This is a genomic window from Algimonas porphyrae (assembly GCF_041429795.1).
Classification (GTDB): Bacteria; Pseudomonadota; Alphaproteobacteria; order Caulobacterales; family Maricaulaceae; genus Litorimonas; species Litorimonas porphyrae.
Genome location: NZ_CP163424.1, coordinates 1158358 through 2076638, shown reverse-complemented (window position 1 = coordinate 2076638; position 918281 = coordinate 1158358). Strand labels below are relative to the sequence as shown.

Sequence of the window (918281 nt, the reverse complement as noted above, 5' to 3'; positions counted from 1 at the left end):
TTCGGTGTTTTCGTCACCATCTCGCTGGCTCTGGCCGCGATCGAGCCCTTTTCTCGCGGGCGGGATGTCCGGAAGATTGCCGCTTTCATCGCGATCATCGCGTCTACGCTTTATCTGGGACTGTCAGGCGCATCGGTTGCAACGCAACGTGCCTATATCATGGTCAGTGTGGCATTTACGGCGATCCTGCTCGATCGACGTGCGATCAGTATCCGTTCCGTCGCTGTGGCCGCCTTTCTGACATTGCTACTGCGACCAGAAGCGTTGACCAGCGTCGGTTTTCAGATGTCATTTGCCGCTGTGGCTGCCATGGTTGTTATCTTCAGAGCTTGGGACCGGTGGCGGCCACACCATCGCAGCGAATCCTTTCGGGATAGGATCAAACGGTTTTATGGATCTCTGTTTGGTACCAGCCTGATTGCGGGCTTCGCGACAGGCGGTTTCGCACTCCTGCATTTCGGCCGGTTCGCCAATTATGGCCTACTTGCCAATATGGCGGCGATGAGCGTGTTTCCGCTCGTCATGGCACTCGGCATCATATCGCTCATCCTGATGCCGCTCGGGCTTGACGGGTTGCCGCTCTGGCTGATGGGAATGTTGATCGAGATGATGCTGCGCGTGTCTGACTGGGTCAGCGGGCTTCCCGGCGCTGTCGGTACTGTGAAGGCCAGCGCGCCTCTGACCATTGCAACCTACGGGCTGGGGTTTGCGCTCGCCTGTTTTGCAACGCGGCGGGCCGTAATCATCGGGTGTGGCGTCATGGCCATTTCGCTCTGTCTTTGGGTCATGGCTCCGCGCGCCGATATGCGTATCAGCAAAAGCGGGCGCGTCAGCCTGATCGACGAAACGCTCGCGGTGACAAGCTCGGCCCGGGCTGACCGTTATGGACGGGAGCAGTTCGCACGAGCTTCGGGTGAACCCGAACTGTCCTGGCGTAACTACCATGATGACTTTGCCAATTGCGATGCGTTGGCTTGTCGTTTCACGCACAAGGATCACGTCGTCACGATCGTCGAGGCCCCTTCAGAAGTGCCTGACGCCTGTCGAGACAGTGATCTGGTAGTGCTGGTCGATCGAGACGCGGGTCCGGTGGCGAGGCGCGGATGCCAAGCTATGCTGATTGATCAGCGCGTCTTGTCACGAACCGGCGGCGTTCATCTGATCATGAAGGAGACGCTCACCCTTGTGCCGATCATCCATCCCAACCGTCGGAACAGACCGTGGGGAAAGGGGCGTAGACGCTGAGTTAGCAGACGGTTTAGTTGTAATTGCGGACGAGGCCAACAAGGACACCCTGAACCTCGACACGGTCAGGTCCATAGCTGCGCGTCGGATAATCCGGATTTTCCGCAATCAGTTCGACTACACCGTCGCGTTTATAGATCCGCTTCAAAGTCGCTTCGTCCTGATCGACCAATGCGACTACGATTTCGTTATTCCGGGCCGTATTGGTTTTGCGAACGACGACGACATCGCCGTCCATGATGCCTGCGCCGGTCATGGATTCGCCTTCGATCTCAAGCGCGTAATGGTCGCCATTACCTAGCATTGAGGGCGGCACGCTCATGAGATTATGGGAGTCCTCGATTGCTGCAATCGGTAAGCCTGCCGCAATCTTTCCGACAAACGGAATTTCGTAGCTATCATTGGCAGCAACGGGCGCAAGCGGCTCATCCTTTTGCAGCCCTTGCGGCAGTTTGATCACTTCCAGTGCACGAGCTTTGTTGGGGAGACGCCGCACGAAGCCGCGTTCCTCCAGAGCCGTAATCAGCCTGTGTATTCCCGATTTCGACGCCAGACCGAGTGCATCTTTCATTTCATCATAGGAAGGTGGCACACCGACCGCGCGAATACGGGTATCGATGAGGAGCAGAAGATCTTTCTGTTTCTGGGTCAGCATGACGGAGTCCTTGAACAAACAGGCAACATTGCACTCTGTTCTACACTTGTTCCGATTCTGTCAAGGAAAGGTTTATGCGCCTCTTAATCGACGGGTCGCCAATTCGACATCGGTTTGCCGCATCAGACTTTCTCCAATCAGGAAGGCTTGCGCGCCTGCGGATGTGAGCTGGTCGATGTCATATTCCGTGAAAATACCGCTCTCCGCGACCAAGAGGGCTGTGTCGGGCGCATGCCCGGCAACCCGGCCAAAAGTTGAAAGACTTGTTTCGAATGTACGTAAATCGCGGTTGTTGACCCCGATAAGCGTCGCCCCGAGCGCAACGGCCCGTTCCATTTCAGCCGCATCATGGGTCTCGACCAACGCATCCATGCCGAGTGCTTCGGCTTCTGCCATGATTGAAGCCGAGGTCCTGTCATCCGTCATCGCAAGAATGACGAGAATGGCGTCCGCACCCATCGCACGCGATTCCCGGACCTGTTCGGTTCCGATCATGAAATCCTTACGCAAAAGAGGGAGGTCAGATATGTTCCGGACCTGCCTGAAAATATCGGCGCTACCCTGAAATCCCGGAGCGTCCGTCAGAACCGAGAGGCATGTCGCGCCGCCCCGTTCATATGCGCCTGCAATTGAAACAGGATCGAAATCATCCCGGATCACCCCTTTGCTGGGCGAGGCTTTTTTGACTTCACAGATCAAAGCCGGAGCAGCTGCAGCTTGCAAGGCTGTCTTGAACCCTCTGGGTCGTGGTGCCAAGTCGATGGCCCGGTCGATGGCGTCCAGATCAAGCGCTCTCACTTCGTCGATCTTGTAAGCTGCGATGCGTGCCAGAATGTCGGGAACATCGCTCATCGGTTCGTTTCCACCACAAGCTCAGCCAGAATGCGGCGTGCGTGAAAGCTGTCGATCGCTGAGCGGGCCATATCCATGCCGCTGACGACATCGCCCGCCAAACCGGCAATCATCAGGGCTGCCCCAGCGTTCAAGATAACGATGTCGCGGTAATCGCTGGCGTTGCCATCCAGAAGGTCGGTCAGTGACGCCGCGTTTTCAGAAGGATGTCCGCCACGCAAGCTGCCCAGCGTTGCTAGCTCTAAACCGTAGCTCTGAGGCGAAATCGTGAAATCAGCGATGCGTCCGTCTTTCACTTCCGTGACATAGGTGGGGCCGGTTGTTGTGATTTCGTCGAGTCCGTCGCTGCCATGGACGACCCAGAGATGTTCAGCGCCCAGATCCCGCAGGGCTTCAGCCATTGGACGTCGCCACCTATCATCGCAGACGCCGAGCAGCATTCGCTGCGCGCCCGCCGGGTTGCTCATCGGGCCGAGCATGTTGAACAAGGTTCTGATTCCAAGCGCTTTCCGGGCAGGGCCGACGTGACGCATGGCCGGGTGATGGTTCGGCGCGAAGAGGAAACCGAGGCCGACAGACTGAATGATATCAGCCGTGCGATGAGGTGTGACATCCAGATTGACACCCAGTTCCGACAGTGTGTCAGCCGTTCCTGTCAGTGAGGAGGCCGCGCGATTGCCATGTTTGGCGACTTTTGCGCCGGCCGCTGCGCAGACAATGGCCGTCGCGGTAGAGATGGATAAGGTATGCAGCCCCGTTCCGCCGGTGCCGACAATGTCGATGATGTCCGCATCGATCTCCACGGGTTTCATATTGGCGCGCATGACCTCCGTTCCAATCCGGACTTCGCGCGCGCCGAGCCCGATCATTTCGAGACCCAGCAGCAATGCAGCAATTTGTTCGGATTGCGCGTCACCAGCCAAGATGGAGGTCAGTGCGTCTCGCAGCTGGTCTTCGCTCGGTCGCACATTCCGGCTCAGTCCTTTGAGGATGTCGGTGTCGAAACTCATACGGCTTGGTGTAAACCAGCAATACGCAGGAAATTGGCAATCAACGCATGACCATTCTCTGATGCAATGCTCTCAGGGTGGAATTGTAGTCCGTGAATAGGCCGGGTCGCGTGATGAAGCCCCATAATTTCCCCGTCATCCGTCCAGCCATTCACACGCAGCTCTCCGGGCAGGCTTTTCCGTTCGACGGCAAGGCTATGATAACGGGTGGCTTCGAACGGACTGTCGAGACCGTCAAACAGGCCGATTCCATTGTGAAAGACGGGGGATGTCTTGCCGTGCATGATCTCCTTGGCCCGTACGACGTGGCCGCCAAAGGCCTGCCCCATGGCCTGCATACCAAGACAGATGCCAAGCAGAGGAAGCGTGTCGGGAGCCCTACGGATCAGATCCAGACAGATGCCGGCATCGTCTGGTGTGCAAGGACCCGGCGACAGCAGGATCGCCGCAGCGCCGGCGTCCAGGGCCTGGTCGACCGTCAGTTCGTCGTTGCGTACGACCTCGGTCGTCGCGCCCAGCTCCTGCGCGTAATGGACGAGATTGAAGGTAAAGCTGTCGTAATTGTCGATAACCAGCAGCATCAGCTGTCGGTACGGTCTTTCAGCCACGCTTCCAGCCAGTGAATGTTATAATCGCCCGACTGGAATTCCGGATCTTCGATGAGGGCCTCATGCAAGGCTTTGTTGGTCGTTATGCCGGACACGACCATCTCGCCCAGTGCCCGCCGCAACCGCAGGATGGCCCCGTCGCGTGTGTGACCCCAGACAATCAACTTGCCGACCAGACTGTCATAATGTGGCGGGACAGAGTAGCCGGTGTAAAGTCCTGAATCCAAACGTGTATTCATTCCGCCGGGCGCGTGGAAATCGACGACTTTTCCGGGCGAGGGGGCGAAGGTGAACGGATGTTCGGCATTGATACGGCACTCGATCGAGTGTCCTTTGAACTTGATGTCCTCCTGCCGGTAATTCAGTGGCAAACCGGATGCGACGCGGATCTGTTCGCGAACAAGGTCGATCCCAGTGATTTCTTCCGTGACGGGGTGCTCGACCTGAAGGCGCGTGTTCATCTCGATGAAGAAGAATTCGCCATTCTCGTAGAGATATTCGACTGTGCCTGCACCGCGATAGCCGATCGCCTTGATTGCCTTGGCCGTGATCTCTCCGATCTCCGCCCGCTCCTCAGGCGTCAGAGCGGGAGAGGGTGCTTCTTCCAGAACTTTCTGATTGCGTCGCTGTAGCGAGCAATCACGTTCGCCAAGATGGACGACATTGCCATGCGTATCGGCCAGAACCTGTATTTCGATGTGACGTGGACCGGTCAGATAGCGTTCCAGATAGACCGCTCCATTGCCGAACGCGGCTTCAGCCTCCGTTTGTGCTGAACGCAAGGCTTCGTCGAGATCGGCTTCGGTTTTCGCAAGGCGCATGCCCCGCCCGCCGCCGCCGGCTGCGGCCTTGATCAGAACGGGGAAGCCGATGTCCTTAGCGATCGATTTTGCGGCGTTGAAATCCTCCACTTCGCCGTCACTGCCAGGCACGACGGGGATGCCCGCCGCAGCCACCGTTGCCTTGGCCGTAATCTTGTCGCCCATCACGCGGATATGTTCGGGTGTGGGGCCGATAAAGGTCAGGCCGTGCGCTTCGACGATTTCCGCGAAACGGGCATTCTCTGACAGAAAGCCGTAGCCCGGATGGACGGCATCCGCGCCCGTAATCTCGCAGGCCGCGATGATGGCTGGAATGTTGAGATAGCTATTGGTGCTGGAAGGTGGACCGACACAGACGGATTCGTCTGCAAGACGAACATGCATCGCATCCTTATCCGCTGTCGAATGGATTGCTACGGAGGACAGACCCATTTCCTTACAGGCCCGGTGGATCCGGAGCGCGATTTCACCGCGATTGGCAATGAGAACCTTGCTGATCATGACGGCCTTGGACCTATTCGATCAGAAACAGGGAATCGCCGAATTCGACGGGGGAAACATCCTCGACATAGACGGCAGAGAGTTTTCCGGATTTCGGGGCCGTGATCGGATTGAAGGTCTTCATCGCCTCGACCAGCATGATCGTATCACCCTCTTTAACTTGCGCGCCGATTTCTGCGAACGCGTCAGCGTCTGGTGAGGGGCGCAGATAGCATGTGCCAACCATCGGGGAGGTCACGGCGTCGGGATGGCCATCCTTGCTCTCGACCGCCGGCATGGGCGCAGGTGCGGACGGCGCCTGAGCAGGCGCAGCGGCGGCAACTGGGGCTGGCGCACTGGCCGCGATCATTTGCGGTGCAGCGCTAGGGGAGCCGTTCTTGGAGACCCGGATCTTCAGGTCGCCCTTCTTCATTTCGATTTCGGTCAAGTCGGTCTGATCCAGAACTTTGGCGAGTTCCTTGATCAGTTCCAGATCGTTATTGCCTTTCGAGGCGGCCATGATGGGTCTCCGTGCCGAAATTATCCGCCCCCTTTAGCGAGTTTGAGCGCCGCTTGCAGCCCTAAAAGATAAGAGTTTGCACCAAAACCACTAATCGTGCCGGTTACGGCCTCGGAAACAAGCGATCTACGGCGAAAACTCTCCCGCGCAGCGGGTTGCGAAAGGTGAACTTCAACTGCAGGTATGGGGACGGCCTTGAGGGCGTCATAGATTGCGACCGAGCTATGGGTGTACGCAGCGGGATTGAGGATGATGGCGTCGGCGGACCTACCAGCCTCCTGTATGAAAACGACCAGTTCGCCCTCGACGTTGGATTGATGAAACACGATGGTAGCATCACCCGCAGAGGCCCTGACCATCGCTTCGATATCTTCAAGCGTCTGCGAGCCATAGACCTCCGGCTCTCTCGTGCCGAGCAGATTGAGATTGGGGCCGTTGATGATGTGAATGACTTTTGGCATCGCCGTCTTTGCGCAAGTGAATGTGCGTGTTAACGCCCGCGCCCCGGTCAAACAAGCGACAGAGACGATGCATCTGATCATAAATGGTGAAAATCACGACGATTTGCCCGATGGCCTCACCATCGCAGGGCTGATCGCGCATCTCGGATTGCCGGAAAAGAAAATTGCGATCGAACGCAACCTTAGCGTTGTTCCTAAGTCGAGTTTCACCAATGTGAGGCTTGAAGACCATGACGTTCTCGAGATCATTCACTTTATCGGAGGCGGCTAAGTGTCTGCTGTAAAAAAAGATGTCCTGACGATTGCGGGGCGGGACTACATGTCTCGCCTGATCATCGGGACCGGAAAATATGCGGATTATCAGCAGAATGCCGATGCGCTCGACGCGTCCGGCGCTGAGATTGTGACTGTTGCGGTCCGGCGCGTTAATCTGTCGGACCCATCCGCGCCGATGCTGGCTGATTTTATCGATCCGGATGACACGACCTATCTACCCAATACGGCGGGTTGCTTTACTGGAGAAGACGCCGTGCGAACCCTCAGGCTGGCGCGCGAGGCGGGCGGCTGGGATCTGGTAAAACTGGAGGTTCTGTCCGACCCGAAACATCTTTATCCAGATATGGAGGAGACGCTCCGAGCCATGAAGCTCCTCAAAGAAGATGGTTTCGACGTCATGGTCTATTGCTCGGACGACCCGGTCTTTACGCGAAAGCTTGAAGATATGGGCGCGGCGGCCATCATGCCGCTGGGCGCGCCGATTGGGTCCGGGCTTGGCATACAGAACCCCGTCAATATCCGGTTGATTATCGAACAATCATCCGTCCCGGTCATCGTCGATGCCGGTGTCGGAACGGCGTCGGACGCGACGATTGCGATGGAACTGGGCTGTGACGGCGTCCTGATGAACACGGCTATCGCGGAAGCGAAAGATCCGATTCGCATGGCCCGCGCCATGAAACATGCTGTGATTGCGGGTCGTGAAGCCTATCTGGCAGGCCGGATGCCGAAGAAACGCTATGCCGACCCCAGCTCGCCTCTGGCCGGTCTGATCTGATCCGTTCAGATTTGATCATGTCCAATCTGAAACCAACAACACCGCTTTGCGTAGAGCTATCATGACACGTTTATTCATGCCGATTATCCTGACGTCGTTGGTCATCAGCGCTTGCGCCTCCACGGCTGATGATACGACCTTTCGGGGTGAGGACACGATGAGCGTCGAGCAGGCGGTCGTGACGCCAGTCAATGATCTCGGGCTGGATGATATCGATATTCCTGAGGCCTTGCTCTCACTTGAAAACCCTTATGCGGAGACTCCGGAAACCTGCTCTGCGCTCTCCGAAGAAGTCGTCGCACTCAATGCCTTGCTGGGTGAAGACCTCGATGTTCCCGAAGATGAAGCAGAACGACGCGAACGCTTGGCTCTCAATGCATCATCCAGCGCCATCGGCAGCATTCTGATTCCCTTTCGCGGCGTCGTCCGGGCCGTATCCGGTGCGGCCAGTAATGAACGCGATGCCAGAATGGCCTATCAGCGGGGTCTCGTTCGTCGGGCCTATCTGAAAGGCATGGCTGGTCCGATGGGCTGCGATCTCTAGTTTTTGCGACAGACATTCTGACTGGAAGTCGCCGCGCGTCCGGTCTATGGGCGCGTCCTTCGTCGACCGACCTTCAAGCAAAGCTCTATGTCTACCGTTCTGCTCGTCATCCTTCTTATCATCTCGGTCATCATGACCGGCCTGATCCTGATTCAGCGCTCCGAAGGCGGGGCGCTGGGGATTGGCGGCGGCGGTGGCGGCGGTGGATCGGGTTTCATGTCAGGCCGCGCAGCGACCACATCCGTTGCGCGCATGACTGCGATCCTCGGCACGATCTTCCTGATCCTGTCGCTGCTTCTGTCTGTGGTTTTCGCGCTGGAGACGAACAATACGTCACGGCTCGATGGTAACGACGTGGATGGTGCTGTCGCAATCGATACTGAAACTGGCGAACCTGCAGCCGACGAATCCGCAACCGACGAGTAGTCGTTCCATTCGCGGGACGGCCTGAATCCTATTCCTACGTTTCACTTAACTGTGCACAAACGAACTGGTGGGTTGACGTCGACCCCGGAGTCACCCGATGGAATTCATCCGTTGGATGTGACCACGCCCCAGCGGATACATCCTGCGTATTGATAGTCTTCATGTGACCACGGATCCATTTCGTGGGCTCAGCTAGGTTCGTGGACATTATGGGTTCTTCCCCGCGCTATATCTTTATTACGGGCGGCGTCGTGTCGTCGCTGGGCAAGGGCCTGGCGTCGGCGGCATTGGGCGCTTTGCTGCAAGCGCGCGGCTACAAGGTCCGTCTGCGCAAGCTGGATCCCTATCTGAATGTGGATCCGGGCACGATGAGCCCCTATCAGCATGGCGAAGTCTATGTGACGGATGATGGTGCCGAAACCGATCTCGATCTCGGCCACTATGAACGGTTTACCGGCGTTTCAGCAACGCAAGGCGACAACATCACGACGGGGCGGATTTACTCCGACATTATCGCCAAGGAGCGTCGGGGTGACTATCTGGGCGCAACAGTTCAGGTTATCCCGCATGTGACGAATGAAATTAAGAACTTCGTTCTGTCGGATGCTGGCGATGTCGATTTCGTCCTATGCGAAGTCGGCGGAACGGTAGGGGATATTGAGGGCTTGCCATTCTTCGAAGCCTTGCGCCAACTGGGTCAGGAATTGCCTCGTGGACAGTGCTGTTTCCTGCATGTGACTCTTCTGCCCTATATTGCCGTTGCCGGCGAAATGAAGACCAAGCCAACCCAGCACTCAGTCAAAGAGCTTCGCTCGATCGGCATTCAGCCTGATATTCTTCTGTGTCGGTCGGAACGTCCGATCCCGGAAGGGGAACGACGCAAGATTGCGCGTTTCTGCAACGTCCGCGAATCGGCCGTCATTCAGGGCCTTGATGCGGAGTCGATCTATGCCGTTCCGCTGGCATACCACAAGGAAGGGCTGGATCGGGAAGTCCTGGCGCATTTCGGTGTCGAAACCCCGCCCAAAGCCGATCTCGCTGTCTGGCAGGAGATTCACCAGACCTTGTCGAACCCGGACGGAGACGTAAAAATTGCCGTCGTCGGCAAATATACGGTTCTGCCCGATGCCTATAAATCGATCACCGAAGCGCTGGTACATGGCGGCATAGCCAATAACGTAAAAGTCCGCATTCGCTGGGTCGAAGCCGAAGATTTCGAAGCCGGCAATCCTGAAGACGTGCTCAAAGGGGCGAACGGTATTCTGGTTCCAGGCGGGTTCGGTGAACGTGGGACTGAAGGCAAGATCAAGGCCATTCAGTATGCCCGTGAAAAAGACATACCCTATTTCGGCATCTGTCTTGGCATGCAGATGGCCGTGATCGAAGCGGCTCGTAATCTTGCCGGCATCAAGACGGCCAGTTCGTCGGAATTTGGCGATGACGGGGAAAATATTGTCGGTCTGATGACAGAATGGACGCGCGGCAATGAACGGTTCGAACGCAGCAATACGACCGATCTTGGCGGGACCATGCGTCTCGGCGCTTATCCGGCGCGTCTTGAAACGGGGTCACTTGTGGCCGAGGCCTATGGGGTCGACCAGATCAGCGAGCGTCACCGTCACCGCTACGAAGTCAATATAGACTATCGTGCGGTTCTGGAAGAAGCAGGCTTACGTTTCTCAGGTCTGTCTCCGGACGGGGTTCTGCCTGAAATCGTCGAAATTCCCACTCATCCCTGGTTCGTCGGCGTGCAGTTTCATCCCGAACTGAAAAGCCGTCCGTTCGACCCGCACCCACTCTTCGATGGTTTCATCGGTGCGGCGAAGACGCAAAGCCGTCTTGTCTGATCCCGAAGCTTCTACCTCACTCAACTCTCACGAGAAGTTGTTGCCAAACAATCGTTAAGCGGTTGACCTGAAAGCGGTCGCGGCCTTTAGCGCGCAATCATTGCTACACCTTTCGAGAGTCCCCATGACATCCCTAAAACTTACAACCGCCGCATTGAGCGCGGTTCTCATGGCTGGGACCAGCCTGACACCGGCCCATGCACAAGACGTTACGGACGAGGTGATCGTGACCGCGCAAAAGCGGGAGCAAAGCCTTCAAGACGTCCCGCTGTCTCTTGATGTCGTCCGGGGCGAAGAGCTCGATGTCATCAGCTCCGGCGGTGAAGACATTCTCTTCCTGTCGGCCCGCGTACCCAGCCTTTATGCTGAAGGCTCTTTTGGGCGCACATTTCCGCGGTTCTATATTCGCGGCCTCGGCAATACTGATTTCGACCTCAATGCGAACCAACCCGTCAGTCTGGTTTACGATGGCGTCGTACTCGAAAATCCGATCCTGAAGGGATTTCCAGTTTTCGATCTGGACCGCGTCGAGGTACTTCGCGGCCCACAGGGCACATTATTTGGGCGCAATACGCCAGCCGGTGTAATCACGTTCGAAAGCGCGCGACCGACCCGTGAAGCCGAAGGCTATATCCGGGCTGGCTATGGCCGCTTTGATACGGTGGATCTGGAAGGGGCCGTTAGCGGTCCGCTTGGCGATAAGGTTTCGGCCCGTCTGTCGGGCCTGTTTCAGAGCCGTGGCGACTATGTCGACAATGTTGCGCCCAATCCATCCGAATCCGGCTTTGAGGAGTTCGAGGAATATGCTGGTCGCCTTCAATTCCTGTTCGAACCCACTGGCACGACAGATATTCTGCTGAACCTGCATGGTCGCAAACTGGATGGCGGATCACGGACATTCCGCGCCAATGCCATTCAGCCCGGCACGGGTGGCCTTGTCCCGGGCTTTGATCGATTCACAGCGGCACAGGACGCAACACAAATCCTGAATGTCGAGAACCTTGGCGCGTCCCTGACCATTGACACGGATTTTGGCAAAGGCACGCTGACGTCGATTTCTGCATTTGAAAGTGTGCGGGTCGATGCGCGCGGCGATGTTGATGGCGGCTTCGGTGCGGTCTTCGCTCCGCCTTCAGGGCCGGGATTCATCCCGTTCGCGGCAGAAAGTCAGGACAATATTACAGGCCACAGCCAATGGACGCAGGAACTGCGTTACAATTTCGATGCAACGGATGCATTGAACGTGACGCTAGGCGGCTTCGCGTTTTTTGAAAACCTCGAAATTGAAAGCCTGTCCTTCGACACGTTGTTCGGTGGCGGTGTCAATGGCCGCGCCGTGCAGGATCAGGACACGGAAGCCTTTGCCCTGTTCACATCCATGGAGTTGCAGGCCAGCGAACGGTTAACGGCAACAGCCGGTTTGCGTCTGTCGCTTGAAAATAAGGATTTCGTTGCGTCGCGGACCATCGGCCCGTTCGGCTCCGGCACGCTTGGTCCAGTGTCGCAGGATCTGGACGATACGGTCGTGACCGGTGATTTGGCCCTCAACTACGCCGCCAATGAAGCGCTGAACCTGTTCGCCCGTTATTCACGCGGTTTCCGCGCCCCAAATGTGCAGGGACGGATCGTGTTCGGGGACGCCGTGACAGTCGCCGATACGGAGACGATTGACTCCTTTGATGTCGGCTTCAAATCACGTTTTCTCGATGGGCGCGGAACCCTGAACGCGACGGTCTTCTATTTCGAAACGGATAATCAGCAGCTTACAGCCGTTGGCGGGGCCGGGAACTTCAATCAGCTTCTCAATGCCGACGCTGTCAAAGGTAGTGGTCTGGAAGTGGATGCGAGTTTCGATCCGACGGATCATGTCGAACTGACAGCGGGCTTTTCGATCAATGACACGGAGATTCAGGACACGGCGCTCGAAGTCGGACCGTGCGGCGCACCCTGCACCATACTGGACCGGGTTAATCCGGTGACAGGGAACGCGCTAATCAATGGAAACAGCCTGCCGCAGGCGCCGAAATATATCGCCAATGTTTCGGCGCGCTTCGGACTGCCTGTCTCGAATGCGGGCGAACTCTTCGTCTTTACGGACATGGCCTATCGTAGCGAAGTGAACTTCTTTCTGTATGACAGCGCAGAGTTCCGCAGCGACAGCCTCACCGAGGTCGGTCTAAGAGGGGGTTATGTCCATAATGATGACTTCGAAATCGCTGCCTATGTCCGCAACGCCTTCGGCGTGACGGAACTGGAAGGCGCTGTGGATTTCAATAATTTCACCGGCTTCATCAACGAGCCCTCCATCTACGGCGTCGAAGTCACAAAGCGCTTTTAGGCGACAGTCATTTCGCCAATATGAACCCGCGCTTGGGCGCGGGTTTTTTTATGAAATGTTATGAATTTGATCTCTCTCGGTCAAAATTCAGATTATTTGTTGACCTGACAATACCCCATCGACAGTTGAAAATTATAAGTCTGAGGGGAACATCTAATGAAACGAAGAAACGCTGCAGTCGCTTTAGGGGCCATGTTCGCGACTGCCTGCGCAACCGCCAATGTCAAGAATGCCAGTTCTTTCGACGAACCAAGACAATCCGTCAAAGTTCTACAGATGCCGGTGGATGCCGAAGTCTATTTCGTCAAACTCGGTGCATCCGACTTGAGAGCAGACTGGACGGAACAGGTAACCGAAAATTTTACGCAATCGCTTCGAGAACATCTCGAAGCAACAGGTGAGACCGTCATTGAGTTCGAACCTTACGCGGGGCAGATCGAAGACATCGACCAGCTCCTTCTGCTTCAACAGCAAGTGACAAATACGATGGGCAGGCATGTTGTCCCTCTGCTGCCTGGCACGCTTCTGACTCCGCTTCCTCATGCGGAGGGGCAATTGATGACCTACTCGCTCGGTGAGGATGCAAAGAGCCTGTACGATGCAACTGGCGCAGATTATGCAGCTTTTCTGACGAACCGCACGTCGATCGAAAGCGGTGGCTCGGTCATGACTAAGTTGCTGATCGGTGGGGTAACAGGCTACACACCGGGTCTGTCGTCGTTTCGCGGGACCTATGTGTCTCTCGTGGATTTACAGACAGGGGATGTCGTCTGGATACGCGCACAGTCGGGCACGGCTTTTTCAGGATCCGATGCGCGTGATCCGGAAGGTGCCGATCGCGTCGTGAAGGCCATCATGGATCAAGGTCCATTTACGGATGGCGAAGTCGATGAAAGCTGATCGCGTGCTGAGCCGCATTTTGCTGATATCAGGCTTGGTATGTTCTGTCGCTGCGTGTGCGACGACAGATGCCGGCTCGCGAGCGGTCGGGGCCGGTATTCAGGACTCGTCAAGTCGTCTTGCTTCGCTGGAATATCAATCGAACAAGTTCGAAGACGACGTACGTTTGTCTGGAGGGCGGATCAAAGACCCCGGATTAATAACCTATGTCGACTCGCTAGTTCAGAAAGCTGCGGGAGAGTATGCCGGGGAGCTCCGAGTTTACCTTATCGAAGCGCCTGTTTTTAATGCCTTTATGTTACCCAATGGCGCGATGGCCGTTTACTCGGGTCTTATGTTGCGCGCCGATAGCGAGGCGGAATTGTTCGCTGTTCTTGGTCATGAGTTTGGTCATTACGTAGAGCAGCACTCGCTAGAGCGCGTAAACCGGGCTGAGAATACCAATAACGCGATGACTTTCGTAAATGTCGCGACACTTGGATATGCCAGTCCACTCGTTCTTTTGGCCGGTGTCGGGGACTATTTTTCCTTTTCACGGGAACAGGAGTCAGAAGCCGATCTGATCGGCTTCGACCGGATGGTCGAAGCGGGTTATGTTGCTGAGGCTGCATCACGGATATGGAGTAATCTTCAGGCCGAAGAGCAGGCATCCAGTAACAAAAAACGCCGAAAGCGGGGCAATCGTTCACGATCGGCCTTGTTCGATTCACACCCGACACCTCAATTGCGTTTAGACGCTCTAAGGGAAAAAGCGAACGGGCTCAGAAACCGCTCACAGAAGGATAATGCTGCAGCCTATCGGGCCCGCATAAGACCATTCCTGCTAGATTGGTACACAGTCGAGCTACAGATGCGGGACTATGGAGCCATTCTGAATCTACTCGAGCGTAAGCGTAGCTTTGATGAAGATTTGGGGGTGCTGGATTATGTGGAGGGGCGTGTTTACATGCTTCGCAACAATGAAGGCGACCATGCCAATGCCATAAGGGTTTGGAAGCGAGGTGCAGAACGTCCTGATGCGCCGCCTGTCCTTTATCGGGATCTTGGCGACCTCTATCAGAAACTGGGACGCGAAGATGAAGCCCGTCAGGCTTTTCAAAGCTATCTGGAAGCTGCGCCTGACGCGCCAGACGCAGCTTTGGTCCGCTCCATGATGAAAACCTAGGAAATCCGATGAAATTGAAAACGAAAATCCTGTTTCTATCAGCGGCAGCGTTCCTGTCGGCCTGTGCGACAGGGCCCGTGCTTGCACCGTCTGGCGCATTCGTCGCAGAGCCCTTTACGCTAAATCTGAACCAGAATTGGAGTGCCTTTAAGCGCAAGAGTGAAGGTGTGCAGGGTGCGGCATTAACCCGTGAAGGCTTGGATCTCAACATGCTTGCGGTCTACATGATCGAAGAGGGACACGATCTGAAAGCGGGAAAAGGCGGCACACAAGAAGAAGTGGACTACAAATCCGGCATGTCACAGCTTGAGTTGGTTGAATTCGCGACGGCGTCACTAGCGTCACTCGATATGAAAAACATCGAAGTTTCTTCGGTCGAGACAACGACGTTTGCCGGCGAAGACGGTGTCGGGTTCGATTTCCAAGGTTTCTATGAGTTAGGTTTGGCAGCCAAAGGCATTATGCGGGTTTCTGAAACTGACATGGGTTTGGCCATGGGAATTTATGTTGCACCTACGCGTGTCTATTATGATCGGGACGCAGAGGAGGCTCGACGTGCCCTGACGTCGGCACGCTTGTAGGAATTCTGTAAGGTTCGAATTGGTTTGGCCCGTGCTTAGGCGCGGGTTTTTTCTTGGCAAAATATCCCGGTCTTGTGATCGGTTCGGCGATGACCTTGCGTCTCAGGCCTGATAGCCTTCGAAAAAATCTTCTAAGGGGACCTTCATGTATCGTCAATTTCTGCTCGGCTCTGCCGCTCTATCTATCGCGTGTCTGATGTCGCTCACAATGGCGACGCCTGCGCTGGCGGATGAGGAGTCGGATGCCAAAGAAACATGGGACGTCACAGATCCACCGGGCGAAAGCCGTAAGATCAAGATCGACGTGACCGAAGGGACCTGGATGAGTCTGGACGTATCGCCGGACGGACAGACGATCGCCTTCGACATGCTCGGCGATATCTACACTATGCCTGTTACCGGCGGCACGGCGACAAACATTGCATCTGGTTTTGCCTGGGAGATGCAGCCGCGTTTCTCTCCGGACGGGAAACGGATCGCCTTTACCTCCGACCGGGCCGGGGGCGACAATATCTGGACCATGAATGTCGATGGCTCAGAGATGCAGCAAGTCACCAAGGAGAGCTTTCGCCTGCTGAACAATCCGACATGGCATCCATCCGGAGATTTCATCGCGGCGCGCAAGCACTTCACGACGTCGCGTTCGGCCGGCGTTGGCGAGATCTGGCTCTACTCGACCAAGGGTGGTTCAGGCGTTCAGCTCGTGAAACGCCCATCCGAAGCGCATCAAAAGGAACTGGGGGAGCCCATGTTTACGCCGGATGGCGACGGCCTCTATTATAGTCAGAACATTACCTCCGGTCCGATCTTCGAATATGCGCAGGATTCGAACACGGAGCTCTTCCAGATCAAGCGCTATGACATGGTGACTGGGGAGACCACGGTCGCAGCTGGCGGGCCCGGCGGCGCAACACGTCCAGCCCCGTCACCAGATGGCAAGTATCTGGCTTATGTCAAACGGGTCCGGGCGGAATCCAAGTTGTTCATCCGTGATCTCGATAGTGGTGAAGAGCGAATGATCTTCGATCATCTGGATCAGGATTTGCAGGAAACATGGGCCATCACCGGAGTCTATCCCAATACGGATTGGTCACCGGACAGTCGGTCGATCTATTTCTGGGCGCGTGGCAAGATCCATCGCTATGATATCGACACGGACTCGATCGACCATATCGAGTTTCGCGTGAACGATACGCGTGACGTACTCGATGCCCCGCGTCCAATGGTCGACGTCGCGCCCGACACCGTTCAGTCCGAAATGCCGCGATTTGCGCATATTTCACCGGATGGCAGTCGTCTGGTTTTTGAAAGCCTCGGGAAATTATATCTTCGTGATCAGCGTAGTGGACAGATTGACCGTCTGACGTCGCTCGGCGATAACGTCAGAGAACTCCATCCCGCTTTTTCCCGGGATGGTCGCTCCATCGTTTTCGTTTCTTGGACTGATGCCGATCTCAGCACGATCCACACGATCGATCTGTCGTCACGGGCGATATCCGACGTCACGACACGCAAGGGGCACTACCGGAACCCAAGACTGTCGCCATCGGGCCGTATCGTGACCTATGAAAAACGTCGCGGCGGAAATCTGGTCGATCCGAAATGGAGCGATAATACAGGGCTGTTCATTCAGTCTGTTACCGGCGGAGAGCCGAAGCGGATTGCAACATCAGGCTCGGCTCCGCATTTTGACGGCGCCGAGAACCGAGTCTTCTTCACACGGTCGGCTAATAGCTTACGCGAACTGGCCAGTGTTGACCTTGCCGGGACAAATGAACGCGTTCATGCGACCAACACGATGGCGCAAACTTTTGTCGTCAGCCCGGACGGTCGTCAGGTCGCATTCCGGGAAAACTATAATCTCTACGTCATGCCGATGCTGCCGGGGCCGCAATCCGTCTCGGCGGGGCGGTCCAGCAAGGCACTGCCCGTCACCAAGGTGAGCGAAGGTGGCGCGACCTATCCGAGTTGGACAAATCGCGGCGAACTCTACTGGACCCTCGGACCAACGGTCTTTTCAGCCACATCCGCGCAGATGGCCGATGAGGATTTCGAGCCTGTGACCAAGGGTGAGACGCTTCGTGTCTCTGTGGCAGCAGACAAACCAGACGGGCGCATCGCCCTGACCAATATCCGTATCGTGACCATGGAGGGGGATGATGGCGGTGTGATCGAATCCGGCACAATTCTGATCAATGGCGACCGCATCGAATCCGTAGGCGAATCCGTACGCATTCCGGACGGGGTCATTGAAGTCGATCTGTCCGGCAAGACCGTCACGCCAGGGTTTATCGATGCGCATGCGCATGGCCCGCAGGGCGTAGCCGGACTTGTGCCGCAGCAGAACTGGGAGACAGTGGCGACACTCGCACTGGGTGTGACCACGATCTTCGATCCGAGTTCCAGCGCCGAGCTGATATTCCCGGCCGCTGAAATGCAGCGCGCAGGCAAGCTACTAGCCCCGCGCATCTTCTCGACGGGCGAAGTGATCTATGGAGCCAAAGCGCCAGGCTTTTATGCCTCGATCGAAAGCTATGACGACGCGAAGGAGCACGTCGACCGCCTTGCCAATCAAGGCGCACTCGCTGTGAAAAACTATAACCAGCCGCGCCGCGACCAGCGTCAACAGGTGGTGGAAGCCTCGCGTGAAGCCGACATCCTTGTCGTTGCGGAAGGCGGGTCGCAATATCACATGGACATGTCACTCGTTCAGGATGGCAACACGTCCGTGGAACATAATCTGCCGCTCTACGCGATCTATGATGATGTCGTGCAGATGTTCAGCCAGACCAATGTCGCTTACACGCCGACTCTGGCCGTGACCTATGGCGGTGTGCGCGGTGAGGACTATTACTATCAGACGACTGAGGTCTGGAAGCATCCGCTACTTTCGCGTCACGTTCCGCCGACAATCCTGCAGCCGCGCTCTGTCCGGCGTCAGATGGCTCCGATTGAGGATTATGCCGATGATGATGCAGCGGCTGTGTCCAAGGTTCTGATGGAAGCGGGCGTTCCCGTCAGCATCGGTGCCCATGGCCAACGTGAAGGTCTTGCGGCGCATTGGGAAATGCAGAGCTTTCAGCGTGGCGGTATGAGTCCGTTACAGGCCCTCATGACCGCGACGACGGAACCGGCACGACATCTCGGCATGTCGAATGACATCGGATCCATCAAGGCGGGTAAGCTTGCCGATCTTGTCATTATGGACAAGGATCCGCTGGCCGATATTGCGAATGCGGAAAGCCTGACACATGTGATGATTGGTGGGCGGCTTTACGATAGTTCGACCATGAATGAGGTCGCGACTGGCGATGCCAAGCGCTTGCCTTACTGGTGGGAAGACTGATCAGAAACCACGATCTGTAAGCCAGTCCAGAATGGTGGTGTTCACCGCCTCTGGCTGGTCCCACATGGCCCAGTGACCGCAATTCGGAATCGTGACCCGCGTCAGATCAGGCACGGTTTTCACCATTGGGTCAGTCACGCTGGGTGGCAGGAAGAAGTCGTTGGCTGGACTGATCATCAAAGAGGAAACCTCGATCTGTGTGCTGAGCCCTTTGGCAAGTTCCCAGTTCGCCGTTGTGTTCCGGTAATAGTTCATTCCCGGAAGGAACCCGTTTTTGCGGTAGGCGTCCGTATAGACGGCGCGCTGTTCCGGTGTGACGACCATCTTGCCATTGTCCGGCGCACCTGCGGCCAAATAGTCGGCAAAGCGGCGAGGCAGCTCTGTCAGTTCAGGCGTCAGTTCGACCCCATCGGGTGAAGTCCTGAACATCATCCGGAAGAACGCGTCCGGATTGGAATTGAATAAGGCTTCGACCGCATCCGTCCGGTCCCGAAACTCGACGAAATAGTGGTTCTTCCCATAGCGCTTCTCGAAAATCGCCATCGGGTCAATCGGCGCGCGTCCGACATGAGGTGTGCTGATCGATATTGCCGCGATCGTCCGTTGCTTGAGCATACGCACGACGTGCCAGAGAATGATCCCGCCCCAATCGTGACCGAGCATGATCGCTTTCTGGATCCCGTAATGATCGAGAATCGCTTCGACATGGCCGACAAGGTTGGCGATGCCGTAATGATTGACCGCTTTCGGCGCGTCAGAATGCCCGTAACCTAGCAGGTCGTAGGGCAGGGTACGATAGCCCGCATCCCGCAGAGCCGGCACCGTCGTCTGCCAGCTATAAGCCAGCTCCGGCCAGCCATGGATCATCAGAACGGGTGTGGCTGTTTCGGGCCCATCCGGGTAGGTCGCGAGTTGGAACCCATCACAGCTTACGAACGTAGGATCGTTATAGTTCATGGCGCGACAATGGCGTATTCACGCCATCTGCCAACCGCAAAAATGCCTTGCGGGGACGGGGAATTGCCACTATGTCCCCGACCGAACGCAGGCTCCGCGGGCAACCCGGGGCCTTTTGCTATTGAAACGACACCCTCGATACACTGCATCGTATCGAACATGAAAGAGAGTTGAACCGACACATGGTCGAAATCTACGTCCGCCAGAACAATGTCGATCAGGCCCTTCGCGCGCTGAAGAAAAAGCTGCAGAATGAAGGCATCCTGCGTGAGATGAAGTCTCGCAAACATTATGAAAAGCCATCTGAGAAGCGGGTTCGCGAACAGGCGGAAGCCGTTCGTCGTGCGCGCAAGCTGGCGCGCAAGCGGGCTCAGATCGAAGGTCTGATCCCGAGCAAGAAGAAGCGTCGCCGCTAGATTTTGCTACCTATCTGATTGAAGAAGCCGTCCGCGAGGGCGGCTTTTTCTTTGGGAGTTTCCATGTCCGACGCGCAAGACTTGATCGAAAGCCTGGCACTGCAACCGCACCCCGAAGGCGGATTCTATCGTGAGACGTACCGGGCGGAACTGACCGTCAATACGCCGATGGGGCTGCGGCCAGTCGGTACATCGATCTTCTATCTTCTGTCGGGCAAGGATGTGTCCCGTTTTCACCGGATCGATGCCGACGAAATATGGTTTCATCATCGGGGCGGACCGCTGATCATCTATTCGCTGGATGCGGATGGATCGATACGGTCGGAGCGTTTGACAACAAGTCATCCGCAAATCCTTATCAAGGCCGGTGTCTGGTTTGGAGCGGCGCTAGAACAACCTGATGACTATTGTCTGGTCGGTTGCACCGTCATGCCGGGCTTCGAATTTGCCGGGTTCGAGCTGGCTGACAGTGACCAATTGCTTGCCGGCTGGCCCGATGCAGAAGACTGGATCGAGCGCTTGACCTAAGCCGCAACAGGTTCGCTGACAGGGCCGCCGACAGCCTCATACGGATCGAGTCCGGCTTCACGCATCTGTCTGTGGACTTCCGGGTAGACGGTCATAGGAGTGATATTCAGCATCTCCCGAACATCCTCGATGGGGCGTGGCAGCAGATCCATTAGATCGTGAAGCATGATATTCTCGGCAGCTTTTCCCCGCCGCGCCGCTTCGCGAATGGACCCAAGGACAGGTGCGCCTTTCGGAGCCCAGCGTTTGACCTCAATTGCGCCCATATAGGCGATGAACTGAATGCCGAGACCGGACGTTTGCTGATAGCTATAGGCCAGTACGCTGGTCTCGCCGAGCGCATCGCGTCCATATCCGGTCAGGACATGCAGCATGTCATGCGTGTCCCGGGACCGATTATTGTACCATTTGAATTCGGGTGTCCGCTGATCGTCGATATCCTTTGCAAAGCGGTCGAATTCATCAACCAGACCCTGTGCGGTCAGGCCTTCGCGATCCATGAAATTGCAATAGGCGTCCGCCAGGGAGCCTTTCGGCATTGCGCGGAGAATGTCCCGATTATCAAGCAGTTGCGGGAGATAACGACGCTCTTCAAACCGTTTACGCCCTTCAGGGTGGGCAAGAAACCGATTGAATGCCTTGTATAAGTCATTGCCATTCAATGCGTTGGTAATGTGAAAGACTTGCGACGTATCTTCCTTATCGGCGATCAGATTGCGAAAATGGCGCATCGCCTTCACCCAGCAACGGGGAATGCGAGGGACTTTGATCTGATCAGGCGTCATTGATGTCATTCTGCATACATAACCGCATGAAATCCTAGCTCAACCCTCAAAGACTGTATGACGGTCGTTCGCGCATGCGTGCCATATAGTCATGGATGGCGGCGTTATCGCCATCCGGTTGAGCCTTCACCCATTTAGAGAAATCGAACACGACCGTCATTGTGATATCTGCCATGGTGTAATGATCACCTGCCACATAGTCGGTAGCTGTGAGGTGTGTTTCCATATCTTCGAAGAACCAGGCGAGCCGTTTGCGTCCTCTATCGGCCAAGGCTGAGATCTGTTCCAGATTACGCGGGCCGGGCAGGGCACGGTCCTTCATGTGCGGCGAGCTATTACGCAGTATCTCAGCAATGGCGAGCAACCCCTCCATCGTACAGCGGAAGTCCCACTCCAGCACACGCGCTTTTTCCAGAGCAGTCCTGCCCATCAAGGGCGGATCAGGGTGAAGGGCCTCGACATAGGCGGCGATTGCCAGATTCTCGGTCAGAATATTACCATCTTCTGTCATCAGTGCCGGAACGGTCGCGCGTGGATTGACCGCACGATAATCGGGCGACATCTGTTCGCCGGAACGCAAGTCGATCTCCACCGTCTCCCAGTCCAGGCCTTTTTCCGCCATGAACATCCGTGCGCGACGCGGTGAAGGGGCGGTCGAGCAATCATAAAGCTTGAGCATGAGCAGGCTTCTCCGTAAATCCTGTTCCATGTTGTCGACTTCTTCAGGCGCGATCAAGGCGTCTCTCAAACCCATGGTCAAATCATTAGGGGACGGGTTTACTGTCCGCCGTGCGCTGCCCTTTGTCAGTCAGCGGTCCGTTGGTCCGTGGGTCTTTTTCGACCATTTCGGTCCTGTGGACTATGATCCAGGAGAAGGCATGGATGTCAGGCCGCACCCGCATATCGGGATCGCGACAGTGACTTATCTGTTCGAGGGTGAGATCTGGCATCGTGACAGTCTCGGTAATTCCATGCCCATTCATCCGGGGGCTATCAACCTGATGGTCACGGGTAACGGGATGGTTCATAGTGAGCGGACACGCGATACGCTGCGCGCAGAAGGGTATCGGTTGCATGGGTTGCAGCTCTGGCTAGCGCTGCCAGATCATGAGGAAGAGCGCGACGCCAGCTTCCATCATCATCCAGCGGACACAATACCGGTCAGAGCACTTCCCAATGGCGCCAATATCCGCATCATGATGGGATCCGCCTTCGATCTGACGTCCCCGGTCGAGACGTTCTCGGAGACGGTTTACTACGAAGTCGACCTGCCGGATGGGGCCACCATAGACCTGCCATCCGCCACGGAAGCCGCGATCTATGTCGTCGAAGGTGCGCTCGAAATTGGCGATGCGACATCAGACCCATTCATTCTGTCGGTTCTGACGCCTGGCGAACATCCGGTCACGGCGCGTGGCCGTACACGGTTTGCTGTCGTTGGTGGAGACCCTGTTGGGAAACGATTTATGAAATGGAATTTTGTATCGTCCCGGCGAGAGCGTATCCGCAAGGCGGCCGAAGCCTGGAGAAATGGAGACTTTCCGACTGTTCCCGGTGATGAAAGCGACTTTATTCCGCTCCCTGAGACAATGGTATTCTGATGCGACTCTTACTCATCCTCACCCTTTGCATCAGCTTTCTGACCGCAGCGCCCGCCTTCGCACAGAATGTTACAGGCGTTTTCGGGCCAGTCGTGAATGTAGACGATCATAATGCTGAATATCGTGCAGCAGCTGTGATCGATGCACCTGGTGACAATGCGAAATGGGCACAACGCTTCCACTATGAACGCGCCCTCAGCGGGAATTTTCGTCTACGCGGTATTCTTGCATTGCGCGAAACTGCGTCATCCGATTTCGACTATGATTTTGCACGGCTCGAAGCGGTCTGGCAGATTACCCCGGACGGCAAGGATTATCAGACGGGCCTGCGTTTCGAAGCGCGCACGCGCGGCGATGGCCGCCCAGAGGAAGTTCGTATGAACTGGCTCAACCAATGGTCCCTGCCGGGTAACTGGCGAGCCCGCGCCGTCATGATGAATACGCTTCAGGTCGCGCAGCGCACCAATGATGAACTGCAGTTTCAGGGACGTTTCGAACTCTCCCGCAAGCTACCTGAAAATGGCGTCAGGCTTGGTTTTCACAGCTATGTCGATTTTGGCGATACGGGCGGCATCCATGTCTTCAAGGGTAATAAAGCCGAAATCGGCCCCTTTATCGAATTTGATCTGACGGATCAGGTCGCAATCTATCTGGGAACATTGCATGGCCTGACCGATGCAGCGGATGACAACCAGGTCCGTATTTTCATAGAGCGTGCATTCTAGGAGCGCGCTGTCTAGGCCACGAAGAGTTGAGCAGGATCTCTGAAGCTTTTGAATTCCAATGCATTTCCACTGGGATCGAGGAAGAACATTGTAGCCTGCTCGCCGGCTTCACCTTCAAATCGCAGATAAGGGTCGATGACGAATTCCGTCTTCGCTTCGACCAGACGATCTTTCAAAGCGTTCCAGGCTTGCCATTCGAGAACCGCCCCGAAGTGCCGGACCGGGACATCCTTGCCATCGACCTGATTGGTCGCAAGAGATTCGGGTTCATTGCAGACATGCAGGCTGAGTTGATGACCGAAAAAGTCGAAATCGATCCAGCGCTCGGCTTCCCGCCCGACAGTACAGCCTAAGACGTCGCGATAATAGCGTCGGGCTTCCTCCTTGTCCCGAATGGGGGCCGCGAGATGAAAGGCCAGAGCTGTCATGGATTGTCCCGTAAGTCGTAGGTCGCGTTTATGACCGCGGCCCGTAATCATAATCGCCGCCGCGCTCCAAGGCCCGCCGATAGGCCGGACGAGCCCAGACTCTCTCGACATAATCGTTGCACGCGTCATAACCCTTCAGACGCCCGCGCGCTTTTGCAGCTTCCAGCGGGAAGATCATCGCAAAATCGGCTCCGGTAAGGGAGTCCCCAGCGAACCACTCGTTTCGGATCAATGTATATTCGCAATAGTCGAGAACCTTGCGTATTTCGTCCATGATCATGGGCTGGATCGGCGTGGCTGCGTCACCGAGAAAACCCGTATAAAGCGCGAGCAGAAGCGGCAGCATGGCCGAGCCTTCGGCAAAATGCAGGAAATGGACGTAATCGACATAATCCTGCGTCCCTTTGTCGGGACGGAAACGGCAGTTTCCGTCCGCATCGGCTCCGAACTGATCCAGCAGATAGACGATGATCGCGCCTGTCTCCGCAATGACAAGGTGATCATGTTCGATGACCGGACTTTTGCCGAGCGGGTGAATCGCTTTCAGCTCCGCGGGCGCGCGGCTTGTATTGGTATCACGCTGATAAGCCCGGATGTCATAGTCAGTGCCGAGCTCCTCGAGTAGCCAGAGGATCCGCTGGGACCGGGAATTGTTCAGGTGATGAAGCGTCAGCATGGAAAAGGCCTAAGCGCCGCCCCGTGATCAGGCAACCGGTTTCGGGCCGTCATCTCCGCGAAAATCAAGTGTAACGGTCCGGTTGTTCCGGATGATGTTAACACTATTGGATTGCCCTTTAATCAGTCCGCGCAGCATGCGGGCATCGACACTCAACGCGTCAGCAGTCGTGGTCCCTTCCTGATAGACATAGATGCTATCGCCTTGAACCTCCGCGCCAATAAGTGTGAGCGACACAGGCTGACCGTTTTCCAGCAACGCGAAGCTGCTCTCCGTGTAAAGCGCCAGTTTCGCACGCGACTGGAGTGACATCAGATCAGGACGCTCGATCAGGCCGGCCTTGTAGAGCGCGTTCTGCGCGTCCTGAAGATGGTAGACATGGATGATGGATAGCTGGCCGTTGGCCTCAATGCGGATTTCGGTCTCAGTACGCGCCAGGCGATGCGCAAAAGCCGGCACAGTGTAGGAACCGGCCAGAGCCAGAGCGAGGTACGCCTGAATCATGCGGCGTCTATTCACCGTCACGGCCCAGCATCCGGCGAAGCGTGTCACGTAAGGATGGGCGTTCCGTTCTTGTCTCCGTCTCCGCGTCTTGGAGGGCGTCATCACTTATGTCGGGCTCGGCATCTGGATCATCCTCGGACCGGCGGAGCGGCAGATCCTGCGTCGTGTCTGCCGGGCCTCCAGCCGATTCATCCTTGCGTAATTCTCTCAACATGTCGGCCATCATGCTGCGGCGGGATGCGTTCGACTTGAACGCAGTCAGACGATCCGAGCGGACAGATTGCGGAAAGGCGTTATCGGAAAAATCCGCGTCAGCCGTCTGGTGGGCGGCGTCCAGTATGATCCCTGTAATGCGTTTGTTGCGAACGATCAGTTTCGTGACGGACTTGGAATTCCGTCGCCAGATTTCCGCAGGCACCATCATTTCTTCGGTCGTGCCGTCCGCAAAGCTCAGCGTCAGGGGAAGGGGTGAAATCAAGCCTCCTTGATTTTCAAAGTCGACGAAGTAGAAATACTCGCCGTCTTCCATTGCGCGGTCATAGGCGGCGCGTTCCCAATCCCGGAGCCCATCAACCCAGGCCTTGAACGTATTGCGGTCTGCATTCGTCACCGCGAACTTGTCGTTTTCATTGTAGAAGTCGTTCAGGTCCTCGAACCGTTCGACACGGGTCGTCAGACCCTCCTCGCGGTTGCGACGCTGCACGATGTTCTCGGGATAGCGCACTAGGTCTTCGTCGCGATCCGCTGTCTTCTCAACGTCGGGGTCATTCGTGCCGACCTGATATTCACGTACGCTCGTGATCGCCATGTCGACATGATCGGTCCCGTAGAACCAGCCGCGCCAGAACCAGTCGAGGTCGACAGCCGAGGCATCTTCCATCGTTCGGAAGAAATCCTCCGGCGTTGGGCGTTTGAACTTCCAGCGACGACTATATTCGCGGAAAGCGAAGTCGAACGCTTCACGTCCCATCACGGTTTCGCGCAGGACGATCAGGGCAGCGGCAGGTTTGGCGTAGGCATTTGGACCGAATTGCAGCACGGAATCGGACTGTGTCATGATCGGCACCTGATTGGAACTGGTCATGTAGCGCGTGATTTCATCCAGCGGGTTCTGCATGTTGCGCCGGATTGGGAAGTTTTCCTCCCACTCATATTCCGCCATATATTCGAGAAAGGTGTTGATCCCTTCATCCATCCAGGTCCAGCGACGTTCATCCGAATTGACGGTCATCGGGAAGTAGATATGTCCGATTTCGTGGATGATGACGCCGATCAGGCCATATTTGGTGTCGCGTGAGTAAACGACTTCGCCTGACTTTTCGTCTTCATAGGGACGGTAGCCATTAAAGGTGATCATGGGATATTCCATCCCGCCGCGTTCCCAGGCATTGACACTTTGCGATGTCGGATAGGGGTAATTGAACGCGAAACGGTTATAGACATCCATGGTATGTACGACGGCTTGGGTCGAAAAGCGGGACCAGATCGGATCCGCCTCCTTAGGGAAGAAACTCATAGCGAGGACTTCGGGGTTGTCGGCATCGTCCTGCTCGAAGATCATCGCGTCCCAGATATATTTGCGCGATGATGACCAGGCGAAGTCCCGCACATTATCAGCTTGAAAACGCCATGTTTTTGTCCCGCTTTCTTTGATCTTCTCATTCTCGACCGCTTCTTCGGGTGTGACGATATAGATCGGCTCTTTCGTTCCCGCTTCGTCCAGACGACGGCGTTGTGTCGGCGTCAACACGTCGCGCGGATTCTGCAAAACACCCGTGGCAGAAACAATGTGATCGCTTGGAACCGTCAGGTCGACCGAATAGTCACCAAATTCTAGCGTGAATTCTCCGCGGCCTAGGAACTGCTTATTCTGCCAGCCGGTATAGTCGGTGTAGGCGGCGAGACGAGGGAACCATTGCGCGAGAGCGAAGATATGGTTGTCGTCATCCTCGAAATATTCGAACCCGCCACGACCGCCAACAGCGACCTCGTCGATGATATTATGGTCCCAATCGACCTGAAAGCTGAACGTTTCGCCGGGGGCAAGGGGTTCAGGCAAGTCGATCCGCAGCATCGAGTTGTTGAGAAATGTTGGCAAGGCTTCGCCATTCATCGTCGCGATTTGTCGAAATTCGAACCCGTAGGTCCGATCCTTCATGGCCTGATTATAGCGGAGCTGTCCGAAGCTGATCCGATCCGAAGATCCGCTGGCATCGCCACGGCTGGTCCCGGACGCGGCGGCTGTTGCACTTTCGCGCGCCAGGCTCCCGTCCTTGAAGCGGTTCTGATCAAGAGCCAACCAGATATAGGTCAGTGTGTCGGGCGAGTTGTTGACATAGTCTATGTCCATCTCGGCGGAAATGCGCTGCGTGTTTTCGTCCAGCGTTGCGTCAATGTCGACATTGGCGCGTTGCTGCCAGTAGCCCGGACCGGGTGCACCGGACGCAGACCGATAGATATTCGGCGCGCGGAACTCTGTTCCCATCTGACGGAACTTAGCGACGGCATCCATCTCGCTACCTGCAACTCCGCGTGCGGGACCATCGGTTGCCATGGCCGACGTCGCTGACATGAGCACAAGTGCAGCCGAGGCGGCTACGGCACGGATCGTATATCCAAACATGAAATGTTCCTTCATCCAGCGCATCCCAACGCCTTCTATGGGTTATAATATCACCATTTCGATGCGGTGCGGCAAGGACTAATCCGTTGATCGCCGTTGCAGGGGCGAGGAAAAGGAGCTTTGCCGGGCGCGCCGTATGAACAAGGCATCTCGTAAAGCCTGAATGGGGTGATCACGCCGAAAGGCATGCCGACCTGCAATGGTGCCCCCTCGCGGCGCAGTTGCATCGAAAAGTGTTTCGACCTTGTTCGCGACGGCGCGCAAAGTGTTGAACCGGTCCAATGTAATCTCACGCGCCTTCATCAGGACCGACTGACGCGCCTCGTAAGCGTCCTGAACGATGGCCATCCGGATGACGTCTATCGTTCCTTCAATGTCTTCAATGTCGATGGGGATCACAGCGTCCGCCGGGAAAATTCGGGCATAATCCGGATCGCCGAAATAGAAGGGTAGACAGCCTGCAACGAAACAGTCCGTCAGCTTTTCGGTGAAGTGACCGGGTTCGACATGATTCTCAACGGCGACATGATAGCGGTAATCCGCCATCGCTTCGGCCTTGTCGTCCACAGGCAGGATGCCGCGCCCGTATAGATCCAGCTCTGCCATTCTGTCGCGAAGAGCCAGCATGAAAGCGAGCCGTTTGGCATGAACCGTATGCGCCATGGCCTTGGTCGAGGACATGGCCGACAGATTTTTTGATTTGGGCGGCGGACTGTCTGTCAGAGGCAAGTGCGGCCCATCCGCCATGTTCCGGCCATAGAAAAATCGCAGAGGCGGGGTTTCCCGGATTTGGTTGTCGTGTCGGACGAGCGATGGATGCTTGGCTGTCCAGACATGTCCGTACTGCCGTAGATAATGCGGTCCGTCGATACGGATAGAGGAGGGCTCTGTTGTCAGAAGCATCGTATTCTGCGGCGCGCAGGCCAGCGTTTCACGACGGTTGATCTTCTTGTCTCTGAGCAAGGGAGGCAAGTCTTCATAAACGACGAGGAAGTCGTAATCCGTCGCCTCAGGATTGAAGGTGAACTGGCATTCTCCAACCTCGTCTGACCCCGTCGGCAGCAAGGGTCGCCACAGAGAATCGATCTCGTCAGGCGGCATTTTGGCGACGAATTTGACGCGGATCGGACTCACCAATGTTCGGCAATCCAGGGTGTTGGACGCACATGCTTGTAGAGCTTTTTCCAACCAGCCTTGACTGGCCATTCGCCGCGCATGGCCTCGTCCTGATCGGGCTTTCCTGTAAAAGCGACGATCCGTGTCTCTTCAGGCAAGCCCGGTGCCTTGAAAAAATTCATAGGCCAGGGAGGCAGCAATGTATGCTTGAACGATGCGCACCAGAGGTCCGGCCAGAACACCATGTCGCTGACTTCGCGTGAGATATAGAGTTGTTCGATCCGGTAGCTTGATAGCACGCGATCCGGGTCTGCCTGGAAGTTATCGAAGATGTCGGCATGTTTCCCGACCGGAAACCTGAAGGCCGATGTGTTGCCATTGCCCTGACCCATCTGCGTCCAGTTTTCGATGACGCAGTAACGGCCCGGTTCAAAATGGAACATGACATCGAGTGAACCCGTGATAACCAGATCGAGATCCAGAAAAAGCACATCGCCGGATAGGTCCGCCAACGGGGATTTCCACAAAACCAGCTTTCGCCAAGGTGTGTTGATCAGATTGGGCGGGAGATTGATATCAGGGATTGGAAAGCACTGAACATCAGGATCGATACCCGTCTCATCATCCGTCAGACAAACGAGCCGCGTGGGGCGCGCCGTATTGCGTTTCACGGCGGCCCACATGCGGTTGACGAATTCGGGGCCATATCGGGTGCCCCACTTCATGCAGATGACGGTCTGCATGGGTGCGATCAGTCGAGACCGGCGCGCTGTTCGTCGCGAAGAGCCCGGAATTCATTGCCTTCGTACCAGTTCGGCCAGTCATTGCTGTCGGCGAGGTTGTAACCGAGTTCGAACAGAATCTCTGATGCCTGTTTGATGCCGGACAGGTCCCAGCTATTGTCATATTCGTCAGCCGGTTTGTGATAGCGCAGTTCGGTATATTCCTTGCCAAAGGCCTCGCCATAGGCGGTCCCTTTGGTGACATGATCGACGCCGCCATCGGCATACAGCATCGGGACGCCGCGCTTGGCGAGGCTGATGTGATCCGAGCGGTAAAAGTAGCCTGCCGATGGGTTCTTATCGGGTTCAATCCGCATGCCACGCGGCGCGAGCACAGTGTCAAGACGGTCTTCCAGTTCGGACGACCCGTGCCCAATCACCAGCATATCCCGCGTTTCGCCGACGGGTTGGATGGCGTCGATATTGATGCCGCCGACTGTCTGGGCGAGGGGGACCAGCGGCTGACTGGCATAAAAAGCGGAGCCGAGCAGACCGGATTCTTCGGCTGTCACTGCGACAAAGATTGCGGAACGGTCAGGTGCGCCCGCTTCGACAAACGCTTCGCCGATTTCCACGATCGCGGCTGTCCCGGTCGCATTGTCGACAGCGCCGTTGTAGATATGGTCTTCGCCGACGCCATTATTCCCGAGATGGTCCCAATGCGCCATGTAGAGGACATATTCATCCGGACGTTCCGTCCCGCGCACACCCCCTGCGACATTGGCCGACTGCACGGTCGTCACGGATTGCGAGAGGGATGCGTCCAGTTCCAGGCCGCCCATATCGACCGGCATAAATCCGGGCGTCGCCGCCTGCGATGTCAACATGTCGAAATCCAGTCTGGCGGACGTGAACATCGCCTTGGCCATGTCTTCAGTGACCCAGCCTTCCAGAACGGTCCGGTCAGCGCCGCCATCGGCGCGAACGACATCAAGCTGTGGTCCCGTCCAGCTACCGCTGACGACCTCCCATGGATATGAAGCCGGCGCCGTCTGGTGAATGATGATCGCGGCGTCCGCACCCTGGCGTCCGGCTTCTTCATATTTGTATGTCCAACGGCCATAGTAGGTCATGGCGTCACCGTTGAAGAGCGACTCGTCCTTGGTGGCGAAACCCGGATCATTGACCAGCATGACGACGGTCTTTCCCTCGACATCAAGCCCTTCATAATCGTTCCAGCCGAATTCCGGGGCAACGACGCCGTATCCGACAAAGACCAGCTCGCTGCCGTTCAGGGACAGTTCTGCGTCGGTTTTCTTGGTCCAGAACACTGCATTCTCAGCCTGATCGCCTTCGACGATGGTTTCGCCATCATGTGTGATGGTCATTGAACTATCAGGCGACAAGGTTGCTTCTGCGAGCGTGACCGTCTGGAAGTAGGTGCCGTTATCGCCCATTGGTTCCAGGCCGGCGGCTTCCATCTCCGCGGCCAGATAATCGAGCGTCATCTGTCCACCTTCAGTCCCGGGCGCGCGACCCATGAAATCGTCTGAGGAGAGCGTCTCGATCCGGCGTTGCAAATCGGCTTCGGAAATCAGCGCATCGACGTTCAATGTTGCGTCAACCGTGTCTGTCGAAGTTTCCGTGTCCTCCACAGCGCAGGCCGCCAGCAAAAGGGCAGCGGAAACGGTACTTAGCAGGGCGATTTTCTTCATTGCAGAACTCCTAATCAATCTCAGGCAGTTGCTAACGACGTCGGAACGATTATCAAGCCGCAAATCCATAAGTGACCTTACAAATGAAAACAGGGATATTGATCATGCGATACGGATTGTTTTTGGGCGCCGCTGCGTTTGTTCTGACGACTTGCGCATCAGTATCGGTCGGTCAGGTCGGTATGGACGGCTCAGACGGAATGGATGCCGTGGATTTTCAGATCCTGGAACAGTCAAGATCAGGTACGCAGGGATACGATATCGTTGAGGGATTGACGACGGAAGTCGGCGAGCGTCTGGCCGGAACGGAAGCAGAAGCCCGTGCACGCGACTGGACCGTCGCCAAGTTCAAAGAGATAGGTTTGGAAAATGTTCGGGTCGAGCCTTTTACGATCCCGGGCTGGGAACGCGGTGTCGAGACCGCAGCAATCATCAGCCCCTTTCCGCAGGAGATGTTGTTGACCGCTTTGGGTGGGTCCGTTGCTACACCTGCGGGCGGGATTACGTCTGACATCGTCTACTTTCCAACATTCGAAGATCTGGAGGCAGCACCGATGGGTGGTCTGGACGGCAAGATCGTCTTTATTTCAGGCCGGATGGAAAAAGCTCCTGATGGTGCTGGTTACGGACCGGCTAATCGCAAACGCCAGAGCGGCGCGACCGAAGCTGGGAAACGCGGGGCTACCGCTGTCGTTATCCGCTCGGTGGGCACGGATTCGCATCGTTTCCCGCATACAGGTCAAATGCGGTACGCCGATGATGTCGCGCCAATTCCCATCGCCGCTCTATCCGCACCGGATGCCGACCAACTCGAGCGTATTCTGGAACGAGGCGAAACCGTTCGCATGGCGCTGAACATTCAGCCGCGCGCAACTGGCGATATGCCCTCAGGAAACGTCATTGGCGAAATTGTCGGTAGTGAGCGGCCGGAAGAAATCGTCCTTATCGGCGCACATCTGGACAGCTGGGATCTTGGCACGGGAGCGATCGACGACGGTGCAGGCGTCGGTATTACGGCCGGCGCAGCACAAATTCTGATCGAACAGGGATTGCGTCCGAAGCGGACCATCCGGGTCGTCGCTTTCGGTGCCGAGGAAGTCGGTCTTCTAGGTGGCTTCGCTTACCGCGATCGGCATGCGGATGATCTGGACAAGCACGTTCTGGCAACCGAATCCGATTTTGGGGCAGAACCGCCTTATGAAGTGTTGCTGGGTGTCACAGAAGGCGACGCAGTGATCCGTGAGGTTGCAGCGGCGCTGAACCTCCCGATCGGCACGCGCGGCACCAATGGCGGCCCCGATATCGGCCCTATGGCCAGACGCGGCGTTCCGACAATGCGGTTCCAGCAAGACGGGACAGACTATTTCGATCTGCATCACACGCCAGACGACACGCTCGACAAGATCGATCCTGACGACATCGCTGAGAATGTTGCGGCCTTTGCCCTGATGGCCTGGCGTGCGGCCAATGCCGAGACGGACTTCCGGGCCGATACGCCTGACACAGATAAGTAAACGCAACCTACATTCACGTTCGAACTGGATCCTGATCTATGGCTCTGCCTCCTATCCTGCAAAACCTTCGCATGCCTGTCGTCGGCGCGCCTCTGTTCATTGTGTCCGGCCCGGAACTTGTCATTGCGCAGTGCAAAGCGGGCATCGTCGGCAGCTTTCCAGCGCTGAATGCCCGTCCCGCCGAAGTTCTGGAACAATGGATTGTGCGGATCAAACTGGAGCTGGACGCATATCAGAAAGCGAATCCTGACAAGATCGTCGCGCCTTTCGCCGTTAATCAGATCTGCCATCCATCCAACAATCGTTTACAGCACGATATGGAAATCTGCGTGAAGCATGAGGTACCGATCATCATCACGTCCCTGCAAGCCAGTCAGCAAGTCTATGACGCTGCGCACTCCTATGGCGGCATCGTCTTGCATGACGTCACCAATATCCGACACACGAAAAAGGCGCTGTCCATGGGAGCCGATGGCATTATTGCCGTTTGTGCCGGCGCAGGCGGACATGCAGGCACATTGTCGCCTTTTGCACTGATCCCGGAAATCCGGTCGTTCTTCGACGGTCCGATCCTTGCGTCGGGGTCGATCAGCACGGGTGCATCCGTTGCCGGTGCCATCGGCATCGGTGCGGATATGGCCTATATCGGAACGCGCTTCATCGCCACGGAAGAAGCCAACGCTGATCAGGCCTATAAGCAGGAAATCGTCGACAGTACGGGAGAGGACATCGTCTACTCATCGCTTTTCACTGGGGTTCACGGGAATTATCTACGTGGCTCGATTGTGAAAGCGGGCATGGATCCCGACAATCTGCCTGAAGCGGACAAGAGCGCGATGAACTTCGGGTCGGGCGGCAATACGGATAAGAAGGCCTGGAAGGACATCTGGGGCGCAGGGCAGGGCGTCGGTCAGGTCGATAGCGCTCCGCCCGTTGGTGACGTAGTGGATCAGCTGGAAACAGAGTTTCAACAGGCTCTGGGTCGCTTGGCAAAACACGCCTGAAGGAACCGCACAGGTCCCTTGGCGGTAAGCTAGCCCTTTACGAGTCAGCCTGCCATCGGTTAACCGTTCATCTGGGGGTCATTTGCTGTCACATACCGGGGCGCAACATGTGACTGAATTGGGAGGAAGCCATGATCCGTTGGCTATTGGGTGCCATCATCATGCTCTGCGTTGGATTGGTCTACGGGCTGATGACCGGAGAAGCACGGATCGATGATGTCGAAACCAACATTAGAGGGGCGCTGACAGAGGCTGGCTATGACTGGGCCAGTGTTGAAATGAGCGGCAACCAAGCGCACATTTCCGGGACGGCACCCAGCGTGGCCGCGCAGCAGTCGGCACTGTCTGTTGCCGAGGCGACACGTTGCACGGGGTGTAAACTCAAGCATAAATGGCACTCGGTCAGGGACGGCACGCAGATCGTCCCCATTGCGGCCCTGCCCACACAATCGCCTTATGTATTCTCGGCCCGGAAATCGGTCGATGGTAATGTCACACTGGATGGATTCGTTCCGTCTGAGGCAGTTCGCGGCGACGTCTTGCAGGATGCAGTTGACGTATTCGGCAATGACCGCGTGACAGACGACTTGCAGCTCGCTGACGGCGCCCCCGACGGACGCTGGGCGGACGTGATAAAACTTTATTTCCGCAGACTGGCGCAGCTTGATTCCGGACGTTTATCGCTTGAGGGTTATGAGGGCTCTCTGATCGGTGCGGCATCTGACGGGGGCGTTCAGACTTCGCTCTATGATGCCATGGGCACGACGATGATCGACGGATACAATTTTGTTGGCAATGTCCGCGTGCAGGGTGCCCCTGTTTCTGTGTTCGGGCGCTCACAGTCGCAATCTATCTGTCAGGGGCTCATGAATGACCTGCGCCGCGGGCGCAAGGTTCAGTTCGAAGCCGGTGATGCCGTGATCCAGGGGGCGCCGAACATCGCGCTTCTGAATGATCTTGCCAGCGCCGCCAATCAGTGCCCGGGCTTTCAGATCGCTGTTCACGGTTACACATCGAGCGAAGGTGATCCTGCCATGAACCAGACCTTGTCCGAAGCTCGGGCTATGGCGGTCATGAATTATTTGAGCAATGATGGCGGCATCGACCTGTCCCGTCTCTCAGCGCGCGGTTTCGGCGCTGACAATCCGGTCGCCAGTAATGCTACAGAAGATGGGCGCGAACAGAATCGCCGCATCGAATTCATTCTCACCCGAGCTGAATAGGACACGCACCATGGACAATTTTTTCGGATTTCTTGGGGCCTATTATCTGATCCCATCTCTGATCATCGGTATGATCGGCTTTCTGCTGGGCTGGTTCCTCAAGCCGTCTAAAAAACAGGCGGGTGATCTGTCGATCGAAGGGGAGGGTGCGCTAAAGGCCGAAGCTGACAGTCTGCGCGCCCGCGTTCTGGATCTGGAAGGTCAACTCTCGACGTGTACTAACGATCTGTCGGACGCGAATGCCAAACTGTCGGTTGCGCCTGTAGCCTCTGACATGGCTTCGGACGTCACCGCCAAAACGACCGAAGCCGATGATACATATGCGCTTGAATGGCAGAACCGCTATCTGGCTGCGCGTGTCAAATATCTGGATAGTCGTCTGGCTGAGCTTGATGGTGACGGCAAAGCGGCTGCGAAATCGGCCCCTGCCAAGAAAAAGACGGCCCCTGCGAAGAAAGCTGCACCTAGGGCTAAAACCGAGGCTGTAGCGAAGGCTAAGACAACAGCTGTCACCAAGGCGAAACCGACAGCTGCAAAAGCCAAACCCGCTGCAAAGAAATCTGCGGCAAAAAAGGCAAGCCCTTCCAAGCCGGCAATGAAGGCCAAAGCCACCCCTAAAAAGGCCGCTCCGACAAAAGCGGCTCCTGCCAAGACGACGAAGGCAAAACCCGCGGCGAAGAAAACCACATCTGCTAAGTCCAAATCAGACGCTGCGCTCGATGGTTATCTCGAGAAAGTGCGGAAATATGATGCGCGCGCAACCCGCAAATCCGTCGATGCAATCGTCAAATATTGCGGCATCGCCTTGCGCTCACGGGATGGTCGTCTCGTCGCCTGTTCCGACGAAGAAGAGCTACGGACTGTGGCCGATGGTTTCGTGACCAAGAAGCTCGGCATGACGACCGGGCAAATGGACCTGGTCAAATCCGTCTGCGAAGAGATGAAAGGCGACCGCATGAAATCCCGCGTGGTCTTTTACTACCTCGCGGCCAAGAAGGCCAAGAAACTGAGTGTGTTCAAGTAATGATCCGCTGAAAAGCGCATGAAAGAATTGACTGAAGCCCGCCATATGGCGGGCTTTTTTCTTGTCTGCCACTGAAATGATCCCCCCTGATTGGGGGTATGCCATGTTTTGGAAATGAGCGCTGGCAGTATCGAACTCATGACAATGACGCCGCCCCCCGGCTGGCGCTGGCCGAATTTCATGCCGCAGGAAATGGCCTGCCGCCATTGCGGCGAAACTTATTACTGGCCGGATTTCATGGATAGGCTGCAAGCCGCACGCGACCAGGTCGGGCGGCCATTTCGCGTGCTATCCGCGCATCGGTGCAGTCTGCATAATGCCCGCATTGGCGGAGCACCGCGGTCCCAGCATCTCAGGCTGGCAGTGGACATCGCTCTACACGGACATGATGCGCGGTCGCTTTACCGAGCGCTGCGACAGACCGGTTTCACCGGTTTCGGTTTCTACAACACATTTATACATGCCGACCTTGGCCCGCTGCGCCGCTGGTTTGGCAACAACTCTGCGAGGAAAGAATGGCACAACTGGCTGGATTGACGATGGATGCTGCCGCTGGCGGTCTGTTCGGATTGATCGGTACAGCGCTTGGACGCGTGACTGGCATCTTTGAGCGTCGTCAGGCCTTTGCGCAGGAACAGGCGCGCTGGCAGCATGAGTTGAAGCTCCATGAACTGACCATGCAGGCTCGCGGTCAGGAAACGGAAGCGGAGCTGGCCCTAATTGCGCAAAGCGGAAGCTGGTCCGGACTGGAAGCCTCCATCATGGCGGATGCCGCGATTGGCGAGGCAAGCCGGTGGGTGATCAATACGCTTCGCCTTGTAAGGCCCACATTGACGATGTTGCTATGGCTGATCACAGGCTGGATTTTCGCGCGCACGCAGGATGGCAGCATTGTCGAAGCCGCAGTCTTTGCGGCGACGGCTGCGACATTGTGGTGGTTCGGAGACCGGGCCCCTAGGGGTCGGTCGGCGGCACAACGTCTGGCGTAGCCGGCGTTTCGAATGGTACTGAAGTGGGGGTAGAACTATTGCCAAAACGGGCCTGTTGTTCGCTAAGGTCAAAGGCCAGTTCCTGTAATGCCAGAACGACGATCAGGAAGAAGACCAGAAGCATTACAAGCGTGTAGACCGCACCGACGCCATAGGCGGTCAGAAACGATTTGAACCAGCCGCGCTTGAACATGCGTTTCGCCGATATAGGCAGATAGATCAGCAGAATGATCGTATATATCAGCAACAGTGCCGGGGCAGCCGTATACTGGTTCAGCAGAATAAACACGAACAGCAGAATAAACGAGAAGCTGTGAATATAGGCCGCGTGGACCAGATGGTCATACAACATGGCTGTTTCGCGCCCGCGTATGAAGATGGCCCCCATCAGCATGGCGAAGGGCATCATGAAGAACATGGCGAGTTTCAAGTCGTTATTGACCCGCGTGTTGATCGTCTCGGGGTGCTGCAGGACCATGCGATAGAGCGCGTTCATGCCCTCGCGGTTGAGCGAAATCTCTTGCCCGTTGATCCCGGTAAAGCTGAGTTGACTGTCATTAGCATCAGCGTTGGAATTTTGAGACCCAGGCGAACTATCCTGAGCTTGCTCAGCTTCCTTGCGGTCCAACCGCGCTTGCAGCGAATCGCGTGTCTGGATCAGCATACGACGTTCGGCCTCGATCACGCTGTCTTCGATTTGCGAATCCAGTTCGGCGATCGCTTCTGCCAGCCCATCAGTTGAATCGACATCTTCCGTCGCATCGCGAAACCCCCTGAGGAAGTTTTCGGCGTTACGATCCAATTCGTCCTGATCCTGAAGCTGGATCATACGGTCTTTTCGCACGAAGAACAGCAACCGAGGGCTCAGCGTGTCTGCGCCCGTGCTAACTTTGACGATACTTCGCGGATTAGCCTCCTCAATCGTTCCGACGGCCAGAATTTGAGTTTGGGATATGGCAATGTAGCCAAACAGTAGCAGTGATGTGGCAATGTAGAACCGGATAGGTGAGGTCCAACGTTGCCGCGCGCCATTTGAGTAATCGCGCGACATCTGTCCGGGTTTGAGAATGAGTGACTTCAGGCTGCGGAGCATTCTGCCATCGAAGGCTGTCAGATTCTGAAACAGTTCGATTCCAAGCGACCAGACCGAGCGGCGATAATTGTCGTTCTTGTTACCGCATTTGTGGCAATAAAGCCCAACCATGGGGGCATCGCAGGCGAAACAGTTGAGTGACTGATTCTGGTTGGGAACGTCATCCTGGTCCAGCAGGCCGCGCCCTTCGTCAAGCGCAAGTAGAATTTCGTCTTCGGTCCCCATCCATTCACTATGACACATCCATCGTTCATGTGAAGCGGGTCAGTTCGGCTTGCGTGCAAAGCCCTGACCGTTAAGACACGCGCATGTTTGATAACCAAGTCGTTGCCGTGACAGGCGCATCCGGTGGAATAGGGCGGGCTATCGGGGCCATGTTCGCTCAGAATGGCGGGAAGGTCGCGCTCTCTGATCTATCCCCCCCCGTCGAAGCCGCTGCTGGCATCAATGCCAAGGCCTATGCGTGCGATGTCTCGTCGGAGCTCTCCGTCAAGGCTTTTATCGAGCAAGTTGAAGGTGATCTTGGGCCAATCGATGTTTTCATTTCCAATGCCGGTGTCGGGGCCGGGAACGGCCCTCATGTTGCCGGCGGGTCGAATGAGAGCTGGGAAACAAGCTGGCAGGTCAATGTCATGGGGAGCGTCTATGCGGCACGAGCCCTTATGCCAGGATGGCTGGAACGCGGCAGTGGCCGCTTCGTTGTGACGGCATCGGCAGCTGGTCTTCTCAACCAGGTCGGTTCGGCCAGCTACAGCGCCACCAAGCACGCGGCCGTTTCCTTCGCCGAGAGCATTGCGATTGAGCATGGTGATCAGGGTATCAAGAGCCATTGTATCTGCCCGCAATATGTCCGGACCAATATGACGGCTGGCGTCGACTTTTCTGGCCAGAGAGAAAAACTATTAGAACCCGAAGACGTCGCCGAAACGCTGCGTCAGGCGATCAGGGACGAAAAGTTCTTGGTTCTTCCGCACCCGGTTGCAGGCGAGTATTACGCCTACCGTGCGGCCAATCCGGATGGATGGCTCGACGGTATGCGCAAGATGCTCGCCAAACTCAAAGAGACCAAAAGCTACATTTTCAAGGACAGCTGATTATGGCCCGTTTCGATCTGACAGGAAAAGTTGCGCTCGTGGCCGGGGCTTCACGCGGCATTGGCGAAGCTATTGCGCATGGCCTGGCCGAACAGGGTGCGCATGTCATCTGTACATCGCGTAAGCCGGTAGACTGCGCCAAGGTTGCCGACGATATCAAAGCCAAGGGCGGATCCGCCAGCTTTGCCGAACTGCATCTGGGCGAACTTGATCATCATGACCGCGTGCTCGCAGAGATCGAGAAAGATCATGGCCGACTCGACATTCTGATCAATAACGGTGCGACCAATCCGCATTTCGGTCCTGCTCACAGCTGTACTGAAGCCGCTTATGACAAGACCTTTGAGGTCAATACGCGTGGTCCTTATTTCCTGACCAGTAAGGCTTATCCGATGTTGAAACGTGATGGCGGCGGTTCGGTTGTCAATGTGGCGTCGATCGATGGGTTGCAGCCAACGGAAGCACGGGTCGTCTACGGCATGACCAAGGCTGCCCTGATCGCAATGACGCAAGGTATGGCTAAGGAATATTCCGATGATCGCAAGGGGCAGGGCGTTCGCGTCAATGCCCTACTGCCGGGACCTGTCGATACAAAGCTCGCGTCTGCGCTGAAAAACGCTCCTGGCGTCGATAAATATCTCGACATGACGATGGCGATCAAACGTTTCGCGCAACCGGATGAAATGGTTGGCGCCGTGCTGTTCATGGTTTCTGACGAAGCCAGCTTCTATACTGGGCAATGCACGATCGTCGACGGTGGAGCGACTTTATAATGGCAGGTGAAAATGCCACGATTGCCGTCCGGAAGGGCGAAGGCCTCGATATCGGTGCTGTTGATGCCGTTCTGAAAGACCATGTGGACGGCCTGTCCGGATCGCCACAGGTCACACAATACCCCTCCGGAAATTCCAACCTGACCTACGCCATCGATTACCCTGACCGCCGCCTTGTTCTGCGCCGACCGCCTTTCGGCCCCCTCCCAAAAGCCGGGCATAACATGTTCCGTGAATACCGGATCATGCGAGATCTGAAGCCCGCATTCGACCAGGTTCCGAACACAGTTTTCTATACGGATGATGAGAGCATTATCGGCAAGGAGTTCTACGTTATGGATCGGGTCGATGGACCGCTGATTCACAAGACTATACCGCCCAACTGGAACTGGTCAGAAGACGATACGGCGGAACTGGGTGAGAATTTTATCGATACGCTGGCGCGTCTCCATACGCTTGATTGGAAAGCGCTCGGCCTTGATGATTTTGGTAAGCCGGATGGCTATGTGAAGCGCCAGATCACGGGTTGGAACAAGCGCTGGGACAAGGCGTGGACAGACGGCATAACGCGGTTTGAAGATGTTCAGGCCTGGCTCGAAGACCAGATGCCTGCCGAGAGCGGCAATGTTGGCGTACTCCATGGCGACTACCGTGTCGATAATGCGATCCTGAAGGCCGATGATCCGCGCAAGATTGCCGCGCTTCTGGACTGGGAGATTTGCGCTATCGGTGATCCGCTGATGGATTTGGGCAATACGCTGTCCTACTGGATCCAGGCCGACGACCCCGCGCCCATGCACATGATGATCCGTCAGCCTTCGGCCGCGTCCGGCATGCCGACGCGCCGCGAATTCGCAGACCGCTACGGCGATAAGACGGGTTATGACGTGTCCGACATCCATTACCATTTTGTCTACGGCATCTGGCGGTTAGCTGTAATCATTCAGCAAATTCATGCGAGATATGTCCGCGGTCAAACGCAAGACGAACGCTTTGCAGTCATGGACAAGTCAGTCGAAGCCCTTGGCGCGCTGGCGCGGCACAAGATCGACACAGGAACACTTTAGGAGAAAATGATGAGCGATGCGATGTGTCTCGGCGTGACCGAGCGCCTAAAACCGATTTTGGACGAAGTCCGGGATATGGTCCAGAATGACATACTGCCGATCGAGCAGAAATGGCATAATGAGACGGAGAACGCGGCGGATCGCTGGGCTCACACACCATGGCAGCTTGAGACGCTCGAGGCGCTGAAAGCCAAGGCGAAATCAAAGGGTCTGTGGAATTTCTGGCTAACCAAGACCGGTTTGACGGCATCTGATAAGGGCTTCGGTCTGACGACTGTGGAGTATGCGCATCTGGCGGAACAGATGGGCTGGTGTCACCTCGCGCCGGAAGTTTTCAACTGCTCCGCGCCTGACACAGGCAATATGGAAGTGTTCGAAAAATATGGCACGGAAGAACATAAGGAACGCTGGCTCAAGCCCATGCTGGAAGGGAAGGTCCGTTCGGCCTATCTGATGACTGAGCCTGATGTTGCCAGCTCCGACGCGACCAATCTGGAATTCAGTGCCGTCAAGGACGGAAACGAGTGGGTTTTGAATGGCGAGAAATACTGGTCGTCCGGTGCTGGTGATCCGCGCTGCGAAGTCTATATTCTGATGGCCCGCACCGAAGCCAAGGGGGGCGATCGGTCCCGCCGCCACAAGCAGCATTCCATGTTCGTGGTTCCAGCCAACCTGCCGGGCATCACCAAGCTGCGCGCCATGACGATCTTCGGTCAGGATGATGCCCCTCACGGCCATCTTCATATGAAGTTTGAAAATGTCCGCATTCCAGCCGATGCGCTGCTCATCGGTGAGGGGCGCGGCTTCGAAGTTAGTCAGGGCCGTCTCGGCCCAGGCCGGATTCACCACTGCATGCGTGCCATCGGTCAGGCTGAGCGCGCGCTGGAACTGCTCTGCAAGCGATCGACCTCACGCGAAGCCTTTGGTCGGCCACTTGCCAAGCTAGGTGCAAACTACGACATCATCGCCGATTGCCGGATCGGTATCGAACAGGCGCGCCTTCTTTGCCTGAAAGCGGCCTCCATGATGGACACGGGTGATCACCGTGCGGCAGCACCTTATATTTCGATGATCAAGGTCGCGGCGCCTCAGGTGGCCCTGAAATGTATCGATGAGGCCATGCAAATGCATGGAGGTGTCGGCATCAGTCAGGATACACCGTTGGCGGGCATGTTCATCCAGATGCGTACCTTGCGATATGCAGACGGCCCTGACGCGGTTCACCGGATGCAGGTCGCGCGCAAAGAGCTGCGCGGCTATACCAACCAGACGGTCTAGACAGCCGACAGAATGATTGGACGCCGCCTCTTCTGGGCGGCGTTTTCTTTGGAGATTGCATGTCCGACGACAAGAGAAATCTGCTGTCACGGCCCATGATCGCCGTCGATATGGATCATGTTATGGCTGACACAGGGAGCTATCTCTGTGACTGGCTCAATGAACGTTATGACACGAGCCATGACAATGAGAGCTTCGTGTCCCTGCTGAGCTGTCTTCCGGACGATCAGAAACAGGCGATGGTCGCCCATGTCGCGGAAGGGTCGCTGATGCGTGATCTGCCGCTCATGGAAGGTTGCCGGGAGGTCCTGGAAGATTTGAATGAACGGTTTGCGATTACGATTTGTACAGCTGCCATGGAGTTTCCGAATACGATTGCGCCTAAAATCGACTGGCTGGACAGGCATTTCCCTTTTCTGGAGCGCCAACTCTTCATCTTCTGCGGCTATAAGCAGGTGCTGGGGACCCACTATCTCGTCGACGATAGTCCTAAACATTTCAACGGCTTTCAGGGTATACCTCTTCTTTACGACGCGCCCCATAATCAAGCGGTTAGTGAGTATCGCCGTGTAACCGACTGGAACGATATTCAGCGATACTTCGCGTCACGACACTAAGTTTTGAGTAAGCATAGACCTTAGCGCACCCTTCAAGAGTCCTAATGAAATTTCCCGGAACGAAACCGGGAGACCTTGATGGCCGAAATTCTGACGCAGCCCGTAACAGCGGTGAAGCGTATTCCGTCCAGCCTGCTGGCGATCATGTTCACGACGACAATCTTCCTGTCGGCGACCCTGCTGTTTTCAGTCCAGCCCATGTTCACCAAGCTGATCCTGCCTTTACTGGGTGGAGCGTCGAATGTCTGGAATACCGCTATGGTCTTCTTTCAGGCCATGTTGCTGGGCGGCTATGTTTATGCGCATTTGAGTTCACGTTATCTGTCCTTGCGAGTGCAGATTGGTTTGCATGTCGCAATTACCGTGATCGGCCTGACATTCCTGCCACTCGCTATCGGATCGGTCGCTGTTCCGGAAAGCGGGACGCCGACGCTCTGGTTGCTGGGATTGTTTGCTGCCACGGTCGGCGCACCGTTTTTCGCATTGTCAGCCAATGCACCGCTCTTGCAGAAATGGTTCAGCCTGACGGACCATGCTGATGCGAAAGACCCGTATTTTCTTTATAGCGCGTCCAATGCTGCCAGCCTGTTGATCCTGTGTGCCTACCCGATCTTGATCGAACCGGCCTTGCGGTTGGGCGAGCAGACGTCTGTTTGGACCTTCGGATATGTCGGATTGATCATTCTGATCGGTGCCACGGGCTTGCTGACCTTGACCAGGCTGAAGCCGAACCTCGACACAGCTAACATCAAGGCCGCGTCATTACAGACCTTAAGCTTTCGGCGTATCCTCTTCTGGCTGATGGTCAGCTTCATCCCGTCCAGTCTGATGCTGGGCGTTACCAGTCACATGACAAGCAATATCGCGTCTGTGCCAATGCTCTGGATCGTGCCTCTTGCTCTCTATCTGCTGACATTCGTCATCGTCTTTGCACGTCGTCCGATGCTGCGCGCGGCTCAGCTTCGCCCGCTTATTCCCTGGGTCGTTCTAATAACTCTTTTTGTGATGTTTTTACCCGTGCTGAGCGCTTTGACGATTATCGCGATCTGTCTGACTTCCTTCTTGATTATCGCGCTTTACTGCCATGCCTGTCTGGTCGAGAGCCGTCCCGATACGTCACGCCTGACTCTGTTCTATATCGTGATGTCGCTCGGCGGTGTCATGGGCGGCGTATTCAACGCACTGGCCGCCCCGCTTCTATTTGTGACGACATTTGAATATCCGCTCGTCCTGTTTCTGGCGGCCTTCATTCTCCCGGCTCATATCGGCCTGATGCGGCCAGCACAGGGGGGTGTTTTCAAAAGTCTGGGTCTCCTGCTTGTCGCGATAATCGCCGCATTCGTTCTGCCCGCATTGGGCTGGCTGCCGCGCATGAGCGGGATCGTCATCGCCCTGATCGTATTCGCGGCAACGTTGCCGCTGAATATCCGGCGCGCTCAGTCAATTCTTATCTTGGCGACACTTGTCATCACCGCAGTGTTCCAACCGGGCGCTGATGAGGATACTATCCATCGTGATCGTAGTTTCTACGCGACCATGTCCGTAGAAGCGAAGATGACGCCGCTCGGACCAATGCACAGCTTCATCCACGGTGATACGGTTCATAATTTCCAGCTTCGAGCTCCTGAGTTCCGGACGCGTCCGGCCTCATATTACGCTCCCGGCGGGTCATTCGACCGCGCCATTTCGGCGGTCCGCAAACCCGGTGAGGGGATGTCCGTCGCGTTGATCGGTCTCGGTGCGGGCGCACTGAGCTGTTATGAGCAATCAGGTGATCGATGGACCTATTTCGAGATCGATCCTGCCGTCATTTCCATGGCGCGCAATCCGGACCTGTTCAGCTTTTTGGATGATTGCGCGCCTAGCGCCGATATCCGGGTCGGCGACGCCCGACAGACATTGGCCAGTCTCGCCAATGGATCCCAGGACATGATCATTATCGATGCCTTCAGCTCAGGCTCCATTCCAGCACATCTCGTTACGCGGGAGGCGATGACGCTTTACCGCTCCAAACTGAGCAATGACGGTTTGATTTTCTTTCATACCTCAAACCGGATGATGGATGTCACATCCGTCGTCGTGCGGGTGGCCGAGGATGCCGGTCTGGCAAGCCGTTTCATCGAGACGGAATTTTCCGGACAGGCCGCGAGCTATTCTACAGAATCGAACGGTTTGCTGATCGGTCCTGATAGCGTGTTGCAGCGCGCAACCGCTGGAGATCGGGAATGGACGCGCTGGATTCCCAGTGAAACCGTCGGCGTCTGGACGGATGACTATAGTGCAATCATCAGCGCCATCCGCGCCAAGATGTTGCGCAATGGCCGGTCCGAACCTATCAGGTCGACGGACTGATCCGGAGACCTGCCATGCCTTCATTCGATATTGTCAGCGAAGTCGATCGCGCCGAAATCGCCAATGCGGTTCAAAACGTGACCCGGGAAATCGGGACACGCTACGATTTCAAGGGCAGCAAGAGCACGGTCGAGGCCTTGGATGAAGGCATCAAAGTGTTCGCGGATGATGATCTGAAGCTCAAACAGATGCATGAGCTGATCCGCGGCCACCTGCATAAGCGCGGTATCGAGCCCGGGCAGTTGGACTACCAGAAAGTCGATCCGGCTGCGGGCGCGAGTGTCAGGCAGGTGATCGCCGTGAAAGAAGGGATCGACCGCGACATGGCGCGCCAGATCGTCAAAGCGATCAAGGGCTCAAAGATGAAGGTCCAAGTCGCGATTCAGGGGGATGAACTCAGGGTCACGGGTAAAAAACGCGACGACCTTCAGGCCGCCATTCAATTCGTAAAAGATATGGGGCTTGAACAACCTGTCCAATTCAAGAATTTCAGGGACTGACGCCTCGGCCCTAACGCGCCCAGACGACCTTTCCGTCCACCATGGTCATGACCGGTTCGGCATCCATCGGGGCGATCTCCGGATCCAGCATATCCTTGTTGAAGACGGATAAATCAGCCCGTTTGCCAACCGTAATCGATCCAAGCCGGTCTTCCTGAAAGGCGGCATAGGCCGGCCAGAGCGTGAACATCTTCAGGGCTTCCTGTGGCGTGACGCGCTGATCGACGTTCCAGTCTTCATTGGAATAGCCCGATAGATCCGTCCGGTTCATGGCCGCGTGCAGTTCTATCCGCGGATCGCCGACTTCAACAGGTGCATCGGACCCGCCCGCAATCACCGTCCCGCTATCGATCAGAGCGCGCCAGGCATAGGCCCCGCCCAGCCGGTCCGGCCCCAACCGATCGACTGCGAAATGCAAGTCGCCGATGGCGTGGCTGGGTTGCATGGACGGTATGACGCCCAGTGCGTTGAACCGTTCAATATCCGAAACATCCAGTATCTGACTATGTTCGATACGCCAGCGCGGATTGGGCACGGCCCAGTCGCCGCGTGGAACGGAATTAAAGACCTCCTCATACCAGTCGAGCACGGCCTTGTTGCCCTTGTCACCAATCGCGTGAGTATTGATCTGAATGCCGTTGCGAAGCGCGGCCTGGAACGTCGCCATTGCGCGGTCCCGATCCAGTGTCATAAGGCCCGTATTGGACGGATCGTCGGAGTAGGGTGCCAACAGTGCCGCACCTCGGGATCCGAGCGCGCCGTCAGCATAGAGTTTGACCGCACGCGTCGTGACGAAGGGTGATTCTGTCGACATGCCACCGCGCATCCGGTTAACCCGCTCGCTGGCCTGGCGGTCAGGCAGGCCGACAGCATTGTAAACACGCAGCTTGATGTCGCCGTCATTGGCGAGCCGGTTGATCAGTTCCACATCATCCTGCGGCACGCTCATATTGTGGATATTGGTCCAGCCCCGGCTGACATAGACATCGGAACCGAGCCGGTAAGCTTCGGCCTTGTTTTCCGCCGTTGCATCGGGAACCAGATCATCCGTCAGTCCCATTGCCGTATCGATCAGCATGCCTGTCGGATTGCCATCGGCATCAAGATTGATCGCCCCGCCGAAGGGAGCTTCGGTGGACCCAACGATGGATGACCGACTCAGGGCCAGGCTATTGACCACGGCGGCATGACCATCGGACCGGATCAGAACGACCGGATGACGGTCCGTCACAGCGTCCAGATCACCCCGGTTCGGGAAGCGGCCTTCGGGCCAATGGGTTTCGATCCAGCCCCGACCATAGATCGTCTCGCCTGCCGGAAGCGTGTCCGCTGCACCTCTCACAGCGTCCTGAAGTTCACGTATGGAAGTGACGGCGCTGAGGTCGAGCTCCATCTCGCGCTGACCAATTCCGATCAGGTGAGCATGCGCATCGGTCAGACCTGGGTAGAGCGCGTATCCGTTAAGATCGTAATCAGACGCACCGTCCGGGCACCAGCCATCCGTTGCAGGGCCTGCATGGACAATCTCACCAGCCATGACGGCGACAGCTTCGACCTGAGGCTGACGATCATCAGCCGTATGGATCGTCCCGCCATGAAAGCACCACCCGTCGACGGATGCGATCGACGGAGAGGCGGGTTCGATGGCTTGGCCACATGCGCCAAGAGTAAGTATTGATGAGACAAGGAGAGCGGAGCGGATCATACCGGCACCCTATCCTGATGATGCGGGATTGTCAGCCGTAAACCAAAGGGGTTTGGGGAGCCCTTCGTCGTCACGCAGCGTGCTGATCAGCTGCTGACTCGTTTGCCGTTGATGACAGAACTTCCTCAAAAGCTTCAAGCAACCCACTCAATTTGATAGGTTTTGCCAGTGAAGAATTCATGCCGATATTCCGGCATAGTCGGGATTGCTGATATTGTGGGTCGGCAGTGAGGGCGATGATCGGGACGGATTTATAAGGCGTATCCGAGCTACGAATGGCCAACGTTGCCTCGATGCCGTCCATCACAGGCATATGAATATCCATCAGGACGAGGTCGTAGACATTTTTCTCCAGCGTATCGATCGCATCCTGTCCATTCAGGGCGGTATCGATATGACCGACGACATTGCTGAGCAGGGAACTGACAACCATGTGGTTGGTGGCATTATCGTCGACAATCAGAACCCGTAGATGTGCAAAAGGCGAAATGGGCGGCTCGACTTTTGCAGGGCTTGGCGCGACCGGTCGGCTCTCAAGTTGCGCGGGCGGTGTGGCCATCTTCGGCAGGACGAGCGGCAGCGAGATGACAAACATCGTTCCTTGCGACGGCTTCGACGATACGCTGATCTTGCCGCCCATCAACTCAACGAGATCCTTGGTGATCGTCAAGCCTAGCCCCGTGCCTCCGAAACGCCCCGTGATAGTGTTGTCGGCCTGTTTGAAGGGCAGGAAAATACGGCTCAGAGCCGCTTCGTCCATGCCGATGCCCGTGTCTTTCACGGCAAGGATCAGCTTTTGACGTGTCGGTTCACCTGTCACGGTGATGGCGACCTGGACGGTTCCACCTTGCGCGAATTTCAGCGCGTTCGAAACGAGGTTGTTGAGACATTGCTCGAAGCGGAGAGGGTCGAGCATGATATGGTCCGGCACATTTGGATGAAGTGCGCAGTTCAGTGTCGTTCCGCCTTCGGCCGCTTTCATGTTCCAGGATGCGCAAGCGGACTTGCAAAGCGCTGCGACAGACGTCGGGACAGGTGTGATTTCGACCGCCTGATCTTCCAGTTTGGCATGCTCCAGCGTCCGATCGACGAGCCGGATGACCTTTTCAGCCGAATTCTGGATCAGGGAGAGTTTCGGGGCGAGTTCAGGATCGTCATAATTGTGCACTAGCGCATCAGCCATGCCGATCACGGCGTTCATCGGCGTTCGGACTTCGTGGGAGAGGCGGCCTAGAAAGGCATTCTTGGCCTTCAATGCGGTTTCAGCGTCTTCTTTCGTAACGCGCAATTCTTCTTCTGTTTCAATCTGTTCGGAAATATTTGTAAAGAAGCAGGACAGGGAACGCACCTGCCCACCTTCATCCATATTGGGCATCAAGTCAGCATTGAGCCAGATGATGGATTTATCGTCACCGACGATCCGAACGACGATCCCATGGGACTGGCGTGTAACGACGCATTGTTCCATCGCCTCGCTAACCCGTTTGGTATCTTCCGGATGAATGACGTCCATGAACCCTTTCGTCTGCATGGCTGCGAATGTCTTTGGGTCATAATGGGTTGCGAGCGAATCTGCCCGGACATGAAATTCGCCGGAGACAAGATTGTACGACCAGTAGCCGCTACGACCGACCTTAAGGGCCGTATCCAGCGCCCTGTCTCTGAGCTGTATTTCCGTGCTGTCGCGCATCAGAATGACATAGCCATCATCGCGTCCATAGCTGATACGGATGTCGACGAAGCGACCGTTCGGGGTGAACGCGTTGAGGAGCTGTGTCGATTCGTTCTGCTTCAAGCGCTGATTGGCAAGCATATCGTTGATCAGGGCTTCGAACATTTCCGGTTCGCCGGGGCCGAAATAGCCTTTTAAGGACATGTGCCTGATCATGTCTGAGAATTCGGCCCACTCCGTTACGACAGAGGCTTCGATTTCCAGCACATCGAGGATTTTCGGGTCGATGTAGTCGATGTAGCCGTTCCGACCGACGACGATGCAGGCATCACCCGTCACATCCGCCATGCGTTGCAGCCAGTAGAAATCTTCGCGACGGCGCACACTGACACGACGGTCCGTTCTTGGCGCATTCGCACCGTCATCGAGTCCAAGAGACAGCATTCGCGTCCTCAAAAGCAGCCAATCTGCGTAAATCAGCCTTTGCAGACAAACCGTAAGAGGGAGTTAAGAAATCAACGAGCGTTGAGGGAGACCTGGTGCCGCGAGAGAGAATTGAACTCTCGACCTCATCATTACCAATGATGCGCATCTGGGAAATAAACAGTTTCATATCAATCACCTGACTTTTCGCTTGTCTTCATTGCCCAAGGATTGCCCAAAATCGCGCCACCCGAACCGCTTCACCTCATCCTTCAAATCCTCCGATCCAAGGTGCGTGTAGCGCTGGACGAGGGCCAAGGAACCCCAGCCGCCATCCTCCATGAGCGCCATAGTCTTGCCGACAGTCGCATAGTGCCAGCTTGCCCAGCTGTGGCGGGACGTGTGCGGTGTCGTGCGGGGCAGGTCATGACGCTGACAGGCGCGCAACATCGCGTTGCGCGGGCCGGAATAGGCGGGCGGCGTTCCTGTCTGTGACCATGGCTGTCCGCGACTGTTAAGCCAGACGTGATGATCGCGGTCGCGGCGCGCGGGAAGGGCAGCGCGCGTCCGACGGCATAGATCGAAGGATCGAGAAACGGACTTCGTGACCCAAAACGTGACCCGCTGGCCGTCTGGCGACACGTCACGCCAGCGCAGCTCACAGGCTTCGCCAACCCGGCAACCGGTTCCAAAAAGAAAAGTGGTGAACGGCCCTAGTGGCCCCATCGCTTCGATTATCGCCTCCGCCTCCGCAGGCGTACGCCAATTAACCGCGGACTTTTCAGGCTTAGGCATTTTGATGCGATAGTCAGCCATCATCCGCTCACCCTGCGCATAAGTCAGGATCGCGCTGACAGGCGCGTAGAAGCTGCGCAGCCGTGTCGATATCTTCGCGTCCGGCCATCCCTCGATGGCCTTCTTATCGATCGTGCCCTGCGTGATCGCGTCCAATGGCTCGTCCGCTAGGAGCATGATGACAGGCTCAAGGTCATAGGGTGCGCCCCTGCCGCTCTCTAGGTAGCTGACGACGGCATCCGCAAAGGTATAACCTTCGGGTTCCGGGTCTGGCTCTGGTGGCGCGAAGTGGCGGGCCGTGATTTCGGTTTCGATGCGTTTTGCTTCACGCTTTGCCTCGACTTTCGAGCGAGTTCGAGCGCTTTGATCGACACGTTCTCCGTAGACGGTTCCCCTGATGCGGTAGATACCGGACCCTTGTCGTTTTGAGATTTTGAGAGGCATGGCGATTCCGCCTTGAGGATGTTGATAAGGGAACGAAGATCAGACTTGAGAACGCGCCTTCGTCCGCGACCGATCCGGTAGGCCAGGCGGTGCTTGTCAAGCACGGCCCGCAAGTCCCGGATCGGCAAGCCGTATTTGGTGGCGACCTCCGTGTCGTAGAGGAAGTCTGGCGATGGCTGGACGGCGGGCATTATCGCACCCCCGTCAGTGACTGTGCGTTGGCTGTCATGGCGCTGTCTCTGCTTGGTGGAGCGCGACAAGCCACGGCTCAGCCGTGACGCATCCTGGGGATGGGTAGTCTATAAGGCCAAGTGTGCGGAGCGAAGACAGTGCGGCCTTTAAGCTGCTGCCGCCATTTTCATAGCCTGTAGCCTCAGCCAGCTCTGCGCGGGACAGGGTGTCGCCTGACAGGAGGGGTTTTAGGGCCTTGGATTGGGGTCCACTTAACTCACTCGTAAGCCTATCGAAACTGGCTTGCGGAACTGGCCAATCAAGCCCCAGGGAAACATGGTCAGGTTGAGGGTAGTTGACGACATCGATCTTTCTAAGACTGCTCAGCGCAGCTTTGAGGCTGCTGCCGCCGTATGTGTAGCGCGCCACGAAGGCCACTTGCGCCCGGGATGGAGTGTCGAAACCAAACCCTCGCCAGAACGAAATGGCGTCTACGACGCGTCGTTGCGGGCCTGTGAAGGTAATGCCCGGCAGCGCGTTCTTCGACGCAGCGCGGGGCCTGTTTTCGGTTACGGCGGGGGCGGGCCCTTTCTTTGATGGAGGCAAGGCGGGAGCCTTTTCCGGCTTAAGCCTATCCAGAGCGCCGTGCATGGCATCTCGCGCTTGGCGCCACCCTAGAGCAATTCCATCTGTGTGTGCCTTGTCCTTGCCGCGCTCAGCCTCGGCAAACCCTTTCGCGTACCCCTCCTTTCGGGCATCTGAGATCTGGCGGGCAATGTCTTTACTGAAGTCTGGCGATAGCGCGACCTCCGGCTCCGCATCATTCGCCTGCAGCGCTTCGCGCACAGCGGAGAGGTCAGCCGTCGCAAGCGTGCTCGGCTCTATCTGGACCTCGCCTCGCTTCGGTGTCGCGCTGCTGTCGAATGTCCGGTTCATCGGGACGCGAACCAAGTCGAAAAGTTCTAGGTTTGCGCAACCGACTAAGGCTTGCCCAACGTCCAGCCTTCCCATCTTCTCCTTAGCCAACGCGACGAACTCGTCAGGTGCATTACCGGAAAACCAGTCGAGCGCAGGAGCTTTGTCGCGTTTGTGGACCAAGCGCATGGCGATCAGCGTGTCCGCCTGCGTCACCAGCGTCTTGTCCACCAATTGCACGCGCTGGCAGATGGACAGGAGGCGGAAACCGCGCTGCCGTCCAAGAGTGACGATCGTGCTGATGATTTCCTTCAACTCATACGCCTCCGTTCCCGACGGCGTTTGCGGGGCTAGCTGGTGAACCTCATCTTGGACAAGAAAGAGGGACTGCCGATTGTGGCGGTAAAGCGCGCGGTAGAATGACGTTAGTGCCGCGCCACGCTCTTTAAGTGTCAGCGAAGACGTGTCGATGATGGATGGGAGATTGTCATTGGCCAACATCCTCGCCAACGGCTCCGCATTGGACGGAGTGAACTCCATGTCACCATGCTGCCCACCAAAAACCGCGACGGGATAGCCGTCCGACTTGCCGTCTGCGCTGGATTTCAGGCCCCACCAGTCCCCTTTGGGGTCGATGATGAGCGTGCGTTCGCCAGCATCCAAGGATCGCTCGACCAAATCTTTGGCAAGGACAGTCTTGCCCGCGCCCTTTTTGGCCAGAATGATCGCGTCCTCATCGAATGCGGCTTCTGGTATCGGGAAGCTATCCATCTACCCACCCTCCTTCCGCTCAGCCCGCAGCGCGTCCAGCGTGCGGGCAAGCTCCATTGTGCGCGTGTCTGACCCGTATGCGCGGGTCATGTCGTCGCGGCCCCGCCTTTTGGCGCGCATGGCTTTGCGGTGGCGGGATTTCACGCCGCCTCTCTTTCCGCCAGAATGCGGTCGATTGCTGCCTTCAGGTCGGCAATGCTTCCATCTGACACGTAAATCTCAACGTCGCCGCATCGCAGCACAATTGAGCCATCATCATCGCCACTCTCCGTGACGGTGAAAGCGCTGAAGTTGCCATTGTGAACCGTCGCAATGATTTCATAGGTTACGTCACTCATCCCACGTCTCCCATCTCTTCACGGTAACAGTCCGAGGGCCGGACCTCTGTTTCTTCGGCGCAGCGCGAACAGCGCCCCGGTGCTGGCTTGGCGGTGTGGACGATCAGACGACCGTCACGCTTGCCGCAGTCTGTGCAGAGGCGGGTCATCAGGACACCACGCGGTAAGGCATTGTCAATGCGTCGACCATTAGCGGCATGACCGCCGGGGCAGAGCAACGACGTTCATACGCTCGCGCGACTAGCAACAGCATGGCCTGCCTAAGAGGCGCCGGGATGTCGCTTGGACACGTTCCGTAGCCAGCGGTATATCTCACAGTTACCACTCCGGTCCCCTTCACGCTAATAGTGCAGGGCCGTGCTCCCATGTCGATCGTGGCCGCAGTATCGGGTTCAAGATCAACCTTGACACTTTCCACCTGTGAAATCGGCCAGTGTGGAAGCCTCGCCTCTCCGTCAACGTAGCCCTCAACACCGCAATGACGGTTGCCCATCACAATACCAAGATGCTTTTCTAAAGCGTCTCGATGTTCAGCGATTGCGTATTTAAGAAAGCTGTCATGGTCATCTGTGTCGAGACGCAGAAACGTCTTGGTATCGGCCAGAAGGATTGGCTCACAGACTGGATCGCTTATCGTGAAGGTTTCCATCAATCTCTCCTATGCGGCTCGCCCTTGTTGATCCGCGGGGTCGCGCGGGTTGAAGTCGTCGTCAAAGTCGCCGGACGGGTCGTCGTCCTCCACGGCATGATCGACATGCTGAGCAACTCCGTCAGGCGTCATCGCGTCTTCCATCAGCGCCATAGCCTCGGATAGACGATCCTGCTTGTCGTCATGCGCGCCGCTGGCGTCGTCAGGCGCTCCTGCCGTGCCAAGGCGGCGCTGCAAGCGTGACACGCTCTCTGGCGGGTCTGACGGCGATACGGCAGCTTCTTGCGGAATATCCTGGACTTCTTCTGCGACGTGCAGTCCGAACAGCTTGTCAGCGAGGCCGTCGCGGATTGCAAAGGCACGGGCGCGGGCGGCAAGCATCCGATCTGGATATTGCGACCATGGACCCGGCTTCTGCCAAAGCTTCGCTCGCTTGGCGTCTTGAACAGAGAATGAGCGTGTGATGACCTCGCCCGTATCGGCACGCGTAATGGTGCAGGTCGCGATACGCGCGTCGGCATTACCTTCAAGGGTCTCCTTGACCCGATTTCCGCCGCGCCGGGCAATCGCGATAAGGCCATCGCCATAGATGGACAGGCGCCCGTTGATGCTCGCAATAGTCGCAAGCGCCTGCATCGGCGCAAAGCCAACCTCTAAGCCTTTCGCAATAGCCGTGAAGGCCTGCATCTTGTTCATGCCCTTTGGCGCTCCGCCGCCCATCACAAGGCCTTCTGCCAACCGGAAAGTCTCATCCACACCTTGCGGAATAAGCGCGCCCATCTTGCCGCCTGTGGCGATGTCAGCCTTTGCAGGCAGTTCGGTCTTCGTCTCAATAATCTCGGTCATGCCGCATCCTTTCTGAAATGATCTTTATATCCTGGCAGTCCGTTCAGCCCGCCATATCGGCTCGCCATGCTGGCCAGCTTCCATTCTTCATCATGGTATTCGACAAAGCCGTCGTTTGCGCCGCGCCAGAAACCATCTTCGCGCGACTTGATGAACTCAGCTACGGCGGCTTCGTTCAGCCGCATAAGGTCAGCAATATGCGTGTGCGGAATCGTCACACAGACGACCTCGAACGGAGGCGACTTCTCCTGACAGATCAGAACAAAATCGAAGTCCTCAAACCCAGCTGCACCTGTCGGAACCGTCGCAATCATACCTGCCGTGACATTGGCCAGCTTTTGCGCCCATCCGAAATCCAGAATGGCACGCATCAGCTTTCGAGGTTCGACGCTGGCCACGGTTTTGTAGTCGCAGATGATCCGTGCATCTTGGATTGGGATCACGTCAGGACGGGCCTTTAAGACAACCCCTTGGCTTTCCCAGAACAGGCTCTGCTCTGGTCTGCCGACCTCGAAGATCTGCATCGCCTCAGGGGACGATTTGAGTGCGCGCGCCATCCCTTTTATCAGGCGCATTTGCTCGATGGTTATAACTGTTATCCCATCGCCCTCGCGTTTATCGCGCCAAGCTTTTGAAGCTTTCGTTTTCCAGTCTGTGAAACGGGCTGGGCGGATCGCGTAATGTTCTTTGAAGTCTTCGCCCCCTGTTACAAGAGCATGGGCGGCTTTCCCAATGCGGAGCGCGTCGGTTTCCGGCCTCTTGAACCGCTTAGGGTTCGACCAGTGATAGGCGTACCATTTCGCTGGGTTCTTGCTGATAGCAACGAGATCGCCACTGGACAGGCTGGGAAGCCACGCACAGTCCGAATGATAGGTACCCATATCAATGTCATAGACGCCGGGTTTATCGATCACAGGCGCACTCACAGCGTCGTCCTCCGCACACACAGAAACGCGCGTGACATGCGGGGCCGTGTGCGCTTGTGGTAATCGACGGAACCGAGCATCGCGGCCACCCGGTCAGACCCGGACGCACGGGAAGACACGTCCTGGTCTGTGGCGCGCGCAGAGGAAGGCGCGGCGCCAATCGGGGAAGGGTATGGGGAGGTCATGCGGCCACCTCAGCCGGGACATAGCCAGCATCCAGAAGCGCCCTTCGGTACGTATTTCCGAAGCCTGTTCCGGCGCACTTTTCAAAACTGTCTTGAATAGACATGCTCTCAGGGAGGTCATCGACAGACAGGCCCAAGTGCAACGCGGTTCCGTATGCACACGCCCGCGTTATAGCGCGCCACTGCTGGAGAGTGACCACACCTTCCTGAATGATGAGCGCCGCAACTTCAGGGACGTTAGCGTTGCACAGAAGCTTATATTCAAGATCATTGACGGCCTCGCGTAACTTGCGGCCATGCGAATAAACATCGCCCCTTCGTGCCACAAAGCAGGCATTGCCTTTTGCTCTCAGATCGTCGCTATCGTCAGGACAGCGAAACCCCTTGCAGTACTCAATGTCACCTTTCTTCCGCCATTTACCAAGAATTGTTGGAATGCCATCGATAAGCTGAGCGGACGGCTCATGTAGGCCGTAGGCAAGATTTCCGCTCAGGACTTGGGCGGCAACAAGCTTATTAGCACCGCGCGCGTCGATGTAAGTCGATACCCCAGCAAAGATGTTGTATGCAGCCGTGACGGTTTTCGCGAAGATGCCCTCTCCAGCCTCGATGCCCTCTCCAGCCTTGATGCCCGATCCAGCCTCGATGCCCTCTCCAGCCTTGATGCCCGATCCAGCCTTGATGCCCCATCCAGCCTCGATGCCCCATCCAGCCTCGATGCCCGATCCAGCCTTGATGCCCCATCCAGCCTCGATGCCCCATCCAGCCTTGATGCCCCATCCAGCCTTGATGCCCCATCCAGCCTCGATGCCCGATCCAGCCTTGATGCCCCATCCAGCCTCGATGCCCCATCCAGCCTCGATGCCCCATCCAGCCTCGATGCCCTCTCCAGCCTCGATGCCCTCTCCAGCCTTGATGCCCGATCCAGCCTTGATGCCCCATCCAGCCTCGATGCCCCATCCAGCCTCGATGCCCCATCCAGCCTCGATGCCCTCTCCAGCCTCGATGCCCCATCCAGCCTTGATGCCCCATCCAGCCTCGATGCCCCCTCCAGCCTTGATGCCCGATCCAGCGTCAGCTTGAATGCTGAGATTTGCTCGAATGGAGAACTTAAACCGGACATAGCCAAGGTTCGCGGCGATGCGAATGTGTCCGTCGAAGTCGATTGAGTCTTCTTTGTAGAAGCCGTTCTCGTCTAAATCTGATTTAGTGATGTGTAAGGTATCAGCCATCACGCAGCCCTCGCCTTAAATTCATCATGAAGCTCATTGGCGATCCGGCGCAGGGCGTGCAGGTGTGGATCGTCCCGCAGGTAGAGGTCGCAGCAACCCTCGCCGTCCTCACAGGATTGCCCTGTGGCCCTTGCCGCGTCTTCATGCTTGACTAGCGCCTCGAACAGATCATCCATCAGATCACCGCGAGGCTCGTGTATGGCGGCGTCAAAGGCCGTCATCACGCGACCTCCATCTTGGCTTCATCGCGCCAAGCATCAGCCTTCGCAGCGGCGCGGTCATCCGCGGACAGAGGGAGTGCGTCGGCATAGGCCTCAAGCGCCTCGGCCATCAGACCGATATAGCCGGGACCGTATGTCCATTCGCCTGTGGTGGAGCGCCCGTCGATTTGCGCGCATCTCTTTATGATCTCGCTCGCCGTCCAGTCGCGGAAGCGCTGAACGAAAGCCTCAAGCGCTTCCTCGGTCACGTCACGGTTCGTGTGATCCGGGCAGATTTGGGTGACGCGCAGAAGGCGCATTCCATCGCACTCGGACAGCTCGCGAGCCACGTCATCCAGCGACGTGGGCGTTTCGCACTCTGCCTGCCACGGCTTCGTGTAAGACCCGTCCGCTTCGAACTGGATCAGGTAAAGGTCATGTGTGAGGCCGGTCATGCGGACGGGTCTTCTTTGACGCGCCACACACCAACGCGACCGTCATCGAGCGTGCGGATTGCGAAAGCGCCCTTGCCACCGACGCCAAGGGCACAAGCGGCCATGCGCTTTCGCAGCAAGGCGGAAGTTCGCAGATTCTTCAAAGGGGACTTGGGGTCAGGCGAAGCAGTGATGGCTGGACCGCCAACCGATAGACTTGAGATAGCCTCTTTAAACTTCGTCGTTTCGGGAGCTTCTTTTCTGCCCGACTTAATTGCGGGCATCGCGATATTTTCGAATTTGAAATCCATGCCATCCTCCATTGCCGTCATTGGCTATGAGGATGTAGATAGCATATGTCCTATTATGGTCAATAGCTATTTTGCTATCGTGATGCTATTCTTTCTGCTATCCTATGAAAAAGCCCGCACGTGGCGGGCTGGGAGGCGATGAATTGACGGCGATACTGGCCTTTTACACGCTAGGTTTCATCTGCGGTTGTGGGGCTGGCGGAATCATCTCGCATAGCAAGCTCCGCGCGCCACATGGCGAAAAGAGCTGTAAGAGTGATTGTGAGAAAAATGAGTAGGAGTGATCCCTGAAAACGTACCTGTTCAGTAAGTCTATCTATCTTCACCTGATCGGCTTCGCTTGCTTTAAGTGGGGAGTACCATTCTGGCCGAAGGTTGTTGCGATGATACGCATCAATCCCCGTGTTTATCGTGCATATTAACGTCGCTACTGTAGCAAAGAGCGCGATGAATAAACATAGAGATTGCGTATGAGCCGGATGCTCGTCGGCACTACGAAAGAGTAGGGCTGATATTGTCCCATATCCACCCAGCGCCAATCCGAACGCGACTGGCTCCATCCTCAATCCCCCCGCTGCAAAACCAGTTTGATCTTGGCGCACCAGAGTAGCGCCACGTCCTCGATAGGCGGATAGTTGGACGATAGCAGGGTGTAGAGGCCCGGTTCCGCGCCATGCACGACCTGCTTCACCATAATGCGCTCGTCGGCCAGCTTGACCACGCAGGCGCGCTTACCGACGAAAGCTTCAATGTCGGGCCGCGTGTCGTCCCAGATCAAGAGATCCTCGTCGAACAGGTTGCGGTCTCGCATGGAATGACCGCGTATCACGGCTCCCACAGCGGACGGGGAATAGTAGCCCTCCACCGTCACCTCGTCCATGCCGTCGCCCTTGGCGTAGCTGTCCACGAACTGCACCTCATCACCCGCGCCGATGTAGCCGACGATGGGGATGGGCTTCTTTGCAGGAGCGCTTTCCGCCAATAGCAGGCTAGATACGTAGTTGGCAGACAGGCTGGATGGATCCACCATTAGCCACTTGCCCAGGGCGCTGGCATCTTCAGCTGTAAGGTGGGCCGGCGCGTGGCGCTTGACGAACTGGTAGAGATACGAGTGATTTCTACCCAGCTTCAGTGAAAGCTCTTTGAGGTTTTTACCGCGCGCGTTGGCTGCCTCGACCAACGCAAGCCGCTCACCCTCCAACCCATCTGTCTTGATTCTACGCACGCCCCGTTATCGGCCGATCGCGCAAGGCAGTCGAAAAGGAATTGTGCTATTGCATAATAGTGCTTTTGCTATTATCACCCTTGCATGACCTTGTTTCAGATCGTGCAGGACGAAGTTGCCAGCTACCTTGAGGCGACCGGATTGAATGCAACGGAGCTTGGAAAGCGCGCAATGCGCAATCCGAACTTCGTTCACAAAGTGCAGCGTGGCGAGAACGTCACTGTGCAGTCCTTGGAGCGCCTTCGCGACTACATGCGGCATCACGCCCCCGCCGCCACCGATGGGGCTACGGCGTGAGCGCGGCGCTTGGTAAGCCGCTGGTCATCCGGGCAGCGATGTGTGCCGCTTCGTGACCCTCGCCCGCTTCATATGCGCCTATTGGCTCCGCGCCTTCAAGGCCGCGCTGGCCCTGTCGGCTGGCGCAAGCGTCTATGGCGGCGTCTGGTTGCTCGCGCATGGCCTGGTCTATTCCGGCGTCATGTCGCTGCTGTGGGCGCTGTTCTGCGTACAGGTGCTGTGGTGCGTCAGGATGGTGCAGAATGCGCGTCATGCCCGTGCGTTTGGCGGGGGTCGCTGACGTGGGTGTGCAGCGACGAAAGATTTGCAAGCAGCCTGAGGGTTCACCGTGCTTGACGCTCGGGCAGCGAGGTCCATGTCGGCATTGCTCCGACCTGTCGGCACACGCCGAGCGGATGCGGAAGCTCAATGCCGACCCGGAGTTCAAGAAGGCACACGCCGAGCGCGCCGCCGAGCGGATGCGGAAGCTCCATACCGACCCGGAGTTCAAGAAGGCCAACGCCGAGCGGATGCGGAAGCTCCATACCGACCCGGAGTTCAAGAAGGCCAACGCCGAGCGGATGCGGAAGCTCCATACCGACCCGGAGTTCAAGAAGGCCAACGCCGAGCGGATGCGGAAGCTCAATGCCGACCCGGAGTTCAAGAAGGCACACGCCGAGCGCGCCGCCGAGCGGATGCGGAAGCTCCATACCGACCCGGAGTTCAAGAAGGCCAACGCCGAGCGGATGCGGAAGCTCCATACCGACCCGGAGTTCAAGAAGGCACACGCCGAGCGCGCCGCCGAGCGGATGCGGAAGCTCAATGCCGAAGGCGTTAACAAGGCCTGCACGGAATGCGGGGAAAACAGATTGCATTCGCCAGCGTCAGCTATTTGCGATAGATGTTCTCTTGACCGCGAGAGCGATATTGTGGCGCTACGCGAAAGCGGGCTGACGCTTGCCGAGTGCGGCATGCCGTGGGAACTTTCTAGCGAGCGCGTTCGGCAAATCCTTAAGGAATGCGGCGCGGGACACTTGCTCGGAGCGAGGTCGAAGATCGGACTTGTTGCCCGCTCATGACGCATTGCCTTCATATCAAGCGCCGCCGCCGGACGGCTTTTGCCCGCCCGGCCAGCGTTCGTGGTAGAGCCGGATGCTCTGCGCATCGACCCTGTTTCTCTGCGTCCATGTCAGCGGACGCTTTCTATGGTCCGAGAGCTCTACGACTTGCCCTTGCATTCTCACCCGCCGGGGCGCGGTCGTCTTTCCTGTCTCACTCGCCATGTCTGGATTACTGACATGGATGCACTGACGATGACCACGCAACATTCCGCGCAATATCTGCGGACTTCCGCACCGGCGGACTTTTCCGCGCAATGTCGAGACCATTGGCCTAGTGCCAGAGCCATGGCGGACGGGCTCTCCGTCCATGGCATTGCCATAGGGGAGCGCACATGCGCGTCCTATCGTTCTGGTGAGACTGAGCCGAGTTTCAGTCTTGGCAGGAAGATCGTGCAGGCGATGGATGATGACCTAGCCGACCGGATTGCGCGCAATCGCGCACGGTCCGCACAATTGAGAGCCATGTTGTGAAACGCTTACGTCGCCGCTTGGCGCGCTTTCTCCTGCGAACGTCGGACGGACTGATTTGGCTGGCCGATGTCGTGCGCCCGAAGGATGGCGAAGAGCTTGATGATTGGATGCGCCGATGACCCCCGCCGACCGCATCGCACAGATCGACTTTGACCTTGCCCTGCACCGGGCTTCGATCATCAAGCACAGAGCAAAGGGGCGTCATCACGCCATCCTCAAGCTTGAGGGCTTGATTAACCGCCTGACAGGCGAGCGTGAGGCTCTGATCCAGAGAATGGACGGAGACGCCGCGTGAGCGCCGTTGAACGCATCCGAGACGACCACCCCTATGGTCCATTGTTTCGCGCATGGGCGCCAGTACGAGAGGCCAGGAAGCGACGGAATGCGGCCTGCCGGGATTATCACGATGCCGTCATGCGCAATGACGACAAGGCGAAGGGTCAGTCCTACCGGTGCAACATCAGAGCTACGGCGGACCTGATTAGAGCGGAAGCTGCGTGGCGGGCGGTTATGAGGCGAGGTGCGTCATGAGTTGGCGTCAGAACCCCGAATATCTTCTAACGAAAACGGTTGCAGGGGCCTTTGCCCTTCATCTGGATCGACGCGGTATTCCGTGGACGCATTTCCCTGCAGGTGAGAACCGAAAGCTGCATGTGGGATCCAAGTTGAAGCGCATGGGGCTGAAACCCGGATGGCCGGATTTTCAGATCATGATGCCTGGCGGTCGGGTGCTGTTCATTGAATTGAAGGCTGGAACGGGATCGCTGTCCAAGTTGCAAAAGCAGGTTCATGCCGAACTGATCGCCATGGGCGCGCCTGTTTCAGTCTGTGCATCGCTAGAGGCCGTTCTGATCGTTCTGAAAGCAGAAGGCCTGATGGACTTGCCGATCAAGGCCCCGGTCCAATGGACAGGGAGGGCGGCGGCATGACCGATAGACGCACGGATATGCTTCCAGTTTGGACGGACGCCTATCTAGCCGACACAACCCATTTGGAACTGGAACATCACGGGGCCTATTTCCTGCTGCTCATGAAAGCGTGGCGAATGGGTAGCGCAGACCTGCCTGATGACGACATGTTCCTGCGCAATACGCTCTCAATCACGCAGAAGAAATGGAAGGCTTTGAGGCCACATCTCGAACCCTTTTTCACCGTCGAAAACGGGCGATGGAAGCATAAACGGCTGACGGCCGAATGGGAGAAGGCGCAGCGTCTATCTTCCCGCAAGGCAGACCGAAACAGAAAAAATGGGTTGCCCGCAGGGCAGGGGGAAACGCCGAAAAAAACCAATGAAAACAATGAAGGTCAAAATCCCTACACGCGCGCGGAAGCTGGTGCTGGTGCTGGTGCTGACTTAGATAATAGCCAGAGTAACCCTGACTCCTCTCTATCTAAGTCAGTCAGTCAGTCCGACAAGCCGCCGCAATCGACCGACCGACCGACCGACCTTTTGTTTGATGATTTCTGGAAAGCGTTCCCGCACGTCCAGCCGTCCCGCAAGGACAAGGCGAAACACGAGTGGGATGGGCTGGACGACCCCGACCGCCAAGCCGTGATGGCCGCGCTTGACGGCATGGATGCCCCGCCGCGCAACATGTTCGCTTGGACATGGTTGGCGCAGCGCGAATGGCTATCGGCAAAACCTCATGAGTCCCAACGCTATCCCAGCAATGTCAGACCGACTGACCCGGTGGCCGCCGAAGTTTACGACGACATGATCGACGCGGGGTTAATTGGGCCTTGGATCGCATGGCTTTCGCCCGGAAATGTCACTTACGAAGGCCGTGTCGTTCATCCGCCAACGCCGTTCTTCGACCGAGAAATCAGACGCCGATATGGACCGATGCTTTCAGCGATGGACATATCAATAGGCCCGATCCGGCCCATACCCGCCAACGAATCCGAGAAAGACGCAGCATGACCCAAAAACAACGCGAACTTCTGGATTTCATCGAGCGCTATATCGAGAGTAACGGTCGCGCCCCGACTTACCTGGAGATGATGCGAGCGACCGAGGTTTCGTGCAAATCGTTAATTCACTACCGTCTGGATAGTCTGATCAATCGGGGTTTTATCAGGCGCATTCCAGCACATGCCCGTGGTCTTGAGAGAACCGAAAAACCGCTGCCGGGCGGCTTGTCTAGAACCCAGCTTCATCAAGAGTTAGATAGATTGGCTGCTGAGCTGATCATTGCCCATGAGGAAATCGCGCGCCTGCGGTCCATCGCCCCCCAAGTGTCCACAATGGAAAGCGAGGCCGCATGACCGCCGCCGCTATCCTGAACGAAATCGTATCGGCCTATGGTGTGTCTGCGCGGGAAATATGCGGATCGGAAACCTACACCTATCAGTGCGCGCCGCGTCATGCGCTGGCTTACCGGCTACGGACGGAGTTGGGCTGGTCCTACCCGCGCATTGGCCGTTTCATTGGCGATCGGGATCACACGACCGCCATCAACTCGGTCGGACGTCATCATGCGGTGCTGAATGGGCTGCCCCTGCGCGGCCAGGATTACGACAAGCCGCTCAATCATGTTTTTCGGGCCTATGCCAAGCTGGCAAGCGAAGCGAAGGTTGACACGCCATTGCGGGCTGTACCGTCCCATGTCACGCCAATCCGGCGCACCGGGAATAAACGCCAAAGCCTGCTGGATTCGAACGCGCACCGGGTGGGCTTTGTTCTGGATTGGATCGCAGATGGGGGAACGCCCTTCGAGGCGTTGGAGCCGTACGGGTTCACGGACAGGACGGTCACAGCCTTCATGCGGCATTATCTGCCGGAGCTGGTCGGCCTTGTGGGTGGGGACCGCAAGAGGCGGGCGGCTCAGATGCGCGAAAACCGGAGAGTGGCTGCATGAACCGGGCGCAACAGGTCCAAATGGTGCTGATCGAAAACCCGCTGATGACGTCAAGCGATGTCGGACGAATGCTGAACATATCCAGCAACGCCGTCCGGTCCGGGGTTCAGGCAACATGGGGCATCTCGTTTGGAGATCTTCGCCGCGAGGTCTTCGAAGGCCACTGGCAGCGCATCAATCAGGAGCCGCAATCATGAGCATCTACGACAAGCACCAGACGGGCCTGACCAACACGGCGGCGCGCGATGAGGACGAGCCCTTCTTTGTCCAAGGTGCGACAATTCATGACGGCGGCGGTCTGGCCGTGGAGGAAAACGGTCGCTTTGTTCGAATCTGCTTGGGCGCAGAACAACAACATCAAGCGTCATTCACGCCACGGGACGGACTAAGGATTGCGGCAGAGATTGAGGCGCTGTCGCGACGGAAATTATCTGCGTCCGACATGATGAACGAGCGACCACGAAAATATGGGTGAGAGAGTAGGATAGAAAATGCAAAAACAACACTTCATCGTCATTCACGAGAGGGTGGGTGAGAGCATCGTAAAGGACGCTGTAACCCTTCTAATCGCGCTCATAATCATAGCATTGTCATGGCGTCTTGATCTCGCAGCCTTCGAGTGGGTCGGTGCGATCATATTCCTGATGACATCTTTCACGGCAGGGAGCAGATACCGACGCTTCTCACTTGATGAAGCGCGCTCTGAATTGGATCGCATCCAAGGGACTTACTATGATGACATCGGTGAGGGATGATGGCTAAACGAAAACGCAGACAACGGCTCACAAAGCCTGTGCTAAGTCCGATTATGATCGCTGCCGAGGCGTCACTGACCGCAGAGGCGCGCGAACATTTCAAATTTCGCTCCGAGCGCTTCGCCGAGCGCGATTTGGAGCAAGGGACTATGGATGGGGCCAGAATGCGCAGGGTCGCCTGCGCGCGCGCCCTAGAGGGCCTTGTCGTCAAACAGCATAAAGCGTCAGCACCGTTTCTGGATCCTGTCCATGCGCAAGCAGCAAGCATCTATCAAGGGGACTTGGATGCCTGTCATGGAGGGCAGAGCCATGAGATCGTGGAGCGGGTGCACATGTCGGGTTCCCCGGATATGGCACAATGCTATCAGATTGACTGTCTCAACCGCGTCGCTCGAATCGGTAATCGCATGTGCCCGGATCAGAACAGGTCAGTTCGACTGGTCTTGGAGCACCGGAATCAATCGCTATCCCGCCTGTGGCCGAATCGCGCGCAACGCAACGCTGCCAGGTACAGAATCCGCGACGGACTAGACTGGTTAGCGCAGGAATACGGGCTAAAGCCATAAACCCTTGCAGGATTCACGCTTTTGGTATAAGCAGGGCATAATACGAAGGTGCGCCCGATCACAGGACCCGCCTTATTGATTCACGGGGCAGTAGGGCGAAGAGTGAAATCTTCACCGGGCTTGCTTGATTACCAAGTACCGTTGCGGCACCCAATCGCAAGGCCCCGCCAATCCTAGCATCTGGACGCTGGCCCGCTTCCTAATCATCGCCACTGATGGCCCCTGCGCTTCTATGCGTGGGCTTTTTCGTATGGAGACATGTATGACATTAGACACAGCAACATCGTGCCAACCAACGACCTGTCCGGCACCTGCAAAGGAATTAATGGACAGGCTGGATCAACTTTGCCGGCGCCTTAGTGACATCGGTGAGCGCACGAAAGACATTGCTGAAGTCATCGACCCTTACTCTACGCGAGGCGACGACGGATTAGCTACATCTGGAGATGGTTATTTTGGGGAAGCTCTCTGTTTGGTCGACCGGGCTGAATATCTTCTGGATCGCACGCAGGAGAACATCGCTGTCGTATCAACGACATTCGGCATCGGCATCTGACATGCCTTTAACGCCTAGTCCGGCCCGCATAGGGCGCGTGACGCTTAAAGGCGTCTGACTGGCAAAGCGCACAGAAGCGCGTCAATCTGGTCAGTCCGGCTGCGCTCGTTGTTGGCGTGAAGACGGGTTAGTCGATCATTGTTGATACAGTGGTAGAACAGTGAACAAGAATGGCACTCCAAGAAAGCGAGGCCGCGCAGGCTGCAGGGACAGGGAGCGTAGGCGCAGGCTCCATCCGCTGTGCTGCATGTGCGAAGCGCTAGGGCGGGTGACGCCGACCGAGCACATCGATCACATCATCCCACTATCCAAGGGCGGGCCGGACACGGATGGGAACACCTCCGGATTATGCGAGTCCTGCCATAAGCAGAAAACGCGAAAGGACATGGGGCAACAGGAAAAACCGACCTTCGGGGCGGACGGATACCCCGTTGAATTGTAAAGAAAACGGGCTGAATGGGACGGCAATCCCAGACAGCCCTAACCGATAACGAACATGGAGCGTTCGATATGGCTGAAGGCCAATTAGACCCAACGCGCGCACGGCGCAAACCCGTTACCACGATGACATGCGATAGATGTGGTTGCGAGTACTCGGCGCGGGGGCGGAAGCGCCACGCTAAGACGCATTATTGCACGAGAGAGTGCCGTAACCCTGCCCCAATAGACCAAGCCCTAGAGCAGGAAAGGGCAACTTACCGACGATGGTCGCGAAGATCATTCACGTCCCACGCCCCGCAAAATACAAGAACTGGGCAGAAAGGGCGCGATCGCCATGCCTTGTTTGTGGAAGACCGGTTGGTGTGGAGCGGACCCGCATCTACCCGGCGAAGACATGCGGTAGCAACAAATGCCAGTCACGGCAGCAAAGGCAGCGCCCAAGCACTATCAAGGCCAGGCGCGCTGCTAAGGCTCGGAGAAGGGCATTGAAGAAGGTGGGCGAGGCAGAGCGGTTTGACCCGTTCGAGGTGTTTCACCGCGACGGGTGGCGATGCCATATATGCGGTAAGAAGACGCTCAAGTCGAAGCGTGGAACAATACATCCACGCGCGCCCGAATTGGACCACGTCATGCCACTGTCGAAAGGCGGTGAGCACACGAGAAGAAATACCGCTTGCTCATGTCGCTCCTGCAATCACGCAAAGGGCAGTGGGGTCGCAGGCGGGCAACTGCTCCTGATAGGGTAGGGGGCGGCAAAAAGGCTGGTGTCATCCGAGCGTACACCGGCGGCAGTGTCAAACGCTAACCTGAATACAGTTTCCCCGCGCGCGAGGAGGTCCGATGGCACGACGCACCGCATCCGACAGCCTGACCAGCGCGCAGCAGGTCATGGCGGCCGCACTGGAAGACATCGCTGTCCCAACGCACGAGCCGCTGTTCGACGGCGCGGAGATGTATTGGGCCGAAATCCTGAAAGCCCGCGCCAACACGGATTGGCCGGCTGAAGACCTGACCATGGCCGCCAAGCTCGCCAACACGATGTTGCTACACAAGCGCGACCAGACCGCGCTGTTCGACCAAGGTTCCACGATCATGAAGGGCGACAACCCTGCGCCGAATCCGCTCGTCGCGATCTGTCACACGCATATATCCACCATCAAGGCGATTCGGCAAGACCTTCAGATCCACGGGCGCGGCAAAAACGGCGAGGCGCGCGACGCGGGGAAGCGTCGAGGCCAGCGCCGCAAGACACAAGACGCGGCCAAGTCCGGCGGCGCTCTTTTCGCGGGTGAAAGCGACTAGTGGCGCGTCTCTCGGCTCGCGCGAAGCGGGTCATTGAGTTCGTCGAGCGATTTTGCGTCACGCCTGAGGGTAAGCACGTCGGCAAGCCGATCAGGCTTGCCCCCTTCCAAAAGAAGTTCATCGGCGAAATTTACGGATCGAAACGCCGCGCCCGTCGCGCCATCCTTTCCATCGCGCGCAAGAACGGCAAGTCGGCGCTGATCGCCTGCCTGATCCTCGTCCACCTCGTCGGGCCGGAGGCGGTTCGTAATTCGCAGATCGTTTCCGGTGCGCGCAGCCGCGACCAGGCTGCGCTAGTGTTCAACCTGGCGCGCAAGATGATCGATATGTCGCCGGAGCTTTCCGCGCGGATCGGCGTGGTGCCGTCCAGCAAGCGGCTCATAGGTCTGGCAATGAATGTGGAGTATCGCGCCTTGTCGGCTGACGCGGCTACCAACCACGGGCTTTCGCCGGTCCTCGCCATCTTCGACGAGCTGGGGCAGGTGCGCGGCCCCAATGACGACTTCGTGGAGGCCATCGAGACGGCATCGGGCGCTTATGACGACGCGCTGCAGATCACGATCAGCACGCAGGCGCGGTCCGACGCGGACATGCTGTCCATGTGGATAGACGAGGCGCGGGCGGCGAACGACAACGAGACGGTCTGCCATGTCTATGAGGCGGACGCGGACGCTGATCTGGAGTGTATGAAGGCGGCAAAGGCTGCCAATCCCGGCCTCGGTTATTTTCGCTCCGAAGTTGAATACAAGTCCGCGATGCGGCGTGCGGCGCGCAGCCCGTCATTTGAGAACAGCTTCCGGTCGCTCTACCTTAATCAGCGGATCAACAGAAACGATCCATTCGCCTCGCCTAAGGCGTGGAAAGCCGCCGCTGGCGATCCCGGTAGTCCGGAAGGACATACTGTCTACGCTGGACTTGACCTAGCCCGCACGACCGACCTGACGGCGCTGGTGCTGGCATGGCGGGCGGACGGGAAGCTTCGGGCGCACGCTCACTTCTGGATGCCGGGCGACACGATTGAAGACAGGACGAACGAGGACCGCGCGCCATATTCACTTTGGGCAGAGCAGGGTTTCATTCGCACGACGCCGGGCGCTGTGTTGGATTACGGGTTCCTCGCCCGCGACATTGCGGAGATTTGCGCCGGGCTGGATGTCGCGGCGCTTGGCTATGATCGCTGGCAGATGAAAACGCTGATGCCGGAGTTTGAGCGCGTCGGGGTGGAGTTGCCTTTCGAAGAGTTCGGGCAGGGCTTCGCGTCAATGGCGCCCGCGCTCAACGCGCTGGAGACAGACCTGATCGGCGGCACACTGGCGCACGGTGACAATCCCGTGCTGAACATGTGCGCCTTCAACGCGGTCGTGACGATGGACCCGGCAGGCAACCGCAAGTTGGACAAGGCGAAAAGCAGCGGTCGCATCGACGGCATGGTGGCTTTGACAATTGCGCGCGGAATGGAGGCGAAGGGTATGGAAACACACTTCAACGCCGACGATTGGATCACGGCGCTCGCCGGATGAATATTCTCAAGAAGGCCGCGTCCTATTTCACGCGGGAGCTTTCGGTCGTTGACCCTGACGGTTGGCGCGATCCGCAAACACCGACGCGCGCAGGGATGGACGCTACCCCATCGGCATCGCTTGGCCTGTCGGCAACCTGGGCATGCGTAAACCTTATTGCGGGCACGATCGGCTCGCTACCCTGCATGGTCTACCGCACGGACAAGACAGGGGTTCGCACCGTGGCGAAAGACCACTGGCTTTATTCGCTCATGCACAACTCGCCAAATTTCGACCAGACAGCCGTGGATTATTGGGAGTTCATGTCGGCGTCCATAGAGCTGCACGGCGACGGATACGCTGAGAAGGTGCGCGGCGCAGAGGGCGCAATCGTTGCGCTGGAGCCGCTCCGACCCGACACAATGGGGAAGCGCCGCCTCGACAATGGCGACATCGAGTATCGGTGGACCCATGATGGTCGGCAGCGTGTCGAGACGCAGGATAACGTTTTGCATATCCGGGGGCCTTTTGGCGGTCCTCTGGGCGGAGCTTCCACTCTGGCGGTCTGCCGGAATGTGTTCGGCGCGGCCATCGCGACGGATGAGGCATCGTCGCAGATGTTTGCCAAGGGCGCGCTGCCGTCCGGCGTCCTGTCCACCGACAAACCGCTGACAGCAGAACAACGAAAGACCTTGGAGGCGCTGCTTCAAGAGAAGTTTGTCGGCGCGCAGAACGCCGGGCGACCGATGCTCCTCGATAACGCTCTCAACTGGCAGCAGATCACGCTCAATCCAGAAGACGCGCAAATGCTGGAAACCCGTCAGTTCGGCGTCGAAGAAATCTGCCGCGTGTTCGGCGTTCCGCCTCACATGGTGGGACAGACGGCCAAATCCACAAGCTTCGGCACTGGCATCGAGGCTCAAACGCTCAGGTTCCAGAAGTTCACCCTTCGCCGCCGTCTGAAACGCATCGAACAGGCCTGCGAGAAGCAGCTGCTTAGCCCCGCGGATCGCGCCGCAGGGATTACCATAGAGTTCAACATTGAAGGCCTCCTGCGAGGCGACAGCAAGGCGCGCGCTGACTTCTACCGTGAAGCTCTGACTAACGGCTGGATGTCCGTTAACGAGGTCCGCACTCTGGAGAATCTCCCGCCCGTCGAGGGTGGAAACGTCAACCGCGTGCAGATGCAGAACGTGCCGCTGATCGAAGCGGGTGCTGAGGATCAACCATGACACAGACAAAGCACGGCCGCGCGGTTCTTCGCGTCAAAGCGAATGGCGAGCCTGGCGAGTTTTCCGGCTACGGCTCTATCTTCGGCAACGTGGACAGCTACCGCGATGTCGTCATGCCAGGCGCGTTTACCAAGTCCATCGCACGCCACAAGGAGGCCGGCACACGGCCGAAGATGTTCTGGCAACATGACCCGGGCCAGCCCATCGGTTCATGGACCAGCTTTGAGGAGGACGAGACCGGACTCCTGATGTCCGGCAAGCTGAACATGGATGTGCAACGCGGCGCGGAAGCCTACGCACTTCTGAAGGCCGGTGACATTGACGGCATGTCTATCGGGTACTGGGAGATCGAGACCGAGCGGGACGATGATGGAAACACGTTGAAGCTCACGGAGCTGGATCTTGTCGAGGTGTCCGTTGTGTCCATTGGCGCGAACGACAAGGCGCTGGTGTCCGCAGTGAAGGCTGAGGAGGCCAAGACCAATTTTATTGCGCGGGTGAAGGCTGGGGACCAGCCGTCCATTCGCGAAGCCGAGCGATTTCTGCGGGATGCAGCGTCGCTCTCCAAGTCCGAGGCAGAGGCCGTTGTGCGCGGCATCGTCGGCATCCGTCCGGGGGACCCGGACTCCACCAAGCGCGCGTTTTGGGAAGCCCTGACGCGCTGATCCCACGGGTTCGTCCCCATCGACACAGGAGTCTATCATGACCTCGAAAACCGACGATAAAACCGTCGAGCAGCTCGCTGCCGACACTAAGGCCGCGTTCGACAAAAGCCTGAACGAGGTCAAAGCCATCGCGGAAGATGCTTTGGGTAAAGCCAAGGCCAGCGAGGCGCTGACGGCGGGTCAGAAACAAGCCGCCGACGAAGCCCTTACGAAGCTAAACGAGCTTTCGGCGCAGGTGAAGGAGCACAGCCAACGGATGGCTCGCAAGGGCAGCGATGACGAAGACGCCGCGCTTAGCCCCGGCGAACAGTTCGTCAAGTCCGACGCGTTCAAGAGCGCCTTCGGCGGCAACGTCCAGCAAGGCCGTAACGCCTCCTTCGGTCTGAAAGCGATCACCTCGCTGACGACCGACGAGGACGGCTCCGCTGGCGACCTGATCCGCACGCAGCGCGTCCAGTCGCGTATGCCGACCCTGCCGGATCGCCGGATGACCATTCGCGATCTGCTCGCACCGGGTCAGACCAACTCCAACGGCATCGAGTATGTCCAGGAGACGGGTTTTACCAACAATGCGGGCATGGTCGCAGAGGGCACGTTGAAGCCCGAGTCGTCCATCAAGTTCGACCTGAAGACCGCACCGGTTCGCAAGATTGCGCACTGGATGCTGGCGTCCTCTGAGGTGCTGGCTGATGCGGCTGGCCTCCGCTCCATGATCGACTACCGCCTTCGCTACGGCTTGGAGTATGTCGAGGAGGCGCAGCTGCTGAACGGAGACGGCACCGGGCAGAACCTGCTCGGCCTGATCCCGCAGGCCACGGCGTTCGCCCCGGAGTTCGCGCCCGCTGCCAAGACGCAGATCGATGATGTTCGTCTCGCAATGCTGCAGGCCGCCCTCGCGGAGTATCCGGCCAGCGGAACGGTGATGAACCCCATCGACTGGGCGCGGATCGAAACCACCAAGGACACGGACGGCCGCTACATCATCGGCAATCCGCAGGGCACGGCGACGCCGACGCTCTGGAGCCTGCCGGTTGTGGCGACGCAAGCCATCAGCGTGGACAAGTTCCTGGTGGGCGCATTCGCTCAAGGCGCTCAGGTGTTCGACCGCATGGACGCGACGATCATGGTTTCGACGGAAGATGGCGACAACTTCCGCAAAAACATGGTGACGATCCTCGCCGAGGAGCGCCTCGCCATGACGGTCTATCGTCCCGAGGCCTTCGTCTACGGCGACTTCGGCAACGTGGCCTAGTCGGCAACCCAGAACACTTGCGGCGGGGTTCCGGCCCCGCCGCACCTATTGGAGGATGAAAATGGCAAACCAGACATTTGAAGTGAAGCGCGCGCACATCGGCGATAGGGCATACGCCGCTGGTGAAGAGCGCAGCGCGAACCCGGCGGAAGTCTCGCATCTAGTGCCGCAGACGCTGGTGCTGAAGCGGGCGGCGAAGCCCAAGAACAAGGCCGCAAAGGCGGCGAAGAACAAGGCCTCATAAGGTGCCTTCCCTCGCCGAAGCAAAGGCGCACCTTCGCGTCGATCACGATGATGACGACGCGCTGATCGGGACATACCTGTCCGCCGCCCAAGGCCACGTGGAGGCGCACGTTTCTACGGCCTTTGCGGATTTTGATGAAGTTCCTCCGGCGTTGTTCTCCGCAACTCTGCTCATGCTCGGCCATTTGTATGAAAACCGTGAAGCGGCGACTTCCGGAAAGGTGCCGTCCATCCTGCCTCTCGGGGTCGAGGCGCTCTGCGCACCCCATCGCGCCCAGCTGGTCTAACATGGACATCGGAGCGCTAGACCGCCGCGTGACGATCCAGACACTGACGGCCACGGAGGACGCGTTAGGCACGCCTGTGGAGACGTGGAGCGACGCGCAGACCCTATCCGCCGCCGTGTCCTACGGCACAGCCTCTGAGCGCCGTGCGGCTGCGCAGGAGCAAAGCGCGCTGCCCGCGACGTTCACGGTCCGGTCCAGCACATTCACCCGTGGGCTGACGCCCGGCAACTGCCGTCTGGTTCTGGACGGCCTCACCTATGACGTGGAGGGCATCGCGCCGGGCATTGAGCGCCGGACGTGGATCGCCCTGACCGCAATTGCGAGGACATCGTGAAGGTCAAAACGCTTCGCCCACACGCCAATGGCTACGGCCATCCGTTCAACAAGCGCAAGGGGTCGATCTACGTCCATCCCGCGCCCGAAAGCCTCATCCGGCAGAAAGTGGTGGAGCCTTATGCTGAGCGTGAAACTCGAAGGCGCAAGGGATCTGGAAAAGGCGCTGCTCGGCCTCAAGACGGCGACGGCAAAGCGGGTGACGCGAAAGGTCATGAAGGAAGCGATGGAGCCGGTACGGGCGAAGGCTGAACAGCTTGCGCCGACCGACACGGGCGATCTGGCGATTGCTGTATCCATCTCGTCCAAGGCTAGGAAGCGTCGCGCCCCACCCGGCACGGTCGAAATCTACATGGGCGTGGAAACGGGACAGGGGCAGGTCGGCTCCAACCAGGAGTTCGGGAACGTGAACCATGCCGCGCAGCCCTTCATGCGGCCCGCGTGGAATCCCATGCGCTACCAAGTGCTGGACGTTTTTGGAGGGCGGATGATGGAAGAAGTCGAGAAGTCCGCCCGTCGCGCCGCCAAACGGGCTGCGAAGCGGTAGGATGTTCCAAGCCGATCTGGTCGCGCGCCTGCGGGCCGACGCGACGCTGACAAGCCAGCTTGGCACAAGCGGGGGCAACCCTGCCATCAACTGGCTGGAGCGCCCGTCCAAGGCGTCCCTGCCGAGCGTGACGCTCTCCGAGGTGTCGAGCGCGCCGACCTACATTCAGGGAGGACGCCTCGCCAGCACAGAGGCCACGGTCCAGCTGGACGTATGGGCGACCACGCCACTGGCAACCATCGCTGCGCTGGATCGCGTCGTCGCTGTCTTGGAAACCGAAGCCGAGCATGGATCGACCTTCTTCTTCCGTGGCTTCGTCACATCCGGTCCGCGCTCCATGCGTGCCGAGGACATTCCGGGGGGAATGCGCGTTCACCGCCGCACCGCCGACATCACTTTTACCCACAAGCCAGCTTAGGAGATTATCATGGCTTCAAACATCGCGTGCTCCGAAGAGCTGCATATCGAGAACGCCTCTGCCGCTCTCACAAAACTCGCGGGCCTTAAATCCGTCAACAAGCCATCCATCAGCGTCGCCACGGTCGATGTGACCACTCACGACGATGGCTGCGTTGAAAACACCCGGCCCGGCCTCATGTCGCTGGGCGACATCAGCGGCACGATCGAGGAAGTTGCTGGCGGTCCTGCTTCGACACTGCTGGCCGAAATGGCGACAAGCAAGGCTATCCGTGGCTGCAAGATCGTTTACGGCGAGACGGGCGGGCGCAAGGAAGTGTCGTTCAACGCCTTCGTGACAGAGTTGTCCTACGGCGATGCGTCCGAGCCGGGCGCGAATGTCCAGGTCAGCTTCACGCTGAAGCCGACAACGCGCGAAACCATCGCGGACCCGGCGTAAGCTGATGCGCCCTAATCAGGTCAAGGTCGGCGACTACACGCTGACCGTCAGCATGGCGACGCTCTACGGAGCGGACCGCGCTCTGGAGAAGGCGGATCGTCCCGGCGTCCTGTCCATCTTCGCCGACGTGATCGAAGCGCTGCAGGATCAAGACGGCGGCTTGACCATGGCAGGCGTCGCATCGGCGCTGCGCGTGGTGTCCGTCCCCGTCATGGTGACGGTGCTGACGGAGTTCCTTCGCCCGGTCCACAACATGACCGAGAAGAAGGCACTGGACGGCCCGCTATCCGAAGGCCTGCCTACGGAGTGGATTGTCGGCCTGTTTAACGCGCTCATGTCCAACGCGCCTCAGTCCGGTGACGTGGAGAGGGGTGAGGCTGACAAGGAGACGGAGGGAAACGCCCAAGCGGACTGAGTCGCTACTACCGAATGCTGGCCGACTGGACCTATGCGGGCCAGCCGGTCGATGCGTTTTGGGCGCTCAGCCCGCGTGAATACCATGCCTGCATCGGCGGCTTCGTCCAGCGCAGGCGCGACGACTTCAATATGGCGATCCGGCAGGCGCACACCACGGCGGTGCTGGGCCGGACGGAGAAGATCGGCCCTGTCGATGATTATCTGATCGGGGAGGCAGGTAAGGCGCGGTCCGACCAGGTTCCAGCCGGGGAAGGCTTGGCGGCGTGGGCTGCGGTGCTGGAAGGGCTGGGGCGTTAGGTGAGCGCCCCGCCTAAGCTATACCGCGTCCCGCTCGATGCGGTCGAGAAGCGCCTCTTCCAACGTGCCGTTGGAGTTGCAAGTTTCGACGGCAGACGAGCCATAAGCCCCGCTCTGCCGCATGGAGTAGGACGTGTTGACCTGAACGCTTGTCGTGTTGTCATCGACAGGCCGCACGAACACATTCACGTCGATCTGCCCAACGTCGTTCGTCATCATGAAGGCGGATGCGCAGTCAGCGAATGTTTTCATCGCGCCCGGCGTATATCGCTCATTTTTCGCGACAATAATTCCGGAATCCTTCTCAAGCGTGGCGATCGGGATGTTGTTCTCCGCGAAATAGGAAATGACTGACTCCCAGGTTCGGTCGAACGTGGCGTCTACGGATCGGCTATTATCGAAGTTGTAGGTCTGGGGTGTCGTCGCGCACCCAGCCACGACCAGTGCGGCCGCCGCAAGCATAAGAGCAGTTTTCATAGTGTCCTCCTGATTGAGGCATCTGCTTAACGGCATTCAACTGATTTAATCAAGATCATCGAAGTTATCGGGAGGAGAGTATGGCCCAAGCCCTAATCGGCGCGCTCCGTGTCGATTTAGCCCTTCGAACAGCCGCCTTCGAGAAGGGCGTGACGGAGGCCCAAAAGCGCATTCGCGCCCTTGACCGCACGATGAAGCGGGTCGGGCGTCGCCTGCAAAGCGCTGGCCGCGCCATGAGCATCGGGATCACGGCACCGATGGCAGCTATCGGCGTATCTGCCACAAACACGGCTATTCAATACCGAGAAGCCGCCGCGCAGGTGGAGCAAGGCTTGAAGACGATGGGTGATGCGTCCGGGAAGACGCTGGCGGGGCTGAAAGCCGACGCTGTAGCGCTGGAAAACACGTCGTTATTCACTCAGCAGGACATCTTGCAGACCGTCACCGCGAATATGCTGACCTTCGGCAATATTAGCGGGGAAGCATTCGACCGTGCGCAACAATCCGCCCTCGACCTGTCCCAGCGCCTTGGACAAGACCTGAAAAGCTCCACGATACAGATCGGCAAGGCTTTGAACGATCCCATTCGGGGCGTGACAGCACTTAGTCGCGTCGGGGTGCAATTCACCGACCAGCAGCGCGACATGATCAAGTCCATGGTGGAAGCCGGGAACACGGCTGGCGCACAGGCTATGATACTGAGTGAGCTTGAAAAGCAGTATGCCGGATCAGCGCAAGCCGCTCAGGACGCCGCGCCGGGCGACGAGATCCAGGACGCCTGGAACAGGTTTAAACTGATACTTGGCGAAATTGTCCTGCAATACCTTCCGCCCATCACAGATGCGCTCGCTAGGATGATCGACAAGTTCAACGAGATGACACCGGCGACGCAGAAAACGGTGCTAGTATTGGGTGGCCTCGCGGCCGCTATCGGGCCGATCCTGATTGCACTAGGCGCGTTGACCGCTGCGTTCACGACCCTCATGGCTGTAGCTGGTCCTTTAGCAATTCTAACAGGCGGCGTTCTCGCCCTGAAGGCTGCCTTCGATCTCATCGCACCGTTTTGGCAAAACGCTCGCCTCTCCCACGAAGCGCTAAACGCGGTCCTTAATCAAGGCGTCAACGCCCGCCGGGAGCTGCAGGCTGCGACGCTGGACAATGTGGAGGGGGCAAAAGCGGCTGCACGGGCGGCTATCACAGAAGCCGAGGCATCGCTGAAAGCCGCTGATGCGCAACGCGAGCGGGCAAGGACAGCGGCGAAGACCGCTAAGCTGCTGGGCGGCGTCAGTCCTGCGATGCAAGCCCTACATCGCAAGTTCATCATCGATGCCGCCGAGCAATCGCAGACGATCAACCGCCTGCGCGACTCCATCGCCTCGACCAAAGCCGAGATCAACAGCGCGGACGTTCGCCTTGGCATTGCGCCGACGCCTGCCGTGGCGACCACCTTGCCCACCACGACTTCCGTCCCGTCCACATCCGGCTCCACGACAACCGACGCCAAGAAAGCCGAGGTTGCTGCCCGCAAGGAAAACATCGCCGCAATCCGCGCCGAGCTAAAGGCCAAGACCGAGGCCGACCGCGCCGAGGAGGATATGCTGAACCGCCTCGCGCGCGAACAGTCCGCCCGCAACGACGCGCGCCGCTCCGTGATCGACCAGATCGCCGCCAACCACCAGCTGGCGGACGCCTACAAGATTTCCGAGACGGAAGGCCGGATCGTTGCCGAAATGCTTCGCATCCAGGCGACAGAGGCCAGCTACACTACGGAAGAACTTCGCCGCCTCGCGGAGCAGACAGTCAAGTCGTCCGACATCGCCTCAGACGCGATGGACAAGGCGCGCAAGGACGCAAAGGATTCCGGCGACGCCATGGAGGAGGCCTTCACGCGGGGGGCCAACGCATTCACGGGCCTCATTAAGGCTATTGAGTCCGGCGACATCGGATCTATCCTTTCGCAGGGCATTCAATTCCTTAGCCAGCTGTTCGGCAAAGGCCGTCAGAAAGGCTCCGCGGGAGGCCAAAATGGTGGGGGCCTGTCAGACATTATCGGCAAGTTTGCCGGAATGTTCGATAAAGGTGGCCGCATCCCTTCAGGCAAGTTCGGCATCGCAGGAGAGTTCGGGCCGGAGTTCGTTCGCGGCCCGGCTGTCGTGACGAGCCGCGAGGCGACGGCGCGGGCGCTGTCCGGCGTGGGGCGGGGGTCGTCAATGCCGCCAGTCAGGATCGCGGTCGAGGCCAACGACTATTTTGACGCGCGCGTTATCGGTCATGCGACAGGAGTCACCGACGCACGCGCACCCGCACACGCACAGGCAACACTTTCCAGCGCGAGGCGCTCCAACGCGAAGCGCGCGGCTCGCAGGGTCATGCCATGATCGTGCTGCCGGGGGGCGTGTCGCCCTCGCTCGCGACGCCCCGCGTGATCGACTATGGCGTATGGGTGCGCGGCGTGTCTGGTGGGGGCTTTTCCCGTACCGACCGCCCCGGCAACCGCCATGCCGTTCGGGTTGACCTGCCGCCGGTGCGCTCCGACCTGGCAGGCGCTGCTCTGGCATCCGACCTGCGCGCCGCCCTGACGGAAGGGCTGGAAATCCGCTGGCCGCAGGGGGCTTTCGCGTCCGCCCCAGTCGGCTCCGCCGTGGTAGACGGCTCCGACGTACAGGGCACGACTCTGAGCCTTCGTGGCGCGGTGCCCAACACGGTGATCCGCAAGGGCGCTTTCTTTTCCGTGGAGCATGGCGGCAAGGTCTATCTGCACGAATGCCGCAGCGAGACTCTGGCAAGCAGCGAAGGGCGCGCGACCATCCAGATAAGGCCGGAGCTTCGGGTGATCCTGAGCGACGGCGACGCGCTGGAGTTCGACCAGCCACGCTTCCAAGGTGTGATCGATGCTCAGGAGTGGGAGTGGACGATGCGTCTTGACCGTTTCATGGATATGTCCTTCGATCTGGTGGAAATGGCGTGAGTTACGCCGCAGCCATTGTGAAGCTCTGCGCGGTGTTGCGTATTGACCTGCCCGGCCATGCCGTTCGCTTATCCGAAGGCGGAGAAGTGGACTATGAGGGCGACCGCTACACACCAATCGACTCTGTGCTGGGTATAGTGGAGGGATTTGACGATGTGACCTCCGGCGCAGCCGATGAAGCTCCGGCCTTCGAATTGGTATGGGGTGTTCGGGACATCGCTGCCGCCGTCCTTCTGTCGACACCAGCGTCGCAGAACGCTCATGCCGAGTGGCGTGTTCTCGCTGTTGACACGGCGACCAATGCCATTCTGGCTGATGAGCCTATATTCATCGGTCGGGTGGACAGCACGGAGTTGGTCGGCGACCTGAACCAGTATTCCATGCGGATGGGTTTTACGACGGAGCTGGATCGACTCCTGAACACGGATAAGGGTAACCGACTTAACCGTTCCTTCCACCGCTCTGTCTGGCCGGGCGAGGCGGGCTTGGACTTGATGACAGGGACCACCGTGCCCGTCCCGTGGGGTGATGCGACACGAAGCTCACGTGGCGGTGGCGGGGGTGGGGGTGGTAGCGGCAATACTCGACTTGTGAGCCTCGTGTGAGCACCGCACTCCGCGCGGAGGCCGTTCAGTCCGCGCTCGACAAGTACCGCGACACGTCCTTCGAGTGGGGACGTAACGATTGCCTGCGCCTCGCCCGCACAGTTCTGGTCGGTATTGGAGCCAAGGGCCTGCCGCGCATACCACGCTATGGATCCGAGTTGACCGCCATTCGCCGTCTTAAGGAGCAAGGCCACGACACGCTGGAAAACCTTCTGGCGGAGCACTGCGTCGAGATTCCGCCGTCTATGGCGCTGCCAGGTGATCTCGGCACAATCAAAGGTGATGGCGCTTTGTCGGCCATCGTAGTCTGCGCGGGTGGGAAGTGGCTGGGTTGGCCCGCCGAAACCGCCGTTTTCGCTCCCGTCGGTCTGCGACCCGAACAACTATTCCGATGGGTCGCGCCGTGAGCATGATAGCGAAAGGGTTGTCTGACTACGCCGCCGTCAGTGCTACCATCTTGCAGTTTATTCCCGGGGGGCAGGCTTTCGCCGCCGCTCTGACTGCCGTATCGGCAGGATGGGGCGCAGTCGCAAAGTTCACTGCTGACCCGCCGCGACCACCCGCGCAAGCCGAGGATGTCATGTTTGGGGCCGACCAGCCCATGCCATATGCGCTGGGCCGTTGCCTCGTGCGCGGCCATCTGGTTCACAGCGAGGCACATGGCCGAGATCGGGAGGACGTGCCCAATCCTTGGCGCACCGATACCATTGCTCTGACCAATGCTGGGCCTGTCGTGTCCATTGACCAGCTCCTCGCCAACATGGAGCCGGTATCATTCGACACAGATGGCTGGGCTGATGGGGACTACGGCAAGTATCTGCGCGGCGATACGGTGACCGGCAACGCGCCCTCGTCTGACGTTCTGGACTGGACCGCACTCGACAGCGGCGCTCCGCCATCGTTCAATCAGTGGAGCGCTAGCCACAGACTTTCGGGTATAGCGGCGATGCAGTTCGGGATGTTGCTGGACGCAGAGGAAACACATTTCCGGTCAGGTCCGCCGGAGTTCGCCGCTGTAGGCCGCTGGACGCGGCATTACGACCCACGTCAGGACAGCACTTATCCCGGCGGGCTGGGTTCACAGCGTCGCGACGACGAGTCGACGTGGGGATATAGCGTCAACGGTGTCATCCAGGCGCTGACCTATTTTCTTGGTCGCCGCCAGAACGGCAAGGCAGTATTAGGGGCGGGCCTGCCGTGGTCCTCCATTGATGTGCCGAGCTTCGTCTCCGCGGCCAATGTCGCGGACGCCAATGGCTGGACCTGTCACGGCGTGGTTTTCGAGAATGGTGAAGATGGGGAGATCGGCAACAACGCTGCGCTGATGCTGGAAACGGCATCCGCTTGGTTCACCAATGACGGCGGAATCCTGCGGTGCCTGCAGCGCCGCCCCCTCGTCACGCTCGACACCATCCGTTCCGACGACCTTGTTGGCCCTTGGTCCATTCAGGGTATGCGCGAGTGGAGGGAGGGCATCAATACGGTCGTGCCGACCATCGTGTCCGAGTTGAATGAGTGGGCCAAAGTGCCAATCGATGCGGTGGAGGTTCCGGAGCTTGTGGCCGCGCAGAGCGAAGTCCGAAGCCGGTCCAAGACGTACACGCTCGTCACGGACCCAACGCAGGCGGCTCAACTCGCAGTACTGGACATCTATGACACTGTGGAGCTCGACCCGATTCAACTGACCGTGGGTCGGCGTTTCATACCCTTCAACGTCGGCGATGCCTTCATGACAGACTTGCCGGATCAAGGTCTTGTTGGACAAGTCGTGGTCGTGGTGAAGAAGACGATCAACCTTGCGGACGGAACAGTCACGCTGGGGCTGAAGACAGACACGACAGACAAACACGCATTCGCATTAGGCCAGACCTCGACGGCCCCGCCGCAACCTACATTGGCAACAGGCGCGGACTATGACCTAGCCACCCGCGAGATGCTGGTCGGCCCGCTGCGTAGTTCGGCCATCAGCTTAAGCTATGCGTCGGGATTTTCTTCCTCCATCACACTGACGGAGGAAGCGGACGGAACGTGGACGGCGGCTGTGCCAGCACATACGCGCATCTACGGTAACCCGTTGACCTTCCCCAGCGTGGCGGTGGATGCCACGAGCGCTACAGGTCTGGCAGCCTCGACACGCTACGCGCTTTGCTACGACGACCCGTGGATGGAAGGCGGGGCAGTGACCATTTTTCCTGTCGCCAACCCGGTCGACGCCGTGGTGAGCCAGACACACCCGCACCGACACCGCATCGCTACCGTTACGACACCGACGCCAGGTGGAACGCCGGACACCGGCCAACCCGCCCGTCCACCCGGTACTGACCCTGGCGACGACTGGGATGGCGCTGGCCAGATCCCCTAACTGAGGACCCGCATCCATGAGCACCTACAACACGCGCCTCGCGTCCACCGGGGCTGCGGCTGCAGCCCTGCGCGTTGTTCGCGCGAACGGCCTCGATCAGACCTTCTTCTTTCGCGATCTGGACGTGAACCACACCGACTTCGCAGCTCGCATCCGGCTCTACCCTGACGCACCCGGCGTGCCCCTGCTGACGCCATCATTGTCCGGCGACAACATCACGCAGACTTATGCCGAATGGATCGCGGACGAAATTCTGACGCCTGCCCATTTGCCTGAAGGCGCCGCCTTAACAGACACAGAGACGATCAGTTCGCTGACCCTTTCCGTGACGGCAGAGCAGATGAACGCACTCCCGCGCGCGACAATCCGAAGTGAGCCACTCGACCTCGCCTACGCAATCACGTTCGGACCTGACGACGCGCTGCTCGTCGGCGGGACCCTGACCATCATCGAAACCGCATAGGAGTTCGCCCGTGTCCACTCCCATCCTAATCGCTACCAAGACAGGTGGTGCGGCTGCGCTGAAGTCCGCGCAGACCGCGAGGTCCGAGGCCCAATCGGCCCGCGATGAAGCGTTGATTGCCGCCGCCACTTCTACGACAGCTTATGCGGCTACGCTGGCCGATGCGCAGGCTTCCAGTTTCACGGCTAACCTGTCCGTTAACGCAGTGGTCGTCATCCGCGCAGACGAAGGCGCGGGCGGTGGCATGACCTCGCGCATTTGGAATGGCACACAGTACACGCCTGGTCTGTCGCTGGTGGACGGCGCGGTCGCCAAGACAGCAAACCTCGCAGGCCTGCGCAACCTCACTGGCTCTGGCGCGGACACGCGGTCCATCGGCGGAGTCCAGTGGACCACGGACGGCACGACCGGCCATGCGCCGGGCGAGGACAACGGCACGGTGGTGGTGGTGGACGCGTCCGGTCGGCTTTGGCTTCGCGCGATCGACGGCGCGCCCACCGTGGAGATGTTCGGGGCCAGCATGGACTTGGCGGATAATCGGGCCGCTCTGCAAGCCGCTCTGGACTGGTCCGCACTGACGGGCCGTGAGGTCAATTTCCTCGGCAAACCCTACCCCATCACAACCGCTTATGGCGAGTTGCCGAGCTTTCAAGGCACGGGCCGGTCGGGCAGCTTCCTGTTCGGCTTGAACCTGCCTGCCGGGGCCAAGGCGCGTGACCTCCATCTGGATATTAGCGGCCTTGGCAACACGACGGACAAGGTTGGCGCGACGGGCATCCGCGCCCATGCCGCACGGCCCATCACGCAACATACGGTTCAGGCCAGTTTCAGCGGCCCTGCGGCGACGGGCTTTACGCTTCTCCCGGCTGTCGCGGCGCTGTTCTCGCCCGGCCAGAGGGGCGTGGTGCGCGGATCTGGCCCGGCCAATCTCAAGGACGCAAACAATACGGTTCAGGCCGAACAGGTCATCATCGAAGCCGTGAATGCGGACACCGGACTGATCACCGTGCGCGGCTTCATCCGTGGGAAATACACGGTCGATGGTGTCAGCAATTTCGTCGTGTTCGAGAGCATGGGCGATGATGAAGCCTATCAGCTGCTTGGCACGACGCGCGTGATCGGCGCGGGGGAGGGCTACGCACAGATTGGTATGGAATCCGGCGGTCACTTCCGGCCTTATATCGAGCGTGCTGAAAGCGTTGGCTGCGAATATACAGGGCTTTGGAGCATTCACGAATACGAGCCTGAGTTGGGGTCTGGTCACTTCGTTGATTCCGACATGGAGGGGTTGGGCTACGGCCTGGTGCATTCGGGCTGCCACTCGCCACGTGCGGGCGACGTCACCGGAGACAATTGCCGCCATCCCTATTCGGCGGGACGGTCGTCTGCGGGCTGGGAGACGTTCAACTATTCGCTGGGTAACGTCACGGGCAACAGCTGCCGGGACAGCGTGAAGGACACGCATGCCGGGGCCAGCGGGACGCATGGCAACGTCACGGGGTCCATGAAACTCGGGAATGGCGGCGATGTGGGCGTGACCTACGAAGCCGCGAACGTCAACGGCGGGGACATCCGCGTCACGGGCTGCCCCGGTTCGGTCTTGTTCGTGGATCACAAAGGCGGGGCCGATCCCGGTCGCAAGACGGTCCTGTCGCTCGGCACGGTCGAAGGCAGTCAGAGCAATTTCGGCCAGCCGCAATGGGTCATCACCAACACCGACACCAACGCCAACTCCGCGCTCTACGTGAACATCGACGCGTTGATCGGTGCAGGTGGGCGCGGCCTGTCGATTCTGGCGATCAACGGCGACATTCATGCGCAGATCGGACAGCTTGCCTTCGACCAGATCGACAGCACGGGCATCCACGGCGTCTTCTGTCAGGGATCGAACGGCTACCGGGTCTATCTGAGCATCCTGGACACCGATATCGAAATGGCGAGTGTCAGCAGCTCTGTGTCCGCGATCTACGCCATCAACTCCACCGTGCGGCTGGACGGGACAGGGCGGGTGGTCACGGCTGGCAGCGCGGCGGGGCAGGCGTTCCGGGCGGATAACTCGAAGATCATCATCGGCGAGGGCGTGACAGTGAGCGGCGACGCGACTTTCAAAATCGAAGAAACTGGAGGGACTGTCCTGCGTGAAAGCACGGCGGCGGCAACATCATGACGGATAAAACAGACTTTCAGGGATGCAGCTGCGGCGGCGCGACAGAACATGTCGTCCATTCCGGTCCTGACGGCGAGGCCGCGCTTCTGCGTTGTGCATCAGGCGGCATGTTCGTGCGCTCCGTGCATGACGCGACACCGGATGAAAAGGAGCGCCATTTCGATGCTGAGGATGACTATCTGATACCCCGAGAAAAAACCGAGGCGGCGCGGAAGGCGCGCGGTTTGGCGCTGCGGACCTATGCGGGGCCGATCGGGTGACACTCGATCTCGCTACGATCCTAGCCGGGGCGTCACCGCTAACGCTGCTGTTCGCGTGGCTCTACTGGCAGGAAAAGCAGGACCATAGAGCAACGAAGACCGCCGCTGCGACTGAGTTGTCGGCCGAGCGGTCAAAGCGCAACGAGTTGATCGACAAACTCCTATCCAAAGCGGGCATCACCGATGCTTAAGCTATTTCGCCGGAAGGTCGACAAGGAGCGTGTGGAACCCAAAGACGACCGTCGTCAGCGCGCCGCCATGCGAGCGCTCGACCTTCTCGGTCGTGACGCGGCGCAAGAGATCGCCATGGTCGAGTTCCTGAAGGCCGCCGACCGAAAGGCCAAGTCATGATTTTCCGCTTCGGGATATTCCTGGCGCTCTGGCTGGGCATTGCGTCCGTTCTGGCCCTGCTAATAACGGTGCGCAGCTACTGGCCTCGGGCGCGCCAGTTTTTCGGCCATCCCTCTACCCGTAACTTCACCGGATGGCTGACATTGGGTGTCGTCGTCGGCTTTTCGGCATGGCTGGCGGGCAACGCCTATTGGCAAGCGTGGTGGATGGCGGAGTATTTTCGGCTGCCCTTTGCAAAAGGGATGCAGGACGCGGGCGTATGGGTGAATGTCATATTCCGTAACGCCGGAGCGCTGGCAGGGGCCTACTGTTTCTTCCGCGCCTTCAAGATCGCCGCGCCGGGGCAGAAAGGCCACCAAGCCACCCTGTTCTTTGCCAAGACCCTTGGCATCGGCTGGGTGCTGGCAATGGCCGTCATGTTTGGCCCGGGGCTCCTGTGATCCGCTACGCGCTGGCCCTCACTCTCACGGCCTGCGCAACCACAGCCACTGACGTGTCCTGCACGCCGCCTGAGCGGCTGGATTGCGTCGAGCTGATGGCGCTACCGCTTGAGCATGACGGCGTGGCTGTCACCGTGCCTGTGTGCCTGCGTTACGCCCCGCCCCCTGACAATCGCATCCTGCCCGATCCGCAATGGTGGATCGCGGGCCGGGTGTGTGTGGAGATTTGAATGCGCCCGTGTGGGCCATGCGCGGCAAAGCGAGGGACCGCAACGCTATGACCGGCATCCCCTACCGACAGGCCATCCGAAACGCCTGCGCCGCCTTCCGCAAGCCACCGATACGGAGACAGCTTATGCGATTCCTGGAACCCGCCAACAGGCACATCGACCGCGTATTCATCCACTCATCCGCCACAAAAGCGAAGATGGACATTGGGCGCAAAGAGATCGACCGCTGGCATCGCGAGCGCGGCTGGTCGGGTATCGGCTACCATCTCGTCATCCGCCGTGATGGGTCCACCGAAATTGGCCGCGACGTGGACACGGCGGGCGCTCATGCGCGTGGCCATAACACCGGATCGATCGGCGTGGTCATGGTCGGCGGTCTATCAGACGATGGCGGTTCAGAGGCCAACTTCACGGGCGCACAGTTCAAGACACTTCGCCGTGTCGTGGATGAAATGATCACGACCTATCCCGGTGTAACAGTCATGGGTCATCGCAACGTTGCGCCTACCGCCTGTCCGTCCTTCGATGTCTTGCGCTGGCTTAAGACAGGCGAGGTGGAGCCATGAAAACCGCCTTCGCCGCAATCGCCATTCTTGCCGTCCTGGTCTTCGCCTTTGTCGTCACGCGCTGGGAGATGGGGCGATGACCGACCAAACGAAAAACCCGCTCGTGACGTTCTTGGCGACGAAGACGGGATGGTCAACGGCGCTCATCACGGGCGCAGTCGCAGTCGCGGGTCCGATCATCAGCTACCAGCTCACCTATCAAAAGGCCTTCACAGACGGGAAAGAGGCTTATGCCGACGCCATACGGGCCGGAACGGCGAAACTGGACGGCAGGATGGTTGAGATCATCACAGAGGCTGAGCGGCAGGCTGCACGAGACGCAGCCCTAATCGCAGGCGAGGCCGCGGGTTATCAGCGCGCACAGCAGCAATTCACGACAACATTGGAGACGATATATGCGCAACATGCGGATCAGATCGCCGGGATGTCGGCCCGGACATTCACGCAAGAGGAACGCGATTGGCGTCGCATTCCTGTTCCTGTTCCTACCCGCCTGCGCCTCGACGCAGCTCTCGCAGCCCGTGAAGGCGGTCGTCGTGGACCGGGACTGTCCGAGGTTGGAGTTGGACCCGAAACTGAAACAGATCCAGCCGATCACACCGACGCCATCGACTGAGGAAACAGGCGGGGTCGAGGACGCACTTGTCATCGTCTCAGCTGATCATGGACGCGACCGGGGGCAGTTGAAGCAGGTTGTCGCGGCTGATGACCAGCGCGCGAGAGATCAAGCAGTACTGGATGCACAGTGCGCGAAGTCCGCAGCGGATCAGGCGCGGATCATAGAGGCGGCGTCAAAAGAGACGGTGAAGGTCCGGGTTCCGTTCTGGCGGCGACTGGGGCTGTGATGCTTGGCGGGGCTAGACACCTACCTTACCCATCTAGCGACTGCCGGAGTTCATTCCCGGCCTACAACCCTTGAGACCCTACGAGAGGCCCGCCAAGCCCTATTCCCATAGCACGCTCCGCGCCGTATGTGAATGGGGTAATGTCCGAAACTCCACCCGAACTGACCCTTCTCGAGCTACAAGCCATTGCCGACCAGCTGCGCGGTAAGGCCAAGCCGGACTTGCTGACCAATGACGCGGAAAGCCGCCAGCGCGCAGAAGACATGACATCAGAAAAGACGGGCGAAGGGAACGTCCTCATATCCCGCCGCCTGCTACGGCGGTTGCTGGATTTGGCCGCGAAGGGGTTGAAGGAAAATTAGAGCCTCACCATCCTCACCCCAGGTGTGCCTCACGTGTGCTATCCTCACCTGACGGATGCGCAGAATCGCCGTGCGCAAGTTTCTTATGGAACAGGCATTTGATCGGGGCCTATATACCTAGCTAGCCAACTTCCGGGCGCAGCGATTGGCTAGCTATTGGAGTTGACACGAGTTGGGGCAGGACTCATGTCCTGCGCGTAGTGGATGTGAGCAAACGATGGCACAATCAGTAGCGATAGCCAATGAGTTCCTCAAACGACGCCCTTTCTCGCAAATGCAGTTGCAGAAGCTGGCGTTCATTGCCAACGGCTTCAATCTTGCAATCAACGGAGAGCGGCTTGTCGATGAGACCTATAAGGCGTGGGACCTAGGCCCGGTCGAGACGTATCTTCGCGATCATATCTCGCGATGGGGCTCGCAAAACATTCCGCGTCTTATCAGCGAGCGCGATCGTGGAAGTCAGTGGCTTTTTGAAAAGGATAAGCCGACTGGCGAGCCTTATCGCGCAAGATTGAGCGTTGATGAAAATGCCGTCGTAGAGCAGGTGTTTCGCAGATACGGTAGGTTGAGTGCCTTCAAACTTTCCGAACTGACCCACTTGCCGGACACACCATGGTACCGTGCGTATCAAAAAGGTCGCAACACAGACATTAGCGACGTTGATATTATAGAACATTACACAGATTTGCTTCGGAGTTCTAAAGCCACGGCATGAGCGGATTCCGTCCTGAAGACATCGGCGGTGTATCCAACGAGCCGCCCGAAACTGATTTCGACGAGTCTCAGAGCGAGTTTTATGCTGAACTGGTTGCTCAGCTTCAAACTGATCTCAGGCAGGCGCGTCCTGCCCCGCGACCGGCAGAGGCGCGGCGCAGGCGGACAGGGCGAAGGCGATGGGGATTAGGGTGCGGGTCATGCTAAGTAGGAGCCATAATCAATTAGGTCGATCTGGTCCATCTTATCGCGTCGGGTGCGCGCTGCGTTCATCTTCCGGTGCGGGAGGTCATAGACGTTGTGGCAGCGTTGGCACCAGGCGCGAAGGTTCGTGTCGTCCGAGTTGCTAGGGTCATGGTCTAAGTGTGCGATAGTGAGTACGACCTTGGAGCCTGTTTCGGGATGCGCGGCGTAGTTCTTTACGCGGCAATCAGGGAAAGCGGGAGAGCCCTCACACGCGTTATCGGCGCGCTCTAGGATTTCCGCCCTGATTGCCTTCCACTCTTTGGAGTTCGTTGATCCGCCGGGATAGCGCCTCATGTTTCTGGCAGAAATCGGCATCTCCTACCCCTCCCCATCCTTGAGGGCGCGGCGGGCTTGAGCTGCTGCGGTCCTTACCGCCATGTCGATGTGATTGCGTAGCGAGGTCCGGCACGACGGCCCGAGCATATCCCATTTCTCACGATACATGTCCCGAAGGTGAGACAGCCCGTCAGCCCCTACGCCGGAAAACTCATGGTCCGGGGAGCCGACCAACTCGTCCAGCGCGGCTTGAAACATTTCTGCCCGCGCCTCCGCATCGGCAAGGCGGGCTTCTAGGTGTTCGCAGTAGTCGAGTAGGGCGGGGGCAGCGGCAGCCAGACCCAAGTTTGCCATTCGATCGTGGCCTCGCGCGCATGACAGGTCAGGGTGGCCGTCATTCTGTATGGTCGGCGTAATAACCTCTACATCTTGCCCACTCCGCCAGTCAGAGCGAATGCGCCGCCAAGAAGAGCCGTCTCTTATGAACCACGGCCCCGGCGCCGCCTCTGCCAGCAACGCCTCCAGCTCGTCCATGGGAGGGACGGTCGGGGCGGTCATTGCTTTACAGGCTCCCGGACGAGAACGGCAGGCTCGTCCTCCATGCGTATCCAGTCTCCCGGCTTCCCAATAGTGTGGAAACCACAAATTTCATCGCCACCTTCATCAATTGCGCAACCATACTGGCAAGAGACAATACGGCTTGGCCAACTATGGACGTAGACCTCCAATGCCCGGGCATCTTGCCAAGGCTCCGGCATGTCCTCGACCGCATGCCAGCCGCCTCTAATTTCATTAGGCAGCGGCGCTCTTTCTCGCTTCATCTCTATTCTCCTTCCGCCCGCGTCGGGCTGTTGTGTGCGCGCCGGGGAAGACGCGCGGGGTGGGGTTAGTCAGACACTTTCCACACGCGGACGCCGATCACGTCGCTCTTGGCAGCGCGCTTGCAGGTGAAGATTGTCGTGTCATTCAGATCTCCGGATAGGCGCATGTCTCGGATGCGGGACGTGACCATGCCTACACGCGCTTCCTTGCCGTCACGGCGCGACCAGAAGAAAGATTGCCCCACGGGACAATCGCGGAGATTGCTCGACAAGATGAGCATCGCTCCGCTCATTCGCGCGGGCATAGGAAACTCATCGGTGAACCGACTATCAGCCATCTTCATTCTCCATTCTGGTCTGTCCGTCCGCCGTCAGGGCGGGGATCGGGATTTATCGGGCATTGATGGTTGGGGCAGCGCGCCAGAAACTCTGTCGTCCGGGCGCGAAGATCAGCTTCGACTTCATCGTAACTTGCGCTGTAGGGCAGGAGCGTCCCGTCATCGTCATGCTGCAGGATGTGAACGAACCGACTTTGCGTGACTGGCTCGGCGGCGATCGGCTGGTCGGAATGCAGCTGTTGTTGCTGCGTGCCGCAAGCCGCTACGAACATTGCCGCCAGTGTGAGCATTCTCTTATCCATCATCCGCCCCCTTTTCGTGCTGCTGATCGGGCATTGATGGTTGGGGTGGACCGGACAATCCGCGTCCAGTTGGTAAAGCCCTTCATAGCGGTAGCCGTCGCCGTCGCAGCGACACGCCTCCGCACGGGATGGGGTCGGGGTCATGCTGGCAGGCATCAGGCGGGGTCCTGCAAAGCAGCGCGTCCAGCGCCGGTAATCCGATAGTGATTGGTCCGACGGATGCCGCCGAAGGTGCGCACCTCGGCAAGCCCCTTACTGGCGAGCTGCCGAAGCGTCCTTCCGTGATAGCTTGCGTCCCATCCGCCTACGTCCATAGGACGCGCCCAGTCGCCGCCCTCGGTGAAGTAAAGCAGGCCTCGAAGGACTTCACGCTGCCGCTCGTTCAAGCAGATAGGTGGGCGCTGCACACTCACAGCCCCACCCCCATATTCACACATCGCCCCGAAAACAGCCCCATCCAGCCATTCCACGGTATGAACGGAGCCTTGCTTTCAAAGGCGGGCAGTCGGGCCACCCCAGCCGGACGGGAGTGGCCGGAAACGGTTTCCACTTTTTCGGCAAGCCATTGACCGTATTGGCCGGATCGGCGTTTTGGTTTACCGCCAAGCCATTGACGTATCAGGCGTAAACACCAGACTACGAATCTGGTGTGGTGGGCAGTGCGTTCCGGCGTTGCCCAAGAATTGCCCAACTTTGTTCTACCAGTTTGCACCGATATCGACGTTTTGGGACACGTTCGACGAACGTGGTGACAGCGCGAAACCGAGGCGAAACCGCCGAAAAGTCCAGTAATAGTGGGGCTTTTGCTGGTGCCGCGGGAGAGAATTGAACTCTCGACCTCATCATTACCAATGATGCGCTCTACCACTGAGCTACCGCGGCCTTCAGGTCGTGGGGACCGGCAAATCAAACCGGGCCTTCCGAAGGCCGCGCGCTATAACTTGCGCATGCAGTGTTGAAAAGCCCCTTCACGCGGTTAGAAACGCTGCGTGACAGGTGAAAAAAAATCCGATGTGAAATCCCGCGAAGACAGGCTGGCGGAACAGTTGCGGGCCAACCTTCGCCGACGCAAAGCGGCCGCGCGCAAGACGCGTCAAATCGATGACCGCAAAAAAGACGCGCCTGAGCCTTGATAACGTCTAACGGTCGCGTCATGCGCCCGTCCTATGGACAAGATAGTGATCGAAGGCGGATTTCCGCTGCGTGGCGACATCCGGATCAGCGGCGCGAAAAACTCCGCAATCAAGTTGATGGCTGTCAGCCTCCTGACGGATCAGCCCGTGACGCTGACCAACATGCCGCGACTACGCGATACACGCTCAATGGGTGAACTGCTGGCCCATCTGGGCGTGTCTGTCGAGGAAGAGGGCAACGCGACGCTGAAACTGCATGCGCCAAAGCTAAGCGGGACCGAAGCTCCCTACGATCTCGTCCGGAAAATGCGTGCCAGTTTTAATGTGCTGGGTCCGTTGCTCGCAAGAGAAGGGGAAGCGCGCGTCAGTCTGCCCGGTGGTTGCGCGATCGGCGCACGGCCTGTGGATCTGCATCTGAAGTCGCTGGAAGCGATGGGCGCAAAGATAGAGCTGGAACAGGGTTATGTTGTGGCCTCGGCTCGCAGCGGATTGAAGGGGGCCGAGATCGCCTTTCCCTTCGTCACCGTCGGCGCGACTGAACATGCGCTACTGTCGGCTGTTTTGGCTGATGGAGAGACGGTGCTGATGAACGCGGCCCGGGAACCCGAAATTGTCGATCTGGCGGAATGTCTGAATGGCATGGGAGCGAAAATCAGCGGGGCCGGGCGGTCGGAGATCCGCATTGAGGGCGTTAAGAGCCTTTCAGGAGTAACTCATTCTGTCGTTCCCGACCGGATTGAAGCCGGTACTTACGCCCTGGCCGCGGCAACGGCAGGCGGTGCCGTGCGACTGACCCATGTCCGGCATGATCATCTGGGGTCGCTCTGGCCGCTCATCGCGCAGGCGGGCGCACGTGTCAGTCTCGATGATCAATCCGTCCTGATCGAGCGCGGCACGGGCCGGCCCAAACCCGTCAATGTCGACACGCAAGCCTATCCTGGCTTCCCAACGGATCTGCAGGCGCAGTTCATGGCTCTGATCGGACTGGCAGACGGCGTGTCGATTATTCGTGAAAACATCTTCGAAAACAGGTTCATGCACTGTCCGGAGCTGACCCGGATGGGGGCGGACATTACAGTGCGCGGGCGTGAGGCGATCGTTCAGGGCGTCGCGGACTATGTCGGCGCCCCTGTCATGGCGACCGATCTCAGGGCCTCGGCCAGCCTCATCAATGCTGGACTGGCGGCGCGGGGTGAAACACATATTTCCCGGGTCTACCATCTTGATCGTGGCTTCGAGAATATCGAATTAAAGCTTGGACAATGCGGGGCGCGCATTAAACGCGTCCGCGACGACTAGGATTGTGCAAGGGCTGAAAAAGCGATGAGCTTGAAACTGATTGCCAGTGACGCAGATGATCTTCGGATCGTTGCAAGCGCCCTGCAGGACGCGATCCTGCGGGTTGGCGATATTGAATGGAACGCAGCACAGCGGTTTCTGACCCTGCGTCTGTCCCGCTTTCGGCATGAAGCCGCTAAAGCCGAGCGCATCGAGGCAGGTCTGCGGATCGATGGCGTCACCGCAATGCGCAGTCAGGCTATAGACCGAAGCCACCCCGATGCTTTTCTGGTATTGCTGAGCCTTGCCTTTGACGTCGGCGACGCGCCTTCCGGGACATTGACGGTGACATTTGCCGGTGGCGGCGCATTGCAACTCGATGTCGAAGCGCTGGATGTTCTCCTCGCCGATGTCGGTGATGGCCGCCGTACCCGTCATCGCCCGGATCATGCCGTGTCATGAGTGACGAGCCTGATTATGAGGCTGGCGAGCATTTCATCGCCGAGCTGCATATCGATGATGAAAGCCTGCCTATTACATCCGTCGAAATGCAGCATGAGCGTCGTGTTGCCATTTTCGACCTGATCGAGGGCAACCAGTTCAAACCACTTGATTCGGTGTCCGGGCCCTACATGGTTCGTCTTTCACTTGAAGAAGGCCGTCGTCTGCAATTCGATGTCAGCACAACGCTGGGCGTCCCACGAGCGCAGATCGGCCTGTCGGTCGTTCCCTTTCGGCGGATCATCAAGGATTATTTCATGATCTGCGAGAGTTATCACAATGCTATTCGCACGGCCACATCTGCCCAGATCGAAGCGATCGATATGGGTCGCCGCGGACTGCACAATGAAGGGTCGCGGCTGTTGAGCGACTCGCTGCGCAATCAGGCCGACCTCAGCTTCGACACGTCGCGGCGACTTTTCACGCTGATCTGTTCTCTCCACAGGCAGAATCGATGAGCGAGACCGTCCTTTTTGTTTGTCAGCTGAACATGGTCCGCTCGCCTATGGCAGAAGGAATCGCTCAAAAACAAGGGTTTATGGCGCAATCTTGCGGATTGGAGCCCGGTGATGTCGATGAGCTGATGCTGGCGGTGATGCGCGAGGTCGGGATCGATATGAGCGCACATCAGCCGAAATCCCTGCAAGACTTTGCAGATCAGACCTTCGACCGTGTTGTCGCATTCTCACATGACACGAAGGATGCCGCCGAAGCCGTACTGGGACCGGATGCGCCTGTCGAGCTCTGGACCGTGCCCAACCCATCTTCAGCCAGTTATGACGTGCGCGCCATTATGGACAATTACCGCGCCATTCGATCTGTCATTACCAACAGGCTATCACGGCTATCCTGATGTATTTACCCTTTCGGTTAGCGTGAAACGCCCTATATAGCGCGCGAAGAACGGGCTGCACCGGGCAGCGACGGATTAAGGACTGGTTTTGGCCAAAGAAGAACTCCTCGAATTTGAAGGCGAAGTTGTCGAACTTCTGCCAAACGCCACCTTCCGCGTGAAGCTGGTCAATGATCATGAAATCATTGCCCACACGGCGGGCCGGATGCGCAAGAATTGAATTCGTGTGCTGGCAGGCGACCGTGTGACCGTTGAGATGACTCCCTATGATCTGTCCAAGGGTCGGATCACCTATCGCTTCAAATAGCACGGCCTTATATGTCCGGTGACGGCTTCATACTGGCCAGTGCCAGTCCGCGTCGCCTGGATCTCCTGGCCCAGATCGGACTGACCCCTGACGCTGTTATTCCGGCCGACATCAATGAAAATCCAGTTGGAGGCGAGTTGCCGGGACCGCATGCATTGCGTCTGGCGCAGGAAAAGGCCCATCATGTTGCGAAACAAAACGCGGCATGCGTTGTTCTGGCGGCCGATACTGTGGTCGGTGTTGGGCGCCGCATTCTTCCCAAAACCCATGAAACCGACGAGGCCGAAACCTGTCTGCGTCTCATGAGCGGCCGCGCGCATCGCGTTTTTACGGGTATTTGCGTGATCGATCGTGACGGATTATCGCGCTACCGTCTCAGCGAAACACGCGTGAAGGTCAAACGTCTGTCTGAGCAGGAATTGGCGACCTATCTCGACAGTCGCGAATGGCACGGCAAGGCCGGCGGTTACGGGATTCAGGGTCGTTTCGGTGCCTATATTCATCATCTATCGGGCTCTTACACCGGGGTTGTCGGTCTGCCGGTCTATGAAACACGCACCCTGCTCGTTGCGGCTGGAGTGAATGCATGAAACGGCGCGCCGTGATCGAGGACTGCATCGGGGAAACCCGTGCAGCAGTCTATGAGGGTCGCAAACTGGTCGAGCTCCATCTTGACCGTTGGTCTGACTTCAATACGCCCCGGATCGGCGAGCGCTGGACAGGACAGGTGACATCAATCGATCCGTCCGTGGGCGGGCTGTGGCTCGAATTGGGGAAGGGACCATCGGGGTTGCTGACATTCAAGGCTCAGAAAGATCTGCCGCGTCTGACCGAAGGCGCGCTGATCGACGTCATCATCACCAAGGAAGCCATGTCCGAGAAAGGTCCGACTCTGCGTTATGTGGGCGATCCTTCGCGCGATAAGCCCGGAGCTGTGACCGTCCTGTCTCTGCAGCAACGCCTTGAATCCCGCTTCCCGGATATCGGATTCGAAGATTCGACGGTCGGCGTCATGGATATGGCGACCGAACGACAGCTTGCAGTCCCGGGCGGTGGAACGGTTACATTGGAACGCACACAGGCACTGATTGCGGTCGATGTGGACAAGGGCGGCGCTAAAACAGTTATGGATTGCAGCACCAATGCGGCCAGCCTGATAATGTCGCAGCTGCGTCTGCGGGGTCTGGGCGGTCTCGTGGCGGTTGATTTTCCCAACATGCGCCAGTCAAAACATCGCAGTACTCTGATCCGCCTTCTGGAAGAGGCCGGCGAGGCTGACCCGGCTAGTGTTCGGGTTGCTCCTTTTTCGCGTTTTGGCGTCGTTGAGATGACACGAGGGCAGGACGGGCCTTCGATCGATGCCAAGATGAATGACCGTTTTGGGCGCCCGACGATAGAAACGCAGTCCATTCAGGCTCTGCGACGTCTGACACGTGAAGCCAGAGCGGCGCCGGGTGCCCGATTGACGCTGAGCGTGACCCCAGACATTCGACACTGGCTTGACGACTGCCCGTTCGACTGGCGAACGCCACTGACTGAACGCATCGGTGCGAGGTTTACCCTCGATGAAGGCAACGCAGTCGATGTGCGGGGCGACCGATGACCGAGACGTGTCCAATCTGTCGGAAGCGCGAGGCTGTAACCGCGTATAAGCCCTTCTGCTCAAAACGCTGCTCGGACGTCGACCTAAACCGCTGGCTGACAGGCCAATATGCGATCCCAACAGAGGAAACTGTGTCAGAGGTGCCTGTTATGGTCCCCCATCCTGACGCCGCAAACGATTAGCGGTAGCTCTCGAAGGGGGCGCGCGAGTCACTGAAAAAGGCGTCGTGACCGAACCGGGTCTCGGCCTGTTCGATAGCTGCAGCTGTGACGTAGGAAAAGGCGCTGACCCGCGTGCCGTCCAGATGGTAATCGTCAACCAGGGCGGCATTGATCTGATTGGCCGGAACGCAGACCCAGTCGATGATCTGCCGCAGTTCTCCGCGTAAGGGCCCATTGACGAACCAGCCGGACCGTTCGCCGTGAACATGTCTTCGAACGGGTCGTTCAATATGGCCCAGATGAGCGTTGAAGACCTTGTGAATAGAGCGTGTCGCTACACCGGGTGACTGACACCAGTGCGACAGGCAAGAATGAGCGCCCGGGTCGATATCATGCAGTGCGAAAAGGACTTCGGGTAACCAGGACACCCAGACGGCGCGATTTAGCAAGCCATATGCAGCACAGAGCGCGTAGAGCATTTCCTCAAAGCCCGCATCCTTCATATCGACCAGAATGCGACACGCCCGGTTATCATGAGCTGCGATGGCAGCAAAAACCGATTCTGCCATCGGCATATGCGCGAAGTCACCGCCGAGAGATGTCAGATCACGCGCATATATGTCGCAGACCTTGTGCCAGCGTCCGTTTTTGTCGCGGGCCGCTTCATCATGCGTGACAAGCGGTGTTCCACACGCGGTTAGCCGGATGTCGAACTCTATCTGACGAACGCCAAAATCGAGTGCCGCCTTAAGACCGTCCAGCGAGCTTTCCCGTTCTGCGAATCCACGAAACCGATGCGAAATGATCTGGTCGAACTTGGCCATGCGTCGTGACTAAACCAAGATAATGGGAAGGGAAATGGTGCCCGAACCTGGATTTGAACCAGGGACACACGGATTTTCAATCCGTTGCTCTACCAACTGAGCTATTCGGGCCCTTTTTTCGAAGTCGCGTCTATAGGGTCGCGAGTCGGGCCTGTCCATATCGGATTACCTATCGATTTGCAGCGGTGTGAGGCCCTGTTTGTCGCTGTCCCGTTCCTTGGGCTAACAGTCTGATGCTGGGAGGATATTCGTCCACATTCCATGGCTATATGCACGTAATGGCGGGTTAACCTGTCGTTAAAATCGTGGCATTGATCCGTTATGACCGACATGACTCAGAGCCAGCGCGACCATCGTGACATGGCGAATGCCATTGCTGCCCTCTCTATGGATGCGGTCCAGCGCGCCAATTCCGGTCATCCGGGCATGCCGATGGGCATGGCGGACGCGGCGACAGTCTTGTTTTCAAAGTTCCTGAAATTCGACCCCAGCGATCCTGATTGGGCCGATCGCGACCGGTTCATCCTTTCGGCGGGCCATGGATCCATGCTGATTTACAGCCTGCTTCACCTGACGGGCTACAAGGCGGTCACGATGAAGGAGATCAAGAATTTCCGGCAACTAGGTTCGATTACGGCCGGGCATCCGGAATATGGTCATGTGCCCGGCGTCGAGACGACGACAGGTCCACTGGGGCAGGGTATTGCTAATGCCGTCGGTTTCGCTCTCGCCGAACGCCATATGAATGCCCGTTACGGTGATGGCCTGGTCGATCACCACACCTATGTGATCGCTGGCGATGGCTGCCTGATGGAAGGGATTAGCCAAGAAGCGATCAGTCTGGCCGGTCATCTGGGATTGAATCGGCTGATCGTTCTCTGGGACGACAATAATATCACCATCGATGGCCCTGTTTCGCTCTCGGATTCAACTCATCAGAAGAAACGGTTCGAAGCCTGCGGCTGGAAAGTCATCGAGATTGACGGACACAATCCGCAGCAAGTCGCCAGCGCACTCCGCCGCGCCAGGAAATCTGACAAACCGACGCTGATCGCCTGCAAGACGACGATCGGTAAGGGGGCACCGACCAAGGCGGGCCTGAATAAAGCACATGGGGCTCCGCTGGGTGATGATGAAATCGCAGGGGCCCGTGCCGCCATCGGCTGGGAACATGTTCCATTTCACATTCCAGATCATGTCTACAAGCTGTGGAAGCGTCCGGGGCGGCGTGGCCGCAAAGCCCATCGCGAGTGGCGTTCGCGCCTGCAAGCCTCTGATCATCAGGCCGATTTCGAGCGCGCCATGGCTGGCGATTTGAATGGAGGCTGGCTGGACAGCTTCCAGGATTACAAGGACCGGATCGCGGTGGAACAACCATCTCTGGCGACCCGCGCCGCATCCGGGAAGGCATTGGGTCCGTTGACCGAAGCTCTTACGGATATGATTTCCGGCTCTGCCGATCTGGAAGGATCGAACAAGACCAAAACCCCGGCCACATCGAACGAAATCCAAGCCGGCAAATATGGAGGCCGCTACATTAACTACGGCATTCGCGAACATGGCATGGCTGCTGCCATGAACGGCATGGCGCTGCATGGAGGAATTCTGCCCTATTCGGGACTGTTCATGGTGTTCATGGATTATTGCCGACCATCCGTGCGCTTGGCCGGGTTGATGCAGAAGCGTGTTATATATGTGGCGACCCATGATTCGATCGGCGTCGGCGAAGACGGTCCCACACATCAACCGGTCGAACATCTGGCATCGCTGCGGTCCATGCCGAATGTCTACACATACCGACCTGCCGATGCCGTCGAGACGGCAGAATGCTGGGAACTGGCCGTTCAACGCAGCGACGCACCCAGTATCATGGCTCTGACTCGCCAGAGTGTTCCGGCTGTGCGCGACGACGCATCGAAGAACTGGTGTGAACGGGGCGGCTATGTATTGCGTCCGGGGGAGGGTGCGGACGACATCATCCTGATCGGGACGGGCTCGGAAGTTCACCTCTGCGTCGAAGCTGCGAAACGTCTGCAAGAGGAGGGCATCTCCGCACGCGTTGTGTCGATCCCCTGCATGGATGTGTTCATGGAACAGGACGCGAACTATATCACCTCTGTCTTAGGCCAGTCTTTGCCCAAAGTCGCCGTCGAGGCCGGTGTGAGACAGGGATGGGACGCCTTGATCGGTCGTGAAGGGACATTCATCGGGATGGACGGATTTGGCGCATCCGCACCCGGCGCGCATCTATTCGTACACTTCGGAATTACGGCTGACGCTGTTTACAACGCTGCCAAAGCCAAGCTGAACGGATGAAGGAACTGCCCGGAGATGTGTTCGTGACGGGACAACTCATGCCGGCCCAGCTTGCAGCGCTGGCCGAGCAGGGCGTGATGAGCATCATCAATAATCGCCCCGATTTCGAAGCGCCGCTCCAGCCTGCATCGGATGAAATGGAGCAAGCGGCCTTGAGTGCGTCGATCGATTATTTCCATATTCCCATGGCCGGTGCGCTCACACCCGGTCTGATCGAGGCATCAATGACAGCCTACGACACGACCCCTCGTCCCATCGTGGCCTATTGTGCGTCGGGCATGCGCTCTGCCGCACTCTGGGCGTTCGCCCATGTCGACAGGATGGGCATCGACTCCGTCATGCAGGCGCTGTCTGACGCCGGCTATTCGCTTGAACAGATCCGTCAGCCATTGATGGAATTTGCCGCAAGAGACCGTACCTGCTGAGCCGGAGCTCATTCCGCTCCCACCGGGTGGCCACCTAATGAGTGGTGTCGTGCAAACAGCGCTGACTCGGCAGTTTGGCTGGTTGTCAGGCTATAATGGGCGGCAGTTCTCCAGCGACGTTGTGGCTGCAATCGTCGTCACCATTTTGCTGGTTCCGCAGTCACTGGCCTATGCTTTGCTGGCCGGACTCCCGCCCAAGGTCGGCATTTATGCGTCGATTACGCCGCTCGTCGCCTATGCTCTACTCGGCAGTTCGCGGCAGCTCAATGTCGGCCCAACCGCCGTGATTTCATTAATGACCGCAGCAACGATTGCTGATCTACCGGATGAGACCAGGATCGTCGGTGCAGCTGCACTTGCCTTTATCGTCGGCATGATGCTGATCGGGGCTGGCCTCCTCAAGGCGGGTTTTCTGATGAATTTCGTCTCTCGGCCTGTCGTGTCAGCCTATATCACGGGCGCGGCTTTTCTGATTATTGTGAGCCAGTTGCGACACATTGTGGGTGTCGAGGGCGGTGGACGGACTGCTCTGTCGATGATCCAGAGCCTGTCGCAGCAATTCGGACAGATTAGCGCGATTACGATGGTCGTGGGAGGGGCCGCACTGTCGCTGTTCTTCCTCGCTCGAAACAGCATCGCCTACAGGCTCGTCAAGGCAGGTGTGTCCAGTCGTCGTGCCAAGATGTTGTCCCGTATGGCGCCGATCTTCATCATTGCGGTTTTCATCATCGCCAGCTGGGCAGGGGATCTGGAACAGATCGGTCTGGCCGTTGTCGGTGACGTCCCCGGCGGTCTTCCGCCTTTCGCATTGCCTTGGGTCGAACAGTCCTTGATGCAGTCCCTGCTCGTGCCGGCGGCTGTGATCGCGATCGTCGCCTTTGTCGATAGCACGTCGACGGCGCAGGAACTGGCCGCCCGCAAGCGCGAATCGATCAACGCCAATCGGGAATTGTTCGGTCTGGGCGCTGCCAATATCGCTGCGGGGTGGTCGTCGGGTTACGCGGTAAACGGCTCCATGTCGCGCTCGGCGGTCAATGCTTCGGCTGGCGGCGAAACTCCGCTTTCAAGCATTATCGTCGCGGCCCTGATGGCGCTGACGGCCATGTTCCTGACCCCGCTGCTCAGACCGCTCCCGCTGGCCGTGCTGGCGGCCCTGATCATTATTGCCTGTCTGTCTCTGCTGGATTTCCGGTCGATCTGGCGGACCTGGGTCTATTCGCGGCTGGATGGTTTGACGGCTGTGGCGACTTTCTTGGCCGTTTTGCTGCTGGGCGTGCAGTATGGCGTGCTGGTCGGCGTTGTCCTAGCCATGGCGCTTCATATCCGGACGACAGTCAATCCGCATATGCCCCTGGTCGGACGGTTCCCGGGTACAGAGCATTATCGCGACGCCGATCGTTTCGTGGTCGAGACCAGTGATCGGGTGAAAACGCTCCGGATCGATGAGAGTCTTTATTATGCCAATGCGCGGACGCTGGAAGACCGCGTGGCTGGAATCGTTTCAAAGCATGAGGACCTTACGGATCTGATCCTGATGTGTACGGCTGTGAACCGGATCGATGCGTCGGCACTCAACTCCCTCGAAACGATCAATAATCGCCTCCGTGCTTCGGGGATCAAGCTTCATTTTTCCGACATGCAAAGTCGGGTGAGGGAGCGCCTGTTCCGGTCGTCTTTCCTTGATCGTCTGACAGGGCGAATATTCCTGTCCCAGCATGAGGCCATGGAGGCCTTGGAGCCAGAGCCTGACTGGTCGTTTCTGGACGATCATATTGATATTCATTGAGCTTTACCGCGTGCTTCATGCTTAAACCCGGCCTTGCACCTGTCGGCAACGCTCGCTAACAACGACGGGACACGAAACAGCAGGACGACCGAAAGGCGCGCCCGACAGGGCAGCGACTCGGGCGACCGCGAAAAGAAAGACGGCCATGCCGGACGATATGCAGTCCGGATCCGAGCCTGCGCCGACTCCACGGGATGAGTCTGCGCCGCGTACGGCACGGAGACGGGCAAGACCCAGGAATGGTGCGCGGCGTCCTCAGACGGGGAATCGCCGCGCCAGTACATTTGCCGCGATCGATCTTGGCACCAATAACTGCCGTCTTCTGATTGCGCGGGAAACACCGAACGGGTTTCGGATTATCGACAGCTATTCGAAGGTTGTGCGTTTGGGTCAGGGTCTGGCCCATAGTGGCGAGCTTGCACAGGATAGTATGGATGCGGCTGTCGACGCGCTAAAAGTCTGCGCTCGCAAGATGAAGTCCAAACAAGTCAAGCGCTGGCGATGTGTGGCGACGGAAGCGTGCCGCCGGGCAGATAATGGCTTGGAGTTTCTGCAACGCGTCAAGGACGAGGCGGGAATCGCGCTTGAAGTGATTTCGCCGCGCGTCGAATCCCGTCTAGCCGTTATGGGCTGCGTCAAACTGGTGGATCCGACCAAGGACGTCGCTCTGGTCATTGATATTGGCGGCGGATCGACGGAGCTCTCCTGGGTCGACATTCGCAAGCTCAAGGATCAGGACAGCACGCGTATTCATCGCCCGCCTATCAGTGCCTGGGCGTCGTTGCCTTTTGGGGTCGTCACCCTGTCCGACGCGGTTCCGGAGCGCGAAGATCGCGACAACTGGTATGAAGAGATGAAGGAGACAGTCAGGGCCGCCATTCGCGAGCAAGGCTGCGACACGCGCTTCACGCGCGCCTTCGAAGATGGCCGCGGCCATCTGATCGGCACGAGCGGGACTATTACCTCGCTGGCAGGTATTCATCTGAAGTTGCCATTTTATCAGCGCGACAAGGTGGACGGCCTCTGGCTACGATCGCGAGACGCGGTCAATGTTGCGCGCGACATGGCGTCACGGTCTCCTGAGGACCGGGCCAAGGAGCCGTGTATCGGGACAGACCGGGCGCGTATGCTCGTCGCGGGCTGTGCGATTATCGATGTCGTTTGCGCGATGTGGCCTTCAAAGATGATCCGTGTCGCCGATCGTGGTTTGCGCGAAGGTATGCTGATCGGCCTGATCGGGCATGGCCGAGATAATGACGGCCCAAAACCGGCAAGGGGCCGCGATGACGGATAAGCGGCCATGACGAATAAACGTATGAGCGGTGGAAAGCCTAGCGACGAAAAACGTCGTCGTCAGACCAAACCCGATGCCGACAACGCAACGCGGATGCTGACTAAGAAGGTCAAGACGGCCCGCGGTCGCAAGATCAGTTCCAAGCTCTGGATCGAACGTCAGATTAATGACCCTTATGTGCAGAAAGCCAAAGAGTTGGGCTACCGGTCACGCGCGGCCTTCAAACTGGAAGAACTTGACGACAAGTATAAGCTTGTTGGTCGCGATGCGCTGATCGTCGATCTCGGTTGTGCGCCAGGTGGATGGATGCAGGCGGCATTCAAGCGCGGGGCCAAACGTATCGTCGGCATTGATATTCTGCCTGTGGAAGCTGTGCCCAACGCCGAAATCCTGCATTTCGACTTCATGGCGGAGGATGCGCCGGACCGCTTGAAAGCGCATCTGGACCGCGCCCCTGACCTCGTCATGTCGGATCTGGCAGCCAATACGACCGGCCATAAGCAGACTGATCATCTCAAGACCGTCGCGCTTGTCGAAGCGGCAGCTGAATTCGCGATGGATGTTTTGAAACCCGGCGGGCACTTCGTGACCAAAGTCTTTCAGGGCGGCACGGAAGAGCAGCTCCTCAAGCGCCTGAAAGACCAGTTCGAATTTGTGCGCCATGCCAAACCGGCCAGTTCCCGCAAGGGATCACCGGAAATCTACCTTGTCGCAAAGGGCTTTATCGGACCACAGGGCGGTCCTGACTCGCTTTAATGTTTGCGGGTGAGCGACGACCCTGATAGGGGCGGCTCGCAAATGGAACGGAGACTCCCGATGGAGATTCGAGAAGGCCTGACCTTCGATGACGTCCTTTTGCAACCCAAGGCGTCCGACATAGTCCCAGCGCAAGCCCGTCTGACGACGCGGTTGACGCGCGGCATCATGATGAATGTCCCACTTCTGAGCGCGGCGATGGATACGGTCACGGAAGCACCGCTCGCAATCGCCATGGCGCAGATCGGCGGTATTGGCGTGATACATCGAAACCTGTCTGTCGACGAGCAGGCGGAAGAAGTCCGCCGGGTCAAGCGTTACGAATCCGGCATGGTTGTCAATCCGGTTACAATCAGCCCGGAGGCGACACGCGGCGATCTGGCCGCGCTGGGCGATCGCTATAATTTCTCGGGCCTTCCCGTCACCGAATCCGATGGCAAGCTGGTTGGGATCATTACGAACCGCGACGTGCGCTTCGCCGACGATCCGACGCAAAAGGTCCGGGACCTGATGACGACTGATCTCGTCACGGTGAAAGAAGGCGTTACGCAGCTGGAAGCGCGCGCCTTGTTGCATAAGCACCGTATCGAGAAGCTGCTGGTCGTGGATGATGATTATCGCTGTGTCGGCCTGATCACCGTCAAGGATATGGAAAAGGCGCTGACTTATCCGAACGCCTGTAAGGATGCGTCCGGCAGTCTGCGTGTGGCTGCGGCCTCGACGGTCGGCGATGCAGGCTATGAGCGTGCCGTTGCCTTGATCGAAGCTGGGGTCGATGCGCTTGTCATCGATACGGCGCATGGCCACAGCTCTGCAGTCGGTGCACAGGTCACACGTATCAAGGCAGCCTATCCGGACACGCAGATCATTGCCGGAAATATCGCCACAGAAGCGGCAGCCCAGTCACTCATCGATGCGGGGGCCGATGCGTTGAAAGTGGGGATCGGGCCGGGGTCCATCTGTACCACCCGTATTGTCGCGGGTGTGGGCGTCCCACAACTGACAGCTATCATGGATGCGTGCAAAGCGGCTGATAAGGCCGATGTGCCTGTCATCGCCGACGGTGGCATCAAATATTCCGGTGACATGGCCAAGGCTCTTGCAGCAGGCGCGTCTTCGGCCATGGTCGGTTCGCTGCTGGCTGGAACAGAAGAAGCACCCGGCGAAGTTTTCCTGTATCAAGGCCGTCAGTACAAAGCCTATCGCGGCATGGGGTCCGTGGCTGCCATGGCCCGCGGATCAGCCGATCGCTATTTCCAGAAAGAAGTCAGCGATTCCATGAAGCTCGTGCCGGAAGGCATTGAAGGGCGTGTCGCTTACAAGGGTCCGGTTGGGCCGATACTGCATCAACTGCTTGGCGGTGTGCGGGCTGCAATGGGTTACACAGGGTCCGAAACGATCAGCGATCTGCACCGCAATGCCGAATTTGTTCGCATCACAGGTTCTGGCCTGCGCGAGAGCCATGTTCACGACGTTCACATCGCCCGCGAAGCGCCCAACTACTCGATGCCCGGCTAATGGGTCCGTCCGCGTGAGCCAGATTCGATGAGACTGGGCGGGCGCATAGCTGCGGCGGAAGAAGTCCTGCAGGACATTCTTGAGCGTCGGACACCCGTTGCTCTGGCTTTGCGGGACTGGGCGAAAGCGCATCGTTTCGCCGGTTCCAAGGACCGGGCGGCGATTGGCAATATCGTCTATGACGCCCTGCGACAGCGCAGCAGTCTCGCTTTTCGTATGGATGACGACAGTCCGCGTGCACTTGCTTTTGCCGCAACGGTCTGGGGCTGCGGCGTATCGCTCCCTCAGCTCGACTTCGGCGATGACCGTCATGCCCCCAAACCGTTAAGCGACGCCGAGCATGCCAATTTGAATGGCCGTATCGATCTGGCGACAGCGCCGGACTGGGTTCGGGCGGATGTGCCGGAATGGGTCTGGCCGGCATTCGAGAACAATTTCACGGACGAGGCGATCCAGGAAGGACAGGCTCTGGCCCAGCGTCCATCCCTGGATATGCGCGTCAATACGATCAAGGCCATCCGCAGCGATATTCAGACGGAAGCTACACCAACCATCTTGTCGCCGATCGGGCTCCGCCATCCGCCAGTTGACGGCTTCGGACGACATCCCGACGTACAATCCACGGCAGATTACCAGCGCGGCAAAATTGAAATTCAGGATGAAGGCAGTCAGCTGGTTAGTTTGCTTTGCGCGGCGCAGTCTGGCGACAAGGTTCTGGACTATTGCGCGGGCGGCGGCGGAAAGTCCCTGGCACTAGCCGCAGACATGAATAATCGCGGCGAGCTTTACGCTTACGATATCGACAAGCGCCGTCTGGCGCCGACCTGGCAACGCGCAGACCGGGCTGGGGCGTCGATCATCGAGGTAATCGCGCCGCCAGCCGAAACGCTACCCGCGCTGAAAGGGTCGATGGACCGCGTGCTGATCGATGCGCCCTGCACGGGCGTCGGAACATGGCGACGCAAGCCCGATGCGAAATGGCGATTGACTGAGTCCGCTCTGGAACGCCGGGTCAAGGAGCAGGTGACGGTTCTCGACGAAGGATCGCAATTCGTGAGACCGGGCGGCTATCTGTTCTATGTGACCTGTTCGATGCTGGCTGAAGAGAATGAAGCCCAGATCTACAGCTTCCTCGAGCGATCGGAGGGCTTTTCGCTCCTTAGTGCGGGTGAGGTGTTCGAAGAACGATTTGGCGTCGATGGCCCGAAACCATGGTCAGAAGACGGGCTGACCTTGACGATGACCCCCGCATCGACCGGCACGGATGGCTTTTTCTTTGCCGTCATGGAACGCCAGTCTTGATTGGAAGTACGAATGACTGAACAGCATGACGAGATCATTCAGCAGCATGAACGGTTGTTGATCGTCGATTTCGGTTCACAGGTGACCAAGCTGATTGCCCGCCGTGTGCGTGAAAGCGGTGTCTATTCGGAAATCCATCCATTCAACAAGGTCGACGCCGCCTTTCTCAAAGCCTTCAATCCCAAAGCGCTTATTCTTTCGGGTGGCCCGGCCAGTGTGGCCGATATGGGAAGCCCGCGGGCCGACGATGCGATCTTCCAGCTCGGGGTTCCCGTACTTGGCATCTGTTATGGTCAGCAACTCATGGCGGCTCAACTCGGCGGAGCCGTCGAAAAATCCGATGAGCAGGAATTTGGTCGAGCCTATCTGGAAAAGACGGGCGTATCGCCACTCTTTGCCGGGCTGACGGAACGGGAGCAGGTCTGGATGAGTCACGGTGATCGCGTGAGCGACATGCCGGACGGGTTTGAAATCATTGCAAAAAGCCCGAACGCACCCTTGGCCGCCATTGCTAATGAAGCGCGTCGCTTTTACGGCGTCCAGTTCCACCCCGAAGTTGTACATACGGAAAATGGCGCACTCATTCTGCGTAACTTCACGCACACGATTGCCGGTTTCAAAGGCGATTGGACGATGGCCGCCTTCAAAGGCGAAATGATGCAGGCGATCCGCGATCAGGTTGGTGACGGCCAAGTTATTTGCGGACTGTCCGGCGGGGTCGACAGTTCTGTTGCAGCTGTGCTGATCCATGAGGCCATCGGCGATCAGCTGACATGCGTCTATGTCGATACGGGCATGATGCGAAAGGGCGAGAGCGATCAGGTCACAGCACTGTTTCGCGATCACTACGACATCAATCTGATCCATGTCGATGCAGGCGATGAATTCCTATCGCTGCTGGAGGGCGTGTCCGACCCGGAGCGCAAGCGCAAGATCATCGGCGGAACCTTCATCGACATTTTTGAGCGCGAAGCCAAGACCATCGGCGGCGCGAAGTTCCTCGCCCAAGGTACGCTCTACCCCGACGTGATCGAATCTGTTTCCTTCGATGGCGGTCCGAGCGTCACCATCAAGTCCCACCATAATGTGGGCGGCCTGCCAGAGCGGATGGACCTAGAACTTGTCGAGCCCTTGCGCGAATTGTTCAAGGATGAGGTGAGGGCGCTTGGTCGTGAGCTCGGCCTGCACAAGGACTTCGTGGAACGCCACCCGTTCCCGGGCCCGGGCCTTGCCATTCGTTGCCCCGGCGAGATCACCAAGGCGCGGCTCGATATTCTGCGCGAAGCCGACGCCGTCTATCTCGATCAGATCCGCAAACACGGGCTCTACAATGACATCTGGCAGGCCTTTGCCGTACTGCTGCCCGTACAGACTGTCGGCGTTATGGGCGATAGCCGTACCTATGACTATGTCCTGGCTTTGCGGGCCGTGACCTCAACCGACGGCATGACGGCGGACTATTATCCTTACAGCCACGATTTTCTAGGCGAGACAGCCACGCGCATTATCAATGAAGTGCGCGGTGTGAACCGGGTCGTCTATGATGTGACGTCCAAGCCGCCCGGAACGATCGAATGGGAGTAGGGAACTGATCCATTGTGATATGCTAAGCCACGGTGCTTCGATCTAGGCCTTTCGTCGACGCCCCCAAGAAACGGATTTGCCGATCACGATGTCTCGACGCGTGCCGATCTGACGGCAAGGCTGAAAGGCCTGAATGCGGAGTCCCGAGCGCGCTTCTTCATCCCGGAAGACGGCAAAAGTGCTGGAGGTCTAATTCCGGAAGAAAGCTGGAACGTCTCCACCGAAACCGGCATCCTTGCCGCCGGATTCACGTTTGCCGCGAGGTTCGCTTTTCCGCGCAGATGATTTGCGTGGTTTTGGCGTCTCAGTCTCCGAGTCAGCGGACTTGCGGCTACGGGATTGCGATTTCTTCGGCGTCTCTGAATCTGTCTCGCGTTTGGGCGCGCGGCGGGAGCGGCTTGAGGCGCGCTTGGTTTCGGTCTTGTCTTCCTGAGAAGACGCGTTCGGCGTAACGCGGTCATTCGCATCGTCGGACTTCGCAGTCTTGCGGCCGGGAGCCTTGCGAGTGCGCTGGGTCCCGGCATTGGATCGGCTGTCTTTGCTACGGCGAGGCTTGGCGTTTTCGCGTTCCTCGGCTTGCTCCTTGGAAGGCGTATCTTCGCGCTCGTCTGCTGCAGCCTTGCGAGCAGGTTTCCGCTCGCGGCTACCACTCGACCGTCCGCCGCGTGAACCGCTGCTTCCTGAGCGTCCGCGGGACCCACCAGAAGAGCGTCCCCGACCGCCGCCGCGGCCTTCGCGCGGGAAGTTGTCAACGTCGGGAATATCGATTTCGTCAATCGAGTCCCGATCGATCAGGTCAAGGATCGCCTCGTAATTCTTGTCGTCCAGCGGCGCGACCAGCATGATGGCGTCGCCTTCACGGCCCGCCCGGCCTGTACGGCCAATGCGGTGAATATAATCCTCGGAATGGAAAGGGACATCGTAATTGAACACATGGCTGACGCTGGAAACATCCAGACCGCGCGCCGCCACGTCGGAGGCGACGAGGAACTTGATGTCCTCACTCTTGAATTTCTCAAGAGTCTTTGTGCGCACGCTCTGCGGCAGATCACCATGGATCGGTTCGGCATTATAGCCATATTTGGTCATCGACTTGGCGACGATGTCGACATCCTTCTTGCGATTGCAGAAGATGATGCCGCTATCGACCTCTTCCTGCTCGATGATCCAGCGCAGGGCATTTCGCTTCAACTTGCCATCTGACGACGGGACACGCGCAATGCGTTGGGTCACTGTTTTGGCGGTCGAGTTGCGCCGCGCGATTTGAACTGTCACCGGCTGGTGCAGAAACTGATCGACCAAGCGCTTGATCTCCGGCGGCATCGTCGCGGAGAAGAAGAGGACCTGCCGCGTAAATGGTGTGATCTCGAAGATGCGCTCGATATCCGGGATGAAACCCATGTCGAGCATGCGGTCGGCTTCGTCGACGACCAGCGTCTGAACGCCCGTCATCAGGATTTTGCCGCGTTCGAACTGGTCGAGCAGACGACCCGGCGTTGCGATCAGAATATCGACGCCTTTGGTCAGCTTCTTGTCCTGCTCACCGAATGACACGCCGCCAATCAGCAGCGCCATTTCGAGCTTGAGGTATTTACCGTAGGCTTCCACATCTTCGGCAACTTGTGCCGCGAGCTCGCGTGTCGGACAGACGATCAGGCAGCGCGGCATACGCGCGCGTGCGCGCCCCGTCGCCAACTTGTTCATGGTCGGCAGGGTAAAGGCGCCTGTCTTGCCGGTGCCGGTTTGGGCGATACCCAGAACATCGCGGTTCTGCATGGCAGCGGGAATGGCCTCTGCCTGGATAGGCGTCGGCGTTTCATAGCCAATATCGCCCAGCGCTTTCAGGATGCGGCGGTCGAGGCCAAGTTCAGTGAAAGTCGTTTCCACCGGGGCATCGGGTGAAATTTCGGTCGGGGAGTCTTTAGAGCTCACTTAAGGGGTCTTTCGGGCCGTGCGCAGCGTCTTATCGTCTTGACGCGGCTTTGTGCACGACTCTCGCGCACTCCTCTCTGGCGCGCGCACCCTACACGGGCGCGGCGTATAATCAAGCGATGCTATGCGCCTGTGCTGGCTAGCGATATTTATGCGGTCGGTTGTCCTGGCTGGTCGGATTATAGCGGTCCCGCAACGCGGTCATGCGCGATTCCAGTGACATGGCTTGCCCGTCCTGGAACATGGCCACAGGGGCGGACGTCACCTCCATCGGATCACCATCCCAGATAACCAGCGATGCAGGGCTGTCTGCACGGATATCGCCCAGATCGATATCGAACCAACGGGCCGGCGTACCGGTTATGGCGCGGAAGGCCGCCTCGCGTGACAGACCTTGTCCGACCGCATTGCCGGCATGCTGCGACAGACCGCCCGCCTTGACGACGCGGAAGGAGGACAGGCCGGAAATAGCGAAGTCCACGCCTGCTGTGTCCAGCGCCAGAACATTGTCGAGCGACGAGTTGAGCGTATCGAACGTGTCCGGGAGGTTTTCATGCGGATCGACGATCAGACGAATGCCCGCGGCTGCAATGTCGTCAGCCAGGAGATGGGCTTCTTCAGCGCCGACAATAATGATGTCGAGGCTGGGATAGTCCTGCGTCAGACCGATGATACGGCGCAAGTCAGAGGCTCGACTGGCAGCGATCAGGAGAGGAATACGACCAGCGACCGCGTCGCGAAATGCCTGGGCATCCTGCCTGCGCAGAACATCACCCTCATCCTGTGTCAGGAAGCTGCGACGAGCATCGCCGAGTGCGGCTTCGAGTTGCGCGATCGCTGCGCCGCGCGTGTTACCCGCGCGCCGTGACCCGGCTTCCCCCAGAGCGAGATGGATAAACGCCCGGTCGTCCAGCACGGAGTCTTCCGTGCCGCTAAGGCTGGCCACAAGACCCGTTCCGGCAAAGATGGTGTCACCTGTCGGGGACGGGGTCACAGCGACATACATGACGCCGCGACGGCGGGCATTTGCGATATGCGCTTCACGCGGATTGAATGAGTCCGAAGCCTTGATCGAAATCGACGCGCGGTCCGTTGCCGATTGCGTGTCATTGGTCGAGCGTTCAGCCCCGATGTCGACAATCCCCAGCGTGCTGTAGGACGACACCAGACCGGGAGTGACCCACATGCCGGTCATCGTTTCAGAGCCATCCGTCGCTGTCAGGCTGGATCCCATGGCCGCGATCACGCCGCCGCTAAGCTGTATGTCGGCTGTGGTCGTGATACCGTTTTCGTCAATGACGGTCGCATCGTCGAGGAACATGTCCTGTGCGGCCGCACCGCTCGCCGTCATGAGAATTGCTGCAGAGGTCAGGAAGAGGCGTCTCATCGGGCAATCTCCGTGCCAAGGCGGAAGTCTGACTGCGGCTTGAGTCCCGTCGCACGGTCGAACATCAATGCGCCATCCATATAAACCTGATCAGGTCTGGCGTAGGTCGAGAAAGGATCGGCGCTCCAGAGCACGATGTCGGCACGCTTGCCCGCTTCCAGTGTTCCAGTTTCGTCGAGAATGCCCAACGCCTTTGCCGGATTGGTCGATAACCATGTCCAGGCTTCGTCCTGTGAAATGTTCAACCCGGCCCGGTTGCCGTTGGCCCAGGCCTTGGCGACTTCCTGATTGAGACGCTGAATATTCTTGTCATCATCCGAGTGGATCATGGCACAGGCGCCCGACGCGTGGACGAAGGGAATGTTTTCCAGAATACCGTCATAGCTCTCCATCTTGAAGCCGTACCAGTCGGCCCACATGGCAGCGCAGACGTCATTGTCAGCCAGAAGATCGCCGATCTTGTAGGCCTCGACAGCGTGATGGAAAGTGGTGACCTTATAGTCGAATTCCTTGGCCAGATCCATGATCTGCGCCATTTCATCCGCGCGGTAGCAATGCATCTGGATCAATATATCGCCGTTCAGAACACCCGCCAGCGTTTCAAGCTGCAGATCGCGCGTTGGTTCATCGCCATCCTCGATCTTCTTCTTATACTCGGTCGCTCTGATCCAGTTTTTCCTGTAGCCGGCGACATTGCCCATGCGTGACCCAGGGCCACCACGATCGCCATAGACGCGTTTCGGGTTCTCACCGCAGGCCATTTTCAGCGTTTCGGGTGCGTCAGGGAACTTCATGCCCTGCACTGTTCGTGCCGGCGCATTGCGTAAGGTCACGCCACGTCCCCCAAACAGGTTCGCCGATCCCGGAAGAATATGCAGTGTCGTAACGCCGCCCTGCAAGGCTTCGTCGAAGCCCGGATCCTGCGGCCAGACCCCGTGTTCAGCATCAACCTCAGACGTGATCGGCGAGGTCACTTCATTGCCGTCATTATGCGCATTAATGCTAGGCGATGGATAATTTCCGAGGTGACTGTGAATATCGATGATTCCCGGCGTGACGAAGCGACCTCCAGCATCGATCACGGTGGCACCGTCAGCGCTCAGATCGGTCCCGATGCTACTGATACGTCCGTCAGCCAACAGAATGGAATTGGCCGTCGAGGCCTCTCCTGTGCCGTCGATGATGCGAGCATTGGTAATAAGCGTCATAGCTGACGGCATGGGTTCATAGGTGCTGGGAAAAGCGGTGGGCAGTTCGAAGGCGACTGTCTCCTTCGCATCCTCATCGTTCGCCGCTGAACAGGCCACAAGCATGGCGGCTGACAGAAAGAGGGGGAGTTTCAAATATTTCATGGCTGCACCGTAACGCCGTAACTGGAAGGGGCAAGCGCTAGTCGAATGTTGTCTCGATAAAAATTGCCCGCCTCAGACGTGCCAGATAGTCATCGCGAGAGATTTCGATCGCGCCGAGTGAAGCCAGGTGGTCGGTCATATATTGTGCATCCAGCAGCGTAAACCGGCGATCCCGCAGCCGTTCGATCAGATGGATGAGGGCGAGCTTGGACGCATTGGTGGCCCGTGAAAACATGCTCTCGCCGAAGAACGCACCACCCTGTGTAACGCCATAAAGCCCTCCGACCAGCCGGGATTGATCCCAGACTTCGACCGAATGAGCGAGGTTTCGGTCATGAAGATCACGATACAGCCCTTCGATTCCGAAGCTGATCCAGGTTTCTGGATGCGATGTCGCACAGGCACCGATTACATCCGCAAAGGCCTGATTGATCGTCACAGTCAGTGATGTCTTGCGACGGAACTTCTCCATGGACCGAGACGGCTTGAATGTATCGAGCGGAAAAACGGCGCGGGTGTCCGGTTCCATCAGATAAAAGCCGTCCGACCAACGGCTTTCGGCCATGGGGAATGCCCCGCGGCGGTAACAGTCGATTAGTTCCTCCGCGCCGAAACCAGTCACTTCAGGACTGGATTTTGAGCCTTGAGCCTGGCTTTCAGCCGACGAACATCCTCGGCCCAGAGAAAGCCGAAGCTGACGGCGCCGTCGCGTGTATGGACCGCATGATGGAGCCGGTGCGCTTGCACCAGGCGTTTCATGTAACGACCGCGTGCCTTGACGAAGAACGGCCAGCGCTGATGTACCAGACCGTCATGGACAAAAGCGTAGAGCAGGCCGTAGATTGTCAGGCCGAGAGCGATAAACCAGGCCGGGTCCCACCAGAGCGAACCGGCAATGAACAAGGCTGCTGCAATGACGGAAAAGCAGACAGCATAAAGATCGTTGGTTTCAAACGGACCGTCCGTCTCTCTGTGGTGACTTTCATGCCACCCCCAGCCGATGCCGTGCATCACATATTTATGGATGGCCCAAGCAAAGATTTCCATCAAGATGATGGAAAGCAGGACAATCGTAAGGGCGGCCCATAGCGTCATGTACGGGATTCCAGCTTACGGAAAGGCAATCGCCACCACGGCTCATGCGGGTAGAGATGATGCTCATGGTGATAGCCGAAGTGAAAACATGTCAGCAATGACAGCCAACGTGGGTATTCATTCGTTCTGGCGAGATGGGCATCGTCAAAGGGCTCACCATGCCGGTGCGTCAGATAGGTGCCGAAATAGAAGAGCTGTACGGAGGACAGGATGGCTGGCAGGGCCCACATCAGGAGAAGATTGGGGTAGGGCGCACCCAGCAGCGTATAGACCGCACCGATGGCAGCCAGCACGACAATCTGTTTCCAGGAAAAATAACGCAGGAAGAAGCGCAGATACCACGGCCAGAAACGATGCGGATCATCAGCATTGAAGTCCGGATCTTCCGGCGTTCCAGGCGTCGCATGATGCTGATGGTGAGCTTTTCGCATCGAGTCCCAGTTAAAGCCCGCATACCAGAACAGAATGATGCGCCCTGTCCAGTCATTCAGGCGTGCGTGGCGTGGCGCAAAGGATCCATGCATCGTATCGTGAGCGACGATGAACAAACCCGTATAGAGCCAGAGCTGACCGAAGATCAGAGCGACAGTCAGCCACCAGGGATCCCCGATCGTGTGACCGAACAATGCATACAGATGGAGCGTGAGCCATGCCACAGCCATCAGTGCCGCGTAGATCAGGCCGCGATTTGGCGTGCGATGTGACGAGGTGGCAGACACGGCGCTTCAGGTGTTTCTCATGGTCATTGATTGGTCAGGCAATTACCATGTCCTACCGGTGACCGCCAGTCGAACACTGCAACGGGACTAGCGACCAAATGGCGCTTTGTAGAGCCGCAAACATGCGATGCGTCACAGTTCCTGAAGAAAAGCGAACTGCGCGTCGATCAGATCGCCTAGCACGCCCATATCTGCCAGTTCTGCCCTCGCCAATGCCAGCTTCGCATTATCCAGATACGTCATCAGCATAGCCTTGGTTTCAGCGAGAGAGTGGGTCGCAACGAGCGTTGTCTTGCCCTCATCACGATGGGGCGTTTTTCCACTGATTTCAGGGCTTTGCAGAACATCTTTAACATCGTCAAGAAGCTGAAACGCCAAGCCGATCTGACGAGAGAAATCCTTCAGGGCCGCGCGTTGTCCAGCCGGGCTTTCGGCCAGAATGGCCGCTGCATCAGCTGCGAAATCGAACAATGCACCCGTTTTCAGCCGGTTGACCCGTTCGATCTCCGACACGCTTGCCGCGCTATTATTGTCTAGATCGGCCATTTGCCCAGCTATCAGTCCCGTCGACCCGACCGCATAGGACAGTAGGTCACACAATTCGGTCCGTTGCGCGGGACTGAGCGCAGGGTTGCGAGCGATGATACCAAATGATCTGTTCAGGAGCGCCGTTGCGGACAGTATCGCCGTGCTTTCGCCAAAGGCGACATGGGTTGTGGGCTGATTGCGCCGCAGATGAGCATCGTCCATGCAGGGCAGGTCGTCCAGTATCAACGAGGCGGCGTGAACCATTTCGATGGCGCAGCCAACCTCCATGACCGCAACAAGTCGATCTTGGTCTACGCCACAGGCTTTCGACAGGAATAAGGTCAGCAGAGGCCGAAAACGCTTGCCGGGGGAGAGCAGGGCATGCCGCTGAGCTTCGTGCAGACGGCGCGGCCACGTATCGGCCGATGGAATCAGTGTGACCAAGCAGGCATCGATACGACCGCGAGCGGCGTCGATCTGGGAAAGGGAAGTCGGGTCGGCGCCAATCGCAGTCACAGTCATGATCCCGCTCTCGCACAGTCCGGAGCACCGCTCCAGTGTCTAATCGCTCATGCGCTTGTCATTGATAAGGCAAAGTAACGCTGCGGCGGCCCGGGCATCGCAGAGCGCGCGGTGATGGCTCTTCAGATCGATTTCGAAGTCCCCACAGAGATTTTTCAGCGAATAAGACCGATGTCCGGGATAGAGACGCCGCATCGATGCGCAGGTGCAAATTTTCGGATGGCGAAACCGCTGATCGATCATCTCATATTCAGCTGATATGAAACCGTAGTCGAAATTCACATTGTGGGCCGCGAAGATCGCATCGCCCATGAATGTGCGAAACTGTTCGGCTATTTCGACAAAGAGAGGTGCGCCGGCCACCATCTCATTGGTAATGTTCGTAATCCGCGTAATATGGGGCGGAATGGAGCGTTGCGGGTTCAATAGTGTCTGAAATTCGTCCGCCACTTCGCCGCCGATCATCTTAACCGCACCGATTTCCGTGAGGCGGTGCAGGCCTGGTCGACCACCCGTCGTTTCAACATCGACGACGACATAGGGTTGATCGGGATCGACGGCCCAACGAACCTTGACGATCCGGCATTCAAATCCAGCCGCTGTTAGCTGGCGCATCCGTGTCAGCTGGTTGCGGCGAATGCTGTCACCGGACGTCTTGATCTCAACAAAGCGGATGCGACCGTCATCGATCAGCATCAAGTCTGGAAAGCCGTCCTTCGTCCCGCGCCAATCCTGCGCCATCTGCCGCAGGATAGTTGCCACGGCCCCGTGAGGTGCGTGACTCACAAGCGCCTGAATGCGGTCCAGTGACCGCGATCCCCAATGCACTAGTGCATTGTCTTCGCCGTAATGAAGGGACAGCGTCTTCAATAGGTCGAGCAAGACACGGTGCGGCGTATCGAGACGGGCGAGGCGACGTTCGATCTCGTCTTTGTGTGTGGCGTAGAATTGTCCGGCGCGCAAAATTTCCGGAACGCGACGGCGCGGCATATCGGATGTGTGGAGGAGGGACCAGAAGAGAAGACCGAACAGGTTGCGCCAAGGCACATTCTCGGAACGATAGGCATCCAGCCCCTGCGCCTTGTAGTGGCGAAGGGCGGCGCGCTCAGGCTGATTTCGATAGGCTTCGTCGAGGAAAAGCTCGGTCGCACTGCGCAGCAAATCTGTAGTAGCGGATGTTCGTTTCTTGTGAAATTTGCGGGCGTAGAAGTCTTCGGCAAACTGCGCTTCAGTATCCGAAGCCGGACTTTCGATCATGGCTTCCAGTCGCGTGCGGCACCAGTCGCGATCATCTGCCATATCGCGCGACCAGCGAATACGAACGACACGTTCATTACTATGCGCGCTGTCGGAACGATCATAGAGAGCCAGAGCGGCGTCAGTATCGTCGCGGCGTTCCGACCACCCACCCAGCTTTTGCAATAGCTTCCCGGCATGGCGCGCGCTCTGTTCGCAGAGCGGCTCAGGCCAGTCCTCAACCTCCGAAATCAGAGACAGGGCATCATGGTCCGTTCCCTGTTTGAAGTCGTGCAGCGCCCGTGCGTAGAAATAGGCTGTCCGGGCTTCCTCGATCGTCTGAAAGCGCAATTTGGCTGCCTTTATCTCAGATAGCTTGACCAAGCCAAGGTCGCGCAAGGTGAAAGCCTGCAGATTGTCTTCAATTTTGCCGAAATACAGAAAAAGAAGATATTGCAACGTGTCCCGATGGCCCTGCGCGACGAAACGGTCAGGGATATGGGCGTCATCCGGGTCGATATGAGCGTGGCCAATATCGATGAGGCGGTCTTTCTTCCAGCTTTTCCTGAATAGCGTCTCACAGACACTTTCCGCTAAGACGAGGGTCAGCTCTGGCTTCGGCAAAGCGCTCAGCCAGTCGCGAAACAGAGCTGCCCCGATCGGATCCACGAAGTCATGGTCGCGCAGGACTTGCCACTGCGCATCAATCTGATCGATCTCATCATAGCGAAACTTGGTCTTGTCGAAGACATATCCACGACGATTGGCCATGCGGACATAGGTGCATTGGGCGGGCTGGGGTAGAGCGTCGAAAGCCGTCAAAAAAGCCAGTTCCGGCTGACCGAGTAAATCGAAGCAATTTGCGTGAATATCGGCAAGAAACCGATTGAAATTATTCAGATAATAGAATTGGGGGAGATCCTTGATCGCCCAGGCGCGTCCGGATTGCGCACGCCGAAATCGTCTCTGTTCCGCGCGGATGTAGTCATTCGCCCGAGCGGTACTCACACGGTTCTCCCCATCATGCACACAGACTTACGCACAGAAGACGTGCCGTGTTTGTTCAGTCTTCGTTCCATGGCGCATCGGGAGTCGATCGGTCAAGGGCGATCTCAAACGTCATACAGTTGCACAGCTGTCTGGGGAAGGGAGCGCTTTAGCTTTCCAATGGTGCGGTGCCTGCTGACGGCCGAAGCCTCTGACCATCAATCCAATGCGAATATTTGAACCGATGTTTGGCAAGATCCGCTAACAATGTTTTCCGCAAGGCTGGGTCCTCAAGCATCATCATCAGGCGAGCAAACGGCGAAAAGTCGGTGTCTGGAAAGGTCTCATAGGCCTTACGCTGCGGACCGACTAGGCGGCCTGCAAAATCCCGATAGACAAGTGACTGCACAGAGGTCTCAAAGCTGAACCGACGGTACAGGCCCCGTTCTGCAGTCTTCATGACGAGTGTCGGATCATTTATATCGATCGGATTCGAGTCCGGCGCAATGCATTGGCCATCCAAAGCATGAAGATGCGTGCCAGCGGACGTGCAAATGAGTGCCAGTCCGCGCCGCGTCGGCCAGCTCGGTCTCAACAATAATCCATCAATGTTTTTAGGGCCCTTGCTGAGCGCCTTGCGCGGTTTGACAGCTTTGTAGGGCACGAGCCGTCCGTCAGCATGAAGCTTGAAACGCCGTAAGCCAGACAGACTACGCCAAGGCGGTAGAAATTGGACCAGTATCGCGGGTTCGCTCATATATTTTTTTTCCTCAGAGTGCCGGATATGCAACCGCGCTTAGTGACACCCTTCGTCACAGATATGTCACAAAACTGTCGCGGTATCAATCTCGCCTATCAGTCCACGCTCGCATGAAGGGAGGTAGCGTGACCCAACGATGTCGAGAGCATCAGAGACATTGTGATTATGACCTGGCGCAGGGCCGACCTATGGCTTTGGAAAACACAGAAGAAGCAGGTTTCCTACATAAGCCAATTAAACGCATAATGCATATTATGAGAACTTATTGCGCCGTCTTAACAACCATTCCATCATATGCAGGCTGCGCAATCTTTGGAAGTTCTTCCGCTAACATGCTGTAATCCAGATCAATATGCAAGTTGGTCAGAATGCCGCGTCGCGTTCGTGTTCTGGCGAACCAGCTAAGCGTCTTGTCGACATGGGCGTGCGTGGGATGATCATTATAGCGCAGACTGTCGCAAATCCATGTATCGATGCCGTCGAGGCGACTGAGTGCATTATCCGGAATGTCCCAGACGTCAGGACTATATGCGAGATGATCGTCGAAAATGAACATTAGAACCGGCGTCGGCCCGTGCGACGCAACGATGACATCAACCTGGATCGAACCACCCGGCCCATCGATTTTGACCCTGTCACCATCCTCCAGCAAAGGCTGGAGCTCAAGAATAGCAGGATGCACGCGCCCTTCCGGCATTTCGAAACAATAGTCGAAACGGCTCACGACATGCGTTTGCGTGTGTGCGTCCATATAGGTCGGCAGGCGCTTTCGCATGCCGTAGGCAATAGCGCGCAGATCGTCGATGCCGTGCGTCTGGTCCGCATGGTCGTGCGTGAACAATATGGCGTCCAGACGCGTGACTTCGGCTCTCAGAAGCTGCTCCCGCAGATCGGGCGACGTATCGATCAGGATCGATGTCGTCCCATCCGGTCCAGTTTTTTCGACCAGAAGAGAACAGCGGCTGCGACGGTTTTTTGGTTCAGCGGGATCGCAATAACCCCACTCCCCGCCCACACGTGGCACGCCTCCGGAACTCCCGCAGCCCAGTATGGTGGCTGACAGCCTCATGCCGTGATCTTCTTGAACAACCGAAAGAAGGCGGCATTGGTACGGTCTTCCGTTTCTGCGCGCGTCCAGCCTTTTACATCGGCCAGACCATCGGCCACGTGGGTCAGAAAAGCGGGCTCGTTCCGCCGTCCCCGATGCGGAACAGGTGCGAGATAGGGGCAGTCCGTTTCCAGCATGATGTGATCGTCGGGCATGACCTGTATCCGCGCGCGAACATCATGCGCGTTCTTGAACGTCACAATGCCGGATACGGAAAAATATAATCCGGCGTCAGCCGCCCATTCAGCAAGTGCTTCCCCAGATGTGTAGCAATGCAGCAGCGCAGGATAATCCTGGCCGGCCCCGCTCTTCTGCAATGTGTCAAGCATCAGTTCGTCTGCCTCGCGCGTGTGAATGACGAGTGGAAGCTGCGTCTCACGTGCTGCTTCAATATGGGCCGCGAAATTGGCAATCTGATCATCACGGGTGGAATAGCCATAGTGAAAATCAAATCCCGTCTCGCCGATCCCGACGACTTTGGGATGGGCAGCCATATCGATCAGCGTATCTGCGGTCAGATCTGGATTGTCTTTCGCGTCATGCGGATGCGTGCCGACTGTGGCCCAGATGTGATCATGAGCCTCGGCAATAGCAATTACAGCCTCGAAATCCTTGATATTGCAGCAGATGTTCAGCATGTGGCTGACACCTGCTTCACGGGCTCGCAGGATGACGTCATCCAAGTCCTCGGCAAAGCGTTCGCCATGGAGATTGACGTGACTGTCGATGATCATGCGGCGCGCACGCGGCTCAGTAGATCATAGAGCGCTGCTGTCTTATCGAGATTGATGCCTGTTTCGGCGGCGCGAGTCTGCTGCGCCCGCTCCGCCAGTGTGACCCATGTCTCGGGGGACTTTTGTGCGGTCGATGGGTCGAACGGACCCGTCCACTCGCCTGTGCCAGCCTGGACCGCCTGTGCCTGCAGGACGTCGATCAGCGCGTCCCAGAATAGCTCTCGCGATGTCGCTTCCTTGATCGTGGCCAGTGACTTGGCCAAGGCCATGTCGTCGCCGTTTCCTGAGAGAGATTGCATGAGACGTTTGAGAGGTTGAAGAACAGTCTCAACATGTCCAACCAATGCGAGCGCTTTACCCGGTGCGCCGCGTGACAGCGAGACGGCGGCCTCCTGAAATTCGGGTCTGACATCCGTCCGCGCACCAAGCCAGCGCTTTACATTTGTCTTGTCGACCGCGCGAAGCGGCAAATGCAGACAGCGTGACCGGATCGTCGGCAGCAGGCATCCGGGCTGATCGGCCAGTAGCAGGAACAATGTCTGCTTGGGCGGTTCTTCGAGCAGTTTCAGCAACCCGTTCTCCGAATTCGCATTCAGATCATCGGCCTTGTCGACGATGCAGACCCGCCAGTCATCGCTTTCCGCAGCCGTGCTCTGGAAGAATTTGGCCAGCGCGCGGATTTCATCGACCGGAATGTCGCGCTTGAGCTTTTTCGACTTCGGATCATAGGGCCTGCGGATGACGGAAAGATTGCCATGGCCCTGACTCTCGATGCGCTGCGCGACAGGATCCGATGCCGGAATGTCGAGGGACCCTTCCAGCAATGTGGTTCCGCCAAGGCGATGCCGCGCAATCCGATAGGCCAGCGTTGCCTTCCCGATACCGGGCGGACCCGTGACCAACCAGGCATGATGCAGCCGTCCCGATTGCGATGCGTCCAGATAGCGCCGTTCCGCAGCCGCATGGCCGAGCAGTTCATAGACCTCGCGCGGATGGGGGGATCCGTCCGATCGGTCCGGTTCGGGAAAGTCTAGCGGCTCACGCGCCACCGAGCTTCCCGGCGAATTCAGGGTAACTCGCGGTCAGCGCATTTAGAATGCGAGCATGGACCGCACCGCGCGATCCGTCCGCATCGATCACCTTAACACGGTCCGGTTCCGTTTTGGCGATATCGAGAAACGCATCGCGGATCTTGACGTGGAAATCCTGCCCGGCCTTGTCGAAGCGGGAAAGATCCTCATCCTGTTCAAAGGCACGCGTTTCTACGCGCTTGAGCGACAGATAGACATCCATATCGAAGACGAGCGTAAGATCGGGATTGAAGCCTTGCATGACGACCTCATGCACAGACCGGACCGTCTCCACACCCATGCCACGCGCATAGCCCTGATAGGCAAGGCTAGAATCGGAAAACCGATCAGAGATGACCCATGCGCCGCGTTCCAAGGCAGGCTTGATAAGTTTTTCGACGTGATCGATCCTGGCTGCATACATGAGAAGTAATTCCGTCATGCCCGACCAGCGGTCATCTGTGCCTTCCAGGACAAGTTTGCGGATGGACTCAGCGCCAAAGGTTCCGCCAGGCTCGCGGGTCAGGATGACTTCAACGCCGACACCTTCCAGCGCATCTGCCAGCATTTTGGCCTGAGTGGTTTTACCCGCGCCTTCGCCACCTTCAAATGTGATGAGCTGTCCGGTCATGTCTAGCCTCTGATCTTTTGCGCCAATGATGTCGCCACGCGCCCGAAAAAGCCGATTCTGTCAACGGATTCGGATGCATAAAGCGGATAGCGCCCCAGCTCGACACCCTCTTTGGATATGATCAGCTCGGCAAGCTTGGCGCCGGCGTCGACCGGGGCTGTAGGCGTGACATAATCGATCCGAGCCTTGATCAGGCGACGCTCTGAGCGATGAGCCGGAACCGTAACCGTATCACGGATGACAAGCCCGACGGTCTCGGATTTACCAAGATAGACCGGCAGCTCACCCATGGAGAGCCCATTTTCATACAGTTGGAGAATGGAAAACTGGTCGAACGCCGCCGTCATCAACTCCATTGCCACGCGACGTCTCTCAGATTGAGACGTCAGGCCGTTCAGCACGACTGTGCGACGGATACCATTGCGCTCTGCAGACGCGACCAATCCAAAACCCGCCACCGATGTCGAGCCAGTCTTCACCCCGTCCGCCCCTGTGAAGTTGCCCAGAAGCGGGTTGCGGTTGTCCTGCGAGATACCGTTCCAACTGAAGCTGCGCTCCGCATAAATGTCGTAATAATCCGGGAAGCGCTCGATCTGAATGCCCGTGAGCTTAGCCAGGTCCAGTGCGCTGATCCGGTGTTCCTCATTCGGCCAGCCCGTCGCATTGCGAAACGTCGCCGAATCGAGGCCCAATTCACGCGCACGCTGTGTCATCATGTCAGCGAAGGCGGGCTCAGAACCGCCCAGACGTTCCGCGAACGTGATGGCGGCGTCATTTCCGGATTGAATGATCAGACCGCGCAACAGGTCGATGACACTGACTTCCGATCGTGGTGCTAAAAACATGGTCGAAGCGCCGGATGCAGCACCGCCGCGACGCCAGGCATCCTCTGAGATGGTCAAAAGCGTATCTTCGCTGAGATCACCCGCGTCAATGGCTTCCAATACCATCTGTACAGTCATGATCTTCGTCATGGATGCAGGGGGCATCGGGTCGCGGGCATTCTTTTCGAATAGAACGATGCCAGTATCGTGATCAATGATTACAGCCTGCTTGGCATCAGTCTGGATCGGCGCGGCGAGCAAAGATGCCGGCAAGAGGATGACGAGAAAAATCGAGAGGAAAAAGCGCAGCATAGTCCGGGTCTGAATCGAAAACGGACGCCGAATTGGCGTCCGTCAGCAGATGCCCGGAAACTGTGGCCACCGCAAGGCGGCGAGGCTGTGCTATTTCGTTCTGACCGGTTCAGCGATGAATTCCGGTTTTGGCTGGGTCTCATCTGACTTGGCGATATGGATCGGGCCCTTGATCGTCATGGTGATGTTACCCGAAGCAGGCGGGGTTATTGGCTGGGCTCGACGCGGCTGACTCGGTGCGATCGGCGTCGGCAGTGACGGCGCGGCAAATTTCCGACGCGTGCGCGGCACCGTCTCGCAGGCCGCAGGTATGACCGTGCCGTCACCCATTCGTGTGCTCACATCGTGACACGGGTTGGTCCGGGGTGACGTCGGTATCGTGATATTGTCGCGCGGCAGTTCGGCGACACGCGGGGAACGGCGCGGAAGAATGCGGTCGCCGGCCATCGGATCGGCGGGTCCCGCATATTGGACGCGCACTTCCGCTAGTCCGTTAGCTTTGTAGCCTAAGGCCTCGGCAGCAGCTTCCGACAAATCGATGATGCGGTTCCCGATGAAGGGTCCGCGATCATTCAGGCGCAAGGTAACCGTACGACCATTTTCGAGATTCGTAACAACAACCATTGAATTGAGCGGGAGCGTCTTGTGTGCTGCTGTCATGGCGCGCTTGTCGAACGTTTCGCCATTAGCGGTTGGTTTGCCGTGGAATTTTGGGCCATACCAAGACGCTGTGCCGGTCTGGTCATAATCAGGATCATGCTGAGGCTTATAGCTCCGGCCCATAATGGTGTAGCGCTTCCCGACTTTCTGATGACTATAGAGTTGCCGATCGATCTTGCTGGGATCGAAGATACGGCCCTGCGCACCAAGGGGGGCGTTATAGCGCGGCAATGCCCGGCGGGACGAACGTTCAGGCGTGCTTAGTGAGGCGAATTGTGTGCCGCCCTGCCCGATTTTGTAGGTGATCGGCGCCGCTTTCGATGTCGCGGTCACCTGTGATGTGGCGCAACCCGTGGCCAGAAGCCCGGACGCAGCCGCAATCATTGTCATCTTCAAAAACGTCGTTCTCATCTCTTCCTCACCATCGGTCGCTTGAACGGCACCCCTCGGTGCCCTCACCTTTTCAATTCCCCGAAACATCGGTCGGCCTGCGCCACGTGTTTCGTGTCATTGCAGAACGGATTAGCGGCTCAGTCCTAAATCCACGTTCGGAAACGCGGGTAACGCACCGTTCGAAAACAGTGATAACGGAGTCCCAATGTCTGTCGTTAAGCAGTCGTAAACGCGATTGATGGTTGAAGCCTGCTGCGCAGCGCCTTAAAGCGCCGCCACCACAAAGGCGTCGTCACAGACGCCCACCCGACGGGCGGGTGGCAGAGTGGTTGAATGCACCGGTCTTGAAAACCGGCAAGGGGGCAACTCCTTCGCGGGTTCGAATCCCGCCCCGCCCGCCACTCATTCCTGCACATTCATGTATGTAAGCATGTTTATGAGGACAGATTTCGCCCTTAATGCGAGCGATCAGTCAGCGCACCGATGCTGTGGCCAGCTTTATCAGCTGCCGCTCTCAATATCCTTTTCACGATCCGAGCTGTGTTTAGATAAACATGTCTAATTCGGCGTCACGTGAGCGAACCGGCTTGACCGAGGCGATCATGAATGTATTAGCGCGCTAACACAAAGGCACGATCATGAATGAGCTGAATACTGATGAACTTTGCGATGTGCTGGTGCGTATCGACGATGCGGCGCAGATGCGGGCGGTGTTGATCGACCTATGTACGCCTGCGGAACTTCGGGCTCTGTCGGAGCGTTGGCGCGTCGCGCAGATGCTGGCGAATGGTGAGAAAAGCTACCGCGAGATCAGTGCCGATACTGGCGTGAGTACGACGACCATTGGGCGTGTCGCCCGCTTTCTGAAGGATGAACCGCATGGCGGCTATCGCCTGCTGTTGGAGATGACGCCATGAGCGATCGCCTGCGCATTGCGCTACAGAAAAAAGGCCGTCTCGCCGATGACAGCTTTGCGCTGTTGAAGGCGTGTGGCCTGCGGTTCGCGATCCGAGGCGGCGGTTTGCTGGCCCGTGTTAAGAACATGCCCATCGACTTGTTGCTGGTCCGCGATGACGACATCCCCTCCTTCGTTTCGAATGATGCAGCGGATATCGGTATTGTCGGTGAAAATGTACTCGTCGAGGAACAGCTGACAGGCGAGTTGGACGCGACGATCGCGATGCGCCTTGGCTTTTCACGTTGTCGTCTCTGCCTGGCCGCGCCAGACGGCGGCACGGTGAAATCAAAGACCGATCTATCCGGGACGCGCATAGCGACGACCTATCCAGGCGTTACACGGCGTTTCCTGAGCGACAGCGGCATTGATGCCAAGCTGGTCGAGATGAAAGGTGCCGTCGAACTGGCACCATCAATCGGCGTGGCGGAGAGCATTTGTGACTTGGTCTCGTCCGGCGCAACGCTCGAGGCCAATGGCCTCAGCGCTTTCGAAACCATTCTGAAATCCGAAGCCGTGCTGATCCGCAGTTCGCGCGAACTGTCAGCGGCCAAGACGGAACTGCTCGACAAATTGTTGCGACGGATCGAAGGCGTGATCAAATCGTCCGAAACCAAATATATCATGCTGAATGCGCCCAAGTCGCAGGTTGCGGCGATCACCAACCTGCTCCCTGGATCGGACGCACCGACGGTTATGCCTTTGGCCGGAAATGACGAACTGGTGGCGGTTCAGGCCGTATGTACAGAAAATGTCTTCTGGGAAACGCTGGAGGACCTGAAAGCGCTCGGCGCGCGCGCCATCCTCGTGCTCCCGATCGAGAAGATGATGAGCTGATGCGCCGTTTTGACTGGACCGATATGAATGAGGCGGCGCGAGATGCCGCCCTCGCCCGCCCGGTGGAAATCGCGGATGCTGCGCTGATCGCGCGTGTACGCGACATTCTCTCGGACGTGAAAGCGCGCGGTGATGCGGCTCTAGCCGAATATACACAGCGTTTCGATACGGATCGCAAGGTCGTGCTGCGTGTCCCGGAAACAGATATGCAAGCCGCCTGGGAGGCGCTGTCAGCTGCGGATCAGGCGGTCATCGAACGCGCCCGACGCAACGTGAAGCGATTCCATGCCGCACAGATGCCTGCAGACATCGAAGTTGAAACCGAACCAGGCGTAGTCTGCCGCCGCGAAGTGCGTGCAATCGAATTTGCCGGGCTCTATGTTCCTGGCGGAACGGCCCCGCTCGTTTCAACTCTGATCATGCTGGCTACTCCGGCCAAAGTCGCGGGCGTGCGAAGGCGCGTCGTCGTCACGCCGCCAGGCAGTGACGGCAGAATCGACCCCATCATTCTGGCCTGTGCCTGGCGCTGCAAGGTCACAGACCTGTTTGCAGTCGGAGGAGCGCAGGCGATCGCGGCCCTCGCCTACGGGACGCAGACAATTCCGCGTTGCGACAAGATATTTGGTCCCGGCAATGCCTATGTGGCTGCCGCCAAGTCGCTTGTCGCGCAGGAACCGGGCGGTCCGGCCATCGACATGCCGGCTGGACCGAGCGAAGCGATGGTGATCTGCGACGAAACCGCAGACGCATCCTTCGTTGCTTCCGATCTGCTCAGCCAGGCCGAACATGACACCGTAGCTCAGGTGCTCTGCGTGTCCTGCTGCCCCAGTATTACGCAAGCCGTTCTGGAAGAACTCGATCGGCAGGTCGCAACGCTCGGGCGTCGCGAGATTGCCGAAAAAGCTCTATCACATGCGCGTATGATCGTGACGGATGAGCGGATTGAGATCGTCGATATTGTAAATCGCTACGCCCCCGAACATCTGATCGTGCAGATGGATAGGCCGGATTTATTGGTTCCGGCGATCCGTCATGCCGGATCGATCTTCCTGGGGCCATGGACGCCAGAATCTGTCGGCGACTATGCCTCCGGGACAAACCATACCTTGCCGACCAACGGTGCAGCGCGCGCCTATAGCGGCATTACGATTGAGAGTTTTCTGAAATTCATTTCAGTCCAGCAACTGACTAAGGCAGGTCTGCGCAGCCTTGGTCCTACGGTCGAAAGGCTGGCGGATATGGAAGGGCTCGATGCGCACCGCAGAGCGGTAACGTTAAGGCTGGAGGCCATGCAATGACCCTGAACTGGGCGGAACGGATGGCGCGACCCAACATCGTGGCCATGAATGCCTATTCGGCGCGCGGAGCGTCCACAGAAGCGCTGCATCTCGACGCGAACGAAAGTCCCTGGGCACCGCCACCCGGAACCGCCGCCGTTGATGGGTATAACCGTTATCCCGCCCAGCAGCCGGATGCATTGCGCCAAAGACTGGCCGATATTTACGGGGTTACGGCAGAAGAAATCGCAATGGGACGCGGTGCGGATGAGCTCATCGACGTGCTGGTTCGGACCTTTTGCGTCCCTGGTCAGGACAGGATCCTGCTGTCATCACCCACTTTTTCCTTCTTTCATACAGTTGCCACCCTAAACGGCTGTGACGTCATCGATGTCCCAAGTGGCCCAGCCCTGCGCCCGGACATGGACGCAATCGTTAAGACCGTAGTGAAAGCACAGCCCAAGATCACCTTTCTCTGCTCGCCCAACAACCCGACGGGCTATTCCATCGATAAGGCCGATATCCTGCGCGTCTGCGAGGCCAGCGATGGACTGGTCATGCTGGACGAAGCCTATATCGAGTTTTCTCCTAAACCGAGCCTAATCACTGACCGCCCGAAAAATCTCGTTGTTACGCGGACATTGTCCAAGCTTTACGGTCTTGCAGGCGTTCGGCTTGGCGCAGCCATAGCGACCCCGGAGATCATTGAATTGATGCTGAAAGTCATCCCGCCCTATCCTCTGCCGAAGCCTGTCATCGATGCAGCCATGGCGGCCTTGTCGGCGCCAGCTATGGCAGTCCTCCAGCAACGTGGCGACATTCTCATATCCGAACGCAACCGAATCGCCTCCCGACTGAACGAATCAGAATATGTCGTAAAAACATACCATTCCGATGCGAACTTCATCCTGTTCGAAGCAATGAATGAGACCGAGATGCTGATGCGGTTGAGCGCCGCCAACATCCGGATCAGAGATTTTCGGAGTAAGATTCCCGGTCATTTCCGGCTGTCAATCGGGACGCCTGAAGAGAATGATTTGGCGCTGGCTGCACTCGGGCTGTCCGACAGACCGCAACCGTCCCAGCGCGTCGGCGAAGTCTTTCGTACAACCAAAGAGACAGATGTTGCCATCCGCGTCAATCTCGACGATCCGAAAGAGGTCAGGATCGATACGGGACTAGGCTTTTATGATCATATGCTTGAACAGATCGCCAAACATGGCGGGTTAGGCCTGACCTGTGTAGTAAAAGGCGATCTTGAGATTGATGCACATCATACGGTCGAAGACACAGCATTGGCGCTCGGATCGGCGATGAAACAGGCGCTGGGAGATCGCGCGGGTATCGGTCGCTACGGTTTCATCATGCCGATGGACGAGACACAGGCCCGAGTCGCGATCGACCTGTCCGGTCGCCCTGCCGCGACCTTCAAGGGCGAGTTTCCGACCGATCATGTCGGCGAGTTTGCTGTCGAGATGTGCCCGCACTTCTTTCAAAGCCTGGCGCAAACGCTTGGCGCGGCCATTCAGATCGATGTTGAAGGTGAAAACAGCCACCACATGATCGAAGCTTGTTTCAAGGGTGTCGGCCGAGCGTTGCGTCCGGCCTTGGCCGTTTCCGGCACTGACATGCCCTCGACCAAGGGCATGCTTTAGGCCATGGGCGTTCTCATTGTCGATACGAAGTGTGCCAATTTGGCGTCGGTCGGATTTGCGTTCGATCGGCTTGGTATCATCTCAAAGGTCAGTGACGTACCTGAAGAAATCGCAGCCGCCGACCGCGTGCTGATACCGGGGGTCGGTTCAGCGCCCTATGCCATGGCCAAGATTGATGCTGCCGGACTGACCGACACATTGCGCGCATTGTCCCAGCCTGTCCTCGGCATCTGCTTGGGCATGCAACTTTTGTTCGAAGAGCTGGACGAGGGCGGACTGCTGACGCAGGGGCTCGGCCTGGTGCCGGGACGGGTGACGGCTCTGGATACAGGCGATCTGCCTTCCCCGCATATGGGCTGGAACCAGCTTACAGATCTAGTCGATGATCCAGTAACAGAGGGTCTGACGAATGGAGACCATGCCTATTTTGTTCATTCCTACGCTGCGCCCATTTCGACTGCGACAATAGCGACATCAACGCATGGTTCGCCCTTTTCGTCGATCATCCGGCATGGCAATGTGCGGGGATGCCAGTTCCACCCGGAACGGAGCTCCGCGACTGGAGCGTCGATTTTGAAAGCCTTTGCAGCCCTATGATTGTGCCCGCTATTGATTTGATGGACGGTCAGTGTGTCCGCTTGCTGAAAGGCCGTTTCGACGCCAAGACGGAATATGCGACCGATCCGCGTGATGTCGCCTTGTCTTATGCTGAGGCTGGTGCGGAATGGATGCATATCGTTGATCTCGATGGTGCCAAGAACCAGTCATCCTCACAGGCTGCTCTGATTAGCGAACTGGCCCAGCTTAGCGGCTTGAAAGTGCAGGCCGGCGGCGGCATTCGTGAACTCGGTACGATCAGGCATTTGCTCGATGCAGGTGTAGACCGGGTCGTCATCGGTAGCCTGGCTGTCACGCAGCCGATCATGGTTCGGCGCTGGCTGAGCGAACTGGGACCCGACAAGATCGTTCTGGCATTTGATGTCAATCTGGACGAGCGCGGCATCGCCTTTCCAGCAATCAAGGGATGGACGGAAGCGACCGAGACGCCGTTTCTGGAAATTCTCGATAATTATGCCGGGTCGGGTCTGCGCACAATACTGGTCACGGACATCGGTCGTGACGGCGCTGAAACAGGTGGAAATACATCACTCTACAAGACGATCCTGCGCGATTACCCGACTCTAGACCTGATCACATCCGGCGGTGTCGGCACGTTGGATCATGTTCGCGAACTCAAGACCTTGAGCCCTTACGGGATCATCATCGGCCGCGCGCTTTACGAGGGCAACTTCACGCTGGCCGAGGCGATTGCGTGTTAGGCCCTCATCCATGTTAGCGCGGCGCATCATCCCCTGTCTGGATGTGCGTAATGGCCGCGTCGTTAAAGGCGTTCAATTCCGCAATCATGAAGATGTTGGCGACATTGTTGAACTGGCTGCACGCTACCGCGACGAGGGGGCTGACGAGCTTGTCTTTTATGACATTACGGCATCGACGGATAATCGACAGGTCAGCCCGGACTGGATCGCACGTGTGAGCCGCGAACTTGATATTCCGTTCTGCGTTGCTGGGGGGATTGATAGTGTCAGCGCAGCAGGGGCTCGTCTTGCGTCCGGCGCGGACAAGATCAGCGTCAACTCCCCGGCCCTGCTCCGTCCGGGCCTGATCGACGAGCTTTGCGACGCGTTCGGACGTCAGTGTATCGTGGTGGGTATCGACACATTCGAAGAAGACGGCACCTATCGTGTGAAAAGTCATACTGGTGACCCCGGCAAAACGCGCGAAACGGGTCGCGCGACGCTGGACTGGGTTCAGGAAGCCCAAGCGCGCGGCGCTGGCGAAATCGTGCTGAACTGCATGAATCAGGACGGCGTACGACAAGGCTACGACATTGCTCAACTCTCGGCCGTCCGGGCCATCTGCGATGTTCCCCTGGTTGCCTCGGGCGGAGCCGGTGCAACGGATCATTTCGAAACGGTATTCAAACAGGTGGATGTCGATGGGGCACTGGCGGCGTCGGTTTTTCATAAGAAGGTCATCGCCATCGCTGATCTGAAAAGTGATCTGGCCGCAGCGGGCGTGGAGATAAGGCAATGATCACTTTCGAAAGCCTCAAACATGGGCCTGATGGTCTTGTCCCCGCCGTGGTGCAGGACTCAGAGACACTGCAAGTGGTGATGGTCGGCTATATGAATGCAGAAGCATTGGCAGCGACCTACACAAAGCGCCAGGTGACATTCTATTCGCGCAGTCGTGACAAGCTCTGGACCAAGGGCGAAACCAGCGGAAATACGCTGGCGCTGGTGTCGATTGAGGCCGATTGCGATATGGACACGCTCCTGGTCAAAGCTCGTCCCGCAGGCCCGACCTGTCATGAAGGCACACCCTCCTGTTTTGGTCGGGAGGGTGCATCAGGCGTCGGCTTTCTGGCTGCGCTCGATCAGCTCATTGATAGGCGACGGGGCGGTGACCCGCAGGGCAGTTACACCGCCAGACTTTTACACGGATCGCTAGTAAAAGCTGCGCAGAAGGTTGGTGAAGAAGGTGTCGAGACAGCCTTGGCCGCGGTAGCGGAGAGCGACGAAGCCTTTCTGAACGAAGCGTCGGACCTGCTCTATCATGTGCTTGTTCTCGCCCGTCATAAGGGGCTCTCGCTGACACAGATATTGACCGTGCTCGAAAGTCGCCACCAGTAGGAATAAAGCTTGCTCTCTGACAAACCCGTCGCCCCGTGATCGTCTATAGCTCGCGCAGTTATTCGGGAGTTTGGTATGCGTAGAGTGGGTTTGATCCTTATCGCGATATTGTTGTCCGGCGCCGCAGGAGACGCTTGGGCCGACCCATTTTCCGAGATCAAAACCTATGTTCGGAGCGATCATGACCGGACGGTCACAGAATGCGACCGGCTTGCCACCCATCCGAGCGATCCTGAAGCCGTACTGACGGACGGCATCACGCGCGAGCAAATGGATAAACCTGCCGCCATTCAGGCCTGTCACACCGCTCTGCTTGATGATCCGAATAATCCAAGGCTGAATTATCAGCTGGCGCGGGCCTATGGCTATTCTGGACTGCATGAGAAAGGCGATATCTATCGCAACCGTGCCGTAAAAGCCGGTTATCCGCAGTCGCTTTTCGTTGTCGGCTATATCCGGATCGAGGGCTGGGATGGTCGCAATCCTGATCCCTGTTATGGCGGCGAACTGGTCCGCCGGTCCGCTCAGGCCGGGCGTTTTGCCGGTCTGGTGGGCTTTCCACACTATGTGCAAACGGGTCAGTTTTTAGATTGCGACGACTATCCCGTCATCGACCCCGTTGAAATTGAAGCTTTTCTGGATGCAGCAGAAGCGCGGGCGTCGGGCTATTATCAAACTATCCTTGTCCGTAGTCTGAAAGCTCATTTTGCAGATGTGGCAGAGTAAGCGTCAAGACAATCAAAACAGTCAACGCGCTCGTTATCTTTCTCGCCAGGCAGGGATCCTCAGCTTTGCTGACCGGAATGAGTCGTTAACATAGGTTTTTTATCATTCAGCTTGGATAATATTCCAAAGCAGCAAGCACTTAACCCACTGTTTCTATTGACAGCGATATCATCGTTAACTTTTCGTTTACTATAACCGATCCTTCGTGCATTTATCCCCTCAACAGTTCAAACTGAGCGAGCGGGTACATCATGAAAGCATACATCAAGGGCGGACTTGTGGTTGCAGGTTCGATCGTCTTCAGCCTTACCGCCGGTGCAGACGTGAATATTCCGGATCGGGAAACTGATTTTGCAGCAACGCTCACAAGCGCTCAGGCTGCCCAACTGGCCGCGATCGACCGGCCAGCCGAGATGTCTATGATCGAGCGTAACTTTCATCAAAACCGCGACGAAACCCAGCAAAGCTATAAACGCACTGCAAGTTTGCTAATGGAAGATTTCTGTTATCAAGTTGCACACGACATGTGCGTGTTCATGCTTAACGGTCCACTGGAGATGCGCGACACCTTCTATGCCTGTATGGATCACTATCAGGATCAGTGCATGCAGGAGTTTCTCAATCCTGCCGAAGAGATAGGCGGTCAGTAGAACTGACCATCCCTCGTCGGCGTTAGAACGCTTCGAACGTCTGCTTGCGCTCAAGCGGTTCCCACTTGCCATCCACCATGTGGATGCCACATTCGGTTTTACCCTGGTTGCGCCAACGTCCGGCCCTTGGATCCTCGCCCTCAGCGACTCGTGTCGTGCAGGGCTGACATCCGATTGACAGATAGCCCAGCGCAAACATCGGGTGCGCAGGCAGGTCATACCGGCGGATATAGTTCGTCACATCTTTGGCGCTCCAATAAGCTAGCGGGTTGACTTTCACCGTACCGCCTTCGCGTATTTCGTAGATCGGCATGCTCGCACGCTCGGGTGTCTGGTAGCGCTTCCGACCCGTAATCTGTGCCCCGAAATGACCGACAGCCCGTTGCAATGGCTCGACTTTTCGCAAGGCACAGCAGGCATCGGCATAAGTCGCATGTAATTGCCCATCCGGGTCATTTGCTTTCACCTCATCAGGATCTGGCGCAACGCTGATAAAATTGGTCAGGCCGAGATCGCCGATCAGCTGGTCGCGATAGGCCAGTGTTTGACGGAAATGCTTGCCCGTATCGAGAAAATAGATCGGCAGATCAGGCTGGATGCGGCTGACCATATGCAGCAACACGGCGCTATCCGCACCGAGGCTGCTGGCCAGGAAAATGTCGCCATCATGCTGCGCAATCGCTTGTCTGAGCGCGGCTTGCGCGCTCAACCCGAAAAAAGGGTCGTCGGTCTTTCGATCCTCCATCGCTGTCAGGCGTGCATCGAAGATGGATGTCCCCGGCCCTGATCTTACGGCGTAGCCACGTTGATAGGTCAGATCGAAGGCTTCGAGAGCCGCATCCCAAGCTTCAGGGGTATGACGACCCAGTTCGCTATCTGCGATCCGGACAGCGTCGAAGCCGCACTGCAGGGCGAAGGCAAACTGATCGGGAATAAGCTGACCATCGGCAACCAGCAGACCTGTATAGCCATGGCGGGACTTCAGAATCCGCGCGAGGCTGAAACCGCGCCCGTCCGTGAAGGCTGCAAATTCGATGAAGATCGACTGAATGCGCGGCAGGGCGTCGACAATATCGGTTAGATCCGCATCCGCCGGTAGGCGCAGAGCTTCAATGTCATCATTACGGGTCGCGTCAAATAGTACGGGATCGCTGTCATTCGCGGCCCGACCGGTCGCCTTGACGAGCGAGAGATTAAGCTTTGGCATAAAGCGCCTCCTTGAATGCGGGTGTTCCGATACGACGGTAGGTGTCGAGGAAGCGCTCGCCCTGCTCTCGCTGGTCCAGGTAGAAATTGACGATTCGTTCGATGCCATCGACGAGCTCCTCCTGCGAGAAGCCCGCGCCCATCTTGTCGCCGATCGTGGCGGTCTGCGTCGCGTCTCCGCCGAGCGTGACTTGGTAGAATTCGACTCCAGCCTTCTCCAGCCCGAGAATCCCGACATGTCCGACATGGTGATGACCACAGGCATTGATGCAGCCGGAAATCTTGATCTGCATCTCACCGATCGCCTGCTGGCGGGCATGATCATCGAACCGGTTTGCGATCGCCTGTGCAACGGGAATGGACCGCGCGGTTGCCAGCGCACAGAAGTCCATGCCGGGGCAGCAGATGATATCGCCGATGAGGTTGATATTAGCGTCTTCCAGCCCTGCTTTGACCAACTCGTCCCACAAAGCGCGCAAATGATCCTGACGCACATGAGCAAGTACCATATTCTGCTGATGGGTGGTGCGAACTTCACCGAAGCTATGGGCATCGGCCAGATCAGCGACGGCGCGCATCTGCTCCGCCGTGATGTCTCCGGGTGCACGCTCCGGGTCCTTCAGGCTGATATTGACGATGGCGTAGCCGTTTTGCTTGTGCGGAACGACATTGGTGTCGACCCACTTCCGGAAGCCTTCAGGCTGAGCCGACAGGTCGAACGCCTTGATGTCGTTCCGATATTCGGGCGGAGCGAAATAGGCCGCGATCCGGTCCAGCTCCTCCCGCCCGACGGCGATGTCGCTCGGCTCGAGCGCGGCGAATTCCTCTTCCACCAGACGCGTGAAGTCCTCGATCCCAGTCTCGCGGACGAGGATCTTGATCCGCGCCTTATACTTGTTGTCGCGCCGCCCGAAGCGATTGTAGACCCGCATCGTCGCTTCCAGGTAGGGCAGCAGATCGGCCTTGGGCAGAAAGGCGCGCAGCGTCTGTCCGATGACGGGCGTGCGGCCCAGACCGCCGCCGACGATGATGTGGTAGCCCGTCTCGCCCGCCGCGTTGCGCACGATCTCGATGCCTATGTCGTGCGCGCGCACCATGGCGCGGTCATGGGTCGGCGCACCGGTCACGGCGATCTTGAATTTGCGCGGAAGGAAGGAAAATTCCGGGTGGAGCATGGACCATTGCCGGATCAGCTCCGCCATGGGCCGCGGATCCTCGATCTCGTCGCCAGCGGCACCGGCATAGGGATCGCAGGTCACGTTGCGGATGCAGTTCCCACTGGTCTGGATGGCGTGCATCTCGACACTGGCGAGATCGGCCAGCATGTGGGGCACGTCGCCCAGTTTCGGCCAGTTATACTGCATGTTCTGGCGCGTCGTGACATGGCCATAGCCCTTGTCATATGTGTCAGCGAGATGGGCGAGCATTCGCAGCTGCTCACTTCGCAGCGTGCCGTAGGGCACGGCCACGCGCAGCATGTAGGCGTGGAGCTGCAGGTAGAGTCCGTTCATCAGGCGCAGCGGGCGGAACTCCGTCTCGCTCAGCCGTCCGTCCAGGCGGCGTTCCACTTGGTCGCGGAACTGTGCGACCCGGGATTCCACGAACTCCTGGTCGAATTCATCGTAACGGTACATCTTAGATCAGCTCCGCCGTGTCATAAGTCGGGCCGTGCGTGCGGAAGCGTTCGCGGTAACGCGTCGGCTTCCCCTCCACCGTGTCGATGAAATAGGCGCCGACCACTTCGTTGAAGCGCTCGGCGGCCTTGGCGACGGCGTCCATCTTGGCGATGACCGTTTCGTCCTCGGTCAGCAGCGCGTCCGTATAGTCGCGCGACCACTCGTAATCGGCCGTCATCCACACATTCAACCCGGAGCGGAGCTCGTTCGCGGTCATGGCTTGCGGGCCTTTTCCTTTGTGTTTCAACGTGCTCATGACGCTGCTTTCAGCGATTTTGCGGCCGAACGGCGGGCGTAGCCGATCATCAGCACGGCAGGGCCTTTGATGCCTCCGGCCTTCAGATCGTCCGGCAATGCGCCGATCGTGCTCTCGAGTATGATTTCGTCAGGCCGCGACGCGTTCTCGACGATGGAAACGGGCGTGTCCGGATTGGCGCCATGCAGCATCAGGCGCCCCTGGATGAAGCGGGCGGCGCGCAAGCCCATATAGATGGTGGCGCGCGCGTTCAGTCGAGCCAGAGCTGTCCAGTCAAGTTCTGCAAAGCCGTTCTCGTCATGTCCTGTGGCCAGAGTTGCGGCGGTATTCTCCCCCCGGACTGTAAGCGAATGTCGCAGCGACGCCGCCGCAGCCGTGGCCGCTGTAATTCCAGGATGGATGGTGAAATCAACGCCAGCTGCATCAAGGGAGACGAACTCTTCTTCCGCGCGTCCGAATACCAGCGGATCGCCGCTCTTAAGGCGCACGACCGAATGCCCTGCCAGAGCCTTCTCGACGATGATCTGATTGATTTTGTCCTGTCGTGTCGACGCGCCGCCTGGCACTTTGCCGACATAGATGAAATCAGCTTCGCGACGGCAAAGCGAGAGAACCTCGTCACTCACTAGACGATCGTAAACAACGACGTCAGCACTATGCATGACCCGCAATGCGCCAATCGTCAGAAGATCCGGATCGCCCGGTCCGGCGCCGACAATATGCACATGACCGGTCGCGGTACGGTCGCTTGTTTCCTGTCGGCCTTCGGGGCGACGTTCTTCGTAGCGACGTGTGACGATTTCCGCATCAAGTGAAACAAAATCGCCGAGACCAGACCCCAGAACGGAAGCCCAGAGCGCCTGCCGTTTGGCAATGTCGGGCTCCTCATTCTTCAATGCGTCTCGCAGCGTCTTAATCGTCTGCGCGGTCTGACCGAGATCAGAGCGCAGGCGGGATTCCAAGTCGCTCTTCAGAGCGCGGGCCAGACCAGGACTCGTTCCTTCTGTCCCGATCGATATGGCAACCGGTGAGCGGTCGACAATGGCAGGCGTAATGAAGTCGCATCCGGTGGGTTGATCGGCCGCATTAACGGGAATGCCGTGTTCGCGGGCTAGCAAGGCCAGTCGCAGATTCTCATCCTGATCTTCCGTGGCTGCATAGATCAGCGTTGCGCTGGTGAAGTCCGCATGATCCGTGAGGGTGAGCCGCCCATGCTCGGCCCAGCGCCTGATTTCTGCGTCTGGTTTACCCGATACAACAATCAGTTCGGCTTCGGTTTTGACCAAGGTACGGAGCTTGGCCTGAGCAGCCGGACCACCGCCAAAGACGAGAACACGCTTGCCGCGCAGGTCGATATGGATAGGAAGGTAACGCATCACATGGACTTTATATGAAATAGGTTCTCTTGAAAGGACGATGCGTACTATATATCGAACACCCTTGAAACATCCAGTCTAAAAAAACTCACAAAGCTGTCATGCCCCGCAAAGCCCGATCCAAACGCCAACCCTGTCCTCAGACCGAAGCCCTGTCTGGTAAGCTCGGCGAGACAATCGCACGGTTGCGCAAGGCTGATCAGCTGTCGCTCGGGGAGTTGTCGGACATGTCCGGGGTCGCCAAGTCGATGATCAGTCAGATCGAAAAAAATGAATCCAATCCAACTGTCGCTACCTTGTCGCGCTTGTCGCAAGCGCTCGGAACAAGCGTAGAAGCAATGTTTGCGGCTGACGCCACCGAAACGGCTCTGGTACAGCACGCAAGGGTTCAGGACATTCCACGCATCATTTCAGATGACGGCCTGTGTGAGCTTCGCATCATCGGGGCGCTGGAAACTGTTCAGTTCGTTCAGGTCTATGATTTCAGGGCCGAAGCTGGCGGGAAGCTGGTCAGTTCGCCGCACCCGGACGGGTCGGTAGAGAATTGACTCTACTGGCCGGCGAGCTTGAAGTCCGTGTAGATGAGGAACGTTGGATTCTGAATGTTGGAGAGACATTGAGGTACCGGGCAGATCGTCCGCATAGCATTCACAATCCGGGCAAAACGCCCGCCCATGCCACAATGGTCAACATACTGGCCCACGCTGTCCGCCCCGGTTAGCCTTGGCGTCTCCTATTATTCCGGCTTCAGCCTCTTGTCATTCAAACTGATCGCGCTACGCGGTTGGCCCCATGACTTACCACTCTCATCTTGATCCAGGTATGGCTGCACGCTTTGGCGATGCTCTCCTGGCCAGCCTTGCGCCCGATGGTGGGCTCTGGATGCCAGACGTCATCCCGCACATTCCGGCAAGCCGCATGGCAACACTGGGAGCAATGAGTTTCGCGGACTGCGCAGCTGAACTTGCGGCGCATTTCACGGATAGTTTGTTCGACCCCGACGCATTGCGCGCACTTTGCCGCGACGCCTATAGTTACGACATGCCTATGGTGACGAGCGCAGGAGAACGGCTCGATCCCGCCATGCCGCCTCAGTCCGACCATTTCTTTCTTGAGTTATTTCATGGTCCGACCTTGGCGTTTAAGGACTTCGCAGCCCGGTTCATGGGCCGCGCTGCCTCCCGCCTGATGCAAGCCTCGGGCGAAAGACGAACGATCCTTGTCGCGACTTCCGGCGATACTGGCGGCGCGATTGGCGATGCTTTTCTGGGGCAAGACGGGGTGGACGTCTTTATCCTGTTTCCGGAAGGCGGGGTCTCAACCGTTCAGGAACAGCAACTCTGCACGATTGGCGGGGCTAATTCCAATGTGCACACCTTGTCAGTCACAGGGACATTTGACGATTGTCAGGCCTTGGTAAAAGGCGCCTTTGCCGATCCGGCTCTCAGCGCGCGCTTCGATTTGATGAGCGCCAATTCCATCAATGTCGGCCGCGTGATCCCGCAAAGCTTCTATTATGTCTGGGCCTCGCTTCACGCCAAGGCCGCCTATCCTGAGCGCGATCTGGTCATATCCATCCCGTCAGGAAATCTCGGCAATCTTACAGGCGGGCTGATTGCCCAACAGATGGGCGCACCAATTGACCGGTTTATCGTGGCACACAATGTCAACGATCCCTTTGTCGATTACTTGGTCGTCGGTGAATACAGGCCGCGCCCATCCGTCCCGACCTTATCAAATGCGATGGATATCGGTCGTCCGAATAATTTCCCTCGTATTCTCAGCTTATTCGATCAGAATCTTGAGGTGCTGCGCCGTGTCTGCTGGGGCGTGTCCTTTGATGACGACACCACAGCCGCACATTTGCGTCGGCATTACAGGGAGACCGGTTATCTCATGTGTCCGCATACGACCGTCGGGCATATGGGCACACTCGCCTTTCGGCATCTCCATCCGGATGATGCGACATTCCTGACTGTTGCGACGGCACATCCGGCGAAGTTTGCCGACTCCCTGGAAAAGATCATCGATGAAACGCTCAGCATGCCCGAACGGCTTGCTCGAGCCTATCAGACAGAGAAGCGCGTGACGCCGATCGAACCGACCCTCGACGCGCTCGTCGGCCATCTTGCCTCCGTCCTGGAATGAAACTGTCGCGCGCCGAGTTTAATCGCCGCTATGCCGCCGGAACATTGCGACTGGCGTTGATCGGCATGTCCAATATCGGCAAAAGCTATTCCGGCATGCGGCTGGCGACGGATTACGACTTCACACTGATCGAGGTGGACCGGCTGATCTGGGACGCGCTGGGCGAAACCGACATGACAGCCTTCGCCGCTTGGCAGGGCCAGCCCTATAGTGACGGTTATGCAGAACGGGAGCGACAGTCGATCGCGCTTGAAACGGATGCAACCCGGCAGAGCCTGACGATGCAAGCACGCAACCCCCTGCTCGATACTACCGGATCCGTAATCTACACAGATAAGGACGTCCTGAGGTCGCTCAAAGACGACTGGTATGTCGTCTATATCGAAGCGGCTCCCCAGCATCTTGAGCGACTGAAAACGCAATATTTCGCACATCCCAAGCCGCTCGCCTGGAATGGACATTTTGCCTTACAGGACGGTCTCAGTGCCAACGAATCGTTGATGGCGTGCTATCCAGAGCTGCTAAGCTCTCGCGCGGATGCTTATGCCGCGCTCGCGGACCGCATAATCGGCTCTGACGCGATCCTGACGACCGATAGCTCAGCACTCTTCGACCTCATCAAGCCAGTCGCCGAGTAGGCGACGTCGCGAAATATCGGCCAGAAGATCGATATGGTCGGCCCGGTCATTCAGGCATGGCACGGCTGTGAAATGGGTTCCGCCCGCCTCGAGAAAACTCTCTTCCGCCTCAATCGCGATTTCCTCGAGCGTTTCCAGACAGTCAGCTGAGAAGCCCGGCATCATGACGGCAACTTTCTTCACACCTTGCTCTGGCAGCGCTTCGAGCGTCTTATCGGTATAAGGCTGCAGCCAGGCCTTGGGGCCAAACCGCGACTGAAAAGTCGATTGCAGCAAGGTGGCGTCATAGCCCGTATGCGCCCGCAACAATTCCGTCGTCTCCAGACATTCGCGTTGATAGGGATCCCCTTTGTCGACATAGCTCTGTGGCAAACCGTGATAGGAGGTCAGGATACGGTCCGGTTTCCAGTCGAGCGTCGCCAGATGATCCGACAGGCTATCGGCCAACGCTGCAATGAAGGCTGGCTCCCGATAATAGTCGCGCAAAAAGCGGAGCTCCGGAACGTCCCACTGTCCGATAAGCGATTTGGCGACCTTGTCGTAGACGGACGCGGTCGTCGCGCCGGCATATTGCGGATATAACGGCAGTACGGCGATTTGGCGGCATCCTTGTTCCATCAAACGGTCGAGCGTGTCGGGAATGGATGGATTGCCATAGCGCATGGCCGTTTCAACGATCACACGCTCGCCCAGCCTTGCCTGAACCCCGGCGACCTGATCGCGCGTAATGCGGATCAGCGGAGCTTCTTCCTGCGGATCGCCCCAGATACTGGCATAGGCTTTTGCCGACCGGGCGGGACGGATGCGCAGGATGATCCCGTGCAGGATCGGACACCAGATCCAGCGCGACGTGTCGACAACGCGGTAGTCATGCAGAAATTCGAACAGATAACGGCGAGTCGCGTCAGCCGTTGGTGCGTCCGGACTTCCCAGATTGACCATCATCAGGCCGATGGGTGACGGATCGGGCAAGCGTTTCTCCAATTCCTTGGCCATAGAGGGCGAAAGCGACATTGAATCACCCGGCCTTGGTGGTTACGAACCACATAGACAAATAGACGGCCCGACGCATCCGCAAACGGGGCCAAACGGAGCGACCCTGATGAAAAATTTCTTTCTTGCCACGTCCTGCCTTGCCGTCCTCACGCTTGCCGGCTGTCAGCAGTCGCAACCGGCTTTGCCTGATCTGGACGCGGAACCGGCTGTAACGGTCGCGACGCCGGTCGATGCCCGTCCGACGATCCAGGATGCACGCGAGTTTTTGCAACAGGCCGAAGCGGATATTGTCGATCTGAGCCTACGCGCCGCCCGCATCTACTGGGTTCAGGCCAACTTCATTACGCAAGATACGAATGCCATGGTCGCCGAAGTCGGCACAGAAGTGGCCGAGCTGTCGACCCGGCTAGCCAATGCAGCCAAGCGGTTCAATGATGTCACCTTGCCGGATGATATGCGTCGCAAGATCGACATGCTCAAGCGCGGCTCCAACTTCCCGGCCCCGGATCGCCCCGGTGCCGCGCAGGACCTCTCTGAGATTATGTCGCGTATGGACGCCGTTTACGGCACGGCCAAGTTCACATTGCCCGCCGCACAGATGGCAAAAGCCGAAGCGATTATCGGCGAGGATGCAGATGGGGAGCTGGAACAGTTCCAGGCTGTACGCCTCATGGCCGAAGCGCGTGACCCTGACCTTCTGGAAGCCGTCTGGTCCGGTTGGCGAACACTGGCCATGCCTTACAATAGTGGTCACTCGCAGCTGATCGGGTCGGCCTCCGTTCCTGGCAACATGTCCAACAGCTATGCGATGGCCGACGATTATTCCGGTATGGTCAGCCTCATCAATGAAGGCGCGCAGGAACTGGGTTACGCCGATGCCGGTAACCTTTGGCGCGCGGGTTACGATATGGATGCGGATGAATTCGCGACCGAAGTCGACCGACTCTGGGGACAGGTGAGCCCGCTTTACGATCAGCTACACTGCTACGTTCGCACTGGTCTGAACGCCGAATATGGCGATGATGTCGTACCGCTCGATCAGCCGATCCGTGCCGATCTGCTTGGCAATATGTGGGCGCAGAGCTGGGGCAATGTCTATGAGCTGGTCGCACCCGAAGGGGCTGGCGAAGGGGTCGATACGACGGCCCTTCTGGAAGCCCAGGATTATGATGCGCTGAAGATGGTTCAAACTGCGGACGACTTTTTTGTCTCCATGGGGTTTGACCCCATGCCCGAGACGTTCTGGGAACGGTCTCTGATCACCAAGCCCGAAGACCGGGACGTGCAGTGTCACGCTTCGGCCTGGAACCTCGACGACATAGAGGATATCCGTATCAAGATGTGTACCGAAGTCACCGGAGAGGACTTCAATACGGTTCATCACGAACTCGGCCACAACATCTATCAGCGCGCCTACAAGGATCAGCCCGTTTTCTACAAGGACGGCGCCAATGACGGCTTCCACGAAGCTATTGGCGATATGATCGCTCTGTCGATCACGCCGGAATATCTGGTCGAGATCGGGCTGCTGGATCCTGCCGACGTACCCGGCGAGGACGCCGACATTGCGTTGCTGATGCGGTCAGCCATGGACAAGGTCGCCTTCCTGCCCTTCGGCCTTCTGGTCGATAAATGGCGCTGGCAGGTGTTTGACGGAACGCTCAGCCCGTCCGAATATAATGATGGCTGGTGGGCACTCCGGACAGAATATCAGGGTATTCGTCCTCCGAATGACCGTCCTGACGGTGCCTTCGATGCCGGGGCCAAATACCATATTCCCGGCAACACGCCCTATATGCGCTACTTTCTGGCGCACATTCTTCAATACCAATTCCACAAGGCCGCCTGCGACCAAGCCGGTTTTGACGGTCCGCTGCATCGCTGTTCGGTCTACGGCAATGAAGACGTCGGCAAGCGATTCAATGCGATGATGGAGATGGGCTCGTCCAAACCCTGGCCGGATGCGCTCGAGGCCTTCACGGGAACGCGTGATATGGATGGATCGGCCATTCTGGAATATTACGCTCCCCTGATGACCTATCTGGAAGAGCAGAACACCGGTCAGACCTGCGGCTGGAGCACGCCGCAATAGCTTGCGAGCCAATCTAGGTTAACGGATTGGAAGGGAGCGGACCGCTAGGCCCGCTCCATGACGATTTCTTCGCCAGAAACTCGCGATTTTGCATCCTTGCGGATCAATCGTCGCGTTCTCATCGTAACAGATGATGTCGACGGTTCTGTCGGAATGGTCGAGCATCTCAGAGCGCTCATGCTGGGCGTCAAGATCACGACCTATGATGGGGACGCGCTTCAGAACCTGCCGTTCGAGCCGCCTTCGGCCGTCCTTTGCTTTCTGTCCGACTACATTGAAAAAGCACCGGAAATTGTCGCGCAGATACGCGCTCACTACGCCCCCCGCGATTTCCCGATACTGGGACGCTTGATGCGCAAGACTGATGGGGACCACCCGTTCGACAGTGTTCTATACGCCCCTGTCCACCCGGTTCAGGTTGCGCACCGAATGGCGTCGCTGATCCGATTGGGGCAGATGGAAGCCGAGATCATTCGCCGCATGGAGACAATGCGCGATTCGTTTGGCGAATCCGTCACGCTATCGCCTGACATCAATCGCGCTCCTTTTCAGATCCTCTTCATTGGCAAGGCTGACCCAGCCTATATGGCTGTCGTCAATGCCCTTCAGAACAAGAACGCCGAAGTGGTTGCGGCCTTCACTTCCTTTTCAGCTTTCGACTATCTCCATGACCGGCGTTTTGACGCTGTTGTGATGAATGCGCGCGGCGGAAACGAGCCTGCCATGACCATTTCCGACACGATGCGGCGCAATCCGCGCCTGACACATGTGCCGACCCTGCTTCTGATCGACGAAGAGCGCTTTCAGGATGAGGACATGGCCTATCGTCACGGCGTCAATGATCTGATCGATTCGGATGCTTGCGCGTTGGAGATCAGCGGCCGTATTCTGGAACTCGCAAACAGCTATCGCCTGCATGAGAAGCTAAAATCCGATTTCTCGGACTTCGGCACGCCGAGCTGCATGGATCAACAGACGGCAGTCTTCAACAAGGCGTTCTTCACGGCCCATTTGAAGCGTGTCAGCCAGGAATGCCGCGAACAAAGGCTGCCGCTGAGTATTCTGACGATCAAGCTCAAGCCGCAAGCAGCTGGGTCTCTGGCTGCTGATGTGATGGATATAGCTCTGTCCAAGTGCATTCGTCTGGTCGCCGGAATTGTCAGGATGCAGGATATTGTCGCGCGTCTGGACCGTGACATGGTCGCCGTCGCTTTCCCCGAAGAACGGCGCGGCGATGTCGAAATCATCGCCGGTCGCATTCGCGAACTGATCGCCAATGCCGCCTTCGACACGCCGCATGAGGCGTCTGGAGCCCTGACATTGCGTGCAGAAACCGACATTGTCGAACAGGTGTTGCCTCCGCAGCCAACAAGCGTGCTCGCGGATATCGGTTCACCGCGACAACGGAGAAATCAGCGCGCTAGGCCGCGGCCTGTGCCGCACGCGGATCAATCAGGGCTCGCACGGCGCGCTCAGCACCCTGAACCCTCGACTTAGGGGTCTGATAGGACCCTTGAACCAGGATCGTCTGATCAGGACGAAGGCGCCAGCCGCTATTCTGCGTAATCGCATTCATTACGACTGACGGGTCCTTGATGTCCTCATGTCGCATGGACAGGACGACGCCTTTTGGCCCTGCATCGACTTTTGCAACATGCGAAAGGCGGCACAACCGCTTGATCTTCATGACTTTCAGCAATGCGTCTACTTCATCCGGCAAGGGGCCAAAACGGTCGATCAACTCTGCCGCCAGCCCATCGCTCTCCGTATCGTTTTCAAGATCGGAGATCCGGCGGTAGAGCGAGAGGCGAAGATTGAGGTCTTCGACATATTCGTCCGGGATCAGGACCGCGACTCCCAGATTGACCTGCGGCGTCCAGCTTTGATCGGATAGTGTATCGTCGTCCCTGAGTTCCGCAACGGCCTCTTCCAGCATATGCTGATAGAGTTCCACACCCAACTCCTTGATATGTCCGGATTGTTCTTCGCCCAGTGGATTGCCTCCACCGCGCATGTCGAGATCATGGCTGGCGAGGGTAAACCCTGCCCCGAGCGTATCGAGCGACTGCAGGACTTTAAGACGCTGCAGCGCGCCCGGTGTGGCAACATGCTCACCCGGCATGGTGAGATAGGCATAGGCGCGAGTCTTGGAGCGACCGACGCGACCCCGCATCTGATAGAGCTGTGCCAAGCCAAACTTATCCGCCCGGTTGATGATCATCGTATTGGCCGTCGGGATGTCGATCCCGGACTCGATGATCGAGGTCGACAGCAACACATCATACTGACCGTCATAGAAGGCACTCATAATGTCATCGAGTGCGCCTGCGGCCATCTGCCCATGGGCGATGACATATTTCACTTCCGGCACCTGAGTCCGCAAGAATTCCTCCAAGCGCGAAATATCGGCGATGCGCGGCGTCACATAATAGCTCTGCCCGCCGCGATATTTCTCCCGCAGAAGCGCTTTGCGGATCGAGACTTCATCGAAGGGCAGGACATAGGTCCGCACCGCCAGGCGATCGACAGGCGGTGTGGCAATCAGCGACAGATCGCGGATACCCGTCAGCGCCATCTGCAAGGTACGCGGGATCGGCGTTGCCGTCAGTGTCAGCATATGTACATCGGCCCGCAGCGCCTTCAGACGTTCTTTGTGACGGACGCCGAACCGCTGTTCTTCATCGACGACTACCAGGCCGAGATTTTGAAACTGGACCTGTTTCGACAATACGGCATGGGTCCCGACAATGATGTCGATCTCTCCGCGCGCCAGTCGCTCGCGCGTATCCTTGGCCTGTTTGGCCGGAACGAGCCTCGATAACTGCCGCACCTTGATCGGCATGCCGCGGAAGCGTTCGGAAAATGTTTTGAAATGCTGCCGCGACAGGAGCGTGGTCGGCGCAACGACGGCGACCTGACGGCCTGTAATGGCGACAGCGAAGGCCGCGCGTAGGGCGACTTCGGTCTTGCCAAATCCGACATCGCCGCAGATCAGACGGTCCATCGGCTTTCCTGAGGTGAGATCCCCAAAGACGTCCTTGATCGCGTTCAGCTGATCGTCCGTCTCGGCGTAAGGGAAGCGGGCGGCAAACTCATTATAGGCACCGTCGTCAATTTCGATCGGTTCGATCGTCTTCATCGCACGTTTGGCCGCGATCTTGATCAGCTCGGCCGCCATTTCGCGCAGCTTGCCCTTGGCTTTCGCCTTGCGGGATTGCCACGCGACACCGCCAAGTTTATCGAGCATGGCCGTCTCGTTCGCATTGCCGTAGCGCGACAGGAGTTCGATATTCTCGACTGGCAAGTACAACCGGGCTTCGCTGGCATATTCCAGTTCGAGACAATCATGCGGCGCGCCGCCGACATCCAGGGTTCGCAGCCCCAGATAACGCCCGACGCCGTGATCAATATGAACGATCAGATCGTTCGGGTTGAGTGCGCTCGCTTCCGCGATGAAATTCTTGGCACGACGTTTCCGGCCCCGATTGACCAGTCGGTCGCCCAATATGTCCTGCTCCGAAATGACGACCAGATTGGATCCCGGTGTCGGCATCACGAAACCCTGTTCGAGCGGCAGGACAACCGCCCTCACCTCGCCGGGTGCGATATCGAAAGCGGCACGTCCGTCGCGCGCGATGGGGACGATCAGACCCTGATCGTCCAGCACATTGGTCAGACGTTCGCGGGATCCTTCCGACCAAGTCGCTAACCAGACGCGGTGCTTGGTCTCGCGCAGCGCCTGAACATGTCTTGAAACCGCGTCGAACACGTTGACGCCTTCAGTCTGACGCTCGGCCAGAAAACTGCGACCGACACGCGCACCGAAATCAACAGTCTCGCCCTCATCCGGTGAGTTGAAGGCCGTGTGATCACGCACGCGCAAAGGCGCGGTCAGTTCCGCGAGCTCCGACGGCGGGATATAGAGCGCATCGGGCGCAAGCGGGCGATAGAGGCCCGCAGTCTTGGACGGATCACCGGACCCCGTGTCGCGGGCGTCCTGATGTTCCTTCCGCGATGTGTAGAAGTCTTCGATCAGGGCATCACGCTCGGCCATGGCTTCATTGGCCAATCCGTCAAATGCGATAATCGCTTGCGGACCGACATAGTCGAAAACTGTTTCCGTGTGGTCGTAGAATAGGGGCAGATAATGCTCGATCCCCTGCGGACGAATGCCGTCCACGACAGCCGAATAGACCGGGTCACGGCTGACCCCACCACCAAATGCGGCGATATAGGCTTTCCGGAACTGACTGACCGTATCGTCTTCGACAAAGACTTCACTGACAGGCGCGAGGGTCAGACTTTTCAGCGCATGGGTCGTGCGCTGCGTTTCAATGTCGAACTCCCGGATGCTTTCCAGCTCATCGCCGAAGAAATCCAGACGCAACGGCGCTTTTCGCGTCGGCGGGAAAATGTCGATCAGGCCGCCCCGAACCGCATAATCGCCCGGCTCGACCACTGTCGAGGCGCGGATGTAGCCATTGCGGGACAGGTAGGCTTCCAGATCCTCGCGTCTGACATCATCGCCCGCCTTGGCCCGGAACCCAGCCGCCTTGATGACCTTGCGCGGCGGAACACGCTGCAGAATGGCCGATACGGTCGTAACGATGATCAGCGGGCGATCCGCTTTGACGGCCAGAAGACTGTAAAGTGCACCTGCCCGTTTCGATGCCAAGGCGCGGCTCGGCGAGACGCGGTCATAAGGCAAAGCGTCCCATGCGGGCAGATTCAGGACGGGAATGTCGGATTGAAAGAACCGACAGGCCGCGGTGAACGAAGCCGCACGGGCATCATCGCGCGCAATGAACAGCACTCGGCCCGATATCTGGGCAGCCGCGCGGGTGACAACCAGCGCGTCGGCGCCCTCCGGTAAACCTGCAGCCGTTAGCCGGTGATCAGGTCCGATATAGCGTGACAGTTGGATGTGCATATCAAACAGAAGGTCTGAACGCGCGCAAACGTTCCAGCAAGGGCGGGTCGTAATTCGCCGGAACGGGCAAAGTACGGGTTATCCAAGCATAGATGTCATGATCCTTGGCCCCCAGAAGATCTTCGAACATCAGAATTTCGTCTGGAGTCAGATCAGGCCCGTGCTGCCGTGCGAAGCCGCCCAGAATCAGGTCCGCTTCCTTGAAACCGCGATAGTGAGCGCGGTGCATCAGACGCTTTCGTCGCGTCTCCCAATCGATTGTCGGCACGGAATCTGGCATGGGCGGGCCCTACTGAAACTGGCCGCGCCTGTCACGGGTTGATCCCTTGCATGGACGGGGATGCCGCGTCACATCATACGGAATGAGACCGCCAATTCTCAACAGCTGGTTTTCGGACATCCGGACGCTTAATGGCGTCGGCGACAAGGTCGGCGAGGCGCTAGAGCGCGCATTCGGCGTGCGCGGAACCGGACGGCTGCGCGATCTCCTGCTGACACCGCCCGCCAGTCTGATTGACCGGTCCAACCGTCCGGGCATTGCCGGGGCGATGCAGGGCGATATTGCCACATTTCTTGTAACTATCGGACGTCACCGTCCCGGGAAAAGCCGGACGCAGCCCTACAAGATCCGCGTATTCGACGAGACGGGCGACATGACCCTCGTTTTCTTCAAGGCTTACGGATCGACCCTGGAGCGACAATTGCCTGAAGGCTCGCAAAGGCTGATTTCAGGCAAGGTCGATGTCTACCATGCCGAAGCGCAAATGACGCATCCGGATTATGTCCTGCTGCCTGAGCAATCGGAAGATTTACCGACCTTCGAGCCTGTCTATCCCCTGACGGCGGGGTTGTCGCCCAAAGTCGCACGCAAGTCGGTCTGGTCGGCGCTGCAAACTGTCAGCCTGGGCGAGGCCCTGCCTGAATGGATCGACCCGGCTTTTCTGACGCGTCAGGCATGGCCATCCTTCAATGAAGCCGTTCTACGCCTGCATCAGCCCGTCCACATTGTTGATGCTTCTCCCGATGCGCCGCTTCGTCGACGGCTAGCCTATGATGAATTGCTGGCCAAACAACTCGCCATGGCGCTCGTGCGGGAACGCAATCGTGGTCTCAAAGGGCGCGCACTGGTCGCACCCGGCGAATATGTCAGCGATGTACTGCGCGGCGCGCCGTTCCCTCCGACAGGCGCGCAGTCCCGTGCATTCGAGGAAATCAAGGCCGATATGGCGTCAGATGCTCGCATGGCCCGTCTGCTGCAGGGCGATGTCGGTGCGGGTAAGACTTTTGTGGCCGCTCTGGCCGCCGCACAGGCGTGCGAAGCCGGGGCACAGGTCGCCATCATGGCCCCAACGGAAATCCTGGCACGGCAGCATGCGGAGACTCTCACGACGCTGCTGGATCCGGCTGGATTGACAGTGGCAGCCCTGACCGGGCGAGACAAGGGACCAGCGCGCAAGGCGATCAATACAGGTCTGATCGACGGTCATATCGATGTCGTCGTTGGGACCCATGCATTATTCCAAGACGGGGTCACGTTTGAACGCCTCGGACTTGTCATCATCGATGAACAACACCGCTTCGGCGTGCGGGACCGGTTAAAGCTGACGGAAAAGGGCGACGCACCGGACCTGCTGGTCATGACGGCGACGCCGATCCCGAGGACGCTGGCGCTGACGAGCTATGGCGACCTCGATATTTCGATTCTCGACGAGAAACCGGCAGGGCGTCAGCCGATCGAAACCGTTGCCCTGCCCCTGCAAAGGCTGGATGATATCATTGATGCGGTCGGCCGTGCCGTCGGTTCGGGCGATCAGGTCTACTGGGTTTGCCCGCTCGTCGAAGACAGCGAGCTCAGCGACCTGTCATCCGTCGAGGATCGCCACCGTCAGCTGACGGCCATTTTCGGCGGCCGTGTGGGCCTGCTGCATGGCCGGATGAGCGGCATGGAGAAAGATCGTGTCAATGGCAGTTTCAAGTCGGGCGGCTACGACATTCTTGTCGCGACCACAGTCATCGAAGTCGGCGTGGATGCGCCTAATGCGACGGTCATGGTGATTGAGCATGCCGAACGGTTCGGCCTCGCCCAATTGCATCAGTTGCGCGGGCGTGTCGGGCGCGGCAACAAGAAATCTTCCTGCATTCTGCTCTACAAATCGCCGCTGAGCCAGAACGGCAAAGAACGACTGAGTGTGCTGCGGGACAGTGAGGACGGCTTTCTAATTGCCGAAAAAGATTGGGAGTTGCGTGGTTCCGGTGATCTTCTTGGGGCCGCACAGTCAGGTTTACCGCGTTACAGTCTCGCCAATCTCGATAAGCATCGGGACTTGCTGGAAACCGCCATGCAGGATGCCCGACTTCTGGTCGCTCAGGATCCAGCTCTGACGAGTGAGCGCGGCAAAGCGGCACGGGTCCTGCTCTATCTGTTCGAACAGGATTACGGCATCGCGATGATGCGTGCGGGTTAGGGCTTGGGCTCGCTCAGTGTTTCGTCACTGAGCGGGACAGTCGGCTTCTTGGCGACATATTGCTCAAGCGCTTCATTGGATGATACCATGCCGCCTGAAATGATCATCTTGGCGCCCTCTTCCGGCGTCATATCCAGCAGTTTGATCTCATCAGTTGGGACAAACAGCAGGAAGCCCGATGTCGGGTTAGGCGTCGTCGGAACAAAGACACAGACGTAATCCTTCCCGTTCGGACTGAGCTCCTTTTCAGGCGCGCCGGATAGATCAGCTGTGACGAAGCCGATCGCCCAAATGCCTTTACGAGGATATTCGATCAGACACACATCGCGGAAGGCCCGGTCTTTCTGTTGCGCGATCGTGTTCAGGATTTGCTTGATGCCATTATAGATCGGCGAAATCACGGGAACACGCGCCAGGATCGACTCCCCTGTCCGCAACACGCTTGTCCCAACCTGATTCGACGCGAAAATTCCCAAAAGTGTCAGGCCAAAAACCGCGATAACTAGCGACAGGCCCCAGAAGGGAAAGTCCCAGTAGTTGGAGGGGTCGAGTTGCGGCGGAACGATGCTCCAGACCGCATTATCGATCGTGCCGATCAGTTTGCTGAGGAGCCAGATAACCGCCACGATAGGTAAGGCGACCAGAACGCCTGCGATAAAGCGATTGCGCAACCAGCGAAACAGACGGAAACGTCCGGCCTTCGGAACGACCTTGATCTCAGGATGCGCGCTGCTCATCGCTCTTGCCTTGCCTCTCACTCGCCCAACCGTGCGTCGCTTATGACCGATGGGACTTCCCTTGCAAAGCTGGAAGCGCAATAGATGACGGATGAGCGCAGCTTCCCAATCGACGAGTCGATTTGCTTTCTGGCAGATCATACTGGGCGGTGTGGTCGCGACATTGATCATCGCAGGCACGCTCGCCTGGATTTATCGCGACGATATTTTTCAGACGATTCAAGACCCACGCCAGCCTTTCCAGACCTATGATCCACCGGACGCACCGAACTATGCTTTGGCGGACAGCTGGTTGAGCCAGCCGGACCTTTCGGTCGATCCCTATACGCTCGACGTTCCAGGTGACGTCTTCGTTGTTGTGCCCAGCGTTTACCGGGGCGGCGAACATTATGTTCTCCCGAGCGACGATTTGCGTCGGAAGAACAAGCTCGAACGGATCGTCCGGCCCAATTATGTGGTGCCATATGGTGATGCGGGCCGCCTGTTTGCGCCCTTCTATCGTCAGGCCTCGCTCTATAGCTACATGACTACGCGCGAGGATGCCCGCCTCGCTCAGGATTTCGCCTACCAGGACGTCAAGCGGGCCTTTCGTGTCTTTCTGACGCAAAGCCCGCCGGAGCGCCCCATTGTGCTGGCCGGACATAATCAGGGGGCGTCGCATCTGATCCGCCTTCTGCACGACTTTTTCGCGCAAGATGAGGCGTTGCGTGCGCGACTGGCTGTCGCTTATGTGATCGATTATCCCCTGCCCGAGGACCTGTTCGACCAATCGCTGGCACCGTTGACGCCCTGCGAAACCGCGTCCGATACGAATTGCGTCGCGGCCTTCGGTATGGTCATGCCCGGCGAAGACGGGATCGCTGACCGGTTCACGGAGCGTCTATTGGTCCATGATGGCGATGGTTTTCAAAGCGTAAGCGGACGGTCCCTCGTCTGTATCAATCCGCTAACCTGGACGCGAAGCGAGGATTACGCCCCGGAACGTCTGCATCTGGGCGGTGTCGCCGCGGAAGGCCTTGAGCCCGATATACGCCCGGCAGCTCGGCCCAATCAGGTTGGTGCGCAATGCCAGGACGGCGTCCTGCTGGTCGACAAACCGCGCTCTCGCTCACTACGGCGACCCATTCAAATCGGGGCCAAATTCCGGACCTTGCCCTCCAACCTGTTCTACGAAGATTTACGTCAGAATGCTCTGCAACGGGTGACGGCGCTGGTCGAGACGGGATCACTGCCCAAACGTGTCCAGCGGCTCGATGAACTGTCAGTGATCGATGTCGATGACAGTCCGGTCGTGCCTGCCCAGGACCGCCCGCCGACATCACAATTTCCTGATGCGGATAAACGGTAGAAATAGCGCGGGCGTACTGGCAAGACGCTCTGCATGAAAGCCTCGTCCGTCATCGATCTGATTGGCAATACGCCGCTGCTGAAATTGCAGGATGCCTCCAAGATGACGGGGTGTGAGATCTACGGCAAAGCCGAGTTTTTGAACCCTGGCCAGTCGGTCAAGGACAGGGCAGCCCTGTGGATCGTCAAAGATGCCGAAGCGCGTGGGGTATTGCGACCTGGCGGCGTCGTGGTCGAAGGAACAGCCGGCAATACAGGCATCGGCCTAGCGATGGTCTGCTCGGCGCTGGGTTATCGCTGCAAGATCGTGATGCCACGCACGCAGAGCCAGGAAAAGAAGGATGCCGTCAAGCTCCTCGGCGCAGAACTTATCGAAGTCGATGCTGTTCCCTACGCCAATCCCGGCAACTATGTGCATGTTTCCGAACGTCTGGCCTCGGAGCTGAACGAGACGGAGCCCAACGGTGCGGTCTGGGCCAACCAGTTCGACAATACTGCCAATCGTCAGGCGCATATCGACAGCACGTCTAAAGAAATCTGGGCTCAGACAGAAGGGGCAGTCGACGGCTTTGTCTGCTCTGTCGGATCTGGCGGCACATTGGGGGGTATGTCGATCGGGCTGAAAGCAAAGAACCCAGACATCCAGATCGGCGTGGCCGATCCGCATGGGTCAAAGATGTTTGCCTATTTCGACCATGGTGAGCTGGAATCGGACGGCAATTCGATCACGGAAGGGATCGGTCAGGGGCGGATCACGGCGAATCTACAGGATATTATCGTCGATCGCGCCTACCGTATCAGCGACACGGAAGCACTGCAGATCATTTTCGAGTTGAACCAGCTGGAAGGGATCTGTCTCGGCGGATCATCGGGGATCAACATTGCCGGAGCGATCCATATGGCTCGTGAGATGGGTCCAGGGCACACGATTGTCACGATTCTCTGCGATTACGGGCAACGTTATCAGTCCAAAGTCTACAATCCTGAATTTCTGAGAGAACGCGGTCTTCCCGTGCCGAGCTGGCTATGACCTTATCTGTCCAACCATCTGATATTGATGATAACTACACATTGATTGACGCCACATGGGTCATGCCCGGACGAACCGACCCACTAGACAACTATCTCACCGCGACGGCGACGTCGATTGACACAAACTCCATCAAGGCGGCCCCTATTGCTCAGCGTCTAACCGCCAGCGCCGACGCCTTTGGTCAGGCCGGACTGACCGGTGAGGCGCGGATGGCTGTGTATGACCGCGCAGGATTGTTTTCGGCGCCGTGGATCTGGTGGTTGCTTCGTTCGCATGGATCCGACGTAACGCTTGTCGAAGGCTGGGGTGCGACGCAGGCTGACGTCCCTACCCGTGATCCGGTCACGTTCAAGCCGTCCGCTAATCCGTCTGACATGAACGCGACGCGGGATGATGTATTGGCTGCGCTGGGCACCACGGTGCAGATACTGGACGCGCGCCCTCCGGGACGATTTGCGGGTACGGCAGCTGAGCCTCGCCCCGAATGCCGCGCCGGACATATTCCTGGGAGCGTGAACGTACCGTTCGGCTCTTTGAAATCCGGTCGTACCTTTCACGCTGCCGATGATTTGCGAGCCCTCTTCCAGCAATCTGGCGTCGATCTGTCACGACCAGTCATCACAAGTTGCGGGTCCGGTGTCACCGCCTCGGGTCTCGCCTTCGCCTTGACCCGATGCGGCGCGGAGAACGTTCAAGTCTATCAAGGGTCTTGGGCCGAATGGGGAACTGACCCGACCTGCCCGATCGAAACCGGGTCATGACAGACAAGTCCACACGTTTCGTGCATCTGGGCCGGCCCAAGCCCGGCCTTGGAACGCCCGTCAATCCGCCAGTGCAGCGCGCTTCAACCCTTCTTTTCAATCGGGCCGAAGATCTCTATCGCACAGATATTCGCGGCTATGGCCGGCACGGTTCGGGGGTGCATGACGCGCTGTGCGAACTCTTTCTGGAGCTGGAAGGCGGCAAGAGCTGCCAGCTTTACCCGTCCGGTGTCATGGCCTGCACGCAACCAATTCTGGCCTTCGTAAAGCCCGGTGATCACCTGCTACTGACCGACAGCGTCTATGGTCCGACCCGCTATTTCTGCCAGACCTATCTGAAACGGATGGGTGTCGAGACGGAGCTGTACGACCCGCGCATCGGGGCCGGGATCGCTGATCTGATCCGTGACAATACATCTATTGTTTTACTGGAAAGCCCGGGGTCGTTGACGTTTGAAATTCAGGATGTTCCAGCCATCTGCTCATCTGCACGGGACCGGGGTGTTATCTCCATTATCGACAATACATGGTCAGCAGGCCTGTCTCTGAATCCGCTTATACTCGGCGCCGACATATCGACCCATTCCGCTACTAAATATTTCGGTGGCCATGGCGATCTTCTTTACGGGGCCGCGATCTGCGCTGATCCAAGACATGGCGAACAGATTGCTGCAACGGCCAAACAAATGGGCGTGGCAAGCGCGTCCGATGATGCCTATCAGGTCCTGCGCGGTTTCCGGTCCGTCGTGACACGGTTCGAACAGCAGGCGCGAACGAGCGAAGTTTTGGCCCGGTGGCTGACAGAGAAAGGCCAGATCCGGCGCGTACTCCATCCTGTGCTGGAATCCCATCCGGATCATGCCCTCTGGCAGCGTGATTTCAGTGGCGGCGGTTGCCTGTTCAGTGTCGAGCTCGCGCCCTGCTCGACGGCCCAAGTGAACCAATTCATCAATGCGCTCGAACTATTCGGGATCGGTTATTCCTATGGCGGCTTTGAAAGCCTGGCCATTCATTGCGATCCGCAGCTGAAACGGAAATTCGGTGAAGCGCTGGATGGTCCGATCGTCCGCTTCGCCTGCGGGCTGGAAGCCGTCGAAGACCTTATCTCTGACGTGGAACAGGCGCTTGCGACGCTGGATTGATTATCTGCGCGCGACTTTGATGTTGTGCATCATTGGGGCTGTGTTGATGCTCGGCTCCTGTACGGCGGCGAGAACCCTGCTCAAGCAGGCACCCACGGATCTGCCGCGCGGGTGGACGCAACCCACCTACACATTGCTACCCGAACCCCTCGCCTGGCAGCGACTGGAAGAGCGTTTATACGGCCCGCTCGCCCTTCAGCCGGCGGTCGAGGTGTTGAGTTGATCCGTGATTGACGATGCAGCCTTGTCTGGCACGGCCCATCTGATCCAGTGGCGCTTGCGGATCGGTTATGGTGCCGTTCAGCGCGATATCGATCTGGTCGCGCTGCTGCCTCTCAACCGTGCTGACGCGCCTGTTATTATCAGTCAGAATTTCTGCCCCAATAACAACGTTGTCCCGCTGGAAGGCGTGTCCGCCCCGTCAGCGACAGGCTTCGACTGTTCTGGAGGCGGTTTTATGGGCGGGGTGATGACGCAGATATTCGGCCGCTACATCGTCAAGCCGCCGCTCGAACTTATCATAGAACGCGGTTACGGTTTTGCCGCACTCTATCCGAGCCAGTTCGTTCCCGATAACGCTCAGGCGGGCCTGAGAACGCTGAGTGATCTGTTTCCCGATGACGCTGAACGCCCCGGTGCATTGTCAGTATGGGCGAGCCTCTTCGACGTCGCTGCCGAGACGATCGAGGCCGATGGTCCGGATCGCACTATGATCGCCTATGGCCATTCCCGATTCGGCAAGACGGCCCTTCTTGCCGGAGCCGTCTCTGATCGTATCGACATGGTCATTGCGCATCAAAGCGGCACACTCGGTGCATCGACATTGAATGATGGCACTGGCGAGTCCCTGAAAGCCATGGTCGATGCCTATCCGCACTGGGCCGGACCTGGCGCGTCTCACTATGTCGAAGATCTCACTAGTCTCGGTGTCACACCCGCTGACCTTCTCGCCCGTCTGTTTGATAAACCCGTCCTGCTCGGTAATGCGCGTCGCGACGTCTGGTCCGACCCATGGGGTGCGTTCAAGGAAGCCAAAGTCGCTTGGGGAGCACACTTTCCAGCCGCGTCGCCATCAGACTTCCGCCCAAAGGATGGTAAAGCCTACTGGTTGAGACCCGGCACACATGGGGTCGTCAAGGAAGACTGGCCCGCCTTCCTCGACTTCATCGATGCCCAGCTTTCAGACCCTGGCCAAAGACCCGGCTGATCTTGCATAAGAAAAAATTGGCGACCCCGGGAGGACTTGAACCCCCAACCTGCAGATTAGAAGTCAGCTGCTCTATCCAGTTGAGCTACGGGGCCGACTGGCAAGCTCGTGACCTAGTGAGTCCAGGGAAGCTTGCGATTGAAATCGAAATTCTCGGAATAGGACCGCGGAATGCGTTTCGTATCGGTCGATCCGTGAACGCGGTGCGGCATATCATTCGCTTTCGCAAAGGCAACGGCTTCTTCCAGCGTTTCGAACGTCATGCGGATCTGTTCACGCGTATCGGTAGAAATGGCATTGCCTGTGAGCGGATCGATCGCATGTGGTTCATCACTGTCGAACTCGAGCACCCAATGCTGAGCGTTTGCACGGCCCGAACTCATCGCCGATGGGCGCGGTCTGTAGATCTTAGCATACATAGAGGCGCGTTAGCCGCCGCCGCCCTCGCTGGCAAGATGCGTAACGATATCGCGCCTAGCTATCCCTGTGAAACGCTGCATTCAGAAGATTGCGAACGTCGCTCAGCGCCTGTGCCTTGCTATTGGGATGTGCGGGCGTCGTTGGCCGAACTGGCGCACCCTGATGCTGCGCCACTGGGATATGCCCTTGCGAATGGTGGGGCTGTCCTTGCACCTGACCGGGCGCAGGCTGCGTAGGCACCGGTGCGGTCTGGTGATGCTCCGGGTTTCGGCTACGACTCTTCCAGCTGCCATAGACTTTCGCCATGAGTTCTGGCGTCGATGTGTCCCGCCGCCAAAGCTGAGAGAAGGAGGCACTGGAACTGTGCGGCCTGTATTCTTCGGGAAGATTGTTCAGCAGGACCCGCATCGGCAAATTGACGGCCTCACCGAACACCATGGCTTCCGCCGTCCCGAGCGATGGCAGGAAAGTCAACAACTCGGTCGCACCATCCGGAACGGCGGCGCGAACGAAGTTCTGATCGACTTCATTGGTCAGACGCATCGAGAAGATAGTCGAACATTGTGACAATGTACTCGGTTCGAGTTCAGAGGGTCGCTGGGAGATGATGCCCAGCGATACGCCATATTTCCGACCTTCTTTCGCGATGCGCGATATAATCCGACGGGTCGCGTGAAAGCCCAGCTTCGGGTCACGGGGAATGTAACGATGCGCCTCCTCACAGACGAGTAGAATTGGTATTTGCCGTTCTGACCAGCTGGCGAGTTCGAAGGCCAGACGACTGACGACGGAGACGACGACATTGAGGGTTTCGGACGGAATTGAAGAGAAATCGAGAATGGAAATCGGCTTGCCATTGACCGGCAGACGGAAAATCCGGCCCATGATCGATTCCAGCGCCTGTGGTTTGGCCTGGTTGCGAAAAATGAAGGCATAACGCGGATCGGCGATCAGCATTTCGATACGCCGCTTCAACCGCTTATAGGGCTGCAGGTTCGAGTTGTTCTCGAGTTTCCCCATATCGTGATGGATCAGCTTGACCACATCGCGGATGCGATAGGGCACCGGACTGTCCAGCGATATGTGGGACGCGCGTTGCAGTTCATGCTCAATATCGTCCAGCTTGACCTGGGATGTGATTTCTCCACGCTGCATGGCACGTTCGAACAGGCGCTTCGCCTTGAGAATCGCATCGTGAAGGATCTCTTCTTCCTCCCGGGCATGTTCTTCGATTTCCGACGTCAGCAATTCGACGGTTTCAACGAAGTCAAACATCCAGATCGGCAGGTCGAGCGTCTCCCCCGTAATCACCTCCGCAAGGTCACCGAAGCTTTTCGAATATTCATTATGTGGATCGAACAGCACGATATGGCCGGCGGGATTGCTGCGCAGAATAGCCTGAAGCACAAGGGCAACCGTGCAGGATTTACCCGAGCCCGTCGAACCGATGATCGCAAAATGTTTGGACAGCATGTCATCAGTGCGAACTTTAGCAACGATCGAGCCGTCCTGCTGCAAACGACCAATATCGATACATTCGGAGCGTTCGCGCGCGAAAATCAGCTGCAGATCCGATGGCGACATGGTGTAGACCGCCTCGTTCAGGACCGGATACGTCCGAACGCCCCGGAAAAATTTTGTCTCGCGTGTTGTCGGGTTCGTCGTGATCTCGCCCAGAATGTTCAGCTTGGCCATGCAGCCATCATTCAGACCGTCATCATCGGTCGCTCCAATCTCCAAGGATGACACCATCGCGACGACGATTGAGTCGCTCGTCAGAATTTTCAGAATGGTGCCGATCTGCGCCAGATGCAGCTTATTATCACGAATGATCGTCTTGTTCAGCGAGATGACGACTTCAGACGATGCGACCGTGAGGATTTGCCCAACTTCAATTTGACCCTGCCAGCGCCGTGTACCGGCACTCGGTGCGGTGGCCTGCTTCAAACTATTTGGTGGGGACATAGCGATTCCTCTTCGAGAAACGCTAGGCCACAGGCATTAACCGTTACTTACGTTGTGCCACTGGGCACAGCCGTTTTGACAGGTCGGATGTAAAAGAAAATGTCTGGTCGGGGAGACTGGATTCGAACCAGCGACCCTCTGTTCCCAAAACAGATGCGCTACCAGGCTGCGCTACTCCCCGCGCCAGACGAAGCGGCTCATAGACAAATCACGCGCTCACGCAAGCGTTTAGCTGCCGAAAAACGGATGTTTTACCACATCGCCGGGCTTGATACCCAGTTCCAGTGCGCGGCCACCTTTCAGCTCGACAACGGCAGCGATGACAGCTTCGGAGCTGGCAGAGCGCTCCTTGAAGGGCTGTGCAAGATGTTCGATCTTCAGAATTTCGCCATTAGACCGCACGAACAGGATATCGAGCGAAATCGCCGTATTCTTCATCCAGATCGTCGCGACTTTGGGCTCGGCAAATTCGAAGATCATGCCGTCATTCTCGCCCATGGAATCGCGCCACATCATACCGCGCGCCTGTTGGTCGGCTGTTTTCGCCTCTTCCACCATGAAGTCATGAGTCGCCGTTTCGGTGACGATCGACAGCGGTTGCGGCTCGCCAAAGTCGACAACATCGTCCTGCGCGGTCTGCGCAAAGGCCGGTGAGGCAAAAAGCATGAAGGCGAAAAGCAAGATCAAACGTGTCATGCACACGCATCTAGCCAGACAGGTCAATGCTGTCAGGTCAAAATCGCATCATGAAAGAGAAAAGCAACTGGCAGTCCCTAGGGGAATCGAACCCCTCTTTCCAGGTTGAAAACCTGGCGTCCTAACCGATAGACGAAGGGACCACTCAGTTGCGATGCGCCATATATGAAAGCGCGTTTGGGCTTTCAAGCGAAAAACCGTGTCAGAGGGCGGTGTTTTTGCAGTCGCGGACAGTTAATCGGCCCACGCCAAATCCTTTAGCTGGAAATCGGCGCTGTCCCGGCCTTGCCAGCTATTGCGTTTAACCTGACCCAGCAAATGGAGATGTCGCTCTCCGGCGTCGAGAAGCGTCTGCCCCAGTGACGTTTCGTCACCCTGAAAGAGAATGCCGGACACCGATGCGCCGCCTCTGTCCTGCGCGGTGAACCGCACATGTCCGCCCTGCAACCGTTTGGCGAAGCTGACCCTTACATCGGCCACGATGAAAACGGGCGATGGGTTTTGCGGTCCATAAGGACCAACTTTCTCGATGGCGTCAACCAGAGACAGATTTACAGCGGCAGGTGATAAAACCCCGTCCACTTTGCTGACCGGTGATTGGCTTGCTTCCGCAACCTCTGCAGACAGTTGGCTCTCAATCCAGTCCGAAAAGGCGGCAATGCGGTCTTTCCAGATTGTCAGACCACCCGCCATGGCGTGACCGCCGCCAGCCTCCAGTAACCCGGCCTTCAAAGCCTCAGTGAAGCGGGTGCCGAGATCTACGCCTTTGATCGACCGGCCTGACCCTTTCCCAACTCCCTCTTCATCGATACCGATGACGATAGCCGGGCGTTCGAAACGGTCTTTCAGACGTCCTGCGACGATGCCGATAATGCCGGGATGCCAGCCTTCCATGGCGACAATGATCACAGCGCGGTTATCTTGCCGCTCCGCCTGCTCGATTGCGGCACGAACCATATCATCCTGCAAGCCACGCCGCTCGCGATTTAGCCGATCAAGCTCGATCGCATGCGAATGTGCCTTGGATTCGTCGTCAGTCGACAGCAGTTGCGCGCCCATTTCGGACTTCCCGATCCGTCCGCCGGCATTGATCCGCGGACCCAGCACGAAACCGAGATGGTAAGAAGAAAATGGTGGCGCAATGTTGGCAATGGCGGAGAGCGCATTCAGTCCAGCGATACGCTGCCGGTCCATGACTTTCAGCCCTTGCTTTACGATGGTCCGGTTCAACCCGACCATCGGAACGACATCGCAGACTGTGCCGAAGGCGGCTAGTCCGAGCAATTCGCGGATATCGAGTGCGGGAGTCATCCCACGCTGCTTTGCCGCACGGTTGAGCGCGACAATCAACAGGAAGGTCACGCCCGCTGCTGCCAGATGGCCCAGCCCGCTCTGGTCGTCAGGGCGATTCGGGTTGACGATCGCCTCGGCAGGAGGAAGTCCGTCCATCAAGTGATGGTCGATGACGACGACAGGAAGATCGATCTCGGCGGCCCCGTGCAAAGCATCATGCGCCGCGGCGCCGCAATCCAGTGTCACGACAAGTTCTGCACCATCCGCTTTGAGTTTTTCAAAGGCCTGACGGGATGGCCCATAGCCATCACGAATACGGTCGGGGACATGCAGGCCGAAATCAAAGCCCAGCCCGCGTCCCCACCGGATCATCTGTGCCGCAGATGTGCCGCCATCGACGTCATAATCGGAAAACAGGACGATGGTCTTCCGTGCTTCCATCGCATCAAGGATCGTCGAGACGGCCTGATCCATTCCCGCCATGGATGACGGATCAGGCAGATCCGCTTTTAACATTGGTTCGAGAAAACCCGCAGCCTTCTCGGGCGTGACATGGCGACCCGCCAGCAAGCTGGCCTGGATCCGATCCAACCCGGCCTGCTGCTGCAAAGCCGTAACGGCGGCATCCTCTGCGCGCGGGACCCATTTCCGTCCGCGCTCGGAGCGTTCGACTCCGAGCACGGCTGGCTGAGCGTGCTGAGAGGTCATCCCGCCATATAGGGGCGTGACGAGCGGAGGCGCTGAACGGCATTGTCGACGGAGTTCATTACCAGCGTGTGCGTATGCGCCCGCCCATTCTTGATCTTCACGCCGTCCAGCAGAGACCCTTGCGTGACACCAGTCGCAGCGAAGATCGTTGGCCCGGATGCCAGCCCTTCCAGATCATAGATGGCGTCCAGATCATCAATGCCGACCCGGCGTGCGCGTCCGATCTCGTCATCATTGCGAAAATGCAGGCGTCCCTGCATCTGTCCACCGATACAACGGAGCGCCGCTGCAGCCAGAACACCTTCCGGTGCCCCGCCCTGACCGATATACATGTCGGTCTGCGTATCCGGGTCGGTCGTGCTGATGACACCCTGAACATCGCCGTCCGTAATCAAACGAACGCGGGCGTCGATATCGCGCAGGCTTTCGATGATATTTGCATGCCGGGACCGGTCGAGAACGCAGACCGTGATTTCTGATGGGGCCACGCCTTTAGCGCTGGCTAGACGTTTTACATTATCTGCAGCGCTGTCTTCGATATTGATGATCCCCGGATCGAAGCCGGGGCCGATCGCAATCTTGTCCATATAGACATCTGGCGCAAACAATAACCCGCCCCGCGGCGCGAAAGCCATGACGGCCAGCGCATTGGCCATGGCCTTGGCGGTGAGTGTCGTGCCTTCGAGCGGATCGAGAGCAATATCGATCGCCGGTCCCTCACCTGTACCGACCTCCTCGCCGATATAGAGCATTGGTGCCTCGTCGCGTTCCCCTTCACCAATTACGATACGACCTTGAATATCCAGTGCATTCAGTCCTGTCCGCATAGCATCGACAGCTTTCTGGTCGGCCGCCTTTTCCCGGCCCCGCCCGACCATTGTTGATGCCGCGATGGCCGCCTGTTCCGTGACCAGCGCGGCCTGAACGGCTAGCCCTGCATTAAAGCCTGTGACGCTCATCCCTCTGATCCCTTCAGAATTCCCTGTAGTTCGATAGCCGATTCCGGCTGCGCCCTAGCACAGCTCCGTTTTCAATACAGGATAGGTTTTACGCGCCGACGCCGTCGCGTATCATCATCTGTTTGATGTTGCGCGCCGCCTGACGAATACGTTGCTCGTTCTCGACCAGCGCAATCCGCACATAGCCCTCGCCATTCTCGCCGAAACCATTGCCGGGAGAGACCGCGACCGAGGCATTGCGCATCAGATATTTAGAAAATTTCAGTGATCCCATCTCCTTATAGGCATCCGGCAGCGGAACCCACGCGAACATGGAGGCATCGGGCGACGGAACCTCCCACCCCGCCCGCGCGAAGCTCTCTACCATCACATCGCGCCGCGCCTTGTAGGTCGCGCGCGCCTCCGCGACCGGTTCCTGCGGCCCGTCCAGCGCCGCGCATGCCGCGACCTGAATGGGTGTGAAGGCCCCGTAGTCGAGATAGGACTTGACCCGCGTCAGCGCCGCGATCAGCCGCTCATGCCCGACGGCGAAGCCCATCCGCCAGCCTGCCATCGAATAGGTCTTGGACAGGGAGATCGTCTCTACAGCCAGAATATCCCAGGCCCCCGGCACTTCGAAGATCGAGCGCGGCGGATCGCCGAAATAGATCTCCGAATAGGCGAGATCCGACAGGATGATGATATCATTGGCTTTTGCGATCGCCACGATTTCTTCCAGAAATGCCAGATCACATGTGTGGCCCGTCGGGTTGGAAGGAAAGCACACCACGATCGCCAGCGGCGGCTTATCCGCGTCCGCCAGCGCCTGTTTCACGCCCGCCAGATACTCCTCGGCAGTGATAGCCGGAATGCCCTGAATTACCGCTCCGGCAATGATGAAGCCGTAGGCATGCAGCGGATAGGACGGATCGGGCGCGTAGATCACATCGCCCGGCGCCGTGATCGCCTGCGCCAGATTGGCAAAGCCTTCCTTGGAGCCGATGGTGGCAATAATTTCCGTTTCTGGATCCAGGTCAACGCCAAATCGGCGGTCATAATAACGACCGCAGGCCTCACGCAGACCCTTAATGCCACGCGAGGCCGAATAGCCGGTGACACGCGGTTTCTGAACGGCCTCAATCATCTTGTCTATAACGTGGGGAGGCGTCGGCAGGTCAGGGTTGCCGAAACCGAAATCGATAATATCGGCCCCCTCGGCGCGGAGTTCGGCCTTCAACTTGTTGACATCGGCAAATACATAAGGCGGTAAACGCTGGATGCGGTAGAATTCCTCCCTGAAGGTTCGATCTGGAACAGGCCAGTTCATGACGGATCATCCCTCTGGTAAGCCTTGGCCTCCGTCTGAGCAGCGTCGAAAGCGGCGTTAAATTCGTCTTCGGTCATGGCTTCGCCGTCTTCTGGCGCATCGAACGCATCGAAAAGTGCTTCCATCTCACGCGCATCCTGATCCCACTCCGCTCCGCTGCGAACGCCGGCAGGGAGGTCCGGGGTTTCATCCAGCGACGGATAATCCGGATCCAGCGCCTTGATTTCGTCTGAGAAGTCGGACTGCCCCATAAATTCGAGTGATGGCAGATCGACACTGGCGCAAGCCGACAAGGCGGCAGTAGCCGATAGGAGAAGGATGAGGCGTAAATTCGTCATTTGTCTAGACTAGCAAGATTAGGGCGAAGGTCATGTGAAACTTGGCATAGATCATGGGAAAAGCGCGGTTGCACTTAATCCCAAAGTCTCGTCCCATCCCTGCGTCAGATTATAGTTTTGCAAGGCCTGTCCGCTGGACCCTTTCACAAGATTATCGATGACGGAAACGATAATGGCGCGACCCTCGACCCGGTCTGGGTAGATACCGATCCGTGCAAGATTTGTCCCGCGCACGTGACGGCTTTGCGGCACGCTGTCATCGGTCGCGACCTGTACGAAAGGATCCGCGTAATAGCGATTTGCATAGCTATCTCTAAGGGTTTCGAGTGTCGTGCCGGGCGTCAGTTCGACATAGCACGTCGAGATCATACCCCGGTTCATCGGGACAAGATGCGGCGTGAAACTGATCGATGAGCAATGATCGCGCTCGCGTAACTCCTGTTCGATTTCAGGGGCATGTCGATGGTTTCCAATGCCGTAAGCGTGCGACCCGTCCGACAGTTCGGAAAAGTGCAGACCCAGTGTTGCCTTGCGCCCCGCCCCCGTCACGCCTGTCTTGGAATCGACCACAATATGCCGGTCCGCGATCAATCCCGCTTCGATGCCTGGCAGGAGAGCCAGCAATGTGCAGGTAGGATAGCACCCCGGACATGCGACCAGTCTAGCGCCGGGCAATGCGTCGCGCGCAAATTCTGTCAGACCGTAAACGCGTCCGGATAGCAGGTGCGGATGCTGATGCGGGGTACCGTAGACCCGCTCGAAAGCCTGGCCGTCAGACAGTCTGAAATCAGCGGAGACGTCGATCACGGTTTCGACCGACTCCAGCGCTGCTGCGATCGCATTCTGGCCCGTCGAGTGCGGCAGGCAGGAAAAGACGACGTCGATATCATTCAGATCGATGTCGCTGATTCGGCGAGTCTCCGGCAGATCCTGCCCCGAGAAATGGGGGTAGACAGACGCATAGGCCTCGCCTGCGCGGCTGTTGGCCGACAGGGCCTTGATGCGGATCTGGGGGTGTTCGAGCAACAGCCGGACAGCCTCAGCCCCTGTGTACCCGCTGGCTCCGAAAATCGCTGCGTTTTTCATCTATTGCCCCAAAGAAAAAAGGCGCCACGGAAAACCGAAGCGCCTTGAGACATAACCTTGAAAGCTATGTGTTGGTTTAGCGCTTCGAGAACTGGAAGCTCTTACGGGCTTTCGCCTTACCATACTTCTTACGCTCGACGACACGTGAGTCGCGCGTGATAAAGCCGGCAGCTTTCAACGGACGACGCAGAGCGGGCTCGTAGTATGTCAGCGCCTTGGTGATGCCATGACGAACTGCACCGGCCTGACCGGAGAGGCCACCGCCCTTGACTGTCGCCGTCACATCATAGCTGTCGACGCGGTCTGCGACCTGAAAGGCTTGCGCAATGATGAGGCGCAGAACGGGGCGGGCGAAATAGACTTCCTGATCGCGACCATTGATCGTGATCTTGCCGGACCCCGGCTTGATCCAGACACGGGCAATGGAATTCTTCCGCTTACCGGTCGCATAGGAACGACCATGGTCATCGATCTTGGGCTCAGGCAGCGGCGCATCGTCTGCGGTGGGTGCAACAGCGGTGCCGTCCATGACGGATTTCAGGTCCTCGAGAGAGGTTGCGACTTGTTCTTCGGCCATGGGTTAGGCTCCCTTGACGTTCTTGCGGTTGGCCGATTTGAAATCGACCGTAACGGGGTTCTGTGCGGAATGCGGATGATCCGACCCTGCATAGACACGCAGATTGGACAGTTGCTGGCGGGCCAGCGGTGATTCTTTTGGCAGCATGCGCTGAACAGCTTTGCGCATGACACGATCCGGGAAACGGCCGCCGAGCACTTTAGCCGGTGTCGTTTCTTTCAGACCGCCGGGATGACCCGTGTGGCGGTAATATTTCTTGTCCGTCAGCTTGTTGCCGGTGAACCGCACCTTATCAGCATTGATGATAATGACATTGTCGCCACAATCGATATGCGGCGTGTAGTCCGGACGGTGCTTGCCACGCAGACGCATGGCAACGAAGGATGCGAGGCGACCGACGACGGCGTCCTCTGCATCGACGACGATCCAGGTCTTTTCGACCTCCGCCGTCTTCAGGAATTTGGTGGTTTTCATTTCGTCCCCGAAAGTAAAAGGTGAAAATGACGAAAGGCCCGCTGTTCGGCGGACCTTGGGATTAAGGTTGGTGCCCAATACGGACCGCGTGACAGAGCGTCAAGACTTAAGCGCACGCTTACGCCCAAGAAAGCCAATAAAAAACAATGATTTAGTAAAAAGGTATATAATTACCGTATCTTTTTCCAGCGTGATAGCATCCACACAGCCACGATAAAGACAATGATCGAACTGAATTGATGCAGAAGCGCCAGATTAAGCGGGGCAACAGCGAGAAGCGTCCAGATACCAAGCCCGACCTGCCAAATGAGGCACAGCCCCAGCATGAAAAGCGGTAGTCGCATGACCCGGCTGCGGCGATAGCGAAACAGCACCGCGAAAAACAGAACAAGAATGATATAGGCCAGCATCCGGTGATTGAACTGGATTGCCGCCGGGTTTTCGAAAATATTGCGCCAGAAAGGGGACTGTATCCAGTAACCGGACGGGACGACATCGCCGTCCATCAGAGGCCAGCTATTATAGGTCTTGCCACTATCCGTTCCGGCAACGAAAGCCCCGGCCATGATCTGTACGTAGATCAGCACGAGCAGCAATGGTGGCAACCAGCCTCGCGGGGCACTGACCGTTCGGTTCCACCCACGCCAGGCTTCGATCAACATCCAGAGCAGCAGTCCCAGGATGATGAACGCCATGCCGAGATGAATGGCGAGACGATACTGGCTGACAGCGACCATGCCCTCCTGCAGTCCTGAATGCACCATCCACCATCCGATCGCACCCTGAATGCCGATCAGGATCAGGATTCCATAAAGCCAGACCCCCCGCCCTGCCGGGAGCTTGCGCTGCAATGTCAGAATCAGCAACGGCAGAGCAAAAACCAAACCGATGATGCGGCCCAGCTGGCGATGTGCCCATTCCCAGAAATAAATGAATTTGAACCCTTGCAGATCCATATCCGGATGCTCGGCCTCGAATTCGGGGATCAGCTTGTAGCGCTCGAACTCGGCAATCCAGTCCGCCTGTGTCAGCGGCGGCAAGGCACCCGTGATCGGAGCCCATTCTGTAATTGACAGTCCAGAATTGGTCAGACGTGTCGCCCCACCGACAATGATCATCGCCGTAACTAGCAGGACCATGAAGGCCAGCCATCCGGTGACCCAGCGCGGAACTTGCTTGTCGAAGGAAATAGCCATGCTGGGAGTATAGTCCCTCGGTCGGCGAAAGCGCTGCGACAAAGGCAGCGCGAAAAGACAAGTGGTCGGAGTAGCAGGATTCGAACCTGCGACCCCACGCCCCCCAGGCGTGTGCGCTACCGGACTGCGCCATACTCCGCGCCACTTGTGCGCGCGGGCTATAGTCGCGTCAAAGGCAGGCCGCAAGACAGCAAACGCGGTCGCTATCCGGCCTTATCGAAGTCGTTCCAGCTTTCTCTGAGCGTTTCCAGGCGCGACAAGGCGTCCTGAAGCCCGGAAACATCTATAGCAGGGGCTGGCTCGGGCGCGATCGGGGCCGGCTGCGTATCGGCTGCGATGTCAGCAACGCTTGGTTCGGGATCGGATTCGCGGGGTTCGGCTATGGGATTGACGATTGTTTCCACCGGATCGGGTTGCGGCTGCGCCTTGTCGATCCGGTCCGGGACGAGAGTCGTATCTGAGAGATCGCGATCCCGCGAAGCCTGTTCCACGGAGCGCCCCAGATTGATGATGCGCGCAGCGCCGCTCTTCGCGATCAGTTTCTGAACATCCTTGATCGGATGCTTCTCATCGTGAAGCAGGGTTTTAATCCCGCGAATGAATTCGATGTCTTCGGGACGGTAGAAACGTCGTCCGCCGCCCCGCTTGATCGGTTTGATGTCGGAGAACTTGCTTTCCCAGAACCGCAAGACATGCGGCTGCAACCCGAGCTCTTCGCCCGCTTCGCTGATGGTTCTGAATGCGCGTGTCGTCTTCGCTCGCATGGAAAAGTCCTATTGCGAATCGGACTCTATCACCGTTTGGGGCTTAATGCCGAATCGACCCGTTCGCGCAGCACCTGACTGGGCTTGAACACCAGAACGCGACGCGGCGTAATCGGCACTTCGACACCCGTCTTGGGGTTGCGACCGATGCGTTCATTCTTCTCGCGCAGGAGGAAGGTGCCGAAGCCGGCGAGCTTCACATTCTCGCCTTTCAGGAGAGCCCCTGAAATGTGACCGATGACGGACTCGACCAGCTCGGCAGAATCAGAGCGGGACAATCCGATTTCACTGTAGACAGCCTCGGCCAGATCGGCCCGCGTGACGGTTCCAGTATTGACGGTTTTGCTACCCATGGAGGCGTTAAAGCAAATCCCCACCCCTATCTGCAAGGCTTAACTTGCTGGAAAAGTCGAAAAAATGTTCTTTTTCAGTAGCGAAGCAAGCATGCACCCCAAGTGAACCCTCCTCCAAAGGCTTCCAGCATCACCGTATCGCCGCGCTTGATGCGTCCATCACGCACGGCAGCGTCCCATGCCAGAGGAACACTCGCCGCCGATGTATTGGCATGTTCGGACACGGTGGAGATCACCTGTTCCGGGCGCAGCTTCAACTTCCTCGCGACGGCGACAAGAATGCGCTGGTTCGCCTGATGCGGGACGAACCAGTCGATCGTGGGAACGTCCTGCCCGGCCTCTTCTGCGCATGTCCTGATAATCCCGGCTATGTCGGTCACAGCATGTTTGAAAACGGCGTTGCCGAGCATGCGCAACTTGCCGACGGTTCCGGTCGCGGACGGACCGCCATCGACATAGAGCATGTCGCGATGTGAGCCATCGGACCGAATCACGCTGTGGATGACACCGTCCTGCGTATCCGCAGTCGCCTCCAAAATAATTGCACCGGCGCCATCACCGAACAGAACACAGGTTCCGCGATCATCCCAGTCAAGGATACGAGAGAAGGTTTCCGCACCGATCAGCATGATCCGCTTATGCGCGCCGGAGCTGATCAGGGCGTCCGCCAGATGAATGCCGTATAGAAAGCCCGAACAGACGGCCTGAACATCGAATGCAGCACCATGACTGATTCCAAGCCGGTGCTGGATCATGGTCGCCGTTGAGGGGAAAGTCAGATCAGGCGTCGATGTTGCGACGAGGATGAGATCAAGTTCATCGGCGGACATGCCGGCATGTTCCAGAGCCCGAAGCGCCGCGTGATAACCGAGATCGGATGTCGTCTGGCCTTCGGCAGCGATGTGGCGGCGTTTGATACCTGTCCGTTCCCGGATCCATTCATCCGACGTGTCGAGACCGAGCTCATTCGCGAACTCGGCATTCTCCATCACCCGCTCGGGCAGGTAACTCCCAATACCTCGGACAACGGAGCGGATCGTCATGGAATAAAGCCTATATTATCGTCTTCATCGTGCAAGGCGTCGAGCCGTTCATCGATAGCATGCATGAAGTCCGTTTCAGCCAGACCGATCGCGATATTGACGGCATTGGCGAAGCCGATGCGGTCCGTTCCGCCATGGCTTTTGATCACGATACCGTTCAGGCCAAGAAAAACGGCCCCATTGACGCGCCGCGGATCGATCCGCCGTTTCAATTTGAAGAGAGCGAATGCATTCAGCCAGGTCGTGATTTTGGACCATAGATTGCCTTGTAGCGCTTCGTTGAAGAAGGTCCCGATCAGCTTCGCCGTCCCCTCAGCCGTTTTCAGCGCGATATTGCCGGTAAAACCGTCCGTAACAATGACATCGGCAGAACCCATGGAGATGTCGTTGCCCTCGACATAGCCGATATAGTTCAGGCCCAATTGGCTCTCAGATAGGCGTTCATGGGCGGCTTTCAGTATGGCGTGGCCTTTCTGATCCTCGGTCCCCACATTGAGCAAACCGATGGAGGGCTGCTCTTTTTTGTAGATCGCCTTGTAATAGGCTTCGCCCATCACGGCGAATTCGGTCAGTTGCGCCGGATCGACATCGATATTGGCACCCACATCAAGGACAACGGATACACCATTCTGTTTTGGCCATGCTGCAGCCAGAGCAGGCCGCTGAACCCCCTGTTTCATGCGGAGTTGCAGCTTGCTCATGGCCATCAGAGCCCCGGTATTACCGGCAGACACGGCAATTTCGGCGCGTTTGGCTTTAACGGCAGCGACGGCGTTCCACATTGAACTGTCTTTACCACGCCGCAAAGCCTGCGATGGCTTGTCATCCATCGAGACGACTTTGTCCGTATGCACCACTTCCGAGCGCTCACGGGTGCGAGGGTTCTTAGCCAGAAGAGGTTGAAGTTGCGCCTGATCCCCGTGAAGGAGAAAACGTGCTCGACGTCCCTGCCCCTCATGGGTCAGAAAATATTCAAGCCCGCGGATCACCATATCGGGCGCGTCGTCGCCGCCCATCGCATCAATCGATATGACCAAACCATCCAGCATCGGGCTGCTATAGTGTCCCTGTGACGTGACGCATAGCGCTAAACCGAAGGAAAGGAAAAACGCGCCTCAGTGAGAGCCTTCATCGGCTGCTGATGCAGATTATCTAGCCACGCCACCATATAGGTCGACAAGCGACGCTGAAAATCATCCGGCGAGTCGCTGGTTTCCAGGTCGAAGATTTCGCTTAGACGTTCCTTCGCCGCTTCGGACTGCAAGGCCTCAGAATAGGCTTTAAGCCGATCATAGAAATGGCCGATCATCGGCTTAATGCGCTTCTTGACGCCGGTATCCGAAATGCCCTCTTCTCTCAGAGCGATTTCAAAATCGTCTTTCATTTCATCAAAAAGCGCTTGGCTCAGCAATCGTCCATCGTCTCCTTCCTCGCGCAGTCGTTCCATCATGACGGCGAAATGTATCGCGATGGCGTCGATGCGGCCGTCATATGTGTCTTCCAATTTCCCGTGTCCATAGAAGTCCGTGTCCCGGGATTGTTCCAGCAGGCGGAAATAGATGCGACGTGCATCACGACGCTCGGGCAAATCGCGCCCCATAAGGCGACCAAACAGTCCCATCTCTTAATCCTCCGTCATCTACCGCGACCCACGCTTGCACGGCTCCACAGGTCCGGCTATCGGACGCCCATCGGGATGCCGGGCCAGTTGGCCAGATGTGCGGGCGCCCTAATGGAGAGACGGTTCATGCGCAAATCGGTTGCCGCATTAATGCTGACAAGCGTTTTGGCTCTATCGGCCTGCAATCCAATTCTGCGGACGCATGGCTATGTGCCGACGGCGGACGCGAAACCGCAGGCAATCAACCCCAACACAGACACGAAAGCGAGTGTCCTAGCTTCGCTTGGTAGCCCGTCTGTCGAAGGCACGTTCGACGAAGACGTCGAAGAAGACACCTGGTACTACATCAACCAAGTACGTGAACGTTACGCCTATCTGCGACCGCAAATTCAAGAGCAGTCCGTTACGATGATCAGCTTCAATGCGGATGGCCAAGTCACACGCGTTGCAGAATATGGCATCGAAGACCGCCGGATCATCAACTATTCCAATAGGGAAACGCCGACACGCGGTCGCGAACTCTCCGTACTGGAGCAGATTTTCGGCACGATTGGCCGGATCCCGACAGACCGGCTTGGCGGCGATCAACAAAATGTTCCCGGCGGACCAGGCGGACCCCGCTAGCCCTCCTGCTTAACTAGAATGTGTGCCGGTAGCCTTTTCCCTGCACGGGCTCACCGTCGATTGAAATCCCTTCACCCGGAACCACATGCCCGCAGCGCGTGACGGGCAGACCGATTGCGTCTGCGCCGGATCGGATGGCGGCTTCAGCCGATGGCGGGGCTGTCAACAGAAGCTCATAGTCGTCACCAAAGTCAGCGTGGCGGATATAGTCCATCGCGAGGTGAACACCACTCGCCTCCGCGATATGCCCCGCTTCGCTATACAGACCATCCGAAATATCGGCGCAGGCCGTTGCGACCTGTCGCAAGGTCTTCCGAAACAGAAAACGGGGTTCGGGACGGAGATAGGCTTCTTCACAGGCAAGACGATCTTCACCGGATAGGAGGCGAACGTCCGGATCGCCCATCACGACTTTCAGTCCGGTTTCGGCGCGTCCCAGAACGCCGGTATACCAGACATGATCGCCGGTTTTCGCGCCGCTACGCGTCACCATTTCTCCTGTCGGCACGACACCATAAACGTTTGCCGATGCGACCAGCGGGCCTTTGGTCGCCGTCGTGTCGCCGCCGAGTAGCGGGCAGTCGAAACTGCGCTGGGCATCATGCAGGCCACTGATGAAGGCGGCTGCCCACTTATCATACCGCCCCGAAGGCCAGGCCACTGCCAGCATATATCCGATGGGCCTCGCGCCTTTAGCTGCAAGATCGGACAAGGCGGTTCTGAGAAGTCGCTCGGAAAAGTCTCCTCCGATGCGCCCCTTGGGAAAGTGAACCCCCTCAACCATCGTATCGACCGACAGAACCAGATCGTGCCCGACAGGAGCGCTCAGGAGCGCAGCATCATCGTTCAAGTTTAAGGCACCCGGGCCGGCCAAGGGGCGGAGCATAGCGATAAAGTCGCGCTCATTCACTCCGTCGGACTGTCAGTGACGCCCGGTATCGCGAATTCTGCCCGCCGAACCGATTTCGCAATTCCATCCAGCACGGCATTGACCATGCCGGGTTCCTTGCCATCGAAAAAGTCCGATGCGATCGAGACATACTCATCGAGTATCACGGCGGCAGGCACATCGGGCCGCCAGCTGATCTCATAGACGGCGGCGCGCAACAGGGCACGAAGCGTCATGTCCAAGCGTCGCAAAGGCCACTTTTCCGGCAGTTGCGCTTCGAGAAGACCGTCGATGGTCCCCTGCTCCCGCACAACACCTTCGACAAGGGCTTCGAAGAATGGTTCATCGGCCGCCACCATGCCGTCTTCATCCTCGAACCCGAAGCGATGGTTGAGAAATTCGAAGATGACAGGCTTGGTCGTCGCCTTGGTCAAGTCCATCTGATAGAGCGCCTGAACACCTGACAATCGGGCCTGGCGCCTCAGCTTGGGCGTGGAGCCACTCATGAGACTTGGCCTTCATGCAACTCGTTGCGGATCTCGACCATTGTCATGGCCGCGCGGGCCGCGAAACCGCCCTTATCCTTGCGCGTCTTGTCGGCCCGCGCCAATGCCTGTTCTTCATTCTCGACCGTAATGATTCCGTTTCCGATCGCCAACTGTCCATCAACCGCCAGATCCATGATCGCGCGCGCGCTCTCCTGACAGACATAATCGTAGTGGGTGGTTTCTCCCCGTATCACGCAACCGAGAGCGACATAAGCGTCATATCCTGCCTGAGCCTCTTCGGCGAAGCTGATCACATGGGGGATTTCCAGTGCACCAGGAACCGTGACCTGGAAGATCTCCGCCCCAGCAGTAGCCAGCGCATCCAGCGCTCCGTCAAGCAGCATATCCGAAATTGGCTCGTAGAAGCGGGCCTCAATTACCAGGACTTTCATCGCTCAGGTCCGTGTGTTGGTCAGCGGGTGAAGGCCGACAATTTCAAGATCATAGGCATCCAGACCGATCAATTTCGGCATGGAGTTCGACAGCAAAGTCATCTGGGTGACGCCCAGATGGGTCAGGATTTGTGCGCCGACGCCATATTCGCGGACCGTCTGCTCCTTGCGATCGACCGTCGACTGGTGCGCGCCAAGCCGTTCCAGCAAGGAGTTGATCGAACCTTCCCGGATCAGAACCAGCACGGCATGACCCTCATGGTCGGCGAGTGTTTTCATTGCGTCCCAGATCAGGCCTGAGCGCGGGCTATCCTCGGACAAAACGTCTCCAGCGAAATCGATCTTGTGAACACGCACAAGAGACGCCTCACCAGGTGTCGCCTCGCCCCGGGAGAGCGCGACATGTTCTTTGCCGTCGAGAAGGTTGCGATAGACGTGGATGTTGAACGCATCGCCGCGCTGCGAGGTAAAGTCCGAACTCGCCACATGGGTGACGAAGTGATCCCGTTCGAGCCGATATGCCACCAGGCTTTCGATGGTACCGATCTTCAGCCCGTGAAACTGCGCGAACTTAACCAGATCATCGAGCCGCGCCATCGTGCCGTCATCATTCATGATCTCGCAGATGACGGCGGACGGGTTCAGCCCTGCCAGACGGGAGATATCCACGGAGGCTTCTGTATGTCCCGTCCGAACCAGCACACCGCCTTCCTTGGCGATGATCGGGAACATGTGACCCGGGCTGACGATGTCGTCGGCGCGGCTATCCGGGTCAATCGCAACCTGGATCGTCTTGGCACGGTCGCCTGCGGAAATCCCTGTGGTGACACCTTCCCGGGCTTCGATCGACTGGGTGAAGGCCGTTTCAAAGCGTGACTTGTTGTCTGCGCTCATATTACGCAGACCAAGCTCGTCCGCGCGCGTGCCTTCGAGGGCCAGACAGATCAGTCCGCGCCCATACTTGGCCATGAAGTTGATCGCATCCGGTGTTGCAAATTGCGCCGGAATGATAAGATCGCCCTCATTTTCGCGATCTTCCGCATCCACGAGGATGTACATCCGCCCGTTGCGCGCATCGTCGATGATCTCTTCCGGCGTGGCGAGATTATAGACCTCCTGGAAGGTCGCTTCGTTCAGTTGGGTCAAACCCACTCCTTACCGTTTCAGGCTTTCATATGCTGCAGGTAGCGCGCCACATAGCGAGCGATGACATCGATTTCCAGATTTACCTCGTCTCCGGGCTGCAAATCGCCCAGTGTCGTCACCTCAGCCGTGTGGGGAATGATGTTGAGCATGAACGCACCGTCACTGACATCATTCACTGTCAGCGAAACGCCGTCGACAGTAACTGAGCCTTTAGGCGCAATTGCAAAGGCCAGCGCATCAGGCACTGCGATATGAAACCGGGTCGAGCCCGCGACGGTCTCACGCGACAGGCAGCGGGCCGTCTGGTCGACGTGTCCCGTCACCATATGCCCGCCCAGTTCGTCCGCGCCGGTCAGGGCACGTTCCAGATTGATCCGGTGACCGGGTTCCCATTGTCCGAGCGTCGTCTTGTCCAGACTTTCATCCGACACATCAAAGGCGTACCATCCGGTCCCTTTGTCGACGACGGTCATGCAGGCGCCGGAATGAGCAATGGACGCACCGATATCGATCGAGGCCGTATTGTAGCCCGTTTCCACGACCATCCGCGTATCGCCCCAGGCTGTTTCCCTGGCCGACCCTGTTATGCGCGTGACCTCACGCAACCGACCCACATCGGTAATAATTCCCGTAAACATGGTGATCAGCCTTCGTCGGTGAGCTTCTCAAACTCGATGAATTGCCCGAAATCTTCCGTGGCTCTGAAGTCGCGATAGACACTCGCATAACGGACATAGGCAATCTTATCGAGCTCAGACAGGCCCTCCATGATCAGTTCCCCGATCTGCTTGGACGTCACATCGGCCTGTCCGGAGGATTCAAGCTGACGAACAATTCCTGAGACCATCTGCTCGACACGTTCTTCATCGACGGGCCGCTTCTGCAAGGCAATCCGGACGGACCGCATCAGTTTCTCCCGGTCGAAGGGTGCTCGCTTGCCAGAGTTCTTGACAACCTGAAGATCGCGCAGCTGCACCCGTTCAAACGTCGTGAAGCGGCCACCGCATTTGCTGCAGAGCCGCCGCCGCCGGACGGCATTGCCGTCCTCCGCCTGACGCGAATCTTTGACCTGCGTATCTTCGCTGGAACAGAATGGGCACCGCATAGGCGGCTGTTAGCCAATTGCCCGCTGAAAGGCAAAGCGCAGACCGCTATGCAGATAAGTGACTGTAGATCGGAAAACGCGCCGTCAGTTCTTTCACCCGCTCCCGCACACTCGCCTCGACCTTAGCATTGCCTTTGGGGCTCTCGACCAGGGCGTCCAGTACTTCGGCCATAAGCTGGCCGATCTCACGAAACTCGGCTGGGCCGAAGCCGCGGGTGGTGCCGGCTGGCGATCCGACCCGAATACCCGACGTCACCGTGAACTTCTCAGGATCGTTGGGAATGCCGTTTTTGTTACAGGTGATGTAGGCGCGACCGAGGGCCTTCTCGGCCGCATTACCCTTCACCCCTTTAGGAGACAGATCGATCAGGGCCAGATGGGTATCCGTCCCGCCAGACACAACCGCATAGCCCGCCTCGACCAGAGCCTGGGCCATCGCCTTGCAATTCTCGATCACCTGCGCCGCATAGTCCTTGAATTCAGGCTGCAGACAATCTCCGAACGCGGTCGCCTTGCCCGCGATCACATGCATGAGCGGGCCGCCCTGCAATCCCGGGAAGATTGCGGAGTTGAACTTCTTGGCCAACGTCTCGTCATTGGTCAGGATCATGCCGCCACGAGGCCCGCGCAGTGTCTTGTGCGTTGTCGTCGTCGCGACATGCGCATGCGGGAACGGGCTGGGGTGAGCCTCGCCCGCGACCAGCCCTGCAAAATGGGCCATATCGACATGCAGATAAGCGCCGACCTTGTCGGCGATCTCACGGAAACGCTTGAAGTCAATGACGCGAGAATAGGCCGAGCCGCCGCAGATGATCAGCTTAGGGCGATGCTCGGTTGCCAGCGCTTCGACTTGATCATAATCGATCAGATGATCACTGTCGCGGACACCATAGGTCACGGCATTAAACCATTTTCCGGACATGTTAGGCGGCGCGCCATGGGTGAGATGCCCGCCAGAGGCCAGATCCATGCCGAGAATCGTATCGCCAGGCTTCAACAGAGCCAGAAACACGCCCTGATTGGCCTGACTGCCACTATTGGGCTGAACGTTGGCGAAACCGCATCCAAACAACGCCGTCGCCCGGTCGATGGCCAACTGTTCCGCCACATCGACATGCTGACAACCGCCATAGTAACGCCGTCCGGGATAGCCTTCCGCATATTTGTTGGTCAGAACGGAGCCCTGAGCTTCCATGACCGCCTGAGAGACGATATTCTCCGACGCGATCAGCTCGATTTCGTGCTGCTGCCGCTCCAGCTCGTCCTTCATGCAAGCGTAAAGCTCAGGATCGCGCTCAGCCAGAGATTGGCTGAAAAAACGGTCGAGATAATCAGAAGCGGACATGATGACCCTGCGAATATTGCGTTTCGCAGGGCCTATAACGAGTCCGGTTAGACCGGACAACGCGAAGTCATCGCTTTAGGCAACCTTTTCGCGCGGCAGGTCGTAAGCCGCCCACACGTCGGACAAGGCCGCCATCAACTCATCCATCATTGCATCAGTGTGGAAGGGGCTGGGCGTGAACCGAAGCCGTTCAGTCCCTCTGGGAACGGTCGGGAAATTGATGGGCTGAGCATAAATGCCGTAATCTTCGATCAGACGGTCGCTGATCGCCTGACATTTGACGGGATCGCCGACCATAAGCGGTACAATATGCGTGTCGCCATCGATGAACGGGTAGCCCGCAGACCGGAACCGGGCCTTCAGCGCATTGGCGCGGTCCTGATGCTGGTCGCGCATTTCGGGCGAAATTTTGAGGATCCGGACCGAGCGCAATGCTCCGGCCGCAGTCGATGGGGGTATGGAGGTCGTAAAAATGAAGCCGGAAGCGAGGCTGCGGATCGCATCGACGATGACCTTGTCAGCCGCAATATAGCCACCGATCATGCCATAGGCCTTCGCGAGCGTCCCCTGAATTATATCGATACGGTCCATCAGGGCGCGCTGCTCGCAGATGCCGCCTCCGCGCGGACCATACATACCGACAGCATGGACTTCGTCGATATAGGTCAGCGCATTGTAAGTGTCAGCCAGATCACAGATCGCCTCGATCGGTGCGATATCGGCATCCATGGAATAGACGCTCTCAAAGGCAATCAATTTCGGAGCGTCGACAGGAATCGCCTTCAACTTCGCCTCGAGATCCGCAATATCGTTATGCGCAAAAATGTGCTTGTGCGTCCGGGCATTGCGAATGCCGGAAATCATCGATGCGTGATTCATCTCGTCGGACAGAATATGCAGGCCCGGCAGAATTTTGCTCATGGTGGAGAGCGCTGCCTCGTTCGCCACATATCCCGACGTGAAGACGAGAGAAGCGTCCTTGCCGTGCAGGTCCGCCAGTTCGGCCTCCAGCTGCACGTGATAGCGCGTCGTGCCGGAAATGTTCCGGGTTCCGCCCGAACCCGTACCGGCGGCATCGACTGCGGATTTCACCGCTTCGACAACGCACTCATTTTGCCCCATGCCCAGATAATCGTTGGAGCACCAGACCGTGATATCCTGTTCTTTCAGATCATCCTTGAACCACGTCGCACAGGGAAAGGCGCCCTTCTTCCGGCGAATGTCTCGGAAGATACGATAGCGGCCTTCCTGCCGAACGGTATCGACGGCGGCACGAAATTGATCACGATAGGGTGGGGTACGGGTCACAGACCACCTGCTTGTCTTGTTCTCTTTCCCATATATAGAACGGCCATTCACGAAACGCCATTGAAACTGAAACCGAAATTGCAACGAACTTCACCTTGAGAAGCGCTGATAAACCACTGAAAGAATTATAGACTATGTCGCAGTTTCCCCAGTTAAGAATGCGTCGCAAGAGGGTTTCGGCGTGGTCGCGGGCGCTCGTGAGAGAAACCAAACTCAGCGTGGACGATTTGGTGCTGACGACGGTGATCACCGACACGAAAGCCAGTGAGGGTCCTGTGCCTAGCCTGCCCGGCGTGTCGCGCTTGGGTCTTGATGGTCTGATCGAACAGGCCCGCGAAGCTGCCGGTCTGGGAATTCCGGCAGTCGCACTCTTCCCCCATATCGATCCCGCCAGGAAGGACGCTGCCGCTACGGAAGCCCTCAATCCGGACGGTTTCGTCCCTGCAGCGATCCGTCGTCTCAAGGCTGACGTCCCCGACATTGGCGTGATCGTGGACGTCGCCCTCGATCCCTTTACCGATCACGGTCACGATGGGCTGATGCAGGGCGACGTGATCGACAATGACACAACTCTGGACATGCTTGCGCAGGGTGCGGTCATTCTGGCCGATGCCGGGGCCGACATCGTTGCCCCGTCCGACATGATGGACGGGCGTATCGGCGTCATCCGGGACGCGCTCGATCAGGCGGATCATCCCGATGTGATGATCCTCTCCTATGCCGCCAAATATGCCTCTGCCTTTTATGGCCCGTATCGTGATGCGATCGGCACGGCGTCGGCCCTGCGCGGCGATAAGCGCACATATCAGATGGACCCGGCCAATTCGGAAGAAGCCCTCCATGAAGTCGCCATGGACCTTGATGAAGGTGCCGATATGGTCATGGTCAAGCCCGGCCTGCCCTATCTGGATATCTGTCATCGGATCAAAACCGAATTCGGCGTGCCCACCTTCGCTTTTCAGGTCAGCGGCGAATATGCGATGATCCAGTCGGCTGGCCAGAATGGCTGGGCGGACAGCGAACGCTTGCTGCTGGAAACGCTCAACGGCTTCAAACGAGCGGGCTGCGACGCTGTCCTGACCTACGGAGCCATTCGCGCTGCGCGCCTTCTGAAAGGCTAGGTCTTCTTGTCCACTTTGGGCAGGCTCCGAATGAGGGCCGACGTGTCCTGACGGCTGCCGCCCATGGCCTGCACCTTAGCATAGGCAGCGTCGACCTGTTGCGTGATCGGCAGGTCCAGCTCCATCGACCGCGCTTCAGACAGCGCAATCGCCAAGTCCTTTCGCATCCAGTCGATTGCGAAACCGAAATCGAATTCATCGCGCGCCATGCTGAGCAGGCGATTATCCATTTGCCAGCTTTGGGCTGCGCCCCCGCCGATAGCCTTCAGCAGAGTCTCGGCGTCGAGACCAGCTGCCTGCGCGAACCTCAGCCCCTCAGACAGGCCCTGCAGCGTTCCGGCAATACAGATCTGATTGACACATTTGGCTGTCTGCCCCGCAGCCACAGCGCCGAGATGGGTTATCGTCTTGCCATAAGCCCGCATGACCGGCTCCGCTGCGGCGAAATCACGCTCTGCCCCTCCGCACATGACCGATAGCGTGCCCGCCTCGGCCCCCGATTGCCCGCCGGAAATCGGGGCATCCAGAAAGGCGACACCGATGGCTTCGAGTTGCGCCGCGACCGTTCTGGCGCAATTTGGCGAGGCCGTCGTGTGATCGATGACCGTCATACCGCGCTTGAGGTTGGGCAGGATGGTCTCCACGACGTCGAAGACGTCCGTGTCGGCACCGACGCAGATCATGACGTAATCCGCGCCTGCGACAGCGTCAGCGGCTTCTGCAAAAGCCCCGGAACCGTGCTCATCCATCCAGCGATCGCGGGCCGCGTCGGACCGATTCCAGACCCGGACGTCATGCCCGTCAGCCTTCAAATGTCCCGCCATCGGATACCCCATGACGCCCAAACCCAGAAATGCGCAGACCGCCATGGCAAACCTTTCGAATAATCCCGATTCCGCTTGAAGTCTTCGCCGCCTATCGCCCATAGCGAAGGCAGACCGCAAGAGAGGGGTAGGTACATCCATGTGGGCGTTGCCCGAAACCGTTCAGATGTGGGCTGTTTTCGCGATCGTTGCGGTTGGCGTCTACCTTTATGTACGCGAGCGATTTTCGATCGAGGCGATCAGTGTCGGGCTGATTCTCGCGCTGATGGTCTTCGGCAACCTGTTCGTTTCGCCCGACAATGGCCTGGATACGGCGACATTGCTGTCAGGCTTCGCTGCCCCTGCTCTGATCACCATCATGGCCCTGCTTGTCGTCGGCCAGGGCATGTTTCAAACCGGCGCACTCGAACGCATGACCATGGCGATCAACGCCTCGCTGGACAAGCAGCCGCGACGAACTCTGGCTCTGGTCTTCGGGATCGCTTTTGCCGTGTCGATGTTCATGAACAACACCCCCGTTGTCGTCATGTTCATCCCGGTCCTGGCCGCCATGAGCGGTAAGCTGGGGGTCAACGCCTCGCGTTTCATGATGCCCCTGTCGTTTCTGTGCATTCTGGCAGGTATGACGACGCTGATCGGCAGCTCGACAAACCTGCTCGTCAACGATGTTCTGGTCCGCACCACTGACATGTCGCTCAGCTTTTTCACCCAGTTTGTCCCGGGCATGACGCTGGCAATGATTGGCGCCGTATTCATTATCTTCATGGCTCCCATCCTGATCCCGGACCGCGAGTCCGAGGAGCCGATCCTGCAGGCATCCGGACAACAATATATCGCCCAGATCCGGGTCACACCGGGCCACCCGCTCGACGGCGTCGAGCCTACTGTCGGTATTTATCCGCGCTTGAAGGATGTCACCGTCCGTATGGTCCAGCGCGGTGAAACCTCTTTCCTGCCGCCGTTCGAAGCGACTTTGCAGACCGGAGACGTGCTGATCGTCGCAGCTACGCGATCGCAACTCTCCTCCCTGCTGAAAACGCGCCCACAATATCTTCGCGGCATGCTCGATATCGGGAATTTCAGTCTGGATGAACCCGTATCCGATAGCGCAATCATGCTATCCGAAGCCGTGATCGCGCCGGGTTCGCGCATGATCGGACGGAACATCGAACAGATCGGCTTTCGAAGACAGACGGGCTGCCTCGTGCTCGGCATCCAGCGCCGGTCCCGCATGATCCGCAAACGCATGCTCGACATCCGACTGGAAGCTGGTGATGTCCTGCTGATCTTCGGCTATGAACGCGACGTGGCGGGATTGCGCCGCAACCGCGATCTGATCCTGCTGGACTGGAGCACGGCCGAGCTGCCCGACATTCGCAGGGCAAAGGCGGCGCGGATCATCTTCGTGGCCACGATTGCGGCAGCGGCGCTATCACTCGTTCCGATCGAAATTGCTGCGCTCGGCGGGGCGATGGGCATGATCGCTGCGGGATGTCTGAACATCCGGCAGGCCGTTCGGGCGCTCGATATGCGCATCTTCCTGTTGATCGGGGCCGCATTCGCCATGGGGCTGGCGCTGGAGCGGACAGGCGGGGCCGAATTCATCGGCACAAATGTCGTCGACTTCATCAAACCTTTCGGAACCCAGGCTCTGATCGCCGCCGTCTTTCTCGTCGTCGCCGTTTTCACCAACATTATCAGCAATAGTGCTGCCGCGCTTCTGTTTGCACCGATTGCGCTGTCGATTGCCGAAAAAGCCGATATCGACCCGATCATCATGGTGCTGACGGTTATCTTTGCGGCTAATTGTAGCTTCGCGACCCCGATCGCCTATCAGACCAATTTGCTGGTCATGGGGCCGGGACATTACCGGTTCGGGGACTTTGCCCGCTTTGGAATACCGCTGATGCTGCTTTTATGGGTCAGTTACGTCTTGCTCGTGCCGATCTTCTTTGGTCTTTAGGACAGGTGAGAGAAGGCAAAACAACACGATGAGCCATCCGTTCGATCCGAACCAGTTGCAGTTCTTTCTGACGATCCCGTCGCCTTGCCCGTACCTGCCCGGCCGGATGGAGCGGAAGATCTTCACCCAGCTTGATCCGCTCGATGGTCCACACCTCAATAACTATCTGACGCATGCCGGTTTTCGGCGCAGTCAGAACGTCATCTACCGTCCGGCCTGCGAAACCTGCCGGGAATGCCGGTCCTTGCGCGTCAGAGCGGCGGACTTCGAACCCAGTCGGTCATTCCGCCGGACATTGCGGCGCAATGCCGATCTGGACCCGGCTCTGACCCCGGCGATCGCAACGCAGGAGCAATACGACCTCCTGTCGCGCTATCTCGCCCATCGTCACCCCGGCGGAGGCATGACCGGCATGGATTTCACCCGTTATGAGATGATGGTCGAAGAATGCGCGTCGGAGACGGAAATCGTCGAGTACCGTAACAGCAAGGGCGTGCTGACGGCCTGCATGCTAATCGACCGGCTGAATGACGGTCTGTCACTCGTCTACAGTTTTTTCGCGCCGGAAGCGCTCGACCGCTCTCTAGGCAATTTCATGATTCTAGATCAGATTTCCCGCTGTCAGATGGAGGACTTACCCTATCTCTATCTAGGCTACTGGGTCCCTGGCAGCCCTAAAATGGACTATAAGGCTCGCTTCCAACCCGCTGAAATCCTGGGACATCGCGGCTGGATAGGGGTCGACGCAGCATGACGCGGCGTCGCGATATCGTCCTCGGTGCAGGGGCTCTGGCAGCGGGGGCCAGTGTCGTCGGCGTACTGGGTTCCAAACGTGATGCCAGCCAGTCCTCGGCGCGTAATGGACATGTCGGCGATGTCGCAGCACCCAACATTAATCGCGGCATCAAGCAGTTCCGCATGGCGACGAGTTGGCCCAAAGACTTTCCGGGGCTCGGCATCATGCCGGTTCGCTTTGCCGATGCCGTCAGGGAGATGAGCGACGGCATGCTCGACGTCAAAGTCTACGCAGCCGGTGAACTTGTGGGCGCGCTGGAATGTTTCAACGCGACCTCCACAGGCGCAGCCGACATGTACCATGCCGCCGAATATTATTGGCAGGGTGTCTCCTCCGGCTTCAACTTCTTTACATCTGTTCCCATGGGCATGACGGCGGTCGAACTGATGGGATGGATTGACTGGGGTGGCGGGCAGGATTTGTGGCATGAATTGTCTGCGCGCTCCAACATAATTGCGTTCCAGGCAGGGAATTCGGGCCATCAGACGGGGGGCTGGTTCAAATTCAAGCTGACAGGTCTGGAAGACCTGAAGGGTTTGCGTATGCGCATCCCCGGCCTGGGCGGACGGGTTCTGTCTGAATTAGGCGGAACATCTGTTCTGCTCCCGGGCGGCGAGATCTATCAGGCGCTGCAAAGCGGATCGATTGACGCGACAGAATGGGTCGGTCCCTGGAATGATCTGGCGCTAGGCTTTTACCGCGAAGCACCGAACTATTACGTGCCGGGATTTCATGAACCCGGCTCTGCGCTTGCCGTCGGCATTAATCTGGACCGCTGGGGGCAACTGACGGCATCGGAACAGGCGATTATCCGGCATGCCTGTAAAAGCACGAACGATCAGAGTCTCGGAGAATACACGGTCATGAATGGCCGCGCGTTGGAAACGCTGCGCGACCGTCACGGGATCGAACCCCAATTCATGCCGGATGACATCCTGCGCGCCGTCGGTCGGACCGCGGATCAGATCGTCGGCGATATTGCCCAGGGTGATCCACTCGTCAGACGTATTTTCGACAGCTATCTCCAGTCGCGCAATCAGAGTACCCGATGGACGGAAATCGGTGACGGAGCCTTTATCCGGGCTCGCACCCTGAGCCGGGATTAGGGCCAGATGCTAGGGGGTGCATTACAAGCGATCGGCTGGGCTTTTTTGCCATTTATGGTCTTGCCCGTGCTCTATTTGCTGTTTCCTCGAGACACATTCCGCAGCACCCTCGGGTCGATCATTCGGTCAATCGACCTCATCATCTACAAACTTGGCGAGACGGTGAAATGGTCGCTTCCGCTGCTTGTGGTCAGCGTTGCAGCGTCCGTTTTTGCGCTCTCCATTTTCGGCACCGCCACAGTGAAATGGCTTGAAAGCGCCTTCTATTTCCAGGCAATCATCATCATGCTCGGCGCTGCAGCGACACTTCTCGCTGGTCAGCATGTGCGGGTTGATGTGCTGTATGAAAAGATGGACCGGGTCGCACGGGCAAGGGTTGATCTGATCGGCTTTTACGTATTGCTTGCCCCGGTATGTTTGCTCATCCTCTGGAATAGTCAGGGATTTGTCAGCTTTGCATGGCGGACATTTGAGGGTTCGACGGAAAGTAACGGCATACGCGGGGTCTTCCTGCTGAAGACCTTGATCCCAATTTTTGCGCTCACATTGATTATGCAAGGCCTGGCCATTGCCTCACGTGCCGCACTTGTTCTGAATGGCGACGCTGAACCGGAACGCCCTGAGGGAGTCCCGCCCTTCTTCACCGACTCGGCACGAGAAACCCTGTGAGTTTGCCGGAAACACTCGCGGCGCTAATGTTTCTCTCTGCCTGCATCGGTTTGATGGCAGGCTATAACGTCGCCTTCACTCTGGCGGGTGTCAGCGCCTTATTCGCAGCCATCGCGACAGCGCTCGGCCTGTTTGATCCGACCTTTTTCCTGTCTCTACCCGCGCGCATTTATCCGCTTATCACACGCGAAATCCTGATCGCTGTGCCACTCTTTGTCTTCATGGGTGTAATGCTGGAAAAGTCGCGGATTGCCGAAGAACTGCTACAGAATATGGGCGATCTGTTCGGTCCTCTGCGCGGCGGGCTCGGCATATCCGTCATCTTCGTCGGCGCTCTACTGGCAGCCTCGACGGGCATCGTAGGTGCCACCGTGGTGACGATGGGTCTGCTGAGCCTACCAACCATGCTCAAGCGCGGCTATGACATTCCCCTCGCCTCTGCCTCGATTGCGGCGTCGGGAACGTTGGGCCAAATCATCCCGCCTTCGATCGTACTGGTTATTCTGGGCGATCAGATCGGCAACGCGTTTCAGGAGGCTCAGCGCTCCTACGGTTTGGAAACGGACGCCGTCGTCTCCGTCGGCGATCTTTTTGCGGGTGCTCTCGTGCCGGGTCTCATTCTTGTCGGCGCCTACGCGCTCTACATTTTCATAACGGCCGTCCTGACGCCGTCCAAAGCCCCGGCCCAACCCTGGCCGGACGATAGCAATGTCAAAGCGCTGCTGTGGCGTTCAGCTAAAGCCATGATCCCGCCCATCTTTCTGATTATTGCCGTTCTGGGATCGATCCTGTCGGGCTACGCCACGCCGACACGCGGCGCGGCGCTTGGTGCACTGGGCGCGATGCTTCTGGCTGCAACACGGCTGGCTCCCAACGGGCGGCGCTGGCCTCTCTACGGCGCTCTGGCCCTGCTCGCTCTTGTCGCGCTCGACCTCACTGGTTTGGATCTCCGGATAGCGCAAACCAAATGGACGGGCATCGAACTGGGCGGCGGTATTCTCGCGGCTGCGCTTGTCATCTTGGGCATCGTCGGGACGCTGATCGCCTCGCTCAGGCTCTTGCGCAATGGCCAGCTTGCCGACGTGTCGCGCTCGACCATGCATATAACCGGAATGGTGTTTGTCATCCTGATCGGTGCGACTGTGTTCAGCCTTGTATTTCGCGGGCTAGGCGGCGACGAAATGGTCGCTCGCCTGATGGAAGCCGCGCCCGGAGGAACCTGGGGCGCATTTGCCCTCGTCATGCTGGTCATGTTCGTTCTGGGGTTCTTCCTCGACTTTATCGAGATCACCTTTGTCGTCGTGCCGCTCGTCGCGCCGCCCTTGCTGGCCGCCGGGCTCGACCCGGTCTGGCTCGGTGTGGTGATGGCGCTGAACCTGCAGACAAGCTTCCTGACGCCGCCTTTCGGGTTCGCACTTTTCTATCTGCGCGGCGTCTCTCCGCCTGAAGTGACGACAGCGCACCTCTATCGCGGCGTCATTCCCTTCATCGGCATCCAGCTGGCCCTGATTGCCTTGCTGATCGCCTTTCCGGGCCTGGTTACCGGAATACTGGATTAGACTTGCGACGGACCGAGGCCGCGTCTAGTCTATCATCATGACGACACTTCTCATTATCCTCGGCATCGTTGCCCTGCTCGCCGTTTTCATCATCGGTATCTACAATCGATTGGTCGCACTGCGGCAGACGACCAATCAGGCCTGGTCAGATATCGAAGTGCAGTTGAAACAGCGCCAGGATCTGGTTCCGCAACTGGTCAACACGGTCAAGGGCTACGCCGCCCATGAAAAAGAGACGTTTCGCGAAGTCATCGAAGCTCGCAACCGGGCGGTCAGCGCCGATACGGTTCAGGGTCAGGCTGCTGCGGAAGGCATGCTAGGCGCGGCGCTGGGTAAGCTGTTCGCTCTGGCCGAAGCCTATCCGGAGTTGAAAGCCAACACCAACTTCCTGCAATTGCAGGACGAGCTCTCAGACGTTGAAAACAAGATTGCCGCCTCGCGTCGCTTCTACAATAATTCCGTACAGGAATATAATACGGCGCGCGAACAGTTCCCGGCCGTCCTGATTGCCGGTCCCTTCGGCTTCAATGAGCGTGAGTTCTTTGAATTGCCCGAAGGCCGCGAGGCGCTGCAGACACCGCCCGTTGTCGATTTTGGAACATCCTAAGGCGTTCTCCGACCCATGCTGATCGGAGCCGCAGGCCTTCGGACGCACATCTGGAACAATAATCTGCGCAGCATTCTCCTGCTCGCATTTTTTCCCGTTCTCCTGCTGCTCATGTTTTACGGCCTGACGATCGTCTTCGTCGGCATGACGGGACAGTCCCCGTCACTGCAGGACGGCCTGTCCGAAGCCGCCGCCATGCTACCGACCGCCGCCCCCTTTGCACTGGGCGCGTCCGGGATCTGGTTCGGCATCGCCTTTTTCGGCCATAATGCCATGATCAACGCGGCAACGCGTGCCAAGCCCGTGACGCAAAGTCAGGAACCTCGCGCCTATCGTATGCTCGAGAACCTGGCCATTTCGCGCGGGCTGACCATGCCGCGTCTGATGGTGATGGAAACACCAGCCCTCAATGCCTTCGCATCGGGCATTCGGCCTGACACTTATCAGGTGACCTTGACGCGCGGCCTTATGGACCGCCTCGACGATGAGGAGCTGGAAGCCGTTATTGCACATGAGCTCAGCCACATCATGCATAAGGATGTTCGCATGCTGATCATCGCGGTGATTTTCGTCGGCATTTTCGCCTTTGTCGGAGAAACGCTGTTCCGCAACATGTTCCGGGTTAATTTTGCCCGGTCGCGCAGTCATCGCCGCTCCGGCGGCGGCAATGCCGGGGTGCTGATCCTCGTCGCCTTCGCAATCGTCGCGCTGACCTATGTCATCGCCCTGATGATCCGTTTCACCATGAGCCGGAAGCGCGAATATATGGCCGACGCGGGCGCGGTCGAATTGACGAAGAACCCCGATGCGATGATCCGGGCCTTGCAGAAGATTTCGGCTAATCCCGAGCTGGAGACGGTTCCCGACGAAGTCAGGGAGATGGCGCTCTATAATCCGCGCACGGGACTGGCCGGACTGTTCACGACCCATCCGCCGATCGAAAAACGGATTGACGCGCTCGTCACATATGGCGGGGGACGCGTGGGTACGCAAAGCCGGATGCCCCGCACTGCCTCGCCGGATCGCACGCCATCAGGCGATCGCAACAATCCGTGGCGATAGGCGCATGCTTTGCCCCGAATGCGGGTATTGACGCAGACTTTTCCCCAGAGATGGCAAGAATGTGATCAGAACACCATTTGGTCTGCGGCCAGATGCGCTATGAGATATCGATAATCAATGATGGAGAGGCCCAATCTCCACGCTCACATTTCACTCACCGAGGACGTAAACCCCATGATTTAGACCCTGACCCGCACACTTCTTCTTGGGGCTGCGTCGCTTGCGATCGTCGCCTGCGAGACATCCGTCGACACAATGGTCGACACCGCTGCCGTTGTTATGGACTTAAATGTTCCAGCCGGTTTCACGCTGGTCGAGCGCTATACGGGCGAAGGTGCTGACGTGGCTATCCCGTACGAGAAATATGTCATGGATAACGGCCTGACCGTCGTCCTGCACGAAGATAATAGCGATCCACTGGTCCATGTCGACGTGACCTACCATGTCGGGTCCGGGCGTGAAGAGGCTGGCAGATCCGGCTTCGCCCACTTCTTTGAACACATGATGTTCCAGGGTTCGATCAATGTGGCCGATGAACAGCATTTTGGACTGATTACCGAGTTCGGCGGCACATTGAACGGCACGACCAACAGCGACCGCACCAACTATTTCCAGACTGTGCCGAGCAATCAGCTCGAGCGCATGTTGTGGCTGGAAGCGGACCGGATGGGCTATTTCCTCGACGCCGTGACACAGGAGAAATTCGAGGTTCAACGCGAAACCGTGAAGAATGAGCGCGGTCAGCGCGTCGACAATCAGCCCTACGGTCTTCTCTGGGAGCGCATGGGCGAAGCCATGTATCCCGAAGGCCATCCCTATAGCTGGTCGACCATCGGTTATCTGGTCGATTTGGACCGCGCCGATCTGGATGATTTGAAGCGCTTCTTCCTGCGCTGGTATGGTCCGAACAATGCGACACTGACCATTGGCGGCGATATCGACAAGATGGAAACGCTTGAGAAAATCCGGAAATATTTCGGCCCGATCCCGCGCGGCCCCGAAGTTGAAGCACCTGAAAAGCTTCCCGTATCGCTCGATGCCGACCGCTATATCTCGATGGAAGACAATGTCCGTCTGCCGCTACTCTACATGGCATGGCCGACAGTCTATGCGAACCATCCGGATGAAGCCCCGCTCGACGTGCTTCAGGACATCATCGGCGGCGGTGAAACTTCCCTGCTCTACAAGAATCTCGAAAAACCTGGCCTTGCCGTGAATTCCAGCGCCGGTCACGGCTGCCGTGAGCTACATTGTTCGTTCAGCGTTCAGGTTCTGGCGAACCCGGCCCGCATCGACTCACTGGCCGATATGGAAAAAGCGGCCCGCGACTCCATCGCCGAGTTCGAGACACGCGGCGTGACCGAAGACGATCTGGAGCGGACCAAGGCCGGTATCGTATCCGGTCTGATCTATGGTCTGGAATCCGTCCGCGGCAAGGTGAGCCAGCTGGCTGCCTATGAAACCTTCCGGAATACGCCGAATGGCATTTCGCGCGATCTGGACCGCTATCGCAACGTCACGGCTGAGGATGTTCAGCGCGTCTATGAGCAATATATCAAGGGTAAGCCTGCCGTGATCATGTCGATCGTACCGAACGGTCAGCCCGAGATGATTGCCCGCGCGGATACGTGGCAGCGCTATGAGCGGACAATTCCGCCAAAAGTGGCTGAAGCCGATGTCGACTGGTCTGCGCCCGTCGATAATTTCGATCGCTCCGTCATTCCAGCACCGGGCGAGAACCCCTTCATCAAGGCCCCTGACGTCTATGAAGGCGAAGTGGCGGGCATTCCGATCTTGGGCGCGGTCAATTCCGAAACACCGACAACGGTGATCCAGCTGCGCATCAATACCGGGCAGAAGGACGAACAGCTCGACAAGCTGGGACTGGCCTCACTGACCGCGCAGATGGTGGCGGAAGCGTCGACCAATATGACGGTCGAAGAGCGCTCGAACGAACTCGACAAGCTGGGCTCTTCCGTCAATGGCGGCGCCGGCGACACCTACACGACGATGACGATCCGGTCCCTGTCCGATAATCTGGACGAAACGATCGCGATCGCCATGGATACGCTGATGAATCCAGCCTTCAATCAGGAGGACTTCGATCGCGTCAAAGCCAATCAGATCCAAGGCATCGAAGCGTCTAAGAAAAACCCGTCAACGGTAGCCACCAACATCTTCAACAAGATGATGTATGGCACGAACAATGCCTTCGCCCATCCGTCCTCCGGGACTGTGGAGACGGTCGAAGCCATTACGCTTGACGATGTCCGGGCTTTCTACACCCGCAACATGTCGCCATCGATTTCAAGCATACTGGTCGTGTCGGACCTGTCGGAAAGCGAGATCGAACGCGCTCTGGCACCGATCAGCGCATGGGAGGGCGGCGATGTACAGCTGACGCAGATGCGCCCCTATCTCTCCGCGACTCCGGGCGTCCTCTACTTCGTCGACAAGCCCGATGCGGCCCAGTCCGAAATCCGGATCGGTAAGCCGTCACTGGCCTACGATCCGACGGGCGAATTCTATCGCGCTACGCTGATGAACTTCCCGCTGGGCGGAGCTTTCAACTCGCGGATCAACCTCAATCTGCGTGAGGATAAGGGCTATACTTACGGCGCTCGCGGTAGCTTCATCGGTCAGGAAGATCGAGGTCAGTACCGCGCCTCTGCCGCTGTCCGCTCCGACGTGACAATGGAATCGGTCGAGGAGTTCTTCTCCGAGATCAAACTTTTCCACGCTGAGGGTCCGACTCAGGATGAGATCGACTTCACCAAGGCGGCCATCGGCCAGTCCGAAGCCCGTCGCTATGAGACACCGTTCCAGAAGCTCAACATTCTGTCGCGGATGGATACGTATGAAGTCGGCACCGAGCATATTGAGGAGCAAAAAGCGATCCTGGAAGCCTTCACGCGCGACGAAGCGAAAGCCCTCGCGGCCGAACATCTTGATCTCAGCGACATGTTCGTTGTGATCGTCGGCGACAAGGCCACGCAGATGGAACGGCTGAGAACGCTCGGCATGCCCATCATCGAGCTCGATGAGGACGGCAACCGCCTCTAGGTCTGCCAATATCGCCCAATAAAAAAGCCGCCTCTCGGGGCGGCTTTTGTTTTGACGGGTCGGGTTGGGTTCAGTTGCTGACCAGCTTGCGATGAACCAGAAGCTCGGCAATCTGCACGGCATTCAGGGCTGCGCCCTTGCGTAGATTGTCCGAGACCACCCACATGTCGAGCGTATTATCCTGCGTGCTATCTTCCCGAATGCGGGACACGAAGGTCGCGAACTCGCCGACGCATTCGACCGGGGTGATGTAGTTGGCTTCGTCGTCTTCGGCGACGGGATTGTCGATGACCATTAGGCCGGGGCTTTCGCGCAGGAGCGCCCGCGCATCATCGGCAGACAACTCTTCACCGAGTTCGACATTGATGGCTTCGGCATGACCGACAAATGTCGGGACGCGGACGCAGGTCGCCGAAACCTTAATGGACGAACCGAGAATTTTCTTGGTCTCGACCTTCATCTTCCATTCTTCCTTCGTGTAACCATCATCCATGAAGACATCGATCTGCGGAATGACGTTGAAGGCGATCTGCTTGGGGAAGTTGATGGCCGGCAGGTCATTATTGACGTAGATGCCCTTGGTCTGCAGCCAGAGCTCGTCCATGGCCTTTTTCCCGGCGCCGGACACGGACTGATAGGTCGACACGACGACCCTCTTCACGCCTGCACGATCATGTAGCGGCTTGAGTGCGACCACCATCTGTATGGTCGAACAGTTCGGGTTGGCGATGATGTTCTTCTTCGCAAAGCCTTCGACCGCATCGGCGTTCACTTCCGGCACAACCAGCGGCACATCTGGGTCCATGCGCCAGGCTGAGCTATTATCGATAACGACAGCGCCTTTTGCAGCGATTCTGGGCGACCATTCCTTGGACACGGTGCCACCTGCACTCATCAGGGCAATATCGCATTTGGCGAAGTCGAATGTCTCGATATCCAGGCACTTCAGCGTGCGGTCGCCGAAGCTGACCTCACGCCCGAGCGAGTTGCGGGAGGCGACGGCGTAAACCTCACCAATATCCATGTCGGACTTGGAGAGGATCTCCAGCATTTCCGTGCCGACATTTCCGGTGGCACCGACGATCGCGAAATTGGTCGCCATATTCTTGTCCTGACTTGGTCTGGATGGATGGAATGAGGATCGGGCGCGTAACGGAAGGTTGCGCCGGTTTCAACTGGATCAACGCTTCTTGATACGCCGCCACATGAAGACGCCGATAATGCCCACCACGATCAGGCCGCCGATCTCGAGTCCGGTCAGCCTCAGAAAGGTCCTTTGGGTCAGATTTTCGGCATTGCCTGAGATCGTCGGGGCATTTCCGGAGCTGGCGATCATGGCCAGACCCAGTACCACCAGAACGCAGGCTCCGATCACACCGAAAATACTATTATAGAAACGCTGGTCGGCCCGACGCTGGGATTTACGGCGGTCCTGCGCGCGCTGATAGCGGCTGGTCCGTCGTTTGCGGGGTTGGTGCTGGGTCGGATCATTCATGGCTGCGTCTTAACATGGCAACGATCGGCCATCATGGTAAGAGGTGATTATGCGGTTTTTTACTGTCACAGCCCTCTTTGCCGGTCTGCTAGCAGCGAATGACGTCGCTTCCGCGCAATCGACAGATGCGATCGACCCCTTTGGACCACCTGATCCGACGACCGAATTACCGCTGGAAGGCGAAGCCCTGCGCGCCCTTTTCATGGACCACACCCATCGTGGCTATTACAATTATGGCGACTGGACGGACGCAGACCCCGCTTTTACCGAAGAGATGCGCGCTGACGGAACCACCCGCCATGATCATGACGGCATCATCGCCGAAGGGCGTTGGAAAGTTCGGTACACAGTCGTGTGTTTTGAGTATGAAATCCTCGATGGCGGATGCTTCAACATCTTTCAGCGCGGGAACTGTTATTATGCCATGTCAGCCGGAACGGCGGAACTCGTCGCCATAACGGTTCTCGATGGCGAGACACCAGATTGCGAGCCCTCTCTTGCCTGACTTTCGTGCCTTACTGAGCGGGTTTATTCTGGCCCTTATACCTGCACTGAGCATCGCGCAGATCGCCCCGCAACCGGCCCCGATGACGCCCAATGAAGAGGGTGATTTCCTGCCGGACCCGTCACAGGAAGTCCCCCTGTCCGAAGCGCAGCTGCTGGCCGCCTTTTCAGACAAGACCCATAGAGGAACCTATAATTTCAAACGGCCCGAAATCGATACGTTCGCCTTTGTCGAAACGACGACCTCTGACGGGCGAACCCGCCATGTGCATGGTGACAAGGTCGATACGGGGACTTGGCGCGTCAAAGCCAACGTCATCTGTTTTAGCTACATCAATTGGGATGGCGGCACGCATAATGCCTGCTTCAACATTTTTCAGCGCGGCAATTGCTATTATCATTACGGCCTGAATGTGAACGGTCTGGCCGGCATGGGTGGCAGCTTCACGGCGCGAAGTGTGCATGAGGGCGAAACGCCGGAGTGCGAACCGTCAATGGTCTAGCGAAAGATCAGTCCAGATTGGGAATGGTCCAGCGGTCGAGATCATGGATGCGTTCAAAGGCGCGGATCTCGATCCTGATATCGTCCATTTCATGATCCAGACGGGCGGCCCAGCTTTCCAGACGCCGTCTTTCCTTCGCACTCAGCCCCTCGCCGTCCGGATCGACCGCATCAAGCCGCGATCTCACATCCAGATATTTGTCGCGCCGATTCTGCCACCGATCGACCAGCGAATCTCGTTCGGCATAGAGCTGATAGACAAGGACACCATCCGCATGCGCGTCCAGATAGTCTGAATAGGCTCCGGCCTCGCATTCGGCATTGGGCGGCTGTCCATTACGGCCCGACGAATAGCCTGTATCGGGCGTGCAGTAACGGACCAGCCCCTCTTCCAGCCCACGAATGTAGGCGACGCGGTCAGGCACGACATTATATTTGGCGCAAGTTTCGGCAATGTTGGCCAAACGAGAGCGGGACCGCCCCTTCTCCCCATCCTCGAAGCCGATATCCTGCCAGCTGCCAGCGCGGCAGGCCTCTTCGGAAATCGTCGCGCAACTACTGAGAACAGAGGCACTCATGGCCCCGATTGCAAGCATCACCGTCAGTCGCTTCATCATCATCTCCCCCGACACCCTACCCTAATCCGTGCAATAGCTGATGAGCAAGCCATTCAACCTGTCATCATATTGATATGCGGAGCTTGCAGGCGCGAAACAGTCATGGTCTAGGCAGGTCATGCGTCTCGACACTGCCGCAATCGGAACTGGCGATCGCCCACCCCTCGGACTGGCTCTTGGAGGCGGGGTCGCGCGCGGCTGGGCGCATATCGGCGCACTGCGCGCCTTGATGGAAGCTGGGATCGAACCGGACATTATTGCCGGAACGTCAATCGGCTCCGTCGTCGGCGCTGCCTATCTCGCCGGACGTCTCGACAGCCTCGAAAAATGGGCGCGCGCACTCGATCGCCGACGCGTGTTGCAATATATGGATCTGTCTTGGGGCGGGTCGGGCCTTATGAAGGGCGCACGGCTCGTCAAAGTCCTCAATCACTATCTCAAGGACATGAATATTGAGGAGTTCGACCGTCGCTTCGCCGCTGTCGCCTGCGATCTGCGAACAGGCTATGAAGTCTGGCTGCAGCAGGGCCCGGTCATCCCGGCCATCCGCGCATCTTACGCTTTGCCAGGCGCATTCGAACCGGTTCTTGTTGATGGCCGATACATGATCGACGGCGCATTGGTGAACCCGGTGCCTGTATCGGCCTGCCGGGCCATGGGGGCGCATATGGTCATCGCCGTGTCGCTCAATGGCGATGCGTTCGGGCCGGTCGGCTCGAGTTATGAGGTCGATTTCGACCGGGACGAAATCGTCGAACCCGATATGCCGGAGATCGCGATCATGGCACATCAGTCTCTAAACAAGTTAAGACCGGACCGTATCCTGTTGAAATCCCTACTAGGTGGAACAAAACCCGGAAAAGGCCCCCGCATCGGGTCTGTCATGATGGGATCGCTGAACATCGTCATGGACCGAATCAGTCGATCGCGACTGGCCGGCGACCCTCCGGATGTGTTCGTTGCGCCGCGGATCGGTCATATCGGAATGCTGGAGTTTACGAGGGCGGATGAGCTGATCGAGCGAGGTTATCGCGCCATGAAACACGAAATCCCGCTGATCCGTTCAGTGATTGATATTCTCGGCGATATGCCCAGTGCCGCCTCACCCGCGACTGACAGACGGCGGGGACAGTCCGGGGAAGATGAATAGGCCTTTTCCCCGCTTCGGTGTATTTTCCCGATCGAATTCGTCCTGATAGGCACAGTTGTTGCACATCGAGCTGCCATGAGCAGCGACACTTGGCATAATGATCCGTGGTCACACGATAGGGCTGATGCGCCCACTCATGGCGCGTCCCACAATGAGGCGCTCCAGTCCGACCATTGGCCAGTGGACACGGCATTCGAACCGCAAGCTTTCGACCCGCACGCCTACTATGCCGCTCCGCCCCATACGATGGTCGAACCTTCCGGCGGTCCGCAGCCTTATACGCCGCCTGCGACCCCGGTCGCGCAGCCTCCGGCTCCCAATCGCAGCCTTCTGACACCAACAGACGATGAGGAGCCCGACAAAACGCGCCTGTCTCTGATCCGCAAGACCGGGATAATTCTGTTCGCTTTTATCGGCCTGTACGGACTCTTTGCGAGTTTGCGCGGCCTGTCTCCGCTGGAAACGGGCCTGACATACTTGCTTGCAGCCGGAGTCGGCACGTTCGTGCTGAATGGGATGGCTATGCGTCAACTTCTGGTTCGCGCCACATTATGTGTCGCCGTGGCAGGATGCGCGGCGATGGCGGCGACGTCACTGCTGCCGCATCTGGGGCTCTGGCCGGCTGACAGCACGAATCTCCTCGTAGCCATGACATTTGCAACTGTCGGCACACTGGCCCATTCGCGGCTCTGTCTCGGTATTGCGTTGATCGTCTTGGTCAACCTGCTGTTTCAGGGCAATGGCCTTGGTCTCATGCCCGGCCGGACACAGATCGCCGTTCTGGCGCTGTTCGGCATCGGCCTGCTGGGCGGCGTGACAGCTGGATCGCGCTTCATTGCCTCCATATCGCTTCTGTCGCTATTCGTGGCGCACATACATATCATGGCGTCCGCAGCCTTGCCGTCCGGCTCTGCGCTTGGCGTCACCCTAATTACTGCACTCTGCGCCGCAGCCCTGATGCGCAGCACCTACCAGCGCGGGCTGAAAAGCGCCTTAGAGCCGATGTTCGTCGCGATAGGCGTTTTTGCCGTGGCAACCCTGACATTTCAGCTCGTTTTGCTTGGTGGCAATGGCGGTCCAGACATGCTGGAAACCGCACCCATGCGAGGATCCGTGGTTACGGTTCTTCTCGGTACGCAGATGATCGTCCTGATCAGCGGCCTCTATGACTGGTTTGAAAACAGGGCGTCTCTCCAATCCGTCCTGTCCGTGCAAGCCGTGCTCGCGATGCTCACGCTTATGCTGCTCGACCCCCGTCGCATGGTGCTTCTTCCAGGCATCGACGCGTCAGGCGAAATGGCCTTCCTGACAGGCATCATTCTGGCCGCGATCATAATTCGCATTCTGTTTCACGCTTGGCGAACCGACAAACCCATCGTGACCGGCGTTTGCGCGCTGATCCTGATGGCTGAAGCCATCATGCTGCTCCGCTTTGTCATGACCGGTCTTGATGTGGCCTTTGCAGCGCTTGTCTGTGCTGTCGTGGCCATCGTGATGGGCGGCGTCATGGCCGTGAATGCGCGAAAAACGTCACAAGTCGCCCGCTCCTGACTATCCCCAACCTCCTGATCGGCTTATAGACCCATGATGCCATCCATCGACGACAGATCCGGACAGGCCCAACCGCGCTGGTATGTGCGGGTGGACGGGGTCGTCTATGGCCCCTTTGATGACCAGACCTTGTGGACCTATGTTCAAGAAGGACGGATCACAGGCGTTTCGGAACTGTCGCGTCATCCCGCAACCGGATATTGCTCCGCTGCGAGTGAGCCGGAGCTTGCGCACTGGTTCCGACAGGCTGAGCCCGTGCCGACCGTACAACAGACGCCAACATCGACACATGCGACGACTGCGTCTGTCAATCAGCCTGCAGCAGCCGTTCTCCTGGTGATGGCGGAAATCCCGTCCGAACGCGCCATGACTTTATTGCAAGCCCTGCAATCTGTCGGCGACACACAGCGTCTGGGGCATTCGGTCTGGCTGGTCCGGGCCGTGATGACGGCCGATCAGCTTCGGGACACGCTTTCGCGCTCGCTCAATCCCGCAGACCGCCTCTTTGTCATGGACGCAACGACCGCCGATCACGCCACGCTCAATCTTGGTCAAATGGTCGAGGCGCGCATGCGCCATATGCTGGCCAGTACAGGACGACAGATCTGACGCCAACGTCGCGGTCGGACCCTTAGTCGACCCGGCGTAATCCAGCCTGAAAGCGCTCGGCATTCTTGACATAGACCTGCGCGTTGAGCTTGAGGAAACTCGCTTCCGCCTCCCCCAGCACCTTGATCACCCGTCCCGGGGAGCCGACCACGAGACTGTTGGGCGGGATCACCTTGTTTTCGGTAATGAGTGTGTGCGCACCGACAATCGAGCCTGAGCCGATCTTCGCTCCGTTGAGAATTGTGGCGCCGATGCCCACCAGGCACCCATCGCCGATCTCGCACCCATGCAGCATGGCCTGATGACCGACGATGACGTCCTCACCAATAGTCAGGGGCTGACCCGGGTCGGAATGCAGCACGGCATTGTCCTGCACATTGGAGCGCGCGCCGACCGTGATCGGTTCATTGTCACCCCGCATGACAGCCCCGAACCACACAGAACTGTGTGCGGCCATAATGATATTACCGATAACGGAGGCGGTCTCAGCAACCCACACGCTGTCATGCAGGTCGGGCGTGTGTTCATCCAGTGCGTAGACCGCCATCAGCCGTCCAGATCCTGTTGCAGGATCGAGATGTTCAGATCGAAGGAGACATCGTTGGGATCCTCGTCGTCGATATAGAGAAGCCCGAGGATTTCGTCGTCCAGATAGACTTCCACACTGTCCTGAACCTTACGGGGCGCGAGGCGGATCGCCTCCGTTCCGAAACGTTTGCACAGATAGTCGCGGACCGACTTCATTTGCTCTGGTGTCATGCTTTGAATCCTTGATGCATGGAGGCTGCCGGGTCGCCACAAGAGCCCCCGACCGGCTTTGCGGGGACGCCCGCAACTGTACAGTTTTTTGACACGGGTTTGAGAACGACGGAACCGGCAGCAATCAACGCGCCGTCTTCGATTTCGATATTGCCAAGCACGGACGCGTTGGCCCCGATCAGAACACGGTTTCCGATCTTGGGGTGGCGGTCCTGATCGGATTTGCCCGTTCCGCCCAGTGTAACACCTTGCAGAATTGAGCAGTCATCGCCGAGCCGCGCTGTCTCACCCATCACGAATCCCGTCGCATGGTCCAGCATGATCCCGCAGCCGATTTGCGCGGCCGGATTGATATCGACCCCGAACAGTTCGCTGCTGCGCGACTGGAGGTGATAGGCCAGTAGGTCGCGCCCAGCCTTATAGAGCGCATGGGCGCAACGATGCGTCTGGATCGCCAGGAAGCCTTTGAAGTAGAGAAAGCACTGTAGGTAGGAATGACAAGCCGGATCGCGTTCCTTCACCGCCTGCAGATCGCGCGCAATGCACGGAACAAGCCCGGGATCGCTCTCGATGGCTTCGGCCAGAACCTTACGCAATTTCAACGCCGAGAAATCGCCGGACGCTAGTTTCTCCGATAGATGGTTGACGAGCGCAGAACCCAGATCCTGCTGATCCAGAATGGTCGCGTGCAAGAGCGACGACAGGGCCACTTCCCTGACCGCATAGCTGGCCGCTTCGCGTTTCATTTCGGACCAGACACAGACATCATCGGCCTGAGCGCAAACGAGATTTACCTGTGACATGTCCGTCGCCTATCGCGTCAGTGGGCGTATGAAAACGAAAATTTCCGTGAGGACGCCCTTCATTTAACCGCAGTCTAACCGCGACCGCGATAGGGCGGCACGCCCTGATCCGGGATCCACAGCCCCTCCGGCGGTGTACCGTGCTGATAGAAGACATCGATCGGAATGCCGCCGCGCGGGTACCAGTAGCCCCCGATACGAAGCCATAGAGGGTCGATTTCGCGCACCAGGCGCTGCCCGATGCCCGTCGTGCAGGCTTCGTGAAAATCGCCGTGATTTCTGTAGCTTCCAAGGAAAAGCTTAAACGCCTTGCTCTCGACGATCCAGTCCTTGGGAGAATAGTCAACGACCAGATGGGCGAAATCAGGCTGACCCGTCACCGGACATATCGACGTGAATTCCGGCGCGACCAACCGCACCATATAGGGCGCATCGCACGGATTGGCGACGCGCTCCAAGACGGCTTCATCCGGTGAGGCCGGCAGAGGGTTTTGCGCGCCGAGTTGGTTCAATCTGTCGTAACGGTCCATGCGCGGCGCTCTATCGCGCGATATGGCTCAGGTCCACTCTCGGGATCAATCCACGACAGTTGCGTCAATCCGCGCACACTTTCTCGAAACCGGACGGACTTGCTCTGCGTTGCACTAGCAGACAATGGAGCGTTTCATGATTGAGGACATACGGAAGAGCACGGATCAGGAGGGTTTTCTGCTTCATTCAACCCTTGGAATGTCTGGCTCGGTCATGCGCGTCAGGCCGGCGAGATGTTTCATGCGAAGCGCGATCAATGACAAAATGGACAGGCGCGGTCACGAAAACGCGTCTTCCACGTTTGCCTCGCAGTCTTTAAATCGCAACAACATGTCTTACATAACTCCGTCTGGAGGAACCCAGCCCTATGGCTAATACGAAAACACTACCGGCAACGCGTGGCACGACTGCGACCAAAAAGTCCGGCAATACGGGCGGCTTGTCCGTCGCCTTGTCACCCGAACAGGGCTTGAACCGCTATCTGCAGGAAATCCGAAAATTTCCCATGCTGGAGAAGAATCAGGAATTCATGCTCGCCAAGCGCTGGGCGGAAGATGGCGATACGGATGCCGCAGAGCAGATGGTGACCTCCCACCTGCGACTCGTGGCCAAAATCGCGATGGGTTATCGCGGTTATGGCTTGCCGATCGGCGAAGTCATTTCCGAAGGCAATGTCGGGCTGATGCAGGCCGTCAAAAAGTTTGACCCTGATCGTGGCTTCCGTCTGTCGACTTATGCGATGTGGTGGATTCGGGCGGCCATTCAGGAATATGTGCTGCGGTCCTGGTCGCTCGTAAAAATGGGAACGACGGCTGCGCAGAAGAAACTCTTTTTCAATCTCAGACGCTTGAAAGGCGAAATGAAGGCGATTGAGGATGGCGACCTGAAGCCGGAAGACGTAACCAAGATTGCGACGACCCTCGGTGTAAAGGAAACCGAAGTGACCTCCATGAACCGGCGCATGCTCGGTGGCGGCGACGCGTCTCTGAATGTCCAAATCGGTGCAGAAGACGGCTCGACCCAATGGCAGGACTGGTTGGAGGATGACTCCGAGAGCCAGGAATCCATGCTGGCCGACACGCAGGAACATGATGCCCGCATGGAACTGTTACAGGACGCCATGGCCGATCTGAATGACCGGGAACGGGATATCTTCATGCGCCGCCGTCTATCCGAAGCGCCCTTGACGCTGGAAGAACTCGCCACGGTTTACGGCGTTTCGCGCGAACGCATTCGTCAGATTGAAGCACGCGCATTCGAGAAGATACAGAAGGCCATGGTCAACGCCGCCGACAAGGCTGGGCTGATTGAGGCAGACTGACGCACCTTCCATTTGGAACTGAATCCTTCCGGGTTCCGTTGATCCTTCAAGTCAACGAAACCTGGAAGGACATCATGGATATTTACGAACGTCTCGAAAAAGACCACGACAAGCAGCGCGATCTCATCGAAAAACTCAAGAGCTCGAAGGTCGGATCGGATCGTCGCGCCACCCTCTGGACCGATCTCAAGATCGAGCTCGAAGCCCACGCATCCGCTGAAGAGCAGGCCTTCTATTCCACGCTGATGGCCGAGCCAGAAGGCACAGACGATACGCGCCATGCCATCGAAGAGCATCAGCAGATGCACGAAATGATCGCCAAGCTCGACGTCATGGATCAGGCTTCAGAAGAGTGGGACAAGCTGTTCGAAAAACTCGCTCATCGCGTCGTCCACCATGTGGATGAGGAAGAAAAAGAGTTCTTCCCTGAAGCCAAGGAAACGCTGTCTAACGCACAGGAAAAAGAGGCGCTGGAAGCCTTCAAGACACGCAAGGCGGCTGAGATTGAAAAACAGGAAGAGCTGGCCGAGTAATCAGCCTTCCGACTGCCTTACATTCAAGACGACCGTTGTCAGGTGACGACGGTCGTCTTGTTGATTTCACGCGGCTTTAACGTCACGATTTCTTCTGCAATCGTGGGGTGGACGGCGCATGTCGCGTCGAAATCGGCTTTCGTCAGTTTCGCCTTGATGGCGATACCGACCATCTGGATCATTTCACCACTATCCTCGCCGACCAGATGCACACCGATGACGGTCTCCTCCTCGCCCTTGGTAATCAGCTTCATGAAGAAGCGGTGGTCATCTTGCGCGAGTATGTTCTTCATGGGCCGGAAGTCCGTCGTGTAGACCGTGACATCGTCGCCATAGAGCTTCCGGGCTTCACCCTCCGTGATTCCGCAGACACCGACGGGCGGCCGCGTAAACACTGCAGAGGCGATATTGTCGTGATCGAACGCAGTCGGATTGTCCTTGAAGACGGTCTCGATGAAAGCCGCGCCCTCACGGATTGCCACCGGAGTCAGATTGATGCGATTCGTGACATCGCCGACCGCGTAGATGTTGTCCTGCGACGTCTTTGAGAATTTATCGACCTGAACCGCTCCAGCCGCGTCAATATCGACGCCCGCCGCATCAAGGCCAAGCGTCGCCGTATTCGGTCGGCGACCTGTTGCCATCAGCACGCAATCCGTTCCGATCTTGCTGCCATTATTGAAGCTGACGATATAGCCGCCATCCGTCTTGCGGATTTCTGTCGGGCTGATGTTGAACCGCGTGTCGATGCCGTTGCGAAGCTGCAGATCTCCGACTTCGTCGCGCACTTCGGCATCGAAACCGTTCAGCAGCCGCCCGCCGCGATAGGCCTGAATGACTTCGGTTCCAAGTCCAGCAAAAACGCCAGCAAACTCGCAAGCAATGTAACCGCCACCGATTACCAGCATCCGCTTGGGCTGCTCTGGCAGATGGAAGACATCGTCGGACACGATGGCGTGTTCGATACCCTTTATTTCGGGCGTCCAAGGCGATCCGCCCACAGCGATAAGGATCGTCTCGGTCGTTTTCGTCTCACCGCTCTGGCAGAGCCGGATCGTATGCGCATCGACCAGTTCCGCGCGCTCTCGGTAGAGATCGGCACCGTTCTTTTCCAGAATGCCGGAATAGATGCCGGACAGCCGGTTCACTTCCTTCTGGATACAATCGCGCAGCAAACCCCAATCGAACGACACCCCCTCAACAGACCAGCCATAGCCCGCCGACTTTTTGATCGCGTCGCCATAATCGGCTCCGTAGACCAGAAATTTCTTCGGTACGCAGCCTCGCACGACGCAGGTACCGCCCGGCATGCTTTCCTCGGCCACGCCAACCCGTTTGCCAAGTTGTGCTGCCAAGCGCCCGGCCCGCACGCCACCGGATCCGGCGCCGATGACAAACAGGTCGTAATCATAATCACTCATGAGGAGGTTTCCCGTCTGATTTCCAGTACTTTGGCGTGGTCGACTTCGCCGACGATAATGGTGCTGGCCAGATCGATGAACAGGCCGGTTTCCATCACGCCCGGTATCATCGCAAGGGCGCGTGCCGTTGCAACGGGATCGGGTATCCTGCGGCAGCGACAGTCGAGAATATAGTGCCCGCCGTCGGTCACGAGCGGCCCTGAGCCGTCCTTCATCTGACGCAGAACCGTCTGACCATCCTCGCAACCTGTCGCCATCAATGCGTCATAGACCTGCTGCGCCGTCACGCCGAGGCAGAACGGATCGACCTCGACCGGAAGCGGAAACGTACCGAGTGTTTCGACCATTTTACGATCATCAACGATGACGACCATTTTGCGTGAGGCCTGTGCGACGATCTTTTCACGGAGCAGACAGGCACCGCCTCCCTTGATCAGCTGAAAGACCTGATCGACTTCGTCCGCCCCGTCGATGGTCAGGTCGATATGATCCACACGGTCGGGATCCAGCAAGGTAATGCCCGCTTCGATCGCGCATTGTGCAGTTCGCTGTGATGTCGGGATGGCCGTGACTTTCAGTCCGCCCGCAACCTGATCGCCCAGCTTTTCGATGAAAATTTCTGCGGTGCTGCCGGAACCCAGGCCCAGCACCATGCCGTCCTGGACGAATTCGAGAGCGGCCTGAGCCGCATTTTCCTTCGCGATACTCACGACTTGGAGGCCTTTTTCTTACGCATGGTTTCGTGAAAACGCTTGGCCCAGCCTAGCTTGATCACGGGCTCGGCCCGCGCGACCATCAGTGCGTCATCGGGTACATCCTTGGTCACGACCGTGCCCGTCGCCGTAAAGGACTGCTTGCCGACCGTGACAGGGGCAACAAGCGATGTATGCGTTCCGATGAAGGCCCCATCGCCAATGATAGTCTTGTGCTTGAAATAGCCGTCATAATTGCACGTTACCGTGCCGGCACCGATATTGACGCGTTCACCGATTTCGGCATCACCCAGATAGGTCAGGTGGGACGCCTTGGCCCCGCGGCCCATTTTCGTGTTCTTGACCTCAACGAAATTGCCGACGAATGCCTCAGGACCCAATTCCGCGCCCGGACGCAGACGCGCAAACGGGCCGACAGACGCGCCCTCACCGACCAGTGCCCCCTCAACATGGCTGAAGGGATGGATGGTCGCGTGGGCCTTGACCGTGACGCCGGGTCCGAACACGACATGCTCACCGATGACGCAGTCGCGTTCCAGCACAGTGTCATAGCTGAAATAGACTGTATCCGGATCCCGCAAGGTGACGCCGTCTTCCAGTGCCATGCGACGCATGTTGGCCTGAAACGCGGCATGTGCCGAAGCCAGATCAGCGCGTGAATTCACGCCCAGCATCTCACCTTCATCACCGCGCACGGCTTTGGCGGAGCCGCCATCACGGCACATGATATCGACCACATCGGTAAGATAATATTCGCCCTTGGCATTATCATTGGTGACCTGATCCAGCGCACTGAATAGGCGATCCCGGCTCGCCGCGAGGACGCCGCTATTGCAGAGCGTCACGTCGAGCTCGTCCGGGCTGGCATCCTTGGCTTCGACGATTTTGGTCAGGCGTCCGTCCTTTTCGATCAACCGGCCATAGGCGCCAGGCTCTTCAGCTTCGAAACCCAGAACGGCCACGTCCGTTACTTTCAGCGCATCAAACACTGACAAAAGCGTCTGATGACGGATCAGCGGGGTGTCAGCGAACAGAATGGCGATATCACCGTCGAAATCGCCAATGGCCCGCTTCGCGCAAAGCACGGCGTGACCCGTTCCATTCTGTGGTTCCTGGACGGCGATTTCCATACCGAGCGCTTCGGCCTTGGCCCGGACATCGGCATTAGCTTCGCCGACGACGCAGATGATACGGTCACATCCGGCCTGAATAGCACTGGCCCGCACCCACTCGATTAGCGGGCGGCCTGCCAGCGGGTGCAGGACCTTGGACATGGTGGATTTCATTCGGGTACTTTTGCCAGCGGCCAGAATGACGGCTGCGCGGGCACGATGGGGGGAGTCGGGCATTGTCATATTGCCGCGCTTAACCGATAGCAGCGCAGATGACACGGGTGCATTTACGAGAATTTTCAGGTCGAAAGCGCGGCTGTCTGGACGGGTTGTCGATCAGTTTCGATCTGGACGGGACACTGGTCGATACGGCCCCTGATCTCGTGCGGGTCACGAATGACGTCATTGCGGAAGAAGGGGTTGGGCCGACCGATTTCAAGGCCGCGCGCGCAGCCGTAGGCTTCGGGTCCAGACGTTTGATAACGGATGCGCTGTGGCGTGCGGGCCGAACCGTCGACGCGGACCGGCTCGACACATTGCAGGCTTTGTTCCTGACACGCTACGCGGAGGACATTGCGCGCCATTCCGTGCCGTTTCAGGGGGTCGAAGCGACATTGCGAGCACTGCAGGCAAACGGAGCAGACCTGTCGGTGTGCACCAACAAACCCGGTTGGCTGGCCCGTCCTCTACTCCGCGAACTGGGCCTGACCCATTATTTCAGCCGTATCGTCGGCGGCGATGAGGCCCCACGGTCCAAACCCGATCCACGCCACGTCTTCATGGCGACTGGTCATCGCCGTGCCGAACGCATCGTGCTGGTCGGAGACGCAATTCCGGATATGGGCGCGGCGCGCAATGCGGGCGCGCTCGCTGTGCTGATGACCTATGGCTACAGTCACGACCCCCAGATACGACTCAGGGCCGATATGAGGTTGCGAATGTTCCGCGCACTCATACCGACCCTGATTGATCGTTACGACGTCAGCGCCAAAGCGCTGAGGCTCAGACGTTAACCGAAATCCGCTTTGGATTTGGTCGGCACGCCATTGACCATGTTGGAGCGCACATCGGTCCGGGCCGAGCGCATGGAGGCCAGAAAGCCGCCTTGGACGAGATTGATCTTAACGTCGTGACCGCGTTCGGCCCAATAAGCTTCAATCTGCTGTTTCAGTCGTTCCGCGCCTTCGCGCGTGCAATAATCACCTTTCATGGTGTTGTTCCCTTGTAAAATCGTGTTCGATGTCGATCCGCCGATTCCGGCGCGTCGTGTTCAATGGCATTTCCCAGTGCTGTAGTTAAGAAACTCACAGTGAATCTACAACTCCTAAAATCGATTTTTCTTATGTAATATTCGTAAGACTTATCACATTTCCGTACGTTCATTATGCATTCAGATAACCGTGATTCCTTGTGTATTGAGCTATTGAAGGGTTGAAAATCTTTTCATAAAGCGTCGCCGCCTCGTCTTATATATAAGTTAAACTATGACTCTCGCCACGCGTCTCAAATCAACCCGCAAGAAATATGGCCTGTCCCAGTCCGAACTGGCGAAGCAAGTCGATGTATCCCAGCCGACGATTGCCAACTGGGAACGTGGCGGTCACATCCCCCGGCCCGATGCGCTCTCGCGGATCGCCCGCGCGCTGGGTACAGAACCCGCTTGGCTGCTTTCGGGCGAGATGCCGGCTCAGAGTAATCCAGCGCATCAGCATCTGGCCAAGCCGATCCACCATATTCCTGTCTATGAATGGCCGATCGACACAACCGATCCTGTAACGACGCAACCGGTGCGCTATATGTCGGTCGCTGCTGATGTGTCCAACATGTTCGCCCTGGACGCGAATGAGGCCTGCGGCTTTCCAGAAGGCGCGATCCTCATCTTCTCGAAAACGGACCGGACGATGCCTGGGCAATTTCTGATCTACGGAAAACAATGTCCGGAGCTGGTCGAAGCGTCCTCACTCCGCGATAATGTCTTCGCCCGAACTCGTCTACTCGGTCGTGCCGCACTAGCGACCATACATCCGGCACTTCCTTCAACTCTTCCTGATAGTAGGTCTGGAAGCCGGGCATTTTGACCCGGTTGAGAAATGACGAATAGGCGAGATAGCTGATCAGGAAACGCAAATCCCTGATCCAGGGTGGCATGAAGCGCGGGCTCTCCAGATGGCCGTCCGCCGCCAGCTGTGCCAGCGCCGGCAAATCCTCAATATCCATCTTGCCGACGAACAGCACGCGGATCAGATCGGACCTGCCCATACGGACAACGGTGCGCATGAAATTGTGCACGCGTAGCAAGCCGTTCAGGTAAACCATATCCTTGGTGAAAGGCGCACCCCCCGTTATCACACCGCCGCGAAACACACGCCTGGCATTCTCATAGGATTGCTGCGGATCGTCATTCCGCTCGACGAAAAAATCGAACACATCTTTGAAATCGGCGCCTTCGACGGCCATCTGAATGGCCAGGACCCGGCCCGACAGACGCTTGAAGCGCCGCGGATCCATCGAACCGGTGATCATTTCCGCAAAAACAGCCAGCCCTTCCTGAATTTCGGTTGTTCCGGCGTGTCCGCGTCCGAGGATCGGAAACGTTTTCTGTGCCCGACCGTTCAAGGCCGTCGCCGTGTGAATTAAAGCTTCGTGATGCAATAGCTGGTCGACGTCACGCTCCGTGAAGCTCGCCCCCTGGCGAATGCGAATACGCTTGGAGGAAGCCGCCGCCTTGGCGCTGACGGTCGGGCTGATGACTACAGCAGGCGCATCAGTCTCAAAATGACGCCGTAGCCGCTCGCGCAGGCGACGGGCAAACTGGATGTCTGTCAGATGCTTTTCCGTACCCTCAACGACCAGACGCTGAAAATCGAGCCCTTCGAGGGCCGCATCCATATGCACGGCGAGATCGAGCACTTTGGTCTGTCGGTCCAGCATCAGGCGCGTGGGCTGACCATAGAGGGCCGTACTGTGGGTGAAGAAATCCGGCGTGCCTCGCGTTTCGATCAGGCCCGCCGTACTGCTCAGCGTTTCGCAGAGCCGCCTCTGCCAGTCGGCAACGACATTGTCCCCATCGATCAGCTTGCGCGCTGCCTTGATATGCTCTCTGGCCTTGTCCGTCGGCACTGCGGCATAGGTGGGGGACGGGAGGGTTCCGCGTCTGAGAAAGGTCGACTTCATCGCCGGGTTCCAGGCGATCGACGACAGGACCCGCATCGACCGGGCCGCCCGGTCGAGGTGTTTGCCGGCTTTGACCGCAGTTTTATATTGGGATTTCGTCAGCTGGCTCATAGGCCCCCCTCGCAACTGAGCCGCACTCTGTCAAAAGTCGTGCAGGCAGCGCTTTACGGCCCGCCCCTGCCCCGCTAGCTGCGCGCCATGTCGAAAGCCCTTGCAACAGAGCCCAGAACCCGGCGCGTCTTCGCGATCATCTCTCACCCGGATGCGGGCAAGACGACCCTGACCGAGAACATGTTGCTGGCATCGGGCGCGATCCATCAGGCCGGCAAGGTCGCCGCACGCGGCGAAGCCCGGCGGACGCAATCGGACTGGATGAAGATCGAACAGGAACGCGGCATTTCAGTCAGTTCCTCCGTCATGACGTTCGAGCATAAAGGCCTGACCTTCAATCTGCTCGACACGCCGGGCCACGAAGACTTCTCCGAAGACACCTACCGTACGCTAACCGCCGCCGATTGCGCCGTCATGGTTCTGGACGTCGCCAAAGGTATCGAGCCTCAGACGCTCAAACTGTTCGAAGTCTGCCGCCTGCGCGACATTCCGATCATCACCTTCATCAATAAGCTGGACCGGGAGGGCGTCGACCCGTTCGACCTGATCGCGGAAATCGAGGACAAGCTGGCGCTCGACGTCGTGCCGATGCAGTGGCCCGCCGCATCCGGACGGCGGTTTCGCGGAATCGCCGACCTCCGGACCAATCAGTTTCTGGCTTTTGCCAAGCAGGATAGCGGGGAAGACCATCACTGGACGCCCATGGACGGCAATTCGATTGGCCAGACATTTGATGATGACGCGCTGCTGGAAGAGTTCCAGATGGAAGCCGAACTGGCTCGCGAATATCCTGACTTCAACGAGCAATCCTTCCGCGAAGGCCATATGACGCCCGTCTATTTCGGTAGCGCGCTACGTAAGTTCGGCGTTCTGGAACTGATCGACGCGCTGGCGGAATTCGCGCCCATGCCGCAGGCCGAACCCGCAGTCAAAGCGGGGCAAGATGTCGAAATAAAGCCCACCGACAAGGAAGTGTCGGGCTTCGTGTTCAAAGTACAGGCCAATATGGACCTGAACCACCGCGACCGCGTCGCCTTCTACCGTATGGTATCGGGCGAGTTTAAACGCGGGATGAAGCTCAAGACCGCCGACGGCAAGGGCTTGTCCGTGCATAATCCGGTCATGTTCTTTGCTCAGGATCGGGAACTGGCGCAGGAAGCCTATGCCGGCGATGTAATCGGAATTCCGAACCACGGTGTTTTGCGCGTCGGCGATAGCCTGTCGGAATCCGGCAAGATCAAGTTTGCTGGCATCCCCAATTTCGCGCCTGAAATCCTGCGGCGCGCCCGGCTGGAAGACCCGCTCAAAGCCAAACATCTTCGCAAGGCGCTCGAATCCCTGGCCGAAGAAGGCGTCACCCAGCTGTTCAAGCCGAATTTCGGCGCGGACATGATCGTCGGAGCCGTCGGAAGCCTGCAGATCGATGTGATGCGCGAGCGTATCAAGACCGAATATGGTCTCGGTGTGCAGTTCGAGTCCCCGCCGTTTCAGACGGCCCGTTGGGTTACGTCGGACGACCCGGCCAAATTGAAGGCATTCGTCGACAAGAACATGATGAACATGGCCGAAGACATTGATGGTGATCCGGTTTTTCTAGCCAAGTCGGCTTGGGACATTGGCTATGCGCAGGAGAAAAACCCCCATCTGCGCTTCCTGACGACGAAGGAACGCCGCTAGCCTATTCTGTCAATCCGGTAAGATGGGCTGAAATGGCAGGCCCCTTGCATCGCGCTTTGCATCGCCCCAACGGGTCATCTTGCAAGGCTTGCCCATGTCGCTCAGTGCTTATCTACCCTCTCTGATCATGTTTGCGATCACGGTCGGTTTTGTCAGCCTGTGCTTTCTGCCTGCATCGTTCGAACGCCAATCTAAGTTGATCAATTTCTACTGGGTCGGTTTCTGGCTGTTTCTGGGGCTGATCGCGGCCATATCCGGTGCCACGCAGACCGTTCTACTGGCGGGTGTCGACGCCAGCTTTCTGTCCGCACGCCTGCAAACCGCTGCGTCACTCTGCTTCGTCATTTTCGTGATGTTTGCCTGGGTTCGGCTGTCGGGAGCCGCGCTTGTGACAGGGGTTAGGCGCGTTGCCCGCTATCGCCGCGCACCCGCCAGCTGGGTCTGATCGATCGGGGTTACAGGCTGCGCATAGCCTTGCGTCACGGGTGCCGCCGCGCGCGGCACATCATCATTCAGATGGCCGTAAAGGCTGGGACTCGCCGCCTGCCCCTGATGAAAGCCGATCGGACGGGTAACGGATGAACGCGGCATCGCTTGCGGCGAGGCTTGTCGCGCCCCGGCCATTGGCGACTGAACGGGCTGACCTTGATAGATCGGTCCCTGAGAAATTGGTCCCTGAGAAATTGGCCCTTGATAAGGCTGTCCTTGGTTCATCTGGCCTTGATAAACCGGAGCTTGTGACATTTTCGGCTGAACGGTTTGCGACTGATAGCCCGACCCTTGCGACGCGGGGTAGGTCTCTGGCGCAGGGATCGGCTGGCCGATCGGCGGACGTCCCTGTCGCAGGGCCGGTTGGGCTATGACGGGCTGCGCCGTCGCGATCTGACCATAACCAGGCTGCATCTGACCAGGGATTTGAGCCCGGAATGGCGCTTGCGGTTGCGGCGAGCGGAATTGCTGCGATTGCGGGGCCGTGCGAGCCCGACCACGCGGCGCTGGCGCAGGTTGCTGCGCGGGTCTGACGATCCGCGCCTGCGTGTCCAGCATGGGTTGCAAGCCCTGCGGAGCAGCCGATCGGTAAGTCGCCGGTTGGTGCGCCCCCGATTGTGCAGGCACAGCCTGCCTGACAATCCGGCGCTGTTCAGGAATTGGCGTGACTGCTGTGCCGACACGGATCGTGTGGGTGTCCCCTGCAACGACACGGCCCGGCATGGGCGTGGCCGACGGGCTGATACCGCTGATCGACACGGCGCTGGAAATGGGCTGACCGACGGATGACTGGAATTCGCAGACGCCCGGCGCGCTTGGCACTGCTTTGACATAGTTCCAGCCGCGACAGCGCGCATCGCCCGCACATTGGCTTTCGCACACATCTGCGCCCGGCACGACTGTGCTGTGATAGGGTGTCCCAGGCCTGTATGTCCCTAGATCAGCTGCAAAAGCTGGAGCTGCAAGGATCGTCGACAGAAGCGTCAGGTTCAGAATACGCATGAAAGTCTCGCGAGTCGTTTGTCGCGAAACTGGACTTTTATGGTTAGCGCGGCGTTAACGCCCTAGTGAGAGGCGGCGGCGATCTGTGCGAAACTGTCCATTTCCAGGCTCGCGCCGCCGACCAGTGCGCCGCCGACATCAGGCAAATGCAGAATTTCACGCGCATTGGCCGGCTTGACTGATCCGCCATAGAGAATTCGGGGTCCGTCCCCGACCGCCTTACGAATGGCGGCATGCATGGCTGCAATATCCTGTGCAGTTGCCGTCCGTCCTGTCCCGATGGCCCAGATCGGCTCATAGGCGATATCGTAATCGCCTGCGTTCGGCAGACTGTTTTCCAGCTGCCGTGTGACGATTGGCACCGCCTCACCCGATTCGCGCTGTCCCAGACTTTCGCCGACACAGATGATCGGGCGCAGAGCACTGAATTGGGCCCGGACCGCCTTGTCCTGAACACGTTGATCCGTTTCGCCAGCCGTTCTGCGCTCCGAATGGCCAAGAATGACATAGGACGCCCCGAGCGCAGACAGCAGGTCAGGATCCGTTTCTCCTGTATGCGCGCCAGCCGGAAATTCGCAGCAATCCTGACCGCCGATCTGGATAGTCGTGCCAGATGCAGCCTGGCAGAGCATGGCGACAAGCGGATGGGGCGGACAAATCAGCAATTCGCAGCCTGCGTCCGCTGACCGTGCGGCCAGATCCGAAACTTTGGCTTCCCAGCCCGGCATCCCGTTCATTTTCCAGTTTGCGGCAATCAGCTGTTTCATACCGAATGTGTGGCGCGTTCGATCACTGAACGCAACCGCTTGCGAGCGCGGCCCGGTCTGCTACAGCGCCGCCCTATGGCCAGTGACGATATCTATAACCGCCCCAAGGGCGCATTCGCGAAAATCCGAACCATTCTTGTCGGCGTGCTCGTCGGTATGCTGGTTCTCGCCTTCGCCGTCTGGGGGATCGAGGACGTCTTCTCGCCCAATAGTTCCAATGCGGTCATCAAGGTCGGCGAAGTCGAAGTTGGCCGGGCTGAATTTCAGGATCGCTTCAATGATGAGATGCGGCGATTTGCAGAAGAAAATGGAGAAGGTCTGACCCCGCAACAGGCTTTCGATCGCGGGATCCCGCAGCAATTACTGGCTCAACTGTCACAGGAATTGGCGATCGAGGCGGATTCACAGGATCTGGGCATCGGCGTCAATAATCGCGACGTGTTGCGCTATGTCGAAAATATCGACGCCTTTCAGAACGAGATCACGCAACAGTTCGACCGTCTGCAATTACGCCGTCTGCTGGCGAATAATCGCGTCACAGAGGCTGAGTTCGAACAGGATGTCGTCAATGCGCTGAGCCAGCGCCAGACCCTGCCTGCGATCATGGGCGGAATCACCGCCCCCAGCGATTACGCGCAACGCTTCAACACATTCGTCAATGAAATTCGCAAGGCGCGCGTGATCGATTTCGGGGTCGAAGCGCTGGACCCGCTGAGTGCGCCGACCGAGGCGGAGCTGCAATCCTATATCGCTGCCAATCAGGCCCGGTTCACGGCCCCTGAATATCGGCGCTTCCTGATGATCCGGGTCGAGCCCTTCGATTTTCCGAATATCGAAGTGACGGACATCGATCTGCGCCAGAGCTATGATGCTTATATTGAGGACTCGGACGTCAATCAGGCAGCGGATGTCAGCGTCCCCGAGTTCGACGACATCGATGAAGCGCTCAGAAACGTTCTGAGAGAAAGAGCGATCGAATCCTTGCTGAGAGAGCGTTACGAAACGCTCCTCGGGGCCGGCGAAATCGGTGCTGCGGAGACGCGCGACGTAACCGTCCTTGCCGTACCGACACAGGATCAGGCCTCCGTCGTGGCCGCGCGCATCACAGCGGGCGAGACGGTAGAGGCCGTCGCCGCCGATCTGAACCTTCCTGCACCCGACACATTTACCGGCATCAAGCCGGACGGACTGATCAATCCTGCAAGCTCGGCAGCCGCGTTCGACGCGCTACAGGGCGAGGCCCGTGTCGCCCCGACCGAGTTCGGCACGTTCGACGTCATCACGGTCACGACGATCAATGCGTCCGATGTTCCCGAGTTCGAGTCCATGCGCGAAGAATTGCGTGAAGGCGTTCTGGAAGGTCAGGCGCTTCGGCGGATCAATGACTATGAGCGCGTGATCGATGACCGGCTGCTTGAAGGCGCCACGATCGAGGAGCTCGCAGAAGATCTGAACCTGCCGCTTTCAAGCTATCCCTATATTGACCGATCCGGCGCAATGCAGGACGGAACGCGCCTGTCCGGCTTCTCCGCCATACCGGGCATCGCATCCGACGACCGGCTGCTACAGGCCGTTTTCACGAGCGATATAGGCTTCGAGTCGGACATTACGCCGACATCGAATAATGGTCTGGCCATTTTCCGGGTGACGGACATCATTGATGCGCGACCACGAGAGCTGGACGAAGTCCGCGATCTGGCCGCTGCATTGTGGTCACGCCAGCAACTGACGGATGCCCTGACCCAGAAAGGTGTGGAGCTCGCGACTCGCCTTCGCGAGGGCGAAAGCCTGGAGGTCGTGGCCGAGGAAATCGGATCGACCGTGCGCGAGATCGCCATACAGCGCGTCAGCCCTCCGACGGACGTTTCCGCTGCCGTGACTATCGGCCTGCTGGATGGGGAGGTCGGCCAAATCGCACGCGGCCCGGCCCGGAAGGAAGGTCGCTACGAAATCGGTGTGCTGGATTCGATCTCGACGGATAGTGAGCGCGTTGGCGGCCAGATGCTCGACATCATTCGCCAGAACCTGTCCGAACAGATCGCGCTCGACATCAGCCGCGCCTACCAGAATGCGATCACGACGGATAAGGATCAGCGCATCTTCGAAGACCAGATGCTCGCGGCCATCGGGCTGGAGCAGCCCAGCTAGCGCGCGAGCTCTGCCGTGACCCCTGAGCTCTCCCCATCACGTGAGGCGTTTCGTACGTCTGACGCCCCTCAACTCGTCTTCGCCCGGGTCATCAATGATATCGACACGCCTGTCTCGGCCTTCATCAAGGCGGGACTGGGCAAGCCTTACGCGTTTCTATTCGAGTCCGTTCAGGGCGGCGAACAGCGCGGCCGGTTTTCTTTCTTCGGCTTCGATCCGGACCTGATCTGGCGCAGCGACGGTGAGAGGGCCTTGCTGTCACGCAATGGCGGCGTCTATACCGACATGCCGGGCCAGCCGTTGGACGCACTGCGTGCCCTTATTTCTGAATGCCGCTTCGATCTGCCGGACAACCTGCCCCCGATGACGGCCGGCCTGTTCGGCTATCTGGGCTATGACATGATCCGTCATGTGGAAGTGCTGGCTCAGCCCAATCCCGATCCGATCGGCACGCCCGATGCGATCATGGTGCGTCCGCGGACCGTATGCATTTTCGATCAGGTCAAGCAGGAGATCATCGTCGCGGCCCTGGTTCCACCGGGCGGAGATTATGATGCGGCGCAGTCGCGGATCGAGTCCACGATTGCCGACCTGGACGGTCCGACACCCGCCTCGCCGTCTTCGTCGGTTCAGGTGCCGGAGATTGCGCCTGCCTTGGGCACGGATCTACCGGTATTTTCTGATCGCGTAAAAGCCGCGCGCGACTATATTCTGGCCGGCGATGTGTTTCAGGTCGTGATCGGACAAAGGCTGAGCGCACCGATGGTGGCCAGCCCCTTTGCGCTCTACCGGGCTCTGCGTCGGATGAATCCCTCGCCTTTTCTCTATTTCCTGGATTTCGACGATCATCAGATTATCGGCTCCAGCCCGGAAATTCTCGTCCGCTTGCGCGACGGTGTGGTCACAATCCGTCCGATTGCAGGCACGCGCCCGCGTGGAAAGACTTTGGCGGAAGACATTGAAAATGAACGCAGCCTTCTCGCCGATCCGAAAGAATGCGCCGAGCATCTGATGCTGCTCGACCTCGGTCGCAACGATGTCGGCCGCGTGGTCAAGGCGGGCAGCGTGCGTGTGACGGAACGTTTCATCGTCGAACGCTACAGCCACGTCATGCATATCGTGTCCAATGTCGAAGGCGATATCCGTGAAGATCTGGACTGTATCGATGCGCTGATGGCGGGATTTCCCGCCGGGACCGTCTCTGGCGCGCCGAAGGTCCGGGCGATGGAGATCATTGACGAGCTGGAGGATGAAAAGCGCGGCATCTATGCCGGTGCGGTGGGCTATGTCAGCGCTAATGGCGATATGGACACGGCGATCGCGCTCCGCACCGGGATCGTAAAGGATGACATGCTGCACGTCCGCGCCGGAGCCGGGATCGTTCTGGACTCAACGCCGGAGTATGAATGGGCGGAAACGAAGCACAAGGCCGCCGCCCTCTTTCGTGCGGCCGAGCAGAGCGTCCGGTTCGACCGGAACTAGTCGGCAGGCCGCATGTAAAACCCGTCCCGCGGAACCTCTCTGACAAAAGACCGCATGAGCGCAGGCCTGCCCGCCCTGACGGCCAGACGCATTTTCCGGCTAGCGCTGGCCCCGACCCGACCGTGCCAGGCTTCCGGACCGCCAACCCGCAACACTTCGCCGATTTCGCGGTACACGCTCAGCGCCGCGCTGATTGCCCAAGCGCACCGGAAGGGCAGCGCGCGAATGCCCGTCCGGGCTGACGCGTAATAGTCTTCCGCTATATCGATCAGATCGATGGCAGCCTTGTGTGCCGCGGGCCAGTTGGCATGCTGTTTCAGCAAATCCGGTGCGACAGGCGCGCCGTGCCGGATCAGCAGCGATTGCGGCACGAACACCCTGTCAGCCCGCGCATCGTCGATGACGTCGCGGGCGATGTTCGTCAGCTGAAAGGCCAGTCCCAGATCACTGGCCCGGTCGAGCGTCGGCGCGTCGCGCGTACCCATGATCATCGCCATCATCACACCGACTACGCCGGCTACATGGTAGGCATAATCGAGTAGATCATCGATTGTATGATAGACGCGCTCCTCAGCGTCCATCTCGAACCCTTTCAGCAGCTCGAATGCGTGGCGGTGCGGGATATCATTTCGTTCCACGACACGTGCCAGACCCTGAAAGATGGGGTCTGTGGCCTGACCATGTAGGGCAGCCCGCGTCTGGTCGCGGAGCTTTTTCAACCGTTCCGCTTGTCCGTCGCGATAATCCGCGATCTGGCCGTGACCCATTTCTTGTCCGTCAATGACGTCATCGCAATAGCGGCACCAAGCATAGAGCATGGAGGCATCATCGCGAATGCGAGGTGGCAGGACCCGGGAGGCAAGCGCGAAGCTTTTACTCCCGGCTTCGATCGATTGACGCCCCTGCCGGGCGAGCCTGTCCCCCTGCGGGTCCGGCATCAGGCGGTTTCGCCCCGCAGACGGGCCCGCGCGCGCTCCGGCCCCATCAGGCTGAGCAGCGGCCCCATTTCCGGACCGTGATTACGCCCAGTCAGCGCCTTGCGCAGCGGCATGAACAGACCCTTGCCCTTGCGGTCCGTATGCGCCTTGAGTGTTTTGATCAGGCCGGACCAGTCCGTCTCGTCGCTCAGAAGTTCTGCTGCCGTATCGCAGAAGGTCTTGTCGTCCGCGTCGATCAGACCGGCCATGGGCGCGAACAGGATCGTGTTCCAGCCCGCCGCATCATCGACCACATCGATATTGTCGCGAATCGCCAGCCAGAAGGCTTCGCCGCCTGCGACGCCAAGCGCGTCCAGTCGGTCCTTCACCTGCGCGTAGGGTGTTTCGTGCAGGATCTTCGCATTCAGACCGCGCAATTCGTCATCGTCAAACCGGGCCGGGGCACGTCCAATCTTGTCGAAGGAGAACTCCTCGACCAGCTGCTTCAAGGTAAAACGCTCCTCGACCGGGTCAGACGTGCCGATTTTGGCCAGCAGCGACAGGATCGCCATCGGCTCATAGCCGTCTTCGCGCAGCTGCCTCATGGACAGGCTATCGAGACGTTTGGAGAGCTTGCCGCCATCCTTGTCGACCAGCAGTGGCGTATGGGCGAAGCGGGGTTCCGTCCCGCCCCCCATATCACCCTGAAGGGCGCGGAAGATCTCGATCTGCGCGCCGCTATTCGTGACATGGTCCTCACCGCGAATGACATGGGTGATGCCGGACTCGATATCGTCAAAAACGCTCGGCAGCGTGTAAAGATAGGTCCCGTCACCGCGGATCAGGACGGGATCGGAAATACTGCTCGTCTCGATGCTTTGCTCACCCCGAACCATATCTGTCCAGCTGACGGACTGGCCCGACAGTTTGAAGCGCCAGTGCGGCTGTCGGCCTTCGGCTTCATAGGCCGCCTTCTGAGCATCCGTCAGCTCCAGCGCCCGGCGGTCATAGATGGGCGGCTTGCCTTTCACGGCTTGCAGCTTGCGTTGACGGTCCAGCTCTTCCGACGTGTCATAGGCCGGGTAGAGCAGACCCATATCTTTCAGCTTTTCAGCGGCTTCGTCATAAAGCTTGAACCGGTCCGACTGGTTGAATGTTTCCTGCCAATGCAGTCCCAGCCAGCTGAGATCATCCTTTAGCCCCTGCTCCAGTTCCGCACTGCCACGCGTCGTATCCGTGTCATCGATCCTCAGAATGAAGGTGCCACCGGACTTGCGCGCATGCAGCACATTCATCAGCGCCGTGCGGACATTGCCGACATGGAGCTTACCGGTCGGGCTGGGCGCGAAACGGACCCGAGTCTGCGTGGTTGAGCTGGTCATGATGCGGTCAATCGTCGAAACGGTCGCGATAGCGATTGGTGATCGGATAACGGCGGTCGCGACCGAAATTCTTCGAACCGATCTTCACGCCGGGTGGGGCCTGCCGTCTCTTATATTCGGCGATGTAAAGCAAGCGCTGGATACGGATGACATCACCCCGCGTATGCCCCCGCGCGACAATATCCTCGACCGGAAGTTCCTGTTCGATCAGCCCCATCAGAATGTCATCCAGCACCGGATAGTCGGGCAGGCTATCGCTATCCTTCTGATCGGCGCGCAACTCCGCCGAGGGCGGCTTGGTGATGATGCGTTCGGGAATTGGGCGATCCCCACCCAGCATGTCGTCCGGATTGTTCGCGTTCCGCCAGTTACAGAGGTCGAAGACTTCGGTCTTGTAGAGATCCTTGATCGGATTGTAGCCGCCCGACATGTCCCCATAAATGGTGGCGTAACCGACGGCCATTTCGGACTTGTTGCCCGTCGTGACCAGCATCGGCCCGAACTTGTTACTGATCGCCATCAAGGTCAGACCCCGAATGCGCGATTGAATATTCTCTTCGGTCGTGTCGGGCTCCAGCCCGTCGAAAAGTGGGGCAAGCATGTCGGAAAACGCATCCCGCGCCGGACGGATCGGTATGATGTCGTAGCGAATGCCAAGTGCATTCGCACAGTCCTTGGCATCCTCGAGACTGTCGCCCGACGTATATTCGCTCGGCATCATTACGGACCAGACACGCTCAGGGCCCAGCGCATCCGTCGCGATCGCGGCGCAAATGGCGCTATCCACGCCACCGGACAGGCCAAGGACGATCTGCTTGAACCCGTTCTTGTTGACATAATCGCCCAGGCCCAAGCAGCAGGCGCGCCAGTCCGCCTCAAGGCCCGACAAATGCGCCTCCGTCTTGGCCGACACACATACCCATGTGCCGTCGTGCATCTCCCATTCCGCCACATCATAATCTTCTACGAAGCTTTTGAGCGACTGCACGATCGTGCCGTCAGCCGCCATGGACCAACTGGATCCGTCGAAGACCAGCTCGTCCTGACCGCCTATCTGATTGACATAGACAAGCGGCAGACCCTCATTGAAGACCTTTTCGCCCAGTGCCGCCGTGCGTTCCGCATGGGCGGTCCGTCGCCAAGGCGAGCCGTTGGGCGACAGCATGATCTCCGCGCCGTGATCGGCCAGATGGTCGGCGACACCCGGCTGCCACAAATCTTCACAGATCGGCAGCCCGATGGTCACGCCCTTGAACGTGATTGGCATGGGAAGAGGCCCGCGCGTAAATACGCGCGCCTCGTCAAACACACCATAGTTTGGCAGATGATGTTTCAGCCTTACGTGCTTGATTTTACCCGCTTCCATCCAGAGCGCCGCATTGTAGAGATTGCCATGATCAAGCCAGGGCGATGTCGTCAGAAGCGCCGGACCATCGGTGGTTTTTCCCGCCAGACGTTCGCAGGCCTTGCGGCAATCATCGATTACGGTCGGCCGCAAGACGAGGTCTTCAGGCGGATAGCCCAGGATCATCAGTTCCGGGAAGACAGCAATATCCACACCATCGGATTTGGCCCGCGCATAGGCGGCATCCATCTTCGCCTCATTTCCCCAAATATCACCGACAACGGGGTTGAGCTGGCAGGAGGCAATGCGCAGGCGATCGGTCATGGAGGCTGTCTAGGTGAGCGCACTCTCAAGGTCCATCATCGGACGAAACAAAAGCCTGTTCCGGTGAGTTCAGTCACACCCAAAGTCACGACCATCAGGCAAAGGATCGATCTGTCTGCACTGCGGCGGAAAGCCGTGGACGCGCCAATAGTCGACAAAACCCTGTTCCTGCATGAGTCGGTAGCGATGTGGCGATTGCATAAAGTCCGGACGGTTCCAAAGCCAGACGATCGTTTCCCAGAAGCGCGTATTCTCCGCTGTGATATTTTTATAATCGCCTAGATTATGACGCATATCGCTAGGGATTCCTCCCATCTCTTCAAACATCCGGGCAAACGGGCCGAGCGCTGCCATGAAATCCGCGATTGCCTGTTCAGGATTATCGTCCGGATCGAAGAAAGCCATCTTCATGCGCTCAACATCTATGCCCGGCGGTGCCGTATCAATCATCATGGCTTCGGCTTCGGATTGACGCCCTTCGGCAGCCAAGGCGAGCGCAAGAGTCCCCCGCAATGGGCCGTTGGCAGACCTGAGATCGGCGCGTTCGGTCAGGAAACCCAAGGCTTCGTCAACGCGCCTTTGCAGGATGAGGTTACGGATAAGCCAAGAGGCCGAAATCCAATCCAGTGGATCGATCTCAAGAGCGCGGCGCAGATCCGCTTCCCCTTTCTCAAAATAACCTAGAGACGTCAGATACTGACCCCGCCATCCGATCAGAACGGCTTCATCAGGATCAATAGACAGGCCCTTATTGACGCCCTCCATCCAGGCGACGGTGTCGTTCGCGCCAAAACCGAGATTGCCACCGCTGGATATTGCGATAGCAAGCGGAAGCTGATCATTGATGGCCAGTGCGGCTTCTGCGGCCTCTTTGGCGTTCTTATCGAAATCGACGGCTCTTGCCCGCCCAACAGAAAATGTTGGCGCAACGTAATAAGCTGCGGCAAGCGCTTCCCACGCCCGGCCAAAATTGGGGTCGAGTTGTGTCGCCAACTCGAACCTGCCGATAATCTCAAGCAGGTTGTCATTGCTGCGCTGAGACAGAAGGTCACGCGCTTCCAGATAGGCTTCATAGGCGCGAAGATTGTCAGTGTCGGCAGCCGCCGTGAAACGCAGCGTGTTGACGCGACCCAGATCCATCTGGTCTCCCAACTGGGACACGATTCCGGTCGCGATCTCATCCTGAATTTCGAAGATGTTCTCGACTGTAAGGCGACGATCAAAGGTCTGAGACCATAAATGCGTGTCGGAATCCGCTCTGATCAGCTGTGCCGTGATACGGACAGTGTCGCCCGCTTTTCTGACAGAGCCTTCCAGCACATGTGCGACCTCCAGCGTCTGAGCCACGTCCGGAATGTTGATCCCGTCACGCCCCTTGAACTGAAAGGAGGACGTCCGGGACGCGACTTTCAACCCGTCGACGCGTGCGAGCACATTGAGGATTTCTTCGGCGATACCATCAGAGAAATACTCCTGATCTCCGTCGGCCGACAGATCGGCGAAGGGCAAGACGGCGATCGATGCGACATTGACGGGGTTGGTGTCCACCTCCGGACTCGACATTTCAGCCTCAACGACACGATTGAGGGTGGGTTTATCAGCCCCTGTTTCGCCGCCAATACCTGCCAACTGCCAAGCGGCTAGTGCAGAAACAAGGAGTAGTCCCGCGATCACGGCGTAATCTGTCGCCCGCATCGCCTTGATTTCCGTACCGTCTTCCGCGCTGCTCCGCTTGACGCCCTCCGGCGTGATTTCGAAGGCCCAAGCCAACAGCAAAGCGATAGGAAAGCCAATCAGGAGCGTGGAGACGATCACCGTATCAAACCAGTTCGGCAGCTCGAGTGCTGTTTCAAGCGTCACGGAAACCTGAGCGAGCAGCCAGCCGACCACAGCATAGGCGCCGGCGACACGGAGGACATGTCTCCGTCGAAGTTCCGCGATAAAATTGAACATAAACCTCTCTCTGTCCGCCGCGGCTACCACTCGCAAAGACCCATGGGAAGATATCAAAATCCCGTCAATCTCAACATGGCGAAGGTCATGGAACTCAGCTATCCTATCTGACCTTTTTCAATTTTTTCTTGCGTTACGGAAAACTCGCCACGAATGGGCTGTCTCCGCTGCGAAGGCAGCCGAGCTCTAACGGTCCGGAATCATCACCCGGCCAGTGCGGATCGCTTTGCGAGTGCCGTATGCTTGAGCCGGATGACGACGTGGTGGCTGTTGAATGCATGGGGATCAGGCGATCGATTTCGGTTCGATGAGTTCGGGTTGGCTACGGATTCGATAAACTGCAATCACCTAAAGTTAAGCAGTTAAGGATGCATCGCATTCCGCCCGCGCGAGCGGCTTCAAACGCCCAAATACGGTCACTCGATGAGGATCCAATCCATCGATCAACATATTGATTCACAGAACATACCCCTGGATTTTTCCACGAGACATTGGCAGTTTCACATTGCCGAAGGGGGCTCTCATGTCATTGGAAACTATCTATTACATCGGCCAAACAGTCGCTGTAGTCGCGATTCTTATCTCGCTTGTTTTTGTGGGCATTCAAATACGGGATGGTAATCGGCTCGCCAGGGCACAAATGCATCAGGAAATTTCGGACAGTTTCATAAATCTAGTGATGACTTTGCCTGACGAGAGCGACATGTTTTTTGAGGCATGGTTCTCAGTGGTAGCTTATAAACAGCTTGGGCGAAGAGATTCAGAGATGGTAAATGCCATTCTTCTCGGCCTCTACAAACATTTTGAGAATGTCTATTACCAATATAAAAGTGGCTTCGTCGAAGAGACATATTTTCAATCAACGACTCAGTTCATGTCGATATTCCGCGCGCGTGAAGGTATCCAGTTTTGGTGGGATGGGCGCAAGGCCGTGTTCGCGCCCGAATTCGTAGCATTTGTTGAAACACTGAGCATACCGGATATGCCAATCGATATGAAAGCTACAACTCGGGGAGAGGGGGTCTCGGAGAGGTCGAAAGCATGACCTTAAGAAAGCGTCCCGCATGCTTCAAAGCATAACCAGGATAATAGAGGAGCGTCCTAAATTCGCCTCGCATCGGTCACTGATATTTCCAACGGCTGCGGTTTTTGTGATCAATTGAATCGATTTCAAATCATCGAACTTACGGAGGCATAATTCCTAGTTTAGATGATATCTTAGCATTACGAAGCGACCGCGGAAACGCGGACATTGCTTAACGCGGCGAAAGTCATGGCGGACAACCCTGCCATGCTACGCCTGAACGCGCTCGAAGCGCTGAAATCGATTGCCGGACGGCGAGCGCGCTCACCATCCATTCGGGCACGAAAGGCCTGATGGAAGACATCATCTCGCTGAAAGCGAGCCGAGGACGACCCGTCCTCGCAAGGAGGCGGGTTAGTCTATTCCGCCAACCGTTCTGCCAAGCTGCGCATCAGTTCGATATTCTTGTTCATCGAATGCATGCCGACCTCGTCGGCGAACATGAATTCGCGGTCGGCGGCGTTCTTGGCAATGACGATATTGGTCTTGGGATCGACATAGACATACTGACCATAAATCCCGACGGCGAAATAGTCCTGCGCGGCGGGCATGGGCACCCACCATTGATAGCCATAGCCGACGCCCCGGTCCGACATGGCGGGCGCACTGTGGACCGTCGACTGCGCCACCCAGTCTGCCGGGATAAGCTGCTGCCCGTTCCATTCGCCGCCCTGCAGGAAAAGCTGCCCGAATTTGGCATAATCGCGCGTCGTCAGGTTGAGCCCGCCCAGCGCAAAGGCCACACCCTCACCGTCTGTCAGGTAGAAAGGCGGCTGACGAAAGCCCAGCGGCCCATAAGTCTCTTCCCAGAGCTCATGCAAACTCTTGCCCGTCGCGTTACGCAGCGCCCAGGCGGCCACATGCGTATCCATCGACACATATTGCCAGTCAGTGCCCGGTTCGAACTGACGGTCTTTCAGGCTCGTCGTATAGGTGTCCAGCGATCCGCCCAGCGCGATCGTGCGGCCCATCTTGTTAATGTCTGATGACTGGTCGAGATAATCCTCATTATAGCGAATGCCGCTGCTCATATTCAGGATGTTGCGAAGCGTGGCACCCTCATAGGCCGTGCCTTTCAGATCTGGCACATATTGGGTGATCTCGTCGTCGAGGCTGGCAATGTCGCCCGTTTCCAGCGCTTTTCCATACAGGCCCGACATGAAGGATTTCGCGACGGACCAGCTGATCCGGCGGTCATCCGCACGCGTGTCCCGATAATAGCTTTCATGGATCAACTGCCCGTCGCGGATGATGACCAGCGCCGTCGTGTCGAGTTCCTCCAGCACGTCTGCGAGTGGACGCTCCGTTCCGGCAATGTCGACCATCTCCGGCAAAGGCTGGGGATCCTCGGCCCAGTCGTCAGCCAGCGTTACGGACAGATCGCGCGTCAGGAAGGCCCGGTCCATATTAGAGAAATTGTCGACGATCCTGTCAGCGTCGAACAGTGTATTGACGGTCGCCAGACGGCGAATGTCATCACCCTTGAAAACCAGGAGCGCCGCAGCCCCCAGAACCAGCAGGCCCGCACCTGTCAGCGTGATTTTAGCCAAACGGTTCATGGTGTTCCCTCGATCGCAGCGGCCACACTCACGGCAGCCAGCCCATCTGCACCTGACGCGAGTGGCGGTGTGCCGTCAAGGCAGGCCCGGACAAAACGGTCGAAGGCTGCGGCGAGACTGTCCTGGACAGCCGGGTCGTCTCCGAAATCAGGATTGAGCGCAAACGGCGTGTCATGACGCAGCGTCTTGTCACCGAAATCGATGGCGACCGTCCCGTCCGCATAATCGAGCACCCAGCGGCGGCGGCTGTCCGCATCGCGCGACGACTGCAGATAGGCCGTCATGCCTTCATAACCGAGCTCGGCCCGGGCTTCGTCAATATGTTCGGAATAGATCGAGCGCGTCTGCTCCGCACTGATCCATGCCGGGGACCCGTAGAGCCAGTTCAGCAGATCCAGGTCATGCACCATCATGTCCATGACAATGCTGGTATCCAGATTTCGGGTCGCGCGCGGGCTGTTCCGCACGATACGGATTTCTCGAGGAGTCGCATCGACAGCCTTCAACCCGATGGCCTCCATAACGATCCGTTCCTGATGGCCTACTTGCAACACACGACCGATGCGACCCGCTTCGTTCACGATCGCCTCGGCGATCGCAACACTTGTCGCGAGTGGCTTCTCGACCAGCAGATGACAGCCTGCGAGCAATCCCTTGATGGCGGCGCCCGCGTGATAGCTGGCCGGACTGGCGATGATCAGCGCATCCGACGCTGAAGCCAGACGGTCGAGATCACTGAAGGCGTCACAACCATGCTGCGCAGCGAGCGCTTCGGCCCGCGACTGATCCGGCTCGAACACTCCGCTCAGCGACGCCCGCGAATGGGCCGCCACTTTCCCCGCATGGTAACCTGCAAAGACGCCGGCACCGACCAGCCCAACCTTGAGTTCTTCCGTCATATCCGACCTCATAGGCCCCCGTTCGGATGCGGCAAGTTGCATTTCGTTACGAAAATGATTCGCCTCTAAATGGTCGAAATCGCGTGGATTGTGCCTCTCCCGGGCCACTTCAGACACTGAAAAGTCGCTTATACACCCTAAAAACCGCAGTTTTGTGGGGTTTTTCGTGACAGGGGGAGCCGAATGGGTAGGCTTTGCACAATTGCCTCCCCCACTTCGGCAAGGGGCTTACATCGAAGGAGTATCTACGATGAACAAGAAAGAACTCGTCGGCAAACTGGCTGACCATCTCGACACCAGCCAGTCTGCCGCTGGCGACGCCCTGAACGGCGTTCTGGATATCATCACAGCCGAGCTGAAAGCCGGCAATGAAGTGAACCTGCCCGGTTTCGGCAAATTCATCGCCAAGCATCGCCCTGCCCGCCAGATGCGGAACCCGCAGACAGGCGAACAGATGATGAGCAAGGAAAAGACCTCCGCTCAGTTCAAACCAAGCGTGGGCCTGAAAGACCTCTAGGTCTCTTCCCACTCGACACGATCCGGCCGCTCCAGCATAGTTGGAGCGGCCTTTTCTTTGGGCGGAGCGCATTATGTCGGATGACACGGACACAGTCCGACCGAAATTGTCGGAACTCTCGGCTGACATCGGAACGACCGGGTCATTCAGCGACCGTCAGCCGGGCTCGGAGGAACTGCTCGAAGACATATTGGGGCTGAACAAACGAAGTCTGCGGTCGCTGACCACGCTCTTTGTCTCACCAGCAGATTACTTCGCAGCCGCAAAGACCATCGATTGGGGACGCTATCGTTTTACCCCATCCCCGCGCCTTTGGCTGGGCCTTATCGCAATCACGGTGGCCACCCAGTTCATCTGGGGCAAGCCGGACGGCAGTCTGATGACAATCACGACGCAGCAGATCGAAGCGGGTTTCATGGCCGGTGCGGGTGAGGATGCGAGCATCGTTCCTGATGTTGACTGGCGCGCCGTCGTGCAGAGAAGTTTCGACCTCGCCATGCTGATCCAGCCTTTCATCATGATGGCCATGATGATGATGCTGGCCACATTTCTGCGGTTCTGGGGCGAGCCCCTCACCTATATCGTCAGATTGCGCTATCTGTTTGCGATCATCATCCCGGCCAGTGTGATCAACATGCTCGCCACATTCCTGCTCCTGCTCATTCCGCCGACGGGTATCACGCTGCTCTCGCTCGTTCAGATTCTGGTTATCCTGATATTTTACGTGATGACGACCTTACGGGGCCCCTTTGCAGGTCATCCGAGAGACAGCGCGATTCCCAAGTCAATCGTCATTGCGCTGATCCTGTTCGTCGCCGTGATGATCACGTCGCTCATCGCGCAATCGGTCGCACTGCTTCTACAGCTCGTCCCGATCATCAGAGAGGCCGCCGAAGCGGCCCACCTGGCTGCCTAGACTTGTTGCGCGCCTAGACGGCTTGGCGAGTCGCCTCACCGCTGCGATAGCTCTTCAGTTCTTCCGCAATCAGAAAGGCCAGCTCCAGCGCCTGATCGGCATTGAGTCGCGGATCGCAATGGGTGTGATAGCGTGAGGACAGATCCTCCTCGGCCACGGCACGAACACCGCCGCCGACACATTCCGTCACGTCTTGCCCCGTCATTTCGAAATGCACGCCGCCGGGCCAGCAGCCCTCACTATGCAGGACCTGCATGAAGGTGCGGACTTCGGACATGATGTGATCGACGGGACGGGTCTTGAAGCCCGATGCGGTCTTGATCGTATTGCCATGCATCGGATCACAGGACCATACGACATGCTTGCCTGCCGCCTTGATGGCACGAGCCAGCGTCGGCAGACCTTTGGCAACCTTGTCGTGTCCATAGCGGGCAATCAGGGTCAGACGTCCAGGTTCATTATTAGGGTTGAGCACATCGGTCAGGCGAAGCAACTCGTCAGGTTCCAGACCGTCGCCGATTTTCATCGCGATCGGGTTTTCGATACCGCGGAAGAATTCGACATGGGCGTGATCGAGCTGACGCGTGCGGTTGCCGATCCACAGCATATGCGCCGATGTATCGTACCAGCGGCCCGTCATACTATCGATGCGGGTCATCGCCTCTTCATAGCCGAGCAGCAGCCCTTCATGCGACGTGTAGTAATCCGTTGCCGACATTTGTGGCGTCGATTGCGGCGTAACCCCGCAGGCTTCCATGAAATCGAGCGCATCGCTTATCGTGTTGCAAAGCGCTTCATAGCGCTGGCTGGCAGCAGAATCCGAGACGAAGCCCAGCGTCCATTTGTGGATATTACGCAAATTGGCGTAGCCGCCGGTCGAGAAGGCCCGCAGCAGGTTCAGGGTCGCTGCCGATTGGCCATAGGCTTTCAGCAATCGTTCGGGATCGGGCGTCCGCGCGTCGGGTTCGAAAGCCATGCCGTTGATGTTATCACCGCGATAGCTTGGCAGGGTCAGCCCGTCCCGTTCCTCGATGGGTGAACTGCGAGGTTTGCCGAACTGGCCAGCAATGCGGCCCAGTTTCACGACAGGTTGCCCGCCGCCATAGGTCAGCACGACCGCCATCTGCATCATGACCCGGAACATGTCGCGCAGATTGTCGGGATGGAACTCCTTGAAGCTCTCCGCGCAATCCCCGCCCTGCAGCAAAAAGGCCTTGCCCATGGCAACTTCGGCCAGCCGCGCCTTCAGACGTCGCGCTTCACCCGCAAAGACAAGCGGCGGATAACCCCGCAGCGTGTCCTCGACGGCATGCAACGCGTCCATATCCGGATAGTCGTCCGGAATATGTTTTGCAGGTTTCGTTCGCCAGCTGGACGGGGTCCATTTCTGCATGGCTTGGGTCTCCAAATCACCTTGGCCGCAACATTTTGCCGCGACCGACCGTCTCTTTAGCAAAGTTTCGCGCAGCCCGGAAGCATGTGTCTGCGTCGAACGCAGTCCCTGCGATCCTGCCTAGAAACGGAAATACAGGAAAGGTTGATGGGTCGTCGACGCCACGGCGGCAAAGCATAAGATTGTGAGGCCTGCGATCAAGGTCCAGCTGAGCGTCGTACCAACCAGTTCGGGTGTCCTGATGCGCGCTCCAAGCCCTTTCCAGCCATCCCAGGCCAGTAGCGCCCCCACGATCATGGCAAAGGCCGCACTTTGTGGCACGCCGATCATGTCTCCTCCCTCGCCACCAGGGATCAGCGCAGCCCAATAGGCCAAGGCATGTGGCAGACTATCCGCCCGGAACAGGACCCAGCCCAACGATACGAACAGCACCGTGTAGATGACGCCGATCAGGCGGGGCATTTTCGGAAAACCACGCGATCTTGCCAGCCGTTCCCCAATCAGGAAGACGCCGTGCCAGAGACCCCATAGCAGGAATGTCCATGCCGCGCCGTGCCACAGGCCGCACAAGACGAAGACGATCAGAAGGTTGCGATAGGTCCGCGCCGCACCATCACGTGAACCGCCCAACGGTATATAGAGATAGTCCCGAAACCAGCGCGACAGGGTCATATGCCAGCGCCGCCAGAACTCCTGAAAGCTCGCCGCACTATAGGGATGCTCGAAGTTGCGCGGCAGCTCGAACCCGAAAATACGCCCGAGCCCAATCGCCATGTTCGAATAGCCCGCAAAGTCAAAATAGATCTGCAGCGTAAAGGCCGCCAAGCCGATCCAGGCGGCGGTCGGGCCTAGCGTCGTTGCATCCGCACCAAAGGCGCTATCGGCCACCTGCGCAATCACGTCTGCGATCAGGACCTTCTGCGCCAGACCGAGCATGAACAGCTTTGTACCATCGCAGAACCGGTCCCAGCTTTCGCGCCGCTCGACGATCTGCGCCCTGATTTCGTCCCAGCGAACGATCGGCCCGGCGATCAGCTGAGGGAACATGCTGATATAGAGTCCGGTCCTGATCGCATTCGTCGCCGGTTTCGATCCGCGCGACACATCGATCAGCAGGCTCATTGCCTGGAAGGTGTAGAAGGAAATACCGAGCGGCAGACGCGGCTCGATCCTGGGCAGGCCGACTGTTTCAGTGATCAGGCCGAGATATTTGAATGCCACCAGCAGCGCCAGATTGGCCGTTATCCCAATAGCGAGCCAAGGCTGCGGCCGCTTTGCTATCCGCAGCGAGAATTCATGGTTCATCATGATCGAGATCAGCAGCAGCGACAGCCCCGCCCCCTCGCCCCAGGCGTAGAAGAACAGGCTCGCAATCAGCAGGAAGACGTTCCGCGCCCCGCGACTGCGCAACACGAAGTAGAGCGCGACGATGACGGGCAGGAAGAAGAACAGAAATGTGACGGATGCGAAATTCATGAGTCCCTTCGCGCGCTTAGCAGGCAGATCACATCGGGCAAGAGGCTGTGGCGTCTATCTAGCCGCTTAAAGGATCATCGCCCGGATCGCGAAACCAATGATCGTCACGGCTAGAACCCCCGCCGCCCACAGGCCGACGAACCAGACCAGACGCGATCCCCAGTTTCCGGCGGGGTCCCGCATCAATGATACCCCTCATCCGGATCGGTCTTGCCGCGAAACACCCAATAGGCATAGGCCGTATAGCCCAAGATCAGCGGCAGCAGCACGACGGCACCGACAAACATGAAGATCTGGGAGTTATAGGGTGTCGCCGCATCGAGTATGGTGACGTCGGGCGGGATCAGATCCGGGAAGATCGAAATGCCAAGACCGACAAAACAGAGCGCAAACAGGATCAGGGATAGGATGAAGGGCCTGTATTCATGGTGGTGCACCCGTAGCGAGCGGAACAGCAAGAACAGAATGATGGCAACCGCCATCGGCACGGGCGCTGAAATCAGCAGGCCCGGCATTTCAAACCAGCGATAATAATAGACACTGTCCAGGAACGGCGTGATCAGGCTGACTGCCCCAATGCATAGCACGGTCGCGATTCCGAAAATCCAGGCCAGTTTTCTTGCGCGGTCCTGCACGGGACCATCGGTTTTCATGATCAGCCACGTCGCGCCGAGTAGCGCGTAGCCGACAATCACGGCCACGCCGCATAGCAGCGAAAACGGGCTCAACCAATCCCACCAGCCGCCCGCATAGGCGCGGTCGGCGACCTCGATCCCCTGAACCAGCGCGCCGAGCGCGATACCTTGAGAAAAGGCGGCGACGACTGAGCCGCCGATAAAGGCCCAGTCCCAGTATTTGAGCCAGCGCTCGGTCCGCCAGCGATATTCAAAGGCGACGCCGCGAAAGACCAGCGCCAGCAGCATGGCGATGATCGGCGCGTAGAGCGCTGGCATCACGATACCGTAAGCCATCGGGAATGCGGCAAACAGCCCGCCGCCGCCCAGCACCAGCCAGGTCTCGTTGCCGTCCCAGACCGGAGCGACCGTATTCATCAGCAGGTCGCGATCGCGCCTGTCCGGAAAGAACGGATAGAGAATACCGAGTCCGAGATCGAACCCGTCCAGCACGACATAGATGAAGACGGCCAATGCCAGCAGGAAGGCCCAGCTATAGGCGAGCCATGGAACGATTTCCATCTGTCAGCCCTCCTCTTTCTTGTCTTTGGCCTGACTTTGCTGCGCAGGCGTGATCCCGGCAGTCCGGATCGGACCATCAGCCAATTCCGCGAGGCCTCCCTCATAAACATGCGGTCCCGCGCGCATCAGGCGCAGAATATAAAAGACCCCGGCCCCGAAGACGAAGAAGTAGACGATGATGAAAGCCAGTAGCGATGTGCCCACAGCCGGGGCGTCGAGCGGGCTGGCGCTCTCCGATGTGCGCAGCAGACCCCAGACCGTATAGGGCTGCCGTCCGACTTCGGTCGTAATCCATCCGGCCAGAACCGCGACCAGACCGCTCGGGCCCATGATCAGAGCCGCCCTGTGCAGCCAGCGATTGGTGTAGAGCGTCCGCCTGTAGCGCGCCCAGAGCGACCAGAGGCCGACGAACAGCATCAGAAAGCCGATCCCGACCATGATCCGGAATGACCAGAATAGGATCGCGACAGGCGGGCGATCCGCCACAGGGATCGTGTCGAGCCCGTCGAGCGGGGCGTTAAGGTCATGTTTGAGGATCAGCGAACTCGCCTTGGGAATACCGATCGCATAATCGAGCCGCTGCTTTTCCTCGTTCGGAATACCGAACAGATAGAGCGGCGCTCCGTCTGGATGACTCTCATAATGGCCTTCCATGGCCATGACCTTTTGCGGCTGATGTTCCAGCGTATTGAGCCCGTGCAGATCGCCCAGAACGATCTGCAGCGGCGCAACAATAGCAGCCATCCACATCGCCATGGAAAACATGGTGCGCGTGCCCTGATGAATGCGGTCATGATCGTGATCACGCAGTAAGTGCCACGCCCCCACGCCACCGACAATGAAGGCCGTGGTCAGATAGGCCGCCGTCAGCGTATGGGCGAGACGGTAGGGAAAGCTCGGATTGAACATGATCTCCAGCCAGTCGACCGGCACGAACTGACCATTTTCGGCGATTGCATATCCCGTCGGCGTATGCATCCAGCTATTCACGGACAGGATCCAGGTCGCTGACAGGGCAGTGCCGAACGCCACCATGATGCAGGCGAACATGTGCAGGCCGGGCCCGACACGCGACCGCCCGAACAGCATGATGCCGAGAAATCCGGCTTCGAGGAAGAAGGCCGTCAGCACCTCATAGGCCATTAACGGCCCGATCACGGGCCCAGCCTTGTCCGAGAAGACCGACCAGTTGGTGCCGAACTGGTAGCTCATCGTGATCCCGCTCACCACGCCCATGGCGAAGGTGATGGCGAATATCTTCACCCAGAACTTGAACAAATTCAGATATTTGCTGTCATGCGTTCGCAGATAAAGACCGTTCAATACGGCCAGATAGCTGGCCAGGCCGATCGTGAAGGCCGGAAAGATAAAGTGGAAGGATACGGTAAAGGCGAACTGGATACGCGCCAGAAGCACCGCATCCAGCCCCTCGAACAGACCGACTAGCATAACCGCCCTTCCTGTGACGTCCGAGTGTGACGCCGACCATGATATCCGACTGTCAGACTATCTCAGTTCCCTGAGCGATCGTAGCCCGAATATTGCCGGGGCAGGTGCGGCAAAACCGCAACTCGTGTTGAATCGCGGTCAATTTTCGTCCCGATCAAGGGTTCATGCGTATGCAGTAGCATGACCGACACAATTCCCCTCTCCACCTGGATCATCGCCTATGTGGCAACCCTGTTCGTCTTCCTCGTCGTCGACCTGCTCTGGCTCGGCGTTTTTGCGAAGGATTTCTATGCCGGGCAACTCGGCAGCCTGATGGCGGAGAATGTCCGCTGGGGCGCAGCGCTACTCTTCTATTCGCTTTACATCGTCGGCATTCTGATCTTTGCCAGCCATCACGGCCTGTCCGGCGGATCGCTGATGAAGACGGCGATCTATGGCGGTTTGTTCGGCTTCTTCTGTTATGCCACTTACGACATGACCAATCTGGCAACGCTGCAAGGCTGGCCGATCAAGATGGTGTTCGTTGACATCGTCTGGGGCACGGTTCTGACGGCGACTTGCGCCGTCGGGGGTGTCTGGCTGACGCGGATGGTGACCGGGTCCTGACGGATACGGCATTTCTGCATCCAAGCTGCCCGCTTGGCCGACTTTCTTCAGCGCCACTGATCCGGTACGACGCTGGGCATGAACAGACGCTATCATGGCCGCTCCCCCGTCGAGACCGGCATCCGCCTGCGCTGCGGGAATTGCGGACGCGGCAAGCTGTTTTACCGCTATCTGAAATTCAAGGATGAATGCGATGTCTGCGGGCAGAGCTTCGCGGTCGCCGATACGGCTGACGGCCCGGCCTTTTTCGTCGGCTTCCTCGCCCTGATCATCTTCACGCCCGCCTTCGTCATTGCCGGGCTGGTGCCGGAGACACGACTGGGCTTCGTCATCACCATGATCGTCATGACAATCATCGGCCTCGGCTCGATCCTGCTGCTCCTCCCGGTCTTCAAGGCCGTCCTGTTCAACCTGCAGATCCACCACAGGGCCGAGGAAGGCAAATTCACATCCTTCGGCGAACATGGCGTGGTGCCGGAGAACTGGAAGCGCAAGGACCAGACGAATGAGCCCCCGACCAAAAAGGGCCAAGCCAAAAAGGATCTGGCCAAACCGGATCATCACCCCTCAGGCGATTGATCCGCTCAATCTTGGCTCGACGCGCTGCCGATCAGTCTAGTCGACAGGCTGACCGTAAATGTCGAGCTGCACCACCTTGCCCTTGCCCGCCGCTGTCGCGAAGGCCTGAACTGCGTCCAATTGCGTCTCCGCATCGCCGACGACGAGATAGACCATCGCGTCCTCGACCAGATAGCGATCCGCCGTGTCGCGGAAATCGTCTGCCGTCATGGTGACAAGCTCCGCCTGCTCCTGTTCGACATAGTCATTGGGCAGATTGAAACGGCTGATTTCGCGCAGCGTGCCGAGTTTTGCGCCGAGGCTTTCAAAGGCCCTGGCGCCCTCCTTGATGACTTTCTGCTGCGTCGTTTCGACGGCTGCCGCATCATAGGTCGATCCGTGCGCCTGCACCATGTCGCGAATGATCGACAGGCTGTCGCCAGTCGCATTGGCGCGCACACTGGTAGACAGGGTGAAGGGCCGTTCGACGACACCTTTGGAGACGAAGCTGCCCGCTCCATAGGTATAGCCTTTTTCAATTCGCAGCATCTGTCCCAGATCACCGGAAATACCGCCGCCCAGCTTTTCATTTGTAAAGCTGATCTTGTTGAAATCAGGATGATCAGCGGCCGGGACGAGCGCGCCGATCCGCAAGACCGACTGTTTGGAACCGGGAACGTCGATGAAATAGACCTGCCCCGCCGCACTCTGTGTAGGAATGGCATAGTCCGGGCGAGCCATCGCGGCAGGCGTGACCGCCCCGCCCAGGGGCGCCAGAGCCTCCACCGCCCGATCGGGCGTAACAGCCCCAACCACATGGATGCGGGCTTTTGAGGACAGCAAGTCGGCATGGGCGGCTTTGACGTCGTCGAAAGTCATGTCCGTCACCGTCTCGACCGATCCGCCGCCGGGACGCCCATAAGGGTGGCGATCGCCATAGATCAGGCGGTTGAACGCCTGCGCAGCGATGGCGCGTGGATTGGCTTCCCGCCCCTTGATTGCGGTCAGGCGGGCCGACTTGACCCGTTCGAAGTCGGCATCGGCAAAGCGCGGTTGGGTCAGCATTTCCTCAACCAGCGCGACAGTCGCGTCCAGATTGCGCGACAGGGTCGTTGCGGTGATGACGAGTTCTTCGCTATTGCTGGTCACGGAGATGGACGAGCCAAGCAGGCCGATCGCCTGTTCCAGTTCCACAGGCGTGCGATTGGCCGTGCCTTCATCCAGCATGTCCGCCAGAAGCGTCAGGCGACCATTTTCTTCCGGCGTTTCGACCCAGCGTCCACCCGGCAAGGTAACATCGAACTGCACCAGCGGAATTTCATCGCTTTCGATCCCCCGCACGGCGACCCCGTCCGCCAGTTCATCTTCCCAGATGTCTGGCATCTGCAACAAAGGCAGCTCGCTGAAAGGCGGCTCTGAACGGTCGTGAACGGTCGGCGTTTTCTCGAACGCAGCGATTTCGCCCGCACTCACCTCTTCGGAGGCGACGTCGTCGCGTACCTCTTCAATCCAGACCGTGGCCCGCTCGGCCCCACTGACGGCCAGATCGGCCTGCCCCTTGGGGACGAAGCTGGTCATCACATAGGGCTTATCCTTGATGTAGCGATCATAGACATCGCGGACCTGATCCGCCGTCACCGCCTTGATAGCAGAGGCCGCTTTGACGACATGCGCCGGATCGCCGAACAGCTCATTACTGCGCGCGAATGAATTGGCCTTGCCGAGAGCCGTCGACAGACCGGCATAGAGCGACGTTTCCTGACCGGCCTTGACGCGCTCCAGATCCTGCGGATCGATCCCGCTGGTCTCGAACCGCTCCATGGCCGCATCGATCGCGGCCTTGACGTCATCGAGATCGGTTCCCGCCTTGCCACGAACCCGGATGGTAAAGGTGCCGGCCAGTTCGTTCGCCCCATGGAATGCGGAAACGTCGGGCGCGGCCTTCGCAACCTCGACCACCTCAACATAAAGAGGTGAGTTACGCGCCCCGCCCAGGATCGGCCCGAGCATATCCAGCGCGGTCTGATCGGCATGCAGGCTTTCCACCGTCGGGAAGGTCAGGCGCAATTCGGGGAGCTTGGCGAAATTATCCTCGAACCAGAGATTCTTGGTCGCCTCCAGTGTGACGGGTTGCGGCACGGGTTCGGGAATGTCGCGCCCGCGCTCGATTTCCCCGAACCAGCGCTTCACCTTCTCTTTCGTCTCGGCAATGTCGATGTCACCGACAATGGCGAGGGTCGCATTATTGGGCCCGTACCAGAGGTCGTAGAATTCGCGCACATCTTCGAGTGTCGCCGCCTGGAGGTCCGGGAGCGAGCCGATCACCGTCCAGTTATAGGGGTGATCCTCGGGATAAAGCGCCGCGCGGATCACCTCATTGGTGTAGCCATAGGCCGCATTGTCGACGCGCTGACGCTTTTCATTCTTCACGACCTGCTTTTCGCGTTCCAGCGCCGCTGTCGTGACCGTGTTGATCATGTAACCGAGCCGATCCGAGTCGATCCACAATATCTTGTCGAACGCATCCTTCGGGACGACTTCGAAATAGATCGTTCCGTCCGACCATGTGCCGCCATTGCGCAGGCCGCCCCATTTCGGGATCTGCCCCCGGTTCCAGCCACGCGGCACATTCTCGCTATCGTTGAACGCCATATGTTCGAAGAAATGCGCGAACCCCGTCCGTCCCGGCTTCTCCCGCGACGAACCCGCATGGATCACCGTCGACACAGCCACGATCGGATCCGACGTATCACGCTGCAAAATGACTTCGAGCCCGTTGTCGAGCATGAAGCTTTCATAATCGAGAGTGAAGCTTGTCGACTCTGAAGCCGTGTCTGTGGTGACAGTCGTGGTCTGTGTGACCGTCGTCCGGGTCGTATCAGTGGTCGCATTCGCGCAGGCTGCTAGCAATATGGTGGCCGTGCCGGACAAAAGGATGGATCGAAACGTCATGAGGAACCTTTGAGCTTTATCGCCCTCAGTTTATTGAAGATGGCCAGAGTTGCAATGATCGACAATATGTTGCCAAGAGGTCTTCATATTGCCAACAAGTCTGCCCTGAAGCATATGTCGTCTGTTGGGTGGGCGCGATCCCTCTCGAAATTCCTGGATAGCAGGGTCAGGCCTGGGCCGCGAGTCTCTTGGCCAAGGACATTTGGCAAGGGGGCGTTTGGAATGGGACTGGCAAAGTGGGTTTTCGGTCTGGTCCTGATCCCAGGGCTTGCCTTCGCTCAGTCCGCGCCTGTGATCGACTTCTCGACCGATGTTCAGGATCTGTCTCCGCCCGAGTCCCAGCCCGCGACTCCGCTAGGCTCCAGCAACGCTCCAGACCACGCAGACGACAAGAAATTGGATAGGAGTGCTGAACGAGAAAGGGTGGCGACGCTCTGCTGCAAGACATGGGGATTGGACTGTCCCGAACCGCCAGGCTCGTTCCATCTTATATCCAGGTCGCTTTCCCCGGAAAGCATTGCCGGTTCTCAGTGTAGTCCGCTGGGGTCTGGAGCGGTCGTCGCCCGATGCTGGGATCGCACGGTTGCCGCGATCAAGGCGCAGCGCGCACAGGAAGCCGCAGCGAGCAAGCGCCGAGCCGAGATCAGACGCCAGCGCGCGCGAGAAAAGGAGGCCAGCAGGGACAGCTATTGCCGCTCGATCAAGCCAGCCTATGACCGCGGAGAGGTTCCGCGCGACTTCGTCGAAAACCTCTACGTCGATCCGGCCAGTCTTGATCGGGCCGACGATAGATTGGACGCGCAACTTGCCGCTATTCGCGCTCAAGCCGAGCGAGAGACTCACGAGGAAACACGCCAGAAACGTTTCGACGCTGCCAACAAGGCCGAAGCGTCACGTCTGGATATCGAGGCTCTGAAGCGACGCGCTCGGACCAGCCTCGAAGAGAAGTGCAATGCCGGCAATCACTGCGCCTGTGCCGAGCTCAATCCGGACTCTAAAATTTTATGCTGACAGTCATGAAACAGAAAATCTGCGTTTTCGCCGCTCTTGCCATGCTGGCAAGCGCGCCCCCGACTTTCGCTCAAATCCCCGACACGGTTCGCGCCGAGGTGCTGCAAAGACAGATTGTTTCCTCGATACAGGACGGCGATCTGGACGGCGCGAAATCATCGATCGAGGCGCTTCGCAAACTCGATGTCAAAATGCCGAACCGGATCGAACTGACAGCGGCAAAGATCGATGCGGCCCAAGAGGATTACACGGCGTCTTATCAGGCCCTGACGCGATATTTCAAAACCGCGACCAATGCCGATGATGGGTATGACGAGGCGATCACACTATTTGCCGTGATCGAGCCGCTCTACAAGGCCGAACAGGAAGACATCAAGGCAAGGCGTCGGGCAGAGCGCGAAGCCGAAAAAGCAAGACGTGAGGCGGAACGTGAGGCGGCCGCAGCCATTGCCCGCGAAGAAAAACGGGGCCGGCTTGAAGCTGAAGCGCGAAAGCAAGGTTTTGTTGCCTATGATCTGCCCGTTCATGCCACACTTGTAGGACACAAAGACGACGTTACCGATGCCGTCTATTCGCCGACCGGGAACATCATTGTCACCGGATCGAAGGACAAAACCGTCAAGGTCTGGGACGCAGAGACTTATGGATTGCTGGCGACGTTGCCGACGCCTGGCTGCGGCGTCAATTCCCTCGATGTCTCACCAGACGGCACAATGATCCTGGCGGCCTGTGACGTTGGACCGAAGCTGTTCCTCTGGGAGACCCGGGACTACGCCCTGAGATGGAGCATCCAAGGCCGGCCAGTCGACGTTTTCGCGTCGGCCCTATTCTCGCCAGACAGCTCCATGATCGCGTCGGTCACCCGCTTGACCGGCTTGGCGGAGATCAGGACGGTCTCCGACGGCTCTCTGGTACAGAAATACGACATCGGCGCCTGGCCGTACGACATCGCCTTTACCACAACCGGGAATAGAGTGTATCATCTGGCAACGAACAAGCGGGTCCAATTTGACGTCGTCAACTCCGATAGATTTGACATCCTCGGATTCAATAATTGGAGGACCGGAACATATGATCAGGATTTCACGACCTTTCCCCATTTCTCGGATGAAGGAGCACATGCCATCGCGTTCGGGGCGTACCCCAACATAATCAACCTGTATCAGATGATTGCGATCGACGATCCGCAGACCGCAGATGAAGAAACGCACCTTTCGGTCAGCCAACGCCTTGAAGTTCCCATGTCCGGAAACACGCCGAGACATACGGCCTACCTGGCTGGCACTGAATACGGCGTTTTGTCTCGGAGCGACGGCACGACCCACATTTTCAAGATACCCGATGCGGGCAGTGCGCGCGACAGTGTGAAGATCGACTATCTTGCACGGTTCGATGGATCACAGAACCACCCTGCCGGTTTCTCCCCGGATTACCGGTTCGCCGTTGCCGGATCGGATAATAGCAGCGCCAAGGTCTGGCGTGTCAGAACGATCCCCTATTCGAAGCCTGTGATGAATTTAGGCGCGACCGAGGATCGCGATGCGCGTCCGCTCAGGAGAATTCCGCCGACATTCCCACCCAGGTTTCTGGAAGGCAACCACAGTGGCTATTGTAAAATGAAATTCGATGTGTCCCCGGATGGTCAACCCTTCAATGTGAGCGCAGAGATGTGCACGGACAATGTCTTATATCGCGAAAGCATTCGAACCATTGAGCGCTGGCAGTACCGACCCAAAATCCGGTTTGGAAAACCTGTCAGAAGGTCGGGCCTTGAAACCACGGTCGCATACATTCTTGTTGATGATGACAACAAGCAGCTACCCTACCCGGACGGTTTCTCAAATCCGTAATCAGAGAAATACTCTGACGGTCAATATGGGGCTACCACACATCGGTCGCTGAATGAATCCCTGTGACAGGCATTGCCCCTTTTGTCGGGGCTGTCCGGTCCACCAGGGGCTGTTCGCACCACAACTTATATGTTTGGGTGCCCTCTGCACAAAACTTTCGAGTTTTTGTCTTTGCGCCTCTTGCACCTCTTCCCCACCCTGCATACATGCGCCCCGTTGGCACTCTCATACGGGGAGTGCCAAGCGCTATTACCAACCTTAAATCAGAGAGAAGACGCAATGAAGTTTCGTCCCCTCCACGACCGCGTGGTCGTAGAACGTGTCGCAGAAGACACAAAAACTGCCGGCGGCATCATCATCCCCGACACAGCCACTGAAAAGCCCTCTGAGGGCCAAGTCGTCGCTGTCGGACCCGGCACACGCAACGATGACGGTTCCACCAACACGCTGGACGTTCAGGTCGGTGACCGCGTTCTGTTCGGCAAATGGGGCGGCACGGAAGTCAAGATCGACGGCAAGGACCTGCTGATCATGAAAGAATCCGACATTATGGGCGTGATCGGCTAACGCCGCCCGCCTCGACAAACCCACAATCAAGAACACCACCACTTACTGGAGAAGCTAAATGGCTGCCAAGGAAGTCAAATTCGGTTCGGACGCGCGCGATCGCATGCTGGAAGGCGTCGATATTCTCGCCAATGCCGTCAAAACCACACTCGGTCCCAAGGGCCGCAACGTCGTCATCGAAAAATCATTCGGTGCCCCCAAGATCACCAAGGACGGCGTCTCCGTCGCCAAGGAAATCGAACTCGAGGACAAGTATCAGAACCTCGGTGCGCAAATGCTGCGCGAAGTCGCCTCCAAGACCAATGACAAGGCCGGTGACGGCACGACCACAGCGACCGTACTGGCCCAAGCCATCGTTCGCGAAGGTCTGAAGCGCGTTGCCGCCGGCATGAACCCGATGGATCTGAAGCGCGGTATCGACAAGGCCTCTTCCGAAGTCGTCGGCGACCTGCTCAAGAAAGCCTCCAAGATCAAGAAATCCGAGGAAATCGCTCAGGTCGGTACGATTTCGGCCAATGGCGAAGCCTCCATCGGCGAAATGATCGCCGAAGCGATGAACAAGGTCGGCAATGAAGGCGTGATCACGGTCGAAGAAGGCAAGACAGCCGACACCGAACTCGATGTCGTCGAAGGCATGCAGTTCGACCGCGGCTACCTCTCGCCCTACTTCATCACCGACCCTGAAAAGATGCGCGTCGAGCTCGACGACCCCTACATCCTGCTCAACGAAGGCAAGCTGTCTTCGCTGCAAGCCATGCTGCCGATCCTCGAAGCGGTCGTTCAGACGGGCAAGCCCCTGCTGATCATCGCCGAGGACATTGAAGGCGAAGCGCTGGCGACCCTCGTGGTCAACAAGCTGCGCGGCGGCCTGAAAATCGCAGCCGTCAAGGCGCCTGGCTTCGGTGATCGCCGCAAGGCCATGCTGCAGGACATCGCAGTCCTGACGGGCGGCACGGTCATTTCCGAAGATCTCGGCATCAAGCTCGAAAATGTCGCGCTGACGGATCTCGGCACGGCCAAGCATGTCCACATCACCAAGGACGACACGGTCATCGTGGACGGCTCCGGCAAGAAGGGCGACATCACTGCCCGTGTTGACCAGATCCGCAAGCAGGCCGAAGACACTTCAAGCGACTATGACCGTGAAAAGCTGCAGGAACGTCTGGCGAAACTCGCTGGCGGTGTGGCTGTGATCAAGGTCGGCGGCTCCACGGAAGTGGAAGTGAAAGAGCGCAAGGACCGCGTCGATGACGCGCTGAACGCCACACGCGCCGCTGTTGAAGAAGGCATCGTCCCCGGGGGCGGTACGGCCCTGCTGCGCGCAAGCCGCTTCATCAATGTCGAAGGCCTCAATGATGACGAGCAGGCCGGCATCGACATCGTCAAGGCCGCCCTCGCCTACCCGCTGCGTCAGATCGCTGACAATGCCGGCGTCGAAGGCGCTGTGGTCGTCGGAAACGTGATCGCCAAGAACAAGGCGAATTACGGCTACGACGCGCAGAATGACGAATATGTCGACATGGTCAAAGCCGGAATCATCGACCCCGTCAAAGTCGTCCGCACAGCCCTGCAAGACGCAGCAAGTGTCGCCGGCCTGATCCTGACGACCGAAGCCGCGATTGTGGAAGCACCAAAGGCCGACGCGCCTGCCATGCCAGACATGGGCGGAATGGGCGGAATGGGCGGCATGATGTAAGTCGCCCTCTGCGGCTTACATCATACGCGACCATTCCTGAGAGCTTTTGAAAACGGCCCCGTGAAGAATTTGATCCATTGGATCAAATTCAGGGCCGGGTTCAAAACTTCGGAACCAATAAAGGCCGCCTTGCAGGAATGCAGGGCGGCTTTTATATTAAGGAATATACGATGCAACGATTTACAGAACGAACTGGGCTAATTGAGAAACCACAGCAACTCAAACTCGGAGAAATCCCAGACGGCTTCCGGAATATCGTACATCTATCAATGATTGAAGCCCTCGAACACGTTCGTTTGTACGGCTCAATGGGGGGTTACTACCTCAGTCCAGAAGGCAAAGAACTTTTCCGAGACTTTACTGTGATTGAACTCGGAAAACCTGTGGCAAAAAACATGAAGTATGAGGCGGCAGAGCGTATCGCCAACTCAATACATCTGTCAGCTTTTCCAAAGCTGTTCGATTATTTGGAATACTTTATGGAGCGTGACACCTCGGGACGATGCGCTGATCGGATTGCCACGGCATGCGTCAAACATGCCGTGGCCTATCGTGTAAGAAACCGACATTTCATTGCTATCGGAAATAATGAACAAGCTGAGGCTTTCGAATCTGCGTTCGAGATCACACGAAATTCGAGTGCAAATGGTGCAAGTGCACATCTTGAACAGGCGGCACGGGCTCTTGCTCAACAGAAATATGCCGACAGTGTGAGAGAAAGTATCTCTGCTGTTAAGTCTACAGTGCGATTTCTAACTGGTTCAAGTGGTACTTTGGGTGAGCTTTTAAGTAGCCTAAAAAAGAAAAAGGCTCTTCACCCAGCCCTTGCTAACTCATTTAGCAAAATGTACGGCTATACGTCTGACGTCGACGGCATCCGCCATTCTCTTATCCATGAGGACACCGCATCTGTCAGCGAGGCAGAAGCGCTCTATATGATTGGCGCATGCTCATCATTTATCAGCTACTTGCTTACTACTGAGGCCTCCTAGCACATAAACCGATAATAGATGCACCCGCCGATCAAGTCGGCGGGAGCGGGAACTCGGTCAGAGCCATCAGACCTCACCGTACATAATAATCCCTCCGGCTCCCATCGAAGCCGTCCTCCCTTAAAGCAGCATTTCTTAAAATCTCCGTCCGCTTCCGCAGGGACAGGGATCATTGCGGCCTAGCTTTTCGATCAGCTCAATCTCGCCGCCCTTGATGGTGCGGTGACCGCGTTTGACGCGGGTCTCGCTGGGGAAGCCCTTGCGGCGTTTAGAAGTCCGCTCGAAAGGACGGGCGGTTTTCGTCGTGCTTGGTATATTTTGGCATGACACCCTCCATCAGTTTTGTTTGGGATCAGGCGCTTATGAGGTTGAGGGCGTGATGGCAAGAGTGACCGCCCTGGCCATGACGGAGATGACTTGAATCACCGAAAGGATTGGGAGATGGGCTCGCCGATCAAGTCGGCGAGAGCGGTAAATTAAGGGAAACCGCCCTCCACCCGCTCAGGCCGACTTGATCGGCCTGCCCATCTCCCACACAGTGCGGTCATGGTGGGCGGTTGGTTCTACATCATGGTCAACCGGAAGAACGGGACGATCTATGTCGGATCGACCCGTGATCTGGCGGCGCGGAATTACGAGCATAAGACCAAGGCTAATCCGAACAGTTTCACGGCGAAGCACGGGTGTGACAGGCTCGTATATTATGAGGCGTTCGACACGCTGATGGAGGCTGTGGCGCGTGAAAATGCCGTGAAGCGGTGGAAGCGCGCTTGGAAGATCGCGCTGATCGAAGCCGACAATCCGGACTGGTTTGATCTGAAACTGAACCCGCTCGACTTCAGTTAGGACTTAGCCAGACGATAGTGATGGGAGATGGGCTGGACGTCGTAGCCAAAGATCAGTCCAATGGAGTGATCGATGCGGAGGGTCGGCAGGAGCGGAAGGAACGAAAATCCCCATTCATCCCCCATTCACCTCCCACTCCTGACATTCTCCCCATCCTGGGGAGGAACCATCATGAAGAAATTTATAGCAGAACTGATCGGCACGGCGACGCTGGTGTTGATCGGGTGTGGCACGGCGGTGCTGGCGGGGGCCGAGGTCGGCCATGCCGGGATTGCGGCAGCGTTCGGCTTGGCGATTGTGGCTATGGCTTACGGTATCGGGCCGATTTCGGGCTGCCATATCAACCCGGCGGTCTCGCTCGGCGCGTTTGTGTCGGGCCGGATGAGTGCGGGCGACATGATCCAGTACTGGATCGCGCAGTTCATCGGCGCCGCCATCGGCGCGGGCATTCTTTATATGATCGCAACAGGCCGGGCGGACTATTCGCTGGCAGAAAACGGGCTGGGCCAGAATGGCTGGGGCGCGGGCTATCTCGGCGAATATAGCCTGCAGTCGGCGCTGATCTTCGAGATCGTAGCGACCTTCCTGTTCGTCACCGTCATCCTCGGTGCGACGCAGACGCGCGCGCCGACAGCCTTTGCCGGCCTCGCCATTGGCCTGACCCTGTGGGGCATTCACCTGCTCGGCATTCAGGTCACAGGCGTGTCGGTCAATCCGGCCCGCAGCTTTGGCCCGGCCTTGTTCACCGGCCTGGGGCAGCTCTGGCTGTTCTTCGTCGCGCCCCTGATCGGTGCGGTTCTGGCGGGTCTGCTGTTCCGGACGCATCTGCTGGAAGAGACGTTTGCCGATGATGAAGCGGCGCTGGAAGTCAAAGGCGACATTTAACTCTGTCGATCAATCCCCGCTCCGGCGCGCTTGAAGGCCTGGTCGGAGCGGGCTCTGCACAAAACCCATCCCCTCCCGCAAAAACTCAGTCACACTGCGCCTCTGTCCCGTTCACGAGGAGGTTGCATGACCCTGGTGGGACAGGGTGTCCGGGTTATTCGGAACGGGGCGCATCTTGCAGCGATGCGCCGTGACCGCCGTGAGGGGGTCGCGTCACCCCGATCCGACTGGCAGCGATGTCGCGACGTGCAACGCGACGAGCCTGTCCGACCCGCGTCATGTGATGGATGTTCCGGCTGCGACGGGAATGAGAGGGGGCGTGCGCCTTTGATATGCGCGCCGAGCTGCGGCCGTGTGGAGACCGTTCCCCTCATCCCGTTCTGACCCGGACCTGTGGCAGGGCGCGTGACCGTATCCGGACAACCAACGCGCGGGCTTCGCCCCGTCGTAAACTGGTTATTCTTTGCTTTGCCATCGATGTGGCGAAGCCCGCGCCTCGTGTCTTTATCAGGCACAGACCGCCTCAACGCCGTGGCGCCCGAGATGGGTGAGGCCCGGTCGCACACTTCCCTCTGCCCACATGAAAATCTGGTCGCTTGAGCAAACGCATGGAGCTCTCAGGACGACACGCTAGACCGGGTGCAGGAGGATTGATCCATGCACCCATTTGCTCGCCCCCTCGCCCTGACTGCGGCTTTGCTGCTGACAGCCTGTGCGACCTCAGCCCCGGACGCGCCCGACTGGCCCGATCCGGCCAGCGCGGAAGCCAATGGCTGGACGGCGGAGCGCTTCGATCAATGGGTCGAGACCCGGGCCGGTGCGCCGGATGTGATCGGCGATGGCGAGCCGGTCTACTGGTATTCCGTTGGTACGCTGCGCGCCTTTCCCGGCGGCGAGCTGCTCTACCGCATCGAAGGCTATGACATTTCCAATGCGCGTCGCGTCTCCGCCACCAAGGCCGAACAATATTCGCGCAAGATCTATATTTATCGCGACGCCATGACCAACGATGTCGTGCGTATGGTCGACGGCGAACCGGTCGATCCGATCGCCTATCCCTATCAATTCATCAGCTATGAGCTGCGGCAGCCGGATGATGGCAGCGCCTATCTGGAAACCTATGTCGAACAGGGCAAGGAACCGCGCGTGCAGCGGATCGGCCCCGGCACGGACATCACCGTGCGGCAGATCGGGGAGCTGTCGCTCTACACCGCGCCGCTCTTCCTGGATTTCCCCCTGCCGGACGGAAGCCGCTATCAGACGTTCGAAAACTATGACTTCATCATTCCGGATGAGGCGGAAGACGGTCCCGCTTCCATCACCTTCATGCGCTACGGTCCGCTGCCCGATTTTGCCAAGTCGGACGGCGTGAGGATGGGCGCGATGCATATGCAGACCTGGCGGATCGATGATTATGCGGACGTGCCACAAAGCCTGCGCGACTATATCGAGGCGGATGCACCGCTCTATACGGCCCCGCCGGCAGATCTGGCCGATATTCGCCGCCTGCAGGGCCGCCCGGCTGACTTCGTGCTTGAGAGTGGCGAATGACGATCCGGCGTCATTTCGTCGACGGCCCGTTCGGGCAGGTTCACTACCGGACATGTGGCAATCCGGCGGCAAAAGCCCGTCCGCTCCTCTGCCTTCATCAAAGTCCGAAGAGCAGCCGTGAATTCGTCACCATCCTGCCGCACCTCGCCAACCAGCAAACTGGCGAGGAGCGGTATGTGATTGCCGTCGACAGTCCGGGCCACGGCGAAAGCGATGTGCCCTTGGCGCAGGCAGACGCGACCGTCCCCAACTATGCGCGCTCAGCCTGGGCGGTGGTGGACGCGCTGGGCCTGCTCGATTCTGCGGGAACGATCGATATTCTCGGCCATCATACAGGCGCGAAGGTCGCAACCGAGATGGCCTGGCAACGCCCGGGCGATGTCGCCGGGATCGTCATGGTCTCCGCTCTCGTACTCACGTCCGACGAACAGGCTGAGTTCGAACATATGTTCACCGAAGTACCGCTCGATGAGGCCGGCACGCGCTTCCAAGGCCAATGGGACGCGGCGATCAAACATCGCGGTCCGGGCGTCACGCTGGAAATGCTGGCGGCCAGCGTGGCTGAAAACAACCGGGCGGGCGACGCTTATGAATGGGGGCACAAGGCGGCGTTCGCCTATAATGCGCATTTTCCGGACCGCGTTGCGACACTGGATCATGCCATCACCGTGCTGAACCCGAACGACATGCTGTTCGAATTGACGCCGCGCGTCGCGCCGCTGCTAAAGAATGGCCGTGTCGTCGATTATCAGGACTGGGGCTTCGGCTTCATGGATGTCGATCCGCAAGGGGCCGCAAAGGCCGTCCTTGAGGCGCTATAGCGGAAGCTCGGTGGTGAATTTCAGTTTCTCCATCGCGAAGCTGGCCGATACATCGCTGATCTGCACCTTGGCGATGAGTTGCTGGTAGACGCGGTCATAATCGGCGACCGAGGCGATCATCATCTTGATGATATAGTCCACGTCTCCGGCCAGTCGGTAGAATTCGACAATCTCCGGGATCGAGTCCACCGTTCTGGCGAACTGCGCGGCCCAGTCGGCGGAGTGATTGTCGGTCCGGATGTGAACGAAGGCGGTCAGCGGCAGGCCGATCGCCTCATTATCAATAAGGGCTACACGCTTTTCGATGACGCCTTCGGTCTCAAGCCGCCGAACCCGCCGCCAGACCGTGTTGAGCGATACACTCAAGCGCTCGGCGATGGAATCGAGTGACTGCGTGGCGTCCGATTGAAGCGCTGCCAGGATTTTCCTATCTACGGTGTCAATTTTCGGCGTCATGAACAGCTGGTAGAAGGTTTTTTGATAAAAGGCCATGAGGGAGCTCAACCATTACGATGATTTCAACAGGGACGTTTCACTAGAGGGCGCCTATGAGCGATATGTCCCTGATCCACGATCCGATCCCGTTTTCACGGGCCGATTATGTCGAGCCGAAGCCCTTTCGCTGTCTGGAAAGGCTGATCGGCAACACGCCGATGATCGCGATCGACCTGTCCTATAAGGGCGAGCCCCGACGGGTTTTCGCCAAGCTGGAATATTTCAATCTGTCCGGCTCCATCAAGGATCGGATGGCGCTGGAAGTCCTGCGCAGGGCCTATGAGACGGGCGCGCTGCGCCCCGGCGACACGATTGTCGAAGCCACGAGCGGCAATGCCGGCATCGCTCTGTCCGCGCTCGGGCGCGCACTGGGTCATCCGGTCGTGATCTACATGCCGGACTGGATGAGCGTGGAACGGATCGAACTGATGCGCAATTACGGCGCCGATGTCCGCCTGGTGAGCCACGCGGAAGGCGGTTTCCTCGGTAGCATTGCCAAGACACAGGAATTGGCGCGATCACGCAATGACGTGTTCCTGCCGCGCCAATTCGAGAATGAAGACAATTGCAACGCGCATTGCCGCACGACGGGTCCGGAAATCCTGGCCCAACTCACACTGGCGGGCGCAACCGCATCCGCTTTCGTGGCCGGCGTCGGCACAGGCGGAACGGTCATGGGCGTTGGCAAAGCCTTGCGATGTGCCGATCCATCGATCCGGATTCATCCGCTGGAACCGATGGAAAGCCCGACGCTCTCCACAGGCTACAAGACCGGCAAGCATCGCATTCAGGGTGTTTCGGACGACTTCATCCCCGACATTCTCTGCCTGCAAAGCTTGGACAGTGTGGTGTCTGTCAATGACGGCGACGGCATCATCATGGCGCAACGTCTGTCGGCTGAGCTGGGGCTTGGCGTCGGGATCAGCTCCGGAGCCAATCTGATCGGCGCGGTGAAAGCCGGAGATCAGGGCGGCGATGTGGTGACTGTCTTCTGTGACGATTCAAAGAAATATCTATCGACGGATCTGACGAAGCGCGAACCCGTGAAGCCCGACTATCTTTGCCCGGATATCGAACTGCATGGCTTCGACGTCATCGGGTGACATTGCAGACGGGCATCGCTATGCGCGCCCGCAATGCAGACACAGGTTAAAATCTGCGGGCTGACCCGTCCGGACGATGTCGCAGTCGCGGTAGACGCGGGCGCGGATTATCTGGGCTTCATCGTCGAGGTGAAAAGCGCGCGCAGACTGTCCGTCGCGCAGGCCGCAGCTCTAATAGACGGTGTCCGGATCAATAAAGTTGCCGTTACCGGCGATCCGTCGGACACAGTTGTAGCCGACATCAAGGCGGCTGGCTTCACGCATATTCAACTACACGGCTTCGAGACACTGGCACGCGTGGCCCAAATCGCGCGGACAGGCTTGTCAGTGATCAAGGCGGTACCTGTAGACAGTCGTGACGACGTGGCCCTCGCAACCGATTATAGCGGCTCTGCAGATCTGGTTCTATTCGACGCTAAGCCGCCCAAAGGCGCACCCAAGGATGCCCCGCGCGGTGGACATGGACTGCGCTTCGACTGGTCGATATTGAAAGGCGCAGCCCTGCCGAAACAATGGATCCTGGCAGGCGGCCTGGATCCAGACAATCTGGCGCAGGCAATTCGACGAACTCATGCGCCAATTGTGGATGTTGCGTCTGGTGTCGAAATTTCGCCCGGCGTAAAGGATCCAGCCTTGATTAAAGCGTTCATCGCGCAAGCGAAGGGAATGGACAGACATGGATAGCGGGATGAACGAAAGCTGGCCTGACGAACGCGGGCGCTTTGGCGACTATGGCGGTCGGTTTGTCGCCGAAACGCTAATGCCGCCGATCCTGTCGCTCGAAAAAGCGTATGAGGACGCCAAGGCCGATCCGGCCTTTCAGGCAGAATTCGACGATTTCATGACCCATTATGTCGGTCGCCCTTCCCCGCTCTACTTCGCGGAACGGCTGACGGATCATGCAGGCGGCGCACGCATCTATTTCAAGCGCGATGAACTGAACCATACGGGCGCGCACAAGATCAACAACTGTCTCGGCCAACTCCTCCTCGCCAAGCGCATGGGTAAGCGCCGTATCATCGCCGAAACGGGCGCCGGCCAGCACGGGGTTGCGACTGCTACGGTTGCCGCGCGGCTTGGTATTGACTGCATCGTCTATATGGGTGCGACCGACATCGTCCGGCAGAAACCCAATGTCTTCCGCATGCGCCTGCTCGGTGCGGAAGTGCGGGCCGTGCATAGCGGCACGGCGACACTCAAGGACGCGATGAACGAGGCGTTGCGCGACTGGGTCACGAATGTCTCAGATACATTCTACTGCATCGGCACGGTGGCGGGGCCGCACCCCTATCCGGCCATGGTTCGCGATTTCCAGGCGGTGATCGGCCATGAAGCCCGGGCGCAAGTGCTGGAGCGTGAAGGCCGACTGCCTGACGCTGTCGTGGCCTGCATTGGGGGCGGCTCCAACGCGATGGGTCTGTTCCATGCTTTCGTGCCTGACACGGATGTTCGTCTGATCGGTGTCGAAGCTGCTGGGCGTGGCGTGAAAAGTGGGCTGCATGCAGCGTCACTCAATGGCGGGAAGCCGGGCATTCTGCATGGCAACAGGACCTATCTTCTGCAGGATGAGAACGGACAGATCGCCGATGCGCACTCGATTTCGGCGGGTCTGGACTATCCCGGCATCGGTCCCGAACACGCCCATCTGCATGACATCGGTCGCGCCGAATATGTCAGCGCGACGGACGATGAGGCGCTGGAACATTTTCAACTCTGCGCCAAGCTTGAAGGGATCCTGCCCGCGCTGGAACCTAGTCACGCCATACCGCGCACGCTGGATCTCGCAAAAGAGCTAGGACCCGACGGGCTCATCATCATGAATATGTGCGGTCGCGGCGACAAGGATGTCTTCACCATCGCCGATGCGCTCGGCGAGGACATTGCGGAAGGAACGGAAGCGTGAGCGCCCGCATCGATGCCGTCTTCGCGAAGGATCGTCCGGCCTTTGTCGCCTACATAATGGGTGGCGACCCGGACGCTGAGACATCGCAGCGTGTGATGAACGCACTCCCCGATGCTGGCGTCGACATCATTGAGCTTGGCTTTCCCTTCACCGATCCCATGGCGGATGGTCCCGTAATTGAAGAGGCCGGCATCAGGGCTCGCAAGGCCGGCGCCACGCTCACCTCCGTTCTGGAGATGGCGAAAACGTTTCGGGCTCAGGACACAGATACGCCGATCATTCTGATGGGCTATGCTAACCCCGTCTATCAAATGGGCTATGAGGCATTTTCCGATGCAGCATCCCTTGCAGGCGTCGACGGTGCCATCATTGTCGATCTCCCGCCTGAAGAAGACGGACCGCTACGCCAAGCCATGGATGCCAGAGATATGTCGCTGATCCGTCTTGCAACACCGACAACGGATGCTGCGCGTCTCCCCCTTGTCGTCTCCGGCAGTTCCGGTTTCGTCTATTATGTCAGCATGACGGGCGTGACAGGCGGCGCACTCGAGAGCGGTGGGTCAGTCGCTGAGCAAGTGGCACGTGTACGCGATGCGGCCAACCTTCCCGTTATCGTCGGCTTCGGTGTCAAGACGCCGGACCGCGCTGCCGAAATCGGGCGCGATGCGGACGGTGTCGTTGTCGGGTCGGCGATCGTCCGGGCACTTCATGAGGACGGCGAAACGAAAGCGTTGGAACTGGTCAGGTCGCTGGCCGATGCGACCCATGCTGCGCGTTAGTCCTCAGTGCCCTCTTTTTCGCGCAGAATTCTGGCAAACTGAGACAGGTAGGCCTGGTTCGTCGTGCTGAGCGCGTCGCGTCCATCCAGTTCAGTTGCCAGGTCCAAGCCGTGTTGGGCGTAGACTTCGCCATCATCCGCCAGATAGGCCAGACGCTGAAGACTATAGAGTTTGTAGCTGACGCGTGTTTCATCATCATCGGGCAGCGCATCCGATTGCGAGACGATCTCGCGGTGAATGTCCGCCGCAATATCTGTATTGCCAAGCTGATTGTGATCGTAAGCCAGAGCCAGCTTGGCCGAGAGGCGGCTGCGTTGAATGTCCGGTGAGGCACCGAAGCGACGTTCCATGGCTGTGATCATATCCAGCATGTCCTGATGAAACGGGAGAACAGCCGAGCGTTCCCGCTTCATCAATTCGGCTTCCCGAATCTCCGTCATAACCGCTCCTGCAAGCTGATTGACCCGCGCGACGTCAAACCCACTCTCCAGCATGTCCGCTTCGGTCTGCGCGATGAGCTGCTTGATCAACGCATTGGCGTCCTCGGACCGATCGGAGAGCCGCAATTGCTGCGCCTTCATGAGAAACAGCATATACTCGTGCTGCCATTCATCCGGAAAGCGTTCGATCAGAGCCGTCTGCCTCTGGACCGCTTCGTCCGTGCGCGCCAGTGCCGTTTCCATCTCGCCCAGCCAGGCATATTCCAGACCAACCCGTTGCAACCGGTTCGGCAGAGATTGCAAAGCCGTCAAATCGCCCGCCTCCGCGAGCGAGCGGTACAGCTCGATCGATTTCTCATGGGCTTCATGATGATTGGCGATGCGATCAAGCCGATGCATCGCATTGGCGCGCGCATCATGCATCGCAGCTTCGCGTCTTTGCAAATTCTGAAGCGTACGCCCCGATACGTAAGGTTCCAGCGCCTCGAAATAGTCGATCGTCCGAACGGCATCATCGAGCGCTCGCAACCAGTTAGACGACCGGATCGACAGATAGGTCAAATGCTCCCCCGCATAAGCGGCCAGCCAATAAGGCTGCTCTTCGACGCGACTGACACTGAGCGTTTCATCGGGCAGAGCGAAATCCGGCATGTCCGTATAGCGCTGCAAGGCCGCATTCAGGGCCTCATAGCGTTTTTCCAGCTGTGACTGATCGAGGCGCTCTATTGCCAGAACGGCTTTGAGGTTTTCGGAGAAGAGTTTCTCTTTAGGTGTCCGGCTGATGGTTTCCAGTGTTGCCGAGGTTCGGCGCGCTTGGGCGAAATCTTCGTTTTCAAGCTGCGCACGCGCCAGCATCTCCAGATAGGCCACATTGCCAGGGTCGAGCGATACGGCCTTTCGCGCGGCCTCGACTGCCATGTCTGTATCGCGTGAAAATGCGAGACGAGACAGCCGAATATATTCGTCCGCTGTCTCTGCTTCGCTTTCTAGGATCGCCAATCCTTGCGCCTGTGTGGACGGCAGCGCCAACAGGGTAAGCGCTTCGAGCTGACGGGTAGAGCCTTCTTCGAAGGCGGACGCCAGTACGGCATCGGCGGCATCCGTATCATCGATAAGCGCGCGCAGATCGTCGGCCTTATCGACATCAATCTGACCATTTTCGATCATTCTGGCGATGATCGCACGGCTATCATCCGGCGCGGCGTCCTGATCTGTCAGAAACTGATAGAGGCCGAGGACCCCACCGAGCGTGGCCAAGCCGACGAGCGCGCCCCAGATGATCCGCATGGACTGATGCGCCCGACTTTTCAGGTCCTGCTTCGGCATAGTTCGGAAAATCCCTCTCAGACTGCCTGCCTATGACACGAAGCGAAAGAACGACAAAGATACCATCGCACGGCGTTCGCATAGACCTCACACCTCGAAAACTGGCTTGGAGTGAGCGCGGGCTTGATGTGTGAACAGCCCGTTCCGTCCCAATTTAGCGAGTGATTTCTTGTGCGTGACCAATAAGGGGATATCAAAACAGTTTGAAATATAAACTTGACATTTTTACAAAGCCCCACCAATTGTAGTTTGCATTACAAACTTATCTGGATCGCGAAATGACATCGACCCTTATCGAAAACCTCGAACAAGCAGCACAGATCGCCAAGGAAGGTCGGGCCTCCCCCCTGCTAGGCGGCGAAATCGGGCTCACATGGACCATTCTCGCAACCATCGCCCTCATGGCACATGGTGCGATCATTTCAGGCTGGACGCCTTTAAACCCGAACTTCGTCGGTCTTGTATGGCTTGTCTACGGAGTTACAGGACTGCTGATCACGGCAATCCTGGCTAGACGTCTGAACAACATGTCGTCCGCGTCCTGCACGCTCACCAATCAGGCATCACGAGCGACATGGGTTTCAAGTGGCCACGTGATCGTCGTCGTCGTCATGTCTATCATCGTTGCCATAAACGTGAATGACTACTCGTTCGATCTGTTCAACGTCATCGTGCCCTTGGCGTTCAGTTTGGCAACTCTGTCCTATGCCGTCCTCGCGAAACTCACAGGGCAAGGTTATCTGAGATTCGCCGCAATCCTGAGCGGCAGCGCCGCGTCCGTGACCTTGATGATAATCCATGAACCCCACATGTATTTTGTTGCCGGGATTCTCCTCTTTATCTCGGGTGTCATTCCATCTGTGATCGAGATTCGGAAGGCTCAAACCGCGTGACTGGCTCTGAACCTGCTATCGACATTGAGGCGATTGATGATGTTATCCATGGTCGTCTGAGGCTTGGTGTCATGGCCTATCTCTCGGCAATCTCTCCCGCCAGTTTTCCCGAGCTACGAGATAAAACAGGGGCGACCAATGGCAATCTGTCGACCCATTTGACCAAACTCGAACAGGCCGGCTACGTACGACAGGAGAAAGGTTTCAAGGGCAAGCGACCACAAACGCTGGTCCATCTGACGCCAGAAGGTCGAGATGCCTGGATCGATTATCTGAATGCGATGAAGGCGTTGCTGGGCTCTGCATAAAATTGAAGACCGCCAGATCATCCCTGTTGGGCGGTCTTTGCTTTACGAGCGGTGCACCATCTGGCTAAGCCGCACGAATGACCAATCCTTTATTTACGCCTTTCACGCTCGGCACGCTCGAGCTCCCCAACCGTATCGTCATGGCCCCCATGACACGCAGCTTCGCCGTCGATGGCGTACCGGGTGACAATGTCGCGGAATATTACGCACGCCGGGCCGCCAACGATGTTGGTCTGTTGATCACGGAAGGCACACATCCCGACCGGAAAGCCGCCGGCAATGATGCCGGGGCTCCCTTCTTCTACGGCGATGCGCTGGATGGCTGGAAACATGTCGTCGCGCGCGTCAAGGCCGAAGGCGGACGGATCGCCCCGCAGCTCTGGCATACGGGCTATATGCGCAAACCCGGTACAGGACATTTTCCCGATGTCCCGTCGGAGAGCCCGTCCGGCGTGACCCATACGGGCTCGAAAGTCGCGGAAGCTCCAAGCGAATCCGATGTCGTCGAAATGGTCGAAAGCTATGCCAGATCAGCTGGTTACGCCAAAAACTTGGGCTTTGATGCGATCGAGATCCACGGCGCGCATGGCTATCTGATCGATCAGTTCTTCTGGGACATCATGAATGTGCGTGAAGACCGCTATGGTGGCGGCCTGCCAGAGCGTGCCCGGTTCGCTGCTGAAATCATTCAGGAATGTCGCAAGGCCGTCGGGCCCGGAATGCCCATCATCATCCGCATTTCACAATGGAAACAGCAGGATTTCACGCAGCGTCTGGCCCACACGCCGCATGAACTGGCGGCGTTCCTTCAAGTCATGGTCGATGCGGGCGTCGATTGCTTCCATTGCTCGCAGCGCCGTTTCTGGGAACCTGAGTTTCCCGAACAGGAGGGTTATGAGGATTTGAACTTTGCGGGCTGGACCAAGAAACTCACGGGCCTCCCGACGATCACGGTCGGCAGTGTCGGCCTGTCCGGCGAATTCGTCGCGGCATTCGGGGGTGAAAGCTCCAAGCCCGCGTCACTGGACCGGTTGGTCGAAATGCTCGACCGCGGTGATTTCGATCTTGTCGCTGTCGGTCGCGCACTCCTGCAGGACCCGGAATGGGTGACGAAGATTCGCGACGGTCGCGAGGACGAGTTGCAGGACTTCACCCGTGAATCCCTGGCAACGCTCTACTGATCGCGCATCGCCAAACGAACGAAATTCGTCAGGAACGGACGGGTTTCCCGCGGGTCGATAATATCCTCGATGGCGTAGCGCTCCGCTGTGCGGAACGGTGAGGTGACTTCCGCCAGTTTCGCTTTGATCCGCACCAGTTCCGCCTCCGGATCATCGCTTTTGGCCAGATCGGACTGATAGGCCACTTCGACGCCGCCTTCGATGGGCAGGCTGCCCCAGTCCCCGCTCGGCCAGGCGGCCCGATATTGGAAACGCGTATGGTCGCTCATGGCAGCCCCTGCAACTCCGTAGGCCTTGCGCACGATCACCGTCGCCCAGGGAACCTGACTGGCATAAATGGCCTGCATCGTCTCCACGCCGCGCCGGATGGTCCCGGCCCGTTCCGCATCCAAGCCGATCATGAAGCCCGGATTGTCGACGAGATTGACGACTGGCAAGCCGAAACGACTGGCCAGATCGACATGGCGACGGACCTTCTGCGCCGTATCGGCTGTCCATGAGCCGCCGAGAAATGTCGGATCGGATGCAATGACGGCCACGGGCCAGCCATCCAGCCGTGCCATCGCCGTGATTGCGGCGCGGCCCCATTTACGGCCGATCTCGAACACACTGCCGCGATCCATCACGGACCGGACAATGCGGCGCATCGAATAGGTTTGAGCCCGGTCACGCGGAACGATGGACAGCAGCTCTTCATCCTTTCGCGTGGGGTCGTCGCCGGATTGGATCCGAGGCAGCGATCCACCCGCGCATGATGGAAGGAATGACAGAAAGGCTCGCGCGCGAGCGAAGGCTTCCGCCTCGTCGGCCACTTCATCGTCGACAACGCCGTTACGCGTCTGAATGGAAGACCCACCCAGCCCCTCCTTGTCTAGCACTTCGCCAAGCGGAGCAACGATGGCTGGACCGGCGGTAAACACCTGTGACAGGCCTTTGACCATGACCGAATAATGCGAGGCGACAACCCGCACAGCCCCCAGCCCGGCACAGGGACCGAGCGCTAGCGACACGACAGGGACGTTCTGAAGATTATCGGCGACCACTTCGAAACCCGGGATCATGGGCACATAGGTGTAGCCCATATCTTCGAGCGACTTGACCGATCCGCCGCCGCCCGTGCCGTCAATCATCCGGATAAGCGGGATGCCATATTCAGCCGCCATCTGTTCGGCGTGAACGAACTTCCGGTGGATGGCCGCGTCCGAGGCCCCGCCCCGCACGGTAAAATCATCCGCAGACGCGACGACGGACCGTCCTTCGATCTGCGCCTGCCCATAAATGAAGTTCGACGGCGACGATGTGATCAGCTTGCCGGTATCGTCGTAGCGACCCATTCCGGCAAGTTTTCCGATTTCTCGAAACGAGTCGTCATCAATGAGCGCGGTCAGTCTCTCGCGCGCCGTCAGTTTCCCGCGGGCCTTCTGACGCTCGACCTTCTCCTGCCCACCCATCGCCTCGGCCATCTTTTCGCGGCGGGCTTTCTGTTCCAGCTCGGAAGACCAGTCTGGGGGCGTGTCATTCATGCGCGCTTATATCTTTCGGCAAGGACCCGTTAGGGTGCGTGTGTGACCAAAGGCTTTGAACAGTATCTGCCACATTCTCGCCCCGAACGGATGGAATTTTCAACATTCAGCACATTTGCAATGATCATCGTGTTCAGCCCAGGCTCATCCACGATGCTTATGGAAACTCTTTCCGCGCCATGCGTTTATGCCACTGCAACCACTTTTCGAAAGGTCATTATGTCCCGTCTGATCTCATCCGCCGTTTTCCTGGCCGCCTTTGCTCTTCCTCTCACCGCCACGCCTTCAATCGCGAAGGCTCATGACGGCGCGAAGTCAATGCCGGGCGTCATTCATGTCACCGCGTCTGCGACGACGGATACGGTCCCGGACCGGGCCACCGTGTCAGCCGGCGTGCAAACCAACGGCAAGACGGCACAGGAAGCCATGCGACTGAATGCCGAACTGATGCAGAATGTCTTCCGCGCTCTGTCGCAGGCCGGTGTTCCTGAAGATGATGTCTCAACATCCTATCTGAACCTCAACCCGCAGTATAATTACGAGACGCGTGTCAACGGACAACCCCAACTAGTCGGGTATCAGGCGAGCAATCAGATCGCGATCACCACACGCGATCTTGATTCCGTCGGCCGTCTGATCAATTCGCTACTGAGCGCTGGCGTCAACAATATCAACAATGTGCAGTTTTCCGTCACCAACACGGATGCGGCGCAAGATCGGGCCCGAACGCAGGCCATCACGAAGGCGCGGCGCAAGGCTCAATCCATGGCATCCGCCGCTGGCGTCGATCTTGGACGTCTCGTCTCGCTGACCGAGGGCTCGGCCCCCACTCCGGGACCTTATTACGCGATGGGTGCCTCTGCCGTCCGCAATGAGAGCATGGACATGGCCCCGCCGCTCGCCCCGGGACAGCGCGAGATCCGCGCCACCGTCACGCTCAGCTACGCGATCGCCGACTAGTCAGAGCTTGCTGGCCACATCGAGAATAAGCGCGGCGAGTTCGTCGGGCTTATCCTCCTGAAGAAAGTGCCCGCCACCTTTAATCACGCGGTGCGGCTGATCTTTCGTCCCTGGAACGCGCTTCTGGAAGATTGCATCGCCTCCCTTGGTGACAGGGTCCTGATCGGAAAAGCATGTCACAAACGGCTTCTCCCATTGCGAGAGTACCGTCCAAGCCTGGCGGTTATCCGCCGCGCCCGGATTATCCTCTGCGGTGGGTACCAGGGCGGGGAATATGCGGGCGCCAGCCTTATAGACCTCATTTGGGTAAGGCGCGTCATAGGCCGCGACCTCGGCTTCGCTGAGCTCACGCACGGTCGCCCCCTGAAGAATTTTACCTGTCGGAAATTCAGGGACGGTCTGCGAGAATTGCTGCCATTGCAGAAAAGCCTCGCTCGGCGTTCCCTGACCGGTCGGCAGCATCGTATTGCCGGCTACGACGGCGGAGAATCGCTCGGGCCGGGCGGCAACAAGCCGCAATCCGATTAACCCGCCCCAGTCCTGACAAAACAGAACAACGCCCGTCAGATCCAGACTGTCGAACCATTCCAGCATCCAACCCACATGCGCGTCATAGCTATAATCCTGCAAGGCGGCGGGCTTGTCCGACTTTCCGAAACCGATCAGATCCGGAGCGATAACGCGGTAGCCTCCATCTGCGACCGGCGGAATCATGTGCCGATAGAGATAGGACCAGCTCGGTTCGCCATGCATCATCACAACAGGGCGGGCATCCCGCGGGCCCTCGTCGATATAATGCAGCCGCAGCCCGCTTTTCAGCTCTGCATAGTGCGGCTGAAATGCATAATCCGGCAAATTCTCAAATCTCTCATCCGGTGTGCGCAGAATTTCCATGATCTCTCCTTCGTCTCTTGATAAGCTAGCAGACAGACAGAGGCCCACAATGCACGAATTCGTTTTCCCGCCCGCCATTCCCGTATCTCTGCCCGTCGTCGGCACGGAGCAGCGTTTTCCGGTTCGTCGCATCTATTGTATCGGTCGCAACTACGCCGATCACATCAAGGAAATGGGCGGTGATCCGGCCCGGTCTGAACCTGTTGTTTTCACCAAGGCCGCCGAGGCGATTGTGCCGAGCGGGTCGGAAATCACCTATCCGCCTAACACGTCCGACATGCATTTCGAAGTCGAACTGATCGCGGCGATCGGTCCAGACGGTGTGTTCGGTTACGGCGTCGGTATCGATCTGACGCGGCGTGACTTGCAGGCGTCTGCCAAATCCAAGGGTGGTCCCTGGTCCCGCGCGAAGAATTTTGCTTCCTCCGCGCCATGTTCGGCGTTGACACCCGCCGATCAGGTCGAACTCGGCGATGCACATATCGTCCTGCGCAAGAACGGCGAGATCGTACAGCATGGCCGTCTCTCCGACATGATCTGGTCGGTCGAAGAAATCATCGACCAGATCGCCAGTGATATGGACCTCGCCCCCGGCGATCTGATCTTTACCGGGACACCTGACGGTGTTGGCCCTGCCGTTGCGGGAGATGACCTCGAAGGCGGTATCGAAGGACTGGAACCCATCAGGATCAGGATAATCTGATATGGCTGAAAATACTGACACGCCGACCCATAGCGTCGATGATATCCTCATGCCGCTCGCTATTGCGGTAGTAATCGATCACAAGGTTCGTCAGCTCGAAGAGACGGCCTTCGTCACTCATGCCAATGGCCTTCTCGAACTATTTGGACACGACACCAAACCCGACGCGGATATTCTGCGCTGGTTTGCGGAACGTAAGGTCGACCTGGAAGATCAGCTCTGGGACAAGGGCGGCAACACTCTGGTTCTGAAATCCCTGACGCGCTTCGACGAAGCGCACCATCGCGAAGCCGTTTTCGACGCGCTCGTCTCCATCAGCATCGCCGACAATGAATATGTCACCGAGGAATCACGGCTGATCAAATCCGCCGCCTCCCTCTATGGTTTCCAGCGTCCGCCTCTGAAGGTCAAACGCGACTAGCCGTCTGTCTCCAGCGCTTCGCGAGCGCGCTGATCCTTCTTGCGCTCATGCTCCAGCAGGTAACGCTTGCGGATCCGAACACTCTCCGGCGTGACTTCGACCAGCTCGTCATCATTAATGAATTCCAGCGCGAATTCGAGCGTCGTCTCGATCGGCGTGACCAGCACGACCGCTTCGTCCGACCCAGCGGCGCGAACATTGGTCAGCTTTTTGCCTTTGAGCGGATTGACGGTCAGGTCATTGTCGCGGCTGTTTACGCCAATCACCATACCTTCATAGACTTCGGTCGCATGGCCGATGAACAGCTTGCCGCGTTCCTGCAGGTTCCAGAGCGCAAAGGCGAGCGCCTTGCCGGTCGAGTTGGCAATCAGCGCGCCCTTCTGGCGCCGCCCGATGCCCGCCTTGGCCCGCGGCGCGTAGCGGTCGAAATTGTGATACATCAGACCGTTGCCGGATGTCAGCGTCATGAAATCCCCGCGGAAACCGATCAGGCCGCGCGTCGGAATATCATAGTCCAAACGCACACGCCCCTGCCCGTCGGGCTGCATGTTCTTCAGATCACCCTTGCGTTCGTTCAAGCGCTGAATGACCGCACCTTCCGTGCCTGCTTCCAGATCAATCGTCAGCGTTTCCCACGGCTCGCAGAGAACGCCGTCTATTTCACGGTTGATGACTTCGGGTCTCGAAATGGCGACTTCATAACCCTCACGGCGCATGTTCTCGATCAGGATTGACAAATGCAGCTCGCCCCGGCCCGATACGCGGAACTTGTCCGCCTCGGATAGTTGCTCGACGCGTAGCGCGACATTGTGGATCAGTTCCCGGTCCAGCCGGTCCTTGATATTGCGCGAGGTGACATATTTGCCCTCCCGACCGGCAAACGGGCTGTCATTAACCTGGAAGGTCATGGACAGGGTCGGCTCATCGACGGAGAGCTGCGGCAGGCCCTCGACCATTTCCGGATCGCACAGCGTATCGGAAATTCCGATCTTTTCGATCCCGGTAAAGGTGACGATATCGCCCGCCGTGGCTTGTTCGGTTTCGACCCGTTCCAGACCCATAAAGCCAAAAATCTGGCCGACCTTGGCCTTGCGTTCCGTCCCATCTGCGGCCGCAACAATGACAGGCATGCCCCGGCTGATCGTGCCGCGCTGAATCCGGCCAATGCCGATGACTCCCTTATAGCTGTCATAATCGAGCGCGCTGACCTGTAGCTGCAGCGGCCCGTCCGGATCGACATTCGGAACCGGCGCATGCTGGACGATCGTCTCGAACAGGGGCGTCATATCCGTACCGGTTTCGCCCGCATCATGCGTCGCCCAGCCATTGATCGCAGACGCGAACACGGTCGGGAAATCCATCTGCTCATCCGTCGCCCCCAGCCGGTCGAACAGGTCGAAAGTCTGATCGACCACCCAGTCGGGACGCGCGCCCTGACGGTCGACTTTGTTGACGACCACGATGGGTTTCAGACCATGTTCCAGCGCCTTGCGGGTCACGAAGGTTGTCTGCGGCATCGGGCCTTCAACGGCATCGACCAGCAGCACGACCGAATCGACCATGGTCAGGACGCGCTCGACCTCGCCGCCAAAGTCGGCGTGTCCCGGTGTATCGACGATATTGATCCGCCATTCCTGTCCATCCGGAGCCGTCCAACGGATCGCCGTATTCTTGGCCAGAATGGTGATGCCGCGCTCTTTTTCGATGTCGCCACTATCCATGACGCGCTCGGCCTGCTCGCCACGCTCGTCCAGCGTGCCGCTCTGGCGCAGCAGCTTGTCGACGAGTGTCGTCTTGCCATGGTCGACATGCGCAACGATCGCGACGTTGCGGAGGTGTTTGATCTGTTCGGACATGGCGCGGCCCATAACGACCGGACAGCAGGATGCAAGGGGGCGATGGAGTCGATTTGCGCATGGCCTAACACTCCCTCCAACCGCAAGCGGTCTCCTGCAACCTTATGTGCCAATCCGAACATATCGTCTTCCGCTCTCTCCCTCGTCATTCCGGCCAAAGGCATTCGCGTCATATCTCCATTCACCGCCCCCCTCATTGTCCCCGGCATTGATTGCCGGGGCCTTTGGCCGTCGCTCACCCAGGTCGAAGTGGCGGTGTCGTTCTCAACTTGTCTGGCCGAAGGAGCGTTCACGGTCTCACCTTGTGGAGCACCCCCTGATGAGGCCCCGGCAATGAATGCCGGGGACGGTGGCTTTGACGGTTCTGAATGAGGCAGGCGCTATCCTGCGGCTGAGAGCGGGTCATCAGCATCACCCCTGGGGTGATCCCTGCATGTCAGAAGTGACACGAGGCGCGGGCTTAGCCCCGTGACCGGAGCAAAAGAGAAGTACCGTTTCGTCGCAAGACAGAGCCCGCGCGCGGTGATTGGCATCCGCCGTCACCGCCGTCCGACGCTCGTCCCATGCGTGAAGCGGCCTAACCCGTTAAGGACCGATCATGGCCCAGAGAGATGTTTGGCTCCGCGCAACCCGCACAGGGTCTGCGTCGAACGGTGGTGAGATCGGACAGGGTATCAGGGGTCGCATAAATCCCGCTGATGGTCCCGTCAGGCCCGACGCGCTCTGCCGCCGTTGCTAAGCAAAGCTGACGAACGTCGCCGCCGCTTGTAGCATGATCGCCACACGCCGGGCCCGACCCGCACACCGGCCCGCCACACCGAGGTTTATGCACCCCCTCGTGTCTGTGGCGAACAAGTGGGAGTATAGAGAGCTGATTTGAGGCGGGGATTGGGTTTGTGAAGGGCGGGGATTGAATGCCTAATGCGCCCCCTCCGCTTTCGCTGACCTGATCAGCGACCCTATCTCCCACCCCTCTCCGCCAGACGCAAAGTCAGGAGATGGACCCACCGATCAAGTCGGTGGGAGCGGACTGAAGGATGGCGCGTTCTGGACGCTATAAGCAGAGCTCAGCCCACCTCTTCCCCCGCCTCATCACCGGACTTGATCCGGTGATCCATCGCCCGACCCGCTGGCACGAACTGATGACATTCATCTCGCAACCCGCATTGCCTCCACCTCGCGCTGCTCATAAGCCCGCCTTATGATGGGGGCTTCATCCATTGGTATTGCCGGGTGCGGGATTGGCGGGCTGGCGGTTGCCTGTGCCTTGGCGAAGCAGGGACACAGCATCACCCTCTTCGACAAGTTCGATACACCTCGCCCGGTCGGGTCCGGCCTGGTGATACAACCTGTCGGTCAGACCTGTCTGGGCCGGATTGGCGTTCTGAAGGCAGCATTGGAACGCGGACGCGCAATCTATCAGCTCAGAGGCCATGAAAGCCGGACGGGCCGGACCGTGCTCAGGGCCAATTACGGCGCGTGGGGTGGAGCCGCGTTCGGCCTGGCGATCCACCGCGCCGACCTGTTCGAATGCCTTTATGACAAGGCGACACGCTCCGGTCTGACCATCGTTCCGTCCACCGAAATCACCGCAACCGTACTGGAAAAAGACAAGCGGATCCTGTGCGATCAGCACGGCCAGTCATATGGGCCTTTCGATCTCGTCATCGATGCATCGGGGGCAAAGTCCGCCCTGAGCCCAATCCGGACGCAGGCCCTGCCTTACGGCGCGCTGTGGGGGACGGTTGAATGGCCGGGTGATACGCTTTTGCGCCCCGACTGCCTGACGCAATGCTATCGCGGCGCGCATCATATGCTGGGCGTTCTGCCCCTGCATGATGATGGGCGCACGGCGATCTTCTGGAGCGAGCCGACCGACCAACTCGAGGCCTGGTTCAGCGGCGACCTGGACGCATGGAAGACGGCAGCCACCAAGCTGTGGCCGGACTTCGCGCCCTTCATCATGCAGATCGAGGCCCATGAAGCGATGACGGTGGCGCGTTACAGGCATGGCACGCTGGCCCAGCCATGGGGAGAGCGGATCGCCTATATCGGGGACGCGGCCCATCAGGCCAGCCCGCAGCTCGGTCAAGGGGCCAATATGGCGCTACTGGACGCAGCCGCACTGGCGGATGCCATTCGGAACGGGCCCATTGCGCTGGCCCCACAAGCCTATGCGCGCAAGAGACGGCTCCACATGCAATTCTATCAGGCTGTTTCCCGGGTTTTCACGCCCTTCTACCAGTCGGCCAACCCCACTTTTCCGTGGGTCCGCAACAATCTCATGCATCCTGTCAGCCAGATTTGGCCTGCTAACAGGATGCTGACGACGTTGATTTCAGGAGATCTGGTCCCGACAGGCGTCTAGTCTGCCACAACGGGCACGATGGTCACGCTTTCGCCGCAGCCACACGCATCGGTCTGGTTGGGATTGCGAAAGACGAACTTGCTGTGCAGCAATGTCGTTTCATGATCGATGATAGAGCCGAGGATAAATAGGACGGCCTTGGCATCGACGACAATCTGGACGCCTTTATCTTCGACAATTTCGTCGAATTTCTCCGGCTCGGACACATAGTCCATGACATATTCCATGCCGGCGCAACCGCCATTGGTGACGCCAACACGCAAATAGCCTTCACCGCGTTCGGCGAGGATTTCCCTGACTTGCGCCGCCGCCGCATCCGTCAGTGTAACCAGTTTGGGTCGCGGGCGGCGGGATTTCGTAAGTGTGTCCGTCATAGCATGTTGAGCTCGAGCCGAGCCTCCTCGCTCATCCGGTCTGGCGTCCACGGCGGATCGAAAACCATGGAGACTTCGACGCGACGCACACCGTCGACTCGGGCGCAGGCATCCTGCACCCAGATGGGCATTTCGCCCGCCACGGGGCAACCGGGCGCAGTCAGGGTCATGTCCACCAGCAAAGTCCGATCGTCTTCGAGTTCGACCTTGTAGATCAGACCCAACTCATAGACATCCGTTGGAATTTCAGGATCATAGACGGTCTTGAGCTGCGTGATGACGTCATGCGTAATCCGCGCGATCTCGCCGTCCGTCGGCGGCTCCATTGGTGCGCCCGACACATCCAGCACGTCACGCGCTGCCACCACGTCGGGCTTATCGGTCGCCACATTTCCACCGCCAGACCCAGCATCAGCCTCAGACTGTGGGTTGGCGTGGGACGCGTCCGGGACATATCCCGGGATCTGCGCATTGGCGATCTGCTCGGCGCGGCGTTCTCTGTCGGTTACATTGTCCATCTTACGTCCAATATAGGGGCATTCGCTCAGCCAAGGAAGACCGCAGCCTTTTTCACGGCAGTCACAAAACGGTCAGCTTCGTCCAGCGTGTTGTAAATACCGAAGCTGGCCCGCACAGTCGAATGCACGCCAAAAGCGTCCATCAAGGGTTGCGTGCAGTGCTGGCCCGCCCTGACGGCTACGCCATATTTGTCGAGAATCTGCGCAACATCATGGGCATGTGCACCATCCAGATTGAACGCCAAAACCGGGCCTTTATCCGGCATATCGCCAAAAATCCGGACATTGTTCAGATCGCGCAGCCCGTCCCGCGCAGCATGGTAACAGGCCATTTCATGCTGATGCACGTCGGCCATGTCATATTGAGAATACCAGTCTATGGCCGCGCCAAGGCCGATCGCTTCGAGAATGGGCGGTGTCCCGGCTTCGAACTTGGCCGGGGCGTCGGCATAGGTGATCCGGTCCATGAAAACGTCCTCGATCATCTCCCCGCCACCATTGAAGGGCTGCATCCGCTCGAAAATGTCCGCCGTGCCGTAGAGCGCGCCGATGGCCGTGGGGCCGTAGAGCTTATGGCCCGTCATGGCGTAGAGATCGACGCCGAGCGCCTGCACGTCGACATCCATATGCACAGCGGCCTGCGTGCCGTCGGAAATCATCACCGCGCCGGCAGCCTTGGCCCAGCGCGCGATTTCGGCAATGTTGTTGATCGTGCCCAACACGTTGGACATGTGCACGACCGAGACAATTTTCGTTTTCTTTCCAATCACTTTGCGGAAGGCGCTCATGTCGAGGCTGCCATCTTCCAGGACGGGAACGAACCTCAGCTCCGCACCGTAGCGTTCCCGCAGGAAATGCCACGGCACGATATTGGAATGATGCTCCATCTGCGTGATGACGATCTCGTCGCCCGGCTCGATCAGATGCGACAGACCATAGGCGGCCAGGTTCAACGCTTCGGTCGCGCCGCGGGTGAAGACGACATTGTCGGGCGACGGCGCGTTCAGGAAGGTCGCGACGCTCCGCCGGGCTTGTTCGAACGCATCCGTCGTTTCATTGGCCAGCGTGTGCAGGCCGCGATGGACGTTGGCATAGGCCCCGCGCATCTGACCGGCCATGGCGTCGATGACGGCATCGGGCTTCTGCGCCGACGCAGCATTGTCGAGGTAGGCAAGCGGATAGCCGTTCACAGCGCGCGCGAGGATTGGAAACTGATCGCGAATGGCTTGGATGTCGAACATGGTCAGGCTGTCAGCCGAAAATAGAGGTATAGGCCGACAAAAACGAGCACCAGCAGCCGGAGAGCAATGACGCTCTTCCCCAGCCACGCAGGCGCATCGGCCATCCGCCTCTCGATCTGGGAGACCACCAGCAGCAGCACCGCCGTCACCGCCGCAGCAATGGCGAAATTCATGATTGTGCCTCCAGCCAAGCCCGCACACGGTCCAGCAGATCCGCATGCTCGCCCAGCCGCGCCGCCACGAACGCTTCGATCAGCAGGGCTCGCGCCTGTACTTCCGGGATGCCGCGCTGGCGCATGTAGAACAGGGCCGCTTCGTCGAGCTGGCCGATCGTATTGCCATGTGCGCATTCGACATCATCGGCATAGATTTCGAGTTCCGGCTTGGCATTGATCTTGGCAGTTTCGGACAGCATCAGCGCGTCGTGACGCATTTCGGCGTCGGTTTTCTGCGCCGGGCGACGCACATGGAATTTGCCCTGGAACACGCCGCGCGACTTGTCGGTTACGACGCCGGCGACGGAATCACGCACGGTCGAGCCAGGCGCAGCGAAATCGACATAATGAGTAATGTCGGCATGACGAGCGCCGCCGAGCAGATAGGCGCCGGACATGTCGACCGACACGGCCCCCATACAGGCGAGCCGCGTTTCCAGCCGCGTAAACGCCCCGCCAAATGTCAGCAGGGTCTGACCGAAATCCGCCTGATCCCAGAGTGTGACATGAGCGCGGACATGACGGATCATGTCCGCACCGTCCTGTGACAGGACCGTCCGGTGAAAGGTCGCCCCCTCCCTGACGACATAATGGATGTCGACATTCGCGAACCCGGCTTCGGACTTATGCACTTCGACGACATTCAGCGTCGCGCCTTTTCCGACCTCGATACGGAAGCGCGCATGACCTGTTTCCATATCCCGAATTTCCAGCGGACGCAGATAGGTCTCGCCGTCGGGAACGACGATCGACATCACGCCGTCCGCATATTCAGCCGCGATCCGACCCATCAAATCATTTGGCTCGGCTGGCGCTGGACCGCACAGACCTAATCCGGTCTGGGATGCCTCCTCAGGGCCGTGCAGACAGGCTTGCATGGCGGCGTCAAAGCCGTCCGGGTCACGCGCGGCGACTGCAGCCCGGAGATCGGACCACTTCCACGCTTCCAGGCCACGATGGGGGAGCTGATCACGCATAGGCGTCATAGCCTTCCGTCTCCAGCGTTTTGGCGAAGTCCGCCCCGCCGCTCGCCTTGATCGTCCCGCCGGCCAGCACATGCACGGCGTCCGGAACGATATAATCGAGCAGGCGCTGATAATGGGTGATGATGAGGATGCCGCGATCCGGTGCGCGTAGCGCATTGACCCCGTCCGCGACGACCCGCAACGCATCGACATCCAGACCCGAGTCGGTCTCGTCCATGACGATAAAGGTCGGCTCCAGGATCATCATCTGGAAGATTTCCATGCGCTTCTTCTCACCACCGGAAAAACCGACATTGAGCGGACGGCGCAGCATTTCCGGTGCGATTTTCAGCTCTTTTGCCACGGCGCGGGCGCGCTTCATGAAATCGGGCGCGCTGATCTCCGCTTCGCCGCGCGCCTTGCGTTGCGCGTTCATGGCCGTGCGCAGGAAGGTCAGCGTCGGAACGCCGGGGATTTCGAGCGGATACTGGAAGGACAGGAAGACACCTGCCGCCGCGCGCTCTTCCGGATCCATTTCGAGCAGATCTTCGTCGTTCAGCGTGACCGAGCCGTCCGTGACGTCATAGCCGTCGCGCCCCGTCAGCACATAGGACAGGGTCGATTTCCCCGCCCCGTTCGGCCCCATAATCGCATGGACCTCACCCGCCGGGACGGAGAGGGACAATTGATTGAGGATCATCTTCGCCCCGTCATCGACGGTGGCGGAGAGGTTTTGGATTTTAAGCATTATCGTTCTCTCCATCCGCCTTCGCCGACTTGATTGGCGAACCCTTCTCCCAGACTTTGAACCCGGGTTGATGGGCAGGCCGATCAAGTCGACCTGAGCTGGTTATCTTTTCTTTTTGTTCTTCCTCAGTCGCCTCAATTTGATCCCCTGGATCAAATTCTAATCGGCTCCTTCGTTATCACCCACAAAAACCCGTGACTTCGATTTCCACCTTCATCCGCTCGTCCACCAGATCGGCGATGACCATGGTGGCGGCTGGGAGGATCTTGCCGAAATGCTGGCGGATGACGGGTAGGATGGCGTCGATATGATCGCGGGACGTGAGCGTATATTGCACTCGGATCGTATGGCCGAGCTCGAACCCGGCGGCTTTCATCGCGGCCATGATGTTGGCGAAAGCGTTCCGCGCCTGCTGAGCGGCATCTTCAGGCATGTCGCCGGTCGCATAGTCATAGCCGACCGTGCCGGACACAAAACACCAGTCACCCTGCACGACGGCCCGGCTCATCGCGTAGGTCTTTTCACTCTCCGACAGAGTGACCAGCTGGCGACTGGGTACGGATTCGGTTTTCTTGGTCATGTTGGGGTCACAATGCGCGTATTTTGATCATGAATAAGTCGCCAACTGCCATTTTGCAGCTGAAAGACGAGCCCGAGAATACCGGCGCGAGGTGTCCCGTCCGGTGTGTCGCGATATTCCGTTCGCAAGGTCGCGACAGCCATGTCGTCACCGACAATCGTACCAATCACATCAAATTCCATGCGCCAGTCCGGATCGGCGAACCAGTTGGTATGAAAGTCGACGACGGCCGCGCGAGTCGACATGATTTCTCCATTCGGAAAAATGAGCGGCAAGGCGTCAGCGTCAGTAATCGTCGTCAGATAGGTTTCCAGATCGCGATCCTGAACCGATTTTAGATGCGTTTGCAGGGCGGCAGAAAAATCCGGTGCGTCCGCTCGCTCCTGTGTCGGGGCACATGCGACAAGGACGAACCCGATGAGTCCGATTAAAAAGGCACGGGTCATGGGCAGAGCTCCGTTGTCCATTGATTGGGCGTGTCGCCGCGGCGACATTGCTGACGCGATCCGTATTCAACCAGCCTGTTGGCATCGAACAGCGCATAGGTTTCCTCCGCTGCGATCGAATCGTCTGCCAGACCGCTGCGGCGGATTACGAATAGCGTCGCTCCGTCGACAATGCGCTCAGTCGAGCTGACCTTGGGGCGTTGAGCTCCCTCGCCCTCTGGCTCCGCAATGTAATAAAGCAGCAAAGCATCCTTGGCAGCATAGCGATCCATGCCGCGTTCGATCGGAATGAAACGAGCCAAATCGCGTGAATAGTCACTCGGATCGAGCGTGAGATCGGCCTCCGGCATGACCGGCGTTCCCGGGATTGCCGGGCTGACCATATTGCGGGCAATCTGTTCGCGCGCATCCAGCGGCTCGACGGGCATGGGCACGGCGGCAACTGGGGTCGGTGCAGGCTCAGCATCGCCAAGGAATACGGTCGATGCGATCCAGATCTTCATGGCGACCATGAAACCGATTACGCCGATACCAACGATGGCGATGATCCGGATCAGATTTTTGCGGGTTCCTGACACGGCCATCACCCGACACTGCCTTCCAGCGAAATGGCGACGAGTTTCTGCGCTTCGACGGCAAATTCCATCGGCAATTCCTGCAGCACTTCGCGGCAGAAACCGTTGACCAGCAGCGCGACCGCATCTTCTTCCGACAGGCCACGCTGGCGGCAGTAGAAGAGCTGATCGTCCGACAGTTTGGAGGTCGTCGCCTCATGTTCGAACTGCGCCGTCGGCGTGCTGGACTCGATGTAGGGAACAGTGTGCGCACCACACTGATCGCCGATCAGCAGGGAGTCACATTGCGTGAAATTGCGCGCGCCTGTCGCCTTGCGGTGCGCCGACACCAGACCGCGATAGGTCGAGTTGGACTTGCCCGCACTAATCCCTTTGGAAATCACCCGGGACTTGGTGTTCTTGCCCAGATGGATCATCTTGGTGCCGGTGTCGGCCTGCTGATGCCCATTGGTGATGGCGATAGAATAAAACTCGCCCTGACTGTCATCGCCGCGCAAAATGCAGCTGGGATATTTCCAGGTCACGGCAGACCCGGTTTCGACCTGTGTCCAGCTGACCTTGCTGTTCTTGCCGCGGCAGTCCGCGCGTTTGGTCACGAAATTATAGACCCCGCCCTTGCCGTCGCTGTCGCCTGGCCACCAGTTCTGAACGGTCGAATATTTCACTTCGGCATCATCATGCACGATGATTTCGACAATCGCAGCGTGGAGCTGGTTCTCGTCACGCATCGGCGCGGTGCAGCCTTCCAAATAGGAGACGTAGGAGCCCTCATCTGCGATGATCAGCGTACGTTCGAACTGGCCTGTGCCCTGCGCGTTCATGCGGAAATAGGTCGAAAGTTCCATGGGGCAGCGCACACCCGGAGGGATGTAAACGAACGACCCATCCGAGAAGACGGCGTTATTGAGCGTGGCGTAGTAGTTGTCCGTCACAGGCACGACCGAGCCCATATATTTGCGCACCAGCTCCGGGTGATCCTTCACGGCTTCGGAGAAGGAACAGAAAATCACCCCATGCTTGGCGAGCTCTTTCTTGAACGTCGTGACGACGGAGACGGAGTCGAACACCGCATCCACGGCGACCTTCGGTGCGCCTTTGACGCCTGCCAGAACTTCCTGTTCTTTCAGTGAGATACCGAGCTTATTGTAAACCTCGAGGATTTCCGGATCGACATCATCGAGCGATTCCAGCTCCCTCTTCTTCACAGGGGACGCGTAGTAATACATGTCCTGAAAGTCGATTTCGGGGTAATCCACCATCGCCCATGTCGGTTCCTCCAGCGTCAGCCAGCGGCGATAGGCTTCCAGCCGCCAATCGAGCAGCCACTCGGGCTCATTCTTCTTGGCGGAGATGAAGCGAACGATATCCTCGTTCAGTCCCTTGGGAGCGAACTCCTGTTCGATGTCCGAAATCGAAACCATATTTGTACTTGTCAGCTTCCAGCGCGCGAACGCCTTCGACCGTTTCAGAGTCGATACCATCTTTGATATTCACATCAGATGTTGCGGTTTCAGTCATTATGCGGCTTTCCTAGCCTTGCGAAGGTTGCGCCATGCTGACGCGAACGCCTCGACATCATCCATCGTGTTGCCGGGACCAAAGCTGACCCGGATCGCACCGTCAGGTGCGTCCTCTATACGGCCCATAGCGCGCAGAGCGCGGCTTTCGCCGACTTTTCCGCTACTGCAGGCCGTGCCTGTACTGACGCTGAGGCCTTCCAGATCAAACGCCATCATCGCTGTCATAGCGCGCAGGCCAGGGGCGGCAATGAACAGCGTATTGGGCAGGCGGGCTTCGCCTTCCCCGAAGATGACGATGTCAGGATCGATCGCTTTCAATTCGGCCTGCAGCGTATCACGCATATGTTCTGCCCTGTCGAAACGGTCGCCCATGACCGCCGTCGCCGCGCCGAAGCCTGCAATTCCGGGAACGTTCAGGGTTCCGGCCCGGCGTCTGCGTTCATGCCCGCCGCCATGCATCAAGGGCGTAAACGGCGCTTCCGGCGACACGTAAAGCGCGCCCACGCCTTGCGGGCCACCGATCTTATGCGCCGAAACGGCCACATAATCCGCCGGGTAAAGCATGGGGAGCTTGCCCAACGCCTGAACCGCATCGATCAGTATCAGACCGCCCGCATCCTGAATCAGATCGATCGCGCGGTCCGTATTCTGAATGACGCCCGTTTCGCTATTGGCGGCGACCAGCGACAGGAAAGGACGCCCGTCCGCCGCGTCCCAACCGTTCAGAATGTCAGCCAGCGCGTCAAAATCGGTCTGACCCGTCGGCGTTGCGGGTAGCAGCGACACGCGTACGCCGCTCGCCTCTGCCGCCATTATGGAGGCCGGATGGTCGAGCGACGAGATGATCAGATGTTGGCAGCCGTCAGAGACCGCCGCATGAATAGCTGTATTGATCGCTTCCGTGCCGGACCCAGTAAACAGCACATCCTGCGCGCACTGGCCCATCGCCATGCCGATCGCTTCGCGGGCATCGGCCACAAGCTTCGCTGCGGCGCGGCCATGGCTGTGCTGGGCGGACGCATTACCGACGACTGTCATGGCATGGGCGACGGCATCAATAACCGTCTGCGGGGCCGGGCTGGTCGCATTATGGTCGAGATAAGCGCTCACGCCGTTTGCATCCGGGCCGACATGGTTCGTGTCGGCAGATCGCCATCGACGATCATCTGCACTGTGACCGAATCCAGAAAGCCGCCAATATGGTCTTCGAGCGCGCCCCAGAGACTATGGGTCAGGCATTTGGCCGTTCGGCCTGTGCAGCCCAGCGCGATCTCAGGCCGACACCCATGAGCGCGAACTTCTTCCTCGACGGCGGCGATGACATCGGACACTACCACTTCGGAGGCCGGGCGGGTCAGCGCGTAACCGCCCTTGGGTCCGCGTTTGCTATCGACCAACCCAGCGCGGCGCAGATCGGAGAAGACCTGCTCCAGAAAGGACTGGCTCAGCCCCTGACGTGCGGCAATGTCTGACAGCCGAACACGCGCACCCGCACCGTGTATCACGGTTTGTGTCGCCAGATCGGCAACGGCGGTAACAGCCGTTCGTCCTTTTGCGCTCAGTTTCAATGCCGTCTCATCATAAGGTCCGGGATCGGACTGCCATTTTTTTTGCAATCAGGGCGTCCCCTTGATAGGGCGCACCGGAAACGTCGCAGATTCCGGATTGTGTGGGGCATTTAGTATTCCCGACCAATTCAGTCAAGAATAACAATTCGCAAGGCCCACGCGGCATTTGTGCATAGCTCTGAGAGCCCGTCCTCTATGCCTGAAGTCATTTTCGCCGGTCCCGAAGGCCGTCTCGAAGGCCGTTATCATCCCTCCGATGATCCTGCCGCGCCCTGTGCCCTGATCCTGTCGCCTCACCCCAAGGCTGGCGGCCATATGGATCACCGCATCCCAGTTGCCATGTATGAACAGTATAAGCGTCGCGGCTTCTCCGTACTGCGCTTCAACTTTCGCGGCATTGGTCGGTCCATGGGGACATATGACAATGGCCAGGGCGAACTGCAGGACGCGGCCTATGCGCTCGACTGGATGCAGAGCTTCAACCAGAATGCGCCCTTTACTTGGGTATCAGGCTACAGTTTTGGCGCTTGGATCGGCATGCAACTGCTGATGCGTCGGCCCGAAATCGCCGGTTTTATCTCGATGAGCCTGCCAACAAACACGTATGATTTCAGCTTTCTGGCGCCCTGCCCGGCTTCGGGCCTGATCACTTACGGCGATGAAGACCCGATCGTGCCGCATGAGGATGTGGTACGCGTCGCCGAGAAAATCCGCGTGCAGAAAGGCCATATCATCTCGACCCACAAGATCGAAGGGGCCGACCATTTCTACACGCACCATCTCGAAGAGACGATGGAGGTGATCGAGGATTATCTCGATGAGCATCTCGATCCACGTTACAGCCCTCCACGCGAGCCGAAGCTGCTGGAAGGCTAATCCGCCGAAGTTTCTAAAACGCTTAACCAATGACCCGGTTTCGGCCGGGTTTTTTTATTGAGGATATGCGATAACGCCGCCCACCGTCGGTTCCGGCACGCCCGTGGTCGTCGGGAAACTATTGGGTAGACCGCGCAGCACCCGCACGGCCAGATAGGCGAAGGCCTGCGCCTCGATTGCGTCACTGTCCCAGCCGAACCGTTCGGCGGGCAGGACGGGACAGCCCAGCTCCAGCGACAAGAGCGTCATGATCGTGCGGTTATGCCGCCCGCCACCGCAAACGATCACGCGGTCCGGCCGCACCTGCATCTGCCTGACCGTCTTGCGCACGGATAGCGCCGTAAAAGCGGCCAGTGTGGCGGCCCCATCCGTCCGGTTCATTCCTGCCATATCGGCCAGCACATCAAAATCGTAGCGATCCGCGGATTTGGGCCAGGCCCGTTCGAAAAAGTTCGCCTTGAGCCATGTCTCGACACGCGCCAAATCGGGCACGCCCTCACGGCTAATGGTCCCCGAATCGTCCACCCCGCCCAGCCAGCTATCGAGCGGCCCATTTGCAGGGCCCGTATCGCTCGCCAGCAAACGGTCGCCATCGATAAGGGTCACATTGCCGACGCCGCCCAGATTCAGGACGGCGGTCACGCTGCTCAGCCCGGCATGGTCCACCAGCGCCTTATGATAGATCGGCGCAAGCGGCGCGCCCTGCCCGCCCGCAGCCACATCGGCCGAGCGGAAGTCGTAAATGCAAGGGCAAGCGAATGCTGTCGCCAAAGACTGACCCCGGCCCAACTGCAGCGTTCTGTATCTGTCAGGCCGATGCAATAAGGTCTGACCATGATAGCCAATCACATCGACCCCATCGATATCCAGCGCTGCTGTGGCAGAGCGATGAGCGGCATCCAGTGCGTCTTCAGCTTCTGCAAAGATGTTGGGCGGTGGACCATCAAAATTCCATGTCAGGGCCGCTTGGGTGGCGCGATCCAAAACGGATCGCTGCGACGCCGTATAGGCGCAGGTCAGGGCAGGACCGAAAGTATAAATCGTTTCGCCATCCGTTTCGATGATGGCCGCATCGACCCCGTCTAGCGACGTGCCACTCATCAATCCCAGGACTGTGTAGATTTTGCTCATATGGCCCTTTGACACTATTCGTGCGGTGATTAGAAGCCGCGGCCTATGACGGACCACAAATCAGAGCTGATGACCACGCTCACCGAGCGCGGGTTTCTCTATCAATGCACCAGCGAGGCGGGGCTCGATACGGCGGCCATGAACGGTGTGACCGGTTATATCGGTTTCGACTGCACCGCCCCGTCCCTGCATGTCGGCTCGCTCGTCCAGATCATGATGCTGCGTATTCTTCAAAAGTCGGGTGGCACACCCATCGTCCTGCTGGGCGGCGGCACGACGAAGATCGGCGACCCGTCTGGCAAGGACAAGTCCCGCCAGATGCTGACCCAGGATCAGATCGACGCCAACAAGGCCGGAATCCGTCGCGTTTTTGCAAAGTTTCTCGACTTTGACGGCCCCAATGCCGCGATCATGGTCGACAATGACGACTGGCTCAGCGGGCTTGGTTATATCGATTTCCTGCGGACAGTCGGACCCGAATTCACGATCAACCGGATGGTGACCATGGACACCGTCAAACGACGGCTCGAAACCGAGCAGCCCATGACGTTTCTGGAGTTCAACTACCCGCTATTGCAATCCTATGACTTTGTGGAGCTTTATCGCCGTCATGGCTGCCGATTGCAGCTGGGCGGATCGGATCAGTGGGGCAACATCACAACAGGCGTCGATCTGACCCGGCGCATGGAAGGGGCTGAAGTCTTCGGCTTCACGACCCCGCTTATCACGACCGCATCAGGCGGGAAGATGGGTAAGACGGCGGATGGGGCCGTGTGGCTGAACGGCGATGCCACATTGGGTGAAGACTTCACCCGAAGCCCTTATGAATACTGGCAGTTCTGGCGCAACTCGGATGATGCCGATGTCGGTCGTTTCATGCGCCTCTTTACAGATATGCCGCTCGACGAAATTGCCGCATTTGAAGCCATGGAAGGTGCTGACATCAATACGGCTAAGGTCAGACTGGCCGACGAAGCCACCGCATTGCTGCATGGTCGCAACGCTGCCGAGACAGCGAAGCAGACAGCGCGCGAAACCTTTGCAGGCGGTGCGTCAGACGGCCTGCCGACGACGGATGTCACGCTGGATCTGCTGATCGGCATGGGCATTTTGAATGCGGCTGTCACGGCAGGGCTGGCCGCGTCGAATGGCGAAGCGCGGCGCCACATCAAGGCTGGAGCGTTGAAACTGAATGATCAGGCCGTGACATCGCACGAAACCGCGATAGCCGACACCGACATAAAAGAGGGCATCGTCAAACTGTCCGTCGGCAAGAAACGTCACGCCTTGCTGCGGGCAACGACGAGCTGATTGATCGCCCCTTATCCCTTCGTCTCTAATCCGTCGTCTCTGGCCTGACGGACTCAATCTCCTCGACCACACTCTCGGGCAGATCGTCGCGGCTTTCGCGGAAAATGCCGCGGATGAAACCCGGAGTCAGCGCAGATAAGGGATTGATCGCAATCTGCGCGCCGCTGAAGGGTCCGCGAACGGCATAGGTGACGGCGAAAATACCCTCGCCGTCCTGCCCGACCAGCAAATCGCCTAACAAGGGAATGTCACCCAGAAACGAATTGGCTGTGTAAGCCGGGACCAGCGTCCCGCTGAAATCGATCAGGCGATCATTGAGCTTCACCTCGCCTTCCCCCGTCATGCCAATGGCAGGACCGCGCATCTTCGCATCCCGCACCGACAAGTTCCGGTCTTGCATCGCAAAGTCGAAAACCAGTTCGTCGAAGCCCAGCCCCGTGCCTGACAAGGTATCGACGATACCAGTCAGGGACGCCAGGGACAGGATTTGTGCCAGAAACGGTGCATCCCGTACCGTGAAATCCGTCGCTCGGACCGTTCCAAGCGTCGGACCAATGTCTCCAGCCATCGGTAATCTGGCATCGATCACCAGATTGCCGCCCGAAAATGTCGCCAGTCCAAGCAAATTGCTGGCGGCCAGAGAAAGATCCGGAATGCGCAATGTTGCAAAGCGTGCGGTCGCATCATCCGTATTGGCCAGTGATATTTCAAACGGGCCGTCCGGTCGCGTTCCGTTCAGATCCATCCGCTCAATGGCAACCCCGTCATGGCGATAAGCCAGCACAGCCTGTTGCACCGCATAGTCAGGGGCCAGACGTATGGTTTCGAAACGCGCATCGACAGCAATGGGTAGCTCGCTTTCATCCTGACGATCCGCGCTTAGGGCCGCATCGACCCACTGGCTCAAATCCAAAATCTGGCCTTCCGCGTCGAGCGCCAGCCGCGCATTGTCGATGTCGCGAGTCAGCGTAGCTCGTCCGTCAACCAGCCCCTGAACTGCCAGACGGTCGAGATTCAACTCCTCCAGAACCAGATCCTGCTGCAGGCGGCCCTTACCCGACAGGGTCAATCCCGGCGCTTCCATTCGCGCATTATCGATCATGAGCATGGAGTCCTGCCGGGCGATCGTGGCGCGGAACCGACCGGCTTCCCCTGCCGGTTTGGACCACACGTCGCCAAAGGCGATCTCAGCTTGGGTCATATCGATATCGACAAAGCTGCCTTCGAGATCGAGCCCGCGCCCTGTCGCCTCGATATCGACGTCGATTTCACCGCCGAAATATTCCCGAAAACCCAACCCGAACCCGTCCATCGCCTTTCGGGTCATCGGTCCGGTGATGCGGTAACGCGTCGGCTCGTCATTCTGGCCATACCGCTCTTCCCAATTCAGGTTTGCGCGCCAGGGACCCAGATTGACCAGCCCGTTGACGAAAAGTCCCTCCTTACCGCCTGTGACTGTTACGTCGGCATCAGTCAGGCCATAGGGACCGAAGGTGAACGGGGCCGTCGTGTCCGTAAATTTGCCGTCGACGGAATACTGGATCCGGTCCTGATCGAAAAATTCGAGCAAGGGCCGCTGAATGTTGAGGGTCACATCGGCTGAGCCGGAAAATCCGTCCGCCTGCACGCCGTAGCGATCCAGATATTCGAATGGCGGCTGATTGATCAGGTCGAGCAAGGCTGGGACGGGCCCTCGTCCCTGTGCCGTGACGAAAATGTCGCCGCCGCGCTCCAGACGCGGGATACTGACATCGCCGCCGACGATGTCGATCTCTCCAATCGTCCCGCCCTCCAGGACGAAACCGAAATTGGCCCCTTCGATCCGGCCAGTGCCGCTGACCCCGGTGATTGGCGTCATGGTGGAAATGTAGCGGGCAACGCCGTCCGTGACCCGGAATGTTAGCTCGAAAGCACCTGAATCAATCGTCGGATCCGTGAAAAACACCTCATCCAGCGCCACGTCGAAGACCACATCGTCCAGACGTCCGTCAAGAATGGACCGATCGATCCAGCGCCGGGCACCGGACGCTGCATCCGTTGGCCAGAGCGAGAGAAGATTCTGGACGTTCATCGCCGTCTGCGTCTGACCGCTGAGAGTCAGTGAGGATAATCCGTCTTCGCCAGACACGACATTGAGCGTCGTCGTCAGCCCGAAATCACCGAAATCCACAGTCAGCTGATCGAATGTGAGACGTCTAGCATCGACGTCGATTTCGCCGACGGCCATCGCTCTATCCATTCGCAACGGGGCGGGAAGAAAGGGTGTCAAGTCCAGCCAGGCGTCGCGCATGGCGAGATCGAATTTAGGGGATGTGCCGACATCACCGTCGTAAAGTCGACCGATTTCGCGGATCACACCCTCGCCCGACAGCACGAGGCGTTCGGAGTCGATCCGCAACGCTTCGACCTGCATTTCTTCACCACCGGGGTTCAGAACAGCATCGAAGTTCAGCGCGTTGACGCGGTGCGTGTCCCCCGCCAGATCGACACTCCCTTGCCCGGCTGAGAGGGCAAGACTGGCTGCTTCCAGTCCGGTTTCGCGCCCGTAGCGGGCTGTCAGACGGGCATCCACAGGCAGTGCCAGCCCTTTTAAAGCAGACAGACGCCCTGCCCGGGTCGACAGGCTCTCGGGGACCAGACCCTGCAGCTTCAGGTCGAGGTCATAGGTCTGCATGTCGTCGAGCGACTGCATGGCCAGGCGCATTTGCCCACGCTCATTGCCCGACATGACCGCACCGTCTACGTCCAGGATCGTCAAGGCGGCGTCCTTCCGGCCATACAGGCGGTCAAGTTCGATCACGGCATCCAGTCCCGACTGCCAATTCTGGATAAACCCCCGACTCTCCCGCAAGGATATGGATTGAAATTCTGATAACCACTCGGTCAGCGCCTGATCGCCGCGATCGGCCCGGCCTTCAAAAGTCGGGCCAATACCGCCGACCGTCTCCGGCCGCCCGATACCTGCAATGACCCGACCATCGTCACGGACCACCCAGCTAATCTCTCCGCCCACGATTTCGATATCCCTGAGGCGCGGCTGCAGTGCCAGCAGACTGGCTTTCGTAGTGCTAAGGCGCAGCAGCGGCAGGGTCTGAACGATCCGGGATTCTGTATCATAAACGACAATGTCGGTCGCGGTCATGACGACCGTGTCTTCAGACGGATTCCAACGTATGGACAGCTCTCCCAGATCGGCGCGCGCGCCTTCGAAGGTCTGACTGAACCAGCGTTCGGCATTGGGCCGCATCGCGTTCAGATCCATCGATTGTCTCGCCGCCAGATTGCTGGCCAGGTAAAGCGCCGTGATCGCCAGCGCCAAAATGACCGATACGATTTCCCCGCCCAGGCGATAGGTCCGGTATCCTGCAAAGGCTGCAGCTGGCAGGACGGCCTGTTTCAGGCAACGGACCCACAGGGACGCGTCGAAACGCGCACGCGGCCCATTGCGGGGCTTGTCGGCTTTCTGAAGCTCGGCCATAAGCCCTCGCGCTAGCGAAGCCCTGCACAGGCGTCCAGCATCCGTCACCGTCAGCCGGGTTAAATTTCAGTTGGCCTGCCCCCGAAAAGAGAATGAGAGGACCCCCGTCATGTCGAGACCCGAACCCGGCGACACTGCCCCGGACTTCACCCTGCCCGGCGACGGCGGGAACACGATTACACTGTCAGACTATCGCGGCCAGAATGTCGTGCTCTATTTCTACCCGCGGGACGACACGCCCGGATGTACAAAAGAAGCGATCGGGTTTAGCGCAGTCAAAGAGGATCTGGCCGCATTGAACACGGTCGTGATCGGTATGTCGAAGGACACGCCCGCCAAGCATGACAAGTTCGTAGCCAAACATGATCTGGACGTCAGACTGGCGTCTGATGAGACCGGTGACGTTCTCGAGGCTTTTGGCGTCTGGGTCGAGAAAAAGAATTACGGCAAGACCTATATGGGAATCGAACGGACGACATTGCTGATCGGCGAAGACGGCACAGTGATCGAAGTCTGGCGAAAGGTCCGGGTCAAAGGTCATGTCGATGCCGTTGTCGAGGCCGTGCGCGATCATGCTGGATAGCGCGGAGCCCGTCTCGGCGCTGTCGGTTCTGGTCACGGCCGACCCTCTGGCCAAGGCTCAGGCAGCCCGCGACTTCAGGGCCGCTGTCCTGGCCGGGCGTGCGCTGATTCCCTGCGATCCACCCGACAGTCCGGCACGTCCGCAAAAGCCGGACCTCGTACCCGCCAGCCAGCTTGCGCGTCGACGACTCGGTTCCCCCGAGGGCAGAGCCGCCCTGCTGCATGCGATCGCCCATATCGAACTCAATGCGATCGATCTGGCAATGGATATGATCGCCCGCTTTGCGCACGCGCCTGACATCATCGGCGAAACCGATGACTTTGTTTGCGACTGGTCTTCCGTCGCCAATGATGAAGCTCGTCACTTCGTCATGATTGAAGAGAGGCTGACCGAACTGGGATTCAGCTATGGCGACTTTCCCGCGCATGGCGGCCTCTGGGATGCAGCCATGGCGACACGAAGCGACGTTGCGGCCCGTCTGGCAATTGCGCCTCTTGTGCTCGAAGCGCGCGGTCTCGACGTGACTCCCGGATTAATCGAAAAACTGGATCAGGCGCGTGATACTCACAGCGCAGACATCCTCAGAATCATCTATGAAGAGGAAGTCGGGCATGTCGCAATTGGTATGAAATGGCTCCGATACACGGCAAGGGTGCGAAAGGTCGACCCTGAAACCCTTTTCAAGACGATGGTGACTGAATTTTTCAATGGTCGAATTCGACCGCCCTTTAACCATGTTGCAAGGTCTAAGGCCCAGTTTCCTTTAAGTTATTACACGGGCATAGTATCGGAGGGTGCAAAAAGCCGCGCGCATTAACCATGAAACGTGGCAAATTCACTTTACTGCCCCCAATCGCGTATGGTGTAAGCCGCGAGGGGAAATTGAACCGGATGGGGAACGATGGTCAGTGACGTTTTGGAGGATGCGCGATCCCGCATCCTTTCGACATTTCCAGAACGCCAGATCTACCTCCGTTCCGGCGGTGAGGTTACCTATTACAATCTGTCGACACGGCTGCAGCTGGGCTTCGTCTTCATTGTCGGCCTGATGTTTGTTATCTGTCTGGTGTCGTTCGCAAACTTCGCTCTCGGTTTCACGCCCCTCCACAATTCCAGCAAGGAAGCCCAACAGGTCGAAGCCCGCTTCACCCGCCTGCTCGCTGACAGCCAAGCTAAAGAACAGAAGGCGCGCTTACGCCTCGTCGAGCAGCAAGAAAGCTTCCGCGAGATGGCCGCAGGCATCGAAGCGCGGCATAATGCACTTTCGCAGATTGTCGGCAGCGACACACTTCCGGAAATCATCGCCGAACCGGTCGTGACGTTCGCCGACGCGCAAGTCCTCGTGTCACCAACCATCCGCGATGCCGACGAACGCGTCGCCCGTCGCAACATCACTGTCAGCCATGCGTCACTGACGCCCCTTCCAAATGACAATACGCTGAACGCTATCGGCACAACACAGACGAAATTCCTGATGAATGCCGAAACCAAATTATTGGATCGCATCGATCATAATCGCATGGTGATCAACACGACCGACATGGATACGGAGACTCTGCTGCAACAGAGCGCTGTCGGACAGGGCGGACCGTTCATCCCGCTCGACACGATGGATTTCCCGATCGCGGACGGCGAGTTTCAGCCCCGCATCATGACGATCAAGGCTCGCCTGGCCGAAGCCGAAGCGCTGGAGGCCGCCGTTCGAGCCATGCCCCTCGCCCATCCGGTCGCGAATGATTCGATGCAGACATCGGGTTTCGGCGTTCGTCGCGATCCCTTTACTCGCCGCCCGACCTTCCATCAGGGCTTGGATTTCATCAGCGGGCATATGGCTCCGATCGTTGCTACCGCGCCTGGCACAGTGATCTATTCCGGCGTCAAAGGCTCCTATGGACGCACGGTGGAAATCGACCATGGCCATGGCTTCGTCACACGGTACGCCCATCTGCGTAAAGCCCATGTTAAACGCGGTCAGATCGTCGAAGCCGGTGATAAAATTGGTGGTATGGGATCGACAGGCCGCAGCACAGCTACACATCTTCACTATGAAGTTCTGTTCCAAGGTCGTGCCTACGATCCGAAGAAATTCCTGAAAGCCGGACTCTATGTTCAGTAAATCTGCCAGCAACGCGGCGACCGGGCCTGGCGATGTTAGCGACAGGAAAAAAACCGTGGCAAACCCGTCCAATCCTAAAATTCCTTCCGTTCCGTCCTTACTCGGGCGCGATCTTAGCATCACCGGCGACGTCAAGACGGATGGGGAAATACAGATTGACGGACACCTGGAAGGCAATCTCGATGCGGTGAGCGTCACGATCGGTGAACATGGGTCCGTCAGCGGGTCGATCACCGGGCAAACGGTTCATGTCCGGGGCAAAGTGACCGGTCGTATCGACGCCAATTCCATCGAACTGTCGGAGACGGCCAATGTCCAGGCCGATCTGGTTCAGGATCAGCTGATGATCGCCAATGGTGCGTTTTTCGACGGCAAGTGCGCGCGCAAGACGACCGCACCGACACCGCTCAAAACGACGCAGAAAAGCGCCTGAGCCTGATCCTTGTTGGGCGCTCCCAGCTAAGCCATCAAAGCCAGCTTACCTAGGCGTTCGCATCATCCCCGACGCGCGCCGACAGAGCGGCAGCCATGAACTCGTCGATCTTCCCGTCCAGAACGCCCTGCGTGTCCGATGTCTCGACACCGGTGCGCAGATCCTTGACCATCTGATAGGGCTGCAGAACATAGGATCGGATCTGATGGCCCCAGCCGATCTCCGACTTCGAATCGGCTTCGGCCTGCGCCGCCGCTTCACGTTCCTGTAATTCCTTCTCATAAAGGCGCGCTCGAAGCATTTCCCAAGCTTGAGACCGGTTCTTGTGCTGGCTGCGATCATTCTGACATTGCACCACGATACCTGTCGGTTCGTGTGTAATGCGAACGGCAGAATCGGTCTTGTTGACATGCTGTCCACCTGCCCCTGACGCGCGGTATGTGTCGACACGGCAGTCGCTCTCATTGATCTCAATCTCGATGCTGTCGTCAATCTCCGGATAGACCCAGACGCTGGCAAAACTGGTGTGTCGACGGGCACTGGAGTCATAGGGGCTAATCCGCACCAGCCGATGAACACCTGATTCCGTCTTCATCCAGCCAAAAGCGTTCTGACCTCGGAATTTCAGCGTTGCGGACTTGATCCCGGCTTCGTCGCCGTCTGACGTTTCCAGAACATCCACCTTCATGCCACGTGCATTCGCCCACCGCGAATACATGCGCATCATCATTTCAGCCCAGTCCTGGGCCTCCGTTCCGCCCGCTCCGGGATGGATCTCGACGAAACAGTCATTGCCATCGGCTTCACCGGAGAGCAGCGCTTCCAGCTCGGCGGCAGCCGCCTTGTCCTTCACCGCACTGAGCGCCGACGCAGCCGCATCAAGCAGACCGGAATCTTCATCCATTTCAGCCAGTTCGGCCAGTTCGACATTGTCAGACAGGTCAGCGGTGATGGAGTTGATCGCATCGAAGGCAAACTCCAGCCTGGAGCGTTCCTGCATCAGTTTCTGCGCGGTTTGAGCATCATCCCAGAAGCTTGGATCTTCGGCGAGCGCGTTCAGTTCCGCCAAGCGTCTTTCACTGGTTTCCCAGTCAAAGACGCCTCCTCAGCAGTTCCACAGACTGCTCGATTTCAGATTTCAGCTGTTCAATGTCAGCCCGCATGGATCATGTCCTCTAGTAAAGACCATCGTCGAGCTCACGCTCGGGTTCTTCAATATCGGGGGTCTGCAAGTCGGGATCAAGCGGATCACCGGGCAAACCTGTTGCAGGAATCTCTGCCGGAGTTTCGACAAGCGCCTCGTCACCCGTTCCGAAGAAACCCGACCCGAATGTATCGGAGCCGGAGCCGATCCGGATCGTCGAATCCAGTGCGCCGACCTTGGGCTCCGTTCCCGGATGGAAGGCTTCGAGAATGACATTCGGACCACCGATAAAGCTCGGCTCGCCCGTGTCGCGATTGACCGGTGCCAGCGTCAACCCGTCCGGAATACGAAACGGAACGGCGGGTTCGCCTTCCAGAACATCTTGCAGGAAATCCAGTGCGATCGGCACGGCGGAACTGGACCCGGTCTCGTTAGCCATGCGGGTTGGCGTGTCCATGCCGACGAAAACGCCTGTCACAAGGTCGGGGGTGAACGCCATGAACCAGTTATCCTTGGAATCATTCGTTGTTCCCGTCTTGCCGCCAACTGGCCGCCCCAGCGCCTGCAGCTTCGCACCTGTGCCGTTCTGCACGGCACCGATCATCATATAGGTCACCTGATAAGCCGTGATCGGGTCGATCACCTGCGCGCGCTCGTCCGGCAGCTCGGGTGGGGCCTGTCCGGTATAGTCATCCTGCTGGCACTCAGGACAGACCACGTCGGAATTGACGAAAATCGTATCACCGCGCCCGTCCTGAACCCGGTCCAGAATGCTGGGGACGATCCGTTTGCCGCCATTGATCATCATGGAATAGGCCGTCGCCAGCCGTAGCAGGTTGGTCTCCCCCGCACCGAGAGCCCAGGCCAGCTCCGGACGGGGACGATCATAGATCCCGAATTGCTGGCTCAACTGCATGATCGGCGCCATGCCGATATCGTTGGCCAGACGAACCGTCATGGCATTACGCGACTTCTCGATCCCGAGACGGAGTGTCGACAGGCCGTAATAGCGTCCGGCATCGTAGTTTTCCGGCTTATAGAAGCGTTCGCATTCATCCCGACGCGCCGGGTTCAGGTCAGCATTCCCCTCGCTTCTGTCCTCAGCTGTCTCGCGCAACTCTAAAACACCAAATTCATTCTCGACGCATTGCGAATCCGATCGCTCGATAACAAACGGTGCATCCAGGACCTGCGAAGCGGGCGTGTAGCCCTCCCGCAAAGCCGCTGCATAGACGAAGGGTTTGAAACTTGAGCCCGGCTGGCGATTGGCTTGCGTCACGCGGTTAAACTGGCTCTGATCGAAACTATATCCGCCAACAAGCGCTTTGACGCGTCCCGTATGTGGATCCATGGCGATCATGGCCCCATTGACGCGTGGGATCTGGCGAAGATTATAGGCCCCTTCTGCTTCCAGGTGCGCCTGAACGAGAATAACGTCGCCTACCGAGACCACATCCGTCACGGCCCGCGGCGCACGGCCCTTGCGTCCATTTTCACGCGCTTCGCCTGCCCAGGCAATATCTGGGAGCGCCATCGTGCCCCGCCGTGTCTCGATCGTTTCGCCGTCATCAGTTTCAACCAGTTCGGCAAACCCCAGCGACGCTTTGTCGTCACCCGCCTCAAGAACGACAGCGATCTCCCACATGCCGATATCGGCTGGGGTCTCATAGTCGACGAGCTGCTGAGCCCAGTCATCGACCGTTTCAAAAGTCGCGAGAGAGCCCCGCCACCCCATCCGGCGATCGAGCATCTCCAGTCCGCGACGCAGAGCACGCCGTGCCGCCAGCTGCATGTCCGTATCCAGTGTCGTGCGGATCGACAGCCCGCCGGAATACAGCTCGTCAGAACCATACATGGCAAAAATCTGCTTCCGGGCTTCCTCGACGAAATATTCTGCCGCCAGATACTCGTCTCCCGTCAATCGGTCCGTCCATTCCAGCGGCGCAGCTTTGGCCGCAGCAGCCTCTTCAGCGGTGATATAGCCGTCTTCGGCCATACGGTTGAGAACGTAGTTCTGCCGTGCCTTGGCCGCCTTGTATTCGTCCGGATCATCCAGCTGGTAGTTGGACGGCCCCTTCACGACGAGCGCCAGATAAGCCATCTCTCCGATCGTCAGATCATCCATCTCCTTGCCAAAATGGTTCAGAGCTGCCGCCGCCACACCATAGGCGCCGCGACCGAAGTAGTTGTCGTTCAGGTAAAGCTCGAGAATTTCGCCTTTGGTGAAGGCCTTTTCCATCCGGCGCGCAATGGCGATTTCGCGCACCTTGCGTTTGATTGTATAATCGTCGCCCACCAGAAAATTCTTGGCGACCTGCTGCGTGATGGTCGAGGTTCCGCCGATCCGCTCATTGCGCAGTTTTTTCGCAGGCGCGCTCAGGGCTGCGCGGGTCAGGCCTATCGGGTCCCAGCCATTGTGACGAAAGAACCGCTTATCTTCTGAGGCGACGAAGGCCTGCTGCAATTTCAGCGGGACACTTTCGATCGGCACGAAAACACGAGCTTCCGTCCGGAATTCACTGATCAACTTGCCATCACCGGCATGAACGCGGCTCATGACGGGCGGCTTATATTCGGACAGTGTCTTGACGCTCGGCAGTTCGTCCGTGGCCCGTATCACCCAGACCGTCAGAGCGATCGCTATCATCGTCCCGAGAACAGCACCGACAATGACTAGCCATTTCACGATGCGCCACAGTTTGCGGCGTTTGTTCGGCTCGGCGACAGACGCGCTTGCCGTGGAATGTGTGGTCAAATCAGTCACTCTGTGCACCGTCTAGCGCGAAATGCGGCAAGGTCGAGGTTTCGTTGGGGTTATTTGCAGACAAAGCCGACAAAGGCCGGAAAGGTTCCCATAAACGGTTGCCCTCAGAATGCGTCAGCCACGCCGACCCGGACCCGTGAAATATTCGTCGACCGAGCGGCGAACGGCCTTCATCAGTTTGACCCGGTGCGCTTTGGTTTTCAGCAGTTTTTCGTCCTGTGCGTTGGACAGAAAACCCAGCTCCAGCAGGATCGCCGGGACATCAGGCGCCAACAGGACGAAATAGCCCGCGCGGCGATGCGAATTACCAACCATTCGGGTTTTCCCGTCCATATTACCCAGCAGGATGTTGGCGAAGGCTTCCGAGTGGGTTTCCGTACTCCGCTGCGCCAGATCGACCAGAATATCACCGACTGGGTCGCTCTGCTCCGCCAGATCAACATCCATGATCCAGTTCTGACTATTGACAATGCGCTTGCTGCGATTGCGGGCCCGATCTGCAATTGTGTAGACCGAGGCGCCACGCGTCGATGGGCTGCCTGTCGAATCGGCGTGAATGGATATGAACAAATCGGCGTGACGTTCGCGCGCCAGACGGATGCGATCTTCATGTTCGACATAGATGTCGCTGTTGCGGGTCAGCAGAACCCGGTAGCGCCCAGTCGATTCGAGCAGACGCTTCAACTCGTTCGCTGCCGAGGTCGTGACCGTCTTTTCATAAAGACCGCCCTGCCCGATGGCCCCGGGGTCGCGTCCGCCATGCCCTGGATCGATGACAATCAGCGGAAGCGGGGTTGCCGCCTCGGGTTTGAGACGCGGATAAGGCGCAGAATTCTCGAAATAGCGCGGTGCCGCAGCCGCCGGCAAGACCAGCAGCGTCAGAAGCATGGCGACGATGACAGCACGCAACGACATGTCAGAAGACTCTCTCATTGGAGTGAAGAAACACTTATCAGGCCGCTGTCTATCGAAGCGTCGTCAGGCCGAATTGTGGCAAGGCTGAACAAGGCTGACAAATGCTTTGCACAGCGCGGCGAATTCAGGCAGTGACGGTCCAATCCAGTTATCGGACCGCTTGCAACGAGCCGGATCAGAGATGTTGGACATTAGGCTGGTCGCAATCATTGCGCCATATACCTAACCGAGAGAATTCATGCGCTTAGCGAACTTTGCAGTAACGAGTGACGGATTGGTCCGCACCGCTGCCTCGCGCGCCCACCCTATCACCCTATCATTCGGCCCTAACCTGCCAGGACGCCCCACGATTCATCGTGGTGACGCGCCGCAGGTGCATTATGGGCCCACAGGAGAACTCCATGACAAAACGTATGTTGATCGACGCCGCCCACCCGGAAGAAACACGGGTTGTGATCGTCGATGGAAGCCGCGTCGACGAACTTGATTTCGAAAGCCGCCACAAGCGGCAGTTGCGCGGCAATGTCTATCTTGCCAAGGTCACACGGGTCGAACCCAGCCTTCAGGCTGCCTTCATCGACTATGGCGGCAATCGCCACGGCTTCCTCGCCTTTTCCGAAATCCACCCGGATTATTACCAGATCCCCTATGAGGATAAGCTTGCCTTGCAGCAGGAAGAAGAAGAGACCGCTGCCGAGGCTGACGATGACGATGAGGTCGAAGAAGACGAAAATCTCGACCCCGATGCCGATGACACGTCGGACGAGAACGATGCCGAAGTCGCCGACGAACAGGTAAAAGTCGCAAGCCAGCGCCGCAAACAGATGCGACGCCGCCGTTACAAGATCCAGGAAGTCATCAAGCGCGGCCAGATTCTGCTGGTTCAGGCCGTCAAGGAAGAACGCGGCAACAAGGGCGCGGCGATGACGACCTATCTGTCGCTGGCAGGGCGTTACTGCGTGCTGATGCCGAACACGCCACGTGGTGGCGGCATCTCCCGCAAGATCCCCAGCGGCACGGACCGCAAGCGTTTGAAGACCATCATGGACAGCCTCTCCGTGCCGCAGGGCATGGGCGTTATTGTCCGCACCGCCGGGGCAAAGCGGACCAAAGCCGAGATTACGCGTGATTACAGCTATCTTTCACGTTTGTGGGACGAAATCCGCGACACGACGTTGAAATCGGTCGCACCTGCGCTGATTCACGAAGAAGGAAATCTGGTGAAACGGTCGATCCGCGACCTCTACAACAAGGATATCGAAGAAGTCCTCGTTCAGGGCGAGGAAGCCTACAAGACGGCCAAGGCCTTCATCAAGATGCTGATGCCGAGCCACGCCAAGTTCGTGAAAAAATATGATGACATGATCCCACTCTTTCTGCGGTTCGATGTCGAACGGCAGATCGAGAATAGTCTGGACGCGACGGTTCAGCTCAAGTCCGGCGGTTATCTGGTCATCCACCCGACCGAGGCGCTCGTCTCCGTCGATGTGAACTCCGGTCGCTCGACCAAGGAACGCAACGTCGAACGCACGGCATTGAAGACCAATCTCGAAGCCGCCGAAGAACTGGCGCGTCAGATGCGCTTGCGTGACCTGGCCGGATTGATCGTCGTCGACTTCATTGACATGGACGAAACCAAGAACAACAAAGCCGTCGAGCGGAAGATGAAGGACGTGCTATCGGGCGATCGCGCGCGCATCCAGACCTCGCGCATCAGCCAGTTCGGCCTGATGGAAATCAGCCGCCAGCGCCGTCGCCGCTCGCTCCTCGAAGGCAGCACAGCCGTCTGCAAGCATTGCGACGGCGTCGGCCGCAAGCGCACGGTCGAGTCAGCCGCGCTCGCCGCGATCCGCGCCGTCGAAGAGTTTGCCATCCGGGGCAAGGCGAAGAAGATCCGCCTGAAATGTCCGCCAGATGTGGCGCTCTACCTGCTCAATGAAAAACGCGACCTGCTGACCAAGGTCGATGAAAACGCCGACGTGTTCACGGTAGTGGAGCATGATGACACGCTCATCCGCCCAGCCTTCACGCTGGAAGTTGCCGAAAAACGCTCGGATGGTCGCAAGGATCCGCTCAAGGATATTGAGAAGGAATTGCGCGAGGAGAGCAAACGCTCCGAAAAGAACCAGGCTAAACCCAAGCCGGATCCTGACGAGGATGACGAGGAAGCTGACGTTGCAGAAGAGACGGCGGAAACACGCGAAGACGATGAGGACAGCAAACCTCGTCGCCGTCGCGGTCGCCGGGGTGGGCGCAACCGAAAGCGTCGTTCATCGAGCGATGACTCCAGATCGAAAGATGATCCAGACGATCAGGATAGCCAAGAAGAGGCCGACTCCGACGCAGAATCCGGTTCAGACGCCAAGTCTGATAGGGATGACGCCGATACCGAGAAGCCGAAACGCCGTCGCCGTCGTCGTTCGCCGGCTCGCAATTCCGACAACGACTCGTCTGACGAGAGCGACAAGGACGAAAAGCCGGACGCCGATGCGAATGATTCGGATGAAACAAAACCGACCGCAAGACGCCGCAGCTCGACTCGCAGAAAGGCACCCTCAAAGTCGGGGGCTGACAGGTCCGATTCCACCGATTCTGATGCGGCTGAGAAGACTGTCGCTTTCGATCAGGGCGCTTCCGATACGGACACGTCAAAGCCGTCGCGACGCCGTCGTGCGCCTGCAAAAGGGGGGACAGCCAAAGCGGGCACTCCGTCTAAAACCGACACGACGGATGAAGACGCGCCCAAGCCGAAGCGTCGCCGCAAGGCGCCCACTAAGACTCCTGCCAAGACTTCTGTCAAAGTAGAGGCCGAAGACGAATCTGATGACAAGGCCGAGACGACGCAACCAAAGCGTCGCCGCGCAGCCCCGAAACGCAAGGCAGAAATATCAGAGGAAACGACCGAAAAGCCACAGCCAAAGCGGCGTGCGCCTGCCAAGTCGAAGGCCAAACCTGACACCGAACAGGACGACGCAAAGGGCAATGCCAAACCGGTCCGTCGTCGTAAGGCTCCGGCCAAGTCGACTGCGAAGGCTCCAGAGAAGGCCCCCGCGAAAGTAGACGCCGATGCTTCGTCTGACGACAAGCCGAAGCCCCGCAGCCGCAAGGTCGCGCCGAAAAAGGCATCGACGGCAAAGACGGCATCTGCGCCAGCCGAACCGAAATCGGAGAGGTCCGCAAAGTCAGATGACAAGGACAGCGCGAACGTCAAACCAGCCCGTCGCCGACGCGCGCCAGCTCGCAAACCAGCCGTCGAAACAGCGCCCGTCGATCGTCCGTCAGACCCCGCGCCGGAGCCGTCGCCCACACCAGTCGCAAAGGACGCAGCGTCCCCGGCACGGCGGCGCAAGGCTCCACCGCGGCGCAAACGTGGCCTGATCGATCGCTTGATGGGCAAGGAATAGAGGCGGGATGCAGACTGAATTCAGGCCGGTTCGACCGGCCTGAACGCCCGCTGAACGCACTGAAACGTGACCCCGGCGTAACTTGACGTCTATAGTCACGCGGAGGACTGTGTGGTCATGAACGTCAGCCGTGCCATTGTTACGTCCTGTCTCCGCCTTATCGGCGGAATGGCTGTTTTCGCCATGCTTGCCGCGCAGGCACAGGCGCAGGGACTGCTGCGCGATACGGAAATCGAAGAAACATTGCGCGATTTCTCCGACCCACTCCTGCGGGTGGGCGGTCTCAACCCCCAATCTGTCGATATCTATCTGGTCAATGACCCTGAGCTGAATGCCTTCGTGACGCGCGGGCAGAATATTTTCCTGCATAGCGGTCTGATCATGCGGGCCAAGACGCCCAACGAACTCAAGGGCGTCATCGCTCACGAGGCGGGCCACATCGTCGGCGGACATATTGTCCGCTCCGACTATGGCAACCGATCCGCTTATGGGGCCATGTTGCTGGCCGCAGGTGTCGGCCTGGCTGCCATTCTGGCGGGTGAAGGCGGGGCTGGCGCGGCCATTCTGGGCGGGGCACAGCAATTCGGTGCGGTCGAAGCGCTTGCCTATTCGCGCGTGAACGAATTGGCCGCCGATCAATATGCCGTGACGTTTCTGGACCAGACCGGACAATCCGGTCAGGGTCTGATCGATTTCTTCAATAATTTCCGCGCTCAGGAAGTCCTGTCATATGCGCGGCGCTACGAATATTTCCGCTCCCACCCGCTTTCTGCTGACCGGATCGACAAGATGCGCGAACGCGTTGCCGAAAGCGACTATGTCGACGCTGTCGATCCGCCCGAAGATCTTCACCGCCATGAAATGATGAAAGCCAAGCTGAGCGGCTTTCTCGATGCCCCGCAACTCGTCTTTAATCGCTTTCCGAGCGACGATGTAAGTCAGCCCGCGCGTTATGCACGGTCCGTCGCCTTCTTCCGGGCTGCGGATATGCGCAACGCTATTCGCGAGATCGATACGCTGATCGCCGACGAGCCCAAAAACCCATATTTCCACGAATTGAAGGCGCAAATTCTGTACGAATCCGGTCAGCGGGAAGCGGCTCTCCCATCGGCGGAACGTGCGCTGGAACTGAAACCCGACGCTATGCTGCTGAAAGTGGCACTGGCGCAATCCCTGCTCGAAACGCGCGACGATGATCAAGTCGAGCGCGCCGTCAGTTTGCTGAAGTCAGCTCTGACGCAGGAGCCCCGCTACTCCTATGGCTGGTATCTCCTGTCCCTCGCTTATGCGCATCAGGATGATGACGCACTGGCCAAATATGCGTCGGCTGAGCGCTTTTATGCGCTGGGTGATCTGGAATCGGCGCGATCGTTTGCCGGTCGGGCGCAGCAGGACCTGCCGCGCGACATCCCGCAATGGCGTCGGGCGTCGGACATTATTGTCGTCGCCGAGACGCAGATGGACAAGCGCCGCCGCAACCAGCGCCGGACCCGGCCGCTTACAAATATGTCGATCACGTCTGATTGATCGGGACGCGGCTTTACTAGCCAAATCGCGACGCCGCCCGTAAACACCCCCGACTCAATACAATCGGATCCTGACCCATGAAGCATTTGCTCCGCACTGTCGCAGCGACCTCTATTCTAGCCCTTGCCGCCTGCGCGCAAGCAGGACCGAACGACATGTCAAAGGCCCAAATCGAAGAGATCGTCCGCGACTATCTTCTGGAAAATCCCGAAATCATTCGAGAGGCCCTGATCGCACTCGAAGTCAAGCAGGCCGAAGCCGAACTGCAGAACACGCGGGACGCGATTGCCGATCTCTCGGATCAAATCCTGCGCGATCCACGGGACTATGCGGTCGGTCCTAGAGACGCGAAAGTGCAGCTGGTCGAGTTTTTCGACTATAATTGTGGCTTCTGCAAACGCTCGACCGACTGGATGGAAGAGACCATGGCGAAATATCCGGATGATGTCCGGGTCGTCTTCAAGGAACTGCCGGTCCTGACGGGGCCTGACGGCACGTCCTTCATCGCCGCACGCGCGGCACTTGCTTCGGCACGCCAAGGCAAATACCGCAAGATGCATTTCGCTCTGATGGGCGAGCGTTCACTGACCAAAGCTCGCATACTGCAGATCGCCGAGAATAATGGGATCGATGTGGACCAGCTGGAACGCGATATGGACGATCCGGCGATCGAGCGGCAGATCCGCGACAATCTCGACCTCAGCGACAAGATCCCGGCCCTCAGCGGAACGCCATTCTTCGTGGTCAATGGTGACTTCGTATCAGGTGCGAATATGCCGAAACTAACAGAATATCTGGAAGCCGCGCTGGAAGGCTGACCAAGCCGACTGAACAGATTAGCTGAAAGACAAAGCTAGCGCAGCAAGGTTGCCGCTGCGCCGTATAAAGGCACGAATTGCGCCTGTATCAGGCGTACGGGTACTGTTTCGACGAACCAGGACCCGTGGCCCCTGCCCTTGAATCGCGCCACGAAATCCGATTCCGGAATGAAAGGTGCGATATGGCGCGATACGCCGCCCCCCAGCACAACACCGCCTGAGGCGCCCAGCGTCACGCAGGCATTGCCGGCAAATGTGCCGAGCATGTCGCAGAAGCTCCGAACGCAGAGGCGTGCCAGCGACGATGGGTTGGCCTGCCCTGCAGCCACGATTTCGTCAGCCTTGGTACAGATAACTGGCTCGTCGCGTATGTGGCACAGGGCCGTGTAGATGCGGTGCAGGCCCGGACCGCTGATCAGCGCTTCCGCTGACACATACCCGCGCTCCGCCCTCCAGTAGTTCAGAATATCAATCTCCAGATCGGATTGCGGCGCAAAGGCGCTGTGACCGCCTTCCGTCGGAACAATACGCGGCGGACGGCCTGGCAGAATGCTGGACAACCCCAATCCGGTCCCGGGTCCTAGAACCGCGACAGGCATGGCATAATTGACCTTGCCGGGAATGATCGTCTGAAAGCCGTAATCAGGGATAACGGTCGCGCCGTTAGCCATGGCAACAAAGTCGTTCTGAACCACGGCCCTGTCGAAGCCGAATGTCGCGACCAGATCATCTTCGGCGACGATCCAATCGACGTTCGTCATCCGGATTTCATCATCGAATTTTGGCCCGGCAAAGGCGAAGGAGGCTTCCTTCGGCGCACCGTCAATACCGCTCAGATAGGCCGTTACCGCATCCTTGAAATGCGTAAATTCCTTCACGGCAAAGCGTTCGGAATGATGTAGCTCGATGGTGCCCTGCGATGTGCGGTGGGCCAGCGCGAAACGCACATTCGTCCCGCCGACATCTCCGACCAATATCTGATCCACGCTTTATATCCCCCGCCGAACCGACTGTAAGATCCGGTCTTTTTTAGTCCTGCACCATGAACGCCATATCGCCCAAAGTCGATGCTCCGCTTTCGGCATCGGACGCGATGGCGCGCTGCGGTGCGAACATATTCATGCCCAGACCAGACAGATTATCGGCCAGTCTGGCGATCGCCGGCTGTCGCGCGTCCAGATCCGCGCCTAGCACATCAAGCATGCCATTGGCTGGATCGAGCCGGACGATGTCGCCGGTCTCGACGCGCGAAAGCGGCCCGCCCAGAAGCGCTTCAGGATGAAGATGGATTGCCGCCGGAACCTTGCCTGATGCACCGGACATGCGCCCGTCTGTGACCAGTGCCACGCGAAACCCTTTATCCTGCTGCAAACCGAGAATGGGCGTCAGTTTGTGCAGTTCCGGCATTCCGTTAGCGCGCGGCCCTTGAAAGCGCAGCACGGCGACGAAGTCGCGTTCGAGCTCGCCCGCCTTGTGCATGGCGATCAGCTCGTTTTGATCATCGATGACGATCGCGGCAGCTTCAACCAGCCAGTTTTCGCGTTTGACCGCTGAGACTTTCATCACGCCGCGGCCGAGATTACCGGATATCAGCGCCAACCCGCCATCAGGGCGGAACGGTTCTGACACAGATGTCAGAACATCGGTGTCGAGACTTTCGGTCGGGCCTGCGCGATAAGAAACCGGAATGTCGGATTCTTCGGCTACGAGAATGGGCTCACGCGTATATTCGACCAGCCCCTCGCCGCCGGCCACTGTGGTCACATCGGCATGGACAAAGCCGTTGTCGATCAGTTCGCCGATCAGATAAGCCATCCCACCGGCAGCGTGGAAATGGTTCACGTCCGAAACACCGTTCGGATAGACGCGGGTTATCAGCGGCACAATATGTGAGACGTCGGCATAATCATCCCAGTTGATGAGAATCCCGGCACTGCGGGCGATCGCCGACAGATGAATGGTGAGATTGGTCGAACCACCTGTGGCCATGAGACCAACAAGCCCGTTCACAATGGCGCGCTCATCGATCACATCACAAGCGGGTGTGAACGCATCCGTCATATTTGTGATTTCGATGGCCCGGCGAGTTGTCTGGATCGTCATCGCATCACGCATAGGCGTGTTCGGATGGATGAAGGAACTGCCGGGCAGCTGCATCCCCATGATTTCCATCAGCATCTGATTGGTGTTGGCCGTGCCGTAAAACGTGCAGGTCCCGGGCGCGTGATAGCTTGCCGCTTCAGCCGCGAGCAATTCGTCCCGTCCTACTTCACCGGCTGCAAAAAGCTGTCTGACACGGGCCTTTTCAGGATTCGGAATGCCGGAGGGCATTGGACCGGCTGGCGCAAAAATCTGCGGCAGATAGCCATAGCGCAGGGCTGCGATGATCAGGCCCGGCACGATTTTGTCACAGACACCCAGATGGATCACCGAATCAAAGCAATCATGGCTCAGAGCGATCGCCGTGCCTGCGGCGATGACATCACGCGAAAAGAGCGACAGTTCCATACCGTCCTGCCCCTGCGTCACCCCATCGCACATGGCCGGTACGCCACCGGCGACTTGCGCCGTCGCACCGTTCTGGCGGGCCGCGGTCTTAATGATCTCGGGAAAGCGATCGAAAGGCTGATGCGCGGACAACATGTCATTATAGGCCGTCACGATCCCGACATTCGGCCAGCGAGCCCCTAGCAGTTCCGTCTTTTCCAGAACCGGACAGGCCGCCGTCGCATGCGCCAGATTTCCCTCGCTGAGGCGTTTGCGTCGTGGCCCGGGGCGCATATTTGCGCGACAGGCCGACAGATAGGCGGCGCGCGTTTTTTCCGATCGCTTTGCAATGCGGTCTGTCACAGCCTGAATTTCGTCTCTGACAATCATGATGCGTTCTCGACGGCGTGTACGGATAATCTGGAGCCCAGCTGCGCCAGGCTCGCAACAGGTCTGTCAGTCACATCTCCTTCGAGAGATTGGCGAAAGACATCCAGTTTCTCGGCTGTGTTCAACAGCAGGCAGACATGTCGGGACGCCGCCACGGCGGCATAGGTCAGGGTCATGCGGTCCGTATGATCGCCAGCAACCGCGCAGCCCGTTGCGTCTATCGAACAAAGCGTTGCCAGATTATCGCGACGCAAAGCAGCTTCCAGGCCCCGACTGTGCGGAAACCAGGATGCCGTGTGGCCATCCAGCCCCATACCCATGACACAAATGTCAAAAGGACGCGCCACCGTACTCAGTGCCTGTTCGGCGCTTTCGACTCCGCTCGCCGCGTCATCATGTCCGTTATAGAGCGGAACGAAGTGAGCCCGCTCAGCGGGCGTTCCGGCAAAACAGGCTTGAACGAAGTCGGCGTTCGATCCGGGAACGCCGGGTGGCACCCAGCGTTCATCGACAAGGCTGATCCCGACCCCGTCCCAGGCAATCGGCTGCTGCGCCAGCGCTTCATAGACCGGCTTGGGACTGGATCCTCCGGACAGCATCAGGCTGGCCCGACCACGTTGCGACAGGGCCGATTGCAGCCGTGTGGTCAGATCAGCGACGGTCGCACCAATTAGCGCCGCTTCGTCCTGAAACAGGGTAATGTCCACCGCGCTCATTGCGACGTCTCGCCAGTGTCGTCAGTCTCGCCCGGATCGGACCATTGATCGCCAAGCTGTTCCAGCATGAAGCGGGCTGCGTCGGGACCATCCGTCCCGGCCGGATAGAGGCTGAGCCGCTGCTCCGTCTCGGCCCACGCATCGATGATCCCGTCGACCCAGCGCCAGGCCGCTTCCACCTCGTCGCGCCGCATGAACAGGGACAGGTTGCCACGCACCACATCCAGCAGCAGCCGTTCATAGGCATCCGGATAGCGCGCCGCGAAACTGTCGGCATAGGACAGGTTAAGCGGCAGCGTTTTCAGGCGCAGCCCCCCCGCCCCCGGCTCCTTGATCTCCATCCACAACGTCACCGCCTCGTCCGGCTGCAGACGGATAACCAGCCGGTTCGGTTGAATATGCGTGTCAGACGGAAAAATGGAATGAGGTACAGGCCGGAACTGGATGATGATTTCCGAGCGGCGCTGCGCCATGCGCTTACCCGTTCGGATGTAGATCGGCACGCCAGACCAGCGCCAATTCTGGATCTCCGTATGGATGGCGACAAAGGTTTCCGTGTCGGATTCCTCGACGTCGACATCGGACAGATAATCCGCCGCCGTCTCGCCATCGATCCGCCCTCTGACATATTGCGCCCTGACGGTCATGTCCTTGACATTGCTCGACGTGACCGGGCGCAAAGCCCTTAAAACCTTTATTTTTTCGGTCCTGAGATCATCTGCATCGATGGATGCGGGCGGCTCCATCGTCGTCAGACAGAGCAGCTGCAGCAAATGGTTCTGCACCATGTCGCGCAAAGCGCCAGAGCTGTCATAATAGGCACCACGTCCGCCTACGCCGATCGTCTCGGCCACAGTGATCTCGATATGTTCGATCGCCCGACTGTTCCAGAGAGGTTCCAGCAGAATGTTGCCAAAGCGAAGGACGAGAAGGTTCTGAACTGTCTCTTTACCGAGATAGTGATCGATCCGGTAAATCCGGTTTTCATCAAAGACTCGGCCGACGCCTTCGTTGATCGCATCGGCAGACGCAAAATCGTTTCCGAGCGGCTTTTCCAGAACGACGCGGCTCTCATCATGGGCAAGTCCCGCCGTCTGCAGACCTTCGGCAATATCGACGAACAGCCGCGGCGGCATGGCCAGATAGAAAATCCGGATCAGCGACTGCGTGGCGTCCAGCTTGCCCCCGAGTGTGTCCCAGTCCGCCTGATCATCGGCAATGTCGATCGCGACATAGTCGAGCATATCGGCAAACGCCTTGAAACAGTCAGGATCATGCTGAGAGCCATCTTCGAATTCGAGATAGCTTTCCTCGACGAGTTTGACGAACTCTTCACGGTCCATGGCGGTTCGCGACGCGCCTATGATCCGGGAATCTTCCGGTATCTGACCATCGCAATAGCGATGATAGAGGGATGGCAGCAGCTTGCGACGCGCCAGATCGCCCGTGGCTCCAAAGACGACCAGTTCGAACGGATCGACAGGAACGAAGGCCGACCGACCGCCCTCATCCATATCTGTCTTTTCATCAGACGGGTCAGTGGATGTGGTTTCCGACTGGGACACGATATAATCCTGTTAATCGGCCTTTACGGTGAAAAGGCGTTACGACGACAATGTGGAACCCTGACAGCGCTGTCAACGACCTATCATGTACCGGCGCGAGCTGTCGATCCCCGGATGATCAATTCATAATCGAATGTATGAGTAGCCGGGTCCCGTCGCTTGTCGCGACTGATCAGAATTTCAGCCGCCTTCCGACCCATCTGATGGATCGGTTGAGCCACGGTGGTTAGCTGCGGCCAGAGAATGCGGGCGATCGGCGTATCGTCGAAACCACAGACGGATAGAGCGTCAGGAACGGCTATATTCAGCCGATTGGCGGCACTGAGTACCCCTGCTGCCATATCGTCATTAGCGGCGAAGATCGCTGTCGGCCGAGATGTCGGGTCTTCCAGCATCCGCTTGGCGGCTTCCAGACCGGACCGGAACGTGTAATCACCTTGAACGACACGGTCCGTGCCAGCATGCAAACCTGCATCCTGCATGGCTGCATCGAAGCCGGCGCGTCGGTGACGGGTCGAAGCATGATCCGGGTCACCGGCGATAAAGCCGATATCCCTGTGCCCGAGATCGATCAGATATTTGACCATCTGAAAGGCGGCGTCCTGATCATCCATGCGAACCGCTGCGCCTTCATCGGCATCTTGCGGACCGACCGCGACATAGGGAATATCGAGTCGCGTCAGGCTATTGCGCAGCGCCGTCAGGTCACAGAGCGGAGCCGTCAGGATCGCGCCGTCGACATTCATCCGCCTCAGGATGCGTTCGGCCTCCTCACTCTCCGTCTGCGCAGCTGTCATCGGCTCCAAAAGCAGGTGATATCCCTGCTGCCGACAGGCTTCGATCGCGCCGCGCTGAATGTTGGTCAGGTAGCTCGGACTGGCATTATCATAAAGCAGTGCAATCAGATAGCTGCGCGAACTGGCGAGACCCCGTGCGGCGAGATTAGGCGAATAATCGAGCTGGTCTGCGACTTCCATGACCCGTTCGCGCGTTGCCTTGGCGACATTAGGTTCATTGTTGAGCACGCGCGACACGGTCTTCATCGATACGCCAGCCTGTTTGGCGACATCCGTTATCGTTGTTCGCATCCGTCCTGTTTCCGATCCTGCGTTTCAGTCGGCTTGCGACTTTAGTCCACGCCATTGACAGCGGTGTCAAGCGGACCTAGCCGACCTGTTACCCCGAAGCGAACAGTTGGACCTCCCTTATCATGGACCGCACCCGCCTGAAACAGTCGCAAGTCGTGCCCGTCGTCGCTCTGGACGATCCCGATGTCGCCGTTCCACTGGCCGATGCGCTTCTCGCTGGCGGGATTGGTGTGATCGAGCTGACCCTGCGGACACCTCGGGCGTTCGATGTTATCGATGCGCTCAGACAGGCCGATCATCCGATCATGCTCGGCGTCGGGACCGTGATCAACACGCAGCAAGTCGAGCGCTGCGCCGCACTCGCCGTCGATTTCATCGTCACGCCGGGAACAACGGCGAAACTGGTCGATGCCATACAGGCCAACAATGTCGCGGCGATACCCGGAATCAGCACGGTCGGCGAAGCCGTTGCCATGATCGAGCGCGGTTTTGATCTGGTCAAATTCTTCCCGGCCGAAGCTGCTGGGGGCGTCGGCGCTCTCAAAGCGATCGGCGGCCCTCTGCCCGATCTGTCATTCATGCCGACAGGCGGCATCGGGCGTGACGATGTGCGGCGTTATCTGGATCTCAGCAGCGTTGTCTGCGTCGGCGGATCCTGGGTTGCCGACAAGACGGCTCTGGCCAATCACGACTGGTCTACAATTACGCAGAACGCCCGATCTGCGACCGCATTATAGCCCGCATCTTGCAATCGATGTGACAGAGGCCTAGGCGCGCCACAATGAGCCTGCCCCCCTATTCCACCCGCCCGACTTTGCGCGTCGATCTCTCCACCCTGAAATCCAACTATGAGGCGCTGAAGACATTGGTGCCGCGCGCCAAAGTCGCAGCCTCGGTCAAGGCTGACGCCTATGGGCTGGGCCTGGAGACTGTCGGACGGGCATTATACGGTGCCGGCTGCCGGATCTTTTTCGTGGCCACGGCAGGCGAAGGCAAATTGCTGCGCGAAGCCATCGGGCCGAATGGGGCCATTTATGTACTGAACGGACCGGCGCCGCGCGACAAGGCAGCCCTCCTCGGTGCAAAGCTGAAACCGGTCATCAATTCCATCGAACAGGCGCGCTACTGGGCCGAGGTCTGCCGTGAGGTCAACGATCCGCCTTTTACAGCCATTCATATCGATACGGGTATGAACCGCTTGGGCATGTCAGAGGACGACGTAGCGATGCTGGCGAGCGACAAGGGTCTATGGAAGACCCTCAACCCCGACTGGGTCATGAGCCACCTTGCCTGTGCACCTGACGTGTCGCACCCGCTCAATGCCGTGCAGCTGCAACGATTTAAACGTCTTGCGGCGACCTTGCCGCCTACGCCGCTCAGCTTTGCCAACTCCGCCGGCATCTATCTCGGCAAGGATTATCACTTCCAGATGGTGCGTCCCGGGATCAGCCTCTATGGTGGCTTCGCGACCAGTATGCCCGGACAGGAAGTTACGAAGCCGGTCGTCAAACTCCTCGCCCCAATCCTGCAATTGCGAACCGTAAAAGCAGGCGAATCAATTGGTTATGACGCTAGCTTCACAGCTGATCGCGATATGCGGATCGCGACGGTCGGCGCGGGTTATGCCGACGGTGTTCCAATCGCACTCAGCAATCAGGGGCAGGCTGTCATTCATGATCAGTCCGTGCCGATCATTGGGCGGGTCTCGATGGATATAACCCTTCTGGATGTTACGGATTTGCACCTGCCCGTTCAGGTCGGCGGCGTTGCCATCTTCCTCGGCGATCATCTCGAGGATCAGGCCGCAGAGGGCAACACGATCAATTACGAACTGCTGGTCCGGATCGGCCAGCGTGTCCGGCGTGACTACTGGAAACCCAAATCAGATCGGGACGACACGGACCGCACACAGACGTCGCGTCCGCAACACTCAAAGAAACCCGGACCAAAAAGATCTGCTTCGAAAAAAACCGACCCGAAGGGATCAGGCTTCAAGACGTCGAGCAAGCCGTCTGGCCGCAAGACCTATCCCAACAAGGGTCAGCGCTCTCCGGGGCGATAATCTTCCGTCGCCACGTCCAGCGCCTCCTCGAGGGTCATCGGCATGGTCTTATATTCATGCGTTGCGAACAGTTCGACCTGATCGTCATAGTGGGGTGAGGTCTCGTCCAGCGTCGCAGATCCGTACTGGTGTATGCTCTCCGCGCGCAAGGTGCCGTCAGGCGCCCAGTCTGCAACCATGATGTGCGTGTCGCCCGCAAACGCGTTCAGATAGCCCTGTTTGGCCACGCCGTCCTTATCTGCATAAATGGCGCGTAGCACATCCGGCGCGCCGTCTAGGGGCCAGTTTTCGTCACCTCGCACAATCCGGTTGACCTCCCCCCATTCCGGATCGATGCGTCCGAAGGCGGCTTCGAGCTCCGACGCGGTCGTTGCCAGAATGTCCAATGAGGCCTCGCCCTCATCCAGGAATTCATAGCCGAGAGTGCGAACACCGGTGATAACGGCCAGCGCGGCTCCGTGCGATCCCACAACCGTATCGCCATCCCAGTTTCGCAGAACCTCCTGTGCAGCCTGAATATCGGGGTCGTCCGTCGCTATGCCGACCAGTTCGACGACAAGCTGCATTAACCGCGACTCGGGGTCGAAAAGCGTGTCCGCGCGGTATCGCAGCAGCTCTTCGCGCGTGATCGATCGATCCGGCACGATCTGCGCGACGGCACGGCGCGACCGGTTCGTAATCCGGTCCTCGATTCCGAATGTCGCTGAAAAATCGGTGCGATCCTGATCACATTCCGGATCTGTCACCATGAACGGGGTGGCATTGGCGGAAAAAACCCAACCGCAGTCTGGATTCCAGAGCTGTGGCAGGTCGGAGACAGGTCGGAAACCGTCCCATATCAGCCGGCGATCATTTCCCGGTAGAACGCCCGTCCAGTCCGGACCTTCGATCCGGTTCGGCATACGGGCATTGTAGATCGTACCGATATTGCCGTCACGGTCGCCATAGACGATATTGAAGGACATAACCCCGTTGATCGTAAGCGCCTCGCGCCATTCATCCAGATTTTGCGCCTTGGCCATGCGAAACCATTGTTCGACTGCAGCTGTCTCGCCCAGCCCTGCAAAGCGCAACGCGTAATGACCGCTTGGAGTTGACAGGACAGGTCCATGTTCTGACCAGAGCGCATCGCGTTTAATCGGCAGGGAGAACGGGCCCCAGAGTTTCACCCGGAAATCGGCCATTCCTCGATCGAAGGGTAACCATTCGCCGTCCAACTCATATGTTTGTGGATCGCCCTCATCATCCACGGTCAGCTTGTAGATATCGATCAAATCAGGGCGATTGACCGTATGGGTCCATGCCGTGTTCGGCGTAATGCCCTGCGGAATGACAGGCGTCCCCGGGAAAGTCCCGCCCGCTATGTTCAACCCTTCTTCGCTGACCAGATGAGCCTCATACCAGGCATATCGTCCCACCATGGGTTGATGAGAGTTGACGATCAAGCGGGTGTGCCCATCCGCGCTGCGCGACGGGGCCACGGCGAACCCGTTCGATCCGCGTACAGCCTGCGGCAGACTCAAAGCGGCCTGCTGCTGCCAGGGAGAGACTTGCGGCGCATCCGTTTCGCTGAACAACGGCGCCAGATAGTCATCCATCCGGTAGAAAAAGGGCGTCAGCCACATCACAGCCGCATTGATATCATCGGCGGTCACCGGGAGAAGGCCGGGCGTGATCTGATCCGGATGATCGGCGCCAAACTTGTTCAGCCCTGCCGCATAGGCTTCGATAATCGCCTGCACGTCGGCAGGAATACCGAGATCGCCTGCAGCCACAGCCTGTTCGACCCGGAATAGATCATAGAGATAGTCGGCGGGCGCTTCAGCTTGCCCGAAATGCTGGGCACTCATCCCGCGACCAGACAACAGGGTCTGCTCCATCGTTTTCCAGTCATCTTCCGCATGTGCGTAGGCGAGGCCAAAATGCGCGTCCGCATCCGTTTTCCCGAAAATATGAGGCACACCATAATTGTCGCGAACGATACGCACGTCATAGCGCTCCGCGACTTCCTGCGCCGCCTGTGCGTCGAAAGACTGCCCCGGTGGCGTCCACAGATAGATCGCGCCCCCTATGGCGGCGACCCCGGTCAGGGCGGCGACGGACAGAAGAGACTTTTTCAGGACTGAGTTCATCTGCGCTGCTTTGCGCGAATTATCAGACCCTGCAAGAGCCATGATTGTCGCGTGGCTCGTCATGAAACACAGGCAGACAATATTTGAAGCCCCATGATCGAATCACTATGAGTGTGCTAAGGAGGTTGCGATGCCCAAGGAACTCAAGACGCTTGCGAAAAATCCAGAAGCCTTTCTGGCTGAACTTCTCGGCAGCGGGCGCGCTCTGCTTGACTCGCCCTCATCAAGGAATCTCACCGAGCAGGCTCGCGATATCGGTCGACGTGGTGAGGATTTCCTCATCGACAAACTCGGCATGGAGGACAATCCGGACAGCCGTGAGCAGATTCGGCAGCAGGCGAAATATGCGGGTATTGCCGGGGCTCTGGCGCTTCTGCTGAAATCGAAATCGACCCGCAAGATGGCGGCTCTGGGTGGGCTCGCCGCACTCGGCACGATTGCCTATAAAGGCCATCAACGCGGTCGCATGCCGTCAGACTTCAATGATGCGATCGGGATGCTAACGGGCAAAACAGCCGAACGACGTGCCAACATGTTGCTGCGGGCCATGATCGCGGCTGCGCGCGCGGACGGGGTAATCGACGATGACGAAGCCGCCCTGATCGAAGCCTATCCGGACGCCGATGTCGAAACGCTGCGCGAATTGATGGCGCGCCCAGACGATCCGGTCGAAATCGCCGCGCTCGCCACGTCCGAGCAATGTGCGGCTGAAATCTATGCTGTCAGCGCCCGGATTGCAGACGGAATCAATCCGGCGGAACGGGATTATCTCGACCGTCTGGCCATGGCCCTTCGGCTCGATCCCGAAGCCGCCGCCCTGATCGAAACTGAAGTGAGGAACGGATGATGCGCAATTTTCTGATAGGCTTGGCCATGCTGATGGCCTCGGCATTAGTGGTGTCCTGTGCCCAGACCGGGCCGGGTTATTACGGTCATGATCATAGCGTACATCATCCGCCTGGACCTGTATCGCCGACACCCTATCCGCCTGCCCCCGGTATTCCGCATACCCCCATGCCACAACCCGGCGAGCGTATCTGTGGCGGCATGACCGGCGCGACATGCGGCGTCGTTGGCGAATTCTGCTACCAAACTGTTGAAGCGCAGTGCGGCGCAGCGGATCAGACCGGTGTCTGCCGTCCGATCCCGCAGGCCTGCACGCAACAATATGCACCGGTTTGCGGCTGTGATGGTCGCACATATGGCAATGAATGCATGGCCAATGCGTCTGGTGTCTCAGCGGCCTATCGCGGCGAGTGTCGTCGCTAGGCCCTGATGTTCCATCATTTCTTCAGCGAGCTTCGCCGCGCCTCCGTTCCGGTCTCGATCCGCGAATATCTGACCCTGCTCGAAGGGGTCGATAAAGGCGTGGCCAATGACAGTCTGGATGGCTTTTACTATCTGTCGCGGACAGCCTTGGTGAAGGATGAACGCGATCTGGACAAGTTCGACCAGGTCTTCAGCCATGTCTTTCGCGGGATCGACTATATTGGTGATATTTTCGGCCAGGACGAACACGCCATTCCCGAAGACTGGCTCCGCAAAATGGCGGAGCTGCATTTGTCGCCTGAAGAAATGGCTGAAATTGAAGCCCTTGGCGATTTCGACAAGATCATGGAAGCCCTGAAGGAACGGCTCGACAATCAGGACAAACGACACGAAGGCGGAAACCGCAATATCGGCACGGCTGGGCGATCACCCTTCGGCGCATATGGCTACAATCCCGAAGGCGTGCGCATTGGTCAGAAAGACGGCCGCCACGGCAAAGCCGTCAAAGTCTGGGACAAGCGTCAGTTCAAGAACCTGGACGGCGACAAGGAGATCGGCACGCGAAACATCAAGGTCGCGCTGCGACGCCTGCGTAAATTCGCCCGTGAGGGCGCCGCCGAGGAACTCGATCTGCCCGGAACGATCCGCGGGACGGCGCGGCAGGGCTGGCTCGATATTCGCATGCGCCCGGAACGGCGCAACGCGGTCAAAGTCCTGACATTCTTCGACATTGGCGGCTCGATGGACGCTCATGTCAAGCAGGTCGAGGACCTGTTCAGTGCCGCCAAATCAGAGTTCAAGCGGCTGGAACATTTCTACTTCCACAATATGCTGTATGAACAGGTCTGGAGAGACAATCGCCGCCGCATGTCCGAGACGACTCCGACTTGGGACATTCTGCATACATTCCCGTCTGATCACCGCGTCGTCATCGTCGGTGATGCCGCCATGAGTCCCTATGAAGTTGCCATGCGCGGCGGCTCGGTCGAGCATTGGAACGAGGAAGCGGGCGCAGTCTGGCTCAAGCGGATCGCCGACGTTTATCCCCATCTGGTCTGGATCAACCCGACACAGGAAAAATACTGGGAATTCAGCCAGTCGACGCAAATGATTCAGGAGATCATCGGCGGGGAACGCATGTTCCCCATGACGCTGAACGGCCTGGAAGACGCGATGCGGGAACTGGCGCGCTAGCGATCCGTATCACTACTCACACCTTACTTTCAAACGGAGACCCACAATGTCACGCATACTCATGGCAGCCTCGCTAGCGGCGCTTCTCGCGGCCTGTACCGCCTCAACCGACGATGTCGGCGCTGTTGGCGAAGACGATTCGCCGGCGTTGGTCGAAGGCGATTTTGTCTGCCCCGACAATCTCGTCTTCTCACTCGATGATTATGAGGATGAGACATTACCGTCAGCGAGTGACTTTTCAGTCTGGCATGCGGAGAACGCGCTACGCGACGGCGTCATGGAAACGGATAGCGGCCTGCAATATCGCGTCCTGCAGCCAGGCCTCGAAAATGGCGCAACACCGCGCGCCGGCGAAGAAATCTTCGCGAATTATCACGGCTTTTTCCCCAATGGCGATGTCTTTGACAGCAGCTATCAGGCGGGGGAACCCATCGTTCACACGGCGGATGGCTTTATTGCAGGCTGGAACGAAGCGCTGGCCGATATGAAAGTGTGCGAAACACGGACCCTCTACGTCCCTGCCAATCTGGCCTACGGCGAAAACCCCGTCGGACGGCCCGGCGGCACGCTGGTGTTCCACATGCAGCTTTTGCGGGTCAACCGGACCGATTAATCCGCAACACATAGAACCCTTAAAAGCAGCGCATTTTGCGGTGCTTTTTTGTTTCGCTAGCCTTCGGGCATGATGTGAAATCGAACGGCCTTGTCAGGGTCGAACAGCTCTGCCGCCACAGCGCTGAGATCCGCCGCCGTCATGGACTGATAGGTCTCGTCGCGCGTCCGATGGCTGTCCAGCGTATCGGGGCGGGTCTGGGCATTGTCGATAACGCCGAACCAATAGCCGTTATTTTCCAGGCTGGTTTCCAGATTTTCCAATGTCGGCTTGATCGCACGATCAAACATATCGTCTGAGACCCCTTCAGTGGCCAATTTGGCCATGACAGTTTCGACAACATCCGTCAGCCGGTTCAACTCATCTGGCGCGGCCTCCATCGATACGGCGACATAGCCATAATCCGGTGTCAGCTCGGAGGTCGAGCGGTAGGCGGAAGGCGAATAGGTCGCCCCTTCTTCCTCGCGCAGCACATCGGTCAGTTCCAGACGCATGACGGTCGTCAGCATACCGATCTGTCGCCGCCGCAATTCATCGCCATGCCCCGTCGACGGCCAGAACACACGCAGCATGCCTGTGTCCGGTTCGCCCGCATGGGTGAACTCATACGGGCGACGCCGACCGTCCGGGAAGACCTGATCGAGCGATCGTTCCGGAATGTCTCGCACGTCAGCGCGCGGCCCCGGCAATGCGCCGAATGTCTTCGCCACCCGCTCAATCATGGAATCGACGTCGAAATCACCGACAATCCCGATCTCGATCGCGCCGTTCCGGACATTGTCGTCATACCAGCGGCGGATCGCGTCCATGTCGATATCCAGCAGTTCCTCTTCCGTCGGATGGACACTGCGCCAGTGACCCGATGTGATGACGGGCGGAATTTCAATGGAGGCCGCACCGGATGGAGTGGAGTTGATTTTCGACCAGTTGGCACGGATCCGGCTTTTGAAAGCCTTTTGCGTTTCTTCGCGAAATGCCGGGTCCGTCAGATAGGCGGCCAGCAGCTTGAACTGGAGGTCCAGATCTTCCGGTGTTACCGTCCCGGTCAATCCCATCGCGCGGAAGCCGAAGCCGCGACCAACACTGGCCGATGATCCGGCGGTCAACGTGCGAATTTCATCCGCCGTATGTGCGCCCAGACCCGACGCGCCCATAATGGCGTTCATCTGGATCACAAAGCCCGGATCATCCTGCGGCTGCCAAGCCGTGCCCGACCCGACATCGACTCCAATACGGATCACGTCTTTCTGAAAATCGGTCGGTTTCATGTTCAGCATGACCCCGTTTTCGAACCGGACGGTCGTCAGCCCGATATCCTCAATATACCCTCTCTCGGAGACAACTCCCGGCGTGCCCCAATCCTCATAGGCAAAGGCCGCTTCCAGTGCTTCGGCGGCTGGCTGCAGCGACGTCGAACGGCTTTCCGACAGCAAGGCTTCCAGCCATTGCTCCGGTGTCTCGACAACCGTATCGGACTGCAAATAAAGCTGAGGCGCTCTCTGCAACGCCTCCCAAGCTTCTCGCAGCGCAGTTTCCGTATCCGCAAGCGTGACGTCCGCGACGGCATCTTCGAACAGCGCCAGCCCGGTTTCAGGCGTTGAAAAGACGGTCTCGCTGGCAAAGTGGCTCAGAATTTGTCGCGACAGGCTCGGCGTGCGCCGGGTCGGGGCCGTCTGGACGGCAATTTCCCATGATTTGCGCGCATTCGCGATCTGCTCGTTCAGCTCGGCCTGAGTGAACCCGTGATCCAGCGCCTGGCGCAGAATGCGCTCGGCCTCGATAAAGCCGGTCCGCAATCGGTCGGGTTCGGCTGAAACTGAGAGCCCGGCGATCTCTGCCGAGTCGAAAAGTGGCGAGACGCTGACCCCTGCACTGGTATAGCTGGCTTCGCCGCTTCGAACCCGCTTGGACAGACGACGATTGAGCATCGCATTGGCCAGATAGATCGGCAGAGCCTCCGCCCGGTTTTCGATCGTATCACGCGTCTCCGAATCAGGCTTGCGGGACGTGATGGTCGATAGAGAAATGAAGTTGGACACTTCAGGATCGAAAAACGCACCGTAACGCGGGCGATCGAAGGCGATGTCACCCAGCGATGCATCAGCCACAGCGGCAGTTTCGTTGTTCCAGTCCGCAAAGGCCGCTTCAATCTTCTGGACAAGCTGCTCGGCGGGTCGGTCCCCAACCAGAACGATCATCGTATCTTCCGGGCGATATTGCGCGTCGTAGAAGGCCCGGAACTGCTCGGGTGTAACGCTCTCGATCGTTTCGACCGTTCCGATCGGCAGACGATCGACAAGCATCGTGCCTTGCGTCTGAAATCCGATGGACGCGACCAGCGCCCGGAATGAGGGGCTGTTCCGGGCTCGCTTCTCGGCCAGAATGATTCCGCGCTCATCATCGATGGCCTCGGGATCGAGGGTCAAACGCTCGGCGGTCTCACGAAAAATGAAGAGCGCCTCGTCCAGCAGCTCGTCAGCAACATCCGGCAGCTCGAGCTGATAGATCGTCTGATCGAAACTGGTCGATGCGTTCGTATCGGCCCCGAAGGCTAGCCCCAGTCGTTCCAGCCGTTTGATCATCTCGCCTTCGGGGATCGCCTCGGATCCGTTAAAGGCCATATGCTCCAGGAAATGTGCAAGGCCGCGCGTTTCATCAGTTTCGTCCAGTGATCCGGCATCGATCCGCATCAGAAGCGACGCGGTTTTCGTCGGTGTGTCGTTACTTTTGACCGCATATCGCAATCCGTTCGGCAGACGCCCATACTGGACTGCTTCGTCGACTGGCACGTCACTGGCCTGATGGACAAAATCGACTGAATCAATATCTGGAAATATCGCCGCGCCACGCTCAGCGGTCATATCCGGGTTGGGTGTACAGGCGATGCTCGCGCCGAGAAGGAGCGACAAAGTCAGGCGTCGGGACATGCAGGTCTCACAGTATCGGTTGCAACAGTGTACGGACCCTCTGTCGCCAGCAATTTCATGAATTGCAACGCATCATTCAGGTTGAGTGATTCGCAAATCTGTCGTGACAAGCGGCACATCCTGGGCTGACGCGGCCAAACATTACGATCTGTTCATATCAGGTTCATCAAATCCGGCAGATGTCTTGCATGGAGGTTCGAAAATTATTTTCGAATAATTCGGGATCGGTCTGACCGCTCGCGAGTTAAACCCATGTTGAATTCAAGTAAAAGCGAGATTCTGTCCCGTGCGATGGTCACTACCTCCGGGTTTCATAACTGCCGATACCGTTTCGGCGGCTCTACCCCGTAAAGGGGGCATCTTCGCGACAATTTCGCCTGTAACCCGTCACCACTTGATTGGTGCTAAACCATTCCGTTAAATTTGATTAAGGTCTGGCCATGTTTCCAACGTGGCGTTAGATTCGGCTCACCTGTGCCTGACAGGAATCGCTACTGGAGACTTGGGGGTCTATGATGAAAAAAACCTTGCTGATGGCAGCCAGCGCCGCTGTACTTGCCGCACCCACCATCGCGCAGGATCTGCCGCCTGGTAATCCCCTTCCCGGCGAATGTTTCGCCCGGGTCATCGTCCCCGCCCAGTATGAGGTTTCGACCGAGCAGGTCGAATTACGTCAGGCGAGCCGCGAAATCCGCAAGATTCCGGCACAGCTTGAAACTGTTACGGAGCGCATCCTGATACAGGAAGAAAGCTTCGAGATTGTCCCTGTCGGCTCCCCCTCCGGCACACAGCTCGTTCCCGGTATCGGTCGCATCACACTGATCTATAGCGGTGTCGCCTACACAGTCGCACCCGACCGCAGCCTGATCGACCCCAGCGGTCAGCGCGTCGGATCCATCGACGTCAATGGCGATCTCGTTGGTCTCAACGGCAATGTCATCCTCGCCGGTGCCGTTGACCCTGTCACCTTCATCGGTGTGCGTAATGGCATCGTCACCAACCTGCTCATCAATGGCACACGTTACAGCGTCGATACGGGCTACGCCGTATTTACGGCTGACGGGCGTCCTTTCGGTCTGATCGACCAGAGCGGCAATATTACCGGTTCGACCGGTCAGGTCATCGTCGCCAATGCGGTGAACAGCTATGGCGGCGCGATCGGCTCCGCGACACCGACGTTCCGGACGGTTCAGGAAACCATTGTCGTGCAGGAAGCCGCGACTCAGCTCGTCACAATTCCGCCTGTCTATGAAACAGTGGCTGAAACCATCGTCGTTCGCCCTGAAAGCATCGAATATGTTGCGATCCCTGCAACCTATGAAGACTTCACGGACACAATTGTCGTGCAGGAAGCATCGACCGAACTGGTCAGCATTCCAGCTCAATTCGAAACGGTGCAGGAAACCATCGTCGTCCAGGATGCGTCAACCGAACTGGTCAGCACGCCCGCTACATTTGAAGCGGTTGCCGAAACGGTTGTCGTTCAGCCTGCTAGCGTTGCCTATGAAGTTATCGCTCCCGTTTTCGAAGATGTGGTCGAAACCATCGTCGTTCAGGAAGCATCGAGCGAACTGGTCACCATACCGGCCCAATTCGAGACCGTATCCGAAACGGTCGTCGTTCAGCAGGCCGCAAGCGAACTTGTCACGACACCCGCCGTCTTCGAAACGGTCAACGAAACGCTGGTTGTGCAGCCCGCTACGACCCAGCTCGTTTCCGTTCCTGCCACATTTGAAACCGTCCAAGAAACAGTTGTCGTTCAACCGGCATCCGTGGAGTTTCAGGTTTTCCCTGCTGAATTTGAAGATGTAACTGAAACGGTCGTCATTCAGGAAGCTTCGACCGAACTGGTGTCCACGCCGCCCGTCTTTGAAACCGTGACGGAAACAGTCGTGGTGCAAGATGCGTCCAGCGAACTGGTCGTTACGCCGGCGGTCTTCGAGACCGTGACGGATAATGTCGTCACACAGGCCGCCTCGTCCGAATTGATCAGCGTTCCGGCTGTATTCGAAACGGTCGCCGAAACCGTCGTCGTGCAGCCCGCAACCGTCGAATATGAGCTGATCCCGGCGCAGTTCGAAGAGGTTGCCGAAACGGTCATTGTACAGGAAGCCTCGACCGAGCTGGTCAGTGTCCCGGCCGTGTTCGAAACCCTACAGGAAACCGTTGTCATACAGCCCGCTGGCGTCGAATTCGTCACGACGGCCCCTGTCTTCGACACAGTCAGCGAAACGATCGTCGTACAGGAAGCCTCGACCGAGCTGGTCAGCACGCCGGCCCAGTTCCGCGAAGTGACTGAAACCGTCGTCGTCCAGCCCGCCACGGTCGAATATGTCGCGACGGCCCCTGTCTACGAGGCCGAAACCTATGAAGTCCTCGTCCAGGAAGCTTCGACCGAGCTTGTCGTCGTTCCTGCCGTCTTCGAAAAACTCGAAGAAACGGTCGTCATTCAGCCTGCCGGTGTCGAGTATACGGGTGTCCCCGCCGTCTTCGAAGATATCACCCAGACAATCGTCGTACAGGAAGCCTCGACCGAACTGGTCAGCACGGCCCCTCAATTTGAGAGCGTCACGGAAACGGTCGTCGTCCAGCCCGCCACGGTCGAATATGTAACCGTTCCGGCTCAGTTCGAAACCGTTCAGGAAACGGTTCTCGTCCAGGAAGCCTCAACCGAGCTCGTCACCGTTCCACCCGTCTTCGAAACCGTCTCCGAGCTTGTCGTCGTGCAGCCTGCGTCAGTCGAGTTCGTCACGACCCCTGCCATCTTCGAAACCGAGCAATACCAGGTCGTTGTACAAGAGGCCTCATCCGAGCTCGTCTCGACACCGGCCATCTTCGATACCGTTGCGGAAACCATCGTCGTGCAGCCTGCAACGGTCGCCTATGAGACAATTCCGGCTGTATTTGAGGACGTTTCCGAAACCATCGTCGTGCGGGAAGCCTCGACCGAACTGGTCACGGTCCCACCTGTTTTCGAAACCGTCACAGAGACAGTCATCGTCAAGCCTGCCACGGTCGAGTTCGACTCCGTTCCGGCACAGTTCGAGGACTATGCGGAAACCGTCATCATCCAGCCCGCAACAACCGAACTGGTCAGTGTTCCGGCGCAGTTCCAGGAAGTGACGGAAACCGTCGTCGTGCAACCCGCAACGGTTGAATATGTCGCGACGGCAGCTCAATTCGAAACCGTCCAGGAAACGATCGTCGTTCAGGAAGCCTCGACCGAGCTGGTCAGCGTGCCACCTGTCTTCGAAACCGTGACGGAAACTGTCCTGGTGCAGCCAGCAACGGTCGAATTTGTCACCACACCGGCTGTCTATGAAGATGAAACCTTCGAGGTCGTCGTTCAGGGCGCATCGACAGAGCTGATCAGCGTCCCAGCTGTGTTCGACACGGTCACCGAAACCGTCATCGTTCAGCCCGCTGGCATCGAATATGTCACGACTCCTGCCGTCTTCGAGACGGTTCAGGAAACCGTTCTTGTTCAGGAAGCCTCGACCGAACTCGTAACTGTGCCACCTGTCTTTGAAACCGTGACGGAAACCGTTGTCGTTCAACCGGCTACGGTCGCTTACGAAGCGGTTCCGGCGTCCTACCGCGACGAGACCTTCCAGGTCGTCGTTCAGGAAGCCTCGACCGAACTGGTAGTCACACCCGCCGTATTTGAGACGGTTTCAGAGACCGTCGTCGTCCAGCCTTCGACAGTGACATTCGAGACCATCCCTGCCGTCTTCGAAGAAGAGCAGTATCAGGTCGTCGTTCAGGAAGCCTCGACAGAGCTTGTCACCGTTCCCGCCGAATTCGGCACCGTCACCGAGACCGTGGTCGTTCAGGAAGCCTCGACAGAGCTAACAACCATCGCAGCCGAATTTGAGACGGTTGCCGAAACTGTCGTCATTCAGCCTGCGACAACTGAGCTTGTCACCGTCCCGCCTGTCTTCGAGACGGTCGCGGAAACGATCGTCGTGCAGCCCGCCTCGGTTGCTTATGAAGCAGTTCCGGCTCAGTTCGAGACCTACCAGGAAACGGTCGTAGTGCAGCCCGCTTCGACCGAACTCGTCGTGACACCCGCCGTCTTCGAAGATGTGACGGAAACGATCATCGTTCAGGAAGCCTCTTCCGAACTCATCTCTATCCCGGCGCAGTTCGAGGAAGTCAGCGAAACCATCGTGGTTCGCGAAGCCTCTACAGAGCTCGTCTCTACACCGGCGACCTTCCGCGAGGTGACGGAAACCGTTATCGTTCAACCCGCGACGGTCGAGTATGTCTCTGTCGCTGCGGAGTTCGAGACCTTTGCGGAGACAGTGGTCGTCCAGGAAGCTTCGAGCGAACTGGTCGTTACGCCGGCGACCTTCCGCGATGTCACTGAAACCGTTGTCATTCAGGATGAAACTGTCGAACTCGTGACCGTGCCCGCTGAATTCGAAACGGTTGTCGAAACCGTTATCGTCCAGCCTGAAACGGTTGAATATGTGTCCGTTGCTGCCGAATTTGCGGCTGAGACGCAGACATTCGTCCAGCGCGCTGCCGCCGAAACGCTCAGCGTCATCCCGGCTGAGTACGAGACTGTGACAGAGCAAATTCTGGTTCAGGAAGCCTCGACAGCGATCGAAGTCGTCCCGCCAACGTACCGGACCGTGACGGAAACGATCATCGTCAGCCCTGCGCGGACGGACATCGAAGTCATCCCTGCCCGTTACGAAACACGTAGCGAGCGCGTTCTGATCGAACCGGCTCGTGAAGAATGGAAACCCGGCAGCCAAGCGCTCAATGCCATTGAACTGGGTGGCCAAGGCCGCGTCAATACAAGCACGGTGGGACAATTTACCGTCTTTAACGGCGTGTCCGATCAGGTCGTCGAGTTGTCACAGACAATCGTGACTCAGACAGGCGAGATCCTGTGTCTGGTTCTGGTTCCAGCAAAGTACAAGACGATCACCAAGCAGGTTGTGGCGGAGCCCGCCCGCGTGGTGGAGCAGACCATTCCGGCTGTGACGCGTGAAGTCACGCGCCGTGTCGTTGCGACACCGTCTTCAACCCGCGAAGTCACAATCCCGGCTCGCTACGAGACGATCGAAGTGCGCCGCGTCAGAACCCCTGCCCGCGTCGTACGCAACGGACCGACAGGTGAATTCACCGAACAGATCGGTACGGTTCAGACCCAGCGTCTGGTCGATCAGGCCAATGTCGTCGAACGCCGCATTCCGGCTGTAACGCGTCAGGTCGAACGCAATGTTCTGCGCTCGCCAGCGCAAGTCGTCGAACGCCGTATCCCGGCTGTGACGCAGCAGGTGACACGCCGTGTTATCGATACGCCAGCGCGGACTGTCGAGCGCGCCATTCCGGCTGTGACTCGCGTCGAGGAACGCCGCCGCATCACCAATCCGGCCCGCGTCGTCGAACGCACGGTTCCAGCTGTGACACGTGAAGTCACACGCCGCGTTGTTGATCGTCCAGCTGGTGTTGTTGAGCGCGCCATCCCAGCGGTGACACGTGTCGAAACCCGCCGCGTCGTCTCTGCGCCGGCCCGGGTCGAAGAACGCGCCATTCCAGCCGTCACCCGCAATGAAACCCGTCGGGTCGTCCGGACGCCAGCTCAGGCGGTCGAACGTGTCATTCCGGCTGTGACCCGCGTTGAAGAACGTCGTCGCCTGGTTCGACCGGCTGCGACTGTCGAAACCACGATCCCGGCTGTGACACGCCAGATCGAACGCCGCGTTGTTTCCCAGCCGGCCCAAGTCGTCGAGCGGGCCATTCCGGCCATCACCGAAGTGCGCGAGCGTCGCGTCGTCCGGACCCCGGCTCGGGTTGCGGAACAGGTTATCCCAGCAGTAACGCGCCAAATCACGCGCCGTGTTGTCGAAACACCAGCTCAAGCCGTCGAGCGGGTCATCCCAGCTGTCACGCGCAATGAAACGCGCCGTGTCGTCCGGACTCCTGCCCGTGTTGTCGAGCGGGTCGTTCCGGCTATCACCAAGGTTGTCGAATGTAACTGCCTGGTCACCCCGGCATCTGTCACCGAACGGGTTATCCCGGCGGTTGTTCGGACCGAAACGCGTCGCGTTCTGGATCGTCCGGCAACAACGGTCGAACAGGTCATCCCAGCCGTTACGCGTCAGGTCGAACGCCGTATCGTCCGCACACCAGCCGCTGTCACGGAACGGGTCATCCCTGCCGTCACGCGCGTCGAAGAACGCCGTGTCGTCGCTCAGCCTGCAGCAACCGTCGAACGCACGATCCCGGCAGTCACCAAGGAGCTGACACGCCGCGTGGTCCGCACACCCGCCGCGATTACGGAACGCGTGATCCCCGCCGTCACCCGTCAGGAAACGCGCCGTGTTCTGACCGCACCGGCCACAACCGCCGAGCGGATCGTTCCAGCCGTGACCCGTGAGGTCGAACGCCGTATCGTCCGCACGCCAGCCGCTGTCACGGAACGGGTTATCCCCGCCGTCACACGCGTCGAGGAACGCCGTGTCGTGCGCGCCCCTGCCGGCGTGACCGAGCGCACTATTCCAGCCGTGACCAAACAGATCACCCGCCGCGTCGTTTCGGCGCCAGCGAGCGTAACTGAGCGGGCCGTGCCTGCCGTAACGCGGACAGAGCAGCTGCGTCGCATCGTAACGCCGGCCCGGACGGTCGAACGGGTCGTTCCTGCCGTGACGAAAGAACTGTCACGCCGCGTGGTTCGCACACCTGCATCGACAGTCGAACGGGTCATCCCGGCGGTCACACGCGTTGAAACACGCCGCATCGTCAGCAACCCGGCTCAAGTCGTGGAACGTACGATCCCGGCTGTGACCAAACAGGTCGAACGCCAGATTGTCAGAACGCCGGCAGCGGTGACAGAACGGGTCATCCCGGCGGTCACGCGCATGGAGACTCGCGACGTGCTCGTCACCCCTGCAGCTGTTGTCGAACGCGCAATCCCCGCGGTTACGCGTGAAATCGAGCGCCGTGTCGTCCGCACGCCTGCCGCTGTCACGGAACGGGTCATCCCGGCCGTGACGCGGGTCGAAGATCGCCGCGTCGTCCGCGCTCCTGCTGCTGTGACGGAGCGGGTCATCCCAGCCGTCACGAAGGAAGTGACGCGCCGTATTGTCCGCACCCCAGCGGGCGTGACCGAGCGCGTTGTCCCGGCGGTCACCCGTCAGGAAACGATCCGTCAGGTCGTCACGCCAGCGCGTGTTGTCGAGCGGATCATCCCAGCCGTCACAAAGGTCATCGAGTGTAACTGCCTGGTTACGCCGGCGTCTGTCACTGAACGGGTTATCCCCGCGGTCACGCGTCAGGAAACACGTCAGGTCCTGCGCACGCCAGCCGGCATTGCGGAACGTACGATCCCAGCCGTGACGCGTCAGATCACACGCCGTGTGGTCGAAGCGCCAGCCGCTGTGACGGAACGGGTCATCCCCGCCGTGACACGCACCGAAGAGCGCCGTGTCGTCCGTACCCCGGCTGCCGTCACCGAACGGGTTATCCCGGCGGTCACGCGTCAGGTCGAGCGTCGCGTCGTCCGCACGCCGGCTTCCGTGACGGAACGGGTCATCCCGGCCGTGACGCGCGTCGAAACACGCCGTGTCGTCTCGGCTCCGGCCCGGACTGTCGAACGCACCATCCCGGCGGTGACACGTCAGATCGAACGTCGTGTCGTCCGTACACCGGCCTCAGTGACGGAACGGACAATCCCGGCTGTCGTCGAAGCGGTCACGCGCCGCGTCCTGCGCACCCCGGCTGCGGTGACGGAACGGGCTATCCCGGCTGTCACTCGCGTCGAGGAACGCCGTGTCGTCCGCACACCAGCGGCTGTTACAGAGCGTGTCATTCCGGCGGTCACCCGTCAGGACACACGCCGTGTCATTCGTACACCGGCCCGCACGGTCGAACGCGCCATTCCAGCGGTCACACGCCAGGTCGAACGTCGTGTCATCCGCACGCCGGCTTCAGTCACCGAACAGGTCGTCCCGGCGATTACGCGTCAGGTCGAACGTCGCGTCCTGCGCACGCCGGCATCGGTAACGGAACGCGCCATCCCAGCGGTCACGCGTACAATCGAACGCCAGGTTCTGCGTCAGCCGGCCCGGACCGAAGAACGCGTCATTCCGGCGGTCACCCGTCAGGAAACACGCCGCGTCGTGGCGCAACCGGCCCGGACCGTCGAGCGAACGATCCCGGCAGTGACACGCCAGGTCGAACGCAATGTCGTCCGTACACCAGCATCTGTCGTCGAACGCGCCATTCCGGCGGTCACCCGCACGGTCGAACGTCGCGTCATGCGGGCTCCGGCTCGGACGGAAGAGCGCGTCATCCCAGCAGTGACACGCCAGGAAACACGCCGCCGTATCGTGACACCGGCACGGACTGAAGAACGGGTCATTCCCGCGGTCACCCGCACGGTCGAACGTCGCATTGTCGCACAGCCGGCTCGGACGGAAGAGCGGGCGATCCCAGCTGTGACCCGCACGGTCACGCGTCGGGTCGTCGACGCACCGGCACGCGTCGAGCGCCGGGTCATTCCGGCAGTCTATGATACCGTTCAAGTCCAGCGTGTCGTGACACCAGCCCGCACGGAAGTGATCGAAATCCCTGCCGAATACGGGACCGTCGAGAAGCGCACACAGACGTCGGCTCAGCGTTCCGAATGGCGTCAGGTCCTCTGTGAGGCCAATGCCAATACGGTCGTGATTTCCGCGATCCAGCGTCGCCTGCAGGAGCTTGGGTTCTACAGCGGTGCGATCGATGGTCGCCTGTCTCAGGAAACCTACGCGGCTGTGGAAGCCTTCCAGGTATCCCGCAACCTCTCGACGGGCGGTCTGACACTCCGGACTGTCGACATTCTGGGCGTCGACTGGCGCTCCATGGTCAGCGGTTCAACCACGACCACGCGCACATCGGGCTTCTCGACAGGCGGTTCGGTGACGACGACCACGGGTCTGCAGACTGGTGTCGTCACGGAAACGACGACCGTTACCCGCTCCTACACGGTGCGCGATGACGGCGTGGTGATCGATCAGAACGGTGCCATTATCGGTCGCTATGACGCTGCAACGCTGAATGTGATCGATGCCAATGGTCAGATCGTCGTCCGCAATCTGCGTATTCAGCCTGGATCGCGCCGCACGACGACAGTCACGACGCCTGGTGCGATTACCAGCGGTTCTTCGACCACCGTCACGACGACCGGAGCCACGACGATTACTTCGGGCTCATCATCGTCACAGTCCAGCCAGACCTTCACCATCCGTTCCGACGGGGCCGTGCTGGATCTGTCAGGCGCGGTGATCGGACGGGTTGATGCGCAAGGCCGTGTGATCGACGCCAACGGCAACGTGCTGGGCACGGTCCCGGCTCCGAACTAGCCGCTTGCATAGGGCGACCACGACTCGCCTTTTATGATTGACCCTGCCGATCCGTTCGGCAGGGTTTTTGCTGACGGTTCGCATATGTGTCTGACCGTCTGGCTTGACAGTTTGCAGGGGCGGGGCTAATTCGCTCGCCACTGCCGCCCGGTGAGTCTCTTCTCACGCGCGCGGCTTTCGTTATTTTAGGGCTGACCGGTCATATTCCGGCACTCAGCAAGCAAGAGGGACGGGACATCATGTTCGCAGTCATCAAAACCGGCGGCAAGCAGTACAAGGTTGCCAAAGACGACATCATCGTCGTTGAAAAACTCGATGCCGAAGAAGGCAAAGCCGTCACATTTGGCGATGTGCTGATGCACGGCGCAGATGGTGACGTTAAAGTCGGCGCGCCTATGGTCGACGGAGCGTCCGTGACCGGCGAAATCATCGAGCAGCGCAAAGGTGACAAAGTCATCGTGTTCAAGAAAAAGCGCCGTCAGAACTATCGCCGCAAACGCGGCCATCGTCAGCTGGAAACAGTTGTCCGCATTACAGGTATCGAGGGCTAGGCGTCTGCCTGCCCCTTCACGACTGACAGGAGACCGACATGGCACATAAAAAAGCAGGCGGCTCGTCCAATAACGGCCGCGATTCCGCTGGCCGCCGCCTTGGCGTCAAGAAATTCGGCGGCGAGGCCGTCATTCCCGGCAACATCATCATTCGCCAACGGGGTACGAAATACTATCCCGGCACGAATGTCGGTATGGGCAAAGACCATACACTCTATGCGCTAGAAGGCGGCCGCGTGACGTTTGCGACCAAACGCAACAAGCGCACCTATGTGTCCGTCGAACCGATGGCCGAGGCCGCAGAGTAGCGACCGCTCTTTTTCAGGGTCGCCCAGCAGGATGACCCCTTTGCAAGATTAAGCAGGGAAACCGGGGTCATCCGGTTTCCCTTTTTTCATGCCCGTTTCCCTGCCGACCGCCGACGGAGACAGACATGCGTGACATCGTTCATACGGAACGCCTGACCCTGCGAACGCCTGAACTCCGGGATGGCCCGGCTCTGGCTAAGCATTTCAGCGACTTCGACGTTGTGAAGATGACAGGCACGATCCCCTTCCCTTATCTGTCGCCCGCCGCGGATTTCTGGATTTTCCGCACGCGGGCGCGGCAGCGGCGTGGGCTGGCGCAAAGCTATATGATGGAGACGCGTTCAGGCGACGTGATCGGCAATATTTCTCTCTTCCGGTCTTCGCCAGAGGATGATTACGAAGTCGGCTACCATATTGGGCGTGACTGGTGGGGCTTGGGCTATGCGACGGAAGCTTGCCACACTGTTCTGAGCGAGGCGAAATCGACCGGGCACACACATATCGTTGCAGGCGTCTATGACGACAACCCCGCGAGCCAGCGATTGCTCGCCAAGTTCGGATTCACGCAGACCGGGACAGACAATATCTGGTGCATGGCCCGGGGAGAACGAGTGAGCGGACGTCGTTACGCTCTTGATCTTTCACAGTTCACACCCATGTCAGCCCGTCACGTATCCACTTTTCAGGTGGGTTGAGTCCCTCCCTTGTCACTCCGACAGTCAAGCCCCATTACCAAGCCATGAAATTTCTCGATCAAGCCAAAATCTTTCTGAGTTCCGGCAATGGCGGCGCAGGCTGCGTGTCGTTCCGACGCGAGAAATATATCGCATTCGGCGGACCGAATGGCGGTGACGGTGGTCGCGGCGGACATGTCTATGTCGAAGCGACACAGGATCTGAACACGCTGATCGACTATCGTTATCGTCAGCATTTCAAAGCCGGTACAGGTACGCACGGTATGGGGCGTGACCGGACCGGTGCCGCCGGCGAGGACCAGATCATCCGCGTTCCCATCGGCACACAGGTGATCGATGCGGAAACGGACGAGGTTCTGGTCGATCTCACCGAGGACGGTCAGAAAGTCATGCTGGCCCAAGGCGGCAATGGCGGCTGGGGCAATACACGGTTCAAATCATCGACCAATCAGTCGCCGCGTAATGCCAATCCCGGCGAACCCGGCGAAGAACGGTGGGTGTGGTTACGCCTGAAAGTCATTGCCGATGCGGGTCTGGTGGGCTTGCCCAATGCCGGCAAATCGACCTTTCTGGCCGCGGTCTCGGCTGCCAAACCGAAACAGGCCGACTATCCCTTCACAACCTTGCATCCGCATCTGGGCGTCGTCGATCTGGGACCGGGGGAGCGCTTCGTTCTGGCCGACTTGCCGGGACTGATCGAGGGCGCAGCTGAAGGAGCCGGCCTCGGGCATCGCTTTCTCGGTCATGTGGAGCGCTGCGCGGCCATCATTCATCTGGTCGATGCAACTGCCGAAGACCCGACCGGACATTACCGTGTGATCCGCTCTGAGCTCTCAGCCTATGGCGAAGGTCTCATCGACAAGCCTGAAATCGTTGTTCTGACCAAGTGCGAAGCCATCGATCAGAAGGCTCTAGAGACCGCGCAAGCCGATCTTGAAGCCGAATGTGGCCAGACTGTTTTCCTGATTTCGTCTGTCGCCAGGCAGGGGCTTAAGCCCTTGCTGTCTGCCGTCTATCAATATGTCGATGCCCGGCGAACGGCGGAACGCGCCCCGGAAGTCGACGAATCCGAGGGCTGGTCCCCTGTATGAGCCAATTATCCGGATATGACCGGATCATCATCAAGGTCGGATCGGCCTTGCTGGTCGAGAATGGACAACTTCGGAACGATTGGTTGAGCAGCCTTTGCGCCGACATCTCCGCACTCAAAGCCCGCGGATCGGACATATTGATCGTCTCATCCGGGGCAATCGCCCTCGGGCGACAAGTGCTGGACCTGCCGGACGGACGTTTGTCGCTGCCCCAGAAACAGGCCTGCGCGGCGGCGGGGCAGTCGATCCTGACTCGTGCTTATGATGACGCTTTGTCGGCACATAGCCACCGCTCAGCTCAGGCTTTGCTGACGCTGGACGATACGGAAAACCGCCGTAAATGGCTGAATGCGCGCGCAACGCTCGGCACATTGCTTTCCCTGGATATCGTCCCGGTCGTGAATGAGAATGACACGGTTGCGACGGAAGAGATTCGCTACGGCGACAATGACCGCCTCGCAGCCCGTACGGCGCAGATGGTTGGCGCGGACCTGCTCATTCTTCTCTCCGACATTGACGGCCTCTATACGACTGACCCGCGCACCGACCCTGCAGCCAGCCATATCGCCAGAGTCGAGACGCTGGATGAGGATATTATGGCCATGGGCGGACCGGCAAATGTGCAGACAGGCTTGGGAACGGGCGGCATGGCTACGAAATTGCTGGCCGCAAAAATTGCCGTTTCCGCAGGCTGCGACATGATCATCTGCGATGGTCGCGCCGCGGGTGCGCTGGCAAAGCTTGATACCGGCGCGCCGCACACGCTCTTCAAGGCCATGCAAAATCCGAAAGGCGCACGCGCCCAATGGATTTCCGGTAGCCTGTCCTCTGTCGGGACGCTCCGCATAGACGACGGTGCCGTGGCAGCCTTGCGGTCCGGGCGCAGCCTTCTGGCTGTCGGGCTGACAAAGGCGACGGGTCCGTTCAGCAAGGGTGATACGGTCAGGATCGAAAGCCCAGACGGAACCGAAATCGCCCGGGGCCTGACGGCCTATGATGATCGCGACCTCATATCGATATGCGGCTTGACGTCCGATCAGATCGACCATCCTTCGGGCGCTGTCATCGTTCATCGCGACAATCTGGTTCTGTCATGACCACCGCCGTCACGGATCTCGGTCACTATATGTCAGACGTCGGTCAGGCTGCCCGCTTTGCTGCCTCGAAGCTAAGGTCATGTGACCTTCACTCTCGTCAAGAAGCCATTGAAAACATTTCCTTATCGATCACAGAGGCAAGCGACAGGATCCTCACGGCTAATGCGCAGGATGTCTCGGATTTTGGTGCAAAGGGCCTGAGTGATGCGATGCTGGATCGCCTGCGTCTGGATCAAACGCGTCTACAATCGATCGCGGATAGCGTCAAAGCGATCGCCGTTCAGCCTGACCCTCTCAATCTGGTCCAGACAGAATGGACGCGCCCGAACGGGCTGACGTTGCGAAAAGTAACGGTCCCGATCGGCGTTATCGGGATGATCTATGAAAGTCGCCCCAACGTTACCGTCGATGCGGCGGCACTTTGCCTCCTGTCGGGCAATGCGGTCATCCTTCGCGGGGGTTCGGACGCTGTCAGGTCCAATCGCGCGCTGCATGAAGCGATCATGGAGGGTTTGCGCCATTCCGAATTGCCGCGCGATACCGTCCAGCTTCTCAAGACGCAGGACCGCAACGCTGTCGGCATGATGCTGACGGGACTGGACGGGGCCATCGATTTGATCATACCGAGAGGCGGCAAGGGTCTTGTCGCTCGCGTACAATCGGATGCGCGTATTCCCGTACTCGCCCATCTCGATGGGCTCAACCATACCTATGTTCACCATTCGGCGGACAAGCAGATGGCCATCGATGTGATTGCTAACGCCAAGATGCGCCGAACCGGTATTTGCGGCGCAACGGAGACCATACTGATCGATCGGGCCATCGCCTCGGACCTGTTACCGGATCTGGCCGCACGCCTTGTCTCCCTCGGATGCGATCTTCGCGGCGACACGGCCAGCCGGGGGCTGTCCGACCATGTTCGCCCAGCTTCGGAGACCGACTTCCGAACGGAACATCTGGCGGCCATACTCAATATTGCGATCGTCGATGGTATGGCGGTCGCCATAGCGCATATCGGCCAGTACGGGTCCGGGCATACGGACGCGATCATTGCGACCGATCAGGCGGCCGCACAGGCTTTTCTGCGCAACGTCGACAGCGCCATTGTCATGCATAACGCCTCGACCCAGTTTGCCGACGGTGGTGAGTTCGGTTTCGGAGCGGAAATCGGCATCGCAACAGGGCGTCTCCATGCGCGCGGGCCAGTGGGCGCACAGCATCTGACTACTTACAAGTACCACGTCATCGGTACAGGAACCGTTCGGGCGTGAGTAGACAGGCGGGCGTGAGTAGACGGTCGGGCATGAGTAGCCGCGCTGGACCCGCAATCGGTCTGTTCGGCGGATCGTTCAATCCTGCGCATGCCGGGCATCGCCATGTCGCTGACGCAGGCTTGCGCGAATTGCAGCTCGATCAGGTCTGGTGGCTCGTGAGCCCGCAAAACCCTCTGAAACCAGCGCAACCGAGCCCCTATGACCGCGCCAAATCTATCGCCAGCATGGACCTGCCCTACGCCATGAAGATCAGTCATGTCGAAAGCGATCTGAACACGCGCTACACGATCGATCTGATCAAACGGCTGCAGGAACAACAGCCATTTGCGCGTTTCGTGCTTCTCATGGGCTCGGACAATCTCGCACAGCTGCCCCGCTGGAAGGACTGGCAGGGGATCATGCGCCGCGTTCCCGTCGCGATCATCGCACGCCCCGGTGATCCCGTGAGGGCCAGACTAGGTCGCGTCGCACGGCATATGGCGGATCACCGGATTCCAGAAAGGTTCGCCCACACGCTAAAGGACACGTCCGCCCCGGCCTGGACCTATCTCACCCTGCCTTTCAATTCACTGTCATCCAGTGCACTTCGTGCTGCGGAGCGATGATAGTGTTGGCGCGTTCACTATGCTACGGATCCGCCCAAATCCTCTAGGAGACATCACCCTGTCAAACCAAACTGCCCATAAAGGCTTCCTCGAAGCCGGTTCCCCTGAAGCGGACAAGCTGCATGACGATTCTGCGGCCCTGTCGACCTATGTGCGCGATATTCTCGACGAGAATTCGGCGCAGGACATTCTGGAAATCGATATCAAGGAAAAGTCGTCCGTTGCAGACTATATGGTCGTCGCTTCGGGACGCTCCAACCGACATGTCGGTGCGCTGGCCGATTACGTGCTGCGTGGCCTGAAACAGGCTGGTTTCAAGGATATCGGCACCGAAGGTCAGGACGGTCAGGATTGGGTTCTGATCGATGCAGGCGATGTCATTCTGCACATTTTCCGTCCCGAAGTCCGCGTCTTCTATAATCTGGAAAAGATCTGGTCAGTTCCCCTGCCTGACGGTCTGCGCCAGATTGCCGAGCAGGCCCCGGACGACACACAGGCGTGAAGCTGATTATCCGGGCCGGCGGAGCGTTGCGCCAAGGCCCAGAACGTGATCTGGTTAATGATTATCTGACCCGCGCCCGAGGCCTGGCCCGCGGTCTGGGCTTCCTGGATGTCGAAGAACAATCCATCGATCTGGGCAAATGCCGCGACCGAAGCGCGGAGACCCGCAAGATTGTTTCGTCCATGCCCGCGGGCTCTACTTTGTTTGTGATGGATGAGCGGGGAAAATCGCTATCCTCGCGTCAATTCGCAAAAACATTGGCCAGATTGCGCGATGATGGCTGCCCGGCTGCCATTTTCATGATCGGTGCCGCCGATGGTTTCGAACCCGCTGACCTCCCGCCGCATGTGCGTAAACTGTCTTTCGGTACCCAGACATGGCCGCATAAGCTCGTTCGCGTCATGCTGGCCGAACAGATCTACAGAGCGCTGAGCATTCTGGCAGGCGCGCCCTATCACAGGGACTAGACCGCCCGAGCCCCGGCAACTGGTCGTCGGGGATTGACGCCACCGCCATTGAAGGAAAAGACGCGCTGTGCGCATCATTTCGTCATGTCTGGCCATCATGGTCCTCAGCCTGTCGCCATCCGCGTGGGCGCAACAGACGGATGATTTGAACACATTGTCCGAAGCCGAAGCCGAAGCTCGCGCCAAGGAAGCCGCGCTGCAGTCCGATCGGACTGCCGTCACGCAGGAAATCGCCTCATTGAAAACGGCATTGCAACGCGACACGGAGCAAACGCAGGCATTCGAGAGCCGCCGCCTGCAACTCCTGACGGATATGACGGAGATCGAGCAACAGCTCGCGGACATCGAAACCGAACTGGCTGATAATCGTATGCAGACGCAGGTGCTGCTGGCCTCGCTGCAAAGGTTGCAGCTCGCCCCGAATGTCGCGACGCTAATCGATCCGGACGATGCCGTGCGTACGGCGCAGGCCGCGACGATGATCGACCTTCTGTCACGCCGTTTACGATCCCGGGCGGAAGCCGCAAAAGCGCTCTCCCTGCGACTTCGCGACAGGCGCGACGCGGCCGCGCTGCAACAGGCCGAGATCGATGCCAATGCCAGTGAACTGACCCGGCGGCGCGAGCGCACCCAGGCACTGGTCGCGCAGAAGGAAAGCCTGCGTCAGTCGATCGAAACCGAGGCCGAGGCCGCGCGGGCGGAAGCCGTCCGTCTGGCCGCCGAGTCCGCGACATTGCGCGACCTTCTCGAGCGCGTCAGCCGGGCTGCAAAGTCCGTGACGCCGCGCCTGAAGCCCGGACTAGACGACGTCCCGATGCCGCTCGACCTGCCCCCAGGCACGCGTCGTTTCGCCGATGCCAAAGGCGGCGTCGTGAAGCCCGTCTCGGGCCGTATGACGACGGCTTTTGGAGGCAGCGAACGTGGCGAGACCTATTCGGCCCCAAGCGGCGGGCAGGTTTTGGCGCCTTACGCCGGTCGAGTGGAATTTTCGGGCCCGTTCAAGACCTATGGTCGCGTCGTCATTCTCAATATGGATGATGGCTACTATCTGCTGCTGACAGGGCTGGGACAGACCTATGTCGAAGCGAACGAGACGGTCCGGCGCGGCGAACCGGTCGGACAGATGCCGCGCACGGGTGAGCGCGCGCCGCTCTATATGGAATTGCGCAGGAATGGCCGCCCGATCAATCCGGCGCCCTGGATCGGCGGGCGGGGTTAAACCCCGGTAAGACAGGTGATAAATCGCAGCAAAGTGACTGGTCAGACTTTTAAACCATGGATAGGGATTGTCTGTTAGGAGTCGTAGTATGAAATATGCATTGCCGATTATGGGAACGGTTGCTGCGGTGGCACTTTTCGCTTTGTCGACAGCCAGCCAGCAGGCCAGAGCAGACGACCAGCCATCCTATTCCGACACGTTCGAGCAACTTGATCTCTTTGCCGATGTCATGGCGCGGGTTCGCAGCGACTATGTCGTCGAAGTCGAAGACGGCGAACTGATCGAAGATGCGATCAACGGCATGCTGCAGGCGCTCGATCCGCACAGCTCCTACGTCAATCCGGAAAGCTTCCGCGACCTGCAAGTCCAGACATCCGGCCGCTATGTCGGCGTCGGTATGGAAGTGACGCAGGAAGATGGCTATGTCAAAGTTGTGGCCCCGATTGACGGCTCACCCGCAGCGGAAGCCGGGATTAAGTCTGGTGACTACATCACTGAAATCGATGGGGTAACGGTTCTGGGCCTCTCGCTGACAGAGGCGGTCAACACGATACGCGGCGAAGCTGGCGAGTCTGTCACGCTGACGATTGCGCGTATCGATGAAGAACCTCGGGATGTGACGCTGGTGCGCCGCGAAGTGAACCGCGAAGTCGTCTCCCACGAGATCAAGGACGGGATTCCCTATATCCGGATCAGCCAGTTCAACGAAAAGGCGGCCTCTGGCTTGGAGTCGGCGATTGAGGAATTGCGCGCCGCGATGGATGGCGACCTTCCGGGTCTCGTTCTCGATCTGCGGACCAACCCTGGCGGTTTGCTTGATCAGTCAATCAAAGTGTCGTCCGTATTTCTGGATGGCGGCGAAGTCGTCTCTACACGGGGGCGCGACGGCGTCGACATAGAAAGCTATGAGGCGGAAGCGGGTCAACTGCTTGAGGATGTACCACTCGTCGTCCTGATCGACGAGGCTTCGGCGTCCGCTTCCGAGATCGTTGCAGGAGCCGTTCAAGACCGCGGCCGCGGTCTTGTCGTCGGCATGACCAGCTTCGGCAAAGGGTCGGTCCAGTCGCTTATCCCGCTGCGGGGCGGTCGTGACGGCGCGTTGCGGCTGACGACACAACGCTATTACACGCCTGCGGGACGCTCGATTCAAGGCACGGGCATCGACCCCGACCTCTACATTTCGGCCATCCCGGATGACGGTGAAGACCATACACGACTGAGCGAATCCGACCTGCCGAACTATATCGAGAACGAAAATGGCGATAGCGAAACTGACGAGATCGACATCGCCATCGACTATCCGGATGCCGAATTCGACGTGCAGGATGATTATCAACTGCAACGCGCGATCGAGATCATCAAGTCCGGCAATTATCAGCAACGCCTCGCCGAGCTGCAGAACTAGTGATCCGGCGTCAGGGGAATATCGCACGACAGGGTCTGGTTGCCGGCCTTGCAGCGGGATTCGTCCTATTTTCCGGACAAGGTCTGGCCAACGACACGGACACGGCTCCCGATCCTGAAACGCAAGGTCCAGCCTATGAGCGCTTGCAGCTTATGGCCGAGATACTGACCATCGTCGAAAGCGACTATGTCGAGCCCGTCGAGACCAGCAAGCTGATCGAAGGCGCACTGGACGGTGCGTTATCAAAACTGGATCCCCATTCCAGCTACGTGCCGCCTGTAGCGTTTACGGAGCAGCAAAAGGCTGCCCGGCGAGAATATGGTGGCCTTGGCATCGAAGTCATCATGGAAGACGAAGGAATCCTCGTCAGCTACGCTCTCGAAGAAGGCCCTGCCTATGGCGCTGGCATTCGGAGCGGCGACTATATCACAGCCGTCGAAGGCGAATCCATTGTCGGCAAGGATCTGGACGAAGCGGTGGACGGCATTCGTGGACTGGCCGGCGATCCTGTCAATGTGACCATCCTCTCCCCTGCATCCGAACCCCGTGAGGTTACGGTCGTGCGGGAGCAGGTTCGCGGACGCGCCATCCGTCACCGCGTCGAAGATGGCCTCGGCTATATCGTCATCGATACCTTCAATAATGAGAAGCTGACGGACGATCTACGCCATGCGCTCAATTTGCTCGATACCGAGATAGAAGGCGATCTTCCTGGCCTGATTATTGATTTGCGTGGCAATCGCGGGGGGTTGCTGACCCAATCCGTTTCCGTCGCGGGATTGTTTCTGGATGGAGGCGAAGTTCTTTCCGTCCGGGGTCGCGACGATATCGATACGGAGCGCTACCACGCCGCTGACGGCGAGCTCTATCCGGACACACCGATCGTCATTCTCGTGTCGCCGGGCTCTGCCAGTGCTGCGGAAATCGTGGCGGGTGCAATCCAGGATCGGGGCCGCGGAGTCGTGCTCGGACGCCGCTCTTTCGGGAAAGGCTCGGTTCAGTCCGTCACGCCCCTGCCTGACAATCGAGGCGCACTGCGCCTTACCACGCAGAAATACTACACGCCTTCCGGCCAGAGCATTCAAGGCCGCGGAATCATGCCGGATCTGCTGGTCGCGGCTCTCGACGATACAGGTGAATTGCGGGATCGTTTCCGCGAGGACAGTCTGCCAAACGCGCTGACAAATGACGATAAATCGACCTATGAAGAGAATTATGAGGACGTCATTTTCCCGCCTGAGGACTTCCCCGTTACGGAAGACTTTCAGCTGAGCCAAGCGATCGACGTGTTGAAAACGGATCGCTACCGCACATTGCTCGATGCTCAATCCGACCTCGACTAATCCCCTTCCCTGACACTAGATTGGTCACATGAACCCGCGCAACTCGCTCAACCGTCCCGTGACACAACGACGGCGGGCTCTTTCGTTGCCGCGGCGACGTTCGCATATCATTGCGTCCATCACATTTTTCGCGGCAGTGATCGCTTTGCCGTTTCTTTTGTCCTCCTGGATCGGGAGTCCGTCCGATGCGGAACCCCGCGGATCCGTACGGCTGGAAACACCTATCGCCGAGACCCAGATCGCCGATCTGGATCTGGATGAAGCGCTTCTGCCTGATCTTCTATCCGATATCGTTCCTGTCGGCGAAAACCCAACGGAAGGGATAGAACGCGACGCGCTCGGCAATCCGATCGATGACAACCCGAAAGTGGCCGCCAGTGCGGCTCAGCCGACGCGGTCATCCGGATCCCCACGGACGAATACGCTGAAAGCGCCGCCGCTCGATCCGTCACTGACGCGTGACAGTCGCTTTGGCCCCATACCCGGGCCGAATACCGATGGCCTGACCCCGCTTCGAGCCTACCAGTCCCAACCCGTCCCCGTGGGCGACCGGTCGCCCGTGGCCCTGATCGTCGGTGGGCTGGGCGTGCAGAGTGCGCTGACACGCCGAACGATCGACGAACTTCCCCCTGAGGTCACGTTATCCTTTGCCGCACATGCACCCGGACTGCAGGACTGGATCGACCGGGCCCGCGCCGCCGGCCATGAAGTCCTGCTGGAAGTGCCGATGGAAAGCGAAACATTCAACGCCAATGAGCCCGGGGCTGACCGGGCCATGCGCGTCGGCGCCAGCGTATCAGACAATCGTCGCAACCTGCATCACCTCCTGTCGCGGGCAAAAGGCTATATCGGTGTGATCAATTATAATGGCGACCTGTTCCTGCGGCGCAGCGATGTGGTCGCGCCCGTTCTGGCCGAACTGACAGCCTCCGGCCTCGGTTTCGTGTCTGACGGCGCATTCGACACGCCGTCCCTGTCGGCCCTGTCCGCCTCGGTCAATTTGCCCTTTGCGGAGGGCTTCGGCCTGATCGATCCGCAACCGGACCCGCAAATCATTCAGAGTCGGCTCGACGCTCTGACGATTGCGGCCAAGGACGAACCGGGACTGATCGGTGTCGGCTTTGCCTATCCGCAGACCATCGATGCGGTGAAAGGCTGGACCGCAACACTCGCCGCCGAAGGGCTGATCCTCGTGCCCGCTTCGGCCTCGCTGAAGTGAGCCGCGATCCATCCCTATACCGTCCGTGTGTCGGCGTTTGTCTGTTCAATCAGAAGGGCCGGGTCTGGCTGGGGCGTCGCTATGGCCAGACAGGACCCCATAGCTGGCAGTTTCCGCAAGGGGGTCTCGATGAAGGCGAAAGTCATGAATTCGGAGCCTTGAGAGAACTCTGGGAAGAAACCGGTATCACGATTGCGCATCTGTCCCCGTTGGGACAGATCGACGACTGGCTCTATTATGACTACCCGCCCGGGGTCGCGCCAAAAAAGGGCCGCCTCTATGCCGGACAAAAACAGCGCTGGTTTGCTTATCGGTTTCACGGCGGTCCTGAACATGTCAATCTGACCACCCATGGCTCTCAGGAGTTCTCGGAATGGAAATGGGCGAAACTTGAGAAGACACCGGACAAGGTCATCCCGTTCAAGCGCAACGTCTATGAGCGGCTGACCCACGAATTTGCGCAGTTTGCGATCCGGTGAGACTGCCTTAAAGCAGCCCATGTCCAACAGTTTCAGAGACCGCAACGCCCTTGTCTTCGTCCTGATTACCGTGGCGATCAATGCCGTCGGCTTCGGCATCATCATCCCGGTTCTGCCGGAACTGATCCGGGCCCTGACGGGACTCGAGAACAACCAGGCGGCCCTGCATATTGGTGGCATGACCTTCGTTTTCGCGCTCCTGCAGTTCATCTGCATGCCGATCATCGGGGGACTTTCCGATGCTTGGGGACGACGTCCGATCATGCTGGCTTCGGTCGGGGCGCTGGCGCTCGACTATCTGCTCATGGCCTTGGCGCCGACTGTCGCCATTCTCTATCTGGGCCGCGCCATTTCCGGAGCCTTCGGCGCAACATTTTCGACCGCGAACGCCTATATTGCCGACACCAGCCCGCCGGAGAAACGGGCACAGAACTTCGGTCTTGTCGGCGCCGTGTTTGGCGGCGGCTTCATTCTGGGACCCGTCATCGGAGGATGGCTGGGCGAGTTCGGGCCCCGTATCCCCTTCTTCGCCGCGGCCGCAATCTGCGGACTGAATTTCGTCTATGGCTGGCTGGTCCTGCCCGAAACGCATAAGCCGGAAAAACGCAGAGCCTTTTCCTTCGCCCGCTCCAATGCCATCGGATCGGTCAAGAGCCTGGGCCGGATAACGGGCGTGCGGGCGCTTCTTTTCGTCTACTTCCTGCTGGCGATTGCGCACACCGTTTACCCCTCATCCTATACCCTCTCGACGCAGGAAGCGCTCGGCTGGTCGACTGCCGATGTCGGCAACTCACTGGGCGCATTCGGATTGGCATCAATGGTTGTGCAAGGCTGGCTGATCCGAATCATCATTCCCAAAGTCGGGCAATATTACGCCGCTCTGATCGGCATTGTCGGCGCAGCCCTCGCCTATGCCATACTGGGTAACGCCAATGCGGGGTGGATCGTCTATGCCGCCGGGCCCTTTGCGGCACTGGCCGGCCTGTACGGCCCGACGCTGACCAATATGATGAGCATACGCTTCGACGAGACGGAACAGGGTGAATTGCAAGGCGCAATCGGCGCGGCGCAAGGCCTGGCTTTGATGATCGGCCCTCTCCTCATGACGGGGACGTTTTTCGTGTTTGCAAACCGCGACACGTCGCCGGTCTATATGCCGGGAGCGCCCTTCCTTGTTGCCGCGATCTTGACCATACTGGCCCTGTTGGTGTTCATGAAGACGACCACAAAAGCCGATCGTCGCAACATTATGGATGCGCCGGAAGATGGGGCTACCAAGTAGGCCCGCAGGAGGACAGAATGTGCATACGCACTTGTCTTATCACAAGCCTGGCCCTCATGCTGACAGGTTGTGGCGATGTTTCAGTGCAGGCAGACGCCGATCCCGCGTCCTGCGATCTCGCTTCCATCGATCGGACCGCCTTGGCAGCGGCACAGGAAACGGGCTTTGATACGATAGATACAATACTGTTCAACAGGACAGCTCTGACGCTCAGCCACTGTCTGGGTCATCCCGATCCAGCCATTCGCGACGAGCTGGCTTACGCAACGCTCACCGCAATGTTGCGCAGCGGGAAAGCCGATCCCGCGCTTCTTCTTTCCCTGCGTGAGACGCTCTACAACACTCTGGACGCCCCTGATCCGGACGGATTTGCGCATCCCTTTGCCGCGCTGATTCTGTCCGAAGTAGCGCGCGTGGACCGTGTTACGCCCTATCTGTCAGCAGACGATCGGCAAGCCATGGTCGCCAGAGCAACAACATTTCTAGAATCCGAAACCGACTATCGCGGCTATTCGGACTCAGACGGCTGGCGTCATAATATCGCGCATGGAGCAGACTGGCTGATGCAACTCGCCCTCAATCCGGCTCTGACAGACGATGATCGCGCCCTGATTTACCAAGCAGTCGGGTCGCAGGTTCAGGCTGGTGGCGGACATGCCTACATTCATGGCGAAACCGAACGACTGGCCCGGCCTTATCTGTTTGCGGCGATGCGCGGAACGGACGCAACAGAGCTGTGGACAGAACGCGTCACAGCGCTGGCAGACCCATCCCCGTTGGAGACGTGGAACGACGCCTTCCAGTCAGAAGCCGATCTGGCGCGACTTCACAATCTCAAGGCCTTTCTTCGCATCCTGCTCGTCAATATCGGCAATAGCGAAAATCCGGCATTGCAAGCCATGCAGCCTGCGATCCTGGCAACGATGCAGACTTTGCCATAAAAAAAGCGGCCCGACCGGGCCGCTTCATGTTTCGTATGATCAGACGATCAGACGATCAGACGATCAGACCATGTTGAACAGAGCTTCGAGCCCGTCAATATTCTGACGGGCAGCCAATGCCGCTTCGTCCTGCAGAGTATCGAGATCGGCCTTGGCCTTCTCGATCTCGGCGGTCAGATCGTCGCGCGTCAACTCAGCCATGGGCCGAGCCAGTTCCGCCAGCACTGTCAGGCCCGCAGGCGTGACATCGGCGAACCCGCCTTGGACGAAGAACTGTTCCTGTGAGCCGTTTGCATAGACCGTGATCGCGCCCGTGCTCAACGCTGCCATAAGCGGCGCATGGTCGGGCAGAATACCCAGATTGCCTTCCGTTCCCGGCAGATCGACCTGGCCGACCTGGCCCGAGAACAGCTCCCGCTCTGGCGAGACGAGAGAGAATGTCAGCGTGTCAGCCATAGAAAAAGGTCCAGACCCTTATGCGGCTTCCGCAGCCATCTTGGCAGCTTTTTCAATCACATCGTCAATGCCGCCCACCATGTAGAAGGCTTGCTCTGGCAGATGATCATAATCGCCGTCGACAACACCCTTGAAGGAACGGATCGTATCTTCCAGCGGCACCTGAATGCCCGGCGAACCGGTAAAGACTTCGGCAACGTCGAAAGGCTGCGACAGGAACTTCTCGATCTTACGCGCGCGCGCCACGACAAGCTTATCTTCTTCCGACAGCTCATCCATGCCGAGAATGGCGATGATGTCCTGCAGAGATTTGTAGCGCTGCAGCGTTTCCTGAACCTGACGGGCGACCTGATAATGTTCGGCACCAACGGTGCGAGGCTCGAGAATACGCGATGTCGAGTCGAGCGGATCCACAGCCGGGTAGATCCCCTTCTCGGAAATCGCCCGGTTCAGAACCGTGGTCGCATCCAGGTGCGCGAATGATGTGGCCGGCGCAGGGTCGGTCAAGTCATCGGCGGGAACGTAAATCGCCTGAACCGATGTGATCGATCCTTTAGTGGTCGACGTAATGCGTTCCTGCATCGCACCCATTTCGGTCGCGAGTGTCGGCTGATAGCCCACGGCGGAGGGGATACGGCCCAGCAGGGCGGACACTTCGGAACCGGCCTGCGTAAAGCGGAAAATATTGTCGACGAAGAACAGGACGTCCTTGCCTTCTTCATCGCGGAAATATTCAGCCTGCGACAAGCCTGTCAGGGCCACGCGGGCACGCGCTCCGGGAGGCTCGTTCATCTGACCGTAGACCAGCGTCGCGCGGCTCTCGCCTTCCAGATTGATCACGTTGGATTCGATCATCTCGTGATAAAGATCGTTCCCTTCACGGGTCCGCTCGCCGACGCCGGCGAAGACCGAATAGCCGCCGAACAGCTTGGCGATATTGTTGATCAGCTCCATGATCAGAACCGTCTTGCCCACGCCGGCACCACCGAACAGGCCGATTTTGCCGCCTTTAGCGTATGGGCAAAGCAGATCGATGACTTTGATACCTGTCGCGAGGACTTCGGTTTCCGTCGCCTGATCCACGAAAGGGGGAGCCGAGCGGTGGATCGGTGCTTTGACCTTCGAGCCAATGGCACCGCGCTCGTCGATCGGCTCACCGATAACGTTCATGATGCGCCCAAGCGTTTCCGGGCCGACGGGGACCGTGATCGGCGCGCCTGTATCGACAACGTCCTGACCGCGGACCAGACCTTCAGTCGCGTCCATGGCAATGGTGCGGACCGTGCTCTGGCCGAGATGCTGGGCGACTTCGAGCACAAGGCGCGAGCCATTATTGTCGGTTTCCAGCGCATTCTGAATTTCCGGCAACTCGCCGGTAAATTCCACATCGACCACCGCGCCGATGACCTGGCTGATTTTGCCGGTCGCTGCGATATTGGTGTTAGCGACTTTTTTTGTCGCGCGTTTCTTGGCAGCGGGTTTTTTGGCAGCGGGTTTTTTGGCCGGAGCCTTCTTCGCTGTCGTCTTTTTCGGAGCAGTCGCCATCGGATCTTTCCTGTCAGCTACGTACGTTAAAGCGCTTCCGCGCCTGAAATGATTTCAATGAGTTCAGAAGTAATCTTTGCCTGGCGCGTACGGTTGAACGTCAGGGTCAGATCGTCAATCATGTCGCCCGCATTACGCGTGGCGTTGTCCATGGCCGTCATCTTGGAGCCCATTTCACCCGCTTGGTTCTCCAGCAGGGCCGAGAAGATTTGCGTGTTGATGGAGCGCGGCAGCAGGACACGAAGAATGCCAGCTTCGTCAGGCTCATAGGTATAGATCGCGCCGTTCAGGTCAGGAACCTCAGCATCATCGCTCGACACATCGATGGATGCGTTGGCCGGGATGATCGTCTGTGCGACAGGGTCTTGTTCCATGACGTTGCGGAAGTTGGCATAAACCAGCTTCGCCACGTCGAAATCGCCAGCATCGAACATGGCCGTGACCTCTTCGCCAATGGCCCGTGCGATCCCCGCGTGAAGAGAACGCTCTTCCTTGAGTGAGATATATTTGACGATCTTATCGGCATAAAGTCGATTGAGCTGGTCATAGCCCTTCTTGCCGATCAGGTAGAGCTTCACAGTCTTGCCGTCACGCTCGAGCGCGACAATCTCTTCGCGTGCCTTACGAACGATATTCGTGTTGAACCCGCCGCAGAGACCGCGATCAGCCGTGGCGACGATGAGCAGCACCGTATCCTGTTTGCCCGTCCCGACGAGCAATGTCGGCGCCCCACCACCATCACCCATGGACGCGGCGAGATTGCCGATCACGGCGCGGATACGTTCCGAATAGGGCCGCGCACTTTCAGCGGCTTCCTGCGCTTTACGCAGCTTGGCAGCCGCGACCATTTGCATGGCGCGTGTGATCTTCTGCGTATTCTTGACGCTGGAGATCCGACTCTTGAGCTCTTTGAGAGAGGCCATGGGAGGTCCTTACGCCTTGGCCGCCACGTAGCTGGACGTGAAGGCTTCCAGCACGTCCTTCACATTGGCTTCGATCGCATCGGTCAGCTTCTTGTCGGTTGCGATGCTCGACAACAGGGCTGTGTGATCGGAGCGCAGATGCGCCAGAAGCTTTTCTTCATAATCCTGAACATCGGCCACGGCGACATTCTGCAGATAACCACGTGTACCCGCATAAAGCACGACAACTTGCTCTTCCACTTCGAGCGGCGAGAATTGCGGTTGTTTCAGCAATTCTGTCAGGCGGTCGCCGCGTGCCAGCAGGGCCTGTGTGGACGCGTCGAGGTCGGAACCGAACTGCGCAAAGGCCGCCATTTCGCGGTACTGAGCCAGCTCGCCCTTGATCGGGCCAGCAACCTGTTTCATCGCCTTGATCTGCGCGGCAGACCCGACGCGAGACACGGACAGACCGACGTTCAAGGCCGGGCGAATACCCTGGAAGAACAGATCGGTTTCAAGGAAGATCTGGCCGTCCGTAATGGAAATCACATTGGTTGGAATAAAGGCCGAAACGTCATTACCCTGCGTTTCAATGATCGGAAGCGCCGTCAGTGAGCCGCCGCCATAAGGCGTATCCATCTTCGCCGCACGTTCCAGCAAACGGGAGTGCAGATAGAAAACGTCACCCGGATAGGCTTCGCGTCCTGGCGGACGACGCAGCAGCAGGGACATCTGACGATAGGCAACGGCCTGCTTGGACAGATCATCATAAACGATCAGGGCATGCATGCCATTGTCGCGGAAATATTCGCCCATGGCGCAGCCCGAGAAGGGTGCGAGATAAAGTAGCGGAGCAGGCTCGGATGCGGTCGCGGCCACGACGATGGAATAATCCATGGCGCCGTTTTCTTCGAGCGTCTTGACGAGCTGAGCGACGGTCGAGCGTTTCTGCCCAATCACCACATATATACAGTAAAGTTGATCATCCGTACGACCGTCATCGAAGGCCGATTTCTGGTTCAGGATCGCATCGACCGCGACCGCTGTCTTGCCGGTCTGACGGTCACCAATGATCAGTTCGCGCTGACCGCGACCGATCGGGATCAGCGCGTCGATGGCCTTAATGCCTGTCTGGACGGGCTCGTGAACGGATTTACGCGGAATAATGCCCGGCGCCTTGACGTCGACACGGCGGCGCTCTGTCGCTTCAATCGGGCCTTTGCCGTCGATCGGATTGCCGAGCGGGTCGACGACGCGGCCGAGCAGGCCCTTGCCGACAGGGACGTCCACGATCTCACCCAGACGGCGAACCTGATCGCCTTCCTTGATCGAACGGTCATCACCGAAGATCACGACACCGACATTGTCGGTTTCAAGGTTCAGGGCCATGCCCTTGATGCCACCCGGAAACTCGACCATTTCACCGGCACGGACATTGTCCAGGCCGTAGACGCGGGCGATACCATCGCCGACGCTCAGGACCTGACCGACGTCGGAAACCTTGGCTTCCTTGCCGAAGTCCTGGATCTGCTGTTTCAGGATTGTGGAAATTTCAGCGGCGCGAATGTCCATGAAAAAAGTCCTCTAAGGTCTTGGCTTAGGCGCGTTCAGGCGTCCGTTTAGGCGGATTTGAGAGCGAGGCGTAGATCCTCGAGCTTTGTTTTAAGTGATGCATCGAACAGGCGCGACCCGATCTTGACGACGAAGCCGCCCAGAAGATCAGGATCGACATGCGTTTCAACGTCGACGGCATGACCGAGCTCGGCCTTCAGCGTCGATTTGAGTTTCGTCAGTTGCGCCTGCGTCAGCTTGGTTGCGGACGAAATGCGGGCAACTTGCGTGCCGCGCAGACGGGCGACCTGCTCATTAAAGGCTTTGATGATGATAGGCAGTTCGCCGGCGCGCCGATTCGCGGCGACTGTGCCGATAAATTGCTGCGTCAGCGGGCTCAGCTTGGCTGATTTGGCGATCGCCGTCAGGGCCGAGACCTTATCGTCCGTCGCAACGACTGGGCTGTCGGACATGCGCCGCAACTCGTCGCTATCCGCGAAAGCCTGCGCTATGACAGCGAGGTCTTTTTCCACGCGATTTAATGACTTGGCGTTATCCGCCAATTCAATCAACGCCTCGGCATAGCGAGCCGCAGCTTCGCCCGTAATGACATCGTCAGCAGTCACGTATGAAGTGTCCGTTACCAGTAAAGCCGGAAGGAACCCGGCGCATCATTCGAACCCGGCAGGCCTCCCTGCCCGGTGATCGCGCGCGCTCTAGCAAAGGCAAAGCGCGGGGGCAAGCAATGGAAGCGTAATGGTGCACATTGCGCTGCGAAGATTTGAAGCGCTTGCCCAAAACGAAAACGGGCCGCCCGAAGGCGACCCGCTGAACTTGATCTTTCGATCGGTTCTAGAACTTGGTGTTCAGACCGAAGAAGATGAAGCGACCTGTGTCATAGATCGTTGGGAACGTATTACCGTTGCCCAGTGGCGGACCAGCCGAGATCGAGACAGGAGGCTGCTCGAGGAACAGGTTGTTGACGCCAACCCGGCCTGTGATGCCTTCCATGAACTCGTAGCTGGCTGCGAGATCGACATAGTCCTGAGCGGGCAGATCCGTGTCGACAGGCGCAGGGTTCGCACCGATGTTATCAACACCGGAGTAGTGACGCCAAGTCGTGTTGACCTGCAGGCCATCAACAGGCGTGTTCCAGGTGAAGATCGCACGGTGGCGATAGCTTGGAACAACCGGTGTGTTGGCAACATCACAGGCATTCCCGAAGAAGCCGGCACAATCCGTGCCTGCGTCACCTGGGAATGGAACGAAGTTGAACTCTTCCGTGAACGTACCTGCATATTGCAGAGCGAAGTCGCCTGCATTTTCGGCACCCATGCCAGCCAGATCGAACTGATAACCAACCTGAACGTCGAAACCAGAGGTCGACAGTTCAGCAATGTTGATATTTGTCGACTGGAAGCCAACGCCGGCCTGACCTGAGTTCAGAGAGCCGAGGGCGTCCCGTGTGATCAGGCTACAGAACGTCGCGTCGCCAGTGGCCAGACAGTTGTCCAGAACAGTCTGTGACGGGATACCCGCATTGATGAAGTCTTCCACAGTGATGTCGAAGTAATCGACCGTGATATTCAGACCGTCAACGAAGGTCGGCGTGAACACCAGACCCAGCGTGTACGTATCCGAGACTTCTGGATTCAGAAGCGGGTTACCACCTGTCAGAGACTGCGTTTGGCCGGCAATGACGTCAGGAACGCTACCATACTGAGCCGCCGTCACGCCTGTGTTGGCACACGCTGCAGCGGATGCTGCTGGGGTTGGGCCCGCACAAGGGTCAAACAGACCGTTTGGCAGCTGGTTCAGGTTTGGCAGGTTCGTGTTCTGGCCGGTAAACAGCTCGATCACGCCAGGTGCGCGAACGGCACGCTGGAACTGGCCACGGAATGTGAGCTCTTCAACAGGCGCGTAGCGCAGCTGCAGACCGTAAGCATCGGTCGAGAAGCTGTTCTGAACGCCATTACCGTCTGTATCGTAATCTGAGTAACGATACTGACCGTTGAAGACGAGCTCATGGATACCGGCCATGCCAGTAACGATCGGCACTTCGAGTTCGCCGAACAGTTCGAAGACCTGAACGGAACCTTGAACAGGAAGCGTCGCGCCACCAACACCGGTGAAGCCGCCGCCAGGGATCTGGCTGATCTGGTCAGGTGTCGCATTCAGCGTATCTTCACGCCACTCAGCACCAACCAGAAGGCCGACGCCTGTGTCAGGGGCCCATGGCGATGCAATGCCATAATCGGACAGGTTCGTCTGCGCGTTGCCGCCGAAGACGAGCTGCTCGGTTTCACCTGAAACGATGCCGATACCCTGGATGTAGTCCAGAGCTGCTTGCGTTACGCCTGTTTGTCCACCCGGACGGGTAAAGACGTTGTAAGGCACACAACCTGGGTTGCCGCTACGGCAGACAACGTTGCCGTTGCCATCGTCAACAGCAAAGAATGCGTCCTGCAGGTTGGCGATAACAAAGTCGTTCGTCGAGATCGACTCGTCATTTGTGCGCGAGAACTGCGTGAACAGTTCATAGTCCCAGCTGTCGGCGAGTGTGCCGCGCAGACCGAATGACATGCGCAGCGCTTCGTTCTCGAGGCGCGAGTTACGAGAACCACCCTCGACGTTACGGTGCGATGCGGTGATACCACCGACGTCATTACCAGCAGCGATGTCTGCGGCCGTACAGCCATAGACGTCAGTCGCGAGGTTCAGACCTGGCGTGCCGTTGATCAGTGGGTTGTCACAGTTGATCTGATAAGCACCGAAACCGAACGAAGCGGACGGAGCGATCTGTGCGTCGGAGAAGTTGTTGACGTAGGAAATGTCAGCAAACAGCTCGTGACCGTCGAAGATCTCATAGTGACCTTTACCGAAGATCGTCACGCGTTCAGCAGGACGCTGGAAGAAGTTCGACGCACCGAAGTTAAACGTCTGAGCCGGACCACCAACGTAAGGGATGATCGTGCCATCTTCCTGTTGGAATGCCAGACCACCGGGGCCAGCGAAGAGACGGAAGTTACCGGAACCGACACAACCAAATCCGTTTGCAGATGAGGCGCCAGTAGACGCACCCAGTGTACAAGCGGAGAAAGAACGGTTGGCTTGGACGATTTCTTCGCGGTTCTGATACGAACCATGGATTGTCACGTTACCGCGGCCGTCAGCGGAGTTGACACCAATCGTGGCTGCGAGGTTGATCTGCTCACCATCTGTGACAGAATCTGGAACTGGCTGACCGCCGGCACGCAGAACGTCATCATACAGGTCGATGCCGTTGCTGTTCTGCTCGAACGAGTACTGAGCGTCCAGCTCGACACCTTCAAAGTCGCGTTTCAGGATGAAGTTGGCAACACCACCGATCGCATCGGAACCGTAAACGGCGGAAGCACCGCCTGTCAGGATCTCGACGCGCTCGACCAAGTTGGTCGGGATCAGGTCAAGGTTGACGGCAGTTGTCTGTGACGAACCGTAAGGCAGACGGCGACCATCGATCAGCGTCAGCGTACGAACCGCACCGAGACCGCGCAGGTTCAGTGTTGATGTACCGGAGGAACCGTTTGAAACCTCAGCCGCCTGGCCCGCAAAGACTTGCGGCAGGTTGTTGGTGAGATCTTCGATGTTGACCGTACCCCGGAAAGAGATTTCGGAATCATCGACCGTCAGAACCGGATTGGCGGCCGTCAGGTTCGGGTTCACGTTCAGACGTGAACCGGTAACGATGACTTCGTCTTCGTCAGCGGTCGCATCCTGTGCCATTGCGGCGGTCATGCCAGCAGAGGCCATAACCCCGCCCATGATCGTCGATAGCAAAAACTTCGACTTTAGAGTTCTACGCATTGAGAGCTTCCCTTCTATCTGCTCATTGTCCCCCGAGCCCAAAAGGACTCGCAGTTGTGACGGCTTTATGACTGGAAATTCAGCATTGCCAGATCGCAAGGAAGCAAACGGCACAATTACTTTGTATGTGTGTCAAATTTGCATCACCCATTTTAAGGCGCAGAATGAAGCTGCACAGCCTCCGCAATAGGCTTCTTTCAAGGCCTGTGGTAGAGCCCAGATATGCTGATCGAGCTGATACAGATATTCCGCGCGCGACGGGATCCGCAGAGAGCCGCGCGGCTGGCGGGTCGCCTGGCCCAAAACCAGGCCATCGACAGGCTGACAGCCCCTTTACTGCTTGTGCATATCCTTTTGTGGGGGCTTATCATCATCGCCATCGGGGTTGCAGCGGCCCTCCTTTACCTTGCTGCGCATTCGCATTGGTCGGTCGGACTGGCGACTGTCTTGCCGATCACGATTGCTGGACTTTCAGGCGCCCTGTCTTTCGGTCTGAAAGCGGGTCTGGATCGCGTCCGGGACCATGCTGGACGGATCGGCGACCTCGGCGTCGAGAAAACAGCGCAATTCGGGCGGACTGTGCGAGGACGGCTATCACGGCCTAACGCTGCCCCTGCGGAGCCCAACAAGCCTACTCCCGTTAATGTAGACGAGCGCTAGCGGGCAGGCCACATCATTGCTACATTGCCTGTATGAATTATATTGAAGCGACAGAAGCGCCGGCCCTGCGAGACGGCGCGATCAAACTGCATGGCGCCGATGGCTTCGCCGGCATGCGCAAGGCAGGCCACCTCGCCGCCGCCTGTCTGGACCATCTGGCTCCGCTCGTCGTGCCCGGCGTCAGCACCGCAACGCTGGACAAGGCTGCTCAGGACTTCATTCTGGATCATGGGGCGCTTCCGGCGACGATGGGCTATCGCGGTTACAAACATTCGCTCTGCACCTCGATCAATCATGTCGTCTGCCACGGCATTCCCGGCCCGAAGCCTCTCAAGGACGGTGACATCGTCAATATCGATGTGACCGTCATTGTGGATGGCTGGCACGGTGATACGTCGCGAATGTATGTGGCCGGAACCCCGAACCGCCGGGCCGAACGTCTGATGAATGTGACCTATGAATTGCTGATGCGGGGCATCGGCGTGGTCAAACCCGGCAACACGACCGGGGATATCGGACACGCTATCCAGAGTTATGTCGAAAGCGAACGCTATTCCGTCGTCGAGGATTTCTGCGGCCATGGTCTGGGCCAGCTCTTCCACGACAGCCCCAACATCCTGCATTATGGGCGTCCGGGCGACGGTGTCGAACTGCGTGAAGGCATGTTTTTTACTATCGAGCCCATGGTGAATATCGGCCGTCCCGGCGTAAAGATACTGTCCGACGGGTGGACGGCTGTTACGCGTGACCGGAAACTGACGGCACAGTTCGAACATTCGATCGGCGTGACGGATACGGGTTGCGAAATCTTCACGGCCTCCCCGACCGGACTGCACAAGCCCTATGCCGCCTGAGGATCGTCCTGCTGTCGGGGAATCTCTGGCTGCGTTCGAAGCGCTATTCAAGCGCGCGACCAAGACCGAGCCGGACGATGTCTCGGTCGACAACATAGCTGACGCACCTTACGGTGAGCCCTCGCAGACGACACCCTCCCCGCCTGAAGCCGAGCCTGAAGCCGAGCCCGAGCCCAAGCCTGAGACCACAAACCGACCGTCGCAGAGCAAGCCTCACTTCCATGATCATCGCGACCGCCTTCGCGACAAGTTTGCCCGACGCGGTGGCGATGCGTTCGACGATTACGAACTTCTGGAACTGATCCTGTTTCAGGTCTTACCCCGGATCGACACGAAGCCGATCGCAAAAGCATTGATCAAGCAGTTCGGATCGCTGGCGGATGTTGTGGCCGCGCCCGTCGAGAAACTGGTCGAAGTCAAGGGTATCGGCGCCAGCTCGGCGCAGCATATGAAGCTGTTGCATCAGGTCAGCGTCCGTATCAATCGGAGTGCCGTCATCAATCGGCCCGTCCTGTCGAGCTGGAATGCCCTTCTGGATTACTGTCGTTCCGCCATGCAGTTCGAAGGGCGGGAGCAGTTCCGGGTCCTTTTCCTCGACAAGAAGAACCGGCTGCTCGGCGATGAGATTATGGGACAGGGCACGGTCGACCGGGCGCCGGTCTATCCTCGTGAGATCGTACGGCGCGCCCTCGTGCATGATGCGACAGCGGTCATTCTGGCGCATAATCACCCGTCCGGAGACCCGACTCCGTCCCGGCAGGACATCGAACTGACGCAGAGGATTGTTGAGACGCTGAAAGCCATCAATGTCATCGTTCACGACCACCTTGTCATCGGTCGCGAAGATGTCGCCAGCTTCAAGATGCTGGGTTTGATGTAGCGGGCCAATAAAGATAGCCCTTGCGCTTTAACGGAAATTGGCTTTTGCAGGGCCGACCATTTCAAGGACCTGCATGACCGATCCACAGCCCCCCCGACAGCCGCGCAGCCGTTACCGGACCTATGTGCTGTTGCTGCTCACACTCGTTTACGGTTTCAATTTCATCGACCGCCAGATCGTCGGCATTCTGGCTCCCTGGATTCAGGCCGATCTGGAACTCACCAACACGCAGATGGGGCTTCTGATAGGGCTCGCATTCGCGATTTTCTATACCGTCATGGGCATACCAATCGCGTTTATTGCGGATCGGGTGAACCGCAAAGGGCTTCTGGCCATCGCGCTCGCCACGTGGAGCGGATTTACAGCCCTGACAGGCCTGGCTCAGAACTTTCTTCATATCGGCTTGGCCCGGATTGGCGTCGGCGTCGGCGAAGCTGGCGGCAGCCCGCCTAGCCACTCCATCATCTCCGACCTCTACGGAAAAGAAGAACGCGCGGGCGCACTCGGCGTCTATTCGCTCGGCATCCCGCTCGGCATCATGAGCGCCTATTTCATCACCGTCGCTTTGATGGGTGCGGATCCGTCTGCCGTCGACTGGCGACGCATCTTCATCATCCTCGGCGTGAGCGGCATTCTGCTGGCCGTCATTGTCATGTTCACAATCCGAGAACCTAAGCGGGGCGCCATGGAAGCGGCACCCAGCACTGACATACCAAAAGTTCCGTTCAGTCAGGCCCTGAAGACGCTTCTGAGTATTCCGTCCTGGTGGTGGATGTCTTTCGGGATCGCCTTTGCCAGTTTTGCGGCCTACGCGCTGTCCGGCTTCCAGACAAAATATCTCGGTCTGCTCGAACCGGACATGACTGGCGCGCGGCTGCGCGAAATTCTGCTCTGGCTCGGCGTCATGAACGGTCTGTTTTATGCCAGCGGAACGTTTCTCGGTGCCCGTTTTGTCGACAAGCAGGCCAAGAAGTCCGTCTCGGCCTATGGCTGGGTCCCGGCACTCTCGATTCTGATTGCACTACCGATCGGCCTCCTGTCGCTGTGGGTTCCGAGCATCAATATGCATCTGGTCCTGCTGGCCCCGTTTCAGTTTCTGCTGGGTGTGTATCTGGGACCAAGCTTTGCAATCGCGCAGACTCTGGCGCCAGTCCATATCCGGGCCATGTCTACGGCTTTGTTCTTCTTCATCCTCAACATGATCGCGCTTGGCGGCGGTCCGACAGTTGCAGGCTTTCTGATCGACGTGTTTGCAAGCGACACCGTCAGCCAGTTGGAAGCGACACGCTACGCGCTGATGACCGTCTTCGGATCGTTCATACTGGCCGTTATCAGCTTCATGATGGTGCGGCGCACTTTGCCCAAGGACTGGGCTGACGCCGAAGCGAGAAATTCCACGGCGAGTTGATACCGTCCCCTTCCCACACGCGTCGCAATCGCTAAGAGGCGAGCATGATCAGCCGTTATGCCCGCCCTGAAATGTCTGCGATCTGGTCTCAGGCCAGCAAGTATCGAATCTGGTTCGAAATCGAAGCGCATGGCTGTGACGCCTTGGCCGATCTGGGCGTCATTCCGAAGCAAGCCGCAGAGACCATCTGGGAAAAAGGCGGCGCAGCCGAATTCGATGTCGCCAGGATCGACGCCATCGAGCGCGAGGTCAAACATGACGTCATCGCTTTTCTGACGCATCTGGCCGAATTTATCGGCGAAGAGGCTCGTTTCGTCCATCAAGGCTTTACCAGCTCCGACATTCTCGACACGACGCTTTCGGTACAGCTGGCGAGAGCAACCGATCTTCTTTTGGTCGGGATGGACCGGGTTCTTGCAGCGTTGAAGTCCCGCGCTCTGGAACATCGACATACGATCACGATTGGCCGCAGCCACGGCATCCATGCCGAGCCGACCACTTTCGGCATCAAGCTGGCCCGTTTTTATGCTGAGTTCTCCAGAGGTCGCGACCGGCTTCTACAAGCGCGAGACGAAATCGCCGTTTGCGCCATCTCCGGCGCGATCGGGACCTTTGCCAATATCGACCCCGCCGTCGAAGCGCATGTGGCCGAGAAAATGGGTCTGTCGGTCGAGCCTGTCTCGTCGCAGATAATTCCCCGCGATCGCCACGCTGCCTATTTCGCCGCGCTGGGCGTGATCGCCTCCTCGATCGAGAATATCGCGGTCGAGATTAGACATCTTCAGCGTACGGAAGTGCTCGAAGCGGAGGAATTCTTCTCCAAAGGCCAGAAGGGCTCAAGCGCCATGCCGCACAAGCGCAATCCAGTTCTGACGGAAAATCTGACCGGTCTAGCCCGACTGGTCCGGATGGCGGTCATGCCCGCTATGGAAAATGTCGCCCTCTGGCATGAGCGTGACATCAGCCATTCATCGGTCGAGCGCGGCATCGCCCCGGATACGACCATCCATCTGGATTTCGCTCTGCACCGCCTTGCAGGCGTGATCGAAAATCTGGTTGTCTATCCCGACAAGATGAAAGCCAATATGGACCGGCTCGGGGGTCTGCATAACAGTCAGCGCGTCCTGCTGGCGCTGACCCAAGCAGGCGAACAGCGCGAAAGCGCCTACCGTCTGGTACAGCGTAATGCGATGAAGGTCTGGGACATGTTCCGCGACGAAGGCGGTGCCGGTGACGGGGCGTTCCAGCAACTGCTGCATCAGGATCCAGAGGTCAGCGCACTTCTGACGGCAGATCAGATCGATTCCATGTTCGACGATGCCTATCATCTGAAACATGTCGATACGATTTTCGATCGCGTCTTTGATTAGCTGCGTATTGCTGCCGGCACGGGGCTGCACGGATCCAAACTTGGACGCGCGATAGGTTGGCTTGGTAAAGGTTACGCTGGCTAAAGGTTGCATCCGTTGCAACCACCCTAAATCTTAAGCGCGGCTTACCGCGTCATTTCAATTTTCTTCACTCTCATCTGTCACAGATCGGAACAAATCGACCGGTTTGGTCCCCTGTAACAATTGGATGAGATGATGAAACTGAGAACCGCCCTCGCCATTTCCGCCCTGCTGTCGGCCATGATTGCGCTTCCTGCGATGGCCGCGCCCGACGTCTATGTCGTGAATTTCCGCAATGACGGCGAACCCGCCTCGAAAATGCTGGATGACGCGCTGAGCGCAGCCATCAAGATCGCTGGCGTCGAAGCCGAAGAAGTAATCGTCGATACAACGACCGCGGCAAAGTGGGAGCGCAGCGCCCACGACGCCTTTAATCGCAACCTCGTCCCGGTCTTCAATCGCTGGGTGGGGCTGCCGGGTTTTGCCGCTATTGTCGATGCCGATACGAAAGCGGTCATTGGCTGCGTCACGCCGAGGATCGCACCGACCGAAATGGCGCGTGCTCTGCGTCAGATGGCTCAGACAGCGCAAGGCCAAGCGGTCATGACACGGGCATCGACCAGTTCCGCAACGGAATGCCCGGCTGATTATAATACGCCGCTCGTCGAATAGGCACGCGCAAGATAAGCGTGTTCAATGTCGCATAAACACTCTCATGCCCGACCGGTTTCACCGCTCGGGCATTGTGTTTTGACCCACCCTCCTTCGCTATGGCAGACCATCTGGCAGCATTATTGCAAGGTCCATAATTCCACTTTCAGGACAGGCTCATGAGAATCGCCATTTTGACAGGCCTGATGGGCGCTCTTCTGAGCGTCGGATCAGCCCTACCGGCCACTGGCCAGACATATCGGGTTCACACCCCATCCGTCCCCGACATTTATGTCGTCATGTTCCGGGCCGACTGGTGTGCCCCCTGCAAGGTTGTCGAACCCAGACTGTCGCAAGCCATGCAAACGATCCGCGATCCGCGCATCGAATATGTCAGCATCGACATCTCCGCAGGGCACGGCGACTATAATGCGCATCAGGTTTTCGACCGTGGCATCACCACGCAGTACAATGAATGGATGGGCATTACCGGATTTGCTGCCGTCATCGATGGCGATACGAAGCGCACACTCGGCTGCATCAATATCAGCTACGATACGAATGCGATGGCTCAGCACCTGCGCAACCTGCAAGGACAGGCGCAACGTAATCTGCAAACCTTCGACATGACCTGCCCACCACCGAACAGGCGCGCTTAGTCAGCGTTCGTCTTTCGGCTCGGAGAGGCGGTCCACGAGGGATTGCAAATCCGCCTCTTCAATCGCGCCATCTGCCTTGCCGCGTGACAGGACGGTCGTTCTGACGACATCGTGCAGATAGGCGCACTGAAGCGCCTCTGCCTCCGCATCGAAAACTCCCAGAGTTGTATAGCGCACCTTGATGCGCCATCTGTCAGCCTGGCTGATGGCAACGAATGTATTGAGCCCCTCGCCCTGAAGGGCAGTGACAAAATAGGGTACAGGTCCGCCCTCATCGGATGGATCGATCTGAATTTCGTTGCCGCCATCGCTCAATATGTTCGAAAGGCCTGATAAGAGTTGAGACTGGAGATTGTAACTTGACCCGAAATCCCGACATTTCTCACTGAGCGTTTGGGACAAAGTAAGCTCGTTATCCTCTGACGCCTCGAGTACGGCAGCGACGCTCCGCTCAAGTTCGTCCTGAAGCGGCCCGCCAGATGCGTAGGCGTAAACCGTCACACGTGAGGATTCATCCTCGTAATTGCAGCTCGCATCGACAGCCTTCTGATACTCCATCGTGCGAATTAGCGGCAGATCACCGTAACTGTCAGGGCAAAACAGACCTGTTCCGACGTGATAAACCGATCCCGTCTGAAGCTTGGCAAACCCTTTATCATCAACCGTCATCGCCGACGATTGCGGCGTGGATGTCGTCGCGCAACCCGCAAGGGCCAAGGCCGCAACAGCGCCAATCAACAGTGCCCGCATAAGTCCACCTCCTTCGATCACCCCGTGTCTGAACCATCGTCAGGACGGTCGATCTCGGTTGAGGTGTCAGGCGAGTCGGCTGCGTCAGCATCCTCATCATCCGTATCGGCAATCCGCTCGACACTGACGACATGTTCGTCTTCGCGCGTCCGGATAACCCAGACACCCTTGGAGCTGCGCGATACGATCGAAATGTTGCTGACGCCGGTCCGCAGCAGCTGCCCGCCATCCGTAACCAGCATGATCTGATCATTATCCTCGACGACGAAACTGCGGACCAGTTTTGCGTCAGCGGCCTTGCTGCCCCGGTCCAGATTCTGCGCCTTGAGGCCGCCGCCCCCACGCCCTTGAACCTTGTAGCGGTAACAGGATGTCCGTTTACCCAGCCCGTCATCGGCCAGGGTCAGGACGAACTGCTCCGCCGCGCTGAGCGCACCGTAGCGCTCATCCGACAGGCTGGCTTCGACTTCACCCTCATCGTCATCGACCCCGTCTTCAACGTCGTCGCCCAGCGCCCGCCTCTCTATGGCCGAGCGCTTGAGATAGGCGTTTCGTTCTTCGATGGTGAGATCGACATGACGCAGAACGGCCATGCTGATCACATGATCGTCGCCGGACAGCTTGATCCCGCGAACACCGGTCGATGACCGGCTGTTGAAACGCCGTACATCTGTGACGCGGAACCGGATCGCCTTGCCTTCTGCCGTGGTCAGCATGATGTCATCATCTTCGCTGACAACCCGGACGTCGACGATCCCGTCGCCTTCATCCGGTTTCATCGCGATCTTGCCGTTACGGTTGACTCGCGTGAAGTCCGCCAGACTGTTGCGACGCACGCCGCCGGACCGTGCGGCGAACATGATATCCAGCCCGGCCCAATCGTCCTCATTCTCCGGCAGCGCCATGATCGAGGTGATCTTCTCGTCGCCGTCGCCGCCATTTCTGTCCAGAGGCAGGAGCTGATTAAAACTTCGCCCACGGGTCGCAGCCCCACCTTGCGGCAGCTTCCACACCTTGAGCTTGTAAGCCATGCCGCTGGATGAAAAGAGCAGGATCGGCGTATGGGTGGTCGCGACAAAGACCGTCGTGACGAAATCCTCGTCCTTGGTCTGCATACCCGAACGACCTTTACCGCCACGATGCTGCGAGCGGTACGTATCCAGCGGTGTGCGCTTGACGTAGCCATTATTCGTCACAGTTACGACCATGTCCTCAACCGCGATGAGGTCTTCATCGTCAAAGTCGAAGCCACCATCCATGAACACGCTGCGCCGCGGTGTCGCGAAAGTCTCGCGGACCTCTGTCAGCTCGTCGCGAATGATCGTCTGGACGCGGTCACGCGAGCGTAAAATTTCCAGTAGGTCGGTGATTTTCGCTGCCAGCTTTTCCGCTTCGTCCGTGATTTCCTCCATGCCAAGCGCCGTCAGCTTCTGCAGACGCAGATCGAGAATGGCGCGGGCCTGTTCTTCCGTCAGCTTGATCGTGCCGTCATCCTGCAGGCGGGAGCGCGGATCGGCGATCAGCCGGATTAATGCACCCATACTTTCAGCTGGCCAGTTTCGCGCCGTCAGCGCTTCGCGGGCCGCGGCAGGATTGGGGCTGGTGCGGATCAGGCGGATAATTTCGTCAATATTCGCAACTGCGGTTGCCAGGCCCACCAATATGTGAGCCCGGTCCCGCGCCTTGGCGAGATCGAACTTGGTGCGGCGGGCAATGACGTCTTCGCGGAAGCTGAGAAAGGCTTCCAGCATCTGACGGACATTCATCTGTTCCGGCTTGCCCCCGTTCAGCGCCAGCATGTTGGAACTGAAATTCTGCTGTAGCGGGGTATAGCGATAGAGCTGATTGAGAACGACATCGGCGACGGCGTCGCGTTTCAACTCGATGACGACCCGCATGCCGACACGGTCGGACTCGTCGCGCACGGCGGAAATACCTTCGATCCGCTTTTCATTCACCAGCGCGGCAATCTTGGTGATCATGGAAGCCTTGTTCACCTGGAACGGGATCTCCGAGACGATGATCGCATAGCGATCCTTGCGGATCTCCTCGACCTCGGTCTTGGCCCGCACGGTCACGGTTCCGCGCCCTGTCAGCACGCCCTGCTTGGCCCCGCTGCGACCCATGATCTGGCCGCCGGTCGGGAAGTCAGGCCCCGGAATGATGTCCAGCAATTCGCTGTCGCTCAGCGCGCCATTATCGAGCAGCGCCATGGCGGCGTCGCAGACTTCCCCGAGATTATGCGGCGCGATATTGGTCGCCATACCGACGGCAATACCGCCAGCGCCATTGACCAGAATATTTGGAAACCGGGCCGGCAGAACCACAGGCTCGGATTCGGACGCATCGTAATTGTCTTGAAAATTGACGGTATTCTTTTCGATGTCCGCGAGGAGCTGCGCTGCCGGATTATCCATGCGGACTTCGGTATAGCGCATCGCAGCAGGCGGATCGCCATCGACCGAGCCGAAATTACCCTGCCCGTCGAGCAGTGGCAGGCGCATGGAAAAATCCTGCGCCATGCGGACCAGCGCGTCATAGACGGCACTGTCGCCATGCGGGTGATATTTACCGATCACATCACCGACGACCCGGGCCGATTTCTTATAGGGTTTGTCGCGCGTGAAGCCGTTCTCGTGCATCGAATAAAGGATACGTCGATGAACGGGTTTCAGACCGTCGCGCACATCCGGAATGGCCCGGCTGACGATCACGCTCATCGCATAGTCGAGATAGGAGCGTTTCATCTCCTCTTCGATAGTGATCGGGGAGACGCCATCTTCGCGGGCGGGCGAATTTTCAGCCGGTTCGTCCGTATCGTCGCTCACATGACATCCTTATCGCAGACACACCAATCATGACCAAAAACGGTCCTGCGATTCGAGTGTTTCAACAGAACGATTTCTATCATCCGAAGGCCGGTTTCACAAACCGTCACACCATAGGAACATTTGCTTGTCAGTGACGTTGGAAAACCTAGAATGACTGGAAATTCCACCCTTGGAGACGTGATGATGCTCAAGAAAGTTCTACTTCTGACAAGCGCGGCCATGCTCACAGCCTGTGGATCCCCTGAGGCCGAAATCGATCGTCCGGATGCCGACAATACGCTGGACGTGGCAACCGAGATGATGACCGACACCGATGCAGATACCGTCGTCATGATGAGCCAGAGTTTTCCCGTCATGAATACATCCGGCGCGGAAATCGGGACCGTGACCGTGTCAGACCAGTCCGCAGGCGGTGTCACCGTAACGCTGGACGTGACGGCGATTACGGCGGGGGCGCATGCCGTTCATTTCCATGAGACCGGACGCTGTGACGGCCCGGATTTCACAAGTGCTGGCGGTCATTACAACCCGATGGGAAATAATCATGGCTTCGATGCGGATGCGCCCAATCCGCATGCGGGTGACATGCCCAATGTCGAAGCGCCGCAATCGGGTGTGGTGCAGACAGTGATTGAGAATGAGCGTGTGAGCCTGTCCCCGCGTGAGGGGATGGCCCCCCTGTTCGACGCCAATGGCACGGCTTTCATCATTCACGCCGACGCGGATGATTATGTGTCGCAACCGACAGGGGCCGCTGGATCGCGCATTGCCTGCGCCGTCATCGCGCCTTAGCGGACGAGGCGCACCGTCCGTTTCGAACTGGCTTCCGGCAAAACGGAATTCAGCATCTCCCGCAACTCCTTGAGGTTGCGAACATCCGCAGAATAGGATGTTTCGTCGCTGGAAATCCGCACGGTCAGTCCTGATGGCAGCGTTTTCGTTTTCGTCCCGGAGTCCGGACGATCGGGTGTTGTCTTAGCACCCTTTTTTACTTTGCCATTATTGTTGGAAAGGCCGTTCACGCACATATCGATCGTGTTCGACGCGATGCCATCTTCACCGGAAAGGTTGACGGCAACGATTGAGATGTCCTCCTCGCGCGCCTTTTCGCAGGCTTCTGCGACACGCACGGGCTGAACGGGTCGACACTGCTCGACATAGTCGCGGCGGGCCTCAAGCCGCTTGGCCATTTTCTTCAACGTGCCGTTATTATGGCCATGCCCGGAATGCATACCCGTGGAATTCGCATCATTACCGCCGGCCTCATCCCCGAGATTGACATTCACAAGACCGGCAACGTTCACTGACAGCGCGCTCGCATTCGCGCTGACTTCAACGAGATGGGGTTCCAGCTGACGATCCAGTCGTGCGAGCGTCTTGGCCAGCTTTTCACAATTCTTGTTCCGGCCCGCTTCGAAGATATCGTCCTCGCGCAGATAGCGATTCAGCCTGTCATCCTTGTCTTCGTCGACTTTGCCATCCGTGATGTAGATAATGAAACGATCTCTGCCGGATACGGATTTGGCGTCGTCCATCTGTTCTTTGACGGCGCGTTCCATTGCAGTCGTTGGAACACTGCCATCAGACAATGACACGTAGGATAATCGATCAAGCACCGTCTGACCGCCCGGTTCGAGAGCGACGGTTTCGGTGTCGACCATACCCCAGTTGAAGGGGTAGAGAGCTGAACTGAACCGCGACTGCGATGCTGCCTTGCCGCCGAAATCCGCTTCGATCGAAGCGATCAGATCGGCAATTGCGCTGCGCGTCATGTCGACCTTGCTGCTTCCGCCTAGATTGCCCTGCATCGATGAGGACAGATCAAGAACAAAGGACATGGAGAGAGGGGACAAACTCCCCCCCGTGAATTCCGCAGCTATGGATTCCGTAGACACGCGCCGTGTATCGCTCCCCATCAACCCGCCAAACAACATCGGGACTTCCGTTGCGACAGAGACATAGACCTGCTCGCCGCCCGCACGCACCTGTGCATCGGCCTGAAGATCCGCATATTTGGCACCGCTTCGTTTTGCGAAGTCATTGACAGACCGAAGCGCCATCGCCTTGCGTTCACGGTCACTCATTCCCGGCTCAGACATAGCCGCCAGCGCAGCGGCGTCCGAAATGGATTGCAGTTTCTGAGATGTCGTAACCTGGCGTCCGGTGTCGAAAGCGGCTCCCGTGGCCGTCGCGAGCATCAAGCCAACCAGCGCCGTCGTGATCGACATATTGCCGCGCGTTTCGCGGAAAAACCTGTTGTCAGCGCCCTGTCCCATAGGACCTTAGCTAGCAAACAGCTGTTAAAATCCTTTAGATAATCGTGGTTAATATACAATCACGAACGAACAACTCGCCATTCTATAGTTCCGACTAGTCCTGCGACCATATGCGCGACCACCATTTGTGGTTTGGAGCGGTTTTCGAAACATCGAAGAACCCCGTATCGGCCTCGACACGCTCGCGAATATCGTCGCGCTTCCAACCCGTCAGATTGGCTAGCGTCTTGATTTCCGTTTGGCGTCGTTCATTGACGTCTGTCTTGTATTCGGATGCCGCTTCGCACGTCATCTCGCCATCATAGGCGTGGCGCAGCACATAGCGTCCCTGGAAGTTGTCGCGATTGCCCGTCGTCTTGAACTTCAGATCCTCGGGAAAGCTCTTGGCGTCGTAGCGCACGTGCAGGCGTGTCACATAGACATCCTTGGCCTGCTGAATCGGGCGACCGCGCCGAGGCTGAATGGCGGGGCCGTCAGTCGGGCTATCCAGCCAGAAGACACCCAGTTCCTGCAACTGTTCATTCGATAGCGGGTCTGCGGCGCAGGGATCGCACCAGTTCATGTCCCAAGCATATTCCATGAATACACCGTGCCCGCCGTCACGGTCCGCGGCGGTGGCGAACATGGCCTTGTAGAAGTCGCCAAATTCATCCTTCACATAGGGCGGAATCTCCTGCCCCGTCGGGATTTTCTGCGTCCGGTAATTGGTCGTCTCAACCTGACCGGACCGTGTCAGCATATAGACGAACAGGTCCTGATCATCCTTGGCGTTGACCGTTCCCAGCCGGATCGGCAGCATGAATTTCGGTGTCTCGAAGGCCACCGCAATGGGTCGCAGATATTCAGACCCGTTCTCCGCGCGCGCTTCCAGATTGACCTTGGCAACGAAGAATTTCATGTCTTGCTTGATATAGCTACCCAGCGTCCGGCGCGCCTTGGCGGGTACGCGGTAGCCCTCTTCCTCCAGCCACGTCTGCAGCCCGTCGCTTTCCTCGGCCGACAGGATCAGAATGTCATATTCGCCGACTGTGAATTCGTCTTCGATGGTCACGCCCAACGCCTCAGCGCGTTTCTGCAATGTCACAGTCTCGGACTCCATCGCGACCGGTGCCGGGACGGCGTCAAACAAGCGGTAGCGATGTGAGTCGCATGGATTGTCATCGAAATATTCGACCAGTCGCGGCGCCGTGTAGGCGTCCAGATGCGTCAGGAGCGCCGGATCGCTGATGTGAACCTGATCCTTGGTAATGACGGTGGGGACCGGAATGACCATGGCGAATTCTTCGGGCTCACCCTGATAGTCATTGGCCATGGTAATGACGGTGCGCTCCCCGTCCCGCATCATGGCGACCTTGCTGCTCTGGTTAAACAGATCCGTATCGGCCTTGGCGACATAAAAGCCGCAAAAGGCCGAGGCCTGTGTGGCGACGGCGGTAGCACTCAGCGCGATAACGCTACTCAGCAGGCGTGAGGACATAGGTATCTCCTTGGGTCGGACGGATAAAACGGGGCCAGGCATAGCGCTCGCCCCCGACAAGATGATCGATAAGCGGAACGGTTGGGGCACAGAGAATAAGCGCCAGAATGATCCCGGCACTATTATGAAGGCCGAACTGGATCGCAAATCCAACGCTGGCCACCAGCGCCGCAAAGATCAGTCGACCGGTCCGCGCATCCGGCGTCGTCTTCGGATCGCTGATCATAAAAAAAGCGAAGATGAGCAAGGCTCCGCTCTGCAGTTGATGCAAAGGTATGGCGACCGGATCGCCCAGCCATAGCGCCCGCCCCAGCAATAAGGCCGCGTAACTGCCGAGCAGCGCCAGACTGACGTCCCAGCGCTTCGCCTTGCCTGTCACAATGCCGCCCAGACCTAGCAGGAACAAGGCCAGCACAGGTGCGGCGCCCCACTGCCCGGGTGAAATCCAGGCGGAGGTGAAAATCAGGCTGACGATCACCAGTCCGAAGTTGGCCGGGTTGAAGACGTGTTTGCCCCGCCAGCGCAGAACATATTTCGACCCGACCGCCAGCACACCTGCCAGAATCGACAGGGTGATGCTGCCTGTTCGGAGCAGGAGCGTCAGCGAGAGCGCCGAAATAAGCGGACTGCGTGGATCGAACGAGCGCTTGGCGATGAACCTGTCTGCCAGCGCCTGTGTGCCCAATGTGGAACCGACACAGGCGAGGACATGCCACCAGGGCAGCCTGAAACTATAGACGAACAATCCGACAAGGATCAGGGATGACAGAATGGCGATCTGATAATGACGGGGATCGCGCGACACTGCCCGCATCCAGTCCATTACACCCGCCATTTTAGCCCCTTTTCGTTACCTCATAACAAAGCCCGGCAAATATGGCAAAGACAGGGCAGACAATATGACATTTCAGCCATCTATGCCTGATCCGTCGCGGTCCGCTCCGATAGCGGAATGCCCCCTAACAGGATCCACAAAAAAAGCCGCCCGAGGGCGACTTCATTTTTTATATGCTTTCGGCCTCAGCCCGCTTTTTCGGTCTGCGTTTCATCATAGATCAGAAGCGGCGTGGCGTCATTTTCGCCCGAGACGACATCGGCATTGATCACGACTTCTCCGACCCCTTCATATGACGGCAGGTCATACATGGAGTCCAGGAGGATGCCTTCCATTATGGACCGCAGACCGCGGGCGCCGGTCTTGCGGGCCAGCGCTTTCTTCGCGATCGCCTTGAGCGCATCATCCGTGAAGGTCAGTTTCACCTCTTCCATGCCGAACAGGGTTTCATACTGTTTGACTAGGGCGTTGCGCGGCTCGGTCAGGATCGTGACCAGCGCTTCCTCGTCCAGGTCGGTCAGTGTCGCAATCACGGGCAGTCGTCCGATAAATTCAGGAATCAGGCCGAATTTCTGCAGATCTTCGGGCTGAACGCCGCGCAGAATATCGCCGACGCCGCGTTCATCTTCTTCGCGGACCTTGCCGCCAAATCCGATCGAAGCCTGATCGCCGCGATTGGCGATGACCTTGTGCAAACCCGCAAAGGCGCCGCCGACCACAAACAGGATGTTGGTCGTATCCACTTGCAGGAATTCCTGCTGCGGATGTTTCCGACCCCCCTGAGGCGGAACGCTTGCGACCGTGCCTTCCATGATCTTCAGCAGCGCCTGCTGAACGCCCTCGCCGGATACGTCACGCGTAATCGACGGATTGTCCGATTTGCGGCTGATCTTGTCGACTTCGTCGATATAGACGATGCCGCGCTGCGCCCGCTCGACATTATAGTCAGACGCCTGCAGCAGCTTCAGAATAATGTTTTCCACGTCCTCGCCGACATAACCGGCTTCGGTCAGGGTCGTGGCATCGGCCATGGTGAACGGCACATCCAAGATACGGGCCAGCGTCTGCGCCAGCAGCGTCTTGCCGCAGCCCGTCGGACCAACCAGCAGAATGTTGGACTTGGCCAGTTCCACGTCCGGATTGGTCGCGGCATGGTTCAGGCGTTTATAATGGTTGTGCACGGCGACGGAGAGAACACGCTTGGCGTAATCCTGCCCGATCACATAATCATCGAGAATATCGCAGATTTCCTTGGGCGTGGGTACGCCTTCCTGCCCTTTGGACAGCGAAGATTTACCCTCTTCCTTGATGATATCCATGCAGAGTTCGACACATTCATCACAGATGAAGACGGTGGGACCTGCAATCAGCTTGCGAACCTCGTGCTGGCTTTTGCCGCAAAAGGAACAGTACAGCGTGTTTTTGCTCTCTGTCGTCGTACTCTTGCTCATACTTTATCTGTCCCGTGCCGGCTCGCACCCGACGGGACCCCCTGCAATCTGGATGCCGGACAATGACCCACCATACCAGTCATATGACAGCATTATGTAAACACCGCCTTTCGAATCTCCATTCGACACCGATAGCGGGACATGTGCAAGTCTCATCTGCGGTTCAAGTCAGTCGAAAGACAATCTTGGTTAAACGCAGCCGAGGTGGATCGCGATCGGGAGCGAACAAATGCCCAGCAATGTCAACTGGACCGTATAGCAGCATAGCGAGTCGCTAATTTGATCCACTACGCGGAAGACACGGGATCAGACCTTGACGCAGCAACGGGCTGTCAGCCCATCCGGACCGCATTGCGGCCCGGCGCATCGCTAACAACATCCAGAGAATGTTTTCTTGACGCTACGCGTCTTCGCCGCGTTTGACGTAGACGTGATCGACCAGTCCGAAGTCCTTGGCTTCCTCGGCGGTCATGAAGTGATCGCGGTCGAGCGTTTTCTCGATCGTCGCATATTTCTTGCCGGTATGCTTGACGTAGATTTCGTTCAGACGTTTTTTCATGGCGAGAATGTCCTGTGCGTGGCGCTCGATATCGGACGCCTGCCCCCGGAACCCGCCCGATGGCTGGTGCACCATGATGCGGGCATTAGGCAACGCGACGCGCATGTCCGGATCACCGGCTGCCAGAAGAAGCGAGCCCATCGACGCAGCCTGACCGATACAGACCGTGCTGACAGGGCAGCGAATATATTGCATCGTGTCGTAGATCGCCATGCCGGCCGTGACCACGCCGCCGGGCGAGTTGATATACATGCTGATCTCTTTCTTGGGATTCTCGGATTCCAGGAAAAGCAGCTGCGCACAGATGGACGCCGACATATTGTCTTCGACCGGGCCGGTCAGAAAGATGATGCGGTCGCGCAACAAACGCGAATAGATATCGAACGCGCGCTCTCCGCGTGACGATTGCTCGACAACGGTCGGGATCAGATAGTTGGTGACAGAATTCAATTTTTCGATCGGATCATACATTCGAAGGGAACTTTCAGTCAGAGTATGCCGACAGGACGCCGACACCGGTTTCAGCCTATATTGCGATGCCCCGTCTCGCGCGCAAGTGTTCGCAAAGGGTGAACGCACAGAATCAGTTCTGACACAGGGTAAAGAAAAAGCCGCCCCGAAGGACGGCTTTTGAAATCCTGTCGTGACATGACCGTCTAGATCATCGGATCATCTTCGAACAAAGTGTCGCGATCGACCTTCTTCTCTTTCACGGTCGCTTTGTCCGTGATCAGGTCCACGACCTTTTCCTCATAGATCGGAGCACGCAATTGCGCGAGTGCCTGCGGGTTCTTCTGATAGAACTCGATCACTTGCTGTTCTTGACCGGGATAGCGGCGGGCTTCGGCGACCAGCGCATTCTGCAGTTCGTCATTCGAAATATCGATATTTTCTTTCTGGCCCATCTCGGCCAGAACCAGACCCAGACGCACACGGCGTTCCGCAATCTTGCGATAATCGGCTTCCAGCTCTTCATCGGACTTGGCGGCATCGTCCTCGTCCAGTTGACCGGCTTCCTTCTCGGCCTTCACCTGATTCCAGATATTGGTGAACTCGGTCTCGACCATGCCTTTCGGCAGCTCGAAATCATGCTTGCCGTCCAGCTCGTCCAGAATGGCGCGTTTGAGCTTCATGCGGCTCTGGCCGTCCAGTTCGGCTTCAAGCTGCTCCTTGATCGCCGCTTTCAGCGCGTCGAGGTCTTCCATGCCGAACTTCTTGGCCAGCTCGTCGTCTATCACGGCGTCTTTCTCGCCTTGCACTTCATGCACGACCGTCTTGAACACGGCTTCTTTGCCGGCAAGATCGGCGGCCTGATAGTCATCGGGGAACGTCACGACGACATCCTTTTCATCACCCGCTTTCACACCGACCAGCTCGTCTTCGAAGCCGGGGATGAATGTGCCGGAGCCGAGTACGAGTTGATGACCTTCCATCGCGCCGCCTTCGAACTCCTCGCCGTCGATCGAGCCGACGAAATCGATCAGAACCGCATCGCCCGTTTTGGCTTTGGCCGTCTTGGCTTTCTTCTTGTAGGTTTTCTGCCCCTTGGCCAGTTCCGCCAGTCGCTCATCGACGATGGCGTCATCCAGCTCGGTCACAAGACGCGTGAACTTCAGCGTCGCAGGATCGACGGCCTCGAATTCGGGAATGCTCTCGACCGTCATATTATATTCGAGGTCGGCCTTGCCGTTGGTGACGTCTTCGCCGTTGGCGCGCAGATCGATCTGCGGCTGACCGGCAGGACGCAGCTTATTGTCGTTGATCGCCTGCTGGCTGGTTTCGTTCAGAACCTCTTCGACCACATCTTTCATGATGCTCTGCCCGAACATCTTGCGGATATGCGATGCCGGAACCTTGCCGGGACGGAAGCCTTTCAGGGAGACTTGCGGCTGCATCTCCTTGATTTTGGCGTCCAGCTTTTCTTCCAGCGCTTCTTTTGTGACGGTGACCTGATATTTCTTGGTCAGTCCGTCCGCTTCGAGTTCCTTGATGTCCATCGTCATCTTATCCAGTTACAGGCTTGCACAAGGCATTGGGAGCGCGTCCGGTGAACCGCCGGGGGTATCTCGAACGGGCTCTGTTAGAAGTTCGCGGCGCTATGCCACGCGCTGTCTGACGTTTCAACAATCAAGCCTGACCTAATTTCAGCTGTAAATCCTCACATTTTGGCCATTTCGACACGAATTAGGTCGAGACAGGCCCCAGCCGGACTTGGCATAGGCATGCCATGATGGACCCAAGCTGGATTCTCTATGTCGGTATCTTTCTGGGTCCGTTCGTACAGGAGGACGCCGCCGTCATTGCGGCTGCGACACTTTCGGCCGCCGACCCAAACCATTTTCCCTATATTTTCGGTATCATTCTGACCGGACTGTTCCTGTCCGATATCTGGAAATACTGGATTGGTCGCGCTGCACACACGTCGTCGCGTGCGCGCGCCTATGCTGAACGCGAACATGTGATGGAATTTCGTGGCAAAGTCCGCCGCAACCTGATTATGACCCTGATGACGGCCCGTTTCGTCCCGCTGGCACGAATCCCTGTCTATGTCGCCTGCGGTTACTTCAAGGTCAGCTATCTGCGCTTCTGTATCGTCATTTTCGCGACGGCGCTGCTTTACTGCACGGTGATCTTCGCCCTCTGCCACGGGCTGGGCGAGCTGTTTGGCGACAGGATCGAGATGATCATTCTGCCACTGGGCGGCCTGATGATCGGGATCGCGCTCATCATGGTCTGGATTCGCAGGGCCCGGAAGAAAAACTGACCCCTGTTCAGGCCGTGTCCTTAGCCAGAGGCGGTCGCGAGCGCGCCCTGCCCTTCGATCATTCCCGCTTGGTCTGCGCGCGCGATCCAGTCGACAATATCCTTCATCGCGGCGTCATTGGCCTTTTCGATCGCCATGACGATCGCGGATACACGCGACGCGTCGGCGCGGACTTCATGACGGGTCACAAACGTATCAAGCAAACGACGGTCAGCCGCATTGGCGAGCGTAGCAGTGTACCGCACGACGGCCAGAGGCGCAGCCGTTTCGCCACGGTCGAACTGCGCTTCGAAATTCTTGATCGTCAGATGGACCCGCGTATCGGTCCGGGTTCCAGACTGAGGCAGAACGCCGATCAGATCCGGATTGCGGGACAAGGCGTCGATCAGGGCTTCCTGCAACATGCTCGGCGTACCTTCGGGCCATTGCGCCTGCGCCGCCGTAGACAGGCGACGCCCGTCCGGCGAGACGACGATGGACCGCGTATTAAACACGCTCGTGGCGGATGGACGGTCCACGCGAATCACTGTGGCGTTGGGTGATGCCGGAACGCTCTCCCCGCTCAGCGACAGACGATAGATGATGTCGGCCGGGGCCGGATCCGGAATAATTGAGCAGCCCGCGAGCGCGGACGTGGCAATGGCCAGGAGGAAAGGACGGATCATTGCGGCAGCTCCACAGTATCGGACTCGGTACCGGAGATGAATTCGAGCGGGCTCTGTTCCAGCGCATCGGCCACACGGCCAAGCGACAGGACGAGACGCCTTATGGCATCGACGGTTTCTTCCAGATCGGTGAGGCCGGAATTTGACAACCGGTTCACGGCGTCGCGCGTGTCAATGATCAATTCGTCCGCATTGCCGGATGTCGTCTCGAAGGCGCCGAGCGTCCGATCAACCTGACCCAGAGTCGTTTGCAAACGGTCAAAGAAGGACGGAATGTCCTCATCGATGACCCCGTTCGCCTTGCTGAGCGTGACCCGCGCCTCTTCGGCCAGCACGCCAATCCGGCGTACCGTGTAGCGGAATTCCCCGACCAGGCTGTTGACATTGTCCATGTCGAAATCGGACACGTCCAGTTCGGCTGTGATCCGGTTCACATTGCTGAGAATGCCCTGAACGTCATCGATGGCGTCGTCGCTTAGCAACTTGTTGATCTGCTGCATGGCTTGCTGCGCCTGTTCGACGACCGTCCCACCGCCTTCGAGAATATCCGACAGCGCATCGGCCTGCCCCTCGATACGCTTGGGTCCGCGTCCAGGCAGGTCGCGGATCAGCGGATACTCCTCACCGCCTGAGAAAATCTGCAGATAATTCAACCCTGTCAGACCCAGCGGTTCAAGTTTGGCAACGCTTTTCGTATCGACCGGCGTGTTCGCGTCGACGCGAATGTCTGCCAGAACCGTATTCGGATCCTCCCGGTCGAGCCGGATCCCCGTGACCTCACCAACGCCGATTCCGTTGAACCGCACTTCGGACCCCGGCGACAGGCCCCGCACTGGCCCCTGGAAGGACACTTCATATTCTTCGAACGATTGGTCGAAGGTCGAGCCCGTCAGCCACAGGATGAAACCGACTGTCGCCACCAAGGCGACCAGAACGAACATGCCGATCAGAGCGTAATTAGCCTTGTTTTCCATGCCCTATCGCCTTGTCGCCTGACCCTGGACCAACGCGTCCACGGCTTTGGCTCTTTTCTTCTTTGCCGGCGTTGCCATCGCGGCGCGTGATCGCGGGCCACTGAAATATTCCTGAACCCAGGGATGATCGAATTGGGCAACAACCCCCAGGTCGTCATAGACTCCGATCCGCTTGTCGACCAGCACGGCAACACGGTCGCAAATCGCGTAAAGACTGTCCAGATCATGCGTGATCATCAGAACGGTCAGGTCGAGCGCATCGCGCAAGGACAGGATCAGCGTATCAAACGCATGCGCGCCGATCGGGTCCAGCCCGGCCGTAGGCTCGTCCAGAAACAGAATTTGCGGATCGAGGGCGAGCGAACGGGCCAGCCCGGCCCGCTTCTTCATGCCGCCTGAGAGATCTGAGGGGTGCAGCACAGCCAATTCCGTCGGCAGACCGACCATATGGATTTTCATGTCGGCCAGTTCGCGCATCAGCTCCTTGGGCATGTCGAGATGTTCGATCAGCGGCACCATGATGTTTTCGCGTACAGTCAATGAAGAAAAAAGCGCACCGCCCTGAAACAGAACGCCGATTTCATTCTTCAGCCGCATTTCCTCATCTGCGGAAAGGTCCGACCGGCTCTTCCCGAAATACCGGATCGTACCGCCTTCCGGCTGCTTCAGGCCCAGCAGCGTATTCATCAAAACCGACTTGCCGCTGCCCGACCCGCCGACAAGGCCGACGATCTCGCCGCGACGGACTTCGAAGTCCAGATTTTCGTGAATGACGTTCGGCCCGAACTGCGTGAGTATGCCTCGCGCCTCGATCAGGGGAACATCTTCGCGGGTGCGCGGATCGGCCATGTCACACGCCGATCTGGAAAAAGAGGATCGCGAACAGAGCGTCGATCAGAATGACGGCGAAAATCGCCTGAACCACTGAGGTGGTCACGCGCGAACCGAGACTTTCGACAGACCCTTTGACTGCCAGGCCCTGACGACAGCCGATAATGGCGATCACGATGGCGAAGAAGGGCGCTTTGACCATCCCGACCCAGAAGTGCTGCAGGCCGACCATTTCCTGCAGACGGCTGAGAAACAGCAGCGGGGAAATCTGTGTCGGCGTCACCCAAGCCACGACGAGACCACCCAGAATACCGCTCATCATCGCCAGGAACGTCAGAATGGGAATCGTCAGCAGGCAGGCTATCGCACGCGGCACGACCAGCGTTTCGAGCGTATCCAGCCCCATCACGGTCATGGCGTCGATCTCCTGGCGCATCTTCATGGCACCGATCTGCGCCGTAAACGCCGATGCAGACCGTCCGGCGATCAAAATGGCCGTTATGACGACCGCCAGTTCGCGCAACATGGCGAAGCCGACGAGATCGACCATGAAAACAGAGAACCCGAGCGCACCGAGCAGGTTCGCGCCCATATAGGCAATGACGGCACCGATCGCGAAGGACAGAACGGCAACGATCGGGGCCGCGTCCAGCCCCACCTCTTCCATGAGCGCGACCGTGGATTTGATCCGCAGCCGGCGCGGCTGCATCAGAACGCGCGCAAAGACCGCGAAAAACTCGCCGAGAAAGGAGATGGTGGCGTAAAGTTCGTCCCAGAAGCAACTCGTCGCCTGCCCGACCCGGATCAGCGTATCGCGGAACTGACGTGTTTGCGGTGGTGGCGTGCAGGGCTGCGAATCCGCGGCCACTTTCATCAGGACGGTCTGCCCCGGCGTCGCCCCGTGCAGCTGCCAGTCGCGCATATCGCACATGATCTCCATCCGCAGCGCGCGCGTGAGAATGTAAGCCCCTGCCGTGTCGAGTTCCTCAACGGCAGATAGGTCATAATCGACGGTTACATAGGTGGACTTCTGAAAATCGGCGGCCAGCGCATCGTTCACCGACGAGGCAGTTTCCACAGTCCAGCGGCCTTCGGCCACGACCAGAAGCCTGTCGCCGTTCTGCGAAAGAGAATATCGGGCCGGAACGCTCAACATGGGGGTGACCTGCGGCACACCCCTGTCGCGGTCAAGAGCGTAGACCCGCTCAGCCTGACGTGAAGATCAATAAATCGATGGAAAGCGCACGGACGGCGCGTCGGTCCTAGCCGACAGCGGCGGGGTCGAGACCCAGACGTTGCGAGCGGGTGGCCCGCACCCGCGCCCCAAAGGCATCCGTGGATTCGCGCAGCGCATCGACGGATGTTCGAAACGCGATCAGATCCGGATTGGTCTGGCTCGATCCCGTCTCATAATTCTCAAGCGCTGCGGAAAATCCACGAGACGCCCGTTCGGATGCCAGAAGCGCTGCCTGCAGGCTGTCCAGTTCCTTGTCGAGAAGACGATCCTCCGGTGCCACTTCGAGATAGATCTCCGCAGCGCGTGTGGTCTGTTCAACATGCCGGGTTGCCAAGCGCATATCCTCACGGACTTCCGCAATCAGGCGTGGCAGGTCGTCATATTGAGGATCGGCTGACAGCGAGGCGTTGAGCCCGTTCATCAGCACATCAGCCGCAGCCTGCATCTTTTTCTGCGACGATTTCTCGCCAAATCCACGCGACGCGAAGACGGCGCGCAACTTGGCGACGGCCCGCTCGACGACATTCGTATCGGTCTCAGACACAGCAGCGGTTGAGCGCTCCATCCCAGCCATGGATTGCAGATCGACGGTCGCACATCCGGTGCAGAGTGCTGCACCCAGGCCGATCATCAACCACCCACGTTTCATAGACTTTTCCCCGTTCATCTGTGCCAAGCAATTCTTATTCCAGATCATCAGCTTTGATGAGTAAAGCATATTGGCTGAACTTTGTCTGAATGCGTCAGGTTACAATACAGTCAGTTTCAGCCTGCGAAATAACCTGTGTAAATCGACGACAGTAAAACGATGAAAACGAAGATCGGTGCGACGAAACGCGTCAGCAGGAGCAACAATTTGCCGAGCAATTCACTGCCCTGGAATTCTTCGGCAATGATCGCCTTGTCGAGCCGCCATCCGACAAACAGCACGATCAATAGACCGGCAAGGGGCAGCATGACCTGACCCGTAAAACCGTCGATTGCATCGAGTGCGAACGTATCGCCGCCCGGACGCACGCCGTAGACGCTGATCAGTCCAATCAGGATCATGATGGCGCCCATGATCCAGGCAGCTTTCGCCTTGGTCAGTTTGAACCGCTCCGACACGAAAGCGACAGAGGGCTCCAGCAGGCTGACCGACGATGTGATGGCGGCAAAGAAGGCGAGGAAGAAAAACGCCGCCCCGATGATGGTGCCGAGAGACCCCATGGACACGAAAGCATTGGGCAGGGTGATAAAGAACAGACCCGCACCGGCTGACGCTTCCAGGCCGAAGGCGAAGACGATCGGGAAGATCGCCAGTCCCGCGATCAATGCGACACCTGTATCGACCAACCCGACAAGAACAGACGCTTTGGGAATGGAGATATCCTGCGGTAAGTAGGAGCCATAGGTAATCATGATGGCCGAGCCGACGCCGACGGAGAAAAATGCCTGCCCAAGAGCCGCATTGGCGACTTGGGGAGTGATTTTCGAAAAGTCGGGCGAATAGAGGAAGGCCATCGCCTCTGCCGTGCCGCCATTCCCAATGTTGGAGACCAGCGCAAACAGGGCGAGCCCGGCGAGCAGGACGAAAAAGAGCGGCATCAGGACCTTGGCGGCAAATTCAATCCCGCGATTGACGCCGCGCGAGACCAGCCATGTGGTGATCAGGGCAAAGATCAGAAACCAGGGCAGAACCTGCATCGGCGTCGAAATGAAGTTGACGAAGACATCCGCCACCTCGTCCGAAGTCTTCCCGGCAAAGTCATTACCCAGGAATTTGAAGATGTAACGGATCACCCAGGCCGCAACGACGCAATAGAACGTCACAATCAGGAAGCCCGCGACCATACCGATCCAGCCGAGAACGCCCCAGTTGCGCGTGCGCTTGGACTTTATCGCCAGTTCCCCGACACTGTCGACGGCATTGGCCGAAAGCCCTGCGCGACCGACGAGATACTCGCTCATCAGAACGGGAATACAGACCAGTACGACTGCCAGAAGATAGATCAGAATGAAGGCGCCGCCCCCATTCGAACCTGCCTCGCTTGAAAACCGCCAGAGATTGCCGAGACCGACAGAAGAGCCGACTGCGGCCATAACAAATGCGAAGCGTGACGACCACTGAGCCGTCCCCGGTGCTGATGGCATGATTTCTGTTCCCCAAAGTTTTGAAATTCTGGTTAGCGATCACAATCCTGTCGTCAAGGACAGACCGCGGAGCGACGGCAGGATCATGTTCATCAAACCTTAGCAATTTTGATTGCAAAAAATCTCTATGCGCGTCTTGATTGTTGATAACAGCCTTGCCAACGGTCTGGTTGCACGGTCCATTCTGTCACGGGACGGCCACCATGTGTCAGTGGCGACGAATGGCAGCCACGCCCTGCAGCTTGTCCACGACGAATATTTCGATGCCGCCTTGCTCGACATCGTCATGCCAGGCCTGGATGGGCTGGACATGGCCCGCATCCTCAGTCGCTCGGACATGCCCGCCATGACGCCCGCATTGATCGCTCTGACGGCCTATAATCAGGCCGAAGACATACAGGCCTACCGCGATGCCGGATTGCAGGGTCTGATCGCGAAGCCGCTCCGACCCGGCGATCTCGACGATGCGATGCGCCTTATCCATGATGGCGGCTATCCGTTGATGAACTGTTTCCCGAACCACACGACGGATCAGGGCGTTCGTCCCCTGCTGGACGACGCGGTCATTACTAACGGCCCTGGTCAGGCCGACGATATTACGCGGGAGCGGATATGGCGCCACTACCGGGCCGGCCTGTCTGAATCGCTGCGCGAGATTTCCAGATCGCTGCCCGGAACGCTGTCAGGCCGCGGCGATGACCGGACCCGGATGCTGGCGGCTCTGCATGGGCTTCGCAGCGCTTCGCTGATGGTCGGTCTAGACCGTGCCCCCCGGCTTGCTGACGCCTTGCGCGATGCGCCGCGTGATCAGATCATGGACGGGATGGCCGCCTTGCTGCAGGCCGTGCGGGAAAGCCTGCCGCGGCTGGAGGCAGCCTTGCTCGACACGCCGTCTTCGTCAGTCGCTGCGGGGGAGGAGACTGGACGTATGCAGGTGCGCTGAGAGCATCAGGCCGAAACTGCCCATGACGACCAGCACCACCGTCCCGCCATAGGATACAAGCGGCAACGGCACGCCGACCACAGGCAAAAGCCCCATCACCATGCCCAGATTGATGAAGATGTAGAGCGTGAAAGTGATGGACAGGCCGAGGATCAGCATACGCGAAAAGACGGCCTTGCATTGCAGGGATAGTCGCAGGCAGGCGGCGATCACCGCAATATAGACGGCCAGCAATCCGATTGAGCCGATGAAGCCGAACTCCTCGCCAATGACGGTCGAGATGAAGTCCGTCCTGTTTTCGGGGACATAACCGCCCTGTCTCTGAGTGCCTTGCAGATAGCCCTTGCCGGACAGACCGCCGGATCCCAGCGCGATCTTGGACTGGGTGATATGATAGGACGCGCCAGCGGGATCGCGGGCCGGATCGAGAAATGTCAGCACCCGCGAGCGCTGATAGTCACGCAGCCCGAATTGCCAGATGAACGGCAGGCTGACGAGGGCCAGGATCGATCCCAGCGTAATGATCCGCCAACTGACCCCGGCGAGGAAGATCAAGGCAATCCCCGTCGCCCCGATCAGCAGCGACGTCCCCAGATCGGGCTGGCGCAAGACCAGCGCCATGGGAATGCCGATGATCAGCATGGCACCGATCAGTCCGAAGGGGTCGGATACGCGCCAGCTCGGCAGGTCGTGATAATAACGGGCCAGCGCCAGCACGACGGCGGGTTTGATCAGCTCGGACGGCTGCACCCGCATGAAACCCAGATCCAGCCAACGCACGGACCCGTTCACATTGATGCCGAAAAACTCGACGCCGAGCAACAGAACCAGCGCCGCCAGAAAGGCCGGATAGGCGACCGCATACCAGAAGCGGATATCGATCATGGCGACGATGATCATGCCGATGAAAGCCGCGCCGAAACGCACCGCATGCTGTATCGCACCGCGCTCCCAGATGCCGTTTGTTGCGGATAGAATGGCGAGAACGCCAATCAGTCCCAGCACCCCGATCAGAACGGGTAGCAACCAGTCCAGACGGAAAAGCTTTCCGCCGACATCCGGGCGATCCTCAAAATGGACGGTCACAGGGCCGTGCGCTCCGCACCGGCATCCGTTCGGGCCCCGAGCCCGTCGCGGCGCAGCGCTTCTCCGAGAACCGATCGCACGATCGTTGCGGCGCGCCCCGCACCGGATCCACCATGCTCGACCACGCAGCCGACAGCGAAGCGCGGGCGATCATAAGGCGCGTAGCCGACGAACAGCGAATGATCGCGATACTTCCAAGGCAGCTCGTCATTTCGCAGAACACCCGTCGCCCGTTCCGCACGGGAAATGCCGCGGACCTGCGACGTCCCGGTCTTGCCTGCCATGTCGAGCCCGGCAATCCCCAGACCGTTCGGGCGGAATGCCGTGCCGCCTGGCTCCTCGCAGACGCTCCACATACTGTCCTGAACCAGGCGCAGATGATCCGGGTCGATATTCAGCGACGCAAAGCTGTCGCGGTCAAATCCCGCATAGAGGCTGGGCGAAACGGCCTGCGATCCGTTGGCCAGACGGGCCGTCATTACAGCGAGCTGCAGCGGCGTCGCCAGGACGAAACCCTGACCGATCGATGCGTTCAGCGTATCGCCCATCCGCCAGCCAGAGCCGAGACGATCGCGCTTCCAGCCCGGGTCGGGGACGATGCCGTCCCGCTCGCCGCCAATGTTTAGCCCGTATGACTGACCGAGGCCAAGCCGACGCGCCATGTCAGCGATGGCCTGAATGCCGATCACCTGCGAAATTTCGTAATAATATGTGTCACAACTCTGCTTCAGGCTGTCGCGCATATTCATGGCGCCGTGCCCAGTCTTGCTGCGCCAGCAGTGAAAATCCCTGTTGCCGAGTTTGACCTTGCCGCCGCAGAAAATGCGCCGATCCGGATCGACCAACCCACTTTCCAGCGCGGCCAGCATTACTGCCATCTTGTAGGTCGAGGCGGGCGCATAGCCGCCCGACAGGACCTTGTTATATTGCGGACGACGCTCATCATTGTTCAGCGCGTCCATGTCGGCCTGCGTCAGTCCGGATACGAACAGGTTGGCGTCATAAGTCGGCATGGACAAGAGCGTTCGCAGCTCCCCCGTCATGACGTCGACGACCGCGATGCCGCCACTATCGTCACCGAACTGCTCGGCGGTGAAACGCTGCAGCGGCGCGTCCAGCGTCATCCAGACATCCTGCCCCGGAGTCGCCGCGTCTGATGGGTCAGGCCATTCACGGACCACGCGCCCGCGCGCATTGACCTCCACTTTCAGGCGACCGCCCTGCCCGCGCAGCGGCACATCCATGGCCTGTTCGACCCCGACCTTCCCGATCCGGAAAGCCGGTTGCAGCAGCAGCGGATCGTCGTCCCGCTCAATGTCACGATCATTCGCCTTACCCACATAGCCTGTGATGTGTGAGAATACCGCGTCCCTCGGATAGGTCCGCCCCTCACCCGCCGTGGGCACGATGCCCGGCAGCGCATGGACACGCATGTTGAGCGCGGCGAACTGATCCCAGTCGACATGATCCTTGACCGTCACGGGCACGAAATCCGGCCTGCGCTTCACGTCGCGCCGGATCCGTTTGATCTCGCCCTCGGAGAGGTTGATGATGTCACCCAGTTGTTTGAGCGTCAGATCGAGATCATCGATCTGTTCCGACACCAGATCGATACGGTAATCGAGCGTGTTCGACGCCAGCGGTTCACCGTGACGGTCACGGATGATACCGCGGCTCGGCAGGACCGTCTGATAGTTGAAGCGATTCTCTTCGGACAAAGCGAGGTAGTTTTCGCTCTCGGCGATCTGAAGCTGATAGAGGCGGCCTCCGATAATCCCGAACCCGCCAATGCCGCCCAGCGCCAGAATGGCCGTCCGGCGCGTCATCTGCGCATCGGACTTGGCTTCCACAGCCTGTCTGGATTTGCGCGACTTGGCCATGATCAGTCGTCCCGGCTCATGCGCCGCGCGAGCGCGTCACGCCCCAGAATGAGCAGCGGAACCAGCACGGTCGCGACGCATACGCCCCGACCCAACGCGGCCCAGTCCGGCCAGATGCCGTAAACCAGCCGTCCCGTCAGAATGAAAACCGGCAGACCGATCGCCAGCGTCGCGGCAAAGCGGGACATCCCGACCGTCAGGCCGCGATCGCCTTCACTGCGTCCCGGACTGACCAGCAGGTAGGCGATCAGAAAAACGAGCGACCACTGACCAGGCGCGCCCAGTGTCGTCCAGTCTACCCATAGCCCGCCCAGCATGAACAGCAGCGCGGTCGGAAGCATCGCGACCTGACGGGGCCAGAGCGCGACGACGGCCAGCGGCAACCAGGTCAGCGGCCAGCTTTGCCCGAATAGCCGTAGTTCCAGAACGGTCAGCAGACCGGACAGCAAAAAGACCAGCATGGCCGGGATAAGATGCGTATTGCGATGAACCGGATAGGCACCGAGCGCGGCCATCACCCCTCCTCCTCGGGCGTCGATACGGCGGCGGCTTCGGCGATAATCGGCGTGTCGGCATCAACGCTTTCGCCTTCCGCATTCATGTCCAGATCCACATCGGCCGGATCAACTGGCGGCGTGTATGGCAGCACAAACACCCAGTCGACCGGGTCGGCATTGAAGTCCAGCGAGACCAGACCGTCCGGATCGACAACCCCGATCGGCAGGCCCTGCGGCAGTTGCCCATCATCGCCGGACGTCACGACATGATCGCCCTCGGCCCAGCCATCCACGTCGGAGATGAAGGCGAGGCTGGGCCGCGCCGTGTTCGAGCCCGCAAGGATGGCCCGTGCGCCGCTGCGTCGGCTCATCACGGCAACGCGGCTATTGAGATCATCGATGCGCAAGACGCGTGCCGACTGTCGACCGGCGCTGACAACATGACCGATCATGCCAGCATCGGAGAGGACGGCCTGCCCTTCGCGAACGCCCGAGGCCTGGCCCGCCCCGATCAGTAGCGACCGCACAAAGGGGCTGGACGGGTCGGAGACAGCTCTGACGGCAATGCGCGTTTCGGGAATGTCGGCGGTCTGCTCGACGCCGAGCAAGTCTTCCAGACGCTGCAGACGATCCCGCATCGCGACCAGACGGTTATTCTCGGCCCGCAGGAAAGCCAGCTCGGCCCGAAGCGCCTTATTCTCTTCCAGTGCGCGGCGACCCTCTTCGGCGTCTTCCACCGCTCCTTCAAGCTGACGAAAAGGCGAACCGAGCCACGCCGCAACGGGAGCTTGAATATCACTGGTAAGAAGCGGTGTGGTCCGGCGTTCCAAGGCGGCTTCGCGCTGAGTGATCAGCAGTAGCGCACTGAGCAGGATCAAGAGGAGCAATCCGGCCCGGCCTTCTGAATTGTCAGATCGTCTCCGCGCCACAATTGTCGCACCCTGTTATTGCCGGGACGATGCCATCAGACGTCCGTCTTGAGCACGCCTTTCCACTTTCGCAAATTCTCAACCACAGTGCCCGAGCCGCGCACGACGCAGGACAGCGGATCATCCGCGATGAATACAGGCAGTTCTGTACGGTTGCGCAGCTCGATGTCGAGGTTGCGCAGCAGTGCACCACCACCTGTGAGCATGATACCTTTATCGACAATGTCGGCGGCTAGTTCGGGCGGTGTCGCTTCCAGTGCCGTTTTCACCGCCTCGACGATCTGCTCGACGGGTTCGGCCAGGCTCTCGGCGATCATGGCTTCGGAAATACGGATTTCGCGCGGCACGCCATTCATCAGGTCGCGGCCCTTGATCTGGACGCTCATGCCTTCATTGTCGGCAGGCATAGTGGCCGAGCCAACTTCCTTCTTGACCCGTTCCGCCGTCATTTCCCCGATCAGGAGGTTGGTCGTACGGCGCACATACTGAATGATCGCATCATCCATCTTGTCGCCACCGACCCGCACAGAGCGCGAATAGACGATCCCGTCCAGCGACAGGACTGCGACCTCGGTCGTGCCGCCACCAATATCGACGATCATCGAACCGGCTGGCTCATGGATCGGCAGGCCTGCTCCAAGCGCGGCCGCCATCGGCTCCTCGATCAGATAGACTTTGCGCGCGCCGGCCTGTTGCGCGGATTGATAGATGGCGCGTTCTTCCACGGCGGTTGCGCCGGACGGAACGCAGATCACGACCTTCGGACGCGCGCGGCGCATGAAGCCTGCATCGGATTTCACTTTCTTGATGAAATGCTCGATCATTTTCTCGGCGACATCGAAGTCGGCGATCACGCCGTCCTTCATCGGGCGAATGGCTTCGATATTCCCCGGGGTCCGGCCTAGCATCATGCGCGCATCATTGCCGACGGCGTGAACGACCTTGCGACCATTCTTGACGGAAAACGCCACGACAGAGGGTTCGTTCAGCACGACGTCCCGACCCTTGGCATAGACGAGCGTATTCGCTGTCCCCAGGTCGATCGCAATATCGGATGAAAACGCATCCATCAGCGAGGAAATCATCGGTGGCTCCGCCGGTTAGTGCTCTGTGTCAGGAAGCCGACCAACGGTTATCCCGTGGGGGAGCGTGATCAAGCTGCGGCGAATCCGTCGGGCCTTCCCATCTGGGCAAGCTAATGGAAATCGAAGGTCCCAAATGCAAGCAATTCGTCCGGCAAACGGCTTGAATCGCTGCTATTTCTCACTTTCAGTGACATTTCGCGTCCGCTTGAGGTACCGGATCAGCAGAAACTGCACGACAGCGAAGGCCGCGCCGAGCGTAATCCAGAGCGCAATCCGTTCCCCATCGGCCAGAGAGATGGCCCCTTGCGCGACAAATCCGGTCAGCAGAATCTTCGGGATGATCCCCACACTCGTGCCGATCAGAAAGCGTATGGGTTTTACGCCCGCCAGCCCTGCCGCACTATTGACGAGCAGCGCCGGACCTGACGGGATCAGCCGCACGATAAAACCGGATTTCAGGCTATTGTCGCGAAACATCGCCATCAGCCGCCGGAGTCCCGATCCTGTATAGCGCGCGCGGATGCGCCCGCCCAACGGCCGCGCCAGACCGAGATGGACGATCACGGCGAGCATACTGCCGATCCAAGAGACCCAGATACCGCCGAAAAAACCGAAAGTCGTCATCGCCGCCCCGATCAGAACCCATTGCGGGACCAGCACATAGGAGCCGATCACGAACAGACCGATCGCCACGATCGGCGCCCAGGGCTTGCGCCCCTGCCCTTCCAGCCAGGCGAGCGCCGACTGGACATCATTCAGTGACAGGATCAGGACGACGATCGCGACAAGGCCGATGCCGAGGATCACCATCCACCAGCGAAAGCTCTGGCGTGCAGGCTGTGGTGCGTCAGTCATGCAAAACTGTCCGAAAACCGCGCCTGATCCTGTTCCGTTCGCAGAACGGTCCAGTCCGGCGTCTGATTGCGAAACCACGTCATCTGCCGCTTGGCTAGACGGCGACTATCGCGCTTAGCCAGTGCGATCGCCTCCTCCAGCGACAACTCGCCGTCCAGATAGCGCAGTAAATGCGACAGGCCGATGGCCTTTAACATGGGTGCGGAACGGTCTATCTGCTTTGCCTGCACGCTGGTCGCCTCATCTAGTGCCCCGGAGGACAGCATAGCGTCGAAGCGCGCATTAATCCGATCATAAAGTGTTTCGCGATCTGGCAGAATGATCGCCGGACTGGCGTGGCGCGACGGGATGACCGGACGGGTCTGCGCCCGCCAGGACGATAGCGGGCGGCCCGTTTCGCGGAAAACTTCGACAATTCGGCCCAGACGCTGCGGGTCCTCACCCAGAATACGGGCTGTCGCCAACGGATCGACGGCGGTCGCTTCCATCTGCACGGCCTCCAGGTTCAAACTCCGCACGGCCTGACGAACGGGGTCGCTGATCGCCGGAACATCCGCAAGACCCTGAAGCAACGCCTTGAAATACAAGCCAGTCCCGCCGACGAGGATCGGAGTTCGGTTGCGCCCCATGATGTCCAGAATAACCGGAACCGCGTCCCGCAGCCATTCACCTGTCGAATAGGCCGTGTCTGCGGGCACATGGCCGAACAGATGGTGAGGAACGCCGCCCATGTCGGAGAGCAGCGGGCGGGCCGACAGGATCTGCAGATCGGCATAGACCTGCAAGGCGTCAGCATTGACGATTTCGCCATCGACGCGCTGTGCCAGATCGACCGAAAAGCGCGACTTGCCGCTTGCGGTCGGGCCTGCGATACAGATGACTGGTCGCATTTCATCCAGCACATTGTCGAGCACACTCATGTCCGCGTCTCTAGACCAGATCGCCACGCTTGTCCTGCCACGTGAAAGCGGTGACACACTGGCCGAAGGGGCTCGCGTTTTGGGCCTGACCGACATCATGACCCTGTCCCCCGGGCGCGCCATCGAAGGATCGACAACGGCCCATGACAGCGCCGATGCGCGCGCCATCCTCGCATCGGCCCGGCTCACCGGGGATGTCTGCGTACAACCGGCCGGTGATCGCCGCCGCCAGCTTCTGGTGTGCGACATGGACAGCACACTGATCGGTCAGGAATGTATCGATGAGCTGGCTGACTTTGCCGGGGTCAAGGGCCATGTCTCCGAGATCACGGAACGGGCCATGCGCGGCGAGATCGACTTCGAAGGCGCACTCGAAGACCGCGTAGCCTTGCTGAAAGACCTGCCTGTCTCCGTCTTGCAGCACTGTTTCGACGAACGGATACGCCTTAATCCGGGTGCCCGCGCGCTGGCCAGAACCATGTCTCGCCATGGGGCGAACACACTGATCGTGTCGGGCGGGTTTACTTTTTTTACGCAGCGCGTCGCCAATTCCTGCGGTTTCGCCGCCCATCAGGCGAACAGGCTGATCGAAGCGGACGGAAAGCTGACAGGCCGGGTCGGTTACCCAATTCTGGGGCGGGAGGCCAAACGCGACGCGCTGCTCGCCGCCTGTGAAGGTCAGCCTGAACGGGCTCTGGCGATCGGAGACGGGGCCAATGATCTGGCCATGATCGACATCGCCGGATTGGGTCTGGCCTATTATGCCAAGCCCGCCGTCGCAGCCGCCGCGCACAGTGCGATCACCTGCACAGACCTTCGCACAGCCCTGTATTTCCAAGGATATTCAGACGCCGAAATCGTCGATGACTGATCGTCGCCCCTAGCTGTCGATGGCGTAGAAGATATAGTTGCCACCCCGGTTGATCAGCAGGGTCACCGTTTCTTCTTCGTTCAGGGCCGCTTCCATCGCGACTTGAAATTCCCGCGGCGAGGTCACGGCTTCGAAGGCGACTTCCTCAATGATGTCACCTGTCAGTATCTTACCGGATGCCTGGCTGTTGCGCGCCACACTCACGACGCGAACACCCTTAGTGTCGGCATGCAGGCGATTGGTGCGCCGAACGTCGCGGGTCAGCGCTTCGACCGACAGGCCGCCCACCGTAACTTCGCCAGCCCCCTGTTCGACGTCCAGTTCAAGTCGTTCCTCATCGCTCAGATCTTCTGCCAGCTGCTCGATCCGCACACGGGTCGTGGCTGTGCGTCTGCGCCGGATATATTCGACCTCGACCTCGGTATCGATTTCGGCCTCGGCAACGGCGCGGTAGAGGATGCGGATATCCGTGATCTCCCGGTCACCGATCCGGGTGATCAGATCGCCTGTCCTCAGCCCAGCCTCATCTGCTGGTCCGCCATCGACAACAGAGCGGATGATCGCGCCCTTAGGTTCGTCCAGACGGTAGGAGCGGGCCAGTGCTGGCGTCACCGCCTGTGATCGCAGACCCATATAGCCGCGCCGCGTCTCACCGAAGTCGATCAGTTGCTTGACGACACTTTGCGCCAGATCGGCCGGAATGGAAAAGGAAATGCCGACGGAGCCGCCGCTGGGCGAAATGATCGCCGTGTTCACGCCGATTACGTCACCGTCCATATTGAAGAGCGGGCCGCCACTATTGCCCTGATTGATCGCCACATCCGTCTGGATGAAATCATCATAGGATCCCATCTGGATGTTGCGGTTGCGTGCCGAAATAATACCTGCTGCGACCGAGCCGGAATAGCCGAACGGATTGCCGATCGCGATCACCCATTCGCCGACTTCCGCCGCGTCAGAATCGCCAAAGGCGACATGCGGGATCGGTTCGCGCGGCGAAATCTTCAGAACGGCCAGATCAGTCGCCGGGTCGCGCCCAACGAGACTAGCTTCGTATGTGTCGCCGTCAGGGAAGTTCACTTCGATCAGATCGGCCCCGTCAATGACATGATTATTGGTCACGATGTGACCCGCATCATCGATCAGAAAACCGGAGCCAAGCGAACGTGCAACGCGCCCGTCACGACCGCGGCGATTGCCGAAAAAATCGTTGAAGCGCTCGAGCGGCGATCCTTCCGGAAAGGCCGGGACCGTTTCGCTATCGAAATCAACAGTCTGCGCGGTGGAAATATTGACCACGGATGGCGATAGGCGCTTGGTCAGCTCGACAAACCCATCCGGTGCGGGACGCGCCTCGGCCAGAGCCAGAGAAGACAGGGACAGGGCCAAGCCCAGACAGACAGTACGAAACATGAAAGGGAGTGTGAGGCATACGCACCGATTTGCCAAGAACTCGGCTGCGTTCCTTTGCATGACGAAACCGTCAGGCAGCCATCCGGATTCCGGCAACAATCATTAGAATACCCAGTGTGAAACAGATGAGCCCGATCATCGACAGGCGTTGCGGATCGAGCATGCGCAGCATTTCGTCATAGGCATTGCGCATGCCGTCAGGAGCGACGGCCCAGCCGAGACCTTCGACGGCCAAAGCACCGCCGAAGACAAGCAGAAGGATCGTTACCCAACTCATCGTGTAAGTCCGGCAGACGCGCTAGCGTCGACCGCCCGCCTGATCATCCAGATAGGCGAGGAAATCGGAGTCCGGTGACAGAACATAGGTCGTACCATTCCCCAGCCCTCTCTTATAGGCCTCCATTGACCGGTAGAAGGCGAAGAATTCCGGGTCTTGCTCATAGGCTGCCGCATAGATCGCATTCCGGCGGCCATCGCCCTCACCGCGAATGATCTCGGCCTGTTTCTGCGCATTGGCGCGGATCACAGTGGCTTCCTTCTCAGCCGTGGCGCTGATTTCGCGGGCGCGCTCGACGCCTTCGGCGCGGATCAGATTGGCTTCCAGTGTCCGTTGCGACACCATCCGGTCGAAAACACGCTGATAGTTTTCCTGTGGCAGGTCGGCGCGCTTGATCCGCACATCGATAATGTCGATGCCCAGATCTTCAGCTTCCGCCACGCGGTCGGCGACGGCCTAAATCTCGGCCATCAGTTCGGAGCGTCGACCGGAAATGATCTCCGGCGTGTCGACGCGACCCAGCACGTCCCGCAATGTCGAGTCGAAAATGGCCTGCAACTGATCCTGAGCGCCGCGTTCGTTCCGCAGTTTTTCATAGAAACGGATCGCATTGACAATACGGTAGCGAACGAAGGCGTCGACGACGAGACGTTCCTGATCCGCCGCCAGCAGTTCAACCGGGCGCAGGTCAACTTCGAGGTTGCGGCGTGACAGATAGACGACGTTTTCGATGAATGGCGTTTTGATCTTGAGGCCGGCATTGGCTTCTTCGCCCCAGGGGTTTTCGACCCGCTGAGCTTCACCGAACTGGAAGACGATCGCTTGTTCATGTTCCTCGACGGTAAAGAGCGAGGCGAAGATGGCGAGAATGATCAGGCCGCCGAGAACGGCGAGCATGACGAGGCGCGAATTATTCATGACTGACCTCCCTTAGCGTGGTGGAGTTGAAGGACGTTGCGTATTGCGATTGCCGAGCTGGTCGAGCGGCAGATAGGGAACGATCCCGGATCCGGCCTCGCTATCCAGAATGATCTTCTCAGCTGGCGCATAGACCTCCTCGATCGTCTCGAGATACATACGCTGTCGCGTCACCACGGGGGCTCTGCGATATTCCTGATAGATCAGGTTGAAGCGCTCGGCCTCACCTTCAGCTTCGGCGATCACGCGGTCACGATAGGCTTCGGCGTCCTGCAGGATCTGCGAGGCGACACCGCGCGCTTCCGGAACGATCGTGTTCTGGCTGGCAACGGCCTGGTTGATCGTGGTCTCACGCTCCTGCGCGGCATCGACAACATCGCGGAAGGCATCGACGACACCGCCCTGATCCGGCGCATCGGCCTTTTGCAGCTGCACTTCGACAACGCGGACACCGGCCTTATATTCATTGAGTGTCTGCTGCATCAAATCGCGAACAGCCGTCGTGATCGCCAGGCGGTCCGTTGTGATGATCCCTTCAAGATCATTCTTGCCCACAATCTCGCGCATGGCACTTTCGGCCACAGCGATGACGGCCTTGGCGGGATCGTCGACCTCGAAATAATAATCCGCCAGATCGTTGATGCGCCACAGGACAGTGAAGTTGATGTCAACGATATTCTCGTCACCCGTCAACATCAGCGACGTCAGGTCATTACCGCCAATGGCATCCTTACGGATGATTTCGGTTTCCTGCTTGTAAGTCGTTTCGATCGGGCTCGGCAGTTTGAATTTCAGGCCCGGCCCTTCCGTGCGGACATAATCGCCAAAGCGCAGCACCAGGGCGCGCTCCGTCTGGTCCACCGTATAGACGGAGGTCGAGATCAGCAGCATCGCACCGACGACGGCTGCAATACCCAGAGGTCCGAACGGGCCGATGCGAAACTGTCCGCCGCCGCCATTGCCGCCGCCACGGTTGGGACGACGCGGACCGCCGGAGCGGACACGGGTCTTGAAGCCCTCGATCACATTGTCGAGTTCGGGCGAACGGTCGCCTCCGCCTGAGGCTGTCGGGCCGGGCTTTTTCCCGTTCCCCTTATTTCCACTACCCCAGGGCGAGTTGCCCTTGTCACCGGAACCCTTTTTCGGGCCCCAGGGAGAATTACTGTCTGGCATTTAAATCTCCAATCGAATCCGCGCCTATGTGGAGACAGTTGCCCTCGCTTTCAAGACGATCTGCCAGCCAATCGGCGATCCAGCACGCGTGTCGTGAAAGCATGGTCGTCGCGCGGCCCGGCAGGATGGGTTCTTGCATCACGAATCGTCCAGTCCCGCTCGTCCAGCGCTGGAAAGACGGCGTCACCTGAAATGTCCGCATCCACAATGGTTTCGTAGATACGCTGAATGTGCGGCAGGCTCGCCTTATAGAGCTGCGCACCGCCGATGATCATCACCTCATCTCCGCCCAAAGCACCCGCCAATTCGGCGCCGCGCGCAATCATCACATTGATGTCATCGAAAAGTTCGGCCCCGTCCGCCTGGTAGTTCCGGTCCCGGCTGAGCACCAGATTGGGACGACCGGGTAGTGGGAAGGGCAGGCTTTCCCATGTCTTGCGACCCATTAGGCAGGGCTTATCCATGGTGATCCGTTTGAAATGTTTCAGATCGGATCCCAGCCGCCAGGGCAGATCGCCGTCCCGCCCGATGACACGGTTGCGGGACCGGGCGACGATGGCAGACAGGATGAGCCGTGGATAAGGAATCATGTCGGATGGGTTACAGTCCGCACGTCACCGCGTATAGGCTCATCCATGTCGACCTATGCAGAGCGTGAACTCGTATCGTCACCAACCCGGGCGGTCATCGTCACGGCAGTCTATGTCCTGCTGATCCCGCTCATCAATTGGAGCTTCACCTGGGCCCCGATGGTGGCGCTGCCCGGGCTGGGCTGGCTGTTCAATCCGGTGACAATCGTGACGGGACTTGTCCTGGTGGCGCGCGACTTTGCGCAGCGTGAGATCGGTCACTGGGTACTGATCGCCATGGCGGTCGCGCTGGGACTGACCTGGGCGACCAGTGGCGGCGAGCTGGCCCTGGCATCCGGTGTCGCTTTTGCCGTGTCCGAGCTGGTGGACTGGGCGGTCTTCACCTTCACCAAGCTGAAACTGTCGAGCCGGGTCCTGCTTTCCTCCGCTCTCGCAGCGCCCGTGGACACATCCGTCTTCCTGTTCGGGGCCGAAGCGATCCGGGACGGCATGTTCACCCTGCCCAACGTCACCATGAGCATTATCGGGAAGATGGTCGGCGCGCTGGTCATCTGGTGGCTGATCCGCCGCACGATCGAGAAAAATGATCCGCCTCGGACACGCGCTGAGGGCATAGCCGAATGAGCGCTCGCCCTCTCATCCTTGATGTCGACGGCACGCTGATCAAGAGCGACCTGACGCATGAAATGATCCTGGAAGCGATCAAGCGCGATCCACACCGCGCGGTCCAGTATGGCTGGCTCGGCCTGCGGTCCAAACCGCAGATGAAGCAGCGCATGGTCGCGCGCATCGGTGAGCGGCTTGCCGTCGACGCCCTGCCGCTGGAACCGAGGATTGTCGATCTCGCCCGGCAGGCTGTCGCGAAGGGGCGCGACGTCTATCTCTGCTCCGGCACGGAACAGTCCCTCGTCAGCCGCCTCGGCGAGACGCTGGATTTTGTCACCGATTCCTTCGGTACCTCGCCGACCTATAATATGACATCGGAGAACAAGGCCGCCTTCCTCGAAGACCGTTTTCCGGACGGGTTCGACTATGCCGGCAACAGCACGCAGGATTTCGCCGTCTGGGAAGCGGCGCAATCGGCCTATGCGATCAGACCGCCCGCTGCCGCCGAGATCACGACGACTGCCGCGCTGCAGCCTGTGAACATTCTGGAAGAGCGCCCGAGCCTGCCCGGCAAGCTGCCCCTGCTGCTCAAGGGTCTGGAAATCTGGAAACTGATCGTTCTGCTTGTCCCGCTGCTACTGATCACGGCGCTGCTGGGGCAGCCATCCGATGTTATGCTGACACTGACGGCGTCGACGACATTGCTGTTTCTTGCCCATAATGTCGGGCGCATGCTGCGCGGCGTGCAGCGCGACCGGCGGCGCGGGGGGTCTTTCCGGACCAGCAATGCAATCGCGACGGGCGATCTCTCCGTGCCGCTGGCACTGCTGGCTTATACGGTTCTGGGTCTGGCAGGGCTGGGTGTGCTGGCGATGACAAGTCCGCGTCTGTCCGCGCTGGTGCTTGCAGTGGCCCTACTCTGGGCCGTCAGCCAACGCATAACGAGGCGCGACTGATCGCAGGATTCTGAGTTTCAGGCCGTCTCGCCTGTGGGGGCCGTCTCAGTAGCCCGCGTCGCCGTACCGGGGCAGTCAGGCCGCGTGCGGCGATCGCGATGGGTACACATTTCGTGATTGAGCCGCTCGATCATGCGGCTCCCGGTCCGGGTGCAGATGAAGGGAAAGAGCCCGTGCAGAATGCATCCGAACCCGGCAATGATCATACGAAAGCCGAAACTCATCGAGACACCCATATGCTGAGCGTAAGTTTCGCCGACATCCGCCGGGTGGTCCGTAAAAATCTTCATGATCACTGTCTATCCCATCGCCAACCCTATTTCATCCCAAATTATCCCACATTTACTTGAAGTTTTAGTGAACATATCCCATCAGTGACGCATGCATAAGCTTGATTTGATTGATCGCAAGATTCTCATGCAACTTCAGCGCGACGCGAGTCAGTCCATACAGGCGATCGCGGCACAGGTCGGTCTGACCAGCAATCCATGCTGGCGGCGGATCAAGCGCCTGGAAGAAGCCGGGATCATTTCGGGCCGCGTGGCCCGCGTCGATCCCATGGCCATGGGACTGAAAATGACCTGTTTCGTCACGCTGCATACCGAAGATCATTCCGAGGACTGGTTGCGCGCCTTCAATGCGGCGATGCAGAAGATTCCGGAAGTGGTCGAATGCCACCGCATGACCGGCGATGTCGATTATCTGATGAAAATCCTCGCCTATGATCTGGAGCATTATGACGAGATCTATCGTAAACTCATCCGCCTCGTTCCCGGACTGAATGATGTCAGCTCCGCCTTCTCGATGGAACGTCTCAAGGATGGTCACATCATCCCGGTCGATACAGAATTCTAGGCCTGAAAGCTCGCCATGACCGACACACCGCCCTGCCCGGAATGCGGCTCAGACTATGTCTATGCCGACGGCCCGCTCCTGATCTGTCCCGAATGCGCCCATGAATGGGCCGCAGCCGACAGCGCGCCTGCCAATGACCTTGGAAAAGTCTATCGCGATGCCAATGGCAATGCGCTGGAGGACGGCGACACTGTCACGCTGATCAAGGACCTGAAGGTCAAGGGCACCAGCAAGACGGTGAAGGTCGGCACGAAGGTGCGGATCAACCGGCTCGTCGATGAAGACCACGACATCGACTGCAAGATCGTCGGCATCGGCCCGATGAAGTTGAAGACGGAGTTCGTGAAGAAAGGCTGATGGAGATTTATACCACTAACTTTCCCGAAATATGCGGAAAGGCTAATATCCCATTATCTCCAAATGTGTTGATGAGCATCGGCGGTAAGATAATATGCGCTCTTATGATCTGGTGGCTGATCAGGTGGAGGATAAAGCGAAGTTAGCGAAAGATCTAAAAATCTACTTCAAGTTGTTTTTTCTCCGTACTTGAAATATTGATTTCCTTTATAACCAATCGGGTTGCAAACCAGATAATAAGCAACCCTATCCATAGTATCAAAACTCCAAACGGATCCACCCAGTCATATATCCAATGCGACTCCGCAGCGGTCATAGCAGCATGCATAACTTCCAATTGTTCTGGAAATTCAATGGCTTCAAAATTAGATAGCTCAGCTGCTACTTGTCGCGCGGTAGTATTGACCGCATGAAAGATCATAACATTTGCGAGGACATAAAACGAACAGAAAAGAGTATAGCCTACGACCACCCATTTACCTAATCTCGAGGCCTTCATCTCTACTACAATTAGTGGCCCTGACATCGTCGTAAGAAGCGTTAAAAGTAACGGCCAATGCATTAAACCGCTACCTTCCCCGCAATATGCGGGTGCGCCTCATATCCCACCAGCTTCACGTCCGCGTAGGTAAAATCCGTGATCGCCTTCACTTCAGGATTCAGTTCCAACCGCGGCAGCGGTTTCGGCTCCCGCGTCAGCTGCAGCTCCACCTGCTCGAAGTGATTATGGTAGATATGCGCATCGCCGAATGTGTGGACATAGTCACCGACATCGAGGTCGCAGACCTGCGCGACCATGTGGGTGAGCAGCGCGTAGCTGGCGATATTGAACGGCACGCCGAGGAAGATGTCGGCGCTGCGTTGATAAAGCTGGCAGGAGAGACGGTCGCGTCCGCCCGCGGTATCGGGGGCCACGAAGAACTGGAACAGGCTGTGACAGGGCGGCAGCGCCATGCCGTCCACCTCCGCCGGGTTCCAGGCCGAGACAATATGGCGGCGCGAATAGGGGTTGGTCTTGATCTGTTCGATGACCTTGGTCAGCTGATCGATGATGCGCCCGTCCGGCCCTTCCCAGCGCCGCCACTGCTTGCCGTAGACCGGGCCGAGATCGCCGTCTGCGTCTGCCCAGTCATCCCAGATGCGAACGCCGTTCTCCTGCAGATAGTTGACGTTCGTATCGCCTGCGATGAACCAGAGCAGTTCGTGCACGATCGACTTGCGGTGCAGCTTCTTGGTCGTAACCATCGGAAAGCCATCAGTGAGGTCAAACCGCATCTGATAACCGAATACGCCGCGCGTCCCGGTCCCCGTCCGGTCCATCCGGTCGATACCCGTGTCCATGACATGTCGGAGCAGATCGAGATATTGGCGCATGGTCCTCCCCTATCCGATTCACGCCCATCTCGAAATAGGGCGGCGGTGCAGGCCTGTGGACCCGCCGACCGGCAATCCATCCCCCCATCGACAGGGCTGTGTAGCCGTAACGCCGCGACTTGCAGAAACCCGATCCCCGCCTGCGAAACGCGAGGCTACTTTACCCTCGTATCTTCGGTCATGCGGAGGGCGGGTAGGACGCTAACCGACCTTTGAGCCGGAGATCACGGTTCGGCTGTGATATGGGTTTGCCCCCACGCTCAGCCAGTCCGGAGACACCGTTGAAGGACAGAAGGCTCCGGATGATCAGAACCGTGCTGCGGTGAAAGCCCGTTTTCGGCGGCAGCAATCGCCACCGCCATAGCCACCCTGGCCGGTCGCTGGACAGGCCGACACCGCGGACGCCCTCCGCACCTTTTTCCTCTGCCGCCAGATCAGCGGTCGGACCTGTGGTCCTGCCTGCTACCCACGGTCGAACAGCGCCATCGCGCTGATGACCATCGCTTCCGTGCCTGCCGTAATGGCCGGTTCGGGCGTGACCTTGAAGAAGGGCGAGTGGTGCGAGGCGACACCGTCCAGCTGATCGACAGGTGTGCCGCCGACCGCCATATAGACGCCGTCAATATTGTGTTCGGGATCGATGAATTCGGCGAAGTCCTCTGCGCCCATACCGCTGCGGCCCGGCGGAATGACGGCGTCCGGACCCATGGCCTCGATCAGCTTCGCTTCGAGGAAGGTCGCCGTTTCCGCATCGTTCTTCAAAGGGGGCGTATTGCGCGGCAGACGTGTCACGACTGGCATCAGATCATCCGGCACGCCGTAAGCCTTGGCGGTTCCGGCGGCAACGCGGTCGATCGCGTCCAGCAGGGTTTGCCGCACGCCCGGATCGTCGGACCGTACCGTCAGTTTCAACTCGGCACTGTCGCCGATAATATTGTTCTTGGTCCCGGCGTGAAACGAGCCGACCGTAATGACGCCCGGTTGCAGCGGGTTGATCGTGCGGCTGATGATGCTCTGCAGATTGACGACAAAAGCACTTGCCACCAGCACCGGATCGACACCCATATGCGGCGCAGCGCCATGCGTGCCGACGCCGCGAATGGTCACATCGACACTGTCCGAGCTGGAATAGGCCAGCCCTTTGGGGACCATGATCTTACCCGCTTCGACGGGTGACCAGACATGAAAGCCCAGCGCATAGTCCGGCTTGGGAAAGCGCTCGTAAAGACCGTCCTTGATCATTGCCCGCGCACCGGAAATGATTTCCTCGGCCGGCTGCGCCACCAGGATCAGCGTGCCGGACCAGTCATCCTTGAGCCGTGCCATCTGCGTGCCGGTCCCGATCAGTGACGTGACATGCACATCATGCCCGCACGCATGCATGACATAGTTTTCAACCCCGTCGATCCCGACCTGACGCTTGGTCGAGGCATAGGACAGACCGCTATCTTCCTTGACCGGCAGGCCGTCCATGTCGGCGCGAATCATAACGGTCGGGCCGTCGCCATTGCGCATCACCGCGACGACTCCTGTCTCCCCCACACCCGTCGTCACATCGAAGCCCTGCGCAGTCAGTTCGGAAGCGATACGCTTTGCGGTTTCGAACTCACGGAAGGATAGCTCCGGATTTTCATGAAAGTGAACGAACAGATCGCCAAGCCGCGCATCGTAATCTGCCTGGATACGCAAGCTCAGATCCTGCGTCGCATCGTTCGCAAAGCTCGGTGCGGCTGCGAAAAGTAAGGCCGTCGCCATGAGTGCTGATTTCATATTGTCTCTCCCTGTGCGGGTTTATGCCTGACGGATGGCGCACAAGGCAACGTCAAACCTTAACGTCCGCCCCTGTGGATATTCACACCTGCTAATTTCGGTTAACCATGTGATTTAACAGCGCATTTACCCTGCACCGCCAGCTCTGTCTCAAATCAACCCGCTTTGCGACAGGATTCCCTCATGAGCCATCTTCGCGTCGTTGCCGACAATACGGCCACCGCATCAGCGCCCAAGTCTGACCCAGAGTCCGCGTCCGTCGTGGACGACAGCCTGCCACTCAATGAGATCCTGCAAGGCGACTGCGTTGACCTGATGAACAGCTTGCCCGAAGGCTCGGTCGATCTGATCTTCGCCGACCCGCCTTATAATCTGCAACTCGGCGGCGATCTGTCCCGGCCCGACAATAGCGTCGTCGATGGGGTGACGGAAAGCTGGGATCAGTATGATTCCATGGATGCTTATGATCTGTTCACCCATGACTGGCTGCAGGCGGCGCGGCGTCTGTTGAAGCCGGATGGCGCGATCTGGGTGATGGGCAGCTATCACAATATCTTCCGGGTCGGCACGGTGCTGCAGGACCAGAAGTTCTGGATTCAGAACGACATTATCTGGCGCAAGACCAATCCGATGCCGAACTTTCGCGGGACGCGCTTCACCAACGCGCATGAAACGCTGATCTGGGCGACCAAATCCGAGGATGCCCGCCCGACCTTCCACTATGACGCCATGAAAATGATGAATGACGGAGTGCAAATGCGCTCTGACTGGACCCTGCCGATCTGCACCGGTCACGAACGTCTCAAGACGGAAGGCGGCGGCAAGGCCCATCCGACACAGAAACCCGAAAGCCTGCTGCACCGGGTCATCCTCTCGACATCGAACCCCGGCGACGTCATTCTCGACCCCTTTTTCGGCACGGGCACAACGGGCGCCGTGGCCAAGAAGCTGGGCCGTCACTTCATCGGACTAGAACGCGAAGCCGACTATATCGCCCATGCGCGCAAACGCATCGCCAAAGTCCGGCCCGCCGGCACGGAAGCGATCAAGATCACCCGCTCCAAACGGTCCGAGCCGCGGGTCCCCTTTGCGACGCTCGTCGAACGCGGCCTGATCGATATCGGCACCAAGCTGTTCTCAGCCAAGGGTAATCTGACCGCCAAGGTCCGCGCCGATGGTTCTCTGGCCTGCGATGACGGGTTCGAGGGATCGATCCACAAGGTCGGGGCGCATCTGACCGACGCGCCGTCCTGTAATGGCTGGACCTTCTGGCATACGATGAACAAGGACGGGCTGACGCCGATCGATGCAATCCGGACCCAGATCCGCGCGGAAATGGCGCAAGCCTGATCATCGGACCGGGCGTCGAAGTGAGCACGAATTGAAAATGTGGACGGGGCCGATGTGGGACGACCCCGCCCGATTCCTCTAGACTAGGTCACATTCGCTCTGTCCAGTACCTTTCTGAAAAGACTGGGCAAAGCCTGTGTATGAAGCGCTGAGACGGCCACCCATCGCCCGTCGCCCGGCGGGTCGGTCATCACCTGCGCGAGATGAATATCGAGCCGCAATTCGAAATGGGTGAAGACATGCCGGACCGGTGCGGTCAGACGGCTCCACTCTGCCTCCACCGGCGGTGAAAAGTCTGGGCGCTCGGACTGCCAGTCACTGCCCGGCACCTCCATCATCCCGCCCAGCAGTCCCGCTTCGCTGCGCCGCCGCAGCCAGATCTGATTGTCCTTCAGCATGACATAGGCATGGCCCAACCGGACAGGGGTCTCCTTTTTGGGCGTCTTTATCGGATAGGCCGTCATGTCGCCATGCGCATAGGCGGCGCACTCATCCGACCAGGGGCACAGATCGCAGGACGGTGCGCGCGGGGTGCAGATCGTCGCGCCCAGATCCATCAGGGCCTGACCGTAATCGCCCGGACGATCCGGATCGGCGAGCGCAGCGGCCAGTCGTCTGATCTCCGGCTTGGCCTTGGGCAAAGGCGTCGCAACCCGGTGCATACGCGCAATCACCCGTTCGACATTGCCATCGACGATGCTTTCGGGCTGATCGAAGCAGATCGCCGCGATCGTCGAGGCGGTATAGTCGCCAATTCCCGGCAAGCGCAGCAATTCCGCTTTGGTCTCCGGGAACCGTCCTTGATGCGCCTCCGAAATGATGGCGGCGCATTTATGCAGGTTCCGCGCGCGCGCATAATAACCGAGACCGGCCCAATGGGTCAGCACATCGTCAAGCGGGGCCGCTGCCAGATCCTCCACCGTCGGATAAAGCGTCAGAAACTTGTGCCAGTAAGGCGTCCCATGTGGGATCGTCGTCTGCTGCATCATCACTTCCGACAGCCAGATCGCATAGGGGTCAGGGGTCGCGCCCGCCGCCCGGTCTTCAGGTCGCACCCGCCACGGCAGGATCCGCCCTTCCCGGTCATACCAGTGGAGTAAGGCAGCCCGCAGGGCCTGGATCTGGGAGTCGGTCCACATTCTATCCGCAAATCTGTGCGCTTTACGGACGCAGCGCAATGGTCGAAGGTCGGTCTGTGACAAAGCGACCCCTCACACCCGGCGAACGTGCCAAGATCGAACGCTATCTGGAAGCGCAGCGCGCTCGCCCGCAGGCCCGCGCGCTGCCGAGCGCCAGCATGGCCGTCAACAGAGTCATGCGCCCATTGGCTGCGCAGGGTCAGAAACGCGGCAGCTCCGCCCTGGCGCTGGCCCGGGTCTGGCCAGAAATCATGGGTCCCCGCTGGTCGAAGATCAGCGCCCCAGTCCGGTTTCGCGGCTCGAAAACGGGCCGAACGCTCGTGATCAGCGCGCCAGGACCCGCAGCTTCCCTCATTCTGGCCGCCTCCGGACAGATACTGGAACGCCTCGCCACTCATCTGGGCGCCGATCAGGTCAACCGGATTGAGGTCGTTCAGGCGCCGGCGCGTCCTGCCGAAACCCCGCCACGGCGCAAACGCGGCCTGACCCCGTCCGAGGAGACGCAACTGCAGGAAGGCCTTACACAAGTGCGTAATGAGCGTCTAAAGACAGCGTTGGAGCGGCTTGGCCGCGAAGTCATCAGGAACCAGACATGATCCGTGCCGCCCTTTTGTCCGCCTTCGCGACCGCTGTATTGGCCACCGCGCCAGCCCATGCCCAATATAGCACGCCGATCCCGGATGAGACGCCCGCAACGGAATATATCTATGCCGAAGCGCCCACGGATCACGTCATCGGATCGGTCGATGCGCCGCATACGATGATCCTCTACGCCTCCAATGTTTGCCCGGCCTGCGGTCACTGGTTCGCGAACCACTGGCCCATCGTCAAAACAGAACTGGTCGAGACGGGCCGGCTGCGGCTTGTGTTCCGCCCAATGCCGACGGAACCTGTCCAACTCTCCCTGACTGGTTTTCTGATGGCAGAATGCGCCCCGAAAGGGGAATATATCACCGTCATCGAAGATCAATTCGCGCGGCAGACGACGATATTGGGCATGGTTCAGAACCGGATCAGCCCAAAACCCGAATATGATGCTATTGCAATGGGGGCTGGCCTGCAGAGTGACGAGGCCATTCAGGCCTGCCTGTCAGACCCGGACATGATGGCGGCGGTTCGGCAGAAAGCCGACTGGGCCTCAGCGGCCGATATTCACGCCGTTCCGTCATTCATCTTCGATGGCGAGGTGATGGACGGCGACCATAATGCGGACGCCATTCGCAGCTGGATGGACAGACGCTAAGCGTTCCTTCACTTGCTATCCACATCTAGCTGACCGATTGTCGGCTCCCGGGGCCTGCAAAGCTGTGCGCCTACCTTGAAACCCACACCCAATTCGGGATGCTTCCTTATGACCTCGATGATTCGCACTTCGATCCTGATCAGCGCGGCGGCCCTGTTGGCGGCCTGCGGCAACGGTACGGCGACCGATACGACGGCCACCACCAATACGGTTGCGACCAGCGGCGACGCTGAGCGGACGCCCTTCGAGCGCCCTGACGATCATGCCATCGGCAATCCCAACGCCGCCGTAACCGTGATGGAGTTTGCCTCTGTCACCTGTCCGGCCTGCGCCAACTGGCACCAGACAGTCTATCCGGACTTCAAGGCGAAATATGTCGATACCGGCAAGGTCCGTTACGTCTTCCGCGAATTTCTCGCCGGGGCACCCGATCTGGCCGATGCCGGTTTCATGATTGCGCTCTGTGCAAATGAGGATGACTGGTTCAAGAATATCAAGCTGCAGTTCGACCGTCAGAGCCAGATCCTGACCCTCGCGCAACAAGGACAAGCGCGCGAAGCCTATGTCAATCTCGCTAAATCCTCCGGCCTGTCCGAAGACGAATTCGTCCAGTGCATGGCCAATGACACGTTGCGTGAAGAATATATGGATCGGATGCAGTCCGGCATCGATATGGGCGTTGCCGGCACACCTGCCTTCGTCATCAATGGTGAGCTCAAGCGCGTCTTCACCCTGGAATCCATTGAAGAACAGATCCTGCCTCTGCTCGGCGAAGACATGCCCGTCGCGGACGCGCCCGAACAAGAACCTGCCGAATAGTGTATGGGCGCGCTGGTCTTTGAAAAGATCACGCTGACGGGCTTCAAGAGCTTCGTCGAGCCCACAGATTTCCTGATCGAGCCAGGTCTGACGGGCGTCGTCGGCCCGAATGGCTGCGGCAAGTCGAACCTGCTGGAAGCGATCCGCTGGGTCATGGGCGCCAATAGCGCCAAGGCTATGCGCGGATCGCAGATGGAAGATGTGATCTTTTCCGGTACGCGCCAGCGTCCGGGCCGCAATCAGGCGCATGTCACCCTGCATATCGACAATAGTGCCCGGGTCGCGCCCGCAGCCTTCAACGATTCCGATCAACTCGACGTTATGCGTGTCATCACCAAGGGCAAAGGATCGACCTACAAGATCAACGGCAAGACCGTCCGCGCCAAGGACGTGCAATTGCTCTTCGCCGACGCGTCGACGGGGGCCAACTCCCCGGCCCTCGTCCGGCAGAACCAGATCAGCGAACTGATCTCCGCCAAACCCGCCAACCGGCGGCGCGTCCTCGAAGAGGCTGCCGGTATTTCCGGCCTGCATTCCCGCCGCCATGAAGCGGAACTGCGTCTGCGCGCCGCCGAGAACAATCTCGACCGATTGGACGATATTATGGCGCAGGTGGACGGCCTGTTGCTCAGCCTGCGGCGACAGTCGCGTCAGGCGGCACGCTACAAACGTCTGGCCGGTGAGATCCACGAATATAAGGCGCTGCTATGGCTGAAACGCTGGGTCGCGGCTCTGGATACGCTGGCCGGCGCGCAGGATGCGCTCAAGGCCTGCGATCAGGCCGTTCAGGATAGCGCGCTCCGCGCCGCCGAAGCGCAACGGCTGGCGAGCGATCTATCGGGGACATTGAAACCGAAACAGGAAGAGCAGCTGATCGCCGCTGCCGTACTGGCGCGACTGAACGCCGCCAAGGAAACACTGGAAGCCGATGAACACGCCGCCCAGTCTGAAGTGCGCAAACTGGCTGCCCAGATCGAACAGCTGACGGCGGATATCGAGCGCGAATCCGGTATCGTCGAGGACGCTCTGGCGGCGGAAACGCGGCTGAAGGTGGAGCATGACAATCTCGCCTCCGTTGGCGATCAGTCTGCGGCGCTGGACGAAGCGCGCGACGAGGCCGAAGCGGCGCTGCGCCTGCGCAACCAGATTGAAGCCGACATGAATGAACTGACCGCGCAAATTGCCGGGCAGACTGCCCGTGCGGAGAGTGCCGCGCGTGAGCTGGAACAGTCGGAACGCCGCCTACGCGCGCGTGAAACCGAACTGGAAGAGGCCACGGCGAAACTGTCCGGAATGGCGGGCGACGACGGGGCCTCGGCCAATCTGTTCGCTGCCGCCGCCAATGAGGCCATGGACGCACTCGAAACCGCCAAACAGGTGGAACGCGATGCCGCGCTGGCTCGCAACGAGGCCGACGAGGCCGACCAGCAGGCGCGCGAAGCGCTCAATGATGCGAAGACGGCGCTCGGCGCGCTGACATCGGAACGCGCTGCGCTCGACCGTATCGTCAATCGCGGCGACCAGGCGGCGGAAACGGCACTTTCGCAGATCACGGTCCAGAAAGGCTATGAGCAGGCCCTCGCTGCCGCGCTCGGTGAAGACCTGGACGCCGCCATTTCCGGCCAGTCGGCCCTGCGCTGGACAGGGGCACCCTCACCGGCGCAGAGCCTGCCATCGGGGGCCACGCCCCTGTCTCATCTTGTCAGCGGCCCGAGCGAACTCACCGCAAGGCTGGACCAGATCGGTGTGACGGACAGTGCCGCAGAGCTGAGCGACCAGCTGAAGCCCGGTCAGCGACTGGTGACGCGCGACGGTCATCTCGTCCGCTGGGACGGCTTCGTGATGGAAGCCGGGGCCGAGACGGCGGCATCGGTCAAGCTAAAGCAGCAAGGCCGACTGCAGGAGATGGTCGCCGAAATTGCAGTCGCTGAGAGCGCTGTCGAAATCGCCCAGACCGAATTTCATGCGGCCCGCGCGCGTAGGAACGCCGCAAAGGATGCCGCCGTGCAGGCGCGGGCGGCCCTTCCGGACCTCGAACGTAAGGAACGGGCCGCGCAGGCTGCTGTCGCCCAGTACGAGACGGATGTTGCGCGCGAAACTGCGCAAAAGCGGTCGCTCGAAGACCGGATTGCGCGGCTGCAAGCCGAAATTACCGAACTCTCCGCTCAGCGGGATGCCGCAAGACAGGCTGTCGCCGCTGCGCAGACGGACGACACGCTGAGCCCGAAACGCGATGCTCTATCGGAACGGCTCTTCGCGGCCCGCTCGGATGCCGACGACAAGAATTCCACCTACCGATCACTGCACAATGCGATCGAAGCCCGCACGACGCGGCTCAAGGCGGTTGAGACTGAGCGGGCCGACTGGGAACGTCGCCGCACGCAGGCGGGTGACCGTGTCTCAACCTTGGAGGGTCGGCGCGACGCTGCCGAGATCAACTATACGACAGCAACCGAGGGGCCGAACAAGTTCGAAGATCGCCGCAAGGCACTGTTCGAACAGCTGGAAACCGCGGAAGCGCGCCGCCAGTCTGCTGCTGACGCGCTGGCCGATGCTGAGACGCACTTGCGCGAGGCCGAAATCGAAGCGCGCGATCTGGAGAAACAGGCCGGCGAAGCGCGCGAGGCCCGCGCCGCGGCCCAGGCCCGGCTGGTCGCCGCGCAGGAGCGCATCGGCGAGACCAAGGCCCGAATCAACGAAACCCTGCAATGCGAACCGTCCGAACTGACCGAACATATTGGCAAGCTCGATCCGGCATCCGGCCTGTCCGAGCACGATATCGAGCGCAAGCTCGAACGGCTGGCGGCGGAGCGCGAAAAGCTGGGCGGGGTCAATCTGCGTGCCGATGAAGAAGCCGCCGAGCAGGAAGAAAAACTGAATGTGATGAAGACGGAGCGCGAGGATCTGATCGCCGCAATCGCCCGTCTTCGCGAAGGCATTGACGAACTGAACACAGAAGGCCGCCAGCGGCTTCTGGAAGCCTTCGATGTGGTCAATGGCCATTTCTCCAAGCTTTTCGTCACGCTGTTTGGCGGCGGCGAAGCTTGGCTCTCTCTGACGGAGTCCGATGATCCGCTGGAAGCGGGACTGGAAGTTTTCGCCAGACCGCCCGGCAAGACGCTCAAACCGATGAGCCTGCTATCCGGCGGGGAACAGGCGCTGACCGCGACGGCCCTGATCTTTGCGGTCTTCCTGTCAAATCCGGCCCCCGTCTGCGTGCTCGACGAAGTCGATGCGCCGCTGGATGACTATAATGTCGGTCGCTATTGCGATGTGCTGGACGAGATGAAACGGCTGACCAATACCAAATTCATCGCCATTACACATAACCCGGTCACGATGAGCCGCATGGACCGCCTGTTCGGCGTCACCATGGCCGAACAGGGCGTGTCGCAACTCTTGAGCGTCGAACTGGCCCGCGCCGAACAGCTGGTAGCGGCTGAGTAATGTTGTCGGGACAAATTGCATCCGACCGACACAGACTGCCTTGCGCAATGAGCGCGTTACGATCCTGAGCCGCGATGATAATGGCCGTCGCCTCGCCGTTTCGATCAACGCGTTGCCCAACTGAATCAACTCGTCTTCAACCTGACCTGAGAAAAGCCCGAATAAAAGCGTGGTAAAATAGCTTTTTTTCATCTCTATCAAAGACTTAGACCCTCACCTGCTTTTGTTGACTTCGCCTACCCCCTTCGTTAGGTAGGCCCCGCTTTCAACAGGTCCCATTCAGGGGCCTGTTTTGTCAGCGTCACGCTTGGTTTTCATGCCGAAACAGAACGGACAGTCCGACACCTCCCTCCAGACCGACCTCGACGCGCTCGAGGACAAGCTCGCAGCCGCCAAAGCACGCCGCGATGCCAAGCTTGGCAAGGATGACAAGGACGATAATTCGCTTCTGGGAATGGCCTGGCGATTGAGTACGGAACTTTTGGCGTCCGTTTTGGTGGGTCTGCTTTTAGGCTGGGGAATTGACCAGCTATTCGGATCGCAACCATTCGGACTCCTGATTGGGCTTGGGTTCGGCATCGCTGCCGGGTTTATGAGCGTCTTTCGCACGGCGGATGCCATGGATGCGAAAACGGGGCATATTCCCAAAGGTGACGCACGTCCTGAGCTGGAAGATGAAGACTGAAGGAGCGGGACGTGGCAAGCGGACCCATGGAACAGTTCGAGATTGATCGTCAGGTCGATCTCTTCGAGATTGCCGGACAGACCGTGTCCTGGACGAACTCTGCCTTCTGGATGGTGGCGTCCGTCGTTGCCATCATTGCCTTCTTCATTCTGACCATGCGGGGCAAGCTGATCCCTGGACGTATGCAGTCACTTGGCGAGCTTTCCTATGAATTCATCGCGGATATGGTTCGCGATACGGTCGGGCCGGAAGCCATGCGCTTCATGCCCTTCATCTTTGCCCTGTTCTTCTTCATCCTGTTCGCCAACCTGATCGGCATGAACCCCTACGCCTTCACCACGACGTCGCACCTGGCCGTGACCGCCACCATGGCGATCTTCACCATTCTTGTCGTGGTCGTCGCTGGTGTCTGGAAGAACGGCTTCAAATGGTTCAAGATTTTCGCGCCGGCTGGTCTGCCCGTGCCGATGTACGCGATTATCGTGCCGATTGAGATCATTTCCTTCATCGCCCGTCCCGTGACACTGGCTGTACGTTTGTTCGCCAATATGGTGGCTGGTCACGTCATGCTGAAACTGTTCGCGATCTTTGCCGCCTACCTCGTCGCCAAGGGCGGCGTGACGGCATTGGGTGCGATCCTGCCGATTGCCGGCACGATGGCGATCGTTGCGCTCGAATTTCTGGTCGCAGCCCTGCAGGCTTTCGTGTTCGCGATCCTGACCTGTGTCTATCTCAACGACGTCTACCACGTCGATCACTAAACCTTACGCTATCCAACTCTAGGAGATCCCATCATGGAAGCAGAAGCCGCAAAATTCATTGGTGCCGGCCTGGCCGGAACCGCCCTTATCGGTGCCGGCATCGGTATCGGTTCCATCTTCTCGAAATATCTCGAAGGTGCCCTGCGCAACCCATCTGCCGCTGCCGGTCAGCGTACGAACCTGCTGCTCGGTTTCGCACTCTGCGAAGCGACAGGCCTGTTCGGCTTCGTTCTGGCCATGATCATCCTGTTCGCATTCTAGAACAGACCTGACGTAAAACACGCACGGACCGGGAAGAGCCATGGCTGCTGAAACCGTCTATGACGACACTGCACAAGCTGCCTCTGGCGGCATGCCTCAGCTCGACCTGTCGACATGGACGAGCCAGATATTCTGGCTCGTTCTGACCTTTGCTGTCCTCTATTTCGCGCTGTCCCGGTTCATTCTTCCGGGCTTGCGCGATACGATCGGGACCCGGACTGACAGAATTGCCGATGACCTCGATTCCGCGACCCGCATGAAGCAGGAAGCGGAAGAGGCCGAAAAAGCCTATGAGACGTCGCTGCGCGATGCTCGGGCCAAGGCCATGAATGTCGCCGAAAGCACACGCCAGTCACTCGACGCGGAAATCCGCACCGAACTGGACGCAGCCGACGCCGAAGCCGATCGCGAAGCGCAACTGGCCGAGACGCGTATTCGTGAAATCAAAACGGCCGCACTGTCCAACATCGACGCCGTGGCAGCCGAAGTGGCCGGCGCCGTCGTGACTGAATTGACGGGCAAATCCGTCTCCGACGCGAAGCTTCGTGTCGCGCTTGGAAAGGCTTGATCACGATGACTTTTGATCTTGTCATGGCCGGCGGCAAAGCCTGGTACTTGTCATCCGAGTTCTGGGTTCTGGTCCCCCTGCTCCTCTTCTTTGCTCTGATCGCCTGGAAAGGCGCTTTCAAAGCCATGGGCAGCGCGCTGGACAGTCGATCGGACGCCATTCGCGACGAGCTCGATGAGGCGCGTCGCCTGCGCGAAGAAGCGCAGGCTCTGCTCGCCTCCTACCAGCGTAAGCAGGCCGAAGCCGAAGCTCAGGCCGAAGAGATTGTCGATCAAGCTCGCCGCGACGCCGAGGCCATGGCTGTGCGCGCCAGAACTGATCTGAAAGAGCGTCTGCAACGCCGCGCCGCTCAGGCCGAAGCAAAAATTGCCTCCGCCGAAGCACAGGCGCTGGCAGAAGTTAAATCCAGAGCAGCCGACTTGGCCGTAGATACTGCAGAGACACTGATCCGCACCGAAATGGCGGCTGCTGACCGGACCCGCTTCTTCAAGGACGGTCTGGATCAAATCTCAGGATCGCTTCGCTAGGCACCCAATCTAACATTATCGTTATTCGATAAGGTTTGTCTGGATTTCGATCCGGAGATATGCTTTAGCGTGCGCATGAAACATCTGCCCGCGCTCTTCACATTCACAGCTGCTCTGGCCATCGCTCCGGCGTCATTCGGACAGGCACAGACTATTTCCACGCCGTCCCTGACCCTGTCGGCAGCGACCGCGTCGGCTTCACCCTATAGTCGCTTTACGCCCAATCCGACCAAGGCGACGCGCCTCGATTTCACGCTTTGGGACGAAATCCTGAAGGATATGGTCCTGTATACAGGCCCCAGTCTGCGTCAGCGGGCCAGCCAGCCATCGCCAGTCGTCGGCTCGCGGATGACCTTTGGTCATACATCGCCGATCCGGCTCGAAGGCAATAAAGTCCTGTTCGAAGGGATCGATGACGACTTCAAGACGATGCTCGACATCTATGTCGAAGACCTGGTCGATATCGGCAACCGGATCGATCTGGCCTCCATTCCACAGGATGCGCAGCTCTCCTACTGGATGAACCTCCACAATATCCTGGTCATTCAGGGCATCGCCGAAAACTACCCCATCAGCAGCCCATCGCGCATCAAGGGCGCTGACGGCCTCGGCTTTCACGATACGAAACGCATCACCATCGACGGTGTGCCGCTCTCGCTGCGCAATATCCGGCAAGATATCGTCTATGCGAACTGGTCAAACCCGCTGGTGATTTACGGCTTCTTCCATGGTGATCTCGGCTCGCCATCGATCCAGCGTAAAGCCTTCACGGCAGACACGGTCTGGGACACACTGCGCTTTTCAGGAACGGAATTTGCCAATTCCCTGCGCGGCTTCATCGTTTATGGCGACAAGCCTCAGATCTCGCGTCACTATGAGGATGCGGCCCCCTATTTCTTCGCCAACGACTTCAATGCGCAGGTCCGTCGCCATATGGGCGCACTCCTCAATCCCGAGGTGAAGGAAGAGTTCGACAAGGCCACGGCTGTCGTGAAAGTTGCCCGTTACGAAGACGATGTCGCCGACATGACCAAAGGTACGAATGACCGTATTCAGCTGGGCAGCGTCCGGACCCTCGATCCACTCGGCGGCACTCGCGAAGTTTCGTCAACCCTGGCCAGAGCGATACAGGAGACAGGCGAGAAAATGACCAAGATCCGTCGTCGCGGCCTGTTCGGTACGGTCACGATCGAGGATATCCAGACCGTTCCGGAAGAGGACCGACTGTCATCAGGCCTGTCGATCGAAATGGAACTACCGGAAACAGGCACGGAGCAATCCTCAGACGACCCGGCGGAATAGTCGCGCGGCAGTACATCGTCAGGCCCCATAATCTGGAGGCCCGTGTTCAAGTCTCATCAGCCAAAGATGGGATGCGTCAGGCTCGGGTCGGACGATTCTGGATTTCAGACGCGTTTTGTGCTTTGCAGGCTGCATGAAATCTGTTGCCGCCGCCTGCATCGTCATGGCTCAGCTTATCGCCCCATCCGCGTTTGCGCAGATGCAGGCCATGTCGACGCCGTCCCCGGTCTTAGTCCAGTCAAAGTCACAGGCGAGCCAGATGGCCTCGCCTTATTCTCACTTTACCCCCGACCCGAGCCGGACAACCCGGCTCGATTTCACCTTCTGGGACGAAGTTCTGAAAGAGTCGGTTCTCTATACCGGACCGAGCCTGCGAGAGCGGGCCAGTCGGCCCTACCCGATTGTCGGATCGCGACTGACACGCGGCCACACGTCCCACTACCGGCTTGAGGGCAATAAGGTCCTGTTCGAAGGGTTTGATGACGACTTTACCGAGATGCTCGGTCACTACGTCGAAGACCTTGTCGCGATCGCCAACCGGGTCGATCTCACCTCATTGCCGCGTGACGAGCAACTTGCCTACTGGCTGAGCCTTCACAACGTGCTTGTCGTTCATGCGATTGCCGAAAACTATCCGCTCAGCAGCCCTTCCCGGATCAAGGGTGCGGATGGGCTACGCTTCCATGACACGAAACGGGTTACGATCGACGGGGTAGTCTTGTCGCTGCGCAATATCCGCCAGGATATCGTCTATGCCAATTGGGCCAACCCTTTGGTGATCTACGGTTTTTTCCATGGCGACATTGGATCGCCCTCCCTCCAGCGGAAAGCCTACGCCGGGAATACGGTCTGGGACACGCTGCGTTTCTCAGGCACCGAGTTCGCTAATTCGCTGCGCGGTTTTATCGTCTATGGCGATGAACCGAAGATTTCGCGACATTATGATGATGCCGCGCCCTACTTTTTTGCAGTTGATTTTAACGCCGATGTTCGACGGCATATGAACAGCCTGTTGACTCCCGAGGTCAAGACAGAGCTAGCCGACGCAACCGCCGTCGTGAAAATCGCCCGTTACGAAGCCGATGTCGCCGATATGACCAAAGGCACAAATGACCGGATTCAACTCGGCAATGTCTACTCCGCAACTTCGAGCGGAACGACGAAAGTCCCAACCGTGCTCGCGAGAGCTGTCAATGAAACCGGGCAGAAAATGACCAAAATCCGTCGCCGTGGCCTGTTCAGCACGGTCACGATCGAGGACATCCAGACCGTTCCGCAGGAGGACCGACTGTCATCCGGACTGCCGATCGAAATGGAGCTGCCAGACCCAAGTCAGAACACTGGCTCTAGCTCAGATTCCGATGAGCCGTCTGACTGAGCCATTAAAATTTGCGCCGATCCCACGGTTCGTGTCTTGCAGACCTCACCATAACCGCAATTTGAACGAATCTGGATTTGCAATCCAGAATATGCTTTGAATATGTCATGAAACATATCGTTGCTGCTCTGACTCTGTCTCCTCTCTTGGCAATCTCTGCGCCGTCTTTCGGACAGCCATTGACCGTATCGCCTCACACCTTCGCAGCGACGGGTTCGACGGCAACGCCCTCATCCTACGGCCGTTTTGCGCCAAATCCGTCCCTACGGACACGTCTCGACTTCACCGTCTGGGACGAAGCCCTCAAGGAAATGGTGATCTATACCGGTCCGAGCCTGCGCGAGCGTGCGGTCCGCCCGGCCCCGGGGGTCGGCACTCGTCTCGTCCTTGGTCATACATCACCCTATCGCCTGGAAGGGAACAAGGTCATTTTCGAGGGGATCGACGGCGAGTTCGAAGACGTCATCGATAGCTATGTCGATGATCTGGTGGCCATCGGCAATCGCATCAATGTTTCCGCGCTTCCGCGCGATGAACAGCTTTCCTACTGGCTGAACCTGCACAATGCGCTCGTTATTCAGGGGATCGCGCAGAATTATCCCACGACCAATCCATCCCGGATCAAGGGCGCCGACGGGCTGTCTTTCCACGAAACGAAGCGCGTCACGATCGCGGGTGTGCCGTTGTCGCTGCGGAACATCCGGCAGGACGTCGTCTACGCCAACTGGGACAATCCTCTTGTCATTTACGGATTCTTCCACGGCGATCTCGGCTCCCCATCCATTCAGCGCAAGGCGTTCACGGCGGAAACCGTCTGGGATACGCTTCAATACTCAGGCAAGGAATTTGCTGGATCGCTTCGCGGCATCGAAATCTATGGCGATAAGCCCCGGGTTTCACGCCATTATGAAGATGCCGCCCCCTATTTTTTCGCAGGCGATTTCGACCACGAGGTTAGAACGCATATTGCTGCGCTTGTAGAAGACGATCTGCGCGATCGCTTCCTGTCGACGGACACACCAATCAGAGTGGCTCGCTATGCGACAGACATTGCCGATATGACCCGCGGCACGAACAACCGGACCCAGCATGGCTATGTCATGACGATGGATTCGGCGGTAGGCCTTCGGCCCGTCAGCTCGACAATGGCCCAATCCATCGATGAAACCATGCAGAAAATGATCAAAGTCCGTCGCCGCGGCCTGTTCAGCACGGTCACGATCGAGGACATCCAGACCGTTCCGCAGGAGGACCGACTGTCGTCGGGCCTATCGATTGAAATGGAGTTACCGGATGATGCGGCGGAGGACGGCGTCAATGCCGCCCCGGAATAGGCCATAAAAAAACCCGGATCGAGATCCGGGGTTTTTCATTTTGTATACTGAATGGATCAGGCTTTTTTGACCAGATGCATGATCAGGCCGATCACGAACAGAGCAACAAAGACCCAGAACAGGATAACGGCGATAGATGACGCGGCACCGGCAATCCCGCCGAAGCCCAGAACGGCCGCGACAATTGCGATGACAAGAAAAATGATGGCCCAACGAAGCATTGGCTCTCTCCCAAAAAGTTCGGGCGACGTTGCCCGTGTCATTCCAACGGCTGATGGAGCGAGTCTGTTCCGAGACAGATTTAGTCGCCGTTAAAGCTTTTCGTCTTCGTCGGTCGGCGAGAGCTCCTGTTCGACAGCGTCATCATGTTCCGTCTTCACGACTTCCATTAGAGTGAGAGCTGAATCGGCGTCCTGATCCAGCGCGGCGAACCGTCCTTCATAATCGCCGGTCACGACCAGATCCCGCGCGGTTTCATCACCATGGCTGGCCCTGTCGACGGTAAAGGCAATGAACTCGTCCAGGTTCAAATCGCCTGAAAGGTCGGCATCGTGAGTGGCGAACAGCGTCTCAAGCTCGGCTGAAGACATGTTCATCATATCGGATTTCGGCTTGTTCTGAACCGGATCCGTATCTTGCGCGGTAGCACTGGCGGCAAGCGCAGCCATGCAGGCGAACGGCAGCAGAGCGTATTTCAATAAGGCGTTTGACATGGGGGTGTCCTTTTAGAGTGGTGCCACGCCCAGCCGCCGACCCCTGTCGCAAAAGGCTACGAGCGGCACAACTGAACGGTCTGTCATGCACCGGTCATCTGTCAGCCGCCCTTATCCAGCCACATTGGCGATATCAGGCGATGCAGGCGGAGATCATGGCTTGCCAATTTTTGCCACAAAGTCGTAACCTTCCTGTAAGGCAGGATTACAAATTTGGAGTCGACGTGATGTTATTGCGAGGACTGGCGATCGGCTTGGTGCTGATCGCGACATTCGGCGCGAAAAATGCCGGCGCGCAGGTTCGGACCATGATCTACGCCGACGTAACGGTCGATGCCGATCCTGCCACCGCCTTCGCCGACTGGACCAGCAAGGACGGCATTGAAGATTTCTTCGCACCGCTCGCGACTATAGAGGCCGAGCCCGGCGGGCTTTACGAGCTGTGCTTCGACGTCTCTGCTGTCGAGACGCAGCAATGCGGCAATGATGATGGCCGCATTCTCTCCCTGCAGCCCGGACAGATGCTGAGTTTTACCTGGGCCATGCCGCCCTACATGTCCGAGATCAGGCCGCATCTGACTGTCGTCCAAATCCTGTTCGAGCCGATGGGAGATGACCGGACACATGTCCACCTCTTCCATACCGGCTTCGGCACAGGCGAGGCATGGGATGAAGGCCACGCCTATTTCGACCGTGTCTGGCCGCAAGTGCTGGAAAATTACCGCGTCAGCAAACTTACGGATCAACCTTGATCGTGATCGGCACTTGCGCGGCGTCCATCCGGTCCTTCAGAAAAACCACCGCATCGACGCTTGTGTCCGACTGCGCCTGCAGTGAGACATTGGCTTGGGGCGATTGAGCCCGGAGCGCTTGCACGCGCGCCGGCACGGAAGCCAGGCTGAGAGGCTGCCCCTGAATATGAGCCATATCCCTATCGTCGAGCTGAACAAGAATGGAGGGCTGAACCGCATTGGGAGGAACATCCTGCGGCGTTTCTGACAGATCGAGACCGCGTTCATCCAGAAAAACGGCGGAAACGATGAAGAAAATCAGCATGATGAAAACGAGGTCCAGCATCGGCGTCATATCCACAACCGCTTCATCATCCTGTGTCTGTCGCCGTCGCCTCATGGACATCTCCCGATTGAATTAATAACTTTATAACATAACTTATTGGTCATGTACAGGTCGTCAGTCGACGGTTCGATATCTGTGTTTCGAGAGATGATGCAGTAGCACCCGATACTCACACGGCTATTCGTTCCCATAGGACGCAGGGGACACCATGGCCTCGCTTTGGCGACGCCGTGTGATCATGACGAGAGGAAGTGTTTCGAAATACTTCAGCATCCCTTTGGTCCGGAAAGAGACGCGTGTCTTCCAGCCCTCACTGAAGAGTTGGGACGATCCTGCAGCAGGCCTCAGGATCCGTTGCATTCTCTCTGCAATGCGCGATCCACCGCCTCAACCGCCGCGTCGAAGGCCAGTAACGTACTCTGGTGCCGCGCCGGATATTCCCGGACGCCTGAAAGCAAGGCCAGCTTCTCGAAGCGACCCTTCGGTGGATCGCCACCCTCTTTCAGCATGAACCGGAGCGCATCACGCGCCGCCGTCAATTCGCCGAGCGTGGCCCCATTGATGCGCTCCTGCAGAATGGCGGCACTGGCCTGACCGAGTGCGCAAGCCTGCACCCTCAACGCCGCGTCGGCGACCCGGTCACCGCTCATCGCCACATCGATTTCGACCCAGGACCCGCAAAGCTTGCTGACTTTGCGCGCGGTCCCGTCCGGCGCATCGAGCGCAGTATTGCTCAGCGTCGATGACAGGGTGAGAATGTCCGTGCTGTATAACTTGCCGAGCACGCCTAGAAATCGTCTGAAAGATTGATGTCCAGATTATCCAGAGATGTCGGTATAACCACATAACTGTACGGAATGTAGAAACCGAGAGTCAGGTCGCCTGCGCGATACTGTCTGATCGGCCGATCAATATTTTGCAGGATGACGCGGTAATCCGCACCCAGCTGATCGCGAATATCGGCGATCTCATCGGTAACTTTCCGTATGACAGCAGGACGATATTGACCCGGATTGACGACAGAAATCACGATTTCATCGGTATTTTCAATCGTAATGCGACCCGTCTCCGGAATTTTATCGACGAACCGCGTCAGTTGCGTCGCCAAGGCAAAACTGTCTGCGACCGTGTCTGGAATTGCGGTCTTCAACTGGATCCTTGCAACAGACGTATCCGGACGGGAGCCACGTGAGATGGCATCCTTATAGAGCGACGGCGATAGAGGCCTCACAGCGTTCCCATCCACATAGGAGAGCGTAATTGCCGCATCGCGATCCGCTGCCGCCGTGAAGGTACGGATTGTCTTATCGATTTCTGCGAGCCTTTCGCTCAGATTGCGGGCATCACTCTCAATTCTGACTTCAAGAAGAAGATTGTCCCCCCGCACTATCAAGACCTGCCCCGGAAGCGTGTCCTGGATCGATATCCGACTACCCGTCACGACGATTTCGTCAGTCTGAGCATAGGCTGAGCCGACAGGGATCAGAGAAAACAAAGTGGTGGCGATAAACGCCCGGAGCAGATTGGCCATGGTCTGATCCTAGCCGATAAAGGTGTCTCGGCAAGACCGCTTTCAAATCCCTGCTATCGGGAGCGGCTGGCCCTCGCCATGACGGTATGTTGTCCCTATGTTCCGGCGCAATGTCGTCTCCCGAATCATTCCAGCCTGCCCCGCCTCGCCCTGCGGCATCGGGATCGATTTCGGCCCGTGCCATGCCGGTCCGGACGACCGATGATCAGGCGGATTATCTGAGCGGGCTGAACCCCGAACAACGCAAGGCCGTCCTGACGACGGAAGGCCCGCTTCTTGTATTGGCAGGAGCAGGCACGGGCAAAACCCGCGTGCTGACCACGCGCCTTGCGCACATTCTTCATAACCGTCTGGCCTGGCCATCACAAATTCTTGCCGTGACGTTCACCAACAAGGCCGCGCGCGAGATGCGCGAGCGCGTGGGACAGACCATGGGCGGAGCGATCGAGGGGTTGCCATGGCTCGGCACCTTCCACTCTATCGCGGCAAAGATTTTGCGCATCCATGCCGAACTTGTCGGTCTGAAATCCAGTTTCACAATCCTCGATACGGATGATCAGATCCGCCTGCTGAAGCAGGTCATCGAAGCCGCCGGCATCGACAGCAAACGATGGACGGCGCGCTATATGGCGAGCCTGATCGATGGCTGGAAGAATAAAGGCCTGACGCCGGACCGGCTGGGCGCGGATGACGGGTTTACGTTTGCCGACGGCAAAGGCGTTGAAATCTACAAGACCTATCAGGACCGTCTGAAGGTCCTGAACGCCGTCGATTTCGGTGACCTGCTACTGCACAACATCACTATCTTCCAGAAGAACCCGGATGTGCTGAAGGGTTTTCACGACCGGTTTCGCTATCTGCTCGTCGACGAGTATCAGGATACGAATGTCGCACAATATCTCTGGCTGCGCCTGCTTGCCCAGGGGTCGAACAATGTCTGCTGCGTCGGCGATGATGACCAGTCCATCTACGGCTGGCGCGGGGCAGAGGTGGACAATATTCTGCGCTTCGAACAGGACTTTCCCGGCGCGACGGTCATTCGATTGGAACGTAATTACCGCTCGACCGAACATATTCTGGGGGCCGCGTCCGGCCTGATCGCAGCCAACAAGGACCGTCTCGGCAAAACGCTCTGGACGGAAGACGACGGGGGTCACAAGGTCACGGTCACAGGTGTCTGGGACGGTCCCGCAGAAGCCCGGATCATCTCCGGGGAGATCGAGAACTGGGCGTCCAAGGGACGCTCCTATTCCGACGTCGCTATTCTGGTGCGAGCCTCCCGCCAGATGCGGAATTTCGAAGAACGCTTCATTCAGCTCGGCCTGCCTTACCGCGTGGTCGGGGGCCCGCGCTTTTTCGAGCGTGCCGAAATCCGCGACGCCCATGCCTATATGCGCGTGCTGAACTCGGACACGGACGATCTCGCCTTCGAACGGATCGTCAATGTCCCGAAGCGCGGTATCGGCGCGACTTCGGTTCGCAAGCTGCAACAGGCTGCACGTACCATGCATATCAGCCTTGAACAGGCCACGCGCCAGATCGTGAAGACGGACGAAATCCGCGGCAAGGCGCGGTCGTCCTTACGGGCTTTCCTGCTCGATATCGATCGCTGGCGGCGTGAGTCACAGGACGCCAAGCACACCGACATGGCCGAACGCATTCTCGATCAGTCGGGCTATACGCAGATGTGGCGCGATAATAAGGATGCCAAATCCCAAGGCCGCTTGGACAACCTCAAGGAACTGATCTCGGCCATGGGCGAATTCGACACGCTCGAAGCCTATATGGAACATGTCAGCCTCGTTCTGGATGTCGACTCCGGTCCGCAGGATGCCGAAGTCAGTCTGATGACGCTGCACAGTGCCAAGGGGCTCGAATTCCCGCTCGTTTTCCTGCCGGGATGGGAGGAAGGCACATTTCCAAGCCAGCGTGCCTTGGATGAGAGCGGTCTGGCCGGGCTCGAGGAAGAGCGCCGCCTTGCCTATGTCGGGATCACCCGGGCGCGCGAATTGGCGAAGATCTATTTCGCCGCCAACCGTCAAGTCTATGGCAGCTGGCAATCCTCCCTGCCCTCGCGCTTTATCGACGAATTGCCAATTCAGCATGTCGAAGTCGAATCCGAGGCCAATCAGTATAACCCCTCCCTGATCGCCGATCGCGTGCAGGAAGATTTCGGTCGGAGCTTCAAGCGCGCACAGGATGCGGGGCGGTCGTCCCCGGGATGGGAGCGCTACCAGAAGAACAGAGATCGCGACTTTGGTCGTCAGCCCAAGGAGATAGAAGGGCATGCCGTGCGACGCCCCGCCAAGGGCAAGGCGTCCAATTACAGTGTCGGCGAGCGGGTTTTCCATACCAAGTTCGGCTATGGCGAGATCATGAGCGCCGACGGCACGAAACTGACGGTCGAATTCGACAAGGCCGGCGAAAAGATGGTGCTGGACGGTTTTGTCCAGCGCGCCTCCGAGGTCTGAGCTGTGAGCCGTCCTTACGCGCTGACCATCCGTTCGCCGCGCGACAGCGGCTATGATCTGGCCGAACGGCTGGGGTTCGATGACGTCACCGAGGCTCTGGCCGTGTCGGTATTCGATGATGGTCCCGACGCCGTGAGTGTGCAGGCGCTTTATGCAACGCGGGACGCGGCGCATGCGGCACGGCAAGGTCTGTCGCCAGCGCTCGAAGCGCATCTGTCTCAGCTGCCCGACGAAGACTGGGTCGGCCTCAGCCAGTCCGGCCTGCCGCCGATCGATGCGGGTCGCTTCATCGTTCACGGTAGTCACGACACACCAGAGCTGAAGGACCGCATTCCGATCCGGATCGATGCCGGACAGGCGTTTGGGACCGGCCATCACGGAACGACTAAGGGTTGTCTGATGATGCTGGATGCGCTCCATACAGATGGGCTGCAACCTGATGCGATCCTCGACCTCGGGACAGGGGCTGGCGTTCTGGCGATTGCGGCGGCGAAGCTCTGGCCGCACGCATTGTTGCTGGCCACGGACATCGACCCGGTCGCTGTCAATGTGGCCGTGAACAATGCTGCGCTGAACGATACGGCTTTTGATGCTCTGACCGCCGATGGCTTTGATGCGGACGCACTGAGAGGGCGCGATTTCGATCTCGTCATCTCCAATATACTCGCCGGGCCTTTGCGCGAACTGGCCCCTGACATTGCCAGGGCCATGCGCCCCGGGGCTCGCGCGATCCTGTCGGGAATTCTGGATGAACAGGCGGACTGGGTCGCGGACGCCTTCCGGCAGTGCGGCCTGACCGTCACGGCACAGGACAGTCTCGACGGCTGGACGTCGCTGCTGGCCAGTCACCCATAAAAAAAGCCCGGACCGTGAGGTCCGAGCTTCGAAGGGAAACGTTGAGTTTTCTAGAATGCGCGTTGGGCGCGGCGTGCCTGACGAGCCGAGCGGCGTGCCAGAAGACGAACAGATGAAACGTCGCGCGTCAGCGTGACAGGCGCCGTCTGGCGCAGTTGGATTGGGTCGAATTGGTAGGACATATTCTTCTTTTTCTTGCCGTTTATGCGCGGACGCCACCATGGCGAGGCGCGGTTTTGATGTGGACGCTATGTAGGAGCCGACTGCATTAACCTGAACCGCTACTGCGGCGATGGAGCTATGCAAAAACGGTTGGAACCTCACGCCTCCGTGATCAGCCCCCGTCAGACAATATCGCGCCGACGCCTTCCCCCCACCTCTCAAAAGGCCTAGACGGAGCCCATGGGACAGATCGATACGCAGATAATTCAGACTTTCGACGTGGTCGGTGGCCCGCAAATGGGCCGCGATCACATCCCGCTTTTACGCGCTGAACTAGCACAGCGCGGACTGGACGGGCTGCTGATCCCGCATGAAGACGAATATAATAACGAATATCTGCCCGATCATAATGAGCGCCTGATGTGGGCGAGCGGGTTTACGGGATCTGCCGGAGCCGCGTGCGTCATGACCGACCGGGCGGTCATGTTCACCGATGGCCGCTATACGCTGCAGGTCCGCGCACAGGTCGATGCGGAGCTGTTCGATTTCGCCCGGCTGGAAGACGGCGTTGCCAAATGGCTGCGCGACAATCTCCGCGCCGATGAGATACTGGGCTACGACCCCAGGCTGCATTCGCCCAAGGCGATCGCCGCCATCGAGAAAGCCGTCAAGGCGGCTGGCGCGAAGCTTGTCGCCGTCGAGAGCAATCCGATCGACGGTGCCTGGACCGATCGCCCCGATGCCCCCAAGGGCGCCGTCAGCATCCAGCCCGACGCTCTGGCCGGGAAAAGCCATGCCCAGAAGCGCGCCGAAATCGCAAAATCGCTGCAGGAGAGTCGCGCCGATGCCGCCATCATCACGGCGCCGGCTTCCGTGGCCTGGCTGCTTAATCTGCGCGGCTCGGACGTTCGCTGTACGCCGCTTCTGCTCGCCAATGCGCTGATCGATGATCAGGGCCGCGTCAGCCTCTATACCGACCCGGACAAGATCACATCCGAGATCCGCACCCATCTGGGCAATGATGTCAGCGTTCTGTCCGAAGAGGCATTGCCCGCCGACATGAAAACTCTGACCGGCAAGGCGGTGATCGTCGATCCGGCCACCAGCTCGGCATGGCACTCGCAAAGTCTGCGCGATGCCGGCGCGACTGTGTTGCCGCAGCAGGACCCGGTCGCGCTGCCCAAGGCGCGCAAGTCCGACGCGGAACTGCGCGGCACCGAAGCCGCCCACCGTCGTGACGCCGTGCCGCTGATCCGTTTCCTCCACTGGCTCGACACAGATGCGCAGTCGGGCGAATATGACGAAATCGACGCCGCCGTGAAATTGGAAACGCTGCGCCACGAAACGGGTGAATTGAAAGATCTGTCCTTCGAGACGATTTCCGGTTCCGCCGCCAACGGCGCTTTCCCGCACTACCGGGTCAACAAGGCCACGACCCTGCCCCTGTCGCCCGGCACGCTCTATCTGGTCGATAGCGGTGCGCAATATGTCGATGGCACGACCGATGTGACGCGGACAGTGCCGATCGGCGCCCCGACACAGGCGATGCGCGAGCATTATACGCTCGTCCTGCAAGGCCATATCTGCATGGCGACAGTGCGCTTTCCCAAGGGGACGACCGGGTCCAATCTCGACGCGCTCGCCCGCTATCCATTGTGGCAGGCAGGCTATGATTACGATCACGGGACAGGCCACGGGGTCGGCGTTTTCCTCGGCGTGCATGAAGGCCCGCAGCGCATCTCGAAAACACCCAATACGGTGGCTCTGGAACCCGGCATGATCGTCTCCAATGAGCCGGGCTATTACAAGGAAGGGGCCTACGGCATCCGCATCGAGAATCTGCAATATGTGACGGAACCCGCACCGATTGCTGGCGGCGACCGCCCGATGCTGGGCTTTCACACCGTCACGCTCGCCCCGTTCCACCGGGCCCTGATCGACACGGACATGTTGACCCGCTCTGAGCGCCATTATGTCGATGCCTATCATGCCCGCGTGCTGGAAGAGATCGGCCCGCGGCTCGAGGGCCCGGTCGCGGAATGGCTGGAAGCCGCCTGCAAGCCGCTCTAGCCGACGCACACCCCAACCCGTATCGCGTAGTTCCCGACGGCTTTCCGTCGGACCTCGCCGCAAGGACATATGTCTGTGAAACAGAGCCTCGACATCTTCAATCGTATCGTTCGCGATCTTCTCGCCGACGAGGCGATCAAACCTGTCGCGGATCATCTGCCTGTCTCGGCTCTGGATGACCGCCTGGACCTGTCGCTGGGAATGGACGGCGTCGACGCGGAGCATCTCGAAAAATCGCTGAGAGACCTCGTCCTCGCAACGCCGCGAACTGCCACACCAGCCTTCTTCAATCAGCTTTTCGGCGGTCGGCAGGAACAGGCCATCCTCGGCGATCTGCTGGCCGTCGTGCTGAACAACAGCATGGCGACCTATAAAGCGGCAGGCCCGCAGATCGCGGTCGAGAAGACGATCATCAGCGAAGTCTGCAAACTGATGGGCTGGGGCGAAGCATCGGGCGGAACGCTGGGCCCGGGCGGATCGATGACCAATCTGATGGGCATGCTGATGGGTCGCGATGCGTTCGACGCCAAGGTCCGCCATTCCGGCATGAATGGTCGCATGACCGTCTATACTTCGACGGAATCGCATTACAGCACACCGAAAAATGCCGCCTTTTCCGGCATTGGCCGGGACAATGTCCGCCATATCGCGACGGACGACAGGGGCCGCATGAATATGGCCGCGCTGCGGCAGGCGATCGTCGATGACAAGGCCAAAGGCCTCAATCCTGTCCTGATCAACTGCACCGCTGGAACCACCGTCTTGGGCGCTTATGACGATCTGACGGCAGCCGCGGCGGTCGCGCGAGAATTCGATATCTGGCTGCATGTGGACGGCGCCTATGGCGGTTCGGCCCTGTTCAGTGAGCGCCACCGCCATCTGGTCGCCGGGGCCGATCTGGTCGATTCCTTCACGCTCAACGCCCACAAAATGCTGGGCACGCCGCTCAGCTGTTCGCTGATCATGGTCAGGGACAAGGCCAATCTGAACACCACATTTTCCAATGATGCGTCCTATCTCTATCAGACCGATCACGACGCGTTCAATCCGGGCAAGACATCGTTGCAGTGCGGGCGTCGAAACGATGCGCTCAAATTCTGGGTGCTCTGGAAAAGCATTGGCACGAAGGGCCTTGCTGCCTTCGTCGACCAGCAATTCCACTTGGCCGATCTGGCGCGCGACTATGTCCGCAATCACCCGGATTATACCGACTATAGCGTCGACGAGACCGTCGCGGTCTGTTTCAACTATAAGGGCATTCCGGCGCAGACCCTCTGCACCGCCTTGTATGAGCACTCGCAGCTTCTGGTCGGCTATGGCTCGTTCCGCGACACGACCTTCGTGCGGCTGGTGACGATCAATGGCAGCAATGGTGACGCGGAGCTGCGGGCCTTTTTCGCCAAGCTGGAAGCCTTCGTTGCCGAGCACCCATCCCTTCTGGCCGCTGCCGCCTGATCCGCTTTTCTCTCCCCGGCATTGGTTTCTTGGGACGCCGGCTTTGACGGGTCGTCTGCAGGCAGCCGCCACCCTGCGGCTGAGAGCGGGTCATCAGCATCACGCTTGACGTGATCCCTTCATGTCAGAAGCGACACGAGGCGCGGGCTCTGCCCCGTGACCGGGGAAGATTTAAGTGTACCGTTTCGTCGCAAGACAGAGCCCGCGCGCGGTGTTCGGTTCGTTTCGCCTGCCGCCCCTGCGACCCATCGCCTGCGGGTTCCGCGGCCTAACCCCCGATGCCGGATCATGGCAGCGGCGGATGCTTGGCTCACGCGCGGTCCGCGAAGGACCAGCCTCAGGGGCGGCAGAGACGACGAAGGGTGTCAGCGGCAGCATAAACCGCCGACACATCCGCTCTCGGCCCGGTCGCTCCGCCATCACCTGACGGACCTTTCCGGCTTTCACCGGTCGCGGACATGTCCGTCCGCAACACGGGCCGAAGCCCTCACACCGGCCCGCCACACCGAGGGTTATGCCCCCCCTCGTGTCCGTGACGGACGAGGGTAAAAGAGCATGGAAATGGGGGTCCGGGGATTAGGTTTGTGGGATTGTCGGCAAGGGACTGAAGCAACGAAAAGCTTCAAGGTAATAAACGGGGATTGATTCAGGTCGCGCTAGCGCGAGTATCCTTATCTCGTCTCCCCCTCCACCACCTTCGGCGGTCCCCCTCCCCCTGTCCGGGGGAGGAAAAGAGGGGCGGGCCTGTGAAACCCTTTCCTCCCCCGGGCAGGGGGAGGTGCCTGAAACGAAGCGGAAGGCGGAGGGGGAGACGAGCAAAAAAAATCGGCGACAACTGACCGTCCCCAGCCCTCACCCAATCCGCTCGACCCCGCCCATGTAAGGAACGAGCGCATCCGGGACAGTGATGCTGCCATCCGCATTCTGGTAGTTTTCCAGCACGGCGACCAGGGTCCGGCCCACGGCCAGGCCGCTGCCGTTCAGTGTGTGGACGAAGCGGTTGTCCTTTTCGCCAGCGCGATAGCGGGCGTTCATGCGCCGCGCCTGGAAGTCACCGCAATTGGAGATGGAACTGATCTCGCGATAAGTGTTCTGGCTCGGCAACCAGACTTCAATATCATAGGTTTTGCGCGCCCCGAATCCCAGATCGCCCGTGCAAAGCTCGACCACGCGGTAGGGCAGGTTCAGCTTTTGCAGCACTTTTTCGGCGCAGCAGAGCATGGTCTTATGCTCGTCCTCGCTTTGCTCCGGCGTACAGATGGTGACCAGCTCCACCTTGTTGAATTGATGCTGGCGGATCATGCCCTTCGTGTCGCGTCCGGCAGAGCCCGCTTCGCTACGGAAGCAGGGCGTGTGGGCGGTCAGGCGTTTGGGGAGTGTGTCTTCGTCGAGGATACTTTCGCGGACGGTGTTGGTCAGAGAGACTTCGGCGGTGGGAATGAGGAAATGCTCGTCCGTCGCATAGGAGTCTTCCGCGAATTTCGGGAGCTGTCCTGTACCATAAAGTGCTTTCGGCCAGACGAGCAGTGGCGGCGAGGTCTCCTCGAACCCTTCGCCCGTCTGCATGTCGAGCATCATGGCCGTCAGCGCGCGGTCCATCCGCGACAACGCGCCGCGAAGGATAACGAAGCGGCTGCCGCTCATCTTGGCTGCCGTTTCGAAATCCATCATGCCCAGCGCTTCGCCGAGGTCGTCATGGGCCTTGGGATCGAAGTCAAAGGTCTTCGGGTCGCCCCATGTGGCGATTTCGACATTGTCTGCTTCGTCTTCGCCGTCCGGGACATCGTCAACCGGAATGTTCGGCAGGCTGGCGAGTATGGCGTTGAGCACGTCCTGCTCGGACTCCAGCTGCGCGCCCAGCGCGGCAATGACGTTTTTCGCGCCCGCCACTTCGGTCTTGAGGCGTTCTGCCTCGTCCCTGTTTCCCTGCGCCATCGCCGCGCCGATCTGCTTGGATGCCTTGTTGCGGGCCGCTTCGGCTTCCTGGACCATCGTCTTGGCCTTGCGGATCAGCATATCCTTTTCGAGGATGGTCGGCGTTTGCGGATCCAGCCCGCGGCGGGCCCAGCCTGCATCGAAATCTTGCGGGTTTTCACGAATGGCCTTGAGGTCGAACATGGGTCTAACAACTCATCATCATTGATTTTGACGCCCCATAGGCGTGTGGCAGGCAGGCGTAAAGCGCAGCGCTGTTCAGCCGACATTAACCCGGCATTCTCAAAGGCGCATCCACATATCCGCCTTATTCTCTGGGGAGCGCTCATCATGCCTTTTCGATATATTCTGCCAGCTCTTTTGCTGTTCACCCCCGCCGCCGCCATGGCTCAGGACGATGATGGGTGGAGCGGCGAAGCTTCGCTGACCGCCAACAAGACGACCGGCAATACTGACACGACCGATATCGGCCTGGGCTTGAAGCTCAACAAGACTGGCGATGTCTGGCGGCACAAATTTGCCGGAAGTGCGGATTACGGGACATCGAACGGTGTCCGCAACCGCGAGCGCTTCACGCTCGGCTACCAGATCGAGCGCGACATTAATGATCGTCTGTTCGGCTATGCCTCCGCCGATTATTTCTACGACGATTTTGGCGCCTTTACCGATGGCTATTTTCTCGGCGGCGGTCTGGGTTACACGCTCTATGAGGGCGAGCCGCTGGGATGGAGCGTGACAGCCGGGCTTGGCTACCGGTCCCAGACCAACAGTCTGGACGTCACCAATGAAGAACTGGCGGTGAATGTCGAATCGGATCTGGACTGGCAGATCAACGAACAGGTTTCTGCTTATAGTGATGCGGGTGTGCTGTGGTCGGATTCGGACACCTATCTGTGGAGCGAGGCCGGAATAACCGCCAATCTGGTCGGCAATCTTGCGGCCCGGGCGTCCTTCCGGATCGATCATCACACGGATGTACCGTTCGGGACGGAGAATACCGACACGATTACCCGCTTCGGCATTGTCTATACGATGGAATAGCGGCAATCAGGGTGGATGCTGACCCATCTGCTTTTGATGCGACACGCCAAGTCGAGCTGGAACGATCCGAACCAGACCGATCATGAACGCCCGCTCAATGCGCGCGGACGGCGGGCCGCGCCCGCCGTCGGACAGGCGCTGCATGCGCGCGGCTATGCGCCGCAAGTCATCTGGGCCAGCAATTCCAAGCGGACCCGCGAAACCGCCCTGCATCTGATCCGGGCCATTCCGGGCGCGCAGCGGATCGATTATTACAGCGAATTCTACCATGCATCGCCGTCCGACGTGTTCGCGGTCGCCCGGCGAGAGGGTGAACCCGATGTGGAGCGGCTGATGTGGCTGGGTCACAATCCCGGCTGGGGCGACATGCATGCGCAGTTTACGGGACGCTATGACGATTACCCGACAGGGGCCTGCACCGTGCTGGAACGGACCCATGAGGGCGACTGGCTCAACCCGGATAGTTGGAAGTTTGTCGATCTGATCCTGCCGCGTCTGCTGGAGGCGTGAAGGAGAAGATCATCGCCGTGTGGCGACTGGCAGTCGCCATGCTGCTCTATCCGCTCGCGCTGGCGGGACTGATCTGGATCGGGTGGACCGGCAAACCCGTCTGGTGGGCGGTCATTCTGTTGTTTGTCGTGCTGCTCGTCGATCGCAGCTGGTGGCTATTTATTCGAGGCGGGTTCGATCTGGCCAAGAAAAAGCGCCCACGGCGGGGACCGCCGGGGCGCTAAAGGTCTGTCCAGTCACAAGGGGATGTTGATGGACAAGGGACAGCATCAAGGGACCTGAGATGCTATCTGATTATCTTTACGCGGCAGTGATGGCCGGCGGATTGCTCCGCCTGCGAAAAAATCACTTGAGCGACAGCAGCGTGTCTTCGTCCCGCAAGACATAGAGCAAGCCCATCGCTGCGGCGGCGGGAATGGCGGCGAGGAAGAGCTGATTGAAGTTGCCCAGTCCCCAGATGTAGGCCGGCAAGGCGACGATGATCGCGCCGGCATGGAGCAGAAAAACCAGCCCGTAGCTGATGCGTTTCTTGAATCCGACCAGGAAGGCCAGAAGCAGCAATATCCAGAACACGCCGATCACCAGGCCCACACTCTCCGGCAGGGCGGAGACGTGATAATATTTCTTGGCAATGCCTTCCGCGGATTCAGGTCGCGTAAAGCGCATCACCTGCCAGGGCAGAAGGAAATAGAAAATGGACAGCCGCGTCAGAAAGAGCGGCAAGCGAAGTTTCGGCATTATGGCCTCCCAGTTGAACTGAGCGCGCCCTATCAGGAAATCGGTGCGAGGTGCGACACTCTGTCGTGATCAGTCGTCACGACGGCGTGAGCTTCAACCCCGCAATATCGCCCTGAAATCGTCCGCCACGACTCCCGCCGTGGCTTTGGCGGCGCCGACGACACCCGGAACGCCCGCGCCCGGATGGGTCCCGGCCCCGACAATATACATATTCTCCAGCACATCGTCGCGGTTATGCGGACGGAACCAGGCGGACTGGGTCAGCACCGGTTCGATCGAAAAAGCACTGCCGAGATGGGTATTCATTTCGTCGCGAAAGCCCATGGGGGTCAGCGTTTTCTGCACGACCAGATCGCGGCGCAGATCCGGAATCGCATGCGCTTCCAGATAGTCGAGGATCTTGTTGGCATAGGCCGGGCCGATCTGGTCCCAGTTCTCATCGACATGCCCCAGATGCGGCACGGGCGAGAGAACATAATAGGTCGAGCATCCTTCCGGCGCGAGGGTCGGGTCCGTCACGCTCGGTGCATGCAGATAGAGCGAGAAATCATCCGGCAGCTTCCGGCCCTTGCCGAATATCTCTGCAATCAGCTCCCGGTAGCGCTGTCCGAGAAGGATGATGTGATGCTTCATGTCGGGATGCTGCGTTTTCAGTCCGAAATAGAGTACGAATAGCGACATGGAGTGGCTCTTCTTGGACAGCGACCGACCGTAGCTCGTCCCGCGCGCATGCCCCCTCAGAAGCTGTTTGTAGGTATGCACGACATCAGCGTTGGAGGCGACCAGATCGGCGCTCATCGACCAGCCGTCCGCGGCTTCGACGCCAGTGACACGGTCGCCATCCGTGTGAATATCCGTAATCTCGGTCGACAGGCGCACCTCCCCGCCCAGATCCTCGAACAGCTTGACCAAGCCGTCAACCAGAGCGCCGGTTCCACCCTTGGCGAACCAGACGCCGCCCTTGCGCTCCAGCGCGTGGATCAGTGCATAGATCGAACTGGTCTTGAACGGATTGCCGCCTACCAGCAGCGACTGAAAACTCAGCAATTGCCGGACCCGGTCGTTCTTCACAAACTTACTGACCATCGAATAGACGCTCTTATCCGCTCGCAGTCGCATGAGCTGAGGCGCGGCTTTCAGCATTTGCGAGAATTTCAGAAAAGCCGTCGTGCCGAGCTTCTCATAGCCTTCGCGGTAGAGTTCCTGACTATAGGCTAGAAACTTGCGGTAGCCCTGGACATCACCCGGTTCGCGGGCGGCGATTTCCGATTCCAGCTTTTCCTGATCCGCCCAGTAATCCAGCGTGTCGCCATCTTCCCACTGCAGGCGGTAGAACGGATCGACCGGCAATAGCGTGACATAATCGGCCATATCGCGCCCGGAGACTTCGAACAGTTCGCGCAGGCAGTCCGGGTCTGTAATAACGGTCGGACCGCCGTCGAATTTGAAGCCCTTCTCTTCATAGACATAGGCGCGACCGCCCGGCTTGTCGCGATTATCGATCAGCGTGACCTGAAAACCCATGGATTGCAGACGGATGGCCAGGGCGATCCCGCCAAAGCCTGCCCCAATGACGATGGCGGTCGGCTTGTCGCCGGACTTGGCCGCAATGATTGCATCCGGATCGACGGTAATGGTCATGACTGGGTCCCTTTGGCACGTTCGCGCCGGATGAAATCTGTTTCACTGAAATTAGCAAGCGCTTTGCTTACGGGCACGGGCGGCTTTCCGATCAGAATGCGCGCTTTGTCGCGCCCCGTCAGCCCGTTGCGGTAGAACCGCCGGATCAATCCCTCGCCTAGCCCATAAAAACGCTGCAACACGACATAGCGCTGCGAGGGTTCCGCAGCCCGGAAAAACATGCGGTTGAGCAAGCGCGCATAACGCTCCCGGTGAATATGGTGGGTCCGGTGGGCGCGTATGGCCTCTGGTGCGGCCTCCGGCCCATCCCTGCGGATCGCCTGTGCGATAATGTCAGCGACCTCAACGGCGTGCGGCACGGTAAATCCCGTGGCAGCGACGGCAAAACCGCCTTTGAGGCCGATAGAGGGGCTGTGCTCATCCCGGTCCGTGGCCATCATCATCGGCAGAACGCCCTTTTCGCTGCGCAGCACCTCATGATTCTGCCAGCCTTTCTGCGCAATATAAGTCGCGATCCGGTCGCCGATTTCGTTTTCCGAGAGCGCCGGCGTGTCCGAGAAATACGTGTCCTCGACGAGTATGTCGCGATCGGAAAAAGGGAGCAGATAGATGAAGCGGTAGCCGTCAATCTGTTCGACCGTCGCGTCCATGATCACCGGATGGGAGACCCCGTGAGGCAATTCGGTGCGAATCACGCGCCCAACGAATTTCTGCCAACCCGGAAATTCGTCGTCCCGGGGCTCGTAGCCGGACGCATCGATAAAAGGCCCGGCTACGTCATCGGGTGCGGTCTGGCCCAGATGGACCTGCAACCGGCCCGCATCCATCAAAGGCTGCACGCAGGCGCGCAAGGTCTCGGAATTGCCCGTGCAATAGCCGATCTCCAGCGTGCGTTTGCGTTCGGGGAAGCGCACATCGTAACGCGGCCAGGACTGCGCGATGAACGGCGCGAACCAGTCGCGCAGGGCGGGCGCAATATCGGTGTCGTTGAAGGACCAGGTGTGATCGCCGGCAATCCGGTCAGCCTGTTCATAGATTGCGATGCTCAGCCCCGGGTTGACGCTGAACTCCGCCACGCCGTGATCAGCCCGGACAGGCCAGCCCCGATAATCGTCAGATCGACAGGTCGCCCATCAGCTTTGACGGGGTTGGAATGTACTTGCGGTGACATCGTCTCCTCGCTTAGCTGCTTGCTAAGCGCACGACCACTGGAGACCCTCATGAAACCTGCACTTTCTCTGCTCCTGACAGCCAGCCTCACAACCAGCCTGGCGGGCACAGCCCTGGCAGGTCCGGAGGGCTCGGACGACATTACCGTGATCCATGCAGGCAGCCTGATCGACACGGAAGCCGGACAGATGGTTCGCGACCGTTACATCGTCATCGCCGAGGGTCGGGTCGACAAGGTTGTCGGACGGGCTGAGTTTGAGCGGATGGACAGCCCCGACCGGTTCGTCGATCTGTCCGAGATGACGGTTCTGCCGGGCCTCACAGACGCGCATGTCCATCTGATCGGGCAGGCCGCGAATTACGGCTATAACAGTCTGGCGGAATCGACTCCGCGCGCAGCCATTATCGGTGTCGCCAATGCCAAAGTCACTCTGGACGCCGGATTTACGACGGTCCGCAATGTCGGCGCGCCAGGCTATGCCGACATCGACCTTCGCGACGTCATTGCCGACGGGCTTGTCCCGGGGCCCCGGATTATTCCGGCGGGTCCATCGATCGGGATCACCGGCGGGCATTGTGATTCCAACCTGCTACCGTTCGAATATGAGCAGACCAGCGACGGTGTCGCCGACGGGCCCTGGGGCGTGCGGAAGAAAGTCCGTCAGAACAAGAAATATGGCGCCGAGGTGATCAAGTTCTGCGGCACGGGGGGCGTTCTGTCCAAGGGCACGACCATCGGCGCACAGCAGTTCACGGCGGAGGAAATGGAAGCCATCGTCGATGAAGCGCATCAGCTCGGCATGAAGGTCACAGTGCATGCCCATGGCGAAAACGGCATCCGGACTGCCATCGCCGCCGGGGTCGATTCCGTCGAACACGCCTCTTTGATCACAGACGATGCTATTCAGATGGCCGTCCAGCGCGGCACGGCCCTGTCGATGGATATCTTCGTTTCGGACTTCATCCTGTCCGAGGGCGAAGCCGCCGGCATCCTGCCGGAAAGTCTGGAGAAGGAACGCCAAGTCGGGCGCAAGCAACGCGAGCGCTTCCAGGCGGCCGTGGAGGCCGGCGCGACGATGGCGTTCGGAACGGATGCCGGCGTCTACCCGCATGGCCGAAACGGCCAGCAGTTCGCCTATATGGTCGAATGGGGCCTCACCCCGATACAGGCCATTCAAAGCGCGACCACAGTCAACGCCAAATTGTTCGGGCTGGAAGGTCAGATCGGTGTGATCAAAAAGGGTGCCGAGGCCGACATTATCGCCGTGGACGGCAATCCTTTGCAGGATATCAGCGAGCTGGAAGACGTCGACTTTGTGATGAAATCAGGGCGTATCCACCTGACCCAGAACGATTAATTGACAGCACCTCGGTAAGGAAACCGAAACCACACTGCGACTTAACGCAGCGTTCTCACAGTTAATCACTGCCCAAGTGAGCGTGAATCTGTCATAAGGACAATGTCTGATAACTCAGGCACGGCGAGCGGTGCGGCTGCCCCACATCTGCCAAGTCGCTCGCCACTTCTCTTTCCAGCCCCGTTATCAGCTGTCTATTTCGTCCTGATAGTCGATTTTAGGCTGGTAGTTTTCGTCATGTTTGGCCAGCACTTCGTCAGCCAGAAATTCGGTCTCGCTGATCATGCGACCCGATATGACGACGCCCTGACCTTCCCGGAACAGATTGGGTAACTGCCCGCTATGGGTGACCCGGATAGGGGTCCGTGTATCGCGTTCGAAATCGGCCACGTCGAACTGGGTCGTGATCCCATCCTGCATAACGGATCCTTCGACCACCAGCCCGCCAATCCGAAATGTCTCGGATTGCGGGACGAACCCATCCGCCAGCACGTCAGCCGGATTGTAAAAGAACTGCGTGTTCTCGTTCAGCGCAGAGAATATCAGCGCCAGACCGATCGCCAGACCGACACCGACCAGCGCAATCAGTCCGAGGCGACGATTGCGATGCGGCGGTTTGAGGCGTGCAGTCCGTGTCATAGGCAGCAGATAGCCACATTTTCACCACGCTTCAACGTCGTGACTCTGCCGGGCGCGCGGGCCATAAGTCGCCGGTGAATCGTCCGTTCGACATCCATCTGGAAGTTACAGACATGGCGTTGTCGCGCGGCGAAGACGCCTTGCTCAGCGATCTGTCCTTCGCCGTCGGGCCGGGTCAGGCCGTCTGGCTGACTGGAGCCAACGGGATCGGAAAAACATCGCTTTTGCTGGCGCTGGCAGAGCTGATCCCACTTGATGCAGGGCGCGCCGACTGGATCTTGCGAGATCGCGATCATGATCAGGATCAGCGCCTTCGTCCCGCCGAGGCTTTGAGCTTTTCCGCCTTCCGCGGACCGGAACGCAGCGGTCTGACCTTGGGCGAAGAGCTCACATTCTGGCAACGCGTAAAGGGCGACCCGCTCAGTCTGGAAGACCGCCTTGCATCCGTCGGACTGGACGGACGTGCGACCTTACCCGTGGCAGGTTTGTCTGCCGGACAGCGACGTCGCCTGTCCTTGGCCCGCCTGCAGCTGTCCAACCGGGCGGCCTGGCTGATGGATGAACCGCTCGCCGGGCTGGATGCGGATGGCCGCAACCGCGTCACGCAAAATCTGGCCACCCATCTGGACCGCGGCGGCATCGCCATTATCGCATCGCATCAACCCATCGCCATACCGGGCGTAGAAGCCCGCAAGCTGGTGCTGGAGGCCGCGGCGTGATCGGTTTGATCCTGCGCCGGGAACTGAAGCTGGCCTTGCGTGGTGCGGCCGGGACAGGCCTGTCACTAGCCTTCATGGCCCTGTTCGTTCTGCTCAGCGGTCTGGCGCTCGGTGGATCCCGGCCAGAGCTGGGTCCGGGCCTGCTGTGGCTGGCGGCGACCCTCTCCGCCTTGCTGGCGCTGGACCGCCTCTACCAGCCCGATCAGCAATCCGGTGCCTTGGCGCAATTTCATCTGGCGGGTCTGTCGGCGACATCGGTCGCGCTCGGCAAGGGACTGGCCTTTCTGCTGACCGGTCTTGCGCCGCTCATCGCCGCGACACCGCTGCTCGCGCTGATGCTGCAAATGGACGGTCCAGCCACGCAGGGCGCCGTGCTGTCGCTGCTGATCGGTGCACCTGCCATCGCGGCCTACGCTTCGGTGACAGCGGCCTTGCTGGCAGGTCAGAGAGGTGGCGGCGTCCTCGCCGTCATCCTGACATCGCCCTTGCTGATCCCGGTCCTGATCTTCGGTATCGAGGCTGCGAATGTCTTCCCGGAGCGGGGGTTGGGCGCGATGCAATTTCGCATTCTGGCGGGTTTAAGCTTTATCGCGGTCGCGCTAGGACTGCCGGCAACCGTGGCCGCTCTGGCCGCCAATCGAGGCCCGAGCTGAATGATTGCCCGTTTCGCCAATCCGCAACGTTTCGTCAGCCTGTCGCGATGGCTCGTTCCGATTTTCGGCTGGGGTGCGCTCATCACGCTCGCGCTCGGTCTGTGGCAGGCGTTGATCACATCGCCTGCAGAAGTCGAACATGGGCAGACCGTGCGCATCATGTATGTCCATGTCCCCGCCGCCTGGTCCGCCATGGGGGCTTACACCGCGATTGCGATTGCCAGCCTCGTCAGCTTCGTCTGGCGTCATCCGCTCGCCGATCTGGCGGCGCGGTCGCTGGCTCTGCCCGGGGCGGCCTTTACCGCACTCGCGCTGATCACAGGTGCGCTCTGGGGCAAGCCGGACTGGGGCACATACTGGCAGTGGGACGGACGCATGACGAGCGTTCTGGTTCTGCTTTTCATCTATATCGGCTATATGGCGATCTGGCAGGTAGTCGAGGACCGCAAGCGCGCGGCCCGGCTTGCCGCCATCACGGCCATGGTCGGCTGGATCAATATCCCGATCATCAAATTCTCCGTCGAATGGTGGAATAGTCTACATCAGTCCGCGACGGTCAGCTCTCCCGGTGCGCCCGGTCTCGCCCCCGAACTGCTGACGCCTCTGCTCCTGATGGGGCTGGGCTATACGCTGCTGCTGGGCTGGCTGACACTGCGAGCCATGCTGGGCGAAATCGCACGCATGCGCGCCGCCCGCGCGCCGAAACAGACGGCCAGCGCGCGCATGGAGGCGTTCTGATGCCGAATATGGGACCGTTCGCCGTCTTCATCTGGGGCAGCTACGGCGCGTCGGCGCTGGTCATTGCCGTCATGGTAATTCGCGCCCTGCGCCAGCCAAAACCATGACCGACACATCCGGCCTGCCCACTGAGCGCTATGCGCGCCTCAAGGCGCTGATGGACCGGCTGCGGACGGATTGCCCCTGGGATCGGGAGCAGACATTCGCGACCATCGCACCCTACACGATCGAGGAGGCCTATGAGGTCAAGGACGCGATCGACCGTCGGGATATGGCTGAGCTCAAGGACGAACTCGGTGATCTGCTATTCCAAGTCCTGTTTCACGCCCGGCTGGCGTCCGAGATCGACGCCTTCGATCTGGATGACGTCGCCGATGCCTTGGTCGACAAGATGGTACGCCGCCATCCGCATGTGTTCGGCGGGGCCGACAAGCCCGACTGGGACGGGATAAAGGCAGTGGAACGCGCTGGAAAACCGCAGAACCGCACGCTGGACGGGGTTGCCTTCGCCCTGCCAGCCCTGATGCGCGCCCAAAAGCTACAGAAACGCGCCGCCAAGGTTGGCTTTGACTGGCCGGACACGGACGGCGCGTTCGAGAAGATCGTGGAGGAGGCTGCGGAATTGCAGGACGCCGCACCGTCCGCACAGCATGAAGAGGCCGGAGACCTGCTCTTCGCCGTCGTCAATCTGGTGCGCAAGATGGGTCTGGACGCTGAAAGCGCGCTTCGCGACGCCAACGCAAAATTCACCCGTCGCTTCGAAGGCGTGGAGGACCGCGCAGGCGGCAGCCTTGCGGGGCTGAGCCTAGACGTGATGGAAGCGCACTGGCAGGCCGTGAAGGCCGTGAAGGCCGGGGAAGACTAATCGATCAGGGTTTGGTGCTTGGACCGGAACTTGCCTGCATCGCTTTCGCTTAAGCGGACCGTCATCTTGATCTTGCCACCTTCGCCGGGTGCTTCTTCCAGAACATGTCCATTCTGATGCAGCCAGGCATGGGCGGAGAAGGCTTGCGGCGTCACCGTGACGTCCATCACTTCATCCCCGCGTGTCAGCGCTTCCTCAACGCCGTCGAGCAGGTCATCGACCCCCGCACCTGACAGGCAGGATACGACGAAGGCGTCCAGCAGCGAGGCTTCCGTCCGGGCCCGCTCGGCCAGGCTCTCGACGGTTTCGCGTTCATCGGCGGGCAGCAAGTCGGCCTTGTTCCAGACTTCGATGATCGGCTGACCATGATCCGGCCCGGCCCCGATCTGGTTGAGCACATCCATCACTTCCTCGCGGCGGCGTGCGCTCAACGGGTCGGAAATGTCGCGCACATGCAGCAACACGTCGGCTTCCAGCGTTTCTTCCAGCGTCGCGCGGAAGGAGGTGATCAACTGCGTCGGCAGGTCGGAGATAAAACCCACCGTATCGGAAATGATCGCACTTTGCCCGCTCGGCAGAGGCAGAACGCGGTGGGTCGTGTCCAGCGTGGCGAACAGCATGTCTTTGGCCAGGACCCCGCCCGTCGTCAGGCGATTGAACAGGGTCGACTTGCCTGCATTCGTATAGCCGACCAGCGCCACGATCCGCTCCTGCGAGCGTTTGCGCTTCGCGCGTTGCAAATCCCGTGTGCGGCGAACGTCTTCGAGCTGCGTTTTGATACGTTCGATTTTGTCGTTGAGCTGCCGCCGGTCGCTTTCGATCTGGGTTTCACCGGGACCGGCCAGAAAGCCTTGCCCACCGCGCTGGCGTTCCAGATGGGTCCAGGTCCGGACCAGACGTGAGCGCTCATAGTTCAAACGCGCCAATTCGACCTGCAGTCGACCTTCCTTGGTCGCCGCGCGCAGGCCGAAAATTTCCAGGATCAATCCCGTCCGGTCGATGACCTTGACGTGCAGCGCCTTTTCCAGATTGCGCTGCTGAATCGGTGTCAGCTCACCATTGACGATGACCATGTCGAGCGCGAGGGCCTGGATGGCGGCAGCCATATCTTCGATCTGACCGGAGCCGAAGAAATTGCTGACCTTGACCTCACGGATCGGCACGATCCGGGCCTCGACCGCGGCAACGCCAAGCGCTTCGGCCAGACCGACCGCTTCTTCCAGATCATAATCCGCATCCCCAGAACGGGCGTCGGAAAAGCGCGGATGGGCAACCAGGGCACGCTGAATCTTAACGTCGTAATCAAGCACGAATAGCGGGTCTCGCTTTGAGGTTAGTCCAGATCGTCTTCATCATCCGCATTGGGATCGTGCAATGGCACGGGCCCGGACGGCATGATGGTGCTGATGGCATGCTTATAGACGAGCTGAGAGCTGCCGTCGCGGCGCAGCAGCACACAGAAACTATCGAACCAGGTGACGACGCCTTGTAACTTGACGCCGTTTACCAGGAAAATCGTCAAGGGCATCTTGGATTTGCGTACCGCATTCAGGAACGTATCCTGAAGATTCTGCTTTCGGTCTGCCATTCGCCTACTCCTGCGATCCAGTCGGCCCGAACATTCAATGAGCCCGTTTCTTATTGGCCTCACCTCAGACGGGTTCGGCATTCCACAACTGCGCGCTGCATAACTCTGCCCCTCATAAAGGCAAACCCATAAAGCGTCATGGGCTGAGAAGAATTGACAAGGAACACATCCCGTCGTCCATCGCCTCTATTGCTGCCAGTTTGCTGGAATAAGCAGCGACAGGGCGACCAGAACTTCCACCCGCCCGATCAGCATCAATCCGCCAGACACGATCATCTGCAAGCCATTGAAATCCTGATAGCGCAGTCCCGATGCGGGAAGCGTCATATCCAGTAGCGGCCCCATATTGGAGAGGCTGGCTGCCGACGTCGCGAGCGAGTCCTGCAGATTCAGGCCGCTCGCCGCCAGCGCCAGCGCCCCGACGGCGAAACAGAGCGAATAGCCGAAGAAATACATCCAGATCGACAGAAATTCATCGTCGCCGATGGCGCTACTGCGAAACTCGATCGGCTTGACGCGGGATGGATGTGACAGGCGCGCCATGTCGGTTCCAAGATGACGAAACAGCAGCAATAACCGGATCACCTTGATGCCGCCCGCCGTCGAAAGGGCGGAGCCGCCGATCAGCGCCACAGCAATCAGGACCGGGGCCGGCACCATGTCGATACTGATCACGTCATAGCGGTAGCCCGCAGAACTAGCGAAAAAGATGGCGTCCAGAAGACCGGCCCCGAGTGAGCTCAGTTCGGCGAATATGACCGTCAGGATAACCAGCCCGGCCGCAATGCCAAGCAAGCCCCGATGTTCGACGTGAACGATCAGCTTCAGGAACTGACGGAACCGGCGGATCCGCATAAAATCCCACAGGATCGAGACGTTGAAAGCCCCGAACAGGCAGAGCAGCGCCAGAATGATGGCGGCAAACGGGTTCAGCACATTGGATATCGGCCCGACAAAAGGTTGCAACCCGCCCGTGCTGATGCCGGACAGGGCCAGGCAGAGCGCTGTGAAGGCTTCGGTTCCGGCCATAACCATCAGCACGAAGGCGACCAGAGCCAGAAACAGATAGATCGCCCCGACCAGACGCCCGATCCGGATCATTTTCGGAAAAAGTTCGCCGGTGCGGAAAGTGAACAGGCCGGATCGATGGATGCCTGTCCCTGTCAGGTTCAGCGCCGCGAGAATGACAACGGCAAAGGTCGCCGCGCTGACCCCGCCGAAAAATTGCAGAAAGGCGCGCCAGAACAGCAACGTATCTGACAGACTGTCCGGATCGAGCGTGCTCGCCCCTGTCGTCGTCATTGTGGACACGCCCTCGAACAGAGCCGTACCGATCGACGGCGTGCCCCCCAAAACATAAAAGGGCATCGCGCAGACAAGCGGCACGACACTCCAGAACAGCATCAAAAACAGGATTGCGCCAGATGCGCTTTCGCGACTGGTCGTGCGGAAGCTGGCGGTCAGCATGAGGGCCCCGACCAGCCCCGACAGGATGGCGAGGGAGAGCATCAAACCGGCTTCGCGTAGTTCCAGCATAAGCAGGCCGACGCAGGCAGCGATCGCCATGAAGGTCGCGCTGACCAGTAGCGCGTAACCCAGCCACAGCAGAATGCGCAGCATACCCATAGGTTAGACGGCCTGCCGACGGTCGGAGACGGTCCGCGCGGTCACAGCTCAGTACAGCTCGACACCGACGCGGAACAGCGCTTCGATGTCGCGCAGGGCGGCGCGTTCCGCCAGCAGGACGACCCGATCGCCCTCTTTCAGCATCAAGGTCGGTTCCGGCATCATCACCTTGCCGTCACGGACGATCGCGCCGATGGCCACGCCGTCGTCGATGCCGGCTTCGCGCAATGTCTTACCCGCAAAGATCGAGGTTTCCATGACCTCGCCTTCCAGGACTTCGGCTTCGCCCTGATTGAGCATGTAGACGTCGAGAATGCGGCCACGGCGGACATGCCGAAGGATGGATGATACGGTAGATGCGCGCGGATCGATGATCATGTCGATATCCAGATCACGCTGCAATTCCTGCATCGGACGTTCGTTCAGAAGGGCGATCGTGTGGCGAGCGCCGAGTTTTTTGCCGAGAATGGATGACAGAATATTAGTCTTGTCGTCATCCGTCAGACAGATCAGCATATCGGCTTTGCCGGACCCGGCCTCTTCCTGAACATCGGCATTCATGGCGTCGCCGTGCAGAATGACGGTACGCGGCAATTCCGTCGCGGCGATCTCGGCCCGTTCCTTATTGGCTTCGATGACGCGAACACGGACCCCCGACTGATCTTCCAGCGCCCGCGCGACATAGGTTCCGATACTGCCGCCCCCAATAATGACCACATGCCGCGCTTTGGCCTCGCGGGTACCGACGACTTCGAGCAGGCGCGTCGCATGCTCGGCCCGGGTTACGAAATAGGCGTCATCACCGACTTCAAGGGGATCGTCCGGGTTGGGCGCAAAGAGCTGCCCGTCGCGACGAATACCGACGATCGCGGCGTGCAAGCCCGTGAACAGGTCCGGGATCTGGCGGATGGGCGTATCAATGATGGGGCAGTCCTCGCCAATGCGGACGCCCAGAAACTGGACCAGGCCGTCTGCAAACGGGACGACATTGAACGCGCCGGGCGTCGAAAGGCGGCGCAGGATAGCCTTGCCGATCTCGATCTCAGGCGAGATGATGATATCGATCGGCATGTTTTCGCGCGAATAGAGGTCGTTATACTGCGCTTCGAGATAGGCCTGGGCGCGTACGCGCGCGACTTTAGTCGGGACATCGAACAGGGAGTGGGCGATCTGACAGGCCACCATATTGACTTCGTCATATTGGGTCACGGCGATGATCATGTCGGCATTTTCGATACCGGCGCGCACCAGAATATCCGGATGAGAGCCGTGACCGACGACGCCGCGCACATCCAGGTCCGTCGTGATCTGACGGATCAGATCCGCAGACGTGTCGACAATTGTCACCGTATTGTTTTCAACCGCCAGACGTGTCGCCAGACCATAGCCGACACGGCCAGCACCGCAGATGATCACACGCATGAACGGGCCTCGTCTGTGCGACGGTCATTAACGCCGCCTAGCTGTCGGCGTCCGCCTGTGCGGCAGAAGTACCGCTGCTCGTGTTCAAGCCTAGCGACTTGAGTTTGCGATGCAAGGCCGATCGCTCCATCCCGACAAATGTGGCTGTGCGTGAAATATTGCCGCCAAAACGGTCAATTTGCGCCTGCAGATATTGCCGTTCGAAATGTTCGCGGGCGTCGCGCAGGGTCAGGGCGATCATGCGTTCGCTATCGTCCGGCCCCTGCCCCCCGCGCACGACGGACACTTCCGGTGGCAGGGTCGACAAGGTGATCGGTTGCGTCGGATCGCCTGTCGCCAGGATCAGCAGCCGTTCGACATTGTTACGCAACTGCCGGACATTGCCGGGCCAGTCATGGGCCTGCAGCGCTGCCATCGCGTCCGGTCCGATCTGACGCCTCGGCAGCCCGGTCGAAGAGGCCAGCTGCCCGATGAAATGATCGACCAGCAACGGAATATCGTCGCGGCGCTCGCACAAAGACGGCGCTTCGAGCGGCATGACATTGAGACGGTGAAACAGATCCTCACGGAACCGGCCCAGATTGACCAGCTCCGAAAGATCGCGGGAACTGGATGTGATGACCCGAACATCGACCTGCACATCGTCGCGACCGCCGATCCGCTGAAACCGCTGCTCGACCAGAAGGCGAAGTAGTTTTCCCTGCGTTTCCAAGGGCATGTCAGCCACTTCGTCCAGATAGAGCGTGCCCTTATGGGCGCGCTCCAGCAGGCCGGATTTCTCTACCCCGTCAACGCCTTCGACGCCGAAAAGCTCTTCTTCGACCCGTTCAGGGACCATGGAGGCGGCATTGACGGCCTTGAAGGGTCCTGCGGCGCGGTTGCTCTGCCGGTGAATCAGCCGGGCAATCAGCTCCTTTCCCGTTCCCGACGCGCCTGAAATCAGCACACGGGAATTGGTCGAGGCGATTCGCATGATCTTCTGCCGCAACTGCGCGATATGCGGACTGTCCCCGATCAGCGTGTCATCGGACGGGGCCTTGCCCTTGAGTTCGCGATTTTCCTGCCGGAGCCGTGCGGCTTCGAGCGCGCGCGTGACTGTGACGATCAGCTTGTCGGCCTTGAACGGTTTGACGATGTAATCGTAGGCCCCCTTGCGGATAGCCGAAACAGCTGTCTCCACCGTGCCGTGACCGCTGATGATGATGACTGGCAGGTGCGGCGAGCTTTGCTTGAGCATGTCGAGCAATTCGATCCCGTCCATCGAGCTGCCCTTGAGCCAGACATCGAGGATAACGAGTGTCGGCGCGCGGGCGCGCACGGCAGCGAGCGCCTCATCCGAGGTGCTGGCCTCGCGCGTTTCATGCCCCTCATCCTGCAAGATACCTGCAATCAGAGACCGAATATCAGCCTCGTCTTCGACGATCAGAATATCCTGTTGGCAAATCGGTCTGGCGGTCATGGTCATTCGGCTGCGGTCTCCTGCAAAATCTCGGCGGTTTCGAGCGCCAGGGTCACGACGACCTGCGCGCCGCGTTTTCCATCGCTGCGGTTCGATAAGGCGATCGTTCCGGCATGGTCTTCGACAATGCGCTTGACGATCGGCAGACCCAGCCCGGTTCCGCCTTCACGGGTCGTCACATAAGGTTCGAGCAGGCGGTCAATATCGGCCATAGGCCAACCCGGCCCATTGTCCCGAACGATGATCTCGACGGTATCGCCCTCAATATGGATCGCCGTATCGATGTGAGGCTTGTAGCTCTCGTCGCGATGGTCGGCCTCGCGCAGAACGGCTTCGGACGCATTCTTGTAGATATTTGTCAGGGCCTGCGTCAGCAGGCGCTCATCGCCGCGCGTTGGCAATTCCGCCGGCCAGGCCTTGTTGCGCTTGAAGCTGATATCTGGAAACGCCACACCCTGTTCGAACAGAACGTCGGCCAGAATGTTGGTCAGATCGACGGATTCGAACTCCGGCTGTGGCATCTGTGCGAAGGCGGAAAAGGCATCGACCATGCGCTCGAGCGAGCCGACTTGGCGAATGATGGTCTGCGTACAACTGTCGAACACGTCGCGGTCTTCGGTCAGCACACGACCATATTTGCGCGACAGCCGCTCAGCCGATAGCTGGATCGGCGTCAGCGGGTTTTTGATTTCATGCGCGATGCGCCGGGCGACTTCGCGCCAGGCGGACTGGCGTTGAGCAGCGACAAGACGGGTCATATCGTCAAACGTCACAACCCAGCCCGTATCGCTTCGCGCCCCGCGGTAGCTTGCCACGCGCAGATCCAGATTGATCGAGCCGGCATTGGAGTCATAGGCGATTTGATCTTCCGCCGTATTGGTCACACTTTCGCGTGCCCTGGCAAAAGCCGGGGCGAATTCGGGCAGCAGCTCCGTGATCGGTCGGTCGAGCGCCGCTTCGGCAGACAGACCGAGGAGGCGTTCCGCCGATGCATTGATCAGCGTAATGCGTCCACTTTCCGTCAGACCGAGAACGCCAGCGCGCACGCCGGACAGCACGGCTTCGGAGAACTGACGACGCTGTTCGGACACATCATGCTCCCGGATCAACTCATCGCGCTGATTGTTGAGCTGCTGGGTCATGCGGTTGAACGCGCCACCCAGATCGGAAATCTCGCCCCATTCGCCTGACACGTTGACGCGCGCCGTCATGTCGCCTCCGCGCACGCGTTCTGCAGCGGCGATCAGCACGGAGAGCGGCTCGATAATGCGGTTGGCAAGAACCAGCCCCAGCCAGATGGCCGCAATCAAGAGCAGCATGGCGGTTTCGATAAAGGTCAGGGCAAAAATCCGGTTCATCCGGGACAGATTGGCCGTGAACGCGTCGATCTGCGCGGAGGCTTCATCGATGCCACGAATATTGGACAGAACTTCGGACGATGATTGCAGTCGCCGCCCCGCATAGAGCAGCGTGTCGCTGCCCGCATTCAGTCGCACTAGCGAGATCAGATAGTTAGTCTCGTCATTTTGCAGAAATTGCGGCGATGTCGATGTAATCCCGCGCAGCAGGCTCGGACGCGGCACTTCGAAGGTGGGCGCGCGCGGTCCCACGGCTTGCGCCAGCACCTGACCATCGTCGCGCAGCAGGATCAACGCATCCAGATCGCGAATCCGGGCAATGAGCTTCAATTCCGCCGTGACCGAAATCCGGTCGCCCAGCTGAAAATTCCGTTCCGCAAGTGTCTGGCGCACAAGGCTGGCATCAGATGCGAGTTGCGAGATTTCCTGATCGCGATAATCGCTCAGGACTGTCCGCGCCCCTTCCATGTTCTTTTGTACATCTGACCCGAACAGACCGGAAATATTCTGCGTGATCAGCGAGGCCGAAAACGCCCCGATAATGATCGCGGGCAGCAGCGCGGCGAAACTGAAGATGATGACGAAACGGCGATGCAGGAGCGGCGCAGCGTCGCCCCGGTCCGGCACAAATAATGTCTTGCGCACGCGGTAGCCGAGAAACAGCGCCAGACCGATGATCAACACCATATTGGCCTGCAGCATCGTATAGGCCGTCTCGACCATCGTTTCGTCGGGATTGAAGCTCAGCAGTGCGCCCAGAATGGTCAGAACTGTGGCAGACACGAAGAAGACGCCAAACATGGCGGATCGGGTAACACGCGGCAAACGACCGCCTTGCGGTGATGGGACAGGCCGTGTCCGGTCTCGGCTGGAGCGGGTAAAAGCGGGGTCAGCTGCGACGATAAGGTCCGTCATGTTGCCTCAGCTTCGCCATGCGCACGCCAACCGCCGCACTTCACTGTTGCATGATTACACCAGTGTGACCTATTTTCAACACATCAATGCAAAGCGTTGAAACGCCCTATTGAAGATCCAGCGATTTCAGGCGTGTCCGCAGCGTATTGCGGTGAATACCGAGACGATCCGCCGCCTTGGCGCGGTTCCCGCCCGTCACGCGCAGCGCTTCCGTGATCAGCGGTCTTTCGATCCAGGCCATGGCGGTCTGATAGTGCGATCCGCCCTCTTCTGCGTCCGGACCATCGAGCAAAGCCCGGCAGGCCAGCGATAATTGCCGGTCGAAGCGATCAACACCGTCAGCATCGTCGCGCCCGGACCGGATATCCTTCGAGAACTCCTGCAGGACCATGTCGGCGGAAATGACATCATCAGAATAGAGCACAGCCAGACGGCGCACGATGTTTTCCAGCTCTCGGACATTGCCGACCCATTCATGGCGGTGCAGCACCTCCAGTGCGTCGGTCGAAAAACGACGCGATCGCGACGGGCTCGCCTGCGACAGAAAGGCTTCGGCCAGTTCGACCGTATCGCGGTCCCTGTCGGCCAATGGCGGAATACGGATTTCCGCCACATTGATCCGGAACAGCAGATCGTCGCGGAAATGGCCCGTTTCGACCTCTTCTCGCAGGTCCTTGCGCGTGGCGCAGATGACACGCGGGCGGTCCGCCGCCGGGATCAGCTCACTTTCGGTCAGGAACGCCAATAGCCGTTCCTGCTGGGCCTGAGATAGCTCCGCGACTTCATCGATATAGAGATCACCGCCATTGACCTTCTGCAGGGTCAGCGAGGTGTTGTCGAAATCGGCCGTGCGCATGAAAGGCCGGTCCTTGCGCGGACCGCCATCATGAAGCAGCCGCGCCACCAGATCCTTACCCGTTCCGACCGGCCCCTGAATGAGTACGGGTAGATTGGCTGCCGCGAAACGCGATACGGCTCGGAAAACAGGTTGCATAGCCGACGATCGACCGATCATGGGCAGGCTGCGCGTCTGCGACGCCTTACTGCGACGCGGGCTCACAGTCTGCCCGGCGCGCGCCACCGCGCTGGTGATTTCGTCCAGATCGAATGGCTTGGGTACATATTCGAAGACGCGGTGCTGCCCGGATTTCAGCGCCGTATTGACCGTATTGTTGGCGGAAATCACAATGATGGGCAGTTTGGGACGTTTTTCCGCAATCGTCGGCAGATGTTCGAACACTTCGCGACCGTCCATCATTACATCGGTCAGGATGATGTCGCCATGCCCGGCTTCGGCCCATTTGAGCAATGTCTGCGCATTGTCTGTCGCCCGGACAGAATGACCCGCACGTGTGAGGGCTTTGCTCAGGACAAGCCGGATACTGTCATCGTCATCGGCCAGTAGCACGTCATATTTCATGAGGCAGTCTCCGTATTATCCGGGAGGAGAATGGAAAAAGTGGTTCGACCGGGGCGCGAGCGCACCTCGACCAGGCCGCCATGCGCTTTCGCGACCTTGGAGACGAGCGCGAGCCCCAGCCCCTGCCCGTCCGGCTTGGTCGAAACAAAGGGTTGAAAGATATGGTCCTGAAAATCGTCGGAAATGCCGGGGCCATTATCCGTCACATTGATCTGGATCGGCAAATGTCGCCCCTGCCCGCCATCTTCGGCGACACCTGTCACGCCCGTCCGGAAACTGGTGGAGAGTTCGATTTCCGGATTTTCGGTTTCGCTCAGAGCGTCCTGCGCATTGCGGATCAGGTTCAATATGGCCTGCATCAGCGTGTCCGCATCACCCGCCGCATGTGGCAAGGACGGATCATAGCGTTCCGTGAAGATCAGGCGCGGCTCCGCTGATTGCACGATCCGGCGCGCAGATCGCAGCACCGTATGAATATTGACCGAGTCCAGATGATCGGGATCCTGATCGCCGAGCGTTTCCATACGGTCCGCCAGACGCCGGATGCGATCAATTTCCGATCCGATCAGCGTCAGCAGAGCCTTGCCTTCCTGTGACGGTACATCGTCATGCAGAAGTTGCGCGGCCCCCTTGATCCCGGCCAGCGGGTTCTTGAGCTCATGCGCAATCATCCGCCCCATGCCGGACACGACCGGGCCGCCCATCTGGCTTGAGCGCGGGCGTGGCCCGGCGAGCCAGAAGGACAGACCCTGAAAGCCGCCTTCGACCGGGTAGACCGTCGTATGGCATGTGAGCGATGCACCGTTCGGTAAAGTCGCTGAACAGCCCCGCGTCGTCAGTGGCGCGTCCAGCGCGGCAGACTTTTCCAGCTGCTCGGCCAGACCGGGATCCGTCTTGATCACGTCACAGATCAGCCGGCCCCGCATCTTCTTCAGGCTGTCGCCCGTCCATTCCTGCGCCGCCAGATTGGCAAAGACGACGCGCCGATCTTCCAGCTGGAACATGGGAAACGGCCAGTCTTCGATCAGGCTCGCGCTCATGCCGCGTCCTTTCGCGAGTCATCGAACAGATCGGAAAGGAGCGCCCTGACCTCGTTCGGATCATCCGAGCGCGCCAGATGCGTGCGGACCGGATCATCATCGGACAGACCCGCCTCAGCCGCATATCCGACCAGATGTTTGCGCGCGACGCGAACCCCTTTACGTTCGGGGTAGAAGGCGAGAATTGCATCGTAATGTGCCAATGCGATAGCCGACTTCTCCGCTCCCGGCAGAGGCGGCCTGTCTGCCGTCCCATCGACCGCGCACATGATCGGCGCCAACGCCCAGGGACGTCCGATCAGGGAGCGCCCGACCATCACCCCGTCTGCGCCCGACTCCGCCATCGCTGCGAGCGCAGACGCGCCGTCCGTAATGTCACCATTGACAAAAAGAGGCACGCTGACGGCTTCGCGGGTCGCCCGGACTGCGGCCCAGTCGGCCTGCCCTGTGTAGAACTGGCAGCGTGTGCGGCCATGCACCGTGATCGCGACGGCCCCGGCCTGAACGGCATCTGTCGCGATCTGCGGCGCGTTGAGGCTGTCATCATCCCAGCCAAGGCGCATCTTGACGGTGACGGGACACTCGACAGCGGCCACGACGGATGAGACGATGTCGCGGGCGAGTTCGGGTTCGCGCATCAGGGCAGAACCGCTCATCCCAGTTACCACCTTACGCGCCGGACAGCCGAAATTGATGTCGATCAGCTCCGCCCCTGCCGCTTCCAGCTTTCGCGCGCCCTCCGCCATCCAGTGCGGGTCTCGCCCGACCAGCTGTACCGCCATGGGTTTGATGTCGGCGCCGCCTGCTGCCCGCGCGACATTTTCCGGATCATCCTTGGCCAGGCCTTCGCCCGCAATCATTTCGGACACGACGGCCCCGGGCGCAAAGCGCGAGAGGATACGTCGGAAAGGCAGATCGGTCACACCCGACATGGGCGCGACGAGAACACGCGACCGCAAGGCCAGCTTGCCGATATGCACAGGGTTTGGCATCAGGCGATCCCTAGCCGAGCGTTCCATCACGCACAATATTTCAGCATCGGAGAGACTGCCCTGTGACCGACCGCGCACTTATTTTGGTCGCCGCTGGTCGCGGACAGCGCGCCGGTGGTGAATTACCAAAACAATACAGAGATATAGCTGGAAAACCACTGCTGGCCTGGACGATGGATAATGCATCACAGACAGCTCTGTTCGATCGAATCATCCTAGTCGTGGCTGCGAATGACAGCTGGGCTGCTGATCTGCCGGGGGATGCGATCCGCGTGACCGGCGGTGCAACGCGTACGGCATCTGTCCGAGCCGGGCTGGACGCATTGCGCGAAAGCCCGCCTGCACAGGTTTTCATCCATGATGGGGCGCGTCCCTTTATCGATCGCGATCTGATCCAGCCGTTGATCGACGCGCTGACAACGCATGACGGAGCCGTTCCCGCTCTCGCCATCGCCGATGCCTTGAAAAGCGATGATTTCACTCCGGTCGACCGGGACAGATTGCGCCGCGTACAGACACCGCAAGCCTTTGATTATGCCAAGATCAAGGCCGCCTATGACGCCCTGCCCGCCGACGCATCGGCCCATGACGATATCGCCGTGGCGCGGGAGGCCGGGCTCACTCTCGCATTCACGCCGGGATCAGAGCGTAATTTCAAGGTGACGTGGCCGGATGACTTCGCCAAAGCGGACGCCATGCTCTCACCCCGTAAACTGACGATAACCGGATCGGGCTTTGACGTCCATAAGCTTGAGAAAAGCGAAGCGCCGCTCTGGCTCTGCGGCGTCGAAATCGATAGCCCATACACGCTGGTCGGTCATTCGGATGCCGATGTCGGGCTTCACGCCATCACCGACGCTCTGCTCGGCGCAATTGCGCAAGGCGATATAGGCGATCACTTCCCGCCGTCTGATCCACAGTGGAAAGGCGCAGCGTCGGACCGGTTTCTGGCGCATGCGGTGACGCTGGCTAGGGAACACGGCGCAACGCTCCGCCATGTCGACCTGACGATCATCTGCGAGCATCCCAAGATCAAACCCTATCGCGCGGCCATGCGTGACCGCGTGGCGGCCATCACCGGACTTCCGCTCGGCCGGGTATCGATCAAGGCGACGACGACCGAGACGCTGGGCTTTACCGGACGGAGAGAAGGCATTGCGGCGCAGGCGCTGGCTACCGTGGAGATCAAGGCATGACCGATCCAATTCTGGCCGACATTTTCCGCCTGTCCAAACATGTGCTGACCAAAGCGAACCATCGCGGCCTGACGATCGGTGTTGCGGAGAGCTGCACCGGGGGACTGCTAGGTGCGGCCATTACCGCCATGCCCGGCAGTTCATCCGTATTTCAAGGCGGCTTCCTGACCTATTCCAACGCCCTGAAGGTGAAGTTGCTGGGCGTTTCTGCGAGCACGCTGAAGCAGCATGGCGCAGTCAGCGAGGAAACGGCGCGTCAGATGGCGCTGGGCGCGAAAGACAGGTTAGACGTCGATCTGGCGATTTCGATCACAGGTATTGCCGGTCCCGGCGGCGGCACGGCAGCAAAGCCGGTCGGCACGGTCTGTTTCGGCCTGGCGACACAGGACAGTATCGAAACCGAAACGCAGCTTTTTGACGATCTCAGCCGCAACCGCGTCCGCGATCAGGCCGTGATGCATGCGCTGAGAATGCTCAGACGAGCGGCGGAGCGAAGATAAGGCGCTGATCCAGCCCCAGCTTGGCAACCTCATCCGTCAGGATCAGCGGATTGATACTGCCGACCCGGTCGCAGTGATCCATCGCCTGTTCGACGAACACGTTGCGGATAATGACTTTCGCCTTGTCGAATTTCTGCCGCAGCAGTGATTCCAGCGGAAACATCAGCCGGACATCGACTTCGAAATCGACCAGCGTCGATCCATCCGACAATTCATGAAATTTCCAGCGATTATGGAGCTTTTTGACCGGACCGCCAGATTTGGCCTTTTCGACCCGGACCGTGCGCGCGTCTGGGTCGATCGTGATACGCGATGCGAATGTCTCGACGATGCCCTTGAAATTGATCATCGCTTCGGCCTCGAACCCGTCCGGCAAATCCTTCGTCTTGCGCAAGGCCGACATGGCCGGGATGAAATCCGGATAGCGCTCCACCTCCGTGACGAGGCTCATGACGCAGTCCGGACAATGCGGTACTCTTTCGAGAAAGCGCGTGCTCGGCATCAGACCCCCAGCTTCGCGTCGCGAGCGGCACGAAGCTGCGCAAAATCGCTGTCGGCGTGATAGGATGAACGCGTCAGCGGGCTGGCCGACACCATCAGAAAGCCTTTGGCCCGGGCAATCGTCTCATAGGCCTTGAACTCTTCAGGTGTGACGAACCGTTCCAGCTTGGCATGGCGGCGGGTCGGTTGCAGATACTGACCAATGGTCAGGAAATCGATGCCAGCCGAGCGCATATCGTCCATGACCTGCATGACCTCTTCCTTGGTCTCGCCGAGGCCAACCATCAGGCCCGATTTTGTGAACTGGCTCGGATCACGATCCTTCACCTTTTCCAGCAGGCGCAGCGAGTGAAAATAGCGCGCGCCGGGGCGGATGGACAGATAGAGGCGCGGCACAGTTTCGAGATTGTGATTGAACACATCCGGGCGTGCATCGATCACGGCATTGGGTGCATCACCCTTGCGCAGAAAATCGGGCGTGAGAATTTCGATTGTCGTACCGGGAGACGTCGCCCGGATCGCATGAATGACGTCGACGAAATGCTGCGCCCCACCATCCGCCAGATCGTCACGGTCCACCGACGTAATCACCACATGTTTCAGGTTCATTTCCTGAACCGCTTCGGCGATCTTGGCGGGTTCCTGCTGATCCACCGCCTGCGGCAGACCGGTCGCGACATTGCAGAAAGCGCAGGCGCGCGTACAGACTTCGCCGAGGATCATGAAGGTCGCGTGCGACTTTTCCCAGCACTCGCCGATATTCGGACAGGCCGCCTCTTCGCAGACGGTCACAAGACCCTTGTCCTTCACGATCTTGCGGGTTTCGGCGTAACCTTTCGATGTCGGGGCCTTGACCCGGATCCATTTCGGCTTGCGCAGCACTTCGGTCTCCGGCCTGTTGGCCTTCTCCGGATGTCGCGGACGGTTTTTCAGATCGATCAGCGTGGCCATAGATCCCGCTAACTGGCGCGCCTGAGCGCGATTCACAAGAGGCGAATGCGCATCCCTACCCTGCGTTTGGCAGGACGCTCTCCCAATAGAAATCCACCAACGCTTCGCTTTGCACCCAGAGATTTGCAGCCTTGTCTTCGTTCAGTGCCTTGGGATGAACCGCGGAATCGCCGACCGGACCGCGCGCATCCTGCCAGCCTGTCGGACCGTAATAGCCGCCGGGTGCCGCCGCCGGATCGGTTGCGGCCAGCACAGTCGGATAGGACCCATATTCGGCAGGCTGTGCCATCAGCACGTTGAGCGGCTTATAAAGCAGGTTCAACACACCTGTGGGTCCGGTATTTTGTAGCTCCGTATTCGAATAGCCGGGATGAACGGCATAAGCCGTCACGGAGCTGCCCGCCGCGTCCAGACGCCGCTGCAACTCGAATGCATAGACGATGTTGGCGAGTTTGCTTTGCCCATAGGCAATGGTCGGCGTGTAGCCGCCATTCGCATACATCAGGTCTTTCAGGTTCAACCGCCCGAATTTGTGCGCGATGGAGCTGACGACAACGATTCGCCCATCCGCCGCCTCGACCAGCGGGTAGAGCAAACCATTGAGCAGAAAATGGCCGAGATGATTGGTGCCGAGCTGCAACTCGAAGCCGTCCTTCGTGGTCAGTTCGGGTGTCTGCATTATGCCGGCATTATTGACCAGCACATCGACCCTGTCCGTGAGTGTAGCGACAGATTTCGCCGCGGCCTGGATCGATGCCATGTCGGCCAGATCGAGAATGACGAGCCGAGCTGTCCCGCCGCCGATCGCATTGACGGCATCGACCGCCGCCTGCCCTTTGGCTTCGCTGCGCGCGCAAAGCAGAATGTCCGCGCCTTTTCCGGCCAGTATTTTCGCCGCCTGCAGTCCGATGCCAGAATTACCGCCGGTAATCAGAACCGTTTTGCCGGTCTGGTCACCAACCCGGTCGGGCGTCCACCCCCGTTTGATGCTGTTGTGAATGGGTTTTGGCTTGTTCATGCGCCCGCCTTAACCCTCTATTGACCATAGAACAATCTATCGATGGCGAACGCTGTGTTGTGCGTTTTTTAACGCAGGATCGGTAGGTTTCGCCCGTGGAACCGACCATGGACATATCACGCAAACGCTTCGGTCGGCCCGTTTCCATCCGGGATGGCCACGATAACTTCTTCACGCCGCTCCGCTTGCTGTTCGCATTGCTGGTCGTCATCGGTCACGCCTATGCCGTCGGCAAAGGAAGCCCGGATGCAGAGCCGCAACTCTTCCTGAGCTACACATTCAGTTACATGGCGGTGAACCTGTTCTTCATCACCAGCGGCTTTCTGGTCACGAAATCCATGCTCTATCGCGGCGATCCGACCCTGTTCACCGCGTCTCGCCTGATCAGGATCTACCCGGCACTGATCGTGCATGTGCTTTTCGTTGTCTTCATCGTCGGCACCTTCATGTCCGATCTGCCGCTCTGGGCCTATCTCAGCCATCCGGACGTACTGTCGCAGCCGATCCGCGTGCTGAGCTTTTTCAATACGGATATGATCCTGCCCGGCGTTTTTGCGGATAATGGCGAACCCTATGCTTCAGCGCCCTTATGGACGCTTCGCTTTGAAATGCTCTGCTATATCGGGACCGTTCTGGCCTTCACCCTGGGTCTGATGCGGCGCAAATGGATGTTGCTGGCACAATTCGTCGTCCCATCCATCATCTGGATCGTCGGACAGCAGTCCGGGACGTTCGAACATTTGCCGGCATCCCTCGAGAACATGATCCGTTTCGCCATCGCCTATGGCCTCGGCACAGCGATCTATGCCTATCGTGACCGGATCACCGTGTCGCTCTGGATGATCCCGGCGCTTGCCCTTCTGTGCTGGCTCATCCGCGATATCGAGGCGGTCGAAGTCACGATGAACCTGATGCTGGCAGCCTTCGTGATGTGGGCGGCATTTCTGCATGCCCCGCGTTTCGATGCGCTGAAACGCCTCCCGGACATGTCATACGGGCTCTACATCTATCATTGGGTCATTCTGCAGACCGCCATGGCGCTCTGGCCGGGCCTGAGCGTGATCGCACTATTCGCGATCGCACTGCCGATAACGCTCGGCCTTGCCTGGCTGTCCTGGATCTGGATCGAGAAACCGGCTCTGGCGCGCAAAGGTCCTTTCAGTGACTGGTTGCGCTTTGGGCGCGAACCCAAACCCTTCGACCGGAATGCCGTGCTGATCGACTAGAAGTGGATCGTCCGGTCAAAGGCCGACAATGTGGCTTCGTGCATCATCTCTGAAAGCGTCGGATGCGGGAACACCGTTTCGATCAGCTCATGCTCCGTCGTTTCCAGCGTCTGCGCGATGGCGTAGCCCTGGATCAGTTCCGTCACTTCCGCGCCGATCATATGCGCACCGAGCAGTTCGCCCGTTTTCGCGTCGAAGACGGTTTTGACGAACCCTTCAGGCTCGCCCAGCGCAATCGCCTTGCCATTGCCGATGAAGGGGAACTTGCCGGTTTTCACGTCGAAGCCCGCCTCTTCGGCCTGCGCTTCGGTATGACCGACGGACGCGACCTGGGGATGGCAGTAGGTGCAGCCCGGAATCCGGTTCGGATCCAGCGGATGCGGGTTCTGGCCCGCAATCTTCTCGATGCAAATAATGCCTTCATGTGACGCCTTGTGCGCGAGCCAGGGCGGCCCGGTTACATCGCCAATTGCATAAAGCCCCGGCACGCCAGTTCCTGAAAATTCATCGATCTGAATGTGGGTCCGGTCGATTTTGACGCCCAGCTCTTCCAGTCCCATATCCTCGACATTGCCGACGATCCCGACAGCCAGGATGACCCGGTCGAATTCTGCGGTTTCTTCTTTTCCATCCTTCGTAAACGTCGCGGTCACGGCGGATTTTCCGGTCTTGATCGACGCTTGCGTATTGAGACGGAATGACAGCCCGCGCTTTTCAAACTGCTTCTGGGCGAAAGCCGAGACTTCAGCGTCCTCGGCCGGCAGGATACGGTCCATCATTTCCACGACCGTCGTCTTGGCGCCGAAAGCAGAGAAGAAGCTGGCAAATTCCATGCCGATCGCACCGGAGCCGATAACCAGCAGACGGTCCGGAATCGTATCGGGAACCATGGCTTCGCGAGCCGTCCAGATGAACTGTCCGTCCGGTTCGAGTCCGGCCTGCGGAATCACCCGCGCGCGGGCGCCGGATGCGACGATGACATGCTCAGCCGTATAGTCCTTGCCATCCACGGTGACGATAGGCGCAGGCTCGCCGGACTTGAGCGTGGCATGTCCCGCAATCACTGTGATCTTGTTCTTCTTCATCAGATGCTTGACGCCAGCGGAGAGCTGCCCGGCAATATCGCGCGAGCGTTTGACGATCGCTTTCAGATCATAGCCCGTCTCGGCGCTCAGCCCGTAAGCCTTGGCATGCTGCATATTCTCGTAGATTTCAGCGGAGCGCAGCATCGCCTTGGTCGGGATGCAGCCCCAGTTCAGACATACGCCGCCCAGTTCCGCCTTCTCGACGATAGCGACTTTCAGTCCGAGCTGACTGCCGCGAATGGCGGTCACATAACCGCCCGGGCCGGATCCGATAATGATGACGTCGAAATCTGACATGGTTCACTCCAGCCCTTCAGGATCTTGCCCGCACGGCGTTTCCGCAATTCCGGGGCATTCCAGCACGTTACGGGGCAGCCCGTAGCCAATCCCGACCTAAGCATGCACCCCGTAGCGTGCAAGGGAGATATGAAATGGTGAGGGGGCCAGCACAGACATCGCTCAGGCGGGTCGCGAAAGAGACTACTCGTCGCGGGTGGCGGCGCGAATAATTTCCAGACGGATCGGATCCGTCAGAGGCTCGATTTCGACCTGTTCCAGAATGGCGAATGCCTCCTGCATCCGGCCTGCGCGGGCGTGACTGATGCCGATCCGCTGCCGCGCCGTATCGCGCAGCTCTGGCGCGGACAGGCGGCCTGCCACATTCATCGCATCCCGGTAGCGTTCATCCTGCAGCGCCCAGTCAAGCAATGTCAGATAGGCATCGTCGCGCATATCGACGAGCTCAAGCGCGCCGGCCTGCGCGACAAGAATGTCGAAGTCCGTGGCTTTGCGGGGCTTCGGTGCGTCCGGCGATGGCCGCTCATCCCGGTCCGTCGCTGGAGTGTCCGTCGCCAGTGTGTCCGTCCCGGCAGCCGGACGCTCATCGGCATCAGACGACGGCGAGTCCGTCCCGTTCAGCCGGTAATGCTCCGTCCCAGGCGGTGTGTCGCGCTCCATAGTCGCGCTCGGCACGGCAGACGGCACGCCGCGCGGCTGCAAATTCTGGGCGTCCAGACTGTAATAGACAGCGCCAGCCGCCAGAAGCGCCGCGATCAAACCCGCTGTCAGAAATTTCAGCACCATGGCTGGCTCCGGCTCAACTCAAGCCCCTCAAGTCACAGGATAGGGCGTGACGAGTCTCTGCTCAACCGCACTCGCTTGTCAGGCGAAAAGCCCTGCAGCAGCATCGTCTACAGCATCATTGTGAGGGGATTCTGGATCAGTCCCTTGAAGTGCTGCAGCCAGCGCGCGCCGGCAGCCCCGTCGACGACGCGATGATCGCAGGTCAGCGTTACTGTCATCATCGTCGCAATGGCGAGCGCGCCGTCTTTGACGACGGGACGCGGTTCGCCCGCCCCCACGGACAGAATCATGCCGTGCGGCTCATTGATGATGGAGCCGAATTCGCGAATGCCGAACATGCCGAGATTGGAGATGGAGAAGCTGCCGCCCTGATATTCCTGCGGTTTGAGTTTCCCGTCGCGCGCTCGGCCCGCCAGATCCTTCATTTCGCTGGAAATGACGGACAGACCCTTATTTTCAGCCTGACGCACGATCGGCGTGATCAAGCCCTTTTCCGACGCAACCGCGACGGCGACATCGGCATTGTGATGATAAGCGATGCCGTCTTCCGTATAGCTCGCGTTGGATTCCGGCACGGCCTTGAGGCTGAGCGCACAGGCCCGGATAAGCATGTCGTTGACGCTGATCTTGATCCCTTCGGGGGCCTGCCCGTTCAGTTCCTTGCGCATGGCCAGCAGCGCGTCGATTTCGCAATCGACGGTCAGCGGGAAATCCGGCACATTGACGTTAGACGAGGTCAGACGGCGGGCAATCACCTTCTGCACACCGTCCAGAGGTTCCAAGCGGTAGCTTTCCGGCGCGATCCCCATTTTAGTGAGGGTTTCCGCTCCGCCACCACGCGGCAGGCCGACTTCTGTCGTCGTCGCGGGGGCTGGCTCAGGTTTCGCATCCGGTTGAGGCGTTGGTCGAGCCGATGGCTGAGGCGCGGCTTGCGCGGACTCGACATCCGCCTTCACAATCCGTCCGTTCGGGCCAGAGCCCGTAATAGAGGCCAGATCAAGCCCAGCTTGCTCGGCCATACGCTTGGCGAGAGGGCTTGCGAAAATGCGCTCCTCATTGCCGGACGAGGCTCCGGCAACAGGTGCGGAGGAGGGCTGATCTGATGATCTGTCCCCGGCGTCCACTGCCGGTGTCTCCTTCGGCTGCTCTTTTGCGTCTGAGTGCGACGCAGAGCCTCCACCCGCGCTATACCCATCCAGTGCGCTCGCATCCTCGCCGTCTTCAAGCAGGATCGCGATCGGTGCGTTGACCTTCACGCCTTCAGAACCCGCTTCGACCAAGATACGTGCGACCGTGCCTTCATCGACGGCTTCGACTTCCATCGTCGCCTTGTCGGTCTCGATCTCTGCCAGCACGTCACCGGAATTGACCGTGTCGCCTTCCTTGACCATCCAGGTGGCAAGCGTGCCTTCCTCCATCGTCGGAGACAGGGCGGGCATGAGGACTTCAATGGGCATTGTTCGCCTTTGATTTCAATGTTCGCATCCGCAGGATCAGATAGAGCCCGAACCCGACGGCCACGCCCGGCACAAGACCGAGCGCAATACAGATCCAGCCATACTTAACCTGTAATGTCTGGCGTTCATAGAGAATCCAGACGCTCAAGATGACCCAGCACAGGATCGCATCCCACGCATAGCCCGACGCATACGGATTGACGAAGCCCGACAGGGCCGCTCCGACCGGATCAAAATCCGCTGTGAGCGCGGGCATGACCATGGCGGCGAAAATCGCCGTGAACAGTAGCGCGACTGCGCCCACCATGATCTCAAACCCGCGCGCCGACATGGCTAGGGCATTTGCCGGATGAAGACTTTGGACGCGATTTCCCATTGGCCGTCGATCTTCACCAGCGTCAGCGCATCATAGAAACGATCAGTGGAGCGGAACAAGACGGTCGCGATCCGACCATCCGCGACATCAATGCTCATGATTTCGCCGTCGCGAGGTTCCGCATCCGGATTGGGATTGCGCGACCAGTTCTTCACCACTTCGCTCATTTTCGGCCAGACGCGAAGATAGTCTTCGCCGTCATCATTGGTCGAAACGCCAAACATGGAGGCGTTATCATTGAAAGCGCGGTCGAGCCGCTTGAAACTGCCCTCACCCTGCCCTTCGAAATAATCCATGACTGCGGTTTTGATCTGCACGCGATCCGACAGGCTCGCACTCGTTTGGCCCGTATCGAGATCGAGCGACGTGTCCGTCGCCTGAATGCTGACGCAACCAGACAGAGCGAACAGGGCGCCTGTAATCAGAACAGTTTTCGTAAAGCGCATGAGGGTCTCCTTTAAGTCATGCAAGCCGCTGGCACGCGGCGGTGGGGTTCAGTTTTTATAACAAACAGCCTTCGCTGCCTTCACCACATCTTCCGTTCCGGGAAGGCTGAGCGCCTCCAGGTTCGCCGCGTAGGGCAGCGGTACGTCTTTCTGGAACACACGCGCGGGTGGGGCGTCGAGATAGTCGAAAGCTTCGTCCACGACGCGGGCGGCGATTTCGGCGCCGATCCCGTGCTGGCCCCAGCCTTCCTCGGCGCAGACGATGCGGTTTGTTTTCTTTACACTTTCGATCACTGTGTCCGTGTCGAGCGGGCGCAGGGTCCGCATATCAATCACTTCGGCATCGATCCCGTCCTGGGCCAGAATATCGGCGGCTTCGAGGGCGAATTTCACCATGCGGCTTTGCGCCGTGATGGTCACGTCCGTTCCTTTCCGGCGCACCTTCGCCTTGCCGATCGGGATCACGAAATCATCCATGTCGGGGACATCGAAGCTTTCGCCGTAGAGAAGTTCATGCTCAAGAAAGACGACCGGATTGGGGTCGCGGATCGCCGCCTTCAGTAGCCCCTTGGCATCGGCGGCATCATAGGGTGCAATCACGCGCAAGCCCGGCACATGGGCATACCAGGAGCCATAGTCCTGACTGTGCTGCGCACCGACGCGGGACGCCGCTCCGTTGGGGCCGCGGAACACGATCGGACAGCGCATTTGCCCGCCGGACATATAGAGAGTCTTGGCTGCGGAGTTGATGATATGGTCGATCGCCTGCATGGCGAAGTTGAAGGTCATGAATTCGACGATGGGTTTCAGCCCGCCAAAGGCCGCGCCAACGCCGATGCCGGCAAAGCCATATTCGGTAATCGGCGTATCGACCACGCGGCGGCTGCCGAATTCCTGTAACAGTTCACGCGTGACCTTATAGGCACCCTGATATTCTGCGACCTCTTCGCCCATGACGAAAACGGTTTCGTCGCGCCGCATTTCCTCGGCCATGGCATCGCGCAACGCGTCGCGCACAGTCGTCTCGACCATCTTGATATTGGTTGGAATGTCAGGATCGTTGCCGACGGGTTTCCCGACCGGCGCCTGACCGTCCGAGCCGTCGCGGTTGGCATCCGCATTTTCAGGATGGGCCGGGCCGGTGCTGCCGGGCTTGTCATCGCCCGCATCATCGGGCGCGGGCGCGGACAGATCGTCTGAACTCTCGCCCTCTTCCAGCAGCTGCGCGATGACTGCGCCGACCTTCACGCCCTCGGACCCTTCGGCGACCAGCAGCTTGCCGATGGTGCCTTCATCGACGGCTTCGACCTCCATCGTCGCCTTATCGGTCTCGATCTCGGCCAGAATGTCACCACTCTGAACCGTGTCGCCTTCCTTCACCATCCACTTGGCGAGCGTCCCCTCCTCCATGGTCGGAGACAAAGCGGGCATCTGAATATCGATTGCCATTAGAGAGCGAGCTCCACGATAAAGAGAATGATACCGATCAGCGACACGAACCAAGCCAGCGTTCGCAGCCAGGGCGTGCCGAGATAATAGAAAATGGCAAAGGCCAATCGACCATAAAAGAACAGCATCGCGCCAAGCGCGGTCGTGACATTGAAGACATCCATATGGGCCGCGATCAGCACGAGCGGCACGAACATGATCATGCCCTCGGTGAAGTTGGCCTGCGCCCGTTTGGTCCGGCCATGAAAGGGCGACAGCCCTGTCGTCGGCAGGTCGTCGCGCGGCCCCACGAGTTCAGACACGCTGGCTTTTTTCGACACGGTCGCGGCCACCGCCTGCATGACGATCATGAAGAGGTAGAGCGCGACGGCAGAAAGGAGATAGTTGATTTCAGTCGGCATCAGGCACAGTCCTTCCGCCCCATGGGCGGCGTTATCGGGATTCCGGTTTCGTCGAAGGGCACGGTGAAGGAGAAGGCGTCAGGTGTCGGGCCTTTGACGCGAATCCGGTCGAGCTTCGCCTTTGCCTCATCGAGGTTCGGGATGTGACCATCCTCAACCCACCATAGCACCATATGCGTATCAATGGTCGGCGTGAACCAGTCCGCCTTGCCGCGCATGACCTTGGCGTGGGCGGTCTGATAGACAAACCCATACAGCGCCTCGACACTCTCCCAGACGCTCATATTGACCAGTGTCATCGGGCCATGGCCTTCCATGCGCAGGCTCAGTGCGCCGTCTTCCGGTCCGTCATCAACCATGCGCCAGACGAAGCCCGGCGCCCGGTCGGCCAGCGCATTGATGGCATCGATCCGCGATGTGAAACCGTGCATCTGCGGCTCATCCGTCTCGAACCGAGCGTCAGCGATATTGAGCTGGGCGAGCTTCATTTAGGTCTTACATTCCAGAGAGTTCTTATTAAAAGAGAATGCTTCGGCGGACGTTTCATCAGCTTCGGTGTCTTCCTGAGACCAATATGCCTGATAATAAGCCACTTGCTTGTCGAGCTGGATGTCACAATCGTTAAAGTAAAGCCAGTAACTGTCGATGATGATCCCACTCATATCATCAGGGTGCGATACGCCTAAATCCCTGAAATATTGGGATATGGGGGTATTTCCCGCCCAAAGCCCCCAACTGTTTCGGATCCCCGTTCCCCAACCAAAGTGATACATAGCCAGTTTGTCAAAAGAGCTATTCACGACCGTCTCGTGATCGTCCTCGGACAGATGAGACCTTAAGCACTCAAGCGCCTCCAATAGTGTTTGTGAGTTGCAGGATGCCTCGATTGCATCTTTCTTGCGCAGTTCCGCATCATCCGCAAAAGCATGACTTGGAGCGGCAATAACGACAGCGAGTGGCAGTAAAAACCTCACTCAGTCAGCCTCAATCAGCACATCCGTCCAGAGCTCTGACGGGTCGGGCTCCGGGCTTTCGATGGCGAAGTCGGCGGCTTCCTTGACGATGGCCTTGATTTCCTTGTCGATCTCTTTCAGCGCGTCTTCGTCGGCCCAGCCTTCACTGAGGATGCGCTTCTTGACGCCTTCGATCGGATCGCTCTCGTCGCAAGTCTTCGTCACTTCGTCGCGGGACCGGTACTTGGCCGGGTCGGACATGGAGTGGCCGCGATAGCGGTAGGTTTCCATCTCCAGAATCATCGGCCCCTTTCCCGCCCGGGCGTGATCGATCGCGTCCTGCGCCGCATCGCGCACAGCCAGCACGTCCATGCCGTTGACCAGCCTGCCTTCGATTTCGAAGCTGATGCCGCGCTTGAACAGTTCGGTCTCGGCGGACGCACGCTTGACACTTGTACCCATTGCATACTGATTGTTCTCGATCACGAACACGACCGGCAGGTCCCACAATTTGGCCATGTTGAAGGCCTCATAGACCTGGCCCTGATTGGACGCACCGTCGCCGAAGAAAGCGAGGCTGACGGCCTTGTTGTCGAGATATTGATTGGCGAAGGCGAGACCCGCGCCGATCGGCACTTGCGCGCCGACAATGCCGTGGCCGCCATAGAATTTCTTCTCGGTTGAGAACATGTGCATGCTCCCGCCCTTGCCCTTGGAATAGCCCGTGGCGCGCCCGGTCAGCTCGGCCATCACGCCTTTCGGCGTCATGTCCAGCGCCAGCATGTGACCATGATCGCGATAGCCAGTGATCATCTGGTCGCCATCCTGCATCGCGGCCTTGCAGCCCGTCACGACCGCTTCCTGGCCGATATAGAGGTGACAGAAACCGGCAATATGACCCATGCCGTAAAGCTGACCGGCCCGCTCCTCGAATCGCCGGATCAGAAGCATGTCCCGGTAATAGCCAAGGAGCTCGTCCTGATCCGTTTTCAGGACGGCGGGCTTCGTCTTGCGAGTCGTCTTTTTCGTGGTTTTGGCAGCCATTTAACACTCCGACAGCGCTGTCAGCGTCAATTCCCGGCACGAAGTACCGAACACACCGCGCTTCTTCACATGCCAGCGCTAAGGGTCAAGCCATATTGTGATTTCGCCGGGTTTTGCCACGAACAATGTCCGGCGCGCTTCGATATCCAGCGTATCGAGATCAAGCGAAGTCGAGGCGAGCAGGTCGACATCGGCCTGCAGGGCGTCCCGCTTCGCCTGCAACGCGGCCAGTCGGGCCTCGAGTTGTTCGGCCTTGGCCGAGTTTTCGGCCCAGCGCACAATACCCTGCGAACCGGAAAAGGCATGGAAACCGAGATAGAGGTAGAGCATGAGCAGCGCCGCTACAGGCGCGCGACGCTTCATATCCGGCAATGTCGGTCTGGGCAGGCGCATCACACGCCACCATGAACCCAACAGGGTTTACGCCCTGTAAAGAGGAGCGCCCAAACGCCGCCTGATCGGCGTTTCAACCGGATCAGCGTTTCAGAACAGATCGCCCGGCATAATGCGCCATCTCGCCCAGCTCTTCTTCGATACGTAAGAGCTGGTTGTATTTGGCGAGCCTGTCGGACCGGGCCAGGCTGCCTGTCTTGATCTGACCGCAATTGGTCGCGACCGCGAGGTCGGCGATCGTCGTGTCCGACGTTTCGCCCGAACGATGGCTCATCACGGCTGTAAATCCGGCCCGGTGCGCCATATCGACAGCGTCGAGCGTTTCGGAGAGAGTCCCGATTTGATTGACCTTGACCAGAATGGAGTTGGCCGCCCCCGTATCGATGCCGGACTGCAGGCGTTTCGGATTGGTCACGAACAGATCGTCACCGACAAGCTGAACCCGGTCGCCGATCATGCTGTTGAGATGCACCCAGCCGGTCCAGTCATCCTCTGCCATCGCATCTTCGATCGAAATGATCGGATAGTCTTCGCTCAGCTGCGCCAGATAGTCGGCAAATTCGTTCGAGCTGAGGCTCTTGCCCTCGCCGCGCAGCTCATAGCGGCCATCCTCGAAAAACTCGGTCGATGCGACGTCGAGCGCGAGGAACACATCGTCGCCGACCTTGTAGCCCGCCGCAGCGATGGCTTTGACGATATAGTCGAGCGCATCGCGTGTCGATGACAGGTTGGGCGCGAACCCCCCTTCATCACCGACATTGGTATTGTGCCCGTCAGCTTTCAGCTGGGCTTTCAGCGCATGGAAGATTTCCGCACCGCAGCGCAACGCATCGGAGAAGCTTTCGGCACCGACCGGCATGATCATGAATTCCTGAATATCGATCGGATTGTCGGCATGTTCACCACCATTGATGATATTCATCATCGGTACGGGCAGCACATGGGCATTGGCTCCGCCGACATAACGGTAGAGTGGAACCTGCAAACTGTCGGCGACAGCCTTGGCGAGGGCGAGGCTGACACCGAGCATGGCGTTCGCGCCGAGTCGGCCCTTATTTTCAGTCCCGTCCAGCACTTTCAGGATTTCGTCGATGCCCCGCTGATTTTCAGCGTCCAGCCCTTCGAGCGTGTCGGCGATTTCCGTATTCACGTTCATGACGGCCTTGAGAACGCCCTTGCCGAGATAGCGCTCCGTGTCGCCGTCGCGCAGTTCGACGGCCTCATGCGCGCCTGTCGAAGCGCCGCTTGGGACGGCTGCCCGCCCGAACGCCCCGTCACTCAGGGTAATATCCACTTCGAGCGTCGGATTGCCCCGACTGTCCAAGATTTCGCGGGCATGTATGGTTTCGATCTCGATCATGCGGCGCGAATTAGTCCCATCACGGATGGAGTCAACCGCACAGCCCGGTTCAGGACAGGCCCAGACAGAAAAACCCGACACGCAGGCGTGCCGGGTTAATTCGAACGAATGTGCGCGATCCGGTTTCCCGGTCGCGTTATCGAAAGGCTAGTCTTTGGCCTTCAGGACCTGACGGCCTTTATACATGCCGCTTTTCAGGTCGATATGGTGCGGACGGCGCAGTTCGCCGCTGTCCTTGTCCTCGACATAGGTCGGGTTGTTCAGACGGTCGTGCGCGCGACGCATGCCACGGCGCGAATTGCTGATCTTACTCTTAGGGACCGCCATGGTCGCCTCCATCATCTCAAAACGTAGAAACGGCCTCACACCTGCTAGAGAGGGACGAGGCCGCATGCATCGGCGCGCCCCTTAGCGAGTCGCACGGCGCGGCGCAAGTGTCAGCGACACGTTCCGGCCTGAGTATTACTGCCAGTCCCGGACCGGTCCACGCAAGGATTTGATTTCCGCGCGGTGTTTGCGGGCCTTTACGGCGCGCCGCACGGCGCTGCGTGAGGGGCGGGTCTTGCGGCGTGGCTTGTCACGATGCAGCGCCTTTTGCAGAAGCCGCGCCAGCCGGTCCATCGCCTCATCCTGATTGCGGTGAAAGCTGCGGTGCGTCGAGACGTGTATGATGACAGCGCGCTGACTTTCGCTGATCCGCGAGTCGGCATGTTTCAGCACCCGGTCCCGCAGCCCGTCCGGCCAGCCGAACGCATCGACATAGGCTCTCAACTGCGCCGCCGAATTAGTCTTGTTGACCGACTGCCCGCCCGGCCCGGTGCCCTTGACGGCATCGACGCTGATCGCGCTGGCCGGAACCATCAGCCCGTTGCGTATGTGGAGATCATCCATGGATCAGCCCTAGCATTCGCCGATCCCGCCGACTATAGACGGAATTTATCGATAATCGTTATGAGTGCCATCATGAAACGCCATGCCCTCCTCTTTGCCTCCGCTCTTGCGCTTGCTGCCTGTACAGCGGCCAGCGACCCCGCAACCGACGTCACCGAAGCGACGCCCGCCGAGATGGCCACATCCGAGGCCCTGCCCCAGCTGGAGTTCGAGAAATTCACGCTGGATAACGGACTCGACGTGATCCTGCATGTCGACAAGTCCGACCCCATCGTTGCCATCAATCTGGCCGCCCATGTCGGCTCGGCGCGGGAGCTGACGGGCAAGACGGGCTTCGCCCATCTGTTCGAGCACCTCCTGTTCCTTGATTCCGAAAATCTCGGCTATGGCGGTCTGGACCTGATGAACACGCGGATCGGCGGCGAAGGTACGAACGGCTTCACCACCACGGACATGACGCAATATTTTCAGGCCGTCCCGGCGGATGCGCTTGAAAAAGTGATCTGGGCCGAAGCCGACAAGCTAGGCTGGTTCATCAATACGGTGAACCAGAATGTCATCGACCGCGAAAAGCAGGTGGTGAAGAACGAAAAGCGCCAGCGCGTCGACAATCAGCCATACGGTCATAATTTCTACGTGATCGGCAAAGCGATCTATCCAGAAGGCCACCCCTATCATCACACAGTGATCGGCTCGCTCGAGGATCTGGAAAATGCGACGCTGCAGGACACGAAGGACTTCTTTGCCAAATGGTACACGCCGCAGAACGTCACAGTGACGATCACAGGCGATTTCGATCCAGCGGAAGCCCGCAGCCTGGTCGAAAAATATTTCGGCGAAATCCCGGCTGGTGAGACGCAGCCGGAACGCACGGTCGAGAATCCGACTCTGACCGAAACGATCAGCCTGCTGCATGAAGACAATTTCGCCAAGCTGCCGCGTCTGACCATGGTCTGGCCGACCGTACCGGAATATCATCCGGACTCCTACGCCCTGTCGGTCCTGATGACCTATCTGACCGAAGGTAAACGCGCGCCCTTCAACGAGGTCCTGATTGACGAAGAGCAACTGACCACCGGCGTGAGCGGTTTCACCTATGAAAAGGAGCTGGCTGGCGAGGTCTATCTGTCCCTGTCTCCCAAAGCCGGCGAGGATATTGACGATCTGGTACCCGCCATTGCGACCGCTTTTGCCCGGTTCGAGGAAAACGGTATTCCCGAAGAGGCGCTGGACCGCATCAAGACGGTCGCCGAAGTCTCTGTTTATGACGAAGTCCAGAGCGCTCTCGGCAAGGCGATCGCCCTGGCCGAATACAACCTCTTCCGCGACGATCCGGGCTATCTGGATGACGACATTGCGGCGCTACGGGCCGTCACCGCGGACAATGTGATGGATGTCTATAACCGCTACATCAAGGACAAGCCCTATGTCGCGACCTCCTTCGTGCCCAAGGGCTCGCCGGAACTCGGACTGGAAGGCGCGGAAATCGCCGAAGTGGTCGAGGAAGTCGTCGTCCAGGGTGCCGAAGCCGATGTGCCCTACGACCCGGATGCGCGTGTCTTCGAACCTACACCGTCAGCCTTCGACCGCACGGTCGAGCCGCCTTTTGGCGAGGCTTACACATTGCCCGTTCCGAGCATCTGGACAACTGAGGCCGCCAATGGTCTGGAGATTGTCGGCATTCAGTCCGACGAAGTGCCGTTGATCGAATTTTCGATCGATTTCGACGCAGGCAAGAACCGCGCCACGTCCGACAAGCCTGGTGTGGCTGCCATGATGGGCGATCTGTTGATGAAGGGCGCGGGCGATCTCGACACAGCCGGGTTCGAAGAAGCCCTCGGCAATCTCGGCTCCAGCGTCAGCGTCTCGACCGGCAACCGTTTCACCACAATTCGCGGCAAGACGCTCGCGCGCAACCTTGATGCCACAGTCGCGCTGATCGACGACATGATCAATGCGCCTGCTTTCGACGAAGCTGAGTTCGAAACCCTGCGCGAGCAATATGCGCAGGGCGCGGTCGCTGCGCAGGCCAATCCGAACTTCCTTGCCTCTCAGGCGGAAGCGCGTCTCACCTATCCCGCCGAGAGTGCGCTATCCGTTGCCGGATCGGGATCGGAAGACCAAATCCGGGCGGTCACACTGGACGATCTGAAAGCCTTCCATACCAATTATATGGATGTCTCGACGGCGACGCTGAACATTGTCGGTGATTATGAGGAGGCTGACATACTTAGCGTCTTTGGCGGCATCGATGATCCGGTCGAGGGCGACCTCACGCCGAAGCCGCGCCCGGCCATGGCCCCTGTCGATGAAACCGTCATCTATTTCCATGATGTGCCAGAGGCCAAGCAATCCGTCATCCGCATGGCCCGGCCAGCGGTGACATCGACCGATCCGGACTATCCGATCCTTGACGCGCTCAACTTCCCGCTTGGCGGCATCTACACCTCGAAGCTGATGACGGAACTCCGCGTCAATAAGGGTTATACTTATGGCATCGGCTCGGGCGCGGCCGCCGATAAGGATACGGGTTCCTTCGTCGTGCGCACATCCGTGCGGACCAATGCGACCAAGGAAAGCCTGGAACTGATCCGCGATATCGTCGCTGACCATGGTCGCACCATGACCGAAGCCGAACTGTCCGAAATGCAGGAATCGCTGATGCGCGGTCAGGCGCTGGAGACGGAGACGCTCGGCGACAAGTTGGGTCTGGTGCAGGACATCAGCCGCAACGACCTGCCTGCCGACATCAAGGCCCGGCGCATGGCGCGCGTTCAGGGCATGACGCTCGACGATGCGGTCCGCGTATCCGAAGCGCATATCCGCCCTGATGCCATGCGCATCATTGTGGTCGGTGACGCCGCCAGCCAGAAAGCCCGACTGGAAGAGCTGGGCTACGAGGTTGTCGACCTGAATTGATCGGAGCCCAACATGCTGCTGCGCCGCATAGCCGAACATCTGGAGGAACAGAACTGGACGGCTGTGTTGCTCGATCTTCTGATCGTCGTATTCGGTGTCTTCCTGGGCATCCAGTTCGCCAACTGGAACAGCGTTCGGGCGACTCGCGGGCCGAGCGGGCCATTCTGGAGCGGCTGCAGGCCGACGTTGCGCAGATGCAAGCGGCGGATTTGGCGGCGACCGAACTGTTTCTGCAATACCGACTGTCGAATCTGCTCTCCGCGCGTCGTGTGATTTTCGGCATAGAGGATCGGGCAGAGCTGACCCACGACGAATGTCAGGCCATCGGTTTCAGCCACTACCCATTGGTCGGCGTCGGTGGTCTTCCCATTCTGGAAGAACTCAAGGCCACGGGTCAGATGGGGCTGATCCGCGATCCGGATATCGTCCGCGCCATATCCAAACTGACCGAATTGTGGGAGACTGGCCGGGTAATTGACGAGTCTAACCGCGGGAAAATCACTTTGTTGTCGCGTGCGTTTCCAGACATGATCGTCATGGATCTAGATAGTGGAAAGACGACCCTCTCGGATTTCGAGATCGATCCATATGATCCCGTCTATCTCTGCGACACGGCGGCCATGGGAGCTGATACAGCCTTCAAAAATGCGTTTGGGGAAAACGTCACCCTTCAATTCTCGTTGCTTGAGATCAGCATCGAACCGTTACGTCAGTCCCTGAAAGACCTGAGTGCCGCCCTGCAACAAGGCCAGGAATGACGGCGTTTCGACAGAAGTGATCCGAAACCCGACACAGCATCATGACACTCGAAGCCATCAATCATATCGACCAGACCTTCTCCGTCATCGCTATTATCGATGACGTTGAAAACCGGAATCAAGATAGTGAAAATGACTGAACAGATGTCCACTCTAGAAACAGACGTGATACTTCAACAGGCGCCCACGGAGTCGACGGCGATGCTGTTGAGGAAATCTCGTCTCGAAGTGATCGCTCTTTTCGCCGAAATCATCGCCGCATTGGCCGTCGTCCTGTCCGTCATTTATCTCGCCATGCAGATGTCGGCCAACAACAAACTTCTGCAGAGTCAAAGCACGAACAATATGATGGCATCAATCCATGCGAATATGCTGCAAATCGCAACGAATCCCGAATTCGCAGCCCTCACGGTCAGATGCGCCCAAAACCCCTACGCAGTTAGCGAAGTCGAATGGCTAAGGTGTGCGAGCTACTACCACGCAACGATGGATCAGTGGGAATACGCCTTCAACCAATACCATAGCGGCGCCATGCCCCCTGACTACTGGAGTGGCATCGATGCCGGAATCAAACACTTCTCAACGGCAGAAATGGGGTTTCAACGCTTCTGGCAGGAACGTTCAAACTTCTATGGCCGTGATTTTTTCGCTTACGCCGATCCGATCATCCCGAAAATTTCTCCACCGGAACCCATGACCCCCCGATCAGAGGACTCACAGTAACCGTCGACGCACCTCCCCGAAGCACGATCCTGTTCTACCCCGCCGGGTCGCTCATCGCCTCCATATTGGCGTCGGCCTGACGGATCGCGGCTTCCATGCGGTCCTCGGCCGATTGCAGGTTCTTTTTCGGGTCCTGATAGAAGGCCGTCAGCTTCATGATCTGCAGGAAGGTCTTGTTGAGCAGACGCCCGCCAAATTTCATCGGGCGGTCGAAATCGAACAGCAGAATGACGCGTTCTTCGTCTGTGTCGTTCCAGACTTCATGCTCATACGTGTCGTCGAAGACGAAGATTTCCCCCTCTTTCCAGGCCGTGATCGTGTCATCGACACGAATGCGGCACTTCTCCCGATCCTTGGGAATGATCAGGCCGATATGACTACGCAGAATACCCTTGGTAACGCCTTTATGGGCCGGAATATGATAGCCGGGGGCGAGGATCGAGAACATCGCGGTCTGCAGGTTCGGGACGTTCGCTAGCAGGTCCGCCGTCTTGGGTGTCAGCTTGGTGTTGGTCTCCATGCGCTGACCGAAACCGTACAGGATGAAAGTCTTCCAATTTTTCGCCTGTGACAGGCGGTACTGATCCGGGGACAGTTCATGAAAGGCCGGAATATCGTCGCGGAAAGCCAGAACGGCTTTCGCCTCGTCGCGAATGGTTTCCCAGTTATCTGTGAAGATATGCAGCCAGGGGAAGTGCGCATTGTCAATCTTGGGTGTGTCCGGCACTATGGACTGTGCAGCCTGATAGCCCGCAATCTTGCGCACCAGTTTCTTGCCATTGCGTTTGACCCATGCCCGGCGACCTTTCTTCAGGTGAGCAGGTTTTTCGGGACGTGCATCTGCCGCGGGTGCAGTGTCTGTTTCGGCATCGGTCATGACGCGGTGCTTTAATTCAGCCCGCCCGGCCCGTCCACGCCGGAATCCGCCCCATCTCCGTCAGGACGCAGCCAGGCGCCGCCGTTCTGCTAGCACTTCACGAGCGATCCGCTCGGTACGCTCATTGTCGACATCGATCGGCGCTTCGGCAAAGGGCATGATGATCGGCACGACCGTGACGCGAAATCGCTTCGACAAGCGGGCGAACACGTCATCCAGCGTGACCAGCGTATAATGATACATGAGCAGATTGATCAGGCCGAAAGCCTTGAAAATACGGGCTTTCGATTTGCCGAACTGGCCGCCACCGCGAAACGCTTCCGCTGCCGCGACAGATTGCGGTGTCCGCAACCCGAACAGGTTGCAGTTGGAGTATTTCCCGTCCTTGAATGTATAGGGTCGCCGCTGACCGTCCGGATATTTCGCCCAGATCACTTCCGCCGGTGTCAGTGCCACGGCGACATCGCAATCCGCGTCTTCGAAATTGACGCAGAAGTGATCGACCATCTCCACCGTCTGCAAGGCATTGTCCGCTGTACAGATGATGATCGGAAACCGCGTCCGGTCCGCCATCGCATCCTTGACGCTTTCGAACAGATTGTCAGAGCTTTGCAAAATCGTGACGGGTTTGCCCAGACTGCCGTCATGGATCATAATCACATCGTCCAGCGCAGCCGGGTCATCGATCGAAATGAAAATGTCCCGCACATGAGCCGATCCGGCGAGCGAACGAAGCACCAGCTCGATCATCGGGCCCCCATCCATCTCGATCAGGCATTTATGCGATACGCCCGCCTTGACCGCGAGCGGGTCCTCCACGCCGGGGCGGCGTGCGGCCAGAACCAGGGCTGAAACGCTCATGATTCTGCTCCTCGGACATACTCGGTTATCACGCCCTGGCGCAGCAGAGAGCCGGTCAGGATCGTTTCGATCAACTCGGCATGGCTGTGTCCCAGGCTGCGCCAGCTACTGGCGACCGTCTTCTTGGACCAGAGGTTACAGCTCATATTCAGCTCGATGAAGGAAAACGCACCTGTTTCAGGTACATATTTGAATTCGAAGCGGCCAAAGTCGAATGGCCAGATTTCCGGCATCAGCTTCTGCACGTCCGCAAGGATATGATCCGACAGGCGGCTATCATCGCAGACACGCCATTCCGTATTGGATTCCCGGAACCGCTTCTCCTGATAGGTCCGCAGGCGCAAATCCTCGCCGTCATAGATCATGACCGGCAGGAAGGCTGGCATCCCGTCAGCGCCGGGCACGACTGGAACCGCCATTTCGATCCCATCGACAAAGCGTTCCACAATGACGTCGTGGCGATCGTCTTCCGCCATCAGCTCGGCCATATGAGCTTTCGCGTCCGCCCAGTCGGCGCATTTTTTCACGCCCCATGAGGCTGAACTGGCATTCGGCTTGACCATCATCGGGCCATCCGCAAAGGGCTGCGGATCCTGCGGTACACCGCCATAGCGATAGATCGCACTGTCCGGTGTCGTGACGCCGCGGGCCCGCGCGCAAAGCTTGGTCAGATGTTTGTCGTCACCCACGCCGCGCAGGATCGGCGAAGCGCCGAGATGCGGAACATCGCGCCAGACGCTGAAAAGCGGCCCGAACATTTCCGAATTTTTGAATCCGCCCCGATTGAGCATGGTGAAGAGGAAGTCGTAATCCGGCTGCGCGAACAGATCCGAATAACGGCTGCCAACCGACAAATTCGGGACAATCTGCTCCAGCACTTGCCGCAATTCATGATGATAGACGGCATGCAACCCGTCTTCGGAATCCATGCTGCCATCGCCCAACGCATGCTTGGCCAGAAACATCACCTTGAGGCGATGTCTGTCCGCATCTGTCAGTTTAAGCCGCAGGTCCACGTGGCACTTTCCTGAAGAGGAAGACGTACGCCTTCCAGACTTTCGCGCTCGAAAGAGAGCGGTCGTCTCCAATTTTTATCGTTCGGATATTCCACGCTGGCCGAAGGCCATTAATGCGTCATCCAAATCGTCTTTAACATTTTTACGCGCCGTGTTTAGTCAATTTGGCGTTACAAAACACTACCAGATTTCGAAATTCATGCGTTGCGCGTAGTCACGCGTCTTGCGTTTCGGCGCGACAATGATCGCCTTGTCGGCAAATTCCAGCATCGGCGCATCGGCGCGACTGTCGGAATAGGCCGTTACATGGCTGGGCAACAGATTTCGCTCTGTAAGCAAGCCCTTGATCCGGTCCATCTTCTGCGTCCCGTAGCAATTGTCCGATGCGAAATGGTCGGCCAGACGGTCATCCTGAGTCCATGCCATGCGCGTCGAGACCTGTCCGTGTGCTCCGAGCGCTTCGCAGTAGCGCTCGACAAGCAAATCGACGGCAGCGCTGGCGATCAGGACGATGTCACCTGCCTGCTGATGCGCACGGAGCGCGTCGAGCACACGCAGGTTCAGCCCGTTCTGCATGTCGTCTGCGATCAATGCGTCGGCAACGTCGCTCAGCTCTTCCCGCGTGCGCCCGACCATGGACCGCCGCATCATCGCCGTCTTCACGGCGATGCGCGGAACAGCGCCGCGTTTGTAACGCAACTGCGTCCAGCCAGCCGCCAGAAGCAGCGGCGGCAGGCCGAGGGGCCGGGCTTTCATGCTGCGCAGGACAAACCGACCCCACGTGCCTTGGCGCGTGAGCGTGTAATCAAGATCGAAAATAGCCAGACGGGTCATGTCAAACCTTGCTTTCCGATGTAACGTCCGCGGGCATGCGGGCCGAGCGCAGGGCACTGCGCGCGGCGAAAACCAGGACGATCACAGCGAAACTATTGGCTGCAAGCGACGCAAAGCCGGGCGCGAGCCGGCCGATGGTGGCCGCTGCAAACAGGAAGGTCGCAATATAGACGCACAAGGCTGCACCGCGAGTCATAATGGCGCGTCCCGGACGGTCGGTCGCATAGAAGATCGGATAGAGAGGAGCTGCCGCGCCCATCAGCGCCGCAGCTGGCACGAGAAGACCGGCCAATGGCACGGCCTGCGCATAATCAGGCCCGAAGATCGCGGTCAGGACCGCCTCGCCGAACAGGAAGATCAGCGCCGAAAATGCCAGACCGATGCCGAGTAATATGCCTGCAGCCCGCGTCACGATGCGCCAGATCTTGTCCGACTGATCGAGGCTGACCAGTTTGGCCAATTCGGGATAGATGACCTGATCCAGCAGCTTGAACCCTTCCGTCAGGAGCTTGGCTACTTCCTCGGCGATCTTGAACACACCGTTCCAGACTGGTCCGAACAGGGCCATGACCAGTAGTTGCGGCAGATGCATGACCCCTGTGGCCAGGGTCGAATCGACATTGGACTTGATAACGAAGGCCCAGATCGGACGATGCGGCCTGAAGAAACGCGTCTTGGTCCGCCAAACCTCGCCCAGCAGGCCGCGACGATGAAGCTCGATACCCCCGGCGACCCAAAGGAAGACATATTGTGCCAGCGAGCCAGAAAACCAGGCTGCAACGAAGCCCGTCAGGCCCCATCCCTGCGACGCCGCCAAGACCGCGCCGCCAAACCGCACGATCGGCAGAATGAGCGCTTCGACGGCCAGAATGGAGAATTTGTCGAACAGTCGGAAAACCCCGATCGAGGTGCTCGTAAACCGCGCCAGAATGACTAGACAGTAGAGGGTGACCAGCGTCTGTAACGCGTCGATATCAACACCCTCGCCCGGTGACAGGCCCGGCAGCGCATCGGCGATCATCACGACGAGGCTGAACGCGCCGATCGCCAGCAGATAGCCCAGCAAGACAGATACGATATCGAGCGTATAGCCGAAGCGCAGCAGCCGCGTCAGGCTGGCGCGGTCGCTATTGGTGATATCGTCCGTGCCGAAGCGGATGATGGACTGCCAGCTTTGGAAGGTCGCGACCTCCGCAAAGAACAGCATATAGGCGTGCAGGAACACGATCGTGCCGAACTCCGCAGCCGTCAGCGTCTTGGTCGCGATCAGCAAGGTCCCGATACCGAGCAGCGTGCCGACGATTTTTGCCCCCAGCAAGAGGCCGGTATTGGAGGCGATCCGCCGCCCGATCCCGGTTGTCGTGCGCGTATCCAGCGTATTCGGGCGCAATGCCACGCTCAGACGGCTTTCTGACGTCGCAACAGAATATCTTCGACCAGTGCCAGATCGGCCGGACTATCGACGTCGATCGCGGCCTCGGCATGGTCGAGCAGGACAGGGGCAGCCACAGCGCCGATGCGCTGGCTGCCATAGGCAAACGCATCCTTCATCGTCAGACGCCCGAGCGCATAGCGGATCGTGATGCGCGTGCCGATCTTGCTCGCCAATTTCAGGGGCTGCTTGCGCAGATGCTGCGCATCGCGCCAGAACTCGATCGCCGCCAGTCCAGCTGCGTTGCGAATGTAGAAGAGGTTGCAGCCGCTGACGGCAACATCGCGAAAACAGAGATAGGTTCGCTTCGTTTCGGGATAGCGCGCCTGGATCGTCTCCCGGCTCGCAAGTCCGACGGCGAAATCAGCGCCCGAGGCCTCCGCACCGGCGAGGAAGTCCCGCACCATATCCGGTGTCAGCAGCGCGTGATCGCAGGTCGTCATCAGCACGGGAAACGTGCCTGCTCCGACGGCCATCATGGCGCTGTCGGCTGGGCCGCATCCGCCTTCGGCGCGTTCGAAGCCCTCTCGTGCGTGTGGATAGCCGGACAGAATGTAAGGCTGGGTCAGTCCTGCCTCACTCAGAGCTCCGGCCACGCGGTCCAGCATTGGCACGCCCGCAATCGGGATATCCGCCTTGAACGGCACGTCGGCATGGATACAGAGCGCATCCGGCCCAGGGCGCTGACCGGCGAGAATGATCGTCCGCCGGCTCACAGGTCAGCCTCGACCATCCGGTAGGTCTTGTAGAGATCCGCTCCGACCATGTCACAGATCGCGCTCATGCTGCGATTGCCTTCCAGGATCCAGGACAGCTCGCACTGCTTATAGCCCTGCGCTTGGCCAGCATCGAAAGCGCGTGAGCAGATTTCCGTCGTCAGGGCCACACCGCGCCGTCCCTTATGAAATTCGCGCTTGAGCCCCATCAGCGGCACCCGACCCCGATCGACCTGTCTGGCCTTCAGACGGTAGAGCAGCCGGGCCCAGTTGAAGGGAAGCAGACGCCCCTCAAAACCTTCGACCAGAGCATTGACGTCCGGAATCATCCAGATGAAGCTGGCAGGCTGTCCGTCAATGAAACCGAGCTGGAACCCGTCCCGGAACATGATCGGCTTCATCTCTTTTGCCATGTGCAGAAATTGCGTTTCCGAGAAGGGCACGAACCCCCAATTGCCGGACCAGGCATCGTTGAAGATATCGAGCGCCATTCGGGCGTCGCCGGCAAAGTCACGCCCCAGCGTGCGCCAGCTCAGCCCATCATCCCGCTCGGCGAACGCCCGTAGAATTCTGCACCAATCTGTTGGTCGGTGCGCCTTTGGTCAGGTCCGCGCGGTAGGCATAAAGGTCGACGGCCTTGGTAAATCCGTTGCGCGTAACGGCGTCGAGCTGATGCGGATGACCGTAAGGCATCATGACGGCGGGCGGATGCCCATAGCCATCGACCAGCAGGCCGACTTCCTCATTGACGCTCCACATGGCAGGGCCAACCATGCGCTGCCGACCCTCAGCCCGACCCCAATCCTTTGCGGCGGAGAGTAGCGCATCGGACACATCGGGATCGTCGATACAATCGAAATAGCCGAAAAAGGCCGTCTCCCGACCATGCTCTGCGTCGTAGCGCGCATTTGTGAAGGCAGCGATGCGCCCGACGACATGGCCGTCGCGACGGGCGAGAAAGAAACGGGGCGTTACGCCTTGCAATGCCTGGTTCTTGGCGCCGAGCTGGGCGCGCCGTTCCATCCGCAACGGCGCACGCCACGCCGCTTCACCACCATAGAGGCTATAGGGAAGCTCCAGAAAGTCGGCCGACGCCGTCGCGGCGCTGCTGACCAGAATGTCCGTCAAGTCCGAAGCCGCATCCGCCATGCAAAACTGCTTGTTTCTCGTGTGCCAGTAAAGCGGACGCTTTGGCGGGTCTGATCAGCCCAGGTCAACCAGATTGATGACAATATCGACACCATCATGCGGCACGGTAAAGCGTGTTTCTTCCCATTTCGGAAGACGCAGCGACTTGATTTCCGGATTGTTCGACAGGCCGTAAGGCTCTTTGGGCTTGAAATTCCACTTCTTGTCGAGCTTCCGGTCCCCGTCCTTGTCATGATAGCCGACGACGGCATATTCGCCCGCTTCCGGAACATGGATGCAGACGCGCATCGGTCCGTCCTCGGCCGGTACGCGAATGCGGCGCAACTTGCCCGAACTGCGCATGAAATCCTTTTCGCCGAACAGTTCCAGTTTCAATATGCCCTCTTCGGTCACATTGTTCACCGTGATGCGGATTTGATGGAAGCCGAGAATGCAGCGATCAGCCGCGTCCCAGTCATAGAGCTCTAGCCCGCGCTCGATACCGATGGCAGAAAGGGCCGGTGCCTCGTCATCCGCGAAGGCGGGCGTGGCCAAGGCGGCACAGGTCGCGACGGTCGCAGCCAGTGGCAAACGTCCACGCTCGATCCGGCGAATTATTCTTTGGTAGGGTCTGTAGCAGTGATTTGCGTTCATCATGGCTTTTCAATAGGCCCCGGAAGATGAGTCCGACATGAACCATTCATGCGGGACGCCCTCTGGATATGGCGTGCTTCCGAGGTTATCAAAGTAGAAATCGCAGGAATCTGTTGGGACGTCTAAACACATATCTTTTCAAAAAGGCTGCGGTCGCCATTGGCGGGCTGGTCGTCTTTGCGTGTTGTGTGCTTCTGCTGGAGCGTCTGCTGCGCATTTTCGAGGTCGTGACAACCTCGACCAATCCGGCATCCGATGCAACCAACATGATCGTCGCGCTGCTGCCCTACTATCTGGGTATGGCCGTCCCGATGGCTCTCATGCTCGGTACGATCATCACGGTCGATCGGTTCTCGCGATCCTCGGAACTAACCGCCGCGCTGGGGGCCGGGGTCTCGCTGACCCATATGACCAAGCCCTTTCTGGCCGTCGCCGCCATCCTCGCTGTGAGCTCGGTCATCATCGAAGGCTGGCTACAGCCTCTGGGCCGCTACCAGTACCGATCGGTCGAGAATACGGTGAGGCAGACAAGCTTCACAGCCGCCTTGCGCGAGGGCACGTTCACGACGGTTGGCGACCGCACATTTTTCGGTGGCACGGACAAGCCGGACGCCGGTATCGGCCCGATCTTCATTTATGAGGCTGTCATCGACACGGACGGGACGCAGACGGGCTTTCGCCTGACCACGGCCAATGAAGGCGAACTCATAATCCGTGAGGAAACCGGCGCCCCGGTCCTGCAACTCGGTGCGGGCCGGGCCTATCAGATTACCGAGAATAGCCGCCTGTCCGGCGATCTGGGCTTTGGCGGATCCTCCATCGCCGGGGCGGCAACCGTCGTACCCTTCCGCGCGCGCGGCAATGATGAACGCGAACTCACCTCGGCGGAACTGTTCGAAAATCGTCGCGGCGACCAGCGCACAGAAATAACGCGCGACACGAACAATGCCGCGCTGCATCTGCGTATTGCCAAGACGCTGATGCTGTTCATCCTGCCCTTCATCGCCGTGCCTTTCGGGCTGAATTACGGGCGAAACCCCTCCTCTGCAGGCATATTCGTCGGCGTCGTCTTTCTTGTATCCCTGCAAAAAGCGCTCGAGTTCGCTCAGTCACTGGGGGCCGATGGCAAGATCCCCCCCTGGATCGGAATTTGGGGGTTGATGGCTGTGCTGGCAATCTTCGCCGCTATCATCTTCCGTCAGAGCGCCTTCAAGATGGGACAACCGCCACTGACATCCTTCGCGCAATGGATCAGTCACCTGCAAGGCGAAGCCCGCCGTCTGATCGCGCTGGTCCGCCAGCGCCTCCAAGGCCGCCCGGAGGGCCGCCATGTTTAAGTTCGCGCTCTATCTCTCGCGGTCCTTTCTGTTCACCTGGCTGACCGTCGTCTTCGGCTTTCTGGTGCTGATCGGCCTGCTCGACAGTCTTGCCAATGGCGCGGATATTGTTGCCAGCGGCGAAGGGTTTCGCGGGACGTTCAAGTATATGGCCCTGCGCGCCCCTGTCATTTTTGACCGGATCTTCGTCTTTACCCTCGTGGTCGCGATCCTGCTGACCTACGTCAAACTGATCCGGCAGCATGAACTTGTCGCCCTGCTCGGCTTTGGCATCAGTGCGACGCGGCAGGTTCTGCTGATGATCCCGGTCGTGCTGGGCGCGTCGCTCGCCTCTGTGACCTTCATCGACTACACAATGGCACCCGCCGTGCGCTCATTGCAGGCCTGGGGTATCGGCGAATATAAGATCAAGAATATCACAGCCGACAATCCGCTCTGGCTGGAAGATAATGGTGCGATCGTGCGCGCCACTGACCGCGAATCCTATGAGACGCTCGCCAAGCTCGAAATCTTCGAGCGCAATGGTCTGGGCGAAGTCCAGTCCGTGATCTGGGCCGACCGCGCCACCTTCACCGATCAGGGATGGACGCTGCAAGGCGTTCGTCGCCTCGATGTCGCGGGTGCAGACGGCGAGTCGCGCGAAGCCTATCCGGTCGAAGGGAGCGCCGTCTGGACCACGAACCAGACACCGACTTCGATCGCCCGACTGGCGGCTGAGCCGCGTGATCTGTCACTGTCCGAGATGCGCAATTTCATGCGACCGGGCAATAGCGGGGCAAAGCCCAGCTTCGCCTACGCCTTTTGGCATGCGCACCGCCTGACCCGTCCGCTGGCCGCTATTATTCTTCTGATCGCCTGCGCCGCGCTGATGCAGCGCACAGGACGGGAAGATACGGGCGACCGGACATTGATTCTTGGGATCACACTGGGTTTCATCTTCCTGATCATTGACGGGGCAATGGCAACATTTGCTGCGTCCGGCGGGATCGCCGTCCTCCCGGCCATTGCCATGCCCCTGCTTGCCTTTGGCTTGTTGTCCGCATTCCTTTTGACCCGTACGGAAGCCTTGTAGCCAACCATGACGGCCTCTCTGTTCATCAATCCGCATTCCGAACGCGTCGGCAAGAAAGGATCGCGCATCGCGACCTATGCGACCGAGCATGATGCGCGCGTATTCGATCTGGCCCTGTTCGAAACCTTGCCCAGCCAGGTCGAAGCGGCGCTGGAGACATCGGACCTTATCGTCATCGAAGGCGGCGACGGCACGGTTCAATCGGTGATGAGCGAGGTCATGCGACAATCGGGTGAAGACAGAGCCCTGCCCGACTTCGCCATTGCATCGGGCGGCATGACTAACCAGATCGCCAAGATTATCGGCATGAAGCGTGTGGGCCGGTCCGGCCTGAAATCGATCCATCAGGACCCGAACGCGCTGGAAACGCGCTTGCTCAAACTGTCCTGCGACGGGGCACCCGATCAATATGGCTTTCTGTTTTCAACCGGGGCTCTGCCCATGGTCACGGATTATGCGAAGAACGAGCTGCATACGCGCGGTATTGGCGGATCGGCTGCCGTCGTCGGCGGTCTGGTCAAGGCGGTCACGGCGGAGCGCGACAGCGTCATGCGCGAAACAGACTGCACGCTGCGCATCAACGGAGAAACCCTCGCCGGGCGGCATCTCGGAACCGTCGCGACCACACTGCCTTCCATTACGATGGGACTGGATCCGTTCTGGGGCGACGAGGTCGGCGATCTGCGTCTGACCTATGTCCAAGGCGGCTGTTCCAAGCTTTATCGCCACATTGCGGAAATCTGGGTTGGCTTCAAGGATAAGGACCGGCGTCCGGACGGCTTCCACAGCTGGAATGCGCAGGATGCCGAGTTCGATTATTCCGGCCCCGTCATGCTGGACGGAGAGCCGATACATGTACCGTCCAACCAATTTCGTCTGAGCGCCAGTCGCCCGATCATTATTCGGCGATGAATACCGATTCCGTCGACGCAACCGATGACGCATTGCTCAAGCTGATCCGCGCCGAACAGCTTGATCCACCGGAGCGGGTTCACGCCGTCATGGCGGCGATCCGGGATCGCCATCCTGACCGCGTTCTGGGCTTCGTCTATTATGGGTCGTCCCTGCGCGATCTGGACGATGCAGAGAAGATGCTGGATTTCTACGTGCTAGTGGATAGCTACCGTGCCACGCATGGATGGGGATGGCGCGCGCTGACGAACCGCCTGATCCCGCCCGCCGTCTACTATCTGGAGCAGGAACGGGACGGCGTTCTCTCGACCTGCAAATATTCCATCATCACACTGCGCGAGTTCGAACGCCGATGCGCCCACGCTTTTCTCAGTCAGCTCTGGGGTCGGTTCAGCCAGCCCTGCGCCCTGCTCGGCACATCGGACCCATCCATCGCCGACCGGATCGCCACCGCCAGGGCCGCAGCCGTACGAAAACTGGCAAGCGAAACCGCGCCATTATTCGATGCCCCTGCCACATCGCCCGAATTCTGGGGTCGCGCCTTTTATGAGAGCTACCGCACGGAACTACGCCCCGAAAGCGACGATGGCCGTGCCCGCGAAATCGTCGCGCGTTACCAGGACCGTTACGACAGCGTCAGTGCAACGCTGTTCGACAGGCACGGAACGGACCAGTTTGCGGTTCAGACCTACCCCGGTCACGGCTCGGCATGGCGTTGGTTTCTGCGCCGCCTGATCGGTCGGCCCGTTGCCGCTCTGCGCGTCATCAATAGTGCCGCCACATTCGATGGCGGTCTCGACTATGTATTGCGCAAGGTGGAACGCCATAGCGGCGTAAAATTGGAGGTCACGGAGGCGCAGCGCCGCCATCCGGTCCTCTGGAGCCCCGTCCTAGGCTGGAAGCTGTGGCGGCGGGGCGCGTTCGGCTAGTTAGGCTGAGGCCTGCAAACGGCGCATCATCTCGCCCATGATCTCAGCACTATTGTCCTGCAACGCCTTGAAGCGGCTGAGGATCGCATTGACGTCCTCTTCCGTATGGGCGGCGGAAACGGAAATACGCAGCAGGCACGAGCTTTGCGGCGTACCGGGCGGAACCGCCAGATTGACGTAGACGCCTTCCTTCAGCAACCAGTTCCATTCCATCGCGGCCTGCGCCTCGTTCGGGCGACGCACTGCGATGACGGGGCTGGCGGGAGCACAGAGGTCAAAGCCCATCTCCGCCAGTCCGGCATGCAGTTGCGCGGCGCGGGCGGTGATATTGTGGCGCAGCTCGGGCCGCGTCTTGATCGCGTCGAGCGCAGCCTGCGCGGCGCAGATATTGGCCGGAGCCGCCGACGCGGTGAACATGTAAGGCCGCATCACCTTGCGCAATAGCTCGAATTCCGGATGCCGGGACGCGCAAAAGCCGCCGACACTGGCCAAGCTCTTCGAAAAAGTGCCGCTATAGAAGTCGATCTTGTCGAGACAGCCCTGCGCTTCGGCGATACCGCAGCCAGTCGGACCGAACACGCCGTAACTATGGGCTTCATCGACATAGAGATAGGCACCGTGCCGTTCGCAGACCTCTGCGAATTCGGCAATCGGGGCAATATCGCCAAACATGGAATAGAGGCCTTCGATCACGACGAGAGCATGGCCCCCATCGGTGATCGCCTGTCGCGACAGACGACGGTCGAGATTTTCCGGATCATTGTGGCGGAACCGGACGGTCGTCTTGTTGGTCGCCAGACGCGTCCCGTCAATGATGCAGGCATGCGCGTCGGCATCGATGAAAATGACATCGTTCGGCCCCGCCAGCCCCGCCATGGCGGCGAGATTGGTGACATAGCCCGTCGTGAAGACAATGCAGGACGGTTTACCCAGATGCGCCGCGAGATCCCGTTCCAGCTGTTCATGCTCGACATAGGTGCCATTGGCGATCCGCGAGCCCGTCGTACCGGTCCCGTGCCGGTCGATCGCGTCCTTGGCGGCCTCGCGGGCTGCCTCATCATAGGTCAGGCCGAGATAGTTGTTGGTTCCGGCGAGGATAATTTCGCGATTGCCGATGCGTCCGCGGGTCGGCCCCATAATATCGTCGAACGTCATGTCGAACGGATCGACACCGACTTTTTCCAGCACGCTGGCGCGCTGTTTCAGCGGATCATATTTGCTGAAGATCGACAGGCCGGACCCGGTCTCTGCGTCTGTTCCCCCTGCCCCGCTCATTGCTGCAGCAGATCCTGAATGGCATTCACCAGTTCGCCAACCGTCTTGACGTCACTGATCACCTCCATCGGCACGGAGATGTCATAATGGTCTTCCAGCTCCATGATCAGATCGAACACAGCCGTGGAATCCACCTCCAGATCCGACATGATGCCGGAGGTTCGCAATATGGGTTTATTCTTGACGTTATACGGCTTGAGCAGCTCGCAGATCTTGTCGAAGATTTGCTGGTCAGTCGGCATGCAGGCCTCTTGGCTATCATCCGGTGAATTACCTACCGGGCGGCAGAAACCGCGCCGTTACCAAGCGGGACGCCTAGCGTCCAGCCATCCCGTCATCAAACAGAGGTTGTCAGGCTTGGACCGCACGCAGAGGTGTCGGGGCCTGAAGGTCGATAATGCCGCCATCGAGGAATTTCTGTTTCACGCGCGCGCGTGACAGCTTGCCCGATGAGGTGATGATCATGGTCGATTTCGGCACGAGCATCAGCTGAACCGGCACGCCGACTTCCAGCCGGATCGCGGCGGACACAGCCGCTTCGATTTCTGCCAGCAATTTCGGATCGCGTGTGCGGCATTCCAGCAGCAGCATGATGGTTTTCTGATCGCCTGCCCCGCCGACGGAGAAGGAACAGGCCCGGCCACAGCGATGCGGCGCCGCGGCCTGTGCCGCCCATTCGATATCCTGAGGCCAGATATTGCGGCCATGATAGAGGATCAGATCCTTATATCGCCCCGTCACGATCAGCTGTCCGTCATGCCAGTAGCCAAGATCGCCCGTATCGAGCCATCCATCCTTGGAAAAAGCGGCTTCCGTCGCCTGGCTGTTGCGGAAATAACCCGGTGAAAGAGATGGGCCCTTCAGACAGATGCGGCCGACATGATCTTCGCCCAGCACTTGATTGTCCGCGTCGCGAATTTCAATGTCATGGCCGGGCAGCTTGACGCCGCAGGCTACGAAGGTGCGCGTATCTTCACCCGGCGTCACATCGGTTGCAGCAACCGCTTCGGACGTCCGCTCATAGCGGCGCATGTCGATCGTGTGCTTGACCAGACCCTGGCCAAGGGGGGCAAATGTCGCCGCCAGCGTGGTCTCGGCCATGCCATAAGAAGGCGTAAAGGCGGATTCGGCAAAGCCCATCGGGCCGAACAGTTTGGCAAATTCGGTCAGCGGTTCGGGACGAACCATGTCGCCGCCGATCCCGGCAGCGCGCCAGCTCGACAGATCGAGCTCCCTGTCCCCGCGCCAGCGCCGGACGCAGAGCTCGTAACCGAAGGTTGGCGAGTAGGACAGCGTCCCCCCATTATCCGCAATCAGCTGCAGCCAGGTGATCGGACGGCGGGTGAAATCGGTCGGATTCATGAAATCGACCGACATTTGCGACATGAGCGGGGAAATCACGCAGCCGATCAGGCCCATATCGTGATAGAGCGGCAGCCACGATGCGCAGCGGTCCAGTTCCGTGACCTTCAGCCCGTATTTCGTGATTCCGTGACAATTGGCCGAGACCGACGCCTGTGTGCCCAGGATTCCCTTGGGCGAAGATGTCGAACCAGACGAATACTGAATGTAGCAAAGGTCGTCGGCACCGAATGGGCGGAGCGCATCGCCCTGTGGCAGGGCGAAGACCTCTTCGAACGTCAAAACGGGTGTCGCCGTATCATTCAGAGCCGAACTCATGATCGGTTCCATGGCCGCCGGCGCGAACAGGGCGAAGAAATCGCCTGTATCAGCCATCCGCTCCAGCTGACGCTCATAGGAAGAGCGTCCGCCAAGCGTGACGGGCAGCGGTAGAGGCGCCGGCACAAGGCCTGCATACTGGCAGGCGAAGAACAGGACGGCGAATTCAGGAGTCGACACAGCTGCCAGACCGATGCGGGAATCCTTCGGCGCGAACCTGACCAGACGTTTCGCGACATCGATCGCCTGCGTTCGCAGCTCGGCATAGCTCAGCGCAGTTTCAAGGCGAGCGCGCCCATCGAAATAGTTGAAACCCGTCGTCCCACCCGCAGCATAGTCCAGCGCCTCGGTGAGAGTCGCGAAATCGCCATGTCGTAGGGGGATTGTGCGAGCTGTCGGTGTCGGCTCGGTCATAAACTTCTCTTCTGATGACTCGCGTCTTCTCAGTGTAACGGCACTGGGATTTATGGGTGGGTTCGCGACGTATGTCTCCCGTTCCAGCCTCATTCTCCCCGTCGGCCGTTCCCGGGGGGTTATCACATCCGCGATGCGTCGATTTTCACGTCGTCTTTCCGTTTGTAACAGTCCTGTAACAAAAATCGACCGTTTCCCTTAATAAAGTGTCACGACGCTGTCGACTCCGTGTTGAGGTGATGAGTGGCTTGATTTCTCTGAACCCAGCGTTAATAGCCCGCGCTCGGGAAACCGGTCAGAGAATAGGTTTTCGGGCGATTAGCTCAGCGGGAGAGCACTGCCTTCACACGGCAGGGGTCGCTGGTTCAATCCCAGCATCGCCCACCATTTCCATAATGCGTTATAATCATTCAGTTTTTCACTTTCTCAAAAGTGAAGCCCTTGTCCGACGTTTATTAATGCTTTGTATTCATTGATTATTTTAGCTCAATCTCGGGTTAGGTGTCGTCCCCAGTCATAATGACATGAACGTCCTAAAAGGCCCAAACCACGGCGCTCAAGAGCGGATACAATCGCGATTTTGACGATAGTGGCGACGAAAAACCGGCGGAAGAAGACGCATCCCTAAAACCAAACGTCCTAAACTCAACTCGACACAGTCGTTAGCCCGGCCACTGTCGCATTCCTAAATTCTTGATACAGCGTTTCGCCAGCGGTACGGACGGACATGATCAAAATATTCTTGAATGCCCTCGTCAGCGGACTCGCGGTCGCAAGTGTATCCGCGCCGATAGCGTTTTCACAAACCGCGCCAGCGTCCCAAAACGTCAACCAAGGTCGCTTTGTCGCCGGCGAGCGCGCGATCCTCTCGGCTCAAGACCGTATCGCGCCTGAAAATGCGATGACGAAAGACCGGTTGGAAACTTTGCTGCCGGCGCTCATGGACGAGACCAATATCGATATGTGGCTCGTGCTGAACCGCGAATATGCGGAAGACCCCGTCTATTTCACCCTCGTTCCGCAACCCGCCTTTGCGGCGCGCCGAACAACCATGTTGGTCTTTCACAAACATGAAGACGGGTTCGACATGATGACGGTCAACCGGTACCCACTGGGTGATCCTTACGAGGCAGCCTGGGAAGGCGGTGACCTGGACGCGCAATGGGCTGCGCTGGGCGCTCTGATCGCCGAGAAGGACCCACAACGGATCGGGATCAATGTATCCAAGGACTGGCCAGTGGCCGATGGTCTGACCCATGGTTTGCATGAGCGGCTTGAGTCCGTCCTGTCTGACGATCTTAAGGCCCGCCTTGTCAGTGCCGAAGATCTTGTCGTTCGCTGGGTCGAAACGCGTCGTAAGGACGAAATAGACGTCTATGGCCATGCCGTGGCATTGGCACGCTCGGTTATTTCAGAAGCGTTTTCCGCTCAGGTGATCACGCCGGGCGTGACTACAACGGACGATGTCGCCTGGTATCTGCATCAGCGGTTTGAGGATTTGAACCTCGCCCCCTGGTTCCACCCTTATGTGAATATTCAACGTCCCGGCCTGTCCTGTGAAGAGGATCAGCCTTTTTGTGGGGAAGACGGAATCATCCGACGCGGCGACGTCATTCATACCGATGTTGGAATCTGCTATCTGAAACTCTGCACGGACACCCAGGAAATGGGTTATGTTCTGAAGATCGGAGCAGCAGAAGAACCAGACGGACTTAAAGCCGCCATGGCGGTCGGAAATCGCTGGCAGGATCATCTGACGGGGTCTTTCCAACTGGGTCGGACTGGTAATGATGTCCTCGCCGCAACACGCGCCAAGTGTAAGGCTGAACAGATGATCTGTTCCACCTACACGCACCCGCTCGGCTTTTTTGGCCACGCCCCTGGCCCCACAATTGGCATGTGGGACAATCAAGGCCCCACCCCCGTCCGAGGGGACTGGCCCGTCAACGCCAACACCTGTTATGCGATTGAAGGCAATGTCAAAGTCCCCGTCCCCGAATGGGGTGGCCAGCTCGTCCAGATCAAGCTCGAACAGGATGCATGTTTTGACGGCGAACGGGTGGACTACCTCGCCGGACGCCAGTCTCGCTGGCATATTATTGAGTAGAGCTTGGACTTTTGGGCCTGCAAAACATCTTCAAGTCTCCATAGGTGAGATATAGACCATGACCGCCGACCCTGCCGCCCAGCAGAGCGGGGTCGGGAAAAGCATTCTTGACGATCGCTTTTGATCGAATGCCTGAAAAAACACTGAGGATGGCATTCGTTGAGGCGGAAAACCATCGTCACAAGCCGACACGACTGAGTTATGAGGCAGTAGGCTGCGAGCGCTACCCCGTCGCAAGAGACTTCATAGCACCCTCATCGCTGAGTGTACGAAACTCGCCCCATTTAGGACGTTGAGAAGCCCTCCCATCATCCTTGTAACTCAATAGCAAAATCTACGGATGCCTCGCCCTCACCGCTCGATCCTGTATTTCATACCGATATGGCTGGCTTCGAATCCCAGCCGTTCGTAAAATCGGTGTGCGTCCGGGCGTGTTTTGTCAGTCGTCAGTTGAACCAGATGACACCCCGCTTCGCGTGCTTCCGCGATCGCATATTCGAAAATCTGCGTGCCCAGTCCGGTTCCTCTGTAATCGGTCCGGACCCGCACTCCTTCGATCAAGGCTCGCTTCGCCCCTTTGCGGGCAATCCCAGCTATACAGGTGAGTTGCAGACAGGCACAAACCGCGCCCTCCCCGTCGACCGCGACGATCAAGCGGTTCCCGCTCTGCTGCGTCAATTCATGAAAGGCGGACATGTAATCCGGTGGCAGGGGATCCGTGAGGGTTTCCCGCTCCGCGCCGAGGACATCGTCGGCCAGAAGGCTGACGACCGCATACAGATCCGCTTCGACGGCATCCCTGAAAATCATCGCCGCTCCCATTCATGACCCCGCCTGGCTGTGTTTCCGGTGACACTTCAGCGACTAGCGCGGGACCGCCGTACCGTAGAGCGCCGCCCAGTACCGCCCCATATCCCGCGCATTGTCGATATAGCGCGCCTCATCAACCCGCTTCACGCCGGGACCCTCAGGACTTTCAGCGGCCAGCACCAAGGTCGGGCAATTCCAGTTTCCCTCACCAAGCCGTGCGACCAGTTGTTTACGCGGATGCGCAACGCCCTCATAGTTGACGTCCAACGTGGCCTTTATAGCAGGATAGTAGGCGAGCAGACCCCAGAGTTCAGCACATTCGGGGCAATATTGACGCTCACCGCGATCAGCAAACCCCGGCGGCAACAAGAATAGCTGATCGCGGCTCATGTTTCTTCATAGTCCAGGCTTTGAATGATGAAGGGTTGCAAGTCGGGAAACAGCGTTTCGAGCTGTTCAAACGGCATGAAGTGGAAGTCGACCTTGCTTTTGTAGCTACGCCCGAATGTGCCGATCATTTCGATGACGCCGTGGATGATGCCGTCTTCGATTTTCGGACGCCAGAGTTCGCCGCCATACATGCCGAACAGGAAACAATGAATGCCGGACACCATTTCACCGGGCTGCAATAGAGGCTGCCCACCCAGCCCGTCCTTGCGGTCACGCAGAACGGGCAAAGTCGCCGTACCGGCATTGGAAACCGGGATGACGGGCGGCGGCACGTCGAAAAGCGGTGACCGTGCAGGTTTCAGATTGCGCATGCGGATGCAGAGTTCGGTTGAGACGACGGATGTCGGGCGTCGTCCGATATTGGATCGCGCGAGATTGCCCACCAGAATATACCGTCTGATCTCCGGGTTGCCGGCGGGGTCTTTCAGTTCCGACCACCAGACCCAGTTATCATCCTGAACTGGTGCGATCTTCAAATCCGGGCGATCGGAGAGATTGTTCTGCAGCACCGAGAACCCGTTGACGAGACTGAGTATGGCCACAGCCGCCAGCAAAAAGGGTTGCCAGTCAATGGCCGCGATTGATCCGATCAAATACATGCTATCCATCCGTTTTTGCGCCTGATGATGTGTCCGAGAGGTAGGGTTTGAGAGCGTCCATCATGAAAGCGGGGGCCCGCCGGGGGCGTCCGCTCAGATCGATGCAGGCCGCTTCGCTATCCGCTGTCAGAATGATCTGGCCGTCGCGTTCGATGCGCTGCGTCACGAACAGGCGCGCGCCCTTGAACGTGTCATAGGTCGTCACGACAGACAGCACATCATCGATCCTGGCGCTGCTGCGATAATCCAGATTGATCTTGCGAATGACGAAAGCGAGCGGCGGATCGCGTTCCAGCAATTCCGCATGACCGATCCCAGCCAGCCGGAAATAGCTGCTGCGGGCGCGCTCCAGAAAGCGCAGATAGTTGGCGTAATAGACGACTCCGGAGAAGTCGGTGTCTTCATAGAAAACGCGGATCGGGAAATGATGTTCGCGCCCGTCGAAATAGCCCAGCGGCGGGCGATCACGCTCCGGAATGGCGGCGTCTTCAGTCCGCATCGACGCCTCCCGGATCCGCATCGCTGTCGAACAGATCGCCGGTCGGAACCGTAGCGGGCGCAGGCAGTCCGATATGGGCATAGGCGCGTGGTGTCGCGACACGGCCACGCGGCGTTCGCATCAGAAAGCCCTGCTGGATCAGATAGGGCTCGACCACATCTTCCAGTGCATCGCGCGCTTCGGCCAGAGCCGCGCCCAGCGTTTCGACCCCAACGGGTCCACCGCCGAACATCTCGCACAAGGCCTGCAGATAGCGCTTATCCTGCGTGTCGAGTCCCAGATGATCGACACCGAGCCGGGTCAGGGCCGCGTCCGCCCCTACGGCGTCCACGACCAGCAGTCCGTCATGCTCCGTCAGATCGCGAACACGGCGCAGCAATCGGCCAGCCACACGCGGGGTTCCGCGGGCACGCCCGGCAATTTCTGCGGCTCCGTCCGGCGTCATGTCCAAACCGAGCTTTCCGGCTGCCCGCGAAACGATGTCAGTCAGATCGGCCTTGGAATAGAATTCCAGCCGCACAGGAATGCCGAACCGGTCGCGCAGCGGCGTTGCGAGCAACCCGGCCCGAGTTGTCGCGCCGATCAGGGTGAAGGGCGCCAGATCGATCTTGATCGACCGCGCCGCCGGACCTTCGCCGATGATCAGATCGAGCTCGTAATCTTCCATCGCCGGATAGAGCACCTCCTCGACAACCGGGTTCAGCCGATGGATTTCGTCGATGAAGAGCACGTCGTTCGGCTCGAGATTGGTCAGCAGCGCGGCCAGGTCGCCGGCCTTGCTGATGATCGGGCCAGATGTGGCGCGGAAATTCACCCCCAATTCGCGCGCAACGATCTGTGACAGCGTCGTCTTGCCAAGCCCGGGTGGGCCCGAAAGCAGCAGATGATCGAGCGGTTCGCGGCGACGGCGGGCCGCTTCGACATAGACTTTCAGATTGGCGATGGCGGCCTGCTGTCCGCGGAAGTCGGCAAAGCTCAGCGGACGCAGCGCGCGGTCGCGCACATCGCCGGGCTGCGTGTCGGAGGAAGTCAAACGCGACGCCTCCACCTAGCTGCCTACGGCCTTGAGGGCCGCACGGACCAGATCGTCGAGCGCCGGATCGCTGTCGAACTGGCTGTAAGCGGCGGCGACGGCGCGAAGCGCGTCGCTCTGTCCGATCCCGAGATTGGACAGCGCACTAACCGCATCATTGCGCAGGCGCATATCCGACAGGCCTTCATTGCGGGTCGCCCCGTCCACCACATCGGCAGTCGGCGCTGTAAAGGCGCTGGTAAAGCCGCGACCGACGGGCGGCGGCTTGCCGGAGAGTTCTGTTGCGATCCGCGCTGCGAGCTTCGGCCCGACCCCTGATGCACGTGCAAAGGCCGCCTTGTCTTCCAGCGCGGCCGCGCTCATCACATCGCCGGGCGTGAGAATATCTAGAATGGCGAGCGCCGCCTTGGGTCCCACGCCTTGCACGGCCTGCAGCCGCTCGAACCAGGCGCGTTCTTCTTCGGTGGTGAAACCGAACAGGGTGATGGATTGCTCGCGCACATGGGTTTCAACATGCAGGCGCACGGGCGCGCCTTCGCGCATGTCGCGCAGCGCCCGGACCCCACAGCGCAGCAGATAGCCGACACCGCCGCAATCGATGATGGCTTCGCCCCCACTCGCTGTCTGTCCTGCCATCAGACAGGTTCCGGAAATCATGCCGATCATGCGGAGCCTCCTGCACCGCCACCCTTATGGAGCGATTCGTCGCCTCCACCAGCCCGGCGGCCCCGCCCGAGCGGCGTTTTTAGCAAAGGATTAACCCTGTTTCGACTAAGGGTCGGCAAGGAGTTTCGCCATCGAAAACGTACGCTCATCATTCCTGACACACAGCCTGTCTCTGGCCCTGCTTGGCGCTGGCCTGCTGTCGGCCTGCGCGCAGACGCCCTCGCCGCGCTACGGGTTTGATCACGCCTGCGCGCCGCAGGCCTGCCAAGCCCCTGCCTACCCGACAGCCGCCTCGCGCTACAGCATGCCGCAAAGCACGGTCTGCTGCGCGCCGCCCCCCGTCGTCTATGTCGACCGGGTCAAGACCGTGACCGTCGAAAAGCCGGTCGAGAAGATCGTGGAAGTCGAAAAGATCGTCCATGTGGACAAGATCGTCGAGGTCGAAAAACCTGTCTATGTCGAAGTCCCGGCGCAGCCGACTGTCTGCTGCACCTATCCGGAACCGCCCGCGCCGATCCCACATCAGCCGATCCGAAAATAGCGCGGAAAACCTAGCCCGCGTGATTGGCATGCGTGATGGCAATGGCCAGTGCGTCGGCCGCATCTCCCGCGCTCACATTGGCTCCGGGCAATAGCAGGTTCATCATATGGGCGACCTGCGCCTTATCCGCCGCGCCCGTCCCGACGACCGATTTCTTGACCAGCCGCGCCGCATATTCGCCGACGATCAGTCCGGACTGCGTTGCCGCGAGAATGCAGGCCGCCCGCGCCTGTCCAAGCTTCAGCGCGCTCATCGCATTATCCTTCATAAAGGCCTCTTCGACCCCGGCTTCGCTCGGCCTGAACTCGTCGATGGCGGCTTGGCAGGCGACGAACAGGAAGGAGAGCCGGCTTGCGAGCGGCTCCTTGCGCGGCGGGCGGATCACACCATGCGCCACATGACGCGTCTTGTTGCCCACCACATCGATCACACCCCAGCCGCACGCGACCAGCGACGGGTCAAATCCGATAATGCGGCGCGTCGTGGTCATTAGCGGCTTTCAATCTGACATAAGCCCGGCACAGGCCCGTTCTCCCCGATTTCCCCACTACTCATAAGCTGTGGACATGTATAGGCTTTCGTTCGCCATATGTTCTAAGGTCAAGATCGGGCAACTCGTGACACAGCAGCGCCATGCCCATGGATTTCGACACGCCAGACTATGATTCCGCACCGGAAGGTATAATGGACGACCGCGACCTGGAACTCGACACCACGCCACATAGTATGGAAGCCGAACAGGCCCTGCTCGGCGCGCTCCTCTACGATAATGAAATCTATCACCGGGTCAGTTCGATCGTCGAAGCGAAGCACTTCTACAATCCGGTCCACGTCAACATGTACCGCGCGATGGCCAGCCTGATCGAACATGGCAAGCTGGCCGATGCGATCGTGCTGAAGAACCGTTTCGCCAAGGATGACGCTCTGTCCGACATTGGCGGAGTCGAATATCTCGCACTGCTGCTGGAACAGGCCCCACCCGGTTCGACCGCCCCGGAATATGCCAAGCTGATCTTCGACATGGCGATGCGGCGCGAGCTGATCCGCCTTGGCGACACGATGAAGGAAATGGCCAAGGATCAGAATTCGGACGACGATGCGTCCAAACAGATCCAGCAAGCCGAAATGCAGCTCTACAATCTCGCCGAGATCGGTGGGACCCAGACGGGATTCGTCTCCTTCGAGGATGCGCTGATCGATTCGATTGAAATGGCCACGGCGGCGTTCCAGCGCAAAGGGCAGCTCTCCGGCATTGCGACGGGTCTGGACGATCTCGATGCGCAGCTGGGCGGCATGCATAAATCCGACCTGGTCATTCTGGCGGGTCGCCCGTCCATGGGGAAATCGTCCCTGGCGCTGAATATCGCCTTTCATGTCGCCAAGGCGCACAAGACGGAAGTCGATGAAAATGGCGTCGAGAAAACCGTCAATGGCGGTGTGGTCGGGGTCTACTCGCTGGAGATGAGCAGCGAACAGCTCGCCACACGTCTGCTGGCCGAGCACAGTCAGGTCCCCTCGCACCGCATTCGGCGCGGTGACATCAGTCCGGATCAGTATGAGCATCTGCGCGACGCCGCCGACGAGATCAGCCGCATCCCACTGCATATCGACGATACGGGCGGCCTCTCCATCGGCGCCATGGCGGCGCGGGCCAGACGGTTGAAGCGCATGCAGGGCCTCGACCTGATCGTGGTCGACTATCTGCAGCTGTTGACCGGTGGGGCGATGATGAACAGTTCGACCAACCGGGTGCAGGAAGTCACCATGATCACGCAGGGTCTGAAGGCGCTGGCCAAGGAGCTCAACGTCCCGGTTCTAGCGCTCGCCCAGCTCTCGCGGCAGGTCGAGCAACGTGACGACAAACGCCCGCAACTCTCGGACCTGCGCGAATCCGGTTCCATCGAACAGGATGCCGACGTGGTCATGTTCATCTATCGCGACGAATATTATCTCGCGCGCGAACAGCCGGATGAAGACGATCCCGAGGCCGTGATGAAATGGCAGGCCAAAATGGACAATGCCGTCGGCAAGGCCGAAGTGCTGATCCAGAAACAACGCCACGGGCCGATCGGCTCCGTCATGCTGAGCTTCCAGCCCGAACTTACCAAATTCGGCAATCTCGCCAGCGATGAAGGCGGCGGCTACACCGAATACTGACCGCACGGTCCGGTCGCGTGATGATGGCGGCTTGACTGACGCCAACCTGCAAGCGCCGATCCGGCCAGAACCCTCTCCTCACCCGGACTTGTCGTGGGGCCGTCGCAGCCGTCTCAGCACGACCGGGAGATGCATCACCGGATCAAGTCCGGTGATGCAGGGGAAAACGAAGGATTGATCCCGGCTTATAGCGCTTAGGACACCTTCTTGTCCTTCATTCCACTCAGGCCGACCCTCCGCGCCGATCAGTCCCCCGGACTGATCTTAATCGCTCCGACGGCGAGCCCATCACCCAACCCTCTCCGCCAGACGCGACAGCAGGAGATGGGCAGGCCGGTCGAGCCGGCCTGAGCGGGTCAGGTGGCGTATTCAGTCCCCGCTTGTGGCTTTCAAGATGACTGTTGCTTCAATCACCTACCACCAATCCCACAAACCTGATCCCCGAAACCCCTTTTCCATGCTCTTTTACCCTTGTCCGTCACGGACACGGGGTGGGGCATAACCCTCGGTGTGGCGGATCGGTGTGAGGGCTTCGGCTCTGGTTGCGGACGGACATGCCCGCGACCGGTGAAAGCCGGAAAGGTCCGTCAGGTGATGGCGGAGCGACCGGGCCGATAGCGGATGTGTCGGCGGTTTATGCTGCCGCTGACACCCTTCCTTGTCTCTGCCGCCCCTGAGGCTGGTCCTTCGCGGACCGCGCGTGAGCCAAGCATCCGCCGCTGCCATGATCCGGCATCGGGGGTTAGGCCGCGGAACCCGCAGGCGATGGGTCGCAGGCGCGGCAGGCGAAACGAACCGAACACCGCGCGCGGGCTTGGCCTTGCGACGAAACGGTACTTCTCTTTTGCTCCGGTCACGGGGCAAAGCCCGCGCCTCGTTTCACCTTTGACATGCAGGGATCACGTCAAGCGTGATGCTGATGACCCGCTCTCAGCCGCAGGATGGCGGTTGCCTGCAAACCGTCAAAGCCACCGTCCCCGGCATTCATTGCCGAGGACAGGTGAGGGAAACGGGCGGCGCGCTTGACTCTCTGCGTTCACCTTGCGACCTGATGGCCATACCCACGCGGACAAGTCGCCGTTCGAAATGGTTCGGACCCGGCTCGCTGTTATGAGGATTGATCGATGATCACTCTGCTATCCCCTGCTAAAAAACTGAATATGGACGCGTATGACGGGCCGCTAAGCGTGACGCAGCCGCGCCTGCTTGACGCGACAAAAAGCCTGGCGAAGACGGCCAAGACACAGTCGCGGGCCGATCTGAAACGTCTAATGCACCTGTCCGACAATCTGGCACAGCTGAATGTGGATCGGTTCGACCGGTTCGATCTGGACGGCGAAACGGATGGAATGAAGCCCGCTGGGCTGGCATTTGACGGCGACGTCTATTGGGGTCTGGACGCCAAGACCCTCTCCAACGACGATCTGGCCTATGCGCAGGACCATCTGCGTATCCTCTCAGGTCTCTACGGACTGCTACGTCCGATGGACGAGATCCAGCCCTATCGTCTGGAAATGGGGACGCGGTTGAAGAATGAGGGCGGCGCCAATCTCTATGATTTCTGGGGCGGCCAGATCGCGGATATGATCCGGGCCGATCTGGCCGGTCATGATGATCAGACCGTGCTGAACCTGGCGTCCAACGAATATTTCAAGGCGGTCAGTCAGGACACGCTCGACCGGCCTGTCATCACCGTCAAACTGCTGGAGGAAAAGGACGGCAAGACTCGACCGGTTCAGTACTACACTAAGTTTGGACGCGGCCTGTTTGCGCGCTGGGTCATCGAGAACAGGATCGATCAGTCCAGTGAGCTGTCGCGTTTCGACGCCGGCGGCTATAAGCTGTCCGAAGAGCGGTCCAGCGAAACAGAGCTTGTTTTCGAACGGCCTCAGCCGCCAAAGAAGAAATAGTCCAACCGTGCAGGTCGAGAGTCGCGCCACATCATGAAAATCGCTTCTCTCGACTTCATACAACGGGATGTGTCGACCCCGTTCGGGTTTCGCCCGGTCGAATATGGGCAGATCGTCGCCCGCGTCTTTGTTCAGATAAACAAGGACAATGTGCCTGTCGTCGCGGCAGGCGTCGCCTTTTTCGCGCTTCTGTCCGTCTTTCCTCTGATCTCCGCCTCGCTGTCCATCTATGGCTATTTTGCCGATTTGTCCGACATTCAGGGTCTGGCCAATTTCCTGCGTCCCCTCATGCCCGAAAGTGCCTGGGTGATCATTTCCGATCAGATTGCCGCCGTCGTCAGCGCGCCTGACAATGATCTGTCGCTGCGCATTCTGTTTTCGCTGATATTCGCCTTCTATGTGGCGGGCGCAGGAATACGCGCGCTGTTGCGGGCCATGAACCTGGCCTATGGGGAAAATGAGAAGCGCAGCCTGCTGGTTTTTTATGCCACGGCCTTTCTCATGACGCTGGGGATGTTCGCCTTTGTCTATATGTCCCTGTTCGTCATTGTCGGCATTCCGGCGCTGCTGTCCTTTTTCAATATGGACGAAACGGCCAACCTCCTGTCCGGATATTTGCCGTGGATATTGCTCCTGACGACCTTCATGCTCGGCTCGGGCATCGTCTACCGTTTCGGTCCCTCGCGACGCCCGGCGCGCAAACGCTGGGTCGTACCCGGTGTGCTGTTCACCACGATCAGCTGGCTGATACTAAGCTGGGCCTTTGCCTTTTTCGTCCGCAATTTCGGTCAGTATGAGACGACCTATGGCGGGATCAGCGCCGTAATCGTGTTGTTGCTCTGGTTTTGGCTGACGGCGATGATGATCATTATCGGCGGGGAACTGAACGCGGAGATGGAACGCCAGACAATCGCCGATACGACGCGTGGACCCGAACGCCCGGTCGGACGGCGTCGGGCGCGCATGGCCGATTTTCTATCGCTTGGCATGCGGCGTCTGTTTCCCGACCGGTTTCCGGAGGCCCGTCCGCTTCGGGTTCAGGATGGCCCCATCGATCCGAGCGCGCCCGATCTGCCGATCCCGGCGATCGACCCGCCAAGGCGCGAGCCCGAAGATCCCTGATTCATGCCCGAGAGCTCCGATTCAGAAAGCTCACGGTCTATATGGACGGCGCAATCAGCTCGGCTCCGCTGGCGCGGCTACTGTTCACGGCGCGACTCACGTCCCAGAAGATGAGATCGTCCGTGGATCGGGACCTGTCCAAAACGTCCGCCGGACAGCTATCCGGATCGAGCCATGCCTGCCAGTCCGCTTCCGGCAAGCGGATAGGTTCGCGGTGATGAAGTTGGGATACAGGCCCATCAGCATCGGTCGTCAGGATCGCGCAGGACAGCAATGTAATTCCCTCGCCGGCGCGCCAGTGATCCCACAGACCCGCAAAAGCGAACAGACCGCCGGCTTCGGGCTTGATGCACCAGGGGATCTTGCCGCCCTGCCCGCCCGTCCATTCATACCAGTGAGTTGCCGGGATCAGCGCGCGCCGACGTTTCCAGGACGTCCGGAAAGACGGTTTGGACGCCGCGGTCTCGACGCGCGCATTGAACAGCGGTCCATATGGCGTCGCCTCCGGACTATCCCGGCTCCAATGCGGATGCAGGCCCCAGCGCATCGGCACCAGCTTGCGCTGCTTGCGGCCATCGAATGCGACGACCGGCACAATGCTCGTCGGCGCGATATTGTAGCGCGGGTCCCACTCCCACAAGGCCGGATCGCTCACCTCCGCATTGAACGCTTCCGCAATCGCGTCGCGATCTTCATCGATGACATAACGTCCGCACATGACAGCGCGGCTAGCACAGGGCAGAAGCGATGCAATGACCGCAAACCCGCATAAGGCTGATCCCGTGCGCACCGACTGTGTTGGCGTGATCTGCTTCCAACGCGATCATGTGCTGCTGATCCGGCGTGGCAAACCCCCACGAAAAGGCGACTGGTCCATTCCGGGCGGGCGGATCGAGCCGGGCGAGACGGAGCAAGCTGCGGCCCTGCGCGAGCTGATGGAGGAAACCGGCATCGTCGCAGAACTCGGACAGAAAATTGCCACCATCGATGCAGACTTTGAGGGGGTCTGCTACCGGCTGCATGACTATGTCGCGCACTGGCAGTCCGGCACGCCGGTTGCAGCCGACGATGCCATGGAGGCGCAATTTGTCCCCGTATCGGAGATTTCAGACCTGCACATGTGGGCCAAGACCGAACAGGTCATCCGGATGGCCTTTGCTGCAATCCACCCTCGCGCCGGGGGAAAAGGGAGGCTAGCCTGACATTATGAGAGTTTTCCTTCTCATATCGCTTCTGCTCGTGCCTTGCTCTGCCTCGGCGCAGATCGACGATGCGGCCCGCGAAGCGGCGCTCAAAGCGCGCGAGGAAGCGGAACGCCGGATTGAGGCGGATACCGTTCAGATGACGGACCTTGTCGAGATCATGGCCAAGAACCTCGGGCAGATGCATTACCTGCGAACGCTCTGCTTCGGTCTAGGGGATCAGCACTGGCGCGAATATATGGAAGGGCTGCTGGACGTCGAAGCGCCGGACGACACGTCGCGTCAGCGGGATCTGACGCAGGCCTTCAATGCAGGTTTCTACCAGGCGCAGGAACGCCATGAACGTTGCGATGCGACGGTCAGCACGGATGTGGCCGCTTTGGCAGAGAATGGACGATCAGTCGCCAATATGCTGGGCGACCCCTTTCGGGAGTTGGATTGATGCTGGTACGTATTCTGGGGTCCGTTCTGGCCGTCGCCGCGCTGGCAGCATGTCAGAAAATGCTGAGCGAGACGACGTTGCGCCCCCTCAGCACACTGGCTGGAACGGAATGGGGCCCTATTGACGGCCCCGAAGACCAGTTCGTCGCCTTTAAGAGCGGCGGAGAAGTGCTGGGTTCCGGGGGTTGCAACAACTTCTTTGGTACATTCGAACAGTCAGGCCGACTTGTGACGTTCGGCCCGCTTGCGAGTACGAAAATGGCCTGCCCCGAGCCGCTGATGAGTGCAGAGCAGGAATTTCTGTCCCTGCTCGCCGATGTGCGCGCCGCCGAGGCGACCTGGAAAGAGCTGACACTGTACGGCGAAGATGATCAGCCGCTTGTCACGCTCAGACGGCGCGACTGGGACTGATATGAAAAGCCGCCCCGAAGGGCGGCTTCTGCAAATCTATGCATCCTCTTTCGGGCTCTGCTCCGACGTGCCGTCCTTGGGCGCTTTCGGTTTCGGCGCCGGAACGAATTTGAAAGTCAAATTTTCTTTCTTCCGATCGAGACCCACCTTCACCAGACCCCCATATTTGAGCTTGCCGAACAGGATCTCGTCCGCCAGCGGCTTCTTGACATATTCCTGGATCGTGCGGCCCAGAGGACGCGCGCCGTAGCGCTTGTCATAGCCTTTCTCGGCGATCCATTCATTTGCGCCCTTGGACACTTCGAACTCGATCTTGCGGTCAGCGAGTTGCGCTTCCAGCTGGATGATGAACTTGTCCACGACGCGCGCAATATGCTCTTTGGACAGGGCCGCAAACATCACGACGGCATCGAGGCGATTGCGGAACTCCGGAGTAAAGCGGCGCTTGATTGCGGCTTCCTGCTCATCGCTCTTCATGCCTCGACCAAACCCAATCTCGGCTTTGGCTGCGTCCGCCGCGCCCGCATTGGTCGTCATGATAATGATGACGTTGCGGAAATCGACCTTGCGACCATTGCTGTCCGTCAGGAAGCCATTATCCATCACCTGCAACAGAATGTTGTAGATATCCGGATGGGCCTTCTCGATCTCGTCGAGCAGCAGCACGCAATGCGGGTTCTGGTTCACAGCGTCCGTAAGAAGGCCGCCCTGATCATAGCCGACATAGCCCGGAGGCGCACCGATCAACCTAGAAACGGTGTGGCGTTCCATATATTCCGACATGTCGAAACGCAGGAGTTCCAGACCTTGGGTCATGGCGAGCTGACGCGCGACTTCGGTTTTACCCACACCGGTCGGTCCGGCGAACAGGTAGGAGCCGATCGGCTTGTTCGGTTCGCGCAGCCCGGCCCGCGCGAGTTTCACGGCAGCTGCCGTCTGCTCGATCGCGGAATCCTGGCCGAAGACCATGCGCTTGAGATCCATCTCCAGCGAAGCCAGCGCCTTCTCGTCGTCGCGCGAAATGCTTTTCGGCGGAATACGGGCGATTTTGGAAACAACCGCTTCCACTTCCTTGGTACCGATCACCGACTTGCGTTCATCTTCGGGCACAAGCTTGGTACGCGCGCCGGCCTCATCAATGATGTCGATCGCCTTATCGGGCAGCTTGCGGTCCGTGATGTGACGAACGGAGAGCTGCACAGCAGCGTCGATCGCTTCTGGTGTATATTCGACCTTGTGAAACTCCTCGAAATAGCTCTTCAAACCTTGCAGGATCAGCACGGCATCTTCGGGAGTCGGCTCCGACACGTCGATCTTCAGGAAGCGGCGGGACAGGGCCCGGTCCTTCTCGAAATGCTGACGATATTCCTTATAGGTCGTCGAGCCCATGCAACGCAGCTTTCCGCTTTGCAGCGCAGGCTTGAGCAGGTTCGACGCGTCCATCGCCCCGCCAGAGGTGGCACCCGCACCGATGATGGTGTGGATTTCATCGATGAACAGGATCGCACCCGGCGTGTCCTGCAGCTTCGTAACGACAGCCTTCAGCCGCTCTTCGAAGTCGCCGCGATAGCGGGTCCCGGCAAGCAGTGCGCCCATATCGAGCGAGTAAATGGTCGCGTCGGCCAGCACATCCGGCACATTATCGTTGACGATACGCCGGGCGATGCCTTCGGCGATCGCCGTCTTGCCGACGCCCGGATCACCCACCAGCAGCGGGTTGTTCTTGCGACGGCGCGATAGCACCATGATGCAACGTTCGACCTCATCAGCCCGACCGATCAGCGGATCAATGTCCCCCTCCTTGGCCTTCTGATTGAGATTGACCGTATATTCGGCGAGCGGGTCCTTACCCTGAGCCTCTTCACTATCCTCACCGGCACCCGTTGGCGGTTTTGGTGCAGACTGGCCATTCTTGGCGATGCCGTGGCTGATATAGTTGACGGCGTCATAGCGCGTCATGTCCCGCTCCTGCAGGAAGTAGACGGCATGACTTTCGCGTTCGGCGAACAGTGCGACCAGCGCATTAGCGCCCGTCACTTCTTCGCGGCCCGAGCTTTGCACGTGGATGACGGCGCGCTGGATCACGCGGTGGAAACCGGCCGTCGGCCGGGCTTCCTCGAAATCTTCAACAATCAGCGATGCCAGATCATCGTCGAGATAGCGCGTCACATCCTGACGCAGAGGTTCAATATCGACCCCACACGCCGTAATCACGGCGGCAGCGTCCTTGTCATCCAGCAGCGCGAGCAGCAGGTGCTCAAGCGTCGCCAGTTCGTGTTTACGATCACTGGCGAGCGTCAGGGCGCGATGGATGGTTTCTTCCAAGACTGGAGAAAATGATGCCATATTATGCTTCCTTTCGACTATCTGACTTGGGAAGTCTGTCGGCGCTTTGCAATGCGACATGACAGGGCGGTATCGCACGAGATCGTGATTGTTCGCACACGGCTAAATCGGTGCAGATGAAGGGCGGCTGAATTGCCCGGATCACGCCTTCTTCATCCACACATCGGTTGGAAGACCGGCATAACCCCAGTCTTCCAGCGCGACATTCTGTATGACGACGTGAATATGTTCCGGTTTCTTGCCGAGGTTCGCGACAAGACTATCCGTGACATCCTTGATAAGCGCGGCCTTCTGCTCCCGGCTCGCCCCTTCGGTGATCTGTATGTTCACATAGGGCATGTCAGGCTTTTTCCAGCGTGCATTGGAGCGGATGCTGGTTGCGTTTGGCGGCGTCCATGACCTGCGCCACCTTCGTTTCCGCGACTTCGAACGTATAGACGCCGCACGTGCCGATGCCGGTCTGATGGACGTTGAGCATGATCTGCGTCGCCTCTTCCTGGGTTCTTTTGAAGATGCCCATCAGGATCGAGACGACAAACTCCATTGGCGTATAGTCGTCATTCATCAGTAGAACGCGGTACAGAGAGGGCTTTTTCGTCTTTTCGCGCGTCTTGGTCGCAACGCCCCGCTCCAGACCATCATCCGGGTTTTTCGGCGGTTCGCCGGCACCCTTGTCAGGACCGGACATGTCGGGAGCAGCGAGTGTGATAAGGTCAGAGTCGGTTCGCATCATTGTCCCTGATAAAGTTCCGCTGCGCCTTTGAAAACCCATTGGGCAGTTTTCCGACTTGTGGGTAAGCGGCCCACGCGACGCCCGGAGGACAGATATTTCCGGGCCATGGTTAAGACCCATTAACCCCATTTCAATGGTCTGCATTCTAACAGCTGACGATGATCTGGGTTCACCGTATCGCAATTGCAATAGGCCTGTGGGCCGTGTTGCTCATGCCGTCCCACGCCAACACCGATGGGCGCTATGCGTCGATCATTGTCGACGCTGAAAGCCTCGATGTTCTGCATGCCCGGCAGATCGATGCGTTGCGACATCCCGCCAGCCTGACAAAGATCATGACGCTCTATCTGGTTTTCGAAGCACTGGACCGCGGGACGCTGTCAATGGGTCAGACCGTGACCGTCTCGGCCGTTGCCGCCCGGACACCCCCCGTTTCGATGGGTCTGAAACCGGGTCAGGCCGTCAGCATCGACACGCTGATCCAAGCCGTTGCCGTGCGAAGTGCGAATGATGCCGCCGTTGTCCTGGCAGAAACACTGTCCGGCGATGAGACACGCTTTGCGGACGTGATGACGGCGAAGGCCCGGTCGCTCGGTATGCGCCAGACCATCTTCAGGAACGCCAATGGCCTTCCCCATCCGGAGCAGATCACAACTGCGCGCGACATGGCCAAGCTCGCCCACGCGACCATGAGGGAGTTTCCGTATTATTATCATTATTTCGGGCAGGAAAGCTTTCGCGGCGCGCGCAACACGAACCGTCTTCTGACACGGCGTGATGATGTCGATGGATTCAAGACCGGCTACACGCGCGCATCCGGCTATAATCTCGTCATCAGCGCAGTGCGCGACGACCGCCGTTTGATCGCGGTGGTCCTTGGCGGTGCGTCAAGCGGGGCGAGAAACACACATATGTCCGATTTGATCGATCGCGGCTTCGCAGTCATGGACCAGATCGAACTGGCCGGAAAAGCTCCAGCGCCGACCCCGGAACGCTCGCCTCAGTTCGTTCAGGCGAGCGCGGCAAGAACGCCTGTTGCCACCAACTGGGCGCTGCAGATCAACGGGTTCGACAGTCCAGCCGAGGCCGAAATCCTGTCCGACCGTCTGGTCCGGGCAGCCAATCGCGGTCAGGTCGCTCAGCGCAGCCGCCAAGGCGCGGACCGCGTTCACTATAGCGTGCGGGTCGAAGGGCTCGACAACTGGACGGCGCGCAGCCTCTGCGCCGACCATCCGCGATTATTGGGTATCGAGCCACGCCGATGTCTGGTTTTATCCACGACCAATCCGGGCTAAGGGACGGCGTCTTTCTCGAAGTCCTGCCCGGAGCCCGCCTTGATGCAGCCCCCTGTCGTCAGAACATCATCCGCCTTGCGCGCGCGCATGACGGCCTTTGCAGACAGTCGGAAGCGAACGGCGCTGGTCCCGACCATGGGTGCGCTGCATGATGGTCATCTCTCGCTGGTCCGGATCGCCAAGCGGGCAGCGGACCGCGTCATCGTGTCCATTTTCGTCAATCCGGCCCAGTTCGCCCCCGGAGAGGATTTCGAGGCCTACCCGCGCGATACGGCTGATGACCTGGCTATGCTGGCAGAAGAAGGCGTCGATCTTGTCTATCTGCCGGAGCCGGGCAGCATCTATGCGGCGGATCACACGACGCAGGTCATCGTCGGCGGCGTCGGGGACGGGCTGGAAACCGATCATCGACCGACCTTTTTTCACGGTGTCGCGCTGGTTGTGAATAAGCTCATCAACCGTGCGGCGCCGGATTTCGCCGTCTTCGGGGAAAAGGACTATCAACAACTCTGCGTCATCCGCCGCATGGTTCGCGACCTGGATATGCCGGTCGAAATCATCGGCGGGCCAATTGCGCGCGACGCGCACGGCCTCGCTTTGTCCTCTCGCAATCGCTATTTCGATGAGGCCGGCCTGACATTGGCCCGGCAGTTCAATGTCGTCCTGCAGGACAGTGTGGCGGCGATCGAAACCGGTCAAACTGTCGATACGTCCCTGAAAAACGCCCGGTCCAGACTGCTGGATGCAGGCTTCGATGCGGTCGACTATGTCAGCCTGGCTGATGCCCAGTCCCTGGCACCTGTCGACGAGGCCAAGCCCAGTCACGCACTCAGATTGCTGGCCGCTACCCATTGCCACGGCGTCAGGCTGATCGACAATTTTCCGGTCAAGCGCCCCGCAGACTGATCGCCGCCCCAACCACAAGAGACAGACATGATTACACTGCACCATCTCGAAAACTCGCAATCGATCCGGATACTCTGGCTGCTCGAAGAACTGGGCGGAGCCTATGGCTTTAAGATGTACGACCGTGATCCAGAGACCATGCTGGCCCCGGATGATTATAAGGCCTTGTCGCCCCTCGGGACTGCTCCGGTCATCACGGACGGCACGGTCGTTCTGGCGGAAAGCAATGCGATCATCGATTATATTCTCGATAAGGCCCCGAATCAGGATTTGCGGCCGAAAACGGACGATGCTGACAGAGTGCCTTATCTGTTCTGGTTCCATGCGGCCCAAGGCAGTTATCAGTCGTTACAAACGGGTCGTTTCGTCAATTCCATCGCTGTGGAACGATCGCCCCGACTCGTTCGCGGCATCATCCGCAAGGTCATGGCGACACTGGACAGCGCCTTTTACGGCCCGCGCCTGAGCACCGTCATGGGCATGATGGAAGAGCAACTCTCGCAACATCCTTTCATTGCCGGGGAACGCTTCACTGCAGCCGACATCGCTCTGGGATATACGGTGCAGATGGCGTCGATGCGCGGACAGCTCTCGGACGATTATCCGCATACGCAGGCTTATGTGGAACGGATGGAAGCGCGACCGGCCTGGCAGGCGGCTCTTGCCAAGGACGGCAAGTTTCAAGGCGTTCCGAGCTGATCGGGTCCGTTTTCCGGATCGCGGCAATTCCTGTCACGAAACGACCATAATCGGATTATAGACGATCCGTTCAAAACTAGTTGCGATACCCTCTCGACGCGAGCCCATCACTGGATTAGTCGGCGCGCCGTTTGCTACCCCTTAAACATGGCCGCTCGAATACCGCCCGGTCGCGATCTTCCATGATAGAGACACTCATGACCCAATTGTCCCGCAAAGGCGGACTCAGCTTCGCTGCGTCCACACTGATCCTCTCAGGCTTGATCCATGCGACCCCCGCCTATTCGCAGAGCGCTGAGGATAGAGGCGTATCTGACGATGAAATCGTAACCATCGGAACGCGACGGATCGCACGGTCTGCATCCAACACGCCCGCCCCGATCGATGTCATAACAGGCGCGGAGTTTGATCGGAACGGCTTTGACGATGTGCAGGACCTGCTGCGCACGGCTGTGCCGTCCTTCAACGTATCGTCACAGCCTATTTCCGATGATGCCACGATTGTCCGACCTGCCAATCTGCGCGGACTGTCGCCCGACCAGACGCTGGTTCTGATCAATGGGAAGCGCCGCCACCGCGGCTCCATCATCACCTTCTTCGGCGGCGGCGTGTCCGACGGCGCGCAAGGCGTCGATATCTCGGCCATCCCGTCCATCGCGCTGAAGCAGGTCGAAGTGCTGCGTGACGGCGCATCGTCGCAATATGGCTCGGACGCGATCGCGGGTGTCATCAATTTCGTACTGAAGGACGCGCCGCACGGCGGACTGATCGAAGCCAAATATGGGTCGACCTATGCGGGTGACGGCGATGAATATCGGCTGTCCGGCAATCTCGGACTGCCCCTCGGCAATCAGGGCTTCGTCAATATCTCCGCAGAATATGGCGAAGTCGATCCGACCAGCCGGTCTATTCCGCATTTCGACACGGGCCAGCTATCAGCCGCCGGCTATGCCCCGGCGACTGATTTTACGACGATTACAGGCGGGTTCTCCGACGATGTAGCTCAATATTGGGGCCGCTCACAGATCGACGACGACTTCAAACTGTTCGTCAATTCCGGTCTCGACCTCAGCGACCTCACCCGCGTCTATCTGTTCGGCAATTATGCCGAGCGGACCGTGTCTAACGGCTTCTTCTATCGCGGCCCGACAGGGTTCAACGCATCCGGTATTTATGAAGGCCCGTCCGTCGACCCGACGACAGGGCAAGCCAGCAGTGCAGCCGATGCCGTCGGGTCCGTCCTCGTCGGCGATCTCGATGGTCTGGGTGTCGGCGGGGCTTGCCCGTCCGGCATTCCGCTGACCGCTGCGGGCGGCACACTTCCCGATCCGACCATTCTGGCCGCCGTCAGATCCGACGCCAACTGCTTCTCGGTCATCGAAACCCGGCCCGGCGGTTTTACGCCACGTTTCGGTGGAACGAACGAGGACCTGTCCATCACGGCGGGCATTGAGGGATTGTGGATGTTCGGAGGCGGTCTGGCCTATGACTTTTCGATCACACACGGTTCAAACCAGACGGCTTTCTTCATCAACAATACGCTCAATCCTAGCCTTGGTCCTGACTCGCCACGGCGTTTCAGGCCCGGAACTCAGAAACAGACTGAAACCATCCTGAATGCTGACTTCGCCTATCTGATCCCATCGGGTCTGGCCTCTGACATCTCACTGGCCTTCGGCGCAGAGTACCGCGAGGAAACGTTCGATCAGTTCGAAGGTGATCGCGCCTCTTACGCCGCCGGTCCTCTGGCGGGTCAGGGCTTTGGTGTCGGCGCAAACGGTTTTCTCGGCTTCGACCGCTCCATTTCCGCGTCGCAAAGCGCATCCGCCGCCTATGTCGAGCTGGAGACGGACATCACAGAGGCGCTGACCTTGCAGGGGGCGCTTCGTTATGAAGACTATTCGGCCTTCGGCGACACGCTCGACTATAAGATTGCAGGACTCTACCGCTTCAGCGATCACATGACGCTGCGAGCCACTCACACGACCGGCTTCCATGCGCCGACCGCCGGGCAAGCCAATGCGCGACGGGTGACGACGGAGATCGAAAACGCGGCCCTGCTGGACCGCGCCCGCCTGCCCTTCGCCTCACCGGCCGCCATGCTGGCATCGGATTTCATCGAGGCGCGCGACGGACAGCGCCCGCAACTAACGACCGAAGACGCGAACACGTTTACGCTGGGCGCTGCTTTCCGGGTCGGCCCGACTGAATGGACGGTCGACGCCTACCAGATCGATGTCGATGACAGGATCGCCCAGTCTGCGGGCATCGACTTTGGCGATGTTCTGACCTTTGCCGCAGGGCGCGCCAATGTCACCCTGACGCCCGGCGCCACGACAGGTCAGACACTGGATCAGCTCGCCGCTGCTGGCGTGCTGAACCGGGCTGACTTCAACGGGTTCGATAATGTCGCCGAAATCCGCTTCTTCACGAACAGTTTCGATACGCGGACACGAGGCATCGATGTCGTCGGGAATTATGCGTTCGGTTTTCTGAACGGGTCATCCGCTTTGACATTGGCAGCGAACTATAACGAAACCGATGTCACCAATGTCGGTGCCGTCAATCCGATCGATGCCGGACGTGTCTCCGCGGTGGAGGATCTGCTGCCGAACTGGAAGGGATTTGCCAGTTGGACCCATGCACAAGGGCGCTGGCGGACCTTGCTGCGCGCCAACTATTTCGGGCAGTGGGACAATACGGTCTGGGGCGTTCCGGATCAGTCCGACGAGCTGCTGATCGACGCGGAAATCGGCTATCGTCTGTCCGATGCGATCACGCTCATTGTCGGAGCTAATAATCTGCTCGACAATTATCCGGATGAATCACAAGGATTCGCCACCGATTTCTTCGGTCAGCAATATCCGGACTTCTCACCATCGGGTTTCGATGGCGGACAGTATTACACCAAGCTCCGGGTTCGATTCTAAGCGTTACCAGGCGCCGAGCTCGACCAGTTTTCGCATCAGCTTGGGCGGCAGTTCGTCGCCCTCGCCCAACGTGTCGTCAAGATCGGCCGGGGCGTCTTCGGGTTTCAGATAACGCCATCCCTGAAACGCCCGGCGCGGCGTCGGCACGACCGGGATCAGCTCTGGCTGCATCAGGATTGCGCAGGCTTTGACGCCGTCACGGCGCGTGACTTCTTCCAGACCGGCAATCGGGTTGCGGCAAAGGATCATGCCCTTGATGACCCAGTAGATCGATCCACCCGCTTCCAGCGCGTCTTTCTGTTTCGGGAACATGCGGGTGACATGCTCATGATGCGGTGACAGCCCCGCCTTCAGGCGCCGTCCGACAACCGTGTCCTGCCAGTCCTTGAGCGACTGGATCGAGACCGACCCGACGGAGAGTTTCTGCAAATGCATCACGCCCGAGACATAGCCGCGACGGAATGAACTGCAAGGGAGTGGCGCTGAGCGTTCACAGGGCGTAAGGTCACATCATGAAATATCTGACCTTGCCTGCCCTTCTGCTTTTATCCGCTTGTGCAACCATGAGCGAGACCGACCTTCGCCCAAATGTCGTCATGGAAACGACGCTCGGCGAGATTGAAATTGAAGTCCATCAGGACGTGGCTCCGGTCTCGGCGGCGGACTTTCTTCTGCATGTCGATCAAGGCCTGTATGACGATCAAGGTTTCTACCGCGCCGTGAGAGCGGATAATGATCCGCGCGACATGGGTATGAGCCTGATACAGGGCGGGCTGCTGTCGCAGGAACCCGTCACCCCGCCAATCGCGCATGAACTGACGACCGACACCGGTCTGTCTAACACGCGCGGCGTGATCAGTATCGCACGCGACGAACCCGGCACGGGCAGCGCGGCCTATTTCTTTATCAATATCGGCGATAACAGCTTCCTCGACACAGGCGGAGAGCGGAACCCCGACGGTGCCGGCTACGCGACATTCGGCAAGGTCGTGCGCGGAATGAATGTGGTCGAGGCTATTCAGGCCAGAGAGGCAAAAGGCGAAAGTCCTGTGCCGGTCACCGACAATCAGTATCTGACAGACCCCGTCATCATTACGCGCGCTTACCGCGTCGATAATTAGACAAGGCCGTACCGCTTCGTTAAGCGCCGCGCATGAGTGATGCTGCCATCCAGGTCGATCTGGTTTCCGACTTCGTCTGCCCATGGTGCTGGCTCGGATACAAGCAGTTCATGGCAGCAGCCCAATCGTCAAAGAACAGGCCGGAGCTGACATTCCGGCCCTATATGCTCGACCCGACCGTGCCTGAAGACGGGCAGGACTACCGCGCCTACATGACCGCCAAATTCGGCGAGGACTCCAAGGACCGGTTCAAGGAATCACGCGCCCATCTGGAAAAATTAGGCAAGGATTACGGCATAGCGTTCGATTTTTCCGCCATAAGCCGCCGCCCTAACAGCCTGAACGCGCATCGCCTTCTGAAATGGGCGCAGGGACAGGATGCGGGACCCGCCGTCGCCGAAGCGATTTTCCGTGCCTATCATGAGCAGGGGCAAGACATTGGCGATACGAAGGTGCTGTGCGATATTGCCGAACAGGCGGGACTCGACGGCTCTCTTGTCCGGGAACTGCTGGCGCGCGATGACGACAAGCTGGAGATCCAGCAGGAAATCATGTTCTTTCGCGGCCTCGGCATCTCCGGCGTGCCGACTTTCATCTATAATGGTCAGTTCGCCGTCCAAGGGGCGCAGGACCCGGCCACCCACAAACAGGCTTTTCGCCAAGCCATCGACAACCCACCACAAGGATAAACCATGACGACGTTTCAAATCGTTGCGCTCTATGTCGCGCTGACCCTGCTCTTCAACCCATTCCTGATGCTGCGTATCGGATTGATCCGCCAGAAGAAGCGCATCAATCTGGGTGATGGTGGCGATGCCGACATGCTGGCCCGCATTCGTACGCATGGTAACTTTACGGAAGTCGCGCCGCTGATCCTGATCGGTCTGATTACAATGGCGATGATGAACGGCTCGCCACTGATGCTGCATATCGTCGGCATGGCTCTCATCGTCGGTCGATTGCTGCATTTCACGGGCATGAACGGCATGTTCGGCCAGGGACGTTTCCTGGGAACGATCCTGACCCTGCTCGCTTTCATCACGCAGGGCGTCTATCTGCTCTACCTCATTTTCATGCACGGACCCGTTTAATTGGCCCTGTCAGACCCGCTCTCTCTTGAACCGCTCGATGCGCCGCTGACGGCGCTGATCGATCACGCACGTCGCGCGGGGGCCGATGCCGCCGATGCACTCGGCCTTTATGGCCGATCGGCATCGATTTCGGTACGCGGTGGCGAACTGGAAGATATCGACAATTCCGAAGGCTTCGACATCGGCCTGCGCGTTCTGGTTGGTCAGCGACAGGCCTGCGTGTCGTCATCCGATCTGTCGGCCTCGGCCATTCAGCGCCTTGCCGAGCGCGCCGTCGCCATGGCGAAGCTCGCGCCCGAAGACCCCTATTGCGGCCTTGCACCGGATGAGCGCCTGTCCGAACGGCGCAACGGAGACGGGCTGGACCTGTTCGATCCGACAGTTGTCGAACCCGCCGCCTTGCAGGCCCGTGCCATGGCGGTTGAAGCCGCTGCGTTGAACGTCAAAGGTGTACGCCAGGCGGAAGGCGCACAGGCCAGCTTTGCCTGGTCGGCCGTGCGTCTGCGAACGAGCGCAGGTTTTGACGGTGGCTACGCCACGTCGCGGCACGGTTTGTCCGTTTCCGCCGTGGCTGAACGCGACGGGGCCATGGAGCGCGATTACGATCATGACAGCGTCCGCTGGTTCTCCGATCTGCGGTCTCCCGAAAATGTCGGTCGGGAAGCAGGAGAGCGCGCCGTCGCCCGACTGGGCGCATCATCGATGCCGTCCGCTGCTCTGCCCGTCATTTTCGACCGACGTGTGTCGAGCAGCCTGATCGGCGCCCTGATCGGATCAATCAGCGGCAATGCCGTCGCCCGCGGGGTCTCCTTCCTGAAAGATGATCTCGGCGCACAGCTTTTTTCAAGCGACATACAGATCCTCGAAGACCCGCTGCGTTCGCGCGGTCTGTCGTCCCGTCCCTTTGACGGCGAGGGTGTGAAAACGCAGCCTTTCGACATTATCCGCGATGGTCAGCTGACGTCCTGGCTACTGAATACGAGCGCGGCCCGGCAGCTCGGGTTGGAAACGAACGGGCATGGAGCACGCGGCCTGAGCAATCCGCCGGGAATCACCACATCCAATGTTGCACTCATGCCGGGTCCGCTGTCGCCGGAAGCCCTGATTGCGGAAACAGGACGAGGCCTTCTCGTGCGCGAGATGTTCGGCCCTTCCCTCAATCCGACGACAGGCGATTATTCCGTCGGCGTGTCTGGTTTCGCGATTGAAAACGGGCTCACGACCTACCCCGTCAGCGAAGTGACGATTGCGGGCAATTTACGCGACCTGTTTGCGTCCCTGCGTCCGGCGTCCGATCTGCTGTATGAATATGACACCAACGCACCGACCGTTCGCGTAGAGGGTCTGACGATTGCCGGGCGCTAGTCCGGACACACGTGACCGAGACGATCTGGCCCTGCTGACGCGGGTTGTCCGTCAGGCTGGCGAGATCAGCCGCATCGCTTATCACCGCAACGATGCGAAAGTGTGGGACAAGTATGAAAACCATCCCGTCACGGACGCCGATATTGCTGTGAACGACTATCTCCAGGCGGAGCTGCTTGGCGCGCGCCCGGATTATGGCTGGCTTTCCGAAGAAACGCAGGATGATCAATCCCGGCATCAATGCCGCCGGAGCTTCGTTGTCGATCCAATCGATGGGACGCGGGCCTTTATCGACCGCAAACCAGGATTTGCCGTCTGCGTCGCTGTGATCGAAGACGGTCGGGCGGTCGCGGGCTGCGTTTTCAACCCGCTCAAGGATGAGTTCTACGCGGCGCGTCTGGGTGGCGGCGCCACGCTCAATGATGTGCCTTTACGCATTTCGGATCGAGACCGGATCGAAAATTGCGTGATGGTCGGCTATCCGCGCAAATTCAAACGGCTCGACTTTCCATCCATGCAATACCGGATCAGCAACAGTATGGCCTACCGGATTGCCATGGTCGCATCAGGTCAGGCGGACGCCACGCTCTCATTCACGCCGAAGTCGGACTGGGATATTGCTGCCGCTGCTTTGATCGCGACGGAAGCAGGAGCCCTCGTCACCGATCTGTATGGTCACGTGCCCCGCTACAATAGCTCGAAGACCTCAGGTCCAGGCGTGATTTGCGCTTCCCCGTCCTTGCATGGCTTGCTATTGGCGCAGATGAAACCGGTGATGGACCGCCTAACATCGGGCGAGGCCACGCCAAACGATTACCGATATCTGGGAACGACCATGAGTGACCGTGACACAGCGCCCATCCAGCTTCTGCACCTCGTGATTGGCGGTGAGCTCGTCGACCCGATGAAAACGACGTTCAAGGATCTGTCCGCGATCGATTTCGTCGGCGCCTTTGCCAATTATGCCGATGCATTCGATGCCTGGAAAGGTGCGGCGCACCGCACCGTCGATAACGCTCATGCCCGATATTTCATTCTTCACGCGCATGAGTTGATCGATCCCGACAAAGACGGCGTCATTGGCTGACAGCCCGCATGACCGGGCGCTGATCAGGCGCCTCTGGCAGGATTATCTTGCGCCGCAAAAGGCCAGGCTTCTCCTCGCCCTGCTCTACATGACAGTCTATGCCGTTGCGACGGCTGCCTATCTGTTCGTCGTACAGATCGTCATCGATGCTGGAGCCGACACCTCCGTTGCCGACTATGCCAAGCTGGTCCTGCCCTTTGTCATCGGCATTCCGCTGATCAGTGCATTGACCAACTATCTGCAACGCGTTGCGACCAATGCGATCGCCTTGAACGCCGTAGCCGACATGCAGCAGGATATGTTCGATGCGGCCCTGTCCGTCGATCTGGCGACCTTGTCGCGTGAACCGTCCGGCACGCTAATTTCGCGGTTCGTCTCCGATGTCGGCGTGGTCGGCAATGCACTGATCCGGATCGTCGGCAATCTTGTCCGCGACCTGCTGTCGATCATCTTTGTCATCGGCGCGATGCTGATCCAGAGCTGGCAGCTCAGCCTGGCCATGGCCGTCTTCGGGCTGGCACTGGCGCCGCTGATCGCCCTGTCGCGCCGCATGCGAGGCTCGGCTAGCGATGCGCAAGCCCATGTCGGACGCATTACGTCGGAACTGAAGGAAAGCTTTGACGGTGCCAGACTGGTCCGCGCCTATGGTCTGCAGGACCGCGAGCGCGAGCGTTTGGGCATCAGTTTCCGCAAACGGATCGATCTGTTCATGAAGCTGGTCAGCCAGCAGGCCCGCGTCGACCCGATACTGGAAGTGCTGGGCGGACTCGCCATTGCCGGGGTTCTGATCGTCGGCATCTGGATGATCCGCTCCGACGTGGTCACGGCGGGGGAGATCGTCGCCGTTTTGACCGGCCTTCTGATCCTGGCGCCGCGCTTGCGCGCACTCGGAACGATGAACAATGTCGTCCAGGAAATGCTCGCCAGCCTGTCACGGATTTTCGACGTTGCCGATATGCGCAGCTTGCTCATCGAAGGCGAAGACGCCCGCGAACTCGGCGCAATCAGCGGCCAGGTCGAACTCCGCAATGTGAGCTTTTATTATCCGGATGGCACGCAGGCGATCAGCGATGTCAGCCTGACCGCGCAACCGGGACAGCGCATCGCGCTGGTTGGCCCCTCCGGTGGTGGAAAGACGACTTTGCTCAATCTTGTCCCGCGACTTTTCGACGTTTCAGCCGGTGCCGTTCTGATCGACGGTCACGACATACGCGATGTGACCCTTGCCAGCCTCCGAAGCCAGATCGCGCTCGTCAGCCAGCACGTCACCCTGTTTTCCGACACGGTTGCCGCGAATATCGCCCTGGGTCGCAGCGACGCGAGCACTGACGAGATTGTCGACGCTGCCAAAGCGGCTGATGCGCATGATTTCATCATGTCTCTCCCGGATGGCTACGATACCGTTCTGGGCGAAGCGGGCGACACGCTCTCAGGTGGACAACGCCAGCAACTCAGCATTGCCCGCGCGCTGCTCCGCGATGCGCCGATCCTCCTGCTGGATGAGGCCACGTCGGCGCTGGATGCGGAATCCGAGGCCAAGGTTCAACGCGCCCTGAACCGTCTGTCCGAAGGCCGGACCACGCTTGTCATCGCACACCGACTCGCCACCATCAAAGGCGCTGATCGGGTTTACGTGATCGAAGAGGGCCGGGTCGTTGAAAGCGGGACCGAGACGGAACTGCGTGAGCAAGACGGCGTTTTCGCCCGGTTGAAAGCGCTTCAAGGCTAGTTTTTCGCGATCTGGAACCGCTCAGCCTGCATTAAGGTTGTACCCATTAGGGATTACGGCATCGATGTGCCACAATCGCTGCGGAGCCCGTTTATGCGCAAACCCCTTATCCTTTTACTGGGGACAGCCCTGATCATGACCGGCTGTGCGTCAACCGCGCAGGGCACACGAACCAGCGCAATGACGGGCGGTCCTGAGGTCACCTTGCGCCAAAGCGCGCCTGTGGGAACGACGCTGGCTGTCATCCGCTTCCCGGCTTTTGTCGAAGAGGACGCCGAAGCCGACTTCGCCGAAGCTTATGCAGGCGCGGCCATCGGTGGGCGGGGCGGATCGTCCGATGCGGTCGAAACGCAGGCGCTCGCCAACTCCATGGTTCTGAAGTCCAACTATTTCGCCATGTCGCTCTACCGGGAACTCGCTGCGCGCCTGCCCGAACATTCCGTTCTGCTCAGCCCGCACCGCATTACACTCGCCAGTGACGGGTCGCTGACCTCAGTGCCGATGACACAGGCGGAAAGCCTGCCATCCGTCGTCGCCGTCGACTTCACCACATACAGCTATCCTGACCCTGAAGCCATGATGGGTGACAAGCCGCTCAGCTTCGGTGATCTGATCACCCCGCTGGTGACGGTCCGGACCGATCCGCGCGCAGCCGTCGGAACGGAAGGCATCCTGCTGGCCTCATCCCCCATCATCGATTCCGCCGCCGGGCAGAATTATGCGCAGGCCATCACGGACGCGACGGCCTTGCAAGCGGGACGCATCGAAGCGGGCGTCCCGGAGCTGGACCTGATCAGCCATATTTCCGCTGCGCCGGTACAGAGCCCGGAGCGGTCCCGCTTGACGCAGCCGCGCGCGGGGACCGTAAGCGCCTACCCGATCGAGAAAATACGGCTGGATGGGGCGAGCGTGTCTAACCTCGACAAGGATAGTGGCGACATATTGGAATATGCTTTCACGGACGGTTTCGTGAACCGTGTCGTCGACATCATCAACCGGGCCGATCCAGTCAAGGCGTCCATGTTCCGCCGCGCGGACGCCATTTCCGACTATGATGAGAGCCTTGCCGCGCTGACGCTGGTGGGCGACGATGCACCGGATTACCTCGCCCGGCTTCGCTATGCCGAACGGCTGCTCGAGGCGGAGCAGAAATATCTCTCGGTCCAGTCGCTGCGCCTCTATGACGGCGTCATCAATGGCGAAATGGGCGCCCAGGTGCGTGATATTCTGCGGGAAGAATATCGTGTGCTGGAAGAACGCCGCAAACTCGCCCGGCAGCAAAATACGGCCGTCGCGCTCGGCGTCCTGTCTGCCGTCGTCGCAGGTGTCGCCATTGCCAATAGCAGTGGCGGCGGTGATGAGGACTGTTCCAATGCGCAAAGCCGGCGTGAATATCAGGCATGTCTTGACCGGAACGCACGGGACAGAGGTCCGAACATCGGCGAGCAGATCGCCATCAATGCCGCTATTCAAGGGGCGATATTCAGCGCGACCGAAGCCATGCGCCGTAACCGCCTCTCGGATGCGGTCGGGTCCAACTATCTGCAGGCGATGATTCCTGCGCTTAACATGCAAACGGAAATCCAAGTCGATCTGATCGACAGCAACGAAACCATTACGGCCATTCGCTTTGAGGATCTGAAAGCGAAGCTTGGCGAACTCTACGCCGAGAACCAGCGATCACTCGATACGGTCGCGACACGCTGCGCCTATTCCGGTCCGACGGGTACAGGGACATGGCTGGGCGCGTGTGAAGATGGTCTGGCCAATGGTTCAGGTGTCGGTGTGTTCCGCAATAATCGCGGTGATCTGGTCGAACATTACGGCTATGCCCGGGATGGTCGCTCCGATGGGCCGGGCTACCGCATCGTCCGCGCGCCGCAGGGATCCTATGCGCTTGAAGGCAATTTTGCCCAAGGCGCTGCCAACGGGGTGATGCGGGTCGAACGTTCAGGTTCCGTTGCACTCAGGCGTTATAGACAGGGTCAGGATATGGGCGAGGCTCCGGCTGGATCGGTCGTCGCATCGCCCTTCAGACTGGGAGACAGGAGCGGATGAAGTCATTTCTGATAACAACGACGGCTTTGCTGCTCCCGCTGACAGGCTGGGCCAGTGATGCGGCGCAAATTGCTCCCTCATCCCTGACGACGGAGCAGACGGAACAATGCGTGACGCTGATGTCCGGTTTCCCGGATGAAGGCCCTAAATCGCGCTATATTTTCTTCCGCCTGAGCCAGGCTTTATCAGATGACATCACGCCCGAACTCTCGCAGCTCATGGCCGACTATATGACGCAGAACGAAGTCCGACGCCTGCGTGCCGACTTCCCGATGATCGACGTTATCGAAGACATTGCCGATCCTGTGCTGCGACAGGCCGCCCCGGAACGAACTGTCGCCGGCATGGCCCATATCGCCTATTTCGACGCGCTATGCGGCAGTTTCATTCAGGGACAGGTCGATAGTCTGCTGGCTTTTCGGTCTGATCTGTCCGCCAATGACATGGCTATTCGCGAGGACGCGCTCTATCTGCGCCAGATCCTCTCCGAGGCGCTGGATCGTCTCGGTGCGGGGGAACGGCAGGCCGTCCGCGCCTATACGGCTGCGCTGGTCACGGAACGCGATGACATCGAATATGTCGGCTTTGCAGACGAAATCGATGAGCTCGAAGCCCTTTATATGGGGGATCTGGATAAGCGGCTGGCCCGGTCCAACGATGCAGTGAATGAAGGCGTCAATGCCGAAACCGTTCAGGATGCCGCCGCACTCGCCCGCGACATGGACGAGCAGGCGCGCGAGAATGCGAAGCGCGAACGTCTGTTCTCGCTGATCCGCATTCTGGGCGGCATTGGTTAGCGGCCCGGGCTGAATGCGGTCACGCCAGCGTAACATCACCGTCTTCTCCATCTCAGCGCTGGACCTGTTCGCAGCTGCGCTGGGGGCGTTCATCCTGATCGTTCTGGTGCTGTTTCCCTATTACAAGCTGGGCGGCTCGGACACGTCGATGGAAGAATTGGAAGAACTTGTCGAAAAGCGCCGCCTTGTTGCTTCCTCGACCCAGTCCGAAATGGCCGAAATCCGTGCCATTCAGGCAGAAATCCGCCTGCTAGACAGACAATATCGCACGACCGAAGAAAATATGTCGGACATCGAGGCGAAAATTCGCGAAGTCCAGCAACAGACGGCTGAGATCGAAATTCCCGATCCGCCCCCGATCCCGAAACCCGTTCCGGAACCCGACCCCATTCCCAATCCGCCGCGATCGACGGGACGAGGTGTCGAATTTTCCATTCTGGGTATCGGCACATCGCAAAAGGACGTGCTGATCGTGGTCGACATGTCCGGTTCGATGCAGTCCCACACATCGAATGTGGTGTCTGCCCTCAACGAAATTCTCGGTCAGATGCAGGCTGACAACCGCTTTGCCATTCTCGGCTATCGCGGCGGGCCAAGCTATTCCACCTACCCACCTGGCGGAGCCCTCACCCGCGCCACGCCGAACGATGTCCGGGGCGCACTGAACTTCGTGTCGCGTCTACCGCGCGACTTTGGTGGCGGGACGCCGACGCAAAGCGCGCTGGTTCGCGCGCTGAATCTGCAGCCCGGTGCCGTCATTCTGATCAGTGATGGACAGCCCGACGATGGTCAGCCCGGCGACATTGTCCGGAACATCACACGCCGTAACCGGGGCCGGTCCGAGATTCACACGGTTGCGATCGGCGACTATACGTCTGACCCCCAATTGACCCTGTTCCTGCAGGAACTGGCCAGCAACAATCGCGGTGACTTTGTCGGGCGGGCGCGATGACGCGCTTCAAGTCATGAAAAGGCGCGCCGACAGAGAGGTCAATGTCTTCTCGCTCAGCGCGGTCGATCTGTTCGCAGCCGCCATGGGCGCCTTCGCCCTGCTCGCGATTATCCTTCTGCCCTACTATCAGAAGGAGATCCGCGAACTGACGCCGGAAAACGCCATTAGCGACCTGCTCCGGGCTGCCGAGGACAGCTCCGTCGAGACGGTCGAGAAGCGCAAGGCGCTGGAAGCCAAGCGCTCGGCATCCATTCAGGCCGTGTCCGACATCCGGTCGGACGCTGATAAGCTGCTGGCGGAACTGCGCGCGGCGGAAGCGGCCCTGCTCGAAAAACAGGCCGAAGTCATTCGCGCTACCCCAGAACCCGAGCCCGTCGTAGACAAGCCCGCCCCGCAGGACAGTCCCAAACCGGCGCTTGTCTCTTTCCGGTTTCTGGGGCTGAAGACAGCGCAGGATGACATCGCGATCGCGCTGGACATGAATCGCTGCATGGCCGGGCATGAGCGTAGTGTCGCTCGCGCCATCGACCGTATTATTGACAGCCTGCAGGACAATCACGCTTTGCGCGTTATCGGCTTTCAGCAAACCGATAGCGGTCCGCGCACGCAAGCCTGGCCACCGGGCGGCGGCCTCCGCAACGTCAACGCCGCGGGCGCGCAGACACAAGCCAAACAGTTCGCCGCGCGCCTGACGACGCAGTTTGGCGGCTCGGCCTCCATGCTGGATGCGTTTCAAACTCTTCTGAACGGCCCCGGGCAGGCGATTTTTCTCGTGTCCGACGGACTGCCCAATCCGGCAGCCAATAATGGTCTGTCGCCCAATCGATTGGTGCGCGAACTCACGCGCCTCAATAATGGGCGCAAGGAAATCCATACAGTCGTGGTCGGCAACTATTTCGATTATGACGGCACGGTCGAGTTCATGGAAGAATTGGCCGAACGCAATAGCGGCCAGTTCATGGCTCTGGCCAGCACCGATCAGGGTGTGTGTGACTGATGCCCTGTTACTAAATTCAATCTGACGCGTTAGGACCTATCCGATGAACCAGACAGACACGCTCATCAAACGCGCTTTCGTGTTTCTCATCGCCATTGTCGCGGCAGTCGTGCTGATCGGCATTATCCGGTTTACGACGGGCCCGGCCCTGCAGGAAATCCTGCTCGATAGCGACGCCTCCTTCTGGCCGTTCACGGTGCAGAACATCATGTGGATTGCGCTCTTTACCGGCTTCGGCGAGCTGGTCCTGCGCTGGAGCGCCGCCAAGGATGAGGAAAGCCAGTTGGCGCGGGGTTATCTGCCGACGGATGGACGGCAGCTCGATCACGCTGTGCTGGGCAAGATCCGCGACAGCATTGCGAGCCGAAAGTTCGCCCGCAACGCTTTCTTGCCACGTCTTATCAGCCGAACCATCGATCAGTACCGCGTCAGCGGCAAAGAAGATCAGGCGCTCGGTGTGATGAATGCCTCACTTGAGCTCTATATGCACGAAATCGACCTGCGCTATTCCATCCTGCGATATCTGACCTGGCTGATCCCAAGTCTCGGCTTTATCGGAACCGTCATGGGGATCATGTTCGCGCTGCAATATGCCGGGGTTCCCGCCAATGCAGAGAGCGAGGACTTCCTCTACCAGGTCACGCAACGGCTCGGCGTCGCCTTCACCACGACACTGCTCGCCCTGATCATGTCCGCCGTTCTGGTGCTCGTCCAATCCATGGTTCAGGCCAAGGAAGAGCGCGCGCTCAACGCGGCAGGTCAATATACGATCGACAATCTGATCCTGAGGCTCGGCAAAAACCCTATTACGGAGTCTAATGACCGATGAGCGACGACTGGCAGCCGCCTTCCGATGACTTCGGAATCAAGGAAGAACGCGCGCCATGGGGCCGCTATCTGGTCTATCTGATCCTGCTCGGCGCGGTCGCGGCAGGTGGTATCTGGCTGGCGTCACAGGTTGTGATCACGGACCGTCTCGACCGCGAACCTTTGATCGACATCGCGCAAGGCGAGACGCCCGACCCCGACGCGCCGCCTATGGGTGCGGATGAAGAGGCTTGGGTCCGTGCATTGGAAATCGATACGCTACAAGGCTATCTCGACTATCTGGCCGAATTCCCGCAAGGCAAGTTTGCCGACAAGGCGCAGGAACAGATCAACGCCTATGATAATCGGGCCTGGGCCAGTGCGGAACAGCGCAACACCATTGCCGGCTATGAAGATTATCTGTCAGATTGGGACGATGGCCTGCACGCCGATAAAGCGCGCGAACGCATTGCCCAGATGAAAGCTGCGCGCGACGCCGCGGCAGAGGATGCCGCAGAGCGCGCCGCACAGGAACAGGCCGACTGGGATCAGGCCGCACGCGAAAATACGGTCGCGAGCTACCAGACCTATCTGGGAAAACATCCGACAGGGCCGAATGCAGCCGACGCGCGTAATCGCATCGCAACTCTGCAGGCCAACGCCGCTGACACGGCTGCCTGGCAGGCCGCAGACAATGCCGGAACCGCCGACGCCTATCAGCAATATCTGACCAGTTTCCCGCAAGGCGCGTATGTCGCGCAGGCGATTGCCGCCATCGAGCGGCTGCGGCCATCGGTCGGCAGAGTGTTTCAGGATTGCGATGTCTGCCCGGCCCTGACCGTTCTGCCCTCCGGCAGCGACACGCTCGGTGCGCTCGATACAGACGCTGCAGCCAGACCCAATGAAAAACCCGCCCGCCCTGTCAACCTGGCGGCGTCTTTTGCCATGGGTGTGAAAGAAGTGACCTTCGCAGAATATGATGCATGTGTCGCGGCTGGGGGTTGCAACCGACGTCCGGATGATGCCGGATGGGGGCGCGGATCGCGCCCCGTCATCAATGTCGCTTTTGCGGACGCCCAGGCCTACACCGCTTGGCTATCGCAGGAGACGGGGTTTCGCTATTCCTTACCCAGCGAAGCACAGTGGGAGTATGCCGCACGTGCAGGTGCCGATGATCTTTATCCGGGTGGATCGACGGCGGCACTATGCGCCTTTGCCAATGGTGCGTCGGCGGAAACATCTGTCGCCTGGGCCAATGCGGCCTGCACCGACCCGGGCGTGGGGCGAACCCTGCCCGTCGGCACCTTGTCGGCCAATGCGTTGGGCCTGCGCGACATGGTCGGCAATGTCGCGGAATGGACGCTGGACTGCAACACACTGAACCTGCGCGACGCGCCTGTTGACGGCAGCCCGGATTCCCGGGGGTCCTGCGGCCAGAGAGCTGTGCGCGGCGGCTCCTGGTTCAGCGGGCCGGACGATCTGCGCTATTCTGCCCGGATGATGCTGCGCCGGGGCGACCGTAACGATTTTACCGGCTTTCGTGTGGTCCGCAGAATCGATGGATAGGCTCGGAGGCAGCTTCGTTCGGCACAATGATCGCCGTTCAGCCCCGGCTCAGATTGGCTGTGCTATGGCTCTGCCATGATGATACGGTCTTTCATGGCAACACTTGCGCTGACGGCGGCTTTAGGCGTCGCCCTTCCCGCCTATGCGCAAGTTACGGATCAGACGGATCAGTCTGAAGAAGACTGGCGTAAGTCCCGCAAGAAAAGCGGCACATCCGACATATATCGAACGCCGAACAGCTCGACCACAGGCGTCGGTTCGATCGACATCAAACCGCTCACACCGGTTGAGCGCCTGCCTTCGGATTCACGGCGTCATCTGATGCGCGAACGCGCCAAAGCGATCGCGGAAAGCGATGACGGCGATATATCCGACGCGGAATATGTCCCTTCGGACGCCGCGAAATATGACGAACAACTCCTGCGCGAAGAGCAGGAAGCCTGGGACGTCATCGTCACGGACATGAAAGGCAGCGGCGGATCCGGACAGGGTTCCGGTGAAGGCGGCCCGAACAAGGTCGCCGTTGCGGGTCAGGGCAACGGGACCGCATCAACCGGCTCTCGCGGCGGGTCTACACGCACCCTGCAGGAAATCATGGATGCCATCAAAAGCGGTCAGACTGGCGGCGGTGGCGGGGCTTCCAGTGGCGACGGTTCTTCTGGGTCTGAACAGGCAGGAGCAACAAGCAGTCCGGATCAGGCTGGACCACAAAGCGAATCCGGTCAGACGGATGACGGAGCGAATTCGGACGGAAAAGGTCGGGCGCAAACCGATCAGTCCGGTCACGATGCGGGTGCTGGTGATGACGCTGCGGCAGACGGTAATAACGATTCGGCTGATGGATCCGGATCCGGGCAGTCGGATGGTGATAGTGCCGCCGACGACGCGGCCAGCGCATCTGACGCTTGGCCAGCCGCGACCCGCGCCGAGGAACCGCTCAGCCCATTGGAGCGCATTCGCAGGACGCGCGAAGACGAGCCCGCCGAAGGCAGCAAGCGCAGCGCATCGGATTATCTGGGCAAGCCTGACGGTTAGCCGGTATCCGGCAGAGACACGGCGACCGCCTTGGTATTTGCTGCCTATTCGCGCTAGGCATGGACCATGCCTGATCTTGATATCGTCGCAGACCATGAACCCCCGTCGGCGCCCAATACGCTAAATGCGCGCAATCCCTATCTGAACGGTATCTACGCCCCCGTTCACCGTGAGTTAACCGTGCGGAATCTGGACGTTATCGGCGAGATTCCGCACGACCTTTCCGGCGTGTTCGTGCGCAATGGTCCCAATCCGAAAGAGATGCCGACAGGCATGCATCACTGGTTCGATGGTGACGGCATGCTTCACGCCATTCACATCGAGGATGGGCGCGCCACCTATCGTAATCGCTACATACGGACGTCGCAGATGAACCGCCGCGACGGCGGCATCTTCGAACCCAATCCCGGCACTTACAGAGACACAGCCAATACGGACATCGTCTGTCATAATGGCGAGTTGATGGCGCTCTGGTATGTGTCGGGACAGCCTGTCAGACTGGATCCGGTTACGCTGGAGACATTCCGGTCAGAGAATTTTGGCGGCAAGCTGCCGGGCAATGTCTCCGCGCATAGCAAAGTCGATCCGAATACGGGCGAGTTTATCTGGTTCGATTACGCCCTCTATGAGCCGCATTATACTTATGGCGTGGTCAATGGCGCAGGTGAAATGACCCACATCACCCGGATCGACCTGCCGGGCCCGCGCCTGCCCCACGACATGGCGATCACGGAACATCATTCCATTTTGATGGATTTGCCAGTGGTCTTCACCGAGGCCGGGAGAAAGCACAAAGTCTGGCACATTCATCAGGATGAAACCCTGCCGACACGCTTTGGCGTCATCCCACGCCATGGAGACGGCCAGTCAATCCGCTGGTTTTCCTTCCCACCCTGCTACATCTATCATGTGGTTAATGCCTGGGAAGAAGGCGACGAAATCGTGCTGATGGCCTGCCGGATGGTTGACAATGGCCTGTCCTTGGATCCGGAACTGGGGCCTTACGCCGCCATGTCCAATGTTCTGTCGCTTCGCGCCCACCTCTGGGAATGGCGTATGAACCTCAAGACAGGAGCGACAAAAGAGCGTCAGGTCGACGACAGTATGGCAGAATTCCCTGTCGTCAATCTGGGCATAACCGGACGACAGAGCCGATATTCCTATCACGGAGCGATTGCCGATTTGCCCTTGCAGGCTTTTGACGGTCTGCTGAAATATGATCTGAAACGCGGCACGCATGAACGGCACGATTTCGGGCCGAACCGATATGGCTGTGAACCCGCATTCGCCCCGCGCCTTGACGGGTCAGGAGAAGATGATGGCTATGTGATCAGTTTTGTTTCCGATGCCGTCGAGGGGAGAAGTGAGGCCCTGATTCTGGATGCCCGGAACTTCTCCGACGAACCTCTCGCCCGTATTCAGCTGCCGCAGCGGGTACCGCAAGGCTTTCATGCCACTTGGGTCACACCGGAAGAGATGCGACCTTAGGAAAACTCACTCGGACCGGAAGACGCGTTCCATCATCCTGGATATCAAGGGTGCTGGCAGGAAACGGGCGGCGTAGGCCGACATTCGATTTGCCCGGCCTGGAATAGAGTAGCGCTGCTCCGACTGATAAAAGGTCATCAAGGCTGAGGCGACCTCTTCGACATCCGCCAACTGACCCTTCAGTTTTTCCATCGCATCAATATCCGTCATCTCCGTTGCGATCCCACCCGGGGCGAAGACGCCAACACTGATATCGCCTGCCCATTCCGCGCCTAGTGCCAGTCCGAAATTGCGGATGAAACCTTTGGTGCCAGAATAGACCGCCTGATAAGGCAGGGCGACCTCACCAGCCATGGATCCGACCAGAACCAGCCGCCCGCCTTGCAGCGCAGTTACCAGTCCGCGGGTGAGACGAATATTGGCGACAATATTGGTATCGACCATTGCCACATCGATAATGTTGGACCCATCCACGAACGGCTCGACCGCTGTGATGCCGGCGTTGAGAACAGCTCCGTCCAGATGACCGACATCCGCGCAAAAATCGGCAATGGCCCGCACATCTGTCAGATCGAGCCGGTGAGGCTCGATGCTCGGATACGCCTCAGCCAGCGCCTCCAGCCGGTCCAGACGACGCGCTGTCGCCAGAACGATCGCCCCGGCTTCGGCGAGTCGGATCGACAGGGCACGTCCCAATCCGGAACTGGCGCCCGTGACCAGAACACGCTGTCCGGTCAGCTGCATTTAGAGAGTCGGATTGACGAGAAACTTCTCGCCCGTTTTCTTAGCGTTATAGCGTGCGACGATGTCCGCCTTCAGTGCATCATCCAGGCTGATTTCATCCGTATAATGGCTGGCAAAGGTCGTCGTCAGTTCACTTGCAACACGCTGGCGCAGACGGATGGCCGTCTCCATGCCCGCCTTGGCCAGAAAGTTCGGGAGCAGCCAGCCACCGACACCCCAGGCCATGCCGTACCCACGCGTCAGCGTGGTCGGCGATGGATCGAGCGCGCCGTAGAGATAGACCTGCTTGTGATGGATCGACCCATAGATGGAATAGGCCCCCGGCGTCCGGGCAGCTGCCGCTTCCATCGCGGTCAGAATATCGGATGCCAGACGCCCCCCACCGGTTGCGTCGAAAGCCAGCGTTGCGCCGGTCTCATGAACCGCATCAATCAATTGCGGAATGAAGTCCTCATCGGACGAGTTGATGATGTGGCTCGCACCGATATTGCGCAAAATTTCGGCCTGTTCCTCACGGCGAACGATATTTACCAATGGAATGTCATCCGCTTTGCAGATCTTCACGAGCATCTGCCCTAGATTGGAAGCCGCAGCAGTATGAACGATGGCGCTATGCCCCTCCTGTCGCATGGTTTCAGGAAAACAGAGCGCCGTCAGCGGATTAACGAAGGAGGATGCGCCTTGGCGCGCCGTGTGATCGTCCCCCAGCGGCAGGACCTGCATCACCGGCACGACCCTGTACTCGGCATACATACCGCCCCCCATCGCCGCGACGGTCTTGCCCATCAGAGCCTGTGCAGCATCGCTATCGCCGGCCGCCACGACCGTTCCGGCCCCTTCATTGCCAATAGGAAGCGCCTGACCGATCCGGCCTTTCATCATGCGCATACCGGCTTCGGGAACCGGGGCGATCAATGCCCCATCGTCATTGGTCGCAAATGACATGTCGGAATAGCCGAACATGACACCGTGATCCGAGGGGTTGATCGGGGCCGCTTCGACGCGGATCAGGACTTGATCATTTTTCGGTGTCGGCATGGGCCGCTCGACCATCTCCATGCGTAACTGACCGTCTTCGCCAACGGTCGAAGTCAGGGCGCGATAGGTGTCTGGCAAGCTCATGGGGGTCTCCGAAGCGTTTCAGTGAACAGGTTGATGTGCTGCCTAACGCTTTGTCGGCCAAGGCTCCACCCCACATCCCCAATCAGGGTCTATGCGCAAAGAAAACCAGGCGCGCAAAAAGGGGGACCGCAAAGAAAAAGGCGGGCCGTAGCCCGCCTTGATCATGATTGTCAGGGGCGACTAGAGGCCGCCCGGACCACAATCCTTTTTCAGGAAATTGATCATGGCCGGGTAGGCCTTTGTCATATGATCGTAATTGAGCGTATCAAGAAAGTGGTCCGCGTCTTCGAGTTCGACATAGGTGAACTCTTTGCCGGCACTTTCCAGCGCATTGATATATTTTTCCGCGTGACGAAGCGGAACGCGCTGGTCGATGGTACCGTGCAGAATCATTAGCGGCATGTCGACCTGATCAGCCAGATCGATCGGATTGACCGAACCGTCCCAGAAGCCGATTTGCTCCACTTCCTGCCAGCCCCGGATGCGGTCGCGATAGTAGTTCACCTGCTGCGTATTATCGGCCACGGCAGCCCCCGCGATCGCACACTGGTAAAGGTCATCGCCACGGGACGCCGCGATCAATGCCGCATAGCCGCCGTAAGACCAGCCAAACATGGCGACACGGTCAGGGTCGACCCAGCCTTTTTCGATGAGGTATTTGACGCCGTCATCCTTATCGTCCTGCATCGCCTTGCCGCCTTCACCTTCTTCGATGAAGCCGGCTTTGTAGAATTCCAGACCATAATTTGTGGATCCACGGTATTGCGGCTGCAACACCATATAGCCGTTGTTGGCGAACATCTGAGCCCAAGGATCAAACAGGATTGTTTCGCTAATGAAGGGTCCGCCATGCGGCATCACGATAAGCGGGAACGGACCTGCGCCTTCCGGTTTCGTCACATGCCCTGTGATCGTTTTGCCATCACGTGCGGTCCACTTGACGTATTCAACGTCTGATAAGCCTTCGGGCTTCAGCAAACCGTTCGAGCTACCAACTTTAGAAAACTGGCCACGGTTGAACAGGTAGAATGTACCGGGATCTTTCGGGCCAATATTCTGAATGACGAGAACATTTCCATCACGCGAACGGCTTGTGATCCGCACAAAGTGAGCATTCGGAATAACCTCTTCAAACTGTCTGATGATGGCGGCCTCTTCCGCATTGAACCACTCAGTATGGAAATTATCCGTAAAGTAGCGAACACCCGTCACTTCACCTGGATTGGTATAGGGATTGGAGTGACGTGCCGTGAATCTAAGATCGACATTCGGATGCTGGTAGACCTTCTCTTCGAACTTCTTCTCTGAAAGATTGTACTTCCAGAGTGACGTCCGATCTTCGCCATTATGGGCAATCACATAGATCAGGTTGTCATCCCCTTGGACCAGTCCCGCATAATCGAACGCCTCAGGACTATCGATGCTTTGCTCATAGTAAGGCGTCCATCCGGAACCACCGACAGGGCGATACAGGAATGTCGCCTTCATGGGATCCGACACATCGACGGCGAAGCGAGGGTTGCCGTCAACGTCAAACCGATACCCGCGCAAATCAGAGTTACCCTTGAGAACAAGGTTACGCGTTCCACGCTTAAGATTGTATCGGTAATAAGCGGGGGCCCGGAAGGCCTGACCTTCGCTGAAAGAAACATACTGGACAAGAACATGGTCAGGTTCGTTGACCAGTGGATTTGCCAGCGACAGCGAGAAATCATCAGCGTTCAACTCCTTGAAATCACCAGATTCCACTGAATAAAGCGCCAACTTGCTCTTGAACGCACCTTGGTTGAAGCCTTTGATCTTGTCGCTCACCTGGCCGCGGAATGAAACGACCATCTCGGCATCGCCAACCCAGCTGAAATTACGAAGGTCCATGGATTCAGCACCGACCCGAACGGGTTTTTTGTCCATATTGGACGTCTCGAAAATTTCGATGATGAAATCGCCCTTCTGGCTCGTTGCTTTACGGAAGGCGACATATTTGCCATCCGGAGAGACTTCAAGATTACTCATGAAGCTCGGAGCGGCCCAATATTCGAGCGGATAGGGTTTGGCCGCCAGGCTTGGCGTGGCCATGAGAGACGTGCCGACGACCCCGATCGCGGCGACACAGGAAAGTAGAAACTTACGCACATTGTCCTCCAAAGTGTTTGTCACTCTGTAGAACAGAAAAAAGCCCGTTGGCAAACCAACGGGCTTTCATTTTACAGTGTTTTTTCAGCCGCTTGCGCGGCTGAAACAGGCGGTGGGCTAGAAGCCCTTCCGCAGCTGGATGAAGAATTTGCGACCTTCGAAGTCATAGCCATTACCCAGAACAGCGTTACCAGACGTCGTCACTTCGCTTGAGTCCGCTTTGGGCGGATCTTCGGCGAAGATGTTGGATACGGAGAAGGTCACACCCCAGTTCTGATCTTCGTTATTGTACGAAATACCAGCATTGTGGACAAAATAGTCATCCGCAAAGCCAACGTCGCGACAGTTCACGTCACCTACAGCCGGACCACCACATGTCTCAGATACGTCGGCATTGCCATCGCCATCCGTATCCTGACCGAACGCGTTACCGAATGTGTCCAGACCGTCCACATCCTGATTCACATCGCTGATGTAGCGTGTACCCCAGGTGAAGGAGAAATCATTGTAGCGCAGCGTGTGGATCAGATTACCGGCCCAGTCTGCGAAACCAAACTCACCCTGGTCCGTATCGGGAACCTCGGTGCCGTCATCATTCACGAACAGCTGGGACACTTCGATAATGTGGTTAGCGCTAAGATTAGCCGTATACTCGAAATTCCGGTCGAACATGGTGAAGTCCTTGTCGAACCGGAGATTGAAATCGATACCACGAACCGTGTCCTCATCTTGGTTGAGGAAAATCTGATTAACGAGTTCAAAGAGGTTATCACCATTGGGATTGTCTGGTGTTAGTCGATCACGAATAATCTGATCACAGAATGGACTGCGACCGGTGCGATCATTCGTGTAGCAATCATTAATAGCAAACTGCGCACCCGCTGTTACAACGGACTGCTCTACGAATACGTCATAGTAAGACGCACCAATATTAAGACCGAAATCTTCAAACCATGGTTGCTCGAAAGAAAATCCGATCGTTTTGGAGACAGACCTTTCAGGATCGAGAGACAGTGTGCCGGTAGTTGCAACTTCGGTAGAGAAGTTTGTTCCCCCACCGAGACCCAATGAAGTCGGATCCAAGCCATCGGCCCGGCAGCGATTTAATGTGTCCGCTTCACGATCATCCAAGGAAGGATCATAGACTGGTGGACCATTTGGATCATTAAGATCGGTGACTTGTGCGTTAACGGGAACCACACAAGGGTCAAACAAGGTGAGGAAGCCCGTCTGCGGCGCCAAGAAATTTTCCCGCAGATTCGGAGAGCGGTAAGACGTACCATAGCTTGCTTTCAGCAGCAGGCTTTCAAATGGGCGCCACCCTGTCTTGAACGCGTAAGTACCGGCCAGACCGTAGAACTCGTCTTCGACAACACGACCGGAAACGTTCAGGTCCCACTGTTTGAAGATCGGCTGATCGGCAATCAGAGGAATGTCGATCTCAGCGAAGGCTTCTTTCGTCCAGCGCTCACCGACAGCACCACCGTCCGAGAAGAACCCGAAGAACAGACCATCGCGGGCAATGTCATCCGGGATCGACTCGATCTTATCCTTACGATACTCCAGACCCAACACGGCACCGACTTTACCAGCAGGCAGCTCATACAGCGAACCGGTAATGTAACCGTTCAAGATGGTCTGCGTATATTCCGTTTCAAAGTCACGGGTATCGAACAGATAGTCCCGCTCGGCCTGCGTGGCGAAGTCACCGGCAACACCGGCGAAGACTTCTGGCGCGAAGAGATTGACCGGCACGCATCCATTCGAAACAACAGGATCAACCGTCGTGCCCGGAGCCGCCGTACACGGTGCCAGGCCTGGGATCGGCTGGTTCGTGACCAGATTGTTACCCAGAGCGAAGTTCAGACGGTCCTGACGAATACCAGGTCGGACGGACGTACCTTGCGAGATAGAGTGTGTACCAGAGAGTTCGAATGTCCAATCGGATAAGGTGCCGTAGTTCAGAGCCGGAATGTCACCCCGGATACCGCCGACCAGACGCGTGTTTTCAATCACAACGTCAGTCGTTGTTCGGTCGCCATTAATACCGATAACAGGCTGTGTATTGACAGGTCCGACAAAATCGTTCGGGCCATTACCGAAGATGAAGGGCGTACAATTGGCGTTATCAAACAGGCCGCCCGCGAAGGTTGCACAAATGCGCGCATCAAACTCGTCGCCATCACGGTTCGGATCACGATCACGATAGTAAGTATTCCAACGATCGATGAAGGCTTGGTCAAAGTTGAAGGCGTTGGAACCGCAATCCGAACCATTCACACCACAGGGGTTGAAAGGGTTGTCAGCACCCACAACTGGGAACAGCTGGAATGTACCCGAGTCAGAAATCGATTCGACACGCGAGTAGAGCACTTCGAAGAACGGTGTGATATTGGCTTCACCGTCGAGCGTGTACTCACCATAGGCCATCAGGTTGTAACGCTCCTGCTGTGGCAGAAGGTCCTGATTAGGATCCGCACCGTTCAGAGCAAACTGCGAAAATCCGAAATCCTGAACCCCATCGCCATCTGCATCGACTGGTACACCGCCCAGTGTTTGGTCGTTGAAGTTCGGGATGCCTGTATTGGACTGCCCCGGAACAAAGTAGATAGAACCAAACGTACCGCTCAACTCGACGGTACGGCCCGCAATCCGGGAGGCTTTACACTCACCTTCATCTGCCCCTTGGAATGTTCCACCGAACCACTCCTGATAACGGATGCGGTCACGGATATTCTCGGTACGTATGTTGCCGTTTTCGTCGATTTCGTAGTGACGGTCACAGCCGGCGAGATAATCGCGGTCGACCAGCTTGATCGAGTCACGGAAATCATATTCCGCACCAACACCGATAAAGCCACGGTCCGTATTCATACCCCAGGAACCGGCAATGTTATAGTCTTGACCGCCGGACTGTTCCGCCGGGTTGTAAGTCGCGACAAAGTCAAAACCTTCGAAATCCTTTTTCAGGATCACGTTGACCACACCGGCAACAGCATCAGAACCATAGACCGAAGATGCACCTTCGAGCAGGATGTCGGCACGTTCGATCAGTGAGCCTGGCAGCAGGTTGATGGAAGTTTGCGACGGCGCGCCTTCCACACCTGACGGCGCCATACGACGACCATTGATCAGAACCAGCGTCCGGTCAGCACCCAGACCGCGAATATCGATCGTTTCGGAACCTGGACCGTTGTCGAGAACGAAACCGGAGAATGTCGCGTCAATCTGTGTACCGTTGGCGACTTCCGTCGTCTGCAGGATTGTCACTGGGTCGATGATACCCAGATCACGTTGCTCGGAGAAGTCGACGATCTGCAGCGGCGAGATGGAGCTGAACTCGGAACGACGGATCCGCGAACCCGTCACGACCAGTTCGTCTTCGTCAGCAGCTTCGGCTGCCTCTTCCCCAAGAATTTCTACAATCTCTTCGTCTTCATCGACGGCCTCTGGCGTTACCTGGGCATATGCCATGCCAGAAAAGCCAATCAATGCACTCGTCAGCACTGACGTCTGTAATAGTCGTGCCTTATCCAAAATGCTCATTACGATTCCCTTCGTATGGTTTTAAAACGGAACTCTCCCGCACCAACCTTGCCTATTAGTCATGTGGTGAGGACTAACAAGGTGCTGCATGAACAAATTTACAGGAAAAATTTTCTTTTCAGTCCGTCTGTTGCAAATTTGTCACGTCAGCCCCCAATGAGCCTGAAGACTGTGCGTCGGCAGACGCATCGACACATCATGAGTTCGCTTCTTCCATTACAGTTTTGTCTTCCAGGCGAGGAAGAGCGGCAACCAAATCAGGCTGAGCGTCGCCGTCCCTTTCACGGTCTGATAGCCGATCCAGAGCCAGAACATATCGGCTTTATGCGACTTCACATATTGAACGGCCTGACGGGGACCTGCGAGCAAAGAGACGGACTTCATGCTCCGACTTTGGTCTCCGCTAACCGGACATCAATGACCGGGGTCACATTGTCGGCGTATTATCACGACCCGTGTATAAAGTGGCTTCAGTGCGAGGCTTCGGGGCAAGCCCTCATGAAAAGTTTCGGCAGTCAGTTCACTGCCAGCTGCACGCGTGATGCGATGGCTTTCAAAGCCGATGGATTGGCGTCCAGTGTCTCGGGCCGAAGCGCTGTCGCATAGGCGTCCTGCAACTGCGACAACGCATCGGACATCGCAGCCGCCGCACGCGGTTGCGATGTCTCGATGGCGGTCCGGTGCTCAGCAAACGCCGCCTCGGCCGCTTTCAGAAATCCATACCCATCGAGATAGGGCTCATACTGATACGAACCGACGGCTACGCCATACATGTCAGCTGCCCTGTCTATCTGATCGGAAACGACGCCCGCCCAGACAGCGTCATCGGAGCGGCCATCCGTCGGCGCGAAAGCCTCGGCGTCGCGCAAGGCCGTGACGATCACTTCTGTTCGCTTCGCAATCGCATCGCTGGGTGCGCCCGCATAAGCGGCATCGGATGCATCGAGCAGCAGAGCCGTAAAATCCGCCACTCCGCGCGCTTCAAAAACGGGCTGCATATCGGCCAGTACCTCTGAGACGGGATGGGCAGACATTTCTCCCGCCGCGTCGGTCTCGCCCTCGGCATATGCATCGCGAGCCGCCAGCACATGCGCTTTTGCAATTGCAAGCGCAGACAAGTAGACCACCGGGTCCGTCGCCGCTTTTGCGATCGTGACGCCCCCTTCCCCTTCACCCGAAGCTGCACTGGGTGAAGACATGTCAGTCGAACCTGCTGCAGTCTGCGCGATCAGCGCGTCCGTTGCCGGCGCGGTCGTCTCGGTATCCGCCGAACAGCCGACAGCGAGAACGCCAAGCGCTGCGACAGTCCCAAGCCCTAATCGAGTCCAGATGACTTCTTGATCTGTCACAGTGATCCTTTGCGTTTGAAAAGCTTTCAGCTAGGCATGCATCAACTGCAATTCATTCGCAAATAGTCCGTAATTTGATTTTGACGATCGCCGACATTCTGGATGCAGAAACCATGGCATCGCTCCAGTCCGATCTGGCAGCCATTCGCTGGATCGACGGGTCTGGAACAGCTGGTAGAACGGCCCAAGCTGTCAAACGCAACAGGCAAGCCGACCTGACGAGCCGTATCGGACTGGCCATTCGCGACCGTCTGGACACGGCCATCCGAACCCATCCCGTCATACTGGCCGCAGCCTAACCAGCCCGCTTTTCGACAGTATTGATCAGCCGGACAGAAAACGGAGGGGCTTACGGACGACATATCGACAATCCATTCATGGATTATGGCGAGAGCGCGCTGAGAACCGACCTGTCCTACACCCTCTTCCTCAGCGACCCTGAGACTTACGACGGCGGAGAGCTTGTGATCGAACGCGCCGAAGGCGTTCGTCACGTCAAGCCAAAAGCCGGAACCCTGATACTATACCCGTCGACCCATTTGCATGCCGTCCGGGCTGTGACAGGGGGGTCCCACCTCGCCGCGGTCGGCTGGATCGAGAGCCGCGTCAAGACCGTTTCACGTCGCGAAATTCTGTTCGACCTTGAAAATCTCGCAACGTCACTTTCCCAAACCTACGACGCGCAGTCTGTCGAAAGACTGACGCTGGCCAAGGTGATCGCCAATCTGAAACGCGACTTTTCCTGACACGATTTCGAAGCGCTCTGAGCGGTTAACCGCCCTGATTCTCGAACGTACGGTTGATCAGAATAACCGGGATGAGGCCGCACAGGATCACCAGCATCGCCGCCGTCGAGGCTTCGACAATCCGCTCATCGCTTGCCAGCCAGTAAATGCGCGTCGCCAGCGTATCGAAGTTGAAGGGTCGCAGGATCAGCGTGGCCGGTAATTCACGGAGCGTATCCACAAAAACGATCAGACCGCCTGCCAGCAGGCTCGGGCGCAGCAAAGGCAGATGGATGCGGCGCATGACAGCCGCTGGTGAAGCCCCCAGGGACCGAGCGGCAGCATCCATGGAGGGCGGTATCTGATTGAAGCCTGCACTCAGCGCATTGTACGACACCGTCAGGAAACGGATCAGCAGCGCAAACACCAGAACAATAATTGTGCCGCTCAGCAGAAGCCCGCCATCCCAGCCAAGATGCGTCGTAGCGAAACGCGTGACAGCCCGGTCCACACCGCCGATCGGGATCAGCAGCCCAACGGCCAGTAGCGCGCCCGGTAAGGCATAACCCAATGTTGAAAACCGGATGACCGCCTGACTGAACCGACCGGTGAGACGCCGATTGGCATAGGCCAGACATCCGGCCAGCAGGAGTGACAGGATCACGACGGTTATGCCGATGATAACCGTATTACCGGCATAGGTCATGAAGTCCCCCGCCGGTCGCGCGTCAGGAACGCTGATGACATTATGGAGAAGGCTGACCACAGGAATCGCAAAGCCCAGTATGACCGGGCACAGACAGAGCAAGGTCACCATCCAGCCAGCGCGTCTTCCGAGCGTCAGACGTCCTGCCTGCCCCATCGTGCGACCACGGGCCGAGACCCGCCCCTTGCGACTAGACGCTTCCATAAGGATGAGCGTGAAAATACAGAGCAGCATGACGGCGGCGAGTTTCATAGCGGCCGGTCTATCGCCCGCAGCGAGCCAACTGCGAAAGATGCCCGTACTGAAGGTCGGAATGCCGAAATAGTCAGCTACGCCGAAGTCTGCGAGCGTTTCCATCAGAACCAGCGCCAGCCCGCCAATGATCGCTGGGCGTGCCATCGGCAAAGCAACGCGGCGAAAGGCTTGGAACGGGTTCGCGCCGAGACTTCTCGCCGCCTGCCACTGTGTGGCACTTTGCTGTCCGAACGACGCCCGCGCGAGCAGATAGACATAGGGATAAAGGCACAGACCCAATATCAAGGCCGCCCCTGGCAGCGTCCGCAGCGGCGGAAAAGCATAATCACCTTGTTCCCATCCCGTCAGGCTTCGCAGTGCCGACTGCAAGGGGCCGAAATAGTCCAGCAATTCCACATAGACATAGGCCACAATATAGGCGGGCGCGGCGAGCGGCAGGATCAGCAACCAGGATATCCAGCGCCGCCCTGGAAAGGTCAGCATAGCCACGCACCACCCCGTTCCGACACCAATCAAGGTTGCGATAAGCCCCGTCAGCGCCATCAGCAGAAGCGAGTTCGCAACATAGACCGGCAATGTCGTCGCCCACAGGCGCGACCAGACGCCGGATTCGCCAGCGAACAAGGCGAACAGAACGGTGACAAGCGGCAGAGCGACCAGAGCCGCAATCGCATAGATGGACAGCCTGTAAACCAGACGTCGCGGCGATAGCTGGATCGGAGGGTTTAGACGAAGGACGGACACGCAGAACCGATTGTGGAGTGGACGACAGAATGAACCGTCAGCCGCAACATTGCATATGCTTATCAATAACGATAGGGGCCAGTCGACCGATCTGGTCGATCTGGTCAAGGCGTTGGAGAGGTCTGTCACACCCATGGGTCTGCGCTTTCAGGACATCTATCACAGCTATGCAGACACGTCTGCCCTGCGCGGCATCACACTGGAGGCCAAGGACGGGGAAATTCTCTGCCTTCTGGGTCGCTCAGGCTGTGGGAAATCGACTCTGCTGAACCTGGCTGCCGGGATATTGCCGGTTCAGGCCGGGTCGATTGCCTTGGGGGGCACGCCCCTCGCCTCCCAGCAGCACAACCCACCCCCCGAAAAGCGGTCCGTCGGACTGGTCTTTCAGGATAGCGCACTGTTTCCGCATCTGACTGTCGCTCAGAATATCGGCTTCGGCCTGCGGGACAGGCCATCCCGCCAGGCGGTCGTTAACGACCTTCTGGAGCAGATCGGTCTATCCGGTCTGGGAGAGCGTTTTCCGCATACGCTGTCGGGCGGGCAGCAGCAGCGTGTGGCCGTTGCCCGCGCCTTGGCCCCTGCCCCCCAAGTGTTGCTGATGGACGAACCCTTCGCCAGCATCGACATCTCCTTACGACGCCAGTTACGCGAGGAAACACGCCGTCTCGTCAAGGCCCGGGACTGTGCCACGATCCTTGTCACGCACGATCCGGAAGAGGCTCTGGAAATTGCCGATCGTATCGCCGTGATGGAAGAGGGACGGATCACGCAATGCGGCACGGGGCGAGAGCTGCATGCCGAACCCGCATCGCTGTTTGTAGGCCTGATGGCCGGAAGCGGTGCCGTTCTGAGTGCGACACGGATGAACGGCATTGCAAAGACGCGGTTCGGTCGGTTCGAGGCTCAGGACCTGTCCTTTTTCACACCGCCACGAAACGATGAGCCCGTCGATATCTTGATACGCCCGCATTGCGCAGCATTGCAGAACGATCCGTCCGGGCTGCGGATAACGGATGTGCGTCACACCGGCCGGAGCCAGATCGTGACGTTGGACGATATGGATAGCGACAGTCTCTTGCTGGAACTGGATCCGGAACCGGTCTGGTTTCCCGGCGACAGGGTGCTAATCCGCACCAACGGCAAACCCTGGCCTGCTTTCACCTGCTGACTCACACTCAGTTTGGACTTGTCAAAGCCGGACGGCCCCACTAGTTGCGAATAGTTCTCAATTTTGCAAGAGAGCCGATCCGGATCTTGCCTCGCTCAACCCCAAGGACGATTCCATGCGTCACGCTCTTAGCCTTGTTTTTGCCGCCGCGCTGGTGGCCTGTGCCCCGTCCGACACTACGACGCAAACTGAGGATGATGCGCTTCAACCGTCCACCGCCAGCGGTGAACTGAACCTCTATACATCGCGCCACTATGATACGGATCTGGCCCTGTATGACGATTTCACGGAAGAGACCGGCATCGCCATCAACCGGATCGAAGCGAATGCTAACTCGCTGATCGAACGGATCGTCAGCGAGGGGGAATTCAGCCCGGCTGACCTGTTGATCACTGTCGATGCGGGCGTGCTCTGGCGGGCAGATGAAGCTGGGATTCTATCATCCGTCGAGTCTGACACTCTGAACGCGCGCGTTCCCGCCAATTTGCGGCACCCGGAGGGACGCTGGTTCGGTCTGTCCAAACGCGCCCGCGTCATCATCTACAATAAGGCGGATGGCAGACCGGACGGTCTGGACAGCTATGAAGACCTGGCCGACCCCGCGTACCAAGGCGAACTCTGCATGCGCTCGTCCGGGAACATCTATAATATGTCGCTGCTCTCCTCGATCATCGCACATTCGGATCCTGAAGCCGCGGAAGACTGGGCCGCTGGCGTCGTCGCCAATTTCGCGCGGCGACCGCAGAGTAACGATACGGGACAGATCGAAGCGGTCGCATCGGGGGAATGCGGCATTTCCGTCGTCAATACCTACTATCTGGCCCGTCATGCCCGATCGGATGATCCGAGAATGCGCGAAATCGTCGACGCTGTCGGCATCATCTTTCCCAATCAGGACGACCGCGGCACCCATGTCAATATCAGCGGCGGCGGTGTCACCACTCATGCACCCAATCGGGACAATGCCATCGCCTTTCTGGAATATCTGACACGCGAATTGGCGCAGACCTACTTTGCCGACGGCAACAACGAATATCCCGTCACGGACGATGTCATCGGCAATGCCGCCGTCCAGGCTCTCGGCGATTTCAAGGAAGATACGCTCGACGTCTCAACTTTCGGCCCCAACCAGACACAAGCCATCCAGATCTTCGACCGCGTCGGCTGGCAATAGGTCAGCCTCGACCTGAGGCGGTCGGATGGATGTATCCGGTTTCTGGACAGGCGAATATGCCTATGACGAAGCGGGTCATCCAGTCGTGACCTTCGATATGGACATCAAACTGGCTGGAGACGTTCTGTCCGGCATATGTACGGAAACAAATTCCTTCATTCAATCTGTCGGCCAGTTCCTCATCTCAGATGTGTTCGGCAATGTGACCGAACATGATGTGAGCTTTGAGAAATCCTACACGAACACGCCGCACCCTCTCGATACGATTCGTTACAGAGGCTCCGTCTCGACAGATGGACTCTTGATTACAGGCCGTTGGGTGATCCCCCACGTCTGCTCAGGCAGCTTTCGTATGACACGAGCGACAGAACAGCCACCGAGAACGGCAATCGACACACCCCATGAAATCGAGCCCGCCTAATCGACGCAAAACATCTCGGCAGGTCAACGACTTACAGCCAAACAATCCGATCAGATAAATTGGGTTCTGAGGGAAAATGGCGCACCGGGGATGCGGTGACCAGACGACGATTTATCTATATGTTTCAAATACATAAGTAGGCCTGAAAAGTCAATGTTCCACAGAATTTCCATGAATCCTGTACACACGCGCCAAAGCGCCGATCTGGCGCAAAGGCGGCGAGCTTTACCCGCCAAACCGTAAGGCTATTCGTAGCGAAAGCGTGAAGCGAATAGCCTGCCCGTCCGGCGAGGACGCGGGGCAATAGGTGCGGCTAGGCGGGTGGTTGATGGCCCTTCTCTAACGAGTCATCTATCTCAACCGCACTTCGCAACAATCCCTTTAAGGGTCGCGCTGGCGTTGATATCACTCTCCGAAACCAGCAAGTATTTCCAAGTCTTTCCGCCGGTCTCAAACTGGTTTGCATGGGTTACCCACGTCTCAGCGGCCCGCTTCTTTTCGAGGACAACAGGGTCTTGCATATCGCGATCAGCCTTTACTTCGACAACAAGTTTCATGTGAGTTGTCTCAACGACGAAGTCCGGCTCATATGGTTTGTTCGTATCATATTCGATCCTGAATTGCTTCGGCGCTGGCTTTAGCCACCTGAGCACGTCGCTTTCGAAATCGCTGTCGATGAGGACTGCAAAGCGACGCTCGGGATCAGAATCGAATTTATGGAAGTGGTCTGGAGACTTGTTCCCACCCTTAAAAACGAAGTTCTTCGTAGCCGACAAAGGCTTGGCCGCTTGATTGAGAAATAGCTGCTTAGTCGGTGAGAATGAGAACTGTCGGCCTGTGAAAGCACGATAGGACCGCGTGACCTTCGGGATGTATTCTGCGGGGGTTTGCCGATAGTGCTTTTTCATCTGCCTATAGATAAATTCGGCAAGCTGACGGCCGTGAGACAGTGCGATACTCTCAATGGCCTCATCGCCCTCCGCGTAGCTTTGAATGAAAGCGACAGACTGACCCGCGAGCTTATAAAGGAGCTCAGCTTGGCTGTCGTAATCAATATCAGGGTAGTCCATCAGATGTTTGACGATGTAGTTTTCGACGCGCTCTTCTTTCGGCGCATTAAGTGTCCTAGCGAGTTCCGTTCGAATTTCATCCCTCAACTGCTGGATGATTAACCGCTCTGAAATTGGCTGGAATCGGGACTGATTGCTTGTATCTAGGTCGAAATCTTCAAACCAGAAGTTCACCTCGTTACTCGGCAAAACCACGATATCTGGGATTTCAATGAGATTTTCAGTGAAGACCTTTGTGACCTGAGCGACCATTTTTTCTAGGTCCGGTGTCTCAATGATACCTTCGAGAGTGCCTTGCTGTCGCTCTTGGATCACTGAAACGCGCCTGACAATTTCCTTCTGTCTGTCCGCAGTTGTTAGCTCGTTCGCGCCTGAGACTTCGCGGCCCATTGTGTTCAGTACGTGGATGATATCCTTTGCGGTCTCCTGTTCTATCGGTGTGTTGTATGTAACTTCGGACTGACTTTGGGCATCATTGACTTCCAGCCCTATCTGAGATTCGACCGTAGCCGCGCCGGTCATCGCGGCGATATGAGCAGGTACAGACTCGACGATCACTTTCACGTCGTCGGAAATGTCGCCACCTTCCCCAATCGTCAGTGTCTTGAGTTTTACGACAGAATCGTCAGCCTTGGCGCGGTCTACGATGTCTTGGAATTTGTCGTGGGCGATAACGGTTAGACGATCCACGTCCGGGTTCCCTGTCCTCTCGCCGTAAGGCAATCGTAGGCCTCGTCCAAGGGTCTGTTCCGTCAGAATTTCCGAAGCTGAAGCGCGTAACGGGACGATTGTGTAAAGGTTCGTGACGTCCCAACCCTCCTTGAGCTTGTTCACATGAATGACGATGTCCGTGTCATTCGTCGTTTCCAGACCGACCAATCGGTCCATCGCTTCATTGCTCTCATCACCTTTCAGCTTTGAATGCACCTCGGCCACACGACCGATGAATGCACCGTTGAAGAAGGAGTCGCTTTCGATCTTGGCCCTAATTGCAGCGGCGTGTTCCGTGTTTTGCGCGACAACCAACATAAAGGGGTGGACGCGCTTGCGGCCTGTCTGTCTGGCATAGAGATCAAGCTCTGCATCGACGTGGTTGTGATAGTGGACACCATCTTCCAGCATGATCTGCTCAAGCTGGTCCTGGTCGAGACCGTCTTTGCGGAAGTCGGCGCGGGTTAAAACGGCAGGCTCTTTCACATAGCCATCGGCCATCGCGTTGCCGAGGCCATAGAAATAGATGACGTTCTTGAAGTCCTTGGGCTTTGCGCCAACTGTCTTCGGCGTGGCCGTCAACTCAATCCCAAGTTTGGGCGATAGTTCGAAGATCGCCTTTGTCGCGGCCTTGGCGCGGTAACGATGGGCTTCGTCCATAAACATGACGAGGTCGTCCAGACCTGCCAGATAGTCGAAGTAGGAGTTGCCAATCGTCTCCTTGAACCCCTTAATCCGTCCAGCATCCTTGTTGATCTTATCGACGTTGAAGATGTTGATGATCGTATCGTCGAAGAGGTCACTTCCGCGCACACCACGGCCTTGCTCCCACGTGTCACCCGTTACAATGACTGGAGGCTTTTGCGCAAATTCCCGAATACCGCGAAACACATATTTCGGCGACGACTGCACTGAAAAGTCGTCGATGAGCTTCTCGTAGATGGTCGTATTAGGCGCGAGTACGAAGAAGTTTCGCGACCGTCCCGTCTGGAAAAGATAGGTGATCATCGCACCCATCAAGCGCGTTTTACCGACACCTGTGGCAAGCGCAAAGCAAAGCGATGGAAACTGACGCTCAAAGCTCTCGACACTGGAGTATTTCGCGGCAATCTCAGCCAGCAGAGCTTTGACATCCGTAGGTTGGCCAAAATCCATCAAACCTAACACATCGGCTAGGATATCAAGGGACTCTTCCTGCGGTGTGCGGAGAGATAAACGTTGGCCGATACCGCGCTTGATCTTGGCTTCGTCAATGTGAGGCTTACGCATTGTCATTGCCCTCCGCGAAGAGCGGCAGGTCATCGTCTTCATCCAGCGCATCGGCCATCGGGAGGTTTTCGACATTTAGCGAGTAGTCGTCCTGCCCCCACTCACATTTTGCGAGGATAGCCGTCGGGATTTTCACCAGCGTCAGATTATCGAAGCTCTCTGCATTCGCGCTGTAAGCCTTACAGCAAATCAGTAGGCTCCAGTCCTTGCCGACCTCATCAGCGAGCTTCTTGCAGGCGTCATGGGTCAGATTCTGCGTCGTGACATAGATGAAGTCGCTTTCGGTCGAATAGCCATGCTTCCAGTATTCATCCGCATCCTGCGACGGCGCATAGGTAAAGCCCATATGCTTGCACATGGCCTCGGATAGCATGGCGGGATTGTAGTTTTTCGAGATGACCCAATTACCGAACTTGTCGGTTTCAAGGAGTGAGGGCGCTAATGTGTAGTATCGGAAGCCTCCGCCGCCTTGCCAGTTTACATCCTTAGTTATCCCGCCAGAGTCTTCTCCATCAATCACCTTTTGGATTCGAGGAAGAATATGAGATTCTGCATGGTCACCAACCTCAACCATTATCCACCGCAGGCCCAGTTTGTGAGCAACGGCTCCGCTTGTGCCAGAACCTGCAAATGAGTTTAACACCAAGTCTCCAGGCTTCGTTGCAACCTCATATATTCGATTAAGAAGCTTCTCGGGTTTCGGTGTTGCAAACCACTCCTCCTTCGAGGAATTTGGAAACAGTTTCTTTTGTTCAAACTTTGCTTGTCGATTGTGTCCGGTTTCATCAAGATCAATCCATAAACTTGATGGCGGCAGACCCCTCTGTTCCCAAAGATATGTTCGGCGTCTAATTCTCTTCCCATCTTCGCTGAAATAGATTTCTCCCGACGCCAATTTTTCTGCCATAGTATCTTTTCCCCATCGCCATCCATTTTTTGGTGGCGAAACAGTTTCACCGTTTGGCGCTTTAAGGTCGTAGATGAGGTTCGCTCTCTTAGCAGGCGAACCCAATGGGTTTCCATCAAACCAAGGACCACGGGGATCATCATCTGGGTTTTTGAAATGCGGGTATTTTGAGTTGTCTCCCCTCGTCTTATTCGAAATCCATCCAGGACATTTGGAGTAAACTAGAATTGAATTATGGTCTGTGGAGAATTGCTTTGCATCGTTGTTGCTATTATCAGTCGATTTCCAGATAACGTTTGAAACAAAGTTCTCCCTTCCGAAGATTTCGTCGCAAATCACTTTCAAATAGTGCCCTTCATGATCATCTATCGAAATCCATAGACTCCCATCATCCGCCATAAGTCGCCTAAGAAGCTCAATCCTGCCCTTCATTAGCGACAGCCAGATTGAGTGCTCAAGACCATCTTCATACTGCGGAAACGCAGAGCCGGTATTATATGGGGGATCAATAAATACACACTTTACCTTACCTGCGTACTCCTGTTCGAGTGCTTTCAGCGCGAGGAGATTGTCGCCTTTAATTAGTATATTATCAAAGATATCATCTTTGCCGTAACGTACCTTGGCATGATACGACTTTTCCGGGTCCTCGATCAGAATTCGAGGCTCTAGCTTAGGCCGCTCGTCCTTGCCTACCCAAGTCAGTTCCAATTTCTGCTTTTTCGCCATTCTCAAGTCGCCTCGGCTATTCACACACGTCTGAAAGAATCTTGTAGAGATAGATTGCGTCATCTGTGCTGATTTGTCGGTCCGTGGCTAGTGCAATCAGTGCCGTTTTCAGCGCTTGGCCATTTTTGTAGCCAATCCGCGACAGGATCAGTTTTGACAGGTACCCCTTTCGGCGATCCGCCATGGTCTGTCTGACAAGGCGCTTTCTCTCCCGATGGCCCCAGCCTGGAAGTCTCGAGCTTTGTGAAGTCTGGCTTTCAGGTTGGACCTTTCTCGCAATTACCGCAGCTACTGTGTCTGCCATCCTCGGTGCTGCGGGTGTTTGCTGGATCGAGCTTTGCGTCTTTGTGTCTTTAGTATCCGCTTCCGTTTCCGCACTTGCCCAACTCGGTGGAGCCTTCTTCGTTCCTCTCGCTAGGAGTCGATCTGGAACATATGTTTTGTGTTGTGTCCGCCATGCACCAAAGGGATTCAGAATTCTCTGCCCATCGGTCCTCCGACCATAGGGATGCGTTGATCGGTTTGCTCATATGCCGCGACCGCAAAGTCCATCGAACTGTATAGAGCACGTCGATGCGCCCATGACAGGACAAGCCCTCATAGGTGTCGGCTTCAAACTGGTCATGATTGTCGCGCAAGCTTTGGACCGATGCGCCAAGGGCTTTGAGCAAGCTTGGACGCATAGCCTCAAGGTCGCCTATTCGCTTTCGGATCGCGGCACGCCTCTCCGGCGAGCATTTGGGAGCTCTCCGTTCTCGGCGAAGGTTGAAGATAAAGGCGTTTACTTCCCTTAGCCCAAGGTCCGCTTCATCTTCGATCGCGTGGATGGCCTCGTCCAGTTTTCGTTCTGCTTGCTCTAGAACCCGTAGGTTCTTCATGTCGCATCTACCTAGGAAATCCCAAAAGAGGCCGTCCATCAAGTCAGACAGCTCGTCGGGTGGGTCTTGATGCATGTAAGTCGGTACAGAGGCGCGCATATCGAAGACGCGGTCACCGAGCCAAGTTTGGATCGCTCGCCCGCGGTCATCGCAATAGCAGGCAATGATTTGGCTATGCGATGATAGCGGCGTTTCCAGAGTCGCTTCGGCCACCTGCATCCAGCCGGATTGCCCCCACAGTTTCCAGATATGAGCTTTCTTCCCGGGGTAGCTTTCCCAATAGACATCAACCGCAAGAGGCGCGGGGCCGAAATCGGCTAATGTACCCAGCCACGACAATGGATCAGGCGACGGACCAACGCAGAATGAAAAGAGGATCGAGTACGGGTTCCTGGCTCAAGCTCTCCATAAAATCGTCTAGCTTATCGCTGACATCTTGCCGGACCTTGGCGACCTGCTCGTGCATCGTGAGGACGAGCTTGTCCCGGTCGCCCTGCAATTTCTTTACTTCTCTGCTGATGCCGATTTTCTCCTCCATAGACAGCATGGGGTCACGCTTCTCGCGGCTCCTTTCCTTGATCAACGCTTCCAGCTCTTTGATCTTGGCATCGATTTCGATTTGAATATCGTCGGCATATCGGTCGAGGCGCGTTTCCTCTTCCAGTACCCAACCGTAATTTTCTTCCTTCACTCGCTTCGAAAATCCGTTGAACGCTTCGTTCTCCAGTCGATCCAACGTCAGCGGATCAAGCTCTCTCTGACAAAGCTCCATGGGTGACGCCGGTACAACCATCAGCTTCTTCGCGATATCAGAGTCAATCCTCTCGCCCGCATCATTGTAGCACGAGAATAGAAGCTCTTCTCGCCCTGCTTTAGGTGTCGGCATCTTTGCCTTCGAGACCTTCAACCAACCTGATTGGCCTTTGAGATCGTCCAAAGCGCCAACCTTTCCAGTGAAAGGGTATCGGTCAGGATGGAATGTCATCTGATGGACCTGAGTTAGGTAGTCTCGCTCCATCGCAGACTTAACGGTCTGCTCGCCCAAGCCGTCCGATATTCGGAAAAATTGCCAGTCATTGTCATCGGCGACAGGCCACTCAGTTGTGTGCGTCTGCCCCTCCCGTACAAAACGGGCGAGCGCATCCGAGGGAAAATGGGCTTCTGGGAATTCTGCTCTTGCGGTGATCATCAGACGCCTCGCAAAATCATCGAGCGCATCCGTCAGCTTTTTCTCTCGGCTATGCAGCTTGGAGATTACCTCACCGTCCATCTGCTCCAAGACGCTCTTTCTCGCGGCTTCGATGTCGGCATCGATTTTGTCTTGCAACTCAGCTTCTAATTTTTTGAACTCCGCTTCGGCTTCTTCGTCGGTCCGGCTTTTCTGGACAATCTTCAGCACCTCTTTTTCGAAGGCAACGCCGCTTTGGATAGAGCCAAGAACCTCGTCACTTGCGCCGAATACACCGTCAAAAAGATGAAACTTTTCACTGAGAAGCTCGTAGATTCGTTCTTCTGTCTTGTTCTTCAAGTTCAGCATATTTACGACTGTCACATCGATTTTTTGACCGTAGCGATGACACCGCCCAATGCGCTGCTCAACCCGTTGAGGATTCCAGGGCAAATCGAAATTGATCAGCAACGAACAGAATTGCAGGTTGATCCCTTCGGCTCCACTCTCTGTCGATATGAAGATGGTCTTGTCGTCTTGCTTGAAGGCTTCTACCAGAGCCGCTTTCATGTCGGCGGTTCTAGAGCCAGAAATTTTGTCCGTACCTTCGTGCTTCTCTTTCCAGGCTTTGTAGATTGCCCGGCTGTCAGGGTCGGAGTTGGAACCATTGAGTATGACAACCTGACCGCGATAGCCACGCTCGCTTAGTAGCTCTTTGAGATACTTTTGTGTTCTGACACTCTCTGTAAAAATGACTGCTTTTCGCTGCCCGCCTTTTTCGACGATTTGTTCGAAGGCGCTTGGCAATTGAGAGACCAGCTTGTCCCCTTTCGCATTACTGCCAATGGACCTAGCCAGGTCCAGCATGGCTTTGACTTCGACAATCTCAGCCGCCACTTTTTCGGGATCGACTTCATCGCTAGGTTCTTCATCATCCCATGAGTCATCGATATCTTCTTCAACGACTACGGAGAAGTCATCGAGATCGTCCGTCATATCGACAGACGCGGCTTGATGGCGGTGAAGTCTAGCAAGAAGTGTTTCCAAGTACTTCGATATCGCGAATGTCGATGAACCCAGTATCTTCCTGATTTGCAGAACTACGAGTTGGTTCGCATGCTCTCCATACGAGACCGTGTCAGTTCGTTGCAGGAAATCTGAAAGCCTTGTGTAAAGCTCCCACTCTGCATCGGTAGGGTCAAAGCTGAATGTTACAGCGTGCCGACGCTTGAAGTTGATCTGCCCCGCCTCTTGAACCTGTCGCCGCAGCGTTCTGTGACATACTGGATTGAGGCGCTCACGGAGTATCTCCATGTTTGCCGGGTTCGCCGACGCGCCGACATACTGTGCCTTAAAGGCATTGATGCCGCCAAAGTGCTCTTCATCAATTATCGAGACGATGCCGTAGAGCTCCAATAGCGAGTTATGTAGCGGCGTTGCTGTGAGCAAAATCTTGAAGGAGTCCTGCAGAGCCGCTTTCAGCTCTTTCGCTCGTTTCGACACACCCTTCTTGTAAACGTTCCTCAATTTATGAGCCTCATCGAACACCACGAGATCCCAATTTACCGAACGAAGCTCGTCCGCTTTTCCTGCGGCGAATGCATAGGAGCAGATGACGATGTTGCCTGCGTCCTCAAACGGCCTTCGCTTGCCGGAAGAAACCATCTTCTTGTAAGTCGCCAACTCTAAGATCGTGCTTCTTAGAGAGAACTTTTCAAACAGCTCTTGCTCCCACTGTTTTCGAAGCGAAGCAGGCACGATCAGAATTATACGCCGCTTCATCTCGGCCCAGCGTTGAGAGATGACCAACCCAGCTTCGATTGTCTTACCAAGCCCGACCTCGTCCGCGAGGAGCACACCTTTTGAAAGCGGCGAGCTAAGAGCAAACAACGCCGCATTTACTTGGTGAGGATTCATCTCAACACGGGCGGATGAAAGTGAACGGGTGAATGCCCCTTCGTCCGTCCCTTCAAGTGTCAGGTGGTGAGCATTGAAATAGCCGTGAAGCGGTTGATAGCCGATTGTCATTCAGGTCCTAGCCCTCTCCAACTCATACCACGTTGCGCGAGCTTTCCCATGTTGTGATATATGACCCGATGCGACCAACTCTCGCATTCTGACCTTCACGGTATTTCGATTCGCATTTGTAAGTTTAACAACTTGAGAGAGTGTCAGTCGATTTGCATCATGAAACAACTCTAAAATCTGTTGCGACAACGGATGAAGTCTTTGCTGAGATTTTTCCCGCATATCTTCATCAGCAACACGCGCCGCTAGTACGCTCGCTTGCTTCTTCAAAGCCCGCAGGAAAAACCCGATCCACGGTTCCCAATCCGGCTCTTCTGCAAGCGTCTTCTGTGTCCGTCGGAGTGCGTTGTAGTACTGCCCCTTGTTCTCCTCCACGACGCTCTCAAGTGAAGCGTATGGGACGTAAGCGTAACCCGCCCGCAACAGCATCAATGTCGTCAGGACGCGGGACAGGCGACCGTTGCCATCTTGGAAGGGGTGGATCGCCAGAAACTGTACGATGAAGACGGCGATGATGAGGAGCGGGTGAAGCGCTTCCTCGCGGATGGCTTTTTGCGTCCAGGCGACAAGCGCTTCCATCTCGCGCGGTGTGTCGAAAGGCGAGGCCGTCGCGAATACAACGCCGAGCTCTTCGCCGTCCGGGCCAAAGGCCACGACATGATTGTCGAGCGTCTTGTAACCGCCCCTATGCCGCTCGTCTTTCGTGCTGTGGCGCAAGAGCGTCTTGTGAAGCTGCCGGATGTGGTTCTCGGTGACGGCCATGTCGTCCCACGCTTGGAACACCAAATCCATCGCCTCGGCATAGCCTGCGACTTCCTGTTCGTCGCGGGTTTGGAAGCTCTGCGTTTTGAGGTTCGTGAGTAGCGTCTCGACCTGCGCGTCTGTGAGCTTCGCGCCCTCGATCCGGGTGGATGATCCGATGCTCTCAATCGTCGCGACTTTGCGCAGGCTTTGCAGGCGGTCCGGCGCGAGCGTTTTCAGGGCGTCCCAACGCCCTTTGAACTCGTCCACTCCGGCGACGAGTTTGACGAGGTCTTGGCCTAAACGGATATCCAATCGGGTATAATCCATACCCGTTTATACCCAATTATACCCAATTGTCATCCGTCAAGAATCTGGCCTGAGAAGCATGCCTTAAGAAAAGATATGGCCGAATCTTTTCTTAAGGCCGTCACTAAGAAAACTTAGCGACCTAACGAATCCGCCCGATGACTCACGATATAGCCGAAACGTGCGTCATCGACGGCTCATAACGCACGTTTTGTGCCGTCGAAAAATGGCAGGGTTCCGGGATAAGGCGATTGTCTATCTCAAGGTGACACCCCCGATATTCTCAAGCCTGCTTGCGAAACCTGCCAACCTCGCAACTCCACGATCTCGGTCGGTGGAGTTGCGAAAAACGATGTGCAGACAAGGCGTTAGCCGGGTGGTGACACCACCCCCTTTTAACTTGCCCTCCAAAATTTTTGCTTAAATTTTGCCTTCCATCCCCGCTTTCACGCAAAAGCTAGACTTGGCAAATTCACTTGTTCTTGGTATGTTCTCGCTCATGCCGAACCAAACTGAAAACTCCAACAGGCCTGCTTACACCGCAGACGACATTCGCAAAGCGATGGTCACGCTGGCGCGGGTTATCCGCCTGCATGGCGATGCGCCTTGGCCGCTGATGGAACGGCTCCAGCGCGAGCTTGACGCGCTGGAAAGCCGCGAGGCGTTGCTGGCGGACCTGCTGGGCGAAGAGCCTAAGGACGCAAATCCGGCAAGCTTTGGATGAAGTCCTCGCCTATCGGGTGCGCGATTTTGAGCAACTCTTTGCGCCGATAGTCGAGCGATCCACCGTCGCCATATTGGGGCCGCGTGTTCTTGTGGCCCATCAGGGTGCAGCGCAATCCATAGTCCAATCCCGCCTCCAACATGCGCTTCTCGAACGCATGGCGCAGGCTGTAAATGCGGTGTCGTTTAGTCGGCATGAGGCCATGCGAGTGGAAGGATTTAAGCAGCGCGGCGGATAGCGAATTGCCCTTTTCGCGGTAGCGTTCAAAGCCGAGCGGCGCGCGTTTCATGGCCTCCAACGACACGCCGACAAGTGGAATATCACGCCGGGATGAGGCCGATTTCAGCTCTCTACCTGCCGTAGGGCGGATGCGGATATGCGGCACCTCGGCGTCTAATTTGATGTCTTCCGCGCGCAGATTAGCGATCTCGCTGGGCCTGCATCCCGTCTCGATTAAGGCGTAAGCAATCAATGTGGCTTGCGCATTTATGCCGTCTAGCGCGCCCTGTTTCAGGATTTTAGAACGCACAAACTCGTCCGAAAAGGATGGCGTCGGCTCGGGCGGGGTGTCCTTGAACCGTAGTTTACGGAACGGATTTTCACGGTCTTCGTCACCGTGATAGGTCCAATATTCGCGGAAGATGAGCCGCAGATTTCCAAGCTCTCGGTTCGCACTGTTCGGGCGATAAGCGCGCACGTTTTTGGTGTCCGGGCGCAAGCGTTCGCCCCACCAGTCATAGAACTGCCGCCCATGTCGGCGCTCGATGGCCTCCATTGTGAGGTTGCCACAAAGAGCCACAAAGTTATCAACGGCGCGGGCTTTGGTCGCCTTCCAGCGCTCGATCTGCTCTGGCGATTTTCGCGCCGTCTCGCCAATGCTGAGCTTGTCGCAATAGAGCTTGAACGCATCGCGGATCGTGTCTTTGGGTGGCTCTATCGTGCCAAGAACAGCCTGCGTATCGAGCGCGCACACGTCCTCGCGGTCCAGCACTTTCACGCGGTCCAGGATGCGCTCAACAGGCTCCTTCTCGATCAGCTTCGACAGGGGTTGGAACTCGAACCCGACGGCCACGGCGCGCCGTCTGGCAGAACGGTAACGGCACATCTCCGGGCTGTCCTGAATGGTCAGTCCAGCCTGTTTGGCGAGCGCGGTTTCCCAGTAGTGTTCGTCCGCATCCATCATCGCATCGCGGCGTTCGCGGGCGACGGTGAGCGAGTCAGTGTGTAGCGCAGCCCGTACCACACGGCGGGGATCAACGTCCCGGAAACGGGCGGGAACGCGGCGGACATAATACCAGCGGTAGCCCCGCTGTTCGAGATAGTGATTGCGGCGGATGGTCATGAGCCATTGTACCTCATCTTGTACCGCAATCTGTTCCACAAATTGTGGGATCGCGGGATATTGCAGGACAAGCCGGGATAAAAGCACAATGCTTTCAACGGCTTATAGGCAAATCGATGTCGGTAAATGGCGCACCGGGGAGGAGGCATAGCGCAAGCAGAAAACGCTTATATTTCAAGTATATGGAGAAGGCTAATCTGTCAAATGTTGACCATCGTGAGACCCACGATGTTTACCTATTTTTGGGATTAACGAGAATTTTCCGACACCTAGAAGACTAGCGCAGGTCTCAGAATTTAGATTCGCAGTCGCGAGTCCGCATGCATCAGCGTAATTACAAGACACAAAACTCTACACTGATTATCCTCTTATGTATCGATTAGATGGGAATGAACCCTTTACGCTCAGCGTCAGATGCAGACGCCCCGGCAAATAGCTGGAGGTTCAGGTCCGATGCCAGACTTTCATTAGGCTCCTTATTATCGAGTACGATAATCTGAATATCATCGTTGATCTCGGATAAGCTTTTCCAAAACGAAGGCTCTATCCGTGGATCAATGTTTGCGTCTTCATTGCTATCACCTGTCTCAAGACCTTCGCGCTGCTTCACCGTAGTTAGTGGTGAGTCCAGTACCACGAAGCCTGGGTGCGGCTTATTATTGGCTTGGCAATACTTCAAAAGGCCAATCGTGGCCGCAGAGTTGAGCACTGCGCGAAACCCCTTACCGTGGGCCCGTCTCGGTTTTCCGTTGACCTTGATATCGTATGTTCGTTCGTCGAATTCCACACGCACGTCATCAGGCCAAGACCAGTTTTTCAAAACAGAACTCGATGACGCGAGATAAAGCCGTCACTGCCACCGGGTCTATCGGTGCCCATGTTTGCTTAGCTGATCCCTTTGGAAGCTGCTTGGCAAGTTCCTCCTTGAGTGCTCGCAATCGCTCCACTTCATCACGATCGGATTTCAGCGTCTGAAATTCCAGCCGTCTCTGAACGAGTTCGTCTAGGGTGGTTCGGGTGCGCCGACGGGCCGGTCCAAGAACCGTGTCCATTCGCATGTCGATGCGCGCGATTTCAAACGCAGCGGTTTTCCGCTCTTCGTCGCGCGCGTTCCAACGCGCGCTGAGGTCAGTGATCGCCTGTTGCAGATCCTTTTGAAGCCCCTGGATCTTGGCTGCTTCTGCACGCGCGGATTGGTAAACCGATGCGACGTCGGTGATACCGCCACCCTCGTCGTGTGTGTGGACGTCGCCATCCATTTGCTGCCCGCACAGCGGACAAACACTGTCCTGCAAGCCGTCGAAGAAGTGCGTGCCTTCGGCGATAAAGTCCAATCGTTCGAGATCTGAGGAATATCGCTTATCCAGAAGATGATATCTGCCAAGCAGTTCATCGATCGCAATCAACTGCGATTCTGCGCGTTGTTGAAGGCGAAGCTGTTCACGGCGCTCGTCGCGCAACCGCGTCCTTTCGTCTTCTGTTTCTGACAATAAACTCGAGAGTTTTTCGATTGTTGTGTCGACCCGTGATGCGCTGTTATCTTCGTCGTCAACAGTCGTGTCGCCCTCAAGACGTTTCTCAATCGGGGTTAACAGGTCGTCGATAAGCGAAAGCTTTGCAGAGATTTCAGCTTGGACGATTTCGCGTTTCTCCTGAGCAATTACGCCGGAATCGTCGGTGCCCGTAAGCACGTAGGAAAACATCCGTTTGCGTGCTGTTAGATCATAGCCACCGAACAACACCGGCGATTGCTCACCAATTATCATTGCCTCATCGAGCAGGAAGACTGGCGATAATGTGCGAATTGATAAGCGCTGCGTCTTCCCTTTGTCGTTGCTTCTGAGCCGGACTTCTTCGGGCATGCCCATGAATGGAAACACGCGCGATGTGATGTCACGCGCTTTGGATGCCCCCTGGCGCTTCCAGGCTAGAATTTCTTCGCCCTTCGGATCTTGTTTGCTGGCGTCATTGTTGTCTGAATGGGGCTCATCTGAGGCGGACTGCGCAACCACCTCGGAGATTGGAACCGCATAGGCGCGGACGTCACCTCCAGTGAGATGGCGTTCTAACGTTAGAACGCCTTCATCGTCGTTCCTAAGTTCGAGCCGAACATGTTCGTAACCTGACGCTTCTTCGATGACCTTCGTCATTTCCTTCGCGCCGAGTACGAAATCGATACAACGGAGTAGGTAGCTTTTTCCAGTATCGGAGTCGCCGGCCACGACGTTTGGGCCGGGCTGGAAGCGGATCACAGCGTCCTTTTTGCCAGAGCCCGTAAGGCGAATTTCATTGATCCATGCCATTAGAGCTGGAGGTCCTGAAGGGCAGATATCCGATCAAATTCTGCACCCCATTTTCCAACGTTAGCAGACATGAAGTCTTGTAGCTCTTCATCGCTTGCAGCGCCGAACTCTTCGGACAGCCATTCAGCACGATCCCGAAGAGCGGTGGCGTATGAGGTCTTAAGCAAGCCAACAAATGCGCTCGTCAGCTCTGACCCTGAGAACATGATCCCATGCGAGGTTAATTCTTTTGAGACAAGATCGCGGGCGAATACGAGAGACATGCCTGAGCGAACCAGATCGCGTTTCACGACCCACTCCGATCCGCGAAATGGTACAGGCGGGTGGAGGCTCGGCGGTCCACCTAAGATGTCGCCGGAATGCACAAGTAAATAGTCATAGCTGACGAGGCGCTGCAAATCGGCAGCACGAGGGCGACACGCATCTAACGCGTACAGCAAACGGAAGCCGCACTCGAGCGGCGTATTAAATAGCCGATGACCATCGAGCGCGACCGGGTATGGATATGTGCCCGAAGCTTCAGTCATCGTCACACCACGAGACGTCGCCTGCATTCGCAAGATGGTGGCAAATGCCTTCCCTATCCGGGGTGGTTATGTGAGGCTCCAGAACATGTCCTGATATTTGCTGTGCTTGTGCGGCCTGCACCGTTGAGCTCAGACGCTCGTAGCCGGAAGCGGCGGGGGCGCTGTATGTGTAGTAGAGGCCATGTTTGAACTCGCCGAGAAGATTATCGAAATACTCCGCGTCTGCCATTTGATCGCGGGCAAGTTCCTTGAGGCCTTCGGCGCTATAGAAGGTCATACGTGATCGTTCGAATAGGTTCCGCGCTCTTGAGTGTCCGGCGAAATCGGCCTCGATTGTGATTGACGCACCGGTCATTTCACCGATGATTTTAAAGAGCTCGCCAACATATCCGCGTTCGGATTCCGCAACCTGCGACGGCGGCTCAGCAGGTGGGGGACGCTCGACCAATGGGGCACCAAAAACAACGAGATGGTACTGTGTTTGAGCATGTTCCGCGATAAGATCCTGAGGCTGTTTCACACGAACAAAGTTGAAATCGATGGCATCGACGTAGTCGGAAAATTCGCCCTCCAGCTGGATGCCTCCTTTCGATGTGATGGCATTCACGCAGTACTTGTCCCACTCTGCAATTATGAAAGCCTTGAGTTTGGTTGGGTCATCGACGAGATCTTGGAAGTCTCCGGTGACACCCTTACGCGTTATGAACCAGTACTCGGACGGTAGCGTGTAGTCGCCGCGAAAACTGTAGTATAGGACCTTTGCAATTTCAGGGATGGCTTTTCCTGATCCAAGCGCAGCCGAGTAGCGCTTGCATTGATACAGGTGCCATCGACGCGTCTCTGAACCCGGTGGGTCGAACCAGACAACGATGTCTCGCCCTTTGTCTCCAGCGCCACCACGTTGCTGGACACCGTCGACGCCAGAAACTTTCTTGCTCAGATAACCATCGGCCCATTCGAGAACAAAGCGCTCGAACTCGTCGGCGCTGAAATTTGCGAGGCGGTCCAACGGATTGACAGGAAGACCCGCCCCAATACCTAACAGGCGAGCGTTCGCGTTTGGCCATCGTGACGGCTTGGGTATCGATTCGAAAGGAGTCCCGCTCATGCCTAACTATGTCATGACAAGTTCTTCTGGTCTATCGACGGTCTGACCTACGTTTCAGAATAGATTGAGCGGAGTATCTCTTGCATCCGCAGCATTCAGAGAAAGCGCAGCAGAGAGCCTATTCTCCCGGGATCGCAATGAAGCAAGCTCATCCTCCAAGCGTTCGAATACTGGCCAGTATTTTAGGCCATACAAATCAATCAACTGGGCAACAGCCTTTAAAGCATCCTCGATATCTCCTTCTCGAACAGTCGATTGATGTTCGCAAACGATTATCATCAAGCGGAGCCAGTCGCATCTTCTAGCGTTTTGCGTGTCCTCTTGAATCCTGCATCAGACGCCATAAAAGTTGCTAGCATGGTCGGTACCAGCGTCGCTGGCGCAACATTCTCTCCATATCTGTTCTCGTAGATCCGGGCATAGTCCACCAAAGCCCGATAGATTTCCGGTGCCAGTTGAATCGTCATCTTCACTGGCGTGAGGTCCGGCAATTTACCAATGCGAAGAGCGGGAACGTTTTGGGTAACGGCCATGATGTCAGCCTCCTTGATTGTAGAGTGAGAGCACGAGGTCGCGATTGACGATGACGCCAACCCTCCAGCCGGGCCGCACGCGAATTGTGGGTTTGCGGGAAAGCGCTTGGGTGACGGCCCTCTGACCCGCTTGGTTGATTGTTGACTGTCCGCCATCACGAAGCGCCTCGGTGATGCGGTCGTCCTCGTCCGAGCCCAGTTCGGACGCGACCGACAGGATCGAGGAGAGGATGGCAGCGCTAAACACGCTTCCCCGATGACGGTCCACGCGATCGCGAAGGCCGGCCTGACCCATGCGGTCAACGCTAGGCAGGTTCTCAATAAGGAGTGATGACCCGTCAGGACGTATGAGCCTGTTCCAGACAACCAATGCACGCGACTGGCCCGCTTCTGTGTCGCTTTCGTAGCGGCCCAGAAGACGTGTGCCCTGTGGGATCAGCAAATGACGACCTGTTGGAGTATCATACACGTTCTCCGTGACCTGCGCGATGACCTGACCCGGCAAGTCCGAGTTCAGACCGGTGACAAGGCTCGCCGGGATGATGGTCCCCGCCATGACCTGATAGGGCGAGACGGGAATGCGGAGGCTATGCGGATTGTAGATGTCGGCATCCGACAGCTCCGACTCCACGCTTTCTCGACCGTCATTGCTCCCACCATTGCCGGTTGGTGTAGGCAGCCCGAACCCACCACCCTGCCCGAACAACTCGGCAAGTGCTGCCACGCCGGGATCAGCAAAGGTCGCCGAACCCACATCAGCAGTAGCTGCGTCATCGCCTCCGCCCGCCTTTGCGATGAAGAACAGATCCGACGTGCGCGCGGAAGGTCTATTTGCCTGCGTCGTTTGGGGCGCGGTGTAACTCGGTGGGGGTGCGTAGTGGTAGGATGGCGCCGGCTGATAGCGGAACGGATTGTCATCGGGCACGGTTTTCGGCTGACCGTGTAGCCCGGCACCGATGTCACCTGGCAAGGGAGGACCCAGACGCCGTGGCTCCGACTGAACGTCACCATAGCCTTGCGGCAACTCGCTGAGTGCGTCCGGCAAAGCCTTGTTCGACGTGTTGTAGAGCTCCTGCGGTGCGACAGCTGCATTGTCCGGCGAGCGCATGGCGAAGCCTGCAGCGAGGAGTATCGCTAGTGCCGATCCTCCCAGCAGAATACCGAGCGTGCGTTTATTGAAACGCTTGGCCGAAGGCGGAGCGCCCCTGATCTGCAGGGACTTTGGCACAGGTGTCTTGCTTGCCCTGCTCACGACGTCACCCGCTCGATCCGCACGACTTTCTGGTCTTTCTCGCCGAGGCGCAGCTCCGCACGGGCGAACAGACGGTCCACGATGTAGTAGCGCCCCTTCACGCGGTAGTTGACGAGCTGGCTGTCACCTTCGGCCCCAACCGCGAAGAGCGGTGGGGCTTCGCCTTGGTCGATGCGCGCTGGGAACTGGATGTAGACCTTCCGGCCATCATCGAACGCACGCAGCGGACGCCAATGAGGCTTGTCGCCTTCGACGCGGTAGCGGAAATTCAATGCGTCGACCGAGAGACCGGAAGGAACGGGCAGTCGATCCTCGCTGGGTGCGAAGGCAGCTGAGCCCAAAGTCGCTTCTCCCGCGGGCTTCCGCATCTTCGACAGACTAATCAGCTCCTCGCGCGGATAGCGCCAGGATACTGCCGCCATGTAGGTCTTGCGGTAGGATGTCAGTTCAGCACGGTAGGTGCGGGCCGTCGTCGTGATGATGAGGTTGGTCGTCAGACCGCTCTCGACAGGCTTGACCAAAATATGAACGCGCTCCGTGTCGCCTTCACCCGAGACTGTGTCACCAAGGATCCAGCGTTCCGTATCGCCCGCTGAAACCGAGATGAGCTTCTCACCAGATTGGAGCGCGATGTCGGTCACCTGCTCCGGCGCAGTGTAGACCTGATAGAGCGCACCGCGCGCGAACGGGTAGATTTGGATCGCGTTGACATAGGCGTCAGGTTTTGGACCGACCTTCGCCCCGGCATTGGCCGCGTCGATGATCTCGAAAGGTTTGCCTTCGACCGTAACCGACGCGAGCAATGCCTCGCGGGGCTTGAGCTGCCCAGGCAGTGGGACGGGAGTGAACCGTTCGACTGCGACTGTGCGCGTGACGGTCTCGACCTCGCCATCCGGCGTCAGTGTCGCCTGCACCATTGGACCGGGATCAAGCGTGAAGTCATCGGGCGGACTGGCCTTGTTTAGGCCGAGCGTGGAGCAGCCGCTTAGGGCAACTGCGGATAGCAGAATTGGTAGGGCAACGGCTCTCATGGCGCGTCTCCTGTGGTGAGGCGGTCTTGCGACCAATTGATGGAATGGACGTAGAGCCCGAGCGGGTTGCGCTGTAGGGTGGCCTCGTCGCGTGGGGTCTCGGTGACGACGGTGAGCTGCGCGGTGTGAGAGGACGCGCCGATCTTCGCGCCGGAGCGGAACTCGGTCTCCTTCCAGCGCACCTCGAAGGTGGAATCGGACGACCGGACGACGCTCGTGACATCTACAGTTACAGATCGCACGCCGACTTCAGCGAAGGGGTCATTGGCCGTCGCATAATCCGAGAGCGTTAAGGCCGCGCGACTGGTCGTGAAGTCATAGGCGTCGAGCCAGTTCTGCCGAACGACGATTGGGTCGGTGGAAATGCCGCGCACCTTGCGGATGAACTCGGCCAGCTGGAACGCGATCTGCGCATCGGACGGCACATAGTTCTTCACCGTCGGCGCGACACCGCGCACCTCACCCGTCGTGTCGATCTCGACGACATAGGGCGTGATCAGGCTTTGCGTGGCTTGGTAGAGCAGACCGCTGGCGAGAACGGCAGACAGCCCAATCGACATGAGCGTCGCGATGCGCCAGTTCTTGGCCTGCACGCGCGCATTGCCGATCCGTTCGTCCCAGACCTGCGCCGCCTTCTGGTAAGGCGTTGTTGGTTCGGGGGTGCGCCCATAGGCGGCTTGAGGTCTTTTCCAGATCATGTGTCTGTCTCCTGATTTTAATCTTCATCTTTGAGTTTGGGGCCGGTGGACGAGCCCCCACTGTCACCACCACGCAGGCCATGAAGGGCTGCGCTTTCCGCGCGTTGGCGGTTGGGAGAGTTGGCGGCTTTTTTCGCCCAGTCTGGCGCTTCGCCACCAATGGCGGCTGCGCCGTAGCCACCCGCGTCCTTGGCCGTGGATGCGCCGCCACTGATCTTGCCGCCCGTGCCGGTAATCGCCCCACGCATGCCTTTGCCGGATGCCGACTTCAGAGCACCGCCAGCCTTCGCCACCTGACCTTTTGCGGCGTTCGCGACAGTGCCAGCGCCGGCCTGTGCTACCGCGCTGACGCCAGCGGCTGCGCCCTTGAGACCACCTGCGCCCGATGCTGCTTTGCCCATCGAAAAAGCCATGCTCGCGCCGCCGCCTACCGAGGATGCCGCCTTCGCAGCGCCGACTGCGCCACTCGCGGCCGCCTTAGTCGCGCCGACGGCCCCAGCTGCACCAGCGGCCCCAGCTGCACCGAGAGCAGCGACCGAACCGACGGCTGCACCTGCGCCAAGCTGTGGCGCGCCTGTGACCAAACCGGTCGCGATGCCGGGACCGAAGAGACCAAGTGCGAAGAGAGCAAGACTTGCGAGGATGACACCGCCTGCGTCTTCAAGCGTGACGTCACCGGCGAGGCCTGCGGTGACTTCCGTGAAGAGCGTCGAGCCGATGCCGATGATGATGGCGAGCACCATGACCTTGATGCCGGATGAGACGACATTGCCGAGCACGTGCTCGGCGAGAAACGACGTCTTGTTCCACAGGGCGAAGGGCACGAGAATGAACCCGGCCAGAGTCGTCAGCTTGAACTCGATAATCGTGACGAAGAGCTGGATCGCCAGGAAGAAGAAGGCGAACAGCGTGATGAGCCACGCCAGAAACAGCACGACAATCAGGACAATGTTGACGAAGAACGCGACCGGTCCGGTCAGCTCCTTGATCGTGTCGAGGATCGGCGCTGCCGCATCGAATCCCGTGCTCGCGATATAGCCAGGGCGCATGAGGTCGGCCGCCGTCATGCTCGTGCCGGTGGCCTGCAAACCCAGCCCGGCGAAGCTGTCGAAGATGACGGTCGCGAGAAAAGCGAAGTTGCCGATGATGTAGGCGAAGACGCCGATATACAGCACCTTCTTGATGAACTTCGCCATCACGGTCCCGTCCGAACTCATCGCCCAGAAAACGCCCGCGAGAACGAGGTCGATGACGATGAGTGTCGCGACGAGGAAGTCGACTTCTGAGCCCAGCAGTCCGAAGCCGGAGTTGATGTAGGACGAGAAGGTATCCATGAAGGTGTCGATGACCGACATGTCCGACGGAGTTGCTGGAGGCGCGGCTTGTAGAATTGGGAGCATGACTAGCCACCCCGGCCCATGAAGGTCTCGTGGCGCGCCGTTCCGGCCTGCTCCATGTAGAGCTGTCGCGAGCGTTCGATGGCTTCCGCGCGATATTGCGCGGCCATGAGTGTTTGCATTTGCATGGATTGCTTGGCCGAGAGTGCCGTGAGCTGGTTGCCTGCCTGTGCGACGGCCAAATCACCCTGAGCGCCGCGCGAGGCATTCATTAGCGTTTGCAGCTGACGACCGTCTTCTTCGACCGCCTCGGCAATCTGCGCCTGCATGCGCACGCTGTCCCGGAACGCCATGATCGAGGCTTCCTGCTGTGCGTCCGCGATCTGCGCCTGCTCGGTGGTCGACCAATCGGCATAGGCATCCGGGAACTGTTGCTCGAAGACACGCTCGATCTCGTCGATGCGGAAACTCAGCCCGCGCGCCTGATGCTGTAGGCGGTTCAGCTCTCCGAGCATCCGGTCGAGGTCGGACCCGACATAGATGCCGAGTTCAGCCATCTGCGTGATCTGGTTGCGCAGCATGGTGGCCTGCGCCGTCACCTGCTGGAGGGTGCGTGTGGCCGTCAGCGCATTCTGGATCAGATTAGTCGGGTCCAGCACGATACCGCTGCCGAGAAAGGCGTTAGCGGGACTGGCCAGCATGACGCTCGCAGCGATGCCCGTTGCGAGAAACGAGCGAAGGGGTCTGAGAGAAAAGCGCATCATGCGGCTCCTGTTTGAGGTGTTGATGGGATGGGGGATGTGACGAGCGGATCGGTCAGGATGTCGCCGACACCGAGGAGATCGGCGGCCCAGCCGAGGTCTTGCGCATGTAACCAGGCATGGGCGAAATCCTGTTCGCCGCCTTCGTCCTGAATGCGCTGTGCCGTGCGCAAGCTCTCGACAGAAGACGCCCCGCAGACGGACAGCGCGACCTGACCCATGGCGAGATCGAAAACCCGATTTCCGGCCCGGCTCTGGAAGTAATAATCGCGCTTCGGCGTGGCCGTTGCGATCAGACGCACTTGCGTGTCGTTGAGACCGAAGCGCGCATAGGCCTGACGCTGTTGCGGTTCGGTTGCGCGCGCATTCGGCAGGAAGATGCGTGACGGGCAGCTCTCGATCAGCGCGGGCGCGATTGTGCTGTCGGCCACATCGGCGAGCGACTGCGTCGCGAAGATAACCGAGACGTTCTTCTTGCGAAGGACCTTAAGCCATTCACGAATGCGCTCGGCGAAGACTGGATCGTCGAGAAAGACCCAAGCTTCGTCCAGGACGAGCAGTGTCGGACGACCATCAAAACGCGCTTCCAGTCGGTGAAAGAGATAGGTCAGCACGGGCAGCGCGAGCGCGCGGCTGTGCATCAGCTCTTCCATCTCGAAACACTGCCAGTCGGCAGACAGGTTGTTCGGGTTGTCTCCGTCAAGAACAGAGCCGTGCGGACCGTCCAAGGTATAGGGCGTGAAGGCCTGGCGCAGTTCTGCGCTCTGCAGCAGGGTCGTGAATCCCGTCAGTGTTCGTTCCTTGGCGGGCGCGGACGAAAGCGAAGTTAGAGCAGACCAGACGGCCTTTTTCACCTCAGGCGTTGGATCGACGCCTTCATGGCGAAGCATGTCGAGCAGCCAATCTCTCGCCCAGACTTGCGAAGAGGGCCGATCAATGTCGCGCAGCGGTTGGAAGGACAGCCCGCCCTTTCCACCGAGGTCGTAGTGCTCGCCCTTCATACAGAGAGTTGCGACCTTGGCGCTTCGGCCCTTGTCAAAAAGGAAGACCTGCGCGCCATCATAGCGACGAAACTGCAGGGCGAGCAGGGAGAGCAGGACGGACTTGCCCGCGCCCGTCGGACCGACAACCATGGTATGACCGACATCGCCTTGGTGTGTCACCAAACGAAACGGCGTGTGGCCTTGGGTCGTCGCATTCAGCAGCGGCGGACCGTCAAGGTGAGTGTTGCGTTCCGGTCCCGCCCAGATAGCCGAAAGCGGCATCATGTGGGCGAGGTTCAGCGTATGGACGATGGGCTGACGGACGTTCGCGTAGTTGTGTCCGGGAAGCGTGCCAAGCCAGGCTTCGACCGCATTCACGCTCTCGCGGATGGTGACGAAGCCTTGGCCGTTGATCACCTGCTCGACGGCTTTCAGCCGCTCATCGGCGCGTTGGGCATCCTTGTCCCAAACGATAACGGTCTGCGTGACAAAGCCGAAGCTCGCATAGTCCTGGCCGAGCAATTGGAGCGCAGCATCGGCATCGACAGCTTGATTGTCCGCGTCTGTATCGACCAGAGCAGACGCCTCGTTCGTCATGACCTCCTTCAAAATGGCCATGACACTCTTGCGCTTGGCAAACCATTGGCGGCGGTAGCGTCCCAAGACCTTCGTCGCCTCAGTCTTGTCGAGGGGCAGGAAACGTGTTGTCCAGCGATAGGGAAAACCGAGCGCGTTCAATCCGTCGAGCAGACCCGGTTCGGTCGCCCCCGGAAAACCCATAATCGTCAGGGCGCGCAAATGCTGGCCGCCGAGGCGAGGCTGCAAACCTCCGACAAGGGTCGTGCCACCCAGAACTGCATCAAGGTGCATGGGAATATCTGGGACGCGGACAGACTGGCGCATGTCGGGCGAGAGCGTCGCCTGTAGATTGCTTAGGGTCTCTTCGTCGGACAAAAACTCGGTGACGGGAAAGACGCTGGCCAGCAGATTGGCTGCAGCATCGGTGTCGCGGATGAACGCGGTCAGATAGTCTGATGCCGACGTAACCGACGGAGCATCGTCTTCATCCGACTTGACGAAAACCTGTTCCAGCTTTCCGACTTTGTCAGCAGGCGGCAGGAACGAGAACGTCAGGTGGTAATCGGACTCGAAAAGCGTGGAGAGATTGCCATGTGTGTCGACACGCTCCTGCTCGATGAGCCAGGCGATTGGATCACGAAACTCCGATGTCGCATAGGACAAGGCTTTACGCCGTGTCGCCTCGAAATGGAGCGCCCAGCCGGAGCCGAAACGGCGGAGCGCATTGTTCACGCGCGCGCAGGTCGCGACGAGCTCTTCGGGTGTCGCGCTATCCAGGTCGGGGCCTCGGAAGCGCAGGGTGCGCTGGAAGCTGCCGTCCTTGTTCAGGACGACGCCCGGCGCGATTAGCGCGGCCCAAGGCAGGTGGTCGGCGAGCTGGGAAGGATGCGCCGAATATTCTTTGAGGTTCATCATGCGAGATAGCCTTTCTGGCGAAGGTGGCGGCGCAGCACGTCGACAAAGAGCGCGTCGCGCTTGGCGGCGAAGACGCAGGCCGATTGGCCGACAACCCACAGCCCGATACCGACGGGCCAGAGCTGGAGGCCGAGGCCGAGAGCCGCAGCCAGCGTTCCGATCAGAATGGTGGCCGCACGCGGCGCGCCTGCCATCATGATCGGTTGGGTCACCGAGCGGTGAACCGGAACGCTGAAGCCCCCCACAGTATTGTCTGAGATGTGCTGCGCCGCGCTCATTAGAACGTCGCTCCGCCGCCAAAGCTGAAGAACGAGAGGAAGAAGCTGGTCGCGGTAAACGCGATGGACAGCCCGAACACGATCTGGATCAGCTTGCGGAAGCCGCCGCCGGTGTCACCGAAGGCCAAGCCGAGGCCGGCCAGGATGATGGCCATCGTGCCAACGATCTTTGCGATCGGACCTTCGACGGAAGAGAGGATCTGCGTCAGCGGGCCTTCCCACGGCATACCGGAACCGGCGGCGTGAGCGGGAGCTGCGAGAGCGAAGAGAGTGAGCCCGAGGCACAGGCCGAGAGTGGCCTGCCGTTGGGCATGACTGGAGAGCAGGGTCAAAATTGACACCTCCTTTATGCTGAGATGGATGGAAGCTGAGGCTCGCGCCTCAGAGCGAGGCGCTAGGGCGGATCGGGAACCAGCGGCCTGAGCCGGTAGGCGCCCTCGACCCCATCGCTTCCGAGAACTTCCAGCACGTCCGTGACCCGTCGGACGCCTGAGCGGTTCTCGATCCCGACGACGATATCGACCGCCGCGGAGATGAGTTTGCGTGGCACGTTCGCCACGACTTCGCCGACAAGCTGCTCAAGACGATCGAGACCGTCGGCTGCGCTGTTGGCATGTACTGTCGCCACGCCGCCGGGATGTCCGGTCGACCAGGCTTTGAGAAGATCGAGCGCTTCGCCGCCGCGCACTTCGCCGACCACTATGCGGTCGGGACGCAGGCGGAGCGTGGAGCGCACGAGATCACGCATCGATGTCGAGCTTTGCGTGCGCAGAGAGACACAGTCCTCCGCCGCGCATTGCAGCTCGCGCGTGTCTTCGAGAATGAGAACGCGGTCGCGCGTGCTGGCCACTTCGGCGAGCAAGGCATTGGCTAAGGTGGTCTTGCCGGACCCGGTGCCCCCGACGATCAGTATATTGCGACGACCGAAGACGGCGCGCACGAGCGCGCGGGCTTTCTCGGACGAGATCGTTCTCGCCGTGACATAGTCCGCCAGCGTGAAGACCTTGGCCGCAGGATTGCGTATGGCAAAGCTCGGCGCGAGGCAGACCGGTGGCATCACGCCTTCGAACCGCTGTCCACCGATGGGCAGCTCTGCCGAGACAATAGGTGCATCGCGGTTCACGTCGAAACCCGAAAGCGATGCGACGAGCCGGATGATACGTTCCGCTTGATTCGGGTCGATCACGGCTCCGCGTGAGACGCGCCCGATACCGGCCTGCTCGATCCAGAGATGGCCGTCCGGATTCTGCATGATCTCGACAACCGCCGGGTTGGACAGTGCCTCGCAAATGACCGGACCAAGCGCGGTACGCAGCATGGCATCCGTGCGTTGGCGGGTTTGGGAGCGTTGAACAGTCGTCATGACGCGCCTCCCCGAGCAGGGGCGGGTTGGTGCAGGCGGTCGAGTTCTTCATTTGTGAAGAAGTCGCTTTTGCCGATGAGGGCATCTTCCACGCCGTCGAAGAGATAGCGCGAACGGTCAGAGAGGATTGTCTCCAGAGCCTCGCGGTAGCTTTCGAAGCGCGCAGCACCCTCGGCTCTTGCCGCTTCGCGTTCCTCATTGGGCGGCGCGGGCACCAGCGTCAGGAAATACCGCACATAGAGAGCATGCGCTTCGCTCAAGACGACGAGCCTCTGGCGCAGTTTCTCGCTCTCGCGCGTCATCCGGTCGAGACGGCGCAAGATCGGATTGTTGCGCATCGCTTCCTGCTCCTCTGAGAGGTAGAGTTCGAGCGCGCGCTTGACGATTTCCGACTTGCTGACTTTCGGATGCGAGGCCGCGATCTCCAGCCGCTTGTGAAGTTCCTTGGTCGCGTAGACCTGAATGCGTTTGAGCTTAGTGGTCATGACCAAACCCCATCAAACCGAGTTTAGGTGTGCCGCGATCGACGCCGTAAGTTCGTTCGACCAACCCTGACGGAAGGTCGACTTCGCGCTGGCCTTCTTTCTTTACCGAGTTCTGGCTGATCGGACGCATCTAGATCAGAGGCTTCCTTGCTCGGCGATTTAGTCTCTATCGTGCGCTCCTTGCTGCCTTCGTCATCCGTGGAGATCTCGACATCGGTCTTGCTCGCGTCGAAAAGCTTCTGACAGAAGGTTGCTGTGCGTTGGCCCCAATCGTCTTGGCGTGGGAGGGGAGCATCGCCGTAAGGACGATCGGGGCCATTCAGCGTCGGAGGGGGAGAAACCCGACCGCTGAAGTTCTTGTCTTGGTAGTAGCGGATCTTGTTCGCGCGCACGGGCGACATGCCGGAGATCAAAACGACCTCCTCATCGGCTGGAAGCTGCATGACTTCGCCCGGTGTAAGGAGCTGGCGTGCCGTCTCCTGTCTTGAAACCATGACATGCGACAGCCAGGGCGCGAGGCGGTGACCCGCATAATTCCGCATGGCGCGCATCTCGGTTGCCGATCCCAGCGCGTCGCTTACGCGCTTGGCCGTGCGCTCATCATTTGTCGCAAACGCGATCCGCACATGGCAGTTGTCGAGGATGGAATTATTCGGCCCATAGGCCTTTTCGATCTGGTTGAGGGACTGGGCGATGAGAAACGCGCGCAGGCCGTAGCCCGCCATGAAAGCCAAGGCGCTCTCGAAGAAGTCGAGGCGGCCAAGCGCGGGAAACTCATCCAGCATCAGCAGGACTTGCCGACGCGAATTGCCGTCGATCTCGCCATCCAGCTTCTCAGTCAGACGACGACCTATCTGGTTGAGCACGAGTTGAATGAGCGGCTTGGTCCGCGAGATGTCGGACGGCGGAACGACGAGGTAGAGCGATACGGGCTTGTCTGCGCTCACCAGATCGTCAATCCGCCAGTCGCAGGAAGAGGTCACCTCGGCCACGGTCGGGTCTCGATACAGGCCCAGAAAACTCATCGCCGTTGAAAGCACGCCAGAGCGTTCGTTCTCAGACTTGTTCAGGAGTTCTCGTGCCGCCTGCGCGACAACGGGATGAACTTCCGGGGTGGCTGCATCACCGCAGCCGAGATGATCGGTGGACATCATCTCCCGCAGCGTGGTCTCGAAGGATCGCGCGGGGTCAGACAGAAAGCTTGCAACGCGGGAGAGGGTCTTCTCTTCCTCTGCGTAAAGAACGTGAAGGATTGCGCCGACGAGCAAGGCATGGCCGGTCTTTTCCCAGTGCGAACGCCGCTCCAACGCACCTTCCGGGTCAACGAGAATATCGGCGATGTTCTGGACATCTCGCACCTCGTTGCGGCCCATGCGGACTTCGAGCAGCGGGTTGTATTTGGCGGAGGCCGGATTGGTCGGATCGAACAGCAGGCAGTGCGAGAAAGTCGAGCGCCAGCCGGAGGTCAGCTGCCAGTTCTCGCCCTTGATGTCGTGGACCACAGTTGAGTGCTCCCAAGACAGCAGGGTCGGAACCACCAGACCGACGCCCTTACCTGACCGGGTCGGCGCGAAGGTCATGACGTGTTCTGGCCCATCGTGGCGAAGGTAGTGGCTTTTGGTCCGGCCGATAAACACGCCTTGGCGACCGAATAGACCGAAGCGCTTCATGTCGGAGTTTGTTGCCCAGCGCGACGAACCAAAGGTCGTCAGCTTCTTGGCCTGACGCCCGCGCCAAACCGACCCAATAACGGAAAACACGACGCCGAGCGCGGATGCGCCAATCGCAATCTGTCCGCCGGTCGCAAAGACTTCGGGAGCGTAGGGCTCGAAGGCATACCACCACTCGAACAAGCGCCACGGATAGTAGATCGGCGTTCCGTCCAAATTGAACCAGGCCGCGCCGAGATACGGGTCGTAACGCAGCTCCCGCGCCACCCATTGGGTCGCACCCCAAACGCCGGTGCCGATCGTCGTGAAGACGACGCCGACCTGGCCGATGAGAATGGAGTTGGGTGACACGGAAAATAGCCTCGTTGAAGTTCGAGGCTTAAGCTGCGCGGGAATGCAATTTTCGGCTAGGTCGGAAAGCGACCAGTAATTTCCGCAATGAGAGACAGCTGTAAATCACCAAGGACAGGCGATGATTGTCAGTGACCAGGCGATGCGAACACCGACCGAAACTTTAGGGTTGGGGTATTTTCGGGCAGGTTTTAGGGATTCCGGCGATCTTATCCCCACGAAAATAGGACCATATTCCTGTATTTCTTGACTCGATCGCCGAAAAGAGAACAAACACAGAACTTGTGTTAGAGCAAGTTGACAAGACCGCGCTGAAAAAGCTCTGCGATCGTGCGTCGCGGAGCCATCAGCCGGACTCTATTCCGCTTGGCACGGCATCAGATTTCGAGCTCGGTCGTATCCATGAGGCCATGGGGCCGAGCGGTGCGTCGCTCGCGCTGGCCCTCGCCAGCCAGATGCAAGGCAAGGTCTTGTGGATCGGCGAGCCGCGTCACGCCCGCGCCCTGCGCGCGCAAAGCTGCGAGGCCTTTGCCCGCGCGGACCGGTTCATCCTTATCCAGACGGCCAACCGGGGCGAAACTTTGTGGGCGGGAGAAGAGGCTATGCGCTGCAAAGGCGCGGAGCTGGTCGTGCTCCACGTCGCGCTGGGGCCGGATCTGTTCGAGAGCCGCCGCCTGCAGATCGCCGCGCAGGTGGGCGGCACGCTGGGCCTCATCCTGATCGGACGGCGCGCGCAGTCGTCGGCCGCACAAAGCCGGTGGTCCTGCCAGCCTTCCCCACACGAAGGCGCGGACTGGGTCTGGCGGTCGACCAAGAACCGGCGCGCTCGTCCGGGTGCCTGGCGGGTGAGCGGCGATCCGCCGCCTGCGCAAGCCTATCCGCTCGACCTCCTGCCCACCTCACTCACGAACGCTCACCCCGACCATGTCCCCGCCTTCACGCTCCAGACGGCACCTTGCCCTTTACCTGCCGCAACTCCCGCTGGACCGCTGGTCCCGGCGGGAGGATAGCCGACTGTCCGGTCCTTTTGCCGTGACCTGCACACTGGGCAGCGCGGACGGTATTTTATGTCCGAATTGGGCGGCGTCCGAGGTGGGCGTTCGTGCAAACATGAGCCTGACCAATGCGCGGGCGGTCTGCCCGGACCTTCTGACCGAGCCGCAGGACAGTTTGCGCGAAGGTCGACTGCTCGGCGCGCTGCACCGCTGGGCGGATCACTACAGCCCGCGCGTCGCACTGGAACCACCCGACGGGCTGGCCGTGGACATTTCCGGCTGCGCACATCTGTTCGGCGGGGAGCGAGCGATGGCGGAAGCCATGCTCGACGATATGACTGATTTGAAGGTCACGGCGCGCATCGGCATCGGCAATACCCGCCGCGCGGCGCGGGGTTTTGCACGCCACGGTGAACAGGCCATCACGGCGTCCGATCCGCAGGCCGAGCCCGCGCAGATTGCTGCCCTACCGCTCGCTGCCTTGGAGCTCCAACCGAAGACCCTCATGGATCTGCGCCGCTTGGGCTTGTCCACAATCGGCGAGCTGTCCGCATTCAAATCGTCCGAGCTGGCCCGGCGCTTTTCCGTTGACCTGACCAACGCGCTCGACGCGCTGCGCGGCTACCGCTCCGATCCGGTCGTGCCGTCGTCCCGCCCGCCCGTCTTTGCCGCGCAGATGACGCTGCCCGAACCCGTCATGCGGCTCGACGGGATCACTGCCATTCTCGGGCGTCTGGCAGAGCGGGTCTGCGCGCGCTTGCACGACCAAGGCTACGCGGCGCGCGGTATGGCGCTGACCGTGCGCAGTGTCGATACCGGGGATCACGAACTTCGCATCGGCTTTGCCAGTCCGACTCGCGACACGGCCCCGATCCTGCGCCAGTTCGTGCGCCCACTGGAAAGCTTGGAACTGGCTTTCGGGGCGGACTGGTTCCGCCTGCTGGCGCTCGACACAGACATCTTTCAGCATGGCCAACTGCGCATGGGACAGGCCGGAGACGCGATGCAGGACGCACTGGACCAGACCCTGACGACGCTGGGCAATCATCTGGGCTTCGACCGCTTGTTCATGCCGACCGCCGGCCACGGCCACACGCCCGAACGTGAACGCGCCTTTCGCCCGGCGGTGGATAGCCCTGCACGCAAAGATGCCCCGTGCCTGGTCCGCTACCCGCGCCCTGAACTCACATATGCGCCGGAGCGCCTGCATATCATCCTTCCGGGTGTGCCGCCCCAACGCTTCCAATGGCGGCGCGAGGTGTTCGAGCTGCGCCGCGCCGACGGTCCCGAACGAGTCAGCCCCGTCTGGTGGGATGTATCCGATGCGGCATTCGAGAACCGAACGCGCGACTACTGGCGCGCGGTGACGCAGGATGGGCGTTGTCTCTGGCTGATGGTGCTAGCCGGACAGCCGCAGCGCGGGTGGTGGCTCTGCGGAGAGTTTCTGCGCGTGCCGCATTTTTCTCTCGACGCCGTAACGCGCGCGTCCTGACGTCATGGCCTACGCCGAACTCGACATTACGACCAATTTCACCTTCCTGACGGGGGCGAGCCATCCAGCAGAACTCGTCGCGCGCGCGGCGGAACTCGGCCTGACCACGATCGGCGTGGCCGACCGCAATTCGCTGTCCGGCATCGTGCGGGCGTTTGCGGCGGCACAAGAGCAAACCGTCGATCTGCGAGTCGGCGCGCGGCTGGTCCTGCGCGACGGCACGACCCTGCTGGCCTATCCGAAGACGCTGGCCGGCTATGCGAGCTTGACCCGTCTGCTGAACTCTGGGAAAGCGCCGGGCGGAGAAAGGCGAATGTCATCTGGAGCTGGAAGATGTCGTGTCCGGCCTGTCCGAGACGGTCCTGATCCTGCGCGACCCGGTGCAATCTGTCCACGCGATCCCGACGGTGCGCGACGCCTTCAAAGGCGACCTCTATCTCGGCATGGCGCCCGCTTACGATGGCTGTGATACGGATCGTTTCGCCATGATTGCTGCGCTGGGAGAGCGCGAGAGCCTGCCCGTCGTCACGCTCGGCAATGTCCTCATGCACGCGGCGCACCGCCGAAAGATTGCCGATGTGCTGTCCTGCATCCGGCTGGGCGTGGGCATCGACGCGCTCGGCGAGAACGCCTTGCTCAATGCCGAACGCCGATTGAAATCTGAGTTCGAGATGCGGCGCATGTTTCGCCTCTACCCCGAGGCCATCGACAACACGCTGCGCATCGCGCGCGATTGCGCCTTCCGCCTGTCCGAACTGCAATATGACTATCCGGACGAAGTGCTGGACGGCCTCGACCCGGACACGCGGCTGCGCAACCTGACCGAAGACGGCCTGCGCTGGCGCTATCCCGGCGGCGTGCCGGACAGGGTGCGCGCGCTGGTCGAGAAGGAACTCTCTCTCGTCGCGCGCCTGTCCTATGCGCCCTATTTTCTGACCGTGCAGGACATTGTGTCCTATGCGCGCAGCCAGGGCATTCTTTGCCAAGGGCGCGGTTCGGCTGCCAACTCCGTCGTCTGCTTCGCGCTGGGCATTACGGAGGCCAGCCCCGACGTCATCAATATGGTCTTCGAGCGCTTCATCTCCGACGTGCGCAACGAGCCACCGGACATCGATGTCGATTTCGAGCATGAGCGGCGCGAAGAGGTCATCCAATATATCTTCGCTAAATATGGCCGCCACCGCGCGGCGATCTGTTCGACCGTCATCCATTTTCGCACGCGGTCTTCCATCGGCGAAGTCGGCAAGGCACTGGGGCTTTCCGAGGACAACATCCGCGCGCTGGCCTCCAAGGTCTGGGGCTGGCGCGACGGGGCGGTGACGCCGGAACGCGCCAAGAGCGTCGGCCTGAACCCGGAAGCGCACCGTGTCGCCCTAACCTTGTCGATCGCGACCGAGCTCAACGGCTTTCCCCGCCACCTATCCCAGCATGTCGGCGGCTTCGTCATCACCAATGGGCGGCTGGACGCGCTCTGCCCTATCGAGAATTGCGCCATGCCGGACCGCACCATTATCGAATGGGACAAGAACGACATCGACGTCATGGGCATGATGAAGATCGACGTGCTCGCGCTTGGCATGCTGACCTGCGTGCGCAAAAGTTTCGACATGCTGCGCGTCTGGAAGGGCATAGACCTGACCATGGCGAACTGCCCGCAGGAGGATCCGGCCGTCTATGACATGATCTGCGTGGCGGACACATTGGGCGTCTTCCAGATCGAGAGCCGCGCGCAGATGCAGTTTCTGCCCCGCATGCGCCCACGCACGTTCTATGACCTCATCATCGAAGTCGCTATCATCCGCCCCGGCCCGATTCAGGGCGACATGGTCCACCCCTATCTCAAGCGCAGGCGGGGCGAGGAACCTGTGAAATACGCAAGTCCTGCCCTCGAGCCAGCTCTCGAAAAGACACTCGGCATTCCGCTCTTCCAGGAACAAGCCATGGAAATTGCATCGATTGCTGCTGGCTTCAGTGCTAGCGAGTTGGATCACTTGCGCCGATCGCTCGCCAGCTCATCGGGGCCGGGCCGCATCCAGATCCACCGCGAGCGATTTATTCAGGGCTGTCTGGAGAACGGCTACGAGCGCGACTTCGCGGAAGCCGTGTTCCGCCAGCTCGAAGGCTTTTCCGGATATGGCTTTCCGCAATCCCACGCTGCGAGTTTTGCGCTGATCGTCTATGTTTCCTGCTGGCTCAAGTGCCATCATCCGGAAGTCTTCGGCTGCGGCCTGCTCAATTCCCAACCCATGGGGTTCTACGCGCCCGCGCAGATCGTGCAGGACATGGAGCGCCACGGCGTAGACGTGCGGCCCGTCTGTGCGGAGAACAGCTATTGGGACTGCACGCTGGAACCCGACGGCAAGGGCGACCTCGCCGTGCGCTTGGGCTTTCGCCAGATCAAGGGCATTCCGGAATCGGAAGCGAAATGGCTGACGGCGTGCCGCGCTAATGGCTATGCCGGGATCGATGCGCTGTGGCGGCGCGCAGGCCTGTCACAACGCACGCTGTCGCGTCTGGCCCATGCCGACGCCTTTCACGTTTATGGCATCAACCGCCGCGAAGCGCTATGGCGGATCAAGGCCCTGCCTAAGGGCGGGCCGCTGCCGCTCTTTGCGCAAGCGGGCGAAGGCTTACCGGACATCGCCTCGCTCCTGCCCGAGCTGACCTGCGCGCAGCAGGTCTATGAAGATTATGTCTCGACGCGGCTGACCCTGCGCGAACATCCGCTGACCTTGTTGTCCGACCAACTTGGGCCGCGCGCCGTCTCGTCCGCGCTGCGCGACTACCCGGACGGCGGCCGCGTCACGGTCTGCGGCTTGGTCGTCACGCGGCAGCGCCCCGGCACGGCGAGCGGTGTCGTGTTCCTCTCGTTGGAAGACGAAGGCGGCGTCTCTAACATCATCGTCTGGGGCAACACCGTCTTTCCAAAATACCGCGCCGAGGTCATGTCCGGTCGCCTGCTGCGTGTGCACGGCATATTCCAGCGCGAAGGCATCGTCACCAATGTCATTGCCGAACATATAGAGGATTTGTCTTATTTGCTCGACATGCTCGGGGATGGTGATGAGGCGATCTATCCAGGCCATGACAATGCCGACCATGTACGCGCGCCTGTGCAAAGCTCAACGTCTATCGCGCGCAACCAGAAAGCCTCACATGTGCCCAAACCCCATCAGCCCGCGAAAGACGATCCTTTGGGTGCAGAGCCAAAAACCGACCGTTCACGCGACCGCAAGGATGTCACTGCCTATTACTCCCACGGCGCGGCCCGCCATCCGCGTAGCCAGGCCAACAAGCTGTTTCCGAGTTGGGATTTTCGTTAGTGCCTACGACGAAAAACGTGCCCGAAAACCTGTCCTATTATCATGGTATTCAAAAACCCAAATGCTGGCATAGATCTTTTCGCAACTCGTGGTGTTGTCACTCAAGCGAACGTAATTTGGAAAAAGCCTTTTGGCCTCAATCAACCTCGGGCAGGATAAGGACCTGTCCAACTGCCAGCGAGTTTACAGTTGGCAATGCCAGCACTGTGTCATGGGTGTCGTGGCCCACAAGGAAGAGGTCCGTTCCGCTTTCAAAAGCCCATGTCGCAAACGCCTCCACATCCTGTTGTCCTGCAGGGCTGAGCGGCCCGCCTCCTGACGCGAGCCATCGCTGGGCGTCTATGCCAGCCACGCGAAGACGCCCCTCCGGCACCGGATAGTGGAGATCTCCAATCACGGCCTTGACGGGTCGACCGAAGACCTCGACCACGCGCTCGGCCAGCTTCGGCAGGGTCTGGTGCCCACAGCCGACGACGGCAATGAGACCATAATCCCTCACGTCCAGGATCATGGCCTGCTCGTCAACTGGGCCTATAAAGAGTGCGCGACGGATCGGACCGAGGCTCGCCACTCCTTCGCCCAAGACCGCAGGCTGCGCGATCTCCGTGACAGTGTGCTCCGGCATATCAAGAGCGCTTAGCGGAGCAACGATGCGCAGGTCGTCGCGTCCCATGCCCGTAAGGTCGAGCCGTCCGCTTTTTTCAGCTGAGACACCGCCCATGTGGTCGCGGTGGCGATGCGACAGGAAGACGGCATCGGTCTCGCTAAGGTCGACACCAGCCAGTCTAGCGTTCGTCCGCACCGTGTCCTGCGCGTCGCGTGCGCCGAGTCCCAAGTCGAAGAGCCAGACTGTGCCGTCTACATCGAGCCGTAGCGACAAGCCGGGTTCGCCCACATAGCCTTTGTCATGGTCGGCCTTCGGGCCTGCAAGAACCGTAACCTCCACTCGGTCCACCGTGCCGAAGTCGGAGAGCAAGACTACCGGGCGCTCGCGCCAATGCCGCTCGGCGTCATTCGTCGCCAGCGCGTGACTCGCAAAGGCGAATGCAGCGAGCGAGACCAACAGGCCTGCGACCAGCACCAGCGACCAAACCGCAGATTTCACGAACGCCCCTCGCACAGCGTAGCCGCCGGACCGAATGCCGTGCCGACCAGCATCCTCTTGTCAGGAAGGGCTACAGCCACCGAGCTCGCGGACAAAAGGTGGCCATCGTCCTGAAAAAGCGTTCGCACCGTGCCCGTCACGGAATCGACGGCCACCGCCATTGATGGCGACTTATGTTCTTCGTCGCGCTGGTAGCCTCTCGCGAGAGTCAGCAGCTTCGGATGGCCCGCAGCCCAGAGCGTACGCCCATCGGGCGAAGTGAGATTGTCTACGGCAAACGGCAGCGCGATCCGTCGTTCCAGTTGGTAGGCATCGCCATTAGAGTTTGGCGCAAAGATCGAAACACGACGCCCAACAAGCTCCCCAACAGCAACCCGGCCATTGTCGAGGCGGACGATGCCATTGGACGACAGAAGACCGTCCGCGATCGTCTCCATACTGCCTTGCTCCAAATGCACGACGCGGCCCGTTGCTGCGCGGCGCGCGCCTTCCACCACTTCCCAAATCGTGCCAGCGGGCGAACGCTTGTCGAGCGTAACCAAAGCAGAGCTGGGCGACAGGAGCACAAGGTCGTTTGGATTGCGGAAGTCCGGCGAGGTCAGCGTGTTATAATGGGTAAGGAAGCCGTCTTCAGCGACAGCGTAGACCTCGATGCCGTGCGCAACGTTTGAACGGTTTGCAATACCTAGCCACACAGAGCCATCGGGCTTGCGCAGAAGATCTGCACCAAAGCCTTTAAGCTCGGCTGGCTCGTCGGGTGTAGTGTCCCGCGCGGCGTGAGGGTCGTCTGCCGGAAAAGCGAACACGCGCGAACGTCCAGCTCCGCCTCCACGAAAAGCACGTCGGTCTCCACCAACGGCAAAGCCGCGTCCGGCTGCCGTGTCGAGTACGATATCCTCTGCACCCTCCAGCGCAGGAACCGGAGTGCACTGTGAGGCCGCTGACGCAGTGACCGTTAGGAACTCGCCATTGCGCTCCCGCACCTCGCTCCAAGCGGATCGTGCCCACAGCACCATGAGCAGGACCGTGACGACGACAGCCACACGCACCGCTACATCCTTCCACGGCGAGTAGCCCTCCAGCGCCTCGGCAAGATCTCCTTCGACAGACATGGGTTTGAGGGGATGAACATTTGCGCCGCCGGTGTTGCCCTTGGGGACCCAGCCGCCTGCCCAGCCCAGCGGTACCGCCGCGAGGCGGCGAATCTGTCCTCGCACCTCGGCGCGGTTTCTTTCCTCGCGCGCAAGGCGCAGCATGAGCCAATGCGTATGCCAGTGCCGTGTGAAGTATCGCTGGCTCAGGATGTGGGCGCGTTCAAGGTGGCCCCAAGCCAGCTCGCGGTCGCCTATACGCCGCGCTCCCCAGAACATCTTGAGCTCCTGGTCATATGCACGCCGGAGGCGCGCGCGGTCAAGTCGTCGGTAAATCATGCGGCCTTGCTAGACCGTTCCTGCCCAGCGGTATTGAACAGATCGCCTGCGGCTTACGACCCTTCGCGCAAACCCACGCCCGCCAGCACTGCGCCCGGTGTCAGCCCGAGTGTCACTTTCATGCTTCGTGTTAGGTGAGCCTGGTCGGAGAAACCGGCGGCGAACGCTGCGATCGCCACGCTGTCGCCTTCGGCGAGGTGCTGCAGCGCCGTCTGCAACGCTTGCCATAACCGCCAGCGCGACAGCGATACGCCGAGCGCCCCGTTCGCTATGGCGCGAAGCCGCGACACCGACACCCCTGCCGCCTTAGCAGCCTCTCCAATCGTGCGTTGCATAGCGCCTTCTCCGCTCAGGTGGTCCAACGCAGAAACAAGTGGCTTGGGCAGTGGCGCAACAGGGTCGTCGCCATCGTGGTCGATTGGCAAAATCCCCCGCGGTAGAGCTCCGATGGGTTTGGCGGGCAGAGAGTTCAACAAAGTTTGGCCGAACCGAGACGATGGCTCGATCAGCAACAGCTCGACGTGCTCTGCGCGCTCCAGTTGGTGCGCCGCCATAGGCCGAATATATGAAGGGACTTCGCAACGCCCGTTCTCAAAGCGAATGCTTTTGCCCTCTAAAACTAACTGCAAAGCTGCGTGACGGTGCATAGCGTTGTCACCGCTTGGTCCGCGATAATGTATGCGGCCCACCGCAAATCTGCTTTCTCCGTTCCAAGCCTTTGTCATAATAAATCTTTAGCGTTCAAAAGCGGCGTAAGAAAAGGCTGAAGCCTTGTAAGCTGAATTTCGAAGAACCCCGAATGTAGATTATCTCTGAGGCCCGCTTCGTCCTGTCACGTCCCAGCTTATGCCACCAGAACCGGAAACACGCCCAGCAATCGACTTACCCAGTCGCCGATCCATAACAGGACGCCAAGGCACGAGCGTAAACTCGCGTGAGCGCTCAATGACGGCGAATTTGCCGCTCGGCCTCTCGACCGTCTCGCGAAATGTTCCGCCGACACGACGCGATTGACCGAGAGGCCGATAGGCCTTGCCAAGTGTGTTCCCAATCTGATCCGCCGCATCGTGCAAGTCGATTGACCGTAGCTTGTCCAGCGCGCCGTCTGGCAGCCTGCCATTCTCGTCCAGTTCAATGCCCATACCCTTCAAAACATTCACCCGATGACTCAGCGCAGTTTCGAACAGCTTTCCCGTGTTCATCCCGGCTGAGTTCTCTGCAAGCTTCCGATCCAGCAAGGTCACCCCGCGCGCGGTCTCCATCTGGCTTAGGGCCAACCGGCTCTCCCGCGAGAGTGACGCAGGCATATTCGAAGTGCGTCGCATCTCGTAGTCGGCCACCCTGTCGAGATAATCCGACGGAATGCGCCAGGTCCCATCCGCTTGGCGCGCGACGACTTTCTGCCGACGTAGCGCTTCGAGCCTGCGGACGTGAGCGCGTGCGTATTCTTCCGAAACGCGGTCGCCTTCTAGGACATGCGCGACCTCGCTATAGGTACCGCCTCTCGCTTCGGCAAAAGCAGCGATGCTGCGGTCAACCGATTTGGGCTCGCGGCTATGGGGAGATAGTGTCACGACCTGGCCGCTCTTCAGCGTCTCAAACACGTCGTCATCCGCGACTTTCGCGTAGAGGCTTGTGCCGGCTTCGCTGTCGATGACGACAAAGCCTCCGGGCTTTGTGTCGTCCTGTCGCCCGTAATGGCGCACCACACCCGTGACCGGGACAGCGCCAATCCGGTTTGGATCAAATCGGTTTCGCTCCGTTACCAGTCCTTCGACCCAGCTGTTTGGATCCCGCCCATCGATGCCTCCGACACGGCGATGGAGCGTTCTAATTATATCGCGACGCTCGCCCATTCTCTGCAAGGTATCTGCGAAGTCCGGCTCGACCTTCCAACGCCCAGATCCGATATTTTCCGACAAGCCCATTCGCGCCAGCGTTTGCAGCCGCCGGACCTGGATCTGGCGCAACCAAACCCGACCCCGCGGCACGGGTGCCGACATATCGATAACGCCATCATTCTCTAGGTCCGACAAGCCACGGTCGAGCGGCGTGAATTGTCTCGCCTCGATTGTCTTGGCCAGTCGAACTCGACCTTCCATTTGCGAGACCGGACCCAGTTCTGTTTCGACCAAGGCCTGCGCACGCTTCCGCAGCGTCTGAGAGATGTAGCGTCGAGGAATGACGAGGTCGGTTCCATCGTCGCGGACGCCCCGGACAATCAGATGAGTATGTGGCTGGCCCGTGTCGTAGTGATTGGTCGCGACCCATTCGAGCTTTGTGTCGAGATCGGCTTCCATCTGGCTGACGAGATCGCGTGTGAAGTCCGAAAGGCTTTCCATTTTCCCAGCGTCTTCAGGAGCGACAATGAACCGGAAGTGATGCCGATCATCACGACATCTTTCTGCAAAGCTTTCTGCCCGGTCCGGGCTATTCAAATCGGGTTCGGCTAATCCTTCATCGGGTCCAAAAAGCCTGGCCGTTTTACCGCGTTCATCGGCACCATCTCTCTCGATGTAAGCGAGATGTTTCTTCAATTTCGCAAGACCGGATATTTCCATCTTGCGAATGGACGCCTTGACCATCACGCGCCGCTGAAATTGCATCTGGCGCACAGGCGAACCACCCACGCCTTCGAAGCCTCCACGCTTGGCTTTCGCGCCCTTGCCGACGCGCTCGAAAAACCCTCGCATCCGACGATGGCCGGAAGGTGAGCGAATGCGCCCAAGGCGAACCTCGAAGCGGTCGTCCCCGTCAGACGACACAAGCAGGCTTCCGGTATGCGGACATAGTCAAATACAAGGTGACACCTCGGATATTCCCAGCATGGGCTGGAAAAACCGCAAAACTCGCAACTCCACGACCTTGGTCGATGGAGTTACGAAAACCGATGTGCAGACAAGGCGTTAGCCGGGTGGTGACACCACCCCCTTTTATCTTGCCCTCCACGCCCATCACCCGTGCCCAGCCCCCTCGCCAGTTTCCCGACGATCCTGCAAACGCGCATTTCGACTGCGCCAACGACCCAGATAGCGCACCGGACCAAGCAGGTCGGAGACCGCGACTGGCCCGAAATATCGGCTGTCAAAAGAGGTCTGCACATCGGTGGAGACCAGAAAGACCTCGCCTTCGGCGAGGACATAACACCCGTCTTTCGACGGCAAGGATCGGCCCAGCGAGTTGCGCGTCAGCACGACAAGCGAGGGCCGATCCGGGGCCCTAACGCGGCGGCTGTCGTGACAAATTTGCTCGCCTTCCACGGCCCAGACCGTCTTGATAAGCGGCACATCGGGCGGCAGATATTGCCGCTCGATGGCCAGCGCAGCCGCCTCCGGCGGCGCAAAAGCGGCGACCAGCTCGTCCCGCCTTACAGGGCGGGACGGCTCGACGCGATACCATCCGACAGGCGCGCTGGGCGACGGATTGTAGAGCAATCGCGGCACGCTGGGGCGCACGATCTGGAAGAGCGCAGCACCGCAAAGCAGCGCCACAGACCCCATGCCCAGATAGCGGATCAACATGATGAGATCTTCGCCAGAGCGGGCATGTCCGCTCCGGTTTTAAGAGCCATCTGAACCGCGCGCCACTGGCGTATCGGAATTGACAGAGGACTTCGGTTCACGGCCTTCAAAGCATCGAGCCATGCGAAGATGCGCTCACATTGCGTGCGTGCTTTCGCGTGAACGAGTACTTCGACGCCGGGTAGGATGCCCGGTAATCGTGTCAGAGAACGACCGCCTTTCGACGCGCGACATACGACAATCGACCAGCTCTGCGTGCCGTATCTGTTGCCCTCCCAGCGCTCATAAGCGAACAGATCTCCAGGCCGAAACACCTGCAGCTTGCGCTGCCAATCGAGCCGGACACAGCGCGTCGGCACACCAAAGAGAATGCGGTAGTTGAGACGGTTCTTACGGTAGCGTTCCGTCACGACCGTAAGCGGATCACGCATTGTCACGGCTCGTCTCGATTACCCGATGGTCGCCCGCGTCGCGCGACTTAGACCACGCATCGAGCTCGTCGCGGTGATAGAGAACCTTGCCGCCATGCTTACGGTAATTCGGGCCGAGACCCTTCCACCGCATGTTATTGAGCGTCTGGGGTTCGAGCCGGAGATACGCCCCGGCCTCTTCGGGCGTAAGGTAGGGGCTGGGTTGAATGTTCGTCATGTGTAGTCCTTTCAGTTTCCAAAACCCGGCGACCCGAAGCCGGATTTATGAAAGGACTATATTCCTATTTTAATTGGTCTGAGGAGTCCCGGAATCGTTAACGCCGATTCCGATACCCTACAAATTGACGCGCACGGCGCATCTCTGCGAGCTAGAACGTGGCACTGCGAAGCAGGCCGCGATAGCCGCCTTCGACAAAAAGACGGCCCCGGTCCCGTGCCCGTGCGGCATAGTTCTTAAGTGACTTGTTGGCGGGCCATTCCGCGTCGATGCGAGCACTTCCGAAGAGGGCTACGGCGACATCCCGCAACGTGCCGCGTCCGCCGTCCAGCCTCATGGCAACGTCATAGGCCAGCAAGCCTTCCGCGAGCTTCAGCCGGTTCGGACGGCGTTTGGGGAGCGCGGCATCGACGGATCCCGCCTCATGTATGTTCATGATCTGCTGTAGCGTTCGAATGCGGTGACGCACGCCGTCTCGCCCGTCCAGCACGACCTCGATAGGCGTGTCTTCACTAAGTTCGGGACGGTCCTGTGTCGTCATCTGAATCCAGAAAGTGTGGCCGCCCAGACGAATATGGCGCAGTCCGTCGACCGTATCGAGGACCGTCGGACAACATCGCAGCGACCCGATGGATAATCCGTGATCAGATTGCTCTCCGTCTCCAGAGACTTCACCCAGGCGCACGCGCAGCGTGCCCGCCAAAAGCCCCGGCTCCCAGAAGACGGGCGCTTCGGAAGCGGGCAAATCCGGGTCGGCAAAGACGATCAGACCGAAGGTTTCAGCCTCAAGGCAGGGCTTCTCGGCGCGCAAGTAACGCAGACTGCCCCGCGCGTCTGTCGGCACGGGAACGCGGTTTTCGTGATGCGCCCATGCGGCGCGATAGGCTGGGTTGCGCCGCAACCCCTCCCACGCCCAAGCGCCATCCGACATCGCTATGTCTCGTTCCAGCCCCACAAACCTCGCCTCCTTTGCATCAGCCCGGTCTCGTCTCACCTTGAGAACAAAATAGGAACATAGTCCTATATTCGTTAACACCAAGGAGTCAAATGCGGCGAATATGCAACCGCCCGGCGTGAGGGCCGGGCAGTCGGGGTGGGTCTAGCCTGCCGCGTTCCAGAGGATGACGTGGCGGCCTTCCTCGCCTTTGACAGGGGCGATATTGGCGTAGACCTTGCGCGGCCCGATGGCGGGGTCGGCCAGGGTCAGGGAGATGTAGTCCCGTCCCGAGGATTTTGCCGTCTTCGTCCAGCCTGCGCCGATCGGGGCGCTCGAGCCGCCTGCCAGAACCCGGAAGTCCGGCTGGCGGCTGCCTTCGTCCTTCGCCGCGTTCTCGACGATGCGGATCGGCGTGGTGAGGGTCAGCATGGCGAGTGTGCCTTCAAAGCCCGTGTCGGTTTCCGTGATGTATCCCAGTGCGTTTGCCATGGTCGTTTTCTCCATAAGTTAGGGTCGCGAGGGCCCGATGCCCTGTTGACGATGACCGAAGAGAGCGGCGCGGCGGGGCCGCGTAACCGCTTGCGGCCGGAGCGCAGCGGAGGACCGGGCGGGCGGGCTTATTTGTCTCGCGAGGAATGCGCCCCCCTTTTTCGGGGCGCAGGGGAAATAAGTCTGCACGCCCGGTTTACCGGCCCCGACGTGTCGCTCAGGTCAAATCGACAACAGGGCATCGGGCTCTTGCGGCCCGTCTCGAACTTCTGGAGAGAGCGGCCTTGGCAAGGGGGCTGGGATGTCTGCACATCATGGAAACTCCTTGGACACGGGCCTTTGAAGGTGCGCTCGTCATGCGGATGTCTGCCCCTCACCCTGCCTGGATCCGCATTGGCGAGGGCGCATCCCGGCGAAGGTCGTGGGCTTGCCGCCAGACGAACTTCCCGGGTCTGGCGGGCCTTTGCGGGAAGAGCGCCACCAGCGGCTGCGGGCTGGTTGAAGACGGCAAAGTCCGGCGAACGGGACGGGCGTACATATCCCTGTTCTTGGCTGACCCTGTGGTTGGGCCGTGCCGAGGTTTGCGGCGATATCGACTTCGTCAAAGGCGCGACGGGCTGCCCTGACATCCTGTGGACTGCGGCAAGCCAAACCCGTCCCGATTGCCCGGCTCATTGCGCCGGGCGGTTACTTATGAGCCGCACATGACAACACCGCCCCCATGCGGGGAGCGGTGTGGCCCGGTTGCCGTGCGGTCTCTCGCACGGCTCCTGACGCTTTCCAAAGGAATGGAGAGAATCCTGCGAAAGCGATTAGGGGTTGCGACGCGACGGCGGCGCATTGTCTTGCTATGCGTCGGCTTTGAACGCCTTGACGACCTCCGCCGCGCCTTGCGCGGGCGGGCAGGTCCGGCGCTCCACATACCAGCCGGGGCGCGTCTGCATCCAGCGCGGACGCCAGTCCGGCTTGGCCTCCTCCGGCGTCACCCCGACCCCGGCGATGCGATTGCGCAGGGCCGTCTTCTGCTTCGTGCCCGGCTCGCTGACCATACTGTCCGCCAGCCGCTTGCCACCGATCTCACGCAGCATGGCGTTGAGGACTCGCTTGTCGCGCAGAATGTCAAAGAACGCATCATCCGGCGACCAGAGCGTGTCCATGTCTGGCGCGGTCGCCATGCAGACGGCTTCCACAATTGTTTTATCCGATGACAGCGTCTGGCTCATGGCGAGCGCCAACACACGCATGACGGTCGCGTCTTCCTGCGCTAGCATGGATGCGAACACAGCGGCGAAGTCGCCAGTAGCGAGGTGCTTCGGTTCGCCGTAGCACGGCGTTTCCTTTTCCAGACCGAGGCTGTCGAACACGGTCTGACGCTCCTCTGCCAGCCGAACGGCGGACACGCTCGCCGCCACGCTCTCGGTTGTCGTCTCCTTGCGGCTCGTCGTCTTGGTTGGCTCGCAGGTCCAGCGGTCGCTGCCCACCAACATATGCGCAACCACGACCCGCAAAGCCACGCCGGGCGCGTCCAACAGGCTGGCGCTGACGATGGCGTGGCGGTGCAGGCGAACATACTCCGCGATGGGGCCGGACATTTCGGGCTTGGCCATTGCGGCGGATGCCTTCGCGCTCGTGTCGTTCGGACGAACAATGGCGTCGATGCGGGCGATGTCACGCTTGTGTAACAGGCCGTCGCGGACGGTGACCGACCCGTCATGCCCAACCTCAATGAAGACGTGTCCGCCTGCTTCCTTGCTGCGTTTGCCATAGTCCCAGTTCGGGAAGCTCTCGCCACGTTCCAGCACTGTCACGTTGCCCCAGCCGTCCGCGCGCATTGCGTCGGCCTTGGCCGCAATGGCGCGGTTCTGGTGCTCCCAGAACAGGTCAGCGTCCTGAAAATAGCCGGAGCCTTCTTCGCGCCCGAACAGGTCGCTGATGATGTTGCCGGGGTAGCTTGCCACGTTGAACAGCGCCGCGCAGGTCTCGATACTGGCCCCGCCCGTCAGCCAGTCCTTGAGGTAGCTTTCCTGCGGCGCGTAATCGTCGCCGCGCCAGAGTTCCAGCCACGCGGCCTGCTGCTCGGCGGTCGCCATCGTCATGTAGCGCAGGCTGCGGTGGCTGATTTCCTCCGTTTCATACAGCGCGAGGATGTCGCCGTGAACGTTGGCGAGGGCCAGCACGCGCTTCACGCGCAAGGCCGTCAGGCCGAAGGTCGTGGCAATGCCCTCAACTGTTTCGCCCGCATCCGCCAGCGCCTTGAAGGCGGCAAGTTGCTCCATCTCGGTCGATGGCAGTCGCGCGACATTCTCCAACAGCGAGGCTTCCATCGCGGCGATGTCGTCGCCCGATTGCATGACCAGACAGGGTGCAGTCTGGGGCTGGCCCGTCTCGGCGGCGCGGCGCGTGAGAGCATACCAGCGGCGGCGTCCGGCGATGACGCCGTAGCCCTTGCCCTCCTTGCGCACGAGCAGGGACTGATTGACGCCGGAGGCCAGAACGCTCGGATAGATGTTATCAATATCCGGGGCGTCCTCGCCGTAGCGCATGTTCAACTTGCTGACATGCAAGTCCTTCAGGTCGATCATTTTGACGACTTTGCTGCCCTTGGGCGCTTCAAGACGGGGCGGCTGCGGCTTGGCTTTGGCTTTTGCCGTGCGTCGGGGTTTGCGTTGCGTCGGGGTCATCTCCTTTGCAGCAGGCTTGGCCGCGCGTTGCGGGCGGGTCTTGACTTGGGGTGCGGTCATGGTTGGGTCTCCATATGATCGATGAGGTCCAACAGGTCAGTCTGCGCTCGGCCCACCTCATCAAAGAGGCCAAGGTCACATGGGAGTTGCCGCGCGTTCGGGTTCCGACGCGGGCGCGAGGGATGGCGGGTTCTGGCAGTCAGGCGCTCGCCAAGGGTGACGGGCCGAACGCCGTGGATGAGCGTCTGCTCGCCCTCCTCGGTCGTCTCCGTCTGCAAGGGCGGGGTGTCAGGCTCCGTCGTGGCGCTCGGCGTCACGACGCGGATGATCTCGCGCCGGACCACGGCACGAGGTCCGCGCTGCCTAGCCTGCGCCGGGTCTTCCGTCTGCTCCGCAATCGCGACGCAAAAGCCCGCCTTCACCAGCCGTGCGATATAGGTTTCCGACGAGTGGACGGGGACGCCCGCCATCGGGATAGGCTGGCCGCGATGCTTGCCGCGCCGGGTCAGGGCGATGTCGAGCGCTGCCGACATGCGCTCGGCGTCCCGGAAGAAGACTTCGTAGAAGTCGCCCATGCGGTAGAGCAACAGTGTGTCGGACCCGGCCTCGGCCTTGATGGCGAGATATTGCGCCATCATCGGCGTGGGTGCTTGGTGTATCGGGGCGGTCATGCGAACGCCTCCGCATCCGCAAAGCCGCAACCCGCGCACAGGCTCGCCAGCGCGACGCGCGCGGCGTCCAGTGCTTCTGGCACAAGCCCGCGCGCGACTTCGGTCAGATAGGCGTTGTCATTATCGGGGTAATTGGCTTCAATGCCCCAAAGGCTCGCCGCGTGGTCGTCCAGCGTGACGCTCGCGCGGGACACGCAAACGACGATTCCGCAATAGAACCACTCATCCGCTTCCCATGCGTCCATGACCGCTTTGGCTGTCGCCTTGGCAGTCTTTAGGTCGGCGTCGGTCTTGCCCGCGCCGATAAAGCCGGCGTCCTGGGGGTCCAGTGTCGGCCAAAAGCCGTCTTGCCGCTGGTCTGGCGCGTCGGGGGTGTCGTCGCGCACCACGCGCGCGGTCACAGTATAGCCGTCCACCTGCGCCGCAATGGTGTCGCCTTCGCAGACAAAGCCGTCGAAAGTCTCAAGGAACGCCATGACTATAGCCCTCCCATCATTGCGACGATGCGACGGGCTTGGAAGTGGTGAAAGGGGACCGCGCGGTAGAGAGCGCGGCGCTGCTCGCGCCATTCGGCACTACGGTGCTTGTCTTTCAGGAAAGAGCGGGCGCGTCGGATGACGCTGCGGTAGCTCTCGTGAACGTGCGGGTTCAGCGTCTGGGTGTAGAGAAGATAATAGGGCATGGATCAATGCCCCCGGAAGATATGGATTTCGGCATGGCCCGACTGGACGGTGAACACGTCGCCGTTGATTTCCATGTCTCGGCCCATCGCCGCATAGTCGATGTAATGGCGCAGGCTCTCCGGGATGTTTGTCCCGCACTCGGTTGTCAGTTCCTCGGCATAATCCGCTAAGCTCTCGAACTCGCCGCAATAGTCTTCGAACGCCTTGCGGGCGTCGTCCAAGTCCTGCCCGAAGTGCTCCAGCACCTTCGCGCCCAGCTCGCCCAGTTCCTCGATGAACCCGGCAATGTCCGCGACGGTCTCGAAGCTCTGATATTCCTCGATGCGCGCGCCCTCGAACCCCGCATGGTCGTGGATGGCCCATTCCTCGGCGTCAGGCTCCGGGCTCCGCGCCAGCATGGCGCGGGTCGCGTCGCGCATGTCGTCGGCGTCATCGGCCCAAATCCAATCGCCGTGCAGAATGCCGGAATTGTAGCTAGCAAGGCAGGCCACATAGATGGCCGGACGGTCGCCGCTGGGGTTGGCGGGCGCGGGTCTTGCAGTCGTCAGGGTCCGGGCGGGCGCGGGCAACGACCCCGCGCCGCCGCCGTCAGGCGGCAGGCTGGCGGTTGCGGCAAAAATCGCGGGTTGCGGGCTGGTCATGGTCTCTCCTCCATCTCTGCTCCGCCCCGCGCAGTTTCCCCCGGCGGGAGGGTGGGGCGGCTAGGAAGGACGGGCAGGCGCGGGGCATCAGGGCGGGGCGCAAGGGTGAAAGGTAGGCAGGCGAAGACACACAGACGAACTTATGAACCCGGACCCTTGCGCGCCGACCGCCCCGTGCCATCCCGGTCTGCCGCCCCACCCGGACGCCGGGGAAACAAACACCTTTGAGGCTTTGAGAGACCGCTGACCCATCGACACCAAATGGGTATCCTCTAATCTGAAGAGGCAAGAAGACATGCCGACAAGACGCGCCAGCGGGCGAGCGGACCGACCCGCGAAGCGTGTCGCAAGCTGCTCGCGGCTCCCGCGCGGCAAGACCCTCGCGTCAGCGAGAGACGCGCCGAGCCGCCGCTGGAAAAGATCAGAAGCGCGAGGTCTCGCCGGCTGGCGCAAGGCGCCGTGTCGGTGGGTTCGAGCGCGGTGTCATTGCGAAGGCTTGAAGACCCCGCGGCGAGTGGCTTTCGAGTTTGCTCGAAAGCGGGAGCGGGATCCGTGCCGCGTCAGCGGCTCCGTCGGCCGAGCCGCGTTCGGCGCGCAAGGGACAGTCACCCGAAGGGCCGGGATCGCGCCGAGCGTAGCGAGGGGAAGCCCGGCGAGCGTCAGCGAGTATGGCCCGGTCCCGGCTTGCCGGGATGCGCCCTTACTAAGGCTGAAGATCAGTAGACCGGGACACGAGAGCTATCAGGCCTTTACGATCTGAGACTATGGTCGTTCGTATTCGGTACGCCGTCCAAGAGTGTCTCAAGCCGGATCCCTGTAAGCCAGCAGCCGCAGCGCATTGAACACCACGATGAGTGTCGACCCCTCGTGGATCAGAACAGCCGGACCGATACGTAAACCCAGCAACGTCGCGGGAATGAGGAAGGCGACAATCCCGAGGCTCGCCCAGAGGTTCTGGCGGATGATGCGGCTCGTCGCCCGGCTCAGTCCGACGGCGAAGGGCAGGGTTTCGAGATCATCGGCCATGAGCGCGATGTCGGCGGTCTCAAGCGCAACGTCCGATCCCGCTGCACCCATGGCGATGCCCACCGTGGCATTGGCCATCGCGGGGGCATCGTTCACGCCGTCCCCGACCATGGCGACACCTTGCTCGGAGCTGAGCGCCTTGATCTTGGTGACCTTGTCGTCCGGCATGAGGTCGCCAAAGGCGGTGTCCAGCCCGACCTCGCGCGCCACGGCATCGGCGACGTTCTGGTTGTCGCCGGAGATCATCATCATCCGCTTAATGCCCAGCTCTCGCAGTTTCGCGATAACGGGCTTGGACGCTTCGCGCGGTGTGTCCATGAGACCGATGGCACCCAGATAACTGTCGCCCTGCCGCACGATCATGGTCGTGCGTCCATTTTCAGACAGACGTGCCACGCTCGCCCGCAAATCGTCAGGCAAGGGCAAACCGGGGACTTCCGAGAAAAGCGCGGCCTTGCCGATATGCACGGTCTGGCCTTCGAACTCGGCTTTGACGCCGCGTCCCGTAATGCTTCCAAAGCCCGATGCCGTGTCAGGAATGGATGGCAAACGGTCCGCCGCGTCACGCACGACGGCCTGAGCAAGCGGGTGATCGGACAGGGTCTCCACGGCAGCACTGACACGCAGGAGCTCTTCCTCCGTCACGCCGCCATAGGGCTGTATATCGGTCAGGCGCGGTTCGCCTTCGGTCAGGGTCCCGGTCTTGTCGAAGGCGATGGCGTCGAGCTTGCCGAGCGATTCCAGGGGCGCACCGCCCTTGATAAGCACACCGCCGCGCGCGGCACGGGCCACGCCGGAGAGAATGGCACTCGGCGTCGCGATGGCCAGCGCGCAGGGACTCGCCGCCACCAGCACGGCCATGGCGCGGTAGAAGCTCTCGGACGGCGTCTCGTCCAGCACGATGAAGGACAGCGCGACGAGAACGGCGAGCACGATCACGGACGGCACGAAGATGCGTTCGAACTTCTTGGTAAAGCTCTGTGTCGGGGACTGCCGGGTTTCGGCCTCGCTGACCATCTGCACAACGCGCGCAAGCGTGGTCTCGCCTGCGAGTTGGGTCACCTGAATATCGAGGCTGCCCGTGCCGTTGATGGACCCGGCAAAGACGCGGCTGTCCGCCGACACGCTATCAGGACTGGCGGCGGCGAGCGCGGTATCGGAGACGGGCTGTTTGTCGACGGGCGCGCTCTCGCCCGTGATCGGCGCTTGGTTCACGGCGCTCTCGCCGCGCACCACAAAGCCGTCGGCGGGCAGGCGCTCATTCGAGCGCACCACCACGATGTCGCCGATGACGAGTTGGTCGATCGGCACGGTAAGGGTTTCCGTGCCACGGCGCACGAGGGCTTCGTCCGGGGCGAGATCCGCCAGGGCCGTGATGGCGTTTCGCGCGCGCGTCATGGCGAAGTTCTCAAGCGCGTGGCCGATGGCAAAGAGGAAGAGCAGGAAGGCGCCCTCCGCCCATTCGCCGAGGATCGCCGCGCCCGTCGCCGCGACCAGCATGAGGAAGTCGATCTGAAACCGGCCCTGGAAGACGCTGCCCAGAGCTTCGCGCAGGGCGTAATAGCCGCCAAAGAAATAGGCCGCCAGGAGCGCGCCGAATGCGATGGGCTCGCCCAAACCGAATTTGGGGCCGAGCCAGCCGATGAGCAGAAAGACGCCCGCCAGAACCGCGAAGATGACTTCCGCGCGCGGACCGAGAATGCGGCTGATCAGATCGTCGTGATTATGTCCGTCGCCCGACCCGTGGGCTTTGCCCTTCCCGTGATCGTGGTCGTCCGCCGTGTGTTCAGCCCCCATGGGAATCCTAACTTCTTTTGAGAGCTCGAAAGAGCCGTACCTAATTTATTTTCGAAAACCATCCGTGAGGGAGGTGTGAGCTGTCTGCGCGTCTTCGTGCATGTCGCCATGCGCGTCGCGCAGGATTTCGATCCCGCCGTAAAGCGCAATCCCGGCCACGGCGATCCCGACCACGAGGTCGGGCCAATTGGCGCCTGCGAACAGGACGACGATCCCTGCGAGAAAAATGCCGCCATTGGCGACGAAGTCGTTGAAGCTGAAGGTGGTGGCGGCTCGAAGATTGACGTCGCGGTTTTGAAGTCTCTTCAGCAAGACCAAGCTGATGAGGTTCACGATGCCCGCCACGGCCGCCATGCCCATCATCATGATCCCAACGGGATCGGAGCCTTCGAGAAAACGCCGGACCGCATCGATGATGACGCCTGCGGAGAAGACCAGAAGCATGATGCCGGACAGGCGCGCCGCGCCGCGTTTCCAGACGCGGGACCGCGTGAGGGCCAGCAGGCTCAGCGCATAGACAGCGGCATCGGATGTATTGTCGAGGCCATTGGCGAAGAGTGCGTTCGAGTTGCCAATAAATCCGGTAATAAAAAAGCCGACGGCAATCGCGACGTTAAGCCAAAGCACGATCCAGAGCGTCTTGCGCTTTTCTGGCGTATCGACGTCAATGACTTCACCGCTCATGAAAAATCCTTCGAGAAATTATCCGATCTTTCAACGGCGAACGAGAGCATCGGTTGCAAAGTCACGCCGCAAGCTCGCGGCGGGCGTCGCGGATGATGAGGTAGGACGACTGGAGAAACAGGGCGGCGATTCCGAGCGCGACGACGGTGTCCGGCCAGGATGTGCCTATCCACCAGACAAGACCAGCGGCCATGATGACGGCGACGTTGCCGAGCGCGTCGTTTCGGGAAAACAGCCAGATCGCCCGCATATTGGCGTCGCCGTCCTTGAAGGGCAAAAGCGGCACGACCGAGACAAGATTGACGATCAGGGCACCAAGGGCGAACGCGCCCATGGACAGCGTCTCGACTGGCGACGGACTCCAGAACCGGTAGACGGTCGACACGACAACAAGCGCGCCGAGACCGCCGAGAAACAGACCTTGCAACAGGGCGGTCCGGGCACGCCACGCAGCAGGCCAGGCCAGCGCGATCAGTGCCAGAAGGCTGATCAGACCGTCGCCGAGAAAATCCAGCGCATCGGCTTTGAGGGCCTGCGATCCCGACAGCCAGCCACCGGCGAACTCGATGACGGCGTAGCCCAGGTTCAGGACGACAACGATCCATAAGGCTCGTCTGTAGGCCGGAGACCGGATGGCCAGATCGGTGTCGGCGCTGCACCCGCATGCGTCGGTCATGTCTGCGCCGCCCCGGACCAGCGAGGTCCGAAATAGCGCGCGACTCGCTGGGTATAGGTTCCGTAGTCGGCACCAAAGACCTGCCGGAGATGCGGCTCCTCGACCAGCACGACACCCGCATGGATCAGGATGAAGAAAATAATGACGAAGAGAAAAGCGATGGCGGATCCGCTGGCGACCGCGCTTCCCAGGAGAAGAAGATAATATCCGAGATATTGCGGATTGCGCGTCCAGCGATAGATACCGGATTCGATCAGCACATCTTCTTTCAGACCGTAGACCCGCGCAATATCGCCATAGGCGCGACGGCCCGCTGCAATGGCTGCGATACCGGACGCCATGAAGGCGAGACCGAGCGCGGTCGTGATCAAGCGCGTCTCATAGAGCGCTCCCCGGTCGAGCCAGCTCATTGCAAAGGTCATGAGCGCGTGGCCGTGCATCGCAATACCCGACCAGACCCCCATGAGAGATGTGAGATGCCCCCGGGTCCGAAAGCTGCGTTTGGCCAGCACGCCGAAAAGACAGGCCAGGACGCCATTGGCGATTATCAGGCCGATCAAGACGGTTTTGAGATATCCCGGTTCCATCATGTCGTATGCGCCTCTTGCTTCGGTGGACATCCTGGCTAACATCTACAGTCGCTGTAGAGGCAAGGGGAAAAAGTCATGGCAACGCTCACCATCGGAAAAGTCGCCGCAGCCACAGGCGTGAAAGTGACCACCATTCGCTATTACGAGTTGATCGGACTGCTCGCCGAGCCAGGGCGCTCGGATAGCGGGCAACGGCGTTACGGCAGTGATGCCATCGACCGGTTGAACTTCATCCGGCACGCCCGAGAACTTGGCTTCGATATCCCGGCCATTCGCGATCTCGTGACATTGCAGGATGATCCGGACAGAGATTGCGATAGCGTCGACGCTATCGCGAGGGACAACCTTGCGCGCGTCCGCAGTCGCCTGTCACGGTTGAAACTACTCGAAACCGAGCTGGAGCGCATGATCGCGAGCTGCGCGGGAGGCACGGTCGGAGCTTGCCATATCCTGCAGGTTCTTGGCGATCACACGCATTGCGCACCCAATGATCATGTCGGACATGGCGCGAAAGTTGGTCCCATTGAGCTTTAAGCCTGAAATAAGCCCTTGCCCCTCTAGTGGCTGGAGGGTGTAGGGCATCACCTCACCGTTGCACTCCGGGGCTCGTGAAACGAACCATGACCTCGAAGCGTATAAATTAAGGAAGTTGCGGTAGTCTGATTTCAATGAAGCGTCTTTTGACCGTCATATGCTCTGCGAGGGTCTGGATGACCCTTCTGCTCTCATCGCTGATGAGTGTGGGCGCGCTTGCGTCCGACATCCACCCGGTCGATCCGGCTGAAGCGCAATGCGAGAACAGTCAGTCCGGCCAAACATTGCATGCGTTAATCGACACAAGCCCTGTTGACGATGTTCCCCACGACGAGGGTGACGACGGCCATGACCACCACACTCATTCCTGTGGGTCGTGTCATATCCATCTGGTTGGCCAGGGGCTTGGAAGCGGCGGATTTACGTTGGTCGAGTTGGCCAAACCGCTTTTGGGACCCAACACCGCCGCACCTCGTGACGGCCCTTCCGAACTCTTCCGACCTCCCCGAACCTGATCCGATTTCAGCACGGCGCGCATCTGAGTGCCGCTTGTCCTGTCATCTGATTTTGTTTGAGGAACCCTTTTTATGTCCAGATTTTGCAAGAGCGCCGCAGGCGTTCTGCTGACGCTCGCCCTACCGGCTTGGGCGCTCGCATCTCCGTGCGACGGCACTCAGGTGTCGTCAACAACCGTCGCGTTCGATGGCGCACCCATTACCCTGCAGGCCGCGCTGTCGCGCGTTCGCGAAGCTTCGCCTGCCGTTCGCGCTGCGGCTTTGGAAGTCCGGGCGCGGGGTGCCGAAGCCGACCAGGCCGGGCGCCGTCTCAACCCGACGCTCGATCTCGAAATCGAGAATTTCGGGGGTTCCGGTTCGTTGGGCGGATTCGGCCAGAACGAGACGACACTCAGCTACGCACAGACATTTGAGCTCGGCGGCAAGCGCGCAAAGCGCGAACAGGCGGCACGCGCCAATCAGTCTCTCGGCCTCGCCGAATGCGAGGTCGTTTTGCGAGCGTCCGAGCTGCAGACCGCGCTCGTCTTCTACGAGCTTGTTGCGGCGATCGAACTCGCGCGCCTGGCGGAGGAAGCCAGCAGCCTTTCGCAATCCCTGTCCGAGACCGTGGACAAGCGCGTCACGGCGGGAGCGGCAGCACCGCCCGAACTGTCTCGCGCTCAGGCGGATGCCGCGAGCTTGCAAGCCGAAGCCGTTGCGGCCCGAGCGCGCGTCGAGACCTTGCGCTACGAGCTCGCTTCGCTCTGGGGCGAGCCGGCCCCTCGCTTTATCCTTCCTGTCGATCAGCTCCCGCAACCGGATAGGGCGGCCCTCTCGACAGCGTCTGCGACCGAGCATCCCTTGCTCGCGCTTGCGGACGCGACAGAGCAGCTTCGTGACGCCGAGCGTCGCTCCGCATTGGCGAACGGCACGCCGAACCTGACCGTCAGCGGAGGCCTTCGTCGGTTCGAGGGTTCCAACGACAATGCCTTCGTTCTGGGACTGAGCGTGCCGCTGCCCCTGTTCGACAAGAACGAAGATGCTGCGCGCGCCTCCGAGCTCCGGCGCGATGCGGCCCGAATGAATGCCGTCGCCACCGAAGCGCGTTTGCGCGCCGACGAGGCTGCGGCCCGTCAACAGGTCCGGGCCGCATCCGACAGGGTTCAGGTCTATGAGCAGACCGCCGTCCCGGCCGCCCGCGCCGCCTATGAAGCGTCCGTAAAAGGCTACACCGCCGGGCGCTTCGACCTCACGACCACGCTCGACGCCCGCAAGGGTCTTATCGCGGCCAATACCAGCGCGATACAGGCCCGGCGCGATCTGGCCGCCGCTCGCATGCGCTTGAACAGCCTGCTCGGCGCGGCCCCCTTCCAAGGTGACTTCCAATGACCCAATCTCATCTGAACGGCCTTTTCCTGGCCTTTGCCCTCCTGCTGAGCGCCTGCTCTCAACCTGTTCGTCAAGAAGGTGGCGTGACACCCAACACCGAACACGCGCATGACGACGTCCGTCATGATGACCATGGCGACGACGGCCATGATGATCACGACGCACACGACGATGACGACGATCATGAAGATGATGGCGATGTCGTCAGGATCGATGCCGAGGCGCAGACGGCGGCGGGAATCGAGATTGCGACGGCGGCGACTGCGCCCTTGTCCCAGACACTGTCCCTGCCGGCCGAAATCCGTTTCGATGCCGATCGCATGGCCAATCTCTCGCCGAGAGTCAGTGGTATCGTGGCACGGCTTTACGCTGGCGAAGGCGACATCGTCCGACGCGGCGACCGTCTTGCGCTGATTCAGAGCCGGGAGCTCGCGAGCCTGAAAGCCGAATGGCAAAAGGCGAAAACGCGCGAGTCTCTCGCTCGTAAGGCACTGACGCGCGAAGAGGCTCTGTTTTCTGACAAGATAACATCGGAAGCCGACCTGCAGGCGGCGCGCGCGGAGTTCGAAGCCGCACAGGCTGTGAGCGATGCGGCGGAGAACGAACTGCACGCCGCAGGTATCAGCGATGCCGCCTTGCAGCGCGTGGACACGGCCGCCGATGGCGACAATGCCAATTCATTTCTACTGGCCCCCATCGCGGGTCGCGTGGTGCGCCGCGCCGTCGCTTTGGGTGAAACGGTGTCAGCTGGCGACGCTGGCGCAGCACCGCTTTTCACCATCGTGGATGAGAGCGTCGTCTGGGCCGACATCGCCGTGTTCAAGGACGACATTGGGCGCGTGCGAGACGGTGCGCCCGTCACGCTGCGGGATACGTCGGGCCAGACGTTGGGGAACTCCAAGATCGCATTCGTTCTCCCCATTATCGACGAGAGATCGCGCACGGCAACCGCCCGCATCGTCGTCGACAATGCGGATCGCGTGTTCCGGCCCGGACAATTCGTGACGGCTGACATCTCGACGGGCCAGAGCTCACCGGTTTTACAGATTCCGGAGTCAGCCGTGCAGACCGTTGAAGGCAGGGCCTCGGTTTTCATGCCTTATGAAGACGGGTTCAAACCCGTCCCCGTGCAGACCGGTCAGCGCAGCCAGGGCCAGGTCGAGATTCTCGCGGGTCTCAGGGCCGGAGATCGCTTCGTGTCCGCCGGGTCGTTCACACTGAAATCGCAACTCGAAAAAGACGCCTTTGGTGGCGGACACGATCACTGAGGACGCGAAGATGCAAACCCTGATGCACAAGATTGCCGGAGGCCGCTTGCTTGCGGTCATCGCGGCACTGGCCCTGACCCTGGGCGGCCTGTTCGCCTTCCGCGCGCTGCCCGTCGATGCCTTCCCGGATGTGACACCGTCGCTGGTCCAGGTCTTCACCGAGACGGAAGGCCTCGCCCCGGAAGAGGTCGAACGCTACGTCACTTTCCCCATCGAGACGGCAATGGCGGGCCTGCCCAAGATCGACAATATGCGGTCCGTGTCGAATTTCGGCCTGTCGGTCGTGAACATCTATTTCGAGGATGGCACGGACATATATTTTGCGCGCCAAGTTGTCGGCGAAAGGCTGGCCCAGGCGCGCGAGACCATCCCGGAAGGCTTTGGCGAACCGAAGATGGGGCCGATCTCCACGGGTCTTGGCATCATCCTCTATTTCCGACTGGAGGATCAGACCGGCACGCGCAATCTCGTGGAAATGCGCGAGATCCAGGACTGGATCGTGAAATATCAGCTCCAGACCGTGACGGGCGTGACCGAAGTCCTGTCGCTCGGCGGATATGAAAAGCAATATCAGGTCAACCTCAACCCGGACGCGCTCCTGTCCTATGACGTTCCGATCGACGCGGTGATCGACGCGCTGGAGAAAGGCAACCGCACGGAAGGTGCGCAATTCCTCGAATTGGGTTCCGAGCAGTACACCATTCGCGGAGTCGGACTCGCGCAGTCGGTCAAAGACCTTGGTGAGATCGTTGTGTCCGTGACGGATGGGCGCCCTATCCGCGTGCGTGACCTGGGCCGGGTGGAGATCGGCGGCGGTGTCCGACAAGGTCTGGCAACGGCCAATGGCGAGGGCGAAGTCGTCGCGGGGCTGGTACTCAAACTCTACGGGACGAACACGTCCGATGTCATCAAACTGGTCAAGACGCGGTTCGACGAGATCAATGCGACCCTGCCCGAAGGCGTCGTGGCCATCCCCTATTACGATCAGGGCACTTTGGTGAACAAGGCCGCTGCAACGGTGACGACGGCTCTGTGGCAAGGCGCGCTCCTGGTCGCGCTGGTCGTCTTCATCTTTCTAGGTGGCTGGAGGCCGAGTCTCGTGGTCGTTCTATCCATTCCGTTTTCCGTCGGCTTCGCATTCATCGCCATGCAGATGCTGGGCATCAGCGCCAACCTCATGTCTCTCGGCGGCGTTGCGATTGCCATCGGCATGATGGTCGATGGCGCGATCGTCATCACCGAGAATGTGGACCGCGGCCTGCGCGAGGATCGATTGGACGCCGATCGACAGGACATCGTCGCGCGGTCCACGGCGGAAGTCGTGGCTCCGCTCATTGCGGCGGTCGCCGTGGTCATCGTCGTCTTCCTCCCGCTTTTCTCGTTGCAAGGCGTCGAGGGAAAGACCTTCCGGCCTCTGGCCGCATCGGCGGCGCTCGCCATGTTCGGCTCTCTGCTCTACGCTTTCTTCATCGCACCGCCCCTGGCGACCCTGTTCATGCGGCGGGGCCTAAAGTCCAAGGCGGAGCCCAGGCCTTCAAGACTGGCGCGCTACACGGCGCGGCTGTCCGGCGTGTTCGTGCGTCGGCGCTGGGCCGCCTTGCTGCTCGCGGGTGTCCTCTTGGTCGTCGGTGGACTGGCAGGCTCGCGATTGGGGTCCGAGTTCACCCCGGCGCTCGAAGAAGGCGACATCCTGCTGCGCATCACCATGGCCCCGTCGATCTCGCTCACCGAGGCCGCCAAGACGACGACGCAGATCGAGACCCGACTGCTTGCGGCCTTCCCGGAGATCCAGTCGGTCGTCACCCGCGTCGGGCGCGGCGAGGTCGGGGCCCATGCCGATCCGACCAATAGCGCCGAGAGCTTCGTCCAGCTTCATCCGCGAAGCGAATGGCGACCCGGCGTTACGCCGGAAGACCTGCGCACGGAGATCTCGGAAAACCTTGAGGCCTTCCCCGGCATCGTCGTCAATATCGGCCAGCCCATCGCCATGTCGGTCGATGAACTCCTGACCGGAACGCGGGCCGAGCTCGCCGTCAAGATCTTCGGCCCCGATAGCGACGTTCTGGCAGATGCGGCGCAAGACCTGACGGGCCTGTTGCAGCAGGTCGAAGGCGCATCCGAAGTTCAAGCCGATCAGGTGACGGGCTCGCCCCAGCTGATTGTGACGACCGACCGTGTCGCTCTGGGGCGCTACGGCTTGAGCGTCGATGATGCGCTCAACGCCCTGCGCGCCTCAGTCGGAGGTGCCGAAGCCGGTGCCTTGTTCGAGGGCGTGCGGCAGTTTCCGATCGTCGTGCGCCTTACGGAGGACAGGCGTGCGACGCCGGAGGACATCAGCCGGATCATTCTGGAGTCGCCATCGGGCGCGCGCGTTCCTCTGGAAGCCGTCGCATCCGTCGAACGCCTTATCGGTCCGCGACAGATCACCCGCGAGGACGGCGAGCGGTTCATCACCGTCCAGGCCAATGTGCGCGGACGTGACATCGGGTCATTCGTGGGCGAGGCCCAGGCGCTGACACAGTCCGAACTCGACCTGCCGCCCGGCTATCGTCTCGTCTGGGGCGGACAGTTCGAACTCCAGCAACAGGCCAATGCTCGGTTCAAGGTCGTCATCCCGATCACGCTCGCGATCGTGCTGCTCATCCTGCTGCTGACCTTCGGCCGGCTGCAATCCGCAGTGCTGATCCTGCTCAATATACCTCTGGCCCTGACGGGCGGCGCACTGGCTCTGTGGCTGACGGGCCTGCCCCTGTCCGTGCCTGCCACGGTCGGTTTCATCGCCCTGTTCGGTATCGCGCTCGGAAACGGCATGGTGCTGGTGAGCTTCATGGATGCCTTTGCGAGAGAAGGCCGCGACCGCGATACGCTGGCCATCGAGGCGGCGGGCCTGCGCGCTCGACCGGTCCTGATGACGGCGCTCACCACGGCGCTCGGTCTCGCACCGCTCCTCTTCGCAACCGGCGTGGGCGCGGAACTCCAGCGTCCCTTGGCGGTCGTCGTGACAGGCGGGCTGGTCTCTTCGACGCTCCTGACGCTTCTGGTCATGCCCGCACTACACCGTTGGTTTGCGCCGGGACATGACTTGCCAACTGTCTAGTCGAGGCGGTTGGCTTGGTCGGAAGGCAAGCGGTGCAATTTATAGGCTGGCGAGCGTGACCTAGCGTTTGAGCTTGTCGAAAAGGTCGACCAGTTCACCGACCTTGGCTTCGATATCGCCTGCATTTCCCTCGACCACCGAGTCGTGGATGCAGGTCTTGGCGTGGTTTTTGAGGATTTCGCTCTCAGCGCGGGCGAGCGCCGCCTTTACCGCCTGCATCTGCGTCAGGACATCGATGCAGTAACGATCGTCTTCGATCATGCGGATGATTCCGCGCACTTGGCCTTCTACCCGCTTGAGTTTGTTTATCGCTGATTTGCAGGCCATGGCGCATTCCTAGGTGGCCTGTGAGACCAGTGCAAGACGCCGACACGGTGTGGAACGATGACAGCTGAAACCGCGTATGATAAATATACCTACCCACCGTATCGAGAACGCCATGGACAATTTGGTTTTAGGGGATGAATATTCATCCAATCCAGTCTCCGCCGCAACGGGAAAGACGGCCGTGCTGTATCGCATGGTCATGCCAGGGCACACCTGCCCTTTCGGGCTGAAGGCGAAGAGCCTGCTGGAGCGCAAAGGTTTTACCGTCGATGATCGGCACATCACCACCCGGGAGCAACAGGACGCGATAAAGGCAGAGTTTGACGTGAAAACCACGCCGCAGACCTTCATCGAAGGCGAGCGGATTGGGGGTTACACGGATCTGAAGAAGCACTTCGGGCTGAAGGTGCTGGAAAAGGGCGAAACGACCTACACGCCTATCATTGCAATCTTTGCGATGACAGCGTTGATGGCCACAGCGATGGGAATCGGCCGACCCGGACCGACGCTGATGGGCTGGGTGGTGGACTTCATCGCCCTTTCAATGTGTGTGCTAGCGATCCAGAAGTTGCGTGATCTGGAAGGCTTTAGCTCGGGCTTCCTCGGCTACGACCTGCTTGCCAAGCGCTGGGTGCCTTATGCCTATATCTATCCCTTCGCAGAAGCCTTCGCGGGCATCATGATGCTCACAAATGGCTATGGCTGGGTGGGCGCACCCGTGGCGCTCTTCATTGGTGCGATCGGCGCCTGGAGCGTGTTCAAGGCGGTCTATATTGAGAAGCGGGAGCTGAAATGCGCCTGTGTGGGCGGCGGCTCCAATGTCCCGCTCGGGGCCGTCAGCCTGACCGAAAACGTCATGATGGTCGCCATGGGAGTCTGGATGTTGGCGAAGCTGATCACCTAATTTCGCTTAGGGCGTCACGTAGATATCGCCGATAATGCTTTCCGCCTTCGGAACGCCGGGAAACTCTTCAGGCGCTGCGCGGCGATCCGCGTCTTCCGGGGTCCGAGCCGGTCCGTTGGCCTTGATGTCGGCGAGCAGCCATTCCATCAGGGCGATCTCGTGCTCCTGCACTTCGACGATCTCGGCAGCGAGCTCGGCCACGCGGTAGTCGAAAAACTCGGCATTTGAACTGGTCATGACGGCGACCGAGTGGTGCGGGATCATAGACGTCATCCAGCTTTCATCCTGCACAGTGTCCTGGGAGCGCACGAGCCAGAGCGAGACCACAAACAGCAAGGCCGCACCTGCTACGATCAGCAGATTGTAGAGCTTGTTCTTGTACATGTTCAGCATGAAGGCGAGCATGACGACCGTCATGACCGAGGCCATGATGAACGTCATATAGGTGCGGATCTCCGACAGAACGACATGTTCGGCCCGGTCGATGTTGAGGAACATCAGAAAATACATCAGAACAGCCGATGTGCCGATCATCGAGAAAAAGACGAGGTAGTTTCCGTCTTTATTCATCTTGGCGTGACCCATTCGAGCATGATCTGAGGCAGTTTCGCTGATTTCCATGTTCTGGTGGGGCGCTTTGCGCACGTCGATATTGGCCATGGACTCTCTCCGGATCACGATCTCGTTGATACCCCTAACAGGTATCTTGCCCATATAACAGAAAAGCCCTAAACTGGTTCCGATGAGCGTGTTTGGAAAAATTGATACGACTGTGGTAGATCTCGCATAATGCGCGCGTTTGCCCATATCCTGACGGCCTTCATGGCTGTGCTGGCGCTGGCCCACCCGGTCATGGCATGTTGCCTGACCGGTGACGCGGCTGCCGTTCAGACCGCACCATCATGCCACGATGTGCCTGCGGCTCCGCTCAGCGACCACGACGATTGTGCAGACTGCGCCGACGAACCCGTCATCGAGCAGGCCGCGACATCGCTTCAAACGGTGAAATCGGACACGATAGGGCATTCAGCCATCGTGCCGGCTGCGGCTCGCCTTCCGGTCCGGGTTACTCCGCCGGCCACAGGGCCACCGCCGCGAAGTCCCGCGAGCCGGACCGGCCATCCCGCCAGCTCCCAGCGCCTTCTGATCTAGACTTCGGGTTCACCCCGGCCTTTCGTGCCGGATTGTTCACCCGTGTCTTCCGATCATTGGAGCGCCCCATGCGCCCGTTCATTTACAAAACATTCGCAGGCTTTGCCGTTCTTCTCACAATCCCTGCGCCCTCTTTCGCGCAGGCAAGCTCGCCCCAGACAAACTTGTCTCAGGTCAGCTTGTCAGAGCTGGATGCGCGGCTGCGCGCCTATCCGCAGCTCGATGCCTTCAACCTGCGGGCGGACGCGGAGCGAGAGCGCGGGTCGGCTGCGACTGCGCTGCCCGATCCCGAAATCACGATGGGATTGAACAATTTCCCGCTATTTGACCCCTCCTTCACTGAATATCTGCCGACCAACAAGTCGATCGGCCTGCGCCAGCGCTTTCCCAATGGAGACCGTCGCGACGCTGTCCGGGACGAGGCCTTTGCCCGCGCAAGCCGCCTCGACGCCGCGCGTGCGGCGCGGCTGGCGGAACTCCGCGCGGATCTGCGTGTGCAGCTGGTCACCCTGCAGCGGCTGCAGGACCAGCTCGTCCTGCTCGACGCCCGTCTCGCAAAATATGCCGAGCTCGATGAGATCGTCCTGGCAGAGGTCGATGCGGGCCAGCCGTCGCTCTTCCGCTTGGCTGAAATCGAGGGCGAGCGGGCCGAAGTCGGACGCAGCCGCGTCGCGTTGCGGGCCGAACAACGTCAAGCCGAGGCGCGACTGCGCGAGCTGGTGGAAATTGTCCCTGTTGGGATCAACATAGATCCCTCTTTGCGCGAGTGGAATGCACAGGCTTCCGCCTTTCACGCCGTGCGGGTCGCGCAGGAGACGATTGGTATTTTTTCCAGTCGGATCGATGCCGCACGAGCCGACTACAAACCCGATTGGGGTGTTCAAGCGACCTATCAGCAGCGTGAAAACGGGCGTAATTTCGATGGCGACGACTGGGTCAGCATCGGCGTGACGGTGAGCGTGCCGCTCTGGAAGAAGCAGAAACTCGACCCACAGCTCCGTGCGGCCCAGGCCGATCGCTCCGCCGCCATGGCCGATGTGCAGACAGCGGCGCGTGCCGCCCTGTCGCGCTATGAGGCGCTCGATGCGGAGCGCCTGGCCGCGCGCGACGCCGTGCGTGTCATCGAAACCAAGATCGCCGCCGTGGGGCAGGCTCTGGCCGACCGGATGGTTGTCTATGAATCCGGACTGGGTGGCTACGCCCCTATCCTCGACGGTGAAATTGCCGTGCTGGCCTTGCGGGGAGACATCGTGGTCGAACGCGCGCGCGAAGACGTCGCAATTATCAGAATGAACGGCCTTCAGGTCGGCGGCTTCGATGGCGGGGAGGTCCAGCCATGAGACGTTTTCTTCTTCTTAGCGCCGTGGCCCTCGCATCCTGCGGACAACCCTCCACCGGTGACAAGCCGAGCGCAGTCGAAACCGTCGAGGCTCAAACGGGTGAGGCACAGCTCTACACCTGCCCCATGCATCCGCATTACATCAGCGAGGATCCTAACGGCTCCTGCCCGATCTGCGGCATGGACCTGGTGCCTGCGCAAGCCAGCGACGGCGTGCTGGGTGATGGCAGCGTGGCGGTTTCGCCGGAGATTATTCAGACATTGGGCGTGCGGACCGAGCCCGCGCGCGTGACGGACTTTTCCCGAGAGCTTCGCGCCTTCGGCACGGTCGAGGCAAATGAGAGCCTGCAGGCCTCGGAAACCTCGCGACTGGAAGGCTGGATATCGGACCTTCGCGTGCGGGCCGAGGGAGACACCGTGCGGCGCGGCCAACTCCTCTACCGCATCTACAGTGCCGAGCTGATCGGGGCGCAGAAAGACCTGCTCAACAGCCTGCGGATCGGCAATCCGCGCCGGATCGCCTCCGTGCGCCAGCGCCTTGCCTCGCTCGGCATGCAGACCGGGACCATCGACCGCGTCGTGGAAACTGGGGAATTGGTAGAGCGCGTGCCGATCTATGCGGAGAGTTCCGGCTCGATTGCCGAAATCATGGTGGCCGACGGCGAATATGTCCGCCCCGGCACGCCAGTCTTGCGCCTGCAGGACTATGGTGAGGTTTGGGTGATTGCGCGTATTCCGGAAGGCGAACTTCCGCTGGTGCGTGAAGGCCTGCCCCTCACGCTTAAATTTCCGAGCGCGCCCGATGCGAATGGCGAGGGTCTGGTCGACTACATCTACCCCACCATCGACCCGGCGACCCGAACGGCCCAGCTGCGCATCAGCCTACCCAATACAGACGGAAGGCTGCGTCCCGGAGCCTATGCCGATATCGATTTCAATCTGTCGCGCGACGAGCGCCTGTCCGTACCGGCCGAGGCCGTCTTGCGGGACAGCAAGGGAGCCTATGTCATCGCCGCACTGGGCGAAGGCCGGTTTATCGCGCGTGGGGTCACGATCGGCGAGACGGCGGGGGACCGGACGGCCATTCTGTCGGGCCTGAGCGCGGGCGAATTTGTCGTGGTGAGCGGACAGTTCATGCTGGGCAGTGAGGCCAATCTGCGAGGCGGTTTCGCGCAACGCTCGCAAGGTGTCGCGTTCGGGGCCGATACGCCTCTGTCCGAACTGCCGATCGATGCTACGACGCTGGCGCAGATCGACCACTTCACGGATCAGGCTCTGTATTTCCACGAAGCGCTGACCGACGGCTATGCGATCGATCCCTATTTCGTCGATCCAGCCCTGGCGCTTGTCGATCCGCTGCGGTCACGTTTTGGCGCGACTGCTCTGAACGATGTCCTGACCCAAGCAGAAGCCGCGCTCTTGCAGGCCAAAAGCTCGGACACTCCGGAAGACCTCCGCACTGCTCTCGCCGGGCTGATGTGGGCGCTGGAGCCTTGGTTGCTGGAGGGAGCGCCGTCGAGCTATGCGGCGCGCGGCGTGATCATGTTCGAGGACACAGGGTCCGGTCGCCGCTGGCTGCAGGACGCGCGACCCGCCCGCAACCCATACGGCGATGGCGGTTCGATCCTTGTCCCATGGCCTGATCCGATGGAGGGCCCGATGGAGGGTACGGCAATGCCGTCGCGCGACATCGACACCCATGCCGGGCATCAGTGATGAGTGCCAATCACGACATAGCCGGTCGCGATCCGTCCGACTCCTCTGTGGCGAAAGTGATTGGCTGGTCGGTCGCCAATCCTCTGATCGTCATCGTGGTGGCGCTGGCGCTGGCGGTCGCGGGATGGCTCGCGACCGAGGCGACGCCGCTCGACGCCGTGCCGGACCTGACCGACACGCAAGTCATCATTCGCACCGACTTCCCCGGACAAAGCCCGCAGGTTGTTGAAGATCTCGTGACCTACCCGCTTTCGTCCGCACTCCTCGGCCTGCCCGGCACGGAAGACGTGCGCGCCAGCTCCATGTTCGGCACGAGCTTCGTCACAGTCGTGTTCGAGGACGGCGTGGATCTATACTGGGCGCGCTCTCGCGTCCTAGAGTTGCTCTCAAGACTTGGCGCAAGCCTGCCGCAAGGCGCCGTGCCGGAGATCGGGCCTGACGCGACAGGGGTGGGCTGGGTCTACCAATACGGGTTGGTGGACCGCTCGGGCCGCACCGACCTGGCCGAGCTGCGCGCCCTGCAGGATTTCTTCGTCAAGCTGGAACTCTCCAGCGTCGCGGGGGTCGCCGAGGTCGCAAGCGTGGGCGGGTTCGAACGCGAATATCAGGTTCTCGTCGATCCCAATCGGCTCAGGGCGCTCGGCCTCTCCATGACGGAGGTCGCGGAAACTATCCGCACATCGTCGATCGAAGTGGGCGGGCGTGTCATCGAGCGCGGCGAGACCGAATATGTCCTGCGCACAGACGGCTATGTCAGAGGCGTGGATGATCTCGCATCGACCGTGATCTTCGCGCGACAAGGCGCGCCCGTTCGCCTGCGAGACGTGGCGCGCGTGGTCGAAGGTCCAGCCCTGCGCCGCGGGGTCGTGGAACTGAACGGTGAGGGCGAAACAGTGGCGGGTATCGTCGTAATGCGCGACGGTGAGAATGCGTTGGACGTCATCGACCGGGTCAAGGCCCGCCTTGCCGACGTCGCGCGCGGCTTGCCGGACGGCGTGGAAATCGTCACCGTCTATGACCGCGCGCCGCTGATCGAGGGTTCAGTCGATTACTTGCGAAAGACCCTGATCAAGGAAGGGGCGATCGTGGCGCTGGTTGTCCTGCTATTCCTTCTGCACATCCGCGCCTCCCTGATCGCCGTCATTACGCTTCCCCTGGGCGTAGTCGGCGCATTCCTGATCATGAACATCCAGGGCGTGACGGCAAACATCATGTCTCTGGGCGGCATCGCCATCGCCATCGGGGCCATGGTGGACGCCTCGATCGTGCTGGTCGAGAATGCCGCCCGCAAGCTGTCCGATGCGGGCCACAAGGTCGTGGGCGAGGAGCGCAAGCGCATCATCCTCGAAAGTGCGCGCGAAGTCGGGCCCGGCATTTTCTTCTCGCTGCTGATCATCACGGTGAGCTTTCTTCCAGTCTTTGCGCTCACGGGTGAAAGCTACCGCCTGTTCAGCCCGCTAGCCTTCACCAAGACCTATGCCATGGCATTCGCCGCCCTGCTCTCGGTGACGCTCGTGCCGGTTCTAGTGGTGCTGTTGCTGCGCGGGCGTTTCATCGCCGAACGCCGCCATCCGCTCATGCGCGTGCTCATCTGGCTCTACACGCCGCTCCTGCGTGGGGCGCTGAGCCTGCGCTGGGGTGTTGTCGCCCTCGCCGTTCTCGCGACTGCGAGCCTTATCATCCCCGCGCGCAATCTGGGCTCGGAGTTCATGCCCGCCCTCTACGAGGGCGAGCTGCTCTACATGCCGACGACGCTTCCGGGTGTATCCGAGACCAAGATGCGCGAGTTACTTGGCCAGACGAACCGCCTGATCGCAACCGTGCCGGAGGTGGAGCGCGTCTTCGGCAAGGCCGGCCGCGCGGACACCGCAACCGACCCCGCGCCCCTATCCATGATCGAGACGTGGATTCAGCTGAAGCCCAAGAGCGAATGGCGTCCGGGTCTGAACGCGCAGGACATCATTGCCGAACTCGATCAGCGGCTGGCCATTCCTGGTCTCGTCAATAGCTGGGGCTATCCCATCAAGATACGCATGGACATGGTGAGCACGGGCGTGCGGACACCGATCGGCGTGAAGATCACGGGCGAAGACCTGGATGAACTGGAACGGCTCGCGCGCGAGGCAGAAGGCTTGATCACGGACATTCCCGGCACGCGCTCCGCCTTTGCTGACCGCGTTCTCGGCGGCAAATATCTGGAGATTATCCCAAACCGCGAAGCGCTCGCGCGGCGCGGCATTTCCATGGCAGCCTTCCAATCCGTCGTGCGCACGGCCATTGGCGGGGAAGTCCTGTCCCAGAGCGTGCAAGGCCGTGAGCGCTACGACATACTCCTGCGCTATGCGCCTGAATATCGCGACAGCCCCGAGGCTATTGGCGAGGCGATCGTGCCCGCGCCCGGCGGCGCGGTCGTGACACTTTCGGAGGTCTCGAAAATCCGCTTCGCGGAGGGGCCACCCATGATCCGCTCGGAAAATGCGCGCCTGACGGGTTGGGTTTTCGTGGACATCGAAGACCGCGACCTCGGTAGCTATGTCGGCGAACTGCGCCGGACCCTGGCGGACGGCCTTGCCTTGCCGCCCGGCTATGCGGTGGGCATTTCCGGCCAGTACGAACAGCTCGAAGAGGCGGAGGCGCGCCTGCGCATCGCCATTCCGGCGGCCATCCTGTCCGTGTTCCTGCTGCTCATGCTGCATTTCGGTCGGCTCGACCGGACCCTGCTCGTCATGCTGTCCATGCCGTTCGGTCTGGTCGGCGGGCTGTGGGCGGTGTGGCTGGCGGGCTACAACCTCTCCGTCGCGGTAGCTATCGGCTTCATCGCATTGGGCGGCATCGCGGTGGAAACGGCCGTCATCATGCTGCTGTATATCGATGCCGAAGTCCGCGCGCGACAGCCGCGCGACCGAGGCGAACTGCGCGACGCCGTCGTGGGGGGTGCCGTACAGCGCCTTCGGCCGAAGCTGATGACCGTGCTGACCATCTTTGCCGGGCTCGCGCCAGTCTTCTTCACGGACGGTCTGGGCGCGGATGTCATGCGCCGCATCGCCCTGCCCATGGTCGGCGGCATGGCCTCGACCTTGGTGCTCGTGCTTTTTGTCGTGCCCGCGCTCTATCTGATCTACATCGGACGCAAGTTCACTCACCAACCCCAACCCCAAGGAGACTCCCATGAAGTTACGTAACGCGATCGCGACCCTGGCCATTCCTCTGGCCCTTGCACTGACCCTGGCCGCCTGCGGCAAATCGGGTTCGCCCGACGCAATGGACGATATGGACCACAGCACCATGGACCATTCCGGCATGGACATGACGTCCCCCGCATCGGGTGACACCGGCATGACGACGGGCACGATCCGCTCGGTCGGGGAAAATGGCGATTTCCTCACGATTGCCCATGAGCGCATCGAAGGCGTCGGCATGGATGCCATGACCATGGGTTTCGACATCATGAGCAGCGTCGATCTGTCGGATTACGAGTTGGGTGACCGCGTCGCCTTTGCCGTCAAGAAAGGCCGCGACGGATCCTACCGCATCACCGCAATCTGCGAGACGACAGGCACGGATATGAGCTGCCTGAACTAGGCCACGGGTCCGCGGCGGACACGCCTCGCGGTTCTAGGGGAGACAGGATCATGACGTCGGCTTTGCTGAACAGGTTTGTGCGAAAGCTGCATCTCTGGCTGGGGATCGCTATCGGTGTCCAGCTGGGTCTGTGGCTCGTCTCGGGCCTCTTCATGACCCTGTTCCCGATAGACACCGTGCGCGGCGCGCATCTGCGAGCGGAAATTACGCCGACGGCCTTGCAAATCGATGATGCGCTGCTCTCGCCATCCGACATGCTGCAGCGCGTGCCGACGGCGGAAACGATTATGCTGCAGAGCATGGGAGACCAATTGGTCTATCGCATACAGTCCGGGGGTGAGACCTTTGTGCGGAGCGCCATGACAGGGGATACAGTCGGCCCACTATCGCGCAATCAGGCAGAACAGATCGCTCGTCTCAGCTATGCTGGTAACGGATCACTGGGAAAGGCTGTCCTTTATAAGACAGATCCGCCGCGCGAATACGGCCGCGCGGGACCCGTTTGGCGAATTGAATTCGATAAACCGGATTCGGCCAGCTTCTATGTGGACGCCACGACTGGCGAGGTGAAGGCCGTGCGCACGGGTCTCTGGCGTGTTTTCGACCTCATGTGGGGCCTGCATATCATGGACTGGTCATCACGAGAGAACTTCAACAGCTGGTGGATCAAAGCCACAGCCACCGTCACGGTCGTGTTTTTCATCTCTGGTCTTTGTCTCATCATCTTGCGTTTGAGAACGGCGCTGAACCGCCGCCGGAAAATGAAGGAGGCGGGGTGATGGTATCGACGCTCGCAACGGAACCTCTGACCAAGGCAGACCCGCTATTCGGGAAGAATCACTTCACCTTGATACGTTGGGTGCTCGCGGGGTTCGTCGCACTCGGTCATTTCTGGCTGACGACCACAGGCTATGAGCCTTTCCGAATCCATCAATGGACGGGCGGTTACATGGCCGTGAATGGATTCTTCGTTCTTTCGGGACTCTTGATCATGAAGAGCTTGGCCACGCGCAATGATCTGAAATCCTACACCGCCTCGCGGCTCCTTCGCATTTTCCCAGCGCTCATCGTTATCATGTTGGCGTTCGGGTTGATTTTTGCGCCCATATTCTCAAGGCCGGGCGGTCTGCCAAATCTCGTTTCGGCCGAGACATGGAGTTATGTCTTGCGAGTTCTCGTTATGGGTGACCCTCAAGGCGCGCCAGGCAGCATATTCGCCGGAAATCTCGAAGAGGATTTTAACGGTCCGCTCTGGACGATACGCTATGAAATGGCGGCATACATCCTCGCCGCTGTCGCCTTCACGATTGGGTTGGCAAAGCGTCTTTCGACGACACTCATGATGTGGACTGGCGCAACGGCGATCTATCTATTGCTACCGCATATCATTGATACATCTTCATTGCCCGCATCGATCCTGCCTTTCTTCCGCCTGTCCTCATGTTTCTTGCTGGGTATGGTATTGTGGCATTGGCCTGCAGCACGTCGCCCGCCGTGGTGGTCTATTGCAATGGTCTTTGGATTATTTCTGGCTTTCGGAGCCGGACCGATTGGAGAGTTTCTCGCAACACTCAGCCTGACAGGCTTGATGCTACGACTGGGTCTACCGGATCAGACGTTCGATCCTCTGCTTAGACTTCCAGACTACTCCTATGGCATTTACATCTGGCATTACCCTCTTATCCAGGCCGTCCTATTTTTCATTCCCGACCTTGGCCCTATTCAGATTATGGTGATTTCGACTCCGTTATTTGTTCTGGTGGCAGGACTGTCCTGGCATCTGATCGAGAAGCCTTCCCTGAGACTCAAACGAAGAATTAGCTAATACAGGGGCGCGAGCTAGGGCGGTCTTAATTTGCTCCATCATTTGCCGGTTCATTCGCGATGCAGCTTGTGACTTTGCCTCTGCTTTTGGGGATCGCAAAATGTCGGTTTCAGCGCGTGTCCCGTGACCGGCTCATTGTGTCGTGGAATGCTTGATTGACTCTAGCTGTCGCTGTCTGAAATCGAGCGAACCACCGTCGCCATATTGGGGCCTGCTATTCTTGTGCCCCATGAGAGTACACCGCAGTCCGTAATCCAAGCCTCCTTCAAGCATGCGTTTTTCAAACGCATGACGGAATGAGTAAATGGTGTGCTCCGGCGTCTCCAAGAGACCGTTATTGCGAAAGAACTTCATCAAGCTATTCGACAATAATGAACTTTTGTCGCGGTAATGCGGAAAGCCCTCTGGTGCTTGACGAAGCGCTTCAAGCGAAACTCCAATTAGAGGAATCTCTCTTTGCGACGCCCGCGACTTCAGTTGGCGCCCTGCCTTCGGGCGGATCAAGATGTGGGGCACATTGCAGTCGAGGCGAATGTCCTCGGCCTCAAGATTAGCAATCTCGCTCGGACGACAGCCTGTCTCGACCAGTGCGCGCACGATAAGTCGAGCCTCCTCGTTCAAGCCGTCTAATGCTCCGGGCGCAAGGATGCGTCCCGTGACCCATTGGTCTGAAAATGCAGGACGGCTCGTCGTTACGGTGTCGCTGTATCGCAGGTTTCGGAATGGGTTCTGCCGATCTTCCTGGCCTTCGTAAGTCCAGTATTCCCGAAACAGCTTTCGCAGATTTCCAAGGTCTCGGTTGGCACTGTTCGGCTTCATGCCCTTTGAGCCATCGGACGGATGCAGACGCTCTCCCCACCACTCATAGAAGGCGCGACCGTGGCTCCTATCGATAGCGTTCATCGGCAGGTTTCCGCAGAGCGCAACAAAGTTCTCGATAGCGCGCTCCTTCGGCAGTCGCCACTTGGCGGCTTGGGCTGGTGATTTTGTGCGTAGGTCGTTGACGGCGAGCTTGTCGAAGTAGAGCGCCAACGCATCTCGAACAGTCACTGTCGGCTCGGGCGCTGCGCCGAGAACCGCGTCGGCAATCGCTTCTGTTGCATGTGGTCCGGTGGCGACCTTGACCCGTTGGACAAGCTCCTCGACGCTCGCCTTTGCGGCAAGCGTTTCGACCGGCTGGAACAGTACGCCCATGGCGCGCGCTCGACGCTGCGCTGATCGATATCGACAGACCTTTGCGACCTCCGGAGTTGAATTGTTACCCAACTCGGCGAGCATGGATTCCCACTGCTGCTCATCGGCATCCGCCATCGCGTCACGTCGCTCGCGCGCTACGGTAAGGGAGTCCGTGTTAAGCGAGGCTTTGCTGTAGGTGCGGTCGTCCACCTCGGCATAACGCTTGGGTATGCGGCGGAAGTAATACCAGCGTTCTCCACGCCGGACGAGGTATCGGTTTCGGGTCGTTCCCATGGCAAAATGTTACCCAGTCTGTTGCCCAAAATGTTACCCAGAAGTGGCGGGAAACGGCAGGCGGTTGCAGGAAGCCGCAGGAAAACATAAGTTTTCCAGTGACTTAGCATTAACAAACTTGCGGATAATGGCGCACCGGGGAGGATTCGAACCCCCGACCCCCAGATTCGTAGTCTGGTGCTCTATCCAGCTGAGCTACCGGTGCGTCTAGGCGGCGGGCTTTAGTCGGGCAGGCGCGGAGCCGCAAGGGGTTTATGAGGCTGATTTACAGCTTTCGCACATAGTAACGCACGGCTTTGCCGTCCGGATCCTCCGCATCGCCCACTGGTACGAATCCCAGGGTGATATGAAAGGCATGACTGGCCGGATTGTCAGGCACGCTATTGACCTCGCATGCCAGCGCCGCATGACCTTGTTGTCGCGCATAATGGGCGACATCGTCGTATAGGATGCGTCCGGCTCCCTGTTGCTGCATCTCTTCACGGATAATGATGCGATCAATATAGAAGAAATTTGTCAGGCGGTCACCGAGCCAGTCGACATGTTTGTGTCGGTAGTCGCCCATGCCTGAATAGCCGATCAGGACGGCCTCTCCGCCTTGCAGCTGACGCGCATAATCGGATACTCGCAACAGATCGTCGAGCTCCTGCTCGCTCAGGGGCGACAGCCAATGCACATAATGAGCATTATTGCGCAGGATCGCGGCATGATGCGACGGGGCAATCGCGTCCGGAGTCATGTCCTTTCTTGTCATCGGGCCTGTGTCATTTCGGCGTCTTCATGTCGTCGCCCTCATATTGTTTGTCCTAGCGAGCCGCCAGAACGCCGCGCGTCAGCGCCCGGGCGACGGCGCGCGCGGCTGCAGAACCGAGCTGCGACAGCTCCCCCGGACCGGACAGTTCCATCTCTCCGATCGACAGGGCAAAGATCGTGTCGCCGTCCAGCGGCGTGTGGGACGGCTGCACGGACAGTGCGAGCCCGTCCTGCGCCATGATCGCCAGCCGATTCAGATCGGACGTCGACAGCGCCGCATCCGTCACGACCGCACCGATCACCGTATTCTGCCCAGCCTGGGCCAAGAAGGAGAGTTTGGTGTCCATGGGCGGCGACCATCGATAATCGGCAGGCGGGGTAAGCCGACCGAATTCCCCGTCCCGTTCATAGATCCAGGCATGGGGAACAGCCGTTCCCGGCAGAAAAGGCGACCCGACGGGATTGGCCGCAATCAGGGCGCAGACCGTTGCCTCACCGACCGTTTCCGTGGCCATACCGAAACCGCCGGGATAGATACCGGCCGTCGCCCCGTAGCCCGCACCGATGGCGCCTTCGCCCGTTTCGCCACTGGCAGCTGCGAACGCTTCGCTACCGAGGCGTTGATAAGGCGGCGATGTTCCCCAATCCTTGTCGCCGCCATTGGCATTATCGAACAGGATGGCCGACGGCACGATGGGAGAGACCGGAATGGGTGGACGTCCGGCGACAAAGCCGATGCCCTGTGCACCCAATTCGCGGCAGACCGCATCGGCAGCTCCCAGCCCGTAGACCGATCCACCGGCCAGGACGATGGCGTGGACGCGGTCAACCAGCCCGCCGGGGGCCAGCGTATCGGTTTCACGCGTGCCGGGTGCGCCACCGCGGACATCGACCGCGCACAGGCTGGCACGGTCGGGGAGGATGACGGTAACGCCCGTCCTGACACGCATGTCATGCGCATGTCCGATTCGCAGATTGGAAAAGGGAAGAAATTCGGATGAACCATCAGCCATGTCGGGGTCCTATGCGGTCGCACGCGACGTGGCAACGCGGGGCGAGAGCTTGACTCTTGGCGGCCAACTTCACAGATATATGAAGTTCGTCTCTTTTTCTCGTCTCCTTTCGAAGAATGGAATCGGACATGAAGCGGCGGGGTGGCACTCCCGCCGCTTCGCTTTTTGCCCAAAGCCTGTCGACGTCTCCTTACGAGCGCTGCGCATGCAGCGCAGCCATGCCGGAATGATCCAGATCGGCGACAAATCCATTCATCAGCTTGCGTGTGCAGCGTCCGACTGTCACGGAACTGCCGATCCGCATCGGAATCGTCACCTTGCAGGATTTCTCCGCCTTGCGCTGCAGCGCTGTATACAGCTTCTCCATACCGTCGTCGGATGTCATCAGTGACGTCGGCACGGCGACGGTGATGCGCTCCCCGTTGGACTTGGCGCTGATTTCGACCTTGGCTGCCACCTGCGCCGCAGCGGGCAGCGCCGTCATCATCAAGGCGCCTGCCAGCAGAGCGGTGCGGGCGAAAGGTTTCGTGGTCATTGTCATGATAGTCTCCTTTAGTGTGTAAAGGTCGGCTCCGTGGCACCGGAAGGACGACCTTGATTTAACATCTAGCTTCGACTACAAATGTAGACAAGAATATTTTTATTGAAAATCGATAATGTTTGGCCGTGCATCCGGGATTTGCACGGCAAACTCTTGATTTACCTTCCAAACCTTCTAAATGTTTCCGGCTTGCAGACTGGCCTGATGCCGGTTTTGCTGAAAGCACGACCATTCCGACGCGCGACGAGATCGATATCCATGCAGAAATTTCCCATGACCCCGGAAGGCCATGCCGCGCTCGAAACAGAGCTGAAGCATCTGAAGACGACAGAACGCCCTGAAATTATCCAGGCCATTTCCGTTGCGCGTGACCATGGCGATCTGTCGGAGAATGCCGAATATCACGCAGCCAAGGAAAAACAGGGCTTTATCGAGGGCCGGATTCAGGAGCTGGAATCGAAACTGTCCCTGGCGCAAGTGATAGATACATCCAACCTGCGGGGCGATAAGGTCACGTTTGGGGCCAATGTGAAGATCGTCAATGAAGATACGGACGAGGAATCCGAGTACCAGATCGTCGGTGAAGACGAAGCCGATGTGCGCGACGGCAAGATCTCCAATACCAGCCCGATCGCACGGGCCATGATGGGCAAGGAAGTCGGCGACGTCTTCGAAGTCATCGCACCGGGCGGCGCCAAGGGCTACGAAATCCTCGAAATCGGATATAAGTAGCCGATGCGGATCCTCGTCGTCTCTGACGGTCGACGTGGAATCGAAAACCAAGCCTTGGGACTGGCCGAAGCGGTGGCCGGACAATCAGCAACGGCCTGCGAAATCCTGACCCACCGGCTGACGCCGCGCTCGGCTTTTGCGGCCCTGCCGCCATCCCTGCAGCTGATCGGACGGCGCGATTTCGGCCTGCCGCGCGCCGATCTTGTAATCGGATGCGGGCGACAGGCGATTGCCCCCCTCATCGCGATGCGCCGGAGCGGATCGGCCTTTACCTGCTATGTCCAGGACCCCCGGCTCGATCCGTCACGGTTCGACCTGGTGGTCGCGCCGACGCATGACGGCCTGTCCGGCCCGAATGTGGTCAGCATGATCGGCTCGCCGAACCGTGTCAGCCGTGACCGGATCGTAACGGACCTGCTGCGCCTGTCGGACCGGATCAACCGCCTGCCCGCACCGCGCGCCATGCTGGCCATCGGCGGCCCCAGCCGGACGCACGCGATCAGTGACGCCGACGCAGCCTTTCATCTGAACGCCGCACGGCAACTCCTGGACGAGGGGCACAGTCTGCTGGTCACCACATCGCGCCGGACGCCGGACGTGGTTCAGTCCCAATGGGAAGAGCTGGCCGCACAAGCCGGCGCAATCTGGTTGCACACGCCGGATAGTGACGACGACAACCCCTATTTCGCCTTTCTGGGCGCAGCCGACCTTATCCTCGTGACTGAAGACAGCACTAATATGCTGACGGAGAGCTGCGCGACTGGCAAACCCGTCTACCGTCTGCCGATGAGCGGCCAGCCGGGAAAATTTCAGCAGCTCTATGACGCGCTGGAGCAACGCTGCGGCCTTAAACGCTGGGACGGAACGCAACGGACAGCCCCCTATGACCCGCTGAACGAAACGGCGCGAGTGGCCAAAATCATATGGGATCGCCTCCCGTCCCGCCGCTAGCGCAGTATCGTTCACAGGAATGCGACAGGCAGGCGCTTGCGGGGCGGCGGGCGTGCACCTATTTTCACGTTACACCCTGAAAGGCCTTCTTCCATGAGCGACACCGTTCATCATCCTGTTCTGATCATCGGCTCCGGCCCTGCTGGCTATACGGCTGCCGTCTATGCGGCACGGGCGCTGCTCAAACCCGCCATTGTGGCGGGGCTACAACCGGGCGGGCAGTTGACCATTACCACCGATGTCGAGAATTATCCCGGATTCCCGGAAATCATGGGCCCGGAATTGATGGAAAAGTTCAAGGAACATGCGCTGAAATTCGGCACGGAATTCTATGAGGACATGATTGTCGACGTCGATTTCACCGTCCATCCATTCAAGGCGATCGGCGATGGCGGCATGGTCTATACGGCAGATTCCATCATCATCGCCACAGGCGCGCAGGCCAAGTGGCTCGGCCTCGAATCGGAAGAGACATTTGGCGGTTTCGGTGTCTCGGCCTGCGCCACATGCGACGGGTTTTTCTATCGTGGCAAGGATGTCGTCGTCGTCGGCGGCGGCAATACGGCTGTAGAAGAAGCGCTTTATCTCTCGGGTCTCGCCAGCAAGGTCACACTCATCCACCGCCGCGACGAACTTCGGGCCGAGAAAATCCTCCAGGAACGCCTATTCGCCAAGGATAATGTCGAAATTCTCTGGGATCATACGCTGGAAGAGATCGTCGGCGAAACGACGCCCATGCCGAATGTAACGGGCGCACGGATCAAGCACGCCAAGACGGGCGAGGAACGCATCCTGCCGACCCACGGCGTCTTCATCGCCATCGGACATAAACCCGCCACCGAGATATTTCAGGGTCATGTCGAGATGAATGAAGGCAATTACATCATCACCGCACCCGACAGTACGCGCACCAACATTCCGGGCGTGTTCGCCGCCGGGGACGTGTCCGACGAAACCTACCGTCAGGCGGTGACAGCAGCAGGACTTGGCTGCATGGCCGCGCTGGAGGCGGAGAAGTGGCTCGCTGCGCGCGACGCGCTCGGCGAACAGGCCGGAACACATAGTGTCGTGACCGAACTGTCCGACGATCTCGCTGCCAAGTCGGTGGATATCGATCAGCTCAGCGGAGCCGTTGACGCAGCAGAATAAATCGATCCGACCGGCCCGCTCGGCCGTGGTTGCGCTTTCTTTCAGAGCGGCATATTGAATTACGATGCAATTAAACCGTGTCTATCGGCTTACGCCTGCGTGGCTTGTCGCCATTCTTTTCCAAGCTGCATGCACGCCATCGTACACGACCGAGTTACAAGGCACCCAGATTCCAACAGTCCAGTCTGAGGCCCAAGATTTACAGACTTCGCAAATGTCGATACTAGAGCCGCCGGCATCCCCAACTGACGATTATCGGGCATACGGTATGTTGCGCGAAGCTTACAGGATACAGAATGCAAGCGTCGCTGCCAACGCTTACACTGATGACGCCATCATTGAATATGCTTATGGTTCGGACCGAACACGCCACGTAGGCCGTGAGGATATTGAAGCATCATTTTCCGACTTCTTTTCACAAATTGGAACGCAGGAACAGATCGATCTTAATTTCAGAATTGAAAGTTCCGCGCCCGAAGGCGAAAACCTTCGCGATCGGGGTGTCTATCGGTTGAGGTTTGCCAGTGGCGCTGCATCCTATGGGTATTTCGAAGTCGAGCGGGTGATACAGAACGGCGCCTCGGCAATGTTCACCTTTGACCGAGCGACCGATGCGACACGTGACGCGTTCGAAGCTTTACCAGGCCCGGTTCTTTTCGATGCTGATTCCGAACAGCTCGATCCTGCCTATTATCGTCGATTGACGGGTCGCTATCAGCGTCCTGACGGTTGCGACATTATCGTAACCCAGTCAGCCTATCGCCTTTTCGTCAGGGATGGTTGCACGGAGGTCTGGCAGGGCCTGAACCGCGTGTCCGGATTGGAATGGACGGGTGGTGAAACTGTCCTGTCAAGCAATGTTACAACGACGTTCAAATTCGATGAGCCGACAACTTCCGACAGCCAGACATTAACGATGACGCAGAATGGTCAAACCGTATCAGCGAAGCGTAATACTGCTTACACTAAAGATGAAATCAGCTTCCAATCCTCTGACGATACGTCCCTCTCCGGATTGATTTATCGCCCGGTCGAACCCTCAACTAAGGCATCGGTTGTGCTCATTCATGGCTCTGGACCACAGGACCGCAACGGATATGCGTCGATCATTGCCGTTATAGCCGATGAATTTGCGGCCAATGGCCATGCCGTCATTGTCTTCGACAAGAGAGGAACCGGCAGTTCCGAGGGAGATTGGAGTCGGGCGGGCTTCGACAGGCTTGCCGAAGATGTCATTGCTGCAGAAAAAGCGCTTTTGGCCGACGAAGCCTTATCGGACAGACCTGTAATCTATGCGGGGTCCAGCCAGGCCGGATGGGTCGCGGCCACAGCCATCGAACGTGGCGGGCAGGCGAAACAGATCGTGCTGCTCGGTGCGGCAGGAGCCGCAATCAGCGTCAGAGAGCAGAATATCTATAATACGCGCATTCGCATGGGTTGTTCTGGAATTGATGAGACGTCGATTGATCTGGCATTACGACAGCAGAATGCATTCTTCGACTTTGTGGCTAATCCCGCTATGTCAGATACTCTGCAGGCCGTGACAGAACAAGCATCCGCTGATGAGACAATTCGAGACTGGCTCTTTCCCGACGCGGAATCCGTCGATCTGGATGGTGATAATTGGTTCACCACCCTGTCGTTGGAATTCGACCCGATCACTGTCTGGGCGGATTATTTAGGACAGATGACATTCATCTTCAGCGAGCATGACGACTCGACTCCAACGGATCGGGCCATAAGTCGCCTGAAGGACACGATCGGCGAGGACAATCTTCAGACCGTCTTGCTTGATGGCGCTCAGCATCTGGGTCTGCTCGCATCCGGACCCTGCGACGCATCACTCAGCACGGTCAGCCGCTTTCATCCAGATCTTTTCCGCGCATTGACGGACGACTAGCCCGGACATTGAAAGGATTACGGTCGCCTTCATGCAGGCGGCAGTCCAGCCAGACTCGTTGCTAGCGATATGCGTCGCCCACGCTTTGCCACTTTGCACGTGTGCCAATCCCCTTTAGGAGCGCCCTCATGCCGGACTCGATCGACTGGGACAAACTCAAGACGTTTCACGCGGCGGCGCGGACGGGATCGCTGACGGGCGCAGCTGAGGATCTCGGCATTTCACAATCAGCCGTATCGCGACAGATTGCGGCGCTGGAAGATCGCATGAACATGCCCCTCTTCCATCGCCATGCGCGCGGATTGACCCTGACGGAAGAAGGACAGGTTCTGTTCAAGACCGCAGACGAAGTACACGGCAAGATCGCCATGAGCCTGGCAACCGTCCAGAATGTCCGCCAGCTGCCACAAGGCGTTCTGCGCGTCAGTTCTCCCATCTCTTTGGGCTCCAACTGGCTGACGACCGTCCTGCCCGAATTCATCAAGACCTATCCCGACATCGAAGTTCAGCTGCTGCTGGAAGACAGCGAACATGATCTGATGAGTTTCGACGTGGACTGCGCCCTTCGCCCTTGGCCATCGACGCAAGGCGACCTGATCGAGCGCAAACTCGGACAGATCACGCAGTCGCTCTATGCCTCCCCGGCCTATCTGTCGGAATATGGTGCGCCAGCATCCGCGCAGGATCTCGACGATCACGCGATTGTCGCTTTCGGCGACTTGCTTCCGTCAAAATTGCAAAGCTCGAACTGGGCGCTGACAGCCGGTCGGGACGAAGGCGCCGAGCCGCGCAAGCCCGTCATGAGCATAAACAACCTGCACGGGATCATGCGCGCCGCCGAATCCGGTGTCGGTGTCGCGGGTCTGCCGGATTACATGACGGCTGCGACGCGGCGACTTGTCCGGATTCTACCGGATGTGCGAGGTGAAAGCTTCGAACTCTACTTCGTCTACCCGACTGAGCTACGCGGCTCGGCCAAGGCTAAGGTATTCCGGGAATTTCTGCAGCGCGCGACACGCACATCGCCATCATTCATTAGCTGACGACAATTTTCTGGCGGTTTCTGTGCTTTGTTATGCAGAAATGCATAGCAAACTTGCGTCCCTATCGGTTCTGAATGAGTTTGAACCTCCCTAAATGACACTCAACACACGGCGACGTCCTCCCCTTTTGCCGCTGCTGTGTTTTTTTGCCGCAACTCACTCTCCCCGACTGAATTGCGAAGACTTTAGCCGGACCTTGCAATTTGCAAGTGTCCGGCTTTTTTTTGCGCAAAATCTTAACTCCTTTCGACCAGACCTGACTTGAAACGCCCAAGACTTGCAGGTGGAATTGGCATGAACGACATTACGGGCAGCGCCTTTATCGACGAGCAGGATGTCACAGTCTCGACTCTCGTCGATAGCGGCATGGAGCGGGACTTTCTCGACATGCTGCTGCGCAACATTGATTTCGGTGTGGCCATTCTCGATCAGGATCTGCGCTACCGGATGATGTCCAATGCTGTCCGGCGACAGCTCAGAATAGGTCCGGATGATATTGCGATCGGCGATCCGTTGTCCAAGATGCATGACGTCATGATGAAAAACGGCATGCTGACGCCGGAAATCATGGCCGAGAATGCGCTATCGGCCAGCGAACAGCGAAAGAATGTGGCCGAAGGCCGGGGCGTCACCTCTCGCCTCGTCAAGATGGGCGATGGCACGACGCACCGCTTCTGCCGTCAGGTGCTGGATAATGGCTATACGATTTCCGTGTCCAACGATGTGACGGAACTGCTGGAGATGACCAATCTCCTCAATGCCGCGTTGCGCATGGGAAAAGCGGCCTTCTGGATCTACGATGTGAAGTCGAAGGAATATACGCTCTCAGAGTCCCTTCGCAACATGCTGTCGGAAGACGGCGACGCCAGTGTTCGCAAGAAGAACATTTTCCAGATGATACATCCCGAGGACCGACCCGGCGCGCAGGACGCAATGTCGAAGCTGTCGCGTGACAATCGTCGCGTCGAGCTGGACATGCGGACTCTGGTTGCGAAAGATGAATATCGCTGGACGCGGACAAGCGCGGAAATCCTGTTCGACGTGCATGGCCACCCGCAAAAAATCCGCGGTTTCGTCCGCGACATCGAGAATGAGCGCCGTCATGAAGCGGAGCTGGAGCGTATGCGCGACGAAGCCGTTCATGCCAGCAAGGCCAAGTCGGAATTTCTCGCCAATATGAGCCACGAAATCCGGACGCCGATGAATGGCATATTGGGAATGGCCGAGCTGCTTTCAGGCTCCGACATTGATGACCGGCAGCGCGAATATGTCAATGTCATCACCAGTTCCGCGACCGCATTACTGGCAATCATCAACGATATCCTGGATTTCTCGAAGATCGAAGCCGGCGCGCTCGAACTCGACCCGACCCCGTTCGACCTCAAATCATCGGTCAACGATGTGACTTCATTGCTGACAGCTACCGCGCAGGACAAGGATCTGGAACTGATCATCGACTATCCGTCGGAGCTGCCGCGCCACTTTATCGGCGACGCCGGACGGATCCGGCAGATCCTCACCAATCTGGTCGGCAATGCAATCAAGTTCACATCCGAAGGCTACGTCCAGATCGAAGTTCGGATCGACAATGAGGCGGGCGACCCCGAGTGCCCAGTCGTGGCCCTGGACGTCAAGGATACCGGGATCGGCATTCCTGCAGACAAGCTGCAAGCCATTTTCGACAAGTTCACGCAGGCGGATGGATCGACCACCCGCGTCTATGGCGGCACCGGGCTGGGCCTGGCCATCACAAAGCGGATTTCCGAGATGATGGGCGGACAGATCGAAGTCACCTCCGAAGTCGGCGTGGGCTCCACCTTCGGCGTGCGCATCCCGCTGCAACGCGATCATAATGCGGTCGTCGAAACGTTCGATATCGAAGCTCTACGAGGCAAACACGCCCTGATTGTCGACGATATCGACGTCAACCGCACCATATTGACAAAACAGCTGGAAGGCTGGGGCATGACCAGCGAAACGGCCAGCCACGGCGTCGAAGCGGTCGAGCGAATAAAGGCCAATGCGTCGGACCCGACGACACGGAACTTCGATGTGATCCTGCTCGATTATCTGATGCCGGGCGTAAATGGTCGCGAACTGGCCTCGATCCTGACCAAGCAAGACCAGCTTCCTGTTCCCAAGATGGTCATGCTGTCTTCCTGTGATCAGTCCGTATCCAGCCAGGAACTCGCCGAGATCGGCATTGCGTCCTACCTGGTCAAGCCGGTCCGCGAACGGCGGCTCTTCGATACGCTGGGTCGCGTTCTCGCGCGAAAAGCCGTCCAGGCTGAGCCCGTGACAACACCTCCAGTCGAGGTTGCCGCGCCTGCAGTGACAGCACCAGAGGCAGTTGAGATAGAGCCATCCGTGAACACATTGTTCGACCTGTCGGGCTTCGACAAAATCGCCGACGATAGCCCGCTGGATGACCCGGTCGATTTCCTGAAGACAGGTCTGCTGTCCGCACCGATAGATATAGCGCCGCAAGAGACAGCCACGCAGGTGCAGGCAATGCCAGCAATCCAGGCCCAAGCGGCAACCCAAATGCCCCCTGCGGTCCAGCCTGCAGCGACTGATCATCGCACCCAGCCACAACCTGTAGCGCCTGGATTCCCGGATATGGCTCTGGAAGAGGTTGTCGCGCCGGCTGCGCCAGACCCGGCCGCTGCCCCGGACCCGGCCCTAGCTCCAGCCCCAGCCCTTGCCAAGAACCCGGCCCCAGACGCCGTCAAATCTCCCGACGCCGCGCCTGCCAAGCAGGAAATTCTCGTCGCCGAGGATTTTCCGCTCAATCGCGACGTGGTCCGGCTCATGCTGGTCGACACGGCCTTCGAACCGGTCTTCGCTGAAAACGGTAAGATCGCATCCGACATGTTCATGCAGGAAGCGCATCGCTTTCCGCTGATCTTGATGGACGTCTCCATGCCGATCATGGACGGTTATGAAGCGACGCGCACGATCCGTGCTTTCGAGGCGGAAACAGGCGCGCAACGCCCCGTTCCGATCATTGCCCTGACCGGTCATGCGCTGAAGAATGACCGACAGGACTGTCTGGACGCCGGCATGACCCATTATCTGACCAAGCCAGTGAAACAGAACCAGTTGCTCGAAGTGCTGGAACGCTATTCGGGACGTGCGGTCGACAGCTCCGAGACACGCGCCGCTTGATCACAACTTGTTCGCCATGAAAAAAGCCCGCCTGAAAGGGCGGGCTTCATCATGTCTGGATTGCGATGGGCTTAGTAACCGATCTTTTCCAGCTCGGCTTCGAGCTCAGGCAGCGCCTTGAACAGGTCTGCCACAAGGCCGTAATCGGCAACCTGGAAGATCGGCGCCTCTTCGTCCTTATTAATGGCAGCGATGACCTTGGAGTCCTTCATGCCAGCCAGGTGCTGAATGGCTCCGGAAATACCGACAGCGATATAGAGATCCGGCGCAACGGCCTTGCCGGTCTGACCGACCTGATAGTCGTTCGGGACGTAGCCCGCATCGACTGCGGCGCGAGAGGCCCCGACAGCCGCGCCGAGCTTGTCGGCAATGCTGTCGATCAGGGCGAAGTTTTCGCCCGACCCCATCCCGCGGCCACCGGAAATGACGATCTTCGCACCGGTCAGCTCCGGACGGTCGGACTTAGTCAGCTCTTCGGACACGAATTCAGAGCCCGTATCACCGATTTCGGCGGATTGCGCATCGACCGAAGCCGAGCCGCCTTCACCCGCAGCCGGGAAGGCCGTCGTGCGAACTGTCACGACCTTTTTCGGGTCTGCCGATGTGACATAGGCGACGGCATTGCCTGCATAAATGGGACGTTCGAACGCCCCGTCCTCAATACCTGTGATCGAGCTGATCTGCTGCGTGTCGAGCTTTGCGGCGACACGCGGCATATAGGCCTTATGCGTCGTCGTATCCGGCGCCATGACGGTATCATAGCCGTCCATCAGCGCGACGATCGTCGCTTCCATCGCTTCGGGCATCTGCTTTTCCAGCAGCGCATGTTCGACGTGAATGATCGCACGCACACCGTCGATCGTCTTCGCGGCATCGGCGGCAGCAGAGGAGCCCTGCCCGGCCACCAGAATATCGATATCCCCACCCAGCATGGCAGCGGCAGAGACGGTCTTGGATGTGGCGTCGGCCAAGGACGCGTTATTATGTTCGGCTACAACCAGAGTCGCCATTAGAGAACTCCCGCTTCATTCTTGAGTTTATCGACCAGCGTCGCGACGTCTTCGACCTTTATGCCGGCTTCGCGCGCTTTTGGTTCCGTCACTTTCACGACGCTCAGACGCGGCGTCGTGTCGACGCCGAAATCGTCGGGCGTCTTGGCTTCGATCGGCTTGCGTTTGGCTTTCATGATGTTGGGCAGCGACGCATAGCGGGGCTCGTTCAGACGCAGATCGGTCGTGACAACAGCCGGGAGCCGCAGATTGACGGTTTGCAGACCGCCGTCGATTTCCCGTTTCACTTCGATCTTGCCATCGCCAGCCGAAACCGTGTTGGCATATTGACCAATCGGCCAGTCCAGAAGCGCAGCCAGCATGCCGCCTGTCGCCCCATAATCATTATCGATCGCCTGCTTGCCCATGATGACAAGGTCAGCGCCCTCGGCCTCGGCCACCGATTTCAGGATCTTGGCGACAGCGAGGGGTTCCAGATCGTCATCGGTTGTGACGTGAACGCCCCGATCCATTCCCATGGCCAGAGCCGTCCGAATGGTTTCCTGCGCTTTGGCCGGGCCGATAGAGACAGCAATCGTTTCGGTCGCCGTGCCGGCTTCCTGCATGCGTACCGCTTCTTCGACAGCAATCTCGTCGAACGGGTTCATGCTCATCTTGACGTTGGACAGATCGACACCTGACTGATCAGGTTTGACTCGGGCTTTGACGTTGTAGTCAAGCACGCGCTTGACCGGGACGAGAACTTTCATGGGGTCTCCACGGTTCGAAAAGGTGAATTTGGCGATCATATGCGAAAGGCGGGCCGCACTTTCAAGCGACATTCCCGCACAGGGGCGATCCTTAGGCGTATGTTTCTAATCCGCGCACCGCAATCCCCTCGAATAAGGGCTATCAACAAGGGCTATCAGGCCGGGCTCTCTTGACTGTCGTCCGCCTGCACCGGGAAGATTTTGCGACCCCATACGTAGGGAACCCACGTAAAAAAGAGCAGTCCGCCGGCAAAGCCGTTCAGATTGGTGAACCAGGCAAGCGCGGCCACGCCGAATGCCAAGCAAGCTTCGAACCCGCGGGCAAAGCAGGCCCGCTGGGTCATCGCCAGCTCATACGCGTTGAGCTGCAATACCTCCGCCTGTCGCAACGCATGAACATACATGAGGCTGATCACGCTGAACAGCATGCCATATATGACGCCGAATATAGCGATGATACGGCCCGAGATTTCAAAGCTGGAAACGCCGATTTCCAGGTTCCGCGATACATCGCCCGTGGAGACACCAATGACGAAGGCAAAGAAGGAATCGAAGGCGAACCGGAGTGGGTAAGCCATGTAGAGGACAAGAAAAATCAGAACGGCATTGTAGAAAATTACTCGTTTATCGGTCAGGCCATAGCGCCTGAAAAAGGTGTAATGCGCGCTCCAGACGCTGAGCAGGACTGCGAATCCTGCCGCAGCGGGAATGATGAAAACGAGAAAACGGATGAGCTCCGGATAGGTCGTCGGCGCATCGATCCCGCTGATCAACATGCCGAGCGCCAGTGCGAAGGCGATATCCGACAGGTTTTCGATCCGCGTGACCGATTCGCCACGCCAGCGAAAATGCGGTTCATGGTCCAGATGTTGCCCGACCGCATCGCGCAACATGAAACTATTTGACCTCGACGCTCAACCCGAGCGGCTTGATCGTCGGTTCCTCACCGGCTTGACCGGTCAGCGACGTGATCGGGACAGGGTTTTCCGGGGCCATGGTAATACGCATGGTCTGACCCGGCGTATCGATAAAGTCGATCAGACCCGATCCGACTGTATCCATCAGATCGCGTTCGAACTCGCTCGGCGCCATCATCGACCCCAGCGCGATCGCCGTCTTGGCGCTGCCTTTCAGGACCGCGACCGGGCTGCCTGTAATTTCTGATGCAACGGCATATCCGCGCTCGACCAGACTGTTGCCCGGCACGTCCTGAACATCGCAATTCAGGCCGACGATCCGGATTTTGGAATTCGCCTCGGCCTGAGCTGCATTATAGGCCTCCATCGCCGCGATATAATCGGCGACCTGCGCTTCGCGCTCCTCTTGCGTCGTGTCCCCCTCGGTCGTGATGAAGAGTTCTGGCGGGGTCAATCCGGTTGCTTTCATCGCAGCCGCCGCGGCATTGATGCCGTCCAGCGTATAGTCGCAACGCGTCCGCAGGCCTTCATCAATCTCGATACGTGCATCGCTGACAGCCATCCGGTCGGTCCGGCTATTCATCGTCATGGTCTGCGACCCTTTCAGCGTGATCACATCAAGGCCGTTATTGCGCAACACCTCCATATAGGGGGCGACGGGCGTGTTCGCCGCGTCCTTGATCGTCACAGTCATCGGCGAAAGCACGGACCGCAACGTCGTTACGACACCATCGACGTCGCTATCGGCTTCGAACCCGTCCATGACCAGATCGAACATGGCAGACCGGAAATCGACCGTTCCCAGATCGATTTGACGATAGGGCAGCTTGCCAGATGGCGATAACAGGTTCTCAAACAGGCCACCGGCCAACGGAGTGCCCTGCATGGCCGACTGCGTCGTCGACGTATCGAGGCCCAGCGCGGTCATCCCGTCCATTTTCAGCGCAAAGACGTCTGCCGCATCGTCGTCAGACCTGAAATCGAAATCGATCGATTCCACGATCAGGTCGGCCTCTTCTGCGTCTGCATCATTCCCGACGACAATCTGTCCGACTCGCGCTTTTGCGATATCGCCGCCCTCGGCGGCGTCGAGCGTCATGGCCTTTAGATGCAGCGCCTTGAAAGACGCGGTGTCAGACAATTCATTGGCAGCGTCGCCGTCCAGAACATCCGCACCGTCAGCGCCACGAATCATCCGTGCCAGCGCCAAAGCCAGATCCGGCGTCGGTGACACGACGGTCAGTTCTTCGACATTGACATTGGCGGTCTGGGTGCGCGCATCGCCCTCACCCTCATAGGTCAGGGCCGCGAAATTATTGACGATCATCTTGTCGAAGGTCGTCTGCCCGTCCTCTTCGTGCAGGCCGATCAGCGTGACACTATCGGCTGTGTAGGTCCCGTCTTCCGACGTCGTCCGCCAGTCCGTAAAACTGACCGTGGAGCCGTCAATGACACGACCGGCGGACATATCCTCGCTGGCGCTCAGCTCCAGACTGTCGAGCCGTTGCAGTGTTGTGGCTTCATCGCCACTGCGCGGGGCCACCTGAAAATAGCGCGACAGGGCTGTCGCATCGGCCTGGCTGAGTTCGAGCGACGCCGCATCGACTGTGATTTCCTCCGCCGGGGTCTTGTCCCCGCCGGAACACGCCCCCATCAAGAGAGCCGAGCCACAGAGGCCTGCCATGAGATAATGGCGTAGGGAGCGCGAAGATTTGACCATGTTGGAAATCCGTTCGGGATGAGTTTGGCACGTTTGAAACGTAACAGTAGCGGCCCGGCCCTGCCTGACAAGACGCAATTCCCGTTACGCGATCCCGACGATCCGCGTGTACTCTATGTGTTGTCCGACCGGGCCCGGCGCGTCTCGCTCAAGGTCAAGGCTGCCGAGCGCCAGGTCCATGTCATTGTCCCCGGGCTGCGGTCATTCGCGCAGGCGCGCCGCTTTGCCGCAGAGCAGCGCAGCTGGATCGATGTGCAACTGGAAGGGCTGCCCCCGCCCATGCCCTTCGTGCCGGGACAGGACATCCTGTTTCAGGGCGATCTCTACCGGCTGGTTAGCCCGCCGGGCAAAGCCCGCCCCAGGGTCGACCGCGCCGGACGGCGGATCATCGTTCCCTCACCCGATCCCGACAGCTTTCCCAGCCGCGTCCGCCGACTGCTGATCCGCGAGGCTCGGGCTGAACTGGAAGCGGCAACGCATCATTATGCGGGTGAGCTTGGGAAACGCGTCGGCAAGGTCAGCGTCCGCGATCAGTCATCGCGCTGGGGCAGCGCCATCACGCGCAAGGGCGAAGGTCATATCTCCTATAGCTGGCGTCTGATCTGCGCGCCGCCGGACATTCTGGAATATGTCTGCGCCCACGAATGCGCTCATCTGATCGAGGCCAATCACAGCCCCGCCTTCTGGGCCCTCTGCGAACGGCTGTTCCCGGAAACGAAGATGGCCAAGCGCTGGCTGAACCGGCACGGTCAGGAATTGCACGCCATAGGGGCCGAGGTTTAACGGGCGTCAACAAAGCTGACTGGCGCAGAGCCGCAACGTCGCCTATTCAGCTTTCATGGACATTGGATCATTTGCCGATTTCGCGATGCGCGGGCTGGAGCTGCTGGGCTCGATATTTCTGTTCGTCGTTGCCGCGCTGGCCGTCTGCGCGGTCATTCTCTTCATTCACGACAAGACGCAGCGCAAGAACACGATCTGGCGCAACTATCCGGTGGTCGGCCATTTCCGCAATCTGTTCGAAACGCTGGGCGAGTTCTTCCGGCAATATTTTTTCGCTATGGATCGTGAAGAAATGCCGTTCAACCGGGCAGAGCGCGACTGGGTCAAACATGTCTGCAAGAAGGGCAAGGATGTGGTGCCGTTCGGTTCGACCAAACTGTTCCAGCCCGGCATGCCGATCTTCGCCAACGGGCTGTTTCCCAAGCTCGATGAGGAAGACCGGTTCAAGCCACCCTTCATCATCGGACCGGGCACGCCTCATCCCTACAAGCCGACCAGTTTTTTCAACATTTCGGCGATGAGCTACGGCTCGCTGTCCAAACCTGCCATTCAGGCGCTCAGCCACGGCGCGCAGATGGCGGGCTGCTACCTCAATACGGGCGAAGGCGGCGTCTCGCCCTATCATCTTGAAGGCGGCTGCGACATCGTCTTTCAGCTCGGCACGGCCAAGTTCGGCGCCCGTAATGATGATGCGACCCTGAACGAAGAAAAGCTGGCCAAGGTCTGTGAAAACCCGAACATCAAGATGGTCGAGATCAAGCTGAGTCAAGGTGCCAAACCCGGCAAGGGCGGGATCCTGCCCGCCGCCAAGGTCAGTGCCGAAATCGCTGAAATCCGTGGTATCCCCGAAGGCGAAGCCGCACTCTCGCCCAACCGCCATGTCGATGCCGGCAATGCCGATGAATTGCTCGATCTGATCGATCAGGTGCGGCGTGTCTCCGGTCGTCCGACCGGGATCAAATTCTGCATGGGTCAGGTGGCCCCGATCCAGGACCTGATCGATACGATCCTGAAACGGGGCACCGCATCCGCGCCCGACTATATCGCGCTCGACAGCGGCGACGGCGGGACCGGGGCCGCGCCCATGCCCCTGATCGACAGTACCGGCATGCTGATCGAAGACAGCCTGCCGCTGCTGCACGACATGCTGGTCGCGGCCGATTTGCGCGACCGGATCAAAATCATCGCAGCAGGCAAGTTGATTACCTCCGCCGATGTCGCGTGGGCGTTCTGCGTCGGGGCCGACATGGTCAATAATGCGCGCGGTTTCATGTTCGCGCTCGGCTGCATTCAGGCGCTGAAATGCGACCGCAACACCTGCCCGACCGGCATCACGACGCATAATCCCCGCCTGCAGCAAGGCCTCGACCCGTCCAACAAGGCCGTGCGTGTGCGCAATTACGTCAAGACACTCAATGAAGAGGTCGAGATCATCGCCCATGCCTGCGGCGTCGACTGCCCGCGCGACCTGACCCGTGATCATCTGCTCGTCGTGCAGGCCTCGGGCCGGACGCGCCCCTTCAACAAGGCCTGGGACCCGCAGCGCTACCTGTCCAGCAAACCTCTGCATGAGCGGCATTAGTTGACCTTGATCACCCCCTTACCTATCTCTGCTGCATGACCACTCAGGGACAAATCCGCCCGATTCTGACCGTGCCTCACCCGGTGCTGAAGCAGGTGAGCGCACCCGTCGACGCCGTGACGGACGAGACGCGCGCGCTGATGGATGACATGCTCGCTACCATGTATGATGCGCCGGGCATCGGCCTGGCCGCGATCCAGATCGGTGTGCCCAAACGGGTGATCGTCATGGATCTGGCCAGGGAGGGCGAAGACCCGCAGCCCAAATTTTTCGTCAATCCGGAAATTCTGGATCCGGCTGAGACAACCGTCCCCTATCAGGAAGGATGCCTGTCCGTTCCCGACATTTTCGACGATGTCGACCGGCCCGAGACCTGCCGCGTGACCTATCTGGATTATGACGGCAAGCGCGTGACCGAGGATTGCGAAGGACTCTACGCCGTCTGTATCCAGCACGAAATGGATCATCTCGAAGGCATCGTCTTCCTCGACCATCTCTCCCGCCTGAAACGCGATCGCGCGATCAAGAAGGTGATGAAAGCCGAGAAGCTCAAAGCCAGCGCTTAGGGCGGCTGCGTGACAGGCGGCATTCAATCCCCGCCTAAAACAAACTCAGTCCACCCCTAAAATCCTTGCTCCATACTCACCCCACTCGTCACGGGCATGGGAGAGTGCGTTGCTCTGTTTCGTGGCGGGGTGACGCAGCCAATTTGATCCGGTGAATCAAATTGCCAGGAACCGAACGGCATAGCCGTTCGGCACTGCGCTATCGTCCGTCCACTGGACGGCCGATCAAAGACGCTCCGTGGGCGGGGCGGCGTGTGAGGTTACGCAGCACACACGGCTCCACCCGGCGAAGCGATCGATGGTGAGGCGGGGGCGAGATACGAGTCCCGGGTGTTGTCCCTGATAGGACGGACCTCGGATGCGCCCTCCCGCCAAGAACGGGATGACAAGTCGAGGCCGAAAGCCTCAGCCTTCGTCTATCTCTTTCCGGGGTGAGGCCATGGCGGCCCCTCGGGGCCACGGCGCTGACGACCGGGTGCGCTCATTCAGGCGCGCGGGGTTTCCCCCGGTGTCAATAGGTGTGTCTTCTTCCGTATCCTTCAATGGATCGGACCCCGCGCCCCATGTCACTTTCCAAGCGAAAGCCGCCCTTTGTCAGTCCCCGATGGCTGACCGAACCTGTCTGCCTGCCCGATTTCCAACCTTTCCCGCGCTCACGCATTGCAACGGGCAATATTCATCGAAACCCTTTATAGTTTGAACGACATGACATTATCCCGCGATTCTATTCTCGACGCCGTGCGCGCGCGTCCCGATCATTACGACCGAAAACGGCTGGCCCGGCATCTCGGTGTCAAAGGCGACGACCGTCGCGACCTGCGACAGACATTGCGACGGCTCGTCGATGATGGCGCGCTCGTCTACACGCCTGAGAAAACCTATCGTCTGGCCGACGCCCTGCCCGGCGTGATGGTCGTCAACATCGTCCATATCGACGAGGATGGCGACATGTGGGCCGATCCGGAGCGGGAACTGAAGGGCGGTGTGCAACGGTCCATCCTGATCCGCGATACGAACAGAACGCGCGATGATGGCGGCGCGCTGAGCATCGGGCATCGCGCGCTCGTCCGGATCAAGGAGCGCGAGGACGGAACCGCCGTCGGGATGGTGATGAAGCGTCTGGGCAAAGGCGCACAGACGCATATGGGCGTACTGCACAAGACCGGGACGAAGGACGGGAAAACCGGCTGGCGCATCCAGCCCGTCTCGAAGAAGGCCCGCCATGATTACGGCGTCGATGACGTCCCCGATACGCTGGAGGATGGCGCTATCGTCATGTTCCGCTCGACCCGCAAAAATCGCGGGCAGCTCCGTCTCGCCGAAGTGCGCGAGACCATCGGCAATATCAAGGATGAGCGCGCGGCGTCCCTCATCTCCCTGCACGAGAATGACATTCCTCTCGGCTTTCCGCCGGCCGCGATCGAACAGGCCGAGAAGGCCACCATGCCGGCCATCGGCGAAATGGGTCATGCGGATTTGCGTCACCTGGCGCTCCTGACCATCGATCCGGTCGATGCCAAGGATTTCGACGATGCCATTCTGGCCGAACCGGATGATAACCCGAAAAATCCCGGCGGCTGGTCCGTCTGGGTCGCAATCGCGGACGTCGCTGCATTCGTGACGCCGGGTTCTGCCCTGGACAACGCAGCCTGGGAAAAGGGTAATTCCGTCTATCTGCCCGACCGCGTCGAGCCGATGCTGCCACATGAATTGTCCAGCGATCTCTGCTCGCTGCGACCCGACGAAGACCGGGCGTCGATGCTGGTGAATATGACGTTCGACAGTGGCGGCAACAAAACCGGCCATAAATTCCACCGCGGTATTATCCGCTCACGCGCACGCCTGACCTATCGACAGGCACAGGATGCTTTCGAGGGTCAGAACGGGCCCGAGTCTCATGACGTGCTGTCAGAACTGTCCAATCTCTACTCCTGCTACAAGGCGCTGCGAAATGCACGGGGCCAACGCCAGCCGCTGGAGATCGACCTGCCCGAACGGCGCGTCAAGGTGGACAAGACGGGCAAGGTTGCAAGCATCGAGGTACGAGACCGGTTTGACGCGCACAAGCTGGTTGAGGAATTCATGGTGCAGGCCAATGTCGCCGCGTCAGAAGCTCTGTCAAAAAAGGGCGTGCGCACGCTGATGCGCTTCCACGACGCGCCGGAACGCCAGCGCGTCTCCGACCTGTCCGATTTCCTGCCCGCGCTGAAACTGAAATTTTCCGCCGGGGATCGCATCACGCCCGGACGGTTCAACAGATTGCTCGAACAGGCGGCGCTTAAGGATTTGTCCGAAACGGTCGGCATGGCCGTTCTGCGAACGCAGGCGCAGGCGATCTATTCCGCAGAAAAAATGGGTCATTTCGGTCTGAATCTGACCCATTATGCCCATTTTACGAGCCCGATCCGACGTTATGCCGATCTTGTCGTGCACCGCGCCCTCATCAAGGCGTTCAAGCTGGGCGATGGCGGCACGACGAAGGAAGAAGAAGCCCGGCTGACCGAGACGGCCGAGCATATCAGTACGACGGAACGCCGTGCCATGGTGGCCGAGCGCGACGCCGTCGATCGCTATATCGCCGCCTATCTGAAGGACCGGGTCGGCGCGACCTTCAAGGCACGAATCACAGGCGTAACGAAATTCGGCCTGTTCGTGACGTTAAGTGAGACGGGCGCGGATGGCCTCATTCCGATCAGCGAACTGGGCCGGGAATATTTCGCACTCGATGAGCGTACGAAGTCCGTCATCGGTGTTGAATCCGGCACGACCTTCAAATTCGGACGTCAGGTCGAGGTCAAACTGAAGGAAGCGACCCCGATTACGGGCGGTCTGATCTTCGACATGGTCAGCAAGGGCGAACCGGGCAAACCGCCCAAGGGCGGCAATCGCGGACGCGCGGGCAGCCGATCCGGCAAGCAGGGCTCACGCGGCGCAAAGCATAAGCGAAAACGGCGGAGTTAGGCTGTGAGCGAGCCCCTCATCCCGTCTGATCCTCTAAAGCCGTCCGACCCCCTCAAGCCGTCCAAAGTCTCCGGCATGCATCTGACCGATACGGAACGCTCGGCCCGCAAGCAGCTGGACAAGGCGCCGCGACCGCGGATCGCCGCGACGGTCGTCCTGACGATCGGCGATCCGCAGGATCCGAAAATTCTGATGGGGCAACGCAGTTCACGGCATGATTTCATGCCCAGCGTCTATGTTTTCCCAGGCGGACGGGTCGACCGGATCGACAGCTATGCGCCCTATGCCGGCGATTTGTCGCCGCGCACGGAACGGGTGCTGGAGGCCGCTGTTCCGCCGCGCAAGGCCCGCGCCATCGCCCTGTCCTGCATCCGGGAGACCTATGAGGAGACGGGGCTGATGATCGGCGCGCCGGCAAAACCGCAAAGCCGGAATATGAAACATCCGACTTATGACGCCTTTCGCAAGGCGGGGCAGTTGCCTGATCTCGACGGTCTGGAAGTGTTCGGTCGGGCCATCACGCCCCCGCATCGTCACAAGCGGTTCGACGCCTGGTTCTTCCATCGGCATCTGGGTGATGTCGCGCCGCCGGAGGTCGCCGACAGTCATGAGCTGCTGAATGTTGGCTGGTTTACGCTCGACGCGATCGAAGAATTGAAGCTTCAGCGGGCGACCGTGATGATGATGAGCGTGTTCAAGGACTATCTGCGCCGCGCCAATAGCCGGGCGGGCGCGAAAGCCGACATTTTCTATTCCCGCGCCCTGCACGGAACCTTCCGGCAGGAGAGCTTTCCGTGAACCGAACACTTCAGTCCGCCAAGGCCGGAATGGCCCGTATCTATCGGCGTCAAGCGGACTGGTGGCATGTCAATCGCGATCGATCGCTGCGCGAAACCAAATGGATTGACCGTTTTGTAGAACAGCTGCCTGATCAAGCCCGCATCCTTGATCTGGGTTGTGGGACGGGTGATCCGCTCAGCCATTATCTCAGTTCATGCGGCTTTTCTGTTGTCGGCGTCGATGCGTCCCCGAGCATGATCCATCTGGCCAGAACAGCAGCCCCATCCGGAGACTGGCACGTCGCCGACATGCGAGATCTGCCCGACCTCGGCAGCTTCCATGGCATCATGAGTTGGGATGCATTTTTTCATCTCTCCCCAGATGAACAACGCGCAGTCATGCCTGACCTGTGTCAGACGGTTCGTCCCGGCGGCGCGCTTCTCATGACTGTTGGGTCCGACGAAGGCGAAACAGATGGGTGGGTCAATGGCGAAGCCGTTTATCATGGAAGCCTCTCGCAGAAGGGCTATCATAACATATTAGGTCGACACGGATTTGCCGACATTACGTTCGTTCCCAATGACTCTGATGTTGGGGGTCGCTGCGTTCTTTTAGCGACAGGTCGGAATGTCGCGCGCGCTTGACTTGCGTCCGGCACGGCCCTATCCGCCGCGCTTCGAATTATCACCCTTACTGGACGAGTCCCATGGCGAAGCCTACCACAATCAAAATCCGCCTGAACAGCACGGCTGGCACAGGCTTTTTCTATGTCACGAAGAAGAACTCCCGCACGATGACCGAAAAAATGGTCAAGCGGAAGTACGATCCCGTCGCGCGCAAGCATGTCGAGTTCAAGGAAGGCAAGATCAAGTAAATCCTGATCAGGCTTTTTACAGAAATGATGAGCCGCCTTTTCCGGGCGGCTTTTTCATGCGGGTCAGGCTGCTGCGACAGTCTGTGAGGCGGCTGCGGCTACCTGGTTCCGGCCTTCGCGTTTGGCCTGATAGAGCGCGCTGTCCGCGCGACGGAAGACGCCGCGAAGCTGCTCATTCTGCTCGACTTGCGCGACGCCGGCGCTGATCGTGATGGACAGGGCCTGCCCCTCGACGAAGATCGGGGTGCCGGCGATGAAGCTACGCACACGGTCTGCGGCCTGAAAGGCTTCGGCCTCAGACGTGCCAGGCATGGCGATCATGAATTCTTCGCCGCCATAGCGCGACACAATATCGATGGCGCGCATATTGGTCACGATCCGGGCGGCCACTTCCTTGAGGATCTGATCCCCCATATCGTGGCCAAGAATATCATTGACCCGTTTGAAATGGTCGATGTCGAATACAAGAATGGAGAAAGGCGTTCCGTCCAAGTTGAGCGTGTCGAACAGCGGTTCCACCTGACGTTCGAAGAAACGGCGGTTGCCCAGCCCTGTCAGCGGATCGGAGACGACCATTTCGAGGTCTTCGTTGAAGTTCTCGCGCAGACTATCGGCATAGAATTTCCGGCGCAGCAGCGTATTGACACGCGCGCTGAGTTCCTGACTTTCAACCGGGCGCATAACAGAGTCATTCACGCCGATATCGAATGCCCGGATGAAGCAGGGCTGGTCGTCCGGATCGCCGATTGCAAGAATAGGGATATCGGCCGTGTCATTGTTGAAACGCAGCGACGCACAGACGCGCAAGCCGTCAAAACTACGCGCCACGAGGCTGACGATGACCAGATCGATGCCCGCCTTGGCGCGCCGGATGGCCTCGACGGGATCTGTCACGATCGTAGTCTCATGCGTCTGGCCAAGTGTGCGGTCGATCTTGGCGGGCTGGCCGCCCTCGTCGCCGATCAGCAGCAGGCGTCCCGGACGACCTTGTATCTGGTCCAGCATGGGACGGCAATTCTCGGCACTATGACCCGTATGGGACATGAGCTGATCGGTCGTCATTTTCAGACGCAACAGCGAGCGAACGCGCGCTGTCAGGTTGAAGTCGTCAATCGGCTTGGTGATGAAATCATCGGCGCCCGCTTCCAGTCCGCGGATCCGGTCAGCCGTTTCTTCCAGCGCCGTGACCATGATAACCGGGATATGGTAAAGCGCCGGGTCGGCCTTGAGCCGTCGGCAGGCTTCGAAACCATCCATGCCACCGGGCATTATCGCATCCATCAAAATGAGATCAAGCCGTTCCTTGGAAGCAATCTCGAGCGCTTCCTCACCGCTTTCGGCGGTCAGCACATCATAATAATCTGCCGACAATTTGACGTCCAACAGGTTCCTGTTGGGCGCGAGGTCATCGACGACGAGAATGCGGGCGGACATGTTAGCCTCCCTCTGCCTTACGCAGCCTGGCTGAACTTCCGGACCGTGGCGAGAAAGCTGCTGACGGTGATCGGTTTGGCAATGTATCCGACGCAGCCGCCATCGCGGATGCGCTTCTCATCACCTTTCATGGCGAAGGCCGTGACGGCGACGACAGGAATGCCAGACAGTGTCTGGTCATCCTTCAGCCACTTCGTGACTTCCAGACCAGAGACTTCCGGTAATTGTATATCCATGAGGATCAGATCGGGTTCGAATTCCTTGGCGATCGAAATGGCTTTTAGACCTTCGCGAGTCTGGCGGACATCATATCCATGCGCGTCGAGCAGATCGCTGAACAGTTTCATGTTCAGCTCATTGTCTTCAACGATGAGGATCTTCTTCGGCATCACTTGCAGCATTGCTTCCCATCACCTGTGGCGCTGGCCTCTCACCCGCTTTGTCGGCAAAGCGTGGCGGACCGGCGTCTTGTTTCCTAGCCTGCTTCCTGCCAGACCATCCTTAAAGAAGCGTGGAACCGGCCTTCAGCTTGACTTAACCATGATGGCTCAGCCACATGAGAACATACACAGAACATCATTAAGGAGTCACTAAGCCGTGCTCAGTATGCCTGACAGCATCGAGACCCCCGCCTTATGCCAGGATTGCGGCGCGATTCTGTCGCTGAATAGCCCGTTCTGTGGGGTCTGCGGCGGAACGCGGCGCCTGTCCCACCCGGAGTTGATGACGCTCTCGATCGCTCATGTCGATTGCGATGCCTTTTACGCTTCGGTCGAAAAACGCGATGATCCGTCCTTGCGCGACAAGCCCGTCATTGTCGGCGGCGGGCGGCGCGGCGTGGTCTCGGCTGCCTGCTATCACGCGCGCGTCTACGGCGTCCATTCAGCCATGCCTATGTTCAAGGCGCTGAAACTCTGCCCCGACGCCGTCGTCGTCAGAGGCAGCATGGACAAGTATGCGTTTGAAGGTCGCCGTATCCGGATGCTGATGACGGAGTTGACGCCACTGGTCGAACCGCTCTCCATCGACGAAGCCTTTCTCGACCTGTCAGGAACACAGCGCCTGCATGGTCGCAGCCCGGCGCAAAGCCTGATCCGGTTGCAAACGCGCATATTGGACGAAGTCGGCGTGACTGTCTCTGTGGGTCTCTCCTACAACAAATTTCTGGCAAAGACCGCGTCCGATCTCGACAAGCCCAATGGCTTTGCGGTTCTGGGTCGCGATGATGCGCAAGCCTTTCTCGCGAAGCAACCTGTCAGCTTTATCTATGGGATCGGGCCGGCCTTTGCCTCTCGACTACAGGCCGCAGGGCTGCAGACCATCGCAGACGTGCGAAAATGGGATGACAAGCGACTGGCCGAGAAGTTCGGTGATCACGGGCTGAGACTCGCGCGCCTCTCCCGCGGGGAGGATTTTCGCCGGGTCAATCCGCGCCACGAACGCAAATCCATCAGCGCGGAAACGACCTTTTCGGATGACATCAGCGATCTGGAAGCGCTCAAGGACAAGCTCTGGCAGGTCTGCCTGAAAACAGCCGACCGCAGCAAGGCCAAGGATATGGCCGGGTCGGTCGTAACCCTGAAACTCAAGACGGCCAATTTCAAATCTATCACACGACGCCGGACCCTCGATCAGCCTATACAGCTCGCCGACGCGCTGTTTCATGCGCTGGAACCCTTGCTGGAAAGCGAAGCCAAAGGGCGCTCCTACCGCCTGATCGGCGCCGGTATCAGCGCCCTCAGCCCACCGATCGGCGATACAGCCGACCTGCTCGACGCCAAAGCGGCAAAACGCGGCAAGGCGGAACGCGCCTCCGACATTGCCCGCGCCAAATTCGGGGCGGACGCCATCCTGACAGGTCGCGGGCTGCGTCTGGCGAAGGCGAGAGAGGATAAAGGCAAAAGCGAGGCGACATCCCTGCCCGGCAAGATCAGGGACGATCAGCTATAGCGCGCTTGCCCTCCAGCCAGCCAATCAGGGCTGCCGCGCCGACGAAGAAGATCAGGCCTGACACGGCAAATGGAACACCGCTCGGCAGTGCGGCGAGGTCGAGCGTTCCGGCCTGCTGATCCAGCGTCGTCTTCGTAATGGAGAAGAACTGCAGTACGCAGAGCACAGTTACGAACAGCCACGCCGCGACCGTCGTCCAGCGGGGTCCCGTCGTCTTGGCCAGCCACCAGGCGATCGCCGTGCCAAGCAAAAGCACTTCGACAATATAGCTCGCCCAGGCATAATCCCACAAACCAAAGCCCATCATGAAGGTACTACCCGGATAGAATGGCAGGTCAGGACGGTGAACCAGCAGGTCCAGGACCCAGTGAGAAAAAGCCAGCGCCGCGATGATCCAGAAACCGCGCATCGACCCACGCTCACCGCGATAGGACAGGCGGTAGATTGAGGCCGCAATAAAGGCGATGAAAATGGCACCGACGAAACTATGCGACCATGGAATGTCGAAAACGAGATTGCCGTCAACAAGGCTGGCGGCGCCTTCCAGACCGAACAGGGCCAGAATGCAGAAAACGATATCCATCGCTTGCACCGCCAGAAAAGCGTGCCAGAGCTTGACCTTGCCAGACCGCAGCACATCGAAGACGGCGGGTCCGTAATGACCGATAAACATAGGGCTCCCCTTCCCCAGATAATGGCTTTACGCGATACTCAGTCCTGCGCTGCCATCTCGACGAAAAACTGATGAATATCGTCCGGGTCACGAGACGCCGCATTCCGCCAGGTCGGCGCATCTTCCAGGTTCAGAACCGATCCGTCGGGCCTTGCCACGACAACGGTCGGCGTGCCCGGCGTGCCGTCGAGGCCGAAACGCTGCGCGACATCCTGATTGAGAATCTTGCGTCCGACATTGACCCAGACCAGTTCGAAATTTTCCGCGACCAGAGCTGCCGTATCCGGTCGCTCAAGGACAGCCGCAAAGCCGCGACTGTCATGACACCAGTTTCCACCCATCACGATCAACGCTTTGGTTCCGCGCGCCTCTGCGCGCAAGAGTGCGGCGTCGACATCAGCATGTGCGTCTCGGTCCGCTTCAAACGGCCGAGGTTCGCTGTGGGATGCAGCGTGCGGGGCCTCAGCATGGCCCGGCGTAGCGCAAGCCGAAATCGCAAGGGACAGACCGATAAACAGAGAGCGCATAGGTGAACCTATCACGAGCCGACGGAGACCGGAAACAGGCAAAGTCATGTCAGCAAGGCGAGTACGATCATCCCGATCAGGCATAAAGTCGAGAGGATAAACAGCGTGAACCGTGTCATCACCGGCCCCGTCGATATCTGCACCAGACTATGGACAATGCGCAGCCCGACATAGGCCCAGGCCAGATAGGCGATCGGAGTGGACATATTCCCCGTCAGAACAGCCCAGACCATGAAGGCATAGAAGATGGTTGGCTGTTCCATAAGGTGATTGTAATTATGCGCCGGGGCCTGTGCCTTGAGCGGCAAGGCATTCTTCCACTCACCCGTTGGCGATTTGGCCAGCTCCGGGTCCATCCGGGCGGCCTTCATGGCTGGAACCCGCCTGACGAACAGGACGACCCAGACGATCAACGTCCATATGATCAGTGCGATCATCGGCGCCATAAAGACTTCGTTGGTCATGCAAGTTCCCCTGACAACGACTTAGCGGACCCTGCCCGTCGGGGGACGAATGTCAACGCCAGTCGCGAATGACGGCCATGCGTTCCTGTGCCATTTCGTTGGCAATGCTCGCTGTCGTGCGACCTTCGCTTGCAGCCCGATCGAAAACTTCGCCCAGCGTTTCTTCGAGCTGGTCGAGCTTGGTTTGAACCCAGGCGACATCGTAGCGACCTGCGACTTCCGCTGCGACATTTATGATACCGCCCGCATTGATGACGTAATCCGGCGCGTAGAGAATACCGCGCGCTGTCAGCGCTTCGGCCATATCCGGCGTTCGCAGCTGATTGTTCGCCGCACCTGCAACGATCGACGCTCTGATAGCTGGCAAGCTATCGGAATTGATCGCGCCGCCCAGTGCGCATGGTGCGAGAATATCGACGTCGGCGGATAGAATATCGTTCGTATCGACGATCGTCGCACCGAGTTCTTTTTCGGCCCGGGCCAGTCTGGAAGTGTCAATATCGGCAACCTGCAAATCCGCGCCGACGTGGGCCAGATGTTCGGCCAGCGCGTAGCCAACGCTTCCAAGACCCTGAATGGCGACACGACGACCGTTCAGGTCCGGACTGCCGTAGGCGCGTTCTGCAGCCACGCGGATGCCCCTAAAAACGCCTTCGGCTGTAACAGGTGACGGATCGCCGGAGGCATTATCGCCTTCGGATAGGCCGGCCACATTATCCGTCTGCGTCTTGATGACGGCCATGTCAGCCGGGCTGACGCCGACATCTTCCGCCGTTATATAGGTCCCGCCAATCGTCTCGACCGAACGTCCATAGGCGGCAAACAGGGCATTGCGATCAAACGCACCCTCCGGACGCAGGATGACGGCTTTGCCGCCGCCAATATCCAGCTGCGCCATGGCATTCTTATAACTCATCGCCCGCGACAAACGCAGGACGTCGGCCAAAGCGTCCCCATCGCTGGCGTAAGTCCAGAAGCGCGTCCCGCCACTGGCCGGTCCGCGATTCGTATTGTGAACTGCGATAAAGGCTCTGAGGCCCGACTCCGTATCGCAAAAGGCGTGTACGGCTTCGTGGCCATCGAAATCAGGATGGGAAAATATGCTCATGATCATCCATGCTCAGTCCTTGGTGCCGCTCTCATACGCATTATTCGCGCAAAAGCTTGCCCGATCTAAGCCTCGGAGAGGGTTGCCAGACCTGCCGACGCTGCTTGCAGCACGCTCAGCGCCAGAGTGCCGCCTGTTCCATCGCCAATATTCAGTCCCAGATCGAGCACAGGATCGAGATCCATCCGGTCGAGCAGCGCCCTGTGTGCGGGCTCGATCGTCACATGGCCCGCCAGGCAGTGCGACACAGCATCCGGATTGAGCGAGTGCACAATGGCAGCGGCTGCACAGACCACATAGCCGTCCAGAATTACCGGTATCTTCTGATGCGCGCAGGCCAGAATGGCCCCGACCGTCCCGGCCAGGTCGCGCCCGCCAAAGGCACGCAGAACGTCCAGAGGGTCAGACAGAAGCTCGGAATTGACGCTGGCTCCCTGCTCGACAGCCGCCTGCCTGAATTTGGCGTTTTCATCGATACCGCCGGCCCAGTAATCCGACGTGCCTCCATACAGACCGCGCGCCATGGCCGCCGCTCCGGTGGCGGCCCCATATCCCGCATTACCCAAGACGATAATATCTGCCCCTTCGGCTACAACCTCCATCCCAAAAGCGATGGCACCGGCGCAATCGCGTTCCGACAGGGACGGCCCGTTGCGGAAATCGGCTGACGGGTGATCGTTGCCGAACTCATAGACTTTGAAAGCCGCCCCGACTGCCTGGGCCGCGCCGCGAACGACGGCCTTGCCCTGCGACAGGCTTTGCACGCGGCGGGCGACGCCAGCCGATGCGTCGGGCAAGGTGCCGTGACTGGCTGTGAACACAGCGACGAGTGGCCGCGTGAGGCGCGGGGCGGGATGACCCTGAACCGATGCCATCCGCGCTAGCGGAGCGCTTAATGTCCCGAGCGGGTGCAGATCACGGCCCATGCTGGCGGCGCGGTCGAGCAGCCCTTCGTAAATAGCGGTGTCGCGCTGCGGTACTGAAACCGCCAATGCACGCACATCATCGAAAGGCCGGGTATCGGTCATGCGCGCGGCATAAAGGTGTTCGCGGTTCGCGTCACCGTGAAAATCAGCGTTGCTGACACACAATCCGCACGAAAGACTTGTTTAAGCCTGTTCCTTGTCAGCCTGTTCAGGACAGTCCTGTAAGGCGAACAATCATGAGCACGTCTTTCCTCATACAGGCCGGATTTTTTACAGCGATCGCTGTCGGCGGCACCTATTATCTGTCGCAAAACCCAGCCGTAAAATCGGCAATGGACGAAACGGCTGATCCTGTCGTTACAGTTGAAGCGAAGCCGAAAAGCGCGTCGGTTGTGTCCATTCCCAGACAGAACGGCCAGTTCTACACGCATAGTCGCGTCAATCGCGGTTCCGTCCGGTTCCTGATCGATACGGGTGCGTCTGCCGTCGCGCTGACGCTTGACGATGCGCGCAGGGTCGGGATCGACCCCCGGTCGCTCAGCTATGACCGCCCTGTCGATACCGCCAACGGGCGAACTTATGCAGCCTCGGTCACACTCGACGAAATCAGGATCGGCGGCATCGTCGTCCGGGACGTCAAGGCGCTCGTGGTCAAAGAGGGATTACATATCTCGCTCCTAGGCATGACCTTTCTGGGCGAGCTTCAGAAGGTCGAAGCGACTCCGACGCAGCTGATTCTCAGACGCTAGAACAGGCCCGCCTTGCGCGCCATATTGATCGCCACCAGCGCTAGACACAGGCCAAAGATACGTCTGAGCAGAGTTGCATCGAGCCTGTGCGCCGACGCCGTACCGATCGGAACCGCGAACCAGGCGCTGGCGACAATCATGCCGAACCCCACCAGATTGACATAGCCGAGCGATCCGGGCGGACGTCCCGCGACGCCCCACCCTGAGATAATGAAACCGATCGTGGCGGGAACGGCGATGGCCAGCCCGAACCCCGCCGCCGTGCCGATGGCACGGTGCACCGGCATGCCGCAGAGCGTGAGCAAGGGAACGCTGAACGATCCCCCGCCAATCCCCATAATGGCCGACAGCGCGCCAACAGAGCCGCCGACCAGCGGCGGGGCCATTCCGCCCGGAACCCGCTCTCGCAGCGTGAACGAAGGTCGCCCAAAGATGAATTGAGCCGATACGATCATCGCCACGCAGGCGAAGACCAATGTCAGCCCGTCAGAGCCGAGCCGGGGTGCGAGCCACCATGCGCCCATAAAGGCCCCCAGCCCGATCCACAGCGCGTAGCTACGCCACCACGGCGAGGGCCAGAGCAGATCCATAGCGACACTATCGCGCGCCAGATGTGAACGGGTCGACCGGTAACCATTGACGATAATGACTGAGGCGCTCGTCGCGACAGCGCAGTGCATCAGCACATCGGGATCAACGCCGATCGCGGCGAATGCGAAGAACAGCGCCGGAACCATGACCGCGCCCCCGCCAATACCGAATAGCCCTGCTGTAAATCCTGCCAGCGCGCCCACACCCAGCAAGAGCGCGATCAGTGGCAGGATGTCGGTCAAGCTGCCTGCCCGGCTTCCATCGTCGCAAGCGCGGACCGCAGAACGTCCGATGGTCGCTGTTTGGCCGACAAGCCTTCCGACAGAGATCGCCGCCAGGCGCGTGCGCCCGACCGTCCAGCGAATAGCCCCATAATATGACGGATAAGCGCTTTGGCTGACCGGTCTTCCTGCTGAACCCGTTCCAGATAGAGGATCATCGTTTCCGCGACATCGAACCGGTTCGTGGCGGCAGGGCTTTCGCCAAAGACTGGATCGACCGCCGTCAGGCTCCACGGATCATGATAGGCTGCCCGCCCCATCATGAAGCCGTCCAGTCCAGTCGAAACGCTCAGCCCATGCGCGACTGTTTCGACCTGACCATTCAAAATGATGGTCAACTCCGGGAACGCCCGTTTCATATCCGTGACTAGATCGTAATCGATCGGCGGAACGGTCCGGTTTTCCTTGGGCGAGAGACCCTGCAGCCAAGCCTTGCGCGCATGAATGATAAAAGTCTCGCATCCGGCAGCAGAAACGGTCCGAATGAAGTTCGGCAAAGTCTTGGACAGATCCTGATCATCGATGCCCAGTCGGCATTTTACGGTCACATCCGTCGTGTCAGCAGCCGCCTTCATCGCCGTAAAGCAGGCGGCGACCAGATCGGGTTCTGCCATCAAACAGGCCCCGAAACGGCCCGACTGAACCCGGTCCGACGGGCAACCCACATTCAGATTTACCTCGTCATAGCCATAGGACACGCCTGTCCGCGTAGCCTGGCTCAGTTTATCTGGATCGGAACCGCCAATCTGCAAGGCAACCGGGTGCTCGATCGGGTCGAAGGTCAGCAATCTTTGCGTCGGACCGTGAATGATCGCATCGGCCACGACCATTTCCGTATAGAGGCGCACATGACGGGAGAGCTGTCGATGCAGGAACCGGCAATGACGATCTGTCCAGTCCATCATCGGTGCGACCGAAATATGATAGTCCGCAGGCAGGGTATGGGGTGTCGGTGACATCACGCGCAGTGACCTAAGGGCTGGAACAGGCGTTGGGAAGGGCGCAACAGCGATGGAAGACCGAGATCATCACCCGAACCAGAATCTGAACCTGAAGCTTCGGCTTGGTTCGTCGGCGGCGACCCGTAAACAAAATGGTGGGCGGTGACGGGATCGAACCGCCGACCCTCTCGGTGTAAACGAGATGCTCTGCCAGCTGAGCTAACCGCCCCACGCATTGTGCCGCGCCCTATGCCAAGCTTCACAAGGAATGGCAATTCTGCCAAGCAGCCTTTGTGAGCACCGACACAGATAGCGACGACTGCCCCGCCAGCGATGCCGACATTGATCGCTTCGCCATGACTCTCAAATCAGTTTTCATGACTGAGCAATGGATGGGAAGCCATGTCTACAAGGTCGGCGATACGGACACGTTCAAGATGTTTGCGATTCTCAATCCTGGCAAGCAGCAACTGACAGTCAAGACGGCCAGTCGTGATATGGCGGATATGCTGATCGCTGCCGGCGTGGCGCAACGCCATACCCATATGCCGCGTGGCAGCTGGGTCATGCTTCTGCTGGACAAGCTGGAAGCGGAAGACGTTAGAGACCGAATTGCAGACTCCTATGATCTCGTTGTGCAGGCGCTAACCAAGTCAGCACGAAAAAAGTTTGGTTTGGACTGACATTGTTCCTGTTTTCGCGTTGACGGCCCGTAATCGCTCGCCTATCTGGCCGCTCACGCTTTTAAGCGGGTGTAGCTCAGTTGGTTAGAGCGCCGGCCTGTCACGCCGGAGGCCGCGGGTTCGAGTCCCGTCACTCGCGCCATTTTCCTGGCGTTTTGACCTCACTCCATCGTCTTGGCATAGTCTCTGGCTTCAACGCGCATGCGAGCGAGCGCGTCGGTATCCAGTACTGTTTGTCCAGTGATGACGGCGACCGGATCTTTCAAAGCGTCGAGATTTTCCAGCGGATTACCGCTCAGCATAATCAAATCCGCCGCTGCGCCATTCACGATCTGGCCCGGATAGTCCCGGCCTGCCTTGCGCGCCGCAGAAATTGTTGCCGCATCGAGCGCTTCGCGCCGCGTCAACCCGGCGTCAACGAGCGCTTTCAACTCCTCGATCAGGTCCCAGCCCGGCACTGCGCAGGCATAGGTCTGCCGATCGGTTCCGGCGAGAATAGTGACACCAGCAGACGAGAGCGACGTGATGACCTCGCGGATCATTGCGTCATAATTATCGAAGACCGCCTCGGACAAAGCGGCGTTAGCGTCACGCGTCTGCACACACAGATCCCGATAGGAGTCGGGTAGAAGGTCGGATGACAGCGCAAATCGCTGCGCGCTGACGGGTTTTCTCAATGTCAGAGTCGGCGTGATCGTCACGTCTCGCTCAGCCAGTTCCGCAAACAGCGCCTGACAGCCCTGTTCATCATAGAGACCGACCATGGCCGTCATGAAATAGTCTGGCCCGCTCCTGAACCAATTGTCGTAAAAACTTCGCGCACGCGCAGAACCGTCAGCCCGACAGTAAGACAGCATCTCCGGCGGCACATGTTCGAAGTCCCGCTGCCCAAGGTCCGTTGCAGCCAGCGGCCCGACATCGGACCGCAAATGCCCGACCACCTGGTAATTCCGCTGCCGCGCTTCGTCGACGATGGCCTTGTAAATGTCCTGTGACAGGAAATCGTGCACCTTGATAAAATCGACACCGCGACGGATATGTTCGCCAACCTGCCGCCGCGCCACGTCGACACTGTCCGGCAGCACGGCATGATCGGGTTCGCCCCAAGGCTGTGGTCCGGAAAAAAGCGGACCGGCGATAACCAGTTCCGGTGCCGCCTCCCCGGCTTCGCGTTTGGCGTCCAGCTGATCTCGCAAATTGACGATGTCGTCCATCCGGGACGCCATATCCCGCATTCCCGTCACGCCGTAAGACAGGGATAGCGGCACGTGCCAGCGGGCCGGATCGATAATCGCCAGCCCTTCAGGCGTGCCGACATGCAGATGAACATGCATATCCCAGAGACCTGGCATCAGATAGGCCCCAGTGCCGGACAGGGTCTGATCCGCTGCAAAACTCGGTTCGTCGCGGCGCGACTGAACGGCAACAATCCGACCTTCGTCAATCAGTACCGTCTGGCCTGTCTCCACCGTACCGGTCGCGATATCGACGATCGCAATATCCCGGATTGCAATATCGACCTCACCTTGATCCTGCTGACAGGCCGTCAGAACGATCAGGCCCGTCGAAATGGCCAGCAGTTTACGTAACATCCTTCGTCTCCTTCTGAAGGAGCGCTTCATAAAGTATCATCAAGACAAGGCCCGAAATAACCAGTCAGTGAACATCTCCAGCCATGAATGAACATCTGGGCGCAACGAGGTTTTCGTCGCTCTTCAGGCGTCATCATCAAAGCTCGCGCGTGCGATTTCGTCGAGTAGACGATCGGTGATATGAAACGTCTATCGTCAGACTGTGAGAGCCGCATGAAACGTATTCTGATTACTCTGCTCGCGATGCTTGTCGCCCTCATCGGATACGCTGCGATTGCCGCATGGCGATCGCCGCCCGTGTTCGAAATTGAATCGCCATCCGTCGAATTTCCATTGATGTCGTGGGACGACTATCAGAACGTCGCCAGATCGGTCACGCCGCCCGTCATCGATCAGCGCGACATAGGCGATGGGGCGGTCCTGATCTTCGGTGCGGAACACCGGTCCGATCCGGACCATCCGCAGTTTGCGGCACTCGATGCGGCCTACGCCGCCTTTGACCCCGATGTCGTCCTGGTCGAAGGTCGGATGGGATTCCTCCTGGGCTCCGTCATGGATCCGATAAGAATATTCGGTGAAAGCGGCGCGATGGCGGCCAAGGCCAAGCGCGACGGGCGAGCGCTCTATACGTGGGAAATGTGCCGCACATGCGAGCCTGAACAGTTGGCGGAGCGCTTCTCAGACCGGCAAGTGGCGCTCTTTCTGCTGCTTCGGCCCTATTCCGGCTCAGATGACACGACGCGCGCGGCGGGTCAGGAGCGGATTAGCCAGATCATTGCAGACCGCCGTAGCAGGCCCGGTATCGAGGGCGTCATCGGTAGCCTTGACGATTTCGAAGCGGCTTGGGAGGCAGAATTTCAGGGCCAAGCCGGCTGGCACACTTTACGCGGCGTTTATGGGGCGCCCGGTTTTCTGCATGACATGTTCGAATATGCCAATGATATTCGTGACCAGAATCTGCTGAACATTATTTGCGAACTGACAGATGATGGGCAGCGCGTCATGGCGACGGTCGGCTGGTCGCACGCCGTACGGATCGCTCCTGCTCTGCGCATGATGGCGGAAGATACCGAAACAGGCGATTAGCAGACACAAAAAAAGGCCCCCTTGCGGGAGCCTCTCAATTCAGAGTGTCAGGCGAAAGCCTTACGCCATCGTGATCGAGTCGACAGCTGTCTTACCAGAGCGCTGGTTGATAGCTGTATTGAACTGGACCTTGTCGCCTTCATTGATGCTGTCCAGACCGGAGCGCTGGAGCGCAGAAATGTGAACGAACACATCGTCGCCACCACCTTCAGGAGCGATGAAACCAAAGCCCTTCGTCGTATTGAAGAATTTGACAGTACCTGTTTGCATATCCGACATAATGTAACCTTTTCAGTCGTCGGTTCCCCGTTCAGCAACATGCCGCACGGAGCGCAGGCTGATCATCAGCCTGCAAATCTCGACGTCTGGTAGGAAAAGCATTCTGCGCGGTCCGGAGCTTGATGAAGCATGGAGCGCGATAGACCGATAATCTGGCCCTTTGGTCGATAGACACTATTTGGGGGGCCTGACCCGGAATAGCAAGTGACGACTGCGTGAAGATTTCACGTCGATTTCCTTAAGCCACCACATCGGCCCAGTCGGGGTGGCGCGCGATCATCGCCTTGTAGAATGGGCAGAGCGGGACGGTCTTGAACCCGCGCTCCCGGGCAAGCTCGACCATCCGTTCCGAGAGCGCCAGACCGACACCCTGCCCCGACAGACTGTCTGGCACACCCGTATGATCGACGATCACCAGAGTTGGGCTCGACTTCGAGAAGGTGATTTCTGCCGTGTCTGAATAGCCGGGCACATGCGCAACAATCCTGCCTTTTGTCTCTGAGTCTTCAACGGTAAAGGTGATATCGCTCATATTTGGCTCCTCATAGTTCAGCTCATAACGCCTCAACTATCATCCGAACAGGTCTCCTTGCCCACTCACGCTTTCCGGGACGCGGAACTGCGTACAATCGAGAGGAATGCGCTGATCCCGCGCGATAATGCCTGTCCGCTTCTGCGCGTGATAGTAACGCTGGGCAATCAGCTTACGAAATGGCGTTTTAACTTCACTGTCTTCGCCGCGCGACCAGTGTGGATCGTAATCCTTGCCACCATTGATCGTGCGAATGTGATTCATGATGCGCTTCGACCGGTTCGGCGCAAAGGCTTCCAACCATTCCTGAAAGATCGGGCTGACCTCCTGCGGCAGGCGCAGCACCGTATAGGCGCTGTAGCTTGCTCCCAGCGATGCCGCCCGCGCCATGATGCTTTCCAGTTCGCTGTCATTCAGCCCCGGAATCATCGGCCCGAGCATGATGCCGGTCGGAATGCCCGCAGCCGCGATCTTGCCGAGCGCGTCGAACCGGCGTTCCGGCGTCGGGCAGCGCGGTTCCATCGCCCGAGCCAACCCTCGGTCCTGCGTCGTGATTGACACCATGGCGCGGGCAATACCGCGCTCTGCCATGGGCGCGAGAATATCGAGGTCGCGCGTAATCAGCGCCGACTTTGTCAGAATCGAGACCGGATGACGGAACTCCGCCAGCACTTTGAGCAGGCCGCGCATGATCTTTCGATCCCGTTCGATCGGCTGATAAGGATCCGTATTCGTGCCGATCATGATCGGACGCACCCGATAGCGCGGCTTGGATAGTTCGCGGCGCAATATGTCAGGCCCATCCGGCTTGGCATAGAGTTTGGTTTCGAAATCCAGCCCGGGCGACAGGCCGTGATAGGCGTGGGTCGGGCGGGCAAAACAATAGATGCAGCCATGTTCGCAGCCCCGGTACGGATTGATCGACCGGTCGAAACCGACATAGGGGCTGACCACCTTGTTGATAATCGTGCGCGGCCGTTCGATCGTCACCGTCGTGCGGACAGGTTTACGGTCCTCATCCGGCAATGCGTCCCAGTCCTCGTCCGTGCGTTCGCGCGTCAACGGCTCATAACGCCCCGTGGCGTTGCTGCGCGCACCACGCCCCTTTTCACGAAGATTCAGCTCTCGACGGGGCTGTTTGTAAGGCAGGATATTGGGCTGAGCCATGAAGGGGTCTCGCAGTGAAACGCTCCCGAATGGCCCAATCGAAGCGGATGGATGATGACACCTCAATAGGAATTATTTCCTGTTATCGTCAAGCCGCACCGGACTCCGTGTCTGTGGATAGGGCTTCAACCGGCCCGACATCGCTCGATTTGTTCGCCTTTCGCGCGCGGAAGAAAAACAGGATCGATCCAATATAGGCAGAGAGCGTTACTGTCAGGAGAATGTAGGGGATCATGGTCAACCCCTCCGGCCCCAATTCTACAGGACCGAACCAGCCAAGGCTCGTGTCCGGCACGCCGCGGAATTCCGCGATCTGCAAGCCTAGCCTCGAAAAATCGCTATAGACCTGAAAGATTTCGTTACAGAGACCCAGCGCGAACAGGCTGTAGATCGCCAGCGCGATCCCCGCCATAAGCCGGTCGAGCCGATGCGCCGCCAGATAGCTCGTCACAAGCATGCCGAAAACCAGCGTCATATAGTTGGAGATCGTCCCGTTCGCGACATTCACGATCTGGAAGAACAGCTGCACATGTTCATATTCGGTCATTCTCGCCCCCTTACAATTGCACGACAGGCATGACGCCTTCACCGAAGATCATGAGCGTCAGCCCGAGACTCGTGCCCAGCCAGACCCAGACGGCATATGACCAGCCCGGCTTGACCCGCTTGACCCCGCGCAAGACCAGCCACCACAGCCCCGCCAGAATGACTGCGTAGAGCGTCCAGGATCCGAGGCCGAGCTCGACGCTCATGCGCATTTCGTCGTTCGGATTGGCGATCAGGCTCAGAATCGCCGCAAATAGTCGCTGCACCGCCGCACAGACCAGCAGGCCCAATCCCAGCATGGCGCGCCCGTCCGAGCGGATCAGATAGTAGCCGAGCATTCCCTGCCCGATCGTCAGCAGCGGCCCCGCCCCCGTTATGATCAGGCCATGAACGGGATCGTCCAGCCCGATCGTGCGAACGCTATTGAGGTTGAGAACCGCCTCATAGCCAAGCGCCTTGGCCGCAGCGAGATGCCCCAACTCATGCGCCATCAGGCCCAGTACCGTAATCAGAAAGATCTGTGCGATCACCTTGATGGCTGGCATCCGTTCCCCTTCCTAACCTGCTGAGCGGCGCGTTACGCTGCGTGGCGGATAAACCCTCTCCACCACGCGGCAGTCGCGCAGCCCTTCAAGACCGTCACGCGCGCCCGGATGCGCTACCGTTCCAGCGTCATGATCCCATACGTGCAGGGGTCATTCGTGCAGTCGAACATTTCGATTTCGAGATAATATTCACCGGAACGTCGGCTCGAGAACTCGACAACCGGCACATCGTCGTCGCTGACATCGTCTTCGATCAGATCGCCATCATCATCGTAGAGGCGGAAATCGATGTCGCCGCAATCGGAGTCGCAGGCCCCGACGATGATATAATCCATGCCTTTATCCAGGCTGAGAACGAATGTGTCCGTGGTCGAATTGCTCATCGAGTTGATCGCGACATCGCCAAATTGTTCATAGCCTTCTGTCAGGGCGACGCCCTGAATGACGAGCAGCTGCGCGACAACTTCGTCCTCGTAAGGATTGGCCTGTGACTGACCCGGCAAACCAGCCGCCAGAGCCGCCGCGATAAGCATGGTTTTCTTCATGATGTTTCCCCCGTTAAGGCCCGAGCCTGATCCGCGCCGCGAGGGGTGTCAAGTCAACGCCCCGGGCGACAGATGCCCGAGACGAGGCACACAGATCTATCGGTTGGGTGGCTCGAACCCGCGATTGCGGCGCTGGACCTTTTCGACAGCCTTGCGCGCCTCTTCCTCGATGGCCGCCCATTCCTCGGCGGTACCACACATTTTGCGGCGGAAATTGGACCCCGTCACATCGCGATATTTGCAGATCACACCGTCCCCATCGACCACGGTCGAGGAAAAGGTTTGCGGCTTGACGACGTTTTCCGCAGACGCCGTCTGCACCGTTTCTGTCGTCTCGGCTGTTTCCACCGTGGCACAGGCGGTCAGCAGCAAAGTCGTACCAAGAGCGGCGATTATATGTTTCGGCATGGTCCAGCGTCTCCTTCAAGTGTCCATTTCAACGCGCGGAAAATAGCACATTTCATGCCATTCGGAAACGACGCCAGGAAAACCACTGCCGCTCAGGCCCGCCCCCCTATCCGCCCGGGCAAGTGAACCGGGCGGATAGGGCCTGCGCGCGCCGCCTAATTGCTGGGTTCGAATCCGCGGTTGCGACGCTGAATCCGGTCCGTGGCCTTTTTGGCCTCTTCCTCGATGGCGGCCCATTCTTCGGCAGTGCCGCACATTTTGCGCCGGAAGTTGGACCCCGTCACGTCGCGATATTTGCAGATGACGCCGTCACCATCGACGACGGTCGAGGAAAAGGTCTGCGGCTTGATGACGGTCTCGCCGGAAGCCGTCTGGACCGTTTGCGTCGTCTCAGCCGTTTCCACGCTGGCACACGCGCTCAGCAGCAAAGCTGAGGCCATGGCTATCAATGTTGGTTTCATCATGGTCGACCGTCTCCTTTGAATGTGACCTGCATCCTAGAGGCGTCGGCCCGCTCCGGGCAACTGGAAAACGGCCTGCTCGATCGGTTCGTGCTGAAGACCTCGCGCGACACCAGTCGCCCTTCCGCTTCGCGATCATCATACAGACCGCCACACAGCGCGATCGATCGCCTGAACCGCAGGCAGCCATCATCGTCCAACCGCGCAATTCAACGCGGCCCAGATAACGCCACCCTTGACTAAGTGACACGAGGCGCGGACCCCTGTCCGTTGACGGACAGAAAGAAGACACACCGATTTACAACGAACACAGGTCCGCGCGCGGTGATCGGCTCGTCCCGCCCATCCGGCCCCGTCGCCCATCCCTGCTTGTCCGCGGCCTAACCGCCCGGTGCCGAACGCGGCTCCGGGCGGATGATTGGCTCACGCGCGGTCCGCAGGGACCAGCGATAGAGGCGGAGGAGGGATCGAAGGGCGCACGCGGCTGCATAGATCCGCGTACCTCCCACCGGGTCCGGCGCGACCTGCCATCACCTGACAGGTCCGAAGGCAGCACGTTCGCTGCACGCCAATCCCGGCCCTCACACCGACCCGCCACACCGAGGGTTATGCCCCACCTCGTGTCTGTGACGGACGAGCCTAACAAACCACGGAAAACGGATAGGGAGGATTAGGTTTGTCGGATTGTGGGCAAGCGACTGAAATCGAAATCGTCCTTAACGGCATAATCAGGGATTAAAGCACGTCCTCGCCCGGACAGGAGGAGGACCTTGATGGTACATTGCACACCCATTTGCTGTGACACGCCATCCACCCTATCCAGTCCGCAAGACCGAAGCCGTGAAAGCGACCCCATGATGAAAGCGAACACCGCAATCACACTCTGCCTTCTGGGCTGTCTTCTCTCTGCCTGCGCGCACACGGTCCAGCCGCTCACACCGTCCGCAACCCTCACTGCGCCTGACGACACCACACCAGATTACGCCACCGCGCCGCTCGACCGCTCCACCCCGCAAGCCACCGCCTATTCCCTCATGATCGCCATGTATCGTGGCGACCCAGCCATGGCCGACGCCATCTTCGCACCTGACGCCCGCCTCATCCGCCTGCGCCGGGATGGACGCGTAGACCCCAACGGCCTTTCCAGCTGGCGCGAGTGGGTCGGGACGCTCGACGTCGGTCAGGCGGAAGAAGAATTGTTCGACCTGGAGGTGAAGCAATCCGGCAAACTCGCCAGCGTCTGGGCTCCGTTCGTCATCCGTGTGGATGGTGTGGTGCGGGGATGCGGGGTGAACCATCTCACAATGGCGGACATGGGCGAGGACGGCGCGAGCGAATGGCGGATCGTGTCGGGGATCGATGTGCAGGCGGAGGGGTGTGAGGAGTTTAGGGATCGGTACTAGAGAAAACACCGATCTTAGTTCACCTCCTGAAAATCGCGATCACGCCAAACCAACTTCCACTTAAAAACCTTTTGATCTGGCAGCCACAGTATACACACTTCAACAATCATGGCGCGGCAAACTAAAATGAGCTGGGTCTACACTGGTTTTGTATCACATTTACAATAATCATATCTAATTTAATCATCTAAATAATCGTATTCCTGTATCGCAATCATTTCCTCGTCTTTCGTAATCATTGTTCGAATTGCTATACAATACTTCGGACTAACAAACCGATATGCAGCTCCATTAGGAGCTATACGAATAATTGGATTGTCCCCCGAAGCCAACTCCTTAAGAACATCAGAAACATTTAATGCGATTTCACTAGTCGAAGCCGGGAAACCTTGCCTAATCAAAGATTCCACATCTCCAGACGTAAAGTCTGTTTTCATAATATTACCGATTGCCCATAAAGTTTGATTTCGCCGGCCAATTTTAGTAGTTATAGAATCCAATCGCTTGCTGATGGCCGCCCAATCACTAGAGTGACTCGACTTAATCCATTCGATTGCAGCTTGCATGAAATCCTCATGAGTAATACTTCCAGATTCAATTGCGTTAAATGCTATCTTCAAACCAATTTCATGTAGGTGCTGAGGGATATAGTCAGTAATAAACGCTACCCTTTCAAGAGACACGTCGGGATCAATCTTAAGATTTAGAAGACCTATGAGCCCTTGCCGAAGTAGAAGCTCAGCTTCATTCTTAGAAAGGCGTTGAACTTCCGGAATCTCTTCAAGCCTGTTGGATATAGTTTGTGCAAATTTTGTTTTAGAAAAATAACGTTGAATATCGTCAGGAACACCGACTAGCAATAATTTAACCCCATAACTAGCATAATCATCATCATCAACGAGAGTGATTAAACCGGCTAGATCATTAATATGCCTTTCATCCTCTATAATGCTTTCAAAATTCTCGATCACAATGACTGATTTTCGAGATTTTCCTAAGGAACTCATTAATGCAAGGCATCGTTCAAATGGTTCGACCTCTAACTCTTTGACAGTGTCTATCAATTGAGCGCTTAATTTGAGTGGACCAAGATTAAGCGACCCTCCGGCTCTAAATGAAGAGCCAGTTTTCGCTCGACGCTCTACTCGATTAAAACAATTTTCAAAAACATTTCCAACTCCGCCAAGGTTTGAAGCTTGCGCCATATTTGCGATCATATATGGATGCTCTCTCTGGCCTAGAAAGCTTTTCCAAAGCCAACTTTTTCCGCAGCCACTCGCTCCATATATCACTATATTTTTATTGCCTGTTAATGCTCGCTCCAGAGCCCTTTCATGTTTGTCTCGTGAAATATACATCCTGTCATTCACAACTGCCGACCTAGGAGTAAAAACTTCATCAGGAGTAAGAGCGCCTACAGTCATTTCGAATTCTCCGGATGGTACGTGAAAACATATAGCCCAAAAACATCTTTAAATGAGCCCTTTAGGAAATTTGAATTTACGAACTTTTCATTCAACACTATCGTTTTGATGAGTACAATTTAGAACCTTCTTCTCTAAACTTTTCCGACATCTCCCGCATCCCCTCCTCCGGCGTCAGGCCCAGCGCGGCCTTCTCATTCTCCCCCAACCCGGCTGCATATTCCCGCACTTCGCGCGTGATCTCCATGGAGCAGAACTTCGGCCCGCACATAGAACAGAAATGGGCGGTCTTGTGGGCTTCCTTGGGCAGGGTCTGGTCGTGATAGTCGCGGGCCGTTTCCGGGTCGAGCGACAGGTTGAACTGGTCTTCCCAGCGGAACTCGAACCTTGCCCGTGAGAGCGCGTCGTCGCGGATTTGCGCGGCGGGGTGGCCCTTGGCGAGATCGGCGGCGTGGGCGGCGAGTTTGTAGGTGATGACGCCGACCTTCACGTCGTCGCGGTCGGGCAGGCCGAGATGTTCCTTGGGCGTGACGTAGCAGAGCATGGAGGTGCCGAACCAGCCGATCATGGCCGCGCCGATGCCCGACGTGATGTGGTCGTAGCCCGGCGCGATGTCGGTCGTCAGGGGACCGAGCGTGTAGAAGGGCGCTTCGCCGCATTCGCGCAGCTGCTTGTCCATATTCACCTTGATCTTGTGCATGGGCACATGGCCGGGCCCTTCGATCATGACCTGGCAGCCTTTTTTCCAGGCGATCTGCGTCAGCTCGCCGAGCGTTTCCAGTTCGGCAAACTGCGCGCGGTCATTGGCGTCGGCAATGGCGCCGGGGCGGAGGCCGTCGCCGAGGGAGAACGACACATCGTAGGCCCGCATGATGTCGCAAATCTCCTCGAAATGGGTGTAGAGGAAGCTCTCCTGATGATGGGCGAGCATCCATTTCGCCATGATCGAACCGCCGCGCGAGACGATGCCGCAGACGCGGTCCGCCGTCAGGTGAATATAGGCGAGGCGCACGCCCGCATGAATGGTGAAATAGTCCACGCCCTGCTCGGCCTGCTCGATCAGCGTGTCGCGATAGACCTCCCAGGTCAGATCTTCGGCGACGCCGTTCACCTTCTCCAGCGCCTGATAGATCGGGACGGTCCCGATCGGCACGGGGGCGTTGCGGATGATCCATTCGCGCGTGTTATGGATGTTCCGGCCTGTGCTGAGATCCATGACATTGTCCGCGCCCCAGCGCGTCGCCCAGACCATCTTTTCGACCTCTTCCTCGACCGAGCTGGCGACGGCGGAGTTGCCGATATTGGCGTTGATCTTGACCAGGAAGTTGCGGCCGATGATCTGCGGCTCCAGCTCGGCGTGGTTGATGTTGGCGGGAATGATGGCGCGACCGCGTGCAATTTCGTCCCGGACAAACTCCGGCGTGACGAAGGCGGGGATATCCGCGCCGAAGCTCTCGCCCCCGTCCACGCGGTCCTGCGCGCCGTCGAGCATGGCCTGACGCCCGAGATTTTCGCGCTCGGCAACGTAGATCATCTCCTTGGTGATGATCCCGGCTTTGGCATATTCATACTGGGTGACGGGCCCTGTGCCGTCCCCACGAAGCGGGCGATGCTTGACCGGAAATTCACGCGCCAGATATTTGCCCGTCGCATGACCGTTATCCTCAGGCTTGACGTCGCGGCCCTCATATTCGCTCACATGGCCACGCGCGGTGACCCACGCTGTGCGCGGACGCGGCAGGCCGCGCTCTACATCGATCTCGATCGCCGCGTCGCTATAGGGCCCTGACGTGTCGTAGACCGGCACGGGTGGCTCTTCGGCGGACGGGTGCAGGTGGATCAGCCGGTGCGGCACGCGCAAGGACGGATCAGCCATGGGCGCGGTATAGACCTTCTCGGAGGCCGGCAGCGGCCCGGTCGTCACGGTCGGCGTCTGGAAATCATCCTGAGTAAGTGGCTTGTTCATCGTGCAGTCCTGTCAGTGTGGACGACACACGTCCCCAAAGGGGCCGCATAATCCGTCCTTCCGCCCCTTGCCGGGGATCAAGTTCAAAGGGTGCGTCTCGACCGTGGGCGGAGTCTGGGGCCGCGTTTGCTTGTGTCATCAGGCCGCGCTGCGCGCGAGCCCGCGCACAAGCGTGCGCGGCACCTTCGCTCTTTTCGATTGATAATCGAAAACTCCGGTCCCGTCTGACGACGATACCGGACCGCTTCGGTGCCCCTCGGATAATGTGACTATGCGCGTAACGGCGAGTTGGTGCAAGCCGGATCGGCGGGCGTCAGCCTGTTGGCGCACCGTAGCGCAGCAAGACCGTGCTGATGGAGCCGTCGGGCGCGCGCCTGACCAGATAGAGACGGTCATATTCCGTCGCTTCGACGATCGGCGTGCCGCCCTCCCCGCCGAGCAGTTCTGTCAGTTGCGGCGTCGTATTGCTGTGCCCGACGACCAGATGCGTGCCTTCGCTGGCAAGCAATCGTTCCGCCATGCCGGGCAGGTCACGCGGATCATAGAGCCGCACGGCCAGTCCGAGCCGATCCGCCAGTGGCGCCGCCGTGTCGCGCGTGCGGCGATAGTCGCTGCTATGGATATGCGCGACATTGGCATCGCGGAGCAGAGCGGACAGCGCTTCGGCCCGGATCGCCCCTCCCTCTGTCAGTGCCGGATCGTCGCCGCCCTGCTTCTCGGCGTGGCGGACCAGAAAGATCGTGACGGGTGCGCTCAGCTTGGAATCCGGCTCTGGTCTGTCCGCCGCGACGGACGCGCAAGCCGACAGAGCCGTCATTGCCATGGCCGCGAGCAGCCCGATGGCGGCCCGTCTATTCCGATATTGTTTCATCATGTCATATCCCTTCTCTTTGGCAGGAGTGCGCGGCTGAGTGTCAGAAGCGGCTTTTCCAGAAGGCGGTAGAGGATCAGAGCCGCGATGAGGCTCGCTGATGTCGCCAGCGCCATGAAGACGGCCATCCCGGACAGGCTCGGCGCAGTCAGGATGCCAGCAGCCTCACAGACACGCTTGAGGGCGAGTATGACAAGCAAGTGGCTGAGATAGAGCGTATAGGACGCATCCCCGATTGCGCGCAGGGCTGGCAGCACGACAATCCCGCCATTGCGTTCAACCGTGACCACCCCGCAGAGCAGGACGGCGGCGGCCAGACCGAAGGTCGCGACCCGGCTATCAATGTCCGGTAGTCCGCCCACTGTCTCGCCCGCAATCATCAGACCGAGAAATCCCATTGCCCCGAGATAGAAGAGGGTCAGACCGACAGATCGCGGTATCGAAAATCGCTGCACCAGCCAGGCCACCAGCGCGCCAAATACGAATTCGAGGCAGAGCGGGCTCATGACGACCCCCAGCCAGCTGTCCGGCAAGGCAGGCGAGTCCGGGCGCAAGAGCCAGATCAGCGCAAGGCCCAGTCCCCAAATCAGGATCGCCCCCATCCGGAACCGGGAAGGTAGCAGCAAAAGCAAGGCGAAAACCGCATAGAAGGCCAGCTCGAAGGTCAGCGTCCAGCCCACGGTCAGCACGGGCTGCACCTCGGTCGGCCATAAGGCCATGGAGGCAAAGAATTGCCCCCAGGCCGTCTGCGCGTCATATATCACCGGTGTGGCGGGCTGTCCGTAGGTGACCCAGAAATAAAGCCCCATCAACGCGCAGAAGACCCACCAGAGCGGATAAACGCGTGTGGCGCGATCAAACAGGAACCGCCCGGCGCTGCGCAGGCCGGACGCGCGTTCCCCCGCGACCCAGACCATGACGAAACCACTGATCACGAAAAACAGATCAACCCCGGCCCAGCCGCGATCCCAGAGCCCGTCCAGCCCCGCACCGCCCGACATGTCACGCCAGATTTCGGCGCTGTGGAACAGCACGACGAGCAAGGCGGCCACGCCGCGCAAGGCTTGTATGGATAATAGCGTCCGCGTCTGCGGAGGGGCTTCGATTGTCATCCCGTCGCGCTACCGACCGCAAGCCCAAATGACCAGATGAAATCCGGATGCGCGTTAACCCTGTCTGGCAATCATTCGGTCAGTAAGTTTACCTATGTTACCACATCCGTAGTGACCAGAGCGGATGATGTGGGAGATCGGGTCGCTTATGTATCAGCTTATTTACCTGTCCGACGCGCGGTCCGGTCTGACGCCGTCGGCGCTGCAGCAGATCGTTGAACGATCGCGTCAGCGTAATCGCACGGCCAATGTGACCGGAGTTGCCGTCATGCATGGCGGCGTCGTTATGCAGTTGCTGGAGGGTCCGGAAGCAGCGGTCCGCGCGACCTATGCGCGAATTGCCCGGGATCATCGTCACGGCAACATTGCCATCATGCTGACGCGGCGATGCCGGACACGCAGCTTTCCAGCTCATCCCATGGCCTTTCATCATGTCGACGAAGACAATCGGAGTTCGGTTCAGATGACCATGAATATGTTACGGGCACGGCACGCCATGCGCATGAGAGCCGTCAATATTGCCAGCTAGCCTGCGTCTACGGCTTGGCGTCGCAACGCGCAGACCTGTCCGGAAGCCCTTGGACAAACGTGACGATGTCATCTTTCAGCGTGCTGCCGCCATCAAAGTAGCGCGAGAGAACCCGGACGGGATCAATATGGTTCATGTCGTCATAAATCCTGACGTCTGCGACCAAGCCCTGCGCCGTGAGGCGTTCCCCCAATGCAGATGCGTTTTTGTACCCAACGGTTTCGTCCTCACGCCCATTGACCAGCATAACCGGGGGTAGCGCATCGACCGTGCGGGCCATCGGCGCATCGTCTCCCTTAAAATGGTCGGGAAAGATGGTGAGGTAAGGTTCATCCGTCATCGGATAGGCCCCTGTGGGCGCTGCGAGGCTGATGATTCCGGCAATCCTGTCACAGGCATCGACACCGGACAGATCCGGAGCCAAGGCCGTCATCAGCACATTATAGCCGCCAGCGGAATGTCCGATCAGCACCAGATCCCTGTCGGGGAAACGCTCTGCGGCGGCAAGAACGGCAGCGCCCGTGTCTGTGATCATATCCGGATAGCGACTGTCAGGATATAGCCGGTAGTCCGGCACAACGACATCATAGCCTTGTTGTGTGAACCCTTCCGCGGCGAACTTGTACATGCCTTTGCTGCCGCGGGTCCAACCGCCGCCATAGACAAACATGATCACAGGCGCGTCTGAAACAGGCTCTGCAGCGCGGTAAATATCCATCGTCTGTCGTGGCAGTTCGCCGTACGCAATATCCTTGTCCCGATCGAAACTGGATGACGGGGTGATGCCATTCAGCACGCTAGCCGCGCTGCACCCCGCGAGAAGAAGTACGAAACCGGCGAGTGAGGATTGGCGAAGGAATGTCATGGCGTGTCTACGGTTGAGCCGGGATAAACGTTCTATGTTCACGCAGCAGGTTTGTCTGTGATGGCAATATGATTGTCCTGCGCGGAAAAGCGCGTGAGCCAAGCTTGCACCGATGAATAGGCTGACAGATCGAAACCGCCCTCATCCGCGACATGAGTATAGGCGTAAAGCGACACATCGGCGAGCGAGCAACGATCGCCGACGAACCAGTCACGCTCTTTCAGATGCGCGTCCATCATGGCCAGTGCGGCGTCGCCTTTGGGCATGAGTTGCGCCAGTTCGTCAGCTCTGGTCTCACGGTCATAATTGCAGATATAGCGGGCCACGGCGATAGCCGGTTCGTGGCGATACTGCTCCCAGAATTGCCATTGCAGCATTTTCGCATGGGCATAGCTGTCCGTCGGGACAAGATCGCTCCCATCAGCCAGATAGCAGATGATCGCATTGCTTTCTGCCAACGTCTTCCCATCATCGAGCGCCAGCAGCGGAATCTGACCCGCAGGATTGAGCGCAAGGAATTCAGCCGTCTGCGTGTCGCCTTTGTGAATATCAACATCGATATGGGTGTAGTCGAGACCCAGATGTGCGGCGACCCACCGGACCTTGTAACTGTTACCGGACGGGAGATAGTCATAGAGTCGCATGCGCGCTCTTTAGTCGCTCGCCCTTCCCTCGCAAGTCCCCATCGTCTAGGCCCGTCCTCTATGTCGCTGCGAGTCCCCCATTGAACACGGCCATTGGCACACTGGATCGCAAGCGATTGCCCGCCGGTTCCGTCCTGGTCGTCGGTGCGGGACTGGCCGGACTTTACCTTGCGTTGAAGCTGGCACCCCGTCCGGTCTATGTGCTGACATCGCGCCGCTCGTCCAAGGGGGCCGCGTCGGCCTGGGCGCAAGGCGGGATCGCCGCTGCCCTGTCGAGTGAAGACAGCGCTGAAAGTCATGCATCCGACACGATTGCCGCTGGAGACGGGCTGGTCGATCCTGTCATCGCCCGTCTGGTAGCTGAACAGGGCGCAGAACGCGTTCATGATCTTGACAGGCTCGGCGTTCCGTTCGACCGGAACGAACAGGGCGAGCTCTATCTCTCGCTCGAAGCGGCCCATTCCATGCCACGTGTCGCCCGGGTCAAAGGCGATACGGCGGGACGCGAAATCATCACAGTCATGGTGCGCCAGGCGCAGGATGCAGATCACGTCGAAGGGCTGATCGGCTGGCGGGCGGAAAGCCTGCTGCTGGATGGTCAGGGCGGCATTGCCGGTGCGATGGCCCGCCGCGACGACGGGGCGCTATTGGCGCTGGAAGCGGATGTGACCGTCCTGGCGACGGGCGGTGTTGGTGGGCTGTTCTCGGTCACGACCAACCCCCGCACGGCCCGCGGTGACGCGCTGGGCATGGCCGCTGTCGTCGGTGCCGTGATGCGCGATATGGAATTCGTGCAGTTCCATCCCACCGCGATCGATATTGGGCGTGACCCGGCGCCCTTGGCAACCGAAGCCCTGCGCGGCGAGGGCGCCACCCTGGTCAGCGCCAATGGTCGCCGCTTCATGCAGCGCTACAGTCCTCAGGGCGAACTGGCGCCGCGCGACGATGTCGCCCGCGCCATCTTTGCCGAGATCCAGGCGGGTCGACAACCTTTCCTGGACTGCCGCAAAAGCATCGGTGCGCATTTCCCGGATGAGTTTCCGACGGTCTTTCAAAGTTGCATCAGCGCCGACATCGACCCGCGACGCGATCTGATCCCGGTCGCGCCTGCCGTACATTACCATATGGGCGGGCTGGCCACCGACAGTCACGGCGCGACATCGCTGCCGGGCCTCTACGCCATCGGCGAATGCGCTGCGACAGGTCTGCACGGCGCGAACCGGCTGGCATCCAACAGCCTGCTTGAAGCCGTCGTATTCGGCGGGCGCGCGGCGGAGCATATCAACGCCATGACCGTTCCCGAACGTCGCGCCGATGGGGTTCGCGTGCAGCCTTGGCTCTCAATGGGGCCGGATGTCAGCCAGTCCCTGCGTAACAGCATGACGGAGCTTTGCGGCGTTCAGCGCAGTGCTGCCGGCCTGAACCGTCTGCTGGACATTATCGACGAGCTGATCGCCCGGGTCGGGCGCGCCAACCCGCTGATCGCCAGCCATATGATTGCGGCGGCAGCCCTCGCCCGGGAGGAAAGTCGGGGTGGACATTACCGCGCAGACTTCCCGGATCAGGATAAAACCAGCCGCTCCAGTTTCATGACCTATGACCGGCTGGAATAGGCTTAGCCAGGCTGACGATGCCACAGAAGCGCAAACATCAAGGTCGCCCAGAATGCAACGAGCAAAACGCCTCCGGCATAGGCGCTGTGCAGCGGGTTGTCGGCATAGATATGGGTTATGCCCATCGCATCCAGAGTTACCGACAGACCGTCCATCAGCATGGCCGGCATGGCCATCAAAGCCGTTGGCACGACCATTTCATGCTTCGTCCGGCCGCTCAGCCGGGCTGTGATCAAAAGCGTCGGCGGCGCGATCGCGATCGCGATCAACAGAAACAGAACATGCATACCCAGATCGCCGTAAAAGTAGGGATGCAGAACCCGGATCATGACCACCCCCAACAGCCAGAAAACAATACCGTAAAGAATGAACGTCCACTTGCGATCCATGATCAACCCTCCAATGTAGCAGTTGCTACACGCGTAGCGATCGCTACAGAATGAGTCAAGTGACCGAGAAACTGAAATATACGGACGCGCTGGCCGACTTTGTGCTCGCCCATGGGGTCAGTGCAGCGAGCCTGCGTCCCATGGCGAAAGCGGCGGGAACGTCTGACCGGATGCTGGTCTATCATTACGGGTCCAAGGCGGGTGTGATCGAGGCGGCGCTGAGGGAAATAGCGACACGCAACATGCAGGACCTGGAAGCCGCCCTGCCGCCGAAGCCTCTACCGGCGAAAGATCTGATGGCTGTTCTCGGCATGGTCGCCCAGTCCGGTCAATTCGATCCGGTCTATGCCGTGTTTTTCGAATTGGCCGCTTTGGCGCTGCGCGGTGATGAAAGTGCCAAGTCCATCGGACATGCCGTGGCGACACATTTTCTCGACTGGACCCGAGTGCGCCTGACAGAGCCCGAACGGGCCCCAGAGCTGCTGGCGGCCGTAGAAGGCTGGGGCATGCTCAACGGGCTAGGCCTCGACGTGCCATTTCCGAGCGGATAGGAGCGCGCCATGTCGCATTTGCCACCCCTGCCCTCCGTCATCATCGAACCCATCGTCCGGCGAGCGCTGGAAGAGGATTTCGGACAGTCAGGTGATCTGTCCGCCAACCTGCTTGTCCCGGCGTCGGCCAGTGGTTCACTGCTTATGCGGGCCCGCGACGCCGGTGTAATCGCCGGAATGCAGGCTGCCCAACTGACCTATCGCTGCGTCGACCCTGACATAGATTTCATCATCGAGGCCGGTGACGGAACGCTGGTCGTACCGGGAACGGTCGTCGCGCGCGTCGAGGGGCCGAGCCGCTCGCTCCTGTCTGCCGAACGTGTGGCGTTGAATTTCCTCGGTCGGATGAGCGGGATCGCGACCCTGACCGCCGCCTATGTCGAGGCCGTGGCCGGGACAGGCACGCGCATCGCCGCGACCCGAAAGACGACGCCCGGGCTGCGCGCGCTGGAAAAGCAGGCCGTTCTGGCGGGCGGAGGCTATGCGCACCGCGAAAGCCTGGCTGCGGCGATCATGATCAAGGATAATCATATCGCCCTGGCGGGCGGCATTCACGCCGCGCTGAGCACGGTCATGGAAGCGCGCGATCATATGACGACCGTCAGCGTGGAAGTGGACACAATCGCGCAGTTGAAAATCGTCCTGCCCTATCAGCCGGACGTCGTGCTGCTCGACAATATGGACCCCGTCACGCTCCGCGAGGCGCAGAACATCATTCATAGCTTCGATACGAACCGCCTGACCGTCGAGGCTTCAGGGGGCGTCAATCTCGATACGGTCCGCGGCATCGCCGAAACGGGCGTCGACATCATCAGTGTCGGCGCGCTGACCCACAGCGCACCCAATTTCGATATCGGAATGGACGCAGCCTGATCGGCCTTTGCCCGATGATCGGTCCAGCGGACCGATCAATGGCTGTGCCGCGAATGCAGTGAGCGGATGAGCGCGAAGCGCTCACCCAATACCTCCTCTACCCGCGATCAGGCAGTGTTTCCTCGCCTTCGCGAACCGCTTTGTAATATTTCCAGCTTGTCATATTGTCACGCGGATCGGACACAGGTGGCGGAGCGACATAGTCCGGATAATGCATGTCGATTTCGGCCTTCATCGTGTCCGACAGATCATCGAAGCTGTCGAGTTTGAGTCCAGCCGTATGCATGTAGATAATGCCTTCGCGGCCATTCATCTTCATCCATGGCAGCCAGTCGCTCATCCGCGCCCAACCGACGGCGATCGGTGCCGTATGTGTTGACGGATCTGTCAGCTCATCGACGCGGCCCAGGAAGTTGAACATTTCCGTAGCGTGATATGTGCCACCGATTTCCGGCTGATAATCGGACGCCAGCGGGTTCGGATACCAGAGCGGGAAGGTCGAATTCATCTGGAAATGATTGCCGTAAATGTCGCCGCGGAAAGCGCCCGGACTTCCGTCGCGGCCCATCATGTAGCTGGTGAAGTTCACCGGATCGTTGGCGACATGCATGACCTCGAGCTCTTCGTCGGTCCATGGATTGGTCCAGGTCTTGAGAACTTCGCCCGTATCCTTGTCCTTATAGAGCAGAATTTCACGGCTCACGAGCTTGTAGCCCATGCCGCGATCGGCATCGTTGACCGTGCCGCACTGACGGATGTTCATGCCCTCGACATCGAACAGATGCACATCGCGTTCGCCCATCCGGCGGGAATAGGCCTGGCCATGCCAGTAATAGGTGACTGGCTGTTCATCGATCACTGAACACTGAACCTTCCGGTTCGCCATCATGACACCTTGCGGAGATTCCAGATCGATCCGTCCGTCCTTCAACGCGCCTTGCGGGAAGGTCATCGTTTGAGCGGAGGCCATGCCCCCAAAAGCCACTGCAATCGCAGCGCCGAGCAATAATGTTTTCATGTCAGTTTCCACTTCCGGTCTTCAGGTTGATATTGGGGATGATGGTGGCATCGCCAGCCGTGCAGGACACTTGCAGCCAGCGCGTATTGATAGCGAGCCGTTCTGCGGATGGGTCCGTCCAGGTATAGCTGGGTGCATAATCCGCATCGTCGCCGCGATAGGTGTAGAGAACCAGCGAGTCCCGGTTGATACCGGTCGGCCATTGCACATTTCGGATCCGGAAACCGACCCGTTCATGCTCATCGGTCGCGTCGATCCAGACACGCCCGCCCTGATCATGCAGGACAAGATCATTATAGAAGGCGTAGGTGCCGTCCGCCTTGCGCGGGCTGGCCCAGCATTTGAAGGCGCGCGCTCGCAGCATGTGAAACGGATTGTCCGGCATGCCGAACTGAAAACCCTGGGCGTCCGCCACGACCATGCCGCCACAACCCTCTCCACGAAAGCTGTTGAATTCGCGCGAAAATATGCGCTCGCAATCCACTTCGCCGTCCCGATATTCACGGGAGAGAATTTGACCGTCCTCGACGCGATATTCCAGCCGCGCTTCGGTCTGGCGGCCCGTGCTGGATGTCGTCGTGGCCTTGAAGCCGTCGCCATCCTTTTCGATCTTGAGAGTCAGACGCGGCAGGCGCCTGTCTTCGGCCATGTCCAGATTGCTCTGAAAATAGACCTGTTCTTCGTTCGTATAGAAACCGGGCAGGATCTGCTTCATCTCACGCAGATCGCGCTCGGCGATGCGGGTGTCGGCATCCTTGTCTTGCGCAGCCACGGGCGCGCTCATGAGGAGCGTCAAAACAACGGGAATCAAGCGGTTCATAATTTCGGAGCCTCCACGATCACGACCTGAACATCGGCGATATCGTCACGCAGTTTCTTCGCGTCTGCATAGTCCGGGCTGTTCCAGAAGCGCTTGGCTGTCTCGCGGTCCGGCCATTCGGAGATCACCATGCTGGCTCCGTCACCGAAATCGCCTTCCAGCGCTTCCGCGCCTTGCGCCATGAGGATATATCGCCCGCCAAACTGGCCCACCAATTCACGCGCGCGCGCGCCATATCCCGACAGAAATCGGTCTCTGTCATGGATGTGACAGGTCACGATCATATAGCAGCGCGTATCGCTCATTCAGTCCCCGAACAGATCATCTGGACAGCTTCACCGATTGCGGCGGCCATCTCTCTGGCATGAGCTTCGAACACGGGCGCGCTCACGTCCATGCGTTCTGTCAAAGACACGTCGATTGCCGAAGCTGCCGCCCGACTGGGCTCAAGCAGACCGGACCGGGTCGCGATGATACGCACAGGGCAAGGCAGGTTCGCCAGACCGGCATGCGGATCATAAGCAAATGCAGCCCGGAAGGCGTCGGACTGATGCGCGCCGGATCGCAGCGTTTCAACCCATAGATGAAACGCCCGGAGCTCGCTGACGCTTTCATGGCGTCCGTCCACTGCCTTGACGTAACTCCCCCGGACAGGTGTCGGCAGCCGCGTTCCCGGCAGCTTCCGGGCGTAGGCCGCACGCGTCTGCGCGTCGAACCAAGGAATATCGATCATGACGATGCCCGATACGTCCGACCGCCTGGCAATTTCCGCAGCGACAAGATTGCCAGTATGGAAGCCGACCAGCACAGCGTCGTTCGGCACATGTGGAGCGATCGCCGCCGCATAGGCCTCGATCGCCGGCTCGCCCTGCCGGTCCGAACCGCCATATCCCGGATAATCGACCGCGATCATTTTCAGATCATGCAGATGCGGGATCAGCGCTTCGAAATAGGCCCCGCTATGGGGAGCGGGCGGCAGGAACAGGCACGGTTGACCCGTGCCGTGGATGCGGGCGTGGATTTGCGCGCCGGATGGACCGAAATAGCTACGCATGGGATGCGTCCTGACGCAACAGCGCGGCCCTGTAATGGCGCAGGGTGAAGGCCGACAGGACAATGACGGGCAGACCGAAGGCCAGCGGATATATTGCCATCGCGTAGCGAAGCCCGTCCCCGGCAAAGAACGCATCGTTCAGCCAGCCGATAAAAGGCGGGCTGAGCGCGCCGCCGATGAAGCTGATGAAAAAATAATAGATCGCCACGACCACGCCGCGAACGTCGCCCGGCACGATGGCCAGCAACGCATTAACGCCTGTCGCACTGACCAGGCCGATCCCGACCGTGGTAGTGCAGAACATCAGAAACGCCAGAATGCCCGTTGGCAGGATGGGCGCGATCGCAGCGGACGGGATCATAATGAAAAGGCCCAATATCGCCAGTTTCAACGGGGCTGTCCGATCGCCAGCCGAAACGCGCTTATCCGACAGACGCCCGGCAATGACATAGGTGACGGGGCTGATCGCCAAGATGGAAAGCCCGTTGAACAGCGCATAGGTGGACGTATCCCAGCCCCAGGTCCGGCTGAACATGGCAGCGTTGAAAAACTGCCCATAGGCAATCGCGACCATGCACATGAAGATCGGGACGAAGGTAAAAAACGCGGCAGCATTGGCGCCAATCCAGCGAAAGGCATCGCCCAGTGATGCACCCTCGCGCGGGCTACTCTCAATCCGGCGGGGTTCGCGCAGAAACAGGAAGACAATCGCGATCAGAAAGCCCGGCGCGCCGACCACGATGAAGATGAACTGCCAAGTTTCGACCGAGCCGATCAGCGGCAGCGTCACATCGCCGACAGTGCGGGCCCAGCGCAACACACCGGCAGACAGCAAATTGGCCAATGCCGCCCCGATGACCAGCGCCATGGAATAGACGGCAATTGGCAAACCGCGCCGTTCCTTGGGGAAACTGTCGCCGATCATGGAAAAGGCGGCCGGGCTGAGCACGGCTTCCCCCACGCCCACTGTGGCACGCGCCGCAAACAGGGTCAGAAACGACTTGGCCGTCCCGGTCCAGACCGTTGCCGCCGACCAGACGGCAATGCCGATTGCGACCAGCTTCGTCCGGTTGGCCCGGTCGACCAGAAAACCCAGAGGTACAGCCGCCAAAGCATAGATCCATGTAAAGGCTGAGGCGAGAAAGCCCATCTGCGTGTCCGTTGCGCCCGTGCTGTCCTTGATCGGATCGATCAGCAGGCCGAGAATATAGCGGTCGAGAAAGCTGGAAATATAAGCGATCGTCAGGAAAGCGATGAGCGTCCAGGCATAGCGCGGCGTCGGGTAGCCATCGTCGGGCTTGGCCGGAATCGTCACGCTCATGGCGCATCCTTCCTGATGAGATAGAGCACGACGAGGTTCCCGTCGAAATCGACAATGCCGTATTCGACGCCTTCGCGTCCGTCCTTGGTGATCAGATGATCTTCCCGGTAGACGCGCAAACCAAGTTGCCTGGACGCGGCGACGGCCTGATCGATGTCGCGTGCTTCCAGCACGATGCCGGCACGGCGCGGCGTCACGCCTGATGGCGATAGTCCCGGCACTTCGGTCAGGGCCATGACGTTGGGCTGATCCGCCGTCCGAAGCACGCAGAAACGCATCGCCGGACCGCGCGCGATTTCGAACACATCGTAACTATAGCTGTCAGGATCACTGTCCTTGACGAACACGACCTCGAAGCCGAGCACGTCGCGATAGAAAGTCAGTGCGCGATCAATATCTGCGACGAGGAAGTTGGCACGCTGAAACCGGATTCTGGGTTTAGTCATGCCGTCACCCTCACACAGCGTGTCCCGACATTCTTGCCATCATAGACGCCAATCAGCGCTTCTGGCATTTTGTCGAACCCGATCAGTTCGTCGACCAGCGGTTTTAGCGTTCCCGCGCGGATCATGCTGGACAGGGTGCAAACCGTCTCGTCGAAGCGGTGCAGATGATTATAGACGAAATAGCCCCGCATATCGGCTTCGGCCCGGCGCAGTCGCGTATAGTTGGTCAGCCCGAAACTTTCCGCCCGGCCATATTCGCTGATCGAGCCGCAGAGCAGGACCCGCGCGCCCATGGCGAGCCGGTCGAGCGCCGCCATCAGGATTTCTCCGCCGACATTATCGTAGTAGATATCCAGCCCGTCAGGAGCGTGGCTATCGATGGCGACGCCGACATCCTCATTCTTGTAATCGATTACTGCATCGGCGCCGAGACCTCTGACGATGGCGCATTTTTCCGGCCCGCCGGCCAAGCCGATCACGCACAACCCGTCCGCCTTGGCCAGTTGTACGATCATATGACCGACGCCGCCTGCAGCACCGCTGACGAGCAGAGTTTCGCCCGGTTTCGGGTCACAACGATAACGATAGGAAGTATAGGCCGTCAGCCCCGTCATGGAGAGGATACGGACGGCGAGCGCGTAGGACAGATCATGCTCCGTGACGCGCAGGAACCGCTCTCCCGCCGTCATGGCCGAAATCTTGTGGGTCTGCCAGCCGAGTTGGCCCTGCACGACATCGCCCACGGCATAGTCGGGGTGGCGACTTTCCAGCACACGCGCGACGCCGCGACCATGAATTGTATCGCCAATGTCGAGCGGCGCTTCGCCAGTGACGATGCCTGCCTTGGCCGCATCCATCATATACATTCGCATCACCGGTGCGATGCCGAGATAGAGCGTTTCCAGCAGCACCTCACCTGCCTCGATCGCCCGGATCGGCTCTTCCTTGAACAGAAAATCGTCCGGCTTGGGCTTGCCGACCGGGCGTTGCGCAACGCCCCAGGCCTGCCTTCGACTAGGCCGGGTCAATGCGCGTCACCTGATTGCATTCGAAGAAATGGCCGTCATCGTCCCAGAGATTGGTCGAGAGGAAGTGCTTGGTTTCCCCCCTGGCACCTTTCGTCGACCATTCGCGCGGTTCGCCGCGCAGCTTGAAGCCGTGTTCGACCGCACGGTCGTAAATCCCCTGCGCATCATCAGCGACGACGACGAAGACGGGTTTGCCATATCCCAGATCGAAATTCACCTCCGGCACCGCGACGGGTGGCTCCGCAAATTCCATCAGGCCAATCATACCGATTTCGTCATGCTGGAACTTGACGATGCAAAGACGGAGTTCATCACCTTTCTTGCCGATGGGCAGCCCTTCGCCCGACAGGGTAAAGGGCGTGTCGAACCAGATGTCGGCCTTCAGCACATCCCGGTAAAAGGTAAGCGCGCGCTCCATATTGCGCACCATCAGCGTGGTGCGCTTGACGTAACTACCCATGTTTGACCCTTCCTATGGCAAGTATGATCAACCCGAGCGCCCAGCTGCCCCATTTTTCGACCACATCCGCACCCGGGCCCGGAATGTTGTAGGCGATGACAGCCGCGACAAAGCCCACGATTACGGCGCAGAACACGGCGCCGCCCCGCACGCGCCAGCCCAGACAGCGCGTCAGAATGGCGGGCCCGAAAGCGGCACCCAGTGCAACCCAGCTGAACAGTACGCGGGTGAAAATATCTTTCGGCGCGAAGAGCGTAAGCCCGACCGCGAAGAGTGCGACCGCCACCATGGCCAGCCGCCCCATCAGCAGCGCGCGCTTCGGCGTGCCCCAGCGCAGACCGCTATCGTGACTGACCGCCGACGCCGCCGCGAGCAGCAGACTATCGACTGTAGACATGACGGCGGACAGAACGGCTGCGATCACCACCCCGGCTATGGCGGCAGGCAGATAGGCGCTGGCAGCGGCGAAGAACAAGCTCTCCCCACCCGTATCGAGAGACATGGCCCGCCCGGACAGCGCCAGCACAACCAGACCACTATAGATGAGAACGCCCCAGCCAATCGTGATTGCTGCGCCGCGAACGCGTTCCGTCTGCGACCGCACGGCCATGATCCGGTTAAGCAGCTGCGGCTGTCCCAGCGCGCCGAGTCCCGTGCCAAGCAGACCCATCGCCATGCCGATTCCGGCCATGCCGAAGGCAGAGCCGGTCAGGCTGAAGTAGGACTGAGGCTCGTTGGCCCGGAGCGCGTCCATTACAGCGCCGAGACCGCCTGCCGCGCTGAGAGCCGCGATCGGCACGATGATACAGGCCAGCACCATGACGCCCGCCTGCAGCGCATCCGTAATCGACGCCGCCAGAAAACCACCCAGCAGGCAGTATATCAGGATCACAGCGGCACCGAGCAAGATCGCTTCCGTCGCGCTCATCCCGAACACTTCGGTCAAGGCGTTCCCGGCGGCTTGGAACTGAGCCGCAATGTAGAAGACGAAACAGAACAGGATCAGCCCCGCCGCGAGGAGCCCGATCAGACGGGCCCATCGGTCTGCATCGGTGACGAGGAAGTCGATGACGGTTATGTGGCCGCGTTCACGCGTTTCCGCATTCAGGCGCGGGCCCATCACCAACCAGGTCAGGACATATCCGCCGAAAATCCCCGGGACGAGCCAGAGGGCAACGAGGCCTTGCGTGAACACCATGCCCGTAAAACCCAGCAGCACCCAGGCGCTCGACGTCGACGCCGCATAGGACAAGCCCGCCGTCCACGCCCCGAGTCCCTGCCCCGCAAGGAAAAAATCGCCCTCGCTGTCGACCCGACGGCTGGCCCAGAAGCCGATGCCCAGCAACAAAAGCTTATAGGCGACCAGCGTCGCAATGATGATGGAATTCCCCTCCATAACCTGTCCTCCTAGGCGGACGGGTAGCGCGTCATTTGATCAAAGTCAGGCCCGCATATGCCCGTCCCGGGCATTTACTTCCGGAGCCTTGCGAGGCCTTGTCCGATACCGATGGAGGCCCCGGCAAGAAATGCCGGGGACAAAACCTTTTATGTCCAAAGCCAAACGCGTTCCGCGTCTCGATCAGCACACATGGCTCGTCACCTGCCTGGATGGACCAGAAACCCCGCCGCTACGTAACGAACATCTGTTCGGCCATCTGGACCATATCGAAGCCAACAATGCCGATTACCGGGTCGCCGGACCGATCCGTGAAACGCCCGACGGGCCGATCATCGGCAGTATCTTCCTCATTCCCGCCGACAGCGCGGACGCGGCGATCAGTAAGATGGAAGGCGACCCCTATATCAGCTCCGGCATGTATGCCTCGATCACGGCCGTCCACTTCGCCCCGGCTTGCGGCGACTGGATGGGCGGAGTCATCTGGGATCAGGATGAGATCCGTGCGAATATGGCGAAGTATACTTAAATAGGCCGTTTCTACCTTCCAAAGTATCTCTCGCCGCCCCTAGCAGTCTTTGACAAACATCGTGAAAAGGCCGACCGTCACGACATGAAATGGTTTGCGTTCATCACGGCTCTGATAGCCTTCAGCCCGGCGAGTTTTTTGGCAAATGTTCTCGTCGATGCAGAAGGCACATGGGGAACAATCGTCATCAATGAAACAGGCGACGTGGTGACCGAGGATTATGTCTGCGACGGTGAGCCGATCCGCATCGAAATCGACTCTTCGGCGAAGCGCCTGACGAGCTATCGCAACGTATCGGAAAAAACCCACGCGGATATCATCGCCCATGGCGAAAACTGGCTAACCTTGAAATATGATGGGGAAGAGCGGACCATGTCTAATGGCGAGCCCCAAATCTGGACGCTCTTCATGGCCAATGCGGACAGCTTTGTCTGGGTTCGGCAGGACTGGATCGAGGACGGACGAATCGCCAACCACACATCGCCCAGACACCGCTGCACGCCAGCGATGAGCTAACGGCTGATTCAGATCACGCCATTTTTCGCTAGCCGCTCGATCACCGCATCCTGTCGCCTCTTGTAGAAATCCTTGCCGGGTGCTTCGTCTCCATCGCCGAGTGATCCGCTCGGGTGCATAGCCATTCCGGTGAACATCTGCGCGTAGAGCGCCATGGGCTGGCGGGCGAGCATATTGTCCATCCCATTGCGGCGGCGGCGATCGCGAAGCGCGCGGATATCGACGTCGGCGCAGGCGGTGATGGTTTCGCCTGTCGGCACTTCAGCCAGGATGATGCCGCGATCATCCACGATCTGACTGCGGCCATCCGTCGACTCAGGCGTTAGCGCCGTCCCGGTGATGGCCGCGCTATTGGCGGAGATGACATAGCATTGATTTTCCTGCGCCCGGGCGAGCTTGGCGACGTTCTTGTACGTCATCTGCGTCGATGCGGCCTCGCTCGTCGGATGCAGAATGACTTCGGCCCCATTCGCAGCCAGAATGCGCGAAATCTCCGGATAACGGATTTCTTCGCTGGCCAGCGCGGCCAGCCGTCCCAGCGGCGTATCGACCACGGGAAACCAGTCCTGCAGCGGATAATGCTCCAGATAGGCCTCCATCACATCATAGGGCGACGGCGCGTACATGCTGATCAGACGGCGATAGCGCAGGATGATGTCACCCGATGGGGCGGTAATGGTGCTGGCCTGAAAATAGAGTTCGGGGAAATTCGGGTCGCGTTCATAGAGGTTCGCCCCGATATGCATGCCGCTCTTTTGCGCCAGCGTTCCGATCGCTTCATAGGTGGCCCCGTCCATCTCGACACAGGCTTTGTCGCGCCATTCCGCTGCGCTTTCGCCAGCCGGGAAACTGGTCAGGAAATATTCCGGCATGCAGACCAGTTTCAGGCTTTCGCCATGGAAAGCGCGGGCACTCATTACCTGTCCCGTCATCCGGCCAAGGCTGGCTTTCATGATAGCGCGGGCCTCCGCCCTGTCGCTCGCCCGGTTCACGGCGGCGCATTCGGTTTGCAGAGCGAGAGCTTTATAGAGTTCCATGAAGGCTCACCTATCCTTGCGGGTTTGTCTCGATTTGCGTTGCGTCATACAGCAAACGCGCTGACGCAATAGGATTCCCGCATGAGCATGTCCCGTACCCTGTCTGTCATCAACCCGCGAACGGGGGAGACCGACTATAAAATCACGGCGGTTGATGCGCAGGGTGTTGCCAAGGTCGCAGACCGCCTGCGGGCCGCACAGCCCGATTGGCGCGCGCAAGGGATCGATGCGCGCGGCGATGCGCTTCGATCCCTTGCGGATGCACTGGACGATGGAGCCAAGTCCGTCATGGACGCACTGGAAATCGATACGGGGCGACGGCGTCTGGCTCAGTCCGAAGTGCAAGGCGTCATCGGTATGCTGCGCGGCTGGGCGGCGCTGGCCCCCACGCTTCTGCCGGAGCCGGACTGGGTGCAGGGACGCGCCAAACCTAATTTCAAACATCAGACCGACTATGTCCCCTATCAGCTGACGGGCGTCATCAGCCCGTGGAACTTCCCGATCACCCTGTCCTTCATCGACGCGGTGCAGGCCTTGATGGCCGGGTCCTGTGTGCTGATCAAACCGTCCGAAGTGACGCCGCGCTTTGCTGATGCGCTGCTGCCCATCATCGCTCAAGCCGGACTGTCCGATATCATCGCTTTCGTTCAGGGCGACGGTGCGACCGGGGCTGCACTCATCCCCAATGTGGACTGTGTCTGCTTCACGGGCAGCGTTGCCACGGGACGGAAAGTGGCCTTGGCAGCCGCCGAGAATCTGATCCCGGCCAACCTCGAACTCGGTGGGAAAGATCCGCTGATTATCACGCCATCCGCCGACATGGACAGGGCAACCAGCCTGGCTTTGCGTGCCTCTGTTCTGGCGACAGGGCAGGCCTGTCAGAGTATTGAACGCGTTTATGTTCCGACAAACGATTACGAGAGCTTTGTTAAACAAATCTCTGATAAAGCTCATGATATTAGTTTCAATTATCCCGATATAAGTTTCGGTGATATCGGTCCTTTCATCTTTTATAAGCAAGCCGCCATCGCCTCTGCCCAGATCGAGGACGCGAAATCCAAGGGCGCGACTGTGTTGAGTGGCGGCGTCGTCGAACGCCATGGCGGTGGCTACTGGATGGCCCCGACGGTCATTCGGGACGTCACCCACGACATGGATATCATGCGCGAGGAGACGTTCGGTCCGGTCATTCCGGTCATGGCCTATGACACGATCAAGGACGCTATTGCCCTCGCCAACGACACGGCTTTCGGCCTGTCCGGGGCGGTCTTTGCCGGGTCCATCGAAGAGGCCCACACGATCGGCCGACAGATCGACGCTGGTGCGATCAGCCTGATGGACGGCGCACTGACCGGGCAATATTTCGAAGCGCCGAAACAGAGCTTCAAGGCGTCCGGCCTGGGCGGGTCGCGCATGGGGGCGGACGGTTTTCGTCGCTTCTTTCGGCAGAAGGCCTATATCGCTAACACGACCTGCCCGCTGACGATCAAGGACTTCTCGGAAGATGGATAATCTGAAAACAGAGATTGATGACGGGATTGCCCGGCTGACTTTGTCGCAACCGGCGCGTCGTAATGCGCTGACGGCCGCCATGTGGGCTGCGCTGCCGGACGTTCTTGCGAAGCTGGAAGAGGCAAGTCCGCGCGTCCTGATCGTGCAAGGCGACGGTGATCACTTCGCCGCCGGGGCGGACATTAGCGAATTCGAAACGCTCTATGCGACAGCGGAGTCAGCCGCCAAAATCAGTGCCGACATTCAGGCCGCCTTTGATACGTTGGCCGCGTTTCCGAGTCCCACGATCGCGTCCATTCGTGGGGCCTGCGTCGGAGGCGGTGCCGGCATGGCGCTGTGTTGCGACATTCGAATGGCCGACAGCACAGCCAAATTTGCTATCACCCCGGCCAAACTCGGCCTCGTCTATCCCTTTGGCGACATTGCGCGCCTGATCGATGCCGTCGGCGTGGCCAACGCCAAGGACATGTTGCTGTCCGCACGGATCATCATGGCCAAACCGGCCCGCAAAATGGGCCTGATCCACCAGGTCCATAGTGTCGACACGCTCGAAACCGAAGTCATGGCCTATGCGCAAGGGCTGACACGTCTGTCGCCCGAAAGCCTGCGCGTGACCAAATCGATGATTGCCGCCTATCAGGACGGTCAACGTACGGACTCCGACACAACACGCGCGCAATTCCTCGCAGGCTTCAGCAGTGACGATTTTGGCGAAGGTTTCCGCGCCTTCCTGCAAAAAAGACGTCCTGAGTTCTAGGCCCCAGAGTTCTCATCCCGAGAGTTCTCAGCCCCAGATATCTCGGAAACACCAGTTGAATGGGCAGCATCAGAACTTCATGGACGGAAGTTAATCGTCTGGACATTGGGACGAAGACCCACCTCTGGTATATATTACAGTATAACATACCAATGACTGCGGCTGTTGACTTGTGTCTCATCGACACTCCGGTCACGCGTTCAGCACTCACGAATGGGGACATATCATGATCCGTACAGGAAGCCTGATCCTTGTCGCGACGAGCTTGGGAGCCTGCATGGGCGATCCCGTCCTTGCCGAGCCTGGCGGGATTCAGAACCTGCCTGTCGGCGAGCGACCACGCGGCATATCCATCGACGACTTCAACAATGATGGCCGCATGGACATCGCGGTCGCCAATGCCGACAGCGATACAGTCACGATCCTGCTGCAAGGCGATGATAGCGGACAGTTCATCCGCCAGGACTATGACGCCGGCAATGAACCTTCGGACATTGAGACGGGTGACTTCGACCGGGACGGGGACATGGACGCCGCCATCGCCAATCACGAAACGTCCTCCGTGACGGTCCTGCTCAATGATGGCGTCGGTCGTTTCTCGCCCGCCCCCGGATCACCCTATGAAACGGAGGCGGAGCCGCATCTGCACGGTCTTGCCGTCGGCGATTTCGATGACGACGGATGGCTCGACATCGCCGCCGATAGTTCCGACACGGATGCGGTGGTGATGCTGCGCGGCAGTTCGGAAGGCTTCACGCTGGTCGATCCGCTGGTCGCAGGTCGCTTTCCCTATTACCGTATCGATAGCCTGCCAACCGCAAGTGGATCCGACATCCTGGTTCCCAGCCCACGGGCACACCGCGTCAGCAGGATTGCTCCGCGACAGGTGACCGCACAACAACCCGCCCTTATCGGTGACGCCGAGGGTGCCATGATGGTCATATCTGCGAATTTGAACGGCGACGACAGAGCCGACGTGGTTGCAGTCATGAATGGTGCGGTCATCATGTGGGCAGCGGAAGACAGCGGCTTTTCGGTCCTTCCTGACATGCCCGTGCCATTCGACACGCCGACCGAAATTGCTGCGGGCGACATTGATGGCGACGGCCGAGACGAAGTGGTTGTCGGCCTGTGGGACGATGACCGCATTCACATCCTGTCTTCCGAGGGCACGTCACTGGGGGCCGTCCGTGCCTGCTACAGACCAGCCGCGCTCGCCGTCGCCGACCTAAATGGCGACGCACGAGCCGAGATCGCCGCCGGATGCTGGAATGACGAAAAGATCATGATTTTCGACGCTGCTGACATCCTGCTGGACTAGAGTCGCGGAGAATTCCTAGGACTGATTGAGTCTGGAAAATTCTGAAGCTTCGCTAACCTTCCGATAGGGCAAAGGACGCTCCACTTGGGTCGGACAGTACGGCGTAGCGCAGGGTTCCGGCCTTGTGAGGCCCGGAAATAATCGTACCGCCTTCCGCTTTCGCTTCGGCCAACGCGGCATCCAGCGACGGGACCGGGAAATAGGTCAGCCAGACAGGCGGCAGATCGGCATTGCCACCACGCGCATGACAGAGCCCACCGAGCGTTTCGCCGGACCCATTGGTCAAATTATAGTCGGAATAGTCGCCCATACTGACAGGAACAGGCTTTCCGCCAAAGATCGCCTCGTAGAATGCAAGATTTCGGTCCGGCTCGGCGATGGTCAGATCATGCCAAGTTGGCCGCGCATCGCTGATCGGTTGTCGCTCATAGTGCCCTTCGAAGACGGTCATGTCCGGGCCTTTGGGGATGGTGATCACCATGCGACTGATCAGCCGATCCGCTGTGGAATAATCGGCGATCTGCGTCTGTATCATGCCGTCGCCGTCCGTTCGCGACAGGGTCAAGACGGCGCCGTCTTGCGTGCCGTGAAATGTCTGAAAGGAGCCGTTTAACGGGATCCAGACCATCGTCACAGCCCCATCCGGTCCGAACCGGTAGACGGTTTCACACTGCATTCCGACCGCTTCCGACATGTCCTGAGAGTAGCTGGATCGTAGCCCGGCACCCGCCAGAACCGGTTCGGCATCAAACCGCCCCGTCGCAGCAAGGCTCGTCCCGGCCGCCGGGTCCATCGTGATCGTTTCCGGTCCGGACCAGCGGCCTGTCATCGCGGCAATCAGCTGTTCCTGTGTCATGATGCTTCTCCTTCGCAGCACTGTACGGGCAAAACGCAATCCATATTCCAGTGGGCCATGTCGGACGGTCTTGGATCGTCGAAATAGATCTCCATGGCGGGACCGGACGCCGGTTCCCATGGGCTGTCCGGCAGAAAGACGCGGCCCAGATAGTCCCAGGCCGATGAGAATTCCGCCAGGCCACCCTGACACGACAATACGGCGGCCTGTGTTTCTGGTAGGTCGCGGATCACGACCCCGGCATGACCGTGGATCTCAGGGTCAACAGGGTGAGCCAGCTCAAAGCGGAACACGTCTCCGGGCGAGTCGTAATGGCTGTCATAGCTTAAGCCCATCATCATGCGCTCAGGCCGTCGCTGGTCCCGGTCGCACAGCCAGCGCTCGAACCGATCCCAGCCAGTGCGCAAATTCTGGGCCTGATCGGCCTGAGGCACGGCATATATGGCAACGGTCTGTCTGGGCCGATGTTCGATCCGAACGGAGCCGGGCGGCGCTAATAGATCGGGAGCAGCTTTCATGACCGCATTGTCGCACGCCGGATCCTGTTCCGCTTGACGATTCCTCTCATTATCGCCGAGGCCGTTCAGCGGTGCGACCCGGTCCCATTCCCGCGGCGCTGTGCCAAAAGCGCGGCGGAATGAGCGGCTGAAATCAGAACTTTCCGAATAGCCCGCCTCCAGAGCGATCTGCGTCAGGGTCCAGTTCTGATGAGCGCGCATCAGACCGCAGGCCTTTTCGAGCCGGACACGCCTGACGAATGCGCCGAAAGTTTCGCCGTATCTGTGCAGAAAAAGCGTGTGCAGACGGGATGCGGAATAGCCGGCTTCCTTCGCCACGGCCTCCAATGTGATCAGGCGACGGGGGTCCTTGCGCACAAGCATGTAGGCGCGTTCGGCAGCGGCCAAGGCCCGGTCTTTGGTTCTCGACATGCAGGCAGAAAACCAGCTTTCGCCGACGGCGACAAGTCCGGTCTAGAGCGCGTCGTAAAACCGTCTGACTGTCGCGACGAGATCCGCTTCGCGACCCCTCGGCCCGACGATCTGCGCACTGACAGGCAGGCCGCGTCGGTCCCTGCCAATCGGAAAGGCGATGGCCGGGCGGTCGGAGAGATTGGCGAAGGCTGTGAAATCGGCCTGATTGGCCGGCACGGGATCACCGAACCGGAACGCTGTCTGCGGGGCTGTCGGCATCAGAATGAAATCAGGATAGTCAGCGGAACGCAGCGCGTCGACATGCGCATAGGCCGCCTCGATACGGTCTTGTGGAAGGTCCCGCCCATATTCGAGCATGCCCCGGAAAAAGTCCGAGAACCCGTCGGGCTTGGTCTGCAGCCGGGACCGATGCGCCGCGTAACCTTCGACTTCGGACAGGATCAGACCAGCCCGGCGAGACCGGCCATAGGCGTAAGGCGCGATGTCCGTCGACGGGAGTCCTGTCGCGACTTTTGCAAATGACTCCGCAATGAACGGCTCCACCTCCACCGCATCGCCCCAGTCCAGCGCCACGATGTCTCCCGCGGTTCCACCCGACAGATCCGCCTCCACGATGACCTGCATCACGTCCACACAGGTTTGTAGTGAGGCGGCATGAACCCCGACCGTGTCGAGCGTATGAGACAGCGGGACGACGCCTTCCATCATCGCGTCAGAATGGCTCGGCTTGAAGCCCCATAATCCGCAATAGGCTGACGGAATGCGCACACTGCCCATCGTGTCCGTACCGAGCGCAGCTTCGACGAAGCCCGCCGCCACAGCCGCAGAACTGCCGCCGGAGCTTCCGCCGGGTGTGTAACCATCCTTGAGCGGATTGATCGTCTTGCCGAACCAGGGATTATCCGTCTGCGCGCCGAGCGCGCCTTCTTCCATATTCAGGGTTCCGACCAGCAAGGCACCAGCAGCCTTCAATCGCTTCACCACACGGGCATCGTCATCCGCTTTTCGGGACGCGTAAGCCTTGATGCCTGCATGCCAGAACTTACCTTCAACGGCGATATTGGCCTTAACGCCAATAGGCATGCCGTCGATTTGAGATAGAGGCCGACCCTCTTCGGCCCGCATATCGCTGTCGGCCATTTCAGGTATGGCGAGGTCATTATAGGCATCGATGACCGCATTGATGCGATCATTTTCCGCCTTCATCGCTTCGTAGCATGACTCCAGACGGGACTGGGCGGTCACGTGATCAGTCAAACCGCGTGTCCACAAGCCGGATCGGCTTTTGCCGGACATCGACCTGGGTCACGTCGCTGGTTGTCCCCATGGGGACAAGCTTCACGCCCATGCCGAGACCCAGCTTGCTCTTCAACAGCGCTTCGAAGCGCTGCTCCAGATCAGGTGTCACGGGAATTTTCGTTTCCGCCACGACGATCATCTCGTCGCGCCCGGTCGCATCCCGCTCCGCCTTGCAATAGAACTCACCGCCAAACGCCTCGATCTCTTCCATCAGGGGACCAATCGCCTGCGGGAAGATATTAATGCCGCGTAGCTTCACCATATTATCTGATCGCCCCAGAAACCCTTCGATCCGGGTCAGCTCAAACCCCAGCGAACTCTTACCCGGACGTACGGCTGTGACGTCATGGGTATTGAAGCGGATAATCGGATAGACATCGTCCTTGAACAGGCAGGTCACGACCATATCGCCCGTTTGCCCGTCCCTGACCGGCGCACCCGTATCGATGTCGCAGACTTCGAGATAATGTGCGTCTTCCAGAACATAGAGTCCGTCCTGATCAGGCCCCTCGCCCGCAATCGCGCCCGTATCGCCGACGCCGTACCAGTCATAGCATTCAGCCCCGCCCCACATTTCGGAGACGCTGTTCTTATCCTCGCGGCCCATATGCCCTGAAATCGTCCGGATCGGGATGTCCTTGCCTGGTTCCAATCCCTGCTCACGGGCAACCTTGGCCAGTTTCTTGATGTAGTCGGCGAACCCGACGACTGCGGTCGAGCGGAAATCTGCCATCATTTGAACCTGCTTGACCGAGCGCGTCTCGACCCCGGTCCCTGCGGACAAGAAAATCGCCTGCGTCCAGTGCGTCACCGCTTCGCGGACATAATGCCCGCCATTGATCGGACCGTGGCCATAGACGGAATGGACGATATCGCCCTGCCCGATACCCTGCAGCGTATAGAGACGGGCCAGCAAAAGATTTTGCACTTCGCGGGATTTCGGTCCGAAAACAAGGACTTGCGGCTTACCAGTCGTCCCGGACGTCGTATGAACCTTGACCGGGGGACGTTTATCCGCCGCATAGGTTTCAAGCCCGGTCAAGTCCCCCAACGGTGGATCGCGCTCAATACTGGCCATGATGTCCGACTTGTCGAACATTGGCAGCTTTTCAATGTCCTTCAGCCCGTCAATGTCGCCGGGTTCGATCCCCTGATCGCCCCAGAGTTTCTGGTAAAACGGCGTTTTCCAGGCCAGGACCAGCATCCGCCGAAACAATCGGTCCTGATGCGCGAACAGCGCGTCACGGCTCGTATTCCTGGCAAAATCGATGAAGCCCTCACCGATCGGGTGATCCGCCCGAATGGCATCGGGATCGACATAGTCGAAATAGGTCGCACTCACGTGATTATCCCTCCCGCCAAGCTGAAAAGCTCGCGCACATCGTCGAACCGTTCCAGATCGTCCACACTCGCGATAAGCCTGTCAGCCACCTCATCTGCCTTGTCATCGCTCAAGCCGAAGCGAACACAGTTCCGAAATTTTGCGATGTGCTGCTCTCGCGACAGCGGATCTGCCGGCGACCCGAACAGTTTCGCCGTCAGCGCAATGCGCTCAGAGCCATCTTTCAGCTGTGCGACCGCGGTCTGCGGGACGAATTCCGCCGGGTCCTCAATATGATTGGTCGTCACAGAGACACGCCCTGCCAGCGCCAGGAGCTCAGGATCATTCAGGCTTTCAGTCGTGAAATCAGACAGGCCTACGGTCCCACGATTTAGCGTCACAGCCGCCAGATAGGGAAAGCACAGACGCGCATAATTCGGGCTCATTCCGGCATGCGCAGGACGAGCCACCAGTCGCGGAATAATGGGCGGAGCCTGTAATTCCAGGGTTTCGAGCGTGTCCGGGGTTACGCCCTGTTCCATCAGTCGCTGGACCAGGGGAATGCCGCCCTGCGCCGCCCGGCCTGTTGGAAACGGTTTCCAACTGACCTCCGTGATCCGGTGCAATTTACCCAGCGCTTCGGCGGCGGATGCCAGGTCGACTTCGTCTTCGAACATGGCAAAATAACCAAACGGGCCTTCCAGAGACTGTTCGGGGCCATGCAGTCCCGATTGTGCCAGATCGCATGCGACAACCGCTGCGCGCGCTGCGCCCGCAATCTGCACCGGCAAAGTCGGTTTACCTTCGACATGGGCCTGCATCACGCCGGCACACTGCGCGAGGGCGCAACCCATGGCAGACAGGGACGTGGCTTCGTCGAACCCGCGCAGACGGGCGATTCCCAGTGTCGCCCCGAACAGACCCGCCGTGGCCGGGCGGAAAAATTTCAGCGGACTTTTCACCGCAACACCCAGTTCCGCCGCCACATCGACAGCCACGATCAGGGCTTCCATCAGTTCGAAGCCGGATGTCTGACCGCGGGCTTCGACCTCGGAGCCGATCGCGGCAAGGATAGTCGCCATCGGGTGGACAACCGCCGGTTCGTGGACGCAATCATACTCCATGGAGTGAATCTGAAAGCCGTTCAGATAGGCTGCGCTGGCTTGCGGAGCTGTCGTTTCGTGCCCCCAAAGGTGAACCGGACCGCCCTCACCCCAGCTTCGCACCACCGCGTGAACGCTCGACTGGAAAGGCGCTTTCGCGCCGGCAATCCCGACTCCCAGACTATCGAGAAGAAAAGTTTTAGCCGCATCATAAGCCGAATCCGAGAAGACGGACTGATTGAGCGCATATCGCGCGAAGATCGGTGAGATTGAGGTCATGTCGTCCTTCTATCCGATCTTATGGAAGCCGGGCGCAATAGGTTGCCAAAATCCGGTCGAGCGCCGCATCGATCAACGGGTCTGGATCATCCATGCCGCCATGGCGCATTAAGCCAAAGGCCTTCTGCCGGATCTGGTCGTATCGCATCGGCACTTCGGGATCTCCTAATGCGTCCGTCGCGATCCAGACCTGTCCCCCGATTTCAATACTTGCACCATAGTGGGCCGGATAGGCCTCGTTGAAATTGCGACTCTCCTCAACCCTAACACGGGTTCGTGTCGCGGCATGGCTGGCGATCGCGTCCGGTTCGAAATCATTCAATGTCGGCGAACGACCCGTCAGGGCCACGGCGACACTCTGTTGCAGACTGAACTTGGCTTCGATCACGCTACTGGGCTCAGGGCGGTCGCAAAACTTGATCGCGTCGGCATAGGTCCGCAGCAGCACCTCCCCGCCATCATCGTCGGCTTTGAGCGCCGCATCAATGGCTGGATGAGCGTGACGGCAAGCTGGATAAGGTTTCAGCGAGGTTTCATGCAGCAGCCAGCCTTCATGCGCGAACATGACATCTTTGGGGTCTGCGCCCGGGCAAAGTGCAGCGAAGAAACCTTGTTCCCCTTCCAGAATAGTCCGGGGACCCTGAAAGCCCTGCGCCGACAATAATGCGGACTGCACACCGACTTGCGCCGCATGGCCGGCGTGCAGCTGTTTGGCCATGGAATCGGTTTCGTGACGGGTCTGCCAGAGACCCGCAGATTGGGTCCCGGCAAGGCCCAGCGCGCTGACCAGGTCGCTGCCCTTCAACAGATAGCACGCCGATGCAGCTGCGCCGAACGGCCCGCAAGTCGCCGTATTGTGCCAGAACGCATAATGCCCCGGCCCGACCGCGCGACCGATGCGGATCGCCGCCTCGTAGCCCACCACAATCGCGTCCAGACAATCGTCCATCGATGCACCAACATGCTCCGCCATCGCCAAGGCCGCAGGGATGACGGTCGGCGCGGCGTGTAGAACAGCGCGCTTGTCGACATCGTCCATCTCCAGAACATTGCCGAGGCAGCCATTATGCAGGGCAGCCATTTGCGGTGAGGCCGGGTTTGCGCCGATACGCGTACAGCGCCCGATTTCGTCAGGGAATGCCGCCGCGATTTTTTGTCCGGCTGGCTCCGAACGCCCAGCCACCGCGCATCCTGTCCAGTCAAGCAGCAACAAGGCCGCACGTGCGCGATCCTCTTGGCCAATCGGGCGCGCGAGCAATGTCGCCAGCGACTGGGTCACGGTCTTCATATCGGCTAGTCCGCGTGGTCGAAACGAATGCGCGCGCCATCCGGCGCGACCAGCACCAGACCCTTATCCGGGATCACGGTCGCCCCGGCGCTTTCGAGGCGATCGAAAATCGGGCGCGTATGCGGGACATCATAAATGACCTCCGTAAGACCGACCGCGTCATTCGTGCAGCTCTTTGTGAAGTCGCGACCTTTCAGCCCCGCCTCCTGTCCCATGATTTCGATCATCTCGAACCGTCCCGTCTCCATGCCATCTAGCGGTGAGACGATCGAGGCGCGATAGGGAACGGTCGTTGTCAACGCGACCGGAATGCCCAGCGGCATCAGTTCGGGTTCCGGCGACAGATATGGCTCGCCGTGATAGAATGTTGCGAAGTTCAACTGCTGCGTAAACATGGCGAAGGTCGCATCGCGATCACTGGCCATCTGCATGATGTTGAACGGTATTCCGATACGGTCAAAGTCGGGATAACCGTCGGGCAATGGCGTCGTCAGACGTTCGTAAAGTTGCACCTGCATGCCTGTTTTCTGATGGGTCAGAACAACGACATTGAGCTTGGACGGGCCAAACTCGAGATAAGCGACAGGGGTTTTCGGCAACCACCCCAAGGCCTCCGCATCTGCAACAATCGACGGAACATTTTTCGCTCGCATCATGAGGGACCAGTAGCAGCCCGGCTCCCAGCTCTTTGCATCCGCCGCTCGCGCCATCGGAGCGCTCGCCGGCATCTTGTCCAGAACGATGCGGGGACCAACCCCGTCCTTTCGCAAGGTGAGCTTTGTCCCGTCCCGATCGATGACGGTGTATCCGCCAATGTCCGTGAACAGACGGGCAAAATCTGCAGGATCATAGGTTCCGATCCGGACGGCATCCCAAGGCTGGGATACGACGGGTCCACTCTCCGGGGGCGCTTGCACCGCCTCCAGGTCCGGAAGGACATTCTGGACGGGTTCAGGGTCTGTTGTGCAGCCACCGAGCGCCACCAAGCCTGCCATGCTCGTCAGCAATAAGCGTGTCAGTAGACCCATGGCCTGTCCTTCCGGTCTCTTGTCAGAAACGCCTCGATGGCTGGCTGATGTTGGAGTGTTTGCGCGATCGCGTCGAGTCCTTCGACAAGACGCCGCTTGGCTGCCGCATCGATCGCGAACGGGTGACCACTGACCGTTTGCGCGGGCAGATCGATATGGATGCGGTGCGGCAGCTGATCGATCACAGGTTCCTCTAACATGATCGGCAGAAGACCGTTGCCGATCATATTGCCCCAGAAAATCTCACCGAAGCTGGGGGCGATGACGGCACGTATGCCATATTCCTTCAGCGCCCAGACGGCATGTTCTCGGGAACTTCCGCATCCGAAATTCGAACCGCCCAGCAGGATTGTCGCCTCGGCAAAGTCAGGTTGGTTCAGGACAAAGTCCGGATTGGGTGTCCGACCGTCCAGATAACGCTGCCCAGCAAACAGACCCTTGGCCAGTCCGGTCTTGGAGACGGATTTCATTTCACGCGACGGAATGATCTGGTCCGTGTCGATATTGTCCCGGCGCAGTGGCGCAGCAATGCCGTCATGGGTGATGAAGGGCGTATTCATGGCGCGGCGATCCGTCCGGCAATGGCACTGGCCGCAACCACGGCTGGGCTGGCCAGATGCGTCCTGACTCCGGGCCCCTGCCGCCCTTCGAAGTTCCGGTTGGTGGAACTGATGACCCGCGTGCCCGGCGCAAAGGTCCGCCCCCCGGCATAAAAACAGAAGGCGCAGCCCGCTTCGCCCCACTCAAATCCGGCAGCCCGGAAAATGCGGTCGATCCCTTCCATCTCGGCCTGTCGCCGCACGGCCATCGAACCCGGCACACAGATCGCCGTGACCCCGTCTGCCACACGTTGCCCGCGCAATATGTCAGCCGCAGCCCGCAGGTCGCTGATCCGCGCATTGGTGCAGGAGCCGATAAAGGCCCCGCCAATTGGCAAACCGAGAAGCGGCGTCCCGGACTCCACATTCATATAGTCCGAATGACCCGTTGTGCCGTCTAGCCGCCCGGCCTGACCCGGCGACGTTCCCCATGTGAGCGTATGTCCGATCAAACGGGCATCGAACACATGCTCATGATCGAAGCTGGCGTCCTTGTCGGTCATCAGAGTCCGCCAGATCGACACGGCCCGGTCCCACTGATCGTCCTCTGGGGCATAGCGGCGACCCTTCAGATAGGCGAATGTCACATCATCCGGCGCGATGATCGCCGTAAACGCCGCCATTTCGACAGCCATATTGCAGAGCGTCAGACGCGCTTCAACGTCGAGGGCTTCGATCGCATCGCCACAAAATTCGACGGCGCAGCGCTTCGCCCCGTCCGCGCCCAGCGTGCCAATAATATGCAGGATGAGGTCCTTGGCCGTTATGCCATCCGCCAACCTGCCGTCGACGCGGATGCGCGTTTGCGGCGGTTGCTTGAGGCGCAGCGTCCCTGTCGCCATCGCATGTTCGGCGTCGGTCGATCCGATGCCCCAGGCCGCTGCACCGAGCGCGCCCTGACTGCAGGTGTGACTATCCGGACAGACCAGCGTGAGGCCAGGCTGAGCAATGCCGAGCTCCGGCGAAATGACGTGAACGATACCCTGATCCGCACTGTCCACATCGATCAGCTGGATCCCGGTCTTGGCCGCAGCCGAACGCGTCGCAGTGATGAAGACGTCGCCGCCCGGTGTGCGCGCATCATTCCGCCCTCGCCCCTCTTCCGTACTGACGATATGGTCCATGGTGCAGAAAACACGATCGGGATCGATCGGCATGCGCCCTGATGCGAGCAGGCTTTCCAACGCAACCGAGCCCGTACGTTCATGCAGAAAGACGCGATCGACCGCGATCAGGTCCTCGCCAGATGGCAAAGTGGTGACGCGGTGCGCGTCCCAGATTTTATCGAAAAGCGTCTTCGCCATACGCTATAGATAAGGCAGCCGCGCCAAAACGCGACTGCCTTGTATCAATCGGGCGATGCCGGACCCCTAGAATTCAAAACCGAAGTCGATCCCGTAGGTCATCGGTTCAGCCGCATAGACAGCGTTTCCGGTCGCCGTACCAGCCCGGAAATATTCCCGGTCGGTCAGATTACGCGCCCAGACGGCGACATTCCAGAATGCATCGTCAGGCTTGTAGGCGATGCGGCCATTGAGCAGGTCCGGTGCGTCCGTAGCGGCGCTGAACGGGGCATTGGCAACCAGATTGAAACTGTCCGACTCGAAGCTGATATCGCCCGAGAATGTGAGTATGCCATTAGCGAAAGGCTGATTGTAGATGGCACCGATATTGGCCTTGAAGGACGGCGCATTTTTCAGCTCCAGATCCTGCGCGCAATCGACTGTGGCGACCCCGCCCGGACAATTGGCTGCGCCAAGCGCGCCGAGCAGGCTTTGTGCCTGTAACAGCGAGAGTTGCTCATATTCGCCGTCCAGCAAACCCAGATTGGCGTTCAGTTCGAACCGTTCGTTCGGCGCGAAGGTGAAATCGAACTCGAACCCTGAAATCTTGGTTTCGTCGACATTGAAGCGTGTGAAACCAAGCCCTGGCACGGTCGCCGCAATCTGCAGATCGTCATACTGGCTGTTGAAATAGGTACCGTTCAGACGAACGCGGTCGTCAGCCAGACGCGACTTGAAGCCCAGTTCGATCGTCCCGACCTCTTCCTCCGTGACCGGCAGGAAGCAGGCCACCGGGCTGAAGCAATCGGGAGAAACCGCAGCGCCCTTGAACCCCGTGGCATAGGACGCGAACAGCAGAATATCCTCATTGACGTCATAGTCGACCTTCGCCGTATAGCTGACATTACTGCCACCGACATCAACGGCATTGGTCAGGCCCGAGCTGAAAGCGATGCCTTCGAAGTCACGGTTTTCATCCGTATAGCGCAGGCCGCCCGTCAGCGTGAAATCGCCGGCCCGATACTCCCCCTGACCGAAGATCGCGAAGCTTTCCACATCCGCTGCCACCCGGAACGGGAAGACGAAGGCTGTATCCAGATTCAGGTCTTCCTTGAAGTAATAGACACCAGAGACAAAATTGAACGGACCGTCGAAGTTGGACGAGGCCGTGACTTCCTGGCTCAACTGCTCCTGATCCGTATCCTCCAGATAGGGAAAGCCAATATGTGATGACAGGCTGTCATCCAGACGGCGGAAGGCCGAAGTCGACTGGATCGTGAACATGCCGATATCGCCAGTCAGCTGCGCCGACAGACCGCGGCTCTTGGTTTCATTGGTGAAACCGGCAAAGCAGCCAACCGGACGGGTGAACTGGAACGGGCCGGCCGGTGCGGTCGGTTGTGTCGCCCCATCGTTGAAACAGGCCGTTCCCGGTGCGGGTTCAATTGTGAACAGATCACCATCAGCGTCGAGCGTGTCGACAATGGAGGACGGGATAGGGTCGCTATCATCATCCGTATAATCGCCGGTGATCAGCAGGTTCCAGTTCCCAAAATCCTGACTCAGAGAGGCGCGAACAGCCATCGTATCAAGCTGACCAATATTCTCATAAACAGCATTTCCAAAGCTGGGACCCGGCGCAATATCGAAAAATCCGTCGCGCGTTCGGTAAAGTCCCGAAACGCGAATAGCCGTACTGTCAGAGATCGGCATATTGACTACGCCCTTGAGGTCCAGGCGTTCATTATTGCCGATGGTCAGCTTGCCATTGGCGGCAAAACCTTCCGTGTCCGGACGCTTGGACGTAATCTTGATCGCACCGCCATTGCTGTTGCGACCGTAAAGCGTGCCCTGCGGTCCGCGCAGAACCTCGATTTGCTCCAGATCGACCAGGTCGAACAGGGAACCGACAAGACGGCCCATATAGACGCCGTCCACATAGGTGCCGACCGCCGGTTCGACGAGACCGCGGGATTCGTCCTCACCAATGCCGCGCAGAAAAATCCGCGCTGCGTTGGACGTGCCCGTATTGGTGCCGAGATTGAGGTTCGGAACGTAAGCCTGAAGATCGAGCGTGTCCTCGATCTGACGCACTTCCAGATCCTCGGCGCTGAGCACCGTCAGGGACACAGGAACGTCCTGCGCCGTTTCGGCCCGCCGCTGGGCAGTCGTGATTACTTCGTCGATCTGTCCGAACGCATGTGTCGGCAACAGCATCGCCCCAGCCAGGGCTGCGGCTGACGCTGTGCGGATGAGGAAAGAGTTGGTCATGTGGTGCTCCTAAAAACCGTCGCGCAGTCCGTTCCGGTTGCACGTCAAATAATGTTTGCGGTCCCCGGAGCGGGTTTTCTGCGACCCGTCTCCCCTGCGCCTGATTGCCTCAGACACCCTCGCCTAAGGTCGGTCGATATGTCGCGTTCTTGACATGGAACAAAATCCTGACCTGTTTTCGCGCGAACTGTTGCAAACATGTCTCAGCACGCCGCTTTCCACGATGCCATGCCAGCCATGCGGGCCCATGAAGGGTGCTGGACCGGGCAATACATCCATCTTGACACGAATGCGGTCGAGCTGGAGCGGCACGACAGTCACGTGACCTGCGAATTTCCGGATGATGGACCGTTCGCCTACATCCAGCACAATATATTCACCCATGCGGACGGACGTATCGACAAAGCCCGACTGGACGGCACCTTCAGAGACGGTCGGCTCTGGTGGGATACGCCGACATTTTCAGGATCGGCCTGGGAGACGAAGGACGGTGTGATCCTGCTGCACCTGGACCGGAAAGATCTTGTCGGGGTGAAATTCTGGGAAATCATTCTTCCCCCCGTCAACAATATCCGTTCTCGAACCTGGCACTTCGTCAAGGAAGGAGCGCTGATCCGTCGCACGCTCTGCGAGGAACGCCGGATCTGAGAAAGAGAGTGATTTGCGTTCCCGTAGCGATTGACGCACGCCAAGACACCCCGTCCGATCACGGATAGAAACACTGCCATGAACAAGCCCCTTATCGACAGCCTGACACAACTTCTCGGAGCGGACGGGCTGTCCGACCGGGAGGCCGACCGCGCTTTGTTTTCAGAGGATATCTGGGCCAAGGGTGAACTGGCAGACTTCGTCATATCGCCTCGCACGACGGAGCAGCTTGCGGAAGCCGTGCGTGTGGCGCACCGGGCGAAAATACGCCTCAACCCACGTGGCGGTGGCATGAGCTATACCAAGGGTTACACACCGGATCGTGACGGCGTGGCGATGCTCGACCTGTCGCAGATGACGGATATTATCGAGATCAACGAAGCCGACATGACTGTCACAGTGCAGGCCGGGGTGACATGGGCGCAGCTTTACGACGCGCTATCGGCAAAAGGCCTGCGCACACCGTTCTGGGGCCCGCTATCCGGCCTGACGTCGACCATTGGTGGCGGCCTGTCGCAGAATAATGCTTTTTTCGGAGCGGGCGCGCACGGCCCATCGACTGATTCTGTTACATCGCTGACCGTCGTACTCGCGGACGGCACGATTGTCAGAACCGGCACAGCGGCCAGCGAAAAAGGCAAGCCGTTCTGGCGGCAATATGGCCCGGATCTGACGGGTTTGTTTTTGTCTGATGCCGGGAGTTTCGGCTACAAGGCCGAAGCGACCCTGCGTCTGATACCCCTGCCCACGCATGAAGATCACGCTAGTTTCGAATTCGACGACGCGTCCAGCTGGTCGAAAGCCATGGCCGAAATGGGCCGCCTTGGCTTTGCCTGCGAACTGTTCGGCTTCGACCCGAACCTGCAGGTCGTACGCATGACGCGTGCTAGCCTAGCCTCCGATTTCAAGACGCTAGGGAATGTCGTGACCAAGGCCAAGGGCGGACTGCTCAGGGGAATCAAGGACGGTGCCAAGGTCGTTCTGTCAGGCCGCAGCTTCATGGACGACGCTGCCTACAGCCTTCACTGGATGGTCGAAGGCTATAGTGAGGGCGAAGTCGCCGGCAAGATGCGCCGCCTGAAGGAAATCGTGTCTCGTCACGCGGGACGCGAAATCGAAAATTCGATCCCGAAAATCATGCGCACCAATCCGTTCGGCCCGCTCAATTCCATTCTGGGTCCGCAGGGCGAGCGCTGGGTTCCCATTCACGGCATCGTCCCGATGGGCGACGGCCCAGCCTGCGTTGCTGCGATGGACGCCATGTTCGCGACGATGAAGCCGGAGCTCGACAAGCATGACATTGTTACCGGCTATCTGCTCACCACATTATCGACCAACGGCTTTCTGGTGGAGCCTGTCTTCATCTGGCCCGAGGAAATCCATCCGATCCATGAACAGACGGTCGAACCCGGCGTCCTCAAACGCGCGAAACGGTTCGAAGCCAATCCGGAGGCGACTGCACTGGTGACCCAGGCGCGCCAGAATGTGATGGACATTTTCACCGACTTCGGTGCTGCCCACTTCCAGATCGGGCGGACCTATCCCTACCACGACAATATGTCCGAGGAGGCGAAGTCCGTGCTGGAAGGCATCAAGGCGCTGCTGGACCCTGACGGCCTCGTCAATGCCGGGGCTCTCGGATTGAACAGGGCCTGAGCATGCATCTGATCCGCGCAGCCACACTGACGTCATCGGACCTTGACCGATCCATCGACTGGTACCGGACCTGGCTGGACTATGAGCTGGTCGAGGATGACGTGCTCGACGCGGATCACGCAGAGAGCTGGCACGTTGCCAAGCTTGTCGGAAGACGTCAGGTGACATTGCGACCGGCATCCGGTCGCCCGGTCTATCTGCGTTTCGTCGCACAATCCGCGCATCCGGATTACGAACCGCTGAAAAGCTATGGCTGGAATGCTGTCGAGATCTGCACCCAGGACACTGACGCGGTCAATGCCCGCATGATTGACAGCCCGTTCACGATCATCGGCCCGCCCAAGAAGATCGCTGGGCTGGATTCGATCTATCCGATGCAGGTCATGGGACCTGACCGGGAAGTCGTCTATCTTACACAGATCAATGGCGACCTGCCCGAATATGATCTGCCGCGAGCGCAAAGCCTGATCGATAGTCTGTTTATCCTCGTCACAGGATCGAATGACATGCAGCGCGAACTCGACTGGTTGCGCGACAGTGTCGGTCTGTCGCCAGGCCGGTCGATGGCGATCAACTATACAATGATCAACAAGGCCCATGGCCTGCCCGACGGAACCCAGCATGAATTGGCCACTGTGAAGCATGAGCGCGATTGCTTTCTGGAGGTCGATCAATATCCGGACGGGGCGACAGACCGCCCGCGTCGTGACGGCGAACTTTATCCCGGTATCGCGCTCGCCACCTTGCAGCATCCCGACTTCGATGCCGTGCTGAACCGCACGGGCGCGGTCGCATATACGCTGTCGGGCATTGTCTATGCCGGAAAGCGTGCCTTCACCCTCACATCCCCCAACGGGACCCTTTACGAGATTGTCGAACCATGAAGCAGGCCGTTCTCAGATACGCACTGACCGACAAACCCACAGCGGCGGACTTCGCCCTGATCGATGTCGCTGCGCCGGAATGCCCGGACGGCGGTATCTTGGCTCAGGTCCGCTACATTTCTCTGGATCCTTATGTCGGGACGCGTCTGCGGGGACAGCATATGGGCGAGGCTGCGCCTGAGCCCGGTGCCGGATTGATCCCGGGCGCTGTCGTCGCAGAAGTGATCGAGAGCCGTTCCGACAAGGCGAAGCCCGGTCAGTTCATTCACGCCATGGATGGCGGCTGGGTCGAAGCCGTCGCCCTGAGCAATGCGCAGTTTCAAGTCGTCGATCCGGATGCCGCGCCACTGGAATCCTATGTGGGGGTGCTGGGCATGCCCGGCCTGACAGCGTGGGCAGGCGTGACGCAGCTGGCCAGGATCAAGTCCGGCGATACATTCATGGTCGACGCGGCCTCCGGCCCGGTCGGCGCGACTGCGGCACAGATCGCCAGAACACGCGGGGCCGGGAGGACCATCGGCATTGCCGGCGGACCTGAGAAATGCAGCCTGGCCGTAACACGGTTCGGGTTCGATCGCTGTCTGGATTACAAGTCCGATGGCTGGACGGATCAGCTCGCCGACGCCCTGCCCGACGGCCTGGATGTCCATTTCGAGAATGTCGGCGACCAGATGCTCGGCATCGCCATGCAGCATCTCAATCTCTATGGACGAGTGGTTCTGTGCGGTCTCGCCGCCCATTATCATGGCGGGCCGGCTGCCATGACGTCGGTCGGCATTATTATCGGCAAACGCGCGCAGGTTTCGGGTCTCGTCGTCTATGACTTTTACAACCGCTGGGATGAATTTCGCGCTGAGGTCGCACCGCACGTCAAATCCGGAGCCATTGCCTATATCCACGATCAGGTCGACGGGCTGGCAGGAGCAGGCGGTCTGATGGAACGGCTCGTGCGCGGCCAGAATGTCGGAAAGGCAGTCGTGAAATTATGAGAACGCATCAGACCTGGCGCGGACGCATCGCCTACACATCGAAAAAACCCGACCGGATGGATGAAGATCGCGGTCGTGAAACTTTTACGCTACACGAACAGACCGACGGCACATCGGTCCTGCATGCTCATACCGAAATCGACGACGCGCCGGACGTACTGCGCGACGTGGTGGCGAGCTTCGAAACCGATACGCTGGCCCCAATTGACGGCTTTTCCCGCCTCTCCGTTGGCGGCGTCTATGAAGGATGCGGCTGGTTCCAGTTCGATGCAGGCCATGCCCGGTTCAAGGGGCATAACTCCAAGCTCGGTCCGAACAGCAGGGAGATCGCGCTGACGTCTCGAACACCCTGGTTCGGCCATCATGCCATCATCAATGACGGATTTCTGGGTCGCCTTTTCCCCATGGATGCCAAACCCGGCAAGATCAGCCTGAAACAAGTGATGATGAGTTCGCCCGACCATCGCGGTGCGACGGGACCAGAACTGTTCCCGCTCGATTTCGGCATTGTCTATGAAGGCGACGAAACCGTGAGAGTCGGAGCCGGCACATTCGAAGCACGGAAATTCTCCATCGTCGACACGGCCGAAGGACTCCCGGAGGAACATCCGCCTTACGAGATGTGGTGCGCCAAAACTCCGCAGGGCTTTTTCCTGCAGGGCGGCGTCGCCGGCTACATGATGACTTGGTACGAATTGGTCGAGCTGGACCGGCTGCCATGATCGACCTTTACGCCCTCGCCCTCTTCTTCCACATCCTGCTCTATGTTTTCTGGCTTGGAGGCGATCTCGGTGTCGCCGTGCTGGGCGGGCAGTTCCGCAAGCGCGATGCCTATACGATGGACCAGCGCCTTGCTCTGCTGAAGGTACTGGTCATGGTCGATATGGGACCGCGAACGGCTTGGGCGCTCATGGTCGGCAGTTCGATCTCCCTGGCCCATCTCGGCGGATACTGGCCGTTGCCACTCTGGGCGCTAAGCCTCGCATGGGCTATATCCGGACTCTGGCTCTACCTTGTCTGGGCCGCTTATAAAGCCGGACAGACGCCGAAGGCAGCGAAACTCCGTAAGGTGGAAATGGTGCTGAAATGGGCGCTATCGGCTGGATATCTCTATCTGGGATTTGTCAGCCTCGTGCTCGACGATCCGATCGTTCCGGACTGGCTGGCTTGGAAGGCGCTACTGTTCGGCCTGATTTTTATCGCCGCCATTCTGATCGACGTGCGGTTCAAACCTGTCGGACCGGCCTTGATGAGCCTGATCGAAAAAGGCTCGTCCGATGAAACCGAATTACCCCTGCGCGCATTGATGGACCGGTCCCGTTTCTGGGTGCGCGTGACCTATCTTTTACTCGTGATCATCGGATTCGTGGGAACGACGAAGTTCCTCTGAACTGAAATTTAACCTAACTCATGTTGAATTGTTTCAAATCGACCGGAACAGAATCGCAGTCGCATGTATTTTGTTTGGGTATAGACGGCGAAATATCGCTGCATGTGAATGGGAACGGTGACGATGGCGTATCGCGTGATGATATTGGAGGACGATCCATTCATCGCGCTCGACATGGAAAATGTCATGGAAGATGCGGGCTACGATATCGCCGGTCCCGTCGCCACAGTTCCCGAAGCTCTGAAACTGATCCGGGACGAACCGGACAAGCGGCCGGATTGCGCTCTTCTGGATTTCAACGTCACGGGCGGGACCACGGAATTCGTTGCGCGGGAACTGGCCCGGATAGGCGTTCCCTTCATGTTTGTCACGGGCAATGCAGACGATGTCCGGGAAACCCTGCCAGAATATGATCCGCTGATCCGCTCCAAACCCGTTCAGATCGAACGGGTTGTCAAGGACGTTGCTACGCTTCTGGGCTAACCAATCCGCTCTGATCGCCCCGACTGTTTATTCGGCACTGCCATCGCGGTTATAATTGTCGCGGTCCAGCACCTTGTTCAGTTCCATGAAATAGCCGTCCCGGTCGAACAAATAGCATGTTCGCACAACGATCGGATCTCCCCCTGCGCGCGCCGGATAGGTTGTGTTGGAAGCGGGCATGGTCATGTAGATGCCCGGCAACGCAGCCGCCGCATCGCAATGTTCGTCGACATTTTCCGTGTTAAAAACCAGAATGGCATCGCCCACGCCCATGCGCCGTCGGGGTTCAGGCGTCGGTAGCACCGGGTCAAGCCATTGCAGAAGACCGATCCAGCCGACCCAGCTATCATTGGATGACAGCAGAACCAGACGCGCCGTCGCTCCCGGTTCCCCGGCAGGCAATGCAACGCCGCTCATCGTGACCTCCGTGTCGTAATTGACCTCAAACCCCAGCACGTCCCGATAGAGCTTCAGACTTTCGTCCATATCCGAAACGATCAGCGAGGTGCGGCGCAGATCGGTGGGGAAAGCCTGCGCCCCCGCATCCGGGGCCGCGACCTTGGTCGCGCGCTCAACTTCATTTTCCGTAATGGTCTGCGTTGCCTGGGAACAGGCCGTCGCCATCACCAGTGCCGACGCGATTATGAACTGTTTCATCGTCTTCTTCCCCTGAAATGAGAAAGCCCGGAACGCGTGTGCCGGGCTTTCTTCCTTATATGGTGTGCAGGTCGGTCCTAGAAATCGACCTGAATGCGGGCGCCGATCTGGCGACCCCGGCGATAGGACAGGAAGGTTGAGCGTGGGCCCGTGACATTCCGGTCAATGGAGGTCGCGCCCGGGATCTGCGAGCTGATCGTATTGAAGCCCTCGAGCAGATCAAACCAACGGGTCGCAGCCGGTGGCGTCCGCTCATCCGTAAGATTACGACCGAAGATTTCGAGCCGGATATTGTCATAGGTGACACCGATCTGACCCGACAGGATGTTCGTCGCGCCCGTTTCCATCAGATTGTGAACCTGGATGAATTTGGAACTTTCATGCGTGAAGTCCGCATTGATGAAGCCATTCATCGAGTCGGTGATCGGGAAGTTGGCCTGCGTGTAGAGCGAGACCTGATGCTCCGACGTCAGCGGCACTTTATTCCCCGAAATATCGCATGACAGGTTCCCCGTGAACAGACCGTCAGGATCATATGTCGGGACCGTCGGATTGGCTGACCCGCGGATCGTTCCCGTTGTCGGCGGGTTGGTCCGGTCGAACGCGGCAATCAGATAACCGCCAGAATTCAGCGTGAACTGGAAGTCGTCACAGCCCGAGGTGAATTCTGCATCCGTCCAGGCATAGGAACCGCCGACGCGCAGATAATCGCTCAGATCATAGCTGCCTTCGAATTCCAGGCCCATGATTTCGGCATTACCCTGGTTCGTGGCCACGGAGTTGACATTGCCACCCGCGATAGCCGCCACAGGCGTTGTCAGCTGATATTGCGAAATATCGTTGAGATAGCCCGACAGGGTGAAACGGCCATTATCGAGGAATCGGCCTTTCAGACCCAGTTCGAAAGCATCGACATTTTCTGGTTCATAGAATTCATCGCCTGAAGCGACACCGATCGATCCGTTGACCCCACCCGGCTTCACGCCGCGCGCATAGGAACCATAGGTCGAGAAATCATCGCTAATGTCGTAGGACAGAATGGCCTTATAGACGAAATCATCAAAGGTGACGCTCTGATCGTAAGCTGCCGTTGTCGCCCCGCCAAATTCCTGACGGCCTTTGGTTTCTTCCTGATAACGACCTTCCAGCGAGACGGTCAGCGCGTCTGACATGTCGAAGTCGAGCGTGCCGAAGACGGCCTTGTTCTCGATCGTCAGCGTATTGCTCGGTGCCAGGCCCAGACGGTCATCCGCGGTGCGGCGAGACAGAGCGCCGGACTGGCCCTCATTTGTCTGGTCGTAATAATAACCGCCAACCGATGCGCGGACACGCTTGGCTGGATCCGTACTCAGGCGTGCTTCGAGGGAAATATCCTCGACCTCGCCCGTATCTGTCGTGTTCAGAAACGCATTATCCGTCGGGATCGAGAAGAAAGGACTGATCGCGACGAAGTTGATACCGCCGACCTGATGATCTGAATCGGAGCCCGTCAGCAGATCCTGTTTGCGGTAACCTGCCGACATCGTCAGATCCCATCCGCTGTCGAACTGATGCTCGAACAGCGCCGTGCCGAAGACCATTTGCCGTTCCACACCGAGGAACGGCGTTCCATTGATATCCTGTGCCGGATCGAGATCTTCAAATTGGGAGAGTTCACCACAGAAATACTGGAAGTTGCTGTCCGTCGTCACCGTATTCGGGAAAATTCCCGCAAATGGGGGCGGGGGCAAAAATGGCGGCAGCGGATTGAGATTGGGGTCGTAGTAGGCACCCGAGCGGTAACCCGGAGAACAGTTGTTCTGCTCAGCCCCGATCAGACGGAATGGGCGCGCACTGTCTTCATCATCGGCATAGCCAAGGCGGAAGATCGCCGTGGTCGATTCGCTGAAATTCACGTCCATCGTCGCGTTCAGATTGAGAGACTGTTCCTCGCCCATCTGCCGCCCATTGTCGGCGGCGTTTTTCCAGGCACTGTCACCGCCATATTCGTAATAGCGGCCTGAGAGCGAGAAGCCCCACACATCTTCAATCAGCGACTGTGAAATCCGGCCATAGACCTGATACTCGTCATCCTCGGCCACAATGGCTTCGAATGAACCTTCCGTCCCTGAACTGCTGGGCCGCTTGGTGATGAAGTTGATCGCCCCGGAATAGGTATTCCGGCCATAAAGCGCCGATTGCGGACCTTTCACGACTTCGACGCGCTCGACATTGCGGATGTCCAGCGCTTGCAGATCACCCGAATAATAGACCCCGTCAACGAAGTAGGCTGCACCCGCTTCAACGCCGAATTGCACGCCCGCCAGGATATTGGCAGCGCCGCGAATAACGGGGCGTTCTGTTGTCCGGCCGAAAGCGTTGGAGAAGGAGAAGCCAGCCGTATGGCGGGCAATATCGTCAACGCTCTGGATCCCCAGATTTTCGATCTGGGCTTCCGACAGAGCCGTCACCGCCACAGGGGCTTCCAGTAATGTCTCTGAGACCCGACGGGCTGTCACGATGATCTCATCATCGACCAGTTGCGCCATGGCGGGCGAGACAGTCAGCAGTGCCAGTGCCACGGCTGAGGCGCCCCCCGTGAGCCCGGCGCGGATGCTTTTGTTCTTACGACGTATTTTTGTAGTCACTGTTTAGGTCCCCTTTCACAGTCCATTTGTGACAAACCTATGTCGGTCCTTGGCGCACGCCATTTGACGTAAATCATGTCGACCGACTTGAGGGGCAAAAGGCGCGCAACTGTAGCAACAAGGTCACAGTTTCGTCGCGACGAGACAGTAATTGAGTCTCGCTGCGCCTTCTGGTTGTGGGACGGGCTGCTAGTTGCTGCGCTTGAGGCCTTCGAGGGACCAAGGCGGACGCCCCTCGAACCGCGCGACCAGCGAGTCGACAAGCACCCGGACTCGCCGCGCAAGGTGGCGTTGCGGTGGCCAGACGGCATAGACACTCGGCGCGTCGAAAACATATCCGGGCAGAAGCTGCACCAGATGCCCAGCGCGGACATCGTCGCACAGAATGAAGTCGGGCTCGATCACCAGACCCAGTCCGGCCTTTGCTGCGTCGCGCAAAAAGTCACCATTACTGGCTCGCATCACCGGGTCCAGACTGACGGAGTGGCGAGATCCGTCAGGCGCGAGGAATGACCAGCTTTTTCCCTGTCGCAATCCATAACGCAGCTCGGCCGCTCCACGCAGATCGTCAGGCGTCTCGATGGAGGCATGGTTTTTCAGCCAGTCTGGCGAGGCGGCGCAGACCATGCGAACATCGCCTAGCTTTCGCGCCACGAGCGCGCTGTCATCAAGTCTGCCAATCCGGATGGCGATGTCGAAGCCATCGGCGATAAGATCAATTTTGCGGTCTGAAAAATCGACATCAAGCCTTATATCCGGATGATCACGCTGAAAGTCGATCAGGGCCGGTCCCAGCTGCGTGAGCCCGAATGAGAGGGGCGCGGCAATCCGAATGGGGCCAGCCAAGGCGCAGTCCGCTCCGCTAACCTCATCCTCCATGTCACGCCAATCGCGGATCAGAGACTGCGCACGGCCATAATAGCTGCGCCCGGCATCTGTCAGCGACAGAGTCCGCGTCGACCGATTCAGCAGCTTTGTACCCAGCCGTGCTTCCAATGCCTTGATCCGGCGCGAGACGACCGACTTGTCCAGAGACAATGTATCCGCCGCGCCTGTGATGCTCCCGGCTTCCACTGTGGCAACGAGAATCTGTGCTTCAATGAACCGGTCCATACGTTGCACATATTGCAACAATGACTTGCAAACAAGCAGACTTATAAGATTAACGACAACACCTAATTAGGGTTCATACAAACGCAGCTTGTCAGGAGCCTTCCATGTCACATCCCCTATCCATCCTTCGCGTTGACTCCTCGGCCCGCCAAGAAGGATCCGTCAGCCGGGACCTCGCCGATCTATTCATCGACCAGATTGCCGAAACCCGCCCCGTTCATGTCCGCACAAGAGATGTGAGCACCGGCCTACCCGTCGTCACAGCCGATTGGGTCAACGCCAATTTCACGCCGGAGGCTGAGCGGACAAACGCGCAGACATCCACTCTCAATGGATCGGACAGTCTGATCGATGAAATCGACCAAGCCGATCTGCTCGTCATCAGCCTTCCGATCTATAATTTCGGGGTCCCGGCTTCGCTGAAGCTCTGGATCGATCAGATTGCGCGGGCAGGAAAAACCTTCCGCTATACGGAAAACGGCCCGGTCGGCCTGCTCTCCGGTAAGCGCGCCGTCATTCTGGTCGCGTCAGGCGGCACAAAGGTCGGCAGCGAGATCGATTTCGCCACACCCTATCTGCGTCATGTGATGGGCTTCATCGGAATCACGGATGTCGAAATCTTAGTCGCAGACCAGCTCATGATGAACGGCGCAGACAAGGTCGAAAAGACCCGGACGCAGGTTCGCACACTCGCAGCCTGACGCCAGTCCAGACGACCCTTATATAGACTTAGAGAGGATTTCATGATGACCCGAAGAACAGCCATCGCCACAGCCGCAGCTGCAAGCGCAGCATCGGCCCAGGCCAATCTAGCCCAGGCAACATCAGCCGTGGCAAACCCCAACGACCGGATACCCGCCCGAGGCGCTTTGGCGTCCGGACTGACCCTGCGGCCTGCAGAAGCCCGCGGCAAAGCCGATCATGGCTGGCTGCGCTCTGCGCACAGCTTTTCCTTCGCCAATTATTTCGATCCCGAGCATATGGGTTTCGAGGCCCTGCGCGTTATCAATGATGACTGGGTTGCGGGCGGCGGTGGCTTTCCCATGCATCCGCATCGGGACGCGGAGATCTTCTCCTACGTGCTGAAAGGCGGGCTGCAGCACCGTGACTCCATGGGCAACGGGTCGACCGTGCAGGCAGGCGGCGTGCAATATATGAGCGCAGGCTCTGGCGTGACCCATAGTGAGTTCAACCCGTCGCAGGACGCGCCGATGCAGTTCCTGCAGGTCTGGCTTCTGCCCAATGTGCAAGGCGCGGAACCACGCTACGATACCATGGACATCAGCTCGAAGGACAAGGACGGCAAGCTGTCCCTTTTCCTGTCGCCCGACGGGCGGGACGGCTCCATGGCAATGCGCGCAGACGCCGACATCTATGCGGCAACGCTCCAAGGTGATCAGACCATCGATCACATGATGGGTGATGGGACGCGCGGTTGGATCCAAATCGCAGAGGGTTCTGTCACGGTTAACGGCGCAGCGCTACGCCGGGGCGACGGGTTGGCCATACGCGAGGCCGGTCGCCTCGAATTCCGCGACGGCGAAGACGCCGAACTACTCTATTTCGAGTTTGCGTAAGCAGACCGACCCAGAATGGCGAGCGCGATTCCGATAAGGATGATCGCGCTCGCCAGCACGAAACGGATCGTCAGTGGTTCGCTCAACAGAACAACACCGCCCAGCGCGGACAGTGGCGGCACGGCGAGCTGAACGATGCCCCCCCGCGTCGCACTCAAACCTTTCAGTGCGCGGTACCAGACAGCATAGCCCAGACCCGACGTCAGCGCGCCCGAGGCAATGGCTAGAATCACGCCGGACGTCGACAGATGCATCTCGACAGGGACCAGAACGGCAAGCGCGTAAACCGGCACACCGAGAAGGGCAGCACGAGCAAAATTCCCGGCGGTCACCTCCGTCGGCCGTCCCGCTGCGCGTCCCAGCAGGGAATAGATGCCCCAACCGACACCCGACAAAATCATGGCGACAGCCGCAAGCGGATCAGGTCGGGACAATCCCGGCAGCAACAGCCAGACCAGACCGCACAGGGCGAGACCGACGCCGACCAACTGCGCCGGACCCATCCGTTCACCTGACCGAAACCCCCAGCCAATCATGGTGATCTGTACGCTGGCGAACAGGATCAACGCGCCCATGCCCGTATCCAGCCGGAGATAAGCGAGTGAAAAGAGCGCGGCATATGCCAGCAGGGACAGCGCCCCGCTCCAGCGTCCGGTCCGGACCGTCCGGCCAATGCCGACAAGGGCCGCCAGAACCAACGCACCAGACAGGATGCGGATTGCCGTAAACGAGACGACATCAATACTGCCGCCGACCAGAGCGAGACGTGCAAGCACGGAATTTCCCGCAAAGGCGATCAGGGCGAACCCTGTCAGCCAGATGGTCTGTCGCAGCGAAATCATGCGCGCCCTTAGGCGCGTTTGGACGCGCCGTCTTCTCAGCTTTCAGTGATCGCCATGCGAGCCACCCGCTATCGCAAGGCTTGCGGTCACGCTCGTTTCACGCAACGTAAGTCATGAAACGACTGAAGGATCCGTGATGAAACTCTACACCATGGCTGGCACCTGCGCGCTGGCACCAAACATTGCGGTGGCGTGGAAGGATGCGCCCATCGAGATCGTCAATCTGGAACGTGGCGAGCATAAGGGTGAGGCCTATCTTTCCATCAATCCGCGCGGACAGGTGCCGGCGCTGGTGTTCGATGACGGCGATGTGCTGACTGAGGCGACGGCAATCCTCGACTATATCGGCACGACTTACGGCAATGATCCGGCCTTCGGACGCGATCACCCCCTGGGCCGCAAGGAGGCCGAAGCCCTCTCCTACCTCTCATCCGAAGTCCATGCGGCCTTCAAAGGTCACTTCTCGCCCGGCACCTATGCCGATACGCCGCAAACGGAAAAGATCGTCCGCCACAAGACCTACGCCCGCCTGGACGGCTATTTCCAGCGGCTGAACGACTGGATCGCAGAGAGTGACGGCCCTTGGCTGTTGTCGCAGCGTAGCTTCGCCGACGCCTATCTCTATATCGTCATGCGCTGGATAGAGCGGACGCCGCTCAAGCTGAAAGACTATCCGAACCTCGCCGCCCATCAGCGCGCGATGGAACAGGATGACGGCGTAAAGTTGGCACTGGAGCGGCAGGGGATGAAAGGGGCAGGCGGTTAGATCGCAACGCCCACGAGTTTGTGACGCTAGTCCTGAACGTGTAGTCGGGTGATCATGTTGCGCCCTGCCAGAACTCCTTCCGAGAAAATGATCAAGGTCGACCATGCCGGCGAGAATGGAGCCGTGAACATCTATCGGGCCCAGAGGGTCGGTGCCGCCTTTCACGCCTTGTTCGGACGGGAAAACCTACGGTCTCATCTGGCCCACTTTCAGGAGCATGAAGAAGAACACCGCGCCATCTTCGCCCAATATCTCAAAGAGGCAGGCGTGCGGAGATGTGTGAGCTATCATCTTTGCGGGTTGGGTGGTTGGACGCTGGGCCTGATAACCGGGCTGATGGGTTCGCGGGACATTCACGCGACCACTTATGCTGTGGAAAGTGTTGTATTGGAGCACTTGCGACATCAGCTCGATCACCTCGGCACAGCGGATGCGAAGGCGCGGAAATGCGTTGCTGCTATCTATGAAGACGAGCTGTCACATCATGATTCTGGCCAAGCCGGGATGGGGGATAGCAGGTTGGAAAAGCTGTTGGTCGCGATCGTGAAAGCCTGCACCTCCGGCGTTATCGCGTTCGGGATGCGCTGATCGACTCAAACGCATTGAAATCACCGTGTTCAGAGCGACCCGGCACGACATGCGCCATAGAGGCGACGATCCGCTCGCAGCGCTCGCGGCGCTTTTGCTAAAATCGGTTATCAATCGATTTTCCCTCTGCGCCGGAGCACTAAAGCGCCTTGATGATCTCCTCGACCATCTTCTTGGCGTCGGACAGCAGCATCATCGTATTGTCTTCATAGAACAGGTCATTGTCGATCCCGGCATAGCCCGGCGAGAGCGAACGCTTGACGAACAGGACCGTCGCGGCCTTGTCGACATCGAGGATCGGCATACCGGCGATGGGACTTTGCGGGTCGGTCTTGGCTGCCGGATTGGTGACATCGTTGGCACCGATCACGAAGGCCACATCGGCATTCGCAAATTCGCTATTGATGTCTTCCAGCTCGAACACCTCGTCATAGGGGACATTGGCTTCGGCCAGCAGCACGTTCATGTGGCCCGGCATCCGGCCCGCCACCGGGTGGATGGCGTAGGCCACGTCGACGCCCGCTTCCTTGAGCGTATCGGCCATCTCGCGCGTCGCGTGCTGCGCCTGCGCCACGGCCAGGCCGTAGCCCGGGACAATGATGACCTTGGACGCGTTCTTCATGATGAAGGCGGCGTCTTCGGCGGAGCCTCGTTTGAAAGGCCGCTCGACCCGGTCGCCCTGTGCCGCCGCCGTATCGCCACCAAAGCCGCCAAGAATGACGGAGATGAAGCTGCGGTTCATGCCCTTGCACATGATGTAGGACAGGATCGCGCCAGAGCTACCGACCAAAGCGCCGACGATGATCAGCGCCAGATTGCCGAGTGTGAAGCCCAGCGCCGCCGCCGCCCAGCCGGAATAGCTATTCAGCATGGAGACAACGACCGGCATATCCGCGCCGCCGATGGGGATGATGAGGGTAAACCCAAGGATCAGAGTCACGCCGATCAGCGCCCACATCATCCAGGGCTCCGCGCCGCCCGTGCTCATCATCATGCCGACGAGGAAGAAGAAGGCGACGCCAAGCGCGATATTGATCAGATGTCGCGCGGGCAAGAGGATCGGCGAGCCCGACATATTGCCGTTGAGCTTCGCAAAGGCGATCAGCGAACCCGTAAAGGTGATCGCGCCGATGCCGGCGCCGAGTGATAGTTCCAGCAGGCTGCCCGCCTTCATCAGGCCGTCAGCCCCCAGAATGCCGAAACTGTGCGGCGAGAAGAAGGCCGCCAGCGCCACCAGCACGGCAGCGAGCCCGACCAGGCTGTGAAAAGCCGCTACAAGCTGCGGCATGTCCGTCATCGGGATTTTGCGCGCAATGATCGCCCCGATCACGCCCCCGACGGCCAGCCCGCCGCCTGCCAGCAGAAGCCCCTGCCCGCCCAGACCCGCGACCAGCACAGTCGTGACGATCGCAATGGCGATCCCGATCATGCCGAAATAATTGCCTCGCCTCGATGTCTCCGGAGAGGACAGGCCGCGAAGCGCGAGGATAAAGAGGATGGCGGAAACGGTATAGAGAATCGCTGCGACATCTGCGGAGAGCTGGATCACGCTAGCGTTCCTTCTTCTTGTACATGGCGAGCATGCGTTGGGTGACGAGGAAGCCGCCGAAGATATTCACCGCGCAGAGGGCGACGGCGATGACCCCGGTCCAAGTCGAGATAGGAGAGCCGCCTTTCGTCCCGGCGGCAACCGCGATCAATGCGCCCACGATAATGACTGACGAAATCGCATTCGTCACCGCCATAAGCGGCGTGTGCAGCGCGGGCGTAACCGACCAGACGACATAATAGCCAACGAAGATCGCCAGCACGAAAATGGCAAGCTGGAAGATGAGCGGCGACACATCCGCACCGCCTGCCATGATAAGTGATAGTGTCATAACCCATGTCCCCGACATTTATTGCCGGGGCCTTTCGATATCTTGTCCCTGGCCGAGGGAGGCCCCGGCAATAAATGCCGGGGACATCACTTCACCTTCAACCGCTCATTCACCACAGCGCCGTCCCGCGTCAGCGCGCTACCCTGCACGATCTCATCGTCCCAGTCCGGGACGAAGCTACCATCCTCCGCGGTCACCAGTGGCAGGAACGCTTTCAGATTGCGGGCAAACATGTTCGACGCGTCCGACGCCATGCGGGACGGCCAGTTGAGATGGCCCACGATCTGCACGCCATTCTTCGTCGTGACGATTTCGCCGGGTTTTGAGCCTTCAACATTGCCGCCACGTTCCACTGCCAGATCGACCAGCACGGAACCAGGTTTCATCGTGTCGAGCATGGCTTTCGTGACCAGTACGGGCGCGTCCCGCCCGGGGATCAGGGCGGTTGTAATAACGATGTCCTGCTTGGCAATATGGCTGGCGGTCAGTTCGGCTTGCAGCGCCTGATACTCCGCGCTCATCTGCTTGGCATAACCGCCAGCGGTTTCTGCGGCCTTGAACTCATCATTCTCGACCGCGATGAACTTCGCACCAAGGGATGCGACCTGTTCCTTAGTGGCGGGGCGCACATCGGTCGCCGTTGTCACAGCACCGAGACGCCGCGCCGTGGCGATGGCCTGCAGGCCCGCCACACCGACACCCATGATGAAAATCTTGGCTGGCGCGATCGTCCCGGCTGCCGTCATCATCATCGGCAGGGCGCGGCCATAGATACCCGCCCCTTCGACGACAGAGCGGTATCCCGCCAGATTCGATTGGCTCGATAGCACGTCCATACTTTGCGCGCGACTGATGCGCGGGATCCATTCCAGCGCGATCGCGGTGACGCCAGCCTTGGCAGCGGCCTGAACGTAATTCGGATGATCGGTCGGCGACAGCAGGCCTGTGATTGCGGCGCCCTTCTTCATCGCTGCGAGAAGTTTCACAGTGCCGCCCGTCACGGACATCACCAGATCGGCGGATTTGACGGCGGCGGTATTGGAGGCCGATAGCGACGCCCCCGCTTCCTTATAGAGCGCATCGGCGAAATCCGATGCCTTGCCTGCGCCTTTGACGACATTGACCACATGGCCATCAGCGACATAGGCCTTTACCGTGTCCGGCGTCGCCGCAACGCGGGCCTCCGCCCCGGCGGCGTCCTTCAGAACGGCAATGTGCATTCAGATCCCCTCAGCGACTCGCCCTCCTCTAAGCAATATTTTCCCGTCACTGCAAACGTTTGCAGACGAGTGGGTACAATTACCCTCAAAAAAGAGGGAGAGAGAAGATTTATTTCAAGTCATTCGCCAGAGCGAATGAAACCTGCTGCTAGAAAATCAGCGACAGTACGCCGATGACAAGGGCAAGGAAGACCGCCATACCGATCAAGACTGCGTACCACTGCGCTTTGAATTTCAAGGCAATGCCCATGATCACGCCAAGAACGACGCTGATGACCAGGGCTGTCGGCCACGCCAGATTGACACCGAAGACGAGGATCGGAAACAGCAGAGTGACGATGATCGCCGCGCCGCCATAGACAGAAAATTTCATGAACCCGCCGAACGTCTCGGAATGATCCTCAATATCCATGTCACCGCGTGTATAATGTGTATCCGCCATGGTGGAGTATCCTTCTGACAAGCGGGAAGCCTGCAATACAGGCCAGATGTCGGCTCTGACTAACAAAGGCGAAGGCCGGGTTCAACTGTTTGCACGCCTTTCCCGACAGACAATTCACCGGACCTTTACCCTATTTCTTGGCCTCACCTTCATCCCTTTTTGGCACACACCGTCCCGAACTGAGGCGCACACCCCCGATGCGCTTTGAACTGGTGAAGAGTGGAGTTTCATGTCCAAGACCGTACTTATCGTGGATGACGACCCGACACAGCGTCGCCTGTTGCAGGCCGTCGTCGAAAAAAGCGGTTTTTCCGTTCTGCAGGCCGGTGACGGCGATCAGGCAGTCGCGATCGCGACAGGGACCGGCGCGACATCGGTGGATGTCATTCTTCTGGATCTAGTCATGCCTGGCCGCAGTGGACAGGACGTTCTGGAAGAGCTGGCCAAGAGCCGCCCCGAACTGCCCGTCATTGTGCTGACCGGCAAGGGCTCGATCGAAACCGTCGTTACCGCAATGAAGAGCGGCGCGCGCGATTTCGTCGTCAAACCCGCCGCCCCCGAACGCATCATCGTCTCGATCCGCAATGCTCTGGAAATGAAGACGCTGTCGCGCGAAGTGACGCGCCTGAAGAAGGAAACGCAGGGCGGGCTGACCTTTGATGATCTGATCGGCAGTTCCGCCGCCATGCGGCCCGTCGTCGCCATGGGCGAACGCGGGGCCAAGGCCTCCATCCCGATCCTGATCGGCGGGGAGTCCGGCGTCGGCAAGGAAGTGATTGCACGCGCCATTCAGGGCGCGAGCGACCGTGCCGACAAACCCTTCATCACAGTCAATTGCGGGGCCATTCCGGAAACACTCGTCGAGAGCATCCTGTTTGGTCACGAGAAGGGCAGCTTCACCGGTGCCGACAGCAAACATCTGGGTAAATTTCAGGAAGCCCATACCGGGACCCTGTTCCTGGACGAGATCGGCGAATTGCCGCTCGACATGCAGGTTAAATTGCTGCGCGTGCTGCAGGAAGGCGAAGTCGATCCGATCGGCTCCAAGCGCCCCACAGCCGTCGACGTCCGCATCATTTCCGCGACCAATCGCGATCTGGCGGAATGCGTGGCCGAAGGAAGCTTCCGCGAAGATCTGTTTTACCGCCTGAATGTCTTCCCGATCCAGGTTCCGCCTTTGCGCGAACGCACGGAGGACATTCCATCCCTCGTCAGTCACTTCATCTCGCGCTTCAACGCGCAGGAGAAGATGAGCGTATCTGGAACCACGTCCGAGACACTGTCCCTGCTCGCCGCCCACGACTGGAAGGGTAATGTCAGGCAGCTGGAAAATACGGTTTTCCGCGCCATGATCCTCTCCGACGGTCACTTGCTGCGTCCGTCCGACTTCCCGCAGATTTCCGGTCTGACACCGGCCATGGCGCAACCCGTCGAGACCGCAGACGCGGCGCCGCTGGACCGACTGGTCCCGGAAACGGAGTCGGCGCTCGACAGTGCCGTGGCTTTGATGGACCGCGAAGGCCACCTGCGCACGCTCGAAGACATTGAGCGCGACCTGATCGCCTTCGCCATCGAAACCTATTCAGGCCACATGTCCGAAGTGGCGCGCCGGCTCGGCATCGGACGGTCGACCCTTTATCGCAAGGTGCGCGAACATGCGCTCGATGTCGAACAGATGCGGTCGGCCTAACGAAATCCTTACCCTCTCCGGGCAAGGCGGCGGAGTAGCGATTCGGCTGGGAAAGACTGATGATCACATTGAAGAAGAGCCTTCTGGCCTGTGCGGCGATCGGCATTGTCGGCGCTCCGGTACTCGCCAATCATGGCTATGGTCACGGTTTGCGCGGCATGTTCCCGGCGGGTGTCAGCCAGACACAATATAATCAGGGCGCCTATATCGGTCCGCAAAGCTGGCAGCAGCAGCGCCTGAACGGGCAGCTTCGCCCAGCCCAGAGTGCCGCATATGGCCCGGTTTTCGGATCCCGGCCCGTGCCGCAACCCGCGCAGACCTATGCGACCGCACATTATGCCGGGGCCCAGTATGCGGTGCCCCAATATGTCGGCCCGAACTATGAGTATGCCGGTCCGCAGCTTCAGCCCTACCCCCATCCCCAGGCACAGCCGGTCCAGATCGCCAGTGCCGACTTCGGCTTGCGCGGTTACAGCAATCCGAACGCCGTGGCCTATTCGCAGGCGTCGGCGAGCCGTTTCTTCACGGACCGCAATGCCAGCATTGGCGGCGTCAATGTCCGTACCTCCGTACGCAACAGTGCGGACATGCTGGATTGGCAGGAAAACACGACGGGTCGGACGATGACGCTGCTCGCCAATCGCGCCAATGGCGTGTTGCAGCCAAATTCGCTTTATCTCGGTGGCGGCCTGCAGGGCTCCTTCATGTACCAGAAGACTGACCAGCCGGGACAATTCCCGATCCTGTCGCGCTTTCCATTCTTTTCCAACCGGACGGATCAGGAAGCGGGCGTCTTCGCCATCAACAATGCGGCGCTGAGCTTCACCAGCACATTCGGTGACTGGACCACCCTTTATCTGCAACCGGAATATTCCGAGACCGAATATCCGGGCGAACAGGACGAGTTCCAGCTGCGCAAGGCCTTCGTCGTCTTCGGTAATCTGCAGCGCTCGCCCTTCTATGCCGCCTTCGGTCGCAAGACGATCGATTTCGGTAATTTCGACAGCTACAACGCCTTCACGCAAAATGAGGGTCAGCACTATTTCTGGGCCGTCTCGGATCAGCCCGTTCTGGAAGTCGGCTATTATCGCGACGGCTGGAAATTTACCGGCACGGCGTTTTCCGGCGGGCGACAGCTGCGCGTGGCGCTGGCGGATGAAGAGAATAATATCGCCAATTACGCCTTCAATGCAGAGAAGGAATTCCTGCTGCCCGGTCGCGGCGCCTTCACCATTGGCGGCGGTTATCTGCACGATACGATCTATCGCGACAATTTCACGGCCCATACGTTCCAGGGGCGCTCGACCGGCACACCCCCGGCCAATTTCATCAGTTACCGCAACAGCGCCGTAAACGCCTTTGCCGAATATAACAGCCCCGTCTTCGATGCGATGGTCGAATATACGACGACGCTGGAGCCGTGGGGCGCAGCCATTCCGCAGACGCCGGACGGCACGCCCCTGCCGCAATTCCTGATCGACCCACTGGGCAGCACGACATCGATCGACAATATCAATTTCGACGAAAACCTCGCCACGCTGGTTGCGCAGGTGCGGTTCAAGCCGATGGTGAATGGTCGCCGCATGGCAATCGCCGCATCCGGATCCTGGGGCAATATTTCCGACGATACGGGCAATGTCGGCATGGGCGGACAACCGACCAGCTTCGAGGATAATGAGCAACACGCCGTCAGCGTCGAATATCCGATCAATGACTTCCTCGATGTCGGTGTCGAATATGTCTATAATCGCGGCTTCATCCCCTTCGTCGCACCGCAGCAGGTCTCCAATGACCAGACTCAGGCGCATGCGGTGAATGCAGGCTTCAAGATCCGCTTCTAGCTCCTGTTCTCATCACCTGTCATCCGGGCCAAGCGGCATCAGCCGTGCCTAAGCCGGGATCTGACGGGATGGACCGCAATCCATTGTCTCCGCCCCGCCCCACTCATTGTCCCCGGCATTCATTACCGGGGACGGTGGCTTTGACGGGTCGGTCTGCAGGCAGGCGCCCTTCTCCAACCGGGGGCGGTCTCCGGCATCAGACTTGATCTGAACCCTCATCATCAGAAGTGACACGAGGCGCGGGCTCTGCCCCGTGACCGGGGGAGATTTAAGTGTACCGTTTCGTCGCAAGACAGAGCCCGCGCGCGGCGCTTGGTTCGTTTCGCCTGCCACCCCTGCGATCCATCGCCTGCGGGTTCCGCGGCCTAACCCCCGATGCCGGATCATGACAGCGGCGGATGCTTGGCTCACGCGCGGTCCTCAGGGACCAGCCTCAGGGGCGGCAGAGACAAGGAAGGGTGTCAGCGGCAGCATAAACCGCCGATACATCCGCTATCGGCCCGGTCGCTCCGCCATCACCTGACGGACCTTTCCGGCTTTCACCGGTCGCGGACATGTCCGTCCGCAACACGGGCCGAAGCCCTCACACCGATCCGCCACACCGAGGGTTATGCCCCACCCCGTGTCCGTGACGGACGAGGGTAAGAAAGCATGGAAATGGGGGTCCGGGGATTAGGTTTGGGAGATTCCTGGCAAAAGATTGAAATATCGGGCGTCCCTAACGCGATAAGCGGGGATCTTTTTACATCCGATCAGACCGACTTGATCGGCCTGTCCATCACCTGCCGTCTCGCTTGGATGCAACGGTTGGCAGATAAGCGCGCCGTCGGAGCGATTATCACCAGCCCGGGGAATTGATCGGCGCGGAGGGTCGGCGAGAGCGAGAAAAGTACGCCCGCTATGGGTTCATTGGCGAACAGGATGACGCGCTATCGCGCGCAACTTTCATCGCATACCCTTTCATTACCCGGCCTGCGGCCAGTGTGCCACCGCCTATAGCTTCACCCCATAGGGCTTAGAGACATTTCTTATCGAAAATCGGCATGTGACTTGTTGTTTTTCGATAAGGAATATGCTTGAGAGCCGCGAACTGGCTCTTTTCTGGTAGGATTCCATGCTCGAAATCAAAAACCTGACCAAATCTTTTGGCGATCTGAAAGCGCTGGACGATGTGACTCTGACCCTGGGGCCGGGCCTGTTTGGCCTGCTGGGGCCGAACGGCGCAGGCAAGTCGACCCTGATGCGCACACTGGCCACGCTGCAGCAGCCGACATCGGGCACGATCCATTTCAATGGCGAGAACATTGCCGAAAAGCCCGACACGGTTCGGTCCGTGCTGGGCTATCTGCCGCAGGATTTCGGCGTCTATCCGCGCATGAGCGCGTTGCAGCTGCTTGATCACATCGCGATCCTGAAAGGCATTACCGACAAGGGTGAGCGCAAGGATCAGGTCGAATCGCTGCTGCAGATGGTCAATCTCTGGACCCACCGCACAGCCTCCGTGGCCACCTATTCCGGCGGTATGCGGCAGCGTTTCGGCGTAGCGCAGGCACTGCTGGGTGATCCGCAGTTGATCATCGTCGATGAACCGACTGCCGGTCTGGACCCGCTGGAACGCCAGCGTTTCCTCGACATTCTATCGCGGGCCGGTGACGAAAAAATCATCATTCTCTCCACGCACATTATCGAGGACGTCCGCGATCTCTGCAACGATATGGGGGTGATGGGCGACGGCAAGCTGATCATTCGCGGCGCTCCGGAAGATCTTGTCAAGGAAATCGAAGGTCATGTCTGGACCATGTCGATCAGCTCCGACGAAGAGGTCGAACGCCTTCGCAACGTTATGCCCGTCCTCTCGACGCGACGCCTGCGCGGCTCGACCGTTGTCTCCGTTCTGTCTGAGACCATGCCGGGCGATGAGTGGTCTTCCCGCCCGACATTGCTGGAAGACGCCTACTTCGCGCATCTGAACGGTCTGATGAGTGAGAAGGTCGAAGCATGCGAGATCTAATCCCGACGATCGCCGCCCCGCTCTCCCGCATGACATGCGTTCAACGCATTGGTACCCCAAATAGAGAGGTTCGCCATGTTGCATAAGTTGCTCGCTTTCGAATTCAAGCTGCACACGCGCCAGATCGGCTTCTGGATCGCGTTTGTCGTCATGCTGGGTTTCGGCCTGCTCTTCTCCTCCCATGAGGATTTCGCCATCGGCGTGGCGGGCGGCGAACGGGTCAAGGTCAACGGGGCGATCCCCATTGCCATCACATTGTCGGCCTTCAGCCTGCTATCCATATTCTTCGCAGCCGTCTTCGTTGTGACTGGCGTGATGCGGGACGATACGCATAAGTCCGTCGAAGTCATTCATGCCACGCCCGTATCGACCCATCACATGCTGCTGTCACGGATGCTGGGCGTCTGGTTTGCGACGATCCTCAGTCTTTCTGGGCTCGTCCTCGGGACGGCGCTTGGTCCCTTCATGCCTTGGGGCGATGAAGCAACCTTCAAGGCTTTCAATGCCTTGCACTATATTCAACCCTTCTTCCTGTTCATCGTCATCAATGCGCTGATCGTCTCGGGCATCTATACCGCGATTGCCGTGGTGACGCGCAACCGGGCCATCGTCTATGTCAGCGCAGTCGGCCTGCTGATCGCCTATCTGATCGCCGGTATCGTTGCCGGGGAACGCCCGGATGACTGGGTCGCCGCACTGGTCGATCCTTTTGGTGCGACATCGCTGGCCGTCGAAACGCAGTTCTGGCCCGCCGCAGAACAGAACAATAATATGGCGCCCATATCAGGCTGGGTCGGGATCAACCGTCTGGTCTATGGTCTGGTCGGCCTTGCCCTGTTCGGTCTGTCCTTTATCCTATCCACACGCGGCATTCTGAACCGGCGCACGAAACGCCGGGCCGACGACGCACCGGCGAGCATTCCGAACCGTGTCGAGCCCGTGACACCCAATCTGGGTGGTGGCTTTTCGCTGGCAACGTTCTGGACCCGTCTGAAGTTCGAATATCTCAGCACGATCCGCAGTACGGCCTTCATCATTCTGATCGGCCTCGCGCTGACCTTCTTCGCCATTTCGCTGCTCGTCGCCATCTTCATGGGCGCCAGCACGACCCTGCCGACCAGCAGTTTCATGACGCAGGTGGCGCTCGGATCGCTGCTGTTCCCGATGCTGATCATCATGGTCTTCTTCGGCTCGGACATCATGTGGCGTGACCGCACGGCCAATATGCACGAAATCCTCGATGCGACCCCTGTGCGCGACATCTCGCTATTGTTCGCCAAGTGGGGCGCGCTGGCGCTGCTCCTGCTGACGCTGATCCTGGGGATGCTCATCGCAGGCATGATCGGGCAGCTGGTCGCAGGCTGGGGCGTCGTCCCCGTCGTGCCGCTGACCTTCCTGGCCATCGGCATTGTCAGCTTCTATGTCGGTTTCTTCTTCCAGGGTATGCTGGTCATGTTCCTGCAGAACTTCATGCCGGGACGGATCATCGGCATGCTGGTCGCGGCTGGCGTTCTGGCCGGCCTGATCTTCTTCGTCGGACAGTTGCCCTTCTATCATCCGCTGATGAATTTCGGCAGTGTCGGCGCGGGCGCCTATTCCGAAATGGCGGGCTTCGCCAATCCCAAGGGCTTTGGCTGGGAAATGGCCTACTGGATGGGTCTGATCCTGATCCTGGGCGCACTGTCCATCTGGGTCTGGCGTCGCGGGACACAGGTCGGTCTGATGGACCGCTTGTCCTCGATGCGCTCCCGCATGAGCCTGTCCTCGATCGGCATGGCCGTACTAGGCACGGCACTGTTTGCCGGCTTCGGTTTCATCGGCCTGCAGAGCTATAATGACAGCGATTACATGAATTCGGATCAGCGCGAGGCCAATTCGGCGGCGTTCGAGAAGCTGGTCGGCGATCTGTGGAAAGATCCCGAGCCGCGCATCACCGATGTGAAGGTCGACGCGCAATTCTTCCCGTCTTCTCGTACGGCGACGTTTGAGGGCGACTATGTCATCGACAATCCTTGGGACGAGCCGATCGTGCGCACGACCCTGTTCGCCAGCGTCGGCCCGGACAACATTACACGGCTGGACATTGAAGGCGCCAGCCGGGTGACGGGCGAAACCGTGGCCGATACGCTGCTGGCGGATCATGAGGTCATCATGATCGAGTTCGATCCGCCCCTCGCACCCGGCGAGAGCCGCTCGGTGAGCTTCGCGACGCGATTCAACGCGCCGACCCTGACGAGCGGATCATCCATCGCGCGCAACGGCACCTTCGTGAACAATACGCAGGCGCTGATCACCTTCGGCAATCTGGATGCCGGGTTTATCGGCAATCCGGATACCCGTCGGAAATATGATCTGGGCGAACGGGTCGAATGGCCCGAACGCGATGATCCGGAGGCGCGGCGCAAACACCTGCTGACGGCCTTTTCGGGCTATGCCGACTATGTCGACTTCGAAGCCAATGTCTGCACCGAAGAAAGCCAGATTCCGGTCGCACCCGGCAAGTTCCGCGGTGAAACCATCGAAGATGGCCGCCGCTGCCGCCAGTACCGGTCGATCAACCCGATCCTGAACTTCTTCTCCTTCCTCTCTGCCGACTATGAAGTCCGTACGGAAGTCTGGGAAGGCAATGGGCAGACGGTCGAGCTGGAAATCTATTTCCACCCCGAGCATGACTTCAACATCGACATCATGTTCGACGCGATGCGGACGTCCATGGACACCTATACGGAGGTCTTCAGCCCCTATCAGTATGCCCAGCTTCGCATCATGGAATTCCCCTATGCGAGCTTTGCGCAGGCCTTTGCCGGAACGGTGCCCTTCTCGGAGAATATCGGCTTCGTGCAGGATCCTGGCGATGCCGAGGATCAGGAACGCGTCGACTTCGCGACCTATGTGACCATGCACGAAATCGGCCACCAATGGTTCGCGCACCAGGTCATCGGCGCCTATGCCAAGGGTTCGAACCTGCTGTCGGAAGGATTGACGGAAAATGCGACCATGCTGGCCTACGAACGTCATTACGACTTCGCCAAGGCGCGCCGGGTGCATGAGGAACGCACGACCATTCAGTATCTGACCAGCCGGACGTTCGAACGTGACGACGAACCGGTTCTCGCCGAAGCGGAGAGCCAAGGGTATCTGAACTATCAGAAAACCAGCTGGGTGATGTGGGGCATGCGCGGCCTGATCGGCAATGACGATGTGCAACGCGCAGTGCGCCGCTTCCTGACGGAATATCACGCCGATAATGGCGCGCCCTATCCGACGACGCTGGAACTGATCGCCCTGTTCAAAGAGGAAATCGATCCTGCCTATCACGACCTGATCGACGATTACTGGAACAAGATCACCTTCTGGGAGCTGGGCTTCCAGGATGAGGGCGATGTCACGGTCACTGAAGTGGATGGCAAGTTCGAAGTCTCTGTCCCGCTCACGCTCGACAAGAAATATGCGAGCGAAGAGGACGGCAACGAAACATCCGTCTCAGAGCTGGACGACGGGTCCCTGAACGAATTCGTTCAGATCGGCTTTTACATGGAAGACCCGAAGGACACGCTGGGCACGGACCCGATGGCGCTGGAAACGGTGCAGATCGATGAGGCCGCGCGCGTCGTCAAGGTGACGCTGGACCAACGCCCGACCCACGTCGTGCTGGACCCACATCGCTACCTGATCGAACGCAACATCAACGACAATAGCCGCGCCATCGCAGCAGCGAGTGAGAGCTAGTCAGACCGCGGCCACGACTTCCATGACATGACCGCCTAGCAGACGACTTCGACCTGGACGCCTCCCATCGAGGCGTTCGTGAGGGACAGGGTTCCGCCGATCCGGTTAGCGTAAAGTTCCATGATCTGTCCGCCGAGGCCGCGCGCGCGGGACCAATCGAAACGATCCGGCAGCCCGGCCCCGCTATCGGTCACGGCGATCCGGGCGGTCGCGCCTTCATGGGCGCGCAGACTGACATGGATCAGCCCACCATCGTCGCGATTGGCAAAGCCGTGATGGATCGCATTGAGAATAGCTTCCGTCACGATCAGACCAAGACCCCGCGCTTCGGTCGGTGGCAAAGCGATATCTTCCATTTCACGCAGCAGCGTCACCTGCCCACCCCCCAATCGTTGAACGATGGCCGTGACCAGCGGGTCGAGATAGGCTTTAACGGGAATGGGATGGGCATCACCGGAGACGGGCTGGTGCAGGTGGGCGTGAAGCGCACCGACCGAGCGAACGCGCTCCGCCGCAGATTGCAGCGCGTCCCGAACGGCTGGGTCCTCGGTTTCCCGGGCCTGTAACCTGAGCAGATTGGAAATCGCTGCGAGCGAGCCTCTGATCATCGGATCAGCCACCGCTCTGTCTTGAATGGGACGCGACACGCACAGAACCCGGTCCGTGCCACGGCCATCGCTTTTGACGGGGCATAGCTGAAACAGCCAGTCTTCCGTATGTCCGCGACGACTTTCGACCCGTATCACGGCCTCGGCGCGCTGACCGGCGATCGCCTGATCCAGTAAATCCGAGAGGACATTCGTCGCAGTGTCCGGATAAAGTGACGTCCAAGCCGTTCCCGCCATCAATTCGAAGGCGTCCAGCGACATGGCACAACGACCATTTTCAGAAATGAAAGAGACTGTGCCGTCCCGTTCGATCAGCATCGTGCAGTCCGGGCTCGCCTCCAGAACGGCCTGCAGCTGCGCGTGGCTGTCCGCGACCATATGGGACGGATCGATGCGCGTTTTTGTCTGATCGGTCTGAATAAGCCTGCCCTGCCTTATCGCGTTCCAGACAGAATCCATATCACAGGGCCAGGGGGAAAATATTCACCGGGGTTAAGAATTACGCTCTGTAGCCACGGAATCGACTGCCTTGGCGGCTGCGCGGCCGCTGATGAACGCGCCTTCGACCCGGCCGCCCACGCACCAGTCGCCGGCACAGATGATGCCACGATCCCGGTCGATCAGACAGTCCTGCTCATGGGCGGCAACGCCATCGACAGTAACAGGCGGCTGATCCGAGAACGCATAAAGCCAGCGGTGCAGAGCCAGATGCGGCGCGTCTTGGAGCGGGCGCTCACAGATGGTCGACGCCGTTTCCAGCAGGGTCGCCAGGACATCAGCCCGATCCGCCTCAGCATAGCGGTCTGACCAATCCGGCGCCGCGTGGATGACCAGACTGGTCAAATGCGAGTCGCGTCCCGGTTTGGCGCTGTTGCGCGCCATCCAGCTGACCGGTAGGTCCGACAGGCGCAGGCTGTCCCAGCCTGGATCGAACCGATCTTCCAAACCAACCATGACAGCGAAACAGGCCTGCATCCGTACCCGGGCCAGGACGGACTGGAGCGGGGTCTCATTGGGCAAGATCTGTGCAGTCTGCGGGGCGGGCGCAGTGCAGATGACGCGGTCGAACGGCCCTTCGCGTGATCCGTCCTCGAATGTCAGACGCAGATCGTCTGCCTGCCCCGTCACGGACGCGATGCGCCGTCCCAGATCGATCGACAGGCCCCGTGCCATGGCTTTGGGCAAACTGTTCATGCGCGGTGTACCGACCCAGCGAGGCCGTCCCCGATCCGCCTCGATCACCCCGTCGCGTACATATAGACCCCGACTATGCCACGGCGCGACATGCCCGTCGCGGCGCACACTGTCGATCAGAGCCTGAAACTCCGGGTCGGACACTGTGAAATATTGGGCTCCGTGATCGAATTCGTAATCGCCAGCATAGCGCGTGCTCATCCGCCCGCCGACACCGCGACTCTTGTCGAACAGACGGACGTGATGGCGCTCCGAGAGCGCATTCGCTGCGCTAAGACCCGCCATGCCGGCTCCAATGATGGCAATTTTCACGCTCTATCTCCCTGCACGGCCGTCATATCTGGTTCTTTGTTTCTAGGTCTGGCGGACGCATGGCAGAGCGACGCACTGTGTTCCAGAAGCGAAAGAACCGGCCCATATCCGTATCATCCGGAAGGGTCGCAAAGGCTCGCTCTCGAACGACTGTGACAGCGTCGCCGAGACTGACCACGATCTGCCGGATCTGCGGATCGACACTGTTTGCGACATAGACCGTATGACCGGATAGAACCGCCTCCGCCTGCCCCGCAACAACCGGCACGTCCATAGCCGCCAGACAATCCAGCACGAAGACACAGCGCTTGAGCGACCAGCCCCGCCGCGCGACATCATTTTCATCCCATATATAGACCGCCTCTGCGTGAGGCGGCGCAGCCTGAAAGACGGGGTGTGACAGGGACAGCGCGTCCAGATGAACCCAGATGAGGGGCGATCCCGTCACGACTGCACCGTCTGCGTCTGTTGCGCGCCATTGCGATGAGCGGATGTGTTTGCGCGTTCAGATTTCTTCTGACGCGGTTGCGGCGGATCGAGCCGCGGGAAAAGCCGCCTATGCAGCGCTTCATAGGTGTCGGCGAAAACCCGGTTGTTCCGGTCCGTCACATCGACATCTGGCCCGCAGAACCGCCGCATATTATCCAGATTGAAGTAATAGGGTTTGTGCGAAAAGGTCGATGCCACCCACTGCCAGGACAGATTATTCGACGCCGGATCGCCGTCCAGCAGATGCGTCAGAAAGAATTGTGCCCCGGCCTGCCAGCGCACGCGCCGGAAATGGCAGACATAGGCGGCCAGATAGAGACGCGCATGATTGTGCAGCCACCCGGTCTGTATCAGTTGCCGGAGACAATGGTCCATGGACGCAACACCTGTTTCGGCCCGCGCAATATCATCCGGCAGATCACGCGCGTAATCGGACGGTTGAAAGCCTGTCTTATAGTCTTCCAGATCATCCCATATCCGGTTGCCAAGGTCGGCATGGAGACGCTGCCAGTAATCGCGCCAGGCCAGTTGCTGCACCATTTTCTCGGCTTCGCCCTGATTGGCGGCGGCGGACAGAACCGCATCGCGCACCTCGGCCAAGCTTACGACGCCATGCCGGATGTAAGGCGATAGTCGCGTAATCGCTCCATCGAGATGATTACGGGTTCTGGCATAGGCGACGGGATCGATCGTGCGTATCCGTTTCCGGGCAGCATCCGGACCTCCTTCGATTGCGGCGACTGCGCGGTCCCGGCTGGACAAGTGCGGATTAAGTCGGCGAGCCAGCGCGATCCTGTCATCTCTGCATCGGGGGACATTTATGCGGGTCGGATCGGTCATTCAGGATGACTTGCTTACGCACGACAAGCCGCCCGGATGTCTTTTTCGAAGACCAGATTTTCAAAGCGCGTCCCACGCACACAGGGTCTAGCCAGCCCTGCCGGGTATATCAGCGCCCTGCCTACCAAATGGCTGCAACGACAATGACCCTTTCTATCGCGACGAAATCAGGTTATGACAGCGCTGTCAAACACTCAATATGACAGGCCCGAACCCCTCATGACAACACGCATCGCTATTAACGGTTTTGGACGGATCGGACGGAATGTTCTTCGCGCCCTCCATGAATCCGGTCGCGACGATCTCGAAATCGTGGCCATCAACGATCTGTCTTCACCGGAAAACCTGGCGCATCTGCTGAAATATGACAGTGTGCATGGACGGTTTCCCGGCACCGTCTCCGTATCGGATAATGGGATCGATATTGGCGGCGGTCCGATCGCCGTTAGCGCGACCCGCGATCTGGCGGATCTGAACTGGGGTGAGCATGACATCGACATTGTGATGGAGTGTACGGGCCTGTTCACTAGTCGCGACGCTGCGCTCAAACATTGCGAGGCCGGCGCGAAACGCGTCCTGATCTCCGCCCCGGGTAATGGCGCGGACAAGACCATCGTCTACGGCGTGAATGACGGCACGCTGAGTGCGGCGGACATCATCGTTTCGAACGGATCCTGCACGACCAATGCGCTCGCCCCGCTGGCCCGCATTCTGCATGACCGCTTTACCATCCAGTCCGGTTTCATGACGACGGTTCACAGCTACACAGGCGACCAGCCGACGCTGGACGGCGTCCATCGCAAGGACTTCAATCGCGGGCGCGCGGCCGCCTTGTCGATGATCCCGACCAGTACGGGCGCGGCCAAGGCGATCGGGCTGGTCATGCCGGAACTGGACGGAAAGCTGGACGGAAAGGCGATCCGTGTGCCGACACCCAATGTCTCCGCCGTGGACCTGGTCGTCAATGTCGCAACGCCGACCGATATCGATCGCGTCAATGCGGCCTTCCGCGACGGTGCGCAGGCCATGGCGGGCATTCTGGCCGTGACGGACGATCTGACTGTCTCGACCGATTTCAATCACGACCCGCATTCATCGACCGTGCTGATGACGGAAACGATGGTGCCAAACCCGCACATGATCCGCGTCCTGTCCTGGTACGACAATGAATGGGGCTTTTCGAACCGGATGCTCGACACCGCCGCTGCGATGGCGGCATTCCTCTAGCCGGGCCCGGCGCGCCAGATCAGCGTGTGGCCTCACCCTCCGCGCGCCGCCGCCGTCGTTCGCGCCATAACAAGAAGCCGACACCCGCCGGGAACAGGATCAGATAGAGCCAGAACAGCACTCGCCCTGCACCGCTGGACGAGCCTTCAGGCGGCGGCGTGGCCTCAGCATCCGTCAGTAAGAGGGTGATTTTGGAAAAACTTGCATCCCGCACGTCATCGATCTCCGACATGGTGTCCACAAAGGCGTCGGCGGCGATGAAGTCCTGTTTCGTGACCCAGCGATAATCCTCCCGGAACAGGCCGGGCTCCACCGTATCGCTAAGTGTGAACCGGAAGGCGTCATTTTCGATCGTGCGGGATTGCACTTCGAAACCGTTACTGCTCGCAGACACATAGTCGCGAATATGCTGCACATTGCGCGGGTGGCTCAGCGCAAACGGCAAGGTCCGGCTGCCGCCTTCAAAGCCCGGCACACGCGATAAGAGCTGCCAAGCGCGTGTATTGATCGTCACGGACTCGCCGCCCTGCTCGAACGGAATACGAAACGCGAACTGAAGCGACGTGTAAGCGCGGTCGGGTTCGATCGTTACCGTCATGGGGTCTGCCACTTCCAGAGTGGGAAACAGGTCATCCAGATAATCGACATAGTTGTCCATGACGCTCGCCTCGCCGTCGCTGGCCAACCAGCTCGCCGTGGCATCGGCCTCCCCGCCGCGTTCCTCGACAGTCAGCGTGTAGAGAATGGCGTTTTCTTCCGAGACAGCGTCAAAACGCTCGGTCACGCGCTCGCGATAGGGATAGTCGTTGGGCGGCAGCCGCGTAATCGCGGCCTTTCCGGCGACCAGCCGCAGGCCGAACTCCACACCGCCCCGCTCCATCATGTCGAGCGTTCCAAACTGCGGATCGCGGGTTGCGTCCATCGGATAGAGTTTGCCGTCGATCTCGGCCAGAACCTTGATGTGATCGAACGCATAGGGATTGGCGAGCCCCTTGAATTCGCCGCCACGCTCATCGAGATTGACCAGAATGGGGTCCGCCGACACGCCCAGCCCGTCCAGCAGGGTGAGCAGTAACAGCGTCACATCCTTGCAGTCGCCGAACCGACGCCGCAGCACCCGTTCGGTGCGACGGGGAATGAAACCGCCCTCGCCGTAAGCCAGCGCGACGTAGCGGATGTTATTCTGAACCCAGTCCAGTGCCGCTCGGGCCCGTGCCTTCGGATCAGTGTGGGCGGACGCGATCTCCGCCACAATAGGCGCGACAGCTTTGCGGTCGTCCGCGGTCAGTGCGTAATAATCTGAAAACAGATTGCCGACCTCCGACCAGCTGGCAAAGTTGGAAATCTCGTATGTCGGGGCGCGGAAGGTCCAGTCCGGCGTATCCGTGTCATAATCCGGAGCCTGCGGATCGGGCGCATCCCATTCAAAGACGGTCCAGCCGTCAATTTGGCTGCGCTCCGGTTCAGGCGCACCATTATGAACCTGCGTATGGACAGGCTGGTCATCGGCGATCAGGACCCGCATGAAGCGGCGCTTGACCTCGCCAGTCGTGCCGAACACGCGCCGCGTCAAAAATCCCGACCCGATCGCGGGATTACGCCCGCGCGTAGTATAGGACACATCCAGCCGGTCGCCGACCCGGAGATCCAGGACTGGCATCGAGAAGGTCAGCGTCCCATTGAAGATCATCTGATCGCGGTCAGTCTCCGTACGGAAAATCATCGCCTCGGACAGATCGATGGCATTGATCGAGCGACCATCGCGAATGATGCGGACATGGTGCAGCTCCATCGTCTGATAGGACGGATCGAAGTCACGGCTAATCGTTCCCTCCTCCTCGACAGCCGCAGGTGTAAGCAGATCGACGACGTAGCGGGTGGAGTATTCATCCGTGTTCAACCCGAAACGGTTCTGAAAATCCGTCAGCGCGAACACCGCGTCCCGTCCGCTATCGGCGGACCGGTCATAGTCGGGCGTGGGTACAGGCACGACCCAATTCGGTCGCGGCCGGATATTGATATAATCCTCAACCTGCTGGGCCGCTGCAACAGGCACACAGATCAGAGGCAGGCACAGGGTAAGGCCGCGCAGCAAGGTTCTGACCACACGCATCATCCAGACTCCCCCATCGGCCCCAACCACCCGGCTAGACGAGCTCTCACGCGAGTGCAACGCCCCGTTGAGTGGCCCTGTGGGCTTTACGCACAGGCTTGATCGCGCAGAAGGGTCGCGGCAATGGGAAGCATGACCCTGGACCCGCTAAGCCTTGATTTCGTCCTGACCCTTCTCGACCGGGTTGGCGTGCTGGTCTTTGCCATTTCGGGCGGGATCGTCGCCGTGCGGGCCAAGATGGACTGGCTCGGCATTCTGGTCCTGTCATTTCTGCCAGCTTTGGGCGGCGGAACGCTTCGCGACCTCATTCTGGATGCACCGGTCTTCTGGCTGACGGATGGTTGGTCTTTGCTGATGGTCCTGATCGGGGCCATCCTGTCCTATCTGTTCGCCAACTCGGTCGAGGATTTCAAACCCTTACGCTGGGCTGATGCAGTCGGCCTGTCCCTGTTTGCCGTAGCCGGTGCGGCCAAGGCGATCGACCTTGGCCACGGCATCACGATCGCCGTGATCATGGGCGGCGTGACGGCTTCGGCAGGCGGGCTGCTGCGCGACATCGTCGCCAATCGCGAACCCCTGCTGCTGAAACAGGATATTTACGCCACTGCCGCGCTGCTCGGTGGGCTCGGCTACGGACTGGCGCAGCAATCCGGCCTGTCCTTCGAAATCTCGACGCTGATTGGCTCCAGCCTCGCCTTCGCCATCCGCGCCTGCGCCATCCATTTCGGCTGGTCTCTCCCCCGCGCAAAGTGATGCGCTGAATGAAATCTCGGTAAGCAAAGACTTTTCAGCACAGGAAAGGCCGGAGGCGTCCGTTGGACCCAGCATAGACCAGCTTACCAGGGGACAATCATGCTACACCAACGTGCAGGCACAAACCGCTTCACCCTATTATTGATGGCGACGACCGCCTTAGCGCTTCAGGCGTGCGGCGGTGGTGGATCAACGACCCCGTCCGTTCAGTCCCCTGTTGTGATCAGCAATATTGCGCCTGTGGCCAATGCAGGAGCCGATCAACAGGTTCTGGAAAACGCAACCGTGACCCTGTCAGGATCAGGCAGCGATAGCGACGGCACGGTGGCAAGCTGGGCTTGGTCGCAACTATCAGGCCCGACGGTCACACTCACGGACGGCTCGACTGCAATCGCTACCTTTACGGCTCCGTCAGCCGATACGACCCAATCGCTTGAATTTCGCCTTCAGGTCACTGACAATCAAGGCGCGACAGCCACGGACACGGTTATTATTGAGGTCATTGACGGTCGACCGGTGGAACTCACAGCAGCCCCGGACGCGGTCACAAAGATGCCATTTGCCCGGTTTGACTTCACCTCACAGGATGCAACAGGCTTCGAATGTAGCCTTGATGGCGGCGAGTTTGCCAACTGTCAGAGCCCTTACACAGTCATGCCGATTTCTGTTGGCGATCATCAACTTTCCATCCGGGCGATCGGGGCTGATGGCAGCGTCAGAGAAATTACCCGTCATGATTGGACCGTCAGCAGTATTTTCGGTGACCATAATGACGCCGAGATCGACGAGAACCTGATCCGGACGACGGTGCAGCCGAACAGAGTGGAGCCGAACAGCTGGCGCGGAATTTTGCGGATCAACTGCGACTTTGCCCATTCCAGCTATGACGATCCGATCGTTTTCCCGGATCAGGATAACGCAGCTCACCTGCACCGTTTCTACGGCAACATGTTGCTGGATGAAACGAGTACGCTGGAGTCATTATTTACGACGGGGCAATCGAGCTGTCAGGGCGATGAACTCAACCGCTCCGCATACTGGATACCGGCTCTGCTTGCTCCGTCCTATAATCAGCAGACCGAAGCACGCCTGCTGGACGATAATGGGGATCCGGCATGGCAGGTCGTGTCAGCCGTCGTAGGCAATGATGATGTGGCGCATGAGATTTTCTATTACTCTGCCGGTGTCGACGACCTTGAGTCTATTCAACCTATCCCGCTAGGCTTGAAGATGATTGCGGGGAATGGCGCTGCCATGCCCGGCATGGAGCAGGATACATCGATTGTTCGCTGGCATTGCCAGTCCTGGGAATCGAGTGACGCCACCAATCCCCGCTGGAGTACGTCAATCCCTGAGTGCCAGGCGCCGGACCGTTTGCGTATGGATGTGTTTTTCCCAAGTTGCTGGGACGGCGTGAACCTCGACTCCGATGATCATAAAAGTCATCTGGCCTATCCGATCACGACCAATGACGGCATGACCATGTGCCCGACTGAACATCCCGAACCAATCATACGGGTCAGTTTCCATTATGCATTCGGTGTGACACCCGACGTTTATGATCCCGTCACGCAATCCAGTCGGGGATGGCGGATCGCGTCGGACATGTATGACGTCAACCAAGCCACGCCCGGTGGAATGTCACTGCATGGGGACTGGTTCAACGCATGGCACCCTGAAGCGCTGCAAGCCGTTCTGGATGTCTGCATCAAGGGCGAACTAGACTGCCATGACGGCAATCTCGCCAATGGTTACCGTCTGTCAGGCACACAGCCCGGAACTCAGGAAGAACCGGACATCGTCAATATGGGGCACGGCATGGGAAGCATGAATCACTAGCCCCGATCCGCGATCCGTACTCAAGCCTGACGCGCTACATAAAGCCAGGCTTGCTGGCCGCTGGCGAGGGTGACGCGGGCGCGCACATAATCGTCGACCTCATAGGCGTCGGCGCGAGCGAGCTGTTCAGCCGTAAGCGCGAACACCATGCCGGCAACCCGGTCATCAGGGTCATCCGTTCTGTGCACGACGGGGTGAAAACATTCGCCGCTGAGCGCCAGAACGTCAGGGTCGGTGATTTCGATCATGTCGCGACGATAGCCGACCAGCGCATCCGCCCGGCCCGCGACCGTCTCGCCGAACGTGTCACGCTGCACGGCTGGGAGCTGTAGCGTGCCATAGGAAAAGAGATGTTCCATCGCCGTCCTGCTAGCCTATGATCCCAGCATGACACAATCATCTCCCATCGACCAGGCGACGCTCTATCACTATCCACTATCCCGTTCCGCGCGGGTCCGGATGCTGCTGATCGAGCTCGACATTCCGCATGAGGTGAGACGCGTGGACGTCGTGCGAGGCGAAGGCTTGAGTCCGGCCTTCATGGCGATCAACCCGAACCATGCCGTCCCTGTCCTGCAGCTTCGCTATTCGGACGGCTCGGAACAGACATTACTGGAAAGCGGGGCCATGATCATTCATCTGGCCGATCTGCATCCGCATGCCGAACTTATTCCCCCGATCAGCGATCCTGTCGCGCGCGGAGATGTGCTGCAGATGGTGGCCTTCAACGCGTCCCATCTAGATACGATCTTGTGGAATATCCGCCTACACCGGGATCTGTTTCCCAAAGCCGTCCGCAGCGAGGCCACGGTTCAGTTCAATATGGACAAGCTGGAGCGTGAAGTTCTTCCGCAACTGGAGGCGAGACTGTCCCGGCATGACTGGATCTGCGGCAACACTTTCACCGCCGCCGATTGCATCATGGCGCAGAATCTCGGCTGGATGCGATCCTACGGGATCGGCCGCAAAGGCGCGCTACGCGCTTACGCCAAGCGATTGCAGGCGCGCCCGAGCTGGCAGGAAGCCTATTCGGATATGCGCGAATTCGAACGCTGATCAGTCGCGATCGTGCTGTCCAAATCTTTCACATCTGAATCAATAATGTGACCGTTGCGGTTTCTTCGGTTCGGTGATCCGTCTAATGGCGCGCTGTTCATGCGCGTGAGTCTGCATATCGTCCGGCTAGTCGCCATTTTGGCAGTCTTTCTGCAAGCGGTCATGCCGCTGGCGCAAGCGCGGGCCGCTGCCAACGGCACACCCTTATCGTCGCTGATCTGTAACCCGTCCGGTCAGGCGCTGACTGCTTCGGCACAGGCCCAGATGGCCGCCCTGCTGGAAACGCTGGGCCAGAGCGAAGCGCCCGAACCCATGCCGGACTGCGAGCGCTGCGTCGTGCCGGGCGTAGCCATTCTTCAGTCTCTGCATTCAGGCGACCTGCGTCCAGCCTTTTCGCTTGCCGCCCATCAGCATCCCGCATCTGCCCGCGTCAGCATGCATAGAGTGCGTGGACCGCCCTGCGGCACCCGCGCACCACCCATTCTCGTTTGAACCTCCTGACTGAGCCATGACGGCTCACCCTCCTGTTCAAACGAAAGACTTTTACACCATGAAACACGCAACTTTGTGCGGGGCTGCCATGCTGGCAACCGCCCTGACGACCCCTGCCGTCGCCCATGAAGATGGTAGCGACGGACCCCATGCATCCGGGCATGCCCCGATCGGCGTCATGGCCGACCATCGCCACAAACAGGGCGAATGGATGCTGTCCTACCGCTTCATGACGATGGACATGTCCGGCAATCGCGACGGCACGAACCCGATCAATGCGCAAACCATCGCCACGTCAGTTCCCAACCGCTTTTTCGGCAATCCGATGCAGCCTCCAACCTTGCGGGTTGTGCCGACGCAAATGACCATGGACATGCATATGGTCGGCGGCATGTACGGCCTGTCGGACCGCGTCACGCTGATGGCGATGACGCACTATCTGTCCAATGACATGGACCATCTGACCTTCATGGGCGGAATGGGCACCATGATCCGGGGTGGGTTCACGACACAATCCGAAGGCTTCGGTGATTCCAGTGTCGCGGCCATCATCGGACTGGATGACGGCACACGCCCAGAGCGTCAGATCAATCTTAATGTCGGCCTGTCCATTCCGACCGGATCGAATGAAGAGACGGATCAGATTCTGACTCCCATGGGCGGAACGCCGAGCCCGCGATTGCCCTATCCGATGCAGCTGGGTACCGGGACCTGGGACCTGAAATCCGCCGTCACCGCCTTTGATCGGCGCGGCAGGATCGGTTTTGGTGCGCAAGCCGCGACCCGGCTTCCGCTGGGCAATAATGAAGAGGGCTATAAGCGTGGCAGCCGCATCGAAGGCACGGCCTGGCTGTCATACGAGCCCGATTACTGGGTGTCGTTTTCAACGCGGCTGAAAGCCGTCACGCAGGGCGACATCTCTGGTATGGATCCCGCCATCATGGCCCCGGTTCAGACAGCGGATCCGGATAATTTCGGCGGTGATACGGTTGCGCTCCTCTTCGGAGTCAATCTGGCTGGGCAGACAGGCGCGCTCAAAGGTCACCGGCTGGCGATCGAATATGGCGTGCCGCTCCACCGTGACCTGAACGGCCCGCAGCTGGAAACGGACTCCGCCCTGACACTGGGTTGGCAGACAGCTTTCTAGCGACAAAAAAGCCCCGGATTTCCGTCCGGGGCTTTTCATCAAGACTGCGTGCGGGCGCTAGAAGCGGCGCGTGATACCCAAAGTCACGACCGGGAAATATTTATAGTCCTCCGCGTCTTCTTCGATCAACTCGATCTCTTCGCGCAGCTCTGTCAGCAGGGCCGGGTCGGAGCTCAGCAATCCGTTGGCTGAGACGAGATTGACGTCGGCTGAGCCAACGAACATCACGCCGGCGCGCGCATTGAACGACCAACCGCCAATACTGCGGGCAAAATTGTCAAACGCGATGCCGGCATAGGGCGCGACATCATTGAATTCCGCCGTTCCGAGCAGAGAGCCGACTTGGGCGGGTGTGAACGTCGTGCCGCCGATGACGACATTATTGGCTGGGGTCGCAACCAGATCGGCTTCCTTCTTGCCGATATAAGCACCGCCGGACAGGTAGAACGGGCCACCGAACGGGGCGAAGTCGGCAAATGCACCGGCATTGGAAAGAGTGAAATCACCCTCATACTCGATGCCGTCACTCTCGATTTCGCCGGAAAACTCTGCAAAATTATAGGCACCGCGCAGCAGCAGCCGACCCGTTGGCAAGGGGTTGGCCTTGACTTCGGCAGCGACACCAGTCGTGCCGGCCGTCACGCCGACACCGACACCGGGCATCGATACGCAAGCTGTGCTCAGCAGGGCGCACACGGATGCCGTGACGGCAAGGCGGAACTGAGTTCGGTACATGGGGGTCTCCTTAAGGATCGCTCACACGCCGTCGGGCGCATGGAATTGCCCGCTCATAGGCGAGCGGCCTTACGGACGCGTTAAACGCCGTCATCGAATGTTCGATAATTTCGGCGCTCTCAATGGAGGGAACTGATCGGGAGGTTGAGAGTTAACAATTTTGGGAGTTTTTCGGAACAAGACCCGGTGTGTCTCGTTGGTCCTGTCTAACCACAGGAGACCAACCCCCTTTATGAATGATTTGAACACCGCCAACCTGAACGCCAAATTTGAAGACCCGCTCGTCCGGCTGAACGTGACGGGCCCTGCGACTACAGAAGAAATCGAGACCGCCATGAGTTGGTTCGATGAACTCGGCGAGGGGCAGGACGACTATCAGCTCTATCTGGAAATTCCAAAAATGAACTTCCCTGATCTGGGATCGGTCCGGCGGACCTTCCTGTCGCTTGCCAATATCATGCGCGGGCTCGACAGCTGCGAGAAGTGCGCCGTCGTGACAGACAGCCCATTTCTTCGTTCGACCGCCAAGATCGAAGGGACAGCGCTACCGCAGATGGAAGTGGACAGTTTCGGGATCGTCGAACTGGCTGAAGCCGAAGACTGGCTCGAAGCCGCCTGATCCGTTTTATAGATCGTGACAAAAAACCCGGCCTTGGAGCCGGGTTTTTCAATGGAGGCCGATTATCCAAGAGTGATTATCGCCTAAAGCTTCCCATCAAAGTCTGCCGCACTGTGACGCTCGGCAAGACCCTTATCGTCCCAAGTCCGGTTGACGAGCTGGCCGCGGCGGAAGGCCGGACGTTCCGCGAGCTGCTTCGCCCAGCGCAGAACATGTTCATAGCTTTCAACCTGCAGGAACTCGGCGGCATCATAGAGGATGCCGCGCGCCATTCCTCCATACCAGGGGTAAATGGCGAAGTCAGCGATCGTCAGAGTATCTCCGGCGATGAATTCATGCTCGGCAAGACGTTTGTCCAATACATCCATCTGGCGTTTGGTCTCCATCGCAAACCGGTCGATGGCATATTCGATCTTCATCGGCGCATAGGCGTAGAAATGTCCGAACCCGCCACCCAGATAGGGCGCGCTGCCGACCTGCCAGAACAACCAGGACAGACATTCCGCGCGCGCCGCCCGCTCCGTCGGCAGAAACCGGTCGAACTTCTCGGCGAGATAAGTCAGGATCGCCCCGGATTCGAAGATACGCACAGGCGGGTCCTCGGAGTGATCCATCAAGGCGGGGATCTTGCTGTTCGGATTGACTGCGACGAAACCGGATGAGAACTGATCGCCCTCCCCGATATTGATCAGCCAGGCATCATATTCGGCATCGCTAACGCCCGCCTCGAGCAACTCTTCGAGCATGATCGTCACTTTGACGCCGTTGGGCGTTCCGAGTGAATACAGCTGGAACGGGTGTTGCCCAACAGGGCGGTCCTTGTCGTGGGTCGCCCCGCTGACCGGACGGTTGATATTAGCAAAGCGCCCACCGCTTTCCTTATCCCAGGTCCAGACCTTGGCAGGTGTGTAGTCAGAGAGTGTTTGTGTCATGGAGAAATCCTCGTCATGGCGGGGTCCTAGCGGCGATGAGGCTCACATTCCAATCACACCGGGTTGAGGCAAGAAAAAAGCCGCTCCATCGCAAGGATGGAAGCGGCTTTCTCGACTGATGGTTTCAGCTTATTACATCTGACCTGTCAGCCCTATCGAGCGGATTGCTTATGCGGCGCGTTTGATCTCGCGCTGCCTGAAATCTCTCGTGAAGGTTCGTTCGTGACGGCCTTCATTGATTTCTTCGACCAACTTCCGGTTAAAGGCGGGAATGTCGGCCGGTTTACGGCTGGTCACGAAACCGTTGTCGGTCACAGTTTCGCTATCCGTCCAGCGGCCACCGGCGTTACGCATATCTGTCTGAATCGACGGATATGAGGTCAGCTCCCGACCTTCGATTACATCGGCCTCTGCGAGCAACCACGGCCCATGGCAGATCGCACCGATCGTTTTACCAGCTTCGGCAAACTCACGGACAATCCGGACAGCATCATCCTGCTGACGCAGCGTGTCGGGGTTTTTCAGACCGCCTGGAATGATCAGACCGTCATAATCGGCGACATTGACGTCGCCAAAGGTCAGTTCCGGCGTATATTCGCGTTGCTCCTCGCTATCGGCCTTGATCGGCTCGGTCTTCATCGAAGCGACATGAACGTCTGCGCCTTGATCGCGCATATATTCGAGCGGTTCGAAGAATTCCTCCTGCTGAAATCCGTCAGCAGCAATAATGAGAATTTTCTTTTCGTTTAAGTTTGACATGGTGTCTCCTATATTTGGAGTTCGACCGCGGCACACAGGTTAGAAGTGGTGAAACTTCAATCTGGTCAGGCGCACTATTGTCATCGCGGCGAGCTTTGTGCTCGTCTTGCCTAATCAATGGCTGCCACGCATTAACGTTCCAAAGAAACTGCATAAAAACAGAAACTTAAACCAGATTACATCAAGTGCGCGCGATTATCTTCGCCCACAACATTGCAGCATCGCCCATCCTCACGCATATCCTGCCCATGAAAACCGATGCTGCCCCCAAGCCGACCCGGCTGGAAGATTATACGCCATTTAATTTCGACCTGTCGGAGTCACGCTTCGACTTCAGGCTTGATCCCAGACAGACTACCGTCCGGTCCCTGCTGAGCCTGACCCGGACCGCACCGGGACCGCTCGTCCTGGACGGCGAGAATATCGATCTCGTCTCGGTCGAAATCGACGGACGGCTACTGAAACGAACGGCATACCGGGTCACGCAGACCCAGCTTATCCTCGATGACGTTCCTGATCAGTTCGCCCTGAACATCACGACGCGCTGCGATCCCAGTGCCAATACGACCTTGATGGGCCTGTATGTGTCGGGTGGACGGTTCTGCACGCAATGCGAAGCGGAGGGCTTTCGCCGCATCACCTACTATCCCGACAGACCGGATGTGATGAGCGAGTTCACGGTTCTAATCGATGCCGACAAGGCCGCCTATCCGACCCTGCTGGCCAATGGCAACATGATCGAAGCAGGCGATATTGACGGCGGGCGGCATTACGCGATCTGGCACGACCCCTTCCCTAAACCCTGCTATCTTTTCGCGCTGGTCGCGGGTGAGTTCGATCGGCTGGATGACAGTTTCATCACCATGAACGGGCGCACCATTCCGCTCGAAATCTATGTCGATCCCGGCGACGCGCCCAAGGCCGCCTACGCCATGGACAGTCTGAAACGGTCGATGGCGTGGGACGAGCGCGCCTTTGGTCGCGAATATGATCTCGACCGGTTCATGATCGTCGCCGTTCGCGATTTCAATTTCGGCGCGATGGAGAATAAGGGGCTAAATATCTTCAACTCCTCGCTACTGCTGGCTGATGCGCAGACAGCGACCGATCTGAATTTCGAACGGATTGAGAGCGTTGTCGCGCACGAATACTTCCATAACTGGACCGGCAACCGCATCACTTGCCGCGACTGGTTCCAGCTCTGCCTGAAAGAAGGCTTTACCGTCTTTCGCGATCAGGAATTTTCCGCCGACCAGCGCGGCGCTGCGGTTCAGCGCATCAAGGACGTCCGGGCCCTTCGCGCGCGACAGTTCGCCGAAGATAATGGCCCCTTGGCCCATCCTGTGCGTCCGACGGAATATCTGAAGATCGACAATTTCTACACGGCCACCATTTACGAAAAGGGTGCGGAGCTGATCCGCATGCTCAAGACATGGCTCGGCGACGCGACCTTCCGCAAAGGCTGCGACATCTATTTCGACCAACTCGATGGGACCGCGGCCACGGTCGAACAGTTCATCGCCTGTTTCGAGGCGGCGTCCGGCGAAGACATGCATCCCTTCATGCAATGGTACCATCAGGCCGGAACGCCGCGGCTGACGGTCGAACGGCACCAGACCCCGACCAGTCCCGTCATCAGTCAGGTCGTGAGCTTTTCACAGATGACGCCGCCGACCCCGGGGCAGGCCGACAAGGCGCCTCTGATGATCCCGATCCGCTGGCAGGCGATCGGCGATGACGGCCCGCTGATGGATCCGCAGCTGACTGTCATGACCACGGATACGCAAACCGTTTCCTATCCACGTTTCGACGTGCCGCATTCGCTGTCCATCATGCAGGGTTTCTCCGCACCGGCAATTCTGCGTTCCGATGCCACGACGGAGGATCTGATCCGCCTGATGGGACAGGATCCCGATGCGTTCAATCGCTGGGAGGCGGGCCAAACTCTGGCGAGACGTCTGCTGGTCGATTGTGCCCGCGCTCTGGAATCCGGCACGATGCCGGAACCAGACCCGGCGCTGGGCGCATTTTTCGGCGCACTCGGCAAGACCTTGCGCGATGACAGTTTCGATGATGCGTTCAAGGCCTTGGTCCTGACCCAGCCGACCGGAATGGAAGTTCTCATGGCGGCTGCGCCAATTGACCCCATCGCCGTCAGCGAGGCCGGGGACTGGCTCGCCCGCGCCGTCGCGGACGGGCTGCGGAACGATCTCTTGCAGACCTATGCAGCCATGAAGGATAGCGGGCCGTTTTCGCCGGACGCCGCTTCGGCAGGGCGTCGCGCCTTGAAAGGTCGTTGCCTGTCCCTGCTGGCGGCGCGGTTCGATCCGCTGGCGGCATCACTCGCCGCGCAGCAACTGGACGACGCCACCAATATGACAGATGAGATCGGCGCACTGATCACCCTGTCGCGACTGGGCGGACAACGGGTTGAAAGTTCGATGGAGAGCTTCTTCGAGAAGTGGAAGGATCAGCCGCTCGTCCTCGATAAATACTATTCGGTGCAAGCCATGCGACACCACGCGGACGGCATTCATGCCATCATCCGTCTGGCGGAAACACCGACCTATGAACGCAGCAACCCGAACCGGGTGCGCGCCCTTGTCGGCGGGTTTGCCATGGGCAATGTTCGCCTCTTCCACCGGCTGGACGGGTCGGGTTATCGCTTCTTCGCCGATCAGGTGCTGGATATGGATGGGCGCAATCCGTCCGTAGCCGCTCGCCTGCTGGGGGCGTTCGAAATCTGGCGCAAGCTGGACGCCAAACGCCAGCAACTGATCCGCGATCAGCTGGACAGGATCATCGCGACCCGACCCAGCAAGAACGTGCTTGAAATCGCGCAGCGGATGCGCGGCGCCTGACAGGCTTGCGTTCACTCCATCTTAGCGCCTCGCCGCTAAGGCGTTGGCCATGAATGTCCTGACAAACGTCCTGACGGCGGCCGGTTTCCGTGAACACGTATCCGAACAGCGCTATACCGTCATGCGCCAGCCGATCATCGATCTGGCGGATGGTCACATCCATCATTATGAATGGCTGGTCCGGTTTGAAGGTCAGGGAACGGAGGGCGTTCTGCGCCCTGCCGAAATTTCGGGTGTCATTCGCGATCTGGATCTGTCCATGCTCGCACAGGCCATACTTGTCCTGAACAAGGATCCGGACGGGGCTGGAATTGCCATCAACCTGTCCGGCGCGTCCGTTGACCGGGAAACCTTCAAACCGTCCGTCATGGCCTGCTTAACGGCCCTCGAAGCATCACCGTCGCAGTTGGTAATCGAGCTGACGGAAAGCTGGGACATGGACCGGCTCGATCTCGCCGAAAGCCTGATCACGGAATTGAAACAGCGCGGCCATCCTGTTTGTCTCGACGATGTCGGCGCAGGCGCGGCATCGATCCGTTATCTACGCGCCCTGCCCGCCAACTGGCTCAAGATCGACGGTCAGTTCGTCGTCGCCGCCTATGAGAATGCGCGGGACCGGGCCATATTGAAGGCCTTGCTGACCTTGCGCGAGCCCTTGGACGTCAAATTCATCGCAGAAGGAATCGAGACCAAGGAGTTGCTCGATTTCGTGAGCCGGCTGGGTATCGATGCGGCGCAAGGCTACGCGCTGGGCAAGCCCGAGCCAGAAACCCGGATCGCCTAGCCCGTTCCGGTCGGTAAAGGCCGATAAAAGCTGCAAATTTTGCACGTGTTACCACACTGTTAACCCTAATTTGGTTCGACAGTCCGGATGCTGCCCGTTACCCCTTTAAGGGTGATTCGGAAGGGGGAGGCCGGAAAGACCGAACATGGCGGCCAACCGCACATATCCTGTACCTGCACCGGGTAGCGAACCCTACGCACCAGCCTATGCGGCTCCGGATGCGAGCGCTGGTCCTCAAGCAGGACCCCAACCCGTGGTGCAAGCCGTGGCTCAGCCCGCACCCGGGCCTGTCGAATATGTTCCGCAATCAGCACCCGCCCAAGCGCCAAATCCGCCGCAAGCCTACGCCCAGCCTCAGATAGCGACGCAACACCAGAATCAGCCTCAGTCACACGCTCAGCCTCAGTCACACGCTCAGCCCCAGCCATATCCAAGCGCGCCCACACAGGTTGCACCGACGCAACCCCTGTTCCAGCCCGCCTACCCTCCGACGCAGTCCTATCAGCCGCCAGCAACGCAACAGCCTGCGCAGCCTCCTTTTCCTCATGCTGCGGGCGCGCCGCCCATGCGAACACCGCCAGGTGCGCCTCAGAGTGCCCTCCAGAGTTCGCCGCAGCTTCAACAGCCCGCTGCGCGCGGGCCTGCCTACGTGCCGTCCGCACGCCAGACACCGCCTCTGCCGCCGGAGAACCCCGTTTCTTTGGAAACAGCGGACACGACCAGGAAGCGGGGGCTGTCAGGCCGTCTTGCCGGAGATGACATCAAGCGGCCCGTTCTGGCCGGCTTGGCCTTCCTGATCCTGATCGCGGTGCTCTTCACAACCAAGACGATGAGCGATTATCGCCAGCATAATAGTGCTGTGATCGAAACCTTTACGACGGACCTGACGGCCCGCGCCCGCAGCGTATCTCGCACCATCGATGCACAGACCGCCGTCATGTCGTTGGCGCTGTCGGTCACGCGCGACCCGTCCCTGATCGCACCTCTGGCACGCCAGAATGACGCTGTGCGCGGGATCGCCGTCCTGAACGGACAGAACCAGATCCTGGCCGAAACGGACGGGGCTGGTCCCGCCCTGGCCCAGATCGACTTGGCCGGAATTGGCGACGGTCAGACGCGGATCGCCTCGCTGATCCAACCCGAAACGGGTGAGACCACACCAGTCATCGTGCAGCGCGCACAAGACCTCTACCTTCTGGCTGCGCTCAATCCGGGCGCTCTGATCGGGACCCGAAATCCGGAAACTGCGCTGGTTCTGTCGAATGGACGGATCATCGATGCGCCGCCCGCCATTGGACGCGCCGGAGCCTATTCGCATTTCGAACTGACCCCTGCCAACATGGCGCGGTTTGCACAGCTGGATCAACCCGAGCTCCTGCAGACACGCGCCGGTGAAGTGCCCGTCTGGCTCGGTGCCGTTCCAGTTCCGAAGTCAGGTGGCTCCATGCTGCTGCTCGATCGGCAAGACCGCTCCATGCCCGGCTTCCTGGCCCAGAATATCATCATGTTTGGATTGCTCGTGGCCGGCATTCTGTGGCTCGGCTGGATGTTGATCAGTCGCCTGTCCAGCCAGCTGAAAATCATGCGGACCCAGAATATGGAAGAGGAAATCGCCCGGCAGCGTTTTCGCGCGGCCATGGATGGATCGGGCGGCGGAATCTGGGAGATCGACCTGTCGCGCAACACCGCTTTCGTCAGCGCGTCTCTGGCCAAGCTGATCGGTATGGAAGAGTGCGATGCCACCATTTCTCTGCCGCAGTTCCTGGGGTTGTTCGAACCGGCTGATCGCGACAGGCTCTATAATACGATACGGCGCGCCCATGTGACGGGTGCCTTCGATCTCGATCTGGCTCTCGCGCAGCTTCCGCTTTTTGTGTCCTGCCGCGGCGTTCCGTCGACCCGTGGCAGCGACCGCGCCAAAGTCATCATCGGCATGGCACTGGATGTGACCGAGGCGCGGGGCACGCAAGTGCGTCTGAAGGCCGCCGAAGCGCGCCTGTTCGATGCACTGCGGTCCATGAACGACAGTTTCGTGATCTGGGACCAAATGGATCGGCTCGTGCTGTGGAACCGCAAGTTCGAGGACTTTTTCGGCTTCCAGAACGGCAATTTGCAGGTCGGCATGGATTACGCCGTCGTCGAACATTATTCCAATCAGGTTGTCGAAACGGTGCAGGAATTGGCGGATGGAACCGGACGGGAGATCAAGCTCAATGACGGGCGCTGGCTGCGCTACCTGGAAACGGAAACCGTCGATGGCGGCCGTGTTTCGATCGGGACGGACGTCACGGCCATTCGCTCGCGCGAGTCGGAACTCGAAGCCAATCGCGACCGCCTGCAATCGACCATCAACATTCTGCGTGAATCCCAGACGCGGATTGTCGAACTGGCGGAGAATTACGAGCAGGAGAAAATCCGCGCCGAAGAAGCCAGCCAGTCCAAATCCGAGTTCCTGGCGAATATGAGCCACGAGCTCCGCACGCCCCTCAATGCCATTAACGGCTTTTCCGACATCATGAAAAAGGAAATGTTCGGCCCGCTCGGCGATCCGCGCTACCGCGAATATATTGCCGACATTCTATTCTCCGGACAGCATCTGCTCAGCCTGATCAACGACATTCTGGACATGTCGAAGATTGAAGCCGGTAAGATGACATTGAACGTGGAAACCCTGTCCATCTCTGACATGATCACGCAGGTCATGCGGATCGTCCGGGGGCGCGCCGACGAAAATCGCCTTAAGCTGATCCATGAAGATATCGACGCGCACGACATTCAGGCCGACCCGCGCGCCGTCAAGCAGGTACTGCTGAACTTGGCGACTAATGCGATCAAATTTACGCCCGAAGGCGGCACGGTCACGATAACCGTCGACGCCAAGGCGACAGGCGTAATCATTCACGTCACCGACACCGGTATCGGCATTTCCGAAGAGGATATTGCCCGTCTCGCACAGCCATTCGAGCAAATCGACAGCCAGCATTCACGCCAGCACGAAGGCACCGGACTTGGTCTGGCCCTGTCCAAATCGCTGGTCGAACTGCATGGCGGCAACTTCAGCATCGCCTCGAAGTTGGGCGAAGGTACGACCGTGACCTTCACTTTGCCGAACGAGCCGATCGTCAAGGAGGCTGTGACCGAAGACAGAGAAGTTGGCGACGAGATTACGCGTCTGGCGCAGGATATCGCCAATGTTCTCGGTCAAGGCGATACGGCCCCGGCTGCACCGCTGCCCCAGCCCGCCATGAACCCACCAATGGACCCAGCCGCACCCGCGCAGCAGCCCATCAGCTCCGCGCCTGTTTAAGTCGAACCGTCCTTGGGTGCCGGGCTGTCAGATTTCCGGGGCGATCTGACCCGCGGGAAGATCAACGAAACTTTCAATCCCGGACGCCCGGCGTCATCTTCGTCCCCGTCCATTACGGCCTGCGATCCGAGCCCGTCATCCATCGTAAATTCGGCCTGATGCAGTTCGGCAACCGCATCGACCAAGGCCAGCCCCAGACCCGAGCCTGGTAGGGTACGGCTTTTATCCAGCCGGACGAAACGTTCCTTAACCCGTTCCCGGTCGAACATGGGAATGCCCGGACCATCATCAGCAACCGCGATCCGCACACGTCCTTTCTGACCTTTGGTGGCAGACAGGTAAATGCGCGACCCCCCGCCACCGCCCGCATATTTGATGGCATTTTCGACCAGATTGGACACGGCCTGCGAAAGCAGCCCCCGATCCGCCATGATATTCAGCCCGTCAGCAATATCATGGGTAAAACGTAGCCCGGCATCTTCGCAGGCGGGTTCATAGAGTTCGGCCAGATCGTCCAGAATGGGTTTCGGATCGAGCGGCTTGAGCAGTTCGCGGCGCTCGCCGGCTTCGAGCCGGGCGATCCGCAGCACGGAGTCGAACGTGCCGAGCAACTGGTCCGCGTCGCCCGCCGCTGCAAACAAAACATCGGCTTCGGGACTGTCGCCGGCCTCGACAGCCGCCGTTTCCAGCCGGGTGCGCAGGCGCGTCAGCGGCGTGCGCAGATCATGCGCGACCGAGTTGCCCGCATAGCGCATGGCCTGCATCAACCGGTCGATATGATCGAGCATGCCGTTCAAATGCTCTGCCAGCCGATCCATCTCATCTTCAGAATAGGTGCGCGGCGCACGCCGATCCAGATGCCCGGCCTGCACATCGGTCGCGAGCTTGTTCAACCCGTCGACACGACGCGCAAAGCGGCGCGCGACGAAGATGGAGGAGAAAATACCCATAATCAGCGCAATCAGCGAGGACGTTGTCATGGCCCGTCGCATGCGCTCCCCCGTGCGCATGATGTTTTCGATATCACGCCCGACAAAGAGCATGCCGACACGCACATCGTCTTCCCAGATCGCATGACCGACCGCGACGATGCGGCGCTCCTCGACCTCACCCGTATCGGGGTTCTCGACAGCGGCGATAGCCTGTTCCCAGATCAGATTGCGGGAGTCGAACTCTGACAGTTCCGGAGCGTTGATCCCCAGACGCTGAATTTCCTCGGTAACGAGTTTACCAACAGCGGCCCCCTTGAAAACGAACATGGAATAGATGTCGGGGGAAACATCGCGGAGCGTCACCACACGGGAGAGGGTTTCACGCGCCCCACCATCATAAACGTCCCGCACGATCGGAGTTTGCTCGGTCGCATCTGCCGGAATGACACCGTTGCGCTGCGCCGCTTGCAACGCGTTTTCGCCGCCACGCGCAAAAAGCCGTTCCAGTTCCGTCAGGTCGTCCCGAAGACCGGCTTCGAGACGTCGCTGTTCAGAGGACACGATCTGGTCATAGACAATCAACTGCGCGACCAGCAGCGACCCACCAAACAGAAGCGCCCCGACCAAGGCCAGCCGGAACACCGTATTTTTGAGCAGCCGACCAAGCGTCTCGGCCAGATCACCGAGCGGTTGAACATCCTTGGATTTGGTGCCGGCCGGCAAGGCTGATCAGACGCAGATCAGGGCTGGAGTCGGTAGCCGGCACCACGCACCGTATGCAGCAAGGGCGTATCGAATTCCTTGTCGATCTTCCCGCGCAGACGCGAAATGTGGACGTCGATAACATTGGTCTGGGGGTCGAAATGATAGTCCCAAACTTTTTCCAGCAGCATGGTGCGCGTCACGACCCGACCCGCATTACGCATCAGGCATTCCAGCAGACGAAACTCTCGTGGCTGCAACAGAACCTTCTGTCCGGCCCGGCGCACGGTTCGGGCCAGCAAATCCATTTCCAGATCGCCAACCTTCAGCTTGGTGACAGCCGCCGTCGGATCGGAGCGTCTGCCGATAGCTTCGACCCGGGCCAGAAGCTCCGTAAAGGAGTAGGGCTTGGCCAGATAATCGTCGCCGCCCGCCCGCAAGCCTTCGACCTTATGATCTGTTTCACCCAGAGCGGACAGGATCAGGACGGGCGTGGCGTCGCCGTCTTCGCGCAGATCAGTCAGCACTTCCAGACCGTCACGTTTGGGCAGCATGCGATCCAGGATCAGCGCGTCATAATCAGCGGCCCGGGCCATTTCGAGGGCCATATCACCATCTGCCGCTAGATCGACGACATGACCGGCTTCGCTCAGGCCCTTTTTGACATATTCCGCTGCGACTTCGTCGTCTTCGACAACCAGAATCTTCATCGGTTTTTCTCCGTAATGCTCTGTCCATGTTTCTATAGACAGATATTAGGAAAAGATAACGACCATTCCGTAAGGTTCGGCCTTTCTGCATGACAAACTGGTTAGAGTGGCAACCTCAATGTCGTCTCACCGCCATTCTTGGGTCGCAGGCGGATCTGCAGGCTGCGTTTTTTGTCGAGCTTGGCGTTTAGGATCATCGACTTCCAACTATCAACGTCGGCAATTGGTTTGCCGTCCGCATAGAGCAGGACCATGCCGATTTCGAAACCCGCCGCCTCTGCCTCGGACGACAACTCCACACTTTCAACATAAATCCCTGACTGGTCCAGACGCATGCCGATGGCGCTGCGGAACTCATCCGAAATGTCGAGCACATGCACGCCTGTATCAATATCGATCCGCGCATGGGGTGCGGTTTTCGGGGCGGGTGGTGGCAGGCCCTGACTGATGGCCGCGTCACGCTGGACTTCCGCTTTGGTCGGACGCTCGCCGATGGATACGTCGATGGAATAGGTTTTCTTGCCGCGTTCATAAATCAACGTGGCGACATCGCCGGGGTCCAGCTCGCCGATGGCGCGTGTCGCCTCGACGGAGTTGCGAACGGGCGTGTCGTTGATGCGCAGGATGACGTCGTCGATTTGCAGACCATAGACAGCAGCCGGACTGCCCGGGACAAGATTGTTGACCAGCGCTCCGGATTTGAAAATGCCTGGCAGCCCATCCATCTCGAACACGGCGTCACGCAAACCGGCGCCCATATAACCCCGGCGCACACGACCATCGGTGCGAAGGGCCTGAACGACCTCCTCGGCAGTCTGATGCGGGATGACAAAGGCAATCCCGACAGACGCGCCGGTCGGAGAATAGATCGCTGAATTGACGCCGATGACATCGCCCTGAAGGTTGAAGAGCGGACCCCCACTATTGCCACGATTGATGGTGGCGTCCGTCTGGATGTAATCGACGAAGGACCCACTATCCACGCGCGCGCGACCGATGGCGGAGACGACGCCGAGCGATGTCGATTGCCCGATCCCGAACGGATTACCGATCGCAACAACCCAGTCGCCGATGCGGGTCGCATTGCCCTGATGAAACGAGACATGCGGGATCGGCTCGCTCGTCGCGAAGGTCAGCAGCGCAATATCCGTTTCCTCGTCCGTCCCGATGATTTCCGCCGGGTAACGACGGCCATCATTGAATTCGATTTCGATCGTCTGACCGCCTTCAATCACATGGTAGTTGGTGACCACTTCACGGTCTGGCGAAATAACGAAGCCGGACCCCTGCCCTTCGGACAATGTCTGACCTGTCGCGGTGGTCACGATGATGTTGACGGTCGACTGGCTGACGCGCTCGACCAGATCGGCAATCGACGGCAGGGCGGCAATCGGCGTCTGCATGATCGTTGGTGGTAGGCCCGCTATATGCGTCGGCTGCGTGGCTTGAGCCCCGTCGCGAAGTGGCTGATAGGGTTCCTGCTGAGCAGGACGCTTGATATCGATCGTGGGAACGGTCTGGGCCATCGCCGGAGCGGCGAACAGAACCAGACTGGCAGTCATCAGGGCGGCACGCACGGCAGGCTCCTCGCTCAGCGCCTGGACAGCCTCACAAGATGATTGTTGCGCGGCATGTCGAAGCTTTCGAGCCGACTAAAGCCGACATCTTCAAAGATATACTTAACAAGCTGCAAATCCCTGACACCCCAGCGCGGATCACGGCGTTTGAGCGAGGCATCGAAGTCCAGATTGGACGGCGCGCTCGCCTCGCCGAATAGAAACGGTCCGTAAAGGATGACCATATCGCTGCATTCTGAAGCCCCTTGGGCCAGTCCATGGGCAGCCTCGATCGGTGCGATATGGATCATGTTGGCTGAAAAGACCGCATCATAGCGGCCAAGATCCTGCCACCAGTCCGACTGCGTCAGATCCAATGCCAACGCGGCTGGCCACCCCTCATGCGCCCACGCGTTCTGGCTCCGGCGTGAGGCCGGATCAGGATCGCTATATTGCCAGATCACATCCGTTCGCAGATCGCCAAGCGCGGCGCCGTGTTCACCCGTACCCGAGCCGACCTCCAGAACCGTGGCCGCATCAGGCAGCCAGTCCGACAGGCGCGCCGCAATGACAGCCTTGTTCCGGCCTGCGCTCGGCGAAAACAGGCGATCCCCGTCCCGATCTCTGTCTTCCAGTGCAATCGGTCTGTCGTTCACGACCGATCTTTCTGGGCGCGCGGCAGGGTCAAGGCGGCCCGCAACCCGCCAAGTTGACTGCGAGACAGGCTGAGCGAACCGCCATAGGCTTCGGCCAGATCATCAACAATCGACAGGCCCAGGCCTGAGCCCGGCGTGGCTTCGTCAAGCCTTGCGCCGCGTTTCAGGGCCGTCTCAATAGCGGTTTCAGGAATGCCCGGACCGCTATCCTCGATGATAATCTGCAGGCTGCTTTCGTCGCAGCCGCGCATCACATCGATCCGGCCATCTGTCCATTTCGCCGCATTATCCATCAGATTGCCAACCATGTCCTCCAGATCGCGCTTGTCGCCGCGAAATCGCAGACCGGCATCACCATCGACATCGATCACCAGATCCTTGTCGCGATGTATACGGGGCAAAGTCCGCGCCATTGCGCTGATCACGCTATCGACGTCGCTCGACAGACCGATCGCCTGCCCGCGGGCCGCAGCGCGCGCGCGGCGCAGATGATGGTCGACCTGTGCCGACATGGCGTCCGTCTGGCGTTTCACGACACCGGGATCGACGGATGATCCCAGACTGGCTTCGTTCTGCAGCACGGCGATCGGCGTTTTCAGCCCATGCGCAAGGTTGCCGACATGGGTCTGAGCTCGCTCCACCACATTGCGGTTATGGGCGATCAGGGAGTTCAGTTCTTCCGCGACACCGGCAATCTCGGCCGGGTAGCGCCCTTCCACCCGCGTCGTCTGCCCTTCGCGGACGGCGGCGACGCGCTCGGCGAGCGTAAAGAGCGGCCTAAGCCCCAAGCGGACCTGCGCATAGATCGCCGCCAGCAGGCCTGCGCTGAGAAGCCCCAGCACGATCAAGGCGATGACTGCGAAGCGCTGAATGGAACGGGTGGCCGGGCGGCGGTCCGCGCCGGCCATGGCGATAACAGGGTCATTCATGCCCGGCAGCCGAACCTCGCGCCCGACAATGCGAAGTGGCTCCGAGCCGTTCTGGCCATCACTGGCAAAGCGAACCGCTTCGCCAGACGCTTCGGACAAAGCTGTGCGGGCTCTGTCACTGACAATCAGCGTTTCGCCGTAGAGAGAGCGGGATGCCAGTAAGGGTACGACACGCCCTTCTTCACGTGGTTGCCCAATCATCCAGTAACGCCCCGACAAGGCCTGCTGATAGCGTGGATCGATCGGTTCGCGCGTCAGCGAAAGCTGTCCTGTCTCTGTGACTTCGACAGAGGCGATCAGCGCCGTGACGGCAGAATCCAGCGGATCGTCAAAGGACTGGTAGACCGTATTGCGGTAGAACCAGGTGAGCAGCACAAGCGCCGTAATGAGCGCCGGGACCGTCCACAGCAACGCCGCGCGGACCAGACGGGAGACGAGCGAAGGGTTCGGAACGTCTCCAACCATGGACTTATGCCGTATCCGGTGCCTCGGGGTCGATCAGACGATAGCCAAGGCCGCGCACTGTTTCGATCCGGTCCGTGCCGATCTTCTTGCGCAGGCGACCGATAAAGACTTCGATCGTATTGCTGTCGCGGTCAAAATCCTGATCGTAAATATGCTCGACCATTTCAGTCCGGGAGATCACCCGTCCTTTATGGGCCGCCATATAGGCCAGCAGACGGAACTCATGGCTAGTCAGCTTGATACCCATGCCGTTCACGAAAGCGCGCGCCGCGCGGTTATCGACAACCAGATCCCCGATCTCGATCGTATCCGTGGTGTGTCCAGCAGCCCGGCGCAACAGGGCGCGCAGACGGGCCAGCAGCTCTTCCGTATGGAAGGGTTTGGTGAGGTAATCGTCTGCGCCCGCATCGAACCCAGCGACTTTCTCGCTCCACTGGTCGCGCGCCGTCAGGATCAGGACAGGCATTTTGCGCTCATCCGCGCGCCATTTCTGCAGGATCGAAACCCCATCGATCTGGGGCAGACCCAGGTCGAGAACGACAGCGTCATAGGGTTCCGTATCGCCCAGGAAATGGCCTTCGACGCCGTCACTGGCGACATCGACGGCATAGCCTTGCTCTTTCAGCACCTGCTTAAGCTGGCGGGACAGATCGGGATCATCTTCAACGACAAGAATGCGCATGGGGGCTCCGCACGGATTGGTGAAACATCATAAGGCTTCGAATGGACCTATCGGATGCGACCCGTATTCGCGTCAACCACGATATCGACGACGCGGCCATCGCGGGCAATGATGCGTACGCGGTAAGTATCCCGGGTCCGACGGATATCGACGACTTCGCCGCCAGGCACACGGGCAAGCGCGATGGCCCGCGCTTCGCGCGCCGAGATCTGCCGCTGTGCGACCTGTTCAACCGAAGGGGCCGTCTCTGCTGCCAGAACAGACGGGCTGATCGGCAAGCTGGCTGGTGCCGCCGCCAAAGCCGGAGTCGCCAGAAAGCCGCTGAGAAGCGCGGTGGATATGACAAGCATGTGTCGCATTTCAGCCCTTCTATGTTCGGTCCTCTGAACGAAGACTGAATAGTGCGTTTAGTTTCCGATCAATCCCTGACGCAATACAGCACCATTTTCATCGCCTATCTGTTGCTTGGTATCGTCTGCCTGCGCCAGTTCAGCCTCTGTCAACATGATGACCAGTTCGACAATCAGATTCCCGCGCACCTTGTTCTTTCCCGTCGCGCCCTTCCCTTTCAGGCGCATCTTCTGCCCGGTATTGGAGCCCGGTTTAATTTTCAGACTGACCGCACCGCTAGGCATGTCGATCCGGACCGAACCGCCGCGCAAAGCCTCGCCCAGACTGATCGGCAGGCGGAGATGAAGGTCATCGCCGTCTCGCGCAAGATTGGGATGCGGTCGGACACTGATCCTGACCTTGGCGTCACCGGCCGGTCCGCCGCCCGTTCCTGGTTCGCCTTTCCCGCGGACGCGCAGGCTCTGCCCGTCCCGAATACCGGCGGGAATGCGGACTTTCGTGCCGGATGGAAGCTGCCGTAATCCGCCTCTCAGAGACTCAGGCAAGGACAGATTGACTGTGTATTGAATGTCTGCACCCTTCCGGCGCACAGGTGGCCGGTTCATACCGCCTCGCATGCCACCGGAGAACGGCCCCGTATTCATACCGAATAGTGACCCGAACAGGTCGGACATATCATCCTGACCCATTCTGCCGCCGCCTGACCCACCTCTGGCACCGAACCCTTCGAACCCGCCAAAACCCGTATTATAGCCGGGACCTTGACCACGCTGTCCGAAACCGCCTGCACCGGCGAACGGATTGCGTTGCTGTCCCTGTTCGTCGATAGCGCCGCTATCATACTGTTTGCGCAACTCTTCGTTCGACAATAGATTATACGCCGCCGTCACTTCCTTGAAGCGCTCAGCCGATGCCGCATCGTCCGGATTGACGTCCGGGTGCAGTTTCTTGGCGAGTTTGCGATATGCTGACCGGATTTCCTTATCCGTCGCCGTTTTCGCTACACCAAGCAGGTCATATGGATTCTTCGCCGCCATAGGCGACTATTTAGTCACGCGCCGCCTACATTCAACGTCTCCGGCATAAGACTTTCCCGGCCATCCGGTCCGAGCTGGACGATCTCAGCCCTGTCGAATTCGCTCGTTTCGATGAAAGTCTGGGTCGTGTCGACCGTTTCGATCGTTTCACCGCGGTACAGCCGGACCCGGTAACGAAGATGATCGGCATCGCTTTCCCATCCGGTGAATGCGCGGTCGCGACCAATCCAGCTCAGTCGCTGGGAATCCCATGTCGCATGGACAGGATGAAGCGGCACACCGGCAAGGTCCTGCCAGATCAGATCCGTCGCCTGCGCGGCCCGACTCTGGGTCATGCCTGTCACGGTCACCGATGTCCCTCTCCAATCGGCGGAGAGCGCAAGCGTCTCCACGCCGGATCCAAGCCAGAGGATACGAGCTCCAGAGGCCAGCGGGTCTGCCTGATAAATGTCCGTCCCGTCCAGCCCCCGCAGCAAATGCGAGAGCGCATATTCGTGCGCGCCGACCAAGGTCACATCCCGTGCTGCGATGATTTCCCATCCCAGCGGTGTCTCGATGGCAAAGCGATTGGCCGAGTGCAGGACGTCATCATCGGAGACGGAACTGACTGCCAGGTTCGGCATGAATATCGTCAGCGACGTCTGTTCATCAACAATCAGTGCCGAACGCGCCGGAAACGCACTGAGTGTCGCTCCGAGTCGCAAGGGTCTGGTCAGTGTCTGTTCGCCCTCTGGACCCGCGATCGTGACCGGTTCGAACGGGTTGAGCATGGCGCCGACACTGATGCCAGACCGGTCTGGTAGATCGAAAGCGAAGAGCTGCGCCGGCCCGGACCATGCAATGGGTTGCGCAGTTCCGGGCGTGGCTCCCGCAAGCCAGGTCCGATCCGCCGAATAGGCCCGCCGCGCCGTCAGGTCGATCTGCGATCCGATTTCAAGCGTATCGACCGTCCACAGATGCCCATCGAAGGCAAAGCGATCCAGAAGCGCTGATCCGTATCCAGCGCCGCGACGGCGTCAGCCGCCTTGCCGATCTATTCCATCGGGGTGGTCCTTCATCAATTTATTGAGGTCTGACCGATCCAGCGCGGAGCGGTCGATCGCGATCAGTGACAGCCAGTCCGCCAGCGGCATGGCCCAGAACTCGCTCGGCGAGAGCTGCAGATGGCGCACGGCAAGCCGGTGCCACTCATCGAATGGCCAGGTCATGAAAGCGCCGTGACGATGCACTGTGATGCCGCCGGCATATGATCTGCCACCTGTTGATCGGTCAGGCGCGCCACCTCCGCTTCATTGCCGGAGGGTCGTAGCAAGGCGGTTAGCAGGTGGCGCGCCGTGTCCGGACACAAGGTCCGGATCATGTCAGCCAGAGCCGCTGGCGTTTTGGCGTCACATCGCGCGGCCAGTTCGGCTAGGCCACCGACCGTCAGGCGCAGCGGCCCGATCTCGGTCATGACATCTCCTGCGCGATAATTCATGACGGCATGAAGACCGGTTCTCCGGCACTGACCAAGGTCAGTTCGAACGTTGCTTCGCCCTTGAACGTGCCCCCATAGGTCAGTCCCGACACAAGAATAGGGGATGTGATCGTGCCGAAACCTGGCAGGATCATCTGCGCGTTGAGCACGGTCTGGGCGAAAAAGGCGCTGCGGATCAGGGCATCCGATTGCGCGTCTCTGAAAACGCCGGAGCCCGTTATGGCAATGGACCGAATGCCCGCTTCCGGTAGCAATTCCGTCCAGCCATTCGACTGCATGTCCGTTACGTCGACCGTCTGCGCATTGAGCCGGATCGACTTGGTTCGCAACCCTGCAACCGTCATGAAACTGCCTTCATCTTCGACCTTCAACAGAAGGTCGCGTCCTCTTGCTACGCTCATGGCGTGGTCTCCTCTTGAGAAGGTTCGGTGGTTGTCACGGACAGTCGCAGCAGGCCGTGGAAGGTCCGTCCATCCGGGGCGCGCAGCACGTCCAGATAAAGCGGCACGACCGCCTGTGGGAGGGCGTCGCAAATGGTGTCGGATACGCGCCGCAGCAGGTCGAGCACTTCGGATCGACCTTCATACCGGCTCCAGAGGTGCAGAGTGATCTGATGGGTCGATTGCGGGGCGGCATCGCCGCTGGAATCCTCTGACCGGATGCTGCCGTAAGTCAGATAGGGATAGGCTGGGTCCGTGGGACGATGATCATACGCCCGGATCGGATCACCCAGCACCGTCTGGAGAGTCAGATCCAAACCCAGCGCCGTATGGATGTCATGCTGCACGGCCAGTGCGGCCTCAGCCAGATTGACGCTGCTCATTGGCGTTCCTCCTCACAAATTAGATGCAGACGTTCACGCCGCGTATCGGGGTCGCTGACCGCGACCACGCGCAGCGTCCGACCGCGCCAGACAAGGCGAGCCAGACGGGGGAAGTCGCTGCGAAAGCGGAGCGTCACCCGAAAGGTCTGCGTGACGCTGAGACGGCCGTTCGTCTGTGTTTCGGACAGGGATCGCGGTTCGACAGCGGCCCAGACGGCGCGCTGAAACGTCCAATTCGTGACGGTCCCGCCCAGATCATCGGCGATCCGGCTCGGCGCGTAGATCCCGATGCGGTGGCGCAACTGGCCGATCACAGTCCGACCACCCGGTAAGGCATGGTCAGCGCATCGACCATCAGCGGCAAGGTGGACGGTGTGGCGTCCCGATGTTCGTAAGCTTGGGCGACCAGCAATAAGAGCGCCTGTCGCAAGGGGGCCGGAATGTCGGATGGTTCCGTGCCGTAACCCGCCGTAAAGGCGATCTCGACATGATCCATGGCACTTGCGCAGACTGTCGCAGGGCGTTTACGCAGATTGACAATATAATCCGTGGCCTGTTCGCCATCGACCAGAACGGTCTCGACGCTGGTGACAGGCCAGCGCGGCAAGCGGAACTCGTCGGTCGCCGGGCTCGAGAGCTGCATGGATCGCCGGATCATGGCGACATTCAAATGGTTTTCCAGCGTCTGCCGCGCCGACGCGATCAGCGTTGCGATCAAGCCGTCATCATCGTCGTGATCGACGCGGAGAAAGGTTTTCGTTTCGGCGAGCGTAATCGGCTCGACCGGCGGGTCATCCAGATCGATCAGCATGAATGGGGTCCCTCCAGAATGGCAAAGAAAAACCCGCCGTGAAGGCGGGTATGAAGTGGCGGCGACCGGTCACGGGTCCGATCGCAAGCATGTTTCGCAGAGTTCCTTGTGAAAAGGCTGGCCCTGCGACTGACTGCGGCGATCACCGCGTCAGAGAGGGTTATTCGGCAAATTCCAGCAGAGCGAAGGCGTTCTTGTCCTGCACGCCGCCGCCGACACGCTTGGTCGTGTAGAACAACACATAGGGCTTTGCGGAATAGGGGTCGCGCAGCACCTGGATGCCCTGACGGTCCACAATCAGATAGCCGCGGCGGAAGTCACCGAATGCGACGGCCGGACCGTTATCGATGATATCCGGCATGTCCTCAGCCTCTGTCACGGCATAACCCAGCAATTGGCTCGGTTCGCCGATCGTGCTGGGCGGCGTCCAGATATAGTTGCCGTCTGCATCCTTCAGCTTGCGGATTTCCGAAAGCGTCCTGCGGTTCATCATGAAGGACGCACCGGGACGAAATTTGGACTTGGGCGTGTAAATCAGGGACATCAGTGCATCGATCTGCGATCCCACCGCAAAACTGCCGTTCACGCCCGTTTTCACGACCGCCAGCGCATCCGCACCGTCTTGATAGGATAGCAGACCCTTGGGTTTATTCTGCCCGTTTCCGTTGACGAATGCGGCAGTTTCCTGCGCGGCGAACACATCGCGGACCTCTTCGGCGAGCCAGGCATCAACATCGGCCACGCTATCGTCCAGCAACGCCTGCGTCGCGGCCGGCATGGCGTAAAGCTCGCCGACAGGAAAATCCATCAGCGTCAGGGACGGCGCCGTCGTTTGAGGCCGGGCGTCTGACTCCCCGGCCCAGCCGGATGTGGCATCGCCAGTCCCGACAGGCTTGCGAAACCGTCCCGCCCCGATCTTGCGAACCGTGGCGATGCGCCGGAATGGCGAGGCGGCTTCAAGAACACTGTCGATGCGGTTTTCCGTTTCGATCGGGGTGATGAACCCCCCACTGCCATCGCTGGACGAGAGGGATTTGGCTTCGATCAGCGCCGTTTCATCACCCGTGCGAATGAACCGGTCCCAAGCGGACTTGGCTTCGTCGACGGGCTGGCTCAATGCGGGTTGCGACAGGCTGAGCGACAAGGTCTCCAGTCGCTTGTTCAGCCGGTCGACTTTCGCGTCGAGCAAGGGATCGGCAGCGGCCTTTTTCTCGATTTCGGTCAGACGTTCGTCATTGGCCTCGCGAAAGGCCGCAAAGGTTGCGGCGAAATCATCGCTCGCCATTTTGGTCTCCAGAATTGGGGTAGTCACGCAAGTCTCCTGTGGTTGGTGCGTTCGGTTACGGGTTCAGAAACTGTGTCGATCCGGGCGGAGCCCAGCATCGGAAAGGCGACGACGGATATTTCGCGCAAGTCCAGGTCGAGCAGGTCGCGCCCACCCTCGCGCGGCGTAGCGCGGCGGGTGCGATAGCCGATCGACAGGCCGTTGACCTTTCCGGCTGTAATCAGTCGCGTCAGCGCCGGATCCGTCACGCGGCCCTCCACGAACAGTCCGGTGCCGTCTTCCGTCACACGGTCCCAGACGCCGATCTGACGTTGGTGGTCGGACAGCATGGGCAGGGATGTGGAGCGGCTGAGTAGCGAAGCGGCGAAGGCCCCGCGCCGCACCCTGTCACCGCCAGCGTCACGCTCGTCGAAGCGCGACGCATAGCCGGAAATCTTCAGGCCGGCGGTCATGGCCTGTCGCCTTTGGTCCGAACGAGAGTCTGTTCGATCCGAAGCACGCTGCTGCGCATGATCGCGGTTTCCCCCTCGAGCCGTGCCAGCCGTTCACTGATGGCGAGCTGGCTTTCAAATTCATGTTCCAGTTCGGTCAGACGCGCTTCGGCAGCCCCGACCCAGATGAGCCCTCCGGCCGTCTGCAGGATCAGTGTCATGATCAGACCGAACGTGATTGTCCGTTCAAGCCGGACCGGTCCCATTACCGTCATGGTCATGCGCCGTCCCCGCGCGGTCCCAAGCCTGCCAGATCACGCTGCTCATCGATGTCGAGGAAGCTCGCCGCATCGATCCGCGCCCATAGCGCCGTCCGCTCCGCCGCCAGGGCCGGGACTGCATCCAGATCCGGGTTCAGCGAAACGTCTTGCCCTGCTGCCGTCAGCCAGCGGCTGAGAGAGCGCGCCGTACGCCCGACAAGAGGAATGACGGTCTGGCGCCAGAAAGCACGGTTCGCCTCGGCATAATTCGCGTAAGTATTGTCGCCCGGAATGCCGAGCAGCATGGGCGGGACGCCGAATGCGAGCGCAATGTCGCGAGCGGCTTCGCGACGACCCTGAGTAAAATCCATGTCGGAGGGGCTGAGTCCCATCGTCTTCCAGTCGAGCCCGCCTTCCAGCACCATCGGACGGCCAGCGCGAGCCGGGCCGGTAAAGCCCTGTTCCAGTTCGGCTTTGAGCTGGTCGATCTGATCACGCGACAGCCTGTCGCCCGATCCGCCCTTATAGACGAGCGCACCGGATGGGCGCGCGCTATTGTCGAGCAGGGCCTTGGCCCAACGCGTGCCTTGATTGTGCAGATCGATACTCGTCGCCGCGGCGCGCAAGGGCGACTGTCCATCCACGTCGGATAGCGGATCGAACAGGGTCAGCGCCATGATCTCGCACTGACCGCTCAACGGATCGCGACGATGGACGCTGCGGGCCTTGTCGGTGCGGATCCCAAATCCTGCGGGACGTCCAGCCGCATCCGTCAGGGCGCTGACCCTGTCGGGACGCAGCGCGCGCAATCCGACGAGGTCCCCGTCCAGCCAGACACCCTGCAGATAGGCGCTGCCTGAAACCTGGAGATAGCCGTAGAAGCGCTCCAGCACTTCGGCGGCCTCATCCGGCAGGCCGTCGCCGAGTAGCGGTACAGACGCGCACGCTTCCGCAATCATGCGCACACAGCGATAGACGACAGGATTGCGCGCAAATCCTTCGCGGCAGAGGGAGACGAAATCAGGGCTGGTGAAACAGGCGCGGCGCGACAGTTCGACGGCGACCAGCGGCGCGTCACCGGATTTGGTTTCATCGGCCAGCAAGGCAGGAGCAGGCGCAACGCGCGGACTGAGCGTGCGGCCCGTGAAAGGCAATTTCATGATGGTGGTTCCCATCGGTGCCCAAACCCTTTGAGCAGCGATAGGTCTTTTATGACCCCATTCGGAATAGCGGGGATTTATTCGGCTGATTTTCTTTCAGCGGCCTGAAAGACAAGAATTTTCCATCCGCGTTCGCGCGGATTGATTGCCGGATCAGGCGACCCGGAACAGGGCCGCGCTCTGCAGCGTCTCACCCAGCAAGGTCTGAGTCTCGCGGTAATTGATCCGCAAAGCGTCGCGAAGAGCCTCATCGGACAGAAGCGAGGCCAGCGTAATGGCACCGCGATAAGCGTCGCGTGCGGTTTGCAGCGCTTCCCGGTCCCCTGTGCGGCGGCCCAGAATCAGAAGCGTATCCGCAATGGATTGCTGAATCAGCGCATGTTCGCGTGGCGCGTCTTCGAAAGAATAGTAGCGTTTGGCGGACCGAAGCGCTTCGACGGCTTCGATCAGGGGTTCGGGATTATTGGCCTGATCGGCAAGCGTGACCAGTTCCTGCGCCAGCTCCCAGTTGAGCTGACCGAGTTCCCGATCGGTCTGTCGCAATCTGATTTGCAAGTCCGCTGTCTGACGCCGCTTCGATTTCACGGTTTTTGACATAGTCGCACCTTTGACCATCCCGCAAGACGGCACCCCTCCTGGATTGCATGAACTATGACGCCAACAGGGTAAATGCGCGGTTAAAGAAAATGAAGCCGTGGGGTTTGCGTCTGAAGCAGCAATTCCGAGACTCCCCAGACCAGCGCGTCCATCCGGTCAGGACTGCCTTTTGCGCCGTCCGAGCCGAACGCACACAGCTCGTCCTCCAGATCATCCAGTCTGCCCACATGGTGGACGCGACTGCGTGCATACATCAACCCGACGGGCGTCGCCCGACGCGCCTTTGAGCGGGCCGCGTGGCGGCGCTGTACAGGCACATCGGCATCGACCTGGGCGATGACCGTTTCGATCATCTCTCCGCCCTGATTGGACTCGACCAGAATGGCATCCGCCGCATGAGCGTGAAACAGATCGACAACCCGCCGGGCCCAGGTTTCGGGGCGGGCGCGCGACACGGTCGCGTCTTGCAGGATATAGGCGTGAGCCGTGCCGTCCCGGCGCGCCCGTCCTACGACGATAATACCGCAGCGGTCCGACTTGGGACCAGACGTGGCCGGCGGGTCGACACAGATTAGAATATGACCCAGCGGCGGCGCATTCTTCACCCGCGCCTTGTCGATATCGCCACGCTGAAAAATCGCACCGGGATGATCGCGAACAATGACCCCGTCCAGTTCCTGCCGACCTAGCGCCGTTCCGCCATAAAGATCGGTCATCGCCGCAATGAAACCCGGCGCAAGATTGTCCGCATTGTCGCGGGTTCGGGACCGGGTTACGCAGGTGCCGGGCGCATGGATCAGTCGGTCCAGTGCAGGCATGGGACGCGGTGTGGTGGTCAGAGTCAGACGCGGGCTTGACCCTAGTCGCAGGCCGAGACGCAGATTGGACAGCACGGCATCCGGATCCCGCCAGGCACAGAATTCATCGCCCCAGGCCGCGTCGAATTGCGGACCGCGCAGACTGTCCGGCTCATGTGCTGAAAACAGATAGGCGATCGCGCCACTGGGAAAGACCAGCCGCCGACGTGTCGGCTCATAATGGGGCCGTTCATTGCGAAAACCGACATTCAGAAGGCCGCTATCGCCGCCTAGCATGACTTCGCGCGCATCGTGCAATGTCGGCCCGATCAGCGCGATACGTCGTGCCCCCTGCCGGACCTGTTCCAGAACCCATTCCGCACCGGCCCGCGTCTTGCCCGAACCGCGACCGCCCAGCAGGAGCCAGACGGACCAGTCGGGGTTGTCAGGCGCTCTCTGATCGCACCGCGCAAACGCGCCCCAATCACAATTGATCGAAGCGGTCTCACTATCGCTGAACCATGCGCTTAGTTGCAGGTCCGATATGTCAGTCATCAAGTTCGTCCAGAATACCGGTCGCAACAAGGCGTTTAAGTTTTCGCAGGAATGCCTGTCTGGCGTCGCCTTCCAGCCGATCTCCTGGCTGGGGGACGCCTGTCCTGTCGCGCAAAAACCCCTCGGCCCGTTCGAGACTGTTGATCATCTGGGTGATAGCCTTGGCCGTCCGTTCGATTTCACTCACCGACAAGGCGTCCTGCGTATCGCCCAAGGCTAAGAGGCGGGCCTGCAAAGCGCGGATCAGATCATTCGCCGTTACAGGCTGCGCATGTTTGGGATCGGAACAGGTTTCAGTGTCTGAGCGGGTCATGGCATCAAGCTAGCCCGGCGCGGCAGAACGGGGATCAATCAGGCTGCATCCGCATCCAAGGGGTGGACAGGTCTTTCGGCGCAGGGGGATTGGGGGTCAATGGACAGGGGGCGCGGCCCCTCGCCCACAACGGTGCCGTAATGCCGGCTGAGAATATCCAGCGCCATGCGGAGCACGATCAGGCCCGTGCCGCGCGCCCAGCGCTCTGCCCGTTCAATCGCCTCTAGCCGTTCATTCGCCCCGCAGATGGCGTTGAGTAACCGCGCCATGTCATCGCCGACCGCCATGCGCGCCGCCTGCAAGCTCTTGCCGGCGTCGATACGTGCCAGCGCAGCCCTCTCCGCGGAATCGTGACGCCACGCTCCATCGACTTTGGGCTGGGTCTGTGCGCTTGAGCCGACGCGCCCTTCCCCCGCAGCAAGCAGAGAATGCGTATAGCGCTGCGCCGCTGTGATCTGAGCCGCTGTCAGGATCGGTCGATCCTGCGCGTCCTGACGGCGGGCCAGCCTTTCGATCACGGAGCCGCGTACATTGCGACGCACAGGTCTCTCCACGCCCGAGGGGATGTATTCGACGCGCTCCTCCATCTCGAAGGCGGATGACCCATATTGCAGGCGCCGACGTGTAGGCCCAGACGGGCCAATGCCGCGTTCCGTTGCAATCAGCGCCCCATCGGCGATCAGCCGGTCTATATCGGCGCAATTGACCCAGAAGAGCGGACGTTTGCGTTTATCGCCCCTCACATAGGCCGGCCAATCCTCGCTCAGCGGCTCACGGCGGATCAGGCCGTCGCTCGCCAGAAGGCTGCGTAACAATTGCTCGTCATGGAGGCGGGCGCTGCGCGGGCTCTTCATTGTGCGTCCGCCATACGGGGCGCGCGGACGAGCCAGCGTTCCAGTCGCTCGAGCTTGGCATCGAGCACAGGGTCCGTCCGCCCATCCTCGATCACGCGAATAGCATGGCTGACAGTCGTCCGGTCTCGTCCGAACAACTCCCCGATACGGGTCATCGTCATGCCGAAACTGCAGGCACTGAGGTACATGGCCACCTGCCGCGCATAATCGGTCAGGGGTGCGCGCTGGTGCGGACGGGTGATGTCGAGATCGGGGACGCCGAATTCGATTGCTGCGGCGGCCAGAGCGAGGCGAGCGCGGGCCGGATCATTGGGGTTGGTCGATTTACGGCGAGACATATATCCTCCTTCATCTCTGCCGACGACCATAAAGCGGCAGCACGATAGCGAGGATTATATTCCTATACCCTTTTCGAGGGCATGACGAGGCCTTCCACCCGAAAGTGGCAGATTTTTCTCTAGATCATTGAATCAGGCGTAGAGTTTTTTCTGCGTCGGCTGCGGCTGAACAGCCGTTTCCAGCGGGCAGATATGGTCATAACCGAGGATTGTTGTCACGGTGACACCATCTTCCGAGAGCGGAAGCCGGAGCCAGAACTGCGCAAGATGCGATCCCATCGGGGTATTGGGTTTGGTCACACCGTGGAAGGGGCGCTTCTGATCGACCACCATATCGAGAACACGGTGCCAGTAATCCGCCCGGCAACCGATGGGTAATTCATCGACGTGAAGGCCCTGAATTTCGTCGCCGTAGAAACGCCAGAAGCCGGTTCCGGCCAGACGAAACAGGTAGCGGCGACCCGCTTCACCGTCCCGGCATTCGGTCAAGGTGATCATCGGCAGCTGGGCGGAAATCTCGGCGGGTTCGATGTCGGCGCGTGTGGGCAATCTACCACCCTGGCACTGCCGCCGCCAATAATCATAGATCGCTTGTTGCTGCGGCAGCACCATCTGGTGCCGTAGCGCATTCCCCTTGAGCACGTTGTCTCCCCCGTCCCGTTCTACTCGCTCCCACGAATCAGACCATCGGGGATCGGCGAATCGGCGACAAGGGTTCGTTAACCATAAATAGCGGCCCGGACTCGAAATGAGTCGCTTTTTTGATTCGCTCCCGAATCGTTTCGCTTAATAATTCGCCGGGCTTCTCGCCGAGGCTGATGAGAAATTAAACTGAGTTATATTCAGACGCGGCAGATCGAGTTCGCGTCACTCCGTCTTGTCCGAACCGGGTTTCCCCAATCCAGATTGGCGCGCCAACTCCGATCGGCGGCGGGCGTAGGCCGGGGCCACCATCGGATAATCGCGCGGCAGGCCCCACTTCTTGCGGTAATCATCTGGGCTCAACCCATAGGCGACGCGCAGATGGCGCTTCAGCGATTGATACGGCTTTCCGTCTTCGAGACAGATCAGGTGCGCGTCCGTGATCAACTCCGCAATCGGGACGGCTGGCGCGCGATCCGGAGACGCTGTTGCCGGCATGGCGGCGTCGGCCAGTGACTGATGAATGGTCCTTGCGAGCTGCGGAATGTCGGACGAAGCCACCGTGTGGTTTCCGACATAGGCCGCTAGCACCTGCGCCGTCAGTGCCAGCCGGGCCTCATCCGCCGGATCAGGTCCCGGCGACATAGGCAAAGATCAGCACGAAGACGAGCACGGCGGCCGTCAGCACAGCGGGTAATCCGGACGGCGCGGCCTGGCTGAGCGCTCCGGCTGGCGAGAACGCCTGATAGAGTCTGCGACCAGCACGTTTCATACCGAGCTTGCGCCAGCTGGACATGCGCGCCGATAGACGCACCCAGACGGCATCGGCCCAGACCGCGACATTCCTGCCAAGCTTGCGATACAGCACATCGACATCGACAATCTCCGCGCGTCGTTCAGCCGGATAGAGCTTGTAGCGCTTCAACAAGGTAAAGGCGAAGATCGCCGCAAACAGCAGCTGCAACTGGAAGACGACGTGATCCCACGTATAGGGTTTGTAATCCGTCACATAGGGCATCAGCGAATAGAGGATGTCATAGCCGCCCCACGGCCAGGCCAGCACGATACACAGCACCGCAGCCAGGCTCATCGCGACCAGCATGTTCCACGGCGCTTCCTTGACGCGGCGTCCGCTATCGTGGGCGAAGAAGGTGAAATGCGGCACCTTGATCCCGCTATGTTCCATCACACCCGCGGAGGCGAACAGCATCATCGCAAATGGCACCCAGAGATGTTCATCGATAGCGGCGGCGAGGATCATCGCCTTGGTGACGAAGGCGGCCAGCAAGGGGAAGGCCGCGATCGACCCGGCCCCGATCAGACAGAGCACGGTCGTGTAGGGCATACTTCGGAACAGGCCGCCCAGTTCGGACGCCTTGGCCGTCCCCGTCCGGTGAATGACGGCACCGATCGACATGAAAAGCAGGCTCTTGAAGATGACATGGACGAAGACCTGTCCGACCACGCCGTTCATCGCCATGGTCGTCCCAATCCCGATACCCGCCACCATGAAGCCCAGCTGGTTGTTGAGCGAGTAGGCCAGGACACGTCGCAGATCGTTTTCGATCACCGCGAAGAAGACCGGGAACATGGTCATGATACAGCCGATCCAGATCAGAATATCCGTGCCCGGAAAAGCGCGCGCCAGCGCATAAATGGCGAATTTGGTCGTGAAGGCGGACAGAATGACCGTCCCGGTGATCGACGCTTTCGGATAGGCATCCTGCATCCACATATGCAGCATGGGGAAACCGGCCTTGATGCCCATCCCGATCAGCAGCAGCCACGCACCGGGCGAGTCGATACCGATATATCCGAATGTGAAGTCCCCGCCTTTCGACCCGGCATAGATCACCGCTCCGGCCAGCAGCAACACGCCCGACAGCACTTGGATGACGAGATAGCGTATCCCCGCCGCATAGGCCCGGTCGCCGCCCTGCCAGACCAGGAAGACCGAGGAAATCGCCGTAAATTCCCAGAACAGGAACAGCGTCAGCATGTCGCCTGACAGCACGCCCGCAACGGCCGCACCCGTATAGACCAGCGCCGAACTGTCCGTGATCCAGGACTTTTCATGCAGGGCGTAGATCGCATTGATGAAGCCCGCGAGACAGAAGAGATAGCCCCAGACGACGGAGAGCGTATCGATCCGCAGAGTCGTCAGCAGCACATCGCCAATATAGAATTGCCCCGCCAGAACGCCGTTGAACTGCGACCCTTCGATCGGACCCGCCCGGTCATAGATCAGGAAAATCATGATCGCTGCGAAGACCGGCGCTACAACGGCCAGCCCCTTGCGCAGCGCATTGGCAGGCATCAGCGCGCAGATCAGACCGGCGACGATGACCCACAGGCCGGGATTGATCTGTCCCAGGATGGTATCAGTCATGATGCGCCTCCCCGGTGATCTCCGGATCGGTGCTCACCTCGGGATCGGGCAAGCCGCCTTCGCCGTAGAAATCTTCCTTTCGCGCCAGCAGCTTGAACAGGACGGGCGCGGCGAAGACGATAAAGGAATAGGCGATAAAGCCAAAAATTGCCCAACTTCCCGGAATGGGCGTGCCGCCGATCATTTCCCAAGGGGCGGGATGTTTTTGCGGATGCAGCACACCGAGAATGGAGGCGATGATAAGACCGCCCAGTGGCAGCCAGATAAAGTTCCGTTTGATCTTGGGATCACCCAGAAACAGAAAAGGCCGGGCGGCAGGGTGAATGCCGTAATCGCTGCGGACTTCGGGATCGGATCCAGACTGAGAGCTCATAAGATCGGCTCCAGGAAGGTGATAATCCACGGTGCGGCAAAGAATAGAACCAGCGTGCCGATGGCGGTGATGACGGGCGGTATGATCACCCAGCGATGCTTGCGCGCTTCCAGCGCGATGGCGGCATCTGCCGCAGGATCCGCAGGCGGCTTCATGAACCCCCGGATCGCGATTGGCATCAGATAGAGAATGTTAAGCAGGCTCGACACGATCAGCGCGGCCATCAGTACCGCCTTGCCGGAATCGAGCGCACCCCACATCAGATAGAATTTGGGCCATGAGCCACCGAAGGGCGGCACACCGATCAGGCTGATACTGGCAACAAGGAACGCGCCGAATACCCAGGGCAGCTTGCGTCCAAGGCCGTCGAGCTGGCTGACATTGGTGCGGTGCGCAATTGTATAGATGGCCCCCGCGACCATGAAGAGCGTGATCTTGCCCCAGGCATGCATGACGATCTGCAGACCGCCACCGAGAATGCCCCAGCTGGTTGCGAGCATCGCCCCCAGGGTGATGTAGGAAAGTTGCGAGACCGTTGAATAGGCCAGACGTGCCTTCAGATTATCTTGTCGCAGCGCGATGATGGACGCGATGACAATGGACAAAGCGGCGATCCAGGCGAGCCATTCGGAAGACGGCGTCGCCAGAGTAATGTCCGTACCGAATGTGTAGACCACCACTTTCAACATGGTGAAAACGCCTGCTTTCACGACCGCCACCGCATGCAGCAATGCAGAGACCGGCGTCGGCGCGACCATGGCGTTGGGCAGCCAGGGGTGGACGGGCATAAGCGCGGCCTTGCCGATACCAAAAGCGAACAGGACAAGCAGTGTGGATGTCGCCAGCAGGGACGCGTCAGGCCCGAAGACACCGCCCGGGACGAAATCGATTGAGCCTGCAATAACCTGCGTGCCGATGATGGCTGGCAGCAACAAGCCCAGCGATGTCCCCATCAGGATCACCGTATAGATGGTCAGCCCTTTGCGCGCCTTGGCATCGCCCTTGTGGCTGACGAGCGGGAAGGTCGAAATTGTCAGGGCTTCGTAGAAAATGAACAGGGTGATCAGATTGGCCGACGCGGCAATCCCCATGGCCGAGGCGATGGCGATGGCGACAAAGGTGAAGAAGCGCGTCTGGTTTTTCTCATTATTGCCGCGCATATAACCCAGCGTGAACATGGAATTCACGATCCAGAGCGAGCTCGCAATCGCGGCAAAGGTCGCGCCGAGCGGCTCCAGACGGAACTTGATCTCGAACAGGCCCGAAAAACTGCCGATCAGAAGTTCGGGTCGCGCGCCCGTCGATACCAGTCCACAAAGATAGATGACGTTGGCCAGTAGCAGGAGGCCCGCCAGGAATGTCACCGCTTCGCGCAGATTGGGCCAGCGCGGACCGATGAGCGGGATCAACCCCGCTGCCGCTAGCGGGATCAACATCAGCGATGCCAGCGCCATTTCGGGACCGAAGCTCATAGCCCGCCCCCGGGAATGAGAACACGGGCCGCATTCTCGCTGATTTCGGTCAGCAGGACATGTCCGCGCGCACCAATCATGATGGACAGGAGGGCCAGTCCTACCATCGGAATCAGCATCAATGGCGGCGCTTCATTACGCTTGACCGCAACACCGTCCACCATGGGCGGGTCACGGAAATAGGCCATCATCATCATGCGCCCCATATAGAACAGCGCAATGATCGAAGTGATCATGATAACGCCGACGGCCCACCACCAGCCTTGTTCGGCTGCGGCTTCGGCGAGCGCGACCTTGGAGACGAAGCCGGCTGTGAACGGCACACCGATCAGGCTGAAGGCGAGAATGGTGAACGCGGCGGTCGTGATCGGCATGGTCTTGGCAAGACCCGCCATATCATCAAGACGGACGATCCCGAACCGGTACCACATGGCCCCGAGCGCCAGGAACAAGCCGCCCTTGACGACTGCGTGATTGATCAGATGCAGATAGGAACCGGCCAGTCCCGACATGCTGATCAGGCCGATGCCAAGCAGCATATAACCGACCTGTGCAACGGAACTGAACGCGAGTGTGCGCCGGATATCGGTCTGGAAAAATGCCTGCAGCGAACAGAAGATCATGCCCGTCACAGCCAGCGCCGTCACGATGTAGGTGAGCACCACCGCGACATAATCGAAGCTCGGGTCGAACACATTGAAGCTGAACCGGTACATGAGATAGAGCGCGGCCTTGGTCGCCGTGGAGGACAGGAAGACCGTGACCATGGTCGGGCTATAGGCATAAGCGCCGGGCAACCAGGTATGCAGCGGGAACATGGCCAGCTTCAGGCCCAGCCCGACGACGATGAAGCCGAACGCGACCTGTGCGACCCGGGACCCACCATCGAGATTGGCAAGAATACGCTGCATATCGTCCATGTTGAGCGTGCCGGTTTCCGCATAGAGAAAACCGACGCCAATGACGAAGAACGTCGCCCCGATCGAGCCGAGGATCAGATAGTTGAAGGCCGCCGACAAGGCACGCCGGTCCCGGTTCGCTCCCATTGCCACCAGCGTATAGGTTGAGATCGAACTGACTTCGAGAAAGACGAAAACATTAAAGGCATCGCCCGTAACCACCATGCCGCACAGCCCGGCCATGCAGAGCAGAAAGGCTGCGTAGAAAGGCGCGCGTTTCTTGGTCTGGACTTCGGCTTCGACAGACGGTGCTGAATAGACGAGGGTCATCAGACCCATGGCGGCAATCAGCAGCAGGATCGGCGCATTGACCGCATCGATCTTCAGGGAAATCCCGTGAGGCGGCTCCCATCCACCCATGCGGTAGATGAAGCTGCCCAGATCGACCTGCGTTTGCAGTACGGCATAGGCGGCTATCGTCACGATGGCCGAGACCAGCAGCGCGACAGCCCAGGGCAGACGCCGCACTTTCGGCAATAAGGCCGTGATCGCTGCAGCCAGCAGCGGCAAGGCGATGGCAAAGGCCGCGCCGTGATCGGCGAGCCAGCTGGCAAAGAGCGGGGCCATCAGCGCTCGATCCCTTCGAGATTATATTCGAAGTCCTGAGCTTCGACCGCGTCCATTTCGATCGTCCCGTAGACTTCACGAATACGCACCGTCAGTGCCAGTCCGATTGCAAGCGTCGCCACACCGACCACAATGGCCGTGAGGATCAGAACATGCGGCAGCGGATTGGAATAGATCAGCTCGCTGCCCTGCCCCGGCAACACATAGACATCGCCCGACGCGGCCAGCTGCACTGGTTCGATAAAGGCGCTGTGATCATCATAGCCCGTCTTGGAATTGGGGTCCTTTTCCAGAATGGGCGGCTGACCCGACGCGATCTTGGCGAGGGTAATATAGAAGAGAAAGACGGACGTCTGAAACACGGCCAGCCCGACCAGCTTCTTGATCATGTTCCGGGATGCGAAGACGACATGCAGGCCGGTCATCATCAGGATAATGACGACGACATAGTTGAAGTGCGAGAAGAGCGAGTCCACGACCTTACCATTCCTCGTTCTGAATATCGGGCTGACGGGAGCCGAAAGCATAGAAGATGGCAAGCATGACCGAGGTCACCGTCGTCAAAACGCCGACCTCGATGGCGATGATCCCCCAATGCTGACCATGGATCGGATCATGGGCGAGCACGCTGTAATTCAGGAACTCTCCGCCCAGCAGCCAGGCGACGACACCGGTCCCGCCATACAGCAGAACGCCGAGACTCATCCCGACCCGGATCAGCCAGGGCGGAAAGGCGCGCTTGGCCTCATCCAGACCGAAGACAAGCGCATAGAGAATAACGGAGGCTGAGAGGATGACGCCGGCCTGGAAGCCGCCGCCCGGACCATATTCTCCGTGGAACTGGACGTAAAAGGCAAACAGCGCGATCAGCGGGATCAGGAACTTCGCAATAACGCGTAGCAGCACATGCGGATCGTGCGGCAGGGTCACATCATCATTCGGCTTGTCGACAGGGCGGCTCATGATCCGCCCTCCCCGATCTGCGTGACGGATGGCGGATGTTTCCGTCGCTTGCGACCGGGCGGGTTCGCTGGCGCGGGCGAGGTGACAGTCTGTGTGTCCGCGCTGGTCGCGCCTGGCGGCGCATGCGGGTCGGACAGGCGTTGGCCCTTGACCTGAGCGCGGAACTGTCCGGCATTGCCGTTAAGGCCCAACAGCAGCAGAACGCCCAGCCCGGCAGCGAAAATCACGACCGCCTCACCGAACGTGTCATAGCCCCGATAGGAGGCCAGCACCGCCGTGACGACATTGGGAATATCGACTTCCGTCACCGTCTTCGCCAGATAATCCGTGCCGACATAGCTATTGGCGGGGCTGTCCGCATCGCCATAGGCGGGCAGGTCCGGCACGGCATACATCAGGGCCGTCCCCGCAACGAGTACGACGGCGAGCGGTCCCCATTGTCGGCTCATCGGCACGGGCGTGGATTCGCGGTCGGCCAGCAGCATCGCCGCGAGCATCAGAACCGTTGACACACCTGCACCGACAGCGGCCTCGGTAAAGGCTACATCGACAGCGTCCAGCGTCACGAACCAGGCCGCCGCAACCAGTGAGAACACGCCCTGCAGCATGACGATGGCAAAAAGCGACCGCATCCGGACGATGGCAAAGGCGACAATGACCAGCAGCGTCAGCAGACCGATATCGAGGAGCAATGTTGAAATCAGCGGGGATGTCGGAACTGCGAGTATCGGCATAGGTTCGCTCAGCCCTCATCTTCGATGGAAGGCGCGCGCCATGGGCCGAGCTTCGGCTTTTCCCCGGCCCGGTATGCGGCGTGGGCGACGGCATGGGTGGCTGTCGGCGATGTCACGAAAAGGAAGAAGGCCACCAGCAGCAGCTTGGCGATCACCTGCCAGCTATCGCTTTGAACGATCAGGGCGAACAGAATCAGCTCGGCACCGAGCGTGTCGGTCATGCCCGCCGCATGCAGACGGGTATAGAAATCCGGCAGCCGAATGACGCCGATCGTCCCCGCAAGGACGAAAAACAATCCTCCCGCCAGACTGATGACAGTGATCAGATCACGCAGGAAGCCGATGACGTCGGCACCGCTTATGCCGCCGCTGGACGCAGTCGTGGCAACAGGCTCCGCCGCCATCAGCAGGACCGTCATCATGACCCGTCCTCCTGATCCGCCACATCGCGCAAATCGACCGTCAAAGCGCGGTAATTGAAGAATTTCAGCACGGCGATGGTCGCGATGAAATTCATCAGTGCATAAAGCAAGGCAATGTCGATCCCATCGGGCCGATCGATAATGAAACAGAAGACACAGAGAAACAGGACTGTCTTCGTCCCGAAACTGTTCACGGCCAGCAGGCGATCATAGAGAGACGGCCCCCCGATCAGCCGTGTCAGCATCAGCACCATGGCGATAATCAGAACCAGTGTCGCGGCCAGCATGATATAGGGCATGGGATCGCGCATTACTCTGCCGTTCCCGCTTCGGGTTCACCGACCGCCCAGGCCGAACGGTCGCTCATTTCCTCGAAATCTTCGGGGGCGCTCATCTCCGACAGGAGTGCATGAACAAGAATATGATCATCCTGCATGTCGACCGACACGGTGCCTGGCGTCAGCGTGATCGAATTGGCGAACATGGTTCTCGCCAGCGCGGATTTCTGCCCCGTCGGTATTTTGGTCAGGGTCGGCGAGACTTCGAGATTGGGCGAAACGACGGCGCGGACGACGGCGAGATTGGCTTTGACGATTTCGACCATCAGCCAGGCGAAATAGGCCAGCGCTTGCGGAACGGTCAGATAGGGCGCGGTTTCCTCATCGACGATTCGCATCCTGATCGTCATGATCAGCACCAGCCCGAGACTGATCGCCCCCAGCGTCAGCAACAGCGGCTTGGTGTAGCCTGACAGGACCCACCAGGTGGCGGCCAGTGCAATCAGAAGGATGGTGGCAAAACGCAGCATCACTTGGGCTGTTAGCGAAACGATCCGAGCGGTGAAAGTGAAAACCCGCGACAGATGCCCCCAGGATCGCCCCCAGCCTGTGCATAACCGGGGGGTCAATCACGTTAAACTGCCCTATAGAGGCTTTATGGAGACATCCCTCCGATCCCTGCTCGACTGGTATGAGCGCGTCGGCGTCGAAGCGCCCGATCTGCCGCTGGCGCGATCTGTCAGGCGGATCCGGCCCAAGCCCGCTCCCGAAAGCGTCCCGGCACGCGCGCCGACGTCGCCCAAATCAGACGTTGCCGATCCCGGCCCGATCGCTGCGGCCTGCAAGACGCTCGCAGACCTTAAGACCGCGCTGGACCAGTTTGACGCTGGTCCATTGTCAGACGGGGCGCGGCAGGCCGTTCTGTCGCGCGGCAATCCGGAATCCGACCTGATGATAATCGGCGAAGCGCCGGGTCGGGACGAGGATATGGCGGGCAAACCCTTTGTCGGGCGGTCGGGCCAATTGCTGGACCGCATGCTCGGGGCCATCGGGCTGAAGTCCGGCGAAGGCGATACGGATGACGTCTATGTGGGCAATGTCTGTTTCTGGCGTCCACCCAATAATCGCAAGCCCGATCCGGCGGAGCTGGAACTGTGCCGCCCCTTTGTGAACCGGCATATCCAGCTGGCGAAACCGAAACTGATCCTGCTGACGGGCGGGACAGCCATGCAGGTGATGACCGGCGTGACCGGCATCATGAAAAATCGCGGTCAGTGGATGAGCGTGAATGTCGGGACCAGCGATATTCCCGTTCTGCCGATTTACCATCCGGCTTTTCTGCTGCGCCAGCCTGCACTCAAGGCCGAAGCGTGGCAGGATTTGCTGACACTGCGCGAGGCTCTGGCCGCGCTTTGATTGTCGGGGTTATGGCCTCTTCCACTGCGGCGCAGCCCTTGCTACCTGCGCGACCATGAAACGCATTCTTCTTCTTTCTGTCGTTCTTCTTGCCTCCTGCGGCAGCCAAACCGAGGCCGTGACGCCTCCGGCCACGGAAGCACTTGCTGCCGATAGATTTCTGACCGAGCTTCGGGCCGACTACCCGGTCACATTATCACCCATCGCGGAAGGTGTCTGGGTCCATACGACCCATTATACTCTACCAGGTCAGGCGCCGATCCCAGTCAACGGCCTGGTCGTCATCGACGGCGAGGCCGTGACCCTGATCGATGCGGCCTGGGGCGAATTAGCGACCCTGTCGCTGATCGACGCCGTGCGCGAGGAAACGGGACTGCCGGTGACGCGGCTGGTCGTCACCCATCACCATGCGGACCGGACGCAGGGGGTCGATGCCGCTGAGCGCGAAGGGCTGGAAGTCTTCACCCATCCGGACACGCCGACGCTCGCCGCACGCGCGGGCTGGCCGGTGCCGAACACGTCCGTGGCAGCTCTCGACGCGCCGCAATCGCGTACGCGGGTCGGCAAGATCGAACTCGCCTTTCCCGGCCATGGCCATGCACCCGACAATCTGATCGCCTACCTGCCCGACAGCAACATTCTCTATGCAGGCTGCGCCGTACGCGGTGCGGAAAGCCGAACACTCGGCAATACGCTGGACGCCGACCTCCCCCTGTGGAGGGAATCCCTGCTCTGGACCAAGGCAACCTATCCCAACACGCAAACCGTCGTTCCGGGACATGGCAAGGGCGCTAACCTGTCGCTGATCGACGCGACGGTGGCGCTGATCGACGCGGAGCTCGGGCAAGCGAATTAGGCGCGCCGTTTCCAGACTTGAAGCCCGTGCAGGTCATCGACATCGGTCAGCATGCGCAACTTGGCGACATGACCACCAATCCGGCCTTCCAGATCGGATAAGGTATGCTCGCTTGACCAGCGAATCCTGTCGAACGTGTCCGTCGGCAGGGGCGCATGTGCGCCCATCAACCAGAAGCCGCCGTCGCTGGCTGGACCGAATACGAACGGCGCCTTTTTCAATGCCTGTATCGCTTCGGCAATATCGTTCGCCCTCACTTGTGGACAGTCTGTGCCAATGACCAGAACGGGCCTGGGCGGCCCGGAAAAAAGCTCGGCCAGACGCGGCGACAAGGATCCGCCAGGCTGCGCGCGCTGATCAAACCCCGCCCAGGCCGGGACTCTGCCGACAGACATTTTCGGCGTCACGTAGAGCGTCGTATCCCAGCGCGGGTCGGTGACATTGCGCAGGATTTGCGCCGTCATGGCGCGGTAGTGGCGCTGCGCATGAACCGGGCCGATATCGCGGGACAACCGCGTCTTTGCGGCTCCCATGGCCGGACGCTTGGCGAAAACGAAAAGCTCCGGACGGGTCATGCTGAATAGTCCCGCAACAGGACGTCAACCGATGCCCCGCGCTTATAGCGCCAGAGAAGGCCCAGATTGCGCGTGCCCCGACGCCACAGACCCTCTTGCCAGTGTTTGGACACATCCGTCGTCAGGACTGCTGGTAGCGGACGCAACGCCGCCACCTTGCGAATGCGTTCCACCACATCCACGTCTTCGAACAGGGGCATGGCGGCATAGCCGCCCACACGCTCATACAAACGCCGGGAGATCAGAAGGCCCTGATCGCCGTAAGGCAGACCCAGCACGCGACACCGCAGGCCGACCAGTCGGTCCATGAGCCGCGCGCGCATCCCGGACGCATCAGCGCGAAATTTGAAATAGCGCGCATCGGATCCGCGCATCGCTTTCGTCACCACGGATTGCCAGTCCTCCGGCAATTGCGAGTCAGCATGCAGGAACAAAAACCAATCATCCGTGTCGCCCGACAGGCATGCGGCCTTGGCACCGAGACGGAGCTGTGCGCCGCGGCCTGACGCGCCGAGCGCCATGACGCACTTTGCCCCAACGGCAATGTCCAACGTCTCATCCGTCGATCCGCCGTCAGAGACGATGACGTGCGCGTCGGCAAGCTGCGGCAGCAGGCGGCGCAGGCCGTCTTGGGCCTGCCAGGTCGGGATCACGATGATCAGCATGGTCGCGCGCTTACCCGTCATCCGCGCAAAGAAAAAGCCCGGCGCAATGCCGGGCTTTTTCACATTCGGGTGAAGCTCTGCTTAGTTGGTGGCGTCGGACGCGCCTTCAGCCAGTGCTGCTGCCGTTTGTGCGGCCAGTTCGGCTTCGATCTCTTCACGGGTCTTCGGGACGATTTTCTCGGTCAGATAGACGCGGCAGAAGCTACCACCCGGTGTGATCTCATTGGCGAATTCACCATTGCCTTCACACTGAATGACGCCAAAACCCTGACCGTCGTAGAATTGCGATGCCAGCGCTTCGCCACGCATCGGGATCAGGCAGATTGTTCCATTTGACAATGTTTCCACATTCCCGCCCTCATAGGTGCAGGACGCCGCGTCAGTAACGACGCCTTCAGTCGACGGCGTGGCCAGAGCTTCTGCGTCGGCTTTCGCCTTGGCTTGGGCTGCATCGTCGGTCTGAGGGGCTGCGTCCTGCGCAAAGGCGACGGGACTCAGGGCGAGACTGGCAACGGCCAGAACTGCGGCGATCTTGACGTTGAACATGGGTAACTCCTGAAGAATTCGGTTAAAGCCGTTTATCATTTACACACAGCGCGAGAAAGTCCTGCATTACATATCGTTCGTGCAGGTCCCGTGCCATAAGGCCGCTCAGACATGACACCGGATGACACGCATCATAACGCGGCACAGGCAAGAGGGTTCGCCCGTATCTGCGGTGCGGATGAAGCCGGGCGCGGTCCACTGGCGGGGCCAGTGGTCTGCGCGGCAGTCATCCTTGATGCGTCAGACATCCCGGACGGGCTGAACGACAGCAAGGCCTTGTCACCTATGCGTCGTGAATGCTTGCTGAACGCGCTCCAAGACAAGGCTGAAATTGCGATTTCGGTTATCGAACCGGCGGAAATCGACGCCTTGAACATCCTCTGGGCCAGCATGAGCGGCATGGCGCGTGCCGCCAGCAGCCTGCAGGCCGACTATGCGCTGATCGATGGCAACCGTGTTCCACCGGATTTGAGCTGCAGCGGAGAGGCCATTATCAAAGGCGACGCGAAAAGTCGCTGCATCGCAGCCGCGTCAATCGTCGCAAAGGTGGTCCGCGACAGGCTGATGATCGAGGCAGACGAGCGTTATCCCGGCTACGGATTTGCAAGCCATAAGGGCTATCCGACCCGCGCCCATCTCGACGCGCTGATGCGTCTGGGCCCAAGCCCCATTCACAGGCGCAGCTTTGCGCCTGTGCAGAAAGCCTTCAGACTGCTCTAGAAATTCCGTTCGAAGGGCTCGACATCGACCAGATAGCCCTCCTGCGACGCATCGATGCGGAATGTCACCATGTCGGTATGTGTGTTGTCCTTGGCCAAGGGCGTTTTGCGAATGATGCGTCCGGCGAATGACTTGACCTGGCGCGACATGGCGCCGTCCCGTTCATAGAGCGGCTGCGCGCCGAGATAGCGGCGCATCGTGGCATTGGTCAGCATTGCCGCGTTTTTCATACCGCTTTCCGTCGTCGAATATTCGGTCGTGACAGAGACGCAGAAAGTCTCATTATCTACGCGGTGCGGCGCGTTGAGTGGCCAAGTCGCCCCGTCGCCGTCTTCCAGTCGCAGCACGGTTGCATGCTGTTCGAAATCAGCGGTGTAAGGCAGATCGTCATCAATCATATTGGTCAGCGTCGCTTCATGCGCGCGGTCTGGAATAAAGGTCTGATTGACAGGCCAGACATAGACGGTCTTCCTGCCACGCACATGCCAGAGAATGACTTCGGTCTTGTCAAAATGATAGGGTACGCGCGCGACCGGCGAACTGATCAGAATGCCGCCCTTGGCATTGAAGGCCCGGTTGCCCGTCGCTTCGGACAGATCGCCATACATGCGGTCGAGTACGGCTTTATATTCCGGATGAATATTCATAGCCTGACGAACATTGATCCAGATCTTGCCCGCCTTGGCAGCGGCCAGCAGATCCGCACCCGGGATGCCACGAAAATCGCCGGTCCGGAACCGGTTCGGATAGAGCGGATGGTCAGCCGCACCCATCGTGCAAACGTCCAACATCGTACCGGGGTGGCGTTCCAGAAGATCGACCAGCGCGTCGTCGCTGAACAATCCGGTTTTCTCCAGCCGGTGACGGAACGTCATGATGTCGGACTGGAAGGTCGCGCTATGCTCGTCCGTCCAGCCATCGAGCATGTCAGGCACGGTCGCGACAGGCACGGATTTGCGTAGCGGAGCCAAATTGGCGCTACGGCTGGCAGAAGTCTGGGCAAGGGCCGTCGACATGATGGTGTCTCCGATAATTGGGTTCGGTCTTAGAGCGACGCGTCCTGCCACAAATCCGTTAAAGCTCTGACACTAGGGCGTTAACCGAACGCTAGGCAAACCGTCCGCGCGCCGCCGCATAGAGGGTGAACAGGATCATCAGCCCGCCCGTCACGGCGGCCGCAATAACCGAGGCCGGGCCCCAGGCGTTCAAAAGGCTCGTTGCGCCCCGGCCCAGCAATACGGCGCTGACGCCGATCAGAATGGCGCCCAGAGCCAACGGGATCCACATGCCGCCGCCCGCTTTGTCTTCATCCATCGCCACACCGGCCCGTTCCAGATAGCGCGTTGCCGCTTCGACTGGGTCACCCTCTGGATCGTAGATGACGTCTTTGGAGTCTCCGCTGGCGCGGATCACATCGTCCGCCGCCAGATTGTCGATCACAATCGGATTGATTACGCTATTATTCGGGGCGTCTTCGGCGACTGCTTCGCCGTCATTGAAAGCCAGGCCATCGGGATCACCGGGATCGACGGGCTCTGGATCGACCAGCTGACGGGACGGAAAGGTCACAAGGTTGGAGCGCTTGTCATCACTGGGCGCTTCGATCAGCGATTCAGGAAGATCAACAGTTTCCGTGACCGTCTCCTCGGCATCTGAGTCCAGCAGTGCACTGAGGCGCTCGCCCAGCGAGTCGGCGGCTTCGGATATGGGCGATTCAGTGAGGGTCTCTTCGACAGTCTCGTCAATAGTGCGGGCCGCGACCTCCAGTTCGTCCTCTTCGTCGTCAAGCTCTCCTTCGCTCTCAGCACTGTCCGCTGCCAACGCACTGCCATCATCTTCGTCGTCGTCGTCGTCATCGCCCTCATCTTCGTCATCATCTCCGTCCTCATCATCGACGACCAGCGCGTCTTCATCATCAGGTGCAAGTTCCGGCTCGGCGGTCGTAACCGCCATCAGGGACGCAAGATCGGAAAACTCAAAGGGGTCTTCTTCCGGCTCGGGCTCGGGCTCTGGATCGGCTTCAGGCTCGATCTCCGCCTCCATGTCTGCAGACAGGGTCAGGACATCGTCATCTTCGTCGATATCAACTTCCTCGTCCTCATCGAAAGCTGGATCCGGCGTGGCCTCATAGGGCGCACGCGCAATAATCCCGATAGCATCGTCTTCGGTAAAAATGGGTAAGCCGTCTTCGATCGGGCCAAGCCCGGTATCGTAATCCGCTTTGGGTTCGAGCAGGGCGCTCGGGGCGGGTATGATGGCTTCGGTACGCAGGAACAGGGATTTTTCAGCCGTACGGCGGCGCATCAGCGCGTCCACGACGAAGGTTTTCCCGTCGATGGTCGCCTTGCGCCAGACGTCGAACCCGGCGGCGGCATCCAGCGGGCGCCCATTATTTATGGCACGCAGTATATCCGATCCCCGGAAGGCCTTCGGACCGATATTGAAGGCCAGCGACACCAGCGCATCGAACTGGCTCTGCGTCAATGGCGCGTGAACCTCTTCATTGATCAGCTCTTCATAGGCTTCCAGATCCAGGAGCAGGGTTTCCTCGGCTTGCTCTTCCGTCATCCGGATCGGCGTCTGGGAGAAAACGCGGTGGCCATATCCGACGACGCGTGCGCCCGTCACAAGTTCGCGGTCGACAGGGCGGAATCCTTCGAACGCCTTGATCAGGCGAAGTCCGGTCTCCGATACGGAAAGGCTCCGGGTCATAGTGGCACTCTCGCTCATAGGTCGGGAGCGAAGTTGCAAGCTCCGTGCCGCATTCCCCTGACAGGAGAGCGGCACGCAGGAACGTGGTTAACAAACCCCTAACGGGCTCGGCACCGTTAATCAGAGCAGAACATAAGCTGCAACACCCAGGAAGGCGGCAAAGCCGACCACATCGGTCACAGTCGTGACGAATACGGAACTGCTGACAGCCGGGTCGGCCCCGGCGCGTTTCAATCCGAGCGGGATCAATATGCCAGCCAGACCGGCAAAGAAGTGATTGATGATCATGGCGATGAAGGCAACGCCCGCCAGTTCGATGTCGCGGAACCAGACGAAACTGATCCCGGCCATGGCGACCGCGAACATCAGTCCGATGATGACTGCAGCAATCGCTTCGCGGCGAATGGTGCGCAGGGCCGTGCCGCGGGTCAGATCACGCTCCGCCAGCGCCCGGACCGCAACGGTCAGGGCCTGCGTTCCTGCATTTCCGCCCATGCTCGCCACGATCGGCATCAGCACGGCCAACGCGACGATCTGCTCGATGGCGTAATCGAAACGCGCAATCACGAAACTGGCAAGAATGGCCGTAACCAGATTGACCAGCAGCCAGGGCGCGCGCGACCGCACTGTCTCGTAGGCGGTATCGGTAATGCCCGCTTCGCTCACACCCGCAAGCGCGAGAATGTCTTCCTTGTTCTCGTCCTGAATAATGTCGAGAATATCGTCGACCGTCATCATGCCGACGATCCGGCCTTGCATATCGACAACGGGCGCGGAAATCAGATGGTATTTTTCGAACAGATAGGCTGCCTCTTCCTGATCGAGATCCTGCGCGATCGTGAACAGCTTTTCTTCCATCAGCGATGCCAGCGTGGCATCGCGCCGGGCGCGCATCAGCTTTGAGACCGGGACATAGCCGACCGGCTGCAGGCGCGGATTGACGATATAGATATTGAAGAACAGCTCCGGCAGCTCTTCACCGGCATCGCGCATATGGTCGATCGTATTGCCGACTGTCCAGAATTCGGGCGCGGAGACAAACTCGCGCTGCATCAGCCGGCCAATGGTTTCGTCGTCAAACTTTAGCGACGCCTCGACACCTGCCCGCTCCAGTGGCTCCATTGCCTCCAGCACGTCTTCGCGCTGTGCCTCATCCATTTCTTCGATGATCTGCGTGACATCGTCGGAGTCGAGCTCCGTCAGCGCATCGGCAATCGCTCCGGGTTCCAGCAGCGGCAGCACATCCTCAACGACATCATCTTCGAGCTCCGCGAGCAGCTCACCTGTGATCAGACCCGGAGCGCGCGCGATCAACTCCTCACGCTGAGCGTCGGTCATTTCTTCCAGATAATCGGAGAAATCAGCCGGGTGCAGCGCATCCAGCCGGATGTGAAGCTCGTCATCACTGCTCAGACCCAAGGCAGTCACGATCGGATTGGGAGGGTCCTCCTCCAATCGCTCGTAAGGCTCTTTCAGGTCCAGCCGATCGGGCGTGTCGGACATGCGCGGCTCCCGGATGGGCAAGGTGGACGAATATGCGCGCTATGGCGGATTTACCCGCTTCCGTCCAAGGGCTTTTCCGATAAAGCAACGCCTGTGATCACCGGTGTGACAATTCTGAGCGGTGTGGTGCTGATCGGCGCGCTGGTGCAGCTGGCGCGAATAGACTGGGCCACGCAGCGTCTGCCCAATCTGATCACATTTCCCCTTCTGGCGGCTGGTCTGGCATGGGCGTTTGGCACCGCCCTGGACTTCTATCCGCACCTGCTCGGCGCGGCCTTGGGTTATGCAACGTTCTGGGCTGTAGAAACGCTCTACAAGCTGATCCGCAAACGCGACGGATTGGGGCGCGGCGATGCCAAGCTGCTGGCCGTCGGCGGGGCCTGGTGCGGGGCATGGGCGTTGCCTGCAATCGTACTGATCGCCAGTCTGGCCGCGCTCGCCTATGTCCTGCCGAAAGGCGAAGCGCGGGACGCGCGCATACCATTCGGGCCTTTTCTGGCGGTCGGCATCGGGGCGGTCTGGCTGGTCCAGCGCCTCGTTTAATTGCCGCGACAACTTTCCAGCATGACCAGGGGCTGTACCCGCGTATAGCCGTCATCCATCAGGGCGGTGAGACGCGCCTCAGGATAGCGGACACCATCGATCAGGGCGTCAGGCGGCCCCAGCTCGATCTGGACCGGACCGTAATCCGTGGCCGGAAACGCGCCTTCGGAACGCATCGAACGGATGGATTGCCCATCGGCGTAGAGCGCTGCACCGCCCTTTGCGAAAAACACGAAACGGGTCGCGGCCACGGCGTCCCAGCCGAACAGGCCGCACTCGCCTGCGGCAAGCGTCTGCGGCGGCAGTCTGTCGGCAGATGCCGATCCCGTCGCCGACATGTCGGCGGCCATCGAGCCCGCGTCAGGATTGCTCGCGCACGCGCTGACACCGAGCGCGACTATGAGAAGAATTGCACGCATGCCTAGCGCCAGCGCCCTTGCTCAGACAGGCTATATCCGCCTTGCCCATCCGGACCGAATCCAAACAGCGCCAGCGCATTGCCTGCCATCGGGTCCGCCGTGACGACCGAAATGTCCGACCGGTAGGTGCCGTCCATACCGGTCAGGATTGTGGCCGATACGTTTTGTCCGCCCTCTTGACCCGACAGGCGCACGCGCAAGCGTCCGTCGATGCAGTCGACCGGTCCTGCCAGCTCGGGTCCGTACCAGTCAAAGGTCGCACGGTTGGCGGACAGGACGTCGGTCGAGGCATGTCCGACAGCCGACACACAAGCACCTTCTTCGATAACGGCCTCGTCGATCTGCAGACTGACACGACCCACTAGTCCCGATAGACGCGCATCGGAGATCGGAAGCCGGGCAATCGGCATGGACAGGACCAGGTCCGTGACCCCGGTCGGGCTGACATCCCCACGAAACGTGACTTCTCCGGGGGCCGTCGCCAGCTGGACATGGCCCAGACGGCCATCGACCGACACGTCTCCGAGCAAGGGAACATCGTCGATCTGACCATTCCAATATGTACCTGTAACCGGACCGAACCCGTCAGGCAGGGCGCTATCGACCCATGCCAGAGGCGCATGTTGGATCAGCGAGGCCACCCCCGCCAGCGCCACTACGAGTATGATCAAGCGTCGATTCATTCGGTTGGCGCGATTGGATTGAGCGGATCGATCGGATCGATTGGAATCAGGTCTATCTTGGACACGTCTCGACCGCTCTGCAGACGATCTTCCATCCGCATCCGGCTCAGACGGCTCTGCGTGGCCAGTGCAGCGTCATTGCTGTCCCGGATGATGGTCGGTCGCAGGAACACCATCAGATTGGTCTTGGCACGCGTACGTCCTTTAGAGCGGAACGCATTCCCCACGACAGGAAGATCACCGAGTACGGGCACTTTTTCAATATCGATCTGTTCGTCGTCCTGCAGCAGACCGCCCAGCACGATGATTTCGCCGTCATTGGCCAGAACGGTCGTTTCGATCTGGCGCTTATTGGTCACGAAGTCCCCAGCCGTCGATGTCAGAACGCCGGCGATCGAGCTGACTTCCTGATTGATTTCCAGCCGGATGACGTCACCCTCACTGATCTGCGGGAGGACATCCAGTTGAATACCGACTTCCTTGCGTTCGAAAGTGCGGAATGGATTCAGATTAGCCGTGCCGAGCGTTTCGCCCGTGGTGATCGGAATTTCCTGACCGACAAGAAAGGTCGCCGGCTGATTATCCAGCGTCGTGACGAACGGTGTCGACAGAACATTGCTGTCATCATCGGTTTCGACCGCATTCAAAATAGCTCCAAACAGAATATCGTCGCTCTGGCCACCGACTCCGATCGTCCCGCCACCAAGCCCGGTCAGGCTGGACAAGGCAGCCGCCTGTGTGGCGTCATCCGTCGTCGCACCAGTCAAAGCCCCAGCCAGAGAGAGGAGATTGGGCGCACTGCGCGTATAGTTGGTCGAAATCAGCGGCACGGTCGATCCCGACGTATCACCCAGCGCAAACTGGACGCCCAGTTCTTTCGCTGCGGTTTCGGAAATTTCGACAATCAGCGCTTCGACCAGAACCTGCGGACGACGCACGTCCAGCTGACGGATCAGCCGCGCCAGATCGGCCTGCGTATCGCCGTCCGCACTGATGACCAGCGTGTTGGAGCCGACATCATAGGCGACCGTCGGCGCCGCCTGCCCATCACGCACATAGGACGGCAGCAGACCGTTCAGCATCTCCAGCAGATCCGCGCCGTTAGCGAAGCGCAGGGGAATTGTCGTCAGAGCACCGCGCGGAGTCGCGCGTCCAACATCCATTGTCGCAAGCAGCTGGCGCAGCCGGGCCATTTCATCCGGTGCCGCCTCAATGATCAGGCTGTTCGTTCCCGGCAGAGCGACCGCCTTGTAGGTCTGCTGGTCGGGCGTGCGCCCACTCAGCGCCGTCAGGACCTCCTGCGCATCGACAACAGAAATCTGATTGAGCGTGACCACCTCCCGGACCAGATTGGTCGTTTCCATCGCGGCGGCAATTTCCCGCGCCTTGACAAGATTTTCCGGGAAGTCGGTCACGACGAGAACGCTTCCATTCGGGTTGGCCGTGACCTGTCCCTGGCTGTGCATGACGGGCTTGATCAGTCGCGCTGCAGCGGACGCATCCGCTTCCCGCAGCTTGATGATCGCCGTGCTCATCTGACCTGATACACCATTGGCACGGGTTAGCGGGGCATCCTGCGCGCTGCCTTGCAGCAATGTCACGCGGTATTCGCCATTGGGTGTACGGATCAGCGTGTAGCCATGAACGCGTAGAACTTCCTTGAAGACCGTGAAGACTTCGCCGTCAGTCAGCGCCTGTTCACTACTGATCGTCACTTTGCCTTGCACCCGCGGATCGACCAGAAATGTACGCCCTGTCACCACGGCGACATCGTCGATAAAATCGCGAATATCGGCTTCCTGCAGGCTGACGTAATTATCGTTTGCCATGGCCGGACCGGCTGCCAGTGTCAGCGGCAAGGTCGCCAGCGCTGCGCCGACCATCAGGGTTCTGAAAAAGCTCATGAAGATGATCCAATCGTGATCGTCATGGGTTGGCCGTTGCGGATCAGATCGACAACGACCGGGCGGCCCGCACCCGCTGCCTGACGGATGGCGACGATGTCGGGCATGCCGCTCATCAGGCTCTGCCCGGCAAACCGCGTAATGATATCGCCGGACTGCAAGCCGAATGCGGACAGGTCGGCGGAGCTGTTACGGGCCTTTATCAGCAAGCCATTGCGCTGCATCTCGCGATCGAATGACGGGACAAGCTCGACCTGCGACAGAAGTTGTGTGGCGTCCACCGTGCCCAGCGTACGCAGGCCTGTCGATTGTGGGGCGGATGTGGAGCGGGTGGCGCGCGCCGCCGTCTTGGCGTCTTCGGTCGTCAGTCGTTGCGTCTGGCCATTGACGTCGATCAGGACATGGGTTGGAAAGACGCCGCGCAAGACTACGTTCGGCATGATCGTGTCACCGATATAGTAATTGTCCTCCTGCCCATCAGGGGTCCGGATAAAGGCTGTGCCGTTCAGACCCGAACGCAAGCCCTTGAGTGTCAGGTTCAGCGTCGTCTCAGGGGCATCATCGCCCGTATCGACAGGCGGAATCTCGGTGTTATCCGCGTCTCCAGCAGCAAAGGGATTATAGGAAAAATCATAGCTGACCGCGGTTCGGGCCTGGATCGGACCCGCATCTGCGATGAGAACAGGCTCCCATGTCGAGGACGGGACGAACAAGGCCAGGATGAGCCGGATCGTCAACCATGCGGCCAGAGTGCAGAACACAGTCATAAAGACAAGGCGAAGCACCGCCATCAGCCTGTCCGGTTGCCCTGTCGATGTCGAACCGTCACGGTTCATCTCAATTCTGTCCCCTTCGGTACCGGCCTATTCATCGCAAACCGGTCCAGTTACAAAAGATGCGCCCTAGCGCGTCTTTGCGAACAGTTTACGACACTCAGAAAGGTTTGCCGGGCAATTCGCATCCTGTCCATGGTACAGGTCAGGCAGACACACAGTTCTAACATGTGATAACCGCCTTCCCGAACACCCTTCATCGCCTCTATAGCTCACACGAAACAACGCTGACCCTACCATTGAATGGATTTTCGGATAGACGATCCTGATGGTCAGGCGGACATGCGTCTTGGTCGTGACGGAGCAGATGATGAACAGCAACCATATTGATGGCAAAGCGGTCGCGGCGCGTCTGCGCGAAGATGTCGCGCTCACCATCGCGTCACTCTCTGTCACTCCGACGCTCGCCGTCGTTCTGGTCGGCGATGATCCGGCCAGCCAGGTCTATGTCGGCAACAAGGTCAAGTTCTCCCAGGCGGTCGGCATGAACAGTGTGGAGCGCCGATTGCCCGCGGAGACGACGGAGGCGGATGTCGTCGAAACGGTTCGCGCTCTCAATGCCGACCCGGACGTGGACGGCATTCTCGTGCAGCTGCCGCTGCCCGCCCATATCGATAGCGATCGGGTGATCGCCGAAATCGACCCGGACAAGGATGTTGACGGGCTCACGGAAATCAGCGCCGGGCGACTGTCGCTCGGAAAACCCGGTCTGCGACCCTGCACACCGACAGGCTGCGTAATTCTGGCCAAGGAAGCGCTCGGCGATTTATCTGGCAAACATTGCGTTATCATCGGCCGCTCGATCCTCGTCGGAAAACCGGCGGCTTTACTGTTTCTGCAGCAGAACTGCACCGTCACGGTCGCGCATTCCCGCACCGATAATCTGCCCGTCGTCTGTCGCGGCGCGGATATTCTCGTCTCGGCCGTCGGGCGTCCAAACATGGTCAAGGGCGACTGGATCAAGGCCGGGGCCTGCGTGATCGATGTCGGCATCAATCGCGTGGCGGATGCGTCACGCAAATCCGGATCGCGCCTTGTCGGCGATGTGGATTTTGCCGAAGCCGAGCCAGTGGCCGGCGCGATCACGCCTGTGCCGGGCGGTGTCGGCCCGATGACGATCGCCTGCCTGTTGCGAAATACCGTTCTGGCGGCCTGCGCGCGGCGCGACCTGCCCGTGCCAGACGGACTATCGATCTGAGCGCAACAGGCACAGACAGTTTGCGGGGCATCCTTGATGCGTTCCCGCGCATGGGCATCGCACATTTGCCGACCCCGCTCCACCCGCTGAACAATCTGAGCCAGCATCTCGGCGGCCCGCGAATCTGGGTTAAACGCGATGATCTGACCGGACTGGGTACGGGCGGAAACAAGCTACGCAAAATCGATTACGCCTTGCGCGATGTGCTGGACGCGGGCGCAGACTGCGTCGTGTCCGGCGGGGTGGTGCAGAGCAATTCCGCGCGGCAGGTTGCTGCAGCCTGTGCCGCCGCCGGCATTCCCTGCCATCTGGCCGTTTTCGAAGGCCGGGTCGAGGCGGGGTCCGAGCGTTACTATACATCCGGCAATGCGCTTCTATCTGATCTATTCGGGGCAACCAAACACCCGATGCCTTGGTCCTCAGACCCCAATCAGGCGCTGAAGACGATAGCATCGCGATTACGCGCAGACGGGTTTGATCCGGCCATTCTGCCCTACGGGGTTTCCAGCCCCATGGGCGCGATCGGCTATGCAACACTCATTGCCGAAATCGGCGAGCAGATGGACCGCGCCCCGGCTGCGATCATTTTCGCATCTGGATCCGGCGGCACCCACGCAGGGATTGCCATGGGTTGTCAGATCGGTTTGCAGCAGACGCAGGCGATCGGTTTCGACATCGACGCCCAGCCGGATCGCGTTCGACAGGACACGGCCGCGATCATGCTTGCCGCCGGTAAACGGCTAGGCTGGATATTCGATCTGGACGCTATCGACCTGCGCAGTGGCATGGCAGGTCCGTCCTACGGTGTGCCACACGAAAAATGCCTGGAGGCGATGCGACTTGCTGGACGTCTGGAGGGTTTGGTGCTCGATCCGACCTATTCGGCCAAATCGCTCGCAGGGCTGATCTCATTGGTCATGGACGGCACATTCGACAAGGCTGACGATATTGTCTTCGTGCATACGGGCGGCGACGCCGCGATCTTCGCTTATGAGCCGTCTCAATTGGGCCTGATGGGCTAGGATTAGCGACAAACCACCATGGGATGGCCCAGTGCTCGCCCTATTTCTGTCTGATTCCCAATGGATACGGACAGCATGACACAGCGCCTTTCATCCCGGTTCCGGACCGCTCTCGCCACAGTCACGCTGGGCCTGCTCGCTGCCTCAGCGCAAGCGGGTGCACCCGGTCCGAACACAGGCGATACAAGCTTCCGCATCCTGCCGCCGCTGATCGATACGCCGGACACGCCGAAGCTCTACGCCGCAGAAATCCGGAATGCCGTATCCGTCCGCATGGACGCTCTGGAGGAGCAGGGAATCGAGGTCGATCGAGAATCCGCCGACGGGATCGGGCTTGATGTCGCTGATGATCGCATCGTCGAAGCCCAGCAACCCCCGCCTCGAGAGGGTTAGGCGCGCAGGATTAGGCGGATCAGAACTAGCCGCAGACATTCGCTTCCATGCTGGCCAGGCCTTCCTCAACAGTGTTCAGGCCCATTTCCGCACGACGCTCATTGACCGTTTCGGGATTTTCCAGCGGCCTGAGTTCCATCTTGCCATTTTCGTCGCATTCCCAGTTCGGTTGCGTACCGTAGCGCTGCAATTGCCCGGTATTCACGGCAACCCGGTCCCACAGATAGGCATAATTGCGCAGGCTCGTTTCGCCGCGGTCCACATAGGATTTCATCCTGGCCAGAATGTCCGCCTGAAATTCCGGATGGTCGTCCGCGTGCTGAACCAGAATCCAGGCATGAGCGGACACGCTCTCGCCGAACCGTTTCGTGTCAATCCAGCCGTAGCGATCTGCGTAATCTGCAATAGCCGTCGTTGCCATGGCGTCGATCCGTGTCCCATGCGCGACAGCGCGACTTTGCGCCCACTTTGTAGTATCTGTCTCATCTAGTTTTCGTAAGCCAATCATGGCATGGCGAGCGGCCTGATCTTCCCGCCAGAGCCGGGTGATGTCCGTCTGAACTGCGAGAATATCTTCGTCCTGAGCAGGGTCAAACCCGCCGCGTGTCGCATGGTCATCCTGAGCGGCGCTGAGTTGCCACCGAAATGTGACATCTCCGGCGGCAAAAGTTGCCTGGCACGCCTCAGTGGATGGTGAGCCGTGCGCCATTCTCATCGCCGACCTGACAAGAACGGCATTGGCGAGAGCGTCCTCATCGACCGTCTCAGCCGCAATGACGTCCTTAATCGCGTCGGGGATGACCAGTTCAGCGCCCCTATCCACATCGCAATAGGGTGTCGCGTTAAAGCCGATAGGCTCAGCAAAGGGAGTCTCGATAGTTGCCTCGCAACCACACAACACTAGCGCTATACTCAAACAGGTGACAGTCTTCGTTATCTCATTGCCCATCTGCAGTCCCCTTTTCCTATAATCAGAGCAGCCCGCGGGATTCGAACCGATCGACGAGAGAATGATCGCGGATCGCTTTCATCGCCGCACCCAGGATCGCGGGCAGATCACAACCTATTTCCTCATAGAGTCCCTCATAGACACGCGACATGTCACGCATGCAGACACGCAGCCTATCGGCCTGGTCATGGCCGTAATCCGTCAGGTGAAGCTCAAATCGCCGACCGTCTGTCGCGTCAGGACGTCGTTCGAGCAGGCCAAGCGATATGAGTTTACGCACACGCTGGGCGACAAGCTGATGCGGCAATCCCAGAGTGCTCGCAATTTCTGTCAGAGACGACCCACTTTTGAGCGATAGACTATGAAGGGTTGAAGACAGTTCGACGGGAATGATTATCTGTCGACGGTCATAGATGTCTGCCACCTGATCAGAGGTCAGCCTGACAAGATCATGCGCGGCCTTCCCCAGATAGGCCTGTTTGGTCGTATGGTCAGTCAGAAATGCCATCAGTTGCGCAACTGGTTGCATATCTGATCCTGTTTGTCAATATCCCAGCTTCGATAAGGCAAATCATCCGAGCGGGGCTGCGGTTAGCGTGTGTAGAAGCTGCCGGTTCGCGTATTCAGCAGATTGTCGAGCGAAATGTCTTCCTGCTTGAGGAAGCCTCTACTGGGCAGCTTGCCGTCCCGGACCATTTCGATCACGGCTACGACCGAGCCCGCCGTCGTCCAAGCGATCGCGGTGCGGGACTTGCCGGCAATCATAAGCGGCTTGTAGGCCCCGACATATTCCTTTCGTGACAACTGTCCGTTGATCGTCCCTTCAGCTGCGACATGGACATAGACGACGTCTTGATCAACGGGCGGTTTGGCGTTGACGAGAATCTCACCTGCTCTCTCCCGGTCTTCACGCATCAGAAGCTCGTGGAAGAAGAAGTTCATCAGGTCGAAATGACCCGGATAGCGCATGGTCTTATAGTCCATATTCTCGACCTGGCCGAGATAGGTTTCGCACATGGTGCCGAGCCCGCCCGATGTGGTGAAGGCCTCCAGTTCGAGACCGTCAATGAAGATTTTCTCGCGCCACTCCATGGCGGAAACCATCTTGCGTTCGCCCTCTTCGATCACTTCGCAATCATTGAGATATTCGTTCACCACCCCTTCCGGCGACCAGTTAAACGCATAGCCCATCAGCCCGGTCGGATTCTGCGGCAGCGCGCCGACCCGCATCCGGCAGGACCGGCATTCATCGAACTTCTCAATCAGGTCCGCACCGACGATCCCGACGAAACCCGGCGCCAGACCACATTGCGGTGCCATCAGCCCCTTGGAGGTTTCAGCCAGTTTGCGCACATGATTGGTTGTCGGCACATCTTCGGTCAGATCGAAATAGTGTATCCCCGCTGCATGAGCGACATCAGAGACACCGATATTGAGGTGATAAGGCAGGCAGGACAGAACGGCATCCATCTCGGCGAACAGAGCGCCGAGTGAGACCGCATCCGTCACATCGATGCGACGGACTTCATGATTATGATTGTGCGGCTCGGCATGCATATCGACACCGACAACTTTGAAATCGCTATCGACCAGCAATTGCGCCGCCAATGCGCCAACTTTACCAAGCCCCAGAACGGCAATGCTCTTCATGATGCTCTCCGAGATAGAAAGAGCGCGCTTTGACAGGGAGGCGCGCCATTGTCATCGCGCGAATGCGCAAAATGACGGTATAATTTTGCGAATTATGTCACGCGAGGCCGCTGTTCCGCATGACCCATGGCGAGCAGAATCGGATCCGTCGCCTGACGGTCGATGAACTCGGTTTTCGTCGTCAGCCCGTCCCAATCGCACATCAGCATGGCCTGCGCCGTCGCGCCGCCCAGCGTATTGCCTGGCCCCAGCACGATAATGCAATCCGGCGCAAATTCCTTCAACCCGGTCTGAACGGCGCGGGTGAAATCATACGGTTCTGTCACCTGAGCGCCGAACGTATAGTCCCACAGCGCCGACAGATCGGCTGCGCGGGGCATCCAGATAGCGCCGCGCCCATCAATGAGAGGAAGATCGGGCTGACGGAATAGCGACTCCGGCAGTGCCGTCCGGCCGCGCCGGCTATTATCGTCCATCAACGGCGTGTGAAACGCGCCATGATTCGGAAGGCGCATCGGAAAACGTCCATCGATCTTATCGAGGCGGCTTTCGGCTTCGGCCAATGCGGCATCCGTTCCAGCCAGCACCAGCATCCCGCCAAATGGAATGGACAGATAGAGACCATCGATCGCCTCGATCAGACCGAACAGGATCTCTCGCATCGCCGGATCGGGTCGCCAATCCGCATCCATGGCCGGATGTACGAACTGACCGCCAACCGCATGTTCATGCATGATCGTGCCCATCGTGTTGACGACACGGAACCCGTCATCTGGCGACAGGGCCCCGCCACCGGCGAGCGCCGTATACCAGCCCATGGAATTGCCGGTAACGGCGACGATGTCGTAGGCGTCGCGATCAATGCTCTGAAAATCGGCGATGGAGCAACTATAGATCAGACCCGATGCATTATCGCCGCGCGTGAGTCGCGCGCGTGAGAATCTGTGGCTGCCATCCAGCTCTGCGATCGATGGCTGAGCGAGCGCCTGACGCTGTTCATCGAACCGCGTGATCATCACCGACTTGTCGGCATGATGGCTGCGCAAATAGCCGAGCTCCGGCGCATTATAGACGCCCCTGCCCGGACAGACGATGAGCGCCGTCTTGCGTGTCATTTCGCCTCCTCCACGACTGCGACAGCCTTGGTGACGATCGCGTCCCGATCCGGCATGGTTACGCCGTAGGCCGGACCCGTCGCAATGAAGCAATCGGTCGCCATCAGGCGGTGTGCCGGAACGTCACCGTTTTCCGCAAATAAGGTCATCAAGGCTTCGCTGTGCGAACCCTGTTCGCGGCACTCATCGACAATCAGGACCTGCTTGCAGCCTGCCACAGCATCCAGCACCGCCTGCTTCGGCAGCGGGGATAGCCAACGCATATCGATGATCCTGGCGTCGATTTCGTGCGTATCCTTGAGGATCTTCTGTGCTTGCCGCGACAGATAGGCCCCATTTCCATAAGTCACGATCGCCAAATCATCACCCGATCCATGTGTGGCCACTTCGCCCAACAGAACCGCTTCATCACCGTTCGGATAGTCGCACATCCAGCCACCATCGCCAGCGTCGTGGAGATCGCGCGTCATGTAGAGCGCGATGGGTTCGAGGAACACGACAAGCCTTTGTTCTTCGCGGGCAAGACGGACACATTCGCGGAGCATCAGAACGGCGTCGCGTCCATTGGATGGGCAAGCCAGGATCAGGCCCGGAATATCGCGCAACGCGACAAGACTGTTCTCATTATGGAAATGCCCGCCAAAGCCGCGCTGATATCCCAGACCGGCAATGCGCACGACCATCGGGTTGGTAAACTGTCCCTTGGAGAAGAAGGGTAGCGTTGCCGCCTCCCCGCGCATCTGATCGATCGCGTTATGAAGGTAGGCCAGAAACTGAATTTCCGGGATCGGCAGAAAGCCATTCTGCGCCATCCCGATTCCAAGTCCCAGTATGGCCTGCTCATCCAGGAGCGTATCGATGACACGGTGCGCGCCGAAGCGTTTCTGCAGTCGCTGCGTGACGCCGTAAACGCCGCCTTTGCGTCCGACATCCTCGCCTGCGAGCACGATCTCCTCATGGCAGAGCATAAGGTCGGTCAGCGCGAAATTGATCAACTTCGCCATATGCTGGGATTGACCGAGCGCGCGCTTGTCACTTTCGCCGAAGCATCGATCCCGCGCCATCGGAACCGGGGCAGATGGTTCCTTGCAACTGCGCGTCGGCGGGATCAGGCTTTGCGCCACAGCCTCAGCCGAATTCAGTCGCGGGCGTCGGATGGCCTGCTCGGCCACACGCGCCACGCGCGTGTCCATAGCGACATAGCGATCAAGAACATCCTGCGCTGTCATCACGCCTTCAGCGATCAGGCGCGCCGCCGTCACGAGAAGCGGGTCCCGCGCTTCCGTAGCTTCGATTTCCGCTTTGGAGAGATAGGTGCTGGGTGCATCCGGTCCCGCATGACCGTAAAGACGGACGCATTTAGCGTGAAGGAAAGCCGGGCGGCAACGGCGTCGTACCTGCTCGGCAGCCTGTTTCGTGACCGTATAGGCTTGGAGGATGTCCGTCGTATCTGCCTGAAAATAATCCAGCGCCGGACGCGACGCGACGGATTGCTCAACCCAGTTTTCCGGGGTCTTGGTCGAAATCCCGATACCATTATCTTCGCAGACGAACAGGATCGGCAGGGGCGACCCCTGATAGGCGGTCCAGCTCGCTGTGTTCAGCGCACCTTGCGCCGTCGAGTGGTTGAGCGAGGCATCGCCAAACGTACAGACGACCACCCCGTCCTTTTCCATCTCACGATGCTCGGGATCGATCCGCCGCGATAGCGGGATACTATAGGCCGCTCCGACAGCTTTTGGCAGGTGCGAAGCAATCGTCGATGTCTGCGGCGGAATGGCAAGCGTCTTGGACCCCAAAACCTTGTGGCGACCGCCGGAAATCGGATCCTCCGTCGAGGTCGAGAAGCTTAGCAGCATATCCCAGAGCGGGGTCGTGCCTGGCACCTGCAAGGAGCGTGCGATCTGGAACGTCGCATCCCTGTAATGCAGGAACGCCATATCCGTCGGACGGAGCGCCCAGGCGATGCCGGCATTCCCTTCATGACCGGATGACCCGATCGTGTAGAAGCCCTCGCCTCGAGCCTGAAGCTTTAACGCAATCCGGTCGAGATGACGCGACAAAAGCTGCGCATCAAACAGGGCGACCAGATCATGCGCGGCAAGACCCGACCGTGCCAGATCCATATCAGTTCGCGGCGACGGCAAGTCTGTCGCGGCAACCCGAGACAGAAAGTTGCGGTGAACCGTTTCCGCGTGATCGCGGCTCATACCAGCCGGACCCTAGAAGAAGGCTTGCAGACCGGTCTGGGCACGGCCCAGGATCAGCGCGTGAATATCGTGCGTGCCTTCATAGGTATTCACGGTTTCCAGATTGACCATGTGGCGGATGACCTGAAATTCCTCGCTGATGCCGTTGCCGCCATGCATGTCGCGGGACTGGCGGGCGATATCGAGCGCTTTGCCGCAATTATTGCGCTTGATCAGCGAAATCATCTCCGGGGCAGCCTTGGCCTCGTCCATGAGACGACCGACGCGTAGAGATGCCTGATAGCCGAGCGCGATTTCCGTCTGCATATCGGCGAGCTTCTTCTGGAACAGCTGCGTCTGGGCCAGAGGGCGGCCGAATTGGATCCGGTCGAGACCGTATTGGCGCGCCGCATGCCAGCAGAATTCCGCCGCGCCCATCGCACCCCAGCTGATGCCGTATCGCGCGCGGTTCAGGCATCCGAATGGGCCTTTGAGCCCTTCGACATTCGGCAGCAGCGCGTCTTCACCGACTTCGACCTCATCCATCACGATTTCGCCCGTGACGGAGGCTCGCAGGCTGATTTTGCCGCCAATCTTGGGCGCGCTGAGGCCAGGCGTGCCCTTATCGAGTACAAAACCGCGGATCTTGCCATCATGCGCGTCGGATTTGGCCCAGACCACGAAGACATCGGCGATGGGGGAGTTGGATATCCACATTTTGGACCCGTTGAGGCGGTAACCGCCATCAGTCTTGGTTGCCGTCGTTTTCATGCCCGCCGGATCGGAACCGGCATCCGGCTCGGTCAGACCGAAGCAACCGATCAGCTCGCCACTGGCCAGACCCGGAAGATATTTGCGGCGCTGGGCTTCTGACCCGTAAGCATAGATCGGGTAAATCACGAGCGAGGACTGGACGCTCATCATGGAGCGATAACCGGAATCGACCCGTTCGACTTCGCGCGCGACCAGCCCGTAAGTGACATAGCCCGCATCAATGCCGCCATAGGCTTCCGGCAAGGTCACGCCGAGCAATCCCTGATCACCCATGAGCTTGAACAGGGATGGATCGACGGTCTCCTCCGCAAAGGCCTTGGTTACGCGCGGCATGAGATGTTCGTCCGCAAAAGCCCGCGTCGCATCCGCGATCATCCGCTCATCTTCGGTGAGCTGTTCGGACAGCAAAAACGGGTCGTCCCAAGCGAATTTACCCAGCGCGGGTGCGTCTTTGGGCTTGAGTGCGGCAACGATTTCAGGCTGTGCGTTCATCGAATGAGTTCCCGGTCAAAGCCGTCCCATAGCGTGGCTCACACGCAGTATGGAACCCCTTGCAACAGGTTATGGCGACCAATTCTTGTTCAATGGATGGATATTTCAGCCGCTGCGCAAGTCCGTGCCCTAGCCCAATCATATTGCTAGGGCGTCTCGCTTTCAGGCGGTGGATATCCTGCTTCTCGCAGGATCTGATCGGCAACATCCTGCCGCTCGACATAGGCTGCGCGCATCCGGGCAATGTCCGCGTCCAGCGGATCGCCCAGCACGATCCGCGCACGGATCAGGCGGATCCAGCCCGGCGCATCCTGCGGATTTTCGTAAAGCCGTTCGGCCAGCCGATCGACCATGCCTCTGATCATGAGCCTTCGGTCTTCTTCGCTCATCTCCATGGCCGCATTGATGTCTTCCTGAGACGGACCGCGGATCGCGCTTTCGGCCTCAGCGCGAAGGGCCGGGTCATCATTCAGCTCCAACGCGCGGTCATAGGCACGGGCCGCCTCGCCGCGACGACCGAGAGACGCCAATGCCCGGGCGTAGAGTGTCCAGCCGACTGGATCGTCAGCCCGGTCAGTCGCGAGCCGGGCTTCGAGCTGCGCCAGCAGACTATCCTGCTCGCTCATCGGTTGTTCGAGCGGGCCCGGATGCCCGACCTGCCCATAGATGGTCGCCCCGCCGATCAGCAAAGCGCCGAAGACCATCGCCGCCAGCCAGCGCCCACCGCCACTATCTTGCGCGCGTTCTGCCTTCAAAATCTGTCGTTCCAGCGTCAGACGCGCAGCGGCCTGCGTGTCGGCATCCAGATCGGTTCGCGCACTAAGGGCGTCCAGCTGAGCGAAATAGTCGGATAGCTCGTCGCTATCCTGCTGCACGGGCGACACAAATGCCGGCGCAAGCACGAGCAGCGTCATCAGGACCAGTATGGCGAGGATCACCCAGATCATCGTCTCAGCGTCTCCAGCCGCGCTCGCTCTTCCTCTGTCAGCGCGGGCAGCGGATCGGTCTGTTGACGACGCCGCAGCGAAACGAACCAGAACAGGCCCACCAAAGCCGCAATCAGCGGCGCGAACCAGAGGATCAGCGTATTACCCTGCACAGGCGGCATGAGCAGCACATAGTCTCCGTAACGGTCGCGCATCAGCGCCGTGACTTCGGCTTCCGTCTTCCCTGCGGAGAGTTCTTCGCGCACCAGCACGCGCATATCGGCGGCCAGATCGGCGTCTGATTCTTCGATCGACTGGTTCTGGCAGACGACGCAACGCAGCGTCCGTCCGAGCGAACGGGCCCGTGCTTCGATCTCCGGCGAAACCGCCTGGGTAACAACCGGATCGGACTGCTGGGCCGGCAGGGTCGTCGGCGTCGACAGCGTCAGAAGGCCTGCGATCAGAAGCGCTCTCATTCGGCTGGCACCGCGTCCGCGCTCGCAATGGCAGGCTTGGCCTGCTTGGGGACACGCAACCTCTGATCAGCCAGGCTGACAAAGCCTGCCAGCGCCATCATCAGCGCGCCGATCCAGATCCACAGGACACCGGGCTGATAATAGGCCCGGATAATCACGCCGCCTTCGGTACCACCCTCGCCGATCGCGGCGAACAGCATGGCACCGGGCGACAGTTTGAAACCGGCTTCGGAGGTGAACATTTCACGCACCGGATAGTAGCGCCGCTGTGTCGTCAGGGTTGCGACCTCGCGACCCGCTCGGGTCACGTCGACCGTCCCTTCCAGATATTGGAAATTGTCGCGCGCGCCTGTTTCCTTGCTTTGCAAGGTGAATGTGTAGCCTGCCACATCGAGACTGTCGCCGGCCTGCATACGCGCAATATCGTCCTGAGCTCCGATGCTCATTGCGGTTACACCGATGGTGAAGACGGCGACGCCCAGATGCGCGATCACAAATCCCCAGGTTCCCGCCGGCTGAGCCCGCAGACGCGCCCCTTTGAACCCGGTTCTGCGGTGCAGCGCCGCCACGGTCCCGGCGATCAGCCAGCCCGCGACGCCGAAAGACAGCGCACCCAGCACCGACCGGCCCAGCCAGAATGTCAGGACCGTCACGACCCCGGCAATAATGGCCGCCTTGATCATCAGCGACCGATAACGTGGCAATCTATCTTCCCGCCATTTCAGCATCGGGGCGATCGCCATGACGAGGATCAGCACGATCATCATCGGCGCGAAGACCGCATCGAAATAAGGGGCCCCGACGCTTATCTTGTCGCCTGATGTCGCTTCCACGAAGAGGGGATAGAAGGTCCCGAGAAAGACAGTCGCCGTGGCGACGACCAGCAGGATATTGTTGACGACCAGGCCGCCTTCACGGCTGACCAGATGCAGATTGGCGCTCCTTTGCAGCGTGTTCGAGCGCATTGCATAAAGGGCAAGCGCAGCCCCGGTATAGATCAGCAAGAGTGTGAGGATCACGACACCGCGCGCCGGATCGACGGCGAAAGCGTGAACGCTGACCAACACACCGGACCGTACGACGAATGTCCCGATCATGGACAGCGAGAATGTCGAAATCGCGAGCAGCACCGTCCAGTTCGCAAGGCTGTGGCGGTGTTGCAACGACAGGATGGAATGCAGCAGTGCCGTACCGGCCAGCCACGGCATGAAGGACACGTTCTCGACCGGGTCCCACATCCACCAGCCGCCCCAGCCCAGCTCGTAATAGGCCCAGACGGACCCGACCGTGATCCCGAGGGTCAGAAAACTCCAGGCCAGTAGCACCCAAGGCCGCAGCCAGCGGGCCCAGACGGCATCAACACGTCCTTCGATCAGGGCTGCGACGGCGAAGGAAAACGCCAGGCTGAAGCCGACATAACCGACGTAGAGCAGCGGCGGATGGAAGGCGAGGCCGGGGTCTTGCAGCAGCGGGTTCAGCCCCCGACCATCGAGCGGCACTGGGCTGAGCCGCTCGAACGGATTGGAGGTGAATAGCAGGAAACCGATGAATCCGGCCCCCAGCAGGCCCTGAACGGCCAGCGCGCGCGCTTTGAGCGACAGGGGCAGCGCCCGACCGAATAGCGGCACCATGGCCCCGAAAATGCCGAGAATGACGACCCAGAGCAGCATGGAGCCTTCATGGTTCGCCCAGACCCCACTGATTTTGTAAAGTAGCGGCTTCATCGTGTGACTATGGTTCGCCGCCAGCAGAACTGAGAAATCGGAGCGCAGAAAGACGATTGTCAGCAGCGAAAAACTGGCGATCAGCAACCAAGCCTGCGCCAACGCCGCGCGCTCAGCCAGCGCCATGGCGCGCCCATGTTTGAAATGCGCGCCGATCAGAGGAATTGTTCCCTGCAGGATCGCCACAACAAAGGCGAGAATCAGCGCGATATGTCCGACTTCAGCAATCACGCTGCGGTGCCTAGCGGCACGGCTGTCCGTGGGCAATGACGACCGTCACGTCGCGGCATCGCAGTTTTCAATAGGGCCTATCGGTTGGGGCTATGGCGCTACCAGCTGCCGACGTTGGGCATGTCCACCCATGGCGCGATCGGCTCCTGCGCGTCACCTTTTTGCAAGAGCTCTACCGAGATACCGTCAGGCGACCGGACAAAGGCCATGCGTCCATCGCGCGGTGGACGACTGATTGTCACCCCATGATCCATGAGACGTTGACAGGCCGCATAGATATCATCGAACTCGATACGCCAGATGACCGAAATTGCGTCCGCCGGAATAGGTCTCGGACGTGCCGTCTTCCGTCGGCCAGTTACAGGTCAGTTCGACCATCGGCGCCTTGTCGGACCGGGCCCGTTCTGCATCGCCAGGAGCGGCCAGAAAAACGAGCGTGAACCGCCCGCCCTCATTATCGTAACGGCTGATCTCTTCAAGGCCGAGCGCATCGCAATAGAAGGCGAGCGAAGCGTCGATATCCGCCACGCGGACCATTGTGTGCAGATATTCCATGATTATGTCTCACGCTTTCGGATGTCACGCCACTCTCGAAATCGGCCCTCGAATGACATGACGACTTCAACAGCCTCCTCAAGACGACGCTTTCGCGTCGCTTCGGTTTTGGCGGATTTCACATGTTGTGCCACCGCGCGCTGCTTTCCAGGAGTCAGTTCATCCCAGATGGACTGGAATGCGGGATTGGATTGCAAGGCCTCGTAAAGCGCAGCTGGCACATCAACGCTGTCCTGATCGGCAATTCTAAAGCGCATTTCGACATGGTCGCCAAGTCCGACACAGGCTGCCTTCCGTACGCCGGGACCAACGATTACATAATTCCGTCCATTACCAGTCGGTATGAAGGCATTCGTCATCGGAACGTCTGCGATCTCGCCTTCGACTCTCAGTCTCGGGAACTCGTCAAATGGCAGCTCCGCTCTCAGAGATTGAGGCAGCATCAGCACCTGATACCAGACTTTTCTGACTTTCACGACGCCGTATCGCTCGATCTCAGCCTCGAAATGGTAGGGGTAAATCGCCACTATTCCCGTCGCAGCAGCCATTCGGTGATGGCGTTTCCCGTCCAGTGACTCATGAAGCGACTTTTGACATCGGCCGGATCGTAAGGGCCTTTGACCCAGTCTTCGAAGCTGATCTCCGGATGTTCAGCTTTATATGTCAGATAATCATCGAAGAAAAAATCGAGCATACCGGTCTTGCCGTGCCGGACATGCAGATATTTGAATGAGAGTTGCTCGATCGCGTCTTCGATTGGATCGCCCATCCGGAAATGACGATAGAGCACGCCCATGATCCCGGTCCGGTCCGCCCCCGACTTGCAATGCATGACGGCAGGATACTCGATCCGATCGAACAGGTCCTTCGTACCGAGCAGACGATCCTTTGAATGGACGTCACGCGAATACATGCGGTAGTTTTCCAGCGCGATCCCATGCTTTTCGCAGGCTTCCTTCTCCAGCAGATAGAACCCCTTGGGACTCGGGCCGCGCAGATTAACGACCGTCTTGATGCCTTCATCGGCCCAGACCGCGATGCGTTCAGGCGAAGGCTGGTTTTCACGGTACATGCCACCGCCAATATCGTGACGGTTGGCAAAACGCTTGCGCAGGAAGCCGTGATCGCCCCAGGTCAGGTCATACCGCGCCTGCTTTCTGTCCTTTGGATCGTTGAGGTCGAGAGGTTTGTCGCTTAGGTCCGCCATATCCGCGCGGCCACTAACAGGGAGGGCGAACGTGTTCAAACGCTTGATGCGCTCTTCTTTCATGCAAGCCTGTCTTGGCGGGCTGGTCGCGAGCTGGATGACGCTCGTCAAATATACGACGCGCTGGGATATTCTCTACCCCGAACGGGCACAGCCCCTGATCGATGGGCAGCACGGGCTGATCGCCCTCACCTTTCACTCCCGCTTTCTGCTCCTCACCAGCGCTTGGAAACGCAGCTACCAGCACCCGCATGTGCTGATTTCCCGCTCGCGCGATGGTGCCGTCGTAGCCTGGACATGTCGCTGGCTTGGCCTGTCGACCGTCCGGGGCTCGGCACGAAATGCGGCCAAGACCAAGATCAAGGGCGGCGGGAAGGCTGGTCGCGAAATTCTGGATGCGATCGATCAAGGGGGCTGCGTCGTCATCACACCGGACGGACCCCGCGGACCGCGCCAGCGTGTCCCCATCGGACCGTTCCGGCTGGCAAAACTCTCAGGCGCCCCGATCCTGCCCTGCACTTTCACGGTGGCCCGTCGTCGCCAGTTCAAGAGTTGGGACCGTTTCGTGCTGCCCCTGCCCTTCGGTCGCGGTCAAATCGTCTGGGGAACGCCCGTGCGCGTCCCACAGGATATGAACGAAACCGGGATCGAACGACTGCGCGCCCGCGTTGAAACAGAGATGAACCAGCTCATGGCAGAAGCGGACAGGGCGATGGGCCACGCACCTGTGGAGGCGGGATGATCAATCCGTTGCAAACGCCGCTACTCTACCGCGTTCTGACGTCGCTTGTCGCGCCCGTTCTGCCGCTCTGGCTGCGCCGACGCGCCAAGGTCGGGAAAGAAGACGGTTCACGTCTTCAGGAACGATATGGCCGGACCGACCATATGCGTCCGCCGGGCGAGCTGATCTGGCTGCATGGGGCCAGCGTCGGCGAAACGCAGATGCTGCGGCCTTTGATCGATCGGTTGCTGGAAAAACCGGACCGGCACATTCTCGTCACCAGCGGCACGACCACATCGGCCGATCTTCTGGACAAACAACTCCCCGATCGTGCTATCCACCAATATCTCCCGGTAGACACACCCCGCGCAACCGCCCGGTTCGTCGCCTACTGGTTTCCGACGCTGGCCATCTTTGCAGAGAGCGAATTATGGCCCAATCTGATCTGGACTACGGAGCGGGCCAATGTGCCTTTAGCGCTGGTCAATGCCCGGATGAGTAACGCGTCCCTGCACGGCTGGAGCCGACGCAAGCGTATGGCGCGGTCCGTCATAGGCGCATTCAATCTGATCCTTCCGGCCGACAGCAAGACTGCAAAGGGCTTGAGCCAGTTACTCGATCGTTCGGTCCCGGAAATCGGCAGCCTTAAACTGGATGCCCCGGCATTGGCGTACAGCCAGGACGATCATGACGGGCTGCGTCGATGGATTGGCGATCGCCCCGCATGGCTCGCAGCCTCAACCCACGAGGCGGAAGAGAACGTCATACTTGATCTGTTTCAGGCAGTCCGCGCTGAGAAACCTGACAGCGTCCTGATCTGGTTGCCGCGTCACCCGGAGCGCGGCGAGGCCTTGACCAAGCGAACCGGTGGGGCGCAGCGATCCAAAGGGGAAACGCCCCGTCCTGACCAGTCCGTTTACGTCATGGATACGATGGGCGAGATGGGCTTGGCCCTGTCGCTAGTCGATGTTTGTGTTCTGGGCGGGTCGTTCGCACCGGAATTGATGGGTCATAACCCGCTCGAGGCAGCGCGAGCCGGCGTCCCCGTGATAACCGGTCCGCACCTGTCCAGTTTCGCAGATTTATTCGACGCGATGGCGGCAGCTGAGGCGGTGATCATCGTTGAGCCAGATGCGCTGGCTGACGCTGTCCTGCAGGGCCTTGACGGACAACTGTCCGATCAGGCCAGAACCGCATCGGATTTCGCGGAACAGCAGTCCGGCGTACTGGACATTACAGTCACGAGGCTGGAGGAACTGATCGCCCGTCGCTACATGGATCCGGATGATTGGGGAGACACGCCGTCGTGAGACCGCCGGAATTCTGGAATATTCGAGACGGACGAGAGGGCGCGCCCGTGATCCGGACGCTGCTGCGCCCTGTCAGCGCGATCTATGCCTGGGCGGGGCGACGACGCCGTAAACGCACGGAGCCCCTGGACCCGGGCATTCCCGTTATCTGTGTCGGCAATGCGACCGTCGGCGGGACTGGCAAGACCCCAGTCGCGATCTATCTTCTGCGTAGTCTGCGGCGCCTCGGCGTGAATGCGCATGTCCTCACGCGCGGCTATGGCGGTCAGATCAAGGGGCCTGTTCCTGTCAATCCGCGCCATACATCCGAGGATGTCGGCGATGAACCGCTTCTGCTCGCTCGGTCAGGCCCTGTCTGGGTTTCCGCCGCGCGGGATGAAGGCGCGAAAGCAGCAGTCTCGGAAGGCGCGGACGCCCTGATTATGGATGATGGTCATCAGAACCCGCAGATACGCAAAACACTGTCGCTGCTGGTCGTCGACGGCGAAGTCGGCTTTGGCAATGGCTGCGTCGTCCCCGCCGGGCCCTTGCGCGAACCGCTGGCAGATGCACTTGAACGGACCGACGCCGTGATCCTGATGAAGCCATCGCCGGAATTCGACATCGATCCCCACCTCGCAGGGCAGCTCGCCGATCAGATCGTCATTCCTGCGTTTCTGGCGCCACGGTCAAAGCCGCCGGGTGGGCGTCTTTACGCCTTTGCCGGAATTGGCCGGCCTCAGAAATTCTTCGATCAGCTCCGCCGCCTTGGCGCCGACATTGTCGAACAGATCCCCTTTGCCGATCACCACAAATTCACCGACGCAGAGATTGAAAGTCTGTTCGCCCGGGCCGCCGATTATGACGCGGCCCTGATCACGACCGAGAAGGACCATGTCCGTCTGCCTTCCGGCTATCGGCGCGGGATTCAGACCTTGCCTGTCGAGGTTCGGTTCGAAGACGAGCTGACCTTGCGTCGCTTGCTGCATCCCGTCATCGAAAAGGCGACATCGCGATGACCGACCCCATTCGTTTCGCGCATCGTATCGAAGCGTTTGGCTATGATGTGCTGACCGGGCTGCTCCGTATGCTGCCATTTGCGTTCGTGTCTGCTCTGGGCGGATTGATCCTGCGCGGCGTCGGCCCTTTGACGTCCAAGCACCGCGTTGCACGCATCAATCTGGAAACGGCCTTTCCCGAGGCCTCGAAAGCGGAAATCCGGAGGCTGCTCTCCGCCCAGTGGGACAATCTCGGTCGCACCTTCGCAGAATTTGCCCTGACCGACCGCATCCGGGCGTTCGAACCGGTTTCGCGCGTGACGGTCGAAGGCATGGAGCATTTCGACGCCAATGCGCCCGCCATTTTCGTGGGTGGCCATTTCGCCAACTGGGAAGTGATCGGCACGGTTCTGACCCAGGCCCCCAAACCCGTCCGGATCACCTACCGCAAGATCAACAACCCTCTGATCGATCGGCGCGTGCGTGAACAACGTGAAGCTTATGGCACGCGCTTTCTGGTTCAGAAATCGACCCACCGCGGCGGCCGCGAACTATTTGAGGCCCTACGCGGCGGCGAGTCTATCGCGATCATGAACGACCAGAAATTCAATACGGGCCTGTCCATTCCCTTTTTCGGCGTCGAGGCGATGACGGCCCAGGGCGCGGTGCGGCTGGCACTGAAGACGAAACGCCCGCTTCTCCCGATGACAGTCGTGCGCGACAAGACGCAATTCTACGTCCGCATCAGCCCGCCGCTCGACTGGCCGAAGACGGGCAATCGTAGTGTCGATGTGGAGGCCGGGGTGCGCCTTGTTACCGCCTATATCGAAGACTGTATTCGCGCCAATCCGGACCAGTGGTTCTGGGTCCATCGACGCTGGCCCAAAGCGCATTATCGGCGCAAGCGATCAACGGAGCCGTAACCCTGCTCACGCGCCGGGCCTTGCCTCGCCCAAATCTTGCCTTAATCTGATGGCCAGTCCAGCCAGGCTGGGCTTACACAGAGAGGGAAACATCATGACGAAAACTTTGCTGAGCGGCGCTGCCGCACTCGCTTTCATCCTTGCTGCACCACACGCCTTTGCACAGGACGCCAAAATGAAGACGACCGTTGAGGTCGAGGCGGACAATGCTGTCGAGGATGCAATGGACGATGCAGCCGACGCCGCTGAGGATGCGATGGACGCTGCCGAAGACATGGCGGATGACGCTGCGGATGCGGCTGACGACATGGCGGATCACACGATGGACGCGGCAGACGACGCGATGGACGAGGCCGCAGATGCGATCGACGATGCAGCTGACGCGACCGCCGACGCGGTTGATGATGCCATTGACGCCGATGCCGACGTCGATGTCGACGTGAGAGCGACAGTCGCCTGTCCCGAAGGCACGGAAGCCCAGGATGATGGCTCCTGCATGATCACGGGCGACTGGTCGCCGGAGGACTAGTCAGCGGGTCTGACAGCGCCTTTCGCCAGCCTTCGAACAGAGCTGGCGAATGCGGGACCTTCCCGCGCTAGGCTGATCGTTTCTGCGCGTCCCACACATCGAATTCGTGCGCGATGCAGCGCTCGATCAGCTTGCGCCAGACGGGTTCCGCAATGTCGGGCGACAGGCCTTGTGCGCGTGCCTCGACCAGCACTTTGCTGACCACATCTTCGATCCGGTCCGCATCATAGACGGCCTCGCGGCTTTGCTTGATGCGGGCGGCGGCGTGCATATAGCCCTGCCGCGTCACGAGCAGGCGCACCAGTTCGCGGTCGAGCGCGTCGACCCCTTCACGCACATCCACCATCGTGCGGCAATCCTGAGGACGCTTAGCCATGGGACGGCCACTCCGTGACAAGCAGTTCCGGATCGAGATTGCGCCCGCGCCATTTCAGCCGCCAGCACAGATGCGGCCCGGTCGAGCGGCCCCGACTGCCGACCGTGGCGATCGGCTGACCCTGAACCACGCGCTGACCGTCTTCGACAAGCAGCTCTTCGCTGTGCAGATAGTAGCTGATCAGCCCTTGCCCGTGATCGATCAGGATCAGTGAGCCTTCAAAATACATGTCGTCATCCGCCATGGAGACGATCCCGTCCGCAGGCGCGACGATCGGCGTGCCCTTGGGCGCGGCCAGATCGACCCCGAAATGCGGGCGTTTCGGCTCGCCATTCAGTACGCGCTGCGCACCAAAATTCGTCGTCTTGATGTGATCGGCGACCGGATAGATGAACCCGTCCTTGAAGCCGATCTCGTCCACGCGCGAAGAAAAGCCGACCTTTTTACGCGCTGTCGCTGCCCGAATGCGCGTCAGTTCCTCTTCTGTATATTCATTGACCATGTTGGACGGCAGACCGTCGATACGCGAAATATCATAGTCGCGCGCAGCCAGATCGAAGCTGATCCGCTGTTCGCCGACCTGAATGAAGTTGTCGGGTTCGTCACGGTCGAAACCGACAATGATGATCCCGTTTGCATCCGCCTGTTGCGGATAGGTATCCGTCTCGGACCGTCCGATAATGACCGTCGCATTCGGCGCTGTCTGACAGATCATCATGCCGCCCTGTTTGGCGATGCCCTGACAGGTGATAGCCGGCGCATCCGCGGCAGCAGCGACCCCGATGTTCAGCAGAACGCCGATAAATGCGAGGGCCATTTTCATAGCGCGTCCGCCCGCTTGAACCCTTCGAGAGCGGCGGCGGCGTCCTTATAAGCCTCCTGCCGTTCATCGTTCCAGTAGCGCAGCTCCTCCAGCGGAATGCGCTCCGCTGTGACGGCGCAGGTCACATAGGCCCCGCCTTCCAGGATCGTGAAATCGCTGGAGCCGTAATGAAGCTGGGCTTCGCCCTGTTTCTGAAAGAACATGTTCATAATCGCCTACATAGGACTTACAGCGCCGAAATGAAACGTTGCTGAACAGGCCCTCATTCGAACAATGAGCCTTGCGGCGTTTCCGGTTTCCTGACGGCTTTCCGCGGCGTTTTCTTTCGCGTCATCGCCCCGTCGATCATCGCCGCCCGCTTGCCGTCCGCGAAGGTCAGCGACACCGGCTCGCCGGCCTTGGGCGTCTTTGCCGAGCGCACGACAGCGCCGTCTGCGTCCGTGACCAGCGCATAGCCCCGCGCGAGCACGCCCTGATAGCTAAACGCCTCCAGCAGGCTGCCCGCCTTGTCGAGTTGCATGCGGCGGCTTTCCGTCAGACGCGACGCAGGCGGAAGCCGCAAACCCGCCAGTTCAGACCGTTTCGACGCGATCAGCTGTGTCGGGTTCGGCAGCCGCAGCCCTCCCAAGGCACTGCGCTTCGGATCCAGCAGCCGCCCGAGCGATGGCAGGCTCGACCCGTCCAGCCGCTGCTCCGCCCGGCCCAGCAGCGCATGCCGCCCCGGCAGGCGCGCCGCGCGCAGCTGCACCGCCCGGTCCCGCACGGATCGCCGCAGCCCGCGTGTCAGCCGCAGACCCAGATCGGCGACCGTTTCCAGCCAGTCACCCCGCACCGGAACGGCCACCTCCGCCGCCCCCGTCGGCGTCGGCGCGCGCCGATCCGAGACATAATCGATCAGCGTCGTATCCGTCTCGTGGCCCACGGCAGAGATCAGCGGAATTTTCGACGCTGCCGCCGCGCGCACGACGACTTCTTCGTTGAAACACCAGAGGTCTTCCAGCGACCCACCGCCTCGCGCCACAATCAGCACGTCTGGCCGTTCAAATCCGTCTGCGTGATTGAAGCCCGTAATTGCCGCCGCGATCTGTTCCGCCGCCTTGTCGCCCTGGACCAGCACGGGCCAGACGATGACGTGGACCGGAAAGCGGTCTTCGATCCGGTGCAGTATGTCCCGGATCACAGCGCCCGTGGGCGATGTCACGACGCCGATCGTGCGCGGCATGAAGGGCAGCGCGCGTTTGCGGTCCGCATCGAACAGGCCCTCTGCGGCCAGCTTTTTCTTGCGCTTGTCGAGCAGCGCCATCAGCGCGCCTTCGCCCGCCAGCTCCATCCGTTCGATCACCAGCTGATAGTTGGACCGCCCCGGATAGGTGCTCATCTTGCCCTCGACGATCACCTCCATCCCTTCTTCGGGACGCATGGACAGGCGGCTCATCGTGCCCTTCCAGATGATCGAATTGATGACGGCCCGGTCATCCTTCATGTCGAGATAGCAGTGCCCGGACTTGGCAATCGTCACGCGTCCCAATTCGCCCCGCACGCGGACACGACCAAAGGACTGCTCGATCGTGCGCTTGATGTTTCCGGCCAGTTCGGAGACCGTGAATTCAGGGGCGTTGCTTTCAGGACTCATAGATGGGTCCATAGCGCTGACCCCAGCGAAAGGGCAACGCTCGCCCAGCGAAAATACCCGCTCCAAGCGAAGCGAGGGGCTGTAGCGGTATTTTCGCTAGCGTCGCAACGCGACCTCGGCGCGAAGCGTCGAAACCCGCTAACGCCATTCGCTCATAGCCCCACGTCCCACCGCCCATCACGGAGTCGGCAACAGACGCATTTCCTCGAAAGAAATGCACGAGGCGCGAGCGTTTACCCATCGATGGATAAACAAGAGACACACCAATTTACGACAGGCAGGCGCCCGCGCGTCGGTTTCGAAAACAGTCGCCCAAACAGGTCAGCGTCCAGTCGGTCCGGACAAGGCGGCAACGGTCTCAGCATATCCCGTGACGCGGGACATCCATCAAAGGCGCGCGCCGCCAACCCCGCCCGGCACAGCCGGAGGTTCGCGATCTATTCAGATCCGTCGGGCCAGCGGGCGGTTGCATGGCGCACCCGCTTAGCCATCCAGAGCCAGTTGACGAACCCGCCTCACGGCGGCTCCGGCGCATCGTCACAACACGCCCGGCCCGGACATTCCGAAACCCCACCCCACCACGGTCATGCAACCGCCTCGTGGCTCGGGGTGAAGTAGCAAGACTGTCACGTCTTTCGATGGCGAGGATCAAATTGTTGGAAAGTGAGGAGGAACAATGGCTTCGAAGCTGTCAGACCGAGGATAAGTTAGCCAACAGCGAAAATACCCGCTGCGAAGCCGCAGGCGAAGCGGCTGAAGTGGTATTTTCGCTAGCGTCGCGAAGCGACCTCGACGCGTCAGCGGCGAAACCCTTTAGCACGTACCGTCATCGCACGGCTCGACCATGCGATCCATGGCGCTCCTCTATCGGTAATCCTCCCAACTGATCGGCAGATCATCCCATTCCGGATTATCTCGCTCAATCAGTTCGATCTTCCACTGTCGCGTCCAGTGCTTGAGATGCTTCTCCCGCGCAATCGCATCGGTCATTAACTCAACCGCTCAAGGTAACCCAACCTGTCGCAGCCATATTGCGCCGTGAATGATTTCGGATCAGCCTGCGCCTTATGCTCCGCCACCCGCGCGGCAATGTCCGACGCCGCGCCAATACAGAGCTTACAATGCTAGCCGGACGCAAAAAGCTGTGGATTGCAATAGCTCAAGGGTTGGCACAAAGCGTGAACATTGTTATATGGAGGCCATGAAAAAAAGTATACGGCTTGGAGATAAGCCGCCTCTGGCAGGATATTCAGAATCTGAAGTTCTATCACGTAGCGACGCTATCAGCCTTAAGGTCCGAAGGCCGGAAGATCTCGCAGAAGTAGCGCACTATACAGTTTCTCCGCCAGCAAATACTATTCCATTCATTATTGCACCTGCTGAAGTGAGAGACGCGTGGAGCAACAAGCGAAGACTTCAATGTAATGTCTGCAACCGTCAGCATAAATTTGTTTCGGGTGGTTACTATGCATATTACCGAGATGGATACATATATGTAGTAGGACCAGTCTGTGGGCGTGAGGACCAGCGGCGCGACATTAGTTTCGGACTAAAAGCATATGAACAACGCGTCCGAAGAGAGATTGCTGACGATAAAGTAAAGTCGTTTATTGACAACCTCGAAAGTTATCGTGACCGGACCTCACAAGCGCTCATGTTTGGGCAAATTGCCCGCAAGGTTTCACAGATAGTAAAAGATGGAATGTCTGATGAACAGAGACGGATTTTTCGCGAAGCTTTAGAGAGCGACAGCCACACACTTCCTGTATGGCAAGACTATAGAGGGCGTCGCGCGGCACAAACTATCAGGTGCGCACACGTTTTTCTTCCAAATCCTGGCAAGAAAGATGAGATTCGAATGATCACAACCGCCCTAGATAATAATTTCGACTTTCGATTCAGTGACGTCCAATCTACCCCAAATTTCAATGCAGACACTGTCGCGACATTATCGGGTCTTGTGCAAGGATTAGACGACACGCTTCAGGTCATCGAAGATCGAAAAAAAATGGTTCGGAGTGATTTATACGCTGACCTCACAAAAATTAATGCGTGGAGTAACCAATGGCTGAAACTGAATAAAACAGATGTTGGTTTCGATCTATCGAATCGCTCGAGCAATTGGATTTTCGACCTCAAGACGTTCCGTAGAACGGAACCTAACATGACCGCGCTAAAACGTCGTTAAGGCACGTTCACATGCTTTATATTGCTCACGCCGCACCATACCCCCAACGCGCTTTGAGCACGTTCGCCTACGGCGGGATTTGCGACGCCTCGCTTCGCGAGCCTTAGACCCCTATGCGGGGACGCAAATCCGTGGGGCTAGAGTTGAGATTCACTCCGCCGCCTTCAACTCCTCCTCAGGCTCGCTCCACCGAAGCACCGGCTTCCGCGCCGCCTGTGTCTCATCCAGCCGCCGCATCGGCGCATAGACAGGCGCCTGCTTGAACATCTCCGTATCGCCCTCTTTCGCCTTGGTCGCCAGATGGCGCATGCTCCCGATAAAGCGGTCCAGTTCCTGCTTGCTCTCGCTCTCGGTCGGCTCGATCAGCATCGCGCCGTGGACGACGAGGGGGAAGTACATCGTCATGGGGTGGTAGCCTTCGTCGATCATCGCCTTGGCGAAGTCGATGGTTTCCACGCCTGTGTCCTTGAGGAAGCGGTCGTCGAACAGGGCTTCGTGCATGCAGACGCCGCCAAAGGCCGGGGTCATGACGTCGGACAGGCTCGCCTGGACATAGTTGGCGTTGAGCACCGCATCCTCGGTCGCCTGTTTGAGGCCGTCGGAACCGTGGCTCATCATGTAGGTCAGGGCGCGCGTATACATGCCCATCTGGCCGTGGAAGGCGCACATGCGGCCAAAGCTGGCGTCATCGGCATTTTCCACGAGCGTGAAGCTCTCGCCGTCCTTCACGACGTAAGGCACGGGCGCGTAATCCATCAGCGCCTCTGACAGCACGGTCGGGCCGGAGCCGGGGCCGCCGCCGCCATGCGGCGTGGAGAATGTCTTGTGCAGGTTGATGTGCATCGCATCGACGCCGAGATCGCCGGGACGCACCCGCCCGACCAGCGCGTTGAAGTTCGCCCCGTCGCAATAGAAATAGCCGCCCGCCGCGTGGATGGCGTCGGCGATCTCGATGATATCCCTTTCGAACAGGCCGCACGTGTTCGGGTTGGTGAGCATGATGCCGGCGACATCGTCCGGGTTTGAGTCGATTCGGGCCTTGAGCGCGTCCAGATCGACGCGACCATTCCCGCTGGCCGGGATCTGGTCCACGGTGAAGCCGCACTGCACGGCGGTCGCGGGGTTGGTGCCGTGAGCGGACTCAGGGACCAGCACGCGTTTGCGCTGCGTCTGGCCGTCGGCCAGCAGGCGCGCGCGGATCGCCATCATGCCGCAGAGTTCCCCGTGGGCTCCGGCCTTGGGCGTCAGCGCGACGGCGGGCATGTTGCAGAGCGTCATCAGCCAGTGTGACAGCTCGGACATAAGTTCGAGCGCACCCTGCACGGTGGACACGGGCTGCAGCGGGTGGACATCCGCGAAGCCCGGCATGCGCGCGACTTTCTCGTTCAGACGCGGATTGTGCTTCATCGTGCAGGAGCCGAGCGGATAGACGCCGAGGTCGATGGCGTAGTTCTTCTGGCTGAGCCGCACATAGTGGCGCATGGTTTCGGGCTCGCTTAAGCCCGGCAGGCCGATAGCGTTCTTGCGCGCATGGTTGCCGAGGCGGGACTTGCCACCCTTAGGCTTCGGCAGGTCCACGCCCGTCGTTTCCGGATCGCCAATCTCGAAGATGAGCTTCGCCTGCTGGTCCAGCGCATAGGAACCGGAAGACGTGACAGGCGCGACGGACGCCGCATCCTTCACAGGCCGCGTCGGACGGCCCTGATTGTTGAGCGCCGAACGGAGTTGGGTGTTCACGGGGTCGGTCATTGGCTCACTCCAAGAAAGCGATCACGATATGATTTTGCGAATGCACCCATATACTCCGCAAGCGCATTGAATTCAGCAGGCTGAATTTGAGGAGCAGCAGAATTGAAACCGATCTGCTCTGCACGGTCGATTGTTCCTGTTCCAAAGGACGACTGATCGAAGTCGTGACCTTCCGGGAAACGTGAAACGACGTTTCTATTCAAAGTGCGCCAACGTCGGCGAAGTTGATCAGCATTGCTGGTTGAGTATTCGTTGCTTGACGCTTCTATAACGCCATCAATCCAGCTGAGGTGGTTGACACTCTTGATATCTAGTATGCCACGCACCGCAGCGACTAGCGCTTCAAAATCTTCCGGGATATTTGTCTCAGTCGCAGCGACGATCAATAGGTGCTTGTCACCGTCAGGTTGAATGCGCGTAAGCGGAACCCCACCTAAGATGTCTTTCTTTGCAAGTTGATCGACTACATCTTTCGCAGGCATTTTCAGCCGTAAGGTAAATTCGTTGAAGAAAGTGTCGTTGACGAGTTCCACCCCGTCTATGCCTTCCAGCCGGTCGGCCAGATCGCACGCCGCTTCGTGGTTCAGCGCGGCCAGCCGCGTGATCCCGGCTTCGCCGAGCAGCGTCATGTGAATGGTAAAGGCCAGCGCGCAGAGGCCCGAGTTCGTACAGATGTTGGACGTCGCCTTTTCGCGGCGGATATGCTGCTCCCGCGTCGATAGCGTCAGCACGAAGCCGCGCTCGCCGTTCGCATCGACCGTTTCGCCGCAGACCCGGCCCGGCATTTGCCGCACCAGTTTCGACGTGCAGGCGAACAGGCCGACGTGAGGCCCGCCGAAGTTCAGGCCGACGCCGAGCCCCTGCCCTTCGCCAACCACGATGTCCGCGCCCTGCTCGCCCGGCGGCGTGATGGCCGCCAGCGCGACGGGCTCAGTAAAGACGGCGATGAGGAGCGCGCCGGCTTCGTGCGCAGCATCGGCGATGGGTTGCAGGTCGATGATTTCGCCGAACACGTTGGGCGACTGGACGACGACGCAGGCCGTGTCCTTGTCGATGTGATCGACCACATGATCGTCGCGGCCCGGGCGGCAATCGCGCTCGTTGATCTCAATGCCGAGCGTCGATGCCAGCGTCTGCGTCGCAGCGGCGTAATGCGGATGCAGGCCCGGCGCGAGGACGGCCTTCGCCTTGCGGCCCCGCGCGACCCGGTGCGCCATCACGACGGCTTCGGCGCAGGCGGTCGAGCCATCATACATGGAGGCATTGGCTACATCCATGCCGGTCAGCGCGGCGACCTGACTCTGAAATTCGAACAGGCTCATCAGCGTACCTTGCGACACTTCCGGCTGGTAGGGCGTATAGGCGGTCAGGAATTCGGAGCGCTGGATCAGGTGATCGACTGTCGCCGGAATATGATGGCGATAGGCGCCAGCGCCGCAGAAAAACGGCACGGAGCCGGCGGAGACGGATTTGGCGGACAGCTTGCCCATATGGCGCTCGATCGCCTGTTCCGACTGATGTTTCGGCAAGTCGACAAGGTCCGAAAGGCGCGCACTCTTGGGCACATCTTCGAACAGTGCATCGACGCTGTCGACACCGATGACATCCAGCATCTGCGCCCGGTCGGCATCGGTCAGGGGAAGGTAGCGCATCTATTTATCTTTCGAAGAATCATCAGGCGGATTGACGGGCAGCCGCCGGAATAGGAACAGAACGGTCAGGCCGGTAATGGCGCCGATTGCCGCAGAGGCGAGCAGGTCGAGCCAGGTGGGTTGCAGCTCCACGCGCCCTGCGGCGACCGGGGCGGCGATAATAGCCGCGACCAGCGCGACAATGCGCAGAGTCCTGTTCGTGTTCATGCAGCCGCTTTCCAGAGCAGGCCCGCCGCGACGGCGGCAATGATCAGCCCGATCACATCGGCGATGACGATGGACCGCAGCGCGCCGCCTGTTTCGCCGCGTATCATCGCGATCACGATGAACCCGCCCATGGAGATTACGGCACCGATCAGGACGGGCCAGCGCACAGCCGCGTTGAACGCGGCATAGATCAGCGCTGCAGCCAGAATACCGAACAGCAGCGCGCGGTGCTGCAGCAAGGTCGTAAGTACGGCATCCCCCGCCTCGAACCCATAAAGCTGCGACAGGCGCGCAGGCATCAGAACGGCCATGGTCGGGAGGACATGAATCAGCGCGAGCGCGCCGAAGAGATAGGGGAGCAGCTTGGTCATCACACCTCATCCTCGCGTTCGTCACGCTTGCGCAGGATGATGACGGCGGCCGCCGCCAGAAAGCCGAAAAACAAGGAATCGAACACGATCCAGACGAAGCCACCGACGATAAGGCCAAGCGGCACGGCGGACTCCCTGATCGTATTCCGTGGCTCAGACACTGATCACAGACCTTCGCAATAATCCTTGTACGCGGCTTCATCCATCAGCGCGTCGAGGTCGCTCGCATCAGAAATCGACATCTTGATGAACCAGCCCTCGCCCATGGGCGCGGCGTTGACCGTTTCCGGTGCCCCTTCCAGGGCCCCGTTGATCGCGGTGACTTCGCCCGCCACAGGCGCATAGACTTCCGAGGCCGCCTTGACGCTCTCGACGACGGCGATTTCGCCGTTCGCGTCGATTTCATCGCCGACCTGTGGCAGTTCGACAAACACCACATCGCCCAGTTGTTTCTGCGCATAATCGGAAATGCCGACCGTGGCCGTATCACCCTCGACCCTGATCCACTCATGGTCCTTGCTGAATTTGAGCATGTTTATTCCCCTCTGAAATAGTTGTTCGGAACGAATGGCAGTTTGACGATCTTCGCCGGATTGGCCTTTCCCCGGATCATCAGATTGACGGTCGTACCCGCCTTATTGTGCGGGATATCGACATAACCCATCGCAACAGGTCCGCCGACGCTGGGGCCGAAGCCGCCGGACGTGACTTCGCCGATCGACTTGCCGTTCATGTCCTGGATTTCCGTATGCGCGCGGGCTGGGGCACGGCCTTCGGGCTTGAGGCCGACCAGACGACGCGTCTTGACCGCCAGATCCTGCGCGATCCGCGCTGCACCCTTATAGCCTTCGCCCGTGCGCCGATGCTTCTGCACCGACCAGATCAGGCCCGCTTCGATGGGCGAGGTCGTCGTGTCGATATCGTTGCCATAGAGGCATAGTCCGGCTTCCAGGCGCAGACTGTCACGCGCGCCGAGGCCGATCGGCTCGACACCGTCCTGGCTCAGCAGATGGCCGACCAGCCGTTTCATATCGTCATGCTTGGCACTGATTTCGACGCCGTCTTCGCCCGTATAGCCGGAGCGCGAAATATGCGCGTAGAGCGGGCCGTCTTCGAGCTGCAGTTCAAACTCGCCATGCGTCATGAAGACCAGCTTCGTGATGTCGGGGTTGAGACGGCTTATGATCTCGACCGCCATTGGACCCTGTAGCGCGACCAGCGACAGCATGTCGTCCTTGATGCTGAGCGAAACGCCGTCCGGCAGATGCGCCTCCAGATGCGCGAAGTCGGACGTCTTGCAGCCCGCATTGACGACCAGATAGAGCATGTGATCGTGACCGGCCATATCGATCCGGCTGACCATCAGGTCATCGAGAATGCCGCCTTCATCGTTCAGCAATTGCGTATAGCGCTGCTGTCCAGGTTCCATGTCCGCGATTGCAGCTGGCACAAGCGTTTCCAGCGCCTGCGCCGCCGTCTCGAAAGTTCCGTCCTCGGCGGCGATGAAACACTGGCCCATGTGCCCGACATCGAACAGTCCTGCCGCCGCGCGTGTGTGCAAATGCTCTTTCAACACGCCCATCGGATATTGAACCGGCATGGCATAGCCCGCAAAAGGCACCATCTTCGCGCCCAGATCGACATGCAGGTCGTGCAGCGCCGTTTGTTTCAGATCGTCCGCCATAGTCGAGCACCCAGTCGCGGGGAAAACCCGCACCGTGCCACCTGCTGTCTCATCGGGCCTGAGAGATTTACTCCGTCGGCGGGGTCCTCACACCACCCAAATCAATGGGCAGACCCTCTTTCCAGCAATTTGACCGACCCGTGGTCCTGGGTGCCTGAGCGTTTCCGGCGGCGGTTGCGCCTTCGGCGGTGAGGGCCCTAAATCAAGGTTAGGCCCCCACTCTCTCCCACGGGCTGGAAGATGGCCGCGAAATGCGCGCGAATCGCGCCGGAGTCAATCGGCGAGGATGTGGATGATGCGGCAGGCAAGGTCCCAACTTGCTGATGTATTGGCGGGGCACGGCATCGCGAAACAACGCATAGACTGTGCAAGCGCTTTTGGGGGCAGAATTTGCGAGGATGCGGTTTCTATGACCTTATGCTTGATCTGCGTTGCTTGCACATCGTTGAAATTTGGGTCAAGTCAGCAAAAAGGGGACTTCAAATGAAAAAATTTCTGATGCTGACAGCGGCCTCACTCCTGTCTGTCATGTCTTCGCCTGTTCTGGCGAATGACCTGACGGCAAGTGTGTCCGAAGATTATTCCTATGTCTTCGACCTCTACAAACATTTCCATGAAAACCCGGAACTCTCCCTGATGGAAAAAGAGACGTCGGCGCGATACGCTCAAGAGCTACGATCACTCGGCTTCAATGTCACAGAGAATGTTGGCAATGACTGGGTGCGGGAGAAAGTCAAAAAGGACGTCGGTGAAGTACTCCCAGGTGTGGGAGGCTATGGCGTCGTGGCCGTAATGAAAAATGGCGACGGACCGACCGTCATGCTTCGTGCCGACATCGACGCGCTACCTCTGCTTGAAAAGACGGGCCTTCCTTACCAATCCACTGCGGTCGGCCTGGACCATAAGGGCAATGAAGCCCCGATCATGCACGCGTGTGCCCATGATAGTCACATGGCGATCATGATAGGCGCGGCCCGTCAGCTGGTTGATCTGAAAGATGAATGGTCTGGCACCCTCGTCATTATCGGACAACCCGCAGAGGAATTAGGTCTGGGTGCGATCGCCATGCTCGAAGATGGCCTTTATAGAGACTATCCGAAGCCTGATTACGTGCTCGCGACACATACATCTGGCTGGGATGCCGCCGGCACAATTGCCTATACATCCGGCTATGCGCTCGCGAATGTCGATAGCGTCGATATCACGATCAAGGGTATCGGTGCCCATGGCTCTGCCCCGCACATGGGTAAGGACCCGGTTGTTATCGGATCTCAGATCATCAATGCCTTGCAGACCCTCATGTCCCGCGAGGTCAATCCGCTCGAATCCGGTGTCGTGACAGTCGGCTCATTTCAAGCCGGTTACAAGCACAACATCATTCCGGATGAAGCGAAGCTGTTGATCACGGTCCGGTCTTATGATGATGGTGTGCGCAAGACTTTGCTGGATGGTATCAAACGGATCGCGAACGCTCAGGCGCTGTCTGCTGGCTTACCGGAAGAGCTGATGCCTGAGGTTAAGATAGAGAGCGACTACACGCCTTCGACCTTTAATGATCCCGGCATGACGGACCGTGTCATGAAAGCCATTGGCGCGTCTATTGGGAATGATAAAGTCGTTGCGCGGCCTCCGAGCATGGGCGGAGAGGATTTTTCCCAATTCCACCGCTATGACCGCAGCATTCCGACATTTATTTTCTGGACCGGCGGTGTGGACGCCAAGATGATGGCGATGTCTGAGAAAACGGGCTCGCTACCACCCGCTAATCACTCGCCATTCTTTGCCCCTCAACCAGAGCCGGCACTGAAGCTTGGCGTGCAGTCTATGACCGCTGGTGCGTTGGAACTCTTCACAGAGTAATTTCGCGATTACCGCGTGCCAGTGTGTGACTGTGAGTGGCCTTTTCCGGACGGTTCGGGGTAAAAAAAGTCTTTTGCCGCGCGGGCGCACGCCTCGCATTCAATATAATACCCCGGATCATATTGAACGCTTACATCCGCTCGGGCACTTCCAGCCCGATGATCTCCAGTCCGTGTTCCAACTGTTCCAGCGTCGCTTTGGCGAGTGACAGGCGGGAGGCGCGAACGTCGTCGGGCGTGTCGTCGGCCAGAATCGGGCAGTTGGTGTAAAAGCGCGAAAAAGCCTGCGCGAGGCTGTAGACATGGTCGCAGAGAATATGCGGCGCGCGTTTTTCAGCCGCCAGCGCGATGGCTTTGGGATAGGCATCGAGAGCCAGAACCAGCGTCGCTTCGGCCTCGTTCTCCGGTATGATCGAGCCGAACGCTTCGCCCATATCCTCGGCCTTACGCAGGATCGATTTGATGCGCACCGCCGCATAGAGCAGATAGGGCCCGGTCTTGCCTTCGAACGCTGTGAAGCGATCCGGATCGAACACATAATTGGTCAGACGGGCATTTTGCAGATCGGCGAACTTCAGCGCGGCCAGACCGACGAGTTCGGGCGATCTCGCCGCGTTCTTCGGCGTCGAAATCAGCTCCGATGCCCGACTCGGCCAGACGTTTTTCCGCTGCAGACTGCATCATTTCCATCAGATCTTCGAGCCGCAGCACACCGCCGTCGCGAGTCCGGAAGGGCTTTCCGTCCTTGCCGTTCATCGTGCCGAAGCCGAGATGTTCGAGCTGATCCAGACGGAACCACTCCGCCAGCGCTGCCGCGCGGAAAACCTGTTCGAAATGCAAGGCCTGGCGCTGATCCACGACGTAGAGGACCAGATCCGGGTCGATTTCGGCCTTGCGGTCCACCAGCGTAGCCAGATCCGTCGTGTGATAAAGCACGGCCCCGGTACTGGCGAGCAGCATGACGGGCGGAACATCCTTCTTATCGTCATCGCGCTCCACACGGATGATCAGCGCACCGCCATCTTCTTCGGTCAGTCCCTTTTCACGCAGGTCTTCGACCATGTCGGGGATCAGCGGATCGACGCAGGCTTCACCGTTCCAGAGGTCGAATTCGACACCCAGCCGGCCATAGCCTTCCTTTAGTGCGGCGATCGACACGGCGATGAAATGATCCAGCAGCGCCCGGTAGCCCCGACGTCCAGACTGCAATTCCGCCGTTGCGACCCGCGATCGCTCCATCCGCGCTTCATCGGCCTTGGCGGCGTTCGATGCCTGCGGGTAGAGCCGGGCCAGATCGTCCATCGTCACAGGCGGCACATCCGGATAGGAACCGTCATAATCGACGTCGAAATAGACAAGACTTGGCTGTTCGATCTCCAGCTCGCTGATCAGATGGCCCATTTGCAGGCCCCAGTCACCGAGATGGGCATCGCCAATGACCGTGTGGCCGCGCGCACGCATCAGCCGTTTGATCGCCTCCCCGATGACGGCACTGCGCAAATGACCGACATGCATGGGCTTGGCCACATTGGCGCCGCCATAATCGATCACGATCGTCAGTTCCGCACCTGCTTCGATCCCGCGCGCTGGATTCTCCGCGATCAGCTGCGCCGTTTCAGCCAAGGCCGCTTGCGACGGGACGATATTGAGAAAGCCCGGTCCTGCGATCTCGAGCGATGCGACCAGCGGGTGGTCCTTGAGACGTTCCGAAACCTGCGTTGCGACCTCGCGCGGGTTGAGCTTTTCGCCGCGTTTTTTCGCCGCGCCTGCCGCCGCCATGGCGCCATTGCACTGATAAGGAGCATCGCCCTTGCTGCTGTCGACAACGGAGCCGAAAGCCGCATCGTGACCGAGCGCCGCAAACGCCTCGCCGAAAGCCGCCGAGAGGCGCGATTGCAGGGACATCAGGCTAGCCTTGGCCGGCATTGACGCGGAAACGTCGACCTTCATTATTGAAGGCACGCTGTTCCGGCGTCACCTCGAAACCGACGATGATCTCGAAATTCTCACCGGATGTCGTGTCCGAGACGCGCGAAATGCTGAAATCCTCGACCGTTTTAGTTACACGGATCCGGTCCGATCCCTCCGGGAAGGTCACGCGTAAGGGAAAGGTCTGCTTGTCGATCACGGCAATATTCTTGCGCGTGACGGCGACCCAATACTGATAGACCGCATCGCGCTGGCCATCCGTGGCCGGGCCGCGACCCAGATCGAACGTTATCGTCACGTCACCTGTAATCGGATTGTCGCCGACATAACGGCAGAGCGACGTCACCTTGCTGATTTCACCCGTAAAGCCGACATTGTCGTAGCGCTGCCCCTCGCCGCGAAATTCGACGATGCGCGCTGCGTCATACAGGGCGAATGCGCGTGGACAGGGGCCGACATTTCGCTCGCCCGCTTCACCAATCTCGAAGACTTCCGCTGTCGAGCGGCAACCTGAGACAGCCAGCGCGCCGATGACTGCAAATATCAGAAGTTTTTTCATGGAAAGCCAATTGTCGTCATAGGAGCGCCCGGATTGCCTCGACATCAGGTGAAGCCTTGGCAGGATCGCGGCGCGTCTGTTAGGGCGCTGCTTAACCGCCGATGGTTAGCCGCGCAACATCCGCGAACCGTGATCTTGCCAAGGTGACAGAGCTTTAAGACAGGTGCCCATGACGACCACCCCTGATTTCGCGTCCTCGCAAGCAACAGCGTCCGCCCAGAGCCGTCCCTCCAAGACCGTTCTGCTGGCCAGTCCGCGCGGGTTTTGCGCTGGCGTCGACCGGGCGATCCAGATTGTCGAGGAAAGCCTGAAGAAATATGGAAAGCCGGTCTATGTTCGGCACGAAATCGTGCACAACCGCCATGTGGTCAGCCGCCTGGAATCGCTGGGCGCCGTTTTCGTCGACGAACTTGACGAATGCCCGGACGATCGACCCGTCATCTTCTCCGCTCATGGCGTTCCGAAATCCGTACCCGCCGCCGCCGCCGCCAGAGCGATGAACTTCCTCGATGCGACCTGCCCGCTTGTCTCCAAGGTCCATGTCGAGGCCGAGCGTCACCACGCCAATGGCAAGCATATTCTGCTGATCGGCCATAAGGGCCATCCGGAAGTAATCGGCACAATGGGCCAGCTTCAGGCAGGCGAAATCACACTGATCGAAACCGAGGCGGATGCGCGGGATTATCCGCCGCAGGACCCTGACAATCTGGCACTCGTTACCCAGACAACCCTGTCCGTCGACGATACGTCCCATCTGATCGACATTCTGCGCGAACGTTTCCCGACGCTCGCCTTGCCTTACAAGGAAGACATTTGCTACGCGACGACGAACCGCCAGGCTGCTGTCAAGACGATCGCCGCGCAGTGCGATCTGATGCTGGTGATCGGATCTCAGACGTCCTCCAATTCCAAACGACTGGTTGAAGTCGGCGAAAAAGCTGGCGCTGACGCCGCCTACCTGATCAGTGCTTCAGATGCGATCGACTGGGACAGAGTTGCGCAGGCCGACACAATCGGCCTGTCTGCCGGCGCGTCAGCGCCGGAATATCTGGTCGATGGCGTCTTGGCGGCGCTGCGATCGCGCTATGATGTCGAGGTCAAGGAGATCCAGGTAACGAAGGAAGAAGTTGTCTTCCGCTTGCCGCGACAACTTCTTCCGCCGAAAAAGCCGGCCGCATGAGCGACTGCGAAAGCCTGGAAAGCGCCTTGGTCATCTACACGGATGGGGCCTGTTCGGGAAACCCCGGTCCCGGAGGCTGGGGTGTGGTCATGTTTCACGGCAAGCGCCAGAAGGAACTGAACGGCGGCGAAGGACTGACGACCAATAACCGGATGGAAATGCAGGCCGTGATCGAGGCGCTGCGCGCAATCAAGCCCAGCTATTCCGGCAAAACGGTCCTGTTTTCTGATTCGACCTATGTGCTCAAAGGGCTGCAGGAGTGGTTGCCCGGCTGGAAAAAACGGGGCTGGAAGACCGCCGCGAAAAAGCCCGTCAAGAATGCCGATCTCTGGCAGGAACTGGACGGGCTGGCCAATGCACGGGAAATCGACTGGCGCTGGGTCAAGGGCCATTCAGGCGATTTCGGCAATGAACGCGCGGACGAACTGGCCCGTGACGGCATTCCAGGACGCAAGACCCCAACCAAAACAAAGGCAAAGGCAAAAACGACAGCGAAACCGAAGACTGCCAAAGCCCGGAAAGGCAAGACATGAAAACGATCTGGATCGCCGCCATCGCTCTGCTCACGGCTTGCAGCTCCGCTGCGACCAGCGCCGATACACCGCCGATCTATGACGGCCCGATGCTGATCGTCGGCAATAAAGGCGAAGACACGGTCAGTTTCATCAATCTGGACGACGGAACCGAGCTGGCACGGCGCGACACGAGCGCCGATGCACCCCATGAGATTGCCCTTTCGCCCGATCTGAGCCGCGCCGCCGTCGTCAATTATGGCGACAGGCTTATCGATATTTTCGACCTTGAAACGCTCACCATCATCGACACGATCGATCTGGGCGACAATAGCCGTCCGCATGGCATCAAATGGTTGGCCGATGGTCGCATCATCGCCACGACCGAAGGCGGCCAAAGCCTTGTCGACATATCGCGCAGCGGCGAGGTTGTCGGCATTCGCACCGATGAAGACGGCACCCATATGGTCGCCGTTTCACCGGATGGATCGCGCGCATATACCGCCAATCTCGGCGCGGGGACGATCAGCCTGATCGATCTGGATGCGGACCGCCTGATCCGCACCGTACCAGCAGGCGCGGGCACGGAAGGCATCGACCTGACCCCGGATGGTGGCGAGCTCTGGGTCAGTAATCGCAGCGCCGACAGCGTGATCGTCTATGACGCCGCCAATCTGGACGAATTAGCCCGGCTGGATGTTGGCGGCTTTCCGCTGCGTCTCGTCATCTCGCCCGATGGTCGCGATGCCGTTACGTCCAACCTGACGGATGGCTCGCTCTCCGTCATCGATGTTGCCAGCCGGACGCTGACCCGCACCATACCGGTCAGTGGCAATGCGGCTGCGCAGCAAGTGACGATCCTGTTCTCTGCCGATGGCTCCCGGCTCTATGTCGCGGAAACCGGAACCGACACGGTCGCCGAAGTGGAGTTCGATACCGGCACCGTCCTGCGCCGCATCCCCGTCGGCCGCCAAGGCGACGGATTGGCGATCCGGGATTAGAACGTCGGCCGCAGCCTGGACGCCTAGCAACAGGGTTCAGGCCGCCCGCCCCTCATTCATCAGCCGATACCGGACGCCGACGGCCCCGCTAGGCGGATCGGTGTAGTTCGTCGAAATCGGAATCTGACCCTTCGGTGCAATTTGCGTCTGGGACGGTTCGACATACCATTGTGCCAGAGACTGACCGAGATCGTCATGCAGGGTCAGCTCGATCAGCGGCACAGGCAGAGTCTTGCTGGTCAGATTGTATAGGACGCTATCAATGCGAATGACGGCCACCCCGTCCTCTTCCAGAATAGTCGCGGATGGCGGATCCAGCTTCAGACCGCCGACACGCACTTCCTCACCCAAGGCCTGATACAGCGTCGCCATTTGCGGAATGCGGTTCACGATCGCCTGTCGCTGCGTCCAGGCGATAATGGCGGCAAGCAACACAATGATCAACGGTACGAGCCAGATGATGAGAATGGTCCGTCTGCGCTTGGCAAGCTTGGCCTGATCGGCGCGGTCGCGCATCATCACATCGGCACCGAGCGCATCCGGCAGTGGCGCGACGCTGGCTTGCGACTCATCCGTGATGGAAGAGGGACCAGCGCTGGCGGCAGGGTTCACAGTGCCCGCAGATGCTGCAACCTGACCCGAGCCGTCCGACGTCACGGCCACAGGGACGGATCCAAAGCCGCCAATGGCGCCGCGCGAGTCAGCGTCCGACCCCGCAGGCAGAGAGTTGGCGGACTGGGATCGCTCATGACGAGGGCTCATGGACTGACCAGCCTCACCACCCATTGTATCGTCTTGTTCATTGTCCGCATGGGCCAGAGCCTGCGGGTCTATTGGCGTGTCCGTCACCGCATCGGCCACCATGTCGGGTGAAGGCTGGAACCAGACCTCTTCGCAGCGCGCACAGCGCACCGTCCGGCCATTGGGTCCAATACTTTCAACATCGGCCTTGTAGCGCGTGGCACAGGCCGGACATGTCAGAACGATTTCGCTCATCGGCCCATCACCCCGTCCCCCGCTATTTCTTCTTTCGTCCCTTTTGCCATGCTGGCCATTGAGACTCACCCCAGATTTACGCTAGCTTAGCTGTTATTCGACCACACTGCAGGGATTGTCCAGCAACCGTTCCAACAGTAGGCAGAAAAGCCCCCAATCCCAGACAGCAATCCCCATGCCTCCTTATCGAACACCTCTTCAAAAGACGACCGCATGACGCTGGCTCCGCCGCATCCGGAACCGAGCCTCGTGCTGGAACGGGTCGGGCTGCGCTATGGTCGGGGGCCAGAAGTGCTGAGCGATATCGATCTCTCACTGCCACGCGGCAGCTTCACCTTCCTGACAGGCCCATCAGGAGCCGGGAAATCCAGCCTGCTCAAGCTCTGCTATCTCGAACTCAAACCCTCGCGCGGTCTGATCCGTTTGTTCGGTGAGGATGTGGACGCGCTAAAGTCCTCGAAAGTGCAGGCTTTACGACGTCGGATCGGCGTCGTGTTGCAGGATTTTCGCCTGATCGACCATCTCTCCGTGTTTGAGAATGTCGCCTTGCCGCTTCGGGTCGCGGGCGAAAGCCGGAACAGTTATGCCTCCGATGTCATCGAATTGCTCAACTGGGTTGGACTCGGCCACCGCATGGGCGCGCTGCCTCCGACCCTGTCCGGCGGAGAAAAGCAGCGATGCGCCATTGCCCGGGCCGTTATCGCCAAACCCGATTTGCTGATTGCCGACGAACCGACCGGCAATGTCGATCCCGAAATCGGTGCCCGACTGCTGCGTCTGTTTTCGGAAATGAACCGAATGGGTGCGACGGTTCTGATCGCGACCCATGATGTCGGTCTGATCGATCACGTCAGCGCGCGCACTTTGCGCCTCGACGCCGGTCGGCTTAACGCCGCGCAAGTGTCGCCGCCGACGCGGCCCGGACGCGCGGCATGAACACCGAACCCGCCCTTCATAGCGTACCTGTCAGCCCGGCTTCGCAGCCGCTGCTACCGCCGCGACCGGAACGCGGGCGCTCGCTTCTTTTTGTGCTGGTCGTGATGGCGTTTCTCGCCGCGCTGGCCTTGCTGTTCTCACGCGGGGCCGACCGGCTATCCGATCGCTGGACGGCGCAGTTGTCGCAGAGTTCCACCGTACAGATCATGATCAGTGCCGAAAGCCGGCGTGACGCCGAGATCGATGCGACGCGAGCGATCCTGCGCGAGACCTTGCCGCGAGCCCGTCTGTCGACCCTGTCGCGCAGCGAAGCCGCCGCTCTCATCGAGCCCTGGCTGGGTGATGGCGATCTGCCCGACGATCTGCCCATACCCGGCGTGATCGAAATCGAATCCGAGAGCCGCTTGCCCGTAGAAAGCCTGCAGTCGCAATTCGATGCAGGCGGCATCATGGCCATTATCGACGATCATTCCCGCTTCTCCGGGCAATTGCACAGAACCGTGGGACGGTTGGTTCTGCTGGGCGCGGCGCTGGTTCTTCTGATCGGCTTTGCAGCCATGGCCGTGAATGTTTTCGCGACCCGCTCCAATCTCGCCGCTCAGCGCGACATCATCCATGTGCTGGTCCAGGCGGGTGCATCCGACAGTTTCGTCGCCCGGCTGTTCGTTGGCCAGGCGGCGCGGCGCGGGCTCGTCGGCGCGGGCATCGGCATGGTTCTGGCGTTTCTGATCTGGGCTGTCGTGTCCATGGGTCCCGGTCAGGGTTCGGTCGGTTGGCAGGCTGTCACGGACGGGGTCTATGACGGGGCCATACTGGCGGCGCTGGCCTTTCTGTTCGGGGCGATCTGTGCGGGGGCAGCCGGATGGGCGGCCTTGCGCCAACTCGCCTATGAAAGGCGGCGCGCGTGACAGGACAACGCCGTAGACATCCTGAAACGGAAGCCGAATTGCGACGTTCGGGCGGTGGACCGCGGCGTCTGTTTGTCTTTCTGACGGCCTTGCTGTTTGGCGGCCTGACCGGCGGCTTTCTCGCGTTTGCCCACTATGTCGACGGCATTACCGTCCCGGTCGATCTTCCGGCTGCCGATGGAGTTGTAGTCTGGACCGGTCCGGGAGGGGGACGACTGGAACGAGCCGGAGCGTTGATCGAATACGGGCGCGGCGAACGTCTGCTCGTCTCCGGGGTCAATCGCAGCCTGACGTTAGACTCGGTCGCGCGCCTGTCCGGCGTCACGGCAGACACGGCCGAGTGCTGCGTCGATATCGATTATGCCGCGCTCGATACGCGCGGGAATGCGCGCGAGACGGTCGCCTGGGCGCAAGCTCTGGGGTATGACCATATCATTCTGGTGACGTCCGCCTATCACATGCCGCGCGCGCTGGTGGAACTCAGCCACGCCATGGGCGGTCTGCATGTCACGCCCGTCGCCGTTCAGCCGACCGATACGGCGGACTGGTGGACCGATCTGCCACGCTTTCGCAGGCTGGCGGGTGAATATGCCAAATATCTTCTCAGCCTGGCGCGAGGTCGTCCCGTCAATGAGGCAGGCCGCGCGCCGGTTCTCAAAGACCCGCTACCGGACGCGGAGATAAGTTCGGACCCTGTCACGCCCAATCAGAACGCCGAATAAGGCGAGCACTCGCGGGTTAATCGTCGCGACCGAAATTCGGCTCATCCTGACCGCTTTCGACGATGCGGCGCCGGATATCGCGCGTCTTGGCGAAATGATCGAGCAGCGTATCACCATCAGACCAGCGGATCGCCCGTTTCAGGGCCGTCAGATCTTCGATGAACCGGTCCACCACATCCAGCGTGGCTTCGCGGTTAGACAGAAAGACATCCCGCCACATGACAGGATCGGACGCGGCAATACGGGTAAAGTCTCGAAAGCCGCCAGCCGAGAACTTGACCACTTCGTCGCCCGTCACCGTTTCCATATCGACCGCAGTCCCGACCAGCGTATAGGCGATCAGGTGTGGGACATGACTTGTGGTCGCCAGAACTGTATCATGACGGGTCGGGTCCATCACCGCCACGGAGGAGCCCAGAGCTTCCCAGAACGCGCTCAGCCGCCGCAGCGCCGGATCGTCAGGATCGATCGGCGTCAGTACGCACCAGCGATTATCGAATAATTCCGTAAAGCCCGCTTCCGGTCCGGAAAATTCTGTCCCAGCAATGGGATGACCCGGAATGAAGGAGACATCATCGCGCAAGGCGGGCCGGACGGCATCGATCACAGCGCCCTTGATCGACCCGACATCGGACAGGACTGCGCCCGGCTTCATGAGTGGCAGGAGATCTGCGGCAACTTCGGCGATGCGCGCGGGCGGCACACAGAGCATGACCAGATCGGCTTGCGAGGCGAAGTGATGGGCCGGACCTTCCGCCGTACCTTCAGCCAGACCCAGCTGCTCGACCGTTTCGATGACTGTGGCGGACCGGTCGGACATCCAGATTGTCGAAACGCCAGCCCGCGCTCTGGCGGCCCGGGCGATGGAACTGCCGATCAGGCCTGATCCCACGATCAGAAGGGAGTCGAATGGCGTATCAGACATGGATTGTAAGCCTTGGCAAAGCAGCCATCAGACAGAGACGGGCGGTGGCAGGTAGCCGATCACGTCGCGCGCATCCACATCTTCCGTTGCGGCAATTTCGTAGAGCGACAGATCGCCCGATTCGGCACGAACCAGCCCCGGCATGACGTCCCGGCTTGCACACAAGATCCGTCCGTCACCATCAAAGGAACCGATGTCGAGATCGATGGCCGCAATCGCGACGGCGCGCGGCCAGTCGCCAGCTTCGATCCGTGGCAGCGGCGCCACGATTTTCAATTCCGGCATCGCGCCCCCTGCCGCCAGCGCCGTCCACCAGTTATTCATGCCGCCCGGCGCGGGCAGCACCGCAATGCCCTCATCCTCACCGTAACAGGCGGCCAGTGCGTTCGAGCTGGTCGGGTAGGACAGGACCGGCAGACTGCCGCCGAACCGGTCCCGGATCAGCGATAGATTGGCGCGGGCGTCCCCTTCCAGCGCGACGTGAATCCGGCTCGAACCCTGTACGGAAATCGACGCGCTCATCAATTCGGCCCAGATCCGCGACACCAGCGCAGGCGGCGTGCCCGTATGCGTCGCCCGTTCGGCCAGATGCGCGACATGACCGTCTTCGCGCGAGGGTCGCCACAGTTTGGCACCGGCCTTGGCCCGACGTACATCGGCAGACAGAGCCAGCCGTTCCGCGATCAAATCGAGCATGGCCTTGTCGACCCGGTCGATTTCCTGCCGGACACGATCCAAATCGGGATTGGCACTCATTTGCGACGCTCCACTGAAGGCTGGGCCGACGACCCGAAGAGCGGAGCGCGGACCTTGGCGGTCTCGATCCGGTCCGGTTCGACATAGAGCCGTTTGATCGCTTCGACCATCACCAGTCCGCAAAAACCCGGCCAGACCGTTTCACCGAAGCGCTCGAACCCATAGGCAAGCTTCGGGCCTGACAAACGAGTGATCGGCGGGCCGTAAAGCGCCCCCGCCCCGACCGTCGGATGAAAGCCGGCCTTGAGCAAGCGTGCGCGCAGCTGCGTCCGCGAAAAGGATCGGCCCGATCCGAAAGGCAGCGTATCGGCGCGCGCCCACAGGCCCGACCGTCCAGACGCGATCACGACGATTCGGCCTTCCGGCTGGGTGACGCGCCACAGCTCCCGCAGGAGCCCGGGCAGGTCATCAGCTTCTTCCAGCGCATGTACGCACAGGACGCGGTCGAACGCCGCGTCTGAAAAAGGCAGCAGGCTTTCATCGGAAACACAACTCATCACACCCCGTGAGGAGCGGTGGGCAATCGCCCCCTGCTCTGCCGGATTGGCCAGAACGATACGGTTGGCACTGCGGCGATAAGCTTCGAGATAGGGGGCTGTATAGCCAAATCCGAGCGCGTTGCAGCCTGCCAGATCCGGCCACAAGGTCACAAGCCGACGCATCGCCATGCTGCGCGCCATCCGGCCCAGCGGCGCGGCATAGAAACTTTCCAGTCTGTCGGCACTTTCGCGCATATGACCCGCCTAGCACGGGCCGGGTCGCCGCGTCATGAGTCTCCGCAAATCAGGTTTCGACAGTTTTCTTGGCGTCGGGGCTCAGCCGGGGCCAGGACGGGGCGGGAACAGGGCGACCGTAATAATAGCCTTGCAGATAATCGACGCCGATCCGCGCCAGCACGATGGCATCGGCATGATCTTCGACCATTTCCGCCACGGTCTGAACCGAAAATGTTGCGGCCAGATCGACCATCATGCGGATGAAGGCCTGCTTGTTCTCGTCGGTCGCCACGCCCGCGACGAGGCTACCATCGATCTTGATGCTGTCGGCTTCGACGGCCAGCAGGTTGCGGAAAGACGTGTGGCCGGACCCAAAATCATCCACGGCAAAGGCACAGCCGAGCGCCCGCACCGCCGCGGCAAAACTGGATGCCAGCGCCGGATCGTCAAGCGCCAGCGTTTCGGTCATCTCGATCGTGATCCGCGCTGCGTCCGAGCCCAGCGCCGTCAGGGAGGCGATATAGGCCGCCGATGCCGCTTCGTCCGCAATTGTTCCAGCGGACACGTTCAGCGCCAGACGCACATCGCCGTCATCCTTCAGAAATGGCAAGGCCAGATCGAGCGCGCGACGGTCCAACTGTGTCACCTGTCCGGACTGCTCGGCAGCCAGAATGACCTTATAGGCGCTTTCGATGCGGCCATCGGGCAGCCGCAGCCGCAGCAGGCATTCATAATGGTGGAGCGCCCCTGTCTTGGCATGAACGATGGGCTGAAACGCTAGGGTAATACGGTCATCGCGGAGTAGCTGATCAATATCGATGGGCTGCGACTGCGGGGTGCGCGAACCATAATCAAGATCGTCCTCGAGTACGGCCCGTGTGGCATCGAGTGCATCTCTGAGCGCGCCGAGCCGTACGCTCGCGATGTCGATGTCAAGCGGCAAGGCCCCCATCGCCGTATGAACGGGCTGACCGCCCAGCAAAATTTCGAGTGATGTCGCCAAATCTTCCAGATCCCCCGTCAGGGACCCTATTGCAAAGTCCGCGCCACCCAGTCGGAAGGCCATATCGGGAGCCAGAGATGCAGCCCGCAGACGGTGCCCGACTTCGCCCAGCAGCTGATCGCCTATCTCCTCACCATAAGTATCGACATATCGTCGCCAGTTACCGATCCGCACGCGCAGCAGATAGGCTGGAACGCCGGTCCGGATGCTCAGCGCGGATAGCTGCACTGCCGCAGCGTCCAGACAGGACCGGTTTGGCAATCGCGTCAAAGGATCGTGCCGCGCGCGCCAGGCGATGGCAGCGTTGCGACTGGCTTCGCCCGTCCGGTCCAGCAGCACGCCGCGTATCAGTGTCGCGCGCCCGTCCGCGCAGGCCATGGCTTCGGCAATTTCACGAAAATGACGGTGTTCGCCCATTCCGTCGCGGACCACATAATCGAGTTTGTAGCGTGCACCGACAAAGGTCAGGCGCGACAGGGCGGCGCGCCGGGCTCTCACATCATCGGGGCCCAGTCGGGCTTCCCAGTCGCTGGCCGCCGTCGAGAACATATCCGGCATCTCGACAAGATTATGGGCGAGCGCGTCCCGGTTCGCCGGATCGAGATGACCATCTTCTCCCATCTCGAATGCGAACGCCCCGGCCAGCATCAGCGCATCGGACAGCAGAGCCGGTTCGCTCAAGGGGGAGCGGGTCTTTCTGGCAATGGCCGCGGGTGGAATGTGGTGGACATCCATGAGCGTCGTCTAGTCGGCATAGGCCGCATCGACCCCGAAGTCGCGGCGGGCAGACGCAATCGTCACCATGAAGCCGGCCAGTACGTCTAGCAGGGTCATGACACCGATGATGAAAAATACGCTCGTCGCAAAGGCAGGCATCAGCAGGAACTGAACCAGGCAGAGAATGAACAGGATCAGGGAAAAGGCGTGGTTCATCACCGCGGCGCGTCCCGTTCCCGTCGACTTGATCAGTTCGAAGAACAGGCAGACCAGAGCCAGCACGGTCAGCGCATGTCCCGGCGTGATCGACCAGTTGACGCCGCTTGCCATGGCAACGGACATGAAATCCGTATCGAGACGTTCACGCATGGCGTCGATCGAGCTCAACGCCTGTCCGGACAGAGCCATCAGATTATAGATGATAACCGGCACGGTCATCAGGGGGAAGATAGACAGAGCGCGCATGGCGGCCCTCGCAAGCGTGGTTAACCGGAGGTTATCGTGCGCCTGTCAGGGTTAAGGTCGGGTTAAGTCAGGCCGTAGCGACTTAAAGCTCGTCATAGCCGCCAGATTGGCGCGACCGGCTGATCAGCCAGCGCACACCGCGCAGATCGGCAATGCTGACCTTGAGGCGTCCGAAATTCGTATACTTGCTCTCGCCCTCGCCGCGTTCGCGGTGACCGACATCGACATATTCGCAGCGATAGCCCTCGCGTAGCATCAGGGCCGGCAGGTAGCGGTGGATGTGATCGAAATAGGGCAGTTCCAGAAACGCCTGACGCCGAAATACTTTCAGGCCACAGCCCGTATCATCCGCTTCGTCATGCAGAAGGCGTTTGCGCACGCCGTTGCCGATGCGCGATCCGAGCCGCTTCGCCGCCGTGTCCTTGCGTTTGGCGCGCCGTCCGCCAACCATGGCCAATGTGTCCGGTGCGTCGTCGCGCATCAGCTGCCGGTAAAGCGCCGGGATATCGGCAGGCACATTCTGGCCGTCGGAGTCCAGCGTTGCGATGATCGGCGCGCGGGCAGCGATGATGGCGGTGCGCAGCGCCCGGCTCTGCCCGGCATTCTTGCGGTGCGCCAGAACGCGCAGCTGCGGGAAATCCGATTTCAGTGCGATCAGCCTGTCGCGCGTATCATCCGTCGATCCGTCGTCGGTCACGACGATTTCATGCGGAACATCCGACAAGGCCGCATCGATCTCCGTGATCAGCGGGCCCAGATTACCGGATTCATTATAGGCCGGCAGAACGACCGCGATGTCAGGCTCTGAACGCATGACGCTGCCTTTGACAGGATGACGGCACAGCGACAAGTGAGCAGTGTGCAAGCTTTGTTACAGCGTGACAGACTTGCTCTCCGCGTCACTGCGCGCCAAGGCGAAACTGTGACTGCTTCGCCTTCCAGCCATTCCAGACGGCGCGACATGCTGCTGCTGGGTCTGATTGCCCTGCTAGCCTATCTGCCGGGCCTGGCGTCCCTGCCCCCGATCGACCGCGACGAAGCCCGCTACACGCAGGCCACGGTACAGATGGTCGAGACGGGCGACCTGATCGACATCCGGTTTCAGGAGGATGCGCGTCACAAGAAGCCCGCCGGGGCCTATTGGGCGCAGCTTGCCAGCCTGACCCTGACCGGACAGATCGATGATGTACAACGCGGCGAACGCGCCATCTGGGCGCACCGTCTGCCGAGCGTTCTGGGCGCGCTGATCGCGGTCTGGGCGACCTATTTGGGTGGGCTTGCCCTGTTCGGCCGCCGCGAAGCGTTATGGGGCGCAGGGCTTTTGGCCCTGTCCGTATCGCTGGTTTTCGAAGCCCATATCGCCAAGACCGACGCCATGCTGGCTGGGGCCTGCGCGGTCGTGCTCTACGGTCTGGCGGCGCGTAAGGCTTGGCCAGTCTGGATGGGCATTGCGGCAGGACTGCTGCTGAAAGGTCCGCTGATCCTGGCGATTGCCGCATTGGGACTGATCGGATCGGCCCTCTGGGACCGCTCATGGGACCGAGTCCGCGCAACCATGAAACCCATGCCGATCATCGTGGCCTTGCTGATTGCACTGCCCTGGTTCGTGGCGATTGGGATCAGGACCGACGGCGCCTTTTTCGCCGAAGCGCTGGGCCGCGACTTTGGCGGCAAAATCGCCGGCGCGCAGGAAAGCCATGGCGGCGCGCCCGGTTATTATCTGCTGACAAGCCTGGTTATGTTCTGGCCCGGCATTCTGGCCGTGCCGGTCGCGATCCTGTTTGCATGGCGAAACCGGACTGATCGCGGCGTCAGATTGCTGCTCGCCTGGATCATCCCGATGTGGATCGGGCTGGAACTCGTCCCGACAAAATTGCCGCATTATACGCTGCCACTCTATCCGGCGCTGGCTTTGCTGGCTGGTGCGGGCTGGGTCAGATTGGTCGATGCGGGTTGGCTGCGCCTGTCAGGTCTGGTCCTGATGGGCGTCGTCGGCGTCCTGCTGGCCGCCCTCGTCGCGGCAACACATTGGGACAGTCTGTCGGTTACCGCAGTCGTGCTCTGCGCCGTCATCCTGTCCGCACTCGTCATGTTGTCCGCGCTCTGGTTTGCGAGGCAGGACGTCTGGCGCGGGCTGATCGCCGGCGGTTTATTCCTTGCAACGGGTTTCGGTCTGGTGCTTGCAAACAGCCCGCTGCTCGACTTGACGCCACGTCTTGTGGCGCAAATCCCGGCCCAGTCATCCGTCGTCTCACCGGACTACCGCGAACCGTCACTGGTCTTTCTTGCGGGCACGCAGACGCGGCTGACGCGAGAGGCCCGCCCCGGCGATACACTGATCCTGTCATCCGAAACGACGCCCCCGGCCTGTGCCGAGCCGGTCGTGTCTGTGGCAGGCAGCCATTACGCCAAGGGTCGCGAGGTCGAACTGCTCATTCACCGGACCGCGGCATGCCGCCAATCAGATCTGGACGCGTGGGCACGTTCAGATGCTTGATGCCTGCAAAAACAGCCTTGCCACGCTGTTTCCTTATGCCAGAGAGAATGGGCTGATACCGCGTCAGGGGACGGTCTCAGCAATTGAGGGGGGTAAAGATAGTGAGACCAGACGGATATTTTCCGGCTCACCTCTGGCGCGCTTCAATCCTAATCTGTCTTCTCGCCTGTTTACTGCTGGCCGCCTTTGCGACACCGACCAGCGCGCAGGATAAGGATCGCTACTCCACGCAGGGCGTCACCATGGAGCGGACGCCCGACGGCGTCTTCAAGGGCGGCATCGCTCTGGAATTGTGGAATTATCCCATTCACGAGACATTCGAACGCATCGAGCTGGGTTTGAAGTGGACTGGTCTGATGGGTCAGGCAGTCGAGTCCTACACCCTGCTGTGGACCAGCCCCGGTTTATATTATCTCGACAACGGAGAAACGCTGCGACGCGACGCTCTGGCCGGTCATCCCGATCTCCTGAAACGGTTTGATGATATCAAGCCGATCGATCTGGTCCTCAGCATGAAAGTCGACGTCTTTCCGGATGATGAAGGACAATTGAGGCAGCCGAACCATTATGGTCAGTTCAATGGGAAGGCGACGGGGGCCAGCGGGACAAAATATGTCCGCTACACACCGCATCTGCAAATCCTGCCTGCCGGACGTCGCAGTAGCAACTTTATCCCGTCCAGCCCGCGTCGCTATCGGGAATTCATCGACTGGGGCAGCATCTACACAGGCGAAGACGCCGATAACAGAGCGCAGAACACGATGAGAGGGGCCAAGACGATCATGCTATCGGATCTGACGATCGAAAAGGTCGAATGGCCCGAGGCGACGATCCAGATGATTCATGACGAACTGGAACGACGCAACGAAACCGACGAGGCTGACGAGGTTGACGACCAGCCATCTGACAATTTCGAAGCCAACGCACCGGACCAAGCTGAGGCCAGCTCTGAAAATGCGGCATCAAACGGCATCTGGGACTCAGAAGATAATGCGGCAGCACCGCAATCCGGAACGTCGGACGCCAATGGCGCCTCGGGGGACAGGGACGTTAAGGTGGCGCGGGCCGGTGTCTGGGACTCCGAGCCTGTCAAAGCTGTCGCAAGCGCAGAACCGTCTGGTGGCGGGATATGGGATTCCGGCGGGGTGGCCGATTTTGAAATCCATAAACGCGGCTACAATGACGTTGGCGTCATCAACAGCCTGGGCGACATTCTGATCCCTTACGGACCGTGGGAGATAAAAAGCTACGAGGACGGCATGGCCCACGTCGTCAAATCGGTCGCTGCCGACGGAAATGTTCCGGATTGCGAAGGGACCGCATTCAGGAGCTATTCCATCGATGTGACGATGGAAGAAGTGGGCTTTGTCGATTCGACTGGCGGCTGGGTTCTACCACCGACCAAAACGGCCACTGTCAAATATAGTAGCAGCGCCAAATTGGTGATCCGGTCATGCCCGCCTGAAGGCTGTCGCGACCGGAATGACGGTGCGCGCGAACGGCGCCTGATGGAAGCCTGCGGTGCCAAGGCATCCAGCTATTCCTCCCGCCTCCAAAGTCGCGGATACGATGTCAATTAGGGGATCCTCATGCCATATAAATCACCCTTGAAATCGGGCCGTTCCATCGCAGCAATCGCATTGATGATTGCCACCGGACTGGCCATGCCGGCGGCGGCGCAACTGTCGAATGTCGACCTGGCCAAGGCTCGCGCACATTTCGCGTCCGCACAGGCCGCGTTCAAATCGGGCAATTATTCCGAAACCCTGACAGCCCTCGCCAAGGCTGAGGAGATCAGCGGCGAGACGGGTGCCCGTCTGTTGAGTCTGGAAGCGCGCGCGCTGTACCGGATGGAAAATTATGAACGCGCCCTGGCGGTCATCGACGAGTTCTATGCGTCTGGACCGAGCGATGCGGACAAGATGCCGATCGACAAGATCTTGCTGGATATCGATGCCAAGATCGAAGCGGAACGCGAACGCAAGCGCGCCGACGAAGCCGCCCGTCTGGAAGCGGCCATTCAGGCCCCTTTCATCGTGGCCGAAAACGCCCGCAAAGCCGAATTCTTGCGGTCGCAGCCCTTCAACGCGACCTCGCGTCTCAGGAAACCCGGCTCTGATGGGTCGCCGGGTCAGAGTGGAAGTCAGGGCCGGGCGGGCGCTGGCGGGCGCGTAACTCGAGCGGTCTATCCAATCCCGGGCATTCCCAATTCTCTCAACATTCGCGCCCATAATGGCGACGGCACCAAGGGCGGCAACGGGTCAGACGCATCATCAGGCAGTAACGGGCGAAATGGCGGGCGGGTCCGCATTCGTGTTCGCGAAGTGCCGATGGAATATACGGCCCCGCTCGGCTTTATCGAAGTTCTCGACTATGACAGCCGCGAAGTTCTTGCCAGTGGCTATTGGGACTTTGCCAATACGCTGCAGATCGATGCGACGGGCGGTGACGGTGGCAGTGGGGGTCGCGGTGGCAAGGGCGGCACAGGCGGCCAAGGTGCCAATGGGTCCTACGCAGACCGGCACAGTTCGATCGGTGGCGATGGGGGACCCGGTGGTGACGGCGGTGATGGCGGTCGCGGCGGCAATGGCGGTGATGGCGGAGCCGTCAGGATCGAGGTTGTCGGGAGTGTCGCCTTCAAGGATACATTCCTTAAAAATCTCAATTCCAACGTCAATGGCGGTGCCGCTGGCTCTGGCGGATCAGCGGGAAGTGCGGGTGACGGCGGGCGCGACGGTCAGGATGCCGGTAGCAGACGGGCCTATCGCGGTCCCGACGGCTATAAGGGCCGCAGCGGATCATCCGGTCGGAAAGGCAATAAGGGGACGTCGACCTATACGCTCGTTAGCGCCGAAGAATTTCAGAAGCGCATCGACGATAAGGAAGCCGCCGAAGCTGCCGCGCGGGCCGAAGCAGACCGATTGAAGCGTGCTGCCGAGGCCGAGGCGGCCCGGTTGAAACGTGCCGCAGAGGCCAAGGCTGCCGCTGCTGCCGAGGCGGCCCGACTGGCGGAACAGGCCCGCAAGGAGAGGCTCTCGCTCGTGAGCAATTTCGTCTACGCGATTCCATCCGGAAAGACGGCCTTCAATCAAGCTGACTCAGCGAAAGCCAATGATTGTGCCCGTGAGTTCGTGAAAAGTGCGCCCGAAAATGTTGATGCCGCACCCTGTCTGCGCAACGGCCCGATCGCGCCCGGGGAAGCGCAGTATAGCGGTTATTGCAACATGCGGTTTACGGTCGATCAGCAGGGTCACACCCGCGACATCGTTGCAACCGGATGCACAGAGTCGGTTTTTCTCAATCCGTCCCGTGCGGCGATTAACACTTGGTTTTACCAGCCCCGCGTCGAGAATGGAAAAATCGTGGAACGGCCCGGTATCGAGAATCGTATCGTGTTCCGCATGAGCGACCCGGATGGCAGCTACGTTCCTGAATCGGGGCAATTTACAGAATATAACGTCCCGGACGCCGTGTTAGACGCGTCGTTGCAGCGTGATCTGGATGAGTTCAAAGTCGCCTTCGAGTCCGCCAACCTGTCACGGCCGGATCCGGGAGCTGATCTGGCAGCACTGCTACGCAAACCGGGGGCCACCATACCGGGTCTGGACTATATGGGTGCTGTTCCGAAACTGACCAGCAATCAGATCGCATTCCTTGTCGATGGGCTGAATATCGAAACCCGGGATAGCGAGGCCGTGCCTGTGGTCCGTATTCCACCCATATTGCCAAGACGCGCCGATGCCAGCGGTCACTGCATATATAATCTGAGCGTCAGCGCTTGGGGACAGGTCACCACGATCGACACGGTCGGATGCACGGAGCGCGTCTTTGACAGAAACGCCAAGCAATCCTTGCGTAAATGGGTCTATCAACCCGCGCGCCAAGGCGGGAAGTTCGTTCAGAGCCGCGACGAGAACGTCAAAATAACTTTTAAACTGACGGATGAACGCGGACGCGTCATCCCCGAACCCAGCAGTTGGATCGAAGGTTCGTCCGGCGGCTGATCAGCGACCGGTGACGGCTTTCCTGAGGCTCAACCACACGGTCCGCGCCATCAGCGCCGCCGCCATGAGCGGCGCGATCAGGATCGTCCCGAGCTTGGCACCGAAGCCAGGTCCGGAAGTCCAGAAATAGCGGATCAGACCGCGCAGCTTGTGCATTTCGACGCGCCAGCGCGTGACTTCCGAAGTCGATCCATAATGAAAGGCGCAGGCACCGGGCACGAAGATGACATCGCCGCCCATATCGCGGGCACGACGGCAGATCTCGATATCTTCGACATGCAGGAAATAGGCTTCATCAAAACCGCCAAGCTGGTCGAAGGATTGACGATCCATCAGCATCAGTGCCCCTGATACGGTCGGGATCAGCGCTGGTCCGCTTGGCAACGGTTCGTTTTCGCGGTGAATGGAGGCGATGCCCGGCAGACGGTGCAGCGGCGTAAAGCTGGCAATGGCCGAGCGCATGCTCAGAACGCCGCGCCGTCCGCCGCGCTGTTCGCGGCCCGCCGCATTGAACAGCATTCCGCCGGTTATCCAGGGACGGGTGTGAAGATCGCCCGCGCGCGCCATTTGCCGGGCGGCTCCGCTTTCCAGAATGGCATCAGGGTTGATGAACAACAGATAGTCGCCATCGGCCAGGGCTGCACCGTAATTGCAGGCGGCGGCAAAGCCGATATTGCCGTGACCCTGCACCAGCCGGACATTCTCCGTTCGAGACGCCACCTCCCATATGCGGGCCCGGTCTATGCGCGGATTGCCATTATCGATGATAATCAGTTCGAAAATGCCCGGATCGCGCTGAATGCCGCGCACGGCCTCCATCAGCGCAGGCCCCGTCATGTAGGACACCATGACGGCGCTTATGCGGCCGTCCTTGCCGGGCCTGTCGGAATGTGTCGTACGAGTCACTGGCGGCAGGCTCTGGCCAAAGGCAGAACGCCTTTCAACTGAATTTTCCTGTCATCCGGCGCATCTCATGCGTGCGGAGTATCATATGCATCTTCAGGGATCAGCACGACCAGCATTGCAGCCAGACCGATAAGTCCCCACCACCAATATTGCCAAGCCCCGACCGTGATCGCGCTGGCAATCGCTGCGCCCATCACAGTCCCGGACAGAGCGGCGGCGCGCCAGCGGCTGCCGCCCGACAGCCGTCGCAGCGGTCGGTAGAGAGCCGCCAAGGCTATGGAGAGCAGCACCGCGCCAACTGCGCCGGCTTCCATCCATGTCTGCAAGCCGAGATTATGCGGATGCAGCGACACGAACGGAATGTCGACGCCGATCCGAGTCGTGAACCCTTCCTGCATGGTCCGCGACGCATCCAGCCCCTGCCCGAACAGAGGCGCTTCGGCGATACGGCTGAGACTGTAATCCCACATACGCAAACGGTGATCCCATGACATGGGCACGCGAGCCATAACGCCTTCCCCGGCCAGACGCGCGAAAACGCCGACAAGCGGGGCGAGCAACACCGAGGCGACGGCGGTCCCAAGCGATAGCCGCACGCCCCAGCGCGGCGACCGCCAGCCGATAGCCACTAACAGCAAGGCGCCGATCACGATTAGCGGGGCCACAGCTAAACGGTTTAGCATCGTTCCGACAAACAGCAGCGCCAGCAGGCCGATGGCTGCAGCAAGGGCCGGCTTTCGCGGCAGACGGGTTGCAAACAGGCCCAGCAGAAGCGGCGTGAAGATCGCATAGACGACATGACCGCGCCCGATATTCTTCTCCGCATCGCCCTGACGCATGTTCAGGTCCTGACCCGGACCGACGGGATCGAGAAATGTGTTGATGCCATAGCCCGACGCCACATCGAGCGCGAGAACCGCGACCCCACCCAGCGCCATCGCCATGATAATATGGGAGACGAACTCGCGTATGGCCGGACTGCGCGTTAGCAGCAAGACGGGGAGCGCCATCATCATCACGATCTGACCGCCCAGACGGATGGCCGTGCCAGATCCGTAGCCGCTCCAAGAGCCGCTAATGGCCAACCAGACGAAGAAGGCCAGAAACGCCATCAGAGCGAGTGCTAAGTCTTTGGACGGCCAGCCAACATTGCGGTAATTAACAGCCCAGACCAGCCATCCGGCTGCGCCCAGAAGGATGACCAGCCCGGAAAAGGCCAGCCCGCCCATATGGATATAGACGGCGAAAAAGCTGATCCAGAACAGCAGCCAGACGGTTGCCGCGCGGTTGGTCAGGCTGGCCAACATGCCGAAGCTTAGGCGTCCGCAGCGCGGCGCTTCAGATCAGGCGGCGTGGCCTCTTCGGTCAGGGTGGCGATCGCCTCGTCCAGCGTGACGATTTCCTGGCCCTGACTGCCCAGTCGGCGCAGGGCAAGCTTGCCTTCTTCTGCTTCGCGGCGACCAACGACGGCAATCACGGGGATCTTCCTGTCGGCAGAAAGCTCACGGATCTTGTAGTTGATCTTCTCGTTGCGCGTATCGACCTCGGCCCGCAGACCGGCAGCCCGCAGCTTTTCGACGACATCTTCGGCGTAACCGTCAGCATCGGAGGTGATCGTCGCAACGACGATCTGGACCGGTGACAGCCAGAGCGGGAACTTGCCCGCATAATTCTCGATTAGGATGCCGAGGAAGCGCTCGAAACTGCCCAGGACGGCGCGGTGCAACATGAGCGGCGCGTGTTTCTGGTCATCCGCGCCAATATAGGACGCATCCAGGCGTTCGGGCGTGTTGGGATCGAGCTGAATCGTGCCTGCCTGCCATTCGCGGCCGATCGCATCGCGCAGCACGAAATCCAGTTTTGGCCCGTAAAATGCGCCGTCCCCTTCATTCAGCACGATTTCAAGACCCGATGCCTTCGCGGCAGCTTCCAGCGCCTCTTCCGCCTTGTCCCAGTAATCGTCGGATCCGACACGTGTTTCAGGGCGCGTCGAGAAATTCACTTTGACATCGTCAAAGCCGAGATCGGCATAGACGCTTTTCAGCATCTCCGTGAAGGCGCTCACTTCATCCGTGACCTGATCCAGCGTGCAGAAAATATGTCCGTCATCCTGCACGAAGCCGCGCACGCGCATCAAGCCATGCAGCGCGCCGGACGGCTCGTAGCGATGGCAGGAGCCGAACTCGGCATAGCGCAGCGGCAGGTCGCGATAGGATTTCATGCCCTGATTGAAAACCTGAATGTGGCACGGGCAATTCATCGGCTTGAAAGCCAGGACCTTATCCTCATCGGCGATCTCGGCGACGAACATATTCTCGCGATATTTGTCCCAGTGACCTGACTTCTCCCAGAACTTCCGGTCCATCATTTGCGGCGTCTTAATCTCCTGGTAGCCATACTCCTTTTGGCGGCGCGCCATATAGGAGCGCAGCACCGTATAGAGCGTCCAACCGTTCGGATGCCAGAAAGCCTGTCCCTGCGCTTCTTCCTGAAAGTGGAATAATTCCAGCTGACGGCCCAGGCGACGATGGTCGCGGGCTTCCGCTTCCTCGATCTGTTTCAGATGCGCATCGAGATCTTCCTGGCTGGCCCACGCCGTGCCGTAGATGCGCTGCAGCTGCGGATTATTGCTATCGCCGCGCCAATAGGCCCCGGCGACCTTCATCAGCTTGAAAGCCTTGCCGATCTTGCCAGTGCTTGGCAGATGCGGGCCGCGGCAGAGATCGAACCATTTGCCCTGCTTATAGACAGTAATGGTCTCGTCTTCGGGCAGGTCTTCGATAAGCTCCGCCTTGAAGGACTCGCCCATACCCCGAAACAGGGCAATCGCCTCATTGCGATCCATTACCTGCCGCTCGAACTTGTCATTGCGGTTGATGATGTGCGTCATCTTCTTTTCGATGGCGGCGAAGTCATCTTCGGAAAAGGGCGCGTCGCGATGAAAATCGTAATAGAATCCGTTTTCGATGACAGGCCCGATCGTGACCTGCGTTCCCGGAAACAGCTCTTGCACGGCTTCAGCCAGCACATGCGCGGCATCGTGACGGATCAGCTCTAGCCCTTCCGGGTCCTTGGCCGTGATCAGTTCGATCCGCGCGTCACCCTCAATTGGGCGCGTGGCATCCTGCAGCTCGCCATCGAGCTTCACGGCCAGCACCTTCTTGGCCAGTCCGGAAGAGATCGATTTGGCGACCTCGAGTGCTGTTACGCCCGCATCATATTCGCGGGAGGCGCCATCGGGGAAAGTTAGGGTGAGCATCAGGTCGGTATCGGTTCGATTGAGAGTCCCGCGCCAATGGCAAAGCTTTCACGCAAGAGCAAGCTTGCGACTCGGTTTAGGCGCTTTGTGATTGCACGCCTGGCGTTTCCGCATTCGGTGTGCCGCAGCTGAGGCAATAGCGGTAGAATGTGACATTGCGCGTGCCACAGCTTTCACATTCCTTCTGCAGGTGAATCCCGCAATGGACGCAGTAATCGGAATGAACCCCATCGCGGTTGACGATGGACCGGTCGCAGCCTGGGCAGGTCTTGGCGGCAATTTTCTTCAGCGCGGTTTCATAATCGATGGACTGGCGGCGTTCGACCTCTGAACGGGCTTCCTCGGCCTGTTTGCGAGCGAGGTAGCGACGCATTTGCTTGATCAGGAAATACCCGGATATTATGACCGTCAGGATACCCACCGTATAGCGGACATAGCCGCCATAGGACGGCAGATAGGGCACGAGCTCGACGAAAAAGGCAAAGAGCGAAAACAGAACGAAACCGCGATAGAGCGGCCAATAGGGACTCCGTCGCTTTTTCGCGAGCATCCAGCCGGACAGCAGAAGCAAAGGCAGCGTCAATGCCAGGCGGAAGGCGAACACACGGAATTCCTGCGCTCGTCTGGCACGCCGATAGTCCGGATCCGCATCAGCCCGAAGCTGCACCATGGCGTCGCGCGTATCTGCTAGCACTCTTTGCTGATCGCGCAGGACCTGCTGCGCCTGTTCGACGGCGTTGTCGGCTTGTCGGATCTGATCTGTCAGCCCTTCCAGTTCGCGTGTCCGCACCAGAACCTCCGGATTGGTCGCATCGGCCTGGGTTGCCGTCCGGGTCGCGATCCAGTTGTCGAAACTGGCCCGCGCGGCGCGGTAATCCGCAGTCGCGGCGCTCTGTGCATTGACTGCATCCTCGACGCGTCGGCGCAGGGACAGGGTCTGACTTTCCAGCAGGGTTTCGCTTTCGCGCAGGGTTTCGATCCTGTTCGCATCGACGAACTGTTCGATCAGGACCGGTTGATCGACGCGCGGAATATCGCGGATGATCAGGCTGCCAAGGCCGATTAGAAAGCCCGCAAAAATGACGGACAGGACCCACATCACGATGGCGTAGAATTGCTGCGGACGTCGCGTCGACTTGGCCATGATGGGTCCCCTGCTCCGCTTCTGTATCATTGATGAAGGCTAGGTCTGGACCAACGCCCTGTCCAGCACCATCTCCAAGTCACATCATGGCTTGGCTCTTCCGTTCAGGCTGCGACCTCGACCATCCGGCCGCCCCAATGCGCCACGGCATGGTGCAGGTCCGTCTTCACGATCGGTTTTGACAGATAGTCCTGCATTCCGGCGGCAAGAAAACGTTGCCGGTCCTGCTCCATGACGTGGGCTGTCACCGCGATAATCGCACAGGGCGAACGCCCGGCCCTGCGCTCAAGCGCGCGAATATGACTGACCGCGTCAGGGCCGTTCATAACCGGCATGGAGACATCCATCAGAATGAGGTCGTAGGCCTGTTGTTGACAAGCCGCGACGGCCTCCTGACCGTTCTCCACCAAGGTCAGCTCCAGATCCAACGGATCAAGCATACTGGAGAGCACCATGCGATTGATCTCATCATCATCAGCCGCCAGTACCCGCAGCTGGGGACGATCCTGTGTCAACTCTGACTGTGTTTTCCCTGACGGCCCTTGTCCCGCCAACGCCGTCGAGTTTATCGTCTCCTGTGGCGCTTCCCGGCGGGCCTGAGCCATGATGTCTTTCAACTCGTGGAGACGAATTTCGGCCAGGTGCCTGAAGATCACGTCGGTCAGACGGCGGGTCGGATAGGGTTTTTCGATAATGTCCGCCACGCCATGTGCCTCGAAGTCGGGCGTGACCTCTTCGGCATTGGCTGATGTCAGAATGATGAAAGGTGTCTCGGAAATCCCTGTCGTCGCCCGCACGGTCTGGACGAGATCAAGGCCGTCCATGCCCGGCATGAGATGATCGGCAACGACCAGAGGGAACCGGAAACCGTGCGCGGCACGCGCCTGTTCCATAACGCGTAACGCCGTTGCCGCATCCGGCACGCAGACGGGCGAGGCCCCGAAGCGTCGCAACTGCTGAGCGATGATGTCCCGGTTGATCGGTAGATCATCGACGACGAGTACAGGCGTCTTCTGCGGCAGTCGATCCGTCGGTTCACTGACGCTCGGCGTCGTCTCGCCTGAACTTTGCGCATCCACATGGAAAAGAAAGACCGACCCCTGACCCAGCACAGACGACACGCTGATCCGGCCGCCCATCGCTTCGGCCAATTGCTGGCTGATGGAAAGGCCGAGACCCGTTCCGCCAAAGCGGCGCGTGGTCGTATTGTCGGCCTGCTCGAATTGATTGAAGATACGGTCGAGTTTGTCGGCGGCAATGCCGATACCGGTATCCTTGATCTCGAACTCCAACCGCTGATAGCCAGGAAGATCCGTCGCTGCGGCGCGCACGGACAGACGCACATATCCGGCTTCCGTAAACTTCAGCGCATTGCCGATGATGTTGATTAGGATCTGGCGGATCCGCCCTTCGTCACCAATGAGGTGGTGCGGCACGTCGATCGGCATGTCGCCAACCAGTTCCAGTCGCTTCTCCCGCGCCGTGTGGCCTAGCAGGGACATCACATCTTCGACTGTAGCGCGCAGATCGAACGGCACCGCCTCGATCCGGAGTTGGCCAGACTGGATTTTCGAAAAATCGAGAATATCGTTGATGACCGTCAGCAAGGCATCACCAGAGCGCAAGATCACATCGACCTGCTGTTTTTGCGCCGCAGTGAGCGGACCTGACGACAGGAGCTGCGCCATTCCCAGAACGCCATTCATCGGTGTCCTTATCTCGTGGCTCATATTGGCGAGGAACTCTGTCTTGGCTTCGCTCGCCTGTTCGGCTTCGATGCGGGCGATCTGGCTCAGGTTGGCGGCACGTTGCGCGTCACGCCCGCGTGCGAGATTGCGGCTCATATCGTTGAAGGCCGTGAACAGGTCGCCGATTTCATCATTATGCCGCACGGCGAGCTCATGACCGAAATCTTCGCGACTGATGTGGGTGGCGGCTTCCGCCAGTTGCCGCACCGGAAGGCTCATACGGCGGGCAATGCGTGTCGCGGCGAATATTCCGCCCGCCATGGCCAGTAAACCCGCAAGCAGAATGGCACTGAGGATGCGCCGCTGATTGTCATGCAGAGCCTGGTCGAGTGCCGTGTCGATCTTGCCCGTCGCCGCATTGGCTTCATACATTTGCCGCGTGAAAACATAATAGCCAATCGGCACGTCATTGTAGGTGAGAGGGCCGCTCCCGATCAGCAAGCCATCATCGATCCGGACACGCAAGGTTCCGTCGACGCCGTCGCGCAGCGCGCGCGCCGCCATGGCATTCGAGCCCGTTTCGTAAATCACCTCTCCGGAGAGATCGGATACGCGCAAAAGTCCCATCCGCTGACGTGTCGCCAATCCCTCCATGCGCTCGGCCAGCAGCGATAGATCGCCGTCACGAAACGGCTGCGCGAATATACGTTGCGCCGCAGCCGCAAGACCGTAGCCGCGCCCGATCTCGGACTCCTGCAGGGCTTCATCGACGATGGACCGGGTTGTCGTGTCTGTCGTCGCGACAACTTCGCGAAACTGCGCGTAGTAGAACATCCCCAATAGGGCGACACAACTGACGACCAGCCCCGAAACGATGGCCGAATATTTCACCACGAGGGAGCGTTCTGACCAGAGGTTGGACAGACGATCTGTGGAATCACTTTTCATGCAGAGATCACTGTTGACTGACAGAGGCGGGCGAAGGTTACTCGATCTGCCTCATGACGACGGGGGGTTACGGGAATACTAAGCGTGACGGAATTCGGGCAATTTGTCGCAAACGCAGCCTGCAAACACATTCGCGCGACAGGCCACCCCTTGGCGTTCCCGGTCCGTTCCCCTATCTAGCCCCCATGCCAGACACTGCCGAAATATCTGTTCACGAGGCCCCGGCCCTGTGGACGCCGCACCGACCGGACCGCCCCTCCAAATCGGAAGGCGGTCAGACTTTCCGTCTGGTGTCACCATTCGAGCCGAAGGGCGATCAGCCCAAGGCGATCAAGGAACTGGTCGGCGGCATTTCGGAGCGTGAACGCGATCAGGTTCTGCTGGGCGTCACGGGCTCCGGCAAGACTTTCACCATGGCGAAGATCATCGAGCAGACGCAGCGCCCCGCTTTGATCATGGCGCCGAACAAGACGCTCGCCGCACAGCTCTATTCCGAGTTCAGAAGCTTCTTCCCGGACAATGCGGTCGAATATTTCGTCAGCTATTACGATTATTACCAGCCTGAAGCCTATGTGCCCCGGACGGACACGTTCATCGAGAAGGATAGTAGCGTCAATGAGCAAATAGACCGGATGCGCCACGCCGCGACCCGGGCGATCCTCGAACGCGATGACGTCATCATCGTCGCCTCGGTTTCCTGCATTTACGGCATCGGTTCGGTCGAAACCTATACCGCCATGACGATCGATCTGGCGCGTGGACAGGCGATCGATCCGCGCGAGCTGATGGCGCAGCTGGTCGGCCTGCAATATCAGCGCAACGATCTGGCTTTTGCGCGCGGCAGTTTCCGCGTGCGCGGCGACACGATCGAGCTGTTCCCCGCTCACTATGATGATACAGCCTGGCGCTTCGACTTTTTTGGTGACGAGATCGACAGCATCACCGAGTTCGACCCACTGACGGGAAAAACCGGACGGTCGCTCGATACGGTCCGTGTCTATGCCAATAGCCACTATGTGACACCGCGTCCGACAGTGCAGAGCGCGATGAAGGGCATCAAGGCAGAGCTCGACAAGACGCTCAAACTGTTCGAATCCGAAGGCAAATTGCTGGAGGCTCAGCGTCTGCAGCAGCGCACCGAGTTCGATCTGGAAATGATGGCGGCCTCCGGTTTCTGCAACGGGATCGAGAACTATTCGCGCTACCTGACTGGGCGCGCGCCGGGCGAGCCTCCGCCCACCCTGTTCGAATATCTGCCCGAAAATGCGCTTCTCTTCATGGACGAGTCCCATGTCTCCGTGCCGCAGATCGGCGGGATGAGCCGGGGCGACTTCAACCGCAAATCGACACTGGCCGAGCATGGCTTCCGTCTGCCGTCCTGCATCGACAATCGGCCGCTCAAGTTCGAGGAATGGGACGCGATGCGACCGCAGACGGTTCATGTATCCGCCACTCCCGCCGATTGGGAAATGGAACGTACGGGCGGCGTGTTCGTAGAGCAGGTCATCCGCCCGACCGGTCTGATCGATCCTCCGGTCGAGGTGCGGCCCGTTAGCGGCGAGCATCACAATCAGGTCGATGATGTGGTCGATGAAGTCCGTAAGACCACCGCCAAGGGTTTCCGCTCTCTGGTCACGACACTGACCAAGAAAATGGCCGAAGACCTAACGGAATATATGTCGGATCAAGGCATTCGCGTGCGCTACATGCATTCGGACGTCGACACGCTGGAGCGGATCGAAATTATCCGCGATCTGCGGCTCGGCACGTTCGATGTGCTGATCGGGATCAACCTGTTGCGCGAAGGACTGGATATTCCCGAATGTGCCTTTGTCGGCATTCTCGACGCTGACAAGGAAGGCTTCCTGCGGTCAGAAACCTCGATGATCCAGACGATTGGCCGTGCTGCTCGCAACAGCGAAGCCAGCGTCGTGCTTTATGCCGACAAGATTACGGGCTCAATGAAACGCGCCATGGACGAGACCGAGCGTCGGCGCGCTCGCCAGATCGCCTATAATGAAGAACATGGCATCATCCCCCAGACCGTCCTGCGCGGTGTTGCCGATATGGTCGGCGACAGCGAATCCGCCCAGAAGATCAAGGACGAACGCGACAGCTACACGCCTTCCGGCAGGAAGCGCATCGGCAAGAGCGGCAAAGCCGAACGCCGCGCCCTCGAAATGGCCGAAGGTCAGGAACCCTTCATGGGCGGCAACATGCAAGCCGTCGCCGCCGACCTGGAGAAGCGCATGTTCGAAGCCGCAGAGAATCTGGAGTTTGAGGAAGCCGCGCGATTGCGGGATGAGTTGCAGAAATTGAAGGGCGCGTAGCAGTCCGCAGGGTTTGGCACCTCGATTCTATATGCAGTTCGTCTTCAAGACACCAAATCTGTCGATTCTTCTGTGATGATTGTATGAGTGCAAAGAACTCCATCTATATTATCTCTAAGTCTAGCATCACGTTTTTCTACAAGAGAATTGGATATATCGATGCGAACAAAAAAACTCTTACTCTGCGGTAGGCCACAAGGATGACACTATTTCTCAAGCATCTAGAAAACGCTTTGCGCTAGTAGTAAAGTTCTCCCCCTAAGGAGGACCGCCATGCCCAAAGTTCACGTCGCCCGCTCCAAGCTGATCAACGCGCCCGCCAATCAGGTCTATCCTGCCATCGCCAATATGGATCAGTGGGAGGCCTGGTCGCCCTGGCTGATCATGGAGCCGGACGCCGTCGTGACTGTGTCAGATGACGGTCAGTCCTACCGCTGGGAGGGAGTGCGTGTCGGCGAAGGAGACATGAGGATCACGGACACGGTGCCGAACCGCTCAGCCCGCTATGATCTGACCTTCCTTAAGCCGTTCAAATCCACCGCCAAGGTCGGCATGGACCTTGAAGACGTCGAGGGCGGCACCAAGATCACATGGTCAATGGACAGCCAGCTCCCCTTCTTCATGTTCTTCATGAAGCGAATGATGGAGTCGTTCATCGGCATGGATTATGAGCGCGGGCTAAACCTGCTGAAAGACTATGTCGAAGACGGCGAAATTCACTCGAGACTGAACTTTCTCGGTCCACGTGATTATGCCGGATGCGATTATATCGGCATCCGGCGCGCTTGCACGCTCGACGACATGCCGCAGCTGATGCAGCAGGATTTCGAACGGCTTGGGCCTTGGGCAGCACAGAATGGGCTCGATCCGGCCTCCATGTTCTGCATCTATCATGACTTCAATCCGATGAAGGGCCATTGCGACTATACGGCAGCCGTCCCTTATTCGGATATACCCGCCGATATGCCCGCGGACTTCATCACCGGATCACAGGCCGCGACGCGCCTCTACACGCTCGAACATGTCGGCCCTTATGAACATCTCGGCAATGCCTGGTCCGCCATGCACAACCTGATCCGCGCCAAGGAAATCAAGGTCGTAAAGAACTACCACCCTTTCGAAACCTACGGCAATTCCCCGCAGGATACCGACTCGAAAGAGCTGATTACGCACATCAACTTTGCGGTCCACTAAAGAGGCGCCGGCATCAATAACGCGGCACCGCCGGACTGATGAGGTTGAGCGGCAGTGCGGTCGTGTCCTTGGCCTGGCGGAGGACGATCCGGCTCTGCACGTCACTGATCAGGTCGATGCTGAGCAACGTTTCGCGCAGAAATGTTTCATAGGCATGCATGTCGGTCGTGACGACCCGGAGCATGAAATCGACCGCGCCCGTGACCACGGCGCACTGAACCACTTCGGGCATGCGCGCGACTTCGCGTTCGAACTTTTCCATATTGGCGCGATTGGGCAGGGACAGCTTCACGGCGACGAAAACCTCGAAATCGAGGCCGAGCAATTGCCGGTCGAGCAGCGTCACGCGCTGGTCGATAATACCCAGCTCTTCCATACGCTTGATCCGGCGCCAGCATGGCGAGGAGGACAGGCCGACCTGCTCGCTGATTTCAGCGACGGACAGGCCGGCATTGCCTTGCAGTAGATGCAGGATTTTGGCATCGATATTGTCGATCTGGCTGCTGGATTTCATGATCCGACCTCATGGCACGTAAGAGAGACAGGTTGCACACGGCTAACTTTTCCATCCCTCTAGCGCATTCCGGCATAATTTGCCAAGGATCAAGCGATTGCCGCCAAGCCATTCATGCGGTTCAGACGTATAGAAGCAGCGATTGGGCGTCCGGAACGCCTTCCCCCACATCCGGGTTTCATTGACACAGGGCTTATCCGCTATGGCAACACCGAAATCCAATCAGTCCCGCATGTATGTGCCCGAACCCCCGTTCCGGCCCGGCGACACGCCGGATTACAGCCATATCAGCGTTCCGACCGACCACACGCCGCACCGTCCGGATCCGATGTGCGACGATCACGAGACGGTCGAACATGCGCTCAAGCTGATCCGGGTCATGCGTTTCAACGGTGAAACGGCCGGCGAATGGGTGCCCGGGCTGACACCTGACGTGAAGCGCAAGATGCTGAAGGACATGATGCTGACCCGCGCCATGGATGACCGCATGTTTGCGATGCAGCGCCAAGGCAAGATGAGCTTCTACATGAAGTCTCGCGGGGAAGAGGCCGTCTCCGTGGGTCACGCCTATGCGCTGAGCGATCAGGACATGGTCTTCCCCACCTATCGTCAGCAAGGCATTCTGATCGCGCGCGGGGCGTCCATGCTGGAGATGATGAACCAGTGCCTGTCCAATTCAGGCGACCCGCTGCAAGGCAAGAACATCCCGGTGCTCTACAGCTTCCGCAAGCACGGCTTCTTCTCCATTTCCGGCAATCTCGGCACACAACTGATTCAGGCGGTCGGCTGGGGCATGGCCGAAGCCTATAAGAATGAAGACGGTATCGCGTCGGCGTTTACAGGCGAAGGCGCAACGGCAGAAGGCGACTTCCATTATGCGCTGAATTTTGCGTCGACCTACCGCGCCCCCTGCATTATCAATGTGGTGAACAATCAATGGGCCATTTCCAGCTTTCAGGGCATCGCCATGGGCGACGGGGAAAGCTTTGCCGCCCGCGGAACGGGCTATGGCCTCGCAACCTTGCGCGTCGACGGTAACGACATTCTCGCCGTCTATGCGGCCACCCAATGGGCGGCAGAACGCGCCCGCCAAGGCGGCGGCGCGACCGTCATCGAGCATTTCACCTACCGTGCCGAAGGCCATTCAACGTCTGACGACCCCAGCAAATACCGGCCCGCTAATGAGAGCGAAGTCTGGCCCTTCGGCGATCCGGTCGAGCGGTTGAAAACCCATCTGGTCAAGATCGGCGAATGGGACGATGAGCAGCATGAGGCCTTTGCGAAGGAGGCCAAGCTGTTTGTGCGCGAAACCTACAAGCAGGCTGAAGCCCTCGGCACGGTCGAACACGGTCCGCAACTCGACGATTTCACCATGTTCGAACAGGTCTATGCCGATCCTCCCGAGCTGTTGCTTGAACAAAAAGAGATGTTCCGGAAGGAGCTGGGCTAATGCCGCACATGTCCATGATCGAAGCCATTCGCGATGCGATGGATGTCAAGATGAGCCAAGATGCGAGCGTCCTGACCTTCGGCGAAGATGTCGGTTATTTCGGCGGTGTCTTCCGGTGCACGGCGGGCCTGCAGGAAAAACATGGCCTGCACCGTTGCTTCGATACACCAATCAGCGAAGGCGGCATTGTCGGCATCGCCATCGGCATGGCGGCCAATGGCCTGCGCCCTGTCGCGGAAATCCAGTTCGCGGACTATATCTATCCCGGCTATGACCAGATTGCATCCGAAGCGGCGCGCCTGCGATACAGATCCAATGGCGATTTCATCTGCCCGCTGACCATCCGGACACCGGTCGGCGGCGGTATTTTCGGCGGACCGACCCACAGCCAATCCCCGGAAGCCCTGTTTACTCATATTGCGGGTCTGAAGACGGTCATCCCGTCCAATCCCTATGACGCCAAGGGGCTGTTGATTGCGGCGATCGAATCCGATGATCCGGTTCTCTTCCTCGAACCCAAACGACTCTATAACGGCCCGTTCGATGGCGACCACGAAAGCCCGTCCGTATCTTGGAAAGGCCATGCACTCGGCGATGTTCCGAGTGGCCATTATACGGTCGAGCTGGGCAAGGCCCGTCACGTCAGCGAAGGTCCGGACGTCACGATCATCGCTTATGGCACCATGGTCTGGGTCGCCGAAGCCGTCGCGGCCAATCTCGGCATCAAGGCCGACATTCTCGACCTGCGATCCCTCGTTCCGCTCGATCTCGACGCCATCGAAACCAGTGTGAAGAAAACCGGACGCTGCGTCATCCTGCACGAAGCAACGCGAACGTCCGGCTTCGGCGCCGAACTGATGTCGCAAGTGCAGGAACGCTGCTTCTACCATCTGGAAGCGCCGATCCGCCGGGTCACCGGATGGGACACGCCCTATCCACACGCGCAAGAATGGGCCTATTTCCCGGGACAGAAACGCGTTACGGCGGCTGTCCGTGAGGTGCTAGAGGCCGCTTAGGATGGGAACTTACAGGTTCAAACTGCCGGACATCGGCGAAGGCGTCGTCGAAGCCGAAATTACCGCTTGGCATGTCGCGCCGGGTGAAACGGTCGAGGAAGATCAGCCGCTGGCCGATGCGATGACGGATAAGGCCACGATCGAGCTGACCAGCCCTGTCGACGGCGTTGTGCGCACGGTGGCCTGCGAAGAAGGCGAAATGGTCGCCGTTGGGGCTGATCTGGTTGTCTTCGACACGGATGGCGAGGAAGCGGAAGCCCACCCAGCAGCGAGCGCGGACAGCCCGTCCCCCGAACCTGCAGTCAAGGCCGCGTCCGGGGGTCAGGGCACCTATGACTTCAAACTGCCCGATATTGGCGAAGGCGTCGTCGAAGCCGAGATCACGGCTTGGCACGTCGCGGTCGGCGACAGTGTCGAGGAAGATGATCCGCTCGCCGACGCGATGACGGACAAGGCCACGATCGAGCTGACCAGCCCTGTCAGCGGCACAGTGACCATGGTCGCAGGCGATGAAGGCGATACGATCTCTGTCGGTGCGACGCTGGTAAGTTTTGCCGTCGAAGGGATCGGAAACACGGAGCCCGAACCAGAAAAACCATCCCCGGCACCTGTTGCCGGGACCTCTCGCGATGTTACCGACAAGCCGACCAAGGCCCCGGCAATAAAAGCCGAGGACAGACCTATTGTTAACCGTCCCCTCGCTGCTCCTGCCGTTCGCAAACGCGCCCGCGACGCTGGGCTCGATCTGTCCCAGGCCAGAGCCACAGGCTCGCAGGGTCAGGTGACGCATGCCGATCTCGATCTCCTTGAGACGGCACTGGAACCCGCACCCGGCGAAACCCGCATCAAGGTCATCGGGCTGCGCCGCAAAATCGCGCAGAGCATGGCGGAGTCCAAACGAACGATCGCCCACTTCACCTATGTCGACGAAATCGATGTGACCGACCTGGAAGCACTACGAAAACGCGCTAATGCGAAATTCGCGGACGCCATTTCAGCGGGCGAGCGTCCCAAACTGACGGTTTTGCCCTTCATTATTCGCGCTCTTGCGATGACGCTGAAAGACTGGCCGCAATTCAATGCACGCTATCATGACGATCTGGGTCATATTTCGCAATTCTCCGACATCAATCTCGGCATCGCGACCCAGACCGATATCGGGCTGGTCGTGCCCGTTATTCAGCAGGCCCAGACGCTGAGCATCTGGGACATGGCGCGCGAAATCGCCCGGCTCGCCAATGGCGCGCGGGACAACCAGCTCAAGCCGTCCGACTTTCAGGGGGCAACCACGACATTGACGTCGCTGGGCCCGCTCGGCGGCATTGTCACGACGCCGGTCGTCAACAAACCCGAAGTCGCGATTTTCGGCCCCAACAAGATCCGTCCCAAGCTGGAGCTGCGTGACGGCGCGGTGGTCGAACGGATGGTGATGAATTTCAGCGTATCCTGCGATCATCGCGTCATTGACGGCTATGATGCCGCGTCCATGATCCAGGAGCTGAAAGCGCGTCTTCAGGACCCGATCGAGATGTTTCTGGCCTGACATTCGGATAACTGCATCGGGCGTGTTCCAACTCACAAACAAGGCTTGCCCGCGAACGTCCGTCCCACTATATCGCGCGCCTGCTTGGATGCCTTGGAATGGTGAGGTAGCTCAGCTGGTTAGAGCGCAGGACTCATAATCCTGAGGTCGAGAGTTCAAGTCTCTCTCTCACTACCAGGTATCCGGGTTGTTATCGAACATGAAAAAACCCCGCCGCAATCTGCGACGGGGTTTTCTTTATTCCGCCGGAGCGAGCGTTCCGTCCGGTGCGGGCGGTTCCAACCTCTCGCTGAAACGTGGCTGTTCCTGTCCCTTGATGAGATAGACGAAATAGCGGCGAATATCAGCGCCGATCCCGTACAGGGCCGGGACGAAGAACAGCGTTACGAACAGGGCGAAGAAGACACCGAACGCCAGACTGATTCCGATCGGGATCAACCATTGCGCCTGCAGGGACTTCTCGGTCAGCAGCGGAAGCAGGCCGACAAAGGTCGTCAGCGAAGTCAGCAGGATCGGCCGGAACCGCCGCGTGCCAGCCTCGACCAGCGCCTGTGCGCCGTCCATGCCCTTGTCCCTGAGCTTATGGACATAATCGAGCAGGACGAGATTGTCGTTCACAGCCACGCCAGCTGCGGCGAACATGCCAAGGAGTGAGAGAAGCGACATCTCGAAGCCCATCACCACATGGCCGATAATCATGCCGCAATAGCAGAATGGTATCGCCGCCAACAGGATCAGGATCGGTTCCGAATAGGACCGGAACGAGACCGCGACCAGGAAGTAGGCAATGCCGATGGCGATCAGGAACAGGATTCGCAGTTCCGCCATCATTTCCGCCTCACCTTGGCTTCGACCGATATTGCCGCGCGTCACATCGGGATGGCGCGCATCAAATCCTTCGAAAAAGTCTTCATTGAGTGCGGTACGGATTTCCTGTGCGCGCGTGTCTTCGACTTCGGCGGAGATGATGATCGCGCGCTGGCGTTCACGCCGCAGAATGCGGTTCGTGCCGGGTTCGAAGCGCAGGCGAGCAACCGATTCCAGCGGCAATTCGCGCCCGTCAGCCGTCCGAATGCGGATGCCGTTCAGGAAATCGAGCGATTCCCGGTCAGCACGCGGATAGCGGACATAGACCCTCACATCCTCGCCGTCACGTGGCAGGCGTTGCACTTCATCACCGAAGAAACCCTGACGGACCTGACGCGACACATCGGCCGCCGTGACCCCCAGCGCTTCCGCGCCTGGCAGCAAGTCGAACTGAACTTCCTCGGTCGCGCTTTCCATGTCGTTGACGACATTGAATACGCCTTCATAGGATCGCAGCTGCCCCATCAAATCGTCTGCGGCTGCATTCAGATCGTCGAACGATTTCGCATTGAGAACATACTGGATGGAAGGACCATTATTATTGCTGCCATAGTTGACCGAGATGTTTTCCGCATCCGGCACATCGCCCAGCAATTCGCGCAAGCGATCCGCAGCAGCGGAGATTTCCAGCGCACGGTCTTCCGGTGGCACCAGCTTGACGAGGGCCAGAATATTATTGTCGCGGGCCCGCGTATACCAGTTCTCGATCAGTTCTCCGTCCGTCTCGGCGATTTCCTTTTCCAGCGCCTTTTCTGCGGCTTGCAATTGCGCCAGCACTTCGAGCGTGCGGGCATAAGGCGTACCTTCGGGCAGCTGGACGGTCACGTCGATCTGATCGGACTCGCCATTCGGGAAAAAGCTGGATTTGACCAGACCGTTGGCGACCAGACCGATGCACAGGATCATGGCCCCCAGGAAGATCGACGCCGTCAGATAACGCCGGCGCAGCGCGCCCGTCATGACTGGACGGTAGACCCGCTCCGCAACCCAGGTCAGACTGTCGGAAATCTTCTTCTGAAAACGCGTGAACCGGTTTTGCGGATCGACAGGTTTAAGGTGCGACAGGTGGGCGGGCAGGATCAGCAAGCTCTCGATCAGGGAGAACAGCAGCGCCAGAATCACCACGATGGAAATAGCCCGGGTGAAGTGACGTGCATCGCCCGTCAGCCACATCCAGGGGGCAAAGAAGATCATCGTCGTCAGCACGGCAAAGATGACGGGTTTGACCACCATCATCGTTCCGTTCACCGCCGCATCCAGATCGGTTTCACCAGTTTCCGTCTTGTGATGGATCGCCTCGCCGACAATGATCGCATCGTCCACGATGACGCCAATAACCAGCAGGAAGGCGAAGGTCGAAATCATGTTCAGCGACACGTCGAACAGCGGAAGCAGCGCCAAGCCTCCAAGGAAGGCCGTCGCGATCCCAGCTGAAACCCAGAGCGCGATCTTGGGCCGCAGGAACAGCATCAGCGTGGCAAAGACCAGCAGCAAGCCGAGGAAGAAATTGGAAGAGATAGAATTGATCCGACCTGCATAATCGTCGGCGGCGTCGCTCCATTTGGTAATCGAGATACCAGGAGGCAGCTCGTCCGCGACAGTCTCCAGATAGCGGTTCACATTCTCGCTCATTTTCAGAATGTCCATATCCGGGCCGTTCTGGATCTGCACCAGGATCGTCCGTCGGCCATTGACCGTGGCGAGCAGGTTCACTTCGACAAAGCCGTCAATGACGGTTGCGACATCGCGCACCCGGATCGTGGCCCCACCCGGTTCCTGCCGCACGATGATGTTTTCGAATTCGGCCTGGCTATCGGCCTGATTGCGCGTGCGGAGTTGCACTGCGCCGACACCGGTCCGGACCTGTCCCGAAGAACTATTGACCGATGTTCCGCGCACCGCGCTTGCGACGTCGCTGAATGTCAGACCGTATCGGCGCAAGGCCGTCTCTGACACTTCGATCGAGACTTCCTCGCCGCGCACACCGAACAGCTCAACGCTCGGCACAGCGCCCAGCAGCGCCACCTCGCGGCGTGTCTTCTCGGCAAAGCGCTTGAGGTCGCGCTCGGACACGCTGTCATCGCCGGACACGGCCAGTCGGATCATTTCGTTCTGATTGCGCCAGACATTGACATTGGGTTGTTCAGCCGCCGGCGGGAAATTGGAGATCGAGTCCACGGCCCGTTTGACATCGGCCAGCAGTTCGGCCTCATCTGCGCCCTGCTTGCCTTCGACCGTGACGGACCCGCCGCCTTCACCGGCGAACGCCCACATGCGGTTGACCCCATCGACCTGGCTCATGGCTTCTTCCAGCCGAACAACGATCTGTTCCTCCACATCCTGCGGGGATGCACCAGGCCAGGTCACCTGCGCCCAAGCGCCCGGGAATTCGACATAGGGCTCGAGCTCGCGCTCGATCGACAGAAAGCTGACCAGTCCGCCAATGATGCAGATGATCATGAGGAGGTTGGCAGCGACCTTATTGGACGCCCACCAGCGAATGATGCCTTCCATGATCTACGCTCCCTCTTTTTCGGACGAGGTCGAGACCATGTCGGAGGCCAGCGTCTCGACGACTTCGATCGGCATACCCTCAGCCGCACCGCGAATGGGCGATGTCACGACGGCCATACCCGGCGTAATGCCACTGCCCAGCACGACGCGGTTCCGGTCCGATGACAGGACTTCGACCGTGTGGATGGACAATGTCCCATCGGTCTTGGCGACATAGACCTTGTCCTGACCACGCAATGCGTTGCGCGGAATGACGACAACATTGTTGAGGGTCCGCCCAGCAAGCTTGGCCTGAACAAACAATCCGGGGGCCAGCGGCGCCTTGGCCGAAGCGCCCTCAAACGCGCCGCGAACTTCCGCATAGGCATGCAGAACCCGTGACTGCGTGTCGAATTCGCTGTCCGTCCGCGCAATGACACCAGACCATTCCACGGGCTGCCCGGCGACATCACTCGTCAGGATCACCGGAATTTCCGTATCGCCGCCTGACTCGTAACCCAGATAGAGGCCCGTCTGACGCAATTCATTATGGGTCAGTGGCAGACGGACATCCATAATGTCCGTCGCATAGACCTGCCCAAGCTGGCTGTTCATGCCGACAAATTCGCCCGCATCGACCAATCGTTCCGTGACTCGTCCATCGAAGGGTGCACGGATTTCCGTCCGGGCGAGCTGCAGCTCTGCCTCAGCCAGTCGTGCCTTTGCGGCCTCGAGGCTGGCTGCGGCTTCGGCCATTTGCGGTTCGCGCAGGGTCAGCGGTGTCGGCGTGCCGCCCCGTCCGAGGTCTTCCCAGTCCATCCGGGCCAGTTCGGCTTCGGACTGCTCGCGCGCCAGAACGGTTTCGGCCTGCGAAACACTGGCGCGGTTCTGCGTAACGCGAAGCCTATATTCCGCCGGATCGATCCGGGCGAGCAGTTCGCCGCGGCTGAAACGCCCGCCTTCGATGAAATTGGGCGACATATAGGTAATGCGCCCCCCGACCTGCGTCACAAGACGGATTTTCGTCCGGGCCTGCACTTCGCCCTGTGTGGTGATGCTCAGCGTGACCGAATCCGATTTCGCCGAAGCCGTCAGCACTGGAAGGGCCTTAATCGGGTCTTCCGTCTCTTCGGGTTCAGGCGACAAGGCGCTCATCGCGACCGTTCCGCCAATCGCCCCGACAATCACGACGATCGGCAGAATGAAGGTTAAAGTCCGAAGAATCCAAAGTTTTTTCCGCCGGGGCGGGCGGGTCGTCCCGAGGGTATGGGTTTGCGATTCGGGGGTTCCGATCTGATTCATGACTCTCTTCCTTTCGCGGCTGGCACACCGGTCATTGAAGACTGCCTATCATGTCACATATTGTTTTTCAATAAACGTTTATCGGAAAACGGGAGTAATTTGATGGAATCGCGTGTTTCTATTCGCGGCAATCGGGTCGTTCGGATTGCTGCTTGTGAAACCTTATCAGCGCCGGGAAGTTTTCCAGCCGCGCCGCAAGATTGGCTACACTCGTTCGCACCAGCGGCGTTCCTCCCACGCCATGCCCGGCATCCTTATACACATACATGTCGGTTTGGAGCCCCGCCGCATCCCGGAAAGCCTTGATGCGCCGTGACATCGCGCCCGACGCCCATGTTGTGTCCACATCTCCGCCGATCAGCAGAACCGGCTCGTCAATTGTTTCGACCCGGATACGCGCTGGCTCGACCCGATCGGGATTGGCGGTCCGGCCATTTTCATGGGCTTCGGTCATGGTGTAGGGATCGGATCGATCCAGGGCCCGGCTCATATCCTGATAGGGAACGAAGGGCAGCGGTTCACCGCGCCAGGAGAAGCTCGAAACCGTCTCGCCTGCACCCCAACCTTCCCAGACGACGTCGCTGGGTACATCGGCGACGATTCCACAAAAGCCGCCGCCCGGACTGTCATCGGCGATCAGACTGCCCGCCAGCAGCACGAATTCCGCGCCTTTTGATCCGCCGTGGAGCGTAATCCTGTCGGGATCGACATCGGGTCGCTGGCGTAGCTGCGTGACCGCCTCTTCCAGATAGTCCACCGCGATATTCGCGAAGGCCCGTGGCAGACCCGGAAACTGCTGTTCCTGCCCACCCCACGCCGGGGAATAGTAAGGCAAGCCGAGAACCGTAAACCCTTCGGCCGCCAGAGTGGGCGCCGTATAACGCGATCCGCTATCGCCGCCTTCCGAGCCGCCGAGAATGACGATGGTCGGACGCGGCCCTTCGTGATTAACCGACGTTAACACATAAGCGCCGGGGAAGTCGTCGCCCAAGGCCGTTTCGACAAGGGCGTCCCGGTCTGGCCCGATCTCTACGACACGCTGCAGGACGGGCCCTCCATCAGCATCAACGAGGCGGAAGCGCAACTGGTAAGGGTCTAGATCATTCAATGTCTGATCCGACAGATAGTCCATGCGCTGTATCGGCGTGTAGGCGCTGGCGTCCGTCAACCCGTCCGGCACGGAGACGGAGGTGTCGATCCGTCCTTTGGCGTCCGCGACATAGCGCAGTGATGAGCGTTCGGTCGCCTGATCGTTCCAGCCGGAGCGTCGCTCCGTTTTCAGCGTATAGGCCTGCCCGGGCTCCAGACCGGTCATGACCAGAACAGGCGCATCCGCCCAGGTGAGACGATCGGCAACGGTCATGGCCGGTTCCGATGGTGTCAGGGTCTGACAGGATGCAGTGGTGATGAGAGCGGTCGCAAGAAGCAGTGTTCGATAAAATGTCATGAGGCCAGTTACCCTGTCCGAGCCCGTGTTCGCGCGAAAATCCGTGAAGCGACAGACCATCCGGTGAATCGACAACCGCTAGAGCGCGCGACCCTTGAGCCGCGCCGCGCCGGCACGACTGGTCGTGACCGAGTGGCCGCGCGGCATGTGCAACGTCAGACGCCCATTCCCACCGCTTTCGACTGACAGGATCGCGTCGGTCGCCACGATGTGGGAGCGGTGAACCCGCAGAAAGCCGACCGATGGCAGCTCGGTTTCGAACTGCGACAAGGACGTACCCGACAGGAAGGTCCCGTCTGCCGTCAGGACTTCAGTATAGTCGCCCGCCCCAGACAGCATCATGATGTCGCTGATCAGAACGGGTTTCAGTGCTTTCCCGTCCTTGACGAATATCTGACGTTTGTCCGCAACAGGCTCTGCGGACCCGGATGCCTCGGCCTGCTCGATCCGCTCCAGTTTCAGCTCCAGCGCGTCGAGACGCGTCCGAAAGGTCACGGCATAGGCGAACAGCGCAATCACGGCATAGATGGTAACACCTTGAAAAAGCTGCCACGTCAGGGCGACGCCGTTCAGGGCTCGCCCCACAATCCCGTCCGCTGGCAAGCCGTCCTGCAAGCCATAGCCCGTCTGAATGCCGATATACCAGAATAGCGCAAAGCCGAGCGCAAGAACGAGGTGACCCACGATCTGGCGCGTCATCATTGCATCGATCAGGTGACGCTCGACCAGACGCGCGACAGGCCAGGACAGGAGCGCCGCAGGCACCGTATTGATGGCCGCCCGCTGAAACGCATCCAGAAATTCGCTCGAACTGAAGAACCAGAAGATGAGCGTATAGGTCACGAGCAACAAGGCCCATCCCGTCAGGGCAAGTTTGCGGGCCGTGCGGTTCAGGGAAGAGTCGGCATGATCATTACGAGTCGGCACACTCCTGCTTTCCTAAACCCGGGCGAGGTCGTCCAGTGTCAAAGTCCAATTCCTGCCGCGACATAATGAAAATCCCGATCCTGCGGACTGTAGGACATGGAGCGCGCGCATGCGGGTCGCGGGCCGTGCAGAGGATAGTCCTTGAGCGAAGCGCCCGTCCCCTGCCTGGCTTACGCGACGGGGTTGAATTCCCTCTTCCCGCCCCTACATCCGCGCTATGCAAGACAATCAGAATAATGAACTCACCGTTTTTACGGTCGGTGGGCCCGATGACGCGCTCGCCCCAGTCAGAGGGCGGGCCGTGAGGCTGCCCAACGCATTGCAGACCGCATTGGCGGACCGCTATCCCGATGCGGTCGCGCGCCTGCTCGGCGAAGCGATGATCGTTGGCGCGCTTGTTGCGCGTTCGCTCAAATTCGACGGACGGCTCGTCGTGCAATGTCACGGTACGAATGAGGGTGCGGTCAGCCTGCTAATGGCGGACTGTACGACTGATGGCCATATTCGCGGCTATGCCCGCTATGATGCAGAGAGCTTGAAATCGATCCTGCTGGACAATCGCGACCCCGGTGCCGACGCGCTGCTGGGCGGCGGGACCTTTTCGATGACGATCGATCAGGGTCCGGACACGGATCTCTATCAGGGTCTGGCATCGGTTGAAGGTAAGCGCCTGTCGGACTGCGCCGAGCATTTCTTCACGCAAAGCGATCAGATTCCGACCCAAATGCGTTTGGCCGTGGGACAGGATGTCGGGCCGGACGGACCCGTCTGGACCGGTGGCGGCATGATGATCCAGCGGGTCGCGGAGGATAAAGCCCGCGGCGAAACGGACGATGTCTACGCAACCGCAAAAGCGCTGATGAGCACGGTCGAGGATGCCGAGCTGATCGATCCAGAACTTCCCGTGGAGCGGCTGCTCTATCGGCTGTTTAATGAAGACGGCGTGCGCCTGCTCGACACCCAGCCAATCCATGCGGATTGCCGCTGTTCGCGCGAGCGGCTGGCCAATACGCTGCGAAGTTTCGATGCCAAGGCCAAAGCCGAGATGGCGGATGCGGACGGAAAGATCAGAGCCAGCTGCGAGTTCTGCAACGTCGAATATGTTTTCGACACGGAAGACGCTCAGCCGATCTGAGTCTAGGCCCGCCAGAAACTTGGCGTCAGTACGACCAGCGCTGTGACGATTTCCAGTCGCCCGACGATCATGCCGGTCATCAGCAGCCATTTCGCCATGTTCGGAAGGCTCTGATAGGTTCCGCTCGGCCCGATAATGTCGCCCAGACCGGGTCCGACATTGGCAACTGCACTGCCCGCTCCGGACCAAGCCGTGACCGGGTCGAGCCCCAGCGCGCCGAGCAGGCTCGCAATCACGGCGACAGTCACGAAGAACAGAAAGAAATAGCCCAAGACCGAATAGACAATGGCGTCTGGCAAGGGCCGTCCGCCATACCGCATCGGCGCGATCGCATGGGGTCGCGGCATTCGGAACAGATAGGCGCGCAAAGCTTCCAGAGCGACCTGATAGCGGAAGATCTTGATCGAACAGGCAGTTGATCCCGCGCAGCCGCCAATGAACATGAAGAAAAAGAATGCACCAACCGCCAGCGGCCCCCACTGCATGTAGTCAGCCGTTGCATAGCCCGTCCCGGTGATGATCGAAATCGTGTTGAAAACGGACAGACGCAGCGACCGGAACAAGCCGAGCTCGCTATCCTGCGCGCCCGATGTAATCAGGGCGACCAGCACGAGCAGGCTCAGTGCGGCGATAGTGAACAGGAAAGCCCTAACCTGCGGATCGCGGAACGGCGCGCCGAACTGTCCGCGCCGGACCATCAGCATGTAGACGCCGAACGGCAGGGCGCCGAGGAGCATGAACAGGCTGCCGACCATATCGGCTCCGTCATCCATGAACCCGCCCATGGAGGCGTCCGATGTCGAATAGCCGCCTGTCGCAATCGTCGTCATGGCATGAGCCACCGCGTCGAAGCCGGTCATGCCCGTACCCATATAGGCCATGGTGCAAGCCAGGGTTAGCACCAGATAGATGAAAGCGATCGTGATCGCGATGCTTTGCGCGCGCGGGAGAATTTTTTCACCGACATCGGAGGATTCCAGGCGGAAGAGCTGCATCCCGCCCACACCCAGCATGGGCAGGATCGCCATGGCGGTCACGATGATGCCGATCCCGCCCATCCATTGCAGCATCGCCCGCCAGAGCAATATTCCTTTTGGCATATCGTCCAGACCGGTCAGGATCGTCGCCCCGGTCGTCGTAATACCCGAGGTTGCTTCGAACAGCGCATCCGTAAAGGACAGTCGCACCGGATCGAGCAGGAAAGGCAGAGCCGCCAGCACTGCCAGGACGATCCATGAAAAGACGGTCAGGACGAATGCACCGCGTGCGCGCAGATCCGGACGCGGCGTATAGGTAGCCGTGGCCAGTGTGCCGCCGACCAGCGTCACGATGACGCCGGAAATGGCAAAAGCCTGCCAGGACCGGTCATTGTAAAGCAGGTCCACGACCATGGGCACGAACATCAGCATGCCCATGGCAGCCGCCATCAGGCCAATGACGAAGAAAACGGGACGAAGGTCCGGCATGGGCCGTATATCGGGTGCGCCGCGCGGACTGGCAAGCGATGAAGCGCCGGAGTTGCGGATAAGCCTGAAACAACGCCTTGGCGCTCCGGCAGGAGTTGCGCCGCGTGCCAGCGCCGCGTAAGCCCGGTCATAATCGTCATCTTCGCGACATAAGGAGGCCGCCCATGGGCGCGCGCTATCTGTCCCACCTCTTCCTGGCCGCCAGCCTGAGCGGTCTTCTGGTTGCCTGCAATGATGCGCCGGACAGACCTCCCAGCGGCGATGTCGACATTGAAAGCAACGAAACCGTTCCCGCCCTTCAGAAAGCCGCCAGCGACGCTCTAACCCCGCGGGGGCAGCGTCGATCCTATCTGGTGACGGATCCCGGCCCCGGTAAACTGACGCCTGAACGGTTGCATGCGAGTCCGTCCATTGACGGCCTGTCCCTTTCGGATGCCAAGATCGCGCCCAGTGGCGAATTCGTCACGGTTCTGAAGGGGCGTGAAGATGATGCGCAGCAGCAGGACCTCTGGGCTTACGACATCGAAACCGGAGAGGGGCGCCTGCTGGTCAGTTCGACCGATCTCCTCGGCGAACCGGAAGTGCTGTCAGAAGAAGAAAAGAACCGTCGTGAACGTCAACGGCAATATGCCTCCGGTATTGTCGACTATAGCTGGGTTGGCGGTGATCTTCTGATGTTCCCGCTCGGTGGCGACATCTACCTCTATGATCTGGCCACCGAAGACGCCCGCCAGGTGACCGCCACAGCAGGCTTCGAAACCGATCCGAAAGTATCGAGTGATGGCAGCCTGATCGCCTATGTGCGCGATGACGAGCTTTACGTGAAAGACCTGGAAACCGGTCTTGAGCGCCAGCTGACCAATTCGGCCACGGAGACGATTCGCAATGCAACGGCGTCTTTCGTCGTTCAGGAAGAGCTGGACCGCGATACCGGCTACTGGATTTCGCCGGACGCAAACCGCATCGCCTACACGCAGATCGATGAAAGCCCGATCGCGATCGAGACGCGGGCCAATATCGGCCCTGACGGAATTACGACGCTCGATCAGCGCTACCCCTTCGCAGGAACGGATAATGCGACCGTGCGCCTGGGCGTCGTGCGCACTAGCGGGGGATCGACCCGCTGGATCGATCTCGGCGATGACGACGACATCTATCTGACGCGGGTTGCCTGGGCACCGGACAATTCAGCGCTCTATGCCGGCATTCTCAGCCGCGATAACCAGACCCACACCGTCTACCGCGTCAATCTATCGGATTACCGCGCCGAAGTCTTTTACGAAGAAACCAGCCCGACTTGGCTGAATATCCGGTCGGACTTTACCCCGCTCGAAGGCGGCTTTCGCATGATCAGTGAGCGCGACGGCATGCGTCGCTATTACGAAATCACCGAAGACGGCGCACAGCAGCTGACCCCGTCGGACATTCTGGTCGATACGATTCGCTGCTCTGCCACTGACGGAACCCTCTATGTGTCCGGCTGGCGGGACGATCCGCTCTCGACTCATCTGTTCAAGGTCGAAACGATGAACGTCCTGGCCCATGAGGACGGAGCGGGCGGAGACGCCAGTGAGGGGCAGACAGACACACGTCTAATCGCCACGCAGATCAGCGAAACGCCCGGTCAGCACGGCGCCGCCTTTGATGCGGATTGTTCGCGCTATCTGGGCAGCTACAGCAATGACAATACACCCCATCAGGTCCGCGCTTTCAACGCTGACGGTTCGCCGCTGGCCTGGCTGTCGGAGAATGCGCTGGACGATAGTCATCCCTATGCGCCCTATCTGGATGCGCACATCATTCCTGAATATGGCACACTGACGGCTGAAGACGGCTCCGAGCTGCATTACCAGCTCTACAAGCCGACCGATCTGAAATCGGGCGAACGCCGGGCCTCTGTCACGATCGTTTACGGCGGACCCGGTGTGCAGCGCGTCATGAACCGCTGGCAGCGTAAGCATCTGTCGCGCATGCTCGCTCATCACGGCTTTGTCGTCTTCGCCGTCGATGGACGGGGCAGCACGAACCGGGGCAAAGCGTTCGAGGACGTACTGCACCGCGCACTGGGCCGTGCCGAAGTCGTCGATCAGACACTCGGCGCCGAGTGGCTGAAGCAGCAGGATTTCATCGATCCCGACCGGATGGGTGTCTATGGCTGGTCATATGGCGGCTATATGGTGCTGATGATGCTCGCCCAGACGGACCTTTATGCATCCGGCGTCTCCGGCGCGCCTGTAACAGACTGGGCGCTTTACGACACCGCCTATACGGAGCGCTATCTCGGCGATCCGCGCCCCGATCACCCCAATCATACGGACGGGGCTTATGATGGCGGATCCGTCTTCACTTGGCTGGACGGCCTGACGGAGCCGGTTCTGGTCATTCACGGCATGGCCGACGACAATGTCGTCTTCCGCCATACGGTCAAGCTGATGGATGCGATGCAGAAGCGCGGGCGGCACAATCTGGACCTGATGACCTATCCCGGCGAAAAACACGGTTTCCGCGCCGATACGTCCCGGGTTCACCGTGACCGGCAGATCCTAGAATTCTTCCTGGAAACGCTGGATCTGCCTGACGCAGATTAAGCCGCCTGACACGCAACAGGCCTCAAGAATTGCCGAACGGCTGCGCCGTTCGGCGATCCACATCAACTATTCGGCGCGTACAGGGCGATCTTGTTGCCATCCAGATCGCGGAAGTAGGCGAGATAGAAGACATCGGCGCGCAGGCCGGGGGCGACTTCGTCCGTGCCGCCCAGTGCCAACGCCTTGGCGTGCATGGCATCAACCTTGTCCTTCGTTCCAGCCAGTAGCGCGATCATGGTACCATTCCCGACCGTCGCGGGATTGTCGTCAAAGGGCGTGCAAATCGCGAATGTCGGCTGTCCCGCACCTGTGCTGAAACTGGCGAATGTGTCTGATGTCCAGCCCGGCTTGGCGTCCAACGCTTCCAACAGTTGGGAATAGAAGGCCTAGGCCTTCTCCATATTGTTTGTTCCGACAGTGGTATAGGCGATCATGACGTGTGCTTTTGAAAGTGAGGAGACGCTTCTATTCCGTCCAGCCCCGCCCTGACAGACACACTTGTAAATGCAGCCTATTCGTCGCCGTCGGCAGCTGCGGCTTCTTCGATTCGGATTGCTTCGCGAATATGTCCGCGCAGGAGCGCCGTATCGACCGAAGTCGGATCCGCATTCAAAGAGGCCTCGATATCGTTCAAGGCCGCCTCATAGCGCTGCTGGCGAAAACGCGCATCGGCGCGGTAACGCAAGGCCTCGGCATGATAGGGGGCGTCCTTCAGCACGGTCGATAGATCGGTTTCGGCAAATTTATACTGGCCTGTAATCGTATAGGCACGGGCGCGGGCAACACGCAGATCGACGTGATCCGGGTCCAGCTTCAACCCCGCCGTCGCCGATTCATAGGCCTTGCGGGCATTGCCTGCAGCGAGCCAGAAATTGGCGGCTTCCGAGCGGAAATTGCGGCGCATGTCATCGGACCCGCCATCCGCCCCGCCTGCCAGCAGATCAAGCCGGTGCGCCGCCTCGTCTTCATGACCGAGCGCGAACAGCGCCATGGCTTCGCAATGGCGCGCACGACGACCGCCGCCCTGATCGCGCCAGATCATAGCGTCCTCGAGCGCATATTCCTGATCGATGGCAATCTGTTCCAGACAGGCCTTGTGGCGCTTGTCGAGCGCGACTGTCCTGTCACTGGCGGTGGCTGCGCCCGCAACTGCGGATAGAAAGCCTGTCAGCGCCATGACAAATATGTAGTAAGAACTGCGTGTCATCACGGCGCGCTATTATGTGAGAGGTCCCGTCGCGACAATGCATCCGCGCGTTACATTGCAGTTACCCTTGATGGCTCAGCCGCCTGTGATCGTGCAGGGAGCGACTGCACTCCTGATCGGTCACGGCTATGTCGCGCAAGCGCTTGGCCCGGTCCTGACGCAAGCCGGCGTCACTGTCCGCCATACCGTCCGGGACGGCGACGGGCTGGTTCATGGATCGCGCGCCATGCAACAGGCGTTTCAGGATGCGGACCTGATCCTTGTATCGGTTCCGCCCGGACGAGGCGGACCGGAACCGACGATCGCGGCCCTCGACCGGATGCCGACCAAGGCGCGCTGGATCGGCTATCTGTCGGCCACCAGCGTCTATGGCGACCGTCAGGGACAGTGGGCCTATGAAGGCGAAGCGCCCTCTCCCAGCCTCGCGCGCGGGCATCGCCGCGCCTATGCGGAACTGGCCTGGCTGGAACATTATCCGCAGACCCAGATTTTCAGATTGGCCGGTATTTACGGGCCCGGGCGGGCGCCGTTCAGCCGGATCAGGGCCGGAACCGCCCGGATTGTCGACGTGCCGGGGCATGTCGTGAACCGGATCCACGTCTTGGATATTGTGTCAGCGCTAATGGCATCGATCGTGCGGCCCAGCCCGCAGGACATTTATAATCTGGCCGATGGGCATCCGGCCCCGCCGGGAGAGGTACTGCGTTACGCAGCGAGCCTTATCGAAGCCGATGAACCGTCCGTCATCGGGCTTGACGATCCATCACTGTCGGAGATGGCGCGCAGCTTCTATGCAGAAGCGAAGCGGATCGACATCGGTCGGGCGCAAGCGCGACTGGGGTGGACGCCGCAGTTTAGAACTTATGCGGAAGGTCTGAGGTCTGTCCTTGCGTCGGAACGTAAGACGATCTGAGGGCCGGACGATCGCTGCCGCCAGCCAGAACTGGACCGGATTTGACGAGAGCCGGGGCCGTGATGGACGCATCGGCCAATGTTGACGTCGTGTCGTAGCTGCCCCGCTCCGTTTCCAGCACATAGTCCAGACCCCGCATGCAGACTTCGAAGGCAGGATTGATCGTGCCGCTCGCATCGTCAGTCAGCCAGTAGCCCTCCGCACGACGATCGCAATCCATCCAGTCGGACATGGACGAAGTGCCCTTCAAGCGCACAAAATGAACCAGGTCACCGCGCGAGGACGTCTCGACGGAGTAGCGGATCGGACCAGACCATTCGGCCTGGGTCATGGATGTCGTCTGTGTATGGTGGCTGACCGTCTGATAGGACGCCACCTGCGTATTGACTGTCTGCGTGCTGGCCGCCTTCATGCTGGCTGCTTGGGCCCCGCTGGTGCGGGTCATGGGCGAGAAAGCCGTGACCGGAGCCGTTTCTACCGTCGACACGGTTGTGACAAAGGGTTGCGCCTTTACCGTCGAGGAGCGGGTCATCTCCGCTTCGGCCACCATCACGGTCTCGTCCTCGATCGGCACGATCGGCTTTTCCGTTTCGAGGGCCGCGCCCGCAAACTGCGTGTCCGTCTTCGGCGAACTGCGCAGAACATAGCGCACGGGCGAGGACACCCACTTGGCAACAGTCTTGGTTCCGCTCCAGGCCGTGTCGGCCACCGACCCAATAAGGCTGCAACCCGTCAGCATCATACCTGCGGCGGCCACCATCAGAAGATGTCGTGTCAATTGGGCCATATCTGTCCCCTTTTCCCTGCGGCGTCGAAACGCGCTCAACGCTTTGGTCCAAGACATTCAAGTTTCATGCCATCCAGCCCGTCTGCCTCCATTTACACACGCTGATCAGTGCGCGTCGGGACACCCTCGCATGGCTTGACAGACGCGGCGGGATTACGCACCGGAGCGGCTATGGCGAAAAAGAAGACATCGGCAGATTCCAACTCTGTCAGCGACGCGACGCCTCAAGCGGCGTCCGCCCCGGATAACCCGCCTAAGACTTCACGTCTGCAGACGCTCTTTAATGTCGCCGAATCCTATGGCACGCGCAGTTTTGAAAACTATGCGCGCATTCGCAGTCTGGCGGAAACGGTTCGCGACGAATTTTGCGAATGGCTTTCCGAAGAGACGGATTGCGTGTTCCTGGTTCCGCCGGAAGGGCGATTTTCCGCAAAGAACTACCAGTCGGCGGCTTTTTCGGTGGCCGGGACCGGCTATCTTCCGCTCAAGCCGATCAGCTTCGGCTTGGCCGTTCGCGTGTCCAGCGACAAAGATTTCATGCGTCTGAAGCTGACCTGCCGCAAGGAAGGCGACAGCATGTTCGTCAGGCTGGAAAAAGGAACCGAGGTCCGCATTCCGCAACCGATGACCGATGGCGCGCTGACGCCCTTGCTCGAAACGATCTATGACCATCTGACCGATTTCTTTCAGGACCGGATCGATGATTACGATAATGGCCGTTATGGCGTGCAGGAAATCGGCTTCGATATTCAGCGCATGAACAGTTAGGCCCTGTTCAGCTTATCCCCTTCAACCTAGGCTCAACGCTTCCCCTATCTGACGGTTGGGGGTAGAACACGATCGTCGCAGCGGACTCCTTCACCGGACCGCGCTAAACCGGATCCTGAATGGCTGCTTCCATCACTGCCGACGCCGCGCATTACGCCGCTTTCAGCCTGCCCATCAAGATCGCCTTGATCGGCGTGCTGGGCATTGGCGCGCAATGGCTGGCCTGGCGGATGCAACGCCCGGCCATCGTTCTGATGGCCGTCGCAGGATTGATTTTCGGCCCCCTGCTCGGTGCTGTACTGGTCTTCGACATGCCGGATCTTTTGCGGCGAATTCTGACACCTTTCCGACTCGACCCTGTCAATGATTTTGGTGACCTCTACCGTCCCTTGGTCGGGATGTCGGTGGCGATCATTTTGTTCGAAGGCGGGCTCAACCTGCGATTCCGCGATCTCGGCGATGCTCGCCAGGCGGTGCTGCGCATGGTGTTGCTAGGCGGACCGATCGCCTGGGCGCTAGGAGCAGCGGCCGCTTATTATATCGTCGATCTGCCGCTGCTGATTGCCGTCATGGTTGGCGGCCTGTTTGTGGTGACGGGTCCGACCGTGATCATGCCATTGCTGCGACAAGCCAATCTAAAACACAGACCCGCCAATGTCCTGAAATGGGAAGGGATCGTCAACGACCCTGTCGGCGCACTCTTCGCCGTGATTGGTTACGAGATTATCGTCTTCCAGCTGACCGGCGTGTCCGCGGCCGCCATATTTGGGCGGCTGGCCTTTGCGGCCATGTTCGGCATCGTGATCGGGGTCCTCTCGGCCTATGCGCTGACCTGGTCTTTCCGGCGCGGTCACATTCCTGAATATCTGAAAGCGCCTGTCGTCTTGGCCTGGGTGCTGGCGGTCTATGTGCTGTCCAACAAGCTGGCAGACGAAACCGGCCTGCTGACCGTGACGGCCATGGGCATGACCATGGCCAATCTAAAATTCGCCGCACAGGTCGAGATGCGACGGTTCAAGGAAACCATCACTATCATTCTTGTCTCTGGCGTTTTTGTCATCCTGACGGCCACGCTGACCCCGGCTGTGTTGAAAGCCTTCCTGCTGGAATGGCGAGTCTGGGCCTTTGTCGCGACCATGATGATTGTCGTGCGCCCTATTGCCGTCATGCTGTCGACACTCTGGTCCGGCATTGACTGGCGCGAGAGCCTGCTGATCAGCCTGATCGCCCCGCGCGGGATCGTCGCCGTCGCCGTCGCAGGCCTGTTCGCCGCCGAATTGCAGGCGCTCGGCCTCGATCAGGGTGCGCTTTTCGTCCCGCTGGCCTTCGCCCTTGTCGGCGTAACGGTCATCTTTGCCGGCTTCTTCATCGGCCCGCTGGCCAAAGCGCTCGGGCAGAGCGCAGGCGGGGGTGATGGCGTCCTGATCGTCGGGGCCAATCCTTGGTCGCTCGGTCTTGCCAAGGCCATGCGCGACATGGGGCTGGGCGTGCTGGTTGCCGATACGAACCGCCAGAGACTGCGCGCGGCCCGACTGGACGGCCATAACACCTTCTTTGGCGAAGTCCTGTCGGAGCGGGCGGATTATTCGCTCGACCACTCCCAGTTCAACCACCTGATCGCGGCGACGCCCAATGAGGCCTACAATGCTCTCGTCAGTGTCGAATTCGCGCCCGAGCTGGGTCGCCATCGTGTGTTCCAGGTTAGCAATGACGATCATGAAACCGATGATGACGGGATTGCCTATACGTCACGCGGACGGATCCTGACATCGCGCGGACGCTCCTTCGACGCCCTGACGCGCGACTGGTGGAATGGCTGGCGCTTCCGCGTCACCAAGCTATCGGATGAATATACACTGGAAGATCTATATCGAGACCGCGGCGACAATCTGGATCTCATCGTCGCCAAACGACCGGACGGGACGCTCGAATTCATTCAGCCGGGTCAGGAAGACCGCGCCCGTCGGTCCACCGTGCTGTCTTTCTGCCCAGCAACCGATCAGGATGTGACGCGCGGCGAAGGGGCCAAGCGATCCAGCGGCAGCACGCTGGCCGGGCCTGCAGCGAAACTGCCGAGCTAGGCGCGCCATTCCATTATTTAAGCGGACCTTAACCGTAATCGGCGCACATTTGCGGCTCTCTCGCCTCAAGGTTCGTCATGCGCGCTGCACTGCCGACATTGCCGCCTCGCCTCCTCCGTTTTGGCCGGACTCTCTGCCTGATCGGCGCGGGTAGCGCCTATCTTTGCGGTATGCTGGTGCTGGGGGCGTTTGCCCATGTCAGCGCCGATTTGCCGGACCCGTCCCGCCTGTGGGAACAGACCCGTCCGCCATCGATCCAGATCGTCGATCGGCAAGGCCGTGATCTGGCCGTGCGCGGGGCTCATGCGCTGGAGCCGCTTCCGGTTACGGCCCTGCCCGTCCATCTACGACAAGCTGTACTGGCGACCGAAGACCGCCGCTTTCACAGCCATGCCGGGATCGATCCTTACGGTCTGGCCCGTGCCACACTCGCCAATCTGCGCGCCGGACAGATTGTGGAAGGCGGCTCGACGCTGACGCAGCAGCTGACCAAGAATGTCTTCCTGACGCCGGAACAGACGTTGGAACGCAAGGCGCAGGAAATGATCATCGCAGTCTGGCTGGAACGGCGCTTTACCAAGCCCGAGCTGCTGCGCCTCTATCTGTCCCGGGTCTATTTCGGCAGCGGCGCGTGGGGGATCGAAGCCGCGACCGACCATTATTTCGGGCGCGCGCCGGACCGGATCAGCCTGTCCGAAGCCGCTCTGCTGGCCGGATTGCTGAAGGCACCCTCTGCCCTGAACCCGTCCTATTCGCCCGACCGGGCGGCGACACGGATGCGGACCGTACTCTACGCCATGGATGATCAGGGCCTGATGGCCGACGGCGTACTGGAAGAAGCGCTGAACACGCCGGTCGCTGTGTTCGGTCCTCGCCGAAGCGGTGACCCGGATTATTTCATCGACTGGATCTGGCCCGAGATCGAGGCTCAAGTCGGCGTGCCGAACCGCGATCTGGTTATTCAGGTGACGCTCGATCGCGATCTGCAACGGGTCGCCGAAGCCTCGCTGGCAACGCGGCTTGATCCCGCGCGCAACGCTTCGCAAGGCGCGTTGGTCATGCTGGACGGACAAGGCGATGTCCTCGCCATGGTCGGCGGCGCGGATTATTCGGCCAGCCAGTTCAACCGCGCCGTACAGGCCAAACGTCAGCCAGGCAGCGCGTTCAAACCGATCGTCTATTTGGCCGGTCTGCGGGCGGGCATGAACCCGTGGACGGCCAGTTTGGACGCCCCGATCGATGTGAACGGATGGCAGCCGCGCAACTTCAAGAAAGAATTCGCCGGACCGATCCTGCTGGAAGACGCGATGGCACGGTCGATCAACACCGTCTCGGTGCGCGTTCTGCAGGAGGCTGGCGCGGACGCCGTGGCCGACACGGCGGCGCAACTGGGTCTGGACGGATTGAAGCCTTATGCCTCACTAGCCCTGGGCGCGCAGGGCGCGACCGTCATGGATATGGCCGAAGCCTATCTGCCGTTCTCGACGGGCGGCCATGCTGTGCCGGGTGTCGGCGTGGTGTCGATTTCGACCGGTGACGGCACCCCGCTTTACGATCGCCCGCTCCCCGAACCGGAGCGGCGACTCGGCGCGTTGGAGATCAGGCAGATGAACCGGATGCTGATTCATACGGTCGAAGCTGGAACCGGACGACGGGCCCAAGTGGACGGGCGCATGATCGCGGGCAAAACGGGCACGACCAATGATAATCGCGATGCTTGGTTTGTCGGCTACGCGCCGGACCTCACACTGGCCGTCTGGATCGGCAATGACGCCAATCAGCCCATGGCGCGGATTACGGGCGGCACGATACCGGCAGAAATCTTCGGCGATGTCATGAGCGTTGCCCTGATGGACCGACCCGTTGCCATGCTGCCTCAAGCCGAGCGGCCCGACAATCCCGTTCCGGAGGTCGTGGAAGCGGACACCAGTTTCTCAGCCTTGCTCGACCAGCTGGAGCGAGCGACGACACAATCGCAACCGACGCCCCTACCAACATCACGACCTACATCGGGGTTGATTCAGGGACCGACTCCCTGATCCGTGAATTCGGCGCTCGTTCAGCGAATGTCGGTTGGACAGTTTTCATTATAGACGGCGATCGCTTCGGGCATCCATTGTTCGAAATCATTGATGCGTGTTTCCGGGCTGGGGTGCGTGCTCTGAAATTCCGGCGGGGTCGCACCGCCCGCAGCCGCCATACGCTCCCACAGGCGGGGGGCTTCGCGCGGATCGTAGCAAGCTCGCGCCATCAGGATCAGACCGATATAATCCGCTTCCGACTCATGCTTGCGCGAAAAGGGCAAGGCATAGCCATACTGGCTGACCCCGCCAAACACGCCCATGACGGCGCGCTGCGCCTCATAGTCCATGCCGCCTGCACCCATGGCGACGCCAGTCCCGACAATCCGCTGCATGTTTTGCTGCGCCATGCGCTCGGCACCGTGATGGGCCAGAGCATGCCCGATTTCGTGGCCCATGACGACGGCCAAGCCATCTTCATTCTGCGCAACGGGTATCAGGCCGGTATAGACCGCCGTATAGCCCCCCGGCAGGGCGAAAGCGTTGACCTGATCGCTATCGATCACATTGAACGTCCAGTCGAAGCCCGGGTCTTCTGGCGCGGCGGCGCGCGCCAGCTTGACGCCGATCTCGCGAACCACTTCGACGACCGGCTCATTGGTCACGACGCGGGAATCGGACAGGATCTGCTGATAGGATTGCAGACCCAGCTGCATCTCTTGTTGCACATCCATGGTGCGAAGCTGCTTGCGATCTGTGAACGGGACAGTTTCCTGATTCATGAAATAGTAGACGGCGGCCCCGATCGCGAAAAGCAGCATGATCTGCCAGCGAAAGCCCCCGCCGCGCCGCCCAACCGTACGACGACCAAAATTGCTGCGACCACGGGACATGCGGCGATAGACCATGGGGACCTCCGGTTTTTACATTCACATACTATAGCAATGAGTCGGGCAAAGGTTCCAAATCGAGCCCGTGACGGTCATATGAAAAAGCCCGCTGCGATCGCTCGCAGCGGGCTTTTCTAGCGTCTGACTGATGCTTTACATCTTGGCGTTCTGACGCGCCAGCAAGTCACGGATTTCGGCCAGCAGAACTTCCTGCGCGGGCGGCGCGGCAGGAGCAGCTTCTTCCCTCTTCTTCATCTTGTTCATCGACTTGATGATCAGGAACATGACGAAGGCAACGATGATGAAGCTGATCAGCGAGGTCAGGAACTGCCCCCAGCTGATGATCCAGCCCGCGTCGATAACCGTGCCGTCAGCGCCTGTGACGGGTTCGCGCAGTACCATCTGCCATTCCGATAGATCGAGGCCACCCATGATCGGCTGGATCGCCGGCATGAAGACGCCGTCGATGAAATCCTTGACCACTGTGGCAAAGGCCGATCCCATCACGAAACCGACGGCCATGTCGACGAGGTTGCCCTTCATGGCAAACTCTTTGAATTCGGAAATCATTCCCATCTGATTGTCCCCTTTGAGTCGCGCAGCCGACATGGTTGCGCCTTCAGCCCTGCATAGGCCAGATCAGGGTAAATGGAAGATGAATGTTCGTCCGGATCAGACCCGCTCGCGCGATTACGCGTCGCGGGATGAGTTGATCTTTTCGCGCAGATCCTTGCCTGTGCGGAAGAACGGGACATGTTTTTCGGGTACGGCGACCGGTTCGCCCGTACGCGGATTGCGGCCCGGACGTGCTTTGCGATGGCGAACAGAAAAGGCGCCAAAACCGCGCAGCTCGACACGGGCACCGCGTTCCAGCGTCTGCGTGACCGTTTCGAGAACGACGGCCACCACGCGTTCCATGTCCCGGCGAGTCAGGTGCGGGTTTTCTTCGTGAAGCTTATCGATCAACTCGGAGCGCAGCATGGTGCCCCGTTAACCGTGTCAGGGCGCATGCCGTCAAGGGCTATCCCGACTTATCGGTAAAAAAAGACCCCGCCCGGACGAACCGGACGGGGTAAAGCATAACATATGCGAAAGTTAGACGCCTAGTTCTGGTCTTTCAGGGCCGCACCGAGGATGTCACCCAGCGACGCGCCGGAGTCGGATGAACCATATTGTGCTACGGCTTCCTTCTCTTGGCTGATTTCCAGCGCCTTGATCGACAGCTGATACTGGCGTGTCTTGCGATCGACGCGCGTAATCATGGCGTCAACCTTGTCACCGACAGCGAAGCGCTCGGGGCGCTGCTCTGACCGGTCCCGAGACAGATCACCCTTGCGGATGAAGGCGGCGACTTGCGCGTCGTCTTCACCGAAGCTGACGTCCAGGCCTGCGGGCTGAACATTCGTGACCGTACAGGTGACAACATTGCCCTTGCCGAAGTTGGACCCGCCGGCCGGCATGGTGTCCTTGACCAGCTGCTTGATGCCGAGGCTGATACGTTCTTTCTCGACATCGACTTCCAGGATCTTGGCTTCGACCATCTGACCCTTCTGATAGTCCTTGAGTGCCTCTTCGCCCGACTTGTCCCAAGACAGGTCGGAGAGGTGAGCCATGCCGTCAATATCGTCTTCCAGGCCGATGAACAGACCGAATTCCGTGACAGACTTCACTTCGCCAGAGATGGTCGAACCGATCGGGAAACGATCTGTGAAGCTATCCCATGGATTGGCCTGAACCTGCTTGAGGCCGAGCGAGATGCGACGCTTCTCTTCATCGACGTCGAGCACTTCAACTTCGACTTCCTGCGAGGTGGAGACGATCTTGCCGGGATGGACGTTCTTCTTTGTCCAGGACATTTCCGACACGTGGACAAGGCCTTCAACGCCTTCTTCCAGTTCGATGAATGCACCGTAATCGGCAATATTGGTAACGCGGCCCGTATGGCGTGTGCCAGGAATGTACTTGGCTGCGGCCGCATTCCACGGATCGTCCTGCAGCTGCTTCATGCCAAGGCTAATGCGCTGTGTTTCAGGATTGATGCGGATGACCTTGACCTGAACCGTATCGCCCACATTGAGTACCTGGCTCGGATGGGAGACGCGGCGCCAGCTCATGTCAGTGACATGCAGCAGACCGTCAATGCCGCCGAGATCCACGAACGCACCGTAATCGGTGATGTTCTTGACCACGCCTTCGCGGACTTCGCCCTCTTGTAGCTGTGCCACAAGTTCGGCGCGCTGTTCGGCACGGCTTTCTTCGAGAATCGCACGACGCGAGACGACGATGTTGCCGCGGCTCTTGTCCATTTTCAGGATCTGGAAGGGCTGCTCGGAACCCATCAGCGGGCCGATGTCGCGCACAGGGCGGATATCGACTTGGCTACCGGGAAGGAAGGCGTTGATGCCACCGAGATCGACAGTGAAGCCGCCTTTGACGCGGCCGACGATCGTGCCTTTGACGGGCTCTTCGCTCTCGTGGAACTTGGCCATTTTGACCCAGCTCTCTTCGCGGCGCGCCTTGTCGCGTGACAGGATGGCCTGACCAAGTGCATTTTCGATCCGCTCCAGAAAGACTTCGACCGTATCGCCGACTTTCAGCTGATTGTCAGATCCGGGTTCGTAGAATTCGCGCAGGTCGACGCGGCCTTCGGTCTTCAGACCGACGTCGACAATGGCGACGTCCTTTTCGATGCCGGTGACGATGCCTTCGACGACTTTACCTTCGCGCATGGGCGAGGCTTCGACCGCCGCTTCGAACATGGCGGCGAAATCATCGGTGGTAGGGTTGAGGGTATCCTCAATAATCATGGGGTGTCCAATTAGGGTCATGCCAACGGATCACAGGACCCGCGGACTACCGCCGCACCCATCCTTTATTCGGGGCAAGACGGTTGGTTGAAACTCACGAAATTCAAAAAGGGAGAGACCTTGGAGGGGACAGCTGCCGCTTCATTGCGCTTTCGCGTTCACCACAGCGTCGATCAATGCAATCGCCGTGGTGACGGCGGCGTCTATAGAGAGGTGGGACGTATCCAGCAAGTGGGCATCGGCAGCCGGTTTGAGCGGGGCCACGGCCCGGTTCATGTCGCGGTGATCGCGTTCCTTTAGATCGGATAGAACTGTCTCCAGCGTTACGTCTTCGCCGTAACCTCGCAATTCGCGAAATCGGCGGTCGGCGCGCAGCTCCGGCTCGGCATCGACGAACAGCTTCACCGTCGCATCGGGGCAGATCACCGTGCCGATGTCCCGCCCGTCCAGCACGGCGCCTTGCGACGCGAAGTTACGCTGAAATTCAAGCAATACCTGTCGCACGGACGGGTAGACGCTGACCTTGGACGCGGCCGCGCCCATACCGCCACTTTTCAGATAGGGATCATCCAGCGTATCGGCATCGATATGCGCAGCCGCCAGAGCTGCCGCTTCGGCATCGTCCAGCGCGCCGCCGCTCGCCAGCAGGTCACGGGCCGTGGCCCGGTAGAGCTTGCCCGTATCGAGATGTTTCAGCCCGTAATGCGCCGCCAGCCGCTTCGCGAGCGTGCCCTTGCCGGACGCAAAAGTTCCATCAATGGCAATGACAAGCGGGTCCGACATGGCTGCGCCTGTAGGACATGATCCCAATCAATGAAAGAGACACGCCGCGTTACAGCCGCCCCTTTCGAGACATTGCTGGATGCAGAAAATCATCTTAGAATAGTGATGAAAGCGAGGCCCCCATGCGAACAGCAATCAAGATCGTAGGTCTGATGGCGGTCGGACTCATCGCATCACCGCAAACCGCCGCAGCGATGCCGACAGCTGACGAATCATGGGATCAGGATGCCACTGTCGAAAAACGTGTTCCGCCCAAGGCATTTTCAAGCCGCGAGAGTGCCTATTGCTGTGTCAGCTACACGGTCAGCCATAAAGGCAAGGCCGTAGACGTCACGACCAGCTATTGCACAAACAACCGCTTCTCTCTTGGCGCGATCCGAACGGTAAAGCGCTGGACATTCCAGCCCGCCACTCTTCAGGCTCAGCCTGTCTCCCGTCCAGGTATGACGGCGATCATCACGTCTATCGCGACCTCACGGAATGGTACGCCGCTACCTGGCGGGGACGGATATGTGGCGAAACGCGATGCTGACGCGACCGTGCCGAAAGCGCCGGACGGCTTTTCAGAACGGTTCTCGTGGCAATCCACCTACTTCAACGACGAGCCTGTCTGCCCCGTGCCAGACCCGCCTTCGTGATTAAAGCCGCGCCTTGATCGCGTCGATCAGATCGACCTTCTCCCATGAAAACGCGCCGTCCGGTCCGGGTTCGCGCCCGAAATGCCCATAGGCGGATGTCGGGGCATAGATCGGCTTGTTGAGGTCGAGATGAGAACGGATGCCCCGCGGTGTGAGGTCCATCAGATGTGGAATAATGGCTTCGATCCGGTCGCCCTTGATCGGATTATTATCGTCGACATTGACATAGATAGAGGTCGGGGCGGCAACGCCAATGGCGTAGCTGACCTGAATTTCCACCCAAGGCGCAACGCCTGCTGCGACCAGGTTCTTGGCAAGATAGCGCGTTGCATAGGCGGCTGAGCGGTCTACTTTCGTCGGATCCTTGCCGGAAAATGCGCCGCCGCCATGAGGCGCCATACCGCCATAAGTGTCGACGATGATCTTGCGGCCCGTCAGACCTGCATCGCCGTCCGGTCCGCCAATGACGAATTTGCCGGTCGGATTGATGTGCCAGATCGTCCGTTCGTCAATCCAGCCCGTCGGCAGTACCTCTTCGATATAGGGTTGAACGCGGCTGCGAATATCGCTGGATGTCAGATCCGGATCGAGATGTTGCGTCGACAACACAATGGCGGACGCGCCGACAGGGCGACCATTATGGTAGCGCACCGTGACTTGGGATTTGCTATCCGGACCTAGCCAATCCTGACCTTCCTGCTTGCGGGCTCTGGCCAGTCGTTCGAGAATTTTGTGACTATAATGGACGGGTGCAGGCATCAGTGCGCCGGGCACGTCCAGCGAGGCGTAGCCGAACATGATTCCCTGATCGCCTGCGCCTTCCGCCTTGTGCAGACCCGCGCCCGTATCGACGCCTTGCGCAATGTCGACGCTTTGCGGATGAAGCAGGACGTCGATGTCGGCCGTCTGCCAGTGAAACCCGTCCTGTTCATAGCCGATGTCGCGAATGGCGTCCCGGGCCAGCTGCTCGATCCGGTCCGGCGTAATGGATGAGGGGCCCCGTGTTTCACCGGCAATGACGACCTTGTTGGTCGTCGTCAGCGTTTCCGCCGCAACCCGGATCTGCCACGGGTCCATGCCCTGTTCAGCCGCTTCGCGGAAATAAAGATCGACGATCTCGTCACTGATCCTGTCGGCCACCTTATCGGGATGACCTTCGGACACGGACTCGGAAGTGAACTCGTAGGATTGGCGGGACATGGACAGGCTCCAGGGGATTTTAAGGCTCTGCGCTTTTTATTGTTTTCAGGGCCTGGATGGGTTCTAGGGCGGTTATCCCCGGCATTCATTGCCGGGGCCGGCGGACTTAGTATCTATAATGTTCCGGTTTGAACGGGCCTTCAGGTGTGACACCGATATAATCTGCCTGTTCCTGAGACAGTTCCGTCAGCTTCACGCCGATCTTTTCCAGATGCAGGCGCGCGACCTTCTCGTCGAGATGTTTGGGAAGCATGTAGACTTCGTTCGCGTAGCGCGGCGCGCTGCGTTTTGAGTCCTCCCACAGCTCGATCTGCGCCAGCACCTGATTGGTAAATGACGCGCTCATCACAAAGGATGGATGACCTGTCGCATTGCCGAGGTTCAGCAGGCGGCCTTGGCTCAGCAAGATCATGCGATTGCCACCCGGGAAGGTGATCATGTCGACCTGATCCTTGATGTTGGTCCATTTGTGGTTCTGTAGCGCGGCAACCTGAATTTCATTATCGAAGTGACCGATATTGCCGACGATCGCCATGTCCTTCATCTCGCGCATATGCTCAATACGGATCACATCCTTATTGCCGGTCGTGGTGACGAAGATGTCGGCGTTCGCCACCGTGTCTTCCAGCGTCGTGACCTCGAATCCGTCCATGGCGGCCTGTAGCGCGCAGATCGGATCGACTTCGGTGACTTTCACGCGCGCACCCGCCCCGCGCAATGACGCGGCTGAGCCCTTGCCGACATCGCCGTAGCCGAGCACGACGGCAGTCTTGCCCGCCATCATCGTGTCGGTCGCGCGGCGGATGCCGTCCACGAGGCTTTCCTTGCAACCATACTTGTTGTCGAACTTCGATTTGGTGACGCTGTCGTTCACATTGATCGCGGGGAACGGCAGACGGCCTTCGCGCTGCAATTCATACAGGCGGTGTACGCCCGTCGTGGTTTCTTCGGACACGCCGACGATCTGGTCACGCGTCTTGGTAAACCAGCCTGGCGATGCCGCAAGGCGCTTCTTGATCTGCGCGAAAATGGCGGCTTCTTCCTCGGATCCCGGTTCACCTTCGATTAAATCCGGTTCGCCATTTTCCACGCGCGCACCCAGCAGAATGTAAAGGGTTGCATCACCGCCATCATCGAGAATGATGTTCGCCCCTTCCGGAAACAGGAAGGATTTGTCGAGATAGTCCCAATGCTCTTCCAGTGTCTGGCCCTTGATGGCGAAGACCGGGACGCCGGACGCCGCAATGGCCGCCGCCGCATGGTCCTGCGTCGAAAAGATATTGCAAGACGCCCAGCGCACATCCGCCCCGAGAGCCGTCAGCGTTTCGATCAGCACCGCGGTCTGAATGGTCATATGCAAGGAGCCCGTAATGCGGGCGCCGGCCAGCGGTTTGGTCTCACCGAATTCTTCCCGCAGCGCCATCAGGCCCGGCATTTCGGTTTCGGCGATATCGAGTTCCTTGCGACCATAATCGGCAAGAGTGATGTCTTTGACGATGAAATCGTCGGATTGGGTCTGGACGCTCATGGCGGGACGGCTCTGTATCAAGGGTGGTAAAGGTCTCGCGCCTTTAGCCCACGCGCATTCATATAACAAATCCTTTATATGCTATTCCTGCCAATGGTTACCAATCTCAGGCCGCCATATTGTGCCCTGCCCCGACCCTCGCTAGGAGCGCGGCATCGAACCCGCATCCGACACTCCCTTCTTCTCCGTGATCATCGTCAATTATAATGGCGACGCCTATCTGCGACGCGCCGTCGAGGCACTTGCGGCGCAGAGCCTGTCAGACTTCGAAGCCTTCATTGTCGATAATGGCAGCACGGATGGGTCGCTTGCGAGTCTCCCAGACCTCGACGCGCGTTTCAGCCTTATCGCAGCCGGCGAAAATCTGGGGTTCGCTGCTGGCAACAATCTCGCTGCCCTACAGGCCCGAGGCGAATGGATCGTCACCCTCAATCCTGACGCGTTTGCGCGCCCGGACTGGCTGGCCAACCTGAAAAAAGCCGTCACGCGCAATCCCTATGTGACCATGCTGGGCTCGATGCAGATCACGGCGGACCGTCCGGAGACGTTTGACGGAACGGGCGACGAACTCTCCATATTCGGCGTCGCCTACCGGGCAGGCTATGGCAATCCGGTCCGGTCCCTGACCGAGGACTTTCCCGTCTTCGGCCCCTGCGCCGCTGCTGCTGCCTATCGCCGCGACGATTTCGAAGCAGCGGGCGGGTTCGATGAACGCTTCTTCTGCTACCATGAGGATGTCGATCTGGCGCTGAAGATGCGCCGCCTCGGCGGACGGGCCGTGCAGGTGCATGACGCCGTGGTCGATCATGTCGGCTCCGGAATTACAGGGACCGCGTCCGATTTCGCCGTCTATCACGGCACGCGGAACCGGATCTGGACCTGGTTCGCGTCCATGCCGACTGGGCTGATGATTATCCTGCTGCCGCTGCATATCGGCGCGAACCTGGCCTATCTGGGTTGGAGCCTGTTTCGACCGGGACGGTTTGCGCCCACGGCGCGCGGTGTGAAAGACGGGCTGAAAGGCTTGCCGCGAATCCTGCGCGACCGGCGGTCTTATCCGAAGGGAAGCCGCATAATCTGGCCTTCGCTGGTCATTAACCCGTTCAAGGTAATGAAAAGGCGAAATCGTATCGATTAGGAGGCTGCATCGTGAAACGGAAAACCCCGGCCCTCAAGATCATGGCCCTCAAGACCTTGGCGCTGACGGGGGCTTCGACCGTGTCCTTCATCGCGCTCGGCCTCTATTTCAGTACCATCGCATTTGGAGCCGTCTACCTCTGGAAGAACAGCCATGGTGACGGTCTTTATAGTCTCATCAGCGCCATCATTGCCGTGACAGCGATTGCAGCTCTCGTGACAGTGATCATCACTGGCGTTCTGCAAATACGCGAACCGCAACCGCGTCTCACCCGATTGACGGCCTTTATGACGCTGGGCTGGGCAGTGCTGACCTTTACCCTATACGCTGCGTTGGTTCTGGGCATCGGTGTAATGACGGACGTCTCGCTGCCTTATACAAGTCAGATCGCGATGGACTCGCTGCAGGTCATGGCTGGGATGCTGCTGACGATCAGTATCGCGCTTATCTTGCCCGCCCTTCGCAACGGCTTACGATTCCGGCAGAGGGCAGTCGCCGCATCATGATACGTTCGATAAACCCGCTCGCGCTCCTATCCGCAATCATTATGGCCGGCTTGGGGCTGATCACCATCATATCGGCTGGATCGATACTGTTCGACGACAGCTTGCGATCAACCCAATGGAATTGGACCTTCATTCCCGGCACAATTTTTATGGTGATCTTTGGCATCGTGTGCTGCGTGACCGCCATCAAACAGGTCAGAGAACCCGCATTGCGCTGGGTGTTACTGTCTGGTGCTCTCGGCGTCGGCATTTCCGTCATTCACTATCTGACCCAGATGATCTTCTATTGGCCGACAATCGATATGCCTGTCGTCGCTGACTTTTTTGCGGAAACGATGATTGAAGTCACCTTGATCGGTTGCGCTGCAGTCATCGGAATTCTCGCAATTCCGCTTTGGAGCAATTACCGCCGCTCACATTAGGCATAAATGCCGAGTTCCGCCTCATCTCTATCCAACCCACAGCGGCTTCCCTAAGGGGTAATCGACTTGTAGAGGGTCCGACCATGTCGACAACACCACACGCCCATATCCCGCCCAACAGCTATGCGTTCGAGACGGACGCCCTCGTCAAGCCGACGGGCTTTCGCGAATATGATGCGCGCTGGTGGTTCGGCATTCCGGGCCATGAAAAAGACCCGGAACTGAACCTGTACGGCGTGCGCGCGCTCGGCGAAGGCCTCGGCACGCTGATGCATGAACGCGGAGTCGATCCGGTGATCGCCGTCGGACATGATTTCCGGCACTACTCGCTGGGCATCAAAATGACGTTGATCAGCGGTTTGATGAATGCCGGGATCAAGGTTCTCGATATTGGTCTGGCGCTCTCGCCCATGGCCTATTTCAGCCAGTTTCATCTGAACGCAGCTGGCGTGGCCATGGTCACGGCAAGCCACAATTCCAATGGCTGGACCGGCGTGAAGATGGGGATCGAGCCGCCGCTGACCTTCGGTCCGGACGAGATGGCGCGCCTGAAGCAGATCGTTCTGAACGGCGAAAGCCAAGCGCGGTCAGGCGGGTCGTATGAATATGTCGATGGCGTACGCGAAGCCTATATCGCCGACGTGGCCGAAGGCGTGACACTGTCGCGTCCGATCAAGGTCGTGGCGGCCTGCGGCAATGGCACGGCAGGTGCGTTCGCCCCGGAATTGCTCCGCCGGATCGGAGCCGACGTCATTCCGGTCGAATGCGACCTCGACTACACCTTCCCCAATTACAACCCCAATCCGGAATCGATGAAGATGCTTCACGCCATGCGCGATGCGGTTCTGGAACATGGAGCCGAGGTCGCGCTTGGTTTCGATGGCGATGGGGACCGTTGCGGCGTGGTCGACAATGAGGGCGAAGAAATCTTCGCCGACAAGGTCGGTGTCATGCTCGCCCGCGATCTGTCAGCGCTCTATCCGGACGCGCAATTCGTTGCCGACGTGAAAAGTACGGGCTTGTTCAATACAGACCCGGTCCTGAAGGCCAATGGCGCGAAGACCGATTACTACAAGACCGGCCATAGCTACATCAAACGCCGGAGCAAGGAGCTAAACGCGCTGGTCGGGTTCGAGAAATCCGGCCACTATTTCTTCAACGCGCCGATCGGGCGCGGCTATGATTGCGGACTCGTCTCTGCCGTGGCCATCCTGCAGATGCTCGACCGTAATCCGGGCAAATCCTTTGCCGATCTGCGCCGCGCTCTGCCGACCACTTACGGCTCGCCGACCATGAGTCCCTATTGCGCGGACGAGGAAAAATACGGCGTCGTCGAGCGCATCGTCGCAGATGTGCAGGCCGATGCTGACGCCGGCAGGACCGTCATCGATCAGAAGATCGTCGATGTGAATACCGTCAATGGCGTGCGCTTTACGGTTGAGGACGGCAGCTGGGGCCTGATCCGCGCCAGTTCCAACACGCCCAATCTCGTCGTCGTCGTTGAGTCCCCGACGGCCAAGGAAAACACGGTCGGAATCTTCCGCGACATCGAACGTCGCCTCGCCGCCTATGACGAAGTCGGGGAATTTGATCAGAAGATCTAAGGGTAGTAAATCGGTTCCACTAGCGGGGACCAACCAATGCGAATGTATATCAAAAGTGTCATGGTCGATGATCAGGACAAAGCGCTGGAATTCTACACTCAGACGCTGGGCTTTCAGCTCAAGCATGACATCCCGCTCGGAGAGTTTCGCTGGCTCACCGTTGTCTCACCGGACGAACCTGATGGGGTGGAGCTTGGGCTGGAACCCAATCACCATTCGGCCGCGCAGAGCTTTCAGACGGCCCTGATGAAGGACGGCATTCCCTACACGGCCTTCAGCGTCGAGAATATCAAGGCCGAAGTCGAACGCCTGACTGCGGCTGGCGTTGAGTTTACCCAGTCTCCCATCAAGGCTGGCGGAGCCACTATGGCCATCTTCAACGACACCTGCGGCAACCTGATCCAGTTGATCGAACTGGACACATAGGACCACGCCGTAACGTCCTATCGAACCAGCGGATTGCCATGTGGTAGGGGCTGAGCAATATAGACTGGCCAATTCCCGTCTGCGCCCGTAATCCTGGCCCATGCGCGATCCCTTTGCCCCTTTCACTTATAATCTGTCGGACCGTGTGGCACTTGTTACCGGGGCGTCGTCGGGGCTGGGTGAACGGATGGCGAAGGTCCTCGCCGCCCATGGGGCGAAGGTCGCCCTGGCCGCGCGGCGGGTGGATCGGTTGAGCGCCTTGAAAGCCGAGATCGAAGCGCATGGCGGCACGGCCATGGCCGTTGCGCTTGACGTGATGGATGAAGCGCAGACCATTGCCGCTTATGACGCGATCGAGGCGGAGCTCGGCCCGATCGATACAGTGATCGCAAATGCCGGCCTGGCCCGGGACCGGGGCCGCGCGACGGACAATCCCATTGACGATTTCACCGCGACCTTGGACGTCAATTTGAAAGGCGCGTTTCTGACCGCGCGCGAAGCGGCCAAGCGCATGATGGCGAATGGATCGCGCGACACTGAACGGGGCCGCATCGTCATCATCAGTTCCATCACCAGCTATGACACACAGCCCAATATGGCCTTTTATGCCGCGTCCAAGGCGGGTGTGTCGCAGATGGGAAAAGTGCTGGCGCTGGACTGGGCTCGCATGGGTGTGAACGTCAACATGATCGCGCCCGGATATATTCAGACGGAAATCAATGACGGACTGTTCGATACCGATTACGGTCGCGCCATGATCGCAGGTTGGCCGCGCCGCCGGGTCATCGACGCGGATGCGCTGGACGGCACGGTCCTGTTCCTCTGTTCTGATCACGCGCGACAGGTCACGGGAACGATAACGACCGTGGATGATGGACAGACTTTGGGTTAGACAGCCCCATGAGCGACGCACACAAATCCGGAATCCGCCCTACACGACGTAGCGCCCTGGCCCTTCTCGGTCTGGGCGGAGCCTCGGCCTGCGCCCCAAATGTTGAGCGGGTTCTGTCCAATGCAGAGGGTGCGAGCGGCACGTTCGAACATGGCATCGCGTCCGGCGATCCCATGGCGACATCGGTCATCCTCTGGACCCGGGTCACGCCCGCCGATGATGTCACACCCGTTCCCGTCATCTGGGAGATCGATACGGACCCGGACTTCCCCCTGCCCCTGTCGGGTCAGCTCGAAGCGCGGGCCGCACGCGACTTCACGGTCAAGGTCGAAGCCACGGACTTGCTGCCTGGTCGCGTCTATTATTACCGGTTTCGGACGGCGGATGATATGTCCGCAGTGGGACGTACAAAGACGCTTCCCAATGGCAGCCCGGAATCGCTGCGTTTCGCGGTCGTGTCCTGTTCGAACTACGAACATGGCTATTTCAACGTCTATGACCAGATTGCCCATCAGCAGCGCCTGAGCGGCGGCGACCGTTATGACGCGCTGTTGCATCTGGGAGACTATTATTATGAATATGGCGCCGATACATATGATGCGCCGGACAAGCCCGCAGGCCGCGTCCATGAACCGGCGCACGAAATCATTGACCTGACGGATTATCGGACGCGTCACGCCCAGTATCGCCGTGACCCCAACCTGCAATCCGCGACCGAACTCATGCCGATGATCGCGATCTGGGACGATCACGAAACGTCGAATGATAGCTGGCGCGGCGGGGCGCAGAATCATGACGCGACCGAAGGGTCGTGGGAAGACCGCAAGGCTGCTGCGCTGCGGGCCTACTATGAATGGATGCCTGTTCGCGAACCGGTCGCGGGGCGCGCCCGTGAAGCGTTCTACCGCAGCTTCCAATTTGGCGACCTCCTGACGCTAGTCGCCATCGAAACACGCCTGACCGCGCGCGAAGAACCTCTGATCGTGGAAGAATATAAGGACGAGATCGTTGCCGATGCAGATGCGTTCAAAGCCGATATTCTGAACGACCCAAGCCGCAGCATGCTGGGTGCGGAGCAGCAGGACTATATCGTCGATACATTCGCCAAGTCCAAGTCCGACGGCGTGGCGTGGCGGATGCTTGCCAATCAGGTCATTCTGGGCCGCATTATGACGCCTGATTTCACGCCTTACGTCACCGAGGAAGCAACCACGGCGATCGAGAAGGACTGGCCCGGCATCCACGATTTTCTGACCCTGTCCAAATACGACCTGCCCTTCTATCCCGATAGCTGGGACGGATATCCGCATGCCCGCGAGCGCTTCTATGACGCGCTGGACAAGGTCGGCGTAAATGATCTGCTGGTCGTGACGGGCGACGCGCATGAATTCTGGGCCAATGACCTGACGCGTGAAGACGGCACGAAAATGGGCACGGAATTTGTGACCTCATCTGTCTCCTCCAAGACACTGATCGCCTATCTCGGCGATGCGACGGCGCAGCATAATCTGCTGCTGACACGCGAGAATGAAGACGCCCGTTACTATAACGCGCTGCATAATGGCTTTATGGATGTCGAGCTGGGCCGGAAATCGGGGACCGTCACCATGTATGCGGTCGATACGGTCAATAATCGCGACTATGGCACCTTCCGGGCGGCGCGCTTCACGATCCGCCCGCGCACGGTTGATGGAAAGGACACACTCCGCATGGGCCGTCCGCGCGGCCTGAACATCCCACAACGCGCCCTGTTCATGGGGCTGGGCTAGCCCGCTTCGTTGTCGGCCTTCCAGGCAGCCAGGATCGCTTCGCTGCCCTGACGCGACCCGTCATGGCTGTAGCCCGGCGGGGCGAAGATATAGCCCAGACGCTGGCGCAGGGTCAGACCGGGGGTCAACGCATCTTCGAAGATGGAAATCCATTCTGAAAAGGCTACCCGGAACGGATTATAGGTCCCGATATTCTTGACCAGACCGTAGGTCATGACCTCATCGTCGCCTTCTTCGACAAAGGTCCCGAACATCCGGTCCCAGATGATGAAAATACCCGCATAATTCATGTCGAGATGGGTCGGATGGGTGCTGTGATGCACGCGGTGATGGCTCGGCGTGTTAAAGATGAACTCGACCCAGCGCGGGAACTTGCGGATCGCTTCCGTGTGGATCCAGTACTGGTAGAGCAGGTTCAACGCGCCGACGAACCCGATCAAAAGCGGATGAAATCCGATCAGGATCAGCGGCGACGATAAGAGCACATAGCCCGTAAAATTGCTGTTCCAGGGCTGCCGCAGCGCGGTCGACAGATTATAGTGCTGGCTGCTGTGATGGACGACATGCGCGCTCCAGAACCAGCGGATGCGGTGGCTGGCGCGATGCTTCCAGTAATAGACGAAATCCTGCGCCACCAGCGCCGCCAGAATGATCGGCAGGCTGATACCCAGATCGATGAAGCGGAACTGCCACAGCCAGAGCAGGAAGCCGAGACTGATGAAACCGAACAATATGTCCGTGATCAGATTGCCCAGCCCCATCGTCATGGATGTGAGCGCGTCCTTCCATTCGTAGCGGCCCTGCAGGCGCCCGCGCCTGACCAGCACCCATTCGAGCGTAACCGTCAGCACGAAAAAAGGCGCGGCCCAGGCCAGCACCATCGGGAATGAAAGATCGCCATCCATAACGTGTCTGCGTCCTCACACTGTCACAAAAAATTTGTCAATGCAGGCGGGTGACGCATCGCAGCTGTGACGCTAAGCCCTCCGCATGAAAGTCACGATGGTCGGAACGGGATATGTCGGTCTGGTGTCGGGGGTCTGCTTTGCGGATTTCGGGCATGAGGTTGTCTGTGTGGATAAGGACCCGGGCAAGATCGACACGCTCAATGCGGGCGGTGTGCCGATCTATGAACCGGGGCTTGAGGCCCTGATCGCCAAAAATGTTCAGGCAGGCCGCTTGTCCTTTACGACCGATCTGGCGGCGGCGATCGATGGATCGGACGCTGTCTTCATCGCCGTCGGGACGCCGTCGCGGCGCGGCGACGGCTATGCGGACCTGTCCTTCGTTTATGCCGCCGCCGAAGAGATTGCTGGTCTGATTCCCACGGGCGATGAAGCATTCACGGTTGTCGTGACGAAATCGACGGTCCCTGTTGGCACAGGCGATGAAGTCGAGCGCATCATGGCCGAACATGCGCCGCGCGGCGCGTTCGAGGTCGTCTCCAATCCGGAGTTTCTGCGCGAGGGCGCGGCGATCGATGACTTCAAACGTCCCGATCGCGTCGTCGTCGGGACGAAAAATGCGCAAGCTGAAGCCGTGATGCGGGAACTTTACCGCCCGCTATTCCTCAACGAAACCCCGATCGTCTTTACCGAGCGCCGCACGTCTGAGCTGATCAAATATGCAGCCAATGCCTTTCTGGCGACCAAGATTACCTTCATCAACGAAGTGGCGGATCTATGCGAGGCGGTCGGCGCGAATGTGCAGGAAGTCGCGCGCGGTATCGGGCTGGACAAGCGCATCGGCGGCAAGTTTCTGCATGCCGGACCGGGCTATGGCGGGTCCTGCTTCCCGAAAGATACGCTGGCGCTGGCTCGCACGGCCGAAGAAGCCAATGTCGCACTATCCATCGTCAGCGCCGTCATCGATGCCAATGATGCGCGCAAGCGACGCATGGCCAACAAGATCGTCGCGGCCTTGGGCGGCGATGTGCACGGGCTGCGTATCTGCATCCTTGGCCTGGCCTTCAAGCCCAACACGGACGATATGCGCGACGCGCCGTCCCTGACCATCATTCCGCGCCTGATCGATAAGGGGGCGGAAATCGTGGCCTATGACCCCGAAGCCATGAACGAAGCGCGGTCCCACATGCCCGACATCACTTACGCGACGGATGTCTACAGCGCGATCGACGGGGCCGACGCTCTTGTCATCATTACCGAATGGAACGAGTTCCGCGCGCTCGACATGAAGCGCGTCAAGCAGCTGCTTAATGCACCCAATGTGATCGATCTGCGTAATATCTACCGCGGCGAGCGTCTGCGCGATCTTGGCTTTTCCTACACCAATGTGGGTTATCCCGCCGTATCGACCGCCTGAAAGACCTCCTGCATGATTTCACCGATCCGCATCGCCGTCCTGCCCGTTGCCGGTTTCGGAACCCGCGTCCTGCCCGCCACCAAGACCGTCCCGAAAGAGATGCTGCCCATCGTTGACCGGCCGGCTTTGCAATATGTCGTCGATGAAGCCTGGGCCGCCGGGATCGAGCACATTGTTTTCATCACGGGCCGCAACAAGGGCGCGATCGAGGATTACTTCGACGAAGCCTATGAGCTGGAAGCGGCCCTTCGGCGCAAGAACAAGACGGCCATCGCGGCTGAACTGAAACGCCTTCGCCCCCGGGAAGGCACAATCAGTTTCGTCCGCCAGCAGGCCGCCCGCGGTCTCGGTCATGCCGTGTGGTGCGCGCGCGATATTGTCGGCGACCAGCCTTTTGCCGTGCTGTTGCCCGATGTCATCATCAAGAGCGAACCGGGTTGCCTCAAGCAGATGGTCGAAGCCTATGGATCGGTCGGCGGCAATATTATCGCTGTCGACGAAGTGCCCGAATCCGACGTCGACAAATACGGTGTCATTGCCCCTAAGGGCGATCTTGACGGCCCGCTGATCGCCATGTCCGGCATGGTCGAAAAACCCGCCCTTGCGGACGCGCCGTCACGCTACAAGATTACAGGCCGCTACATTCTGCAGCCCGAAGTCATGGAGCTGCTCGCCACGCAGGACACAGGCGCCGGCGGCGAAATCCAGCTGACCGACGCGATGGCGCGCGCTATGGATGGCGGCTCACCCTTCCACGCCTTTGCCTATGCAGGACAGGACTATGATTGCGGATCCAAGCTCGGCTATTTCGAAGCCGTTCTAGCCCATGCGCTCGACCATCCGGAAACGGCAGAGGGCGCAAAGGCACTGATCGCAGCAGCCTTGTCGGCTGATTAGTCCTCCGGCGGATTTGCGCCGTCCACCAGATACCACGGCGGATCGCCATAATCGCCCGCCGGGAGACCATGCAGCACGGTCAACGCCTCGCGCGCCGCGCCGTGATAGATTGTGCCGTGACTGTCCGCATCGGAACGATCAAGAAATGTCACGTCGATATTGGGGTTCGCCTTGGCAGCTGCGTGAAAGACCCGCGTTCCCGCTTCCATCGTCCCGCCTTCATCGGCGATTGCCAAAACGAGCCGCCGACCGCTCGGCGTATCGGACAAGGCAACTTCGGCCTGCCGTGCCAGCGCGCGGTCATCCCACCAGCTGCTCGGCGAAATGGCAATATAATCGTCGAATAGAGCTGGCTCTGCGGCGAGCGTATCGAGCACGAACAGTCCGGCCAGCGATTCACCCATGAGGACCGATGGCCCGGTATGACCGAGCGACGCGACGAATGGCTTGACCTCATCGCGAAGAAAGTCGCGAAACCCCTCTGCCCCACCATAGCCATCAAATTCCGCAATATAGCGCGGATCTGTCGGAACCGGCGTGATCTCGCCGTAGCGATTATCCGTTTTGATCCCGATCACGATGGCAGGCGTGCGCTCCGCATTGACCAGCGGCAGCTGCGACAGGGCGGCGATGTGCGGAAAGTCCTGCTCGGTCCCGCCATCGATCAGATAGAGCACAGGCAACGGGTCTGCGAAATAGCCTTCGGCCCAATCCGGGAGGTTCGGGACATAGATATTGACCTCCCGTTGCGTGCCATAGACGCGGGATGGAACTTGGTAGGACTGCCCCATAACGATGGATTGGGGCGCATAGGTCGTCTCGGCAGCGAGGGCCTTTGAAACGGCGTCTGGATTGAATGGCGGCTCCGCCCCGCAAGCGCCTAGAAAAACGATTGCAGCCATCAGGCTCAGGCGTGTCTGACCAGTTCGTCTCATGCGCGGTCTATGCGCCCGCGAACGAATGCCGACAACCGTCTATCCGGACAGGTCAGCGAGCATTTCGCCGGCAAAAACCACTTCACTAGGTTCGCAAAGCTCAGCCCAGTCGAGGCGCAATTCGACGAATTCCAGCTTCGGTTCGTGCGCGGCGGATGCTTCGAACACATCCAGAGACGGCCATTGGGCATACGCGAAAAACACGCCCTCTTCACCCTGATGCAGGCGCGAGCCCATCGCGTCGCATTCACGCTTCAGATAATCGGTAATGCCGGACCAGGTCTCGACGAAGCGCGCGGCTGTGTCCTCGGAGGGTTGACTCAGTTTGAAACGGTAGACGATGCAATACATGCGCCCAAGATAGTCGCCCTAGCCCGCTTTTCAATGTGTCTGGCAGTGCGTTTCGGCGCGCCCTCATCCAGATCGCGTCAGTCAGGCTGAACGACCCCGTTTTCATCAATCAGACGCCCCGCCTCATCAACCAGACGGAAGGTCATTTTCGTTTCGACGGCTATGGCTGGCAAGGTCTGGCCGCGCTGGGTGAGCGGAATATAGTACCACCAGTTCATAGCGGCGAGCGCCGGCACTTCGAACATGGGCTCGGTACAGGACAAGGCCTGCGCATTGGCAACCCATCCTGTCGCCAGCACGTCGAACTGCAGGCGGCAATGACCGGACCGGGTGGCGTTGAGCGGCATGCGGGCAAGCATGCGCACGCAGGGCGTGGGCTCCGTATCGGGAAAACCGGACGCCTCATGCCCGGTCCAGCAATCTCCGGCCTTGCCCGCATGGTCGATCATGTCGACACCCAGATAGCTGCCGAACGGGTCGCCAGGCGGGTGGCTCGCGCTCAGCACGGACATGTGCGGGACGCGCCCGATGGAGAGCATGCTGACCAGATAATCGGTCTGCCCATTCACCTCGGCGGTACAGGGCAGCGTACAGGCGAACAGGATTTCGCCCGTGCGCAGATCATGAATGCCTGCGACCGCTTCATCCGCATCGTGCGCGATCAGATCGATTGTCTTATTGGCCCCGAAAATCGGCTCATAATCTCCAACCGGGTCCGGAACATAACTGAACTGGGGCAGCTCTTCGCGGATCCGCTTCAACATTGCGAAATTGCCGCGTGCCATGCTGAGCCCCATGAAACGTTCCATGGTGACGCGGTCCGATGGCACAGGTTTGTCGCTCGCCTCTGCGCCCTCACTCAAGCCGAACAGACAGACAAGTAAGGAGAGACCGATCAGAATGCGCATGACTGTGCAATAGTCAGAGGCACTCAACCTGTAAATGCAGGCCTGCAGCAGCTGTCGTCAGCCGGACCGCCACCCGCTTAGCGTCGATAGTCGCCCGTCTGGCTTGCCATGGGCGCAACCCTGTCGCTGGTCGTGCCGTGGATCATGCCGACCGTCGTGTGTGGCATGGCGACATTGCCTTGGGCATCGACGGCGACGATTCCGCCGCGGCCATCGCGTCCGTCGCGGCCCGTCCCGGCGGCGTCCATCGCATCGATACTGGCGCTGACGGCTTCGCTCAAGGTCATGCCGCCATATTCCATCCGCGCTGCCGCCGATCGGATGGCCGTATGGCGAATGAAGAATTCGCCGTGGCCTGTGGCGGACCCGGCCATGATCCCATTGGCTGCATAAACCCCGGCTCCGATAATCGGGCTGTCACCGACGCGCCCCGGTATCTTGCTGTCATAGCCGCCCGTTGAGGTACCCGCGGCCAGATCGCCGCAGCGATCCAGAACGGCGGCCCCGACAGTCCCATGTTCTTTCGGTGCCTGGGTCGCCGCTTTCGCTTTGGCGCGGGTGAAATAGTCTTCCGGTGTGACGGTTTCAGCGCCCAGCGCCGTAACAGCCGCTTCGCCACGATCGCCGACCATCATGACATGGCGCGTATTTTCCATGACCAGCCGCGCCGCGCGGATCGGATTTTTGATCGCGCGTTGCGATGCGACCGCTCCGGCGTCAAGCGATCGTCCGTCCATGATCGATGCGTCCGTTTCGACATAGCCGTCGCGATTGGTGATCGCGGCTTTGCCCGCATTGAACAGGCCGCTATCCTCCATCGCGACGATCGCTGCCTCGACCGTATCCAGCGCGCTTGCGCCGGACGCCAGTTCGGCCCGCCTCTGCGTCAGCATGGCGGTAATGAAATCGAGCCTCTCCTGCCGCACTTCGCCGGACGACGTGCCGCCATGTACGATGATGGCAAATCTGTCCTGCGCGTCGCAGGCAGGGGCGTCCTGCGCAAAGGCGGGCGCGGTGGTGGCGAGAAGAAGGGCAAGAGAGAGAGCAAGTCGTGTCATGCCGAACCGAGTGCCGCCTCCGCCGGGCAGCGTCAAGCCGAGAGCGCGTTAAACCGGGATGAGACGAACGCGCGCTCGGCGGGACCGTCGATCAGTGTAAGCGCTGCTTTCATGTGCAGGCGCGCCTGCGCGATATCGCCGATCTGCACATGCAGGTCGGCCTTGGCCAGATGCCATCCGGCATGACCGGACAGATCCCCTTGGGTCTCGATAGCGTCCAGCGCGGCCAGACCGGAGCGTGGCCCCTGTAACCGCGCCAGCACAAGTGCGCGGTCCATGGCCGCATATGGCGCGTTCGTCAGCGCGATCAACGCATCATAGAGCGACAATAGCACAACGTCGCAGGGCTCTCCCTCGCGTCTTGCGATCATCCGGGTCAATTCGATCTGGGCGCGCAAGCCATAGGGTTCCGGCCCATCCGCCAGAATCGCTGTTCGCTTCATGGCCGCTGCCGCGCGGATCAGACCGGAACTCGACCAGTGCGACGGGTCCTGCACACTGAACGGGATGAATTGTCCGTCCTGATCGAGACGGGCGGGCCTGCGCGCATCCAGGCAGAGCAGCAAAGCCAGCAGAGCCCAGTTTTCGCCGTCCGTGTCGGCCGCGCGGCAGAGTGCGGCAGTCAGCTGCAACGCATCGCGGCCCAGCGCATCCGTCTCGACCCCTCCGTCCAGATTCCTGTAGCTCTGCAGATAGATGAGTTCGAGTGACGACCGAACCGCACTCAGATCCGGCTTTCCGGCAATCGCCGGAGAGCGCTCTTTCAATTTGGCCCGCGCGCGGGACAGACGCTGATAGATGGTCGTTTCCGGGACCAGAAACGCCTTGGCAATGGCGGAGCAATCCAGACCGGCCAAGTGAAACAGCATCAGGGCTATCTGCTGCTCCTGTGACAAGACAGGATCGGCGCAGAGGCTGAACAGGTCCAGCCGCGCCGCGGGCGTGACCTCCAACGCATCGTCCAACACGTCGCCCGGACCGTCGTTTTGAGACGGAGTCAAGTGCTGGCGCAAGATCGGTTCTGCCGCGCCGCGTCTGGCCTCCGCCCGGAGGCTGTCGCGCGCTACATTCAGCGCGACACGATAAAGCCAGCCGGACGGATTGGCCGGAATGGCGGCGGCCCAGCTCCGCTGCGCCCGCAGGGCGGCTTCGGACAGAGCCTCTTCGGCCCGGTCCAGATCACCGAGCTGGGCCACCAACGCGGCCATGAGCGGGAGACGATGTTCCGCCCAGGCCGCGCGAAGCGCTGCGGGCGCGGCGCCGCCGCTAGCCTGCGGGTCCATCGATACAGGGCCGGACTTCGACGCTGCCGTCCCCGGCCATCGGAATCTTGGCCGCCCAGTCGAGCGCCTCTTCCATCGTATCGACCTCGATAATGTAAAAGCCGCCCAGCTGTTCCTGCATTTCGGCGAAGGGGCCGTCATGAACGGCCATCTTGCCGCCGCGCTTGCGCACGGTGCGGGCCGTGTCTGTGCCTTCCAGCCCTTCCCCGCCGCGTATCACGCCAGCGCTCGCGAGCATTTCGCTATAAGCCATGTGGGCCTGAATGATCTCGGCCCCGGCCTTTTCGTCCGCATAGACGGAATGGTCTTCATAGATGGCGAGTAGATATTGCATGTCGGTCTCCCGTAAGCTGTTCGAACAGACCGTCAGTGGACTGTCTAGTGAAAAGACGTTTGGGACGGGTCGATCCTGACAGGATTTGGAAACTTTTCGCCGCGACGTTGAAATCCGCTCAATTCTCCTGCGCCAGCTCGCTATCTTGATGCGCCGGATTAGAACCGGAAACGCTCACTGCATCTGTGCCAGCTTAGCAGCCTGATCTTCGGTGATCAGCGCGCCGATCACTTCGTCCAGCGCATCGCCCGCAACGATCTTGTCGAGATTATAGAGGGTCAGATTAATGCGATGATCCGTCACCCGCCCTTGGGGATAATTGTAGGTTCGGATGCGTTCCGATCGGTCGCCGGAGCCGACCTGCCCGGCGCGTTCTTCGGCGCGTTCGGACTCCTGCCGGGCTTTCTCCATATCATAGAGCTTCATCTTCAGCAGCCGTTCGGCATTGGCGCGGTTCTGGTGCTGGGATTTGGCATCGCAGAGCACGACCACGCCGGTCGGCTCATGCGTCATGCGCACGGCGGAGTCCGTCTTGTTCACATGCTGTCCGCCGGCTCCGCTTGCGCGCATCGTATCGACGCGCACATCGTTCATGTTGAAATCGATATCGATGTCTTCGACTTCGGGGAGAACCGCCACGGTCGCAGCAGACGTGTGAATGCGGCCCTGCGTTTCCGTCACAGGCACACGCTGCACACGGTGGACACCAGATTCGAACTTCATGCGGCCATAGACGCCCGTGCCGGATACGCTCGCGCTGATTTCCTTGAAGCCGCCCATATCGGCTTCAGCAGCCGTCTCGATCTCGACTTTCCAGCCATTGAGCGCTGCGTAGCGCTGATACATGGCGAATAGGTCGCCAGCGAAAATTGCCGCCTCGTCGCCGCCTGTCCCGGCGCGGATTTCCAGCACGATGGACGCCTGATCGTCCTTATCCTTGGGGAGGAGCAGCAGCGAGACTTCATGCTCGAGCGCCGGCAGGGAGTTTTTGAGCGCCTGCAGTTCATCCTTGGCCATGGCCGCCATTTCGGGATCGTCCATCATCAATTCGAGGTCGGCCATTTCCGCACGCACATCCTGCAGTCTGCGCACGCCTTCGGCGATGGGTTTCAGCTCGGCATAATCCTTGCCCAGCTGCACGATCTCATCGCCATCCGTCGTCGCGCCCATGCGCGCTTCGATCTGTTCGAACCGGTCTACGACCTGGCGGAGTTTTTCGTCGGGGATGTGCATCGTCGCGCAGGTAGGGTTTTAGTATTCCGCCGTCAAACCGATAAACAGCGTCCGGGGGCGGCCGGGAAAATAGCGTTCATTGCCGAAGGCGAAATCGGCGCGGTCGGCATAGCGCGTGTCGAACAGATTGTCGATCCGCCCGAACAGGCGCAGCCCGTCCGACAGATCATAGGCACCACGCGCGACGAAGATGTCGTGACCCGGATAGGTCTGCGTGTTGACCTCGTTCGTGAAGTAGCGCCCGACATGTCGCCATTCGATTCCGGCTTCGATCCGGTCGAAATCGGCGCTCAGCCGCATCGTGCCAAGCGTGTTTGGCGCTGTATCGACGGTCAGGCCGTCGCGAATGCCGCTGCTCGGATCGTCAAAGTCATAGCGCTGATCCGCCACTGCCCATTCGCCGGAGGCTGACAGCCAGTCGGTCATCGGCGCCGCGAACGACAATTCCAAGCCTGTATGGCGAGTTTTGCCGTCGACCACATTGAACCCGGCGGCATTGCGGAAGAAGAAATTGTCTTTCCACATGGTGTAGGCTGTGAGCGCGAAGCGCGTCCCGCCCCGACCGAAGCGGACACCCCCTTCGAGACTATCCAGCGTTTCGACATCCGCTGCGCCCGGTTCCTGGTTCTGGACGACCGCATAGAGGTCCGTCGTCTGCGGCGCGCGCGAGCCCCGGGCAGCGCGGGCGAACAGGGTGACCGTATCGGCTGCCGCATAGGTCAGGCCGAGCTTCGGTGTCAGGGTAAAGAAGGCATCGGTCCGGTCGGGCGTACGGACGAAGCGACCGGACCGCCCCGGTGCCGCCCGCGTGGCGTAGTCATAATGGGTATATTCACCGCGCGCGCCGAGATCGATCCGCAGACGACCCGTCTCGAACGCCTTCTGCGCATAGGCGGCCAGCACGCTCGCCTTGACCGTATAATCGAAATGCAGCCCCTGCACGAAGGAGAAGCGCGACGGCCCCGCCTGAAATTCATAAAGCGCCCCATCCGTATATTCGCCGTCCAGACCGATAGACCAGTCTTGCCCGATCAGCGCCGTCTGCAGTCCGACCGAGGTGTGGGCATTCTTTTCCAGCGCCTGACCTGGTACGAAATGGCGCAGGAAGCGTAATTCCGCGCGCCGCGCATAGGGCGTCAGTACCAGCGTCCGGCCCGCCAGATCCCGTGACAGCGTCACCTGCGCGCGGTAATTCCGGCCATCGCGGAAAGCTTCAGGATTAGGGTTGGTCAAGCGCAGCGCATCATCCCGATAAACATCCGGACCCTGCAGAAACCCGGCTGTTTCCTGATTGAGATTGTTCAGCGCCGCAATCGCGTCCAGATCCCAGGCGCCGTGCTGGTCGCGGTAACGCAACTCTGCCTTCTGCTGGTCAAATCCACTATCGTCGCGAAAGCCGTCATCATGCGCCAGACTGATCGAAGCCCGCAAAGTCTCCGTCACGTCATGACCGATCGTCAGGCGGCCATAGCCCCGCGAACTGCCGATCAGGGTCGCGCGGTGACCATCACCCGGCCCGGGCGTCACGACATTGACAAGCCCGTGAACAGCGTTGGAGCCATATTCCGCCGGACCAGGCCCCTTGAAGACTTCGACCTGATGGGCAAATTCTGTGCCCGCTTCAAACAGGCCGTTCACATTGGCAAAACCCGCCGCCCGCAAGGGAATGCCGTTTTCTAGGAACAGGAAACTTCCCGCCCCCGCGCCGCCGGTCAGGACTGGCGAGCGGATCGCCGTGAGATGTTCCTGCCCCGAGCCGCGGTGTATATTCACGCCTGCCACGCCGTTCAGCGCTTCGGCGGGATGGACCAGCGCACGCGTTTCCCTAGCTGGAACCAGATCGATCGATTCCGGTCGGTCCTGAATCGCGGCAATCTGATCCGTGACCGTGATGACGTCCGGAATTTCGTCCGGTTGTAACCCGCCCTCTTGAGATCCATCCATCTGTGACCCGTCCATCCGGGCCACGCTCATCTGAGCCACGGTCATCTGGGCGTGGGCCGGAAAGGCCGCGCTCGCAAGAACCAGGGTCGCGGCCAGTCCTAGCCAGTTGCAACGGGTCATGACGTCTTAGCTCAGCAGATCTGCGATGCGTCCGACGAAGCCGACCATCTCGTCCGGCTGGAAATCGTCGAAGGCCATCGCCGCGAACAGGCTCGATGCGCCCAGCAGAATACGTGCTTCGGCCCGGGCCTGCGCAGGATCGGATGGATTGTCCGGCAAGGTTGCAACCAATCGGTCCAGCGCCCGGTCCTGAAAGGCGAGATAGGCGGGCCGGATATCAGGATCGAAGGACACGCCCCATTTCAGGAAGGTCTTGGTCTCGGCAGGGCGCTGCGCGACCATGCGCTGAAAGGCGTTGGCCAGTTGCAGGATACGGTGGCGACGATCATCGGCCTGTCCGGGCAGGCGATCGAACATGTCTGTGACATTGGCTTCGATCCGGTCCAGCACAGCCGCGACCAATGCGTCGCGGGTCGGGAAATAGTTGAACACGGTCGGCGTCGACACGCCGGCCCGCTTCGCGATATCCCCATGGCCGGCACGCTCGATCCCCATTTCGGCAAAGACGTCGATCGCCGTTTTCAGCAATTGCGCGCGCCTGGCCTCCGGCGACAGGCGGGTTCGCCGTTTGCCGCTGACCGGACCGGCCTGTGTCGAATGATCGGACGCTTGCATCGCAGCCGCACTTGCCGCTCCTGCCCGTCCAGATCAAGCGCTCGCCGCGAGGAAAACGCAAGCGTGATCGCCGCAGTCAAGGAATACGCCCTTCCGTCACACCCGAACGGGGCGAGTGATGGTGTTATGCGAGGCAGCAGCGCCGTTGAATGGGTTAAGCGTCCAGAATCCTTACCCTCTACCATCCAGAATCCTCTTTCTCCTTCGTTCTATTTACCCCTCTCGCCGACCCTCCGCGTCGATCCGTCACCCGGACTGTTCTTGAGTTTCGACGGCGAGCCTGTCACCCAACGCTCTCTGCCAGTCGCGACAGCAGGAGATTGGCAGGTCGGTCGAGACAGCCTGAGCGGAAGAATTGGGAGGGGTTGGACCATTCAATCCCCGTCAATGGCCTAAGCGTTAGGCCACCCCTTCAACGCCTTACCGCCAATTCCCACAATCCAATCCACCGCCCTTGCACCCCCGTCATACTCGCGCCGTCCGCAGTTGACACGAGGGGAGCCTGATCTCGGTGCTGCGGGTGGTGGAGTGCGGCTTTGCGATGGGGTGAACGGCCCTGTCCTGCGATGGCTGAACCGGGGAAGGTCCGGTCGGTCACCACGGGACACATCGTGAAGTGGGACGGGATGGCCGCAGGCTGGCTGTCAGGGTTCCCAAGCCGCGCGCCGCAGCGAGACTGGCAGGGCGACCTGTCGGCAGAGCGTGCGCCTTTGAGCGGGTCGCCCGTCGTTACGGGCCGTCCGTGAGACCGTTCCAGCCGACACACCGATCCTGAACAGACCCGCCTGCGAGCGTGCCAGCACGCTCCACCCGCGCGGGCTTGGCCTTGCGACGAAACGGTACTTTCCTTTTGCTCCGGTCACGGGGCAGAGTCCGCGCCTCGTGTCGTTCCTGACATGCAGGGTTCACGTCAAGCGTGATGCTGATGACCCGCTCTCAGCCGCAGGATAGCGCCTGCCTGCAAACCAAACCGTCAATGCCACCGTCCCCAGCATTTGTTGCCGAAGAGAGAGGTCGGGAAAAACCATGTTCAAAGGAAGCCCAGCCAGACGCGAGGGCTGCAGCAGACAGACGTTGCACTATAAGCTTTATCCGGTCACCTCTGCAATCGCGGCGCCGAGACTTTGCATGTGATCCAGAAAGTCCGGATAGCTGGTCGCGATCATGGATGCGTCATCGATGATGACGGGGGCGTCCGCGATACAACCGAGCACCAGCGCGCTCATGGCGATGCGGTGATCGTGATGGGTGATCACCGTGCCGCCGCCAGTAACGGCCCCGCCCGTGACGCTCATCCCGTCCTCGCGTTCTTCAACCGTGACGCCATTGGCGCGCAACAGGGCGACCGTCGCGGCGATACGGTCGCTTTCCTTGACGCGGAGTTCGTGAATGCCGTTCATGACCGTGACCCCTTGGGCGGCGGCGGCGGCAACGGCGAGAATCGGATATTCGTCGATCATATCGGCCGCGCGCGCCGGGTCCACGGCAATCCCGTTCAGCGACGACGCGCGCGCGCGAATATTCGCCACCCGTTCGCCGCCGCCGACGACGCGCTCATTCTCGAACCGGATGTCCCCACCCATCTCAATCAGCGCATCATACAGCGCTGTCCGGCGCGGATTGAGCATGATGCCGTCCACCACAATGTCGGACCCCGGCACGATCAGCGCCGCGACCACGGCGAAGGCCGCGCTGCTGGGGTCCCCTGGCACGTCGATATGGGTCGCCGACAGACGCGCTGGGCCCGTGACCGTGACCGACAGGCCATCCCGTTCGACCGGAACGCCGAACGCTTCCAGCATGGTTTCCGTATGATCGCGCGTTGCGTGAAGCTCCCGCACCGTGGTCCGGCCCGCCGCCCCCAAGCCAGCCAGAAGGAGACAGCTCTTGACCTGAGCCGAGGCTTTGGGCGGACTGTAATCGATAGGGGTGAGCGCACCGTCGGACCGAAGCGTGCAGGGCAGGCGTCCGCCCGCCTGCGCCTCTGCCGCCACGCCCATCAGGCGCAGCGGATCCAGCACGCGGTTCATGGGCCGGGAGCGCAGACTCTCATCTCCGGTGAAGGTCGCACACAGCGCATAGGCGCTGGCCGCACCCATGATCAGCCGCACGCCCGTGCCGGCATTGCCGCAATCCACGATATCCGCAGGTGTTTGCAGGCCACGGTCCCCAACGCCGTCAACCGCCCAGTCGCCCGGCCCAGCCCGGACGATATCCGCCCCAAACGCGCGCATCGCCTCTGCCGTGGCAAGAATATCGGCCCCTTCCAGCAAGCCGGAGACGGTGGTACGTCCCGCGGCCAGCGCCCCCAGGATCAGGCTGCGATGCGAAATCGACTTATCGCCCGGGGCGCGAATACGACCGCGCAGCGGTCCGGCCATGCGACTGCGATATTGCGGCTTCGAACTCTGGCGTCTTGGCGGATGGTTCACTGCGTGTTCCCGGTTGTGCATGTTGACAGAGGGGGCGGGACCGCTAAAGACCCGCCAATTATCAGGAGCTGGGCCGTAGGCCCGACCCGTCCGGACTGCAAGCCTGCAGACGGCACGGATATCCGCCCCACATCATCCGAAGGCGAACGCGATCATGGCGGCTGCGAAGACCAAAAAAGAAAAACGGGCCGAAAAGCTCGGCACCAAACGGGCCTGTCCCGAATGTGAAGCCAAGTTCTACGACTTGAACAATAATCCGGCTGTCTGCCCGATGTGCAAGAACAGTTTCGATCCCGCCGAACTGGATCAGCAGGGCCTCGTCCCGGCCTCGCAACTCAAATCCTCCAAGCCGGAGGATGATGATGAGGAAGAGGATGTCGTCGATGCGACTGAGCTCGATGAAGATGATATCGATGAGGAAGAGGTCGAAGCGAAAGAACTCGAGCTCGACGGCGATGATGTTGCCATTATCGGCGGCGCGGACGGCGACGACGAAGAAAATCCTGACCTCAACAATCTCGAGGACGATGAGGACGAAGATGCGGCTCTGGTCGCCGATGATGACGATGCGGACGACTTGCCGCCCGGCGAAGGCGATGATGATGACGATGAGGATGATGACGACGACGAGGATATCGTCCTCGACACATGATGCAGATGGCGGCGTATTCGCCGCTTGACGCAAGGCGCGGCGCGGTCCAATGACGCGCCGCTTTCCGCACTCTGGTACAGGCTGGATTGCGGGACAGGGACTGCCCGAAACTGTTCGGGGCCATAGCTCAGTTGGTAGAGCGCTTGCATGGCATGCAAGAGGTCAGGGGTTCGACTCCCCTTGGCTCCACCAGTCCTCTCTCCTACGAACGCTCTAAACTCGGATGTGCCGGAACTATCCCGCAGTTTCCGTAGGTTAGCGGCATTCGAGACTGACCCTACGTCCTGTAGTTTCGCTATATCTGCCATTCTTGCGCAATTTCGCGAGACAGTCTCACGAGGCAGGTTTGGTGACCCGTTGGTTCAGGCAGATGATGAGGAGTGCATGCCCAGATGATTGCGTTGGGCGTCCCACTCTAAGGGAAGATCAGTCAGTCGTTGCAAGCACCGACTCGACATATGCTCTGGCTGCCGACCCTCTAGAACATCATTGACAAATCTGGGCGCCAGATATCCGAGCGGAACGAGCTTGTTCATGTTGCTAGGATCGAGGCCTTGCACTTCCGCGAACTCGGCCAACGACGATATCTCACCCGTCTCCAACTGCTCTCTAAGAAGCGCCGCTCTAGCGATAAGACGGATCAGTGCTTTGTCTGGATTAGACACCGGTTCATCTTTCGCTCCGAGAACAAGCTTGGTTTCTTGTCCGCGTCTTCGAAGGACAATGTCCTCATAGATTGAGAGATTGGCCTTGAGCTGACCCCTGTAGGTGATCCACCCGCTAAGTTAGAGCTTGGCGGTTATGGTCGCCCTGTTGGGCGGACCGGAACGCAGTGTAGGGGAGCCCAACAGGGCGAGGCAAGACTGTTTTCGGCGCCGGTGGTTGATAGCCCAGCGAGCTGTGTGGTCTGACGGTGTTGTAGTGCTGCCGCCAGCGTTCGATCAGGATCTGTGCCTCCTTCAGGCTGTAGAAGATTTCTCCGTTCAGGAGTTCATCTCTCAGCTTCCCATTGAAGCTTTCATTATATCCGTTTTCCCAGGGTGACCCGGGTTCAATGTAGAGTGTCTTCACGCCTATACGGCCCAACCAGTCTCTGACAGCCTGAGCCGTGAACTCACTGCCATTGTCGGATCGGATGTGTCCCGGTGGACCCCTCTGAGTGAACAGATCAGTCAGCACAGCCAGAACGTCGTCGTGCTTCAGACTGCGCTGAACGTGGATCGCGAGGCATTCTCGCGTGTGCTCGTCGATTACGGTTAGCATCCGGAAGGCTGTGCCATCGTGGGTCCGATCCGCGACGAAGTCGTACGACCAGACATGGTCCTTGTACTGAGGCCTGAGCCGGATACAGGAGCCATCGTTAAACCATAAACGCCCACGCTTAGGCTGTTTCTGTGGAACTTTAAGCCCTTCACGTCGCCAGATGCGTGCCACCCGCTTCGTATTCACCGTCCAGCCTTCACGGCGCAGCAGCGCCGTGATCCGGCGATAGCCATACCGGCCATACTGCTCTGCCAAGCGGATAATGTCCGCGGTGAGCGCTGCCTCATCCTCTCTTGGGCGAGGCAGCTTTCTTTGAGTGGAGCGGTGCTGGCCAAGAACCTTACAGGCCCGGCGCTCAGAGACTTTGAGCGCTGCCTGCACATGATCCACGGCCAGCCGACGACGTGAAGGGCTTAATACTTTCCCTCAACAGCCTCCTTGAGAATCATCGCATCGAGTGTGAGATCTGAGACCGCCTTCCTCAGCCGCATGTTCTCCTTCTCCAATGCTTTTAATCGACGCGCCTGATCGACCTTCAGACCCCCATACTCGCGTCGCCATCGATAGTAGGTCTGCTCCGCAATGCCGAGCGATCGACAGATCGCCTTGGTCTCCTCGCCTGCCGCGAGCCGGACATCGGCCTCACGCAGCTTTGCGATGATCTGTTCAGGTGTGTAGCGTTTCCTCGCCATATCGTGCTCCTTCAAGCGCAAAATAGCCAAAAACTCTAACTCTCAAAATGAACCACTTTTTGGGGGGCAGGCCATGGCATTGTCAGAGGAATCTAGCCTCTCGCAATGTGCTAAGCTCGTTCCTATTCCAATAATCCGTTTCGATACTTCAAAAAATCCCGCGAAGTGATCCAATTGGCCGTGATGATGTATATCCGATTTACGTTGTCGCTGCGAAACGTGGAGGATCTCCTCCACGAACGCGGTATCAACGTCAGCCATGAAAGTATCCGCTTCTGGGTAGATCGCTTCGGCCCCTACTTCGCTCGACAGATCAGATCGAGGAAAGCATCTCATTTTCGTCAGCATATCCAACGGCAGTGGCATCTTGACGAAGTCTTTGTGAAGATATCCGGCGTCCATCAATATTCATGGAGTGCGGTCGATCATGAAGGAGAGGCCCTCGAGTGCTTCGTGACTAAGAAACGCGATAAGGTGGCTGCCTTGCGGTTCTTGAGGAAGGCGATGAAGCGTTATGGTCGTCCCCGTGTCATCGTGACGGACCGGCTGCGGTCTTACTTCGCGGCCATGCGGGAGATAAGAAATCTGGATCGGCATTGCACCGAGCGCCACACCAACAACCGGGCCGAGAACTCGCATCAGCCATTCCGACGACGAGAAAGAGCGATGACTCGGTTCCGACGGTCATCAACGCTCCAAAAGTTCACCTCCATGCAAGCTCAGATCTACGACCACTTCTACCATCAAAGACATCTCGAGAACCGCGAGCGCTTCAAGTCGATGCGAGATGAAGCCCTTGCCGAATGGCGGGGCTCGTCGTCAGCTAAGCGATCGACTCCGTCTAAAACTCAGATGACTCACTTTCCTCTGACAATGCCCTCAGAATGCCAAACACGTGCACTTAGCCCAATTTTTGTTTCATGAACTAGTATACTAATTCGATGGAAAGCATTGTCCGACAAGGCTGGTATGCGCCGCCTCGCCTTTAAGCAAGTCTTTGATCAAGGAAACAGGCGCTGTATCACCACCCAAATTTTCCAGTGCCGTTTTCAAGCTTTTCTGCCCACCTAAATCGATCCGAAACCAGAACACGTAAGGTTTGACCATCCTGACACATCCGGATGTCAACTCTTCGGCACTGGCGACCTCTCCCGAAATCTGTCCGACCAGCCATCGCCCTCCCTCGACCGCCCAGTCTTCCCGAATTGTTTTGGGTGTGACGCAGTTGGGCGTGTCCAGGATAGAGCCTAAGTTCACACTGACCGGCAGCCCGGACATGTAAGTCCGCTCACCGTCCTGTATGGTCGTGGAAATCGTGTCGGGATTCAACAGACGGCCCTGACCTGTCAGGGACGGAACGGAGGCGCTCCCATCGAGGAGCAGAATATTGAACTGCTCGACCCCCATCAGGCTCACTTCCGAATATCCCAGCGATGACCCTTCGGTCTCGAGACCATCGAATTGGAGATTCCAGGAGCAGGTGCAACCAACCGAAAACTCCGTCCGGCCAATCTCGACACCATCCGTTGCGCGCAGGGCCGTGACGGTGGCTGTGCCCCGATCACCTTCTTTCGCCATATAGAAGCCGTTCGATGTCAATTCGCCCGGCCCCGAAAGCTGCCAGCTGACCTCTGAAAGCGGGTTATTCTCTGCATCCGCGAATATGAACTGTTCCGTGCCGCCGACATCGATGCACGTTCGGTGCGGTTCTATCGTTCCCATGCGGATCTGCGCTGTGGCGCGGATGTCCGGATTATCGAACAGTGAGACGGTCGCCGTTGAGGGATAGGAGGCCGGATCGGGACCCGTCCGGATATAGGCGACCCAGTGCGCGGTCCGCATCCATCCATTGCCGGCATGGCTATCGCGTTTGACAATGCGCGGACCTTTCAGGTCAAGAACCTTGAAACCCGGCGCGGAGAATTCGAAATTCAGATCCTTATTCGCCTCTCCCGTATCCTTCAGACCAAGCTCGACGAGCAAGGCGACGTCATCACCCGGAACGACCCCTTGGACAGGCGGAGACAGGGACAGGATCTCGGCGCCGACAAGGATGTCCGTCGACCCCGAAATCGTATCCTTGTCCTGCGCACCCCATTTATTGGGCGCAACCATATAGCGGTAGGTCGTGCGCCCCTTTTGACGCGCGGAGTAGCTTATGGCCCTCTCCTGGGTCCGCCAGTGAAGTAGGCTCGGGTCCGTCAGGTTGGACTGATGATAGCCCGGGTCGAGGATATTCACGGGCGAATATTCGAAGGGCGGAATGACGGATTTGGAAAAGAAATTCTTGTCCTTCACATTTCCGACCTTGGACGCAATCAGCTGCTTCGCGACCGATTCGATGCTGCTGATCACGGCGTCCTGACGCGCTTTCCGGGCGGCTTTGGCACTATCCGCAGCTGCCTGAGACGCCTTGCTTAGAATGTCGGTTCCGACTTTCTGCGGAACGACGCTCGCGCTCTTTTTCCCCAGACGCGCCATGCGACCGCCCGCCTTTCCGAGTGCGCCCGCAGCCTTTCCGTAGGGCGCGAACTGATTGGCAATGTCGGCGGCGATCTTGGCGGGATTGATGCCCTTTGCCCGCGTGACGACATTCAGCTCGGTGATGCGACCGTCTTTCGGACGGGTCTCCAGGGACAGTGAGTATGGTCCGCCAACTGGGTCGATGGACACGAACTCACCCGGATAGATTCCGTCGACCAGCTTGTCCGACAAGGCTTGCAGGAACAGGAGATCGGCCCAGCGTGCAAAGGCCTGACCGGCGACTTTCCCGCCTCCACCCATCAATGACAGAGCGGAATTTCCCATGCCAAGGACCGTCCCGGTCGTATCGCGATATCCCGCCGCCTTGCTATTGCCGATTTCCGCGCTGGACTGTTTTCGCATCATCAGGGACAGATGCGCGGCCGATTGGGGTTCGCGCCAGTCGGTTTCGGGCATCCGCGTCACTTCATCGAAAAGTGTCTTGCCCCAAGCCTTGTAATAATTCGACGCTGGCTGGGGCGAAGACTTGGTGTTGGACGGCATCGGAATATTGGACGGAGCCGGTGTGTGCGGGAGCTTCGGTGGCAGGGCCTGTGCGGCACCCCTGTCGGGCAAGTTGACCATGACGTCGTAGATTTCCTGATTCAGCGCACTTGCTTCGGACAATCGGCGAAACATCTCCGTCTGTCCGATGAAAGCGTTCATCACTTTGAGCTCTTCGACGTCCTCCGGAGAGGCCGTCTGCCGGGCCATGATCAACATCATGGTGACGTCGGTCGCGTCTCTCAAAGCCCCGAGAACACCATCACCGTCAGGAGCGGGAGCTCCGTCCTCCGCGACGGAACGGATATCGGCTTCCGGCATGCCCATGCTCGCCGCAATGGCGCGCATATTGTCCGCGACCAGCGCCGAGGCCTGCATCATCGCGGACAGATTGGTCTTGGGTAGCGCCTCATGGCTCAACCCGTCGATCCGGCATCCCATTTCGCCGTCACTGAGCCAGATCGTGACATCCGGCTTTGTGACCCATGGATCGTTGAAATCCGCCGGCACCATGAAGTCGAATCCATCCGCGCCATCGGCGAAAGCCGGAACGCTGATCAGATCATTGCCACCGTCCAGCGTGACCCAGAGATGGCTGTCCCTGTCGTCGGCTTCGAACGGTGTATCGACGATGGAGACCCACGCGGCAGGCGACAGACGCGTATCCCCGCCGGAAATAGAACAAGCCTGAGCCATGGGAGCCGCCAGCAGACCGGCCCCGACAGCCAGAACGAAGACGGTCTGTTTCATGATCATATCGATGGTCATCAGGCAGGTGGCATCTGGATATCGAACGTGCCCCCACCATCAAGCGTCAGGGCACCTGATGGACAAGCTTCGTTCTGGAGCGAACAGAAATATTCCTTGACGGTCAGGCCTGAAATCGCCTCGCAATCGACGCCTCTGACTGTCGATGTATGGCTGGACTTGCCCTTTTTCAAACCCCGAAAATAGAAGGTCATATCGCCACTGGCGTTGATCACGGCCTGGTCGGCTGAATCCGGGGCTTCAGGACGGTAGCTGATCGTCAATGATCGTGCAGCCTGTCTGAAACGGTTGTCGGCCTCGAAAGATATTTCGCAGCTTTTGAACATGCCGCCGGCTTGCGAGATCGATTCCGTGTCGACGACCCTGACGATGATCTTGCTATTGCGTGCAGGAGGGCTTGCCGCCGCAGGCGCGCTTTCATCGTCTACGGATTTGGCGCTCTCGGCTGCCGTCCCATCGCCATTGCAGGCGATCAGGAGCGTTGCGGCCGCCATGATCATGACTGGTTTCATAATTGAAGTCTCCAATTGGATTTTAAGGCTTACTGAACACGCACGGGCTGAACGAATTGAACCACGTAGCCGTCCCCATAATAGCGAAGTTCATAGTCGCCGGGCATGTCTGGAGCGGTCAGGCTCACCGGGCCGTCGCTCTCGATCCAGGTCATGCTGAAATAATCGTCCCGGCCGGATGTGCGCGGACCGATCGCGATCATGTCCCCTTCGAGAGCGGGGCCGCGCCAGTTGACCGTGAAGCTCTGCCCGGCTTGGATCGCGCCAGCCGCGTTCAGAGCGTAGAGACTTTCAAGCACTGTGACGGGCATCCGCTCATCAATCCGGTTCAGTTCGACATCACTGTTCAGATAAAGAAGGTCGTACTCGCCCGCATTTGGAGGCGCTTTCAGGCTTACGGGATTGCCGGTCCGGACACGCACGGTACTGATTGCTTGCCCCCAATCAGCACCCCTCGGGACGATCGAAATTATATCCTCCGGACCACCAATGCCTTCCCACGCCACTGTGAATTCATCACCGCTGAGAATGTCTCCCTCGACGCGCAAGCGTGTGTAGGGAACATCCGGGAAAAGCCGGACGTAAATCACCGGCTTCTCTGTCGGCAGGGTGAAATTCGTGCTGCCCGAATAGTTCTTGGCGCGGCCCGTCACCGTGTAGTCACCGTCTGGAAGCTGTCCGTCTGCCAATTCGGCCATTGACAGAGTCGACGTCTCCGTCCGCTGTTCGACAACAATGACGCCGTCCTTTCGGGTGATGGTCCACATCATGCCGGGCGCGGCCTCTCCGGTCTCCGCAACAAGACCTTGTAGAGACAGGGGCCGGGAGATGTCGGCGACCTGTTCGAAAGCCTCTTTCAGATCGGACGTATTCCGGGCCTGCAAAAACCGCCCGCCCGTATTTCTGGCCAGGCATTGCAATTGTTCCGTCGCTTCGCCGCCCAGGTCGAACCCGATGACATGGGTGGTGAAATCAACACCGAGGGCCTCCAGGTCGCGCCCCAACTGACAAGGGTCGACGCCGCAGGTTTCGATCCCGTCGCTCAGCAAGATGACGGTTGCCTTCTGCTCGGTATATTTCAGCTCCTCAGCCGCTTGACGGACGGACGCGCCAATCGGCGTTTTGCCCTTCGGATTCAGTTTGGCGACAGTCCGCCCGAGAGAATGGCTATCCGTCTGACCGGGACGCGAGATGAGTTCGATATCGCTGCAGTCACCCTTGCGCCTGTGGCCGTAGAGGATCAGTCCGGACTCCACGTCCGCCTCATCCCATGTTTTCATCAGATCGGCGTAAGCGTCCCGCACAACCGAAATCTTGGTCCGACCGTCGACACGTCCCCACATCGACCCGGACGCATCGAGAACGACCATGATCTGCTCGGTGGATTTGTTTGTTTCGGGCATTGTTTGAGGGGCTTGCGCGACTGAAACTGCCGCAATCGAGGCGATCGCGAGTCCCACGATAAACTTGCTTTTCATTGAAGTGTCTCCGGTCAAACTCATTGAAGGCGGGCCGTTGTCAGGTCGAACATGTTGAGGACGGGCAAGGGCTCGCCCTCGCTCAGGCCGAGCAGGAACATCCGGTCTATTTTGATTGTGGTAGTCCCCACAGACGTCACATCCGGACCCGTCCCGGATGTGTCATGTCCGTCACGACGATAGGTGTTTCCGCTCATTTCAAGCGACGCGATTGCCGCGCCTTCAACCCGCTTCGAGATCGTGATCGTCCCGGTCAGTTTCGGCGCGATGTAGTCCTCGAACTTTATATCGTCGCCGGAGGCCTCCCCCCACATGTAAAAGGGCGGATAGTCAGAGGGCTCGATATCCTCGTCACCGATTGCAGGAAGAACAAGCCCCTCGATCGGAAACTGACCTGAAATGAAATCTTGCGGTGCCACATCGGGAATTCGAACATAGATGTTGAAGCCTGCATTCTTCCGCCAGCCATCGAACCCGGAATGACTAAGCGGTACCATGGCTCCGCTCGGTATTAATCCCATTTGCTGCGTAAAAAGATTGGGGCTGAAAATCTGAAGTATCAGCGTCGCGTTGGGATTGTTCTGGGGATGACCGTCATCCGTGGCCATATTTCTCAGGATGGCCGCCATGCCCTCGAATTCGTCCATCCCGTCATCGAACTCGTTCAGCAACTCCTCCGGCAGAGCCATCTGTCTGAGCATCTCGTCTGGCGCCGCCTCCGAAAGCACTGACATGTCCATGAGGGCCGACGTGGCAACCGGACTGACACAGACCGTGCCGCTATCCGTTACGGACCCTGACAGTGTCGCTTCGGCAGCCGATGGCATGAGCCGTGAGAAGTATCGCGCGAGGTCCCCCTTTTTTGGCGCGTTCTGCCAGATTTGAGGCACGGTGGTCACATCCCAGTCATCGGGGACATGAAGACGCAACTCATGCTCGTTCATACCGTCGCGAAAGACCTGTTCATCCAGACCGATCTCCGTCCAGTAATCGTCCTGGGTGAGGATCCAGCTGTCACGTAGGCCCTGTGATATCTCCATGCGAATATCCGCCGGCATATCCTGAAGGTCCGGTGTCAATGATCCGGGTCCGTCAAGATCGCCGCGCCACCAGGGGTTCATCGTCGCCGCCATGGCGGACCACTCGCAAGAGGCTTCTCGAACGACGAGACTGATCGTCATTCGGTACGCGACCGTATCGTCTGGGGTCAGATTGGAGACACCCAGTTTCAGCCCGAAAAACTGCTTGTCGTCTCCACCGAAATTGGCACGCCGGCTCGGCAAAGTCATCTGGATGCGGTTGGAGCCGGTCACGGTAACAAGATCACCGTTGCGGGACGGGTAGGTACGCAGACCGGCGCGGGCATCGATCGCCTGCCCTTCGAACAGCAGTCGGACCTTGTCGGTCGCGATACAGTCGGCTCCGGCGATCTCGCAAATGGTGATCGCCAGTTCGGTCTCGCGCAGTTTCGAGCCTGCTATTTCGAGGTCCAGAAACTTGGACGTCAGCGGATCCAAGGCAGAGACCCCGACCTCCTTCGCCAGATGGGCCTCTGCCTTGAGGGTCACATCTTCGGAATCCGACATGAAGGTCTCTTCATCGAGCTGATGGGCCGCCATTGCGGTCGCATAGGCTCGCCCGAAGCCGTCGCCGTCGAATCGGGCCCAGCCGAGATCATCCCTGAAGACGATATCCATCATCTCGAACAACTGAGTGGGCTGCGCACGGCCTTCATCTGCGGCGGCCCCCAACGCTGTGAAGATCGCCGTGAAGTAATCTTTCGATTTCAGTGCAGCTTGCGTGCGGCTGGCTTCGAAGGCCTGCTTCCAGAACTCGGCATTGGCCCACCCTGGACCCGTATCGAAAAGCGGCTGTGTGAAATCACAACTCACTGCAATGCCCGACGGGATGTCGTCAGGCGATGCAGTCACCAGACTCGGAAAAGAGGCGATCGCTTCCATCTGTGTGACGATCAGATCGTTCCTGCCCGGGCTGGAGAGCGCTTCTCCCAGCGACGGATAGCCCCGCATTAGGGCCAGCCCCAAATTGCGCTCCAGACCGATGTCCAGGCTCTGGTCCGGTGAAGCCAAGTCATGCGGCATGGCAGATGCATCGATGTGGATCGCCCCTGAGACCGGATCGATGAAAACAGGCGTTTCGGATCGCTGCTGACGCCATTTCGCGCCCATTGGAAGCGCCCTGATTTCGTCGCTGGACAATGGCGATATCTGATAGCGACCCGAAACCGCCAGCAAAGAGAGGCGTGCCTTCGGGGATCTGACGATCAACCAGATGTCACGAGCATGCTCTGCAGCCTCCAAGATCCGCTTCCGCGCGGCACCGTCGCGCGTGCAGTAAGTCGGCCCAGAATCGCTCTCCTGAAAATCAACCGAACACATAACGTCCGGCCTATAGTCGCCCAGCGTCTCAGCCGATGCGGGCACGGCCAGAAACGGCGCGATAAGGACACCCCAGATCGCGGCGGACCGGATGACCCCCCTTGACGGTTTCACGGTGTCTATCGTGCCGTCTTTTTGTCCAGCGCCGACAGCGTATCGTGAACCTGCTGGACGGATTCCAGCCACGTCACCGTCGCTTCGAGATCATTGCGCTCAACGGATGTGAAAAGACTGGACCGCAATGTCCGTGCCGCATCGGTATAGACTTTCGCCTGTTTCGGATTCTTATCCTTCGTGACAGCAGCGGCCTGTGCGATCCTTTCGCCCAGCATGGCGACATCTTCACGATACTGGCTTGTCATATCATGCACGGCCCGTTGCGATTTGCCAGCCTTTGCGCGTTCCAGCAGATATTCGGTTTGAATCCGAAGGGTTTCGGAGACGCTGAACAGATCGCCCGGGAATGCGAGCGGCCCATCCGGCCCCTCTTCGTCGTGACCGAACAGATCACCGGGAAACGCCGTCGGTCGATCCGTTCCTGCGTCATCGGGTGCGAACAGGTCGCCCGGGAATGCGGTCGGCTCGGAGTCCTCGGCCGCCTTCAGCAGGTCGGACCGGAATGTCGGGAAATCCGGTGAGGTTTCCAAAGTCCGCATGACTGTTCCGATATCAACCGCTTGCGATTGCTCGGTTGTCGTATCCGTTTTTGGGGCTTTCGCATCCTGTGCCGTGGCAGAGGATCCAATCGTGGCAAAGAGTGCCGCCGTCAGGGCGATGCCGGCTGTGCGAACGGTTAACGTCATGGGTCTCTCCAAATTGCAATCTCAACTCATAAATCGCGAAGGGACGGCGAAACCGGACATATGGCGCTGGGTTTTTTTACATCGGCGGGAAAGTGTGCTTAGATTCTGACGGAGACCATCATGACGCTATCGATCACAGCCCCCACATCGACCGAAGGCATATGCCTTCAGACGGCGGCGCTTGTCTCCGAACATTATGAAACCCTCAAGACCCTCGCGCGGGCCAAACGGCGCCAGCTTCGTGCTGGGCAGACGCTTCTGACGACAGATCTTCTGCATGAAAGCTGGTTGCGCCTCCGGGAAAAGGGCGATTGGTCGGACGAAGCGCATTTTACGCGCACGATGGTCCGGGCCATGCGGTATGTGATCATCGACCATGCGCGCCAGAAACTCGCGGCAAAGCGAGGAGACGGCGCCGTTCATGCATCTTATGACGAGCTTTCGGACATTCTGCCGGAATATCGCGAAAACCCGGCCGAGATTGTCGAGATCGGCGATCTTCTGGAGCGACTGGCCGATATCAAGGACCGCTTCGCCGACGTCGTCACGATGCGCTATTTCGGCGGATTCACCGAGGATGAAACGGCCGAGATATTGGGCGTGACAACGCGAACCGTGCGCCGTGACTGGCTGTTCGCCAAAGCCTGGCTGGCGGCAGAAATGACCGCACAGGACTAAATCGCTCGAAGCTCCGATCGCAACGCCTCGATCCAGCGAGGCATCACCTTTTCGTTGTCCCACCCCTTCTCGGACGCTGACCTGCACGCGTTGACTCCCGCCTCGAACATGGCCTCGCTTCGCGGATCACGGCGTTCATGAATACTGACATAGCCGTCGACGACCTGCATCGAACAGGCCCGCATTCCCCAGCCATTGCTGTCGGCCTCCTGGTCGAAATCTTCCAACGCCGGATCGAGCAGCAGGCGCGCCTTTTCGATATGGCCGAGCTGGACAAGGGCTCGGACCTTCATGAGAACCAGATTATAATACCAACCATCCCGGAAACTGCGATTACCGCGAAGATGGGGGATCGCATCCTCGGTTGCCCGGATAGCCAGATCCCAGTCCGAGTTCAAAAGAGCCGCCTCGGCAATGAGACCCTGAATGAAGGCATAGACATCTGGTGCCCCCAAATCTTCAAGCGATGGCCCCAGATAATCGGGTAAATATGAGAGCGGGGCATCCCCATCCCGCGCGAAATATATCTGAAAGATGGCGAGGTTTGTTGCAGTGGTTATGTCGCTGAGTGACCGGATCGGCTGATGGCGATAGAGTTCGAACGACGCGGTAAAAGAACTCTATGGCGCTATCGATTCTGCCCTGTTCGAAGTAGACCGACCCCATCTGGTTATGAAGCCAAGCCATATCGTCAGTGTCCGCAGTGCCAATCTCCCATGATTTCAAGGTCTCTCGCCCAATCTCGAGAAATTGATCTTGATCCGCTTCAAGTCCTGTGATCGTGGAGAGGCTGTAGGCGTCCTGTAGATGGCTAAGGTCATACTCATCATGATGAAGCGCCCGTTGTTCGAGCAGACCGCGAATGAGATTTTCCGCTGCGTCGGTCTTTCCGATCTCGACCCATGAATAGGCCAGGTCCGAATTCGCTTCGAAATATAGGGTGCGGGAGATTTCCGTATCCAACGACAGCGATCGGAGCGGTTCAAGAAATCTTGCGGCCTCCGCGAACTTGTAGCGGAACATCATGACCTGCCCCATACTGTACAGCATGAATGCATCATCCATTGATCGCCCGTCGAAATCGCTGCGTGCATCTTCGGCCAGTCGGATCATGGACGCATCGATAATCTGAGGATCCAACCGCTCTGCATCTTTACCAATGGCCGCGTACAAAGCCTGAAGTCCGTATTCATACCCCTGAAGTGTTCGCGCTTCGAACTCCAGTTCAAGCTGCGCCGCCAATGCCGTCTGTTCTGAAGCAATCGCACGGTTCATTTGAATGCTCGTTCCCAGCAATCCCAGAAACAAGCTTATGATGAAAAGTCCGGCGAGAGCTGCCGCCAATGTGTTGCGAGCGACGAATTTTCGCGCTGTATAGACGATCGATTCGGGACGTGCAGAGATCGGCCGGTTTTGGAGGACATGGTCGATATCGGCCTTCAACTCCGACACGCTCTGGTACCGATCCGAAGGTGTGTCTCGGAGACATTTTTCGATCACGATCGACAGGTCACCATGAAAATGCAGCGACAAATCCTCCATCCCGTGATCCGACCTTGCATGATTTTCGCTTTGACGGATCGTCGCAAGATCCATCAGGACACCCCCCAAGGCAAAAACATCGGCTGCAGTTGAGAGCGGTTCGCCCGAAAGTTGTTCCGGCGCACAATATCGGCGCGTCAGAGGGTGTTTGCCGTCTGTATCCGGTGAGTCCAACAGACTGGAAACTCCGAAATCGACGAGTTTCACCTGCCCATTCCGTGTCACGAGAATGTTGGACGGCTTGATATCGCGGTGCAATACGAATTTGCTATGCGCATAGGACACGGCGTCACAAATCTGCGCGAAAAGCTGCAGCCGCTGCGACATATCCATCTCGTGGCTGCAGACATATTCCGTGAGCCTCTCTCCATCGACCCATTCCATGACGAGATAGGGTCTGACGTCCGGACCTGTCCCGCCGTCAATGATCCTGGCAATTCCGGCATGTTCAAGACTGGCGAGAATATGTCTTTCGGTTTCAAATCTTTGCGGTCTGTCTGACACGGCGGAGTGGGCAATCTTCAGCGCTGCGAACTGAGAGAATTCCGCAGATACGCGGTTGACCAGATAGACATCACCCATGCCCCCGCGTCCAAGGTGTCGTCGCACATTCCAGTTCCCGATTACCGTGCCGGGCGCAAAGCTTCCTTCCTCGAACGTAGAGTTGGGCAAAGCCTCCAGAAAGTCCGGTCTCGCATCAAGCGCCCGAAGAAGACGCACGGTTTCGTTGAATTCAATCTCTGTTGAGGCATGAGCTTTTAGATAAGCCATCCGGTTGTCAGGATGCTCATCAAGCGTGGCCATAAGCAATTCTCGAACAGGCAGCGGTGTATAGCCCTCCCAGTCCACGGCACTCTCCCTCAACGCACAATTTCGGCACTGAAGTCATAAAGTATCTTCGTCCAGAACATATCCTCTGAAAATAGGTAAAAACCGCATCGTAACGGTAAATCGTGCTAAGCCTTTATTTGTAACTCAGTTCATTATCGATCACCAGGCCTCATATCCCTAGCCTTGTTCGCACTCATCTTTGTCGAGTTCGCTCGCGCGCGACACGCGCCCGCCGTCATAGCGGCGAACGGGGCCGCCCTCTTCTTGCTGTTCGGTTTCATCTCGGTCGATGAAGCGCTGTCAGCCTTCAGCAATGAAGCTCCGCTCACGATTGCGGCCATGTTTGTTCTGTCTGGTGCCATGTTTGGACCAGCGCACTCGAAAGTCTCGCCACGCGCCTGCTGAACCTCTCTGACACAAGGCCACGGCTTGCCATATCCCTCTTGCTGAGTGGCGCTTTCATCGAATCGGCGTTCCTGAATAATACACCGATCGTGATTGTCCTCATTCCGGTCATTGCCGCCATTGCTGCAGAACTGGGCATCGCCCGAAAACGCTTGCTCATTACGCTCTCCTACATTGCCATTCTGGGTGGCACGATGACGCTGATCGGAACATCGTCTAATCACATCGTAGTTGGCGTGCCCCGTGATCTGGGACTCGAAGGGTTTTGCATTTTCGAGATTTCTGCAGTGGGTCTGGTTGCCGGCCTCGTTGGCATATCCGACCTAGGCCTGTTTGGTCGGTTTGCCTTGCCACATGATGATGATCTGACCTTCTCAGGCGATCAGCAAGCCAATGAGCTCATCACGCGAATCACTTTTCGAGACGGCGCAGATTTCCTTGGGACGTCTATCTTCTGCCCAATCAGTCCGGTCTTTAGCAAGGAATGATTTTGTTGGTCTTTATCAGAAGCCATAGGGGTCAGGTGGATGATCGGAGCTAGAGTGTTAATTCGGAAGAACGAAGATTGGTTCCCTTAGACGCAAGTATTCGTCAGATTAGCTAAAAGTCTGGAATGGGCCAAATCCGGACTTCTAATCAGAATTCGTTTCCTTGATCCCGAAACAATTTTCCATGTTCTTACTCCAAGATACCCTGTTAGCCTTCGTAGCGAATTCTCCTCTGAAACCCACTTATAGCTGGCTTTACCGCCCTTACTGGTCACGTTGAAAAGCACAGAACTTCAAAAATTCCCTGTATTTTCCCTGTAAATCAGGGAATTCGTTGTGAGACTGGTTGATCAGTGACTGCGTCCACCACCAGTCCTCTCTCAGGCGAACGTCCTGATCTCCAGAGGGCTGAAACAAGTCCGTAGTTTCCGCGGGTTAGTCGCGTGAGAGACCTATCCAAGTCTCGCCGAGACGCGCTTTTCCAACGAAACTAGCCTAATTCTACCGCCCGTCTCTCAGGCTCTTTTCCGAGCCCGCTTGGTGCCGACAGAAGATGCTGAGTGAATAGTTCTTAGGCGAAGCCGAGACGCGCGCGCTGCTGCTCCCAGCAGAGCGGTAGATCTGTCATTCGGTGCAAGGCTCTGGCCGTCAGCTCGACTGGCTGACGACCTTCGAGGATGTCCTCAACGATCCTCGGCGCGAGATAGCCCAAGGGTACGAGCTTCTTGGCATCTGCGTGATGCATGCCGTGCGCCCCGGCAAACTCGCCGATGCTTTCGATGTTACCTGTCTCGAGCTGCTCTCTAAGCAAGGCCGCTCTTGCGACGAGCCGTACGAGTGCGTTGTTGAAAGACGGCTCGGCCTGCTCTGCGGCACCAATGACCAACTGCATCTCCTGACCGCGTCGGCGGATAGTCATAGGTTCAAAAAGACAACAGACGCCGAAGTCGACCCCTTCATTACCGACGCAAATCGGGATGTGTTCAGCGAGCACCGATCTATTAAGTTGAAGTGTCAGACCCGTCTTGTCGATGACGACTTTCTCAAGGAGCGACCGCAACATCTCACTTTGCTCTGCTTCGGCAGCGTTTTCGATTATTGCGGCAAGGCTCATTGCGGAGGAGAGGATTGCTTGAACTCTATGGGCATGCTTCTCATGGAGATCGAATAGCCTTGAGCTGACCCCTGTAGGTGATCCACCCGCTAAGTTAGAGCTTGGCGGTTATGGTCGCCCTGTTGGGCGGACCGGAACGCAGTGTAGGGGAGCCCAACAGGGCGAGGCAAGACTGTTTTCGGCGCCGGTGGTTGATAGCCCAGCGAGCTGTGTGGTCTGACGGTGTTGTAGTGCTGCCGCCAGCGTTCGATCAGGATCTGTGCCTCCTTCAGGCTGTAGAAGATTTCTCCGTTCAGGAGTTCATCTCTCAGCTTCCCATTGAAGCTTTCATTATATCCGTTTTCCCAGGGTGACCCGGGTTCAATGTAGAGTGTCTTCACGCCTATACGGCCCAACCAGTCTCTGACAGCCTGAGCCGTGAACTCACTGCCATTGTCGGATCGGATGTGTCCCGGTGGACCCCTCTGAGTGAACAGATCAGTCAGCACAGCCAGAACGTCGTCGTGCTTCAGACTGCGCTGAACGTGGATCGCGAGGCATTCTCGCGTGTGCTCGTCGATTACGGTTAGCATCCGGAAGGCTGTGCCATCGTGGGTCCGATCCGCGACGAAGTCGTACGACCAGACATGGTCCTTGTACTGAGGCCTGAGCCGGATACAGGAGCCATCGTTAAACCATAAACGCCCACGCTTAGGCTGTTTCTGTGGAACTTTAAGCCCTTCACGTCGCCAGATGCGTGCCACCCGCTTCGTATTCACCGTCCAGCCTTCACGGCGCAGCAGCGCCGTGATCCGGCGATAGCCATACCGGCCATACTGCTCTGCCAAGCGGATAATGTCCGCGGTGAGCGCTGCCTCATCCTCTCTTGGGCGAGGCAGCTTTCTTTGAGTGGAGCGGTGCTGGCCAAGAACCTTACAGGCCCGGCGCTCAGAGACTTTGAGCGCTGCCTGCACATGATCCACGGCCAGCCGACGACGTGAAGGGCTTAATACTTTCCCTCAACAGCCTCCTTGAGAATCATCGCATCGAGTGTGAGATCTGAGACCGCCTTCCTCAGCCGCATGTTCTCCTTCTCCAATGCTTTTAATCGACGCGCCTGATCGACCTTCAGACCCCCATACTCGCGTCGCCATCGATAGTAGGTCTGCTCCGCAATGCCGAGCGATCGACAGATCGCCTTGGTCTCCTCGCCTGCCGCGAGCCGGACATCGGCCTCACGCAGCTTTGCGATGATCTGTTCAGGTGTGTAGCGTTTCCTCGCCATATCGTGCTCCTTCAAGCGCAAAATAGCCAAAAACTCTAACTCTCAAAATGAACCACTTTTTGGGGGGCAGGCCATGCTTTGGGCAGACGCGGTAAAGAATGTTTTTCAGAGGTTGGTCGACCCGAAGGTTTTGCCTTTACTCGCTCATTAGCGTCCGAATTTTTGCGATGACCTCAGGGTCATCGATTGTTGGGAGATGTCCGGGGTCTTTGCCTTCGACGAGGGACAGGAGGGCTCGGCGGAGAACTTTGCCAGAACGGGTTTTGGGGAGCCCATCGACGATTATCAAGCGCGAGGGTCGGGCGAAGGCCCCTAGCTCGCTTTCAACGACTGTGCGTAACTCAGACACTAAAGCACTGTCCTCCTTGACCGGTCGAGTAGGTACGACAAAAGCCACAGGTGTCTGTCCTTTAACGGGATCAGACGCCCCCACAACCGCTGCTTCGGCAATATCGGAATGGGCACATATCGCCTCTTCAATTTCGCGCGTTCCTAGCCTGTGACCGGCCACATTGATCACATCATCCGAGCGACCCAGAAGGAAGAAATAACCGTCTGCATCGCGAATAGCGTAATCGAATGTCAGATAGTGCATGCCAGTCTCGTAGGTACGAAAATAAGTGGCTTTGAACCGCTCATCATCGCCCCAGATTGTGGTCATTGACCCAGGTGGGAGCGGCCATCGACAAGCCAACATTCCTTTCTCACCGTCTGGCCTGTCTTCGCCTGTCTCTTCATCAATGATGCGCAGATCATATCCATAGGCATTAAAGCTGGGAGAACCCCATTTAAGCGGGTGCTCCTCAATCCCGGGCAGAGGGGCAATCATTGGCCAGCCGGTCTCTGTCTGCCAGCAGTGATCGTAGATGGTGGGATTCACATGCTCCGCCGTCCAGCGCGCAGTGGCTTCATCAAGGGGTTCACCAGCCAGGAAAAAACGCCGAATGCTCGAGAGGTCGTACTGATTTATATGATCCGGGTCTTGCGTCTGGAATAGTCGCATGGCTGTGGGGGAGGAGAAGACGACCGCGGGCTGATGGCGCTCTATCGTTCGCCACCAAATCCCAGGGTCAGGATGAATAGGACTGCCTTCATAAAGAAGGGTCGCCATTCCGCGCAGGAGGGGGCCATAAACGATATAAGAATGCCCAACGACCCAACCAATATCAGAGGTCGCCCAGAACGTCTCGCCGGGCCGCCCGTCATAAACATACTTCATGGAGGCGCAGAGGGCGACGGCGTGACCGCCAGTATCCCGTTGAACCCCTTTGGGTTTTCCTGTCGTACCGGAGGTATGCAATACGTAGGACGGTGCCTCTGAAGGCAACCATTCTATAGGGTGATGTTTTTGTGGCGTCGCTTTCAGCGTGGCCGCATAATCTTGATCGCGTGGAGCTTGCATCTGCAGATCCTCAAGGAACCCACGATTGACAATAAGGACCCGTTCGACGGTCGCTTTTGCTGTGTCCAAGGCCTCATTGAGAAGGCTTCGGTAATCAATCACGCGGCCACTTCGCAGGCCAGCATCGGCGCTTAAGATCAGCTTCGGCTTAATGTCATCAATGCGATCGGCCAAAGCGCCGGACGCAAAACCGCCAAACACAACACAATGAATCGCGCCGATCCGCGCACAGGCAAGCATGGCAAAGACGGCTTCCGGGATCATAGGAAGATACAGCAGGACCGTTTCGCCTCTTCTTACGCCCTGTTTACTTAGGAGAGCGGCAACCGCTTCGACATGTGCTTGCAGTTCAGAGAAAGTGAAGACCTGTTCGTCACCCGTCTCTCCAGACACTAAGATCAGGGCGCTTGCGTCGGGGCGCTCTTCTGCATGACGGTCTACCGCATTATAACAGAGGTTTGTGCGGCCCCCGACATAGTAACGCGAAAAGGGTGGACTTGAGAGATCCCGGACTTGCGTAAAAGGCGTTTCCCAATGGATGAGATCGGCCTGCTCTTGCCAGAACGCCTCAGGGCTTTCCAAAGAGTATCGGATGAAATCCTGCGCAGTCGACATGGGTTTAGCGCGGCTTGCGGGCCTCTCTCTGGGCGACGGGTGCGCCCGACTTTTTCCATGCGCTGAAGCCCCCTTCCAAATGGGATACCTTCTTCAAGCCCATGTCCTGCACCGCTTTTCCAGAGAGCGCGGAGCGCCAACCAGAGCCGCAATAAAACACGAAGGTCTTGTCCTGCGCAAAGGCCTCCTTGTGGTAGGGGCTGTCTGGATGGACCCAGAACTCCAACATACCGCGAGGGCAGTGAAAGGCGCCCGGGATCATTCCGTCACGCTCCAACTCGCGCACATCGCGCAGGTCAACAATCTGCACACTCTCATCCTCGAGCATGGCGCGCGCGGCCTCAATCGAAACTGTCTGGATCTCCGCATCCGCTGCAGAAATCATCTCGTGAAAACCAATGTGCATTTCAGTCATGGACCACGGACTAAGCGTCTTCAATCTTGACGCTTTTGACGCCAAGCAAACTGGGAAAGTTTGATAGTCGCTTACCCGACAGAAAGTTCTGGGCTTGGGCTCAATGCAGAATAATGTAACTCGACATTATGCCGATCCATAGCTTCTTTAGCGATTCTGATAATGAACTCTTCTTGATCTCTGATTCTATCCGAAGGTCCAACGACGCCAATAACTAGAACCCTCTTCTGTTCATCAGACCAGACACAAAAACATACGGCCCCGATCCCGTTGATGTAAACATCATAGCCGGGCGCGAACTTTCTCTTCCTAACTTTTTTGGCAATGGATAGAATATCTGCGACCGAAGTCGGACCTGCGGAAGAGTAGGGTTGACCCTGCAATTTCCGCACAATTTCACTGATTTCGCTATCCGGCAAAGCCGCTAGGGATACCAGACCCGTATGTGACCCCGTCACAGGCATCAACACGCCCTGTCGCACGCTAATTGATATAGGGTGGGTGCTTTCAAGTCCGTGGACAATTCGGATAAATTCCCCCGATCGACGGCTGAGATTAATAGTTTCTCCAGTCGCTACATGAAGATCTTCCATAACGGACAAGATATTCTTGTCGTGATGAATTGAGCTATCAATCCACTCGACAAGCTGTCCTAGCTTGCGGGTTGGAAGAAAGCTCCAATCTTCTCGCTCATGACCCAGGTAGCCTAGGGTTTCCATACTCTTGAGGAGCGCGAGAGTGGAAGAATGAGGGTAATCTAGCCGCTTAGAAATTTCTGACGCGTTTAAGGGGCGTCTCTCGAGCTCGAATAACTCGAGAACTTCGAAGACACGACCTACAGATTTTACGACTTTTCCCAAGAGGACCTCCGAAGTGAGAAACGTATGTATACCCTATAAGCCTTCTCCCGCAACGTCGGGAGCAATCTGCACGAAATGGCTGGTCTCCTAGCTCGGATCTGCATCAAATTCAGACAGTGTTTTTGCTAAAGATTCTGCTCCAAGTTCCAAAGCGGCTTTTGTGACGTCCAGGCATTCTATCAGCGTTCCGTTAGGGAGAGTTGCAGCAGCTTTTCGGCTTGGATCTAACAGAGTCGATTGTGTCGCGAGGACGTAAGCAGCAGCCGCGGCCTTCGCGAAGGAGCTTTCACAAGGATAAGAAAACGCCGCCTGAAAGGCATCGTTGGAATGCTCGCCCGCACGAAGTTGTTCGACAAACAGGTTGAAAGATCGACTCAACCCAATGTCGCCATGTCTCTTGGTCACGTTAAACTGCCACGTGGGCTCAAGATCCGAAAAATCCGGTGAAAGGTTTTTATCTCCAAAAAGTTTGAGTTTCTTCTCGGCCTCTTCTTGAGAAAAGAAAGGAACATCGATCAAAAAGAGCCGATTGATTTCGATCTGTAGAGAAGCCTCTACAGCGACCAGGCACCCTGTGTGGAAACCGAGCAAATCGACCGCTTCCGATCCTAGGCCGAGGTGCTTTATGGTGGCCCGGGTTGCCTTTGCATAATCTCCAATAGTAGGTATGGTTTTGAGGCGGGTTGATCCACCATAGCCAGGGTAATCAAGGGCGATTACATGACGATTTTTCGCCAAGAGCGGAGCCATCGTCTCAAAGTAGGCACCACTGTAAGGGGCTGGGTGAAGACAAACCAAGGGTGGTTGAGATGTGTCGCTATCGTAGCCCCATTCACGGATATGTATCTGCCCATGCGGCCAGTCTAAATAGGAGAACTTCATGCCGGAAGTCCTCTCAGCTCGTTCATTTTACGAACATATAAACGCTTCGAAATAGGTATAAGAGCCAAGGGGATAACTCCAACAACGGGTGCAAGGCTGGCCATGGCAAAGCGCAGATTTTCTTCGCCGAATACATTATCCGATAAGAAGCCAACACCGACAGGGCCGATTAACAGTCCAGACATACTGATCGCCATGTAATAGATCGCAACGATTTGACCGCGAATTTTATCGGGCGTGATTTGTAAAAGCGCGGTGACCCCGACGGACGATACCATTCCGATACCGATCGCATTTAAGCCAAGCATGGCAAAGGCCAGCCAAGGCGAGGGCATTATCATAGCAATTGAGTGGGTCGGTATGAGGATCAGAGCGCCAATCGCCAGAAGAATAAAAGGCGCATCCATTTGTCCACGCCCCATCATTCTATCGGCCATCCACCCGGTAAGCAGAATCGTCGGAGGGCTAACGGTCAACAGCATAATAGCTTTTACAAAGCTGTAAAAAGCGGGTTCCCAACCCCAACTTCGTTCAAACGTAGAAGGCAACCAGGTGCTTTGTGCATAGGCACAGATGGTCATCACACAAACCAGCGATATTAAACCTCCATACGTTCCGAAGTTTCGGCCCATATAACGCAATGTGTCCAGGATATTACCCTCTCCGACGCCCTGCGCTACGGCAATCGAACGGCGTGTGGGTTCGGGAAGAAAGAAAAAGGGTATCGCTAGGAATACTCCCGGAATTCCCACTATCAGGAAGGTCAATTGCCAAGGTTTTAGCTCTCCAACAATCGGCAAGACGATTTCCGGCGATGTGTTCGTCCACGTCAGAATGGCCGATGCAAGCAAGCCAGCAAAGCCGGCTCCGATCACGAGGGCAGATGTGTAAACAGCGATTGGTTTGCCGCGCCGTTCAGGCGGGAAACTGTCAGCAATCATCGACATCGCACAGGGACTGAGCGTTGCTTCCCCAGCGCCAACGCCCATGCGAGCAACAAAGAGCTGCCCATAGTTTTTTGCGAGGCCAGAGCATGTTGTGGCTATCGACCAGACCAAACTGCCTATGCCAACGATCCATGTGCGTTTCTTATGGTCGGCAAGCCAACCCAGAAAGATCGCGGAGGTCCCATAAAAGACTGCAAAAGCAAGTCCGCCCAAAAGCCCAATCTGGGTATCTGTTAAACTCAGATCCGCCTTGATTTGGGACGCCAGTAGACCGAAAACATATCGATCTACGAAAGATGACACGTAGGTTATCCAAAGCAGGCCCACCATGCCCCAGGAGTAGATGCGACTTGGATACGGTGTATCCTTTTGCAGATTTTCGGTGTCAGATAGTGATCGAACAGTCACGACGCCCCCTTTATGTTTGGTAATGGCGCCTATTCGTCGGGATGGGCCGTAATGGTGTAGATCACGACCAGGTTGCCATCGAAGTCAACAATCCCGACTTCACGGCCCAGCCGACCATCTTGTGTTTTAAGTTCGCCTTCTGGATAGACGGTTGCGCCAACTTTTTTGGCCCCGGCAACAACACCATCAACATCCGGAATATCGAGCACGATCGCTCCACGTCGCGGTGTGGGCGCGGGTCCAATGTCATCCGTTCCTGTGACTTCAGTCAGGGCCATGCAACGGGGGGATTCCGGGGTAGATAAGACGGCGAACCGTAACGTTGCGGAATTGGGTATCTCAAAGACGGGGTAAGAGTAGGACGTCTTTTGAGAGTCTTTGATGAAGGCGACATCGAAGCCCAGAACATCACGGTAAAGGGTCAGAGCCTTGTCAAGGTCACGAACAACAAAATTGGCGCGTTGGAAGCGAATGTGCGGTTTCGTTTTGTCGGTCATGAGATGATCCTATTGGGTGTTTGGTTCAGGAAATCAGGATGCGGGTTCAATGCGAAGGACCTGATTGACTTCAAAAAAGTAGCCATCGAGATCGAAAAACGAGACCCCCACCATGTGTTTGGTTTCGTTGCTCGCACCTGTCACGGAGAAGGGTCGGGGCTCGCAGTGAATTCTGGATCCCATCTTACGAGCGCGCTCGCAGGCGCCTTTAGCGTCCTCGGAGGACACGACAAAAACAGGGGCGCCAAACGTCACTTTCGTGGGAAGAGGCGGTGTTTCTTGACGGGGATTTATCCATTCCAGAAGCCCAATCATACCGACAACAGGATCATTTGCCTTCATGATGACAAGACGTGTCTCATCCCCCGCCTGACCCATGGCGAGGCTTTTGCCGGATAGGGTAAAAGGTTTGTCGTACCATCGGGTCATGCCGAATACAGTTTCGTACCATTGCGCGGCTTTCTCGGCATCACGAACCGCAAGCGTGGTGCGCTTAATTGTATCCGCCATGCTCACTTCTCCACCGCTTCGACTGGCAAGGTATCCGTCATTGCGGGACCCTTTTCTCAAAAGGGGCATCTCCCTCTGGGCTATCCAGAAAATCACGGACAGCCGTTGCGATCTGGCTCACACCGACATCGAAAATACCATAGGTCAGGCCCGGGAAATGCGTGAGCTTTGCTTGTGGAAACAGGGTCTGAGCCGCCTCTGTCTCAGCTTTTAGGCTTGCCTCCGTTGTCATGAGCAAAATGGGCTGAGTGACTTTAGGAAACTGCTCTTCGCCATCATAGGTGAAGACCCCGTGATAGGCCCACCAACCGTAAGGGTAGGCTTGCATGAGGTCGCCGAAATGTTCCTGACCACGCTCCAGAGTTACGCCTGCATTCATTGCCAGCGTCGCAAAACTCCACGATGTATCCAGATGGCTCCCATCAGGGCTCAGCATTTCGGGTTTTACAAGTCTTTCATAGGTTTCGATTTGTCGTTCTTTTTCATAAAACGGGATTCCGGGAAGAAGCAGCCGGCCAACCGTATCAGGATGTAGAATGGCCATCTCAACAGCGATCAATGTCCCCGTGTGATAACCGAGAAGGTCGAGCTTCTGTTCCGACAGGCATCCTAATGACATCAACCCTTGGTGAAGTGCTGTCGCATAGGCTTTGATCGTAAGCGGTTCGGGCGGGTGGGCACTATCACCGTACCCGGGTGTGTCTAAAGCGATCACCAAGCGATCCCGCCCCATTTCGGTCATGAAATCCTTGAAGTAATCTCCCGAAAAAGGCGTAGGCGGGAAGAGGACCAGGGGAGGCTTGCTCGTGGGGGTTTCCGGAGAAACCATTCGAACATGGATCTGGCCATAGGGCCCGGGCACGAACTGCCGAACGATTTTCCCGCGAGAAGATGCCGAGTCTATGTAGCTCGAACAGGGCTCAATACTTGGCGACACTTCCGTCGAGACACATCCCTGCAGAAATGTCGTCGCGAACAGACCAGAAAAGGCCAATTGGATAATTCGAGGAATTCGCAAAAGACTATCCAATTTCTAAAGGGACAAGTCGGATCAGCTCATCAAAAAGGACGTTGAGTCCCAAGTAAGAGACGAAATCCAAAACGCGTCAGGTTTCCATCAGGATGTCAAAGGCAGCCCGTTCGCCGGACTCAAAAGCTCCTTCCATCCCGCGCTCTAGCAAGGCTGTATGCTCGCCACAGAAGTGAATTCGACCATGCGGATCGCGCATGTGCGGAGCGTACTGACTGACTTGTCCCGGCCGCCAGAAAACCCAGTCACCTGCGCCATGGACGTCACGATGGCAGGACTGAACCAGTATCGGCTCGAGTGCCCCTTCAATTGAAGGTCTGATTTTTACGAGTTCTCGGATCGTGTAATCGGCAACCTGTTTGTCCGTCATGAAGTCATATTTATAGGCTTCATCCCCGTTGATGAAAGCAATCGCCGATGTGGCTTCTCCACCATCCCCGCGTCTGAGGACAGCGAAACGTTCGAATGGGCTGTCACTCCAGATATTGGGCGGAAGACCATCCTTCTCCCAGAAGTTCTCTTTAATGAGGAAGTGAACTTGTATAGAGATGCCGTAATCAATTTCTGCAATTGCGCGGTCCATTCTAACAGGAAGTGGATTGTTGAACTTGACATGACGTAGGACCGGATAGGGCATAGAACAGACGACATGCTTGGCCCGGTAGACTGTTCCATCTCCACAATGGACAGCCACCTCACCGCCTTCATCTTCAAACCCGTAAACCGTCTTGTTCATGAGGACGCCATTTTTAAGGCTATTGGCCATGGCTTCTGGAAGTAATGAATTCCCGCCCTTCACCTGAAGAGAACTGGGCGTGCCTGGCTGAGACAGAGCAACCCGGCGATTAAAGGCTCCAACCGCATAGCGGCGAAGTTCATGAATGGCGGAGGTGTTGTGAAGATTATCCGTATGCGCCACCACATTCATCAATCGGATGGTCTCATCATTCAGCCCAAGATACCTTTTAAGATAATCTGTGTGCGGAATATCATATTCGCGAAACTCCGGAGAGATCCACGCGTCCAGTGGTTGCTCGTCAAGTGGATTGTTGCGATGTGACAAGGTGAAGAGAAGCCGATCAGGCATCAATTCGCGATCATCGCCTGAAAGCGGGTTCAATGGGTGATCTGGCCATTCTTCGCGGAGAATTGCTTCGCCTTTGATGTGAAAATACTTCTCTGTACCCATCCCCAATCGGTTCGGCTCGACGAGTTCCAAGTCGAGACGTCGCGCGGTATCCAGCATACGCGCATAGTTTGATCCGATGAGTTCGCCAGCGGCTTCCGGACGTCCAGGCACGTCCATGAGTGTGTAAACGCGCCCGCCAATTCTGTTTTTCCCTTCCAGCATGAGAACACTTAACCCCTGTTCTTCCAGCAGCATGGCCGCGTGAAGACCAGATAATCCGGCGCCGACAACAACAACGTCATAGCGGCGTTCCACCTGCGCCCGAACGGGAGCGGCCGCGGCGATGTAAGCTGCAGCACCACCAACAATGGCGCTACGGCGTGAAAGAGTTGGAAGAGCAGCTTTGTTGTTGTTCATTTTCAAGCCTTGAGCGATTGTCGTTAAAACTTCACTTCGGTTATCAATATCTTATAGACACATACATGCGATTACATGACGCATATCTGCGTTATGTCAATTGGTTACTGTTTAGAGGTCTGGCGGCGCTTGCCGGCCGTGTCGCTTAAATGCCGCTCTTTAAAGGCCTCCCTCACTCAAAGCTCGTTCGTATTGAATGCTGTCAAGCAGCTTAAGGAGACTTTGCATGGTGCATATTTGCAACAGTTCTCTTTTTGGAGGTCCCAAATCAAGACCCGAAGGTATTTCTTGATACATGTCAATCAGTTTAAGTCGTATGTATGCGTTTTAGAAATACACATATGTAGTATAGGGGGGGGCAAAACTCATGCCAAACATCCAACACACAATCATGCTAAGTTCAGCCTTGGCCTTACTTATGTCTCAAGAGGCGGCTTGGGCGCAGAACAATGACGAGATTATCGTCACTGCGCGGAAGCAAGCTGAGAATATTCTTGAGGTGCCGCTCGCAGTCACAGCGATTTCCGCTGCAGATATTGACGCCGCCAACCTGGAAAACATCGTTGATCTCGCTGCCTTCACCCCCGGGTTTCAGCTTGAAAGCTTCAATTCCATCCCGGGTCGCTATGACAGCACACCGTTTATCCGCGGGGTTGTTTTCGATAGCACAGACCCTCTGCGTCAGACCGTCTCTGTCTTTGTCGACGGTGTGTTTGTTTCTGGCGGGAACATGATGTTGGACTTTGAAGGCATTGAACGCGTAGAAGTGATTAAAGGGCCTCAATCTGCCCAGTTCGGGCGCTCAACATTTGCCGGGGCTGTGAACTATATCACCGCGGATCCTTCGACAGAATTTCAGGGTCGCCTGTCCGGGCTTGCTGCAACGCGAGACGAGTATGAGATCACGGCGTCTGTTGAAGGACCTATTTTGGGCGATACTCTCTCGGGGCGTTTGACGGGTCGTTACAACTTTAATGGCGGGCACTACGACAATGCGCTCGATCCTAGTCAGGAACTGGGTGAAGAAGAGACGCTGTCGTTTGGTGCGATGTTGATGTACCAGCCATCCGACAACTTTAAGACGCGTCTTCGCGGTTTTTACTCCGAAATTGACGACGGCCAGCCTGCAACAATCCTGCTCGACTCCTCGTTTAATTCAGGTCCGTTCGTCCCAGGTGGTGAGACTATCTTTGCCGGAACCATCCCGGAGTTCGACGCTGCTGACATTGGTCTGAATTCGACGGATGCAGACTTTGATGCATTCATCGCTGATGCGGCGACACGGGATGTCTTCTTCTCCATTACGCCTGATCGTTTTGGTCTCGACCGAGAAGCATTACGCATCAGCCTGGATGGTCAATATGATTTCGACAATGGCATCGCGCTGAATTATGTGGCTGGATATAGTTCAGAGAAAGCCACAAGCCTAATTGACGTGGATTCATCTCCTGATGCCACTTATACGCAGGTTGCCAATCGTGAATTTGAAGATTTGCAGGGGGAAATCCGTCTCTCAGGAAATGCCTTCGATGAGTCCGTTTTCTGGTCCTTTGGCGCAAACTATTACGAATTGAAATTCGACACAGGCGGCGCCTTTGGGCTTCAGGCTTTCGGACAGTCTTTCAGTTTTGGGCAAGATGGTTTTCTTGACCGAGAAGACGTCAATACACTGGGCTTCTTCGGCAAAGTCGATTGGGATGTGACGGATCGTTTCTCTCTTAGCTTCGAGGGGCGTTACCAAGAAGATGAAATCGATGAAGGCCCCGATGCGAATGGGACATTCACAAGCTTTCTGCCGCGTGTGACCGCCGATTATGAACCATGGGAAGATGGCTTGTTCTACGCCACTTACTCTGAGGGGAACCTGCCAGGAGGGTTCAACTCCAACTTCTTTGACTTAACGGCGGATCAAGTCACTGCCTTGCAGACCCAGTTTGCAGGCCTGGACTCCACTTATGATGAGGAAACGCTGAAGAATTATGAGATTGGCTGGAAGCAAAACTTCGACGACCTGATGAACTTGCAGTTCTCCTTTTATAAGATGGAGCGTGTCGATCAGGTTACGCGGGCCGTTGCTCAGTTGCCAAATCCCGCATTTGTTGGAGACCCAACCCAGCCCCCAATTGTGACAGAAACGTTTTTCGTGAACGCGGCTGCGACTGACATTTACGGGGCTGAGTTGGAAACAAATTGGTATCCGACAGACAATCTGTCTCTGAGAGCGACATTGGCTTGGACAAATGCCGAAATTTCGAACTTCCCGGCGTCTGGTGATTCTGGTGATTTCGAAGACGTTTTTCTGACAGATGACGGCTTCATCGGCCAGAAAGCAGAGCGTTATCCACCGATCCAGATTACTCTTTCAGGCACCTATGACAAACCTATCGGGTCTTTGGGTAACATGGAGGCGAATTGGTATCTGCGCGGCGATATTCTCTATGCCAACGAGTATTTCATCTCCACTCCGAACCTGGGTGAGTCGCCGGCTGTCACAGATGCCCGGCTTCGGACTGGCATCCGAACAGATCGTTACACTTTGGAAGCTTTTGTTACCAACCTGTTTGAAGAAACAGCTCCGACAGCGGCTAACAACTATATCGACCTTTCAAATACGACGCCTCTCTTCTCATTCGGTGTCGAAGCCGTTCAAGTTGGCCTTCGTGACAAGCGTCAGTTTGGTATTCGTGCAGCAATGAACTTCTAAAACCGCCACATAACGGGCCGTTCGGTGATCCTGCCGGACGGCTTACAAAAAGCCGACGGTCAAACCTTGCCATGACCACGGCACGTAGGGTTTACGATGAAGATCGATTTAAATGTTGAACGCAGGCATTATCTAAAAGCTGGTCTTGGAGCTGTTGCGCTTGGATCGATCGCCACCTCAGCCTGTTCATCGACATCAAATGTATCGAATGAGCAGAAATCTCCTCGCCCAGACCTTTATGATCTCGGCGATCCGGCACAGAATCTGGAGGCTTTTGTTAAGGTCATGGGGGATCTGACAGGTCGAGGTGTCTGGTACACGGCCAAAGGCCGGATTTATCTCATCAGAGAGGGTGAAATGCCACTCCCTTTTCTGGGTGTTGAAGGGCTTCGCTATGCCAAATTTACCTCTATTGGTGATGGTCGCTACCTTCAAGCCACGCGGGATTGGGCTTTATATCGAAATATTCAGACCGACCAAGTCCTGGCTGAGTTTGACAATCCGCTGACGGGGCAAACTGTCTTCGTCCACCCCATTTTGACCCGCTACTTTGACTGGACGCTTGATGCGCAAACGGGGCAGATCATGGAAGGGTATAGTGGGGACGCCTACATTATGGAGCGTCCCTTCCTCGCGCCATGGGTCAGGGACAGCGCATCTATGACCGTTACGCTCGAGCTTCTTGTACGGTACGCATCAGGCGTTGGAGGTGGGGAATGGTTCAATCTGACGGCTCCGGCAGATCAAATTAATGACCCGGATCGCCCCCAGACAGCTGCCTCACTCGCTTGGACAGGACATTCGCCGATTATGTCTTGGCTGAATATGGCCGATATAGAAGGCCGAACTCTTTGGCAGAGTACAGGCCAAAAACACTCTGATCTTTCAACCGTATCAAGTCGCTTTAAAGCTGAGCTTGATGAGGTTTTCCCAGGGTCGCTGTATGCGCCTGAGACATATGAGAAGCCAGTCAAAGAATGACCTGTTTCTCTCCAATTTCTGCACAAGAGCATCCTTTCGAAGGTGCATACGCGGTTATCCCTAATCAGACACTTTTGCGACAATTCGTGGAAACGACCCGCGCCACAATCCACGTACGATCAAATTGGCGCGAGGAACGACCCGATATTCCAATTCTTTGTTTGCCAATGAGCGGAGATACCGGCGAATCATTCGCAGCGATCATGGCGAACCCACAGAGTGCGCCTCGATGGATGGCCGTGGACTACCCTGGAACTGGGAACTCTTCGGCCTTCCATGATGGCGTGAAAGACTTCGATGGGAAGGCGTCTATCGCCGATTATGCCCAAGCGCTTTGGGAAGTTGTCGACCAATTAGGCTTTGATCGAATTCATATCTTTGGTCACCATACGGGATGCAAAATCGCCGTGGAAATGGCCGCTATTCGCCCTTATTCCGTGGACCGCATTCTCTTGGCGGCAACATCAATGCAGCCCTCAATGCCGCGCTCCAGAAAGCGCACGCCACGTCCTCTGGCTGGTGACGCGCTCTGGCAGAAGATCAATAATTTTTTACCGGCAAGTTGTTCCGATGTTGTACGTCACCGTATTTTCACCGAAGCTCTACGCCGTGCAGATGGAGCGGCCGATGCTCAGCAAGCTGCAGCGGATTATTGTGAAGATTATCCTGTTCGACTGAAGGCTTTGCAAAGTGACACCCTTCTACTTAATCTCGGGGATGATCTCGTCAAAAAAACGCCTCAAGTCTTACCATTTCTGGAAACGGCCAATTTGGTCGAACGGCTAGACTGGTCACACGGGTTTCTAGACGACCAGGCTGAAGATGTTTTATCTTTGGCTCAGTCCTTTTTCTACGATCAGAAAGCCGAGAGTGAGCCCAACGACCCACCTTCGGGATTCTTGTTTCAAACCTTGGGTGCCCGGGAAAACCTCCAATCCGACATACGGATTTCGGATCGTAATATTGTCTGGATTGAAACGGGCTTTGCTTTTGCGATGCGCCCGAAACTGGGTGGGGGTGAGGAAATTTTCCGTTACTTGCGACCGGGCTCTCTAATCGAGTTACAGACAAATGAATGGATTCATTTTTTGACAGACGGTTCCGTCACAATCGTCGATGGTCTAGCTCACAAATCGCAAATCAAGAGCTCTGCTTCCTACGCTCTTCGCGTTGAAAAGGCGCATCAAGAAACGCTCGCAAGCCTCAAGGCGATATCCGCCCTGCGCGTCTCTCCTTCCGCGGATCATGCCGTTGCAGGCTATTTAATGATGTTGTCGGACTATCATGATTGTCGTCTGCCCGGAGAAATCCCAATTTTGATGAAGCGATCTGAAATCGGAAACTGTCTTGGACTGACGTTTGAAACAGTGAGCCGCCGGCTTTCCCGAATGCGCGATTTAGGTGTTTTAACGGTCTCCAAATCTGGAGTTATTATCAAGAAGCTCGATAGTGTCTTGGCTCTGGCGGGGGTAAGACAGTCTACTTCTCTGCCAACAAAAAAATCAGTCTGACTCTTTCAGTAGATATGACGTTCGACGGTTTGTCATTTCGTCATGTGTACGCTCAGGATAAAGAACGTAGCTTTTGTCTCAGGTCAATTATCGCTACTCATCTACATATAGACGAATATTAAGCACGTATGAAGAAATGCATGAAAGAGATGAGGGGGCTAAGTGGACCTTAAAGTCAAAACCAGTCGTGGGATATGGTGTCTTTTGGCGAGTATGATGGGCTCAACATGTATGGTCCCGCTTGCCTTGGCGGCTCCCTATGATGACCCCTTCAAAAGAGATCTCTTAATTTTGACAGATTGGTTCGAAGGCGAGTTCGACAACTCTGAACAGGTCTGGTTTGAAAACTTCGACGCCGCCAATATTCCTGAAGAAGACCGTTCGAAACGCATTCACACGACGCATATGCGGCTGGATCTTCCGCAATTTGGAGACCATGTTTTTTATGTCGAGGAATATATCGACAATGACCCCACTCAGATCATTCGCCAGCGCTTCGTAACCTTCGAATCCGACTTGGAAGCAAACGCTATTCGGATGAAGCAAGGGTTTTTCAAGGATACAGAAGCTGCTCTAGGGGGGCAGAACCTTGGCGGGCTAACAGCAGGTGATGTTTTCTTTATCGACACATGTGATGTCTTTTGGACTCGAGAAGCGGGTCAGTTTGTTGGGGGCATGAAGCCGAAAGCCTGTGTCTTTGGTGAAGGCGAAAAACGCCGATACTCGGTTCATGACATGACGTTGTCAGACAATGATTATTGGCGAGTAGACAGCACGTATTTGCTCAAGGACGACAGTTTTTACCTAGGGAACAAGCCGAACCGCCCTTCAAAAATGCGCAAAGCAGACCGGTTTACTTGCGACATCACGTTTCGTCCTGAAGACATGAGTTTGAGCTTTCAGGAGTTTCGAGAGCAGACCCAAGAAGTCAAAGGCTTATCCATTCACTCAGAGGGAGGCGAGTTTTCAGTCGTCAGAGACAGTGACGGGCAGAGCTTCACCTATCTGATGCGGGAAAAAGAATATCCCTTTTATGATGAACGTCCTGACTTCATCTATTTTAGCGTGAAGGCAGACGGGGCTAATCGGTCTTCTGTCTATACCGTTAACGACATCGAGTCTCGACGCATTGGAGTCCAATCGGGAGGGATTGGATTTAATTGTCACCGTGATGGTTATGAGTTCCGCGAACTCAAATCAGTTTTAGATCAACAATGATGCCGGCTTACGCCGCGCAACTACAAGGCTAGCGTTTCAATATGCGTTTCAACTTTGCCGTTATTCGACTTCTATTCGTATCTACCTGTACCTTAGGATTGGGTCTTTCCGCTTGCGGGCAAGCGTCTTCGGAGGCCCAATCCCAAACTGACCCAGAGCCGAGCCTTGCGGACGTTATGGAGACCATAAAGCCTCAGAGCAATGGCGCGCAGGCGGTTGAAACTCCCGAACAACCGAGTTCCATAGAGCGCTTGGATGAGCAGATGGGGGCGTCAGTACAATCAACATCCGTTGACGCTGAAGCCATGATGAAGCGTGGTCGAATTGTCTGGCTTAAATGTCGATCCTGTCATGAGGTCGACCCTGGGGCCCCCCATAAAGTTGGTCCCAATTTACACGGTATGTTCGATCAACCAATCGCCTCTCGTGAAGGATTTACCTACTCCGCCGCCTTTGAAGAATCCGACATTATTTGGACCGATGAGACTCTGGACGCGTTTATCGAACGACCCACAAACTATATCCGTGGGACCAAAATGGCTTTTGCGGGTATTTCCAAAGAAAGTGACCGCACTGCGGTCATTGCCTATCTGAGAAAAGCTACTCAGTAATTCAGGACGCTAGTGCATGCGTAGAATTCGATATATTCTTCCTGCGCTCTTCGCTGCTTCAGGTTTATTCTCAGGCACGCATAGTTATGCCCAGAGTCCCGACACCGAACGGGCCCCTGTAACGGGAGATGCTCCTGTGATTATGTCCCATCTCTCGGGAACAGCGTTTGTCACGCGAGACCTTGATGCAAGCATCTATTTCTACACAGAGTATCTAAATTACTCAGTCCGGCGCCGAACTAAAATTGATGAGCCCGCATCTCTGGCAGTCTTTGGAATGGCTGAAGGTGCGATCGATTATGCCGCTTTAGTCCCACATAGCTTTTCTTCTGAAACCCCGTATCCCGGATTGAATTTTGCCGAAGTCGCCGTTCTGGATGACGGGGCAGATTCGAGCAATTTAAAGCGTCGCCTCTATGCGGGCGAACCCCTCTTCGCTTTTTCTGTTCAGGGGATCTCCCTAATCGAAGAGAAAATGCGAAACGATAATGTTCTATTTATTGTGCCTCTTGCGGTCTCAGCGACAGGCCGGTCGATGACTCTAACAGTCTTGGATCCTAACGGTATGAGGGTGCAGATGTATGAGATGCTAGAATAGACACTTGGCAAAAGATTATTTCACCTGTCTTTCTTCAGAAATTCCACCATCGGTGAATGCATCCCGTACGACTTGAGAGTGGCAATCCTATAATATTATATATTCTCTTCACTGCGCAGGTTTGTTCTGATGATGTGTCATGACCTGACCCCGTGAGGTGATCCATCCGCTAAGTAGGAGCTTGGCGGATATGAAGTGCTTGGTTCTGGTGGTCCAGGCGGAGGGTTAGAATCCAGCGGCCATTTTCATATCATCTCTGTGACACAGGGATGATAATTCTGCAAATTCTCGCGGCGTTCGGCTATTTTGACCCATGTGAGGACGGCTCTCATTGTAGTGCCGTCGCGAAGCTTCAGCAAGACGTTGGGCCTCAGCAATCGAACTGAACCAGTTCATATTGAGAAGCTCGTCTCGGATCGATCCGTTAAACGACTTGATGTGCGCGTTATCTGTTGGCGCCCTAGGCCGGGAGAAGTCCATTTTGACCTTGTGGGTATAGGCCCAGAGCCCATGATCTGTCCGGTGAACTCGGCGCCATTGTCGCAAAATACCCTCTCGGGTGGGCCGTAGAGGTAGACGAGGCGACCTACGGACGTTCGCCACATTCTCACCGCGAAGCCTCGACCCCACTTCGATCGCCATGGCCTCGCGGGTGAACACATCTAGGAGGCCGTCAGGCCGGATGGTCCTAAGGACGGCCTTGTCCAAGCTCAGCTCGGCGATCAGCTTAATCAACCGTACGTTCTCATCCGCCAGCTGCTTGAGTTCTCGAACCTGATCAGACTCAAGTCCGGCATACCTCTTCTTCCATCGTTAGTGGGTCTATTCTGTAATGCCCATCTACCGGATCAAGTCCGCGACCGGCAGACCCAGCTCCACTTGCTTTAAGGCGGCGACGATCTGCTCCGTCGAATAACGTCTGCGTGTTCTTGTGCCCTGAGCGTAGCGAGGAAATCCTCTTGGAGGGCCATTCTCCAGTTCCTTTTTCAAAGAAACCGCTGCAAAACTAACACCAAAACCGGACCACTTTCACCACATCACGTCAACCTTGATGCGACAGTCGAATGAGCCCTCTCATCAGCTACTCACCCTAAGAGGACGTTATCGAACCGTGTGTGCTGTGGTTTCCACGCCCCCAGGATCTTTACTGCCGGTAATTTCTGCTATTGGAAATGGTATTGCTTGCAGTCTAGCTCTCCTCGTTTTTACTAAGGAGAACAGTACTATCTGAAATTCCCTGGGAGGCCAGAAGGCTTGGCAAACAAGTTGAAGCACACACTATCATCTAAAATCTCGGCTCGGAAACAGCTTCGCCGCTTGGCTGCGCGGATGGCGGCCGGCCCCATGCGCATAGTAGGCCGTCACGTCTTTGCGGTCGCTTGACCGGTCCGTCTTCGGGTCCGCACCGAGGGGATCGGTCGTGACGGGCTTCGGCACATGTGAGGCGGCTTTGTCGCTCGCGATGGAAGTCGATGTCTGGACCGGTGACCGGACGTGATCGGCATTGTCATGCGCTGGGTAGATAGGCTCGGCTTCGGTGCCGCCCGCCATACCGTCCAGCAGATGTGACAAGTCTTCAATCTGTTCGGCGATGACGTTGGTGACGATGCCCTCGTGCTGGAACTTGCCCGACACGCGCAGCAGTCGCCCCGCCATGACTTCCGCCCGGAACTTTGGGAAGACTCCATTACCCCAGACAATGATATTTGACGTCCCCGCTTCGTCTTCCAGAGTGAGGAAGACGACGCCGGATGCCGTGCCCGGACGCTGACGGCAGACGACGAGACCGCAGACTGTGATGGGACGCCCGTCCGGGTAGTCGCGAAGATGTTGGGTCTGAATGCGGTTGCCGAGCTGTTTATCTAGCAGCTCGACCGGATGCGTCCGGAGCGTCAGACGCTTAGAGACGTAGTCGGAATAGACCTGCTGCGCTTCTGTCAGGATCGCAAGCGCAACCTCGCCGCTCGGCAGGCCTTCCCCGAACTCCGAGAAGAGCGGCAGCGGGCCGCCGCGCGGCAGGGCCTTGACCTGCCAGAGCGCTTCGCGGCGATTGAGGCCGTAGCAGGCAAACGCATCCGCTTGCGCCAACTTATTAAGGGCGCGGTAGGACAGGCCCGCCCGACGCCAAATGGCATCGACCGAGTGATAGCCATTGCCCCGGCAGGCTGTGAGCCACTTGGCTTCCTCCTCTGGCAGACCTTTGATCTGGCGAAGACCGAGCCGGACGGCGAGCTTGCCATTGCCGTCCGGCTCCAGCGTGCAGTCCCAGAAGCTCGCCTCCACGCAGGGCGGACGCACGTCCACATCGTGCCGCTGCATGTCCTGCACGATCTGGGCGGGCGCGTAGAACCCCATCGGCTGACTGTTGAGCAAGGCGCAGCCGAACACTTCCGGATGGTGACACTTCAGATAGCAGGACACGTATACGATCAGCGCGAAGCTGGCGGCATGAGACTGCGGAAAGCCGTAGCCGGAGAAGCCTTCCAGCTGGCGGAAGACCCGTTCCGCGAAGTCGCGCTCATAGCTATTGTCGAGACAGCCCTGGATAAAGCGATCCTTGTGGATCTGGATGCGTCCCGGTCCCGATGAGGAGGCCAAGCTTCGGCGCAAGTGGTCGGCTTCGCTCGCCGAGAAGCCGGCCGCAATGGACGCGATCTCCATGGCCTGTTCCTGGAAGAGCGGAATACCAAGCGTTTTCTCCAACGCTGGCCGGAGGGCTTCGCTCGCATACTTCACCGGTTCTTCGCCCCGTCTGCGCTTGAGATAGGGATGGACCATATCGCCCTGGATCGGGCCGGGCCGTATGATGGCGACTTCGATGATGAGGTCATAAAAGGTGCGCGGTCGCATCCTGGGCAGGAACTGCATCTGCGCGCGGCTTTCGATCTGAAAAACTCCCAGCGTATCGGCCACGCAGATCATGTCGTAGGTGGCCGGATCCTCCTGCGGCACGTTCGACATATCGAGATCGATGCCCTTCCATTGCCGCAGCAGTTCGAACCCCTTGCGGACGCAGGTCAGCATGCCGAGCGAGAGGACATCGATCTTCATCATGCCCATCACGTCGATATCGTTCTTGTCCCATTCGATGATGGTCCGGTCCTCCATCGCCGCGTTTTCGATGGGGCAGAGCTCGTCCAGCCGGCCGTTCGTGATGACGAGTCCGCCCGTGTGCTGGGAGAGGTGCCGCGGAAAGCCGATCAGCTCGTTGGCAAGCTTGAGCGTCAGCGCGATGCGGCGCGCCTCCGGGTTCAGCCCCGCATAGGCCGCGCGCTCCGGTGTCAGACCACCGTCGCGCCACCCCCAGATCTTGGACGAGAAGGCGCGGATACTGTCTTCTGAAAGACCCAGCGCTTTGCCGACTTCACCCAAAGCCGAGCGAGACCGGTAATGGCGCACGGTCGAGCAGATCGCCGCGCGGTGACGGCCAAACTTGCCGAACACATACTGATAGACCTCCTCGCGCCGCTCATGCTCGAAGTCGACATCGATGTCGGGCGGCTCGCCGCGCACATCAGAGATGAACCGCTCGAAGACCATGTTGATGAGGTCGGGGCTGGCATGGGTGATGCCGAGCGCAAAACAGACCACGGAGTTGGCGGCCGAGCCCCGCCCCTGGCAGAGGATGCCGTCCCCGCTGGCATAGCCGACAATGTCCTGGACGGTCAGGAAGTAGGGTGCGTAGCCAAGCTTGGCGACGAGCGCGAGTTCCTTCTCGACCACGGCCCGCAACTTGAGCGGCACCCCGCCCGGATAGCGCCCACGCAACCCCTCTTCGGTCAGTTGGCGGAGCCGCGTGTCCGGATCGATGCCGTTCAGCACTTCGTCCGGATATTGGTACTCCAGCTCGTCCAGTCGGAAGGTGCAGGCGTCCGCGATACGCAGCGTGTTGAGCAGGGCATCGGGATAGTCCGCGAACAGTTGCCGCATCTCCAGCTCGGAGCGCAGGCGGCGTTCGCCGTTCAGCAGCGCGTGCTGGCCGAGTTGATCGACGGTCCGCTTCAGCCGGATGGCGGTGAGCGTATCGGCCAGAAGACGGCGATTGCCTCGGTGCATCAGCACATTGCCCAGCGCAACGAGCGGCACGGACTTGATTGCCGCCAACTCGGCGACAATGCGGAAGCGGTCCTCGTCCCAGCCGTCATAATAGGGCGAGACACCCAGATAAAAATCAGCCCCAAAGGCCCTGACCAAATCATCGATCCAGTTCTGTGACCGCACAGGGTCTTTCAGAATGACAACGGTCTCAGAAAGTCCACTTAGGACATCGGCCATCTCGAGCTGGCAGTCGCCTTTCTCAGCCCGCCGCTTACCGACGGTCAGCAAGCGCGCGAGTTTGGCATAGCCGGAGCGGGTTTTGGAGTAAGCTAACATCTCCGCCCCGCAACCTGTCACAATCCGCGAGCCGACGCGGAAGTC

At 59.0% G+C, this 918281-nt stretch carries 877 protein-coding genes, 14 tRNA genes, 13 pseudogenes and 1 riboswitch (2 of these 905 only partly in view); of the genes and pseudogenes, 405 read left to right on the top strand and 499 right to left on the bottom strand.

Going from position 1 to position 918281, the window contains the following annotated elements:
* On the top strand, nt 1–1245 hold the 3' portion of the coding sequence (locus AB6B39_RS10155; protein WP_371398552.1) for a ComEC/Rec2 family competence protein. 789 nt of this gene lie to the left of the window's left edge; the window shows 1245 of its 2034 coding nt (coding positions 790–2034); the start codon falls outside the window, past its left edge; its stop codon occupies nt 1243–1245.
* A 13-nt stretch (nt 1246–1258) separates the two neighbouring features.
* On the opposite strand, the gene lexA is transcribed toward AB6B39_RS10155, so the two are convergent.
* The 7 genes from lexA to AB6B39_RS10120 form a co-directional block, all read right to left on the bottom strand.
* The gene (gene lexA / locus AB6B39_RS10150) at nt 1259–1900 is read right to left on the bottom strand and encodes a transcriptional repressor LexA (RefSeq protein ID WP_284370750.1); all 642 of its coding nucleotides are present in this window, start codon (nt 1898–1900) and stop codon (nt 1259–1261) included.
* Nucleotides 1901–1972: 72 nt separating this feature from the next.
* A complete protein-coding gene (gene trpC, locus AB6B39_RS10145; protein WP_284370752.1) occupies nt 1973–2752 on the bottom strand; it encodes an indole-3-glycerol phosphate synthase TrpC in 780 nt (259 codons plus the stop codon).
* The gene (trpD, locus tag AB6B39_RS10140) at nt 2749–3762 is read right to left on the bottom strand and encodes an anthranilate phosphoribosyltransferase (RefSeq protein ID WP_284370754.1); all 1014 of its coding nucleotides are present in this window, start codon (nt 3760–3762) and stop codon (nt 2749–2751) included. The genes trpC and trpD overlap by 4 nt, the downstream gene beginning before the upstream one ends.
* Nucleotides 3759–4343 (bottom strand): anthranilate synthase component II, encoded by a 585-nt coding sequence (locus AB6B39_RS10135; protein WP_348520167.1) that lies wholly within the window; start codon nt 4341–4343, stop codon nt 3759–3761. The genes trpD and AB6B39_RS10135 overlap by 4 nt, the downstream gene beginning before the upstream one ends.
* On the bottom strand, nt 4343–5692 hold the full coding sequence (accC, locus tag AB6B39_RS10130; RefSeq protein ID WP_284370758.1) for an acetyl-CoA carboxylase biotin carboxylase subunit: 1350 nt from the start codon (nt 5690–5692) through the stop codon (nt 4343–4345). Before accC ends, AB6B39_RS10135 begins: the two co-directional genes overlap by 1 nt.
* Before the next feature lie 13 nt (nt 5693–5705).
* Complete coding sequence (gene accB, locus AB6B39_RS10125; RefSeq protein WP_284370760.1) at nt 5706–6191, bottom strand: acetyl-CoA carboxylase biotin carboxyl carrier protein; 486 nt, start codon at nt 6189–6191, stop codon at nt 5706–5708.
* Between the two features lie 20 nt (nt 6192–6211).
* Nucleotides 6212–6652: a type II 3-dehydroquinate dehydratase gene (locus AB6B39_RS10120; RefSeq protein WP_284370761.1), complete on the bottom strand. Its 441-nt coding sequence runs from the start codon at nt 6650–6652 to the stop codon at nt 6212–6214.
* Between AB6B39_RS10120 and thiS the strand changes: the two genes are divergently transcribed.
* The 10 genes from thiS to AB6B39_RS10070 all read left to right on the top strand — a co-directional run bounded on the left by thiS (nt 6639) and on the right by AB6B39_RS10070 (nt 18853).
* Nucleotides 6639–6923, top strand: coding sequence for a sulfur carrier protein ThiS (thiS, locus tag AB6B39_RS10115; RefSeq protein WP_284370763.1), 285 nt, complete (start codon nt 6639–6641; stop codon nt 6921–6923). The genes AB6B39_RS10120 and thiS overlap by 14 nt on opposite strands.
* Nucleotides 6924–7706 carry a thiazole synthase gene (locus tag AB6B39_RS10110; RefSeq protein WP_284370765.1) on the top strand — a complete coding sequence of 261 codons (783 nt, stop codon included), beginning with the start codon at nt 6924–6926 and terminating at the stop codon, nt 7704–7706.
* 61 nt (nt 7707–7767) lie between these two features.
* A complete protein-coding gene (locus AB6B39_RS10105; RefSeq protein WP_284370766.1) occupies nt 7768–8250 on the top strand; it encodes a hypothetical protein in 483 nt (160 codons plus the stop codon).
* A gap of 87 nt (nt 8251–8337) precedes the next feature.
* Nucleotides 8338–8676, top strand: a complete 339-nt coding sequence (gene secG / locus AB6B39_RS10100; RefSeq protein WP_284370768.1) for a preprotein translocase subunit SecG — start codon at nt 8338–8340, stop codon at nt 8674–8676.
* Nucleotides 8677–8885: 209 nt separating this feature from the next.
* Nucleotides 8886–10523: a CTP synthase gene (locus tag AB6B39_RS10095; protein ID WP_284370771.1), complete on the top strand. Its 1638-nt coding sequence runs from the start codon at nt 8886–8888 to the stop codon at nt 10521–10523.
* Nucleotides 10524–10647: 124 nt separating this feature from the next.
* Entirely contained in the window at nt 10648–12861 is a 2214-nt protein-coding gene (locus AB6B39_RS10090; protein ID WP_284370773.1) for a TonB-dependent receptor, read from the top strand.
* A gap of 156 nt (nt 12862–13017) precedes the next feature.
* Nucleotides 13018–13761, top strand: a complete 744-nt coding sequence (locus AB6B39_RS10085; RefSeq protein ID WP_284370776.1) for a hypothetical protein — start codon at nt 13018–13020, stop codon at nt 13759–13761.
* Complete coding sequence (locus AB6B39_RS10080) at nt 13751–14926, top strand: M48 family metallopeptidase (RefSeq protein ID WP_284370778.1); 1176 nt, start codon at nt 13751–13753, stop codon at nt 14924–14926. The genes AB6B39_RS10085 and AB6B39_RS10080 overlap by 11 nt, the downstream gene beginning before the upstream one ends.
* A gap of 8 nt (nt 14927–14934) precedes the next feature.
* The gene (locus AB6B39_RS10075) at nt 14935–15507 is read left to right on the top strand and encodes a hypothetical protein (protein ID WP_371398551.1); all 573 of its coding nucleotides are present in this window, start codon (nt 14935–14937) and stop codon (nt 15505–15507) included.
* A gap of 145 nt (nt 15508–15652) precedes the next feature.
* On the top strand, nt 15653–18853 hold the full coding sequence (locus AB6B39_RS10070; RefSeq protein WP_284370782.1) for an amidohydrolase family protein: 3201 nt from the start codon (nt 15653–15655) through the stop codon (nt 18851–18853).
* Here AB6B39_RS10070 and AB6B39_RS10065 read toward each other — a convergent pair whose 3' ends face one another.
* Nucleotides 18854–19810 (bottom strand): alpha/beta fold hydrolase, encoded by a 957-nt coding sequence (locus AB6B39_RS10065; RefSeq protein ID WP_284370785.1) that lies wholly within the window; start codon nt 19808–19810, stop codon nt 18854–18856.
* 182 nt (nt 19811–19992) lie between these two features.
* Here AB6B39_RS10065 and rpsU point away from each other — a divergent pair, with 182 nt between their 5' ends.
* Both rpsU and AB6B39_RS10055 read left to right on the top strand, forming a co-directional pair.
* The gene (rpsU, locus tag AB6B39_RS10060; protein ID WP_284370786.1) at nt 19993–20226 is read left to right on the top strand and encodes a 30S ribosomal protein S21; all 234 of its coding nucleotides are present in this window, start codon (nt 19993–19995) and stop codon (nt 20224–20226) included.
* Nucleotides 20227–20289: 63 nt separating this feature from the next.
* Nucleotides 20290–20754 (top strand): cupin domain-containing protein, encoded by a 465-nt coding sequence (locus AB6B39_RS10055; RefSeq protein WP_284370788.1) that lies wholly within the window; start codon nt 20290–20292, stop codon nt 20752–20754.
* Here AB6B39_RS10055 and AB6B39_RS10050 read toward each other — a convergent pair.
* Nucleotides 20751–21548 carry a Coq4 family protein gene (locus tag AB6B39_RS10050; RefSeq protein WP_348520148.1) on the bottom strand — a complete coding sequence of 266 codons (798 nt, stop codon included), beginning with the start codon at nt 21546–21548 and terminating at the stop codon, nt 20751–20753. The two genes, AB6B39_RS10055 and AB6B39_RS10050, sit on opposite strands and share 4 nt — an antisense overlap.
* Before the next feature lie 37 nt (nt 21549–21585).
* Entirely contained in the window at nt 21586–22218 is a 633-nt protein-coding gene (locus tag AB6B39_RS10045) for a glutathione S-transferase family protein (protein WP_371398550.1), read from the bottom strand.
* Between AB6B39_RS10045 and AB6B39_RS10040 the strand changes: the two genes are divergently transcribed.
* Together AB6B39_RS10040 and AB6B39_RS10035 are read left to right on the top strand one after the other, a co-directional pair.
* Nucleotides 22217–23140, top strand: coding sequence for a pirin family protein (locus AB6B39_RS10040; protein WP_371398549.1), 924 nt, complete (start codon nt 22217–22219; stop codon nt 23138–23140). The genes AB6B39_RS10045 and AB6B39_RS10040 overlap by 2 nt on opposite strands.
* Entirely contained in the window at nt 23140–23865 is a 726-nt protein-coding gene (locus AB6B39_RS10035; RefSeq protein ID WP_284370795.1) for a hypothetical protein, read from the top strand. Before AB6B39_RS10040 ends, AB6B39_RS10035 begins: the two co-directional genes overlap by 1 nt.
* Before the next feature lie 11 nt (nt 23866–23876).
* Here the strand turns inward: AB6B39_RS10035 and AB6B39_RS10030 are convergent, their stop codons facing one another.
* From AB6B39_RS10030 to AB6B39_RS10000, 7 genes are all read right to left on the bottom strand, one after another.
* Complete coding sequence (locus tag AB6B39_RS10030) at nt 23877–24293, bottom strand: VOC family protein (RefSeq protein WP_284370796.1); 417 nt, start codon at nt 24291–24293, stop codon at nt 23877–23879.
* A gap of 28 nt (nt 24294–24321) precedes the next feature.
* Nucleotides 24322–24969, bottom strand: a complete 648-nt coding sequence (locus AB6B39_RS10025) for a glutathione S-transferase family protein (RefSeq protein ID WP_284370798.1) — start codon at nt 24967–24969, stop codon at nt 24322–24324.
* Nucleotides 24970–24996: 27 nt separating this feature from the next.
* On the bottom strand, nt 24997–25473 hold the full coding sequence (locus AB6B39_RS10020) for a DUF6702 family protein (RefSeq protein ID WP_284370800.1): 477 nt from the start codon (nt 25471–25473) through the stop codon (nt 24997–24999).
* A 7-nt stretch (nt 25474–25480) separates the two neighbouring features.
* A complete protein-coding gene (locus AB6B39_RS10015) occupies nt 25481–28096 on the bottom strand; it encodes a M1 family metallopeptidase (RefSeq protein WP_371398548.1) in 2616 nt (871 codons plus the stop codon).
* Nucleotides 28097–28174: 78 nt separating this feature from the next.
* Entirely contained in the window at nt 28175–29230 is a 1056-nt protein-coding gene (locus AB6B39_RS10010) for a glycosyltransferase family 10 domain-containing protein (protein WP_284370807.1), read from the bottom strand.
* The gene (locus AB6B39_RS10005) at nt 29227–29955 is read right to left on the bottom strand and encodes a hypothetical protein (RefSeq protein ID WP_284370809.1); all 729 of its coding nucleotides are present in this window, start codon (nt 29953–29955) and stop codon (nt 29227–29229) included. The genes AB6B39_RS10010 and AB6B39_RS10005 overlap by 4 nt, the downstream gene beginning before the upstream one ends.
* An 8-nt stretch (nt 29956–29963) precedes the next feature.
* The gene (locus AB6B39_RS10000; RefSeq protein WP_284370812.1) at nt 29964–31649 is read right to left on the bottom strand and encodes a M28 family metallopeptidase; all 1686 of its coding nucleotides are present in this window, start codon (nt 31647–31649) and stop codon (nt 29964–29966) included.
* Nucleotides 31650–31753: 104 nt separating this feature from the next.
* On the opposite strand from AB6B39_RS10000, the gene AB6B39_RS09995 reads away from it, so the two are divergent.
* From AB6B39_RS09995 to AB6B39_RS09970, 6 genes are all read left to right on the top strand, one after another.
* A complete protein-coding gene (locus AB6B39_RS09995) occupies nt 31754–33163 on the top strand; it encodes a M20/M25/M40 family metallo-hydrolase (protein WP_284370814.1) in 1410 nt (469 codons plus the stop codon).
* A gap of 38 nt (nt 33164–33201) precedes the next feature.
* The gene (locus tag AB6B39_RS09990; protein ID WP_284370816.1) at nt 33202–34167 is read left to right on the top strand and encodes an NAD(P)H-dependent flavin oxidoreductase; all 966 of its coding nucleotides are present in this window, start codon (nt 33202–33204) and stop codon (nt 34165–34167) included.
* Between the two features lie 131 nt (nt 34168–34298).
* Nucleotides 34299–35390 (top strand): OmpA family protein, encoded by a 1092-nt coding sequence (locus AB6B39_RS09985; protein ID WP_284370817.1) that lies wholly within the window; start codon nt 34299–34301, stop codon nt 35388–35390.
* Nucleotides 35391–35400: 10 nt separating this feature from the next.
* Nucleotides 35401–36414 (top strand): DUF2853 family protein, encoded by a 1014-nt coding sequence (locus tag AB6B39_RS09980; protein WP_284370819.1) that lies wholly within the window; start codon nt 35401–35403, stop codon nt 36412–36414.
* Between the two features lie 144 nt (nt 36415–36558).
* The gene (locus AB6B39_RS09975) at nt 36559–36951 is read left to right on the top strand and encodes a D-Ala-D-Ala carboxypeptidase family metallohydrolase (RefSeq protein ID WP_371398547.1); all 393 of its coding nucleotides are present in this window, start codon (nt 36559–36561) and stop codon (nt 36949–36951) included.
* Entirely contained in the window at nt 36930–37403 is a 474-nt protein-coding gene (locus AB6B39_RS09970) for a hypothetical protein (protein ID WP_284370823.1), read from the top strand. The genes AB6B39_RS09975 and AB6B39_RS09970 overlap by 22 nt, the downstream gene beginning before the upstream one ends.
* On the opposite strand, the gene AB6B39_RS09965 is transcribed toward AB6B39_RS09970, so the two are convergent.
* The gene (locus AB6B39_RS09965; protein ID WP_284370825.1) at nt 37369–38721 is read right to left on the bottom strand and encodes a DUF3667 domain-containing protein; all 1353 of its coding nucleotides are present in this window, start codon (nt 38719–38721) and stop codon (nt 37369–37371) included. The genes AB6B39_RS09970 and AB6B39_RS09965 overlap by 35 nt on opposite strands.
* An 83-nt stretch (nt 38722–38804) precedes the next feature.
* On the opposite strand from AB6B39_RS09965, the gene AB6B39_RS09960 reads away from it, so the two are divergent.
* The 7 genes from AB6B39_RS09960 (at nt 38805) to AB6B39_RS09930 (ending at nt 46177) form a co-directional block, all read left to right on the top strand.
* Nucleotides 38805–39590 carry an SDR family NAD(P)-dependent oxidoreductase gene (locus AB6B39_RS09960; RefSeq protein WP_284370827.1) on the top strand — a complete coding sequence of 262 codons (786 nt, stop codon included), beginning with the start codon at nt 38805–38807 and terminating at the stop codon, nt 39588–39590.
* A 2-nt stretch (nt 39591–39592) separates the two neighbouring features.
* Nucleotides 39593–40363, top strand: coding sequence for a glucose 1-dehydrogenase (locus AB6B39_RS09955; RefSeq protein ID WP_284370829.1), 771 nt, complete (start codon nt 39593–39595; stop codon nt 40361–40363).
* On the top strand, nt 40363–41430 hold the full coding sequence (locus tag AB6B39_RS09950; protein ID WP_284370831.1) for a phosphotransferase family protein: 1068 nt from the start codon (nt 40363–40365) through the stop codon (nt 41428–41430). The genes AB6B39_RS09955 and AB6B39_RS09950 overlap by 1 nt, the downstream gene beginning before the upstream one ends.
* Nucleotides 41431–41439: 9 nt before the next feature.
* A complete protein-coding gene (locus AB6B39_RS09945) occupies nt 41440–42708 on the top strand; it encodes an acyl-CoA dehydrogenase family protein (protein WP_284370833.1) in 1269 nt (422 codons plus the stop codon).
* A gap of 59 nt (nt 42709–42767) precedes the next feature.
* The gene (locus tag AB6B39_RS09940) at nt 42768–43325 is read left to right on the top strand and encodes a 5' nucleotidase, NT5C type (protein ID WP_284370835.1); all 558 of its coding nucleotides are present in this window, start codon (nt 42768–42770) and stop codon (nt 43323–43325) included.
* Nucleotides 43326–43403: 78 nt separating this feature from the next.
* On the top strand, nt 43404–45677 hold the full coding sequence (locus AB6B39_RS09935) for a fused MFS/spermidine synthase (protein ID WP_284370837.1): 2274 nt from the start codon (nt 43404–43406) through the stop codon (nt 45675–45677).
* A gap of 14 nt (nt 45678–45691) precedes the next feature.
* A complete protein-coding gene (locus AB6B39_RS09930) occupies nt 45692–46177 on the top strand; it encodes a YajQ family cyclic di-GMP-binding protein (RefSeq protein ID WP_284370839.1) in 486 nt (161 codons plus the stop codon).
* Between the two features lie 10 nt (nt 46178–46187).
* On the opposite strand, the gene AB6B39_RS09925 is transcribed toward AB6B39_RS09930, so the two are convergent.
* The 15 genes and pseudogenes from AB6B39_RS09925 to AB6B39_RS09855 form a co-directional block, all read right to left on the bottom strand.
* Nucleotides 46188–47882 carry an amidohydrolase gene (locus AB6B39_RS09925; RefSeq protein WP_284370841.1) on the bottom strand — a complete coding sequence of 565 codons (1695 nt, stop codon included), beginning with the start codon at nt 47880–47882 and terminating at the stop codon, nt 46188–46190.
* 70 nt (nt 47883–47952) lie between these two features.
* Nucleotides 47953–49998, bottom strand: a complete 2046-nt coding sequence (locus tag AB6B39_RS09920) for a PAS domain-containing hybrid sensor histidine kinase/response regulator (RefSeq protein WP_284370843.1) — start codon at nt 49996–49998, stop codon at nt 47953–47955.
* Nucleotides 49999–50091: 93 nt separating this feature from the next.
* Nucleotides 50092–50225, bottom strand: a tRNA-Thr gene (locus AB6B39_RS09915).
* Between the two features lie 52 nt (nt 50226–50277).
* Nucleotides 50278–50703: pseudogene (locus AB6B39_RS09910) on the bottom strand (tyrosine-type recombinase/integrase); the annotation flags it as partial.
* A 738-nt stretch (nt 50704–51441) separates the two neighbouring features.
* Nucleotides 51442–53073: a hypothetical protein gene (locus AB6B39_RS09905; protein ID WP_284370845.1), complete on the bottom strand. Its 1632-nt coding sequence runs from the start codon at nt 53071–53073 to the stop codon at nt 51442–51444.
* On the bottom strand, nt 53074–53217 hold the full coding sequence (locus tag AB6B39_RS09900; protein ID WP_284370846.1) for a hypothetical protein: 144 nt from the start codon (nt 53215–53217) through the stop codon (nt 53074–53076). It lies immediately after the preceding gene.
* Nucleotides 53214–53411: a hypothetical protein gene (locus AB6B39_RS09895; RefSeq protein WP_284370847.1), complete on the bottom strand. Its 198-nt coding sequence runs from the start codon at nt 53409–53411 to the stop codon at nt 53214–53216. Before AB6B39_RS09895 ends, AB6B39_RS09900 begins: the two co-directional genes overlap by 4 nt.
* Before the next feature lie 148 nt (nt 53412–53559).
* Nucleotides 53560–54060, bottom strand: coding sequence for a phage head-tail connector protein (locus AB6B39_RS09890; protein ID WP_284370848.1), 501 nt, complete (start codon nt 54058–54060; stop codon nt 53560–53562).
* A 9-nt stretch (nt 54061–54069) separates the two neighbouring features.
* Nucleotides 54070–54906 carry a hypothetical protein gene (locus AB6B39_RS09885; RefSeq protein ID WP_284370849.1) on the bottom strand — a complete coding sequence of 279 codons (837 nt, stop codon included), beginning with the start codon at nt 54904–54906 and terminating at the stop codon, nt 54070–54072.
* Nucleotides 54903–55832, bottom strand: coding sequence for a PD-(D/E)XK nuclease-like domain-containing protein (locus AB6B39_RS09880; RefSeq protein WP_371398546.1), 930 nt, complete (start codon nt 55830–55832; stop codon nt 54903–54905). The genes AB6B39_RS09885 and AB6B39_RS09880 overlap by 4 nt, the downstream gene beginning before the upstream one ends.
* 181 nt (nt 55833–56013) lie before the next feature.
* Nucleotides 56014–57249 (bottom strand): hypothetical protein, encoded by a 1236-nt coding sequence (locus tag AB6B39_RS09875; protein ID WP_284370852.1) that lies wholly within the window; start codon nt 57247–57249, stop codon nt 56014–56016.
* Nucleotides 57249–57473: a hypothetical protein gene (locus AB6B39_RS09870; protein WP_284370854.1), complete on the bottom strand. Its 225-nt coding sequence runs from the start codon at nt 57471–57473 to the stop codon at nt 57249–57251. The genes AB6B39_RS09875 and AB6B39_RS09870 overlap by 1 nt, the downstream gene beginning before the upstream one ends.
* Nucleotides 57470–57904 carry a hypothetical protein gene (locus tag AB6B39_RS09865; RefSeq protein WP_284370856.1) on the bottom strand — a complete coding sequence of 145 codons (435 nt, stop codon included), beginning with the start codon at nt 57902–57904 and terminating at the stop codon, nt 57470–57472. Before AB6B39_RS09865 ends, AB6B39_RS09870 begins: the two co-directional genes overlap by 4 nt.
* Entirely contained in the window at nt 57901–58194 is a 294-nt protein-coding gene (locus tag AB6B39_RS09860) for a hypothetical protein (protein ID WP_284370858.1), read from the bottom strand. The genes AB6B39_RS09865 and AB6B39_RS09860 overlap by 4 nt, the downstream gene beginning before the upstream one ends.
* Nucleotides 58195–58756: 562 nt before the next feature.
* The gene (locus tag AB6B39_RS09855; protein WP_284370861.1) at nt 58757–59419 is read right to left on the bottom strand and encodes a hypothetical protein; all 663 of its coding nucleotides are present in this window, start codon (nt 59417–59419) and stop codon (nt 58757–58759) included.
* Between the two features lie 84 nt (nt 59420–59503).
* On the opposite strand from AB6B39_RS09855, the gene AB6B39_RS09850 reads away from it, so the two are divergent.
* The 29 genes from AB6B39_RS09850 to AB6B39_RS09710 all read left to right on the top strand — a co-directional run bounded on the left by AB6B39_RS09850 (nt 59504) and on the right by AB6B39_RS09710 (nt 75393).
* Nucleotides 59504–59716, top strand: coding sequence for a hypothetical protein (locus AB6B39_RS09850; protein ID WP_284370863.1), 213 nt, complete (start codon nt 59504–59506; stop codon nt 59714–59716).
* A gap of 52 nt (nt 59717–59768) precedes the next feature.
* Nucleotides 59769–59996, top strand: coding sequence for a hypothetical protein (locus AB6B39_RS09845; protein ID WP_284370866.1), 228 nt, complete (start codon nt 59769–59771; stop codon nt 59994–59996).
* A 115-nt stretch (nt 59997–60111) separates the two neighbouring features.
* The gene (locus AB6B39_RS09840; RefSeq protein WP_371398545.1) at nt 60112–60774 is read left to right on the top strand and encodes a hypothetical protein; all 663 of its coding nucleotides are present in this window, start codon (nt 60112–60114) and stop codon (nt 60772–60774) included.
* 219 nt (nt 60775–60993) lie between these two features.
* Complete coding sequence (locus tag AB6B39_RS09835; protein WP_284370872.1) at nt 60994–61287, top strand: hypothetical protein; 294 nt, start codon at nt 60994–60996, stop codon at nt 61285–61287.
* On the top strand, nt 61284–61406 hold the full coding sequence (locus AB6B39_RS09830) for a hypothetical protein (protein ID WP_284370874.1): 123 nt from the start codon (nt 61284–61286) through the stop codon (nt 61404–61406). Before AB6B39_RS09835 ends, AB6B39_RS09830 begins: the two co-directional genes overlap by 4 nt.
* Entirely contained in the window at nt 61403–61582 is a 180-nt protein-coding gene (locus tag AB6B39_RS09825; protein ID WP_284370876.1) for a hypothetical protein, read from the top strand. Before AB6B39_RS09830 ends, AB6B39_RS09825 begins: the two co-directional genes overlap by 4 nt.
* A gap of 232 nt (nt 61583–61814) precedes the next feature.
* Nucleotides 61815–62216: a VRR-NUC domain-containing protein gene (locus tag AB6B39_RS09820; protein ID WP_371398544.1), complete on the top strand. Its 402-nt coding sequence runs from the start codon at nt 61815–61817 to the stop codon at nt 62214–62216.
* A complete protein-coding gene (locus tag AB6B39_RS09815; protein ID WP_371398543.1) occupies nt 62213–63208 on the top strand; it encodes a DUF1376 domain-containing protein in 996 nt (331 codons plus the stop codon). Before AB6B39_RS09820 ends, AB6B39_RS09815 begins: the two co-directional genes overlap by 4 nt.
* Entirely contained in the window at nt 63205–63552 is a 348-nt protein-coding gene (locus AB6B39_RS09810) for a hypothetical protein (protein ID WP_284370880.1), read from the top strand. The genes AB6B39_RS09815 and AB6B39_RS09810 overlap by 4 nt, the downstream gene beginning before the upstream one ends.
* On the top strand, nt 63549–64145 hold the full coding sequence (locus AB6B39_RS09805; protein ID WP_284370882.1) for a helix-turn-helix domain-containing protein: 597 nt from the start codon (nt 63549–63551) through the stop codon (nt 64143–64145). Before AB6B39_RS09810 ends, AB6B39_RS09805 begins: the two co-directional genes overlap by 4 nt.
* On the top strand, nt 64142–64342 hold the full coding sequence (locus tag AB6B39_RS09800; protein WP_284370886.1) for a hypothetical protein: 201 nt from the start codon (nt 64142–64144) through the stop codon (nt 64340–64342). Before AB6B39_RS09805 ends, AB6B39_RS09800 begins: the two co-directional genes overlap by 4 nt.
* Nucleotides 64339–64620, top strand: a complete 282-nt coding sequence (locus AB6B39_RS09795; RefSeq protein ID WP_284370888.1) for a hypothetical protein — start codon at nt 64339–64341, stop codon at nt 64618–64620. Before AB6B39_RS09800 ends, AB6B39_RS09795 begins: the two co-directional genes overlap by 4 nt.
* A gap of 16 nt (nt 64621–64636) precedes the next feature.
* Entirely contained in the window at nt 64637–64900 is a 264-nt protein-coding gene (locus tag AB6B39_RS09790; protein ID WP_284370890.1) for a hypothetical protein, read from the top strand.
* Nucleotides 64901–65728: 828 nt separating this feature from the next.
* A complete protein-coding gene (locus tag AB6B39_RS09785; protein ID WP_284370892.1) occupies nt 65729–66022 on the top strand; it encodes a hypothetical protein in 294 nt (97 codons plus the stop codon).
* Between the two features lie 247 nt (nt 66023–66269).
* Entirely contained in the window at nt 66270–66464 is a 195-nt protein-coding gene (locus AB6B39_RS09780) for an HNH endonuclease (protein WP_371398542.1), read from the top strand.
* A gap of 262 nt (nt 66465–66726) precedes the next feature.
* A complete protein-coding gene (locus tag AB6B39_RS09775; protein WP_371398541.1) occupies nt 66727–67209 on the top strand; it encodes an HNH endonuclease in 483 nt (160 codons plus the stop codon).
* Nucleotides 67210–67303: 94 nt separating this feature from the next.
* Nucleotides 67304–67765, top strand: coding sequence for a hypothetical protein (locus tag AB6B39_RS09770; RefSeq protein WP_284370894.1), 462 nt, complete (start codon nt 67304–67306; stop codon nt 67763–67765).
* The gene (locus tag AB6B39_RS09765; RefSeq protein ID WP_284370896.1) at nt 67765–69285 is read left to right on the top strand and encodes a terminase large subunit; all 1521 of its coding nucleotides are present in this window, start codon (nt 67765–67767) and stop codon (nt 69283–69285) included. Before AB6B39_RS09770 ends, AB6B39_RS09765 begins: the two co-directional genes overlap by 1 nt.
* Nucleotides 69282–70496 (top strand): phage portal protein, encoded by a 1215-nt coding sequence (locus AB6B39_RS09760; RefSeq protein ID WP_284370897.1) that lies wholly within the window; start codon nt 69282–69284, stop codon nt 70494–70496. Before AB6B39_RS09765 ends, AB6B39_RS09760 begins: the two co-directional genes overlap by 4 nt.
* Nucleotides 70493–71161, top strand: coding sequence for an HK97 family phage prohead protease (locus AB6B39_RS09755; protein ID WP_284370900.1), 669 nt, complete (start codon nt 70493–70495; stop codon nt 71159–71161). The genes AB6B39_RS09760 and AB6B39_RS09755 overlap by 4 nt, the downstream gene beginning before the upstream one ends.
* A gap of 37 nt (nt 71162–71198) precedes the next feature.
* On the top strand, nt 71199–72413 hold the full coding sequence (locus AB6B39_RS09750; RefSeq protein ID WP_284370902.1) for a phage major capsid protein: 1215 nt from the start codon (nt 71199–71201) through the stop codon (nt 72411–72413).
* A gap of 61 nt (nt 72414–72474) precedes the next feature.
* Nucleotides 72475–72657: a hypothetical protein gene (locus AB6B39_RS09745; protein WP_284370904.1), complete on the top strand. Its 183-nt coding sequence runs from the start codon at nt 72475–72477 to the stop codon at nt 72655–72657.
* Nucleotide 72658: 1 nt separating this feature from the next.
* Entirely contained in the window at nt 72659–72943 is a 285-nt protein-coding gene (locus AB6B39_RS09740) for a head-tail connector protein (protein WP_284370906.1), read from the top strand.
* A gap of 28 nt (nt 72944–72971) precedes the next feature.
* On the top strand, nt 72972–73277 hold the full coding sequence (locus AB6B39_RS09735; RefSeq protein ID WP_284370908.1) for a head-tail adaptor protein: 306 nt from the start codon (nt 72972–72974) through the stop codon (nt 73275–73277).
* A 120-nt stretch (nt 73278–73397) separates the two neighbouring features.
* Nucleotides 73398–73823: an HK97-gp10 family putative phage morphogenesis protein gene (locus AB6B39_RS09730; RefSeq protein ID WP_284370909.1), complete on the top strand. Its 426-nt coding sequence runs from the start codon at nt 73398–73400 to the stop codon at nt 73821–73823.
* A 1-nt stretch (nt 73824) separates the two neighbouring features.
* Nucleotides 73825–74241, top strand: a complete 417-nt coding sequence (locus AB6B39_RS09725) for a DUF3168 domain-containing protein (RefSeq protein WP_284370911.1) — start codon at nt 73825–73827, stop codon at nt 74239–74241.
* A 9-nt stretch (nt 74242–74250) separates the two neighbouring features.
* Nucleotides 74251–74679: a phage tail tube protein gene (locus AB6B39_RS09720; protein ID WP_284370916.1), complete on the top strand. Its 429-nt coding sequence runs from the start codon at nt 74251–74253 to the stop codon at nt 74677–74679.
* Between the two features lie 4 nt (nt 74680–74683).
* Entirely contained in the window at nt 74684–75094 is a 411-nt protein-coding gene (locus AB6B39_RS09715; RefSeq protein WP_284370918.1) for a hypothetical protein, read from the top strand.
* A 14-nt stretch (nt 75095–75108) separates the two neighbouring features.
* Complete coding sequence (locus tag AB6B39_RS09710) at nt 75109–75393, top strand: hypothetical protein (RefSeq protein WP_284370920.1); 285 nt, start codon at nt 75109–75111, stop codon at nt 75391–75393.
* Between the two features lie 18 nt (nt 75394–75411).
* Here the strand turns inward: AB6B39_RS09710 and AB6B39_RS09705 are convergent, their stop codons facing one another.
* Nucleotides 75412–75870: a hypothetical protein gene (locus tag AB6B39_RS09705; protein ID WP_284370922.1), complete on the bottom strand. Its 459-nt coding sequence runs from the start codon at nt 75868–75870 to the stop codon at nt 75412–75414.
* An 80-nt stretch (nt 75871–75950) separates the two neighbouring features.
* Here AB6B39_RS09705 and AB6B39_RS09700 point away from each other — a divergent pair, with 80 nt between their 5' ends.
* From AB6B39_RS09700 to AB6B39_RS09625, 16 genes are all read left to right on the top strand, one after another.
* Nucleotides 75951–78248, top strand: a complete 2298-nt coding sequence (locus AB6B39_RS09700; RefSeq protein ID WP_284370924.1) for a phage tail length tape measure family protein — start codon at nt 75951–75953, stop codon at nt 78246–78248.
* Entirely contained in the window at nt 78245–78838 is a 594-nt protein-coding gene (locus AB6B39_RS09695) for a hypothetical protein (RefSeq protein WP_284370926.1), read from the top strand. Before AB6B39_RS09700 ends, AB6B39_RS09695 begins: the two co-directional genes overlap by 4 nt.
* Nucleotides 78835–79443, top strand: coding sequence for a hypothetical protein (locus AB6B39_RS09690; protein WP_284370928.1), 609 nt, complete (start codon nt 78835–78837; stop codon nt 79441–79443). The genes AB6B39_RS09695 and AB6B39_RS09690 overlap by 4 nt, the downstream gene beginning before the upstream one ends.
* A complete protein-coding gene (locus tag AB6B39_RS09685; RefSeq protein ID WP_284370934.1) occupies nt 79440–79850 on the top strand; it encodes a DUF6950 family protein in 411 nt (136 codons plus the stop codon). The genes AB6B39_RS09690 and AB6B39_RS09685 overlap by 4 nt, the downstream gene beginning before the upstream one ends.
* A gap of 17 nt (nt 79851–79867) precedes the next feature.
* A complete protein-coding gene (locus AB6B39_RS09680) occupies nt 79868–81805 on the top strand; it encodes a hypothetical protein (protein WP_371398540.1) in 1938 nt (645 codons plus the stop codon).
* A 16-nt stretch (nt 81806–81821) separates the two neighbouring features.
* Complete coding sequence (locus tag AB6B39_RS09675) at nt 81822–82268, top strand: hypothetical protein (RefSeq protein WP_284370938.1); 447 nt, start codon at nt 81822–81824, stop codon at nt 82266–82268.
* Nucleotides 82269–82278: 10 nt separating this feature from the next.
* On the top strand, nt 82279–84435 hold the full coding sequence (locus AB6B39_RS09670; protein ID WP_284370940.1) for a hypothetical protein: 2157 nt from the start codon (nt 82279–82281) through the stop codon (nt 84433–84435).
* A complete protein-coding gene (locus AB6B39_RS09665) occupies nt 84432–84695 on the top strand; it encodes a hypothetical protein (RefSeq protein ID WP_284370942.1) in 264 nt (87 codons plus the stop codon). The genes AB6B39_RS09670 and AB6B39_RS09665 overlap by 4 nt, the downstream gene beginning before the upstream one ends.
* A complete protein-coding gene (locus tag AB6B39_RS09660; RefSeq protein ID WP_284370943.1) occupies nt 84692–84886 on the top strand; it encodes a hypothetical protein in 195 nt (64 codons plus the stop codon). The genes AB6B39_RS09665 and AB6B39_RS09660 overlap by 4 nt, the downstream gene beginning before the upstream one ends.
* The gene (locus AB6B39_RS09655) at nt 84879–85046 is read left to right on the top strand and encodes a hypothetical protein (RefSeq protein ID WP_284370945.1); all 168 of its coding nucleotides are present in this window, start codon (nt 84879–84881) and stop codon (nt 85044–85046) included. The genes AB6B39_RS09660 and AB6B39_RS09655 overlap by 8 nt, the downstream gene beginning before the upstream one ends.
* Complete coding sequence (locus tag AB6B39_RS09650) at nt 85043–85486, top strand: hypothetical protein (protein WP_284370947.1); 444 nt, start codon at nt 85043–85045, stop codon at nt 85484–85486. Before AB6B39_RS09655 ends, AB6B39_RS09650 begins: the two co-directional genes overlap by 4 nt.
* Nucleotides 85483–85716, top strand: a complete 234-nt coding sequence (locus AB6B39_RS09645) for a hypothetical protein (RefSeq protein ID WP_284370949.1) — start codon at nt 85483–85485, stop codon at nt 85714–85716. Before AB6B39_RS09650 ends, AB6B39_RS09645 begins: the two co-directional genes overlap by 4 nt.
* A 125-nt stretch (nt 85717–85841) precedes the next feature.
* A complete protein-coding gene (locus AB6B39_RS09640; protein WP_284370951.1) occupies nt 85842–86282 on the top strand; it encodes an N-acetylmuramoyl-L-alanine amidase in 441 nt (146 codons plus the stop codon).
* Nucleotides 86283–86358: 76 nt separating this feature from the next.
* Nucleotides 86359–86898: a hypothetical protein gene (locus AB6B39_RS09635; RefSeq protein WP_284370953.1), complete on the top strand. Its 540-nt coding sequence runs from the start codon at nt 86359–86361 to the stop codon at nt 86896–86898.
* A gap of 369 nt (nt 86899–87267) precedes the next feature.
* Nucleotides 87268–87489: a hypothetical protein gene (locus AB6B39_RS09630; protein WP_284370955.1), complete on the top strand. Its 222-nt coding sequence runs from the start codon at nt 87268–87270 to the stop codon at nt 87487–87489.
* A 217-nt stretch (nt 87490–87706) separates the two neighbouring features.
* Nucleotides 87707–88204, top strand: coding sequence for a Panacea domain-containing protein (locus AB6B39_RS09625; protein WP_371398539.1), 498 nt, complete (start codon nt 87707–87709; stop codon nt 88202–88204).
* Nucleotides 88205–88767: 563 nt separating this feature from the next.
* Here the strand turns inward: AB6B39_RS09625 and AB6B39_RS09620 are convergent.
* The 4 genes from AB6B39_RS09620 to AB6B39_RS09605 form a co-directional block, all read right to left on the bottom strand.
* Nucleotides 88768–89079, bottom strand: coding sequence for a hypothetical protein (locus tag AB6B39_RS09620; RefSeq protein ID WP_284368808.1), 312 nt, complete (start codon nt 89077–89079; stop codon nt 88768–88770).
* Nucleotides 89080–89611: 532 nt separating this feature from the next.
* A complete protein-coding gene (locus AB6B39_RS09615) occupies nt 89612–89884 on the bottom strand; it encodes a hypothetical protein (RefSeq protein WP_284368809.1) in 273 nt (90 codons plus the stop codon).
* Nucleotides 89885–89886: 2 nt separating this feature from the next.
* A complete protein-coding gene (locus AB6B39_RS09610; protein WP_284368810.1) occupies nt 89887–90342 on the bottom strand; it encodes a hypothetical protein in 456 nt (151 codons plus the stop codon).
* A 651-nt stretch (nt 90343–90993) separates the two neighbouring features.
* Nucleotides 90994–91068: transfer RNA gene (locus tag AB6B39_RS09605), tRNA-Thr, on the bottom strand.
* Nucleotides 91069–91175: 107 nt separating this feature from the next.
* On the opposite strand from AB6B39_RS09605, the gene AB6B39_RS09600 reads away from it, so the two are divergent.
* The 9 genes and pseudogenes from AB6B39_RS09600 (at nt 91176) to AB6B39_RS09560 (ending at nt 96043) form a co-directional block, all read left to right on the top strand.
* Entirely contained in the window at nt 91176–91319 is a 144-nt protein-coding gene (locus tag AB6B39_RS09600) for a hypothetical protein (RefSeq protein ID WP_284368811.1), read from the top strand.
* Nucleotides 91320–91352: 33 nt separating this feature from the next.
* The gene (murA, locus tag AB6B39_RS09595) at nt 91353–92618 is read left to right on the top strand and encodes a UDP-N-acetylglucosamine 1-carboxyvinyltransferase (RefSeq protein ID WP_284368812.1); all 1266 of its coding nucleotides are present in this window, start codon (nt 91353–91355) and stop codon (nt 92616–92618) included.
* 24 nt (nt 92619–92642) lie between these two features.
* A complete protein-coding gene (locus AB6B39_RS09590; RefSeq protein ID WP_284368813.1) occupies nt 92643–93059 on the top strand; it encodes a DUF2948 family protein in 417 nt (138 codons plus the stop codon).
* A complete protein-coding gene (locus AB6B39_RS09585) occupies nt 93056–93556 on the top strand; it encodes a UPF0262 family protein (protein WP_284368814.1) in 501 nt (166 codons plus the stop codon). Before AB6B39_RS09590 ends, AB6B39_RS09585 begins: the two co-directional genes overlap by 4 nt.
* A complete protein-coding gene (locus tag AB6B39_RS09580) occupies nt 93553–93951 on the top strand; it encodes a hypothetical protein (protein ID WP_284368815.1) in 399 nt (132 codons plus the stop codon). Before AB6B39_RS09585 ends, AB6B39_RS09580 begins: the two co-directional genes overlap by 4 nt.
* A gap of 88 nt (nt 93952–94039) precedes the next feature.
* A pseudogene (infA, locus tag AB6B39_RS09575) lies at nt 94040–94258 on the top strand (translation initiation factor IF-1).
* An 11-nt stretch (nt 94259–94269) separates the two neighbouring features.
* Complete coding sequence (locus AB6B39_RS09570) at nt 94270–94848, top strand: Maf family protein (RefSeq protein ID WP_284368817.1); 579 nt, start codon at nt 94270–94272, stop codon at nt 94846–94848.
* Nucleotides 94845–95861 (top strand): ribonuclease E/G, encoded by a 1017-nt coding sequence (locus tag AB6B39_RS09565; protein ID WP_284368818.1) that lies wholly within the window; start codon nt 94845–94847, stop codon nt 95859–95861. The genes AB6B39_RS09570 and AB6B39_RS09565 overlap by 4 nt, the downstream gene beginning before the upstream one ends.
* Entirely contained in the window at nt 95858–96043 is a 186-nt protein-coding gene (locus tag AB6B39_RS09560) for a DNA gyrase inhibitor YacG (protein WP_284368819.1), read from the top strand. Before AB6B39_RS09565 ends, AB6B39_RS09560 begins: the two co-directional genes overlap by 4 nt.
* Here the strand turns inward: AB6B39_RS09560 and AB6B39_RS09555 are convergent.
* The gene (locus AB6B39_RS09555; protein WP_284368820.1) at nt 96040–96846 is read right to left on the bottom strand and encodes a glycerophosphodiester phosphodiesterase; all 807 of its coding nucleotides are present in this window, start codon (nt 96844–96846) and stop codon (nt 96040–96042) included. The two genes, AB6B39_RS09560 and AB6B39_RS09555, sit on opposite strands and share 4 nt — an antisense overlap.
* A gap of 35 nt (nt 96847–96881) precedes the next feature.
* Nucleotides 96882–96957, bottom strand: a tRNA-Phe gene (locus AB6B39_RS09550).
* A gap of 210 nt (nt 96958–97167) precedes the next feature.
* On the opposite strand from AB6B39_RS09550, the gene tkt reads away from it, so the two are divergent.
* The 8 genes from tkt (at nt 97168) to guaA (ending at nt 107827) form a co-directional block, all read left to right on the top strand.
* Nucleotides 97168–99162 carry a transketolase gene (gene tkt / locus AB6B39_RS09545; protein WP_284368821.1) on the top strand — a complete coding sequence of 665 codons (1995 nt, stop codon included), beginning with the start codon at nt 97168–97170 and terminating at the stop codon, nt 99160–99162.
* On the top strand, nt 99159–99587 hold the full coding sequence (locus tag AB6B39_RS09540; protein WP_284368822.1) for a TIGR01244 family sulfur transferase: 429 nt from the start codon (nt 99159–99161) through the stop codon (nt 99585–99587). Before tkt ends, AB6B39_RS09540 begins: the two co-directional genes overlap by 4 nt.
* Before the next feature lie 49 nt (nt 99588–99636).
* Nucleotides 99637–101373 (top strand): SulP family inorganic anion transporter, encoded by a 1737-nt coding sequence (locus AB6B39_RS09535; RefSeq protein ID WP_284368823.1) that lies wholly within the window; start codon nt 99637–99639, stop codon nt 101371–101373.
* Nucleotides 101374–101518: 145 nt separating this feature from the next.
* Entirely contained in the window at nt 101519–102667 is a 1149-nt protein-coding gene (locus AB6B39_RS09530; RefSeq protein ID WP_284368824.1) for a Ppx/GppA phosphatase family protein, read from the top strand.
* A 6-nt stretch (nt 102668–102673) separates the two neighbouring features.
* A complete protein-coding gene (locus AB6B39_RS09525; protein ID WP_284368825.1) occupies nt 102674–103423 on the top strand; it encodes an RlmE family RNA methyltransferase in 750 nt (249 codons plus the stop codon).
* A 60-nt stretch (nt 103424–103483) separates the two neighbouring features.
* Nucleotides 103484–104941, top strand: a complete 1458-nt coding sequence (gene guaB, locus AB6B39_RS09520; protein WP_284368826.1) for an IMP dehydrogenase — start codon at nt 103484–103486, stop codon at nt 104939–104941.
* A 27-nt stretch (nt 104942–104968) separates the two neighbouring features.
* Nucleotides 104969–106243 (top strand): RsmB/NOP family class I SAM-dependent RNA methyltransferase, encoded by a 1275-nt coding sequence (locus AB6B39_RS09515; protein WP_284368827.1) that lies wholly within the window; start codon nt 104969–104971, stop codon nt 106241–106243.
* A 12-nt stretch (nt 106244–106255) separates the two neighbouring features.
* Nucleotides 106256–107827: a glutamine-hydrolyzing GMP synthase gene (gene guaA / locus AB6B39_RS09510; protein ID WP_284368828.1), complete on the top strand. Its 1572-nt coding sequence runs from the start codon at nt 106256–106258 to the stop codon at nt 107825–107827.
* 189 nt (nt 107828–108016) lie between these two features.
* Here guaA and AB6B39_RS09505 read toward each other — a convergent pair whose 3' ends face one another.
* From AB6B39_RS09505 to AB6B39_RS09435, 15 genes are all read right to left on the bottom strand, one after another.
* On the bottom strand, nt 108017–109759 hold the full coding sequence (locus AB6B39_RS09505; protein WP_284368829.1) for a DEAD/DEAH box helicase: 1743 nt from the start codon (nt 109757–109759) through the stop codon (nt 108017–108019).
* A 139-nt stretch (nt 109760–109898) separates the two neighbouring features.
* Nucleotides 109899–111146, bottom strand: a complete 1248-nt coding sequence (locus AB6B39_RS09500; RefSeq protein WP_284368830.1) for an amidohydrolase family protein — start codon at nt 111144–111146, stop codon at nt 109899–109901.
* Nucleotides 111143–112498 carry an amidohydrolase gene (locus AB6B39_RS09495; RefSeq protein ID WP_284368831.1) on the bottom strand — a complete coding sequence of 452 codons (1356 nt, stop codon included), beginning with the start codon at nt 112496–112498 and terminating at the stop codon, nt 111143–111145. Before AB6B39_RS09495 ends, AB6B39_RS09500 begins: the two co-directional genes overlap by 4 nt.
* Nucleotides 112499–112535: 37 nt before the next feature.
* Nucleotides 112536–113120 carry a leucyl/phenylalanyl-tRNA--protein transferase gene (gene aat / locus AB6B39_RS09490; RefSeq protein ID WP_284368832.1) on the bottom strand — a complete coding sequence of 195 codons (585 nt, stop codon included), beginning with the start codon at nt 113118–113120 and terminating at the stop codon, nt 112536–112538.
* On the bottom strand, nt 113117–113593 hold the full coding sequence (locus AB6B39_RS09485) for a sterol desaturase family protein (protein ID WP_284368833.1): 477 nt from the start codon (nt 113591–113593) through the stop codon (nt 113117–113119). The genes aat and AB6B39_RS09485 overlap by 4 nt, the downstream gene beginning before the upstream one ends.
* On the bottom strand, nt 113590–114312 hold the full coding sequence (locus tag AB6B39_RS09480) for a fatty acid desaturase (RefSeq protein ID WP_371398538.1): 723 nt from the start codon (nt 114310–114312) through the stop codon (nt 113590–113592). Before AB6B39_RS09480 ends, AB6B39_RS09485 begins: the two co-directional genes overlap by 4 nt.
* Nucleotides 114313–114444: 132 nt before the next feature.
* Nucleotides 114445–115362, bottom strand: coding sequence for a polyprenyl synthetase family protein (locus tag AB6B39_RS09475; RefSeq protein ID WP_284368835.1), 918 nt, complete (start codon nt 115360–115362; stop codon nt 114445–114447).
* A 39-nt stretch (nt 115363–115401) separates the two neighbouring features.
* Complete coding sequence (locus AB6B39_RS09470; protein ID WP_284368836.1) at nt 115402–117606, bottom strand: exonuclease domain-containing protein; 2205 nt, start codon at nt 117604–117606, stop codon at nt 115402–115404.
* Between the two features lie 148 nt (nt 117607–117754).
* Entirely contained in the window at nt 117755–118249 is a 495-nt protein-coding gene (locus tag AB6B39_RS09465) for a hypothetical protein (RefSeq protein ID WP_284368837.1), read from the bottom strand.
* A gap of 358 nt (nt 118250–118607) precedes the next feature.
* Entirely contained in the window at nt 118608–119414 is an 807-nt protein-coding gene (locus tag AB6B39_RS09460; protein ID WP_284368838.1) for an MBL fold metallo-hydrolase, read from the bottom strand.
* Nucleotides 119411–120187 (bottom strand): TatD family hydrolase, encoded by a 777-nt coding sequence (locus AB6B39_RS09455; protein WP_284368839.1) that lies wholly within the window; start codon nt 120185–120187, stop codon nt 119411–119413. The genes AB6B39_RS09460 and AB6B39_RS09455 overlap by 4 nt, the downstream gene beginning before the upstream one ends.
* A complete protein-coding gene (locus AB6B39_RS09450; protein WP_284368840.1) occupies nt 120184–121236 on the bottom strand; it encodes a DNA polymerase III subunit delta' in 1053 nt (350 codons plus the stop codon). Before AB6B39_RS09450 ends, AB6B39_RS09455 begins: the two co-directional genes overlap by 4 nt.
* Complete coding sequence (gene tmk / locus AB6B39_RS09445) at nt 121226–121888, bottom strand: dTMP kinase (protein WP_284368841.1); 663 nt, start codon at nt 121886–121888, stop codon at nt 121226–121228. The genes AB6B39_RS09450 and tmk overlap by 11 nt, the downstream gene beginning before the upstream one ends.
* A gap of 2 nt (nt 121889–121890) precedes the next feature.
* On the bottom strand, nt 121891–123024 hold the full coding sequence (locus AB6B39_RS09440) for a D-alanyl-D-alanine carboxypeptidase family protein (RefSeq protein ID WP_284368842.1): 1134 nt from the start codon (nt 123022–123024) through the stop codon (nt 121891–121893).
* 90 nt (nt 123025–123114) lie between these two features.
* Complete coding sequence (locus AB6B39_RS09435) at nt 123115–124095, bottom strand: septal ring lytic transglycosylase RlpA family protein (RefSeq protein WP_284368843.1); 981 nt, start codon at nt 124093–124095, stop codon at nt 123115–123117.
* 293 nt (nt 124096–124388) lie between these two features.
* Between AB6B39_RS09435 and AB6B39_RS09430 the strand changes: the two genes are divergently transcribed.
* The 11 genes from AB6B39_RS09430 (at nt 124389) to AB6B39_RS09380 (ending at nt 132873) form a co-directional block, all read left to right on the top strand.
* Nucleotides 124389–124478 (top strand) — tRNA-Ser (locus AB6B39_RS09430).
* A gap of 237 nt (nt 124479–124715) precedes the next feature.
* Complete coding sequence (locus tag AB6B39_RS09425; RefSeq protein ID WP_284368844.1) at nt 124716–124994, top strand: YerC/YecD family TrpR-related protein; 279 nt, start codon at nt 124716–124718, stop codon at nt 124992–124994.
* On the top strand, nt 124991–125869 hold the full coding sequence (gene hisG / locus AB6B39_RS09420) for an ATP phosphoribosyltransferase (RefSeq protein WP_284368845.1): 879 nt from the start codon (nt 124991–124993) through the stop codon (nt 125867–125869). Before AB6B39_RS09425 ends, hisG begins: the two co-directional genes overlap by 4 nt.
* A complete protein-coding gene (gene hisD, locus AB6B39_RS09415) occupies nt 125869–127167 on the top strand; it encodes a histidinol dehydrogenase (protein ID WP_371398537.1) in 1299 nt (432 codons plus the stop codon). Before hisG ends, hisD begins: the two co-directional genes overlap by 1 nt.
* On the top strand, nt 127164–128801 hold the full coding sequence (gene hisC / locus AB6B39_RS09410; RefSeq protein WP_284368847.1) for a histidinol-phosphate transaminase: 1638 nt from the start codon (nt 127164–127166) through the stop codon (nt 128799–128801). The genes hisD and hisC overlap by 4 nt, the downstream gene beginning before the upstream one ends.
* 3 nt (nt 128802–128804) lie before the next feature.
* Nucleotides 128805–129398, top strand: coding sequence for an imidazole glycerol phosphate synthase subunit HisH (gene hisH / locus AB6B39_RS09405; protein WP_284368848.1), 594 nt, complete (start codon nt 128805–128807; stop codon nt 129396–129398).
* Nucleotides 129395–130120 (top strand): 1-(5-phosphoribosyl)-5-[(5-phosphoribosylamino)methylideneamino]imidazole-4-carboxamide isomerase, encoded by a 726-nt coding sequence (hisA, locus tag AB6B39_RS09400; RefSeq protein WP_284368849.1) that lies wholly within the window; start codon nt 129395–129397, stop codon nt 130118–130120. Before hisH ends, hisA begins: the two co-directional genes overlap by 4 nt.
* Nucleotides 130121–130130: 10 nt before the next feature.
* Complete coding sequence (gene hisF, locus AB6B39_RS09395; RefSeq protein WP_284368850.1) at nt 130131–130898, top strand: imidazole glycerol phosphate synthase subunit HisF; 768 nt, start codon at nt 130131–130133, stop codon at nt 130896–130898.
* The gene (gene hisIE / locus AB6B39_RS09390) at nt 130895–131497 is read left to right on the top strand and encodes a bifunctional phosphoribosyl-AMP cyclohydrolase/phosphoribosyl-ATP diphosphatase HisIE (RefSeq protein WP_284368851.1); all 603 of its coding nucleotides are present in this window, start codon (nt 130895–130897) and stop codon (nt 131495–131497) included. The genes hisF and hisIE overlap by 4 nt, the downstream gene beginning before the upstream one ends.
* A gap of 75 nt (nt 131498–131572) precedes the next feature.
* Nucleotides 131573–132223: a hypothetical protein gene (locus tag AB6B39_RS09385; protein ID WP_284368852.1), complete on the top strand. Its 651-nt coding sequence runs from the start codon at nt 131573–131575 to the stop codon at nt 132221–132223.
* Between the two features lie 251 nt (nt 132224–132474).
* On the top strand, nt 132475–132873 hold the full coding sequence (locus tag AB6B39_RS09380; protein ID WP_284368853.1) for a hypothetical protein: 399 nt from the start codon (nt 132475–132477) through the stop codon (nt 132871–132873).
* A 22-nt stretch (nt 132874–132895) separates the two neighbouring features.
* Here the strand turns inward: AB6B39_RS09380 and AB6B39_RS09375 are convergent, their stop codons facing one another.
* Genes AB6B39_RS09375 through cysG form a run of 4 tightly spaced genes read right to left on the bottom strand, consistent with a single transcriptional unit; the run spans nt 132896 to nt 137387 of the window.
* Nucleotides 132896–134080 (bottom strand): phosphoadenylyl-sulfate reductase, encoded by a 1185-nt coding sequence (locus AB6B39_RS09375; RefSeq protein WP_284368854.1) that lies wholly within the window; start codon nt 134078–134080, stop codon nt 132896–132898.
* On the bottom strand, nt 134067–135713 hold the full coding sequence (locus AB6B39_RS09370; RefSeq protein ID WP_284368855.1) for a nitrite/sulfite reductase: 1647 nt from the start codon (nt 135711–135713) through the stop codon (nt 134067–134069). The genes AB6B39_RS09375 and AB6B39_RS09370 overlap by 14 nt, the downstream gene beginning before the upstream one ends.
* A gap of 1 nt (nt 135714) precedes the next feature.
* Entirely contained in the window at nt 135715–136011 is a 297-nt protein-coding gene (locus AB6B39_RS09365) for a DUF2849 domain-containing protein (protein ID WP_371398536.1), read from the bottom strand.
* Nucleotides 136008–137387, bottom strand: coding sequence for a siroheme synthase CysG (gene cysG / locus AB6B39_RS09360; protein ID WP_284368857.1), 1380 nt, complete (start codon nt 137385–137387; stop codon nt 136008–136010). The genes AB6B39_RS09365 and cysG overlap by 4 nt, the downstream gene beginning before the upstream one ends.
* A 101-nt stretch (nt 137388–137488) precedes the next feature.
* On the opposite strand from cysG, the pseudogene AB6B39_RS09355 reads away from it, so the two are divergent.
* From AB6B39_RS09355 to AB6B39_RS09345, 3 genes and pseudogenes are all read left to right on the top strand, one after another.
* Nucleotides 137489–138108: pseudogene (locus tag AB6B39_RS09355) on the top strand (helix-turn-helix domain-containing protein).
* 101 nt (nt 138109–138209) lie between these two features.
* Nucleotides 138210–139535 carry a threonine synthase gene (gene thrC / locus AB6B39_RS09350; protein ID WP_284368859.1) on the top strand — a complete coding sequence of 442 codons (1326 nt, stop codon included), beginning with the start codon at nt 138210–138212 and terminating at the stop codon, nt 139533–139535.
* Nucleotides 139532–140173, top strand: a complete 642-nt coding sequence (locus AB6B39_RS09345; protein WP_284368860.1) for a hypothetical protein — start codon at nt 139532–139534, stop codon at nt 140171–140173. Before thrC ends, AB6B39_RS09345 begins: the two co-directional genes overlap by 4 nt.
* On the opposite strand, the gene hemH is transcribed toward AB6B39_RS09345, so the two are convergent.
* Nucleotides 140135–141169 carry a ferrochelatase gene (gene hemH / locus AB6B39_RS09340; RefSeq protein WP_371398535.1) on the bottom strand — a complete coding sequence of 345 codons (1035 nt, stop codon included), beginning with the start codon at nt 141167–141169 and terminating at the stop codon, nt 140135–140137. The two genes, AB6B39_RS09345 and hemH, sit on opposite strands and share 39 nt — an antisense overlap.
* A 106-nt stretch (nt 141170–141275) precedes the next feature.
* Between hemH and AB6B39_RS09335 the strand changes: the two genes are divergently transcribed.
* Together AB6B39_RS09335 and AB6B39_RS09330 are read left to right on the top strand one after the other, a co-directional pair.
* Nucleotides 141276–143261 (top strand): M2 family metallopeptidase, encoded by a 1986-nt coding sequence (locus tag AB6B39_RS09335; RefSeq protein WP_284368862.1) that lies wholly within the window; start codon nt 141276–141278, stop codon nt 143259–143261.
* A 57-nt stretch (nt 143262–143318) separates the two neighbouring features.
* The gene (locus AB6B39_RS09330) at nt 143319–144758 is read left to right on the top strand and encodes a diguanylate cyclase domain-containing protein (RefSeq protein WP_371398534.1); all 1440 of its coding nucleotides are present in this window, start codon (nt 143319–143321) and stop codon (nt 144756–144758) included.
* On the opposite strand, the gene mfd is transcribed toward AB6B39_RS09330, so the two are convergent.
* Both mfd and AB6B39_RS09320 read right to left on the bottom strand, forming a co-directional pair.
* Entirely contained in the window at nt 144682–148191 is a 3510-nt protein-coding gene (gene mfd, locus AB6B39_RS09325) for a transcription-repair coupling factor (protein ID WP_371398533.1), read from the bottom strand. The genes AB6B39_RS09330 and mfd overlap by 77 nt on opposite strands.
* Nucleotide 148192: 1 nt before the next feature.
* Nucleotides 148193–148471, bottom strand: a complete 279-nt coding sequence (locus AB6B39_RS09320; RefSeq protein WP_284368865.1) for a succinate dehydrogenase assembly factor 2 — start codon at nt 148469–148471, stop codon at nt 148193–148195.
* Nucleotides 148472–148553: 82 nt separating this feature from the next.
* Between AB6B39_RS09320 and recG the strand changes: the two genes are divergently transcribed.
* Nucleotides 148554–150656: an ATP-dependent DNA helicase RecG gene (gene recG / locus AB6B39_RS09315; RefSeq protein WP_284368866.1), complete on the top strand. Its 2103-nt coding sequence runs from the start codon at nt 148554–148556 to the stop codon at nt 150654–150656.
* Here recG and AB6B39_RS09310 read toward each other — a convergent pair.
* On the bottom strand, nt 150653–151393 hold the full coding sequence (locus AB6B39_RS09310) for a DUF502 domain-containing protein (RefSeq protein ID WP_284368867.1): 741 nt from the start codon (nt 151391–151393) through the stop codon (nt 150653–150655). The genes recG and AB6B39_RS09310 overlap by 4 nt on opposite strands.
* A 91-nt stretch (nt 151394–151484) precedes the next feature.
* Here AB6B39_RS09310 and AB6B39_RS09305 point away from each other — a divergent pair, with 91 nt between their 5' ends.
* From AB6B39_RS09305 to AB6B39_RS09280, 6 genes are read left to right on the top strand one after another with little or no spacing between them, the layout of a single operon-like run.
* The gene (locus AB6B39_RS09305; RefSeq protein ID WP_284368868.1) at nt 151485–152741 is read left to right on the top strand and encodes a DUF3089 domain-containing protein; all 1257 of its coding nucleotides are present in this window, start codon (nt 151485–151487) and stop codon (nt 152739–152741) included.
* Nucleotides 152742–152774: 33 nt separating this feature from the next.
* The gene (locus tag AB6B39_RS09300) at nt 152775–153770 is read left to right on the top strand and encodes a cysteine synthase A (RefSeq protein ID WP_284368869.1); all 996 of its coding nucleotides are present in this window, start codon (nt 152775–152777) and stop codon (nt 153768–153770) included.
* Nucleotides 153767–154534, top strand: coding sequence for a sulfurtransferase (locus AB6B39_RS09295; protein ID WP_284368870.1), 768 nt, complete (start codon nt 153767–153769; stop codon nt 154532–154534). Before AB6B39_RS09300 ends, AB6B39_RS09295 begins: the two co-directional genes overlap by 4 nt.
* Nucleotides 154531–155676 carry a cystathionine beta-lyase gene (gene metC / locus AB6B39_RS09290; RefSeq protein ID WP_284368871.1) on the top strand — a complete coding sequence of 382 codons (1146 nt, stop codon included), beginning with the start codon at nt 154531–154533 and terminating at the stop codon, nt 155674–155676. Before AB6B39_RS09295 ends, metC begins: the two co-directional genes overlap by 4 nt.
* Complete coding sequence (locus AB6B39_RS09285; RefSeq protein WP_371398532.1) at nt 155660–155899, top strand: hypothetical protein; 240 nt, start codon at nt 155660–155662, stop codon at nt 155897–155899. The genes metC and AB6B39_RS09285 overlap by 17 nt, the downstream gene beginning before the upstream one ends.
* Before the next feature lie 3 nt (nt 155900–155902).
* Nucleotides 155903–156883, top strand: a complete 981-nt coding sequence (locus AB6B39_RS09280; RefSeq protein WP_371398531.1) for a hypothetical protein — start codon at nt 155903–155905, stop codon at nt 156881–156883.
* Between the two features lie 18 nt (nt 156884–156901).
* Here AB6B39_RS09280 and AB6B39_RS09275 read toward each other — a convergent pair.
* The 20 genes from AB6B39_RS09275 to AB6B39_RS09180 all read right to left on the bottom strand — a co-directional run bounded on the left by AB6B39_RS09275 (nt 156902) and on the right by AB6B39_RS09180 (nt 171682).
* Nucleotides 156902–156978, bottom strand: a tRNA-Arg gene (locus AB6B39_RS09275).
* Nucleotides 156979–156996: 18 nt separating this feature from the next.
* Nucleotides 156997–157302 carry an NADH dehydrogenase ubiquinone Fe-S protein 4 gene (locus AB6B39_RS09270; RefSeq protein ID WP_284368873.1) on the bottom strand — a complete coding sequence of 102 codons (306 nt, stop codon included), beginning with the start codon at nt 157300–157302 and terminating at the stop codon, nt 156997–156999.
* 55 nt (nt 157303–157357) lie between these two features.
* A complete protein-coding gene (locus AB6B39_RS09265; RefSeq protein WP_371398530.1) occupies nt 157358–159268 on the bottom strand; it encodes an ATP-binding protein in 1911 nt (636 codons plus the stop codon).
* Between the two features lie 104 nt (nt 159269–159372).
* Nucleotides 159373–159449: transfer RNA gene (locus AB6B39_RS09260), tRNA-Pro, on the bottom strand.
* A 47-nt stretch (nt 159450–159496) separates the two neighbouring features.
* Nucleotides 159497–159964: a DUF192 domain-containing protein gene (locus tag AB6B39_RS09255; protein ID WP_284368876.1), complete on the bottom strand. Its 468-nt coding sequence runs from the start codon at nt 159962–159964 to the stop codon at nt 159497–159499.
* Between the two features lie 68 nt (nt 159965–160032).
* Nucleotides 160033–160107: transfer RNA gene (locus AB6B39_RS09250), tRNA-Glu, on the bottom strand.
* 91 nt (nt 160108–160198) lie between these two features.
* Nucleotides 160199–161965 carry a single-stranded-DNA-specific exonuclease RecJ gene (recJ, locus tag AB6B39_RS09245; RefSeq protein ID WP_284368877.1) on the bottom strand — a complete coding sequence of 589 codons (1767 nt, stop codon included), beginning with the start codon at nt 161963–161965 and terminating at the stop codon, nt 160199–160201.
* Nucleotides 161962–162924 carry a class II fructose-bisphosphatase gene (glpX, locus tag AB6B39_RS09240; protein ID WP_284368878.1) on the bottom strand — a complete coding sequence of 321 codons (963 nt, stop codon included), beginning with the start codon at nt 162922–162924 and terminating at the stop codon, nt 161962–161964. Before glpX ends, recJ begins: the two co-directional genes overlap by 4 nt.
* Before the next feature lie 88 nt (nt 162925–163012).
* Entirely contained in the window at nt 163013–164230 is a 1218-nt protein-coding gene (locus AB6B39_RS09235) for an LL-diaminopimelate aminotransferase (RefSeq protein ID WP_284368879.1), read from the bottom strand.
* Nucleotides 164227–164568, bottom strand: coding sequence for a hypothetical protein (locus tag AB6B39_RS09230; protein WP_284368880.1), 342 nt, complete (start codon nt 164566–164568; stop codon nt 164227–164229). Before AB6B39_RS09230 ends, AB6B39_RS09235 begins: the two co-directional genes overlap by 4 nt.
* Before the next feature lie 51 nt (nt 164569–164619).
* Entirely contained in the window at nt 164620–165654 is a 1035-nt protein-coding gene (gene argC / locus AB6B39_RS09225) for an N-acetyl-gamma-glutamyl-phosphate reductase (protein ID WP_284368881.1), read from the bottom strand.
* Nucleotides 165655–165730: 76 nt separating this feature from the next.
* On the bottom strand, nt 165731–166231 hold the full coding sequence (gene rpsI, locus AB6B39_RS09220; protein WP_284368882.1) for a 30S ribosomal protein S9: 501 nt from the start codon (nt 166229–166231) through the stop codon (nt 165731–165733).
* Nucleotides 166232–166234: 3 nt separating this feature from the next.
* Entirely contained in the window at nt 166235–166705 is a 471-nt protein-coding gene (rplM, locus tag AB6B39_RS09215) for a 50S ribosomal protein L13 (protein WP_284368883.1), read from the bottom strand.
* A 170-nt stretch (nt 166706–166875) separates the two neighbouring features.
* A complete protein-coding gene (locus tag AB6B39_RS09210; RefSeq protein WP_284368884.1) occupies nt 166876–167901 on the bottom strand; it encodes a COX15/CtaA family protein in 1026 nt (341 codons plus the stop codon).
* A 62-nt stretch (nt 167902–167963) separates the two neighbouring features.
* Nucleotides 167964–168040 (bottom strand) — tRNA-Pro (locus AB6B39_RS09205).
* A 64-nt stretch (nt 168041–168104) separates the two neighbouring features.
* The gene (locus tag AB6B39_RS09200) at nt 168105–168665 is read right to left on the bottom strand and encodes a MerR family transcriptional regulator (protein WP_284368885.1); all 561 of its coding nucleotides are present in this window, start codon (nt 168663–168665) and stop codon (nt 168105–168107) included.
* A 29-nt stretch (nt 168666–168694) separates the two neighbouring features.
* Complete coding sequence (locus AB6B39_RS09195) at nt 168695–169018, bottom strand: integration host factor subunit alpha (protein WP_284368886.1); 324 nt, start codon at nt 169016–169018, stop codon at nt 168695–168697.
* A gap of 74 nt (nt 169019–169092) precedes the next feature.
* Nucleotides 169093–170061 carry a beta-ketoacyl-ACP synthase III gene (locus AB6B39_RS09190; protein ID WP_284368887.1) on the bottom strand — a complete coding sequence of 323 codons (969 nt, stop codon included), beginning with the start codon at nt 170059–170061 and terminating at the stop codon, nt 169093–169095.
* Nucleotides 170058–171110, bottom strand: coding sequence for a phosphate acyltransferase PlsX (gene plsX, locus AB6B39_RS09185; RefSeq protein ID WP_284368888.1), 1053 nt, complete (start codon nt 171108–171110; stop codon nt 170058–170060). Before plsX ends, AB6B39_RS09190 begins: the two co-directional genes overlap by 4 nt.
* A 38-nt stretch (nt 171111–171148) precedes the next feature.
* Nucleotides 171149–171682, bottom strand: coding sequence for a ubiquinol-cytochrome C chaperone family protein (locus tag AB6B39_RS09180; RefSeq protein ID WP_284368889.1), 534 nt, complete (start codon nt 171680–171682; stop codon nt 171149–171151).
* Nucleotides 171683–171808: 126 nt separating this feature from the next.
* Between AB6B39_RS09180 and AB6B39_RS09175 the strand changes: the two genes are divergently transcribed.
* Complete coding sequence (locus AB6B39_RS09175) at nt 171809–172306, top strand: outer membrane protein assembly factor BamE (protein WP_284368890.1); 498 nt, start codon at nt 171809–171811, stop codon at nt 172304–172306.
* 13 nt (nt 172307–172319) lie between these two features.
* Here AB6B39_RS09175 and thiL read toward each other — a convergent pair whose 3' ends face one another.
* From thiL to hemA, 8 genes are all read right to left on the bottom strand, one after another.
* Nucleotides 172320–173156: a thiamine-phosphate kinase gene (thiL, locus tag AB6B39_RS09170; RefSeq protein ID WP_284368891.1), complete on the bottom strand. Its 837-nt coding sequence runs from the start codon at nt 173154–173156 to the stop codon at nt 172320–172322.
* Between the two features lie 56 nt (nt 173157–173212).
* The gene (gene nusB / locus AB6B39_RS09165; RefSeq protein WP_284368892.1) at nt 173213–173701 is read right to left on the bottom strand and encodes a transcription antitermination factor NusB; all 489 of its coding nucleotides are present in this window, start codon (nt 173699–173701) and stop codon (nt 173213–173215) included.
* The gene (gene ribH / locus AB6B39_RS09160; RefSeq protein WP_284368893.1) at nt 173698–174135 is read right to left on the bottom strand and encodes a 6,7-dimethyl-8-ribityllumazine synthase; all 438 of its coding nucleotides are present in this window, start codon (nt 174133–174135) and stop codon (nt 173698–173700) included. Before ribH ends, nusB begins: the two co-directional genes overlap by 4 nt.
* Nucleotides 174136–174138: 3 nt before the next feature.
* Nucleotides 174139–175281, bottom strand: coding sequence for a 3,4-dihydroxy-2-butanone-4-phosphate synthase (gene ribB, locus AB6B39_RS09155; RefSeq protein ID WP_371398529.1), 1143 nt, complete (start codon nt 175279–175281; stop codon nt 174139–174141).
* A 17-nt stretch (nt 175282–175298) separates the two neighbouring features.
* Entirely contained in the window at nt 175299–175919 is a 621-nt protein-coding gene (locus tag AB6B39_RS09150; RefSeq protein WP_284368895.1) for a riboflavin synthase, read from the bottom strand.
* A 5-nt stretch (nt 175920–175924) separates the two neighbouring features.
* Nucleotides 175925–176386: a transcriptional regulator NrdR gene (nrdR, locus tag AB6B39_RS09145; protein WP_371398528.1), complete on the bottom strand. Its 462-nt coding sequence runs from the start codon at nt 176384–176386 to the stop codon at nt 175925–175927.
* Between the two features lie 46 nt (nt 176387–176432).
* Nucleotides 176433–177731, bottom strand: a complete 1299-nt coding sequence (gene glyA / locus AB6B39_RS09140) for a serine hydroxymethyltransferase (protein ID WP_284368897.1) — start codon at nt 177729–177731, stop codon at nt 176433–176435.
* A 75-nt stretch (nt 177732–177806) separates the two neighbouring features.
* Nucleotides 177807–179039, bottom strand: a complete 1233-nt coding sequence (gene hemA / locus AB6B39_RS09135; protein ID WP_284368898.1) for a 5-aminolevulinate synthase — start codon at nt 179037–179039, stop codon at nt 177807–177809.
* Between the two features lie 134 nt (nt 179040–179173).
* On the opposite strand from hemA, the gene hemB reads away from it, so the two are divergent.
* Nucleotides 179174–180160, top strand: coding sequence for a porphobilinogen synthase (hemB, locus tag AB6B39_RS09130; RefSeq protein ID WP_371398527.1), 987 nt, complete (start codon nt 179174–179176; stop codon nt 180158–180160).
* On the opposite strand, the gene AB6B39_RS09125 is transcribed toward hemB, so the two are convergent.
* Nucleotides 180157–181029 (bottom strand): NAD(P)-dependent oxidoreductase, encoded by an 873-nt coding sequence (locus AB6B39_RS09125; RefSeq protein ID WP_284368900.1) that lies wholly within the window; start codon nt 181027–181029, stop codon nt 180157–180159. The two genes, hemB and AB6B39_RS09125, sit on opposite strands and share 4 nt — an antisense overlap.
* A gap of 94 nt (nt 181030–181123) precedes the next feature.
* Here AB6B39_RS09125 and AB6B39_RS09120 point away from each other — a divergent pair, with 94 nt between their 5' ends.
* The 8 genes from AB6B39_RS09120 (at nt 181124) to AB6B39_RS09085 (ending at nt 191809) form a co-directional block, all read left to right on the top strand.
* A complete protein-coding gene (locus tag AB6B39_RS09120) occupies nt 181124–182947 on the top strand; it encodes an SLC13 family permease (RefSeq protein WP_284368901.1) in 1824 nt (607 codons plus the stop codon).
* Nucleotides 182948–182975: 28 nt separating this feature from the next.
* A complete protein-coding gene (locus tag AB6B39_RS09115; protein ID WP_284368902.1) occupies nt 182976–183701 on the top strand; it encodes an arginyltransferase in 726 nt (241 codons plus the stop codon).
* The gene (locus tag AB6B39_RS09110; protein WP_284368903.1) at nt 183698–184849 is read left to right on the top strand and encodes a TRAP transporter substrate-binding protein; all 1152 of its coding nucleotides are present in this window, start codon (nt 183698–183700) and stop codon (nt 184847–184849) included. Before AB6B39_RS09115 ends, AB6B39_RS09110 begins: the two co-directional genes overlap by 4 nt.
* A 6-nt stretch (nt 184850–184855) precedes the next feature.
* On the top strand, nt 184856–185518 hold the full coding sequence (locus tag AB6B39_RS09105) for a TRAP transporter small permease subunit (RefSeq protein WP_284368904.1): 663 nt from the start codon (nt 184856–184858) through the stop codon (nt 185516–185518).
* A 26-nt stretch (nt 185519–185544) separates the two neighbouring features.
* Nucleotides 185545–187077, top strand: coding sequence for a TRAP transporter large permease (locus tag AB6B39_RS09100; RefSeq protein ID WP_348520129.1), 1533 nt, complete (start codon nt 185545–185547; stop codon nt 187075–187077).
* A gap of 37 nt (nt 187078–187114) precedes the next feature.
* A complete protein-coding gene (locus AB6B39_RS09095) occupies nt 187115–187684 on the top strand; it encodes a LemA family protein (RefSeq protein WP_371398526.1) in 570 nt (189 codons plus the stop codon).
* Between the two features lie 15 nt (nt 187685–187699).
* On the top strand, nt 187700–188746 hold the full coding sequence (locus tag AB6B39_RS09090; protein ID WP_284368907.1) for a M48 family metallopeptidase: 1047 nt from the start codon (nt 187700–187702) through the stop codon (nt 188744–188746).
* Nucleotides 188747–189001: 255 nt separating this feature from the next.
* Nucleotides 189002–191809, top strand: a complete 2808-nt coding sequence (locus AB6B39_RS09085; RefSeq protein ID WP_371398525.1) for a M16 family metallopeptidase — start codon at nt 189002–189004, stop codon at nt 191807–191809.
* A 70-nt stretch (nt 191810–191879) separates the two neighbouring features.
* On the opposite strand, the gene AB6B39_RS09080 is transcribed toward AB6B39_RS09085, so the two are convergent.
* Nucleotides 191880–192911 carry an aspartate-semialdehyde dehydrogenase gene (locus AB6B39_RS09080; protein ID WP_371398524.1) on the bottom strand — a complete coding sequence of 344 codons (1032 nt, stop codon included), beginning with the start codon at nt 192909–192911 and terminating at the stop codon, nt 191880–191882.
* Between the two features lie 78 nt (nt 192912–192989).
* The gene (locus AB6B39_RS09075; protein ID WP_371398523.1) at nt 192990–193304 is read right to left on the bottom strand and encodes a hypothetical protein; all 315 of its coding nucleotides are present in this window, start codon (nt 193302–193304) and stop codon (nt 192990–192992) included.
* Nucleotides 193305–193353: 49 nt separating this feature from the next.
* On the opposite strand from AB6B39_RS09075, the gene AB6B39_RS09070 reads away from it, so the two are divergent.
* Together AB6B39_RS09070 and AB6B39_RS09065 are read left to right on the top strand one after the other, a co-directional pair.
* Complete coding sequence (locus tag AB6B39_RS09070; RefSeq protein WP_284368911.1) at nt 193354–193809, top strand: hypothetical protein; 456 nt, start codon at nt 193354–193356, stop codon at nt 193807–193809.
* The gene (locus AB6B39_RS09065) at nt 193802–194311 is read left to right on the top strand and encodes a hypothetical protein (RefSeq protein ID WP_284368912.1); all 510 of its coding nucleotides are present in this window, start codon (nt 193802–193804) and stop codon (nt 194309–194311) included. The genes AB6B39_RS09070 and AB6B39_RS09065 overlap by 8 nt, the downstream gene beginning before the upstream one ends.
* A 7-nt stretch (nt 194312–194318) precedes the next feature.
* On the opposite strand, the gene AB6B39_RS09060 is transcribed toward AB6B39_RS09065, so the two are convergent.
* On the bottom strand, nt 194319–194888 hold the full coding sequence (locus tag AB6B39_RS09060; protein WP_371398522.1) for a DUF2799 domain-containing protein: 570 nt from the start codon (nt 194886–194888) through the stop codon (nt 194319–194321).
* A 157-nt stretch (nt 194889–195045) separates the two neighbouring features.
* Here AB6B39_RS09060 and AB6B39_RS09055 point away from each other — a divergent pair, with 157 nt between their 5' ends.
* The 3 genes from AB6B39_RS09055 (at nt 195046) to AB6B39_RS09045 (ending at nt 198237) form a co-directional block, all read left to right on the top strand.
* Entirely contained in the window at nt 195046–196077 is a 1032-nt protein-coding gene (locus AB6B39_RS09055; RefSeq protein ID WP_371398521.1) for a patatin-like phospholipase family protein, read from the top strand.
* A 75-nt stretch (nt 196078–196152) separates the two neighbouring features.
* A complete protein-coding gene (locus AB6B39_RS09050; protein ID WP_284368915.1) occupies nt 196153–197628 on the top strand; it encodes a hypothetical protein in 1476 nt (491 codons plus the stop codon).
* A 33-nt stretch (nt 197629–197661) separates the two neighbouring features.
* Nucleotides 197662–198237 (top strand): hypothetical protein, encoded by a 576-nt coding sequence (locus AB6B39_RS09045; protein ID WP_284368916.1) that lies wholly within the window; start codon nt 197662–197664, stop codon nt 198235–198237.
* Between the two features lie 22 nt (nt 198238–198259).
* On the opposite strand, the gene AB6B39_RS09040 is transcribed toward AB6B39_RS09045, so the two are convergent.
* The 4 genes from AB6B39_RS09040 to queF form a co-directional block, all read right to left on the bottom strand.
* On the bottom strand, nt 198260–198784 hold the full coding sequence (locus AB6B39_RS09040) for a gamma carbonic anhydrase family protein (RefSeq protein WP_284368917.1): 525 nt from the start codon (nt 198782–198784) through the stop codon (nt 198260–198262).
* On the bottom strand, nt 198784–198996 hold the full coding sequence (locus AB6B39_RS09035) for a DUF3126 family protein (RefSeq protein ID WP_284368918.1): 213 nt from the start codon (nt 198994–198996) through the stop codon (nt 198784–198786). The genes AB6B39_RS09040 and AB6B39_RS09035 overlap by 1 nt, the downstream gene beginning before the upstream one ends.
* Nucleotides 198993–199799, bottom strand: a complete 807-nt coding sequence (cysE, locus tag AB6B39_RS09030) for a serine O-acetyltransferase (RefSeq protein ID WP_284368919.1) — start codon at nt 199797–199799, stop codon at nt 198993–198995. Before cysE ends, AB6B39_RS09035 begins: the two co-directional genes overlap by 4 nt.
* Before the next feature lie 74 nt (nt 199800–199873).
* Nucleotides 199874–200329 carry a preQ(1) synthase gene (gene queF / locus AB6B39_RS09025; protein ID WP_284368920.1) on the bottom strand — a complete coding sequence of 152 codons (456 nt, stop codon included), beginning with the start codon at nt 200327–200329 and terminating at the stop codon, nt 199874–199876.
* A 368-nt stretch (nt 200330–200697) separates the two neighbouring features.
* Here queF and rpoH point away from each other — a divergent pair, with 368 nt between their 5' ends.
* Nucleotides 200698–201651: an RNA polymerase sigma factor RpoH gene (gene rpoH / locus AB6B39_RS09020; RefSeq protein ID WP_284368921.1), complete on the top strand. Its 954-nt coding sequence runs from the start codon at nt 200698–200700 to the stop codon at nt 201649–201651.
* Nucleotides 201652–201725: 74 nt separating this feature from the next.
* Nucleotides 201726–202184 (top strand): hemerythrin domain-containing protein, encoded by a 459-nt coding sequence (locus tag AB6B39_RS09015; protein ID WP_284368922.1) that lies wholly within the window; start codon nt 201726–201728, stop codon nt 202182–202184.
* Between the two features lie 38 nt (nt 202185–202222).
* Here the strand turns inward: AB6B39_RS09015 and gorA are convergent, their stop codons facing one another.
* Genes gorA through glmU form a run of 3 tightly spaced genes read right to left on the bottom strand, consistent with a single transcriptional unit; the run spans nt 202223 to nt 205673 of the window.
* Nucleotides 202223–203605, bottom strand: a complete 1383-nt coding sequence (gene gorA / locus AB6B39_RS09010; RefSeq protein WP_284368923.1) for a glutathione-disulfide reductase — start codon at nt 203603–203605, stop codon at nt 202223–202225.
* A complete protein-coding gene (rpiA, locus tag AB6B39_RS09005) occupies nt 203602–204315 on the bottom strand; it encodes a ribose-5-phosphate isomerase RpiA (protein WP_284368924.1) in 714 nt (237 codons plus the stop codon). The genes gorA and rpiA overlap by 4 nt, the downstream gene beginning before the upstream one ends.
* Nucleotides 204312–205673, bottom strand: a complete 1362-nt coding sequence (glmU, locus tag AB6B39_RS09000) for a bifunctional UDP-N-acetylglucosamine diphosphorylase/glucosamine-1-phosphate N-acetyltransferase GlmU (protein ID WP_284368925.1) — start codon at nt 205671–205673, stop codon at nt 204312–204314. Before glmU ends, rpiA begins: the two co-directional genes overlap by 4 nt.
* 29 nt (nt 205674–205702) lie before the next feature.
* Between glmU and AB6B39_RS08995 the strand changes: the two genes are divergently transcribed.
* Complete coding sequence (locus AB6B39_RS08995) at nt 205703–206443, top strand: HAD-IA family hydrolase (RefSeq protein ID WP_284368926.1); 741 nt, start codon at nt 205703–205705, stop codon at nt 206441–206443.
* On the opposite strand, the gene AB6B39_RS08990 is transcribed toward AB6B39_RS08995, so the two are convergent.
* Entirely contained in the window at nt 206440–206640 is a 201-nt protein-coding gene (locus AB6B39_RS08990) for a phosphoglycolate phosphatase (protein ID WP_284368927.1), read from the bottom strand. The genes AB6B39_RS08995 and AB6B39_RS08990 overlap by 4 nt on opposite strands.
* Nucleotides 206641–206914: 274 nt before the next feature.
* Here AB6B39_RS08990 and AB6B39_RS08985 point away from each other — a divergent pair.
* Nucleotides 206915–207049 (top strand): annotated as a pseudogene (locus AB6B39_RS08985) (helix-turn-helix transcriptional regulator); the annotation flags it as partial.
* 256 nt (nt 207050–207305) lie between these two features.
* Here the strand turns inward: AB6B39_RS08985 and AB6B39_RS08980 are convergent.
* Nucleotides 207306–208715 carry a flavohemoglobin expression-modulating QEGLA motif protein gene (locus AB6B39_RS08980; protein ID WP_371398520.1) on the bottom strand — a complete coding sequence of 470 codons (1410 nt, stop codon included), beginning with the start codon at nt 208713–208715 and terminating at the stop codon, nt 207306–207308.
* An 87-nt stretch (nt 208716–208802) separates the two neighbouring features.
* Between AB6B39_RS08980 and AB6B39_RS08975 the strand changes: the two genes are divergently transcribed.
* Entirely contained in the window at nt 208803–210392 is a 1590-nt protein-coding gene (locus tag AB6B39_RS08975; RefSeq protein ID WP_284368930.1) for a peptide chain release factor 3, read from the top strand.
* 94 nt (nt 210393–210486) lie between these two features.
* Nucleotides 210487–210837, top strand: a complete 351-nt coding sequence (locus tag AB6B39_RS08970; protein ID WP_284368931.1) for a hypothetical protein — start codon at nt 210487–210489, stop codon at nt 210835–210837.
* A gap of 63 nt (nt 210838–210900) precedes the next feature.
* Here AB6B39_RS08970 and AB6B39_RS08965 read toward each other — a convergent pair whose 3' ends face one another.
* Nucleotides 210901–211320, bottom strand: coding sequence for a pentapeptide repeat-containing protein (locus tag AB6B39_RS08965; protein WP_371398762.1), 420 nt, complete (start codon nt 211318–211320; stop codon nt 210901–210903).
* Between the two features lie 625 nt (nt 211321–211945).
* Nucleotides 211946–212650, bottom strand: a complete 705-nt coding sequence (gene tpiA, locus AB6B39_RS08960) for a triose-phosphate isomerase (protein ID WP_284368933.1) — start codon at nt 212648–212650, stop codon at nt 211946–211948.
* A 75-nt stretch (nt 212651–212725) separates the two neighbouring features.
* Here tpiA and AB6B39_RS08955 point away from each other — a divergent pair, with 75 nt between their 5' ends.
* Both AB6B39_RS08955 and trpE read left to right on the top strand, forming a co-directional pair.
* Nucleotides 212726–214798: a SurA N-terminal domain-containing protein gene (locus tag AB6B39_RS08955; RefSeq protein ID WP_284368934.1), complete on the top strand. Its 2073-nt coding sequence runs from the start codon at nt 212726–212728 to the stop codon at nt 214796–214798.
* A gap of 15 nt (nt 214799–214813) precedes the next feature.
* Nucleotides 214814–216280 carry an anthranilate synthase component I gene (trpE, locus tag AB6B39_RS08950; protein ID WP_284368935.1) on the top strand — a complete coding sequence of 489 codons (1467 nt, stop codon included), beginning with the start codon at nt 214814–214816 and terminating at the stop codon, nt 216278–216280.
* On the opposite strand, the gene AB6B39_RS08945 is transcribed toward trpE, so the two are convergent.
* From AB6B39_RS08945 to AB6B39_RS08930, 4 genes are all read right to left on the bottom strand, one after another.
* Complete coding sequence (locus AB6B39_RS08945) at nt 216277–217218, bottom strand: phytoene/squalene synthase family protein (protein ID WP_284368936.1); 942 nt, start codon at nt 217216–217218, stop codon at nt 216277–216279. The genes trpE and AB6B39_RS08945 overlap by 4 nt on opposite strands.
* Nucleotides 217218–218579, bottom strand: coding sequence for a glutamate--tRNA ligase (gltX, locus tag AB6B39_RS08940; RefSeq protein WP_284368937.1), 1362 nt, complete (start codon nt 218577–218579; stop codon nt 217218–217220). The genes AB6B39_RS08945 and gltX overlap by 1 nt, the downstream gene beginning before the upstream one ends.
* 7 nt (nt 218580–218586) lie before the next feature.
* Nucleotides 218587–220248: an NAD+ synthase gene (locus AB6B39_RS08935; RefSeq protein WP_284368938.1), complete on the bottom strand. Its 1662-nt coding sequence runs from the start codon at nt 220246–220248 to the stop codon at nt 218587–218589.
* Nucleotides 220249–220317: 69 nt separating this feature from the next.
* Nucleotides 220318–222201 (bottom strand): hypothetical protein, encoded by a 1884-nt coding sequence (locus tag AB6B39_RS08930; RefSeq protein ID WP_284368939.1) that lies wholly within the window; start codon nt 222199–222201, stop codon nt 220318–220320.
* A gap of 523 nt (nt 222202–222724) precedes the next feature.
* On the opposite strand from AB6B39_RS08930, the gene AB6B39_RS08925 reads away from it, so the two are divergent.
* Nucleotides 222725–223246, top strand: a complete 522-nt coding sequence (locus tag AB6B39_RS08925) for a hypothetical protein (protein ID WP_284368940.1) — start codon at nt 222725–222727, stop codon at nt 223244–223246.
* Between the two features lie 398 nt (nt 223247–223644).
* Here the strand turns inward: AB6B39_RS08925 and AB6B39_RS08920 are convergent, their stop codons facing one another.
* Together AB6B39_RS08920 and AB6B39_RS08915 are read right to left on the bottom strand one after the other, a co-directional pair.
* Nucleotides 223645–224844, bottom strand: coding sequence for a serine hydrolase domain-containing protein (locus AB6B39_RS08920; protein ID WP_284368941.1), 1200 nt, complete (start codon nt 224842–224844; stop codon nt 223645–223647).
* On the bottom strand, nt 224841–225743 hold the full coding sequence (locus AB6B39_RS08915) for a Gfo/Idh/MocA family protein (protein ID WP_284368942.1): 903 nt from the start codon (nt 225741–225743) through the stop codon (nt 224841–224843). Before AB6B39_RS08915 ends, AB6B39_RS08920 begins: the two co-directional genes overlap by 4 nt.
* A 250-nt stretch (nt 225744–225993) precedes the next feature.
* On the opposite strand from AB6B39_RS08915, the gene AB6B39_RS08910 reads away from it, so the two are divergent.
* Together AB6B39_RS08910 and AB6B39_RS08905 are read left to right on the top strand one after the other, a co-directional pair.
* The gene (locus AB6B39_RS08910) at nt 225994–226260 is read left to right on the top strand and encodes an HU family DNA-binding protein (protein ID WP_284368943.1); all 267 of its coding nucleotides are present in this window, start codon (nt 225994–225996) and stop codon (nt 226258–226260) included.
* Nucleotides 226261–226333: 73 nt separating this feature from the next.
* Nucleotides 226334–227176: a hypothetical protein gene (locus AB6B39_RS08905; protein ID WP_284368944.1), complete on the top strand. Its 843-nt coding sequence runs from the start codon at nt 226334–226336 to the stop codon at nt 227174–227176.
* 13 nt (nt 227177–227189) lie between these two features.
* On the opposite strand, the gene AB6B39_RS08900 is transcribed toward AB6B39_RS08905, so the two are convergent.
* The 5 genes from AB6B39_RS08900 to AB6B39_RS08880 form a co-directional block, all read right to left on the bottom strand.
* Nucleotides 227190–228569 carry a class II 3-deoxy-7-phosphoheptulonate synthase gene (locus AB6B39_RS08900; RefSeq protein WP_284368945.1) on the bottom strand — a complete coding sequence of 460 codons (1380 nt, stop codon included), beginning with the start codon at nt 228567–228569 and terminating at the stop codon, nt 227190–227192.
* 120 nt (nt 228570–228689) lie between these two features.
* The gene (locus AB6B39_RS08895; protein ID WP_284368946.1) at nt 228690–230045 is read right to left on the bottom strand and encodes an MBOAT family O-acyltransferase; all 1356 of its coding nucleotides are present in this window, start codon (nt 230043–230045) and stop codon (nt 228690–228692) included.
* 66 nt (nt 230046–230111) lie between these two features.
* A complete protein-coding gene (locus AB6B39_RS08890; protein WP_348520120.1) occupies nt 230112–230228 on the bottom strand; it encodes a DUF2474 domain-containing protein in 117 nt (38 codons plus the stop codon).
* The gene (gene cydB / locus AB6B39_RS08885; protein ID WP_284368947.1) at nt 230228–231241 is read right to left on the bottom strand and encodes a cytochrome d ubiquinol oxidase subunit II; all 1014 of its coding nucleotides are present in this window, start codon (nt 231239–231241) and stop codon (nt 230228–230230) included. The genes AB6B39_RS08890 and cydB overlap by 1 nt, the downstream gene beginning before the upstream one ends.
* 3 nt (nt 231242–231244) lie before the next feature.
* Entirely contained in the window at nt 231245–232690 is a 1446-nt protein-coding gene (locus tag AB6B39_RS08880) for a cytochrome ubiquinol oxidase subunit I (protein ID WP_371398519.1), read from the bottom strand.
* Between the two features lie 180 nt (nt 232691–232870).
* On the opposite strand from AB6B39_RS08880, the gene AB6B39_RS08875 reads away from it, so the two are divergent.
* Both AB6B39_RS08875 and AB6B39_RS08870 read left to right on the top strand, forming a co-directional pair.
* Nucleotides 232871–233296, top strand: coding sequence for a DUF2177 family protein (locus AB6B39_RS08875; protein ID WP_284368949.1), 426 nt, complete (start codon nt 232871–232873; stop codon nt 233294–233296).
* Between the two features lie 78 nt (nt 233297–233374).
* Complete coding sequence (locus tag AB6B39_RS08870; protein WP_284368950.1) at nt 233375–233875, top strand: DUF983 domain-containing protein; 501 nt, start codon at nt 233375–233377, stop codon at nt 233873–233875.
* Between the two features lie 36 nt (nt 233876–233911).
* On the opposite strand, the gene AB6B39_RS08865 is transcribed toward AB6B39_RS08870, so the two are convergent.
* Nucleotides 233912–236806: a M16 family metallopeptidase gene (locus AB6B39_RS08865; RefSeq protein WP_371398518.1), complete on the bottom strand. Its 2895-nt coding sequence runs from the start codon at nt 236804–236806 to the stop codon at nt 233912–233914.
* Between the two features lie 222 nt (nt 236807–237028).
* Between AB6B39_RS08865 and AB6B39_RS08860 the strand changes: the two genes are divergently transcribed.
* The 5 genes from AB6B39_RS08860 (at nt 237029) to AB6B39_RS08840 (ending at nt 242922) form a co-directional block, all read left to right on the top strand.
* Complete coding sequence (locus AB6B39_RS08860) at nt 237029–237817, top strand: hypothetical protein (RefSeq protein WP_284368952.1); 789 nt, start codon at nt 237029–237031, stop codon at nt 237815–237817.
* A gap of 5 nt (nt 237818–237822) precedes the next feature.
* Nucleotides 237823–239667, top strand: a complete 1845-nt coding sequence (locus tag AB6B39_RS08855; RefSeq protein ID WP_284368953.1) for an energy transducer TonB — start codon at nt 237823–237825, stop codon at nt 239665–239667.
* A 279-nt stretch (nt 239668–239946) separates the two neighbouring features.
* A complete protein-coding gene (locus AB6B39_RS08850) occupies nt 239947–240234 on the top strand; it encodes a co-chaperone GroES (protein ID WP_284368954.1) in 288 nt (95 codons plus the stop codon).
* Between the two features lie 58 nt (nt 240235–240292).
* Entirely contained in the window at nt 240293–241930 is a 1638-nt protein-coding gene (gene groL / locus AB6B39_RS08845) for a chaperonin GroEL (protein WP_284368955.1), read from the top strand.
* 77 nt (nt 241931–242007) lie between these two features.
* Complete coding sequence (locus AB6B39_RS08840) at nt 242008–242922, top strand: hypothetical protein (protein ID WP_371398517.1); 915 nt, start codon at nt 242008–242010, stop codon at nt 242920–242922.
* Between the two features lie 135 nt (nt 242923–243057).
* On the opposite strand, the gene AB6B39_RS08835 is transcribed toward AB6B39_RS08840, so the two are convergent.
* Nucleotides 243058–243252, bottom strand: a complete 195-nt coding sequence (locus AB6B39_RS08835; RefSeq protein WP_348520121.1) for an SEC-C metal-binding domain-containing protein — start codon at nt 243250–243252, stop codon at nt 243058–243060.
* Between the two features lie 216 nt (nt 243253–243468).
* Between AB6B39_RS08835 and AB6B39_RS08830 the strand changes: the two genes are divergently transcribed.
* From AB6B39_RS08830 to AB6B39_RS08815, 4 genes are all read left to right on the top strand, one after another.
* Nucleotides 243469–243768 (top strand): GIY-YIG nuclease family protein, encoded by a 300-nt coding sequence (locus AB6B39_RS08830; protein ID WP_284368957.1) that lies wholly within the window; start codon nt 243469–243471, stop codon nt 243766–243768.
* A 171-nt stretch (nt 243769–243939) separates the two neighbouring features.
* Complete coding sequence (locus tag AB6B39_RS08825; protein WP_348520122.1) at nt 243940–244653, top strand: aquaporin; 714 nt, start codon at nt 243940–243942, stop codon at nt 244651–244653.
* Nucleotides 244654–245310: 657 nt separating this feature from the next.
* A complete protein-coding gene (locus tag AB6B39_RS08820; protein WP_284368958.1) occupies nt 245311–246204 on the top strand; it encodes a hypothetical protein in 894 nt (297 codons plus the stop codon).
* Nucleotides 246201–247025: an alpha/beta fold hydrolase gene (locus tag AB6B39_RS08815; protein ID WP_284368959.1), complete on the top strand. Its 825-nt coding sequence runs from the start codon at nt 246201–246203 to the stop codon at nt 247023–247025. Before AB6B39_RS08820 ends, AB6B39_RS08815 begins: the two co-directional genes overlap by 4 nt.
* On the opposite strand, the gene AB6B39_RS08810 is transcribed toward AB6B39_RS08815, so the two are convergent.
* Nucleotides 247020–247517 carry an Lrp/AsnC family transcriptional regulator gene (locus AB6B39_RS08810; protein WP_284368960.1) on the bottom strand — a complete coding sequence of 166 codons (498 nt, stop codon included), beginning with the start codon at nt 247515–247517 and terminating at the stop codon, nt 247020–247022. The genes AB6B39_RS08815 and AB6B39_RS08810 overlap by 6 nt on opposite strands.
* Before the next feature lie 56 nt (nt 247518–247573).
* On the opposite strand from AB6B39_RS08810, the gene AB6B39_RS08805 reads away from it, so the two are divergent.
* The 4 genes from AB6B39_RS08805 to trpA are packed head-to-tail and all read left to right on the top strand — an operon-like array spanning nt 247574 to nt 251305.
* Nucleotides 247574–248623 carry a PLP-dependent cysteine synthase family protein gene (locus AB6B39_RS08805; protein WP_284368961.1) on the top strand — a complete coding sequence of 350 codons (1050 nt, stop codon included), beginning with the start codon at nt 247574–247576 and terminating at the stop codon, nt 248621–248623.
* Between the two features lie 33 nt (nt 248624–248656).
* A complete protein-coding gene (locus tag AB6B39_RS08800) occupies nt 248657–249307 on the top strand; it encodes a phosphoribosylanthranilate isomerase (protein ID WP_284368962.1) in 651 nt (216 codons plus the stop codon).
* A 4-nt stretch (nt 249308–249311) separates the two neighbouring features.
* On the top strand, nt 249312–250526 hold the full coding sequence (gene trpB, locus AB6B39_RS08795) for a tryptophan synthase subunit beta (RefSeq protein ID WP_284368963.1): 1215 nt from the start codon (nt 249312–249314) through the stop codon (nt 250524–250526).
* Complete coding sequence (gene trpA, locus AB6B39_RS08790; protein ID WP_284368964.1) at nt 250523–251305, top strand: tryptophan synthase subunit alpha; 783 nt, start codon at nt 250523–250525, stop codon at nt 251303–251305. Before trpB ends, trpA begins: the two co-directional genes overlap by 4 nt.
* Here trpA and AB6B39_RS08785 read toward each other — a convergent pair.
* Nucleotides 251302–253071: a hypothetical protein gene (locus tag AB6B39_RS08785; RefSeq protein WP_284368965.1), complete on the bottom strand. Its 1770-nt coding sequence runs from the start codon at nt 253069–253071 to the stop codon at nt 251302–251304. The genes trpA and AB6B39_RS08785 overlap by 4 nt on opposite strands.
* Nucleotides 253072–253349: 278 nt before the next feature.
* Here AB6B39_RS08785 and AB6B39_RS08780 point away from each other — a divergent pair, with 278 nt between their 5' ends.
* From AB6B39_RS08780 to AB6B39_RS08770, 3 genes are all read left to right on the top strand, one after another.
* Nucleotides 253350–253964 carry a hypothetical protein gene (locus tag AB6B39_RS08780; protein WP_284368966.1) on the top strand — a complete coding sequence of 205 codons (615 nt, stop codon included), beginning with the start codon at nt 253350–253352 and terminating at the stop codon, nt 253962–253964.
* Nucleotides 253961–254272 carry a winged helix-turn-helix domain-containing protein gene (locus tag AB6B39_RS08775; protein ID WP_284368967.1) on the top strand — a complete coding sequence of 104 codons (312 nt, stop codon included), beginning with the start codon at nt 253961–253963 and terminating at the stop codon, nt 254270–254272. The genes AB6B39_RS08780 and AB6B39_RS08775 overlap by 4 nt, the downstream gene beginning before the upstream one ends.
* A 77-nt stretch (nt 254273–254349) precedes the next feature.
* Complete coding sequence (locus AB6B39_RS08770) at nt 254350–255453, top strand: NADH:flavin oxidoreductase (RefSeq protein WP_284368968.1); 1104 nt, start codon at nt 254350–254352, stop codon at nt 255451–255453.
* Here AB6B39_RS08770 and AB6B39_RS08765 read toward each other — a convergent pair.
* The gene (locus tag AB6B39_RS08765) at nt 255447–256976 is read right to left on the bottom strand and encodes an acyl-CoA carboxylase subunit beta (protein ID WP_284368969.1); all 1530 of its coding nucleotides are present in this window, start codon (nt 256974–256976) and stop codon (nt 255447–255449) included. The two genes, AB6B39_RS08770 and AB6B39_RS08765, sit on opposite strands and share 7 nt — an antisense overlap.
* A gap of 219 nt (nt 256977–257195) precedes the next feature.
* Between AB6B39_RS08765 and AB6B39_RS08760 the strand changes: the two genes are divergently transcribed.
* Entirely contained in the window at nt 257196–257936 is a 741-nt protein-coding gene (locus AB6B39_RS08760) for an SIMPL domain-containing protein (RefSeq protein ID WP_371398516.1), read from the top strand.
* Here the strand turns inward: AB6B39_RS08760 and AB6B39_RS08755 are convergent, their stop codons facing one another.
* The gene (locus tag AB6B39_RS08755) at nt 257937–258830 is read right to left on the bottom strand and encodes a haloalkane dehalogenase (protein WP_284368971.1); all 894 of its coding nucleotides are present in this window, start codon (nt 258828–258830) and stop codon (nt 257937–257939) included.
* Between the two features lie 49 nt (nt 258831–258879).
* Between AB6B39_RS08755 and AB6B39_RS08750 the strand changes: the two genes are divergently transcribed.
* Both AB6B39_RS08750 and AB6B39_RS08745 read left to right on the top strand, forming a co-directional pair.
* Nucleotides 258880–259533, top strand: a complete 654-nt coding sequence (locus tag AB6B39_RS08750; protein ID WP_284368972.1) for a fumarylacetoacetate hydrolase family protein — start codon at nt 258880–258882, stop codon at nt 259531–259533.
* Nucleotide 259534: 1 nt separating this feature from the next.
* On the top strand, nt 259535–259954 hold the full coding sequence (locus AB6B39_RS08745; protein WP_284368973.1) for a hypothetical protein: 420 nt from the start codon (nt 259535–259537) through the stop codon (nt 259952–259954).
* Here AB6B39_RS08745 and typA read toward each other — a convergent pair.
* A complete protein-coding gene (gene typA / locus AB6B39_RS08740; RefSeq protein WP_284368974.1) occupies nt 259951–261810 on the bottom strand; it encodes a translational GTPase TypA in 1860 nt (619 codons plus the stop codon). The two genes, AB6B39_RS08745 and typA, sit on opposite strands and share 4 nt — an antisense overlap.
* A 1201-nt stretch (nt 261811–263011) precedes the next feature.
* On the opposite strand from typA, the gene AB6B39_RS08735 reads away from it, so the two are divergent.
* Nucleotides 263012–264178, top strand: a complete 1167-nt coding sequence (locus tag AB6B39_RS08735) for an FAD-dependent oxidoreductase (protein ID WP_371398515.1) — start codon at nt 263012–263014, stop codon at nt 264176–264178.
* On the opposite strand, the gene AB6B39_RS08730 is transcribed toward AB6B39_RS08735, so the two are convergent.
* The 12 genes and pseudogenes from AB6B39_RS08730 to AB6B39_RS08675 all read right to left on the bottom strand — a co-directional run bounded on the left by AB6B39_RS08730 (nt 264175) and on the right by AB6B39_RS08675 (nt 272976).
* Nucleotides 264175–264552 (bottom strand): HesB/IscA family protein, encoded by a 378-nt coding sequence (locus AB6B39_RS08730; RefSeq protein WP_284368976.1) that lies wholly within the window; start codon nt 264550–264552, stop codon nt 264175–264177. The two genes, AB6B39_RS08735 and AB6B39_RS08730, sit on opposite strands and share 4 nt — an antisense overlap.
* Nucleotides 264549–264878 carry an SUF system Fe-S cluster assembly protein gene (locus AB6B39_RS08725; protein WP_348520130.1) on the bottom strand — a complete coding sequence of 110 codons (330 nt, stop codon included), beginning with the start codon at nt 264876–264878 and terminating at the stop codon, nt 264549–264551. Before AB6B39_RS08725 ends, AB6B39_RS08730 begins: the two co-directional genes overlap by 4 nt.
* Nucleotides 264879–265096: 218 nt before the next feature.
* Complete coding sequence (locus tag AB6B39_RS08720) at nt 265097–266311, bottom strand: aminotransferase class V-fold PLP-dependent enzyme (RefSeq protein WP_284368978.1); 1215 nt, start codon at nt 266309–266311, stop codon at nt 265097–265099.
* Between the two features lie 2 nt (nt 266312–266313).
* Nucleotides 266314–266484: a hypothetical protein gene (locus AB6B39_RS08715; protein WP_284368979.1), complete on the bottom strand. Its 171-nt coding sequence runs from the start codon at nt 266482–266484 to the stop codon at nt 266314–266316.
* On the bottom strand, nt 266481–267503 hold the full coding sequence (locus AB6B39_RS08710) for a SufD family Fe-S cluster assembly protein (RefSeq protein WP_284368980.1): 1023 nt from the start codon (nt 267501–267503) through the stop codon (nt 266481–266483). Before AB6B39_RS08710 ends, AB6B39_RS08715 begins: the two co-directional genes overlap by 4 nt.
* Nucleotides 267496–268239, bottom strand: coding sequence for a Fe-S cluster assembly ATPase SufC (gene sufC, locus AB6B39_RS08705; protein WP_284368981.1), 744 nt, complete (start codon nt 268237–268239; stop codon nt 267496–267498). The genes AB6B39_RS08710 and sufC overlap by 8 nt, the downstream gene beginning before the upstream one ends.
* A 178-nt stretch (nt 268240–268417) precedes the next feature.
* On the bottom strand, nt 268418–268819 hold the full coding sequence (locus AB6B39_RS08700) for a RidA family protein (protein WP_284368982.1): 402 nt from the start codon (nt 268817–268819) through the stop codon (nt 268418–268420).
* The gene (locus AB6B39_RS08695; protein WP_284368983.1) at nt 268816–269265 is read right to left on the bottom strand and encodes a YybH family protein; all 450 of its coding nucleotides are present in this window, start codon (nt 269263–269265) and stop codon (nt 268816–268818) included. The genes AB6B39_RS08700 and AB6B39_RS08695 overlap by 4 nt, the downstream gene beginning before the upstream one ends.
* Nucleotides 269262–269843, bottom strand: a complete 582-nt coding sequence (locus AB6B39_RS08690; protein ID WP_284368984.1) for a hypothetical protein — start codon at nt 269841–269843, stop codon at nt 269262–269264. The genes AB6B39_RS08695 and AB6B39_RS08690 overlap by 4 nt, the downstream gene beginning before the upstream one ends.
* Before the next feature lie 5 nt (nt 269844–269848).
* A pseudogene (sufB, locus tag AB6B39_RS08685) lies at nt 269849–271358 on the bottom strand (Fe-S cluster assembly protein SufB).
* The gene (locus AB6B39_RS08680) at nt 271358–272470 is read right to left on the bottom strand and encodes a cysteine desulfurase family protein (protein ID WP_284368986.1); all 1113 of its coding nucleotides are present in this window, start codon (nt 272468–272470) and stop codon (nt 271358–271360) included. The pseudogene sufB and the gene AB6B39_RS08680 overlap by 1 nt, the downstream one beginning before the upstream one ends.
* Nucleotides 272467–272976: an Rrf2 family transcriptional regulator gene (locus AB6B39_RS08675; RefSeq protein WP_284368987.1), complete on the bottom strand. Its 510-nt coding sequence runs from the start codon at nt 272974–272976 to the stop codon at nt 272467–272469. Before AB6B39_RS08675 ends, AB6B39_RS08680 begins: the two co-directional genes overlap by 4 nt.
* Before the next feature lie 147 nt (nt 272977–273123).
* Between AB6B39_RS08675 and AB6B39_RS08670 the strand changes: the two genes are divergently transcribed.
* Complete coding sequence (locus tag AB6B39_RS08670) at nt 273124–273804, top strand: alpha/beta hydrolase (protein ID WP_284368988.1); 681 nt, start codon at nt 273124–273126, stop codon at nt 273802–273804.
* Between the two features lie 54 nt (nt 273805–273858).
* On the opposite strand, the gene AB6B39_RS08665 is transcribed toward AB6B39_RS08670, so the two are convergent.
* The gene (locus tag AB6B39_RS08665) at nt 273859–274935 is read right to left on the bottom strand and encodes an anhydro-N-acetylmuramic acid kinase (protein WP_371398514.1); all 1077 of its coding nucleotides are present in this window, start codon (nt 274933–274935) and stop codon (nt 273859–273861) included.
* A gap of 45 nt (nt 274936–274980) precedes the next feature.
* Here AB6B39_RS08665 and tyrS point away from each other — a divergent pair, with 45 nt between their 5' ends.
* Nucleotides 274981–276246, top strand: a complete 1266-nt coding sequence (tyrS, locus tag AB6B39_RS08660) for a tyrosine--tRNA ligase (RefSeq protein WP_284368990.1) — start codon at nt 274981–274983, stop codon at nt 276244–276246.
* Nucleotides 276247–276271: 25 nt separating this feature from the next.
* Here the strand turns inward: tyrS and AB6B39_RS08655 are convergent, their stop codons facing one another.
* A complete protein-coding gene (locus AB6B39_RS08655) occupies nt 276272–279724 on the bottom strand; it encodes an AsmA-like C-terminal domain-containing protein (protein ID WP_371398513.1) in 3453 nt (1150 codons plus the stop codon).
* A gap of 109 nt (nt 279725–279833) precedes the next feature.
* Here AB6B39_RS08655 and bcp point away from each other — a divergent pair, with 109 nt between their 5' ends.
* The 4 genes from bcp to AB6B39_RS08635 all read left to right on the top strand — a co-directional run bounded on the left by bcp (nt 279834) and on the right by AB6B39_RS08635 (nt 282856).
* A complete protein-coding gene (bcp, locus tag AB6B39_RS08650) occupies nt 279834–280307 on the top strand; it encodes a thioredoxin-dependent thiol peroxidase (RefSeq protein WP_284368992.1) in 474 nt (157 codons plus the stop codon).
* Nucleotides 280270–281124 (top strand): ferritin-like domain-containing protein, encoded by an 855-nt coding sequence (locus tag AB6B39_RS08645; protein ID WP_284368993.1) that lies wholly within the window; start codon nt 280270–280272, stop codon nt 281122–281124. Before bcp ends, AB6B39_RS08645 begins: the two co-directional genes overlap by 38 nt.
* Nucleotides 281125–281208: 84 nt before the next feature.
* Nucleotides 281209–282423, top strand: a complete 1215-nt coding sequence (locus AB6B39_RS08640) for a M23 family metallopeptidase (RefSeq protein WP_284368994.1) — start codon at nt 281209–281211, stop codon at nt 282421–282423.
* Nucleotides 282413–282856: a bactofilin family protein gene (locus AB6B39_RS08635; protein ID WP_284368995.1), complete on the top strand. Its 444-nt coding sequence runs from the start codon at nt 282413–282415 to the stop codon at nt 282854–282856. Before AB6B39_RS08640 ends, AB6B39_RS08635 begins: the two co-directional genes overlap by 11 nt.
* 49 nt (nt 282857–282905) lie before the next feature.
* Here the strand turns inward: AB6B39_RS08635 and prfB are convergent.
* The 3 genes from prfB to AB6B39_RS08620 form a co-directional block, all read right to left on the bottom strand.
* Nucleotides 282906–284019 (bottom strand): peptide chain release factor 2 gene (gene prfB, locus AB6B39_RS08630; RefSeq protein ID WP_371398512.1). Its coding sequence is split into 2 segments (ribosomal slippage): nt 282906–283949 and nt 283951–284019, totalling 1113 coding nucleotides; the frame shifts between segments, so codons are not numbered across the junction.
* A 12-nt stretch (nt 284020–284031) separates the two neighbouring features.
* Entirely contained in the window at nt 284032–286764 is a 2733-nt protein-coding gene (locus AB6B39_RS08625; protein WP_284368997.1) for a penicillin-binding protein 1A, read from the bottom strand.
* 114 nt (nt 286765–286878) lie between these two features.
* A complete protein-coding gene (locus AB6B39_RS08620) occupies nt 286879–287679 on the bottom strand; it encodes an N-acetylmuramoyl-L-alanine amidase family protein (RefSeq protein ID WP_284368998.1) in 801 nt (266 codons plus the stop codon).
* A 401-nt stretch (nt 287680–288080) separates the two neighbouring features.
* Here AB6B39_RS08620 and AB6B39_RS08615 point away from each other — a divergent pair, with 401 nt between their 5' ends.
* The 3 genes from AB6B39_RS08615 to AB6B39_RS08605 all read left to right on the top strand — a co-directional run bounded on the left by AB6B39_RS08615 (nt 288081) and on the right by AB6B39_RS08605 (nt 293428).
* Nucleotides 288081–291083, top strand: a complete 3003-nt coding sequence (locus tag AB6B39_RS08615) for an Rne/Rng family ribonuclease (protein WP_284368999.1) — start codon at nt 288081–288083, stop codon at nt 291081–291083.
* A 117-nt stretch (nt 291084–291200) separates the two neighbouring features.
* On the top strand, nt 291201–292610 hold the full coding sequence (locus tag AB6B39_RS08610; RefSeq protein ID WP_371398511.1) for a M48 family metalloprotease: 1410 nt from the start codon (nt 291201–291203) through the stop codon (nt 292608–292610).
* Nucleotides 292611–292765: 155 nt separating this feature from the next.
* Complete coding sequence (locus AB6B39_RS08605; protein ID WP_284369001.1) at nt 292766–293428, top strand: DsbA family protein; 663 nt, start codon at nt 292766–292768, stop codon at nt 293426–293428.
* Between the two features lie 35 nt (nt 293429–293463).
* On the opposite strand, the gene AB6B39_RS08600 is transcribed toward AB6B39_RS08605, so the two are convergent.
* The 5 genes from AB6B39_RS08600 to AB6B39_RS08580 form a co-directional block, all read right to left on the bottom strand.
* Entirely contained in the window at nt 293464–294414 is a 951-nt protein-coding gene (locus tag AB6B39_RS08600; protein WP_284369002.1) for a glucokinase, read from the bottom strand.
* Nucleotides 294415–294457: 43 nt separating this feature from the next.
* The gene (gene edd, locus AB6B39_RS08595; protein WP_284369003.1) at nt 294458–296305 is read right to left on the bottom strand and encodes a phosphogluconate dehydratase; all 1848 of its coding nucleotides are present in this window, start codon (nt 296303–296305) and stop codon (nt 294458–294460) included.
* Nucleotides 296302–297021, bottom strand: coding sequence for a 6-phosphogluconolactonase (gene pgl, locus AB6B39_RS08590; protein WP_284369004.1), 720 nt, complete (start codon nt 297019–297021; stop codon nt 296302–296304). The genes edd and pgl overlap by 4 nt, the downstream gene beginning before the upstream one ends.
* A complete protein-coding gene (zwf, locus tag AB6B39_RS08585) occupies nt 297018–298586 on the bottom strand; it encodes a glucose-6-phosphate dehydrogenase (protein WP_284369005.1) in 1569 nt (522 codons plus the stop codon). Before zwf ends, pgl begins: the two co-directional genes overlap by 4 nt.
* An 83-nt stretch (nt 298587–298669) precedes the next feature.
* Nucleotides 298670–299674 carry a LacI family DNA-binding transcriptional regulator gene (locus AB6B39_RS08580; protein WP_284369006.1) on the bottom strand — a complete coding sequence of 335 codons (1005 nt, stop codon included), beginning with the start codon at nt 299672–299674 and terminating at the stop codon, nt 298670–298672.
* Nucleotides 299675–299796: 122 nt separating this feature from the next.
* Here AB6B39_RS08580 and eda point away from each other — a divergent pair, with 122 nt between their 5' ends.
* Together eda and alr are read left to right on the top strand one after the other, a co-directional pair.
* A complete protein-coding gene (eda, locus tag AB6B39_RS08575) occupies nt 299797–300411 on the top strand; it encodes a bifunctional 4-hydroxy-2-oxoglutarate aldolase/2-dehydro-3-deoxy-phosphogluconate aldolase (RefSeq protein WP_284369007.1) in 615 nt (204 codons plus the stop codon).
* A 44-nt stretch (nt 300412–300455) separates the two neighbouring features.
* A complete protein-coding gene (alr, locus tag AB6B39_RS08570; RefSeq protein WP_284369008.1) occupies nt 300456–301736 on the top strand; it encodes an alanine racemase in 1281 nt (426 codons plus the stop codon).
* On the opposite strand, the gene AB6B39_RS08565 is transcribed toward alr, so the two are convergent.
* Nucleotides 301715–303868, bottom strand: coding sequence for a penicillin acylase family protein (locus AB6B39_RS08565; protein ID WP_284369009.1), 2154 nt, complete (start codon nt 303866–303868; stop codon nt 301715–301717). The two genes, alr and AB6B39_RS08565, sit on opposite strands and share 22 nt — an antisense overlap.
* A 130-nt stretch (nt 303869–303998) precedes the next feature.
* On the opposite strand from AB6B39_RS08565, the gene AB6B39_RS08560 reads away from it, so the two are divergent.
* The 4 genes from AB6B39_RS08560 to AB6B39_RS08545 are packed head-to-tail and all read left to right on the top strand — an operon-like array spanning nt 303999 to nt 306944.
* Complete coding sequence (locus AB6B39_RS08560; RefSeq protein ID WP_284369010.1) at nt 303999–304715, top strand: DUF533 domain-containing protein; 717 nt, start codon at nt 303999–304001, stop codon at nt 304713–304715.
* Nucleotides 304712–305137: a Kazal-type serine protease inhibitor family protein gene (locus AB6B39_RS08555; protein ID WP_284369011.1), complete on the top strand. Its 426-nt coding sequence runs from the start codon at nt 304712–304714 to the stop codon at nt 305135–305137. Before AB6B39_RS08560 ends, AB6B39_RS08555 begins: the two co-directional genes overlap by 4 nt.
* A 6-nt stretch (nt 305138–305143) precedes the next feature.
* Nucleotides 305144–306331, top strand: a complete 1188-nt coding sequence (locus AB6B39_RS08550) for a vWA domain-containing protein (protein ID WP_284369012.1) — start codon at nt 305144–305146, stop codon at nt 306329–306331.
* Nucleotides 306332–306377: 46 nt separating this feature from the next.
* Entirely contained in the window at nt 306378–306944 is a 567-nt protein-coding gene (locus AB6B39_RS08545; protein WP_284369013.1) for an FKBP-type peptidyl-prolyl cis-trans isomerase, read from the top strand.
* 56 nt (nt 306945–307000) lie between these two features.
* Here AB6B39_RS08545 and AB6B39_RS08540 read toward each other — a convergent pair whose 3' ends face one another.
* The gene (locus AB6B39_RS08540; RefSeq protein WP_371398510.1) at nt 307001–309871 is read right to left on the bottom strand and encodes a M16 family metallopeptidase; all 2871 of its coding nucleotides are present in this window, start codon (nt 309869–309871) and stop codon (nt 307001–307003) included.
* Nucleotides 309872–310383: 512 nt separating this feature from the next.
* On the opposite strand from AB6B39_RS08540, the gene AB6B39_RS08535 reads away from it, so the two are divergent.
* The 17 genes from AB6B39_RS08535 (at nt 310384) to AB6B39_RS08455 (ending at nt 333708) form a co-directional block, all read left to right on the top strand.
* Nucleotides 310384–319230 (top strand): peptidoglycan-binding protein, encoded by an 8847-nt coding sequence (locus AB6B39_RS08535; protein WP_371398509.1) that lies wholly within the window; start codon nt 310384–310386, stop codon nt 319228–319230.
* 239 nt (nt 319231–319469) lie between these two features.
* Nucleotides 319470–319781 carry a 50S ribosomal protein L21 gene (gene rplU / locus AB6B39_RS08530; protein WP_284369016.1) on the top strand — a complete coding sequence of 104 codons (312 nt, stop codon included), beginning with the start codon at nt 319470–319472 and terminating at the stop codon, nt 319779–319781.
* 38 nt (nt 319782–319819) lie between these two features.
* Nucleotides 319820–320089, top strand: a complete 270-nt coding sequence (gene rpmA, locus AB6B39_RS08525) for a 50S ribosomal protein L27 (RefSeq protein ID WP_284369017.1) — start codon at nt 319820–319822, stop codon at nt 320087–320089.
* Nucleotides 320090–320214: 125 nt separating this feature from the next.
* Nucleotides 320215–320784 (top strand): GNAT family N-acetyltransferase, encoded by a 570-nt coding sequence (locus AB6B39_RS08520; RefSeq protein WP_284369018.1) that lies wholly within the window; start codon nt 320215–320217, stop codon nt 320782–320784.
* 44 nt (nt 320785–320828) lie between these two features.
* On the top strand, nt 320829–321875 hold the full coding sequence (gene obgE / locus AB6B39_RS08515) for a GTPase ObgE (RefSeq protein ID WP_284369019.1): 1047 nt from the start codon (nt 320829–320831) through the stop codon (nt 321873–321875).
* Nucleotides 321872–322972 (top strand): glutamate 5-kinase, encoded by a 1101-nt coding sequence (proB, locus tag AB6B39_RS08510; protein WP_284369020.1) that lies wholly within the window; start codon nt 321872–321874, stop codon nt 322970–322972. The genes obgE and proB overlap by 4 nt, the downstream gene beginning before the upstream one ends.
* Nucleotides 322969–324243, top strand: coding sequence for a glutamate-5-semialdehyde dehydrogenase (locus AB6B39_RS08505; protein WP_371398508.1), 1275 nt, complete (start codon nt 322969–322971; stop codon nt 324241–324243). The genes proB and AB6B39_RS08505 overlap by 4 nt, the downstream gene beginning before the upstream one ends.
* A 32-nt stretch (nt 324244–324275) precedes the next feature.
* On the top strand, nt 324276–324851 hold the full coding sequence (locus AB6B39_RS08500) for a nicotinate-nucleotide adenylyltransferase (RefSeq protein ID WP_284369021.1): 576 nt from the start codon (nt 324276–324278) through the stop codon (nt 324849–324851).
* A gap of 19 nt (nt 324852–324870) precedes the next feature.
* On the top strand, nt 324871–325353 hold the full coding sequence (rsfS, locus tag AB6B39_RS08495; protein WP_284369022.1) for a ribosome silencing factor: 483 nt from the start codon (nt 324871–324873) through the stop codon (nt 325351–325353).
* Nucleotides 325350–325820 (top strand): 23S rRNA (pseudouridine(1915)-N(3))-methyltransferase RlmH, encoded by a 471-nt coding sequence (locus tag AB6B39_RS08490; RefSeq protein WP_284369023.1) that lies wholly within the window; start codon nt 325350–325352, stop codon nt 325818–325820. The genes rsfS and AB6B39_RS08490 overlap by 4 nt, the downstream gene beginning before the upstream one ends.
* A gap of 67 nt (nt 325821–325887) precedes the next feature.
* Nucleotides 325888–327039, top strand: coding sequence for a murein hydrolase activator EnvC family protein (locus AB6B39_RS08485; protein WP_371398507.1), 1152 nt, complete (start codon nt 325888–325890; stop codon nt 327037–327039).
* Between the two features lie 88 nt (nt 327040–327127).
* Entirely contained in the window at nt 327128–328444 is a 1317-nt protein-coding gene (locus AB6B39_RS08480) for a S41 family peptidase (protein ID WP_284369025.1), read from the top strand.
* A complete protein-coding gene (locus AB6B39_RS08475; RefSeq protein WP_284369026.1) occupies nt 328444–329787 on the top strand; it encodes a S41 family peptidase in 1344 nt (447 codons plus the stop codon). Before AB6B39_RS08480 ends, AB6B39_RS08475 begins: the two co-directional genes overlap by 1 nt.
* 28 nt (nt 329788–329815) lie before the next feature.
* A complete protein-coding gene (locus tag AB6B39_RS08470) occupies nt 329816–331006 on the top strand; it encodes a divergent polysaccharide deacetylase family protein (protein ID WP_371398506.1) in 1191 nt (396 codons plus the stop codon).
* The gene (locus AB6B39_RS08465; protein WP_284369028.1) at nt 331003–331485 is read left to right on the top strand and encodes an RNA pyrophosphohydrolase; all 483 of its coding nucleotides are present in this window, start codon (nt 331003–331005) and stop codon (nt 331483–331485) included. The genes AB6B39_RS08470 and AB6B39_RS08465 overlap by 4 nt, the downstream gene beginning before the upstream one ends.
* 19 nt (nt 331486–331504) lie before the next feature.
* A complete protein-coding gene (locus tag AB6B39_RS08460; protein ID WP_284369029.1) occupies nt 331505–332767 on the top strand; it encodes a TCR/Tet family MFS transporter in 1263 nt (420 codons plus the stop codon).
* A 56-nt stretch (nt 332768–332823) separates the two neighbouring features.
* The gene (locus AB6B39_RS08455) at nt 332824–333708 is read left to right on the top strand and encodes a DUF2785 domain-containing protein (RefSeq protein ID WP_284369030.1); all 885 of its coding nucleotides are present in this window, start codon (nt 332824–332826) and stop codon (nt 333706–333708) included.
* 63 nt (nt 333709–333771) lie between these two features.
* On the opposite strand, the gene AB6B39_RS08450 is transcribed toward AB6B39_RS08455, so the two are convergent.
* The 6 genes from AB6B39_RS08450 to AB6B39_RS08425 all read right to left on the bottom strand — a co-directional run bounded on the left by AB6B39_RS08450 (nt 333772) and on the right by AB6B39_RS08425 (nt 342122).
* Nucleotides 333772–334164, bottom strand: a complete 393-nt coding sequence (locus tag AB6B39_RS08450) for a F0F1 ATP synthase subunit epsilon (RefSeq protein ID WP_284369031.1) — start codon at nt 334162–334164, stop codon at nt 333772–333774.
* A gap of 18 nt (nt 334165–334182) precedes the next feature.
* Nucleotides 334183–335709, bottom strand: a complete 1527-nt coding sequence (gene atpD, locus AB6B39_RS08445; RefSeq protein WP_284369032.1) for a F0F1 ATP synthase subunit beta — start codon at nt 335707–335709, stop codon at nt 334183–334185.
* A gap of 26 nt (nt 335710–335735) precedes the next feature.
* Nucleotides 335736–336632: a F0F1 ATP synthase subunit gamma gene (locus tag AB6B39_RS08440; protein ID WP_284369033.1), complete on the bottom strand. Its 897-nt coding sequence runs from the start codon at nt 336630–336632 to the stop codon at nt 335736–335738.
* Nucleotides 336633–336641: 9 nt separating this feature from the next.
* A complete protein-coding gene (gene atpA / locus AB6B39_RS08435; protein ID WP_284369034.1) occupies nt 336642–338183 on the bottom strand; it encodes a F0F1 ATP synthase subunit alpha in 1542 nt (513 codons plus the stop codon).
* 47 nt (nt 338184–338230) lie between these two features.
* On the bottom strand, nt 338231–338788 hold the full coding sequence (locus AB6B39_RS08430) for a F0F1 ATP synthase subunit delta (RefSeq protein ID WP_284369035.1): 558 nt from the start codon (nt 338786–338788) through the stop codon (nt 338231–338233).
* Nucleotides 338789–339014: 226 nt separating this feature from the next.
* Nucleotides 339015–342122 carry a TonB-dependent receptor domain-containing protein gene (locus tag AB6B39_RS08425; RefSeq protein ID WP_371398505.1) on the bottom strand — a complete coding sequence of 1036 codons (3108 nt, stop codon included), beginning with the start codon at nt 342120–342122 and terminating at the stop codon, nt 339015–339017.
* A gap of 108 nt (nt 342123–342230) precedes the next feature.
* Here AB6B39_RS08425 and AB6B39_RS08420 point away from each other — a divergent pair, with 108 nt between their 5' ends.
* The 7 genes from AB6B39_RS08420 to AB6B39_RS08390 all read left to right on the top strand — a co-directional run bounded on the left by AB6B39_RS08420 (nt 342231) and on the right by AB6B39_RS08390 (nt 348511).
* The gene (locus tag AB6B39_RS08420) at nt 342231–342668 is read left to right on the top strand and encodes a hypothetical protein (RefSeq protein WP_284369037.1); all 438 of its coding nucleotides are present in this window, start codon (nt 342231–342233) and stop codon (nt 342666–342668) included.
* A 32-nt stretch (nt 342669–342700) separates the two neighbouring features.
* Nucleotides 342701–343522, top strand: a complete 822-nt coding sequence (gene map / locus AB6B39_RS08415; RefSeq protein ID WP_371398504.1) for a type I methionyl aminopeptidase — start codon at nt 342701–342703, stop codon at nt 343520–343522.
* Complete coding sequence (radC, locus tag AB6B39_RS08410; RefSeq protein ID WP_284369039.1) at nt 343512–344402, top strand: RadC family protein; 891 nt, start codon at nt 343512–343514, stop codon at nt 344400–344402. The genes map and radC overlap by 11 nt, the downstream gene beginning before the upstream one ends.
* A gap of 73 nt (nt 344403–344475) precedes the next feature.
* Complete coding sequence (locus AB6B39_RS08405) at nt 344476–345810, top strand: spinster family MFS transporter (RefSeq protein WP_284369040.1); 1335 nt, start codon at nt 344476–344478, stop codon at nt 345808–345810.
* Between the two features lie 44 nt (nt 345811–345854).
* Nucleotides 345855–347180 (top strand): adenylosuccinate lyase, encoded by a 1326-nt coding sequence (gene purB / locus AB6B39_RS08400; protein ID WP_284369041.1) that lies wholly within the window; start codon nt 345855–345857, stop codon nt 347178–347180.
* Nucleotides 347181–347393: 213 nt separating this feature from the next.
* The gene (locus AB6B39_RS08395) at nt 347394–347873 is read left to right on the top strand and encodes a hypothetical protein (protein WP_371398503.1); all 480 of its coding nucleotides are present in this window, start codon (nt 347394–347396) and stop codon (nt 347871–347873) included.
* Between the two features lie 158 nt (nt 347874–348031).
* Nucleotides 348032–348511 carry a thioredoxin family protein gene (locus tag AB6B39_RS08390; protein ID WP_284369043.1) on the top strand — a complete coding sequence of 160 codons (480 nt, stop codon included), beginning with the start codon at nt 348032–348034 and terminating at the stop codon, nt 348509–348511.
* Here the strand turns inward: AB6B39_RS08390 and AB6B39_RS08385 are convergent, their stop codons facing one another.
* Entirely contained in the window at nt 348512–349261 is a 750-nt protein-coding gene (locus tag AB6B39_RS08385; protein ID WP_284369044.1) for a hypothetical protein, read from the bottom strand. It lies immediately after the preceding gene.
* A gap of 17 nt (nt 349262–349278) precedes the next feature.
* On the bottom strand, nt 349279–352008 hold the full coding sequence (gene gyrA, locus AB6B39_RS08380; protein WP_371398761.1) for a DNA gyrase subunit A: 2730 nt from the start codon (nt 352006–352008) through the stop codon (nt 349279–349281).
* A 264-nt stretch (nt 352009–352272) separates the two neighbouring features.
* Here gyrA and AB6B39_RS08375 point away from each other — a divergent pair, with 264 nt between their 5' ends.
* Entirely contained in the window at nt 352273–352884 is a 612-nt protein-coding gene (locus tag AB6B39_RS08375; RefSeq protein ID WP_284369046.1) for a superoxide dismutase family protein, read from the top strand.
* Here the strand turns inward: AB6B39_RS08375 and AB6B39_RS08370 are convergent.
* The 6 genes from AB6B39_RS08370 to tig form a co-directional block, all read right to left on the bottom strand.
* Nucleotides 352881–354368, bottom strand: a complete 1488-nt coding sequence (locus tag AB6B39_RS08370) for a pilus assembly protein (protein WP_284369047.1) — start codon at nt 354366–354368, stop codon at nt 352881–352883. The two genes, AB6B39_RS08375 and AB6B39_RS08370, sit on opposite strands and share 4 nt — an antisense overlap.
* A 94-nt stretch (nt 354369–354462) precedes the next feature.
* Nucleotides 354463–355845: a DUF2330 domain-containing protein gene (locus tag AB6B39_RS08365; RefSeq protein WP_284369048.1), complete on the bottom strand. Its 1383-nt coding sequence runs from the start codon at nt 355843–355845 to the stop codon at nt 354463–354465.
* Nucleotides 355823–356680: an RnfABCDGE type electron transport complex subunit D gene (locus tag AB6B39_RS08360; RefSeq protein WP_284369049.1), complete on the bottom strand. Its 858-nt coding sequence runs from the start codon at nt 356678–356680 to the stop codon at nt 355823–355825. Before AB6B39_RS08360 ends, AB6B39_RS08365 begins: the two co-directional genes overlap by 23 nt.
* 185 nt (nt 356681–356865) lie before the next feature.
* Nucleotides 356866–358131, bottom strand: a complete 1266-nt coding sequence (clpX, locus tag AB6B39_RS08355; protein WP_284369050.1) for an ATP-dependent Clp protease ATP-binding subunit ClpX — start codon at nt 358129–358131, stop codon at nt 356866–356868.
* Nucleotides 358132–358531: 400 nt separating this feature from the next.
* Nucleotides 358532–359161 carry an ATP-dependent Clp protease proteolytic subunit gene (locus AB6B39_RS08350; protein ID WP_284369051.1) on the bottom strand — a complete coding sequence of 210 codons (630 nt, stop codon included), beginning with the start codon at nt 359159–359161 and terminating at the stop codon, nt 358532–358534.
* 185 nt (nt 359162–359346) lie between these two features.
* On the bottom strand, nt 359347–360693 hold the full coding sequence (gene tig / locus AB6B39_RS08345) for a trigger factor (RefSeq protein WP_284369052.1): 1347 nt from the start codon (nt 360691–360693) through the stop codon (nt 359347–359349).
* Nucleotides 360694–360917: 224 nt separating this feature from the next.
* Here tig and AB6B39_RS08340 point away from each other — a divergent pair, with 224 nt between their 5' ends.
* Complete coding sequence (locus AB6B39_RS08340; RefSeq protein WP_284369053.1) at nt 360918–361454, top strand: DedA family protein; 537 nt, start codon at nt 360918–360920, stop codon at nt 361452–361454.
* 20 nt (nt 361455–361474) lie between these two features.
* Here the strand turns inward: AB6B39_RS08340 and AB6B39_RS08335 are convergent, their stop codons facing one another.
* From AB6B39_RS08335 to AB6B39_RS08310, 6 genes are all read right to left on the bottom strand, one after another.
* Nucleotides 361475–362119: an ABC-type transport auxiliary lipoprotein family protein gene (locus AB6B39_RS08335; RefSeq protein WP_284369054.1), complete on the bottom strand. Its 645-nt coding sequence runs from the start codon at nt 362117–362119 to the stop codon at nt 361475–361477.
* A complete protein-coding gene (locus AB6B39_RS08330; protein ID WP_284369055.1) occupies nt 362116–363093 on the bottom strand; it encodes an MlaD family protein in 978 nt (325 codons plus the stop codon). The genes AB6B39_RS08335 and AB6B39_RS08330 overlap by 4 nt, the downstream gene beginning before the upstream one ends.
* Nucleotides 363094–363096: 3 nt before the next feature.
* A complete protein-coding gene (locus AB6B39_RS08325) occupies nt 363097–363942 on the bottom strand; it encodes an ABC transporter ATP-binding protein (protein WP_371398502.1) in 846 nt (281 codons plus the stop codon).
* A 1-nt stretch (nt 363943) separates the two neighbouring features.
* Nucleotides 363944–365098 carry an MlaE family ABC transporter permease gene (locus AB6B39_RS08320; RefSeq protein WP_371398501.1) on the bottom strand — a complete coding sequence of 385 codons (1155 nt, stop codon included), beginning with the start codon at nt 365096–365098 and terminating at the stop codon, nt 363944–363946.
* Between the two features lie 88 nt (nt 365099–365186).
* Nucleotides 365187–365810 (bottom strand): hypothetical protein, encoded by a 624-nt coding sequence (locus AB6B39_RS08315; RefSeq protein ID WP_284369058.1) that lies wholly within the window; start codon nt 365808–365810, stop codon nt 365187–365189.
* Between the two features lie 116 nt (nt 365811–365926).
* Entirely contained in the window at nt 365927–367294 is a 1368-nt protein-coding gene (locus AB6B39_RS08310) for a sodium-dependent transporter (RefSeq protein WP_371398500.1), read from the bottom strand.
* Nucleotides 367295–367421: 127 nt separating this feature from the next.
* Between AB6B39_RS08310 and AB6B39_RS08305 the strand changes: the two genes are divergently transcribed.
* Nucleotides 367422–368237 (top strand): response regulator, encoded by an 816-nt coding sequence (locus tag AB6B39_RS08305; protein ID WP_284369060.1) that lies wholly within the window; start codon nt 367422–367424, stop codon nt 368235–368237.
* Here AB6B39_RS08305 and rodA read toward each other — a convergent pair.
* The 7 genes from rodA to miaA form a co-directional block, all read right to left on the bottom strand.
* Nucleotides 368193–369323 carry a rod shape-determining protein RodA gene (gene rodA / locus AB6B39_RS08300; RefSeq protein ID WP_284369061.1) on the bottom strand — a complete coding sequence of 377 codons (1131 nt, stop codon included), beginning with the start codon at nt 369321–369323 and terminating at the stop codon, nt 368193–368195. The genes AB6B39_RS08305 and rodA overlap by 45 nt on opposite strands.
* Complete coding sequence (gene mrdA, locus AB6B39_RS08295; RefSeq protein WP_284369062.1) at nt 369320–371203, bottom strand: penicillin-binding protein 2; 1884 nt, start codon at nt 371201–371203, stop codon at nt 369320–369322. The genes rodA and mrdA overlap by 4 nt, the downstream gene beginning before the upstream one ends.
* A 2-nt stretch (nt 371204–371205) precedes the next feature.
* Nucleotides 371206–371718, bottom strand: coding sequence for a hypothetical protein (locus AB6B39_RS08290; RefSeq protein WP_284369063.1), 513 nt, complete (start codon nt 371716–371718; stop codon nt 371206–371208).
* Nucleotides 371718–372578, bottom strand: a complete 861-nt coding sequence (gene mreC / locus AB6B39_RS08285; RefSeq protein WP_371398499.1) for a rod shape-determining protein MreC — start codon at nt 372576–372578, stop codon at nt 371718–371720. Before mreC ends, AB6B39_RS08290 begins: the two co-directional genes overlap by 1 nt.
* Nucleotides 372579–372664: 86 nt before the next feature.
* On the bottom strand, nt 372665–373714 hold the full coding sequence (locus tag AB6B39_RS08280) for a rod shape-determining protein (protein ID WP_284369065.1): 1050 nt from the start codon (nt 373712–373714) through the stop codon (nt 372665–372667).
* A gap of 171 nt (nt 373715–373885) precedes the next feature.
* Nucleotides 373886–374569, bottom strand: a complete 684-nt coding sequence (locus AB6B39_RS08275; RefSeq protein ID WP_284369066.1) for a TVP38/TMEM64 family protein — start codon at nt 374567–374569, stop codon at nt 373886–373888.
* Nucleotides 374566–375489 (bottom strand): tRNA (adenosine(37)-N6)-dimethylallyltransferase MiaA, encoded by a 924-nt coding sequence (gene miaA, locus AB6B39_RS08270; RefSeq protein ID WP_284369067.1) that lies wholly within the window; start codon nt 375487–375489, stop codon nt 374566–374568. Before miaA ends, AB6B39_RS08275 begins: the two co-directional genes overlap by 4 nt.
* Between miaA and serB the strand changes: the two genes are divergently transcribed.
* On the top strand, nt 375488–376360 hold the full coding sequence (gene serB, locus AB6B39_RS08265) for a phosphoserine phosphatase SerB (RefSeq protein ID WP_371398498.1): 873 nt from the start codon (nt 375488–375490) through the stop codon (nt 376358–376360). The two genes, miaA and serB, sit on opposite strands and share 2 nt — an antisense overlap.
* 9 nt (nt 376361–376369) lie before the next feature.
* Here serB and AB6B39_RS08260 read toward each other — a convergent pair whose 3' ends face one another.
* From AB6B39_RS08260 to AB6B39_RS08240, 5 genes and pseudogenes are all read right to left on the bottom strand, one after another.
* Nucleotides 376370–377773: a Do family serine endopeptidase gene (locus AB6B39_RS08260; protein ID WP_284369069.1), complete on the bottom strand. Its 1404-nt coding sequence runs from the start codon at nt 377771–377773 to the stop codon at nt 376370–376372.
* Nucleotides 377774–377843: 70 nt separating this feature from the next.
* On the bottom strand, nt 377844–378050 hold the full coding sequence (locus AB6B39_RS08255) for a DUF2065 domain-containing protein (protein ID WP_284369070.1): 207 nt from the start codon (nt 378048–378050) through the stop codon (nt 377844–377846).
* Nucleotides 378051–378071: 21 nt separating this feature from the next.
* A pseudogene (gene hflC, locus AB6B39_RS08250) lies at nt 378072–378947 on the bottom strand (protease modulator HflC).
* A gap of 33 nt (nt 378948–378980) precedes the next feature.
* Nucleotides 378981–380141 (bottom strand): FtsH protease activity modulator HflK, encoded by a 1161-nt coding sequence (gene hflK / locus AB6B39_RS08245; protein WP_284369072.1) that lies wholly within the window; start codon nt 380139–380141, stop codon nt 378981–378983.
* 50 nt (nt 380142–380191) lie between these two features.
* The gene (locus AB6B39_RS08240) at nt 380192–380731 is read right to left on the bottom strand and encodes a dihydrofolate reductase (protein ID WP_284369073.1); all 540 of its coding nucleotides are present in this window, start codon (nt 380729–380731) and stop codon (nt 380192–380194) included.
* A 45-nt stretch (nt 380732–380776) separates the two neighbouring features.
* Between AB6B39_RS08240 and AB6B39_RS08235 the strand changes: the two genes are divergently transcribed.
* Entirely contained in the window at nt 380777–381355 is a 579-nt protein-coding gene (locus AB6B39_RS08235) for a hypothetical protein (RefSeq protein ID WP_284369074.1), read from the top strand.
* Nucleotides 381352–382293 carry a hypothetical protein gene (locus AB6B39_RS08230; RefSeq protein ID WP_284369075.1) on the top strand — a complete coding sequence of 314 codons (942 nt, stop codon included), beginning with the start codon at nt 381352–381354 and terminating at the stop codon, nt 382291–382293. The genes AB6B39_RS08235 and AB6B39_RS08230 overlap by 4 nt, the downstream gene beginning before the upstream one ends.
* A gap of 17 nt (nt 382294–382310) precedes the next feature.
* On the opposite strand, the gene AB6B39_RS08225 is transcribed toward AB6B39_RS08230, so the two are convergent.
* On the bottom strand, nt 382311–382583 hold the full coding sequence (locus tag AB6B39_RS08225) for a DUF6356 family protein (protein WP_284369076.1): 273 nt from the start codon (nt 382581–382583) through the stop codon (nt 382311–382313).
* Between the two features lie 91 nt (nt 382584–382674).
* On the opposite strand from AB6B39_RS08225, the gene AB6B39_RS08220 reads away from it, so the two are divergent.
* Complete coding sequence (locus AB6B39_RS08220; protein ID WP_284369077.1) at nt 382675–383148, top strand: Lrp/AsnC family transcriptional regulator; 474 nt, start codon at nt 382675–382677, stop codon at nt 383146–383148.
* 15 nt (nt 383149–383163) lie between these two features.
* Entirely contained in the window at nt 383164–383505 is a 342-nt protein-coding gene (locus tag AB6B39_RS08215) for a zinc ribbon domain-containing protein YjdM (protein WP_284369078.1), read from the top strand.
* A 154-nt stretch (nt 383506–383659) separates the two neighbouring features.
* Here AB6B39_RS08215 and AB6B39_RS08210 read toward each other — a convergent pair whose 3' ends face one another.
* The 3 genes from AB6B39_RS08210 to AB6B39_RS08200 all read right to left on the bottom strand — a co-directional run bounded on the left by AB6B39_RS08210 (nt 383660) and on the right by AB6B39_RS08200 (nt 386649).
* The gene (locus AB6B39_RS08210) at nt 383660–383926 is read right to left on the bottom strand and encodes a hypothetical protein (RefSeq protein ID WP_371398497.1); all 267 of its coding nucleotides are present in this window, start codon (nt 383924–383926) and stop codon (nt 383660–383662) included.
* A gap of 140 nt (nt 383927–384066) precedes the next feature.
* Complete coding sequence (locus AB6B39_RS08205; protein ID WP_284369080.1) at nt 384067–384879, bottom strand: thymidylate synthase; 813 nt, start codon at nt 384877–384879, stop codon at nt 384067–384069.
* A gap of 462 nt (nt 384880–385341) precedes the next feature.
* Nucleotides 385342–386649, bottom strand: a complete 1308-nt coding sequence (locus AB6B39_RS08200; protein WP_284369081.1) for a M20 metallopeptidase family protein — start codon at nt 386647–386649, stop codon at nt 385342–385344.
* Nucleotides 386650–386964: 315 nt separating this feature from the next.
* Here AB6B39_RS08200 and AB6B39_RS08195 point away from each other — a divergent pair, with 315 nt between their 5' ends.
* Nucleotides 386965–387999: a site-specific DNA-methyltransferase gene (locus tag AB6B39_RS08195; protein ID WP_348520132.1), complete on the top strand. Its 1035-nt coding sequence runs from the start codon at nt 386965–386967 to the stop codon at nt 387997–387999.
* A gap of 83 nt (nt 388000–388082) precedes the next feature.
* Here the strand turns inward: AB6B39_RS08195 and mutY are convergent, their stop codons facing one another.
* On the bottom strand, nt 388083–389138 hold the full coding sequence (gene mutY, locus AB6B39_RS08190; RefSeq protein ID WP_284369083.1) for an A/G-specific adenine glycosylase: 1056 nt from the start codon (nt 389136–389138) through the stop codon (nt 388083–388085).
* A gap of 56 nt (nt 389139–389194) precedes the next feature.
* Here mutY and AB6B39_RS08185 point away from each other — a divergent pair, with 56 nt between their 5' ends.
* The 12 genes from AB6B39_RS08185 (at nt 389195) to AB6B39_RS08130 (ending at nt 401463) form a co-directional block, all read left to right on the top strand.
* Complete coding sequence (locus AB6B39_RS08185; RefSeq protein ID WP_284369084.1) at nt 389195–389734, top strand: DciA family protein; 540 nt, start codon at nt 389195–389197, stop codon at nt 389732–389734.
* On the top strand, nt 389731–390381 hold the full coding sequence (locus AB6B39_RS08180; RefSeq protein WP_284369085.1) for a thioredoxin domain-containing protein: 651 nt from the start codon (nt 389731–389733) through the stop codon (nt 390379–390381). The genes AB6B39_RS08185 and AB6B39_RS08180 overlap by 4 nt, the downstream gene beginning before the upstream one ends.
* A 108-nt stretch (nt 390382–390489) precedes the next feature.
* Entirely contained in the window at nt 390490–391200 is a 711-nt protein-coding gene (locus AB6B39_RS08175) for a thioredoxin domain-containing protein (protein ID WP_284369086.1), read from the top strand.
* Between the two features lie 3 nt (nt 391201–391203).
* Nucleotides 391204–394647 (top strand): chromosome segregation protein SMC, encoded by a 3444-nt coding sequence (gene smc, locus AB6B39_RS08170; RefSeq protein WP_284369087.1) that lies wholly within the window; start codon nt 391204–391206, stop codon nt 394645–394647.
* Between the two features lie 316 nt (nt 394648–394963).
* Entirely contained in the window at nt 394964–395332 is a 369-nt protein-coding gene (locus AB6B39_RS08165) for an AtpZ/AtpI family protein (RefSeq protein WP_284369088.1), read from the top strand.
* Between the two features lie 11 nt (nt 395333–395343).
* Nucleotides 395344–396093, top strand: a complete 750-nt coding sequence (locus AB6B39_RS08160; RefSeq protein ID WP_284369089.1) for a F0F1 ATP synthase subunit A — start codon at nt 395344–395346, stop codon at nt 396091–396093.
* A gap of 33 nt (nt 396094–396126) precedes the next feature.
* A complete protein-coding gene (locus tag AB6B39_RS08155) occupies nt 396127–396354 on the top strand; it encodes a F0F1 ATP synthase subunit C (protein WP_284369090.1) in 228 nt (75 codons plus the stop codon).
* Between the two features lie 40 nt (nt 396355–396394).
* Nucleotides 396395–396922 (top strand): F0F1 ATP synthase subunit B', encoded by a 528-nt coding sequence (locus AB6B39_RS08150; protein ID WP_284369091.1) that lies wholly within the window; start codon nt 396395–396397, stop codon nt 396920–396922.
* A gap of 5 nt (nt 396923–396927) precedes the next feature.
* Nucleotides 396928–397449, top strand: a complete 522-nt coding sequence (locus tag AB6B39_RS08145) for a F0F1 ATP synthase subunit B (protein ID WP_284369092.1) — start codon at nt 396928–396930, stop codon at nt 397447–397449.
* 75 nt (nt 397450–397524) lie between these two features.
* Nucleotides 397525–398751: a DUF547 domain-containing protein gene (locus AB6B39_RS08140; RefSeq protein WP_284369093.1), complete on the top strand. Its 1227-nt coding sequence runs from the start codon at nt 397525–397527 to the stop codon at nt 398749–398751.
* 133 nt (nt 398752–398884) lie between these two features.
* Nucleotides 398885–400129 carry a DUF547 domain-containing protein gene (locus AB6B39_RS08135; protein ID WP_284369094.1) on the top strand — a complete coding sequence of 415 codons (1245 nt, stop codon included), beginning with the start codon at nt 398885–398887 and terminating at the stop codon, nt 400127–400129.
* Between the two features lie 107 nt (nt 400130–400236).
* Nucleotides 400237–401463: a DUF547 domain-containing protein gene (locus tag AB6B39_RS08130; RefSeq protein WP_284369095.1), complete on the top strand. Its 1227-nt coding sequence runs from the start codon at nt 400237–400239 to the stop codon at nt 401461–401463.
* A 56-nt stretch (nt 401464–401519) separates the two neighbouring features.
* On the opposite strand, the gene AB6B39_RS08125 is transcribed toward AB6B39_RS08130, so the two are convergent.
* Nucleotides 401520–401684 (bottom strand): DUF1328 domain-containing protein, encoded by a 165-nt coding sequence (locus AB6B39_RS08125; protein ID WP_284369096.1) that lies wholly within the window; start codon nt 401682–401684, stop codon nt 401520–401522.
* A 90-nt stretch (nt 401685–401774) separates the two neighbouring features.
* A complete protein-coding gene (locus AB6B39_RS08120) occupies nt 401775–402176 on the bottom strand; it encodes a hypothetical protein (RefSeq protein WP_284369097.1) in 402 nt (133 codons plus the stop codon).
* A 227-nt stretch (nt 402177–402403) separates the two neighbouring features.
* Here AB6B39_RS08120 and AB6B39_RS08115 point away from each other — a divergent pair, with 227 nt between their 5' ends.
* Nucleotides 402404–402928, top strand: coding sequence for an SRPBCC family protein (locus AB6B39_RS08115; RefSeq protein ID WP_284369777.1), 525 nt, complete (start codon nt 402404–402406; stop codon nt 402926–402928).
* Here AB6B39_RS08115 and AB6B39_RS08110 read toward each other — a convergent pair.
* The 3 genes from AB6B39_RS08110 to AB6B39_RS08100 all read right to left on the bottom strand — a co-directional run bounded on the left by AB6B39_RS08110 (nt 402912) and on the right by AB6B39_RS08100 (nt 404784).
* On the bottom strand, nt 402912–403307 hold the full coding sequence (locus AB6B39_RS08110; RefSeq protein WP_284369098.1) for an ExbD/TolR family protein: 396 nt from the start codon (nt 403305–403307) through the stop codon (nt 402912–402914). The genes AB6B39_RS08115 and AB6B39_RS08110 overlap by 17 nt on opposite strands.
* Before the next feature lie 290 nt (nt 403308–403597).
* On the bottom strand, nt 403598–404038 hold the full coding sequence (locus tag AB6B39_RS08105; protein WP_284369099.1) for an iron-sulfur cluster assembly scaffold protein: 441 nt from the start codon (nt 404036–404038) through the stop codon (nt 403598–403600).
* Nucleotides 404039–404040: 2 nt separating this feature from the next.
* The gene (locus tag AB6B39_RS08100) at nt 404041–404784 is read right to left on the bottom strand and encodes a hypothetical protein (RefSeq protein WP_284369100.1); all 744 of its coding nucleotides are present in this window, start codon (nt 404782–404784) and stop codon (nt 404041–404043) included.
* A gap of 110 nt (nt 404785–404894) precedes the next feature.
* Between AB6B39_RS08100 and AB6B39_RS08095 the strand changes: the two genes are divergently transcribed.
* The 4 genes from AB6B39_RS08095 (at nt 404895) to AB6B39_RS08080 (ending at nt 411797) form a co-directional block, all read left to right on the top strand.
* Nucleotides 404895–407255, top strand: a complete 2361-nt coding sequence (locus AB6B39_RS08095) for an ATP-dependent helicase (RefSeq protein ID WP_284369101.1) — start codon at nt 404895–404897, stop codon at nt 407253–407255.
* 3 nt (nt 407256–407258) lie between these two features.
* Nucleotides 407259–408110 carry a 50S ribosomal protein L11 methyltransferase gene (locus tag AB6B39_RS08090; RefSeq protein ID WP_284369102.1) on the top strand — a complete coding sequence of 284 codons (852 nt, stop codon included), beginning with the start codon at nt 407259–407261 and terminating at the stop codon, nt 408108–408110.
* 402 nt (nt 408111–408512) lie between these two features.
* Complete coding sequence (locus AB6B39_RS08085; RefSeq protein WP_284369104.1) at nt 408513–410342, top strand: aminopeptidase P family protein; 1830 nt, start codon at nt 408513–408515, stop codon at nt 410340–410342.
* A gap of 69 nt (nt 410343–410411) precedes the next feature.
* Nucleotides 410412–411797: a pyridoxal phosphate-dependent decarboxylase family protein gene (locus AB6B39_RS08080; protein WP_348520125.1), complete on the top strand. Its 1386-nt coding sequence runs from the start codon at nt 410412–410414 to the stop codon at nt 411795–411797.
* An 852-nt stretch (nt 411798–412649) separates the two neighbouring features.
* Here the strand turns inward: AB6B39_RS08080 and serS are convergent.
* On the bottom strand, nt 412650–413915 hold the full coding sequence (serS, locus tag AB6B39_RS08075) for a serine--tRNA ligase (protein ID WP_284369106.1): 1266 nt from the start codon (nt 413913–413915) through the stop codon (nt 412650–412652).
* A 147-nt stretch (nt 413916–414062) separates the two neighbouring features.
* Between serS and AB6B39_RS08070 the strand changes: the two genes are divergently transcribed.
* The 3 genes from AB6B39_RS08070 to AB6B39_RS08060 are packed head-to-tail and all read left to right on the top strand — an operon-like array spanning nt 414063 to nt 415507.
* A complete protein-coding gene (locus AB6B39_RS08070; RefSeq protein ID WP_284369107.1) occupies nt 414063–414773 on the top strand; it encodes a YdiY family protein in 711 nt (236 codons plus the stop codon).
* 15 nt (nt 414774–414788) lie between these two features.
* Entirely contained in the window at nt 414789–415283 is a 495-nt protein-coding gene (locus tag AB6B39_RS08065; RefSeq protein ID WP_371398496.1) for a SixA phosphatase family protein, read from the top strand.
* The gene (locus AB6B39_RS08060) at nt 415280–415507 is read left to right on the top strand and encodes a hypothetical protein (protein WP_284369109.1); all 228 of its coding nucleotides are present in this window, start codon (nt 415280–415282) and stop codon (nt 415505–415507) included. Before AB6B39_RS08065 ends, AB6B39_RS08060 begins: the two co-directional genes overlap by 4 nt.
* 121 nt (nt 415508–415628) lie before the next feature.
* Here the strand turns inward: AB6B39_RS08060 and AB6B39_RS08055 are convergent, their stop codons facing one another.
* The 4 genes from AB6B39_RS08055 to AB6B39_RS08040 form a co-directional block, all read right to left on the bottom strand.
* A complete protein-coding gene (locus AB6B39_RS08055) occupies nt 415629–416021 on the bottom strand; it encodes a hypothetical protein (protein ID WP_284369110.1) in 393 nt (130 codons plus the stop codon).
* Between the two features lie 93 nt (nt 416022–416114).
* The gene (locus tag AB6B39_RS08050) at nt 416115–417662 is read right to left on the bottom strand and encodes a phytoene desaturase (protein WP_284369111.1); all 1548 of its coding nucleotides are present in this window, start codon (nt 417660–417662) and stop codon (nt 416115–416117) included.
* Complete coding sequence (gene crtY, locus AB6B39_RS08045) at nt 417659–418738, bottom strand: lycopene beta-cyclase CrtY (RefSeq protein ID WP_371398495.1); 1080 nt, start codon at nt 418736–418738, stop codon at nt 417659–417661. Before crtY ends, AB6B39_RS08050 begins: the two co-directional genes overlap by 4 nt.
* The gene (locus AB6B39_RS08040) at nt 418708–418833 is read right to left on the bottom strand and encodes a hypothetical protein (RefSeq protein WP_371398494.1); all 126 of its coding nucleotides are present in this window, start codon (nt 418831–418833) and stop codon (nt 418708–418710) included. The genes crtY and AB6B39_RS08040 overlap by 31 nt, the downstream gene beginning before the upstream one ends.
* Before the next feature lie 49 nt (nt 418834–418882).
* On the opposite strand from AB6B39_RS08040, the gene AB6B39_RS08035 reads away from it, so the two are divergent.
* Nucleotides 418883–420190, top strand: coding sequence for a metal-dependent hydrolase family protein (locus AB6B39_RS08035; RefSeq protein ID WP_284369113.1), 1308 nt, complete (start codon nt 418883–418885; stop codon nt 420188–420190).
* 186 nt (nt 420191–420376) lie between these two features.
* Here AB6B39_RS08035 and AB6B39_RS08030 read toward each other — a convergent pair whose 3' ends face one another.
* Nucleotides 420377–420829: a cytochrome c maturation protein CcmE gene (locus AB6B39_RS08030; protein WP_284369114.1), complete on the bottom strand. Its 453-nt coding sequence runs from the start codon at nt 420827–420829 to the stop codon at nt 420377–420379.
* A 74-nt stretch (nt 420830–420903) separates the two neighbouring features.
* Here AB6B39_RS08030 and ccmA point away from each other — a divergent pair, with 74 nt between their 5' ends.
* From ccmA to mazG, 5 genes are read left to right on the top strand one after another with little or no spacing between them, the layout of a single operon-like run.
* The gene (gene ccmA / locus AB6B39_RS08025) at nt 420904–421548 is read left to right on the top strand and encodes a heme ABC exporter ATP-binding protein CcmA (RefSeq protein ID WP_284369115.1); all 645 of its coding nucleotides are present in this window, start codon (nt 420904–420906) and stop codon (nt 421546–421548) included.
* On the top strand, nt 421545–422201 hold the full coding sequence (locus AB6B39_RS08020) for a heme exporter protein CcmB (RefSeq protein ID WP_284369116.1): 657 nt from the start codon (nt 421545–421547) through the stop codon (nt 422199–422201). Before ccmA ends, AB6B39_RS08020 begins: the two co-directional genes overlap by 4 nt.
* Nucleotides 422202–422939 carry a heme ABC transporter permease CcmC gene (gene ccmC / locus AB6B39_RS08015; protein WP_284369117.1) on the top strand — a complete coding sequence of 246 codons (738 nt, stop codon included), beginning with the start codon at nt 422202–422204 and terminating at the stop codon, nt 422937–422939. It abuts the gene before it with no gap.
* Complete coding sequence (ccmD, locus tag AB6B39_RS08010) at nt 422939–423046, top strand: heme exporter protein CcmD (protein WP_284369118.1); 108 nt, start codon at nt 422939–422941, stop codon at nt 423044–423046. The genes ccmC and ccmD overlap by 1 nt, the downstream gene beginning before the upstream one ends.
* Entirely contained in the window at nt 423043–423804 is a 762-nt protein-coding gene (gene mazG / locus AB6B39_RS08005) for a nucleoside triphosphate pyrophosphohydrolase (RefSeq protein ID WP_284369119.1), read from the top strand. The genes ccmD and mazG overlap by 4 nt, the downstream gene beginning before the upstream one ends.
* Here the strand turns inward: mazG and hflX are convergent.
* From hflX to dusB, 9 genes are all read right to left on the bottom strand, one after another.
* Nucleotides 423801–425114 carry a GTPase HflX gene (gene hflX / locus AB6B39_RS08000; RefSeq protein WP_284369120.1) on the bottom strand — a complete coding sequence of 438 codons (1314 nt, stop codon included), beginning with the start codon at nt 425112–425114 and terminating at the stop codon, nt 423801–423803. The two genes, mazG and hflX, sit on opposite strands and share 4 nt — an antisense overlap.
* Before the next feature lie 23 nt (nt 425115–425137).
* The gene (gene hfq / locus AB6B39_RS07995; RefSeq protein ID WP_284369121.1) at nt 425138–425392 is read right to left on the bottom strand and encodes an RNA chaperone Hfq; all 255 of its coding nucleotides are present in this window, start codon (nt 425390–425392) and stop codon (nt 425138–425140) included.
* Nucleotides 425393–425578: 186 nt separating this feature from the next.
* The gene (locus tag AB6B39_RS07990; RefSeq protein WP_371398493.1) at nt 425579–427012 is read right to left on the bottom strand and encodes a TrkH family potassium uptake protein; all 1434 of its coding nucleotides are present in this window, start codon (nt 427010–427012) and stop codon (nt 425579–425581) included.
* A 54-nt stretch (nt 427013–427066) separates the two neighbouring features.
* Nucleotides 427067–428440, bottom strand: a complete 1374-nt coding sequence (trkA, locus tag AB6B39_RS07985) for a Trk system potassium transporter TrkA (protein ID WP_284369123.1) — start codon at nt 428438–428440, stop codon at nt 427067–427069.
* A 37-nt stretch (nt 428441–428477) separates the two neighbouring features.
* Nucleotides 428478–429905 carry a sigma-54-dependent transcriptional regulator gene (locus tag AB6B39_RS07980; RefSeq protein WP_371398492.1) on the bottom strand — a complete coding sequence of 476 codons (1428 nt, stop codon included), beginning with the start codon at nt 429903–429905 and terminating at the stop codon, nt 428478–428480.
* Nucleotides 429902–432172, bottom strand: a complete 2271-nt coding sequence (locus tag AB6B39_RS07975) for a sensor histidine kinase (RefSeq protein WP_284369125.1) — start codon at nt 432170–432172, stop codon at nt 429902–429904. Before AB6B39_RS07975 ends, AB6B39_RS07980 begins: the two co-directional genes overlap by 4 nt.
* A gap of 106 nt (nt 432173–432278) precedes the next feature.
* Complete coding sequence (locus tag AB6B39_RS07970; protein ID WP_284369126.1) at nt 432279–433592, bottom strand: sigma-54-dependent transcriptional regulator; 1314 nt, start codon at nt 433590–433592, stop codon at nt 432279–432281.
* Nucleotides 433589–434632 (bottom strand): two-component system sensor histidine kinase NtrB, encoded by a 1044-nt coding sequence (locus AB6B39_RS07965; protein WP_284369127.1) that lies wholly within the window; start codon nt 434630–434632, stop codon nt 433589–433591. The genes AB6B39_RS07970 and AB6B39_RS07965 overlap by 4 nt, the downstream gene beginning before the upstream one ends.
* The gene (dusB, locus tag AB6B39_RS07960; protein ID WP_284369128.1) at nt 434629–435624 is read right to left on the bottom strand and encodes a tRNA dihydrouridine synthase DusB; all 996 of its coding nucleotides are present in this window, start codon (nt 435622–435624) and stop codon (nt 434629–434631) included. The genes AB6B39_RS07965 and dusB overlap by 4 nt, the downstream gene beginning before the upstream one ends.
* A 62-nt stretch (nt 435625–435686) precedes the next feature.
* Between dusB and AB6B39_RS07955 the strand changes: the two genes are divergently transcribed.
* The gene (locus tag AB6B39_RS07955) at nt 435687–436820 is read left to right on the top strand and encodes a bifunctional 2-C-methyl-D-erythritol 4-phosphate cytidylyltransferase/2-C-methyl-D-erythritol 2,4-cyclodiphosphate synthase (protein ID WP_284369129.1); all 1134 of its coding nucleotides are present in this window, start codon (nt 435687–435689) and stop codon (nt 436818–436820) included.
* Nucleotides 436817–437320, top strand: a complete 504-nt coding sequence (locus tag AB6B39_RS07950) for a CinA family protein (protein ID WP_284369130.1) — start codon at nt 436817–436819, stop codon at nt 437318–437320. Before AB6B39_RS07955 ends, AB6B39_RS07950 begins: the two co-directional genes overlap by 4 nt.
* Here AB6B39_RS07950 and AB6B39_RS07945 read toward each other — a convergent pair.
* The 3 genes from AB6B39_RS07945 to AB6B39_RS07935 are packed head-to-tail and all read right to left on the bottom strand — an operon-like array spanning nt 437295 to nt 439790.
* On the bottom strand, nt 437295–437822 hold the full coding sequence (locus tag AB6B39_RS07945) for a type II toxin-antitoxin system RatA family toxin (RefSeq protein WP_284369131.1): 528 nt from the start codon (nt 437820–437822) through the stop codon (nt 437295–437297). The genes AB6B39_RS07950 and AB6B39_RS07945 overlap by 26 nt on opposite strands.
* Nucleotides 437822–438772 carry a lipoyl synthase gene (gene lipA, locus AB6B39_RS07940; RefSeq protein ID WP_284369132.1) on the bottom strand — a complete coding sequence of 317 codons (951 nt, stop codon included), beginning with the start codon at nt 438770–438772 and terminating at the stop codon, nt 437822–437824. Before lipA ends, AB6B39_RS07945 begins: the two co-directional genes overlap by 1 nt.
* Nucleotides 438773–438827: 55 nt before the next feature.
* Nucleotides 438828–439790: an oxidoreductase gene (locus AB6B39_RS07935; protein WP_284369133.1), complete on the bottom strand. Its 963-nt coding sequence runs from the start codon at nt 439788–439790 to the stop codon at nt 438828–438830.
* Between the two features lie 107 nt (nt 439791–439897).
* On the opposite strand from AB6B39_RS07935, the gene AB6B39_RS07930 reads away from it, so the two are divergent.
* Complete coding sequence (locus AB6B39_RS07930) at nt 439898–441016, top strand: acyltransferase family protein (RefSeq protein ID WP_284369134.1); 1119 nt, start codon at nt 439898–439900, stop codon at nt 441014–441016.
* On the opposite strand, the gene lpdA is transcribed toward AB6B39_RS07930, so the two are convergent.
* The 14 genes from lpdA to arfB all read right to left on the bottom strand — a co-directional run bounded on the left by lpdA (nt 441013) and on the right by arfB (nt 451954).
* Nucleotides 441013–442398 (bottom strand): dihydrolipoyl dehydrogenase, encoded by a 1386-nt coding sequence (gene lpdA / locus AB6B39_RS07925; protein WP_284369135.1) that lies wholly within the window; start codon nt 442396–442398, stop codon nt 441013–441015. The genes AB6B39_RS07930 and lpdA overlap by 4 nt on opposite strands.
* 183 nt (nt 442399–442581) lie before the next feature.
* Nucleotides 442582–443184, bottom strand: coding sequence for a hypothetical protein (locus AB6B39_RS07920; protein ID WP_284369136.1), 603 nt, complete (start codon nt 443182–443184; stop codon nt 442582–442584).
* A gap of 107 nt (nt 443185–443291) precedes the next feature.
* A complete protein-coding gene (locus AB6B39_RS07915) occupies nt 443292–444641 on the bottom strand; it encodes a pyruvate dehydrogenase complex dihydrolipoamide acetyltransferase (RefSeq protein ID WP_284369137.1) in 1350 nt (449 codons plus the stop codon).
* A complete protein-coding gene (locus AB6B39_RS07910) occupies nt 444631–444972 on the bottom strand; it encodes a DUF2834 domain-containing protein (RefSeq protein WP_284369138.1) in 342 nt (113 codons plus the stop codon). Before AB6B39_RS07910 ends, AB6B39_RS07915 begins: the two co-directional genes overlap by 11 nt.
* A gap of 2 nt (nt 444973–444974) precedes the next feature.
* Nucleotides 444975–445463 carry a nuclear transport factor 2 family protein gene (locus AB6B39_RS07905; protein WP_284369139.1) on the bottom strand — a complete coding sequence of 163 codons (489 nt, stop codon included), beginning with the start codon at nt 445461–445463 and terminating at the stop codon, nt 444975–444977.
* Nucleotides 445464–445511: 48 nt separating this feature from the next.
* Nucleotides 445512–446912 (bottom strand): pyruvate dehydrogenase complex E1 component subunit beta, encoded by a 1401-nt coding sequence (locus tag AB6B39_RS07900; protein ID WP_284369140.1) that lies wholly within the window; start codon nt 446910–446912, stop codon nt 445512–445514.
* Nucleotides 446912–447313 (bottom strand): MAPEG family protein, encoded by a 402-nt coding sequence (locus tag AB6B39_RS07895; protein ID WP_284369141.1) that lies wholly within the window; start codon nt 447311–447313, stop codon nt 446912–446914. Before AB6B39_RS07895 ends, AB6B39_RS07900 begins: the two co-directional genes overlap by 1 nt.
* Nucleotides 447313–447801: a DUF3291 domain-containing protein gene (locus AB6B39_RS07890; RefSeq protein ID WP_284369142.1), complete on the bottom strand. Its 489-nt coding sequence runs from the start codon at nt 447799–447801 to the stop codon at nt 447313–447315. The genes AB6B39_RS07895 and AB6B39_RS07890 overlap by 1 nt, the downstream gene beginning before the upstream one ends.
* Nucleotides 447802–448287, bottom strand: coding sequence for a DUF6794 domain-containing protein (locus AB6B39_RS07885; RefSeq protein ID WP_284369143.1), 486 nt, complete (start codon nt 448285–448287; stop codon nt 447802–447804). It abuts the gene before it with no gap.
* Nucleotides 448288–449310, bottom strand: a complete 1023-nt coding sequence (pdhA, locus tag AB6B39_RS07880; RefSeq protein ID WP_371398491.1) for a pyruvate dehydrogenase (acetyl-transferring) E1 component subunit alpha — start codon at nt 449308–449310, stop codon at nt 448288–448290. It abuts the gene before it with no gap.
* Nucleotides 449311–449388: 78 nt separating this feature from the next.
* Complete coding sequence (locus AB6B39_RS07875) at nt 449389–449703, bottom strand: FtsB family cell division protein (RefSeq protein WP_371398490.1); 315 nt, start codon at nt 449701–449703, stop codon at nt 449389–449391.
* Nucleotides 449704–449785: 82 nt separating this feature from the next.
* Nucleotides 449786–451063 carry a phosphopyruvate hydratase gene (eno, locus tag AB6B39_RS07870; protein ID WP_284369779.1) on the bottom strand — a complete coding sequence of 426 codons (1278 nt, stop codon included), beginning with the start codon at nt 451061–451063 and terminating at the stop codon, nt 449786–449788.
* Between the two features lie 147 nt (nt 451064–451210).
* Nucleotides 451211–451390: a 50S ribosomal protein L32 gene (gene rpmF, locus AB6B39_RS07865; RefSeq protein ID WP_284369147.1), complete on the bottom strand. Its 180-nt coding sequence runs from the start codon at nt 451388–451390 to the stop codon at nt 451211–451213.
* 135 nt (nt 451391–451525) lie between these two features.
* Nucleotides 451526–451954, bottom strand: coding sequence for an alternative ribosome rescue aminoacyl-tRNA hydrolase ArfB (gene arfB, locus AB6B39_RS07860; protein WP_284369148.1), 429 nt, complete (start codon nt 451952–451954; stop codon nt 451526–451528).
* 72 nt (nt 451955–452026) lie between these two features.
* Here arfB and AB6B39_RS07855 point away from each other — a divergent pair, with 72 nt between their 5' ends.
* From AB6B39_RS07855 to AB6B39_RS07845, 3 genes are all read left to right on the top strand, one after another.
* Nucleotides 452027–454873 (top strand): M16 family metallopeptidase, encoded by a 2847-nt coding sequence (locus AB6B39_RS07855; protein ID WP_284369149.1) that lies wholly within the window; start codon nt 452027–452029, stop codon nt 454871–454873.
* 209 nt (nt 454874–455082) lie between these two features.
* Entirely contained in the window at nt 455083–455631 is a 549-nt protein-coding gene (locus tag AB6B39_RS07850) for a hypothetical protein (RefSeq protein WP_371398489.1), read from the top strand.
* Nucleotides 455632–455763: 132 nt separating this feature from the next.
* Nucleotides 455764–456354, top strand: a complete 591-nt coding sequence (locus AB6B39_RS07845; protein ID WP_284369151.1) for a hypothetical protein — start codon at nt 455764–455766, stop codon at nt 456352–456354.
* Between the two features lie 34 nt (nt 456355–456388).
* Here AB6B39_RS07845 and AB6B39_RS07840 read toward each other — a convergent pair whose 3' ends face one another.
* From AB6B39_RS07840 to AB6B39_RS07800, 9 genes are all read right to left on the bottom strand, one after another.
* The gene (locus tag AB6B39_RS07840; protein ID WP_284369152.1) at nt 456389–457231 is read right to left on the bottom strand and encodes an aspartyl/asparaginyl beta-hydroxylase domain-containing protein; all 843 of its coding nucleotides are present in this window, start codon (nt 457229–457231) and stop codon (nt 456389–456391) included.
* A gap of 60 nt (nt 457232–457291) precedes the next feature.
* Nucleotides 457292–458092: an NTP transferase domain-containing protein gene (locus AB6B39_RS07835; RefSeq protein WP_284369153.1), complete on the bottom strand. Its 801-nt coding sequence runs from the start codon at nt 458090–458092 to the stop codon at nt 457292–457294.
* A complete protein-coding gene (locus tag AB6B39_RS07830; protein WP_284369154.1) occupies nt 458089–459108 on the bottom strand; it encodes a hypothetical protein in 1020 nt (339 codons plus the stop codon). Before AB6B39_RS07830 ends, AB6B39_RS07835 begins: the two co-directional genes overlap by 4 nt.
* Nucleotides 459109–459288: 180 nt before the next feature.
* Nucleotides 459289–459942 carry an HAD family hydrolase gene (locus AB6B39_RS07825; protein WP_284369155.1) on the bottom strand — a complete coding sequence of 218 codons (654 nt, stop codon included), beginning with the start codon at nt 459940–459942 and terminating at the stop codon, nt 459289–459291.
* A 1-nt stretch (nt 459943) separates the two neighbouring features.
* Nucleotides 459944–461338, bottom strand: a complete 1395-nt coding sequence (locus AB6B39_RS07820; RefSeq protein WP_284369156.1) for a lipopolysaccharide biosynthesis protein — start codon at nt 461336–461338, stop codon at nt 459944–459946.
* 2 nt (nt 461339–461340) lie between these two features.
* On the bottom strand, nt 461341–462090 hold the full coding sequence (locus AB6B39_RS07815) for a nucleotidyltransferase family protein (RefSeq protein ID WP_284369157.1): 750 nt from the start codon (nt 462088–462090) through the stop codon (nt 461341–461343).
* A complete protein-coding gene (locus AB6B39_RS07810) occupies nt 462087–462581 on the bottom strand; it encodes a hypothetical protein (RefSeq protein WP_371398488.1) in 495 nt (164 codons plus the stop codon). Before AB6B39_RS07810 ends, AB6B39_RS07815 begins: the two co-directional genes overlap by 4 nt.
* Before the next feature lie 49 nt (nt 462582–462630).
* Nucleotides 462631–463239, bottom strand: a complete 609-nt coding sequence (locus AB6B39_RS07805; RefSeq protein WP_371398487.1) for a hypothetical protein — start codon at nt 463237–463239, stop codon at nt 462631–462633.
* 54 nt (nt 463240–463293) lie between these two features.
* Nucleotides 463294–463875 carry a DUF2141 domain-containing protein gene (locus AB6B39_RS07800; RefSeq protein ID WP_284369159.1) on the bottom strand — a complete coding sequence of 194 codons (582 nt, stop codon included), beginning with the start codon at nt 463873–463875 and terminating at the stop codon, nt 463294–463296.
* A 110-nt stretch (nt 463876–463985) separates the two neighbouring features.
* Here AB6B39_RS07800 and AB6B39_RS07795 point away from each other — a divergent pair, with 110 nt between their 5' ends.
* The 4 genes from AB6B39_RS07795 to AB6B39_RS07780 are packed head-to-tail and all read left to right on the top strand — an operon-like array spanning nt 463986 to nt 468122.
* Nucleotides 463986–465209, top strand: a complete 1224-nt coding sequence (locus AB6B39_RS07795) for an LptF/LptG family permease (protein ID WP_284369160.1) — start codon at nt 463986–463988, stop codon at nt 465207–465209.
* Nucleotides 465202–466281: an LptF/LptG family permease gene (locus AB6B39_RS07790; RefSeq protein ID WP_284369161.1), complete on the top strand. Its 1080-nt coding sequence runs from the start codon at nt 465202–465204 to the stop codon at nt 466279–466281. The genes AB6B39_RS07795 and AB6B39_RS07790 overlap by 8 nt, the downstream gene beginning before the upstream one ends.
* Before the next feature lie 6 nt (nt 466282–466287).
* Nucleotides 466288–467193, top strand: a complete 906-nt coding sequence (locus AB6B39_RS07785; protein WP_284369162.1) for a diacylglycerol kinase family protein — start codon at nt 466288–466290, stop codon at nt 467191–467193.
* Nucleotides 467190–468122: a hypothetical protein gene (locus tag AB6B39_RS07780; RefSeq protein WP_284369163.1), complete on the top strand. Its 933-nt coding sequence runs from the start codon at nt 467190–467192 to the stop codon at nt 468120–468122. Before AB6B39_RS07785 ends, AB6B39_RS07780 begins: the two co-directional genes overlap by 4 nt.
* Here the strand turns inward: AB6B39_RS07780 and spt are convergent, their stop codons facing one another.
* The 3 genes from spt to AB6B39_RS07765 all read right to left on the bottom strand — a co-directional run bounded on the left by spt (nt 468123) and on the right by AB6B39_RS07765 (nt 471491).
* Nucleotides 468123–469397, bottom strand: coding sequence for a serine palmitoyltransferase (gene spt / locus AB6B39_RS07775; RefSeq protein WP_284369164.1), 1275 nt, complete (start codon nt 469395–469397; stop codon nt 468123–468125).
* Nucleotides 469394–469639, bottom strand: coding sequence for an acyl carrier protein (locus AB6B39_RS07770; protein WP_284369165.1), 246 nt, complete (start codon nt 469637–469639; stop codon nt 469394–469396). The genes spt and AB6B39_RS07770 overlap by 4 nt, the downstream gene beginning before the upstream one ends.
* A 109-nt stretch (nt 469640–469748) precedes the next feature.
* Complete coding sequence (locus AB6B39_RS07765; protein ID WP_284369166.1) at nt 469749–471491, bottom strand: fatty acyl-AMP ligase; 1743 nt, start codon at nt 471489–471491, stop codon at nt 469749–469751.
* Nucleotides 471492–471803: 312 nt separating this feature from the next.
* Between AB6B39_RS07765 and AB6B39_RS07760 the strand changes: the two genes are divergently transcribed.
* Together AB6B39_RS07760 and AB6B39_RS07755 are read left to right on the top strand one after the other, a co-directional pair.
* A tRNA-Val gene (locus AB6B39_RS07760) sits at nt 471804–471878 on the top strand.
* Between the two features lie 340 nt (nt 471879–472218).
* Nucleotides 472219–473598 (top strand): M24 family metallopeptidase, encoded by a 1380-nt coding sequence (locus AB6B39_RS07755; RefSeq protein ID WP_284369167.1) that lies wholly within the window; start codon nt 472219–472221, stop codon nt 473596–473598.
* A 351-nt stretch (nt 473599–473949) separates the two neighbouring features.
* Here the strand turns inward: AB6B39_RS07755 and AB6B39_RS07750 are convergent, their stop codons facing one another.
* The 6 genes from AB6B39_RS07750 to ruvA are packed head-to-tail and all read right to left on the bottom strand — an operon-like array spanning nt 473950 to nt 477655.
* Nucleotides 473950–474408 carry a GNAT family N-acetyltransferase gene (locus tag AB6B39_RS07750; protein ID WP_284369168.1) on the bottom strand — a complete coding sequence of 153 codons (459 nt, stop codon included), beginning with the start codon at nt 474406–474408 and terminating at the stop codon, nt 473950–473952.
* 54 nt (nt 474409–474462) lie between these two features.
* Nucleotides 474463–474798: a DUF3088 family protein gene (locus AB6B39_RS07745; protein ID WP_284369169.1), complete on the bottom strand. Its 336-nt coding sequence runs from the start codon at nt 474796–474798 to the stop codon at nt 474463–474465.
* Nucleotides 474795–475466 carry a hypothetical protein gene (locus AB6B39_RS07740; protein WP_284369170.1) on the bottom strand — a complete coding sequence of 224 codons (672 nt, stop codon included), beginning with the start codon at nt 475464–475466 and terminating at the stop codon, nt 474795–474797. Before AB6B39_RS07740 ends, AB6B39_RS07745 begins: the two co-directional genes overlap by 4 nt.
* Complete coding sequence (locus AB6B39_RS07735) at nt 475459–475956, bottom strand: YbgC/FadM family acyl-CoA thioesterase (RefSeq protein ID WP_284369171.1); 498 nt, start codon at nt 475954–475956, stop codon at nt 475459–475461. The genes AB6B39_RS07740 and AB6B39_RS07735 overlap by 8 nt, the downstream gene beginning before the upstream one ends.
* Nucleotides 475946–477004: a Holliday junction branch migration DNA helicase RuvB gene (gene ruvB, locus AB6B39_RS07730; protein WP_348520126.1), complete on the bottom strand. Its 1059-nt coding sequence runs from the start codon at nt 477002–477004 to the stop codon at nt 475946–475948. Before ruvB ends, AB6B39_RS07735 begins: the two co-directional genes overlap by 11 nt.
* Entirely contained in the window at nt 477005–477655 is a 651-nt protein-coding gene (ruvA, locus tag AB6B39_RS07725; RefSeq protein WP_284369173.1) for a Holliday junction branch migration protein RuvA, read from the bottom strand. It abuts the gene before it with no gap.
* A gap of 304 nt (nt 477656–477959) precedes the next feature.
* On the opposite strand from ruvA, the gene AB6B39_RS07720 reads away from it, so the two are divergent.
* The gene (locus tag AB6B39_RS07720; protein WP_284369174.1) at nt 477960–478196 is read left to right on the top strand and encodes a hypothetical protein; all 237 of its coding nucleotides are present in this window, start codon (nt 477960–477962) and stop codon (nt 478194–478196) included.
* A gap of 10 nt (nt 478197–478206) precedes the next feature.
* Here AB6B39_RS07720 and ruvC read toward each other — a convergent pair whose 3' ends face one another.
* A complete protein-coding gene (gene ruvC, locus AB6B39_RS07715) occupies nt 478207–478686 on the bottom strand; it encodes a crossover junction endodeoxyribonuclease RuvC (RefSeq protein ID WP_284369175.1) in 480 nt (159 codons plus the stop codon).
* 143 nt (nt 478687–478829) lie between these two features.
* Here ruvC and AB6B39_RS07710 point away from each other — a divergent pair, with 143 nt between their 5' ends.
* From AB6B39_RS07710 to AB6B39_RS07700, 3 genes are all read left to right on the top strand, one after another.
* Entirely contained in the window at nt 478830–480353 is a 1524-nt protein-coding gene (locus AB6B39_RS07710; RefSeq protein ID WP_284369176.1) for a replicative DNA helicase, read from the top strand.
* A 1124-nt stretch (nt 480354–481477) separates the two neighbouring features.
* Nucleotides 481478–482263 (top strand): peroxide stress protein YaaA, encoded by a 786-nt coding sequence (yaaA, locus tag AB6B39_RS07705; RefSeq protein ID WP_284369177.1) that lies wholly within the window; start codon nt 481478–481480, stop codon nt 482261–482263.
* 33 nt (nt 482264–482296) lie between these two features.
* Nucleotides 482297–483385, top strand: a complete 1089-nt coding sequence (locus AB6B39_RS07700) for a YihY/virulence factor BrkB family protein (RefSeq protein WP_284369178.1) — start codon at nt 482297–482299, stop codon at nt 483383–483385.
* A gap of 37 nt (nt 483386–483422) precedes the next feature.
* On the opposite strand, the gene AB6B39_RS07695 is transcribed toward AB6B39_RS07700, so the two are convergent.
* Nucleotides 483423–484103, bottom strand: a complete 681-nt coding sequence (locus AB6B39_RS07695; protein ID WP_284369179.1) for an SOS response-associated peptidase — start codon at nt 484101–484103, stop codon at nt 483423–483425.
* A gap of 64 nt (nt 484104–484167) precedes the next feature.
* Between AB6B39_RS07695 and AB6B39_RS07690 the strand changes: the two genes are divergently transcribed.
* The 3 genes from AB6B39_RS07690 to AB6B39_RS07680 are packed head-to-tail and all read left to right on the top strand — an operon-like array spanning nt 484168 to nt 485439.
* Nucleotides 484168–484587 carry an NUDIX hydrolase gene (locus AB6B39_RS07690; RefSeq protein WP_284369180.1) on the top strand — a complete coding sequence of 140 codons (420 nt, stop codon included), beginning with the start codon at nt 484168–484170 and terminating at the stop codon, nt 484585–484587.
* Between the two features lie 4 nt (nt 484588–484591).
* Entirely contained in the window at nt 484592–485029 is a 438-nt protein-coding gene (locus tag AB6B39_RS07685) for a TIGR02301 family protein (protein ID WP_284369181.1), read from the top strand.
* Nucleotides 485029–485439: an META domain-containing protein gene (locus tag AB6B39_RS07680; protein ID WP_284369182.1), complete on the top strand. Its 411-nt coding sequence runs from the start codon at nt 485029–485031 to the stop codon at nt 485437–485439. Before AB6B39_RS07685 ends, AB6B39_RS07680 begins: the two co-directional genes overlap by 1 nt.
* A 36-nt stretch (nt 485440–485475) precedes the next feature.
* On the opposite strand, the gene clpA is transcribed toward AB6B39_RS07680, so the two are convergent.
* From clpA to clpS, 3 genes are all read right to left on the bottom strand, one after another.
* Nucleotides 485476–487785 (bottom strand): ATP-dependent Clp protease ATP-binding subunit ClpA, encoded by a 2310-nt coding sequence (clpA, locus tag AB6B39_RS07675; protein WP_284369183.1) that lies wholly within the window; start codon nt 487783–487785, stop codon nt 485476–485478.
* Between the two features lie 141 nt (nt 487786–487926).
* Complete coding sequence (locus AB6B39_RS07670; protein WP_284369184.1) at nt 487927–488124, bottom strand: tautomerase family protein; 198 nt, start codon at nt 488122–488124, stop codon at nt 487927–487929.
* 1 nt (nt 488125) lies between these two features.
* On the bottom strand, nt 488126–488473 hold the full coding sequence (gene clpS, locus AB6B39_RS07665; protein ID WP_348520136.1) for an ATP-dependent Clp protease adapter ClpS: 348 nt from the start codon (nt 488471–488473) through the stop codon (nt 488126–488128).
* A 203-nt stretch (nt 488474–488676) separates the two neighbouring features.
* Between clpS and AB6B39_RS07660 the strand changes: the two genes are divergently transcribed.
* The 4 genes from AB6B39_RS07660 (at nt 488677) to AB6B39_RS07645 (ending at nt 494348) form a co-directional block, all read left to right on the top strand.
* Entirely contained in the window at nt 488677–489813 is a 1137-nt protein-coding gene (locus AB6B39_RS07660) for a D-alanyl-D-alanine carboxypeptidase family protein (RefSeq protein WP_284369186.1), read from the top strand.
* A gap of 42 nt (nt 489814–489855) precedes the next feature.
* Nucleotides 489856–490719 (top strand): pantoate--beta-alanine ligase, encoded by an 864-nt coding sequence (panC, locus tag AB6B39_RS07655; protein WP_284369781.1) that lies wholly within the window; start codon nt 489856–489858, stop codon nt 490717–490719.
* A 27-nt stretch (nt 490720–490746) separates the two neighbouring features.
* The gene (locus AB6B39_RS07650; RefSeq protein WP_284369187.1) at nt 490747–491418 is read left to right on the top strand and encodes a glutathione S-transferase family protein; all 672 of its coding nucleotides are present in this window, start codon (nt 490747–490749) and stop codon (nt 491416–491418) included.
* Nucleotides 491419–491615: 197 nt separating this feature from the next.
* On the top strand, nt 491616–494348 hold the full coding sequence (locus tag AB6B39_RS07645; RefSeq protein WP_284369188.1) for a TonB-dependent receptor plug domain-containing protein: 2733 nt from the start codon (nt 491616–491618) through the stop codon (nt 494346–494348).
* A gap of 3 nt (nt 494349–494351) precedes the next feature.
* Here AB6B39_RS07645 and AB6B39_RS07640 read toward each other — a convergent pair whose 3' ends face one another.
* Complete coding sequence (locus tag AB6B39_RS07640) at nt 494352–494783, bottom strand: DUF1489 family protein (protein ID WP_284369783.1); 432 nt, start codon at nt 494781–494783, stop codon at nt 494352–494354.
* Nucleotides 494784–494911: 128 nt separating this feature from the next.
* Between AB6B39_RS07640 and AB6B39_RS07635 the strand changes: the two genes are divergently transcribed.
* The 14 genes from AB6B39_RS07635 (at nt 494912) to AB6B39_RS07570 (ending at nt 510441) form a co-directional block, all read left to right on the top strand.
* Nucleotides 494912–495469: a peptidylprolyl isomerase gene (locus tag AB6B39_RS07635; protein ID WP_371398755.1), complete on the top strand. Its 558-nt coding sequence runs from the start codon at nt 494912–494914 to the stop codon at nt 495467–495469.
* 32 nt (nt 495470–495501) lie between these two features.
* Nucleotides 495502–496158: a DsbA family protein gene (locus AB6B39_RS07630; protein WP_284369190.1), complete on the top strand. Its 657-nt coding sequence runs from the start codon at nt 495502–495504 to the stop codon at nt 496156–496158.
* 3 nt (nt 496159–496161) lie between these two features.
* Nucleotides 496162–496560, top strand: coding sequence for an MAPEG family protein (locus AB6B39_RS07625; RefSeq protein WP_284369191.1), 399 nt, complete (start codon nt 496162–496164; stop codon nt 496558–496560).
* Nucleotides 496561–497925, top strand: coding sequence for a TldD/PmbA family protein (locus tag AB6B39_RS07620; RefSeq protein ID WP_284369192.1), 1365 nt, complete (start codon nt 496561–496563; stop codon nt 497923–497925). It begins immediately after the preceding gene.
* Nucleotides 497912–499012 carry an inositol monophosphatase family protein gene (locus AB6B39_RS07615; RefSeq protein ID WP_284369193.1) on the top strand — a complete coding sequence of 367 codons (1101 nt, stop codon included), beginning with the start codon at nt 497912–497914 and terminating at the stop codon, nt 499010–499012. Before AB6B39_RS07620 ends, AB6B39_RS07615 begins: the two co-directional genes overlap by 14 nt.
* Nucleotides 499005–500741 (top strand): ABC transporter ATP-binding protein, encoded by a 1737-nt coding sequence (locus tag AB6B39_RS07610; protein WP_371398754.1) that lies wholly within the window; start codon nt 499005–499007, stop codon nt 500739–500741. Before AB6B39_RS07615 ends, AB6B39_RS07610 begins: the two co-directional genes overlap by 8 nt.
* 93 nt (nt 500742–500834) lie before the next feature.
* A complete protein-coding gene (locus AB6B39_RS07605; protein ID WP_284369195.1) occupies nt 500835–502799 on the top strand; it encodes a hypothetical protein in 1965 nt (654 codons plus the stop codon).
* Nucleotides 502796–503596, top strand: a complete 801-nt coding sequence (locus AB6B39_RS07600; protein ID WP_371398753.1) for a hypothetical protein — start codon at nt 502796–502798, stop codon at nt 503594–503596. Before AB6B39_RS07605 ends, AB6B39_RS07600 begins: the two co-directional genes overlap by 4 nt.
* Before the next feature lie 13 nt (nt 503597–503609).
* Entirely contained in the window at nt 503610–504548 is a 939-nt protein-coding gene (locus tag AB6B39_RS07595) for a VWA domain-containing protein (RefSeq protein ID WP_284369197.1), read from the top strand.
* A gap of 13 nt (nt 504549–504561) precedes the next feature.
* Nucleotides 504562–505545, top strand: a complete 984-nt coding sequence (locus AB6B39_RS07590; RefSeq protein WP_284369198.1) for a vWA domain-containing protein — start codon at nt 504562–504564, stop codon at nt 505543–505545.
* Between the two features lie 43 nt (nt 505546–505588).
* Nucleotides 505589–506374, top strand: a complete 786-nt coding sequence (locus AB6B39_RS07585; protein ID WP_284369199.1) for a MotA/TolQ/ExbB proton channel family protein — start codon at nt 505589–505591, stop codon at nt 506372–506374.
* Nucleotides 506371–507918 carry a formylglycine-generating enzyme family protein gene (locus tag AB6B39_RS07580; RefSeq protein WP_284369200.1) on the top strand — a complete coding sequence of 516 codons (1548 nt, stop codon included), beginning with the start codon at nt 506371–506373 and terminating at the stop codon, nt 507916–507918. The genes AB6B39_RS07585 and AB6B39_RS07580 overlap by 4 nt, the downstream gene beginning before the upstream one ends.
* 75 nt (nt 507919–507993) lie before the next feature.
* Nucleotides 507994–508953 (top strand): hypothetical protein, encoded by a 960-nt coding sequence (locus AB6B39_RS07575; RefSeq protein ID WP_284369202.1) that lies wholly within the window; start codon nt 507994–507996, stop codon nt 508951–508953.
* Nucleotides 508954–509019: 66 nt separating this feature from the next.
* Nucleotides 509020–510441 (top strand): carotenoid oxygenase family protein, encoded by a 1422-nt coding sequence (locus AB6B39_RS07570; protein WP_284369203.1) that lies wholly within the window; start codon nt 509020–509022, stop codon nt 510439–510441.
* 6 nt (nt 510442–510447) lie between these two features.
* On the opposite strand, the gene AB6B39_RS07565 is transcribed toward AB6B39_RS07570, so the two are convergent.
* From AB6B39_RS07565 to AB6B39_RS07540, 6 genes are all read right to left on the bottom strand, one after another.
* Entirely contained in the window at nt 510448–511185 is a 738-nt protein-coding gene (locus tag AB6B39_RS07565) for an SDR family NAD(P)-dependent oxidoreductase (protein ID WP_284369204.1), read from the bottom strand.
* Nucleotides 511186–512307 (bottom strand): zinc-binding dehydrogenase, encoded by a 1122-nt coding sequence (locus AB6B39_RS07560; protein ID WP_284369205.1) that lies wholly within the window; start codon nt 512305–512307, stop codon nt 511186–511188.
* Nucleotides 512308–512487: 180 nt separating this feature from the next.
* Nucleotides 512488–514440, bottom strand: a complete 1953-nt coding sequence (locus AB6B39_RS07555; RefSeq protein ID WP_284369206.1) for an alpha/beta hydrolase family protein — start codon at nt 514438–514440, stop codon at nt 512488–512490.
* Nucleotides 514441–514557: 117 nt separating this feature from the next.
* Nucleotides 514558–517986 carry a TonB-dependent receptor domain-containing protein gene (locus AB6B39_RS07550; protein ID WP_371398752.1) on the bottom strand — a complete coding sequence of 1143 codons (3429 nt, stop codon included), beginning with the start codon at nt 517984–517986 and terminating at the stop codon, nt 514558–514560.
* A gap of 216 nt (nt 517987–518202) precedes the next feature.
* Entirely contained in the window at nt 518203–518370 is a 168-nt protein-coding gene (locus AB6B39_RS07545; RefSeq protein ID WP_284369208.1) for a hypothetical protein, read from the bottom strand.
* 131 nt (nt 518371–518501) lie between these two features.
* Nucleotides 518502–519335: a hypothetical protein gene (locus AB6B39_RS07540; protein ID WP_284369209.1), complete on the bottom strand. Its 834-nt coding sequence runs from the start codon at nt 519333–519335 to the stop codon at nt 518502–518504.
* Nucleotides 519336–519409: 74 nt separating this feature from the next.
* Here AB6B39_RS07540 and AB6B39_RS07535 point away from each other — a divergent pair, with 74 nt between their 5' ends.
* Both AB6B39_RS07535 and AB6B39_RS07530 read left to right on the top strand, forming a co-directional pair.
* Complete coding sequence (locus tag AB6B39_RS07535; protein WP_284369210.1) at nt 519410–519634, top strand: hypothetical protein; 225 nt, start codon at nt 519410–519412, stop codon at nt 519632–519634.
* 12 nt (nt 519635–519646) lie between these two features.
* Nucleotides 519647–520081 (top strand): annotated as a pseudogene (locus AB6B39_RS07530) (Fe2+-dependent dioxygenase); the annotation flags it as partial.
* A 25-nt stretch (nt 520082–520106) separates the two neighbouring features.
* Here AB6B39_RS07530 and AB6B39_RS07525 read toward each other — a convergent pair.
* Nucleotides 520107–521765 (bottom strand): ABC transporter permease, encoded by a 1659-nt coding sequence (locus AB6B39_RS07525; protein WP_284369212.1) that lies wholly within the window; start codon nt 521763–521765, stop codon nt 520107–520109.
* A 55-nt stretch (nt 521766–521820) separates the two neighbouring features.
* Between AB6B39_RS07525 and AB6B39_RS07520 the strand changes: the two genes are divergently transcribed.
* The 3 genes from AB6B39_RS07520 to AB6B39_RS07510 all read left to right on the top strand — a co-directional run bounded on the left by AB6B39_RS07520 (nt 521821) and on the right by AB6B39_RS07510 (nt 524528).
* Complete coding sequence (locus AB6B39_RS07520) at nt 521821–522933, top strand: ABC transporter ATP-binding protein (protein ID WP_284369213.1); 1113 nt, start codon at nt 521821–521823, stop codon at nt 522931–522933.
* Nucleotides 522934–523048: 115 nt separating this feature from the next.
* Entirely contained in the window at nt 523049–524107 is a 1059-nt protein-coding gene (locus AB6B39_RS07515; protein ID WP_371398751.1) for a Fe(3+) ABC transporter substrate-binding protein, read from the top strand.
* A gap of 25 nt (nt 524108–524132) precedes the next feature.
* Nucleotides 524133–524528 carry a hypothetical protein gene (locus AB6B39_RS07510; RefSeq protein WP_284369215.1) on the top strand — a complete coding sequence of 132 codons (396 nt, stop codon included), beginning with the start codon at nt 524133–524135 and terminating at the stop codon, nt 524526–524528.
* 356 nt (nt 524529–524884) lie between these two features.
* Here AB6B39_RS07510 and AB6B39_RS07505 read toward each other — a convergent pair whose 3' ends face one another.
* The 5 genes from AB6B39_RS07505 to AB6B39_RS07485 form a co-directional block, all read right to left on the bottom strand.
* Nucleotides 524885–527578 carry a DEAD/DEAH box helicase gene (locus AB6B39_RS07505; protein WP_371398750.1) on the bottom strand — a complete coding sequence of 898 codons (2694 nt, stop codon included), beginning with the start codon at nt 527576–527578 and terminating at the stop codon, nt 524885–524887.
* On the bottom strand, nt 527571–529214 hold the full coding sequence (locus tag AB6B39_RS07500; protein WP_371398749.1) for a site-specific DNA-methyltransferase: 1644 nt from the start codon (nt 529212–529214) through the stop codon (nt 527571–527573). The genes AB6B39_RS07505 and AB6B39_RS07500 overlap by 8 nt, the downstream gene beginning before the upstream one ends.
* Before the next feature lie 16 nt (nt 529215–529230).
* Nucleotides 529231–529398 (bottom strand): hypothetical protein, encoded by a 168-nt coding sequence (locus AB6B39_RS07495; RefSeq protein ID WP_371398748.1) that lies wholly within the window; start codon nt 529396–529398, stop codon nt 529231–529233.
* A 1037-nt stretch (nt 529399–530435) separates the two neighbouring features.
* Nucleotides 530436–533288 carry an SNF2-related protein gene (locus AB6B39_RS07490; RefSeq protein ID WP_371398747.1) on the bottom strand — a complete coding sequence of 951 codons (2853 nt, stop codon included), beginning with the start codon at nt 533286–533288 and terminating at the stop codon, nt 530436–530438.
* On the bottom strand, nt 533289–534359 hold the full coding sequence (locus AB6B39_RS07485; protein WP_284369220.1) for a Fic family protein: 1071 nt from the start codon (nt 534357–534359) through the stop codon (nt 533289–533291). It lies immediately after the preceding gene.
* Nucleotides 534360–534801: 442 nt separating this feature from the next.
* On the opposite strand from AB6B39_RS07485, the gene AB6B39_RS07480 reads away from it, so the two are divergent.
* Nucleotides 534802–535062: a hypothetical protein gene (locus tag AB6B39_RS07480; RefSeq protein WP_371398746.1), complete on the top strand. Its 261-nt coding sequence runs from the start codon at nt 534802–534804 to the stop codon at nt 535060–535062.
* On the opposite strand, the gene AB6B39_RS07475 is transcribed toward AB6B39_RS07480, so the two are convergent.
* The 17 genes from AB6B39_RS07475 to AB6B39_RS07395 form a co-directional block, all read right to left on the bottom strand.
* Nucleotides 535031–536404, bottom strand: a complete 1374-nt coding sequence (locus AB6B39_RS07475) for a tyrosine-type recombinase/integrase (protein ID WP_284369222.1) — start codon at nt 536402–536404, stop codon at nt 535031–535033. The genes AB6B39_RS07480 and AB6B39_RS07475 overlap by 32 nt on opposite strands.
* A gap of 379 nt (nt 536405–536783) precedes the next feature.
* Nucleotides 536784–537191 (bottom strand): hypothetical protein, encoded by a 408-nt coding sequence (locus AB6B39_RS07470; RefSeq protein WP_371398745.1) that lies wholly within the window; start codon nt 537189–537191, stop codon nt 536784–536786.
* A gap of 10 nt (nt 537192–537201) precedes the next feature.
* Nucleotides 537202–538707: a hypothetical protein gene (locus AB6B39_RS07465; protein ID WP_371398744.1), complete on the bottom strand. Its 1506-nt coding sequence runs from the start codon at nt 538705–538707 to the stop codon at nt 537202–537204.
* Nucleotides 538707–539234 carry an ABC-three component system middle component 2 gene (locus AB6B39_RS07460; protein WP_284369224.1) on the bottom strand — a complete coding sequence of 176 codons (528 nt, stop codon included), beginning with the start codon at nt 539232–539234 and terminating at the stop codon, nt 538707–538709. The genes AB6B39_RS07465 and AB6B39_RS07460 overlap by 1 nt, the downstream gene beginning before the upstream one ends.
* Nucleotides 539227–540342, bottom strand: a complete 1116-nt coding sequence (locus tag AB6B39_RS07455) for an ABC-three component system protein (RefSeq protein WP_284369225.1) — start codon at nt 540340–540342, stop codon at nt 539227–539229. The genes AB6B39_RS07460 and AB6B39_RS07455 overlap by 8 nt, the downstream gene beginning before the upstream one ends.
* Nucleotides 540343–540620: 278 nt before the next feature.
* Complete coding sequence (locus tag AB6B39_RS07450; protein WP_284369226.1) at nt 540621–540875, bottom strand: DUF2274 domain-containing protein; 255 nt, start codon at nt 540873–540875, stop codon at nt 540621–540623.
* Between the two features lie 4 nt (nt 540876–540879).
* Nucleotides 540880–542103, bottom strand: a complete 1224-nt coding sequence (locus AB6B39_RS07445; RefSeq protein ID WP_284369227.1) for a TrbI/VirB10 family protein — start codon at nt 542101–542103, stop codon at nt 540880–540882.
* 20 nt (nt 542104–542123) lie between these two features.
* Nucleotides 542124–543158, bottom strand: coding sequence for a P-type conjugative transfer protein TrbG (gene trbG, locus AB6B39_RS07440; protein WP_284369228.1), 1035 nt, complete (start codon nt 543156–543158; stop codon nt 542124–542126).
* A complete protein-coding gene (trbF, locus tag AB6B39_RS07435; RefSeq protein WP_284369229.1) occupies nt 543155–543856 on the bottom strand; it encodes a conjugal transfer protein TrbF in 702 nt (233 codons plus the stop codon). The genes trbG and trbF overlap by 4 nt, the downstream gene beginning before the upstream one ends.
* 17 nt (nt 543857–543873) lie before the next feature.
* The gene (gene trbL / locus AB6B39_RS07430; protein ID WP_371398743.1) at nt 543874–545211 is read right to left on the bottom strand and encodes a P-type conjugative transfer protein TrbL; all 1338 of its coding nucleotides are present in this window, start codon (nt 545209–545211) and stop codon (nt 543874–543876) included.
* Nucleotides 545212–545258: 47 nt separating this feature from the next.
* Nucleotides 545259–545957: a P-type conjugative transfer protein TrbJ gene (gene trbJ, locus AB6B39_RS07425; protein WP_284369231.1), complete on the bottom strand. Its 699-nt coding sequence runs from the start codon at nt 545955–545957 to the stop codon at nt 545259–545261.
* Nucleotides 545954–548431: a conjugal transfer protein TrbE gene (gene trbE / locus AB6B39_RS07420; RefSeq protein WP_284369232.1), complete on the bottom strand. Its 2478-nt coding sequence runs from the start codon at nt 548429–548431 to the stop codon at nt 545954–545956. Before trbE ends, trbJ begins: the two co-directional genes overlap by 4 nt.
* Nucleotides 548428–548709 (bottom strand): VirB3 family type IV secretion system protein, encoded by a 282-nt coding sequence (locus AB6B39_RS07415; RefSeq protein ID WP_284369233.1) that lies wholly within the window; start codon nt 548707–548709, stop codon nt 548428–548430. Before AB6B39_RS07415 ends, trbE begins: the two co-directional genes overlap by 4 nt.
* A complete protein-coding gene (locus tag AB6B39_RS07410) occupies nt 548709–549035 on the bottom strand; it encodes a TrbC/VirB2 family protein (RefSeq protein WP_348520137.1) in 327 nt (108 codons plus the stop codon). Before AB6B39_RS07410 ends, AB6B39_RS07415 begins: the two co-directional genes overlap by 1 nt.
* A 68-nt stretch (nt 549036–549103) precedes the next feature.
* Nucleotides 549104–550072, bottom strand: a complete 969-nt coding sequence (trbB, locus tag AB6B39_RS07405) for a P-type conjugative transfer ATPase TrbB (RefSeq protein WP_284369235.1) — start codon at nt 550070–550072, stop codon at nt 549104–549106.
* Entirely contained in the window at nt 550069–550557 is a 489-nt protein-coding gene (locus AB6B39_RS07400; RefSeq protein ID WP_284369236.1) for a CopG family transcriptional regulator, read from the bottom strand. The genes trbB and AB6B39_RS07400 overlap by 4 nt, the downstream gene beginning before the upstream one ends.
* Before the next feature lie 23 nt (nt 550558–550580).
* On the bottom strand, nt 550581–552578 hold the full coding sequence (locus AB6B39_RS07395; protein ID WP_371398742.1) for a conjugal transfer protein TraG: 1998 nt from the start codon (nt 552576–552578) through the stop codon (nt 550581–550583).
* 284 nt (nt 552579–552862) lie between these two features.
* Here AB6B39_RS07395 and AB6B39_RS07390 point away from each other — a divergent pair, with 284 nt between their 5' ends.
* The 4 genes and pseudogenes from AB6B39_RS07390 to AB6B39_RS07375 all read left to right on the top strand — a co-directional run bounded on the left by AB6B39_RS07390 (nt 552863) and on the right by AB6B39_RS07375 (nt 558388).
* Nucleotides 552863–553588: a hypothetical protein gene (locus tag AB6B39_RS07390; RefSeq protein ID WP_284369238.1), complete on the top strand. Its 726-nt coding sequence runs from the start codon at nt 552863–552865 to the stop codon at nt 553586–553588.
* Nucleotides 553503–555065, top strand: coding sequence for a hypothetical protein (locus AB6B39_RS07385; RefSeq protein ID WP_284369239.1), 1563 nt, complete (start codon nt 553503–553505; stop codon nt 555063–555065). Before AB6B39_RS07390 ends, AB6B39_RS07385 begins: the two co-directional genes overlap by 86 nt.
* Before the next feature lie 4 nt (nt 555066–555069).
* A pseudogene (locus AB6B39_RS07380) lies at nt 555070–555288 on the top strand (PHP domain-containing protein); the annotation flags it as partial.
* Nucleotides 555289–555403: 115 nt separating this feature from the next.
* The gene (locus AB6B39_RS07375; protein WP_371398741.1) at nt 555404–558388 is read left to right on the top strand and encodes an error-prone DNA polymerase; all 2985 of its coding nucleotides are present in this window, start codon (nt 555404–555406) and stop codon (nt 558386–558388) included.
* A 136-nt stretch (nt 558389–558524) separates the two neighbouring features.
* Here the strand turns inward: AB6B39_RS07375 and AB6B39_RS07370 are convergent, their stop codons facing one another.
* The 18 genes from AB6B39_RS07370 to AB6B39_RS07285 form a co-directional block, all read right to left on the bottom strand.
* A complete protein-coding gene (locus AB6B39_RS07370) occupies nt 558525–559493 on the bottom strand; it encodes a hypothetical protein (protein WP_284369241.1) in 969 nt (322 codons plus the stop codon).
* On the bottom strand, nt 559490–560923 hold the full coding sequence (locus AB6B39_RS07365; protein WP_284369242.1) for a DUF3703 domain-containing protein: 1434 nt from the start codon (nt 560921–560923) through the stop codon (nt 559490–559492). Before AB6B39_RS07365 ends, AB6B39_RS07370 begins: the two co-directional genes overlap by 4 nt.
* A 53-nt stretch (nt 560924–560976) precedes the next feature.
* Complete coding sequence (locus AB6B39_RS07360; RefSeq protein WP_371398740.1) at nt 560977–561477, bottom strand: AraC family transcriptional regulator; 501 nt, start codon at nt 561475–561477, stop codon at nt 560977–560979.
* A gap of 252 nt (nt 561478–561729) precedes the next feature.
* Nucleotides 561730–563616 (bottom strand): DUF3363 domain-containing protein, encoded by a 1887-nt coding sequence (locus AB6B39_RS07355; RefSeq protein WP_284369244.1) that lies wholly within the window; start codon nt 563614–563616, stop codon nt 561730–561732.
* A gap of 261 nt (nt 563617–563877) precedes the next feature.
* The gene (locus AB6B39_RS07350) at nt 563878–564444 is read right to left on the bottom strand and encodes a S26 family signal peptidase (protein WP_371398739.1); all 567 of its coding nucleotides are present in this window, start codon (nt 564442–564444) and stop codon (nt 563878–563880) included.
* Entirely contained in the window at nt 564438–564875 is a 438-nt protein-coding gene (locus AB6B39_RS07345) for a DUF2840 domain-containing protein (protein ID WP_284369246.1), read from the bottom strand. The genes AB6B39_RS07350 and AB6B39_RS07345 overlap by 7 nt, the downstream gene beginning before the upstream one ends.
* The gene (locus AB6B39_RS07340; protein ID WP_284369247.1) at nt 564868–565092 is read right to left on the bottom strand and encodes a helix-turn-helix domain-containing protein; all 225 of its coding nucleotides are present in this window, start codon (nt 565090–565092) and stop codon (nt 564868–564870) included. The genes AB6B39_RS07345 and AB6B39_RS07340 overlap by 8 nt, the downstream gene beginning before the upstream one ends.
* 151 nt (nt 565093–565243) lie before the next feature.
* Nucleotides 565244–566023 carry a DNA -binding domain-containing protein gene (locus AB6B39_RS07335; protein WP_284369248.1) on the bottom strand — a complete coding sequence of 260 codons (780 nt, stop codon included), beginning with the start codon at nt 566021–566023 and terminating at the stop codon, nt 565244–565246.
* 168 nt (nt 566024–566191) lie between these two features.
* Nucleotides 566192–566518: a DUF736 domain-containing protein gene (locus AB6B39_RS07330; RefSeq protein WP_284369249.1), complete on the bottom strand. Its 327-nt coding sequence runs from the start codon at nt 566516–566518 to the stop codon at nt 566192–566194.
* 848 nt (nt 566519–567366) lie between these two features.
* Nucleotides 567367–569259 (bottom strand): ParB/RepB/Spo0J family partition protein, encoded by a 1893-nt coding sequence (locus AB6B39_RS07325; RefSeq protein WP_284369250.1) that lies wholly within the window; start codon nt 569257–569259, stop codon nt 567367–567369.
* Nucleotides 569256–569870 (bottom strand): hypothetical protein, encoded by a 615-nt coding sequence (locus tag AB6B39_RS07320; RefSeq protein WP_284369251.1) that lies wholly within the window; start codon nt 569868–569870, stop codon nt 569256–569258. The genes AB6B39_RS07325 and AB6B39_RS07320 overlap by 4 nt, the downstream gene beginning before the upstream one ends.
* Nucleotides 569867–570346 (bottom strand): hypothetical protein, encoded by a 480-nt coding sequence (locus AB6B39_RS07315; RefSeq protein WP_284369252.1) that lies wholly within the window; start codon nt 570344–570346, stop codon nt 569867–569869. Before AB6B39_RS07315 ends, AB6B39_RS07320 begins: the two co-directional genes overlap by 4 nt.
* 2 nt (nt 570347–570348) lie before the next feature.
* Entirely contained in the window at nt 570349–570552 is a 204-nt protein-coding gene (locus AB6B39_RS07310) for a hypothetical protein (RefSeq protein WP_284369253.1), read from the bottom strand.
* A 3-nt stretch (nt 570553–570555) separates the two neighbouring features.
* Entirely contained in the window at nt 570556–571194 is a 639-nt protein-coding gene (locus AB6B39_RS07305; RefSeq protein ID WP_284369254.1) for an antirestriction protein ArdA, read from the bottom strand.
* Nucleotides 571195–571995: 801 nt separating this feature from the next.
* Nucleotides 571996–574017 (bottom strand): heavy metal translocating P-type ATPase, encoded by a 2022-nt coding sequence (locus AB6B39_RS07300; protein ID WP_371398738.1) that lies wholly within the window; start codon nt 574015–574017, stop codon nt 571996–571998.
* Nucleotides 574018–574062: 45 nt separating this feature from the next.
* Complete coding sequence (locus AB6B39_RS07295) at nt 574063–574701, bottom strand: cation transporter (RefSeq protein WP_371398737.1); 639 nt, start codon at nt 574699–574701, stop codon at nt 574063–574065.
* A 61-nt stretch (nt 574702–574762) separates the two neighbouring features.
* Nucleotides 574763–575377, bottom strand: coding sequence for a cation diffusion facilitator family transporter (locus tag AB6B39_RS07290; protein WP_284369257.1), 615 nt, complete (start codon nt 575375–575377; stop codon nt 574763–574765).
* The gene (locus AB6B39_RS07285; protein ID WP_284369258.1) at nt 575374–575967 is read right to left on the bottom strand and encodes a methyltransferase family protein; all 594 of its coding nucleotides are present in this window, start codon (nt 575965–575967) and stop codon (nt 575374–575376) included. The genes AB6B39_RS07290 and AB6B39_RS07285 overlap by 4 nt, the downstream gene beginning before the upstream one ends.
* A 75-nt stretch (nt 575968–576042) precedes the next feature.
* Between AB6B39_RS07285 and AB6B39_RS07280 the strand changes: the two genes are divergently transcribed.
* From AB6B39_RS07280 to AB6B39_RS07265, 4 genes are all read left to right on the top strand, one after another.
* On the top strand, nt 576043–576501 hold the full coding sequence (locus AB6B39_RS07280; RefSeq protein WP_371398736.1) for a MerR family transcriptional regulator: 459 nt from the start codon (nt 576043–576045) through the stop codon (nt 576499–576501).
* A 587-nt stretch (nt 576502–577088) separates the two neighbouring features.
* The gene (locus AB6B39_RS07275) at nt 577089–578384 is read left to right on the top strand and encodes a TolC family protein (RefSeq protein ID WP_284369260.1); all 1296 of its coding nucleotides are present in this window, start codon (nt 577089–577091) and stop codon (nt 578382–578384) included.
* The gene (locus tag AB6B39_RS07270; RefSeq protein ID WP_284369261.1) at nt 578381–579652 is read left to right on the top strand and encodes an efflux RND transporter periplasmic adaptor subunit; all 1272 of its coding nucleotides are present in this window, start codon (nt 578381–578383) and stop codon (nt 579650–579652) included. The genes AB6B39_RS07275 and AB6B39_RS07270 overlap by 4 nt, the downstream gene beginning before the upstream one ends.
* A gap of 10 nt (nt 579653–579662) precedes the next feature.
* Nucleotides 579663–582749: an efflux RND transporter permease subunit gene (locus tag AB6B39_RS07265; RefSeq protein WP_348520138.1), complete on the top strand. Its 3087-nt coding sequence runs from the start codon at nt 579663–579665 to the stop codon at nt 582747–582749.
* A 60-nt stretch (nt 582750–582809) separates the two neighbouring features.
* On the opposite strand, the gene AB6B39_RS07260 is transcribed toward AB6B39_RS07265, so the two are convergent.
* Nucleotides 582810–583076 carry a metal-sensitive transcriptional regulator gene (locus tag AB6B39_RS07260; protein ID WP_371398735.1) on the bottom strand — a complete coding sequence of 89 codons (267 nt, stop codon included), beginning with the start codon at nt 583074–583076 and terminating at the stop codon, nt 582810–582812.
* Between the two features lie 112 nt (nt 583077–583188).
* Between AB6B39_RS07260 and AB6B39_RS07255 the strand changes: the two genes are divergently transcribed.
* Nucleotides 583189–583980, top strand: a complete 792-nt coding sequence (locus AB6B39_RS07255) for a glutaredoxin family protein (RefSeq protein ID WP_284369264.1) — start codon at nt 583189–583191, stop codon at nt 583978–583980.
* 6 nt (nt 583981–583986) lie between these two features.
* On the opposite strand, the gene AB6B39_RS07250 is transcribed toward AB6B39_RS07255, so the two are convergent.
* Complete coding sequence (locus AB6B39_RS07250; protein WP_284369265.1) at nt 583987–584640, bottom strand: DUF305 domain-containing protein; 654 nt, start codon at nt 584638–584640, stop codon at nt 583987–583989.
* Between the two features lie 129 nt (nt 584641–584769).
* On the opposite strand from AB6B39_RS07250, the gene AB6B39_RS07245 reads away from it, so the two are divergent.
* The 7 genes from AB6B39_RS07245 (at nt 584770) to AB6B39_RS07215 (ending at nt 593594) form a co-directional block, all read left to right on the top strand.
* Nucleotides 584770–585132, top strand: a complete 363-nt coding sequence (locus AB6B39_RS07245; RefSeq protein WP_284369266.1) for a hypothetical protein — start codon at nt 584770–584772, stop codon at nt 585130–585132.
* A gap of 68 nt (nt 585133–585200) precedes the next feature.
* Nucleotides 585201–586472, top strand: coding sequence for a TolC family protein (locus AB6B39_RS07240; protein ID WP_284369267.1), 1272 nt, complete (start codon nt 585201–585203; stop codon nt 586470–586472).
* Nucleotides 586469–588187, top strand: coding sequence for an efflux RND transporter periplasmic adaptor subunit (locus AB6B39_RS07235; RefSeq protein WP_371398734.1), 1719 nt, complete (start codon nt 586469–586471; stop codon nt 588185–588187). Before AB6B39_RS07240 ends, AB6B39_RS07235 begins: the two co-directional genes overlap by 4 nt.
* Nucleotides 588187–591369, top strand: coding sequence for an efflux RND transporter permease subunit (locus AB6B39_RS07230; protein WP_371398733.1), 3183 nt, complete (start codon nt 588187–588189; stop codon nt 591367–591369). The genes AB6B39_RS07235 and AB6B39_RS07230 overlap by 1 nt, the downstream gene beginning before the upstream one ends.
* Nucleotides 591356–591769, top strand: coding sequence for a copper-binding protein (locus tag AB6B39_RS07225; protein WP_371398732.1), 414 nt, complete (start codon nt 591356–591358; stop codon nt 591767–591769). Before AB6B39_RS07230 ends, AB6B39_RS07225 begins: the two co-directional genes overlap by 14 nt.
* 50 nt (nt 591770–591819) lie before the next feature.
* The gene (locus AB6B39_RS07220; RefSeq protein WP_284369271.1) at nt 591820–592548 is read left to right on the top strand and encodes a PepSY domain-containing protein; all 729 of its coding nucleotides are present in this window, start codon (nt 591820–591822) and stop codon (nt 592546–592548) included.
* Nucleotides 592548–593594 (top strand): acyltransferase family protein, encoded by a 1047-nt coding sequence (locus AB6B39_RS07215; protein ID WP_284369272.1) that lies wholly within the window; start codon nt 592548–592550, stop codon nt 593592–593594. Before AB6B39_RS07220 ends, AB6B39_RS07215 begins: the two co-directional genes overlap by 1 nt.
* A gap of 132 nt (nt 593595–593726) precedes the next feature.
* Here the strand turns inward: AB6B39_RS07215 and AB6B39_RS07210 are convergent, their stop codons facing one another.
* The 5 genes from AB6B39_RS07210 to AB6B39_RS07190 form a co-directional block, all read right to left on the bottom strand.
* Entirely contained in the window at nt 593727–595064 is a 1338-nt protein-coding gene (locus tag AB6B39_RS07210; RefSeq protein WP_284369273.1) for a tyrosine-type recombinase/integrase, read from the bottom strand.
* A gap of 128 nt (nt 595065–595192) precedes the next feature.
* A tRNA-Arg gene (locus AB6B39_RS07205) sits at nt 595193–595269 on the bottom strand.
* Nucleotides 595270–595329: 60 nt separating this feature from the next.
* Nucleotides 595330–595818 carry a GNAT family N-acetyltransferase gene (locus AB6B39_RS07200; protein ID WP_284369274.1) on the bottom strand — a complete coding sequence of 163 codons (489 nt, stop codon included), beginning with the start codon at nt 595816–595818 and terminating at the stop codon, nt 595330–595332.
* Nucleotides 595819–595870: 52 nt separating this feature from the next.
* A complete protein-coding gene (locus AB6B39_RS07195) occupies nt 595871–596830 on the bottom strand; it encodes a P1 family peptidase (RefSeq protein ID WP_284369275.1) in 960 nt (319 codons plus the stop codon).
* Between the two features lie 190 nt (nt 596831–597020).
* A complete protein-coding gene (locus tag AB6B39_RS07190) occupies nt 597021–597371 on the bottom strand; it encodes a UrcA family protein (protein WP_284369276.1) in 351 nt (116 codons plus the stop codon).
* 258 nt (nt 597372–597629) lie between these two features.
* Between AB6B39_RS07190 and greA the strand changes: the two genes are divergently transcribed.
* The 6 genes from greA to AB6B39_RS07160 all read left to right on the top strand — a co-directional run bounded on the left by greA (nt 597630) and on the right by AB6B39_RS07160 (nt 606314).
* Nucleotides 597630–598103: a transcription elongation factor GreA gene (greA, locus tag AB6B39_RS07185; protein WP_284369277.1), complete on the top strand. Its 474-nt coding sequence runs from the start codon at nt 597630–597632 to the stop codon at nt 598101–598103.
* A 3-nt stretch (nt 598104–598106) separates the two neighbouring features.
* Nucleotides 598107–599054: a mitochondrial fission ELM1 family protein gene (locus tag AB6B39_RS07180; RefSeq protein ID WP_284369278.1), complete on the top strand. Its 948-nt coding sequence runs from the start codon at nt 598107–598109 to the stop codon at nt 599052–599054.
* A gap of 93 nt (nt 599055–599147) precedes the next feature.
* Nucleotides 599148–600203, top strand: coding sequence for a thioredoxin-disulfide reductase (gene trxB, locus AB6B39_RS07175; RefSeq protein ID WP_284369279.1), 1056 nt, complete (start codon nt 599148–599150; stop codon nt 600201–600203).
* 268 nt (nt 600204–600471) lie between these two features.
* Nucleotides 600472–602103, top strand: a complete 1632-nt coding sequence (locus AB6B39_RS07170) for an alpha/beta hydrolase (RefSeq protein ID WP_284369280.1) — start codon at nt 600472–600474, stop codon at nt 602101–602103.
* A 128-nt stretch (nt 602104–602231) separates the two neighbouring features.
* Nucleotides 602232–603146, top strand: a complete 915-nt coding sequence (locus AB6B39_RS07165) for a LysR family transcriptional regulator (RefSeq protein WP_284369281.1) — start codon at nt 602232–602234, stop codon at nt 603144–603146.
* A gap of 294 nt (nt 603147–603440) precedes the next feature.
* Nucleotides 603441–606314: a response regulator gene (locus tag AB6B39_RS07160; RefSeq protein ID WP_284369282.1), complete on the top strand. Its 2874-nt coding sequence runs from the start codon at nt 603441–603443 to the stop codon at nt 606312–606314.
* Nucleotides 606315–606385: 71 nt separating this feature from the next.
* Here AB6B39_RS07160 and AB6B39_RS07155 read toward each other — a convergent pair whose 3' ends face one another.
* From AB6B39_RS07155 to AB6B39_RS07140, 4 genes are all read right to left on the bottom strand, one after another.
* Nucleotides 606386–607324: an electron transfer flavoprotein subunit alpha/FixB family protein gene (locus AB6B39_RS07155; RefSeq protein ID WP_284369283.1), complete on the bottom strand. Its 939-nt coding sequence runs from the start codon at nt 607322–607324 to the stop codon at nt 606386–606388.
* Complete coding sequence (locus tag AB6B39_RS07150; protein ID WP_284369284.1) at nt 607324–608073, bottom strand: electron transfer flavoprotein subunit beta/FixA family protein; 750 nt, start codon at nt 608071–608073, stop codon at nt 607324–607326. The genes AB6B39_RS07155 and AB6B39_RS07150 overlap by 1 nt, the downstream gene beginning before the upstream one ends.
* A 155-nt stretch (nt 608074–608228) precedes the next feature.
* On the bottom strand, nt 608229–608966 hold the full coding sequence (locus AB6B39_RS07145; RefSeq protein WP_284369285.1) for a TMEM175 family protein: 738 nt from the start codon (nt 608964–608966) through the stop codon (nt 608229–608231).
* A gap of 4 nt (nt 608967–608970) precedes the next feature.
* The gene (locus tag AB6B39_RS07140) at nt 608971–610710 is read right to left on the bottom strand and encodes a hypothetical protein (RefSeq protein ID WP_284369286.1); all 1740 of its coding nucleotides are present in this window, start codon (nt 610708–610710) and stop codon (nt 608971–608973) included.
* Between the two features lie 18 nt (nt 610711–610728).
* On the opposite strand from AB6B39_RS07140, the gene AB6B39_RS07135 reads away from it, so the two are divergent.
* From AB6B39_RS07135 to rpmG, 7 genes are all read left to right on the top strand, one after another.
* Complete coding sequence (locus AB6B39_RS07135; RefSeq protein WP_284369287.1) at nt 610729–611493, top strand: M48 family metallopeptidase; 765 nt, start codon at nt 610729–610731, stop codon at nt 611491–611493.
* Between the two features lie 55 nt (nt 611494–611548).
* On the top strand, nt 611549–613075 hold the full coding sequence (locus AB6B39_RS07130) for an FMN-binding glutamate synthase family protein (protein WP_284369288.1): 1527 nt from the start codon (nt 611549–611551) through the stop codon (nt 613073–613075).
* 35 nt (nt 613076–613110) lie between these two features.
* Nucleotides 613111–613641 (top strand): peptide deformylase, encoded by a 531-nt coding sequence (def, locus tag AB6B39_RS07125; RefSeq protein ID WP_284369289.1) that lies wholly within the window; start codon nt 613111–613113, stop codon nt 613639–613641.
* A 705-nt stretch (nt 613642–614346) separates the two neighbouring features.
* The gene (gene rnr / locus AB6B39_RS07120; protein WP_284369290.1) at nt 614347–616602 is read left to right on the top strand and encodes a ribonuclease R; all 2256 of its coding nucleotides are present in this window, start codon (nt 614347–614349) and stop codon (nt 616600–616602) included.
* Between the two features lie 3 nt (nt 616603–616605).
* A complete protein-coding gene (locus AB6B39_RS07115) occupies nt 616606–617400 on the top strand; it encodes an NUDIX hydrolase (RefSeq protein WP_284369291.1) in 795 nt (264 codons plus the stop codon).
* Nucleotides 617397–618026, top strand: coding sequence for a class I SAM-dependent methyltransferase (locus AB6B39_RS07110; RefSeq protein WP_284369292.1), 630 nt, complete (start codon nt 617397–617399; stop codon nt 618024–618026). The genes AB6B39_RS07115 and AB6B39_RS07110 overlap by 4 nt, the downstream gene beginning before the upstream one ends.
* Before the next feature lie 62 nt (nt 618027–618088).
* Nucleotides 618089–618256, top strand: a complete 168-nt coding sequence (gene rpmG / locus AB6B39_RS07105; RefSeq protein ID WP_284369293.1) for a 50S ribosomal protein L33 — start codon at nt 618089–618091, stop codon at nt 618254–618256.
* A gap of 63 nt (nt 618257–618319) precedes the next feature.
* Here rpmG and AB6B39_RS07100 read toward each other — a convergent pair whose 3' ends face one another.
* A complete protein-coding gene (locus AB6B39_RS07100; protein WP_284369294.1) occupies nt 618320–619690 on the bottom strand; it encodes a PleD family two-component system response regulator in 1371 nt (456 codons plus the stop codon).
* Nucleotides 619691–619707: 17 nt separating this feature from the next.
* Nucleotides 619708–620079: a response regulator gene (locus tag AB6B39_RS07095; protein ID WP_284369295.1), complete on the bottom strand. Its 372-nt coding sequence runs from the start codon at nt 620077–620079 to the stop codon at nt 619708–619710.
* 217 nt (nt 620080–620296) lie between these two features.
* Here AB6B39_RS07095 and AB6B39_RS07090 point away from each other — a divergent pair, with 217 nt between their 5' ends.
* Complete coding sequence (locus AB6B39_RS07090; protein WP_284369297.1) at nt 620297–621640, top strand: DNA polymerase IV; 1344 nt, start codon at nt 620297–620299, stop codon at nt 621638–621640.
* On the opposite strand, the gene AB6B39_RS07085 is transcribed toward AB6B39_RS07090, so the two are convergent.
* From AB6B39_RS07085 to AB6B39_RS07065, 5 genes are all read right to left on the bottom strand, one after another.
* Entirely contained in the window at nt 621621–622313 is a 693-nt protein-coding gene (locus tag AB6B39_RS07085) for a hypothetical protein (protein ID WP_284369299.1), read from the bottom strand. The genes AB6B39_RS07090 and AB6B39_RS07085 overlap by 20 nt on opposite strands.
* A 38-nt stretch (nt 622314–622351) precedes the next feature.
* Nucleotides 622352–622840: a thioredoxin family protein gene (locus AB6B39_RS07080; RefSeq protein ID WP_284369301.1), complete on the bottom strand. Its 489-nt coding sequence runs from the start codon at nt 622838–622840 to the stop codon at nt 622352–622354.
* A 44-nt stretch (nt 622841–622884) separates the two neighbouring features.
* Complete coding sequence (locus AB6B39_RS07075; protein ID WP_284369303.1) at nt 622885–623304, bottom strand: MAPEG family protein; 420 nt, start codon at nt 623302–623304, stop codon at nt 622885–622887.
* A gap of 52 nt (nt 623305–623356) precedes the next feature.
* The gene (locus tag AB6B39_RS07070) at nt 623357–624412 is read right to left on the bottom strand and encodes a Leu/Phe/Val dehydrogenase (RefSeq protein ID WP_284369305.1); all 1056 of its coding nucleotides are present in this window, start codon (nt 624410–624412) and stop codon (nt 623357–623359) included.
* 65 nt (nt 624413–624477) lie between these two features.
* A complete protein-coding gene (locus tag AB6B39_RS07065; RefSeq protein WP_284369307.1) occupies nt 624478–625440 on the bottom strand; it encodes a nicotinate-nucleotide--dimethylbenzimidazole phosphoribosyltransferase in 963 nt (320 codons plus the stop codon).
* Between the two features lie 134 nt (nt 625441–625574).
* Here AB6B39_RS07065 and AB6B39_RS07060 point away from each other — a divergent pair, with 134 nt between their 5' ends.
* Entirely contained in the window at nt 625575–626087 is a 513-nt protein-coding gene (locus AB6B39_RS07060) for a TIGR02281 family clan AA aspartic protease (RefSeq protein ID WP_284369309.1), read from the top strand.
* Here the strand turns inward: AB6B39_RS07060 and AB6B39_RS07055 are convergent.
* The 3 genes from AB6B39_RS07055 to AB6B39_RS07045 all read right to left on the bottom strand — a co-directional run bounded on the left by AB6B39_RS07055 (nt 626084) and on the right by AB6B39_RS07045 (nt 628129).
* A complete protein-coding gene (locus AB6B39_RS07055) occupies nt 626084–626920 on the bottom strand; it encodes a sulfite exporter TauE/SafE family protein (protein WP_284369311.1) in 837 nt (278 codons plus the stop codon). The genes AB6B39_RS07060 and AB6B39_RS07055 overlap by 4 nt on opposite strands.
* The gene (gene dusA, locus AB6B39_RS07050) at nt 626917–627918 is read right to left on the bottom strand and encodes a tRNA dihydrouridine(20/20a) synthase DusA (protein WP_284369313.1); all 1002 of its coding nucleotides are present in this window, start codon (nt 627916–627918) and stop codon (nt 626917–626919) included. The genes AB6B39_RS07055 and dusA overlap by 4 nt, the downstream gene beginning before the upstream one ends.
* A gap of 135 nt (nt 627919–628053) precedes the next feature.
* A tRNA-Val gene (locus AB6B39_RS07045) sits at nt 628054–628129 on the bottom strand.
* A 64-nt stretch (nt 628130–628193) separates the two neighbouring features.
* On the opposite strand from AB6B39_RS07045, the gene AB6B39_RS07040 reads away from it, so the two are divergent.
* Entirely contained in the window at nt 628194–628583 is a 390-nt protein-coding gene (locus AB6B39_RS07040) for an MmcQ/YjbR family DNA-binding protein (protein ID WP_284369315.1), read from the top strand.
* A gap of 65 nt (nt 628584–628648) precedes the next feature.
* A tRNA-Asp gene (locus tag AB6B39_RS07035) sits at nt 628649–628725 on the top strand.
* A 19-nt stretch (nt 628726–628744) separates the two neighbouring features.
* Here the strand turns inward: AB6B39_RS07035 and AB6B39_RS07030 are convergent.
* Nucleotides 628745–630175 (bottom strand): amidohydrolase family protein, encoded by a 1431-nt coding sequence (locus AB6B39_RS07030; RefSeq protein WP_284369316.1) that lies wholly within the window; start codon nt 630173–630175, stop codon nt 628745–628747.
* A 213-nt stretch (nt 630176–630388) separates the two neighbouring features.
* On the opposite strand from AB6B39_RS07030, the gene AB6B39_RS07025 reads away from it, so the two are divergent.
* The gene (locus AB6B39_RS07025; RefSeq protein WP_284369318.1) at nt 630389–631261 is read left to right on the top strand and encodes a hypothetical protein; all 873 of its coding nucleotides are present in this window, start codon (nt 630389–630391) and stop codon (nt 631259–631261) included.
* Between the two features lie 60 nt (nt 631262–631321).
* On the opposite strand, the gene AB6B39_RS07020 is transcribed toward AB6B39_RS07025, so the two are convergent.
* The 8 genes from AB6B39_RS07020 to AB6B39_RS06985 all read right to left on the bottom strand — a co-directional run bounded on the left by AB6B39_RS07020 (nt 631322) and on the right by AB6B39_RS06985 (nt 635747).
* Entirely contained in the window at nt 631322–631531 is a 210-nt protein-coding gene (locus AB6B39_RS07020; protein WP_284369784.1) for a cold-shock protein, read from the bottom strand.
* Nucleotides 631532–631778: 247 nt separating this feature from the next.
* Nucleotides 631779–632072 (bottom strand): GNAT family N-acetyltransferase, encoded by a 294-nt coding sequence (locus AB6B39_RS07015; protein ID WP_284369320.1) that lies wholly within the window; start codon nt 632070–632072, stop codon nt 631779–631781.
* A gap of 39 nt (nt 632073–632111) precedes the next feature.
* Nucleotides 632112–633239 carry a PA0069 family radical SAM protein gene (locus tag AB6B39_RS07010; RefSeq protein WP_284369322.1) on the bottom strand — a complete coding sequence of 376 codons (1128 nt, stop codon included), beginning with the start codon at nt 633237–633239 and terminating at the stop codon, nt 632112–632114.
* An 88-nt stretch (nt 633240–633327) separates the two neighbouring features.
* The gene (locus AB6B39_RS07005) at nt 633328–633786 is read right to left on the bottom strand and encodes a hypothetical protein (RefSeq protein ID WP_284369324.1); all 459 of its coding nucleotides are present in this window, start codon (nt 633784–633786) and stop codon (nt 633328–633330) included.
* 10 nt (nt 633787–633796) lie between these two features.
* Entirely contained in the window at nt 633797–634330 is a 534-nt protein-coding gene (locus AB6B39_RS07000) for a hypothetical protein (RefSeq protein WP_284369325.1), read from the bottom strand.
* Nucleotides 634331–634443: 113 nt separating this feature from the next.
* A complete protein-coding gene (locus AB6B39_RS06995) occupies nt 634444–634875 on the bottom strand; it encodes a hypothetical protein (RefSeq protein ID WP_371398731.1) in 432 nt (143 codons plus the stop codon).
* Between the two features lie 96 nt (nt 634876–634971).
* Entirely contained in the window at nt 634972–635283 is a 312-nt protein-coding gene (locus tag AB6B39_RS06990; RefSeq protein ID WP_284369329.1) for a hypothetical protein, read from the bottom strand.
* Between the two features lie 155 nt (nt 635284–635438).
* Entirely contained in the window at nt 635439–635747 is a 309-nt protein-coding gene (locus AB6B39_RS06985) for a hypothetical protein (RefSeq protein ID WP_284369331.1), read from the bottom strand.
* Between the two features lie 851 nt (nt 635748–636598).
* On the opposite strand from AB6B39_RS06985, the gene AB6B39_RS06980 reads away from it, so the two are divergent.
* Complete coding sequence (locus AB6B39_RS06980) at nt 636599–637147, top strand: hypothetical protein (protein WP_284369333.1); 549 nt, start codon at nt 636599–636601, stop codon at nt 637145–637147.
* Nucleotides 637148–637326: 179 nt separating this feature from the next.
* Here AB6B39_RS06980 and AB6B39_RS06975 read toward each other — a convergent pair whose 3' ends face one another.
* The 4 genes from AB6B39_RS06975 to AB6B39_RS06960 all read right to left on the bottom strand — a co-directional run bounded on the left by AB6B39_RS06975 (nt 637327) and on the right by AB6B39_RS06960 (nt 642520).
* Complete coding sequence (locus tag AB6B39_RS06975; RefSeq protein WP_284369335.1) at nt 637327–638571, bottom strand: AAA family ATPase; 1245 nt, start codon at nt 638569–638571, stop codon at nt 637327–637329.
* 97 nt (nt 638572–638668) lie between these two features.
* Entirely contained in the window at nt 638669–640537 is a 1869-nt protein-coding gene (gene thiC / locus AB6B39_RS06970; RefSeq protein ID WP_284369337.1) for a phosphomethylpyrimidine synthase ThiC, read from the bottom strand.
* A gap of 313 nt (nt 640538–640850) precedes the next feature.
* Nucleotides 640851–641411 carry a phosphoglycerate mutase family protein gene (locus tag AB6B39_RS06965; protein WP_284369339.1) on the bottom strand — a complete coding sequence of 187 codons (561 nt, stop codon included), beginning with the start codon at nt 641409–641411 and terminating at the stop codon, nt 640851–640853.
* Nucleotides 641408–642520 carry an acyltransferase family protein gene (locus AB6B39_RS06960; protein ID WP_284369341.1) on the bottom strand — a complete coding sequence of 371 codons (1113 nt, stop codon included), beginning with the start codon at nt 642518–642520 and terminating at the stop codon, nt 641408–641410. The genes AB6B39_RS06965 and AB6B39_RS06960 overlap by 4 nt, the downstream gene beginning before the upstream one ends.
* 148 nt (nt 642521–642668) lie before the next feature.
* Between AB6B39_RS06960 and AB6B39_RS06955 the strand changes: the two genes are divergently transcribed.
* Entirely contained in the window at nt 642669–643049 is a 381-nt protein-coding gene (locus tag AB6B39_RS06955; RefSeq protein ID WP_284369343.1) for a BLUF domain-containing protein, read from the top strand.
* 7 nt (nt 643050–643056) lie between these two features.
* On the opposite strand, the gene AB6B39_RS06950 is transcribed toward AB6B39_RS06955, so the two are convergent.
* A complete protein-coding gene (locus tag AB6B39_RS06950) occupies nt 643057–643914 on the bottom strand; it encodes an alpha/beta hydrolase (RefSeq protein WP_284369344.1) in 858 nt (285 codons plus the stop codon).
* Nucleotides 643915–643952: 38 nt separating this feature from the next.
* Nucleotides 643953–644558, bottom strand: coding sequence for a glutathione S-transferase family protein (locus AB6B39_RS06945; protein ID WP_284369345.1), 606 nt, complete (start codon nt 644556–644558; stop codon nt 643953–643955).
* 80 nt (nt 644559–644638) lie between these two features.
* On the opposite strand from AB6B39_RS06945, the gene AB6B39_RS06940 reads away from it, so the two are divergent.
* Nucleotides 644639–646171, top strand: a complete 1533-nt coding sequence (locus AB6B39_RS06940; protein WP_284369346.1) for an L-aspartate oxidase — start codon at nt 644639–644641, stop codon at nt 646169–646171.
* A 2-nt stretch (nt 646172–646173) separates the two neighbouring features.
* Here AB6B39_RS06940 and AB6B39_RS06935 read toward each other — a convergent pair whose 3' ends face one another.
* Nucleotides 646174–646560, bottom strand: coding sequence for a hypothetical protein (locus AB6B39_RS06935; RefSeq protein WP_284369348.1), 387 nt, complete (start codon nt 646558–646560; stop codon nt 646174–646176).
* A 50-nt stretch (nt 646561–646610) separates the two neighbouring features.
* Between AB6B39_RS06935 and AB6B39_RS06930 the strand changes: the two genes are divergently transcribed.
* Together AB6B39_RS06930 and nadC are read left to right on the top strand one after the other, a co-directional pair.
* Nucleotides 646611–647111: a TetR/AcrR family transcriptional regulator gene (locus AB6B39_RS06930; protein WP_371398730.1), complete on the top strand. Its 501-nt coding sequence runs from the start codon at nt 646611–646613 to the stop codon at nt 647109–647111.
* Nucleotides 647112–647120: 9 nt separating this feature from the next.
* Nucleotides 647121–647984 (top strand): carboxylating nicotinate-nucleotide diphosphorylase, encoded by an 864-nt coding sequence (nadC, locus tag AB6B39_RS06925; RefSeq protein ID WP_284369352.1) that lies wholly within the window; start codon nt 647121–647123, stop codon nt 647982–647984.
* Between the two features lie 97 nt (nt 647985–648081).
* On the opposite strand, the gene AB6B39_RS06920 is transcribed toward nadC, so the two are convergent.
* The 9 genes from AB6B39_RS06920 to AB6B39_RS06880 are packed head-to-tail and all read right to left on the bottom strand — an operon-like array spanning nt 648082 to nt 655527.
* Nucleotides 648082–649002 (bottom strand): DUF1838 family protein, encoded by a 921-nt coding sequence (locus AB6B39_RS06920; RefSeq protein ID WP_284369354.1) that lies wholly within the window; start codon nt 649000–649002, stop codon nt 648082–648084.
* Nucleotide 649003: 1 nt separating this feature from the next.
* Nucleotides 649004–649786 (bottom strand): hypothetical protein, encoded by a 783-nt coding sequence (locus tag AB6B39_RS06915; protein ID WP_284369356.1) that lies wholly within the window; start codon nt 649784–649786, stop codon nt 649004–649006.
* Between the two features lie 32 nt (nt 649787–649818).
* Entirely contained in the window at nt 649819–650127 is a 309-nt protein-coding gene (locus tag AB6B39_RS06910) for a DUF1330 domain-containing protein (RefSeq protein WP_284369358.1), read from the bottom strand.
* Complete coding sequence (locus AB6B39_RS06905) at nt 650124–650876, bottom strand: alpha/beta fold hydrolase (RefSeq protein ID WP_284369360.1); 753 nt, start codon at nt 650874–650876, stop codon at nt 650124–650126. Before AB6B39_RS06905 ends, AB6B39_RS06910 begins: the two co-directional genes overlap by 4 nt.
* Complete coding sequence (locus AB6B39_RS06900; RefSeq protein ID WP_284369362.1) at nt 650869–652197, bottom strand: MFS transporter; 1329 nt, start codon at nt 652195–652197, stop codon at nt 650869–650871. Before AB6B39_RS06900 ends, AB6B39_RS06905 begins: the two co-directional genes overlap by 8 nt.
* A complete protein-coding gene (locus AB6B39_RS06895) occupies nt 652194–652643 on the bottom strand; it encodes a VOC family protein (protein WP_284369364.1) in 450 nt (149 codons plus the stop codon). The genes AB6B39_RS06900 and AB6B39_RS06895 overlap by 4 nt, the downstream gene beginning before the upstream one ends.
* A complete protein-coding gene (locus tag AB6B39_RS06890; protein WP_284369366.1) occupies nt 652640–653671 on the bottom strand; it encodes an MDR family NADP-dependent oxidoreductase in 1032 nt (343 codons plus the stop codon). Before AB6B39_RS06890 ends, AB6B39_RS06895 begins: the two co-directional genes overlap by 4 nt.
* On the bottom strand, nt 653658–654131 hold the full coding sequence (locus AB6B39_RS06885; RefSeq protein WP_284369368.1) for a VOC family protein: 474 nt from the start codon (nt 654129–654131) through the stop codon (nt 653658–653660). The genes AB6B39_RS06890 and AB6B39_RS06885 overlap by 14 nt, the downstream gene beginning before the upstream one ends.
* Entirely contained in the window at nt 654124–655527 is a 1404-nt protein-coding gene (locus tag AB6B39_RS06880) for a sodium/proline symporter (RefSeq protein WP_284369370.1), read from the bottom strand. The genes AB6B39_RS06885 and AB6B39_RS06880 overlap by 8 nt, the downstream gene beginning before the upstream one ends.
* A 151-nt stretch (nt 655528–655678) precedes the next feature.
* On the opposite strand from AB6B39_RS06880, the gene AB6B39_RS06875 reads away from it, so the two are divergent.
* Nucleotides 655679–656056: a YciI family protein gene (locus AB6B39_RS06875; RefSeq protein WP_284369372.1), complete on the top strand. Its 378-nt coding sequence runs from the start codon at nt 655679–655681 to the stop codon at nt 656054–656056.
* A gap of 84 nt (nt 656057–656140) precedes the next feature.
* Entirely contained in the window at nt 656141–656572 is a 432-nt protein-coding gene (locus AB6B39_RS06870; RefSeq protein ID WP_371398729.1) for a hypothetical protein, read from the top strand.
* An 8-nt stretch (nt 656573–656580) separates the two neighbouring features.
* On the opposite strand, the gene AB6B39_RS06865 is transcribed toward AB6B39_RS06870, so the two are convergent.
* Nucleotides 656581–657609 (bottom strand): nitrilase-related carbon-nitrogen hydrolase, encoded by a 1029-nt coding sequence (locus AB6B39_RS06865; RefSeq protein ID WP_284369376.1) that lies wholly within the window; start codon nt 657607–657609, stop codon nt 656581–656583.
* An 81-nt stretch (nt 657610–657690) separates the two neighbouring features.
* Here AB6B39_RS06865 and AB6B39_RS06860 point away from each other — a divergent pair, with 81 nt between their 5' ends.
* The 3 genes from AB6B39_RS06860 to AB6B39_RS06850 all read left to right on the top strand — a co-directional run bounded on the left by AB6B39_RS06860 (nt 657691) and on the right by AB6B39_RS06850 (nt 661199).
* Complete coding sequence (locus AB6B39_RS06860) at nt 657691–659121, top strand: aldehyde dehydrogenase family protein (protein ID WP_284369378.1); 1431 nt, start codon at nt 657691–657693, stop codon at nt 659119–659121.
* Nucleotides 659114–659878, top strand: coding sequence for an enoyl-CoA hydratase/isomerase family protein (locus AB6B39_RS06855; protein WP_284369379.1), 765 nt, complete (start codon nt 659114–659116; stop codon nt 659876–659878). The genes AB6B39_RS06860 and AB6B39_RS06855 overlap by 8 nt, the downstream gene beginning before the upstream one ends.
* Before the next feature lie 226 nt (nt 659879–660104).
* Nucleotides 660105–661199: an FG-GAP repeat domain-containing protein gene (locus tag AB6B39_RS06850; protein ID WP_284369380.1), complete on the top strand. Its 1095-nt coding sequence runs from the start codon at nt 660105–660107 to the stop codon at nt 661197–661199.
* Between the two features lie 52 nt (nt 661200–661251).
* Here the strand turns inward: AB6B39_RS06850 and AB6B39_RS06845 are convergent, their stop codons facing one another.
* The 10 genes from AB6B39_RS06845 to AB6B39_RS06800 all read right to left on the bottom strand — a co-directional run bounded on the left by AB6B39_RS06845 (nt 661252) and on the right by AB6B39_RS06800 (nt 673458).
* Nucleotides 661252–662055: a VOC family protein gene (locus tag AB6B39_RS06845; RefSeq protein ID WP_284369381.1), complete on the bottom strand. Its 804-nt coding sequence runs from the start codon at nt 662053–662055 to the stop codon at nt 661252–661254.
* Nucleotides 662052–662984 carry an AraC family transcriptional regulator gene (locus AB6B39_RS06840; protein WP_284369382.1) on the bottom strand — a complete coding sequence of 311 codons (933 nt, stop codon included), beginning with the start codon at nt 662982–662984 and terminating at the stop codon, nt 662052–662054. The genes AB6B39_RS06845 and AB6B39_RS06840 overlap by 4 nt, the downstream gene beginning before the upstream one ends.
* A gap of 42 nt (nt 662985–663026) precedes the next feature.
* Nucleotides 663027–664232 (bottom strand): amidase, encoded by a 1206-nt coding sequence (locus AB6B39_RS06835; protein WP_284369383.1) that lies wholly within the window; start codon nt 664230–664232, stop codon nt 663027–663029.
* Nucleotides 664233–664236: 4 nt separating this feature from the next.
* Nucleotides 664237–665628 (bottom strand): phenylacetate--CoA ligase family protein, encoded by a 1392-nt coding sequence (locus AB6B39_RS06830; RefSeq protein ID WP_284369385.1) that lies wholly within the window; start codon nt 665626–665628, stop codon nt 664237–664239.
* The gene (locus tag AB6B39_RS06825; RefSeq protein WP_284369386.1) at nt 665625–666989 is read right to left on the bottom strand and encodes an MmgE/PrpD family protein; all 1365 of its coding nucleotides are present in this window, start codon (nt 666987–666989) and stop codon (nt 665625–665627) included. Before AB6B39_RS06825 ends, AB6B39_RS06830 begins: the two co-directional genes overlap by 4 nt.
* Nucleotides 666990–667008: 19 nt before the next feature.
* The gene (locus tag AB6B39_RS06820) at nt 667009–668277 is read right to left on the bottom strand and encodes an MmgE/PrpD family protein (RefSeq protein WP_284369388.1); all 1269 of its coding nucleotides are present in this window, start codon (nt 668275–668277) and stop codon (nt 667009–667011) included.
* Nucleotides 668278–668282: 5 nt separating this feature from the next.
* On the bottom strand, nt 668283–669305 hold the full coding sequence (locus tag AB6B39_RS06815; protein WP_284369391.1) for a hypothetical protein: 1023 nt from the start codon (nt 669303–669305) through the stop codon (nt 668283–668285).
* Nucleotides 669293–669865, bottom strand: a complete 573-nt coding sequence (gene leuD, locus AB6B39_RS06810) for a 3-isopropylmalate dehydratase small subunit (protein ID WP_284369393.1) — start codon at nt 669863–669865, stop codon at nt 669293–669295. The genes AB6B39_RS06815 and leuD overlap by 13 nt, the downstream gene beginning before the upstream one ends.
* Nucleotides 669862–671208: a 3-isopropylmalate dehydratase large subunit gene (locus AB6B39_RS06805; RefSeq protein WP_284369395.1), complete on the bottom strand. Its 1347-nt coding sequence runs from the start codon at nt 671206–671208 to the stop codon at nt 669862–669864. The genes leuD and AB6B39_RS06805 overlap by 4 nt, the downstream gene beginning before the upstream one ends.
* Before the next feature lie 66 nt (nt 671209–671274).
* Complete coding sequence (locus AB6B39_RS06800) at nt 671275–673458, bottom strand: TonB-dependent receptor (RefSeq protein ID WP_284369397.1); 2184 nt, start codon at nt 673456–673458, stop codon at nt 671275–671277.
* Between the two features lie 198 nt (nt 673459–673656).
* On the opposite strand from AB6B39_RS06800, the gene AB6B39_RS06795 reads away from it, so the two are divergent.
* From AB6B39_RS06795 to AB6B39_RS06765, 7 genes are all read left to right on the top strand, one after another.
* Entirely contained in the window at nt 673657–674106 is a 450-nt protein-coding gene (locus AB6B39_RS06795; protein WP_284369399.1) for a hypothetical protein, read from the top strand.
* A gap of 78 nt (nt 674107–674184) precedes the next feature.
* Nucleotides 674185–675762: an FAD-binding oxidoreductase gene (locus AB6B39_RS06790; protein WP_284369401.1), complete on the top strand. Its 1578-nt coding sequence runs from the start codon at nt 674185–674187 to the stop codon at nt 675760–675762.
* Nucleotides 675763–675764: 2 nt separating this feature from the next.
* Nucleotides 675765–676646: a hypothetical protein gene (locus tag AB6B39_RS06785; RefSeq protein ID WP_284369403.1), complete on the top strand. Its 882-nt coding sequence runs from the start codon at nt 675765–675767 to the stop codon at nt 676644–676646.
* A complete protein-coding gene (locus tag AB6B39_RS06780) occupies nt 676643–677635 on the top strand; it encodes an MDR family NADP-dependent oxidoreductase (RefSeq protein ID WP_284369405.1) in 993 nt (330 codons plus the stop codon). The genes AB6B39_RS06785 and AB6B39_RS06780 overlap by 4 nt, the downstream gene beginning before the upstream one ends.
* A complete protein-coding gene (locus AB6B39_RS06775; RefSeq protein ID WP_284369407.1) occupies nt 677632–678357 on the top strand; it encodes a hypothetical protein in 726 nt (241 codons plus the stop codon). Before AB6B39_RS06780 ends, AB6B39_RS06775 begins: the two co-directional genes overlap by 4 nt.
* Nucleotides 678354–679025: a hypothetical protein gene (locus tag AB6B39_RS06770; protein WP_284369409.1), complete on the top strand. Its 672-nt coding sequence runs from the start codon at nt 678354–678356 to the stop codon at nt 679023–679025. Before AB6B39_RS06775 ends, AB6B39_RS06770 begins: the two co-directional genes overlap by 4 nt.
* A 135-nt stretch (nt 679026–679160) precedes the next feature.
* Nucleotides 679161–679508: a hypothetical protein gene (locus AB6B39_RS06765; RefSeq protein WP_284369411.1), complete on the top strand. Its 348-nt coding sequence runs from the start codon at nt 679161–679163 to the stop codon at nt 679506–679508.
* A 27-nt stretch (nt 679509–679535) separates the two neighbouring features.
* Here the strand turns inward: AB6B39_RS06765 and AB6B39_RS06760 are convergent, their stop codons facing one another.
* The 3 genes from AB6B39_RS06760 to AB6B39_RS06750 all read right to left on the bottom strand — a co-directional run bounded on the left by AB6B39_RS06760 (nt 679536) and on the right by AB6B39_RS06750 (nt 683905).
* Nucleotides 679536–680165, bottom strand: coding sequence for a VOC family protein (locus tag AB6B39_RS06760; RefSeq protein ID WP_284369413.1), 630 nt, complete (start codon nt 680163–680165; stop codon nt 679536–679538).
* 77 nt (nt 680166–680242) lie between these two features.
* Nucleotides 680243–682726 carry a TonB-dependent receptor gene (locus AB6B39_RS06755; RefSeq protein ID WP_284369415.1) on the bottom strand — a complete coding sequence of 828 codons (2484 nt, stop codon included), beginning with the start codon at nt 682724–682726 and terminating at the stop codon, nt 680243–680245.
* A 255-nt stretch (nt 682727–682981) separates the two neighbouring features.
* On the bottom strand, nt 682982–683905 hold the full coding sequence (locus tag AB6B39_RS06750; protein ID WP_284369417.1) for a LysR family transcriptional regulator: 924 nt from the start codon (nt 683903–683905) through the stop codon (nt 682982–682984).
* Between the two features lie 104 nt (nt 683906–684009).
* Here AB6B39_RS06750 and AB6B39_RS06745 point away from each other — a divergent pair, with 104 nt between their 5' ends.
* Together AB6B39_RS06745 and AB6B39_RS06740 are read left to right on the top strand one after the other, a co-directional pair.
* Nucleotides 684010–684606, top strand: coding sequence for an FMN-dependent NADH-azoreductase (locus AB6B39_RS06745; protein ID WP_284369419.1), 597 nt, complete (start codon nt 684010–684012; stop codon nt 684604–684606).
* 42 nt (nt 684607–684648) lie between these two features.
* Complete coding sequence (locus AB6B39_RS06740; RefSeq protein WP_284369421.1) at nt 684649–685482, top strand: pirin family protein; 834 nt, start codon at nt 684649–684651, stop codon at nt 685480–685482.
* On the opposite strand, the gene AB6B39_RS06735 is transcribed toward AB6B39_RS06740, so the two are convergent.
* A complete protein-coding gene (locus tag AB6B39_RS06735; RefSeq protein ID WP_284369423.1) occupies nt 685464–686324 on the bottom strand; it encodes a DMT family transporter in 861 nt (286 codons plus the stop codon). The two genes, AB6B39_RS06740 and AB6B39_RS06735, sit on opposite strands and share 19 nt — an antisense overlap.
* A gap of 136 nt (nt 686325–686460) precedes the next feature.
* On the opposite strand from AB6B39_RS06735, the gene AB6B39_RS06730 reads away from it, so the two are divergent.
* Nucleotides 686461–687090, top strand: a complete 630-nt coding sequence (locus tag AB6B39_RS06730; protein ID WP_284369425.1) for a glutathione S-transferase N-terminal domain-containing protein — start codon at nt 686461–686463, stop codon at nt 687088–687090.
* Nucleotides 687091–687177: 87 nt separating this feature from the next.
* Nucleotides 687178–687678 (top strand): demethoxyubiquinone hydroxylase family protein, encoded by a 501-nt coding sequence (locus tag AB6B39_RS06725; protein WP_284369427.1) that lies wholly within the window; start codon nt 687178–687180, stop codon nt 687676–687678.
* Nucleotides 687679–687817: 139 nt separating this feature from the next.
* On the opposite strand, the gene AB6B39_RS06720 is transcribed toward AB6B39_RS06725, so the two are convergent.
* From AB6B39_RS06720 to AB6B39_RS06705, 4 genes are all read right to left on the bottom strand, one after another.
* On the bottom strand, nt 687818–689224 hold the full coding sequence (locus AB6B39_RS06720; RefSeq protein WP_371398760.1) for an NAD(P)(+) transhydrogenase (Re/Si-specific) subunit beta: 1407 nt from the start codon (nt 689222–689224) through the stop codon (nt 687818–687820).
* 4 nt (nt 689225–689228) lie between these two features.
* Nucleotides 689229–689558: a proton-translocating transhydrogenase family protein gene (locus tag AB6B39_RS06715; RefSeq protein ID WP_284369431.1), complete on the bottom strand. Its 330-nt coding sequence runs from the start codon at nt 689556–689558 to the stop codon at nt 689229–689231.
* A gap of 86 nt (nt 689559–689644) precedes the next feature.
* Entirely contained in the window at nt 689645–690778 is a 1134-nt protein-coding gene (locus AB6B39_RS06710; RefSeq protein WP_284369433.1) for a Re/Si-specific NAD(P)(+) transhydrogenase subunit alpha, read from the bottom strand.
* Nucleotides 690779–690926: 148 nt separating this feature from the next.
* Nucleotides 690927–691220: an aa3-type cytochrome c oxidase subunit IV gene (locus AB6B39_RS06705; RefSeq protein WP_284369436.1), complete on the bottom strand. Its 294-nt coding sequence runs from the start codon at nt 691218–691220 to the stop codon at nt 690927–690929.
* A gap of 229 nt (nt 691221–691449) precedes the next feature.
* On the opposite strand from AB6B39_RS06705, the gene AB6B39_RS06700 reads away from it, so the two are divergent.
* The 4 genes from AB6B39_RS06700 (at nt 691450) to AB6B39_RS06685 (ending at nt 700491) form a co-directional block, all read left to right on the top strand.
* Nucleotides 691450–692910: a sigma-54-dependent transcriptional regulator gene (locus tag AB6B39_RS06700; protein ID WP_371398728.1), complete on the top strand. Its 1461-nt coding sequence runs from the start codon at nt 691450–691452 to the stop codon at nt 692908–692910.
* A 59-nt stretch (nt 692911–692969) separates the two neighbouring features.
* Nucleotides 692970–694751, top strand: a complete 1782-nt coding sequence (locus tag AB6B39_RS06695) for a hypothetical protein (protein ID WP_284369440.1) — start codon at nt 692970–692972, stop codon at nt 694749–694751.
* Between the two features lie 1114 nt (nt 694752–695865).
* Entirely contained in the window at nt 695866–696762 is an 897-nt protein-coding gene (locus AB6B39_RS06690; protein WP_284369442.1) for an ATP-binding cassette domain-containing protein, read from the top strand.
* 75 nt (nt 696763–696837) lie between these two features.
* A complete protein-coding gene (locus tag AB6B39_RS06685) occupies nt 696838–700491 on the top strand; it encodes an ABC transporter permease/M1 family aminopeptidase (protein ID WP_284369444.1) in 3654 nt (1217 codons plus the stop codon).
* Nucleotides 700492–700526: 35 nt separating this feature from the next.
* Here AB6B39_RS06685 and AB6B39_RS06680 read toward each other — a convergent pair whose 3' ends face one another.
* The 4 genes from AB6B39_RS06680 to AB6B39_RS06665 are packed head-to-tail and all read right to left on the bottom strand — an operon-like array spanning nt 700527 to nt 703934.
* A complete protein-coding gene (locus tag AB6B39_RS06680; protein WP_284369446.1) occupies nt 700527–701558 on the bottom strand; it encodes a sensor histidine kinase in 1032 nt (343 codons plus the stop codon).
* Between the two features lie 33 nt (nt 701559–701591).
* Nucleotides 701592–702605, bottom strand: a complete 1014-nt coding sequence (locus AB6B39_RS06675) for an NAD(P)/FAD-dependent oxidoreductase (RefSeq protein ID WP_284369449.1) — start codon at nt 702603–702605, stop codon at nt 701592–701594.
* A gap of 22 nt (nt 702606–702627) precedes the next feature.
* A complete protein-coding gene (locus AB6B39_RS06670; protein ID WP_284369451.1) occupies nt 702628–703053 on the bottom strand; it encodes a hypothetical protein in 426 nt (141 codons plus the stop codon).
* Nucleotides 703050–703934: an FAD-binding domain-containing protein gene (locus AB6B39_RS06665; protein WP_284369453.1), complete on the bottom strand. Its 885-nt coding sequence runs from the start codon at nt 703932–703934 to the stop codon at nt 703050–703052. Before AB6B39_RS06665 ends, AB6B39_RS06670 begins: the two co-directional genes overlap by 4 nt.
* Before the next feature lie 219 nt (nt 703935–704153).
* On the opposite strand from AB6B39_RS06665, the gene gap reads away from it, so the two are divergent.
* On the top strand, nt 704154–705161 hold the full coding sequence (gene gap / locus AB6B39_RS06660) for a type I glyceraldehyde-3-phosphate dehydrogenase (protein ID WP_284369455.1): 1008 nt from the start codon (nt 704154–704156) through the stop codon (nt 705159–705161).
* A 19-nt stretch (nt 705162–705180) separates the two neighbouring features.
* On the opposite strand, the gene AB6B39_RS06655 is transcribed toward gap, so the two are convergent.
* A complete protein-coding gene (locus AB6B39_RS06655; protein ID WP_284369457.1) occupies nt 705181–707277 on the bottom strand; it encodes a DUF3857 domain-containing protein in 2097 nt (698 codons plus the stop codon).
* Between the two features lie 120 nt (nt 707278–707397).
* On the opposite strand from AB6B39_RS06655, the gene AB6B39_RS06650 reads away from it, so the two are divergent.
* Entirely contained in the window at nt 707398–708027 is a 630-nt protein-coding gene (locus AB6B39_RS06650) for a trimeric intracellular cation channel family protein (RefSeq protein WP_284369458.1), read from the top strand.
* 99 nt (nt 708028–708126) lie between these two features.
* Nucleotides 708127–709866, top strand: a complete 1740-nt coding sequence (locus AB6B39_RS06645) for a DUF1996 domain-containing protein (RefSeq protein ID WP_284369459.1) — start codon at nt 708127–708129, stop codon at nt 709864–709866.
* A gap of 20 nt (nt 709867–709886) precedes the next feature.
* Here AB6B39_RS06645 and AB6B39_RS06640 read toward each other — a convergent pair whose 3' ends face one another.
* Nucleotides 709887–710225 carry a gamma-glutamylcyclotransferase family protein gene (locus AB6B39_RS06640; protein ID WP_284369460.1) on the bottom strand — a complete coding sequence of 113 codons (339 nt, stop codon included), beginning with the start codon at nt 710223–710225 and terminating at the stop codon, nt 709887–709889.
* 28 nt (nt 710226–710253) lie between these two features.
* On the opposite strand from AB6B39_RS06640, the gene AB6B39_RS06635 reads away from it, so the two are divergent.
* From AB6B39_RS06635 to AB6B39_RS06625, 3 genes are all read left to right on the top strand, one after another.
* Nucleotides 710254–710922: a glutathione S-transferase family protein gene (locus AB6B39_RS06635; protein ID WP_284369462.1), complete on the top strand. Its 669-nt coding sequence runs from the start codon at nt 710254–710256 to the stop codon at nt 710920–710922.
* Between the two features lie 99 nt (nt 710923–711021).
* Entirely contained in the window at nt 711022–711414 is a 393-nt protein-coding gene (locus AB6B39_RS06630; RefSeq protein ID WP_284369464.1) for a hypothetical protein, read from the top strand.
* A gap of 58 nt (nt 711415–711472) precedes the next feature.
* Nucleotides 711473–712561, top strand: a complete 1089-nt coding sequence (locus tag AB6B39_RS06625) for a hypothetical protein (protein WP_284369466.1) — start codon at nt 711473–711475, stop codon at nt 712559–712561.
* Between the two features lie 57 nt (nt 712562–712618).
* Here AB6B39_RS06625 and AB6B39_RS06620 read toward each other — a convergent pair whose 3' ends face one another.
* Nucleotides 712619–713296, bottom strand: coding sequence for a hypothetical protein (locus tag AB6B39_RS06620; RefSeq protein ID WP_371398727.1), 678 nt, complete (start codon nt 713294–713296; stop codon nt 712619–712621).
* A gap of 232 nt (nt 713297–713528) precedes the next feature.
* On the opposite strand from AB6B39_RS06620, the gene AB6B39_RS06615 reads away from it, so the two are divergent.
* A complete protein-coding gene (locus AB6B39_RS06615; RefSeq protein ID WP_284369470.1) occupies nt 713529–713915 on the top strand; it encodes an STAS/SEC14 domain-containing protein in 387 nt (128 codons plus the stop codon).
* 83 nt (nt 713916–713998) lie between these two features.
* Here AB6B39_RS06615 and yghU read toward each other — a convergent pair whose 3' ends face one another.
* Both yghU and AB6B39_RS06605 read right to left on the bottom strand, forming a co-directional pair.
* A complete protein-coding gene (gene yghU, locus AB6B39_RS06610) occupies nt 713999–714847 on the bottom strand; it encodes a glutathione-dependent disulfide-bond oxidoreductase (RefSeq protein WP_284369472.1) in 849 nt (282 codons plus the stop codon).
* A gap of 168 nt (nt 714848–715015) precedes the next feature.
* Nucleotides 715016–715606: a type 1 glutamine amidotransferase domain-containing protein gene (locus AB6B39_RS06605; RefSeq protein WP_284369473.1), complete on the bottom strand. Its 591-nt coding sequence runs from the start codon at nt 715604–715606 to the stop codon at nt 715016–715018.
* A gap of 248 nt (nt 715607–715854) precedes the next feature.
* Here AB6B39_RS06605 and pepN point away from each other — a divergent pair, with 248 nt between their 5' ends.
* The 3 genes from pepN (at nt 715855) to AB6B39_RS06590 (ending at nt 722558) form a co-directional block, all read left to right on the top strand.
* The gene (gene pepN / locus AB6B39_RS06600; RefSeq protein ID WP_371398726.1) at nt 715855–718467 is read left to right on the top strand and encodes an aminopeptidase N; all 2613 of its coding nucleotides are present in this window, start codon (nt 715855–715857) and stop codon (nt 718465–718467) included.
* Between the two features lie 49 nt (nt 718468–718516).
* Nucleotides 718517–719251, top strand: coding sequence for an EAL domain-containing protein (locus tag AB6B39_RS06595; protein WP_284369477.1), 735 nt, complete (start codon nt 718517–718519; stop codon nt 719249–719251).
* Nucleotides 719252–719816: 565 nt separating this feature from the next.
* Nucleotides 719817–722558, top strand: coding sequence for a PAS domain-containing sensor histidine kinase (locus AB6B39_RS06590; RefSeq protein ID WP_284369479.1), 2742 nt, complete (start codon nt 719817–719819; stop codon nt 722556–722558).
* Here AB6B39_RS06590 and AB6B39_RS06585 read toward each other — a convergent pair.
* The 36 genes from AB6B39_RS06585 to AB6B39_RS06410 all read right to left on the bottom strand — a co-directional run bounded on the left by AB6B39_RS06585 (nt 722555) and on the right by AB6B39_RS06410 (nt 749608).
* Nucleotides 722555–724213 (bottom strand): ATP-binding protein, encoded by a 1659-nt coding sequence (locus AB6B39_RS06585; RefSeq protein WP_371398725.1) that lies wholly within the window; start codon nt 724211–724213, stop codon nt 722555–722557. The genes AB6B39_RS06590 and AB6B39_RS06585 overlap by 4 nt on opposite strands.
* A gap of 17 nt (nt 724214–724230) precedes the next feature.
* The gene (locus AB6B39_RS06580; protein ID WP_284369484.1) at nt 724231–724902 is read right to left on the bottom strand and encodes a response regulator transcription factor; all 672 of its coding nucleotides are present in this window, start codon (nt 724900–724902) and stop codon (nt 724231–724233) included.
* Between the two features lie 101 nt (nt 724903–725003).
* Nucleotides 725004–726479, bottom strand: coding sequence for a trypsin-like peptidase domain-containing protein (locus tag AB6B39_RS06575; RefSeq protein WP_284369486.1), 1476 nt, complete (start codon nt 726477–726479; stop codon nt 725004–725006).
* Nucleotides 726480–726493: 14 nt separating this feature from the next.
* Nucleotides 726494–727114 (bottom strand): DUF938 domain-containing protein, encoded by a 621-nt coding sequence (locus tag AB6B39_RS06570; protein WP_284369488.1) that lies wholly within the window; start codon nt 727112–727114, stop codon nt 726494–726496.
* The gene (locus AB6B39_RS06565; protein ID WP_284369490.1) at nt 727111–728508 is read right to left on the bottom strand and encodes a sensor histidine kinase; all 1398 of its coding nucleotides are present in this window, start codon (nt 728506–728508) and stop codon (nt 727111–727113) included. Before AB6B39_RS06565 ends, AB6B39_RS06570 begins: the two co-directional genes overlap by 4 nt.
* A gap of 4 nt (nt 728509–728512) precedes the next feature.
* A complete protein-coding gene (locus AB6B39_RS06560) occupies nt 728513–729190 on the bottom strand; it encodes a response regulator transcription factor (protein ID WP_284369492.1) in 678 nt (225 codons plus the stop codon).
* A gap of 47 nt (nt 729191–729237) precedes the next feature.
* The gene (locus tag AB6B39_RS06555; protein ID WP_284369494.1) at nt 729238–729549 is read right to left on the bottom strand and encodes a PepSY domain-containing protein; all 312 of its coding nucleotides are present in this window, start codon (nt 729547–729549) and stop codon (nt 729238–729240) included.
* A 48-nt stretch (nt 729550–729597) separates the two neighbouring features.
* The gene (locus AB6B39_RS06550; protein WP_284369497.1) at nt 729598–730578 is read right to left on the bottom strand and encodes a DnaJ C-terminal domain-containing protein; all 981 of its coding nucleotides are present in this window, start codon (nt 730576–730578) and stop codon (nt 729598–729600) included.
* A 14-nt stretch (nt 730579–730592) separates the two neighbouring features.
* Nucleotides 730593–731348, bottom strand: coding sequence for a hypothetical protein (locus AB6B39_RS06545; protein WP_284369498.1), 756 nt, complete (start codon nt 731346–731348; stop codon nt 730593–730595).
* Nucleotides 731349–731594: 246 nt separating this feature from the next.
* On the bottom strand, nt 731595–731786 hold the full coding sequence (locus AB6B39_RS06540; RefSeq protein WP_284369499.1) for a phage tail assembly chaperone: 192 nt from the start codon (nt 731784–731786) through the stop codon (nt 731595–731597).
* Nucleotides 731783–732031, bottom strand: coding sequence for a hypothetical protein (locus tag AB6B39_RS06535; protein WP_284369500.1), 249 nt, complete (start codon nt 732029–732031; stop codon nt 731783–731785). Before AB6B39_RS06535 ends, AB6B39_RS06540 begins: the two co-directional genes overlap by 4 nt.
* A 20-nt stretch (nt 732032–732051) precedes the next feature.
* On the bottom strand, nt 732052–732456 hold the full coding sequence (locus AB6B39_RS06530; RefSeq protein WP_284369501.1) for a phage major tail protein, TP901-1 family: 405 nt from the start codon (nt 732454–732456) through the stop codon (nt 732052–732054).
* Nucleotides 732453–732878, bottom strand: a complete 426-nt coding sequence (locus tag AB6B39_RS06525; protein ID WP_284369502.1) for a DUF3168 domain-containing protein — start codon at nt 732876–732878, stop codon at nt 732453–732455. The genes AB6B39_RS06530 and AB6B39_RS06525 overlap by 4 nt, the downstream gene beginning before the upstream one ends.
* Entirely contained in the window at nt 732875–733192 is a 318-nt protein-coding gene (locus AB6B39_RS06520; RefSeq protein ID WP_284369503.1) for a phage head closure protein, read from the bottom strand. The genes AB6B39_RS06525 and AB6B39_RS06520 overlap by 4 nt, the downstream gene beginning before the upstream one ends.
* Nucleotides 733189–733689, bottom strand: a complete 501-nt coding sequence (locus tag AB6B39_RS06515; RefSeq protein WP_284369504.1) for a head-tail connector protein — start codon at nt 733687–733689, stop codon at nt 733189–733191. Before AB6B39_RS06515 ends, AB6B39_RS06520 begins: the two co-directional genes overlap by 4 nt.
* A 160-nt stretch (nt 733690–733849) precedes the next feature.
* Nucleotides 733850–735001, bottom strand: a complete 1152-nt coding sequence (locus AB6B39_RS06510) for a phage major capsid protein (protein ID WP_284369505.1) — start codon at nt 734999–735001, stop codon at nt 733850–733852.
* Complete coding sequence (locus tag AB6B39_RS06505) at nt 734998–735426, bottom strand: HK97 family phage prohead protease (RefSeq protein WP_284369506.1); 429 nt, start codon at nt 735424–735426, stop codon at nt 734998–735000. The genes AB6B39_RS06510 and AB6B39_RS06505 overlap by 4 nt, the downstream gene beginning before the upstream one ends.
* Complete coding sequence (locus AB6B39_RS06500) at nt 735423–735686, bottom strand: hypothetical protein (RefSeq protein WP_284369507.1); 264 nt, start codon at nt 735684–735686, stop codon at nt 735423–735425. The genes AB6B39_RS06505 and AB6B39_RS06500 overlap by 4 nt, the downstream gene beginning before the upstream one ends.
* Nucleotides 735683–736825 carry a phage portal protein gene (locus AB6B39_RS06495; RefSeq protein WP_284369508.1) on the bottom strand — a complete coding sequence of 381 codons (1143 nt, stop codon included), beginning with the start codon at nt 736823–736825 and terminating at the stop codon, nt 735683–735685. Before AB6B39_RS06495 ends, AB6B39_RS06500 begins: the two co-directional genes overlap by 4 nt.
* 153 nt (nt 736826–736978) lie before the next feature.
* Complete coding sequence (locus AB6B39_RS06490; RefSeq protein ID WP_284369509.1) at nt 736979–737422, bottom strand: hypothetical protein; 444 nt, start codon at nt 737420–737422, stop codon at nt 736979–736981.
* Nucleotides 737423–737502: 80 nt separating this feature from the next.
* Nucleotides 737503–738774 carry a DNA-packaging protein gene (locus AB6B39_RS06485; protein WP_284369512.1) on the bottom strand — a complete coding sequence of 424 codons (1272 nt, stop codon included), beginning with the start codon at nt 738772–738774 and terminating at the stop codon, nt 737503–737505.
* Nucleotides 738767–739087 carry a hypothetical protein gene (locus AB6B39_RS06480; protein WP_284369514.1) on the bottom strand — a complete coding sequence of 107 codons (321 nt, stop codon included), beginning with the start codon at nt 739085–739087 and terminating at the stop codon, nt 738767–738769. The genes AB6B39_RS06485 and AB6B39_RS06480 overlap by 8 nt, the downstream gene beginning before the upstream one ends.
* Before the next feature lie 38 nt (nt 739088–739125).
* On the bottom strand, nt 739126–739941 hold the full coding sequence (locus AB6B39_RS06475) for a DUF6456 domain-containing protein (protein WP_284369516.1): 816 nt from the start codon (nt 739939–739941) through the stop codon (nt 739126–739128).
* Nucleotides 739938–740279 carry a helix-turn-helix domain-containing protein gene (locus tag AB6B39_RS06470; RefSeq protein ID WP_284369518.1) on the bottom strand — a complete coding sequence of 114 codons (342 nt, stop codon included), beginning with the start codon at nt 740277–740279 and terminating at the stop codon, nt 739938–739940. The genes AB6B39_RS06475 and AB6B39_RS06470 overlap by 4 nt, the downstream gene beginning before the upstream one ends.
* A gap of 132 nt (nt 740280–740411) precedes the next feature.
* Nucleotides 740412–740921 (bottom strand): PAS domain-containing protein, encoded by a 510-nt coding sequence (locus tag AB6B39_RS06465; protein ID WP_284369520.1) that lies wholly within the window; start codon nt 740919–740921, stop codon nt 740412–740414.
* Between the two features lie 225 nt (nt 740922–741146).
* On the bottom strand, nt 741147–741566 hold the full coding sequence (locus tag AB6B39_RS06460; protein WP_371398724.1) for a MucR family transcriptional regulator: 420 nt from the start codon (nt 741564–741566) through the stop codon (nt 741147–741149).
* A complete protein-coding gene (locus AB6B39_RS06455) occupies nt 741550–743310 on the bottom strand; it encodes a Na(+)/H(+) antiporter subunit D (RefSeq protein ID WP_284369524.1) in 1761 nt (586 codons plus the stop codon). The genes AB6B39_RS06460 and AB6B39_RS06455 overlap by 17 nt, the downstream gene beginning before the upstream one ends.
* Nucleotides 743303–743683, bottom strand: coding sequence for a hypothetical protein (locus AB6B39_RS06450; RefSeq protein ID WP_284369526.1), 381 nt, complete (start codon nt 743681–743683; stop codon nt 743303–743305). Before AB6B39_RS06450 ends, AB6B39_RS06455 begins: the two co-directional genes overlap by 8 nt.
* The gene (locus tag AB6B39_RS06445) at nt 743680–745155 is read right to left on the bottom strand and encodes a proton-conducting transporter membrane subunit (RefSeq protein WP_284369529.1); all 1476 of its coding nucleotides are present in this window, start codon (nt 745153–745155) and stop codon (nt 743680–743682) included. The genes AB6B39_RS06450 and AB6B39_RS06445 overlap by 4 nt, the downstream gene beginning before the upstream one ends.
* The gene (locus AB6B39_RS06440; protein WP_284369531.1) at nt 745152–746681 is read right to left on the bottom strand and encodes a monovalent cation/H+ antiporter subunit D family protein; all 1530 of its coding nucleotides are present in this window, start codon (nt 746679–746681) and stop codon (nt 745152–745154) included. The genes AB6B39_RS06445 and AB6B39_RS06440 overlap by 4 nt, the downstream gene beginning before the upstream one ends.
* Entirely contained in the window at nt 746681–747157 is a 477-nt protein-coding gene (locus tag AB6B39_RS06435) for a cation:proton antiporter subunit C (protein WP_284369533.1), read from the bottom strand. The genes AB6B39_RS06440 and AB6B39_RS06435 overlap by 1 nt, the downstream gene beginning before the upstream one ends.
* A gap of 4 nt (nt 747158–747161) precedes the next feature.
* On the bottom strand, nt 747162–747644 hold the full coding sequence (locus AB6B39_RS06430; protein WP_284369535.1) for a Na(+)/H(+) antiporter subunit B: 483 nt from the start codon (nt 747642–747644) through the stop codon (nt 747162–747164).
* Complete coding sequence (locus AB6B39_RS06425) at nt 747641–748378, bottom strand: DUF4040 domain-containing protein (protein ID WP_284369537.1); 738 nt, start codon at nt 748376–748378, stop codon at nt 747641–747643. Before AB6B39_RS06425 ends, AB6B39_RS06430 begins: the two co-directional genes overlap by 4 nt.
* A gap of 8 nt (nt 748379–748386) precedes the next feature.
* Nucleotides 748387–748800 (bottom strand): monovalent cation/H(+) antiporter subunit G, encoded by a 414-nt coding sequence (gene mnhG, locus AB6B39_RS06420; protein WP_284369539.1) that lies wholly within the window; start codon nt 748798–748800, stop codon nt 748387–748389.
* Complete coding sequence (locus AB6B39_RS06415; RefSeq protein ID WP_371398723.1) at nt 748797–749111, bottom strand: monovalent cation/H+ antiporter complex subunit F; 315 nt, start codon at nt 749109–749111, stop codon at nt 748797–748799. The genes mnhG and AB6B39_RS06415 overlap by 4 nt, the downstream gene beginning before the upstream one ends.
* Entirely contained in the window at nt 749111–749608 is a 498-nt protein-coding gene (locus AB6B39_RS06410; RefSeq protein ID WP_284369543.1) for a Na+/H+ antiporter subunit E, read from the bottom strand. The genes AB6B39_RS06415 and AB6B39_RS06410 overlap by 1 nt, the downstream gene beginning before the upstream one ends.
* 127 nt (nt 749609–749735) lie before the next feature.
* Here AB6B39_RS06410 and AB6B39_RS06405 point away from each other — a divergent pair, with 127 nt between their 5' ends.
* Nucleotides 749736–750494: a uracil-DNA glycosylase gene (locus tag AB6B39_RS06405; protein WP_284369545.1), complete on the top strand. Its 759-nt coding sequence runs from the start codon at nt 749736–749738 to the stop codon at nt 750492–750494.
* A 55-nt stretch (nt 750495–750549) separates the two neighbouring features.
* Complete coding sequence (gene bla, locus AB6B39_RS06400) at nt 750550–751350, top strand: subclass B1 metallo-beta-lactamase (protein WP_284369547.1); 801 nt, start codon at nt 750550–750552, stop codon at nt 751348–751350.
* On the opposite strand, the gene AB6B39_RS06395 is transcribed toward bla, so the two are convergent.
* From AB6B39_RS06395 to AB6B39_RS06385, 3 genes are read right to left on the bottom strand one after another with little or no spacing between them, the layout of a single operon-like run.
* Nucleotides 751347–751925 (bottom strand): DUF2064 domain-containing protein, encoded by a 579-nt coding sequence (locus tag AB6B39_RS06395; RefSeq protein ID WP_284369549.1) that lies wholly within the window; start codon nt 751923–751925, stop codon nt 751347–751349. The genes bla and AB6B39_RS06395 overlap by 4 nt on opposite strands.
* A complete protein-coding gene (locus AB6B39_RS06390) occupies nt 751922–752653 on the bottom strand; it encodes a glycosyltransferase (protein ID WP_284369551.1) in 732 nt (243 codons plus the stop codon). Before AB6B39_RS06390 ends, AB6B39_RS06395 begins: the two co-directional genes overlap by 4 nt.
* A gap of 18 nt (nt 752654–752671) precedes the next feature.
* The gene (locus AB6B39_RS06385; protein ID WP_284369553.1) at nt 752672–753136 is read right to left on the bottom strand and encodes a hypothetical protein; all 465 of its coding nucleotides are present in this window, start codon (nt 753134–753136) and stop codon (nt 752672–752674) included.
* A 111-nt stretch (nt 753137–753247) separates the two neighbouring features.
* Between AB6B39_RS06385 and AB6B39_RS06380 the strand changes: the two genes are divergently transcribed.
* Nucleotides 753248–753856 (top strand): ribonuclease HII, encoded by a 609-nt coding sequence (locus tag AB6B39_RS06380; RefSeq protein ID WP_284369556.1) that lies wholly within the window; start codon nt 753248–753250, stop codon nt 753854–753856.
* On the opposite strand, the gene AB6B39_RS06375 is transcribed toward AB6B39_RS06380, so the two are convergent.
* From AB6B39_RS06375 to mgtE, 3 genes are all read right to left on the bottom strand, one after another.
* Nucleotides 753853–754872 carry a hypothetical protein gene (locus AB6B39_RS06375; protein ID WP_284369558.1) on the bottom strand — a complete coding sequence of 340 codons (1020 nt, stop codon included), beginning with the start codon at nt 754870–754872 and terminating at the stop codon, nt 753853–753855. The two genes, AB6B39_RS06380 and AB6B39_RS06375, sit on opposite strands and share 4 nt — an antisense overlap.
* Before the next feature lie 91 nt (nt 754873–754963).
* A complete protein-coding gene (locus AB6B39_RS06370; RefSeq protein ID WP_284369559.1) occupies nt 754964–756568 on the bottom strand; it encodes a lysozyme in 1605 nt (534 codons plus the stop codon).
* A gap of 120 nt (nt 756569–756688) precedes the next feature.
* The gene (gene mgtE / locus AB6B39_RS06365) at nt 756689–758071 is read right to left on the bottom strand and encodes a magnesium transporter (protein ID WP_284369560.1); all 1383 of its coding nucleotides are present in this window, start codon (nt 758069–758071) and stop codon (nt 756689–756691) included.
* A gap of 93 nt (nt 758072–758164) precedes the next feature.
* Here mgtE and AB6B39_RS06360 point away from each other — a divergent pair, with 93 nt between their 5' ends.
* Nucleotides 758165–758614, top strand: coding sequence for a prepilin peptidase (locus tag AB6B39_RS06360; RefSeq protein WP_371398722.1), 450 nt, complete (start codon nt 758165–758167; stop codon nt 758612–758614).
* On the opposite strand, the gene AB6B39_RS06355 is transcribed toward AB6B39_RS06360, so the two are convergent.
* From AB6B39_RS06355 to AB6B39_RS06340, 4 genes are read right to left on the bottom strand one after another with little or no spacing between them, the layout of a single operon-like run.
* On the bottom strand, nt 758611–759033 hold the full coding sequence (locus AB6B39_RS06355) for a hypothetical protein (protein ID WP_284369563.1): 423 nt from the start codon (nt 759031–759033) through the stop codon (nt 758611–758613). The genes AB6B39_RS06360 and AB6B39_RS06355 overlap by 4 nt on opposite strands.
* Nucleotides 759034–759035: 2 nt before the next feature.
* The gene (gspN, locus tag AB6B39_RS06350) at nt 759036–759704 is read right to left on the bottom strand and encodes a type II secretion system protein N (RefSeq protein ID WP_284369569.1); all 669 of its coding nucleotides are present in this window, start codon (nt 759702–759704) and stop codon (nt 759036–759038) included.
* Nucleotides 759705–759712: 8 nt separating this feature from the next.
* Nucleotides 759713–761620: a secretin N-terminal domain-containing protein gene (locus AB6B39_RS06345; protein WP_284369571.1), complete on the bottom strand. Its 1908-nt coding sequence runs from the start codon at nt 761618–761620 to the stop codon at nt 759713–759715.
* The gene (locus tag AB6B39_RS06340; RefSeq protein WP_284369573.1) at nt 761617–762456 is read right to left on the bottom strand and encodes a type II secretion system protein N; all 840 of its coding nucleotides are present in this window, start codon (nt 762454–762456) and stop codon (nt 761617–761619) included. The genes AB6B39_RS06345 and AB6B39_RS06340 overlap by 4 nt, the downstream gene beginning before the upstream one ends.
* Nucleotides 762457–762763: 307 nt before the next feature.
* Here AB6B39_RS06340 and folD point away from each other — a divergent pair, with 307 nt between their 5' ends.
* The 3 genes from folD (at nt 762764) to AB6B39_RS06325 (ending at nt 765066) form a co-directional block, all read left to right on the top strand.
* Nucleotides 762764–763651: a bifunctional methylenetetrahydrofolate dehydrogenase/methenyltetrahydrofolate cyclohydrolase FolD gene (gene folD / locus AB6B39_RS06335; protein ID WP_348520140.1), complete on the top strand. Its 888-nt coding sequence runs from the start codon at nt 762764–762766 to the stop codon at nt 763649–763651.
* Between the two features lie 50 nt (nt 763652–763701).
* The gene (locus AB6B39_RS06330; RefSeq protein WP_284369577.1) at nt 763702–764673 is read left to right on the top strand and encodes a pyridoxal-phosphate dependent enzyme; all 972 of its coding nucleotides are present in this window, start codon (nt 763702–763704) and stop codon (nt 764671–764673) included.
* 75 nt (nt 764674–764748) lie between these two features.
* Nucleotides 764749–765066: a hypothetical protein gene (locus tag AB6B39_RS06325; RefSeq protein WP_284369579.1), complete on the top strand. Its 318-nt coding sequence runs from the start codon at nt 764749–764751 to the stop codon at nt 765064–765066.
* A 25-nt stretch (nt 765067–765091) separates the two neighbouring features.
* On the opposite strand, the gene AB6B39_RS06320 is transcribed toward AB6B39_RS06325, so the two are convergent.
* The 12 genes and pseudogenes from AB6B39_RS06320 to AB6B39_RS06265 all read right to left on the bottom strand — a co-directional run bounded on the left by AB6B39_RS06320 (nt 765092) and on the right by AB6B39_RS06265 (nt 777417).
* Nucleotides 765092–765889 carry a DUF6624 domain-containing protein gene (locus AB6B39_RS06320; RefSeq protein ID WP_284369581.1) on the bottom strand — a complete coding sequence of 266 codons (798 nt, stop codon included), beginning with the start codon at nt 765887–765889 and terminating at the stop codon, nt 765092–765094.
* A 148-nt stretch (nt 765890–766037) separates the two neighbouring features.
* Nucleotides 766038–766544: a MarR family winged helix-turn-helix transcriptional regulator gene (locus AB6B39_RS06315; RefSeq protein WP_371398721.1), complete on the bottom strand. Its 507-nt coding sequence runs from the start codon at nt 766542–766544 to the stop codon at nt 766038–766040.
* Between the two features lie 62 nt (nt 766545–766606).
* Entirely contained in the window at nt 766607–767665 is a 1059-nt protein-coding gene (locus AB6B39_RS06310; RefSeq protein ID WP_284369584.1) for a saccharopine dehydrogenase family protein, read from the bottom strand.
* Nucleotides 767666–767757: 92 nt separating this feature from the next.
* A complete protein-coding gene (locus tag AB6B39_RS06305; protein WP_284369586.1) occupies nt 767758–768780 on the bottom strand; it encodes an ACP S-malonyltransferase in 1023 nt (340 codons plus the stop codon).
* Nucleotides 768777–770990, bottom strand: a complete 2214-nt coding sequence (locus tag AB6B39_RS06300; RefSeq protein ID WP_284369588.1) for a dehydrogenase E1 component subunit alpha/beta — start codon at nt 770988–770990, stop codon at nt 768777–768779. The genes AB6B39_RS06305 and AB6B39_RS06300 overlap by 4 nt, the downstream gene beginning before the upstream one ends.
* Nucleotides 770991–771002: 12 nt before the next feature.
* A complete protein-coding gene (locus AB6B39_RS06295; protein WP_284369590.1) occupies nt 771003–772235 on the bottom strand; it encodes an acyl-CoA dehydrogenase in 1233 nt (410 codons plus the stop codon).
* A gap of 146 nt (nt 772236–772381) precedes the next feature.
* Nucleotides 772382–773182, bottom strand: a complete 801-nt coding sequence (locus AB6B39_RS06290; protein ID WP_284369592.1) for a hypothetical protein — start codon at nt 773180–773182, stop codon at nt 772382–772384.
* Nucleotides 773179–773637 (bottom strand): cytochrome c-type biogenesis protein, encoded by a 459-nt coding sequence (locus AB6B39_RS06285; RefSeq protein ID WP_284369594.1) that lies wholly within the window; start codon nt 773635–773637, stop codon nt 773179–773181. The genes AB6B39_RS06290 and AB6B39_RS06285 overlap by 4 nt, the downstream gene beginning before the upstream one ends.
* The gene (locus AB6B39_RS06280) at nt 773634–775592 is read right to left on the bottom strand and encodes a heme lyase CcmF/NrfE family subunit (RefSeq protein WP_284369596.1); all 1959 of its coding nucleotides are present in this window, start codon (nt 775590–775592) and stop codon (nt 773634–773636) included. Before AB6B39_RS06280 ends, AB6B39_RS06285 begins: the two co-directional genes overlap by 4 nt.
* A gap of 98 nt (nt 775593–775690) precedes the next feature.
* Nucleotides 775691–776147, bottom strand: a pseudogene (locus AB6B39_RS06275) (lactoylglutathione lyase).
* Nucleotides 776148–776149: 2 nt separating this feature from the next.
* Nucleotides 776150–776695: a YdeI/OmpD-associated family protein gene (locus tag AB6B39_RS06270; protein ID WP_371398720.1), complete on the bottom strand. Its 546-nt coding sequence runs from the start codon at nt 776693–776695 to the stop codon at nt 776150–776152.
* Complete coding sequence (locus AB6B39_RS06265) at nt 776674–777417, bottom strand: protein tyrosine phosphatase (RefSeq protein ID WP_284369601.1); 744 nt, start codon at nt 777415–777417, stop codon at nt 776674–776676. Before AB6B39_RS06265 ends, AB6B39_RS06270 begins: the two co-directional genes overlap by 22 nt.
* Here AB6B39_RS06265 and AB6B39_RS06260 point away from each other — a divergent pair.
* From AB6B39_RS06260 to AB6B39_RS06240, 5 genes are all read left to right on the top strand, one after another.
* Nucleotides 777401–778096, top strand: a complete 696-nt coding sequence (locus AB6B39_RS06260; RefSeq protein WP_371398719.1) for a lysophospholipid acyltransferase family protein — start codon at nt 777401–777403, stop codon at nt 778094–778096. The genes AB6B39_RS06265 and AB6B39_RS06260 overlap by 17 nt on opposite strands.
* The gene (locus AB6B39_RS06255) at nt 778093–779385 is read left to right on the top strand and encodes a 3-deoxy-D-manno-octulosonic acid transferase (RefSeq protein WP_284369605.1); all 1293 of its coding nucleotides are present in this window, start codon (nt 778093–778095) and stop codon (nt 779383–779385) included. The genes AB6B39_RS06260 and AB6B39_RS06255 overlap by 4 nt, the downstream gene beginning before the upstream one ends.
* A complete protein-coding gene (lpxK, locus tag AB6B39_RS06250; RefSeq protein ID WP_284369607.1) occupies nt 779382–780383 on the top strand; it encodes a tetraacyldisaccharide 4'-kinase in 1002 nt (333 codons plus the stop codon). Before AB6B39_RS06255 ends, lpxK begins: the two co-directional genes overlap by 4 nt.
* Entirely contained in the window at nt 780380–781285 is a 906-nt protein-coding gene (locus AB6B39_RS06245; protein ID WP_284369609.1) for a lysophospholipid acyltransferase family protein, read from the top strand. The genes lpxK and AB6B39_RS06245 overlap by 4 nt, the downstream gene beginning before the upstream one ends.
* A gap of 94 nt (nt 781286–781379) precedes the next feature.
* Nucleotides 781380–781814 carry a hypothetical protein gene (locus AB6B39_RS06240; RefSeq protein WP_284369611.1) on the top strand — a complete coding sequence of 145 codons (435 nt, stop codon included), beginning with the start codon at nt 781380–781382 and terminating at the stop codon, nt 781812–781814.
* A 67-nt stretch (nt 781815–781881) separates the two neighbouring features.
* Here AB6B39_RS06240 and AB6B39_RS06235 read toward each other — a convergent pair whose 3' ends face one another.
* From AB6B39_RS06235 to AB6B39_RS06215, 5 genes are all read right to left on the bottom strand, one after another.
* Nucleotides 781882–782190 (bottom strand): chorismate mutase, encoded by a 309-nt coding sequence (locus AB6B39_RS06235; RefSeq protein WP_284369613.1) that lies wholly within the window; start codon nt 782188–782190, stop codon nt 781882–781884.
* On the bottom strand, nt 782183–783013 hold the full coding sequence (locus AB6B39_RS06230) for a M23 family metallopeptidase (RefSeq protein ID WP_284369615.1): 831 nt from the start codon (nt 783011–783013) through the stop codon (nt 782183–782185). The genes AB6B39_RS06235 and AB6B39_RS06230 overlap by 8 nt, the downstream gene beginning before the upstream one ends.
* The gene (locus AB6B39_RS06225) at nt 783010–783222 is read right to left on the bottom strand and encodes a DUF2093 domain-containing protein (RefSeq protein ID WP_348520127.1); all 213 of its coding nucleotides are present in this window, start codon (nt 783220–783222) and stop codon (nt 783010–783012) included. Before AB6B39_RS06225 ends, AB6B39_RS06230 begins: the two co-directional genes overlap by 4 nt.
* A 53-nt stretch (nt 783223–783275) precedes the next feature.
* Nucleotides 783276–784646, bottom strand: a complete 1371-nt coding sequence (xseA, locus tag AB6B39_RS06220) for an exodeoxyribonuclease VII large subunit (protein WP_284369619.1) — start codon at nt 784644–784646, stop codon at nt 783276–783278.
* Between the two features lie 864 nt (nt 784647–785510).
* Nucleotides 785511–785636: a hypothetical protein gene (locus AB6B39_RS06215; RefSeq protein ID WP_284369620.1), complete on the bottom strand. Its 126-nt coding sequence runs from the start codon at nt 785634–785636 to the stop codon at nt 785511–785513.
* A 211-nt stretch (nt 785637–785847) separates the two neighbouring features.
* Here AB6B39_RS06215 and AB6B39_RS06210 point away from each other — a divergent pair, with 211 nt between their 5' ends.
* The gene (locus tag AB6B39_RS06210; protein WP_284369624.1) at nt 785848–786834 is read left to right on the top strand and encodes a hypothetical protein; all 987 of its coding nucleotides are present in this window, start codon (nt 785848–785850) and stop codon (nt 786832–786834) included.
* Between the two features lie 150 nt (nt 786835–786984).
* On the opposite strand, the gene gcvPB is transcribed toward AB6B39_RS06210, so the two are convergent.
* The 7 genes and pseudogenes from gcvPB to gcvT form a co-directional block, all read right to left on the bottom strand.
* Nucleotides 786985–788583 carry an aminomethyl-transferring glycine dehydrogenase subunit GcvPB gene (gene gcvPB, locus AB6B39_RS06205; protein WP_284369626.1) on the bottom strand — a complete coding sequence of 533 codons (1599 nt, stop codon included), beginning with the start codon at nt 788581–788583 and terminating at the stop codon, nt 786985–786987.
* Between the two features lie 311 nt (nt 788584–788894).
* A pseudogene (gcvPA, locus tag AB6B39_RS06200) lies at nt 788895–790235 on the bottom strand (aminomethyl-transferring glycine dehydrogenase subunit GcvPA); the annotation flags it as partial.
* Complete coding sequence (locus AB6B39_RS06195) at nt 790236–790442, bottom strand: hypothetical protein (protein ID WP_284369630.1); 207 nt, start codon at nt 790440–790442, stop codon at nt 790236–790238.
* Nucleotides 790439–790813 carry a hypothetical protein gene (locus AB6B39_RS06190; protein WP_284369632.1) on the bottom strand — a complete coding sequence of 125 codons (375 nt, stop codon included), beginning with the start codon at nt 790811–790813 and terminating at the stop codon, nt 790439–790441. The genes AB6B39_RS06195 and AB6B39_RS06190 overlap by 4 nt, the downstream gene beginning before the upstream one ends.
* Nucleotides 790813–790938, bottom strand: coding sequence for a hypothetical protein (locus tag AB6B39_RS06185; RefSeq protein WP_284369634.1), 126 nt, complete (start codon nt 790936–790938; stop codon nt 790813–790815). Before AB6B39_RS06185 ends, AB6B39_RS06190 begins: the two co-directional genes overlap by 1 nt.
* A 39-nt stretch (nt 790939–790977) precedes the next feature.
* Complete coding sequence (gcvH, locus tag AB6B39_RS06180; RefSeq protein ID WP_284369636.1) at nt 790978–791346, bottom strand: glycine cleavage system protein GcvH; 369 nt, start codon at nt 791344–791346, stop codon at nt 790978–790980.
* 2 nt (nt 791347–791348) lie between these two features.
* The gene (gene gcvT / locus AB6B39_RS06175; RefSeq protein ID WP_284369637.1) at nt 791349–792497 is read right to left on the bottom strand and encodes a glycine cleavage system aminomethyltransferase GcvT; all 1149 of its coding nucleotides are present in this window, start codon (nt 792495–792497) and stop codon (nt 791349–791351) included.
* A gap of 131 nt (nt 792498–792628) precedes the next feature.
* Nucleotides 792629–792736, bottom strand: a riboswitch (glycine riboswitch).
* Between the two features lie 244 nt (nt 792737–792980).
* Here gcvT and AB6B39_RS06170 point away from each other — a divergent pair.
* A complete protein-coding gene (locus AB6B39_RS06170; protein ID WP_284369639.1) occupies nt 792981–794357 on the top strand; it encodes an amidohydrolase in 1377 nt (458 codons plus the stop codon).
* 130 nt (nt 794358–794487) lie between these two features.
* On the opposite strand, the pseudogene argS reads toward AB6B39_RS06170, so the two are convergent.
* Both argS and AB6B39_RS06160 read right to left on the bottom strand, forming a co-directional pair.
* Nucleotides 794488–796264, bottom strand: a pseudogene (gene argS / locus AB6B39_RS06165) (arginine--tRNA ligase).
* Nucleotide 796265: 1 nt separating this feature from the next.
* Entirely contained in the window at nt 796266–796844 is a 579-nt protein-coding gene (locus AB6B39_RS06160) for a hypothetical protein (protein WP_284369643.1), read from the bottom strand.
* Nucleotides 796845–797013: 169 nt separating this feature from the next.
* Between AB6B39_RS06160 and ispH the strand changes: the two genes are divergently transcribed.
* The 3 genes from ispH to AB6B39_RS06145 are packed head-to-tail and all read left to right on the top strand — an operon-like array spanning nt 797014 to nt 799537.
* Nucleotides 797014–798024, top strand: coding sequence for a 4-hydroxy-3-methylbut-2-enyl diphosphate reductase (gene ispH / locus AB6B39_RS06155; RefSeq protein ID WP_284369645.1), 1011 nt, complete (start codon nt 797014–797016; stop codon nt 798022–798024).
* On the top strand, nt 798021–798557 hold the full coding sequence (rnhA, locus tag AB6B39_RS06150; RefSeq protein ID WP_284369647.1) for a ribonuclease HI: 537 nt from the start codon (nt 798021–798023) through the stop codon (nt 798555–798557). The genes ispH and rnhA overlap by 4 nt, the downstream gene beginning before the upstream one ends.
* The gene (locus tag AB6B39_RS06145; RefSeq protein ID WP_284369649.1) at nt 798554–799537 is read left to right on the top strand and encodes a YncE family protein; all 984 of its coding nucleotides are present in this window, start codon (nt 798554–798556) and stop codon (nt 799535–799537) included. The genes rnhA and AB6B39_RS06145 overlap by 4 nt, the downstream gene beginning before the upstream one ends.
* 36 nt (nt 799538–799573) lie before the next feature.
* Here the strand turns inward: AB6B39_RS06145 and AB6B39_RS06140 are convergent, their stop codons facing one another.
* The gene (locus AB6B39_RS06140; RefSeq protein WP_284369651.1) at nt 799574–800533 is read right to left on the bottom strand and encodes a DUF3426 domain-containing protein; all 960 of its coding nucleotides are present in this window, start codon (nt 800531–800533) and stop codon (nt 799574–799576) included.
* Between the two features lie 213 nt (nt 800534–800746).
* Between AB6B39_RS06140 and ftsE the strand changes: the two genes are divergently transcribed.
* The 3 genes from ftsE to AB6B39_RS06125 are packed head-to-tail and all read left to right on the top strand — an operon-like array spanning nt 800747 to nt 803099.
* Nucleotides 800747–801469: a cell division ATP-binding protein FtsE gene (gene ftsE, locus AB6B39_RS06135; RefSeq protein ID WP_284369653.1), complete on the top strand. Its 723-nt coding sequence runs from the start codon at nt 800747–800749 to the stop codon at nt 801467–801469.
* Complete coding sequence (locus AB6B39_RS06130; RefSeq protein WP_284369655.1) at nt 801466–802377, top strand: cell division protein FtsX; 912 nt, start codon at nt 801466–801468, stop codon at nt 802375–802377. The genes ftsE and AB6B39_RS06130 overlap by 4 nt, the downstream gene beginning before the upstream one ends.
* A complete protein-coding gene (locus tag AB6B39_RS06125) occupies nt 802374–803099 on the top strand; it encodes a YdcF family protein (protein ID WP_284369657.1) in 726 nt (241 codons plus the stop codon). The genes AB6B39_RS06130 and AB6B39_RS06125 overlap by 4 nt, the downstream gene beginning before the upstream one ends.
* Before the next feature lie 16 nt (nt 803100–803115).
* Here AB6B39_RS06125 and AB6B39_RS06120 read toward each other — a convergent pair whose 3' ends face one another.
* From AB6B39_RS06120 to AB6B39_RS06095, 6 genes are all read right to left on the bottom strand, one after another.
* Nucleotides 803116–804024: a prephenate/arogenate dehydrogenase family protein gene (locus AB6B39_RS06120; protein WP_284369659.1), complete on the bottom strand. Its 909-nt coding sequence runs from the start codon at nt 804022–804024 to the stop codon at nt 803116–803118.
* Between the two features lie 27 nt (nt 804025–804051).
* Nucleotides 804052–804780, bottom strand: a complete 729-nt coding sequence (locus AB6B39_RS06115) for a chorismate mutase (RefSeq protein ID WP_284369661.1) — start codon at nt 804778–804780, stop codon at nt 804052–804054.
* Nucleotides 804777–805514, bottom strand: a complete 738-nt coding sequence (locus AB6B39_RS06110) for a class I SAM-dependent methyltransferase (RefSeq protein ID WP_284369663.1) — start codon at nt 805512–805514, stop codon at nt 804777–804779. Before AB6B39_RS06110 ends, AB6B39_RS06115 begins: the two co-directional genes overlap by 4 nt.
* 49 nt (nt 805515–805563) lie before the next feature.
* Nucleotides 805564–807234 (bottom strand): EAL domain-containing protein, encoded by a 1671-nt coding sequence (locus AB6B39_RS06105; RefSeq protein WP_371398718.1) that lies wholly within the window; start codon nt 807232–807234, stop codon nt 805564–805566.
* Between the two features lie 9 nt (nt 807235–807243).
* Nucleotides 807244–807681, bottom strand: coding sequence for a hypothetical protein (locus AB6B39_RS06100; protein WP_284369666.1), 438 nt, complete (start codon nt 807679–807681; stop codon nt 807244–807246).
* Between the two features lie 82 nt (nt 807682–807763).
* Nucleotides 807764–808495, bottom strand: coding sequence for a glycosyltransferase family 2 protein (locus AB6B39_RS06095; RefSeq protein ID WP_284369667.1), 732 nt, complete (start codon nt 808493–808495; stop codon nt 807764–807766).
* 108 nt (nt 808496–808603) lie between these two features.
* Between AB6B39_RS06095 and AB6B39_RS06090 the strand changes: the two genes are divergently transcribed.
* The 3 genes from AB6B39_RS06090 (at nt 808604) to AB6B39_RS06080 (ending at nt 814182) form a co-directional block, all read left to right on the top strand.
* The gene (locus AB6B39_RS06090) at nt 808604–810178 is read left to right on the top strand and encodes an ArnT family glycosyltransferase (RefSeq protein ID WP_284369668.1); all 1575 of its coding nucleotides are present in this window, start codon (nt 808604–808606) and stop codon (nt 810176–810178) included.
* A 101-nt stretch (nt 810179–810279) separates the two neighbouring features.
* Complete coding sequence (locus AB6B39_RS06085) at nt 810280–811758, top strand: hypothetical protein (protein WP_284369669.1); 1479 nt, start codon at nt 810280–810282, stop codon at nt 811756–811758.
* 9 nt (nt 811759–811767) lie between these two features.
* Nucleotides 811768–814182, top strand: coding sequence for an energy transducer TonB (locus tag AB6B39_RS06080; RefSeq protein ID WP_284369671.1), 2415 nt, complete (start codon nt 811768–811770; stop codon nt 814180–814182).
* Here AB6B39_RS06080 and AB6B39_RS06075 read toward each other — a convergent pair whose 3' ends face one another.
* From AB6B39_RS06075 to AB6B39_RS06055, 5 genes are all read right to left on the bottom strand, one after another.
* Nucleotides 814183–815088, bottom strand: coding sequence for a glycosyltransferase family 2 protein (locus tag AB6B39_RS06075; protein ID WP_284369673.1), 906 nt, complete (start codon nt 815086–815088; stop codon nt 814183–814185).
* Nucleotides 815089–815153: 65 nt separating this feature from the next.
* Entirely contained in the window at nt 815154–816395 is a 1242-nt protein-coding gene (locus AB6B39_RS06070) for an O-antigen ligase family protein (RefSeq protein WP_284369675.1), read from the bottom strand.
* Nucleotides 816396–816403: 8 nt separating this feature from the next.
* Nucleotides 816404–818347 carry a threonine--tRNA ligase gene (thrS, locus tag AB6B39_RS06065; RefSeq protein ID WP_284369677.1) on the bottom strand — a complete coding sequence of 648 codons (1944 nt, stop codon included), beginning with the start codon at nt 818345–818347 and terminating at the stop codon, nt 816404–816406.
* 76 nt (nt 818348–818423) lie between these two features.
* Nucleotides 818424–819491 carry a hypothetical protein gene (locus tag AB6B39_RS06060; RefSeq protein ID WP_284369678.1) on the bottom strand — a complete coding sequence of 356 codons (1068 nt, stop codon included), beginning with the start codon at nt 819489–819491 and terminating at the stop codon, nt 818424–818426.
* A 104-nt stretch (nt 819492–819595) separates the two neighbouring features.
* The gene (locus tag AB6B39_RS06055; RefSeq protein ID WP_284369679.1) at nt 819596–822127 is read right to left on the bottom strand and encodes a response regulator; all 2532 of its coding nucleotides are present in this window, start codon (nt 822125–822127) and stop codon (nt 819596–819598) included.
* A gap of 185 nt (nt 822128–822312) precedes the next feature.
* On the opposite strand from AB6B39_RS06055, the gene uvrB reads away from it, so the two are divergent.
* Together uvrB and AB6B39_RS06045 are read left to right on the top strand one after the other, a co-directional pair.
* Complete coding sequence (uvrB, locus tag AB6B39_RS06050) at nt 822313–824457, top strand: excinuclease ABC subunit UvrB (protein WP_284369680.1); 2145 nt, start codon at nt 822313–822315, stop codon at nt 824455–824457.
* A 273-nt stretch (nt 824458–824730) separates the two neighbouring features.
* Nucleotides 824731–825651: an SRPBCC family protein gene (locus AB6B39_RS06045; protein ID WP_284369681.1), complete on the top strand. Its 921-nt coding sequence runs from the start codon at nt 824731–824733 to the stop codon at nt 825649–825651.
* Between the two features lie 13 nt (nt 825652–825664).
* Here the strand turns inward: AB6B39_RS06045 and AB6B39_RS06040 are convergent, their stop codons facing one another.
* Complete coding sequence (locus tag AB6B39_RS06040; RefSeq protein WP_284369682.1) at nt 825665–826165, bottom strand: Lrp/AsnC family transcriptional regulator; 501 nt, start codon at nt 826163–826165, stop codon at nt 825665–825667.
* 202 nt (nt 826166–826367) lie between these two features.
* On the opposite strand from AB6B39_RS06040, the gene AB6B39_RS06035 reads away from it, so the two are divergent.
* From AB6B39_RS06035 to AB6B39_RS06020, 4 genes are all read left to right on the top strand, one after another.
* Nucleotides 826368–827615, top strand: a complete 1248-nt coding sequence (locus AB6B39_RS06035; protein WP_284369684.1) for a thiamine pyrophosphate-dependent enzyme — start codon at nt 826368–826370, stop codon at nt 827613–827615.
* Nucleotides 827615–828631: an alpha-ketoacid dehydrogenase subunit beta gene (locus AB6B39_RS06030; RefSeq protein WP_284369687.1), complete on the top strand. Its 1017-nt coding sequence runs from the start codon at nt 827615–827617 to the stop codon at nt 828629–828631. Before AB6B39_RS06035 ends, AB6B39_RS06030 begins: the two co-directional genes overlap by 1 nt.
* Nucleotide 828632: 1 nt before the next feature.
* Nucleotides 828633–830174 (top strand): 2-oxo acid dehydrogenase subunit E2, encoded by a 1542-nt coding sequence (locus AB6B39_RS06025; protein WP_284369689.1) that lies wholly within the window; start codon nt 828633–828635, stop codon nt 830172–830174.
* Nucleotides 830175–830274: 100 nt separating this feature from the next.
* Nucleotides 830275–830351: transfer RNA gene (locus AB6B39_RS06020), tRNA-Met, on the top strand.
* A 60-nt stretch (nt 830352–830411) separates the two neighbouring features.
* Here AB6B39_RS06020 and AB6B39_RS06015 read toward each other — a convergent pair.
* The 4 genes from AB6B39_RS06015 to AB6B39_RS06000 form a co-directional block, all read right to left on the bottom strand.
* Nucleotides 830412–833555 (bottom strand): efflux RND transporter permease subunit, encoded by a 3144-nt coding sequence (locus tag AB6B39_RS06015; protein WP_284369691.1) that lies wholly within the window; start codon nt 833553–833555, stop codon nt 830412–830414.
* A 3-nt stretch (nt 833556–833558) separates the two neighbouring features.
* The gene (locus tag AB6B39_RS06010; RefSeq protein WP_284369693.1) at nt 833559–834836 is read right to left on the bottom strand and encodes an efflux RND transporter periplasmic adaptor subunit; all 1278 of its coding nucleotides are present in this window, start codon (nt 834834–834836) and stop codon (nt 833559–833561) included.
* Between the two features lie 118 nt (nt 834837–834954).
* On the bottom strand, nt 834955–836283 hold the full coding sequence (locus AB6B39_RS06005; RefSeq protein ID WP_284369694.1) for an acyl-CoA thioester hydrolase/BAAT C-terminal domain-containing protein: 1329 nt from the start codon (nt 836281–836283) through the stop codon (nt 834955–834957).
* 78 nt (nt 836284–836361) lie between these two features.
* Nucleotides 836362–837210: a LytR/AlgR family response regulator transcription factor gene (locus AB6B39_RS06000; RefSeq protein WP_284369695.1), complete on the bottom strand. Its 849-nt coding sequence runs from the start codon at nt 837208–837210 to the stop codon at nt 836362–836364.
* 217 nt (nt 837211–837427) lie between these two features.
* On the opposite strand from AB6B39_RS06000, the gene AB6B39_RS05995 reads away from it, so the two are divergent.
* Nucleotides 837428–838345, top strand: coding sequence for an Hsp33 family molecular chaperone HslO (locus tag AB6B39_RS05995; RefSeq protein ID WP_284369696.1), 918 nt, complete (start codon nt 837428–837430; stop codon nt 838343–838345).
* 2 nt (nt 838346–838347) lie between these two features.
* On the opposite strand, the gene AB6B39_RS05990 is transcribed toward AB6B39_RS05995, so the two are convergent.
* Nucleotides 838348–839811 carry a TrkH family potassium uptake protein gene (locus AB6B39_RS05990; protein WP_284369697.1) on the bottom strand — a complete coding sequence of 488 codons (1464 nt, stop codon included), beginning with the start codon at nt 839809–839811 and terminating at the stop codon, nt 838348–838350.
* A 164-nt stretch (nt 839812–839975) separates the two neighbouring features.
* On the opposite strand from AB6B39_RS05990, the gene AB6B39_RS05985 reads away from it, so the two are divergent.
* A complete protein-coding gene (locus AB6B39_RS05985) occupies nt 839976–842399 on the top strand; it encodes a S9 family peptidase (protein ID WP_284369698.1) in 2424 nt (807 codons plus the stop codon).
* Nucleotides 842400–842461: 62 nt separating this feature from the next.
* Here the strand turns inward: AB6B39_RS05985 and AB6B39_RS05980 are convergent, their stop codons facing one another.
* Both AB6B39_RS05980 and AB6B39_RS05975 read right to left on the bottom strand, forming a co-directional pair.
* Nucleotides 842462–842767: a VOC family protein gene (locus tag AB6B39_RS05980; protein ID WP_284369699.1), complete on the bottom strand. Its 306-nt coding sequence runs from the start codon at nt 842765–842767 to the stop codon at nt 842462–842464.
* Nucleotides 842768–842910: 143 nt separating this feature from the next.
* Nucleotides 842911–843606: a tetratricopeptide repeat protein gene (locus AB6B39_RS05975; protein WP_284369700.1), complete on the bottom strand. Its 696-nt coding sequence runs from the start codon at nt 843604–843606 to the stop codon at nt 842911–842913.
* Nucleotides 843607–843676: 70 nt separating this feature from the next.
* On the opposite strand from AB6B39_RS05975, the gene AB6B39_RS05970 reads away from it, so the two are divergent.
* On the top strand, nt 843677–844519 hold the full coding sequence (locus AB6B39_RS05970; protein WP_284369701.1) for a hypothetical protein: 843 nt from the start codon (nt 843677–843679) through the stop codon (nt 844517–844519).
* On the opposite strand, the gene AB6B39_RS05965 is transcribed toward AB6B39_RS05970, so the two are convergent.
* Complete coding sequence (locus AB6B39_RS05965) at nt 844461–845306, bottom strand: hypothetical protein (RefSeq protein WP_284369703.1); 846 nt, start codon at nt 845304–845306, stop codon at nt 844461–844463. The two genes, AB6B39_RS05970 and AB6B39_RS05965, sit on opposite strands and share 59 nt — an antisense overlap.
* 171 nt (nt 845307–845477) lie before the next feature.
* On the opposite strand from AB6B39_RS05965, the gene AB6B39_RS05960 reads away from it, so the two are divergent.
* The 3 genes from AB6B39_RS05960 (at nt 845478) to AB6B39_RS05950 (ending at nt 850194) form a co-directional block, all read left to right on the top strand.
* Nucleotides 845478–846074, top strand: coding sequence for a hypothetical protein (locus AB6B39_RS05960; protein ID WP_284369705.1), 597 nt, complete (start codon nt 845478–845480; stop codon nt 846072–846074).
* 119 nt (nt 846075–846193) lie between these two features.
* Nucleotides 846194–848155 (top strand): cation:proton antiporter, encoded by a 1962-nt coding sequence (locus tag AB6B39_RS05955; protein WP_284369707.1) that lies wholly within the window; start codon nt 846194–846196, stop codon nt 848153–848155.
* 77 nt (nt 848156–848232) lie between these two features.
* Nucleotides 848233–850194: a transglycosylase domain-containing protein gene (locus AB6B39_RS05950; protein WP_284369710.1), complete on the top strand. Its 1962-nt coding sequence runs from the start codon at nt 848233–848235 to the stop codon at nt 850192–850194.
* A gap of 20 nt (nt 850195–850214) precedes the next feature.
* Here the strand turns inward: AB6B39_RS05950 and AB6B39_RS05945 are convergent, their stop codons facing one another.
* From AB6B39_RS05945 to cmk, 5 genes are all read right to left on the bottom strand, one after another.
* Complete coding sequence (locus AB6B39_RS05945; protein WP_284369712.1) at nt 850215–851084, bottom strand: M48 family metallopeptidase; 870 nt, start codon at nt 851082–851084, stop codon at nt 850215–850217.
* Nucleotides 851085–851219: 135 nt separating this feature from the next.
* On the bottom strand, nt 851220–851675 hold the full coding sequence (gene mscL / locus AB6B39_RS05940) for a large conductance mechanosensitive channel protein MscL (protein ID WP_284369714.1): 456 nt from the start codon (nt 851673–851675) through the stop codon (nt 851220–851222).
* Nucleotides 851676–851756: 81 nt separating this feature from the next.
* Complete coding sequence (locus AB6B39_RS05935) at nt 851757–852047, bottom strand: integration host factor subunit beta (protein ID WP_371398717.1); 291 nt, start codon at nt 852045–852047, stop codon at nt 851757–851759.
* A gap of 122 nt (nt 852048–852169) precedes the next feature.
* On the bottom strand, nt 852170–853873 hold the full coding sequence (gene rpsA / locus AB6B39_RS05930) for a 30S ribosomal protein S1 (protein ID WP_284369716.1): 1704 nt from the start codon (nt 853871–853873) through the stop codon (nt 852170–852172).
* A gap of 141 nt (nt 853874–854014) precedes the next feature.
* Nucleotides 854015–854656 (bottom strand): (d)CMP kinase, encoded by a 642-nt coding sequence (cmk, locus tag AB6B39_RS05925; protein WP_284369717.1) that lies wholly within the window; start codon nt 854654–854656, stop codon nt 854015–854017.
* 122 nt (nt 854657–854778) lie between these two features.
* Here cmk and AB6B39_RS05920 point away from each other — a divergent pair, with 122 nt between their 5' ends.
* Entirely contained in the window at nt 854779–855294 is a 516-nt protein-coding gene (locus tag AB6B39_RS05920) for an energy transducer TonB (protein WP_284369720.1), read from the top strand.
* Here the strand turns inward: AB6B39_RS05920 and metK are convergent, their stop codons facing one another.
* Nucleotides 855295–856494 (bottom strand): methionine adenosyltransferase, encoded by a 1200-nt coding sequence (gene metK / locus AB6B39_RS05915; protein WP_284369722.1) that lies wholly within the window; start codon nt 856492–856494, stop codon nt 855295–855297.
* Between the two features lie 106 nt (nt 856495–856600).
* Nucleotides 856601–858022: an adenosylhomocysteinase gene (gene ahcY, locus AB6B39_RS05910; protein ID WP_284369724.1), complete on the bottom strand. Its 1422-nt coding sequence runs from the start codon at nt 858020–858022 to the stop codon at nt 856601–856603.
* A gap of 187 nt (nt 858023–858209) precedes the next feature.
* On the opposite strand from ahcY, the gene AB6B39_RS05905 reads away from it, so the two are divergent.
* The 7 genes from AB6B39_RS05905 (at nt 858210) to AB6B39_RS05875 (ending at nt 864779) form a co-directional block, all read left to right on the top strand.
* The gene (locus AB6B39_RS05905; protein WP_284369726.1) at nt 858210–859160 is read left to right on the top strand and encodes a glycosyltransferase family 2 protein; all 951 of its coding nucleotides are present in this window, start codon (nt 858210–858212) and stop codon (nt 859158–859160) included.
* Between the two features lie 11 nt (nt 859161–859171).
* Nucleotides 859172–859666, top strand: coding sequence for a hypothetical protein (locus AB6B39_RS05900; protein WP_284369728.1), 495 nt, complete (start codon nt 859172–859174; stop codon nt 859664–859666).
* Nucleotides 859663–860088: a hypothetical protein gene (locus AB6B39_RS05895; RefSeq protein WP_284369730.1), complete on the top strand. Its 426-nt coding sequence runs from the start codon at nt 859663–859665 to the stop codon at nt 860086–860088. Before AB6B39_RS05900 ends, AB6B39_RS05895 begins: the two co-directional genes overlap by 4 nt.
* An 83-nt stretch (nt 860089–860171) precedes the next feature.
* A complete protein-coding gene (locus AB6B39_RS05890) occupies nt 860172–861692 on the top strand; it encodes a phosphomannomutase/phosphoglucomutase (RefSeq protein ID WP_284369732.1) in 1521 nt (506 codons plus the stop codon).
* Between the two features lie 36 nt (nt 861693–861728).
* Nucleotides 861729–862118 (top strand): VOC family protein, encoded by a 390-nt coding sequence (locus AB6B39_RS05885; protein ID WP_348520128.1) that lies wholly within the window; start codon nt 861729–861731, stop codon nt 862116–862118.
* A 100-nt stretch (nt 862119–862218) separates the two neighbouring features.
* Complete coding sequence (locus AB6B39_RS05880) at nt 862219–863010, top strand: SDR family NAD(P)-dependent oxidoreductase (protein ID WP_284369735.1); 792 nt, start codon at nt 862219–862221, stop codon at nt 863008–863010.
* An 8-nt stretch (nt 863011–863018) separates the two neighbouring features.
* Entirely contained in the window at nt 863019–864779 is a 1761-nt protein-coding gene (locus AB6B39_RS05875; RefSeq protein WP_284369737.1) for an alkaline phosphatase D family protein, read from the top strand.
* Here the strand turns inward: AB6B39_RS05875 and AB6B39_RS05870 are convergent.
* Nucleotides 864776–865684, bottom strand: a complete 909-nt coding sequence (locus tag AB6B39_RS05870) for a sterol desaturase family protein (RefSeq protein WP_284369739.1) — start codon at nt 865682–865684, stop codon at nt 864776–864778. The two genes, AB6B39_RS05875 and AB6B39_RS05870, sit on opposite strands and share 4 nt — an antisense overlap.
* Nucleotides 865685–865769: 85 nt before the next feature.
* Here AB6B39_RS05870 and AB6B39_RS05865 point away from each other — a divergent pair, with 85 nt between their 5' ends.
* Both AB6B39_RS05865 and galU read left to right on the top strand, forming a co-directional pair.
* Nucleotides 865770–867101: a UDP-glucose dehydrogenase family protein gene (locus AB6B39_RS05865; RefSeq protein WP_284369741.1), complete on the top strand. Its 1332-nt coding sequence runs from the start codon at nt 865770–865772 to the stop codon at nt 867099–867101.
* Nucleotides 867102–867113: 12 nt separating this feature from the next.
* Entirely contained in the window at nt 867114–867998 is an 885-nt protein-coding gene (gene galU / locus AB6B39_RS05860; protein ID WP_284369742.1) for a UTP--glucose-1-phosphate uridylyltransferase GalU, read from the top strand.
* Here the strand turns inward: galU and AB6B39_RS05855 are convergent.
* From AB6B39_RS05855 to AB6B39_RS05815, 9 genes are all read right to left on the bottom strand, one after another.
* On the bottom strand, nt 867995–868933 hold the full coding sequence (locus tag AB6B39_RS05855; protein ID WP_284369744.1) for an alpha/beta hydrolase: 939 nt from the start codon (nt 868931–868933) through the stop codon (nt 867995–867997). The two genes, galU and AB6B39_RS05855, sit on opposite strands and share 4 nt — an antisense overlap.
* 39 nt (nt 868934–868972) lie before the next feature.
* The gene (locus AB6B39_RS05850) at nt 868973–869284 is read right to left on the bottom strand and encodes a hypothetical protein (RefSeq protein WP_284369746.1); all 312 of its coding nucleotides are present in this window, start codon (nt 869282–869284) and stop codon (nt 868973–868975) included.
* A gap of 77 nt (nt 869285–869361) precedes the next feature.
* The gene (locus tag AB6B39_RS05845; protein WP_284369748.1) at nt 869362–870192 is read right to left on the bottom strand and encodes an energy transducer TonB; all 831 of its coding nucleotides are present in this window, start codon (nt 870190–870192) and stop codon (nt 869362–869364) included.
* A 77-nt stretch (nt 870193–870269) separates the two neighbouring features.
* Nucleotides 870270–871250 carry an isoaspartyl peptidase/L-asparaginase family protein gene (locus AB6B39_RS05840; protein ID WP_284369750.1) on the bottom strand — a complete coding sequence of 327 codons (981 nt, stop codon included), beginning with the start codon at nt 871248–871250 and terminating at the stop codon, nt 870270–870272.
* A 32-nt stretch (nt 871251–871282) separates the two neighbouring features.
* Entirely contained in the window at nt 871283–872533 is a 1251-nt protein-coding gene (locus AB6B39_RS05835; protein ID WP_284369752.1) for a DUF6596 domain-containing protein, read from the bottom strand.
* The gene (locus AB6B39_RS05830) at nt 872517–872867 is read right to left on the bottom strand and encodes a YciI family protein (RefSeq protein ID WP_284369754.1); all 351 of its coding nucleotides are present in this window, start codon (nt 872865–872867) and stop codon (nt 872517–872519) included. Before AB6B39_RS05830 ends, AB6B39_RS05835 begins: the two co-directional genes overlap by 17 nt.
* 174 nt (nt 872868–873041) lie before the next feature.
* On the bottom strand, nt 873042–874100 hold the full coding sequence (gene prfA, locus AB6B39_RS05825; protein ID WP_371398716.1) for a peptide chain release factor 1: 1059 nt from the start codon (nt 874098–874100) through the stop codon (nt 873042–873044).
* Between the two features lie 18 nt (nt 874101–874118).
* Complete coding sequence (locus AB6B39_RS05820; protein ID WP_284369758.1) at nt 874119–876164, bottom strand: TonB-dependent receptor; 2046 nt, start codon at nt 876162–876164, stop codon at nt 874119–874121.
* Nucleotides 876165–876170: 6 nt separating this feature from the next.
* Complete coding sequence (locus AB6B39_RS05815; protein ID WP_284369760.1) at nt 876171–876779, bottom strand: TetR/AcrR family transcriptional regulator; 609 nt, start codon at nt 876777–876779, stop codon at nt 876171–876173.
* 566 nt (nt 876780–877345) lie between these two features.
* Between AB6B39_RS05815 and AB6B39_RS05810 the strand changes: the two genes are divergently transcribed.
* On the top strand, nt 877346–877525 hold the full coding sequence (locus tag AB6B39_RS05810; protein ID WP_284369762.1) for a hypothetical protein: 180 nt from the start codon (nt 877346–877348) through the stop codon (nt 877523–877525).
* Between the two features lie 342 nt (nt 877526–877867).
* On the opposite strand, the gene aroA is transcribed toward AB6B39_RS05810, so the two are convergent.
* Entirely contained in the window at nt 877868–879160 is a 1293-nt protein-coding gene (gene aroA, locus AB6B39_RS05805; protein ID WP_348520142.1) for a 3-phosphoshikimate 1-carboxyvinyltransferase, read from the bottom strand.
* A 205-nt stretch (nt 879161–879365) separates the two neighbouring features.
* Between aroA and AB6B39_RS05800 the strand changes: the two genes are divergently transcribed.
* Together AB6B39_RS05800 and AB6B39_RS05795 are read left to right on the top strand one after the other, a co-directional pair.
* Nucleotides 879366–879863: an FYDLN acid domain-containing protein gene (locus AB6B39_RS05800; RefSeq protein WP_284369766.1), complete on the top strand. Its 498-nt coding sequence runs from the start codon at nt 879366–879368 to the stop codon at nt 879861–879863.
* 116 nt (nt 879864–879979) lie between these two features.
* Nucleotides 879980–880055: transfer RNA gene (locus tag AB6B39_RS05795), tRNA-Ala, on the top strand.
* 588 nt (nt 880056–880643) lie between these two features.
* Here the strand turns inward: AB6B39_RS05795 and AB6B39_RS05790 are convergent.
* A protein-coding gene (locus AB6B39_RS05790; RefSeq protein ID WP_284374395.1) for an IS3 family transposase occupies nt 880644–881818 on the bottom strand; the annotation gives its coding sequence in 2 pieces (ribosomal slippage) (nt 880644–881554 and nt 881554–881818; 1176 coding nt in all).
* Between the two features lie 132 nt (nt 881819–881950).
* Between AB6B39_RS05790 and AB6B39_RS05785 the strand changes: the two are divergent.
* Nucleotides 881951–882643: pseudogene (locus AB6B39_RS05785) on the top strand (IS6 family transposase); the annotation flags it as partial.
* Between the two features lie 108 nt (nt 882644–882751).
* Here AB6B39_RS05785 and AB6B39_RS05780 read toward each other — a convergent pair.
* From AB6B39_RS05780 to AB6B39_RS05760, 5 genes are all read right to left on the bottom strand, one after another.
* Nucleotides 882752–885613: a hypothetical protein gene (locus tag AB6B39_RS05780; protein ID WP_371398715.1), complete on the bottom strand. Its 2862-nt coding sequence runs from the start codon at nt 885611–885613 to the stop codon at nt 882752–882754.
* On the bottom strand, nt 885613–886125 hold the full coding sequence (locus tag AB6B39_RS05775; RefSeq protein WP_284374384.1) for a hypothetical protein: 513 nt from the start codon (nt 886123–886125) through the stop codon (nt 885613–885615). Before AB6B39_RS05775 ends, AB6B39_RS05780 begins: the two co-directional genes overlap by 1 nt.
* Before the next feature lie 29 nt (nt 886126–886154).
* Entirely contained in the window at nt 886155–887528 is a 1374-nt protein-coding gene (locus AB6B39_RS05770; protein WP_284374382.1) for a vWA domain-containing protein, read from the bottom strand.
* 95 nt (nt 887529–887623) lie between these two features.
* Nucleotides 887624–890116, bottom strand: coding sequence for a hypothetical protein (locus tag AB6B39_RS05765; RefSeq protein ID WP_371398714.1), 2493 nt, complete (start codon nt 890114–890116; stop codon nt 887624–887626).
* 5 nt (nt 890117–890121) lie between these two features.
* Nucleotides 890122–890805 carry a hypothetical protein gene (locus AB6B39_RS05760; RefSeq protein WP_284374378.1) on the bottom strand — a complete coding sequence of 228 codons (684 nt, stop codon included), beginning with the start codon at nt 890803–890805 and terminating at the stop codon, nt 890122–890124.
* A gap of 120 nt (nt 890806–890925) precedes the next feature.
* Here AB6B39_RS05760 and AB6B39_RS05755 point away from each other — a divergent pair, with 120 nt between their 5' ends.
* The gene (locus AB6B39_RS05755; protein ID WP_284374376.1) at nt 890926–891483 is read left to right on the top strand and encodes an ECF-type sigma factor; all 558 of its coding nucleotides are present in this window, start codon (nt 890926–890928) and stop codon (nt 891481–891483) included.
* Here the strand turns inward: AB6B39_RS05755 and AB6B39_RS05750 are convergent.
* Both AB6B39_RS05750 and AB6B39_RS05745 read right to left on the bottom strand, forming a co-directional pair.
* Nucleotides 891480–891938, bottom strand: coding sequence for a hypothetical protein (locus AB6B39_RS05750; RefSeq protein ID WP_371398713.1), 459 nt, complete (start codon nt 891936–891938; stop codon nt 891480–891482). The genes AB6B39_RS05755 and AB6B39_RS05750 overlap by 4 nt on opposite strands.
* A 4-nt stretch (nt 891939–891942) precedes the next feature.
* Nucleotides 891943–893796, bottom strand: a complete 1854-nt coding sequence (locus tag AB6B39_RS05745; RefSeq protein WP_371398759.1) for a serine/threonine protein kinase — start codon at nt 893794–893796, stop codon at nt 891943–891945.
* A gap of 243 nt (nt 893797–894039) precedes the next feature.
* Here AB6B39_RS05745 and AB6B39_RS05740 point away from each other — a divergent pair, with 243 nt between their 5' ends.
* Both AB6B39_RS05740 and AB6B39_RS05735 read left to right on the top strand, forming a co-directional pair.
* On the top strand, nt 894040–894261 hold the full coding sequence (locus AB6B39_RS05740; RefSeq protein WP_284374372.1) for a hypothetical protein: 222 nt from the start codon (nt 894040–894042) through the stop codon (nt 894259–894261).
* A complete protein-coding gene (locus AB6B39_RS05735) occupies nt 894255–894749 on the top strand; it encodes an SLC13 family permease (protein ID WP_348520211.1) in 495 nt (164 codons plus the stop codon). Before AB6B39_RS05740 ends, AB6B39_RS05735 begins: the two co-directional genes overlap by 7 nt.
* Before the next feature lie 571 nt (nt 894750–895320).
* On the opposite strand, the gene AB6B39_RS05730 is transcribed toward AB6B39_RS05735, so the two are convergent.
* From AB6B39_RS05730 to AB6B39_RS05680, 11 genes are all read right to left on the bottom strand, one after another.
* Nucleotides 895321–895863: a hypothetical protein gene (locus AB6B39_RS05730; RefSeq protein WP_284374370.1), complete on the bottom strand. Its 543-nt coding sequence runs from the start codon at nt 895861–895863 to the stop codon at nt 895321–895323.
* Between the two features lie 89 nt (nt 895864–895952).
* Nucleotides 895953–897127, bottom strand: a protein-coding gene (locus tag AB6B39_RS05725; protein ID WP_284374395.1) for an IS3 family transposase whose coding sequence is annotated in 2 segments (ribosomal slippage) — nt 895953–896863 and nt 896863–897127 — 1176 coding nt in all. Because the reading frame shifts where the segments join, the coding sequence is not laid out codon by codon here.
* Nucleotides 897128–897263: 136 nt separating this feature from the next.
* Nucleotides 897264–899144: a propionate--CoA ligase gene (prpE, locus tag AB6B39_RS05720; protein ID WP_284374334.1), complete on the bottom strand. Its 1881-nt coding sequence runs from the start codon at nt 899142–899144 to the stop codon at nt 897264–897266.
* A gap of 4 nt (nt 899145–899148) precedes the next feature.
* Entirely contained in the window at nt 899149–899550 is a 402-nt protein-coding gene (locus tag AB6B39_RS05715) for a rhodanese-like domain-containing protein (protein ID WP_348520210.1), read from the bottom strand.
* 80 nt (nt 899551–899630) lie between these two features.
* The gene (locus tag AB6B39_RS05710) at nt 899631–900419 is read right to left on the bottom strand and encodes an IclR family transcriptional regulator (RefSeq protein WP_284374338.1); all 789 of its coding nucleotides are present in this window, start codon (nt 900417–900419) and stop codon (nt 899631–899633) included.
* A gap of 87 nt (nt 900420–900506) precedes the next feature.
* A complete protein-coding gene (locus tag AB6B39_RS05705; protein WP_284374340.1) occupies nt 900507–901301 on the bottom strand; it encodes an alpha/beta fold hydrolase in 795 nt (264 codons plus the stop codon).
* The gene (locus AB6B39_RS05700) at nt 901298–902656 is read right to left on the bottom strand and encodes an MFS transporter (RefSeq protein ID WP_284374343.1); all 1359 of its coding nucleotides are present in this window, start codon (nt 902654–902656) and stop codon (nt 901298–901300) included. The genes AB6B39_RS05705 and AB6B39_RS05700 overlap by 4 nt, the downstream gene beginning before the upstream one ends.
* Nucleotides 902657–902685: 29 nt before the next feature.
* Nucleotides 902686–903153, bottom strand: coding sequence for a VOC family protein (locus tag AB6B39_RS05695; RefSeq protein WP_284374345.1), 468 nt, complete (start codon nt 903151–903153; stop codon nt 902686–902688).
* A 33-nt stretch (nt 903154–903186) separates the two neighbouring features.
* Nucleotides 903187–903663, bottom strand: a complete 477-nt coding sequence (locus AB6B39_RS05690) for a VOC family protein (RefSeq protein ID WP_284374347.1) — start codon at nt 903661–903663, stop codon at nt 903187–903189.
* Between the two features lie 37 nt (nt 903664–903700).
* Nucleotides 903701–904405: an alpha/beta fold hydrolase gene (locus AB6B39_RS05685; RefSeq protein WP_284374349.1), complete on the bottom strand. Its 705-nt coding sequence runs from the start codon at nt 904403–904405 to the stop codon at nt 903701–903703.
* Nucleotides 904406–904769: 364 nt separating this feature from the next.
* Nucleotides 904770–906239: a flavin monoamine oxidase family protein gene (locus tag AB6B39_RS05680; protein ID WP_284374352.1), complete on the bottom strand. Its 1470-nt coding sequence runs from the start codon at nt 906237–906239 to the stop codon at nt 904770–904772.
* Nucleotides 906240–906606: 367 nt separating this feature from the next.
* Between AB6B39_RS05680 and AB6B39_RS05675 the strand changes: the two genes are divergently transcribed.
* The 6 genes from AB6B39_RS05675 to AB6B39_RS05650 all read left to right on the top strand — a co-directional run bounded on the left by AB6B39_RS05675 (nt 906607) and on the right by AB6B39_RS05650 (nt 913862).
* Nucleotides 906607–908943: a TonB-dependent receptor gene (locus AB6B39_RS05675; RefSeq protein ID WP_284374354.1), complete on the top strand. Its 2337-nt coding sequence runs from the start codon at nt 906607–906609 to the stop codon at nt 908941–908943.
* A 96-nt stretch (nt 908944–909039) separates the two neighbouring features.
* Complete coding sequence (locus tag AB6B39_RS05670) at nt 909040–909924, top strand: DUF1838 family protein (RefSeq protein ID WP_284374356.1); 885 nt, start codon at nt 909040–909042, stop codon at nt 909922–909924.
* Nucleotides 909921–911435 carry an alpha/beta fold hydrolase gene (locus AB6B39_RS05665; RefSeq protein ID WP_284374358.1) on the top strand — a complete coding sequence of 505 codons (1515 nt, stop codon included), beginning with the start codon at nt 909921–909923 and terminating at the stop codon, nt 911433–911435. The genes AB6B39_RS05670 and AB6B39_RS05665 overlap by 4 nt, the downstream gene beginning before the upstream one ends.
* A 231-nt stretch (nt 911436–911666) precedes the next feature.
* Nucleotides 911667–912653, top strand: coding sequence for a chromophore lyase CpcT/CpeT (locus AB6B39_RS05660; RefSeq protein WP_284374360.1), 987 nt, complete (start codon nt 911667–911669; stop codon nt 912651–912653).
* Nucleotides 912654–912694: 41 nt separating this feature from the next.
* Nucleotides 912695–913264 carry a c-type cytochrome gene (locus tag AB6B39_RS05655; RefSeq protein ID WP_371398712.1) on the top strand — a complete coding sequence of 190 codons (570 nt, stop codon included), beginning with the start codon at nt 912695–912697 and terminating at the stop codon, nt 913262–913264.
* A 16-nt stretch (nt 913265–913280) separates the two neighbouring features.
* Complete coding sequence (locus tag AB6B39_RS05650; protein WP_284374363.1) at nt 913281–913862, top strand: VOC family protein; 582 nt, start codon at nt 913281–913283, stop codon at nt 913860–913862.
* Between the two features lie 225 nt (nt 913863–914087).
* On the opposite strand, the pseudogene AB6B39_RS05645 reads toward AB6B39_RS05650, so the two are convergent.
* Nucleotides 914088–914840: pseudogene (locus tag AB6B39_RS05645) on the bottom strand (integrase core domain-containing protein).
* Between the two features lie 303 nt (nt 914841–915143).
* Nucleotides 915144–918281 carry the 3' portion of an error-prone DNA polymerase gene (locus AB6B39_RS05640; RefSeq protein ID WP_284374365.1) on the bottom strand. 177 nt of this gene lie beyond the right edge of the window, so 3138 of the gene's 3315 nt are visible here — the last part of the coding sequence; its start codon lies beyond the right edge, outside the window; the stop codon is at nt 915144–915146.

What these genes read in the sequence shown, in the direction of transcription:
- lexA (WP_284370750.1), bottom strand. Translation starts at nt 1,900, where the DNA reads ATGCTGACCCAGAAACAGAAAGATCTTCTGCTCCTCATCGATACCCGT.
- trpC (WP_284370752.1), bottom strand. Translation starts at nt 2,752, where the DNA reads ATGAGCGATGTTCCCGACATTCTGGCACGCATCGCAGCTTACAAGATC.
- trpD (WP_284370754.1), bottom strand. Translation starts at nt 3,762, where the DNA reads ATGAGTTTCGACACCGACATCCTCAAAGGACTGAGCCGGAATGTGCGA.
- AB6B39_RS10135 (WP_348520167.1), bottom strand. Translation starts at nt 4,343, where the DNA reads ATGCTGCTGGTTATCGACAATTACGACAGCTTTACCTTCAATCTCGTC.
- accC (WP_284370758.1), bottom strand. Translation starts at nt 5,692, where the DNA reads ATGATCAGCAAGGTTCTCATTGCCAATCGCGGTGAAATCGCGCTCCGG.
- accB (WP_284370760.1), bottom strand. Translation starts at nt 6,191, where the DNA reads ATGGCCGCCTCGAAAGGCAATAACGATCTGGAACTGATCAAGGAACTC.
- thiS (WP_284370763.1), top strand. Translation starts at nt 6,639, where the DNA reads ATGACTTTTGGCATCGCCGTCTTTGCGCAAGTGAATGTGCGTGTTAAC.
- AB6B39_RS10120 (WP_284370761.1), bottom strand. Translation starts at nt 6,652, where the DNA reads ATGCCAAAAGTCATTCACATCATCAACGGCCCCAATCTCAATCTGCTC.
- AB6B39_RS10105 (WP_284370766.1), top strand. Translation starts at nt 7,768, where the DNA reads ATGACACGTTTATTCATGCCGATTATCCTGACGTCGTTGGTCATCAGC.
- secG (WP_284370768.1), top strand. Translation starts at nt 8,338, where the DNA reads ATGTCTACCGTTCTGCTCGTCATCCTTCTTATCATCTCGGTCATCATG.
- AB6B39_RS10095 (WP_284370771.1), top strand. Translation starts at nt 8,886, where the DNA reads ATGGGTTCTTCCCCGCGCTATATCTTTATTACGGGCGGCGTCGTGTCG.
- AB6B39_RS10090 (WP_284370773.1), top strand. Translation starts at nt 10,648, where the DNA reads ATGACATCCCTAAAACTTACAACCGCCGCATTGAGCGCGGTTCTCATG.
- AB6B39_RS10085 (WP_284370776.1), top strand. Translation starts at nt 13,018, where the DNA reads ATGAAACGAAGAAACGCTGCAGTCGCTTTAGGGGCCATGTTCGCGACT.
- AB6B39_RS10080 (WP_284370778.1), top strand. Translation starts at nt 13,751, where the DNA reads ATGAAAGCTGATCGCGTGCTGAGCCGCATTTTGCTGATATCAGGCTTG.
- AB6B39_RS10075 (WP_371398551.1), top strand. Translation starts at nt 14,935, where the DNA reads ATGAAATTGAAAACGAAAATCCTGTTTCTATCAGCGGCAGCGTTCCTG.
- AB6B39_RS10070 (WP_284370782.1), top strand. Translation starts at nt 15,653, where the DNA reads ATGTATCGTCAATTTCTGCTCGGCTCTGCCGCTCTATCTATCGCGTGT.
- AB6B39_RS10065 (WP_284370785.1), bottom strand. Translation starts at nt 19,810, where the DNA reads ATGAACTATAACGATCCTACGTTCGTAAGCTGTGATGGGTTCCAACTC.
- rpsU (WP_284370786.1), top strand. Translation starts at nt 19,993, where the DNA reads ATGGTCGAAATCTACGTCCGCCAGAACAATGTCGATCAGGCCCTTCGC.
- AB6B39_RS10055 (WP_284370788.1), top strand. Translation starts at nt 20,290, where the DNA reads ATGTCCGACGCGCAAGACTTGATCGAAAGCCTGGCACTGCAACCGCAC.
- AB6B39_RS10050 (WP_348520148.1), bottom strand. Translation starts at nt 21,548, where the DNA reads ATGACATCAATGACGCCTGATCAGATCAAAGTCCCTCGCATTCCCCGT.
- AB6B39_RS10040 (WP_371398549.1), top strand. Translation starts at nt 22,217, where the DNA reads ATGAGCAGGCTTCTCCGTAAATCCTGTTCCATGTTGTCGACTTCTTCA.
- AB6B39_RS10045 (WP_371398550.1), bottom strand. Translation starts at nt 22,218, where the DNA reads ATGCTCAAGCTTTATGATTGCTCGACCGCCCCTTCACCGCGTCGCGCA.
- AB6B39_RS10035 (WP_284370795.1), top strand. Translation starts at nt 23,140, where the DNA reads ATGCGACTCTTACTCATCCTCACCCTTTGCATCAGCTTTCTGACCGCA.
- AB6B39_RS10030 (WP_284370796.1), bottom strand. Translation starts at nt 24,293, where the DNA reads ATGACAGCTCTGGCCTTTCATCTCGCGGCCCCCATTCGGGACAAGGAG.
- AB6B39_RS10025 (WP_284370798.1), bottom strand. Translation starts at nt 24,969, where the DNA reads ATGCTGACGCTTCATCACCTGAACAATTCCCGGTCCCAGCGGATCCTC.
- AB6B39_RS10020 (WP_284370800.1), bottom strand. Translation starts at nt 25,473, where the DNA reads ATGATTCAGGCGTACCTCGCTCTGGCTCTGGCCGGTTCCTACACTGTG.
- AB6B39_RS10015 (WP_371398548.1), bottom strand. Translation starts at nt 28,096, where the DNA reads ATGTTTGGATATACGATCCGTGCCGTAGCCGCCTCGGCTGCACTTGTG.
- AB6B39_RS10005 (WP_284370809.1), bottom strand. Translation starts at nt 29,955, where the DNA reads ATGCAGACCGTCATCTGCATGAAGTGGGGCACCCGATATGGCCCCGAA.
- AB6B39_RS10000 (WP_284370812.1), bottom strand. Translation starts at nt 31,649, where the DNA reads ATGAAGAAAATCGCCCTGCTAAGTACCGTTTCCGCTGCCCTTTTGCTG.
- AB6B39_RS09995 (WP_284370814.1), top strand. Translation starts at nt 31,754, where the DNA reads ATGCGATACGGATTGTTTTTGGGCGCCGCTGCGTTTGTTCTGACGACT.
- AB6B39_RS09990 (WP_284370816.1), top strand. Translation starts at nt 33,202, where the DNA reads ATGGCTCTGCCTCCTATCCTGCAAAACCTTCGCATGCCTGTCGTCGGC.
- AB6B39_RS09985 (WP_284370817.1), top strand. Translation starts at nt 34,299, where the DNA reads ATGATCCGTTGGCTATTGGGTGCCATCATCATGCTCTGCGTTGGATTG.
- AB6B39_RS09980 (WP_284370819.1), top strand. Translation starts at nt 35,401, where the DNA reads ATGGACAATTTTTTCGGATTTCTTGGGGCCTATTATCTGATCCCATCT.
- AB6B39_RS09975 (WP_371398547.1), top strand. Translation starts at nt 36,559, where the DNA reads ATGACGCCGCCCCCCGGCTGGCGCTGGCCGAATTTCATGCCGCAGGAA.
- AB6B39_RS09970 (WP_284370823.1), top strand. Translation starts at nt 36,930, where the DNA reads ATGGCACAACTGGCTGGATTGACGATGGATGCTGCCGCTGGCGGTCTG.
- AB6B39_RS09965 (WP_284370825.1), bottom strand. Translation starts at nt 38,721, where the DNA reads ATGGGGACCGAAGACGAAATTCTACTTGCGCTTGACGAAGGGCGCGGC.
- AB6B39_RS09960 (WP_284370827.1), top strand. Translation starts at nt 38,805, where the DNA reads ATGTTTGATAACCAAGTCGTTGCCGTGACAGGCGCATCCGGTGGAATA.
- AB6B39_RS09955 (WP_284370829.1), top strand. Translation starts at nt 39,593, where the DNA reads ATGGCCCGTTTCGATCTGACAGGAAAAGTTGCGCTCGTGGCCGGGGCT.
- AB6B39_RS09950 (WP_284370831.1), top strand. Translation starts at nt 40,363, where the DNA reads ATGGCAGGTGAAAATGCCACGATTGCCGTCCGGAAGGGCGAAGGCCTC.
- AB6B39_RS09945 (WP_284370833.1), top strand. Translation starts at nt 41,440, where the DNA reads ATGAGCGATGCGATGTGTCTCGGCGTGACCGAGCGCCTAAAACCGATT.
- AB6B39_RS09940 (WP_284370835.1), top strand. Translation starts at nt 42,768, where the DNA reads ATGTCCGACGACAAGAGAAATCTGCTGTCACGGCCCATGATCGCCGTC.
- AB6B39_RS09935 (WP_284370837.1), top strand. Translation starts at nt 43,404, where the DNA reads ATGGCCGAAATTCTGACGCAGCCCGTAACAGCGGTGAAGCGTATTCCG.
- AB6B39_RS09930 (WP_284370839.1), top strand. Translation starts at nt 45,692, where the DNA reads ATGCCTTCATTCGATATTGTCAGCGAAGTCGATCGCGCCGAAATCGCC.
- AB6B39_RS09925 (WP_284370841.1), bottom strand. Translation starts at nt 47,882, where the DNA reads ATGATCCGCTCCGCTCTCCTTGTCTCATCAATACTTACTCTTGGCGCA.
- AB6B39_RS09920 (WP_284370843.1), bottom strand. Translation starts at nt 49,998, where the DNA reads ATGCTGTCTCTTGGACTCGATGACGGTGCGAATGCGCCAAGAACGGAC.
- AB6B39_RS09905 (WP_284370845.1), bottom strand. Translation starts at nt 53,073, where the DNA reads ATGGATAGCTTCCCGATACCAGAAGCCGCATTCGATGAGGACGCGATC.
- AB6B39_RS09895 (WP_284370847.1), bottom strand. Translation starts at nt 53,411, where the DNA reads ATGAGTGACGTAACCTATGAAATCATTGCGACGGTTCACAATGGCAAC.
- AB6B39_RS09890 (WP_284370848.1), bottom strand. Translation starts at nt 54,060, where the DNA reads ATGGAAACCTTCACGATAAGCGATCCAGTCTGTGAGCCAATCCTTCTG.
- AB6B39_RS09885 (WP_284370849.1), bottom strand. Translation starts at nt 54,906, where the DNA reads ATGACCGAGATTATTGAGACGAAGACCGAACTGCCTGCAAAGGCTGAC.
- AB6B39_RS09875 (WP_284370852.1), bottom strand. Translation starts at nt 57,249, where the DNA reads ATGGCTGATACCTTACACATCACTAAATCAGATTTAGACGAGAACGGC.
- AB6B39_RS09865 (WP_284370856.1), bottom strand. Translation starts at nt 57,904, where the DNA reads ATGACCGGCCTCACACATGACCTTTACCTGATCCAGTTCGAAGCGGAC.
- AB6B39_RS09860 (WP_284370858.1), bottom strand. Translation starts at nt 58,194, where the DNA reads ATGGATTTCAAATTCGAAAATATCGCGATGCCCGCAATTAAGTCGGGC.
- AB6B39_RS09850 (WP_284370863.1), top strand. Translation starts at nt 59,504, where the DNA reads ATGACCTTGTTTCAGATCGTGCAGGACGAAGTTGCCAGCTACCTTGAG.
- AB6B39_RS09840 (WP_371398545.1), top strand. Translation starts at nt 60,112, where the DNA reads ATGCGGAAGCTCAATGCCGACCCGGAGTTCAAGAAGGCACACGCCGAG.
- AB6B39_RS09835 (WP_284370872.1), top strand. Translation starts at nt 60,994, where the DNA reads ATGGATGCACTGACGATGACCACGCAACATTCCGCGCAATATCTGCGG.
- AB6B39_RS09825 (WP_284370876.1), top strand. Translation starts at nt 61,403, where the DNA reads ATGACCCCCGCCGACCGCATCGCACAGATCGACTTTGACCTTGCCCTG.
- AB6B39_RS09820 (WP_371398544.1), top strand. Translation starts at nt 61,815, where the DNA reads ATGAGTTGGCGTCAGAACCCCGAATATCTTCTAACGAAAACGGTTGCA.
- AB6B39_RS09815 (WP_371398543.1), top strand. Translation starts at nt 62,213, where the DNA reads ATGACCGATAGACGCACGGATATGCTTCCAGTTTGGACGGACGCCTAT.
- AB6B39_RS09810 (WP_284370880.1), top strand. Translation starts at nt 63,205, where the DNA reads ATGACCCAAAAACAACGCGAACTTCTGGATTTCATCGAGCGCTATATC.
- AB6B39_RS09805 (WP_284370882.1), top strand. Translation starts at nt 63,549, where the DNA reads ATGACCGCCGCCGCTATCCTGAACGAAATCGTATCGGCCTATGGTGTG.
- AB6B39_RS09800 (WP_284370886.1), top strand. Translation starts at nt 64,142, where the DNA reads ATGAACCGGGCGCAACAGGTCCAAATGGTGCTGATCGAAAACCCGCTG.
- AB6B39_RS09795 (WP_284370888.1), top strand. Translation starts at nt 64,339, where the DNA reads ATGAGCATCTACGACAAGCACCAGACGGGCCTGACCAACACGGCGGCG.
- AB6B39_RS09790 (WP_284370890.1), top strand. Translation starts at nt 64,637, where the DNA reads ATGCAAAAACAACACTTCATCGTCATTCACGAGAGGGTGGGTGAGAGC.
- AB6B39_RS09785 (WP_284370892.1), top strand. Translation starts at nt 65,729, where the DNA reads ATGACATTAGACACAGCAACATCGTGCCAACCAACGACCTGTCCGGCA.
- AB6B39_RS09780 (WP_371398542.1), top strand. Translation starts at nt 66,270, where the DNA reads ATGTGCGAAGCGCTAGGGCGGGTGACGCCGACCGAGCACATCGATCAC.
- AB6B39_RS09775 (WP_371398541.1), top strand. Translation starts at nt 66,727, where the DNA reads ATGGTCGCGAAGATCATTCACGTCCCACGCCCCGCAAAATACAAGAAC.
- AB6B39_RS09770 (WP_284370894.1), top strand. Translation starts at nt 67,304, where the DNA reads ATGGCACGACGCACCGCATCCGACAGCCTGACCAGCGCGCAGCAGGTC.
- AB6B39_RS09760 (WP_284370897.1), top strand. Translation starts at nt 69,282, where the DNA reads ATGAATATTCTCAAGAAGGCCGCGTCCTATTTCACGCGGGAGCTTTCG.
- AB6B39_RS09755 (WP_284370900.1), top strand. Translation starts at nt 70,493, where the DNA reads ATGACACAGACAAAGCACGGCCGCGCGGTTCTTCGCGTCAAAGCGAAT.
- AB6B39_RS09750 (WP_284370902.1), top strand. Translation starts at nt 71,199, where the DNA reads ATGACCTCGAAAACCGACGATAAAACCGTCGAGCAGCTCGCTGCCGAC.
- AB6B39_RS09745 (WP_284370904.1), top strand. Translation starts at nt 72,475, where the DNA reads ATGGCAAACCAGACATTTGAAGTGAAGCGCGCGCACATCGGCGATAGG.
- AB6B39_RS09730 (WP_284370909.1), top strand. Translation starts at nt 73,398, where the DNA reads ATGCTGAGCGTGAAACTCGAAGGCGCAAGGGATCTGGAAAAGGCGCTG.
- AB6B39_RS09725 (WP_284370911.1), top strand. Translation starts at nt 73,825, where the DNA reads ATGTTCCAAGCCGATCTGGTCGCGCGCCTGCGGGCCGACGCGACGCTG.
- AB6B39_RS09720 (WP_284370916.1), top strand. Translation starts at nt 74,251, where the DNA reads ATGGCTTCAAACATCGCGTGCTCCGAAGAGCTGCATATCGAGAACGCC.
- AB6B39_RS09715 (WP_284370918.1), top strand. Translation starts at nt 74,684, where the DNA reads ATGCGCCCTAATCAGGTCAAGGTCGGCGACTACACGCTGACCGTCAGC.
- AB6B39_RS09710 (WP_284370920.1), top strand. Translation starts at nt 75,109, where the DNA reads ATGCTGGCCGACTGGACCTATGCGGGCCAGCCGGTCGATGCGTTTTGG.
- AB6B39_RS09705 (WP_284370922.1), bottom strand. Translation starts at nt 75,870, where the DNA reads ATGAAAACTGCTCTTATGCTTGCGGCGGCCGCACTGGTCGTGGCTGGG.
- AB6B39_RS09700 (WP_284370924.1), top strand. Translation starts at nt 75,951, where the DNA reads ATGGCCCAAGCCCTAATCGGCGCGCTCCGTGTCGATTTAGCCCTTCGA.
- AB6B39_RS09695 (WP_284370926.1), top strand. Translation starts at nt 78,245, where the DNA reads ATGATCGTGCTGCCGGGGGGCGTGTCGCCCTCGCTCGCGACGCCCCGC.
- AB6B39_RS09675 (WP_284370938.1), top strand. Translation starts at nt 81,822, where the DNA reads ATGAGCACCTACAACACGCGCCTCGCGTCCACCGGGGCTGCGGCTGCA.
- AB6B39_RS09665 (WP_284370942.1), top strand. Translation starts at nt 84,432, where the DNA reads ATGACGGATAAAACAGACTTTCAGGGATGCAGCTGCGGCGGCGCGACA.
- AB6B39_RS09655 (WP_284370945.1), top strand. Translation starts at nt 84,879, where the DNA reads ATGCTTAAGCTATTTCGCCGGAAGGTCGACAAGGAGCGTGTGGAACCC.
- AB6B39_RS09650 (WP_284370947.1), top strand. Translation starts at nt 85,043, where the DNA reads ATGATTTTCCGCTTCGGGATATTCCTGGCGCTCTGGCTGGGCATTGCG.
- AB6B39_RS09640 (WP_284370951.1), top strand. Translation starts at nt 85,842, where the DNA reads ATGCGATTCCTGGAACCCGCCAACAGGCACATCGACCGCGTATTCATC.
- AB6B39_RS09635 (WP_284370953.1), top strand. Translation starts at nt 86,359, where the DNA reads ATGACCGACCAAACGAAAAACCCGCTCGTGACGTTCTTGGCGACGAAG.
- AB6B39_RS09630 (WP_284370955.1), top strand. Translation starts at nt 87,268, where the DNA reads ATGTCCGAAACTCCACCCGAACTGACCCTTCTCGAGCTACAAGCCATT.
- AB6B39_RS09625 (WP_371398539.1), top strand. Translation starts at nt 87,707, where the DNA reads ATGGCACAATCAGTAGCGATAGCCAATGAGTTCCTCAAACGACGCCCT.
- AB6B39_RS09620 (WP_284368808.1), bottom strand. Translation starts at nt 89,079, where the DNA reads ATGGCAAACTTGGGTCTGGCTGCCGCTGCCCCCGCCCTACTCGACTAC.
- AB6B39_RS09615 (WP_284368809.1), bottom strand. Translation starts at nt 89,884, where the DNA reads ATGGCTGATAGTCGGTTCACCGATGAGTTTCCTATGCCCGCGCGAATG.
- AB6B39_RS09610 (WP_284368810.1), bottom strand. Translation starts at nt 90,342, where the DNA reads ATGCCTGCCAGCATGACCCCGACCCCATCCCGTGCGGAGGCGTGTCGC.
- murA (WP_284368812.1), top strand. Translation starts at nt 91,353, where the DNA reads ATGGACAAGATAGTGATCGAAGGCGGATTTCCGCTGCGTGGCGACATC.
- AB6B39_RS09590 (WP_284368813.1), top strand. Translation starts at nt 92,643, where the DNA reads ATGAGCTTGAAACTGATTGCCAGTGACGCAGATGATCTTCGGATCGTT.
- AB6B39_RS09585 (WP_284368814.1), top strand. Translation starts at nt 93,056, where the DNA reads ATGAGTGACGAGCCTGATTATGAGGCTGGCGAGCATTTCATCGCCGAG.
- AB6B39_RS09580 (WP_284368815.1), top strand. Translation starts at nt 93,553, where the DNA reads ATGAGCGAGACCGTCCTTTTTGTTTGTCAGCTGAACATGGTCCGCTCG.
- AB6B39_RS09570 (WP_284368817.1), top strand. Translation starts at nt 94,270, where the DNA reads ATGTCCGGTGACGGCTTCATACTGGCCAGTGCCAGTCCGCGTCGCCTG.
- AB6B39_RS09565 (WP_284368818.1), top strand. Translation starts at nt 94,845, where the DNA reads ATGAAACGGCGCGCCGTGATCGAGGACTGCATCGGGGAAACCCGTGCA.
- AB6B39_RS09560 (WP_284368819.1), top strand. Translation starts at nt 95,858, where the DNA reads ATGACCGAGACGTGTCCAATCTGTCGGAAGCGCGAGGCTGTAACCGCG.
- AB6B39_RS09555 (WP_284368820.1), bottom strand. Translation starts at nt 96,846, where the DNA reads ATGGCCAAGTTCGACCAGATCATTTCGCATCGGTTTCGTGGATTCGCA.
- tkt (WP_284368821.1), top strand. Translation starts at nt 97,168, where the DNA reads ATGACCGACATGACTCAGAGCCAGCGCGACCATCGTGACATGGCGAAT.
- AB6B39_RS09540 (WP_284368822.1), top strand. Translation starts at nt 99,159, where the DNA reads ATGAAGGAACTGCCCGGAGATGTGTTCGTGACGGGACAACTCATGCCG.
- AB6B39_RS09530 (WP_284368824.1), top strand. Translation starts at nt 101,519, where the DNA reads ATGCCGGACGATATGCAGTCCGGATCCGAGCCTGCGCCGACTCCACGG.
- AB6B39_RS09525 (WP_284368825.1), top strand. Translation starts at nt 102,674, where the DNA reads ATGACGAATAAACGTATGAGCGGTGGAAAGCCTAGCGACGAAAAACGT.
- guaB (WP_284368826.1), top strand. Translation starts at nt 103,484, where the DNA reads ATGGAGATTCGAGAAGGCCTGACCTTCGATGACGTCCTTTTGCAACCC.
- AB6B39_RS09515 (WP_284368827.1), top strand. Translation starts at nt 104,969, where the DNA reads ATGAGACTGGGCGGGCGCATAGCTGCGGCGGAAGAAGTCCTGCAGGAC.
- guaA (WP_284368828.1), top strand. Translation starts at nt 106,256, where the DNA reads ATGACTGAACAGCATGACGAGATCATTCAGCAGCATGAACGGTTGTTG.
- AB6B39_RS09500 (WP_284368830.1), bottom strand. Translation starts at nt 111,146, where the DNA reads ATGAGACGCCTCTTCCTGACCTCTGCAGCAATTCTCATGACGGCGAGC.
- AB6B39_RS09495 (WP_284368831.1), bottom strand. Translation starts at nt 112,498, where the DNA reads ATGAAATATTTGAAACTCCCCCTCTTTCTGTCAGCCGCCATGCTTGTG.
- AB6B39_RS09485 (WP_284368833.1), bottom strand. Translation starts at nt 113,593, where the DNA reads ATGACGCTATGGGCCGCCCTTACGATTGTCCTGCTTTCCATCATCTTG.
- AB6B39_RS09475 (WP_284368835.1), bottom strand. Translation starts at nt 115,362, where the DNA reads ATGACTGTGACTGCGATTGGCGCCGACCCGACTTCCCTTTCCCAGATC.
- AB6B39_RS09460 (WP_284368838.1), bottom strand. Translation starts at nt 119,414, where the DNA reads ATGAGGCTGTCAGCCACCATACTGGGCTGCGGGAGTTCCGGAGGCGTG.
- AB6B39_RS09455 (WP_284368839.1), bottom strand. Translation starts at nt 120,187, where the DNA reads ATGATCATCGACAGTCACGTCAATCTCCATGGCGAACGCTTTGCCGAG.
- tmk (WP_284368841.1), bottom strand. Translation starts at nt 121,888, where the DNA reads ATGACCGGACAGCTCATCACATTTGAAGGTGGCGAAGGCGCGGGTAAA.
- AB6B39_RS09440 (WP_284368842.1), bottom strand. Translation starts at nt 123,024, where the DNA reads ATGCTGCGCTTTTTCCTCTCGATTTTTCTCGTCATCCTCTTGCCGGCA.
- AB6B39_RS09435 (WP_284368843.1), bottom strand. Translation starts at nt 124,095, where the DNA reads ATGAGAACGACGTTTTTGAAGATGACAATGATTGCGGCTGCGTCCGGG.
- AB6B39_RS09425 (WP_284368844.1), top strand. Translation starts at nt 124,716, where the DNA reads ATGAATGAGCTGAATACTGATGAACTTTGCGATGTGCTGGTGCGTATC.
- hisG (WP_284368845.1), top strand. Translation starts at nt 124,991, where the DNA reads ATGAGCGATCGCCTGCGCATTGCGCTACAGAAAAAAGGCCGTCTCGCC.
- hisD (WP_371398537.1), top strand. Translation starts at nt 125,869, where the DNA reads ATGCGCCGTTTTGACTGGACCGATATGAATGAGGCGGCGCGAGATGCC.
- hisC (WP_284368847.1), top strand. Translation starts at nt 127,164, where the DNA reads ATGACCCTGAACTGGGCGGAACGGATGGCGCGACCCAACATCGTGGCC.
- hisH (WP_284368848.1), top strand. Translation starts at nt 128,805, where the DNA reads ATGGGCGTTCTCATTGTCGATACGAAGTGTGCCAATTTGGCGTCGGTC.
- hisA (WP_284368849.1), top strand. Translation starts at nt 129,395, where the DNA reads ATGATTGTGCCCGCTATTGATTTGATGGACGGTCAGTGTGTCCGCTTG.
- hisF (WP_284368850.1), top strand. Translation starts at nt 130,131, where the DNA reads ATGTTAGCGCGGCGCATCATCCCCTGTCTGGATGTGCGTAATGGCCGC.
- hisIE (WP_284368851.1), top strand. Translation starts at nt 130,895, where the DNA reads ATGATCACTTTCGAAAGCCTCAAACATGGGCCTGATGGTCTTGTCCCC.
- AB6B39_RS09385 (WP_284368852.1), top strand. Translation starts at nt 131,573, where the DNA reads ATGCGTAGAGTGGGTTTGATCCTTATCGCGATATTGTTGTCCGGCGCC.
- AB6B39_RS09380 (WP_284368853.1), top strand. Translation starts at nt 132,475, where the DNA reads ATGAAAGCATACATCAAGGGCGGACTTGTGGTTGCAGGTTCGATCGTC.
- AB6B39_RS09375 (WP_284368854.1), bottom strand. Translation starts at nt 134,080, where the DNA reads ATGCCAAAGCTTAATCTCTCGCTCGTCAAGGCGACCGGTCGGGCCGCG.
- AB6B39_RS09370 (WP_284368855.1), bottom strand. Translation starts at nt 135,713, where the DNA reads ATGTACCGTTACGATGAATTCGACCAGGAGTTCGTGGAATCCCGGGTC.
- AB6B39_RS09365 (WP_371398536.1), bottom strand. Translation starts at nt 136,011, where the DNA reads ATGAGCACGTTGAAACACAAAGGAAAAGGCCCGCAAGCCATGACCGCG.
- cysG (WP_284368857.1), bottom strand. Translation starts at nt 137,387, where the DNA reads ATGCGTTACCTTCCTATCCATATCGACCTGCGCGGCAAGCGTGTTCTC.
- thrC (WP_284368859.1), top strand. Translation starts at nt 138,210, where the DNA reads ATGGCTGCACGCTTTGGCGATGCTCTCCTGGCCAGCCTTGCGCCCGAT.
- AB6B39_RS09345 (WP_284368860.1), top strand. Translation starts at nt 139,532, where the DNA reads ATGAAACTGTCGCGCGCCGAGTTTAATCGCCGCTATGCCGCCGGAACA.
- hemH (WP_371398535.1), bottom strand. Translation starts at nt 141,169, where the DNA reads ATGGCCAAGGAATTGGAGAAACGCTTGCCCGATCCGTCACCCATCGGC.
- AB6B39_RS09335 (WP_284368862.1), top strand. Translation starts at nt 141,276, where the DNA reads ATGAAAAATTTCTTTCTTGCCACGTCCTGCCTTGCCGTCCTCACGCTT.
- AB6B39_RS09330 (WP_371398534.1), top strand. Translation starts at nt 143,319, where the DNA reads ATGACGATTTCTTCGCCAGAAACTCGCGATTTTGCATCCTTGCGGATC.
- mfd (WP_371398533.1), bottom strand. Translation starts at nt 148,191, where the DNA reads ATGCACATCCAACTGTCACGCTATATCGGACCTGATCACCGGCTAACG.
- AB6B39_RS09320 (WP_284368865.1), bottom strand. Translation starts at nt 148,471, where the DNA reads ATGCCAGATTCCGTGCCGACAATCGATTGGGAGACGCGACGAAAGCGT.
- recG (WP_284368866.1), top strand. Translation starts at nt 148,554, where the DNA reads ATGAGACCGCCAATTCTCAACAGCTGGTTTTCGGACATCCGGACGCTT.
- AB6B39_RS09310 (WP_284368867.1), bottom strand. Translation starts at nt 151,393, where the DNA reads ATGAGCAGCGCGCATCCTGAGATCAAGGTCGTTCCGAAGGCCGGACGT.
- AB6B39_RS09305 (WP_284368868.1), top strand. Translation starts at nt 151,485, where the DNA reads ATGAGCGCAGCTTCCCAATCGACGAGTCGATTTGCTTTCTGGCAGATC.
- AB6B39_RS09300 (WP_284368869.1), top strand. Translation starts at nt 152,775, where the DNA reads ATGAAAGCCTCGTCCGTCATCGATCTGATTGGCAATACGCCGCTGCTG.
- AB6B39_RS09295 (WP_284368870.1), top strand. Translation starts at nt 153,767, where the DNA reads ATGACCTTATCTGTCCAACCATCTGATATTGATGATAACTACACATTG.
- metC (WP_284368871.1), top strand. Translation starts at nt 154,531, where the DNA reads ATGACAGACAAGTCCACACGTTTCGTGCATCTGGGCCGGCCCAAGCCC.
- AB6B39_RS09270 (WP_284368873.1), bottom strand. Translation starts at nt 157,302, where the DNA reads ATGTATGCTAAGATCTACAGACCGCGCCCATCGGCGATGAGTTCGGGC.
- AB6B39_RS09265 (WP_371398530.1), bottom strand. Translation starts at nt 159,268, where the DNA reads ATGTCCCCACCAAATAGTTTGAAGCAGGCCACCGCACCGAGTGCCGGT.
- AB6B39_RS09255 (WP_284368876.1), bottom strand. Translation starts at nt 159,964, where the DNA reads ATGACACGTTTGATCTTGCTTTTCGCCTTCATGCTTTTTGCCTCACCG.
- recJ (WP_284368877.1), bottom strand. Translation starts at nt 161,965, where the DNA reads ATGACCTCTCAGCACGCTCAGCCAGCCGTGCTCGGAGTCGAACGCTCC.
- glpX (WP_284368878.1), bottom strand. Translation starts at nt 162,924, where the DNA reads ATGAGCGTCACAGGCTTTAATGCAGGGCTAGCCGTTCAGGCCGCGCTG.
- AB6B39_RS09235 (WP_284368879.1), bottom strand. Translation starts at nt 164,230, where the DNA reads ATGAACTGGCCTGTTCCAGATCGAACCTTCAGGGAGGAATTCTACCGC.
- AB6B39_RS09230 (WP_284368880.1), bottom strand. Translation starts at nt 164,568, where the DNA reads ATGACGAATTTACGCCTCATCCTTCTCCTATCGGCTACTGCCGCCTTG.
- argC (WP_284368881.1), bottom strand. Translation starts at nt 165,654, where the DNA reads ATGAAAAACGCAGCGATTTTCGGAGCCAGCGGGTACACAGGGGCTGAG.
- rpsI (WP_284368882.1), bottom strand. Translation starts at nt 166,231, where the DNA reads ATGGCCGAAGAACAAGTCGCAACCTCTCTCGAGGACCTGAAATCCGTC.
- rplM (WP_284368883.1), bottom strand. Translation starts at nt 166,705, where the DNA reads ATGAAAACCACCAAATTCCTGAAGACGGCGGAGGTCGAAAAGACCTGG.
- AB6B39_RS09210 (WP_284368884.1), bottom strand. Translation starts at nt 167,901, where the DNA reads ATGGCTATTTCCTTCGACAAGCAAGTTCCGCGCTGGGTCACCGGATGG.
- AB6B39_RS09200 (WP_284368885.1), bottom strand. Translation starts at nt 168,665, where the DNA reads ATGCGAGCGAAGACGACACGCGCATTCAGAACCATCAGCGAAGCGGGC.
- AB6B39_RS09195 (WP_284368886.1), bottom strand. Translation starts at nt 169,018, where the DNA reads ATGGGTAGCAAAACCGTCAATACTGGAACCGTCACGCGGGCCGATCTG.
- AB6B39_RS09190 (WP_284368887.1), bottom strand. Translation starts at nt 170,061, where the DNA reads ATGACGATCCGCTCCGTTGTCCGAGGTATTGGGAGTTACCTGCCCGAG.
- plsX (WP_284368888.1), bottom strand. Translation starts at nt 171,110, where the DNA reads ATGCTGGATGGTTTGGTCATATCGATTGATGCGATGGGCGGCGACGAC.
- AB6B39_RS09180 (WP_284368889.1), bottom strand. Translation starts at nt 171,682, where the DNA reads ATGGGACTGTTTGGTCGCCTTATGGGGCGCGATTTGCCCGAGCGTCGT.
- AB6B39_RS09175 (WP_284368890.1), top strand. Translation starts at nt 171,809, where the DNA reads ATGCGCAAATCGGTTGCCGCATTAATGCTGACAAGCGTTTTGGCTCTA.
- nusB (WP_284368892.1), bottom strand. Translation starts at nt 173,701, where the DNA reads ATGAGTGGCTCCACGCCCAAGCTGAGGCGCCAGGCCCGATTGTCAGGT.
- ribH (WP_284368893.1), bottom strand. Translation starts at nt 174,135, where the DNA reads ATGAAAGTCCTGGTAATTGAGGCCCGCTTCTACGAGCCAATTTCGGAT.
- AB6B39_RS09150 (WP_284368895.1), bottom strand. Translation starts at nt 175,919, where the DNA reads ATGTTTACGGGAATTATTACCGATGTGGGTCGGTTGCGTGAGGTCACG.
- nrdR (WP_371398528.1), bottom strand. Translation starts at nt 176,386, where the DNA reads ATGCGGTGCCCATTCTGTTCCAGCGAAGATACGCAGGTCAAAGATTCG.
- glyA (WP_284368897.1), bottom strand. Translation starts at nt 177,731, where the DNA reads ATGTCCGCTTCTGATTATCTCGACCGTTTTTTCAGCCAATCTCTGGCT.
- hemB (WP_371398527.1), top strand. Translation starts at nt 179,174, where the DNA reads ATGTCGCAGTTTCCCCAGTTAAGAATGCGTCGCAAGAGGGTTTCGGCG.
- AB6B39_RS09125 (WP_284368900.1), bottom strand. Translation starts at nt 181,029, where the DNA reads ATGGCGGTCTGCGCATTTCTGGGTTTGGGCGTCATGGGGTATCCGATG.
- AB6B39_RS09120 (WP_284368901.1), top strand. Translation starts at nt 181,124, where the DNA reads ATGTGGGCGTTGCCCGAAACCGTTCAGATGTGGGCTGTTTTCGCGATC.
- AB6B39_RS09115 (WP_284368902.1), top strand. Translation starts at nt 182,976, where the DNA reads ATGAGCCATCCGTTCGATCCGAACCAGTTGCAGTTCTTTCTGACGATC.
- AB6B39_RS09110 (WP_284368903.1), top strand. Translation starts at nt 183,698, where the DNA reads ATGACGCGGCGTCGCGATATCGTCCTCGGTGCAGGGGCTCTGGCAGCG.
- AB6B39_RS09105 (WP_284368904.1), top strand. Translation starts at nt 184,856, where the DNA reads ATGCTAGGGGGTGCATTACAAGCGATCGGCTGGGCTTTTTTGCCATTT.
- AB6B39_RS09100 (WP_348520129.1), top strand. Translation starts at nt 185,545, where the DNA reads ATGTTTCTCTCTGCCTGCATCGGTTTGATGGCAGGCTATAACGTCGCC.
- AB6B39_RS09095 (WP_371398526.1), top strand. Translation starts at nt 187,115, where the DNA reads ATGACGACACTTCTCATTATCCTCGGCATCGTTGCCCTGCTCGCCGTT.
- AB6B39_RS09090 (WP_284368907.1), top strand. Translation starts at nt 187,700, where the DNA reads ATGCTGATCGGAGCCGCAGGCCTTCGGACGCACATCTGGAACAATAAT.
- AB6B39_RS09085 (WP_371398525.1), top strand. Translation starts at nt 189,002, where the DNA reads ATGGTCGACACCGCTGCCGTTGTTATGGACTTAAATGTTCCAGCCGGT.
- AB6B39_RS09080 (WP_371398524.1), bottom strand. Translation starts at nt 192,911, where the DNA reads ATGGCGACCAATTTCGCGATCGTCGGTGCCACCGGAAATGTCGGCACG.
- AB6B39_RS09075 (WP_371398523.1), bottom strand. Translation starts at nt 193,304, where the DNA reads ATGAATGATCCGACCCAGCACCAACCCCGCAAACGACGGACCAGCCGC.
- AB6B39_RS09070 (WP_284368911.1), top strand. Translation starts at nt 193,354, where the DNA reads ATGCGGTTTTTTACTGTCACAGCCCTCTTTGCCGGTCTGCTAGCAGCG.
- AB6B39_RS09060 (WP_371398522.1), bottom strand. Translation starts at nt 194,888, where the DNA reads ATGAGTGCCTCTGTTCTCAGTAGTTGCGCGACGATTTCCGAAGAGGCC.
- AB6B39_RS09055 (WP_371398521.1), top strand. Translation starts at nt 195,046, where the DNA reads ATGCGTCTCGACACTGCCGCAATCGGAACTGGCGATCGCCCACCCCTC.
- AB6B39_RS09050 (WP_284368915.1), top strand. Translation starts at nt 196,153, where the DNA reads ATGAGCAGCGACACTTGGCATAATGATCCGTGGTCACACGATAGGGCT.
- AB6B39_RS09045 (WP_284368916.1), top strand. Translation starts at nt 197,662, where the DNA reads ATGATGCCATCCATCGACGACAGATCCGGACAGGCCCAACCGCGCTGG.
- AB6B39_RS09040 (WP_284368917.1), bottom strand. Translation starts at nt 198,784, where the DNA reads ATGGCGGTCTACGCACTGGATGAACACACGCCCGACCTGCATGACAGC.
- AB6B39_RS09035 (WP_284368918.1), bottom strand. Translation starts at nt 198,996, where the DNA reads ATGACACCAGAGCAAATGAAGTCGGTCCGCGACTATCTGTGCAAACGT.
- cysE (WP_284368919.1), bottom strand. Translation starts at nt 199,799, where the DNA reads ATGTCACAGGTAAATCTCGTTTGCGCTCAGGCCGATGATGTCTGTGTC.
- queF (WP_284368920.1), bottom strand. Translation starts at nt 200,329, where the DNA reads ATGGACCGTTACGACAGATTGAACCAACTCGGCGCGCAAAACCCTCTG.
- rpoH (WP_284368921.1), top strand. Translation starts at nt 200,698, where the DNA reads ATGGCTAATACGAAAACACTACCGGCAACGCGTGGCACGACTGCGACC.
- AB6B39_RS09015 (WP_284368922.1), top strand. Translation starts at nt 201,726, where the DNA reads ATGGATATTTACGAACGTCTCGAAAAAGACCACGACAAGCAGCGCGAT.
- gorA (WP_284368923.1), bottom strand. Translation starts at nt 203,605, where the DNA reads ATGAGTGATTATGATTACGACCTGTTTGTCATCGGCGCCGGATCCGGT.
- glmU (WP_284368925.1), bottom strand. Translation starts at nt 205,673, where the DNA reads ATGACAATGCCCGACTCCCCCCATCGTGCCCGCGCAGCCGTCATTCTG.
- AB6B39_RS08995 (WP_284368926.1), top strand. Translation starts at nt 205,703, where the DNA reads ATGACACGGGTGCATTTACGAGAATTTTCAGGTCGAAAGCGCGGCTGT.
- AB6B39_RS08990 (WP_284368927.1), bottom strand. Translation starts at nt 206,640, where the DNA reads ATGAAAGGTGATTATTGCACGCGCGAAGGCGCGGAACGACTGAAACAG.
- AB6B39_RS08980 (WP_371398520.1), bottom strand. Translation starts at nt 208,715, where the DNA reads ATGAGCCAGCTGACGAAATCCCAATATAAAACTGCGGTCAAAGCCGGC.
- AB6B39_RS08975 (WP_284368930.1), top strand. Translation starts at nt 208,803, where the DNA reads ATGTCGAAAGCCCTTGCAACAGAGCCCAGAACCCGGCGCGTCTTCGCG.
- AB6B39_RS08970 (WP_284368931.1), top strand. Translation starts at nt 210,487, where the DNA reads ATGTCGCTCAGTGCTTATCTACCCTCTCTGATCATGTTTGCGATCACG.
- tpiA (WP_284368933.1), bottom strand. Translation starts at nt 212,650, where the DNA reads ATGAAACAGCTGATTGCCGCAAACTGGAAAATGAACGGGATGCCGGGC.
- AB6B39_RS08955 (WP_284368934.1), top strand. Translation starts at nt 212,726, where the DNA reads ATGGCCAGTGACGATATCTATAACCGCCCCAAGGGCGCATTCGCGAAA.
- AB6B39_RS08945 (WP_284368936.1), bottom strand. Translation starts at nt 217,218, where the DNA reads ATGCCGGACCCGCAGGGGGACAGGCTCGCCCGGCAGGGGCGTCAATCG.
- gltX (WP_284368937.1), bottom strand. Translation starts at nt 218,579, where the DNA reads ATGACCAGCTCAACCACGCAGACTCGGGTCCGTTTCGCGCCCAGCCCG.
- AB6B39_RS08935 (WP_284368938.1), bottom strand. Translation starts at nt 220,248, where the DNA reads ATGACCGATCGCCTGCGCATTGCCTCCTGCCAGCTCAACCCCGTTGTC.
- AB6B39_RS08930 (WP_284368939.1), bottom strand. Translation starts at nt 222,201, where the DNA reads ATGTTCAATTTTATCGCGGAACTTCGACGGAGACATGTCCTCCGTGTC.
- AB6B39_RS08925 (WP_284368940.1), top strand. Translation starts at nt 222,725, where the DNA reads ATGTCATTGGAAACTATCTATTACATCGGCCAAACAGTCGCTGTAGTC.
- AB6B39_RS08920 (WP_284368941.1), bottom strand. Translation starts at nt 224,844, where the DNA reads ATGAACCGTTTGGCTAAAATCACGCTGACAGGTGCGGGCCTGCTGGTT.
- AB6B39_RS08915 (WP_284368942.1), bottom strand. Translation starts at nt 225,743, where the DNA reads ATGACGGAAGAACTCAAGGTTGGGCTGGTCGGTGCCGGCGTCTTTGCA.
- AB6B39_RS08910 (WP_284368943.1), top strand. Translation starts at nt 225,994, where the DNA reads ATGAACAAGAAAGAACTCGTCGGCAAACTGGCTGACCATCTCGACACC.
- AB6B39_RS08905 (WP_284368944.1), top strand. Translation starts at nt 226,334, where the DNA reads ATGTCGGATGACACGGACACAGTCCGACCGAAATTGTCGGAACTCTCG.
- AB6B39_RS08900 (WP_284368945.1), bottom strand. Translation starts at nt 228,569, where the DNA reads ATGCAGAAATGGACCCCGTCCAGCTGGCGAACGAAACCTGCAAAACAT.
- AB6B39_RS08895 (WP_284368946.1), bottom strand. Translation starts at nt 230,045, where the DNA reads ATGAATTTCGCATCCGTCACATTTCTGTTCTTCTTCCTGCCCGTCATC.
- AB6B39_RS08890 (WP_348520120.1), bottom strand. Translation starts at nt 230,228, where the DNA reads ATGCGGGACCCCGCCGGAAACTGGGGATCGCGTCTGGTCTGGTTCGTC.
- cydB (WP_284368947.1), bottom strand. Translation starts at nt 231,241, where the DNA reads ATGGAAATCGTTCCATGGCTCGCCTATAGCTGGGCCTTCCTGCTGGCA.
- AB6B39_RS08880 (WP_371398519.1), bottom strand. Translation starts at nt 232,690, where the DNA reads ATGCTAGTCGGTCTGTTCGAGGGGCTGGATGCGGTGCTTCTGGCGCGT.
- AB6B39_RS08875 (WP_284368949.1), top strand. Translation starts at nt 232,871, where the DNA reads ATGACCGACACAATTCCCCTCTCCACCTGGATCATCGCCTATGTGGCA.
- AB6B39_RS08870 (WP_284368950.1), top strand. Translation starts at nt 233,375, where the DNA reads ATGAACAGACGCTATCATGGCCGCTCCCCCGTCGAGACCGGCATCCGC.
- AB6B39_RS08865 (WP_371398518.1), bottom strand. Translation starts at nt 236,806, where the DNA reads ATGACGTTTCGATCCATCCTTTTGTCCGGCACGGCCACCATATTGCTA.
- AB6B39_RS08860 (WP_284368952.1), top strand. Translation starts at nt 237,029, where the DNA reads ATGGGACTGGCAAAGTGGGTTTTCGGTCTGGTCCTGATCCCAGGGCTT.
- AB6B39_RS08855 (WP_284368953.1), top strand. Translation starts at nt 237,823, where the DNA reads ATGAAACAGAAAATCTGCGTTTTCGCCGCTCTTGCCATGCTGGCAAGC.
- AB6B39_RS08850 (WP_284368954.1), top strand. Translation starts at nt 239,947, where the DNA reads ATGAAGTTTCGTCCCCTCCACGACCGCGTGGTCGTAGAACGTGTCGCA.
- groL (WP_284368955.1), top strand. Translation starts at nt 240,293, where the DNA reads ATGGCTGCCAAGGAAGTCAAATTCGGTTCGGACGCGCGCGATCGCATG.
- AB6B39_RS08830 (WP_284368957.1), top strand. Translation starts at nt 243,469, where the DNA reads ATGGTGGGCGGTTGGTTCTACATCATGGTCAACCGGAAGAACGGGACG.
- AB6B39_RS08825 (WP_348520122.1), top strand. Translation starts at nt 243,940, where the DNA reads ATGAAGAAATTTATAGCAGAACTGATCGGCACGGCGACGCTGGTGTTG.
- AB6B39_RS08820 (WP_284368958.1), top strand. Translation starts at nt 245,311, where the DNA reads ATGCACCCATTTGCTCGCCCCCTCGCCCTGACTGCGGCTTTGCTGCTG.
- AB6B39_RS08815 (WP_284368959.1), top strand. Translation starts at nt 246,201, where the DNA reads ATGACGATCCGGCGTCATTTCGTCGACGGCCCGTTCGGGCAGGTTCAC.
- AB6B39_RS08810 (WP_284368960.1), bottom strand. Translation starts at nt 247,517, where the DNA reads ATGGCCTTTTATCAAAAAACCTTCTACCAGCTGTTCATGACGCCGAAA.
- AB6B39_RS08805 (WP_284368961.1), top strand. Translation starts at nt 247,574, where the DNA reads ATGAGCGATATGTCCCTGATCCACGATCCGATCCCGTTTTCACGGGCC.
- AB6B39_RS08800 (WP_284368962.1), top strand. Translation starts at nt 248,657, where the DNA reads ATGCAGACACAGGTTAAAATCTGCGGGCTGACCCGTCCGGACGATGTC.
- trpB (WP_284368963.1), top strand. Translation starts at nt 249,312, where the DNA reads ATGAACGAAAGCTGGCCTGACGAACGCGGGCGCTTTGGCGACTATGGC.
- AB6B39_RS08785 (WP_284368965.1), bottom strand. Translation starts at nt 253,071, where the DNA reads ATGCCGAAGCAGGACCTGAAAAGTCGGGCGCATCAGTCCATGCGGATC.
- AB6B39_RS08780 (WP_284368966.1), top strand. Translation starts at nt 253,350, where the DNA reads ATGACATCGACCCTTATCGAAAACCTCGAACAAGCAGCACAGATCGCC.
- AB6B39_RS08770 (WP_284368968.1), top strand. Translation starts at nt 254,350, where the DNA reads ATGACCAATCCTTTATTTACGCCTTTCACGCTCGGCACGCTCGAGCTC.
- AB6B39_RS08765 (WP_284368969.1), bottom strand. Translation starts at nt 256,976, where the DNA reads ATGAATGACACGCCCCCAGACTGGTCTTCCGAGCTGGAACAGAAAGCC.
- AB6B39_RS08760 (WP_371398516.1), top strand. Translation starts at nt 257,196, where the DNA reads ATGTCCCGTCTGATCTCATCCGCCGTTTTCCTGGCCGCCTTTGCTCTT.
- AB6B39_RS08755 (WP_284368971.1), bottom strand. Translation starts at nt 258,830, where the DNA reads ATGGAAATTCTGCGCACACCGGATGAGAGATTTGAGAATTTGCCGGAT.
- AB6B39_RS08750 (WP_284368972.1), top strand. Translation starts at nt 258,880, where the DNA reads ATGCACGAATTCGTTTTCCCGCCCGCCATTCCCGTATCTCTGCCCGTC.
- AB6B39_RS08745 (WP_284368973.1), top strand. Translation starts at nt 259,535, where the DNA reads ATGGCTGAAAATACTGACACGCCGACCCATAGCGTCGATGATATCCTC.
- typA (WP_284368974.1), bottom strand. Translation starts at nt 261,810, where the DNA reads ATGTCCGAACAGATCAAACACCTCCGCAACGTCGCGATCGTTGCGCAT.
- AB6B39_RS08735 (WP_371398515.1), top strand. Translation starts at nt 263,012, where the DNA reads ATGATGGGGGCTTCATCCATTGGTATTGCCGGGTGCGGGATTGGCGGG.
- AB6B39_RS08730 (WP_284368976.1), bottom strand. Translation starts at nt 264,552, where the DNA reads ATGACGGACACACTTACGAAATCCCGCCGCCCGCGACCCAAACTGGTT.
- AB6B39_RS08725 (WP_348520130.1), bottom strand. Translation starts at nt 264,878, where the DNA reads ATGGAGCCGCCGACGGACGGCGAGATCGCGCGGATTACGCATGACGTC.
- AB6B39_RS08720 (WP_284368978.1), bottom strand. Translation starts at nt 266,311, where the DNA reads ATGTTCGACATCCAAGCCATTCGCGATCAGTTTCCAATCCTCGCGCGC.
- AB6B39_RS08715 (WP_284368979.1), bottom strand. Translation starts at nt 266,484, where the DNA reads ATGAATTTCGCCATTGCTGCGGCGGTGACGGCGGTGCTGCTGCTGGTG.
- AB6B39_RS08710 (WP_284368980.1), bottom strand. Translation starts at nt 267,503, where the DNA reads ATGCGTGATCAGCTCCCCCATCGTGGCCTGGAAGCGTGGAAGTGGTCC.
- sufC (WP_284368981.1), bottom strand. Translation starts at nt 268,239, where the DNA reads ATGCTTAAAATCCAAAACCTCTCCGCCACCGTCGATGACGGGGCGAAG.
- AB6B39_RS08700 (WP_284368982.1), bottom strand. Translation starts at nt 268,819, where the DNA reads ATGACCAAGAAAACCGAATCCGTACCCAGTCGCCAGCTGGTCACTCTG.
- AB6B39_RS08695 (WP_284368983.1), bottom strand. Translation starts at nt 269,265, where the DNA reads ATGACCCGTGCCTTTTTAATCGGACTCATCGGGTTCGTCCTTGTCGCA.
- AB6B39_RS08670 (WP_284368988.1), top strand. Translation starts at nt 273,124, where the DNA reads ATGCCTGAAGTCATTTTCGCCGGTCCCGAAGGCCGTCTCGAAGGCCGT.
- AB6B39_RS08665 (WP_371398514.1), bottom strand. Translation starts at nt 274,935, where the DNA reads ATGAGCAAAATCTACACAGTCCTGGGATTGATGAGTGGCACGTCGCTA.
- tyrS (WP_284368990.1), top strand. Translation starts at nt 274,981, where the DNA reads ATGACGGACCACAAATCAGAGCTGATGACCACGCTCACCGAGCGCGGG.
- AB6B39_RS08655 (WP_371398513.1), bottom strand. Translation starts at nt 279,724, where the DNA reads ATGGCCGAGCTTCAGAAAGCCGACAAGCCCCGCAATGGGCCGCGTGCG.
- bcp (WP_284368992.1), top strand. Translation starts at nt 279,834, where the DNA reads ATGTCGAGACCCGAACCCGGCGACACTGCCCCGGACTTCACCCTGCCC.
- AB6B39_RS08645 (WP_284368993.1), top strand. Translation starts at nt 280,270, where the DNA reads ATGCCGTTGTCGAGGCCGTGCGCGATCATGCTGGATAGCGCGGAGCCC.
- AB6B39_RS08640 (WP_284368994.1), top strand. Translation starts at nt 281,209, where the DNA reads ATGGTCAGTGACGTTTTGGAGGATGCGCGATCCCGCATCCTTTCGACA.
- AB6B39_RS08635 (WP_284368995.1), top strand. Translation starts at nt 282,413, where the DNA reads ATGTTCAGTAAATCTGCCAGCAACGCGGCGACCGGGCCTGGCGATGTT.
- AB6B39_RS08620 (WP_284368998.1), bottom strand. Translation starts at nt 287,679, where the DNA reads ATGTCGTTGCGTGCTGTCATCGTCGCCATGCTTCTGACGCTGCTGGTC.
- AB6B39_RS08615 (WP_284368999.1), top strand. Translation starts at nt 288,081, where the DNA reads ATGACAAAACGTATGTTGATCGACGCCGCCCACCCGGAAGAAACACGG.
- AB6B39_RS08610 (WP_371398511.1), top strand. Translation starts at nt 291,201, where the DNA reads ATGAACGTCAGCCGTGCCATTGTTACGTCCTGTCTCCGCCTTATCGGC.
- AB6B39_RS08605 (WP_284369001.1), top strand. Translation starts at nt 292,766, where the DNA reads ATGTCAAAGGCCCAAATCGAAGAGATCGTCCGCGACTATCTTCTGGAA.
- edd (WP_284369003.1), bottom strand. Translation starts at nt 296,305, where the DNA reads ATGATTGTCAGAGACGAAATTCAGGCTGTGACAGACCGCATTGCAAAG.
- pgl (WP_284369004.1), bottom strand. Translation starts at nt 297,021, where the DNA reads ATGAGCGCGGTGGACATTACCCTGTTTCAGGACGAAGCGGCGCTAATT.
- AB6B39_RS08580 (WP_284369006.1), bottom strand. Translation starts at nt 299,674, where the DNA reads ATGCGAACAACGATAACGGATGTCGCCAAACAGGCTGGCGTATCGATG.
- eda (WP_284369007.1), top strand. Translation starts at nt 299,797, where the DNA reads ATGGACCGCACCCGCCTGAAACAGTCGCAAGTCGTGCCCGTCGTCGCT.
- alr (WP_284369008.1), top strand. Translation starts at nt 300,456, where the DNA reads ATGAGCCTGCCCCCCTATTCCACCCGCCCGACTTTGCGCGTCGATCTC.
- AB6B39_RS08565 (WP_284369009.1), bottom strand. Translation starts at nt 303,868, where the DNA reads ATGAACTCAGTCCTGAAAAAGTCTCTTCTGTCCGTCGCCGCCCTGACC.
- AB6B39_RS08560 (WP_284369010.1), top strand. Translation starts at nt 303,999, where the DNA reads ATGCCCAAGGAACTCAAGACGCTTGCGAAAAATCCAGAAGCCTTTCTG.
- AB6B39_RS08555 (WP_284369011.1), top strand. Translation starts at nt 304,712, where the DNA reads ATGATGCGCAATTTTCTGATAGGCTTGGCCATGCTGATGGCCTCGGCA.
- AB6B39_RS08550 (WP_284369012.1), top strand. Translation starts at nt 305,144, where the DNA reads ATGTTCCATCATTTCTTCAGCGAGCTTCGCCGCGCCTCCGTTCCGGTC.
- AB6B39_RS08545 (WP_284369013.1), top strand. Translation starts at nt 306,378, where the DNA reads ATGTCACGCATACTCATGGCAGCCTCGCTAGCGGCGCTTCTCGCGGCC.
- AB6B39_RS08540 (WP_371398510.1), bottom strand. Translation starts at nt 309,871, where the DNA reads ATGTCCCGACGCCTGACTTTGTCGCTCCTTCTCGGCGCGAGCATCGCC.
- AB6B39_RS08535 (WP_371398509.1), top strand. Translation starts at nt 310,384, where the DNA reads ATGATGAAAAAAACCTTGCTGATGGCAGCCAGCGCCGCTGTACTTGCC.
- rplU (WP_284369016.1), top strand. Translation starts at nt 319,470, where the DNA reads ATGTTCGCAGTCATCAAAACCGGCGGCAAGCAGTACAAGGTTGCCAAA.
- rpmA (WP_284369017.1), top strand. Translation starts at nt 319,820, where the DNA reads ATGGCACATAAAAAAGCAGGCGGCTCGTCCAATAACGGCCGCGATTCC.
- AB6B39_RS08520 (WP_284369018.1), top strand. Translation starts at nt 320,215, where the DNA reads ATGCGTGACATCGTTCATACGGAACGCCTGACCCTGCGAACGCCTGAA.
- obgE (WP_284369019.1), top strand. Translation starts at nt 320,829, where the DNA reads ATGAAATTTCTCGATCAAGCCAAAATCTTTCTGAGTTCCGGCAATGGC.
- proB (WP_284369020.1), top strand. Translation starts at nt 321,872, where the DNA reads ATGAGCCAATTATCCGGATATGACCGGATCATCATCAAGGTCGGATCG.
- AB6B39_RS08505 (WP_371398508.1), top strand. Translation starts at nt 322,969, where the DNA reads ATGACCACCGCCGTCACGGATCTCGGTCACTATATGTCAGACGTCGGT.
- AB6B39_RS08500 (WP_284369021.1), top strand. Translation starts at nt 324,276, where the DNA reads ATGAGTAGCCGCGCTGGACCCGCAATCGGTCTGTTCGGCGGATCGTTC.
- rsfS (WP_284369022.1), top strand. Translation starts at nt 324,871, where the DNA reads ATGCTACGGATCCGCCCAAATCCTCTAGGAGACATCACCCTGTCAAAC.
- AB6B39_RS08480 (WP_284369025.1), top strand. Translation starts at nt 327,128, where the DNA reads ATGAAATATGCATTGCCGATTATGGGAACGGTTGCTGCGGTGGCACTT.
- AB6B39_RS08470 (WP_371398506.1), top strand. Translation starts at nt 329,816, where the DNA reads ATGAACCCGCGCAACTCGCTCAACCGTCCCGTGACACAACGACGGCGG.
- AB6B39_RS08460 (WP_284369029.1), top strand. Translation starts at nt 331,505, where the DNA reads ATGTCCAACAGTTTCAGAGACCGCAACGCCCTTGTCTTCGTCCTGATT.
- AB6B39_RS08455 (WP_284369030.1), top strand. Translation starts at nt 332,824, where the DNA reads ATGCTGACAGGTTGTGGCGATGTTTCAGTGCAGGCAGACGCCGATCCC.
- AB6B39_RS08450 (WP_284369031.1), bottom strand. Translation starts at nt 334,164, where the DNA reads ATGGCTGACACGCTGACATTCTCTCTCGTCTCGCCAGAGCGGGAGCTG.
- atpD (WP_284369032.1), bottom strand. Translation starts at nt 335,709, where the DNA reads ATGGCGACTGCTCCGAAAAAGACGACAGCGAAGAAGGCTCCGGCCAAA.
- AB6B39_RS08440 (WP_284369033.1), bottom strand. Translation starts at nt 336,632, where the DNA reads ATGGCCTCTCTCAAAGAGCTCAAGAGTCGGATCTCCAGCGTCAAGAAT.
- atpA (WP_284369034.1), bottom strand. Translation starts at nt 338,183, where the DNA reads ATGGACATTCGCGCCGCTGAAATTTCCACAATCCTGAAACAGCAGATC.
- AB6B39_RS08420 (WP_284369037.1), top strand. Translation starts at nt 342,231, where the DNA reads ATGCTGATCGAGCTGATACAGATATTCCGCGCGCGACGGGATCCGCAG.
- map (WP_371398504.1), top strand. Translation starts at nt 342,701, where the DNA reads ATGAATTATATTGAAGCGACAGAAGCGCCGGCCCTGCGAGACGGCGCG.
- radC (WP_284369039.1), top strand. Translation starts at nt 343,512, where the DNA reads ATGCCGCCTGAGGATCGTCCTGCTGTCGGGGAATCTCTGGCTGCGTTC.
- AB6B39_RS08405 (WP_284369040.1), top strand. Translation starts at nt 344,476, where the DNA reads ATGACCGATCCACAGCCCCCCCGACAGCCGCGCAGCCGTTACCGGACC.
- purB (WP_284369041.1), top strand. Translation starts at nt 345,855, where the DNA reads ATGATCAGCCGTTATGCCCGCCCTGAAATGTCTGCGATCTGGTCTCAG.
- AB6B39_RS08395 (WP_371398503.1), top strand. Translation starts at nt 347,394, where the DNA reads ATGATGAAACTGAGAACCGCCCTCGCCATTTCCGCCCTGCTGTCGGCC.
- AB6B39_RS08390 (WP_284369043.1), top strand. Translation starts at nt 348,032, where the DNA reads ATGAGAATCGCCATTTTGACAGGCCTGATGGGCGCTCTTCTGAGCGTC.
- AB6B39_RS08385 (WP_284369044.1), bottom strand. Translation starts at nt 349,261, where the DNA reads ATGCGGGCACTGTTGATTGGCGCTGTTGCGGCCTTGGCCCTTGCGGGT.
- gyrA (WP_371398761.1), bottom strand. Translation starts at nt 352,008, where the DNA reads ATGAAACGCTCCTATCTCGACTATGCGATGAGCGTGATCGTCAGCCGG.
- AB6B39_RS08375 (WP_284369046.1), top strand. Translation starts at nt 352,273, where the DNA reads ATGATGCTCAAGAAAGTTCTACTTCTGACAAGCGCGGCCATGCTCACA.
- AB6B39_RS08370 (WP_284369047.1), bottom strand. Translation starts at nt 354,368, where the DNA reads ATGGGACAGGGCGCTGACAACAGGTTTTTCCGCGAAACGCGCGGCAAT.
- AB6B39_RS08365 (WP_284369048.1), bottom strand. Translation starts at nt 355,845, where the DNA reads ATGTCCTCACGCCTGCTGAGTAGCGTTATCGCGCTGAGTGCTACCGCC.
- AB6B39_RS08360 (WP_284369049.1), bottom strand. Translation starts at nt 356,680, where the DNA reads ATGGCGGGTGTAATGGACTGGATGCGGGCAGTGTCGCGCGATCCCCGT.
- clpX (WP_284369050.1), bottom strand. Translation starts at nt 358,131, where the DNA reads ATGAGCAAGAGTACGACGACAGAGAGCAAAAACACGCTGTACTGTTCC.
- AB6B39_RS08350 (WP_284369051.1), bottom strand. Translation starts at nt 359,161, where the DNA reads ATGTATGATCCGATCGAAAAATTGAATTCTGTCACCAACTATCTGATC.
- tig (WP_284369052.1), bottom strand. Translation starts at nt 360,693, where the DNA reads ATGACGATGGACATCAAGGAACTCGAAGCGGACGGACTGACCAAGAAA.
- AB6B39_RS08340 (WP_284369053.1), top strand. Translation starts at nt 360,918, where the DNA reads ATGATGGACCCAAGCTGGATTCTCTATGTCGGTATCTTTCTGGGTCCG.
- AB6B39_RS08335 (WP_284369054.1), bottom strand. Translation starts at nt 362,119, where the DNA reads ATGATCCGTCCTTTCCTCCTGGCCATTGCCACGTCCGCGCTCGCGGGC.
- AB6B39_RS08330 (WP_284369055.1), bottom strand. Translation starts at nt 363,093, where the DNA reads ATGGAAAACAAGGCTAATTACGCTCTGATCGGCATGTTCGTTCTGGTC.
- AB6B39_RS08325 (WP_371398502.1), bottom strand. Translation starts at nt 363,942, where the DNA reads ATGGCCGATCCGCGCACCCGCGAAGATGTTCCCCTGATCGAGGCGCGA.
- AB6B39_RS08315 (WP_284369058.1), bottom strand. Translation starts at nt 365,810, where the DNA reads ATGAAACGTGGGTGGTTGATGATCGGCCTGGGTGCAGCACTCTGCACC.
- AB6B39_RS08310 (WP_371398500.1), bottom strand. Translation starts at nt 367,294, where the DNA reads ATGCCATCAGCACCGGGGACGGCTCAGTGGTCGTCACGCTTCGCATTT.
- AB6B39_RS08305 (WP_284369060.1), top strand. Translation starts at nt 367,422, where the DNA reads ATGCGCGTCTTGATTGTTGATAACAGCCTTGCCAACGGTCTGGTTGCA.
- mrdA (WP_284369062.1), bottom strand. Translation starts at nt 371,203, where the DNA reads ATGGCCAAGTCGCGCAAATCCAGACAGGCTGTGGAAGCCAAGTCCGAT.
- AB6B39_RS08290 (WP_284369063.1), bottom strand. Translation starts at nt 371,718, where the DNA reads ATGGCCGCGCTCGGTGCCTATCCGGTTCATCGCAATACGCATCTTATC.
- AB6B39_RS08280 (WP_284369065.1), bottom strand. Translation starts at nt 373,714, where the DNA reads ATGATTTCCTCGCTGATGGATGCGTTTTCATCCGATATTGCGATCGAC.
- AB6B39_RS08275 (WP_284369066.1), bottom strand. Translation starts at nt 374,569, where the DNA reads ATGACTGACGCACCACAGCCTGCACGCCAGAGCTTTCGCTGGTGGATG.
- serB (WP_371398498.1), top strand. Translation starts at nt 375,488, where the DNA reads ATGTCCGCGTCTCTAGACCAGATCGCCACGCTTGTCCTGCCACGTGAA.
- miaA (WP_284369067.1), bottom strand. Translation starts at nt 375,489, where the DNA reads ATGAGTGTGCTCGACAATGTGCTGGATGAAATGCGACCAGTCATCTGT.
- AB6B39_RS08260 (WP_284369069.1), bottom strand. Translation starts at nt 377,773, where the DNA reads ATGTTTCGTACTGTCTGTCTGGGCTTGGCCCTGTCCCTGTCTTCTCTG.
- AB6B39_RS08255 (WP_284369070.1), bottom strand. Translation starts at nt 378,050, where the DNA reads ATGAGTTGGGTAACGATCCTTCTGCTTGTCTTCGGCGGTGCTTTGGCC.
- hflK (WP_284369072.1), bottom strand. Translation starts at nt 380,141, where the DNA reads ATGCCAGACAGTAATTCTCCCTGGGGCCCGAAAAAGGGTTCCGGTGAC.
- AB6B39_RS08240 (WP_284369073.1), bottom strand. Translation starts at nt 380,731, where the DNA reads ATGATTCCTTATCCACGGCTCATCCTGTCTGCCATCGTCGCCCGGTCC.
- AB6B39_RS08235 (WP_284369074.1), top strand. Translation starts at nt 380,777, where the DNA reads ATGTCGACCTATGCAGAGCGTGAACTCGTATCGTCACCAACCCGGGCG.
- AB6B39_RS08230 (WP_284369075.1), top strand. Translation starts at nt 381,352, where the DNA reads ATGAGCGCTCGCCCTCTCATCCTTGATGTCGACGGCACGCTGATCAAG.
- AB6B39_RS08225 (WP_284369076.1), bottom strand. Translation starts at nt 382,583, where the DNA reads ATGAAGATTTTTACGGACCACCCGGCGGATGTCGGCGAAACTTACGCT.
- AB6B39_RS08220 (WP_284369077.1), top strand. Translation starts at nt 382,675, where the DNA reads ATGCATAAGCTTGATTTGATTGATCGCAAGATTCTCATGCAACTTCAG.
- AB6B39_RS08215 (WP_284369078.1), top strand. Translation starts at nt 383,164, where the DNA reads ATGACCGACACACCGCCCTGCCCGGAATGCGGCTCAGACTATGTCTAT.
- AB6B39_RS08210 (WP_371398497.1), bottom strand. Translation starts at nt 383,926, where the DNA reads ATGATCTTTCATGCGGTCAATACTACCGCGCGACAAGTAGCAGCTGAG.
- AB6B39_RS08205 (WP_284369080.1), bottom strand. Translation starts at nt 384,879, where the DNA reads ATGCGCCAATATCTCGATCTGCTCCGACATGTCATGGACACGGGTATC.
- AB6B39_RS08200 (WP_284369081.1), bottom strand. Translation starts at nt 386,649, where the DNA reads ATGAAATCAGCACTCATGGCGACGGCCTTACTTTTCGCAGCCGCACCG.
- AB6B39_RS08195 (WP_348520132.1), top strand. Translation starts at nt 386,965, where the DNA reads ATGAACAGCTTGCCCGAAGGCTCGGTCGATCTGATCTTCGCCGACCCG.
- mutY (WP_284369083.1), bottom strand. Translation starts at nt 389,138, where the DNA reads ATGTGGACCGACTCCCAGATCCAGGCCCTGCGGGCTGCCTTACTCCAC.
- AB6B39_RS08180 (WP_284369085.1), top strand. Translation starts at nt 389,731, where the DNA reads ATGATCCGTGCCGCCCTTTTGTCCGCCTTCGCGACCGCTGTATTGGCC.
- AB6B39_RS08175 (WP_284369086.1), top strand. Translation starts at nt 390,490, where the DNA reads ATGACCTCGATGATTCGCACTTCGATCCTGATCAGCGCGGCGGCCCTG.
- smc (WP_284369087.1), top strand. Translation starts at nt 391,204, where the DNA reads ATGGGCGCGCTGGTCTTTGAAAAGATCACGCTGACGGGCTTCAAGAGC.
- AB6B39_RS08165 (WP_284369088.1), top strand. Translation starts at nt 394,964, where the DNA reads ATGCCGAAACAGAACGGACAGTCCGACACCTCCCTCCAGACCGACCTC.
- AB6B39_RS08155 (WP_284369090.1), top strand. Translation starts at nt 396,127, where the DNA reads ATGGAAGCAGAAGCCGCAAAATTCATTGGTGCCGGCCTGGCCGGAACC.
- AB6B39_RS08150 (WP_284369091.1), top strand. Translation starts at nt 396,395, where the DNA reads ATGGCTGCTGAAACCGTCTATGACGACACTGCACAAGCTGCCTCTGGC.
- AB6B39_RS08145 (WP_284369092.1), top strand. Translation starts at nt 396,928, where the DNA reads ATGACTTTTGATCTTGTCATGGCCGGCGGCAAAGCCTGGTACTTGTCA.
- AB6B39_RS08140 (WP_284369093.1), top strand. Translation starts at nt 397,525, where the DNA reads ATGAAACATCTGCCCGCGCTCTTCACATTCACAGCTGCTCTGGCCATC.
- AB6B39_RS08135 (WP_284369094.1), top strand. Translation starts at nt 398,885, where the DNA reads ATGAAATCTGTTGCCGCCGCCTGCATCGTCATGGCTCAGCTTATCGCC.
- AB6B39_RS08130 (WP_284369095.1), top strand. Translation starts at nt 400,237, where the DNA reads ATGAAACATATCGTTGCTGCTCTGACTCTGTCTCCTCTCTTGGCAATC.
- AB6B39_RS08125 (WP_284369096.1), bottom strand. Translation starts at nt 401,684, where the DNA reads ATGCTTCGTTGGGCCATCATTTTTCTTGTCATCGCAATTGTCGCGGCC.
- AB6B39_RS08120 (WP_284369097.1), bottom strand. Translation starts at nt 402,176, where the DNA reads ATGTCAAACGCCTTATTGAAATACGCTCTGCTGCCGTTCGCCTGCATG.
- AB6B39_RS08115 (WP_284369777.1), top strand. Translation starts at nt 402,404, where the DNA reads ATGTTATTGCGAGGACTGGCGATCGGCTTGGTGCTGATCGCGACATTC.
- AB6B39_RS08110 (WP_284369098.1), bottom strand. Translation starts at nt 403,307, where the DNA reads ATGAGGCGACGGCGACAGACACAGGATGATGAAGCGGTTGTGGATATG.
- AB6B39_RS08100 (WP_284369100.1), bottom strand. Translation starts at nt 404,784, where the DNA reads ATGGCCAATCTGCTCCGGGCGTTTATCGCCACCACTTTGTTTTCTCTG.
- AB6B39_RS08095 (WP_284369101.1), top strand. Translation starts at nt 404,895, where the DNA reads ATGTCGTCTCCCGAATCATTCCAGCCTGCCCCGCCTCGCCCTGCGGCA.
- AB6B39_RS08085 (WP_284369104.1), top strand. Translation starts at nt 408,513, where the DNA reads ATGGGACAGATCGATACGCAGATAATTCAGACTTTCGACGTGGTCGGT.
- AB6B39_RS08080 (WP_348520125.1), top strand. Translation starts at nt 410,412, where the DNA reads ATGTCTGTGAAACAGAGCCTCGACATCTTCAATCGTATCGTTCGCGAT.
- serS (WP_284369106.1), bottom strand. Translation starts at nt 413,915, where the DNA reads ATGTTCGACCTCAAGGCCATTCGTGAAAACCCGCAAGATTTCGATGCA.
- AB6B39_RS08070 (WP_284369107.1), top strand. Translation starts at nt 414,063, where the DNA reads ATGCCTTTTCGATATATTCTGCCAGCTCTTTTGCTGTTCACCCCCGCC.
- AB6B39_RS08065 (WP_371398496.1), top strand. Translation starts at nt 414,789, where the DNA reads ATGCTGACCCATCTGCTTTTGATGCGACACGCCAAGTCGAGCTGGAAC.
- AB6B39_RS08055 (WP_284369110.1), bottom strand. Translation starts at nt 416,021, where the DNA reads ATGCCGAAACTTCGCTTGCCGCTCTTTCTGACGCGGCTGTCCATTTTC.
- AB6B39_RS08050 (WP_284369111.1), bottom strand. Translation starts at nt 417,662, where the DNA reads ATGACCATTACCGTCGATCCGGATGCAATCATTGCGGCCAAGTCCGGC.
- AB6B39_RS08040 (WP_371398494.1), bottom strand. Translation starts at nt 418,833, where the DNA reads ATGTCACCGCAAGTACATTCCAACCCCGTCAAAGCTGATGGGCGACCT.
- AB6B39_RS08035 (WP_284369113.1), top strand. Translation starts at nt 418,883, where the DNA reads ATGAAACCTGCACTTTCTCTGCTCCTGACAGCCAGCCTCACAACCAGC.
- AB6B39_RS08030 (WP_284369114.1), bottom strand. Translation starts at nt 420,829, where the DNA reads ATGACACGGACTGCACGCCTCAAACCGCCGCATCGCAATCGTCGCCTC.
- ccmC (WP_284369117.1), top strand. Translation starts at nt 422,202, where the DNA reads ATGATTGCCCGTTTCGCCAATCCGCAACGTTTCGTCAGCCTGTCGCGA.
- ccmD (WP_284369118.1), top strand. Translation starts at nt 422,939, where the DNA reads ATGCCGAATATGGGACCGTTCGCCGTCTTCATCTGGGGCAGCTACGGC.
- mazG (WP_284369119.1), top strand. Translation starts at nt 423,043, where the DNA reads ATGACCGACACATCCGGCCTGCCCACTGAGCGCTATGCGCGCCTCAAG.
- hfq (WP_284369121.1), bottom strand. Translation starts at nt 425,392, where the DNA reads ATGGCAGACCGAAAGCAGAATCTTCAGGATACGTTCCTGAATGCGGTA.
- AB6B39_RS07990 (WP_371398493.1), bottom strand. Translation starts at nt 427,012, where the DNA reads ATGCTGCGCATTCTGCTGTGGCTGGGTTACGCGCTACTGGTCAGCGCG.
- trkA (WP_284369123.1), bottom strand. Translation starts at nt 428,440, where the DNA reads ATGCGTGTGATCATCTGCGGTGCTGGCCGTGTCGGCTATGGTCTGGCG.
- AB6B39_RS07980 (WP_371398492.1), bottom strand. Translation starts at nt 429,905, where the DNA reads ATGACCATGACCGCCAGACCGATTTGCCAACAGGATATTCTGATCGTC.
- AB6B39_RS07975 (WP_284369125.1), bottom strand. Translation starts at nt 432,172, where the DNA reads ATGACGGACCTTATCGTCGCAGCTGACCCCGCTTTTACCCGCTCCAGC.
- AB6B39_RS07970 (WP_284369126.1), bottom strand. Translation starts at nt 433,592, where the DNA reads ATGAAATATGACGTGCTACTGGCCGATGACGATGACAGTATCCGGCTT.
- AB6B39_RS07965 (WP_284369127.1), bottom strand. Translation starts at nt 434,632, where the DNA reads ATGAGCGCGAGCCTGATCGAAGACTGGCCGTTTCCCATGTTCCAGCTG.
- dusB (WP_284369128.1), bottom strand. Translation starts at nt 435,624, where the DNA reads ATGCCAAACCCTGTGCATATCGGCAAGCTGGCCTTGCGGTCGCGTGTT.
- AB6B39_RS07950 (WP_284369130.1), top strand. Translation starts at nt 436,817, where the DNA reads ATGACCGATCCAATTCTGGCCGACATTTTCCGCCTGTCCAAACATGTG.
- AB6B39_RS07945 (WP_284369131.1), bottom strand. Translation starts at nt 437,822, where the DNA reads ATGCCGAGCACGCGCTTTCTCGAAAGAGTACCGCATTGTCCGGACTGC.
- lipA (WP_284369132.1), bottom strand. Translation starts at nt 438,772, where the DNA reads ATGGCCACGCTGATCGATCTGAAAAACCGTCCGCGACATCCGGAGAAG.
- AB6B39_RS07935 (WP_284369133.1), bottom strand. Translation starts at nt 439,790, where the DNA reads ATGAACAAGCCAAAACCCATTCACAACAGCATCAAACGGGGGTGGACG.
- AB6B39_RS07930 (WP_284369134.1), top strand. Translation starts at nt 439,898, where the DNA reads ATGGACATATCACGCAAACGCTTCGGTCGGCCCGTTTCCATCCGGGAT.
- lpdA (WP_284369135.1), bottom strand. Translation starts at nt 442,398, where the DNA reads ATGTCAGATTTCGACGTCATCATTATCGGATCCGGCCCGGGCGGTTAT.
- AB6B39_RS07920 (WP_284369136.1), bottom strand. Translation starts at nt 443,184, where the DNA reads ATGGTGCTGAAATTTCTGACAGCGGGTTTGATCGCGGCGCTTCTGGCG.
- AB6B39_RS07915 (WP_284369137.1), bottom strand. Translation starts at nt 444,641, where the DNA reads ATGCCCATTGAAGTCCTCATGCCCGCCCTGTCTCCGACGATGGAGGAA.
- AB6B39_RS07910 (WP_284369138.1), bottom strand. Translation starts at nt 444,972, where the DNA reads ATGTCGGCGCGCGGGTTTGAGATCATGGTGGGCGCAGTCGCGCTACTG.
- AB6B39_RS07905 (WP_284369139.1), bottom strand. Translation starts at nt 445,463, where the DNA reads ATGCGCTTTACGAAAACTGTTCTGATTACAGGCGCCCTGTTCGCTCTG.
- AB6B39_RS07900 (WP_284369140.1), bottom strand. Translation starts at nt 446,912, where the DNA reads ATGGCAATCGATATTCAGATGCCCGCTTTGTCTCCGACCATGGAGGAG.
- AB6B39_RS07895 (WP_284369141.1), bottom strand. Translation starts at nt 447,313, where the DNA reads ATGCCGACTGAAATCAACTATCTCCTTTCTGCCGTCGCGCTCTACCTC.
- AB6B39_RS07890 (WP_284369142.1), bottom strand. Translation starts at nt 447,801, where the DNA reads ATGAAGCTCGCCCAGCTCAATATCGCTGACGCTCGGTTCGAGACGGAT.
- pdhA (WP_371398491.1), bottom strand. Translation starts at nt 449,310, where the DNA reads ATGGCTGCCAAAACCACGAAAAAGACGACTCGCAAGACGAAGCCCGCC.
- AB6B39_RS07875 (WP_371398490.1), bottom strand. Translation starts at nt 449,703, where the DNA reads ATGCGCCTGCCCAGACCGACATTGCCGGATATGAAGCGTCGCGCGCCT.
- eno (WP_284369779.1), bottom strand. Translation starts at nt 451,063, where the DNA reads ATGATCGAGATCGAAACCATACATGCCCGCGAAATCTTGGACAGTCGG.
- rpmF (WP_284369147.1), bottom strand. Translation starts at nt 451,390, where the DNA reads ATGGCGGTCCCTAAGAGTAAGATCAGCAATTCGCGCCGTGGCATGCGT.
- arfB (WP_284369148.1), bottom strand. Translation starts at nt 451,954, where the DNA reads ATGGATGATCTCCACATACGCAACGGGCTGATGGTTCCGGCCAGCGCG.
- AB6B39_RS07855 (WP_284369149.1), top strand. Translation starts at nt 452,027, where the DNA reads ATGAAACGCCATGCCCTCCTCTTTGCCTCCGCTCTTGCGCTTGCTGCC.
- AB6B39_RS07845 (WP_284369151.1), top strand. Translation starts at nt 455,764, where the DNA reads ATGACTGAACAGATGTCCACTCTAGAAACAGACGTGATACTTCAACAG.
- AB6B39_RS07840 (WP_284369152.1), bottom strand. Translation starts at nt 457,231, where the DNA reads ATGACCGATGCCGAAACAGACACTGCACCCGCGGCAGATGCACGTCCC.
- AB6B39_RS07835 (WP_284369153.1), bottom strand. Translation starts at nt 458,092, where the DNA reads ATGAGCGTTTCAGCCCTGGTTCTGGCCGCACGCCGCCCCGGCGTGGAG.
- AB6B39_RS07825 (WP_284369155.1), bottom strand. Translation starts at nt 459,942, where the DNA reads ATGACCCGTCTGGCTATTTTCGATCTTGATTACACGCTCACGCGCCAA.
- AB6B39_RS07810 (WP_371398488.1), bottom strand. Translation starts at nt 462,581, where the DNA reads ATGGCGCTCGATATCTTCAACGATGCCTGGTCCGGCAATTGGGGGTTC.
- AB6B39_RS07805 (WP_371398487.1), bottom strand. Translation starts at nt 463,239, where the DNA reads ATGGCGGATGCGGCTTCGGACTTGACGGACATTCTGGTCAGCAGCGCC.
- AB6B39_RS07800 (WP_284369159.1), bottom strand. Translation starts at nt 463,875, where the DNA reads ATGATGAACGCAAATCACTGCTACAGACCCTACCAAAGAATAATTCGC.
- AB6B39_RS07790 (WP_284369161.1), top strand. Translation starts at nt 465,202, where the DNA reads ATGTTTAAGTTCGCGCTCTATCTCTCGCGGTCCTTTCTGTTCACCTGG.
- AB6B39_RS07785 (WP_284369162.1), top strand. Translation starts at nt 466,288, where the DNA reads ATGACGGCCTCTCTGTTCATCAATCCGCATTCCGAACGCGTCGGCAAG.
- AB6B39_RS07780 (WP_284369163.1), top strand. Translation starts at nt 467,190, where the DNA reads ATGAATACCGATTCCGTCGACGCAACCGATGACGCATTGCTCAAGCTG.
- spt (WP_284369164.1), bottom strand. Translation starts at nt 469,397, where the DNA reads ATGAGCGGGGCAGGGGGAACAGACGCAGAGACCGGGTCCGGCCTGTCG.
- AB6B39_RS07770 (WP_284369165.1), bottom strand. Translation starts at nt 469,639, where the DNA reads ATGCCGACTGACCAGCAAATCTTCGACAAGATCTGCGAGCTGCTCAAG.
- AB6B39_RS07765 (WP_284369166.1), bottom strand. Translation starts at nt 471,491, where the DNA reads ATGACCGAGCCGACACCGACAGCTCGCACAATCCCCCTACGACATGGC.
- AB6B39_RS07755 (WP_284369167.1), top strand. Translation starts at nt 472,219, where the DNA reads ATGATCAAAATATTCTTGAATGCCCTCGTCAGCGGACTCGCGGTCGCA.
- AB6B39_RS07750 (WP_284369168.1), bottom strand. Translation starts at nt 474,408, where the DNA reads ATGATTTTCAGGGATGCCGTCGAAGCGGATCTGTATGCGGTCGTCAGC.
- AB6B39_RS07745 (WP_284369169.1), bottom strand. Translation starts at nt 474,798, where the DNA reads ATGAGCCGCGATCAGCTATTCTTGTTGCCGCCGGGGTTTGCTGATCGC.
- AB6B39_RS07740 (WP_284369170.1), bottom strand. Translation starts at nt 475,466, where the DNA reads ATGGATAGCATGTATTTGATCGGATCAATCGCGGCCATTGACTGGCAA.
- AB6B39_RS07735 (WP_284369171.1), bottom strand. Translation starts at nt 475,956, where the DNA reads ATGCGGACTGAAGACGCCGCCATTCCGGAGCGTGATCGCCCGCCGCTG.
- ruvA (WP_284369173.1), bottom strand. Translation starts at nt 477,655, where the DNA reads ATGATCGGCATGATTTCCGGAACCTGTCTGATGGCAGGACAGACAGCG.
- AB6B39_RS07720 (WP_284369174.1), top strand. Translation starts at nt 477,960, where the DNA reads ATGCCGCAAAGCACGGTCTGCTGCGCGCCGCCCCCCGTCGTCTATGTC.
- ruvC (WP_284369175.1), bottom strand. Translation starts at nt 478,686, where the DNA reads ATGACCACGACGCGCCGCATTATCGGATTTGACCCGTCGCTGGTCGCG.
- AB6B39_RS07710 (WP_284369176.1), top strand. Translation starts at nt 478,830, where the DNA reads ATGCCCATGGATTTCGACACGCCAGACTATGATTCCGCACCGGAAGGT.
- yaaA (WP_284369177.1), top strand. Translation starts at nt 481,478, where the DNA reads ATGATCACTCTGCTATCCCCTGCTAAAAAACTGAATATGGACGCGTAT.
- AB6B39_RS07700 (WP_284369178.1), top strand. Translation starts at nt 482,297, where the DNA reads ATGAAAATCGCTTCTCTCGACTTCATACAACGGGATGTGTCGACCCCG.
- AB6B39_RS07695 (WP_284369179.1), bottom strand. Translation starts at nt 484,103, where the DNA reads ATGTGCGGACGTTATGTCATCGATGAAGATCGCGACGCGATTGCGGAA.
- AB6B39_RS07685 (WP_284369181.1), top strand. Translation starts at nt 484,592, where the DNA reads ATGAGAGTTTTCCTTCTCATATCGCTTCTGCTCGTGCCTTGCTCTGCC.
- AB6B39_RS07680 (WP_284369182.1), top strand. Translation starts at nt 485,029, where the DNA reads ATGCTGGTACGTATTCTGGGGTCCGTTCTGGCCGTCGCCGCGCTGGCA.
- clpA (WP_284369183.1), bottom strand. Translation starts at nt 487,785, where the DNA reads ATGGCATCATTTTCTCCAGTCTTGGAAGAAACCATCCATCGCGCCCTG.
- AB6B39_RS07670 (WP_284369184.1), bottom strand. Translation starts at nt 488,124, where the DNA reads ATGCCCTATGTGAACATACAGATCACCGAAGGGGCGAGCCGGGAGCAG.
- clpS (WP_348520136.1), bottom strand. Translation starts at nt 488,473, where the DNA reads ATGTCCGGTCCTGACAAGGGTGCCGGCGAACCGCCGAAAAACCCGGAT.
- AB6B39_RS07660 (WP_284369186.1), top strand. Translation starts at nt 488,677, where the DNA reads ATGATCTGGGTTCACCGTATCGCAATTGCAATAGGCCTGTGGGCCGTG.
- panC (WP_284369781.1), top strand. Translation starts at nt 489,856, where the DNA reads ATGCAGCCCCCTGTCGTCAGAACATCATCCGCCTTGCGCGCGCGCATG.
- AB6B39_RS07650 (WP_284369187.1), top strand. Translation starts at nt 490,747, where the DNA reads ATGATTACACTGCACCATCTCGAAAACTCGCAATCGATCCGGATACTC.
- AB6B39_RS07645 (WP_284369188.1), top strand. Translation starts at nt 491,616, where the DNA reads ATGACCCAATTGTCCCGCAAAGGCGGACTCAGCTTCGCTGCGTCCACA.
- AB6B39_RS07640 (WP_284369783.1), bottom strand. Translation starts at nt 494,783, where the DNA reads ATGCATTTGCAGAAACTCTCCGTCGGGTCGGTCTCGATCCAGTCGCTC.
- AB6B39_RS07635 (WP_371398755.1), top strand. Translation starts at nt 494,912, where the DNA reads ATGAGCGAGACCGACCTTCGCCCAAATGTCGTCATGGAAACGACGCTC.
- AB6B39_RS07630 (WP_284369190.1), top strand. Translation starts at nt 495,502, where the DNA reads ATGAGTGATGCTGCCATCCAGGTCGATCTGGTTTCCGACTTCGTCTGC.
- AB6B39_RS07625 (WP_284369191.1), top strand. Translation starts at nt 496,162, where the DNA reads ATGACGACGTTTCAAATCGTTGCGCTCTATGTCGCGCTGACCCTGCTC.
- AB6B39_RS07605 (WP_284369195.1), top strand. Translation starts at nt 500,835, where the DNA reads ATGCGCAAACCCCTTATCCTTTTACTGGGGACAGCCCTGATCATGACC.
- AB6B39_RS07600 (WP_371398753.1), top strand. Translation starts at nt 502,796, where the DNA reads ATGAAGTCATTTCTGATAACAACGACGGCTTTGCTGCTCCCGCTGACA.
- AB6B39_RS07595 (WP_284369197.1), top strand. Translation starts at nt 503,610, where the DNA reads ATGCGGTCACGCCAGCGTAACATCACCGTCTTCTCCATCTCAGCGCTG.
- AB6B39_RS07590 (WP_284369198.1), top strand. Translation starts at nt 504,562, where the DNA reads ATGAAAAGGCGCGCCGACAGAGAGGTCAATGTCTTCTCGCTCAGCGCG.
- AB6B39_RS07585 (WP_284369199.1), top strand. Translation starts at nt 505,589, where the DNA reads ATGAACCAGACAGACACGCTCATCAAACGCGCTTTCGTGTTTCTCATC.
- AB6B39_RS07580 (WP_284369200.1), top strand. Translation starts at nt 506,371, where the DNA reads ATGAGCGACGACTGGCAGCCGCCTTCCGATGACTTCGGAATCAAGGAA.
- AB6B39_RS07575 (WP_284369202.1), top strand. Translation starts at nt 507,994, where the DNA reads ATGATGATACGGTCTTTCATGGCAACACTTGCGCTGACGGCGGCTTTA.
- AB6B39_RS07570 (WP_284369203.1), top strand. Translation starts at nt 509,020, where the DNA reads ATGCCTGATCTTGATATCGTCGCAGACCATGAACCCCCGTCGGCGCCC.
- AB6B39_RS07565 (WP_284369204.1), bottom strand. Translation starts at nt 511,185, where the DNA reads ATGCAGCTGACCGGACAGCGTGTTCTGGTCACGGGCGCCAGTTCCGGA.
- AB6B39_RS07560 (WP_284369205.1), bottom strand. Translation starts at nt 512,307, where the DNA reads ATGAGCTTGCCAGACACCTATCGCGCCCTGACTTCGACCGTTGGCGAA.
- AB6B39_RS07550 (WP_371398752.1), bottom strand. Translation starts at nt 517,986, where the DNA reads ATGAGCATTTTGGATAAGGCACGACTATTACAGACGTCAGTGCTGACG.
- AB6B39_RS07545 (WP_284369208.1), bottom strand. Translation starts at nt 518,370, where the DNA reads ATGAAGTCCGTCTCTTTGCTCGCAGGTCCCCGTCAGGCCGTTCAATAT.
- AB6B39_RS07520 (WP_284369213.1), top strand. Translation starts at nt 521,821, where the DNA reads ATGCTTATCAATAACGATAGGGGCCAGTCGACCGATCTGGTCGATCTG.
- AB6B39_RS07515 (WP_371398751.1), top strand. Translation starts at nt 523,049, where the DNA reads ATGCGTCACGCTCTTAGCCTTGTTTTTGCCGCCGCGCTGGTGGCCTGT.
- AB6B39_RS07510 (WP_284369215.1), top strand. Translation starts at nt 524,133, where the DNA reads ATGGATGTATCCGGTTTCTGGACAGGCGAATATGCCTATGACGAAGCG.
- AB6B39_RS07505 (WP_371398750.1), bottom strand. Translation starts at nt 527,578, where the DNA reads ATGCGTAAGCCTCACATTGACGAAGCCAAGATCAAGCGCGGTATCGGC.
- AB6B39_RS07500 (WP_371398749.1), bottom strand. Translation starts at nt 529,214, where the DNA reads ATGGCGAAAAAGCAGAAATTGGAACTGACTTGGGTAGGCAAGGACGAG.
- AB6B39_RS07495 (WP_371398748.1), bottom strand. Translation starts at nt 529,398, where the DNA reads ATGGCGGATCGCCGAAAGGGGTACCTGTCAAAACTGATCCTGTCGCGG.
- AB6B39_RS07490 (WP_371398747.1), bottom strand. Translation starts at nt 533,288, where the DNA reads ATGACAATCGGCTATCAACCGCTTCACGGCTATTTCAATGCTCACCAC.
- AB6B39_RS07485 (WP_284369220.1), bottom strand. Translation starts at nt 534,359, where the DNA reads ATGGATTATACCCGATTGGATATCCGTTTAGGCCAAGACCTCGTCAAA.
- AB6B39_RS07475 (WP_284369222.1), bottom strand. Translation starts at nt 536,404, where the DNA reads ATGACCATCCGCCGCAATCACTATCTCGAACAGCGGGGCTACCGCTGG.
- AB6B39_RS07465 (WP_371398744.1), bottom strand. Translation starts at nt 538,707, where the DNA reads ATGGCATGGATCAATGAAATTCGCCTTACGGGCTCTGGCAAAAAGGAC.
- AB6B39_RS07460 (WP_284369224.1), bottom strand. Translation starts at nt 539,234, where the DNA reads ATGACTGAAGCTTCGGGCACATATCCATACCCGGTCGCGCTCGATGGT.
- AB6B39_RS07455 (WP_284369225.1), bottom strand. Translation starts at nt 540,342, where the DNA reads ATGAGCGGGACTCCTTTCGAATCGATACCCAAGCCGTCACGATGGCCA.
- AB6B39_RS07450 (WP_284369226.1), bottom strand. Translation starts at nt 540,875, where the DNA reads ATGGCCGTTACCCAAAACGTTCCCGCTCTTCGCATTGGTAAATTGCCG.
- trbG (WP_284369228.1), bottom strand. Translation starts at nt 543,158, where the DNA reads ATGAGAGCCGTTGCCCTACCAATTCTGCTATCCGCAGTTGCCCTAAGC.
- trbF (WP_284369229.1), bottom strand. Translation starts at nt 543,856, where the DNA reads ATGATCTGGAAAAGACCTCAAGCCGCCTATGGGCGCACCCCCGAACCA.
- trbL (WP_371398743.1), bottom strand. Translation starts at nt 545,211, where the DNA reads ATGTCGGTCATCGACACCTTCATGGATACCTTCTCGTCCTACATCAAC.
- trbJ (WP_284369231.1), bottom strand. Translation starts at nt 545,957, where the DNA reads ATGATGCGCTTTTCTCTCAGACCCCTTCGCTCGTTTCTCGCAACGGGC.
- trbE (WP_284369232.1), bottom strand. Translation starts at nt 548,431, where the DNA reads ATGATGAACCTCAAAGAATATTCGGCGCATCCTTCCCAGCTCGCCGAC.
- AB6B39_RS07415 (WP_284369233.1), bottom strand. Translation starts at nt 548,709, where the DNA reads ATGAGCGCGGCGCAGCACATCTCAGACAATACTGTGGGGGGCTTCAGC.
- trbB (WP_284369235.1), bottom strand. Translation starts at nt 550,072, where the DNA reads ATGACGACTGTTCAACGCTCCCAAACCCGCCAACGCACGGATGCCATG.
- AB6B39_RS07400 (WP_284369236.1), bottom strand. Translation starts at nt 550,557, where the DNA reads ATGACCACTAAGCTCAAACGCATTCAGGTCTACGCGACCAAGGAACTT.
- AB6B39_RS07385 (WP_284369239.1), top strand. Translation starts at nt 553,503, where the DNA reads ATGTCCCCGCCTTCACGCTCCAGACGGCACCTTGCCCTTTACCTGCCG.
- AB6B39_RS07365 (WP_284369242.1), bottom strand. Translation starts at nt 560,923, where the DNA reads ATGATTTACCGACGACTTGACCGCGCGCGCCTCCGGCGTGCATATGAC.
- AB6B39_RS07360 (WP_371398740.1), bottom strand. Translation starts at nt 561,477, where the DNA reads ATGGCGGCGCACCAACTGGAGCGCGCAGAGCACGTCGAGCTGTTGCTG.
- AB6B39_RS07355 (WP_284369244.1), bottom strand. Translation starts at nt 563,616, where the DNA reads ATGCGAGGGTTTTTCGAGCGCGTCGGCAAGGGCGCGAAAGCCAAGCGT.
- AB6B39_RS07350 (WP_371398739.1), bottom strand. Translation starts at nt 564,444, where the DNA reads ATGTTGATCCGCTATCTGGGCATGGGGTCTGTGGCGCTGCTTTGCGGT.
- AB6B39_RS07345 (WP_284369246.1), bottom strand. Translation starts at nt 564,875, where the DNA reads ATGCGTGATCCGCTTACGGTCGTGACGGAACGCTACCGTAAGAACCGT.
- AB6B39_RS07340 (WP_284369247.1), bottom strand. Translation starts at nt 565,092, where the DNA reads ATGACGAACATTCAACCCAGCCCCTACCTTACGCCCGAAGAGGCCGGG.
- AB6B39_RS07335 (WP_284369248.1), bottom strand. Translation starts at nt 566,023, where the DNA reads ATGTCGGATGGCGCTTGGGCGTGGGAGGGGTTGCGGCGCAACCCAGCC.
- AB6B39_RS07330 (WP_284369249.1), bottom strand. Translation starts at nt 566,518, where the DNA reads ATGGCAAACGCACTGGGATACATCACGGAAACCGACACGGGCTTTGAA.
- AB6B39_RS07325 (WP_284369250.1), bottom strand. Translation starts at nt 569,259, where the DNA reads ATGACCGCACCCCAAGTCAAGACCCGCCCGCAACGCGCGGCCAAGCCT.
- AB6B39_RS07320 (WP_284369251.1), bottom strand. Translation starts at nt 569,870, where the DNA reads ATGACCGCCCCGATACACCAAGCACCCACGCCGATGATGGCGCAATAT.
- AB6B39_RS07315 (WP_284369252.1), bottom strand. Translation starts at nt 570,346, where the DNA reads ATGGCGTTCCTTGAGACTTTCGACGGCTTTGTCTGCGAAGGCGACACC.
- AB6B39_RS07310 (WP_284369253.1), bottom strand. Translation starts at nt 570,552, where the DNA reads ATGCCCTATTATCTTCTCTACACCCAGACGCTGAACCCGCACGTTCAC.
- AB6B39_RS07305 (WP_284369254.1), bottom strand. Translation starts at nt 571,194, where the DNA reads ATGACCAGCCCGCAACCCGCGATTTTTGCCGCAACCGCCAGCCTGCCG.
- AB6B39_RS07300 (WP_371398738.1), bottom strand. Translation starts at nt 574,017, where the DNA reads ATGGGGGCTGAACACACGGCGGACGACCACGATCACGGGAAGGGCAAA.
- AB6B39_RS07295 (WP_371398737.1), bottom strand. Translation starts at nt 574,701, where the DNA reads ATGAGCGGTGAAGTCATTGACGTCGATACGCCAGAAAAGCGCAAGACG.
- AB6B39_RS07290 (WP_284369257.1), bottom strand. Translation starts at nt 575,377, where the DNA reads ATGACCGACGCATGCGGGTGCAGCGCCGACACCGATCTGGCCATCCGG.
- AB6B39_RS07285 (WP_284369258.1), bottom strand. Translation starts at nt 575,967, where the DNA reads ATGATGGAACCGGGATATCTCAAAACCGTCTTGATCGGCCTGATAATC.
- AB6B39_RS07280 (WP_371398736.1), top strand. Translation starts at nt 576,043, where the DNA reads ATGGCAACGCTCACCATCGGAAAAGTCGCCGCAGCCACAGGCGTGAAA.
- AB6B39_RS07275 (WP_284369260.1), top strand. Translation starts at nt 577,089, where the DNA reads ATGTCCAGATTTTGCAAGAGCGCCGCAGGCGTTCTGCTGACGCTCGCC.
- AB6B39_RS07270 (WP_284369261.1), top strand. Translation starts at nt 578,381, where the DNA reads ATGACCCAATCTCATCTGAACGGCCTTTTCCTGGCCTTTGCCCTCCTG.
- AB6B39_RS07265 (WP_348520138.1), top strand. Translation starts at nt 579,663, where the DNA reads ATGCAAACCCTGATGCACAAGATTGCCGGAGGCCGCTTGCTTGCGGTC.
- AB6B39_RS07260 (WP_371398735.1), bottom strand. Translation starts at nt 583,076, where the DNA reads ATGGCCTGCAAATCAGCGATAAACAAACTCAAGCGGGTAGAAGGCCAA.
- AB6B39_RS07255 (WP_284369264.1), top strand. Translation starts at nt 583,189, where the DNA reads ATGGACAATTTGGTTTTAGGGGATGAATATTCATCCAATCCAGTCTCC.
- AB6B39_RS07250 (WP_284369265.1), bottom strand. Translation starts at nt 584,640, where the DNA reads ATGGCCAATATCGACGTGCGCAAAGCGCCCCACCAGAACATGGAAATC.
- AB6B39_RS07245 (WP_284369266.1), top strand. Translation starts at nt 584,770, where the DNA reads ATGCGCGCGTTTGCCCATATCCTGACGGCCTTCATGGCTGTGCTGGCG.
- AB6B39_RS07240 (WP_284369267.1), top strand. Translation starts at nt 585,201, where the DNA reads ATGCGCCCGTTCATTTACAAAACATTCGCAGGCTTTGCCGTTCTTCTC.
- AB6B39_RS07235 (WP_371398734.1), top strand. Translation starts at nt 586,469, where the DNA reads ATGAGACGTTTTCTTCTTCTTAGCGCCGTGGCCCTCGCATCCTGCGGA.
- AB6B39_RS07230 (WP_371398733.1), top strand. Translation starts at nt 588,187, where the DNA reads ATGAGTGCCAATCACGACATAGCCGGTCGCGATCCGTCCGACTCCTCT.
- AB6B39_RS07225 (WP_371398732.1), top strand. Translation starts at nt 591,356, where the DNA reads ATGAAGTTACGTAACGCGATCGCGACCCTGGCCATTCCTCTGGCCCTT.
- AB6B39_RS07220 (WP_284369271.1), top strand. Translation starts at nt 591,820, where the DNA reads ATGACGTCGGCTTTGCTGAACAGGTTTGTGCGAAAGCTGCATCTCTGG.
- AB6B39_RS07215 (WP_284369272.1), top strand. Translation starts at nt 592,548, where the DNA reads ATGGTATCGACGCTCGCAACGGAACCTCTGACCAAGGCAGACCCGCTA.
- AB6B39_RS07210 (WP_284369273.1), bottom strand. Translation starts at nt 595,064, where the DNA reads ATGGGAACGACCCGAAACCGATACCTCGTCCGGCGTGGAGAACGCTGG.
- AB6B39_RS07200 (WP_284369274.1), bottom strand. Translation starts at nt 595,818, where the DNA reads ATGACAAGAAAGGACATGACTCCGGACGCGATTGCCCCGTCGCATCAT.
- AB6B39_RS07195 (WP_284369275.1), bottom strand. Translation starts at nt 596,830, where the DNA reads ATGGCTGATGGTTCATCCGAATTTCTTCCCTTTTCCAATCTGCGAATC.
- AB6B39_RS07190 (WP_284369276.1), bottom strand. Translation starts at nt 597,371, where the DNA reads ATGACAATGACCACGAAACCTTTCGCCCGCACCGCTCTGCTGGCAGGC.
- greA (WP_284369277.1), top strand. Translation starts at nt 597,630, where the DNA reads ATGCAGAAATTTCCCATGACCCCGGAAGGCCATGCCGCGCTCGAAACA.
- AB6B39_RS07180 (WP_284369278.1), top strand. Translation starts at nt 598,107, where the DNA reads ATGCGGATCCTCGTCGTCTCTGACGGTCGACGTGGAATCGAAAACCAA.
- trxB (WP_284369279.1), top strand. Translation starts at nt 599,148, where the DNA reads ATGAGCGACACCGTTCATCATCCTGTTCTGATCATCGGCTCCGGCCCT.
- AB6B39_RS07170 (WP_284369280.1), top strand. Translation starts at nt 600,472, where the DNA reads ATGTTGCGCGAAGCTTACAGGATACAGAATGCAAGCGTCGCTGCCAAC.
- AB6B39_RS07165 (WP_284369281.1), top strand. Translation starts at nt 602,232, where the DNA reads ATGCCGGACTCGATCGACTGGGACAAACTCAAGACGTTTCACGCGGCG.
- AB6B39_RS07160 (WP_284369282.1), top strand. Translation starts at nt 603,441, where the DNA reads ATGAACGACATTACGGGCAGCGCCTTTATCGACGAGCAGGATGTCACA.
- AB6B39_RS07155 (WP_284369283.1), bottom strand. Translation starts at nt 607,324, where the DNA reads ATGGCGACTCTGGTTGTAGCCGAACATAATAACGCGTCCTTGGCCGAC.
- AB6B39_RS07150 (WP_284369284.1), bottom strand. Translation starts at nt 608,073, where the DNA reads ATGAAAGTTCTCGTCCCGGTCAAGCGCGTGCTTGACTACAACGTCAAA.
- AB6B39_RS07145 (WP_284369285.1), bottom strand. Translation starts at nt 608,966, where the DNA reads ATGTTGCGCGATGCGGTCGGGCAACATCTGGACCATGAACCGCATTTT.
- AB6B39_RS07140 (WP_284369286.1), bottom strand. Translation starts at nt 610,710, where the DNA reads ATGGTCAAATCTTCGCGCTCCCTACGCCATTATCTCATGGCAGGCCTC.
- AB6B39_RS07135 (WP_284369287.1), top strand. Translation starts at nt 610,729, where the DNA reads ATGAGTTTGGCACGTTTGAAACGTAACAGTAGCGGCCCGGCCCTGCCT.
- AB6B39_RS07130 (WP_284369288.1), top strand. Translation starts at nt 611,549, where the DNA reads ATGGACATTGGATCATTTGCCGATTTCGCGATGCGCGGGCTGGAGCTG.
- def (WP_284369289.1), top strand. Translation starts at nt 613,111, where the DNA reads ATGACCACTCAGGGACAAATCCGCCCGATTCTGACCGTGCCTCACCCG.
- rnr (WP_284369290.1), top strand. Translation starts at nt 614,347, where the DNA reads ATGACATTATCCCGCGATTCTATTCTCGACGCCGTGCGCGCGCGTCCC.
- rpmG (WP_284369293.1), top strand. Translation starts at nt 618,089, where the DNA reads ATGGCGAAGCCTACCACAATCAAAATCCGCCTGAACAGCACGGCTGGC.
- AB6B39_RS07100 (WP_284369294.1), bottom strand. Translation starts at nt 619,690, where the DNA reads ATGTCCGCCCGCATTCTCGTCGTCGATGACCTCGCGCCCAACAGGAAC.
- AB6B39_RS07095 (WP_284369295.1), bottom strand. Translation starts at nt 620,079, where the DNA reads ATGCCGAAGAAGATCCTCATCGTTGAAGACAATGAGCTGAACATGAAA.
- AB6B39_RS07090 (WP_284369297.1), top strand. Translation starts at nt 620,297, where the DNA reads ATGCCTGACAGCATCGAGACCCCCGCCTTATGCCAGGATTGCGGCGCG.
- AB6B39_RS07085 (WP_284369299.1), bottom strand. Translation starts at nt 622,313, where the DNA reads ATGTTTATCGGTCATTACGGACCCGCCGTCTTCGATGTGCTGCGGTCT.
- AB6B39_RS07080 (WP_284369301.1), bottom strand. Translation starts at nt 622,840, where the DNA reads ATGCGCTCTCTGTTTATCGGTCTGTCCCTTGCGATTTCGGCTTGCGCT.
- AB6B39_RS07075 (WP_284369303.1), bottom strand. Translation starts at nt 623,304, where the DNA reads ATGACCAACGAAGTCTTTATGGCGCCGATGATCGCACTGATCATATGG.
- AB6B39_RS07070 (WP_284369305.1), bottom strand. Translation starts at nt 624,412, where the DNA reads ATGAGCATATTTTCCCATCCTGATTTCGATGGCCACGAAGCCGTACAC.
- AB6B39_RS07065 (WP_284369307.1), bottom strand. Translation starts at nt 625,440, where the DNA reads ATGACCGATACCCGGCCTTTCGATGATGTGCGTGCATTGGCGGTTTCA.
- AB6B39_RS07060 (WP_284369309.1), top strand. Translation starts at nt 625,575, where the DNA reads ATGAGCACGTCTTTCCTCATACAGGCCGGATTTTTTACAGCGATCGCT.
- dusA (WP_284369313.1), bottom strand. Translation starts at nt 627,918, where the DNA reads ATGTCACCGACACCCCATACCCTGCCTGCGGACTATCATATTTCGGTC.
- AB6B39_RS07030 (WP_284369316.1), bottom strand. Translation starts at nt 630,175, where the DNA reads ATGTTACGTAAACTGCTGGCCATTTCGACGGGCCTGATCGTTCTGACG.
- AB6B39_RS07025 (WP_284369318.1), top strand. Translation starts at nt 630,389, where the DNA reads ATGAAACGTATTCTGATTACTCTGCTCGCGATGCTTGTCGCCCTCATC.
- AB6B39_RS07020 (WP_284369784.1), bottom strand. Translation starts at nt 631,531, where the DNA reads ATGCAAACAGGTACTGTCAAATTCTTCAATACGACGAAGGGCTTTGGT.
- AB6B39_RS07015 (WP_284369320.1), bottom strand. Translation starts at nt 632,072, where the DNA reads ATGAGCGATATCACCTTTACCGTTGAAGACTCAGAGACAAAAGGCAGG.
- AB6B39_RS07010 (WP_284369322.1), bottom strand. Translation starts at nt 633,239, where the DNA reads ATGGCTCAGCCCAATATCCTGCCTTACAAACAGCCCCGTCGAGAGCTG.
- AB6B39_RS07005 (WP_284369324.1), bottom strand. Translation starts at nt 633,786, where the DNA reads ATGACCGAATATGAACATGTGCAGCTGTTCTTCCAGATCGTGAATGTC.
- AB6B39_RS07000 (WP_284369325.1), bottom strand. Translation starts at nt 634,330, where the DNA reads ATGCCAGCCATCAAGGTGATCGCACAGATCTTTCTGATTACGGTACTG.
- AB6B39_RS06995 (WP_371398731.1), bottom strand. Translation starts at nt 634,875, where the DNA reads ATGAAGAAAACCATGCTTATCGCGGCGGCTCTGGCGGCTGGTTTGCCG.
- AB6B39_RS06990 (WP_284369329.1), bottom strand. Translation starts at nt 635,283, where the DNA reads ATGCCGAAACATATAATCGCCGCTCTTGGTACGACTTTGCTGCTGACC.
- AB6B39_RS06985 (WP_284369331.1), bottom strand. Translation starts at nt 635,747, where the DNA reads ATGATGAAACCAACATTGATAGCCATGGCCTCAGCTTTGCTGCTGAGC.
- AB6B39_RS06980 (WP_284369333.1), top strand. Translation starts at nt 636,599, where the DNA reads ATGATGAAAGCGAACACCGCAATCACACTCTGCCTTCTGGGCTGTCTT.
- AB6B39_RS06975 (WP_284369335.1), bottom strand. Translation starts at nt 638,571, where the DNA reads ATGACTGTAGGCGCTCTTACTCCTGATGAAGTTTTTACTCCTAGGTCG.
- thiC (WP_284369337.1), bottom strand. Translation starts at nt 640,537, where the DNA reads ATGAACAAGCCACTTACTCAGGATGATTTCCAGACGCCGACCGTGACG.
- AB6B39_RS06965 (WP_284369339.1), bottom strand. Translation starts at nt 641,411, where the DNA reads ATGATGAAACAATATCGGAATAGACGGGCCGCCATCGGGCTGCTCGCG.
- AB6B39_RS06960 (WP_284369341.1), bottom strand. Translation starts at nt 642,520, where the DNA reads ATGACAATCGAAGCCCCTCCGCAGACGCGGACGCTATTATCCATACAA.
- AB6B39_RS06955 (WP_284369343.1), top strand. Translation starts at nt 642,669, where the DNA reads ATGTATCAGCTTATTTACCTGTCCGACGCGCGGTCCGGTCTGACGCCG.
- AB6B39_RS06950 (WP_284369344.1), bottom strand. Translation starts at nt 643,914, where the DNA reads ATGACATTCCTTCGCCAATCCTCACTCGCCGGTTTCGTACTTCTTCTC.
- AB6B39_RS06945 (WP_284369345.1), bottom strand. Translation starts at nt 644,558, where the DNA reads ATGCGACTCTATGACTATCTCCCGTCCGGTAACAGTTACAAGGTCCGG.
- AB6B39_RS06935 (WP_284369348.1), bottom strand. Translation starts at nt 646,560, where the DNA reads ATGGATCGCAAGTGGACGTTCATTCTTTACGGTATTGTTTTCTGGCTG.
- AB6B39_RS06930 (WP_371398730.1), top strand. Translation starts at nt 646,611, where the DNA reads ATGAGTCAAGTGACCGAGAAACTGAAATATACGGACGCGCTGGCCGAC.
- nadC (WP_284369352.1), top strand. Translation starts at nt 647,121, where the DNA reads ATGTCGCATTTGCCACCCCTGCCCTCCGTCATCATCGAACCCATCGTC.
- AB6B39_RS06920 (WP_284369354.1), bottom strand. Translation starts at nt 649,002, where the DNA reads ATGAAAACATTATTGCTCGGCGCTGCGATTGCAGTGGCTTTTGGGGGC.
- AB6B39_RS06915 (WP_284369356.1), bottom strand. Translation starts at nt 649,786, where the DNA reads ATGAGCGCGCCCGTGGCTGCGCAAGACAAGGATGCCGACACCCGCATC.
- AB6B39_RS06910 (WP_284369358.1), bottom strand. Translation starts at nt 650,127, where the DNA reads ATGAGCGATACGCGCTGCTATATGATCGTGACCTGTCACATCCATGAC.
- AB6B39_RS06905 (WP_284369360.1), bottom strand. Translation starts at nt 650,876, where the DNA reads ATGCGTAGCTATTTCGGTCCATCCGGCGCGCAAATCCACGCCCGCATC.
- AB6B39_RS06900 (WP_284369362.1), bottom strand. Translation starts at nt 652,197, where the DNA reads ATGAGCGTGACGATTCCGGCCAAGCCCGACGATGGCTACCCGACGCCG.
- AB6B39_RS06895 (WP_284369364.1), bottom strand. Translation starts at nt 652,643, where the DNA reads ATGACTAAACCCAGAATCCGGTTTCAGCGTGCCAACTTCCTCGTCGCA.
- AB6B39_RS06885 (WP_284369368.1), bottom strand. Translation starts at nt 654,131, where the DNA reads ATGGGTAGTTACGTCAAGCGCACCACGCTGATGGTGCGCAATATGGAG.
- AB6B39_RS06880 (WP_284369370.1), bottom strand. Translation starts at nt 655,527, where the DNA reads ATGGAGGGGAATTCCATCATCATTGCGACGCTGGTCGCCTATAAGCTT.
- AB6B39_RS06875 (WP_284369372.1), top strand. Translation starts at nt 655,679, where the DNA reads ATGTCCAAAGCCAAACGCGTTCCGCGTCTCGATCAGCACACATGGCTC.
- AB6B39_RS06870 (WP_371398729.1), top strand. Translation starts at nt 656,141, where the DNA reads ATGAAATGGTTTGCGTTCATCACGGCTCTGATAGCCTTCAGCCCGGCG.
- AB6B39_RS06865 (WP_284369376.1), bottom strand. Translation starts at nt 657,609, where the DNA reads ATGGAACTCTATAAAGCTCTCGCTCTGCAAACCGAATGCGCCGCCGTG.
- AB6B39_RS06860 (WP_284369378.1), top strand. Translation starts at nt 657,691, where the DNA reads ATGAGCATGTCCCGTACCCTGTCTGTCATCAACCCGCGAACGGGGGAG.
- AB6B39_RS06855 (WP_284369379.1), top strand. Translation starts at nt 659,114, where the DNA reads ATGGATAATCTGAAAACAGAGATTGATGACGGGATTGCCCGGCTGACT.
- AB6B39_RS06850 (WP_284369380.1), top strand. Translation starts at nt 660,105, where the DNA reads ATGATCCGTACAGGAAGCCTGATCCTTGTCGCGACGAGCTTGGGAGCC.
- AB6B39_RS06845 (WP_284369381.1), bottom strand. Translation starts at nt 662,055, where the DNA reads ATGACACAGGAACAGCTGATTGCCGCGATGACAGGCCGCTGGTCCGGA.
- AB6B39_RS06840 (WP_284369382.1), bottom strand. Translation starts at nt 662,984, where the DNA reads ATGTCGAGAACCAAAGACCGGGCCTTGGCCGCTGCCGAACGCGCCTAC.
- AB6B39_RS06825 (WP_284369386.1), bottom strand. Translation starts at nt 666,989, where the DNA reads ATGACCTCAATCTCACCGATCTTCGCGCGATATGCGCTCAATCAGTCC.
- AB6B39_RS06820 (WP_284369388.1), bottom strand. Translation starts at nt 668,277, where the DNA reads ATGAAGACCGTGACCCAGTCGCTGGCGACATTGCTCGCGCGCCCGATT.
- AB6B39_RS06815 (WP_284369391.1), bottom strand. Translation starts at nt 669,305, where the DNA reads ATGGGTCTACTGACACGCTTATTGCTGACGAGCATGGCAGGCTTGGTG.
- leuD (WP_284369393.1), bottom strand. Translation starts at nt 669,865, where the DNA reads ATGAATACGCCCTTCATCACCCATGACGGCATTGCTGCGCCACTGCGC.
- AB6B39_RS06805 (WP_284369395.1), bottom strand. Translation starts at nt 671,208, where the DNA reads ATGGCGAAGACGCTTTTCGATAAAATCTGGGACGCGCACCGCGTCACC.
- AB6B39_RS06800 (WP_284369397.1), bottom strand. Translation starts at nt 673,458, where the DNA reads ATGACCAACTCTTTCCTCATCCGCACAGCGTCAGCCGCAGCCCTGGCT.
- AB6B39_RS06795 (WP_284369399.1), top strand. Translation starts at nt 673,657, where the DNA reads ATGTCTCAGCACGCCGCTTTCCACGATGCCATGCCAGCCATGCGGGCC.
- AB6B39_RS06790 (WP_284369401.1), top strand. Translation starts at nt 674,185, where the DNA reads ATGAACAAGCCCCTTATCGACAGCCTGACACAACTTCTCGGAGCGGAC.
- AB6B39_RS06785 (WP_284369403.1), top strand. Translation starts at nt 675,765, where the DNA reads ATGCATCTGATCCGCGCAGCCACACTGACGTCATCGGACCTTGACCGA.
- AB6B39_RS06780 (WP_284369405.1), top strand. Translation starts at nt 676,643, where the DNA reads ATGAAGCAGGCCGTTCTCAGATACGCACTGACCGACAAACCCACAGCG.
- AB6B39_RS06775 (WP_284369407.1), top strand. Translation starts at nt 677,632, where the DNA reads ATGAGAACGCATCAGACCTGGCGCGGACGCATCGCCTACACATCGAAA.
- AB6B39_RS06770 (WP_284369409.1), top strand. Translation starts at nt 678,354, where the DNA reads ATGATCGACCTTTACGCCCTCGCCCTCTTCTTCCACATCCTGCTCTAT.
- AB6B39_RS06760 (WP_284369413.1), bottom strand. Translation starts at nt 680,165, where the DNA reads ATGAAACAGTTCATAATCGCGTCGGCACTGGTGATGGCGACGGCCTGT.
- AB6B39_RS06750 (WP_284369417.1), bottom strand. Translation starts at nt 683,905, where the DNA reads ATGGACCGGTTCATTGAAGCACAGATTCTCGTTGCCACAGTGGAAGCC.
- AB6B39_RS06745 (WP_284369419.1), top strand. Translation starts at nt 684,010, where the DNA reads ATGTCACATCCCCTATCCATCCTTCGCGTTGACTCCTCGGCCCGCCAA.
- AB6B39_RS06740 (WP_284369421.1), top strand. Translation starts at nt 684,649, where the DNA reads ATGATGACCCGAAGAACAGCCATCGCCACAGCCGCAGCTGCAAGCGCA.
- AB6B39_RS06735 (WP_284369423.1), bottom strand. Translation starts at nt 686,324, where the DNA reads ATGATTTCGCTGCGACAGACCATCTGGCTGACAGGGTTCGCCCTGATC.
- AB6B39_RS06730 (WP_284369425.1), top strand. Translation starts at nt 686,461, where the DNA reads ATGAAACTCTACACCATGGCTGGCACCTGCGCGCTGGCACCAAACATT.
- AB6B39_RS06725 (WP_284369427.1), top strand. Translation starts at nt 687,178, where the DNA reads ATGATCAAGGTCGACCATGCCGGCGAGAATGGAGCCGTGAACATCTAT.
- AB6B39_RS06715 (WP_284369431.1), bottom strand. Translation starts at nt 689,558, where the DNA reads ATGACACTATCACTTATCATGGCAGGCGGTGCGGATGTGTCGCCGCTC.
- AB6B39_RS06710 (WP_284369433.1), bottom strand. Translation starts at nt 690,778, where the DNA reads ATGCACATTGCCGTTCTGAAGGACGCCGCCGGGGCGGAGGCCCGCGTT.
- AB6B39_RS06705 (WP_284369436.1), bottom strand. Translation starts at nt 691,220, where the DNA reads ATGGCGGATACACATTATACACGCGGTGACATGGATATTGAGGATCAT.
- AB6B39_RS06700 (WP_371398728.1), top strand. Translation starts at nt 691,450, where the DNA reads ATGTCCAAGACCGTACTTATCGTGGATGACGACCCGACACAGCGTCGC.
- AB6B39_RS06695 (WP_284369440.1), top strand. Translation starts at nt 692,970, where the DNA reads ATGATCACATTGAAGAAGAGCCTTCTGGCCTGTGCGGCGATCGGCATT.
- AB6B39_RS06690 (WP_284369442.1), top strand. Translation starts at nt 695,866, where the DNA reads ATGCTCGAAATCAAAAACCTGACCAAATCTTTTGGCGATCTGAAAGCG.
- AB6B39_RS06685 (WP_284369444.1), top strand. Translation starts at nt 696,838, where the DNA reads ATGTTGCATAAGTTGCTCGCTTTCGAATTCAAGCTGCACACGCGCCAG.
- AB6B39_RS06680 (WP_284369446.1), bottom strand. Translation starts at nt 701,558, where the DNA reads ATGGATTCTGTCTGGAACGCGATAAGGCAGGGCAGGCTTATTCAGACC.
- AB6B39_RS06665 (WP_284369453.1), bottom strand. Translation starts at nt 703,934, where the DNA reads ATGACCGATCCGACCCGCATAAATGTCCCCCGATGCAGAGATGACAGG.
- gap (WP_284369455.1), top strand. Translation starts at nt 704,154, where the DNA reads ATGACAACACGCATCGCTATTAACGGTTTTGGACGGATCGGACGGAAT.
- AB6B39_RS06655 (WP_284369457.1), bottom strand. Translation starts at nt 707,277, where the DNA reads ATGATGCGTGTGGTCAGAACCTTGCTGCGCGGCCTTACCCTGTGCCTG.
- AB6B39_RS06650 (WP_284369458.1), top strand. Translation starts at nt 707,398, where the DNA reads ATGGGAAGCATGACCCTGGACCCGCTAAGCCTTGATTTCGTCCTGACC.
- AB6B39_RS06645 (WP_284369459.1), top strand. Translation starts at nt 708,127, where the DNA reads ATGCTACACCAACGTGCAGGCACAAACCGCTTCACCCTATTATTGATG.
- AB6B39_RS06640 (WP_284369460.1), bottom strand. Translation starts at nt 710,225, where the DNA reads ATGGAACATCTCTTTTCCTATGGCACGCTACAGCTCCCAGCCGTGCAG.
- AB6B39_RS06635 (WP_284369462.1), top strand. Translation starts at nt 710,254, where the DNA reads ATGACACAATCATCTCCCATCGACCAGGCGACGCTCTATCACTATCCA.
- AB6B39_RS06630 (WP_284369464.1), top strand. Translation starts at nt 711,022, where the DNA reads ATGCGCGTGAGTCTGCATATCGTCCGGCTAGTCGCCATTTTGGCAGTC.
- AB6B39_RS06625 (WP_284369466.1), top strand. Translation starts at nt 711,473, where the DNA reads ATGAAACACGCAACTTTGTGCGGGGCTGCCATGCTGGCAACCGCCCTG.
- AB6B39_RS06620 (WP_371398727.1), bottom strand. Translation starts at nt 713,296, where the DNA reads ATGTACCGAACTCAGTTCCGCCTTGCCGTCACGGCATCCGTGTGCGCC.
- AB6B39_RS06615 (WP_284369470.1), top strand. Translation starts at nt 713,529, where the DNA reads ATGAATGATTTGAACACCGCCAACCTGAACGCCAAATTTGAAGACCCG.
- yghU (WP_284369472.1), bottom strand. Translation starts at nt 714,847, where the DNA reads ATGACACAAACACTCTCTGACTACACACCTGCCAAGGTCTGGACCTGG.
- AB6B39_RS06605 (WP_284369473.1), bottom strand. Translation starts at nt 715,606, where the DNA reads ATGTCAAACTTAAACGAAAAGAAAATTCTCATTATTGCTGCTGACGGA.
- pepN (WP_371398726.1), top strand. Translation starts at nt 715,855, where the DNA reads ATGAAAACCGATGCTGCCCCCAAGCCGACCCGGCTGGAAGATTATACG.
- AB6B39_RS06595 (WP_284369477.1), top strand. Translation starts at nt 718,517, where the DNA reads ATGAATGTCCTGACAAACGTCCTGACGGCGGCCGGTTTCCGTGAACAC.
- AB6B39_RS06590 (WP_284369479.1), top strand. Translation starts at nt 719,817, where the DNA reads ATGCGAACACCGCCAGGTGCGCCTCAGAGTGCCCTCCAGAGTTCGCCG.
- AB6B39_RS06580 (WP_284369484.1), bottom strand. Translation starts at nt 724,902, where the DNA reads ATGAAGATTCTGGTTGTCGAAGACGACGAAGTCGCAGCGGAATATGTC.
- AB6B39_RS06565 (WP_284369490.1), bottom strand. Translation starts at nt 728,508, where the DNA reads ATGGTTGGAGACGTTCCGAACCCTTCGCTCGTCTCCCGTCTGGTCCGC.
- AB6B39_RS06560 (WP_284369492.1), bottom strand. Translation starts at nt 729,190, where the DNA reads ATGCGCATTCTTGTCGTTGAAGATGATCCCGATCTGTCCCGCCAGCTT.
- AB6B39_RS06555 (WP_284369494.1), bottom strand. Translation starts at nt 729,549, where the DNA reads ATGCGACACATGCTTGTCATATCCACCGCGCTTCTCAGCGGCTTTCTG.
- AB6B39_RS06550 (WP_284369497.1), bottom strand. Translation starts at nt 730,578, where the DNA reads ATGGCGGCGAAGAATCCATATGACCTGCTTGGTGTAGCGAAAACGGCG.
- AB6B39_RS06545 (WP_284369498.1), bottom strand. Translation starts at nt 731,348, where the DNA reads ATGCTCAACCCGTTCGAACCGGTCACGATCGCGGGTCCAGAGGGCGAA.
- AB6B39_RS06540 (WP_284369499.1), bottom strand. Translation starts at nt 731,786, where the DNA reads ATGACCTGGCCATTCGATGAGTGGCACCGGCTTGCCGTGCGCCATCTG.
- AB6B39_RS06535 (WP_284369500.1), bottom strand. Translation starts at nt 732,031, where the DNA reads ATGACCGAGATCGGGCCGCTGCGCCTGACGGTCGGTGGCCTAGCCGAA.
- AB6B39_RS06530 (WP_284369501.1), bottom strand. Translation starts at nt 732,456, where the DNA reads ATGAGCGTAGCAAGAGGACGCGACCTTCTGTTGAAGGTCGAAGATGAA.
- AB6B39_RS06525 (WP_284369502.1), bottom strand. Translation starts at nt 732,878, where the DNA reads ATGAGCAGCGTCAATCTGGCTGAGGCCGCACTGGCCGTGCAGCATGAC.
- AB6B39_RS06515 (WP_284369504.1), bottom strand. Translation starts at nt 733,689, where the DNA reads ATGCTGATCGATCTGGATGACCCGCCGGTCGAGCCGATTACGCTCGCC.
- AB6B39_RS06505 (WP_284369506.1), bottom strand. Translation starts at nt 735,426, where the DNA reads ATGACCGCCGGCCTGAAGATTTCCGGCTATGCGTCGCGCTTCGACGAG.
- AB6B39_RS06500 (WP_284369507.1), bottom strand. Translation starts at nt 735,686, where the DNA reads ATGACCATGACGGTAATGGGACCGGTCCGGCTTGAACGGACAATCACG.
- AB6B39_RS06495 (WP_284369508.1), bottom strand. Translation starts at nt 736,825, where the DNA reads ATGAAATTGCCTTTCACGGGCCGCACGCTCAGTCCGCGCGTTGCGCCT.
- AB6B39_RS06490 (WP_284369509.1), bottom strand. Translation starts at nt 737,422, where the DNA reads ATGTCAAAAACCGTGAAATCGAAGCGGCGTCAGACAGCGGACTTGCAA.
- AB6B39_RS06485 (WP_284369512.1), bottom strand. Translation starts at nt 738,774, where the DNA reads ATGACTGACATATCGGACCTGCAACTAAGCGCATGGTTCAGCGATAGT.
- AB6B39_RS06480 (WP_284369514.1), bottom strand. Translation starts at nt 739,087, where the DNA reads ATGACCCGCTCAGACACTGAAACCTGTTCCGATCCCAAACATGCGCAG.
- AB6B39_RS06475 (WP_284369516.1), bottom strand. Translation starts at nt 739,941, where the DNA reads ATGAAGAGCCCGCGCAGCGCCCGCCTCCATGACGAGCAATTGTTACGC.
- AB6B39_RS06470 (WP_284369518.1), bottom strand. Translation starts at nt 740,279, where the DNA reads ATGTCTCGCCGTAAATCGACCAACCCCAATGATCCGGCCCGCGCTCGC.
- AB6B39_RS06460 (WP_371398724.1), bottom strand. Translation starts at nt 741,566, where the DNA reads ATGTCGCCGGGACCTGATCCGGCGGATGAGGCCCGGCTGGCACTGACG.
- AB6B39_RS06455 (WP_284369524.1), bottom strand. Translation starts at nt 743,310, where the DNA reads ATGACTGATACCATCCTGGGACAGATCAATCCCGGCCTGTGGGTCATC.
- AB6B39_RS06450 (WP_284369526.1), bottom strand. Translation starts at nt 743,683, where the DNA reads ATGAGCTCTCAGTCTGGATCCGATCCCGAAGTCCGCAGCGATTACGGC.
- AB6B39_RS06445 (WP_284369529.1), bottom strand. Translation starts at nt 745,155, where the DNA reads ATGAGCTTCGGTCCCGAAATGGCGCTGGCATCGCTGATGTTGATCCCG.
- AB6B39_RS06440 (WP_284369531.1), bottom strand. Translation starts at nt 746,681, where the DNA reads ATGGCCCCGCTCTTTGCCAGCTGGCTCGCCGATCACGGCGCGGCCTTT.
- AB6B39_RS06430 (WP_284369535.1), bottom strand. Translation starts at nt 747,644, where the DNA reads ATGAGCCGCCCTGTCGACAAGCCGAATGATGATGTGACCCTGCCGCAC.
- AB6B39_RS06425 (WP_284369537.1), bottom strand. Translation starts at nt 748,378, where the DNA reads ATGCCGATACTCGCAGTTCCGACATCCCCGCTGATTTCAACATTGCTC.
- mnhG (WP_284369539.1), bottom strand. Translation starts at nt 748,800, where the DNA reads ATGATGACGGTCCTGCTGATGGCGGCGGAGCCTGTTGCCACGACTGCG.
- AB6B39_RS06415 (WP_371398723.1), bottom strand. Translation starts at nt 749,111, where the DNA reads ATGCGCGATCCCATGCCCTATATCATGCTGGCCGCGACACTGGTTCTG.
- AB6B39_RS06410 (WP_284369543.1), bottom strand. Translation starts at nt 749,608, where the DNA reads ATGCTGCGTTTTGCCACCATCCTTCTGATTGCACTGGCCGCCACCTGG.
- AB6B39_RS06405 (WP_284369545.1), top strand. Translation starts at nt 749,736, where the DNA reads ATGGAGACATCCCTCCGATCCCTGCTCGACTGGTATGAGCGCGTCGGC.
- bla (WP_284369547.1), top strand. Translation starts at nt 750,550, where the DNA reads ATGAAACGCATTCTTCTTCTTTCTGTCGTTCTTCTTGCCTCCTGCGGC.
- AB6B39_RS06395 (WP_284369549.1), bottom strand. Translation starts at nt 751,925, where the DNA reads ATGACCCGTCCGGAGCTTTTCGTTTTCGCCAAGCGTCCGGCCATGGGA.
- AB6B39_RS06385 (WP_284369553.1), bottom strand. Translation starts at nt 753,136, where the DNA reads ATGTTCAACGTCAAGATCGCCGCAGTTCTGGCCGTTGCCAGTCTCGCC.
- AB6B39_RS06380 (WP_284369556.1), top strand. Translation starts at nt 753,248, where the DNA reads ATGACACCGGATGACACGCATCATAACGCGGCACAGGCAAGAGGGTTC.
- AB6B39_RS06375 (WP_284369558.1), bottom strand. Translation starts at nt 754,872, where the DNA reads ATGTCGACGGCCCTTGCCCAGACTTCTGCCAGCCGTAGCGCCAATTTG.
- AB6B39_RS06370 (WP_284369559.1), bottom strand. Translation starts at nt 756,568, where the DNA reads ATGACCCGGAGCCTTTCCGTATCGGAGACCGGACTTCGCCTGATCAAG.
- mgtE (WP_284369560.1), bottom strand. Translation starts at nt 758,071, where the DNA reads ATGTCCGACACGCCCGATCGGCTGGACCTGAAAGAGCCTTACGAGCGA.
- AB6B39_RS06355 (WP_284369563.1), bottom strand. Translation starts at nt 759,033, where the DNA reads ATGCGTGCAATTCTTCTCATAGTCGCGCTCGGTGTCAGCGCGTGCGCG.
- AB6B39_RS06345 (WP_284369571.1), bottom strand. Translation starts at nt 761,620, where the DNA reads ATGAGCTTTTTCAGAACCCTGATGGTCGGCGCAGCGCTGGCGACCTTG.
- AB6B39_RS06340 (WP_284369573.1), bottom strand. Translation starts at nt 762,456, where the DNA reads ATGAACCGTGACGGTTCGACATCGACAGGGCAACCGGACAGGCTGATG.
- folD (WP_348520140.1), top strand. Translation starts at nt 762,764, where the DNA reads ATGAACAGCAACCATATTGATGGCAAAGCGGTCGCGGCGCGTCTGCGC.
- AB6B39_RS06330 (WP_284369577.1), top strand. Translation starts at nt 763,702, where the DNA reads ATGGGCATCGCACATTTGCCGACCCCGCTCCACCCGCTGAACAATCTG.
- AB6B39_RS06325 (WP_284369579.1), top strand. Translation starts at nt 764,749, where the DNA reads ATGACACAGCGCCTTTCATCCCGGTTCCGGACCGCTCTCGCCACAGTC.
- AB6B39_RS06315 (WP_371398721.1), bottom strand. Translation starts at nt 766,544, where the DNA reads ATGCAACCAGTTGCGCAACTGATGGCATTTCTGACTGACCATACGACC.
- AB6B39_RS06310 (WP_284369584.1), bottom strand. Translation starts at nt 767,665, where the DNA reads ATGAAGAGCATTGCCGTTCTGGGGCTTGGTAAAGTTGGCGCATTGGCG.
- AB6B39_RS06305 (WP_284369586.1), bottom strand. Translation starts at nt 768,780, where the DNA reads ATGACACGCAAGACGGCGCTCATCGTCTGTCCGGGCAGGGGCGTCTAT.
- AB6B39_RS06300 (WP_284369588.1), bottom strand. Translation starts at nt 770,990, where the DNA reads ATGAGCCGCGATCACGCGGAAACGGTTCACCGCAACTTTCTGTCTCGG.
- AB6B39_RS06295 (WP_284369590.1), bottom strand. Translation starts at nt 772,235, where the DNA reads ATGAACGCACAGCCTGAAATCGTTGCCGCACTCAAGCCCAAAGACGCA.
- AB6B39_RS06290 (WP_284369592.1), bottom strand. Translation starts at nt 773,182, where the DNA reads ATGATCTGGGTGATCCTCGCCATACTGGTCCTGATGACGCTGCTCGTG.
- AB6B39_RS06285 (WP_284369594.1), bottom strand. Translation starts at nt 773,637, where the DNA reads ATGAGAGCGCTTCTGATCGCAGGCCTTCTGACGCTGTCGACGCCGACG.
- AB6B39_RS06270 (WP_371398720.1), bottom strand. Translation starts at nt 776,695, where the DNA reads ATGGCTGCTGCGACGGGAATAGTGGCGATTTACCCCTACCATTTCGAG.
- AB6B39_RS06260 (WP_371398719.1), top strand. Translation starts at nt 777,401, where the DNA reads ATGCGCTCTTCTTTCATGCAAGCCTGTCTTGGCGGGCTGGTCGCGAGC.
- AB6B39_RS06265 (WP_284369601.1), bottom strand. Translation starts at nt 777,417, where the DNA reads ATGAAAGAAGAGCGCATCAAGCGTTTGAACACGTTCGCCCTCCCTGTT.
- AB6B39_RS06255 (WP_284369605.1), top strand. Translation starts at nt 778,093, where the DNA reads ATGATCAATCCGTTGCAAACGCCGCTACTCTACCGCGTTCTGACGTCG.
- AB6B39_RS06245 (WP_284369609.1), top strand. Translation starts at nt 780,380, where the DNA reads ATGACCGACCCCATTCGTTTCGCGCATCGTATCGAAGCGTTTGGCTAT.
- AB6B39_RS06240 (WP_284369611.1), top strand. Translation starts at nt 781,380, where the DNA reads ATGACGAAAACTTTGCTGAGCGGCGCTGCCGCACTCGCTTTCATCCTT.
- AB6B39_RS06235 (WP_284369613.1), bottom strand. Translation starts at nt 782,190, where the DNA reads ATGGCTAAGCGTCCTCAGGATTGCCGCACGATGGTGGATGTGCGTGAA.
- AB6B39_RS06230 (WP_284369615.1), bottom strand. Translation starts at nt 783,013, where the DNA reads ATGAAAATGGCCCTCGCATTTATCGGCGTTCTGCTGAACATCGGGGTC.
- AB6B39_RS06225 (WP_348520127.1), bottom strand. Translation starts at nt 783,222, where the DNA reads ATGAACATGTTCTTTCAGAAACAGGGCGAAGCCCAGCTTCATTACGGC.
- xseA (WP_284369619.1), bottom strand. Translation starts at nt 784,646, where the DNA reads ATGAGTCCTGAAAGCAACGCCCCTGAATTCACGGTCTCCGAACTGGCC.
- AB6B39_RS06215 (WP_284369620.1), bottom strand. Translation starts at nt 785,636, where the DNA reads ATGACCGATGCGATTGCGCGGGAGAAGCATCTCAAGCACTGGACGCGA.
- AB6B39_RS06210 (WP_284369624.1), top strand. Translation starts at nt 785,848, where the DNA reads ATGAAAAAAAGTATACGGCTTGGAGATAAGCCGCCTCTGGCAGGATAT.
- gcvPB (WP_284369626.1), bottom strand. Translation starts at nt 788,583, where the DNA reads ATGACCGACCCCGTGAACACCCAACTCCGTTCGGCGCTCAACAATCAG.
- AB6B39_RS06195 (WP_284369630.1), bottom strand. Translation starts at nt 790,442, where the DNA reads ATGAACACGAACAGGACTCTGCGCATTGTCGCGCTGGTCGCGGCTATT.
- AB6B39_RS06190 (WP_284369632.1), bottom strand. Translation starts at nt 790,813, where the DNA reads ATGACCAAGCTGCTCCCCTATCTCTTCGGCGCGCTCGCGCTGATTCAT.
- gcvH (WP_284369636.1), bottom strand. Translation starts at nt 791,346, where the DNA reads ATGCTCAAATTCAGCAAGGACCATGAGTGGATCAGGGTCGAGGGTGAT.
- gcvT (WP_284369637.1), bottom strand. Translation starts at nt 792,497, where the DNA reads ATGGCGGACGATCTGAAACAAACGGCGCTGCACGACCTGCATGTCGAT.
- AB6B39_RS06170 (WP_284369639.1), top strand. Translation starts at nt 792,981, where the DNA reads ATGAAAAAATTTCTGATGCTGACAGCGGCCTCACTCCTGTCTGTCATG.
- AB6B39_RS06160 (WP_284369643.1), bottom strand. Translation starts at nt 796,844, where the DNA reads ATGAAAAAACTTCTGATATTTGCAGTCATCGGCGCGCTGGCTGTCTCA.
- ispH (WP_284369645.1), top strand. Translation starts at nt 797,014, where the DNA reads ATGACGACCACCCCTGATTTCGCGTCCTCGCAAGCAACAGCGTCCGCC.
- rnhA (WP_284369647.1), top strand. Translation starts at nt 798,021, where the DNA reads ATGAGCGACTGCGAAAGCCTGGAAAGCGCCTTGGTCATCTACACGGAT.
- AB6B39_RS06145 (WP_284369649.1), top strand. Translation starts at nt 798,554, where the DNA reads ATGAAAACGATCTGGATCGCCGCCATCGCTCTGCTCACGGCTTGCAGC.
- AB6B39_RS06140 (WP_284369651.1), bottom strand. Translation starts at nt 800,533, where the DNA reads ATGAGCGAAATCGTTCTGACATGTCCGGCCTGTGCCACGCGCTACAAG.
- ftsE (WP_284369653.1), top strand. Translation starts at nt 800,747, where the DNA reads ATGACGCTGGCTCCGCCGCATCCGGAACCGAGCCTCGTGCTGGAACGG.
- AB6B39_RS06130 (WP_284369655.1), top strand. Translation starts at nt 801,466, where the DNA reads ATGAACACCGAACCCGCCCTTCATAGCGTACCTGTCAGCCCGGCTTCG.
- AB6B39_RS06120 (WP_284369659.1), bottom strand. Translation starts at nt 804,024, where the DNA reads ATGTCTGATACGCCATTCGACTCCCTTCTGATCGTGGGATCAGGCCTG.
- AB6B39_RS06115 (WP_284369661.1), bottom strand. Translation starts at nt 804,780, where the DNA reads ATGAGTGCCAATCCCGATTTGGATCGTGTCCGGCAGGAAATCGACCGG.
- AB6B39_RS06110 (WP_284369663.1), bottom strand. Translation starts at nt 805,514, where the DNA reads ATGCGCGAAAGTGCCGACAGACTGGAAAGTTTCTATGCCGCGCCGCTG.
- AB6B39_RS06105 (WP_371398718.1), bottom strand. Translation starts at nt 807,234, where the DNA reads ATGGATGTCCACCACATTCCACCCGCGGCCATTGCCAGAAAGACCCGC.
- AB6B39_RS06100 (WP_284369666.1), bottom strand. Translation starts at nt 807,681, where the DNA reads ATGCGCGCTCTGTCTATCTTCCCCCTGATGACCGTGCCGGTTATCATC.
- AB6B39_RS06095 (WP_284369667.1), bottom strand. Translation starts at nt 808,495, where the DNA reads ATGCGTTCAGAGCCTGACATCGCGGTCGTTCTGCCGGCCTATAATGAA.
- AB6B39_RS06080 (WP_284369671.1), top strand. Translation starts at nt 811,768, where the DNA reads ATGCCATATAAATCACCCTTGAAATCGGGCCGTTCCATCGCAGCAATC.
- AB6B39_RS06070 (WP_284369675.1), bottom strand. Translation starts at nt 816,395, where the DNA reads ATGTTGGCCAGCCTGACCAACCGCGCGGCAACCGTCTGGCTGCTGTTC.
- thrS (WP_284369677.1), bottom strand. Translation starts at nt 818,347, where the DNA reads ATGCTCACCCTAACTTTCCCCGATGGCGCCTCCCGCGAATATGATGCG.
- AB6B39_RS06060 (WP_284369678.1), bottom strand. Translation starts at nt 819,491, where the DNA reads ATGGCCAAGTCGACGCGACGTCCGCAGCAATTCTACGCCATCGTGATG.
- AB6B39_RS06055 (WP_284369679.1), bottom strand. Translation starts at nt 822,127, where the DNA reads ATGAAAAGTGATTCCACAGATCGTCTGTCCAACCTCTGGTCAGAACGC.
- uvrB (WP_284369680.1), top strand. Translation starts at nt 822,313, where the DNA reads ATGCCAGACACTGCCGAAATATCTGTTCACGAGGCCCCGGCCCTGTGG.
- AB6B39_RS06045 (WP_284369681.1), top strand. Translation starts at nt 824,731, where the DNA reads ATGCCCAAAGTTCACGTCGCCCGCTCCAAGCTGATCAACGCGCCCGCC.
- AB6B39_RS06040 (WP_284369682.1), bottom strand. Translation starts at nt 826,165, where the DNA reads ATGAAATCCAGCAGCCAGATCGACAATATCGATGCCAAAATCCTGCAT.
- AB6B39_RS06035 (WP_284369684.1), top strand. Translation starts at nt 826,368, where the DNA reads ATGGCAACACCGAAATCCAATCAGTCCCGCATGTATGTGCCCGAACCC.
- AB6B39_RS06030 (WP_284369687.1), top strand. Translation starts at nt 827,615, where the DNA reads ATGCCGCACATGTCCATGATCGAAGCCATTCGCGATGCGATGGATGTC.
- AB6B39_RS06025 (WP_284369689.1), top strand. Translation starts at nt 828,633, where the DNA reads ATGGGAACTTACAGGTTCAAACTGCCGGACATCGGCGAAGGCGTCGTC.
- AB6B39_RS06015 (WP_284369691.1), bottom strand. Translation starts at nt 833,555, where the DNA reads ATGGAAGGCATCATTCGCTGGTGGGCGTCCAATAAGGTCGCTGCCAAC.
- AB6B39_RS06010 (WP_284369693.1), bottom strand. Translation starts at nt 834,836, where the DNA reads ATGAATCAGATCGGAACCCCCGAATCGCAAACCCATACCCTCGGGACG.
- AB6B39_RS06005 (WP_284369694.1), bottom strand. Translation starts at nt 836,283, where the DNA reads ATGACATTTTATCGAACACTGCTTCTTGCGACCGCTCTCATCACCACT.
- AB6B39_RS05995 (WP_284369696.1), top strand. Translation starts at nt 837,428, where the DNA reads ATGCAAGACAATCAGAATAATGAACTCACCGTTTTTACGGTCGGTGGG.
- AB6B39_RS05990 (WP_284369697.1), bottom strand. Translation starts at nt 839,811, where the DNA reads ATGCCGGACCTTCGTCCCGTTTTCTTCGTCATTGGCCTGATGGCGGCT.
- AB6B39_RS05985 (WP_284369698.1), top strand. Translation starts at nt 839,976, where the DNA reads ATGGGCGCGCGCTATCTGTCCCACCTCTTCCTGGCCGCCAGCCTGAGC.
- AB6B39_RS05975 (WP_284369700.1), bottom strand. Translation starts at nt 843,606, where the DNA reads ATGACACGCAGTTCTTACTACATATTTGTCATGGCGCTGACAGGCTTT.
- AB6B39_RS05970 (WP_284369701.1), top strand. Translation starts at nt 843,677, where the DNA reads ATGGCTCAGCCGCCTGTGATCGTGCAGGGAGCGACTGCACTCCTGATC.
- AB6B39_RS05965 (WP_284369703.1), bottom strand. Translation starts at nt 845,306, where the DNA reads ATGGCCCAATTGACACGACATCTTCTGATGGTGGCCGCCGCAGGTATG.
- AB6B39_RS05960 (WP_284369705.1), top strand. Translation starts at nt 845,478, where the DNA reads ATGGCGAAAAAGAAGACATCGGCAGATTCCAACTCTGTCAGCGACGCG.
- AB6B39_RS05955 (WP_284369707.1), top strand. Translation starts at nt 846,194, where the DNA reads ATGGCTGCTTCCATCACTGCCGACGCCGCGCATTACGCCGCTTTCAGC.
- AB6B39_RS05950 (WP_284369710.1), top strand. Translation starts at nt 848,233, where the DNA reads ATGCGCGCTGCACTGCCGACATTGCCGCCTCGCCTCCTCCGTTTTGGC.
- AB6B39_RS05945 (WP_284369712.1), bottom strand. Translation starts at nt 851,084, where the DNA reads ATGGTCTATCGCCGCATGTCCCGTGGTCGCAGCAATTTTGGTCGTCGT.
- mscL (WP_284369714.1), bottom strand. Translation starts at nt 851,675, where the DNA reads ATGTCGGCTGCGCGACTCAAAGGGGACAATCAGATGGGAATGATTTCC.
- AB6B39_RS05935 (WP_371398717.1), bottom strand. Translation starts at nt 852,047, where the DNA reads ATGCTGCGCTCCGAGTTGATCGATAAGCTTCACGAAGAAAACCCGCAC.
- rpsA (WP_284369716.1), bottom strand. Translation starts at nt 853,873, where the DNA reads ATGATTATTGAGGATACCCTCAACCCTACCACCGATGATTTCGCCGCC.
- cmk (WP_284369717.1), bottom strand. Translation starts at nt 854,656, where the DNA reads ATGTCGGACCCGCTTGTCATTGCCATTGATGGAACTTTTGCGTCCGGC.
- AB6B39_RS05920 (WP_284369720.1), top strand. Translation starts at nt 854,779, where the DNA reads ATGCGAACAGCAATCAAGATCGTAGGTCTGATGGCGGTCGGACTCATC.
- metK (WP_284369722.1), bottom strand. Translation starts at nt 856,494, where the DNA reads ATGTCCCGCCAATCCTACGAGTTCACTTCCGAGTCCGTGTCCGAAGGT.
- ahcY (WP_284369724.1), bottom strand. Translation starts at nt 858,022, where the DNA reads ATGAGCGTCCAGACCCAATCCGACGATTTCATCGTCAAAGACATCACT.
- AB6B39_RS05895 (WP_284369730.1), top strand. Translation starts at nt 859,663, where the DNA reads ATGATACGTTCGATAAACCCGCTCGCGCTCCTATCCGCAATCATTATG.
- AB6B39_RS05890 (WP_284369732.1), top strand. Translation starts at nt 860,172, where the DNA reads ATGTCGACAACACCACACGCCCATATCCCGCCCAACAGCTATGCGTTC.
- AB6B39_RS05885 (WP_348520128.1), top strand. Translation starts at nt 861,729, where the DNA reads ATGCGAATGTATATCAAAAGTGTCATGGTCGATGATCAGGACAAAGCG.
- AB6B39_RS05880 (WP_284369735.1), top strand. Translation starts at nt 862,219, where the DNA reads ATGCGCGATCCCTTTGCCCCTTTCACTTATAATCTGTCGGACCGTGTG.
- AB6B39_RS05875 (WP_284369737.1), top strand. Translation starts at nt 863,019, where the DNA reads ATGAGCGACGCACACAAATCCGGAATCCGCCCTACACGACGTAGCGCC.
- AB6B39_RS05870 (WP_284369739.1), bottom strand. Translation starts at nt 865,684, where the DNA reads ATGGATGGCGATCTTTCATTCCCGATGGTGCTGGCCTGGGCCGCGCCT.
- AB6B39_RS05865 (WP_284369741.1), top strand. Translation starts at nt 865,770, where the DNA reads ATGAAAGTCACGATGGTCGGAACGGGATATGTCGGTCTGGTGTCGGGG.
- galU (WP_284369742.1), top strand. Translation starts at nt 867,114, where the DNA reads ATGATTTCACCGATCCGCATCGCCGTCCTGCCCGTTGCCGGTTTCGGA.
- AB6B39_RS05855 (WP_284369744.1), bottom strand. Translation starts at nt 868,933, where the DNA reads ATGAGACGAACTGGTCAGACACGCCTGAGCCTGATGGCTGCAATCGTT.
- AB6B39_RS05850 (WP_284369746.1), bottom strand. Translation starts at nt 869,284, where the DNA reads ATGTATTGCATCGTCTACCGTTTCAAACTGAGTCAACCCTCCGAGGAC.
- AB6B39_RS05845 (WP_284369748.1), bottom strand. Translation starts at nt 870,192, where the DNA reads ATGCGCATTCTGATCGGTCTCTCCTTACTTGTCTGTCTGTTCGGCTTG.
- AB6B39_RS05840 (WP_284369750.1), bottom strand. Translation starts at nt 871,250, where the DNA reads ATGACACGACTTGCTCTCTCTCTTGCCCTTCTTCTCGCCACCACCGCG.
- AB6B39_RS05835 (WP_284369752.1), bottom strand. Translation starts at nt 872,533, where the DNA reads ATGGACCCGCAGGCTAGCGGCGGCGCCGCGCCCGCAGCGCTTCGCGCG.
- AB6B39_RS05830 (WP_284369754.1), bottom strand. Translation starts at nt 872,867, where the DNA reads ATGCAATATCTACTCGCCATCTATGAAGACCATTCCGTCTATGCGGAC.
- prfA (WP_371398716.1), bottom strand. Translation starts at nt 874,100, where the DNA reads ATGCACATCCCCGACGAAAAACTCCGCCAGGTCGTAGACCGGTTCGAA.
- AB6B39_RS05820 (WP_284369758.1), bottom strand. Translation starts at nt 876,164, where the DNA reads ATGACCCGTTGCAACTGGCTAGGACTGGCCGCGACCCTGGTTCTTGCG.
- AB6B39_RS05815 (WP_284369760.1), bottom strand. Translation starts at nt 876,779, where the DNA reads ATGCAAGCGTCCGATCATTCGACACAGGCCGGTCCGGTCAGCGGCAAA.
- AB6B39_RS05810 (WP_284369762.1), top strand. Translation starts at nt 877,346, where the DNA reads ATGGCTGAACCGGGGAAGGTCCGGTCGGTCACCACGGGACACATCGTG.
- aroA (WP_348520142.1), bottom strand. Translation starts at nt 879,160, where the DNA reads ATGGCCGGACCGCTGCGCGGTCGTATTCGCGCCCCGGGCGATAAGTCG.
- AB6B39_RS05800 (WP_284369766.1), top strand. Translation starts at nt 879,366, where the DNA reads ATGGCGGCTGCGAAGACCAAAAAAGAAAAACGGGCCGAAAAGCTCGGC.
- AB6B39_RS05780 (WP_371398715.1), bottom strand. Translation starts at nt 885,613, where the DNA reads ATGACCATCGATATGATCATGAAACAGACCGTCTTCGTTCTGGCTGTC.
- AB6B39_RS05775 (WP_284374384.1), bottom strand. Translation starts at nt 886,125, where the DNA reads ATGAAACCAGTCATGATCATGGCGGCCGCAACGCTCCTGATCGCCTGC.
- AB6B39_RS05770 (WP_284374382.1), bottom strand. Translation starts at nt 887,528, where the DNA reads ATGCCCGAAACAAACAAATCCACCGAGCAGATCATGGTCGTTCTCGAT.
- AB6B39_RS05760 (WP_284374378.1), bottom strand. Translation starts at nt 890,805, where the DNA reads ATGACGTTAACCGTTCGCACAGCCGGCATCGCCCTGACGGCGGCACTC.
- AB6B39_RS05755 (WP_284374376.1), top strand. Translation starts at nt 890,926, where the DNA reads ATGACGCTATCGATCACAGCCCCCACATCGACCGAAGGCATATGCCTT.
- AB6B39_RS05745 (WP_371398759.1), bottom strand. Translation starts at nt 893,796, where the DNA reads ATGGCTTATCTAAAAGCTCATGCCTCAACAGAGATTGAATTCAACGAA.
- AB6B39_RS05730 (WP_284374370.1), bottom strand. Translation starts at nt 895,863, where the DNA reads ATGAGCCTTGCCGCAATAATCGAAAACGCTGCCGAAGCAGAGCAAAGT.
- prpE (WP_284374334.1), bottom strand. Translation starts at nt 899,144, where the DNA reads ATGTCGACTGCGCAGGATTTCATCCGATACTCTTTGGAAAGCCCTGAG.
- AB6B39_RS05715 (WP_348520210.1), bottom strand. Translation starts at nt 899,550, where the DNA reads ATGCACATTGGTTTTCACGAGATGATTTCTGCAGCGGATGCGGAGATC.
- AB6B39_RS05705 (WP_284374340.1), bottom strand. Translation starts at nt 901,301, where the DNA reads ATGAAGTTCTCCTATTTAGACTGGCCGCATGGGCAGATACATATCCGT.
- AB6B39_RS05695 (WP_284374345.1), bottom strand. Translation starts at nt 903,153, where the DNA reads ATGACCGACAAAACGAAACCGCACATTCGCTTCCAACGCGCCAATTTT.
- AB6B39_RS05690 (WP_284374347.1), bottom strand. Translation starts at nt 903,663, where the DNA reads ATGGCGGATACAATTAAGCGCACCACGCTTGCGGTTCGTGATGCCGAG.
- AB6B39_RS05685 (WP_284374349.1), bottom strand. Translation starts at nt 904,405, where the DNA reads ATGACCGAAATGGGGCGGGATCGCTTGGTGATCGCTTTAGACACACCC.
- AB6B39_RS05680 (WP_284374352.1), bottom strand. Translation starts at nt 906,239, where the DNA reads ATGAACAACAACAAAGCTGCTCTTCCAACTCTTTCACGCCGTAGCGCC.
- AB6B39_RS05675 (WP_284374354.1), top strand. Translation starts at nt 906,607, where the DNA reads ATGCCAAACATCCAACACACAATCATGCTAAGTTCAGCCTTGGCCTTA.
- AB6B39_RS05670 (WP_284374356.1), top strand. Translation starts at nt 909,040, where the DNA reads ATGAAGATCGATTTAAATGTTGAACGCAGGCATTATCTAAAAGCTGGT.
- AB6B39_RS05665 (WP_284374358.1), top strand. Translation starts at nt 909,921, where the DNA reads ATGACCTGTTTCTCTCCAATTTCTGCACAAGAGCATCCTTTCGAAGGT.
- AB6B39_RS05660 (WP_284374360.1), top strand. Translation starts at nt 911,667, where the DNA reads ATGGTCCCGCTTGCCTTGGCGGCTCCCTATGATGACCCCTTCAAAAGA.
- AB6B39_RS05655 (WP_371398712.1), top strand. Translation starts at nt 912,695, where the DNA reads ATGCGTTTCAACTTTGCCGTTATTCGACTTCTATTCGTATCTACCTGT.
- AB6B39_RS05650 (WP_284374363.1), top strand. Translation starts at nt 913,281, where the DNA reads ATGCGTAGAATTCGATATATTCTTCCTGCGCTCTTCGCTGCTTCAGGT.